Here is a 912,051-nt window from a genome sequence, read left to right as displayed (position 1 = left end):
TGGGTCGATATCGCCGGCAAGCAGGCGCTGCGGCTGATCGGCAACAATGTGCAGATCTGGCAGATGCCCGAGCACGTTTCCGCGTTCATCCCCTGTGCCAGCGGCGATGCGCTGGTGACCCTGAGCAGCGGGGTCTATCGCCTGGATCTTGATTCCCCCGGTCTCGAACCACGCCTGACGCTGTTCTGCATCGCCGACCCGCAACCGGGCAATCGGCCCAACGAGGCACGCTGCGATGGTCAGGGGCGACTGTGGCTCGGCACCATGCAGAACAACATCGGCGACAACGGCGAAGACCTGCCGATTGAGCGTCGTTCCGGTGGCTTGTTTCGCATTGATCCCGACCAGCGTGTCACGCCATTGCTGCTCGGTCTCGGCATTCCCAACACGCTGTTGTGGAGCGACGACGGCACCAGACTGCTGTTCGGCGACAGCCTCGACGGGGCGCTCAATCGCTATTTCATTCACACCGACGGCAATCTCGGCAGCCCCGAGGCCTGGTACGGCGCAGACGGGCAGGGCGGCCCGGACGGTTCGGCGATGGACGCCGAAGGTTATGTGTGGAACGCCCGCTGGGATGGCAGTTGCCTGCTGCGCCTGAGCCCGGAGGGCAAGGTCGAGCGCACAATCGATCTGCCCGTCAGCCGACCGACCAGTTGTGTATTCGGCGGTGAAGACCTGAAAACCCTGTACATCAGCAGCGCCCAGAGTCCGCACAACCATCCACTGGATGGCGCGGTGCTGTCGATGCGGGTCGACGTGCCGGGCAAACTCTGCACGCGGTTTGCGGGTTAAATCCCATAATATGGGATGCAAAATTATATATTGAGATTATTCGGCGGTCGGGTTTATAGTCGGTTCCAGCAGTAACACGCACTCACACTTAAAAAGAACAAAACAGGTGAAGTGATGAAGCGAATTTCTATCGCACTCCTCAGCGGAGTCAGCGTCTCGCAACGGCCCAGCGCTCGCCGCGCCTGCCTGTTTTGTTTTCACAGTCTTCCAGACCGGACATCGGCAGATGCCCGGTTTTTTTGTGCTGACGAACAGGAGTCATGATCCATGGCTGAACCTCTTTCCTTGCCGCCGGTGCCCGAGCCGCCGAAGGGTGAGCGTTTGAAAAACAAAGTGGTGCTGCTGACCGGTGCCGCTCAAGGCATCGGCGAAGCCATCGTCGCCACCTTCGCCTCGCAGCAGGCCAGACTGGTGATCAGCGATATTCAGGCAGAGAAAGTCGAGAAGGTTGCCGCCCACTGGCGCGACAAGGGCTACGACGTGCAGGCGATCAAGGCCGACGTTTCGCGTCAGCAAGACCTGCACGCCATGGCCAAACTGGCGGTTGAGCTGCACGGGCGCATCGACGTGCTGGTCAACTGCGCCGGGGTCAACGTGTTCCGCGATCCGCTGCAAATGTCCGAAGAAGACTGGCATCGCTGCTTCGCCATCGACCTGGACGGCGCCTGGTACGGTTGCAAAGCCGTGCTGCCGCAGATGATCGAGCAGGGCGTCGGCAGCATCATCAATATTGCCTCGACCCATTCCAGCCACATCATTCCCGGCTGCTTCCCGTACCCGGTTGCCAAGCACGGCCTGCTCGGACTGACCCGGGCGCTGGGCATCGAATACGCGCCGAAGGGCGTTCGGGTCAACGCTATCGCCCCCGGCTACATTGAAACCCAGCTCAACGTTGATTACTGGAACGGCTTTGCCGATCCGCACGCCGAGCGTCAGCGCGCGTTTGATCTGCACCCGCCGAAACGCATCGGCCAGCCGATGGAAGTGGCGATGACCGCCGTGTTCCTGGCCAGTGATGAAGCGCCGTTCATCAACGCCTCGTGCATCACCATCGATGGTGGGCGCTCGGTGATGTACCACGACTGAATGGATCAGGTTTCAGGCGATGAGCTCCGTCTTAAATCCAATCATCATACGATATGACTATTTTTGTTCTAGATTGCAAAACCAGGCTTTAACGCTTTTCAAATAACGCTCAAGAAAAATAACAAGGAGTCAGCTTATGAAACGTCGTTTCGGGATTCGTACCCTGTGCAGTGCCGCGCTGGCGGTCACCGCGTTCAGCCTGAGCAGCTCGCTGCTGGCTGCCGACACCGTGAAAATCGGTTTTCTGGTCAAGCAGGCAGAAGAGCCGTGGTTCCAGACCGAGTGGGCCTTCGCTGAAAAAGCCGCCAAGGACAAAGGCTTCGAGCTGATCAAGATCGCCGTGCCGGACGGCGAGAAAACCCTCTCGGCCATCGACAGCCTTGCGGCCAATGGCGCGAAAGGCTTCGTGATCTGCCCGCCGGACGTCTCGCTCGGCCCGGCGATCATGGCCAAAGCCAAACTCAATGACCTCAAAGTGATTGCCGTGGACGACCGCTTCGTCGACGCCAACGGCAAGTTCATGGAAGACGTGCCGTACCTCGGCATGGCGGCGTTCGAAGTCGGCCAGAAGCAGGGCAACGCGATGGTCGCCGAGGCGAAGAAGCGCAACTGGGACTGGAAAGACACCTACGCGGTGGTCAATACCTACAACGAACTCGACACCGGCAAGAAGCGCACCGACGGTTCGATGAAGGCGCTCGAAGACGCCGGCCTGCCGAAAGACCACATCCTGACCGCCGCGCTGAAAACTCTCGACGTGCCGGGCAGCATGGACGCCACCAACTCGGCGCTGGTCAAGCTGCCAAGCGCGGCGAAGAACCTGATCATCGGCGGCATGAACGACAACACCGTGCTCGGCGGCGTACGCGCCACTGAAGCCGCCGGGTTCGCTGCGGCCAACGTGATTGGCATCGGCATCAATGGCACCGACGCCATCGGCGAGCTGAAAAAGCCCAACAGCGGTTTCTTCGGTTCGATGCTGCCTAGCCCGCACATCGAAGGCTACAAGACCGCCGAGATGATGTACGAGTGGGTCACCACCGGCAAAGAGCCGCCGAAGTACACGGCGATGGACGACGTCACCCTGATCACCCGCGAGAACTTCAAGCAAGAGCTGGAAAAAATCGGCCTGTGGAATTGATGGCTGCTCGATCGGTGTGAAGAGGTGACTCAGATGCACGCGCAAGTACAGACACATGCAAGCAGCGCCGGCGGCAGCCTGCGCTTCAACGGAATCGGCAAGACCTTCCCCGGGGTCAAGGCGCTGGACGCCATCAGTTTCGTCGCGCACCCGGGGCAGGTGCACGCCTTGATGGGCGAGAACGGTGCCGGCAAATCGACTCTGCTGAAGATCCTCGGTGGCGCCTACATTCCGAGCAGCGGCGAGTTGCAGATCGGCGAGCAGAGCATGGCGTTCAAGTCGACGGCCGACAGCATTGGCAGCGGCGTCGCGGTGATTCACCAAGAGCTGCACCTGGTGCCGGAAATGACCGTGGCCGAGAACCTGTTTCTTGGCCATCTGCCGGCCAGTTTCGGCCTGATCAATCGCGGCCTGCTGCGCCAGAATGCCCTGGCCTGCCTCAAGGGCCTGGCCGATGAAATCGATCCGCAGACCAAGGTCGGGCGCCTGTCGCTCGGTCAGCGGCAATTGGTGGAAATCGCCAAGGCGCTGTCCCGTGGCGCGCATGTAATCGCCTTCGATGAGCCGACCAGCAGCCTCTCGGCGCGCGAGATCGACCGTTTGATGGCGATCATCAGTCGCCTGCGCGATGAGGGCAAAGTGGTGCTCTACGTCTCCCATCGCATGGAAGAAGTGTTCCGCATTTGCGACGCGGTGACGGTGTTCAAGGACGGCCGTTACGTGCGCACCTTCGATGACATGAGCCAGTTGACCCACGATCAACTGGTGACCTGCATGGTCGGCCGCGACATTCAGGACATCTACGATTACCGCAGCCGTCCACGCGGCGCGGTGGCCTTGAAGGTCGACGGTTTGCTCGGCCCGGGCCTGCGCGAACCGGTGAGTTTCGAGGCGCACAAGGGCGAGATTCTCGGCCTGTTCGGTCTGGTCGGAGCCGGGCGCACCGAGCTGTTTCGCTTGCTCAGCGGGCTTGAGCGCAACAGCGCCGGACGCCTCGAATTGCGCGGTCATGAGTTGAAATTACGCTCACCGCGCGACGCGATTGCCGCCGGGATCCTGCTGTGCCCCGAGGACCGGAAAAAAGAAGGGATCATCCCGCTGGCCAGCGTCGCCGAGAACATCAACATCAGCGCGCGCGGCGCCAATGCCAGCCTCGGCTGCCTGCTGCGCGGACTGTGGGAGAAGGGCAACGCCGACAAGCAGATCAAGGCGCTGAAAGTCAAAACCCCGCACGCCGGGCAGCAGATCAAATTCCTGTCCGGCGGCAATCAGCAGAAGGCGATTCTCGGTCGCTGGCTGTCGATGCCGATGAAGGTCCTGCTGCTCGACGAGCCGACTCGCGGCATCGACATCGGCGCCAAGGCGGAGATCTACCAGATCATCCATAACCTGGCCGCCGATGGCATTTCGGTGATCGTGGTGTCCAGCGACCTGATGGAAGTCATGGGCATTTCCGACCGCATTCTGGTGCTCTGCGAAGGCGCGCTGCGCGGCGAAGTCAGCCGCGACCAGGCCAATGAATCCAACCTGCTGCAACTGGCTTTGCCGCGCCATCGCGCTGACGGCGTGGCGAACTGAGAGGTGAACATGATGACCATCCAAAACAAGGCTTTGCCGACCCCCCGCAAACCGCTGGACCTGCGGCGCTTCCTCGATGACTGGGTCATGCTGCTGGCGGCCATCGGCATCTTCCTCGCTTGCACCTTGCTGATCGACAACTTCCTCTCGCCATTGAACATGCGCGGGCTGGGGCTGGCGATTTCCACCACCGGCATTGCCGCGTGCACCATGCTCTACTGCCTGGCGTCGGGGCATTTCGACCTGTCGGTGGGCTCGGTGATCGCCTGCGCCGGGGTGGTTGCGGCGGTGGTGATGCGCGACACCAACAGCGTGTTCCTCGGCGTCAGTGCGGCGCTGGTGATGGGCCTGATTGTCGGGCTGATCAACGGCATCGTGATTGCCAAGCTGCGGGTCAATGCGCTGATCACCACACTGGCGACCATGCAGATCGTCCGTGGCCTGGCCTACATTTTTGCCAACGGCAAAGCGGTGGGCGTGTCGCAGGAATCGTTCTTCGTGTTCGGCAACGGCCAGTTGTTCGGCGTGCCGGTGCCGATCCTGATCACCATTGTCTGCTTCCTGTTTTTCGGCTGGCTGCTGAACTACACCACCTATGGGCGCAACACCATGGCCATCGGTGGCAACCAGGAAGCGGCGTTGCTCGCCGGGGTGAATGTCGACCGGACCAAGATCATCATCTTCGCCGTACACGGCGTGATCGGTGCGCTGGCCGGGGTGATTCTGGCGTCGCGCATGACCTCCGGGCAGCCGATGATTGGCCAGGGTTTCGAGTTGACGGTGATCTCGGCGTGTGTGCTCGGCGGCGTGTCGTTGAGCGGCGGTATCGGCATGATCCGCCACGTGATTGCCGGGGTGCTGATTCTGGCGATCATCGAGAATGCGATGAACCTGAAGAACATCGATACGTTTTATCAGTATGTGATTCGCGGTTCGATTCTGCTGTTGGCGGTGGTCATCGACCGCCTCAAACAACGCTGACTCTATCTGTCGAAGCATAATTTTGTGGCGAGGGAGCTTGCTCCCGCTCGGCTGCGCAGCAGTCGCAAATCCGGACAGTGCGGTGTGTCAGACTCACCCTTGTCACCGGTTTTGGGGCCGCTCCGCAGCCCAGCGGGAGCAAGCTCCCTCGCCACAGTTATGCATTCCTTCTGTCCGAACCCCTAAAAACCCCTTGCCCGTCTGCGCCCGTTTCGGTTATCACTTTGTACATGATTAGACAGGTACGATTTGACAAGAAACAACGGGTGGTCGACGAACTCGTCCGGCGCATCGAAAGCGGCCTCATGGAGGACGGCTTTCTGTTGCCCGGCGAGCATCAGTTGGCTCAGGAATTCAACGTCAGCCGTGGCACGTTGCGCGAGGCGCTGGCCGAGCTGAAGCGGCGCAATTACATCGCCACGCAAAGTGGGGTCGGCTCGATCGTCACGTTTGACGGTGTGGTGCTCGATCAGCGCAGCGGCTGGGCGCGGGCGCTGGCCGACAGCGGGGCGCTGATCAACACCGAAGTGCTGCGTCTGGAAGCCGTGACCCGGCCCGATCTGCTCTCGCGTTTCGGCACCGAGCAATTCATCACCCTCGACCGGCGCCGCCGCTCCAACGACGGCACGCTGGTGTCCCTCGAACGCTCTTTGATGCCGGCGACCGGAGGCCTGGAAAGCCTGCCGCGCGTCGGTCTGATCGACAACTCGCTGACCATTACCCTGGCTGCGTACGGCTACATCGGCGAGCGCGGTGATCAGTGGATCGGCGCCGAACCGCTGAATGCCGAAGACGCCGAACTGCTCGGGCGCCCGGTCGGCACCGTTTTCCTCAAAGCCCTGCGTACCACCTACGACCGGCAGAACCGATTCATGGAGCAGGTCGAAAGCCTGCTCGACCCGGTGCATTTCCGCCTGCACCTGCAATTTGGAGAATCAAAATGACCGCGCTCAACCGTGCCCTCGGTGCGTTTTATGGCCTGGCCCTCGGTGATGCGCTGGGCATGCCGACGCAATCGCTGAACCGCGAAACGATCAAGACCCGCTTCGGCCGGATCACCGACCTGCAGGACGCCGGTCCTCTGCAACCGATCGCCGCCAACATGCCCAAGGGTTCGATCACCGATGATACCGAACAGGCGATTCTGGTCGGCGAGTTGCTGGTCGAAGGCAAGGGCCGCATCGAACCGGCAGTCCTCGCTCAACGGCTGATCGAGTGGGAAGCCGAGATGCAGGCCAAGGGTTCGCAGGACCTGCTCGGGCCATCGACCAAACGCGCCATTGAAATGATCCTCGCCGGTCACTCGCCGGAGGAGGCCGGGCGTTACGGCACCACCAACGGCGCGGCCATGCGCATTACTCCGGTGGGCATCGCGGCAGACGTCGCCGATCCCGAGCGTTTCATCGCAGCCGTGGTTCAGGCCTGTCAGGTCACGCACAACACCACACTGGGAATTTCCAGCGCGGCGGCGGTGGCGGCAGTGGTCTCGGCCGGGATCAACGGCATGGACCTGGGCGAGGCGTTGAACCTCGGCCAGCAGATTGCGCAACAGGCCGAAGCGCACGGGCACTGGGTCGCCGGTGGACGTATTGCTTCGCGCATCAGTTGGGCGCGAACCATCAGCGTCGACAGTGACAAGGCACTGCTGGCGGATCTGCTGTACGACGTGATCGGCACTTCGGTGGCATCGCAGGAATCGGTGGTGGTTTCGTTCGCTTTGGCGCAGCAAGTGGCGGTCGGCGAGATGAGCGCATTCGATGCGTTGTGCATGGCCGCCAGTCTTGGCGGCGACACCGACACCATCGCAGCGATTCTTGGCGCCATGCTCGGGGCCTGCCTGGGTCTTGAGAGCTGGCCGGTGCCGATGATTGCCACGGTCAAAGCGGTCAATCATCTGGAGCTTGAACCGTTGGTGCAGGGGCTGTTGGCCTTGCGTTGACCACATAACTGTGGCGAGGGAGCTTGCTCCCGCTGGGCTGCGAAGCGGCCCCAAACCCTGCCGACACACTGTGTCAGACATACCCCATTGTTTGGATTTACGACTGCTTCGCAGCCGAGCGGGAGCAAGCTCCCTCGCCACAAAAGCAAGTTTTATTGAGTCATTGCCACAACCACAATAAAGGCAAACAGGAGCACTGTTCATGAGTTCATCAAACGCCGGGCCAAGCGCCGGGCAGCTGGAAACCCGCGGTATCGAGCCGGTGCCGGAAGCCGAGTGCAACGGTCATCCGCTGCAACTGTTCTGGGTCTGGTTCGCCGCCAACATTTCCATTCTCGGCCTGCCGCTGGGTGCCACGCTGGTGGCGTTTCGCGGGCTGGCGATCTGGCAGGCGATCATCGTCGCGATTGTCGGCGCCGCCGGTTCGTTCGCAGTGGTCGGGATCATCTCGATTGCCGGCCGCCGTGGCCGTGCGCCGAGCCTGACCCTGTCGCGCGCGATCTTCGGTGTGCGCGGCAACATCGGCCCGACGCTGGTCTCGCTGATGTCGCGGCTGGGCTGGGAAACCGTCAACACCACCACCGCCGCGTTCGTGTTGCTGTCGTTGTGCTCGATCCTGTTCGGCTCCCCGGTGGAAGCGAAAAGCGCGCCGGTCCTCACGCTGATTTTCATCGCGATTTTCGTGTTGCTGACCCTGTCGGTTTCCGGCCTCGGCCACGCCACCTTGCTGGTGATCCAGAAGTGGGCGACCTACGTGTTCGGTGCGTTGAACATTCTGGTCGGTGGCTTCCTCTGTGCCACCATCGACTGGAGCGCCGTATTCAACGCCAGCCCTGCGCCGCTGAGCGCGATGATCATCGGCATCGGCACCATGGCCGCCGGCACCGGGATCGGCTGGGCCAACGCCGGTGCTGACATGTCGCGCTATCAGCACCGCAGCGTCAAGGCTGTGCGACTGGTCGCTTCGGCGGCGTTCGGCGCGGGGATTCCGCTGGTGTTGCTGATCACCCTCGGCGGCCTGCTGTCAGTGGGCAACAACGATCTCGCCTCGGCGACTGATCCGATCGTGGCCATCCGCGACATGCTGCCGACGTGGATGGCCGTGCCGTACCTGATCACCGCATTCGGTGGCCTGCTGCTGTCGAACAACCTCTCGGTGTACTCCGCCGGTTTGACCACGCTGACCCTCGGCCTGAAGGTCAAACGCGTCTACGCGGTGGTGGTCGACATCGTGGCGATCTTCGCCGGTTCGATCTACTTCATGCTGATTGCCGACAGCTTCTACGGCCCGTTCATCACCTTCATTTCGCTGCTGGCGGTGCCGATCACCGCGTGGGTCGGGATCTTCGTGGTTGACCTGCTTCACCGCCACTACTACAGCCCCAAAGACCTGCTCGACGTCAGCCCGAGCAGCGCCTACTGGTATCGCGGCGGCATCGAGTGGCGCGCGTTCGGCGCGTGGGCGATTGCCATCGTGCTCGGCTTCAGCTTTACCACCATCGGCACCACGGCCGAGAACGTCTGGTTCAAGGGCTTTTTGTCCGACTCGTGGCTGGGCCACAACGGCCTCGGCTGGATCGTGACCTTCGTAGTCGCCGGTGGCATTTACCTGGTTCTCGGCGGGGCGAAAGATCGTCGCGCCGCGCAAGTCGAGAATGCTCATGCCTAAGATGCTGCACACCGGCCAAGTCATTATCGACCTGGTCATGGCCGTGGATCAGCTGCCGCAAATCGGCGGTGATGTGCTGGCGCAATCTGCCGCGTTCGAGGCTGGCGGCGGTTTCAACGTGATGGCCGCAGCCGTGCGCAATGGTTTGCCGGTGGTCTATCTCGGTCGCCACGGTACCGGGCGTTTCGGTGATCTGGCGCGCCAGGCGATGACCGCTGAAGGCATCCACATCGGCATCGAACAAGCGGCGCAGCGCGACACCGGTTTGTGTGTGGCGCTGACCGACTCATCGGCCGAACGCAGTTTTATTTCCTACATCGGTGCCGAAGGCGAGGTGACGCCAGACGACCTGAACAGCGTGGCCGCCGAGGCGGGCGATTATGTCTACGTCAGCGGTTACAGCCTGCTGCATGCAGGCAAGGCGCAAGCCCTGCTGGACTGGACGCTGGCGCTGCCGCGGGCGATCAACGTGGTGTTTGATCCAGGGCCGTTGGTCGAGTCGCCGGACTCGCCGTTGATCCAGGCGCTGCTGCCGCGCATCGATGTGTGGACCAGCAACAGCGTCGAAGCGCTGCGCTTTACCGAGGCGACTGACATTGCTCAAGCGCTGGATCGGTTGGCGGATCATCTGCCGAAGGATGTGCTGATGGTGGTGCGCGACGGGCCGCAGGGCTGCTGGATTCAGCAGCGTGGCGAGCGTCGGCATGTGCCGGGATTTGCCGTGAAAGCGTTGGACAGCAACGGGGCGGGTGATGCCCATGCCGGAGTCTTTGTCGCCGGGCTTGCGCAGGGTTTGAACGCGCATGAGGCGGCGCGGCGGGCGAATGCGGCGGCGGCTTTGGCGGTGACGCGTTGGGGGCCGGCGACAGCGCCGGGGGCTGCCGAGGTGGATGTGTTTATCAGTGGGTCCTGCGGCGATTGATCGACCGCCTTCGCGAGCAAGCTCGCTCCCACATGGGATTCGCGTCGATCACAAAACCCACTGTAGAAGCTGCCGCCGGCTGCGATCTTTTGCTCTTGAAAGATCACATCCTGCAGCAGCTCCTAGAGGACTCAAATGCTTGCGGATCTACCGTCAGCTTTCGAGCTTTCTGGCTGCCTCGACGCCAGCCGCACTGAGCTTGATCGGCAGATTCAACGAGTGTTCGCCGGCCTCGTTGCAGGTCACATGACCATGGTGGATCAGTCCGCGATCCTGCAAGGAGGCGAGGGCGCTGGCCACGACTTTCTCACCGCGATAGTTGTCCAGCACCTCTTTGCCCAATCCGCTCGGATGGGCGTGCAGCAGGCGGGTGAGGACTTCTTTTTCCAGGTTTTTATCGACGTTCATGGTTACCTCTTCATGGATGTGAATAGGACGCTCGCGTCGGCGAACTACTGGCCGGACCCTTCGGAGCCCGACCCACCAGTGGTGGTTTTGGAGCCGATTCCAGCGCCCGAGTTGTCAGGCGTAGCAGGGGAATCTGGCGTATTCATGCCGCCCTGGCGACCGGGATCACTGCCTTGAGTGCGCGGATCGGTGCCGGTGGCGGGTGGCTGGTTGATCAACGGCACGCCGGAGCCATCGGTGTTCATGCCGGGGGCACTGTTGATGGCGGGCGCGCGTGGCGGTGGAACCGGGTCGGTGGGGCCTGTGCCCGCTGCGGTGGTGGAAGCGGCGAACACCGCTGGGCAGAGCAGGGCGCTGAATACGAGGGCAGTCAACCTTGACGAGATCATAGGGCTTCTCCAGTGATTGGAATCCTTACCTGTTGTTGGTCTGCCCTTGAATCGGATTGGTGCCTGATGAACGACGAACGGTCGAGACACAGGACTGTCAGTCGAGGCCGATTTCTTCCTTGAACTGCTCCATGAAACCCTTCAGGCGCTGATGCCGGACCTGTGCCAGACGCTGACCGGCGACGGTCTGGAAACCATCGGCCAGGTGCAGCAGTTTGGTCTGGAAGTGGTCGAGGCAAAAGCGCGTGTCGTCGTAGTCGCGTGCTTTGGCTTCGGGGTCGACAGGGTCATACAACGCACTGCCCATGCGCCCGGCGACGTAGAAGGTGCGGGCAACGCCGAGCATGCCCAGCGAGTCGAGACGGTCGGCGTCCTGGACCAGTTTCGCTTCGAGGGTCAGCGGGGTGATGTTGGCGGAAAAACTGTGGGCTTCAATGGCGTGGGTGACGGCGCTGATTTTGCCTTCGGGCCAATCCAGATCGGCCAGCACGTTGGCGGCTTTTTCTGCGGCGAGACGCGAAGCCTGCGAGCGCAGCGGCGAGTTTTTTTCCACGGACACGCAGTCGTGCAGCAGCACGGCGGCGAGCAACACTTCCAGGTCGCCACCTTCCTCAGCCTGCAAGGTGCGCGCGGTGTGCCAGACCCGTTGCAGGTGGGCGAGGTCGTGGGCGCCGTCGTCGCCGGGTTCGAGGGCGTGGGGCAGCAGTGCTGCTGCGAGCGCCTCCACGGGCATAAAAATCTCAGTGTTCATGAGCATCCTTTCAGATTGTCGAAGTTCCCTGTGGGGGCGGGCTTGCTCGCGAAGGCATCAATCCCGTCACCATCATTGTTGTCTGTCAAACCGCTTCGCGAGCAAGCCTGCTCCCACATTGCACTAGCGGAGCAGGATATTCTCTGTGTTGCCATGTGACGAGCGCCGTCCACGGCCTTAGTATGGCGTTTTCCTTTTCCGACAAGGCCCGTCCATGACGATCGAAATCCGCCCGGCGACCCCCAGCGATGCACCGCAAATCCTCGCCTTCATCACCGAACTGGCAGATTTCGAAAAGGCCCGCCACGAAGTCATTGCGAGTGTCACCGACATCGAGCGCAGCCTGTTCAGCGAGGGCGCCACCGCCCACGGCCTGATCTGCCTGCGTGACGGTGTGCCGATCGGTTTTGCGGTGTTCTTCTTCAGCTATTCGACGTGGCTCGGCAGCAATTGCCTGTACCTCGAAGACCTCTACATCACCCCCGAACAACGCGGCGGCGGCGCCGGCAAAACCCTGCTGCGGCATCTGGCGAAAATCGCCTGTGCCAATGACTGCGGACGCTTCGAATGGAGCGTGCTGGACTGGAACACCCCGGCCATCGAGTTCTACAAATCCCTCGGCGCGCAACCGCAGGAAGAGTGGGTGCGCTATCGCATGGATGGCAAGGTGTTGCGTGAGTTTGCCGAAGGCTGAGGAGATGATGGCAATCCGATGCTGAAGTGATTGCCGCCACCGCTCTAGTCCGGCATTCTACGCGCCATTTTTGCGCGCTCACGGACGACACCTGCAATGCTTCTGGCAAAACTTCTCCACGCCCGTGGAGCCTTCGCTGCGTCTCTGAGTGAGCGGCGATGAGCGGACTGCGGGCGTCAATGCGCCTGTATGGCCTGGTGAAAAACTCAGGCTGCTCTGACAACCCTCAGCGTCAACCGGTAGACATCCTGTGCATCGTCAATCGCACGGGCGGCAAAGCCATTCGTGCGTTTGTGTCGCGGCTCGACGCCGAACTCATGACACGCAGCGCCGGCCTGGGTGACTACCGTGTGATCGCGTTACGCCACTTCGAGCCGAATGCGTTTATCGACGCGCATCAGGGCTGGCTGACGCTGCACATCTGTTGCGGTTTCGTCGCCCCCGCCAGCCATTCGTTGCTCAAGGACGGCGCGTTGATGCCGATGGGCTGGTACGTCTATTCCGAGATCGGCCAGTGGACCGCCGAACATCATCTGGACCTCGGCGTGCAAATGGCCGATCTGCTGCAAACGGCTTACGAGCGTAATCAACTGCGCAATTACAACGCCTGGCTCAACGAGCTCGACGACGCCGCGCCGGCCGAACTGGCCTGGCAAACCGACCAAGCCTGGCGACATCTGCAAACTGCCACATCCCCCGACAGCCGTGAGCACTGCCACGCACTGTTCGACCCTGTCGACAACCGCTGGCGCTTCGCCGCGACCGACATCGACATCCATCAGCCGCACCCGGAACCTCTGAAGCAAGGAGCTTTGAATTGAGTGGTAAACCCGCCGCCCGCGTCACCGACCCGACCGCCTGCCCATTGCCAGGCCATGGCACCAACCCGATCGTTTCCGGCTCGCCCGACGTCTTCTTCGACGGCCTCGCCGCCGCGCGCATGACCGACAAATCAGCCTGTGGCAGCCCGATCACCGGCGCTGTTTCCGGCACCGTATTCATCAACGGCCTGAACGCCGCAACCCTCGACAGCACCGGTGGCCACGGCAATGTCGTGGTCGGTGGTTCGGGCACGGTGATTATTGGACAAAGTGGCGGAGGGGCAGCGTTTAGTGGGTTGTTGCCGATGCCGGTGCATTTCAATGATCGGATGCAGGTCGTTAATGAAGCCACGGGCGAACCTATTCCCGACCACCCTTATGCGATTCAGCGAGGCGATGGGCGTGTTGAGCATGGCATCACCGATGAACAGGGCTTTACCCATATGGTCAGTTCGCATTTGGCCGAAACTATTAAACTGTTCGTAGAGTGATCGAAATGGAAGTCGAAAAACCCGCGCTCAACGATTGTAAAACTGAAGTGGCTGGTCATGAGTTGACCTGCAAGACTGATCAGAGCGTAAAACAGGCTGCGGTTAAAGTAAAAAAGGTTGCAGTGTTTTTTATTGGCGGTGCTGGGGATAAGGAAGAGTACTATCAAAATGAGCCGCCGCATCATAATGTGATGAATGCATGGAAGCAGTTAGAGAAGCGTCTTACTAATGAGCAGAAAGTTGAGGTGAATCTGCCATACATAAGTTACAAAGACGTTCGCGGTGAAAAAGATATTAAAAAGTACGTCGAGCGTCCTTTGAAAGGTGATAAGTCGGTCTATATTGTCGTTGTAGGTCATAGTTTGGGTGGTTGGAATGGTGCACATCTGACTTCGATTTTGAAAGAGCGCGGTTACACCGTAAAGGTATTGGTAACGCTTGATCCTGTTGGCGGTGGCACAGGTGTCTGGATGGTGTCTGATATATATTTCACGACACCGAAGCCCTCGGCAGATTATTGGGTCAATGTATTGGCTTCGCCCAAGGTGACGGATTCATCTGATAACGTTGCAAGCATGGGCGAGCGTTGGGTTATGACATCTGGGCCAGCTATCAACGAAGCGGTAGACGCCAACCATCGTCAGGCAGGTGTCATGTTTGGCGCTACGCTACAGGGTGGTAAATCGGCATGCGATATTGTGTATGAACGTTTGAGTCAATATTTGGAATCTTCGAAATGAAGTCGTTGTTTGTTTTTCTGACACTGCTGCTGTGCAGTTCTTGCACTAAGCAACCGGTTCTTCCGGTCATTGATATTGACTTGATTTCTGTCAGTGGTGGAGATGATCACTCATCTTTAGGTATTAAGTTTGGTTCGAAAACCGATCTGTTGAATTTTTTTCAGGATGTGACCGGGGAAAGTCAGTTGGGCGAGTCTTTGTTCTGCTCGCTGGATAAGGATGTCGAGTTTAAGGATTTTGACAAGTTGACTCAGTATTTGGTGGGGGATTTTGTTGAGCTTGATAGTTCTGGATCTAAAGCGGAGCATATTTATATGGCCAAATTGTCCTCGTTTAAAAAAGAGGATGAGGGCGTATCAAATATTTTTATGCCTGCCAGTGAATTATTGCAGGTATTAGGTCAGCGTAATGTCATCTCTTGTAACGTGTTCACTTCTGCTTATTCATTCGGTGGGTATTATTCGAAGTCAATGCTCATCCCAGCAACTGACATCGTGCGTGCGATTCAAGAGAAGCGCGATTGATGGGGCTGAGAGGATTCCGGCTGCTACTGATTGCTGGTTTTTTAACGTGTCGTCCTGCCTGCACCTAAACGGACGTCGTTCAGCGTTGGACAAAATGGACTTATTTAGTCCCAAAATATGGGATGCAAAATTACATATTGAGATTTCGCGCTTGAAAGGTCTATAGTCCGTCGCACTCACTGCCAAAAACAAAACAGGTGAAGCGATGCAGGCGCAATTGATCGCGCTCGACTGGGGGACGACCTCATTACGTGCTTATAAACTCGCGGCGGGCGGGGTGGTGCTGGAGCAGCGTGCGCTGTCGTCCGGGATCATGCAGTTACCGAAGACGCCGCGAGTCATCCACGGTGGTGAATGCGCCGACGGCTTTGAACTGGCCTTCGAAGAGGCGTGCGGCGACTGGCTCGATGCGCAGCCGGATCTGCCAGTGATCGCCTGCGGGATGGTCGGCAGCGCCCAGGGCTGGCGCGAAGCGGCCTACTGCGAGACGCCGGCGAACGTCGCCAATCTCGGAAATTCCTTACAAACACTGGTCAGTCTGCGCGGCACGCGGGTACATATCGTGCCGGGGGTGATCCAGCGTTCGCGTCTGCCCAATGTGATGCGCGGCGAAGAAACTCAGGTCCTCGGCGTACTGCAGAACCTGCCGGCCGAGGCGGGCGGCGATCTGTTGATCGGTCTGCCGGGCAGCCATTCCAAGTGGGTGGAAGTGGTCGATGGCTGCATCACTCATTTCGATACCTTCATGACCGGCGAAGTGTTCGCCGTACTCAGTCATCACAGCATTCTGGGTCGTACCCAACAGCACGGCGCGGCTTTCGATGGCCCGGCGTTTGATCGTGGCGTGCAAGTGGCGCTGTCGGCGGACGGCGAGCTTGGCGTGCTATCGACGTTGTTCAGTGCCCGCACGCTGGGCCTGACCGGCGAACTCGACGCCAGTGCACAACCTGACTATTTGTCCGGCCTGTTGATCGGCCATGAACTCGCGGCACTCGCCACGGCTCAGCGCCGCCGACGCAACAGCGTGCATCTGCCTTCGATCGTCCTCATCGGCAACGCGCAACTCTGCGCCCGCTACGGCCGGGCCCTCGATGCCTGCGGTTTCGCCCGGGTCACGCTCGCCGAGCAGGCCACCGAGCGCGGTCTGTGGCAACTCGCGCTGGCCGCCGGGCTGCTCGATTCCTTATCCCGTTAACCCTGACTGGAGGCCTGACATGCTCAAGCAAGCATTGGCACAAAACGGTCTGATCGCAATCCTGCGTGGCCTGCATCCGCAGGAAGCCGCTGCTGTCGGAGAAGTCCTGTATGCCGCCGGATTTCGCGTCATCGAAGTACCGCTCAATTCCCCGTCGCCGTACGAAAGTATCCGCATCCTGCGTCAGACCTTGCCCACCGATTGCCTGATCGGTGCCGGCACGGTGTTGACCCCGGAGCAGGTCGAGTTAGTGAAAGAGGCCGGCGGCCAAGTGATCGTCATGCCGCACAGCGACGCCAAAGTGCTGCGCGCAGCGAAAGCGGCGGGGCTGTACCTGTCGCCGGGAGTAGCGACGCCGACCGAAGCGTTCGCGGCGCTGGAGGAGGGCGCGGACATTCTCAAGCTGTTCCCGGCCGAGCAGATGGGCCCGGCGGTGGTCAAGGCGTGGCTCGCGGTGTTGCCCTCCGGGACGGTGCTGGCGCCGGTCGGCGGGATCACCCCGGACAACATGCAAGCGTTCATCGACGCTGGTGTGAAAGGTTTCGGCCTCGGTTCCGGCCTGTTCAAACCGGGCATGACGGTTGAGCAAGTGGCGGCCAATGCCAAGGCCTACGTGGCTGCCTGGAAGGCCCTTCGCTGAGATTTATCCGGCGCTGCGTGCGCTGCATCTAACAAGAGAGACAAGAAGATGAAAATCACCAAACTCACCACCTTCATCGTCCCGCCGCGCTGGTGCTTCCTCAAGGTCGAAACCGATGAGGGTGTGACCGGTTGGGGCGAGCCTGTGGTCGAAGGCCGCGCACACACCGTCGCCGCTGCCGTTGAAGAATTGTCCGACTACCTGATCGGTAAAGACCCACGCAACATCGAGGACATCTGGACCGTGCTGTACCGTGGCGGCTTCTACCGCGGCGGCGCGATCCACATGAGTGCGCTGGCCGGTATCGATCAGGCGCTATGGGACATCAAGGGCAAGGCCCTTGGCGTGTCAGTCAGCGATCTGCTCGGCGGTCAGGTGCGTGACAAGATCCGCGTGTATTCGTGGATCGGTGGCGACCGTCCGGCCGACACCGCACGCGCCGCGAAAGAGGCGGTGAGCCGGGGTTTTACCGCGGTGAAAATGAACGGCACCGAAGAGCTGCAGTTCCTCGACTCCTTCGAGAAAGTCGATCTGGCCCTGGCCAACGTCGCCGCTGTGCGCGATGCCGTCGGGCCGAACGTCGGTATCGGCGTCGACTTCCATGGCCGGGTGCACAAACCCATGGCCAAGGTGCTGATGAAGGAACTCGACCCGTACAAACTGATGTTCATCGAAGAGCCGGTGCTCAGTGAAAACTACGAAGCGCTGAAAGAGCTGGCACCGTTGACCAGCACGCCGATCGCCCTTGGCGAGCGGCTGTTCTCGCGCTGGGATTTCAAGCGGGTGCTGAGCGAAGGCTACGTCGACATCATCCAGCCGGATGCCTCGCATGCCGGCGGTATCACCGAGACCCGCAAGATCGCCAACATGGCCGAAGCCTACGACGTGGCGCTGGCGCTGCATTGCCCGCTGGGGCCGATTGCGCTGGCGGCGTGCCTGCAACTGGATGCGGCTTGTTACAACGCGTTTATCCAGGAGCAGAGCCTGGGCATCCATTACAACGAGAGCAACGATCTGCTCGACTACGTGAAGGATCCGCGAGTATTCGACTACGACCAGGGCTTCGTGAAGATTCCGAACGGGCCGGGGCTGGGCATCGAGATCAATGAGGAATACGTGATCGAACGCGCGGCGGTCGGCCACCGCTGGCGCAACCCGATCTGGCGCCATGCCGATGGCAGTTTTGCCGAGTGGTGAGTCCCTTCTGACCCACCACAATTCCTTGTGGGAGGGGGCTTGCTCCCGAATGCGGCATGTCAGCTGGAGAGATGTCGACTGATACCCCGCATTCGGGAGCAAGCCCCCTCCCACAGTGTTTGATCTCCATGGATGGGAGATTGCGTCAATGACCTCAAATAATCATAAAAAGAGGCACCCCCCATGCCAACGCAAACCCTCACCGGGCAGGCGTCTTTAGTCACGCCTAGCCGCAAGCGGTTTTTCATCATGGTGTTGCTGTTCATCACCGTGGTCATCAACTACCTCGACCGCAGCAACCTGTCGATTGCCGCGCCCGCGCTGACCAGCGAGCTGGGCATTGATCCGGTGCACGTCGGGCTGATTTTCTCTGCATTTGGCTGGACCTACGCCGCGATGCAGATCCCCGGCGGCTGGCTGGTGGATCGGGTGCCGCCGCGCATCCTCTATAGCGTCGCGCTGCTGCTGTGGTCGCTGGCCACGGTGCTGCTCGGCTTCGCCGCGAGTTTCATTGCGCTGTTCGTGCTGCGCATGGCGGTCGGCGCGCTGGAAGCACCGGCCTATCCGATCAACAGCCGCGTGGTGACCACCTGGTTTCCCGAGCGTGAGCGGGCCACCGCGATTGGCTTCTACACCTCCGGGCAGTTTGTCGGCCTGGCGTTTCTGACCCCGGTGCTGGCCTGGCTGCAACATCAATTCGGCTGGCACATGGTGTTTGTCGCGACAGGTGTGGCGGGCATTATCTGGGCGGCCATCTGGTACGCGGTGTATCGCGAACCGCGTGATTTCAAAGGTGCCAACGACGCGGAAATCGATCTGATCCGCGAGGGCGGCGGGCTGGTGGATATTCAGGCGCAAACCGCCAAGGCTTCGTTCAGTTGGACCGATCTCGGCATCGTCCTGAGCAAGCGCAAGTTGTGGGGCATCTACCTCGGCCAGTTCTGCCTGAACTCGACGCTGTGGTTTTTTCTGACGTGGTTCCCGACTTACTTGGTGAAATATCGCGGCATGGACTTCATCAAGTCCGGCCTGTTGGCCTCGTTGCCGTTTCTCGCGGCGTTCGTGGGTGTGCTGTGCTCGGGGTTCTTTTCCGACCTGTTGATCCGCCGTGGCTGCAGCGTGGGCTTCGCGCGCAAGTTGCCGATCATTGGCGGACTGTTGATTTCCACCTCGATCATCGGTGCCAATTTCGTTGAATCGACACCGCTGGTGATTGCCTTCCTGGCGCTGGCGTTTTTCGGCAACGGTCTAGCCTCGATCACCTGGTCGCTGGTCTCGACCCTGGCTCCGGCGCGTTTGCTCGGCTTGACCGGTGGGGTGTTCAACTTCATCGGCAACCTGTCGGCGATTGCCACGCCGATTGTCATCGGGTTCCTCGCCAGTGGCGATTCGTTTGCCCCGGCGATTACCTACATCGCGGTGCTGGCGCTGATCGGTGCATTGTCCTACGTGCTGCTGGTGGGCAAGGTCGAACGTATCGAGTTGTAGTCGTCTGCGTCGGGCGACCATAATGCCGCCCGTTCCCTCGCTCAACGGTAAAGGCTGGATATGCAGGAAGACGCCCCGGAAAAAACCAAGGACGCCGCGCCCACCGGCACCCAGACCCTGCTTCGCGGACTGGGTGTGGTGCAGGCGGTGGCCAGTGGCGCCCGCGATCTGAAAGAGATCGCCCGGCTGATCGGCACCACGCGCAGCACCACCCATCGTCTGGCCAGTTGCCTGGTCGACGAGCGCTATCTGCGCGTGGTGCCGCAAATCGGCTATCTGCTGGGGCCGAAGCTGATCGAGCTGGGGTTTCAGGCGCGCGAAGAGTTGCCGCTGGTGAGTCTGGCCGGACCCTATCTGGACGAGTTGTCGGCGCTGACCGGCGACACCGTGCACTTGGGCATTCGTGAGGGCGACGAGGTCTTGTACCTGCTGAAGAATCCGGGGCGCAACGGTCCGGAAATGCGCTCGCGGGTCGGCCACCGCATGCCGTTGGCACGCACCGGGATCGGCAAGGCGTTGATGCTCGATGATGCGCCGCAGGATTGGCAGCGGCTGTACGACATCAGCCTGCCGGCGGGTGGGAAAAGTCAGTTCTGGCCGCAGCATCCCCAGCAGTCGTGGGAACAGCTTGAGCAGCGCATGACCGAGTACGTGGCCGGCGGCTACGCCTTCGATCTGGAGGATAACGAACCGTCGATCCGCTGCGTGGCGGCGCCGATTCGCGATGCGAGCAAGCGCATAGTGGCGGCGATCAGCATCGCCAGCACCGTGCCGTACATGCCGCTGGAAAAAATGGCCGAGCTGATTCCCCTGATCAAAGGGGTCACAGCCCGGCTCTCGGCAGAACTCGGTCTGAAGGTTTAAAGCTTCAGCGTCGCCATGTCGATCACGAAGCGATACTTCACGTCACCGGCAATCATCCGCGCGTAAGCCTCGTTGATCTGGCGGATGTCGAGCATTTCGATGTCGCAGGTGATGTTGTGTTCGGCGCAGAAATCCAGCACTTCCTGGGTTTCAGCGATGCCGCCGATCAACGAACCGGCCAGTACGCGGCGCCCCAGCACCAGGTTGGCAGCATGCACCGGCGGGTCGATCGGTTCGATCAGGCCGACCAAAATATGCACGCCATCAAAGCGCAGGGTTTGCAGGTACGGATTGAGGTCATGCTGCACCGGAATGGTGTCGAGCAGGAAGTCGAATTGGCCTGCAGCGGCAGCCATCTGCTCGGCATCGGTGGAGACGATCACATGATCGGCGCCCTGCCGACGACCTTCCTCGGCCTTGCTCGCCGAACGGGTGAACAGCGTGACTTCCGCGCCCATGGCCTTGGCGAACTTGATGCCCATGTGGCCGAGGCCGCCCATGCCGAGAATCCCGACTTTATCGCCGGCCTTGACCCCGTAGTGCTTGAGCGGCGAGTAGGTGGTGATGCCGGCACAGAGAATCGGCGCAGCGCTGGCCAGATCCAGCTTTTCAGGGATGCGCACGACGAAGTGCTCGCTGACGACGATGCTGTCCGAATAACCGCCCATGGTGTTGCTGCCATCGACCCGGTCCGGGGTGGCGTAGGTCATGGTCGGGCCTTCGAGGCAGTATTGCTCGAGGTTCTGCTGGCAGGCGGCGCAGGTGCGGCAAGAGTCGACCATGCAGCCGACACCGACCAGATCGCCGACTTTATGCTGGGTGACATTCGCACCGATGGCGGTGACTTTGCCGACGATCTCATGGCCGGGCATCAACGGATAAACGGCGATGCCCCATTCGTTGCGTGCCTGGTGGATATCGGAGTGGCAGACGCCGCAGTAGAGGATCTCGATCGCCACGTCGTCAGCGCGTGGGCTGCGGCGTTCGAATTTCATCGGGGCGAGGGGAGTGGTGGCCGATTGGGCGGCATAACCGATAGCGGTGTACATGAGGAACCTCGCAGAAGCAGTGACAGGTGAGGTGGCGCATTTTGGGCGCCGACTGCCGCTGCGGCCATGACGATTCCTCCGGGTCTCATGCCTAATCCTCCGGCATGCAGGTCTGGGCAAGCGCATTGGCAAAAGGATCTGCGATGATGCTTGCATGCCTTTTTCCGTGACTTTTTTGAAGACCCCTCCGATGCAGTTGACCCGTCACCTTGATGCCAATGCCACCCTGGTTTCGCTGATCGAGCCGCTGGCGCTCCGCGATGGTTACAGCCAGACCGGGCTGCCCGGCGTGCAGGTGTTGCGCGCCAGTTGCGACGTGGCGCGTGGGCCGCACATTTATGAGCCGAGCCTGATGATCATCGCTCAGGGCAGCAAACTGGCGTTCCTCGGCCCGCGCACCATGGAGTACGGCGCCGGGCACTACCTGATTCAGGCGCTGCCGGTGCCGTTCGAGTGCGAAACCTTTGCCTTGCCGGATGCGCCGTTGCTCGGAGTATCGGTGGCCATCGACCGGGTGTTGCTCGGCGAGTTGGTGCTGGCCATGGGGCTGGCGCCGGGGCGGCACATTCCGGCGCAGACCCCGGAGTCGATGACCTCGGTGGTGCTCGACGATGACATGCGCGGCTGTGTCGAACGCTTGCTGCGCTGTCTGCACGATCCGCTGGAATGCCAGATTCTCGGGCCGGCGCGGGTGCGTGAATTGTTGTTCACCGCGCTGCGCGGACCGCAGGCCGATGTGTTGCGCGCGCTGGTGGAACAGCAGGGGCAGTTCGCCCGGGTGGCGGCGTCGATCAGCCATCTGCATGCGCATTACACCGAGCCGCTGAATGTCGAGACATTGGCCGGGTGCGCCAACATGAGTGTTTCGTCGTTCCATGAGCACTTCAAGCGCAGCACGCTGTTGTCGCCAGTGCAGTATCTGAAGCGCTTGCGGTTGCTCAAGGCGCAGACGTTGCTGGTGGCCGAAGGGCTGGGCGTGGCGCAGGTGGCGCATCGGGTGGGGTATCAGAGTACGTCGCAGTTCAGTCGTGAGTACAAGCGCTACTTTGAGCGCAGCCCTGGTGATGAGCGCGTAGCCTGATTCGACGATGATTCCCTGTGGGAGCGGGCTTGCTCGCGAAGGCTGCGTGTCAGGCAACCTATCCGTCAACTGACACACCGCATTCGCGAGCAAGCCCGCTCCCACATGAGTCATGCGCTGTGGAAAAAATCCTGGGCAACAAAAAGGCCCCCATTTCGGGAGCCTTGATGTTCAGCGATACGGCTTACATGTTCGGGTAAGTCGGGCCGCCAGCGCCTTCCGGCGTGACCCAGGTGATGTTCTGCGAAGGGTCCTTGATGTCACAGGTCTTGCAGTGCACGCAGTTCTGGGCGTTGATCTGGAAGCGCTTTTCGCCGTCTTCCTTGGTGATCACTTCGTACACGCCGGCCGGGCAGTAGCGCTGCGCCGGTTCGTCGTACAGCGGCAGGTTCTTGCTGATCGGGATGCTCGGGTCGGTGAGCTTCAGGTGGCACGGCTGTTCTTCTTCGTGGTTGGTACCGGAGATGAACACCGAGCTCAGTTTGTCGAAGCTGAGTTTGCCGTCCGGCTTCGGATAGTCGATCTTCTTGCAGTCGGCCGCGAGCTTCAGGCAGGCGTAGTCCGGCTTGGTGTCGTGCAGGGTGAACGGCAGTTTGCCGCCGAAGATGTTCTGGTCCAGCCAGTTGAAACCGCCGCCGACGATCGCGCCGAACTTGTGGATCGCCGGGCCGAAGTTGCGGCTGGCGAACAATTCATCGTAGAGCCAGCTCTTCTTGAACGCCTCGACGTAGGAGGTCAGCTCTTCAGTGCCATCCTTCTCGGCGAACAGTGCGTCGGCCACCGATTCAGCGGCGAGCATACCGGACTTCATCGCAGTGTGGCTGCCCTTGATCTTGGCGAAGTTCAAGGTGCCGAGGTCGCAACCGATCAGCGCGCCGCCCTTGAAGACCATTTTCGGCAGCGAGTTCAGGCCACCCTTGCAGATCGCGCGGGCGCCGTAGCTGACGCGCTTGCCGCCTTCCAGGTACTGAGCCAGCACCGGGTGATGCTTGAGGCGCTGGAACTCGTCGAACGGCGACAGGTAGGTGTTGCTGTAGGACAGGTCAACGATCAGGCCGACGACCACTTGGTTGTTTTCCAGGTGATAGAGGAACGAGCCACCGGTGTTTTCGGTGCCCATGATGTCCAGCGGCCAACCGGCGGTGTGCACCACCAGGCCTGGCTGGTGTTTGGCCGGGTCGATTTCCCAGATTTCTTTGAGGCCGATGCCGTAGTGCTGGGCGTCGGCATCGCTGTCGAGGTTGTAGCGCTTGATCAGTTGCTTGCCGATGTGACCACGGCAGCCTTCGGCGAACAGCGTGTACTTGCCACGCAGTTCCATGCCCGGGGTGTACAGGCCTTCTTTCGGGTTGCCTTCGCGATCGACGCCCAGATCACCGGTGATGATCCCGCGCACGATGCCGTTTTCGTCGATCAGCGCTTCCTGAGCGGCGAAACCCGGGTAGATTTCCACACCCAGGTTCTCGGCCTGCTGGGCCAGCCAGCGGCACAGGTTGCCGAGGGAAATAATGTAGTTGCCTTCGTTGTGCATGGTCTTGGGCACAAAGAAGTCAGGAATTTTCTGCGCGCTTTCGGCGTTTTTCAGCACGAAAATGTCATCGCGGGTGACCGGGGTGTTCAGCGGGGCGCCGAGTTCTTTCCAGTCCGGGAACAGTTCGTTCAGAGCGCGTGGTTCGAACACGGCACCGGAAAGGATGTGTGCGCCGACTTCGGAGCCTTTTTCGACCACGCAGACGCTGATTTCCTTACCGGCTTCGGCGGCCTTCTGCTTCAGACGGCAGGCGGCGGACAGGCCAGCGGGGCCGGCACCGACGATGACCACGTCGAATTCCATGTATTCGCGTTCCACAGGCTATCTCCTACTCAAGGCTCAACAGTTTTTTTTCTAATTTGGAGGTTCGGTGTCGCATCCGTTATTGCCTTTACGTTAACGTCAAGGGTAATAATGGGAAACCACCTTTCTCTCTAGGCGGCGCATTATATCTACACCACTCTGAGCGTCCAATACAAACGTTTGTTTGAATCGGCTCCAGCCCAGAGAAATCAAAGAAGCGCGGCTTATGAACGACCATTTTGCCGTATTGACCGGAATAGGCGTTCCGGTCAAGATACGGGCGGTTTTGCGCTCGCCGTAGGCAGACTGGCGGTTTCAAGAGCACCTCTAAAGACAGGGCACAGGCAGTACAAGGTGATGCGCAGCGCAAGTCCGGCGCGCAGTTTACACACCGTGCAGATCAATGACTTGTTGGTCACCACTGACGAACGGTCATCGCCCCCAGCCGGCGTTTTTAGAGGTGCCCTTGTGCCCGATGAGCATCAACCGCCAGGTTCGCCTAGGCGACTTTCTTTTCACCGGAGAGTAACGAGGAATCCATGAAGGTTCTTGTAGCTGTCAAACGCGTTGTGGATTACAACGTCAAGGTCCGCGTCAAGGCGGACAATTCCGGCGTAGACCTCGCCAACGTCAAGATGTCGATGAACCCGTTCTGCGAAATCGCAGTGGAAGAAGCCGTACGCCTGAAAGAGAAAGGTGTTGCGACTGAAATCGTCGTCGTCTCCATCGGCCCGTCCACCGCTCAGGAACAGCTGCGTACCGCACTGGCTCTGGGTGCCGACCGCGCCATCCTCGTCGAATCCGCTGAAGACCTGACTTCGCTGGCCGTGGCCAAGCTGCTCAAGGCAGTGGTCGACAAGGAACAGCCTCAACTGGTGATCCTGGGCAAACAGGCCATCGACAGCGACAACAACCAGACCGGCCAGATGCTCGCTGCACTGAGCGGCTACGGTCAGGGCACTTTCGCCTCGAAAGTCGAAGTCTCCGGCGACAGCGTTGCCGTGACCCGCGAAATCGACGGCGGCGCGCAGACCGTTTCCCTGAAACTGCCAGCCATCGTCACCACCGACCTGCGTTTGAACGAGCCGCGTTATGCGTCCCTGCCAAACATCATGAAAGCCAAGAAGAAGCCTCTCGAAGTGCTGACTCCGGACGCTTTGGGCGTTTCCACCGCCTCCACCAACAAGACCCTGAAAGTCGAAGCGCCGGCTGCACGCAGCGCAGGCATCAAGGTCAAGTCGGTGGCTGAACTGGTCGAGAAACTGAAAAACGAAGCGAAGGTAATCTAAATGACTATCTTGGTTATTGCTGAACACGACAACAAAGTGCTGGCCCCGGCCACTCTGAACACCGTGGCTGCTGCTGCCAAAATCGGCGGCGACATCCATGTGCTGGTTGCAGGTCAGGGCGCTGGCGCCGTGGCTGAAGCCGCTGCGAAAATCGCTGGCGTGAGCAAAGTCCTGAACGCTGACAATGCAGCTTACGCGCATCAGCTGCCGGAAAACGTCGCTCCTCTGGTTGCAGAGCTGGGCAAGGGCTACAGCCACATCCTGGCTGCCGCCACGTCCAACGGCAAAAACATCCTGCCGCGCGTTGCCGCTGCACTGGACGTTGACCAGATCTCCGAGATCATCTCGGTAGAAAGCGCCGACACCTTCAAGCGTCCGATCTACGCCGGTAATGCCATCGCTACCGTGCAATCGACCGCAGCGATCAAAGTGATCACCGTGCGTGCCACCGGTTTCGACCCGGTTGCCGCTGAAGGTGGTTCGGCGACTGTTGAAGCGGTTGCTGCTGCGCACGACGCCGGCACTTCCAGCTTCGTCAGCGAAGAACTGGCCAAGTCCGATCGTCCTGAGCTGACCGCTGCCAAGATCGTCGTTTCCGGCGGCCGCGGCATGCAGAACGGTGACAACTTCAAACACCTGTACGCCCTGGCCGATAAACTGGGCGCTGCCGTCGGTGCTTCGCGCGCTGCGGTCGACGCAGGTTTCGTACCGAACGACATGCAGGTCGGTCAGACCGGCAAGATCGTTGCGCCACAGCTGTACATCGCCGTCGGTATCTCCGGCGCGATCCAGCACTTGGCCGGCATGAAAGACTCCAAAGTGATCGTTGCGATCAACAAGGACGAAGAAGCGCCAATCTTCCAGGTGGCCGATTACGGCCTGGTGGCGGATCTGTTCGAAGCGGTACCTGAGCTGGAGAAGCTGGTCTAATCCGGCGGCTTCACTTATAAAGAGCCCGGCCTTCTGGTCGGGCTTTTTTTTGTCTGGGATTTGAGTGGGAGCGTCTTGCCATGGATCTGCGCCGCAGGTTGTTATTGGGATTGATCCTGTTGCCGGGGATGGCTGCGGCTGCCGGCAAATGTGAACGCCTCGTCGTCACCGGCAGCCCGGATGCGCCGCCGTACCTGTGGCAGGACCCGCAGAATCCCAGGCACTTGATCGGCGCCAGTGCCGACCTGCTGCAGCAAGTGGCCAAGGATCTGGGGATCAAGGTCGAATTGCTCTACGCCGGCAAACGCTCGCAGGCCCTCGATGAGGTGCGCAGCGGGCGCATGGACATGCTGGCCGACACGCCGCTGATGTTCAACGAGCTGGAAAACCTCGACTACATCTATCCGCCGTTGCTGGAAAACGACTATCTGGTGTGGACACGCAAAGGCTCGACGCTGGCCTACAGCGAAGCCAAGGATCTGCACGGGCACACCGGCGGGCTGTCGGAAAAGTCTCGTATGACCCAGGCATTCGGCACTTTCGCCGAGCAGAATCTGACCCTGACCCGGACGGCAAACATCACCCAGGCCTTTCAGAAACTTCTGCTGGGTGAAGTCGAATATGTACTCGCCGGGCGCTACTCGGGCATGGCTGCCGCGCAGGCATTGGGCATGGCCAATGATCTGCTGGCGTTCGAGCAACCAATCGACCGACCGGGGCTGTTCCTCGCGGTTTCGCACAACTCGGCCTGCAACGATCCGTGGTTGCGCGGACAGCTCGCTAAAAAGATGACAGAATTGCCCGCGTCCGGACTGACCGAAGCCGCGCTGCAACGCAACATCGAGCGCTGGAAGGCTCAGCAGCAACAGCCGCAGCCATCTGTCAGTGCCCCAAAACAGTAGGGATTCTTAGTGAGTATTCGACCTCTTTTCGCGGCCATGGCCGTTCTGGCCCTGGCCGGCTGCGCCAACGATCCGGCACCCAACGAGCAAATGCGCCTGACCGAGCAGGCCATCACCCAGGCCAAGGCTGTCGGTGCGACCGCCGATGAAATGCCGGAAATGAAACTGGCTGAAGACAAGTTCAACCGGGCCAAGGGCAACATGGCCGACGAGTCTTACAAGAACGCCCGCATGCGTTCCGAACAGGCCGAGCTGGACGCACGTCTGGCAGAAGCCAAGGTGCTGACGCAAAAGAGCGAAGAGCAACTGAACGTGCTGAATACCCGCATCATCCGCCTGCGCAAGCAACTGGGAGATGCCCAATGAGCCTCAAGTCCAAAGCCCTTGGCGGGTTGGTTCTGGCTGGCTGCGTGAGCCTTTTCGGGTGTGCCGGTCAGCACAGTGAAAGCGCATTGCAACAAGCCAGCAGCGACTTCCAGAAGGTCAAGGAAGACTCCAATGTGCTGCGCATCGCTCCCAAGGACGTGATCCGTGCCGGTGAGTCCCTGGCCCGTGCCGATCGCCTGTCGACCTATTGGGGCAGTGGCTCCGACGTGGTGCATTACGCCTACCTGAGTCAGCGTTACAGCGAAATCGCTCGCGAACACACCAATCTGGTGCTCAACGAAGAGCGCGCGGCGAAGCTCGAGCTGGAACGCCAGCGTCTGCAACTGGCTCTGCGTGAGTCCAAACTGCTGAGCGTGCAGCAGCAGGGCAAGTGGCTCGAAGAGCAGATCGTCGCGCTGGCCACCACGCAAACCGATCGCGGTCTGGTGATGACCCTCGGTGACGTGCTGTTCGACACTGGCGAGGCGGAGCTGAAGAACTCGGCCAATCGCGTGGTGTTGAAGATCGTGCAGTTCCTGCAGCTCAACCCGAAACGCGTGGTGCGTATCGAGGGCTACACCGACAGCACCGGTGGCAAACAGGAAAACCTCAAGCTGTCGCGTGATCGCGCGCAAGCGGTAGCCGATGTACTGATGGACCTCGGAATTGAGGACAAGCGCATTCAGGTCGAAGGTTACGGCGATGAGTACCCGGTGGACGCCAACGCTTCCGAGCGCGGGCGGGCACAGAACCGTCGGGTGGAAATTGTGTTTTCCGACGAAAAAGGCCAGCTCGGCGCCGCCCGCTGAGGGTTGCGTCTCTGGAAAGCCCGGCCTGTCATGCAGCGCCGGGCTTTTTTACGTCTGTCGAATAGCGCGCAAATCCGTACAGTTGTAGCTGACACTGCACTGTACGGTCGACTATGGTGGCAACTGTCCCAGTACACTTCTAAACTGTTCCGGTATTGTTTCACACAAGAATAAAATGCCCGTGAAATCGAGTGCTGCGTCATGACCAACCTCTTGCTCTACCAACGTATTGCTCAACAACTGGCGGAAGATATCCGGCGCGGCGTCTATCAGCCCGGCGAACGCGTGCCGTCGGTGCGCAAGATGAGTTCGCAGCTCAATGTCAGCCATGCAACGGTGTTGCAGGCTTACGCCAATCTCGAAGATCAGGGGCTGATCCGCGCACGGCCGCAGTCCGGTTACTACGTGCACCAGACCCCGGCCCTGACGGCGCCGACACCGGATATCGCCCGGGTCGAACGCCCAGGCCTGGTCACTCGCGCCAGCATCATTCAGCAAGTGTTGGTCGAATCGCGGCGCGAGGGGGTTTTCCCGTTGGGCGCGGCGGTGCCGAGTGTCGATTACCTCCCGGTGCGCGCATTGCATCAGCAGTTGGCCAAGGTCACCCGATTCCATAGCCCTCGCGCTTTCAGCTACATGTTCAGCCCCGGTTTCGAACCGCTGCGCCGGCAAGTGGCGATCCGCATGCGCGATGCTGGTGTGGTGGTCGATCCGTCGGAAGTGGTGATCACCCACGGTTGCGTCGATGCGCTGCAGATGTCGCTGCGGGTGTTGACTCGTCCAGGTGATCTGATCGCCGCAGAGTCGCCAACCTATTACGGCCTGCTGCAACTGGCCGACCTGCTGGGCCTGAAAGTGATCGAGATTCCCAGCGACCCGGCCACGGGCATGAGCCTGGAAGCCTTGCAACTGGCGGCCAACCAATGGTCGATCAAGGCGCTGGTGCTGACCACCCGGCTGAGCAATCCGCTGGGTGGCACCATGCCCGAAGAGCGGCAGAAACAACTGCTGCGTCTGGCCTCGGACTTCGATATCCAGATCGTCGAAGACGACATCTATGGCGAATTGATGTTCGAACAGGGCCGCACCAAAGCCCTCAAGGCCTACGATCGGCTGGATCGGGTGATCTACTGCTCGAGTTTTTCCAAGACCTTGTCGCCGGGCGTGCGGGTCGGCTGGATGATCGCCGGCAAGTATCAGCAAGAAATCCAGCGTCTGCAGACGTTCACCACGCATTCGGCGTGCAGCGTCACGCAGATGGCGATTGCCGCTTATCTGGAAAATGGCGGTTATGACCGGCATTTACGGTACATCCGCCAGGAATACCGGAAAAACCTCAGCGCGTTCCAACTGGCGGTGCAGCAGTACTTCCCCGAAGGCACGCAAATGACCCGGCCCACGGGCGGTTTCATCCTCTGGGTGAGTCTGCCGGGCAGGGTCAATACCCAGGAATTGCACGTCCGCGCCTTGCAGCAGGGCATCAGTATTGCACCGGGGCTGATCTTCAGTAATACGGAGCAGTTCAACCACTGCATCCGCCTGAACTGCGGCACGCCGTGGAATCGCGAAGCGGAAAGGGCGCTGATGACCCTCGGCTTGCTGGCGACTCAACTGTGTCAGGAAACGGCTGGCGGATTCTGAACGAGCGGCGCGTCATGCTTGTCTTGTGACGCTCAACAGGCGAGCATATGGCCCTCTGCCGTTAGTGTTGTAGGGCTCATGAAAGCGATTTTGCCTGCTGCCTGGATTTTGTTTGGTGTGTTGACGATGGGCCATGCGCCCGGTGTCATGGCAGCCGCCGTTCAGGAAAAGCCTGCGGCGTCAGCAACGGCGAGCAAAACGGCCAGCAACAAAGCCGTTGCGGATAAGAAAGCTCAAGTAAAAAACGCCCCACAAAAGAAGGCCGCCCCGGTGAAGAAGCGGCCCCCGATCGCTTCCAAGTCGAAACCGGCCAGTGAGGTGGCGAAAACCCGATTGCCGCCGGCCAAGCTCGATCTGAGCCTGCCCAAGGACATGGTGCAGCAGCTCAAACCGGCCGGTACCGTCACGCTGCCTAAACACGACGCTATCCTGCCGCAGATGTTCGGCGAGAAGAACAGCGGCTTCCAGCTCAACGGCCGTCTGCTCAGTAACGAAATGCAGCTGCAACTGCGCAACGAAGAGCGTCGTGAAGTCGAAGGCGCGGCGCTGGATTTCGAATTCAAGCAGTAAATCAAATCGATCCGTGACCCGCAGACCAGACGCTTTGTCGGAGACTGGTCAGTCACTTTCGTTTCTGCGTAAAAACCCCGGTTCAGGGAATTTGAAACAACCGTTTTAGCGGTTACTCTGTGGCCGTCCCTTTAACACATTGCCCGTCGCGAGGACTCGTCGTCATGAAATGCCGTGAAGGCTGTGGCGCTTGCTGTATTGCCCCCTCCATCAGTTCTGCCATCCCAGGCATGCCCAATGGCAAACCTGCCGGCGAACGTTGCGTGCAACTCTCGGTCGAAAACCTGTGCAACATTTTCGGTCAGCCGGAACGCCCGGCGGTCTGCTCGGGATTTGCCGCCGATGTCGAAGTCTGTGGCAGCAGCCGGGAAGAGGCGATCAGGTTGATCGGCTGGTGGGAGCAGATGACGGCGGCGTGATGTGTCAAACGAACGGAACTTCAACAATAAGGAATAAGACTATGGGTTCGCTGCATCGTATCGCTGTGTTGTGTGGTTTGACGGCTGTGCTGGCTACTTCGGTTGCTCAGGCTGAGGACTGGAAAGTCGCCAAGGAGCAGGACGGGATCAAGGTCTCGCTGGCCGAAGTGCCGGGTTCGGATTACAAGTCCTATCAGGGTGTTGCCCTGATGAAGACCACCGTTGCCAAACTGCGTGCCTTGCAGGAAGACGTGTCCGGAGCCTGCGCCTGGATTCACGAGTGCAAAACCCAGAAGCTGCTCAAGCACGAGGGCGATCAGAGCTGGACCTACACCCAGTTCAATACGCCGTGGCCAGTGACGCCGCGTGATTCCGTGCTGCACATCACCACCGTCGAAGGCGCTGATGGCAGCCTGACCCGCAACCTCGAAGGCGTGCCGAAGTACATTCCCGAAGAGAAAGGCTTTGTCCGCGTTGCGCAGGTCAAAGGCTTCTGGAAGTTCGTACCGAAAGGTGATCAGGTCGAAGTGACCTATCAAGTGCACACCGAGCCAGGCGGCAGTGTGCCGAGCATGATTGCCAACAAGTTTGTGGTCGACGCGCCATTCAACACCCTGAAAGCCCTGAAAGAACGCGCCGAGAAGTAATTCGCGCGCTGACAGCAAAACGCCCCGACTGATTCGGGGCGTTTTGTTTTGTCGTTATATTGTGTTTCCAGATATGCGCTGCACGAAATTTTCACAAAGCGTTCCAGACAATTCGCCCGCGCTCTTTGCAGTTGTCCCCGTATCCCCGCGCCTTGAATGAAAGAGTCCGACGGTGGGACAGTAATCAATGGCAATGCTGCCGTTGATCGTGCAACATTTGCGCACCGCGCACGCCCCGGGGCCTGGAATGGCCAATAGAGGGCATGGCGCCGCCGTATTTTGCAACTTCAACTTCCAATGGGTCCTAAAACGACATGGCAAACCCGGACGCCCTGAATCAGCAGCGATCTTCCACTCGCCTGCTGCAACCGACCGTCAAATCGCATCTGGCCTACACGCTGCTGTGTGCCCTGGTCATGATGGTGATGTTTTCCGTGCTGCGCCTCGCGCTGCTGGTCTACAACCGCGAGATGATCCTCGATACCCCGGCTTCGACCTTCCTCGAAGCTTTCGCCAACGGCCTGCGTTTCGACCTGCGCCTGGTGGTCTACGTCTGCGTTCCGCTGGTGCTGGCACTGTTCAGTGCCCGGGCGATGGCCGCGCGCGGCTTTTTCCGTCTGTGGCTGACCGTCGCCTCAAGCATCGCGCTGTTCCTCGGCCTGATGGAGATGGACTTCTACCGTGAGTTCCACCAGCGCCTCAACGGCCTGGTGTTCCAGTACGTGAAAGAAGACCCGAAAACCGTGATGAGCATGCTCTGGTACGGTTTCCCGGTGGTGCGTTACCTGCTGGCGTGGGTCGTCGGCACCGTGATCCTGACTTTGGCCTTCAAGGGCGCCGACCGTGCAACCCGTCCACGCGGCCCGTTCAGCGGCGGCAACGTCGGTACGCGTCAGGTGGCGCCGTGGTACACGCGTCTCGCGGTATTCGTGGTCTGCCTGCTGATCTGCGTCGTCGCTGCCCGTGGCACCCTGCGTCAGGGCCCGCCGCTGCGTTGGGGTGACGTCTACACCACCGAATCGAACTTCGCCAACCAGTTGGGTCTCAACGGCACGCTGTCGCTGATCGCCGCCGCCAAGGACCGCATGGGCGAGGATCGCGACAACATCTGGAAAGCCACACTGCCGCAGGAACAGGCGCAGAAAGTGGTGCGCGAGATGCTGGTGATGCCGGACGACAAACTGGTCGATGCCGACATCGCTGCCGTGCGTCGTGACTACACGCCACCGGCCGACAAGACCCTGCCGATCAAGAACGTGGTCGTGATCCTGATGGAAAGCATGGCCGGTCACTCGGTGGGCGCCCTGGGCGCACCGGGCAACATCACGCCGTACCTCGACAAACTGTCGAAGGAAGGCCTGCTGTTCGACCGTTTCTTCTCCAACGGCACTCACACCCACCAGGGCATGTTCGCCACGATGGCGTGCTTCCCGAACCTGCCGGGCTTCGAATACCTGATGCAGACCCCGGAAGGCAGCCACAAGCTGTCCGGCCTGCCGCAGTTGCTCAGCGCGCGCAAGTATGACGACGTGTATGTCTATAACGGCGACTTCGCCTGGGACAACCAGTCGGGCTTCTTCAGCAACCAGGGCATGACCAACTTCGTTGGCCGTAACGACTTCGTCAATCCGGTGTTCTCCGATCCGACCTGGGGCGTGTCCGACCAGGACATGTTCGACCGTGGTCTGCAGGAGCTGAAGGCACGGGAAAACGGCAAGCCGTTCTACGCGCTGCTGCAAACCCTGTCCAACCACACGCCGTACGCCTTGCCGACGCCATTGCCGGTGGAGCGCGTGACCGATCGTGGCAGCCTCAACGAACACCTGACCGCCATGCGTTACGCCGACTGGGCACTGGGTCAGTTCTTCGAGAAGGCGCGTAAAGAGCCGTACTTCAAGGAAACCCTGTTCGTGATCGTCGGCGACCACGGTTTCGGCAACGAGCGCCAGATCACCGAAATGGACCTGGGCCGCTTCAACGTGCCGATGCTGATGATTGCTCCGGGCATCCAGGAGAAGTTCGGCACCCGCGACCACACCGTGGGCACCCAGATCGACATCGTGCCGACCATCATGGGCCGTCTGGGTGGCGAAGTACGTCATCAGTGCTGGGGCCGCGACCTGCTGAACCTGCCGGCCGGCGACACCGGTTTCGGTGTGATCAAACCGTCGGGCAGCGAGCAGACCACGGCCATCGTCACCGCCGACCAGATCCTGGTGCTGCCGAAAGAGAAGGAAATGGCGCCGAAGATCTACCAGTACCAACTGGGCGCGAACCCTTCTGCCGAGATCATTCCGGACGCACCGCGTACCGCCGAACTGAAGCTCAAGCTTGAAGCGTTCCTGCAAACAGCGACCAAGAGCCTGATGGACAACACAGCCGGTGTCGTCAACGGCAAGCCTGACTGATAAAACCGCTGCATAAAAAAGAGGCCCCTGAGGGCCTCTTTTTTTGTCTTGGGGTTTTATATCCTGCCAAGTAACAGCAAGACCAGCAGCACCACCAACACCACGCCGATAATGCCCGAAGGACCATAACCCCAACTTCTGGAGTGCGGGAAGACCGGCAGACCACCGATCAGCAACAGGATCAGGATAATGATAAGAATTGTGCCCATGTCGATTTTCCTTGTTAAAAGTGTTCGAGAAAACTGGGTGTTCAAGGGCGACTGGAGGCTAACTAATTCCAGACGGCTTACAAATTCCGACCGGTGTGAATCAAAGAAAATTCAATGTTTTTTTAATGTATTTGGGCCGCAGACTTATTTCCTTTAAGCGCAAGATCTTTTGATCCTGTATTCAGCATTCTGATGGAGCGTGGGATACCCAGGTTCCTTCGCTACACTCCGCGTATCTCCTACGAAACAACAAGGCTGTCGGCTATGCAAAATCGCATGATGATCACTGGCGCGGGTTCAGGTTTGGGTCGCGAAATCGCGCTGCGCTGGGCGCGTGAAGGCTGGCAGTTGGCTTTGTCGGATGTCAGCGAGCCCGGCCTGTTGGAAACCCTGAAATGGGTGCGTGAGGCCGGTGGCGACGGTTTCACCCAGCGTTGCGATGTGCGTGATTACAGCCAGCTGACCGCGTTTGCCCAAGCCTGTGAAGTGAAGCTGGGAGGCATCGATGTCATCGTCAACAATGCTGGTGTGGCGTCAGGCGGATTTTTCAGCGAGCTGTCGCTGGAGGATTGGGACTGGCAGATCGCGATCAACCTGATGGGCGTGGTCAAGGGCTGCAAGGCGTTCCTGCCGCTGCTGGAACAGAGCAAAGGCAAGATCATCAACATCGCCTCGATGGCGGCCTTGATGCAAGGCCCGGCGATGAGCAACTACAACGTGGCCAAGGCCGGTGTGGTGGCGTTGTCGGAAAGTTTGCTGATCGAACTGGCGCAGCAGGAAGTCAGCGTGCATGTGGTTTGCCCGTCGTTCTTCCAGACCAACTTGCTCGATTCGTTCCGTGGCCCGACGCCGGCGATGAAAGCCCAGGTCGGCAAGTTGCTGGAAAGTTCGCCGATCACTGCTGCTGACATCGCTGACTATATCTATCAGCAAGTATCCGCGGGCGAGTTCATGATTCTGCCGCACGAGCAAGGGCGCATGGCCTGGGCGATCAAGCAGAAGAACCCGCAACTGATCTACAACGAAATGACCACCATGGCCGATAAAATGCGCGCCAAGGCCAAACAAACCAACGGTTGAACTTGCCCGGCGGGTATCGCGTCGTTAGGGTGGCCGCATTGGTCACCCTGTCGAGACGCATCAATGCTCAATTACCTGTGGTTCTTCCTCGCGGCGCTGTTTGAAATCGCCGGTTGTTTCGCCTTTTTCATGTGGCTGCGTCAGGGCAAAAGTGCCTTGTGGGTGATCCCGGCACTGCTCAGCCTGACCCTGTTCGCGCTGTTGTTGACCCGGGTCGAAGCGGCTTACGCCGGGCGCTCCTATGCCGCGTATGGCGGAATCTACATCGTCGCGTCGATCGGCTGGCTGGCGGTGGTCGAGCGCGTGCGCCCGCTGGGTTCGGACTGGATCGGCGTGGCGTTATGCGTGATCGGTGCCAGTGTGATTCTGTTCGGGCCGCGATTTTCCGCCGCTTGAGGCGAGACTGTTTAGCCATTTGCAGGAAACGTCTGAAGGGCGCAGCGACTCACGGTGTAGGGCAAGACTGAATTGCTCGCGACCCATTGTAGAGCGCCCGTCCGCCGCGCATCTTCAGGGCTGGCTAACCCTGAAGGACGAACTCCATGCTTGTACTCAGCCGTGTTGTGGGCGAGTTGATTTCCATCGGTGACGATATTTCCGTGCGCGTATTGTCAGTCAACGGTTCCAGCGTGCGCTTCGGCGTCGAGGCGCCGCAGAAGGTCAATGTGCACCGCTCTGAAGTTTACGAGCGGATCCAGCGTAAACAGATCAGCGAAAAGGCTCGCTGAAGTTTTCAGTCGAACAGATGCTTGGGCACATCGTGCTTGAGCATCAACTGGCATTGCTCGCTTTCCGGGTCGAAAACAATCAGCGCCTGGCCTTTGGTCAGTGCTTGGCGGACGCGCAGTACACGGGTTTCCAATGGGGTGTCATCACCGTTGTCGGTACCGTCGCGAGTGACGAAATCCTCGATCAGGCGGGTGAGGGTGTCGACTTCAAGAGCGTCGTAGGGAATCAGCATGGGCACCTCGGCTAAATCAATGGCGGGATGCTACGGCGATTGAGGGTTGGCTGCCAGTTTTGTGTGGTTTGTACCGGCCTCATCGCGAGCAGGCTCACTCCTACAAGGAAATGCATTCCAACTGTAGGAGTGAGCCTGCTCGCGATAGCCATAGTTCAGATAACAAGGATTCAGCTGTCCGAGCGCTGCCCCACCAGACTGTCCACCGACGGCACCCGCGTATCGCTCTCCATCTGCGTCTCATGCTCGATCTGATGACTGAAGCGATCCAGCGAAGCATTGGCCGGCGCCGCATCGCTGGCGAATACCGGCGGACTCAGAATGTACGCCCCAAGCAAACGACTGAGCGCCGCCAGACTGTCGATGTGCGTACGTTCATAACCATGGGTCGCGTCGCAGCCAAAGGCGAGCAGGGCGGTGCGGATATCGTGCCCGGCAGTCACCGCCGAATGCGCATCGCTGAAGTAATAGCGGAACAGGTCGCGCCTTACCGGCAGTTCGTTTTCGCTGGCCAGACGCAGCAAATGCCGTGACAGGTGATAGTCATAAGGGCCACCGGAATCCTGCATCGCCACGCTCACCGCGTGTTCGCTGGAATGCTGCCCCGGCGCAACCGGGGCAATGTCGATGCCGACGAATTCGCTGACATCCCACGGCAATGCCGCCGCCGCGCCGCTGCCGGTTTCTTCGGTAATGGTGAACAGCGGGTGACAGTCGATCATCAACTCCTGACCGCTGTCGACGATGGCCTTGAGCGAGGCCAGCAGCGCGGCAACGCCAGCCTTGTCATCGAGGTGGCGGGCGCTGATATGGCCGCTCTCGGTGAACTCCGGCAGCGGGTCGAACGCCACCACGTCGCCGACGCTGATGCCCAGCGATTCGCAATCGGCCTTGGTCGCGCAGTAGGCATCCAGACGCAGTTCGACGTGATCCCAACTGATCGGCATCTCGTCCACCGCGGTGTTGAACGCGTGCCCGGACGCCATCAGCGGCAGCACGCTGCCACGAATCACGCCGTTGTCGGTGAACAGGCTGACCCGGCTGCCCTCGGCAAACCGGCTCGACCAGCAGCCGACCGGGGCCAGGGTCAGCCGCCCGTTGTCTTTCACTGCACGCACGGCGGCACCGATGGTGTCGAGGTGCGCGGACACGGCGCGGTCGGGACTGTTTTTCTTGCCCTTGAGCGTGGCGCGGATCGTGCCGCGACGGGTCATCTCGAAAGGGATGCCGAGTTCTTCCAGACGCTCGGCGACGTAACGCACGATGGTGTCGGTGAATCCGGTGGGGCTGGGAATGGCGAGCATTTCCAGCAGGACTTTTTGCAGGTAGTTGAGATCCGGTTCAGGGATTTGAGTGGTCATGGAAACTCCTGATGAGTTGAGGCGCATCGATGGTTTCGATGAGGGGTGATTTAGGGTGTCTGTTGCGGCCCCTTCGCGAGCAAGCCCGCTCCCACATTTGGAATGCGTTCAACCTGTGGGAGCGGGCTTGCTCGCGAAGGCGTCAGTCCAGACGCCTCGGAATCAAGAAACAGCCGGCTGACTGTGCGGAAACAACAAATCGACAAAGCGCTCCGCCGTCGGCTGCGGCTCATGATTGGCCAGCCCCGCGCGTTCGTTGGCTTCGATAAACACGTACTCCGGTTGGTCCGCTGCCGGCACCATCAGGTCGAGGCCGACCATCGGAATGTCCAGCGCTCGCGCCGCACGGACGGCGGCATCGACCAGGGTCGGGTGCAGAATCGCCGTAACGTCTTCCAGCGTGCCACCGGTGTGCAGATTGGCGGTGCGGCGCACGAACAGATGCTCGCCCGCCGGCAGGATGCTGCTGTAGTCATAACCGGCCGCATGCAGGGTGCGCTGGGTTTCATGATCCAGCGGAATCTTGCTCTCGCCACTGGTGGCGGCTTGCCGACGGCGGCTCTGGGCCTCGATCAATGCACCGATCGAATGATGGCCGTCACCGACCACTTCCGCGGGACGGCGAATCGCGGCGGCCACCACTTCAAAACCGATCACCAGAATCCGCAGGTCGAGACCTTCGTGGAAGCTTTCGAGCAGCACACGGCTGTCAAAATGTTTGGCGGCTTCGATGGCCTGCTGCACCTCTTCGATACTCTGCAGATCGACCGCCACACCCTGGCCCTGTTCACCGTCGAGCGGCTTGACCACCACTCGCTGATGCTCATCGAGAAACGCCAGGTTGTCGTCGGCGTTACCCGCCAGTTGCTGCGAAGGCAGTTTCAGCCCGGCGGCCTTCAACACCTTGTGGGTCAGGCTCTTGTCTTGGCACAGGCTCATGCTGATCGCGCTGGTCAGGTCGCTCAGCGATTCGCGGCAACGCACCCGGCGCCCACCGTGGCTGAGGGTGAACAGCCCGGCTTCGGCATCATCCACTTGCACATCGATGCCGCGCCGATGCGCTTCCTCGACGATGATTCGCGCATAAGGGTTGAAGTTGGCTTCCGGGCCGGGACCGAGGAACAGCGTCTGGTTGATGCCGTTCTTGCGCTTGATCGCGAAGGTCGAGAGGTTGCGAAAACCGAGTTTGGCGTAGAGGTTCTTCGCCTGGCGGTTGTCATGCAGCACCGACAGATCCAGATAGCTCAGGCCGCGACTCATGAAGTGCTCGATCAAATGCCGCACCAGCACTTCACCGACACCGGGCCGCGAGCACTGCGGATCCACCGCCAGACACCACAGGCTGCTGCCGTGTTCCGGATCGTTGAAGGCTTTCTGGTGATTGAGGCCCATGACGCTGCCGATCACCGCGCCGCTGTCTTCGTCTTCGGCGAGCCAATAAACCGGGCCGCCCTGATGATGCGGAGTCAGCCGCGTGGCATCGATCGGCAGCATGCCGCGTGCCTGATACAGCAGATTGATCGCCTGCCAGTCGGCTTCGCTCTGTGCCCGGCGAATGCGGAAGCCGCGAAACACACGGGTGGCCTGGCGGTAATCGCTGAACCACAGGCGCAGGGTGTCGGACGGGTCGAGAAACAGTTGGGCCGGCTCCAGACCGAGAATCTGCTGCGGCGCGGCGACGTACAGGGCGATATCGCGCTCGCCGGGCTGCTCGTTGAGCAGTTCCTGCGCCAGCGTCGCCGGGTCAGGAAAGGTGTGACCGATCAGCAGTCGCCCCCAGCCGCAATGCACGGCAATGGGGTCGGCGCCGAGTTCGCTGCCGTCTTCGGCCAGACGCGCCTGTAAGCGTTCATACGACGGTGTCTGACCGCGTAACAGACGTTGGTTGATCGCCGTGGCGTGAGGTTTCATCAATCAGATTCCTTGTTCACTGAGCCACAGGTTCAGGGCCGCCAGTTGCCACAGTTTCGAGCCGCGCAGCGGCGTCAGTTGGCCTTGCGGGTCAGTCAGCAATTTGTCGAGCATGGCCGGGTTGAACAGGCCGCGATCCTGGCTCGGATCCAGCAGCAGTTCGCGCACCCAGTTCAGCGTGTCGCCCTGCAAATGCTTGAGGCCCGGTACCGGGAAGTAACCTTTCTTGCGGTCGATCACTTCGCTCGGAATCACCAGGCGCGCGGCTTCTTTCAACACTTGTTTGCCGCCATCGGGCAGCTTGAACTGGCCGGGAATTCGCGCCGACAGTTCCACCAGTCGATAGTCGAGAAACGGCGTGCGCGCTTCCAGGCCCCAGGCCATGGTCATGTTGTCGACGCGTTTGACCGGGTCGTCCACCAGCATCACCGTGCTGTCCAGACGCAGGGCTTTATCCACCGCCGCATCAGCGCCGGGCTGGGCGAAATGCTCTTTCACGAAGTCGCCGGCCGCATCATTCGCGGTCAGCCATTTCGGCTGTACGGTGGCCGCGTAGTCGTCGTAGCTGCGGTCGAAAAACGCCGCGCGATAGGCTGCATACGGATCTGCTGCGCCGTCGACTTGCGGATACCAGTGATAACCGGCGAACAGCTCATCCGCGCCCTGGCCGCTCTGCACCACTTTGCAGTGCTTGGCCACTTCGCGCGACAACAGGTAGAAGGCGATGCAGTCGTGGCTGACCATCGGCTCGCTCATCGCGCGGAACGCGGCGGGCAATTGCTCGATGATCTCTTTTTCGTCGATGCGCAATTGATGGTGTTGGGTGCCGTAGTGCTTGGCGATCAGATCGGAATACTGGAATTCATCACCACGCTCGCCGCCGGCATCCTGGAAACCGATGGAAAAGGTCGACAGGTTCTCCACGCCGACTTCGCGCAGCAGGCCGACGAGCATGCTCGAATCGACACCGCCGGAGAGCAGCACACCGACATCCACCGCCGCCCGTTGCCGAATCGCTACCGCTTCACGGGTGCTGTCGAGCACACGGTCGCGCCAGTCTTCGAGCGTCAGGTTTTTCTCGTCGTCGTGTGGGCCGTAGGGCAGGGTCCACCAGGTTTTCTGTTCGGTGCGGCCATCGGCTTCGACGCGCATCCAGGTCGCTGGCGGCAGCTTTTCGATGCCCGCGAGCAAGGTGCGTGGAGCCGGCACTACTGCATGGAAATTCAGGTAGTGATTGAGCGCCACCGGATCGAGGATCGGGTTGATGTCGCCGCCCTTGAGCAGCGCCGGCAGGGCCGAGGCAAAGCGCAAACGCTGGCCGGTGCGCGACAGGTACAAAGGCTTTACGCCGAGACGGTCACGGGCGATGAACAGGCGCTGGGCGTCGCGCTCCCAGATGGCGAAGGCAAACATGCCGTTGAGTTTCGGCAGCAACGCTTCGCCCCAGGCGTGGTAGCCCTTGAGCAGCACTTCGGTGTCACCGCCGGAATAGAACGCATAGCCGAGCGCTTCGAGCTCGGCGCGCAATTCGGGGAAGTTGTAGATCGCGCCGTTGAAGGCCAGCGACAGGCCCAATTGGCTGTCGATCATCGGCTGCGCCGAGCCGTCCGACAGGTCCATGATTTTCAGGCGACGATGGCCCAGGGCAATCGGCCCTTGGGCATGGAAGCCCCACGCGTCGGGGCCGCGAGGGGCCAGGTGATGGGTGATTCGCTCAACCGCTGCAAGGTCTGCAGGTTGATGATCAAAACGTAACTCGCCAGCTAGTCCGCACATAAAGTCCTTACCGGTTTTTCCGTTGGGGAGGGGTGATTCAAGTCAGGCCAAAATGGCCGCTACTCAGAAACTGACCCGCTGCAGATGTGGGAGTTTTAGAACGATGAGTTATAAGAGGGGGCGACTGACCAGCGGCCAGTCGCGATTTTTCATTTGCCGCGAATCAACTTGCGCAAGGCGAAACGGTTGGGGTGGCAGGCTTCGGCGACGCTTCTGGGCAGTGGCAGCGGCTCGTTGTCCAGCCACGCCGCGAGCAGTTCGCCAGACAGCGGCGCGGTGATCAGCCCGCGTGAACCGTGGCCGCTGTTGACGTACAGGCCATCGAGCCACGGGCAGGCAATGTCCGGCACTTGTCGTGCATCCTTGCTCAACGCGGCATAGGCCTGAGCGAAAGCTGCGCGGTCGGCAAGCGGGCCGACGATCGGCAGGTAGTCGGGGCTGGTGCAGCGGAACGCGGCGCGTCCCTCCAGTGTTTCCGGGGGCAGTTCATCGATGTGCAGGCGCGCCACCAGATCGCTGGAAATCTCTTCGAGCATCGCCAGATTGCCGAGGTGTTCGGCGGTGGTCGGGGTCAAGTCGTCACTGTTGAAGTCGAAACTTGCGCCGAGTGTGTGTTCGCCCAAGCGTGCCGGCGCGACATAACCTTCGGCGCAGACCACGGTGCGCAGCGCCTGACTCTCGGCAGTTTGCGGCAGGCGCGTGATCTGCCCGCGGATGCGTTTGAGCGGCAGCTCGGCACTTTGCGCAAAGCGTTTTATTTCCGCAGCACCGGCCAATACCACGACCGGGGCGCTGGCGAGCAGGCGGTCGCCGTCGAAGGCTTGCCATTGATCATCGACCTTGCGCAGTTCCAGCACGTCGTGATGCTTGAGCAGTTCGATGTTCGCTTGCGCGGCTTGTGCCTGGCACAGCGCCGGCGGATGCACCCAGCCACCTTCGGGGTAGAACAGCCCACCATGGGCCACGGCGATACCAGCCTGAGTTTCAGCCTGGGGCTGATCGAGCCAGTGCACCAGATCTTCCGGGAACGCTGCTGCCAGTTGCGCCTGACGCTCGGCTTCCTTGGCATTGAAGGCCAATTGCAGCACGCCGCAATCGTCCCAGTCCGTGCCGCGTTGCAGGGTTTCCAGCAGGCGGCGGGTGTAGCCGAAGCCGCTGACAATCAGTTGCGACAGCGCGGTGCCGTGGGCCGACAATTTCAGATAGAGCACGCCCTGCGGATTGCCCGACGCCTCTTGCGCCACGGCCTCGTGACGCTCCAGCAGACTGACTTGCCAGCCGCGTGCAGCGAGGCTGGCAGCGCTCGCACATCCGGCCAGCCCGGCGCCGATCACCAGCGCGCGGCGTTCGCCTTTTAACGGCGCGGGGCGGGCGAACCACGGCTTGTCCGGCAGCGGTGGCGCGACGTCCTGTGGCCAGCCAAGAAACTCGCCGCGCAGGATCTCCCACTTGTGGCCGATGCCCGGGGTGCGTTTCATCTTGAACCCGGCGGCGTTGAGCAAGCGCCGCACCCAACCGGTGCTGGTGAAGGTGCTGATGGTCGAGCCGGGCGCAGCCAGTCGCGCGAGTTCGGCGAACAGTTCGGCGGTCCACATGTCGGGGTTTTTCGCCGGGGCGAAACCGTCGAGAAACCATGCGTCGATCTGCGCATCGAGTTGCGGCAGTTGCTCCAGCGCATCGCCGATCAGCAGCGTCAGCGTCACCCGGCCATTGCCGAGAATGATCCGCTGGAAGCCCTGATGGATCGCCACGTAATGGGTCAGCAACTGATCGGCCAGCGGCTTGAGATCCGGCCACAAGGCCAGTGCCCTTTGCAGGTCGGCCGGACTCAGCGGGTACTTTTCGACGCTGACAAAATGCAGCCGCGCACCGGCCACCGCATGCTGCTCGAACAACTGCCAGGCGCAGAGAAAATTCAGCCCGGTGCCGAAGCCGGTTTCACCGATCACCAGACGCCCATCGCTTGGCAGTGCGGCAAAACGCTCGGCCAGACGGTTCTGTTCGAGGAACACGTAGCGGGTTTCATCCAGCCCCGACTGGTCGGAAAAATACACATCATCGAACACCCGCGAGCGCGGACGTCCGTGGTCATCCCAGTCGAGTTGGGCGTGGGGCAATACAGGTTTCATGGCAGGCTCGGCAACGACAAGGCGGCCATTCTAGCTGATCGGGCGCAGGGTGCTTGATCCATGGCAAGGCCCGGCTGTGCAGCCTCGAAGACAATCGACGATTTGAGACGAAAGGCGGGTTTCTTTGTGGCGAGGGAGCTTGCTCCCGCTGGGTTGCGAAGCAGCCCCGAAACCTGCGACCGCAATTTGTCTGGAGGACCGTGGTTGCAGGTCTTGCGACTGCTGCGCAGCCGAGCGGGAGCAAGCTCCCTCGCCACAGTTTGTTCATTCATCCCACTTGCCATGGTGAGCGGAATTTCTCCGCCGCGCCCATGCCCAATCCGCTAGTCTTGCTGAATCCTGGAAGGAGCCGTCCCCATGTTTGAATCCGCCGAAATCGGCCATGCCATCGACAAAGAGACTTACGACGCGGCGGTGCCTGCGCTGCGTGAAGCACTGCTGGAAGCGCAATTCGAGTTGCAGCAGCAGAAACGTTTTCCGGTGATCGTTTTGATCAACGGCATCGAGGGCGCCGGCAAGGGCGAGACCGTCAAGTTGCTCAACGAGTGGATGGACCCGCGCCTGATTGAGGTGCGCACCTTCGATCAGCAGACCGATGAAGAACTGGCGCGGCCACCCGCGTGGCGTTACTGGCGGATGCTGCCGGCCAAGGGCCGGATGGGGATTTTCTTCGGCAACTGGTACAGCCAGATGCTCCAGGGCCGTGTGCATGGATTGTTCAAGGATCCACGTCTGGATCAGGCAATCAACGCCGCCGAGCGTCTGGAAAAAATGCTTTGCGATGAAGGCGCGCTGATCTTCAAGTTCTGGTTCCACCTGTCGAAGAAACAGATGAAGGCGCGGCTCAAGGCATTGGCCGACGATCCACTGCACAGTTGGCGCATCAGCCCGCTGGACTGGCAGCAATCGCAGACTTACGACAAGGTCGTCAAATACGGCGAGCGCGTGTTGCGCCGTACCAGTCGCGACTATGCACCGTGGCACATCATCGAAGGGATGGACGCCAATTACCGCAGCCTCGCGGTCGGCAAGATTCTGCTCGAAGGTCTGCAGAACGCCCTCAAGCGTCCGCAAGTAGAGGCCGATGAGGTCAATGCCGCGCCGCTGAGCACGGCTGTCGATCAGTTGAACCTGCTCGACAGTCTTGATCTGACCCAGCGTCTGGAAAAGAAAGACTATGAAGAACAATTGATCACTGAGCAGGCGCGGCTGTCCGGGCTGATGCGCGATAAACGCATGCGCCGGCACGCCTTGGTGGCGGTGTTCGAAGGTAACGACGCAGCGGGCAAGGGCGGGGCGATCCGCCGCGTCGCGGCGGCGCTCGATCCGCGTCAGTACAACATCGTGCCGATTGCTGCGCCGACCGAAGAGGAGCGCGCGCAACCGTATCTGTGGCGCTTCTGGCGACACCTGCCGGCACGGGGCAAATTCACCGTGTTCGACCGTTCCTGGTATGGCCGGGTGCTGGTCGAGCGGATCGAGGGCTTTTGCAGTCCGGCCGACTGGCTGCGGGCTTACAGCGAGATCAACGATTTCGAAGAGCAGATCGCCGATGCGGGGGTGATCGTGGTCAAGTTCTGGCTGGCGATCGACAAGGAGACGCAGATGGAGCGTTTTCAGGCCCGGGAGCAGATCCCCTTCAAGCGCTTCAAGATTACCGAGGACGACTGGCGCAATCGCGAAAAGTGGGATGCCTACCGCGCCGCCGTGGGCGACATGGTCGACCGCACCAGCACCGAGATCTCGCCGTGGACGCTGGTCGAGGCCAATGACAAGCGCTGGGCCCGGGTCAAGGTGCTGCGCACGATCAACCGTGCCCTCGAAGAAGCGTTCGCGAAGTCCGACAAGCACGCGAAAAAACACAAGGACTGAGCCAATGGACACGCATACGCGGGGTGAATGATTGTCGCGGTCGGCGGCGGGCTGGACTTATGCTCGGTTGACTCTCTCCGACAACAACAATTGAGGTATGCCATGCGTGAAGTGGTGATCGTCGACAGCGTGCGGACCGGCCTGGCCAAGTCCTTTCGCGGCAAGTTCAACCAGACCCGTCCCGACGACATGGCGGCCCATTGCGTCAACGCGCTGCTGTCGCGCAACGACGTCGATCCGGCCAGCGTCGAGGATTGCATCGTCGGTGCCGGCTCCAACGAGGGTGCGCAGGGTTACAACATCGGGCGCAACGTCGCGGTGTTGTCGCGTCTGGGCACTGGTGTTGCCGGCATGACCCTTAATCGCTTTTGCTCCTCGGGGTTGCAGGCGATCGCGATTGCCGCCAACCAGATCGCTTCCGGTTGCAGCGACATCATTGTTGCCGGTGGCGTCGAGTCGATCAGCCTGACCCTCAAGAGCGTCAACACCGATCACCTGATCAACCCGCTGCTCAAGCAGCAGGTGCCGGGGATTTACTACACGATGGGCCAGACCGCCGAAGTGGTCGCGCGCCGTTATGGCGTCAGCCGCGAGGCACAGGATCGCTACGCACTGCAAAGTCAGTTGCGCACTGCTCAGGCGCAGGCGGCCGGGCTGTTCGATGATGAAATCGTGCCGATGGCGGTCAAGTACCGGGTCGAGGACAAGAACAGTGGCGATGTACAGATCCTCGACGGCATTGTCGATCGCGACGACTGCAACCGTCCGGATACCACTTATGAAAGCCTCGCCGGGCTGAAACCGGTGTTTGCCGAGGACGGCTCGGTAACGGCCGGCAACTCGTCGCAGCTGTCGGACGGCGCGTCGATGACCCTGGTGATGAGCCTGGAAAAAGCCCTGCAACTGGGACTGAAACCGAAGGCGTTTTTCCGTGGCTTCACCGTGGCCGGTTGCGAGCCGGACGAAATGGGCATCGGCCCGGTGTTCTCGGTGCCGAAACTGCTCAAGGCCAAGGGCTTGCAAGTGGCGGATATTGATCTGTGGGAGCTGAACGAGGCGTTTGCTTCGCAATGCCTGTATGCCCGTGATCGTCTGGAAATCGATAACGGCAAGTACAACGTCAATGGCGGCTCGATTTCCATCGGCCACCCGTTCGGCATGACCGGGTCGCGGCAGGTCGGGCATCTGGTGCGCGAGTTGCAGCGGCGTGATTTGCGTTACGGCATTGTGACCATGTGCGTGGGGGGCGGGATGGGGGCGACGGGGTTGTTTGAGGCGGTGCGCTGACGGGCCAACACAATCCTTGTGGCGAGGGAGCTTGCTCCCGCTGGGCTGCGGAGCAGACCTGGAATTTCCCGGTAAAGCCTGGAGCGAGGGCCGCTTCGCGCCCCAGCGGGAGCAAGCTCCCTCGCCACAGGTTTACGCTGTCTGCGCCTGCATCCGCGCGATATACGCCTGAATTTCCTGCTCAGCCTTCTCGGCGCTGTCGAACGGCCCCTCAAGGGTGTTCTCCCGCGTGCAGAAAAACAGCTCTCCATTGACCCGACACATCCGCTCGCTGCGAAAGTGTGTGGCGGGGGCGCTGTCCTGGGCGCGCATTCCGTACATGATCCGGCTCCTTGAGTGATCCGTTGCAGGGATCCAATCAGCTTATGCCTGAAGCACTTGGCGCGCCTCACCAACCGATCAACGGCAAAGCGTCAATTTAATGCTGCGACCTGCACAGTTTCATTCGCGGCCTGGCCCTAACTGTCCCTGTGTTGCGCCTGCGGGCGCGCCTAGAATGACCGCTCTTGTCAGCAGGCATTGGGGTTCGCATGCACATTTCATCCGGTCGCTGGGTCTACGGTCTGTTCCTGGCACTGCTGACGGCGGTTTTGTGGGGCATCCTGCCGATCAAACTCAAGCAGGTGCTGCTGGTGATGGACCCGATCACGGTGACCTGGTTTCGCCTGTTGGTCTCCGGCGGCTGCCTGTTCATCTACCTGGCGGCCACGCGCCGCCTGCCGAGCCGCAAAGTGCTCGGCCCCCGGGGCGGCTGGCTGGTGTTGATGGCGGTGCTCGGGCTGGTGGGCAACTATGTGCTGTACCTGATGGGCCTCAATCTGCTCAGCCCCGGCACCGCACAACTGGTGGTGCAGATGGGGCCGATCATGTTGCTGATCGCCAGCTTGTTTGTGTTCAAGGAGCGCTTCAGCATCGGTCAGGGCATCGGGCTGGCGGTGTTGCTGATCGGCTTCGTGCTGTTCTTCAACCAACGGCTGGCCGAATTGCTCACCTCGTTGTCGGACTACACCGCCGGCGTATTGCTGGTGCTGTTGGCCTCCACGGTCTGGACCTTCTATGCGCTGGGCCAGAAGCAATTGCTCACGGTGTGGAATTCGTTGCAGGTGATGATGGTGATTTACCTGTTCTGCGCGCTGTTGCTGACACCGTGGGTGCATCCGCTCGAAGCACTGGAACTGAGCCCGGTGCAAGGCTGGCTGTTGCTGGCGTGCTGCATGAATACCCTGATTGCCTATGGCGCATTTGCCGAGGCGCTGGCGCACTGGGAGGCTTCAAGGGTCAGTGCGACGCTGGCGATCACGCCGCTGGTGACCTTTGGCGCGGTGGCGATTGCCGCCGGGGTGTGGCCGGAATATGTGCATGCCGAGCAGATCAATGGCCTGGGTTATGGCGGGGCGGTGCTGGTGGTGCTGGGGTCGGCGCTGGTGGCGTTGGGGCCGTCGTTGATTGCCGGGTTGAAGGCGCGGCGGATGCGGATTGCAGCCAGTTAGACCGCGTTATCGTTCTTCGCGAGCAAGCCCTCTCCCACATTTTGATCGGTGTATGCCGTACCAATGTGGGAGCGGGCTTGCTCGCGAAGGCGGCCTGTCAGGCGCTACAGGACTCAGCCCTTGGCGCCAGCCTCGATCATGTTCTCCGGCCGCACCCAGGCATCGAACTCTTCACTGGTCAGATACCCCAGCTGCAGCGCCGCCTCGCGCAAGGTCAGGCCTTCACCGTAAGCCTTCTTGGCGATTTCCGCCGACTTGTCGTAACCGATGTGCGGATTCAGTGCGGTCACCAGCATCAGACCGCGTTCCAGGTGCTGGGCCATGACCTGCGCATCCGGTTCAAGACCGGCGATGCAGTGCTGCTGGAAGTTGCTGCAGCCGTCGGCGAGCAGGCGGATCGATTGCAGCACATTGTGGATGATCACCGGTTTGTAGACGTTCAGTTGCAGGTGACCCTGACTCGCCGCGATGCCGATGGTGACATCGTTGCCCAACACCTGACAGGCCAGCATCGACAGCGCTTCGCACTGGGTCGGGTTGACCTTGCCGGGCATGATCGAACTGCCCGGCTCGTTGGCCGGCAGCCTCACTTCGGCCAAGCCTGCGCGAGGGCCGGAGCCGAGCAGACGCAGGTCGTTGGCGATTTTCATCAGCGCCACGGCGAGGGTCTTCAGGGCGCCGGACAGGCTGGTCAGCGGCTCATGCCCGGCCAGTGCGGCAAACTTGTTCGGCGCGGTGACGAACGGCAGACCGGACAGCGCGGCGAGTTCGGCGGCAATCGCTTCGCCAAAGCCGTGCGGCGAATTCAGACCGGTGCCGACGGCAGTGCCGCCCTGCGCCAGCTCACACACCGCCGGCAGTGCTGCGCGGATCGCCCGTTCGGCGTAATCCAGCTGCGCGATGAACCCTGACAGCTCCTGACCGAAGGTGATCGGCGTCGCATCCATCATGTGCGTGCGGCCGGTCTTCACCAGTTTCATATGACGTGCGGCCAGTTCGGCCAGACCGCCGGACAGCTCGGCGATCGCTGGCAGCAATTGCTCCTGCACGGCTTTGGCGGTGGCGATGCTCATGGCGGTGGGGAAGCAGTCGTTGGAGCTTTGCGAGCGGTTGACGTGATCGTTCGGGTGCACCGGCGACTTGCCGCCGCGCGGGTTGCCGGCCAGCTCGTTGGCTCGACCGGCGATCACTTCGTTGACGTTCATGTTGCTCTGGGTGCCGCTGCCGGTCTGCCAGACCACCAGCGGAAACTGGTCGTCATGCTGACCGTCGAGCACTTCGTCGGCGGCTTGTTCGATCAGGCGGGCAATGTCGGCTGGCAGGTCGCCGTTGCGGTCGTTGACCCGGGCGGCGGCTTTCTTGATCAGGGCCAGGGCGTGCAGGACCGGCAGCGGCATGCGTTCCTGACCGATGGCGAAGTTGATCAGCGAGCGTTGCGTCTGAGCACCCCAGTAGGCGTCGTCCGGGACTTCGATCTGGCCCAGGCTGTCGGTTTCGATACGGCTCATCGTGCACACTCCTGTTGGTCTGTTTGCGCAGTTTAGGCCCGGTCGGGGCCAGGTGGTTCCATCGAGCCGATTGTTGACCGGTAAAACCCGGCCAATCAAGCGCGGCAAGGCTCGGGGGTTGAGCCACGAGGTTTTTTAGGCGCAGAATGGTCGCCCTTGGGGTTTGACCTCGCCTAGCTGAAAAGGAAACTCGATGACTCGTCTTCGTGCCATCTGCACCGCGGTTGCACTGGTTTGCGCCAGCGGCCAGGTGCTTGCCGATACCGCCAGCCACAACGCCAGTGCTGAAGCTTTCCTGACCCTGGCGCACGCTGACAAGCTGGGCACTCCGGTGTACATGCAAGTGCAGCAAATGTTCGCTCAGCGTTTTGAACAGACCAAAGCCCCGGAATCCAAGAAAGCCGTACTGGAAACCTACCAGGCCAAGGCCAATGCCGCTCTGGACCAGGCCATCGGCTGGAACAAGCTCAAGCCTGACATGGTCAAGCTCTACACCAGCAACTTCAGCGAATCGGAGCTGAAAGATCTGGTCGCGTTCTACCAGTCGCCACTGGGCAAAAAAGTCCTGGAAAAAATGCCGCAGCTGACCCAGCAATCGGCCCAGATGACCCAGGCCAAGCTGGAAAGCGCCGTGCCGGTGGTCAACAAGCTGCTCGACGACATGACCAACGAGCTGGCACCGAAAGGCGCAGCCCCGGCCAAGAAGAAGTAAGCGGAGTTCGTGATGACCATGCAACAACGCATCGAATCGACGCTGGGCCTGCTGCAGCCTGAGCATCTGCAAGTGCTGGACGAAAGCCACATGCACAGTCGCGGGTTACAGACGCACTTCAAGGCAGTGGTGGTCAGCGCGCAGTTCGAAGGCCTGAACCGGGTCAAGCGCCACCAGAAAGTCTACGGCACGCTCGGCGAGCTGATGGGCGAGTTCCATGCGTTGGCGCTGCACACCTACACCCCGCAGGAATGGGCAGAAGTCGGCGCCGCCCCGGCGTCGCCGACCTGTGCCGGCGGTAGCAAACACTGATCCTGGATGAGGCGGGATTTTGTGGCGAGGGGATTTATCCCCGATGGGCTGCGAAGCAGCCCTAAAACCACAGAACTCGATATACCTGGAAAAACGCATTCTAAGGGTTTGGGGCCGCTTCGCAGCCCATCGGGGATAAATCCCCTCACCACAGGTTTTGTGTTGTCACAGAAACTCGGTAAATCCAAAATCCACCGTGTTTTTGCTAGAATCCGCAACGCGCCGCTTACCCGGCGCGTTTTTTTTGAATCCGGTTCACCCTTTGCGAGGGTAGCCACCTGGAGAATTACCCATGACACAACCGATTGTCGTGGCGGCACTGTATAAGTTCGTCACCCTCGAAGATTACGTTGACCTGCGCGAGCCCCTGCTGCAAGCGATGGTCGACAACGGTATCAAAGGCACCCTGCTGATCGCCGAAGAAGGCATCAATGGCACGGTGTCCGGCAGCCGCGAAGGCATCGATGGCCTGCTCGCCTGGCTGAAGAACGACCCGCGCATGATCGACATCGACCACAAAGAGTCGTATTGCGACGAGCAGCCGTTCTACCGCACCAAGGTCAAGCTGAAGAAAGAGATCGTCACCCTCGGCGTCGAAGGCGTGGACCCGAACAAAAAGGTCGGCACTTACGTCGAGCCGCAGGACTGGAACGCGCTGATCAGCGACCCGGAAGTGCTGCTGATCGACACCCGCAACGACTACGAAGTGTCGATCGGCACCTTCGAAGGCGCCATCGATCCGAAAACCACCAGTTTTCGCGAATTCCCTGATTACATCAAAGAACACTTCGACCCGGCCGTGCACAAGAAGGTCGCGATGTTTTGCACCGGCGGCATTCGCTGCGAGAAAGCCTCCAGCTACATGCTGGGCGAGGGTTTCGAAGAGGTTTACCACCTCAAGGGCGGCATCCTGAAGTACCTCGAAGAAGTGCCGCAGGAAGAAACCAAGTGGCAGGGCGACTGCTTCGTGTTCGACAACCGGGTGACCGTGCGTCACGACCTCAGCGAAGGCGACTACGATCAATGTCATGCCTGCCGCACACCGGTCAGCGTTGAAGATCGCGCCTCCGAGCACTACGTGGCCGGCATCAGCTGCCCGCATTGCTGGGACAAGCTGAGCGAGAAAACCCGCCGCAGCGCCATCGATCGGCAGAAGCAGATCGAACTGGCCAAGGCGCGCAACATGCCGCACCCGATCGGCTACAACTATAAACAAGCATCCACCGAGGCCTGATCATGTCTGCGCGCCTGCTCTATGTGATGGACCCGATGTGTTCCTGGTGCTGGGGTTTCGCCCCGGTCGCCAAGGCCTTGGTCGAGCAGGCGCAGGCAGCCGGAGTGGAGCTGCACCTGGTGGTCGGCGGGCTGCGCACCGGCAGCGGTGCGGCGCTGGAACCGACCACGCGGCGCTACATCCTCGAGCACTGGCAAGCGGTCACCGAGGCCACCGGCCAGCCGTTCAAATTCGACGGCGCGTTGCCCGACGGTTTCGTCTACGACACCGAGCCAGCCTGCCGGGCGATCGTCACCGCGCGCAGTCTGGCGCCGGATTGTGCGTGGACACTGGTCGGCCTGATCCAGCAGGCGTTTTACGCTGAAGGCCGCGATGTCACCCAGGCCAGCGTGTTGGTCGAGCTGGCGGAGCAGGCCGGCGTGCCACGTATCGAATTTGCCGCGCTGTTCGATCATGCCGATCAGCACAAAGCCACTCAGGCTGATTTCAGCTGGGTGCAGGATCTGGGCATCGCCGGGTTCCCGACCCTGCTCGCCGAGCGCAACGGCCAACTGGCGCTGCTGACCAACGGCTATCAACCGCTCAGCGAACTCTCGCCGCTGCTTGGTCGCTGGCTGGAGCGCGCCGCCTGTGCCTGACCTGGCCGATGACACGCCAGCCGTAAAGCGTGTCGACCGGCTGAGCTGGGCAGAAGTCCGGCGTCTGGCGCTACATCACAAGAAATCCCTGTGGATCGCCAACGGCGTGGCCGTGCTGGCGACGCTGTGCAGCGTGCCGATTCCGTTGCTGCTGCCCTTGCTGGTGGACGAAGTCCTGCTCGGCCATGGCGACGCTGCGTTGAAAGTCATGAACCATGTGTTGCCGTCGATGTGGCAACAGGCGGCGGGCTACATCGGCCTGATGCTGGTGGTCACTCTGACCCTGCGTTGCAGTGCCCTGTGCTTTGGCGTGTTGCAGGCGCGGCTGTTTGCGCGGCTGGCCAAGGACATCGTCTACCGCATTCGTGTGCGGTTGATCGAGCGCCTGAAAAGGATTTCCCTCGGCGAATACGAAAGCCTCGGCAGCGGCACCGTGACCACGCATCTGGTCACCGACCTCGACACCCTCGACAAGTTTGTCGGCGAAACCCTCAGCCGTTTTCTGGTGGCGATGCTGACCCTGGTCGGCACCGCGAGCATCCTGATGTGGATGCACTGGAAGCTGGCGCTGCTGATCCTGCTGTTCAACCCGCTGGTGATCTACGCCACGGTGCAATTGGGCAAACGGGTCAAGCACCTGAAGAAGCTCGAGAACGACAGCACCTCGCGCTTCACTCAGGCCCTGAGCGAAACCCTCGATGCCATCCAGGAAGTGCGGGCCGGCAACCGTCAGGGTTTCTTCCTCGGCCGCCTCGGTCTGCGCGCGCAGGAAGTGCGTAATTATGCGGTCAACTCGCAGTGGAAAACCGACGCTTCGAACCGTGCCAGCGGTCTGCTGTTCCAGTTCGGCATCGACATCTTCCGCGCGGCTGCGATGCTCACCGTGCTGTTTTCCGACCTGTCGATCGGCCAGATGCTCGCGGTGTTCAGCTACCTGTGGTTCATGATTGGCCCGGTCGAGCAACTGCTCAATCTGCAATACGCCTATTACGCGGCGGGCGGCGCGCTGGCGCGGATCAACGAACTGCTGGCGCGGGCTGACGAACCGCAATACCCGGGCGGCGTCGATCCGTTCAAGGGTCGGGAAACCGTGGGCATTGAGGTGCAGGGGTTGAGCTTCGGTTACGGCGATGAGCTGGTGGTGGATCAGATGAACCTGTCCATCGCCCCCGGTGAGAAAGTTGCGATTGTCGGCGCCAGCGGCGGCGGCAAAAGCACTTTGGTGCAACTGTTGTTGGGGCTGTACACGCCGTTGTCCGGGAGCATCCGTTTCGGTGGTTCGACCCAGCAGGAAATCGGCCTGGAGCTGATTCGCGAAAACGTCGCGGTGGTGTTGCAGCATCCGGCGCTGTTCAACGACAGCGTGCGCGCCAACCTGACCATGGGCCGCACCCGCAGCGACGAAGCCTGCTGGCAGGCGCTGGAAATCGCCCAGTTGGAAGCGACCATCCGCGCCTTGCCCGACGGTCTGGACAGCATTGTCGGTCGCGCCGGCGTACGCCTCTCCGGCGGTCAGCGCCAGCGCCTGGCGATTGCACGGATGATCCTCGCCGAGCCGAAAGTGGTGATTCTCGACGAAGCCACTTCGGCCCTCGATGCTGCCACCGAATACAACCTGCATCAGGCCATGGCGCGTTTTCTCAGCGGCCGCACCACGCTGATCATTGCCCATCGCCTGTCGGCGGTGAAGCAGGCGGATCGGGTGCTGGTGTTCGATGGCGGGCAAGTGGCCGAGGATGGCGGCCACCAGCAACTGATCGCCGATGGTGGCCTCTACGCCAAACTCTACGGCCATCTGCAGCGCCTGTAATCAGCCCCACAGCACCTGCAACGCCGCCTCGCCGCCGTCGTGTCCGAACTGCTTCATCACCACCGAACAGGATTCGCACGGGCGCATGGTCGTCGCGATGTCGACCGCGCGGATCTCTGTAGGAACCGGGTATTTCTCGCGTAGCACGCTGATCAGTTTGCTTTCGCTGTCCAGTGAGGTCGGCCGACTGGTCTGCGTCGGTTGATAGCTTTTCAAGTCCTTGATGGTCAGCGGCACGGCCAGCAATTGCCCTTGCTCGGTGACCTCCAGCGAGGTTCGTGGAAAGGTCGGGTTGTAGTCGATATTGATGTAAGTGGTTTCACCGATCCGCACATGATTGGCACCCATGTGGCGAAACAACGGCAGACGCTGGGTGCTGCCTTGAGCGCCGGACACGCTGACGTAGATCTCCCGTTTGCCGCTGGCCGTGGTGACTTCGGCATAGGCGATGTTACGTGCGTTGACCGGCCGCTCACGCACGGGCAACAAGTTGTGCAGTTTCTGCATGGCACTGTCGATGCGCAGGGCCGCGTTGCTGTTGGCCGGGTTGATTGTGGGTGACAAAAACAACGTGTCGAAAATCTCTGCGGTTTTCTGCCGAAAGGCTTCGGGCGCTTCCTTGCTGCGCGCCCACGTGACGGCACCTTCGGGTAGCCGGGTGACGATCATCCGTGTCGAGTGATCGAACATCAGCGCCTCGCCCGGGCTGGTGTCGACCTTCAGCCATTTCATGTTGTTTGCTGGAATGGCCGTGGTGCCGATGGGGATCGCGATCTGCTCCATGGTGCGCATCGCGCGCTCGACTGATTCAAGACCATGGATGCGCACCATGTTGTTGGCATGCAGCGAGCCGGTGTAGACGGTCAGCAGTTCCGCACCGAGGGTGCCGTCGGCCAGCTCTTGCGACGTCAGGCGCCTGAAGGTCAATTGATCGGGCGCTTTTTGACCCTTGGCGATGGTGGCCAGGTAGTACTCCTGGCTGTTGATTCGGAAAAAAACGTAGGAGGCCGAGTCATCGATGGCCGGCATCAGCACCGCACCAACCTGATGTGAGTCATTGATCCCGTCATAGGTGCCGCCGGTTTTTATCCGCGCATAAATGCCTTTGCGAAACTGCAACGTGGCTTGGATCTGTTGCCTCGGTACCAGCCTGACCTGCTTGAAGCCCAGCCGACGCAGATCGCCGGTGAACAGCCTCGGACGGTTATCGATGATCTGATAAAGCTTGTCATCGACCGCCAGGAACGTTCCGTCTTTCCGGGGCAGGGCGCCCGGCTCCGAAACCCGCTCGCCGAACCATGGCGCGTAACCCTTTTCCTTGTCGATCGTGCCGAGGGCGGGGGTCGGAGCGGGTTCGGCGGTGATGTAGCTGACGCGGCAGTCGCCCGCGCCCGGTGCGCGGCGTATCCGGCACGGCAGCAGCGTCCAGTGCCGACTGTCATCGAGCAGATCGACCCGGCGCAGTTCATCGCCGTCTAGTCGATAGGGCACATCATCGATCAAGACCGTGGTGCGTCCGCCAGCCTCGGGGACAAGCTCGATGCGGGTATTCGGCGCCAGTTCGATATCGAGCTGATCGTCGGTTTTTTTCACGGCGCTGTAGTGCGAGCGTCCCAGCGAAAAATCATGCTCGTGTGCGAGCAACCGCGGCCCATAAGGGCGCTCGGACAGCGGATCGAGCAAGTGATACCGCGAGCCGCCGACGTTGCGCACCGGCACATCGTCAACGCCCCTGACCATGGCCAGATGATCGGCAGGGTTCAGCGCTTTCCAGCGCCCGGCATCCAGTGCATGGGGCAGACGGTGCAGCAGGTCATAGTCAGCGCTTTTGCCGGCCAGCCTTTTCAGCCGCGCCATGGCACGGTGTTCCAGATGCGCCACCGCACGCACTGCACCGATCGCGCCTCGACCACCGAGCTTGAGCAAAGCAGGCGCAGCGTCCAGCGGATTGAAGTTTCTCAAGCTCGAAATCAGCAGGTTTTTTGACAATTGCGCCATGCGTGGCAGGGCGACGCGAATCGCCATTTTCCCGGCCACGGCAGCGAGGCGAATGCTGCCGGCGACGAACTTGCCCAAGGGAATCGCGAACGAGACGATATCGAGGAACAGGCCGAGCACGCCCAGTGCGACTTTTCCCGGACTGTCCGACTGCAGGTCTTCAAGACTGCCCCAGAACGGGATAAAGCCCTTGAGGGCATGAATCCAGTGCTTTTTGCGGCTGTCGCGCTCGAAACCGGTGTCACCCCAAGCCTCACTGCGCAGCGCCTGCTCATCGACATAGAACAACTCGGTCGCAATGGACGCGGCGATTTTCACCGCGCGCGGCGAGGTGAAGCTCAGGTTCGGCGAACTGTCGTGATGGGCCGCCGGGATCAGCGAAGCGGGGAGGGGGTTGCCCAGCGGTTCGAGGATGGCGATGCACTTGGCGTCGGGGGCGGGTGTCGAACCGTTCCAGTGGGCTTCTCGATCGAATGGCAGGCGGCGGGCGACGATGCGGGTGATGCTCTGGCCCTTGGTACGTCCACGTTTGGGCGGTAGGGGTGGCAATAACAGACCGCCAACATGTGTGCCATCCAGATCCGGGCGTTTACGAATGATGCCGGCGCGTGGCAGGCATTCGTAGAATTGTGGCGGGCCCTGATACGTCGCCTGCAGCACGAAGCCCATGCGGGCCCGGTAAGGCAGGATGTTTTCCAGTGTTTCCAGGTGAGATTCGATGTGCCATGTCGGGTCGCGGAGGCCGAGAATCCTCACTTCGCCGTGCTCCAGTGCCTGGCGGTCAGCCCACGGCAGTGTGACCAGCAGCGACTTGATCAGATATTCATAGGCCTTGCGGGTCTTGCTCCGATAGTCGTCGAACTGCTGCTCGAACAAGGCCTTGATCTCGGGCAGGGTGCAGTTGCTCGGGAATCGGGAAATGGGGCGGCCAGGTTGGTTGGTATTGATGAAGCCGCTTTGCAGTTTGCCTGCTGCGTTGAGGCTGATCCATTCGCTGGCACTGCGGCCATCGTGGCTGACATACCAGCGCGTGTCGCTGCTCAACCCACCGGCGGCATAGACCTCCAGCAGCGGCCAGGTGGGCAATGCCACATCCGGGGTATCGATAATGCTGCGCCGGCTACGGTTGGGCGCTGAAGGATGGTGGCGTTTGAGGCGAATCGCCGTGTGATCGTACAGCTCGTTGGCCAGCGCCTTGTCCAGTTGCTGTTTTGCCAGGGCGAGTCGCCGGGGCGGCTCGATGTCCAGTTGCAGGATCGCCGTGTTCATCTGCTTCTTGTGGTCTTCCAGCGCTTGCAGCGCCGCGTGATCGCCATCGCCGGATGTCTCGGTCACTGCCGTCTGGGCGCCGGTGGCCAGTGTCCAGGTCTGTGCGGCAGTCACTCGGGTCATGGCGATCAGGGTTTGCAGGCCGGTGCTGGCGTTTTCGCTTTTGTTGAGCGGCAGATCGACCAGTTGCTGAAAGCTCAGATGTTCCGGCAACTGTGGATCAAGGGCATGGGCGAGGTGCACGCCATGCACGAAATTGACCCAGACCACCGAGCTGGCGTACGGCAGGTCGTCAGGAATATCGCGCACTTGAAAATCCAGTCCGAACTTCGTCAGGCATACCCATCCCAGCAGATGTTTTTCGGTCGGGGTCGAGGTTCGGTGAGAATCCTCCAGGTGCTGTAAAAAGTCTCGGCGAATGGCGGCGTAGCTGGTGCCGTAGTGAGCGCGTTGTTCCAGCGCAAAACCGGCCACGTGGGTCGAGCTGCCTTCGCCGGGCAGTTCGTACCACAGGCACAACGCTTCGAGCAGTAAACGCAGGCCGATATCGGGGGCGGTCGGTTCATCGGGCCGCGCGCCATACCATTGCAGTTTCTGCAGCAGGCGCTGGCCCAGTTCGCGCGCCTTGGGCGTGTCGAGCAGGCGTTCCAGGCAGGCGGCGGGCTGTTGTTCCAGTTGCTGACGGGTGAAAGGGGGCGTTACTTCGCCGGCCAGGCTGTCGATGGCCGACAGGGCTTTGCCGGTAAGCCAGTCGCCAATCAGGTCGTGAATCGCGGCTTTGTCATCGTCGCTCATCAGTACCGTCAGCGCCGGCTGGTGTCGCAGATTCAGTCGGTGGCCGGCGCGTTGTTCTTCGACCTTGCGGATCAGCCGGGCCAGTGCCGTGGCGTCTGGTGCGTCCGCAAATGTGAACCCGGACTCACGCAGCAGTTGTGACAACGGCAGCAGCCTGTCGGAACGCAGGTGTGCGCCTATACTCAGCAACGCTCGCTGAAATTCTTGAATTGTGCTGGAGGCCCGGGTGACATCCTCGATGGCGTAGCGGGCGGAACTGCCATCGGGACGGTTGAAGGAAAAGCTGCAGTGACCGGCTGCGGCGTCGACTTGCAGCAGTGATCCTCTGGACGCTTGCAGGTGAGCCGCCAACAGCGGTTCGGCGCTGTCTTCGAACAGCGCTTGCAGAAGGTTTTGCGCCTGGTCGTGTGCAGTACCCAGGCGTGAATGTGTCTGGGGCGTGAGGTAGTAGGTCTCCACTGACGCTGAAGCGTCGATGACGGCGCGCAGGGCGGTGATCATTGCCCTGTATTCGCTCTGTTGGGCAGTATGGCGTTGCAACGTGGCGGAAGGTGGCTGCATGGAAAACGGCTCTGGAATGATTGAAAGCCGTCAGTGTCGAAGCATGGCGAACAGCGGGTGCGGTACATACGTATCGCCGGTTGAAAATGTCCTGGCTTGCTGGAAGGGGTCGCCCCCCGGTCTGGCTCTGGCGGTCTCCCCTTGAAGATGACAGTGCGTGCGCAAAGGACCTCATGAAGCAAAAAAGGACTCTCGGAACGCCACGGTTGTTGGGCATCGTCTGGCCATTTATTGCCGTCGTGTTATTTCAGGCTTTACTGGGGGGCGTGAGTCTGTACGTCCTGTCGGCCGTTCGCGGCTATGTCGCCGGCGAGAGTCTCTGGTCCAAGGGCCAGAAGGACGCCATCTATTACCTGAACCTGTATGCCGACAGCCGCGACGAGGCGATCTTCCTCAAATACAAGGAAGCGATTGCCGTGCCTCAGGGCGGTCACCAGTTGCGTCTGGCGCTGGATCGCCAGCCGCCGGATCTGCAGGCAGCACGGGAGGGGATCCTCAAGGGCGGCAACCATCCTGATGATGTGTCGAGCCTGATCTGGCTGTACCTCAATTTTCGTCATTTCAGTTATCTGGAAACCGCGATCGACCGCTGGACCATCGGCGACGCCTATCTGGTGCAACTGGACAATGTCGCGCGCGAGATGCATCAGGGCATCAGCGAAAACATCGCGACGCCGGCTGATATCCAGCACTGGAAAGCGCAGATCTTTGCCATTAACGACGGTGTGACGCCGGCGGCCAAGGCGTTCAGCGATGCCTTGGGCGAAGGCTCGCGGATGATCCTGCGCCTGCTGTTGTTCACCAACCTGGCCACAGCGCTGGGGTTGATCGTGCTGGCATTGTTGCGCACCCACAAACTGCTCAAGCAGCGCCATGCCTTTGCCCAGGCGCTGCAGCTGGAGAAGGATCGGGCGCACATCACTCTGCAATCGATTGGCGACGGGGTGATCACCACCGATGTCAACGGCGCGATCGATTACATGAACCCTGCGGCCGAAGCCATGACGCACTGGAAGTCCGAGCACGCAGCGGGGCTGCCTCTGGCCGCGTTGTTCAATCTCCTGGACGACAACGCGCAGGCCGAAGGGCTGACGCTGATCGAGCATATTCTCAGCGGCCAACTGGTCGGCGGCAGCGAGCACTCCAAGCTGATCCAGCGCCTGGACGGCAGTACGGTTTCTGTGACGCTGGTGGGCGCGCCGATCCGCAATGCCGAGAAGGTTATCGGTACGGTGCTGGTGCTGCATGACATGACTCAGGAACGGCAGTACATCGCCAACTTGTCGTGGCAGGCGACCCACGATGCCCTGACCGGTCTGGCCAACCGCCGCGAATTCGAGTATCGCCTGGAGCAGGCCCTGCACAACCTGACGCGCCAGCCCGGTCGGCATGCGCTGATGTTCCTTGATCTGGACCAGTTCAAACTGGTCAACGACACCTGTGGTCACGCCGCCGGCGATGAGTTGCTGCGGCATATCTGCACCCTGTTGCAATCGGGCTTGCGCGAGAGCGACACCCTGGCGCGGCTGGGTGGCGACGAGTTCGGCATTCTGCTGGAGAACTGCGCCCCGGATGCCGCCGAGAAAATCGCCGAGAGCCTGCGCCAGACCGTTCAGAACCTGCACTTCGTGTGGAAGGGACGGCCGTTTTTGACCACTGTGAGCATCGGCCTGGTGCACATCGCCCAGACCCCGACCACCCTCGAAGCGTCATTGCGCGCGGCCGACATGGCTTGCTACATGGCCAAGGAAAAGGGCCGCAACCGGGTGCAGGTCTATCACGCCGATGATTCCGAACTGTCGCTGCGCTTCGGCGAAATGGCCTGGGTGCAGCGCCTGCACATGGCACTGGAAGAAAACCGCTTCTGCCTTTATGCCCAGGAAATCGCTCCGCTGGGTTCCACGGCGGAGGGCGGCGGGCACATCGAAATACTCTTGCGTCTGCATGACGAGGCCGGGCGGATGATCCTGCCGGACAGTTTCATCCCGGCGGCCGAACGATATGGCCTGATGAGTCAACTGGACCGTTGGGTCGTCGAGAATGTTTTTAAAGTCATTGCCCAATGTATTGCCGAACAACATGAAGGTCCGTTGGCAATGTGTGCGATTAATCTTTCAGGCATTACTATCGGAGATGACGCGTTCTTGCACTTCCTGCGTGAACAGTTTGTTGTTTACGCCATACCACCTGAAATGATTTGTTTTGAAATTACTGAAACCAGTGCAATTGCAAATCTCGGGAGTGCAATTCGATTTATTAATGAACTCAAAGGCTTAGGTTGTTACTTCTCCCTTGATGACTTTTGTGCCGGAATGTCTTCATTCGCTTATTTGAAACATTTGCCTGTAGACTTCCTGAAGATCGACGGGAGTTTCGTAAAGGATATGCTGGACGACCCGATTAACCGCGCTATGGTCGAAGTGATCAATCACATCGGGCATGTCATGGGTAAGCAGACAATTGCCGAGTTTGTCGAGACAACCCAGATCGAGCAGGCATTGCTTGAAATCGGGGTGGATTACGCTCAGGGTTATGTCATCGAACGCCCGCAGTTGTTTACCTGCGACAGTTTGCAAAGTCGGCCCGCCAGACCGCAGCCGTTGTTGTTCAAGGCGCCTGGCACGTTCCGTTGAAAGCTCTTGCCGATCCTTACAATCACAAATCAAAAGGAGCCGAACAGTGATCGACACATTCAACCGAACCGGACCACTCATGGAAGCTGCAAGTTATCCCGCCTGGGCTCAACAGCTCATAACGGATTGCAGCGAGAGCAAGCGCCGGGTTGTCGAACATGAACTGTACATGCGCATGCGCGATAACAAGCTCAGTGCGAAAACCATGCGCCAGTACCTGATCGGGGGCTGGCCAGTCGTCGAACAGTTTGCGTTGTATATGGCACAGAACCTGACCAAGACCAGGTTTGCCCGTCATCCTGGGGAGGATATGGCGCGCCGCTGGCTGATGCGCAACATCCGCGTCGAACTCAATCATGCCGACTACTGGCTGAACTGGAGTCGCGCGCATGGCGTCAGCCTGGAGGATCTGCAGGCCCAGCAAGTCCCGCCGGAACTGCACGCCCTGAGTCACTGGTGCTGGCATACGAGCTCGGCCGATTCGCTGATCGTCGCCATCGCCGCCACCAACTACGCCATCGAGGGTGCGACCGGGGAGTGGTCGGCGCTGGTCTGCTCTACCGGGGTGTACGCCGCGGCGTTCCCGGAAGAAGACCGCAAGCGTGCGATGAAGTGGCTGAAGATGCATGCCCAGTACGACGACGCCCACCCATGGGAAGCGCTGGAAATCATCTGCACGCTGGCAGGCATGAACCCGAGCAAGGCGCTGCAGGCCGAACTGCGTCAGGCGGTGTGCAAGAGTTACGACTACATGTACCTGTTCCTTGAGCGCTGCATGCAACTGGAAACTGCCGAGCGGGCGTTGCACGGGCGTGAACGCCGGGCACTTGTAGAGAGCTGATTCTCGGCAAAACGCCAAACCAAATGTGGGAGCGGGCTTGCTCGCGAAAGCGGTGTATCAGTCAAACAATTGCTAACTGACACACCGCTTTCGCGAGCAAGCCCGCTCCCACAGTTGTTTTGTGGTGTCCGAAAGTGCTCAGCCAGCCATCGCCAGGCGGTTACGCCCCTCGCGCTTGGCCACATACAGCGCACTGTCGGCCCGGCGCAGCAGGCTGTCGGCTGATTCCCCGGGCAGCAGCGTCGAGCAGCCAAGGCTCACGGTCAGGTCGATCAACTGGCTGTCCGCGAAATATTCCGCAGTCTGTGCGGCATGGCGAAGACGTTCGCCCACCATGGCCGCCGCGTCCCGGCCGGTGTTGGACAGCAGGATCACAAACTCTTCCCCGCCATAGCGAAACACCATGTCGACGTTACGTAACTGACCCTTGATCGACGCCGCCACCGCTTTGAGCACGTCATCCCCGGCGCTGTGCCCGTGGCTGTCGTTGACCCGTTTGAAGTGGTCGATGTCGAGCATCAGCACCGACAACGGTTGCAGGTGTCGACGTGACATGTCGATCTCGCGTTGCAGGGTCTGCTCCATGGCGATGCGGTTGCCGGTTCCGGTCAACGGATCGCGCAGCGCACTTTGCGTCGCGGCGCGATAGAGCAGGGCGTTGCGCATCGGGAACAACAGCGACGACAGCAGGGACTCGAGGTTGCCCTGGTCCTGCTCGCTGAAACGCTGGTTGCGGCGGAACACCAGTTCGCCCAAGTGCTCGCCTTCGTGGCTGAGGCTGTAGCTGACCGAATGGTGACCGCGCGCGCCGAATTCCAGGCGCAGATCGCTGGCCGAATGCACATACATCAAGGCGTCCAGCGGCACCAGGCGCTGAACTTCGCGAAAAAACAGACCGAGTATTCGTTGCGGCTCAAGACTGGTTTGCAGTTGCAGGCTCATTTGCTGACGCAGTTGCGCCAGACTGGCCGGGCGATCCAGAAGCGGAGGCAGCTGACCAAAGCCCAGGCGTTGCAATTTGGCACTGTCAAAGTCAATTGCATTGGTCTGGGAAGGTGATTTCATATGGCGTGAGCCCCTAAGCAGTAAGTCTGTCTTACAGGCTGGGTGAGAGCGGCTATGGGCTGCGCGTCATACTGATCCATCAGTCCCGTAGGACATTTGGCGTAAGTTTAGTCTGCCTGATGACGATTAGTCAGCTATCGAAATCGGCCTTGCCCCAGTGCCTTCACACGGCATGCTTTGAGGAAAATTAGAGCGAAAGTCGTGCCATTCGGTTCATCTAAATTAAAACCGTTATGAATCAAAAGGATGGCGTTATTCTTTGGGGTTGGGTGGCGGATATTTGACTGGGATGTGACGCTGGCAGGCGGCAAATGTATGCCGCGACGGGAATCCGCCACGGCAACAAAAGCGACGTATGGCAGTTATTGCGCGTTGAACGCCTGGCCGTTGATGCCCGTGCTGTCCGGGCCCATCAGGTACAGATACACCGGCATGATCTCCTCCGGGGTCGGATTGTTCAGCGGGTTTTCCCCTGGGTAGGCTTGAGCACGCATGCTCGTACGGGTGCCGCCCGGGTTGATGCTGTTGGAGCGTACCGGTGCCACGCCGTCGACCTCGTCGGCCAGGGTTTGCATCAGGCCTTCGGTGGCGAACTTCGACACACCGTAGGCGCCCCAGTAAGCGCGCCCCTTGCGCCCGACGCTGCTGGAAGTGAACACCACCGAGGCATCCTGCGACAGCTTGAGCAGCGGCAGCAGGGTGCTGGTGAGCATGAACATGGCGTTGACGTTGACTTGCATGACACGCATGAAGTTTTCGCCCGACAGCTGTTCGATCGGCGTACGCGGGCCGATGATCGAGGCATTGTGCAGCAGGCCGTCGAGGTGGCCGAACTCGGTTTCGATCATCGCCGCCAGCTCATCGTATTGATGGGGCAGGGCCGTCTCGAGGTTGAACGGGATCACTGCCGGTTGCGGATGACCCGCTGCTTCGATCTCGTCGTAGACCTGAGTCAGATTGGCCTCGGTCTTGCCCAGCAGCAGCACGGTGGCGCCATGGGCGGCATAGGTTTTCGCGGCAGCCGCGCCGATGCCACGGCCGGCACCGGTGACCAGAATGACCCGATCCTTGAGCAATTCGGGACGGGCGGTGTAATCAAACATAAAAACCTCACAATCCATTCATGAAGACCTGCTTCCCTGTGGTGAGGGGATTTATCCCCGACCGGCTGCGAAGCAGTCGTAAACCTGCATGGCGAATCGACCTGAAAGAATGCGGGGGCTGCTTCGCAATTCATCGGGGATGAATCCCCTCGCCACAGGGGCCGTTTTCAGCAGCTGCAGAGCGCGCTGTCGAGCACCTTGCGCAATTCCAGCGGATGATCCACCACCACGTCCGCGCCCCAATGCCGCGGATTATCGTCCGGGTGGATATAGCCGTAGGTCACGGCGCAGGTCTTGGTGCCGGCATCGCGGCCCGATTCGATATCGCGCAGATCATCGCCCACAAACAAAACCGTCGATGGATCCAGATCAAGCATCTTGCACGCGAGGATCAGCGGCTCCGGGTCCGGCTTGCTGTTCTTCACGTGATCCGGGCAGATCAGCAGCGCCGAGCGCTCGGCCAGCCCCAGTTGCTGCATGATCGGCTCGGCAAACCGTACCGGTTTGTTGGTGACCACGCCCCAGATCAGGTTGGCCCGCTCGATGTCGGCCAGCAGCTCGCCCATGCCGTCGAACAGCTTGCTGTGTACGGCGCAACCGGCCAGGTAGCGTTCGAGGAATTCCTGGCGCAGTTCTTCGAAGCCCGGCGATTCCGGGTCCATCGAGAACGTCACCGCGACCATGGCTTTGGCGCCGCCGGATATCTCGTCGCGGATGTGCTTGTCGTTCATCGGCGGCAAGCCGCGATCCGCGCGCATCGCCTGACAGATGGCGATGAAGTCCGGCGCGGTGTCGAGCAGGGTGCCGTCCATGTCGAAAAGGACTGCTCTGATGGCCATCGGCTTACTCCTCGCGCAGGGTCTGGATCATGTAGTTGACGTCAACGTCGCTGGCCAGCTTGTAGTGTTTGGTCAGCGGGTTGTAGGTCAGGCCGATGATGTCTTTGACGGTCAGGCCGGCAACGCGGCTCCAGGCGCCCAGCTCGGACGGACGAATGAATTTCTTGAAGTCGTGGGTGCCGCGCGGCAGCAGCTTCATGATGTATTCGGCGCCGATGATGGCGAACAGGTACGCCTTCGGGTTGCGGTTGATGGTCGAGAAGAACACTTGGCCGCCGGGCTTGACCATGCGGTAGCAGGCACGGATCACCGACGACGGATCCGGTACGTGCTCGAGCATTTCCAGGCAAGTGACCACGTCGAACTGCTCAGGCATTTCCTCGGCCAGGGCTTCGGCGGTGATCTGCCGGTATTCGACGCTGACGCCGGATTCCAGCTGATGCAGTTGCGCGACCGCCAGTGGCGCTTCGCCCATGTCGATACCCATGACCGTGGCGCCGCGCTGGGCCATGGCTTCGCTGAGAATGCCGCCGCCGCAACCGACGTCGAGGACTTTCTTGCCGGCCAGGTTGACCCGCTCGTCAATCCAGTTGACCCGCAACGGGTTGATGTCGTGCAGCGGTTTGAATTCGCTTTCACGGTCCCACCAGCGATGGGCCAGGGCTTCGAATTTGGCGATTTCGGCGTGGTCGACGTTGCTCATGATCTATTCCTCGAAAAACTTGAAAAAGGCTGTAGCCGCGGAATCCGCTCCGCGGTGTTTACGATTCGGTGTGGCCGCTGATGCGCTGGCCCCAGGCCCGGGCAGTGACGCCCAGCTGTTGTTCGTCCAGGCGGGTCAGGCGCCGGTCGTCGAGTAACTGTTTGCCGGCGACCCACAGGTGTTTCACGCAGTCGCGGCCGGTGGCATAGATAAGCTGCGACACCGGGTCGTAGACCGGTTGCTGGGCCAGGCCGGACAGGTCGAACGCGACGATGTCCGCAGCCTTGCCGATCTCCAGCGAGCCGACCTGCGCCTCGATGCCCAGGGCACGGGCGCCGTTGAGCGTGGCCATGCGCAGCGCGCGATGGGCGTCCAGCGCGGTGGCCGAGCCAGCAACGGCTTTGGCCAGCAGCGCGGCGGTGCGGGTTTCGCCGAGCAGGTCGAGGTCGTTGTTGCTGGCGGCGCCATCGGTGCCGACGGCGACGTTCACGCCAGCCTGCCACAGACGCTCGACCGGGCAGAAACCGCTGGCCAGCTTCAGGTTCGATTCCGGGCAGTGGATCACGCTGGTGTTGCTTTCTACCAGCAATGCCAGATCGTCATCGCTGATCTGAGTTATGTGTACGGCCTGGAAGCGCGGGCCGAGCAGGCCGAGACGACCGAGACGGGCCAGTGGTCGCTCGCCGCGATGTTCCAGCGATTGCTGGACTTCGAAGGCGGTTTCGTGGACGTGCATGTGGATCGACGCGTCCAGCTCTTCGGCGATCACACGGATTTTTTCCAGGTTCTCGTCGCCCACGGTGTAGGGTGCATGTGGGCCGAAGGTGATCTTGATCCGTTCGTGATGCTTCAGGTCGCCGAACAGCTCGACGCCCTGACGAATTGCTTCATCGGCACTGGCGGCGCCGGGGATCGGGAAATCGAGGATCGGAATCGCGATCTGCGCGCGAATGCCGCTGTTGTGCACGCGCTCGCTGGCGACTTTCGGGAAGAAATACATGTCGGAAAAGCAGGTGATGCCACCCTTGATCTGCTCGGCAATCGCCAGATCGGTGCCATCACGGACGAAATCTTCATCGACCCATTTGGCTTCGGCCGGCCAGATGTGATTTTCCAGCCAGGTCATCAGCGGCAGATCGTCGGCCAGGCCACGGAACAATGTCATCGCCGCGTGGCCGTGGGCGTTGATCAGGCCCGGGCTGAGCAGCACGTCCGGCAACTCGCGGATTTCCGTGGCGTTACACTTCAATGCTTCGGCGCGCGGGCCGATAAACACGATGCGACCGTCGCGGATGCCCAGGCCATGCTCCTTGAGCACAACGCCTGCGGGTTCGACGGGTACCAGCCAGGTCGGCAGCAATAATAAGTCGAGCGCAATGGCAGGTTTCGGCATCGAGGGTCGGTTCCAGTGCTTTTGTAAAGGATGGCGAAGTATACCCGAGCGTCTTCGCGGGGGGATCGCTATAATCGGCGGCTTTTGTTCATGAGTGCGGGGTGAGGGATGCGCGATCGACTGTTGGCTGCGGAGAAAGTAAAGGCCATCGATTGGCGTGACGGCGCGCTTTACCTGCTGGATCAGCGTATTTTGCCGTTCGAGGAAACCTGGATTGCCTACACCAGCGCCGCCGGCGTAGCTGAGGCCATTCGCTCGATGGTGGTGCGTGGCGCGCCGGCCATCGGCATCAGTGCGGCTTATGGCATTGTGCTGGCGGCCCGTGCGCGGGTGGCCGAGGGCGGTGACTGGTACGCGGCGCTGGAGGAGGATTTCGCGCTGCTGGCCGATTCCCGCCCGACGGCGGTCAATCTGTTCTGGGCGCTCAATCGCATGCACGATCGACTGGATCGCCTGAAGGACAATGCCGATCCGCTGGCGGCGCTGGAAGCCGAGGCCATCGCCATTCATGAAAGTGATCGCGAAGCCAACCTGACCATGGCTCAGCTCGGCGTCGACCTGATCCGCAAACACCAGGGCAATGCCCAGGCGATTCTCACCCACTGCAATACCGGCGCCCTGGCCACTGGCGGTTTCGGTACCGCGCTGGGAGTGATTCGTGCGGCGTACCTGGAAGGCATGGTCGAGCGGGTTTATGCCGATGAAACCCGGCCATGGCTGCAGGGCTCGCGCCTGACCGCGTGGGAGTTGGCGAACGAAGGCATCCCGGTAACGCTCAATGCCGACTCGGCCGCCGCGCACATCATGAAAACCAAAGGCGTGACCTGGGTGATCGTCGGCGCTGATCGCATCACCGCCAATGGCGATGTGGCGAACAAGATCGGCACCTATCAACTGGCGGTCAACGCCATGCACCACGGCGTGCGTTTCATGGTGGTGGCGCCGAGTTCGACCATCGACATGCATCTGGCCAGTGGCGACGACATCCCGATCGAGGAGCGTGACGGCGCCGAGCTGCTGGAAGTCGGTGGCAAGCGCGTGGGGGCGGACGTCGAGGCGTTCAACCCGGTGTTCGACGTGACGCCGGCGGATCTGATCGATGCGATCGTTACCGAGAAGGGCATCGTCGAGCGACCGGATACGGCGAAGATGGCTCAGCTGATGTGCCGCAAGCGCCTGCATTGATGGGCTGTGGCGTCTGCAAGGACGCCATCGCCAGCAGGCTGGCTCCTACATTGATTGGTGTCGAACGCAAACCCTGTAGGAGTGAGCCTGCTCGCGATGGGGCCATCAAAGTCAATAAACATCTCCAAATCAAGCCCCAAATCTGCATTCAAAGAAGCTCTGAGCCTCTCTCGTCCCCTTTACGCCTGTCATCGGTCAACTAACTATGCTCCATGCGCATCTGGGGGATAGGTGCGTGGCGGCTCTTGTGATAACATCCGGCGTTTTCCGAGGCAGCTTCACGGAGCTGTCTTTACTGCGCAAATCCACGGTCCGAATTGTTGATTTGTCGTAAGTCGGCGCATGGCACTCAGCCTGCCCCGACGAGCTTCGTACATCCCATATGGATATGACGAAGTTTCACCAGAAAAAGGAATCAGGCTTCTCATGGGCGAACTGGCCAAAGAAATCCTCCCGGTCAATATCGAAGACGAGCTGAAACAGTCCTATCTCGACTACGCGATGAGCGTAATCGTCGGCCGTGCACTGCCGGATGCGCGCGATGGCCTCAAGCCCGTGCACCGTCGCGTACTGTTCGCGATGAGCGAGCTGGGCAACGACTTCAACAAGCCGTACAAGAAATCTGCCCGTGTTGTCGGTGACGTAATCGGTAAGTATCACCCGCACGGTGATACCGCGGTGTACGACACCATCGTCCGCATGGCTCAGCCTTTCTCCCTGCGCTACCTGCTGGTTGACGGTCAGGGCAACTTCGGTTCGGTCGACGGCGACAACGCTGCCGCCATGCGATACACCGAAGTGCGCATGACCAAGCTGGCGCACGAGCTGCTGGCCGACCTGCACAAGGAAACCGTGGACTGGGTGCCGAACTACGACGGCACCGAAATGATCCCGGCGGTGATGCCGACGCGCATCCCCAACCTGCTGGTCAACGGCTCCAGCGGTATCGCCGTGGGCATGGCGACCAACATTCCGCCGCACAACCTCGGTGAAGTCATCGACGGTTGCCTGGCCCTCATCGACAACCCTGAGCTGACCGTCGATGAGCTGATGCAGTACATCCCCGGTCCGGACTTCCCGACTGCCGCGATCATCAACGGTCGCGCCGGCATCATCGAAGCCTATCGCACTGGCCGCGGCCGCATTTACATGCGTGCCCGCTCGATCATCGAAGACATCGACAAGGTCGGTGGCCGTCAGCAGATCGTCATTACCGAACTCCCTTACCAGCTGAACAAGGCGCGTCTGATCGAGAAGATCGCCGAGCTGGTAAAAGAGAAGAAACTCGAAGGCATCACCGAGCTGCGCGACGAGTCCGACAAGGACGGTATGCGCGTCGTGATCGAACTGCGTCGCGGCGAAGTGCCTGAGGTGATCCTCAACAACCTCTACGCCCAGACCCAGCTGCAATCGGTATTCGGTATCAACATCGTCGCGCTGATCGACGGTCGTCCACGCATCCTGAACCTCAAGGATCTGCTGGAAGCCTTCGTCCGTCACCGTCGCGAAGTCGTCACCCGTCGTACCGTGTTCGAGCTGCGCAAGGCCCGCGAGCGTGGTCACATCCTCGAAGGCCAGGCCGTTGCCCTGTCGAACATCGACCCGGTGATCGCCCTGATCAAGGCGTCGCCGACCCCGTCGGAAGCCAAGGAAGCGCTGGTCAGCACGCCGTGGGAGTCCTCGGCGGTGGTAGCGATGGTGGAGCGTGCCGGTGCCGATTCGTGCCGTCCGGAAAACCTCGACCCGCAATACGGTCTGCGCGAAGGCAAGTACTTCCTGTCGCCAGAGCAGGCGCAAGCCATTCTGGAACTGCGTCTGCACCGTCTGACCGGTCTGGAACACGAGAAGCTGCTGGCCGAGTATCAAGAGATCCTCAACCAGATCGGCGAGCTGATCCGCATCCTCAACAGCGCCGTGCGCCTGATGGAAGTGATCCGCGAAGAGCTGGAAGTGATCCGCGCCGAATACGGCGACGTGCGCCGCACCGAGATTCTCGATGCGCGCCTCGATCTGACCCTGGGTGACATGATCCCGGAAGAAGAGCGCGTCGTGACCATCTCCCACGGTGGCTACGCCAAGACCCAGCCGCTGGCTGCGTACCAGGCTCAGCGTCGTGGCGGTAAAGGCAAGTCGGCGACCGGCGTCAAGGATGAGGACTACATCGCTCACCTGCTGGTCGCCAACAGCCACACCACGCTGCTGCTGTTCTCCAGCAAGGGCAAGGTGTACTGGCTGAAGACTTACGAAATTCCGGAAGCGTCCCGCGCCGCTCGTGGTCGTCCGCTGGTCAACCTGCTGCCGCTGGATGACGGTGAATACATCACCACCATGCTGCCGGTCGAGGAATACACCGAAGGTCACTTCATCTTCATGGCGACCGCCAACGGCACCGTCAAGAAGACCCCGCTGGAATCCTTCAGTCGTCAGCGCAGCGTCGGTCTGATCGCGCTGGAGCTGGACGAAGGCGACGTGCTGATCTCCGCGGCTATCACCGATGGCGAGCGCGAAGTGATGCTGTTCTCCGACGGCGGCAAGGTGACGCGCTTCAAAGAGTCCGATGTACGTGCCATGGGCCGTACCGCCCGCGGTGTGCGCGGCATGCGTCTGCCGGAAGGGCAGAAGCTGATTTCGATGCTGATCCCGGAAGAAGGCAGCCAGATCCTCACCGCTTCCGAGCGTGGTTATGGCAAGCGCACCGCGATCACCGAGTTCCCTGAGTACAAGCGTGGCGGCCAGGGCGTGATCGCCATGGTCAGCAACGAGCGTAACGGCCGTCTGGTCGGTGCGGTGCAGGTGCTCGACGGCGAAGAAATCATGCTGATCTCCGATCAGGGCACTCTGGTGCGTACCCGTGTCGACGAAGTGTCGAGCCTGGGTCGTAACACCCAGGGCGTGACCCTGATCAAACTGGCCAAGGATGAAACCCTGGTCGGTCTGGAGCGGGTTCAGGAGCCATCGGAAGTCGAAGGCGAAGAGCTGGAAGGTGAAGAGGGTGCCGTGTTCGAGGGGGATGTCGTGATCGACGACGTTGCCGAGGACCAGCAACTCGACGCCGCAGCTGACGAAGAGCCGCAGGAATAAGCGGACAAGCGAGGGGGCGGATGAAAATTCGCCCCCTTGTTATTTGTCCGGTATGAAACATCGGAGATCTCTTGTAGGAGTGAGCCTGCTCGCGATGCAGGCGCCGCGGTGCATCTGAACTACCGCAGTGATGTAATCGCGAGCAGGCTCACTCCTACAGGGTGATGCGCTTCCGGGCCGTTCCGGTGTCGACGATTAATGCGATTTAATGCGTGATATCAAATCAGAGCGAGATTGGATGTGAGCAAGCGAGCCTATAACTTCTGTGCCGGTCCTGCGGCGCTTCCTGAAGCTGTACTGCAACGTGCCCAGGGTGAACTCCTTGATTGGCACGGCAAGGGGCTGTCGGTCATGGAAATGAGCCATCGCAGTGATGAGTTCGTGTCCATTGCCACCCAGGCCGAGCAGGACCTGCGTGACCTGCTGAATATCCCGTCGAACTATAAAGTGCTGTTTCTGCAAGGTGGCGCCAGCCAGCAGTTTGCGCAGATCCCGCTGAATCTGTTGCCGGAAAACGGCAGCGCCGACTATATCGACACCGGTATCTGGTCGCAGAAAGCCATCGAAGAAGCCTCGCGCTACGGCCACGTCAACGTTGCCGCCACCGCCAAGCCTTATGATTATTTCGCCATTCCGGGCCAGAACGAGTGGAGCCTGTCGAAAGACGCCGCTTACGTTCACTACGCGCCGAACGAAACCATCGGCGGTCTGGAATTCCAGTGGATCCCGGAAACCGGCGACGTACCGCTGGTGGCCGACATGTCGTCGGACATTCTCTCGCGTCCGGTCGATATCTCGCGATTCGGCATGATCTACGCCGGCGCGCAGAAGAACATCGGCCCGAGCGGCATCGTCGTCAATATCATCCGCGAAGACCTGCTGGGCAAGGCGCGTTCGCTGTGCCCGACCATGCTCAACTACAAGGTCGCGGCCGATAACGGCTCGATGTACAACACGCCGCCGACCCTGGCCTGGTACCTCTCCGGCCTGGTGTTCCAGTGGCTGAAGGAGCAGGGCGGCGTCGAAGCGATTGCCAAGCTCAATGACGTCAAGCAGCGCACGCTGTACGACTTCATCGACGCCAGCGGTCTCTACAGCAACCCGATCAACAAGTCGGATCGCTCGTGGATGAACGTGCCGTTCCGTCTGGCTGACGATCGTCTGGACAAGCCGTTCCTCGCCGGTGCCGACGCGCGTGGCTTGCTCAACCTCAAGGGCCACCGCTCCGTGGGCGGTATGCGCGCCTCCATCTACAACGCCGTCGACATCACCGCCGTCAATGCGCTGGTGGCGTACATGGCTGAATTCGAGAAGGAACACGGCTGATGTCCGAGCAAGAACTCAAGGCACTGCGCGTTCGCATCGATGCTCTGGACAGCAAGGTCCTCGAGCTGATCAGCGAGCGTGCCCGCTGCGCCCAGGAAGTCGCGCGAGTAAAGATGGCCTCGCTGGCCGAAGGCGAAGTGCCGGTGTTCTATCGTCCCGAGCGTGAAGCTCAGGTGCTCAAGCGCGTGATGGAGCGCAATCAGGGGCCGCTGGGTAACGAAGAGATGGCGCGGTTGTTCCGCGAAATCATGTCTTCGTGCCTGGCGCTCGAGCAGCCGCTGAAAGTGGCTTACCTCGGCCCTGAAGGCACCTTTACCCAAGCGGCGGCCATGAAGCACTTCGGTCACGCGGTGATCAGCAAGCCGATGGCGGCGATCGACGAAGTGTTCCGTGAAGTGGCGGCGGGGGCGGTGAACTTTGGCGTGGTGCCGGTGGAAAACTCCACCGAAGGCGCGGTCAACCACACCCTCGACAGCTTCCTTGAACACGACATGGTGATCTGCGGCGAAGTCGAGCTGCGCATTCACCATCATTTGCTGGTCGGTGAAAACACCAAGACTGACAGCATCAGTCGCATCTACTCCCATGCGCAATCGCTGGCCCAGTGTCGCAAGTGGCTGGACGCGCATTACCCGAATGTCGAGCGCGTGGCAGTATCGAGCAACGCCGAAGCGGCCAAGCGGGTCAAGGGTGAGTGGAACTCGGCGGCGATTGCCGGCGACATGGCGGCAGGCCTGTATGGCCTGACCCGTCTGGCCGAGAAGATCGAAGACCGTCCGGACAACTCGACGCGCTTCCTGATGATCGGTAACCAGGAAGTGCCGCCGACCGGCGACGACAAGACCTCGATCATCGTTTCGATGAGCAACAAGCCCGGTGCGCTGCATGAGCTGCTGGTGCCGTTCCATGACAACGGGATCGACCTGACCCGGATCGAAACCCGTCCGTCGCGCAGCGGCAAATGGACTTACGTGTTCTTCATCGACTTCGTCGGCCACCACCGTGATCCGTTGATCAAGGGCGTGCTGGAAAAGATCAGTCAGGAAGCAGTAGCACTCAAAGTGCTGGGTTCCTACCCGAAAGCAGTTCTCTAAGGGCGGTAGCAAATGAGTGGCAACTTCCTCGCTCTGGCACAGCCGGGCGTGCAACAACTTTCGCCGTACGTTCCGGGCAAGCCTGTGGACGAACTGGCGCGCGAGCTGGATCTGGATCCGGCGAAAATCGTCAAACTGGCGAGCAATGAAAACCCGTTGGGCGCCAGTCCGAAAGCGCTGGCAGCGATTCGCGAAGAGCTGGCCGAGCTGACGCGTTATCCGGACGGCAACGGCTTTGCGCTGAAATCGCTGCTGGCCGAGCAGTGCCGCGTCGAGCTGAACCAGGTCACCCTGGGTAACGGTTCCAACGACATTCTGGAGCTGGTGGCGCGTGCCTATCTGGCGCCGGGCCTCAACGCCGTGTTCAGTGAGCACGCGTTCGCCGTTTACCCGATTGCGACCCAGGCCGTCGGCGCCGAGGCCAAAGTGGTTCCGGCCAAAGAATGGGGGCATGATCTGCCGGCGATGCTTGCGGCCATCGATGCCAATACCCGCGTGGTGTTCATCGCCAACCCGAACAACCCGACCGGCACCTGGTTCGGCGCCGAAGCGCTGGACGAGTTCCTGCAGGACGTGCCGGAGCACGTGCTGGTGGTGCTGGACGAGGCGTACATCGAATACGCCGAAGGCAGCGATCTGCCAGACGGTCTGGACTTCCTCGCGGCGTACCCGAATCTGCTGGTATCGCGCACGTTCTCCAAGGCCTACGGTCTGGCGGCGCTGCGCGTAGGTTATGGCCTGTCCACTGCGGTGGTGGCGGACGTGCTGAACCGCGTGCGCCAGCCGTTCAACGTCAACAGCCTGGCCCTGGCCGCGGCCTGTGCGGCGTTGAAGGACGAGGAGTATCTGGCGCAAAGCCGTCAGCTCAACGAATCCGGCATGCAGCAACTGCAGGATGGTTTCCGTGAGTTGGGTCTGAGCTGGATCGAGTCCAAAGGCAACTTTATTTGCGTCGACCTCGGTCAGGTGGCAGCGCCGATTTTCCAGGGCCTGCTGCGTGAAGGCGTGATCGTGCGTCCGGTGGCCAACTACGGCATGCCGAACCACCTGCGGGTGACCATCGGTCTGCCAGCGGAAAACAGCCGCTTCCTCGAAGCGCTGCGTAAGGTTCTGGCTCGTGGGTGATGTCACTGCTCTGCAATCTGCTGCACCTATGATCGGTCGCCTTGTGGTCGTCGGTCTGGGATTGATCGGTGGTTCGTTTGCCAAAGGCTTGCGTGAAAGCGGTATCTGCCGTGAGGTGGTCGGGGTCGATCTCGACCCGCAATCGCGCAAGCTGGCGGTCGAGTTGGGCGTGGTGGATCGTTGTGAGGATGACCTGATCGCTGCGTGTCAGGGCGCCGACGTGATTCAACTGGCGGTGCCGATTCTGGCCATGGAGAAGGTGCTGGCCCGTCTGGCGAGCGTCGATCTGGGTCAGGCGATTCTGACCGATGTCGGCAGCGCCAAGGGCAATGTGGTGCGCGCGGCGACCGAGGCGTTCGGCGGCATGCCGGCGCGTTTCGTCCCGGGGCATCCGATTGCCGGTTCCGAGCAGAGTGGGGTGGAAGCTTCCAATGCCGAGCTGTTCCGGCGGCACAAAGTGATTCTGACGCCGCTCGAGCAAACCGACCCGGCCGCACTGGCGGTGGTCGATCGCTTGTGGCGCGAACTGGGTGCCGACGTCGAGCACATGCAGGTCGAGCGCCACGATGAAGTGTTGGCGGCGACCAGTCATCTGCCGCACCTGCTGGCCTTCGGTCTGGTCGACTCGTTGGCCAAACGCAATGAAAACCTTGAGATCTTCCGTTACGCTGCGGGCGGTTTCCGCGATTTCACAAGAATCGCCGGAAGCGACCCGGTGATGTGGCACGACATCTTCCTCGCCAACCGCGAGGCTGTCCTGCGCACACTCGATACATTTCGCAGCGACCTCGACGCCTTGCGCGACGCGGTCGATGCAGGGGATGGGCACCAATTGTTGGGCGTCTTCACGCGCGCCCGGGTTGCCCGCGAGCATTTCAGTAAAATCCTGGCCCGCAGGGCCTATGTGGACGCTATGAATTCCAACGATCTGATTTTCCTGGCTCAACCTGGTGGCCGCCTGTCCGGTCGGATTCGCGTACCAGGTGACAAATCGATTTCCCACCGTTCGATCATGCTCGGCTCGCTGGCCGAAGGCGTGACCGAGGTTGAAGGGTTCCTCGAGGGCGAAGATGCCCTGGCGACCTTGCAGGCTTTTCGCGACATGGGCGTGGTCATCGAAGGCCCGCACCACGGTCGCGTGACCATTCACGGTGTCGGCCTGCACGGCCTGAAGCCGGCGCCGGGTCCGATCTATCTGGGCAACTCTGGCACTTCGATGCGTCTGTTGTCCGGCCTGCTGGCGGCACAGAACTTCGACAGCACCCTGACCGGCGATGCGTCGCTGTCCAAGCGTCCGATGAATCGCGTGGCCAACCCGCTGCGTGAAATGGGCGCGGTGATCGAAACCGCTGCCGAAGGTCGTCCGCCGATGACCATTCGTGGCGGTCACAAGCTCAAGGGTCTGACCTACACCATGCCGATGGCCAGTGCTCAGGTGAAATCCTGCCTGCTGCTGGCGGGCCTGTACGCCGAAGGCAAGACCACAGTCACTGAGCCGGCTCCGACCCGCGACCACACCGAGCGCATGCTGCGTGGTTTCGGCTATCCGGTGAGCGTCGATGGCGCCACGGCGTCGGTCGAATCCGGCGGCAAGCTGACCGCGACCCACATCGAAGTGCCGGGCGACATCTCGTCGTCGGCGTTCTTCCTGGTGGCGGCTTCGATCGCCGAAGGTTCCGAGCTGGTGCTGGAGCACGTCGGCATCAACCCGACCCGTACCGGTGTGATCGACATCCTGCGCCTGATGGGCGCTGATATCACCCTGGAAAACCAGCGTGAAGTCGGCGGCGAACCTGTAGCTGACCTGCGCGTGCGAGCGGCTAAACTGAAAGGTATCGAGATTCCGGAAGCGCTGGTGCCACTGGCCATCGACGAATTTCCGGTGCTGTTCGTGGCGGCGGCCTGCGCCGAAGGCCGTACCGTGCTGACCGGTGCCGAAGAGCTGCGCGTCAAGGAATCGGATCGTATTCAAGTCATGGCGGACGGCTTGCTGGCGCTGGGCGTCAAGTGCCAGCCGACCCCGGACGGCATCATCATTGATGGCGGCCAGATCGGTGGTGGCGAAGTGCATGGTCACGGTGATCACCGTATCGCCATGGCTTTCAGCGTCGCTTCGCTGCGCGCCACTGCCCCGATCCGCATTCATGATTGCGCCAACGTCGCGACGTCGTTCCCGAACTTCCTCGCGCTGTGCGCGCAGGTCGGCATTCGTGTGGCTCAAGAGGCTCAGTCGTGAAAAACATTGCACCGGTCATCACCATCGATGGGCCAAGCGGTTCGGGCAAGGGCACGGTCGCCGGGATCTTGGCCAAGCGTCTGGGCTGGAACCTGCTGGATTCCGGTGCGCTGTATCGCCTGCTGGCGTTCGCTGCGCACAATCATGGTGTCGACCTGACCAATGAAGAGCTGTTGAAGAAACTGGCCGCTCATCTGGATGTGCAGTTCATCGCGGCGACCGACGGTCAGCTGCAGCGCATCATTCTGGAGGGTGATGAAGTCAGCGATGTCATCCGCACTGAAAGCGTCGGTTCCGGTGCTTCTCAGGTGGCTGCATTGCCGGCAGTCCGCGAGGCGCTGCTGCAGCGCCAGCGTGCTTTTCAGGAGGTGCCGGGCCTGGTGGCCGATGGTCGTGACATGGGTACTGTGGTTTTTCCTGATGCACCGTTGAAGATTTTCCTCACCGCCAGTGCCGAGGAACGGGCGCGCCGCCGATATTTGCAGTTGAAGGGCAAAGTCGAGGGTGTTAGTCTGTCGAGTCTGCTAGATGAGATCCGTGCACGCGACGAGCGTGATACCCAGCGCGCAGTAGCCCCGCTCAAACCGGCGGCAGATGCGATACAGCTGGATTCCACGGAGTTGTCCATCGATCAGGTGCTTGAACGCATCATGAGCGAGATCGCCATTCGCGATATCGCCGGGTGACCAAGAAGGCCGCAGGGGACCAGTCATAGTCCTGCAGCGCTTCTTTTAAATGAAACTAACCCACGCCGTCTGGGGTGTGGAGATGGGCGTATTCTTCGCCCTCATCTACAGGAATTAAAATGAGCGAAAGCTTTGCGGAACTCTTTGAAGAAAGCCTAAAGACCCTGAACCTTCAGGCAGGCTCCATCATCACCGGTGTTATCGTTGATATCGATTACCAGGCTCGCTGGGTAACCGTTCACGCTGGTCTGAAGTCTGAAGCACTCATCCCGCTGGAACAGTTCTACAACGATGCTGGTGACCTGACTATCAATGTCGGTGACGAAGTTCACGTTGCTCTGGATTCGGTTGAAGACGGTTTCGGTGAAACCAAGCTGTCCCGTGAAAAAGCCAAGCGCGCTGAATGCTGGATCGTTCTGGAAGCAGCCTTCGCAGCTGAGGAAGTGGTCAAGGGCGTTATCAACGGTAAGGTTAAAGGCGGCTTCACTGTCGACGTTAACGGCATCCGTGCGTTCCTGCCAGGTTCCCTGGTTGACGTCCGTCCAGTGCGCGATACCACGCACCTGGAAGGCAAAGAGCTGGAATTCAAGGTCATCAAGCTGGACCAGAAGCGCAACAACGTTGTCGTTTCCCGTCGCAGCGTCCTGGAAGCCGAGAACTCCGCCGAGCGTGAAGCTCTGCTGGAATCCCTGCAGGAAGGCCAGCAAGTCAAAGGTATCGTCAAAAACCTCACCGATTACGGCGCATTCGTCGATCTGGGTGGCGTGGACGGCCTGCTGCACATCACCGACATGGCCTGGAAGCGCATCAAGCATCCTTCCGAGATCGTCAACGTTGGTGACGAAATCGACGTCAAGGTTCTGAAATACGATCGCGAACGCAACCGTGTTTCCCTGGGCCTGAAGCAACTGGGCGAAGATCCATGGGTTGCTATCAAAGCCCGTTACCCAGAAAGCACTCGCGTTACCGCTCGTGTAACCAACCTGACCGACTACGGCTGCTTCGCTGAGCTGGAAGAAGGCGTTGAAGGTCTGGTACACGTTTCTGAAATGGACTGGACCAACAAGAACATCCACCCTTCGAAAGTCGTACAAGTCGGCGACGAAGTGGAAGTCATGGTTCTGGACATCGACGAAGAGCGTCGTCGTATCTCCCTGGGCATCAAGCAGTGCAAGTCGAACCCATGGGAAGACTTCTCTGGCCAGTTCAACAAGGGCGACAAGATCTCCGGCACCATCAAGTCGATCACCGATTTCGGTATCTTCATTGGTCTGGACGGCGGCATCGACGGTCTGGTTCACCTGTCCGACATCTCCTGGAACGAAGTGGGCGAAGAAGCCGTACGTCGTTTCAAGAAGGGCGACGAGCTGGACACCGTCATCCTGTCGGTTGACCCAGAGCGCGAGCGCATCTCCCTGGGCATCAAGCAACTGGAAAGCGATCCGTTCTCCGAGTACGTCTCGGTTAACGACAAAGGCGCTATCGTTACTGGCACCGTGAAAGAAGTTGACGCCAAAGGCGCCATCATCGTTCTGGCTGACGACATCGAAGCGACCCTGAAAGCCTCCGAAATCAGCCGTGACCGCGTTGAAGACGCGCGCAACGTTCTGAAAGAAGGCCAGGAAGTTGAAGCCAAGATCATCAGCGTTGATCGCAAGAGCCGCGTGATCCAGCTCTCGATCAAGTCGAAAGACGATGCTGAAGAGAAAGAAGCTATCCAGAGCCTGAAATCGGCTCCGGCGGCTGAAGGCGAAGCAGACACCACTATGGCTGCACTGCTGCGTCAAGCAATGGCCAAACAGAACTAAGTTCTGCTTGATCATGAAAAAGGGCGACTTCGGTCGCCCTTTTTTTGTGCCTGTGATTTGGTGGAGAAGGGTGATTGGGCTGTATCGGGTTTGTCGTGAAACCAATCCTTCCGCCTGGTTGTCTGTTTCTTTAATCGGATCAATCGCCTATTCGCGACTAAGCTGAGTATTAGTCGTGCAGTAGTCGGGCATTGCCTGGCATAAGGAAGTGGATGAACAGATTTATTGTCTTGATGGCGTTGTTGGTTTTGGCTGGCTGTACCACGAGTGCCAAGACTCATGCTGTGCGAGGTGCCAGTGGTATAGAAATTGACTGCTCTGGTCTGGGGTCAGGGTGGGAAAAATGTCAAAGGCGCGCGGCGAAGGAGTGCAAGGGGGCGGGTTACAGGGTGATCACCCGATCTGATCAGGCGAAGGATGAAGATGAGTATCCGTTCGGCTTCAATCCCGCAGGCTACGTCACTCGAACCATGCTCGTGATGTGTCGCTGAATGCGCTCTGACCCGGTTTGGTGCTTTTTTGAGTAATGAAAACGGGTGTAACGATGCCGAGAAAGATATGTCAATCCCTGGGCTGTTCAAAATCTTCCGGGCGTGCTAAAACCTTTCAAGCGCTGATCTAGCTGCTTGAAAAAGAAGGGAAAAATATGACGAAGTCGGAGTTGATCGAACGAATTGTCACCCATCAAGGGCTACTCTCATCCAAGGATGTGGAGCTGGCCATCAAGACCATGCTTGAACAAATGTCCCAGTGCCTGGCTACCGGTGATCGCATCGAGATCCGTGGGTTTGGCAGCTTTTCTCTGCACTACCGCGCGCCGCGCGTCGGTCGTAACCCTAAGACCGGTCAATCCGTTAGTCTCGACGGAAAATTCGTTCCACACTTCAAGCCGGGTAAAGAGCTAAGGGATCGAGTCAATGAAGATGAAGTTGAAAATTCTTAAGCGCTCGGCCTGGTTCCAGGAGTGCATGAAATGAAAAAAAAACTAACCATTTTGTTGGTATTCTTGGTCGTTTTGATTGTACTCGGTTTTACACTTGAGAATCAGCAGTCTGTAGAATTGGTGTTTTTAGGAGTGCCGACTCCGCGATTACCTATTTCTCTTTTAATCATTTTGACGTTGCTGATTGGCATGCTGGTTGGACCAGCGCTACGGACACTGTTTTTATTGCGGCGTAGGCATGGAAGAAATTTGAATCAGGCTCACATGCGTGATCAATAACCTCCTGAGATTGGGGGAGGGTGGCGCCGTTTCTGATTGTTGATTGGCTGCAAATTCGGGTCGGGTTTGATCTCTTGAACAATTAAATCATGAAAAATAATGTTCAGCGCGAATTCCCTGAAGTGGGTAATCTCCTGATATAAATAGAGGGTATGGCGGTTGTATGCAAAATAATCATGGATCTCAATCCAGAAATGATGAAATCGATCTTTATGAAATTTTTTCAGAGATGTTCTCTCAGAAAAGACTGATTTTTTTGATAACGCTTATATGCCTTTTGATAGCAGTTATCTATGCATATTTAGCCAAACCTGTTTACGAGGCGCGTGCCTTTGTTTTGCCGCCGAAGCAAAGTGATATCGTTGCGCTGAATTTTGGGCGTGGCAAAAAATCTGATATGGATCCATTTACGGTTAAAGAAGTCTATTCGGTTTATCTTCGAAATCTGCAATCCGAATCATTGAAGCGCGAACTTTTTTTGAATATGTATCTGCCAACTTTGACGGAGGCAGAGCAAAAACAGTCTCAAGAAATGCTGTATGCACAATTCGCTTCGAAACTCTTGATTGCACCTAGTGCGAAGGATTTACCCGATCGTTACTCGGTTTCTTTCCAAGGCCGCAGTGCAAGCCAGGTCGCAGAATGGGTCGACATGTATGTCAAGAAAGCGGGTGAAGCTACCAAGCAGGAAATAATTCAAAATGCTCAGCGAGAAGTTCAGGTTCTTGCCGGCGACCTTGAGCGGCAAATTTCAATTCGCCGAGAGAAGGGTCTTGCGATTCGCAATGACTGGATCGTCAAATTGAAAGAGGCCTTGCGAGTTGCAGAAGAAATTAATCTTGAAAAGCCGCTGATTATATCAGGGAATCTTTCCGCTGAAATGTCCGGGAGTATGGAAGGTCAGCTAATCTATATGCGCGGTACAAAGGCATTAAAAGCTGAGATCGAAAATCTTGAATCCCGTGAAATAGAAGACCCTTTCATTGACGGGTTGCGCTCCCTGGAGTCTCGTTTGGATTATTTCAAAGGGATGAAGGTAACGCCTGAATCGATTTCTGTTTATCGAATGGATGGCGCAATATATTCGCCTGATTTTCCGATTAAGCCGAATAAAATACTGATCCTGCTCGAAGGGTTATTTGTCGGTGTCGTTTTAAGCTTGCTCATCGCATTTGTCAGGGTGTTTATCGCTAAAGGTCGCGCCAAGGCTTTGAGCTACCTTTAGATTTTTACTATCAGGCTGAGCTACAGTTCGATGCTGTAGTGCAGTCTGAAACAAATAAGTTATGCAATGATGCCTGCTCTTCAAATCAATCCTCCAACCAGTCTCTAATTCCCTTCGCACTGCTCGCTTTGAGTGGACTTCCATGGCGCAATGTCATCGTGAATCTGTAACCTTGGGATGATCAAGATCTATATTACTCCCTGTAATTCTCCAAATTTCGGGCTTGTTTTTTGAGGAATTCTATGGGTTAAAATCGTTAGCCTGCTATCTAAAAAAATCCGTCGCGCCCTAATTTCAATTAACAGAAGTACTCCAGTGGTCGTATAATTGGCGGCCAAAGGGCGTTAAATCGACTGATAGCAGGGATAGATTGCCCGCTAGGCTATACAGCCATGGAATTATCAAACGAGAGCGAGAGTGCTGGCCCATGAGCAGCCCCGCCACATGAGGAGGTGCTAGCAATGCAAGTCGAAATGATGCAAGAAATGCATTGGTGGAAACCTGATCGAGTGACCCGTCGACGCAATGCAGTTTTATATTTCTGCTTGCTTCGTTCATGCTCGCTCAGCCTCGATCTGGTCTGATACGTGAATATCGTTGCAATAACAGGGCGCGAGACCCAAGCGAGTGCTCGGCTCGAGGGCTGGCGATCACTCGATCAGCCTGCCTTTGCAGTGAAATCAAAATACAGCGGTTCCGCTGGAAAAAAAGTCCTCTATGCTGCGCTTTTCAGGCTACCTGCGCAATATGGTGCTCGGCGAAGTCAGCGTACTCAGGAGAATCCGGTATATAAGCGTAATTCACTTATACCTCCTCTGACCCGATATATGGAAATATGCTCGGTGAGTTCGGGGTTGTTCGGATTTATCAAGAACAAATTCATAGGATAATTTAGGCTTTAATTATGTATCAACTAAAAGATATTAAACTTGCCATTATTGGCTTGGGGTACGTGGGGCTGCCATTAGCAGTAGAATTTGGCAAGCGCCGGGCTGTTGTAGGATTCGATATTAACCAGTCGCGTATTGCCGCGCTCCAGGCAGGCCACGATTCAACGCTGGAAGTGGACAACGAAGAGCTGAAACAGGCCAAGCATCTTCGCTTCAGTCATGACCTTGATACACTTGTAGACTGCAATGTATTCATCGTAACTGTTCCAACGCCTATCGATCAGTACAAGCAACCCGATCTGACGCCGTTGATCAAAGCTTCCGAGACCATCGGTAAAGTTTTGAAAAAAGATGACATCGTCATTTATGAGTCTACTGTTTACCCGGGTGCAACGGAAGAAGATTGTGTACCTGTCCTCGAACGCGTCTCAGGATTGAAATTCAATGTGGATTTTTTTGCTGGTTACAGTCCTGAGCGAATCAATCCTGGTGATAAAGAGCACCGTGTTACCACAATCAAAAAGGTAACGGCGGGATCAACACCTGAAGTGGCTGATCTTGTTGATAATCTATATAACGAAATCATCACTGCGGGAACCCACAAAGCCAGCAGTATTAAAGTGGCTGAAGCTGCGAAGGTTATCGAAAATACCCAGCGGGACGTCAATATTGCGCTGATTAATGAATTGGCGATCATTTTTAATAAGATGGGGATCGATACTGAGGCGGTATTGCAGGCCGCCGGCACGAAGTGGAATTTCTTGCCATTCCGTCCAGGTTTGGTGGGTGGTCATTGTATCGGCGTAGATCCTTACTATTTGACACATAAGGCTCAAGCCATAGGCTATCACCCTGAAATCATCCTCGCTGGCCGTCGCCTGAATGATGGTATGGGGGCCTATGTAGTATCTCAGCTCGTGAAAGCTATGTTGAAGCGCCGGATTCACGTTGATGGTGCACGTATTCTGATAATGGGGCTAACATTTAAAGAGAACTGCCCTGATCTTCGCAATACGCGCGTCGTAGATATAATTGCCGAGTTGAAAGAGCATAATATCGAGGTTGACGTATTTGATCCTTGGGCAGACAGTGCAGAGGCTCAGCATGAGTATGGAATTACGCCAATCACTCAGCTAGCGAAAAATGCTTATGATGGCATTGTCGTGGCCGTTGCTCACAACGAATTCAAATCGTTGGGTGTAGAAAAAATACGCTCTTTCGGTAAGCCTGAACACGTGCTTTACGATCTTAAGTACCTACTTGATAGCTCGGAGTCCGATATTCGTTTGTAAATTCCGGTTCTTAATCGCCCAAGTATCGACTTGGGCTTTAACCAACATTATTTGAATCGAATTATATGACACGCTACGAAGTTTTATTAAAAGATCTACCGCTGGCTCAAAAAAAATGGCTCATTAGTGGTGTTGCCGGATTTATCGGGTCGAATCTGCTCGAGACTTTGCTCAAGCTCGATCAATTCGTCGTCGGTCTGGACAATTTTGCAACTGGTCACTTGCATAATCTTGAGGAAGTCAAGCAACAGGTAAGCTCGGAGCAATGGTCGCGCTTCAAGTTGATAGAAGGTGATATTCGGGATCTGGAGGCCTGTAATGCCGCTTGTTCAGGTGTGAACTATGTTTTACACCAAGCGGCGCTCGGATCGGTCCCTCGCTCTCTGAATGATCCTGTCACCACCAATTCGACTAATATAGATGGTTTCTTGAATATGTTGGTGGCAGCGCGAGACGCAAAGGTCGAAAGCTTTACATATGCGGCAAGTAGTTCAACTTATGGTGATCATCCAGGCTTGCCAAAAGTTGAGGACGTGATTGGCAAACCGTTGTCTCCCTACGCGGTCACAAAATACGTTAATGAACTTTACGCAGACGTTTTCGCTCGCTGCTATGGATTTAAGACAGTTGGCTTGCGCTATTTTAATGTTTTCGGTAAGCGCCAGGATCCAGCAGGGGCATATGCAGCAGTAATACCGAAATGGACTGCTTCGATGATCAGGGGTGAAGACGTTTTCATTAATGGTGATGGTCAGACTAGTCGGGACTTCTGTTTTATCGAAAATACAGTTCAAGCGAATCTCTTGGCTGCGACGACTAAAGATGAAAAAGCGCTGAATCAGGTATACAACGTCGCAGTCAGCGGTCGCACAGATCTTAATTTGCTTTTTGCAACGCTGAAATCGGAGTTGGCGCTAAATGGGGTGGATTACACAAAAGAAGCCGTTTACCGTGATTTCCGGGCTGGTGATGTTCGTCATTCGCAAGCCGATATTACCAAAATCAGTGAGCTTTTAGGCTATGTACCAGCATTCGGAATTGAGCAGGGTATCGCTAAGGCCATGCCTTGGTATGTGGCTTTTTTGAAATGAATTGATATTGGCTGGAGAGTTATTGTGGCATATCTAGGTGTCAGCCAATTACAAGCGAGTGATGAGGTATGTATTTCTAAACTTGAGCTGGGAAGACAGTTTATGTCAGAAAGAAGCTCATTGGTTAAATGTTAATGTAGTGGTATCTAGTACGCTCTCATGATGAGTCGTAAATAATGGGGAAAATATGATTCCGTTTAATAAGCCTCCTTATACTGGAAATGAAGATCGGTATGTAATGGAAGCCATGCGTAGCTCTAAGATTTCCGGCGACGGTCATTATAGTGGGCTGTGTCATCAATGGTTTGAACACAGTACCTCCTGCTTCAAGGCATTATTGACTCCATCGTGTACCCAAGCTTTAGAGATGGCAGCTATATTGATTGATATTCAGCCGGGTGATGAGATCATCATGCCCAGCTATACGTTTGTCAGTACAGCCAACGCATTTGTGCTGCGTGGTGCAAAAATCGTATTCATCGATATCCGAAAAGATACTATGAATATTGATGAGACGCTTATTGAGTCAGCTATTACCTCAAAAACCAGAGCCATAGTACCAGTCCATTATGCGGGCGTAGCTTGCGAAATGGACACCATCATGGAAATTGCTGAGCGACATAAGCTCTTCGTTATTGAAGATGCTGCCCAAGGGCAGAATGCTACTTATAAAGGTCGCGCCCTCGGAAGTATTGGGCATCTTGGTGCGTACAGCTTTCATGAGACCAAGAACTATACAAGTGGTGGCGAAGGTGGATTATTGCTGATCAATGATCAGAGGTTTGTTGGTAGAGCGGAAATTATTCGCGAAAAAGGCACTAATCGCAGCCAATTTTTCCGCGGTATGGTAGATAAATATAGTTGGGTAGATATCGGTAGCAGTTATCTTCCATCGGAATTGCAAGCTGCATTCCTGTGGGGGCAACTGGAAAAGGCCGAAGAGATCAAAAATAATCGCTTATTAACTTGGAACTCCTATTATTCCAAGCTTGCTCCGCTTGCGTCCACAGGCGCAATAAGCCTGCCTTTTGTACCCTCCGAATGTGAGCATAATGCTCATATGTTTTATCTCAAAGTTGAAGAGCTGGATGTTCGCACCCGGTTGCTGAAGCATCTCAGTGAACGGAAAATTCACGCTGTATTCCATTATGTTCCTTTACACTCTGCTGTATGTGGAGAGCGCTACAGCCGGTTTCATGGCTCCGATGTAAACACCACAAAAGAAAGCGAGCGCTTGATTCGTTTGCCTATTTGGTTTGGTATCAGTGAAAGCGAAGTAGACCAAGTAGTAAAGGCGGTGCAGGAGTTCTTTAGTTGAATTTTAGAACGGTTTCTGTCTATGCAGTGGGAACTGCTCTAGGAGCCGTACTTAGCCTGTTATCCTTACCATTACTGGCGTGGCTGTTCCCTCCGGATGATGTAGGGCGCATAGCACTTTTTCAGCTCTCGCTTTCGTTGATTGTGGTGTTTTTTTCTTTTGGGCTTGATCAGTCGTACGTGAGAAATTTCAACGAAGTGAATGATACTAGTAGATTGGCCAGGAGTTGTTTGATTCCTGGTTTTTCTGCATTGTTACTATCGATAAGCCTGGCCAGTTTTTATGCTGAAATATTTACCTGTTGGCTCTTCGAAATTAAAAGCCAATTATTATTCGCGATTTTTTTAGTGTCGGCTGTAATATTGTATTTTGAGCGATTTCTTTCTGTGTTTTTAAGAATGAAAGAGTTGTCATTTGCGTACAGTATGACCAGGGTGTTTCCCAAGCTGCTATTCTTGCTGCTTGTCTTATGCGTGTATTTTTTTCCGGAACTGAATAATTTCATCGCTTTGGCAAGTATGCAGGGTTTGAGTTGGTTGCTTGTTGTTTTGATAATGGCGTTTTATCTGTGCATTGAATATCGAGCTTCGGATAACGGGACGCAAAAAAATGTTGGTGTGAAGGCATTGTTTTATTTCGGCTTTCCATTAATGTTGAACGGCCTGGCCTTTTGGGGGTTGAGCTTTTTAGACAGAATAATGCTAAAGCAACTCTCTTCGCTGTCAGAGCTGGCTGTTTATTCAATCGCTTCGACATTGGCAGGAGTGGCGATTCTTTTTCAGCAGATATTTACAACTATTTGGCATCCGATGATCTACAAGTGGGTCGCGGATGGTGTTGCTGAGGAAAAGGTTGGTGACGTAATAGAATTGGTTCAGCTCATATCATTGGTGTTAATTGCTGTAGTTGCGTTATTTTCGTTTATAGTCAGCTGGTTGCTACCAGAGTCTTACGCTGCAACCCGCTTCATGCTTCCGGCATGCATGGTGCCTCCGCTATTTATAATGGTTGCCGAGGTTTCTGGAGTGGGCATTAGTATATCCAGGAGAACACGTTATCTACCCATGGTCACTGTGATCAGTATGCTTCTCAATCTTGTGTTGAATTACATACTTATTCCGCAGTTTGGTGCTGGAGGCGCTGCAGCGGCAAGTGCTATTGCGTTCCTGCTTTATATTTTCTTGAGGGCGGAGGTTTCAAACCTGTTATGGGTCCGGTTTCCACACGGGAAATTTTTCATTTGTTCATCTTCGGTAGTCTTCGTATCTGTAGTTGTTGCCTTATACGGTGATGGACTTGGTTTTATCCCGTACTTAATGTGGTTTGGCGTATTGATTTTGAGTGCTGTTTTTTACGCAAACAAATTTCTTTATTTGTTCTCGCTAGTGAGAGGTCGGCTGTAAATGTTATTTGTACATGGTTCTCTGGCGATGGGTGGTATAGAAACATTCTATGTGCGGATGGCGCAAGCTCGAAAAGAACAAGGGCTGGCTACAAAAATTGTGCTGTTGTCACAGGAATCAAAAAGCAACAAGGAGCTAGTAGGTAAAGCTCGAGAATGTGCTGATGTTTACTTTCTGGAAGATTTCATACAGCCGGTTTTTGCGCAATCCTGGAGTATTTTTTACCAGTTCTCTCTGCTGTATCCTCTCCGAAGCGAAATTGTAAAGGAAATTGTAGATTCCGTTGAGTCAGCTCATGTGTCTAATGGTTTTTGTGCACACATGGTTTTGCGACTTGCCTCTTCGGTGGGTCGAGAACTTCCAATTTCCATTGGTCTGTACCATTCAATGGAGTTTTGTTGGGGGCGTAAGTTAAATAGGTTACCTTTTTTTGAAAAATGTAATCGCGACTTTTTTAACATGCTGCATAAACACAATGCGTTGATGTTTTTCAACGAGAAAATGGTTGAGTTTTATTTCAGTATGACCGGTAAAGACTTCAGTAATGTACATGTCTTTCCATTAGGAGTCATTGATCAACGGAAGGAAGCGCAGCCAAAGATTTTCAGCAATTGTCTGAAAATAGGTACTGTTGGGCGGCTTGTTGACTTTAAGACTTATAATATTTGGATGCTTGATGTTGTCGATAAAATCATGGATGAAGGGATTGAAGTCAGCTATGACATCTATGGAGAAGGTCCGTTAAAGGAAAAAATCTCTGAAAGGATTAGTGAACTCAAGTTAGATGCCGTGATTAAGTTAAAGGGTGGCTTTAACTATTCCGAATTTTCAAACGTTGTAGCGGGTTTTGACATTTTTGTCGGTTCTGGTACAGCACTGATCGAAGCCTCTGGCTTGGGTGTTCCGGCAATCGTCGGTATAGAGAGCATTACTGAAGCTGAAACGTATGGTTTCTTCAGTGAGATTCCTGGTTTTTCTTATAACGAAGATAATCTCTATCCAAAAAAAGATGTCATGAATCTACTTCTGGATTTTTATAATAGTTCAGAAGGTGAGAAGGCTTTGCTTAGTCATGCGCACATAAAGAAATCAGAAATATTTTCGATGGGGGCGTGTGTAGAAAATTTCTCTAAGGTGAATGGCTTTGCTGTGCTGAAGTCCTCGCTAGGCAATAGACAGTCATGGTTGTTCCGGATTTTATACACGGCGAGTGTTGGTACTTACTCTGTGCGGCTGAAGTTGGCAGGTAAAACGTTAAGTCAGGTTGTCAGTTCAGCAGAGTGATCGCGCTGTTTATAGTAATTATAGTAATGCTTGATTCAGGTGCAATAAGTGGACAATTTAAAAGTTATAAAGTTCAAATCCACGCCCCTTTATACGGTTGCGTCTTTTTTGCTTGCGCTTATCTTCGCCTCGGTTCTCGCATCGCTACCCGTAGATGCATTTGTAGATCGGGACAATTATCTGCTTTATGTTGAAAACTCTTCAGAGCTAATAACTCGTGGATTAAATGAAGGGCTGGCTCATTTTTTTACAAATGAGCCATTTTGGCTTTTTGTGAATATGTTGCTTTCTCTGGTGTTAAATGACCAGGAAACTGTGCGTGTTATTATATTCTTCTCGGCCTTTGTCAGTTCTTATTTGATTCTGAAGATAGACAGTCGGTTTTTTTTCGTTCTGTTTCTCTTTCTTCTTTTGCCTCAGGTTCTAAAAAATTACGTGATTCATCTACGTCAGGGGTTCTGTGTTTCTGTATTTTTGTTGGGGTGGTTTGCTGGTGGCAAGTACTCCCGTAACTTACTGATACTGCTCACCCCATTTATTCATGCTTCGTTTTTCTTTGTGGTTGCCGTCTATTATTGCAATGTATGCTTGCGCCTTCTAAAATTCTCTTCCGGATTGCGGGTGATGTCATTTGCATTGGTGGGGTGCGCTGCATCGCTCTTGACGCTTGCTCTTGCTTCCAGCCTTGGGGCACGTCAGGCGGGGGTTTATGGAGAGAATAACTTAGAGATAAGTGGTTTGGGGTTTGTTTTCTGGAGTGCGGTTGCATTTGTTTATTTTTCACAGGGTAAAGAATTCATAAAAGAAAACGGATTTCAAATAGGGATGCTGATTTTCTATCTTTCGACCTATTTCTTTCTTCCGGTGTCTGCGAGGATTTTTGAAAGTGCGCTAATTTTGATTCTGGTATCTGGACTACAGTTGACGTTCTGGAGATTGCAAGCTTATTTGTTGCTTTTTTTGTTTTATTTTGTTATGCAGTGGTATCCAAGATTCTTCCAGCCTGGACTCGGTTGGGGAGTCGAAAATTATATGTAGTGAATGGATTTAGAGTTTCCAGTTTATATATTTTCTTCAAGTCGTCATCAGGCGGTTAAATCAGGGATACTTAGAACCAATGTGTGGCTTTTCCGGATTTTTTACACCCAAAGCGGATGCTTCCAGCTCCACGGATTTGCTCAAAAAAATGGGCGACACGCTTTTGCATAGAGGACCTGATGATCATGGTGAGTGGTTGGGGGCGGAGGGGCGCATCGGCCTTTCGCATCGCCGACTCGCGATTGTCGACATCTCGGCTGCAGGTCATCAGCCAATGTCTTCCCAATGCGGCCGCTATGTCATCGCTTTTAATGGTGAGATCTACAATCATCTGGATTTGCGCGAGAAACTGATTACTGAGGGGTGGACAGAAGCTTGGAAAGGCCATTCCGATACCGAAACCCTGCTTGCCTGTTTTACGTGCTGGGGAGTTGAAAAGACACTCGTCGCTACAGTGGGGATGTTCGCCATTGCTCTGTGGGATTTGCAAGATCGTAAGCTCACCTTGGCGCGCGATCGACTTGGAGAAAAACCACTCTATTGGGGATGGCAAGGTGATGTACTGCTATTCGGTTCCGAGCTTAAGTCGCTAAAAGTGCATCCGTCATTCAAGGCAGAAATTAATCGTGATGCGATTTCTTTGTTTATGCGCCATAACTATATTCCTGCCCCATTGAGTATTTACCAAGGAATACAAAAGCTGCTGCCGGGGCACTATGTCAGTATAAAAGTTGAAGATTTTTCCAAGAGTTGCCAGCCGCGTGCTTACTGGAAACTCAACGACGCTATCAATAACGGATTAAAAAAACAGTTCGCAGGGTCCGATGTCGAGGCGATAGATGCTTTGGAGCACCAGTTAAATAAAAGCATTCAAGGGCAGATGCTTTCTGATGTGCCGCTCGGTGCTTTTTTGAGTGGTGGAGTGGACAGTAGTACAATTGTTTCACTAATGCAGGCCCAAAGTAGTCGGCCTGTCAAGACGTTTACTATCGGTTTTAATGAGCCAGGTTATAATGAGGCAGAGCATGCGCTGGCTGTGTCAGAGCATTTGCGCACGGAACATTCGGAAATCTATGTCGGTTCCAATGATGCGTTATCGTTGATTCCAAAATTACCACATATTTATTGTGAGCCATTTGCTGATAGTTCGCAAATACCTACCTTTCTTATCAGTCAAATGGCTCGGGAGCATGTGACGGTATCTTTAAGTGGCGATGCTGGTGATGAGCTTTTTGGTGGTTATAACACTTATCAAATGTCGCCCAAAATATGGAACAATCTGAGCAAAGCACCGCTTCCGTTGCGCCAGGGGCTTCAAACATTGCTGGCAGCAGGACCTGTGCCGGAAAAGCTAAAGAAATTATCCAATGTTATGCCTTCAACAAGTGGCGAAGACTTTTATCGTCGTTTGATCAGCCATTGGCAAAATCCCGATGAGCTTGTTCTAGGGGGGCATGAACCGATGACTATTCTGAATAACTGCAACGACTGGCCTGCCACTGATAGTTATCAGAATTGGATGATGGCTATTGATTCAGCGACTTATATGGTCGACGATATCCTGGTCAAGGTTGATCGCGCTGCGATGGCTAACAGTCTCGAGACGCGCGTTCCCATGCTCGATCATCGGGTTGTGGAGTTCGCATGGACGCTACCTTTGCATATGAAAATTCGTAATGGGAAGGGAAAATGGATTCTCCGTGAGGTGCTGTATCGCCACGTTCCTCGGGAGTTGATCGAACGCCCGAAAAAGGGTTTTTCAATTCCTGTTGGCGCCTGGCTTCGAGGGCCGTTGAAGGATTGGGCCGAGACTTTACTTGGTGAGGTGCGATTGAGGAATGAGGGATTCTTCAGCGTTCCCCTAGTCAGGAAGATCTGGTCGGAGCACTTGAAAGGCAGGGTGGATCATTCCACCAAGCTTTGGAGCATTTTGATGTTCCAAGCCTGGTATGAGGTACAGGCTTAATGAGAGTAGTGCATGTAATCATCGGCTTGAACGTCGGTGGGGCAGAGCTGATGCTTCAGCGACTGGTTGGATCTTTCCGGGATGATACTGCGCAGGAGCATTTTGTCATATCCCTCACTGATCTCGGGAAAGTTGGTCCGCAGCTTCAAAAACAGGGCATTAACGTCATTATGATGGGAATGCGTGGGATATATGATATCCCTAAAGTGATGTATAAACTTTATCGCTTCTTTCGCCTCAATCGGCCGGACATCGTGCAAACCTGGATGTATCACGCCGATCTGATTGGCGGGGTAGCGGCGCGTTTAGCGGGTATTCGAAATGTAATTTGGGGAATTCGAACGACCGATGTTGGCGGAGGCGTCAGTCGCGTAACACGGCTGATAAGGAAAGTGTGCGCTGCTCTTTCGAGCAGTATCCCTAGAGTCATTGTGTGCGCTGCCGAAGCTTCTCGCAAGGCTCATGTAAATATCGGCTATGACAATAGCAAGATTATCGTTATCCCCAATGGATTTAATCCAGAGGTGCTAACGGCCACCACGGAAGAGCGAAACTCCATTCGCGCTGCTGCGCTCTTTGCTTCTGGCGATTTAGTCGTTGGAAGTTTGGGTAGATATAATCCCGACAAAGACCATGAAAATTTCGTGAGAGCGGCACTTCTGATATGCGCCGAAAGTCCGAATGTCAAGTTTTTGCTGGTCGGACGTGACCTGAATCGTGACAATAAGACGTTGATCTCGTGGATAGAGGCTTCCGGCTATTCTGATCGTTTTGTATTGCTTGGTGAAAGACGTGATGTTGCAGCTTGCCTGAAAGCAATGGATATCTTTTGTCTTCACTCTCGAACGGAGGGCTTCCCCAATGTTTTGGGGGAGGCCATGACTGTCGGACTGCCTTGCGTAGCTACCCATGTAGGTGATGCGGCGTTCTTGCTCGATGAAACAGGTATCGTAGTGGAGCCCGAAAACTGCGAGGCATTGGCGGAAGGATTACGTAAGCTTATCGCGTTTAATCATAACGAACGCTTGGCGTTGGGTGAGAAAGCTCGTCAAAGAGTTCTCGATAATTTCACGATGGACTGTGCGAAGGCGCGCTTCACCAAAGTGTATGAGCAAATTAGCGCAAGCAAGGAATTTCATTGATGTGTGGGTTCACCGGTTTTTTCAGTGCACATTCAAATTTTGAGCTGGAACCCATCATCACGAAGATGAACGATGCGATTACCCACCGTGGTCCGGACGACTCGGGCATATGGGTAGATCCCTCGGTTGGTTTGGCATTGGGGCACCGTCGACTTGCCATCGTCGATCTTTCCCCGGCCGGGCATCAGCCTATGCATTCGATCAACGGACGTTATGTCATCGTTTTCAATGGTGAGATCTACAACCACCACGAGCTCCGGGAGCGGTTGGTTGAGGACGGTTGCGAGTTGGAGTTGCGTGGGCATTCCGATACCGAGGTTTTACTGAATTGTCTGATTTTCTGGGGAGTGGAGGAAACACTCAAGGCTGCGGTCGGGATGTTTGCTTTTGCATTCTGGGACAAGCAGCAAAACCTCTTGACGCTGGCTCGAGATCGATTGGGGGAGAAGCCGCTTTATTACGGATGGCAGAATAATTCGCTGCTGTTTGCCTCCGAACTCAAAGCACTTAAATCCTTTCCGGATTTCAGCGGTGAGGTCTATCGCGATGCGTTGACACTTTACTTGCGTCACAACTGCGTACCTGCTCCCTACAGTATTTACAAAGGGATCTACAAATTGCCTGCCGGCGGTTATCTGAGCTTGTCTCTGGATGACATATCGACTGCAAAAAATACCCAGGTAAAAATCTACTGGAGTGTTAATGAGGTAGTAAAAAAAGGCATAGCGCAACCATTTACCGGCACCCCGCTAGAGGCTGTTGATCTTCTGGAGGCGCAACTGTCGAAGAGTATCGGTCAACAGATGCTCGCTGACGTTCCTTTAGGGGCGTTCCTTAGCGGTGGCGTAGACAGCAGCACTATTGTTGCCCTGATGCAGGCCCAGAGCAGCCGCCCAATCAAAACCTTCACCATTGGCTTTGACGAGGGGGGTATGATGAGGCAATTCATGCCAAAGCCGTCGCGAAGCATTTAGGCACCGAACACTCTGAGTTGTATGTGCGCCCAGAGGATGCACTCGCAGTGATTCCTCGCTTGTCGTCCATGTACTGCGAGCCGTTCGGAGACAGTTCTCAGATCCCGACCTTCCTTGTCAGCCAGATGGCAGAGCAACAAGTAAAGGTCGTTCTGAGCGGTGATGCGGGTGATGAGTTGTTCGGGGGTTACAACCGATATCTGGTTGCACGCAAAGTCTGGGGACGGATGAATCGTCTACCCCGAATTTTACGTGCTTGCGGAGCAACCCTGTTACGTTCACTCAAGCCGTCCACTTGGGACAGGCTATATGGCGTGGCAAAGCCCCTGCTTCCCAAGCGTTTCCACCTGACCACACCGGGTGATAAAGCGCACAAGTTGGCAGGGGTCTTGGCATTGTCGAGCGGTGAAGCGTTCTACCGCCAGTTGAACAGTCATTGGTCGGATCCCGTCAGTGTTGTTAAAGGCGGTCGCGAGCCGAAGAATCTTTTTACAGATTCCGAGAACTGGCCGCAGACCGATAATTTTGAACATTGGATGATGGCCATGGACGCCCGGGGTTACATGTCAGACGACATCCTGGTCAAGGTGGATAGAGCGTCGATGGCGGTCAGCCTGGAAACCCGAGTTCCAATGCTGGATCACAGGGTGTTCGAGCTCGCTTGGCGGATGCCGATCAATCTTAAAATTCGCGAGGGCCAAGGGAAGTGGCTGTTGCGGCAGGTGCTTTACCGTCATGTACCCAAAGAGCTTATCGAGCGTCCAAAGCAAGGTTTCGGTATTCCGCTGGACAGCTGGTTGCGCGGGCCTTTGCGGGAATGGGCTGAAATACTTCTTGCGGAACAAAGACTCGTGAAGGACGGCTATTTCAATCCCGAGCCTATTCGAAAAATGTGGGAAGAACATCTTGAAGGCAAGCGCAATTGGCAGCATCACCTATGGAGTGTTTTGATGTTTCAATCCTGGTTGGATGAGCAGTAATGGCCCGGACTTTCTTGATGATAGTCAATGACCCAGGTTTCTTCGTATCCCATCGTTTGGCCGTGGCCGAAGGCGCGCAAAGCGCCGGCTATGAAGTTCATGTTGCCAGTATGGACGGGGATGCGGTGAAGACGATCACTGAGCGTGGCTTCGTGCACCATGTTTTGCCTTTGTCCCGCAGCGGCAGTAATCCGCTGCGCGAGTTTCTGACGCTGTTCGCGATATGGCGCTTACTTTGGCGTATCAGGCCGCAGGTTCTGCATCTGGTTACCATCAAACCGGTCATTTACGGTGGTATTGCCGCTCGCCTGGCGCCTGTGAAAAGTGTTGTCGCCGCAGTGTCCGGTTTGGGTTTTGTCTTTTTGTCCAAAGGCCTCAAGGCCTCTGTTTTGCGCACCGTTGTCCGCACGTTCTATCGATTGGCGCTGGGCAAGAAGAACCTGCGCGTGATTTTCCAGAATCCGGATGATCGCGAGTTGTTGATTCGAATGGGGGCGCTGGATCGTGCAAAGGCTGAGATGATTCGCGGTTCCGGAGTGAATCTGGAACTTTATGCGTTTGAGTCTGAAATCGAAACCGACACGCCGGTTGTCAGCCTGGCCGCGCGCCTGTTACGTGACAAGGGTGTTATCGAGTTTGTCGAAGCGGCACGTCTTCTCAAGGCTCGGGGTGTCAATGCCCGTTTCCAGCTGATCGGGGATGTTGATCCCGGTAATCCTGCCACGATCACCGATACGCAAATGCTGGCCTGGCGAGAAGAGGGGCTGGTTGAGCTGCTGGGGTACCGCCAGGATATTTCGACGCTATTCGCCGCAGCGCATATTGTGGTCTTGCCTTCCTATCGCGAAGGGTTGCCGAAAGTGCTGGTCGAAGCAGCTGCCTGCGGGAGAGCGGTCGTTACCACTGATGTTCCTGGCTGCCGAGATGCAATCGAGCGTGACGTCACAGGTTTGCTGGTTCCAGTCAAGGACTCAGTTGCCCTGGCCGATGCGCTGCAGCGATTGATCGAGGACAGGCTGATGCGCCAACGCATGGGCGCTGCGGGACGGCGTCTGGCCCAGGACGCATTCGATCTGGATAAGGTGGTGCAGCAGCATCTGGATATTTATCGGAAGCTGGAGGTCGCCTCCCGATGAGCGATAAAATTCTGGTAACCGGTGCTACGGGATTCGTCGGCAGTACTTTGATCGAGCGCCTGCTGAGTCAAAAACATCAGGTTGTCGCACTTGTCCGACAACGTCACGCCAGTGTTGCGCCGCAAGTACGAATCTCGGTAATGCCCGAGCAAGGTGCCGACCTTTCGGGTGTGCCTTTTGATGACGTCGCTGCTGTGATTCATTGCGCAGCTCGAGTGCATGTCATGAATGACACCTCAATCGATCCTTTGGCGGAGTTTCGTGCCGTCAACGTTGATTTGACTCTGGACCTGGCGCGGCGAGCTGCGGCGGCAGGCGTGCGACGTTTCATTTTTGTCAGTTCTATCAAGGTCAATGGTGAAGCGACTGCTCCAGGCTCGCCCTTCAAGCCCGATGATCTGCCGGCGCCTGCGGACCCCTACGGTATTTCCAAGATGGAAGCCGAACAGGGGTTGATGCGCTTGTCGCAGGAGACCGGTGTTGAGGTGGTCATTATTCGCCCCGTTCTGATTTACGGACCGGGCGTGAAAGCCAACTTCAGGAGCATGATGAGTTGGCTCGACAAAGGCATTCCTTTGCCATTCGGTGCGATTCGAAACAAGCGCAGTCTGGTATCGCTGGATAATCTTGTCGATCTGATCATGACTTGCCTGGATCATCCCGGGGCCGCCAATCAGACGTTCATGGTTAGCGACGGTGAAGATGTTTCCACCACCGAACTGCTCAGCCGAATGGCAGGAGCACTCGGAAAACCGGCCCGGTTGATACCTGTTCCAGCTGCGCTCATGAATATTGCAGCGAGGCTTCTCGGCAGAGCGGATATCGCGCAGCGACTCAACGGCTCTCTTCAAGTGGATATCAGCAAGACCCGTGAAGTGCTGGGGTGGTCTCCGATCAAGAGTCTTGATGAAGGTCTGGCCAAGACCGCTAACGACTTTAAAACAAAGTCAAAATCAGTTTGATGCCAATGCTCTGTGGATCAGGGCGGGCGAAATGGAGTTGTTGATGACTGTCCTGCTTGGGTTGACGCTTACTGTCCTGTTGATGACGTTGGTTTTGACGTGGTTCTTGCGACGCTACGCGTTGAGTCGCAGCCTGATTGATATCCCGAACGCGCGAAGTTCACATTCGGTTCCTACGCCCAGAGGCGGAGGCGTTGCCATTGTGTTAGGTTTTCTGGCGGCCCTGCCTTTATCCGCATGGGCGGATGGTTTGTCGTGGACGGTGACCATTGCTCTCTTTGGTGCCGGCGCCGGTGTCGCTGTACTGGGATTTCTCGATGATCATGGGCATATCGCCGCGCGTTGGCGTTTACTCGGACACTTTACCGCAGCTGCCTGGGTTCTCTACTGGTTGGGGGGGCTGCCGGCCATTGATCTGTTCGGGTTTATGGTCGATCTTGGCTGGCTGGGATCCGCTCTGGCCGCCGTTTATCTGGTCTGGATGCTCAATCTATACAACTTCATGGATGGTATCGATGGTATCGCCAGTGTCGAAGCATTGTGTGCGTGCCTCGGTGCGAGCCTGATCTACTGGTACTCCGGATTTGCCGAACTGGCATGGGCCCCCTTTCTCCTGGCGGCGGCTGTGCTTGGCTTTCTCTACTGGAACTTCCCGCCTGCGCGCATTTTCATGGGGGATGCAGGGAGTGGTTTTCTCGGTATCATGCTCGGTGCTTTGTCGCTTCAGGCGGCTTGGGCGGCGCCCAGGTTTCTCTGGGTATGGCTGATCCTACTGGGCGTATTCGTGGTTGATGCTACGTTCACGCTTGTTCGACGTTTGGTGCGGGGCGACAAAGTCTATGAAGCCCATCGCAGTCACGCCTATCAATTTGCATCGCGCCGTTATGGCAAGCATCTCCCCGTCACCATGGCCGTGGGACTGATCAACATAGTTTGGCTGCTACCGATAGGGTTCAGCGTCGCAGTGCTAGGCTTGGACGGGCTGGTCGGACTTGTTTTGGCGTACGCGCCTCTGGTTTTTCTCGCCATCAAGTTCAAGGCGGGCGAGTTGGAGTAATCGCATTGGGTTGTACGCTTCTCTCGGCAGAGCGTGCAAGCCCAGAGATTCTAGAGCGCGAATATTTGTTTTTAGTTTCAGGAGCTGAAAGGTGTTCAACGAGGTTATGGATAAGATAAAAGCTTTTTTGTTGAACCTTCCGCGTCGACAGAAACGAATTTTGCAAGTGGTAACCGATATCCTTCTGGTTTGGTTCGCCTTGTGGATGTCATTTGTCGTGCGCCTGGGAATCGACGAAATGGTCAATCCCTTTACACACCACCTCTGGTTGTTCATCAGTGCGCCTGTCGTTGCAATTCCTTTGTTCATACGCTTTGGAATGTACCGCGCGGTAATGCGCTACTTCGGTAATGACGCACTCATAGCCATTATCAAGGCTGTCAGTCTGTCCTCTTTGATCCTGGGCGTTGTTGTTTATTGGTACAGTAATCACCAAAACGTTGTTCCGCGCTCGATCATTTTCAACTATTGGTGGCTCAGTCTCATCATGATTGGTGGATTGCGGTTGGCAATGCGTCAATACTTTCTGGGCGACTGGTTCTCCGCCGCTCAGCATGTACCTTTTACCAGTCGGGACAACGGCTTGCCGAAGGTTGCAATCTATGGCGCCGGTGCAGCCGGCAACCAGCTGGTTGCTGCGTTGCGCATGGGCAGGGCCATGCGTCCGGTAGCTTTCATTGACGACGACAGCAGCATTGCCGATCGCGTCATTTCCGGATTGCAGGTGTATAAGCCAAAACATATACAGCAGATGATCGACGAGACGGGCGCTCAGGAAATACTTCTGGCGGTGCCTTCTTCCTCGCGCGGTCGACGCCGGGAAATCCTCGGATTGCTGGAGAGCTATCCACTGCATGTAAGAAGTGTGCCCGGATTCATGGACCTGGCCAGCGGTCGTGTGAAAGTCGATGATATTCAGGAAGTCGATATCGCCGATCTGCTGGGGCGGGACGCAGTGCCTGCCCAAGAGGATTTGCTGGAGCATTGCATCCAGTCTCAGACGGTTCTTGTAACTGGCGCTGGAGGATCGATCGGTTCCGAACTGTGTCGACAGATTCTGGCCTTGCGGCCTACGACTCTCTTACTTTTCGAACATAGCGAGTTCAACCTCTACAGCATTTTGACCGAGTTGGAACAGCGAGTGACCCGCGAGTCCTCATCGGTTCGCCTGATACCTATTTTGGGTTCTGTTCGTAATCAGGAGAAGTTGCTGGAAATAATGCGTACCTGGCGGGTGGACACTGTTTATCACGCCGCAGCTTATAAACATGTGCCAATGGTGGAGCACAATATTGCAGAGGGCGTCCTGAATAACGTCATTGGCACGCTGCACACAGCGCAGGCTGCACTGCAATCCGGCGTTGCCAACTTCGTATTGATCTCAACAGACAAGGCAGTACGTCCAACAAATGTCATGGGCAGTACCAAGCGTTTGGCCGAATTGACATTACAGGCTCTAAGCAGGGAAGTCGCGCCGGTTCTTTTCGGTGATGACTCCAATGTTTCCCGAGTCAACAAAACCCGATTTACGATGGTGCGTTTTGGTAATGTTCTGGGCTCATCCGGTTCAGTTATTCCGCTTTTCCACAAGCAGATCAAATCCGGGGGGCCATTGACGGTCACCCACCCGAAAATCACTCGTTACTTCATGACCATCCCGGAGGCAGCGCAACTCGTGATCCAGGCGGGATCAATGGGCCAGGGCGGTGATGTATTTGTCCTGGATATGGGGGAGCCGGTAAAAATCGTTGAGCTGGCGGAAAAAATGATTCACCTGTCCGGTTTGAGTGTGCGCTCGGAAAAAACCCCGCATGGCGACATTGCCATTGAGTTTACCGGGCTGCGTCCCGGCGAAAAGCTCTATGAGGAGCTATTGATAGGCGACAACGTGTCAGCCACGCAACATCCGATGATCATGACCGCCAATGAGGACTATTTGTCCTGGGATACGCTTAAGAGTCGACTGATTGACCTGCTCGCTGCAGTTGAGCATGACGATTACACACGTGTCCGCCAACTTCTACGCGAAACGGTGAGCGGGTACACCCCGGACGGAGAAATTGTCGACTGGATCTATCAGCAGCGCCGTCTGGAGCCTTAACTGTCTCATATCCTGTAATAGTTGCAGTTTTGACTCCACCCGGGGATAGCCTAGATTTGGGTCAGCAGCGTTAGGAAATGCTGCTTTCCCAATGGATGTCATGGAGCTGCACTTATGCGTATCGGTTGTTTCTATTCTTTGGTTTTCGCCCTGCTCACCAGCGTTTCGATTGCCGCGATTGCTGGCCCTGTCGTCAACTCGGATCTAAGTCAGACCTCTTCGACGATGGATGCACCCGTCATAGCGGCGAGTCAGAAAATAGATCTCAATGGTGCTGACGCGCCGACCTTGCAAAAAGAGCTGGCAGGCGTGGGCGAGGCGAAGGCCAAAGCCATTGTTGCGTATCGTGATGCAAATGGGCCATTCGCCTCGGTGGATGAGCTGCTGGAAGTGAAGGGCATCGGCAAAGCGATCCTGGATCGCAACCGCGACAAGCTGGAAGTGAACTAAGCTGATAATTCAACGCCAAGGGGCCGGTCATTGACCGGCCTTTCTGTTTTCTGATGTCAGAGATTAGCCAAAGGGAGCTGCGTTGCGTTTGTCGGTGAGCTGAAAATTATGGGTATCATATAGCTGTGAGATTATGCCTATAATAATTTCCGCCGCCTTCATGCAAACAACTCTGAGGGCCAATCCCAACGTATTTCAGGAGCGCTCTCATGAGTTCAGCCCAGTCTCAAGGTACGGCCGTCGTCACCGGGGCATCGTCTGGTATCGGTGCCATCTACGCGCAGCGTCTGGCCGCGCGTGGTTTTGATTTGCTGTTGGTTGCCCGTGATCAGCAGCGTCTGGAAAGCGCAGCGAACCAGTTGCGCGAGACCTGTGGTGTTAAGGTCGAAGTGCTCAAAGCCGACCTGACGCAAAAGAACGATGTCCTCAAACTCCAGCAACGCCTGCGCAGTGATTCGAGCATCAGCCTGTTGGTGAATAACGCCGGGGTTGCAGCCGATGGCTTGCTGGCCAATTCCGACGCCGAGCAACTGGAGCGTCTGATCCAGTTGAACGTCACCGCCGTGACGTTGCTGGCCTCAGCCGCGGCTGCCAGTTTCGCCAAGGCCGGACGCGGCACGATCATCAACATCGCCTCGGTGGTGGCGCTGTTTCCAGAGCGCTTCAACGCTACCTATAGCGCCAGCAAAGCCTACGTGTTGAGCCTGACCCAATCCCTCAACGCCGAGCTCGAAGGTACTGGCGTGAAGGTGCAAGCGGTATTGCCCGGCGTTACCCGCACTGAAATCTGGGAGCGCTCGGGCATCGACGCCAGTGGTATTCCGGCAGAGATGGTGATGGAGGCCGGCGAGATGGTGGATGCGGCGCTGGCCGGTCTGGATCAGGGTGAGTTGATCACCATCCCGTCGCTACCGGACGAAGGTGAATGGCAGGCATTCGTGCGTGCACGGCATGTCATGGCACCAAATCTGTCGCGCAGTTCGGCGGCTGAACGCTACAAAAATTGATCAGAGGTAACTGCGGTATGAGTCAGCGTCGAATTGTTGTCACCGGTATGGGCCTGGTTTCTCCTTTGGGCAGTGATGTCGAGGTTGTCTGGCAGCGCTTGCTGGACGGGCGCTCCGGCTTGCGCAATTTGCCGGACGCGGTGAGTGCAGATCTGCCGACACGGGTCGCCGGGATGGTGCCAACGGCGGCAGAGGACGTCCAGGCCGGTTTCGATCCGGACCTTGCCACGCCACCCAAAGAGCAGAAGAAGATGGACCGCTTCATCCTGTTCGCCATGGAAGCGGCGCGCCAGGCGTTGGCGCAGGCCGAATGGCAGCCGTCTGAGGCCAGGGATCAGGAGCGCACCGCAACGATCATCGGCTCCGGTGTTGGCGGTTTCGGGGCAATAGCCGACGCCGTGCGCACCACCGACAGTCGTGGCCCGCGTCGTCTGTCGCCGTTCACCATCCCATCGTTTCTGGTCAATCTGGCGGCCGGGCATGTGTCGATCCAGCATGCTTTGAAAGGCCCGTTGGGTGCACCGGTGACTGCTTGTGCTGCCGGGGTCCAGGCGATCGGCGATGCTGCGCGGATGATTCGCGCCGGTGAAGTGGATATTGCGGTTTGCGGCGGGGCGGAAGCCTGCATCGATCGGGTCAGCCTGGCCGGTTTTGCCGCCGCGCGAGCGTTGTCCAGCGGCTATAACGACACTCCCGAGCGCGCTTCGCGGCCCTTTGACAGCGGTCGCGATGGCTTTGTGATGGGGGAGGGCGCGGGTTTGCTGGTGATCGAGTCGCTTGAGCATGCGCTGGCACGTGGTGCACAGCCATTGGCCGAGTTGGTGGGTTATGGCACCAGTGCCGACGCCTATCATCTGACCGCCGGTCCGGAGGACGGCAGTGGTGCACGACGGGCCATGCAGTTGGCGCTGGCTCAGGCTGGTATCGCACCGGATCAGGTGCAACATCTCAACGCACATGCCACCTCCACCCCGGTCGGCGATCTGGGAGAGTTGGCGGCGATCAAAAGTGTGTTTGGCGAGCAGAACAAAATCGCGGTCACTTCCACCAAGTCCGCTACTGGGCATTTGCTCGGCGCGGCCGGCGGGCTGGAGGCGATCTTCACGTTACTGGCCATCCGCGATCAGGTGGTGCCGCCGACGCTCAACTTCGACAATCCCGATCCGGCGAGCGAGGGCGTGGACATCGTTCACGGCCAGGCGCGGTCGATGCCGATTGAATATGGGTTGTCCAACGGCTTCGGTTTTGGCGGGGTGAATGCCAGCGTGCTGTTCAAGCGCTGGGAAGGCTAGTCCTGATCTTTCTTCAGGGTGTCACGTGTGACGTCGAGAATCCGTTGGGCCAACTGCGGATTTTCGACGCTGCGTGCGAGCACCAGTGCACCAACCAGTGTGGCCATGATGACAATGCTGCGATCAGCGGCGGATGGGCCTTCCAGCGTGTTTTGCACTTGTTCCAGTCGACTGTTGAGCACCGCGTCGGTGGTCGGGCTGGGCTGACCGCGCAGACCCATTTCCGAGGACATGGTCGGCAACGGGCAGCCTTCGTGCGCAGAGCTGTAGTGCCATTCGGAGAGGTAACTGTCGATGAACGCCTCCAGCGGGCGTTCCTCGGAGAACAGCATGGCGCAATGCGCGTCCAGCTGCGCGCCAGCCTCCTGCAAGGCTTTTTCCACCAATTCGTCCTTAGACTTGAAATGTGAATAGAACCCGCCATGGGTCAGCCCGAGCGCCTTCATCAATGGTTGCAAACCGGTGGCGCCAATACCGTCCTGGCGAAAGCGTGCCGAGGCTTCCTTGATGATGCGCTGATGGGTCTGGGCTTTGTGATCCTGCGAGTAACGCATTTCGACTCTCCGCGACAAGGCCACCATCTTAACCACGGAAAATTAAATGGTGACTGTACTTCTACTTCTAAAAAGCGTGCGGATAAGTCCAAAGCCATAAAAAACAAACCCCGCCGATTCAGGCGGGGTTTTTCATTCAGCGATCCTGCGCGTCCTTGATGTCCGCTTCGGCGTTGCGCTGCGCAACGCGTTTGCGTTCTTCATCGGTCAGTTCAACCTTGTTGGCGGTGTCGCGCAACATCATCAATCCGCCAACGATCGAGCCGATTGCAACGACCAGAATCAACCAGGCATACCAGGGCATAACGGCTCTCCTTAAGGGCAGTTCGACGGGCGAGGATTTCGCCGTGCGACGCTGCATACCACTTTTGAGCGAAGTGAGTTCGCAGTGGTTCCATTCTAGGCTGGTTATGCCCGGTGTATCTGAAATCCCTCAGCGGCCGGTCAGCATCGCATCGGCCGGAGCGTCAGCGCGCAACTGCCCGGTGAGCAAGAAGTAGCCGAAGCCGACCGCCATGAAACCGAGGAAAATCAGCCCGATCAGTGCGTTGAACCAGGCCATGGCGATCAGGCACACCACTGCCAGCACCAGTGCGATCAGCGGAATCAGCGGGTAGCACGGCGCACGGAAAGTACGCTCGAGATTCGGTTCGGATTTGCGCAGTTTGAACAGGCTGAGCATGCTCATGATGTACATCACGATCGCGCCGAACACCGCCATGGTGATCATCGCCGCAGTGAGGGTCATGCCGCCGAGATTGATCAAGCCGTCGCTGTAAATCGCGGCGATGCCGATGATGCCGCCGGCAATGATCGCGCGGTGCGGGGTCTGGAAGCGCGAGAGTTTCGCCAGCGACGCCGGCAGGTAACCGGCGCGGGCGAGGGCGAAGAACTGCCGCGAGTAGCCGAGGATGATCCCGTGGAAACTCGCCACCAGCCCGAACAGGCCGATCCACACCAGCATGTGCAACCAGCCGGAGTTGTCGCCGACCACAGTCTTCATCGCCTGCGGCAACGGATCGTTGATGTTCGCCAGGGTGCGCCAGTCACCGACGCCGCCCGCGAAGAACATCACGCCCATTGCCAGCAACACCAGGGTCAGGATCCCGCTGATGTAGGCCTTGGGAATCGTGCGCTTGGGATCCTTGGCCTCTTCGGCGGCCATTGCTGCGCCTTCGATGGCGAGGAAAAACCAGATCGCAAACGGAATCGCGGCGAACATCCCGGCAATCGCCGGCACACCGAACACATCGGAGCCTGCCCAGCCATTCAGGGCAAAGCTGCTGAAGCTGAAGGCCGGTGCGACCACACCCATGAACACCAGCAATTCGATCACCGCCAGCACGCAGACGATCAGCTCGAACGTCGCGGCCAGTTTCACACCAAGAATGTTCAAACCCATAAAGACGATATATGCGCCGACCGCTGCATGTTTCGGATCGAGCGCCGGAAACTGCACATTCAGGTAGGCGCCAATCGCCAGGGCGATGGCCGGCGGCGCGAAGACGAATTCGATCAGCGTGGCCAGCCCGGCAATCAGTCCGCCTTTTTCACCGAAGGCTCGGCGACTGTAGGCGAACGGCCCACCCGCATGGGGAATCGCAGTGGTCAGTTCGGTGAAGCTGAAGATGAAACAGGTGTACATCGTGGCGACCATGAACGAAGTCACCAGAAAGCCCAGTGTACCGGCCACGCCCCAGCCGTAACTCCAGCCGAAATACTCGCCGGAAATCACCAGCCCGACGGCGATGCCCCACAGGTGCAAGGTGCCCAGCGTGGGTTTGAGTTGTGTGTTCATGCGCATGCTCCCTGAACGGTTTGGAAAGCTCGGGGGAGGGCGTGTGCAGTGGGCGTGCCAGTCCTGTGAATCAGGTCGCAATAGGCTGAAAGCTGTCGTTATCCAAGATGTTCATTACCGGATGGGCACATTTTCGTGCGCCAGTTGGGTGCGACGTCGTTAGTGCTGCCGTCTTCGCGAGCAAGCCCGCTCCCACAGGTTTGGCGTTGGAATCAAACTCTGCGGACCACGCAAAAAACTGTGGGAGCCGGGCTTGCTCGCGAAGGGGCCCGCCAACACGACGCAAAACCCACCTGTAACGAACGCATAAACCCACTCTTTACGCTTTCTTTATGCCCAGCCAACCCCCTCGGTCTCGCGCCTTTACAGCCTCCTTTCCGACAATGCCCCGACAAGCGGCAATACGCCGTAACACGGAGATCTTCCATGAGCGTTCTGGACGGGGTGTCCCTGCTGTTGGCAGCCGGGCTGTTCATTTATCTGTTGGTTGCGCTATTGCGCGCGGATCGGGGCTAGGAGCGGCTATGCACAGTTATGACTATTGGCTGATCCTCGCGTTTTTTGCGGTGGTGTTGTTGCCGGCGCCGTTCCTCGGGCGCTTTTACTACAAGGTGATGGAAGGTCAGCGCACCTGGCTGACGCCGATTCTGGGCCCGGTCGAACGTGGCTGTTATCGCATTTCCGGGGTTGATCCGCAGGCTGAACAGAGCTGGCAGAAGTACACGCTGGCCTTGCTGGCGTTCAACCTCGCCGGTTTCCTGCTGCTGTTTGCGATCCTGTTGTTCCAGGATCACCTGCCGCTGAACCCGCAAAACCTGCCGGGCCAGGAATGGACTCAGGCGTTCAACACCGCGATCAGTTTCATGACCAACACCAACTGGCAGTCCTACAGCGGTGAAGCGACTCTCAGCTACCTGAGCCAGATGGTCGGCCTTACCGTGCAGAACTTCGTCAGCGCCGCTACCGGCCTCGCCGTGCTGGTTGCACTGTGCCGTGGCATCGGTCGCAAGTCGGCGAAGACCCTGGGCAACTTCTGGGTCGACATGACCCGCGCCACCCTCTACGGCCTGCTGCCGCTGTGCCTGCTGCTGGCGCTGTACCTGGTGTGGCAGGGCGTACCGCAGACTTTCGCGCAATATGTGAACGCGGTGACCATGCAGGGCGTTGATCAAGTGATCCCGCTCGGCCCGGCGGCCAGTCAGATTGCGATCAAGCAACTGGGCACCAACGGCGGCGGCTTCTTCGGTGTCAACTCGGCGCACCCGTTCGAGAACCCGACCGCGTGGAGCAACCTGTTCGAAGTCACTTCGATCATCCTGATCCCGGTGGCGCTGGTGTTCACCTTCGGCCACTACGTCAAGGACCTGCGTCAGAGCCGCGCGATCATCGCCTGCATGCTCGCACTGTTCCTGATCGGCGGCGCAACTTCGCTGTGGGCCGAATATCAGCCTAACCCTGCGCTGAACAACGTTGCCGTCGAGCAGACCGCGCCGCTGGAAGGCAAGGAAGCACGCTTCGGCACCACCGCCACCGTGCTGTGGTCGGTGACCACCACCGCGGCGTCGAACGGTTCGGTCAACGGCATGCACGACAGCCTCAATCCGCTCAGCGGCATGGTCGCGCTGGTCAACATGATGGTCGGCGAAGTGATCTTCGGCGGCGTCGGTGCCGGACTCTACGGCATGTTGCTCAACGTGCTCATCGCGGTGTTCCTCGCCGGCCTGATGATTGGTCGCACCCCGGAATACCTCGGCAAGAAACTGCAGGCGCGGGAAGTGCAATTGTTGGTCGTCACCCTGCTGGTGATGCCGGTCGGCGTGCTGGTGCTCGGTGCGATTGCCGCCACTCTGCCTGGCCCGGCGGCGACCATCAGTAACCCCGGCCCGCACGGTTTCAGTCAGTTGCTCTATGCCTACACCTCGGCCAGCGCGAACAACGGTTCGGCCTTCGGTGGTCTGAGCGCCAACACGCCGTTCCACAACCTGATGCTCGGTCTGGGCATGTTGATCGGTCGCTTCGGTTACATCCTTCCGGTACTGGCTTTGGCCGGCAGCCTGGCGATGAAGAAAACCGCACCGATCGGCCAGAACAGCTTCCCGACCCATGGCCCGCTGTTCGTGACTCTGTTGACCGTGACTATTTTGCTGGTGGGCGGCCTGACGTTCTTGCCGACGCTGGCGCTGGGTCCGATTGCTGAACACCTGAGCATGGGTTTCTAAGGAATAGATCATGAATATGCCTGCAATCAAACCCGCTGCCGTCAAGGCACCGGAACAAGCGAAAACCGCGATCTCGGCCCTGTGGCGTCCGGCGCTGCTGCAAGCCTTCGTCAAACTCAACCCGCGCCAGCTGGTGCGTTCGCCGGTGATGCTGGTGGTCGAACTGACGGCGATCTTCACCACCGTGCTGTGCTTCATCCCGGACAACGTCGTGCCGACGTTCGTCGCCGCGCAGATTGCCCTGTGGCTGTGGTTCACCGTGCTGTTCGCCAACTTCGCCGAAGCCTTGGCCGAAGGTCGCGGCAAGGCCCGCGCCGACAGCCTCAAGGCTGGCAGCGAAGGCCTCAGCGCACGACGCAAGATGGCCAATGGCAGCTTCCAGGTGGTGCCCGCCGCCAACCTGCGCAAAGGCGATGTGGTGCGCGTCGAAGCGGGGGAGATGATCCCCGGTGACGGCGAAGTCATCGAAGGCATCGCCGCGGTCAACGAAGCGGCGATCACCGGTGAATCGGCGCCGGTGATTCGCGAGTCCGGCGGCGACCGCTCGGCGGTCACCGGCAACACGCGCCTGGTGTCCGATTGGCTGCTGGTGAAGATCACCGCCAACCCCGGTGAATCGACCCTTGACCGCATGATCGCGCTGGTCGAAGGCGCCAAACGCCAGAAGACCCCCAACGAAATCGCGCTGGATATCCTGCTGATCGGCCTGACCCTGATCTTCCTGCTGGTGGTCGTGACCCTGCAACCGTTCGCCCACTTCGCCAACGGCAGCCTGCCGCTGGTGTTCCTGGTGGCGCTGTTGGTCACGCTGATTCCGACCACCATCGGTGGCCTGTTGTCGGCGATCGGTATCGCCGGGATGGATCGACTGGTACGGCTGAACGTGATTGCCAAATCCGGGCGTGCAGTGGAAGCGGCCGGTGACGTGCACGTGCTGCTGTTGGACAAGACTGGCACCATCACCTTCGGTAACCGCCGTTGCAGCGCGGTGTATGCCGCGCCGGGTGTGAGTGGTCGCGAGTTGGCCGAAGGCGCGTTGTTCGCCTCGCTGGCGGACGAAACCGCCGAAGGCAAATCCATCGTCGAATACCTGCGCGGTCTGCACCCGCAAACCGAGCCGGCGCTGGATAGCCTGACAGCGGTGCCGTTCAGCGCGGAAACCCGCTTGTCCGGTATTGACTATCAGGGCCGCGTGTACCGCAAGGGCGCAGTCGATTCGCTGCTGGCGTTCCTCGGTCAACAACGCTCCGATCTGGCTCCGGCGCTGTCGCGGGAAATCGACAAAATCGCGCAGAGTGGCGGTACGCCGTTGCTGGTTTGCGCCGACGGCAAACTGCTGGGTGCGATCCACCTCAAGGACGTGGTCAAGCCAGGCATTCGTGAGCGTTTCGCCGAGCTGCGCAAACTGGGGATTCGCACGGTGATGGTCACCGGTGACAACGCGTTGACCGCGGCGGCCATTGCGGCAGAAGCGGGCGTCGATGACGTACTCGCCGAAGCCACCCCGGAGAAGAAACTCGCACGCATTCGTCATGAGCAGAACGACGGTCGTCTGGTGGCGATGTGTGGCGACGGCGCCAACGATGCTCCGGCACTGGCCCAGGCTGACGTCGGCATGGCGATGAACGACGGCACGCAAGCCGCACGCGAAGCCGCAAACATGGTCGACCTCGACAGCGACCCGACCAAGCTGCTGGACGTGGTGCAGATCGGCAAGGAATTGCTGGTGACCCGTGGTGCGCTGACGACTTTCTCCATCGCCAACGACGTCGCCAAGTACTTCGCGATTCTGCCGGCGCTGTTCGCCGCGATCTATCCGCAACTGGGCGTGCTGAACATCATGCACCTGACCAGTCCGCAGAGCGCGATCCTTTCGGCCATCGTCTTCAACGCCCTGATCATCGTGGTGCTGATTCCACTGGCACTGCGTGGCGTACGCGTACAGGCAGCGAGTGCCGCGGCACTGCTGCGGCGCAATCTGCTGATCTACGGACTGGGCGGGATTCTGGTGCCGTTCGTGGGGATCAAGGCGATCGACATGCTGCTCACGGCTTTGCATTTGGTTTGAGGTTGGAAGAGCCCCTCACCCTAACCCTCTCCCGGAGGGAGAGGGGACTGATCGAGGTGTTTGTAAGAGGCGTACCGACCTGGGATAGCGAGCCGAACTCAGGTCTGGAAAAGCGCAGAGATCGGCTCCCTTTCCCCTCGCCCCCTTGGGGGAGAGGGCTGGGGTGAGGGGGAAAAGATCTCCCTGGCACCCCGCAAAAGTTTGCCCAACGAATTCGAGGATTTTGCAATGTCCACAATGATACGTCCGGCCCTGAGCCTGCTGGTGCTGATGACCCTGATCACCGGCGTGGCCTATCCACTGGTAGTGACCGGCGTTGCGCAGGTCGCTTTCCCTGAACAGGCCAATGGCAGCCTGGTGCACGATGCCGATGGCAAGGTGCGTGGCTCGTCCCTGATCGCTCAGGATTTCGTCGGTGATGCGTGGTTCCATCCACGTCCTTCGGCGGGCGCCTTCGCGACCGTTTCCAGCAGCGCCAGCAATCTGGCGCCGAGCAATCCGGCACTGGCCACACGAGTGATCGACGACGCCAACAAGTTGCAGGTGCCCGGCCAGGGGACGGTGCCATTGGCGCTGCTGACCACCTCCGGCAGCGGCCTCGATCCGCACTTGCCACCGGCGGCAATTGCCTATCAACTGGCGCGTGTCGCGCAAGCGCGCAAACTGCCGGTGTCGACCCTGCAGCAACTGCTCGATGCGCACATCGAACAGCCGCTGGTGGGGCCACCGGTGGTGAATGTGCTGGAGCTGAACATGGCGCTGGAAAAACTGTAATTCTGCGGCGCTGCCATTCGCGAGCAAGCTCGCTCCCACAAGAGCAACACTGAACCTGTGGGAGCGAGCTTGCTCGCGAAGAGGCCATAACTGGCAACACATCAACATCTGACTGAAGAGATCAAGCATGAGCGACGCCGGCCGCGCCGACGCACTGTTAGCAGAACTGCCCCGCGACGGCCGTGGCCGACTCAAGGTTTTCCTTGGCGCCGCCCCCGGTGTCGGCAAGACCTACGCCATGCTCCAGGCGGCGCACACGCAATTGCGTCAGGGCGTGAAAATCATTGCCGGCGTCGTCGAAACCCATGGCCGTGCGGAAACCGAAGCGCTGCTCGGCGGTTTGCCGCAGCAACCGCTGGTGCGCTCGGAATACCGTGGGGTGATGCTCGAAGAAATGGACCTCGACGGCTTGCTCGCGGCCAAACCGAAACTGGTGCTGGTGGACGAGCTGGCGCACACCAATGCCCCCGGCAGTCGCCACGCCAAGCGCTGGCAGGACATTCAGGAACTGCTCGCCGCCGGAATCGACGTGTACACCACGGTCAACGTCCAGCACCTGGAAAGTCTCAACGATCAGGTGCGCGGGATCACCGGTGTGCAGGTGCGCGAAACCCTGCCGGACTGGGTGTTGCAGGAAGCCTACGAACTGCTGCTGATCGACCTGCCACCGCGTGAATTGCTGGAGCGTCTGCGCGAAGGCAAGGTCTACGTGCCGGAACAGGCGCGGGCGGCGATCGATGCGTTTTTCACCCAGACCAACCTCACCGCGTTGCGTGAACTGGCGATGCAGACTGCCGCCGCGCAGGTCGATAACGATCTCGCTCAAGGCTATCGCCAACTCGGTCAGGCGGCGCCGGCGGTGCGCGGGCGTTTGCTGGTCGGCGTCGATGGCGATGCGCATGCCGAACGCCTGGTGCGCCACGCCAGCCGGGTGGCCCAGCGTCGGCATCTGCCGTGGAGTCTGGTGCATGTCGACAACGGCACGGTGGGCGACGAGCAATCGCGCCTGCGCCTGCAAAATGCCCAGCAACTGGCCGAACGCCTCGGCGGCGAAGTGGTGTTGTTGCGCGCCGGCGAAGTGGCGAAAACCCTGATCCAGCATGCCGCCGAACGCCGGGCAAGTCTGGTGCTGGTCGGCCAGTCGCGGCCGAGTCTGCGCCGTCGCCTGTTCGGTGGTGGTCTGGCGGCGCGTTTGCTGCGTCAGGCCCACGGTCTGGAAATCAACGTGCTCGACAATGATCGCGAGCAGCCTGCGCCGCGCCTTCGCGTCACGCCGACGCTGGTGTGGTTCGATTACGCGCTGGCACTGGTCGCCACGGTATTGGCCAGTGCGCTGGCGTGGGCGGTGTCGAGTATTTTGCCGCTGCCGAACATCTCGCTGGTGTTCCTCGCGGCGGTGCTGCTGGTGGCGGTGCGCAGCAGCCTGGGGCCGGCGCTGGCGTGCGCGGCGCTGTCGTTTCTGACTTACGATTTTTTGTTCATTCCGCCGAATTTTTCCTTTGCCATCCAGCGCGAAGAAGACGTTCTGACCTTGCTGTTCTTCCTGCTGATGGCCGCGCTCACCGGTAATCTCGCGGCGCGCCAGCGGCGCCAGTTGCAGGCGTTGCGCGACACGCAGGAGGAAACCAGCGAATTGCTCGACCTGTCACGCAAACTGACTGCCGCGACGGATCGTCAGGCGGTGATCAGTGCTGCGGCGCAGCACCTCAATGGCTGGAGCGATTTGCAGTTGTGCCTGCTCAATCGGGACGGCCAGGGCGGCTGGAAAGTCGAGACCGGCGGGCCGCTGGAGTTCACCGAGGCGGAACGGGCTGCGGCCGATTGGGCCTGGCAGCACGATCAACCGGCCGGCATGGGTACCGGCACGCTGCCGTTCGGTCGCTGGTGGTGGTGGCCGCTGTCGGTGGAGGACGGGCCGCTGGCGCTGCTCGGGGTCTGCGCCAAAGAGGGCCAGACCTTGAGCGGCCAGCGCCGACGCCTGCTCACCGCGTTGAGTCAGCCACTGGCTCAGGCATTGTCCCGGGCGCAACTGGCCGATGATCTGGAGGCCGCGCGCCTGCACGGCGAAACCGAACAACTGCGCAGTGCGTTGCTGGCCTCGGTGTCCCACGATCTGCGTACACCGCTGACGTCCATGCGCGGCAGTATCGACAGCCTGTTGGCCCTCGGCGAAGCCATTCCGCTGGAGGATCGCCGCGAGTTGCTCGAAGGCACCCGCGATGAAGCCGAACGCCTTGATCGCTATATCCAGAATCTGCTCGACATGACGCGCCTCGGCCACGGTGCGTTGAAGCTGGCGCGGGACTGGGTGTCGCCGGCAGACATCGTCGGCAGTTCGCTCAATCGCCTGCGTGCGGTGCTGGCGCCGCTGCAGGTCAGCACTGACGTGCCCGCCGAGCTGCCGCTGCTGTTCGTGCACGCGGCGCTGATCGAACAGGCGCTGGTCAATGTGCTGGAAAACGCTGCGCGGTTCTCGCCGGCCCATGGGCGTTTGCAACTGCATGCCGGCGCCAGTGACGAAGAGATTTTCTTCTCGGTCAGCGACGAAGGCCCGGGGATTCCCGAGGACGAGCGGGCGAAGATTTTCGACATGTTCTACACCGCCGCGCGGGGTGATCGCGGAGGGCAGGGCACGGGGCTGGGGCTGGCGATCTGTCAGGGCATGGTCGGCGCGCATGGCGGGCGGATCAGCGTGGCCGACGGCATCGACGGCCGCGGCACCTGCATCAGCCTGCACCTGCCTTTACAGACGCAACCGGGGATGGACAATGAAGCCTGATCGCGACTGCGCTACTCTCTTGCCAATCTTTTGTGTCGATGTGAATTCATGAGCCAGACCGCGACCATTTTGGTCATTGATGACGAACCACAGATCCGTAAATTCCTGCGCATCAGCCTCGCCTCACAAGGCTATAAAGTGCTGGAGGCCGGCACTGGCGCCGAGGGCCTGGCCCAGGCGGCGTTGAACAAACCCGACCTGCTGGTGCTCGACCTCGGCTTGCCGGACATGGACGGCCAGCAGGTGCTGCGCGAGTTTCGCGAGTGGGCCACCGCGCCCGTGCTGGTGCTCTCGGTGCGCGCCAGTGAGGGGCAGAAAGTCCAGGCGCTGGATGGCGGCGCGAACGATTACGTGACCAAGCCGTTCGGCATTCAGGAATTTCTCGCCCGGGTCCGCGCGTTGTTGCGTCAGGCGCCGGCCGGCGAGGCCCAGCAAGCGGCGCTGACGTTCGGCCCGCTGACCGTGGATCTGGCTTATCGGCGGGTGTTGCTCGACGGTGTCGAAGTGGCGCTGACCCGCAAGGAATACGCGGTGCTGGCGCAACTGGCGCGGCATCCGGGCCGGGTGATCACCCAGCAGCAATTGCTCAAGGATATCTGGGGCCCGACGCATACCGAGGACAGTCATTACCTGCGGATTGTGGTCGGGCATTTGCGTCAGAAGCTGGCGGATGATCCGACCCGGCCGCGGTTTATTGTGACGGAGGCGGGGGTTGGGTATCGGTTGTTGAGTGAGAATAGTCTGTAGGTTTTGTGTGGTCTGGTTTGGCCTCTTCGCGAGCAAGCCCGCTCCCACAGTGGTCGGTGTGATACACAAATTTCAATAACACCCCAGAACCCTGTGGGAGCGGGCTTGCCCGCGAAGAGGCCCTGACAGGCAACCGAGAACTTCAGGGCTCTCTGCTCTGCTCACTTTCATACCGATCCAGCGTATCCCGCGCAATCTCGCGTCCCAGTGCGATCAACTCCGGCGCCTTGTAGAACTCGAAAAACCGGCACACGCGCTTCGGCACGTTGATCAGGATGTCCGGCGGATAACCGGCGATCTTGTATTGCGCCAGCGAGGTCTGCATCACCTCGAAACTCTGGTTGATCAGGTCCAGCAGTGACGCCGGTCCGACGTTGTCGATGATGAACGAGCCGGTGGCGGATTTCGGCGCGCCTTCGCGTTCGGGAGCCGCTGCCGGTTGCTGGCTCTCCGGTTCGCTGCCTTCCAGCCACGGGTTGATCTCGCCCGCTTCGGCGCGCAGCGCTTCCTGCTCCAGCAACAGCAACTGCTCGGCCTGTTTGCGGCGGAACGGCATCTTCGAACCCAGCGAACTGAGCAAGCTGTCGAAACGCGATCGAAAGGCTGGCGGGCGCTGGATCACCGGCAATTTGTAGTGGCGCTGGTTGGTCGCGTTGAGGTTGACCGCGATGATCAGATCACAGTGGCTGGAGACCACTGGCACGATCGGCAACGGGTTGAGAATGCCCCCATCCACCAGCATCCGGTTACCCTGCATCACCGGGGTGAACAGGCTGGGAATCGCCGCCGAGGCGCGCATCGCCTGATGCAGGCAGCCTTCCTGGAACCAGATTTCCTGCTGGTTGGTGAGGTCGGCGGCGACGGCGGTGTAGGGAATGCGCAGGTCTTCGATATTGATCTCGCCGACGATCTTGCGGATCTGCCCGAAGACTTTCTCGCCGCGAATCGCCCCGAGGCGAAAGCTCACGTCCACCAGACGCAGCACATCCAGATAATCGAGCGTTTCGATCCAGGTGCGGTACTCGTCGAGTTTGCCCGCCGCATAGATCCCGCCGACCACTGCGCCCATCGAACAACCAGCAATGCAGGCAATGTCGTAACCGCGTCTTTCGATCTCCTCAATGACCCCGATATGGGCATAGCCCCGGGCGCCTCCGGAGCCCAGCACCAGTGCGACACGCTTTTTCATCAAACTTCCTCCCCCGACAAGGCACCACAATGCACCCATCCATGGGCGGGCGACAATCGCCAGAGTCGTTCGGGGCGGCAGCAGAGTCGTTTTCCGATACTGTGTGACCCGTCGGGGTTATCTTTTCGTCACCGCAGATTCACCGGGCGCCAAGGCACTTTTTTCGCGCCGTAACGTCTTACCTGCACGACTGTTGACCTATTTGAGGAGTTAGTGATGAAAGCCTGGATCTGTGTGCCGTTGATCGCGCTGGCATTGGCCGGTTGCGCTGGCAAGACTGCTTATCGCGACAGCTGCGGCAGTCAGCTCGATGCGGCGTGGCATGAACTGGATCTGGCCAAGGCCGAAGGTTTCGCCGGCACGGTCAGTTACTCCAAGGCGCTGTCGTTGCTGACGGCGGCCAAGACCCAACAGCAATTCGAAGGTTTCGAGGGCTGCAGCAACAAAGCCGAGAAGGCGCGTTTCTATATTCGCGAATCCCGCGCCGGGCGCTAAGCTGCTGACTTGACGCAAGGATGCGGCTGGCCGACCACGGCAGACTCATCTTTCAAGCCATGTGAATCAGGAGCAAGCGATGTCTGCGTTGGTTGACCGGTTGGTGGCTCATGTCCTGAGTCTGGAAGTGCGTTTGCTGGCCTGTCAGGCGCGTATGACCGCGCGTACCGACCCCGAGGCACTGCATGACTTGCGCACCACGGTGCGCCGCTTGCGCAGCCTGTTGCGGCCCTTGCGTGGCTTGCCGGGTGTAGAACAACTGGAGGGCGCCGCGTCGGCGGTCGGTCAGTTGACCACGCCGTGGCGCGATCGCGAGGTGTTGGCCGCCTACCTGCTCCAGCACGATCAACCGCAGGCCGCGCAACGGCGCATGGCGCAGATGGCGGAAGCGTATCCGACGCTGGCGGCGAGTGCCGAGGTGGCTTCGCTGCTGATCATCCTCGACGCGTTCCCGCGATTCCTGCGCGCCTCCGAGCGTCAGGGATTGCTCAAGGGCCTGGCCAAACGCATCGAAAAACGCCTGCACAAACAATGGAAAAAACTTGACCAGGCCCTGCACGATCCTGCCCACGATCGGCATCGCCTGCGCTTGCTGATCAAGCGCGTGCGCTATGGCATCGAAGCCTATCCGGAACTGGATCGCCTGCCTGAAGCGGCGCTGGCACGGCTGAAGTCGGCGCAGGGCGCGCTGGGCGACTGGCACGATTGCTGGCAGTGGCTGGCGCGGGCCGAGCTGGAAAGCGATCTGCAACCGTGCGTCGCGACCTGGCAGGCGGGCCTGATCAAGGCTGAAGCCAAGGCGGATCGGGTGCTCGATAAACTCAGTTCAGCCTGCTTCAAATCCTGAATTCTCCATAGACCCTTTGTGGGAGCGGGCTTGCTCGCGAAAGCGGTGTATCAGTAGACACATCGGTGACTGACACAGCGCTTTCGCGAGCAAGCCCGCTCCCACATTCGAATATCTTCCTGACCTTAAGGCCTTTCTGTCAGTCCATTTGACCGGAATAGACGCTGCGGCGCTCTCTCATGCTGGTTAAGATCGCAGCATTCAATTTTCGCTTGCTGAGGTTGTCATGCGCTTTTCCGATCTGCTCGATGCGGTCCGTCGCGATCCAGAACTGACCATTCCCGCCGAGTGGGGCCAGGGTCGGGCCAGTTTTGGTGGCCTGGTCGCGGCGCTGCAATACGAAGCCATGCGCGCGAAAGTGCCGGCCGAGCGCCCGGTGCGTTCGCTGGCGATCACCTTTGTTGGCCCGGTCGAGCCGGAAGTACCGGTGAGTTTCGAAGTCGATGTGTTGCGCGAAGGCAAAGCAGTCAGCCAGGTGTTGGGGCGGGCCATGCAGAACGGTCAGGTGGTAACGATCGTGCAAGGCAGTTTCGGCGCTTCGCGGCCCTCGGAAGTGGCGGTTGAGGCCTATCCCGCTGCTGAAATGAAACACTGGGATGAATGCCAGGAGTTGCCCTATATCAAAGGCGTGACCCCGGAGTTCATGCGGCATCTGTCGATGCGCTGGAGTGTCGGCGGCATGCCGTTCACCGGCAATAAATCGCGGCAGATGGGCGGTTGGGTGCGTTTGCGTGGCGATGTGAAGGAAGAGCCGGTCAATGAAGCGCATCTGTTGGCACTGGTGGATGCGTGGCCACCGGCATTGTTGCCGTATCTGAAGAAGCCGGCACCGGGCAGCACGCTGACCTGGACCATTGAATTCGTTCAGCCATTACGCGATTTGAGCACCCTGGACTGGTGCAAATACCTCGCAGACATCGAATATGCCGCCGACGGTTACGGCCATGTCGCCGCCAAGCTGTGGAGTGCGGACGGGGAGTTGATCGCCATGAGTCGTCAGACTGTAACGATTTTTGCCTGAATCAATGCCGACGGTGCCGCTCCCGCCAGGCGCGCCACCAGCCACCGCTGAGCAAGAACCGCGGAAAGGTCAGGAACTGCTCGACCAGCAAGCGTGACACTGCATCCTGGCGGTCGCTGAACGGCTCGGAGGCTTGCGCCTCCAGGCTGTGGCCGTGGCGCTGCAAGGCCAGCGCCGCGACAATACCAATCACGCCGATGGCGACACTGGCCAGACTCAGGCTGAACACGCCAGAGACGATCAACAGAAACGCGACGATGAACAACGGTACGGCAATCAGGTGCAACACCAGATTGGTCGGGTGCTGGTGATTGTTCGGGTACGCGCGCCATTGCCACGCGGGAAGGTTGGGATGACGTTTGCCCATGTTTGCTACTCCTCGATCCATGTTGAACACATGGTTGGAGAATAGGCCGGGGCGGGTGGGGCGGGCGAATCAAGGTTGGCTATTGAAGTGATAGGCGTCATCGCCGGATTCGATGTTGACCCGGTTGACGCCTTCGCGAGCAAGCTCGCTCCCACAGGGGATTGGTGTACGCCACAGATTCCCTGTGGGAGCGAGCTTGCTCGCGAAGGCGTCGTCAGAGTTTCAACTGACCAATAGCCTTGTTGAGCTCCCCGGCCAACGTCGCCAACTCATTACTGGTGGTCGCCGAATCCACGGTCTGCTGCACGGTATTCTCGGTCACATCACGAATGCTCACCACCGCCCGATTCATCTCTTCCGCGACCTGACTCTGCTGTTCCGCCGCCACCGCAATCTGCGTGTTGCTCTCGCGCATCTGCGCCACGGCGCCAGTGATTTCCGCCAGCGCTTCACCGGCTTCCTGCGCCTGCTGCACGCAGTCGTCGGCCTTGTACGAACTCTCCTGCATGAAGTCCACCGCATCGCGCGTGCCGGCCTGCAGTGCCGAGACCATGGTGGTGATTTCATCGGTGGAGGTCTGCACACGCTTGGCGAGGTTGCGCACCTCATCGGCGACCACCGCAAAGCCACGGCCCATCTCGCCGGCACGGGCCGCTTCGATGGCGGCGTTCAGCGCCAGCAGATTGGTTTGCTCGGCGATGCTGTGAATCACGCTGACCACACCGTTGATTTTCTGGCTGTCCTCGGCCAGACGCTGAATCATCTCGGCGGTTTGCTGCACGCCGCTGGAGAGTCCGGCAATCGACTGCTGCACACGGCTGACCACTTGCTGGCCGCTGCCGGCCAGACTGTCGGCGGTTTGCGACAGGTCGCGAGTGGCACCGGCGTGCTGCGCGATGTGATAAACCGTGGCGGTCATTTCGTTGATCGCGGTGGCGGCCTGATCGGTCTCGCTCTGTTGACCGAGCATGCCGTGGCGCACGTCGTTCATGCTCGCCGCCAGACGTGCGGCACCGACGTCCAGTTGCCGCGCGGTGTTGGCTACGGTGGTGACCACGCGCTGATAACCGGCCTGCATCGCGTTGAACGCATTGGCCATCTGCCCGACTTCGTCCTTGCAGGCCAGCGGTACGCGGGCCGAGAGGTCACCGCTTTTCTCGACGTGCAGCATCACGTCTTTCAGCGTGTTGAGCTGACTGAGCAGGAAACGGATCAGCAACTGTGAGGCGCAAAGCATGGCGAACATCAGGATGAACACCGCCACGGCGTAGTTGGCAAAGCGTTCGCTGAACACTTGCGCCAGGCTTGGGCTATAGGCAATGACCGCGACTTGCTGGCCGTCGGCGCGACTGAACACTTCGGCACCCATCAGCGGGTTGTTGCCGAACAGCGGCAGGTGATTGATCTCGTTCCAGCCGTTACTTTCGCTGATCTCCAGCACAGGCTGGTCGTTGAGGCGCGGCGCTTCACCACGTTTGAAGGTCAGCACCTGATCAGTCTTGGGCAGCGCCTGCCCGGCCGGCCAGGCCTTGAGCAATTGCGCCTGAGCCTGAGCAGACGCTTGTGAGGCTTGGCTGCGGGCCTGCTGCTCGAGTTGCACGGCGTACAGCACCAGCAGCAGGGTGGTGACGAAAGCGACCGCATTGACCGCCCAGAATTTGTATTTCAGCGAGATATTGCTAAGCCAGGCACCCATGGAGGTCTTCTCTGATAGCGGAAACAGTTTTGGCAAGGTGCCAGTATTGTGCCGCTATGCAGATATCGGGATGTTGATATGGGTCAACAGGTTCTACGCTGATCCCCTGTGGGAGCGGGCTTGCTCGCGAATGCGGTGTGTCATTCAGCTCATTTCTGCCTGACACACTGCCTTCGCGAGCAAGCCCGCTCCCACAATGGAATTTGTGGTGTGTCAGGGCAGGGCGGGGAGGTTGAAGAATGCGCGGGCACACGCTGTGGTATGTGCTGCCAGATCTTCCTCGGCTTCGCCCCGATGCAGCGCCACTTCGCGCAGCACTTCGGTCAGATACGCTGGTTCATTGCGGCCGTTCTTCGGCTTTGGGCGCAAGGTGCGGGGCAGCAGGTACGGCGCGTCGCTTTCGAGCATCAGCCGTCCGCGCTTGATCTCCTTGACCAGCGGATGCAGGTGCGTGCCCCGGCGCTCGTCGCAGATCCAGCCGGTGATGCCGATGTGCAGGTCCAGATCCAGGTAACTGAACAAGGCTTTTTGCTCGCCGGTAAAGCAGTGCACCACGGCGGCGGGCAATTGATCGCGGAAGTCCCTGAGGATTTCCAGCAGACGCTGACTGGCGTCACGCTCGTGCAGGAACACCGGTAACTGCAGTTCTGCGGCCAGCGCCAGATGTTCTTCGAGGACTTTTTCCTGCTGCGGGCGCGGCGAGAAATCCCGGTTGAAATCCAGCCCGCATTCGCCCACGGCGACCACGTTTGCTTCTTGCAGCAGACTGCGCAAACGGCGCGCGCTGTCAGCGTTCCAGTCACTGGCCGAATGCGGGTGAATGCCGGCGGTGGCGAACAGTCGCTGGCCGCTTTGATCCAGTTGCTGGCACAGCTCCAGCGCCTGTTCGCTGCCCTCGACGCTGGTGCCGGTCAGCACCAGTTGGCAGACCCCGGCAGCGTAGGCGCGGTCGAGCACGGCCTGATGTTTTTCGGCGAAACTTGGGTTGGTCAGGTTGACGCCGATATCGATGAGTTGCATGGTTGCTACCTCGGGCCGAAGGCCGGAAAGCATACCAGAGCTGTAGATTCATAAGAAAAGCCAAGAACTACAACGAGTTATAGCTGTCTTTTGATGCCGCGAGACTGCTCGGGTTGGCGCAAATGCCATCCTCGTGCCAGTCTCTTGCACTTTGTCAGCGCTCCAGGCGCTCTGTTTTCGTCGGCAATTTCGACCGTTCAGCGGTTAGAAAACGCCCCCGTATTCTTTCCGGAGAGTGGATGCATCGTCCCTCGGTTTTGCTCCTGTTGTGTGCGTCGCTGCTGCTGCCGATAACGGCGGTTGCGCGCTTGCCCGGGCCACTGCAAGCCGTGCCGGCCGCCAAGGTCCGCGACTTGTCGGAGATACGCAGCAGTCGCGTGTTGCGCGTGCTGGTCAATCAGAGCCGCAACAGCTCCGGTGAAGTCCAGGGCCAGGCCATCGGTGTCGAATACCATCGCCTGCGCGCCTTCGAGCAATACCTCAATGGCCACGCCCGCGACGGCCAGGAAATCATCCTAAAAATCATTCCCCAAGCCAAGGATCAACTGCTCGGCGCGTTGCAGCGCGGCGAAGGTGATCTGGTCGCGCCCGGCGAGCTGCTCGATCTGCAACCCGGCCACGCGGTAGCCAGCAGCGAGCCGATCGCCAGCAATGTGCCGCTGGTGCTGGTCGGCATCAAGGGCGAGCGTCGCTACACCAAGGTCGAACAGCTTTCCGGCAAGACCCTAGCCTTGCCGACCGGCAGTGCGGCGGGGGAGGCGGTCAGTCAGCTCAATCAGAAACTGGCGCTGCGCAAACTGGCACCGATCAAGATCGAATGGGTCGATCCGACCTTGGCGGTCGAGGACGTGCTGGAGATGGTGCAGGGCGGGATTTTTCATCTGACCATCGTCGAGCAACCGATCGCCGAGCGCTGGGGCAAGATCCTGCCCAAGCTGCGTTTCGATCGGCAATTGATGATCAGCGAGCCGGGTGAGGAATACTGGTTTGTGCGCCGTGATGCCTCGATGCTGCGGGCAAGCATTGATCGCTTCCTGGTCGGCTACAAGAAACCGGCGAACGAGGATGCCGAGTTTCTGCGGATCTATCGGCGCCTTTACCAAGTGCACTATCCATTGGCCAAGGCTGATCGTCAGCGTCTGGAAAAACTGCGCCCGACCCTGCAAAAACACGCCGACGCGCAAAGCATGGACTGGCTGAATCTGGCGGCGCTGGCCTTCAAGGAATCGGCGCTGCAACCCAGCGCCCGCAGCGGCAGTGGGCCGACCGGGCTGATGCAGATCACCCCGTCCGCCGCGCAGCGGGTCGGGGTGAACAACATCCAGAACCTTGATGCGAATGTGCAGGCCGGGGCCAAGTACCTGGCGATGATCCGGCGCAAGTTTTTCAACAGTCCGAAGCTCAATGAGCGTGAGCGCATGGCGTTCACCCTGGCGGCCTACAACATCGGCCCGGAGCGGGTGCAAGGCATGCGCGCCGAGGCACGGCGGCGCGGGCTGAATCCGAACCAGTGGTTCTTTCAGGTCGAGCGCATCGCCATGGAGCAGGTGGGCATGGGGCCGGTCAGCTATGTTAATAGCGTGAACAAGTATTACCTGGCGTTCGACCGGGAGCGGGAGTCGTTGGAGCCCCGGGGACAGAAAGTAGCCTCACGCAAATAATCAAATAAATCGATTGGTATGGTGGAATATTTCCGCTTTTAACATGAAATTAACTGATTAATATGGCGGCCAACCAACACACACTTCTCCAAAAGGAATGACCCACATGAGCTCTCTGATCAACAAGGTACTGTTCACCCGCGCCGGTTACGGCTTGACCATTCTGCGTATCGCTGTTGGCGTGATCTTCGCCGCCCACGGTTCGCAAAAACTGTTTGGTCTGTTTGGTGGTTACGGTCTGGCGGGGACTGCGCAGTACATGGACAGCCTCGGTCTGCACCCGGGTTACCTGATGGCCACGCTGGCCGGCGGTACCGAGTTTTTTGCCGGTCTGGCGCTGATCATCGGCCTGTTGGTGCGTCCGGCAGCCTTGGGTCTGACCTTCCTGTCGCTGGTGGCGATCTTCACCGTGCACATCAGCAACGGTCTGTTCATGGCCAACAACGGTTACGAATTTGCTCTGGCGCTGCTGGGTGGCAGTCTTGCGGTGATGATCGAAGGCGCCGGCAAGCTGTCGGTGGATCGCGCCATCGCCGGTTGAGCGCTCTGGCTCCAGCAAAAGGCCCGCATTGTGCGGGCCTTTTTTGTTGCGGCCGATTCTTGACACTCATCGGTCACGTTATCTAGGATGTTGCTCATGCGCCGATTTAAACAGCTACTTGCGGGGCGCCAGGTGACTTCTACAGTTGCCGTCAGAAGCCGGAACAGGGCTTCGAAATACCGCTAAAGCGCTGGTTCGGTGTTGCCTCTCACCTGCCATGCAGACTTTTGAGGCAGAGACACGACACGATGAATGCACTACGCCCTCCAGCACGTCCCGCGCCGATCACGGCTCATATCACCCAGCGCAACCCAAAAATCCTGCTTGGCGGCAAACACCAGCCGACGCTGTTGCGTTATCTCGATGGCTGGCCACGTCGCAGCGGCGGTCCTGCCGCGTTCCTGATCCAGTTTGTCGAAGATGGTGAATCGCTGGCGCGGTTTGCCAGTGACAGTTTCGATCTGGCAGTGATTCAGGCCCCCAGCCAGGAAGATGCCCCGGAAATGATCAAGCAACTGGTTCGCGTCGCGCGGCAGGGTTTGATCACCCGCCGCTGAAACGCTCAGGGATAGTCGATCGCCACGATATAGACAAATTGCTCACCGGTTGGCGTCTGCACCCGGACTTCGGCGTCCAGCGCCTTGCCGATCAAGGCGCGGGCCAGCGGTGAGTCGATGCTGATCAGACCGAGTTTCAGATCCAGCTCATCCGGGCCGACGATACGGTAGCGCGATTGCTTGCCGTCTTCGTCCTCGATGGTCACCCAGGCGCCGAAGTAGACCTTGTTCGGATCGCTGGGTTTTTCGCTGACGACCTTCAATGCTTCGAGACGCTTGGTAAGAAAACGCACGCGGCTGTCGATCTCGCGCAGCATTTTCTTGCCATAGGTGTACTCGGCGTTTTCCGAGCGATCACCCTGGGCCGCTGCCTCGCTGACTGCTTGCGTCACCTGCGGGCGGCGCACGTGCCACAGCTCATGGAATTCGGCGCGCATCCGCGCTTCACCTTCAGGGGTGATCAGCGCGGTGCCGGCGGTGCGGGGAGGGCGATAACGGCTCATGGCAGCTTCTTGTGGTGACGAAGACAGGAGTCTATCAACCCTCGCGCAGGACTGTCAGCGGACTCGCATTCAACGCCCGGCGTGTGCCGAATACACCCGCACCACCAATCAGCACGGCGCCGATCAATGGCAGCACCAGCAACCATGGATGTGGATGCCACGGCAGATCGAACGCATAGCGATACAGCACCAGGCTCACCACCTCCGAACCAATGGCTGCCAGCAAACCGCTGACCGCCCCGAGCAAGCCGAACTCGATGCGCCGGGCCTTGACCAGCAACTGCCGTTGCGCCCCCAGCGCACGTAACAGCGCGCCTTGGCGAATGCGTTCATCCAGGGTTGCCTGCAAGCCGGAGAACAACACGGCCATCCCCGCCGCCAACACAAACAACAACACGTATTCCACCGCCAGGGTGACCTGGGCGAGGATGCTGCGCAGTTGTTCCAGCAGGGCTTCGACCTGAAGGATGGTCACCGCCGGAAATGCCCGCGACAGCTCGACAATCTGCTGATCGTGACCGGGTGCCAGATAGAAACTGGTCAGGTAAGTCGCTGGCAGATCCTTCAAGGTGCCGGGCTGGAAGATCATGAAGAAGTTCGGCTGGAAGTTGTCCCAGTTGATCTCGCGCAGGCTGGTGACTTTCGCTTCACGATTGACCCCGCCCACGCTGAACACCATGTGATCGCCGAGTTTGAGCTTGAGGCTTTCGGCGACTTTGCCTTCAACTGAAACGCCCGGCACGTCATCCGAGGGTTGCCCGGTCCACCAGGTACCGGCGGTGAGCTTGTTGCCGGCCGGAAGGTCAGCCGCCCAGGTCAGGCTCAAGTCACGCTGCACCGCGCGATCACCGGCCGAATCCTTGCTGACGATCTGCTGCACCGGTTCGCCGTTGATGCTGATCAGCCGTCCCGGCACCACCGGGTATAGCGGCGCTGCTTGTGCGGACACTTTGATCAAATGATCGGTGAAGGCCTGTTTGTCCGCCGGCAGGATGTTCAGGGCGAAGTAGTTGGGGGCGTTTTTCGGCAACTGGTTTTGCCAGGTGTCGAGCAATTCACCGCGCAGCAGAGCGATCAGCGCCATCGACAGCAGGATCAACCCGAACGCCAGCGCTTGCCCGGCCGCCGCCAGCGGATGACGCAGCAACTGACCCAGACCGAGGCGCCACGGCAGAGGCGCACGGGCGAGCATCCGCCGCAGGCTGTTGAGCAACAACAGCAGCAAGCCTCCCAATAGCAGCGCAGCGACCACACCACCGCCCAGCAGGGCGAAAGTCAGCAACAGATCCAGACTCAGGCGCCACATGATCAGGCCCAGCGCACCCAGCGCTGCGCCATAAACCATCCAGGTACTCGACGGAATCGGCAGCATGTCGCGACGCAATACGCGCAGCGGTGGCACCCGGCCCAGCGCGGCAAGCGGCGGCAGGGCGAAACCGGCCAGTGCCACCAGCCCGGTGCCGATCCCGGCGAGCGCCGGAAACAGGCCGCCCGGTGGCACATCGGCGGGTAGCAGATCATGCAACAGAGCGAACAGTCCCAGTTGCGCCAGCCAGCCGAGCACGGCACCACTGAGGGCGGCGAACAGGCCCAGCACGGTCAGCTGAATACTGAACAGCAGCATGGTTTCCCGACGCGACAGGCCAAGGCAGCGCAACAGCGCACTGGCATCGAAGCGGCGGCTGGCGAAGCGGTTGGCCGATAACGCTACGGCCACGCCGGCGAGTAACACCGCGACCAGACTGGCCATGTTCAGATAACGCTCGGCCTTGCCCAGTGCACCGCCAATCTGCCGATTGCCGTCGCGCGCATCTTCGATTCGCTGGTTGGCCGCCAACCCCGGTTTGATCAATTGCCGGTAGGTCTCCAGCGCCTGCGGTTCACCGCGCCACAGTTCGCGGTAGCTCACGCGGCTGCCGGGCTGCACCACGCCGGTGGCCGCGAGGTCATCGAGGTTGATCATCACCCGAGGCGTGAGGCTGTAGAAGTTGCCGGCGCGATCCGGTTCGTAGGTCAGCACGCGGGTCAGCTTCAGGGTTTTCATGCCGACGTCGATGCTGTCGCCGATCTTCAGATCAAGGGCGGTCAGCAGACGTGCTTCGACCCAGGCTTCACCGGGTTGCGGTTCACCGCCAGCTGTTTCAACGGCAAACGGGGCCGGGGCGCTTTTCAGTTCGCCGCGCAGAGGGTAGGCGCGGTCGACGGCTTTTATGCTCGATAACTGAATACCGTTGTCAGTGGCGATTACGCTGGAAAATTCCACCACCTGCGCATGATTCAAGCGCAGCTCGGTGCCGCTGCGGATCTGTTCGTCGCGGGCCGGCGAGCTGCCCTCAAGCACCATGTCGGCGCCAAGGAACTCGGTGGCGCGCAGCATCATTGCGCCGTTGAGGCGGGCGCCGAAGTAGCCGATGGCGGTACTCGCCGCGACCGCCACCACCAGCGCGAAAAACAACACTCGCAATTCCCCGGCGCGGGCATCGCGCATGAGTTGACGTAGCGCGAGACTGAACAGACGCAACAGCGGCAGACGTGCCATCAAGGCTCCAGAGGGGCGACCAGCAGCCCGGCTTCAAGTCGGATCAGGCGCCGGCAGCGATGGGCCAGGCGTTCGTCGTGGGTCACCAGCACCAGGGTGGTGCCGCGCTCCTTGTTCAATTCAAAGAGCAAATCGCTGATGCGCTCGCCGGTGTGGCTGTCGAGGTTGCCGGTGGGTTCGTCGGCGAACAGCACGTCCGGCTCGGCAGCGAAGGCCCGGGCAATCGCCACGCGCTGTTGTTCGCCACCGGAGAGCTGGCGCGGCGAGTGCGCCAGGCGCTGGCCGAGGCCGACCCGTTGCAGCAGCTCAGTAGCGCGCTCACGGGCGTCTTTGCGGCCATCGAGTTCCAGCGGCAGCATGACGTTTTCCAGCGCGTTGAGACTGTCGAGCAACTGGAATGACTGAAAGACGAACCCCACGTGTTCGGCACGGATGCGCGCGCGTTGGTCTTCGTCGAGGTTGCCCAGGGATTGCCCGGCGAGGATGACTTCGCCGCTGCTTGGCAGGTCGAGGCCGGCGAGCAGGCCGAGCAGGGTGGATTTGCCGGAACCGGACGCGCCGACGATGGCCAGGCTGTCGCCCTTGTTCAGTTCCAGGCTGAGTTCGTGCAGGATAGTCAGTTCACCTTCCGCGCTGGGAACCACTTTGCTGAGGTTCTTCGCGGTGAGAATGCTTGCGCCCATGGAGAATCCGATGCGTGTTTGGTTTTTGAGTGCTGGCCTGGCCTTGATGTGCATGGCCCAGAACGCAGCGGCGGGTACTGTCCTGATCGTTGGCGATAGTATCAGCGCCGGTTTCGGACTGGATACCCGCCTGGGGTGGGTATCGCTGCTCGAGCAACGGCTCAAACAGGAGGGTTTTGACGACAAAGTGGTCAATGCCTCCATCAGTGGCGACACCAGTGCCGGAGGCCAGGCACGCCTGCCGGCGCTGCTTGCAGAGCACAAGCCGGCACTGGTGATCCTCGAGCTTGGGGGCAATGATGGCCTGCGCGGAATGCCGCCAACGCAATTGCAACAAAACCTTGCGGCGATGATCGACAGCTCGCGTCAGAGCGGCGCCAAGGTGCTGCTGCTGGGCATGCAATTACCGCCCAACTACGGCAAGCGTTACACCGATGCCTTCGCCGAGGTCTATGGCAACGTTGCGGACGAGAAAAAGATCCCGCTGGTGCCGTTTTTCCTCGACGGCGTGGGCGGGCATCCCGATCTGATGCAGGCCGATGGTCTGCACCCGGCAGCCGGGGCTCAGGGCAAGTTGCTGGAAAATGTCTGGCCGACGCTAAAACCGCTGTTATGAGGCTTTTCTAGTGGCAGGCTTTCGGCTAATGTGGCGCCCCCTTATTTGGAGCCCCCGATGCCGCGTCCTGCCTGGTCCCTGTTTGCCTACCAACTGATCGAGCCTGACGAACAGCTGGATCTGTTCGCCTGCCAGGAAGTGCGGGTGCATCTGGTGACCCGTCAACTGGAACTCGGTGGCTCGGCAGACCGCACGTTGTGTGGCAGTCTGCTGCCGGCACAACCGCGCTGGTCGAGTGTGGATCGCCGAGTGTTCCAGGATCAGCGCCTGTGTTCGTTGTGCCGGGCGATTCTTGAGTCGCAGAAACGCGGCACCTCGCCGATCTGGCCTGAGTTGCGTTTCGAGCTCTGATCTGCCCGGTCAGAAATCCCTTGTGGGAGCGGGCTTGCTCGCGAATGCGGTGTCTCATTCAACGAATGCCTTGCCTGACACGCCGCATTCGCGAGCAAGCCCGCTCTCACCCAAAGCACCTTGTCGCCTGCAGCAGGGTGGTCTCCCCGAATGCCTTGGGCGCGGTGTACAATCGCGCTCTTATACCCTTGTTGATCATGCGAAGGATTTTCCGGATGTTGCCGCGCTTTCCTGCCGTCACCCGCTGCCTGTCACTTGCCGCCCTGTGTGTGGCCGGTCCCGTTGCTGCATTGGAGTTTCCCCTGCCACCACCCGGTGAGGACATCATCGGCCAGGTGCAGGTGATCAAGGCCAAGTACGAAGATACCTTCGCTGACCTGGGCACCACCTACGATCTGGGTTATTCGGAAATGGTCGCGGCCAACCCGGGCGTTGATGCCTGGCTGCCGGGCGCCGGCACCGAAATCGTCCTGCCGACCCGCTTCATTCTGCCGCCGGGTCCGCGTGAAGGCATCGTGATCAACCTCGCCGAGTACCGCCTCTACTACTACCCGAAAGGCCGGAACGTGGTGTACACCTTTCCGCTGGGGATCGGGCGTGAAGGTTGGGGGTCGCCGATCGCGCATACCACCATCACCGCGAAGACACCGAACCCGACCTGGACGCCTCCGGCGTCGATCAAGGCCGAGCACGCTGCAGATGGTGATCCGCTGCCGAACGTAGTGCCGGCCGGTCCTGACAACCCGCTGGGTCCGTTCAAGTTCAGTCTCGGCACGCCGGGTTACCTGATCCACGGTTCGAACAAGAAGTTCGGTATCGGCATGCGCACCAGCCATGGTTGCTTCCGCATGTTCAACAACAACGTGCTGGAAATGGCTGCAATGGTGCCGGTCGGTACCTCGGTGCGCATTCTCAACGACGCGTACAAGTTCGGTCGCAGTGGCGGCAAGGTGTATCTGGAAGCGCACACGCCGATCGATGACAAGGGCAACCCGTCGGTGGTCGACAAGCACACGGCAGTCATCAATGCGATGCTCAAGCGTGAGGATATTGCCAATAACGTGCGGGTGAATTGGGATGTGGTGCGCGATGTAGTCGCGGCGGAAGACGGCTTGCCTACCGAAATCGGTACGCCGGGTGCGGCAGCGCCGATGGTTTCGAGCACACCGATCGACCTGCAGCAGTAAGTTCGATCCAGACCCGCCGATGCGTGAAGCGTCGGCGGGTTTTTTATTGCCCGGACAAAAGTACCGGTCATAAAAAAGCCGACCCAAAAAATGGGTCGGCTTGATAACAATCCCGAGGGATTATTACTTGCGGCTAGCTTTGTCCAGCATGCGCAGAGCACGCTCGTTAGCTTCGTCAGCAGTCTGTTGTGCTTTTTGAGCAGCAGCCAGAGCTTCATCAGCTTTACGGTAAGCTTCGTCTGCACGAGCCTGGGAGCGAGCAGCTGCGTCTTCAGTAGCGGTCAGACGTGCTTCGGTTTCTTTCGATGCGCTGCTGCAACCGGTAGCCAGAACTGCGGCCAGAGCCAGAGCAGAGAATTTCAGAACGTTGTTCATCGTGTTCCCCTTCAAGGACTTTCAATTAAGTGGCTTTCTCCTCCGATTGAGGAAATAGCCGGCGTACATACTACCCATTACTTGTAGTAAGTAAACTGACCTAACGCAAGAAGCAAAAAAAATTGTAGGCGCTGATTCTTTTTCGAGCAACTTTTAACTGGGCTGTATAAAAATATCCACCTGCAAGCCCCGGCTTGAGCGTGTTAATGAGAAAAAGTTCCCTTGGCCCGATGCTGTTTCCGGGTCTTGCACCAAGTCTGCCTAGATGAATTCGTCTACACTTTTGTTCCGATTTTGCATGATGCCTCACATATCTTTGTCGCTCTTGAGGTGACTTTAAAGAAGAGACTGCGTCTTAAGTCTCGACATTCGGCAATGTTCCGGCGAGCGCTTCGAGAAGATCTTCCCCGCGCCCGCCGCTGCGTCCATCGGAGTCACCCGGTCAACGAGCATGATGACGAGCGCACCTTGAGCATTTTCGCCAATGGTGCCTACTATTTATCACGTGCTCGGTTGCGCGAGATCGGTGTGGTTTTTCTCGGTGTCCATAGGCACGGGGTGGCGTAGATGTTCCTTCGCCGGAAAAACATCGGTAAGGTAGGGGTCAGAATTCAAGACCCGCGAGGAGTAGTGATGAGCGAGGCGTTGTCCATCCACCATGACCAGGCTGGTCATCAGTTCGAGACCAATGTGGACGGTCATCGTGCCTACCTGACCTATATGGATCTGGGGAAACAGACCCTGGATATCTATCGCACCTTCGTGCCTAATGCCCTGCGTGGTCGAGGCATCGCCGCCGCGCTGACTGAAAGTGCGCTGCAGTACGCCGAAGAAATGGGCTACACGGTGATCCCGTCGTGCTCCTACGTCGAGCGTTACATGGAGCGCCACCAGAAGCGCGCCGCGAAAATCTGACAAACCCCCTACACACAAAAACGCCGGGCAATGCCCGGCGTTTTTTTATGCCTGTGAAACGCTGATCAGCTGCGCTGACGTTTCGGCAGAACATCCTTGAGCTTGGCGTGCATGCTGCGCAGGGTGTTCTCGGTGGCGGACCAGTCGATGCAGGCATCGGTGATCGACACGCCGTATTGCAGGTCGGCGAGGTCTTTCGGGATGGCCTGGCAGCCCCAGTTCAGGTGACTCTCGACCATCAGGCCGATGATCGACTGGTTGCCTTCGAGGATCTGGTTGGCGACGTTCTCCATCACCAGCGGTTGCAGGGCCGGGTCCTTGTTGGAGTTGGCGTGGCTGCAATCAACCATGATGTTCGGCTTGATCTTCGCCTTGTTCAGCGCCTGCTCGCACAGGGCGACGCTGACCGAGTCGTAGTTCGGCTTGCCGTTGCCGCCACGCAGCACCACGTGACCGTAGGCGTTGCCCTTGGTGGTGACGATCGACACGCCACCTTCCTGGTTGATCCCCAGGAAGCGGTGCGGGCTGGAAACCGACTGCAGGGCGTTGATCGCCACGGTCAGGCCGCCATCGGTGCCGTTCTTGAAGCCGACAGCCGAAGACAGGCCGGAAGCCATTTCACGGTGGGTCTGGGATTCGGTGGTACGCGCGCCGATGGCCGACCAGCTGATCAGGTCCTGCAGGTACTGCGGGGAGATCGGGTCGAGGGCTTCGGTGGCGGTCGGCAGGCCTTTCTCGGCCAGGTCCAGCAGCAACTGGCGACCGATGTGCAGGCCGTCCTGAATCTTGAACGAGTCATCCAGGTACGGATCGTTGATCAGGCCTTTCCAGCCGACGGTGGTCCGTGGCTTCTCGAAATACACGCGCATGACCAGATAAAGGGTGTCGGAGACTTCCTCCGCCAGCACCTTGAGGCGATCGGCGTATTCGTGGGCAGCCTTGATATCGTGGATCGAGCACGGGCCGATCACTACGAACAGACGGTGGTCGGTGCCATCAAGAATGTTGCGAATGACTTCGCGGCCCTTGGTGACGGTGCGCAGCGCAGCATCGCTCAGAGGGATATCACGCTTGAGCTGATCGGGAGTGATCAGGGTCTCGTTAGAGGCGACGTTTAGGTCGTTGATCGGTAAATCAGCCATCGTTTACTCGTCAGGTCACGGGTGCCGGCCGCCAGCGATCCCCGCGCGGCGGAGCACAGCAGATTTAAGCGCGTCGGGGAGCCGAACCTTAGCGCGTCAGACGCGGCTCGACAATGGGCAAGCGCCGCTTTAATCCAGCACTGGCTGGGCAAAAGCCTTGCGCACGCTATCGTGGGAGAACTCGTCGGCGTGTTGTTCGACCCATTGCAGGGCCAGCGCCTGGATATCCTGCAGGTCGTCATGGGCGTCGTTCATGCGGCAATAACGCTCGATCTGGCACACCTGTTCACCCATCCGGGCACTGAACAGCGTCTGCTCATCGGTGAATGCGATCCCCACCAGATAGCCCTTTTTGCGCCGCAAACACCACGCGACATAGCCCGGATAACAGATCTCGGCATTGAGTGTCGGCATGCGCACTTGCAGCGCCGTGCCGTGGCGCCACGCGCGGTGATAATTGCAAGCGATCCCGCCGAGGCTGATAGTGTGCAGCTGTTGCCTGGAAATACACTCGGGCTTGAGCAAGGTTAATTCAACCGGCACTTCGTCCGGATGAGGAATGAAACGTCCCATGAGCACAGACTCCCTGTGTCGGCCATTTGACATTGTTTCCCCCAGTATAGTGGTCGAATCCGAGCTGACCGATTTCGACGCCGACCAGCGGTTGCTGGCGATGAGCGGCGTTTCGCTGGTGATTTTCACCAGTGTCGGCTGTTCCAGCTGCCGCTATGCCAGAGAGGTTTTGCCGGGGTTCGAGCTGGCGGTTGATCGCCTGTGCTGGATCGATGCCGGCAACAACGGCGGGTTGGTGGAGCGCTATCAGGTCTTTCATTTGCCGGCGCTGTTTGTAGTGCGCGACGGCGAGTTCTTTGGGGCATTGCACACGCGCCTGACCGCCGATGCGCTGAACGCAGCAGTGGCGCAGGCACTGGGTCGAATTGCAGAGGAGTTGCCATAGATGGTGGGAGCAGACAGCAAACCGGTGATCGGGATTATCGGCACCGGTGCCATTGGCGGGTTCTACGGTTTGATGCTGGCGCGGGCCGGTTTCGATGTACACTTTTTACTGCGCAGTGAATTCGCCGCAGTGGCCGAACGTGGTTTGCAGGTGGACAGTGCCGTGCATGGCACGCTGACGCTGAACCCGGTGCAAGCCTATGCCAAGGCCGAGGACATGCCTGCCTGCGACTGGTTGCTGGTCGGCGCCAAGACCACCAGCAGCACCGGCCTGGCCCCGGCGATCATTGCCGCGGCCAGGCCCGGCGCGAAAGTGCTGGTGCTGCAAAACGGTCTGGACGTCGAAGACAGCCTGCGCGAGTTGTTGCCCGACTCCCTGCATCTGCTCGGTGGCCTGTGTCTGATCTGCGTGCATCGCGAAGGTCCCGGGCACATCACCCATCAGGCGCTGGGGGCGGTGAACATCGGCTATCACAGTGGCCCGGCGGCAGGCGACGCGGCGCGCCTGGCGCTGGTCGAGGAGGGCGCCAGTCTGTTCCGCGCGGCCGGTATCGATTCGCAGGCGATGCCCAATCTGCAACAGGCACGCTGGCAGAAACTGGTGTGGAATATTCCCTATAACGGTCTCTCGGTGCTGCTAGGTGCCGGCACCACGCCGCTGATGGCTGACGCGGACAGTCGCGCGCTGATTCAGGCGTTGATGGCCGAAGTGGTGCAGGGCGCCAAGGCCTGTGGTCACGACATGCCGCCCGGTTATGCCGAGTACCTGTTCATGATGACCGAGAAAATGCCCGACTACTGGCCGAGCATGTACCACGATTTGCTGCACAAGCGGCCGCTGGAACTGGAAGCGATTTACGCCCGGCCACTGGCTGCGGCCAAAGCCGTGGGGTTCGAATTGCCGCGGATCGAAGCGCTGTATCGCACGTTGAGTTTCATCGACCGACGCAACACCTGAGTCGGTTTTCTGGGGGAGTGGGGGAAGGCATGGCCAAGAACATCGATGACAAACTGGTGCTGGCGATTTCGTCTCGTGCCCTGTTCGACCTGAGCGAGAGTCACAAGGTCTACCTGGCGAGCGGCGTCGAAGCCTATCGGCAATATCAGATCGAACACGAAGACGAGATCCTCGCGCCCGGCGATGCCTTTCCTTTGGTGGAAAAACTCCTCAGCCTCAACAGTCGCCTCGACCGCGCCCGGGTCGAGGTGATTCTGGTTTCGCGCAACAGCGCCGATACCGGCCTGCGCGCCTTCAATTCGATTCACCACTATGGACTGGATATCTCGCGGGCGGCATTCGTCGGTGGGCGCAGTCCTTATCCCTACCTCAAGGCTTTTGGCTGTGACTTGTTCCTGTCGACGCACGCAGAAGATGTGCGCGCTGCGCTGGACGCCGGGTTTGCCGCGGCGACGATTCTCTCCGGCGGGGCCAGTCGTGCCGCCAGTGATGAGTTGCGCATCGCCTTCGACGGCGACGCGGTGCTGTTTTCCGATGAGTCCGAACGTGTATATCAGTCCGGCGGGCTGCTGGCGTTTCAGGCCAAGGAACGTGAGTCTGCGCGCGAGCCGTTACGCGGTGGGCCGTTCAAAGGTTTTCTGGCGGCGCTCAATGCGCTGCAACGCGAGTTCCCCGAGGACGACTGCCCGATCCGCACGGCGCTGGTCACCGCGCGTTCGGCACCGGCACATGAGCGGGTGATTCGTACATTGCGCGAGTGGGACATCCGCCTCGACGAGTCGCTGTTCCTTGGCGGGCTGACCAAATCGGCGTTTCTCGAAGCCTTCGCTGCCGATGTGTTTTTCGACGATCAGGCCGGCCACTGCGAGGCCGCCCGCGAAGTGGTCGCCACCGGTCACGTACCGCACGGCATCAGCAACGAACCATCGATCTAAAGCCCCTGTGCTTCAAGACGTTGCGTCGCACGTCGTACTCGCCAAGGCACTGCTAAGCTGAATCAATCTCCGCCATGTTGGCACGCGAGGAGGTCATATGATTCGTTCGATGCTGTATGCCACTGACCTCGGTCTGTACGCACCTTTAGTGATGCAGCATGCCTTGGCACTGGCGCGGACATTCAATGCCGACTTGTATGTGGTGCATGCAGTGGAACCTATGGGACTGTTCGCCGAATCGGTGTTGCAGAGCTATCTCGACGAACAGGCATTGAACGAATTTCACAGTCAGGGTCTGAAAACAGTCATCGCCAATATCGAACAACGGGTGCTGGACAGTTTTCGCGAAGAATTGGGGGAGGACGGCGAACAGGATCTGCAGCGGATTCGTGCGGTACGGGTACTGCAGGGCGATCCGTCGCAGGTGATTCTTGACCAGGTGGAGAAACTCTCTGTGGATTTGCTGATCGTAGGCACTCACAGCCACGGTGTCGGGGCGGAAACGCCTTTGGGGCGTACGGCGACCCGGGTCCTGCAATTGGCCAAGGTGCCGGTTTATCTGGTGCCGTTGGTGGAGCGCCGGCGTCGGGAGGATCGCTGAAGCGGGAATAATGGCGTTTTGATAAAAAAGTTCTAGATTTATTCATCAAACCATTAATATAGTTATATACCGTCGCTGATGCCCGTGGCGTCTACCTGCTTTGAGGGATACATATGAAGCTTCAACAATTGCGCTACATCTGGGAAGTGGCGCACCACGACCTCAACGTTTCCGCTACAGCCCAAAGCCTTTACACCTCGCAACCGGGTATCAGTAAACAAATCCGCCTGCTGGAAGACGAACTCGGCGTTGAAGTGTTTGCCCGCAGCGGCAAGCACTTGACCCGCGTCACCCCGGCCGGCGAACGCATCATCACCACCGCAGGGGAAATCCTGCGCAAGGTCGAAAGCATCAAGCAGATTGCCCAGGAATTCTCCAACGAGAAGAAAGGCACCCTGTCTATCGCCACCACCCACACCCAGGCGCGTTATGCATTGCCGCCGGTGATCAGCAATTTCATCAAGCAATACCCGGACGTGGCGCTGCACATGCATCAGGGTTCGCCGATGCAGATCGCCGAGATGGCCGCTGACGGCACCGTCGATTTCGCCATCGCCACCGAAGCGCTGGAACTGTTCGGCGATCTGGTGATGATGCCGTGCTATCGCTGGAACCGTTGCGTGGTCGTGCCGCAGGGCCACCCGCTGACCAAGCTGCCGAAGCTGACCCTTGAAGCGCTGGCCGAATACCCGATCGTGACATACGTGTTCGGTTTCACTGGCCGTTCGAAACTCGACGAAGCCTTCAGCCATCGCGGCCTGACGCCGAAAGTGGTGTTCACCGCTGCCGACGCCGACGTGATCAAAACCTACGTGCGCCTGGGTCTGGGTGTGGGCATCGTCGCCAAGATGGCGGTCGACACCAAGCTCGATAACGACCTGGTGGTGCTGGATGCCAGCGAATTGTTCGAGTCGAGCATTACCAAGATCGGTTTCCGTCGCGGTACTTTCCTGCGTGGTTTCATGTGCGACTTCATCGAGAAGTTCGCCCCGCACCTGACCCGCGAAGTGATGGCCAAAGCCATCCAGTGCCACAACAAGCAGGAACTGGAAGAGCTGTTCGACGGCGTCGAACTGCCAGTCCACTGAGTCCCTGCCTCACAGCACCTCGGTGACAGCGAACTGTTGCCGGGTGCCCGCCACCAGAATCTCCACCTCATCGCCCTCGAACTTGCCCAGCAGGCTTTTGCCCAGCGGCGAGCGCGGGGTGATGACGGTAATCGGCTGACCCACCACATCGACTTTCAGGCCCGCCGCATCCGGCGCCAGAAACAGCCATTGCTCGCGACCCTTTTCGTCCTCCAGGCCGAGCAGGGCGCCGATCTCGATGCCGCGATTTTCGTCATAGGCGCGCAGTGTCAGGTTCTGGCACAGCGCCAGTGACTGGCGGATTTCCTCGACGCGTTTCGCCTGACCTGCTGCCAGATAAGAGGCTTCAAGCCCAAGGGTGTCGTACTTGTTCTCGGCGATGTTCTCTTCGTGGGTCGCGGTTTCGTAAGCGGTCTGCGCGGCGCGCTCGGCGATGTCGAGGTCGACGCGCAGTTTGTCGAGGATCAGTTGGTGGACGGTGTGCTTGTTCATGATCAATCGCAGAATTGCAAAACGTTGGCGCGGCTCTTCTCGCTCGGCGCGGTCTGGTCCTGTTGCAGCCAGAACTGGCACTTGGGGTTTGACTGGTTGCGACTGCTGCTGCGTGCCTGATCCAGGCGATTCTGCTGTTCGTTCTTGCGCAGGTTCTCTTCGTACTGCTCGAACAGCGGACTCTGTGGCGGAATGTCCGGTTGTACCTGAACGGCCGCCGGGGGCTTGGCCAGTTGCTGCACGGCCTGAGCGACAGGCGCCAGTTGCTCGGTGAACACAAAGCGTGAAAGCAACCAGCAGGTCAAGGCGATGGCCAGAAAGCCCAGCCACATGCCCAGGGCAATGCTGCCGGTCAGCCGCAGCGCGCTAAGCTGAACAGGCAAGGGACGACGCGGGGTGGGGCGATAGGGCATGGCTGCCTCCTGGCGGATGATTACGGGCAAGTCGCGATTGTCGCACGAAGATTAATCGCCGTCGGCTCTTCTGCGCGAGGTCATTTATGCGGACAATCAGCCCTTTTGCCAACGGGAGTCTTGCATGTCGGTACCGAAAACCCGCTGGGATATTTTTTGCACCGTGGTCGACAACTATGGCGACATCGGTGTGACCTGGCGTCTTGCCCGCCAACTGGTGGCCGAGCATGCGCTGGCGGTGCGTCTGTGGGTCGATGACCTGCGCGCCTTCGAACGTATCTGCCCCGAGATCGACATCAACCTTGCCCAGCAATCGCAGCAGGGCGTCGAGGTGCGGCACTGGCCGAGCGACTGGCCGCAAACGGAAGCCGCCGATGTGGTGATCGCCGCATTTGCCTGTCAGTTGCCACCGGCGTACATGGACGCCATGGCCGAGCGGCAACGGCCACCACTGTGGATGAACCTCGATTACCTCAGCGCCGAAGACTGGGTAACCGGTTGTCATGGCTTGCAGTCGGTGAAGTACAAGTCGGTACAGAAATTCTTTTTCTTTCCCGGATTTCAGCCGGGGACCGGCGGCTTGCTGCGTGAAGGCGGTCTGCTTGAGCGTCGTCGGCATTTTCAGCAGGATGCCGCTGCACAGCGACAATTCCTGCAAGGCCTGGGTGTCGATCGCGCAGCGGATTCGCAACTGATCTCCTTGTTTGCCTACGAAAATGCCGGGCTGGCCAGTTGGCTGGATGTGCTGGCGGCCGATAGCACACCGACCCATTTGCTGGTGCCGGAGGGGCGGATTCTCGGTGATGTCGCGCGCTGGCTCGGAGTCGATTCGCTGGCCATCGGTGATTTGAACGTGCGTCAGGCGCTGACGGTGCAGGTGCTGCCGTTCGTCCGTCAGGATCAATACGATCAGTTGCTGTGGTGCTGCGATTTCAACGCGGTGCGTGGGGAAGACTCGTTCGTCCGCGCACAGTGGGCCGGGCGACCGATGCTCTGGCACATCTATCAGCAGGACGAAGACATCCATCTCGACAAGCTCGACGCCTTTCTCGCGCTCTATACCAAAGGGCTTTCACCGGCCGCTGCCGAGGCGATCAACGGTCTGTGGCGGGCCTGGAGCGCCGGACAACCGATTGGCGAGCACTGGCTGGAGGCCCGTAAACACTGGTCGCAATTGCAGGACAACGCCGAAGCATGGTGTCTGGAACAAGGCTTGCAGGCGGATCTTGCCACGGCGCTGGTAAGGTTTTACCTAAATTGGATATGATACGCGGCCTAGATTTTTGTAAATCCCATCCAAATTCGGATATTCGCAATGAAAACTGGTAAAGAACTCAAACCCGGTACCGTGATCCGTATCGACAACGATCCTTGGCTGGTTCAGAAAGCTGAATTCACCAAGTCGGGCCGTAACAGCGCGATCATGAAGACCAAGCTGAAGAACCTGCTGACCGGTTACAAGACCGAAACCGTTTACGGTGCGGACGACAAGCTGGACGACGTGATCCTCGACCGCAAAGAAGCGACCCTGTCCTTCATCAGCGGCGACACCTACACGTTCATGGACACCACTGACTACACCATGTACGAGCTGAACGCCGAAGACATCGAAAGCGTTCTGCCTTTCGTTGAAGAAGGCATGACCGACGTTTGCGAAGCCGTGTTCTTCGAAGAGCGTCTGGTTTCCGTAGAACTGCCGACCACTATCGTGCGTCAGGTTGACTACACCGAAGGTTCCGCTCGCGGTGACACTTCCGGCAAGGTGATGAAGCCTGCCAAACTGAAGAACGGTACCGAGCTGTCGGTTGCTGACTTCATCGAAATCGGCGACATGATCGAGATCGATACCCGCGAAGGCGGTTCCTACAAAGGCCGTGCCAAATAAGCACTGCTTTTCGCGGAAAGAAAAAGCCCGACCATTGAGTCGGGCTTTTTTGTGCCTGCGATTTCACGTTTAGCGCTGAACCCTGTGGGAGCGGGCTTGCTCGCGAATGCGGTGTGTCATTCAACGAACAGGTTGTCTGACCAGGCCTGTTCGCGAGCAAGCCCGCTCCCACAGTGGTTTGGTGTTGTTCTCAAACGGTGGTGTGCAGACGTACTTCAACATTACCGCGAGTGGCGTTGGAGTACGGGCAGACCTGGTGCGCCGCTTCGACCAGGCTCTGTGCATCCGCTTGCTCCAGGCCTGGCAGGCTGATGTGCAGATCGATGTCCAGACCGAAACCGCCAGGGATCTGGCCGATACCGACGTGGGCGGTGATCGAGGCGTCGTCGGGGATTTTTCGTTTGGTCTGGCTGGCAACGAATTTCAGTGCGCCGATGAAGCAGGCCGAGTAACCGGCAGCGAACAGTTGCTCAGGGTTGGTCGCTGCACCGCCAGCACCGCCGAGTTCTTTCGGGGTAGCGAGTTTGACGTCGAGGATATTGTCGCTGGAGATCGCACGACCATCACGGCCGCCAGTGGAGGTTGCGATTGCGGTGTAGAGAGTTTGCATGGTGTGAGCCTCGTCGAGTGTGTTTGTTTGCGCTAATTGTTTGCGCGCTAAGTAAGTGCGAGATGAATGTAGCTCGCTAATGTTTAGTGCGCAAGATAATTTTTTTGAGAAAGCTGAATCTCGGTCCTTTAAGTGCACTGTCGATCAGCTTGAAAGTGAAGATTTCGAGCGGGTGGTGGGGGGGCGGCGAGGGGCTGAAGAATATTTTTCCTGGTGAACCGATCCTTTGTAGGAGTGAGCCTGCTCGCGATAGCGGTGGAACAGGCAATACGGAGGCTGACTGAACCACCGCTATCGCGAGCAGGCTCACTCCCACAAGGGGGGGCAGCGCTGTTATCCGGTCAGGCTGTCTTGCAGATGACTGCGCAGCACTTGCAGTTCCGCTTGCAGGTTTTGCAGTCGCTCGACGGTAAAGCCACTGGCGCCGAGGATGCACTGCGGAACGCTTTTGGCTTGCTCACGAAGGGCGCGGCCCTGCGGCGTCAGCTCGACGATCACCACCCGTTCGTCTTCACGGCTGCGGGTTCGACTGAGCAGACCTTCGCCTTCCAGACGCTTGAGCAACGGCGTCAGCGAGCCTGGATCGGTCAGCAATCGCGTGCTGATTTCGCCCACGGTCAAACCGTCCTTTTCCCACAGCACCATCATCGCCAGATACTGCGGGTAGGTCAGCCCCAGCGCTTGCAGTAGTGGCTTGTAGACCTTGGTCATCATCAGCGAAGTGGAGTGCAGGGCGAAGCAGGCCTGGTTATCCAGCAGCAGGTGATCGCAGTTGTCGGGGGTGTCGCGTTCGGTGGTCATGGCAACGCCTTGTTCGATGATGGGCTTGAATCTAGCGCCCGAATGTTTAATGCGCCAGATAATTATCCAGAATCTAGTGCCGGCCCAGCTCTCGCTGTAGCGCCAGATCCCACGGCGGCACCGGGCTGAAACGGGTCTTGAGGTATTCCAGAAGCAAACGGCTGCGCGAGTTGGTTTGCTGTTCCATGCGCAGCGCATAGATACCGGTGGTTTCCGGTTGTGGCAGGCCGGTCTCGCAGAACAGCGGCAGCAACTCTCCGCGCAGCAGGTACTCACTGGCCAGCCAGGTCGGCAAATGCGCGATGCCCAGCCCGGCGAGTGCGCCGCACACCAGGGCTTCGGCATTGTTGGCGCTCATGCGGATTCGTGAGGGGCGATGCAGTTGCATTTGCCCGTCCAGTTCGAAGCGCCAGGCGAAGGGCGGGGCGAGGCCTTCCCAATCCAGTCCGTCGTGTTCACCCAACTGCGCAGGATGGCTCGGCGCGCCATGGCGTTTGAGGTAGTCGGGGCTGGCGCAGGCGATGCGCACCATGCTCGCCAGCGGGGTGGCGACCAGCCGCGTATCGGCCATTTGCCCGGCGCGCAGCACCAGATCAACTTTGCCCAGATTCGAGCCGTGCATGTCGATGAAGCTGTCGATCAGGTGCAACTGCACATCCAGCCCCGGGTACAGCACCAAAAAGTCGGCGATGACCGGCGCGAGATGGCGGCGACCGAACGCAGCGGGGGCATCAATGCGGATCAAGCCTTCCGGCGCACTGCTCAACGACACCGCTTCGGCACGGGCCAGTTGCAGTTCGCTGACGATACGTCGCGCCCGCTCGGCAAACGCCAACCCGGCCGGGGTTGCCCGCACAGCGTGGGTGCTGCGGATGAACAACTGGCTACCGACGGCGCTTTCCAGGCTATCAATGCGCCGAGCAATGGCGGAAGGCGTCAGCGGATGACGACGGGAAACCGCGGAAAAACTGCCGCTTTCCAGAACATCGAGAAATAACCCGAGCTGATCGGTCAACTGATTGGGATTCATGAGAATTCAATGCTTGTGCGAATTTGGCATAGCCATTGTGCGTTGCTGTGCGTTTCCCCGCCAGCCTGTACTGCGTAGGATGAATCGCCTGACGGATGAGGAAATCGCTGTGATCGAGTTTTTGTTGTACCTGTTGTTTGGCGCGGCTCTGGGCACACTGGGCGGGATATTTGGCATCGGCGGTGGTTTGATCGCCATTCCGCTGCTGGGTGTGTGGTTCGGCCTGGATCAACAGATTGCCCAAGGCACGGCGCTGGTGATGGTGGTGCCTAACGTGATGCTGGCGCTGTGGCGCTATCACCAGCGCAATCGCATCGAACTGCGCCATGCGCTGCCGCTGGCGGTCATGGGCTTCTGCTTTGCGTGGATCGGCTCGATCTGGGCGGTGGGCATCGATGCGCAAACCATGCGCATCGGCTTCGTCGCGTTCCTTGTGGTGCTCTCGGCGTACAACCTGCTGAAGATGTTCGGCAAAAAAACTGCGGTGACCTCCGAGATGCGTTACTCATGGCCATGGCTGGGTGTGCTCGGCGCAGCGTCGGGGACCATGGGTGGCTTGTTCGGCGTCGGCGGGGCCGTGGTGGCGACGCCCGTGCTGACCAGTCTGTTCGGCACCACGCAAGTGGTTGCCCAAGGCTTGTCGCTGGCGCTCGCATTGCCGAGCACCGGCGTGACGCTGGTGACGTACGCGGTGCATCACGAAGTGGACTGGATGATCGGTCTGCCGCTGGCCATCGGCGGTCTGGCCAGCATCAGTTGGGGCGTGAAAATCGCCCACGCGATGCCGGAAAGGCTCTTGCGCGGGCTGTTCTGTGGTTTTCTGGTGCTGTGTGCGGTGATGCTCGCCTTTAAAGTTTGAAGCCTTCGACGATGTGCTCGGCCAGGCATTCGGTGATCGGCGACGGATTGTTCAGGTTGCGGATCAGCATGATGCTGGCCTCGGGCAGCAGCGGCAAATCTTCGGCGGCGCCGAGAATGCGCATGTCCGGGGTGATCAGGCTCTCCAGTTGCGCGGTGATCGCCAGACCCGCGCTCACCACCGCCATCAGCGCCGACAGGCTGGTGCTGTTGTAGGCGATGCGGTAGTCGCGGCCCATCGCGTCCAGCGCATTGCACGCCCACAAGCGGCAGAAACAATCACTGTTGAACATCGCCAGTGGCAGCGGCGTCTGCTCGTGGGCGCTGAAGTTTTGCGCTTCAGCCCAGACGAATCGCTCCTTGCGCAGCAACTGGCCGATCTCGTTGCCCGGCTCGCGGGTGACGATCGACAAATCCAGATCGGTGCGCTGCAACAGCTGTTTGCTGGACTCGCAGTGCACTTCGATCTGAATCAGCGGATAGAACTGGGCGAACCGCGACAGGATTCCCGGCAGAAACCGCATCACGTAATCGTCCGGCGTACCGATGCGCACGGTGCCGACCATGTGTGGCTCACGCAGGGTGTTGAACACTTCGCTGTGCAATTTCAGGATGCGCCGCGCATAGCCGAGCAGCACCTGACCTTCGGCGGTCAGGCGTACCTGGCGGCCATCGCGCTCGAACAGCTGGCGTTGCAGAACGTCTTCTTCCAGACGCTTCATCTGCATGCTCACGGCCGATTGCGTGCGGTTGACCATTTCGCCAGCGCGGGTGAAACCGCCCTGGTCGGCGATTGCGACGAAGGTGCGCAGGACATCGGTATCGATACTGGGATAGGCCGACAATTCATCAATCTCCGAGATGCATGGCATCAGAAACATTCGTTGGATTGATCTTAGCTCCGGGGCGAGACTTTAGTCATCCCACATGGAGGGCAACACGATGAAAGGTCAAAAAGTCTATGTCAGTGATGAAAGAGTGCCAGTGCACCTGATCTCGGATCTGCTGCACAAGTTTAGCCGCTGGTACGAATTGCACCGTGAACGTGAGTTGCTCGCCAGTCTGAGTGACGAAGCGTTGAAGGACATCGGGGTCAGCCGGGCTGACGTTGAGCACGAGGCCATCCGGCCGTTCTGGGACGATCCGATGCATAAATGATGAGGGTATCGCTACACAAACCCCTTTTGACTGAGGTAGGTTGCGAGCAGACAAGGAGATGTTCATGCCCGCGACTCTGGCCTTTTCCCTCAAACAGGCGCGACGTCTGGCGCTGGCTGCCCAAGGGTTCAACGGGCGCCAGCCGCTGACCGTCAAGGCGCCGCACGTCAACCGGCTGATTGAACGGCTGGGGCTGTTGCAGATCGACTCCGTCAACGCGGTGGTGCGCTCGCACTACTTGCCGCTGTTTTCTCGTTTGGGTTCATATCCATCCACTCTGCTCGACCAGGCCGCCTGGAGTTCGGGGCGCCGTCGCACGCTGTTCGAATACTGGGGCCACGAAGCATCGTTGCTGCCGCTGGCGATGTATCCCTTGCTGGGGTGGCGGATGCAGCGCGCGAAACGTGGCGAGGACATCTATCAACAATTGGCGAAGTTCGGACGCGAGCAACAAGACACGATTCGTCGGGTTATGGCTTCGGTTGAAGCGCAGGGCGCGTTGGGCGCTGGCAGCCTTTCGACCCGCGAGGACAAGGCCGGTCAGTGGTGGGACTGGAGCGCGGAAAAGCATGCACTGGAATGGTTGTTCGCCGCCGGCGAAGTGACCGTGGCCGGGCGCCGCGGTTTTGAGCGATTGTATGATTTGCCGGAGCGGGTCATCCCTGCGCCGATTCTGCAGCAGCCGTTGCCGGATGAAGCCGAGGGCCAGCGTGGTCTTCTGCTGCACGCGGCCCAGGCACTCGGCGTCGGCACGGAAAAGGATCTGCGCGATTACTTCCGTTTGAACCCGGCCGATGCGCGACCGCGTCTGGCGGAGCTGGTCGAGGACGGGCAGTTGCAAACCTGCGAAGTCGCCGGCTGGCGACAGATCGCCTACTGTCTGCCGCAGCCGAAAGTCCCGCGTAAAGTCGTCGCCAGTGCGCTGTTGTCGCCGTTCGATTCGCTGATCTGGGAGCGCAGTCGTACCGAGCGACTGTTTGATTTCCGCTATCGGCTGGAAATTTATACGCCGCAGGACAAGCGGGTCTTCGGCTATTACGTATTGCCGTTCCTGCACAACGAGCGGATTGCTGCGCGGGTCGATCTGCGCGCCGAGCGGGCGTCGGGGCGGTTGGCGGTGCATGCGGTGCACGAGGAAGAGCCGGGGCTGGATGATCAGGGGATGTTGGCGCTGGCGCTGAATTTGCGGCAGATGGCCGATTGGCTGGGGCTTGCGCGGGTGCAGCTTAATTGTCAGCGCGAGAGTGCAGGGCGATTGCGGGTGGCATTGGCTGAAATCTGTAGTGACTGAGCTGGCCCCTTCGCGAGCAAGCCCGCTCCCACATTGGTTCTGTGCCGTTCACAAATCCAGTGTGGGAGCGGGCTTGCTCGCGAAGGCTGCCTCTCAGACGCTAGAAACCTGACTGATTCAACGCCGAACCTGCTTCAGGGTTTCCGCAATCAAAAACGCCAGTTCCAGCGACTGATCGGCATTCATCCGCGGGTCGCAATGGGTGTGATAACGATCCGACAGCCCGTCTTCCGTGATCGGCCGCGCACCACCGATGCACTCGGTGACATTCTGCCCGGTCATCTCGATGTGAATCCCGCCCGCGTAGCTGCCTTCGGCTTCGTGCACCTGGAAGAACTGCTTCACCTCGCCAAGGATCTGTGCGAAGTCGCGGGTCTTGTAGCCGCTGCTGGCCTTGATGGTGTTGCCGTGCATCGGGTCGGAACTCCACAGCACCTGCTTGCCCTCACGCTGCACCGCGCGAATCAGCGCCGGGAGATGATCGCCGACCTTGTTCGCGCCCATCCGTGCGATCAGGTTCAGGCGGCCCGGATCGTTGTCCGGGTTGAGCACGTCGATCAGGCGGATCAGGTCGTCCGGATTCATGCTCGGGCCGACTTTGACGCCGATCGGGTTGTTCACTCCGCGCAGGAATTCGACGTGGGCGCCGTCAAGCTGACGGGTGCGGTCGCCGATCCACAGCATGTGCGCTGAGCAATCGTAGTAATCGTTGGTCAGGCTGTCGCGACGCACGAAGGCTTCTTCGTAATTCAGCAGCAGCGCTTCGTGGGCGGTGAAGAAACTGGTTTCGCGCAGTTGCGGCGAGCTGTCCATGCCGCAGGCGCGCATGAACGCCAGGGTTTCATCGATGCGGTCGGCGAGGTGGCTGTATTTTTCGGCCAGCGCCGAGTTGGCGATGAAGTCGAGGTTCCACTTGTGCACCTGGTGCAGGTCGGCAAACCCGCCCTGGGCGAAAGCGCGCAACAGGTTCAAGGTGGCGGTGGACTGGTGATAGGACTGCAGCAGGCGCTCCGGATCCGGCACGCGGCTCTTCTCGTCGAAACCGATGCCGTTGACGATGTCGCCACGGTAGGCGGGCAGGGTCACGCCGTCGATGGTTTCGTCGTTGGCCGAGCGCGGCTTGGCGAATTGACCGGCCATGCGCCCGACCTTGACCACCGGACAACCGGCGGCGAAGGTCATGACGATTGCCATCTGCAGCAACACTTTGAAGGTGTCGCGAATCTTCGCTGCCGAGAACTCGGCAAAGCTTTCCGCGCAATCGCCGCCCTGCAACAGGAACGCCCGGCCCTGAGTCACCTCGGCAAACTGTCGGCGCAGCTCGCGTGCTTCACCGGCAAACACCAGCGGCGGATAACTGGCCAGGGTCTGCTCGACCTGGCGCAGGTGTGCGGCGTCGGGGTATTGGGGTTGTTGCTGGATCGGCAGGGCGCGCCAGCTGTCAGGGCTCCAGGGTTGGCTCATCACAGTCTCTAATTCGGTTCTACGCTCGGGACGCCCATGGTAGCAGCAATTAGTGCGTGACCTGGTCCCGCGCCTCGTCGACAATCGCCGCTTTGCCACGGCGCCTGAGCGGCGTCATCGCGTCACCGCGCCCGGTGACCATCAGGAGACGAAATGACTGAGGAGCGCGTCGAGCTGTTGCTCGCCGAGGTACAGGATGAGTTCGGCGTGATTCGCGTGCTGGAAGTGGCCGATTACCGCTTTCTGGAATTCGGCGATGCCATCGAACAGAGCTGCGTGTTCACCGCCGATCCGAGCTGGCTCGAATACGACTACACCCGGGCGATGCTGATTGGCGCGCTGTGTCATGAGCAACCGGAGAGCGCACTGTTTCTCGGCCTCGGTGCCGGCACGCTGACCCAGGCCTGCCTCAAGTTCCTGCCGCTGGAAGACGTCGAAGCCATCGAACTGCGCCCGGACGTGCCGCGTCTGGCCATCGAGTATCTGGGGCTGGATGACGATCCGCGCTTGTACATCCGGGTTGGCGATGCGCTGGAATTGCTGCCGACGGCCGAGCCTGCTGACCTGATCTTTGTCGACCTCTACACCGACGTGGGGCCGGGTGTCGGGCATCTGGCCTGGAGTTTCCTCGGCGACTGTCAGAAGCGTCTGAATCCGGGCGGCTGGCTGGTCATCAACCAATGGGCAACCGATGATGGCAAACCGTTGGGCGCCGCGTTGCTGCGCGGGCTCTATCACCGGCATTACTGGGAATTGCCGGTGAAGGAGGGCAACGTAATTCTGATTGTGCCGGCGGATCTCGATCAGGAGCTCGACCTGCAGGCGCTGACCGCCCGGGCCGAAGCGCTGGCGACGCGGTTGGGGTATTCGTTGCAATCGTTGATCAAGGCGATTCGCCCGGCGACTTGAGTTGTCAGTGATGGCCCCTTCGCGAGCAAGCCCGCTCCCACACTTGAAATGCATTCCAAATGTGGGAGCGGGCTTGCTCGCGAAGAGGGCCTGAAGAGCACCAGATTTCTCAGACCCCTTTGAAGATGCCCGGCCGCCGCTCCACCAGCGACCTCACGCCCTCCTTGGCATCCTCACTCCCCAGCAACTTCTTCACCAGCGCCGGCAACCCCTGCGCTGCCGCTGTCTCACCTTCATACCGCGCCTGGCGCGCCGACATCAGCGTCGCCTGCACCCCCAACGGTGCCTGCCGGGCAATCCGCTCGGCCAGTTCGATCGCCCGTGGCAGCAAATCCTCGCTGGCCATCACTTCCTGCACCAGCCCCAGACGCAACGCATCGTGGGCATCGAACTCATCACCGGTCAGCAACCAACGCATCGCGTTGCCCCAGCCCGCCACCTGATGAAAACGTAACGTCGCGCCACCAAAGGGAAAAATCCCACGCTGCACTTCCATTTGCGCAAAGCGCGTATTGCTCGCACACAGGTTGATATCGGCAGCCAGCATCAACTCGATGCCGATGGTCAGGCAGTAACCCTGCGCGGCAACAATTACCGGTTTGCTCACTCGCGGTCCGACGAAAACACCCCAGGGGTCGCAACCGCCGGTCGGGACCTGCCAGCCTTCGGCGAGGGCGGCGCTGGCGTTGAGCAGGTCCAGGCCGGCGGTAAAGTGCTCGCCATGCCCGAACACCACGGCCACCCGCGCCTCGCTGTCTGCCTCGAACTCACCGTAGGCCAGGCTCAGGGCATTGAGCAGATCGAGGTCGAACGCGTTGCGCTTGGCGGCTCGGTCGAGGCCGATCAAGTGGAGATGACCACGACGTTCACGGCTGACGCGGCCGGGGCAGGGCTGATTCATGGGGAGATCCTCGGGCGGGAAGGGCGGGTGCAGCGACGGTATGCCGCACATCGGTGAATCGTTTAAGCGTCATCACCCGCAGGGCCGGGCCTTTGAAAAATAGACCTTCGCACGATTATCCGCAAAACCCCGTTACACAGCGGTGACACACCGATTCAGACGATAAAAAAAGCTCCCTTTTCGGGCAAAATCCGGTATAGTGCGCGCCGGCCTTTAACCGGGCCGCGTTTAGGTAGCGCAATTTCCCGAAGTCAGCTTCGGCTGCACGTCCGCATTGCGGGCTCTTCCCGGACGATTCTTTTTTTCATTCATTCGTTTTCGCAAATCCCCGCCGACAAAGCTGCCAGGGCGACTCTTGAGTCTCAACACGGCATGCGCAGCTTTGGAGCATGGGTCTTTGCGGATGCACTTAGAGGCAGACCCATGACCCAGGAAACCGGCGGATTCGCCGCTTTTAATCTTAACCCGAATATTCTTGCAGCCGTCGCAGCGACCGGCTACGAAGAGCCTTCGGCGATTCAGCAGCAATCGATCCCGATCATCATGGCCGGCCAGGACATGATTGGCCAGGCGCAAACCGGTACCGGTAAAACCGCCGCGTTCGCACTGCCTATTCTGCACCGCATCGATCCTGCCAAGCGCGAACCGCAAGCCCTGATCCTGGCGCCAACTCGAGAGTTGGCGCTGCAAGTAGCAACCGCTTTTGAAACCTACGCCAAGCAAATGCCTGGCGTCACCGTTGTCGCCGTTTACGGCGGCGCACCGATGGGCCCGCAACTCAAGGCTATCCGTAATGGCGCACAGATTGTTGTCGCTACTCCGGGTCGTCTGTGTGACCACCTGCGTCGCGACGAGAAAGTCCTGTCGACCGTGAACCACCTGGTTCTCGACGAAGCTGACGAAATGTTGAAACTGGGCTTCATGGATGACCTGGAAGTCATCTTCAAGGCGCTGCCATCGACCCGTCAGACCGTTTTGTTCTCGGCGACCCTGCCGCAGTCGATCCGCGCCATTGCCGAACGCCATCTGCGCGATCCGCAACACGTCAAGATCCAGACCAAGACCCAAACCGTTACCGCGATCGAACAGGCTCACCTGTTGGTTCACGCTGACCAGAAGACCTCTGCCGTTCTCAGCTTGCTGGAAGTGGAAGACTTCGACGCGCTGATCATGTTCGTGCGCACCAAGCAAGCGACCCTGGATCTGGCCAGTGCCCTCGACGCCAAAGGCTACAAAGCCGCTGCGCTGAACGGTGACATCGCCCAGAACCAGCGTGAGCGCGTGATCGACTCGCTGAAAGATGGCCGTCTGGACATCGTTGTCGCGACCGACGTGGCTGCTCGTGGTCTGGACGTTCCGCGCATCACCCACGTATTCAACGTGGACATGCCGTACGATCCGGAATCCTACGTGCACCGTATCGGCCGTACCGGCCGTGCCGGTCGCGAAGGTCGTGCGCTGCTGCTGGTGACTCCACGTGAGCGCCGCATGCTGCAAGTGATCGAGCGTGTAACCGGTCAGAAGGTTGCCGAAGTGCGTCTGCCGGACGCTCAGGCTGTTCTCGATGCACGCATCAAGAAACTGACCAACAGCCTGTCGCCGCTGGTCGCTGATGCCGAATCGACTCACGGCGAACTGCTGGATCGCCTGACCGCTGACATCGGTTGCACCCCGCGTGCCCTGGCTGCAGCCCTGCTGCGCAAGGCTACCAACGGTCAAGCGCTGAACCTGGCCGCGATCGAGAAGGAACGTCCACTGGTGCCGAACAACGCACCGCGTGGCGACCGTCCTGAGCGTTCCGGTGATCGTCCTGATCGTGGTGACCGCGAGCGTCGTGCGCCAATGCCTCTGGGCGAAGGTCGTGCCCGTTGCCGTACCGCGCTGGGTGCGCGTGACGGTATCGCCGCCAAGAACCTGCTGGGCGCCATCCTCAACGAAGGTGGTCTGGCCCGCGAAGCGATCGGTCGCATCCAGGTGCGTGACAGCTTCAGCCTCGTCGAACTGCCGGAAGATGGTCTGGACAAACTCCTGACCAAGCTGAAGGACACTCGCGTCGCTGGCAAGCAACTGAAACTGCGTCGCTACCGCGAAGATTGATCCGCCCTCGAGCTGATTGATCGAACATAAAAAATCCCCGACTGGTTCGGGGATTTTTTTTGCCTGCTGTTTGCCTTTGTGGGAGCGAGCCTGCTCGCGAAGGCGTCAACCGAAACGATAAATATCCATACCCAGCGCACCCATCGTGAACCCCTTGTGCGCCACACTGAACTCACCCCCGGCACCACGGGCAAAATACAACGGCAGCAAATGCTCATCACTCGGATGACTGCGCACCGCATTTGGCGCCTGCTGACGATAATCGTGCAGTGCCGCGTCATCGTCGGCCGCCAGCTTGTCGATCATCCAGTCACGGAAGTCCCGTGCCCATGGCTCGACGCTTTCCGGCCCGGCATGCCAGTCCAGTTCGCGCAGGTTGTGGGTGATGCTGCCGGAGCCGATCAGCAAAATGCCTTGATCGCGCAGGCTTGCCAGCGCACGTCCGACACGGGTTTGCAGCGCCGGGCCGCTGCGGCTCGGCAGCGACACCTGTACCACCGGGATATCCGCCTGCGGGTACATCAGCGACAGCGGCACCCAGACGCCGTGATCGAACGGTCGTTGCGGATCAAGGCGTGCCGGCAGATGGGCAGCGTTCAGCAGTTCGGCGATTTCGCCTGCCAGTTGCGGATTGCCCGGTGCCGGATATTGCACTTCAAACAGGGCACGAGGAAAGCCGCCGAAGTCGTGCCAGGTCTCTGGTTGCGGATTACTGCTGACCAGCAGTTCCTGACTTTCCCAGTGCGCAGAAACGATGACGATGGCTTTGGGTCGGGGCAGTTCTGCCGCCAGACGCGCCAGAGCCGGGCCACTGGCACCGGGTTCCAGGGCCAGCATGGGCGAGCCGTGGGAGATAAACAGGCTGGGAAACATGGAGAGGTTCCTGAGCGGTAAGATGGCCTCATCTTCAGTCAGATCATTGATCTAAATCTAATATAAGTTTTAACGCCTTTTGATCGATTTTTTTGGGGTGATGCATGCAGCCTGAGTTTTGGCACAAGAAGTGGGAATCCAATCAGATCGGTTTTCATCTGCCTGAGGTGAACCCGTATCTGCAGCGTCACTGGCCGCCGCTGGCCATCCCGGCCCGCGCGCGGGTGCTGGTGCCGCTGTGCGGCAAAAGCCTGGATCTGCTGTGGCTGGCAGGGCGCGGCCATCAGGTGCTCGGGGTCGAGTTGTCGCAGAAGGCCATCGAGGACTTTTTCAGCGAGCATCAGGTAACGCCGCAGGTCAGCGACAAAGGGCCGTTCAAGGTCTATCGCGCGGATTCCATCGAGTTGTGGTGCGGTGATTTCTTTGCGCTGACGGCAGACGATGTAGCGGACTGTGCTGCGTTGTACGACCGGGCAGCGCTGATCGCCTTGCCGCCCCCCATGCGCGAGCGCTATGCAGCGCATCTGCAGCAGATCCTGCCGCCGGGCGTGCAAGGGTTATTGATCACACTGGATTACGATCAGGCGCAAATGTCCGGGCCACCGTTTGCAGTGGCCGATGATGAGGTGCAGCGCTTGCTGGGTGGTGACTGGCAGGTGCGGATGCTGGAAGAGCAGGATGTGCTGGGGGAGAGCTGGAAGTTTCTGCAGGCGGGAGTGACGCGATTGGAGGAGCGTGTGTATCGGGTTTCTGGCCGATAGTTTTGTATCGGTATTAACAGCCTCTTCGCGAGCAAGCCCGCTCCCACAGGGATCATCGGTGTTCTAACAATCTCGAATACACCAAAAACCACTGTGGGAGGGGGCTTGCTCCCGAAGAGGCCAGAACAGGCAATCCACAATCCCGAGTACAAAAAAGGCCCGCATCACTGCGGGCCTTTTCGTTACTGCGTCAAACCGATCAACCGCGACGACGCAGCGCGTCGATACGCTCTTCCAGCGGCGGGTGGCTCATGAACATGCGGGCAAAGCCCTGTTTGATGCCACCGTTGATGCCGAAGGCGTTCAGGGTGTCCGGCATGTGCACCGGCAGACCCTGCTCGGCACGCAGACGTTGCAGCGCACCGATCATCGCGTTGGTACCCGCCAGACGTGCGCCGGCTTCGTCGGCACGGAATTCGCGCTTGCGCGAGAACCACATGACGATGGCGCTGGCGAGGATGCCCAGAACCAGTTCGGCGAAGATCGTTGCCACGTAGTAGGCAATGCCCTGGCCTTCTTCGTTCTTGAAGATCACCTTGTCGACGAAGTTGCCGATGATCCGCGCGAAGAACATCACGAAGGTGTTCACCACGCCCTGGATCAGCGCCAGGGTGACCATGTCACCGTTGGCCACGTGACCGATTTCGTGGGCCAGCACGGCTTTCACTTCATCCGGCGAAAAGCGCTCGAGCAGGCCCTGGCTGACCGCGACCAGCGCGTCGTTCTTGTTCCAGCCGGTGGCGAACGCGTTGGCCTCGTAGGCCGGGAAAATACCGACTTCGGGCATCTTGATCCCGGCTTCGCGGGACAGTTGCTCGACGGTTTGCAGCAGCCATTGCTCATGCCGGGTGCGTGGCTGGGTGATGATCTGGGTGCTGGTGCTCATCTTCGCCATCCACTTGGAGATGAACAGCGAGAACAGTGAACCGGCGAAACCAAAGACCGCACAGAAAACCAGCAGCTGACTGAGGTTGAGATCAACCCCGTTGGCCGCCATGAACCCGTTGAAGCCGAACAGGCTCAGGGTGATGCTGGCTATCAGCACGACCGCCAGGTTAGTGGCCAAAAACAGCAGGATGCGCATCATGGTTGTAGAAATCTCCTCAAGCTAAAGATGTAGCGTACTGCGGGGTATATAAGGTGCGGCACCGGGTGATTCAACCGAGTGACTATTTCAAACTGTGTCCTACAGCGGATTCCAAGGTCTGCAGGTCATTGCCCACGACCGGAACCGAAAGGGCTGACAGGCAGCCGCCACCCGCCGCCATTACGTCAGGCGCGAATAAGCCATATCAATCGCAAGTGTAGAAGGCGCAGTGAGGCGGGGAGGGCAGAAGTGTTGCTGAATCAGACAGCGCGCAACGCAGGACACGTTGCGCACTGTCGACCGGTTACTGGCGGTAGGACTTCAGGAAGTTGCCGATGCGTCCGATGGCCATCTCGAGATCGTCGACACGGGGCAGGGTCACCACGCGGAAGTGATCCGGCCACGGCCAGTTGAAGGCCGTGCCTTGCACCACCAGCAGCTTCTCGGAGAGCAGCAGGTCGAGGACGAATTTCTCGTCGTTGTGGATCGGGCAGACTTTCGGGTCGATCCGCGGGAACGCATACAGCGCGCCCATCGGCTTGACGCAGCTGACGCCCGGGATGTCGTTGAGCAACTCCCAGGTGCGGTTGCGCTGCTCCAGCAGGCGACCTTGCGGCAGGACCAGATCGTTGATGCTCTGATAGCCGCCCAAGGCGGTCTGGATCGCATGCTGGCTCGGCACGTTGGCACACAGGCGCATGTTGGCCAGCATGTCGATGCCTTCGATATAGCTCTGGGCATTGTGTTTTGGCCCGGAGATGGCGATCCAGCCGGAGCGGAAACCCGCCACGCGGTAGGATTTCGACAGACCGTTGAACGTCAGGCACAGCAGGTCCGGAGCCAGCGAAGCGGTGCAGATGTGCACGGCATCGTCATACAGAATCTTGTCGTAGATCTCGTCGGAGAACACCACCAGGTTGTGCGCGCGGGCGATTTCCAGCATGCCCAGCAGCACTTCCTTCGAATACACCGCGCCGGTCGGGTTGTTCGGGTTGATGATCACCATCGCTTTGGTGTTCGGGGTGATCTTGGCCTTGATGTCGGCCAGATCCGGGAACCAGTCGGCGCCCTCGTCGCACAGGTAGTGCACGGCATTACCGCCGGCCAGGCTCACGGCGGCGGTCCACAGCGGGTAGTCCGGGGCCGGCACCAGCACTTCGTCGCCGTTGTTGAGCAGTGCCTGCAGCGACATCACGATCAGCTCGGACACGCCGTTACCCAGGTAGATGTCTTCGATGCCGACACCTTCGACATTTTTTTGCTGGTAGTACTGCATCACCGCTTTACGCGCGCTGAACAGGCCTTTGGAGTCGCTGTAGCCCTGGGCCGTCGGCAGGTTGCGGATCACATCCTGAAGAATTTCGTCCGGCGCCTCGAAACCAAACGGTGCCGGGTTGCCGATGTTCAGCTTGAGGATGCGCTGGCCTTCCTCTTCCAGACGTTTGGCGTGCTTGAGCACCGGGCCGCGAATGTCGTAGCAGACGTTGGCGAGCTTGTTCGATTTGCTGAACTGCATGGCGATGTGATCCCGAAAATGAACGATCCAGACGGCGAATGGCCAACCGTACTGGGATTCCTGCGTCTTCGCACAGGCGGAGTCTTGCGCCGTGGCGCCGAGAATCCGTTTGAATGCGCCCGGTCTGACTGCCAGACTGGCGTGTGACGAGGCGCAATCATACGTGCCACCCGATCCGTGGAAAAGGTACAGATCGGGCTTTTTCAGCCGCTGAGGTGTGATGATGGAAAAGTTGGAAAAAACCCTGGAAGAATGGCGTGCGATGCTCGACCCCGAGCAGTACAACGTGTGCCGGCTCAGTGCGACCGAACGGCCGTTCTCCGGCAAATACAACGCCACCAAGACTGACGGTGTCTATCACTGCGTCTGCTGCAACGAGCCACTGTTCGACTCCACGACCAAATTCGATTCCGGCTGCGGCTGGCCGAGCTTCTACGCGCCGATCGGCGAAAGCGCCATGACCGAAATCCGCGATACCAGCCACGGCATGATCCGCACCGAGGTCAAATGCGCCCGCTGCGATGCGCATCTGGGCCACGTGTTCCCCGATGGTCCGCCACCGACCAATCTGCGTTATTGCATCAACTCGGTGTGCCTGAATCTCGAGCCGCGCGAGTAATCGAACGGGCGACCTGCGGGTCGCCTTTCGGATAATTAAATTGCACACAATTTAATTGCTCGCTATGTTTGGCCTTTGCCGATAACCCGTGGAGCCGTCTCATGAGCGACAACCTGCTGAATATCCCTGTCACCACCATCAAGGGTGAGCAAAAGACCCTGGCCGATTTCGCCGGCAAGGCCGTTCTGGTGGTCAATACCGCCAGCAAATGCGGCTTCACCCCGCAATACAAAGGCCTGGAAGAGCTGTGGCAGACCTACAAGGATCAGGGCCTGGTGGTGCTGGGGTTTCCGTGCAATCAGTTCGGCAAGCAGGAGCCGGGCAACGAGGGCGCGATCAGCGAGTTCTGTGAGCTGAACTACGGCGTGAGTTTCCCGCTGTTCAAGAAGATCGACGTCAACGGTTCTGACGCGCATCCACTGTTCGTGCAGTTGAAAAAGCGCGCTCCGGGTCTGCTCGGCTCCGAGGGCATCAAGTGGAACTTCACCAAGTTCCTGATCGGCAAGGATGGGCAACTGGTCAAGCGTTTCGCCCCGACCACCAAGCCGCAGGACATGAGCGGCGAGATCGAAGCCCTGCTCAAATGAATAGCCTGCCCGACGATTCGCTGAAGCTCGACAGTCAGTTGTGCTTCAAGTTGTATGCCGCGTCCCGGGCGGTGATTCGCGCTTACAAGCCGATGCTCGATCAGCTTGGCCTGACGTACCCGCAGTACCTGGCGATGCTGGTGCTGTGGGAGTGGCAGGACAAACCGCCGGAGCAACCGACGGTCAAGGCCTTGGGCGAGCGGCTGGCGCTGGACTCCGGCACCCTGACGCCGTTGCTCAAGCGTCTTGAGCAATTGCAGTGGGTGCAGCGCCAGCGTTCGGCGCGCGACGAGCGTGAAGTGCATCTGAGCCTGACCACCCAAGGCCAGGCGCTGCGCGAGCAGGTCGGGCCACTCAAGGCCCGGTTGTTGTGCGACAGCGGGGTGGATCTCGATCGACTCAACGATTTGCGCAACGGCCTCGATCACCTGTTGGGGCAGATCAAAGCACGGACGTAGTCGGAATCCACTGGTCGAGCAGGGCCGCCAGCTCTTCGCGGCGGAACGGCTTGGCCAGGTAATCGCTCATGCCGGCCGCACGGCAGCGCTCACGTTCCTCTGACATGGCATTGGCGGTCAGCGCGACGATCGGCAGGTGCGGCCAGCGCCCGCTCTGGCGAATCTGCCGGCTCGCTTCGTAGCCGTCCATCACCGGCATGTTGCAGTCCATCAGCACCAGATCGAACTCATCATGCTCCAGTTGATCGAGCGCCTCGGCGCCGTGGGCAGCGACCACCACATCGCAACCGAGCTTGCCGAGCATGCCCTTGGCCACCAACTGGTTGACCGGATTGTCCTCCACCAGCAGCACCTTTCCGCGCCGCCGAACCGGCAGGCTCTCGAGCTGCGCATCGTTGATCGTGGCGACGTCCGCCAGCAGGATGCGCCGCAGGATCTGATACAGCGCGTTGCGCGCCAGCGGTCGGGCCTGTTGTTGCAATGGCGCCAGCGCGGCGGCCTCTTCGCTGGGCATGAAGCTGCCATAAGCGGTCACCACCAGGATCGGCGTGCTGAGCGTCGGGCGCAGGCTGAACAGGCATTCCGGGCAGTCGGTGATCACCAGGTCGGGAGACAGGCCCAGCAGCGGATCGTCCATGGTGCGCTGTTCATAGGTCACGCCCCACACTGGCAACAGCGTCTTGAGCAGTTCCGCCAGGCCGCTGCTGGCAGCGGTGATCGCCAGAACCTTGCCCTGCAACGGCGGCGGCATCACCGCCCGGGTGTGGCACGGCAACGGCAGGTCGGCACAGAACTGACTGCCGAAACCGGCCTCGGAACTGATGGTCAATCGGCCTTGCATGGCTTCACACAGGTTGTAGGTCAGCGCCAGGCCGAGGCCGGTGCCGCCATACTGCCGGGTGATGCCGGCACCGGCCTGGGTGAACGGCTGGAAGATTTTCACCTGGGCTTCCTGGGCGATGCCGATGCCGGTGTCGCAGACCTCGATGCGCGCCCCGTCGTTATGCGCTGACAGACGCACATCGACCCGGCCGAACCGGGTGAATTTCAGGGCATTGGACAGCAGGTTGCTGACAATCTGCCGCACCCGGGTCGGATCCCCCAACACCAGCGCGGGGAAGTGCGGGTCGATCAGGCAGGTCAATTCAACGCTGGGAGCCGCGTTCTGCGACAGCAGGTTGGCGGTGTCCTCGATCAGCGAGCCGAGGTCGAACGGGATGTGTTCCAGCTCCAGTTGCCCCGCATCGAACTTGGACAGGTCGAGAATATCGTTGAGCAGTTCCACCAGCACCTTGCCCGAGTCGTGGGCAATCGACAGCTGTTGCTGCTGCTCGGCATTCAGTGGCCCGTCGAGGGACAGGGCGATCATCCCCAGCAGGCCGTTGAGCGGGGTGCGGATCTCGTGGCTCATGTTGGCAAGGAATGCCGAGCGCGCTTCAGCCATGTCCAGCGCGGTGCTGCGGGCCACCTCCAGTTCCTCGTTGGACTGGCTGAGCCGGGTGTTGATGGCCTTGAGCTCGGCGGTGCGGGCCGAGACGATGTGTTCCAGTTGTCCGAGGTAATCGGTCAGGCGGTTTTCGGCGTTGCGGCGTTGCTGGATTTCCGTGGCGATGTTGTCGAACTGCTGGTTGGCGACTTTGACCAGTACGCCGATCTCGTCGTTGGCGTGGCCGGCCGGACATTCCAGAGTCGTCGGTTCTGCGCTGCGTGCGTCGCGCGCGCTGAGTTCCCGGATCAGACGCACCAGTGGCTTGGTCAGCATCACGTAGAACAGCGCCAGCAGGATGCCGGTGAGGATCAGGCTGCGGGCAAAACCGTTGAGCAGGGTGACTTCGGCGCGGCGCAGGAACCGGCTGCCGAACGCGTAGGTGTCGACTTCCAGACTCAGCGTGCCCAGCGATTCGTTGGGCAGGTGGTCGAGGTACAGGCGGTCTTCGAACTGGCGTTTGGCGCCGAACAGGAAATCGCTGATCACCCGATAACCGCTTTGCAGTTCCGGGCGTTTGACATTGGCCAGGACGTTACCGTTGTTGTCGGTCATTTGCGCCGAGATGATCGCCGGCGAACGCAACAGGCCCAGGGTCAGTTCCTGCGCCAGTTCCGCGTCGATGTTGTAGGCGATGCGCGATGCCGGATTGTGGCTGATTTCCAGCAAAGACAGGATTTCACGGTTGATGGAGGCGTCTTCACTGGCATAATCGATGCCGATTTGCAGCAGGCTGAGCAGCGTGCCCAGAATGAACCCGACCAGCACAGTGAATCTGGCTTGCTTGTAAGACAGCCGGTGGGTGAATTTGATATCCATAGGGTGTTGAACCACTTCCGTTTCCCTTCGCTGCTCAAGCATAGTCGATCATGTATGGATACCGAGGTTCCCGAATCGCCTTGTAACAAGGCCTGAGCGGGGGTTGTTGATCTGATTGTCGTCGCTGAAGCACCATCATTGCTTTGAACGTGCCCGAGGAGAAGACGTGGATTCCCGATTGAATGCTTTTCTTGAACGCGCCGAGTCGGTTCTGGCGCGGATCGAACCCTTGTTGCCGGCGCCGCGCCCGGTGATCGACTGGGAAACATGCCTCGCGGCGCGCTGGCAGCGTGACGGGCGCAGCGGGTATTTGCTGCCGCTGGAAGTCAGCCTCGACATGCGCCTGTCCGACCTGATCGGCGTTGACCGTCAGTTGGAGCAACTGGGGCGCAACACGCAACAGTTTCTCGACGGCATGCCGGCCAACCACGCGCTGCTCTGGGGCTCGCGCGGCACCGGTAAATCGTCGCTGGTGCGTGCGCTGCTGGCCGAACACGCGAGTGCGGGTCTGCGTTTGATCGAGATCGAGCGTGACCATCTGGCCGACCTGCCGCGCGTGGTCGAGCAGATCGCCAAACTGCCGCAGCGCTTCGTGCTGTTTTGCGATGATCTGTCGTTCGAATCCGGTGAAGGCGACTACCGAGTGCTGAAAAGCGTGCTCGACGGCTCGCTCGAGCAGGCACCGGACAACGTCTTGCTGTACGCCACATCCAACCGTCGCCATCTGGTGCCGGAAAAGGAAAGCGACAACGAAAACTGGAAACGCGTCGACGGCGAACTGCATCCGAGTGAGGCGGTGGAAGACAAGATCGCGCTCTCAGACCGTTTCGGCCTGTGGCTGTCGTTTTATCCGTTTACTCAGGAACACTTCCTCAATGTCGTCGAGCACTGGATCGGCCAGTTGGCCGCCAAGGCTGGCTTGAGCTGGCAGCGCGATGAAGAGCTGGACATCCTCGCCGTGCGCTGGGCAACCGGGCGCGGCAATCGCAACGGACGTTGCGCGTACCAATTCGCCCGTTACTGGGTGGGACTGAAATTGCTGGAGCACAAGGCATGATTGATTTGCAACAAAGCGGCCAGGGGCTCGAAGGCTATGGCCTGTTGGCCGCACAACTGGAATCGCTGCTGGCGGACGAGCGCGATTTCATCGCCAACGCCGCGCAGTTTTCGGCGTTTCTGTTCAACCAGCTCGATGATTTGAACTGGGCCGGTTTCTACCTCAATCGCAACGAAGAACTGGTGCTGGGTCCGTTCCAGGGCCAGATCGCCTGCGTGCGCATTCCGTTCGGGCGCGGTGTGTGTGGTGCGGCAGCGGCCAGTCGGCAGACCCAGCGCGTCGAAGACGTGCATGCATTCCCCGGCCATATCGCTTGCGACAGCGCCTCCAACAGCGAACTGGTGGTGCCGCTGGTGAAGGACGGTCGGTTGATTGGCGTACTCGATCTCGACAGCCCGAAACTCGCGCGTTTCGGCGCGGACGATCAGGCCGGTATCGAGCAACTGGCGACGATCTTCCTGCGTCTGACCGACTGCTGATCAGGCGCTCAGGCCAGCCTTGCGCAGCAGGCTGGCCGAGTCCACCGCATCGATCTGTCGCGGATCGAGAAACCGCGCGGCGTACTGCATGTACACCCCGTCGTTGATGAACAGCGCAAACAGCTCGGGGTCGATGTGCGCCTCGCGGGACATGGTGGCCATGATCCCCAGGGCTTCGCTCAAGGATTTGGCTTTCTTGTACGGCCGATCCGCCGCTGTCAGCGCCTCGAAAATATCGGCAATCGCCATCATCCTCGCCGGCAGGCTCATCTCGTCGCGCTTCAGGCGTTTGGGGTAGCCGCTGCCGTCCATTTTTTCGTGATGACCACCGGCAATTTCCGCAACGCTGCCCAGATGTCCGGGGAAGGGCAGGTGGCTGAGCATCAGGATCGTCTGCACCATGTGGTGATTGATGATGTAGCGCTCCTCACGGGTCAGCGTGCCCCGGGCAATGCTCAGGTTGTAGAGTTCGCCGCGATTGTATTTGTAGCGCGGCACATCCAGTTTGAACCCCCACGGGTTGTCTTCCGGAATCAGTTCGCTGTCGGCGCGCTTGATCAGGTGTTCGGGTTTGTCCGCCAGCAGTGCCTCGCTGACCGGCAGATTCGCAACCGGTGTTTGCGCCTGACGGCGGTTTTCCTCCCATGACACCCCCAGTCGATCATCGAGGGTGCGCGTCCAGCGCCGCTCGGCGATGCGCTCAAGACGCTGCAGATCGGCTGGCGCCATGGCCTCGCCGCCCAGATTGCAACGGGCAACAAAGGCAAAGTCGTCGTCCAGTTCAGCCAACGTGGCGTCACGCAGGGCGCTCAGTTGCGCCTCGTTGCCGCCCAGCGCCAGTGCCTGCCAGTAACTGATCCAGGCATCGCGCTTGAGCACCTCGAAACGCGTGCGGATTTCGTGGATGCGATCGTTGAGGGTTTCCAGTTTGGTGGCCTTGTCGACGACATATTCCGGCGTCGTGACCTTGCCGCAATCGTGCAGCCAGGCCGCGATGTGCAGGGCTTCCCATTCGTCTTCGCTCGGCTGATAGCTCTGGAACGCCGGCGCCTGACTGGCGGCCGCGGCCTGCGCGAGCATCAGGGTCAGTTCCGGCACGCGCTGGCAGTGGCCACCGGTGTACGGGCTCTTGGCGTCGATGGCGCCGGCCAGCAACTGGATGAACGCATCGAGCAACTGCTTCTGCTTCGCTTGCAGGCGCTGGCTTTCGATACTCACCGCCGCCGCGCCGGAGACTGCTTGCAGGAAGGCGATGCGGTCCGGGCGCAGTTTTTCCAGGTCCTGAGCGCTGCCGCTGTCGTTGATCAGCAGAAGCAGCAGGCCGATGGTTTCGTTGTGGCGGTTGCGCAGGCGGATACCGATCAGGTGGATGCGCGGCGACTGCATGGCCAACAAGACTTTCTGCAAGTCCCCGGCCTGTTCAAAGCCAAGGCTGCTGACCACGTTGTCAGCGGTGATCAGTTGCTGGAACCACGTCGGCCCTTGATCGGCCAGAAGATCCCGGCCCAGCACAGCGAACTCGCCGGGTTCCTGCGAAACGCCATCAATTACCAGTCCGTAAGGCTCCATTCGGTTGCCATCGTTTTCGCGCAGATAGATCAACCCCGCTTGCGCTTGGGCGATCTGCACCGTTTCGAACAGCACCCGTTGCAGCAACGGGGCAAAGCGGGTTTCGGCGCACAGGCTGTCGGTGATGCGGAAGAAACTGGCGAGTGTTTCCTTCATGCGGGCCATCGACAGGCTCAACTGATCAACCTCCAGAACCGGCGAGCGACGGGTAACCGGAAAGTTGAAATCGAAGCTGCGAATCGCATCGGCTTCCTTGACCAGCGCATGCAACGGCTTGACCAGAATCCGCGAGGTCAGCCAACCCAGCGGCAGGCACAGCAGCAAGGTCGCGAGGGTGATCAGTGCCCCTTGCCAGCGCATGCGGTAGGCGTCGGCCAGCAACTCGTCCTCCGGCACCAACAGGGCCATCTGCAGACCTCTCGGGCCGCCCTCTTGCAGATTGCTGCGGGCGACGATCCAGCGGCGTCCATCGACGTCGAGCCGTTTGCCCGGATGCGTGGTGGACAGCAACGCGTGCAGATTCGGGCTCAGGTCGGCAGCCTTGGCCAGGCGTGCGCTGCTGTCGTCGACAATCAGCCGGCGGCTGTCCGGATAGGCCACGGCATTGCCATCGGCATCGAACAACACGATTTCGGTAGACGGGGTGACCACGTGTTTGAGCAAGGTGGCCGAGAGTGCTTCCAGGGTCAGGTCGGCACCGATCACACTGGTTGCGCCGCTGCGTCGGGCCAGGGTGGTGCCGACGTTGTGCGTGGAGAAAAACACATAGGGTTCGGTGGTGATCTGATCACCCTGTTGCAGGGCGTTGGTGTACCAGTTGCGGGTGCGCGGATCGTAGCGGTCGTCGGGATTGTCCTGGCGCCCGACAGGCATCAGCGCCTGGTCGAAGAACAGTGACTGCGACGACGCGATGCCGCTGGCGTCGTGCTCGATGCTCCAGACCTGATAGGCCGCGTCCGGCGGCGCCTTGAGCAGGGTTTTCAGAGTGCTGGTGCGCAACGGCCGGACCATGAAGAAGTCGCCGTTGCCGTAGCCCAGATACAGCGAAGCGAGATCGGTGTTGTCCTTGAGTGATTGACTGAACGGCTTGAGTAGCGCCAGACGCTGTTGCAGGTTCGAGGCCCCGGCCGCCTGGTTGTCGGCCAGCAGGCTCAGCAGATGACGGATCGGTTCGTAGGTTGAATGCAGGTCCAGGCGCACGTCCTGTTCGATGCGATTGAACAGGTTTTCGCTGCTCGACAGGATGATCCGGGTGGTCTGGCGATAATTGAACAGTCCCAGCACCACGCCGGTCAGCAACAGCAGAAACGTGAACATGACGCTGATGTGCACGTGCAACGGGAACCGGCGTTGATCCGGGCGCAGTGGGCTGGGCATTGCTGACTCTCCATTGAAGTAAACACACTGCTCAGCGTCCAAGCATAGTTAAGGCTCGGTCATTGTGCTTTCTGCGAACGGTTCCAATTGTTGCTGCAGCGCCTGCTCCAGTTCGACCATGGCCGCGTCGGTGGCCTCGATGCAGCGCACGATGGCCGCCACAGACGTGGTCTGCAGGCAGGCCTGTTCCAGGGCATCGCAGCGTACGATCAGACGCGAAGCCTGAGCAATTCGGGCGGCGCCCTTGATCTTGTGCGCCACCGCCGCCAATGCCTCGCGATCATTGTGCGGCGCCACGGCCAGCAGCTCCTCGCGGTCGAGGCGGCTGCTCTTGAGCAATTGCGTGAGCAGACGTTGGGCCTGAAGCGGATTGCCGCCCGTCAATTGATTCAAACCCTCGAGATTGAACGCAGGTTCAGGGGTTGCCGGTTGCAGGCCGTTGACCCATTGGCTCAGCGCATTGAGGCTCAGGGGTTTGAACAGGCAGTCATTCATGCCGGCCTGTTTGCAGCGCTGCACTTCCTCGGGTTGCGCATTGGCTGTGAAGCCCAGCACGGTACAAGGAGCACGCCCGGTGCTTTGTTCGTGCTGGCGGATGGCCTCGGTCAGTTCGTAGCCGTTCATCACTGGCATATTGCAGTCGGCGATGACCAGATCGAATGCACCGCGCTGCCACTTCTCGAATCCGCTTCGCCCCTCTTCGGCAAGGCTGAAACGGTGCCCTAGGAACTCCAGTTGCTGGCACATCAGCAGACGATTGGCGGGATGGTCGTCGACCACGAGGATGTTCAGCGGCGTACCCGCGGCGTGGATCGGTGGCGCGGTTTTCGTCGCGGCGACCTTGCACGGCAGCGTTTGCAGTGGCAGCGACAGGCAGACCTGAGTGCCGATCCCGGGCTGACTGCTCAATTGCAGCTGACCGCCCATCATTTCACAGAGGTTGCGACTGATCACCAACCCCAGACCCGCGCCGCTGCGCGCGGGCTGTTGGCCACTGTCAGCCTGGGCGAACGGTTTGAACAGGCGCTGTTGATCTTCGATGCTGATGCCGACCCCGGTGTCCTGGATCGTCAATTGAATCAGCGAACACTGTCCCGCGCCATCGGGCACCACGTCCAGATTGACCCGGACCTGCCCGGACTCGGTGAATTTGATGGCGTTGCTGATCAGGTTCGACAGGATCTGCTTGAAGCGCAACGGATCGAGCTGCACGTCGACATTGAGGCCCGGGGGAGTGAGGGTCAGGGGCAGGGTGAGGTTTTTCTGCCGGGCCAGACCGTCGAAGATTCTCACCACCGAAGTAACGGTTTCCACCAGATTGACCCGCTCGGGACTCAGGCTCAGGTGCCCGGACTCGATCCGTGCGATATCAAGGATGTCGCCGATCAGGCCCAACAGGTCCTTGGCCGAGCAATAGGCGGTTTCGATGGACGAGCGATCCGGAGCCTGATCGGTCATGCGTTCGAGCGTCAATTCGAGCATGCCGATGATGGCATTCATCGGCGTACGGATTTCGTGGCTCATGGTGGCCAGAAAGGTGCTTTTAGCTCGGTTGGCGTTGTCCGCCTGTTCCTTGGCCGTACGCAGTTCATCGAACAGTTGCCGGCGCTCACTGATGTCGATCCAGCCACCGATGATCCCTTGTACATCGCCGCTGGAATCGCGGTACGGCAGGATCCAGTGGTAGATCGTCAGACGCCGGCCACCGATGTGCAGCGGCCGGTCGAGCAGCAACGGCGTCCCTTCGGCCACAACCCGCTGGTAATCCGCCTCGAAGGCCTGGGCTTCGAAGGCATTGCTCAGGGTGCCTTGCATGACGCTTTTGCCGATCACGTCTTCGCGTTTGGCGTTGAAGGCTTCGAGGTAACTGTCGTTGCAGCTTTGCAGCAGCCCCCGGCGGTCGCGCACATAGATCGGGTGAGGCGTGCCGTTGACCAGTGAGCGCATGAATTCGAACTGATCGTTGAGTGCCCGCTCGGCGGCCTGGCGTTGTTTGATCTGGCGCCGCATGTAGGCATTCCACAGCAGTGTCAGCAACAGCAGCAGGCAGGCTGCGCCGATCAGTTGGTAAAACAGGCGCTGGTAGTGATGCCAGTTGCTTTGCGCCGCATTGGAAAAACCGCGCCAGCGGCTATTGATCACCCCCAGTTCTTCGGGGCTGATGCTCAGTAGCGCCTTGTCGAGGATCGACCCCAGTTCGCTGTTGTCGCGGGCCGTGGCCAGCGAAAAGGCTGCCTGACGGGTGCCGAGGGTGGTGGTGATCTGCAACTGATGCTCGAAGATCCGCGACGAAATCAGATAGTTGGCAATCACCAGCGAAGCGACGGCGCCATCGGCCTTGCCTTCGGCGAGCAAGGTCGCGGCGCCAAAGGTGTCGGAGGTTTCGGTCAGGTGGATATTGGGGAACTCGCGTCGCAGGTAATCGGCCATGGGACTGCCTTGGGCAATCGCCAGGTATTTGTCCTTGAGCTGCGTCGGATGGGTCGGGCTGTCGGTGGCTTTGCGGGTCAGCAGGACGAACGAGTTTTCCAGGTAGGGACGGCTGAATTGCAGGGTCTTTTCCCGTTGCGGGCTGGGTAGCAACGCCGCGATCAGATCGGCTCGGTGCTGATTGATCTGCTCGACCATGTCGCCGTCGCTGCGGCTGCGTACCAGTTCGAAGCGCATGCCGGTGCGCAGGCGCAGCAGTTCGAGCAGGTCTGCGGTGATGCCACGCAGATTGCCGTCGCTGTCGAAGAACGTCAGCGGCGCGAACGCCTCGTTGACAACGACGCGCAGCACCGGATGCTGTTTGAGCCACTGCTCTTCATGGTGGGTCAATTGCAGCTTCTGGTCGGTCAGCAGGATGTCGCTGCCAGCGCTCCAGCGCTTGGCGATGCGGTCGCGTTCACTGGCCGGTATGGCCTGGAGCGCGGTGTTGATGATCGCGAGCAGTTGCGGATTGTCGGTGTGCACGGCGAAGCTGAAACCGTGGGCTTCCTGTTTGCCGAAATTGGCCATGCGAATGTTGTTCAGATAGCCCTTGTTGATCATGTAGTGGGTGGAGATGGTATCGCCCAGAAACACGTCGGCCTGATCGAAAGCCACCGCATTGATTGCGTTTTGATAGGAAGGGTAGGACGTCAGGATGGCTTTGGGGTAAAGCGCCTTGACTTCCTCCTGCGGCAGATAGTGATAGACCATGCTCAGGCGCAGACCGGCCAGGCCCTCGGTGAGCGTAAGGGTCTCGTCTTCACGGGTGACCAGTACCGGCTGATCAATGGCATAGGGGATTGAAAGCAGAATGTCTGGATTACTGGCCTCGAAACCGTTGGCCGTACCGAGCATATCGACCTGTCCGGCTATCAGTGCACGCAAGGCGGCTTCCCGTGAGGCAAAGCGCTTGACCCGGATTGGTAAACCGACAGCCTGTGCGAGGAGGCCGGCGTAGTCGGCGGTAAAACCTTCGTAATCGCGGCCGCTGGCGGTCATGTCGAACGGCGGATAATCCGGTGCGGAGGTGCCCAGTCTCAGTTCGCTGCGAGTCTGTAACCATTGCCGTTGCGCGGGCTGCAGAGAAATGGACAGCGCTTCGTGGCTCGAACGGCTGCGCAGCACATAATCTTGCGCTGTGACGAGGTCGGCATAGGCCTGATGAGTCAGGCACAGGCTCGCACACAATATGACGAGATAGATCTTCAAACGACTGGGCATTCAGGCTCTCACACTAGCGCGTTGCGTTTGGCCATCTCGATAAGTTCCACCAGGGATCTGGCTTTCAGTTTCTGCATCAAGCGTTTTTTGTAAGTGCTGACGGTTTTGTTACTGAGAAACATGCCTTTGGCAATTTCCTTGTTGGTACGCCCCTGTGCAAATAACTGCAGGACCATGAGTTCGCGGTCATTCACGGCTTTGAATAATTCCAGTTCGGCGTAACGTACATCGTCACTGCGTACCGGATTCAATGCCTGACTTGGGAAATAGTTGTAACCGGAAAGTACCGCTTTTATGGCGCTGACCAGTTCACTCAAGTCTTCTTCCTTGCACACATAACCGGACGCGCCGGACTGCATGCAGCGAATACCGAACAGTGTCGGGCATTGCGCCGTCAGTACCAGGGTCTTGAGCGGAGTGCCCATGGCGTTGAAACGGGCGAGGACTTCCAGACCGTCGAGCTTGGGGATGCTGATATCGAGGATGATCAGGTCGGGCATGCATTCGCGAACCATCTGCATGGCATCGACCCCATTATCGGTTTCGCCGACGACCCTATAACCTTCATGCTCGAGCAGCATTCGAACGGCAAGTCGGATGACGGGGTGATCATCGACAATAAAAACGGAGTTCATAATCAAATCCCATACGTGCGCGAATAAAGCGCGCACCTTAGCTCAGATAAATGAGCGGCCGCATGAACTCACATGGCTCTAGCAGCAATATAGGATAAGTCCTACACACTAAAGGGAAATTGACTACGACCAAACTCAATGTCGCGTAAGGAGGTGTTTAGAGTATTTGTTTATCTGAATGTTTTAAGTTGCTTGTAGAGTGTTGAAGAAACAGCGTTTGTCTCTGTTGTTTTGAAGTTAAACGGATTACGTTTGGTCTGCGCGGTCATCGAATACCGCAGAGCCGCTTTAATGGATCAGGCACTCAACCGGGCAGTCGCGCTGACCCGGTTGAGGAAGATGCTCCGTCAGTGGCTGGAGCGCCCGGTCATTTCCAGCGCCATGTCGCTGGCGTAGCTGTCGGTCATCCCGGCGATAAAGTCGATCATGCGCAGGAACGAGGTGTGCAGCGGCCCGTGGGGGTCGGGTGCATTGTTGCCCAGCAGATCAAGGATGCGTCGGCTCTTGAACGACGGCGTGCGTCCACCATGTTGTTCGAGTGCCGCACCGCAGAACGCGTTGAGGAGGATTTCCAGCGTGGTGTAGGCGCCGATTTCATGCAGCGTCTTGCGCTTGTCCTGGAAGATTTTCTTGCGGGCGATGTCCTTGGCGTTGAGCACGCAGCGTTTGGCCGGGCCGTGCATGTGTTCCACCAGGTCGCCGTGCAGCGTGCCGGCCAGCAGCGCGTCCTGTTGCTCGACGAACGCTCGGGCGGCAGCATTGGTCAGGTGCTCGATGGCCTTGCCGCGCAGGATCGCCAGTTTGCGTCGGCGCGAATCCTGCGGGCCGAGCTGGCGATAGGTTTCCGGCAGGTCGTCACCCACAAGGCCGAGCAGCAGCGATTCGACTTCCGCGTATTCCAGCAGCTCCATTTCCAGGCCGTCTTCGAGGTCGATCAACGCATAGCAGATGTCGTCGGCCGCCTCCATCAGGTACACCAACGGGTGCCGCGCCCAGCGCTGGTCTTCCAGTTGCGGCAGGCCGAGTTTGTGGGCGATCTGCTCGAGCAGCGGCAATTCACTCTGGTAGCAGCCGAACTTGTGTTTCTTGTAGCCCAGCGAGTCGGCGTGACGGGCCGTCCACGGATACTTCAGATAGGTGCCGAGGGTGGCGTAGGTGAGTCGGGTGCCACCGTCGAACTGGTGATACTCAAGTTGAGTCAGCACGCGAAAGCCTTGCGCGTTGCCTTCGAAATTGAGGAAGTCACCGCGCTCGGCTTCGCTCATGCCGTCGAGCCAGCCGCGCCCGGCTGCCTGCTGGAACCAGTGGCGAATCGCGTCTTCCCCGGAATGACCGAACGGTGGATTGCCGATGTCATGCGCCAGGCAGGCCGATTGCACGACCATGCCCAGGTCGCTTGGGTCGCACCAGTCGGGCAGGGCGCTGCGCAAGGTTTCACCGACGCGCATGCCCAGCGAACGGCCGACGCAGCTGACTTCCAGCGAGTGGGTTAGACGGGTGTGGATGTGGTCGTTACTCGATACCGGGTGCACCTGGGTCTTGCGTCCCAGGCGGCGGAAAGCGCCGGAGAAAATGATGCGGTCGTGGTCTTTGTGGAACGGGCTGCGGCCCAGCTCTTGCGGGCTGTGCAGCGGTTTTCCAAGGCGTTCGCGGTTAAGCAGGGTCTGCCAATCCAAGGCTGGTTCTCTCCGTCGGTGACTGGAATGATCAATGCCCTAGCTTCCCGGTTCGGCCACGCCCCTGCAAGCGGAACTACAAGCCGGCTGCATCAATGTCGATCAGCAGCAGGCGTTCGCCGTTATCGAAGAACTGCCCGGCGGTCAGGCAATACTGGTTGCTGGTGGCATCGCGGTAGGTGCTGGACAGGGTCAGGCGCCGCTCCTCCCAGCCTTCGGCGAGCAGATGATAGAAGTACGGACGCCATGACCAGTTGTGCCCCAGGTAGCGGTTGTCGGCGACCCAACGGTTATGCCGCCATTCAAGGTTGGGCGTGAGTTGGGTGCCATGCCGGTCGCATTGATAGAACCGCAGCAACCACGGAAAGGCCTCCAATTGTGGCAGCGCACTGAGCGGTGCGTGGGCCTGAGCCCAGGCTTGCAGGATCGACATCAGTTCGCCGAGCTGCTGGCGCATCTGCATCAAGCGCCCGCGTTCGGCCAGCTTCTGCCGCACGTACCGCTGACGCAGTTCGGCGAAGCGCTGCACGAAGGCATCGGTCGGATAGAAGGCTTCCTGCGCCCGGGCGAACAGGAAACCCTGAACGTAACGTGATCCGCATTCCAGGGCGAAATTCAGCTGCGCTTCGGTCTCCACGCCTTCGGCAATGATCCAGCAGCCGGTTTTCTCAGCCATTTGCGCCAGGGCCTTGACCACCTCGCTGCTCGGCCCGCCCAGCGCCGCCGCCTGGAACAGGCGCATGTCGAGTTTGAGAATGTCCGGCTGCAACGCCAGCACCCGATCGAGCTGCGAGTAACCGGCACCGAAATCATCAATGGCAATCCGCGCGCCGGCCTCACGATAACGGCCGACCACGTCGGTCAGACGCTGACTGTTGCCGCCCAGTTCAGTGATCTCGAACACGATGCGTTGCGGATCGACGCCGTGTCGCAGCATTTGCTTGAGACTGGGCAGGGGCTGATCCGCGCGCAGGCGACTGATCCAGCGCGGCGACATGTTCAGGCTCAGAAACCATTCGGCAGGGGCTTCATGCAGTCGGCTCAGGGCGTGGTCACGGATCTGGCGGTCGAGGCGCCGCAGGGCCATGGCAGGTGTGCGCGGGTCGGCGAACAAGGGCCCGACCGAGGCCAATTGGCCGTCAGGCTGGCGCAGTCGACCGAGGGCTTCGACGCCTGCAATTCGTCCGGTAGCGGTATCGATGAAAGGTTGAAAGCAGGCGAGCGGTTGCCCGTCGATCACGGGGCCTCCTTAGTTGTTCTTGTTCGGGGTAAACCCTGCCGGCCGGATAGGCGTGCGGGATTGAACCTCGGGGTGAGGAGGTTCAATCCCGGATATTGCAAGAATGCAGCCAGATACGTCGGTTCAGCGTTTGCCCGAACTCTGCATCACCAGTCTGATCAGCGGCCCGAGGCTGGTGCCCAGACGGATCAGCCGGGTCAACCCGCCGACGCCGCCGCTTTTTGCGCCTTTGCCGGTAATGAAACCCAGCAGGGTGACGGCGGCCACGCCCCATAGCGGCGCATGCTTGATGCCGAAGCCGTCTTGCAGGTTTTGCTTCATCCCCCGCATGCGCTGCAAGGGTTGCAGCACTTGCCCGGCTTCGTGGCGGATTTCCTGACGATGCATTTCCATGCGCAGGCGAATCAGCGCCTTGCGCATTTCCCGGCGCGAGCTGTTGTGTGGCAGTTCAGGCAGGCTCATGGCAACAGGCGCTCCCGATCGTTGGCCAATTCTTCCAGGGTGCCGTGGAAGGGCGAGGATTCATCGAAGACCGCAGCCTTCAGACGCAATCCACAGAACCCCGCCGCCAGGACGTAGAACACGCACAGGCCGATGATCCCGGCCAGGCGATAAGTATCCCAGAGCAGGATCAACACCAAAGCAGACAGGCCGATCAGCAACAGCAATGCAAACACCAGCGCCAGCCCTGCGAACAGCAACAGGCTGACGGTGCGTGCTTTCTGTTCCTGCAGCTCGATGCCGAACAGTTCGACATGGCTGTGCAGCAGGCCGAGAACGGCGGCGCCCAGGCGCCGCGTGGAGGAGGTGGTGCCCGACCCCAGGCCGGATTCGCCGATCGACATGATCAGCGCCGAGTGGCCAGCAGGCCAATCAGGAAGCCCACCCCGGCGGCGATGCCCACCGACTGCCAAGGATTGGCGGAAACGTAGTCTTCGGTGGCGGTGACCGCCGCCTGACCGCGATCGCGCAGGGTGTCTTCGGTCAGCTTCAGGGTTTCCCGGGCGCGCAACAGGCTGTCGTGGATCTGATCACGCAGCTCATCGGCCTGATCACCCGCGAGGGACGCGGTGTGTTCGAGCAACCGTTCGGTATCGGCCACCAGAGTCTGGAAGTCGTTCATCAGGATTTCTTGAGCAGTCTTTGCCTTGATGCTGGCCATGGGTGGATCTCCGTAAGTGACGTCTGAAGCGTTCGAGTATGAGCCTTGCGCGAAGGTTCAGTACAAATGACTGGTACAGCTTTTGCTATGTCGTGGTGCGTCCTGCCGCCGTCGTGCGCTGTTGGCGGGCGTACATGCAGCAAAACCTTAACTCAAATAATCCGGGTTCGTGTCAGGACATCGACCTTGTGCGCCAAAGCGGTTCATCGCAGCGTCGCTGCGCAGACCGACCGGTCGCAACTTGGTGCATGAATTGTCCGCGCGAACCGCTTTGGTGCCTTTTTAGCCTTCAGGTCTGCCTCTTTATGGAAAATCTGCAAAGCGCTGTGGACACACTGGTTCACAGTTCCAACACGTTGTTCATTCTGATCGGTGCGGTGATGGTGCTGGCGATGCATGCCGGTTTCGCCTTTCTTGAAGTCGGCACGGTTCGCCAGAAAAACCAGGTCAACGCGCTGTCGAAAATTCTCAGTGACTTTGCGGTCTCGACCCTGGCCTATTTCTTTATAGGCTATTGGATCTCCTACGGGGTGACCTTCATGCAACCGGCGGCGGTGCTGAGTGCCGATCACGGTTACGGTCTGGTGAAGTTTTTCTTCCTGCTGACCTTCGCCGCGGCGATCCCGGCGATCATCTCCGGCGGGATTGCCGAGCGCGCGCGATTCGTTCCGCAACTGTGTGCAACGGCGCTGATCGTGGCGTTCATCTACCCGTTTTTCGAGGGCATGATCTGGAACGGCAACTACGGTCTGCAGGCCTGGCTGACGGCGCGCTTTGGCGCGGCGTTCCATGATTTCGCCGGATCGGTAGTGGTGCATGCGATGGGTGGCTGGCTGGCGCTGGCGGCGGTATTGCTGCTCGGGCCGCGCAACGGGCGTTATCGCGACGGGCGTCTGGTGGCGTTCGCGCCGTCGAGCATTCCGTTTCTGGCGCTGGGTTCGTGGATTCTGATTGTCGGCTGGTTCGGCTTCAACGTGATGAGCGCACAGACGTTGCAAGGCGTCAGCGGTCTGGTTGCAGTCAACTCGTTGATGGCCATGGTCGGCGGCACGGTGGCGGCGTTGATTGTCGGGCGCAATGACCCGGGCTTTCTGCACAACGGTCCGTTGGCCGGACTGGTAGCGATCTGCGCCGGTTCCGACCTGATGCATCCGGTGGGTGCCTTGGTCACCGGCGCGATTGCCGGTGCGCTGTTTGTCTGGTGCTTTACCGCCGCACAAGTCAAATGGCGCATCGACGATGTGCTCGGTGTCTGGCCGTTGCACGGTTTGTGCGGGGTGTGGGGCGGGATCGCCTGCGGCATCTTCGGCCAGACTGCGCTGGGTGGTCTCGGCGGCGTCAGCCTGATCAGTCAGGTGATCGGCACCGCGCTGGGTGTGTTGGTGGCGTTGCTCGGCGGCTTCGTCGTATACGGTGTGATCAAGGCCTTGCACGGCCTGCGCCTGAGTCAGGAACAAGAGTATTACGGCGCTGACCTGTCGCTGCACAAGATCGGCGCGGTGAGTCAGGACTAGGCTTCCTTGTCATCGGCGCCGGGATAGAACCCGTGCAACAGGCGATAGCGATCGATGCGCACTTGATCGATCTGCTCCTGCACCTGATGCGCCGGCAGGCCGAGCATGATCAAGGCGTGGGAGGCGAGCATCAGGCTCGATTCCAACAGTTCCGGCACCACTTCGGTGGCGCCGGCCGCTTTGAGTTCAGCCCATTGGCTGTCGTCGCGGGTGCGCACCAGAATCGGGATCTGTGCATTGAGCCGGCGCGCTTCCTTGAGAATTCGCAGGCTGACATCGCTCTGATCCACGGCGATCACCAGCAGCCGCGCGCGCAACAGTCCGACGGCGGTCAGCAGGTCGCCGCGTGACGAGTCGCCGTAATGCACCTCGCTTTCGCCGGACGCGGCTTCCTGCACGCGCACCGGATCGTTGTCCAACGCGATATAAGGCTGATTGGCATTGCGCATGAAGCGGCCGATGGACTGGCCGACTCGGCCGTAGCCACAGATCACTACGTGTTGATCCAGACCGGCATTGAGGGCGCTGATTTCCTCGATTTGTGCCTCCTGGTTGGGCTTGCGGTGCAGGCGTGCGGCGATTTTCGGCGCGGCGCGCAACAGCAACGGTGTCAGCAGCATCGAGCAGAAGGTGGCCGCGAGCAGCAGGGCGCCCAACTCGGCAGGGAGCAGTTGGTTCTGTTGCATCTGCGCCATCAGGGCGAAGCAGAATTCCCCGCCCTGCGCCAGGGCCAGGCCGCTGCGCCAGGCGGTTTCATGATCGCTGCCGCGCCACTTGATCAGGAGTGCGACGACCGTGCCTTTGATCAGCATCAGGCCGAGGGTCAGGCCGAGAATCAGCACGCTGTGACTGATGAACAGTTGCAGGTCGATCAGCATGCCGATGCTGACGAAAAACACTCCGAGCAGGATGTCGCGAAACGGCCGGATGTCGGCCTCGATCTGATGGCGATAGTGGCTCTCGCCGAGCAGCATCCCGGCCAGAAATGCGCCAAGGGCAGGGGACAGGCCCAGCAGGTGCGTCAGCCATGCGGTCAGCAGCACAATCACCAGCGCCAGCAGCACGAACAATTCCGCCGAGCGCGACGCGGCCACTTCATGGAACAGCCGTGGCAGCAGCCAGCGGCTGGCCAGCAACAGACCGAAAAACAGCACCACGGTCTTCACCAGCGTCAGCGGCAAGGCCCAATACCAGGCTTGCGCGCTGCTCCCGGCGAACACTGGCACCAGGGTCAGCAACAACACCGCGACCACGTCCTGAAACAGCAAGACCCCGACTGCGTTCTGCCCGTGGCTGCTGAACACTTCGCCCAGGCTGCTCAACTCCTTGGTGACAATCGCCGTCGACGACAACGACAGCCCGGCGCCGAGCAACATTGCCGGGGCCAGCGGCATGCCCAGCAGGATCAGCACCAGCCCGAGCACCCCGGTGCTGAGCAATACCTGCTGACTGCCCAGGCGAAACACTACCTGGCGCAGCGCGATCATTTTCGACAGGGAAAACTCCAGGCCCAGTGAGAACAGCAGGAACACCACGCCCAACTCGGCCACGTCCGGCAGGTGTTCGCTCTCGTTGACCCAGTTGAACGCGGTCGGTCCCACCATCAGGCCCACGCAGAGATAGCCCAGCACCGGCGGCAAACGCAGGCGGCGGAACAGGGCAATCATCACCAGGGATGAGGCGAGGATGATCAACAGGTTGGCAAACACAAGACACTCCGATGTCAGGCTCAGGCTTCTCAAGCGTAGAGGCAAAAAGCCCGAGAGCATCGGCTGATTGGCTTTTCCGTGGACTGATTTGCGTCAGGGTTTTGCGTGTTTCCCGCCGTGTTCGGGTCTTCGGGCAGCAGTCGCTCGACGGGTTTTCGAGGCAGGCCTAGAATGAACGCTCACTTTTCCGGTTGAGCGATCATGCCTCCTGAATGTCAGTTGTTCGGCACCTTGGGATGCCATTTGTGTGAGTTGGCAGAGGCCGAGTTGATGCCTTTTGTCGAGCACGGTCTGCTGGTCGAACTGGTGGATATTGCCGACGATGAATCCTGGTACGAGGCGTACAGCCTGCGGATTCCGGTGCTGCGCCGTGTTGATAATGGTGCGGAGCTGAGCTGGCCGTTCAATGCCGATCAGGTAGTGGACTTCCTGAGCTGAGCCGTCTGTTCGCTGACGCGCCACGGTTTCCGCTGGTCGTGACCGGGCATCCTTCCCTTGGCACTCTAGGGTTTATTCGGTTACTGTATGTTCATACAGTAATTGGAAAGGCCTGCTGCTTTTGATGACGTGAGCAGGTGAATCCGGCAGTCAGAGGGACGAACCGTGGTCAATGTCGAACAGTTGAAGAACAGCGTGAACCGGATGTCGGTTGACGTAGTGCGCGAGGCGGTCCTCGAACTGCGCCTGGACGGTCTGGTCACCGAGGGCAAGACGCCGTTCAACAAACTGCATTTCAACACCTGTTTTGCCGAGATCGAGGCGCTGTTCCAGCGTGCCGGTTATCACAAGCAACTGGATGTTGTCGGTTATCAGGGCTTGCTGTACGCCTTGTATGACCCGGGGCGCTGGGAGGCGGTCGATGTGCTGCGCTGGCTCAAGGAGTTCACCGAAGCGGCGGCGCTCAAGTCGATTCCGGCCTGAGCGGGCCGCAGATTCTGCGCTAGGTTCGTTGCGCTCAGTGTTGGATAATGCCGGCCTGCATTGAGGGTTCGAATTTCCGTATGTCCACACCAACATTTTCCGCTGCTCAGAATCAGGCCAGCACCCTTTACCTGCCTCCGGGTGCGTGGCTTACCGTGCTGGATTGCCTGTGTGAGCATTTCAGTGCAATCAGCCGCGAGCAATGGCTGGACAGAATCGCCCGGGGCCGGGTGCTGGATGGTCAGGGGCAGCCGATTGCGGTGGATCTGCCGTACAAGGAAGGCCTGCGCATTCACTACTTCCGCGAAGTGCCGGATGAAAAGCCGATTCCGGTGCTCGAGTCGATCCTGTACGCGGACGAGCATCTGGTGGTGGCGGACAAACCGCATTTTCTGCCGGTGACACCGGCCGGTGAATACGTCGAGCAGACGTTGCTGCGCCGTCTGATCCGTCGCCTCGATAATCCGCATCTGGTGCCACTGCACCGCATTGACCGGCACACGGCGGGGCTGGTGATCTTTTCCGCCAACCCGCAAACCCGCTCGGCTTATCAGTCGTTGTTCCCGACCCGGCAGATCGATAAACGTTATGAAGCGATCGCCCGTGCGCTGCCGGAACTGGAATTTCCCCTGGTGCACAAAAGTCGCCTGATCGACGGCGAACCGTTCTTCCGCATGCAGGAAGGCCCAGGTGTCGCCAATACTGAAACGGCGGTGGAAGTCCGGGAAAAGAATGGTGATCTGTGGCGCTACGGCCTGTACCCGGTGACGGGCAAGAAGCATCAGCTAAGGGTGCATATGACCGCGCTAGGGGCGAGTATCTGTAATGATCCGTTCTACCCGGATGTGTTGAAAGACGTTGAGGATGACTATGCCAATCCGTTGAAGCTGTTGGCACAGGGGCTGCGGTTTGTCGACCCGGTGACCGGCGAAAAACGCGAGTTCGAAAGTCAGATCACCCTGCAGTGGTGACGCCATTCACTTTCCCGCTCCCATGAAAAAGCCCGCATTAATGCGGGCTTTTCTGTATCCGGTGTCGACGTAAAGCTTACAGCTCTTTAACGGTACGAACCTGATCCTTGTTGATGCGGGTCTCTTTGCCGTCGAGTTGTTTGAACTCGTAGAAGCCCGAATCTTCATCGTATTTCGGGGTGTCGACGGCCTGGATTTCGCGACCGTCATTCAAGGTGATCACTGTTGGCGACGAGCAACCAGCGAGAGTTGCCAGGCCCAGTGCGAGCATGAAAGTGGCGAGGGTCCGTTGAGTCATGGGTGTGTCTCCGAATGGGAATACTTTGGTTACTGAGCTTGAGACGTGTACAAGGCGTGAGAGTTCCTTGAGTGCTGTCAGTCTGACACAGTGTTATGCGCATTTAACAGTTCGGGGGTGTTCAGGTTGGCCAGTCGCGGGTCATTGTCGGGGCATTGCAGGGCCGTCGCGCCGAGGTTGCGCATGACCCGGCCAGGGCTGCGTTCGCCGGTATTCCAGGCGGTTTCGAACACGGGCAGCAGCGCGACCGGAATCACACACAGCAGCGGTTCCCAATGGTCATCGTGACGCAGCATTAAAGGTTTCTCAGGAAACCGGCCCGCGGTTTCACGCATGTCCTGCAGCAGTGCAGCGTCGATTCGCGGCACATCGCAGGGCAGCACCAGCAAGTGCGGCAGGCGGGCGGCTTTGAGTCCGGCAAGGATACCGGCCAGAGGACCGGGAAAATCGCCCTCTTCATCGCTGACCAATTGATCGGCGTACGCGGCATAACGCTCACGATTGCGATTGCAGGAGATGATCAGATCGTCAGTCAGCGGCCGGACCTTGCGCTGCAAGTGCGCAATCAGCGGCTGACCCTGCCACTCGATCAGCCCTTTGTCCTGGCCACCCATGCGCTGGCCGCGTCCGCCTGCCAGGAGCAAAATGGAACAAGGTGGCAATGGCGTATTCGAGGTCATGGCAGCTCTCCAGCAGGGCGGCGAAAAATTCGGGCGCTGTGATATAACACCGGGCTGTTTCTCCTACAACTGGACGAGCCTAATGAAAGCCAAGGCCGATGTACCTTTTGCACCGCTGAACATTGCGGTGCTGACTGTCAGCGACACCCGAACCCTGGAAACCGACACATCAGGCCAGGTCTTCGTCGACCGTCTGACCGCTGCCGGCCACCGTCTGGCCGAGCGGGTCCTGCTCAAAGATGATCTGTACAAGATCCGCGCGCAAGTTGCCCACTGGATTGCCGAGGACGTGGTGCAGGTTGTGTTGATTACCGGCGGCACCGGTTTTACCGGGCGTGACAGCACGCCTGAAGCCATAGCTTGTCTGCTCGACAAGCAGGTTGACGGATTCGGCGAACTGTTCCGCCAGATCTCGGTGGCTGATATCGGTACGTCAACCGTGCAGTCGCGAGCACTGGCCGGTCTGGCCAATGGCACGCTGGTGTGCTGCCTGCCAGGTTCAACCAATGCGGTGCGTACCGGTTGGGACGGGATTCTCGCCGAACAGCTGGACTCTCGTCATCGCCCATGCAATTTCGTACCTCACCTGAAACAGGCGGCGCCTTGTGAATCCCGTGGGTAAGCCGGGCAAGACTGGCAGTCTGATGCCTGTCGAGGAAGCGCTGGCCCGCCTGCTGGAAATGGCTGACGCTTCGCCGATTGTCGAGCGCGAGTTTCTGCCGTTGGCTGAAGTAGAGGGGCGGGTGCTGGGCAACGACCTGATTTCGACTCTGGATCTGCCGCCCTGGCCAAACAGCGCCATGGACGGTTATGCCCTGAATCTGGCGGACTGGACCGGCGAACCGCTGCCGGTCAGCCAGAAAGTATTCGCCGGGCAGGCGCCTGAGCCATTGAAGCCCGGTACCTGCGCGCGGATCTTCACCGGTGCGCCAGTGCCAGCCGGGGCCGATTGCGTGGAAATGCAGGAGAACGCCGATGTTCTGACCGACGGCAGCGTGCGCTTCATCGAAACCATGAGTGTCGGTCAGAACATTCGCCCGCAGGGGCAGGAAACCACTGTCGGTGAGTTGATCCTGGCGGCAGGTACCCGACTGGGACCGATCGAGCAAGGTCTGGCGGCGTCGCTGGGGTGTGCCGGCCTGAATGTTGTACGCAAGGTGCGAGTCGCGGTGCTGTCCACCGGCGACGAACTGGTCGAGCCGGGTCAGCCGTTGGGGCCGGGACAGATTTACAACAGTAATCGGGTGGTGTTGTGCAGCTGGTTGCAGCGCCTGGGTTGTGAGGTGATTGATGCCGGCATTCTTCCGGACGATCTGGCCACTACGCGGGCGCGTTTGGGCGACTTGCGGGATGTCGACCTGATTCTGTCGACCGGCGGCGTTTCGGTGGGCGAAGCGGATTTTCTTGGCATCGCGTTGAGGGAAGAGGGCGAGCTCGCGCTGTGGAAACTGGCAATCAAACCGGGCAAACCGCTGACCTTCGGGCATTTTCGCAAAGTGCCGGTCATCGGCCTGCCGGGTAACCCTGCTTCGACGCTGGTGACCTTTGCTCTGCTCGCGCGGCCCTATTTGCTGAGGCGTCAGGGCGTGCAGGATTCAGAACCTCTGAAGTTTACGGTGCCGGCAGGCTTCGTCTGGCCAGTGGCCGGCAATCGGCGCGAATACTTGCGCGGTCGACTCGAACAGGGGCGGGCAGTCATTTACCGCAATCAAAGTTCCGGTGTGCTGCGCAGTGCGGCCTGGGCGGATGGCCTGGTAGAAGTGCTGGAAGGCCGTACGCTGGTAGAAGGCGATGAGGTTGGGTTCATTCCATTGAGCGACCTGCTCGGCTGATCCGCGCCTGGTGACTGCAGGCTCGACCGATACCGAGTCGATGCCTGCATTTCTTCCGTCAATGGCTCATCAGTGTGACCAACTGATCGAACCGGCTGTTGGCAACCCATCCCAGCAGTCCCAAGACCACCGCCGTAGCACCCGCCGAATAGGCGAGACGGTGCTTGATGGTCTTTACATCCCCGCGGACTTCGTCCATATCGCGACGAATGTATTTGAGGTGGGTTTCCAGTTCGGTCACGCGCGGTTCCATATCAACTTCTCCAGCGGTTCTGGCGTTTTTTTTGAAATCGGATTTGTGACTGGTGCGACTTTCACCGAGAGGGACAATCGGACTAGTTGGAATTTTGGCTTCATGGCTGGACATGGAAATGTCCATCGGCTGTTTCAAATGTAAGCGCGCTGGCCTTCCCGTCATTCCAATTGTCACCAGCACCGAGGGTGTATCCACTCATTACCTGCACGTCCTTGTGTTGTTAAATCGAAGATTGATACCACCTGCACACGGTGAATCAATGATCGAGTCTGGTCAATTGAGCCGATTCCTCACATATCGTAAGAAAAAATACCGCTGTGTAGGACTGCAACAGGCAATCGTTTGAATTAAATGGGATTGCCATGGCTTTTTTGCGGGTGCCAGAGGTCAAGATGTTTCATACCGATTCAACCGTGGGGAGTGACCGTTATGAGTGAGCGCAGGGCGCTGTTGATTTTGCATGGCAAGCAGGCACTCAATGAGGCGGTGCGCGCCGCCGTCGAAGCAAAGCGCGAGCAGGGCTGGGAGTTGGCAGTGCGTCTGACTTGGGAGGCCGGTGACGCTCAGCGCCTGGTGGAGGAGGCGCTGGCAGGCGGCTATCGGCAGATCATCGCCGGGGGTGGTGATGGTACGTTGCGGGATATCGCTGAAGCCCTGGCGGCGCATTCGCACAAGGCCAGTCTGGTGCTGTTGCCGCTCGGGACGGCCAACGATTTTTCCCGCGCGGCGGGGATCCCGCTGGAGCCGGCCGAGGCACTTGAACTTCTCGATGTACCGCCGCGTGATATTGATCTGGGCGAAGTGGGCGGGCAGATTTTCCTCAATATGGCCACCGGCGGTTTCGGTAGCCAGGTGACGGCCAATACGTCCGAGGATCTGAAAAAAGTGTTGGGCGGGGCCGCCTATCTGTTCACCGGCTTATCGCGCTTCAGTGAGTTGCACGCGGCCTATGGCGAACTGCAGGGGCCAGACTTTCACTGGCGTGGCGAGCTACTCGCGCTGGGCATCGGCAACGGCCGCCAGGCGGGCGGTGGACACGTATTGTGCCCGCAGGCGCTGGCGGATGATGGCCTGTTGGACATCAGCATTCTGCCCGCTCCACAGGAGTTGGTGGGCACGCTGAAGAATCTGCTCAGCGATGGTTTCGGCCTCGATAACATGTTTGTGCGCGCCCGCTTGCCCTGGGTTGAAATCAAGGTCGCCGAGGGCTTGAGCATCAATCTTGACGGCGAGCCGCTGACAGGCGAAAGCCTGCGCTTCGAGGCCCGTCCGGGAGCATTGCGGGTGCACTTGCCCGAGCATTCGCCGCTGTTGGGCAGTGCCCGCTCGATCAGTCGTCCAGGCTGATGATCTGCTCACGTACCGCGAACAGTACCAGGCCCGCCACGTCGTAGATCTGCAGGCGTTTCATGATCTGCGAACGATGGGTTTCGACTGTCTTGATGCTCAGCCCCAGACCGTTGGCGATTTCCCGGGTGGATTTACCGCGGACGATCAACCGCAGGATCTCCAGCTGGCGTGCCGTCAGGTTGTGCGAGTCGGCCACTTCCGGCTGGTTTTTCTGCGTGCGGGTCAGCGCCTGGTTGATCACGGTGTGGGCGATCGCCGGGCTCAGGTAGCGTTCGTTGTTGCGCAGGGCTTCGAGGGCATGTTCAAGCTCGGTGGCCGTCGTGTCCTTGAGCAGATAACCGTGCGCCCCGGATTCCAGTGCCTGCATGATCAGCGCCGGATCGGTATGCATCGACAGGATCAGTACCTTGCTTTGTGGCCGCACGCGCTTGAGCCGTTGCAGGGCTTCCAGGCCTCCGGTTTCCTTCATCGAGATATCCAGCAACACGATATCGGGCACCAGTTGCTCGACCATTTCGAGCAGCTGCGAGCCATCGCTGGCTTCGCCAACGACCGCGTAACCGGGAATGTCGAGCACCAGAGCACGCACGCCGGCCCTGATCAGCGAGTGGTCATCCACCAGAAGTAAGTTACAAGTCAACGCATAACCTTATTCGTACTGGCCCGCTCGAGTGCACGGGGCGCCCAGGGGAATAGTGCTTCGATTTGAGTACCTTTGCCCGGCTCGCTGATGACGTTCAGCGTGCCGCCCAACTGCTCGATCCTTTCGGCCATCCCGGCCATGCCGCGCTGTCCTTCCCGCCCCGGATCCGCAGCAGGCGCAAACCCTTGGCCATCGTCGCTGATCAACAGCGTCAGGCCTTGCGGCAGTCGTTGCACGCGGATCAACAGGTTGCTGGCCTGCGCGTGACGCAGAATGTTGGTGACCGCTTCCTGGGTGATGCGAAAGGCGGCGACTGCCATTTCTTCGGGAATCCCGTTGAGCCGCTGCTGGCAATCGAGGCTCCAGTGCACCGGCGTGTTGGCCAGAGTCTTGAGCAAGTGCGCACGCAGACTGGCCTCCAGCCCGAGGCTGGTCAGTTGGCGCGGATTGAGGATGGCCGACACGTCGCGCACCTTGTTCAGGGTTTCCTCAAGGGTGTCGCAGAGTGTCGAGCATTGCTCTTGCAGGTCTTGCGGCAGACGTCTTTTCAGCCATTCGCTTTGCAGCTTGGCCGCCGTCAGCAACTGACCGATATCGTCGTGCAGTTCGCGGCTGAGCCGGTGCCGTTCGTTTTCCTGGACTTCCAGCAAGCGGTCGGCGAGCTCCTGAGGCTGGAACTTGATCGATTTGCGTGACAGCCGATATTGCACCCAGACACAAGCGGTGGCGGCGATGTTCAACAGCAGCAGACCGAGTGAGAGTGGCGCCGCAAAACCATAGGTCAGCAAGCTGCCAACGGCTGCGCTGACACACAATATGAGAGTGAACCGGCGTGCATTTTCCCGGGAGGGTGGCCATGTGGTGATTGACTTGAGGCTGGCGTACATAACGGATGGAGCCAATAGATGTTCGCTGCGGGCAGACCGGCCGGTGGCGGGCGGATCTCTGTCTGAAAATGCTGTCAATTATGTTATTGATTTTAACCGGGGTCAGTGAACGACATTTGACCGCAAACTTCGATGGATGCCTGTCACTGAATCACTGTGCCATTAAATTGAAAGCAACTAATGGCCGGCATAATACCACTTAAGATACCGTTGGTCGCGTTTGCCATATATGTCCATTGAGTCATGAAAGAGGCCATGTTGGACGTGAGTTCCATAATGGAAAAGCCGATTTATTGTGTTCGATAGATTTCGATGTTGCTCGAAGTTGATCGTTACACGGACACAGGCAAACCCTGAGGCCGCAGGAAAATTTCCGCTGGTGTCAGGTGTGATTATTTAATTCGGTTTGTCGCTGGCAGGTATGAACTATTCAATTGCGACATTCAGCGGTGCGGATCAGCTATCTGGATTCGTGCAATTTCAGCACTGAATCAGGCCTGCCGTTCCGAATAAGACATGAGTGACAACGGTTGAGTCGCAAGTGACGGCTGAAATTCGCCTTGACCTACCTGGAACGCGAAGGCTTCGATCAGGGAGGTCTGTTCGCTGGCATCCAGGCTCAACTGGCCAGTGTTCTGATCGACCAGTTCGATTTGCCAGGCCATCAGGGTGAAACAGTCTTTGAGCGCATCAAGAGCCTGTGCATGCAGGTCGATATGTTCCGGCGCGTGGTCGAGCAGGCTGTGAATATGCAGGGAAAACTCGGAGATCGCCTCCAATGCCAACGCTTCTGCACGGCTCGCTAGCTTGAGCAGGGTGCTGCGCATGCAGTCGATGGCGTCCTTGTCGTTGCTGATCAGTTGCAGGTGGCTCAGGCATTCTTCGGACTTGGCCAGGAGTGTTTCAGCTTCGACGAGAAATTCGGGGAAGCGTTGTGCCCAGTCTTTGCGGTCGATTGGCATGCTTATCTCCACAGCGTCATGTCTGATGAGGGAATGCCGTGTGTGTCGACGATCATGAATCGTCGGGAGATCGCGCCCCACCGTGCAAGTGCACTGGCTGAGGTTTTCCAGAGGGTAAGGTTCCACTGACCTGCGATCGCACACAATAGCCTGACTCCGTTCATGCAATGAGAATGGCGTCACATTAATGGCTATTGGATATTGCGAACATCAGGTTGGGCCTGATTGTTACTAGGGGATTCCCTTACACGCGGGAACCTGTGACGCCAACCGTGGTCGCGCCAGAAGAAAATGTAGCAGATGAAAACACCGAGCCAGTAAACCATGATGTTAATGTGACATCAATGCCTGAGTATGGCATTTTGATACTGATTTCTGTGGGGATCAAGAATCGCCATAAACAGCCGATAACCCCTCAATAGTGAATTCATCAGAACAAGCCCAGGAGTCATTGATGGCCGGCATTCTCGACACGGTAGACCAACGCACGCAACTGGTGGGTGAGAATCGCCTGGAAATTCTCATGTTTCGACTGGCCGGACGCCAATTGTTCGCGATCAACGTGTTCAAGGTTCAGGAAGTTCTGCAATTGCCGAAGCTGACCCTGATGCCGCAGCGCCACCCGTTTGTCTGCGGCGTGGTCAACCTGCGCGGCCAGACGCTGCCGGTGATCGACCTGTCCCAGGCGATCGGCATGCGTCCGCTGGTGCCGGGCCCGAACAGCACCATCATCGTCACCGAGTACAACCGTTCGGTGCAGGCTTTCCTTGTCGGTGGCGTGGATCGCATCGTCAACATGAACTGGGAAGCCATTCTGCCGCCGCCGACCAGCGCCGGGCGCCAGCATTACCTGACCGCGATCAGCAAGGTTGACGATCAACTGGTGGAAATCATTGACGTCGAGAAAGTCCTCGCCGAGATCGTCCCGTACAACGCCAAGGTCTCGCGTGACAAGCTCGACGATCCGGTGCTGGAACGTGCCCGCGGCCGCGAAGTGCTGCTGGTGGACGACTCCAATGTGGCGCTGTCGCAACTGCGCGACACCCTTGGCCAGCTCGGGGTGAAGATGCACATCGCCAGCGATGGCCTGAAGGCGCTGAACATGCTCAAGGCCTGGGCCGATACCGGGGTGAACATGACCGACAAACTGCTGATGGTGTTCACCGACGCGGAAATGCCGGAAATGGACGGCTATCGCCTGACCACCGAGATCCGCAACGACCCGCGCCTGCGTGGCCTGTACGTGGTGCTGCACACCTCACTGTCCGGCAGTTTCAACGACTCGATGGTGAAGAAGGTCGGCTGCGACAACTTCCTCTCCAAGTTTCAGCCGGACAAACTGGTCGATGTGGTGCGTCAGCGCCTGATGCTCGATGAAGTGCCAGCCTGACGAAACCCTGTAGCGAGGGGATTTATCCCCGATGGACTGCGCAGCGGTCCCGCTTCTTGATTCAGGTGGGGCCGCTTCGCGCCCCATCGGGGATAAATCCCCTCGCCACAAAGTTATCTTTTCAGGGGGCGCGCATCTGCCTTTGATTCACGGATAAAGCTCGTATAGGGTGGCTTTTTTGCCCATCAGGAAGCTGGACATGCTGCGTCTGAGTGCGCTTTATCGTTACCCGTTGAAATCCGGCAAGCCCGAGATTCTGCAATCGATTGGCCTGGATAAACTTGGCCTGGAAGGTGACCGACGCTGGATGCTGGTAGACGAGGCCAGCGGCCGCTTCCTGACCCAACGGGCCGAAGCGAAAATGAGCCAGCTGTCGGCGCTGTGGAATGCGCAGGGCGGTCTGACCCTCAGTGCGCCTGACCACACCGCGCTGGATATCCCGTTGCCCGAGGACGATGCCGAGCTGCGCGGCGTGACCATCTGGCGTGACACCCTGCGCGTGCCGGATGCCGGTGATGCAGCGGCCCGCTGGGTCAGCGATTTCATCGGCAAGCCAACCCGTCTGGTGCAGGTGCCACTTGATCGCGCGCGCATGACGCAGGCCGGTTACGGCCGCGAGGATGATCAGGTGGCATTTGCCGACGGTTTCCCGCTGTTGCTGATTGGTGAGGCGTCGTTGCAGGATTTGGTGCAAAAGGTCGGACGACCTCTGGAGATGTTGCGTTTCCGGCCCAATCTTGTGATCGAAGGCAGTGCGGCGTTCGCCGAAGATGGCTGGAAGCGCATTCGCATCGGCGCTGTCGAATTCCGGGTGGTCAAGCCGTGCTCGCGCTGCATCCTGACCACCATCGATCCGCAGACCGGGGAGCGCAGTGCCGATCGCGAACCGCTGGCGACCTTGCAGAAGTATCGCGCTCAGGCCGATGGCGCGATGTTCGGGCAGAATCTGGTCAACGACAGCAATGGTCGACTGGAAGTCGGTATGCCGGTGGAAATCCTCGAATAATCAAGGCCAGAAATGAAAAATGCCCGTGTCCATGGACACGGGCATTTTTTTGCACCGGGAAAAGCCGTGGGCCTAGCCGCGGTATTCGCACAGGTAGGCGGTGTCAACGGCGACTTTCAGCTGGAACTTGCTGTTGGCCGGCACGTTGAATTGGCTGCCGGCAGCGAAGGTTTCCCAGTCGCTGCTGTCCGGCAGTTTGACGGTCAGTGCGCCGGAGACCACGTGCATGATTTCGCGCTGAGCGGTGCCGAATTCGTATTCGCCCGGGGCCATGACGCCGATGGTCGCCGGACCTTCAGCGGTGCCAAAAGCGATCGACTTGACGGTGCCGTCGAAGTACTCGTTGACTTTGAACATGGGCGATTCCTCTTGAATGGGACTTAAAAGGGTTAAAAAGGGCCGGCCAGTATGCACAAGGCTCCCGGCGCCGTCACCTGCCCGGGGCGTGTCCGGCGAGTTCTCGCCCTGACTTCAGAGTGGCAAGACCAGCGGCAGCAACCGCGCGGTGTTGCGCGCATCTTCCAGGGCCCGATGCTGTTGACCGCTGAACTGCATGCCGGCCAGTTGCAGCGCGCCATTCAGGCCCAACGGTCGTTCCAGTCGCCGCGCCTTGGCAAAGCGCTGTTTGAGGTTCATGTGCTGCACCCGGCTCAGTACGCTGTCGAGTTGCAGGCGTTGCCACTCCTGGAGCAATTGCTTGCGGTCGTAATCGCCCCAACTGGCCCAGCCCTCGAGGCGCGTCTGGTGTTGCCCGAGCCAGCGTTCGAACGCCGGCCAGACCTCGCTCAACGGCTGCGCGGCGTCGATGTTGGCCTGGGTGATGTGCGTAAGTTCCCGACAGAACGGCGTCAGCAACGGCCGCCGGGTCGGTTTGACGAACCGCTGAAAGTGATCCTGCTCGCGACCGGCACGATCGACCAGCGTCGCGCCGATTTCGATGATTTCCATTTCCGTAACCGGCCAGCCACCTTCATCTGTGGTGGCTTCCAGATCAATGACCAGCCAATGGGGCATCGCAGGTTTCCTGATTTACGCGTCCTGATAGATCAGAGCGTAGTCAAACCTCGCGTTTGCGCCTGGCGACTCACTCGACCTGCAACAGAACCTGACGATTTTTTACCTGATCGCCGACCTTGACCTGCACCCGCTTGAGCACGCCGTCGATGCCGGCCTTGAGCGGGTGCTCCATTTTCATTGCCTCCAGCACCACCAGCAACTGACCCTTGCTGACCGTGCTGCCTTCGCTGACCAGCACGTCGACGATGGCACCGTCCATCGGCGCCTTGAGTGTGCCGGAGCTGACGCTGCTCTGACTGCTGATGAGCGCATGAGTTCGATCCTCCAGGCGCAGGCTGCCGGGGTGGGTGAACAGCCAGAGTTCTTCACCATCGACCCGATAGGCGTGACGCTGGCGCAGGCCGTCGACTTCCAGCGTCACAGCGCGCTCGTCGCAATCGATGACGGTCAGCGCCAGCGCGCGCTGCATCACGTTCACGGTGAATCGGCCAGCGCCGTCCGCAAGCAGCTGCAAGGTCCAGTCCCGTTCTTCCACACCGAGACGGAAATTGAGCGGCACGCCGGCATTGTTGCGCCAGCCCTTGAGTGGCGCACGATGCGCCCGCGCGCCAGACTGATAAAACAGCACGGCGGCGATGGCCAGTTCCTCCGCACCGGGGGCGTAGGCGTGCAGGCAAGGGTGGTCAGTGAAGTGCTGAGCAATGAACGCGGTACTGAATTCGCCGCTGATGAACTGCGGATGTTGCAGCAGGCTGACCAGCAAACGCTGATTGGTCTGCACGCCGAGCAGCACGCTGTCCTGCACCGCGCGCAACAGTTTGCGCCGCGCTTCTTCGCGGGTGGCGCCGTGGGCAATCAGTTTGCCGAGCATCGGGTCGTAGAACGGGCTGACCCACTGACCTTCGCGCAAGCCGTGATCGATCCGCGCACCCGGAGTGACTGCCGGTTCCCAAGCCTGGACACGACCGGTCTGCGGCAGGAAACTCTGCGTCGGATCTTCGGCATACAGACGCACTTCCATGGCGTGGCCGTTCAGCGTGATCTGTGCCTGAGTCAACGGCAGCGGCTGCCCCTCGGCGACGGCCAATTGCCAGGCGACCAGATCCTGCCCGGTGATCAACTCGGTCACCGGATGCTCGACCTGCAGACGCGTGTTCATTTCCAGAAAGTAGAACTGCCCACGGGCATCGAGCAGAAACTCGACGGTGCCGGCACCGACGTAATTCACCGCTCGGCCAGCCTTGAGCGCCGCTTCGCCCATGGCCTGGCGCAACTCGCGGGTCATCACCGGGCAGGGTGCTTCCTCGATGACTTTCTGATGGCGGCGCTGCACCGAGCAATCGCGCTCGCCGAGGTAAATCAGGTTGCCGTGGTGGTCGCCGAACAGTTGCACCTCGACGTGCCGTGGTTCGATTAGCGCTTGTTCGAGGATCAGTTCATCACTGCCGAAACCGTTCAGCGCCTCGGAGCGGGCGGTGCGCAATTGCGCCGGCAACTCCTCGCTGCTGTGCACCAGGCGCATCCCGCGTCCACCGCCGCCAGCGCTGGCCTTGATCATCAGCGGGTAGCCAATGCGCTCGGCCTCGCGCAGCAAGGTGGCGTCGTCCTGCGCGGCGCCTTGATAGCCGGCAATACACGGTACGCCGGCTTCGAGCATGGCGATTTTCGACAGGCGCTTGCTGCCCATCAGTTCGATGGCGTCGGCGCTGGGGCCGATAAAGGTCAGGCCGGCTTCTGCGCAGGCGCGGGCGAACCCGGCGTTTTCCGAGAGGAAGCCATAGCCGGGATGAATCGCGTCGGCACCGCTGCGGCGGGCGGCGTCGAGGATCGCCGCGATGTTCAGATAGGACTGTTGCACCGGTGCGGCGCCGATGTTCACCGCTTGATCGGCCATCTGCACGTGCAGGGCATTGGCGTCGGCATCGCTGAATACGGCAACGGTTCGATAGCCGAGGGCCTGGGCGGTGCGCTGGATGCGGCAGGCGATTTCACCGCGGTTGGCGATCAGGATTTTGTGGATGGCGGGCATGGCTGTTCCCTCGGAATTTGCGGTGTTGGTGCTGGCCTCTTCGCGAGCAAGCCCGCTCCCACATTTGGAATGCGTTTCGTCTGTGGGAGTGAGCCTGCTCGCGATGCTTTTAAAGGGCCCACTTCGGTTTACGTTTTTGCACAAAAGCCAGGGTGCCCTCGATCCCTTCGGCCCCGGTCACCGCTTCGCTGAACCACCGCGCCGCTTCATCCAGCAATTCACTCGAAGGCTGCCCGGCACTGGCCAGCAGCAGCTTTTTGGTTGCCGCGTTCGCTTCGGGCGCGCAGCACAGAACATGGTCGATCACTTCATCGAGGCGTTCGGCCAGCGCTTGCGGATCCTGCTCGACAAAATGCACCAGCCCCAACCGCCGGGCCTGATGGCCATCGAAGCGCGCGGCGGTCAGTGCCAGACGGCGAGTCTCGGTCAGGCCGATGCGTTGCACCACGAACGGAGCGATCTGCGCCGGTAGCAAGCCAAGGCTGGTTTCCGGCAGACCGAACTGTGCTTGATGGTCGGCCATTGCGATATCGCTGACACATGCCAGCCCGAAACCACCACCGAGCACTGCGCCCTGTAAAACGGTGATCAGCACTTGTGGTGCGTCCTGAGCTTCTTGCAGCAGGGCTCCAAAGGCGCGGTTCAACGCGCGGTAGGCGTCGGCCCCTTGGGCACGGGCATTGGCCATGTCCTTGATGTCGCCACCCGCACAGAAATGCCCACCGGCACCGCTGAGGACCAGAGCGCGAACCCCGCGGTCATCACGCACTGCCGCCAGCACCGCACGCAGTTCGCTGACCATTTGCAGGCTCATCGCATTGCGGCTTTCCGGGCGATTGAGGGTGATGTGCAGCACGCCGCCGTGCTGTTCCAGCAGCAGCGTCTGGCAGTCGGGCAGGGCGCTCATTTCTTTTTCCCCGGCAGGATGCCCATCAGTTTGCAGATGATCCCCAGCATGATTTCGTCGGCGCCGCCACCAATCGACACCAGCCGCACGTCGCGATAGGCGCGGGCCACCGGGTTGTCCCACATGAAGCCCATGCCGCCCCAATATTGCAGGCAGCTGTCGCTGACTTCACGACCGAGGCGTCCGGCCTTGAGCTTGGCCATCGACGCCAGACGCGTGACGTCCTGACCTTTCACATATTGCTCGGTGGCCTGATAGACCAGCGCCCGCAGGCATTCGATTTCGGTCTGCAACTCGGCGAGGCGGAAGTGGATCACCTGATTGTCGATCAGCGCGTTGCCGAAGGTCTTGCGCTCCTTGCAGTACTCGATGGTGCTGTCGACGCAATATTCCAGACCCTTGATCATGTTCGCCGCGCCGAACAGGCGTTCTTCCTGGAACTGCAACATCTGCATCATGAACCCGGCGCCTTCGTGGCCGATGCGGTTGCGCTGCGGCACACGCACGTTATCGAAAAACACCTGCGCGGTTTCCGAGCTGCGCATGCCGAGCTTGTCCAGGTGCGAGCTGAGGCTGATGCCCGGGGTGTTCATCGGCACCATGATCAGCGACTTGTTGATGTGCGGCTTGTCGTCCGAGGTGTTGGCCAGCAGGCAGATGAAGTCGGCACTCGGTGAATTGGTGATCCACATCTTGCTGCCGTTGATCACGTAGTCGTCGCCGTCCTTGCGCGCGCTGGTCTTGAGCCCGGCGACGTCGGAGCCGGCACCGACTTCCGAGACTCCGATGCAGCCGACCTGCTCGCCGCTAATCGCGGGGCGGAGGAATTCGTCGCGCAATTCATCGGAGCCGAAGCGGGCCAGCGCCGGGGTGCACATGTCGGTCTGCACGCCGATCGACATCGGAATGCCGCCGCAGTGGATGGTGCCAAACTCTTCGGCGGCGACAATCGAATAGCTGTAGTCGAGGCCCATGCCACCAAATTTTTCCGGTTTGGAAATCCCCAGCAACCCGAGGTCGCCGGCCTTGCGGAAAATCTCGTGGATCGGAAAGCGCCCGGCCTGTTCCCATTCATCGACGTGCGGGTTGATTTCGTGCTCGACGAATTGGCGGACGGTGCGGCGCAGTGCTTCGTGTTCCGGGGTGAAGATCATTTTTATTGTTCTCCTTGGGATCCGTTGCAATCAGAAGCGGCTGACGCCGAAGCTGTTGGGTTGCAGCGTGCGGATGTCGGCTTCATGGCAGATATCCAGCAGGTATCCGAGCAGGGTGCGGGTATCGCGTGGGTCGATCAGACCGTCGTCCCACAGGTTGGCGCTGCCGTAGAGCGCGGTGGACTGGCTGTCGAGTTTCTGCGCGGTGACCTGTTCGAGCATGTCGAGCATTTTCGGGTCCGGTACCAGTCCCTCCTTGAGCTGTTTGGCCTCGGTGACGATGCGCAGAACCTTGCCGGCCTGCGCGCCGCCCATCACCGCGGTGCGGCTGTTGGGCCAGGCAAAAATGAAGCGTGGATCGAGACCGCGTCCGCACATCGCATAGTTGCCGGCACCGTAGGAGCCGCCGACGACAATCGTCAGTTTAGGCACTCGCGCATTGGCCACCGCTTGAATCAGTTTCGAGCCGTGTTTGATCACGCCTTGCTGCTCGGACTCGGTGCCGACCATGAACCCGGTGGTGTTATGGAAAAACAGCAGCGGCGTCTGGCTCTGGTCGCACAGCTGAATGAACTGCGCGGCCTTGCTCGCCCCGGCGGGGGTGATCGGGCCGTTGTTGCCGATCAAACCGCAGGCGCGACCATGGATTTTCAGTTGGCCGCAAACGGTGTGTTGATCGAACTCGCCCTTGAACTCAAGGAACTCAGATTCATCGGCAATCCGCGCAATGATTTCGCGCACGTCGTAGGGCTTTTTCGGGTCGTCGGGGATCAGTCCGAGCAGTTCGTCGATCGGGTACAGCGGCGCCTTGTATTGCGGCTCGGGCAGCCACGGCAGTTGCTCGTTCCACGGCAACATGCGCAGGATCTCGCGCACCAGCCGCACGCCATCGGCATCGTTCTCGGCCAAGTACTCGGCGGTGCCGGCGACCTGCGCGTGCATCTCGGCGCCGCCCAGCTCTTCATCGGTGGCGACCTCGCCCGTCGCGGCTTTGAGCAGCGGCGGCCCGGCAAGAAACAGCTTGGCCTTGCCGCGTACCACCACCACGTAATCCGACAGCCCCGGTTGATACGCGCCACCCGCCGTGGCCGAACCATGCACCACGGTAATTTGCGGCAGGCCCATGGCTGACATGCGCGCCTGATTGGCAAAGCTGCGCGCACCCTCGACGAAAATCTCCGCGGCATAGTTGAGGTTGGCCCCGCCGCTCTCGGCCAGGGTGATCACCGGCAGTTTGTTTTCCTGGGCGATCTGTTGCAGGCGCAGGGACTTTTTCAGGCCTGTCGGGGAAATGGTGCCGCCCTTGATCGCGCTGTTGTTGGCCACCACCATCGCGCGTATGCCGGACACGTAACCGATGCCGGCAATCAGGCCACCGCCGGCGGCGCTGCCGTCCTTGTCGTCGTGCAGTTTGTAGCCGGCCAGGCTCGCCAGTTCGAGGAACGGTGCGCCGGGGTCGAGCAGCAGATTCAGGCGTTCGCGGGGCAGCAGTTGCCCGCGCTTGTCGAATTTGGCCTTGGCTTCGGCAGCCTTGTTCAGCAGGTTCTGTTCCAGTTGCTGGACGTGCTCGATGGCCGTGAGCATCGCCGCCTGATTGCGAGCGAAGGCCTCACTGTGCGGATCGAGTTGGGACTGGATCTGCGGCATGGCTTACTCCTTGTCCTTGAGGACGTCGGGCAAGTACGCCCGATGGAAACCGTTGAACGACTCGCTGTGGCTCGCCTTGTGCAACGGCCATGCGCGGCTGCCGAGACTGGCCGCGCCATCGATTTTCAAGGTGCTGCCGCTGATGAACGCCGCCGCCGGACTGAGCAGGAAAACGATCGCCGCACTGACTTCCGATTCGGTACCGATGCGCTTGAGCGGCACATGTTCGCGCAGGGTCGGGATCACTGCTTTGAACGCGCCTTCATAAGTGTCCATGCCGCTGGATGCGATCCAGCCCGGCGCCACTGCATTGACCCGCACCCCGGCGTAACCCCATTCGAACGCGGCGGTCTTGGTGAAGTTGTCCATCCCCGAACGTGCCGCGCCGGAATGGCCCATGCCGGGCATGCCGCCCCACATGTCGGCGAGCATGTTGACGATGTTGCCACCGTGCTTGCTCATCGACTGGTTGAACACTTCCCGGGCCATCAGGAAGCCGCCGACCAGATTGGTCCGCAGCACGGTTTCGAAGCCTTTCTGATTGATCGAGGCCAGTGGCGACGGGTACTGGCCGCCGGCATTGTTGACCAGACCGTGGATCGGCCCGTGTTCGGCGATCAACTCAGTGACCAGTTGTTTCACCGCTTCCTCATCACGGATGTCGCAGGCTTGCCAGTGTGCGCGGCCACCGTCTTCGGTGATTTCAGCGGCGACCTTTTGCAGTTTTTCCGGCTTGCGCCCGACCAGCAGCACATTGGCCCCGAGCGCCGCCAGTTCATGCGCGGTGCAGCGCCCGATGCCGCTGCCGCCACCGGTGACGATGATGTTCTGGCCGCTGAACAGATCTGCACGGAAAATTGACTCATAAGCCATGACGCGAATCCTCTAGTCGAGCTGTTCGGCGATGCTCTGCGGCACCGGGATCTGGATTTCCAGCAACTGCTGGGCGAAGGCCTTGCCCTGTGGATCGATACGCAGACTCGCGACACCGCCACCACCGAGGGCGTTTTCCAGCAGGAAATTCAGGCTGTGGGTGCCGGGCAGGTACCAGCGCTCGACCCGGCCATGAATCGGGTCGAGCACGTGGCTCATCCAGTCGACAATCACTGCCGGGGTCAGCGCTTCGGCGATCCACGGCAGGTATTCGGGGCGGCGCGGCAGGACGCCGATGTTGCTGTGGTTGCCCTTGTCGCCGGAGCGCGCCACCGCCAGTTTCACCAAGGGTACACTGGCGTCGGCACGGCCCTGGGGTTTCGGTGGCTGGTCGGGGGTTGGCAGATCGTGGCTGTCGAGTGGTGTTTGCGCGGGCAGGGCGCAGGGGTGCTGTTCACCGGCCATATCGACTTGCAGGATGCAGACGTTTTTATCGATCAGGAACGAGAACATGCGAATCAACGGATATACCGTCGGCCGTCCGCCGACGATGCCGGTCAGCCCCGGAGCCATGCCGGTGGCAGCCTGGGCGATTTCCCGGGAGAACAGGATCAGCGCCGGTTTCAGTGGATGGCGCACCGCGAGTTTGATCACCACCTCGCGGCTGTCACGGCGCTGGCCGTGAGGGCCGTAAGTAGATTCGCTGCCGAGCAGTTCGATGTCGACTTCGCTGTACGCTGGCCAGCCGCGTTGGCTGAACATTTCCGAGGTCTTGTCGATGATCGCCTGGCTGACGCGCCGCGCCTTGTCCACCGCATCGATACCGGCGATCAGGCAACTGGCGGTGCAGCGGAAACCGTCCGGCCAGGTCGCGCTGACCTTGTATTTGTCGCTGGGCGGCAGACCTTTGGCGCCGTGGACGTGCACGGTGTTTTTGCCTTGTTGCTGCAGTTTGACCTGAGTGAAATCGCAGACCACATCCGGCAACAGATACGCCTGCGGATCACCGATTTCATAGAGCATCTGCTCGCCAACCGTCAGCGGCGTCACCAATCCGCCGGAGCCTTCGGGTTTACTGACGATGAACTGGCCGTCGGCGCTGACTTCGACGATGGGGAAACCGATGTGTTCGTAATCCGGCACGTCGCGCCAGTCGGTGAAGTTGCCACCGGTGCATTGCGCGCCGCATTCGATGATGTGCCCGGCCAGCGCGGCCTGGGCCAGTTTGTCGTAGTCGTGCCACGCCCAGCCGAATTCATGCACCAGCGCCGCACTGACCACCGCGCTATCGACCACGCGCCCGGTGATGACGATGTCGGCGCCCAGGCGCAGGGCTTCGACGATGCCCGGTGCGCCGAGGTAGGCGTTGGTCGATACGCACATCGGCGGCAGCGGCGTGCCGTTGAACATTTCGTGGATGCCTTGGGCGGCAAGTTGCTTGAATTGCGGTTGCAGGTCATCGCCGAGCAGCACGGCGATTTTCAGCTTGACCCCGGCCTTGTCGCAGGCGGCTTGCAGGGCGGCGGCACAGGCTTTTGGATTGATCCCGCCAGCATTGCTGATGACGCGGATTTTCTGTTCAGCCAGTTGCGGCAGCAGCGGCGCGAGTACTTCGACGAAGTCCCCGGCGAACCCGGCCTGCGGGTCCTTCATACGGGCGCCGGCCATGATCGACATGGTGATCTCGGCCAGGTAATCGAACACCAGATAATCCAGCTGTCCGCCGGCCACAAGTTGTGCGGCGGCAGTACTGGTGTCACCCCAGAATGCGCTGGCGCATCCGATCCGAACGGTGGTGGGCATTTTTATCTCCGACTCAGGAACCTGCGACAGAAGTGTCTGGAGGCTACCAAGCAAGCGCTTGGTTTGTAAACCACTGAAATATCTTCTGCCCAAGCGCTTGCTTGGTTGCGGCCCGCGGCTTAAATTGCGCGCAACCCTGCGTGTTCAGGGGGCAACAGACTGATCGACTGTAGGAGAGAACGGGTGGACGAGCAAAAAGCCCTGAGGGTCATGCGCGAACTGGTCGACCAGGGCCAGTTGACCGACCCTGACAGTGCCCGCGGCAAACTGCTGCAAGTAGCGGCTCACCTGTTCCGCAACAAGGGCTACGAGCGCACGACGGTGCGTGACCTGGCGGGGGCGGTGGGGATTCAGTCCGGGAGCATTTTTCATCACTTCAAAAGCAAGGATGAAATCCTCCGTGCGGTGATGGAGGAGACCATCCGCTACAACACCGCGTTGATGCGCGCCGCGCTGGCCGAAGCCACCCATGTGCGCGAGCGGGTTCTGGCGCTGATTCGCTGCGAATTGCAATCGATCATGGGCGGCAGCGGCGAAGCCATGGCGGTGCTGGTCTACGAATGGCGCTCGTTGTCCGAAGACGGTCAGGCCCGGGTGCTGGACCTGCGCGATGTCTACGAGGACATCTGGCTGCAGGTGCTGGGGGAAGCCAAGGAGGCCGGTTTTATTCGTGGCGATGTGTTCGTTACCCGACGTTTTCTCACCGGCGCGCTGTCCTGGACCACCACCTGGTTCCGTGCCGGCGGCAGCCTGAGCCTCGATCAGTTGGCCGATGAAGCGCTGATTCTGGTGCTCGAAGAGCGTTAACCCACTTTTCTATAAGGTCGGGAAACTGGCTAACTGGGCGAAACCGCCTAGCTTGAATGCATTGATCGGTATTTTTTCGGGGAGTGGGGTGTTTTGAAGTCTTCGCCAATTCGGACGGCCACGGGTCTGGTACTCGTCGCGCTGACGGCATTTTCAGGGTTGCCTGCGCAGGCGGCGCAACTGGTTCGAGTGGGCGCCGCGCACTTTCCCCCTTACACCATTCGCCCGGAAAGCGGCGCCGATACCGGGCTGCTGCCGGAATTGGTCGAAGCGCTCAACGCGTTGCAGTCGGACTATCAGTTTGTCTTGGTACCGACCTCGATTCCCCGGCGTTTCGGCGATCTGAAGGAAGGTCGCACCGACATGGCCATCTTCGAAAACCCCGAGTGGGGCTGGAAGGACATTCCACATACCACGGTCGATATGGGCCTGGAAGATGCCGAGATTTTTGTCGCGCAACGCAAAGATGCTCGCCAGGAAAACTATTTTTCCGATCTCAAGGGCAAGCGCCTGGCGCTGTACAGCGGTTATCACTATGAGTTCGCCAACTTCAATGCCGATCCCAAATACCTTGCTGATACGTTCAACGCCACGCTGACCTATTCCCACGACAGCAACCTGTTGATGGTTCTGCGCGGGCGCGCCGACATTGCTTTGGTGACGCGCTCATACCTGTTCGATTATCTGAAGCGCAATGAAAAGGTTAAAGATGAGCTGTTGGTGTCGCAGCGCATCGATCAGATTTATCACCACTACGCCATTTTGCGCCCGAGCGCACCGATCACCGGCGAGGCGTTCAGCAAGTTACTGCAGGGTTTACGCAACAACGGCCAGATGCTGAAAATCTTCGAGCCGTACAAGATTGCCGTGGTGCCGGTGCCGCAGCCCTGAGCGTTTTTCATCCCGGCGGCTAAATTTCCTCCCTTGGCTCACGTCCCATCGTTGAACTGTCGACGATTATCGTGAGCCCGACCCATGTCCAATCTGAATGACCTGACTGCCCTGGCCTTGCCTTCGGGCAGCCAATTGGTAGCCGATGCAACTGAAAGCCGTCTGAGCCTGAGCCTGGACGGGCAACCGCTGATTCGCCTGCGTATGGATCGTGACGGCAACGGCCCGATTCAGCTCGATGAGCGTTTTGCCCTGCCGCCCGGCCTGGCGTTGTGGGCGGCCTGTTACTGGTTGTTCGCCCGTGAGCCGGAGCGCCAGCAATTGCTCTGGCAGCTGGATCAGCCCCCCAGCGAAGCCTTGCTCAGCGGTTTGCTGGTGAGTACCGAGGTGGCGGGTGAGTATCGCTGCGAACGCACACTGTTCTGGCAACTGCCGCAGCCATGGCTCGGCACCTCGTTGAGCGGCAGCTACCCGCAGCAAATGGTGATCAGCCAGGGCAAGCGCCATCCGCTGCGCCCGGTGAAGCCGCGCGGTGAAGTCTATCGGCGCTTCGATGCGCGTCTCGGTGCGTGGATTTCCCTGCGCACGGTGGAAATCGAGCAGGATCTGGCGCGTTTCAACCGTTGGCAGAACAGTCCGCGGGTCGCCAGTTTCTGGCAGGAGGAGGGCAGTCTTGAGCAGCATCGCGAATACCTGAGCAAGCTCGACGCCGATCCGCACACCCTGACGCTGATCGGTTGTTTCGACGATCAGCCGTTTGCCTATTTCGAAGCCTACTGGGCCAAGGAAGACCGTATCGCGCCGTTCTACGACGCCGACAATTACGACCGTGGCATTCACATGCTGGTGGGGGAGGAGAATCACCGTGGCCCGCACAAAGTCGCGAGCTGGTTGTCGGCGCTGGTGCATTACCTGTTTCTGGATGATCCGCGCACTCAGCGTGTGGTCGCCGAACCGCGTGCCGACAATGCGAAGATGATCGGCCACATGCACAACCAGTGCTTCCACTGCGAGAAGGAATTCGATTTCCCGCACAAGCGTGCGGCGCTGATGATTCTGGGGCGTGAGCGGTTTTTTGATCGGTGCAAGCTGGCCTGAGGTTCAGGCCTCAAAGATCTACGTGATCTTGAGGCCGCATTCGCGAGCAAGCCCGCTCCCACATCGACCTGTGTACGCCGGTCAAATGTGGGAGCGGGCTTGCTCGCGAATGGCTTGACGCCGAATTCAGGGCTTAGCGACGACCCATCGAGGCCGCATCCCCACGACTGCCCGACACCTTGCGGCAGTGCACCAGCGCATCACGAATCATGAAGTTGACCAGGGTCGGCGAGACGCCGAGTTCCTTGGCGATGTCCTTTTGCGGCACCCCGTGCAGGCGGTACATCTCGAAGGCGTAGCGGGTGCGGCTGGGCAGTTCGGTCAGCGCGTCGGCGATGTGTTCCAGTGTCGAGAAATTGATGTGCGAGGTTTCTGGCGAAGCGCCTTGAATGACCACGTTCAACCCTTCCTCTTCCGGGCCTGCGTATTTCTGCTCCAGCGCCTGTTTGCGGTAGTGATCGATGGCCAGATTGCGCACGATCTGGAACAGGTAACTCAATTGAGCCTTGATTGACGACGTGATCGGTGGAGCCGACTGCAGCCGGAAGAACGCATCCTGAACCACGTCTTCGGCGCGCGAACGGCAGCCGGTAATGCGGGCTGCAATCTTCACCAGAATCAGTCGATTGTCGACGAAGGCCTGAAGTAGCGGTGAATCGCACCTGCTTGTGGATACTTGTTCCGTCATGGAAATCACCTTGCTGCCAATAGGTTAGTGGGACGCCTGGGGGACGGGGCCGTCCTACACATCGAGCGACAAATTATGTTGAATGATAATGATTGTCAATTGAGAAAGAGAACTAATGCTCCGTAAAGGTGCGAATCGAGAACTGCGACACACCGCCACACCTCGGCCCCGTTGGCGATCCTGCGCGCCGACTAATTATTTCCAGACGTCATCCGTTCTCATTGGTGAATGGCTTCGGGCGCACAGCCCCGGCCAGACAGCATTCCCAAGCCTCGCGCGGTCGGCACAGACCGCGCCCTGCACGCCCTCGACCGGCGTGACGCAGCAACCCGATTCCACTTAGCAAGCCGAATTCAGGCAGGAAACCTCATGACCGACGCGTTCGAACTCCCCAGCACTCTGGTCCAAGCCCTCCAGCGCCGTGCGGCACAGACGCCGGATCGACTGGCCCTGCGCTTTCTCGCCGAAACCGAGGAGCAGGGCGTGGTGCTCAGTTACCGCGAACTCGATCAGCGCGCGCGGACCATTGCTGCCGCGTTGCAGGCCCAGGCTGAATTCGGTGATCGCGCGGTGCTGCTGTTTCCCAGCGGCGCGGATTACGTCGCAGCGTTTTTCGGTTGCCTGTACGCCGGGGTGATTGCGGTGCCGGCCTATCCGCCGGAGTCCGCCCGTCGTCATCATCAGGAACGCCTGCTGTCGATCATCGCGGACGCCGAACCGCGTCTGCTGTTGACCAGCGCCGACCTGCGCGATGCCTTGCAGCAAATCGAAGGTGCGCCACCGCTGCTGTGCGTCGATACGCTCGACAGCGCGCAGGCTGAACGCTGGGTTGAGCCGGCTCTGCCGCAAGATCACATTGCCTTCCTGCAATACACCTCCGGCTCCACCGCGTTGCCCAAAGGTGTGCAGGTCAGCCACGGCAATCTGGTGGCCAACGAGCTGCTGATTCGTCACGGTTTCGGCATCGACGTGAACCCTGATGACGTGATCGTCAGCTGGCTGCCGCTGTACCACGACATGGGCCTGATCGGCGGCCTGCTGCAACCGATTTTCAGCGGCGTGCCGTGCATCCTGATGTCACCGGCGTACTTCCTTGGCCGCCCGTTGCGCTGGCTCGAAGCGATCAGCCAATACGGCGGCACCATCAGTGGCGGACCGGATTTCGCCTATCGTTTGTGCAGCGAGCGGGTCAGCGAATCGGCGCTGGAACGCCTCGACCTGAGCCGCTGGCGCGTGGCCTATTCCGGCTCCGAACCGATCCGCCTCGACACCCTTGAACGCTTTGCCGAGAAGTTCACCCCGTGCGGCTTCAGTGAAGACAGCTTCATGGCCTCTTATGGTCTGGCCGAGGCAACCCTGTTCGTCGCCGGCACCCCCCGTGGCGCTGGTATTCCTGCGCTGCGCGTCGATGATCAGGCGCTGGCGCAAAATCGCGCCGAGCCGGGCGACGGCAGCCCGATCATGAGTTGCGGCATCAGCCAGCCTGAGCATGCGGTGCTGATCGTCGATCCGGTAACGCTAAACGAACTGGCTGACAACCTCGTCGGTGAAGTCTGGGCCGCCGGCCCGAGCATCGCTCACGGCTACTGGCGCAATCCCGAGGCCAGTGCCAAGACTTTCGTCCAGCACGCCGGCCGCACCTGGCTGCGCACCGGTGACCTGGGCTTCATTCGCGACGGTGAACTGTTCATCACCGGGCGCCTGAAAGACATGCTGATCGTGCGTGGCCACAACCTGTATCCGCAGGACATCGAGAAGACTGTCGAGAACGAAGTGGAAGTGGTGCGCAAGGGCCGGGTCGCGGCATTCGCGGTCACTCAGGACGGCGAAGAAGGCATCGGCATCGCCGCGGAAATCAGCCGCAGCGTGCAAAAAATCCTGCCGCCCGAAGCACTGATCAAAGCCATTCGCCAAGCGGTGGCCGAGGCCTATCAACAAGCGCCGAGCGTGGTGGTGCTGCTCAATCCGGGCGCGCTGCCGAAGACGTCCAGCGGCAAGCTGCAACGCTCGGCGTGCCGCAATCGTCTGGCCGATGGCAGCCTCGACAGCTACGCGGTGTTCCCGTCCACCGAGGTGCAAAGTACCGCATCGACCCTGGCAGCCTCCGAGCTGGAAGCCTTGATCGGCAAGATCTGGGCCGAACAACTCAACATCAGACAGGTCGGTGCCGACGACCACTTCTTCCTGCTCGGCGGCAACTCGATTGCCGCCACGCAAGTGATCGCCCGAGTGCGTGAAGAACTGGCGCTGGAGCTGAATCTGCGCCTGTTGTTCGAAGCCCCGACCCTGTCCGCGTTCGCCGCTGCCGTGGCGCAGCAGCAACAGGACGGCGGCAGCGCCCAAGGCGCAATAACCACCTTGTCGCGCAGCGAAGCACTGCCGCAATCGCTGGCGCAATACCGGCTGTGGATCACCTGGCAACTCGACCCGCAAAGCAGCGCCTACAACATTCCCGGCGCCTTGCGTCTGCGCGGCGAGCTGGACGAAGACGCGTTGCGTGCGAGCTTCCAGCAACTCATCGAGCGCCACGAATCGCTGCGCACGCGCTTCCTCGAACGCGACGGCGTAGCGCTGCAACAGGTCGACGCGGCGGGCGAGTTCAACCTGCAACTGATCGACATCAGCGACCTGCCGACGCACGAGCGTGAAGCCCGCGCGCAACAGATCCGCGAGGACGAGGCGCACACCCAGTTCGATCTGGAAAAAGGCCCGCTGCTGTGGGTGACGGTGGTGCGCCTCGACGACGAGGATCACCAGTTGCTGGTGACGCTGCACCACATCATCGCTGACGGCTGGTCGCTGAACGTGCTGATCGACGAGTTCTCGCGCCTGTACGCTGCCGCCTCTCAAGGCCAGCGCGCCGAACTCGCGCCGCTGCCCACTCAATACGCCGACTACGGCAGTTGGCAGCGCCAATGGCTGGCGCAAGGTGAGGGCGAGCGACAACTGGCGTACTGGAAAGCGCAACTGGGCGACGAGCATCCGGTGCTGGAACTGGCCACCGATCATCCGCGCTCGGCCAAGCAATTGCACAGCGCCGCGCGCCACAGTGTGCGCCTCGGCGTCAGCCTCAGTGATGCGATCAAGCAGACCGCCCAGGCTCACCAGTCGACGCCGTTCATGCTGTTGCTCTCGGCCTTCCAGAGCCTGCTGCACCGCTACAGTGGTCAGCGCGATATCCGCATCGGCATCCCCAACGCCAACCGTCCGCGCCTGGAAACCCAGGGCCTGATCGGCTTCTTCATCAACACCCAAGTGCTGCGGGCCGAGGTTGATTCACGGCTGTCATTTGTCGAGTTGCTGGCGCAGACCCGCGAGGCTGCACTGGGGGCGCAGGCCCATCAGGATCTGCCTTTCGAACAACTGCTCGAGGCGTTCCCGCAGGCCCGCGAGCAGGGTCTGTTCCAAGTCATGTTCAACCATCAGCAGCGCGACTTGAGTGCGCTCAAGCGCCTGCCGGGTCTGCTCGCCGAAGAGTTGCCGTGGCACAGCCGCGAAGCCAAGTTCGACCTGCAACTGCACAGTGAAGAGGATCGCAACGGGCGCCTGACCCTGTCCTTCGACTACGCCGATGAGCTGTTCGAGGCGGCGACCATCGCGCGTCTGGCCGAGCACTTCAGCAACCTGCTGCGCGCCGTCTGCGAACAGCCGCAACAGTCGATCGGCGACCTGCCAATGTTGACTCTGTGCGAGCACGAACAGCAGCAGGCATGGAGCGTCGCCCCGTGTACCCCGGCGCAACAATGGCTGCCGGAACTGCTCAACGAACAGGCGCGGCAGACCCCGGAACGCACCGCGCTGGTGTGGGACGGCGGCAGTCTCGACTTCGCCGAATTGCACGCCCAGGCCAACCGCCTCGCGCATTATCTGCGCGACAAAGGTGTCGGCCCGGATGTGTGCGTGGCGATTGCTGCCGAGCGTTCGCCGCAACTGCTGATCGGTCTGCTGGCGATCATCAAGGCCGGTGGCGCGTATGTGCCGCTGGACCCGGATTACCCGGCCGAGCGCCTGGCTTACATGCTCAGCGACAGCGGTGTCGAGCTGCTGCTGACTCAGACCGCATTGCTCGACCGTCTGCCGGCCAGCGACGGCGTCAGCGTGATCGCCATGGACGCGCTGCATCTGGAGAGCTGGCCGAGCCAGGCGCCGGGTCTGCACCTGCATGGCGACAACCTCGCCTACGTGATTTACACCTCCGGCTCCACTGGGCAACCGAAAGGCGTCGGCAACACCCACGCCGCGTTGGCCGAACGTCTGCAATGGATGCAGCACAGTTACCGCCTGAACGACAGCGACGTGCTGATGCAAAAGGCGCCGATCAGTTTCGACGTGTCGGTGTGGGAGTGCTTCTGGCCGCTGATCACTGGCGCGCGTCTGCTGATCGCCGGCCCCGGTGAACACCGCGATCCGCATCGCATCGCCCAGTTGGTTCAGGAATACGGTGTGACCACGCTGCACTTTGTGCCGCCGTTGCTTGCGCTGTTCATCGACGAGCCGCTGAGCGCCGAATGCACCAGCCTGCGCCGAGTGTTCTCCGGTGGTGAAGCGCTGCCGGCGGAACTGCGCAACCGCGTGCTGGCGCAACTGCCGGCGGTGCAACTGCACAACCGTTACGGCCCGACCGAAACCGCAATCAACGTCACCCATTGGCACTGCACCACGGCCGATGGCGAGCGTTCGCCGATTGGCCGGCCGCTGGGCAACGTGATCTGCCGCGTGCTCGACGCCGATCTCAATCCCGTGCCGGCCGGTGTGCCGGGTGAACTGTGCATCAGCGGCATGGGTCTGGCCCGGGGTTACCTCGGTCGCCCGGCGCTGACTGCGGAGCGTTTCGTGGTCGATCCACTGGGCGAGCAGGGCGCACGTCTGTATCGCACCGGTGACCGGGCGCGCTGGACCGCTGATGGCGTGATCGAATACCTCGGGCGTCTCGATCAGCAGGTCAAACTGCGTGGTTTCCGCGTTGAGCCGGAAGAAATCGAAGCGCGCCTGCTGGCCCAGGACGGCGTCGCTCAAGCCGTGGTACTGGTGCGGGAAACCGCCGCTGGCGCGCAATTGATCGGCTACTTCATCGCCATCGATGCCCGCGAAGATCAGGACGCGCAAATCGCTCGTCTGAAAACCGCGCTGGCCGCCGAACTGCCGGAATACATGGTCCCGGCGCAACTGATGCGCCTGGACGCAATGCCCCTGAGCCCGAGCGGCAAGCTCGACCGCCGCGCCTTGCCCGACCCGCAGTGGCAGGTGCGTGAACACGTCGAACCGGTCACCGAACTGGAGCAACAGATCGCCGCGATCTGGCGCGAAGTGCTGGGTCTGCCTCAAGTCGGCCTGCGTGACGACTTCTTCGCCCTCGGCGGACACTCGTTGCTGGCCACGCAAATCATCTCGCGCAGCCGCCAGGCCTGTGACGTCGAGTTGCCGTTGCGCGCTTTGTTCGAGCACAGCGAACTCGGTGACTTCGCCGAGCAGATCCGCCTGATCCAGGCCAGCGGCCAGACCAACCAGCAGCCGCCGATTGCCAAAGTCGATCGCAGCCAAGCGGTGCCGCTGTCGTACTCGCAACAACGCATGTGGTTCCTCTGGCAGATGGAGCCGGACAGCCCGGCGTACAACGTCGGCGGCATGGCGCGCCTGCGCGGCGTGTTGCACGTCGAGCATTTCGAGGCGGCCTTGCAGGCGCTGATCCTGCGCCACGAAACCCTGCGCACCACGTTCCCGAGCGTCGATGGCGTGGCCCGTCAGCAGGTGCATGCCGAGACCGGCGTGCGCATGGGTTGGAAAGATTTCTCGAAACTGCCGGCGGACCAGCGCGAGCAACAGGTCCAGCAACTGGCCGACGAAGAAGCGCATCTGCCGTTCGATCTGGAAAGCGGCCCACTGCTGCGCGCCTGTCTGGTGAAGACCGCCGAGCAGGAGCATTACTTCGTCCTGACCCTGCACCACATCGTCACCGAAGGCTGGGCGATGGATATTTTTGCCCGCGAACTCAGCGCGCTGTACGAAGCGTTCGTCGATGAGCGCGATTCGCCGCTTGAAGCGTTGCCGGTGCAGTACCTCGACTACAGCGTCTGGCAACGTCAGTGGCTGGAGTCCGGTGAACGTCAGCGTCAACTCGACTACTGGACCGCGCAACTCGGTCGCGAACATCCGCTGCTGGAACTGCCCGGCGACCGTCCGCGTCCGCCGGTGCAAAGCCACCAGGGCGAGCTGTTCCGTTTCGACCTGAGCGACGATCTTGCCGCCCGCGTCCGTGCGTTCAATGCGCAAAACGGTCTGACCCTGTTCATGACCATGACCGCCGCGCTCGCCACCTTGCTCTACCGCTACAGCGGTCAGACCGACCTGCGTATCGGCGCGCCGGTGGCCAACCGTATCCGCCCGGAAAGCGAAGGGCTGATCGGTGCATTCCTCAACACTCAGGTGTTGCGTTGCCAGCTCGACGGGCAGATGTCGGTCGGCGAGTTGTTCGAGCAAGTGCGTCACACGGTGATTGAGGGCCAGTCGCATCAGGACCTGCCGTTCGATCATCTGGTCGAAGCGCTGCAACCACCACGCAGCGCGGCGTACAACCCGCTATTCCAGGTGATGTGCAACGTGCAGCGCTGGGAGTTCCAGCAGAGCCGCATGCTCGCCGGGATGACCGTCGAGTACCTGGCCAACGATGCGCGAGCGACCAAGTTCGATCTCAACCTGGAAGTCACCGACCTCGACCATCGCCTCGGTTGCTGCCTGACCTACAGCACCGATCTGTTCGACGAACCGACCATTGCACGCATGGCAAAGCATTGGCGCAACCTGCTGGAAGCGTTGATCGCCGATCCGCAACAGCGTCTGAGCCAATTGCCGCTGCTCGACCCGACTGAACAACAGCGGTTGCTCGACAGCCTCGGCGTTGAACCGGGCGAACGTCGTCTCGACCAGTGCATCCATCACCTGTTCGCCGAGCAGGCGCTGGCGCGCAAAGATGCCCCGGCCCTGACCTTCGCCGGCCAGACCTTGAGCTACGCCGAACTTGATGCCCGCGCCAATCGTCTGGCCTGGGCCCTGCGTGAGCGTGGGGTCGGCCCGCAAGTACGGGTCGGTCTTGCGCTGGAGCGTTCGCTGGAAATGGTCGTCGGCCTGCTGGCGATCCTCAAGGCGGGCGGCGCTTACGTGCCGCTGGACCCGGAATACCCGCTCGACCGTCTGCATTACATGATCGAAGACAGCCGCATCGGTCTGCTGCTCAGCGACCGCGCGATGTTCAATGCGCTTGGCGATCTGCCGTCGAACGTGGCGCGCTGGTGCCTGGAAGACGACAGCGCGGCGCTGGCGGATTACCCGGCCACTGAGCTGCCCTTTATCAGCCTGCCGCAGCATCAGGCGTACCTGATCTACACCTCGGGTTCGACCGGCAAACCGAAAGGCGTGGTGGTGTCCCACGGTGAAATCGCCATGCATTGCCAGGCCGTGATCGAACGTTTCGGCATGCGCCCGGACGACTGCGAGCTGCACTTCTATTCGATCAACTTCGACGCCGCCACCGAGCGTCTGCTGGTGCCGTTGCTCAGCGGCGCGCAAGTGGTGCTGCGAGCGCAAGGGCAGTGGGATGCGGAAGAAATCTGCGGGTTGATCCGCACCCATCGGATCAACGTGCTCGGCTTCACCCCGAGCTACGGCAGCCAGCTGGCACAGTTTCTCGCCACGCAGAATGAAACTCTGCCGGTGCGGATGATCATCACCGGCGGCGAAGCGCTGACTGGCGAGCACCTGCAACGGATTCGTGCTGCGTTCAAACCGAGTCTGTTCTTCAACGCCTATGGCCCGACTGAAACCGTGGTCATGCCATTGGCCAGTCTCGCCCCGGAAGTGCTGGAAGAGGGCGCCGGCAGCGTGCCGATCGGCAGCGTGATCGGTGACCGGGTGGCGTACATTCTCGACGCCGATCTGGCGTTGGTGCCGCAAGGCGCGACCGGTGAATTGTTCGTCGGCGGCGCCGGTCTGGCGCAGGGGTATCACGACCGTCCGGGCATCAGCGCCGAGCGTTTCGTGGCGGACCCGTTTGCCGCCGATGGCGGGCGCATGTACCGCACCGGCGATCTGGTGCGCCAGCGTGCCGATGGTCTGGTGGAATACCTGGGACGGATCGACCATCAGGTGAAAATCCGTGGTTTCCGCATCGAACTGGGCGAGATCGAAACCCGTCTGCTCGATCACCACTCGATCCGCGAAGCGGTGGTGCTGGCGCTGGATGCACCGAGCGGCAAACAACTGGTGGGTTATCTGGTCAGCGAAGTCGCCGAGCAGGGCGAAGCGCAACAGGCCGAACTGCGTGAAGCACTGAAGTCGCACCTCAAGGCACAACTGCCGGATTACATGGTGCCGACACACCTGATCCTGCTGGCGAGCATGCCGCTGACCGCCAACGGCAAACTCGACCGCCGCGCCTTGCCGGCACCGGATCCCGAGCTGAACCGTCAGCACTACGTCGCCCCGAGCAGCGAGTTGGAGCAGACCCTGGCGCAGATCTGGTGCGAGGTGCTCAACGTCGAGCAGGTCGGCCTCAACGACAACTTCTTCGAACTCGGCGGCGACTCGATCCTGTCGATTCAAGTGGTCAGCCGTGCGCGGCAGCAGGGCATTCATTTCAGCCCGCGGGATCTGTTCCAGCATCAGACGGTGCAGACCCTGGGCGCCGTGGCCAGCCGCAGCGAGCAAGTCACTGCCGAGCAGGGACTGGTGGTCGGTGAGTCGGCCATGACGCCGATCCAGCACTGGTTCTTCGACACTGAAATCCCTGAGCGTCAGCACTGGAATCAGGCGCTGCTGCTGGAGCCGAGCGTGGCGCTGGAACCGCATCGTCTGGAGCAAGCGCTATTGGCGGTGATCGAGCAGCACGACGCCCTGCGTCTGCGCTTCACTCAGGCCAACGATCAATGGCAGGCAACGCATCAACCGGTGTCCGACGCCGAGGTGTTGTGGCAGGTGCGGGTGGCGGCGATGGACCAGTGCGCAGCACTGTTCGCCGATGCCCAGCGCAGTCTCGATCTGGAAAATGGCCCGTTGCTGCGTGCCTTGCTGGTGGATGGTCCGCAGGGTGAGCAACGCCTGTTCATTGCGATTCATCACTTGGTGGTCGACGGTGTGTCATGGCGCGTATTGCTCGATGATCTGCAAACCGTGTACCGCCAGCTCGATGCCGAGCAGTCGGTAAAACTGCCGGCGAAAACCAGTGCCTTCAAGGACTGGGCGGCACGTTTGCAGGCCTATGCCGGCAGCGAATCGCTGCGCGAGGAACTGAACTGGTGGCAAACCCAACTGGCCGGATCGAGCGCCGAGCTGCCGTGCGAAAACCCGCAGGGCGGACAGCAGAATCGTCACGCGCAAACCGTCAGCGTGCGCCTCGATGCCGAGCGTACCCAACAACTGCTGCAACAGACGCCGCGCGCCTACCGCACCCAAGTCAATGACCTGTTGTTGACGGCGCTGGCCCGTGTGCTGTGCCGTTGGAGCGGTCAGCCGTCGGCATTGATTCAACTGGAAGGCCACGGCCGCGAAACCCTGTTCGACGAGATCGACCTGACTCGCACCGTCGGTTGGTTCACCAGCGCCTATCCATTACGCCTGACCCCGCACAACATCGAAGAGGCCGCCGGGCAGGGCGCTTCGATCAAGGCGATCAAGGAGCAACTGCGCGCGGTGCCGCACAAAGGCCTCGGTTATGGCGTGCTGCGCTATCTGGCCGATGACCTCAGCCAGCGCAGCATGGCGGCGTTGCCGAATGCTCCGGTGACCTTCAACTACCTCGGTCAGTTCGACCAGAGTTTCGCCAGCGATGCGCTGTTCCGTCCGTTGGACGAGCCGGTCGGTGCGGCCCACGATCCACAGGCGCCGTTGCCCAACGAGTTGAGCATCGACAGTCAGGTGTATGGCGGCGAACTGTTGCTGCGCTGGACTTTCAGTGCCGAGCGTTACGAGGCGCAGACCATCAACGATCTGGCCGACGCTTACCTTGGCGAGTTGCAAAGCCTGATCGAACATTGCCTGCAAGACACAGCCGGTGGCCTGACGCCGTCGGACTTCCCGCTGGCGAAACTGACCCAGGCGCAACTCGATGCGCTGCCGGTGCCGGCCGCGCAGATCGAAGACGTCTATCCGCTGACGCCGATGCAGGAAGGCATGTTGCTGCACACCTTGCTCGAACCGGGCACCGGTCTGTATTACATGCAGGATCGCTACCGCATCAACAGCGAGCTTGATCCCGAGCGTTTCGCCCAGGCCTGGCAAGCGGTGGTCGCCCGTCATGAAGCGCTGCGTGCGTCGTTCTGCTGGAACGTCGGCGAAGACATGCTGCAAGTGATCCACAGCCCGGGGCGCACGCCGGTCGAGTATCTGGACTGGAGTGCCATGAGCGATGCCGAGCAAGAACCGAAGCTGCAAGCGCTGCTGAAAAGCGAGCGTGAGGCCGGGTTCGATCTGCTCAATCAGGCACCGTTCCACCTGCGCCTGATCAAGGTCGGCGCGGCGCGTTACTGGTTCATGATGAGCAACCACCACATCCTGATCGATGCCTGGTGTCGTTCGCTGCTGATGAACGATTTCTTCGAGATCTACACCGCCCTCGGTGAAGGTCGCGAAGCACAGTTGCCGGTGCCGCCGCGCTACCGCGACTACATCGGCTGGCTGCAACGCCAGAGCCTGGCCGAGGCGCGTCAGTGGTGGCAGCAGAACCTGCAAGGTTTCGAACGCACCACGCCGATCCCGAGCGACCGACCGTTCCTTCGTGAACACGCTGGCGAAAGCGGCGGCATGATCGTTGGCGACCGCTACACGCGACTGAATGTCGAGGACGGCGCCCGTCTACGTGAGCTGGCCCAGGCCCATCAGCTGACCATCAACACCTTCGCTCAAGCGGCATGGGCTTTGGTATTGCGCCGTCTGAGCGGTGATCGCGACGTGCTGTTCGGCGTAACTGTGGCCGGACGCCCGGTGGAAATGCCGGAGATGCAACGCACCGTCGGCCTATTCATCAACAGCATCGCGCTGCGGGTGCAGATCCCGGCGGACGATCAGCGTGCCAGTGTGCGCCAGTGGTTGAGCGGCCTGCTCGACAGCAACATGCAACTGCGCGAGTACGAATACCTGCCGCTGGTGAACATCCAGGAGCAGAGCGAACTGCCGAAAGGCCAGCCACTGTTCGACAGCCTGTTCGTGTTCGAGAACGCGCCGGTGGAAGTCTCGGTGCTGGACCGTGCGCAGAGTCTCAATGCGACCTCGGACTCGGGCCGCACTCACACCAACTTCCCGCTGACAGCGGTGTGCTACCCGGGCGATGACCTCGGTCTGCATCTGTCGTATGACCAGCGCTACTTCGACGAATCGACCATCGAGCGCATGCTCGGCGAGTTCAAGCGTCTGTTGCTGGCGCTGGTCGATGGCTTCCATGGCGACATGGCCGATCTGCCGTTGCTGGGGACCGAAGAGCAGGACTTCCTGCTGCACGGTTGCAACCAGAGCGCCCACGACTATCCGCTGGAGCAGAGCTACGTGGCGCTGTTCGAAGCGCAGGTCGCGGCGCACCCGCAGCGCATCGCCGCCAGTTGCCTCGATCAGCAACTGAGCTATGCCGCGCTCAACCACAACGCCAACCGCCTCGGCCATGCACTGGTCGCCGTGGGTGTGCAGACGGATCAACCGGTAGCGTTGCTGGCCGAACGTAATCTCGATCTGCTGGGGATGATCATCGGCAGCTTCAAGGCCGGTGCCGGTTACCTGCCGCTGGACCCGGGCCTGCCGAGCCAGCGTCTGCAGCGGATCATCGAGCTGAGTCGCACGCCGGTGCTGGTGTGCAGCGAGGCCTGTCGCGAACAGGCGCAGTCTTTGCTCGATGAATTCAGCTGCGCCAACCGTCCACGGCTGTTGGTCTGGGAAGAGGTGCAGGCGCTGGCGACATCGCTGCAAAACCCGGGGATCTACAGCGCCCCGGACAACCTGGCATACGTGATCTACACCTCGGGTTCGACCGGGTTGCCGAAAGGTGTGATGGTCGAGCAGCGCGGCATGCTCAACAACCAGTTGAGCAAGGTGCCGTACCTGAAACTGACGGATGCCGACGTGATCGCGCAGACCGCTTCGCAAAGCTTCGATATTTCGGTCTGGCAGTTCCTCGCCGCGCCGTTGTTCGGTGCGCGGGTGGACATCGTGCCGAATACCATCGCCCATGATCCGCAAGGCTTGCTGGTGCATGTACAGGCGCAGGGCATCACCGTGCTCGAGAGCGTGCCGTCGCTGATTCAGGGCATGCTCGCTTCTGATCGCCTGAGCCTCGACGGTCTGCGCTGGATGCTGCCGACCGGTGAAGCGATGCCACCGGAACTGGCGCACCAGTGGCTGCTGCGTTACCCGGACATCGGTCTGGTCAACGCCTACGGCCCGGCGGAGTGCTCCGATGACGTGGCGTTTTACCGCGTCGACCTGGCTTCGACTCGCGGCAGCTATTTGCCGATCGGTACGCCGACCGACAACAACGTGCTGTACCTGGTCGATGGCGCGCTGGAACTGGTGCCGTTGGGCGCGGTGGGTGAGTTGTGCGTAGCGGGGACGGGTGTCGGTCGCGGTTACGTCAGCGATCCGCTGCGCACCGCGCCGGTATTTGTGCCCAACCCGTTCGGCGCGCCGGGCGAGCGTCTGTATCGCACCGGTGACCTCGCGCGGCGGCGCAGTGACGGGGTGCTGGAGTACGTTGGCCGGGTTGACCATCAGGTGAAGATTCGCGGTTACCGGATTGAACTGGGTGAGATCGAGGCGCGTCTGCACGAACAGCCGGAAGTCCGTGATGCGGCGGTCGGCGTGCAGGAAGGCGTGAATGGCAAGCACTTGGTCGGCTATCTGGTCGCGGCGGATTCGGCGCTCAACCCGAGCGAACGTCTGGAGCGGATCAAGCAACGCCTGCGCAGCGAACTGCCGGAATACATGGTGCCGCTGCACTGGTTGTGGCTGGATCAGTTGCCGCACAACGCCAACGGCAAACTCGACCGCAAGGCCCTGCCGGCGCTGGAGATCGGTCAGTTGCAGAGCCAGGACTACCTGGCCCCGCGCAACGAACTGGAGCAGACCCTGGCCGACATCTGGGCCGAAGTGCTCAAGGTCGACAAGGTCGGCGTGCGCGACAACTTCTTCGAACTGGGCGGGCATTCGTTGCTGGCCACGCAGATCGCCTCGCGGGTGCAGAAAGCCCTGCAACGCGATGTGCCGCTGCGGGCGATGTTCGAGTGCAGCACTGTGCAGGAACTGGCCGAGTACATCGAAGGCCTGGCGGCCAGTGACATGACCGAGGACAAGGTGGATCGCTTGAATGATCTGATGGCGGAGCTGGAAGGCTTGTAATTCCGGCGTCTTCACCGGCCCCTTCGCGAGCAAGCCCGCTCCCACCATTGGAATGCATTCCCCTGTGGGAGCGGGCTTGCTCGCGAAAGCGTCAGTGAATTCAACACAAATAAACCGGCATATTCACGTACATATCCAGGGTTGACGATCAACAACCGGCAGCTCAGTCTGCCGGTTCTCTTTTTTGTCGCGGGGGTGGTCGATGCCTTTCTTCACGGTTGACGGACAAGCGCTGCACTACATTGATCAAGGCACCGGGCCAGCCGTCTTGCTGGCCGGCAGTTATCTGTGGGACACGGCCATGTGGGCACCCCAGATCGCTGCGCTGTCGCCGCACTACCGGGTGATTGCCCTGGACCTGTGGGGCCACGGCGAATCCGGGCGCTTGCCGCCAGGCACCACCTCGCTGGATGACATCGCACGACAGGTCGAGGCCTTGCTCGATCACCTGCAGATCGAGCAGATAACGCTGGCGGGGCTGTCGGTCGGCGGCATGTGGGGCGTGCGGCTGGCCTTGTCGGCCCCGCAGCGGATCAACGGGCTGGTGCTGATGGACACCTACGTCGGCGTCGAGCCTGAGCCAACCCGTCAATACTATTTTTCGCTGTTCAAGCAGATCGAGGAAAGCGGCGAGATTGCGCCACAGTTGCTCGACATCGTGGTGCCGATCTTCTTCCGTCCGGGCATCGATCCGCAGTCGCCGCTGTATCAGGACTTCCGCGCCAAACTGGCGGCCTACACCACGGATCGCCTGCGCGAAAGCATCGTGCCGATGGGCCGAATCACGTTCAGCCGTGATGACCTGTTGCCGCGCCTGGGCGAGCTGAACGCCGCGACCACCCTGGTGCTGTGCGGCGACCAGGACAAACCACGACCGCCCTCAGAGGCTCAGGAAATGGCCGAACTGATCGGTTGCCCGTGGGTGCTGGTGCCGGAGGCGGGGCATATCTCCAGTCTGGAGAATCCGCAGTTTGTGAACGAGGTGTTGTTTACCTTTTTGGCTGAGCGCAACTCGCAGCGCTCATGATAAAAAGATTGCAGCCACGGTTCACTTGGCCGCTCAGGGTTTGAGATGTGCTTGGAGTTGGCCTGCACCCTGTACTCCTTGTAGGAGTGAGCCTGCTCGCGAAGTTGCCAATTCAGGCGCCAAAAGAACCTGAATCTGAAATACTTCTGCGCGCAAACACATTTAGAAGGGACTGATGTGAGCCAGTTTTATTGGCGGGATCTCGAGGATTTCAAGGGCAGTTGGATTGGACTGGGCCTTGAGGTCAATCGTCCGGGGTTCAGCAAACCGCCGCTTCATCTATCAAGCGGGAACAACAACCGATTAAAGTTGATGCTGAATGATATCCCGCTGCTCTGGGGCACTCTCGCCACTTCATATTACGGTGCGTGGCTGGTGCGCAACCCGCAGCCCTTGCTGGAGTCAGCCCCTGTCCCCGCCATCGGCTCGGCTGACGTTCAGGAGCACTTTGATCTCCCGTCCGATCAACGCCTACGAAACTGGTGTCGCTACTTCATCAACAAGTTGATGGAAACTCAGGCTGATTTTCTTTATCCCGGCCATTGGGTCGTACGCCCGATGGTGCCCACGGCTATGCGCGGTAAACAGCGTGAAGGTGTCAGCGGCTGGTTTTTCTGCACGCCGCCGCAGCAGCCAAGCCATTATCCCAGGTGGTACGTTTACGGCGATGGCATTCTCGACAACGTGCAGCCGCAAACCGTGCACTGGCTCGATTGGGATCTTGGCCATGTGATTGGTTTGCACACGGTTGATCCGCTGGCGGGCCGGCTGAAATGGTGGCGCAAAAAAGCCAGAGAAGGCAGCTTGCCTCCAATCTTGCTCTGGTATATCGGTGGATTGTGTTCTTACGTGATTATTGACGGGCATTACCGCTTGCATGCGGCGCTCGCCGAGGACGTTAAACCTACGTTTCTCGTCGTGAGTTCCATCGATGCCCGTCCGGTGAAACTGTGCGAAGAAACCCAACAACGAGTGTTGAACTCGCTGACGGTGCAAAGCGCGAAAAATCCGGATTTTGATGTGCGAACGTTGAATCAGGCACTGATCAACACGTTCGATGACCGCCCTTATCTTAGAGCCGGCACCCACACATGGGCCGGGATTGCCTCGGATCATGAGTGGAGTGCTGAGGTCACGCGATTCCTGACTGAACAGGGTGTGACCGATGATCTGGAAGACATCATCGGTCGTTGCCAACCTTGTGAGTGGTGATGGTTGAGTGCGTGCAGGAGCCAGCGCCGGTTATTTCGGCCCGAGAATCTTCGCCAGTTTCTCCGGCGAAGGTGCCCCTTGCTGCTGTTGCAGCTCACCCTTGTCATCCATGTAGAAAATCGCCGGAGTCGCCTGCAATTCCAGGTCTTCCATCAACTGCATGTTCGCCGCGAGTTTGGTCTGCACTGCCGCCGGGATGTCTTTTAATGGTTTGAGTGTGCTGGCCTTGCCAGCCTTCTCATGGTCTTCCAGGGCCTTGGCCGGATCTTTCGCGGCCAGCAGTGCAGCGGATTTGGCCGGGCTGTCTTCGCGGATGATCCCGACCATGATGTGCCGCAGTTGTACCTTGCCGGCCTTGACCCATGGCCGCGCCTGTTCCCAGAACATGTTGCAGTACGGGCAGTTCGGATCGCTGAACAGGTACACGGTGCGCGGTGCATCCTTGTTGCCGTCCTGAATCCAGTTGCTGGCTTCGAACTTGCCCCAGATTTCCTTGGCCATCGGCGCGTAGACCAGTTTCTGCAACGGCTCACTGCTCAAGTCCTTGCCGTCGGCGTCGTACAGATTGCCGAGCAAGACGTGCTGGCCGTCCGGTGTCAGGTACAGCGCCATGCCACGGTTCTGGTACTGCGCCGCATAACCGCGCAAGCCGTCCGGCGCGTCGAACTGGCCGACGATTTTCGCGCCCTTGGCTTCGATCTGCTTGATCGCGGCGGGCAATTCTTCGGCGGCCTGAACCGACGGCAGGTGCAGCAGGGCAGTGCCCAGAGTCAACGTCAGCAGGTGGCGGAGGCGGGGCATGGCAGTTTCCTTGCAGAGGTGGCCGGTGCGGCGGTTGGATTCGGGATGTCGAAGTTTTCCAGGGCGCGGGCCAGGCTGGCGTTCGACAGTTCGCCCAGGTGGCTGCTCAGCAAGCGACCGTCAGGGCTGTAGAACAGCGTAGTCGGCAGCGCCATGGAACCCACGGCTTGACCCAGTCGGCCGCTGCGGTCGAACAGTACGTTGTTCAGGCTCAGCCCCTGGGTTTCGAGGAAGGTGGCAACGCTTTGCATGCTTTCGGCCTGATTTACGAACAGAAAGGTCAGGTCCGGGCGTTGTTGTTGAGCGTTTTCCAGCACCGGCATCTCACGCCGGCAGGGCGGGCACCAGGTTGCCCAGAGGTTGATCACCAGCGGGCCGCCCTGATAGTCGCTGAGCTGGATGGTCTCACCGGCGGCGTTACGCAGGGTGATTTCCGGCAGGCGCGTGCCTTGCTCGTAGATGTTCAGCGACAGGGTCGCCAGCAGCCAGAACAGCACGCCGCTGGCCACACCAAAACCCAGTGGCCGACGCAGGCCCGGGCGGCGCCAGCCGCGATAAAGTGCAGCCAGCAGCAGTACGATCACCCCCGGCCAGGCGAGGAAACCGCCGTCGCGCAGGTCGATGATCTGCCACGGGTCGTTGCGATAGTGCCCCCAATACAGGGCGACAAACGCCACGCGCGCCGCAAGCATGCCCAACAGGAACAGGCTGAACAGCGCCGACTCGGGGTTATCGCCGCCACGCTTGGCCACCCGCCAGCCGACAAAGGTCGCCAGCGCCAAGGCACTGATCAGCAGCAGGTGGTTAAGCGCGATGGCGAAGGTGCCGAGGGTGAACGTCAGCATCAGTTGGCGTCTCGAGTGGTGGTCCAGCGTTGCAGGAATGTATCGGCATCGACTTCGCCGGTGATGCGCTGGCTACGCCGTTCTTCGCCGTCGGCGCCAATCCAGACAAAACTCGGTGGCCCCGGGACTTTGTAGCGGCCGAGCAGCTCGCGGCTGGCGGCATTGTCGGCAGTGACGTCGAGGCGCAGCAGGCGCACATCGCTCAGCGCCTGCATGACCTTGTCCTTGCCGAACACCTGTTTCTCCATGACTTTGCACGACACGCACCAATCGGCGTAGTAATCGAGCAGCACCCATTGGCCCTGAGCCTTGGCGCTATCCAGTTCGCGTTGCAGGGCTGCGGGATCCTTGATCGTGGTGAACGCCTCATGCCCGCTCGGCGTGGCGCTGGCGACCCGGCCAGCGCTGTACACCTGCAACGGCTGATACGGATCGTCACTGCCACCGGCAGCACCGATCAGCAGCAGGCTGCCCCACAGGCCGAGCAGCAACGAACTGGCGCCGAACACCTGGGCGACTCGGCCGAAGCCTTCCGATTGCTTCCAGGCACAGAACGCGGCGATCAGCAGCAGCGCGCCACACAGGCCCAGCCACAACGAGGCGTCCAGCACCGGGCGCAACATCAGCAGCGCCGTCGCGAGGAACAGGAAACCGAAGATGCCCTTGAGCAGGTTCATCCACGCGCCAGGTTTGGGCAGAAAGCGATTGCCCACGGTCACCAGCAGCAACAGCGGCACCCCGATACCGATGCCCAGTGCGAACAGAATCAAGCCACCGTGCAGCGCATTGCCACTCTGCGCGATGTACAGCAAGGCGCCGGCCAGTGGCGCGGTCATGCACGGGCCGACCAGCAGACCGGACAACGCACCGAGCACCCCGGCACCGATCAGGCTGCCACCGCTGCGACTGCGCGAGGCGTGCTCAAGGCGATCACGCAAGGCCACCGGCAACTGCAATTCAAAGAAGCCGAACATCGGCAACGCCAGCACTACGAACACCGCAGCAAACGCACCCAGCAGCCATGGATTTTGCAACCATGCCTGCAGGTTGGCGCCGAGCAGCGCGGCGATCACCCCCATCGCCGCATACACCAGTGCCATGCAGATCACATAACTGCTGGCCAGGGCGAAACCGCGGCGCGGGGTGGCACCGCTACCGACAATCATGCCCGCCAGAATCGGCAGCATCGGCAACGAACATGGGGTAAACGCGAGCAACAGGCCGAGGCCGAAGAACACCAGCAGGCTCCAGCCCAGCGCCCGTTGTTGCAGGCTGCTGGCCAAGGCCTGATCCGGCGCTTCGGCGCTGGCTGTCGGCGTCGCTTTGCCGCCCAGATCGATGACCCGGGTCTGCGGCGGATAACACAGGCCGGCATCGGCACAGCCCTGGTAACTGACCTTGATCTGACCGCTGGCCGAGGCCGGGACTTTGACTTCCAGCCCCTGGCGATACACCGGTTGTTCACCAAAGAATTCGTCGCTGTGGGACTCGCCCTCGGGCAATGCCGGCTGTTGCTCGGCCGTCAAACCGTCGAATTTCAGGCGTTTCTGGTACAGGTAATAGCCGTCGGTGATTTGCCAGAACAGCTGGGTTTCACCGGATTCAAGGCGTTCGGAAGTCAGCACGAAGGCTTTGTCGACCGGCAGAAACTCCGGTTTGGTCTCGAATGGATTGTTCCCGGCCTGGGCCAGGCCGGAAATCAGCAGTGCAAACAAAAGAAAAAAATGACGCATGGAGGAGCCTTGTCCCTGTGCAAGTGTGGGCACAATGGTGGATGGCGATTAACCGATGATTAACCGCCCCGCACGCTGCCGGATGGGCGACCCGAAGAGTTCTCGGTTTATCAGCAACCCGGGCCAGCGGATTTCGAAGATTGTATACGGGCCCCATGTTTTTTTCGCGTCTTGATCCTATCTGCGGGCCGGTTGTCATTCAGATAAACATAAAGGCAAGATTCGAATCTCGGAGTAATTCGTTGCCGCTGGCATCTTCCTGTTTGCCAATTATTCAAGGTCGCCGAACAAATCTTATTGAGGTGATGTGCGGGTTTGAATGTTCTGGCGGGTAGGGACAAGGTGCGCAGTGTCGGTGGCGATTAATCGATGATTAATCGCCAACAACAACTTACTTAAAACAAAGTGTTTTCAGCCGCGCAGCAGTCCTGGCCAGGTTTCGTCGTTAATCGGGATGGGGCCGGACTGAACCTGGTTTTCCTGAATGTTGTAGCGGAGGTATTCATCGTTGTCCAAAAACAGATACCAGTAACTGTCCGCCAGCGTACGATCGTTTTGCGCACCCGTCATGATTCGGTCTTGATACTTGGCCAGCCCAGGCCATGTTTCATCGTCAATGGTTTCTTGGACAAGTGTCTCATAACCAAAATCAAGCCTGAGTGCCTTGCCGTTGTCCATCAGGAAACGGAACAAATGTGCGCGTCCCGGTCTGGTTTGCCACCATGTTCCTGCAATGATCCGGTCGAAGTAAGGCACAAGTTTATGCCAGCGTGATGCCTGAACCGGAACCGTACTGATGCAGCATTCATCGTCCTGATCATATTTGGTGACATAGGGAGTGAGTCGATCTTCTCCATAATGAAAAAGCCACAGGAAGTCTCCGTCTACTCTGTCAGTGTCGAATCCAGTGGTCGTAAAGCCAAACCGCAACTGATAGGCGTCATGAAAGGCATCCCAATTTCCGGATACCTCCAAAGGATACTTTTCAGGTACTTTGTTATCTGCCAGGCTGAAACGTGAATATATGTTGTAGTGCGTGAAGAAGAAGTAAATCTGGTCTTTGCCCGAGCGCCAGTCAACAGCGACGGCCTTTCCTAATCGAGACATGTTTAGTCCATTGAGTGGTTGTTGAAAAAAGCGTTTTTGTTAATCGTGTACGGTCGATGTTAGTTGCATCGATTAATTTTTAATATGTCCGGTATGTTTCAATTTGAAAGTTGCTTCTGGCGGTTGTCGATCAGATTGGAAAGCAGGTAGATGACCGGACTGTTTACCTGACGTACTGCGGTGGTGGGGCGGCTACGCAGCATTTCTCTGGTTAAACGGTACACTTGGCATAACTGCGGCTTAATCTTCGGCTGCTTGAATGGCGTTTTTGCTCATGGAGCCCCCATGCACGTACTGGTTTGTGAAGACGATGAACTGATCGCCAGCGGTATCGTGGCCGGTCTCACGGCGCAGGGCCTGACGGTCGAGCACGTCAACACCGCCTCGAAAGCGCGGGCGATGCTCAAGGTTGCCGAATTTGACGTGATGGTGCTCGATCTCGGCCTGCCCGACGAAGATGGCCTCAAGTTGCTGCAACAACTGCGTCAACAGGGTCTGGAAATTCCGGTGCTGATCCTGACCGCGCGCGACTCGGTGACCGATCGGGTCGATGGCCTGCAGGCCGGGGCTGACGATTACCTGCTCAAACCGTTCGATTTGCGGGAGCTGTTCGCCCGTCTGCAAACCCTGTTGCGCCGGGTCGCCGGACGCAGCGTCAACCTGATCGAACACGGTGCGCTGACCTACGATCCGAGCAGCCGTGAAACCACGCTGGCCGGGAAACCGGTGGAATTGTCGCGTCGCGAGCAATCGCTGTTGCAGGCGCTGTTGCACAACCGTGGCCGAGTGCTGTCCACCGAGCAGTTGAAGGACAGCGTCTATGGCTTCAATGACGAGCTGGAAAGTAATGCGCTGAACGTGCACATCCATCACCTGCGCAGCAAGCTCGGCAAGGGTATTGTCGAAACCGTGCGCGGTCTGGGCTATCGCCTCGGGCCGGCCGATGATGGAGAACAACAGAAGTGATGAGTCTGCGTCTGCGCCTGAGTCTGACCCTCGGCGCCGCCTTCGCCCTGATCTGGGCGCTGGCCGCGGCCTGGATGCTCAGCGACTTGCGCAATCAGATGATGTTTTCCCTCGACCAGCGTCTGGTAGCCTCGGCGCGCATGGTCGCCGGGCTGCTCGAGCAATTGCCGCCGCTGCCGAGCAAGGGCGAGGGCACCCATTTCAGTGCCGAACAATTGAACATTCCCGGCGGCATGGCCTGTCAGGTCAGTTCGCTGCGCGGAGAGATTCTGGCCCGCAGCCACAGCAGCCCCGAGCAAACCCTGGAAGCGGAAAAAATGGGCTTCCACGACCAGATGATCGATGGCGCGCCGTGGCGCAGTTTCACCCTGGCCCGGGGCGATGTGCGGATCACCACCGCCGATCGGCAGATCGAGCGCGAAGCCCTGAACATGTCGATCCTGCTGGCGGCCTCGGTGCCGGTCGGCGTGGCATTGCTCGGGTGCCTGTGCCTGTTGTGGCTGGGCATCGGCCAGGGCCTGGCGCCGCTCAATCGACTGCGCGAAGCCTTGATGCGACGGAATGCCGACTCGCTTGAGCCGTTGCAGTTGCAGTCGTTTCCCAGCGAGCTGAAACCCTTGCTCGATACGCAGAACCAGCTGTTCCAGCGCATCGGCAAGACCATCGAGCGTGAACGCCGCCTGACCGGTGACGCCGCCCACGAACTGCGCAGCCCGCTGACGGCGATCAAGACCCACCTGCAGGTGGCGCGCATGACCGAAGGCAGCGCCCGCGATCAGTCGCTGGCGCGGGCCGAGGAGGGCGCCGACCGCATGCACCGCACGCTGGAGCAATTGCTCTTGCTGGCGCGGGTCGAGGGCAGCCTGTCGTTCGACGACGGCGTGCAGTGCAGCGCCGAGCAGGTGGCGAAACTGGCGATGCAGGATGCGGCCGGCGGTGAGCGTCAACGCATCAAGCTGCAATTGCCCAAGCAGCTCTCCAGTGCGCCAGTGCAAATGCCGGCGGTGCTGTCGATTGCCGCGCTGCGCAATCTGCTCGACAACGCCCTGCGCCATACCCCGGCGGACGCCAGCGTGGAATTGAGTCTGGAAACCGTCGGCCAGCGCGCACGCTTTGTGGTACGCGACCATGGGCCGGGTATCGCCGCCGATGATTTGCAGCACCTGACCCAACGCTTCTGGCGTAACGGCCAGAGCACCGGCTGCGGCCTCGGCCTGGCCATCGTGCAAGCCATCGTCCAGCGCTGCGCTTGCTCCCTGCATTTCGACAGCCGGCCGGATGGGCTGCGCGTCGAGCTGACCATGCCGCTGCAACCTGCCTGAACCACCAAAAATCCCCTGTGGGAGCGGGCTTGCTCGCGAAGGCGGCGTGCCAGTCAGCAACGTATCGACTGACCGGACGCCTTCGCGAGCAAGCCCGTTCCCACAATTGGGATTTGTGGTGTGGCACATCAAATGTAACGTCTCTGCATTGGTGATTCGCCGGCCTCGGCGTTAAGGTCGGGGCTGCTCTGACTCAATGGATTGAGGGAACGCGCCATGGAAGCACCCATCTGCATTTGCCCGGCCAGGCCGGCCGACGCCGGCCTTATCAGCCGCATCATCGAGCGTTCGATCCGCGTCGGTTGTGCGCTCGACCACCGCAACGACCCGCAACTGCTCAGCCGCTGGATTGACCTGCAGTCCGCCGACGTCATCAGTGCGCACCTTGCCGATCCGCATTTCTATTTGAACATCGCCTTGCTGCAGGATAAGCCGGTGGGCGTCGGCATGGCGGCGGGCAGCGGCGAAATCGGCTTTTGCCATGTGCAGCCGGAATGGTTTCGCCGTGGTGCAGGGCGCGCCCTGATGACTGATCTTGAAGGTTGGCTGCGGATTCGTGGCGTGCCACAGGTGAGCGTTTCCAGCACCCGGATCGGCGCGGCTTTTTATCGGCATCTGGGTTACCGCGAGACGGCGCCGGCCTTCACCGATCAGGGCCTGCACCGCGTTGCAATGCACAAGCCATTGGCGGTGCCCGACTGACAACTCGATCTGGGGTCTAAATCCTCGCCCCGCTTAAGCGTTTCCAGAACAGGAAAACCTGCATGTGCGCCCCGCGACCGGAACGCGCACCTGTGCGGTGTGCTGTTTTGGTCACTATCCATAGCGTATTGAGGGGTCGAGAGATGTCAGTCGCCACCAGCCTTATCGAAGAGTCGTCGGCCCGGATCACCTCCGCGCCGGCCGAAACCCTGTATCAGTTCAACGAATCGCCACTGCTGGCCCGGCAGAGTCAGCAGGAATCCAATGCCCGCAGCTATCCGCGGCGCATTCCGCTGGCGCTCAAGCGTGCCAAGGGCCTGTATGTCGAAGATGTTGAGGGCCGTACGTTCATCGATTGCCTGGCTGGTGCCGGCACCCTCGCGCTGGGGCACAACCACCCGGTGGTGATCGAGGCGATTCAGCAAGTGCTGGCCGATGAACTGCCGCTGCACACCCTCGACCTGACCACACCGGTCAAGGATCAGTTCGTCCAGGACCTGTTCGGGCTACTGCCGCCGGCATTGGCGGCCGAGGCGAAAATCCAGTTCTGCGGCCCGACCGGCACCGATGCGGTGGAAGCCGCGTTGAAACTGGTGCGCACCGCCACCGGACGCAGCACCGTGCTGTCGTTCTCCGGCGGTTATCACGGCATGAGCCAGGGTGCGCTGAGCCTGATGGGCAGCCTGGGGCCGAAGAAACCACTGGGTGCATTGCTCAGCAACGGCGTGCAGTTCATGCCCTTCCCGTATGACTACCGCTGTCCGTTCGGCCTCGGCGGCGCGGCCGGGGTGAAAGCCAACCTGAGTTATCTGGAAAACCTGCTCAACGATCCTGAAGCCGGCGTGCAGTTGCCGGCGGCGGTGATCGTCGAAGCGGTGCAGGGCGAGGGCGGGGTGATCCCGGCCGATATCGAGTGGCTGCGTGGCTTGCGCCGGATCACCGAGAAGGCTGGCGTGGCGCTGATCGTTGATGAGATCCAGAGCGGTTTCGCCCGTACCGGCAAGATGTTTGCCTTCGAACACGCTGGCATCGTCCCGGACGTGGTGGTGTTGTCCAAAGCCATCGGCGGCAGCCTGCCGCTCGCGGTGGTGGTCTACCGCGACTGGCTCGACACCTGGCAACCGGGCGCCCACGCCGGCACGTTCCGTGGCAACCAGATGGCGATGGCAGCTGGTTCGGCGGTGATGCGTTATCTGCTCGAACACAAGGTCTGCGAACACGCCGCCGCCATGGGCAAGCGTCTGAGCGAACATCTGCGGATCCTGCAACGCGACTTCCCGCAACTGGGCGACATTCGCGGTCGTGGCTTGATGCTGGGCGTTGAGCTGGTTGACCCGAACGGCGCGCCGGATGCCCTCGGTCATCCACCGGCGTTCGCGCGCCTGGCACCGCTGGTGCAGCGTGAATGCCTCAAGCGTGGGCTGATTCTGGAGCTGGGCGGCCGGCATGGTGCGGTGGTGCGCTTCCTGCCGCCGCTGGTGATCACCGCTGCCGAAATCGATCGTGTCGCCGAGATCTTCGGCCGCGCCTTGGCCGCCGCCGCCACCGCCGCCGCCGAGTAAATTTTTCGCAGCGCCGAACGTTCTATCTACATACCCGGCTGCACCCCAGGTGCAGCCTACCCTTACACCGATGGAGAACCAGCATGACGTCAGTATTCGACCGCGAGGACATCCTCTTTCAGGTCGTGGTCAACCACGAAGAGCAATACTCGATCTGGCCGGATTACAAAGCCGTGCCGGAAGGCTGGCGCACCGTGGGCAAGAGCGGCCTGAAGAAGGAATGCCTGGCCTACATTGAAGAAGTCTGGACCGACATGCGTCCGTTGAGCCTGCGTCAGAAGATGGAAGGGCAGGCGGCGGCTCAGTAAGCGCCCGGCCCAAAAGAAACCCGCTGGACTGGTGACAGGCAGCGGGTTTTTTCATTCCTGGCAATGGTGTTGTTCTGGCGGGCCTCTTCGCGAGCAAGCCCGCTCCCACAGGGGAGTTGTGTGCACCACAGGTCCAATGTGGGAGCGGGCTTGCTCGCGAAGAACGATAACGCGGTGTAGCTGAAACTACGCCCCGCTCAACCCCTTGAGCAACAAATCCACATTCCCCTCCAGCTCCGCCACCGGATCCGCCGCGTCGGTACTCAACACCAGCAGATGACTCCCCGAGGCGGCAATTGCTGCTTTCACTGCCTCCGATGGCTGGCGATGATGCAGCACCAGCGCCACGTCGTTGTCCTTCAGCGTCGCCGTGAGTTTCTTCAGATCTTCGGCTGTCCACTCGGCATCTGCTCGTGCGTCCTGACCGATCAGCTCCAGATTCAGGCTGCCGATCAGGTAACCGAAGTGATCGCTGAGGCTCATCACGCTCAGGTTGTCAGCCTCGGCCAGGCGCGCTTCGCTGTCGGCGCTGAGCTTGAGCAAGCGCTGTTTCAGTGCCGCCAGATTGGCCTCGATCTTCGGCTTGGCGGACGGCGCCAGACGCACCAGATCCGCCGCGATCACGTCGGCCATCCGCCCCATGTTGTTGCTCGCCAGCCATGGCTGACTGTTCAAACCATCGACCTTCAGCCCCGGCTGCACGGCAATCCCCGGCAGGGCGCCATCGACCGGACGTGCCGCATCGACTTCAACGATGCGAATGTTGCTGCGCCGCGCGATCGGGTACAGCGGATCATCGGCCCACAGCGAGCGCACGCCGATCACCGCGTCGGCATTGCTCGCCAGTTTGCCCAGCGCCGGAGCGCCGCGACCGGTGAAGTATGCGGTCTGACGGCTGCCCGGCAGATTCGCCGGCGCTGCGCGCTCGAGGCTGACGTCAGTGCCCTTGAGCAGCACTTCGCCCAGACCGTAAGTGATGGGCAACGAGGCCAGCACGCGCAGCGGTTCAGGGTTTTCAGCCGCCATCAGCGGGCTGCCGACCACGCCGCACAGGGCCATGGCCAAGGTCAGTTTTCGCAGTGAGAAAGTCATTTATCCAAGGTTCCCTTTCAGACTCGGGACGACCCCGCGCGCAATGGCGGCGAGGGCGAAGGCAATGCCGGCGACCAGGATGATCGCGGCGCCGGAGGGGATCGGCAGATCGAAGACGATCGGCGCGAGAATTCCGCATAGCGTGCTGACGGTGGCAATCAGCACCGAACACCAGAAGAAGCCCTTGAGCGACTGGCTCAGTAACCGCGCTGCCGCCGCCGGAATCACCAGCAACGCGCCGACCAGAATCGCGCCGATGACCTTCACCGCCGCGACGGTGATCAGCGTCACCAGAATCACGAACAGGTAATCCAGAGTCTTCACCGCCACGCCGCGCACCGCCGCCAGTTGCGGGTTGAAACTGGCGAGCATGATCCGGTTGTACAACGGCAGCGCCAGCGCCATGACCAGCGAACCGACGATGGCCAGCACCAGCAGATCGTTGCCGTTGACGGTGAGCACCGAACCGAACAGCACGTTCTCCAGAATGTGCACGTTGATCTTGCCGGCCAGAATCAACAGCAGGCTCGCGCCGAGGGCCAGCGACACCGAGAGGAACACGCCGATCAGGGTGTCCGGCGCCAGGCCGGTGCGGTTGCGCAGGTAGTTGAGCAGGATGCCGAACAGCAGGCAGTAACCGAACAGGCTGCCGTACGGCCCGGTGTAGGGTTCGCCGAGCAGAATGCCGATGGCCACACCGGTCAGCGCCGCGTGCCCGACCGCTTCGGAGAAAAACGCAAAGCGCTTGACCACCACCAGCGTACCGAGGCCACCGAGCACCGGGCCGATCAACAGGCCGGCAAGCAGCGCGTTGACTACAAATCCGTAGGCCAGCGCCTCCGGCAGGTAACCGGACGACGCCCAGCCCTGAACCATCAAACGAAAGGCTTCGTAACTCATCAGACCGCGCTCCGTGGATGGGTGGAAAACAGACTCAACAGGCGTTCCGGAGTCAGCGCCTGTTGCGGCGTAGCGTCGAACAGCACGCGGCGGTTGAGACCGGTGACCCGGTCGGCCAAACGCTTGACCGCTTCCAGATCGTGCTCGATCCACAGCACGGTGATGCCGGCCGCGCGCCAGTCGCCGAGCAGGCGTTCGAACACCTGGATCCCGGCTTCGTCGAGGGCAGACATCGGCTCATCCAGCACCAGCAATTGCGGGGCCGGGATCAAGCCTTGCGCGAGCAACACGCGCTGACGTTCACCACCGGACAACGCGCCCATGCGCCGCTTGCGTTTGTCCTGCATGCCGACCCGTTCCAGCGCCTCGCCGATGGCGTTGGCGTAGTGCTTGCTCAAGCCGAGAAACGCCGGCCGGCGCTGGCACATGGCGGCCATGAAATCGTCGACGGTCATCGGCAGGCCGCGATCGAATTCCAGCGCCTGCGGCACATAACCGATGGTGCCGGGTTGGCCGGGCCAGTGCAGGCTCAGTTGACCCTGATGCGGCATTTGCCCGAGCAGGGTCTTGATCAGCGAACTCTTGCCGCCGCCGTTGGGGCCGACCAGCGCGTGCACGTGGCCGGGTTGGACCTGGAAGGTGACGTTGTCGAGAATCGTGGTGCGCCCGAGGGTCAGAGAGACTTCCGCAAAATCCAGAGTCGGCCCATTTACCCCTTGTGGGAGCGGGCTTGCTCGCGAATGCGGTGTGTCATTCGACAAAGATGTTGGCTGACCCGGCGCCTTCGCGAGCAAGCCCGCTCCCACAGGGGATTGATGGGTGTCAGAGAGGGTTTCTTTTACCGTCATGCCCCGGACTCCTGAATCGCCCGCACCACGGTGTCGAGGTTGCCGGTCATTTCCTTTTCGTACTTGTCGGCGGTGTATTCGCCGTAGGAAATGTGCGACAGCGGATACAGCTTCACCCCCGACTCACGCTGGATGGTTTCGACGTAGGTGGAGGGGAAATCCATCTCGGAGAAGATCACCTTGACGTCGAGTTCGCGCAGTTGGTCGATGGTCTTTTTCAACTGGCTCGGGCTGGGTTCGATGCCGTGGGCCGGCTCGACCACGGCCGTCACTTCCAGGCCGAACTCGCGCAGCAGATAGTCGTAGGCCGCATGCACCGTGGCCACACGCAGTTCGGCGTTGGGCGCCTGGGTCAGTTTGGCCAGCGCATCGGCGCGCATCTGCCGCAGGCGTTTGCCGTAGGCGCGGGCGTTCTGGGTGTAGGTCTTGGCGTTGTCCGGATCGAGTTTGCCCAGCTCGCGGGCGATGTTGTTGACCTGGGCAATCGAGGCGCTGATCGACAGGAACGTGTGCGGGTTGACCACTTTGCCGGCGCCGCGCGCAGCGGTACCGGTGGCGGCCAGCAGCGGCACGTTTTCGTTGGCTTCGATGGTCTTGATGTTCGGCGTTTCGCTGGCGGCGATCATGCGGTCGGCGAAGTCGTCATGGCCGACACCGTTGAGCACGATCACATCCAGGCCGCTGATGCGCTTGATGTCTTCGGCGCGCGGCTCATAGGCGTGCGGGTTGAAACCGGCGGGAATTAGCGGCACCACATCGGCCTTGTCGCCGACGATGTTCGCCACATAGCTGTAATACGGATGCAGGGTGATGCCGATGCGCAGGCGTTTGCCTGGTTCGGCGCTGGCCAGCGGGCTCAGCAGGCACGCGCACAGGCCTATCAGCAGAGTGCGCAGGAGGGGACGGCGAGTCAGTGAAATAAGCATGGGCAAGCGGTCTTCTCTCGGGTGAAGGCGAAGGTTCAGTGGCGATGTTCGCGGGTCACGCCGGCATCGAACTGCGCGACGATCTGTTTCCAGCCGGCGGCGGACAGCGCTGCGTCGGTCAGCTCGGCAGGCGTTTGCAGATCGGCGTCGCGGTTAAGCCAGATGTCCGGCGCGGCACTGGCGTCGGCGCTCAGCAACATCACGAACGAACCGGCGACGGCGGGCGACTGGCTGTGGCCGAAATAGGCGCGGTCCGCCAGTAATTGCCAGGCATGGCCGCCACGGCTGACCGAGCTGGCGTCCTGAGCGAACGGGGCGAAACCTTCCTCGGCCAGATTTTGCGGGGTCGGCAGGCTTTGCTGCTCTTCACGCAGCAGGCGGATCTCGTCGAGGGTCACCCGCAGGTCGGCATAGATGCCTTGCTCGGCGGCACTCAGGTCGCGCCGTGCATCGAGTTGATGGCTGGAAACCGGCTCCGGCTCATGGGACACCCCGCGCCATGCCACCACTGATCCGGCGACGGCAAGGATCAGCAAACACAACAGCAGAACATTAAGGGTTTCATGCCCGGCGCCGGCCGGACGTACGACTTGGGTGGTGGGCGTGCTCATGGGGCCTCGATGTCGGCTTGGTCGATTTCCACGACGTGGCCGGGGCCGGCGTCGAACAGCACATAGAACTCGGCCGCGGGTTTCTTGAACGTCAGGCTCGAATCAGCGCCGAGCTTGCCCGGCACCAGAATGGTTTCGTCGTAACCGATCACATCCAGGGTCACCCCCGGCGCGCCACTGCCGTCGGAGAAGCCGCCGGTGCACTTGATCTGCTCGGCATCGACAGCCTTGCATTCGCACATCGGGTTGTGGGCCAGGGCGCCGGCGCTGAAGCCGCTGCACAGCAGCAGCAATGCGGCGCGCAACCGCAGGCGGGAAGGGTGTTGAGCGCGGTTCATGGTTTGGCTCCTTGTTGGTTCAGCCAGGCGAGGGTCGCGGGGGAGGCCTGGCTCAGGGGAATCGAGGCCTGATGCATGCTGCCGTCCCAGCCTTCCATGGTGATCCACAGTTCGGCGTCGGGACGGGTCTTTTCCGGAATCGGCATTTGTGTGCCCATGCGGTACGGCGTACCGAAGAAGATAGTGCCAGCGGCGCGCAGGCTGCGCGGCTTGCCGATGCGCAGGTAGGTAGCCTTGACCTGTTCGATACAGGCATCGCACAGGGCGGCGCTGAAATCCTTCATATAGCCGGCCGGTCCGGTGAGAGTCGGTGCTTCGTTGCGCAATTCGGCCAGTCGCAGGCTCCACGGGCCGACCTGGATGTTGCCAATCTCCCGTTGACCCAAACCGCTGTCGCCGCGAAACAGCGAAGCGTCGGCGAAGTACTTGGGCATGAAGCCCAGCGGGATCAGCAGGAGCAGGACATTGAGGTGAAAGCGCCATTTGTGCCAGAAACGGGCCAGTCGGGAGGGCGGTGTGATCGTGCCGGACTTGCTCACAGGCTCACCTCCGAAGGCACACGGGTACGGGCCGGTTGTGCCTGGATGCGGTTTTTCTTTTCCTCGCGCTTCAGCGCATTGGCGGTGGCCAGCGCCGTGCGCTTGGTCCAGATCAGCAAGCCGCTGAGTACCATCATGCTCAGCAGCAGGCCGAAGAAGAACCAGATCAACTTGATCCAGATACCGCCGAAATCACCCGTGTGCAGCGGGCGCATCGACTCGGTGACAAACTCCAGCGAGGAGCGATCGGACAGCAGGCGGGACGCGGCCATGTCGCCGTTGTACGGATTGAGCGTTGCGGTCTGGAACATCAGCGGATACCAGCCGCGACCGCCGACGCTCATGTGACTGTAGGCGTTACCTGGAAGGCTGACGAAACTGGCCTCCAGCCCTGGAATCTTCTGCTGGGCGATCTCGACGGCGCGGTCCAGGCTGATACGCGGCGGCGGTGTGCCGGCGGCCGATATCGGCACGCTCTCCCGGGACATGGCGGGAATGATCGGCTCGCTGGAAATGGAGATCTGGTTATCGAAGAGGATCGCGCGGATCAGAAACCAGATGCCGGTGATGGAGATCACCGCGATGAACCAGATCGACCAGATGCCGCACAGTCGGTGGAAGTCGCCCCAGAAGATCCGCGCGCCGTGGCGTATGCGCAGGGTCGGGCGCAGAAAACCTTTCCAGAATTTTTTGTAGACCACCAACCCGGTGATCAACGACACCAGCATCGGCACGCCAAGAAACGACACCAGATACCAGCCCCAACTGAAACCGTTGGTGAACGGCACCAGCCACCAGCCGTGCAGGGCGCGGGTGAACGCCTTGAAGTCGAAGCTGGGGGCGGTGCCCTGAATGACTCCGGTGTACGGATTGACATAGACCGTCAGTGAGCGACCGTCCGGGTAGCTGACTTCAACGTCCAGGGCAAAGTGCGACTCATCGGGACGGCTGATGCTTTGTACCAGGGTCTGCGGCTCGGCTTGTTTGATCGCCGCCAGTACCTGATCGTAACTGAGCAGCGGCGCGTCGTCCGACGGCGGGCTGGCGCGCATCTGCGGGTTGGCCAGCCAGACGATTTCCTGGCTGACCACCGCCAGCGTGCCAGTGACACAGACGATCAGGACAAAAAACCAGATCGGCAACGCGAGCCAGCTATGCACCAGGAACCACAGTTTCGAGCGGGATTTCTTTGACATGATTGCGCGTCTTGATTCGGTGAGAGGAGCCTCTGCTACGGGCTTCGCAGCATGGTTATCCGTAAAAGGCGCGGTCGTGGCTGTTGCCTACGCGAACGGCCTGCATCTCTATAGGACGGATGAGCCGGACAAATCCCGAAAGACGATATGAAAGTAAATGTTTCGCAATTCCTCCCAGACGCCACCACCCCCCTGTGGGAGCGGGCTTGCTCGCGAATGCGGTGGTTCATTCGATAAGGATGCGACTGAGAGGACGCCTTCGCGAGCAAGCCCGCTCCTACAGGGGGTGTTTGGTGATCAGCCGATCAAACACGATTCATGAATGCCGCACTCACTGTCAGGCAATTGATGGCCGGTCGGCGCTCCCTATGATGGAGAGCACCGGATTTCCCTGAGTGAGCGCCTTGATGAGCCCCAGAACCCTCTACGATAAACACATCGATTCGCACACCGTGTGCCGCCTCGACGACCAAGGCCATGTGCTGCTGTATATCGACCGTCAGGTGATCAACGAATACACCAGTCCACAGGCATTCAGCGGTCTGCGCGCTGCCGGGCGCAAGGTCTGGCGGCCGGCCACGGCGCTGGCGGTGGTCGATCATGTCAATCCGACCACCCCCAAACGGGTGGCGGCGATGCCAGATGCGGGCGGTGCGCGGCAGGTGTCGTATCTGGCGGAAAACTGCCGGGACTTCGACATCGAACTGCTGGATATTCTCGACAAGCGCCAAGGTATCGAGCATGTGATCGCCCCGGAGCAGGGTTTCATCCTGCCGGGCATGGTCATCGCCGCCGGCGACAGCCACACCACCACGTACGGTGCGCTGGGGGCGTTCGGATTTGGCATCGGCACCTCGGAGATCGAGCATCTGCTGGCCTCGCAGACGCTGGTCTACAAGCGCCTGAAAAGTATGCGCGTGACGGTGGATGGCGAACTGGCGCCGGGGCTGACCTCCAAGGACGTGATCATGGCGCTGATCGGCAGGATCGGTGCGTCGGGGGCCACGGGTTATGCGATCGAGTTCTCGGGCTCGACCATTGATGCGCTGAGCGTCGAAGCACGCATGACCATTTGCAACATGGCGGTCGAGGCGGGCGCGCGCGGCGCGTTCATGGCGCCTGACGAAAAAGTCTTTGCTTATCTCAACGGCAAACCGCGCGCGCCACGAGGCGAACTCTGGGCGCGCGGCGTGGAAAAATGGCGTGAATTGCGCAGCGATTCCGGCGCCGTGTTCGACCGCGAAGTGTACCTCGACGCCAGTCTGCTGGAGCCGATGGTCACCTGGGGCACCAGCCCCGATCAGGCGGCGGCGATTGGCGCACGGGTGCCGGATCCGCAGACCATCGACGATCCGATCCTGCGACAGGACATGCGCCGCGCCCTTCAATACATGGGCCTGGAGGCGGGGATGGCGCTGCGCGATATCGTCATCAGTCACGCCTTTATCGGCTCCTGCACCAACGCGCGCATCGAAGATTTACGTGACGCCGCCAGCGTCGTGCGCGGGCGGCGGGTGGCCGGGCATGTGCGGGCGATGATCGTGCCCGGCTCCAGTGAGGTCCGCGCCCAGGCCGAAGCCGAAGGGCTGGCGCAGATCTTCATCGACGCCGGGTTTGAATGGCGACAGTCCGGCTGTTCGATGTGCCTGGCGATGAACGATGACGTGCTGGCCCCCGGCGACCGTTGTGCCTCGAGCACCAACCGCAATTTCGAAGGCCGGCAGGGCGCGGGGGCGCGTACGCACCTGATGAGCCCGGCCATGGTCGCCGCCGCGGCGATCAACGGCCACCTGACCGACATCCGCCACTTCGGAGAACGCCCATGAGCCTGCAACCCTTTACTCAGGTCAGCGGCCAGGCTGCGCCAATGCTCGCGGCCAACGTCGACACCGACGTGATCATGCCCAAGCAGTTTCTCAAGGGTATCGACCGTCAGGGTCTGGATCGTGGGCTGTTTTTCGATCTGCGTTTTCTTGCCGACGGTACGCCCAACCCTGAATTCGTGTTGAACCAGCCAGCCTGGCAGGGCGCGAACTTTCTGGTGGTCGGGCCGAATTTCGGCTGCGGTTCCAGTCGCGAACATGCGGTGTGGGGATTGCAGCAAATGGGCATTCGCGCGCTGATCGGCAGCAGTTTTGCCGGGATCTTCTACGACAACTGCCAGCGCAACGGCGTGTTGCTGATCACTTTGGATGAGGCTCAAGTGCAGCGCATTGGCCGACTGGTGAGCCAGCCTGACACGGCGCAGATCAATGTCGATCTAGAGGCCCAGCAGATTCGACTGGCGGACGGTGAAGTCATTGATTTCCAGATTGATGGCTTACGCAAGACTGCGCTGTTGCTGGGGCTGGATGCGATTGGCAGTACCTTGCAGCGGCGTGAGCAGATCGAGGCGTTCGAGCGCGAACACCTGGCCGCCAACCCGTGGCTTACCTGACACACCTTTGACCCTGTGGGAGCTGGCTTGCCAGCGATGAGGCCAGCACATCCAACATTTATATTGGCTGAGCTGACGCCTTCGCTGGCAAGCCAGCTCCCACAGGGTTTTGTGGTGTTTGGCTAGAGAGAAAGATCCTTGAAATGCCCCTGCAAGAACTCCACACACGCCCGCAGCTTGCCGGAGTTGGCCAGCCGCGTCGGGTACACCGCCCAGACATTGGCGCTCTGGCTGTAATCGGTCAGCACCGGCACCAGTCGGCCCTGTTCCAGCAACGGTTTCACATCCCACAATGAACGCAGCAACACGCCGCGGCCGTCGAGCGCCCATTGCAGGACGATTTCGCCGTGGTTGGACGACAACGGCCCACTGACCCGCACGCTTTCCTGCGTGCCGTTGCGATCCAGATTCCAGACGCCGAAGGCGTTGTCGCGCTCCTTGATCACCAGGCAGTCGTGTTGTTGCAGATCGTCCAGGGTCTGCGGGGTGCCTCGGCGCTCAAGGTATTCGGGGGCGGCGCACAGCACACGGCGGTTGCGCACCAGTTGCCGGCCGATGTGCTGGCCGGGCAGGTCGTCGCCGACGCGGATTTCCAGATCGAAACCCTCGTTGACGATGTCCACTGCGCGGTCGAACAGGTCCAGACGAATCTGCAATTGCGGGTGCCGTTCGGCCAGCCGCGAAACCGCAGGCGCCACATGGTTGCGACCGAAGCCGAAACTGCTGCAGATGTGCAAACGCCCGCGCGGGCTGTCGTGGGCGTCGGCGAGGTCGTCGTGCAGTTGCTGGAAATCATCGAGGATGCGCAAGGCCCAGCGCTGCACCCGCTCGCCGTCCTCGGTCAGCGACACCCGGCGACTGGTGCGGTGCAGCAGGCGGGTGCCGAGGGTCGATTCGAGAATCTGGATGCGTTTGCTGACGTAGGCCGGGGACAGTCCCAGTTCATCAGCGGCGGCGGCGAAACCGTTCTTGCGGATCACGGTCAGCAGCACGCGCAAGTCTTCGGGCAGGGGCACGGGGTCTTTGTTCTGGGACATGTGGGAACGAGCACTGGCGGCACAAGCCGCCAGCATAGCATCGGCCAGGAACGGCTCGGTTCAGCGCAGGAAATCCAGCGCCTCGGCGAGCAGCAGTTCCGGCACTTCTTCGGCCAGATAATGCCCGGCGGGCAGCGCCTTGCCGCTGACGCTGGTTGCCACTTGCTGCCATTCCTTGAGCGGGTCGAAACAGCGCCCGACCGTGCCTTCCGCGCCCCAGAGTATTCGCAGCGGCAGGTCAAGATGATTGCCGACAGCGATGTCGGCACGATCATGTTCCAGATCGATGCTGGCGCTGGCGCGGTAGTCCTCGCAGATGCCCCGGGCGCTGCCGGGACGTTGCAGGCAGCGCAGGTATTCGCCGAACGCGTGCTCGGTGAACGGCGCCAGTCCGGCGCTGCGGCTGCCCATCACACTGCGCAGATAGGCTTCGGGATCGGCTTCGATCAGGGTTTCCGGCAGCGGCGCCGGGCGGATCAGGAAGAACCAGTGCCAATAGGCGCGGGCGAACGCTTCGTTGGTCTGCGTGTACATCGCCAGGGTCGGGGCGATGTCCAACAGCATCATCCGTTGCACCGCAGCGCGGTGGTCGAGGGCCAGGCGATGGGCGACCCGGGCGCCACGGTCGTGGGCCAGAATCAAAAACTGTTCGAACCCCAGCGCCTGCATCAATGCGACGTTATCTCTGGCCATTTCGCGTTTTGAATAGTTGCGGTGTTGTTCATCGGCAGCCGGTCGGGCGCTGTCGCCGTATCCACGCAGGTCGGCGGCGACCACGGTGAAATGCTCGGCCAGTTGTTCGGCGATCTTGTGCCAGATCACGTGGGTCTGCGGGTGCCCGTGCAACAGCAACAGCCCCGGGCCGCTGCCGCCGAGGCGGTAGGCGATGTCGACGCCGTTGACGTGGCGCTGGTCTTTGACGAATCCGGCAAACATCGGGCTGATCCTTGTTCAGGTGCGGGTGGGATGCATCCTGAAAGTGTTCGGCATTCGGGGCAAGGGTTGAAGCGTGGTGTGGTGGTTCATGAAGTGTGATGTGTGTCGGCAGTGCCGGCCCCTTCGCGGGCAAGCCCGCTCCCACAGTGTTTTTCTGTGTGACACCCATTGTATAAACACCAGAGATCCCTGTGGGAGCGGGCTTGCCCGCGAAGAGGCCGGCCCGGCCCCTGAAAATCTCAACCCTGACTGAACATCTCCATCGCCCGCTGCTTGATCTGCTCCTCGTTCAGATCCTCCTTGCGCGTGGCGAGAAACCACACGTGTCCATAGGGATCCTTCAGCGTCCCGCTGCGATCACCATAAAACTGATCCTTGACCTCGGACACCGCACTCGCCCCGGCATCCAGCGCTCGCTGAAAGGACTTGTCGACATCGGTGACATACAGATGCAGACCGACCGACACCGCGTTGTCCGGGCCGCTCAACGGTCCTTGATCGCACGGCGTACCAAGCATGATCGCGCTATCGCCAATCCGTAGTTCGGCGTGGCCGATGCGCCCGTCGGGCATGTCCAGGCGCATGACCTGGGTCGCACCAAAGGCTTTTTTGTAAAACTCGATGGCCTCGGCGGCCTTGAGGATGCCGAGGTACGGGGTAATGCTGTGATACCCCTCGGGAATGGGTTTGACGCTCATGACGTTTTCCCTGTTCTTTGTTTTCGGGGTGGAACTCCACCGGATTTGTGGAGGATTCACTATAGAACTGTCTGCGCGGCCAGCATTTTTCCCCGACGAGCCGTCAGTCCGGAAAATGCGCCCCCGGTCCCTGCTCACCGAGCACATCGCCCTGGTTGCGCAACGGGCAGGCCTCCATCGACAGGCAACCGCAACCGATGCAACCGGTCAGCCGGTCGCGCAACAACGTCAGTTGATTGATCCGCTCATCCAGTTCCCGACGCCATTGTTCGGACAGGACTTTCCAGTCCGCCGCGGTCGGGGCACGGTCGTCCGGGAGGATTTTCAGTGCCTCGCCGATTTCCGCCAGCGGAATGCCCAGGCGTTGCGCGACCTTGATCAACGCCACCCGACGCAAGACTTCCCGTGGATAGCGCCGCTGATTGCCGGCATTGCGCTGGCTCTTGATCAGGCCTTTCGATTCATAAAAGTGCAGGGCAGTCACCGCGACACCGCTGCGCGCTGCGACTTCGCCCACGGTGAGTTGCTTGTGCAGGTTTTCCTTGGTGGTCATTTTGCAAAATGACTCTTGACCTTGACTTAACTAGAGGTTTTACCCTGCAGGCCTTCGAGTCGCAAGACTCGTCTTACGATGAGTGGGGACTTCTCATGCAAACTTCAGCGAAAAATCGCAGTTTTACCCAGTTGATCGAATTCGAGATCGAGCCGCGCCAGCAACCGGCATTGGTCTCGGCGCTGTCGCAGCAGAGCGAACATCTGGCGCAGCGCTACGCAGGCTTCGTCAGCGCCAGCGTCCAGGTCAGCGACGACGGTCGGCGGGTGCTGAGCTTGCTGCAATGGCAGAGCCGTGAGGCAGGAGAGGCGGCGTTCTGTCGCTATGAAAGCGGCGAGCAGGATTTCTGGCAGTTGATCCGCGCCCATCAGGCGAAAACCGTGACCTTCAATTCGTTCCAGGTGTTGAGCAGCATCGCCCGCAGTCATGACGATGCGCTGCACTGCAATCTGGTGGGCTAGATCGACAACTGGATCAGGCGTTCACCGTGCAGGTTCTCCGTGAGTCGCCGCTTGTTCACCGCCAGTTCGCCGATCTTGATCAATCGCGTGCGGGTGACGTTGCGGCTCAGACCGAGCAGCGCGGCGGTATGTACCTGGTTGTAATGGCAGAAGCGATAGGCGGCGCGCAGCAGGGCGTCTTCGACTTTTTCGTGGAGGGCGCCGGCCTGTTGTTCGAAGAGTTTTTGAAAGGCCCGCTCGAGCAACGCTTCCGGTGAATCGTCGGCGTTCGACTGCTGATCGTCCGGGCGCTCGATGCGCAGGTTCGACAGGCGCAAATCGTCGCGCTCGATCACGCCGTTGCGGCAGATCAACAGGGTGTGATGGATGACGTTTTCCAGTTCGCGAATATTGCCCGGCCAACTGTAGCTGCGCAGTTTCTGTTCGGCGCCGGGGCTGATGCTGACCCGTCCGTAACCCAGGCGCTGGCTGTAGGCCTCGATGAAATGCCGGGTCAGCGGCAGGATGTCACCGGGCCGCTCGCGCAACGGACTGAGTTCCAGATTGACCACGTTCAATCGGTAGAACAGGTCTTCGCGGAAGTTGCCGGCATTGATCGCTTTCTCTAGTTGCACGTTGGTCGCCGCCAGCACGCGCACATCGATCGGAATGCTTTTGCGCGAGCCGAGGCGCACCACTTCGCGCTCCTGCAACACCCGCAATAACTTGACCTGAATCGCCATCGGCAAATCGCCGATTTCGTCGAGGAACAAGGTGCCGCCATCCGCCTCTTCGAACCACCCGGCCTTGGCGCTGAGGGCGCCAGTGAAGGCGCCTTTTTCATGGCCGAACAGCTCGGCTTCCACCAGCGATTCGGAGAACGCACCGCAGTTGACCGCGACAAACGGCCGATGCCGGCGGTGGCTCAGATTGTGGATATGCCGCGCCACCAGCTCTTTGCCGGTGCCGGTCTCGCCAATGATCAGCACGCTGGCTTCGCTCGGCGCGACCTGTTGCAGATGCGCGAGCAGGGCCTGGGACTTGGGGTCTTCGAAGACCTGCGCGGTGGCGCGGATCGACGTCGCCAGAGCGGGTGAGGGCGGAAGGGTCAGCAGTTGCATGGGACTCGCTCCATTAAAGGCAAGATCAGGAATAGAACGTCGGCACCGGCAGCGCCTGATTCAGCGCCCAGTCGCCCAGCTCATGAAGTTTGTAATCGAGCGGGTCGTGCAGGGTCTGCGTGCGCAGGTTGCGCCAGTGCCGGTCGAGGCGCAGCGAGGCGTGGGTCGAACGCGCGCCAGTGACTTCGAACAAGCGGCTGCAAATCTCCAGCCCCTGACGACTGGCGGCGACCTTGGCGGTGGCAATCGCCGTGGCCAGATGTCCACGTTCCTCTGCGGTCAGGTTCGGGCCTTTGGCCCAGGCCACGTCGAGCAGCGCGGCGGCCCGTTCGACCAGCAGGCGAATGCCTTCCAACGCGACCCAGAACTCGCCGTAATGCGCGAGCACGTACGGGTCTTCACGCACATTTCGGGCTACGGATTTGTGCCAGAGACGGGTTTCGCTCAGGGTGTATTGCCGGGCTTCTTCAAAAGCGCCTTCGGCGATGCCGAGAAACATATGGGTGAAGGTCAATTGTGCAATCAGCGGACGCAGGCAGGCGAACGGTGTGCTCAACGGGCCGGGATCAAGCAGCAGCTCGGATTCTTCGACCCGCACCCGTTCGAACGTGGCGCTGCCGCTGTCAGTCTGGCGCTGGCCGATGTTGTTCCAGTCGTCGTGCAGGGTGATGCCGCTGCGACCGCTGGGGATCGCCGCGATCAGCAATTTGCCGCCGGCACTTTCGTCGACGGCCGAGGCGATCAGCATCTGTGAATCGCTGGCGCCGGAACAGAAGCTTTTCTTCCCGGAAAACTCGCGCCAGCCGCCGAAATCCTTGACCACCGTACGGGTGTCGAGCGGGTTGAGGGCGTTGCCCCAGAACCAGTTCTGTCGCGCGGTCTGTTCGAACCACGGCTGCCATTGTTCGGGCCGCGAGAACAGGCGCACGGTGGCGAGCATCAGGTGATGAAAGCCGAAGACGTGGGCGATGGAACTGTCGACCTTGGCGAACTCGCGCACGATCTGCAGGGTTTCGCTCCATGTCGCGCCGAGCCCGCCGTAACGGGTGGGAATGCTCAGGGCCAGCAGGCCGCTGTCGCGCAGGGCATCGCGTTCGGCCTTCGGCGTGCCGCCGCGCTCGTCACGCTCGACGGCGGTGAGGGCGAATTCGGCAGCCAGTTGGCGGGCAGTCTGCAGCGGGGAGAGCAGGGTGCTTTGTGGTTTGGCGGTCACACGGTGTTCCTCATCAAATCGACGCGACTCTCTGTAGGAGTGAGCCTGCTCGCGATGTGGTCAGCACAGTCGACATCACCGTTGCAGATACACCGCTTTCGCGAGCAGGCTCACTCCTACAATGGGCGTTTTCAGGCTTTGGCTTGGCCGGGCAACACATCGTTGGCAATCATTTCGCCAAACGGCCCGGTGAGGTTGGTCACGCCGCGTCCGGCCAGACTTGCGTACGGCTCGGGCAACAGCGGGAACACCAGTTCGGCAAACCGGTACGCTTCTTCCAGATGCGGATAGCCGGAGAAGATAAAACTCTCGATACCGAGATCGGCGTACTCCTTGATCCGCGCCGCCACTTGCTGCGGATCGCCCACCAGCGCCGTACCGGCACCGCCGCGTACCAGACCAACGCCGGCCCACAAATTGGGGGCGATTTCCAGGTTGTCGCGACGCCCGTCGTGCAACGCCGCCATGCGCCGTTGACCTTCGGAATCGAAGCGCGAGAAGGACTTCTGCGCCGCTTCGATGGTCTCGTCGCTGATGTGTTCGATCAGTTTGTCCGCAGCTTTCCACGCCTCTTCGGCGGTCTCGCGAACGATCACGTGCAGGCGAATACCGAACTTCACCTTGCGCCCGTGGCGTGCTGCACGCTCGCGCACATCGGCGAGTTTTTCGGCGACAGCGGCGGGCGGTTCGCCCCAGGTCAGGTATACGTCCACCTGCTCGGCGGCCAGGTCGTGCGCCGCGTCGGACGAGCCGCCGAAATACAGCGGCGGATACGGTTTCTGCACTGGCGGATAGAGAGCCTTGGCGTTCTGTACTTTCAGGTGCTTGCCATCGAAATCCACCGATTCGCCTTGCAACACGCGGCGCCAGATCTTGAGGAATTCGTCGGTGACTTCGTAGCGTTCGCTGTGGCTGAGGAAGCTGCCGTCGCCACGGTTTTCGTCAGGATCGCCGCCGGTCACCACGTTGATCAGCAGACGACCGTTGGACAGTCGATCGAGCGTCGCCGCCATACGGGCCGACACGGTTGGCGAAATGATTCCCGGACGGATCGCCACCAGATAACGCAGACGTTCGGTCAACGGCACCAGCGCCGAAGCGATCACCCACGAGTCTTCGCAGGAGCGCCCGGTGGGAATCAGCACGCCGTGGTAACCGAGGCTGTCGGCGGCTTGCGCCACTTGTTTCAGATAATTCAGGGTGACCGGGCGCGCGCCTTGGGTGGTGCCCAGGTAATGGCCGTCGCCGTGGGTCGGCAGGAACCAGAAAACATCCATGAGCAGCTCCTTAAGCGATTTTCAGCAACGGTTTGATTTGCGTACCGAACAGTGGCGCGGCGCGTTCGGCAGCCAGGCGAATCCGCGCTTTCAGCGGTTCGCTGGTGATCTGGTAATCGGCGAAGTCGGCCTCGGTGGCGTACACGCCAATGGGCAGGGTCACGGCCTGGAAGAAACTGAACAGCGGCCGCAACTGGTGATCGAGCACCAGCGCATGGCGCTCGCTGCCACCGGTGGCGGCGAGCAGCACCGGGGTGTCGATCAGCGCGTTGAGGTCGATCAGATCGAACAAATGCTTGAGCAGGCCCGGATAGGAACCGCGATACACCGGCGCGGCAACGATCAGCAGATCGGCCTGTTCGATGGCTTGCAGTTCGGCCTCGACCTCGGCACTCAGCTCCTGACGCGACAGCGCGCTGCCCAGTGGGCGGGCGATATCGCCGAGCTCGATCAGATGACTCTCGACCGGCAAGTGTCCGGCCAGTTCGGCCAACAGCGCTTGGGTCAGCACCAGAGTGCGCGATGGACGCCAGGTGCCGCCGGAGAGGGCGACGACTTTCAGGGGACGCGACATGATGAGTTCCTTTTTATCAACAGTTGCTCAGCGAGCAGTGAGTAAGTGCCAAGGCTTGAGCAAGCGCTGTACCAATTCCTGAGGAGCCCGGATTACCTGGGCTTGAGCGTTCTGGCGTGAGTCGGTTGTGCAGATATCAGGCGGGTTTGTTGATCTGCTGTTGCCTGGGCAACAGTTGCTGGAGCAACAGTTGTTCGCCGCGTGCAGGGATTTATAGCGTCTGCTGGTTATTCCGTAAAAGAACGTTAATCGATATTTATAGATCGTTAGGAGATATGAGGGCGTTAAAGCTGAAATCCTGATAGCCACTATTGAGAGCGTTGATTTTTGCCCGCGCGGGCGCGGGCGTAGCCTTTGTCCATCGACTACCACCGCTCGCCAGGACGCTCCCCATGAATCGTTTACTGACTGTTTCGCTGCTGCTTGCTGTCTCCGTACTTGCCGGTTGCGCGACCCACGTTGCCCCCGAACAACGGCCATACACCGCCGAAGAAACCCGCGAACTGGCGATGGAAGCGCTGAACCGCAGCGGCTTGTCCTTCGACGAATATCACGCGAAGAAAGCGGCACTGCTGGGCGAATCGCAATTCGACAAGAAAGCTGAAATGAGCGCCGGACGTGCGATACAGCTGCACGGTCGTCCAAGTTAATCGAAAACTGTACTGCTCGTATTTTCGCGTAACTGTCCGTGGGTTTGCGGGCTGCCGTGCGATAGGGTCAACACCTGAATGACCCCCGACGGATTGCTCCCATGACACTCTCGCTTGATCTGCTGTTGGGCTTTGCCCTGTTTGCCCTTGTCACCTCGATTACACCGGGGCCGAACAACACCATGTTGCTGGCATCGGGCGTGAACTTCGGCTTCAACCGCACCATTCCTCACATGCTCGGCATCACCTGCGGTTTCTTCGTATTGGTGGTCGCAGTGGGCTTTGGCCTCGGCGCGGTGTTCCAGACTTATCCGATTCTCTACAAGTTGCTGCGCTATCTCGGTGCCGCGTATCTGTTGTACCTGGCGTGGAAAATCGCCCATTCGGGCCCGGTAGGCGAGGGCGTCGAAGGTGAGGCCAAGCCGATCAGCTATCTCGGTGCCGCCGCGTTTCAATGGGTCAATCCCAAGGCCTGGATCATGGCCATCGGTGCCATCAGCACGTACACGCCGATGCAGGGTTATTTCACCAACGTGGTGGTCATCGCCGCCGTGTTCGCCATCATCAACCTGCCCAGCGTCGGTGTCTGGGCGGCGTGCGGCACGCTGCTGCGCAATGTGCTCAAGGACCCGCGCTGGTTGCGCGTGTTCAACTGGGGCATGGCGGCGCTGTTGGTGATTTCGCTGTACCCGCTGCTTCTCGAAAGCTTTCACTGACGCATTGCTTCAACCGCCGGCCCGATGCCTGTTAAGCTCGACTTCAGGAGCGTTCCTACGCACTTTTAAATGAAGTTGTTCTTCTTTAACGGCATCCGATCAGGTATTGATGACGGTCTCGAACCCAGGCGCAGCTCACAAGGCTGCGCTGTGCCGTTTGCAGACACGAGCCTCCTGATCCCGGAACACGCTCTGCGAGTCTTTTATGAATAAACGTCCGTTGTATTTCGATTACGCCGCCACCACCCCGGTGGACGAGCGGGTCATCCAGGTGATGATCGATTGTCTGGGTTTTCACGGTAACTTCGGCAACCCGGCTTCCAGCTCCCACGCCTTCGGCCAGCAGGCCCGGCAAACGGTCGAGCAGGCCCGTCGGCAAGTCGCCGAACTGGTCGGTGCCGAGGCTGCGCAGATCGTCTGGACCTCCGGTGCCACCGAGTCCAACAACCTCGCCCTCAAGGGTGTGGCCCAGGCCCGCGGCGTTGCCGGTGGCCACATCATTACCAGCCAGATCGAACACAAAGCCATTCTCGATACCGCCCGGCAATTGCAGGATGCCGGCGTCGCGGTGACCTATCTGGTGCCGGACGCCGAAGGTCTGATCACCCCGCAAGCGGTCAGTGAAGCAATGCGCGACGACACCTTTCTGGTGTCGCTGATGCTGGTCAACAACGAACTCGGCACGCTCAACGATATCCCGGCCATCGGTGAAGTGGTGCGCGGCCGTGGCGCGTTGTTCCATGTCGATGCTGCGCAGGGCGCCGGCAAAGTGGCGATCGATCTGCAGCAGTGGCCGGTGGACCTGATGTCGTTTTCGGCGCACAAACTCTACGGCCCCAAAGGCATCGGCGCGCTGTATGTCGGCCCGCGCGCGCAACAGCGTTTGCAGGCGCAGATTCATGGCGGCGGCCACGAAGGCGGGCTGCGCTCCGGGACCTTGGCGACGCATCAGATTGCCGGCATGGGCGCGGCATTCGCCTTGGCCGCAGCCGAATTCGATGCCGAGAAAAAGTCCATCGTGGCGCTGCGTGAACGGCTGCTCGAACAGTTGCTGAGTCTGCCGGGCGTGCGCCTCAACGGCAGCGCCCTGCAGCGCATCGCGCACACGTTGAGCCTGACCTTCAGCGAGGGTGAATTCAACAGTGCGGCCTTGAGCCAGTCGATCGCCTTTTCCGCGACGTCGGCCTGCAACTCGGCGAGCAACACGCCTTCTCACGTGTTGCTGGCACTGGGGCACGACGCCCGGCTGGCCGGGCGCACCATTCGCCTGAGCCTCGGCCGCTTCACCACCGCCGACGATATCGATCAAGCGGCAGCACTGATCAAAAGCGCCTGCGCCAGTGCCCCGGCATTCTGGGCGACAGGGCTTTAACCAGCCGTTTATACGGCTACGAACAATAACGATGAAGTGATTGGCAGGAGACATGATGAGTACCCAGACTTTGACCGAAGGAACGGTTCCCCAGCGCCTGGCGCACACCCGTGAACTGATGCGCCGCGAAGGCATTCATGCGTTGCTGGTGCCATCCGCCGACCCGCATCTGTCGGAGTACCTGCCGGGCTACTGGCAGGGGCGGCAATGGCTGTCGGGCTTTCATGGTTCGGTCGGCACTTTGATCGTGACTGCTGATTTCGCCGGGGTCTGGGCCGACAGTCGCTATTGGGAACAGGCGACCAAGGAACTCAAGGGCAGCGGCATTGAACTGGTCAAGCTGCAACCGGGTCAGCCGAGCCCGCTGGACTGGCTGGCGGAGCAGACCCCGGAAGGTGGCGTAGTCGCGGTCGACGGTGCGGTGATGGCCGTCGCTTCGGCGCGCACCCTGAGCAGCAAGCTCGAAGCCCGCGGCGCGCGTCTGCGTACCGACATCGACCTGTTGAATGAAGTCTGGGCTGACCGCCCGAGCCTGCCGAACGCGCCGATCTATCAACATCTGCCACCGCAAGCGACGGTCAGCCGTGACGAGAAACTCGCCAAACTGCGCGAGACCCTGCAGGAACGTGGCGCCGATTGGCACTTTATCGCCACCCTCGATGACATCGCCTGGCTGTTCAACCTGCGCGGCGGCGACGTGTCGTTCAACCCGGTGTTTGTTTCTTTTGCGTTGATCAATCAGCAGCAAGCAACGCTGTTTGTGGCTTTGAGCAAAGTCGATGCCGAGCTGCGTGCGGTGCTGGAGCAGGATGGCGTGACTCTGCGCGATTACCGCGAAGTCGCTGACGCCTTGCGCGCTGTACCAGGCGGCGCGAGCCTGCTGGTGGATCCGGCGCGGGTGACCAGCGGTTTGCTGGATAACCTGGACAGTGCGGTGAAACTGGTCGAAGGCTTGAACCCGACCACCCTTGCCAAATCGCAAAAAAGCGAGGCCGATGCGAAGCACATCCGTAAGGCCATGGAGCAGGACGGCGCGGCGCTGTGCGAATTCTTCGCCTGGCTGGAATCGGCCTGGGGCCGCGAGCGCATCACCGAATTGACCATCGACGAAAAACTCACCGCTGCCCGAGAGCGCCGTCCGGATTACGTGTCGCTGAGCTTCAACACTATTGCCGCGTTCAATGCCAATGGTGCAATGCCGCACTATCACGCTACCGAAGAAGAACATGCGGTGATCGAGGGCGACGGCTTGTTGCTGATCGACTCGGGAGGCCAATACCTCGGTGGTACTACCGACATCACTCGAATGGTGCCGGTGGGTACGCCGACGGCTGAGCAGAAGCGTGACTGCACTCGCGTGCTCAAGGGCGTGATCGCTCTGTCTCGAGCGCAATTCCCGAAAGGCATTCTCTCGCCGTTGCTCGATGCCATCGCGCGTGCGCCGATCTGGGCGGAAAGCGTGGATTACGGTCACGGCACCGGTCATGGGGTCGGCTATTTCCTCAACGTGCACGAAGGCCCGCAGGTCATTGCCTATCAGGCTGCAGCTGCTCCGCACACGGCGATGCAACCGGGAATGATCACCTCGATCGAACCGGGCACTTACCGTCCAGGCCGCTGGGGCGTGCGCATCGAGAACCTCGCGATGAACCGCGAGGCGGGGAGCAGCGAGTTCGGTGAGTTCCTCAAGTTTGAAACCTTGACCCTGTGCCCGATCGACACGCGCTGCCTGGAGCCGTCCTTGCTGACGCAGGAAGAGAAGCAGTGGTTCAACGCCTACCACGCTGAAGTGCGTGAGCGTCTGAGTCCGTTGCTTGAGGGGGCCGCGCTGGAGTGGCTGAACACGCGCACAGCGGCGATTTGAATGGCTGAAACCCGGGCGCTGTTGGCAGCGTCCGGGTTCTGAGGTTTTTCTAAGCCTGACGCAGGGCCTCTTCGACGAAGTCGAGGCGGTCCTGTCCAAAGAACATCTGATTGCCGATAAACATGCTCGGCGCGCCAAACACCCCGCGTTTAACCGCCGTCTCGGTGTTGTCCTTGAGGGCTGCCTTGACTGTCTCGTCGTTGGTCAGGGTCAGGACTTCATGGGGATCGAAGCCGTGCTCGCTCAATACCGCAGCGACAGTTGCCGGCTTATCGAGAGGGCGTCCCTCCACCCACAATGCTTTGAACAGACAATCGATAAATGCGTGAAAGCGTTCCGGCTGGCGCAGTTGGATACCGGTGACCGCGCGCATCAGCATCAACGTATTGATCGGGAAGTGCGGATTGAATTTCAGCGGGACGCCATAACGTTTGGCGTAGCGATCCAGATCCTGAAACATGTAGCGGCCCTTCGCCGGAATCATCGCTGGCGATGCGTTGCCTGTCGCCTTGAACACGCCGCCCAGCAGCATCGGAATGTAGATCAGTTCGCTATGGGTTTCGCTGCAGATCTTCGGCAACTGGGTGTAGGCCAGGTAGGTGGCAGGGCTGCCAAGATCGAAATAGAACTCCACGGTTTTCGTCATCTTCACTGCTCTCTGATTATTGTTATGTAGGCGGCGGGGTTTACCAGCGTTCGTTCCACGGGCGCAAATCCAGCTCGAAGGTCCAGGCATCCCGTGGCTGACTGTGCAGATACCAATAGTTTTCGGCGATATGTTCGGGGTTGAGAATGCCGTCCTGATCCTTGGTCGCGTACTTCTCGGGGAAACTGTTGCGGATGAAGTCGGTATCGATGGCGCCATCGACCACCACATGGGCGACATGGATGTTCATCGGGCCCAACTCGCGCGCCATGCTTTGCGCCAGTGCACGGATACCGTGTTTGGCGCCGGCAAATGCGGCAAATCCGGAAGCACCACGCAGCCCGGCGGTGGCGCCTGTGAACAGGATGGTGCCGCGTTTGCGGGTGACCATGCGCTTGGCCACTTCGCGGGCATTGAGAAAACCCGAGAAACAGGCCATTTCCCAAATCTTGAAATACTTGCGTGCGGTTTCTTCAAGAATGCTGCAAGGCACGTTGGCGCCGATGTTGAAGACAAACGCTTCGATCGGGCCTAGGCGGGTTTCGATGTCTTCAATCAGGGCAATGACGTCTTCTTCCTTGCGCGCATCGCAGGCAAAGCCGCGTGCTTCGCCACCCTCGGCCTGAATCGCGTCGACCAGCGGCTGCAATTTGTCGGCGCTGCGGCGGGTGACGCAAGCGATAAAACCTTCTCTGGCAAAGCGCTTGGCAATCGCTCCGCCCGTGGCATCACCGGCACCAACCACTAATACGACCTTCTTGTTATTCATGGGTGAATCCCTTTAGTAAACGATCGTTAAGTGAACGAACGTTATGCTAGGATCCGGACAACGTCAAGGCGGTCGATCAAGAGGGCAAGTACATGCGGTATTCCGCCGGTCACAAGCTGGAAACCCGAAAAAAACTGCTGAACAGCAGCGCGCTGTCAGCCAAGCGTTCGGGCTTTTCGACTGTCGGGGTCGATGGTTTGATGAAGGCTATCGGCCTCAGTGGTGCAGCGTTTTATAGCCACTTCTCGTCGAAAAACGAGCTGTTCACGGCGATCGTCGAGCGCGAACTGTGTCAGAGCCTGGAGCGACTGGGGGGGCAGGGGGCGCAGGATCGTGAGCGGCTGGAACGCTGTCTCAAGCAGTACCTGAGCATGGCTCATGTAGAGCAGCCAGAATCGGGCTGCGCCTTGCCGACGCTGGGCGCGGAAATTGCCCGTTCAGATGATCAGGTTCGTGAGCAGGCAGAGTTGTGGATTTGTCGGCTGCAAGCCAGTTGGGCACAGATTCTGGAGAGCGACAGCCTGGCATGGGCGATTCTGTCGCAATGTGTCGGGGCACTGGTGGTGGCGAGGATGCTGGTGACACCGGACATTCAACGGACGGTATTGAAGTCCAGCCATGAGGAGATCGGGCGTCAGCTGGCTGCTCGACAAGGCGAGCAGCCAGAATGATTCATTTGCAGATGACGATCATGCTGCGGCTGGTATAGCCCGCCGGATTGAGACCGAATGGGTAGTCGCCTGGCTCTTCCACGGCGTCCCCTGATTTGGCGATGACTTTGTAGCCCTTTGGGGCGCAAGCATTGGCGGCGCTGGTGTAGCACTTGTCCCAAGAGGACGACAGCCCGGAACAGTTGATGTGCAGCCCTTTTTTACCGTGCTTCACTTGGGTCTTGGAGGTCGCTGCGCACCCCGCTACTGCCAATACAGCGATCAGTATCAAAATTCGTTTCATTACCGTCCTTATGGTAGCCGCGAGTCTGGCGCTCGGGTCTGCCTGTATTCGCCTGCGCTTTAAGCGGTTCGATATCCCTATCCGAAAAAATCCATGCATGGCACTGAGTTAAGGGGCCTAAACATGGCCTAAATGAACGCCAATTGCCAGACCTTCGTCAAATCCTGTTTCAATCTGCCGCAATGGCGGGCTTGGCGGAACTGCCCATGGTCATGGTTGCTCCGACCGAGGCGAGAATAATGCAGAGGATCGCCATCCATTGTGACAGCGTGAGGTATTCCTGCAGAAACAGCAGCCCCGACAGCGCACCAAAGGCCGGTTCAATGCTCATCAAGGTGCCGAAGGTGCGGGCTGGAATGCGGGTGAGGGCGACCATTTCCAGCGTATAGGGCAAGGCGGTTGAGAGGATGGCGACGCCGATGGCGACCGGGATCAGCGACGGGGTGAGTAGCGCTGCACCGGCATGAACGATGCCGATCGGGGCGACGAATAATGCGGCGATCATCACGCCGAGGGCCGCAGTCGTGACGCCGTTGTCGGCACCGGCCTTCTGGCCGAACAGAATGTACAGCGCCCAGCACACGCCGGCGCCCAAGGCGTAACCGGCACCAACCAGATCAATTCCCGCTGATGTCGCTCCGGTCGGAATCAACAGCAGCAGGCCGACCGCTGCCAGGGCAATCCAGAGAAAGTCGATTGCGCGGCGCGAGGCATAAATGGCGACGGCCAGCGGGCCAGTGAATTCGAGTGCGACTGCGATCCCCAGTGGCACGGTGCGCAGTGACATATAGAAGAGGAAGTTCATCCCGCCCAGCGCCATTCCGTAAACGATCACCGTGCGCAAGGATTGAGCGGTCAGCCTGGCGCGCCATGGGCGCAGCAGCAACAGCATGATAACGCTGGCGAAAACCAGGCGCAGGGTGGTCGTCCCTTGGGCGCCAACCACCGGGAACATGCTCTTGGCCAGAGAAGCGCCGGACTGGATGGAGGCCATGGCGATTAATAACAGGCCAACCGGGAACAGCATTGAGGCCAGAGAGCGAGGTTGGTCAGTCATTGCGAGGCATCATCCGAAGGTGGGAGCAGGGTGTTGCTTTGGGTTTGGGCAATATACTGCTCATTCGCTGACACTGCGTCTATATATAAGCAGCCTTTTTCAGGGACTCGACAGAAAACTGAAATTAACGGTTGACGGCAGATTCTGGAGGTCTATAATTCGCCCCACTTCCGGCGCAGTCGAAACGGAAAACTCCTTGAGATTCAATGAGTTACGCAGTTTTCGACAGCGACTTGCTTCAGTTCATCGAAGCCTGGAAGGAGTTGAAAGAGCGGTGATGTTTGGCTCTTTTGACGGTTCGATCTTCTCGGTCGAAAGCGGAGAAAAAGAGGTGTTGACAGCAGCGTGTAACGCTGTAGAATTCGCCTCCCGCTAACGAGAGATCGGAAGCGCAAGTGGTTGAAGTTGTTGAAGAAATCTTCGAAAACTTCTGAAAATAATCACTTGACAGCAAATGAGGCTGCTGTAGAATGCGCGCCTCGGTTGAGACGAAAGATCTTAACCAACCGCTCTTTAACAACTGAATCAAGCAATTCGTGTGGGTGCTTGTGGAGTCAGACTGATAGTCAACAAGATTATCAGCATCACAAGTTACTCCGCGAGAAATCAAAGATGTAACCAACGATTGCTGAGCCAAGTTTAGGGTTTCTTAAAAACCCAAAGATGTTTGAACTGAAGAGTTTGATCATGGCTCAGATTGAACGCTGGCGGCAGGCCTAACACATGCAAGTCGAGCGGATGAAAGGAGCTTGCTCCTGGATTCAGCGGCGGACGGGTGAGTAATGCCTAGGAATCTGCCTGGTAGTGGGGGACAACGTTTCGAAAGGAACGCTAATACCGCATACGTCCTACGGGAGAAAGCAGGGGACCTTCGGGCCTTGCGCTATCAGATGAGCCTAGGTCGGATTAGCTAGTTGGTGAGGTAATGGCTCACCAAGGCGACGATCCGTAACTGGTCTGAGAGGATGATCAGTCACACTGGAACTGAGACACGGTCCAGACTCCTACGGGAGGCAGCAGTGGGGAATATTGGACAATGGGCGAAAGCCTGATCCAGCCATGCCGCGTGTGTGAAGAAGGTCTTCGGATTGTAAAGCACTTTAAGTTGGGAGGAAGGGCAGTAAATTAATACTTTGCTGTTTTGACGTTACCGACAGAATAAGCACCGGCTAACTCTGTGCCAGCAGCCGCGGTAATACAGAGGGTGCAAGCGTTAATCGGAATTACTGGGCGTAAAGCGCGCGTAGGTGGTTTGTTAAGTTGGATGTGAAATCCCCGGGCTCAACCTGGGAACTGCATCCAAAACTGGCAAGCTAGAGTATGGTAGAGGGTGGTGGAATTTCCTGTGTAGCGGTGAAATGCGTAGATATAGGAAGGAACACCAGTGGCGAAGGCGACCACCTGGACTGATACTGACACTGAGGTGCGAAAGCGTGGGGAGCAAACAGGATTAGATACCCTGGTAGTCCACGCCGTAAACGATGTCAACTAGCCGTTGGGAGCCTTGAGCTCTTAGTGGCGCAGCTAACGCATTAAGTTGACCGCCTGGGGAGTACGGCCGCAAGGTTAAAACTCAAATGAATTGACGGGGGCCCGCACAAGCGGTGGAGCATGTGGTTTAATTCGAAGCAACGCGAAGAACCTTACCAGGCCTTGACATCCAATGAACTTTCCAGAGATGGATTGGTGCCTTCGGGAACATTGAGACAGGTGCTGCATGGCTGTCGTCAGCTCGTGTCGTGAGATGTTGGGTTAAGTCCCGTAACGAGCGCAACCCTTGTCCTTAGTTACCAGCACGTAATGGTGGGCACTCTAAGGAGACTGCCGGTGACAAACCGGAGGAAGGTGGGGATGACGTCAAGTCATCATGGCCCTTACGGCCTGGGCTACACACGTGCTACAATGGTCGGTACAGAGGGTTGCCAAGCCGCGAGGTGGAGCTAATCCCACAAAACCGATCGTAGTCCGGATCGCAGTCTGCAACTCGACTGCGTGAAGTCGGAATCGCTAGTAATCGCGAATCAGAATGTCGCGGTGAATACGTTCCCGGGCCTTGTACACACCGCCCGTCACACCATGGGAGTGGGTTGCACCAGAAGTAGCTAGTCTAACCTTCGGGAGGACGGTTACCACGGTGTGATTCATGACTGGGGTGAAGTCGTAACAAGGTAGCCGTAGGGGAACCTGCGGCTGGATCACCTCCTTAATCGACGACATCAGCTGCTCCATAAGTTCCCACACGAATTGCTTGATTCATTGAAGAAGACGATAGAAGCAGCTTTAAGCTCCAAGCTGATAGCTCTTAGCTAATCAGTTACGCGCTCGAAATTGGGTCTGTAGCTCAGTTGGTTAGAGCGCACCCCTGATAAGGGTGAGGTCGGCAGTTCGAATCTGCCCAGACCCACCAATTTTGTATGGGGCCATAGCTCAGCTGGGAGAGCGCCTGCCTTGCACGCAGGAGGTCAGCGGTTCGATCCCGCTTGGCTCCACCATTAACTGCTTCTGCTTGTTAGAGTTTAGAAATGAATATTCCGGTGTGAATATTGATTTCTAGTCTTTGATTAGATCGTTCTTTAAAAATTTGGGTATGTGATAGAAAGATAGACTGAACGTTACTTTCACTGGTAACGGATCAGGCTAAGGTAAAATTTGTGAGTGACTCTTAAGAGTTTTGCGAATTTTCGGCGAATGTCGTCTTCACAGTATAACCAGATTGCTTGGGGTTATATGGTCAAGTGAAGAAGCGCATACGGTGGATGCCTTGGCAGTCAGAGGCGATGAAAGACGTGGTAGCCTGCGAAAAGCTTCGGGGAGTCGGCAAACAGACTTTGATCCGGAGATGTCTGAATGGGGGAACCCAGCCATCATAAGATGGTTATCTTGTACTGAATACATAGGTGCAAGAGGCGAACCAGGGGAACTGAAACATCTAAGTACCCTGAGGAAAAGAAATCAACCGAGATTCCCTTAGTAGTGGCGAGCGAACGGGGACTAGCCCTTAAGTGGCTTTGAGATTAGCGGAACGCTCTGGAAAGTGCGGCCATAGTGGGTGATAGCCCTGTACGCGAAAATCTCTTGGTCATGAAATCGAGTAGGACGGAGCACGAGAAACTTTGTCTGAATATGGGGGGACCATCCTCCAAGGCTAAATACTACTGACTGACCGATAGTGAACTAGTACCGTGAGGGAAAGGCGAAAAGAACCCCGGAGAGGGGAGTGAAATAGATCCTGAAACCGTATGCGTACAAGCAGTGGGAGCCCACTTTGTTGGGTGACTGCGTACCTTTTGTATAATGGGTCAGCGACTTATTTTCAGTGGCGAGCTTAACCGAATAGGGGAGGCGTAGCGAAAGCGAGTCTTAATAGGGCGTCTAGTCGCTGGGAATAGACCCGAAACCGGGCGATCTATCCATGGGCAGGTTGAAGGTTAGGTAACACTGACTGGAGGACCGAACCGACTACCGTTGAAAAGTTAGCGGATGACCTGTGGATCGGAGTGAAAGGCTAATCAAGCTCGGAGATAGCTGGTTCTCCTCGAAAGCTATTTAGGTAGCGCCTCATGTATCACTGTAGGGGGTAGAGCACTGTTTCGGCTAGGGGGTCATCCCGACTTACCAAACCGATGCAAACTCCGAATACCTACAAGTGCCGAGCATGGGAGACACACGGCGGGTGCTAACGTCCGTCGTGAAAAGGGAAACAACCCAGACCGTCAGCTAAGGTCCCAAAGTTATGGTTAAGTGGGAAACGATGTGGGAAGGCTTAGACAGCTAGGAGGTTGGCTTAGAAGCAGCCACCCTTTAAAGAAAGCGTAATAGCTCACTAGTCGAGTCGGCCTGCGCGGAAGATGTAACGGGGCTCAAACCATACACCGAAGCTACGGGTATCACGCAAGTGATGCGGTAGAGGAGCGTTCTGTAAGCCTGTGAAGGTGAGTTGAGAAGCTTGCTGGAGGTATCAGAAGTGCGAATGCTGACATGAGTAACGACAATGGGTGTGAAAAACACCCACGCCGAAAGACCAAGGTTTCCTGCGCAACGTTAATCGACGCAGGGTTAGTCGGTCCCTAAGGCGAGGCTGAAAAGCGTAGTCGATGGAAAACAGGTTAATATTCCTGTACTTCTGGTTATTGCGATGGAGGGACGGAGAAGGCTAGGCCAGCTTGGCGTTGGTTGTCCAAGTTTAAGGTGGTAGGCTGAGATCTTAGGTAAATCCGGGATCTTAAGGCCGAGAGCTGATGACGAGTTACCCTTTGGGTGACGAAGTGGTTGATGCCATGCTTCCAAGAAAAGCTTCTAAGCTTCAGGTAACCAGGAACCGTACCCCAAACCGACACAGGTGGTTGGGTAGAGAATACCAAGGCGCTTGAGAGAACTCGGGTGAAGGAACTAGGCAAAATGGCACCGTAACTTCGGGAGAAGGTGCGCCGGTGAGGGTGAAGGACTTGCTCCGTAAGCTCATGCCGGTCGAAGATACCAGGCCGCTGCGACTGTTTATTAAAAACACAGCACTCTGCAAACACGAAAGTGGACGTATAGGGTGTGACGCCTGCCCGGTGCCGGAAGGTTAATTGATGGGGTTAGCTAACGCGAAGCTCTTGATCGAAGCCCCGGTAAACGGCGGCCGTAACTATAACGGTCCTAAGGTAGCGAAATTCCTTGTCGGGTAAGTTCCGACCTGCACGAATGGCGTAACGATGGCGGCGCTGTCTCCACCCGAGACTCAGTGAAATTGAAATCGCTGTGAAGATGCAGTGTATCCGCGGCTAGACGGAAAGACCCCGTGAACCTTTACTATAGCTTTGCACTGGACTTTGAATTTGCTTGTGTAGGATAGGTGGGAGGCTTTGAAGCGTGGACGCCAGTTCGCGTGGAGCCATCCTTGAAATACCACCCTGGCAACTTTGAGGTTCTAACTCAGGTCCGTTATCCGGATCGAGGACAGTGTATGGTGGGTAGTTTGACTGGGGCGGTCTCCTCCTAAAGAGTAACGGAGGAGTACGAAGGTGCGCTCAGACCGGTCGGAAATCGGTCGTAGAGTATAAAGGCAAAAGCGCGCTTGACTGCGAGACAGACACGTCGAGCAGGTACGAAAGTAGGTCTTAGTGATCCGGTGGTTCTGTATGGAAGGGCCATCGCTCAACGGATAAAAGGTACTCCGGGGATAACAGGCTGATACCGCCCAAGAGTTCATATCGACGGCGGTGTTTGGCACCTCGATGTCGGCTCATCACATCCTGGGGCTGAAGCCGGTCCCAAGGGTATGGCTGTTCGCCATTTAAAGTGGTACGCGAGCTGGGTTTAGAACGTCGTGAGACAGTTCGGTCCCTATCTGCCGTGGACGTTTGAGATTTGAGAGGGGCTGCTCCTAGTACGAGAGGACCGGAGTGGACGAACCTCTGGTGTTCCGGTTGTCACGCCAGTGGCATTGCCGGGTAGCTATGTTCGGGAAAGATAACCGCTGAAAGCATCTAAGCGGGAAACTTGCCTCAAGATGAGATCTCACTGGAACCTTGAGTTCCCTGAAGGGCCGTCGAAGACTACGACGTTGATAGGTTGGGTGTGTAAGCGCTGTGAGGCGTTGAGCTAACCAATACTAATTGCCCGTGAGGCTTGACCATATAACACCCAAGCAATCTGAATGCTCGAAAGAGACCAGATTGCGGTGTGTGAAGACGCAATGAACCGAAAGTTCGCGATGCTCACAAACACCTGTATCACATACCCGATTTGCTGAAGCGAGGCCAACCGGTCACGAGTCAGTACCCGAATTTCTTGACGACCATAGAGCGTTGGAACCACCTGATCCCATCCCGAACTCAGAAGTGAAACGATGCATCGCCGATGGTAGTGTGGGGTTTCCCCATGTGAGAGTAGGTCATCGTCAAGATTAAATTCCGAAACCCCAATTGCGAAAGCAGTTGGGGTTTTGTTTTGCCCGCAGGAAAGTGGTTTGATCGCCAGAATCACACGGCACGCGCGCTCCAACCGTCGCTAGGACTGCCGTTGGGCAAAATCCTTCTGAAGTGACCACTCGGTTTTTGGTATGGTGCAGCTCGTTTTTTAACGGACTGATGTCATGCCCATGGATCGGCACTCAAATTATGTCAAAGAGTTGCTGTAGAAATGCCTGAACCCATCCCGATCAAAGATCACGAAAAAGAGACGCGCTTGGTCAACAAGCGGTTGATTGCCTGCGCTCTGTTCGTCTTTGCCATCAGTTGCGCGCTGGTGGTACGCCTGTACATCCTGCAAGTGGTTGAATACGACTACCACTCGACCATCTCTGAAAACAACCGCGTGCATGTCTTGCCGATCCCGCCGACAAGAGGCTTGATCTACGACCGTAATGGCGTGCTGCTCGCTGATAACCGACCCAGTTACAACCTGGTGATCACCCGCGAACGCGCCACTGATGTCAATCAGGAGCTGGACGAGGTGATCAATCTCCTGCATCTGCCCGCTGAGGATCGCACGGTTTTCGATAAGGCAATGAAGCAGTCCCGTCATCCATTTACCCCGGTGACACTGTTCTACGAACTGACGGAAGAACAGATCGCCGTGTTGGCAGTCAACGAGTTCCGTTTGCCGGGCCTCGATGTCGAGCCGCAGTTCGTTCGGCATTACCCGCTGGGGCCGCACTTCGCGCATTCAATCGGCTACGTTGGCCGGATCAACGAGAAAGAGTCCAAAACCCTCGACTCGGTGGAGTATCGCGGCACCCAATCCATCGGCAAAACCGGCATCGAACGCTTCTACGAAGCGCAGCTGCACGGCCACGTAGGCTATGAAGAAGTTGAGACCAACGCCCAGGGCCGAGTGTTGCGGGTGCTCAAGCACACCGATCCGGTCCCTGGCAAAAACATCGTGCTCAGTCTCGACGTCAAGCTGCAGGAAGCTGCCGAAGCGGCACTGGGGGATCGTCGTGGTTCGGTGGTGGCGCTTGATCCGTCCACCGGTGAGGTGCTGGCCATGGTCAGCAACCCGAGTTTCGACCCGAATCTGTTCGTCACCGGCATCAGCTCCAAGGAGTATTCGGCGCTACGCGACTCCATCGACCGACCGCTGTTCAACCGCGTGCTGCGCGGCCTGTATGCGCCGGGCTCGACCATCAAGCCGGAAGTGGCGATTGCCGGTCTCGATGCCGGCGTCGTGACCCCGCAGACCCGTGTTTTCGACCCGGGTTATTACCAACTCCCCGACTTTGATCACAAGTACCGCAACTGGAACCACAGCGGCGATGGCTGGGTGGACATGGACGCGGCGATCATGCGTTCCAACGACACCTACTTCTACGATCTGGCGCACAAGCTCGGCATCGATCGCCTGCACGACTACATGGCAATGTTTGGCCTTGGCGAAAAAGTCTCGCTGGATATGTTCGAAGAGTCGCCCGGTTTGATGCCGTCTCAGGCCTGGAAACGCGCAACACGCCGTCAGGCCTGGTTCCCGGGGGAAACGGTGATCCTCGGGATTGGGCAGGGCTACATGCAGGTTACGCCGCTACAACTGGCTCAGGCCACCGCACTGATCGCCAACAAGGGCGTATGGAATCGTCCGCACCTGGCGAAGACAGTCGATGGCGTGGCGCCGGTCGACGAGCATCCGATGCCGAATATCCTGCTGAAGAACCCGCGCGACTGGGATCAGGTCAACCACGGCATGCAGATGGTGATGCACGATGCCCGGGGTATCGCGCGCGCCGCAGCGGCCGGTGCGCAGTATCGCATTGCCGGTAAGAGCGGTACTGCGCAAGTGGTGGCGATCAAGCAGGGTGAGCGTTACAACCGTGAGAAAACCCTTGAACGGCATCGCGACAATGCCTTGTTTGTCGGCTTTGCTCCGGCAGAGCACCCGAAGATCGCCATCTCGGTGATGATCGAAAACGGTGAGGCCGGTGGCCGAGTGGCCGGCCCTGTGGTGCGGCAGATCATGGACGCCTGGTTACTGGATCAGGATGGCCACCTCAAGCCGCAATACGCGGCGCCCGCCAAGCCGCCGGGTGATCCGCACGTGTAACCTGGATCAGCTTCACAGCGCCGGCTCACATCGGCTGCGCTGTGAAGCTGTCGAGACAGACGTTTGGGCAACTGACTATTTGCAGCTGTAACCCTCGGGCATCGTGACGCTGTAGTTGCGTTGCAGGCGGTCCTGAAAATTCAGGTTCTGCAGGCCTTGCTCGACCAGAAACGCTTCGACCTTGGCGGCCTGACAGTCCTCGTTATAAGACGACGCCCGCAGCAGATACACAGTGCGTTTGCTCACCTCATCCCGGGCGGTGGCAATGAAAGTGCTCAGGGTGGTGTAGCCGATCCGCTCTGAAGTACCCACCGGGCCATAGGTCGTGTTGGGCTTACTGGTGCAGGTCAGTCGGTCATCTTTCTTTTTGGTGTTCTTGCATACGGTCGTCGTGCTGGTTGGCACTTGCCCATAGTCGGTGGCCGTATAGCGGTAAGAAACTTGCCGGCTGCCGATATCGAGACTGATGGTCATTTTGATCGTTGCATGATTCCTGGGCAGGCTGGCGTCGGTATAGACCTCCTGGAAGCCCCTGTCTTTCAGTGCGTTGACCATGTCGCGAAGATAGTAGCGGGCATTCAGTGCGTTCTCATCGGCGCTGTTGGTCGAGGTCACCAGTACGGTTGCCTTTCGGTCGAACTGATAGTCCGGATCAGGTATTGCATTGAGTGCTACGTCAAGTTGTGTGGCGCAGCCGCTGAGTGACGCTGTCAGCAATAACAGCGCGCATAACAAATAACGGGACATGACAAAGCCGCCTTGAAACTAAGGATTGAGTAAGAGTTAAACGAATGGGACTTGCGATAAACAACTCGCCGTCAGAGGAAAGTCTCAGTCTTTCTGGTATTCCAGCAGATCGCCCGGTTGGCAATCGAGCGCAGCGCAGAGCTTGTCCAGAGTTGCCATCTTCACACCTTTGACTTTGCCGTTTTTCAGCAATGACAGGTTGGCCTCGGTGATCCCGAGCAGGGCCGCTAACTCTTTCGAGCGAATTTTTTGCGTGGCCATGACAACGTCAAGGCGGACGATAATGGTCATTATGTTGTTCTATATGTATTGACTTTGCTCATCGCTGAGTACTTTTGCATCGCGCATGATAATTGAAAACGAACAGAGCAATACGCCTTTGATTATCTCGTAGGCAGAAGAGGAAGACAGGCCGATCGAGAACTGAAAAATACGATCCCCCGGCGGCAGATCGATCGACAAAGCCAGACCTTGCAAAGTCTCTACCAGCGGGTAAGCCGCCGGAGAAACGATGCACAGCACCCCCACGCGCCACAGGACTCCGATATTGCGATCGGTCCAGGTTTCGCCGCGTGACAAGCGCAAGAAAAACAACCCGGTCAGCCATAACGCGTAAGCCGACAGGACAACGGGCAGGAAATCCAGAAAAACGATCAGCGCAGTGACCATTGACGACAGCCAAGTGTCGGGATCAAGCAGCGCGCCTTCGACAAACGGGTCAAGCAATTGCGGCGAGCCTTCTGCAAAGGCATAGAGCAGGCCCGCCAGCATTTCATCTTTTTTGAAGAACCAGATCGTCGCGTTGCCGCCGACCTCCGTCACACCCAGAACCCAGACGAGAAACGCTGCCAGCAGCCCGATCCAATGCATGCGCTGCAGCGCCAATCCGTTGATGTGAGTACTCATGAAAATTCCTGGTTGTTACAATTTGGTAGCGAATTTTCGATTAAAAATTATCTAATTACAATAATTAATTTTGATTGGTTTGCCGCGGCATCCTCTTCTGCCGCGGTTTCGACCAATTATTTGTAATGGTCCGGGGAGTCGACTCGCTGGCGAGCGCGCCGAAGGCGATCCAAGTGTGAAATCAACAAATCTATCGGCAAGACCGAACCCCCTACAAAATCAGGCCCCGGGCACCGGGCAACTCATGTCACCCTCCTGACACTTCAAATATTGCTTCAGCGCCTCGACCCGCACCTTGGTCACCGCGGTCAGGCAATTGCTGTAGATCAACGGATAAACACTCCCGCCTTCGACTCCGGATGCCGAAAACTTGCACTCGGCATCGCGAAACCCGATCCACGCTCGCTGCGCACCCACCAGCAGCTTCTTACTGTCAGGGTTGTCCTTCAAACGACCGGTAATCTGCTGATACACCGTATTCAGTTCCTTGTCCGCCGCCTTGAGTTCCTGACCGGCACACTGGTTCAGGGTCGCCTGATCGCTGGCATTGGCGCAGTCGACGCTCGCGTGGGCGAGGGGGGTGAACAGAAAGGGTGTCAGGGCCAGAAGCAAGTGTGGGGACATGGGGGAATCTCACTGTGTCGGATGAAAGTGCAGTTTAGCGACTCTGGGGCTTCTATTCAGGCACGCGTAGCCGGGAGGCTTCGAGCAGGCGATCTGCGGTGGCCGCAATCTCCTCGCCGTCATGGAGCATTTCCAGCCAGTGGGCAGGAATTGCCCGAACGCCGTAATAGGCGCCGGCCACTTGTCCCACGATGGCGGCCGTGGTGTCGGCGTCATCGCCCAGGTTGGCCGCTTGCAGAATCGCTGCGGCGAAACTGTCGGTGTGATGAAAACACCACAGTGCCGCTTCCAAAGACTCGACGCAGTAGCCGCTACCACGGATTTCGTCCGCCGACTTTGTGAGGTAATCACCCCGGGTGATGGCTGCGACTTTCGCTTGAGCGAAGCTTGAGTCTGGCAGTTTGCGCAATTCTGACTTGGAGGCGCCGAGCAGGGTTTTGCTGATCACCTCGGCAAGCAATTGACAGCATTCGATGGCTTCGGGCGCGCCGTGAGTCGTCCGCGAACTGTCGGTGGCGAACTGGCGGATCAGCCGGGCATCAGGAAAGTAAAACAGCACCACCGGCACCAGGCGCATCAGTGAACCGTTGCCGGCGGTAAACGGGTCGGCAGATCCCGCAAAGGGCTGACCGGTTTGTTGATACTGCGACAGCGCCTGGCTGACCGTCGTGCCGATATCGAAACAATCACCGGTGGAGCTGAGATAGCCCCATTTCCACCAGTTCAGATAGCGCCCCATCTGGTCAGCCGCATCGAAGGTGTTTTTGCTCAGCAGACTTTCCGCCAGGCACAGCGCCATCGAAGTGTCATCCGTCCATTGCCCTGGCTTCAAGTGAAAGGGGCCGCCACCGACCATGTCCGTCAGTGGCTGGAATGAGCCCCGCGGCTTGAATTCCACCGTGGTCCCGACAGCATCGCCACAGGCAAGGCCGAGGAGAGCGCCGCGATAACGTTCGGAGAGGGATGGCTGCATGGTTCGTCCTTGTTTGTTTCCATTTCGCAGGAAAAGGTAACAGGTTCATCGGCGGAGAGCGCTGGATTCAACCAGCGGAAATGCCGCCGAATGTTTCCCCATGCTGCACAGTTGCACTGCTTTGATACAACTTCAGGTTGGACATGTGGTCATACAAGCCTACTGTTCAGAACAGGAGGTGACTTATGAAACCGGTACCCAATAGTTTCGAACGCAAAATCAAGCTGAAGGCGCCGCGTTCCTATGTCTGGCGCGCACTGGTCGATGCCGAGGCGTTTGGCCAGTGGTTTGGCGTGGCGCTGGAGGGCAGGCGGTTCATTGCCGGGGAATGGACGCAAGGGCAGGTCACCTATCCGGGTTATGAACATGTGTTGTGGAACGTGTTGGTCGAGCGGGTCGAGCCGCAGCAGTTGTTTTCGTTTCGCTGGCACCCGTACGCGGTCAACCCGAGCATCGACTATTCCCAGGAACCGACGACGCTGGTCAAGTTCGACCTGCAGGATTACGAGGACGGTACCTTGCTCAAGGTGTCTGAGTCCGGTTTTGCGCATATTCCCGACGTGCGCCAAAAGGAGGCGTACTACATGGACAGCCGTGGCTGGGAGGAACAACTGAGCCGGCTTGAACAGTTTCTCGCCGAAAGCGCCAAGACTCGCGAGCGTGACGGTGACTGACTGCGCAATCTTCGCACCCTGGTTGCAATGCTGGGCGCTGGTACCGGACGGTGAACCGATCATTACCCCGGGCAGTCGCCTGTTTCCGGTACGTTTCGGCGACACGCCGGCGATGCTCAAGGTTGCGCTGGATACAGACGAGCAATTCGGCAATCAGTTGATGACCTGGTGGGACGGTGACGGCGCCGCGCGAGTGCTGGCCCATCACGAGGAAGGTTTGTTGCTGGAACGGGCCATGGGCCGGCGTTCGCTGATGCACATGGCGCTCAACGGTGAAGACGACGAGGCCACGCGGATCATGTGCGCGACACTGGCGCGCTTGCATGCGCCGCGTTCGACGCCGCCACCGCCGCTGGTAGAGCTGACGCCGTGGTTCGCCTCGCTGCGGGTGGCCGCCGCCGAACAGGGCGGGACCTATGTCCTGAGCCTGCAAACGGCTGAAGCCTTGCTCGCTGACCCGCAGGACGTAGTGGTGCTGCACGGTGACATGCACCACGACAACGTTCTCGATTTCGGTGCACACGGCTGGCTGGCGATTGATCCCAAACGGGTCCGTGGCGAGCGTGGTTATGACTACGCGAACCTGATCTGCAATCCGGATCTGCCGACGGCTGGCGAGCCGCAGCGTTTGCGCCGTCAGCTCGAAGTGATTGTCGAGGCTTCCGGGCTTGATCGCCGACGCTTGCTGCAGTGGGTGCTGGCGTTCGCCGGGTTGTCCGCGGCGTGGTTTCTCGAAGACGACGCGCAGCAGCAGGCCGCCGGGCAGCTACAGATCGCGCGAATCGCGGCTTGCCTGCTGGATGCCTGAAGGGGGTAAGGGTTTTCGGAAGTGCCTGTATAGCGAATGTCTTACACGCGTTGGTAGCTTTTGCGACTATTGCCGATTGGATCCACGGCGTAATCTACACCCATCAACTGAGACACAGGGAGTGTTTCAGGATCACGGATGATCGACCATTAGCAAGGATCGCTGCCGACAGGGAGTCGATAATGGTCTTGGGAAAAACCCGCTTCGGCGGGTTTTTTTTCGCCTGGAGAAAAGTGCTGAAGGCTTGTGTCGAGCACCTGTAGCGAGGGGATTTATCCCCGATGGGTAGCGAAGCGACCCCAAAAAAGGGCCTGCTGCGCAGTCCATCAGGGATGAATCCCCTCACCACAGGAATCAAGCAATCAAGAGGCAATCAGCTGCCGCAGCACGTAGTGCAGGATGCCACCCGACTTGAAGTACTCCACCTCATTCAATGTATCGATGCGGCACAGCACTTCGATTTTCTCCTGCCGCCCGTCTTCACGGGTGATCACCAACGTCAGGTTCATGCGGGGCGTCAGCTCGACGCCGGTCAGGCCCTGAATATCCAGGGTTTCCTTGCCGGTGAGGTTAAGGCTCTTGCGGTTCTGATCGAGCTTGAACTGCAGCGGCAACACGCCCATGCCCACCAGGTTGGAACGGTGGATGCGCTCGAAGCTTTCAGCGATAACCGCTTTGACTCCCAGCAGGTTGGTGCCTTTTGCTGCCCAGTCACGGCTGGAGCCGGTGCCGTACTCCTGACCGGCGATCACCACCAGCGGCGTGCCCGAGGCCTGATACAGCATGGCCGCATCGTAAATCGGCATTTTCTCGCCGCTCGGGATGTAGATCGTGTTGCCACCTTCTTCGCCGCCGAGCATCTCGTTACGAATGCGGATGTTGGCGAACGTGCCGCGCATCATCACTTCGTGGTTGCCGCGCCGTGAGCCGTAGGAGTTGAAGTCCCGCGGTTCCACGCCTTTCTCGCGCAGATAGCGCCCGGCCGGGCTGTCAGCCTTGATGTTGCCCGCAGGGGAGATGTGGTCGGTGGTCACCGAATCGCCCAGCAGCGCCAGAACCCGAGCGCCTTTGACGTCAGTGATCACCGGCAACGGGCCGGAAATGTCGTCGAAAAACGGTGGATGCTGGATGTAGGTCGAATCGTCCTGCCACACATAGGTGGCGGCTTGCGGCACCTCGATCGCTTGCCATTGCTCGTCGCCGGCAAACACTTCGGCGTATTCCTTGTGGAACATCGCGGTGTTGACCTGGCTGACCGCGTCGGCGATTTCCTTGCTGCTCGGCCAGATATCCCGCAGGTACACCGGATTGCCTTGCTGGTCCTTACCCAGCGGCTCGCTGCTGATGTCGGTGCGTACGCTGCCGGCCAGGGCGTAGGCGACCACCAGCGGTGGCGAGGCCAGCCAGTTGGTCTTGACCAGCGGATGCACCCTGCCTTCGAAGTTGCGGTTGCCGGACAGCACCGACGCCACGGTGAGGTCGGCTTTCTGAATGGCTTTTTCGATCGGCTCCGGCAACGGCCCGGAGTTGCCGATACAGGTGGTGCAGCCATAACCGACCAGCGAGAACCCGAGTTGATCAAGGTATTGCGTCAGCCCCGCAGCCTTGTAGTAGTCGGTGACCACTTTCGAGCCGGGTGCCAGCGAACTCTTCACCCACGGCTTGCGGGTCAGGCCTTTCTCCACGGCTTTTTTCGCCAGCAGACCGGCCGCCATCATCACGCTCGGGTTCGAGGTGTTGGTGCACGAGGTGATCGCGGCGATCACCACTGCGCCGTTTTTCAAGCGGTAGGTGTGGCCTTCGTATTCGTACTCGGTTTCGCCGATCAGATCGGCGTTGCCCACGGCCACGCCACCACCACCCTCGCTTTCCAGGCGACCTTCTTCCTTGCTGGTGGGCTTGAATTGCAGGTCCATGAAATCACTGAAGGCCTGCGCCACATTCGGCAGGGAGACCCGGTCCTGTGGGCGTTTCGGCCCGGCGAGGCTGGCTTCGACGCTGCCCATGTCCAGCGCCAGGCTGTCGGTGAACACCGGTTCCTGGCCGGGCAGGCGCCACAGGCCCTGAGCCTTGGTGTAGGCCTCGACCAGTTTCACCACTTCGGCCGGGCGACCGGACAGGCGCAGGTATTCCAGAGTGACGTCATCGACCGGGAAGAAGCCACAGGTCGCGCCGTATTCCGGGGCCATGTTGGCGATGGTCGCGCGGTCGGCCAGTGGCAGATCGGCGAGGCCGTCACCGTAGAATTCGACGAATTTGCCGACCACACCTTTCTTGCGCAGCATCTGCGTGACGGTCAGCACCAGGTCGGTGGCGGTGATGCCTTCCTTGAGCTTGCCGGTGAGTTTGAAACCGATCACTTCCGGAATCAGCATTGACACCGGTTGGCCGAGCATCGCGGCTTCCGCCTCGATCCCGCCAACGCCCCAGCCGAGTACGCCGAGGCCATTGATCATGGTGGTGTGGGAGTCGGTGCCGACCAGGGTGTCGGGGAACGCGTAGGTGCGGCCGTCCTCATCCTTGGTCCACACCGTGCGCCCGAGGTATTCGAGGTTGACCTGGTGGCAGATCCCGGTGCCCGGTGGCACCACGCTGAAGTTGTCGAAGGCACTCTGGCCCCAACGCAGAAAAGCGTAGCGTTCACCGTTACGCTGCATCTCGATGTCGACGTTCTGTTCGAAGGCGCTCGGGGTGGCGAATTTGTCGACCATCACCGAGTGGTCGATCACCAGGTCCACCGGCGACAACGGGTTGATCCGCTGCGGGTCGCCGCCGGCCTTGGCCATCGCCGCGCGCATGGCGGCGAGGTCGACCACGGCGGGTACGCCGGTAAAGTCTTGCATCAATACCCGGGCCGGGCGGTACTGGATTTCCCGGTCGGAGCGACGCTCCTTGAGCCACGCGGCAATGGCCTTGAGGTCGGCACCGGTGACAGTTTTTTCATCTTCCCAGCGCAGCAGGTTTTCCAGCAGGACTTTCAGCGACATCGGCAACTGGTCGATATTGCCCAGGCTTTTCGCGGCATCCGGCAGGCTGAAATAGTGGTAGGTTTTTTCGTCTACTTTCAGGGTTTTAAGGGTTTTCAGGCTATCGAGGGACGGCATTACGATCACTCCTTTGAGTCCGCACGGCTACGGACTGAGGGGACGGGCAGAGCTATCAACGTAGCCCTGTTTTCAGTAGCTGGCTAATAACTGGACTCTATCGATAAGTCCAAGGTTCCGAACTCGGCTATCATGCGCCGGTTTTCGTGACAGGCTTTGCTTCACCGCAAGGCTTGAGCAGCGCGCAGGGGCCGAATGTCCGCCCTCTGCTCAGGAGTAAGAATGAACACCCTATTCATGCATTGCCGGCCAGGCTTCGAAGGCGAAGTCTGTTCGGAGATTTCCGACCTCGCCGCCCAACTCAACGTGGCCGGTTACGCCAAGGCCAAACCGGCCACCGCTTACGCCGAGTTTGTCTGCACCGAAGAAGACGGTGCCGAGCGCCTGATGCGCGGCCAACGCTTTGCCGAGCTGATTTTCCCGCGGCAATGGGCGCGTGGCGTCTTCATCGACCTGCCGGAAACCGACCGCATCAGTGTGATCCTTGAGCACATGGCGGACTTCCCGGTCTGCGGCAGCCTGTGGCTGGAAGTGGTCGACACCAACGACGGTAAAGAGCTGTCGAACTTCTGCAAGAAATTCGAAGGCCCGCTGCGCAAGGCACTGACCGGCGCCGGCAAATTGGTGGACGACGCGAACAAACCGCGCCTGCTGCTGACCTTCAAGAGTGGTCGCGAAGTGTTTCTCGGCATGGCCGATGCCGGCAACTCGGCGATGTGGCCGATGGGCATTCCGCGCCTGAAGTTTCCGCGCGAGGCACCAAGCCGTTCGACGTTGAAGCTGGAAGAGGCCTGGCACCACTTCATCCCGCGTGATCAGTGGGACGAGCGCCTGCACAGCGACATGACCGGCGTCGACCTCGGCGCCGCTCCGGGTGGCTGGACCTGGCAACTGGTCAACCGCGGCATGCTGGTCACCGCGATCGACAACGGCCCGATGGCCGAGAGCCTGATGGACACCGGGCTGGTACAGCACTTGATGGCCGACGGCTTCACCTTCAAGCCCAAGCAACCGGTGGACTGGATGGTCTGCGACATCGTCGAGAAACCGGCGCGTAACGCGGCGATGCTTGAAGAGTGGATCGGCGAGGGGCATTGCCGCGAAGCGGTGGTCAACCTCAAGTTGCCGATGAAACAGCGCTATGCCGAAGTGAAGCGCCTGCTCGAGCGCATCGCCGATGGCTTCAAGGCGCGCGGGATCAAGGTCGATATTGGCTGCAAGCAGCTGTATCACGACCGTGAAGAGGTCACGTGCCACCTGCGCCGGCATGACGTGAAGAAAAACAAATCCCGCTGAGTCACCACTAAACCCTGTGGGAATGATCTCTGCGGTGAGGGGATTTATCCCCGATGGGATGTAGCGCATTCCCAGTCTTTGGGGCCGCTTCGCGACCCGTCGGGGATAAATCCCCTCGCTACAGATGACTGAGCACCCGGCATGCGCGACAATGCCGGCCAGTTTCAGGAGTGAATCATGAGTGAAATGATCGACACGCCGGTCGACGGCACCCTCGACGCCACCGGTCTCAATTGCCCGGAACCGGTGATGATGCTGCACCAGCACATCCGTGACCTGGTGCCTGGCGGCCTGCTCAAGGTGATCGCCACCGATCCCTCGACCCGTCGCGACATTCCCAAGTTCTGCGTGTTCCTCGACCACGAACTGGTGGGCCAGCACGAAGAGGCTGGTACTTATCTGTACTGGATCCGCAAGAAACAAGCCTGACCCTCAGGCAAACGCAAAACCCAATGTGGGAGCGGGCTTGCTCGCGAAAGCGGTGTGTCAGTCACTGTAAATGTCGACTGAAACACCGCTCTCGCGAGCAAGCCCGCTCCCACTTTTTTGTACTGTGTTATTGGTTTAACCCGCGCTGCGACTCATCCGAATACGCTTGCGCGCACTGCGCGTCAGGCGAATCGACAGCATGAACGCCGCGCAGCTCAGACCAACGATCAAACCCTGCCACAAGCCACTCGGGCCACGCGGCTCGCCGAGCCAGTCGGTCAGGCCGAGGGCGTAACCCACCGGCAGGCCGATGCCCCAGTACGCGAACAGCGTCAGGATCATCGTCACCCGGGTGTCCTGATAACCGCGCAGGGCGCCGGCAGCCGTGACCTGGATTGCGTCGGAAAACTGGAACAGCGCCGAATACACAATCAGCATCGCCGCGATATGAATCACCGTCGGGTCGGCGGTGTAGATCGCCGCAATCGGCTCGCGCAGCAACAGCATCATGCTCGCCGACAGACAGGCGTAGGCCAACGCAGTGCCCATGCCCACCCCGGCGGCGAAGCGTGCTTCACGCGGTTCTTCACGGCCCAGTGCCTGGCCGACACGCACGGTCACCGCCATGCCCAGCGAATACGGAATCATGAACACCAGCGAGCTGACGTTCAGCGCAATCTGGTGCCCGGCCACCACCGTCGCGCCGAGGCTGCCGATCAGCAGGGCGATCACGGCGAAAATGCTCGACTCGGCAAATACCGCGATGCCAATCGGCAGACCGATCGCCAGCAGGCGCTTGATCACCGCCCATTGTGGCCAGTCGAAACGGCTGAAGATCTCGCTCGAACGATAAGCTGGCGCCCAGCGCTCGTAACCGGCCAGACCCAGCGCCATGACCCACATCACGATCGCCGTGGCCCAGCCGCAGCCGACGCCGCCCATGGCCGGCACGCCGAAGTGGCCATAGATGAAGATGTAGTTCAGCGGAATGTTCAGCGCCAGACCGCACAGGCCCAGCACCATCGCCGGACGGGTGCGACCGATGCCGTCACTGGTGCAGCGCAGCACATGATAGAACGCCACCGCCGGCAGGCCGCTGGCAATGCCGTGCAGGTATTGCATGCACGGGCCGATCAGCTCGGGATCGACTTTCATCAGGTGCAGCACCGGTTCGGCGGCGACCAGCATGCAAGTCGCGATCAACCCCACCACCAGCGCCAGCCACAACGCCTGACGGACGATCGGGCCGATTTCACTGTGGGTGCCGGCGCCGAAACGCTGGGCGACTTTCGGTGTGGTGGCCAGCAGGGTGCCGGTCATCAACAGAAAAACCGGGACCCAGATCGAGTTGCCCAGCGCCACCGCCGCCAGATCACGTGGCCCGACGCGGCCGGCCATCACGGCATCGACGAAGCCCATGGCGGTGGTCGCCAGTTGCGCGATGATGATCGGCAACGCCAGGGCGAGCAGGTTCCTGAACTCCAGGCGAATTCGCGCGGGGCGGGTGAGTGAGGCAGCGAGAGGTTGATCAGTAACAGAATTCACAGGCAAAGCGTCCACAGGTGTTGATGCGCAAGGCGCCGCATTCTACGCCGCTGACGTGACAGTCAGGAAAAATCCTCTGTTGCGGATTTGTAATCATCAAGGCCATCCACTGTGGCGAGGCAGCTTGCTCCCGCCGGGAAGCGAAGCGCCCTCGCCACCGTGCAGTCTGCGCTGGCTCAACGGTGGATCAGCACCTAAACTGCCGATCCCCCCAAGGAGCCCGCCATGCTGATTGTTGCCGACGAAAATATCCCGCTGCTCGATGCCTTTTTTGCCGGTTTCGGCGAGATCCGCCGGGTCCCGGGCCGCTCCATCGACCGTGCGACGGTCGAGCAGGCCGACGTGCTGCTGGTGCGTTCGGTGACCAACGTCAATCGCGCGCTGCTCGAAGGCAGCAAGGTGCGTTTCGTCGGCACGTGCACTATCGGCACCGATCATCTGGATCTCGATTATTTCAACGAGGCCGGCATCACCTGGTCCAGCGCACCCGGTTGCAACGCGCGGGGCGTGGTCGATTACGTACTCGGCAGCCTGATGACTTTGGCAGAAATTGAAGGCGTCGATCTGCCACAACGTACTTACGGCGTCATCGGTGCCGGTGAAGTCGGCGGCCGGTTGATCAAGGTCCTGAAGGGCCTGGGCTGGAATGTCAAAGTCTGCGACCCGCCACGTCAGGCGGCCGAGGGCGGCGATTACGTCAGCCTCGAGCAGATCATCGAGCAGTGCGACGTGATCAGCCTGCACACGCCGCTGACCCGTACCGGCGAAGGCGCGACCTGGCACCTGTTTGATGAGCAGCGTTTGCAACAGCTCAAACCCGGTACCTGGCTGATCAACGCCGCTCGTGGTCCGGTGGTGGATAATGCCGCGCTGCGCAAAGTGCTGCTGGCGCGCGAAGACCTGCAAGCAGTGCTCGACGTTTGGGAAGCCGAGCCTGAAGTCGATGTGGCCCTCGCCGAACTCTGCGTGCTGGCCACGCCGCACATTGCCGGCTACAGCCTTGATGGCAAACAGCGCGGTACGGCGCAGATCTATCAGGCTTATTGCGAGTTTATCGGTCAGCCGCCGAGCATCCAGCTCAGTGACCTGTTGCCGGCACCGTGGCTGTCAGAAGTGACCCTGCACGCCGACAGCGATCCGGCCTGGGCGCTAGCGATGTTGTGCCGCGGGGTGTACGACCCACGTCGCGATGACGCGGATTTTCGCCGTAGTCTTGTAGGCAATGTCGGTGAGCAGCGTGCGGCGTTCGATGTGTTGCGCAAGCAGTATCCGGTGCGACGCGAGATTGAAGGGCTGAAGGTGCGGATCAACGGGAATTCGCCGCAGTTGCAAAAGATTGTAGCGGCGCTGGGGGCGGTGGCTGTCTGAAAACCCTGTAGGAGCTGCCGAAGGCTGCGATCTTTTGATCTTGCCTTTGAAAAACAAAGTCAAAAGATCGCAGCCTTCGGCAGCTCCTACACAAAACAGAACAGAACAGAACAAAACGGCAGGCAGAAAAAACCCGGCCAAACAGGGGCCGGGTCAGGAAGACGGTGGCTATATCACTTTTGTTCGGCAGGCTTGACCAATCGCTTCTCCAGTTCGCGGCATGCTTGCTGGATCATGTCTTCAGTGATCGGTACTTCACGCCCGTCCTTATCAATAATCGAGCAACCCAGAGGTTGGCCGGGCTTGGTGCGGATCACTTGAATCTTGTCATCGCTGCTGTGTTGCAAGGACATGGCCTGTCTCCTCATCAGGTTGTGCACGTAGGTTAAAACCGCCACGTGACCAGGCTGTGACAACACCTTTGGGTCTGTCAAAAGCGGCATCTCCACTCCAACAGAAATGACCGCTCGTCTCAACCGGGACATTAGACCAATAGCAACTATGGCCTAGTCTTTGGGGGCATATTTAACCTGACTCATTGTGATTTACAGAGTTCCGCCCCATAGAAGGTTTAGGCTAGCCCTTTCACCAACACGGATGTGTACCTGAATGATCTCGAAGCTTTCTTCCCGGCACCGTCGCGCGCTGAGTCTGACCAGCCGATTTCTGGCGCCTTATCGTTGGCAAGTCTGCGCTGCGCTGCTGGCGTTGATCGTCACCGCGGCCGTCACTTTGTCGATGGGGCAGGGGATCAAATTGCTGGTCGATCGGGGCTTCATGACCCAGTCGCCGCACCAGCTGAACCAGAGCATTGGGATCTTCATGCTGATGGTGCTGGGCCTGGCGATCGGCACGTTTGCGCGGTTTTACTGGGTGTCGTGGATCGGCGAGCGTTGTGTGGCGGATATCCGGCGCGAGGTGTTCAACCATCTGGTGTATCTGCATCCCGGTTTTTACGAGAACAACCGCAGTTCGGAGATTCAGTCACGGCTGACCGCCGACACCACATTGCTGCAATCGGTGATCGGCTCGTCACTGTCGATGTTTCTGCGCAATCTGTTGATGGTGATCGGCGGGGTGGTCCTGCTGTTCGTCACCAACCCGAAACTCACCAGCATCGTGGTGATTGCCTTGCCGTTCGTAGTCGCCCCGATTCTGATTTTCGGTCGGCGCGTGCGCAATCTGTCGCGGCTGAGCCAGGACCGGGTCGCCGATATCGGCAGCTATGTCTCCGAGACCCTCGGCCAGATCAAGACCGTGCAGGCCTACAACCATCAGGTGCAGGACGAGCAGCGTTTCGCCACGACGGTCGAGGATGCATTCGACACGGCGCGCAAACGGATTTTTCAGCGTTCCTGGATGATCACTGTGGTGATCGTGCTGGTGCTGGGCGCGGTGGCGGTGATGTTGTGGGTCGGTGGCATGGACGTGATTGCCGGGCGCATCACCGGTGGCGAACTGGCGGCTTTCGTCTTCTACAGCCTGATCGTCGGCAGTGCGATCGGCACGTTGAGCGAGGTGATCGGTGAGCTGCAACGTGCGGCGGGTGCCGCCGAGCGCATCGCTGAGTTGCTCAGTTCAAAAAACATCATCCAGCCACCGACCATCGGGCTGGTGACGTTGCCAGAACGGATCAAGGGCGAACTGCAATTGCAGAATGTGCACTTTTCCTACCCGTCGCGTCCGGACAGCTACGCCGTCAACGGCCTGAGTCTGACCATCAGGGCCGGCGAGACCCTGGCCCTTGTCGGCCCATCCGGTGCCGGCAAATCCACGGTGTATGACTTGCTGTTGCGCTTCTACGACCCGATTGAAGGCCGGATCCTGATCGACGGCGTGCCGCTGACCAGCCTCGACCCGCTGGACCTGCGCCGCAATTTCGCTCTGGTCTCGCAATCGCCCGCGCTGTTTTTCGGCAGCGTCGAAGAGAATATTCGTTACGGCAATGCTGGCGCGACACTGGAGCAGGTCAAGGAAGCGGCAAGAATTGCCCATGCTCATGACTTCATCGAGAAGATGCCCAACGGCTATCAGACCCATCTGGGGGACGCCGGCCTCGGCCTTTCCGGCGGTCAGCGCCAACGCCTGGCGATTGCCCGCGCGCTGCTGGTGGATGCGCCGATTCTCCTGCTGGACGAAGCCACCAGCGCCCTCGATGCGCAAAGCGAACATCTGATTCAGGAAGCCTTGCCCAGCCTGATGCAAAACCGCACCACGCTGGTGATCGCACATCGACTGGCCACGGTGAAAAACGCCGACCGGATCGCCGTGATGGATCAGGGCCAGTTGGTAGCGATCGGTACCCATCAGGAGCTGATCGTGAGCAATCCGCTGTATGCGCGGTTGGCGGCGCTGCAGTTCAATGATGGGCACGCCGTGGCGGTTTAGGACTGCCGCAGGCCTTTGCTGACGACAAAAAAATGCCCGCATCGATTGATGCGGGCATTTTTCATTTCAGGTAATCAGCACCTGTCATTGGTCGTCGAAATACCGCTCATGCCAATCCACCAGCGGCTGCGGCGAATTGAGTTTCTGGCCATAGATCACCGAGTACGACAGCACGTTCTGTACGTACTGGCGGGTTTCGTCGAACGGGATGCTTTCCACCCACACGTCGAAGCTCAGGTGATCGGCGCCGCGCAGCCACTGACGCACGCGGCCGGGGCCGGCGTTGTAGGCGGCGGAGGCGAGTACGCGGTTGCCGTTGAACTGGCTGTGCACCTGACTCAGGTAAGCGGCGCCGAGCTGGATGTTTTTATCAGGATCAAGCACTTGCTGTGGCGAGGCCAGCGGGATGCTGAACTTGCGTGCGGTTTCCTTGGCGGTGCCGGGCATCAACTGCATCAGACCGCTGGCGCCGACGCCGGAGCGGGCATCGTCCATAAAGGCGCTTTCCTGACGGGTGATGGCGAACACCCAGCTCGAATGCAACCCGCGAACCTTGGCTTCACGCACCAGCGTGTCGCGGTGGGCCATCGGGAAGCGGATGTCCAGGTCGTCCCAGTACTGCGCCTGGCTGATGGTGCGGATCGCCGGGAAGTACCATTTCAGGTCGTAGGCCAGTTTGGCCTGGGCGACCATTTCGTCCCGATTGAAATGGCGGCTGACGTGATACCACTCGCGACGCCCGTCGACGATCTGCCCACGGGCATGGAATTCCAGAGCACGGCGTATGCCCGGTGTATTGCGCACCTTGTTGATGGTGGCCTGGCTGAGCACAAGCGGCTTGTTCACTAGCGAATAAGGCGATTGCGAACGGTCGGCGGCGAGGAAACCGTAGAAATCGCGTTCCTTGGCCAGATTCTTGTACAGGGTCTGCGCTTCCGGGTTCTGCGGTTGCGCCAGTTCCAGGCTGCGGGCCTGCCAGTAGCGCCAGCGGTTGGTGGTCGCCAGATCCTGTGGCAGGCGACGTGTCAATTGATAGGCATCGTCCCAGCGTGCCAGGCGCAACAGCAGACGCAGGCGCCATTCGGAAACGGTGTTGTCACGCAGCTCGGGATCGTATTGGGTCATCACGTCCAGGGCGCGGCTGTCGAAACGCCGGGCCAGGGTCAGGCCGATTTCCCGGGCAATCGCGACCTTCTCGTCACGAGAGAAATGCATGCTGCTGGCGTAACCGTCGAGCAGGGCCATGGCCCTGTCCGGATCCTGACGGGCGAGGCGACGCAGGCCGAGGCTGACAATGTCGGACATCGGCTCGTCGTTCGGGGTGAAGCGCGAAGGCTGATTGAGCAGTTCAGGTTTTTGCGCTACATCGACCAGCAAACGACCGCGCGGCGCGAGGGTGGTCAGGCCGTTGACCAGGCTGTTCGCCAATGGATAGTTACGCGCCTGAGCGGCGAGTTTGGTACGTTCCCAGCGTTTCTGTTCGGTCAACTGGCCATCGGCAGCCCAGATCCCGAACAGCCCGTCACAGGCGGCCGGTTGCGATTTACCGGTCAGCCACAGTTTGTCGGCGTTGGCGTAACCCTCGGCCTTGTGGCCGCTGCTGATCTGGTACTGCGCGTTGAGGCAGTCCAGTTCGGTGAAATTGAGTTTCGGGTCGTAATACTTGACGAAAGTCGCCCAATCGCCACGGTCGGCGAGCCAGCGCAACCAGCGCAATTTCATCCAGTTGGCCTGTGGCAGGTCACCGTGTTCGGCGAGGAACTTCTCGATTTCCTCGTTACTGGCGGTCTTCAGACGTGCGGTCAGTTCGTCGTAGGCCAGGTACGGTTCCAGCGGATAATCGGCCAGGGCCTGGCTGTAGCGGAAGTATGGGCCGGTATCGCCCTTGGCCAGTGCGCGCTTGGCTTCATCGTAATACTGGCGTTGGGTGGACAGATCCACCGCCTGAGCGGATTGAGCGGCAGCGGCGGTGAGTAGCAAACAGGACAAGACACTGAAAAGGCGACTGCGCATGAGACATCCGGGCAGAGAAATCATGACAAGTGCCGACCTCGATCAGCACTGAATTGTCTGTAGCTTAGCCTTTTGCCAGCGCGCGGCGAAAGCTTTGCGGGTCTCGCAGCACAAGTTCGCAACAAATGTTGTGCAGAGTGCTTCAGCAGACAAATTGCCGGCCTGCTGAGGGCCTGAATCAGGTAGAATGCGCGCCCGGTTTTTGGAGAAGCTCATGACCCTGCTCAAATTCAGCGATGTGTCCCTTGCATTCGGCGCGATGCCGTTGTTGGACAAGGTGTCCTGGCAGATCGCCCGTGGTGAGCGGGTGTGCATCATCGGCCGCAACGGCACTGGCAAGTCCAGCATGATGAAACTGGTCAAGGGCGACCAGAAGCCCGATGACGGCTCGGTGTGGCGTGCCCCCGGTCTGAAAATCGGCGAATTGCCGCAAGAATTGCCGGTGGCCGACGAGCGGACCGTATTCGACGTGGTTGCCGAAGGCCTCGACGGCGTTGGCGCCTTGCTCGCCGAATACCATCACCTGAGCCAGAACATCGTCACCGACGCCGATCTGGACAAGCTGATGCACGTTCAGCACGACCTTGAAGCCCGTGACGGCTGGCGCTTGCAGACCCTGGTCGATAGCACCCTGAGCCGCCTGCAACTGCCGGCCGACAAGACCCTCGCCGAGTTGTCCGGCGGCTGGCGCCGTCGCGTGCTGCTGGCGCAGGCGCTGGTCTCGGAACCGGATCTGCTGCTGCTCGACGAACCGACCAACCACCTGGACATCGGTGCGATTGCCTGGCTCGAAGAAGCGCTGAAGGATTTCCAGGGCGCCGTGCTGTTCATCACGCACGACCGTTCCTTCCTGCAAAACCTGGCCACGCGCATCCTCGAACTGGATCGCGGCGGCCTGATCGACTGGAACGGCGACTACGCCAGCTTCCTCGTGCACAAAGAAGCCGCGCTGGCCGCGGAAGAAACCGCCAACGCGCTGTTCGACAAGCGTCTGGCTCAGGAAGAAGTGTGGATCCGTCAGGGCATCAAGGCCCGTCGTACCCGCAACGAAGGTCGCGTTCGCGCGCTGAAAGCCCTGCGTGTTGAGCGCAGCGAGCGTCGCGAGCGTACCGGCAAGGCGAATATCCAGCTGGAAACCGCCGACAAGTCCGGCAAGCAAGTGATGGTGCTGGAAAATGTCAGCTTCCATCACCCGGACGGCCCGTACCTGATCAAGGACTTCTCGATGGTCCTGCAGCGCGGCGACCGTATCGGCCTGCTCGGCGCCAACGGTACCGGCAAGACCACCTTGCTCAAACTGATGCTTAACGGTCTGCAACCGACCAGCGGCAAAGTGGAAGAGGGTACGCGCATCGACGTGGCCTACTTCGACCAGTTGCGCCATCAGCTGGATCTGGAAAAGACCGTGATCGACAACGTCGCCGAAGGTCGCGACTTCATCGATATCGACGGCCAGAGCCGCCACGTCCTGAGCTACCTCGGCGACTTCCTGTTCAGCCCGCAGCGTGCCCGCACGCCGGTCAAGGCGCTGTCCGGTGGCGAGCGTGCGCGCTTGCTGCTGGCCAAACTGTTCAGCAAACCGGCAAACCTGCTGGTACTCGATGAACCGACCAACGACCTCGACGTGGAAACCCTCGAACTGCTCGAAGAAGTGCTGCTGACCTTCAACGGCACTGTGCTGATGGTCAGTCACGACCGGGCATTCCTCGACAACGTGGTCACCAGCACCCTGGTCTTCGAAGGTGAAGGCAAGGTGCGTGAATACGTCGGTGGCTATCAGGACTGGATCCGTCAGGGCGGTTCGCCGCGCCTGCTGGGCGTGACCGAGAGCAAGTCGGGCAAGGCTGACCTCAACTCGGCGGTGGTCACCGCTGAGCCTGCACCGGTGGCCGTACCTGCTGCGGCACCGGCGGCCAAGAAAAAGCTGAGCTACAAGCTGCAGCGCGAGCTGGAAGCATTGCCGGGCGACATCGATGCCAAGGAGCAGCAGATCGCGGCCGTCGAAGCCGAAATGGCTGAAGCCGGCTTCTATCAGCGTCCGCCGGCAGAAACGGCCAAGGTGATTGCTTCGCTGGAGCAGTTGCAGGCTGAGCTGGATGCGCTGGTGGAGCGTTGGGCCGAGCTGGATGCCTGATTGATCCGGCCATGAAAAAGCCCGGCGTTCAGTGATGAGCGCCGGGCTTTTCATATACGGGTATCGGTGAAGATTCAATGTGGGAGCGGGCTTGCTCGCGAAAGCGATGTGTCAGGCAACATCAATGTTGAATTTAACGACGCCTTCGCGAGCAAGCCCGCTCCCACAGGTTTTTATGTTTCAGCGCTTGATCAGGTGCACCGCCAGCACGTCGCAAGGGGCGCCATGCAGCACGTCGTTGGCGGTGGAGCCGAGCAGCAGCGCCAGACCATGGCGGCCATGGCTGCCGACCACGATCAGGTCGCACAGTTGCTCCTTGGCGAAGTGATGGATTTCCTGGCGTGGCTGGCCGTAGGTCAGGTGGCAATTGGCGCCTTCCAGCTCGGGGTATTTGCGCTTGAGCGTATCAAGGCGTTGCTTGGCCTGATCGAACTGCTGCTGTTGCAGTTGTGACAGATCCATCGGCACGTCGCCGCCAAACGCCATTGCCATCGGTTCGACGATATGCACCAGCGACAGCTTGGCGCCATTGCTCGTCGACAGCTCTCGGGCGCGGTGAATCACAGGGTCGCACTCTTCGGTCAGGTCTACGGCGACCAGGATATGGGTGTAGGGCATGAGGTGCTCCTCGTGACGGTTCAATATTGTTAAGTATGGCTGGTTTCAAGCGCATTGGTTCCAAAGTGACACAATGCGCTCACCTATAAGTCGGGAGTAGAGATATGACGGTCTGGTTGGTGGTGTCAATCCTGCTGGTGGTGCTGAGTCCACTGGCATGGTTGCGCCCATCGCGCGTGCAGAGCGGCCGGATGGCCCTGCGCATGGAGGCTCGGCGCATCGGACTGGCCATGCAGTTAGCGCCTCAGGAGTGGCCGCACTGGCTGTCTCAGGAGCCGCCCAACCCGTGTGCGCAATATCATCGGCCACGGCGTGGCAGTCAGCCGGCGTGCTGGACCTACTGGCAGAAATCGCCGGGCGTGTGGGTCAATCAGTGGCAGGAAGTCTGCGAAGACCGATTGTTGCTCAATCATTTCGAAAAGTTGCCGGGCAACGTGTTCAAGGTCGAGGCCGACAAGCAGATGATCGCTTTGTACTGGGGGGAGAAGGGCGAAGCCACGGTTCTGCAGGATATCGATGCGACTCTGAAAGCACTGGCATGACTCGCGGACTTTTCCCACTGCAAGGGTGGGGAGCGTCCGGCAGACGAGCAATAAAAAGCCCGACATGATTCATCGGGCGGGGTGGCCAGGCAGGCCGGTAACTGTTTTTGTCGCTGACTCGGCTTTTTGCAGTCAGCGGATATCCCTGTAGTCCAGCCAGCGTAGCCTTTTAAACAGGGTTCGTTGCGAATTAGGGCGACTTTTCTAACTATTGATTCTATGAATGGCTTTGCATGCAGAGGCGTATTGCAGCTCTGCGTGCGACGGAAGTGACCGCAAAGTCGCATTTCCACCCGTATTTTGGGCGATTGACAATTGTTGGAAATTCCGTGAAGGTGACGTACCCAAATCAAACGGGCGTATGAATTGAGCGTTTGTCTTACAGACTGCTCCTACAGAATCCCGACTATCGCGTTGGCGGGTGTGCCGGGTGGATTGGCGTCAGCATCGACGAAAAAGCGTCCTGCCGAGCCATTTACCTGCGTCCGACGTGTACTGTTCAGCTTCCATATCGTGGAGATCAGTTGATGATTTACGAAGGTAAAGCCATCACGGTTAAAGCTCTTGAAAGTGGCATCGTCGAATTGAAATTCGACCTCAAGGGTGAGTCCGTCAACAAGTTCAACCGTCTTACCCTGAACGAACTGCGTCAGGCCGTGGACACCATCAAGGCAGATGCTTCGATCAAGGGCGTGATCGTCAGCAGTGGCAAGGACGTATTCATCGTCGGCGCCGACATCACCGAATTTGTCGACAACTTCAAGCTGCCGGATGCCGAGCTGGTTGCTGGCAATCTCGAAGCCAACAAGATCTTCAGCGATTTCGAAGACCTCAACGTTCCGACCGTGGCCGCGATCAACGGCATCGCTCTGGGTGGCGGTCTGGAAATGTGCCTGGCGGCGGACTACCGCGTCATGTCGACCAAGGCCAAGATCGGTCTGCCGGAAGTCAAACTGGGCATCTACCCAGGCTTCGGCGGTACCGTGCGTCTGCCACGTCTGATCGGCGTCGATAACGCCATCGAGTGGATTGCCGCCGGCAAGGAAAACCGTCCTGAAGACGCGCTGAAAGTCAGCGCCGTCGACGCCGTGGTTGCTCCAGAGAAGCTGCAGGAAGCTGCCCTTGAACTGATCAAGCGCGCCATCTCCGGCGAGTTCGATTACAAGGCCAAGCGTCAGCCGAAGCTGGAAAAGCTCAAGCTCAACGCCATTGAACAAATGATGGCTTTCGAAACCGCCAAAGGTTTCGTGGCCGGTCAGGCTGGCCCGAACTACCCGGCGCCGGTCGAAGCGATCAAGACTATCCAGAAAGCCGCGAACTTCGGTCGTGACAAGGCGCTGGAAGTCGAAGCAGCAGGTTTCGTCAAACTGGCCAAGACCTCTGCCGCGCAGAGCTTGATCGGTCTGTTCCTGAACGATCAGGAGCTGAAGAAAAAGGCCAAGGCCTACGACGAAATCGCCAAGGACGTGAAGCAGGCTGCCGTACTGGGCGCCGGCATCATGGGTGGCGGCATCGCCTATCAGTCGGCCTCCAAAGGTACGCCGATCCTGATGAAGGATATCAACGAGCACGGTATCGAGCAGGGTCTGGCCGAAGCCGCCAAACTGCTGGTTGGCCGCGTTGATAAAGGCCGCATGACTGCTGCGAAAATGGCTGAAGTGCTCAACGGCATTCGTCCGACCCTGTCTTACGGCGACTTCGGTCACGTCGACCTGGTTGTAGAAGCCGTGGTCGAGAACCCGAAGGTCAAGCAAGCGGTACTGGCTGAAGTCGAAGACAAGGTCAAAGAGGACACCATCCTCGCGTCCAACACCTCGACCATTTCCATCAGCCTGCTGGCCAAGGCCCTCAAGCGTCCGGAAAACTTCGTCGGCATGCACTTCTTCAACCCGGTGCACATGATGCCGCTGGTGGAAGTGATCCGTGGCGAGAAGTCCAGCGAGCTGGCGATTGCCACCACCGTTGCCTACGCCAAGAAAATGGGCAAGAACCCGATCGTCGTCAACGACTGCCCGGGCTTCCTGGTCAACCGCGTTCTGTTCCCGTACTTCGGCGGTTTCGCCAAGCTGGTCAGCGCTGGCGTGGATTTCGTCCGTATCGACAAGGTTATGGAAAAATTCGGCTGGCCAATGGGCCCGGCGTACCTGATGGACGTGGTCGGCATCGACACCGGTCACCACGGTCGTGACGTGATGGCTGAAGGTTTCCCGGATCGCATGAAGGATGACCGTCGTTCGGCCATCGACGTGCTGTACGAAGCTAAACGCCTGGGACAGAAGAACGGCAAGGGCTTCTACGCCTACGAGGCCGACAAGAAAGGCAAGCAGAAGAAAGTCGCCGATCCGTCGGTACTCGAAGTGCTCAAGCCGATCGTTTACGAGCAGCGCGAAGTCACTGACGAAGACATCATCAACTGGATGATGATCCCGCTGTGCCTGGAAACCGTGCGCTGCCTGGAAGACGGCATCGTTGAAACTGCTGCCGAAGCCGACATGGGTCTGGTCTACGGTATCGGTTTCCCTCCATTCCGTGGCGGTGCGCTGCGCTACATCGATTCGATCGGTGTTGCCGAGTTCGTTGCCCTGGCTGACCAGTACGCTGATTTGGGCGCGCTGTACCACCCGACCGCGAAGCTGCGCGAAATGGCCAAAAACGGCCAGAGCTTCTTCGGTTAAGCGCCCCCAACTAGAGTGAGAGTGAACTTATGAGCTTGAATCCTAGAGACGTCGTGATTGTCGACTTCGGTCGTACGCCGATGGGCCGCTCCAAGGGCGGCATGCACCGCAACACCCGTGCCGAAGACATGTCGGCACACCTGATCAGCAAACTGCTGGAACGCAACGCCAAGGTCGATCCTGCTGAAGTCGAGGACGTGATCTGGGGCTGTGTAAACCAGACCCTGGAGCAGGGCTGGAACATCGCACGCATGGCGTCGCTGATGACCCAGATCCCGCACACCTCGGCCGGCCAGACCGTCAGCCGCCTGTGCGGCTCGTCGATGAGTGCTCTGCACACGGCGGCGCAAGCGATCATGACCGGCAACGGTGACGTATTCGTGGTTGGTGGCGTCGAGCATATGGGCCACGTGAGCATGATGCACGGTGTTGATCCGAACCCGCATATGTCGCTGTACGCGGCGAAAGCCTCGGGCATGATGGGTCTGACTGCAGAAATGCTCGGCAAGATGCATGGCATCACTCGTGAGCAGCAGGACGCCTTTGGCGTGCGCTCCCACCAGCTCGCCCATAAAGCGACTGTGGAAGGCAAGTTCAAAGACGAAATCATCCCGATGCAGGGCTACGACGAAAACGGCTTCCTGAAGCTGTACGACTACGACGAAACCATTCGTCCGGAAACCACTCTGGAAAGTCTGGCGGCCCTCAAGCCTGCCTTCAATCCAAAGGGCGGCACCGTGACTGCCGGTACTTCGTCGCAGATCACCGATGGTGCTTCTTGCATGATCGTGATGTCGGCGCAGCGTGCGCAGGATCTGGGGATCCAGCCGATGGCCGTGATCCGTTCGATGGCAGTGGCGGGTGTGGATCCGGCGATCATGGGCTATGGTCCAGTTCCGGCTACACAAAAAGCCCTGAAGCGTGCGGGCCTTGGCATCAACGATATCGACTTCTTTGAGCTCAACGAAGCTTTCGCTGCACAGGCCCTGCCAGTGCTGAAAGATCTGAAAGTGCTCGACAAGATGAACGAGAAGGTTAACCTGCACGGCGGCGCGATCGCCCTGGGTCACCCGTTCGGTTGCTCCGGTGCCCGTATTTCCGGCACCTTGCTGAACGTGATGAAGCAGAATGGCGGCACCTTCGGGGTGGCTACCATGTGCATTGGTCTCGGCCAAGGCATCTCCACCGTCTTCGAACGCGTTTAAGCGTCTCGTCGATGGAAGCCGGGGCCAAGTGCCCCGGTTTTTGTTTTTGCGGATTTATTTTTGTATTTATTTTGAAAAAATTTGAGTGAGGGCCGAAGCATGCCGATACAACCTGGGCTCTACCAACATTACAAGGGGCCGCAGTACCGCGTATTCAGTGTTGCGCGGCATTCCGAGACCGAAGAAGAAGTGGTGTTTTACCAAGCCCTGTATGGCGATTACGGCTTTTGGGTGCGCCCTTTGAGCATGTTCGTCGAGTCGGTCGAGGTTGACGGCGAGCAAGTGCCACGCTTTGCTTTGGTGCAAGCCGAACCGAGCCTTTTTTCCAAGGCATAAGGCGAGTGCGCACAGAACCCTGTGCTTGACCTCACCTTGTTGCCACTATATATAGCGGTGCCGCGTCAGGCGCCAACCGCCTTTCACTTCTAGAATTCAGGAATTTTCTGATCCATGGGCAAATCGCTGGTCATTGTGGAATCCCCGGCTAAGGCCAAGACCATCAACAAGTATCTGGGCAACCAATACGTGGTGAAGTCGAGTATCGGCCATATCCGAGACCTGCCCACCAGCGGTTCGGCTAGCGCCAGCAAAGAGCCAGCCGCCAAGCGCGGCAAGGCTGCCGCGGGCGAAGGGCCGGTGCTCACACCGAAAGAGAAAGCGCGCAAGCAACTGGTCTCGCGCATGGGTGTCGATCCCGATCATGGCTGGAAAGCCCAGTACGAGATCCTCCCGGGTAAAGAGAAGGTCATCGAAGAGCTGCGCCGGCTCGCCAAGGATGCTGACACCATCTATCTCGCAACCGACTTGGATCGCGAGGGGGAAGCCATTGCCTGGCACCTGCGCGAAGCCATCGGTGGTGACGACAGCCGCTACAAGCGCGTGGTGTTCAACGAAATCACCAAGAAGGCGATTCAGGAAGCCTTCTCCGAGCCGGGCGAGCTGGACATCGATCGTGTAAATGCCCAACAGGCGCGTCGTTTCCTCGACCGCGTTGTGGGTTACATGGTCTCGCCGCTGCTGTGGGCCAAAATCGCCCGTGGCCTGTCGGCCGGTCGGGTGCAATCGGTTGCCGTGAAGCTGGTGGTCGAGCGTGAGCGCGAGATTCGCGCATTCAACCCGGAAGAATACTGGGAAGTGCACGCTGATCTCGGCACCGCCAAAGGCTCGACCGTACGTTTTGAAGTGGCGCGCGAGAAGGGTGAAGCCTTCAAACCGCTCAACGAAGCCCAGGCCACGGCCGCGCTGGAGAAGCTCAAGTCTTCCAGCTACAGCATCGTCAAGCGCGAAGACAAACCGACCAGCAGCAAGCCGTCGGCGCCGTTCATCACGTCAACCCTGCAGCAGGCCGCGAGCAACCGCCTGGGCTTCGGCGTGAAGAAAACCATGATGATGGCCCAGCGCTTATATGAAGCCGGCTACATCACTTATATGCGTACCGACTCGACCAATCTTTCGGCTGATGCCGTGGCAATGGCGCGCACTTACATCGAAGACGAGTTCGGCAAGAAGTACCTGCCGGAAACGCCGAACGTCTACAGCAGCAAGGAAGGCGCACAAGAGGCTCACGAAGCGATTCGTCCGTCTGACGCCAACACCACGCCGAGCAAACTTGCGGGCATGGAGCGTGACGCAGAGCGCCTCTACGAGCTGATCTGGCGCCAGTTCCTCGCCTGCCAGATGCTGCCTGCGCAGTACCTGTCGACCACCGTCAGTGTCGCCGCTGGGGATTTCGAGCTGCGCGCCAAGGGCCGTATCCTGAAGTTCGACGGCTACACCCGCGTCATGCCGCAGATCGCCAAGCCTGGCGATGACGATGTTCTGCCGGACATGGCGCAGGGCGACGTGATGAAGCTGATCAAGCTTGATCCATCGCAGCACTTCACCAAGCCGCCGGCCCGTTACTCGGAAGCCAGTCTGGTGAAAGAAATGGAAAAACGCGGCATCGGTCGTCCTTCGACCTACGCGGCGATCATTTCGACCATTCAGGATCGCGGCTACGTGACCCTGCACAACCGTCGTTTCTATTCGGAAAAGATGGGCGACATCGTCACCGAGCGTCTGTCGGAGAGCTTCTCGAATCTCATGGACTACGGCTTCACCGCCGGCATGGAAGAGAACCTCGATGACGTGGCTCAGGGCGAGCGCGACTGGAAAAACGTGCTGGACGAGTTCTACGGCGACTTCAAGAAGAAGCTCGAAGTGGCCGAGAACCCGGACAACGGCATGCGTGCCAACCAGCCGGTCATGACTGATATTCCGTGCACCACGTGCGGTCGTCCGATGCAGATTCGTACCGCATCGACTGGCGTGTTCCTCGGTTGCTCGGGTTACAGCCTGCCACCGAAAGAGCGCTGCAAGGCCACCGTCAACCTGGTTCCGGGCGACGAGATTGCGGCGGACGACGAGGGTGAATCGGAGTCGCTGGTGCTGCGCGGCAAGCATCGCTGCCCGATCTGCAGCACGGCGATGGACGCTTACCTGCTCGACGAGAAGCGCAAGCTGCACATCTGCGGTAACAACCCGGATTGCGCCGGCTACGAAATCGAAGAGGGCAACTACCGTATCAAGGGCTACGAAGGTCCGAGCCTGGAATGCGACAAGTGCGGCAGCGAGATGCAGCTCAAGACCGGCCGCTTCGGCAAGTTCTTCGGTTGCACCAATCCGACCTGCAAGAACACCCGCAAACTGCTCAAGAGCGGTGATGCGGCGCCGCCGAAGATGGATCCGGTGAAGATGCCTGAGTTGAAATGCGAAAAGGTCAACGACACCTACATCCTGCGCGACGGTGCTTCCGGTCTGTTCCTGGCGGCCAGCCAGTTCCCGAAAAACCGCGAGACTCGTGCTCCGCTGGTGATCGAGATTCTGCCGCACAAGGACGAGATCGATCCGAAGTACCATTTCCTCTGCGAAGCACCGCAGAAGGATCCTGATGGTCTGCCAGCGGTCATCCGTTACAGCCGCAAGACCAAGGAGCAATACGTGCAGACCGAGGTCGACGGCAAGCCTACCGGCTGGAAGGCTTATTACGACGGTGGCAAGTGGACTGTTGAAGACAAGCGCACGAAAGCCAAGGCCGAGTAAGCGTTAGCCTGATACACCAAAGGCCGCATGATGACCCTCGGGTTTTCATGCGGCCTTTTTGTTTTGTGCTTGCGGTCGGATCCGTTGATCCATGACACTGTCGGGTCTGTGTGACGCAATTATTTCGCTGTGGAGACTGCCGGCATGGCGCACGAACTCTATACCCGCACCAATCAGAAGATCTATTTCGCCGGCCTGTCGCTGGACGCTCTGGCTCGCGCCGAAGAGGGGCGGGCGATGAATTCGTTGGCGTTGATTCAAGCTGGGCGTGAATCGGCGTTGTTTCACCTCTATGGCGCGCTTCTGGGGCTGTGCCATGAGATTGCCGGTTTCTACCGTCTGCCTCAGGCCAATGCGTCGCGAGCGGAAGCGTTGCTGACTCGCGAAGTCCTGGAATCGATTGCGATCCCTGAGCTGGCCGAGATGATCGAGTTGGCGGGCAATCCTGAAACCTGGCTGGCGAAACTGCTGGCGGCGCACTCGGCGTTGTTTCAGCCGCCACGGGTGCCACACAAGCCCAAGGGTGATGTGACACAGCCATTGATTCAGGCCGTTAATCTGGATGAAGAAGAGACGCCGCAAGAGTTGAGTCGCGAAGAGCTGGAGAGTTGGCGGCAGAACCTCAAAGGTCTGGCCATTCGTTTTCGCGAAGGCTTGAACGAATGCTGAGGACAATTGACACGGTGGCAATCTGAAACATGCTGCTGGTCAAGATACCGAGCGAAGCCTGAATGATGTCTATATAATCCCTGCCTTTCGTGGAGAACAGACCTATATGCCAACGTCCTTTCTAGAAATTGTCGAGTTACCAGACGGCCGAATCGAACTGCGCAGGGCTGAGGACGAGGGGTCTCTGGTGACGCTGGATTTCTCCGAGGATGCCAAGGCGTTCCTGCAAGGCCAGCACGTGGAAATCGCCAAGGCGATGTTGAGCGTCGGCGTGCAGATGGCCGGTCGTATGGTTGAAGGCGAATTTGATAAGGAAGAAGGGCCGCGGGTTCTTCACTGAGCCCCGCCTGTCGGCGTTTGCTGTTACCGCATCAGATCGGCTTCTCTGTCCTTGGAGAAGCCATGCGCTTCACACAGCGCGTGTCACAAGTGAATCAACCCAATCGAATATTCAGACTCTGAGCGTCGCCCGTGCGCGCAGCGCTGATCAACTGCTGCCGTGAGCTTGTGTTCAACGGGTTGAGCCAGGTCACCACCGTGTGGCTACGACCCAGACGCAGTGCTTCGCAGGCCAGTTGCTGGGCGCTTTGCGCGCCACGTGGTTGCAGCAGCAGAATGCGTTCACGGTTCAGGCCGGCCTCGCGCAGCCAGGTCTGGGTCAGGCTGGCAGGAGGGGCAATCAGCGTCAGCCAGCGCGCGTCCTGATCTTCGCTCAGTTCGCGCAGGATCGGGGCTAGCAGGTTCAGGCAGTTCCCGGCTGCACCGCGCAGTGACAGCTCGCTGAATACTTCCGGTTCGGCAATCCATGGGCGCTCGACCACATCTTTCAGGATCGGCGCCATCGGTTGTGCCAGAAACACTTCGAATAACGGCAGTTGTGTTTGCTGAGGTGTGTGTGGGAACTGCATAAAGCCTCCTTTAGCGGCGGATTACGCCGACACTCAAGCCTTCGATCACCAGTTCCTGATCTTTCAGGTCGACTTCGATAGGGGCGAACTCGGGGTTTTCGGCAATCAGCCAGACTTTGCTGCCTTCGCGCTTGAAGCGCTTGACGGTGACTTCGTCGCCGATTCGCGCAACCACGACCTGACCATTGCGTGCTTCGCGGGTGGTGTGAACCGCCAGCAGGTCACCGTCGAAAATACCGATGTCCTTCATGCTCATGCCGTGTACGCGCAGCAGGTAATCAGCGCGAGGGTGGAAGAACGCAGGGTTGATATTGCAGGACTCTTCGATGTGCTGCTGGGCAAGGATCGGTGCACCAGCGGCGACCCGGCCAATGATCGGCAGGGTAGAGTCGTCAGCCTTGGCTTCAAACCCGGGAATGCGAATGCCGCGGGAGGCGCCCGGGGTCATCTCGATCGCACCCTTGCGGGCCAGGGCCTTGAGGTGTTCTTCCGCCGCGTTGGGCGACTTGAATCCCAGTTCCTGAGCGATTTCCGCGCGGGTTGGCGGGTAGCCGTTGTCTTCGAGGCAGCGTTTGATAAAGGCCAGAATCTCGGCTTGGCGTGGCGTCAGCTTTAGCATATTGATCGCTCTGTCTTTTTATACAGTGACTGGGATTATATACAGTGAAGCGGTCTTGGCAATGCCCGTTTTTTTGCAGGCCGCCGGACGGTCGGCAGCCGTGCTTATTAAAGGAGCGGTCCAGTGTGGTTAAATAGCTGACCGACCATTCCCAAAACGGACTGGCAGGCTTGACAAGGCACAGGCTGAAACGTATGTTTCAAACAAGTGTTTGTCAGGCGGAGTAGCCATGGCCCAGTCGGAAACCGTTGAACGCATTCTTGATGCTGCCGAGCAGTTGTTCGCGGAGAAAGGTTTCGCGGAAACCTCATTGCGTTTGATCACCAGCAAAGCCGGAGTAAACCTGGCGGCGGTGAACTATCATTTCGGCTCCAAGAAAGCGCTGATCCAGGCGGTTTTCTCGCGCTTCCTCGGGCCGTTCTGCATCAGCCTCGATAAGGAGCTGGAGCGTCGCCAGGCCAAGCCTGATAACAAGCCGACCCTTGAAGAACTGCTGGAAATTCTCGTCGAACAGGCGCTCGTGGTGCAGCCACGCAGCGGTAACGATCTGTCGATCTTCATGCGTTTGCTCGGCCTGGCGTTCAGCCAGAGCCAAGGCCACTTGCGTCGCTATCTGGAAGACATGTACGGCAAGGTGTTCCGCCGCTACATGCTGCTGGTCAATGAAGCAGCTCCACGCATTCCACCTATCGAACTGTTCTGGCGCGTGCACTTCATGCTCGGCGCTGCGGCGTTCAGCATGTCCGGGATCAAGGCCTTGCGTGCGATTGCCGAGACCGATTTCGGCGTCAACACCTCGATTGAACAGGTGATGCGTCTGATGGTGCCGTTCCTTGCCGCCGGCATGCGTGCCGAAACCGGTGTCACCGACCCGGCCATGGCGACTGCGCAACTTCGTCCGCGCAGCAAATCGACCCCGGTAGCCGCCAAGGTTTAACCGCACACGGGTGGGCGCGGCAGTTTACATCCGCTAAGCTAGCCGCCCATGCCGACTCTCGTTCTGAACCCGTTTCCTATCGACATCGCCAACCTGCCGGGCAACGCTCTCGGTGGCGATGTCGTGCGAATCGGGTTTTTCGTTTTCAAGGAATCTCTATGACTGCTGGCCTGCAAGGCTCGTTGATGGTGGACGTCGCCGGTACCTGGCTGACGGCCGAGGATCGCCAATTGTTGCGTCAGCCCGAAGTGGGCGGCCTGATCATTTTTGCCCGCAACATCGAGCATCCGCGCCAGGTGCGTGAGTTGAGCGCCGCCATCCGCGCCATTCGCCCGGATCTGCTGCTGGCGGTCGACCAGGAGGGCGGTCGCGTGCAGCGTCTGCGTCAGGGCTTCGTGCGCCTGCCGGCGATGCGCGCCATTGCCGACAACCCGAACGCCGAATACCTCGCCGAACAATGCGGCTGGATCATGGCTACCGAAGTGCTGGCGGTCGGCCTCGATCTGAGTTTCGCCCCGGTGCTGGATCTGGATTACCAGCGCAGCGCCGTGGTCGGCACGCGTTCGTTCGAAGGGGATCCCGAGCGCGCAGCGTTGCTCGCCGGCGCCTTCATCCGCGGCATGAACAGCGCGGGCATGGCGGCTACCGGCAAGCATTTCCCCGGTCACGGTTGGGCCGAAGCCGACTCCCACGTCGCGATCCCGAATGACGAGCGCAGTCTCGACGAGATCCGCGCCAACGACCTCGTACCGTTCGCCAGACTCAGCAAGCAACTCGCTGCGGTCATGCCGGCGCACGTCATTTATCCGCAAGTCGATTCGCAGCCGGCCGGGTTCTCCCGCCGTTGGTTGCAGGACATCCTGCGCGGCGAGTTGCAGTTCGACGGCGTGATTTTCAGCGACGACCTGTCGATGGCCGGCGCCCACGTGGTCGGCGACGCCGCCAGTCGCATTGAAGCCGCGCTCAGCGCCGGTTGCGACATGGGCCTGGTGTGCAACGACCGCGCTGCGGCCGAACTGGCCCTGAGTGCTGCGCAACGGATGAAGGTCAAGCCGTCCGCACGCATTGCGCGGATGCGCGGGCAGGCGGTCGCCAGCACCGACTACCGTCAGGATCCGCGCTGGCTCACCGCCATCGGCGCGCTAAAAGACGCTCAATTGATCGATTAAGGACTCTTCGTTATGACGGTTTACGCAATCATCGGTGGCACCGGCCTGACCCAGCTCGAAGGCTTGAGCATTCGTCAGTCGTTGGCGGTGGACACCCCTTACGGTGCGCCTTCGGCCGAGGTGCAAATCGGCGAGTACGCCGGCAAGGAAGTGCTGTTCCTCGCCCGTCACGGCCATCCGCACCGTTTCCCGCCGCACAAGGTCAACTACCGCGCCAACCTGTGGGCGCTGAAGCAGGCCGGCGCCGAGGCGATCATTGCGGTCAATGCGGTGGGCGGGATTCATCCGGCGATGGGTACCGGCCATTTCTGCGTGCCGCATCAGATCGTTGATTACACCAGTGGCCGCGAACACACGTTTTTCGCCGATGATCTGGAGCACGTCACCCATATCGATTTCAGCTTCCCTTACAGTGAGCCGCTGCGTCAGCAATTGACCGCCGCGCTGGCTGCCGAAGGCTGCGAATACAGCGATCAGGGGGTGTACGCCTGCACCCAGGGCCCGCGTCTGGAAACCGTGGCGGAGATCGTGCGTCTGGAGCGTGACGGTTGCGACATCGTCGGCATGACCGGCATGCCGGAAGCGGCATTGGCCCGTGAGCTGGATCTGGATTACGCCTGCCTGTCGCTGGTGGTGAACCCGGCAGCAGGCAAGACCACGGCGGTGATTACCATGGCCGAAATCGAGCAGGCGCTGCATGACGGGATGGGCAAGGTGAAATCGACGTTGGCGCGGGTGTTGGCCAGCTAAGGACTGTCCATGAGCATTTTCATCGAGCGGCTTAAAGGGCTGGCATGGACTGACGCATTCAGTAGCAAGGCGTTGGCCAAGGCCCGCGCTTATGCTGCCGATGATCGGGTAGAGATCATCGAGATCGATGACAGGAAGATCGAGGCGTTCTGCGTCGGTTCGGAAACTCAGGCGTATGAACAAAGCATCTACCTGTCCGAAGATCGCCTGGGATCGGTTAAGTTGCGTTGCTTGTGCACCTGCCCCGTCGTGATTGATTGCAAGCACTGCGCGGCGGTGCTCTATCACCTGCAGGGCATTGACGACGATACGTCCGAAAGTGACGCACAGATCCCCTTGGGTCGGGCGCTCGAGCATTGGCTTTCGACAGTCCCCGTCCCGGCCAGGCCCGTCGACGAAGGGGCGCAAACCGCGGGCACGCGCCTGTTTTACAAACTCAAACCCACGTCTGCGAACGGCAAGTGGCTGCTCGATATTTTCAAGGTCTATCAGCTCAAGAGCGGCGAGTTACGCGAAGTAAAACCGGTGTATTCGCTGTCGGACATGCTCATGCGTCAGCCCGGTTATCTGTCCGAACTGGATCTGCGCGTCGCCAGGCTGTTGGTCGCCATGCATTCCCATCACGCCTATTACAGCGGCTATCCGCTGGAAGGCAGCAGTGGCGCGGAACTGCTGGAAATGCTCCTGCGCACCTCGCGCCTGTTCCTCGACTTCGAAAACTTGCAGCCACTGACGCCGGGCGCGAAACGCATGGGTCTGTTCTCTTGGGCCGAGCAGGCCGACGGTGGGTTCCGCGCCCAGTGGAGCAGTGCCGAGGCTGCGCAGGAAACCGTGCTGGCGCTGGAGCCGCTTTATTACCTCGATCGTGAGCAGCGACAGGTGGGCCCTCTGTTCAGTGAGCTGGAAGAAAAACTGGCCTGCCATTTGACCCTCGCCCCAGACATCCCCGCGCGTCAGGCCATGCAGTTCAGCCATCGCATGAGCGCGATGACCAAAATCCCGCCGCCGCACAAACTCACCGAACGAATCATCGATGACGTGTTTCCGCAGCCGCAACTGACCTTGGTCAGCGGCCGGGAGCGTTCGCGCTGGGAATACGTTCTGGAGCACCGCGCCGCTCTGGTGTTTACCTACAACGGTCATCCGGCGGTGGATCGTCATCCGGAAGTGATGGTCCTCAATGGCACTGAAACCCAGCGCATTCGGCGCCAGCCTGCGATGGAAAAGAAGCTGCGCCAGAGCCTGCAAAAGCACGGCTTCAAAAAAGCCACGCGCAAGAGCGCTATGGATCGCCCCGGCGAGATGTTCACTTTGCCGGATGATTCCGCCTGGCTCGGATTCATGCACGAAGGGCTTGCCACACTGCGCGCCGCGGACTGGGAAATCGAAATCAGTCCCGGCTTCCATTTCGATGTGCAGCCGGTTGAACACTGGTACGCGGAGGTCGAAGAAGAGGCCGGGCATCAATGGTTTGATCTGCAACTGGGCATCGTCGTCAATGGCGAGCGCTACAGCTTGTTGCCGATCCTTCTGCATCTGTTGCGCACCCAGCCACGTTTGCTCGACCCGGTGAATCTGGCGCAACGCAGCGACGACGAAAAACTCCTGATCGAACTCAAACCCAGCGGTTTTGGCGACCCGGCAGGCGCCAAGGTGGCCTTGCCGCTGAGTCGGGTCAAACCGCTGATGGCGACGCTGGGCGAGCTGTACCTGGGCGGACATCAGGGCGATGCGCTGCGCTTGACTGCTCCAGACGCCGCGCGCCTGAGTATGCTCGATGGCGTGCCACTGGAATGGCAGGGCGGCGAACGCCTGCGCACTTTTGCCAAGCGGCTGCACAATTCCAGTCACACCCACATTGCTGCGCCGGCCGGCCTTAATGCGCAACTGCGCCCGTATCAGCTCGAAGGCCTTGGCTGGATGCAGACTCTGCGGGAGCTGGAGGTCGGCGGCATTCTTGGCGATGACATGGGCTTGGGCAAAACCCTGCAGACCCTGGCGCATCTGCTCACGGAAAAGCACGCCGGGCGCCTCGATTGCCCGGCACTGGCGGTGATGCCGACCAGCCTGATTCCCAACTGGCTCGACGAGGCCCAGCGCTTCACGCCTCAGTTGAAGGTCCTGGCGCTTCATGGGGCCGGGCGGCAAAAAGACTTCGCCAATCTCGCCGAATACGACTTGGTGCTGACCACTTACGCCTTGCTGCCCAGGGATCTTGAAACGTTGCGGCCGCAGTCGTGGAGCGTACTGATTCTCGACGAAGCGCAGAACATCAAGAACCCGCTGAGCAAAGCGGCGCAGGCCGCACGTGACTTGCAGGCCCGTCAGCGCTTGTGTCTGAGCGGCACGCCACTGGAAAACCATCTCGGCGAGCTGTGGTCGCAGTTTCATTTCCTCATGCCTGGCTGGCTGGGGGACAACAAATCCTTCAACCGCGATTACCGCACACCGATCGAGAAGCATGGCAATGTCCAGCGCATGCAGCACCTGACGGCGCGCATCAAGCCATTTCTGCTGCGTCGCAAGAAAGATCAGGTCGCCACTGAGCTGCCGCCGAAAACCGAAATCATCCATTGGGTTGAACTCAGCGACGGCCAGCGCGACGTCTATGAAACGGTGCGCGTGGCGATGGACAAAAAAGTGCGCGACGAAATTGCCCGCAGTGGTGTGGCGCGCAGTCAGATCATCATTCTTGATGCCTTGCTCAAGCTGCGTCAGGTCTGCTGCGATCTGCGCTTGATCAACATGCCGCTCACGGCGAAGGCATTGCGCTCGGGCAGCGGCAAGCTGATCAGCCTGATGGAGATGCTCGAAGAGTTGCTCGGCGAAGGTCGGCGCATCCTGCTGTTCTCCCAGTTCACCTCGATGCTGGCGCTGATCGAGCAGGAGTTGCAGCAGCGCGCTATCGATTATTCGTTGCTGACTGGCGACACCACCGACCGGCGCACGCCAGTCAAGAATTTCCAGGGCGGCAAGGTGCCGTTGTTCCTCATCAGCCTCAAGGCTGGCGGTACCGGTCTGAACCTGACGGCTGCGGATACGGTGATCCACTTCGACCCGTGGTGGAACCCGGCAGTGGAGAATCAGGCAACTGATCGCGCTTATCGTATCGGGCAGAACAATCCGGTGTTTGTTTACAAGTTGATTGCCAAAGGTACCGTGGAGGAAAAAATCCAGGCGCTGCAGCAGGAGAAGGCTGCGCTGGCCGGGGCGGTGCTGGAAGGCGGTACGACAGGTGGGTTCAAGCTGGAGCAGAGTGACATCGAGGCGCTGTTTGCGCCGCTGCCGGTTTCCAGGGGTTGACTGTCCAAGTCAGAGTTCGACATCTGATGGCCCCATCGCTGGCAAGCCAGCTCCCACAGGTTTTGTAATGTTCACAAATTAGTGCTCAACGCAAAGCACCGTGGGAGCTGGCTGGCCAGCGATGGCAATTTATCGGAAAAAACGCATCTCAACGCTTGTCGAACTTGTCCGGCAACGGCGCAAACAGCGCTTCAATATCATCGCTCTGCAGTTTCCAGTCCCCGGCCTTGCGCCCATCCAGTACGCCTGCTGCCAAGTCAGACTTTTCCTTCTGCAGGTGCTGAATCTTCTCTTCCACCGTGCCTCGGGCAATCATCTTGTAGACGAACACCGGTTTCTCCTGACCGATTCGATACGCGCGGTCAGTCGCCTGGTTCTCGGTCGCCGGGTTCCACCACGGATCGTAATGGATCACCGTATCCGCTTCGGTCAGGTTCAAGCCGACGCCGCCGGCCTTCAGGCTGATCAGAAAGATCTGACGCTTGCCGCTCTGGAATTCCTTCACCGGCGTGCGCCGATCGCGGGTCTGGCCCGTCAATAAGGCGTAGGCCACGTTGCGTTTTTTCAGTTCGTCTTCGATCAGTGACAGCATCGAGGTGAACTGCGAGAACAGCAGAATCCGCCGACCTTCTTCGAACAGCTCTTCGAGCATTTCCATCAGGCTGTCGAGTTTGCCCGAGGTGCTGCCACGGGCGGGCAGGGTGGCATCGTTGACCAGGCGCAGATCGCAGCAGACCTGACGCAGCTTGAGCAGGGCTTCAAGAATGATGATCTGGCTACGCGCCACGCCTTTGCGAGTGATCTCGTCGCGGACTTTCTTGTCCATCGCCAAGCGCATGGTTTCGTAAACGTCGCGCTGCGCCTCATTGAGATCGACCCAGTGGATGATCTCGGTTTTGGGCGGCAGTTCGGTGGCCACCTGTTCTTTGGTGCGGCGCAGCAGAAACGGTTTTATCCGCCCATTGAGGTGCTGCAGCCTGACTTCGCTGGCGCGTTTTTCGATCGGCACGCGGTAGTCGGCATTGAAGCTTTTGACATCGCCCAGCCAGCCTGGCAGCAGAAAGTGGAACAATGACCACAGCTCGCCGAGGTGGTTTTCCAGCGGTGTGCCACTCAGGCACAGGCGCTGGCGCGCGTTGAGTTCGCGAGCGGCCTGCGCGGCCTTGCTGTTGGGGTTTTTGATGTACTGGGCTTCGTCGAGCACCAGAACGTGCAAGGGCTGTTGTGCCAGTCGTTCGACGTCCTTGGGCAGCAGCGCGTATGTGGTGAGGATCAGGTCGAAGTCGGCCAGGTGATCGAAGTGCTTTTTGCGGCCGGCACCGTACAGCGCGACCACTTTCAGTTGCGGCGTGAAGTGCGCGGCTTCGTCGAGCCAGTTCGGGATCAGGCTGGTGGGCATCACCACCATGCACGGTCGATCCAGGCGTCCGGCGTTTTTCTCGCTGAGAATATGCGCCAGGGTCTGTAGGGTTTTGCCCAGGCCCATGTCGTCCGCCAGAATCCCGCCCACCTCAAGCTGACGCAGCGACTGCATCCAGCTCAAGCCTTCGAGCTGATAAGGACGCAACGTCGCGTTCAAGCCCTTCGGCGCTTTGGCCGTGTAATCGCGAATGTCGCGCAGGCGTTGGGCGAAACTGCGGATCTGCTCGCCGCCTTCCCACAGCAGTGGAATGCCTTCCAGCGAATTGAGGCGCGTGGCGTCGGCCTTGCTCAGGCGCAGGGTGGTTTCGCCCGGCTCCTGCAAGTAGAACTCGCCCAGCGTTGCCAGTACCGGTTTTAGTCGGCCAAGGGGCAGCGCCAATTGCAACGGCCCGTGCTCACTGTTGCGTTGCGGCACATTGACCAGAATCAGCTCGTCATCGCGGCGCCGCGCCAGGCGTTCCGGGTTGAGGATTTCCGTGTGCGAACGCATCAGGTTGAGCAGGATCGGCAGCAGGCTCAGGCGTTCACCATTGACGATGATCCCCAGTTCCAGATCGAACCAGTCGCGCTCCGGCGCCTGTTCGACGGTGGCGTACCAGTCGTCGACGGCGGTCAGGTCGAAACCGAACTCCTCGTCGATCTGCAATTCCCAGCCTTGGGTGCGCAGCTTCGGCAGTTCGTTGAGGGTAAACGTCAGCCAGGCGCTGTCGTTGACCATCTCGTACAGCTCGCCGGCGCTTTCCGGCAGCGCTTTGCTCTGGCGCGTGGCGATACGGAAGCCGAGGATTCTTAACTGTTCGCGGTAGGACTGTTCCACTTCCGGATGGCGTTTTATCCGCAGGGTCTGCGTTTCCTGACGAATCAGAATGTCGCTGTTTTTCTGTCCGCTGACGTATTCATCCAGATAGCTGAACGACAGCGCTGCTCGATGCTGAATGTAACGCTGCATCTTGCCGTTGCGCGGCTCGAACGCGCTGAACTCGACACTCGCCAGCCACAGGCGCGGCAGCGGTTGCACGTTGTCCACCAGCACTTGCGGCGGCGCCTTGGGGCTACGGTTCTCCAATACGGCCTGGAGTTTTTCCAGCAGTTCGGCGTCTTTCGCTGCGGCAGGGTATTCGAGGGTTTCCTGCACTTGCAGCAGCACCGCGGCGCAGTGTTTGCAGTTGTTGCGCACCGGACAGGTGCAGGTGGCGTCAACCAGCAACAGGGTATCTTTGGCTGACTCGCGCAGGTGAATGGTCTGACGGTAGACGTTACCGCCAGAGCCTTCGCAACTGGCGGTAATGGTCGCATCGCCAACCTGTGCGATGCGTACCCGGTTCTCCAGGGCGTAGCGGCGGCCACGCTCCAGGCTCTGTTCCTTGAATCGGCTGACCCAGGAGGGTGCCAACGGTTTACTCAGGGGCGGGGACATAAGGACTTCGATCAGTCCGGAATCGCTTCAGGGGCTTGCCGAGGGGCGGGCGCCGTCAGGGAGGTGATCTTGATCAGCAGCGCCAAGTGGCCGTTATCGAGATAGTTGAGTTGGCCGTTCTTGGTGTGGCTGTCCTGCTTCAGGCGTTCGCTGGCAGTGACCATGCCGTTGCTGTCGATCTGGTTGACCCAGAAGTCGGCGTTCACGTCGGTGAAGCGCCCGAGTTTCAATTCCAGGGTGCCCTCGATCGGGAACTGGCCGAACTGTTCCTTGCCGTCGCTGACGGCGACCTTGGTCGGCGCTTCGCCGAGGGTCTGCTGCCAGGCCTTGTGCAGCAGCACGCTGTAATCACCGCTGGCGGTGAGTTTGCTGGCAACGTCGCCGAGCGCGGGTGTGCGCAGTCTGTCATCACCCAGGCGTTGAGCGCCGGCGGCCCAGTCTTCCGGGGCGGCACGGCTGACAATCGCCGGTACAGCGTTCTGGCGTACCAGAATCATTTCGACCTGATAAAGGTCATCGGCAAAAACCGAAGGGGCTACCAAGGCAAGTAGCAAAGTCAGTGAGCGAAACAGGCGCATGCGGCGTCCTTCAAACAGTTTTCGGGAGGAGGCGCTCGAACAGCGCCTCTACAGTATTAAAGCGCTCTTCCGGGCGTTCCATTGGCACCTGGAACTTGAACATCGTGGCGCCTTCGAATTTGTAGCGTTTTGGCTGAGTCTGGATCAGTTTGATCAGGGTCATCGGGTCGACTGGCGTCTGTGCGGCGAACTCGATACGTCCACCCTGCGGCCCACCGTCGACCTTCTTGATGCCCAACTGCTCGGCCTGCAACTTCAGTGCGGTAATGCGCACCAGGTTCTTGGTCGGCTCCGGCAGCAGACCGAAACGGTCGATCATCTCCACTTGCAGATCCTTCAGGCCTTCCTCGTCGGTGGCCGAAGCGATGCGCTTGTACAGAATCAGACGGGCGTGAACATCCGGCAGATAGTCTTCCGGAATCAGCGCCGGCACCCGCAGGTTGACCTCCGGGCCTCCGCCGAGCGGTTGATCGAGGTTCGGCTGTTCGCCCTTGCGGATCGACTTCACTGCGCGCTCGAGCATTTCCATGTACAGGGTGAAACCGACTGCCTGAATCTGCCCGCTCTGACCATCGCCCAGCAGTTCGCCGGCGCCACGGATTTCCAGGTCGTTGGTCGCCAGCACGAAACCGGCGCCCAGATCCTGAGTGTTGGCAATCGCTTCCAGACGCTTTTCCGCGTCCGAAGTGATTTGCTGGCGCGGCGGCGTCAGCAGGTACGCATAAGCCTGGTGGTGACTGCGCCCGACGCGTCCACGCAACTGGTGCAATTGCGCCAGGCCGAACTTGTCGGCGCGCTCGATGATGATGGTGTTGGCGCTCGGCACGTCGATGCCGGTCTCGATGATGGTCGAGGCGATCAGCACGTTGAAGCGCTTGTGATAGAAGTCGCTCATCACCTGTTCGAGTTCGCGTTCGCGCATCTGCCCGTGGCCGATGCCGATCCGCGCTTCCGGCACCAGTTCGGCGAGATCCGCCGCGCATTTCTCGATGGTCTTCACGTCGTTGTGCAGGTAGTAAACCTGACCGCCACGCAGCAGTTCACGCAGCAGGGCCTCTTTGACCGTGCTCTTGTTCTGCTCCATGACGAAGGTGCGCACCGACAGGCGTCGCGCCGGCGGCGTGGCGATGATCGACAGGTCGCGCATGCCCGACACCGCCATATTCAGCGTGCGCGGAATCGGCGTGGCGGTCAGCGTAAGAATGTCGACTTCGCTGCGCAGGGCCTTGAGCTGTTCTTTCTGACGCACACCGAAACGGTGTTCTTCGTCGATGATCACCAGACCCAGGTTTTTGATCTTCACGTCGTCGGACAGCAGCTTGTGCGTGCCGATGACGATATCGATCTTGCCTTCCGCGAGATCGGCGATCGCCGCGTTGACTTCCTTGGCCGATTTGAAGCGGCTCATCACTTCCACGGTCACTGGCCAGTCGGCGAAGCGGTCGCGGAAGCTGTTGTAGTGCTGTTGGGCGAGCAGGGTGGTCGGCACCAGAATCGCTACCTGGCGTCCGCCGTGCACGGCGATGAACGCGGCGCGCATCGCCACTTCGGTCTTGCCGAAACCCACGTCGCCGCAGACCAAACGGTCCATCGGCTTTGGCGCGAGCATGTCTTCGCGCACGGCTTCGATGGTCGCTTGCTGGTCCGGCGTTTCTTCGAACGGGAAACCGGCGCTGAAGGTCGCGTAATCGGCTTTCGGGTCGGCAAACGCGTAGCCTTCGCGGGCGGCACGACGGGCATAGATGTCGAGCAGCTCAGCGGCGACATCGCGAACCTGTTCGGCGGCTTTGCGCTTGGCTTTCTGCCAGGTCTCGGAGCCGAGGCGGTGCAACGGCGCCAGCGCGTCATCGCTGCCGGTGTAGCGGGCGATCAGATGCAGGTTGGCCACCGGCACGTATAGCTTGGCGTTCTCCGCGTATTCCAGGGTGAGGAATTCCGCCGCCTGATTGTCGATCTCCAGAATCGTCAGGCCGAGATAGCGACCGACGCCGTGATCGATGTGCACCACCGGTGCGCCTTCGCGCAGTTCGGTGAGGTTCTTGATCACCGCATCGTTGTTGGCGTCGGCGCGCTTTTCGCGACGGCGGCGCTGCATGACTCGCTGACCGAACAGCGGGCTCTCGGCCACCAGTGCCAGCGCCGGGTCGTCGAGCATCAAGCCTTCGTCGAGCGGCGCAATGGTGATCGCCAGACGATCCTTGCTCGAAACGAAGTCCGGCCAACTGTCGACGGTTTTCGGCCGCAGCTTCAGACGTTCCAGCAGTTCCAGCAGGACTTCACGACGGCCCGCGGACTCGGCGGTGAACAGCACACGCCCGGGGAATTCATCGAGAAACGCCGAGAGCGCCGCCAGCGGTTGCGTGGCCTTGGCTTCGATCGCCAGGTTTGGCAGTGCTTGCGCCGGGAAGCGCTCGCGGCCGGCACCGGATTCGACGTCCTGCTGACTGGCGACGACCCGTGGCCAGCTCTTGAGGCGGGCGAAGCAGTCTTCCACCGGCAGGAACAATTCCGCAGGCGGCAATAGTGGGCGCGATGGATCGACGCGGCGCTCTTCGTAGCGATTGCGCACGTCGTTCCAGAAGTTTTCTGCCGCCTGTTCGATGCCCGGCAGCGAGAACACTTGAGTGTCCTGCGGCAGGTAATCGAACAACGTCGAGGTTTCGTCGAAGAACAGCGGCAGGTAGTACTCGATACCGGCTGGGGTGATGCCGCTGCTCAAGTCCTGGAAGATCGGGCAGCGCCGGAAGTCGACGTCGAAACGCTCGCGAAAGCGTGCCTTGAAGCGCGTGACTGCATCTTTCTGCAGCGGGAACTCTCGGGCCGGCAGCAGCTTGACCGAATCGACCTTGTCGATGGAACGCTGGTTTTCCGGATCGAAGGTGCGCAGGGTTTCGATTTCGTCGTCGAACAGGTCGATGCGATAGGGCAGTTTGCTGCCCATCGGGAACAGGTCGATCAGCGCACCGCGTACGGTGAACTCGCCGTGCTCGTAAACCGTATCGACGTAGCGATAGCCGCTGGCTTCCAGGCGCGCGCGCATCTGTTCGACATCGAGCTTCTGGCCGACATCCAGCACCAGACTGCTGCCGAGCAGGAATTTGGTTGGCGCCAGGCGGTGCAGGGCGGTGGTGATCGGAACCACCAGCACGCCGTGCGCCAGTTCCGGCAGTCTATAAAGGCTGGCGATACGCTGGGAAATGATGTCCTGGTGCGGCGAGAACAGATCGTACGGCAGGGTTTCCCAGTCGGGAAAATGCAGAACCGGCAAATCCGGGGCGAAGAAGCTCAGCTCCTGCTCCAGCCGTTCGGCACTCTGGCTGTCGGCGGTCAGTAGCAGCGTGAAGCGCTTGGCTGCGCTGGCAGCCTCGGCAATCGCCAGGCTGAGGGCGGCACCGGGCAAGTTGCCCCAATGCTGTTTACCTGCCGCGGCAGGGAGAAGCGGTAGACGCAGAACAGGCACGGAAGGTTGAGCTCCAGGCGTTGCGACAAAGTCGGTAATTGTAGCGGCGTCCGGTGCCGCCTGTCAGTTGCAGACTGCGTCTATCTTCGCGGTTTGCGCGAAATGTAGTGGTAACCATAAAAACGAGCACTTTTTTAGTGGTTATGTAGTGCCGAAATCGACTGGTGTTACGGAGGGTTACAGACATCGTCTAACAGTCGTCGAAAAATTGACTGCGCTGAAAGCCCCGGTTTTACTGGGCTGGCGCGGGGCGTAATTTTTTTGAACGGAATTTTGTTACCGATTGCGCGACAAGCGCGCATTGCTACAAGAGGTTCTCGGCGGCATAATGTAGCCCCTTTTTTCTGCCCCTACATGTGGAAGGTTCCCGTGACTCAGAAGCCCGACCAGTGTCTTGGTGAATGGATCGACCGTGAAGCACTCGCAGAAGCGATGATTCCGCTTATCGGTCAGCTCTACCGCAATAACAACGTGGTGAGCTCGATCTATGGCCGCAGCCTGATCAACCAGTCTGTCATCGCGATTCTCAAAGCTCACCGCTTTGCTCGCCACCGTTCCTCCGACGATAGCGAACTCTCCGTCCACGAAACATTCCCTCTGCTTAAAGCCATGAGCGAGCTCAAGCTCGGCGCGGCTTCGGTAGACCTGGGCAAGTTGGCGTTCAAATTCCGCAGCGAAGGCAATGGCCGCAGCGCCGAGCAGTTCGTTCGTGAAGAACTGGCTGATGTGGTTGGTCAGCAAAACGCTTCGGCCCGTAAAGGCACTGACGTTGTGCTGTACGGCTTCGGTCGTATCGGCCGTCTGCTGGCGCGCATCCTGATCGAGAAAACCGGTGGTGGCGACGGTCTGCGTCTGCGTGCCATCGTCGTGCGCAAAGGCGCCGAAAACGACCTGACCAAACGCGCCAGCCTGCTGCGTCGCGATTCGGTACACGGTCCGTTCAACGGCACCATCGTCATCGACGAAGAAAACAACACCATCACCGCCAACGGTAACCTGATCCAGGTGATCTACGCGAAGAACCCGACCGAGGTGGATTACACCCAGTACGGCATCAAAGACGCGCTGCTGGTGGACAACACCGGTGTATGGCGTGACGCCGATGGCCTGGGTCAGCACCTGCAATGCCCGGGTGTTGCTCGCGTTGTTCTGACCGCGCCTGGCAAAGGCAAGCTGAAGAACATCGTTCACGGTATCAACCACAACGAAATCACCGCTGACGACAAGATCGTGTCCGCCGCTTCCTGCACCACCAACGCCATCGTGCCGGTGCTGAAGGCTGTGAATGACAAGTTCGGCATCATCAACGGTCACGTCGAAACCGTTCACTCGTACACCAACGACCAGAACCTGATCGACAACTTCCACAAGGGCGATCGCCGTGGTCGTTCCGCCGCGCTGAACATGGTCATCACCGAGACCGGTGCTGCCACCGCTGCTGCCAAGGCCCTGCCTGAGCTGGCCGGCAAGCTGACCGGTAACGCGATCCGCGTTCCGACGCCAAACGTGTCGATGGCCATTCTCAACCTCAACCTTGAGAAAGCCGCCAGCCGTGAAGAGATGAACGAGTACCTGCGCTACATGGCGCTGCACTCCGATCTGCACAAGCAAATCGACTTCGTCAACTCGCAGGAAGTGGTGTCCACTGACTTCGTGGGTTCGCGTCACGCCGGTGTGGTCGATGCTGAAGCAACCATCGTTCAGGACAACCGCGTTGTTCTGTACGTCTGGTACGACAACGAGTTCGGCTACAGCTGCCAGGTGGTTCGCGTGATGGAAGACATGGCCGGTGTAAACCCGCCAGCGTTCCCGCGCTAAGCCTTAGCTGCAAATGAAAACGCCCCGACTTTGGTCGGGGCGTTTTTTTATGCCTGCTGAATTTTTATTGCCTGTGTTGGCCTCTTCGGGAGCAAGCCCCCTCCCACAGGTTTGGCGGTGTTCACATCACACCGGACACTGTGGGAGGGGGCTTGCTCCCGAAGGCGTCCTATCGGGCGCCGCCGACTATCGAGGCCTGCGCAGTCCGCAGCTCATGCTTGTTGCCACGGAACAGCACCAGCGTCGCAATCAGCCCCAGCACCGCCGCACCGCTGAGCCAGATCCCCGGCGCAGCCTTGTTGTCCAGCACATGGATCAGGTAAGTACAGGCCGCTGGCGTAAAGCCGCCAAAGGTCGCCGTCGCCAGGCTATAGGCCAGCGAGAACCCGGTCGTGCGCACTTCCACCGGCATGATTTCGGTCAGCGCCACCACCATCGCCCCGTTGTACGAACCGTACAGGAACGACAGCCACAGTTCGACGATCAGCAAATGACTGAAGCTCGGGTTCGCCACCAGCCACGACAATGCAGGATAAGCGGTCAGGATTGCCAGAATGGTCGCCGCCAGCAGTAGGGGTTTGCGACCGATCTTGTCGGAGACCGAGCCCATCACCGGCAGCCAGAAGAAGTTCGACAGGCCGATGCACACGGTCACCAGCAGCGCGTCGAAGTCCGACAGATGCAGTTCGGCCTTGCCGAAGGTCGGGGTGTAGGCGGTGATCAGGTAGAACGAAACCGTGGTCATCACCACCAGCGCCATGCCGGCGATGACGATGCCAAAGTTCTGGCCGATCGAACGGACGATTTCGCGCAGGGTAGGGCGATGTTTACGCGCCTGGAATTCCGGCGTTTCTTCCAGCGAGCGACGAATTACGAAGATCACCGGAACGATCATGCAGCCGATCAGGAACGGCACGCGCCAGCCCCAGTCACCCATCTGTTCCGGGCTCAGCCAGTGGTTGAGACCCACCCCGAGCAGGCCGGCAAAGACCACCGCTGCTTGCTGGCTTGCCGACTGCCAACTGACGAAAAAGCCCTTGCGGCCCGGTGTGGCGATTTCCGCCAGGTACACCGAAACACCGCCCAGCTCGACGCCGGCCGAGAAGCCTTGCAACAAACGACCGAATAGCACGATCAGCGGGGCGGCGACGCCGAGGGTGGCGTAACCGGGGACGCAGGCAATCAGCACCGTACCGGCGGCCATCAGCGCCAGCGTAATGATCAGGCCCTGGCGCCGGCCATGGCGGTCGATATAGGCACCGAGGAAAATCGCTCCCAGCGGACGCATCAGGAAGCCGGCACCGAACGTCGCCAGGGAGAGCATCAGGGAAGCGAAGGCGCTGTCGGCCGGGAAGAAGGTTTTGGCAATGGCCGTTGCGTAGAAGCCATAGACCATAAAGTCGAACATCTCGAGAAAATTGCCGCTGACAACGCGAAAAATCGCTTTGCCTTTGCCCGTGGTGGAGGACATTGGTTCGTACTCTCTGTTGGCTGTCTTATTGGAAATCCCTGAACTAGACACGTCCTCGCCGTCACGCGGCAAACTCAGGCAGTACCCGTGAACAGTTTTGTAACCATATGTGTATAAAGAACGTTAGGCAACAATTGGTTAGGGCACTGCTTAAACGATATAGCCATTACGAAGGCCAGCATGACGCTATCAAGCGAATGAAAACCTGTAGGAGCTGCGGAACGCTGCGATCTTTTGATGTTGCTTAAAAAGATCAAAAGCAAAAGATCGCAGCCTCGTTTCACTCGGCAGCTTCTACAGGTTCTGGCGCATAATCTTCAGCTTTGTGTGGGGAGTAGGGGATTTGTCTAAAAGGAGGCTGATCAGCCTTTTGCTGCTGTTGGGCAGCTTGTCCGGCTGCGGCAACGGCGATTCCATGGAAAGCTTCGGCGGCCCGACCATGGGCAGCACCTATTCAATCAAGTATGTGCGCCACGCCGGTCTTCCCGAGGTCGCGCAGGTCCAGCTTGAAGTGGAAAAAATCCTCACCGACGTCGATCAGCAGATGTCGACCTATCGCGGTGACTCAGACATCGAGCGCTTCAATGCTTTGCCGGCGAACAGCTGTCAGACCATGCCGGCTGCCGTGCTCGAATTGGTCCGTGTCGGCGAACAGCTGTCAGAGCAAAGCGAAGGTTCCTACGACCTGACCGTCGAGCCGCTGATGAACCTGTGGGGGTTCGGCCCGCAAGGGCGTGAAGAGAAAGTCCCCAGTCCCGCCGCACTGTCCGAAACCCTTGAGCGGGTCGGCTACCACCATTTGCATATCGACGGCGACCGCTTGTGCAAGGATGCGCCGGTCGAAGTCGACTTCAACAGCATCGCCGCCGGTTACGCCGTCGACACCATCGCAGCCAGGCTCGAGTCGATGGGGATCCATGACTATCTCGCCGAAGCCACCGGTGAGCTAAAGGCCAAGGGCAAGAAGCTTGATGGTTCGTCCTGGCGTATTGCGCTGGAAGAACCGCGAGACGATCAACAGGTGGCCGAACGGATCATTCAGGTCGACGGCTACGGCGTTTCCACCTCCGGTGATTACCGCAACTATTTCCTGCAGGATGGCCGGCGCTATTCCCACACCTTCGATGCGCGTAGCGGGGCGCCGGTCCTACACAACCTGGCGTCGGTCACGGTGATTCATCCTTCAGCGTTGATGGCCGATGGACTATCGACGCTGTTGCTGATTCTCGGGCCTGAAAGGGCTTGGGACTATGCCGAAAAACATGACATTGGTGCATTCTTCGTCATTCGTGCCGATACAGGTTTCGTTATCCGCACCAGTACGGCTTTCGAGCGCCTCAATCACGCAAAAGTTGACTGAAAACAGTACGAAAGCTGGCGTTGTAGTGCAGGCAAAAGTAGCCTACGACGCGACCAAGGGTTAATGTGCGCGGCGTTGACGCTTCTATAGACTGTGTCCGGGTTCTTTACTGACCCCCAATTGTTCCTTCGCGCCGCGATTCGGCGTGATTTAGCCGCCGGTGCTGCTGGCACCGCGGCCTGTTCTGAGGAGTACGCATGGCTGTCTACAACTACGACGTGGTGGTGTTGGGTTCCGGCCCGGCGGGAGAAGGCGCGGCAATGAACGCCGCCAAAGCAGGGCGCAAGGTGGCGATGGTCGATAGCCGTCGCCAGGTCGGCGGTAACTGCACCCACCTGGGAACCATCCCGTCCAAGGCCCTGCGTCACTCGGTCCGGCAGATCATGCAGTTCAACACCAACCCGATGTTCCGGGCGATCGGCGAGCCGCGCTGGTTCTCCTTCCCGGACGTGTTGAAAAGCGCCGAGAAAGTCATTTCCAAACAAGTCGCTTCGCGTACCGGCTACTACGCCCGTAACCGCGTCGACGTGTTCTTCGGCACCGGCAGCTTCGCCGACGAGCAAACCATCGAAGTGGTCTGCGCCAACGGTGTGGTCGAGAAGCTGGTGGCCAAGCACATCATCATCGCCACCGGTTCGCGCCCGTATCGTCCGGCGGACATCGATTTCCACCACCCGCGTATCTACGATAGCGACACCATCCTCAGCCTCGGCCACACTCCGCGCAAACTGATCGTTTACGGCGCCGGCGTGATCGGTTGCGAATACGCCTCGATCTTCAGCGGTCTGGGGGTACTGGTTGAACTGGTGGACAACCGTGGTCAGTTGCTGAGCTTCCTCGACTCGGAAATCTCCCAGGCGTTGAGCTACCACTTCAGCAACAACAACATCACTGTGCGCCACAACGAGGACTACGATCGCGTTGAAGGTGTGGACAACGGTGTGATCCTGCACCTGAAGTCCGGCAAGAAGATCAAGGCCGACGCCTTGCTCTGGTGCAACGGCCGTACTGGCAACACCGACCAGCTCGGTCTGGAAAACATCGGCGTCAAGGTCAACAGCCGTGGCCAGATCGAAGTCGACGAGGCCTACCGCACTTGCGTGCCGAACATCTACGGCGCTGGCGACGTGATCGGCTGGCCGAGCCTGGCCAGTGCGGCCCACGACCAGGGTCGTTCGGCTGCCGGCAGCATCGTTGATAACGGTAGCTGGCGCTTTGTGAATGACGTGCCGACCGGCATCTACACCATTCCGGAGATCAGCTCGATCGGCAAGAACGAGCAGGAGCTGACCCAGGCCAAAGTGCCGTACGAAGTCGGCAAAGCGTTCTTCAAGAGCATGGCGCGTGCACAGATCGCCGGCGAGCCGCAAGGCATGCTGAAGATCCTGTTCCACCGTGAAACCCTGGAAGTGCTGGGTGTTCACTGCTTCGGTTATCAGGCGTCGGAGATCGTGCACATCGGTCAGGCGATCATGAGCCAGCCTGGCGAGTTGAACACCCTGAAGTACTTCGTCAACACCACGTTCAACTACCCGACCATGGCCGAAGCCTATCGGGTAGCGGCGTACGACGGCCTCAACCGGCTTTTTTGACGGGCTCCGGCCGGTGGCCTGAGCCGGCCGGGGAGACCGATTTCAGCAATTCTCGAGGGTGGCAGTGGCCAAACCGGGAAAGTCTGTAATCAGGCTGTCAACGCCGAAGTCGGCGAGTCTGCGCATCAGCGCAGGCTCGTTGACGGTCCACACCGACACATGCAGCCCCTGACGCTGCGCCTTCTGCAGGCGTTCCGGCGTACACAGCGTCCAGTTCAACGCCAGAATCTCACAGCCATAGCTGGCCGCGACCTTTAGCGGGTCGAGCCAGGCGTATTCGGCCACCAGCCCCCGCGACACGTCCGGCACCAGATCCAGCGCCGCCTTCAGCACTTCCCGCGAACTCGAAGTAATGGTGACCTTGTCCAGCAATCCATGACGCTGGGCCATCTCGCGAATCGCCAGCACGGTGGTCGCCGCGCGGGTGCGCGATGCACTTTTGACTTCCAGCTGCCAGTGCTCGAAATCACATTTTTCGAACAGCTCTTCCAGTGTCGGAATCGGGCACGGCTTGATCCAGCCCGGGCCGCCCTTGCGCGCGTCGTAGGTCACCAGTTCGGCGGCGGTGTGCTCGACCACCTTTCCGCGCCGGTCGGTGGTGCGCTTGAGGGTCGGGTCGTGGATCACCATCAGCTCGCCGTCCTTCGACAGGTGCAGATCCAGTTCACAACGGCGTACGCCGTGCTTGAGACATTCCTGAAAACTGGTCAGGGTGTTTTCCGGTGCTTCGCCCTTGGCGCCGCGGTGGCCGTAGATGAGGGTCACGGTGCTTCCTTAATTTAAATGCCTGATTCGTTCTGTTCACGGGCCAGGCGTCGTTCCTGGGCCTGTTTCTGCAGGATATAGCGGGCGAGCAACTGGCGCTGGGCGTCGGTCAAGTGTTCGAACTCGGTGCCGACGTCGTAGCCATCGCCCTTGCGGTCGCAATGGGTGACGCGGGCGCGTAGCAACAGACCCAGCGCCTGCGGCATCAGCACCAGTTTCACCGACAGGTGCGCGCCAGTGGCCAGCGCGGTCGGGTGCTGAAAATCGATCCCGCCTTCGGAGATGATCACCGGTTGCGGCTCGCCGATATGGCCGAGCACGGTCAGGGCGACCACCTGGCTGAGCAGGTCGATACGTTTGTTCTGGGATTTGAGGAACGCGGCGATGGCCCGGTCGCGCTCGCTGATCTGGCGCAACAGGTGCTGCGACTCGAATTCGCTCAGGTGCAGTTCGCTGAGCAGGTTGAACAGCGGGGAAGCATCCTGCAACACTTCCTGGCCAGCGGCTTCGGGAGCGGACAGGGGCCGAATTTCCAGTGCGATCGTGTCCTCGATACGGTAGTATTCGCGGCGATCTTCTTCATCTAATGTCGACATGGCGAACCCATGGTAGCGGCGGTGGTCTGAGTGTAAAGCTGGTTATCGACCCCCGCCACAAGGACGTTCCTTTTCCCTCCGAACAAGCCCCGACATGTTCAGACCTCTCTTCGTATTTATCGGCACGCGTTATACCCGTGCAAAGCGTCGCAATCATTTTGTGTCATTCATTTCCCTGACTTCGATGATCGGGCTCGCCCTTGGCGTGGTCGTGATGATCGTGGTGCTATCGGTGATGAACGGCTTCGATCATGAGATGCGCACCCGCGTGCTGGGCATGGTGCCCCACGCGACTCTTGAAACCGGCGAACCGATCAACGATTGGCAAAGCCTCGCCGCCAAGGTCAAGCGCAACCCGGAGGTGACGGCCGTTGCGCCGTTCACTCAGATGCAGGGTTTGCTGACCAACAACGGCCAGGTGTCCAAGGTGTTGCTCAACGCCATCGACCCCGCGCTCGAGCGCAATGTGTCGATCATCGACAACTTCATGAAGCAGGGCAAACTCGACGACCTGACGCCGGGCAGCTTCGGCATCGTCATCGGCGACAAGGCCGCGACCAAGCTCGGCGTGGGCCTCGGTGACAAGGTCACCTTCGTCGCGCCGGAGGTCAGCGTGACCCCGGCCGGGATGTTCCCGCGCATGAAGCGTTTCACCGTGGTCGGCATCTTTCATGTCGGCGCCGGTGAGCTGGACGGCTATCTGGGCGTCACCAACTTGCAGGATCTGGCGAAGATGCACCGCTGGAAGCCTGATCAGGTGCAGGGCATCCGGTTGAAGTTCGATGATCTGTTCCAGGCGCCGCGCGTGGCCTGGACCATCGCCCAGCAACTGGGCGAAGACCATTACTACGCCCGCGACTGGACCCGCACCCACGGCAATCTGTATCAGGCGATCCGCATGGAAAAAGCCATGATCGGGCTGCTGTTGCTGCTGATCGTCGCGGTCGCCGCGTTCAACATCATTTCCACGCTGGTGATGGTGGTGAATGACAAGAAGAGCGACATCGCCATTCTGCGCACCCTCGGCGCTACGCCAGGGACGATCATGCGCACGTTCATGGTGCAGGGCACCGTGATCGGCGTGGTCGGCACCGCCATCGGCGCGGTGGTCGGGATTCTCGCGGCGTTGAACGTCAGCGCGGCGATTTCCGCCCTCGAAGGGCTGATCGGCCACAAGTTCCTCAACGCCGATGTGTATTTCATTGATTACCTGCCGTCGCAGGTGCAGAGCCAGGACGTGGTCATGGTCTGCGCGGCTGCGTTGGTCCTGAGTTTCCTCGCCACCCTGTATCCCGCCTGGCGTGCCGCGCGCACCCAGCCGGCGGAGGCGCTACGTTATGAGTGAGTCGGGCATGAGTGATAAAGCAATCTTGAGCTGCCGCAACCTCGGCAAATCCTACGAGGAAGGCCCGGAGTCGGTGCAAGTGTTGGCCGGTCTGCAACTGGAGTTGCACCCGGGCGAGCGTGTCGCGATCGTCGGCAAATCCGGTTCGGGCAAAAGTACCTTGCTCAACCTGCTGGGCGGTCTCGATACGCCGACCGAGGGCAGCGTCTGGCTCGACGGTGAAGAACTGTCGGCCCTGAGCGAGAAGAAGCGTGGCCTGCTGCGTAACCGTGCCTTGGGGTTCGTGTACCAGTTCCACCACTTGCTGCCGGAGTTCACCGCGCTGGAAAACGTCTGCATGCCGCTGCTGATCGGCAAGACTGCGATCCCGGAAGCACGTCAGCGCGCTACGGCGTTGCTCGAGCGCGTAGGTCTGGGTCATCGCCTGGAGCACAAACCGGCCGAGCTGTCCGGTGGTGAACGCCAGCGTGTGGCTATCGCCCGTGCACTGGTGAACAATCCAGGCCTGGTAATGCTCGATGAGCCAACCGGCAACCTCGATTCGCACACCGCCGAAGGCATTCAGGACTTGATGCTGGAACTCAGCACTTCGATGCGCACCGCGTTCCTGGTGGTGACTCACGACATGAACCTGGCCCGCCAGATGGACCGCGTCCTGCAATTGCAGGAAGGCTGCTTGACCACCATCTGACCGACCGAAACCCGGTGCCTGAAAAGGCATCGGGTCTTTTATTTTTATACGGTGCCCCAGCGAATGTTCAGACCGTTATCGATCTTTATCGGCACGCGCTATACCCGCGCCAAACGCCGCAATCGCTTTGTTTCGTTCATCTCGATGACTTCGATGATCGGGCTCGCCCTCGGCGTGCTGGCGATGATCGTGGTGCTGTCGGTGATGAACGGTTTCCAGCGCGAGATGAGCTCGCGCATCCTCGGCATGGTGCCGCACGCGACCATCGTTGGCGTCAAGCCGATCGATGACTGGCAGCCAGTGGCCGCTGCCGCGCTGAAAAATCCCGAAGTGACCGCCGCCGTGCCGTTCACCGAGATGGAAGGCATGCTGTCCTACAAGGGCTCGATGCAGCCAATCCAGATCAGCGGTGTCGATCCGGCCCAGGAAGGCAAGGTGTCGATCGTGGCCCAGCACATCGTGCAGGGCCGTCTTGATGATCTGAAACCCGGCGAGTTCGGTGTGGTGATCGGTGAAATCACCGCGCGGCGCTTCCGTCTCAATGTCGGTGACAAGATCACCCTGATCGTGCCGGAAGTCAGCACCGCACCGGGGGGCATCACCCCGCGCATGCAGCGCTTGAACGTGGTCGGTGTGTTCAAGGTCGGCGCCGAGCTGGACGGTTCGATGGGCCTGATTCACGTGGCCGATGCCGCGACCATGCAGCACTGGCAGCCGAATCAGGTGCAGAGCGTGCGCCTGGCGGTGAAGGACCTGTACGCCGCGCCGAAAGTCTCCTCGGACATCGCCGCGGGCCTCGGTGCCGACTTCAAGGCGGATGACTGGACCCACACCCAGGGCAGCCTGTTCAGCGCGATGAAAATGGAAAAAACCATGATCGGCCTGCTGTTGCTGATGATCGTCGCCGTGGCGGCGTTCAACATCATCGCCACGCTGATCATGGTGGTGAACGACAAGGGCGCGGACATCGCGATCCTGCGCACCATCGGCGCCACGCCACGGCAGATCATGGCGATCTTCATGGTGCAGGGCACGGTGATCGGCATTGTCGGCACACTGATTGGCGGCGTGCTCGGGGTGATCGCGGCGCTCAACGTCAGTGAAATGGTTGGCTGGGTCGAGCGTGTCACCGGCCAGCACATCTTCAGTTCCGATGTGTACTTCGTCAGCAACCTGCCTTCGGAATTGCAGGGCGGGGATGTGCTGTTGATCTGCTCGGCAGGCTTTATTCTGAGCTTCCTGGCGACGGTGTACCCGGCGTTGCGGGCGGCGAAGATCGAGCCGGCTCACGCGTTGAGATATTCGTAAGCGCCAATACCGCCTTCGCGAGCAAGCCCGCTCCCACAGGGGATTTGTGTACGACGCAGATCCAATGTGGGAGCGGGCTTGCTCGCGAAGGGGCCGGACCTGCTGGCCTCAGACTCCCTTGGGCAACTCAATCACAAACCGCGTCCACCCCGCAGCCGATTCGCAATGAATCTGCCCACCATGCGCGCGGACGATCGATTGGGTAATCGCCAACCCCAACCCAGCGTGCTCACTGCTGCCTTCCTGCCGCGCCGGATCGGCCCGATAAAACCGGTCAAACAGCCGTGGCAACAGTTCTGCTGAAATGCCTTCGCCACTGTTCTCCACCGACACCTGCACCCTGTGCGGCTGATCGACGATGGACAAGCGCACGCTGCCCGTCGCCGGAGTAAAGCGCAGCGCGTTGTCCAGCAGATTCGACAAGGCCCGGCGCAACATATTGCGATCACCTTCCATGCGCGCATGACCTTCGCGGCTCAGCGTCACCCCGGCGTCCTCGGCCAATGGCGCAAAAAACTCCAGCAGCACATCGCTCTCATCCGCCAGTTCCAGCGCCTCACGCTTGGGCATCAGCAAACCGTGGTCAGCCTTGGCCAGATAAAGCATGTCGTTGATCAGTTGCGCCATCCATTGCAGTTCTTCGAGATTGCTGTGCAGGGCTTCGCGGTAATCCTCGATCGGTCGCGGGCGGGTGAGGGTGACCTGGGTGTGAGTCAGCAGGTTCGACAGCGGTGTGCGCAGTTCATGGGCAATGTCGGCAGAGAACGCCGACAGCCGTTGAAACGAGTCGTCGAGGCGTCCGAGCATGGCGTTGAAGCTGTGGGCCATTTCCGCAAGTTCTGGCGGCATTTGCGCTTCCGGCAGTCGGGCGTTGAGCGAATGTGCGGAAATCCCACGCGCCACTGCACTCATGCGCCGCAGCGGACGCAAGCCGCTGCGTGCGGCCCAGGCGCCGAGCAGCGCGGTGGCCAGCGCCGACAGCCCGACGGTCAGCCAGATCAGGTGTTGCATGCGTTGCAGAAAGTGCTGGTGATGGGTGATGTCCAGCAGCAGTGTCAGTTGGGGCGTATCGGGTTTGTCCGGGTAGAGCGGGGCATTGAGCACGCGATAGTCTATGCCGTCATTGCTGATGGTCGACAGGCCGGGCTGTTGCGGCAAATCCGGTGGCACCTTGATCGAGCTGTCGTACCAGCGCTGGCCATCGGCCCCGGTGATGCGCAGCGAAAGATCGGCCTGCCGGCTGAGTTCATCGGCCAGCCGCGTTTCACTCTCGCTGGCCTGAACATCCTGCAAGGCACGGCGCAAACCGATCAGCTTGCCGTCGAGCAATTGCTGGTCGAGCTCAATGAAGTGCGCCTCGCTGGCGCGGTTGAACAACACCCCGGCGAACAGCGAGACCACGGCGGTGCAGGCGGCAAACAGCAAGGCCAGGCGCGAACTCAGGGACAGACGAGGCATCAGGCCGGACGCTCTTCAAGCACGTAACCCATGCCGCGCACGGTGTGGATCAGTTTGTTGGTGAAGTCATCGTCGATCTTCAGGCGCAGGCGCCGGATCGCCACTTCGATCACGTTGGTGTCGCTGTCGAAGTTCATGTCCCAGACTTGCGAGGCAATCAGCGATTTCGGCAGCACTTCACCCTGACGGCGCAGAAGCATTTCCAACAGGGCGAACTCCTTGGCGGTCAGGTCGATGCGCTGACCGCTGCGTTCGACCCGGCGGCGGATCAGGTCCAGACGCAGATCGGCCAGTTGCAGGCTGGTTTCCTGGGGCAGGGCGCTGCCCCGGCGCAGCAGGCTGCGCACCCGGGCCAGCAGTTCGGAGAAGGCGAAGGGTTTGACCAGATAATCGTCGGCGCCGAGTTCGAGGCCGTGAACCCGATCCTCGACGGCATCTTTGGCGGTCAGAAACAGTACCGGCGTGTCGAGGCCGGCAGTGCGCACCGCATGCAGGATCTGCCAACCGCTGCGCCCGGGCAGCATCACGTCGAGGATCAGCAGCGCATAATCACCGCTCAAGGCCAGTTGCTGACCGCTGTTGCCGTCTGCCACCAGCTCTGTGTTGAACCCGGCCTCGGTCAGGCCCTGGCGCAGATAGTGGCCGGTTTTCGGTTGGTCTTCGACGATCAGCAGTTTCATGGGCGGCTCGGGTTGTAGAAACGAAAGCGTTATACCGTGAGAGCAGGCGACAGGCGCCAACCTGACAAAGTTGTAATCTGTCTGTCAGGTAGCTGCCAGCGCGGGCGGGCTAGAGTTTCCCACAGGCTGAACCTTTTCTTGTTGGAGTATGACTATGTTTTTGCGCAACCCTCTGGCCGTCGCCGCCTGTTTGCTGGCGCTGAGTTCACCTGTCTGGGCCGCACCCGCGCACAGCTATGACTTCGGCCAGCCGGCCCCGGCGGCCCAGGCCAGCCGCAGCATCGAGGTGGTGCTGAACGACATGTCGTTCGAGCCGAAGGCGATTCAGGTCAAGGCCGGTGAGACGGTTCGCTTTGTGCTGGTGAATAAAGGCCAGTTGCTGCACGAATTCAACCTCGGCGACTCGGCGATGCATGCCAGGCATCAGCAGGAAATGTTGCAGATGCAGCAAAGCGGCATGCTCACGCCTACCGGCATGAAAGAAATGTCCCACGACATGGCCGGCATGGATCACGGCAGCATGGACCACGGCATGAAGCACGACGACCCCAACAGCGTGCTGATCGAGCCGGGCAAGACCGCCGAGCTGACCTGGACCTTCAGCAAAGCCACCAGCCTGGAATTTGCCTGCAATATTCCCGGTCACTACCAGGCAGGCATGGTCGGCAAACTGACTGTCAGTCAGTAAGCACTCAAAGGCGGGCGCAAAGGCTGATAGAATCCGCTGATTCTTCAGTCAGGTTTCCGCCATGCATCCCGCAGCCGAACATTCGCCGCTGGGCAAATCCAGCGAATACATCGCCACTTACACGCCGTCCCTGCTATTCCCGATTCCGCGCACCGCGAAATGGGCCGAGCTGGGCCTGACCGCCGAAACCTTGCCGTATAAAGGCGTGGATTTCTGGAACTGCTTTGAACTGTCGTGGTTGTTGCCATCGGGCAAACCGGTGGTGGCGATCGGTGAATTCAGCATTCCGGCGGATTCGCCGAACATCATCGAATCGAAGTCGTTCAAGCTGTACCTGAACTCGCTGAACCAGACGCCGTTTGCCGACATCGCCAGCCTGGAAGCGACGCTGGTCAAGGACTTGTCGGCCGCTGCCGGCAAACCGGTCGGCGTGCGCGTGCGCAGCCTGAAAGATGTCGAAGCCGAAGGCGTCGTGGCGTTGCCGGGCGTGTGCATCGACGATCTGGATATCAGCGTCAGCAACTATGAGCATCCGCGTCCGGAACTGCTGCGTTGCGATGATTCGCGGATTGTCGAAGAGAGCGTGCACAGCCATCTGCTCAAATCCAATTGCCCGGTGACCAGTCAGCCGGACTGGGGCAGCGTGGTAGTCGAATATCGCGGCGCGGCGCTGGATCACGCGAGCCTGCTGGAGTACATCGTCAGTTTCCGCCAGCATTCGGACTTCCACGAACAGTGCGTGGAGCGGATCTTCCTCGACCTGCAGCGTCTGCTGAAGCCAGAGAAACTGACGGTGTTTGCGCGCTATGTGCGTCGGGGTGGGCTGGATATCAACCCGTATCGCAGCACTGAAGCGGTACAACTGCCGAACCATCGCCTGGTGCGTCAATGAACATCTGAAGGGTGGGAGCGGGCTTGCTCGCGAAAGCGGTGTGTCAGTTGATGATGCATTGGCTGACACACCGCTTTCGCGAGCAAGCCCGCTCCCACAATGACCGTGTTCACATCACGAATATGAAAAAGCCCTGCCAGACATGGCAGGGCTTTTTTGTATGGCGCGGGAATCAGATCCCCATGCTGCCCAGCGCATTGACGATATTGCGCAGGGTGCCGGCAATGGCCGGGTGTTCGACTTCGAAGCGTTCCACCGCCAGGTTCACACCGTCGGCGATGCTCGCGTCCTGAGTGGCAGTTTCCAGTTTGATTTCCGATTCAATCTGCGCCATCAGCGCACGCAGATCTTCACGCTCGGCTTCGGACAACGGCGGATTCTGCTCCAGTTGCTCGCGCAGGGTATTGAGCTGTTCTTGAAGTTCACGGGCGGGCATGGTGTGGTTCCTTTTATCTATAGGCACTGGCATTGACCGCAGCCGCGCGCCAAAGGTCTATGGCTGACCTTTAGATTAATCCACTCTGCTGCAACCTGCATGATCCCGGTCAGGGCTTTTCGCCTTTGAGGCGGCGCAGGCTGATGTCGGCCAGGCAAGTGTCGAGTTCGCCCAGATGATCGATCACCGAGTGCACGCCGAGGCCAAACAACTGCATGGTCGCCTTGCCGCGCAGCTGCTCGCGCTCCTTCTGATTCAAGGCTTGCCACTCGCTCGGCGCCAGGCCGCACAACGAGCCGCAGGACGCCAGGCCAATGGTCCACAACCCGGCGTTGAGGCCCGATTGCAGCAAGCGTGGCTCGCCGCTGACCAGCACGCAGCCATCCAGACGGCTGACGTTCAACCCCATCAGCGCCTGCCAGCAGGCGTTCGGCGCTGGCCATGGATTGATTGTTGCTGAATATTGCGTCGGTTTGATCCAACCCGGCAGCGAGGCCGCCAGCGGTTGCGCGAGGGCCGGGGGCAGCTCATCGATCCACGCACAGGGAATCTGCTGGCGCTGCAGGCTGAGCAGGCTGTCGAGGGCGCCGGGCGTGGCGTCGGCCTGCTCGGGCAGCACGCTGGCGTGTTGATGGGCGCGGGCACCGAAATCCACCAGACAGCCACTGAGTCCGAACAGCACGGCGGTCAGACCGGGTGCGGCGACAGGCAAGGCTTCAGCGTGTGTCATGGCAACGTCCCTGAAATAGTCATGAGGCTAGGGGACGGCGGTGACAGTTGGATGACAGGCGTGTGAAGGGGGCTTGGAAAGGTCCTACACGACTCTTCATTGGTAGACTGCCCAAAACGGCTTTTGCGCTTATACTAGCGGTCTTAACGCCTGGGCCCGGGTGCCCGCGCCAGTAAAAATCCAAGGAGTTTTTCTATGCGCTGGAGCAATCCTCTCGCTCAGCTATGTGTATGTGCCAGCGTCTTGCTGGTTCCGTTCGCCGCCAACGCCGCAACGGAAGAAGACCCTTGGGAAAGCGTCAACCGCCCGATCTTCCAGTTCAACGACTTCGTCGACACCTACGCGCTCAAGCCGCTGGCGCAGGGTTACGAGTACGTGACGCCGCAGTTCCTCGAGGACGGCATCCACAACATGTTCCGCAACGTCGGTGATGTCACCAACCTGGCGAACAACATTCTGCAGGCCAAACCGGCAGCAGCCGGTGTCGATACCGCGCGTATCATTTTCAACACCACCTTCGGCCTGCTGGGCTTCTTCGACGTCGGCACCAAAATGGGCCTGCATCGCAGCGACGAAGACTTCGGTCAGACTCTCGGTTACTGGGGCGTTGGCAGCGGTCCGTATGTGATGCTGCCGTTGCTCGGCCCTAGCACCCTGCGTGACGCACCGTCGAAGTACGTCGACAGCTACACCGCTCCGTATCGCTACATCAACGACATCCCGGTGCGTAACTCGACGTTCGGCCTGAACATCGTCGACACCCGCGCCAGCCTGCTGTCGAGCGAGAAGCTGATCAGCGGCGACAAATACACCTTCATCCGCAACGCCTACCTGCAGAACCGCGAGTTCAAGGTCAAGGATGGTAAGGTCGTAGACGATTTTTAATGTCGATCCATGATCAGAAGGCGGCCTCTTGAGGCCGCCTTTTTTGTGTGCGCTTATTTCATCTTCAGAATGGTCAGACCGAGTTTCTGGCTGTCACCGTCCTGGGGCTTGACCCACACCACTTCAGTCTCGGCCTCCAGTCCGCTCAGCGCCGCGTGCTCGGAGTCGATGCGCACGCTCAAGCGGTCGCCTACCGCGAACTGGCGCGGTGCTTCAACCTGCATGCCACTGCTGGAGAGGTCGATGCACACGCCCGACACCTGATCCCCTTCATGAATCAACACCACATCGGCATCGACCCGCATGCGGATGAAATCGCGCTTTTCGCTGTAGTCCCGACCGGTTTGACTCATGGCTTTGACCTTCCATTGGGTTACGGTTTGAGCTGTTCTTATAACTCTCGGTGATTTGACAAGTAAAGTCGTCAAGCGACCATCGGCGCATGCTTGAAACGCCCCGCGGATGGGAGTACCGTCTGCGCCTTAGAAGGGCACCTCTGGTGCAATCGCGTTCCGGCTCAGTGCTCGAAAGCGGTGCAGCAGAGAGGCTAGAAAGCGAATCCAGTAGTCTGAGCCGGGCCGATGCCCCGCCTGCTACGCCAACCTAATTCTGGCGCCGTTTGCCCACATGCCAAAAACCAGTGCCACGCTGCTGATAATCGATGATGACGAAGTAGTGCGCGCGAGCCTCGCGGCCTATTTGGAAGACAGTGGTTTCAGCGTCCTGCAGGCCAGCAACGGCCAACAGGGTCTTCAGGTATTCGAGCAAGACAAGCCCGACCTGGTCATCTGCGATCTGCGCATGCCGCAGATGGGCGGTCTCGAATTCATCCGTCAGGTCACCGAGCGGTCACCGCAAACGCCGATGATCGTCGTTTCGGGTGCGGGCGTGATGAACGACGCGGTCGAGGCGTTGCGCCTGGGTGCCGCGGACTACCTGATCAAGCCTCTCGAAGACCTGGCCGTGCTCGAGCACTCGGTGCGTCGCGCGCTTGATCGTGCGCGCCTGTTGCTGGAGAACCAGCGCTACCGCGAGAAGCTGGAGAAGGCCAACCGCGAGCTCGAAGCCAGCCTGAACCTGCTCCAGGAAGACCAGAACGCCGGTCGCCAGGTGCAGATGAACATGCTGCCGGAAAGTCCGTGGCGCATTGACGAGTTCCAGTTTGCTCACCAGATCATCCCGTCGCTGTACCTGTCGGGTGATTTTGTCGATTACTTCCGCGTCGACGAGCGTCGGGTGGCGTTCTACCTGGCCGACGTCTCGGGCCATGGCGCCTCTTCAGCGTTCGTCACCGTGCTGCTGAAGTTCATGACCACGCGCTTGCTGTTCGAGTCCAAGCGCAACGGCACGTTGCCGGAATTCAAGCCTTCGGAAGTGCTTGGTCATATCAACCGGGGGCTGATCAGCTGTAAGCTGGGCAAGCACGTCACAATGGTCGGTGGAGTCATCGACGAGGAGACCGGTTTGTTGACCTATAGCATCGGCGGCCATCTGCCGTTGCCTGTGTTGTACACGCCTGACAGTGTTCGTTACCTCGAAGGCCGCGGTTTGCCGGTGGGCTTGTTCAATGAGGCCACCTACGAAGATCACGTGCTTGAGCTGCCTCCGACTTTCAGCCTGACGCTGATGTCCGACGGCATTCTGGATCTGTTGCCAGAACCTACGCTCAAGGAAAAAGAAGCTGCTTTGCCTCAACGGGTGAAGGCGGCGGGCGGCAGCCTGGATGGTCTGCGGCAAGTGTTTGAATTGGCCACGCTAGGGGAGATGCCGGATGATATCGCCCTGTTGGTGTTGAGCAGGAATCTTCAATGAGTACCGGTAGAATCCAGTTCGCCGAGCAGGACGGCACCTTCGTCCTGAAGTTCGTCGGTGAAGTTCGCCTGACCCTGTGTTCGGCGTTGGATGCGACTATTGAGAAAATCTTCACCGCGTTGAATTTCAACGCGATCGTGATCGATTTGACCGAAACCCGTAGCATCGACAGCACCACCCTCGGTCTGCTGGCCAAACTGTCGATCCTGTCGCGGCAAAAGGTCGGCCTGCTGCCGACCGTCGTCACCACCCACGAAGACATCACCCGTCTGCTGCAGTCGATGGGCTTCGAGCAGGTGTTCAACATCGTCAACCACCCGGTGCCTTGCCCCGAGTGCCTGGACGACCTGCCGGATCAGGATCAGTCCGAAGAAGTGGTGCGGATCAAGGTGCTCGAAGCGCACAAGATCCTCATGGGCCTGAACGACTCCAATCGTGAAGCCTTCCATGACCTGGTGAATGCCCTCGAAAGACATTGATTCCCTATGGGGGAGGGTGTCTGTTCCGGCCTCTTCGCGAGCAAGCCCGCTCCCACAGTGATTGAGTGACCCCGAGTTCTTCATTCCACACCTGACCCTGTGGGAGCGGGCTTGCTCGCGAAGGCGTCAGTTCAGACGATGCATCCTCCCGCGCTGCATAAATAAAAAGGGCGAACCCAACCGGGTTCGCCCTTTTTGCATTTCAGCGACTCAGATCACAGCTTGGCCTGCAGCAGTGCCTCAAGCTTCTCCTGGTCACGGGCAAACTGACGGATGCCCTCAGCCAGTTTCTCGGTGGCCATCGCGTCTTCGTTGGACAGCCAGCGGAACTGTGCTTCGTTCAGGATCAGGCGGGCTTCGCCGGCGTGGCCCGGGGCGAGTTTGCGCTCCAGTTTGCCGGTGTCTGCCGCGAGCTTGTCGATCAGGTCCGGGCTGATGGTCAGACGGTCGCAACCGGCCAGTTGCTCGATCTGGCTCAGATTACGGAAGCTGGCGCCCATGACCACGGTCTTGTAGTCATTGGCCTTGTAGTAGTTGTAGATGCGAGTGACCGACTGCACGCCCGGATCATCGGCGCCGGTGTAGTCGTTGCCGTTGGCCTTCTTGTACCAGTCATAGATGCGGCCCACGAACGGCGAGATCAGGAACACCCCGGCGTCAGCGCAAGCTGCAGCCTGAGCGAAGGAGAACAGCAGGGTCAGGTTGGTCTGGATGCCTTCCTTCTCGAGAATTTCGGCGGCGCGGATGCCTTCCCAGGTCGAAGCGATCTTGATCAGCACGCGGTCACGGCCGATGCCGGCCTTGTCGTACAGCTCGATCAGGCGATGCGCACGCTTGAGCACGGCGTCCTGGTCGAACGACAGGCGCGCATCCACTTCGGTGGAAATCCGGCCCGGGATCACTTTGAGGATTTCCTGGCCCACGGCGACGCCAAAACGGTCGCTGGCCAGGCCCACATCGCCCTTGCAGTCGCTGACGCAGGCGTTCAGCAGCTGGGCGTAAGCCGGGATGGCGGCGGCCTTGAGCAGCAGGGAAGGGTTGGTGGTGGCGTCGACCGGCTTGACCCGGGCGATCGCTTCGAAGTCGCCGGTGTCGGCAACCACGGTGGTCATCTGTTTGAGTTGTTCCAGCTTGGAAGTCATGGGTGTGCTCTGTCCTGTGGGTTTGACGACATTACCCGAGCGCTGACAGTCACTCAAGGGTATCCGGGCGTATCGGAGGCCCCGCTGGCAACAACCTGAGAACGGCTGCTTGATGGGCGGGGCGCGGTATCGATGAATACGATGCCAAAAGCGGTCACAGGTTCAAAGCAACTGACGGCCAGCGCCCCTTGAGCACATCAATGGAGGTTATTGCTGGCTCAGTTGGGTTTTGACCGCTGTTTCCGCCGGTTTCGGCTGGCCGTCGGCGGTCAACAGACCGAAGTTCTTCTCGCGGTCGTTGCTGCCGCTGTCGCTGTTTTTCCATTCGTAAATCGAGGTCAGGGCAATGTTGCGGGTTTTGATATCGGCCACGAATGCACTGATTTTACTGGCTTGGCCTTCGGTGCCGCCGTTGGAGGGGAGCGCCGAGATACCCCATTCGCTGATCACCCCCGGCAGATGGAAGTTCTGCTGGATAAACGTCTGGGCGTTGCTGATCTGTGTGCCGGTCATGCCATAGGGATGGTAGGAAACCGCGCTGAGGCATTTGGGGTATTCGCTGACAATTCGGTTGAGTGCCACGGTGGACGCCGAGCCGGCAGTCGGCGGGCGGGCAAAGCCAAAACCGATCACCGGGATGGCTTGCGGCTTGTCCTGCAGGGTTTTGCACGCCGCGCTCATGAACGGCACGAACGTCGTATCGAAATTGCCGGTCGGCCAGTAGGTGTCGAGGTCCGGTTCATTCCATAGTTCAATCGCCACCAGTTGCGAGCCGTAGGTCGTCGCCAGGCTGGTCAGCGCGTTGGCATAGGCGACCCCCGCGTTCGGCAGATCACTGGTATTCAACGGCGCGGTCGCGCGCACGGTCATCAACACCGGCAGGCCAGCGTCCCTGGCCACGGCGAAGGCGTCGCTGACCTGTTTCTGGTAAGCCGCGCTACCCAGGCTGTCAGTCCAGACGCCGAAACGCACGAAACTGAAGCCGGTCGCCTTGACCTGCTGCGCGTCAGCGGCGGAGAAGGTCTGGACCTTGACCTGAACCCCGATGGTTTTGTTGCCGGGCAATGCCGGGAACAGCTCGTTGGCGTGGACCTGGCTGGCGGTACTGAAGAGCAACAGAGTCAAGGCGCCCAAGCGGTTGAGATGTGCTGACTTCATGTCGGTTCTCCGGTTGAGAAGTGACAACGGCGAAAAGGTATCTCGTTATAACGGCTTCGAAACTAACAATGGCACTAAGTGCAGTGATGTTATTTTTTGTCAGCTATCCGTGATCTGAAAATCACAGTTATTTTTAGTCCGGTAATTCTATTTTGGCGACTTTTGGCGCTGTGGTACTTAATACACTGGTACTGACAGGGCGAATCTATTTCTGAGTGCAGAATGATCTAGTGGGTTCATTAAGATCCGCTCTAGATGTTGGCAGAATGATATTACACAGGAATGTAAACCTTGTTCAAAAAGATCCTTGTCGTGTGCGTTGGCAATATTTGCCGAAGTCCGACAGCAGAACTTCTGCTGCGTAACGCGCTGACCCCCTCAACCATCTCTGTGACTTCCGCAGGCCTCGCGGCGCGGGTTGGCGAAGGCATGGAAGCATCGGCGCGCCAGGTGCTGGAAGACCGCGGGCACAGCGCCGAGGGCTTCCAGGCCCGGCAATTGACCGCCGATATCGTCAATGAATCAGACCTGATTCTGGTCATGGAAAAACAACATGTGAATCAGGTACTGAAGATTGCCTCGCACGCCCGAGGCAAAGTGTTTCTTCTTGGCAAGTGGCAGAGCGAAAGAGAAATACAGGATCCGTATCGTCAAGGTAAGGCCGCTTTTATTCATGCCCATGCATTGATTGAAGATGCTGTTAGCTCGTGGGCGCAGCGCCTCGGACATTGATGAATATTCTTCAGATCAGTGAATGGTAAGAAAGACTTATGCAGTTACCGTCAGTAATCGCCAACCGTGATAACGATCAAGACAGTATTGATCTTCTGGGTATATTCGGCAGTTTGATCGACCAGAAATGGCTGATCGGTGCATTCACCGGTGCCTTCATGGCCGCTGGTGTTGCCTATGCGGTATTGGCGACGCCGGTGTACCTGGCGAACGCGCTGGTTCAGGTCGAACCGAAAAAGAACGACATGCTCGGCTTTTCCGACCTCAGCAGCATGCTCGGCGGGCAATCGCCGTCGGTGACCGAAATCGGCATCATCAAGTCCCGCGCGGTGATCGGCAAAACCGTCGATGACCTGCGCCTGGACATCGACGTCACCCCCAACACCTTCCCGGTCATCGGTGGTTTTCTCGCTCGGCGTTATCGCGGCGAAACCGAATTCAGCGTGGCGCCGCCGCGTTTTGGCCTCAACAGCTACGCCTGGGGCGGCGAGCGTCTGGCGTTTACCCGGCTCAATCTGCCCAAAGAACTGTTGGGCAAGAAGCTCACCCTGGTGGCTGGCGAACAACAGCACTTCCAGTTGCTCGATGACAACGACAACCTGCTGGTCGAGGGCGTTGCGGGCGAAGCCTTCGCCCAGGACGGCGTCGAGGGTTTGATCGAACGCCTGCAAGCCAACCCCGGCACACGCTTTGAAGTGGTGCGCTATCCACGGATCGTGACCATCCAGGGTTACCAGGATGCGCTGGATATTTCCGAGCAAGGCAAGGAGTCGGGGATTATTCGCCTGGCGCTGGCCAGTTCCGATGCCGCCGAGGCAGTGAAGATCCTCAACAAGATCGCCGCGCTCTACGTCGATCAGAACGTGCGCCGCACTTCGGCGGAGGCGGCGCAAAGCCTGGCGTTCCTGCAAAGCCAGTTGCCGCAGGTCAAGCGTGATCTGGCCAAGGCCAGCGATGCGCTCAACGCGTATCAGACCCGTGGCAAGACCGTGAACATTTCCCTGGAAACCCAATCGGTGCTCGGTCAATCCGTGGCGCTGGAAACGCGGATTTCCGAGCTGAAAATGCAACAGGCGGAAATGGATCGCAAGTTCACCAAGCAGCATCCGGCGTATCGCGCGCTGATGTCGCAGATCGGCGAATTGACCCAGCAGCAGAAATCGCTGGAAGGCAAGGTCGGTGATCTGCCGGCCACGCAACAGGAACTGCTCAACCTGACCCGCGATGTGGAAGTCGCTTCGCAGATCTACACGCAGTTGCTGAACAAGTCCCAGGAGCTGGACATCGTTCGCGCCGGTGCGGTGGGCAATGTGCGCCTGATCGATCCGGCGGATGTCGACCTGAGCAGTCCGGTCAAACCGAAAAAAGCCCTGATCGTGTTGATCGCGACGTTCCTCGGCGCCTTTCTCGGTGTGGCGCTGGTGCTGTTGCGCAAATCCCTGAGCAAAGGTCTGGAAGGCCCGGAAGCCATCGAACAGCTCGGGCTGCCGGTGTACGCCTCGATTCCCTACAGCGCCTTGCAGCGCGACGAGGACACGAAAAAGGACCGGGCCAAAATCACCGCCGAAACACCGGCCTATCTGCTGGCGCTGCGCAACCCGACCGACCTGTCCATCGAGTCGATCCGCAGCCTGCGCACCTGCCTGCATTTCGCCGCGCTGGATTCGACCAACAACCGGATCATGATCTCCGGTCCCAGCCCGCAGGTCGGCAAGACCTTCGTCTCGTCCAACCTCGCAGCGGTCATGGCGCAAAGCGGTCAGCGCGTGCTGTTGATCGACGCTGATATGCGCAAGGGCCACCTGCACAAGACGCTGAATGTACCGATCGCCAATGGTCTGTCGGACCTGCTGGTCAAGCGCTGCAGCATCGAGCAGGCGATCAACAAGGTGGAAATCGACAACCTGCACTTCATCAGCCGCGGCCAGGTTCCACCGAATCCTTCCGAGCTGCTGATGCACGCCAACTTCCGCGATCTGCTCGCCGAGCTGAGTCAGCGCTACGACGTGGTGATCATCGATACACCGCCACTGCTGGCGGTGACGGACGCGGCGATTGTCGGGCGTGAAGCCGGTATCAGCCTGATCGTCACGCGGTTTGCGGTGAACCCGGCCAAGGAGATCGAAATGACCATTCGCCGCTTCGCGCAGAACGGCATCGAGCTCAAGGGCGCGGTGTTCAACGGCGTCGAGAAGCGCGCCGCCAGTTACTACGGCAACGGCAACTACGGTTACTACAACTACGAGTACGCGTCCGACAAATCCTGAGTGTCAGCGATTGTCCTTACATGCAAGGAAGTGGGTGGGTTGTGAAGAAAATACTGCACGTGGCTGAAACGATAAAAGGTGGGGTCGCCACCGTTATCCGCACCATCTCGGCCTCTCCCGAAGGCCAGGACTCGAATTACGAGCTGGTCTATCTGGTGCCGCTCGACCAGAAAAAAGAGCTGCACGGTATCGATGAGCAGCAGATTCGCACGTTCGAACGCAGCGGGCGCGATGTGCGTTCGCTGCTGCGTTTTGCCTGGCAACTGACCCGGGTGATGCTCAAGGAAAAACCCGATGTGGTGCATTTGCACAGCACTTTTTCCGGGGTGATCGGCCGCGTGGTCTGCGTGCTTCTGCGGCCGTGGCGCAAGCCGAAAATCGTCTATTGCCCGCACGCGTTTTCGTTCCTGATGGAAAGCTCGCCGACCAAGCAGAAGCTCTACGCGTGGATCGAGCGCGTCCTGCAGCGGGTGACCGACGTGATCATCTGCGTCAGCCGCTACGAGATGGACAAGGCCGCACGGTTCGGCATTCAGCGCTCGCGCATGAAGCTGATCTACAACGGCATTCATCAGCGCGACGAGGCGCCAAAGTCCGAGAGCCCCGCGCCGATTCATCTGCTGTTCGTCGGTCGTCTCGATTACCAGAAAGGCTTCGACGTGTTGCTCAAGGCCTTCGCCAAGGTGCAGCGCAGCGATCTGAAGCTGACGGTGGTCGGCAGTGCGGTCAACGAAGACATGGTCGAGTGTCCGCAGATGGACGCCGTCGAGTACCTGCCGTGGGTCACCCCGGCCGAGGTGCAGGCGCTGTATCAACAGGCCGACGCGCTGATCGTCCCGAGTCGCTGGGAAGGCTTCGCCATGGTGCCGCTGGAAGGCATGGCCATGGGCTTGCCGGTGATTGCCAGCAACTGCACGTCGCTGCCCGAACTGGTCACCCATGAAGTATCCGGCTACGTCTTTCCTACCGGTGATCACCAGGCGCTGGCCGATGTGCTGGCGCGAATCCAGAAGCCGCGGTTGCTCGACCTCGGCAGCGAGGGTCGGAACATCGTGCGCGAGCGTTTCAGCGCCGCGCTGATGATCCGCCAGACCTACGACGTGTATTGCGCTCCCACTTATTAAGTAGAACTCAAGCTTATGAACGTAACGATTTTGCATGGCTACAGTGCGTCCAACTCCGGTGACGGCCTGCTCGTCGATCTGGCCATCGCGTTGGTGCAGCGCAACTTTGGTGAAGACACCGCGATCAATGTCGTGGCGTCCGATCCGCAGTCTTTCGCCTACTTGCCGCACCCGCGTTTCGACGCACCGGTGATGGCGGCCAAGGGGCTGGGGCGGGTCAAGCAGGCGGTGTTCCTCAATCAGTCGTATGCCGGGCTGGCGGATCTGTTGCGCAAGACTGATCTGATCGTTGGCGTCGGTGGCGGTTACATGCGCTCGAAAAGTGCCTTCGAACACATCAAGCTGAAACTGGGCCACGCCAAGCAACTGGAAACGGCAATTCTCAGCAGGGTGCCGTCGGTGTACCTGCCGCAAAGCATCGGGCCGTTCCATGGCGAGAGCCGCAAGATCGTCGAGCACTACGCCAGTGCCGATGCGGTGTTCGTGCGCGATAACCGTTCCTCGGCGATGTTCGATGCCTGCGAAAACGTCTACCGCGCGCCGGATCTGGCGGTGCAGTCGTTGGCCAGCAAGATTCTTCAGCAACCCAAGTTCACCCGCTGCGCCGCGTCGCCGGCCACCGTGTGCGTGGTGCTGCGCAAGCCGCCGGAGTGGAGCAAGGACAAGAAGATCGCCTACGTCGCCAACCTGAAGTTGCTGCTGCAGCGCCTAAAGAACAAAAGCAAAGTGGTCTGCGCCGTGCAGAGCGCCGTTCGCGGCAACGATGACGGTGCGTTCTATCGCGAACTGGGCATCACCGAAGACCTGCTGTCGTTGAAGGCGACGATTGCCAAATATCAGCCGGACCTGGTGATCTCGGTGCGTTTGCACGGCGCCATCGAATCGCTGCTGTCCGGTGTTCCGGCGTACCACATCAGCTATGAGCGCAAAGGCTTTGGCGCCTATCAGGACATGGGCGTGGAAGACTGGGTGATCAACGGTGGCGACATCGATGTCGAGCAGATCATCGACACCGTTTACGCGCCGAACGCGCTGTCGAACTTTGGTAAACGCCTGACCGACACCTGCCGCGAGATCGAGGCAAAAACCGTGGCCATGGACGAGATCATCAAAGGGATCGTTCGATGATATTTCGCCTGCTGCTGCGCGGCGGAGCGTTAGGCGCGAAGTTCTTTCTGGTGTTGGCCATCACCCATTACCTGGGCTACGAAGCGTTGGGGTTTTACGGGGTGGTGGTCGCGGCTTCGTTGATCGCTTCGAAGTTCTACAGTGTCGGGTTCAGTTCCGAGATCAATCGGCTGATCAGCGTCGGCGGCAGTTCGCGGCGGGTGGTCGACAAAGTCCTGCTGCTGTATCTGGCGGTGGGGCTGCTGCTGTCGCTGGTGACGGTGGGGATTTACTCGCTGTTCCAGCAGGTCGAGGCGGGCACCGCGTTGATTCTTTGCGTGACGCTGGTGCTGCTCACTGAACATCTGTCGTTCGAAATCAATTCGTTCGTGTTTTCCGCGCAGAAAGCCACGGCGGGCGCACTGCTGTTTTTCATCAAGACTGGCCTCTGGGCGCTGCTGGCGGTGGGCGGGATGATGCTCGACTGGGTGTCCGGCATCGCTAGTGTGCTGTGGCTGTGGGTGGCCGCCAACGTGCTGGTGATCATCGCCGGTTACCTGATTGTGGTGAGCGTGCACAAGGGCCGGGTCAGCGCGGCGCTGACCACGGCGACCGTGTGGAAGGCCGGGTTGCCGTTCTACTTCGGTACGGGGTTGATCGCGCTCAGTCAGTACGCCGAGCGGTTTCTGATTGCCGATCTCGAACCGTATGCCAATCTCGGTAAATACGTGTACGCGTGGTCGGCGGCGAACACTTTGCAAGCGCTGTCCTACGCGGTGGTGGCGGTGGTCGGTATTCCGGTGCTGGCCAAGCGGTTTCAGGCGGATCAGCAGGCGTTCACGGTCAGGCATTTGTTCGTCAACAAGTGGGTGATGCGCTCGCTGCTGGTGTCGGCGGCGGTGGCGGTGCTGATCTACTTGTTCTTCAACGTGGTGCTCGATTACGTCGCCACCAGCGTGCCGCGTCCGGATAACGCGATTCTCGGTGTGCTGATCTTTTCCTTTGCCCTGCGGGCCATTGGCGACATCGTCTGGGGCGGTCTGATTGCCTCGAAAAACAGTCGAGTGTCATTCGCCAGTGCGGCGATCTGCCTGCTGGTGTCGGTGCCGGTCAGCTACCTGCTGATCAAGCACTATTCGATTTATGGCGCGGCGTGGGGCAATGTCTTCGCGATCATCGTCCAGCTCGGGGTGATTGCCGTGTTGACCCGTGCGACCAGTGCAAAAGGGGCGTTGGCATGGGGTTGAAGTTGCCGTGCATCGAGTTTCGCGGACGCAAACTCGATTCCTCGCTGTCGTTCCTGATTCTGTTCACCGGGCTGTTTCTGTCGGTGGCGATGCCGCTGCTGATCCCCCGCGCTCCAGGCCCGGATGCGATGACTTTGTGGTCTTCCTATGCGCGCGCCGACAACTGCAATTTCTGGAACCCGTTCTCGCCGGATCGCTCCTCCTACGAGTGTTCGGCGTTCCTGCTGCGGCCCACCGGGATCAACCTGACCAACGCCTGGGCCTACGGGATGTTCTGCAATTTCTTCCTCACGGCGATTCCGGTGGTGGTGTTCCGCCGCATGCCGCTGGCGATCTTCGGCACCCTGTGTCTATGGGGGATTGTGCGCTCGTTCTTTCTGGAAAACCTGACCAAGGAAATCATCGTTTCGGTGGCGGTGCTGAGCATCTTGTTCAGCTCGCTGACGCGCAAATACCGCGGCGGATTTTTTCTGTCGGCGGTGATTTACGGCGTGCTGATCCGGCCTTACTGGATTCTGTTTTCGCTGTCATGGGTCGGCGTCTGCGTGATGAAGAAGTACGTGTCGCGCTTCACTTTCTTCCTGATGTTGTTCCTGTTTTATCTGGCAGTGGCCATGGCGATTCAGCTGGCGCTGGGGTTTCCGGTGTCGTCGATTCGCGCCAGCAACAACGAGTTGCGTACGGCGGGGGAGGAGGGTTCGAAATCGCTGATCGTCTCGTGGCTCAGCGGTAGTGATTTTGTCTCGCAGGCGTTGGACTCGATGATCATTTTTTTCCGCCTGTCGTTCCCGGTGGAGCTGATTCTGTTGTCCGGGCCGGGCCAGGTGATCTTCGTCGCGTTGATGATCATGACCGCGCTGCTGCTGTTCAAAGTCATCACTTCCACCGATTACAAAGGCGCGCCGATCGAGACCAAACCCAAGGAACTGATCGCGATTCCGCTGGCTTTCCTGCTGGTGCAGGGTTTGTTCGAGCCGGACTTCGGTTCCTTCGCCCGGCACTTTTCCATGGTGGTGCCGGTGTTGTTTGTCGGCCTGGGTTTGATGTTGCGCGCCAACAAACCGGTGCGGGTTGAATCAAGAGTTCTGAATTGAGGCGTGTGCTGTATGTCGAGCAAGAAAAAATCGCTGGAGATCGAAACCCTGCGTGGCCTGGCGTGCCTGCTGCTGGTGCTTTATCACGTCATCGGCCCGTTGGGCGGGGGCCTGAAGATCGATATCGGCTCGCCGTTCCGGGTGATCGCCGACTCGATGGTGTACGTGCGCATGCCGCTGTTCACCTTCATTTCCGGCTACATCTATTCGATCTACAAAATTCGCGGCAATGACTTTTCCGCATTCTTCAGCGGCAAAGTGCGGCGGCTGATCGTGCCGCTGTTTTGCGTCGGCGTGCCGTTCTCGGTGTTGCAGGCGGTGGGGCCGGGGGTGAACAAGGACGTGGGTGTGATCGATGCGTTGTTGTCGTTCTGGGTGCCGGTCAATCACTTCTGGTTCCTGCAGGCGGTGTTCATCATTTTCATGTTCGTCGGGCTGCTCGAGTGGCGCGGGCTGCTGCGCTCGATGACGCGCTTGTACCTGCTGTTCGGGTTCGCTGCGGCGGTGTTTCTGCTGCCGCCGTTCAAGCTTGATGCGTTCGGCATCAATGGTGCGATTTACCTGCTGCCGTTTTTTGTGGCGGGGATGATCGGCCAGGAAAATGTCGAGGCGCTGAAGCAGCGCTTCAAGGTGATCGGGCCGCTGGTGTTTGTGTTGATCTCGCTGACGCTGCTGTACGTGGCGGCGATTGATCGCGAGTTGATTGTCGACCGCCGCAGCCTGATCGGTCTGACCGTGGGCTGCGTGTCGTGCATCGCCTTGCTGTCGAGTGACATGCGCTCGAAGTGGCTGACCTGGCTGGGCGGCTACTCTTACGCGATCTTCCTGTTCCACGTGCTGTTCGCCGCGACTTCACGGTTTGTCATGGGGCGGCTGGGGATAAAGGACGAAAGCATTCTGGTGCTCAGCGGCGTGCTGTTCGGCTTGTTGGGGCCGGTGGTGTTGTCGATGATTTTCAGCCGCTTCAATGTCACTTCGGTGCTGTTTCTCGGGGAGCGTGCGGCGAAGAAGAAGCCGGTGGCGAACATTGTTCCGGTGGTACCGGCCAATAGCTGAAAAGCTTCGCGAGCAAGCCCGCTCCCACGGGTTTCGGTGCTGGGCACAGATTCAGCAGATGACCGCAATTCCTGTAGGAGTGAGCCTGCTCGCGATAGCGGTATGTCAATCAGAGTTGCACCGTCTGAATCAACGCCATCGCGAGCAGGCTCACTCCTACAATGGATCTGGGTCGTACTCCAGTCCCCTCATTCCAGACTGAAGGAAATAACGCATGTTGGCAGTAGATGACGCTCAGCCCGTCGCGGCGTCGGTGGTGGAAGTGGGCGATGCCCGCGAGCGCTTTGCGCAGTGGCGCGAAGGCAAGAACGGGAAGGTGTTGTCGGTCTCGGTGATCGGCGACAGCTACAGCGCCGGGCAGAATTTTTATCTGAACAAACTGGTGCAGCGCGTGGCCGGCGAGGTCGGTTTTGCCGGCCCCGGTTATGTCGGTTTCAACCATGGCGCGGCGCTCGGTGGCACGCATTTCAAATACACCCGCAGCAGCGAAAAATACTTCGGTGGTGGCTGGCAAGTGTCCGGCCTCGGCCAGGCCAGCCCCGACAGTCGCACGGTGACCGGCAAACCCGGTGCCTGGCTGAAAATCGATGCCAGTCCGACACCCGCCATCGACACCAAAGTCAACCAGGCGAAACTGCTCTACCTGGGCAACGGCGAGCCCAGTGAGCTGCGTTACCGTTGGACGCCCGCGCAAGACTGGCAGCCCTTGAAACTTGAAGGGGCAGGCGTACAGGAAGTACCGCTCGCAGGTCTCTCTTCGGCGGCAGACTGGTCATTCAAACTGGAAGTGGTGAAGGGCGCGCCGACCTTGTTTGGCCTGTGGCTGAGCAACGATCAGCACGGCGTGCGGGTTTCGAAACTGGCGGCCTCGGGCGCGGCATCGGCGGATTTCTATCACCAGGACCCGCAATGGCAGGTGCAGTGGAAAGCCGCCGTGTCGAAGATCCCCGCCGACGTTTACCTGATCATGCTCGGCGGCAACGATCAGGGCTTCGGGGTCAAACCCGAACAGTACCTGCACAACGTTCAGGGCTTGGTGGCGATGATCCGCGAGATTCAACCGGCGGCGAGCATCAACCTGATCATGCGTCAGGACACCACGCGTTCCAGTGCCTATCCGATGTCAGCGTATGCGCAAGTCTTGCAACCGTGGGCGCATGAGCAGCAGTTGGGATTTGCCAATCTGCAATGCGCGTTCGGCCCTGACATCAAACGCTATGCGGCGGCGATGATCGGGCCGGACAGGATTCATCCGCAGCCGGCCACGGGCGGGAAGGTGATTGCTGATTACTTCTATCGCTGGATTGTCAGTGGCATCAACGCGGACAGTTGTGACACAGCGAAACCCCTGTAGGAGCTGCGGCACGCTGCGATCTTTTGATCTTGCTCTTAAAATCAAAAGATCGCAGCCTTCGGCAGCTCCTACAGGGGGCAGTGTGCTATTCGAATTGTTCGATCTGGCTCAGTAGCTCTTTGAGCTTTTGTGGCATCAACTGCGTCGCACACCGCGTCTCGACATTGATGATGATCGCTGGCTCGTTGCAGCACAGGCGTACGCGGAAGCGCCAGTCGCTGAAGATCACTTTCAACCCATCCCGGTCGTCCATTTCCAGTGCCTTCTCGGCATAGCGTTGTTTCAGATGGGCGAGCAGGGGATAGGGATCCGCCAGCGCTCGGCGAATGTCGCCGGACGCCGGAAACATGCCGATGCGCTCCACCAGCAGAATGCTGCCCAGCCACGACTCGTTGGCGCTGGGCAACGGCTGATGGCGTGGCAGCCAACTCACCGCCCCGAGGTTGCCCACCTCCCGTTCAATCTCTGCTGCATGCTGTGCCATGTTCATGGGTTGCCTCCTGAAAAGAGAAGTGGGCGGGGGCCGTCTCAGCGGCCCTTGAGGTAAACGTTGTCGTAGCAGAAGTTGGTCGCCTGCAGGTAACCCTCGGCGTCGCCGCAGTCGAAGCGCAGGCCCTTGAACTTGTAGGCCAGCACGCAACCGTTCTGCGCCTGTTTCATCAGCGCGTCGGTGATCTGGATCTCGCCGCCCTTGCCCGGTTGGGTGTCGGCGATCAGGTCGAAAATGTCCGGGGTGAGGATGTAGCGGCCGATGATCGCCAGGTTCGACGGGGCATCCTGCGGCGCCGGTTTCTCCACCATGTTATTGACCCGATAGATGCCGTCGGACATCAGCTCGCCGGCGATCACCCCGTACTTGTGGGTCTGGTCGGCCGGGACTTCCTGGATGGCGACGATCGAGCAGCGGAATTTCTTGTACAGCTGGATCATCTGCGACAGCACGCCGTCACCTTCCAGGTTCAGGCACAGGTCATCTGCCAGCACCACGGCGAAGGGTTCATCGCCGATCAACGGGCGGCCGCTGAGAATCGCGTGACCGAGGCCCTTCATTTCCACCTGACGGGTGTAGGAGAAGGTGCAGGTGTCGATCAGTTCGCGGGTGCCGGCGAGGAATTTTTCTTTCTCGGTGCCGCGAATCTGGTGTTCGAGTTCGTAGCTGATATCGAAGTGGTCTTCCAGCGCACGCTTGCCCCGACCGGTGACGATGGCCATGTGTTGCAGGCCGGCGTCCCGTGCTTCTTCGACGGCGTATTCGATCAACGGTTTGTTGACGATCGGCAGCATCTCTTTCGGCATGGCTTTGGTCGCCGGCAAGAAACGCGTGCCGTAACCGGCAGCGGGGAACAAACATTTACGAATCATAAAAGTATCCTGGACAGTCATGGAACACAGGCAACGGATGCGCACACTTACGAAGGCGCACAAGTTTCAATGATTATTGAACGAGTACTTTAATACCTGAGTCAGGTTGTTAATGGCAATTAGCGCGAAGGCTAAAACATGACAATGTTATGAGATGTCGGTAACAACGTTATTAGTTATTTTTAGTCGGTATCTGTTGATAGTGATGAGTGTACTTGGAGTGCTAATAAGTACCGGGCAATACAGTTTGACCTGCAAAAATATTTATTGCCAGTGGTTGAACCAATTTTGTTTGAGGCTGTTGTCGTCCTTATTTGTGTGGTGCGCCACAGATTGAATAAAAGGGACTTGACACGCTACTTGTCACTTATCCAATGACGGACCGCGCTATGAAGATTCTGGTAACGGGTGGTGCCGGCTATATCGGCTCGCACACCACACTTGCGCTGCTTGAAGCAGGTTATGAAGTTGTTGTACTGGATAATCTTTGCAACAGCAGCGATGCGGCACTGCACGCGATAGAAGGCATTTGCGGCAAAAGCGCGCTGATGATTCGCGGCGATGTCTGCGACCGGGCGTTGCTCGACCGGATTTTCCGCGAGCATCAAATCGACGCGGTGCTGCATTTTGCCGGGCTCAAGGCCGTCGGCGAGAGCGTGCGCAAGCCGCTGGATTACTACGAAAACAACGTCGGCGGCAGCATCACGTTGTGTCAGGCGATGGCCGCAGCGGGCGTGTTCCGTCTGGTGTTCAGCTCGTCGGCCACGGTGTACGGCGAGCCTGAGCAGATGCCGATCCGCGAGGATTTCCCCACCGGCATTCCGACCAATCCTTACGGTCAATCCAAACTGATCGTCGAGAACGTGCTGCGCGACCTGAGTCAGGCCGAGCCGCGCTGGAGCATCGCCTTGCTGCGTTACTTCAACCCGATCGGCGCGCATCACAGCGGGCACCTGGGCGAAGACCCTAACGGCATTCCCAACAACCTGCTGCCTTACATCAGCCAGGTCGCGGTCGGCAGCCTGCAGGAGTTATCGATCTTCGGCGACGATTACCCGACCATCGACGGCACCGGGGTGCGCGATTACATCCACGTCGTCGACCTCGCCGATGGCCATCTGAAGGCCTTGCAGTCGATTGCCGGACGCCCGGGCATTCACACCTGGAACCTTGGCACCGGCGACGGCTACAGCGTGATGCAGGTACTGCATGCCTTCGAACAGGCCAGCGGGCGACCAGTGCCGTACCGGGTGATGCCGCGTCGCAGCGGTGACATTGCCGAGAGCTGGGCCGACGCGTCCAAGGCTGCCAAAGAGCTCGGCTGGAAAGCCACGCGCAGTTTGCAGGACATGGTCACCGACACTTGGCGCTGGCAATCCAATCATCCGCGCGGTTATCTCGAATGATGTCGTTCTAATACTGAATGTTAGTTTCGGTCAGGTGTTAGATATCGTCGGGAAAATACGCTGGAAATGCCTTTTGCAAGTCCGTAGATATAAACCTGCCGTTCGACTTTTATCAGTTGGGTAAGACTGTGAAAGAACGACGGATCTTGTTCGCGCATTTTGCGGACTTGAACGCTACCACCGCTAACACAGGCCGGTTTTTAACAGGCCGAATGTTAGAAAGGAGTTGATATGAAAAAAGTGATGGCGATTGCCCTGTTGACGATGTTGAGCAACTGGGCGTCCGCTGCTGAAGCGCCGCTTACTGCGGTAACCAATGTATCTGGCAGTGTCGCGGCTTCTACCGCGCCTGCTGCCAGTACGGCAATGGTTGCCAGTGCAGTAGCGGCGTCCAACAGTGGTGGAAGTGCCAACGGCGGTACCACCGGTACTACGGGTACCACCGGTACAACCGGCACGCACAACTAACAGGAAAATTTGTTAGTGCAGTACAGGGTCGCCCGACGCAAGTCGGGTGACTTTGTTTTTAGATTCGCCCTTGAATAGCGTAGTGCCATTATGACTCGTAGTTTTTCTCTTTTGCTGTTGGCAAGTATCGCTTTGCAAGGTTGCATGTTTTCTCCCGGCCAATACCTGAGCACCGGCGACATCACGCGCCAGGGCGCCAGCGAAAGCAGTCGGGTCGAGCTGATTCCGATCACGCCCAAGCTGATCTCGATGACCCGCGCCACGCAAAAGCGTGAGACGGTGCCGGCGGAATTGTTGGCGACGCCGGCGGAATACCGCATCGGCAGCAACGATGTGCTGTACATCACGGTCTGGGATCACCCGGAGCTGACCGCGCCATCGGGGGCACAACAGCAGATCGACGCCAACGGTCGACTGGTGCGCTCCGATGGCACGCTGTACTACCCGTTCATCAAGGAAGTGCAGGCGGCCGGCAAGACTATTCAACAGTTGCGTGCGGACATCGAATCCCGCCTGTCGGCGTTCATCGCCGAGCCGCAAGTGGATGTCGCGGTGCTGCGTTTCGCCAGTCAGAAAGTGGTGGTCTCGGGTGCCGTGGCCAAGGCCGGCCCGCAGCCGATTTCCACCAACCCGTTGAGCGTGGTCGAAGCCCTCGGTACTGCCGGTATCGACACCAATAACGCCGATCTGTCGGGCCTGTTGCTGACCCGCAATGGCCGGGTGTATCCGCTCAATCTCGACTCGCTGAACCATCAGGATTCCGAGTTGCAGCACGTCTTTCTCAAGGGCGGCGACCAGCTCTATCTGCCGTACAACGACAACAAGCGCATTTACGTCATGGGCGAAGTCAATCAGCCCCGTGCGCTGAGCTTCAAGACCGCGACGATGAACCTCTCCGACGTGCTCGGTTCGGTCGGCGGCTTGAGCCAGACCACTTCCAACGGCAACGCGGTGTACGTGATTCGCGGGGTGGAAAACCTCGATGTCGAGCCGGCGAAGATCTATCAACTGGAAGCCCAGTCGCCGACCGCCATGGCACTCGCTTCGCACTTTGAAGTGCGTCCCCAGGATGTGGTGTACGTCGGCCCGGCCAACGTCACGCGCTGGAACCGCTTCATCAGCCAACTGGTGCCGTCGGCATCGATTGTCGGGACCGGGGCTTCCGCTGCGAAGAACTGGAGCGAATTCAGTAACAACAGCAAATAAGGCCGACCGTGAAAACCTTGAAAGTTGGCGTCTGCCTGATGGCGGCCTTGATGTTGTGTGGCTGTAACCCGCTGATGACCGCTTCGGTGCGCAACCTCAAGTCGGCGGTGATCGGCCCGGATGAGCTGGACGTGAGCGCGGCCCAGGTGGCCGAGGTCAAGTATCCGCAAGTCAAACTGACCACGCCCTCCGGCTCCGGGGTGCTGGCGCTGGTGCGTGAGCGTGATGATCTGCAGTTCTGGGTCGCTTCCGGCAAACAGGTGTTGCTCCTGCGTGACGGCCTCGCCGTGCGCACCATCGGCCTCGGCGTCGAGGGCGATCTGGACGGCACGCGGCTGGCCGACAACGCGCCGTTCAAGCGCGGGCTGCATCAAGTTGCCGATGGTTTCACCAGTCAGCGCTGGATCGACCTGTACAAGGGCCAGGAGGTTGGCTTGATCGTCAACAGCCGGTTCTCCCGCCGATCCACGCAAACCCTGGACATTCTCGACAAGCAATACACCGTGCTGCGTGTCGATGAGCGCATCGACGTCCCGGCCATCGGCCTGCGCGCGACCAACCATTACTGGGTCGATCCGGTGGACGGTTTCATCCTGCAGAGCGAGCAGCAACTGACCGCGCAAATGCGCGTGCGCATCGTGCAATTGACCCCCGATCGCAGGCACCTGCCATGAAGCGCTTACGGAGGTTATCGGCGGGTTTGCTGTTGCTCAGCGGCGTCAGTCAGGCAGCGGTCACGGTCAGTGGCGATGTCGCCAACCCGGGGCCGGTGGAATTGCCGCCGGGCGGGCGCTTGCTCGACGTGATCAGCGTGGCCGTACCGAATGCCGAAGGTTACTGGCTGGCCGGCGTGTTGCTGCGCCAGTCGTTGCTGGAACAGCAGGCCCGGCTCAAGGCCGGGGTGCTGTTCGATCTCGATGTGCTGCAACGCATGGCTTCGTTGTTTGACCGCCCGAGTCGCGCGGCGCTGGCGTTGCGCCTGGCCGAGCAGGTGCGGCAGATGCCGGTCACCGGGCGCCAGGTCGCGGATCTTGATCCGGTCGCGGTGGAAGTCGGATTTGCGCGCAACATTCGTCTCGACGATGGTGATCGGCTGATCTACCCGAAACGGGTCGACGAGGTACAGGTATTGGGCGCCGTCGCCGAAACCTGTCACCTGCCTTATCAGCCTCTGCTGGAGGCGCGCGAGTACCTGGAAAGATGCACGCCGCTGGACGATGCCGAGGCCGATTACCTGTGGCTGATCCAGCCCAATGGTGCGGTCCGGCGCGTGGGTATCGCGCATTGGAATCGCGAGAGCGGGCAGTTTCCCGTGGCCGGCAGCAAGATTCTGGTGCCGGTAAAAAATGATGATCTGGATCCGCCTGTTCCTGAACTGAATCAGCAGTTGGCCGAATTGATTGCCACGCAGCTGGCTGAGGTGGTTCGTTGAAGTTACGTGTTGCAGCTGTGTTGTTATTGCCGTGCGGTCTGGTGCATGCCGAACCGCGTATTACCCAGAATGATTTCGGTGGTACCGGTCTGTTGCAGACGCCGACCGCGCGCATGGCCCCGGCCGGCGAGCTGAGCGTCAACGCCAACCGCACCGAGCCTTACAGCCGCTACAGCGTGTCGTTGCAGCCACTGGACTGGCTCGAAGGTTCGTTCCGCTACACCGCGATCACCAACCGCCCGTACGGGCCGGAGTCGATGAGCGGCAGCCAGAGCTATAAGGACAAGGCGGTCGACGCCAAAGTCCGGCTGTGGCAGGAAACCCACTGGGCCCCCGATGTCGCTTTGGGCTTCCGAGACATTGGCGGTACCGGCTTGTTCGCCAGCGAATATTTCGTCGCCAACAAGCGCTTTGATAATTTCGATTTCAGCGCCGGCATTGCCTGGGGTTATCTCGGTAATCGTGGCGATCTCGATAACCCGCTGGGCTACCTCGACGATCGCTTCAAGACCCGTCCGGCCCTGGAAGGCACCGGTGACGTCAACGCGGGTTCGTACTTTCGCGGCAAACCGTCGTTCTTCGGTGGCGTGAGCTACCAGACACCGTGGGATCGCCTGAGTCTGAAACTCGAATACGAAGGCAACGACTACAAGCATGAGCCGAAGGACAACGTGATCAAGCAGGACTCGCCGATCAACTTCGGCGCAGTGTTCAAGGTGGCCGATTCGGTGGACGTCAGCGCGGCGTGGGAGCGGGGCAACACGGCGATGTTCGGCATCACGTTCCATACCAATTTCGTCAGCCGCAAGGCGCCGGCCAAGACCTACGATCCGACGCCTGAACCGCTGCCGGCGAAAATGCCGACCACGCCGATGGAACAGGTCAACTGGGCCGACGTGTCGCAGCGTCTGCAGCAGAATGCCGGGTACAAGGTCGAGCGCATCAGCCAGCGTGATTCCGAGCTGATCGTCTACGGCGAGCAGCAGCGCTACTTCCATTCGTCGAAGGCCGTTGGCCGTGCGAGTCGGATTCTCGACAACAGCGTGAACGACGATATCAACTGGTTCACCGTGGTCAACAAGCGCTACGACCTGCCGCTGGAAGAGACCAGCGTGCCACGCCAGACCTTCCGCGAAGTGATCAACAACGAGGAGCCGCTGGAGTCGCTGCACCGCACCACCGAGATCAACCCGGCGATGCCGCACAACGAGAAAACCCTCTACAGCGAAGCGCCGCAGCATTTCAGCTATGGCGTCGGTCTGGGCTTCAAGCAAAACGTCGGCGGCCCGGATGGTTTGCTCTATCAATTGAGTGCCGATGCGGACGCCGAGTACCGCTTCAACCGCAACACCTGGTGGAGCGGGCTGGTCAGTGCCAACCTGGTGAACAACTTCGACAAGTTCACCTACGATGCGCCCAGCGGTCTGCCGCGGGTGCGTACCGATTTGCGTCAGTACCTGACCACCTCGGAAGTGACCATGCCGTTGTTTCAGGTCAGCCATGCCGAGCAGTTGGACAAGGACCTGTATGGCATGGTCTACGGTGGTTATCTGGAGTCGATGTTTGCCGGCGTTGGCGGTGAGGTGCTGTTCCGGCCGACCGGCGAGCGCTGGTCGGTGGGGGCGGATCTGAACTACGTGCGTCAGCGCGAGTTCGACCAGGGTTTCGGCCTGCGCGACTACTCGATCTGGACCGGGCACATCACCGGTTATACCGACCTGCCGTATGACACGTTGGCGGCGGTCAGTGTTGGTCGTTATCTGGCCGGCGACTGGGGCGGTACGCTCGACATCTCTCGCGAGTTCTTCAACGGCGTGCGCTTCGGCGCGTGGGCGACGATCACCACGGCGGGCAGTGCCGAGTACGGGGAGGGTAGTTTCGACAAAGGCCTCTACCTGTCGATCCCGTTCGACGAAATGATGAGCATGTCGACCATGCGCCGCGCCAACCTGGTCTGGGCCCCCCTGACCCGTGACGGCGGCGCCAGGCTCAATCGCAGCTTCCAGCTGCACTCGATGACCGATAGCCGCGAGGGCGACATGTTCTACCGCAACTTCTCGAAGATTACCGAGTAATCCTTGGGAATCGGTGGGAGCAGCTGGCCTGCTCGCGATGGTGCCGGCACATCCAACATTTGTGCAGCCTGACCCACCGCTTTCGCGGGCAAGCCACGCTCCCACAGTGGTCCGGGGTGAACCGAATACCCGATCCATACCCCCGATCCCTGTAGGAGTGAGCCTGCTCGCGAAGGCGTCATCCCAGTCGACATCCCTGTCGCCTGAAACACCGCCATCGCGAGCAGGCTCACTCCTACAATGGGGTTGCGGTGAAGCCACACATCCCGACGCGATCCCCAATCCCTGTGGGAGCGGGCTTGCTCGCGAAGGCGTCGGCACATTCAGCATATGTGCTGCCAGATCCACCGCTTTCGCGGGCAAGCCACGCTCCCACAGTGGTCCGGGGTGAACCGAATACCCGATCCATGCCGAGATCCCTGTAGGAGTGAGCCTGCTCGCGAAGGCGTCAGCCCAGTCGACATCCCTGTCGCCTGAAACACCGCCATCGCGAGCAGGCTCACTCCTGCAATGGGGGTTGCGGTGAGGCCACACATCGCGACGCGATCCCACAATCCCTGTGGGAGCGGGCTTGCTCGCGAAGGCATCGGCACATTCAACATCTGTGCTGCCTGACCCACCGCTTTCGCGGGCAAGCCACGCTCCCACAGGGGAACGGGGTGAAGTCAATATCTCGATCCACACCGAGATCCCTTGTGGGAGCGAGCCTGCTCGCGAAGGCGCCAGTCCATTCAAAATCCATGTTGCCTGATCCACCGCTATCGCTTGCAGGCAAGCTCCCACAGTGATTTTGTGGTGTGCCCGATTTGAGTGAACGCCGCCGGACCCTGTGGGAGCGGGCTTGCCCGCGAAGGCGCCGGCACTGTCACCATCGCAACAGCCTGATCCACTACCCAAATCCCGCCCACAAAAAAGGGGACTTTCGTCCCCTTGCGGTATTGCCTGATCTACCACTCGCCCATCAATAAATGTCTTTCGACAGCAACGTAAACGGCGTCTTCACCAGGATCTTCAGATCCAGCCACAACGACCAGTTGTTGATGTAATGCAGGTCCATCTCCACCCGCCGCTGCATTTTGTCGATGGTGTCGGTCTCGCCACGGCAGCCGCTGATCTGTGCCAGCCCGGTAATACCCGGTTTGATTCGATGACGAGCCATGTACGCGAGGATTTTCCCCGAGTAGTAGTTGTTGTGCGCCACCGCGTGCGGACGTGGACCGACCAACGCCATTTGCCCCTGCAGCACGTTGAACAACTGCGGCAGCTCGTCCAGCGAAGTGCGGCGGATGAAGCGCCCGACCGCAGTAATACGCGAGTCGTTGCGGCTGGCCTGAACCACTTCGCGGTCATCGTGCACGCGCATCGAGCGGAATTTCCACACCTGAATCACCTTGCCGTTCCAGCCGTGGCGATCCTGCTTGAAGAACACCGGGCCCGGCGAGTTGATCTTCACTGCCAACGCAATGAACAGCAGCACCGGACTCAACAGGATGATCGCCAGCAACGCCACGCCTTTTTCCAACAGGCTCTTGCTCAGCGCAGCAGTAGGGCGGCTGGTCAGCGGGCTTTCGTTGAGGCAGATCGCCGGCAGACCGTCCACGACCTTCACCGAGTGATTGAGCAGGGTCAGACTGTTCAAGTCCGGCACCCAGACCACATCGACATTGGCGCCGAGCAAATCGACGTACATCGCTTCGATTTTCGCAGCTTCGGCCAGCGGCAGGGTGATGTACAAACGGCGGATGTCATGGTCTTTGATCAGCTCGAGCAAATCTTCCTGATCACCGACCACACGCGGCGCATCCGCATCCAGATTCGGCGTCGGGCCATTGCTGACCAGGCCTACCAACGGCAGGTTTTCCACCTGACTGATCTTCTTCGCCAGACCCAGTGCCAGCTCGCCGGTACCAACGATCAGGGTCTTCTGCGCACTGGTGCGGGAGCGCTGGTAGTACTTGGAAAAGGCGTGCAACGGTGCGTACAGCAACGCCTGACCGAGGAAACCGTACACCGCCCAACTCAGCGTCACCTCGCGGGAGAACACCTCGTCGGCCTTGCACACGAACGCGATGCAAGCCAGCGCGACCATGGTCATCGACCAGCCCATGAACAAACGTCCGAGCCCGGTCAGGTAATTGTCCTGCTTGCGATACACGCCGCTGAACGTATACGCCGGCACCGAGGCCAGCACCGCCAGTGTCGCGCACATGCGGTAATAGAACTCGACGGTGCCTGTGTGCCGTTCAGCCAGTATGAATAACAACGCAACAATGAAAGCCTGCGCCAATGCCCATTGGCCCCAGAAGGTAAGTCCCTTGAGGCCGTTATTTCGATTGATCCGTAGAGAAAGTTCCATGAGATATCCCCAGAAATACGTCCATTCAGGTTTCGACAGTTGAAGTCCGAGTTGCTAGATAGGCTTGTTGTTGTTATTGGACGAGTGTCCTGAGGTAACAACGTCGATAGGCCGAACTGTCGTCAATCAATAGACTAAGTTATTGCCGGAGAGGGTGTCTGACGAGTTCTAACAAGATGGCACAGTGCCAACTTTTTAATAATCAAATACAAGGTTGTTAGAAAAGGTCGCAGAGCAGGGGGTGAATAAATTATGTTGTGTTTGTTACTGTAGGAGGGGTGGAGGCAGGGAGCTATTATTACCAGGGAGGTGAAGTCAAACAGAGTGCTCTTGTTGTTTTTGTAATCGCACTGTTTTCTGTTTGTTTTGTTCGTGGATATCGTACGTGTTTACGCAACGATTTCCTGGATGAGGCAATAACCGCGGTTTCTTACGGCACGAAACAGACGCTCACCATTACTCGCGCTTTTGAACTTGTCCTGCAGGCGACTCAGGCACATCTCCAGGCCACGATATTGCTCCGGCTCGCGGCCGATGCTGAGGATCAGGTCATCACGACTGACTACACGTTCCTCGTGATGGAGCATTTTGCGCACCAGTGCGGTTTCCAGTCCGGTAAGGCTGATCTCGACGCCTTCCTTGACCAGTGCGCCTTGATCGTTGTCCAGATGCCAGGTTTCGTTGCACGGTGTGCTGCCTTCATTGGCTGAAGTCGGGTGGGCGGTGTCCGCGTTCATTGTCGGGGATTGGTGAAACGGGTTTGCCGATTGTGCGGCGAGCCATTCCGATTCGAGGGTGGCCAGTATGCGCTGGGTATCGTGTTCAATCGTGCGGGCGACGTTTTTCCGAGTGCCGCTTGGGTAAGAAAACTCCATCAGCATCGGGGTGGAAGAGGGCGAAGTAGCACCTTCAATAAACATTTGTGCCTGAGACGTGCCAAACGAATTGAAGCGCTCGCTGGACAGAATGCTCTCAAGTTCACGCTGCGACGTTGTACTGTTGGTCACGACGACAAAATATTTTCTTGGGAGGGTTGTACTAGTTTCCATGTCTCTCTCCTAAAATGTGCACCAAAATGGGCGAAAAGATAAATCGGCAGGCGAGCAATAACTTCCTTGGAAGTAATCGACAGGCAGGGTCTGGGCCCAAAATGGCCCTCGATAAGTTCCACTCGTTCTGCTGCTATGTTGTTAAGTTTATTGTTATGGTTCGGTGTAGCCGTGCTCATTCAATTGCTTGATTATAATTAGGTATGAAGTACAACTAGAGCGGTATGGTTGCATATGACGATCCTTCGTAAGTATGCAAAGAGGATGGCTGCCCGAGAGTCAGGCAGTCGATATCAGACCCCGCATCAGGCGATAGCCGTAGCCGCGGATGCTCTGAATCGCGTTCGTACCATACATGTCCTTGATTTTTCCACGCAAGCGGCTGATGGATTTTTCCAGCGCCCTCGGGTCGTAGAAATTGGTATTGAGCCCCATGATGCTGGCGATTTCATCATGGCTGAGAATGTGATTGCTGGTCTGCGCAAAGGCTTCCAGGATCTTCATCTCGGCAAACGAGATGTCGAGTTTCTGGCTGGCGCCGCCCAGCAGGCAGATGCGCGTAGGGTCGAGCGTGAGGTTGATATCCCGCTGCCATTCTTCACTGTTGAAGAACTCACCGAGCAACTCGTCGCCCTCGTCGGAAAGGGTGTTGAGCTTGATACAGAAGTCGGCCCCGGCCAGGAAATACTTGATCTTGTTGAACGCGCCGCGACCGGAAATGACCGCGCAAATGATCGGCTTCAAGTTATTGGCGCGCAGGTTCTCGATCAGCGCAAGATTGTCTTCCAGCGCTTGCGGAGTGTCGATAACGATGAAGATGGCTCGATACGAACCAGAAAGTTCATTGTGCTTAAATGAACTAGTGTACGAACTGGCCTCAAGTGCCATATCAGTGCGTACGTGCTTTGCGACCAGCGCTCTAAAATGTTCGGCCACGCCACAGGTTCGGCCCAGAGTGAGAACACCGGGTACGTCGTTTGTCGGGCGCGGACTTCTAGTCGCCAAGTTCCCTGAGAGCATCATGCATTGACTCGAATTAGGTGCTGACATCGGGATGTTAAAGCACCGGTTCTCATCTGTGACTGACAATTGGTAACATTCACGCGATTTTTAGACGTGGCTCCCGAGTTTTCTAACAATAATTAAGCATTTCAAGCTTTTAGTTGATTTTCTCGGGACTGTGAACTAGTCGTTACATGGTGGCAATGTGGAATTGTGCCACTATTTTGAGTCTATGGCCACGGCTTTATTCATGTCCAATTGCCACTGTCCGTGATCGTGAGATAGTGTGAGCTTGATCACACTTTATTGGCTGATCCAACTTTTTTCTACTAAATGCCTAAATATTTTCTGAGTGGTTCGTAGGCGGACGATTATTAACATGGCTTGAGTGTGTCTTTTGATAAGACATATTCTCCGTCGCCTGATCAGGCAATGGGTGTCGCGTTATACCGATTGTTTAACTTCAGATACTCAATTCCTGAATACAGTTGACCGGTCGCTCATCGAGAGCGCTCTGACGGAGGATTAATGGATTTCTGGACCTTTATCCAGGTGTTGATTTTAGGCGCAGTGGAAGGCCTGACCGAGTTCTTGCCGATCTCCAGTACCGGCCACCAGATCATCGTCGCCGACTTGCTGGACTTCGGCGGCGAACGCGCGATGGCGTTCAACATCATTATTCAACTGGGGGCAATCCTGGCCGTGGTCTGGGAGTTTCGCCCGAAGATCTTCGACATCGTCAAAGGACTGCCCACCCAACGCAATGCGCAACGTTTCACCCTCAACCTGCTGATCGCCTTCCTGCCGGCGGTGGTCCTCGGCGTGCTGTTCGCTGACAAAATCCATCAATACCTGTTTAACCCGATCACCGTGGCCATGGCCTTGGTAGTGGGCGGCGTCGTCATGTTGTGGGCCGAACAGCGCAACCATGTGGTGAGCGTCGATCACGTCGACGACATGCGCTGGTCAGACGCGTTGAAGATCGGTTTCGTGCAATGCCTGGCGATGATTCCCGGCACGTCGCGCTCGGGCTCGACCATCATCGGCGGTTTATTGTTCGGCTTGTCCCGGAAAGCCGCCACAGAGTTCTCGTTCTTCCTCGCCATGCCGACCATGGTCGGCGCCGCGGTGTACTCCGGCTACAAATACCGCGACCTGTTCCAGGCCAGCGACCTGCCAGTGTTCGCCCTCGGATTCGTCATCGCCTTCATCTTCGCCATGATCGCCGTGCGCGGCCTGCTCAAATTCATCGCCAACCACAGCTACGCCGCGTTCGCCTGGTATCGGATCGCGTTTGGCTTGTTGATTCTGGCGACGTGGGTGTTTGGCTGGGTGAACTGGACGGAAGCGGCGGCGTGATCACTGACTGCTGATCAATGTCGCAACCGCGAGGTCGTTCAACTCCGAGTTGGGCGACTCTTGGCGGTAGCGCTGCAAGGCTGATGTGAAATACGCGGCTTGCAGCATGCCGTCGCTGGCGAGGTAATAGCGCGCCGCTTCGATTTCCTCTGGCGAGTAAACACGTTTATTGAGACCGGAAACTTTGGAGGTTGCGTAGAACGGCGACAACACCGTCGTCGCCACCATCAAACCGGTGAACTGCGTGATCTGCAAAGGGCTTTCCTCACCCGCGCCACAAATGAAATCGCAGTGGGCGTGAGTACTGGCAGAGGCGGTGGCGAGTAGAGCGAGGGGGATAAAGCGCTTGAACGAAACACAGCGAAACGCGGGCATAAACAAAAGACATCCTGTCAGCACATCAAAACTCCGGGCAACGCTCATTCGTTGCCCGCACATTCAAACCATCTATCAACGGCCTTGCAGCAACTCGCCAGCCTGATCCAGCAACGCCAGCGGATCCGTGGCCTTGTGAATATCCACCGACAATAACTGGCGGAATTTACGCGCCCCCGGGAACCCGGTGCCCAACCCCAGCACATGCCGGGTGATGTGATGCATCGCGCCGCCGGCCTGCAAATGCTCGGCAATATACGGCCGCAACTGCGCCAGCGCCTCGGCCCGGCTGATCACCGGCGCGCTGCTGCCGAACAACTGCTGATCGACCTCCGCCAGCAAATACGGATTGTGATAAGCCTCACGCCCGAGCATCACGCCGTCAAAGGTCTGCAAATGCTCATGGCAGGCCTCCATCGTTTTGATCCCGCCGTTCAGCACAATCTCCAGCTCCGGAAAATCCGCCTTCAACTGCGCCGCCACGTCATACCGCAACGGCGGAATGTCGCGATTCTCCTTCGGCGACAAGCCCTCCAGAATCGCAATCCGCGCATGCACGGTAAAACTGGTGCACCCGGCATCCCGCACCGTACCGACGAAATCACACAACTCGGCGTAACTGTCCCGCCCATTGATCCCGATCCGATGCTTCACCGTCACCGGAATCGACACCGCATCGCGCATCGCCTTCACACAATCCGCCACCAACTGCGGATGCCCCATCAGGCACGCACCAATCATATTGTTCTGCACCCGATCACTCGGGCAGCCAACATTCAGGTTCACCTCATCGTAACCATGCTCCTGCGCCATGCGCGCGCAGGCAGCTAGATCCAACGGAACGCTACCGCCGAGTTGCAGCGCCAGCGGATGCTCGGCTTCGTTGTGACGGAGGAAACGTTCGTGATCGCCGTTGAGGAGGGCGCCGGTAGTGACCATCTCGGTGTAGAGCAGGGCGTTCTTCGACAGGAGGCGTAGGAAGTATCTGCAATGCCTATCAGTCCAGTCCATCATCGGGGCGACGGAGAAGCGGCGGGAGAGTGGGGCGGGTGTGGCGGAGATAGGGGGCATTGGCGGTTCTGGATTGGGTGGGGCTGGGAGGTGGGGGAGTTTATCAGGAATGGGGGGGATGGGCTTGGGGAGTACCTGAATGCTGTGCTGACGGGGCTTGAAGTTTGTAGGGGGGGTACTGATAAATAAATCAGTACCCATTCCTTTGAGACCGACTGGTGGTAGTTTTTGCGTTGGCTCATAGCAGCCCCAGAGAAATACTGTTTCCAAGAAAAAATCCTTTGAAAAAGCACTTATCCCCTCCCGCGGACGGGCTGCGTATGTTTTTTTGTGCAGCAGTGAGGAGTGCGCAATTGAGCTTTGCAATCATGAAGACCCTGGGCTGGGGCCCGGTAGATGGCGATTAAACAGAGTGTCACGCTTTGCAAAAAATGAAGAATTGACCCTTGGTCGTTCAAATTAGTGCTCGTGAAGTAAAAGTGGGAGGAGACGGTTTTGAAGGGGGGAAAGTAAAACGAACATTTTTACGCGTTTTATAAACATTTCTGATTAGGCGGAGACATGCTCTTCCTATTCTTGACGGATCCCGATCACTTTGTAGCCCTTGCATGGCAAGGCTCTGAAGGAAAACAGCACATTTCAATTTTCTACTTCTAGAATCACTGTCAGTTCGTCATGCATCCGAGCGCGAAAGTCAGGGCGTGGCGTTAGGGGCACAGGCAGCGCCTGAATGTGTGGAGGGAATCGTTTTGGCCAATGAAATTGCATTGCCGTTCTATACCGATTGGAAATTTTGGTCGTTGGTTGTATCGGTCCTTGCCGTGATTTTGTCGCAGCTCCCTCCGATTCATTTGCTACTCCGTCCTCGCCGCTTAGAAGTTGAAGTTCACAGCCGCGTTCAATTGACCCATCGTGTAGGAAATCCGAACCTAGGACTGGTCGTAGGGATAACCAATTCAGGTGGACGGAGCTTGAGAATTCGGTCGATGCATCTTGACTTGGTACGGGATGGTCAGCCTCTGGTAACGCTTCATGCGCAGGCGTACTTTGAAACGCCCTCGTCAACCTCGACTGTTTTGCTCGTTCCCTTTTTCTTGAAGCCAGGGGACAGCTGGGCGCATGCCGTTACCTTTTTTAATAATTTTGAACGCCAGGTTGATAAGGCGTATCGGGCCGATCTAGCGCGGTTGAGAACCGATATTCGGAAGAAAATAGACGCCCAGCCGCCGGACAAGAGAGAACTGGTCGAAGCTGAACCGCAAATGATCGCTCCTTTCTCGGAGCTGTTTCGGAAGCTCTTTATTTGGGAAACGGGAGAGTACATGTTCACGCTCTCTGTTATCGCTGCCCCGGGTTCGGCGTCTTATACGAAAAAATACCGGTTTACGTTGTATGAGTCCGACACCGAGGAGCTTCGACAGCAGGCTGAGAGGTACAAGTACGGGGCCGGAATTGCTTACGATGAGCAGGACGGGGCGGTGATGGTTCCTATCACGGAGCATGTCGGCTAGTAGCGGAGGGATACGCCTGAGACCATAGGTATTGAGCGAAGGAGGACAGATTTATTTTTCTCGAGTGTTACTAATAAGGTAGCGAGCTGCGTCCTGTTTAAAGTGTGGTTATCTGCACTACCTTAGCCCTACACCACCTTGCACCATCCCCTACACCTAAGACAGAATCCGCCGGTTTGTGCGTCTAGCTCGCGGGTTCTATCGTCCCTACGTCACTGAAAACCAGTGATCGGGTTTGGTAGCCCGTCTCCGTCAGAAGCACAAGACTACTGTCTTGCGAGGGCGTTTCTCGTCTTCGTTTTATGGTGGTCATGCGCGGGGCGTCTTCGGATGCGCCGGGGTTCCTGACGACCGGTCTACCAACCTGCGTATGGCCTCCACCCTTCGTTTGGTAGCGAGAGTGATGGCTCCTTTTCGTTTATCCGTCAGGAGTTACACCATGTTCAAACCAACACCGAATCCACCCGAGTCCGACCCCGCATCCCCCTACGAATCCCTCGATTCCCGCAAACTCCACGAAGCCGCCGAGCGCGCCCTCGATCACTACCTCACCCCGGCCAGCCAGATCATGGCCAGCGGTGATCAATCCAAACCGATGTTCCTCGCCAACCCGGCCTACGACACTGAATCCCTGCTCGCCAATGCCAGCGAGTCCCTGGGTTCCGCCACCACCATGCTCAACGATTTCGCCGCGTTGCTGGATGTCTCGCACCGCAAGACGTTGCTGGGCATTGCGCAGGTGGTGATGTTGGGGGAGTTGGCGGTGAATCAGGCGTTGGATAACGTCGAGCTCAAGGCGTAGAGCGCTGCCCTCCGTGGCAAGCGGCTTGGTCGTGGTCGCGGAGGGCGTTCTGTCGATGCGCAAGACATCCGCCGAAAATGGCGGTTTTCAGCTTGTTTCCGCTGCAATAGCGATGTGCCATGAAAAATGATGGCAATGCGTCATCATGCGCACGAAAAAGTTCACTGCTTGTACAAAAATATAAAGTTGTACAACTTTTCCCAAAGTTTATAGCATCCGTTCCCAACACCTTTGCTGAAACGATAAATCCAGCTTGAGTCCTGGATTTGTCCGCCGGTGCGTGGGCCGTCAAAAGGGTTTTCGCATCGGCTATTTGCAGCCGGGTCAGTGGAAGCTGCCCGTATTTCGCCCAGGACGACGACCCCGAATATGAGTGGTAACTCCGGTTATCAGAGATCTACTTTTTTTTGTGCCTGACGCTGAATCGCGTCAGGGCGTTAGAGGCTGAACATGGCAGAAGCATCGAATTTCCTGGGCAACATCAAGGTTTCCCGAAAGTTGGGGGCCGGGTTTGGCGTTCTTTTGCTGGCGGTGGGGGCGGTGGCCTTCATTGGCTATAGCAGCAGTAATGTGCTGGTGGATCGCTTGGACACCACGCGCCTGATCGGTACGCTCAACGATGCGTCGCAGGACATGCGGCTGTCGGAGAAGCAGTACGAAGCGGCGGCGGATGCGGCGTTTGCCGAGTCTTATCAGTCGCAGCTGACGGTGTTGCAGGGGCTGATCGCCAAGGCGTTGCAGACCCTGACGCGGGCGGAAAACCAGCAGGCCTTGAAGCAGTTACAGGACACCACGTTGGCCTACGATCAGCGGGTCAAGCGCTTGATCGAGGCGGACAAGGCGACCAGCGATGCGCTGAAACCGTTGGGGGCGATGTCGGACAAGTACGCCGAGACCTTCAACAGGATGTTCGAGAGCACCACAGCGAGTGCGCTGGCGTCTGCTGATACCGCGCGGGTGGCGGACTTGCGCACGGTGGCGGATCTGCGCAATGGCATGACGATGTTTCGTCTGATGTTGCGGCGTTATATCGCGGTGCCGAGCGAGGCCAACAAGAAGGTGCTGCTGGACACCACCGATGCGTTTCTGGCCGACATGAGCAAGGCGCGCAGCGGTTTGCCGGCGGCCCTGTCGAGTCAGCTTGAAGAGGCGCAGGCCGGCATGCGCCGTTATCGTGAGGTGCTGGTGGAGGTCGCCGCGCTGTTCGAGCAGAAGCAGAGCCTGCGCCAGCAGGTGGATCAGCAGAGCCAGGCGATGGACAGCATCATGACCGGCCTGATGGACACCCAGCAGCGTCTGGCTCGGGACGATCAACAGCGTGCGTTTATCCAGATTGCAGTGCTGACGGTGCTGGCGCTGGTGGTCGGTCTGTTTGCTTCGGTGCTGATCTCGCGGCAGATCACCGGGCCGCTGGCGCTGACGGTGGAACTGGCGCGACGGATTGCCAAGGGCGATCTGACGGTGCAAGCCAAATCCAGCCGCAAGGATGAGTTGGGCGATCTGCAAAACGCGATGCAGGACATGGCGCAAAGCCTGAACACGCTGGTGCAGGGGATCGGTAACGGTGTCACGCATATTTCGACATCGGCCGAGAAGCTCTCGGCGATGAGCGAGCAGACCAGCGCCGGTGTGCGTCAGCAGAAAGTCGAGGTGGACCAAGTCGCCACGGCGATGCACGAAATGGCTTCGACGGTGCAGGAGGTGGCGCGCAATACCACGGACGCATCCGCCGCTGCGACCCTGGCCGATCAGCAGGCGCGTCACGGCAGTGCGGTGGTCAAGCAGGCGACCGTGCAGATCAGTGAATTGTCGGTGGCGATCGAAGAGTTGGGCGCAGCGATGAACGTGCTGTCCCAGGACAGTGAGCAGATCGGCAAGGTCATCGATGTGATCAAGGCAGTCGCTGAGCAGACCAACTTGCTGGCGCTGAACGCGGCGATTGAAGCGGCGCGGGCGGGGGAGCAGGGCCGTGGTTTCGCGGTGGTTGCCGATGAAGTGCGGTCGCTGGCGCAGCGCACGCAGGATTCGACCAAGGAAATCGAAGCGCTGATTGTCACCCTGCAACAGGGCACGCAAGCGGCATCTACACTGATGACATCCAGCCGCGAGCGTACCCTGGACACCGTGGTGCTGGCGCAGAAGGCCGAGCAGGCGATTACCGAGATCAACCATTCGATCGGCACGATCCAGCAAATGAGCCTGCAGATTTCCGCCGCCGCCGAGCAGCAAAGTGCGGTGGCCGATGAGATCAATCGCAGCATCGTCAGTGTGCGCGATGTGGCCGATCAGTCGGCCGTCGCCAGCGAAGAAAGCGCTGCCGCGACCCTTGAGCTGGCATCGCTGGGGCAGGACCTGCAACGCATGACGGCGCATTTCCGCACCTGATGGCATTTCGCAATGAACTTGGCCGGAATTGACCGGTCAGCCTGTATAAGCGGGGGCCGCCAAGCGGCGCCACCCGGTCCGTGCAGTGATTTTTTTCTGGGCCATGGATGGTTGCAACCCGCTCTCAGGGGGCGTCATGACCAATACACCAATTTTCCCCCAGCCCAGCGGGGGGTGCCAAGGATGCCGGCAAAAAGGCGAGGCCGATATGGCGTTCTCCTTTGCTTTCCAGCCGATTGTGGATGTGCGTGATCAATCGACCTTCGCCCATGAGGCGCTTGTTCGGGGCGTGCAGGGCGAGGGTGCGCTGTCGGTGCTGGAGCAGGTCGATGACCAGAACCGCTATCGCTTCGATCAACTGTGCCGCGTGCGTGCGATCTCCACGGCTGCGCAGTTGGGGCTCACCGGGTTTCTCTCGATCAATTTCCTGCCCAACGCGGTGTATCGACCGGACATGTGCATTCGCAGCACGCTGGAGGCGGCCCGCGCACATGCGTTCCCGCTTGATCGGCTGATCTTCGAAGCGGTCGAAGGCGAGCACGTCGAAAGCAACAAACACTTGATGAACATCTTGCGCGAATACCGCGAGTTCGGCTTCAAGACCGCCATTGATGACTTCGGTGCGGGGTATTCCGGGCTGAATCTGCTGGCGGACTTTCAGCCGGACCTGATCAAACTGGACATGGCGCTGATTCGCGATATCCATCGCGACCGCGTACGCCAGGCGATTGTGCGTGGCGTGGTGGGCATGTGTGCCGAGTTGGGCGTCGAGGTGATTGCCGAGGGCATCGAGCACCCCGAGGAGCGCGATTTTCTCGCCGATTGCGGGATTTATCTGATGCAGGGTTTCTGGTTCGCCAAACCGGCGTTTGAGGCGATGGCGCAGATTCCGGTGGAGGCATGGCAGCCGATTTGAGGCGAAGCTGAACCCGCGCTGTCGATCGGCAAAGTTTCATCTTGCCGGGTGCGGCGAAGGCCTACGATGCTTGCACAAGATCATCCCAAGGGGAGCCGTACCATGCGCACCAATGTCGTCAAAGTGCTGTTGATCGCTGCAGCTGTCTCGGTATTGAGTGCCTGTTCGGGCTCCGGTGGGCTGACCACCACCAGTTGTTTCTCCTCGGATTGCCAATCGCCGGAGGGTCGCACAAATGCAACGACCCTCAAATTCGGCGGTAACAGTATTGGTAGCAGCTTGAACCAGTACAGCTCCGGGATGTTGCACGACGATTGATCAAAATCGAGGCTGAACCTGTGGCGAGGGAGCTTGCTCCCGCTGGGGCGCGCAGCGCCCCCAAAAGAAGGTCTGCTGCGCAGCCCAGCGGGAGCAAGCTCCCTCGCCACAAATGTTTGTGCCTGGAAGATTACTGCGGCAGCGCCAGCCACTCACCAATGACCTTCTGATAACTGCCAGTGACTTTGCTCAGGTGCAGCCACTGGTCAACGTACAGTTTCCAGCTGATGTCATCGCGCGGCAGCAGATAGGCTTTTTCGCCGTACTGCATGTACTGGTGCGGATTCACCGCGCACAAACCCGGTTTGAGTTTCTGCTGATACAGCGCTTCCGAGGCGTCGGTGATCATCACGTCGGCCTTGTTATCGAGCAGTTGCTGGAAGATCGTCACGTTGTCGTGCAGGGCCAGTTGCGCCTTGGGCAGGAAGGCGTGGACGAAGGCTTCGTTGGTGCCGCCCGCCGGTTCAACCAGCCGTACGTTGGGCTGGTTGATCTGCTCGACGGTCTGGTATTTGGACTGATCGACACAACGCACCAGCGGGATCTTGCCGTCGCTGTCGAGGGTGTTGCTGAAGTAGGCTTTCTTCTGCCGCTCCAGCGTCACCGAAATCCCGCCCATGCCGATGTCGCACTTGCCGGCCTGCATGTCCGGCATCAGGGTTTTCCAGGTGGTTTGCACCCACTCGACTTTCACCCCGAGGCTGTCGGCCAGCGAGCGCGCCATGGCGATGTCGATACCCTCGAAGTCGCCGTCGCTGCGTTTGAAGGTGTAGGGCTTGTAGTCGCCAGTGGTGCAGACGCGCAGTTGGCCTTGTTGCTGGATGGTGTCGAGGTGCGAAGGTTGCTCGGCGGCCTGAGCGCTGAAATTCAGCGCGAGCAATGAACCGAGCAAGAGCAGTTTTTTATTGATGGGCATGTCTGTCGGGCTTCAAAGGGATCGGAGTGAGAAGTTAAACACGTTCCCGGCGCTGATCCCTATGGTTAGCTCGCGGTCAGAGGGCCAGACCTTCCTGCACCACCTGCAACAGGTTGTTCTCCGTCAGGGCAATCGCATCCAGTTCCTGACCGGTTTCCACCGTTTGCAACCACCAATGGCTTTCGTGATGTTCATCGACGGTGCGCAGCAGATAGGTGTTGCGCTCGGGCAGGGTGATCTGCACGCGGCCGGCGCCGTCCTCGGTAAACCGCGCGATGGGATCAAATGTCAGGGTTTGTTGATTGGCTTCGATCACCAGTTGGTCGATCGCGTAATCGTGGCTCTCGCCGTCGGGTGAGCTTTCGCAAACGTGGGTCGGATTGCGGCGAATTTTCAGGCCGACTTCGGTAACTGGCTGCAGCCAGCCCTCGATGCGGTGGTACAGATCGTAGACCTGCGCCGGCCAGCAATCGATCTCCAGCTCGGCATCCGCATGGGTGTGCCGTGTTTGCTTGAGTTTGGCGGCGAGTTCGTCTGCTTTACTCATTTCGGATCCCTTGGTTTGATGTCTGCCTGTTAATCGTAGACCTTTCAACGGCGTACGGCGTTGCCTTGCGTCATGCGCTTGCAACACAAGCATGTCGAAATCAGCGCTGGCCAAGTCTGGTCAGGATCGAAAACCACGGACGCAGGCGTCCCAAGGAGCGGGTAGATGAAAAAGCTGTTTACAATTTTGGCAGTGATTGCGCTGACGGCCGGTAGCATCGGCCTCAGTTCGGCGCGTCAGTCGAACGCCAGCAAGGTGCAAACGGAAGCGGTGGCGGGGCAGTTCGATTACTACCTGCTGACGCTGTCCTGGTCGCCGACCTTTTGCCTCACTCACAAGGACGACGTGCAGTGTTCCGGCAAGGGCTACGGTTTCGTGCTGCATGGTCTGTGGCCGCAATACGCCAATGGCGGCTGGCCGGAGTCCTGCCCACCGCTGACCACGTTGTCGGCGGCGGAAACGACCAAAGGCCTGACGCTGTTCCCGACCAAGAAACTGCTTGACCACGAATGGTCCAAGCACGGCACCTGCAGCGGTCTGGGCGCGATGGGTTATCTGGACGAAGCGGACAAAGCGGTCGGCGCGGTGAAAATCCCGCAAGAGCTGCAACCGTTCAGTTCCTCGTACTACTTCGAAGCCCAGGAAATCGCCGACCTGTTCCGCAAGGCCAACCCGGGGATCCCGGCGGATGGCATCGCGGTGATCTGCAGCGGTCCGGAACTCTCGGAAGTACGGGTGTGCATGGGCAAGGATCTGCAGTTCGGCGCGTGCGGCAAGGGCGTGAAGACCCAGTGCCGGGCGGGGGATATTCGGGTACCGCCATCGCGTTGATGTGAGCGGTTTCACGAACAGGAAAGGGCGCCCAAGCAGGCGCCTTTTTTTCGCCTGAAGGTTTGAAGCACCCGGAAAATTCACGCATGCTTGCGCCCCCCCAAAGGATGACCCGCAACACTGCAAGGAGCTGTTCATGAGCGGAAAACCCGCCGCCCGCGTCACCGACCCAACCGCCTGCCCACTCCCGGGACATGGCACCAATCCGATTGCCAGTGGCTCGCCGAATGTGAATTTCGACGGATTGGCCCAATCATCCCTACGTGATCCAGCGTGCAGACGGGCGTCTGGAACACGGGGTGTCTGACGCTAACGGGTTCACCCACGAAGTCAGCTCGCACCTGCCTGAAACCATCAAGCTGTTTTTGGAGGAGTGAGGCATGACCGCTGAAACAGTAACGTGCGCGAAAGGCAACAATTACAAGCTGCACAAGGAACATGCGCTGACGGATAAGAAGGATGTCAGTGACAAGCAGGTGCCGGTGGAGAGTACCAAAGCGATTGTTGTTTTCGTCGGCGGTGCCGGGGATAAGGAAAGTTATTATTTTTCGGGGCCTTATGAAAACATCCTCGCCGCACGGAGGAACTTTGATAAGCGCAATGAAACGCTAAACAACGAAGGTAAATATCGCTGAGAATGGCTGGGATATAACGATGTCAGGGGGAAGCAGGATATCCAACGGAATGTTCTGAGCCTTATTCCGTATAAAAGCTGCCCCGTTTATATCGTTGGTCATAGCCTCGGCGGTTGGAATGGCGCGCACCTGACAAAAATAATGTCGGATTGGGGCTACAGAATTCAGATGCTAATCACCCTTGATCCCGTGGGTGAAGGGACATTGGTTTGGTTAGGTTCAGATATTTATCGCGAGCGCCCTGATCCTGTTGCCGCCGAATGGATCAACATTAAGGCGACCCCGACAAACAGAGACCCATCGGATGGGGTAGCCGATTTTGGCGAAAAGTGGCTTATCTCCTGTGGCCCTTCTTTGAACGCCAACGTAGATACCAATCATGCAGACGCATTAGGGCTTTTTATTGCGCCTGTAGCTGGGAGCAAGTCGGCAAGCGATTTATTGCTGGACTCAATAATGAAGGAGTTTTCGTGATGCACAGGTTACTCTTTTGCTTTTTTCTAGCTATTTGCTCTGGTTGCGCAAAAGACCATGTAAAGCCTCCAGCGAACTTGAGTTTTGTATCTGTTGAAAGGCAAAAGTCACTTCTATACGACATTCGCTATCAGTCGGATGTGGATGTTCTGGACCTGTTTGATAGAGGAGAAAGGGTTGGGATGGCTTCAGGCATGCTGAAATGTGCCTTGGAGGATGATCAGGATTTCTCGGTTGGCAAAGCCATCCGGTTTTCTGCAGTTGGTTTGGTGACGTCGGAAATACGCGAGGATGGCAAGGCGGGATATCCCTATCTCACCAGTGCGTTCATAGTTGAAACTTCCAGCAACCGAAGTTCTGAGAGAAATCTTTCAGTGACAGAACTGAATCACCTCCTCGCCAACAAACAACAAATACCCTGCAAAGTCGTCGTCACCGCGTACGGCTACAAACCCTACTACTCAAACACCATGAACCTGCCAGTTGCGGACCTGCTGCGCGCAATCAACAAACCCCGATAGGCGTAATCGGTGCCCCACGCGATTGCCCGGCGCAGATGCGCCAGGGTGATCACGCGCAAATCCACAACTGAAAATAAATCGACGCACAGCGTTCATCCAAATCTCTTGCGCGCCGATACAACTGGGCGGGCATGTGTTGGCGCGGCGGGTTTGCTGTGCGCACCCCGGTGGGCTACGCTCACGAAAAGTAAGGGTTTCGGGCTGCGGCCCCTGTCGTACCTGCCCAGGACACGTTTTTGCCAATCCCCATTCACGATCCGCATCAGACTCCCGGCACGCTTAAACGCCTGCCGCTGCGCAAGGCGGCAGCGCTGTTCATCGTTGCAGTGTGCCTGTGCCTGTCCGGATTGCTGTATCTGCAACTTGAGCAGACACGACGCCAGGATCTCGCGAACGCGCAGACCGCTTCTTCCAACCTGACCCGGGCCATGGCGCAGCAGGCCGAAGACACGTTTCTGGCCGCCGATCTGGTGCTCACCAGCCTGGTCGATTGGGTCGAGGACGATGGTTACGGCGCCGCGCAACGACCACGTCTGCAAAAAACCTTCGCGCGTCGGGTGCAACAACTGGAACAGTTGCACGGCATGTTCCTGTTCGATCGCGACGGTCAGTGGGTGATCACGTCATTTACGGATCTGCCCCGTGGCAATGGTGTGGCCGACCGCGAGTACTTCAAGTTTCACCAGCAGAACGTTTCCTCCGTGGCGCACATCGGCCCGGCGATTCGCAGCCGTGAGAATGGCGAGTGGATCATCCCGATCTCGAAACGCATCAACGACCGCGCCGGCAATTTCCAGGGCGTGCTGATGGCCGGGATCAAGATGGCGTACTTCGACCGGTTCTTCAAAAGCTTCAGCCTCGATGACAACGGCATCATGTTTCTCGGCCTCAAGGACGGCACGTTGCTGGCGCGGCGGCCGTTCGACGAAGGCCTGATCGGTTCGTCGCTGGCCAAAGGCAGGATTTACCAGAAGCTGCTGCCCGAAGCCCCGGCCGGTACCGCGATGATCAAGTCGGTGGTCGATGGCGTGGTGCGTCTGTACGGCTACCGGCAATTGGCGTCGTATCCGCTGGTGGTCGCGGCGGCGTCATCGCGCGATACGATTCTCAAGGGTTGGTATGAGCGGGCCTTTCAGTCCAGCGTGATTGTGGCGCTGGTGATTCTTGGCGTCGGCCTGTTCGGCTGGGTGTTCATTCATCAGGTGCGCGACGGCGAGCGTATCGAGAAAAACCTGCGCAAGGCGCAGCGCGCACTGGAGCAGATCGCTACCCACGACAGCCTGACAGGGCTGGCAAACCGGCGGCTGTTCGAGCGTTCGCTGGAGATCGAATTTGCCCGCGGCGCACGCCAGTCGAGTCCGGTCGGTCTGATCATGCTCGATATCGATTTCTTCAAGCGCTACAACGATGCCTACGGTCATGTGGCGGGCGATCATTGCCTGACGCAGGTGGCGCAGGTGCTGAAAAATTGTACCCAGCGCAAGTCTGACCTGGCGGTGCGTTACGGTGGTGAGGAGTTTGCGGTGCTGTTGCCGGACACCGACATCAACGGCGCGCTGGCGATTGCCGGGCAGATCCGTCGCAGCGTGATGGACAAACGCATCACCCACAGCGGCTCGCCGACCGGGTATCTGACGGTAAGTCTGGGCTGCTACTCGTTTATTCCCAGCGGCAATGACAGCCTGGAGATGTTTATCCAGCGTGCTGACGCGGCGTTGTATCAGGCGAAAAATGCCGGACGCAACCGCGCTGCGGTGTTGTCGCTTGATACCGGTTTTGCCGAATTGATGCGCTCGGACCGCTGAGGTTTTGACGCTTCAACAGGGGTGAGGGAGCAAGCCCCCTCACACACAGGTCCTATTACCAGCCGTAACGGCGGTTCGTTCAGCTGCCCGAGCCACCGCCCGCGCCGCCGGTTCCGCCCCCGGCCGCGCCTGTGCCACCGCCAGCGCCGGAGCCCGAACCCATGGCGCCGCCGTTGGTGCCAGTGCCATTGCCAGAACCAGGGCTACCAGCGCCGTTACTGCCGGCAGGTGCACCCGGGGTATTGTCCGGCGGCTTAGGCGTGCTTTTGTTGACGTCGGGGTTGGTACTCGATGTGCCAGAACTGTCGTTCGCCGCGAAGCTGGCAGCCGAGGTGGCGGCGAGCAGGCCGGCGAGCAACAACGAGGTGAGTGTGCGTGTAGTCATGGTACGTCTCCAAAAGGGGTCGGTTACCTGACTTTGGTCTGACACTTTTGCCCGTTGGTGCCGATTGGCTGACGAGCGGTTGTTGAGCTTCAGTGTCGGTCGTCCGCCAGTTTCTGCTCCAGCGCCTGCCGCACCTGCGGCCACTCGTCATCGATGATGCTGAAGCGCACCGAGTTGCGCTTGCGCCCGTCCGGCATGATCCGCTCGTGGCGCACGATGCCTTCCTGTTGCGCTCCGAGGCGCAGAATCGCGTTGCGCGACTTCTGGTTGTTCTCGTCGGCGGTGAACTGCACCCGCACGCAGTCGAGCACCTCGAAGGCGTGGCGCAACATCAGGTATTTGGCTTCGGTGTTGACGAAGGATTTCTGCCAGCGCGCGGAAATCCAGCTGCTGCCGATTTCCAGCTTGCGATTGAGCGGGTCGATCTTCCAGAACCGGGTCGAGCCGATGACTTCGCCGCTATCCTTCAACACAATCACAAACGGCATGACCGTGCCGGCGTCGCGGCCGTCCAGGGCCTTCTTCAGGTAGCTGTCGATGGTGCTCGCCGAAGGCACCACGGTGACGGTGAGGTTCCACAGTTCGCCGTCAGCGGCGGCGTGGAGCAGGGCGTCGACGTCGATGTACTGAAGCGGGCGCAGGAGGATGCGCGGGCCTTGCAGCGTGGTGAGCATGGGAACAGGTCTCGGCAGTTTGGGGCAGTGGCGAGCGCCTATTACGCCGCAGCCGGTTGATCCGATGCAACCACCGTCGCCGCTACAGAGTCACAATTTTCACACCTTGTCGCCGGAGTCTGGACGATGAAAAACCTGCGGATCGCCACGTTCAACGTCAACGGCCTGCGCGCACGCTTGCCGAACCTGCTGGAGTGGCTCAGGCGCGAACAACCGGACATCGCGTGCCTGCAGGAACTCAAGTCAGTCGACAGTGCATTTCCTGTAGCTGAACTTGAAGCCGCCGGTTATGGCGCGATCTGGCACGGTCAGGCGTCATGGAACGGGGTGGCGATCCTCGCCCGTGATGCGCAACCGCTGGAGAGCCGCCGCGGCCTGCCGGGCGATCCCGAGGACAAGCACAGTCGTTATCTGGAAGCGGCGGTGCACGGGGTATTGGTCGGCTGCCTGTACCTGCCCAACGGCAACCCGCAGCCGGGGCCGAAGTTCGACTACAAACTGGCCTGGTTCGAGCGCTTGATCCGCTACGCCAAGGATCTGCAAAGCAGCGATCATCCGGTGGTGCTCGCTGGCGATTACAACGTGGTGCCCACCGACATGGACATCTACAACACCCGCTCGTGGCTCAAGGACGCGCTGCTGCAACCCGAAAGCCGCGAGTGTTATCAACGGCTGCTTGATCAGGGCTGGACCGACTCGTTGCGCCATCTGTATCCCGACGATCGCCTCTACACGTTCTGGGATTACTTTCGTCAGCATTGGCAAACCAACTCTGGCCTGCGCATCGATCATCTGCTGCTCAACCCGGCACTCAGCCCGTATCTGCACGAGGCCGGTGTAGACGCCTGGGTGCGCAACGAACCGCACGCCAGCGACCATGCGCCGACCTGGATTCGCATCGGTTCGCGCAAACGTCGGTAACGTTGATTGGCGAAATCAATTGTCGGAATCGGCGCCCAATCCCGTATACATGTCGGCCAGCGGCGCAGCGATCCGCGGCCACATGCAAAAGGACTGAGCAATGAGCGAGCCACGTCTGGCGAATCCGACGTTGTACCTGCAACACCTGGGCTTCGATGCCCCACCGGCACCGACGCTGGAAACCCTGCGGCAGTTGCAGTTGCGCCATACCGGCGTCTTTCCCTTCGAGAATCTGTCGACGATCACCGGCGCACCGGTACTGATCGATCTGGCGTCGGTCGAACAAAAGGTTCTCCACGGTGGCCGTGGCGGTTACTGCTACGAGCTGAACAATCTGTTTCTGGCGTTATTGCTGGAGCTGGGCTTCGACGCCCGTGGCATCTCCGGGCGTGTGGTGCTGGCGCAACCCGAAGGCACGTGGACGGCGCGTACCCATCGCTTGAGCCTGGTAATCATCGATGGCGAGCGCTACATCACCGACGTCGGCTTTGGCGGTATGGTGCCGACCGCGCCGCTGCTGCTCGATACCGAGGCTGAACAGGCGACGCCGCACGAGTCCTATCGCATCGAGAAACAGGCCGATGGCTACATGCTGCGGGCCAATGTCGCCGGCGAATGGCGCGCGATGTACCTGTTTGATCTGCAACGCCAGGAAGACATCGATTACACCCTCGGCAACTGGTACGTATCGACTCATCCCGAATCACCGTTTGCTCAGCGGTTGATGGTTGCGCGCACCGGCGATGGCTGGCGCCGGACCCTGAACAACGGCAGTTTCGCGATTCATCATATGGGCGCCGCCAGCGAGCGACGCGAGGTGGCGGATGTCGCTGAACTGCTTGAAGTGCTGGAGCAGGAATTCGGCCTGCGCGTGCCTGACCAGCCGCATGTGCGCCAGTCGCTGGCGCGGATGCTCGTACCGGCCTGATCTCAGGGCTTGGCCTCCGGTTCCAGTACCCGGCGGATTTCCCCGACCGCCGCCGACAGCTTTTTTTCCAGACTCTTGAGGTCGGCGGCGGTGATGCCTTTCTTGAATTGCCCGGAGTGGGGCGGCTCGGCTTCCTGCTTTTTGCTGCCAGCCTCCAGCAGGGCATGGCGCAGGGTGTTGTTGATCACGGTCTGATAACCGAACCCTTCGTTTTCCGCCACGCTGCGGGCGGCTTCGATGACCGCGTCATCGAGCATGATGGTGATGCGGGTTTTGCCCTTGGTGGGCGCCAAGGCTCCGCGTTTGCCCTGCGAGAAGTCGTATTCGTCTTTCATCGTTCAAGCCTCCTGAAAATAAGCGCAACGCTCGCTCGGTGTGGCGACACGTGCAGAAATGATTCGTACGACGTTGGCTTCGCGATAACTGTACGCAACCACCAGCAAACGTCCTTTGCCATCAAGACCGAGGGTGATCCAGCGCTGTTCGTCATGGTCGTTGTCCTCGACCGTCAGCGCGCGTTCGTCATGAAAGACCGGCTCGGTCTCGGCAAGGCTGACGCCCCTGTGCTTGAGTTTGTTGGCTGCGTTCTTGCTTTTGTCGTACTGAATTTCGAATGACTTCATTATGCATACTTTATATGTATAAAAAAGAGCGCCAGTGCACCGTCGGTCGCCATGAATACTTCAGCCTAGTGCGATAAAAACCGGGGGCAGGAGGGGATGTGTTGCCGGATTTGTGGGAGATGGGGGTGGCGAGATAGAAGCTTGGGTGGCTACCTATCCATTATGTGACCGATAAGTTGTATACAACTCTATGGACATTTGTCACGAGTATTGAATACAGTGTGCGCATAACAAAAACCAGGGAACCCCCCACATGAAAACGCCCCATGTTTCACACCAACGGCCCGAGGACGAAAATCTCGGGGGCGGCGCGAATATGGCTTACGGCCTGCAACATGTTCTGACCATGTACGGCGGTATCGTTGCGGTGCCGCTGATCATCGGCCAGGCGGCCGGGCTGTCGCCGGCGGACATTGGTTTGTTGATTGCTGCTTCATTGTTTGCGGGGGGGCTGGCGACACTGCTGCAAACCCTGGGTCTACCGTTTTTTGGCTGTCAGTTGCCGCTGGTGCAGGGCGTGTCGTTCTCCGGTGTGGCGACCATGGTCGCGATCGTCAGCAGTGGCGGGGAGGGCGGCTTCCAGTCGGTGCTGGGCGCGGTGATTGCCGCGTCGTTGATCGGCTTGCTGATTACTCCGGTGTTCTCGCGAATCACCAAGTTTTTCCCACCGCTGGTCACCGGTATCGTGATCACCACCATCGGCCTGACACTGATGCCGGTGGCCGCACGTTGGGCCATGGGTGGCAATAGCCATGCGCCGGACTTCGGCAGCATGCAGAACATCGGTCTGGCGGCGGTGACGCTGGTGCTGGTGTTGCTGTTGAGCAAGGTCGGCAGCTCGACCATCTCGCGGCTGTCGATCCTGTTGGCCATGGTGATCGGCACGATTCTCGCGGTGTTCCTCGGCATGGCGGATTTCTCCGGTGTCGCCCAGGGGCCGATGTTCGGCTTTCCGACGCCGTTTCACTTCGGCATGCCGACTTTCCACTTCGCCGCGATCCTGTCGATGTGCATCGTGGTCATGGTGACCCTGGTGGAAACCTCGGCGGACATTCTGGCGGTCGGTGAGATCATCGGCACCAAAGTCGACTCCAAGCGCTTGGGCAACGGTCTGCGCGCGGACATGCTGTCGAGCATGTTTGCGCCGATCTTCGGTTCGTTCACCCAGAGCGCCTTCGCGCAGAACGTCGGGCTGGTGGCGGTGACCGGAATCAAGAGCCGTTATGTCGTGGCCACCGGCGGTGTTTTCCTGGTGATTCTCGGCCTGCTGCCGTTCATGGGGCGGGTGATCGCTGCGGTGCCGACGTCAGTGCTGGGCGGCGCCGGTATCGTGCTGTTCGGGACGGTGGCGGCGAGCGGGATTCGCACGCTGTCGAAGGTCGATTACCGCAACAACGTCAACCTGATCATCGTCGCAACCTCGATCGGCTTCGGCATGATCCCGATTGCCGCACCGAACTTCTACGATCATTTCCCGAGCTGGTTCGCAACCATTTTCCACTCGGGCATCAGCTCGTCGGCGATCATGGCGATCGTGCTCAACCTGACCTTCAACCACTTCACTGCCGGCAACTCGGATCAGCAGTCGGTTTTCGCCGCAGCGGAAGAACGCACCCTGCGTTATCGCGACCTGGCGGCGCTGCGTGAAGGCGATTACTTCAGCGACGGCAAGCTGCACGATTGCGATGGCAAGGAAGTGCCGGTGATCGAGGTCGATGCCGATCATGACCACGGTCACGGTACGCCGAAGCCCCAAGTGAAGAGCAGCGAACACGTCTGATCGCTGAATGCATGAAAAGGGCCGATCTGTTGTGAGACAGATCGGCCCTTTTCGTTTCGCAGCAGATTTTCCATCGTCCACAAAAAAGCCCCTGAATCTTTCGATTCAGGGGCTTTGCTATTTGGCTCCACAACCTGGACTCGAACCAGGGACCCAATGATTAACAGTCATTTGCTCTACCAACTGAGCTATTGCGGAATTGGTGCGTATGTTACTGATTCAAAAAGAGAAGTCAAGCATCAGAGTTAAAATTTCCGGTTTGAGCAGGACGGACGGTGTTTTGTCAGCGATTGGCGGTTACCAGAACCGCCTCACAGGTCTACCATGGCTGCCCGGAAGTGGTCACACGCGCTGCCGGCCATTCGCCAAAAGGTACGCGCCATGACTCAAACCGTTCTGATTTCTCTTTCGCGCGAGGTGTTCGTATGAGCATCGCGCAAATCAGCCTGCCCAAAGGGGTTGGCCCGCACGCCGAGAAACTCTTCGACGCGATTACCCAGGCCAGCACCGCTGAAGAGTTGAACCGCGCCGGCGGCAAGGCCGAAGGTTTCGTGCTCGCCCTGGAAAGCACCAAGGCAATCAAAAGTCAGATCGCCGAATCGCTGTACGTCGCCTATGACGACGCAGCCAGTCAGCGTGCGACGGAACTGGCTTAACCGCCGAAAGTGATGGTGCCGAGCATCAGCTTGGCATAAGCCGCGGTGGCGGCCAGTTGCACCAGCCACAAGGCCAGGCCACCAAGGAACACGCCCGCTGCGACTTGCAGCACCAGGCTCTTGTCGCGCTTGGCCGTGGTGCGAGGGATGAAATCATCCAGATCGTCTCGGTCGGCGCGCAGGTTGTCATTTTTCATTTGGGTTCTCACAGAATTCCTGGATGTATACGAAATCTGTGGGAGCGGGCTTGCTCGCGAAAGCGTCGGATCAGTCGCCATGATCTTTGGCTGATACACCGCTTTCGCGAGCAAGCCCGCTCCCATTCAGATTTGTGTGCAGTTTAGAGGGAATGTTGCATTCCTTCGGACAAATAAAAAACGGGAAGCCCCAAGGCTTCCCGTTTTTCATTGCCAGGCGAAATCAGATGACCTGAACGATCGCATCCGTTACCGCTTTGATGTTGCTCTGGTTCAGCGCCGCGACGCAGATGCGGCCGGTGTCCAGGGCGTAGATGCCGAACTCGCTGCGCAGGCGGTGCACCTGTTCGGTGGTCAGGCCGGAGTAGGAGAACATGCCGCGCTGACGGCCGACGAAGCTGAAGTCACGCTGCGGGGCTTTCTCGGCCAGCAGGGCAACCATCTGCTCGCGCATGCCGCGAATGCGCAGGCGCATTTCTGCCAGTTCCGCTTCCCACTGGGCGCGCAGTTCCGGGCTGTTCAACACAGCGGCGACGATGCTTGCACCGTGGGTCGGCGGGTTCGAGTAGTTGGTGCGGATCACACGCTTGACCTGCGACAGCACGCGCGCGCTTTCTTCTTTCGATTCGCTGACGATCGACAGGGCGCCAACGCGCTCGCCGTACAGCGAGAACGACTTGGAGAACGAACTCGAGACGAAGAAAGTCAGGCCCGATTCGGCGAACAGGCGCACAGCCGCCGCGTCTTCGTCGATGCCATCGCCGAAACCCTGGTACGCCATGTCGAGGAACGGCACGTGACCTTTGGCCTTGACCGCTTCCAGAACGTTTTTCCAGTCAGCCGGGCTCAGGTCGACGCCGGTCGGGTTGTGGCAGCAGGCGTGCAGCACGATGATCGAGCCGTTCGGCAGGGCGTTGAGGTCTTCGAGCATGCCGGCACGGTTCACGTCGTGGGTGGCGGCGTCGTAGTAACGGTAGTTCTGCACCGGGAAGCCAGCGGTTTCGAACAGCGCGCGGTGGTTTTCCCAGCTCGGGTCGCTGATGGCCACGACGGCGTTCGGCAGCAGTTGCTTGAGGAAGTCGGCACCGATTTTCAGTGCGCCAGTACCGCCGACAGCCTGAGTGGTGACGATGCGACCGGCAGCGATCAGCGGCGAGTCGTTACCGAACAGCAGCTTTTGCACCGCCTGGTCGTAGGCGGCGATGCCGTCGATCGGCAGGTAGCCACGGGAGGCGTGCTGAGCAGCGCGAATGGTTTCGGCTTCGATCACCGCGCGCAGCAGGGGAATTCGCCCCTCTTCGTTGCAGTAAACACCTACACCCAGGTTGACCTTGGTGGTCCGGGTATCGGCGTTGAATGCTTCGTTGAGGCCCAGGATTGGATCGCGGGGTGCCATTTCGACAGCGGAGAACAGGCTCATTATTACGGCGGCTCTGAATGGAGAGTGGAGGGACGTGTCGCGCTCCAGCCGAATGCACTAGAGCGGTGCACAAACGGGGAGCTAGTATAGAGGCCATCACTGAGCAATGGCGACAGGCGATTCAGCTTTTCAGGCAAGTTTTTCCGATTATTTCTTGACCGTTAGTCGATTGACTCTGTCAGAGACTTTACCGGATGTAGGACGTTTGCCTTGAAAGGCGAGGCAATCGGCTCCACATTGAGCACAATCTTCGTTTTTCCTTGGGCGACAACGGTCGTTTGCGGTCATCCCCGTGGCTCGGCTGTTTTCTGCGCGAGCCGCGATCCCAGAGGTGTGTATGTCCGAATTCCAGCTAGTCACCCGCTTCGAGCCCGCCGGCGATCAGCCTGAAGCCATCCGCCAATTGGTGGAGGGCATCGAGGCCGGGCTGGCGCACCAGACGCTGCTCGGTGTGACCGGCTCGGGCAAGACCTTCAGCATCGCCAATGTCATCTCGCAGGTACAGCGCCCGACGCTGGTGCTGGCGCCGAACAAGACCCTCGCCGCGCAGCTGTATGGCGAGTTCAAGGCGTTCTTCCCGAACAACGCGGTCGAGTATTTCGTTTCCTACTACGACTACTACCAGCCAGAAGCCTATGTGCCGTCGTCCGACACCTTCATCGAGAAGGACGCGTCGATCAACGACCACATCGAGCAGATGCGTCTGTCCGCGACCAAAGCGTTGCTCGAGCGCAAGGACGCGATCATCGTCACCACGGTGTCGTGCATTTACGGTCTGGGTAGCCCGGAAACCTATTTGAAGATGGTGCTGCACGTCGATCGCGGCGACAAACTCGATCAGCGCGCCTTGCTGCGGCGTCTGGCCGACCTGCAATACACCCGCAACGACATGGATTTTGCCCGGGCGACGTTCCGGGTGCGCGGCGATGTGATCGACATCTATCCGGCGGAATCCGATCTGGAAGCGATCCGCATCGAGCTGTTCGATGACGAGGTCGAGAGCATTTCCGCGTTCGACCCGCTGACCGGCGAAGTCATCCGCAAGATGCCGCGCTTCACCTTCTACCCGAAGAGTCACTACGTGACGCCGCGCGAGACCCTGCTCGACGCCATCGAGCACATCAAAGTCGAGTTGCAGGAGCGCCTCGAATACCTGCGCAGCAACAACAAACTGGTCGAGGCCCAGCGCCTCGAACAGCGCACCCGTTTCGACCTGGAAATGATCCTCGAACTGGGTTACTGCAACGGCATCGAAAACTACTCGCGCTACCTGTCCGGGCGCCCGGCCGGTGCCGCGCCGCCGACGCTGTATGACTATCTGCCGGCCGACGCCTTGCTGGTGATCGACGAATCCCACGTCAGCGTGCCGCAAGTCGGCGCGATGTATAAGGGTGACCGTTCGCGTAAGGAAACCCTGGTCGAATACGGCTTCCGCTTGCCTTCGGCACTGGACAACCGGCCGATGCGTTTTGACGAGTGGGAAGGGGTGAGCCCGCAGACGATTTTCGTCTCGGCGACCCCGGGCAATTACGAGGCCGAGCATGCCGGGCGCGTGGTCGAGCAAGTGGTGCGTCCGACCGGTCTGGTCGACCCGCAGGTTGAAGTGCGTCCGGCGCTGACTCAGGTTGATGACCTGCTCTCGGAAATCACCAAACGCGTGGCGGTCGAAGAGCGGGTGCTGGTCACCACGCTGACCAAGCGCATGGCCGAAGACCTCACCGATTACCTCGCCGACCACGGTGTGCGCGTGCGTTATCTGCACTCGGACATCGACACGGTCGAGCGGGTCGAGATCATTCGCGACCTGCGTCTGGGCACCTTCGATGTGTTGGTGGGGATCAACCTGCTGCGTGAAGGTCTGGACATGCCGGAAGTGTCGCTGGTGGCGATTCTCGACGCGGATAAGGAAGGCTTCCTGCGTTCCGAGCGCTCGCTGATCCAGACCATCGGCCGGGCGGCGCGGAACCTCAATGGCCGGGCGATTCTCTACGCCGATCGCATCACTGGCTCGATGGAGCGAGCGATTGGCGAGACCGAGCGTCGTCGCGATAAGCAGATCGCCTTCAACCTGGAAAACGGAATCACCCCGAAGGGTGTGTTCAAGGACGTCGCCGACATCATGGAAGGCGCCACCGTGCCCGGCTCGCGCAGCAAGAAGCGCAAGGGCATGGCCAAGGCTGCCGAAGAAAGCGCCAAGTACGAAGCCGAACTGCGCTCGCCGAGCGAAATCACCAAGCGCATTCGGGCGCTGGAAGAGAAGATGTATCAGCTGGCGCGGGATCTGGAATTTGAAGCGGCGGCGCAGATGCGCGATGAGATTGCCAAACTTCGCGAGCGGCTGTTGGCGGTTTGATCTTCATCGTCTGACCAGGCCTCTTCGCGAGCAAGCCCGCTCCCACAGGGATTGAGGGTGTACACAAAATGTGTGATCACCAAAGAAGCCTGTGATAGCTGACTTGGCCCCATCGCTGGCAAGCCAGCTCCCACAGGGATTGATGGTGTACACAAAATGTGTGATCACCAAAGAAACTTGTGGGAGCGGGCTTGCTCGCGAAGAGGCCGGTCCAGACACCACGAAAATCAGTGAGCTTCCCCAGCCTTCAACCCCGCCGGCAATTTTTTGGTCAACAAAATCGCCAGCATGCTGATCCCCAGCGCAATCCCGACAAAGTGAAACGCATCGTTATAGGCCATGATCAGCGCCTGCTGATGCACGATCTCGCTCATCTTGCCCAGCGCCGCGGTGTCGCTGCCAAACCGGTCGGTCATTGAGGCCATGCGTTCGGCCACTTGCGGGTTGGTCGGCACAATCGACTCACGCAGATAATCGAAGTAGGTCTTGGTCCGCGCATCCAATAGCGTGGCGAGCAGGGCGATGCCGATCGCGCCGCCAAGGTTGCGCAGGATGTTGAACAGGCTCGACGCCGACCCCGCGTCCTGCGGCAGGATGTACGCCGTGGCGATCAGCGAAATGGTGACCATGATCAGCGGCTGACCCAGCGCCCGGATGATCTGGATCTGATTGAACTGCGGCCCGGCGAAATCCGGGTTGAGCACCCCCGAAGAAAAACTCGCCAGCCCGAACAAGCCAAAGCCAAGGGTGCACAGCCACTTCGGCGACACGAACTTCATCAGCTTCGGCACCAGCGGAATCAGGAACAGCTGCGGCACGCCCATCCACATGATCACTTCGCCGATCTGCAGGGCGTTGTAGTTCTGGATCTGCGCCAGGTACAGCGGCAGCAGATAAATCGAGCCATACAAGCCGACGCCCATGCCGAGGCTGGAAATGCTCGACAGGCCGAAGTTGCGATTGCGCAGAATGCCGAGGTTGATCAGCGGATTGGGTTTGGAAATCTGCACGATGACGAAGGTGATCAGGCTCAGCAGGGCAATGCTGCCCAAGGTCACGATCAGATTTGATTCGAGCCAGTCCTTGCGGTGGCCTTCTTCGAGAAATACCTGCAGACAACCGAGGCCGACACCCAGCGTGAGAATCCCGGTGTAGTCGGTGCTTTTCAGCAGTTCCCAGTGCGCTTCCTTCTTTTCCAGCCCGTACATCAGCCCGGCGATCATGATCAGCCCCGGCGGGATGTTGATGTAGAAAATGTACTCCCAGCCCCAGTTTTCCGTGAGCCAGCCGCCCAGTGTCGGGCCGATGGACGGGGCGAAGGTCGCGGTCATGGCGAACATCGCCATGCCTTTGGCGCGGTGGTGTTCGGGGAGTTTGATCAGGGTCAGGGTGAACGCCAGCGGAATCAGCGCGCCGCCGGTGAAACCCTGCATGGCGCGGAAGACGATCATGCTCTCCAGGCTCCAGGCCATCGAACATAGCAAGGATGAAATTAGAAAACCCAGCGACACCCACACCGCCAGCCGTCGCGCCGAGAGCAGCTGCACCAGCCACGCGGTCAGCGGGATCATGATGATTTCCGCGACCAGGTACGAGGTAGAAATCCACGAGCCTTCTTCCAGCGTCGCCGACAGCGCGCCCTGAATGTCCTTGAGCGAAGAGTTGGTGATCTGAATGTCGAGCACTGCCATGAAGGCGCCGAGCATCACGCTCATCACCGCGATCCAGTCCCGCCGGGTCGGTTCGCCGACCGGGCGGATCAGCGAATCACCGGCCATTGTCTGGGGCGTCTTTGATATTCACGGTGGCGGTGACCGACATGCCCGGGCGGATTTTGCCGTGCAGCGGGTTGTCGGCCTTGAACGTCAGTTTCACCGGAATCCGCTGCACGACTTTGGTGAAGTTGCCGGTGGCGTTGTCCGGCGGCAGCAGGCTGAACTGCGCACCGGAGGCGGCGAACAGGCTGTCGACCCGTGCTTCGATCGGCGTATCGCTGTAGGCGTCGAAGGTCAGCTCGGCTTTTTGTCCGGGGAGCATGCGGCCGATCTGAGTTTCCTTGAAGTTGGCCTGCACCCAGATGTCTTCATCGGGGACGATCGACAGCAGATACGCGCCAGCCTGCACCACTTGGCCATTGCGTGCGGCACGCTGGCCGACCAGGCCGCTGATCGGCGCGTGGATTTCGCTGCGGGTCAGGTTGAGTTCGGCTTGCGCCAGATCGGCGCGGGCGTTGGCGATCTGCGCGTCGAGGCGTTTGATCTCGGCGGTGAGTGCGTTGACCTGCTGGCGCTGGCTCTGTGCATCGGCCTGGGCCTTGGCCACTTGCGAGCGGGCGATATGGGCGTCAGCGGAAAGGGTGGTCACCCGCTCCTCGGAAACGTAACCGGGTTTGCGCAGGGTTTCGGCGCGCGACAAGTCGACCTGCGAGCGGCCCAGCGTGGCCTGCGATGCGGCGACTTGTGCGTCACTGGAGGCGATCAGACTGGCCTGCTGAGTCAATTTGCTCTGTGCCTGCAAACGCTCAGCTTCGCGAGTGGCGAGGGCGGCATTGGCGCGATCGACGGCCAGGCGGAAATCAGCGGGTTCAAGGCGCACCAGCAACTGGCCCTTTTCCACATGCTGGTTGTCCTGCACCAGCACTTCGTCGATGCGTGCGCTCAATTGGCTGGAAACGCGGGTGATCTCGCCCTGGACATAGGCGTTATCAGTGCTTTCGTAAAACCGGCCCTTGAAAAACCAATGGGCGAAGAAGCCCCCGGCAATCAACAGAACCAGCAGCAGGAAAATAAACAGGCGACGCTTGAGTTGGGCAGGCATGAGGCAAACTGTAGTCGAGGAATTGTAAGGAAAGTTCTCTGCGGCTGAATCTGGCATACAGCCGATAAACGGTAAATGCCAATGGCTGATATTCGGCCCGTCACCACGGTCTATGGGCGTTACAGACGCAAACTTGGCTTAAATGCCCTGTCCGCTGGAGCGGGGCGGGTGTCGCCTGTTACCATTCGCGGCTTGATTGTTCTTTGCTTTTCATTCTTTTCGAGACATGCCATGACCACCGTCCGCACTCGCATCGCGCCATCGCCTACCGGGGACCCCCACGTAGGTACCGCTTACATCGCATTGTTCAACTACTGCTTTGCCAAGCAGCATGGCGGTGAGTTCATCCTGCGCATCGAAGACACCGACCAGTTGCGTTCGACCCGCGAGTCCGAACAGCAGATCTTCGACGCCCTGCGCTGGCTGGGTATCGACTGGAGCGAAGGCCCGGACGTCGGCGGCCCGCACGGTCCGTACCGGCAGAGTGAGCGTGGCGATATTTATCAGAAGTATTGCCAGCAACTGGTCGACATGGGCCATGCGTTCCCGTGCTTCTGCACCGCTGAAGAACTGGACCAGATGCGTGCCGAGCAAATGGCGCGCGGCGAAACCCCGCGTTACGACGGCCGCGCGCTGCTGCTGTCGAAGGAAGAAGTCGCGGTCCGTCTGGCGGCTGGCGAACCGCACGTGATCCGCATGAAAGTGCCGACCGAAGGCGTCTGCGTGGTGCCGGACATGTTGCGCGGTGATGTCGAGATCCCGTGGGATCGCATGGACATGCAAGTGCTGATGAAGACCGACGGCCTGCCGACGTACTTCCTCGCCAACGTGGTCGACGACCACCTGATGGGTATCACCCACGTGCTGCGCGGTGAAGAATGGCTGCCGTCGGCGCCGAAATTGATTCTGCTGTACGAATACTTCGGCTGGGAACAACCGGAGCTGTGCTACATGCCGCTGCTGCGTAACCCGGACAAGAGCAAGCTGTCCAAGCGCAAGAACCCGACCTCGGTGACGTTCTACGAGCGCATGGGCTTCATGCCGGAAGCGATGCTCAACTACCTCGGTCGCATGGGCTGGTCGATGCCGGACGAGCGCGAGAAGTTCTCGCTGCAGGAAATGGTCGACAATTTCGACCTCAAGCGCGTGTCGCTCGGCGGGCCGATCTTCGACATCGAGAAACTGTCGTGGCTCAACGGTCAGTGGCTGCGTGACCTGCCGGTGGAAGAGTTCGCCGCACGCGTGCAGAAGTGGGCGTTCAACTCCGAATACATGATGAAGATCGCACCGCTGGTGCAGGGTCGCGTGGAAACCTTCAGCCAGGTTGCACCGCTGGGCGGCTTCTTCTTTGCCGGTGGCGTGAACCCGGATGCCAAGCTGTTCGAGTCGAAAAAGCTCTCGGGTGACCAGGTGCGTCAGCTGATGCAACTGATCCTGTGGAAGCTGGAAAGCCTGCGGCAGTGGGAGAAGGACAACATCACCGCAACGATTCAGGCAGTGGTCGAATCCCTCGAGCTGAAATTGCGTGACGCGATGCCGCTGATGTTTGCCGCGATCACCGGGCAGGCCAGTTCGGTGTCGGTGCTCGATGCAATGGAAATCCTCGGCCCGGACCTGACCCGTTTCCGTCTGCGCCAGGCGATCGACCTGCTGGGCGGTGTGTCGAAGAAAGAAAACAAAGAGTGGGAAAAGCTGCTGGGCGCGATTGCCTGAGCACGTCTGACTCTGCAGTAACCACCGAAGGCCGGGATCGTTTGATTCCGGCCTTCGGCGTTTTTCCCCCGGATTTTCGGGGGGAGGGCGGTAAGTGATTGTTATGCCGACAAAAAACTTTGAAATTTTTCAAAAATAAGTTTGACAGGCTTTCGATACGCCCTTAAGATTCGCCCCGTCCTCAGCGATGACATCAACGATGAGGGGCTATAGCTCAGCTGGGAGAGCGCTTGCATGGCATGCAAGAGGTCGACGGTTCGATCCCGTCTAGCTCCACCAATTTACACTTCGAAGCCTGGCCACACCGGCTCCGAAGCGATCAACACTCAGCGTTGATCAGTTGTATAGAAGGGTTTGCGTCCCCTTCGTCTAGTGGCCTAGGACACCGCCCTTTCACGGCGGTAACAGGGGTTCGAGTCCCCTAGGGGACGCCAGTTTTACAGAAGTGATGTTGCAAGATGTCACTCCGCCGCGAGGCGAAAAATCCGGGGCTATAGCTCAGCTGGGAGAGCGCCTGCATGGCATGCAGGAGGTCAGCGGTTCGATCCCGCTTAGCTCCACCAATTTACAGTTCAAGGTCTGGCCACACCGGCCTTGAATCAGATCAGATCTCAGCACTGATCAGCTGTATAGAAGGGTTTGTGTCCCCTTCGTCTAGTGGCCTAGGACACCGCCCTTTCACGGCGGTAACAGGGGTTCGAGTCCCCTAGGGGACGCCACGATTACCCGCTCTGCGGGATTTATAAGGGTCATTCAATTATTGAATGGCCCTTTTGTTTGTCTGGCATTTGGCCAAATCTCCTTTTTCCTTACACTGTGCTTCAGACCAGCGGTCATATCCTCGACTTGCAGAATATTATTATGCGAATAATATTCTAGTCGTAATATTCGGAGGCAACGATGAACGATAAAAAAGCTCAAACCCGCGAACGCATCCTCAAGGCTGCCAGCGCCGCACTGATCCAGCGCGGCCCGGCAGATCCCAGCGTGGGCGAAGTGATGGGCGCCGCCGGCCTGACCGTCGGAGGTTTCTACGCGCACTTCGAAAGCAAGGACGCCATGATGCTCGAGGCGTTCAAGCAATTGCTGGGACGTCGACGCGACCTGATTGCCGACATGGACTCCGAGCTGACCGGTGAAGAGCGTCGCGCCTTGGTCGCTGCGTTCTACCTGTCGCGCAAGCATCGGGATTCCAGCGACGCCGCGTGTCCGATTCCGGCTTCGATCGGCGAGCTGGGACGTTTGCCGGAGTCGTTTCGCATCGCGCTGAACGAACACCTGGAACTGATGATTGCGCAGTTGGCGTCCAGCCCCGAGGACACCGACAAAGCACTGGCCGATGTGGCGTTGATGGTGGGTGGTCTGGCGTTGGCACGCGCGCTGGGCCCGGGCGATTTATCCGATCGATTGCTGCGCGCTGCCAAGTCGGCGGTGCGTTGACCTGAAGGCAACACGCCTGAGGAGAGAGCGATGAACACGTTGAAGTGGGTTCGTGGCGTTAATGGCACCTTGGGCTGGATTGCACCGCAACGGGTAGCAAGCAAAATGCGTCAGGCGTTCATGACGCCACGTTCGCTGCCGCTGCGCGATTGGGAGCTGCCGCTGCTGGCGAGCGCCGAACGCATCACGCTGCGTTTCGGCCTGTCGGCGCTGCGCTGGGGCCAGGGACCGGCGGTGCTGTTGATGCACGGCTGGGAAGGGCGACCCACGCAGTTTGCGGCGTTGATCACGGCGCTGGTCGAGGCCGGTTACACCGTTGTCGCGCTGGACGGCCCGGCCCACGGCCGCTCACCGGGGCGCGAGGCCAATGTCGTGCTGTTCGCCCGCGCCATGCTTGAGGCTGCCGCTGAACTGCCACCTCTTCAAGCCGTCATCGGCCACTCGATGGGCGGCGCCAGCGCCATGCTTGCCGTGCAACTGGGCCTGCGCACCGAAACCCTCGTCAGCATCGCAGCTCCCGCCCGGATTCTCGGCGTGCTGCGCGGTTTTGCCCGCTATGTCGGCATGCCACCGCGGGCGCGCTCGGCGTTCATCCGCCAGGTCGAGCAGGACGTCGGCATGCGTGCCGCGACCCTCGATGTCGCGCACTATCAACTGGATATGCCGGGCCTGATCGTGCATGCCGAGGACGACACCTTCGTCTCGGTCAAGGAATCTCAATTGATCCACGAGTCCTGGTTCGACAGCCGCCTGCTGCGTCTGGAAAGCGGCGGCCACCAGCGGGTGCTGGCCGACCCTCGGGTGGTTGATGGGGTGTTATCACTGTTGGCGGGGCGCAGCCTTCAGGCGCGGCAATCGGCCTGACATCCGTTACACTGCCCCGGTTGAATAATCTGACCGGGAGTGGGGCATGGGCTGGGATCGGGCAACGCCGTTCACCATTGATCTGCAAGTAGGCGCCGAGGACATCGACGGGCTGGGCCACGCGAACAACGCGGTGTACGTGACCTGGCTCGAACGTTGCGCCTGGCGCCACTCGCAGCGTCTGGGGCTGGATCTGGTCGAGTACCGGCGCCTGGATCGGGCGATGGCCGTGGTGCGTCATGAAATCGATTATCTGGCAGCCGCTTACGAAGGCGACGAGCTGCAACTGGCGACCTGGATCGTCGATTGGGATCAGCGCCTGAAAATGACCCGCCACTTCCAGTTGATCCGCCCCAGCGACAACGCCACGTTACTGCGCGCCCAAACCACGTTCGTCTGCATCGAACTGTCTACCGGCAAGCCCAAGCGCATGCCGGCGGAGTTCATCGAGGGTTATGGCCCGGCGATCCAAAATCCAGAAACAGTGCAGCTCTAATGTGGGAGCGAGCTTGCTCGCGAAAGCGGTGGGCCAGTGACGGTTGCATCAACCGATACACCGCTTTCGCGAGCAAGCTCGCTCCCACAGGAAAGAGTGTTGTTCTGCGGATTTGCGCGATATCCAGTAAACTGCCGCACGTTTTTTCTTCCTGAGTAGTGTTTTCCCCATGCAAATTGCCCTGGCGCCCATGGAGGGGCTGGTCGACGACATCCTGCGCGACGTGCTGACCCGCGTTGGCGGCATCGACTGGTGCGTGACCGAATTCATTCGGATCAACGATCAGTTGCTTACCCCGGCCTACTTCCACAAGTTCGGCCCGGAGCTGCTCAACGGCGCCCGTACCCGTTCCGGCGTGCCGCTGCGCGTGCAATTGTTGGGTTCCGATCCGGTGTGCCTGGCGGAAAACGCGGCGCTGGCCTGCGAGCTCGGCTCGGAAGTCATCGACCTGAACTTCGGCTGCCCGGCCAAGACCGTCAACAAATCCCGGGGCGGGGCAGTGCTGCTCAAGGAGCCGGAACTGCTCAACAGCATCGTCGAACACGTGCGTCGCGCTGTGCCGGCACATATCCCGGTCACCGCGAAGATGCGCCTGGGCTTCGACAGCCCGGACGGTTCGCTGGTCTGCGCCACTGCGCTGGCCGAGGGCGGCGCTGAGCACATCGTGGTTCACGCCCGGACCAAGGTCGATGGCTACAAGCCGCCGGCGCATTGGGAGTGGATTCCGCGGGTGCAGGACGTGGTCAAGGTGCCGGTGTTCGCCAACGGTGATATCTGGAGCGTCGAGGACTGGCGCCGCTGCCGCGAGATCAGTGGTGTCGAAGACATCATGCTCGGTCGCGGTCTGGTGTCGCGCCCGGATCTGGCCCGGCAGATCGCTGCCGCGCGCGCCGGTGAAGAAGTGGTCGAGATGAGCTGGGCCGAGCTACTGCCGCTGATTCAGGACTTCTGGCTGCAAGCCAAGGCGCAGATGACTGCACGCCAATCGCCGGGTCGCTTGAAGCAATGGCTGGCGATGCTGACGCGCAATTATCCCGAAGCGACCGAACTGTTTACTGTGCTGCGTCGTGAGACAGAGCCGGATCAAGTCTCGCGTTTGCTCGGTTTGTCCGTCGCCGAAGCGGCCTGAAAAAAATCTTCAAATAATCTCTTGAAATCATTTTGGCGGTCCCTATCTAAGGGTTACGCGATGCCGAATTCGGGTCGCGGAGTCAAAAAACCTTGCTGATTGTTTTCAGGAGATTTGAACCATGAGTACTGCATTTTCCCTGGCACCACTGTTCCGTTCCTCGGTTGGTTTCGACCGTTTCAACGATCTGTTCGAAACCGCGCTGCGCAACGAGCCAGGCAGCACCTACCCACCCTACAACGTGGAAAAACACGGTGATGATCAATACCGCATCGTCGTAGCGGCAGCCGGTTTCCAGGAAGAAGACCTGGAGCTGCAAGTCGAGAAGGGTGTGCTGACCATCAGTGGCGGCAAGCGTGATGCCAACGAAGGCGTGACCTTCCTGCATCAAGGCATTGCCCAGCGTGCTTTCAAACTGTCCTTCCGCCTGGCCGATCACATCGAGATCAAGGCCGCCGATCTGAGCAACGGTCTGCTGAGCATCGACCTGTTGCGGGTGATCCCGGAAGAAGCGAAAGCCAAGCGCATCCCGATCAGCGGAGCGCAGAAGCCGGCTCTGCAATAAGGCCGAGCAAAAAAGAAGGGCGCCACCGGCGCCCTTTTTTTGTGCTCGTCATTCGAGCATCTTTTTCAACGCCTCCAACGCCACCGGCCGACTGTGCAGATAGCCTTGATACAAATGGCAACCCAGCCCCTGCAGGAACGCCAGTTGCTCCGGCGTCTCGACACCTTCGGCAATCACCTCCAGTTCCAGGCTGCGGGCCATGGCGACGATGGCGCGGATGATCTCGGCGTCGTTGGGGTCGGTGGTCGCGTCGCGGATGAATGACTGGTCGATTTTCAGGGTGTCCACCGGCAAGCGTTTGAGGTAGGTCAGCGATGAATAGCCGGTGCCGAAATCGTCCATGGCGAAGCTCACGCCGAGTTTTTTCAGGCGGCGCATTTTGCTGATGGTGTCTTCCAGGTTCTGGATGACGATGCCTTCGGTGATCTCCAGTTTCAGCAGCGAGCAGGGCAGGCCGTGGCTGCTCATGCTGTGTTCGATGCGTTCGACGAAGTCGTTCTGGCGGAATTGTCGTGGGCTGATGTTCACGCACAGGCTGAAGTTGAACGGGTCAACCAGTTTCAAGGCAATCAGCTGTTTGAACGCTTCGCAGGCCTCGTCGAGGATCCAGGTGCCGACTTCAAGAATCAGACCGCTGTCTTCCAGCACCTTGATGAACTCGGTGGGCGATTGCGCGCCGAGTTCCGGGTGATTCCAGCGCACCAGGGCTTCGGCGCCGATGATGCGGTTGTCCCGCGCATCGACCTGCGGCTGGTAGTGCACGTTGAATTCGCCACGGGACAACGCCAGACGCAGATCGGTCTCCATGCGCAGCCGTTCGCTGGCCGCCTTCTGCATGGTGTTGTGGTACATCTGCGTGGTGTTGCGCCCGGAGTCCTTGGCCCGGTACAGGGCGATGTCTGCGCGCTTGAGCAGATCGGTCGGGGTCGAGCCGTGATCGGGAATCAGTGCCACGCCGATACTCGGCGTCACTTGCAGGCGCTGGCCGTCGAGGAACATCGGCTCCGACAGCAGTTCGCGAATGGTGTCGGCCAGTTCCCGCACTTGTGCACTGACCTCGTTGCGCGTGCCTTCCAGACCGCTGAGCAGCACCACGAATTCATCGCCGCCGAGACGTGCAACCGTGTCTTCCATGCGCACGCTGGCTTCAAGCCGCGCAGTGACGATTTTCAGCACCGTGTCGCCGACCGGGTGGCCGAGCGAGTCGTTGATGTGCTTGAAGTGGTCAAGATCGAGGAACAGCAGCGCGCCGCGCAGATTGTGGCGCTTGAGCAGGGCGATCTGCTGGCTCAGGCGATCCATCAGCAGGGCGCGGTTGGGCAGGTTGGTCAGCGGGTCGTGATAGGCCAGGTGACGGATCTGCGCTTCGGCGTTTTTCAGCAGGCTGACGTCCCGGGCGGTCAGCAGCAGGCATGCGGTTTCGTTGAGGGTGATCGGTTCGATCGACACTTCCACGGTCAGCAGTTCACCGCGCTTGTTGCGCCCGAGCATTTCCTGATGATGCACGCGGCCCTTGATCTGCAATTCGGCAAACAGCGCCGAGCGTTGCTTCTCTTCGGCCCAGATGCCGATCTGGTACACGGTTTTGCCCACCACTTCTTCCGCGCGATAGCCGGTGAGGCGGCAGAAACCGTCGTTGACCTCAAGATAACGCCCGGTGTCGCGCTCGGTGATGGTGATCGCATCGGGGCTGGAGTGAAACGCTTTGGCGAATTTCTCTTCGCTGGCCTTGAGTGCGGCTTCGGAGCGCTGCTGCTGGGTGATGTCGCGCAAAGTGGTGACGATGCACGGCTGATTGCCAACGCTGATCTGTCGGCTGGAAATCACGCAGGTCAGTGACTGGCCGTCCTTGTGCTGGACGATGATCGCGACATTGCTCAGGCCCTGTTCGCGGATCACCCGCTCGATGCGTTGCAGGCTTTTCGCCGAGGCGTCCCACAGGCCGATGTCTTCGGCGGTGCGCCCGATCACGTCGGCGGCGCTCCAGCCGAAGGTCTGGGTGAAGCTGTTATTGATTTCGATGAACTCGCCGCTGTCCTGCCGCGTGACGCAGATCGGATCGGGGCTGACCTGGAACAGCGTGGCGAATTTCTCTTCCGAGGCCACCAGACGTTGCTCGCGCTCGACCTGATCGGTGATGTCCAGCAAGGTCCCGGCCATGCGCAGCGGCGCGCCGTTCTCGTCGCGATAGAGGCGGGCGCGGCTTTCCAGATAGCGTGAGCTGCCATCCGGCAATTGCACGCGGTAGGTCAGTTGATAATTGCCCGCCGGGCCTTCGCGCAGGCTGCGGTAGGCGTCGCGCATGCTGTCGCGTTCTTCGCCGGGCACGCCTTCAAAGAACTCTTCGAACGACTCGTGAAACGGGATCGGCTCCAGCCCGTGCAGTTGCGCGGCCCGTGCCGAGCCATAGAGCATGCCGCTGGGGATGTGCCAGTCCCAAGTGCCGAGCTGCGCCGAGTCCAGCGCCAGATCGAGGCGTTCCTGGCTGTCTTTCAAGGCGTGCTCGGCGGCTTTGCGTTCGGTGGTGTCGAGAAAGGTGCTGAGCAGATACGGCTGGCCTTCGAGTTCGACCTTCTGCGCGCTGAGGATGCCGTCATGAATCTGCCCGTTGCTGGCACGGAACTGCACTTCCATGCTGATCAGTTCGCCCTTGGCCTTGGTCCTTTTCACCAGTTCTGCGCGTTGCTCCGGGTGCACCCACAAGCCCAGCTCCAGGGTGGTGCGGCCAATGGCGCTCTGTACCGGCCAGCCGAACAGGCTTTCGAAATATTGGTTGGCCTCGGTGATCAGACCGTCTTCCTGGCGCGTCAGCAGCACCATGTTCGGGCACAGGTGAAAGAGTGTAGCGAAACGTTTCTCCGAGCTGCTCAGGGCCTGCTCGCGTTGGCGCTGGTGGGTGATTTCGCGAATCACCCCGATCATTCGAGGACGCCCCTGTTTGTCCGGTAGCAGACTGCCGCTGATTTCCAGCCAGTGCAGACTGCCGTCGGGCCAGCGGATACGGTGGTGCATCGCCTGTTCCAGCGGTGCTCCGGCGATCACCGCGTGGAATGCCCTGACGGTTTTCGCACGATCTTCGGGCGGCAACAGGTCGAGGTATTCCAGATCCTGCGGCAGCGGTTGCCGTGGATCGAAGCCGAACAGCGCCTGGGTGCCCCGTGACCAACTGATCTGCCCGCGCTCGATGTCCCAATACCAGGCACCGAGCCGGGCGCCGTTGAGCGCGGCGAGCAATTGCGGCGCACTCTCCCAGCTCTGCTCGGAACGTCGCGGATCAATGGCCTGAATACGCGGCATCGGCGGAATTCGGTCAACAGATTTGGGCATTGTTAACGGGCCTTGAGCTGATGGTGGCGTTAGGCACAGGGACAGCGGCTCTGTAGGAGTAGCACAAGTTAGCCCGGAGTCCCTGGCAGATCGATTTGCGCATCCAGCAAAGCCATGAAGGCCCTTGCTGCATTCGACAGCGTCCGTTCGGTGTGCACGATATAGCCTAGCTGGCGACTGAGCTGTATGCCCGGCAAAGGTATGCGCGCGACCTGTTCATCAAGCATGGTGCGTGGCAGAACACTCCAGGCCAGACCGATGGAGACCATCATCTTGATGGTTTCCAGGTAGTTGGTGCTCATGGCGATGTTCGGCGTCAGCCCTTGGGCTTCGAACAAACGTTGGACAATATGATGAGTAAAGGTGTTGCCTCCGGGAAAAACCGCCGGATGACCGGCAATATCCGCCAGACTCACCGCGCCGTTGCTGATCAGCGAATGCTCCGGCGCCACCACAAAATCCAGCGGGTCGTCCCACACCGGCGTGGCTTTGACCAGCGTGTGCGGCTCTGGCGCCAGGGTAATGACTGCCAGTTCAGCGCGGCCATGGAGAATTTCCTCGTAGGCCACTTCCGAATCGAGAAACTGAATATCCAGCGCAACTTGTGGGTAGCGGCGGGTGAATTCCCTTAATAGCGGCGGCAAACGGTGCAGGCCGATGTGGTGACTGGTGGCCAGGGTCAGCCGGCCGCTGACTTCGCCGGTCAGGTTGGTCAGGGCGCGGCGGGTGTCGTCCAGCACGTTGAGAATCTGGTACGCCCGGGGCAGCAGGGCGCGGCCGGCCTCGGTCAGACCGACTTCACGACCCAGTCGATCGAACAACCGCACCTTCAATTGTTGCTCCAGTCCGGCGATGCGTTTGCTGATCGCCGGTTGCGTCAGATGCAGGCGTTCCCCGGCGCCGGAGAAGCTGCCGGTCTCGGCGATGGCGATAAAAGCATTGAGGTTGGCCAGATCCATGGTTCGTATTCCAGTTGGTTATCCAAAGCATAAAAAATATGAATTTGAGTTATTTAATGTAACGCCATAGGATCGGCCTCACAAGCCAAAGGGTTATTGATAAGCCCAAGGCATAGAAACAAGCTGATGAGGAACCGTCTGATGGCCGGCAAAACGCTCTACGACAAGCTCTGGGATTCGCATTTGGTCAAACAGCGCGACGATGGCTCGGCGCTGATCTACATCGATCGTCACATCATCCACGAAGTGACCTCGCCGCAAGCCTTCGAAGGCCTGCGTCTGGCCGGGCGCAAGCCTTGGCGCATCGATGCCAACATCGCGACCCCGGACCACAACGTACCGACCACGCCAGAGCGCAAGGGCGGCATCGAAGCGATTGCCGACCAGGTCTCGCGTTTGCAGGTTCAGACCCTCGATGACAACTGTGATGAGTACGGCATTGTCGAGTTCAAGATGAACGACATCCGTCAGGGCATCGTCCACGTGATCAGCCCGGAGCAGGGCGCAACCTTGCCGGGCATGACCGTGGTCTGCGGCGACTCGCACACCTCGACCCACGGCGCTTTCGGTGCCTTGGCGCACGGGATCGGCACTTCCGAGGTCGAGCACGTGCTCGCCACCCAGTGCCTGGTCGCGAAGAAAATGAAGAACATGCTGGTGCGCGTCGAAGGTCAGTTGCCATTCGGCGTGACCGCCAAGGACATCGTTCTCGCGGTAATCGGCAAGATCGGCACCGCCGGCGGTAACGGCCATGCCATCGAGTTCGCCGGCAGCGCGATTCGCGATCTGTCCGTCGAAGGCCGCATGACCATTTGCAATATGTCCATCGAAGCCGGCGCCCGTGTGGGTCTGGTGGCTGCGGACGAAAAGACTGTCGAGTACGTCAAGGGCCGTCCGTTCGCACCGAAAGGCGCGCAGTGGGATCAGGCGGTTGAAGCCTGGAAAGACCTGGTCTCCGACGCCGACGCCAAGTTCGACACCGTGGTTGAGCTCGACGCTGCGCAGATCAAGCCGCAAGTCAGCTGGGGCACTTCCCCGGAAATGGTCCTGGCCGTTGATCAGAACGTGCCGGACCCGGCGAAAGAGATGGATCTGGTCAAGCGCGATTCGATCGTGCGCGCCTTGAAATACATGGGTTTGACTGCCAATCAGGCGATCACCGACATTCAGCTGGATCGCGTGTTCATCGGTTCCTGCACCAACTCGCGTATCGAAGACCTGCGCGCTGCGGCCGTGATCGCCAAGGGTCGCAAAGTCGCTTCGACGATCAAGCAGGCAATCGTCGTACCGGGCTCGGGTCTGGTGAAGGCGCAGGCGGAAGCCGAAGGTTTGGACAAGATTTTCCTCGAAGCCGGTTTCGAATGGCGTGAGCCGGGTTGCTCGATGTGCCTGGCGATGAACCCGGACCGTTTGGAGTCCGGCGAGCATTGCGCCTCGACCTCCAACCGTAACTTCGAAGGCCGTCAGGGTGCCGGTGGCCGTACCCACCTCGTGAGCCCGGCCATGGCCGCTGCGGCGGCGGTGAACGGTCGTTTCATCGACGTTCGTGAATTGATCTAAAAGGAGCGCAGCATGAAAGCTTTTACCCAGCACACTGGTCTTGTCGCGCCTCTGGATCGTGCCAACGTCGACACTGACCAGATCATTCCCAAGCAGTTCTTGAAGTCGATCAAGCGCACCGGTTTCGGCCCGAATCTGTTCGACGAGTGGCGTTACCTGGATGTCGGCCAGCCGTATCAGGACAACTCCAAGCGCCCGCTGAACAAGGACTTCGTGCTCAACGCCGAGCGCTATCAAGGCGCCAGCGTGTTGCTCGCCCGCGAAAACTTCGGGTGCGGCTCCAGCCGTGAACACGCCCCGTGGGCGCTGGAAGAATACGGTTTCCGCAGCATCATCGCGCCGAGCTATGCCGACATCTTCTTCAACAACAGCTTCAAGAACGGCTTGCTGCCGATCATCCTGAGCGACGCTGAAGTCGATGAATTGTTCAAGCAGGTCGAGGCTAATCCGGGCTACCAGTTGCAGATCGATCTGCAGGCGCAGACCGTGACCCGTCCGGATGGCAAGGTGTTGAGCTTCGAGATCGACGCGTTCCGCAAGCATTGCCTGCTCAATGGTCTGGACGATATCGGCCTGACCTTGCAGGACGGCGATGCGATTGCGGCGTTTGAAGCCAAGCATCGTGTGAGCCAGCCGTGGTTGTTTCGCGACGCATAAGCAAGTTTTGAATTGATGCGGTTCAGGCTGGCCTCTTCGCGAGCAAGCTCGCTCCCACAGGGGAATGCATTTCAAGTGTGGGAGCGAGCTTGCTCGCGAAGGCGGTAGTCCAGGCAATACAAGACTAAAACCCAGAAGGAAATGACTATGACCAGCACCGCCCAGCACAGTCAGGTTGTACAAAAGCAATTCGGTGAACAGGCCGCCGCCTACCTGAGCAGCGCCGTTCACGCTCAGGGCACTGAATTCAAGCTGCTACAGGCTGAACTGGCAGGGCAGGGCGAGGCTCGGGTGCTGGATCTGGGGTGCGGTGCCGGTCATGTGAGTTTTCATGTGGCGCCGCTGGTAAAAGAAGTGGTGGCCTACGACCTGTCGCAGCAAATGCTCGACGTGGTCGCCGCCGCAGCCGTTGATCGCGGTTTTGCCAATATCTCCACGGTCAACGGCGCCGCCGAGCGCCTGCCGTTTGCCGATGGCGAATTCGATTACGTGTTCAGCCGTTATTCGGCGCACCATTGGAGCGACCTCGGGGTGGCCCTGCGTGAAGTGCGGCGGGTGCTGAAGCCGGGTGGCGTGGCAGCGTTCATCGACGTGTTGTCACCGGGCAGCCCGTTGTTCGACACTTACCTGCAAAGCGTCGAAGTGCTGCGCGACACCAGCCACGTGCGCGATTATTCCGCCGGTGAGTGGTTGCGTCAGGTCAGCGAGGCCGGGCTGCACACTCGCAGCACCACGCGTCAGCGCCTGCGTCTGGAATACAGCAGTTGGGTCGAGCGCATGCGCACGCCCGAGGTGATGCGCGCGGCGATCCGCCAGTTGCAGCAGTCGATGGGCAACGAAGTGCGCGAATATTTTGAGATTGATGCCGACGGCTCGTTCAGTACAGATGTAATCGTATTGATGGCTGAGCGCTAAGAATTTTTCCGGGCGCGCCCTGAGGGGCGCACCGATTGAAGACACGAGGAAAGCATGAGCAAGCAGATTCTGATTCTCCCAGGTGACGGTATTGGTCCGGAAATCATGGCCGAAGCGGTCAAGGTGCTGGAGCTGGCCAACGACAAGTACAACCTGGGCTTCGAGCTGAGCCATGACGTGATCGGTGGCGCGGCCATCGACAAGCACGGCGTGCCGTTGGCCGACGAAACCCTCGAGCGTGCCCGTGCTGCCGACGCCGTGCTGCTGGGCGCAGTGGGCGGCCCGAAATGGGACACCATCGAGCGTGACATCCGCCCTGAGCGTGGTCTGCTGAAAATCCGTGCGCAACTGGGCCTGTTCGGCAACCTGCGTCCGGCGATCCTCTACCCGCAACTGGCTGATGCTTCGAGCCTGAAGCCGGAAATCGTTGCCGGTCTGGACATCCTGATCGTGCGTGAGCTGACCGGCGGCATCTACTTCGGCGCGCCACGCGGCACCCGTACCCTGGAAAACGGCGAGCGTCAGTCCTACGACACCTTGCCGTACAGCGAAAGCGAAATCCGCCGCATCGCCCGTGTCGGTTTCGACATGGCCATGGTTCGTGGCAAGAAACTGTGCTCGGTGGACAAGGCCAACGTACTGGCGTCCAGCCAACTGTGGCGTGAAGTGGTCGAGCAGGTCGCCAAGGATTACCCGGACGTCGAACTGAGCCACATGTACGTCGACAACGCCGCCATGCAACTGGTACGCGCACCGAAGCAGTTCGACGTGATCGTCACCGACAACATGTTTGGCGACATCCTCTCCGACGAAGCCTCGATGCTTACCGGTTCGATCGGCATGCTGCCCTCGGCCTCGCTGGATTCGAACAACAAGGGCATGTACGAGCCTTGCCACGGTTCGGCGCCGGACATCGCCGGCAAAGGCATTGCCAACCCGTTGGCAACGATTTTGTCGGTGTCGATGATGCTGCGTTACAGCTTCAATCTGCACGACGCGGCCGATGCCATCGAGAAAGCCGTCAGCGTGGTGCTGGATCAAGGCTTGCGCACCGGCGACATCTATTCGGCCGGTTGTACCAAAGTCGGAACGCAGGAAATGGGTGACGCAGTAGTCGCCGCGCTGCGGAATCTGTAATCTCTCGGGCCCGCTGCGAAATTCAATACAAAGCAGCGGCCCACTTTTCAAGAAGGTGTAGTTGCGATGAAACGTGTAGGTCTGATCGGTTGGCGCGGCATGGTCGGTTCCGTGCTCATGCAGCGGATGCTGGAAGAGCAGGATTTCGATCTTATCGAGCCGGTGTTTTTCACCACTTCCAATGTCGGTGGCCAAGGCCCGTCCGTGGGCAAGGACATTGCTCCGCTCAAGGACGCTTACAGCATTGAAGAGCTGAAAACCCTCGACGTGATCCTGACCTGCCAGGGCGGCGACTACACCAGCGAAGTATTCCCCAAGCTGCGCGAAGCCGGCTGGCAGGGTTACTGGATCGACGCGGCGTCCAGCCTGCGCATGAACGATGACGCGGTGATCATTCTCGACCCGGTCAACCGCAAGGTCATCGACCAGCAACTGGACGCGGGCACCAAGAACTACATCGGTGGCAACTGCACCGTCAGCCTGATGCTGATGGGCCTGGGCGGTCTGTTCGAGGCCGGTCTGGTCGAGTGGATGAGCGCCATGACTTATCAGGCAGCCTCCGGTGCCGGCGCGCAGAACATGCGTGAACTGATCAAGCAGATGGGTGCGACTCACGCCGCTGTCGCCGATCAACTGGCCGACCCGGCCAGCGCGATCCTCGACATCGACCGTCGCGTGGCCGAAGCCATGCGCAGCGACGCGTACCCGACCGAAAACTTCGGCGTACCGCTGGCCGGCAGCCTGATTCCGTGGATCGACAAGGAACTGCCGAACGGCCAGAGCCGCGAAGAGTGGAAGGCCCAGGCCGAGACCAATAAGATCCTCGGCCGCTTCAAGAGCCCGATCCCGGTCGACGGCATCTGCGTGCGCATCGGCGCCATGCGTTGCCACAGCCAGGCGCTGACCATCAAGCTGAACAAAGACGTGCCGATCGCCGACATCGAAGGGCTGATCAGCCAGCACAACCCTTGGGTCAAACTGGTGCCGAACAACCGCGACATCAGCATGCAGGAGCTGAGCCCGACCAAGGTCACCGGCACCCTGAATGTACCGGTGGGTCGTCTGCGCAAGCTGAACATGGGGTCGCAATTCGTCGGAGCCTTCACCGTCGGTGACCAACTGCTGTGGGGCGCGGCCGAACCGCTGCGCCGCATGCTGCGGATCCTGCTTGAGCGTTGATCGCTTGAAGTCGTGAAAGAACCCGCGCCTTGTGAGAGGTGCGGGTTTTTTTATGTCTGAGGGTTCCCGGTGTCAGGTCTGGCGCCTTCGCGAGCAAGCCCGCTCCCACATTAGAACTGCGTTCCCCTGTGGGAGCGAGCTTGCTCGCGAAGGGGCCGGTGCAGACACTGCAGATTCCGACAGAAATTGCCTGCATGCCAGTCACCCGGTAAAGTGCCGCTCCCCCCGTTTCGCCAGAGGTAGAACCATGACCCAGACCCTTGATATTGCCGTCGTCGGCGCAACCGGTACTGTCGGCGAAACCCTCGTTCAGATTCTCGAAGAACGCGACTTCCCGGTCGGCAACCTGCACTTGCTGGCGAGCAGCGAATCCGCCGGCAGTTCGGTGCTGTTTCGCAACAAGAACGTGCGCGTGCGCGAAGTCGACGAGTTCGATTTCAGCAAGGTCAAACTGGTGTTCTTCGCCGCTGGCGCTGCCGTTTCCCTGAGTTACGCGGCGCGTGCCCACGCGGCCGGTTGCTCGCTGATCGACCTGTCCGGTGCGTTGCCGGCCGAGCAGGCGCCGCAAGTGGTGCCGGAAGCCAACGCTGAGGTGGTCGCCGGTCTGAAAGCGCCGTTCCAGGTCAGCAGCCCAAGTCCTTCGGCCACTGCGCTGGCCGTGGTGCTGGCGCCGCTGCTCGATTTGATCGAGCTGCAATACGTTAATGTCACCGCCAATCTGGCCGTGTCCGCCCAGGGTCGCGAAGCCGTGACCGAGCTGGCGCGACAGACCGCCGAGTTGCTGAACATGCGTCCGCTGGAGCCGACTTTTTTCGATCGGCAGATGGCCTTCAACCTGCTGGCCCAGGTCGGCACCCCCGACGCTCAAGGCCACACGCTGCTGGAAAAACGTCTGGTGCGCGAGTTGCGTCAGGTGCTGAAGCAGCCTTTATTAAAGATTTCCGCAACTTGCGTTCAAGCCCCGGTGTTTTTTGGCGATAGCTATAGCGTGACCTTGCAGTCAGCGAGCGGGGTCGACCTGGCAAAGGTCAACGCTGCGCTTGAGGACGCGCCCGGCATCGAGCTGGTTGAAGCCGGCGATTATCCGACCGCGGTGGGTGACGCGGTGGGGCAGGATGTGGTCTATGTCGGTCGGGTGCGCAGCGGCGTCGATGACCCGGCGGAACTTAATCTGTGGCTGACGTCAGATAACGTACGCAAAGGGGCAGCCCTGAATGCTGTGCAGGTCGCTGAATTGTTGATAAAAGACCTGCTGTAAAAGATACTTGGCAACAATTTGTCGACTGATTCTAGGTGAGCGCTATGCTTGCCCGGAGCACTTGATAACGTGTCACCCTCCGGGACTTTCCGGGGCATCAAAGAAATGATCGCGCGCGGCAGTCTGTCGTCGTCGCGCGCAATGCCTTACGGCAGCGGCAATCAACATCTTCTCGCTGGCCGAGGAACGTTCAAACAAAGGATGAGGCTATGGTTCAAGTTCGCAAACTGGTGTTAGCAATAGCGGCCGCCTCGGCGCTGTCCTCCGGTATGGCGCATGCCCTCGGGCTCGGGGAGCTGACCCTGAAGTCGACCCTGAACCAGCCGCTGGTGGCCGAGATCGAGCTGCTCGACGTCAAGGATCTCACTGCTGCCGAAGTGGTGCCAAGCCTGGCCTCGCCAGAAGATTTCGCCAAGGCCGGCGTTGATCGCCAGGCCTTTCTCAACGACCTGACGTTCACCCCGGTGCTCAACGCCAGCGGCAAGAGCGTGCTGCGCGTGACTTCGAGCAAGCCGCTGTCGGAACCGATGGTGAAATTCCTCGTCCAGGTGATGTGGCCGAACGGCCGTCTGCTGCGCGATTACAGCGTGCTGTTGGATCCGTCGAAGTTCTCGCCGCAGACCGCTGACGCCGCCGCGCAACCGGCGCCGTCGCAGACCATCACTGCGCCGACCACTGGTGCCACGCACCCGACGCAATACACCACCACGCCGCGCGACACCCTGTGGGAAATCGCCGCGAAGGCGCGTACCGGCGGTTCGGTGCAGCAGACCATGCTGGCGATTCAGGCGCTGAACCCGGATGCGTTCATCGACGGCAACATCAACCGGCTGAAAACCGGTCAGGTGCTGCGTCTGCCGGACTCGGTGGAAAGCACCGCGCTGCCGCAGTCCAAGGCGATTGCCGAAGTTGCCGCGCAGAACGATGCCTGGCGTCAGGGCCGTCGTTATGTGGCCAAGCCTGGCACCGGTCAGCAGCAGCTCGATGCCACCAAGCGTGGCCGCAGCAATGCCGGTACCGGCCAGAATGCCAAGGACAACCTGAGTCTGGTCTCTGCTGAAAACGCCAAGGGTCGTGGCAAAGGCCCGGCCGGCGATGCCAAGGCCTTGAGCAACAAACTGGCGGTCACCCAGGAAAGCCTCGACACGACCCGTCGTGACAACGAGGAACTGAAAAGCCGCATGGCCGATCTGCAAAGCCAGCTGGACAAGCTGCAGCGCCTGATCGAGCTGAAGAACAATCAACTGGCGAAGATGCAGGCCGAAGGCCCGGGCGCCGCGCCAGCCGCCACCGCTGCCGTACCGGCGATCACCGCCGAACTGGCCACCACCCCGCCAGCCACCCCGGCAGAAGCGGCGCCAACGCCAGAGTCGGCGATCGCGCCACCGGTCGATACGCCTGCCGAAACGCCGGCGGTCGCGCCGAAGCCGGTTGTCGATGAGGATAAAACCTTCAACGAACTGCTGACCAATCCGATCCTGCTGGGTCTGATCGGTGGCGGTGCGGTGGTGCTGCTGCTTCTGCTGTTGCTGCTGGCTCGTCGCCGCAAAGCCCAGCAGGAAGCCGAGAAACACCTGCGCATGGCCCGCGCTCTGGCGGAAGAGCAAGAGTTCTCCGCCGAGCAGGATCTGCCGGAAAGCAGCTTCGAAGGTCTGGAAACCCCTGCCGCCAGCGTCAAGCTCAACACCCCGGCACCTGCGCCAGCGCCTGCTGCGGTCGTGGCGCCGGTGGTGATGGCCGAGCCGATTGCCGCGCCATTGGTCGCACCGTCCGCCGAGCGTTCCGATGACGTGCTGGACAAGGCTCAGTCGCACATCAATGCCGGTCGCCTGAATCAGGCCGCAGCGTTGCTGGAAGAGGGCGTCAGCCTCGAGCCGCAACGCAGTGATCTGCGTCTGAAGCTGATGGAAGTCTACGGTCAGCAGGGTGATCGCGATGCGTTCGTGGGTCAGGAGCGTCAGTTGGTGGCCAACGGTGATAACTTCGCCAAGGTCGAAGAGCTGAAAAAACGCTTCCCGGCCATGGCGGTCGTCGCTGTCGCGGGTCTGGCTGCGGCAGCGGCCGCCGCCGAGCTGGACGCGCAATACGTCAAGGAGCTGCTGCTCGACGAGCCAGAGGCGCCTGCACCTGAGCCTGCGGCGGACGACCTGGATAGCGCGTTCGACCTGAGCCTGGACGATCTCGACAACATCACTCCGGTTGAGCCTGCACCTGTTGTTGAGCCTGAAGCTCCGGTGGAGCTGGACGAGTTCCCGGCCGACGACGATCTGAGCTTTGAATCGGTGCTGCAACAGCAGACCGAGATCAAAGAGAACCTCGACGACCTGTCGGACTTCGACCTCGATCTGGATCTGGGTGCCGAGCCTGCGCCAGCTCCGGCGGCGGATCTGGCGGATGATGATTTCCTGCTGGATCTGGACGAAGGCGTGAAAGATCTGTCGCCGGCCGAGCCTGTGGTCGCCAACGAAGTGCCACAGGACGATCTGGAGCTGCCGGCGGATTTCGATCTGTCGCTGGCTGATGAAATGGATACGAACCCGGCCGAACCGGATGCCTTCGCGGCAGAGCTGGATGACGTCAATGCCGAGCTGGATCGCCTGTCGCAGAGCATCGCCGAGCCGACCTTCACCGAAGCCGATGCGGCCATGGGCGATGATCTGGGCGAGGACGATTTCGACTTCCTCGCCGGCACCGACGAAGCCGCGACCAAACTCGATCTGGCCCAGGCCTACATCGATATGGGCGACAGCGACGGCGCACGCGACATCCTCAACGAAGTGTTGACCGAGGGTGACGAAAAGCAGCGTGGCGAAGCCAAGGAAATGCTTTCGCACCTGGCGTGATTCGGCATCAGCAGTAAACGGAACGGCAGCCCATCGAGGCTGCCGTTTTTGTTTGGGTTGGATTTCTGTGGTGCCTGATCGACCGCCTTCGCGAGCAAGCCCGCTCCCACATTTGGAATACATTCCTCCTGTGGGAGCGGGCTTGCTCGCGAAGAGGCCGGATCCGTCAACACAGAACTGACTGGCATCCCCGGTCCACAGCCTTATAATGCCCGCCTTTGCACATCAGCAGGCTGTCCCACCTTGGCAAACATAGATAACCCGCTCGCCGAAATGGCACCCGAAGGCTTTTACCGTGTGGCACTGGGCGTCGAGTACAAAGGCTCGCGCTACAGCGGCTGGCAGCGCCAGTTGACCGGCGTGGCCACGGTGCAGGAAGAACTCGAAAAAGCCTTGTCGAAAGTCGCCAACTCGCCGGTTTCGCTGCAGTGCGCCGGGCGTACCGACGCGGGCGTGCATGCCTGCGGACAAGTGGTGCATTTCGATACGCAAGTCGATCGTTCGCTGAAAGCCTGGGTGATGGGCGCCAATATCAATCTGCCCCACGACATCAGCGTCAGCTGGGCGCGGGTGATGCCGGCGCATTTTCATGCGCGGTTCAAAGCCATCGCGCGGCGTTATCGCTATGTGATCTACAACGATCAGATTCGTCCGGCCCATCTCAACGAAGAGATCACCTGGAACCATCGCCCGCTCGACGTCGAGCGTATGGCCGAGGCCGCGCAGTATCTGATCGGTACTCATGATTTCAGTGCGTTCCGTGCCGGGCAGTGCCAAGCGAAATCGCCGATCAAGAAAATGCACCACCTGCGCGTGACTCGCCACGGCAAGATGATCGTTCTCGATATTCGCGCCAACGCCTTCTTGCACCACATGGTGCGCAACATTGCCGGTGTGCTGATGACCATCGGTGCCGGCGAGCGTCCGGTCGAATGGATGAAGGAAGTCCTGGAGAGTCGCGAGCGCCGTTCCGGTGGCGTGACGGCGCATCCGTTCGGTCTGTATCTGGTGCAAGTCGAGTACCACGACGAGTTCCCGTTGCCCGAGCGTTTCATCGGGCCACATTTCCTTACGGGTTTCTCGGGTCTTGACGGCTGACGCCCCCGAACGCTTTTGTTACCATCCGGGACTTTCCCGGTTTTTGCCTTGAGGTTTTTATCGACATGTCAGCCGTTCGCAGCAAGATTTGCGGGATTACCCGCATAGAAGATGCGTTGGCAGCGGTCGAGGCGGGAGCCGATGCGATCGGTTTCGTGTTTTACGCCAAGAGCCCGCGGGCGGTAAGCGTGCAGCAGGCAAGGGCGATCATTCAGGCGTTGCCGCCGTTCGTGACCACCGTTGGCCTGTTCGTCAATGCCAGCCGCTGCGAGTTGGGGGAAATCCTCGATGCCGTGCCGCTGGATCTGTTGCAGTTCCATGGCGACGAAGTCGCTGCCGACTGTGAAGGCTGGCATCGTCCCTACATCAAGGCGCTGCGGGTCAAGGCCGGCGACGACATCGCGGCTGCCGTCGATGCTTATCCGAGCGCCAGTGGCGTGCTGCTCGATACTTATGTCGAAGGCGTGCCCGGCGGAACCGGCGAGGCATTCGACTGGTCATTGATTCCGCAAGCGTTGAGCAAGCCGCTGATCCTGGCCGGTGGCCTCACGCCGGAAAACGTCGCCGACGCCGTGGCCCGGGTCAAACCTTACGCGGTTGACGTCAGCGGTGGGGTAGAAGCGAGCAAAGGCATCAAGGATCATGCGAAGATCCGCGCGTTCATCAATGCCGTACGTAGAAGCTCGCAGGGAGCGTCTACTTCGATGTGACGGCTGGCAGTCTGCCGCCGTCCATCAATGCACTTGCACAAAGCAGGCGAGGCTGAGGGTTTCTGGAGTTGCACGCAGGTCATGTTTCGCGCTGACCGCGGCGTTCCATCGATCATCGCCACACACATGAATTTAGCTGAAGGGCATACGCGGGGCTGCGAACCAGAGTGTTCGGGCCGCCGGTACTGGAGAAAAAAAGCATGAGCAACTGGTTGGTAGACAAACTGATCCCTTCGATCATGCGTTCGGAGGTCAAGAAGAGCTCGGTGCCTGAAGGTCTGTGGCACAAATGCCCGTCCTGCGAGGCTGTGCTGTATCGCCCTGAGCTGGAAAAGACCCTGGACGTTTGCCCCAAGTGCAACCACCACATGCGCATCGGCGCACGGGCGCGCATCGACATCTTCCTGGATGCCGAAGGCCGCAACGAGCTGGGTGCAGACCTGGAGCCGGTTGACCGTCTGAAATTCCGCGACGGCAAGAAGTACAAGGACCGTCTGGTCGCAGCCCAAAAGCAGACCGGCGAAAAAGACGCGCTGATCTCCGTCAGCGGCACCCTGTTGGGTATGCCGGTGGTGGTGTCGGCGTTCGAATTCAGCTTCATGGGCGGTTCCATGGGCGCCATCGTCGGTGAGCGCTTCGTGCGCGCCGCCAACTACGCCCTGGAAAACCGTTGCCCGATGATCTGCTTCGCCGCCTCCGGTGGTGCGCGCATGCAGGAAGCGCTGATCTCGCTGATGCAGATGGCCAAGACTTCGGCCGTCCTGGCACGTCTGCGTGAAGAAGGCATTCCATTCATCTCGGTGCTGACCGACCCGGTCTACGGCGGCGTTTCCGCCAGTCTGGCAATGCTCGGCGATGTGATCGTCGGTGAGCCGAAAGCCCTGATCGGCTTCGCCGGTCCGCGTGTGATCGAGCAGACCGTGCGTGAAAAGCTGCCAGAAGGCTTCCAGCGCAGCGAATTCCTGCTGGAGCATGGCGCGATCGATCTGATCATCGATCGTCGTGAACTGCGTCCACGTCTGGGCAATCTGCTGGCACAACTGACCGGCCAGCCGACTCCGACCTACGTCGCCGCTCCTGTCGAGCCAATCGTCGTTCCACCGGTGCCTGCCAACGTATGACCGAGCGTACCCTTGGCGAGTGGCTCGCCTACCTTGAGCAGTTGCATCCATCGGCCATCGACATGGGGCTGGAGCGTTCGCAACAGGTAGCGTCCCGCATGGGGCTGGGCCAGCCGGCGCCTCGGGTGATTACGGTCACCGGCACCAACGGCAAGGGTTCGACCTGCGCTTTCGTGGCTTCGTTGCTGCGGGCGCAGGGCCTGAGCGTGGGTGTCTACAATTCTCCGCACCTGCTGCGTTACAACGAGCGGGTGCAGCTCAATGGCGTTGAAGCCACTGACGCGCAGCTGTGCGAAGCTTTCGCCGCGGTCGAGGCCGGGCGTGGCGACACTTCCCTGACTTACTTCGAAATGGGCACCCTGGCGGCGTTCTGGCTGTTTCAGCAGGCAAAACTTGACGCTGTGGTGCTGGAAGTCGGTCTGGGCGGACGTCTGGACACGGTCAATGTAGTGGATGCCGATATCGCGCTGGTCACCAGCATTGGTGTCGATCATGCCGAGTACCTGGGTAATACCCGCGAGTCCGTGGCTTTCGAGAAGGCCGGGATATTCCGCCAAGGCAAACCTGCGCTGTGCGGCGACCTGAATCCTCCGCAACCTCTGCTCGACAAGGTTCGCGAGCTGGCGTGCCCGTTCTCTCTGCGCGGGCGCGACTTCGATCTGGGAATCACCGATCACAACTGGCAATGGCGCGGCACTGATGCACAGGGTCAGGTGGTCGAACTGCATGATTTGCCGCTGCTCGATCTGCCGATGGAAAACGCCGCGCTGGCATTGCAGGCGTATCTGCTGCTCGGTTTGCCTTGGAATGCGTCGCAAATTGTTGCGGCCTTGCAGGCCACTCGCGTGGTCGGCCGGCTGGATCGCCGCTCGTTCGAGTTCAACGGCAAGCGCCTGAACCTGCTGCTGGACGTGGGGCATAACCCGCACGCGGCGGAGTATCTGGCGCGACGTCTGGCCAGTCGGCCGCCGGTGGGCAAACGTCTGGCGGTGTTCGGCCTGTTGGCGGACAAGGATCTGGATGGTGTTGTCGGCGAATTGAATGCTAGTGTCGAGCACTGGGCGGTAGCGCCGCTGGATTCGCCGCGTGCGCGTCCGGTCAGTGAATTACACGCGGCGTTGCAGAACCTTGGCGCCTCTGTCACGTCCTATGACAGTGTCGCGGCTGCGCTGGAAGGGCAGTGCGAGATCGCAACCAGCGACGACGAGATTCTGTTGTTCGGATCATTTTATTGTGTCGCCGAGGCCCTTGAATGGCTGGCCCGGCGCTCCACGGAGGAAGCGGCAAATGGCTTTGCTGGATAAAGCGTACAAGCAGCGCATGGTTGGTGCCCTGGTGCTGGTGGCGCTGGCGGTGATTTTCCTGCCGATGCTGTTTTCCCGTCAGGACGAGCAGCGCCAGGTCACGGTCGATGCGCCGGCTGCGCCGCAAGCGCCTGCCGTGCCGCAAGTGCAGCTTGAGCCGGTAGCCGTGCCCGAGCCGCAAGCACTGCCGCAGGAACCGGTCCCGAGTGATGACGAAGTGGCGGAGCAATCGGCGCCGTCGATGCCGATTGCCGCGGCCCCAGCGCCGGCACCGGCTCCGGTAGCCAAACCGGTTGCGCCTGCGCCAGTCGCCAAGCCTGCTCCGGCGCCGGCCCAGCCGATTGCTGCCGCTCCGGCCAAGCCTGACACCACACAAAGCCGCGTCGACGCCAACGGTCTGTCGGTCAGCTGGTCGGTGCAACTGGCCAGTCTGTCGAGTCGCGCCAGCGCCGAAAGCCTGCAGAAAACCCTGCGCAGCCAAGGCTACAACGCCTACATCCGTTCCGCCGATGGCAAGAATCGGGTGTTCGTCGGCCCGCTGATCGAGCGCGCCGAAGCCGATCGTCTGCGTGATCTGTTGGGCCGTCAGCAGAACCTCAAGGGTTTTGTCGTGCGCTTCCAGCCTGAGCGTGGCTAAAAACTATCGTCCGGATTGAAATGCACTGACAATCGCAGCTTACCGACAGCGGTGCGCTCTGCTAAAATGCGCCGCCTTATCCGTCTGTAGGCTGCACTGTGCCATTTACCATGGTTGACTGGGCGATTGTTGCAATCATCGCCATCTCCGCTTTGATCAGTTTGAGCCGCGGCTTCGTCAAGGAAGCATTATCGCTGGTGACCTGGATCATCGCAGGAGCCGTTGCCTGGATGTTCGGTGGCTCACTGTCCGAGTGCCTCGCCGGATACATCGAAACCCCATCGGCTCGCGTGATCGCGGGCTGTGCCATCATGTTTGTCGCCACACTGATCGTGGGCGCAATGATCAATTATCTTATCGGCGAGTTGGTGCGCGTGACCGGGTTGTCCGGCACCGATCGATTCCTGGGCATGGCCTTCGGCGCGGCGCGTGGCGTGTTGCTGGTGGTCGTGGCAGTCGGGCTGTTGAGCCTGGGGCCGGTACAGCAGGACGGGTGGTGGAAAGAGTCACAGCTCGTGCCAAAGTTTCTATTGGTCGCCGATTGGTCCAAAAACCTGATTCTCGGGTGGAGCAGTCAGTGGCTTGCCAGCGGAATCAGCGTACCCGCTGATATTCCGTTCAAGGAGCAACTCTTGCCGTCGGCCAAAACGCCTCAGTGAGTGTTGTTCAGTTCAGATCCATTAAGTAGGGGTTGCGTCGCATGTGTGGCATCGTCGGTATCGTCGGTAAGTCGAACGTCAATCAGGCGCTGTATGACGCGCTAACCGTGCTCCAGCACCGCGGCCAGGACGCTGCCGGTATCGTGACCAGCCATGATGGCCGGTTATTCCTGCGCAAGGACAATGGCCTGGTGCGTGACGTGTTTCAGCAACGTCACATGCAGCGCCTGGTCGGCCACATGGGTATCGGCCACGTCCGTTACCCGACTGCCGGCAGCTCGACCTCGGCCGAAGCGCAGCCGTTTTACGTCAACTCGCCTTACGGCATCACTCTGGCGCACAACGGCAACCTGACCAATGTTGAACAGTTGGCCAAGGAAATCTACGAATCCGACCTGCGTCACGTCAATACCAGTTCCGACTCGGAAGTATTGTTGAACGTGTTCGCTCACGAGCTGGCCCAGCGCGGCAAGCTGCAGCCGACCGAAGAAGATGTATTTGCCGCTGTGACCGACGTGCACAACCGTTGCGTCGGCGGTTACGCGGTGGTGGCGATGATCACCGGTTACGGCATCGTCGGTTTCCGCGACCCGCACGGCATTCGTCCGATCGTGTTCGGCCAGCGTCACACCGACGAAGGCGTCGAGTACATGATCGCTTCCGAAAGCGTTTCGCTGGACGTGCTCGGTTTCACCCTGATCCGCGACCTGGCCCCGGGCGAAGCGGTCTACATCACTGAAGATGGCAAGCTGCACACTCGTCAGTGCGCGACCAACCCGTCCCTGACCCCGTGCATCTTCGAGCACGTCTACCTGGCGCGTCCGGATTCGATCATCGACGGTGTGTCGGTGTACAAGGCGCGTCTGCGCATGGGCGAGAAACTCGCCGAGAAGATCCTGCGCGAGCGTCCAGAGCACGACATCGACGTGGTCATCCCGATCCCGGACACCAGCCGCACCGCCGCGCTGGAGTTGGCGAACCACCTGGGCGTGAAATTCCGCGAAGGCTTCGTCAAGAACCGTTACATCGGTCGTACCTTCATCATGCCGGGCCAGGCGGCGCGCAAGAAGTCGGTTCGCCAGAAGCTCAACGCGATCGAGCTGGAATTCCGCGGTAAGAACGTGATGCTGGTCGATGACTCGATCGTACGCGGCACCACCTGCAAGCAGATCATCCAGATGGCTCGCGAAGCCGGCGCGAAAAACGTCTACTTCTGTTCGGCGGCTCCTGCGGTACGCTTCCCGAACGTTTACGGCATCGACATGCCGAGCGCTCACGAACTGATCGCGCACAATCGTTCGACTCAGGACGTGGCGGATCTGATCGGCGCTGACTGGCTGATCTATCAGGACCTGCCTGACTTGATCGAAGCGGTCGGTGGCGGCAAGATCAAGATCGAAAACTTCGATTGCGCAGTGTTCGACGGCAAGTACGTCACCGGCGACGTCGACGAGGCTTACCTGGACAAGATCGAGCAGGCACGCAACGATGCCTCCAAGGTCAAGACCCAGGCGGTCAGTGCGATCATCGATCTGTACAACAACTGAGTTTCTACCGGCCCTGAGGGGCCGGTTTTGTATCTGGCAAAAAGACTTTCATTTATTCAGAACAGGGCAAGGAGTGACAGCATGAGTCAGGAATGGGATGCCGGTCGGCTGGACAGCGACCTCGAAGGCGTAGCGTTCGATACCCTGGCCGTACGTGCCGGTCAGCACCGGACGCCGGAAGGCGAACACGGTGATCCGATGTTCTTCACTTCCAGCTACGTGTTCCGTACCGCTGCCGACGCGGCTGCGCGGTTTGCCGGGGAAGTGCCGGGCAACGTTTACTCGCGCTACACCAACCCGACCGTGCGCGCGTTCGAAGAGCGTATCGCCGCGCTGGAAGGCGCCGAACAAGCGGTCGCCACCGCCACGGGCATGGCCGCGATCATGGCTGTTGTGATGAGCCTGTGCAGCGCCGGTGATCACGTCCTGGTGTCGCGCAGCGTGTTCGGTTCGACCATCAGCCTGTTCGAGAAGTACTTCAAGCGTTTCGGTGTGCAAGTCGACTACGTGCCGCTGGCCGACCTGTCGGGTTGGGATGCGGCGATCAAGCCGAACACCAAGCTGCTGTTCGTCGAGTCGCCGTCCAACCCGCTGGCCGAGCTGGTCGACATCACCGCGCTGGCGGAAATCGCTCACGCCAAAGGCGCGATGCTGGTGGTCGACAACTGCTTCTGCACGCCTGCCTTGCAGCAGCCGCTGAAACTCGGCGCGGACATCGTCGTGCACTCGGCGACCAAGTTCATCGACGGTCAGGGCCGTTGCATGGGCGGTGTGGTGGCTGGTCGCAGCGAGCAGATGAAAGAAGTTGTCGGCTTCCTGCGGACCGCCGGGCCGACACTGAGCCCGTTCAACGCCTGGATCTTCCTCAAGGGCTTGGAAACCCTGAATCTGCGGATGAAGGCGCACTGCGCCAACGCCCAGCAACTGGCCGAATGGCTGGAGCAGCAGGACGGTATCGAGAAGGTTCATTACGCCGGTCTCAAGAGCCATCCGCAGCATGAACTGGCCCAGCGTCAACAGAAGGGCTTCGGTGCGGTGGTGAGTTTCGAGGTCAAGGGCGGCAAAGAGGGCGCGTGGCGCTTTATCGACGCCACCCGCTTGATCTCGATCACCGCCAACCTCGGTGACAGCAAAACCACCATCACCCATCCGAGCACCACCTCCCATGGCCGTCTGGCGCCACAGGAGCGGGAAGCTGCAGGGATTCGTGACAGCCTGATCCGCATCGCGGTCGGTCTGGAAGACGTGGCGGACCTGCAGGCCGACCTGTCCCGCGGTCTGGCGGCGTTGTGATCGAATTGTCTACTCCGAAGGCGGGCACCCATGGTCGCGTGGCGCTGGTCACCGGTGCCGCGCGTGGCATCGGTCTGGGCATTGCTGCCTGGCTGATCAGCGAAGGCTGGCAAGTGGTGCTGACCGATCTGGATCGTGTGCGCGGTTCGAAAGTGGCGAAGGTGCTGGGCGAGAACGCCTGGTTCATCGCCATGGACGTGGCGGATGAGAGCCAGGTCGCGCTGGGTGTCGCCGAAGTGCTTGGGCAGTTTGGTCGTCTCGATGCGTTGGTGTGCAACGCGGCGGTGGCTGATCCGCACAACATCACGCTGGAAAGTCTTGATCTGGCTTACTGGAACCGGGTGCTGGCGGTGAATCTCAGTGGGCCGATGTTGCTGGCCAAACATTGTGCGCCGTATCTGCGCGCGCATAACGGCTCGATCGTCAATCTGGCCTCGACCCGGGCGCGGCAGTCGGAGGCTGATTCCGAGGCGTATGCGGCGAGCAAGGGCGGCTTGTTGGCGCTGACGCATGCGTTGGCGATCAGCCTCGGGCCGGAGATTCGCGTCAATGCGGTCAGCCCGGGCTGGATCGATGCACGGGATCCATCCGCACGACGCGCCGAGCCGCTGGCCGATGCCGATCATGCGCAGCATCCGGCGGGCAGGGTAGGGACGGTCGAGGATGTGGCGGCGATGGTGGCGTGGCTGTTGTCGCGCAATGCCGGGTTTGTCACCGGGCAGGAATTCGTCGTTGATGGTGGCATGACCAAGAAGATGATTTACACCGAGTAGATCGCGTTCTTCTCCTGAATTTGCGTCAAATGGGCTGCCGTCTTCGCGAGCAAGCTCGCTCCCACATGAGGAATGCATTTCCCTGTGGGAGCGAGCTTGCTCGCGAAGGCGGTCTCGCAGGTAGGAAGCAATTTTGTCTTTTTCAGAAAAACTTCAATCCTGCTATTGACTTAGGTTCGCTACCTGCGTAAATTTCGCGGCCTCGGAGATGCAAACGGGTGATTAGCTCAGCTGGGAGAGCGTCTGCCTTACAAGCAGAATGTCGGCGGTTCGATCCCGTCATCACCCACCACTCCCCGAGAAACTTGCGCAAGCAAGAGGTAGGCTGAAAGTGCCTCCACCGACGCGCAGCGGTAGTTCAGTCGGTTAGAATACCGGCCTGTCACGCCGGGGGTCGCGGGTTCGAGTCCCGTCCGCTGCGCCATATTTTACGAGTCAGGCATTGTCTGGTTCGCGATTGAAAAGCACCGAAGCTTTCAGTCAAAACGAGTTACTTGAGCGCAAGCTCAAAGCGATACGCAGCGGTAGTTCAGTCGGTTAGAATACCGGCCTGTCACGCCGGGGGTCGCGGGTTCGAGTCCCGTCCGCTGCGCCATATCTGTTTCAAGGACCACTGAACGCCTTGAAGCACCGAAAGCAACCGTTGGTTGTTTCGGAATCGATAGCAAAGACCCTGGTCGAAAGACCGGGGTTTTTTGTGTCTGAAATTTGCTATTTCCCTCCTTTTCCTCCTGCCCACACCCTGACTCCAATACAAATTCCCTTGTGGGAGCGGGCTTGCTCGCGAAAGCGGTATGTCAGTTAAAAATGGGTTGCCTGACACCACACCTTCGCGAGCAAGCCCGCGCCCACAGTGGGTTGCCGGTTTGCCCGGCGATCTGCTGCGGTGCCACGTCGCATTGATTTTTTGATTCTTTAGTCAAATTTTTGTAACTGGTTGTTTGCCGGACGCTCAGAAACCTTTAAAGTTAACCTTTCGGTCAGCTTTGCACTGTCAACACGCCCTTTGTTTCGCCAAGAAGGGCTTCTGCAAGACTCGAGATTCCCAGTAGATAACCAGAAGGGCGGACACATAACCGCCCAGAGGATGATCCATGTCCAACCGTGATATATCCCGGCGCTCGTTCCTCCAGGGCGGGCTGGTGGCGGGTGTGAGCGTCACGCTCACGCCGCTCAGCAGTCAGGCGCTGGCTGCCTTGATGGAAAACAGCGTAACCGTGCCGTCCGAAAAGTGGCTCGGCCACAACGGCAAGGCACGCCAACGTAACGACGCCTTGTCCAAGGTCTGCGGCAGCAAAGTGTTTGCCCGCGACATTCGCTCCAAGGACATGCCGGGCTGGCCTGAACAGCAAGGCCACGCCATGCTGCTGAAAACCATCAAGGCTGACCGTATCTACGCCGGCTACGACCTGTCGTGGCTTGGTGCCGACTTGCAACCTGACCGCATCGTCACCGCCGCCGATCTGGACAAGGACGGCATCGTCTTCCCGGAAGAGCACGCGCCGGACCCATTGCTGCCGGAAGGCAAAGTGCCGATGTTCATCGGTCACCCGGTGGCGATCCTGATCTGGAACGATTTCGAGCGTTTCCGCCAAGCCAAGAACAAACTCAAATTCAATGACAAGGCGATTCGTTACGGTGCACAAGTGCCGTACTACGAAGGCGACCCCTATGGCAGCTTCCGCTACGTGCGTGTGGGCGGCCCAACCTCGGCCGACGAAGACGAGTTCGCCAGCCTCAAGGACTCGATCCTGTTCCCGATGCTGAAGAACCGTCGCCCGGTATGGAATTCCCAGCCGAACCTGCACGGCAACCTGACCGAGCGCGGCCTGTTCTACGCCGATCGCATGAAGCAGCAGATCGACACGCCGCCGGACAACTGGCTGGTGTTCGACGAGCGCTACAAAACCCCGTCGATCGAACCGGCCGCCATGGAGCCGGACAACGGCAACGGCTGGTACGAACCGAAAACCAAGACCCTGCACTTCGTGGTCGCCACTCAGTGCCCGCTGGAAGCCGCGACCGAAACCGCGAAAATGATCGCGCCATCGCGCTTCGGCCTGGCGAACCTGAACATGCACCCGGGCTACACCGTGGGCTACGGTTCCAAAGACCACAACATCTTCGTCTACTACGCGGCCCTCGCTGCGCTGTATGGCGCCGGTGTGCCGATCCGTCTGGCCAATGACCGCTACGAGCAGTTCCAGAGCGGCATCAAGCGCCACCCGTTCGACATCCGCTACCAACTGGCGGTGGACAAGAACGACTACAGCTTCAAGATTTTCCGTGCCGAGATGAGCGTCGACGGTGGCGGTCGTATCAACTACAGCCCTTCAGTAGCGGCAGTGGGTGCCACGGCAGCCCAGTCGATCTACTACATGCCGCAGAACGATCTGCAGGTCACCGCTTACCACTCGCGCGGTGTTGAAGCGGGTTCGATGCGCGGTTACGGCACCCTGCAAAGCATGGCCTCGACCGAAATGATGGTCGACGAAATCGCCAATCGCCTCGGTGTCGACGCGATTGATCTGCGTCGCAAGAACGCCCTGCGTTCGGGCATGAAAAACACCCAGGGCGCGATTCCGGCCGGTGCTCTGCGTCTGCACGAGATTCTCGACAAGGCCTCGGTGCACGAAGTCTGGAAAAACCGCGACGCGATCAAGAAACAGCGCGAAGCCGCCGACCCGGACAACTGGTACGGCGTGGGTTTCGCGATTTGCCAGAAAGACTTCGGCACCGGCTCCGAAGCGCCGATGGCCAGTATCGAGTTCACCGCCGAGGGGCGCATCACCCTGCGTCACATCGGTATCGAAATCGGCACCGGCATGTCCACTTCGCAAGCGCTGGTTGTTGCCGACTTCCTTGGTAGCCCGGCACACGACGTCAAGACCGGCGAAACCGAATGGAAGGAAATGCAGCTGATCACCAGCGGCAACCCTTACATCATGAGCCAGGCCGAGCAGGACAACCTGCTGCGCAACCCGCGCTGGGTCGGCAAGTTGGCCTCAGCGTCGTCCGCGACCAACTCGGCTTACTACTTCAGCCACGCCACCCGTGAAGCGGCGCGCGTGCTGTTCAACAACGGTTTGTGGCCGGCGGCCATGGAGATCTGGCGCCAAGGGCCTTACGGCGGTCAAGCCAACCCTTATGTCGTGCGTCGTGAAGATGCGCATTGGGTCGACGGCAAACTCACTGCCAACGGTATGCAGCCATTGAGCTTCGAAGAGCTGGCCAAGCATGCTCACGAGCGTGGTCTGGTGACCGGTGCCACCGTTCACGCATTCAACCGCTGGAGCTGGGCCGAGGCCGAATACAGCATCGACGGCGTGCGCGAGCGTCTGCCGCTCGACGGTCTGGCGGTGAAGTACGGTGATGGCGCGCCGAAGGCGAAGAAAGCGCTGATGAGCACAGCGGGTTTCCACCTGCTGGATCGTCAGAACATCAACTACCCGGTGGTCCAGTTGAACAACGCCGCGGTGACTTACTACAGCCCGGTGGCGACGCTGGTAGAGCTCAAGGTCAACAAAGGCTCGGCGGAAGTCGAAGTGCTCAACCACCACTCGTGGGTCGAGTGCGGTCGGGTGCTGGTCGAAGAGCTGGTCAAGGGCCAGCTCGAAGGCGGGATCGCCATGGGCATTGGTCACGCGCTGATGGAAGAGATGCCGCTGTACGAAGGCGGACCGGGGGAGGGTGACTGGAACTTCAACCGTTATCGCCTGCCGATGGCCCGTCACGTGGCGGTGTGGAAGCAGACTGCGGAGATTCTGCCGCCGCTGTCGCCAAGCGATCCGTCCAAAGGCATCGCCGAAGTGGTGATGATCCCGGTGGTCGGTGCCATCGGTAACGCCGTGGCGCACGCCATCGGTAAACGTGTTCGCGATCTGCCAATCACTGCTGCGCGCATCAAGGAGGCCCTCAATGGCTAACCGTCCGCTTCAACTGACCCTCAATGGTCAATCCGTCGGCCCGGTGGACATCCCTGATGACCTGCCGATGATCGACTATCTGCACGAATACAAGAACCTCACCGGTTCGCGCCTGGGCTGCGGCCAGGGCATCTGCCACGCCTGCGTGGTGATCGTCGACAACCCGGACGGCACCAGCGAAGAAGTGCGCACCTGCATCACTGGCGCGCATTACTTCGAAGGCAAGAAAGTCCGCACCATCGAAAGTCACGCCAAGCGTGATGAAAGCGGTCAGGTTACCGAGCTGAACCCGATCCAGCAGCGCTTCGTCGACGAATTCGCCTTCCAGTGCAGCTACTGCGCGCCGGGCTTCGTCAACGCCGCGACGGTGCTGGTAGAGAAGCTGCAGCGCCAGCCGATCGTCAAAAGCCAACTGGAAAAAGTCATCGAGGACAGCCTCGGCCACCACATCTGCCGTTGCACCGGGTACGTGCGTTACTACAACGCCACGCGCAACGTGCTGACCGATCTCGGCCTGGTCAAGGAGGGTTGAGCATGAAGCATCTATTGACCCGCCTGACCCTGGCGGTGGGGCTGGCTGCGCCGCTGTTGTTTGCTCACGCTGATGATCAGGTCAAGCGCGGCGAATACCTTGCTCGCGCTGCCGACTGCATGGCGTGCCACACCGCACCGGGCGGCGCGCCGTTTGCCGGCGGGCTGCCGATCGTCTCGCCGTTCGGCACGATCTACGGCACCAACATCACTCCGAGCAAAGAGCACGGTATCGGCCTGTACAGCGATGACGAATTCTTCGCTGCGCTGACCGAAGGCAAGCGTCGCGACGGCGCGAATCTGTATCCGGCGATGCCTTACACCTCGTACCACCTGGTGCCTCGAGAAGATTCGGATGCGATTCATGCCTACCTGAAAACCATCGAGCCGATCGAGCGCGCTGCGCCGGTCACCAGCCTGAGCTTTCCGTTCAACGTGCGTCCGGGCCTGATCGGCTGGAACATGCTGTACGGTAAAGCGTTGAAGCTGGAATCTGCCGAAGGCAAAAGCGAGGCCTGGAAGCGCGGTCAATACATGGTCGAGGTGCTTGGTCACTGCGGCGAATGCCACACGCCACGTGGCCTGCCGGGCGCGATGCAACTGGACAAACGCCTGACCGGCGGCATCCTCAACGGGTATCTGGCACCGAGCCTGCTCGCCACCGATCTGGCGGCGCGCGGCTGGAATCAGCAGGATCTGAGCGCGTTCCTCAAGCACGGCATGAGCGCCCAGGGCACGATGTTCAACGAAATGTTCCCGGTGTTCCACAACAGCACCCAGGGCCTGAACGATCAGGATCTGGCGGCGATGGCGACGTTCCTGCTCGGCGACAAACCACCAGTAGCCAAAGAGCTGGCTGAAGTGTCGCCGGACAAACTCGGCCCGAGTGCGCAACGCGGCCGTCAGGAATATTTGAACGTCTGCGCCGGTTGTCATGCTGCCGGTGGCGAAGGCAAACCGCACATCGCCGTGGCCATGCGTGGCAACACCACGCTGCGTCTGGAAGATCCGCGCAATCTGGTGCGGGTGATCGAGGACGGCATCGGTGAGCAGAAATTCGCCGGGTTCGAACACATGCAGCCAATGCCGGGTTTCGCCGACAAGCTCAGTGCTGAACAGCTGACTGATCTGCTGAACTATCTGCGTCAAGGCTGGGGCGGCCAGTCGGCAGAGCTGGCAGTGAGCGACGTGCAGAAACTGCAGGCTGACGCTCCGGCCGTCGAGCACAAGGCGCACTGACATGCAGCATCTCGATCTACAGGTTGTGCGGCGGGCACTGGAGTGGTCGGTGGCGGGGCAGCGCATCTGGCTCTGCACGGTGCTGACCACCTACGGCTCGGCGCCGCGTGCTCCGGGTTCGCTGCTGGCGGTGAACGAGACCGGCCAGTGGATCGGGTCGCTGTCCGGTGGCTGCGTCGAGGAAGATTTTCTCGAGCGCGTGGCTGAGGGCGCGTTTCTCGATGCGGTCAACGTGGTGCGTTACGGTGAAGGCGATGATCCGCGCTCGCGAGTCAGCCTGCCCTGTGGCGGCATTCTCGATGTACTGGTAGAGAAATTTGACGCCGACTGCGAGGTGCAGGCGCATCTGCGTGAGCTTGAATCAGCGTTGCTCGGTCAGCGCCGTTTGATTCGCGAAGTCGATCTGGCCAGCGGTGCGCGCAGTCTGTTCGCGGATCGCGAGCAGGGCGCACGCATCGAGCGCGAGATCGACCGGGTGCGGATTCGCATCGGTGCCGCTCAGCGCTTGTTGCTGGCGGGTTACTCCAGCGTGGCGCAGGCCTGTGCCGAGTTCGCGGTGGGTCTCGGCTTTGAGGTGATTCTCTGCGATCCGCGTGATGAAGTACTCGAAGGCGTGGTACTGAATGGCGTGGAGATTCGTCGGCAACTGCCGTCGGTGTTCATCGCTGACGGCGGTTGTCATCGCGATACCGCGGTGGTGGCGCTGACCCATGATCCGCGCATCGACGATCTGGCGATGATGGAAGCGGTGCGCACCGAGGCGTTTTACATCGGCGTGATGGGGTCGCAGCAGACTTCGCAGAAACGCTTCGAGCGCTTGCGCAGGATTGGGGGGCTAGGGGAGGTGGAACTGGCGCGGATTCATGCGCCGATCGGCCTTAACCTGGGCAGCAAGACACCCGCGGAGATCGCTTTGGCGGTGCTGGCGGATATCTTGCGGATTCGTAGTGGAATTACCCGAGACCAACTTTGATCTGAATTCTGCAAATATTTGTGGCGAGGGAGCTTGCTCCCGCTGGACTGCGCAGCAGGCCTTCTTTCTAGATAAAAGAGGGGCCGCTGCGCGACCCGGCGGGAGCAAGCTCCCTCGCCACAGTTGTTTGCCAGTCAAGAAACTGGTCAGAAACCCAGCTTGTCACGCAAGCCGTAATACCATGCACCCAGCGCCGCAAATGGCGTACGCAGCAACTGCCCGCCCGGGAACGGGTAATGCGGCAGATCGGCAAACGCATCAAAACGCTCGGCCTGTCCGCGCAACGCCTCGGCCAGCACCTTGCCGGCCAGATGCGTGTACGTCACACCATGGCCGCTGCAGCCTTGCGAGTAGTAGATGTTGTCGCCCAGTCGCCCAACCTGCGGCAGACGCGACAGGGTCAGCAGGAAATTGCCGGTCCAGGCGTAATCGATCTTCACGTCCTTGAGTTGCGGGAATGCCTTGAGCATTTTCGGGCGAATGATCGCTTCGATGTTCGCCGGATCCCGCGCGCCATAAACCACACCACCGCCGAAGATCAGGCGCTTGTCGCCCGTCAGGCGGTAGTAGTCGAGCAGGTAATTGCAATCTTCGACGCAGTAGTCCTGCGGCAGCAGGGTTTTCGCCAATTCATCGCCCAGCGGTTCGGTGGTGATCACCTGGGTGCCGCACGGCATGGATTTCGCCGCCAGTTCCGGCACCAGATTGCCGAGGTAGGCGTTGCCGGCGACGATGATGAATTTGGCCCTGACCTTGCCTTGCGGCGTGTGCACCACCGGGTTGGCACCGCGCTCGATACGCACGGCTGGCGATTGCTCATAGATCGTGCCGCCGAATGACTCGACCGCAGCGGCTTCGCCGAGGGCCAGGTTCAGCGGATGAATGTGGCCGCCGCTCATGTCGAGCATGCCGCCGACGTATTGATCGCACGCCACCACTTCGCGAATGCGACGTTGGTCGAGCAGTTCCAGTTGCGTGTGGCCGAAGCGCTCCCACAGGCGCTTCTGCGATTCCAGGTGGCCCATCTGCTTGGCCGTGAGCGCGGCGAACACGCCGCCGTCCTTCAGGTCGCACTGGATGTTGTACTTGGCGACGCGCTCACGAATGATCCGGCCGCCTTCGAAGGCCATCTGTCCGAGCAGTTGCGCCTGCTTGGGGCCGACAGTGCGCTCGATGACGTCGATGTCGCGGCTATAACTGTTGACGATCTGCCCGCCATTACGCCCCGACGCACCGAACCCGACCTTGGCCGCTTCCAGTACCGTCACGCGAAAACCGTTCTCCAGCAGAAACAACGCCGAGGACAGCCCGGTGTACCCGGCGCCGATCACACAGACATCCGTCTCCACATCATCCTGCAAGGCCGGACGTGGCGGTACGGCATTGGCCGACGCAGCGTAATAAGACTCTGGGTAAGGGGTGTTCGCCATCCTGCAGCCTCTGTTTAATATATTTTACGAGTGGGTCGATGCTACCCGAGTTGAAAAACCTCCGCCAGCCACCGGAAAAATCTTATCTACCGGCCCGAAATTAAATATTTTGCATATTCATAGGGTTAGGTGAAAAAAAGGTGTTGACACCCCTCCGGAATTCCGTAGAATGCCGCCTCACAGCAGGCACGTAGCTCAGTTGGTTAGAGCACCACCTTGACATGGTGGGGGTCGTTGGTTCGAGTCCAATCGCGCCTACCAAACAAAATCCGCTCTGCTGGGCGGTCTAGAAGGGCTCACCGAAAGGTGGGCCCTTTTTTGTTGTCTGCGATTTGCCCAAGCCTGCTCAAGCGGCCTCGATCACTTCTCATCTTCCGTTACCTTGAACGCTTAGCGTGTTTCGAAATAACACGACCTGTGCATATGATTTTCTGTCTCTTTTTGGATCCGTCGAAAAAGTGTGGATATTGAAGGGCTTACCGGTATTTTTAACCGACCGGTTATCAAAAAAATGTTGTTGCTGTTCGTGAACTTCAGTAACATCTGCCCCGCGTTCACCACCACGGTTTATGCATTTTTAAATCCCAAGCTTCCATCAGCTGCTTGGGGTTTTTTTTGCCTGCGATTTGGCATTCCCTGCCTCTGTTCCCCCCAGCTTTCGCGCGAAGTCTCCCGCGATCCACGATCGCGCATGGGCGAAACCTCGATTTTTCGACTACTACTGACTGGCCTTTCCAGGGCTTTCTCAAAGGAGTTCGTCGATGCTGGCTCACTGGTTTCTTGCCGCAATTCATCTATTGGCTTTTGCCTTGGGCTTCTGGGCGGTATTGACTCGTGGTACGGCGTTCAGTCGCATGGCGGCGGGTGTCGGCGAGGCCAGGCGTGTTTTGCTCGCCGATAATCTGTGGGGGATTGCCGCGCTGGTTCTGCTGGTGACCGGGGGGATGCGCGCCTTCGGCGGATTTGAAAAGGGCACTGACTACTATCTGCATCAGCCGTTGTTTCATTTGAAGATGGCGTTGTTCGTATTGATTCTGCTGATTGAGCTGGCGCCGATGATCACGCTGATCAAGTGGCGGGTCGCGTTGGCACGGGGCAAGGCGTTCGATACCGGGCGTGCAAAGCTGTATGCACGGTTCAGTCACATCGAGGCGCTGCTGTTGGTATTGATGGTGATTGCAGCCACCGGCATGGCACGCGGCGTGACGTTCGGCTAGCAGGGAGCAATTCTCTGTGTTCTCTCGGAAATGTCTGACAGCCAAGCTTGGCAGTCGCAGGTAGTATCGCGCTGCTGGGGAGAGGGAAGGGAGCGAATGAAGCGGAGAGGAAGGGCATGTATCAGGCGCCGTGCCCAGTGAGTGGACTGGGGAGCGGATGGCAATACGGCGCGTGAATTTTTAGCCAGTCATTACGCAGAGGCAAACGAACTGGCTACTGACTGCGGGGTGGCTCAAGGCGTTTGTGGCTTGTCCGGGGCGGTCAGGCCAGCCTGAATGCGCTGATAGATCTCTTCACGGTGCACGGCAACGTTTTTCGGGGCGTTGATGCCGATACGGACTTGCTGACCGCTTACGCCGAGGATGGTGATGGTGATGTCATCACCAATGTTTATGCTTTCACCGACTTTGCGGGTGAGTATCAGCATGGTCTTCTCCTTGATTGCTTTGTAGGGCACCTGATTCAGACAGTGCAGAGGTCGGTGGTACGTATAGATTAGTGCGAAGTCTCACGGTTTGGGTGCCTCTTTCTGACGCGCAGATGTGGCATTAATTCCCAGGGCGTAACTATACAGAGGCTGCAATCATCAATCTCGTTGTTTTGTGCCCATTTTGCGGGCCTCGCGAAGTATTTATGAATGTTAAGATCGGCGCTTTGTGATTTTCGAGGAAAGCGTTGTGCGCAAATTGGTCTGGATGGTCGCGGCACTGGCATTGGCAGGGTGTGGTGAAGGCAAGAGTGTAGATGTGCAGAAGCCGAAAACGACAGTCGCGGCCGCGCCTGCTACGGCATCTGCTCCGCAGTGGGACCTCGAAGTACGCGGCGAAACGCCCCAGGCTGTCAGCGATCTGAGTGGCTGGTTGATCGAGCATGCTTTCGTGCCGACCGTGATCAAGGACAGCAGCGGCAAGACGCGGATTCTGATTGGTCCGTTCAACTCCCAGGCCGAAGCGCAAGCTCGCAAGGTAGAAGTGGATGCAGCATTGGTGAAAGCCAAGAAGCAGAATGTCGAGTCGGTCATCGTGGAGCATCCGCTCGCGCCGTAAGCAGCAGATTCAGCGGAGCGGCCTAAAGGACATCGCAGGTGACTCGTCTTATACGAGTCAATCACGATTTCTCGAAGGAGCTCCGCATGGCCTCCGCCGCTCCCTACACACTCTTCAATGCAGTTCTGCATCGCAAGACCCTCTTGAGTCCGCACCTGATGCGGATCACGCTGACCGACCCCTCAATCAGTGGTATGGCCACCTGGGCGCCTGATCAGCGGATCAAACTGTTTTTCCCCGCTGAAGATGGAACACCCGCGAATCTTGCGCTGGAAGAGGGCTGGTACGCCCGATTTCGCTCGATGCTCGCGAGTCGTCGACCAGCAATGCGCACTTACACCATTCGTCATTTGCGCGCCGAACAGGGTGAGGTCGACATCGATTTTGTCCTGCATGGCGAGACCGGCCCCGCTTCGCGCTGGGCGCTGCATGCGCAGCCGGGAGCGTCTTTGCAGATTCTTGCTCCCGACAGCGAGTTTTCGGCACAGGACGCCGGAGGATTCGAATGGAAACCGCCGCAGGTGCTCAAGGAGGTTTTGCTGGTGGCTGATGCCACGGCATTGCCGGCTGCGATGGGGATTCTCGAAGAGCTGGCCGCCATGTACGAGCCGCCCCGGACTCAGGCGTTCTTCGAGGTGGACAGTGCGCAAGACATGCTCTCGGTGCCGGATTGGCCCGGGCTGACAGTGCAGTGGCTGGTTCGCGATCAGGCGCCAGCAACAGTGGCTGGAGCGCTGATGGTGGAAGCGGTGATGCACGGGGTCCGGCCAACAGAGGGCCAATCACTCGGGCAGGTCGCTGAACTGGCCGAGGTCGATATCGACGAAAACATTCTTTGGGAGATCGCCAACACCGCCCCTGCAGGATTCTATGGCTGGATTGCCGGAGAAAGCGCTGCCGTCATGCGCCTGCGTAAATACCTGATCAAGGAATGCGGTATCCCGCGCGAGTCACTCAATCTGATGGGCTACTGGCGCTACAACAAAGCTGGCAGCTAAAAGCAAAAAAGGCCTCGAACACCACGTTCGAGGCCTTTTCTTTTGGGCTGAAGGATCAGCCGCAGGCTTTCAGATTTACCGGGCCGACGAATTCATTGCCGCGCCCCATCACGCACGCCACGCTCTGGTTGCGCTGGCGCTCCCAATCCTGCACCGGGTAGGTCTTGTCCCACGCTTCATACAGCTGGCGATCCTGTTTCGACAGGCGCAAGCCGTATTGCTTGCTCATGTAGAAATAGGTGCGAGCGATCATGCCGCGAATCGACGGGCGAGGCATGACCTTCTTGGCCTTGAAGTCGACCTGGGTCAGGCACGATCCGTACTGTCCGGATTGCACCGGCAGCCAGCCATAACTGAAGTTGCTGCGATCACCGTTGACCTCACCAATACTCGGCACCAGGTTGTGCAGATCGGCTTCGGCTTTCTGATAGCTCGGGTCATAGCGGGTGCAGTTCTTGCGTCCGCCCGACTGCCAGCATTGGCGCTGGTGACCGAACTCCCACGCCGGGACAATGTGCTCCCATTCAATGCGCGAAGCGCGCTTGGCGTTTTTACGTGGTACGTAGCCGCAAGCCTTCAAGTCCACCTTGTTGCCGGTGTACTTGCACCCGCAGTAAAACTCGGTGGACTGCGGTGCATAGAGTTTCCAGGCGACCTTCTTGGCCTCGGTAAAGGTGCGGGGTGCGCCAGCCTGGGCGCCAAAAGCGATGAACAGCAACAGCAAAGCAAAACAGCGGACACTCATTGAATCAATCTTCCTTCGGCACAACCCAAAAAATCTGCACGCCGCCATCGTCGCGATAGGCGAGTGTGACGTTGTCGTTCTCGTCGATTTCCTCGAGCAGTTGCTCCCATGCATCCACAGGCTCGTCCGGCAGACGGAAGATCAGTGCGGCTTTGGCTTTTTGTGCGGTAGGGGAATTGATGATTTTCTGAACGCGCATGCCCATGCGTTCGTAAGCGTCAGGAGCATCAGGAGAGGTGGCCACGAGGTTATCCTTATTAAGCTGTACGTGCATACAGTATTTAACTGTAAGCATTTTCGCAACTGCTTAAAATTCAAGAAAATCCTCTGACAGCGCTTTTCCGATTTTGGTGTAGGTCGGGTCGATTATTTTGTACGAAAAATTCGCGCTCAGCGTAGGCGGCAGCACCACCCGCCGTGCGGGCGAGTGGTAAGCAGGTTGCCCGACCCGGACAGGGTCAGGCGAAGGCCAATCAGTATTCCCAGAACATCCGTTGCAGCTCTTTGCTGTCGTTGGTTTTGGTCAGGGCGACCATGGCCAGGATGCGGGCTTTTTGCGGGTTCAGGTCGTGAGCGACCACCCAGTCGTACTTGTCGTCAGGCTGTTCGGCGTTGCGCAGGACGAAACCGCCGGCGTTGACGTGGGAAGAACGGATGATCTGCACGCCATCTTTACGCAGGGCTTGCAGGGATGGCACAACGCGGGAGGACACCGAGCCATTGCCGGTACCGGCGTGGATGATGGCTTTGGCGCCGGCCTGGGCCAGAGCCTTGTAGGCGGTGTCGTCGACATTGCCGTAGGAGTAGGCGATTTCTACGTCAGGCAGGCTCTTGATGTTTTTGATGTCGAATTCCGAATCCATGGTGTGGCGCTTGGCTGGCAAGCGGAACCAGTAGGATTTGCCTTCGACCACCATGCCCAGCGGACCCCAAGGGCTTTTGAACGCCTCGGTCTTGATGTTGATCATCTTGCTCACGTCGCGACCGGACTGGATCTCATCGTTCATGGTCACCAGCACGCCTTTGCCGCGCGCATCTTTGCTGCTGGCGACGGCGACGGCGTTGTACAGGTTGAGCATGCCGTCCGCCGACATGGCGGTGCCGGGACGCATCGAGCCGACCACGATGATCGGCTTGTCGGTTTTTTCCACCAGGTTCAGGAAGTAGGCGGTTTCTTCCAGGGTATCGGTGCCGTGGGTGATGACGATGCCATCGACGTCTTTGCTGTCGGCCAGTTCGGACACGCGACGCCCGAGTTGCAGCAGGTTGTCGTTGGTGATGCTTTCCGAGGCGATCTGCATGACCTGTTCGCCACGCACGTTCGCCAGTTTGTTCAGTTCAGGGATACCGGCGATCAGTTGTTCAATGCCGACCTTGGCCGCCTGATAGGTGGCGCTGTTGGCTGCGCTGGCGCCGGCACCGGCAATGGTGCCGCCCGTGGCAAGCACCACGACGTTGGCGAGTTTGGTCTGGGTTTCGACTTCTTTTGCCTGAAGGGCAGTTGGCAGGAGCAGGAGGAGGGCCAAAGCGCCCGGAACCAAGGTGTTGAAAGCAGATTTCATTATTTTTCTCTCTAGTAGTGAGACGGTGCTGATGCAGGTTCATCTAGATGCGCCCCGAGCCGATCTGAATGCCCGGGGTGCAGGCTAGGGAGCAGGATCTGTACCAGCGCTACTTTGCTTTAGAAAAATGTTTAACTTCATGATTTACATCAAGATTTTATGGATTAGCCAATGATGCGGCGAATGACATGGCCGGGTTTCCGAACAAAGGAAGCTTTCGTGTTCGGTTCACCGAAAGGGACTACACCTCCTGGCGACCGCAACGGCTTGCCGGTTCAGGTTTTCTGCTAAAGAAACCCGTCAGCAGGCCGATGGCTGTGGAAGGAAACGTTTATTTAGGGAGTTCACATGTCACTGACGATCGGTTTTTCAAATCCCGGCTCAGTCACCATTGGCGGTAAAACCGCAGCGACAATCAATGCAATGAACCAGGCGGAAGCAGATGCGGCCGACGAGGCGCTTGGCGTTGAAAAAGAACCGAGCAATCAAGTCCGCACTGGTGGTCCGGCACAGGAAGCCGATAAGGCGAGTAGTGCCGACAGCGGCGACAGTCTGAGCGTCACCGTAAAAATGTTGCTCAAGCGCATGCAGGAACTGCAGAAGCAACTGCAGGAGCAGCAACAGCAGTTGGCTGCGGCTCAGGCGGCGAGCTATCCGACGCCCGAGGCCAAGTCACAGGCGGTGATGTCCGTTCAGGGGCAGATCGCGCAAACCAGCGGGGAGCTGATGCAAGTGGCGGCGGCGCTGGTCAAGGAAATGACCAAGGATTCCACCAGCGGCAATCTGGTCAGCACCACCGCCTGAGCGGTAAGGGGCGAAATCAGACGATTGCGCCCCGCAATACAACGACGATTTCTGATTGTTGACAAATGTCGGCGGGATTCGCATAGTTCGATCTACGCAAACGTTTGCGCGGCTTCCCCGGTGCACTATTATCCGGAAGAGAGCGCTGAAGCTTACGCCAGCGCGAGCGTTGCTCACAATAATCATAAGATCGGAGTGAACCCATGAAGCTGCCATTCGCTGGACGTCTTCTTGCTGTCGCTATGCTGGCTGCCGCAGCCGCCGCACTACCTGTCTCTTCGGCCTTCGCCGAGTCCCCGGAAAAACCCAAAGTCGCACTGGTCATGAAATCCCTTGCCAACGAATTCTTCCTGACCATGGAAGATGGCGCCAAGGCCTACCAGAAAGAACACTCCGCCGACTTCGACCTGATCTCCAACGGCATCAAGGACGAGACCGATACCGCCGGCCAGACCCGCATCGTCGAGCAGATGATTCTGGCCAAGGTCAACGCGCTGGTCATCGCACCGTCCGATTCCAAAGCCATGGTGCCGGTGATCAAGAAAGCCGTGGATGCCGGCATCACCGTGATCAACATCGACAACCAGCTCGATCCGCAGATCGTCAAAAGCAAAAACATCAGCGTGCCTTTCGTAGGCCCGGATAATCGTAAAGGTGCACGTCTGGTCGGCGAATACCTGGCCAAGCAACTGAAGGCCGGTGACGAAGTCGGCATCATCGAAGGCGTATCCACCACCACCAACGCCCAGCAACGCACCGCAGGCTTCAAGGATGCGATGGAGGCGGCGCAGATCAAAGTGGTGTCGCTGCAATCCGGCGACTGGGAGATCGACAAGGGCAACAAGGTTGCCGCGTCGATTCTCAGCGAATACCCGGATGTGAAGGCGCTGCTGGCGGGTAACGACAGCATGGCCGTTGGCGCTGTTTCCGCTGTGCGCGCTGCCGGCAAGGCGGGCAAGGTCCAAGTGGTCGGTTACGACAACATCAATGCGATCAAGCCGATGCTCAAGGATGGTCGTGTGCTGGCGACGGCCGATCAGTTCGCTGCCAAACAGGCCGTGTTCGGTATCGAGACCGCGCTGAAAATCCTCAAGGGCGAAAAAGTCGACAGCGGCGTCAATGGCGTGATCGAAACGCCAGTCGAGCTGGTCACCCAGTAAGTCTTCCGGCGACACAACGGCGCTCGTCCGTCCGGGCGAGCGCATGGAGAGTTTTTTATGTCAGTTTCCGCCCCGAACGCTGTCCTCTCGGTCAGCGGTATCGGTAAGACCTATGCGCAACCGGTGCTCACGGGCATCGACTTGACGCTGATGCGCGGTGAAGTGCTGGCGCTGACCGGTGAGAATGGTGCCGGTAAAAGCACGCTGTCGAAGATCATTGGTGGTCTGGTTACGCCCACCACCGGTCAGATGCAATTCCAGGGCAAGGACTACCGCCCGGGCAGCCGCACCCAGGCCGAAGAGCTTGGCGTGCGCATGGTCATGCAAGAACTCAATCTGTTGCCGACCCTGTCGGTGGCGGAAAACCTGTTTCTCGACAATCTGCCCAGCAACGGCGGCTGGATCAGTCGCAAGCAATTGCGCAAAGCCGCGATCGAAGCCATGGCGCAGGTCGGCCTCGATGCCATTGACCCGGACACTCTGGTCGGTGAGCTGGGAATCGGGCACCAGCAGATGGTCGAGATCGCACGCAACCTGATCGGCGATTGCCATGTGTTGATCCTCGATGAGCCGACCGCGATGCTCACTGCCCGCGAGGTGGAAATGCTCTTCGAGCAGATCACTCGTTTGCAGGCGCGTGGCGTCTCCATCATCTATATCTCCCACCGTCTCGAGGAGCTGGCGCGCGTCGCGCAGCGCATTGCCGTGCTGCGTGATGGCAATCTGGTCTGCGTCGAGCCGATGGCCAACTACAACAGTGAGCAACTGGTCACCTTGATGGTCGGCCGCGAACTGGGCGAACACATGGACATGGGCCCGCGCAAGATCGGCGCCCCGGCACTGACGGTCAAGGGCCTGACCCGCTCCGACAAGGTGCGTGATGTTTCCTTCGAAGTGCGTGCTGGCGAGATCTTCGGGATTTCCGGGCTGATCGGGGCAGGGCGCACCGAATTGCTGCGACTGATCTTTGGCGCCGATCTGGCCGACAGCGGCACGATTGCGCTGGGTTCGCCGGCGCAGGTAGTCAATGTGCGTTCGCCGGTTGATGCGGTGAAGCATGGCATTGCCTTGATCACCGAAGACCGAAAGGGCGAAGGCCTGCTGCTCAGTCAATCGATCAGCGCCAACATCGCTCTGGGCAACATGCCGGAGATTTCCAGGGCAGGGATCGTCAATGCCAGCGACGAAATTTCCCTGGCGCAGCGTCAGATCGACGCCATGCGCATCCGCAGTTCGAGCCCGACACAATTGGTGTCGGAACTGTCCGGCGGCAACCAGCAGAAAGTGGTGATCGGTCGTTGGCTGGAGCGCGATTGCTCGGTGCTGTTGTTCGATGAGCCGACTCGCGGTATCGACGTCGGTGCCAAGTTCGATATCTATGCCTTGCTGGGCGAGTTGACGCGTCAGGGCAAGGCGCTGGTGGTGGTTTCCAGTGACCTGCGCGAGCTGATGCTGATCTGCGACCGGATCGGTGTGCTGTCGGCAGGGCGTTTGATCGACACCTTCGAGCGCGACAGCTGGACCCAGGATGATTTGCTTGCCGCCGCGTTCGCCGGCTACCAAAAACGTGATGCGTTGCTCAATGAAGCGGCGCCTAGGGATCTCCCATGAAAACTGCATCTTCTGCCGGCAAACGTAGTGGCAATTTCTACGGTCTGGGCACCTATCTGGGCCTGGCCGGGGCCTTGTTGGCGATGGTGGCGCTGTTCTCGATGATGAGCAGCCACTTTCTGTCCTATGACACTTTCAGCACGCTGGCCAACCAGATCCCCGATCTGATGGTGCTGGCGGTGGGCATGACCTTTGTACTGATCATCGGTGGCATCGATCTGTCGGTCGGTTCAGTGCTGGCGCTTGCCGCCTCGACGGTCAGCGTGGCGATTCTCGGTTGGGGCTGGGGCGTGTTGCCAGCCGCATTGCTCGGGATGGCGGTGGCGGCACTGGCAGGTACGGTGACCGGTTCGATCACCGTGGCGTGGCGCATTCCGTCGTTCATCGTTTCGCTCGGTGTGCTGGAAATGGCCCGTGGCCTGGCGTATCAGATGACCGGTTCGCGCACCGCCTACATCGGTGATTCGTTTGCCTGGCTGTCGAACCCGATCGCGTTCGGCATTTCGCCGTCGTTCATCATTGCCTTGCTGGTGATCTTCATTGCGCAAGCTGTACTGACCCGTACCGTGTTCGGTCGTTACCTGATCGGTATCGGCACCAACGAAGAAGCGGTGCGCCTGGCCGGGATCAATCCCAAGCCGTACAAGATTCTGGTGTTCAGCCTGATGGGCCTGCTCGCCGGTATCGCCGCGCTGTTCCAGATTTCCCGTCTGGAAGCGGCCGACCCGAATGCTGGTTCTGGCCTTGAGCTGCAAGTGATCGCCGCCGTGGTGATCGGTGGCACCAGTCTGATGGGTGGCCGTGGGTCGGTGATCAGCACCTTCTTTGGCGTGTTGATCATTTCGGTACTGGCCGCCGGTCTGGCGCAGATCGGTGCCACCGAGCCAACCAAGCGCATCATCACCGGCGCGGTGATTGTCATTGCGGTGGTGCTCGATACCTATCGCAGCCAGCGCGCCAGTCGACGAGGCTAAGAAATGGCAACGATCAAGGATGTGGCGGCGCTCGCGGGGATTTCCTACACCACGGTTTCTCACGTGGTGAACAAGACCCGCCCGGTCAGTCAGGAAGTGCGGCTGAAGGTCGAGGCGGCCATCAAAACCCTCGATTACGTGCCGAGTGCGGTGGCGCGCTCGCTGAAGGCCAAGACTACTGCGACCATTGGCTTATTGGTGCCCAACAGCCTCAACCCGTATTTTGCCGAGTTGGCGCGGGGTATCGAGGATTACTGCGAGCGTAACGGCTACTGCGTGATCCTCTGCAACTCTGATGACAACCCGGAAAAACAGCGCAGCTATTTGCGTGTGCTGCTGGAAAAGCGCATCGACGGTCTGATCGTCGCCTCCGCGGGTGGCGATACCGGTCTGGCACAAGGGCTGGCGGGCGTGAAAACGCCGATGGTCATCGTCGACCGGGGGCTTGAAGGCGTGGATGCGGATCTGGTGCGCATTGATCATGAATATGGCGCCTATCTGGCGACCCGTCACCTGCTGGAGTTGGGGCATCGTGACATCGCCACCATCGGTGGTCCGTCGAGTACCAGCGTGGCGCAAATGCGTCAGGCCGGTTTTTGTCGGGCGCTGAAGGAGGCGGGGATCACAGTGCGCCCCGAGCGCATACTGGAAAGCGATTTCACCAGTACCGGCGGCTACAACGCAGCGGCGGTCCTGCTCCAAAGCAATCCGCCGAGCGCGATCTTCGCCGGTAACGACATGATCGGTATCGGTGTGCTGCGTGCGGCGGCGGAGCGCAATGTGCGCGTGCCAAGCGAACTGTCGGTGATCGGTTTCGACGATATCCAGATGAGCCGCTATGTGTACCCGGCGCTGACCACCGTCGGCCAGTCGATCCTGCAGTTGGGCGAAATGGCTGCCGAAGTGCTGCTGCGAAGGATTGCTACCCCGAGCCTGGTCACCGATCAACGGATCGTGACCCCGAGTATTGTCTTGCGCGAATCGACTGCGCCGTTGTCTGGCGTGTTCACCGAGTACCGCTGAAACCGAATTGACGAGTAGTGATGTATGCCAGCAAATGTAGTGGTAATAGGCAGCCTGAACATGGACCTGGTCACCCGGGCGCCACGGCTGCCCAAGGGTGGGGAGACGCTGATCGGTCATTCCTTTGCCACCGTGTCCGGCGGCAAGGGCGCCAATCAGGCAGTCGCTGCTGCGCGTCTGGGTGCAAAAGTGGCGATGGTCGGCTGTGTTGGCAACGATGACTACGGCGTGCAATTGCGCGACGCGTTGCTGGCCGAGCAGATCGATTGTCACGCGGTGAGCACGGTTGAGGATTCCAGTGGTGTGGCGCTGATCGTGGTGGATGACAACAGTCAGAATGCCATCGTGATCGTCGCCGGCGCCAACGGTGCAATGACCCCGGCCGTGATTGACCGCTTTGATGCGGTGCTGCAGGCGGCCGACGTGGTTATCTGTCAGCTGGAGATCCCGGATGCGACGGTGGGTCATGCGCTCAAGCGCGCACGTGCGCTGGGCAAGACCGTGATCCTCAATCCGGCGCCGGCCAGTCGTCCGCTGCCGGCAGACTGGTTTGCCGCCATTGACTACCTGATCCCCAACGAAAGTGAAGCTGCTGCGTTGAGCGGGTTGCCGGTCGATTCGCTGCAGAGCGCAGAGAGCGCTGCCAGTCAGTTGATCGCAATGGGCGCGGGCAAGGTCATCATTACCCTCGGTGCGCAAGGTTCACTGTTTGCCAATGGCAAAGGGTTCGAGCATTTCCCGGCGCCGAAAGTGAAGGCCGTCGATACCACCGCTGCGGGCGATACCTTCGTCGGCGGTTTTGCCGCGGCGCTCGCCAGTGGCAAATCCGAGGCCGAGGCAATCCGTTACGGACAGATCGCGGCAGCATTGTCTGTGACCCGGGCCGGCGCACAACCTTCCATTCCAACGATGTCCGACGTACAGGCGTTCAAACCCGCATGAAAAAGACTCCACTGCTCAACGTCGCGTTGTCGCGGCTGATCGCCTCCCTGGGCCATGGCGACATGGTAGTCATCGGTGATGCCGGACTGCCGGTACCGCCAGGTGTCGAGCTGATCGATCTGGCGCTGACCCACGGTGTTCCGGATTTCATCGGCACGCTGAAAGTCGTGCTCAGTGAGATGCAGGTGGAGCGCCATGTGCTGGCCAACGAAATCCTCGACAAGCAGCCGACTGCACTGGCCGTGCTGGACGAGTTGCAAGAAGAGGGCGCTCTCGGTCGGCGCGATCTGCTGACTCATGAGCAATTCAAGGTTCTCAGCCGACAGGCACGGGCGATTGTTCGTACAGGCGAATGTCAGCCGTACTGCAACATCGTGCTGGTGGCCGGGGTAACGTTCTAATCGGGTTTTCGACCCTTTCATTTTCATCAGCACAAGGAATGCGCCATGCACCGCTATGCTCAAAAACTCCACCAATTGCTTCGGAGTCTGCTGCTTTTGTCTTTTATTACCGCCACCGGCGCTCAGGCTGCTGAAAAGATCGACCTGATCATCGACACCGATCCGGGTGCCGACGACGTGGTCGCCTTGCTGTTCGCCCTGGCATCGCCGGATGAACTGAACATTCGCGCACTGACCACCGTGGCCGGCAACGTGCGCCTCGACAAGACTTCGCGTAACGCGCGCCTGGCTCGCGAGTGGGCAGGGCGCGAAGATGTTCCGGTCTATGCCGGTGCGCCGAAGCCACTGATGCGTACGCCGATCTACGCCGAGAACATCCATGGCAAGGAAGGCCTGTCGGGTGTCGCCGTGCATGAGCCGAAAAAGGGCCTGGCCGAAGGTAATGCGGTCAACTACCTGATCGACACTCTGAAAAAAGCCAAGCCGCACAGCATCACCATCGCCATGCTCGGCCCGCAGACCAACCTTGCGCTGGCGCTGATCCAGGAGCCTGAGATCGTTAATGGCATCAAGGAAGTGGTGATCATGGGGGGCGCGCAATTCAATGGCGGCAACATCACCCCGGTGGCCGAATTCAACCTGTTCGCCGACCCGCAAGCGGCGGAAGTGGTGCTCAAGAGTGGCGTGAAGCTGACCTACCTGCCGCTGGACGTGACCCACAAGATCCTCACCAGCGACGCACGTCTGAAGCAGATTGCTGCGTTGAACAACCACGCGAGCAAGATTGTTGGCGACATCCTCAACGAGTACATCAAGGGTGACATGGAGCACTACGGTATTCCGGGTGGCCCGGTGCATGACGCGACCGTCATCGCTTACCTGCTCAAGCCTGAGCTGTTCACCGGTCGCTCGGTGAACGTGGCCATCGACAGCCGTGAAGGGATCACCTTTGGCCAGACTGTCGTCGACTGGTACGATGGCCTGAAACAACCGAAGAATGCATTCTGGGTCGAGAACGGCGATGCCCAGGGCTTTTTTGATCTGCTGACCGAGCGTCTGAAACGCTTGAAGTAAGGCTGTGACCCGCAGGTGCCAGCCTGCGGGTCGTTACTCCCTCTCGGTGTCCTGCGCGCCCTTGTGCTCGTGCTGATAGCGTTCGAAAATCTGGGCGATAAACGTCTGCGCACCTTGTGTTCCCATGGTCTTGACCAGCAGATCGATGCTGATCAACGCCAGCTCCTCCGAACTGCCAGGGCTATATGAACTGTGCCCCTTTGGCCAAAGAACCTTGATGTCGGCGTTGATGCTTACAGTGCTCATGAATGTGCTCGAAAAGTCGGGAATGTCTGTGCCTGAGTTAACCACTTTGTCGGGCGTTTGGCACTGCGACTTAGGCATGAGCGTGACGCTATGCGACACTTGGTCTTTTCCGGCTGATCCAAGGAATGTGCTGTGCAGATCGATTTGAACACCCCCGACGGCCTCACACTCGACGCTGTGCGCCAGTTGCTGGCGTCGGCCAGCGATGATGTGCACACGCAGTTGCGCGTGACCAAGGGGGGGATTGCCTATATTTCTTCTGGTGTGACGGGCGGGCAGGACATCGATGGCCTGCTGTTTCGTCTGGAAACCTGGGCCAAGGGTTCGGGGTACGTCGGCAATGTTGCGGCCAGTGATGAGGTCTGGGTAATGCAGATTTTCAACGCCCTCAAGGAAAACTGGCCAAATCCGCCGCTCGATTACATCGACGTCTATTGAGCTTCGTTAATATTCGGTGACGATTGCGTGAGGATGCGGTGCCCGCACTTCAGGCAGACTCGGCGTTTTTCCGGATTGTGGGGCAGGGTGGCAGCACTTGTTGTGAAACCAAACGCCAGATTGGCGGTCGCACGATCTCAGCTTAACCATTTGAAAAAAGGAGGCTTCATGCCTTTGAAGTTCGCGTCTCTGGGTGCACTTATGGCCGTTGCCATGTTGGCCGGTTGCAGCACAACCTCCAGCGAGTCGGCAAAGGATCCTGTGGCGACCGATGCCGGTCATAGCCGCTGTGAAGCAAAGGCAGCGGAATTTGCCATCGGGAAAAAGGCTTCGCCGGAATTGCTCGATCAGGCTCGTGCCAAGGCTGGCGCGCAAAACGCTCGATTCCTCAAGCCAACGGACATGATTACTCTGGAGTATCGTTCCGATCGCTTGAATCTGAATACCGACAACAACCTGGTAGTCACCCGCGTCAACTGCGGCTGATCGCTGACCGCTTTTGTTGCAGGCATAAAAAACCCCGTCACATGGACGGGGTTTTTTTAGTGCGCCGGGAAATTACTCTGGGCGAACTTGTGCAGCTTGCATACCCTTTTGGCCTTTCTCAGCCACGAAAGAGACGGTCTGGCCTTCTTTCAGGCTTTTGAAACCGTCGGATTCGATAGCTTTGAAGTGTACGAACAGGTCGTCACCGCCACCTTGAGGAGTGATGAAGCCGAAGCCTTTTTCATCGTTGAACCATTTAACGGTGCCGGTTTGGCGATTAGACATGGTGTATCTCCAAGAAACATATATTTTCAGTAGTACTGTGCTGCTCAGGCCAACTGGGCACACCGGAGTATCATAGTCGAAATGTTCGCTTTGGTAGCCCCCCGGACGTGCTGTTTGCTTTCATATTGCATTGATTTCAACCTCTGAAATGTCTGCAAGCCCCGGTTTCAGTGGCTTTCAGCCGAGTGAAGAGGGTGTAAAAAAAGCTATAAAACCTGCGTAAATTATCGATTTCGGGGTCTTTTTGGCGGTTTTCAGCCTGCTGGACGCCCGAAAAAACATTCGTCAGCGCTTATTTCTGCACGCGGCAAACCGAGATTTCTTTCAATGCGCGCTGACCCAGTTCACCACTCGGCGGGGTGTTCTTGTCCATCAGCTGTGCGATCTCTTGCGTGGTGAATTTCTTTTCCAGAACGTCGGCACCGCAAGCACAGTGCTTATTGGCTTCGGCCGGATTGACGCTCTTGCTGGCTGCGGCGGTGCAGTCGTTCATGTACTGGGCTTTGACGCCGGCAGGCCAAGCCGCGTTGGCACTCAGCGGCAGCAGCAGGGCCAGCGGGGCCGCGAAAGCAAAAAGTCGGATAAGGCGCATGTCGGAAACTCCTTGGGTTGATATCGGCGACGATTCTCAGCTTATTTGAGGCAAAGCGTATATCCCAAGTTCACTTCGCGCCGCAAAAATGCGCAAATCAGCAACACCTCAATTCGATGACGTCGATGACCGCTCATCTGTGCTAGCATGCCGGGCTCAAGCGTTCTCAGGCTCCGGACGGCCTTCAGCCCCGGCAGCGGTCAGCGTGCGAATATTCTGATTTGAATCCCAGTCACTCTGGTTCGGTTTTCCGGTTGGCCGCAAGGCTCCTGCCGCTGTAAGGCAGGCGTTCGTCATTGAATGGCCTGGATCGGATCTTGTACTGGCTCATCCCAACCCACGTGACCTTTGGTGGGGGTCACCACTAGGAGAGGAGGCGCCATGCCAACTATTACTCTTCCCGACGGCAGTCAACGTTCATTCGATCACCCGGTTTCCGTAGCCGAGGTCGCCGCATCCATTGGTGCCGGTCTGGCCAAGGCCACCGTGGCCGGCAAGGTCAACGGCAAGCTGGTCGACGCCTGTGACATCATCGACAGCGACGCGACGCTGCAAATCATCACGCCAAAGGATGAAGAGGGGCTGGAGATCATTCGCCACTCTTGCGCGCACCTGGTTGGCCACGCGGTCAAGCAGCTGTACCCGACGGCCAAAATGGTCATCGGTCCGGTCATCGACGAAGGCTTCTATTACGACATAGCCTTCGAGCGTCCTTTCACTCCGGACGACATGGCCGCCATCGAACAGCGTATGCATCAGCTGATCGACAAAGATTACGACGTCATCAAGAAAGTCACTCCGCGTGCCGAAGTGATCGAAGTGTTCAAGGCCCGTGGTGAAGACTACAAGCTGCGGCTGGTCGAAGACATGCCGAACGAGCAGGCCATGGGCCTGTATTACCACGAAGAATACGTCGACATGTGCCGCGGTCCGCACGTGCCGAACACTCGTTTCCTGAAATCCTTCAAGCTGACCAAGTTGTCCGGTGCCTACTGGCGCGGTGATGCCAAGAACGAGCAATTGCAGCGCGTTTACGGTACTGCCTGGGCGGACAAGAAGCAGCTGGCGGCTTACATCCAGCGCATCGAAGAAGCGGAAAAGCGCGATCACCGCAAGATCGGCAAGCGCCTGGGCCTGTTCCACACCCAGGAAGAAGCGCCGGGCATGGTGTTCTGGCACCCGAACGGCTGGACCCTGTATCAAGTGCTCGAGCAGTACATGCGCAAGGTGCAGCGTGACAACGGCTACCTTGAGATCAAGACGCCGCAAGTGGTTGATCGCAGCCTGTGGGAGAAATCCGGGCACTGGGCCAACTACGCCGACAACATGTTCACCACCGAGTCGGAAAGCCGCGACTACGCCATCAAGCCGATGAACTGCCCATGCCACGTGCAGGTGTTCAACCAGGGCCTGAAGAGCTACCGCGAGTTGCCGATGCGTCTGGCCGAGTTCGGTGCCTGCCATCGTAACGAGCCGTCGGGTGCGCTGCACGGCATCATGCGTGTGCGTGCGTTCACTCAGGATGACGCCCATATTTTCTGCACCGAAGAGCAGATGCAGGCCGAATCCGCAGCGTTCATCAAGCTGACCATGGACGTTTACCGCGACTTCGGCTTCACCGACGTCGAGATGAAGCTGTCCACTCGTCCGGAAAAGCGCGTGGGTTCCGACGAGTTGTGGGATCGCGCCGAAGCGGCACTGGCTGCTGCCCTTGATAGTGCTGGCCTGCCGTACGATCTGCAGCCGGGTGAAGGCGCGTTCTACGGGCCGAAGATCGAATTCTCGCTGAAAGATTGCCTCGGTCGTGTGTGGCAATGTGGTACTTTGCAGCTCGATTTCAACCTGCCTGTCCGTCTTGGCGCCGAATACGTCTCCGAAGACAACAGTCGCAAGCACCCAGTGATGTTGCACCGGGCGATCCTCGGTTCGTTCGAGCGTTTCGTCGGGATTCTGATCGAGCACTATGAAGGTGCATTCCCTGCGTGGCTCGCGCCAACCCAGGCAGTGATCATGAATATCACTGATAAACAGGCAGATTTTGTTGCTGAAGTGGAAAAAACTCTCAACGAAAGCGGATTTCGTGCCAAGTCCGACTTGAGAAATGAAAAGATCGGCTTTAAAATCCGCGAGCATACTTTGCTCAAGGTTCCCTATCTTTTGGTTATCGGAGATAAGGAAGTCGAGATGCAGACTGTCGCTGTGCGTACTCGTGAAGGTGCTGACCTGGGCTCGATGCCCGTCGCCCAGTTCGCTGAGTTTCTCGCGCAAGCGGTTTCCCGGCGTGGTCGCCCAGATTCGGAGTAATTATTATTAAGCGTGAAATGAGACAAGATAAACGAGCTGCACCGAAAGCCCCGATCAACGAGAATATCTCGGCACGCGAGGTTCGGTTAATTGGCGCTGATGGCGAGCAGATTGGCATCGTCTCGATTGATGAAGCGCTTCGTATTGCTGAAGAAGCAAAGCTTGATCTGGTAGAAATCTCTGCTGACGCAGTCCCACCGGTTTGCCGGGTGATGGACTACGGCAAATCGATCTTCGAAAAGAAGAAGCAGATTGCAGCAGCGAAGAAAAACCAGAAGCAGATTCAGGTAAAAGAAATCAAGTTTCGTCCAGGGACGGAGGAAGGGGATTACCAGGTAAAACTGCGCAACCTGGTACGTTTCCTGAGTGACGGGGACAGGGCCAAGGTATCCTTGCGATTCCGCGGCCGTGAGATGGCCCACCAGGAGCTGGGGATGGAACTCCTCAAGCGGGTTGAAGCTGACCTGCTCGAGTACGGTTCGGTCGAACAGCATCCTAAGATGGAAGGACGCCAGCTGATCATGGTCATCGCCCCGAAAAAGAAGAAGTAATCAACAGGGCACGGCAGGCCTTCTGATTATGTTTATCAACTGAATGCGGAGTATCCGAACATGCCAAAAATGAAAACCAAAAGTGGTGCTGCTAAGCGGTTTCTGAAAACTGCTAACGGTATCAAGCACAAGCACGCTTTCAAGAGCCACATCCTGACCAAAATGTCGACCAAGCGTAAGCGTCAACTGCGCGGTAGCAGCTTGCTGCATCCGTCTGACGTGGCAAAAGTCGAGCGCATGCTGCGCCTTCGTTAATTTTAGTCAAGAATAGAGGAAGTAACTCATGGCTCGTGTAAAGCGTGGCGTCATTGCCCGTAAGCGTCACAAAAAAATTCTGAAACTTGCTAAAGGCTACTACGGCGCACGCTCCCGCGTATTCCGTGTTGCCAAGCAAGCGGTAATCAAGGCAGGCCAATACGCCTACCGTGACCGTCGTCAGAAAAAACGTCAGTTCCGCGCTCTGTGGATCGCTCGTATCAACGCTGGTGCTCGTGTTAACGGTCTGTCCTACAGCCGTTTCATTGCTGGCCTGAAAAAAGCGTCCATCGAGATCGACCGTAAGGTTCTGGCTGATCTGGCAGTGAACGAAAAAGCGGCGTTTGCTGCGATTGTCGAGAAAGCTAAAGCCACCTTGGCTTAAGTACCCCCGACAGTCACCCGGCCTCACCTCTGTGGGGCCAGGTGTTAAACGTCATAAATAGGGGAAGAGCCTTCAAGCTCTTCCCCTATTTTGTATCTGGAGTCTGTACATGGAAAACCTGGATGCGCTGGTCTCTCAAGCACTAGAGGCTGTGCAAAGCGCTGAAGATATCAATGCCCTGGAGCAAATCCGGGTTCAATACCTTGGCAAAAAAGGTGAATTGACTCAGGTGATGAAGACCCTGGGGAATTTGCCGGCAGAAGAGCGTCCGCAAGTCGGCGCCCTGATCAACGTTGCCAAGGAACGTGTCACAGGCGTTCTCAATGCGCGCATGGCTCTGTTTGAAGAAGCCGAACTGGCTGCCAAACTGTCTGCCGAATCCATTGACGTGACGTTACCGGGCCGTGGTCAGACCTCCGGTGGTCTGCATCCGGTGACCCGGACTCTGGAACGAGTCGAGCAGTTCTTCACCCGCATCGGCTACGGCATCGCCGAAGGCCCTGAGGTCGAAGACGACTATCACAACTTTGAAGCGCTCAACATCCCAGGCCACCACCCGGCCCGGTCGATGCATGACACCTTCTATTTCAATGCGAACATGTTGCTGCGCACCCATACCTCGCCGGTACAAGTCCGCACCATGGAGTCCAAGCAGCCACCGATCCGCATTGTCTGCCCAGGCCGTGTGTACCGCAGTGACTCCGATATCACCCACTCGCCGATGTTCCACCAGGTCGAAGGCCTGCTGGTCGATCGCGACATCAATTTCGCCGATCTCAAAGGCACCATCGAAGAGTTCCTGCGGGTGTTCTTCGAAAAAGAGCTGGCCGTACGTTTCCGTCCTTCGTACTTCCCGTTCACCGAGCCATCCGCTGAAGTCGACATGGAATGCGTGATGTGCAGCGGTAAAGGCTGCCGCGTCTGCAAACAGACCGGCTGGCTGGAAGTCATGGGCTGCGGCATGGTCCACCCGAACGTGCTGCGCATGTCCGGCATCGATCCGGAAGAGTTCTCCGGTTTTGCCTTCGGCATGGGCGTCGAGCGTCTGGCGATGCTCCGTTACGGCGTGAACGACTTGCGTCTGTTCTTCGACAACGACTTGCGGTTCCTCGCGCAATTTCGCTAGTCGTAACGAATTCTTAGGAGAGCAGGATGAAATTCAGTGAACAATGGCTGCGTGGCTGGGTTAGCCCGCAGGTAAGTCGCGACGAGCTGGTTGCTCGTCTGTCGATGGCGGGTCTGGAGGTCGATAGCGTGACCCCGGCCGCCGGTGTATTCAGCGGCGTGGTCGTGGGCGAGGTGCTGAGCACCGAGCAGCACCCTGACGCCGACAAGTTGCGTGTGTGCCAGGTCAGCAATGGCGCGGAAACCTTCCAGGTCGTGTGCGGTGCGCCAAACGTGCGTCCGGGCCTGAAGATTCCGTTCGCCATGATCGGTGCCGAACTGCCGGGCGACTTCAAGATCAAGAAGGCCAAGCTGCGCGGCGTCGAGTCCAACGGCATGTTGTGCTCGCAAGCCGAGCTGCAGGTCGGTGAAGGCAATGACGGTCTGATGGAGCTGCCGGCTGATGCGCCGGTGGGCGAAGATTTCCGTGTGTATCTGGATCTGGAAGACGCCAGCATCGAGGTTGACCTGACCCCGAACCGTGGCGACTGCCTGTCGCTGGCCGGTCTGGCCCGTGAAGTCGGCGCGCTGTACGACACGCCGGTCGCTCGCCCGGTGGTCATGACCATCCCGGCTGCGCACGACGAAGTGCGTTCGGTAGAAGTGCTGACGCCTGCCGCTTGCCCGCGTTACCTGGGCCGCGTCATCCGCAATGTCGACCTGTCCAAACCAACCCCGTTGTGGATGGTTGAGCGTCTGCGCCGCGCCGATGTGCGCAGCATCGACGCTGCCGTCGACATCACCAACTACGTGATGCTCGAGCTGGGTCAGCCGCTGCACGCTTTTGATCTCGCCGAAATCAATGGCGGCATCCGCGTACGCATGGCGGAAGAGGGTGAGAAGCTGGTGCTGCTCGACGGTCAGGAAGTCAGCCTGCGTAGTGATACGCTGGTAATCGCCGACCATACCCGTGCTCTGGCAATCGCTGGCGTAATGGGTGGCGAGCACAGCGGTGTGTCCGCAACCACTCGCGATGTTTTCCTGGAAAGTGCCTTCTTTGACCAGATCGCTGTGGCAGGCAAGGCTCGTTCCTACGGCCTGCACACCGACGCTTCGCATCGTTACGAGCGCGGCGTGGACTGGCAACTGGCCCGTGAAGCCATGGAGCGCGCCACCGGCCTGCTGCTGGAAATCACTGGCGGCGAAGCCGGCCCGATCATAGAGACCGTCAGCGAGCAGCACCTGCCGTCGATCGCGCCGATCACCCTGCGTGCGCAGCGCATCACCCAGATGCTGGGGATGGAAATGGATTCGGCTCAGGTCGAGCGTCTGCTCAGCGCCTTGGGTCTGAATATTTCCGCTGACGGAGCAGGGCAGTGGCGCGTAGAAGTGCCAAGCCATCGCTTCGACATCAGCCTGGAAGTCGATCTGATCGAAGAGCTGGCTCGCCTGTATGGCTACAACCGTCTGCCGGTTCGTTACCCGCAAGCGCGTCTGGCGCCACAGGCCAAGGCTGAAGCGCGCAGCGAATTGCCTGAGCTGCGTCGTCTGCTGGTAGCTCGTGGTTATCAGGAAGCGATCACTTACAGCTTCATCGATCCGAAACAGTTCGAACTGTTCAATCCGGGCGTCGAGCCGCTGTTGCTGGCAAACCCGATTTCCAATGACATGGCTGCCATGCGTTCTTCGCTGTGGCCGGGTCTGGTCAAGGCGTTGCAGCACAACCTGAACCGCCAGCAGGATCGCGTGCGTTTGTTCGAAAGCGGTCTGCGCTTCGTCGGTCAGTTGGAAGGTCTGAAGCAAGAGCCGATGCTGTCGGGCGTGGTTTGCGGCAGCCGTCTGCCGGAAGGCTGGGCGCAAGGTCGCGACACCGTCGATTTCTTCGACGTAAAAGCAGATGTTGAAGCGGTGCTGGGCTTTGCCGGTGCTCTGGATACCTTCACTTTCGCTCCGGGCAAACACCCGGCGCTGCACCCGGGGCAAACCGCGCGCATCGAACGTGACGGGCGTGAAGTCGGCTTTATCGGTGCAATTCACCCTGAGCTGTCCAAGGCCCTGGGTCTGGATCGTCCGGTCTTCGTCTTCGAGCTGGTTCTGGCTGAAGTCGCTTCCGGAAAAATGCCGCAATTCCACGAGTTGTCGCGTTTTCCTGAAGTGCGTCGTGACCTTGCGCTGATCGCGCACAAAGACGTCGCGGCCTCGGCTGTATTGGACGTAATTCGTGAAAATGCAGGCGAATGGCTCACGGATCTCAGGCTGTTTGACGTGTATCAGGGTAAAGGTATTGATCCTGATAGAAAAAGCCTTGCAGTTGGCTTGACCTGGCAGCATCCATCGCGCACTCTTAATGACGATGAGGTGAATTCGACGACGCAAAATATCCTCACCTCGCTCGAACAAAGGTTGAACGCCACGTTAAGGAAGTGACGTATGGGGGCTTTGACGAAAGCTGAGATGGCGGAACGTCTGTATGAAGAGCTGGGCCTGAACAAGCGGGAAGCCAAGGAATTGGTTGAACTGTTTTTCGAGGAAATCAGGCACGCTCTTGAAGACAACGAGCAGGTCAAATTGTCCGGTTTCGGCAATTTCGACCTTCGGGACAAGCGCCAGCGGCCTGGCCGCAACCCGAAAACGGGGGAAGAAATCCCGATCACGGCTCGCCGTGTGGTCACCTTTCGTCCAGGGCAGAAGTTGAAGGCCCGAGTTGAGGCTTATGCTGGAACCAAGTCATAACGACGAACTACCCGTCATCCCGGGCAAACGCTACTTCACCATTGGTGAAGTCAGCGAGCTGTGTGCAGTAAAGCCACACGTGCTGCGCTACTGGGAGCAGGAGTTTCCTCAACTCAACCCCGTCAAACGCCGCGGAAACCGCCGGTATTATCAGCGCCAGGATGTGCTGATGATCCGGCAGATCCGCGCGCTCCTTTACGATCAGGGTTTCACCATCGGCGGTGCGCGTCTGCGTTTGTCCGGCGATGAAGCCAAAGACGACACCACCCAATACAAGCAAATGATCCGCCAGATGATCGCTGAGCTTGAAGATGTACTGGTGGTTCTCAAGAAATAAAAAGCTGCGTTTGAATACTTCCAGTTTTCAAAAGCTTGCGCTATATTCTTGAGCGCTCTTCGAGATGAAGGGCAGGTTTCAAACCAGTCGGGGCGTAGCGCAGTCCGGTAGCGCACTAGCATGGGGTGCTAGGGGTCGAGTGTTCGAATCACTCCGTCCCGACCATATAATTCAATGACTTAGTCCAACTCTAGCCAGTTGGGCTTTTTCATGCGTAGGGAGTTTTTCGGGACTTCATCTAAGCCGATCATCCAGATCGGCTTTTTTGTGCCTGCGCAAAACCCGCGCAAAAAAGGTCGCCGGATGAAAAGTTTGGATCACTTGATAGACAAGCGGGATCCGACTGCGCAGCCAATCTGATGTCGGGTTGATACTCTGCCTGCCAGGGCTGAAGATGCTCGCTCAGATACACGAATGAAGTGCAGGCCACATCTTTTCCGTCATTGGTTTCTAAGAAAATGGATAAGTTATCTCGCTTGAACTCGCTTTTGATTCAGCACAATGCGGTCGTTTCGCTGAATATCGAAATTCAAGACTTCAAGTACAACCTGGCCTTGACGATGTCGTCGCTCGATGACGCAGCAGAAAGCGCTATCACTATAAATTTTCAGGATGTCAGTGCGCTTGATCTAAGTGGCTTTGGCGGCGGGCTGACTCAATTCATGGAGCTCGTCGTTACCCGAATCGATCGTGGGCTCGACAGGATCAGATATGAATTAAAAGACGTAGAGGACGAGAAAATATCGTTCTACTTCTTTACCTTCAGTGAGCCTATTCATTCGGAGCAATCTTGTGGGTTTGATTGACCGCACTCCCCTGAAGCGCCATTAAATATTGGCGATCGGATGCCGATACCCGGTTATCTAAATTCTGATCGAGCGAAGGCGCATGGAAATCAGCAATACCAGCAGTGAATATCAAAAGCCCAAAAATCTCGCAGGGCTGGGCCGTCGCTGGGGCGGGCAGATCATCGATACATTGATCACCTACTTTTTGATCCTCTTCGTAGGGCGGCTGGCGGAGTTTATTGGTTTGCCGCCAAATGTGGTGGCTGTATTGGCTCTTGGAACGGGTGTGTTGTATTACCTGTTTTCCGACGCAATGCCCAACGGGCAAAGCCTGGGTAAGAAGCTGCTGGGGATGTCGGTGATTGATGAGCGTAGCTACTTGAACTGCAATCTGTATCAATCGTTCATCCGCAACATCACAACGCCGTTTCTGAATATCCTCGACTGGATTTTCATCTTCTTTGGCTCGCGCAAACGCTTGGGCGACATGCTTGCGTCGACAATTGTGATCCGCGTTTAGATGAGTCAAATGAGGCGGCGGCAGTCGCCCAAGTTTTAAGGTTTCGAATCTTGCTGAATATCCTCCGAGTCACTCGAGGTGGCGGCATCTTTCTGGGTTTCTTTGGGTTCGGCACCAGAGTTTGAACCTGACGCTTCTTCGCCCTTTTTATTGGCTTTTTCGTCATTGGACTCGGAGCTGTTCGCCTGATTGGCTCCGGGTGAGACGGCGGGTGCTTCTACCGTTCCTGATTTCTCCGCGGCCTGTGAGAAGAGCGAGCCAGTCAACAGCAGGCTGGCAAGCGTCATGGTGACAATCGACTTGTTCATTGTTGAGTCTTCCGCGCGATGGGGGTAAACCATTGGAGGCATGAACAGGCCCAAGGTGCTTGCTGTTGGACGAGCGGTAGAGTCGGCGGGGACTATGATTTTGCGGCTTGCAAGTCGGCCCATTCAATCCCGAACCGGCTCAGGTATTTTCTCAAGCGATCTGCATCATTCGGCTGCGCCTTGGCCTGGCGCGATACCCCAAACAATCTGCGCCCGGCATCCGACAGGCTGTCTGCCTGCCGGCATACGTCAAGTACCGCCTTCAATTGCAGCCGATCGAACAGGTCCATGCTTTCGGCGTCTCCCGGTAGTTCATCCGACATCCCGTCCGCTTGCGTCAGCCCCCACGCATAACGCAGTCGATCGATTTCTTCCTGCACTTGCGCCTCATCAATTCGTCCGCTGTCAGCCAGTGTGGCCATCCGGGTAATCGACGCTGACAGTTCGCGAAAGTTGCCCAGCCATGCCGCTTCCCGAGAGCTGGCGAAGGCGAGGTAGCGACGCCGTGCTTCGAGGTTGAAGCGCACTAGCTGGCCGTGATCGCGGGCGTGGCGTTCCAGTTCGAAATCGATGTTGGGCTCGATGTCTTCGCGGCGCCCGGCCAGGCCGGGCAAATCAAATGTCCAGAGGTTGATCCGCGCGTACAGATCTTCGCGGAACAGGCCTTCGGCGACGCGGCTGCGCAGGTCGCGATGGGTGCCGGCGATGATCAGGAAGTCGCTGTCGACTTCCTTGTCGGAGCCAAGCGGAAAGAAGCGCTTTTCTTCGATAGCCTTGAGCAGCATCGCCTGTTCGTCCGCGCCCAGCTCACCGATTTCATCGAGAAACAACATGCCGCCGTCCGCTGCCCGTAGCAGGCCGTCGCGGGCGTTCTGTGCGCCGGTGAAAGCGCCTTTGACGTGACCAAACAATGCCGACATCGCGCCGTCGCCACGCAGGGTGGCGCAGTTCACCTCAACAAACCGGCCCTGCATTTGATGGCGACTGCGCTTGAGTTCGTAGATGCGTCGGGCGAGAAACGATTTGCCGGCGCCGGTCGGGCCGATCAGCAGCATGGGCGCCTTGGAGCGCACCGCGACGCGCTCTATCTGTTCGATGGAGCGGTTGAACGCCGTGTTACGGGTGGCGATGCCGGACTTCAAGAACTCCAGGCCTTCGAGGCGTTTGTTGGCGAAACGCGAGGCGATGCGGTCATAGCGCGACAGGTCGAGGTCGATCAGGGCGTGGGTGCCGGTGGCTTGTTCATCTTCGCTTTTGCGTCGGGCGGGGGAGGTCTGGATCAGGCGCGCCGGCAGATAGCGTGCTTCGGTCAGCAGGAACCAGCAAATCTGCGCGACGTGGGTGCCGGTGGTGATGTGAACCAGATAGTCCTCATGTTCGGTATCGAAGCTGTAGGCCGTTGTGAAGTCATGCAGGGCGCCGTAGACCTCTTCGAAATCCCACGGATTGCGCAGTGCCATGGGGCGCAGGTGGACTTCGGTTTCCGGCGAGACCTGCTGGATATCGGCGCGAACCCGTTCAGCGAGGCTGATGTCGCGCGCGTCGATGCCGTGAATCAATTCCAGGCGATGGATCAGCACATCCGGTTGTTGGCACAGGCCCACGCTCGGCCGCCAATGGCTCCAGCGATTGGCGCCCTTGCCAACGCGGTCCAGGGTGGCGCCGATAAAACCGATGGCGACGGTGCGTTTGTTTGGCATGACTATCTCAAAAGATAAATGACGATATCAAATGATAGATTTTTCATGCTGGGTTTGTCTTTGGTTCAGCTAAAAGAAAACCATAAAAATTAAAAAGTCTTTATAAATCAATTACATAAAAAATAAATTTTACGGCTTTCAAAAACTGGCACAGCCGCTGCAATACCTATCGCAACGAACAGGACAACAAAGCGAGACGCCACGATGGCCAACTTCAAACTCTTCAACACGCAATCGAAGCAACTGCCAGCCTGCGACACTTTGAATGCTTCGGGTGCCTCGGCATATGCCTACACCCCGAAGCATCAACTGGCTCAACTGGCAGTCACCGGTTGCCTGAACCAGACGTTTTACGCCAGCGCTGAAAGTCAGCTGGATCAAGTGTTGAAGCTGGTGGCTGAACTCGACAGCCGTTTCGTGGCGAAGGCTGCTGTCTACGCTCGCCAAAAGGGCCACATGAAAGACATGCCGGCGTTGCTGCTCGCGGCGTTAACGGCGAACCGTTCGACGTTGGTACCTGAGGTGTTTGAACAAGTGATCGACAGCGGCAAGATGTTGCGCAACTACGTGCAGATCCTGCGCAGTGGCGCCACCGGACGCAAATCCCTCGGTTCGCAACCCAAACGTCTGGTGCAGAACTGGCTGAACGGCGCGACCGAGCGTCAACTGCTACAAGCGTCGATTGGCAACCAGCCATCGCTGGCGGACGTGGTGAAGATGGTTCACCCAAAGCCGGCTGAGGCCTGGCGCGAAGCGTTCTTCGCCTGGCTGATCGGCAAACCGGTGGATGTGCAGGCATTGCCCGAGTTGACCCGTGATTTGCTGGCATTTCGCAGCGGTGCGAGTCGCGAAGTCCCCGCGGTACCGTTTCAACTGCTCGGCAACGAAATTCTGAGCAAAGAGCAATGGGCGGCGCAGGCCTGCAACATGGGCTGGCAGGGGTTGCGCATCAACCTCAACACCCTGGCGCGGCATGGCGCGTTCGAGGTTCCGGGTTGCGTCGATTACGTGGCAGCGCGACTTGCAGATCCGCAAGAAGTGGCAAAGGCGCGGGTTTATCCATACCAGTTGCTGGCGGCTTATCGGATGGTTGGCGATAACGTACCGCTGCAGATCCGCGAGGCATTGCAGGACGCACTTGAGTTGTCGCTGGCCAACGTGCCGAAGCTGGAAGGCGCGGTGGTGGTTTGCCCGGACGTCTCGGGTTCGATGGGCAGCCCGGCGACCGGTTATCGTCAGGGTGCAACCACCGCAGTGCGTTGCATCGATGTGGCGGCATTGGTCGCGGCAGCGGTGTTGCGCAAACAGCCGGCGGCGCGGGTGATGCCGTTCGAAGTGAAGGTGGTGGATATCCAGCTCAACCCACGGGACAGCGTGATCAGCAACGCGGAGAAACTGGCCGCGGCCTTTGGCGGCGGCACCAATTGCTCGGCGCCGCTGAAGAAACTGGCGGACAGCAAGGCCAGGGTCGATACGCTGATTCTGGTATCGGACAACGAGTCCTGGATCGACACGCGGCGCCAGGGTGCCAGTGAGACCATGCGCCAGTGGGAGCGCATCAAGCAGATCAACCCGCAGGCGCGGCTGGTGTGCATCGATATCCAGCCGGGTTATGCAACGCAGGCGGCGGACCGCGATGACATTCTGAATGTCGGCGGTTTCAGCGATGCAGTGTTCGATGTGGTCGAGCAGTTCACCAGCGGCCGTTACGGCGCGCAGCACTGGGTCGAAGCAATCGAGAATATGCAATGAATTGATTTGTCACAGGCGCTGAATGCCGGTGGGACTACATCCAAGACGTCTCATCAAACCCTTGTCAGCGTGTGTGACGGCACGAATGCCTGATGGCTGTACATCTGAGGCCGGTTAACCCCGGTGCGCGGCAACGCGCAACAGTCATCAACTTTTGTCGTGCCACCTTAATTGAAAAAGAAGGCAGCGAATGCAACAGGTACTCCATCGGAACGCGGGTTCGAATCCCGCCCCGGCAACGGGGGCCTCGACTGGCAGAGCCACAGTGTCTGTTTTTTTGTCGCTGCACATGACGGAACAACGCCGAATCATCGGCCAACGAATAAAGAATAGAGAAATGAAAGAACACACTTACCAACTGCTCGAAGTCGCCAACGGCAAGCCGATCAAACTCTGGACCGAAGGCGTCCCGGTAGAAACCGAGGCCCGCGAGCAACTGATGAACACCGCAAAGATGCCGTTCATCTTCAAGCATCTGGCGGTAATGCCGGATGTGCATCTGGGCAAGGGCTCGACCATTGGCAGCGTGATTCCGACGGTGGCTGCGATCATCCCGGCGGCCGTCGGCGTGGACATCGGTTGCGGCATGATCGCCGCACGCACGTCGCTGACCGCTGCCGACCTGCCGGACAACCTGCAAGGTCTGCGCAGCGCCATCGAGCAAGCGGTGCCCCATGGCCGCAGTTCGAACCGTTCGCGGCGCGACAAGGGCGCATGGGACGAGATTCCGCAGCAAGCCGATCAGGCCTGGGCGGGGCTTCAGCCACGTTTCAAACTGATCACCGACAAGTACCCGAAACTGGCCAACACCAACAACCGTGGCCATCTGGGCACGCTCGGCAGCGGTAACCACTTCATTGAAGTGTGCCTGGATGAAGCCAACCGGGTCTGGTTCATGTTGCACAGTGGCTCTCGCGGTGTCGGTAACGCCATTGGCAACCTGTTCATTCAGATGGCTCAGGCGGATATGCGGCAACACATCGCCAACCTGCCGGATCGCGACCTGGCGTACTTCGAAGAAGGCAGCCAGCATTTCGATGATTACGTGGAAGCGGTGAGTTGGGCGCAGGACTTCGCCAGACAGAACCGCGAACTGATGATGCGTGCGGTGATTCAGGCCACGCGCCAGATCATTCGCAAGCCGTTCGAGGTGGCGCTGGAAGCGGTCAACTGCCACCACAACTACGTGCAGAAAGAGCGGCATTTCGGCGAAGAAGTATTGGTCACTCGCAAAGGCGCGGTGTCGGCGAAGAAAGGTGAGCTAGGGATCATTCCGGGCTCGATGGGCGCCAAGAGTTTCATTGTGCGCGGCCTGGGCAACGAAGAGTCGTTCAACTCCTGCAGCCACGGCGCCGGCCGGACCATGAGCCGCACCAAGGCCAGGAACACCTTCACCGTCGAGGATCAGATCCGCGCCACGGCGCATGTGGAGTGCCGCAAGGACGAAGCGGTGATCGACGAAATTCCGATGGCCTACAAGGACATCGACAAAGTCATGCACGCCCAGCGCGAGCTGGTGGAAGTGCTGCACACCCTGCGGCAAGTGGTGTGCGTCAAAGGATAAAAGGAGCAGCAAGCATGGAATTCGAAGAACGCCACCCGCTTTGCGACACGATGCGTGCGCGGGTACTGGAAGAGTTGGCGCGTATAGAGCGTGAGCGCAACGTCACGGTGTTATACGCCTGTGAGTCCGGCAGTCGGGCCTGGGGCTTTGCCTCGACCGATAGTGACTACGACGTACGGTTTGTGTATGTGGAAAAACCGCAGTGGTTCGTTCAGGTCGACACGCCGCGCGATGTGATCGAGCGGCCATTGGACGATGAGCTGGATGTCAGCGGCTGGGAACTGCGCAAGACCCTCGGGTTGTTGCGCAAGTCCAACCCGACGCTGCTGGAGTGGCTCGACTCGCCATTGGTATACCGCAGCGAAAGCGCGCAGGTTGCGCAACTGCGGGAGCTGGCCGAAGCGTTCTACAGCCCGCCGGCAGCCCGCAACCACTATCTGTCGATGGCGAAAAACAACTTTCGCCAGTACCTGCAAGGCGACAGCGTGCGGTTCAAGAAGTACTTCTACGTGCTGCGGCCGTTGCTGGCGGTGCGCTGGATCGATCAGGGGCGTGGGCGTCCACCGATGACCTTCGCCGACCTGCTGACCACGGTCGACGACCGCGCACTGCTCGCTGAAGTCGACGAACTGCTGGCACTTAAACGCAATGCCGACGAGCGCGCCTACGGCCCGCGTCGTGCGGCGCTGCACAGGTTCATCACGGCCGAACTCGAACGCGACGTGCCCACACTACTCAGAACTCAGGAAGACTCGCGACAACTGGATGACTACCTCAGGGACATCGTCGGGTTGTATGCGTAAGGATTGAAATGGAACCGCAAGTGATTGAACTGGACGGCGCGATTGGCGGCGGTCAGGTGTTGCGCAGCGCGCTGAGCCTGTCGATGGTGACGGGCCAGGCGTTTCGCATTAAACAGATTCGTGCCCGCCGCAGTCGGCCGGGATTGTTACGCCAGCATTTGACGGCGGTGATGGCGGCCGCCGAAGTCTGCGGCGCACGGATCGCGGGAGCGGAGCTGGGCTCGCAGGCGCTGTATTTTGAGCCGGGAACGATTCGTTCGGGTGATTACCGGTTTTCGATCGGCACGGCCGGTAGTTGCATGTTGGTGTTGCAGACATTGCTGCCGGCGTTGTTGCAGGCGCCGGGCACAAGTCGCGTACGGATCAGCGGCGGTACGCATAATCCATTGGCGCCGCCTGCCGATTTCCTCACGCGCAGTTGGTTGCCGCTGATGCGACGCATGGGGGCCGGCATTGAGCTGGATCTGTTGCGTTACGGCTTCGTCCCGGCCGGTGGTGGTGAGATCGACGTCACGGTGCAGCCGTCGCAACTGACGCGACTTGATCTGTGTGAGCGCGGGGCGTTGCTGTCGCATCAAGCAATGGCGCTGACGGCCGGTCTCGCACCGACTGTCGCCGAGCGAGAACTGAATCGGGTGGCCAAACGCCTGAACTGGTCATCGGAAACCTTGCAGTCGATCACGCTCGATCCGGCGCGTGGCCCCGGTAATGTGTTGTTGCTGGAGTACGTGTTCGAGCAGGTCACCGAAGTCTTCAGTGCCTTTGGCCAGGTGTTGTTACGGGCGGAGAAGGTCGCTGATAGCGCAATCAATCAGGCGGCAGACTGGTTGCGCAGTGACGCTGCGGTGGCGGAACACCTCGCCGACCAGTTGCTGCTGCCGATGGCGCTGGCCGGTGGCGGATCATTCACCACCCCAAGGATGACCGAGCATCTGCACAGCAACATCGCGGTGATCGAGCGCTTCTTGCTGGTGAATATCGAATGTTCGGAGGAGGGCGCCGAGTGTCTGCGGGTTGAGGTCCGCAGTATCCGCTGATCACGGCGCAGGCACAGGTCAATCTCGGAAAAGCGGCAATTTGCTGGCCCACAGGCTTGGGCTTCCCCGGCAAACTCGCCTTTTTTCAAAAGGTTAGGTTGGCTATATGCGGACGATTGTCATAACCGTTGCAACGCTTTCCCTGGCTGCCTTCGCTTCAGCCATTGACGCGAGGGAGTTGAGCAAGAGTCATCGGTTTGCCTGTACCTGGGGCTCGGACATCGCTGCCGGAGCGCAGCAGTCGAAGCTGTCGGGGATCTCGTTGTATGGCGCGCGCAAGCAGTTGCAGGTGCGCAAGTTCCAGCAACCGTGGATGCGCATGACGGCGATGGGGATTACCGAGCAGACCTACAACAGCACGTCGAAACTCAAGCCGGCGGCGGTCAAGCAGACCTATTACGAACAATGCGTGCGGCATGAGCTGGCCCAGCGATAAACCAAAAAGCCCGACCTGAAGAGGTTGGGCTTTTTCATGTCTGCTGAAATGTCAGCGTCACTGGTCGCTCTCGCAATTAACCATCCATGACACGCCAAAGCGATCGACCAGCATGCCGAAACGGGCGGCCCAGAATGTGGTTTCCAGCGGCATGTCGACGCGAGCGTCCTTGGCCAGCGCATTAAACACCCGCTCGGCTTCAGCAATGCTGTCGACGTTGAGTGAAATCGAGCAACCGCTCATGCCCCCGGTTGGCCGGTCAGGCGTGGTGTCGGAGGCCATGATCATCTGGTCGCCCACCTTCAGGCAGGTATGGATGACCAGATGGTGGTGCTCTTTCGGTACGTGTTCGGCGGCGGGTGTTTCGCCGAAGGTCATCATTGCTTCGAGTTTGCCCTGCAAGGCTTGTTCGTAAAAGGTGAAGGCCTCGCGGCAGTTGCCGTTGAAGATCAGGTAGGGATTGATTCGCATGATGGCGTTCCTGGCAGTAGGTGCGGAGAGAGGCGATGTTCGCCAGGTTCCGCGAAAGGCGGTTAAACCATAGCAAAGCATTGGACGCCGCAACGGCCAGAGTTTTTCCAGATGTTTTTCTTCTGAAAACGCCGCGCTTCAGCACGGATAAAACCTGCGGAGTACCATGACACCCTGTACGACCTGTCGAGCTTGATCTGCCATGCCTTTGATTTCCCGCTTCAACGCCCTGTTCGATCAGGCCCGGCGCGCCCTGTTGCTGGTCTGGGCGACATCACGCGGGTTGTTTCTGGGGTTGGTGCTGGCGACCCTGATTGCCGGCGTTCTGCCGGCGCTGGCTGCGTGGCTGGGCCAGCGCATTGTCGATGCGGTCGTGACGGCGATGCAGTTGCACGCGCAGCAGGGCGATGCGCCACTGTGGCCGGTGTTGCGTTATGTGTTGATGGAGGCGGGGGTATTGGCGCTGTTGTCCGGCACGCAACGGGCGCTCTCGGTGCAACAGTCGTTGCTGCGGGTGCAGTTGGGGCAGAAGGTCAACACGCTGATTCTGGAGAAGGCGCAGACCCTGTCGCTGGTGCAGTTCGAGAATTCCGAGTTCTACGACAAACTGGTCCGCGTGCGCCGCGAAGCTTCGACCCGGCCGCTGGCGTTGGTGATGAAGTCGCTGGGGCTGATCCAGAACCTGATCATGTTGATCAGCTTCGGTGTGCTGCTGGTGCATTTTTCGCCGTGGGCGCTGGTCTTACTGGTGATCGGCGCGTTGCCGGTGTTCTTTGCCGAGGCGCATTTTTCCGGCGACGCTTTCCGCTTGTTCACCCGCCGGGCCCCGGAGAGTCGGCAGCAAAATTACATCGAAACCTTGCTGTCCCATGAGGCCTATATCAAAGAGGTCAAGCTGTTCGGCTTCGCGCCGTTGCTGTTGCAGCGTTATCGGGACACCTTCGCCAAGCTCTACGCTGAGGATCGGCGCCTGACGTTGCGTCGCGATGGTTGGGGCTTCGGTCTTGGATTGCTCGGCACCGGGGCGTTCTATCTGGCTTACGCCTGGGTGGTGATCGATGCCGTGCACGGCAATATCAGTCTCGGCCAGATGACCATGTACCTGGTGCTGTTCAAGCAGGGCCAGAGTGCGGTCAGCAGCAGCCTGAGTGCGATCAGCGGCTTGTACGAGGACGGTCTGTACTTGTCGAATCTGTACGAATACCTGGCCGAACCGGTGCTGGCCGATTCCGGTCACCTCACTGTCGGCGCGCAACCGGGCGATGGCCTGCGCTTTGAAAACGTCGGTTTCCGTTATCCCGGAGCAACCCGTGCAGCGCTGGAAGGTATCGACCTGCACTTGGTGCCGGGCAAGAGCGTGGCGCTGGTAGGGGAGAACGGCTCAGGCAAGACCACGCTGATCAAATTGCTGACCCGCCTGTATCGGCCGGATCAGGGGCGCATTCTGCTCGATGGCAGCGATTTGCAGGATTGGGAAGAGATCACCTTGCGTCGGCGTATCGGCGTGATTTTTCAGGATTACATTCGCTACCAGTTCACTGTGGGTGAAAACATCGGCGTGGGGGATACCTCGGCGTTCAATGAAGAACAACGCTGGAAGTCAGCGGCCGCCGAGGGAATGGCCGCGCCGTTCATCGAAGGGCTCGACCGCGGCTACGCCACGCAGTTGGGCCGCTGGTTTGCCGGCGGTCAGGAGTTGTCGGGTGGGCAATGGCAGAAGATTGCCTTGTCCCGGGCCTATATGCGCCGCGATGCCGACATCCTGATCCTCGACGAACCGACCTCGGCGCTGGATCCGGCGGCGGAAGCGGCAGTGTTCGAGCATTTCAGCCAGCACACCGAAGGGCGCATGACCCTGCTGATCTCCCATCGCTTTTCCAGCGTGCGCAACGCCGATCAGATCATGGTGCTGGAGGGCGGACGGATACTGGAGCAGGGCGATCACGACAGCCTGATCGCCGCCGATGGACACTATGCCAAGCTGTTTGATCTGCAGGCTCGCGGCTATCGCTAGGAGTCCTGTGCGCTGCGTGCCAGCGCGGGTCCTGCGACGTGGGGCGCGGGTTTGAACTGCATCAGCGCATCAATTGCCTTGCGATAATTCTGTCCGCCCAGCGCCATGCTGTTGTTGTGGGTGGCTCCCGGCACCAAGAGCAGTCGCTTTGGTTGTTGGGCGGCGTTGAACAGTTGCTCGCTGAAGCGCGGCGGCACAAACGCGTCGGCCATGCCGTGCACCACCAGCAGTGGCATGTGAATCTCGGCGATCTTGTCGATGGAGTCGAATTTCTGCGACAGCAGCCAGCGTACCGGCAGCGAAGTGTTGGCCACCGCCGCCGCCACATCGGCGAGAGAGGTGAAAGTCGACTCGATCACCAGGCCTTTGACCGGCAGCGGGGTATGGTCCCGAGCCGCGTCCTGGCCGAGTTCGGCGGCCAGATCAATCGCCACCGCACCGCCCAGGGAGTGACCGTAGATCAGGCGCTTGCTCGGGTCGGGCTGCAGCAGTTTGAAACGTTCCCACGCCACACGAGCATCTTCGTACACGCTGCTTTCTGAAGGCAGATCACCCTTGCTCTGGCCGAAACCACGGTAGTCGATGGCCAGTACCGAGTAGCCGGCCGCGCGCAGTTGTTCGATACGGAACAACTGCCCGGTGAGGTTCCAGCGCACGCCATGCAGATAGAGGATTGCCGGGGCATTGGTTTTTTCTGCCGGCCACCACCAGGCATGAATATTCTGCCCGGCCTTGAAGCTCTTGGGCTGCAAGTCGAGTTCCTGCACGCTGCCCGGCAAGCCGTGATACCAGCCGGCCGTGCCCGGTTCGATGCGAAACAGCAGTTTGCGCTCGGTGTGTTCGAGCACCGCACAACTCGTCGGCACGCCAATGATCAGCGCAGCCATGCAGGCGAACGCCAGACGGCGACGACGCAAACGAGTCATGAAGGACAGGAACATTAAACGGTTCACCACAACGCAGACAAAGAAGGCTTTTTACCAGAAGCCTCCGCCTGCGCGTGACTTTTTCGACCGCCGTGTGCTTGCAACGATTACAAAATGCTGCGGCTCAGTCCACCCGCAGCACAATTTTGCCAATGTGATCGCCACCTTCCATGCGTGCATGCGCCTGGGCCGCATCGTTCAGCGAGTAGACCTTGTCGATGATCGGCAGGCAGCGCCCGGCGGCCAGCACCGGCCACACGTGTTCGCGCAGTTGCTCGGCAATTGCGGCCTTTTCCTCCGAGGTACGCGCACGCAGCAACGAACCCGTGATCACCGCGCGTTTGGCCATGATCGCCAGCAGGTCGACGTCGTTGGCCCGTCCGCCGCCGAGAAAGCCGAGCATTACCAGCCGGCCATCCATTGCCAATGCGCTGACATTACCGTTGAGGTACGAAGCACCCATGATATCGAGAACCGCGTTTACCCCTTGACCTGCAGTCTTTTCGGCGATGACCGCGGCGAAGTCCTGCTCGCGATAATTGATCGGCTGGCCACCCAGTTCGCTGATGGCCGCGCATTTATCCGCGCTGCCGGCCGTGGCAAAGGCTTCGATGCCGAATTCGCGGCAGAGCATCAGCGCGGTAGTGCCGATGCCGCTGGTGCCGCCGTGGATCAGCACCCGCTGACCGCGCTGAGCGTTACCGAGGCCGAACAGGTTGGCCCACACGGTAAAGAAGGTTTCCGGGATGGCGGCTGCCTGCACCCAATCCAGACCATCGGGGATCGGCAGGGTTTGTCCGGCCGGGACAGTGCAGTACTCGGCGTAACCGCTACCGTTGGTCAGCGCGCAAACCTTGTCGCCCACGGCAAACTCGCTGACGCCGGCGCCCAGCGCCACGACTTCGCCGGCCACTTCCAGGCCGGGAATCGGATTCATTCCGGGCTTCATTGGGTATTTGCCGGCCCGTTGCAGGGCGTCGGGGCGGTTGATCCCGGCGGCATGCACGCGAATCAGCACTTCACCGGCTGCGGCGACGGGCAGGGGCACGTGTTTGGCCTGCAAGACTTCGGGGCCACCGGGTTGGGTGATTTCGATACGGGTCATTTCGCTGGGCAATGTCATATCCGGTCCTGTTGCGTAGGTGGTCTGTAGGTGGGAGTTCAAAGGGGCGCCAATGATTCCCTGCAAAAGCATTTCAAGCTTGAGAACAGGGGTGAGGATATCGGCTATTGTTGCTGCTTTAGCGCAGCGTTTTGGCGGCACAGTGATGCAAATCTGCATCAACGGGGGATCAGATGAATTGGGATGACGCACGGGTATTTCTCGCGGTCTGTCGCGAGTCGACACTGCGCGGCGCAGCGCGGGTGTTGGGTGTGGATCAAGCTACCGTAGGACGGCGGATTACCGCACTGGAAAAGTCCCTCAGCGCGACGTTGTTCCTGCGCACGTCTGACGGCTATGCGCTGACCGCTGTCGGTGAAGCGGCGCTCAGGTCCGTGGAGAAAATGGAGCATTCGGCGCTGGAGCTGGAGCGGCAGATCCAGGGGCTGGATGATCGTCTGACCGGCACGGTGCGGGTCAGCACCACCGATTCGCTGGCCATCGACTTCCTGATCCCGGCCATCGCCCGCCTGCATGAACTGCATCCGGACGTACGCGTGCAGTTGGACGCCTCCACGCAGATCCTCAGTCTGGCCAAGCGCGAGGCGGATATCGCCGTACGCAACACCCGGCCCGACAATCCGGACCTGATCGCCCGGCGCATCGCGCGCTGGCCAACGGGATTGTTCGCCTCAAAAGCTTACGTTGAGGCCCACGGAGAACCTGAACCCGGCAATGCTTTCGCCGGGCATGATCTGGTGGTTTATCAACCGTATCTGCAGAGCAACCGGGACCTGAACCTGGTGGGGGAGCCGATCAGCCGCGGACGAATCGTCGCCAGCCTCGGTTCCAGCCTGTTGATGCGTCGCTCGATTGCGGCGGGCATTGGTGTAGGAGAAATCCCGCTGTACATGGGCGAACGCGACAGTCTGGTCAGGCTCTGGCCGCAGCGTACCCGGCCGCAGCCGTACGAAGTGTGGCTGGTGACCCATGCGGACCTGCGTCATACCGCGCGGGTGAGGGCAGTGATCGAGCAGATCGTCGAGGTGTTTGCGTCGGAAAACGAGTAAGGCGCGTTTTCTCGGCGAACTCACAAGGTCTGACGAAATGGCCTACGCCGGACGCAGAATCCGCTGGCTTGTAGGCCGAAGGACCGGGGGCTATCGTACCCAAAGGCTGGTGCGAGGCCGCACGCTTGCACTGGAGTGACATACCACGGACGGTATCGGTAGCCCGATAAAGGTGTCGAATTGGAAGCCAGGGAACTCAGTCACTTTCAAAGCAGTGACATAACGGGTAACGGTCAGAGTACGCAAGTCATGGGCGCCATCAGTCGAGAAGAATTCAATGCCAGGATCGAGACCATCGAGACACGAATGGATGCTCGACTGGACGCGGTATCAATGAAAATTGACGGGTTTCTATCTGTTCAGGTTGAGCGCGACAAACGCTACGACTTGATTACGCAAGAGATGCGCAGAATTGCCGACGGCGCGCAGGACGCAGCAAGGCAGGGCGCCACCGTCAAGGCCAACGTCTGGGCAGCAACGGCTGTCCAGTTACTTGGAATAGTCGCCATCGTCGTTGGGGCCTATTACGCCAATCAAGCCAACATGTACGTAGCTATACAAACCACCTTCGCGGCGGTCCAGGCGGGCAAGGATGCCCACACACCCAAATCGCCGGAGTTGCCAACGCCACTGCCACCGCAATAAAAAACGGCCTTCAAATGAAGGCCGTTTTTGCAGGCGTTAAACCCGTGCCTCATGGCATTTGCGGCAACTCCTGCGGCCGCAGATCAAACACCAGCACTTCGGCATCCACGCCGTTGCTCAAGGTCAGGGCCTGTTCTTCACGAACCCGCACACCGTCGCCTTCCTGCAACTGCACGCCGTTGAGTTCCACGCTGCCACGCGCCACATGCACGTAGGCATAACGGTTGGCCGGCAGTTTCAGCGTTGCGCTTTCCTGGCCGTCGAGCAGGCCGGCGTAGACCCGTGCGTCCTGACGTACTTTCAGCGAGCCATCAGCGCCGTCCGGCGAGATGATCAGTTGCAGGCGGCCACGTTTTTTCTGCGCACTGAAGTGCTCTTGCTGGTAGCGCGGCTTGGCACCGGCCACTTCCGGCACGATCCAGATCTGCAGAAAGTGCACAGGCCGGGTGGCCGAATGGTTGAACTCGCTGTGGGCCACGCCACTGCCGGCGCTCATCAGTTGCACATCACCAGGGCGGATCACCGAACCGGTGCCCAGGGTGTCCTTGTGCTCCAGCGCACCTTCAAGCACGTAGGAAAAGATCTCCATGTCGCGGTGTGGGTGCTGGCCGAAACCCTTGCCGGCCGCCACGCGGTCGTCGTTGATCACCAGCAGGTCGGAAAAACCCTGTTCGCGTGGATCGCGGTAACTGGCAAAGGAAAAGGTGTGGAAGGACTTCAGCCAGCCATGATTGGCGAGGCCACGGTCGGAAGCTTTGCGAAGGGTCAGCATGATGGATTCTCCTTGCGGGACGTTGATTCGTCCGAGTGAGGAGAAGGTTACTGTTAAACGATGGATGCAATAAGTAGATGGAAATTGAAATACTGTCCCTCTCAGGTTGACAGTTTTGCGCAGTCGATCACGCATTCTTTTCGCCGCTCTCTACGCACTTGGCCATAATGCGAGGCTTGCTTCCTTTTCCTTGATTTCAGTGATGTTCACCCATGAAAACCGTGGCAATGGTGCTGTTTCCCGACTTTCTTCTGCTCGACATGGCCGGTCCCATGGAGGTGTTTTCGGTCGCCAATCGCTACTTGAAGCCCGAAGATCACTATCAACTGATTACCCTGGGCACCGAGCGCGGGATGCTGCGGGCGTCCAATGGCGTGCAGGTGCAGACCGACCGCCATATCGACGACCCGACCCCGGCCTTCGACCTGTTGCTGGTACCGGGTGGGCCGGGTGCCTATAACGAAAGACACCCGGCGCTGCTCGCCTGGCTGCGGCGCGCGGTGAGGCAGGCTGGTTGCTACGGTTCGATCTGCACCGGGGCCTTTGTGCTCGGGCATGCCGGTCTGCTCGACGGTTATCGCGTGACCACGCACTGGAACTACACCGAACGACTGATCAAGGCCTTCCCCGAGGCGCAGGTGGAGACCGACCGGATCTACACGGAAGACCGCAATCTGATTACCTCGGGAGGCGTGACCGCCGGTATCGATCTGGCGCTGGCCGTGGTTGCCCGGGATCATGGGAAAAAAGTCGCTCAGGACGTGGCCAAGGTTCTGCTGGTGGTGATGAAACGACAGGGCGGACAAGCACAGTTCAGTCCGTTGATGGCGGCAGTATCCCCCCAGGAAACCGCGATCACGCGGGTGCAGAACCATGTACTGGAACACCTCGAAGAAGCCTTCACGGTCGAGCGCATGGCGGGTCTGGCGAACATGAGTACCCGGCACTTTGCGCGGCTGTTCGCGCGGGATGTGAGCATGACGCCGATGGAATTTCTGCAAAACGCCCGGATCGATTGCGCGCGTAATCTTCTGGAGACCACCGAGCTGCCGTTGAAGACCGTCGCCTATAAAAGTGGTTTCGGCAGTGTGCGGCACATGCGTTTTCTGTTCACTGAAAAGCTTGGTCTGACCCCGGCGCAATACCGCGAACAGTTCAGCTAGAGCGGTTGTGTCCGTCCGGTGCATCCGGATGTCCGTGTTGCGCCCCGTACGGAGGTTGTGCCGTTACCGGCGCCTGCCAAGATAAACGGCAACGCTTGGGAGGGAGAGGCACTGGACGCCGAGGGCATGCTGCCCGCGAGCACTGGCGCCGGAAAACGGCATGAACAGCCACAACGACTTACCCGCTGCATCGGTCCTGCATTTCGGGCCATACGCCTTTCATCTGCGCCAACGGTTGATCCTCGAAGGGGATCGACAGTTGCGCATGGGCGGGCGCGCTCTCGATATTTTGCAGGTGCTGGTCGAGCACGCTGGTCGAGTGGTGCGCAAGGAGCAGTTGATCGCCTGGGTGTGGCCGGACAGTGTGGTCGAAGAGATCAACCTGCGGGTGCACATCGCTGCGTTGCGCCGGGCGCTGGGCGATGGTGAAAACGGCCAGCGCTACATCGTCAATGTGCCGCAGTGTGGTTACAGCTTTATCGCCCCGGTGCACGGCGACAGTGTCGCGCAAGTGGTATTCGAAACCCTACAGGCGCCGCAACATAACCTGCCCGCACGCTTGACCCCGGTCATCGGCCGCGATTCGCTGGTCGGCAGCCTGGTGCGACAAATGCCGCTGTGCCGGCTGATGACGTTGACGGGCCCGGCGGGCATCGGCAAATCCACGGTGGCGTTGCGGGTGGCCGAGTTGCTGTTGCAGCATTATCGCGACGGTGTCTGGTACATCGACCTGTCCATTGCCGGTGATGCGCCGTCGTTGCTCGACTGTCTGCTGCACACTCTGGATACCTCGTTCGATACGTTAGCGTCGCGGCATGCCTTGCTGATCCTGGATAACGGCGAGCGGCGTCGCGAATCATGCCGGGCGCTGGTGGAACGATTGCTGTTGGCGGCGCCGCGGCTGGCGCTACTGGTCACCAGTCGCGAACCGCTGCAAGCCCATCTCGAGACCCTGCAACCGATTGCGCCATTGACCTTCCCCAAGGCGTCGGCACCGGCCAGTGTCGACGAACTCATGGGCTATTCGGCGGTGCAATTGCTGGTCAGCCGTGCGCGTGCCCGTCAGCACGATTTCCGCCTGCGCGAGCAGGATCTGCACACCGTGGGCGCGATCTGTCGGCGCCTGGACGGTTTGCCGCTGGCCATCGAACTGGCGGCTGCGCAAATCGATGCGCTGGCGCTGGTGGGGCTGCTAGCGCAACTGGACAACGGTCTGCGCCTGCTCAGTCATGGCCGACGCACCGCGATGCCCCGGCATCAATCCATGAGCGCCGCGCTGGACTGGAGTTATCAGGATCTGCGTCCCTGTGAACGACGGGTATTGCAGCGCCTGTCGGTGTTCAACATGGCCTTCACCGCGGACGCTGCGCTGCGGGTCATTGACGGTGCGCATCTGCGGGCGGTGATTGAACGCCTGGCCGCCAAGTCATGGCTGACGATGGAGCGCGGTGGAGATTCGACGCGGTATCGGATGCTCAACACCCTTCGCTGTTATGTCCGCGAACAGCTGGAAACCAGCGCTGAACGGATGGATAACCTGCAGCGTCATGTCCTGTACAGCGGACGAAATCGATCAAGCGCGGGCGGACAACTGGCCACGCAACGCGTCGAGCAGTGAGCGCACTTTGCGCAGGTCCGGGGTGGCATAGCCTTCGGTGAAGCGCTGGTAGATCGGGGTCAGCAGATCCAGTGCCTCGCGATGGCGTGATTGACGCTGCCACAGTTGTGCCAATGAGGTGGCGCTGCGTAGCTCCCAGGCCAATGCGCCCTGGGAGCGGGCGATGGCGAGAGCGTTTTGCAGGAGTTGTTCTGCCTGCTCGCTGAGGCGTCCCTGCGCACAACCCGCCTCATCCGCCAATAACCGCTCAGCCTCGGCCCGCAACACTTCTGCGGTGCTCCAGCCTGCCGCACCGCTGTGCGCCCGCTCCAGCAACGCGTCATCGATATGGCGAACATCGAGCGTGACCATCAGCTCCTTGATCAACCCGTTATCCGCCGAAGCGTCGGGCTGGGCCAGATGCTTATCGATCACCTGCGCATAGTGCCGGCCCCAGCGATAGAACAGCAGCACCGAGTGCTTCTGCGCCTGCTCCAACAGCAGTTGCAACAGCGCGCGAGCGTTCTTGTCGTCGCCGTTGTAATGCGCGATCAGACAGCTGGCCAGCGCCAGGGTGTAGCAGATCGAAGTGCCGTGATTGATCTGCACCGCGATGTCCAGCGCCTGCCGAGCGGTGCGCCAAGCCTGTTCGGGAAACCCCTGCAGCCACAGCACCCGGGCAAGAATGGTCAGCGAAGCCACGCTCTGGTCGTACTGCACGCCGAAACCGTGAGTGAAGCGGTTGCGATAGCCACTGTGGGCCATGCGCTGGATCACTTGCTCGGCACTGACCCGCGCTTGCGGCTGGTCGCCGGCGAAGTGCAGGGCGAGGACGCGCAAGCGGTGAATGCTCAACGACAGCAGTGGCTCGTCGTGGCCGCCGAGACGATCAAACTGTTCGCTTTGCAGCAATGCCGCCTGGTAATGCCCGCAACTGAGATTGACCGCCAGGTGCCCGGAGATGGCACGCAACTGTCCGGCGACATCGTTTTGCTGTTGCGCCAATGCGTTGGCTTGAGTGAAGGCGTCGACAGTCTCCGGCGAACCGCCCCAGGTGTGGTAGCAGGCGCTGCCGAGTGCCAGTTGCAGGGCAATCTCCAGACGTGGGCAGGGTTGCTCGGCACCGCCGAGCAAGGTCAGTGCCTGGCGCACATGGTCGCCATATTCCTTGAGCAAGGACAGCTCCTGCCACAACGCGGCCGACGTCGCTGTCAAACGGATGCCGAGATGTCGCGAGCCGTTGCCGTGCAAACTCCAGTCCAGCGCGGCGCGCAGGTCTTCCAGGCTTCGGGCATAGCGCTCGATCCACTGCGTGCTCGGAGTGCTTTCCCATTCGGTCTGCGCCTGCTCCATCAATGCCAGACAGCGTTCGGCGTGGCGTTCGCGCAGGGTTTCGTGCTCGCCGCTGTATTCGAGTTTTTCCAGGGCGTAATGGCGGGTCGTGTCGAGCAGGCGATAAAACACTTCTTCATCGCCAACATCCACATTCAGCAGCGATTTACCCACCAGTTGCGTGACCGACGCGAGTACCTGCGTCGGATCGATGTGCTGACCGACGATCACCGCCGCGGCCGATGCCAGGCTGAAGCTGCCGCGAAAGACCCCGAGGCGGCGCAGGCAAGTCTGCTCGCAGGGGCTGAGCAGGTTGAAGCTCCAGTCCAGTGTGGCGTGCAATGTCTGGTGCCGCGCATGGCGCGGGTGGTTGCCCGCCGCCAGCGGGTGCAGATGGCCCTGCCATTGCTCCAGCAAGCCGCTCAGGCCCAGGCTCTCGACCTGCGCTGCCGCCAGCTCCAGGGCCAGCGGAATACCGTCCAGGCGCCGACAGATTTCCATGGCCAGCGGTACGTCGGCGTCGCTCAGTTCAAAGTGTTCATGGGCGCCCATGGCCCGTTCGACGAACAGTTGCAGGGCAGCAAAACCCATCGCCTGCTGGCGATCGAGAACGGCCATCGCTGGCGGGCAATCGAGGGATTCCAGACGCTGCACGAACTCGCCTTCAGCGCGCAGGCTTTCACGGCTGGTGGCCAGAATGTGCACCTGCGGCGCGCCGCTCAGCAGGCTCTCGACGAGCAGCGCCACGGCATCGATCAGGTGCTCGCAATTGTCGATCACCAGCAGCATCTGCCGCTCGCGCAAATGATTGATCACCCCTGCCAGCGGATCGCCGTCGTGCACTGCCAGATCAAGCAGGGTTGCCAGTTGCGAGGCGATCAGCGTCGGGTCGTTGAGCGGTGCCAGATCCAGCAGGCGGATGCCGTCACGATAGCGTCCGAGCAACTGCTCGGCGACGCGCAGGGCGACGGTGGTCTTGCCGATTCCGCCGGGGCCGACCAGGGTGATGCAACGCTGTCGCGGCAGTTGCTGCATCAGATTGTCCACCAGCGGCTGGCGGCCGATCATCCGGGTATGGCGCAACGGCAAATTATGGCGTCCGGGTGCTGCCTCCAGCAGCCGTTGTCCGCTGACTTGCACCGTCAGCGGGGCAACGAAACTGTAGCCGCGCTGGGCCACGGTGACGATGTAGCGCTGGCCGGCCTGACCATCGCCCAGCGCCTTGCGCAGGGCGGCCATGTGTACTCGCAGATTGATGTCTTCGACGACACTGTCCGGCCACACGCCAGCGAGCAGTTGCTGCTTGCTCACCACTTCACCGGCATGCGCCAGCAGCATCAGCAGAATGTCCATGGCGCGCCGACCCAGGCGCAGCGGCTGGTCACCTTCCATGACCAGCCGCTGCCCGGTGTAGATCCGATAGGGGCCGAAGCCGATGGCCTGATTCGGGGAAAGACTCAACAGCACACTCCTGCGGTGATGCGGCGATCCTGGCAAATGAACGCTGCGTGAGGACGCAGATCGTCGGGTGCAAGGTATCGCAGCATATTCCTCAGGTTTGGCCATCAGTGCAACGCCGGGCTCCTGCGCAACGCTCAAAAGGTCATGGGCCGGGTCCGGGTGTCCTGGTTTTCACGCATGACCTGACAGCGCCAGGCGAACGGATTGATCCCTTCGCTGCGAGTAAACATGTGACAGAAATGTGCCTGATCGCAGAAGCCGCATTCCAGGCTGATCTGCGTCAGGCTCAGGCCCGTGTGGCGGATCAACAGCTTGGCGCGGGCGATGCGCTGTTCGCGGATCCAGTCCTGGGGTGCCTGGCCGGTGCTGGCCTTGAACGCCCGGGAGAAATGGCTGCGCGACAGCGAGCAGGCGCGTGCCAGCTCGGCCACTTCCAGGCTTTCTCCGAGGCGTTCGAGGATCAGTTGTTTGACCTGCCGCTCCCGTTGCGGGCTGAGGCCGCCGATGAGCGGCTTGCGGGGTTCGCTGGCAGGGGCGAGGGCGACTGATTGCTGTAAAAGAGCCATGGCCAAAGTCCGTGTCGTGGGGGCAAAAACAACGCTGCGCAGAGGCCTGCATTGTTAAGACGGGAGAGGCAGGCTGACGAGTTAATCGTTGTTAATTCGCAGGCCTGACCCGGATGCAAACCGCCGTTGATCGGGTAAAGTGCTCAGCACTTGCGACTGGTCATAGAAGGAATTGCCGCCCATGAACCGTAACGATCTGCGTCGCGTCGACATGAACCTGCTGGTGATTTTCGAAGCGCTGATGTTCGAAAAGAACCTGACCCGCGTCGCCGAAAAACTGTTCATGGGTCAGCCGGCAGTGAGCGCGGCGCTGGGACGTTTGCGCGACCTGTTCGATGATCCGTTGCTGCTGCGCAACGGTCGCAGCATGGAGCCGACCGCCCGCGCGCTGGCGATTCTGCAGGAACTGCAACCGGCGATGGACGTGATCTCCGGCGCGGTCAGCCGGGCCAAGGAGTTCGACCCGGCGAGCAGTTGCGATGTGTTCCGCATCGGCCTGTCGGACGACGCCGAGTTCGGTCTGTTTCCGCCACTGCTGCGACAGCTCCAGCAAGAAGCACCAGGGATTGTCGTGGTGGTGCGCCGTGCCAACTATCTGTTGATGCCGGCGCTGCTGGCGTCCGGGGAAATCTCGGTCGGGGTCAGTTACACCACCGATCTGCCGGCCAACGCCAAGCGCAAGAAACTGCGCGACATTCCCTGCAAGGTTTTGCGCGGCGACGACCGTCCCGGGCCGCTGACACTGGACGAATACTGCGAGCGCCCGCACGCGATGGTGTCGTTCTCCGGCGACCTGAGCGGTAACATCGATCTGGATCTGGCCAAGCTCGGCCGGCGGCGGCGCGTGGTGCTCGGCGTGCCGCAGTTCAGCGGTTTGCGCGCGTTGCTCGCCGGCACTGAAATGATTGCCACCGTGCCGGACTACGCCGCTTGTGCGCTGGTCGAAGGCTGCAACCTGCGCGCTGAAGATCCACCGTTTCCGATCGATGCCGCGCAGCTGTCGATGGCCTGGAGCGGGGTGCACGACAACGACCCGGCCGAGCGCTGGCTGCGCTCGCGGATCAGCCAGTTCATGGCGGCGCCGCTGGATATCCCGCTTGCTTGAACACACCGCAAAACCCCTGTAGGAGTGAGCCTGCTCGCGAAGATACCTCCACAGTCACCATTGTTGGCGCCTGACACACCGCATCGCGAGCAGGCTCACTCCTACAGAAGTCCGGATGGCCTGAAAGAGAGCACATCCATTCAATTTCCCACCGCCCACACCGAGCATGATTCACCCCGATAAGAAATAAAGGGTGGGGTCATGAACGCTTTGCAAAGGGATGAACGGGCGCGAGACGCCGGTTTGCTGTTTCTGCGGGTCAGCGGCGGATTGTTTCTGCTGTGGGTCCACGGCTTGCCCAAGCTGTTGAACTTCAACGCGCAATTGCAGCAGATCGAAGACCCTTTCCACCTTGGCGCGCACCTCACGCTCAGCCTGGCGATTTTCGCCGAAGTGCTCTGCCCGCTACTGATCGTCGCCGGAGTGCTGGCGCGATTGGCCTGCTTGCCTATTCTTTTTGTTCTGCTGGTGGCGCTGCTGGTCGTGCATCCGCAATGGAGTGTGGCCGAGGGGCAATTCGGCTGGTTGCTGTTGATCCTGTTCGCCACTGTGTTTATCGCCGGGCCGGGACGCCTGGCGCTCAATGTCCGTCTGCCCGGAGTGCTGCGTTATGCCTGAAGCCCTGAGTCCAAAAGCACCGGGGGTCGGTGAAACCGTGACCCTGATCGTCAAGCATCGGGTCAAGGCCGGGTTTGAACAGCCTTACGAGGCGTGGTTGCGCAACATCGTCAGGGTCGCCGGGCAGCGCGACGGCCACCTCGGGGTCGATGTGGTGCGCGGCAAGCTCAAAGGCCTCGACACGTACACCTGCGTGCTGCGCTTTTGCTCCACCGAGGCCATGCAGCTGTGGCTGGAGTCGCCGCAGCGTCAGGCGCTGGTGGATGAAGCGGCGCCGATGCTCGCCGATGGCGACCAGACCGAAGTCGCGCCGGTCAACGAATTCTGGTTCGCACCACTGGCCGATGCCGCCAAGCCGCCGCCGCGCTGGAAACAAGCAGTGATCACCCTGCTGGTGATTCTGCCGCACACGCTGCTGGTGCCGCTGATCTGGGGGCCGCTGCTCAAGCTGCATCCGCTGCTTTCCAACTACGTGGTCGCGACGTTCCTGATCACCCTGACCATCGTCCTGTCGGTGGTGTACGTGTTCATGCCCCGCGTGACCCGGTTGTTCGCGCCGTGGCTGGAAGCCGGTCAGGCCCATGCTCACGTCGAGCCCGCGAAACAGCCGTCACGCTGAACCCCATTCATTTCTCTCGAAAGGAACTGCGATGAACGCCGATCTGATTCTGTTCAATGGCCAATTTCATACCGTAGACCGCAGCAAGCCGCTGGCCAGTGCGGTGGCGATCAAGGACGGCCGCTTTGTCGTCGTCGGTAACGACACCCAGGCCATGGCCCTGCGTGGTTCGGCCACGCAAGTGATTGACCTGCACGGTCGCTGCGTGATCCCCGGTCTCAACGACTCGCACCTGCACCTGATCCGTGGCGGCCTGAACTACAACCTCGAGCTGCGTTGGGAAGGCGTGCCGTCGCTGGCCGATGCGCTGCGCATGCTCAAGGAGCAGGCCGACCGCACGCCGACCCCGCAATGGGTGCGCGTGGTGGGTGGCTGGAACGAATTCCAGTTCGCCGAAAAACGCATGCCGACCCTCGAAGAACTCAACCAGGCGGCACCGGACACCCCGGTGTTCGTTCTGCACCTGTACGACCGCGCGCTGCTCAACCGTGCCGCACTGCGCGTCGCCGGTTACACCCGTGACACGCCGAACCCGCCGGGTGGCGAGATCGTCCGCGATGCCAACGGCAACCCGACCGGCATGCTGGTGGCAAAACCCAACGCGATGATTCTGTACTCGACGCTGGCCAAGGGGCCGAAGCTGCCGCTGGAATATCAGGTCAACTCGACCCGGCAGTTCATGCGCGAACTCAATCGCCTCGGCCTGACCAGCGCGATCGATGCCGGCGGTGGTTTCCAGAACTATCCGGATGACTATCAGGTGATCGAACAACTGGCCAAGGATGACCAGTTGACCGTGCGCATCGCCTACAACCTGTTCACCCAGAAACCGAAAGAAGAGCTCAGCGATTTCCAGAACTGGACCGGCAGCGTCAAGTTGCACCAGGGCGACGATTACCTGCGACACAACGGTGCCGGCGAGATGCTGGTGTTCTCCGCCGCCGACTTCGAAGACTTCCTCGAACCGCGCCCGGACCTGCCGCAGACCATGGAGCAGGAGCTGGAACCGGTGGTGCGCCATCTGGTCGAGCAGCGCTGGCCGTTCCGCTTGCACGCCACTTACAACGAATCGATCAGCCGCATGCTCGACGTGTTCGAGAAGGTCAATCGCGACATTCCATTCAATGGTCTGCCGTGGTTCTTCGACCACGCCGAAACCATCACCCCGCAGAACATCGAGCGGGTGAGGGCGCTGGGCGGCGGCATCGCGATTCAGGATCGCATGGCGTTCCAGGGCGAATACTTCGTCGACCGCTACGGCGCGAAAGCCGCCGAAGCCACGCCGCCGATCAAACGCATGCTCGCCGAAGGCGTACCGGTCGGCGCCGGCACCGATGCCACGCGGGTTTCCAGCTACAACCCGTGGACCTCGCTGTACTGGATGGTCAGCGGTCGCACCGTCGGTGGTCTGGCCTTGTACGAAGAAGGTCTGCCACGCAGCACCGCGCTGGAACTGTTCACCCACGGCAGCGCCTGGTTCTCGTCCGAGCAGGGCAACAAGGGCCAGATCAAGGTCGGGCAACTGGCGGATCTGGCGGCACTGAGCGCGGACTTTTTCCATGTCGAGGAAGAAGCAATCAAGTGGATCGAGTCGGTGCTGACCGTGGTCGGCGGCAAGATCGTCTACGCCGCCGGCGATTTCGAAGACCTCGGCCCACGCTCGATCCCCGTGCTGCCGGACTGGTCGCCGGTGGTCAAGGTGCCGGGCCACTGGCGCCCGAACTCGCCGTTGCAGGCGCAAGTGCACCAGTGCGTCGGTGCCTGCGCGGTGCACTCGCACAGCCATGAAAAGGCTCGACTGTCGAACGCACCGGTCAGCGACTTCGCCGGTTTCTGGGGCGCGTTCGGCTGTTCCTGTTTCGCTTTCTGATCCCTACAAAAAAGCGCCGGCCAACCGGCACGGCGCTTCTTGCAACATCCATCCAAGGAGTTTCCCATGAGCGTTCCCTACAAGCGTCTGAACAAAGATGATGCGGTCGTGCTGCTGGTCGATCACCAGACCGGTCTGATCTCGCTGGTGCAGGACTTCACCCCCAACGAGTTCAAGAACAACGTGCTGGCACTGGGCGACATCGCCAAGTTCTTCAAGCTGCCGACCATCCTCACCACCAGTTTTGACGCCGGTCCGAACGGCCCGATCGTGCCTGAGCTGCGCGAGCAGTTCCCGGACGCGCCGTTCATTCAGCGCCCGGGCCAGATCAATGCCTGGGACAACGAAGACTTCGTCAAAGCGATCAAGGCTACCGGCCGCAAGCAACTGATCATCGCCGGTGTGGTGACCGACGTGTGCGTGGCGTTCCCGACCTTGTCAGCCATTGCCGAAGGTTATGAAGTGTTCGTGGTCACCGATTCTTCCGGCACCTTCAACACCACCGTGCAACAAGCGGCGTGGGCGCGGATGTCGGCGGCCGGTGCCCACCTGCTGAACTGGTTCTCGGTGGCTTGCGAGCTGCAGGGTGACTGGCGCAACGACATGGAAGGCCTGGCGCATCTGCTGTCCGAGCGCCTGCCGAACTACCGCAACCTGATCAACAGCTACACCAAGTTCACTGCCAAGTGATGCCTGAAGCCCCTCACCCTAGCCCTCTCCCAGAGGGAGAGGGGACTGACCGAGGGGCTTGTTCGCGATACGCCGACCTGCAATACCGAGCCGATCTCCGAAATTGAAGTACACGGAGATCAGCTCCCTTTCCCCCTCGTTTGGGGGAGAGGGGACTGACCGAGGGGTTTGTTCGGGATACGCCGACCTGCAATACCGAGCCGATCTCCGGCAATGAAGTACACGGAGATCGGCTCCCTTTCCCCCTCGCCCCCTTGGGGGAGAGGGTTGGGGTGAGGGGGGCTCTTGATCTTGCTCTCGCATCAGCGCTTTTGCAGCCAACCCAAAAAACCACCCTTGCGCACCGCCACCGGCTTGGCCATCAACGCCAGCCGACTGCTCTGCTGTCGCACGGCCTGCAATTTGTTCAGCGCCTGGCCGACTTCGCTGCGCTGCTCCATGCATTGGCGCGCCAGGGTTTTGTCGAGGCGGTAGATGATGCTCGAGGTCAGCGCGGTGAACGTGGCTTGCGACGGCGTATCGGCGAGGATGCTCTGTTCGCCCATGACCTCGCTCGGCCCCATGCGCCCGGCCTCGGTCTGGCCGCTGCCATCGGGCACGGTCGCACTGACCACGCCGGTGGCGATGACAAACAGACTGTCGGGGACTTCATTCAGATCCAGCACCACCTGACCGGCCGCGTATTGCTGCGCGACCATCGATTCGGCGAGGCGATCACGTTCTTCATGGCTCAGCGAGCGAAAGACTTTCACTTCATCGAGCAACGCGCGGGCGCGGGTCGAGGGTTCGATCACGCCATCCGGATGCCGGGAAATACCTGCGGCTTCGAGATGCCGGTGGGCGAGGTCGAACAATTGATTGCGCACTTCGCCTTTGTTGCTCAGTTCACTGATGAAACCGCTGGCGACGTACTCCGACATTTCCTCGCCAGCCTCTTTCAACACGGCTTTGGGCGGCGGATTGAGCAGCAGGCTGCTGCTGCCCTGCAGGGTGCGGTCGAGGGCGTCGAGTACCCGTCGTGGGCGAATGTGATTCGGCACCTTGAGGCTGATCGAGACGCCGTGCAGGTTGCTCGGACGACTGAGATTGACGATCTTCGCCTTGGCCGCCACCGAGTTCGGCACTACCGCCAGCGTGCCGGTGCTGGTCAGCAGGTGTGTGGCGCGCCAGTCGATGTCGAGCACCTTGCCCTCGACACCGTCGATCACCACGAAGTCGTCGACCTGATACGGTTTGGTGGTGTTGAGCACGATCCCCGAAAACACGTCGCTCAAGGTGCTTTGCAGCGCCAGACCGACGACGATCGCCACCACCCCGGAGGTCGCCAGCAAACCTTTGACCGGCAATTCCAGCACGTAACCGGCGGCCGCGACGATCGCTGCCAGAAACACCAGCGCGCCGATCACGTCCTGCAACAGCCGACCGCTGTGGCCGATGCGCCGCATCAGCGCCAGACCGATCACTTCGGTCAATACACGCGCGGCGTACAGCCACCAGACAATTCCCAGCGCCGTCGCGCCCAATTGCATCACCCGGTCATCGGCGAACAGCGGCGCCTGCAACGGGCTGATCTCGGCGTTGATGATCAGTGCGCTGAAACCAAGGAACAGCGCCAGGCGAATGCCGACTCTCGGTGCGCGATGCTGGAACGGGGCGAGGTGCCAGAGCAACGCGTCGAGGAGCAGCAGGGCGGCGCTCCAGGACAGTGGGTGGGTGAGGAGGATGGACATGGCGATCTCCGGAACTGCATGAACGTTGGTGTTGAAGAGGCTTTTGTGGTGAGGGGATTCATCCCCGATGGACTGCGCAGCAGTCCCCTGCCTTTCTGGTTAGCGGCGGGGTCGCTTCGCAACCCATCGGGGATGAATCCCCTCACCACAAGGGTTCCTGCAGGCAAAAAACTCGCCACACCGTCAGGTGTGGCGAGGGAGGGGGCCTCAGTTCAGATGCGTCTTCAACTCCGCCGCCGCCTGCCGCACGGCCGCTTTCACTTCCGGAATCTGACTCAGCGGATTGAGCAAGCCAAAGTCATGAATCATCCCGTTGTAACGCACCGAGGTCACCGCCACGCCGGCCGCATCCAGATGCCGCGCGTAGCCTTCGCCTTCATCCCGCAACACGTCGAATTCGGCGGTCTGCACCAGCGCGGCGGGCAGGCCCTTGAGCTGTTCGCTGCTGGCGTTGAGCGGCGAGGCGTGGATCTGCGCACGCTCGGCCGGGTTGGTGGTGTAGTTGTCCCAAAACCACTGCATCATGCCTTTAGTGAGGAAATGGCCCTCGGCAAATTGCTGGTACGACGCGTCGTCGAATTGCGCATTGGTCACCGGCCACATCAGCAACTGGAAGCGCAGGGCCGGGCTCTGCTTTTCTTTGGCCATCAGCGCCACGACCGCCGCCATGTTGCCGCCGACGCTGTTGCCGGCCACCGCCAGACGCTTGCCGTCGACGCCAATGTCCTTGCCATGCTCAGCCACCCATTGGGTCGCCGCGTAGGCCTGGTTGATCGCTGTCGGGTACTGCGCTTCCGGCGACGGCGTGTAATCGACGTACACCGCGACCGCTCCAGAACCGACCACCAGATCGCGAATCAAGCGTTGGTGCGTCGGGTAATCGCCCAACACCCAACCGCCGCCGTGGAAGAACATGAACACCGGCAACTCGCCTTTGACCTTGGCTGGACGCACCACTTTGAGGTGGATCGTCTGGCCATCGACGGTGATCGCCTTGTCGCTGACTTCAACCCCGGACAGGTCGACTTTCACCGACGCCTGAGCGCCAGTCAGCACCGCACGGGCATTTTTCGGGCTCAGCTGTTCCAGCGGTTTGCCACCGCCGGCGGCGAGGGCTTCGAGGAAGGCCTGGGTGGTGTGTTCGACACCCGGGCTGCCAGCCGCGAGAGCATTGCCGACGGAGAGGGCGAGAAGGGATGCGGTCAGGGTCTTTTTGATGTTCATGCTCAATTCCTTTTTCGAAAGTTTTTGGTGTTGTGTCGGGCTGTTCTCAAACCGTGAACACAGATTAATGAGCTGTCGAAAAGTGAAAAAGCGGCTATAAAGCGTTTGACTGTCTACCAGAGAGTGACAATGAACCCGTTCGAAGACATGCGTATTTTTTGCCAGGTCATGGACTCCGGCAGCTTCACCGCCGCCGCCGATCAGTTGGGCCTGTCCAAGCAATTCGTCAGCCGCCGTTTGATGCAGCTCGAAGAGCGCCTCGGTGTGCGCTTGTTGAACCGTTCCACCCGACGCCTCGATGTCACGCCACTGGGCCAGAGCTACTATGAATCGGCGCTGCGCCTGCTGGGCGAAGTGGAACAGGTCGAGCAGGGCATCGCCGGGCAGACCGCCGAGCCGCGCGGTACGATTCGCGTCAGTGCACCGCTGTCGTTTGCCGTGGCGCATCTGGGATGCCTGCTGCCGCTGTTCCTGCAGCGCTATCGCGAGGTCACCGTGGAGGTGGATTTGAGCGATCGCCCGGTGGACCTGCTCGGCGAAGGCTACGACCTAGCGCTGCGCATCGGCGTGCTGGAAGACTCGACGTTGATTGCGCGGCGCATTGCGTCCATCGAACGGGTGTACTGCGCCAGCCCGGCGTATCTGGCCGAACGCGGTACGCCGCTCAATCCCGAAGACCTGCACAGCCACGACTGCCTGCCGTACGGCCACGGTCGTTCGGTGCAGTGGCGCTTCAATGCGGGGCAGGGCAAGCCGCTGCTGGTCAATGTCACCGGGCGCATGCGGGTGAACAATGGCGAGTTGCTGCGCGATGCAGCGGTGCAGGGGATGGGGATTACCTATCTGCCGACGTTCATCGTTGGCGCGGCGCTGAAGGATGGGCGACTGGTGCCGGTCCTCGACGATTACCGCACTGAACCGTTGACCTTGTCGGCGGTGTATCCGCAACATCGCCAGGCTTCGCGCCCGGTGCAGGCGCTGGTCGAATTCCTGCGTGAACGCCTCAACCAAATGTGACCACGCCAAAAGTGTGGGAGCGGGCTTGCTCGCGAAGAGGTCGTGTCAGTCGATATCCATGCTGACGGATACACCGCCTTCGCGAGCAAGCCCGCTCCCACAATGGCACTGTGGGTTGGCTTACAAGTTCGCAACAACCCGAATTGCCGAGCTGTTCTAGACTCGGCACCGCTCAATCACGAGCAGTACCGGAGTGCGCCATGGAAGTGCCCAACAATAAAACCGCCATCGACAGCAATCGACAGGCGTGGAACGATTCTGCTCGTCATCACCGTGAGTCGGCCGAATGGCAAGCGCTGTTGAACGACGTGTCCCAGGCTGATTTCTCTTGCCTCGACGATACCTTGCGCGGCTTGCTGGAGCAGGTCGGCGTCGACGGTAAAGAGGTGATTCAACTCGGTTGCAACAACGGCCGCGAAAGCCTGTCGCTGTTTGCCCTCGGTGCGCGCAGTGTGGTCGGCGTTGATCAATCGGAGGCGTTTCTCGAACAGGCCCGCGAGCTGAATCAGCGCTCGCCACACAACGGCGAATTCATCGAAAGCGATATCCATCACCTGCCGGCCGCGCTGCACAGCCGCTTCGACGTGGCGCTGATCACCATCGGCGTGCTGAACTGGATGCCTGACATCGGCGAGTTCTTCCGCCATGTCGCGCTGACTCTCAAACCGGGCGGCAAACTGGTGATCTACGAAACACATCCGTTTCTGGAAATGGTCGACCCCGACGCTGAAGACCCTTACCGCCTCGCCAGCTCCTACTTCCGCGCCGAGCCATTCGTGCAGGAAGAGCCGATTGTCTACGTGGGCAAGGTCGAGCAGCAGGCTGCCAAGTCCTATTGGTTCGTGCACACCCTCGGCGCCATCTTCAGCGGTGCCATCGCGGCCGGGCTGAACATCGCGCACTTCAAGGAGTATGCGCATTCGAACCGCGAAGAAGTGTATGACCAATACCTGAATCAGCCAGCGCAGATGCCGCTGTGCTTCACCTTGGTCGCCAGCAAGACCTGAGAGTTCGTTGCCCCGTCTGGCCCCATCGCGAGCAGGCTCACTCCTACAGTTGATCGGTGTCGTACACGAGATCCCTGTGGGAGCGAGCCTGCTCGCGAACGCGGCCTCACTGCCGCCGCAGATTCCAAGGTCGGCTCACGCCTGCGCCGGCGCACTCACCACCGGCCGTTCCGGTTTGCGCAGTGGTTCCAGGCGTGAGCCGTCATAGCGGGTTTCGCGGTAGAAGCGCCAGCGGCCGAACAGGCCGTAGACGTGGGTGATGCGCCCCTGTTCGTGGTAGCCCATGCGGAGGTGCAGTTTCATCGCCGGGATGTTGCGGGTTTCGCAGGTGTCCACGACGGTGTGGCAGCCCTGGGCGGCCATGGCTTCCCAGAGGGCGACTTGTACGTCCACCGACAGGCTGGTGCCGAAATACGGCCGGGCCATTTCGCCGCCGAATTCGAAGAACTCACCGGGTTTGACCGGGAACCAGCAGCCGTAATAGTGGCGATCGTGGTAGTCGCGAATACTGCCCCAGATGAACGCCACCGCGTGACCGTCGGCATCAAGGTACATGTGCCCGGTATGACCCTCGGCGGCGAGTTCGGCCATGGTCTCGACCCGGTCGCCGAAGTGCTTGGCGAAGGCCCCGGTGTTGTGCGGCGTGATATCGACTTTGCGCAAACCTTCGTACGGGCGCAGCTTGTGCGGCGGGACCGGGGAGACCAGGTCGCGCTCCATCCACAGCAGCTCCCAGTGGAAGAACACGTGGCGTTTCCACAGCGTGGCGAAGACGCGGCCGAGGCCTTTTTGACGAATGCGTTCGCGCAGTTTTTCGATAACACTCATGTTGCCCTCCGTGGCCGAGGCCCGGTGTAGTGGATGTTGCTTTTGTGGGTATAGATCACACCTGCAATGCCGTTTCGAAGCGCCATCTTCGAAAGTATTGCAAGTTATGTAGGTCGATCGAGTGCCGCGGCACCGCGTAGAAAATCCTTGTTCAGATCGGCATAGGAAACCCGTGGAACGCCCGGCAGCCGCTGCTCTAGCACGCGGGTCAGGGATTCTCCGGGGTTGAGATAGGCATCACCGAAATCGCTCCCGAGCTGATTCGGGTGGGCAACGATTTCCAGCACGCCGTCGGTCGGCGCGGGGTCGTTGCGCAGATCCACCGGGGTACACACGTAGTCCGCCGTGGCTCCGGCGAGACTTTGTAAACGCCAGTTGAGCAAACCTTTGAACACGCGTTTCGGCAGACTGAGGTTCTGCCCCAGGTTGCGTGCCAGGCGAACCGGCACGCCTTGCCGGGCGGCAAACCTGGCGACGATTTCGCCGATCGGCCAGATGTTGTGCACGTGCTGATGCGAGTCGATGTGGCTCGGCCGCACGCCATGTTCGACACAGCGCTGCCACTGCGCGTGCAACTCCTCACGCACCGCATCGCGATCTTCGCGACTCAGCCACAGACTGTGGCGCGGCAGGCTCAGATCGAACACGCCGTGGCCATCGCAGAAGGTACGACTGCGCAGGATCGAAGTGCTTAACGGCCGGCCGTAAGTCAGGTTGAAGTGCAACCCGACCCGACCTTGCAGCGTCGGATGCCGGGCCATCGCGCAGGCTGCTTCGAAGGCCGGCATGTTGGCCATGGCCGTGGCCGAGCTGATGACCCCGGCCTGAAACGCCGCGAAGATCGTCGCGTTTTCGTTCGGGCTCAAACCGAAATCGTCAGCGTTGACTATGACTTGGCGAGGCATGATCGCCCTCCGTGGTGATGACGACAGGTGGGGTGGGCGATGCCGGTTTGGCTGCACGCCGCGCTCGCCATTGCTGCACCGTCGGTTTCAATCGATGCCAGAGCCGCAACCCCAGCCCCAGCAACATCCCGCTGGGGCGCCAGGAGTAGAAACTCCAGCGCCAGTGTTCCAGTTGTCCGGTCATGCGTTCGTGCAGTTGGTGGCTGGAGTTTTCCAGACTGACCCGCGAGGCATCGATCCAGCGCCAATGCTCGTCCAGCCCCCAGCGAATCCACTCCTCCAGCAGCACCCGGCCGCTGCCCAGATCGGCGTATTGCGGCAGGAACGCGAGGTTGTAATCGTAGAGTCGGTCCTGTTCGAGCAGGCCCAGGCGATAGCTGATGCAACGTCCGTTGAGTTCCAGCGTCACCACTCGCACCAATCCCTGGCCGGCGAGGGCGGTGAAGGCGCGTTCGATCCATTGCCGACTGCGCTCACTGGCAAAAATCCCCACGCCTTCGTCGCCTTTCCAGCTCACCGCTTCGACTTCGCTGATCGCCTGCAACAGCGGACCCATGCTCAGCGCGTCGGGAGTGATGCGCCGCACTTGGGCGCCACACGCGGCAATCCGTTTGCGCGCCCGCCGCAGCTTGTAGCGCGGGTCACCGGAGACTTCCTGATGATCGGCGTCGCTGATCAGATGCACCGGCACCCGGCAACTGAGACGCCGTTCGCCTGTAGAACTGTGGGCCATCCATTCGGTGAGCACGCTTTCTTCATCCGCAGGCTCGGACAATTCGTTGAGTTGCAGCAGCGCGTGCGGCAGCTGTCGATGGATCAGGCGCAAGGCTTCGCGCATGTCCTCGCCGTTGAGTAATGACAACAGCGCCAGCCGGTCCGCCAGCGGATGCCCCAAGTGATGCAGCACGCGGAACGGCACCCCGGCGAAACGCTCGCGGCCCGCGACCAGCGGCAGGCACAGACGCAATTCTTCCGCTTCCCAACCGAGCAGGATGTGCAGGCGCTCACTCTCGTCGAGTGCCTGCTCGGCCGCGCACAACCAGCCCAGGTGGTTGAACGGCGTGTGGTCCGTCACTTGCAGGCGCAGCGCTTCATAGGCTGCTGCCGGGAAGTCGGCGGCGCACAGCGAAGTGCGCCATTCGAATCGCGCCGGCATAGGCTCAGACCGCCGTGGCTGTGACAGGTGGACGGGACGGTTTGCGCAGCGCATCCAGTCGCGAACCGCTGTAGCGGGTTTCGCGGTAGAAGCGCCAGCGACCGAACAGGGTATAGACATTCATGATCCGGCCTTGCTCGGTGTACCCCATGCGCAGGTGCAGTTTCAGCGCCGGGATGTTGTGGAACTCGCAGACGTCCACCACCTTGTCGCAGCCCTGGGCCGCCATGGCTTTCCACAGTTCCAGTTGCAGGTCTACCGACAGTTCGGTGCCCCAGTAGGCACGGGTCAGCTCGCCGCCGAATTCGAAGAACTCGCCGGGTTTCACCGGGAACAGGCAGCCGTAGTAATGCCGGTCGAAGTAGTCCCGCGCGCTGCCCCAGATGAACGCCACGGCATCGCCCTGATCGTCCAGGTGCATGTGCCCGGTGTGCCCTTCGTTGGCCAGCTCGGCCATGGTCCCGACGCGGTCGCCGAAGTAACGGGCGAAGGCGCTGGCGTTGTCGGCGGTGATTTTTACCACCCGCAGTGGCGGATACGGTTTGAGGCTGTGCGGTGGCACCGGACTGACCAGATCGCGCTCCATCCACAGCAGTTCCTGATGGAAAAACACGTAGTGCTTCCACGCCTTGCCGAGGGTGGCGCGCAGACCTTTTTGTTTGATGTGTTCGCTGAGTTTGCTGACGGTACCCATGTTCTGTACTCCTGAACTCTTTGGCGCGGCGAACCCTTGTGGTGAGGGAATCCTGTGGTGAGGGGATTCCTGTGGCGAGGGGATTTATCCCCGATCGGCTGCGCAGCAGTCGTCGCTTTTAAGCTTGAAAAACCCGGGCCGCTTCGCAGCCCATCGGGGCGGTGCGACGTTTCGCTAAATCCCCTCACCACAGAGTTTATGTTCGCCTGGCTTTTCTCGTGACTGATCGGGTTTGGGTTCATGACGCGCTCCAGCTCAGGGCGAACAGGGTTTCCCCTGGCAATTCGAAGCTGACGCGTCCGTCGCGGCAGGCGAATGGTGCGTCGCGGCTGCGGTTGTCCGCGCCGAAGTAACGCAACGCACCATTGTTCAGCGGGCACCTGGCGCCGCTCAGGTCGATACGCTGCAGCCGCGTGCCTTTGTTAACGCCGAGCAGGCCCCGCTGGTCGTCGCCGGCCATCGCCAGCACATCGACTTCAAAGCCATCGTTCTCCAGCCACAGCACCTTGTGCAGCCAGTGTTGCGCGATGAATTGCTGGGCCAGCCCCACCGGTTTCAGCTCGAAACGCTCAGCGCCCAAGACCCGGATCATGCCCTTGGGATATTGCGGCTCGTCGGCGGCCTGAAACCAGTTGAGCATCGTCAGCAAGCCGTCCTGCGAGGCGTTGATCACCACCGAGGCCCACCACAGCGAGGCGTAGTGGGTTTCCTGATCGTAGGGGCTGAGGCTGGAACCGCTGGACAGATTGGTCTGGTCCAGCAACAAGGCCTTGCGCGGCTGGCCATGGGCGTCGAGGCCGACCAGTTCGGCGGCGCGACGCACGCTGTCGCGGTAGACCCGGGTGGCGAGCAGGTCGCGGATCATCCATTCGTGCCACGCCAGCGCGTCGATCTGCTCGGCGGATTCACTGAGCAAGCGCCGCGCCCAGTCGATGCCGCGCTTGTCTGCCGCGTTGTCGGCGAACGGCCCGTTGACCAGCCGTGAACTGGCCGGCATGGCGATGCGCACGCCGGCCTTGGCATTCGCCGGATCGCTGCGCACCTGTCTGGCCATGCTGGTGAAAATCGCCCGGTATTGCTCGAAGCTCGAATAGTTGAGGTTCGGCTCGTCGGCAAAACCGATGTAGTGCGTGCCTTTGCCGCCGAGCGCTCGGGTGCCGGCGAGCCAGGCGTCGAGCCCGCCATTGCTTTGCACATCGGCGCGCAGATCGGCCTGACGCTGGCTGCCGGCGAGCAGGGTGATGTCCTGACGGATGCCGAAGCGCTCCTGATAAGCCAGACGAAACGCGTCTTCGAAGTGCGGATTCTTCGCCGTGACATCGACAAAACTGTAGTAACTGGCGGCGGTCGGTTTCAGCGCATCCAGCGCGGCATGGCTGGCGGCGGGCGGCATCACGTAGGGCAGGGCGATGCCCAGATCCGGGGTGCGCCCGAGGATTTTGTCGTGCAGGGCCAAGTGGATCTGGCCGGTCTCCTCGCGCACGGGTTTGAGTTGCTGCGGAGTCTGCGCAAACCGATTGGCCGTGCCGTCGAGCCAGAACGCCGCTTTGCCGCTGCCTTGCAGGCGCAGGCGCCAAACCTGTTCGCGCGCGCTGACCGGCAGCGCCAGTTGATCGAACTGCCAATAGGCGCGATAGGGTTTGAGCGCCAGCGTCAGTGGCCGGTCATCGCCAACCCGTTGTACCTGCAGCGCGTTGACCCCGCCATGAAATTTGCCGGCGAGCACCGCGTGTTCCCCCGGCGCGACCTTGAAATACAACTCGTCGCCATTCTGCGTCTGGGCGCTGAAATGCACCTTGGCCGGCTCGAACAGCGCGACGGTGCGGTCGTCGTGCTCGACCCGGTAATTGCGGAAGCTGTAGCCGGGAATTTCCAGGCGATAGCTGGCGGCACCCGGCAGCAACGCCCAGCTCTGGGTGCCGCGGGTTTCGCTGGCCTTGATCAAGCGCTCGCCCTGCAATTTGCCCTGGCCGTCGAGCAGGTACAGATGCTCTTCGTTGGCGTCGGCCTGCCACGCGGGTGTCCAGCGCACGGTCACGGTGTCCGGGCGATCGGTTTGCAGGTACAGGCTGCCGTCGCGGATCTCGCCCCAGCGCATCGACGCGGCAAAGGCGTCCAGCGACAGGCCGAGACCGAGCAGCAGGACCAGGCCTTTCATGCGGCCTTCCGTTGCAGCATTTGCCACATCGGCGTGATGTCGCTGGGCAGGATGATCAGGGTTTGCCAGAACGCCACGCCGCTCAAACGGCAGTACAACACCAGCATCGCCACGGTGACGGCGAGATAGGCAATTGACGAAGCCGCCGCCGCGCCGACGATCCCGTAGGCCGGAATCAACACCAGGTTCAGCGCCAGATTGAGCAGGGCCCCGAGGCCCATCAGCAGCGATACCGTGCCGGGGCGGTTTTTCCCCAGCAGGTCCAGACGCAGGATGCTCGCGTAGCACAGGCCGAGCAGCCCCGGCAGCAAGGCGAGCAGCGCCGGATACGCCGGTTGGTAGGCGATACCGAACAGGGTGACGATCAGCCAGTTGCCGATCACTGCCATGCTCAGGCACGCAGCGAGCATCACCGTGGCGGTCAGGCGCAGGGCCAGCGGGGTGACCTTGTCCATGCCTTCGTCCTGTTGCAGCAGGCGCTTCATCAGCGGCGTGGTCACCGCTTCCGGGACAATCAGCAGCAGTTCGGCGGCGGCGCTGGCCATCGCGTAATGACCCAGCGCGGTGCTGCCGAGCAGGGCGCCGATGAACAGGTAATCCGAGCGCAGAATCACTTGCTGGAACAGCAGATCCGGATGGCTGCGCGCGCTGTAGCGCAGCAGTTCGTTCTGGCTGGCGCGATCCCATTGCAACTGCAGCGGTTGCGCGCGTTTGAGCCAGACCCAACCGGCCAGCACCACCAGGCTGATCCCGGCCAGCCAACTGATCAGCGCGGCTTCCAGCGCCGCGCTTTTCCACATCCAGAACAGCGCGAGAAACAGCAGCAATGGCGCCAGCGATTCGGTCAGGCGCAAGGCGTTGAACGCGACCACGCCGCCGGAGGCGTTGTGCAGGGTCAGCAGGCCGCTTTTCAGCACGGTCAGCGGCACCGCCAGCAGCAACAGCCAGGCCAGCAGACCGAGCTGCACAGTCACATCCAGCTCACTGCCGAACTCACGCACCAGCGCCACCACCAGCAAGGTCAGCAGACCGGCGAGCAAGCAACCGAACACCAGCACCTGACTCAGCAGCAGGCCCATCGGCCGTTGCTTGGCGGCCTGATAGCCGACGGCTGAATTCAACCCGCCACTGGTGGCGGCGCTGATCAGGTCGGGCAAGGTGCTGAGCAGCGCAAACAGCCCCCGTTCACTCGGCCCGAGGATCCGCGCCAGCAACACGTTGCGCAGCAGACGCAGGGCGATCATCGCCAGTTTGGTGCCCATGCTCAGTGCCAGATGCCTGAGATAGTGGCTGCGGCTCATGGCCGGTTGCCACGAAAGATGCGCCACGACAGCAGCTCAGGATTACGCGCGGTGCGCTGGCTGACACCGAAACGCGGCAGGTTCAGCGGATCGCCTTCGCCGCGATAGATGCCGGTGCCGGTGCCGAGGGCGAACGGATAGTCGTGCGCGGCAATCTGCTTGCGCACCCGTTCGTCGTTGTTACCGTTGGGGTAGCAGTACACCGGCAGCGGCCGGTTGCAGCCGTTGTTCAAGGCTTCACGGCTGCGGCTGATTTCTTCGCTCAGGCGCACATCGTCCAGTTCGGTGAGGATTTTATGGCTGGCGCCGTGCGGGCCGAAGCGCACCAGTCCCGAGGCCTCCAGCGCGCGTACCTGATGCCAGTCCAGCGCTTGCGGCAACGATTCCGGCGGACATTCGTCAGTCAGGCGTTCGAGCATCTGCGGTTCGAGGCTCTTCAGGCTTTGCAGGTAATGCAGCAGCGACAGGCTGCGGCGATCGACGTCAATGTCGTCGACCAGCACCGGCACCGGGTGATGAATCGCGTGCAGGCATTCGATCAAGTGCAGGCGGGTCTTTTCGCCATGGCTGCCCCACAGGGTTTCGCCGAGGCTTTCCCACCAGAAGCGCTGACGGCTGCCGATGAAATCGGTGGAGAGGAAAATGCTCGCCGGCACCTGGTGCTTCTGCAGCAGCGGGAAGGCGTTGACTGCGTTGTCGCGCCAGCCGTCGTCGAAGGTCAACGCCACCCGTGGGCGCTCGTCGCGCGCTGAGCCGGGCGTCAGGATATCCATAAGCGGTACACAATCGAAATGCCGACGCAGCCACACCAGCAGGTGATCGAACGCCTTGGGGCCGACGCACAGTTCATTGCGGTGCGGCAGGTCGGCGGCGCGGTCGTTGTCCAGCACCCGGTGCAACATCAGGATCACCCCGGCACCGTGCAACTGGTTTCGTCCTACGGGCGAGTTGAGGTAAAGCCAGCCGCTGGTACGTTTTATCAATTGTTTGATCGCCATGGCTTCGGTCCTCTCAACGGTTTTGTTCAGGGTTCCACTGGGCGTAACGGTGGCCGCGCAGGAATTGCCACAGGCCGATGCTCATGCCTGCCAGTGTCACCAGCAGGAATGCCGCAAGGCGGAACGGTTTGGGTAACCGGTGTTGTGAATCCAGCAGTCCGGCAATCGCCACGGCGTAGCCGAACAGTTGGGCGATCAGGGCCAGTCGATAGAAACCGTGGTCGTCCCACAGCCAGAAGTTGCTCAGCAGCAACGGCAGCAGGAGGATCGGTGCCAGACGCCGGATCAGCTTGTGGCTGATCAGCGCAATCGAATACAGGCCATGTTTGAGTGGGTTGAGCAGCTCACTGCGCTGGGCGAGGCTTTGCAGGCCACCGACGGTGACGCGTTGACGGCGGCGGAATTGTTTGTCCGCTTCGTCGACACCGTGGTCGATCACTTGCGCCTCGGGCACGTACACAATGCGCTTGAATGCCACCGGTGCACAGGTGCTGAGAAAGAAGTCGTCATTGACCTCCGCCGGCACGCTCTGGAACAGCTCGCGGCGCAGGGCGAGCAGGGCGCCGTCGGCCGAGACCATGCAGCCGGTGCGGTTCTCCACCCGGCGCAGCCAGCCTTCGTAGTGGCGGTACAGACTGTCGCCGACGCTCAGGCCACCGCCCGTCACCGGAATCACCATGTGCCCGGCGCAGGCGCCGACATTCGGGTCACTGAGTGGCGCGAGCAGGTAGCCGAGGGTTTCCCGCGACCACTGGTTGTCGGCATCGGTGAACACCAGAATATCGCCAGTGGCCAGGGCCACGCCGGCATTCAGCGTCGCCGCTTTACCCAGGCGCGGCAGATCGAGCACGGTGATGCGCGAATCGATCACTTTGTGTGCGCAGGCCACGGTGTCGTCGGTCGAGCCATCGCTGGCGAGAATGATCTGCAACGAGGCCGGCTGATAGTCCTGCGCCAGCAGCGTGCGCAACTTGTGCTCGATGTGCCGCGCCTCATTGTGCGCGGCGATCACGATGCTGACGTTCAGCGGCGGCGCCGGGCTGTGGCGCCAGGCCGGGAACAGCGGCGCCAGCACGGTCAGCAGCAGCGGGTAGCCGAGGTAGGCGTACACCGGCAGCAGCAGGCACAGCCAGAAAATGAATTCAGCCACGGGCAGGCCTCCTGGCGTTCCAATGACACACACTGAGAATGAGCGCCGCCCCGGCCAGGTGCAGACGCACCCAGTGCAGGCCCCACAGTTGCAGGGTCAGGCCAATGTCGTGATGGCGTGAACTCTGGCGAATGCTCAGCACCAGCGCTGGAATCAGGGTCAGCATCACCATGACCGCTGCGTGATGCGGAAAGCCGTTGAGCAGCGCGGAAATCGCCAGCAAGTCCAGCAGCCATGCCATCAGCGACAGCAGCGGAAAGCGCAGCAGACGCAGGCTGAAGCCGTGGGTGCGCAGCAGTTGCAGATGACTGCCCTGACGCCACATTTCCTTGCCCATCCACTCACGCCAGTTCATCTCGTAGCCCCAGTGCAGGGCCACGTTGTTGTTCACCGACAACAGGCGCGCGCCTTGCTCGTTCAGGCGCAGGGTGAATTCCTTGTCCTCGCCGGTGCGCAGGTGTTCGTCGAAGCCGCCGACCTTCTCGAACCAGCGCCGACGCATCAGCAAGTTGGAGCTGGGCAGCCAGTCCACTGTGTGCGACGCCTGCCCGGAAGTGCGCAGCGTGCGCCGTTGCCAGGCCGTCGCGTACCACGGCGCAGCGGCGGGAGTATGCAGATCCAGACCAAACACATCGGCCTGACCACTTTCCTCCAGTTCGAACAGTGGCCTGAGCCAGTCTTCGGGCATTTCAACGTCGGCATCAATGAACGCCAGCCACTCGCCGCTTGCCAGCAGGACACCGCGATTACGCAGCGCACCGATCAGCAGCCCAGGCAGCACCAGCACCTGCGCACCGAACTGGCGGGCGATGTGCGGGCCGTCATCGCTCGAGCCGTTGTCGACCACGATCAGCTCGCACTCGACATTGGCTGCGTGCGCGGCTTTCTGCGCCGCCAGCAGTGTGCGGCCGATGTGCCGGGCCTCGTTGTACATCGGGATGATGATGCTGATGCGGCTCATGTTCTGGCCTCGGTCAGTGGCGCTTGCTCGGCCTTGAGGCGCAGCACGCTGGTCAGCGCGAGCATGATCCACACGTACTTCTGGTTCGGTGCGCTGAGGAACATCAGGAACAGGGTCAACGACAGGAAACTCACACCGAGGTGGGTCATCAGGTCCGCCTGCTGCCAATCGCGCCGCAGCATCCACGCGGCGCGGGCGCGGATCAGGTTGTACAGGCCCAGGCCGAGCATGCCGACGAACAACAGGCCGGCGGGAATCCCCAGTTCACTGAAGATTTCCAGGTAGGTGTTGTGGGCGCGGCGGTACAGGTCGCCGATCTTGCGGTTGGCGGAAAACGCCTTGGCATAGCCGGTGGTTGCGTAGTGCAGCGGGAAGGTGCCGGGGCCGGAGCCGAGCAGCGGATTCTCGCGGATCATCTGCCCGCCGACCACGATGTACGAGGCACGTCGGCCGAGGGATTCGTCGTCGTGGCCCTTGGCGCCGGCGCTCAACACGCTCAGGGACTGAATGCGCGCGATGTAACCGGCGGGCATCGCGTAGATCGCCAGCGGAATCACGATCGCTGCGCCGAGCATGGCGAAACCCAGGTGCCGTGGACGAATCCGCGTGAGTTGCGCGCGGTAGTGCCAGCAGCCGATCAACAGACTCAAGGCCACCACCACCAGCCCGGAGCGCGACTCGGTCTTGGTCATGCCACCGAGCAGCAGCACGCAGCAAGCGCCCCAGAACAAGCGGTGCAACAGGTTTTGGCCGCGAATCACCAGCAGCAGGGCCAGCGGAATGGCGAAGGCGATCAGCAGGGCGAAGGCGTTGGGGTCTTCGAGCAGCCCGGCGGCGCGGCCCTGATCCTGGAATTTGGTCGAAAACATCGCCATGGCGCAGGTGGCGCTGACGCTCAGGGTCACCAGTCTGGAAAACAGGTCGAGGTTCAGTTCGCGACCGATCAGCAGGGTGATGACAAACAGGATCAGGCCGACGCTCAGCTCACGCAGATGCCCCAGCGACATACCCATGTCATCGGTATTGAGCAGGCTGAGGAAATACAGGACCAGAAACCACAGCAGAAACCGCCAGATATTGCTGCGCAGACGCTCGGAGGGAATCTGATGCATGGCCAGTTGCAGCATCAGGATCACCGCCAGTGAGGCACCGATCAGTTTGCTCCCGGACAGCGAGCTGTCCTTGAAGAAACCTTCGAACGGCACCAGCGCGGCGATGCCCAGCAGGCCCCAGGTCGGCTTGCGGTACAACACCGAGAAACCCACCAGAGCAATGACGGCGCCCGGTGCCAGAAACGGATAAGGGCTGGCGAGCAGACCGATGCACACCAGACCGAGCAGCGTGACGATCGAGAGCGGGAAAATCATGCGCGTGCCTCCCGTGCCGTGCGGATGTACAGCTGCGACCAGCGTTCGGCCAAAGCCTTGAGGTCGTAGCGATCCTGTTGCGTACGCTTTGCGTTGTCGCACAAATGCCGGGCCAGCTTCGGCTCGCTCAGCAGGTTGTCGAGCTGGCGGGCGAGGGCAGAGCTGTCGGCGGGTGCCGCCAGCAGGCCGTTATTGCGGTGTTCGAGCACATCGGGAATGCCTCCGACTGCGAAAGCCACCACCGGCACGCCGGCCTGCATCGCTTCCAGCAGAATCATCGGTGTGCCTTCGGTGCGCGAGCTGATCACCAGCGCATCCAGTTGCTGCCACCACGGTTGCATGGCGGTCTGGTAACCGGGCAGGCGAATCCGTTGGGTCAATCCGGCGGCGTCGATCCGCGCCTGTAGCGCCTCACGTTCCGGGCCGTCGCCGAGCATCACCGCGTCCAGTTGCGGGTGCTGGTGACACAGCGGAATCATTGCATCGAGAAACAGATCCGGGCCTTTCTCGCTGCTCAAACGCCCGACGTAGCCGGCGAGCCAGCGCTGGCGGTCAACGGTGCTGACCAGCGCGGCGGCGGCCGGTAAACCGTTGGGGATCACTTGCAGTTTTTCCGCCTGCACGCTGGCCTGACGATGCAGCACGGCGATGCTCTCGGCCACGCACACCACCCGGTCCACCGAAGCGGTGCGGCACAACTGCAGACTCAGCCAGGTGTAGAACTTCTGCTTGCGGCTGCGCGGGGTGAAGCCGTGTTGGGTGATGACCAGTGGCAGACGCAACAGCGTCGCTGCGACCCAACCGAACAACAGCCCTTTGAAGTTGTGGGTGTTGATCAGCGGTTGCTCGCTGCGCCGGGCACTTAGATGGCGCATCAACTCGCCCAGCCCGGAGCAGCCACGACAGTCCACCCCGGCCTCGCGAAAGCGCGCGATCAGTGCGGGTGGTGCATCGAGACACAGCACCTGGTGCTGCCCCGGTGTCGCCAGGCAGTGATCGAGCAACATGCGCTCGGCCCCATAGAAGCCGCCGCTGCTGAGCAAATGAATGATCGGCAGCGCGGCATTCGGGGTGGACGGCGTGTTCAATTGCGCACCCAGTGCACGAAGCTTGGCACGGTCCAGTTCTTGTGCGGATTGCGTGGCAGAACGTTTTCGTCGTTGATCACCAGCAACACCGGCAGACCCAGTTCGTGGGTGATTTGCGCCGGATGTTTGAAACGGTGATCGAAGAACTCACGCACATACACCAGAGCAATCGCCAGCAGCAGACCGGTGAACAGCCCGAACGGGATGATCAGCAGCGGTTTGGGAAACGCCGGCTCGGTCGGTTCGAACGGCGGGCTCAGCACCTTGGCGTTCGACAGGTCGTCGTTGAGTGAACCGGCGGTGCTGCTTTCGGCAAAGCGTTGCGCGTAGGTCGAGAACGCCGTGTGCAGTGCGTCGATTTCAGTGTCCATCTGCCGCAGCTTGCTCTGGGTCTGCTGCAAGGTGTGGATGCGGTTCTTGAAGTCGGCGATGCGCGCGGTTTTCTGGTCGATCACCTGTTGCACCACGGCCAGGTCGTTGGTGCGTTCCTGGATGCGGTTGCTCACCACTTTGAGGAACTGCTGACGGGTGCGGGCGATCTGCTCGCGGGTCAGCAGCATCGGCTCGCTGCCGGGCTGAAACACCGCGAGGTCATTCATGTAGCGGCTGACCTGAGTGGTCAGTTGCTCGCCCAACTGTTTGACTTCCCGATCCTCGAACGCCACGTTGTCGACGGTGGTGGTGAAGGTGTAGGGGAAGGTGTAGTCGTTGAGTTTGTTGGTGCTGGCGGCGGCCAATGCGGTTTTCAGGTATTCAAGCCAGCGCTGGCTCTGCAACAGGCGATCCTGGTACAGGTTCAGCGCTTGTTCTTCGGTGTTGATCGCGTTCAGGCGAAAGGTGATTTCTTCCTTCGGATCGGACGAGCCGACGCTTTCCAGCAGCGCCTGGCGATTGCCCTCCAGTCCATCGAGACGCACCTGATACAGGTGCTTCTTGGTTTCGTAGAAGGATTGCGGCAGGTCGATCGATTGCAGCGCCTGACGGCTCACCAGATAGTTCTGCAGCAAGGTGGCGACAAACGTCGTGCCTTGATGCGGATCGGGGAAGCTGTAGACGATCGAGATCACGTTGGAGCCGGGCAGGGTCTCGATCTTCAGGCTGTCGAGGGCCTGTTGAGTGAGGCCGTCGAGCACGGTGTCGCGCACCGGATCGGTCTCCAGCCCGAGCATGTTGCGCAGCGGGTTGATCACGTATTGGCGCAGGGGTGAGGTGACATAACGGCGGAACGGATCGCCGACCAGTTTGGCGAACATGCCGACCGGTGGGCTGTATTCGCCCTTGTCACGCAACTCACTGATGGTCTGCCGGATCAACGCGGGCGAGCGCAGGATATTGCTCTCGGTTTCCATGTCCGCCAGCGACGGCGGAATGAAGGTGGCGTTATCGACCGTCAGTGAGGTGGTGGCGTCACCCTGGGAGAGTTTTTTCGACTGCACGATCACCTGGGCGGTGATATCGAAGCTCTGTTTGAGCACCAGCGGCAGTACCAACGCGATGACTGCAAAGATCAGGAAGACCCGTTTCACCAGTTGCTTGTTGGCGAAGAAGATCCTGAAGAACTCATGCAGGTAGTTTTCCTTTGGATTCATGATCGGTCACCTGAGAGTCGGTTAGTTGCTGCTGTTGTCGTTCTTGTTGTCGAGGCGATAGCTGAAACTCATGCCCACGCCCTGGAACAGCACCACGTCCGCCAATTGCCGCGCGAGCTCGCCGGCACTGGCCAGTTTGGTTTTGGGCACGTAGAGCATGTCGTCCGGTTGCAGATAGGCGATTTGCGAAGCGTCGCCGGACAGGGCTTTCTCGACGTCGTAATGCACGGCCTGCACCTGGTTGCCGTTGCGGCGCATGATCACCACCGAGTCGAGGCGCGCCTTGATGTTGGTGCCACGGGCCAGGGTCAATGCTTCAAGTACCGAGACCGGGCGACGAATCGGATAGGAACCCGGCTGGCCGACTTCACCCAGCACATAGATCTCGTTGCCGGCGGTGGATTTGAGCATCACATCGACGCTCATCCGACCTGGCAGTTGTGCGTACTTCTGGTTGAGGAAGGTTTCCAGCTGGTTGATGGTCATGCCTTGCAGTGGCACCGCGCCGATTTCCGGAAAACTCGCGTAACCGTCGTTGCCCACGGTGATCTCACGGCTCATACCGGTGGCGGGATGGTTGAGGGCACTTTTGAGGTTCTGCTCATTGGTCAGCGGACTGATGACCTGCACCGTCAGCTGATTGCGGTTGGGCTGGAACAGTTGTTTGCGCTGGTAGGCACGCTGGATTTCTTCGCGCGCTTCGTCGCCGGTCAGCCCGGCGATTTTCACCGAGGTGTTGGCGCCCGGCAGGTTGATGGTGCCGTCAGGCAGCACCAACTGGTTGCCGTTGAGCTGGCTGGCCGCGGTGAAGTTCAGGCCGATCTGGTCACCCGATTGCACGCGGTAGGCGTCCGAACCGCTGGTGCTGATGTGGAAGATCACGTCCAGCACATCTTGCGGGCGCAACGTCTGTTCGATCTTCGGCATATCGGTGGCCTGGGCGTTGGCCGGGGTGGCGGTGAGAATATTCACCGGCATGGTCTGGGTCTCGGAATTGCTGGAGCAGCCTGCAAGCGGCAGCATCAGCAGAACAAGTATCTTGGCGTTCATGGCGTCATCCTTCGCGTTTGCTTACAGGTTTTTGTAAAGCCACTTGGGCATGTAGTACTTGCGCCGGTTGAAGACGCTGCCAACCACTTTTGCCCCGGCCTGGGTCAGGCGTTGCACGGCGGCCTGAGCGACTTCCCAGCGCGTGTCCTCGGCGCGTACCACGAACACCACGCCATCGACCTGAGTGGCGAGTACCAACGTGTCGGCGGCGGAGTACACCGCGTCACCATCGATCACCACAAAGCGGTACTGGCTGCCCAGTTGATCGAGCAACGGGCTCAGGCGCTCGGCAGTCAGGTGCTCCAGCGTGCGGATCGGCCGACCGTTGGGCAGGACATGGAACGGCAGGCTCGACACCTGCACCACGCAGTCCTGCAACAGCGGCGGGTTGTCCGGGTTGAAGAGCAGATCGCGCAGGCCGCGCTCCTTGCTCAGGTTCAACTGTTGGGTAAGGTTGCTCGCCGACTGGCTGGCGTCGACCAGCAGCACCTGGCCGCTGCTCATCTGCGCCAGTTGGCTGGCCAGCGCCAGCGCACTGGTGGTGGTGCCGGCACCAGGGTTGGCGGCGGTCAGGAACAGGATCCGCAGATCCAGATCCAGCACGGTCGAAATCAGGTTCGATTCGCTGGGATTGGCAATGCTCAGGCTTTTGTTGGTTGAACCGTCCATTAGCTTGCTCCGTGGCCGCTGAATACTTTGAAGGGGGTTTTCAACAGGATCTTCAGATCAAGCAAAAGGCTTTGCTCGGCGATGTAGCTGAGGTCCAACTCAACGCGCTGGTCGAAGTCGATGTTGCTGCGCCCGGAGATCTGCCAGAGGCCGGTCATGCCGGGGTAGATGCTCAGGCGCGCGAGGTGGCGGTCCTTGTAGCGGTAGGCGTTGAACGAGGTCGGACGCGGGCCGACCAGGCGCATGTCACCGCTCACCACATTGAACAGATTGGGCAGTTCGTCGAGGCTGGTGCGCCGCAGGAAACCGCCGATCCCGGTGATGCGCGGGTCCTTGTCGATCTTGAAATCGATGGCGTCGACCCCGTGCTTGTTGAGGTGGCGCAGCGATTCCTTCAGTTCTTCGGCGTTGCAGACCATGGTGCGGAACTTGTACATGCCGAACGTGCGGCCGCGATAGCCGGTGCGTTTTTGCACGAACATCACCGGTCCCGGGCTGGTGAATTTGATAGTCAGTGCCAGGCCCAGCAGCAGCGGCGAAAACACCACCAGGATCATCAGCGCACCGAAGCAGGCCAGCACCCGGTTGGTGCGTGACAGCGTCCATGGCCGGCCACCGTCGCGACCGGTCAACCAGCCACGACCCTGCATGTGGATGGCGGTATCCAGGCGCATTCGGTGTTCGGGATCCATGCGCTTGTCACGACGCATCTGATTGATCGGTACACCTTGTTCATGTCCAGTCATGAGAACCTCCGCTGAAGTTCAGCCGCGAGCGGCGCGTGGGCGACAGGCAGTGGGGTAGTAGTCGCGAAACCAGGCGATGAAACGCCCCAGGCCTTCATCCAGCTCGATCCGGGGCTGGAACCCGGTGGCCTGGGCCAGATCATCGGTTTCGGCACAGGTGTTGAGCACATCGCCCGGTTGCAGGGGCAAGAGCTCGACAATGGCTTTCTGGCCGAGGTGTTTTTCCATCAACGCCAGGTAGGTTTTCAGTTCCACCGGGTGGTGGCCGCCGATGTTGAACAGGCACCACGGCGCCATGCTGCTGCCGGCATCGGGGTGTTCGCGATCCCACTCCGGGTGGTTGTGCGGCGGATGGTCGGTGAGCCGGGCGATGCTTTCGACGATGTCGTCGATGTAGGTGAAATCGCGCTGGTGCTCGCCGTAGTTGAACAGTTTCAGCGGGGTGCCATCGGTGATCGCCCGGGCGAACTGAATCGGCGACATGTCTGGCCGACCCCATGGCCCGTACACGGTGAAAAAGCGCAGCCCGGTGCTCGGGATGCCGAACAGGTGGCTGTAGCTGTGAGCCATCAGCTCGTTGGCTTTTTTGGTCGCGGCGTACAGCGACAGTGGGTGATTCACACCGTCATGCACCGAATAAGGTGTGTGCTGGTTGGCGCCGTAGACTGAGCTCGACGAGGCGTAGATCAGGTGCTCCACCGGATGGTGCCGGCAGCCTTCGAGAATATTCAGGAAACCGCTGAGGTTGCTGTCGAGGTAGGCCTTTGGGTTTTCCAGCGAGTAACGTACGCCGGCCTGCGCCGCGAGGTGGATCACCACTTGCGGTTGCTCGCGGACAAACAGCGCTTCAATCGCCGCGGCATCGGCCAGATCAATCCGCGCGATCGGGAAATGCCCGACCTGATTACGTATCCATTGCACCCGATCGTGTTTCAGCTGCGGGTCGTAGTAGCCGTTGAAGTTATCCAGGCCGACCACCGCATGCCCGTCGCGCATCAGCCGCAACACGCAATGGGCGCCAATGGAGCCGGCTGCGCCGGTGACCAGGATTTTCATGGGCGCAATCCTTCCGGCGTAATGTGGCGCAGGCCGATACCGCTGTAATGCAGGCCGGCCGCCGCTACGTGTTCCGGGTTGTAGAGATTGCGACCGTCAACGATCACCTTCGAACGCAGCTTGCTCGCCAGCAGCTCGAAATCCACCACGCGAAAATTTTTCCATTCGGTGCAGATCACCAGCGCATCGGCATCTTCCAGGGTGTCGTCGCGAGTGGCGCACAGATGCAGGTCGTTGCGATAGCCGTAGAGGCGCCGGCATTCAGACATGGCTTCCGGATCGTAGGCCTGCACGCTGGCGCCTTCGGCCCACAACGCGTCCATCAGGTAGCGGCTGGGGGCTTCGCGCATGTCATCGGTATTGGGTTTGAACGCCAGGCCCCAGATCGCGATCGACTTGCCGGCCAGACCCTGCGGAAACTGCGCCTTGAGTTTGCTGAACAGAATGTGCCGCTGACTGTCATTGACGTCGGTGACGCTGCGCAGCAGTTTCAGCGGCATGCCGTTGTGTTCGGCGGTGTGCAACAGGGCACGCAGATCCTTGGGGAAGCACGAACCGCCGAAGCCGCAACCGGGGTAGATGAAGTGGTAGCCGATGCGCGGGTCGGAGCCGATGCCTTTGCGCACGGCTTCGATGTCGGCGCCCAGCAGTTCGGTGAGGTTGGCCAGTTCGTTCATGAAGCTGATACGCGTGGCGAGCATTGCGTTGGCCGCGTACTTGGTGAGCTCGGCGCTGCGGTTGTCCATGAACATCAGTTTTTCGTGGTTGCGGCAGAACGGCGCGTACAGTTCGCTCATCTGCTCGCGGGCGGCGTCATCGCGGGTGCCGACGATGATCCGGTCCGGACGCATGCAATCGGCGAGGGCGCTGCCTTCCTTGAGGAATTCGGGGTTGGACACCACCCGTACCTTCAGGCTGCTGCGGCCACGACGTTGCAGCTCTTCGTTGGCCTTGGCGGCAACCTGGTCCGCCGTGCCGACCGGCACCGTGGACTTGATGATCAGGGTGCGATCAGCCTCCATGTGCGAGGCGATCTGCCGGGCCACGTTCAGCACATGGGTCAGGTCGGCGGAACCGTCTTCATCGGCCGGCGTGCCCACGGCGATGAAAATCAGTTCGGCATGTTCTACCGCGTCGCTGGCCTGGGTGCTGAACAGCAGACGCCCGGCCTTGATGTTTTCTTCAAGGGTGGTGGAGAGTCCAGGCTCACTAATAGGCGGCACGGCTTGTTGCAGTTGCTTAATTTTATTGGGGTCAATATCAACACACAAAACCCGATGCCCTACATCTGCAAGTGCGGCGGCTTGAATTAATCCGACGTAGCCTGTGCCAAATACGCTCACGTCCATCTGCGCACCCTCGATAGAGCGAAAAAAAGAAGTTCGGAAGAAGACTGTAAAAGGGGTATAGCGCAGGGTTTGGAAAGCGTGTCAGCAAAATGACATGTTGCACCTGTATAACACTTGAGCGCTTTTTGGCGATTGGCCATCAAGTCATTGCTGCGATTGGATTTGTTGTTTTTCTGCAGATTTGTTCAGATTTAAAATAAGCGATAAACGGTTGTAAGTCTTTAATTTAAAGGCTTCTAGCGTTTTGCGTGTGTCAGATTTGAGTCACCGGTTTTTTGACGCTTTCTAAAGAAAACAGTCAATTCTTGCGCTTTGATGGCTGGGTGCTAGTGTCAGGTTCTGACCGACAAACCTTTGACTCTCTGCCGTTTTGCACGAGCGGTATCGCCATGTTCAGATATGCCAAAGAATTACTTTTGATTGTTTATTTGCTGCTTTATTCCGAATATTACATTGAGCGGTTAAATGCTATCGGTGTCGGTTTTGCTGTACTTATTTTTGGCGCGATGTTTTTGGCGCTTACTTTAGCGTTATATCTAACGGCTTATATTCGTCAGGCTCTCATTCGCCACTTGTTCGCAATAACACTGTTTGTCTCAGCGGTATTTTTTGATGTCTATACCCGGGTCACCGCGGATTACCTGAGCTACAGCAGCTTTGTGTCGCTGGTGTACTCTGGCGGTTTCATCCAGGAAGCCGCCTACCAGTACCGCGATGCGATCATTCATGGCGCGCTCAGCGGGCTGCTCTTGCTGTTCGGTATCGGTCTCAAGCCGCGGCACTCGCTGGCGGTACCCAACGGATTACGCGTGGTGGCGCCGTTGTGTGGCGTGTTGCTGTTGAGCGTGGTGTTGTTCCTGCGGGCGGGCGAGGGCGCGCGCGGTTTGCCGATCATGTACACGCCGCTGGCCTATCTGAACCTGTTCGCCTATGAAGCGCTGCACAACACGGTCGGCCCGCGTGAGCCGGTGACGTTGGCGCGCAACACAGTGGCGGTCAATCACGACATCGTGTTGATCATCGACGAAAGCATCTCCGGCAATTATCTGGACATCAATGCCCCGTTCGGCGTGCACAGCAACCTCAAGCAGGCGCATCCGGGTGTCGACATCTTCAATTACGGCTACGCCGCGTCGATTGCCAATTGCAGCGCCGACACCAATGTCACCCTGCGCTACGGCGGCACTCGCGCCGATTACACGCGGATCAACAGCACCCTGCCGTCGATCTGGCAGTACGCGAAGAAGGCCGGGTTGCGCACGGTGTACATCGACGCCCAGCGCACCGGCGGCAATTTGCAGAATCTGATGACCGACACCGAAAAAAAGGACATCGACGAATTCGTCCAGTTTGACCAGACCAGCGTGCGTGACCGCGACATGGCCGCCGCCGCGAAACTGATCGAACTGCTCAACGATGATCAGCCGGAGTTGGTGGTGATCAACAAGGTCGGCGCGCATTTCCCGGTGCACGACAAATACCCCGACGCCTTCATGGCGTATCGTCCGACCTTGCCGCGTGGGCAGTTCACCGAAGTGGCCGACACCGGTAAACGCGACGGTTTCAACGGCCAGCCGGATGACTGGGTGCTGTACCGCAACGCCTACAAAAACACCGTGCTGTGGAACGTCGGCGAGTTTTTCGCCCGGGTCTTTGCCCAGGCCAATTTGCACAATGCACTGCTGATCTACACCTCCGATCACGGCCAGGACCTGCATGAGCGCGGCAATCCCGGGCTCAACACCCACTGCGGCGGCGATCCGGTCGAGGAAGAAGGGCTGGTGCCGCTGGTGGTGATTCAGGGCGATCAGGTGCACGGCCCGGACTGGACGCAGGCATTGGCGCAGAACAAGGATCGCTCCAGCCACTACAACATCTTCCCGACGCTGCTGCAGTTGATGGGTTACGACCTGGCGGGTATCGAAGCGGTGTATGGCAAACCGCTGACGCTGCCGACCGCGGACGATTTCACCTTCAACTATCGCTTCAATGCGCGGTTGGGGGCCAAGCCTGAGTGGAAACACATTGATCTGAAGACGATTGTCACGCCGGGGGAGGCGGCGACCAGTGTGGCAACCGGGGACTGAGATTTGTGCCGGTTTTACTGGCCTCATCGCTGGCAAGTCAGCTCCCACAGTGTTTCAGGGTGAAGCCGGTATTTGTCGACAACCTCAACCCCTGTAGGAGCTTGCCTGCAAGCGATGGGGCCAGTTCAAACACCACTGACCTGAAGATACTTCCCACAGTGTTTGATGGTGATTCCAGTATTTGTGAGCAACCTCAATCCCTGTGGGAGCTGGCTTGCCAGCGATGAGGCCAGTACGAACACCTCTGATCCAATCAGGCCGCTATCCGCTATCCTTGCCCCACACTGACCCAACGGATGGCGGCATGCTTCAGGTTCAAGGCGTCTTCAAAAGTTACCTCACCCCCCAAGGCCCGCTCCCGGTGCTGCAAGGCGTCGACCTGACGCTAGAACCCGGCAGCAGTCTGGCGCTGATGGGCGAATCCGGCAGCGGCAAAAGCACCTTGCTGCACCTGATCGCCGGCCTCGACAAGGTCGATCGCGGCAGCATCCACAGCGGCGAGCATCGGCTGGAGCAGATGAACGAGGCGCAACTGGCCGACTGGCGCCGCACTGAAATCGGTCTGGTGTTCCAGCAGTTCAACCTGATCGGCAGTCTGCGGGTCGAGGACAATCTGGCGTTTCAGGCGCGTCTGGCCGGGCGGCATGAGCCGCGCTGGCAGGCGCATCTGGTGCAGCGTCTGGGCCTGGGCGATTTGCTCACGCGTTATCCCGAGCAGTTGTCGGGCGGCCAGCAGCAGCGGGTTGCGCTGGCCCGGGCCTTGGCGTCACGGCCAAAATTGCTGCTCGCCGACGAACCCACCGGCAGCCTCGACGAAGCCACCAGTGATGAAGTGCTGCGTCTATTGCTGGAGCTGCTTGATGACACGCCGACCACGCTGCTGATGGTCACGCACAGCCCGCGTGTGGCGGCACGCCTGGCGCGGCGCGTGGTGTTGTCCAACGGCCATCTGACGTGAACGTTTTCTGGCAAACCCTGCGCGCGCTGCTCAGTCATTGGCGGCGGCACCCGGTGCAGTTTTTCAGTGTGCTGACCGGGTTGTGGCTGGCTACAAGTCTGTTGACCGGGGTCGAAGCGCTGAACAGTCAGGCCCGCGACAGTTACGCGCGGGCCAGTCAGATGATTGGTGGCGAACCGCAGGCCAGTCTTGTTGCGCCCAGTGGGGCGACGTTTACCCAGCAGTGGTTCATTGATCTACGCCGCGCGGGCTGGCCAGTCTCGCCGCAGTTGCAAGGCCGGCTGATGCTCAAGGATCACCAGGAGCAGCGGCTGCAACTGATGGGCATCGAACCGGTGTCGCTGCCGACGGACGCTGCGGTGGCAGGGCAGGCGATGCCGATCGAGCGCATCGTCGAGTTCTTCTCACCGCCGGGCAGCACCTGGATTTCCCCGGAAACCCTGCACGCCTTGGGCCTGACCGAAGGCGCCACGCCGCAAACCGCCAGCGGCCAGACCCTGCCGCCGCTGCACACACAAAAGGACATGGCGCCGGGCGTGTTGCTGGTGGACATCGGTGTCGCGCAAACCCTGCTCGAACAGCCCGGGCAACTGTCGCGGCTGTTACTGCCCAAGGATTTTCATGCCGAGCTACCGCCGGCGTTCAATGGTCGGTTGCAGCTTAAAAGCAGCGCCGAGGAAAACAATCTTTCGCGCCTGACCGAGAGTTTTCACCTCAACCTCGATGCCTTGGGCTTTCTCTCGTTTCTGGTCGGGCTGTTTATCGTGCACGCGGCCATCGGTCTGGCGCTGGAACAGCGTCGTGGTCTGCTGCGCACGTTGCGCGCCTGCGGGGTTAGTGCGCGGATGTTGATCGGCTGTCTGATCGTCGAACTCGGTGTGCTGGCGTTGGTTGGCGGGGTGTTCGGGGTCATCAGCGGTTACTGGCTGGCGAGCGTGCTGCTGCCGGATGTCGCCGCCAGTCTGCGCGGTCTGTACGGCGCAGAAGTGGCGGGGCAGTTGCGCCTGAGCCCGTGGTGGTGGTTCAGCGGTATTGGTTTGAGCCTGTTCGGCGCGTTGCTGGCCGGTGCCAACAGTCTGCTGCGTGCGGCACGCTTGCCGCTGTTGGCGGTGGCGGATCCGCAGGCCTGGCATCAGCAACATGCGCGCTGGTTGCGCCGTCAGGGTTGGCTGGCGGCGCTGCTGGGCCTGATCGCGCTGTTGGCATTGCTGTTCGGTGACAGTCTCGGTAGCGGGTTTGTGTTGATGGCCGGGTTGCTGCTCGGCGCCGCGCTGGCGTTGCCGGTGGTGCTCAGCGCGGTGCTCAATCCCTTGCTCGGGCGCAGTCGCTCGGTACTCGGCCAGTGGTTTCTCGCCGACTGCCGCCAGCAACTGCCGGCACTCAGTCTGGCGCTGATGGCGTTGCTGCTGGCGCTGTCGGCGAACATCGGTGCTGGCAGCATGACCGCCGGTTTTCGCCAGACCTTCGACGACTGGCTCGAACAACGTCTCAGTGCCGAGCTGTACCTCAACCCGGTCAATCCGGCGCAGTCCCGCGAAATGTACGCCTGGCTCAAACAACAGCCGAGCGTCAGCGCGGTGCTGCCCAACTGGCAAGTGGCGGTGACCCTGCAGGGGTGGCCGGCGGATGTCTTCGGGGTGATCGATCATCCCTATTATCGCCAACACTGGCCGTTGCTCGAGGCGATTGCCGGCGATCCGTGGGCGCACCTGGCGACGGACGATGCGGTGATGCTCAGCGAACAATTGGCACGACGCCTGAAGGTGCGCGCGGGTGATCACCTGAGCCTGCCGACGCCGGGCGGGGCGTGGTCCCCGCGGATCGTCGGGATCTACGCCGACTACGGCAATCCCAAGGGCCACCTGCTGGTCAACAGTAATCATCTGCTGCGGCTGTGGCCGTCACTGACGCCGAACCGTTTCAACTTGCGCATCGCGCCGCCCGACATCCCGCCGTTTTTGCGCGCACTGCAAACGCGCTTTCAACTCGATGACAGCCGCATCGTCGATCAGGCGCGGCTCAAGGGTTGGTCGGTGCAAGTATTCGAGCGCACTTTCGCCGCCACCGCCGCGCTGAACAGCCTGACCCTGGCGGTGGCCGGTGTGGCGCTGTTCATCAGCCTGCTGACCCAGAGCCAGAGCCGCCTCGGGCAACTGGCGCCGCTGTGGGCGCTGGGTGTGACGCGCCGTCAGTTGATGCTGCTTAACCTCGGCCAGACCTGGCTGCTGGCGGTGCTGACGCTGGTGCTGGCGTTGCCGTTGGGGATCGCGCTGGCGTGGTGTCTGGATGCGGTGATCAACGTGCAGGCGTTCGGCTGGCGCTTGCCGTTGCGGATCTTTCCGCTGCAACTGCTGCAGTTGCTCGGGCTGGCGTTGCTGGCGACGTTGTTGGCCTCGGCGTGGCCGCTGTATTCGTTGTATCGCACGCAACCGGCGGATCTGTTGAGGACGTTTGCCCATGAGGATTAACCTGGTTGCGCTGCTGTTCGCGCTGTTGCTATTGGGCGGTTGCGATCAGCCTGTGCCTGCGCAGAAGGGTTTTGCCGGGCTCGGCGATCAGGCCGCGCAGTTCACACCGGTGGTGCCGGGGCGGGTATTCAGCTTCCCGGCGGATCACGGCGCGCACGAAGGTTTTCGCATCGAATGGTGGTACGTTACCGCCAATCTCAAGGATCAGCAGGGCCACGATTTCGGCGTGCAATGGACGTTGTTTCGCAGCGCCTTGAAACCGGTGGCGCAACAATCGGGCTGGGCCAACCAGACGATCTGGCTCGGGCACGCCGCAGTGACTTCAGCCACCGCGCATCATGCCGCCGAGCGCTATGCCCGAGGCGGAGTGGGGCAGGCCGGGGTGAACGTCGCGCCGTTCGAGGCGTGGATCGATGATTGGCGCTTCGCCAGTCAGGCGCAGGATCCGTTGACGGATCTGCAGCTCAGTGCCAGCGACAAAGCCTTCAGCTATCAACTGCACCTCACCTCCAGTCGTCCGCTGGTGTTGCAAGGTGACAACGGTTTCAGCCGCAAATCCGAACAGGGCCAGGCCTCGTACTACTACAGTCAGCCGTTTTTTCAGGCCAGCGGCACCCTGCAAATCGACGGCCGGACCTACACCGTCAGCGGCCCGGCGTGGCTGGATCGGGAGTGGAGCAGTCAGCCGCTGGCAGCCAATCAGACCGGCTGGGACTGGTTTTCCCTGCACCTGGACAGCGGTGAATCGCTGATGCTGTTTCGCACCCGGCAAACCGACGGCGCGCCGTATCTGACCGGCACCTGGATCAGCGCCGACGGGCAGACCGAAACCCTGCACGGCGAGCAGATCAAACTGACCGCCCAGAACACCGCCAAAGTCGCCGGACGCCAGATGCCGGTGCGCTGGTCGATCAGCATTCCAGACAAACACCTCGACATCCGCCTCGACGCACTCAATCCCAATGCCTGGATGAACCTGCGCATCCCTTACTGGGAAGGGCCGGTGCGGATCAACGGCAGCCATGGCGGGCGCGGCTATCTGGAGATGACCGGGTACTGAATTTCGTACACAAACCCCTGTGGGAGCGGGCTTGCTCGCGAAGTCCCCGGTACAGTCACCCACAGAGCAATTGCCCGGAACTCCGCCCCGTCTACCATCCTCTACCGATCAATCCCGGCCCATTTCGAGGCCCCGGCGAGGACTCCCCCCATGAGCGACGACCTGCAACCCCCCGACCTCACCACGTGGCAACGCCTGTTCGACGATCAGACCTACTGGCAGCAATCCCCCGACGCTCACTACCTCGACCTGCAACACATCGCCGACGACCTGCTCGCCCAGGGCGCGATCGATCTGGAGCAGTGGCAGATCCTGCGCGCCAAGGCCGATGACCTGCATAAGGATTCGCCTGCCGTGAACGTCACTAATGAACTGGATGACCCTGAAGCCTGAGGAGACCCGCCATGAAACCCGTATCCCCCAGCGAACACCCCGACGAACCCCGGCCACTGGGAGAAACCGAGCGCGACAACGACGCCCTGCGCCCGACCGACCCCAAACAGCGCGAGGACAGCGGCAAGGGCACCGCCAGTGGCGAATCCACCGCGCAGGAGACCGCCGCGTCAGAAACCAAAGCCAAGCCCTGAACAGCGTCTATGCTCAGTGGCACATTCGGCGCCAAACACGCGTTGGCGCCGGTTGCTGCCATTCATTACAGGGAAAGTACCGCTTATGAAGCTCCATGCTCTGGCCAAGGCCATCACCCTCGCAACCGTTCTGTCCGCCACCAGCTTCGGCGCAATGGCGGCCGATATTCCGCTGTCTGCCACTGTCGAAGCCGATCAAGTCACGACCAAAGTGCTGGCCGTCGATGCGGCCAACCACCAGGTCGTGCTGGAAGGCGCCGAAGGTCGTCAGGTTCACGTTCAGCTAAGTGACAAGGCGAAAAACCTCGCCAACCTCAAGGTCGGTGACCTGGTCAAAGTCGAAGTGCAGCGTTCCGTGGCGGCCTACCTCGATACCGATGTGGATAAAGGTCTGCCTGGCACGGTCGAGCGTAGCGGCGAGCTGCGCAACGCTCCCGGCACTGAAAACCCGGGCGGCGAGGCCTACCGGCAGATTCAGGTGCAACTGAAAATCACCAAAATTGATTTGAAGCAAAATCAGGTGACCCTGGAAAATCCGGCGGGCCAGTCGAAAATCCTCGACGTTAAAAAGCCTGAAATTCAAGCCAAGCTGAAAGATCTGAAAGTCGGGCAGAGCGTAGTTGTCACTTATACCGATGTATTAAAAGTGACCAGTCAGCATGAAAGCTGAGTATTAACTCTACAAGATGGTTGTTCTTGTACAGATTATTGTATGAGAACAATCATCTGAAAGGAGTTGAGCCGTGCTTTGAAAGTTTCGTGAAAGGATTTCGTCGATAAATATCTATTAACTTTTTCGTACATAAAATTTACCTTTATGTATGACGACATATCCGCCAACTTCTATTAAAATCCTTCCCGTTCGCCCAGTGTCAGGGCTCTTTACCGGTGCATGGATTGCCAGGCCATTACACTGGGCGAACACCTCTTCGGAGCGGATGTATACAATTTCAGATAAAAAAAGGGCGACTTTCAAGTCGCCCTTTTTTCTGTTCGCGATTATGCCGATGCCTGCCCCTCAAAGCGTTTGAGCGTGGCTTCATACATCTTGGTGCGGCGGTGGTTTTTGCCGTAGGTTCCAGCAGCTGAGACGGTTCCTGCCTGGATGTGATCCAGATAGCGGAAAATCTTGCGCGGCGCCAACAGCTTGATGCCGTAGCCCAACGCTGTCATTCGATCCTGCAGGGTATAACCGGGCACCCGGTCATCCATGCAAAAGTGCAGTCCGCGAGACTTCATCAACTTGGCGTTCCACAAAGTGCAGAAACTCTTCAGGTGAGTTTCCCGATAAGGTTTCGGCTCTTTACTGCGCAAACCCAACGCAGTTTTCGCCCGGCGAATATAGTGTTTGCAAAATCGCGAAGTTAACCGCCAGGTGTCTCTCACAATCCCACGATTGATTTGTTCGACACACCCGACTGCGGCGACGTCCGCAGACTTTATGCACTCACGCAGCATCATTGCAAAGACTTCCTTGTCGTAGACAAAGGTGTCGGTGTGCAGCAGAAACAGATAGTCGGTTTCAACTTTTTCCAGCGCCAGATCCAGCGCCTTGCCATGCGCAATATGTCCCGCTTCTTTGCCGGGGGAGGGACGTTCGATCAGGTTGATCCAGTCCAGCGAACGCAAATAATCCAGACTGGCATCCGCCGAATCATTGTCCACCACCCAAACCGGAATGCGCTGCGCCTGAACATGCTGACGCAACAACTCCAGGCACATCCGGGTGATGTCCGGGGTTTTGTAATTTACCAATACAAGACTGAAATTCGGCTGCGTAACGGCTGGTAAATCAAACTGGCTCATTTCGGGAAGCTCATCCGCGGTTGATCGGCGACAGGTGTCTCTCGGGCCGGGATGCTAGCGACGCAAGCTTAGTTGAAGCTTAATTTGCCGTTCAGGAGGTGAGGCGAGGTGTTTCGAGGCATGACATCTCGCGCACGACGCAAGCCGTCCCACAGGCTAAACTGCGCGCCCCTCAGATGCTTCAAGGAAGAAGCGGCACCTGCCGTCGCCTCACGGATGAAACCACTTTCCCTCTACCACCCGGCCCTGTATTGGCTGCGCGTGTGGCAAAAAAGACTGTTCCGCCAGATCGCCTGGCACTGCTCCAGCAAACGCTACGCACGCCTGGTTGCCGGCGCTGATCGCCTGCCATTCCGCTACCTCAAACACACCTCGAGACTCATCCGCAAACTCGGCGACTCCGACCTCGCCCTGCAACACAACAAAGTCATCAACCTGAAACTCGCCGTCGCCGCCATCGACGGCCTCATCATCGCCCCCGGCGAACACTTCTCCTTCTGCCGCCTCGTCGGCCGCCCAACCCGCAAACGCGGCTACGTCGAAGGCATGGAACTCTCCTTCGGCGAAGCGCGACGCGGTATCGGCGGCGGAATCTGCCAACTGAGTAACCTGATCCACTGGATGGCGATCCACTCACCGCTGATAGTCGTTGAACGCTCCAACCACAGCTTCGACCCATTCCCGGACGAGGGGCGAGTACTGCCATTCGGTTCCGGCGCGGCGATTTTCTACAACTACGTTGACCTGGTATTGCACAACCCGACGGATCGGAGTTTTCAGTTCAAGTTGAACGTGGGGGACACGCAGCTGGAGGGGGAGTTGTTGTGCGATCGAGTGCGGGAGTATCGGTATCACGTGTTTCAGGAAGGGCACCGGTTTGTACGGGAGGGAGAGCGGGTGTATCGGGAGAATGAGATCTGGCGGGAAGTGCGGGAGAAGGGGCAGGTGGGGGAATTGGTGGAGAGGGTGAGATTGTGTCGGAATCGGGTGGTGGTTAAGTATGAGGTGATGGACGAGTTGATCGGGTAGGGCGCACAAATAGCTACGATGATATTGGCGCCCACTGATCAGTTTCTGAAATAGAGCTCATCCAGTTGGCGTTTGCGTATGGATAGATACTCTTCCCATACCTTGGGGAAGTCTTCATCTTTGGTCAGCGGGAAGGTCAGATAGATGTGCCTTCCAACCACACTGATGTATTGCCTCACACGCTTGAAGGCGGGTTGTTCGTAAGCTGCCACGCTTTCGTCATAGGCGTCATGGTAGTGATGGATGCTCACTCGGTGCGGGGCGATCATGCACCGCGAGAAATCGATCACCCAGCAGCTGTCAACGGCTGTGCTCAAATAACCGTAGACACCGTCGCTGGATAGACGAATGCACGAATTAGCCTGGGTGCCGTCGTCATCGTTGACCAAAATGATCTTGTCCGCGAAGTAATTGATATTTCTGCCGTCAGGTCCTTGCAGGAGCAAGCTCCAGCCTTCGGCTCCCATGCGGAATTCACCGTTGTTTTCGAAGGTGGCGATCCAGTTATTGGCGAGTGTGATTTGATGTTTATTCATGGGTGCTCATGTAAACCGAAGGGCCGCAAAGTAATGGGTATTTTGTTTTGAACTCCAATAGAGAGTTTTCATTTTCTGCACGGATTAAAAAGTACTCGTCAATCTTCTCTATTTTGATAGTGAGGCTCTCTCGAGTAGGTATGTTTTTTAAGAGTAATTCCTTGACTCCGTTGCAGCTCAAGCCAATGCGGCAAGTGTTGAATCCCATCTTTATCCATTTTTCAGGTGCGGAGTCGGGGATTTCTGGGATATCGAATTCGAAGGTTATGTTAGGTCTGTTGTTGTCGATTGTTATTTGGAATAACTTTATCGTGCTAATTTTAATAGGTTTGGTGAATACTCTATTGAATAAGGTGTTGCCATCAAGTTCATTCCAGGTTTTCATTTTTTTTCCTTGAAGGGGTAGTGTTCTTTGGTGCCGGGGACCTTTCAGGTCCTAGTGTCATCGAAGGTAAAAGAGGCACAAGGGGCCAGATTTTTTTTCAATGTCTTTTGGGTCGTCATAAATAATAAAACTGTCCCCTTTTGTCTCAATAGGAAGTAATAGTGAAGGTAATATGTCGAGGCAGGGTTCTAGTTTCATTGTTCATATTTCGGAAAGTATTTTGTTTCATTGTTTTGAAAGCTCTATCGAGCGGTAGAGGTTTTTGTTGTGTGCACTGCAACTCTTTTATGTTGGCCAATTTTCTAGAGTGCTTCTTTGATTGAAAATCTCTGCAAGGAATTCTGAACAATTTTTCTTTTTCCCGATTCGTCACTATTTCATATTGAGTGCAATCGATAGCCTGCATCAAAATCGCATATGGTATACAAATTGCTAAAGCTAATATCGAAAATACCCTGAATTTCAGGTTGAACGCGATTTGCCTGTGAGTTTAATATCCCTACTGATTTCTGAAGTTCGTCATATGTGGGTATATAAGTGTGGTTTGAAGCAGTGAAGTCGAGGGTTACTTTTTTTGGGGAGATGATGGCAAGGTTGATTAATAATTCAGGAGTTGAGAATGATCTTCCGCCGATATCGTATATTTTATCTTTGTTCTCTAATTTTGGGCCGTAAGATTCGTGCGTCAAGTAGCCACTGTCCTGGTTTAATAAGCGTATTAATTTTTCGTGACCTTTTATTTTTTCAAATGTAATGATGGCTTGCTTAATGACCAGGAAACCGTCCTCGTCCATCTTTTCTAGAAAGCTTGGGTTCTGGTTTTTTATTGAAGAAACTGCCGATTTTTCTATTAAGTTAAGGACAAAATTAAATAGTTCTAGTTGGAATTTTTCTTGAATATTTTCGTTTGGAGGTATGTTTATATACGAGATAAGTCCGCCTGCATTATCGAAGTCGATAGCGCCAAAGGATTCTGTAATGTCAATTGAAAAATTCATTTTGCTCTCTCGATAAAAAATTGATCAAGTTTTTTTTGAATCGATTTGGTTGCCATCATTTGTTTTATGGTGTTTTGGGTTGAGTTTTGTTTATAAAGCTATTCTTAGACCTAATTAATTTTTTGTTTTTAGTGATTTTTATGTATTTGTTTGCGTGAAAATGGGGCTGAAAAGGGGGCAGATTTATTTCCTTCAACGAAAACAATCCGCCCCTTCCCTCATTGCAGTTCAGCAACTAGAGAGGATATTCACACCGCCATGGAGTAATGAAAAGTTCTGGATCGACGTTAAGCTTTTCAAGAAAGGCGTTGATTTCCGCTTCAGAGTTCATGGTTTCTATTTTTAAGATATTGATGTCTCGGTCGTCCACGCCGTCACTTGTTTCAAGTGTTTCGGTTGAGATTGTAAATATCACTGTTGCATATCGGAAATTTTTTGATTGATGGATGAAGTCATAATGGTTATATGGATCATTGGTAAAGGGGTTTTTGTAAATGGCGTATACTGAAATCCATTTTCTTAGTGAAGGGTTTTCGGATTCTAGCTCTTGCGCAATGTTGTTGTAGCCTGTTCCGTCGAGCCCAAACCATACACTTCGTGGGATACATTTCTGGGTTGTCATTTTTCGACCCTAGAACCGATTTGGCCAATAAATTCGGATTATTTTTCAAAGTGGAAGGGAACAGATTTATTTTGATTGCTTTTTTGGGCTGCCTACACAAAAAATCTGTGCCCTTTATTCGTTTTTCTATCGTGTCGGGTGGTCGCTAATTTTAATGCGATATTTTTATGGGAGTAGCAGAGTTTTTAGACTTTGAATTCTTTAATGGCCATCATCAGCTGTGCCGAAGTCGTGATCTGCATGTTTTTTCAAAGCTGTTCAAGATTAAGAGTGCATCCCTTGAGCTTTAATCGTTTGATTTTCTCATCAAATGTGTACTTTGGCAGATCTTTGTTTTTTAAATCGTACTGTTGCCTAAGCAGACGAAATAGTTTTCCTATATTTTTCTTGCTTCTCTCGTCAAGACTTTCGATTAAGTCGTAACTATTTCTCGATAAAAAGGCTATTTTATTTTTAAGTGTGTAGTAGGCGCTTATATTGGAGAATAATCCTTCGGCATCTGAATAATCTTCCTTAAAATATTTTGCGTAATCTTCAAATATCGATGTGAGTAAATTTTGTGCGGCTCTTTCTGATTTTTTAAAACGCCGCACATTTCCTACCAGTTGCTAATAAAAAGATGTTTTCCCCAGTCGGAGCCTCGAGCAAAATATTGTCCATTTCCTTTAAAGAAATCAGATATTTCGTGAAGGTCTAAAGCAGTTTCAAAAGTGGTCTTCATTGAAGCTTTTCCCAGTCATCGAAATTTTTCAATGAAAAAGGGGGCGGATTTATTTTCTGAAAAGAAGGCCAAAGGGAGGGCGTTCAATCCCTTTTGATCAAAAAGTGGCAAGCTGAAGCAGTATAGGTATGCTCAGTTTCTTGGTGAGTGATTTCACCAGAAATAGAAATCCATTATTTTTTATAAATTGAAAGTGTTTATGTGTTTATGTCATTCAGTTATATTGAGTTGCCATTTTTATCGAATAAAGAGTGGTTTTTTTCGATATTCTTTGAGTTGAGTATTAAATATGGATTTGTAGTTTTTATCAGTTTATATATTTCTGGGAAAAACTCAGAAGTAAAAAAACAATCCAGTATTATGTTTTATTGCTGATTCATTAAGCTTTAAGATTTTGTTTATTATTTCAGTGTTGGTGGTTTTTAATGCTTCTTGAAATATGTTGAGAGATGTTTGTAATTCTGAGATTCCTTGTATTTTTTCGTCTTCGTACTCGTCTATAAGTATTCCTAGTGTTGAGTTGATTTTTTCAATTGCTCCGGTCTTTACAAGGGTTGAGAATTCATCTTCGGAAAGAAAAATTTCTTCCAGATCTCCCGGTAAACATTCATCAAAGTCTAATCGATTCATTGCTTCCACGGTTACTGGCACTGAAATTGTTTTCACTTCTATGGTTCCTTGTTAAAGTGCGTAACTTCGTTGTATTCGCTTTGCGATCTGCCTGTTTGCTTTCCGTTCGGAAGCGTTTTGTTGCTAGGTACAATTCCGTCAAGGTTCAGATATTTACGTTTTCCGGGAAGTGAGGGGTCGTAAACTCTAAAATAGTTTCCATTCATGTCTTCTACTACTTCTACTCCGTTTTGAGGGTTTTTGTATATTTTCTTACCCTTATCAGTGGTGCTGATTATAGGATTGTTGCCGGCGAATTTTTCCACAGCATTATTTAAATTTGCTTTAGGCCAATTTGCAGAGTATTGAGCAGCTCGAGCTGCGCCTCCTGTCTCAGGTGCTTTTTGATCGCCCTCATTTACTTGTGGTTTTGTTGCAGCATCGTCAGCCCCCACTCCAGGCGTACAATTCTCGCCGCCTGGACAAGTACTCAGACCAAGCGGATCCACCCAACCCGTAGGATTAGGCACGTACTGATAGTTGTTCAACCCACCCGCGAGCTTGATCGGATCCGGCGTCAAAAAACGCCCAGTACCCGGATTGTAGTAGCGGTGCCGGTTGTAATGTAACCCCGTCTCGGCATCGAAGTACTGACCTTGGAAGCGCAGCGGATTATCAATCTCGCTGACGTCCAGCGCGGCGAGATTACCGTAGGCGCGGTACTTCGCCGACCACATGATCTCGCCGCTGTAATCTGTGAGTTCTTGCGGCGTGCCGAGGTGATCAAGCTGATAGTAGAACGGCGTAGCTTTGCGTGGACCTTCGCCGTCGAGCATTGCCAGAGGGCGGAAGCTGCCAGGTTCGTAAATGTAGCTGCGGTAGCGGTTTTCCGCGCTTTCAGCGATCAATCGTTCGCCTTGCCACAGAAACTCGGTAGTGTGGCCGTCGACGGTTTTTTCGATACGGCGACCAAAGGCGTCGTATTTGTAGGATGCGGTACTGCCGCCCGGCAGGCTGACGCCGATGAGGCGGTGCTGGCAGTCGTAGCGGTATTCGGTGACGAGTTTCTGGCCGGCACCACGGCGTTCGCGGATCAGGTTGCCGTAGGCATCGTAGTCGTAATGGCGGTCGCCCTGCATCAGCAGGCGGTTGCCTTTGACGTTGGCCAGGTTCGCTGTGCCTTCGTTGTTTTGACCCAGCAGGTTACCGGCCGGATCATGGGCGAAGCTTTCCGGTGTGGCGCCGCGCACGCTGATGAGTCGGTCGAGCGGGTCGTAGTGGTAGCTGCGCTTGCCTTTGCGGCTGTCATCGATACCGGCGAGATTGCCGTTGGCGTCGTAGTTGTATCGACGCTGAAACAGGTTCTTGTCTCGCTGGCCGACTGTGTGGGCTTGCAAGCGACCCTGCTCATCGTACTGGTATTGGCTGAGCAGCAGACCTTGTTGGCGTTGCTGTTCGCGTCCGGCGCTGAACTGGTGAGCGGTCAGGCGAGAGCCATTGAGGTCGATGCTGCTCAGACGTCCGCCGGGCAGGTGACGGTAGTCAAGTTTGCTGCCATCGGGCAGGCGGCAGTGGTTCAGTTGGCCGACGCTGTCATATTCGTAACGTGTGGTGCCCCAGCCTTGGTGTTCAGTGATCAGGCGATCTTGCACATCGTATTCGTAGGCGAGTGGCCAATTGCCGTCGTCGACATTTACCAGACGACCCAGTCCGTCGTAGCTGTAGTGAATCTCTTCGCCATCGGCGAGGATTTTTACCAACAGGCGGCCAGAAGCATCGCGCTGGTATTCGGTAACGAGTTCGCTGCCGTCATCGCCGAATTCGGTTTTCTTGACCAACTGGCTGTTGAGGTCGTACTCGTAGGCAGTGCGACGACCGTCGAAGCCGGTTTCCTGTTGGATCAGGCCGTTGGCGTAGTAGTCGAGGTGATATTGCTCGCCGCGCTCGTTCTCTATTTCGGTAAGCAGCAGTCCCGCATTGTCGTAGCGGTAGCGCAGTTGGCTGCCGTCCGGATTGATGCGACGACTGACAAGATGCAGGTTGTCAGCATATTCGTACTGGGTAATGCGCCCAAGTTCGTCTCGCTCGGCGGTGACGCGACCATACGGGTTATAGGTGAAGGCACGGCTGGCGCCACCGGGTAGGATCACCTGAATCAGACGGTCAACGGCATCCCATTGGTATTGAGTAATGGCGCCCGTTTCATCTTGGCGAGTGATTTGCCGCCCAAGTGCATCGTAACGGTATTTACGTTTCCCACCATCCGGTAACTGCTCTTCAAGCAATTCGCCGAGGTTGTTCCAACCTAACCTATGGCGGCTGCCATCCTGGTTTAGAATCTCTAAAAGACGACCTTGATCATCGTAAGAGTAATACGTTGAATTACCGTCGGGATCAATTTGTTGAGTGATATCACCTTGTTTGTTTCGTATATATTTCCAGATCGCATCGCCACGACGAACTTCGGACACAAAGCCGAATTTGTAGTCGTAAAGTGTAGGTGTGTCCTCTGGCGGAATTACTGCTTCCAATCGACCCGCGTCGTTGTACTGGTATTCCGTGATTGCGCCTAATGGATTCTTTTCGGCAACAAGACGGCCCTTTTCGTCGTAGATGTTGCTGTGTTCCGCTCCACCCGGTTCGACTTTGCTGATGAGTCTGGCGTGATCGTCATGAGTGTAGATTTCCTCACTGCCATCAGCGTTAGTAACAGTGACGCTTCCATTATCGTCCCAAGTATAGCGGGCATCCATCTGTGTAAAGTTTGCCCAATGATGGATGCATCGAGAGGATTTTCCTTCGTTCTCCCATTCCCAGAAGAAGCTCGCACCACCAGCTAGTTGCCTTTCGAGAATTACGTTTTGGTGGTTATAGGAATAAAGCTCACTTTCACCCGCGGCGTTTTTCGCTTCCACGAGGCGACTGTGCTCGTCGTATCGATAAGTGACAAGTGTTTGAATGGTGGCCCAAGCATCTTCCAGGTTGTCTGCAGGGATGAACTGCTGATAATCGACAGATACAATATGCTTGCGATCATAGCGAATTAATAATGCTCGTCCCGCACCGTTATCTACACGTTTGATTCGTCCATGAATATCGCGAGTAATATGAAGCCGATTACGATACCGGTCAGTAATTGCAATAAGTGTTGCGCCTTCGCTGTTGTACCTGAAGTGATAGAACAGCGGGCGCTCGCCTGCCTGGGTCAGAATGAGTTCAGATGGATCATCACCAATAAAGATAGCCGCTTTTGCTAGGCTATTGGTTATTGCTGACCGTTGTTCGCTAGGAAGCGGAAAGTTGGTGATGCGATTTTCATGATCTGTCCAGACAATCCCGTCGTCATTCACTTGGACTCGCTGCGCAAGAGCGTGACTCCACCCGTAGCCTAGTCCACAGTCTACTTCTGCTGCGCTAGTACGATATAGGCGGGTCCATTCGAATGGAAACAGTCCATTTAACTGGCCGTCAGTAAGCGTTAGCAGTTCCTCCCCTGTAACCATCGATACTGGGCAGCCGTTAACACAAGTTTCCCTGGTGCAGGCGACGTTTTTATCGTCGTGGTTGGTTGACTGTTTTGATTTGTCATCAACATGCTCTGAACTGCCAACTTTTGCATGGTCTTGTCGGTCCCAGCCAAGTTTGACCTTGCCCTTTTCAAAAGTCCCAGCGATCGCCCTTGTAGCGAGTTTTTTGTAGTGCTCGATCGCTTCCATGAACTTTTTAACAATACTGAATATGGATTTTACAAACCCAGAGACAGCTTCGATAACTCTTGCACCGTAGTTAACCAAGCGCACGCCGAGGTAGGCAATACCTGAGCCCTCTGCAGCGAACGTGAGAACGATCGCCAGAAGAATATCTATTAAAATAGTTACGATGGCGCTAGATATTTGTTCTGCGGTTTTTCCGGATATTACGCTGGGAGGGAGTTGTAGTAGCCAGATTCCTGACGCCTTCAGAATAAGAAAAAGTGCCGCTTGGTCGCTGGCTAGCAACATCAGCTTTTCCATCATCGCTGGTGTTTCTTTCGCTAGTCTCAACAAATCGCTCGCGCTTTCTCCCAATTCCTTTTCGAATTGTTTCGGATCCTTCAGGATCTCAAAGATTCGCTTAATGCCGTCAAATGCTGCCTTGATCGCCTCCCAACTTCCAATGAGCGTTCCCTTCATCTGGGCGAGGTAGGGGGAGGCAAGTGTTTCCTTCGGCCAAAGTGGTCTGTATTTTCTCCATTCTAAGTCGAGCCAGTCTTTTAACTGTGCGGTGAACCCGTCGTAGGAGCTAAATAGCTGATTTAGCTGATTTTTTGTTACTGAGCTTTGTACCCGAACGAAGTATTTTTTTCCTGGTAAGCCCTTGTAAACACCTTTTCCATCAGCATCGAGAGTGATAGAAGTTGCTGTGCCGCCTTCTTTGGGAGTGACCTCGACCGTTATATTGCCAACGGGAATGTCGTTGACGGAGACAAACTTACTTTCGATCAGCAGTCTGCCATCCTTGGGGCACTGTGCAACCGTGGATTCGAACTCATCGTCTTTCACACTGACAGTAGCGTTCGCGCTCCCGAGCTTGATGGATCTGCTCAACCCAAAAAATGCTGGTCTATCGAGAAATTGAGGCCCCTTGTCCAGCCATTCCGCATATTTGCTTTCAGTCAGTTCTCGGTAGTCCTTCAAACTGTCCGGGAAGGTAGAGAGTTGTTTATCAACAAAGGCAACGCGATCCATCAGCCTTGCTCCAGAATCAGGTGGTTTAACAGTGCTTCTTTAAGGTTTTTCGGCGCATCCGGGCGGCGCACGAAACGGCTGACTTTCAGCTTCAGGTTGTTCTCAGGCCAAGCGTTGTAAATGTCCGGGCGGTCTTCTTCCAGCCACTGCATAAGGTTGCGGATCAGTGTCGTCGGGTTGTCCTTGGCTAAGCCATCCAGCAAATCCTTCGGCACCTCCCACCACGGCCAATCCTTCACCTTCGGCAACACCCGTGTCCCAACCTCCAGCGTCTGCCCATTAATCAGATACCGCTCAAACATCGGCATTACTTCCCCAGCCTTCTCCCCAAGCCCCTTCAGAATCGGGTAGATATGCCGCCCATCCCAGAACCGGAAAAACACCTCAGTTCCGTCCGGCATCTTCACCTGGGTCAGGCTGCGCAGGTGTTCGAACACCTCGTTCGGTTCGGCGCGTGAGACCGCCAGCCAGCCCCAGTCGAGGGCGTCGGTTTCGGCGATCCACGGCAGGAATGCCGAGTTCGGTTTGAGTTCGGTGACGTAGGGCATCACCGGTTGCCAGGTGGAGTAGGGCGTGCCGCCCCAGATCGGCAGGAGCTGGGCGGTGGGTTCGGTCAGGTACAGGGTTTTCAGCGCGTCGGCATCACTCGCCGCACTGATGACCAGATACAGGCGCTCGCCAGTCTGCAGCGGCTGTTGTGCCAGCCAGTCCTTGGGTGTCAGTCGATCAGATGGCACAGGCACCTGCCTTGCATTTTTCGCATTCTTCGCAGAACGGCGCGTTGCGTTTGAGGGTGTTGATCTGGGCCGGGGTCAGGACTTGGCCGGCCTTGTCGGCGTCGGCCTGTTTGAGGATGCCGGGCATCAGCGGGGCGGCGCCGGTGCCGCTGCCGGGGCTGCCGCCGGAGTTGATGTTGATCGTCGGGCCGCTCATGGTCACGCCGCCGGCGTCGATCTTGATGAAGCTGCCGCCGCCGACCAGGGTCAGCTCGGCCCCGGCTTCGAGCACGACTTTCATGCCGCTGCTCAGGTGGATTTCCTGGCCGGCGTCGATGAACTGGCCGGTGCCGATCTTGATGTGCTGGTTGACGCCCACGGTCAGGTGGTCGTTGGCGCGGGCTTCGACTTTGCGGTCTTCGTAGACGGTGTGGTGTTCTTCGGCCTTGAATTCTGTGTAGCTGTTTTGCTCGACGGTGTCGTGGCGTTCGTTGCCGACGCGGATCTTCTGGTCGTGCTCGATGTTCTCGTCCCAGTCGCGCTGGGCGTGGAGGAAGATCTGCTCCTGACCTTTCTTGTCTTCGATGCGCAGTTCGTTGTAGCCACCGCCACCCATCGAACTCAGGGTCTTGAAGGTGCTGCGGGTCTTGTTCGCCGGCAGCTCATACGGGACGGTGTTTTCCTTGTGGTACAGGCAGCCGCTGATCAGCGGTTGATCGGGGTCGCCTTCAAGGAAGGTGACCAGTACTTCCATGCCGATACGCGGGATGGCGATGCCGCCGTACTGGGCGCCGGCCCAGGCACTGGAGACGCGCAGCCAGCAGCTGGTTTTGTCGTCGGCCTGGCCTTCGCGGTCCCAGTGGAATTGCACTTTGACCCGACCGTACTGGTCGCAGTGGATCTCTTCACCTTTCGGGCCGGTGACCACGGCGCTCTGGCTGCCGAGGATGCGCGGTTTCGGGTGGCGCAGCGGTGGACGGTTCGGCACGTCCCACGGGGTCGCCTGAAAGCGGTTGCGATAGCCCTGATGGAAATCGTCTTTCAGCGCGGTGGTGTCGCTGGTCACCGACTCTTCCAGCACTTGCGGCTGCTTGCCTTCGTGCAGGACTTCGGTCAGCAGCCACAGGTCGTTCCACTTGGCCTTCGGGTGCTCGGTCAGGGCGAGGAAATGGCCGCTGACCAGCAGTGGCTGATCACTCTTGCCTTCGGCGAGCTGGAAGTCGCTGCGGTGACGTTCGAGGGCGCGTTTGGCCAGGTGCTTGCCGCGCTCGCGGTCGATGAAGCGGCCCGGGTAGTCGTAGTCTTCGAGATCGGGCAGGGCGTCGCCGCGGTTTTCGCTTTCCAGCGTCAGGCGCGGTTTTTCGAAGTCGTAATCGCGGCGCGTGGTGCGGGTGGTGCGGGTTTCCAGGCGCAGGTCGAAACGCTTGATCACCGGGTTGCTGGCGACCATGCCGGAGTCTTGCTGGTAGGCCACAGGCTTGAGTTTCGGGAACACCGTCTGGTCATCGCCGAAGACGAGCTTGTGCGCTGTAGCGCTGTGCTGGAAGTGGTAGTGAATACCTTCCTCCTCGCACAGACGCTGGATGAAATGCAGGTCCGATTCATCGTATTGCACGCAGTAGATGCGCTCGGGATAGATCGAACCGGTCTTGAATTCGTAGGCGTTGCTCTGGATGCCGTGCTCTTCGAGAACCATGCCGATGATTTTCGGCACCGTGAAGTTCTGGAAGATCCGCTGGTTGACGCGATGCGCCAGGTACGAAAGTTGCGGACGCAGGGTCACCGAATAACGGGTCAGGCGTTTGCCCGAGTCACCTTGCGCGGCGCGGTAGATCTGGCCGTGGATGCCGCTGCCATCGGGCGACAACTGCAGAAAGGCCGGCTTGTGCAGCAGGGTTTCGAGGTCCAGCGACGGCTGCTCACTGACCAGCTCCACCTCGAACACAAAAGGCTGGCTGATGGCTTCCCGGCCGGTCAGGGTGAATACCTGAAAATCGGCGGAGAGCCCTTCGATGGTCAGGGCAAAGTGGGTTTCATTGGCCGGCGCGAACATCCCTTGTTCCTCGTGCTGTACAGCGGCGTTCGTCGACAACCGCAAGGCGGTTCAACGCACGCGAAATTCTGGAGGGGCGTAAACAACATCGACCAGCAGGGCTGGTCGATGCTTGTAACGATCAGCCGTAATTAAACGACTGGAGCACGCCAGTCATCGGAACCCGAAGTACCGGATACTTCGTGGGTCCAGGTGATTTTGCGGTAGGTGAACTGCACTTCTTCCAGGTGGGTGAAGTGCGAGTTGCCTGGATCCTGGCAGTTGTGCATTTTGTTGTTGATGGCGACGATGATCGCGTCTTCCAGTTTGGTGGTGTAGTAGTGCTCTTGAGTACCTTGAGCAGAAGTACGGTACCACTGGATAACGATTTCGCTCATGCGCTCGCCGGAGGTCAGAGCAGCTTGCAGCAGAGGCGAAGCCTTGTCGTAGACCTTGGTGATGATCACTGGCTTGTGAACGCGCTGACCGGTTGGCTGACCGGACTGTGGGTCACGCGGGATGATCACGTCGTGGCTGAAAGCCTGAACCATAACCTGGTCTTCGTGGCCTTCCTGGTAGGTGTTGCCAACGGAGTCGGCGGTGAAGGCGCCGGCAGTGATCAGGCCTTGTTTTTCGCCGGTAACCGACATGTACGCTGGTGTTGCCATGGGGTGCTCTCCTTGCGGATAAATTTAGGGTGCCCGGGAGGCGAAATCGCCCGGTGGGTGCCTGACTGTTATCAAGGAGCGTGCCAGGTTTATCGAAGGTCCCGGCAGCCGGGGGTGAAGCAGCTCCAGCCTGCGTTATGACCGATGTTTTTTGCTGTATCGAGGAGGAAAGTGCGCAACTTCTTGCGCAGTACTGCGCAAGAAGTTGCGCACTCGGCTGTAAGCCAAGCCAGTCAAGGCCTACAGCGCGATGATCAGTCTTTTTCGCCGAGCGAGTGCGCAAGAAGTTGCGCAGTAAGGCCAAGTGCCAGCGTCGAGCGCTTGAAACGATTCGCCCTGCGCGACGGTCAATCACTCACGACCGCGCCAACGGCGTCCGCACCTTCCCCACAGCGAGTGAGAACGACATGAAAATCCTGATGGTTTTAACGTCCCACGATCAATTGGGTGATACCGGCAAGAAAACCGGTTTCTGGCTGGAAGAATTCGCCGCGCCGTATTACGTGTTCAAGGATGCCGGCGCGCAACTGACGCTGGCCTCGCCCAAGGGTGGCCAGCCACCGCTGGACCCGAAGAGTGACGAACCGGACGCGCAGACCGCCGCGACCGAGCGCTTTCGCAAGGATTCCGCCGCCCAGTCGGCACTGTCCTCCACGGTCAAGCTGGACACGGTGAAGGCTGCTGATTTCGATGCCGTGTTCTATCCCGGCGGCCACGGCCCGCTGTGGGATCTGGCTGAAGACCGCCATTCGATTGCATTGATCGAAGCGTTTTACAACAGTGGCAAACCAGTTGCGGCGGTGTGTCATGCGCCTGGTGTGCTGCGCCATGCCAAAGGTGCGGACGGTCAGCCGCTGGTCAACGGTAAGCAGGTGACCGGTTTCACCAACAGCGAAGAGGAGGCGGTAGGGCTGACCGACGTGGTGCCGTTTCTGGTGGAGGATGAGCTCAAGGCCAAGGGCGGGATTTTCTCCAAGGGCGCCGATTGGTCGAGCTATACCCGTGAAGACGGGTTGTTGCTGACGGGGCAGAATCCAGCATCTTCGGAGGAGACGGCGTTCGCGCTGTTGTCGCGGTTGCGCTAGAAGCAACTTTTGATTCTGTGGCGAGGGAGCTTGCTCCCGCTGGAGTGCGCGGCGCTGCCAAAACGAGGGCCGCTTCGCAGCCCAGCGGGAGCAAGCTCCCTCGCCACAGTCAGAACAGTTTCACGCCCAAAACCTGGACACACTCCTCAATCGAACGTCGCTGCGTCTCAGCGTACAACCCCAGCTCATCAATGGTTGCGCGGCCCAAGGCCTGTTCAAACGCCTGACGGTTAGAGTGTTCGCCATAGTGCGTCTGCGCGGCATCCCCAAGGTTCGACTGAAAAATCCCCGCGGCACTCACCGGCAGGAAATCTTCGTACACCAACGGTTCAGCTTTCACATGGCCATCGCGGAGCAAATCCTCCAGTGATGCCGACGTGAGGCTACCCGCTGCCAGGCCTTTTTCCGTAGGGAAGTAGCGAAAGTACGCCAGTCCCTGTTCACGCATGCCGTCGACGCTGTCAGGAAATTCGCCAAAGTGCTGGGTCATCAGCGCGTTGTAGCGTGCGGCGTTGCCTTCGTTGGGGAAGTCACCGAGTTCATCGCGGGCGGCATTCAGCAAACGGTCATACAGCGCTCGCCCCTTGGGAGTCAGCGCCGCACCGCGTTGTTCAATCTCGCCGAAACGCGCGCTGTGGCTGCCGTGGGTGTCACTCTGGTCGGTGAAGGCAATCGGCTCGTCGAGCGCCTTGAAACTGGTTTGGCGCAGAAGGATCGGGCAGTGCCGGCGCGGCGGGCCTTCGATCACTGCTTTCGGGGTGATGCCATGTAGCGGCATCTGCGCCTGGACGATGTCGATGTCCAGGGTGCGCGGGGTCAGGTGATTGATGTGCGGGCCTTTGAACGCCACCACATCGGCGATCAAACGGTGCTGGGCGCTGAGGGTCTGGTACTGCGCGGCGGTGACGGTTGCGCTGTGATGCCAGCGAAAGGTCTCCAGTGCCTGTAGGACGAATTGCGCCGCTTCATCCTCATTCAGCCCGCCAGCTGACTCAGCCTGCTCGATCAGACGCAATGCCGTAGGGGTAAAGATCGAACGCCGGTTCAGCACCGATTCGGCAAACGCGCGCAGCTCGGGATCCTCGATCAGTTCCAGGCGCAGCAACGAGGTGAACACCCTAAACGGACTGATCTGCAACGCAGCCTCATGCACCGCGCGAAACGCCGTGGAGTGCACCGGCACACCCGCTGGGGTCAAGTCGTAATAACCCACCGGTTGCATGCCCATCACCGCGAACAGGCGGGCGAGGGTCGCCAGCTCTGTAGCCGTGCCGACGCGGATGGCGCCGTGGCGTTCCATGTCCAGTCGTTCGATTTCACCGGTGCTGTCGAGCTGCCGTGCGATGTCCGGCTGAGCGGCGAGCACTTCGCGATTGGTCTGTTCCACCAGTGCCATCAGCGCGCCGTACAGCGGCACTTCTTCGCGGTACATGTCGGACATCGCTTTGGAGAAGCGTTGGCGGATCAGGTCGGGGCTGACGAAAGGCTGCACGGTCATGAAAAAAATTCCTGCCACGGTCACGTAATGGATGGAGGAAAAGATCGCAGCCTTCGCCGACGGCGGCAAACGAAGAATCCTACGAACTTCATTCTGCCAACGACTGATCCACCAGTTCGATCCAGTGCAAAACCTGGGTGCGCCCGGCGCCGGCCAGATGATTCTGGCAACCGATGTTGGAGGTGACGATCAGGTCCGGGCGATCGCTCTCCAGGGCGTTGAGGCGGTTGTCGCGCAGTTGCCGGGCAAGGGTCGGTTGCGTCAGCGAATAGGTGCCGGCCGAACCACAGCACAAATGCCCGTCCGGCACCGCCGTGAGGTTGAAGCCCAGCCGGGTCAACAGTGCCTCCACCGCGCCGCCGAGTTTCAGCGCATGTTGCAGAGTGCAGGGGCAATGCACGGCGATCCGGCGTTGGCTGGCGGCGCACACTGTCTCCAGAGGTTCCTGCGCGAGCATCTGCACCAGATCCAGTGTCCGTTCGCTGATCTGCCGCGCCTTGTCGGCGTAGCGCGGATCCTGCGCCAGCAAATGCCCGTAATCCTTGATGAAGGCGCCGCAACCGCTGGCTGTCTGCACGATGGCTTCGGCGCCGTTTTCCAGGTGCGGCCACCAGGCATCGATGTTCTGCCGGGCGCGGTCGAGGCCTTTGGCCTGGGCGTCGAGGTGATAGTCCAGTGCGCCACAGCAACCGGTCTCGGCCACCGGGGTGACGCTGATCCCCAGTCGATCGAGCACCCGCGTTGTCGCGTCGTTGGTGTTCGGCGACAGGCCCGGTTGCACGCAACCTTCAAGCAGCAACACCCGCCGCGCATGGCGCGGAGCAGGGCGTGAGCCGGATGCTGACGAGCGCTGCGGCAATTTGCTTTCGAACAGGCGCGGCAGCAAAGGCCGGAACGTCGTGCCGACCCGCAGCAAGCCCTTGAACACGCCGGGATTCGGCGCCAGTGCGCGCAAGCCCTCGCGCAACAGACGTTGGGCGGCAGGGCGCGGCACGGTCTTGTCGACCACTGCCCGGCCGATGTCGAGCAGGTTGTGATAATCGACGCCGGAAGGGCAGGTGGTTTCGCAATTGCGGCAGGACAGGCAGCGATCCAGATGCAGTTGAGTCTGCGCGGTGGCCGCGGCGCCTTCGAGCACTTGCTTGATCAGATAGATGCGTCCGCGCGGCCCGTCGAGTTCATCGCCGAGCAATTGATAGGTTGGGCAGGTCGCGTTGCAGAACCCGCAGTGCACGCAGGTGCGGAGGATCTTTTCCGCCTCGGCGGCGCGCGGCAGGCGTCGGGACTGTTCGCTGAGGGTGGTTTGCATGGCTAGAACTCCGCGTACATCCGGCCGGGGTTGAACAGCCCTTGCGGGTCGAGTTGCGCCTTGAGTTGCCGGTGATAACGCATCAGCGTGCGCGGCAGCGGCTGGAACGGTGTGTCGCTGGCGCCATGAGTGAAGCAGGTGGCGTGCCCGCCGAGTTCCTGGGCGAGGATCTGGATGTGTTCGTGATCGGATTTCAGCCAGCGTTGCGCACCGGCCCAGTCGATCAACTGCTGGCCGGGCAAGTCCTGCGGCCCGAGATTGTTCGGCAGCGACAGGCGCCACAGCGGCAGGCCTTCGTCGAAAAAGCCCAGGCGTTGTTCGTTCAAGTCGCGCCAGAAAGCCGAGTCCAGCGGTTCGCCGCCGAGGCGTTGATGCGCAGCGGTTACCGAGCCTTCGCCACCCTCAAGGCGCAGATACAGGCTTTGCCCGTCATGGCAGGCACCGCTGATCGGCAACGGTTGCTGGCCCCATTCGGCAAGCCGCGCCAGCGCCCGGGCGCAATCGAGGTCGAGGCGGATGCTCAGGCATTGACGCGGTTTCGGCAGGACTTTCAGCGACACTTCGGTGAGCACGCCAAGGCAGCCGAAACTGCCGGTCAACAGGCGCGAGATATCGTAGCCGGCGACGTTTTTCATCACCTCGCCACCGAAACGCAGGTGTTGGCCGAGCCCGGTGATGACCCGAGTGCCGAGAACAAAATCGCGCACCGAACCTGACCATGGCCGCCGTGGCCCGGATAAACCGCAGGCAATCATCCCGCCCACCGTGGCGCTGTCGCCGAAGGCCGGCGGCTCACAGGGCAACATCTGCCCGGCCGCGTCAAGCGCCGCCAGCAATTCGCGTAACGGCGTACCGGCGCGCACGCTGACCACCAGCTCCGTCGGTTCATAGCGCACGATGCCGCGATGCGTGCGAACGTCGAGCACTTCACCGGCCACTTCGCGGCCGAGAAACGCTTTGCTGTTGCCGCCCTGAATTTTCAGCGGCGTGGCGTTGGCCCGGGCCTCATTGACCTGATCGAGCAGCGCGCCGCTGGCGTCGAAATCAGCCATCAGAAGCGCTCCAGTTCGGGGAATGGCAGGTGCCCGGCATGAATGTGCATCGCGCCGAATTCCGCGCAGCGATGCAGGGTCGGGATGTTTTTGCCGGGGTTGAGCAGGCCTTGCGGGTCGAACGCGGCTTTTACCGCGTGGAACAGCGTCAGTTCAGCGCTGTTGAATTGCGCGCACATCTGATTGATTTTCTCGCGGCCGACCCCGTGTTCGCCGGTGATGCTGCCGCCGACCTGCACGCACAGTTCGAGAATCTTCCCGCCCAGCGCTTCAGCGCGTTGCAGTTCGCCCGGTTGGTTGGCGTCGAACAGAATCAGCGGGTGCATATTGCCGTCGCCGGCATGAAACACGTTAGCCACGCGCAAGCCGTATTCGGCGCCAAGGCGGGCGATGCCTTGCAGCACGCCGGGCAACTCGCGGCGCGGGATGGTGCCGTCCATACAGTAGTAGTCCGGCGACAAGCGACCGATCGCCGGAAAGGCGTTTTTGCGCCCGGCCCAGAAGCGCACGCGCTCGGCTTCATCGCGGGCCTGACGCACTTCGCTGGCACCGGCCCGGGTCATGACCTCGCGAACCCGCAGGCAATCGTCGTGGACATCGGCTTCGACGCCATCGAGTTCGCACAACAGGATGGCTTCGGCATCGACCGGGTAACCGGCGTGGATGAAGTCTTCGGCGGCGCGGATGGCGAGGTTGTCCATCATCTCCAGGCCACCGGGAATGATCCCCGCGGCGATGATGTCAGCCACGGCGCGGCCAGCCTTTTCCACCGAGTCGAAACTGGCCAGCAGCACTTTGGCGACCTGCGGTCTGGGCAGCAGTTTGACCGTCACTTCGGTGATGATCCCCAGCAATCCCTCGGAACCGGTGAACAGCGCCAGCAAATCGAAACCCGGCGTATCGAGGGCGTCGCTGCCCAGCGTCAGGCGTTCGCCTTCGATGGTCAGCACTTCGATTTTCAGCAGGTTGTGCACGGTCAGGCCGTATTTGAGGCAATGCACGCCACCGGCGTTTTCCGCGACGTTGCCGCCGATCGAGCAGGCAATCTGCGAAGACGGGTCCGGCGCGTAATACAGGCCGAACGGCGCGGCTGCCTGGGAGATCGCCAGATTGCGCACCCCGGGTTGAACCCGTGCGGTGCGGGCCGCCGGGTCGATGTGCAGGATGTTGTTGAACCGCGCCATCACCAGCAGCAGGCCTTTTTCCAGCGGCAGCGCGCCGCCCGACAACCCGGTGCCGGCGCCACGGGCAACCACCGGCACGTTGTGTTGATGACAGAGCTTGAGCAGGGCCTGCACCTGATCGAGTCGCCGGGGCAGGGCCACCAGCATTGGCGTGGTGCGGTAGGCCGAGAGGCCGTCGCACTCGTACGGCTTGAGTTCGTCTTCGCGCCAGAGAATGTCGAGGTCCGGAACGGCGTGCTGCAGGGTTTTCAGCAGTTCAGCCTTGTTCACCTCCGGTAGCGGGCCATCGAGGCGTTCGTCGTAGAGAATGTTCATTCCGACCTTCCGAATCTTTGTCGCCGGGACGGTTTTTTGTGGCGAGGGAGCTTGCTCCCGCTGGGCTGCGCAGCAGACCTGAGATTGGTGCCGTGTCGAGGCAGGCAAGTCGCTTTCGCTGGATCAGGGCCGCTTCGCGCCCCAGCGGGAGCAAGCGCCCTCGCCGCAAGGACTGCGGTGGCTGTCATCGCTGATTGCCCAGAAACTCCCGATACAACCGCGCAGTATTCCCCGGCTGTTCGACCATCGGCATGTGCCCGACGCCGTCCCACACTTCGACCCGCAAATTGGCGATGCCCTTGCTCCACACCGGCACGCTGCTGACGTCGATCAAGCGATCCTTGCGGCCCCACAACAGCAGCGCAGGGCATTTGATCTCGGCCAGTTTCGGCTCCATCGGCGGGCTGGCGCGAAAGTCGCGGAAGATCTCTTCCAGCTCGTCACGCTGGCGTTCGTAACGTTGGGCGATGGCGTCCAGTACCAGCCCGGGCACCCACGGTGGCGAGGCCATGGTCATGGCATAAAACTGCCGGAACTCTTCCCTCGAATTGATCAGGAACGGGTTATGCCCACGAGCCAGATGGCGCTCCATGTCGCTGGCTTCCGGCGCCGTGACGCCGGCCGGGTCGATCAGCGCCACCGAGGCGATCCGCTCCGGGTAGGTCGCCGCCAGCCACGCCGCGATGTAGCCGCCCATCGAGTTGCCGATCACGTGGACCTTCTCCACGCCGCAGACGTCGAGCAACTGGATCATGCGCTTGGCCTGCAGCGGAATGTCATAGCCGCCACCGGCCTTGAACCCGGTTTCACCGTGGCCGGCGAGGTCCGGGATGATCACCCGGTACTGGCGGACAAAGTGCCTGGCGAAGCGCAGCCACAGATTTTTCTCGGCGCTGTAGCCGTGCAGCATCAGGATCGCGCTGGCCGCTTCATAGGGGCCACCTTGCCAGGTCGATACCGTCATTTCGGCAATTGGCACCTCGATTTTGTGCAACTTGTACAACTTGGCCTCGAGCGCCGTGCTCAGGTCATACAACCAATGCCCGACCGCCGGGTAACTCAACCAGCTCCAGGCCACGAAAACCGCGAGAGCGACAAACAGCACAAGCATCGACGTCTTCCTTTTACGTGTTCAGGACAGAATGTGGTCAGCCGGTTTCAGCGCCCGGGTCAACCGGTAGTAGCTGAAACTGAAGCCCGGAAATATCGCGATCACATGACCGCTCTTGCTCTGATACCAACTGTGACAGCCACCGGACTTCCATACCGTGCGTTCCATCTCACGGTGGATCATTGCAGTGTAGGTACGTTCTGCCTCGGGGCGCACTTCGATGCTGTGCAGGCCTTTTGATTGCAGGGTGTGAATGCAGTCGAGGATGTAGTTCATCTGCGCTTCGATGATGAACAGCGCGGAGGTATGCCCGATGCCGGTGTTGGGCCCGGTGACGATAAACAGATTGGGAAAGTCCGGCAGGCTGGTGCCCAGGTAGGCGCGCGGGTACTGCGCCCAGACATCCTTGAGTTGCACGCCGTGCCTGCCGGTCACCGGATAGGAGACCACGCCGTCGGTGGCGTCGTAGCCGGTGGACCAGACAATCAGGTCGACGTCGATGTGTTGACCGTCCTGGGTGAGGATGCCGGTTTCGTCGAGCGCGGCGATGCCTTGCTCGCGGCTGTGCAGTGTGACGTTGGGCCGGGTCAGCGCCGGATAATAGGTGCTGGAAAGCAGGATGCGCTTGCAGCCGATGGTGAAGTCCGGGGTGAGTTTTGCGCGCAATACCGGGTTCGGCACCTGTTGCTTGAGAAAGCGCAGGGCCTGGCGCTGGACCAAATGAATCGCCGGTTTTGAGTATTTGAAGGCGATGACCCGGGTCTCGAATTGCCAGTAGAGCAGCCAGCGCAGCAGCTTGTAGGCCGGTTTCACTCCCAGCAGCCAGCGCTGGAAACGGCCGAAGCGGCGATCGGCGCGCGGCAGCACCCAATGTGGCGTGCGCTGGAACACATGCAGTTGCTCGACCTCAAGGGCTATCGCCGGAATGACCTGCGCGGCACTGGCGCCGCTGCCGACGATGGCCACGCGTTTACCCTTGTAGTCGTAGCTGTGATCCCAATTGTTTGTATGAAACGTCTTGCCCTGAAAGCGATCCAGGCCAGGGAAGGGTGGGATCACCGGTTGGCTCAACGGTCCGGAGGCGTTGATCACGAACTGCGCGTAGAAAATCCCTTGGCTGGTGTGCACCGCCCAGCGCTTTTCGGCGTCGTCCCATTCGATGCGTTCGACGTTGGTTTGCAGCTCCACGCGTTCGCGCAGACCGAAGCGCTCGATGACGTGTTCGGTGTAGCGATGCAATTCGGCTTGGGCTGCGAACATCTGCGTCCAGGGAAATGGTGCAAACGACAACGAGTAGAGCGGCGACGGCACATCCACCGCCGCGCCGGGGTAGGTATTCTGGCACCAGGTACCGCCGAAGAAATCCCGACGTTCCAGCAGGCGAAAATCGTCGATCCCGGCCTTGAGCAAGTTGACCGCCGCACATTGGCCGCCAAATCCGCTGCCGATGATCAACACTCGGTAGGTCTGCATGGGCCTCCTTCTTATAGTCGTTTTTCCGTTTTCGTCCTTTCAGGTATAGCTAAAAATTTGCATTGTGGGAGCGGGCTGGCCGGCGATGGCTATTTAACGGCTGCCTGTTAGACTTCCAGCACATCCGTCTGACGGTGTTCGCAGGTTCCGTTGAGTGCTCGAGGCCCTTATGCGAAACAAGGGGGGAAAGGGACTTTCATTGGCCAGGAGGCTTTATACATCGCGAACCCTCGGGCTGGTGCTGGGGCTGTTGTGCGTGAGCGCGGCGATGTACCCGCTCGACCCGCCGCTGTGGGTCTGGGCGTTGATGCTGTTCAATGGCCTGCTCTGGCCGCACCTGGCGTTTCAATGGGCCCGTCGTGCCAGCGTTCCTTACCATGCGGAACACCGCAATCTGTTGGTTGACGCCTTTATGGGCGGCTTCTGGGTCGCCGCCATGCAGTTCAATCCGCTGCCCAGCGCCACCACCGTTTCGATGATGGCGATGAATAATGTCGCCATCGGCGGTTTGCGTTTTCTCGCGGCGGGCCTGGCGGCGCAGATCCTCGGGATCGGCGTCGGCCTGGTGGTTTTCGCCCCGGCGTTTATCCCGCAAACCTCACCCTTGCAGCTGTATGCGTGCCTGCCGTTGCTGATGCTGTACCCGTTGGCGCTGGGCTGGATCTGCTTTCGCCAGGCCTCCACGTTGGGCCTGCACAAGCGTGAGCTGCTGGCTTTGAGTCGCACTGACAGCCTAACCGGACTGCTCAATCACGGCGCCTGGAAGGATCAACTGGAAGTCGAATTTCAGCGTTGCCGCCGACAGAAGCAAGGCGCGGCGATTGCGTTGATCGACATCGACCATTTCAAGGCGATCAACGACACCTATGGCCACGTCGCAGGTGACATCGTGTTGCGCCAGTTGAGCAAAATGCTCAAACAGAACCTGCGTGCGGCGGATGTCGCCGGGCGCTATGGCGGCGACGAGTTCTGCGTGATCCTGCCCGACCTGCCGTTGTTCAATGCCGCGCAGGCCATGGAAGCCTTGCGCGAGCGTTTCGCCACCCTGGGTTACGAGCAGAACCCGGCGCTCAAGGTCAGTCTGAGCATTGGTCTGGCGGCGTACGATCCGGCGCATGGCGACGCGACCCGTTGGCTCAATGAGGCCGATCAGGCGCTGTACGAGGCCAAGGCGACCGGGCGCAATCGGGTGATCTGCAACAGTGACGATCTGCCGAAGCAGGAAGTGCTCGATTCGGTCTGATCTATCACCGCCGTCCCCTGTGGGAGCGGGCTTGCTCGCGAAGGCGTTCTGTCAGCGGCATTGATGTCGGCTGACACTCCGCTGTCGCGAGCAGGCGAAGGCCTACAAGTGTTCGGTGTCGGCCGCAGAGATGTCGCATCCGGTATAGAGCCTTGCGTCGATGTCAGGTACGGTTTGAGTCCCCCCGACGCGAAACAAGGATCGATTCATGACGTTCGCATTCCCCCGCTCCCTGCTGGCCGCCAGCCTCGGCCTGTCCCTCGCCTTCAGTGCTGCCGGCGCCTTCGCCGAACCGCACAAACAAGTGCTGGCCGACGCCGAACAGTATCAACCCGAAGCCCTGAAACTGCTGGAACGGCTGGTCAACATCGACTCCGGTTCCGGTTATGAGCCTGGGCTCAAGCAAGTCAGCGAGATCGCCATCGAGGAGTTGCAAAAACTCGGCGCCACCATCGAGCTGGTGCCCAATGCCCCGGAAAAATCCAATCACGTGCTGGCCACCTTCAAAGGCACCGGCAAAGCGAAAATCCTCCTGATGGCGCACATGGACACGGTGTTCAAGGAAGGTTCCGCCGCCGAGCGGCCGTTCCGCATCAAGGACGGGCGTGCCTACGGGCCGGGGGTGATGGACGACAAGGGCGGCATCGTCGCCGGGATCTACGCGTTGAAGATTCTGAAGAATCTCGACTTCAAGGACTACGCGCAAATCACCTTCCTGCTCGATGCCAGCGAAGAAACCGGTTCGGACGTCGCCACCGACCTGATCAAGAAAACCGCCAAGGCGCATGACGTAACCCTCAACCTCGAACCGGGGCGGCCGGCCGATGGTCTGGTGGTGTGGCGCAAGGGCAGCGCGACGGCGCTGGTCGAGGTCAAGGGCAAAGCGGCGCATGCCGGGGTCGCACCGGAACTGGGGCGTAACGCGGCGATGGAAGCGGCGCACCAGATTCTGCAGTTGGGCAAACTCGGCGACGAGGCGAAGAAAACCACGATCAACTTCACTGTGCTCCAGGCCGGTGAACGCACCAACGTGATCCCGGATCATGCGACCGCCAAGGCTGACGTGCGCGCAGCCGTGCCGGAAGAATTCGACCGGATCGAGAAAGACCTGGCGCGGGTGTCGCAGGACAAGCTGATCCCGGAAACTGAAGTGACCACCAGCCTCAAACGCGGGTTGCCACCGATGCCGCAGACGGCGGAGTCGGATCGCTTGATGGCCATGGCCCAGGGGATTTACGGCGAGATCGGCCGCAAGTTGACCGAGGAAGGCAGTGGTGGGGCGGCGGATGCCAGCCTGTCAGCCGGCGTGGGCACGCCGACGCTGGATGGTTTCGGGATAGTCGGCGGCAATATTCATACGCCGGAGGAATACGCCGAAGTGGCGAGCGTGGCGCCACGGATTTATCTGTTGTCGCGGATGATCATGGAGCTGGCCAAGCGCTGACTGGTGCTGCAACTGACGCTTTCGCGAGCAAGCCCGCTCCCACAGAGGATCTGCAGTGAACACAGCATTGGTGTTCGACACAGATCCACTGTAGGAGTGAGCCTGCTCGCGATGGCGTCAGGCCGGCCGACGCACTACTTCTTGACCCTCATAGTGCGCCGGGCCAGCAAGAATCAAGCGGATTGCGGCATGTTCCAGAACTGCTTGATTTCGTGAATGTTGCCCACGTTGTACCGTGGAATGATGCCTGCACATGGCGATGCCGCAGCGGTTGCAACCGGTGTGTTGATGACGTTGGCGCCGGCGTGCAGCAGTGGGGTGTGGTTCCAGTTATCGAGTTGCTTGTTCATACAGATTTCCTTTCTGATTGAGTGAGCAGTGAAGTCTGCTCACGTTGTAGCCGGGACAGCAGGCTGTCATAGAGCGCTGTCTCCTGGCGGGCGATGCCGGGATAAGTCGGCACCAGATTGTCGTCGAAGCACCAGGCTTCTTCGGTTTTGGCTGCCTGCGGAGGATGAATAAGCAAACTCAGCGAGGCGGACATCGTTTCAGGGGGTAGCTGTTTGTGTACTTCCTTTAATGGAAGCATGTGCAGCACCTCACCCGGAATAAGTTTAAGGATTCGTTCTTCGCCGAACTCGGGCCTTCTGCCAGCCTGCAACGGCGCCTGATCCAGAATCTTTCGCGAAACGGTGGTGTAGCCGTCACCGCTGTAACCCACGCAATAGAGTTCGAAGTCATGGCTGTGGTTGAGGTCGTAGATAAAGGTTTCCCTTTCATCCCGTGACGTGACCGGCGACCAGAAACCCAGGCGAACGGTAAACAGATCGTTGGAGTGCAGGACAAATGCATAGGCCCCGTAAAGCCTGTTTTTGGTACTGAAACCGTCCTGTTGAATCGTGGTGTAGAGGTATTCGCTCAACAACGTGCGGTTAGTCGCCAGTTGACGCAGATCTTCCACGATCTTCGAACTGTCCGTCTGCAGGTCGTAAGTCGCCATACGCTCAATAAATGTCTGCAGTTTCATGCCGCCTCACACTGGTCGAGTAAATGGTTCAGGCGACTGTCTTGCAGGTTTCTCAACAGCGGGGCGCAATTCAGCGCGGTCTGTCGATCCGTTCTGCTGATCATCTGAAAGGCCTTCCAGACGACAGCGGGGTGATAGTGATAAATCAACTCCTGGGCCACTTTGCAGGCTCCGGGGTCCTGTGCCGCTTCAAGCAATTCAAGACTCACCAGAAAGCGCGCGGCGCTGTCGTCATGAGGGAACCAGCCGATTTTGCGCAATGAGCGAGGGTCGAACACACTGATGTCTGCGGTTCTATCGGGCAGATTGATGCTGCCGATAAACGCCGGGTGCCCGTTTCCTTCGGGATTGCTGTCGTACAGCGTTTTGCTGCCGTCGATGAACAACGGATTTTCGGCATCCACGATCACCTGTTCTGCGCGAGTCAGATATTCACCGTCCAGCCGATAAAGCTGAATGGAATACGATTGCCCGTTGATGGCGAACAGAACGCTGTTTCCGGGTACGGAATAGAACTGCTCAGGCGCGGGTGCGTTATCAGGTGCCTTGAGGCTGATGTTTCCATCTTTGTTGCAATATAACGTCAACGTTCCAGTGTGGATGTTCGTCGCTTTCATGATCGCGGCGTGACGGGATAAATTCTCGGTATCTGCTGCAGGTTCGGATAACTGGTCGGCCAGACGCTTTACTTCATTCCCCATGTTTATTGTCTTGATGCAGGTAATAAGCTGGTCAGGCGTCAAGTCTGGGGTGAGCAGGTTTTTTATCATGGGAAGTCGCTTTGTTTTTGTGCTGTCAAATGTACGTTTGCGAATATTTGATCAGGCGCAATAATCAGGGTTTGTTATTTTGTTTTGGTCAGCAGATGTCAGCGCTGAAGTTGCCTGAACGCTGACATCTGCGGTACAGCTCCGAGGGTTAAGCCAGAGCGGGCAGCGTACGGAGTTTCTTGATCTCGTGAAGGTTGCCGACGTTAAATCGCAGGCCGTCCCAGCCCGGGCAGTTGGCCGCGTGGGCGGACTTGGTTGGCATGTTGATGACTTTGGTTTCTGCGCGCAGCAGAGGCGTTGTTTGCCAATTGGCAGTAACGGTTTTCATGACGAATCCTTGTCGTGAGTTGAGCGGAATATTGCTCGGTATATAAATTTAAGTTTGATATTCGGGTGTTAAACTTTTTGCTGTTTAACGGGTTGCGATTATAGGGAGGCGATAGTTAATATCAACTCGGTAGTTGTTGTTAAATGTTGGTGTTTGTTTGTGGGTGTGTATCGCTGGGTAGAAGTTGACGGCGATTAATTCGCCTGTCCTCGCAACTGGCCGGTGACATTGCGTCTACCGGCCATCTTTAGAGTTGACCGAGGCTCTTCGGATCAGAGGGCAATCATTCCTTCACGCTCATGTATTCCTTCGCCCAGAGAATGTAATCCTCTGGCTGGGTGTAGGTGTGCGTGAGTTCCGTGGCGCTCAGGTCGGAGGCCTGAGTGAAGATCTGCCGCTGTTCGCGCAGGCTGTCGTACGTTGCCTTGATCGCCGCGAAATAGGCGCCATGGCCGTCGATGGTCACGCGTACGCCGAGTTCAGCCAGGCGCTTGTCGTCGCGCAGCGCCGGGTTGCCGTAGGTGACCAGCATCAGCGGGACGCTCAGGTGCTCGGCAATTTGCTCAAGCTGATCGAAGTCCTGCACGCCGACCATGCAGATGCCATCGGCACCGGCAGCCTGGTATTGCTTGGTACGGCTGATGATTTCCTGATTTGGCAGGATCCCGGCGTTGGTGCGGGCGATGATCGCCATTTCCGAATCGACCCGGGCTTCCAGCGCCGCGCGGATCTTGCCGACGCCTTCGGCGACCGAGATCAGGTCGGTGGATTTGCGGCCGAATTGCGCCGGCAGCAGGGTATCTTCGATGGTCAGGGCGGCGACGCCGGCGCGTTCCAGTTCGACGATGGTGCGCATCACGTTAAGGGCGTTGCCGTAGCCGTGGTCGGCGTCGGCGATCACCGGCAGTTGGGCGACGCGGCCGATGCGGGTGGCCTGTTCGGCGAACTCGCTGAGGGTGATCAGGGCAAAGTCGGGGGCGCCCAGCACTTGCAGCGAGGCCACGGAGCCGCCGAGGATCCCCACTTCAAAACCCAGGTCAGCGGCAATGCGCGCGGACATCGGATCGAACACCGAGGCGGTGTGGTAGCAGGTGTCCGAAGCCAGCAATTGACGGAAGTTACGGCGCAAATCTTGATGGGAAAGCCTGGTCATACGAGTTCCACCAATACAAAGGAATGGAACGGCTTGAGCAAAGGTGTCAACGCCGAAGAATGAAAAGGCTATCACGCGAATGGGTCAAGGTTCATGACGAATTTGCGAGGGAGGAGAGGAATTCAGGCCGCTACCGCCTGTTGCTGTTGCCTGGGCAGCAACGCGGCGCGCACCGAATTGCCCGGTTGCAGTTGCAGGCGCTTGGCGGTGATGCGGTCGACCACCAGGGTATTGCCGACCAGACGACCGGGGGCCACGGTGATGCGGCAGTTCTCCAGGCGACGGTTATGGATCAGCCACAAGGGGGCCTGTTCGTCCGGCGTGCCGAGGCTCAGGGTCAGCGCCAGGCTGTCGCGCACGGTGCGAATGTTGCCGATCGGCGCCTCGATCACCGGGCCGCCGTCGAAGATGTCGATGTAGCCCTTATGCGTGAAGCCTTCTGCGCGCAGGATCTTCAGCGCCGGTTCGGTGTTCGGGTGCGGTTGGCCGATGACCGCTTGCGCCTGCTCGGTGAGCATGCAGGTGTACAACGGCTGGCGCGGCATCAGTTCGGCGATGAACGACTTGTTGCCCAGGCCCGACAAGTGGTCGGCGTGGCTGAAATCCATCTTGAAAAAGTGCCGGCCGAGGCTGTCCCAGAACGGCGAGCAACCGAGCTCATCGGCACTGCCGCGCAGTTCGGCGATCATCTTCTCGCCAAACAGCTGCGGGAATTCGGCGACGAACAGCAGGCGCCCCAACGACAGCAATCGACCGTTGCTGCCTTGGCGGTGTTCAGGGTGCAGGAACAGCGAACACAGTTCCGACTGGCCCGTCAGCTCATTGTTGAGGAACAGTGTAGGGATCTGCCTCGAAATGCCCAGATCCGGTGCCGAACTCACGGTCAGGCCGACCCGGTAGTTGTACCACGGCTCGCGCAGGCCGACTGCGCCGGTCAGGGCGCTGACGCCGACCACACGCAGGTCGTCGTCTTCGAGCACGAATAGATAATCGGCATCGGCGCGTTCTACCTGTTCGGCGAACGCGCGCTGGGCCCAGCGCACCCGGTGGGCGAGGCGATCCTCATTGGCCGGCAGGGTGGTGAACCCCGGGCCGGCCTGTTGCACCAGGGTCATCAGCGCTGGCAGGTCGCTGACTTTGACCGGACGGACGATCATGCGGTAACTCCTTGTACGCGCCTGTTCGGGCACTGTCGTTGGGTGTGCAGCCGGGGGCGGTTCACAGGGCTATCAGCCTGATCGTGCTGCCATCGGTGACCTTCAGTGCCACACACAGATCCGGCGTCAGCGACAGCGGTTGCTCAGGCTGGTAATCCAGTTCGGCGACGATGGCCCGGAAGCCGTGCAGTGCGTCGTTGCTCAACAGATAACGGCCACGCGCGTCGATCGGCGCTTGCTGGCGCACGGTGGCGGTCTGGCTGTGGGCGATCGAACGGATGTTCGCGGTGCGCGCATACAGGGTTGGACCCGCATCAAACAGATCGATGTAGCTGTTGGTTTCAAAGCCTTCACGTTCGAGGATGTCGAACGCTTCCTGGCCATCCGGGTGAATCCGGCCGATGCATTCCTGCGCCGCCAGGGGCAGCATCGGCACATAAATCGGGTACTGCGGCATCAGTTCGGCGAGAAACGTGCGACTTTGCAGACCGCACAGGCGCTCGGCCTCGACGTAGGGCAGGTCGAAGAAGTGCTTGCCCAGTGCATCCCAGAACGGCGAATGACCGTTCTCGTCGCTGTAGCCGACGATTTCGGTGATCACCGCATCGGCGAAACGTTGCGCGTGAGCGGCGATGAACAGCAGCCGCGCCCGCGACAGCAATTCGGAAAAAGCGCTGCGCACCAGCGCGTTGTCGATGTGAAAACCGCGCAGCAGGGTGTGGTCGTTGAGGTCGTGACACAGCGACAGCGCCGGCACCCCGTGCTCGATGTTCAGCTCCCGCGAGGCACTGGTGAAGTGGCGGTTGCGCAGGCTGTAGAACGGTTCGTTGAAACCGGCAGTGGCAAGGATCTCCGAGCAACCGACCAGCCGCCGAGTGTCGAGGTCTTCCAGTACGAAGAAGTAGTTCTCCGGGCCTTGCGCCTGAATATCGCTGTCGAACGAGGCGCAGGAACCGGCGATTTTTTCGCGCAGGCGTTCGCTGTCGTCCGGCAGCGACGTAACGCCGACCAGACTGTCGCGGGCCAGTTGCTGCAATTGCGGCAGGTCGGTTGGCTCGACTGGGCGTAAGACCAGCATGGATGCACTCCTGTATCAAAGGGTCCGGTGATCCCCACCGAACCTGACTATCACTGTCGATTGCCACGCTTTAAAGCGGCGGTCGCCTGATTTGTTGTCAGACGCCGCTCTTTTTCTTGTCAGCCATTGCTCGGGTCAGGCAGCGCGGTGCTGGCGCCGAGTTTGTTCAGGAAGAACAGGTACACCAGACCCAGAGCGATCCAGATCAGGCCGAGTTTCTGCGCATCGACGCCCATGTTGTACATGATGGCGGCGACGATGATGAAACCGATCACCGGGCAGATCAGATGGCGCACCACCTGACCGGACTTCTGCCGACGCCAGTAGTAGTTGATCACTGTCAGGTGCAGCAGCATGAAACCGCTGAGGGCTCCAAAGTTGACCAGCGAGGTCAGGGTGTCCACCGAGTTGATGAACAGGTAGCAGATCACCAGCGACAGCACCGCCACCAGATAAATGCTCAGGTACGGGGTGTTGTGCTTCGGGTGCACCTTGGCCAGCACTTTCGGCAACTTGCCATCGCGGGCCATGCCGAACAGCAGGCGCGACACCGCGGCTTGCGAGGTGATCGCCACCGCAACGCCCCAGGCCAGCGCGGTTGCAACACCGGTCAGGGTTGCCAGCCAGCTGCCGGCCGCGATTTCGGCGATTTCATAGAACGCGGTGTCGGCGGATTTGAAGCCCATGCCGGCGGCCAGATCGGTGGCGATCCAGGTTTGCGCGACGAAAATCACGCCCATCACCACCAGGGTGATCAGCGCTGCGCGGCCGACGCTTTTGCCCGGGTCACCCTTGATTTCTTCGGCGAGGGTCGAGATTGCATCGAAGCCGAGGAACGACAGTACGGCAATCGACACGGCCTGCATCAGCAGAGCGAAGTTGAATGTTTCCGGGTGATACAGCGGCGCCAGGGTCAGCTCGCCGTTGCCGCCGCCGTTGTGCAGGGCATTCCAGGCGTAGAACAGGAAGATCCCCAGCACCACCAGCTGCGCCAGCAGGAAAATGATGTTCATCCGTGCGGTGAAGGTGATGCCGCGCAGGTTGACGAATGTCGCGCTGACCAGGAACGCCAGAATGAAACCGACCTTCGGAATGTCCGGGTACAGATGGTTGAGGGCCATTGCCGCGTAGACGTACAGCAGCGGCGGAATCAGCAGGTAGTCGAGCAGCATCAGCCAGCCGGCGATGAACCCGACGTGTTGATTGAGGCCGCGTTGCGCGTAGGAATATACCGAACCGGCGATCGGAAACGCCTTGGCCATGCTGCCGTAGCTCAGTGCAGTGAACAGCATCGCGACCATGCCGATGATATAAGCCAGCGGCACCATCCCGGGCGCCTCGGCATTGACGTAGCCATACACGCCAAACGGGGCGATGGGGATCATGAAGATCATCCCGTACACCACCAGGTCGGTCAGTGTCAGGCTACGTTTCAACTCCTGTTTGTAGCCGAACTGTTCTATTTCCATGAAGCGCAACTCCTTGTCAGCCTATCGAACGTTTTTAGTTGTTATATCGGTCCGTCGTTTACAGCGTCAGCAGTCTTTACAGCAGCGGTGCCAGGCGTTCGGCCCACAGCGATACCGCTTCCGGAGTGCGCAGCAGGTCGTTGCGCACCTCGATCAACACCGATTCCAGTCCTCGGGCATCGCCATGCACCGGCACGGTCATGTCACCCAGCGGATCAATCCGGTACGGCTGGTTGCCCGCGACTTTCAGCGGGTGCTGGCCGAGGCCATCGATCACCCGCTGGGCGTACGTTTTGGCCTGACCGAACAGCACGCCGACTTCCAGCGGCCGCGGCTGGCCGTAATACACCGGGGTAAAACTGTGAATCCCTACCACCCGTACCGCTTGGCCTTGTGCGACGCGTTGGTCGATCAGGGTCTGCAGCCGGGCGTGAAACGGTTTGAACAAGCTCTGGCGCCGGTACTCGCGAGTGGCTTCGTCCAGGTCGCGGTTGCCGGGCACCTGATAAATCTCGCTCTGCGCCGGAATGCTGTCGGGGGCATGCCGGGGCCGATTGAGGTCGATCAGCAGCCGTGAATAGTTGGCGCTCAACAGCGTCGCGCCGAGTCTCTCCGAGAGCTTTTCAGCCAGTTGCAGTGCGCCGATGTCCCAGGCGATGTGCTCGCGCGCGGCTGCATCGTCCAGGCCCAGATTGCTCAGGGCCTCGGGGATGTAGCGGCTGGCGTGCTCACACACCAGGATCAACGGATACGATGAATCTTCGCGGCTCAGGTTGTAGACCGGGCGGGTGTACAACCCCTGCTCGGCGGATTCAGTACAGGCGTGCATAGTGCTCACACAGGTCAGCGGGCGAGAGCTGTTCCGTCAGCGCCAGTTCCTCGGTTTTAAGGGCGTGGTAAGTGTCGAGCAACGGCTTGGGCAGCCATTGATTGAAGGCGGCACTGTCACGCAGGCAATCCAGCGCCTGCGCCAGCGAGGCGGGCAGGGCAACGATGCCCCGGGCCTTGCGTTGCTCGTCGTTGAGTGAATCGGGAATGTCGTCGGTGATCGCGTTCAGCGCCAGGCGCTGTTCGATGCCCAGGCGTCCGGCAATCAGCAGCGCGGCCATCGCCAGATGCGGCGAGGCGGTAGCGTCCATGGCGCGGAATTCCAGGTTGTACTGCGCCGCCACGGATTTGCAGCCCAGGCTCACGGTCGGACAAATGCGCAACGCCGCTTCACGGTTCTGCTGCCCCAGACACGCATAGGACGCGCTCCAGTGATGCGGCTGCAGGCGCTCATACGAAACCGGCGTCGGCGCGGTGAACGCACACAGCGCTGGCAGGTAATGCAGGATCCCCGCGGCCCAATGCTGGCCGAGGGTCGACAGACCGTTGCTGGTGCCGGCGTCGTAAAGCAGCGGCAGACCTTGCAGGTCGAGCAGGCTGACGTGCAGGTGCACACCGTTGCACACCGCATCGGCCTTGGTTTTCGGCGCGAAACTGACGTCGACGCCCATTTGCCGGGCGATTTCGCGAGTGATCTCGCGCACGTTGACCGCACGATCCGCCGCCGCCACACCGAGCGTCGGCCGGCAGGTGATTTCGTATTGGTGCTTGCCGTATTCGGGCAGGAACATCTCTGGCTCGACACCGCCGGCGCGCAGGGCGCTGAGCAGCCAGCCGCCGAATTCGGCGCCCTGACGCTGGGCTTCAAGGGAAAACGCCAGATGCTCGGCAAAACCGGCATGCAGGTTGAATTCGTGTTCGAACGCGGCGTTGACCTGCAAGCCGAGGTTGTCGCGATAGCGCTCGATTTCATCGCGCAACAACGTGCGCGGACAGGCGCTCCACGGGCGACCATCAGTCTCGCGAATGTCGCCGTGGATGAAGTCCAGCGCTGGTGCCGCGGCGTCCGGGCCGTTGCCGACGGTGACGCGGCTGTTCAGATCCGGGATCAACCGCAAATCACCATAGGCGCCCCATGGGTTGGTCGAGGCGATGATGTCCTGGGGCGTCAGTGCACTGTTGGCCGGCACCCAGCCGCAACCGGCGGCGTGATAATGCTCCAGTTGATCGGTGGGAAACGAGCGGCCACGGGTGATGCCGATCAGGTCGGTGGTGACGATGGTGGTCATCGGCAACGGTGTCAGGCGCTCGCTCATGGCTGCATCTCCTGCAAGCGGCCGAGCACGGTTTGTGTGTCGGTGATCCAGCAGTAACCCTTGATCGCGTTGAGGCAGGCGTCATGTCGCGCCGGGGTGTAGGTGGCGCAGGCGTCTTCGACCAGCGTCACCAGATAGCCACGGTCGGCGGCATCGCGCACGGCCATGTCGACGCACTGGTCAGTGACGATGCCGGCGATGATCAGGTGGCGGGTTTCGAGGTTGCGCAGGACGTAATCGATGTTGGTCGAGTTGAACACCCCGGAGGAGGTTTTCGGCAACACGATCTCGTTTTCCACTGGCGTCAGGTCGTCGATGATCCGCGCCTGGGTGCTGCCCTTGGGCAGGTGCATGTCTGACAGCTTGTGATCCAGCGAGCGGTCGCGACCGTCGGCGGTCAGGCTCTCGATAATCGTGTGCAGCACGTTCTGCCGCGCTTCGCGAAAGGCGCTGAGCAGCCGGCGCTGGTTGGGCACCACCTGCATGTGCGCGCGGGTCAGGAAATATTCGGCTTCCGGGCCGTTCAGGTGCGGGTCGTACTGCGGTTCGAGCCAGGCACGCTGCATGTCCACCAGCAACAACGCGGTGTGGTTGGTGATAAACGGCAAGTCCCGCGGCGAGCGGTGGGGAAGGCTGAACATCCTTATTTATCCTCCAGCAGGTGGGTGTTGAAGTCGTTGCGCAGGGCGTCGATGCCTTCCAGGCGATCGGCCAGATCGGGGGTGCGCAGGGTCAGGCAGGCAATCAGCGCCTCGACCTGGGCCAGCGCCGGCACCATGGTGTCGAACGGTGAGGCCGATTCCACCGGGGCGCTGATGATCAGGTCAGCCAGTTCACGCAGCGGCGAGGCATAGATGTCGGTGAACAGCACCACCCGCGCGTTGTTGTTCTTCGCCGCCGAGGCCACCCGCAGGGCCTGGGACTGATAGCGCCGGTAATCAAACAGCAGCACCACGTCCTGGCGTTGCAGATCGAACAGGCGGTCGGGCAGTTGTGCGTTGTCTTCCAGGGCAAAACAGCCGGGCCGAAGCAGCCGCAAGTGGTTGAGCAGATAGTTGGCCATCAGGCTGCTGAAGCGCCCGCCGAAGCAGTAGATCTGGTGCCGGGTGTCGAGCAGCCAGTCGAGCAGAATGCGCACGTCTTCGGGTTGCGTCAGGGCTTGGGTTTCCACCAGCAGACGCTGGCTGTCGGCCAGATAATGGCCCCAGGCATCGTCCTTGTTCAGGTGCGAACGCGGCTGCAAGAGGGTGCGCGGCGAACGCAGACGGTGATCCATGTCGCTGAGCAGGGCGTCCTGAAACTCGGCGTAACCGCCGAATCCGAGCTTCTTCACCAGCCGCACGATGGTCGGATCGCTGACGCCGGCGTGCTCGGCCAGACGCGCCATCGGACCCAGGCCGTTGCGTGGATACTGGTCGAGCAGGGCGCGAATCACTTTGCGCTCAGACGGCGTCAGCTCCAGGCCGGGATCGGTGATCAAGTCTCTGAGAGGGGGCATCCGGGCTCCTGCTGGATGAAGGGGGGTGTTGAATTCGTTTCATAATCCGTTAAAACAGTATTTATGTAACTCAGGTTACATGTCTAGTGAATTTTTAACGGTAGCGATTCAGCGTTTAAATAACGTCAGACCCCTGTGCCACAAGGCCTACACGGATGACGACGGCTCTTGTAGTCCATTGCCCATTGGTGTGTCAGACATTGCCGTTTTTTCTCTTTCAGCGTGTTGGACGGCAAGCTTGCAAGGCCCCCTGAACGGCCCGGTTTACGGCACAATTGCCGCAAGACCGGCTGCTTGCCGCCGATTTACCTGATGTTCATCGAGTGCAGTGCTGTGCTATCCACCCGTTTGACTTTGATTTGTCATGCTCGAACCGTCGCACAGAAATTGGCGCGTTTTCCTACGAACGAACCTGTTGAAAATCAGCCTTTGAAGCTCGGTGCGCTGGCGACACAATTCACTAATGTCAGCCTTTTGTTGTGCGGGCCGGAGTTGCGCACCCGGCAGACGGCCGAGTGGTTCGGTGCGGCGCCGCAAGTGGACGAAGCGCTGCGTGATTGCGATTGGGGGCGCTGGCACGGGCAAGCGATCAAGGATCTGCAAGTGCACGAGGCTGACGCCTTGCAGGCGTGGATCAGTGATCCACAGGTGGCACCTCATGGTGGTGAGTCGGTAATGCAATTGGGCGAACGTGTGGCGCGGTGGCTGACCAGCCTGCAAGGAATGCCGGGGCACATCGTCGCCATCACCCATCCGTTCGTGGTGCGCGCTGCTTTGATGCAGGTAATGCAGGGCGCCGCGTTCAACGCGGTTGATGTTGAACCGCTGTCAGTGGTTGAGCTGCGCTTCAACGGCATCTGGCGGCTACGCTTGCCGGGTATCGATCTTGCGGGAGCACTTTGATGAAACGACTGCTGGTCATCGGCATTGGCGCCGGCAATCCCGACTACATCACGATGCAGGCGGTGAAGGCGCTGAATCAGGTGGACGTGTTCTTTCTGATGGATAAAGGCCAGAGCAAGGACAAACTGATCGATCTGCGGCGCGACATCTGTGCGCGCTACATCACCGATCCTGCTTATCGCTTCGTCGAAGCCCACAGCCCCGAGCGCGAGCGCGGCGAAGTGGACTACACCCGTGCGGTCGATGACCTGAACCGCGCCAAGCAAGAAACTTTCGAACGGCTGATCAATGAAGAATTGGCTGACAACGAATGCGGCGGTTTCCTCGTGTGGGGCGACCCGGCGCTGTATGACAGCACGATTCGTATTCTGCAGGCGATTCTGGCGTCAGGCCGCTGTGCTTTCGAGTTTGAAGTGATCCCTGGAATTACCAGCGTTCAGGCGTTGGCGGCGCAGCATAAGGTGCCGCTGAACAGCATTGGCCGATCAATCGAAATTACCACGGGCCGGCGTCTGGCGGCGGGGCAGGTGAGTGACACGGACAGCCTGGTGGTGATGCTCGACGCTGAAGATTCCTACCACTATGTGGCGGATCAGCAGACCGAGATTTACTGGGGGGCGTACTTGGGCACGCCGGATGAGATTCTGATCAGTGGCAAGCTCAAGGATGTGGCGAAGCAGATCGAGCGCACGCGCAAAGCGGCGCGGGCCGAGCATGGGTGGATCATGGATACCTATTTGTTGCGTAAGCCTTGATTTTTAGGCTGTCGGTGCAGGCCTCATCGCGGGCAAGCCCGGCTCCCACAGGTTTCTGAGTTGAAATAAGGTGGTGTGTACGACGCAAAACCTGTGGGAGCTGGATTGCCAGCGATGGCGTCCGGAAATTCACCTCAGGAAATGGCTGTGACCCCACGCCCAAACCGCTCCCGATACACCGACGGCGGCACTCCGACCACGCTGCGAAACGCCACGCGAAAACTTTCCACCGAACGATAACCACAGCGCTGGGCGATCTGTTCGGTGTTGTGCACGGTGCTCTCCAGCAGCTCCCGCGCCCGGGCCAGTCGTTCGTGTTGCAGCCACGCTTTGGGCGATTGCCCGCTGGCCTCGGTGAAACGCCGCAGAAAAGTGCGCTCGCTCATGGCCGCTTCGCTGGCCAGATCGCGCACTTCCAGCGGTTGGTGCAGGCGCTCGCGGGCCCACTGCATCACCCGCGACAAGTCGTTTCGTGGCGTCGGGCTGACCGGCGTGGGGATGAACTGTGCCTGACCGCCAGTGCGTTGTGGCGACATCACCAGACGCCGGGCCACCGCGTTGGCGACCTGGGTACCGAAATCCCGTGTCACTAGATGCAGGCACGCATCGATCCCGGCGGCGCTGCCCGCCGAGGTAATCAACTGGCCGGAGTCGACGTAGAGCACATCCGGATCCACCGCAATCGCCGGGAAGCGCCGCGCCAGTTCATCGGTGTAGCGCCAGTGTGTGGTCGCGCCGCGGCCGTCGAGCAAGCCACTGGCGGCCAGCACAAAAACCCCGGAGCAGATCGACAGCAGCCGCGCACCTTGGGTGTGGGCCTGTCGCAAGGCGTCGATCAGGGCCGGCGGCACCTCGGCATCACGGTCACGCCAACCGGGAATAATAATGGTGCGCGCCTGTGCCAGTAGTTCCAGGCCGCCGTCGGCCAGTACCTGAATCCCGCCCATGGCGCGCATCGGCCCTTGGTCGACGGCGACGATGCGATGCTCGTACCACGCAAAATCGAACTCAGGCCGGGCCAGGCCGAAAATCTCCACGGCGATGCCAAACTCGAATGTACAGAGGCCGTCGTAGGCCAGAATCGCGACCAATCCAGGTGAATTTGGCATTTGGCGGAAAATTCCCGGTGAGTGTCTTGCCCGCCACTGTAGCGCCAGGCGCTGGCTCGATAAAGTCTGTTTACACCCCCAACAGATTTAGGAGCTAACAGCATGACCAGCCTGGTTCGCGAAATTCCTGCCGCACCGTCAGCGATTGCCCTGATGCATTTCAGCAACCGCCTGACCTTCGAGACCGATTGTTCCGACGTCTTCAGCAGCCAGGAGGCCGGCGAAGTCGATTTTGTGCTGGTCGATGTGCGCGGGCCGCTGGCGTTCGAGCGCGGTCATGTGCCGGGCGCCATCAATATCCCGACACGTTTGCTGACGAGCGAAGGTCTGGCGGAGTATTCGAGGAACACGCTGTTCGTGGTCTATTGCGCCGGCCCGCACTGCAACGGCGCCAATAAGGCAGCGGTGAAACTGGCGGCGTTGGGTTACCCGGTCAAGGAGATGATCGGCGGCGTGACCGGATGGCTGGATGAAGGCTTTTCGCTGAGCGTCGAACAACCCGCCAAAACCCCCATCGCCTGCGAATGCTGAATGCTTTTGTAGGAGCTGCCGCAGGCTGCGATCTTTTGACTTTTTTTAAGAACAAGAGCAAAAGATCGCAGCCTTCGGCAGCTCCTACATGAGTAATAGGTACCCTTTTCGAGGGTTTGTCCTACAGCCTTTGCACCATGTCGGCGCACCGTTGATCCCGGTCAACGGTGGCGCCGATTTTCTGTAAGTATTTGTCGCTTAAACACAATTTGCCCTGTGCGCGTCGCCATAGACTGCCGGCCACTTCGGTTTTTGCTTTCAAAAAGCCATGACTGAACGTTCAATCGAAAGCTGCCAATAAAAGCCTCCGCACACAGGAGTAATAAATGAAAAAGCTAGTGATGTTCGGTGCCCTGGCACTGTCGATGTTGTCCCTGACCGCTGTGGCCGAAGACGCCAAACCGATTCGTCTGGGGATCGAAGCCGCTTACCCGCCATTCTCGATGAAAACCGCTGATGGCAAACTCACCGGGTTCGACGTCGATATCGGCGATGCCCTGTGCAAACAGATGGACGTCAAATGCGTGTGGGTCGAGCAGGAGTTCGATGGCCTGATCCCGGCACTCAAAGTGAAGAAGATCGACGCGATCCTGTCCTCGATGACCATCACTGACGACCGCAAGAAAAACGTCGATTTCACCATCAAGTACTACCACACCCCGGCGCGCTTCGTGATGAAGGAAGGCTCCGGTGTCAAAGACCCGCTGACCGAGCTCAAGGGTAAGAAAGTCGGCGTGCTGCGCGCCAGTACCCACGACCGCTATGCCACCGACATGGCCAAGGAAGCCGGGTTTGAAGTGGTGCGCTATGGCTCGCAACAGGAAGCCAACCTGGACATGAAATCCGGCCGTCTCGACGCGATGCTGGCGGACTCGGTCAACCTCAGCGACGGTTTCCTGAAGACCGACGCCGGTAAAGGCTTCGAATTCGTCGGCCCGACCTACGAAGACGCCAAGTACTTCGGCGGCGGTGCCGGGATTGCCGTACGCAAGGGCGATACCGAACTGGCCGAGAAATTCAACAAGGCCATCACCGAAATCCGCGCCAATGGTGAGTACAAGAAAGTCCAGGACAAGTACTTCGACTTTGATGTGTACGGTCATTAATACGCTGTAGAAAAAAGTGGCCCCGTGAATGCGGTGGCCACTTTTTTTGTGCTCTTTCCCTGAAGACAAAGACCCCCTGTGGGAGCGGGCTTGCTCGCGAAGGCGGTATAACATTCAACATAATCATTGATTGATACACCGCCTTCGCGGGCAAGCCCGCTCCCACAGGGGATTTTCGCCGATTCAATTTTCAGGAGTTACCCATGCAACGCATCGACCATGTTCTGCCCTGGAGCCATTTGGGCAGCGAACGTTCCCTCAGCGTCTTCCGTTACGGCGCGGGCACTCGCAAGGTGTACATCCAGGCCAGTCTGCACGCCGACGAACTGCCGGGCATGCGCACCGCATGGGAACTCAAACAACGCCTCAACGAGCTGGAACAGCAGGGTCGTCTGCAAGGCGTGATCGAGCTGGTGCCGGTGGCCAATCCGATCGGCCTCGACCAGCACCTGCAGGGCAGCCACATGGGCCGCTTCGAGCTGGGCAGCGGGAAGAATTTCAACCGCTCGTTTGTTGAACTCAGTGCGCCGGTGGCGGCGCGAATCGGCGAGCAACTGGGCAGCGATGCCGAGGCCAACATCGCCTTGATCCGCCAGACCATGGGGCAGGTGCTCGATGAGCTGCCAGCCCCGGCCTCGCAACTGGAAGCACTGCACCGCTTGCTGCTGCGCCATGCCTGCGACGCCGACATCACTCTTGATCTGCATTGCGATTTTGAAGCGGCGATTCACATCTACGCGCTGCCCCAACACTGGCCGCGCTGGCAATCGCTGGCGGCGCGACTGAAGGCTGGCGTTGCGCTGTTGTGTGAAGACTCCGGTGGCAGTTCGTTCGACGAATCATGCTCGTCGCCGTGGCTGCGCCTGGCGCGGGCGTTCCCGAACGCGGCGATTCCTCCGGCTAACCTCGCCACCACCCTGGAACTGGGCAGCATGGGCGACACGCGGGTCGATCAGGCCCAGGCCAATTGCGAAGCGATTCTCGGCTTTCTCGCCGAGCAGGGCTTCATCAGCGGCGAATGGCCGGCGGCACCGAGCGAATGCTGCGAAGGCATGCCGTTCGAAGGCACCGAATACCTGTTTGCGCCGCACCATGGCGTGGTCAGCTTCCTGCGCAATGCCGGGGAATGGGTCGAGAAGGGCGATGCGCTGTTCGAGGTGGTGGATCCGTTGAATGACCGGCTCACCACCGTGCGCGCCGGCACCAGCGGCGTGCTGTTTGCGATTGATCGCGGGCGTTACACCCAGCCGGGGATCTGGCAGGCCAAGGTGGCGGGGCGCGAGCCGATTCGGGTGGGCAAGCTGATCAACGACTGACAGATTTCCTTGGATTTTCTTGCCTCATCGCGAGCAGGCTCACTCCTGCATTTGGAATGCGTTGTCCCTGTAGGAGTGAGCCTGCTCGCGATAGCGGTCTCGCCAGCACCACAATCTTCAGAGAGTGTTAGGCTCACCGACGAACCCGACACTCTGTGAAGGAAGGCTTTATGTTGAAGGCGTTTGCCCTGTTAACCCTCCTGGCGTCCAGCGCCGTCCATGCGCAAACCACGCTGCAAAGCGACTTGCCACTGAAGTACATCGAACAGGTTCACCCGGACGCTGACACTCGGCCACTGGTTATTTTTCTGCACGGCTACGGCAGTAACGAAGCCGATCTGATCGGTATGAAGTTTCAGCTGCCGGCGCAGTACAACTACTTGTCGGTGCAGGCGCCGTTGGCGTTGGGCGAAGGGCGTTTCCAGTGGTTTCGCAAGAAAGGCGAAGGTGCCTACAACGGCGAGACCGATGATCTGAAGGCCAGCGGCCAGAAGTTGCGGGATTTTGTCGCGCAGGCAGCGCAGAAATATCACGCCAGCCCGGACAAGGTGTACCTGATCGGTTTCAGCCAGGGCGCGATGATGACCTACGAAGTGGGCTTGCGTCCGCCCGTGGCGGTCGGTGGCATCGCGGCGTTGAGCGGACGGCTGTTGCCGGTATTGAAAACCGAGCTCAAGGCGCAGCAACAACCGTTGCCGCTGAAGATTTTCATCGGCCACGGCACCGCCGATGATCGGGTGCCGTACCGCGACGGCACCGCGGCCAATGCGCTGCTGCAAAAACTCGCCTACACACCCGAGTTTCACGCCTATCCCGGCGTCGGCCACAGCATTAGTGCGGCCGAGCTGCGCGACTTGAATGCCTGGCTGCAGCAGCTCAATCCGTGACGATCACTTGTCCTTGAGGATGGTTTTCACCAGTGCATCGTGACCGCTCTTGTCGTTGGCCCGGGAAATCACCTGGACCAGCGCCATGCGCTTGCCGGAGGCGGCGAGCAGGGTGGTGTTGAGTGTCTGGCCGCCGCCCTGAGTGGCGGTGCTGTCGACCTGACGCACACCGAGGCCGCTGCTTTTCTGGGTCAGGCTTTTTTCACTGAGCTTATTGAAATCCGGCAGAGCCTTGCGTTGATCATCAATGAAACTCGCCAGGCTGCCATCGAGAAATTCGTTGTCGTTGTCCTTGACGCTGGCGCCACCGGCGATCTGGTTTTCGGCGGCGATGACCACAGTCTTGGTCGCCTGATTGGTGTACATCGTGCCCTTGGCACCGGTTGGCCCGGCCGGCAGCGGGTCGGCGGTGAAGCCTTTGGGCAGGACGAAGGTGAACTTGCCGTCGAGCATCGACACGTTGTTGGTCGAGGCCTTTTCCTTGGGCTTGGCTGCCTGGGCGTTGAGGGCGCCGAGACCGGCGACCGCCGCCAGCAACAGGACGACGGCTTTCTTGCTGAGCAATGACATGTGAATCTCCGAGGGATGGTCGCGCCAGGGCCGCGATGATCCCACGGAGCATGCCTGGCATTCCAGCGCGGTTTGTCAGGCGTTTGCGTCAGCCTTGGGGTGGTTGGCCTTTGCCGGGACCTGTCGAGCCAGCAACTTGCGAGTGACGCCGAGCATGGCCACCGACACCGCGATACCGGCGATGAATCCGCTGAGACCCAGGCTTGGCAGGGTCAGCGCCGACACCAGGCAAAACGCCGAAAACGAGTACATGCCGATCGCCGTCGCCCGCAGCAATGCCGCGGTAAACGCCGGGCCGCGGGTCTGCTGCGAGAACACCGCCATCACACTGCCGAGCACCGGGAACACCGCGAGCAGGCCGCTCCAGCGCTCACCCACGGTACTCGCGAGCATCGTCACCAGCAGCGTCAGCGCCGCGCCGGCAATCATGCGCCAGATCAGTTTGTCCGACTTCGGCGCCGGGCCATTCAACACTGGTTGCACGTCGGGAAACAGGTGCGGCGCCGCCAACAGGGCAGTCGCCGCCGCAGCGATCGAGAACGGCAGCGACGGCGGAATCAGCGACAACACCAGCGCCAGTCCCGCCCACACCGACAGCGAAACCGTCAACGCCCACGGCCAGTTCGCCCGCTGCGCCACCTGCGCGTAGGTGATGCAGAACGCGATCATGGCAAACATCGCTGACAGCGCTGCGATCGCTGATTGCGCAGCAAACTGCGGCCCCTGTTCGATGGCGAGGAAAAACAGAATCGGCCCGACCACCACCGGCAACCCCGACAGCCAACCGGCCACGCTCGGCCCCCAGCGCTTGCCGGCGAGGGAAATCAGCAGCAGAAATCCGGGGATCAGCAGTAATTTGAGAATCAGCACGCGGGAGGCCTCGGGGAAGGAAGTGGCCAAGGTAACCGATTGGCGCATTGATCGACAGTTTTTGTATACAAAGCCTACGGGTGATATCCGCTATGCTCTGAAGATCAGGGTTTACCGGAGTCGATACCGCGATGAGCAAACCATCGAAGTTGCTGCGTGGGTGCTGTGGCATCGGCTTGTGGGCGTTGTTACTCACGCCGACCTGGGCCAATTGGCAGGACGCCGTGCCCGGCGCGCAAATCATCGGCACCGGGGATTTCAGTGTGTTCGGTTTCGACGTCTACAACGCTCGGTTGTGGAGCGCGGCACGCCCGTTGTCGACCGAACAACCCTTCGCCTTGGAGCTGATCTATCGGCGCAAGATCTCCCGTGACGATCTGGTGCAGGCCAGTGTCGATGAAATCAAACGGCTGGCCGGCTCGGGAGTCAGTCCGGCACAACTGGCCGCGTGGCAAGGGCAAATGGAGCAATCGTTCGTCGATGTGCAGGCTGGCACACGGATTACAGGCGTGTATCTGCCAGGGCAGGGCGCACGGTTTTTTGTCGGTCAGCAGTTGCAGCATGAAATCGATGATCCGCAGTTTGCCCGGGCGTTTTTCGATATCTGGCTGGATCCGCGTACCCGTAACCCCGAGTTGCGTCAGCAGTTACTGGGTGTGAGTCGTTAAGATCAAAAGATCGCAGCCTTCGGCAGCTCCTACATTGGAATGCGTTGCACTCCAGGAGCTGCCGAAGGCTGCGATCTTTTGCTCTTCAAGGGTTCAACTGAAACGTCTAAGCTGCGACTTTCCGACTTGTTTCTGGATGTGTGCGTGAAATTCAGCTTACCCAAAATTGCCACTGCGCCGTTCTGCCCGCCGGAAGTGGCCGGCAGTGTGGAAGTCGATCCCCGCGCCTCGTTTTTCAAACGTGCGCTGCGTTTTGCCGGTCCCGGATTGCTGGTGTCGATCGGCTACATGGACCCGGGCAACTGGGCGACGGCCATCGAGGCCGGTTCGCGTTTTGGTTACAGTTTGCTGTTTGTGGTGCTGCTGGCGAGTCTGGCGGGGATGGTCGTGCAGTGCTTGTGTTCGCGCCTGGGGATTGCCACCGGGCGCGATCTCGCGCAACTGTCCCGCGAGCGCTACAGCACGCCGGCCGCACGCCTGCAATGGGTGCTGGCGGAAATCTCGATCATCGCCACCGATCTGGCCGAAGTGCTCGGTTGCGCCCTGGCATTCCACTTGTTGCTCGGCTGTTCGCTGACCTTCGGCATCGCCCTGACAGCCTTCGACACGCTGCTGGTACTGGCCCTGCAGAACCGTGGCTTCCGTCGGCTGGAGGCGATCATGCTGGTGCTGGTGGCGACCATCGGCGTGTGTTTCTTCGTTGAACTGGTACTGATCAAACCCTACTGGCCAGACGTGTTCGCTGGCTTCAAACCGTCGCTTTCGGCGATCAGCGATGCCGCGCCGCTGTATCTGGCGATCGGCATCCTCGGCGCCACGGTGATGCCGCACAACCTCTACCTGCACACCTCGATCGTGCAGACGCGGATGATCGGCCAGGACCTGGCGAGCAAGCAGGACGCGGTGAACCTGGCACGCATCGACACCATCGGTTCACTGGCGCTGGCGTTGCTGGTCAACGCGGCGATTCTGATTCTGGCGGCGGCTGCGTTTCACCAGTCAGGGCATTCCGACGTGGTCGACATTCAGGACGCCTACCACCTGCTCGACCCGCTGGTCGGTGGCGCGCTGGCCAGTGTGCTGTTCGGCGTCGCATTGCTGGCGTCGGGACAGAGCTCGACGTTCACCGGGACCATCGCCGGACAGGTGATCATGGAGGGTTATCTGAACCTGCGGATTCCCTGCTGGCAGCGGCGTTTGATCACTCGCGGACTGGCACTGATCCCGGCGTTCATCGGCGTGTGGCTGATGGGGGATAACGCGGTGGGCAAGTTGCTGGTGTTGAGTCAGGTGGTGCTCAGCCTGCAACTGCCATTTGCGCTGTACCCGCTGATTCGCATGACCAGCGACAAACAGCTGATGGGGCCGTTTGTGAATAGACTGCCGACCAGGGTGCTGGCGTGGGGCTTGTTTGCGGTGATCAGTGGGGCGAATGCCTGGTTGATTTTGCAGATGGCGGTGTGAGCCCTGGTTTATCTGTAGCCTGAGCTGGCCCCTTCGCGAGCAAGCCCGCTCCCACCCTGGAATGCATTCCCCTGTGGGAGCGGGCTTGCTCGCGAAGAGGGAGGAACATTCACTGCAAATTTCAAAGGACAAAAAAACACCCGGTGCAACGCAAGTCGCACCGGGTTTTTGTTGCCAGCGAGCAGCGGATGTCGTGGATCCACCGCGAGCTGTGAACTCTTGGATTAAGCGCGTTCCAGCGCCAGCGCCACACCCTGACCGCCGCCGATGCACAGGGTCGCCAGACCTTTCTTCGCATCACGCTTGATCATTTCGTGCAGCAGCGTCACCAGCACCCGGCAACCCGACGCACCGATCGGGTGACCGAGGGCGATGGCGCCGCCGTTGACGTTGACCTTGTCCAGATCCCATTGCAGATCCTTGGCCACTGCCAGCGATTGCGCAGCGAAAGCTTCGTTGGCTTCGATCAGGTCGAGTTGGCCGATGTTCCAGCCCGCCTTGTCCAGGCAGCGGCGAGTGGCCGAGACCGGGCCGATGCCCATGATCGCCGGGTCAACGCCGGCGTTGGCGTACGCGGCGATTTTTGCCAGCACCGGCAGGCCCAGGGCCTTGGCTTTCTCGGCGCTCATCAGGATCACCGCAGCGGCGCCGTCGTTCAGCGACGAAGCGTTGCCGGCGGTGACACTGCCGTCCTTCTTGAACGCCGGACGCAGTTTCGCCAGCGATTCGGCGGTGGTGTCGCCGCGTGGTTGTTCGTCGACCTTGAACGCTACCGGGTCACCTTTGCGCTGTGGGATCAGGATCGGCGTGATCTCATCGACAAAGCGCCCGGCCTCGATGGCAGCCGCCGCTTTGCGCTGCGAAGCGGCGGCGAAGGCGTCCTGCTGCTCGCGGCTGATCTCATATTTATCGACCAGATTTTCGGCAGTGATGCCCATGTGGTAATCGTTGAACGCATCCCACAGACCATCGCTGATCATGGTGTCGACGATTTGCGCATGCCCCATGCGCAGACCGGTGCGTGCGCCCGGCATCACGTAGTTGGACAGGCTCATATTCTCCTGACCGCCAGCGATGATCACCTCGGCATCGCCGCAACGGATCGCCTGCGCGCCCAGGTGCAGGGCTTTCAGGCCCGAGCCGCAAACCTTGTTCAAGGTCATGGCCGGCACGGCGTGGGGCAGGCCGGCCTTGATCGCCGCCTGACGCGCCGGGTTCTGGCCGGCGCCGGCAGTCAGTACTTGGCCCATGATCACTTCATCGACCTGCGCACCGTCCAGACCAGTCTGTTCGAGCAACTGGCGAATCACCGCAGCGCCCAGATCCACCGCGGACACGCTGGCCAGAGAACCCTGGAAACTGCCGATCGCGGTGCGGGTGGCGGCAACAATTACGACGTCTTGCATTTTCGAATTCCTCACTGGGCAGCGAACTGCATTTCCGGTACGTGATCCGGGACGATCAGTTTACCAGCGGTTTTGGCGACGATTTCCTCGACGCTGACGCCAGGTGCGCGTTCCTTGAGGACAAAAGCGCCATTTTCAATTTCCAGATAGGCGAGGTCGGTCAGTACGCGCTTGATGCAGCCGGCGCCGGTCAGCGGCAGGCTGCACTTGGCCAACAGTTTGGACTCACCGTCCTTGGAAGCGTGGGTCATGATCACGATGATGTTGTCGGCGCCAGCCACCAGATCCATCGCGCCGCCCATGCCCTTGACCAGTTTGCCGGGAATCATCCACGAAGCGATGTTGCCTTCGACGTCGACTTCGAACGCACCGAGTACGGTCAGGTCGACATGCCCACCGCGGATCATCGCGAAGGATTCGGCGGAGTTGAAAATCGATGCACCGATGCGCGCGGTGACGGTCTGTTTGCCGGCGTTGATCATGTCGGCATCGATGGTGTCTTCAGTCGGAAAAGGCCCCATGCCGAGCAGGCCGTTTTCCGATTGCAGCATGACTTCCATGCCTTCGGGAATGTAATTGGCGACCAGGGTCGGAATGCCGATGCCGAGGTTGACGTAGTAGCCGTCCTGCATTTCGCGGGCGACGCGCTGAGCCATTTGTTCGCGGGTAAGTGCCATGTTTTTATTCTCCGTCAGCCTGAATTATTTGCGGATAGTGCGCTGTTCGATGCGCTTTTCGAACGTGCCGCAAATGACCCGGTCGACGTAGATGCCGGGGGTGTGGATCTGCGACGGATCCAGCTCGCCGGGCTCGACGATTTCTTCGACTTCGACCACAGTGATCTTGCCGGCGGTGGCGGCCAGCGGGTTGAAGTTCTGCGCAGTGTGGCGGTAGATGACGTTACCGAAATGGTCGGCTTTCCAGCCTTTGACGATGGCGAAGTCGCCGGTGATGGACTCTTCCATCAGGTATTTGCGCCCGTTGAACTCGCGCACTTCCTTGCCTTCGGCGACCGGGGTGCCGACGCCGGTGGCGGTGAAGAAGGCCGGGATGCCGGCGCCGCCTGCGCGCATTTTCTCGGCGAGGGTGCCTTGCGGGGTCAGGATGACTTCGATCTCGCCCTTGAGCAGTTGCTCTTCGAACAGTTTGTTTTCGCCGACGTAGGAGGCGATCACCTTGCTGATCTGGCGGTCGGTCAGCAGCACACCGAGGCCGAAACCATCGACGCCGCAGTTGTTGGAAACCACGGTGAGGTCGCGGGTGCCCTTGCGCTTGATCTCGGCGATCAGGTTTTCCGGGATGCCGCACAGGCCGAAGCCGCCGGCGATTACGGTCATGCCGTCTTCCAGGCCCGCCAGAGCTTCCTCGTAGGAACTCACGCGCTTGTCAAAACCTGCCATATGCACCTCTTTTATTGTTTGTCGGGCGGCTGGCTAGCCGAATGACTGGAGTGTCTCGCTGAGGGATATATTTGTTAAGTTGATTTTTAAGGTTGATTGATTGATAAAGCTCAATAGTTGACGCTATCCCTGTAGGAGCTGCCGCAGGCTGCGATCTTTTGATGTTGTTTTTAAGATCAAGATCAAAAGATCGCAGCCTGCGGCAGCTCCTACAGTGGTTATGGCGTTTATCCGGCAATATCGCGCAAGGGCGCTATCCAGTATGACCGTCAAACAGATCCGCGCCTTTCTCGCCGTGGCCCAGAGCCTGAGCTTCGCTGTGGCCTGTGAGCGCCTGCACCTGTCGCAATCGGCACTGAGCCTGACCATCAAGGCGCTGGAAGAGGGGCTGGGTGGGCGGCTGTTCAGCCGCAACACGCGCAACGTGGCGCTGACTGCCGAAGGCGAATCGCTGCTGCCGTTGGCCCGGCGCCTGATCGCCGACTGGGACAACGCCGAAGACGAAATGCGCCAGCGCTTCAGCCTGCAACGCGGACGGGTGACGCTGGCGGCGATGCCATCGTTTGCCGGCAACCTGCTGCCGCCGATCCTCAAGACGTTCCGCGCGCGCTATCCGAACGTCAATGTCACGGTCAACGACGTGATCAACGAGCAAGTGCTGGAGATGGTCCGCGACCGGCAGGTGGAGTTGGGCGTGGCATTCGAGCCGATGCAGAACACCTCGCTGACGTTTACCCCGCTGTACATGGACCGCTTTGTCGCCGTGGTGCCACAGGATTCAGCGCTGGCCGGGCTTGGCGAAATCGACTGGCAGACCTTGCTGCAGGAACCGTTCATCACCCTGCAACGGCCGTCGACGGTACGGGTGATGCTCGAAGAACACTTGCAGGCCCGGGGCCTGAAACTGCCGGTGGAATTCGAAAGCCATCAACTGGCAACGGTTGGGCGCATGGTTGCCAGCGGGCTGGGAGTCAGTGCGGTACCGGCGTTGTGTGCCGAGCAGATGCAGGAACTGGGTGCGTGTTGCCTGACCTTGAATGACTCGGTAGAACGGGCGATTGGCGTGCTGACTGAGCCGGGCAATGAACTGTCGGCGGCGGCGCAGGCACTGTTCGATATTCTCAAGGCCGAACATTGATCCTGTGGGAGCGGGCTTGCTCGCGAAGGCGGGGTATCAGTCGAGGACAGTCTTGGCTGAAAGGACGCTTTCGCGAGCAGGCTCGCTCCCACAGGGTAATCATCGGTTCAGGAAGTCAAGCGTTGCACCAGCAGCGGCAGCAGTTGCTCGCATGACGCCTCGATCTTCAGATCCAGCAGATCATCGGCGCGGGTCTTGCCCAGATTGATCGCCAGCAACGGCTTGCCCCGATCAGCAATCACCCGGCACAGACGAAACGCCGAATACGCCATCAGCGACGAACCCACCACCAGCAATCCCGCAGCATTCTCTGCCGCCGCCATGGCTCGCGCCGCTGTCGCTTGCGCCACGTTCTCGCCGAAAAACACCACGTCCGGCTTCATCCGTTCACCGGCGCAATACGGGCACTGCGGAGTCTGAAAGCGTGCTTCGAAGGCCGGGTCGAGCAGGGTATCGCCGTCCGGCGCCTGCACCGCGTCGACCCCGGCCAGATACGGATTCTGCTCGACCATCCGCTGCTGAATGTCGTCACGCGCGCTGCGCTGGCCGCAATCCAGGCACAGCACCCGGTGCAGGCTGCCGTGCAATTCGATCACGTCCTGACTGCCGGCCTGATCGTGCAGGGTATCGACGTTCTGCGTGATCAAGGCACTGATCAGTCCCCGGCGCTGCAAATCGGCCAGTGCTTGATGCGCGGCATTGGGCCGCGCCTGACGCACCCGCGGCCAGCCAAGCATGGCCCGCGCCCAGTAGCGACGACGTGATTCCGGGGCGGCGAGAAATTCCTGATACATCATCGGCTGCCGGCCACGACGCACTCCTTCGCTGTCGCGGTAATCCGGGATGCCCGACGGCGTGCTGATACCGGCGCCGGTCAGCACCAGGAAATCGCCATCGACCATGGCCTGGTGCAAGATGTCGAGTTGTTCGCGGGTCGGGCTGTCGAGCATGGTCAGCGCTCCGGGGAGGACGATGCCCGCAGGTTAGCATTAACCTTGTGGCGAGGGAGCTTGCTCCCGCTGGACTGCGCAGCAGGCCTGTTGTTGCGGTCGCTTCGCAACCCGACGGGAGCAAGCTCCCTCGCCACAGGTGATAGCGGTGATCTATTTGCGCGCCTCCAGAATCAGATTGAACGGCGTCTGCGTCGCCCGGCGGAAATGCTTGAAACCGGCCTCGGCAAACACCTTGCGCAAGCGCATTTCTCCGGCCTGCGCACCCAGCCCCAGCCCGACTTCCTGCGACAGCGAATTCGGCGTGCAGATAAAGGTCGAGGCCGCGTAAAACAGTCGCCCAACCGGGTTGATGTTGTCGTCCAGCGCATCGTTGGCAAACGGCTCGACCAGCAGCACCGTGCCGTCATCCTTCAACGATTTAAACGCATGCCGCGCAGCGCCGACCGGGTCGCCCATGTCGTGCAGGCAGTCGAAGTAGCAGATCAGGTCGTAGTCGCTGCCGGGGTAACTTTTGGCAGTGCTCTGGAGGAATTTCGCCCGGCTGCTGACGCCACCTTCTTCGGCGCGCTGGGTGGCGACGGTGATCGACGGCGCGTGGAAGTCAAAGCCGACGAATTGCGAGTTGGGAAACGCCTGCGCCATGAGCACCGTCGAGGCGCCGTGGCCGCAGCCGATGTCGGCGACTTTGGCGCCTTTTTCGAGTTTGGCGACCACGCCGTCCAGCGCCGGCAGCCATTCCGCGATCAGGTGACCTTTGTAGCCGGGGCGAAAGAAGCGTTCGGTGCCGCTGAACATGCAGGGGTGATGATCGCCCCAGGGCAGGGCGCCGTTGCCGCGCATGGCTTTGACCAGTTTGTCCTTGTCGTGGAAGAACGACGCCACCACACCGAGTCCGCCGGCGACATACACCGGCGAGTCTTCGACAGCCAGGGCCAGCGCCTGCTCTTCCGGCAGACGGAACTGGCCATCGTGGTGTTCCATATAGCCGGACGCGGCGTGGGCGCTGAGCCATTCGCGCACCAGGCGCGGGTTGCAGGTGGTTTTTTCGGCGAGGGCTTGCGGGGTAATCGGCTGACTGTCGGCCATTGCCCGGTACAGCCCGAGTTCTTCGCCAACGATCACGTTCGCCAGCATTGCGGCGCCGCCCATGTCGTTGACCAGTTTGCCCATGAATGCATTGAGCCTTGATTCGTCCATCACGAGTGCTCCTGATACAGGATCACCGTCCGGTGGCAAAACGATGTCGAGGCATGGGCCGCAGGGCAGTGGTCACAGAAGTGGGCAGGGCACAGCTGACTCCGTCCTGCATTCCCCCTCGACCGGGTAATGAATCAGTCTAGCCGGGCTGGAGCAAGATGCAGCGTTTGTGGCTCACACAATCCCCCTGTGGGAGCGGGCTTGCTCGCGAAGGCGTTGTATCAGTCAACTAATCGGCTAGCTGACACACCGCTTTCGCGAGCAAGCCCGCTCTCACGTGGATTTGTGATGCTCCATTCCGTCGTTTAGTGCCAGTCGCCGCCCGTTCACAGGTCGCGCACCATCAGCCATTGATCGTTGTCCCAGGCCCGAAAGCGCTCCAGCACGGTCCAGCCACGTTTGGCGTAGTAGTCCTGCTTGCTTTGCGTATGCAGATAGAAACGCGCGAAGCCACGCTGTTTCGCCGCCTGGCTGATGCCTTCGATCAGACGCTCTGCCAGACCCTGGCCCCGGGCTTCAGGGCTGACAAACACGCAGGCCAGCCACGGGCCGAGATCCGGGCGCAGGGCCAGATCCGCTCGGGCCAGCGCCGCACCGCCGAGCAGGCGCTCACCGTCCAGCGCAATCAGGCACGGCCAGTCGCCATTGCTCTGGCCGGCGGAGAACTCGCGTTGCCATTCGGCCAAGGGTTGCTCGGCGTATTCGTAGGCAAATTGGCGGTGAATCCACTCGGCGTAAGTGTCGCTGTGCTGCAGATGATCGACGAGCCATACGAGACGCAGGGACATTGTGGGAATCCATTCGCGGAAGACGGGAAGGCATGAGAGCCGATTGCCCCGCCCGTGGCAATCCCGCCAGTGTTTCGAGGGCTTTACAAAATCCCGCCACTCATCGGCCCGGCCACTGTTTTAGCGGCTCTTCGGACGATTGACTGGGACGCCGTTGACCCTCGGCGCGATAGTGGAGTGAGTGGGCCAGTCCCCCCAACCTGCAGCGGAGCACGATTGATGAGTACCCCCATTGATCTGACGGGCCTGAAAGAGCGCCAGAAAGTCGCCTGGGCCAGCGGCGATTATGCGGTGATCGGCACCACCTTGCAGATCGTCGGCGAAAACCTCGCCGAGGCCTGTGACTTGCGCTGCGATGAGGAGGTGCTGGATGTCGCCGCCGGCAATGGCAATGCGACTCTGGCGGCGGCGCGGCGCGGTTGTCAGGTGACTTCGACCGACTATGTCGCGGCGTTGCTGGAGCGTGGACAGGATCGGGCGCGGGCCGAGCATCTTGATGTGATTTTTCAGGTCGCCGATGCCGAAGCATTGCCGTTCGCCGACGAGAGTTACGACGCGGTGCTCTCGACGTTCGGCGTGATGTTCGCCCCGGATCAGGCCACCGCGGCTGCGGAATTGGCGCGGGTCTGCCGACGGGGCGGGCGGATCGGCCTGGCGAACTGGACGCCGGAAGGCTTCGTCGGCCAGATGTTCAAAGTCCTCGGCCGCCACGTGCCGCCGCCCGCCGTGGCCCAGCCGCCGTCGAACTGGGGCACCGAAGCGTGGTTGCACAGCCACTTCGATGAGCGCCAGTTCCTGCTGCAGGTCACGCGGCGCACGTTCAACTTCCGCTATCGCTCGGCGGCGCATTTCATCGACATTTTCCGCCACTGGTACGGGCCGGTGCACAAGGCCTTTGCGGCACTGCCGCCGGAAAGCGGGCAGGCGCTGGAGAGTGATCTGGCGGACCTGCTCAACCGCTCGAACCGGGTGGGAGAGCGATCGCTGGTGGTGCCGAGCGAGTACCTTGAGGTGGTCATCACCAAACGCTGAAAGATCAATGAAACCTTTGTAGGAGTGAGCCTGCTCGCGATGGCGCTGTGTCAGTAGAAAAATATCCGACTGACATACCGCCATCGCGAGCAGGCTCACTCCTACAGGGGAATGGTGTTTGACAGGTATGGCGCTATTTCAAATGCGCCCCATCAACCCACTCCAGCGCCGTACGCCAGATGCAGATCCCCAGAAAGTACGCCGACGCCAGCAGCCACAAACCCATCACCAGCGGATTGATCACCGGGTGATTGAGCACCAGCGACAGGCTGCACAGCAGCCAGATCGCCGTGACCGCGATGTTGATCGGCATGAACCGTCGCACGCGGAAGGGGTGGAGGAATTTCATGCGGGTGACGGTCAACAGCGCCAGACCGATGATGGTCAAAAAGGTGATCCACGGCCCCGGATTGATGATGTACAGGCACAGGGCAACCACGTTCCACGCGGCGGGGAAGCCGACGAAATAGTTGTCCTTGCTCTTCATGTTGACGTTGCAGAAACAGAACAGCGACGACACCAGAATCAGCGACACGCTCAGCAGCAAGGTGTAGTCGGGCAGGGGAATGTAGCGGTAGATAAACAGCGCCGGGATGAACACGTAGGTCAGGTAATCGATCACCAAATCGAGGATCGAACCATCGAAACTCGGCAGCACCGATTGCACATTGACCTTGCGTGCGAGCGCCCCGTCGAGGCCGTCGACGATCAACGCCACGCCCAGCCACATCAGGCAATGGGTCGGCTGGTTCTCCAGCAGGGCGAGGGTCGCCAGAAATGCAGTGACCACGCCGGTCGCGGTAAAACCATGGGCGCCCCATGCTTTGAGCCTGGCGATGTGTACGGTCGATATCACAGGGGCGTTCTCCAGATAAATGAAGCAAGCCGGTTATCACCCTTTGGCAAAGGGCGCCGGCAAACCGGGTCGGGTTGCAGCTATCGACCGGTCAGGCCGGGATAAGGTTCATCACCTTTGAATCTTAGCTGGCCGCACAAAAAATACCTCGGCGAAATCCGCCGACGGCAGCCGGTGTCAGCCAAACGGTGCTGGCGCGCCGGCGTCGGCGGTCTATCGTTGCCTGACGCAGTTATTGCCAATGCCTGAGGACGAGATCATGAACACCAGCGATTTGCTCGAACAACTGCTACGAGGCCAGGCCTCGGCGGGACAATCTAGTGGCGCCTCGGCCGGCGCAGGTCTGGGCGGACTGGGCGGCTTGCTCGGAGGCCTGTTGGGCGGCGGCGCGAGTACCGGCGCCAGTGGCGCGCAGTCCGGTGGGCTGGGCGGTTTGGGTGGATTGCTGGGGGGCTTGCTTGGCGGCGGTGGCGGTGGATTGGGCGGCGCGCTGGGCGGGGCACTCGGTGGCGGCGGTACACAAAGTCGTTCCGGCGGCACCAATTATGCGGCACTGGCCTCGCTGGGGATGATGGCGTTCCAGGCGTATCAGGCTTGGCAACGCAGCCAGGCGTCGGCGGCGCCACAGCAGATTCCGCCAACCGCAAATCTGCTGGCTGGGCCCGAAGTCGAGGAACACGGGCATGCTGTGCTGCGGGCGCTGATCGCGGCAGCCAAGGCTGACGGTGAGATCGACGCACGGGAACGGCAAATGATCGATGAAGAGATTGGCAAACACACCGATGATCCAGGATTGCAGCAATGGTTTAACGCTGAAGTTGCCAAACCGCTGGATGCGAACGAAGTCGCGCAGGCGGCCAAAGGCGACCCAGCGACGGCCGCCGAAATGTACCTGGTCAGCGTGATCCTGGTGGACGATCAGCAAGACGCCGAACGCACCTACCTGGATGAACTGGCTGCCGCGTTGCAGATCGACCCGCAATTGCAGGTGCACCTGGAACAGCAGGCCAAGGGGACGGTTTAAAGCAGAATCAAAAGATCGCAGCCTTCGGCAGCTCCTACAGAGACGAATTCCAATGTAGGAGCTGCCGAAGGCTGCGATCTTTTGACCTTCAGAGCCAGACAGCATCCCACAACGGGTAATCACCCAAACGCTGCACAAGACCTGCCCGCAATGGATTCATGACAATGTAGCGGGCGGCCGCTTTAAGGTCTTCATCGCGACGCAAGGCCCGGTCGTGATATCCGCGTTGCCACAGCGGCTCCGAATTGCCTTGCAGCAGATTGACCGAGCGACTACTGCGCGATTTGACGCGGCACATTAATTGCGCCAGAGAGCCTTGTTTTAATTCGACCAGCCAATGGAGGTGGTCCGGCATCACAACCCAGGCTAGCGAATGAACCATTCCCGCTTGATCGGCAGCCCGCATCTGTCCTACCAATAGTCGTCCCGCTCTCCAATCCGAAAAAACCGGTCGACGCTCCTCAACCACCGCCGTCAGCATATAAACCCGCCCAACCTCCGAATAACGTCCCTTACGTAAACCGCAGGCTTTTGCAGCTTCAGGCATTCCATTGCCCTCCGTAAACATCGTCCTTGAACACTAGCGCTCCAAAAACAACCCGCTCGGCCAAGCCATTACACGATGTAAATGTAGGAGCTGCCGAAGGCTTCGATCTTTTGATCTTGATCGTAAAAGACAAAATCAAAAGATCGCAGCCTTCGGCAGCTCCTACAGTGGTCAAGTGAAAGAGAAATGGCGCTGATCCGGCCGTCCGTCAGGGCGATTTTCATGTCGATTGAATTTTTCTCCGTAGCGGTTGCTCTGCTGCTGTAGAGGCGTGAAACAACGCCCTGACCGGCCAACCGAGCGAGAACACTGACATGACTGCCCTGACCCCTCTGCATGCGCCGAGTGCGCAGCACCAGCCCATCACTGCCAACGGTGAATTGCGGCGTATTTATGAGGCACTGCTGCTCGAGGATCAGCCTGAAAATCTTGCGCAGGATTTTCTCGCCGAGCAGTTGCAACGTGCCGCGCTGTTACCCGAAGCGCTACCGCAGGATCCGTCTGCCTGGCAGGACTGGGTCGCCGGACATTGCACCGACATTGCCCGGCAATACGCCGACTACCTGCAACAGCGCCAGGCTGGCGGGCCGCGTCAGTTCTTCAGCAACAAGGCCCATGCGCTGTATTTTCTGCAAGCCGTGGCGCCGACCAAACTGGTGGATGGCGCGTGGTTGTACGGTTTGTTGCCGCAGTGGCGCGACCCGCGTTTCGACAGGTTGCTGTGTACCTATCTGGAAGAACTCGGCGACGGCAATCCTGCGCAGAATCATGTGGTGATCTATCGCAAACTGCTCGCTGAACACGGCTTGCAGGACGCCGGCGCGATTGCCGATGAACGCTATCTGCAAGGCGCGCTGCAACTGGCACTCGGTGCCTGTGGCGACAGCTTTCTGCCGGAGGTGATCGGCTACAACCTCGGCTACGAACAATTGCCGCTGCACTTGCTGATCAGTGCCTATGAACTCAGCGAGCTGGGCATCGATCCGTACTACTTCACCCTCCACGTGACCATCGACAACGCCAGCACCGGCCATGCGCAAAAAGCCGTGCAGTCGGTGCTCGACCTGCTGCCACTGGAAGCTGATCGTGGCGAATTCTTGCGCCGGGTGTCTTTGGGCTATCGACTCAATGACCTGGGACAGGGCAGCCGCGCGATCATCGAAGGTTTCAACCTTGAACAGGAAGTGCTGGCGATGCTCGAGCGCAAACGTCCGTTCGGTCAGCACATGCATTCCGACTACTGCCGCTTCGAAGGCAAAACCGTCAATCAGTGGCTGGCCACCCCCGAGCAACTGCCCGGATTCCTTCAGGCGATGCAGGACAAAGGCTGGATCAAGCGCAATCAAGATCCGCAGGCCAGCCGCTTCTGGCAGTTGATCGATGGCGACGGCGCGGCGATGTTCGGCGTGTTCAGCCCCTATGAAAAGCAGCTGCTGCACGACTGGATTGCCGGCGACTGGACGCCGTCCGAGAAAGCCCAGGCGCCAAGACGCACTCGTCAGGTCGCCACCCCGGACGCCGCCGTGCCCGAACACGATCCCGATGTGCAGCGCCTGACGGCCGCGCTGCAAGGTCAGGGCGGACACGCGCAAATGGCGACGCTGATCCCATGGTTGTCACCGGCCCGGCACGCGCACCCGGCGGGGCTGCTGGCGACACGTCGCTTCATCGAACTCAAATCCAGTCTGCGCTAAGGAAATCTCCATGAATCAGGAAGAACAACTGTCCGCCAACGACCTGACACTGCTGCAACTCGGCCGGCGCTTGCAGGCTGACGGCTACCGTTTCGTCACGCCGACGCCCTTGACTCATCAGCGCGTCAACCAGCGTGACGAAGGGCAGGTCGCCGACACCCTGCGCGACGTCTTCGGCTGGTCGCGCCCGTTCGAGCCGGGGCTGTTGTCTGCCGACGAACAACGGCAATTGCAGGATGCACAAGTGATTGACGTCTACGACGGCCGCTTGAAGAGCCGGGTGCGCTGGTCGAGTCTGGATGACTTGCTGTTCGTGCATTCGGGATTTCCCACCGACGCCGCCGACTCGGTATTTTTCGGTCCCGACACCTACCGTTTTGCGCAACTGATTCACGCGCATCTGCAGCAGAGTTTCGCGCCGATCCAGCGTGCCGTGGACATCGGCTGCGGTGCCGGTGTCGGGGCGATTCTGATTGCCCGCGCCCGGCGTGAAGCGCAAGTGCTGGCGGTGGACATCAACCCCGCCGCGCTGCGCCTGACCGCGATCAACGCGGCACTGGCCGAGGTCGCCAATGTCGAGGTGCAGGCCAGCGATGTGTTGCAGGGCACCGAAGGCAGCTTCGACCTGATTGTCGCCAACCCGCCGTACATGGCCGACCCGGCCGGGCGCGCCTATCGGCATGGCGGTGGCTCGCTCGGCGCCGGACTGTCGCTGCGTATCGTCGAGCAGGCGCTCAATCGGCTGGCCCCCGGTGGTTCGTTGCTGCTCTACACCGGCGTGGCCATGGTCGATGGCCGCGATCCGTTTTTCGATACGGTGGTGCCGCGCCTGGATTCGACGCGATTCGCCTGGACCTATCGCGAACTGGACCCGGACGTGTTCGGTGAAGAGTTGTTGAACCCCGGTTACCAGCGAGTGGACCGGATCGCCGTGGTCGCGCTGACTGTGACCCGCATTGGCTGACACAAGGCAGGTGCGCCATGACCAGGAACCTCGACGACTACAACCGCATGCGCGATTTTTCGGCGACGTCTGAGCCCGCCGCCGTCAAACGCCGTGGCCGCAGCAAGGCCAGCGACCATGCGCTGCAGTTCTGCATTCAGAAGCACGACGCTTCGCACCTGCATTACGACTTTCGCCTGGAGCTCGATGGCGCGCTGAAGAGCTGGGCGGTGCCGAAGGGGCCGTCGCTCGATCCAAAGGTCAAGCGCCTGGCGGTGCACGTCGAAGACCATCCGCTGGATTACGCGACGTTCGAGGGCAGCATTCCCGAAGGGCATTATGGCGCGGGCGATGTGATCGTCTGGGATCGCGGCGTGTGGATTCCGCTGGAGGATCCGACCAAGGCTTACGCCAAGGGCAAACTCAAGTTCGAGCTGCAAGGCGAAAAGCTCTCCGGCATCTGGAATCTGGTGCGCACGCACATGCCGGGCAAGAAGGAAAACTGGTTTCTGATCAAACATCAGGACAGCGCCGCCCGCCCGCAAGACGACTATGACGTGCTCAGTGCAGAGCCGGACAGTGTGCTCAGCGAACGTACCCTGATCAGCAAACCGAGGCTCGCCGCCGAGCAAGCCAAACCTGTGAAAAAGTCTGCGGCCAAACCTCGCAAAGCGGCGTCCGGAACACTCACCGGAGCACGCAAGGCCAAACTGCCGGCGCAACTCAAGCCGGAACTGGCGACCCTGGTCGACAGCGCACCCGAAGGGCAGTGGAGCTACGAGATCAAGTTCGATGGCTATCGGATCATGGCGCGCATCGATCACGATCAGGTGCAACTGTTCACCCGCAACGGTCACGACTGGACGCACAAACTGCCACAACAGGCGCAAGCCCTCGCTGAGCTGGGCCTTGAATCCGCATGGCTGGACGGCGAAGTGGTGGTCACCAACGAACGCGGTGTACCGGACTTTCAGGCGCTGCAAAACGCCTTCGAAGCCGGGCGCAGCGCCAGCATCATGTACTACCTGTTCGACATGCCGTACCTCAACGGTGTCGACCTGCGCGAAGTGCCGGTCGAGGAGCGCCGCGCGGCGTTGTCCACGGTGCTCGGCGGGCATGAGCAGCCGTTGCTGCGCTTCTCCGAAGCCTTCGACGAAACGGCGGACGCACTGCTCAACAGCGCCTGCCAGATGCAGATGGAAGGGTTGATCGGCAAACGCCTCGGCTCGCCTTACGTGTCGCGGCGCAGCAGTGACTGGATCAAGCTCAAGTGCAAGCATCGGCAGGAATTCGTGGTCGTCGGCTATACCGATCCGAAAGGTTCGCGCAGTGCGTTCGGCGCGTTGCTGCTGGGCCTGCATGATCGCGACAGCGGCGAGTTGCGCTATGCCGGTAAGGTCGGCACCGGGTTCAACGAAACCACGCTGAAAAGCATCCTCGCCCAGCTCAAACCGTTGCAGGTGAAGAAGGCGGCGGTGGTCAATCCGCCGAGCGGCTTCGAAGCCAAAGGCGTGCATTGGCTCAAACCGAATCTGTTGGCAGAAGTGGCGTTCGCTGAAATGACCAAGGACGGCTCGGTACGCCACGCCGTGTTCCATGGTCTGCGCAATGACAAACCGGCCAAGGCAATTACCGAGGAGCGAGCGAAATCCGTGAAAACTTCAGCGAAAGCCACCCCTGCGAAAAAAGCTGCCGCGTCAAAGAAAGCTAGCGAATCAAACAAAACGGCTGAGTCAAGGAAAGCCGAACCGGCGCCATCACAGCTGGGGCTGGCCAGCGGCAAGGTGCGTATCACTCACCCGGATCGGGTGATCGATGCGGTCAGTGGCACCACCAAGATGCAACTGGCCGAGTATTACGCCAGCGTCGCCGAGTGGATTATGCCGCAGCTCAAGGATCGCCCGGTCGCGCTGGTACGGGCGCCGGACGGCATCGCCGGCGAGCTGTTCTTCCAGAAAAACGCCGAGCATCTGGCGATTCCCGGCATCACCACGCTGGACAAGGATGTCACTGGTCAGCCGGTGATGCTGATCAACAACGCCGAAGCGTTGATCGGCGCGGTGCAGATGAGCACGGTCGAGTTGCACACCTGGAACGCCACCACGGTCGATCTGGACAAGCCTGACCGGTTTGTCCTCGATCTCGACCCCGACCCGGCATTGCCATGGAAAAGCATGGTGGAAGCCACGGCACTGACCCTGACCGTACTCGATGAACTGGGACTCAAGGCGTTCCTCAAGACCAGCGGCGGCAAAGGCATTCACCTAGTGGTGCCGTTGACGCGCAAACTTGGGTGGGATGAGGTCAAGGACTTCAGCCACGCGATCGTCAGCCATATGGCCAAGCTGTTGCCGGAACGGTTTTCTGCGGTTTCGGGGCCGAAGAATCGGGTTGGACGGATCTTCATCGACTATCTGCGTAACGGTCTTGGCGCGACGACGATCTGCGCTTACGCCGCGCGCACCCGTGAAGGCTTGCCGGTATCGGTGCCGATTTATCGCGAAGAGGTGGCCGAGCTGAAGGGGGCCGATCAGTGGAACGTGAGCAACGTCCACCAGCGCCTGGCGGAGGTCGGTGACGAGCCGTGGGCAGACCTGAAGAAAACCCGCCAGAGCATCACCGCAGACATGCGCAAACGGCTGGGCCTGAAAAAGTAATCAGGCGTCGCGCAGCAGGTCGTGAGCGTTGAGTAGTTCGAAAGCAATTTCCGGTCGATTTTCCAGACCTCGGCGGATCGCCGCCGGGATTGCTTGCCGGGTTTTGCGGCACAGGCCGGGCAGTTCGTCGATGACGATTGCAATGCCGCGCATGGTGCGCACCTCATTGAAGCCCGGTGCGACGTCCACGCGAATGCCCAACTGCTCGAACATCTTGCGCTGCAGGCGTTCGAGATCGGCCAGACTCTGCAGGTTTTCCAGACGTTCGAGCAGGCGCTTTTCTTCCTGCCGGGTCAGCTGCAAGATGCGCATATCCGCGCCGGGCGTTTCCAGCAAGGGATCGCGCCCGCAAATGCAGGCGCCGGGTGGGCAGGGCGAGCGAATGGGCAAAGGAGTCGTCATGGCCTCCATCATAGAGGCCGTTCGGCCAGTTTGCCCATGGTCGCTCAGTTCCCATCCATCGGCGGTGCTATACGGGCCTGTTACTGATTCAGGCCTTCGTAATGCGCCAGTATCGCGTTGGCCAGCTCTTCATCACTGGCGTTGATGCCGGGATTGTCCTGTCGCACCTGTTGCAATACAGACTCCAGATAGACCCCTCGGATCGCTCCGTCGCTGGCGACAAATGCCGTCAGGTCGTCACGGGCGGGGATGACCATCTTGTGGTCCTTGAAGGTTGAATAAAGCGAAGCGGATACCCCGGCCGAGGTAGCGACGTCCTTGGCATCCACACGGGCCATGGCCGAGCCGAATGGCAGGCATAAGATTAACGACGAAACGAGCAATAACTTGCGCATGACGGTGTTCCTCCACAAGCGCGAAGCAAAAGGGAAGTACTACATAGCGTGAGAGGTGTGCGAAAGGAGGGAGTTCCATCGAAGCACAGGACTCAGTGAGCGCCTGGTGAGCAAGGCACCTGCTATTAACTGTAGACCCGATTTGCCTGCCAGCCCTGCGCGAATCGCTGAAAGACTTCAGCCAGAGCGGCCGCAGGGTCATGTTCCGCCCAGGCCGGCCGATAAAGCCCAGAGCGGAAAAAGACTCTCAAGTCGGGAACAGACGCGCGGGTTTGCCCTGACGTGATATTCTTCGCGCCAACTTGGTTTGACCTAATTCAGTCTGCCTGCCCTTGGGGTGGGCTGACGGAATCCCTGTCGCTCAAGTAGCTGAAGCCAATAATGATAAGAAGTCAGTTCAGAAGGGACATTAACTGAGGTCGATGCAGTCCGTCGGCCTTGTGTGCCCACCCGTCAAAATTGCAGTGTGAAGGTGCTCGCGACCCTGGCCTGAGTGTCGCGAAAAAGGCTCCCACACGTACAACAGCGGCGGGCGGAAGGCGTTTTATCATAGGTGCAACAGATGTTTAAGAAAGTGAACACGGCCTTGCTGGGGCTGGCTTTGGCGATGGGGATGTCTTCCGCCAATGCCGCAGAAGCGAAGAAAGTAGATGTACTGCTGATCGGCGGCGGCATCATGAGCACCACCCTGGGTGTGTGGATCAATGAGCTGGAGCCAAGCTGGTCGATGGAAATGGTCGAGCGCCTGGACGGCGTCGCCCTGGAAAGCTCCAACGGCTGGAACAACGCCGGTACTGGTCACTCCGCCCTGGCTGAGCTGAACTACACCCCGGAAGACGACAAGGGCAACGTTACGATCCCGAAAGCCGTCGAGATCAACGAAGCGTTCCAGGTGTCGCGTCAGTTCTGGGCCTGGCAGGTTCAGCAAGGCGTTCTGAAGAACCCTCGCTCGTTCATCAACACCACTCCGCACATGAGCTTCGTGTGGGGCGATGACAACATCAAGTTCCTGAAAAAGCGCTACGAAGCCCTGCAAGCGAGCCCGCTGTTCGCCGGTATGCAGTACTCCGAAGACCCGGCTGTGATCAAGAAGTGGGTCCCGCTGATGATGGAAGGGCGTGACCCGAACCAGAAAATCGCGGCCACCTGGAGCCCGCTGGGTACCGACATGAACTTCGGCGAAATCACCCGCCAGTTCGCCGGTTACCTGCAGACCAAGCCTAACTTCGACCTGAAGCTGTCCAGTGAAGTCGAAGACATCACCAAGAACGCCGACGGCACCTGGCGCGTCAGCTACAAAAACCTGAAAGACGGCACCAAGACCGAAACCGACGCCAAGTTCGTGTTCATCGGCGCTGGCGGCGGCGCTCTGCACCTGCTGCAGAAGTCGGGCATTCCTGAAGCCAAGGAATACGCTGGCTTCCCGGTGGGTGGTTCGTTCCTGGTAACCGACAACCCGGCCATCGCCGAGCAGCACCTGGCCAAGGCCTACGGTAAAGCTTCGGTTGGCGCACCGCCGATGTCGGTTCCGCACCTGGACACCCGTGTCCTGGACGGCAAGCGCGTCATCCTGTTTGGCCCATTCGCGACCTTCAGCACCAAGTTCCTCAAAGAAGGCTCGTACCTGGACCTGCTGACCAGCACCACCACCCACAACATCTGGCCTATGACCAAGGTCGGCATCAAGGAATACCCGCTGGTCGAGTACCTGGCCGGTCAACTGATGCTGTCGGATGAAGACCGCATGAACGCGCTGAAGGAATACTTCCCGAACGCCAAAGCCGAAGATTGGCGCCTGTGGCAAGCCGGCCAACGCGTGCAAATCATCAAGCGTGATGAAGCCGCTGGCGGCGTGCTGAAACTGGGCACCGAAATCGTTGCTGCACAAGACGGCTCCATCGCCGGCCTGCTGGGCGCATCGCCAGGCGCGTCGACCGCTGCACCGATCATGCTGAGCGTGCTGCAGAAAGTCTTCAAAGACAAAGTCGCCACCCCTGAGTGGCAAGCCAAGCTGCACCAGATCGTGCCAAGCTACGGCACCCAGCTGAACAGCGATCCGGCCAAAGTGGCACAAGAGTGGGCATACACCGCCAAGATCCTCGAACTGCCAACGCCTCCGGTAATCGGTCAGGCGGCTGCTCCAGCTGCACCTGCAGCTGAAAAAGCTGACGCACCGAAGGAAAATGCTGCACGTGACATGGCTCTGTAACTAGACGCCAGATACGCAAAAGCCCACTGAGCCGATAACGGTCAGTGGGCTTTTTTGTGCCACAAACCCCCTTCGGCAGCTCCTACACAGATTTCGCGTTTGCCAAATACGCGCCAAGCCGCCGCCCCATCTCTTCCCCCAACGCCTGCAACCCGCTCAACGGCCGCACCATCACCTCGAACTCGACAATCTTCCCGCTCTCATCAAAGCGAATCATGTCGATGCCCTTGAGCTCTTTCGACCCTACTTTGGCGCTGAACTCCAGCACCACATTCAAACCATCGGCAGTCGCCAGTTCGCGGTGGTATTTGAAGTCTTCAAAGACGTTGAACACAGTGTTGAGGATCATCGTCACCACTGGCGCGCCGGGGTAGGGCGAGTGGGCCATCGGCGAGCGGAATACCGCGTCCGGATCGAGCAGTTCGGGCAAGGCCTTGAGGTTGCCGGTGCGGATCATCTCGTGCCAGTGCTTCAGGGATTCGGCGGCGTTGGGGTGCAGGTTCAGTTCGGACATTGACCACTCCTGGGATTGTTGTTCTTCGCGCGACGGCACTCACTCTAGTTCAAAGCGGCGGATCACGAACCGTTGTGCGTCGATCTGAATACCAGACCATGGCCGGAGCGGATCAGATGGGTATCTGATCCGTATTTTTCTGTTGGATCTGCCTCTGTAACCGGTTCAGTCAGGCGCTCAGAATAGCCCGGCAGTTCGGTCACTCGCGGCAGTCCTTCATCCCGAAGCGCCCGGTGCACCGCCAGCTCAGTATTGAGGAGAGCAGCATGAACAAGATGGCGATTTTCCTGGGTGGGTTTCTGACTTTGACCATTCTGATCGGAATGCTTGCGACGATTTCTCCGGTCTGACCCCCAGCCGTTCCATACCAGCCTCCAGCGCCCTTTCTTGTCGAAGGGCGCGCTTGTTTCCTCTGCGCTGTAATCTCTCGCATCACACCGCACTGGTGCCTACCCGCGAACTGGACTAAACCGGGATATCCAACTCCGGGAATCTCACCGTGCCTGATCTGTCATGGATTCGTTGATCACTGCCGCTGGCCGGGCGCTCGTGGCGGGTGATCCGCTGGCCGCACTGAAGTTCGTCGCCCTGCGCGAAGACCCGCCCGCGCTGGCACTGCGCGGCATCGCCATGGCCCAACTCGGTGATTTGTCCCGGGCCAAGGTGTTGCTGCAGCGGGCGGTCAAGGCGTTCGGCGCCAACGAGCCGTTGTCCCGGGCGCGCTGCATAGTGGCCGAGGCCGAAGTGGCGTTGGCGGCGCGCGATCTGAGCTGGCCGGAGAACGCGCTTGAGGTGGCGCGGCAGGTTTTGCTCGATCATGGCGATCAGCTGAATGCGGCGCACGCGCGGTATTTGCAGATTCGCCGCCTGCTGCTGATCGGCCAGCTCGATGCGGCGCAGAGGTTGCTCGCCGAGCTTGATCCCGCGCCGTTGCCGCCAGCGCTGCGGGCTGTTCATGAATTGCTGACAGCGGGCATCGCGTTGCGTCAGGTGCAGGCCCACGCTGCAGGTGCGGCGTTGGCTCGAGCCGCTGTGGCGGCGCAGCAGGCCGCGATTCCGGCACTGACGGCGGAAGTCGAACACGCCGAGCAGATGCTTGAAGCACCCGCCGCGCGACTGAGCATGGGCGGTCAGTCGCAGGCCGTGACGCTTGCGCAGGTTGAGGCTTTGTTTGCCTCGCCGACGCTGGTGGTCGATGCCTGTCGCTACAGCGTGCGCGGCGCGGGGATGACGGTTGCGTTGGCGACGCGGCCGGTGCTGTTCAGTCTGCTGCGGATGCTGGCTCAGGCGTGGCCGGCGGACGTGTCGAGAGCGGCGCTGATCGCCCAGGCATTTCGCTTGAAGCTGAGCGACGAATCCCATCGCGCACGCCTGCGAGTGGAGATCGGTCGCTTGCGTTCGGCTTTGCAGCCACTGGCGCGGATCGTCGCGACAGCGCGCGGTTATGCTTTGGTCGCCGCCGATGTGGCGTTGCTCACCTTGCCCGTCGAGGACAAACACGCTGCGCTGCTGGCCTTGCTTGCCGATGGTGAAGCCTGGTCGAGTTCGGCGCTGGCGTTGGCTTTGTGTTGCAGCCAGCGGCAGGTGCAGAGAGCGTTGGAAAGTCTGGCTGAGACGGATCGGGTGCAGGCGTTCGGCGTTGGCCGTGCACGGCGCTGGACGATGCCGCCGGTGCCGGGTTTCGCGACGATCTTGTTACTCCCTGTGTCGCTGGGCAATGGCTAGGCTGGACTCATCCACCAGCGAGGAAGGCAGCATGAAACAGGCAAACGCAGAAATCCTTCGTGAATACGGCCCGTTCGACGGCGTCGAACGTGTCCACGGCGTGACCTTCGACGGCCAGCAAGTGTGGTTCGCCAGCGACGGCCAGCTCAATGCGCTGGATCCGGCCAGCGGCGAAACCGTGCGCACGATCAAGATCGGCGCCGACGCCGGTACCGCGTTCGACGGCAGGCATCTGTTCCAGATCGCCGACAGCCGCATCCAGAAAATCGACCCTGCGACCGGGCACATTCTCAACACGATTCCCGCACCGGGCGCGGGTAGCGATTCGGGGATGGCCTGGGCCGAGGGCTCGCTGTGGATCGGCCAATACCGTGAGCGCAAGATCTATCAGGTTGACCCGGACACTGGCGAGATCCTGCGCACCCTGACATCAGACCGTTTTGTCACCGGGGTGACCTGGGTTGACGGGGCTTTGTGGCATGGCACGTGGGAGGGTGATGAAAGTGAGTTGCGCCGGGTTGATCCAGAGAATGGCGAGGTGCTGGAAAGCCTGAAAATGCCCGCCGGGATTGGCGTGTCGGGGCTGGAGGCGGATGGCGGTGAGCGGTTTTATTGCGGTGGCGGCGGAAGTGGGCGGGTGCGGGCAGTGCGCCGACCCAAATAATCGATGTCGTCTCCACTGGCCTCTTCGCGAGCAAGCCCGCTGCCACATTTTGTCCGGTTGATGCTTAACCACTGTAGGAGCGGACTTGCTCGCGAAGGACCTGTCCAAACAACGCAATAACCGGCTATCAGCGATCAAGCACATCCTTCATCCACTGCAGATACTGCGTCCGCTCGGAAATCGAGTTGTGCCCCGCATCCGGTACCACCCGCAGCGTCGCCACGCCTTTGGGGAAACTCTGTAGCAGTCGCTGCGTGCTGTCCCGTGGTATCACCTCGTCATCACTGGCCGCCAACAGCAACGTCGGCACGCGAATGTGCGCGGCATAGCGGCCCGACTCGAAGCGATCCTTCAGCAGCCACTTCACCGGCATCCATGGATATTGGCGGACGGCGATGTCTTCAAGGCTGTTGTACGGCGTCACCAGAATCAGTTGTTTCGCCGGGCGCTGACTCGCTAGGCGCACCGCCACCCCCGAACCCAGGCTGCGGCCGATCACGGCAATCTGCGGATGGCTGGCGTACACCTGATCGAACAGTGCCAACGCATCTTCGGCGATCGCTTCCTCCGAGGGCGAGCCGCTGCTGCCACCGAAACCCCGATAGTTCAGCAAAAACAGCGCGTAGTCGGGAAAGGCCTCGCTGAACGACGGCAGATTGCGTGACACGTCCTCGGCATTGCCGCCAAAGTAGATCAGTGCCTTCGGCCCGACGTGCGCGCGCGTGGCTACCCACACATCGGCATCCGGCATCGTCAGTTTCAACCGCGAATCTGCCGTAGTCACGGCACTGTCCGGCTGGGGGAAATAGATCAGCGAGCGCTGAAATACGAACAGCGCCCCGCACAGCAGCAGGTAGAGGGCGATGAGCAAGGCGACGAGTGACATCAGTTTTCTGGACATTCGACTAACTTTAACCGGGCGCGGGTGTTCGCTGTCGCAGTGTAGTCCAGCGCAGTGGACGGGCAGGCGTCGCACACAACGTGCAACAGCTTCACGCAGCAGGGGAACCAGCATGAGCCACACTGAGGGTTGCTCCCGTCGCCGGTTGCTCACACTGGCTGCCGGGGTTTCGGCGGTCTTCACCTTTGACCGGGCGTTGGACACCGCCACGCCGCCGCCGGCCACTTCGCCCAGCACGGCAGGAGACCAGACCATGCAGACCCGCGCCATCCCTTCAAGCTCCGAGCTGTTGCCAATGGTGGGCCTGGGCACGTACCGCGGCTTCGATGTTGCGCCCGGCGACCCCGCCTATAAACAACTGCCGGCGGTGCTCGATGAACTGTTCAAAAAGGGCGGCACGCTGATCGACAGCTCGCCGATGTATGGCCGCGCCGAGCAAACCACTGGCGAGCTGTTGTCGATCCACGAACCACGCTCGCCGGCATTTCTGGCGACCAAGGTGTGGACGCGCGGGCGCAAGGAGGGCATCGCGCAGATGGAGCAATCCTTCAGCCTGTTGCGCACCGAACGCATCGACCTGATGCAGATTCACAACCTGCTGGACTGGCAAAGCCATCTGCCGACCCTGCGCGAATGGAAAGCGCAGGGACGCATTCGCTACATCGGCATCACCCATTACACGCCGTCGGCCTATGAAGAAGTCGAGGCAGTGCTCGGCGCCGAACAACTGGATTTCCTGCAAATCAACTACGCCCTCGATGACCGTGGTGTGGAGAAACGCATTCTGCCGTTGTGCCGCGAGCGCGGGGTGGCGGTGATCTGTAATCGGCCGTTCGGTGGCGGCGGCTTGCTGACACGGCTCAAGGGCAAGCCGCTGCCGGGCTGGGTATCGGATGTGCAGGTCAACAGTTGGCCGCAACTGGCGCTGAAATATCTGCTTTCGCATCCGGCGGTGACTTGCGTGATCCCCGGCACCGGCAATCCGCGCTATATGGCCGACAACGCCGGCGCCGGGTTCGGGCCGATGTTGACCGATGCGCAGCGGTATCAGTTGATAGCGTTGATTGGCTAAGCCGGCGTCTGCTGCGGAAACAGATGCTCCTTGAGGAAGTCGATGAACACCCGCAGTTTCAGCTGTGGATGCTTGCCCGAGGGCCACATGATCCGGTAGACGCCGGTCTCTGCGCAGTCGGGCAAAATCCGTTGCAAGCGCCCATCGGCCAAGGCCTCGCTGACGCAGAAGTCCGGTAGATAGGCGATGCCCAGGCCTTGCAGGGCAAAGCAGATCCGCGCTTCGAGGTTGTTGCAGACCATCGAGGTCGGCACCTGCAGATCGACTTCCTGGCCGGCTTCGCGCAACGGCCAGACCTGCAGCTTGCCGGTGTTGGGAAAGCGAAACTGAATACACGAATGACTGAGCAGATCGGTGGCTTGCTGCGGTACGCCATGGGCCTGAAAGTAGGGCGGCGCCCCCACCAGAATCATCCGGTAGCTGCCGATCAGGCGCGAGGTCAGGCTGGAATCCGGGACATCTCCGGCCCGCAACACCGCGTCGTAGCCTTCCTCGATCACATCGACCCGGCGGTCATCGAACGTCAGGTCGAGATCCACCGTCGGGTAGGTTTTCTTGAACCGTGCCAGCACCGGTAAAAACGGCTCGCCCACCAGCGGCAAACTGATCTTCAGACGCCCGCGCGGGTCGGCGTTGGTCTGGGAAAACTCCATTTCCGCTGCTTCGATCTCGGCAAGGATGCGCAAACTGCGTTCGAGAAACCGCGTGCCGTCCTCGGTCAGCGTGATGCTGCGCGTGCTGCGATTGAACAGGCGCACGCCAAAGCGTTCTTCCAGGCGCACGATGCTTTTGCCAATTGCCGAAGCCGACACGCCAAGCAGGCGCCCACTGGCGACAAAGCTGCGAGTTTCCGCCACCGACACAAACACATTCAACGCATTAAGGCTGTCCATCACGATTCTCGATTTCACCGGTGGGGTTCAATTTACCTTAGTCATTGCGGAACAAAACGTCCGTATATAACGGAGTGGCGACCCACTTAATCAGCCAGGGGCATGGCTTCTATCATCGGCGCCACAGTCCTCTACCGAGATTATCGCCATGTCCGACATTATGCAGCGCTGGGAAATTTCCGCGTTTGGCCTCGCCAACCTCAGCCAGGTCCAGGCCCCGCGACCAACCCCGAAAGCCGGAGAAATCCTGGTCAAGATCGATGCGGTTTCGCTTAATTACCGTGATACCCAAGTCGCGGAAAACGGCATGACCGCAGCGTTGAAATTCCCCTTCACGCCAGCCTCGGACATGGCCGGTACCGTGGTCGCGGTCGGCGAGGGCGTCACGCGCTTTCAGAGTGGCGACAAAGTCATCTCCACCTACATTAGCAACTGGATCGACGGCAATCCGAAAACATGGGCCGAGATGCCGACCCAGGGTGGGCCGATTCCCGGCATGTTGGCGCAGTACGTTGCCACGCCGGCCGACTGGTGCGTGCGCGCGCCGAAAAACCTCAGTGCAGTCGAGGCCAGCACACTGCCGATCGCCGCACTGACCGCGTGGATGGCGTTGATCGAACTGGGGCATCTGCACGCCGGGCAAACCGTGGTGGTGCAAGGCACTGGCGGGGTTTCGCTGTTTGCCGTGCAACTGGCGGCGGCCAGTGGCGCCAACGTCATCGTCACCAGCAGCAGCGACGACAAGATCGCCCAAGCCATCGCTCTGGGCGCCACTCATGGCATCAACCGCAGCACCACCCCGGACTGGCACACCGCTGTGCTGGAACTGACCGACGGGCGCGGCGCCGATCACATTCTGGAGATGGCCGGCGGCGACAACCTCGGGCGCTCTCTGCAGGCAGTGGTGCCTGGAGGTCGGGTGTCGATCATCGGCCTGCTCGATTCTGACGAGTTGCGCACGCCGATCATGCCGCTGCTCGGCAGCCGCGCCTCAATCGTTGCGGTGGCCGTCGGCCCGCGTCGGGCGCTGGAGGACATGGTGCGGATGATCGATCACCACGGGATCAAACCGGTGATCGATGCGACCTATGCCTTCGATCAGGTGACCGAAGCGTTCGCCCATCTCAATCGCGGGGCGTTCGGCAAGGTTGTGGTCGATTTCAATAAGGCCTGAGTGCGACACATCTCAACTGTGGGAGCGGGCTTGCCCGCGAAGAGGGAGGGTCAGTCGGCAACACTGTCGCTGACCCACCGCATTCGCGGGCAAGCCCGCTCCCACAGGGTTTTGTGTTGTTCGGTAGATTTTCTTTCCTGATGTGATGAGTGTTTATGAACCGTTCCCCCCATCCCATGTCCGTCATGCCCTTCATCATTCTGGGCCTGTTCGGGCTGTACACCCTGGAACTCGGCGTGGTCGGCATACTGCCGCTGATCGTCGAGCGCTTCGGCGTCAGTGTCGCCCAGGCCGGTTTGCTGATGAGCCTGTTCGCGTTCATCGTCGCGCTGTCCGGGCCGTTTCTGGTGCTGGTGTTCTCGCGGTTCGACCGCAAGAAAGTGCTGGTCGGTGCGTTGCTGTGTTTTTCCGTGAGCAGCGTGCTGTCGGCCTATGCGCCGAACTATTCGACGTTGATGGCGCTGCGCATTGTCCCGGCGATGTTGCACCCAGTGTTTTTCTCGGCGGCGTTTGCTGCGGCGATTTCGCTGTACCCCAGGGAGCGTGCGACCCACGCGACCACGGTCGCCTTCATCGGTACCACCCTCGGACTGGTGTTCGGTGTGCCGATTACCGCATGGGTCGCCGGGCGGTTTTCGTATGAGGCGTCGATTCTGTTCTGCGCCGTCGCGACGTTGCTCGCCGGGCTCGGATTGCTGCTCAAGTTGCCTCGGCAGACCGCTGCGCCGGAGAGCTTCGCAAGTCAGCTGTCGATCCTGAAAAAGCCGCCGGTGTGGCTGGCGATCATCGCCACGGTGCTGGTGTTCACCACCAAATTCGCGGTGTACAGCTACGCCGCCGAATACCTGAAAAACCAGACCGGCCTGGACGGTGAAACCATCAGTTTCCTGTTGGTGATCTTCGGTGTCGGCGGGGTGCTGGGCAACCTGTTGGCCGGGCGCGCACTGGCCACGCATCTGGTGGCGACTGCGTTGCTGTTTCCGATTCTGTTGAGCATCGCCTACCTGATTCTGGCGCTGTTTGGCAGCGCGTCGCTAAGCTCGATGCTGCTTATCGTGCTGCTGTGGGGCGCAATTCACACCAGCGGCATGATCATCACCCAGATGTGGCTGACCAGCGCCGCGCCCGAGGCGCATTCGTTCGCCACCAGCCTGTATGTATCGGCGGCCAATGCCGGGATCGCCCTCGGTTCGTGGATCGGTGGGGTGTTTATCGACACCTGGGGCCTGCCGGGCACGATCTGGTGCGGGTTGCTGTTTGCGCTGCTGTCGTTGCTGACGATTGGCGCCAAGGCCATGTTCTATGGCGGTCGTGAAGAACGCCCGAACCTGAGCGGGGCAAGCGTCGCCTAGTGCGCCTTGCGCAGGGCGCCGATAAAGGCTTGCAACGCTGACGACATCTGGCGATTGCTCGGGTAATACAGGTAGAACGCGGGGAAGGGTGTCGACCACTCTTCCAGCAGCGCCACCAGTGCACCGCTGTCGAGTTCGTCCTTGATCCACTCACGGATCCACACCGTGATACCCAGCCCATCCAGCGCCGATTGCATGGCAACGGCGCAGTCACTGACCACCAGAGAACCTTTCACGCTCAATTCGAACGGCATGCCATCGCGGAAAAACCGCCACTTGTACAGCCCGGATTCCCCGGAACGCCGCCAGTTTACGCAGCGGTGATCCAGCAAGTCGGCCGGCTCGTGCGGGCGACGTTTGCCTTGCAGGTAGTCGGGCGAGGCGATGGCGATCTGCGTCAGCGGTTCGCTGAGTTTGAGCGCGACCATGTCTTGTTCGATGAACTCACCCAGACGAATCGCCGCGTCGTAGCCTTGGGCAACGATGTCGGCGGTGCTGTCGTCGGTGGTCAGTTCGAGTTTGATGTCCGGGTAGGTCGCTTGAAATGCCGGCAGGATCGGTTGGATGAAGTGCAGCATCGCTACCTGCGGCGCGCAGATGCGCAGGGTGCCGACCGGTGTGTCGCGGTAGTCGTTGAGTTGTTCCAGCGCTGCGTCCAGATCGGCAAAGATCTCGCCCAGGCGTTCGAACAATTTACTCCCGGCCTCGGTGGTAGACACGCTGCGCGTGGTGCGATTGAGGAGGCGTACCCCCAGACGCTCTTCCAGACCCTTGATGGTCTGGCTCAGTGCCGACGCTGAAACCCCCAGCGCTTGGGCGGCGCGGGAGAAATTGCGCTCGCGGGCGACGGCAAAAAATGCCCTGAGATGGCCAAACTCTTGGTCGCGCATTATGTATGCCCAGCTTCACAATGTTTGTAGATGTTTTGGCATTCTAAATAAAGCTTCCGGGTCAGACAATGCGACTACAGGCCAATGCGCCGACCGTCACCCTGGAGCCCACCATGTCTTTCAATGCTCATTTCGATGTTTTGACTTCCGCGCTCAAACCGTTGCCCGATGCTCACCGCTTGCTGCTGATCAAGGGCGGAACCCTGGTCACCCAGGACGAACGCCTGGGCAATTTCATCGAAGGCGATGTGCTGATTCGTGGCACGGAAATCGTCGAGGTCGGCGTAGGCCTCAATGCTCCCGACGCTGAAGTCATCGATGCCAAAGGCATGATCGTGATTCCCGGCATGGTCGATACCCATCGCCACGCGTGGGAAGGTCAGTTGCGCCGGATCAACCCGAACTCGCCGACGCTTGAAGACTACTGCAACGCCACGCATTTTTCCTTTGCCAAATACTACCGTCCGCAAGACATGTACGTCGGCAACCTGCTGACCGCGCTGGGTGCGATCAACGCCGGCATCACCACCATCATCGATAACTCACACAACGCCCGCAGCGGCGCGCATTCGGATGCGGCTATCGATGCCTTGCACGACGCTGGCATCCGCGCGGTGCATGCCCCGGGCGCGCCGTTGTCCGGGGAGTGGGAGTCCACGCAGTGGCCGGGCGATCTGCGCCGTATCAAAGACAAGTACGCCGGTTCGCCCGACTCGCTGGTGACCCTGGCGATGATGGCGCAACTCGACCGCGAACAATGGGCAGTCGCCCGCGAACTGGGCCTGAATATCGTCACCGAATTCTTCGGCGCCGGTATGGCGGCGGAGCTGGATGCGCTGCACGAAGAGGGCCTGCTGGGCCCGGACAATATTTTCAACCACTGCACCTGCCTGCCGGATCACGGTTGGTCGATCCTGCGCCACGCCGGGGTCAAGGTGAACGTCTGCCCGCGCTCCGACGCGCACTACGGGCTCGAAGACGGCGTGTTCGCCTGGCAGAAAGCTGTCGATCACGGCCTGCGCCCGGGCCTGAGCGTCGACAACGAAAGCTCTTACGGCGGCGACATGTTCGGTGAAATGCGTGTGGCGTTTTACCTGCAACGGGCGGCTGCGCACAGTGCGCGTTTCCATGGTCAACCAGCGCCGGAACTGGTCAGCGCCGCGCAACTGCTCAAAGCCGCCACCCTTGATGGCGCGGCGTGTGCCGGACTCGAGACGCGCATTGGCAGCATCACTCCGGGCAAGCAGGCCGACATTGTGTTGATCCGCACTGACAACCTCAGCGTCTACCCGTCGAACAACGCGCTGGGTACGGTGGTGCATGCCGCCGAACGTGGCGATATCGACACCGTGATCATCGCCGGGCGCATTCGCAAACAGGCGGGTGTGGTGCTGGGCGTGGATCGCGAACAACTGAACCGGGCCACGGAAGAGTCGCGCAGCTACCTGTTCAATGCCGCCGGTTACAGCCCTGATGCTTTCGCGGAGCACTTCGCCCCGCTGCATGCCCACTGAGAGGTGCACGGTCATGATCCTGATTTCCTTTGCTCTGGCCTTGCTGGCCGGTGTGGCGATTGCCGTGCAAGCGGCGGTTAACAGTCAGTTGGCCGGGGCCATGACCGGCAACACGCTGGCGGCGGCGTTCTACTCGTTTCTCAGCGGCATGCTGGTGCTGGGTGCACTGGCATGGATGCGCGGTGGTCTTGGCGATGCCTTGAGTGTGATCCCGGCGCAACCCGGCTGGCGTCTGGTCGGTGGCGTGCTCGGTGCCGGGGCGATTTTCTGCACCGTGTGGCTGGCGCCGCGTATCGGTCTGGCGAATCTGCTGGTGCTGGTCATCGCCGGGCAGTTGCTGTCGTCGGTGGCGATCGATCACTTCGGCTGGCTGGGCGCAGTGGTGCGTCCGGCGGCATCGATCAAGATCGCCGGCGCAGTGGTGGTGCTGCTGGGCGTGGCACTGACGCTGTTTGGTGAGCGGCTGATCGCGATGCTCGCCCGGTCTTTCTGACCCACAAATCTGCCCTGTGGGAGCGGGTTTGCTCGCGAAGGCGTCAGCGCATCCAGCACCTTCATTGCCTGATACAGCGCTTTCGCGAGCAAGCCCGCTCCCACAGGGGGATACGGGTTTGCCTGAGTCTTCTACGAACAACTTCATAGGTGTCGCCGTGACTGCATTCATTCATTCGGGGATGCGCAATGGATTGTCGACCCTGGCCGGCGCATTGCTGCTGGCAAGTTTCAGCAACGGAGCTCACGCGGATTTTTTCGCCGACTCTCATGCGTCGTTCGAAACCCGCAATGTCTACTTCAATCGGGATTTCCGCGACGGGCCGTCAACCCTGCAATCAAAACGCGAGGAGTGGGCACAGGGCCTGATGCTCAAGTTCGAGTCCGGGTATACGCCGGGGTTGGTGGGGTTTGGGGTCGACCTGCTGGGCATGGTTGGTGTGCGTCTGGATTCCAGTCCCGATCGCGCCGGCAGCGGTTTGTTGCCGGTGCGCAGTGATGGGCGCGCAGCCAGTGAGTACGGCAAATTGGGAGTGACGGCCAAGGTCAAAATCGCCAAAACCGAGCTGAAGGCCGGGTCGTTGATCCCGGTCCTGCCGACACTGCGCCCGCAGGACGGGATGATCCTGCCGCAGTCGTTTCGGGGGGCGATGGTGATCTCGCAGGATCTGCCGGGTGTGGTGCTGACGGCGGGGCAACTGGATCGGGTCAAGGGGCGCAATGACACCAGCTACGAGCCGATTGCGCTGAACAACAAGAACAACCGCTTCGTCACCAATGCCCAGGGCGCGCACCTGAATCTGGTCGGCGTGGATCGGCAGGTGAACGACAACCTCAAGGTCAGTTATCACTACGCGTCGTTGAGCGATGTCTACGATCAACACTTCGTCGGCTTCACCGATACGCGGCCCATGGCCGGCGGCACGGTGAGCAGCGACCTGCGGTTTTTCTCCAGCGAGAGCCAGGGCGCGGCCAAGGCCGGGAAGATCCGCAATCAGTCGCTCAACGGCCTGATCGGTTACGCCGCGGGCGGGCACAAGGTCAGCGTCGGCTATCAGGCGATGCTCGGCGACAGCGCGTTTCCCTATGTCGAAGGCAGCGATGCTTACCTGGTCAACTATGCGCAGATCGGCGATTTCGCCGAAGCGAAGGAGCGCTCGTGGCAAGTGCGTTATGACTTCGATTTCGAGCGCTTGGGCATTCCCGGTCTGACTTTCATGAGCCGCTACATCGATGCCGATCATGCGCAAGTGGCCGGCAAGACCGGCCAGGAATGGGAACGCAATACCGAGGTCAAGTACGTGATCCAGAGCGGCACGTTCAAGGACGTTGCCTTGCGTTTGCGCAATGCGACTTATCGCTCGTCGTTCAGCCGCGATGCCGATGAAACACGGATCCTCATCACCTACACCAAAGCGCTGTGGTGAACTCAGCCGCGATACCGCAACGCTTCCACCAATAACGCAAACGCCGGCGCCGCCTGACGCCGGCTCGGGTAGTACAGGTGATGACCGGCGAAGGTCGGGCACCAGTCTTTCAGCACTTGCAACAGGCTGCCGTCGGCCAGATACGGCGCAACAATGTTTTCCGGGATGTAGCTCAGACCGAAGCCATCGAGTGCGGCGTCGAGCAGCGGGTAGACGCCGTTGAGGGTGACTTGCCCGGAGACACGCACCTTGAGGCTTTCGCCGTCCTTCTCGAACTCCCAGGGGTACAGCCCGCCGTTGGTGGGCAGGCGCAGATTGTTGCAGGCGTGGGCGGTGAGGTCACGCGGTGTTTGCGGCTTTTCACGCTGGGTGAAGTAGGTCGGCGAACCGACCACCGCCATGCGCATGTCGGGGCCGATGCGGGTGGCGATCATGCCTTGTGCCACGTCTTCGCCCAGGCGCACACCGGCGTCAAAGCCTTGCCCGGCGATGTCGACGAAGCCATAGTCGCAGCACACCTCGACGGAGATGTCCGGGTACTTGGGCAGAAATTCCTTGAGCACCGGACGCAGCAACCAGTTCAGCGAATGGTCGGTGGCGCTGATACGGATCCGGCCTGCCGGGGTTTCGCGCAGGTTACTCAGGGCGGCCAGTTCCAGTTCGATCTCTTCGAAGCGCGGACCGATGGTCTGCAGCAGATGTTCGCCGGCCTCGGTCGGGGAGACGCTGCGCGTGGTGCGGGTCAGCAGGCGCAGGCCCAGGCGCGCTTCGAGGGCGCGGATGGTATGGCTGAGCGCCGATTGCGAGACGCCGAGTCTGGCCGCGGCTTTGGTGAAACTGCGCTCGCGGGCCACGGCGAGGAAGGCGAGCAGGTCACTGGCGTTTTCTCGAAGCATTGATGAGTGTCCTGCATAAGTTTTTTCGAATTCTAGTCGATTATCTGAAGAGTCTGGCTCGGTAAAGTGACGCAAGTTCCCTGTAGGAGCTCTCGTACAACTTTGGAGTCTTGTGATGAATTCAATTGCAACTGCGCAGGTCCCACGTGTAATCGTCACCGCCAACGGTTCTCAGCCCTCGGCCAAGGGCCCGGCAGACTGGTTCACCGGTACGGTGCGTGTCGACGCGCCATTCAAGGGCAGCGATGCCGCCCGCGTCAGCGGCGCCACGGTGACCTTCGAGCCGGGCGCGCGCACGGCGTGGCACACCCATCCGTTGGGGCAGACGTTGATCGTCACCGCCGGCGCCGGTTTTGTGCAGGAGTGGGGTCAGCCGGTTCGGCAGATTCGCCCTGGCGATACCGTGTGGATCGCTCCCGGCGCCAAGCATTGGCACGGCGCTGCGGCGCATACCGCGATGACCCATATAGCGATCGCCGAAGTGCTCGATGGCAAGGTGGTGGACTGGATGGAACAGGTCACTGATGCGCAGTATCAGAAAGCGGAATGACGCCCTGACCCCTCGTACCCCATGCAAGTGCGCTAGCGTTTTTCGTGCGTAGTGACACTGGTTACCAAATGAAATATATTCGCATTCATGTAGGTTGCCCCCCTCCAGGATGCCGCTGTGCCCGCTGATTTTCCTTCCGCCCAATCCCCGCGCAATCAATTGCTGTCGTTGCTTTACAGCGACCATCACGGCTGGTTGCAGAACTGGTTGCGCAAAAAGCTTGGTTGTTCGCAACGGGCGGCGGATCTGGCGCAGGACACCTTTATCCGCGTGCTGACTCTCGCCGAGCCCGAGCGTTTGCAGGAGCCACGGGCCTTCCTGACGACCACGGCAATTCGTCTGCTGATCGATGGCGAGCGCCGGCGCAAGCTGGAGCGGGCGTATCTGGCGGTGCTCGCGCATGAAAGCGAAGACGCGGCGGCGATCAGCCCGGAAGATTTCCATCAGATCATCGAATTGCTCGAATCCATCGCGCGTCTGCTCGAAGGTCTGGCGGAGAAACCGCGCCGGGCGTTTCTGCTCAATCGTCTGGATGGCTGGAGCCACGCCGAAATTGCCGAACATCTCGGCGTATCAAAAAGCATGATCAAGCAGTACATCGCTCAGGTCATGGTGCATTGCTATGTCGCGTTGTATGGCGGTGCGCCGTGATCAGCGGGTCGGAGCCGAGTCATGAAACGGTGGTCGCAGCGGCGCAATGGCTGTCGCTGCTGCATTCCGGCGAGGCCAGTGAGCAGCAGCGTCAGGCGTTCGCCCAATGGCGCGAGGCCGACCCGAGTCATGCGCTGGCGGCATCACGTCTGGCGTTGCTATGGGGGCGTTTTGACGGCTTGCCCAAGGGCCGCGCGCGCAAGACCCTTGACCGGGTGCTGACATCGAAACGCGGCAGCACCCTGCGCCGCACCGGCACGTGCCTGGCTGTGCTGATCGCCGCAAGCGTGGCGTGGCAAGGCGTGCAGCAGGGGCCGGTGTGGCTGGCGGACCAACGTACTGCCGTGGGCGAGCGGCGCGATTTGATGCTGGCCGATCACAGTCATTTGAAGCTCAACAGCGACTCGGCGGTGGACCTGCATTTCGACGGCCAGCAACGGCTGATCGATCTCAAGCGCGGCGAACTGTGGGTCGAGGTGGCGAAGGACCCGCAGCGGCCATTCGTGGTGCGCACCGAGCACGGCACCGTGACAGCACTTGGCACGCAGTTTCTGGTGCGTCGCGAAGCCGGGCAGACCCGGGTTACCGTACTGGAATCGGCGATTGCCGCACGCCCGGTCGAGCATCCGGAGAACGCTGTGCGTGTCGCGGCCGGTCAGCAGGCCACGGTGTTTGCCGACCATGTCGACAGCCCGACGTCACTGGGCCATAGCGACCCGGCGAGCTGGACACGCGGCGTGCTCAAGGTTGACGACCGTCCGTTGGTGGAAGTGCTTGATGAGCTGGCGCGATATCGCTCGGGCGTCATGCATTTTGATCGGCAGGCGCTGGCCGGACTGCGAGTGTCGGGTTCGTTTCCGCTCGGCGACAGCAACGCGGCGCTGGCGGCCTTGCAGACCAACCTGCCGATCCGCGTGCAGCGTTTTACCGATTGGCTGGTGTTGATCAAACCCGAATCCTGAACCCGATACAAAACCTGCAGGCGTGCGCCTGCTCGCGATGGCGTCGTGTCAGTCGAGATCAATTTCACTGACACGCCGCCATCGCGAGCAGGCTCACGCCTACAGTGGATTTCGGTGGTCTAAAAAATAAATCAACGGTCCACTGTCCCTTTCCCGAACTCACCCGTCATGGCCTGAGAAACCAAAACAACTTTCAGGAATCCACCATGACCCGCCCCGTTGTCCGGCTGCATCCACTCGCTGCCGCGCTGTTTCCGATCTTTCTCGCCGGTGCCGCGCTGCCGGCGGTCGCTGACGACGCCAGTGTCGCCCAGAGCCGCGTGCAAACCTTCGCGGTGCCGGCCGGTGACCTGAGCGTGGCTCTGAGTACGTTGGCCGAGCAGGCTGGGGTGGCGCAGGCGTTCGATCCGGCGCTGACCCGTGGCAAGCAGACCCCGGGCCTGAACGGTCGCTACACCCTGGAAATGGCGCTGGCGCGGCTGCTCAGTGGCAGCGGTCTGGAAGCCGTGCAGGTCGGTTCGACTTACCGCTTGCAGGCATTGCCGTCGGGGGCCGGCCAGGTGCAACTCGACAGTCTGTCGATCAGTGCGCCGGAAGTGGTCGATGGACCGTTCGGGCCGGTTGACGGCTACGTCGCGCAGAACAGCATCAGCGCGACCAAGACCGGCACACCGATCCACGAAACCCCGCAATCGATTTCGGTCATCACCCGCGAGCGAATGGAAGCGCAAGGCGTGCAGTCGGTGAACGAAGCGTTGCGTTACACCCCGGGCGTGTCGAGCTATGGCGCCAACAATCGTTCGGACTGGTACACAGTGATTCGCGGTTTCTCGCCGACCACTTACCTCGACAGCCTGCAACTGCCGACCACCATCAACCTGGCGAGCTGGATGGTCGATCCGTACATGCTCGAACGCGTTGAAGTGCTGCGTGGCCCGGCCGGCGTGCTCTACGGGCAAGGTGATCCTGGTGGCGTGATCAACCAGGTGTCCAAGCGTCCGAGCGCGGTGGCAGCCAACGAAGTCGGCGTGCAGTACGGCACCGATGCGCGCAAGCAGATCAACTTCGACAGCACCGGCCCGCTCGACGATCAGGGCGTGTGGTCGTACCGCATGGTCGGCGTGCTGCGCGATCAGGACATCAAGGACACCCCGTGGCAGGACAAACGCCAGGCGCTGGCGCCGTCGATTACCTTCGCGCCGGACGACGACACCCGCTTCACCTTGCTGGCCAGTTATCTGTACGACGACAGCAACTCCGGAGACGGTTTCTATCCGTCGGCTGGCACCATCGACTACAACCCCAACGGCCACATCAAGCGCAACATCTTTGAGGCCGACAAAGACTTCCAGAAGTACGAAAAGCGCCAGTACTCATTCGGTTATGAATTCTCCAAACGCCTGAGCGACACCTGGCAAGTGCGGCAGAATCTGCGTTATTCACACCTCGATCTGAACGACAACATGATCTACGGCGGCGGCTTCCAGGAAGGCTCGCTGACGACCATCGACCGTTGGGCCGGCATCGCCGACTTCACCTACAAACGCTGGGCCGTGGACAATCAGGCGCAGGCCGATTTCAGCGTTGGCGGCATCGATCACACGGTGCTGCTGGGTCTGGATTACCAGCATCAGGATGCCACCGACAAAGAGGTCTATGCCCTCGCGGCACCGGTCAATGCGTATAACCCGGTATTCGTGCCGTTCGACCGTTCGGTGTTCAACGACCCGGACAAAAGTTACCCGAGCAACATCGATTCGACTTTGAATCAGACCGGTCTGTACCTGCAGGATCAGTTGAAATTCGACGACCACTGGCGCCTGACCCTCAGCGGTCGCTATGACTGGGCCACCAGCGAAACCCAGGATCATCTGGCACACACCACGACCAACCAGAAAGATGAAGCCTTCAGCGGCCGTGCCGGTCTGGTGTATCTGGCGGACAACGGCCTGGCGCCGTACGTCAGTTACTCCACCGCGTTCACCCCGAACGCCGGTCTGGATGCCAACGGCAAACCGTTCGACCCCACCGAGGCCAAGCAGTACGAAGCCGGGATCAAGTTCGCGCCCAAGGACACCAACGCTTCGGTGACCGCCGCAGTGTTCCAGATCACCCAGACCAACGTGCTGACGCCCGGCCCGGTCAACCCGAATTACTCGGTGCAGACCGGTGAAATCCGCTCCCGTGGTTTCGAGCTGGAAGGCACGGTTAGCCTGAGCCGTGAGCTGGACGTGATCGCCAGTTACACCTATCAGGACGTGAAGATCACCAAGGCCAATGACGTCAGCGAAGGCAAGACCCCGACGTTCATCCCGATCCCGCGCAACATGGCGTCGCTGTGGGGCGATTACACCTTCCATGACGGCTGGTTGAAGAACTTCGGTCTGGGCGCTGGGGTACGTTATGTCGGACGCAATCCGGGAGCGGCGGACAACTCGCTGAACATCCCGTCGTACACCGTGTTCGATGCCTCGGCGCACTATGTGACCGGGCCGTGGAAACTGGCGCTGAACGTCACCAACCTGACCAACGACGACTACATCTCCGGTTGCTACGACGCGACCCGTTGCCTGTATGGCAATCCGCGCACCGCCGTGGCATCGGCGACGTATCGCTGGTGATGGAGAACGCCCCTCTCTGCGCAGGGAGGGGCGATTCTGTGCAGCTGCTTCAGATCATCGGCGGCAACGAAGAGAGGATCTTGTCCAGCGTAATCGGATACTCGCGCACCCGCGCCCCGGTGGCGTTGTAGATCGCATTCGCCACCGCCGCGCTCACACCACAAATCCCCAGTTCCCCCACGCCCTTGGCTTTCATCGGTGAAGAAATCGGGTCGGTCTCGTCGAGGAAAATAACCTCCTGATGCGGGATGTCGGCATGCACCGGCACCTCGTATCCGGCCAGATCGTGATTGACGAAAAAGCCCAAGCGCTTGTCCACCGCCAGCTCCTCCATCAACGCTGCGCCAACGCCCATGGTCATCGCGCCGATCACCTGGCTGCGCGCGGCTTTCGGGTTGAGAATCCGTCCCGCCGCGCACACCGCAAGCATGCGTCGCACGCGGACTTCACCGGTAGCAGCATCCACCGCCACTTCGACGAAATGCGCACCGAAAGTCGACTGTTGATACTGCTTGGCAAGGTCGGCGAACTCGATGCTGTCCTCAGCCTCGACGGCACCATTTTTTGCGGCGTCACGCAGCGGCAGGGTCTTGCCGGCGGCGCGTACCTGACCGTCGGCGAACTCGACGTCACCCCCGGTCATGCCCAGCTTCGTCGCCACTGCTTCGCGCAGTTTCATGCACGCGGCGTAGACCCCGGCGGTCGAGCAATTGGCGCCGAACTGGCCGCCAGAGCCGGACGACACCGGGAAGGTTGAATCGCCCAGACGCACGGTCACATCCGCCAGAGGCACGCCCATCATCTCGGCGGCCGTCTGGGCGATGATGGTGTAGCTGCCGGTGCCGATATCGGTCATGTCGGTTTCCACCGAGACCTTGCCATCGTGCTCCAGCCGCACCCGCGCGCCGGACTTGAGCAACAGGTTATTGCGGATCGCTGCCGCGACGCCCATGCCGATCAGCCAGCGACCTTCGCGACGGCTGCCGGGTGTCGCGTTGCGCTGGTTCCAGGCGAATTTTTCCGCGCCGGTCTGCAGGCATTCGATCAGTCGCCGCTGGGAGAACGGGCGCTCGGTTTTCACTGGATCGACCTGCGTGTCGTTGAGGATGCGGAACTGGATCGGGTCGAGCTTGAGCTGCTCGGCCATCTCGTCCATGGCGATTTCCAGCGCCATCAGCCCCGGTGCTTCACCCGGCGCGCGCATGGAGTTGCCCTCGGGCAAATCCAGTGGCGCCCGGCGCATGGTCACTCGGCGGTTCTCGGCGGCGTACAGCAACTGGCTCGGCTGCGCGGCGACTTCGACCTTGCCGTCCTTGAGGTTGCCCGACCAGCCTTCGTGGGCAATCGCGCTGAGCTTGCCGTCTGCCGTCGCGCCCAGGCGAATGCGCTGGATCGTGGCCGGGCGGTGGGTGGTGTTGTTGGCCATTTGCGGGCGGGCGAGGGCAACTTTCACCGGGCGATTGGCCAGGCGTGCACCGAGGGCGGCGAGAATCGCGTCCGCACGAATGAACAGTTTGCCGCCGAAGCCACCGCCAATGTACGGCGAGATCAGGCGCACGTTTTCCTTGGGCAGGCCGAGGGTGGTGGCGACGTCGCCGACGCTCCAGGCGATCATCTGGTTCGACGTCCACAAGGTCAGTTGATCACCTTTCCACGAGGCCAGTGTCGCATGCGGCTCCATCATCGCGTGGGACTGGTCGGGTGTGGTGTAGGTCTGGTCGAACTGCACCGGCGCGGCGGCGAAAGCCGAGTCGAAATCGCCGTGGGTGACGTCGGGCAACTCGTCGTCTTCGACACCTTGGTCGCGCACGTTGGCCAGCTCGAATTCGCCTTTGGCCGTGACATAGTCGACCTTGACCAGTTGCGCCGCGGCGCGGGCCTGTTCGAAGGTCTCGGCGACCACCAGTGCCACAGCCTGGTGATAGTGCTGCACCTCGGAATCGGCGAGCAGCGGCGCCGAGTTGTATTTGCCTTTGCCGAGCTTGCCGGCATTCGCGGCGGTGACGATAGCCAGCACGCCGGGCGCGGCTTCGGCAGCGTCGAGGTCGATATGGCTGATGTGGCCCTTGGCGATGGCCGAGCCGACCATGAAACCGTAAGCCTGATTCGCCACGGCCTCGTGCTGCTCATAGGCATAAGGTGCCTGACCGCTGGTTTTCAGCGGGCCTTCAACGCGGTCGGTGGGTTTGCCGATCACCTTCAACTGGTCGATCGGATTGGTGGTGGCGGGCGTGTTGAATTTCATGCCTCGTCCCTCGCTTGCGCCAACACCGAGCCGAGCGTGCGCTCGACCAGGGTCAGTTTGAATTGGTTGTCGTGGGTCGGCGTGGCGCCGTCGAGAAGGCGTTCGCTGACGGCTTTTGCGCCTTTAGGCAGCAATGCTTCGGCGGCTTCAACCCGCCACGGTTTCGGCGCGATGCCACCCACCGCCACGCGGCCGCTGCCGTCCTTGTGCAGGATCAGACCGACCGACACCAGCGCGAAGGCATAGGACGAGCGATCACGCACCTTGTGATAAATGTGTGTGCCGCCAACCGGGGCGGGCAGGGTTACCGAAGTGATGAACTCGCCGGGCGTGAGGCTGGTTTCGATGTTCGGCGTGTTGCCCGGCAGTTGATGGAAATCGGCGATGGCGATGCTTCGCGTGCTGCCGTCCGGCTTCACCGTTTCAACCTGCGCATCGAGAGCGCGCATGGCAATCGCCATGTCGCTCGGGTGGGTGGCGATGCAGGCGTCGCTGACGCCGATCAGCCCCAGTTGCCGACTGACCCCGCCAATCGCTGCGCAGCCACTGCCGGGCTGGCGTTTGTTGCAGGCCTGATTGACGTCATAAAAGTACGGGCAACGGGTGCGTTGCAGCAGGTTGCCGGCGGTGCTCGCCATGTTGCGCAACTGGCCAGAGGCCCCGGCGAGCAAGGCGCGGGAGAGCAGGGCGTAGTCCTTGCGTACGCGGCCGTCGGCGGCCAGATCGGTGTTGCGCACCAGCGCGCCAATGCGCAAGCCGCCCTCGGCGGTGGCTTCGATCTGGTCGAGGCCCAAGTGGTTGATGTCGATCAGGTGCGGCGGAGTTTCGATGTCGAGTTTCATCAGGTCCAGCAGGTTGGTGCCGCCGGCAATGAACTTCGCACCTTCGACCTGTGCCGCCAGTGCAGCGGCTGCGGCTGCGGAGTCGGCGCGGCTGTAATTGAACGCTCTCATGCCGGCACCTCCGCGACTTCAGTGATCGCTTCGATGATGTTCGAGTAGGCGCCGCAACGGCAGATGTTGCCGCTCATGCGCTCCTGGAATTCGCTGGCGATCAGTTGTGGAGCTTCGGTCAGGCTCGGGCTGACGTGGCTGGGAATGCCATCGCGAATTTCCTTGAGCACTGCCACCGCCGAACAGATCTGCCCCGGCGTGCAATAGCCGCACTGGTAACCGTCGTGCTTGATGAACGCGGCCTGCATCGGATGCAGTGCGTCGGGCATGCCGAGGCCTTCGATGGTGGTGATCTCGCTGCCGTCTTGCATCACCGCCAGGGTCAGGCAGGCATTGATTCGGCGGCCGTCGGCGATCACCGTGCAGGCGCCACACTGGCCGTGATCGCAGCCTTTTTTGCTGCCGGTCAAATGCAGGTGCTCGCGCAGGGCGTCGAGCAGGGTGGTGCGGTTGTCGACTTCCAGGGATTGCGGTTTACCGTTGACTTGAATCGTCACTTTACTCATGGCCGATTGCTCCAGATTGGCCGCATAGGCCTTGAGGCTGATGAAGGGCGGCATGGCAAACGCCACGGCCGTTACGGCGCCCAGGATCAGAAATTTGCGTCTGGAAAGCGTCATGCTTCAATTCCTCTCTATCAGGCGGCAGGGTATTGAATGACCCAAACGGGCGCGCCGGCATGTTTGCCAGTCTCATTTCAAGACTGACCCATGATCAGAGGAAAAGGTTTTTGCGGATTTTCGCTATAGAGTTATGCGAAGGGCTCATGAATTAAAAGCCCCTGCAGAAGCAGCCTTCGGCATTTTCTGCAGGGGAAGGGCAATTAAAAATGAGCGCTCGCCCGGACGCTGGAATGCGCAGGCGCGGTGGCCTCGAGATCCAGCAAATGGGTGGCGAGTATGTCGCTCAGAAAGCGGAACTGATCGTTGATGCCGACCACTTCATTGCTGAAGTGATTGCTCGCGGCGGGCATCAGCACATCGTCGAAGTCTTCGTTGAACAGCAGCGCCTGGGTCTTGCGCGAGACGACCTGCTGGTCGTAGTAGTTGCTGCCGAACACCGGGAAGCTCACGGAGAGGGTGATGGTGCGAATCATGATGGGTACTCCTCGTTGCGTCTCGGATGGGTGAATCGTGCCTCTGCCGGCTGGCGGGCGGAAGGTAATCGTGGCGATGGTGAATATCGACGGCGTTGATGGTCAGGTTCTCAGCGGGACTGATGGCCTCATCGCGAGCAGGCTCGCTCCCACATGGGAGCGCATTTCAAAGTGGGAGCGAGCCTGCTCGCTGGGGCCAGCCTGGCCACAACCGACAAATGGCCCAATACCCGCACCTATACTCAAATCTGTTTTCTCCATTCAAGGACTCCACCACCGTGAACCTGCGTGCGCTGAGCGTCGCCGCACTGTTGCTGCTGGCAGGCTGCGCCTCCTCGGCGCGGGCCCCGGTGACGCCGCCGGCCGTGGTGGTTTCACCCGCGACCTGGCAGCAAATCGACCGCGACATCGTCAGCGCCTCGCAGCAGTCCACCGAGCAGGTCAGGGTGTTTGCCCAAGGTTCGATGGAACATTGGCGTATTCGCGTCTATGAGCAAACTGAAGAAAATTTCATTCCGTGGTTCAGCAGCTACTGGACCCAGGAATGGCTGTCGATGAAAGTCAGTTGGTACACCATCAGCGCCAGCGGCGAACAGGATGCGTCGACCAAGCGCCTGGCGACCTATCTGCTTGAGCAATATCAGAAAAGAGTGCTGGCGCCGGTGGCGGTAGAGATCGATCCGGACGCGATCCTCGGTCAGGCTACGGCGTTTTATGCGCAGTTGATGGCCAAGCAAATGCCACTCATCGCCCAGCGTTACGGTGTGCCGGTGGCCCAGCTCTACGGGCACCTGCAGAAAGTCCCGGCCATTGCCCTGGGGCCGCCGCCCGCACGGGATGCTTCGCTGTATCAGATCGTCAGCACCGAACCGCTGAACACGCTGCCGGCGTATGCCGCACTGATCGACAAGATTCACACCGAGGGCGGCAGCAAGGGCATCGCTGGAACCGACGCCGGCATGGCGCCGGTCGCCAAGCGTGCCAGCCAGCGGATGGAAGCGGAGATGGCCCCGCGCGGGGCGGCCAGTGCCGTGGCGGCTGCGGCGGGCAAGTTGGTCGGCGGGGTGATCTCGATCGGTGTGGCGGGCATCCGCGCGATCATCCAGGCCAGTGACCGGCCCGACAGCGAAGCGCTGATTCGCAGCAGCCTGGGCAGCACGTTCGACAAGGCCTGGCTGAAACTGCTGCAGAACCCGACCACCGGGGTCATGGCCGGTACGCTGCATATCGCCGGGCAGGTCGAAGGCAGCCTCGGCGGGGCAGAGCAACCGTCGGTCGGACTGGGCGTCAACCGTGTCGAATGGCGGCCGCCGGAATCGACTACCCGGCAGATCGAACCCAACGTGCAAGGAGAGTGATCATGGCTTACATCGATATTTTTGTAGCACCCGTGCCGACTGCTAATCGCGAACAGTACAAAAAACACTGTGAGATCGCCGCGAAACTGTTCAAGGAATACGGAGCGAAGGAGGTGGTTCAGTGCTGGGGCGATGACGTGCCGGAGGGCAAGGTCACGTCATTCCCGATGGCGGTAAAACTCAAGGAAGGTGAAACCGTGGCGTCAGGCTGGCTGATCTGGGCAGACAAGGCCACCCGCGATGCCGGCATGGCAAAGATGATGGAAGACCCGCGTATGCAACCGGACGTCAATCCGATGGGGTTTGATGGTCAGCGCATGATCTTTGGTGGCTTCAAGAACATTCTTGAAGCCTGAAACTCACCAGATTCCGTGCAGGAGTTAGCCTGCTCGCGATGGCGGTGTGTCAGTCAGCGGGTTTGCAAAATGTGCCGGCCTCTTCGCGGGCAAGCCACGCTCCCACAGGGTTTTGCGGATGGCGACGATCATGGGCACGCCACAAATCCAGTGTGGGAGCGGGCTTGCTCCCACATGGGAGGGTGATCACTCTGGGGAGGGGGTTATCCGGCAGCTTTTGCGGTTGCGGATTTGCTCTTCCGTTGGCCGCTCGTGGACGAATTCGAAGCGCGGCTCACCTTCGCTGTAATGCACCAGCCAGCCCCATTCCAGCTCGCTTTCATCCTGCCCGGGGGAGGGTGGCCTGGCCCACCACGGTTCTTTGCTGAGGATCTCGCGCATGGCGACCTCCGGTTCGATGGCAATCCTTGAACTATAGCCGGGTGTCGCCAGTCGTCAGAGAAGGCTGTGTAGAATCGGCCGATCAACGAGCGAAGGAGCAGGGCCATGACCGATGATGCGCGCAGGGATGAACCGTTCAAGCGACTGTTTTTCGCCCTCGACTGCCCGCTGCCACAACGTAAGGCCATCGCTCAGTGGCGCGCCGATCTGGGGTTGCGCACCGGCAAAGCGGTGCCTGCGGACAACTTCCACCTGACACTGCTGTTTCTCGGGGCGGTGCCGTTGGCGCAGATAGGTGAGGTGTGTGAGGCCGCAGACAAAGTGCGCACTCCCGGCGAAGCGCTGCGGATTGCGCTGGATCGGCTGCAGGTCTGGCACAAGGCGGGGGTCTTGTCGCTGGCGCCTGAGCAGGCTCCGCAAGCGTTGTTGCGGTTGGTCTATGCGCTGGAGCAGGCCATGTTGCCGTTCGGCTTTGAAGAGGCGAATCGCGAGTATAGGCCCCACCTGACATTGGCTCGGGATTTTCGCGCGCCGGCGCCGGAATCCCCAACGCCGCCGGAATTTTTCCTGCGTGCCGAGCGATTTGCCCTGTTCGAATCGCACAAGGGCCGCTACCGGATTCTGCAGGATTGGCCGCTGATCTGAGCCACAAAAAAAGGCGCCCGAGGGCGCCTGAAATTCACCTGAGCCGAGGGAGCCAGGTGAGGCCGTTCATGCGAGTGCAGCGGTGGTAAGGCGCTGCGGGAACGGGAAATCAATGATTCTGCGAGTGAACACCGACCCTGTGGGAGCGAGCTTGCTCGCGAAGGCGTCGGCTCATTCAACATCTGTATGGCTTGATCCACCGCTTTCGCGAGCAAGCTCGCTCCCACATTTGGATCTGCGCTTGGCCTATTTACCGAGCTTCACCCGGGTCCAGCCGCGAGTCATGATTCGCTGGGTGGCAATCGGCTGATCCGGCACCGCATACAACGTCGCCATCACCGCCTGCGACGGATACGAACCCGGGTCGTTGCGGATCGCTTCATCCACCAGCGGCGTGGCGGCCGAGTTGGCGTTGCTGTAGCCGTTGCTGTTGGTGATCTCGGCGATGATGTCCGGACGCATCAGGAAGTTCATGAACAGGTACGCATTGTCGACGTTCGCCGCATCGCGCGGGATGGCGACCATGTCGTAGAAACTGCCGGCGCCTTCCTTCGGAATGCTGTAGTCGATCTGCACCTTGTTACCGGCCTCCACCGCGCGGGCCTTGGCCTGCAGCACGTCACCGGAGTAACCGACCGCCACGCAGATATTGCCGTTGGCCAGGTCCGAGATGTACTTCGAAGAATGGAAATACGCCACGTACGGGCGGATCTTCATGAACAGTGCTTCGGCTTCGAGGATGTGCGCCTTGTCCTTGTCGTTCACCGGGTAGCCCAGGTAGTGCAGGGCGGCCGGGATCATCTCGGTCGGCGAGTCGAGGAAGCTGATGCCGCAGGCCTTCAGTTTCTCTGCATTTTCCGGTTTGAACAGCAAGTCCCAAGAGTTGGTCGGGGCATTGGCGCCGAGCACTTCCTTGACCTTGGCCGGGTTGAAACCGATGCCGATCGAGCCCCACATGTACGGGAACGCATGGGCGTTGTCCGGATCACTGGCGGCAGCGTTTTTCAGCAGCACCGGGTTGAGATTTTTCCAGTTCGACAACTTGGTTTTGTCGAGCGGCTGATAGACCCCGGCCTTGATCTGCTTGGCCAGGAAACTGTTGGACGGCACGACGATGTCGTAGCCGGATTTGCCCGCCAGCAAACGCGCCTCGAGGGTCTCGTTGCTGTCGAACACGTCGTAGGTCACCTGGATACCGGTCTCGTCTTCGAACTTCTTGACGGTGTCCGGCGCGATGTAATCGGACCAGTTATAAACACGCAGCACCTTGTCGTTGGCCTGGACGCCCGTGGCGATTGCGCCCATTAAGGACAGTGTCAGCAGAGTCCTGCCAAACATTTTCATCGGTACAACTCCATTCTTTTTATTCAAAAACACAAACCGGGTGTACGTAAAACCTGTGGCGAGGGAGCTTGCTCCCGCTGGGCTGCGAAGCAGCCCCAAAAATCTTGTGAGCGCTGCGCACTCAAGCGGGAGCAAGCTCCCTCGCCACAGTTGTTCATCACAGTTGTTCATCGGTGTTGCTTAAGCAGTGGCGGCGCGTTGCGGCTGCTGCCACGACTCATTCGCTGTCTGATCCATCGCTTCCTGAATCGCCTTCTTGCGGTTGGCTTCTGCCTTGCGGCCGAAGTACCAGACCAGGAAGGTCACCAGCGACACCGCCAGCAGAATCAGGCTAGCCACCGCGTTGATCTCAGGCTTCACGCCCAGACGCACCGCCGAGAACACTTCCATCGGCAGCGTGGTCGAGCCCGGGCCGGAGACGAAGCTCGCGAGTACCAGATCGTCCAGCGACAGGGCGAACGACATCATCCCGCCCGCTGCCAGCGACGGCGCGATCATCGGAATGGTGATCAGGAAAAACACCTTGAACGGCTTGGCCCCCAGATCCATCGCGGCTTCTTCGATCGACAGATCCAGTTCACGCAGGCGGGCGGAGACTACCACCGCCACATAGGCGGCACAAAACGTGGTGTGAGCGATCCAGATCGTGACGATGCCACGCTCCTGCGGCCAGCCGATCAACTGCGCCATGGCCACGAACAGCAGCAACAGCGACAGACCGGTGATCACCTCAGGCATCACCAGTGGCGCGGTGACCAGACCGCCAAACAGCGTGCGCCCCTTGAAGCGCGTCACCCGTGTAAGAACGAAGGCGGCGAGGGTGCCCAACGCCACTGCAGCAATGGCGGTGTAGCAGGCGATTTCCAGCGAGCGCACCACCGAGCCCATCAGTTGCGTGTTGTCGAGCAGGCCGACGTACCACTTCACCGACCAGCCGCCCCACACCGTCACCAGTTTCGAGGCGTTGAACGAGTAGATCACCAGAATCAGCATCGGCAGATAAATGAACATCAGGCCGAAGATCAACATGAACTTGGAAAAACCGAAGCGTTTCATCCCCGTGCCTCCATCTCTTTGGCCTGGCTGCGGTTGAACAGCAGAATCGGCACAATCAGGATCAACAGCATCACCACCGCCAGCGCAGACGCCACCGGCCAGTCGCGGTTATTGAAGAACTCTTGCCACAGCACGCGACCGATCATCAGCGTCTCCGGGCCACCCAGCAGTTCCGGGATCACGAACTCACCGACCACCGGAATGAACACCAGCATGCAGCCGGCAATAATCCCGTTCTTGGCCAGCGGCACGGTGATTTTCCAGAAGTTGTTGAAGTTGCTCGAACCCAGATCCGACGCTGCTTCCAGCAGGCTGCCGTCGTGCTTCACCAGGTTGGCGTACAGCGGCAGCACCATGAATGGCAGGTACGCATACACCACGCCGATATACACGGCGGTGTTGGTGTTGAGGATCTCGATCGGGTGATCGGTGAGCCCGGTCCACATCAGAAACGCGTTGAGCAGACCGTTGTTGCTGAGGATGCCCATCCACGCGTAAACGCGGATCAGGATCGCGGTCCAGGTCGGCATCATGATCAACAGCAGCAGGACGTTTTGCGCTTCCTTGCTCGCCTTGGTGATCGCATAGGCCATCGGGAAACCGATCACCAGGCACATCATCGTGCTCAGCGCCGCGACTTTCAGCGAACCGAGGTAGGCCGACAGGTACAGCTCGTCTTCGCCGAGCATGGTGTAGTTGCCGATGTTCAGCATCAGCTGGAATTTCTGTTCGGCGTAGGTGTAGATCTCCGAGTACGGCGGGATCGACAGCGCGGCTTCCGAGAAGCTGATCTTCATCACCAGGAAAAACGGCAACATGAAGAACAGGAACAGCCAGATGAACGGGATGCCGATGACGAACTTTCGCCCGCTGGGCACCAGGCGCAGGAATTGCTGATTGAAGGTTCTCATGAGCGCAGTACCACGCCGCTGTCGTCTTCCCACCACACGTAGACCTTGTCGTCCCAGGTCGGACGCGCGCCACGGCGTTCGGCGTTGGCCATGAACGACTGGACGATCTTGCCGCCCGGCAGCTCGACGTAGAACACCGAGTGGCCGCCGAGGTAGGCGATGTCATGCACTTTGCCTTCGGACCAGTTGTAGCGGACTTCGGGTTTGATGGTGCTGACGAGCATTTTTTCCGGACGGATCGCGTAGGTGATCGACTTGTCCTGCACCGACGTGCTGACGCCGTGGCCGACGTAGATCTTCTGTTGCAGGTCCGGGCTGTGGATGATCGCGTGACCTTCAAGGTCTTCCACCACGGTGCCGTCGAAGGCGTTCACGTTGCCGATGAATTCGCAGACCATTCTGCTGACCGGCGCTTCATAGATGTCCACCGGGCTGCCGATCTGGGCGATCCAGCCCAGGTGCATGATCGCGATGCGCTCGGCCATGGTCATGGCCTCTTCCTGGTCGTGGGTCACCATCACGCAGGTCACGCCGACGCGCTCGATGATTTGCACCAGCTCCAGTTGCATCTGTGAGCGCAGTTTTTTATCCAGTGCACCCATCGGCTCGTCGAGCAGCAACAGCTTCGGACGCTTGGCCAACGAGCGGGCGAGGGCGACGCGCTGGCGCTGGCCGCCGGACAACTGATGGGGTTTGCGTTTGGCGTATTGGGTCATGTGCACCAGGCGCAGCATCTCTTCGACGCGGGCGTCGATTTCGCTGGCGGGCAAACGGTCCTGCTTGAGGCCGAAGGCAATGTTCTGCGCCACGGTCATGTGCGGGAACAGCGCGTAGGACTGGAACATCATGTTGATCGGCCGCTCGTACGGCGGCATGTCGGTGATGTCCACACCGTCGAGCAGAATCCGCCCTTCGGTTGGGCGCTCGAAACCGGCGAGCATGCGCAGCAGGGTCGATTTGCCCGAACCGGAGCCACCGAGCAGGGCAAAGATTTCGCCCTGGTGGATCTCCAGGGACACATCGTCCACTGCCGTGGTTTCGTCGAACTTCTTGGTGACACGATCGACTTTCACCAGAACCTTTTTCGGTTGCTGGTGGCCTTCAAGTGCCTTCCGGTAAGTGCTGGAGGCGTTTGCCATGTGAAACTCCCAACAGGTTTCGTTCGCTCGGCCAACGTGGCCGGGCTTAAGTGGATTGCAAGCCTGTAAGCGCATTTCCTGTCGGATCACATTCCCCTGTGGGAGCGGGCTTGCTCGCGAAGGCGTCGTGTCAGTCGACATCGTTGTTGCTTGACACAGCGCTTTCGCGAGCAAGCCCGCTCCCACAGGGTTTTGCGTTGTCCTGACGGGCACTGCTCCTACGATCCGGCTTGGTCGGCGCCGCCGTCCTGGCTGCCTGGGTCGTACTTGTTGTTATTACGGTTTGTTGTTTTCACGGATGACGGATGCGCACACGCGCAACCGCCCACCCCGTGGGGGCAGTAAACAGTTTTGAAATCCTGGGTTGAGTCAGCGCTGGTTGCGTCGCGCCGCCCGTTGCCGGCAAGCCTCGCCGAACGCCTGGAAAATCCGCAGGTAGTTCGGGTTGTCCAGCACCTGCCATTCCGGGTGCCACTGCACGCCGAGGGCGAAGGTCGGGCTGTGCTCGACCGAGATCGCCTCGATCAGGCCATCCGGCGCCACCGCTTCGGCACGCAGGCCGGGCGCGAGGCGGTCGATGCCCTGACTGTGAATCGAGTTGACCTGGAACTCGCGCGGCAACTCCAGCGCTTCGAACACACCGCCAGCGAGCACGCTCACGGCATGCGCCGGTGCGTATTGCACGGCCACGTCCGGGCTGTCGGCTTCGCGGTGATCGAGCATGCCCGGCAGCTCATGCACTTTCTGGTGCAGGCTGCCGCCGAAGGCCACGTTCATTTCCTGGAAGCCACGGCAGATGCCGAGTACCGGAACGCCCGCCGCAATGGCTGCACGCAATAGAGGAAGGGTGGTGGCGTCCCGCGCCGGATCGTGATCCGTGCCGGGTTCGCTGGCCGGGCCTTGATAGTGGAAGGGTTCCACGTTCGAGGGCGAGCCGGTCAGCAACAGACCGTCGAGTTGACCGAGCAGGTCTTCGATTTCAGTCAGTTTGCCAAGGGAAGGAATGACCACCGGCAACCCCAGCGCCGCAACGCTGACAGCGCGAACGTATTTGTCGCCGCTGATGTGATAGGGGTGCAGGCCAATCTGTTTGACGCACGCAGTAACGCCGATCAATGGCTTGAATGCCATTTTTATTCACCTCGAAGTTTGACACTTGAACGAGCTTTTCCGGAGCTTAGCCTCGTTGATTTTAATTAACAACTGCCATGTAAAAAATTCTAAACGCCGTTCATCAAATCTTCATGATTCCCGGCCTTGTGGCGCCTGCATTGGCACATGAGTGTTAAAAAAAGCCCGAAAAATAAACGCTGAACGGCCAGGTGTTCGCTATTGACTTCACTTTGCCTTTCGGATTGACTGGCTCGGCGAAACAGCAGTGAACATAATAATTAACAGCTAAATAGGTGCATCATGTCGGTCCCTCTGCGTACCGTTCAACTCAACGAAGCAAACGCATTCCTTAAGAAATATCCTGAGGTTTTGTACGTCGACCTTCTGATTGCGGATATGAACGGTGTGGTGCGCGGCAAGCGCATCGAACGCACCAGCCTCCACAAGGTTTACGAGAAAGGCATCAACCTGCCGGCCTCTCTTTTTGCTCTGGATATCAATGGCTCCACGGTGGAAAGCACCGGCCTGGGTCTGGACATCGGCGACGCCGACCGCATCTGCTACCCGATCCCGGGCACCCTGAGCATCGAGCCGTGGCAGAAGCGTCCAACCGCACAACTGCTGATGACCATGCACGAGATCGAAGGCGAGCCGTTCTTCGCCGATCCGCGTGAAGTGCTGGCCAACGTCGTGCGCAAGTTCGATGAACTGGGCCTGACCATCTGCGCCGCGTTCGAACTGGAGTTCTACCTGATCGACCAGGACAACGTGAACGGCCGTCCGCAGTCGCCACGTTCGCCGGTCTCCGGCAAGCGCCCGGTGTCGACTCAGGTGTATCTGATCGACGATCTCGACGAATACGTCGACTGCCTGCAAGACATCCTCGAAGGCGCGAAAGAGCAGGGCATTCCGGCTGACGCCATCGTCAAGGAAAGCGCCCCGGCGCAATTCGAAGTCAACCTGCATCACGTCTCCGACCCGATCAAGGCCTGCGACTACGCTGTTCTGCTCAAGCGTCTGGTGAAGAACATCGCCTACGACCACGAGATGGACACCACCTTCATGGCCAAGCCGTATCCGGGCCAGGCGGGCAACGGTCTGCACGTGCACATTTCGATTCTGGACAAAGAAGGCAACAACATCTTCGCCAGCGAGGATCCCGAGCAGAACGCCGCACTGCGACACGCGATCGGCGGTGTGCTGGAGACCCTGCCTGCGCAAATGGCTTTCCTCTGCCCGAACGTCAACTCGTACCGCCGCTTTGGCGCGCAGTTCTACGTGCCGAACTCGCCGAGCTGGGGCATCGACAACCGCACCGTTGCAGTCCGTGTGCCAACCGGTTCGGCCGACGCCGTGCGCATCGAGCATCGTGTTGCCGGCGCCGACGCCAACCCGTACCTGCTGATGGCCTCGGTGCTGGCCGGTATTCACCACGGCCTGACCAACCAGATCGAGCCAGGCGCGCCCGTTGAAGGCAACAGCTACGAGCAGAACGAACAGAGCCTGCCGAACAACCTGCGCGACGCGTTGCGCGAGCTGGACGACAGCGAAGTCATGGCCCGCTACATCGACCCGATGTACATCGACGTGTTCGTCGCGTGCAAGGAAAGCGAGCTGGCCGAGTTCGAGAACTCGATCTCTGACCTTGAGTACAACTGGTATCTGCATACGGTCTGACGCTCAAGCGCGATCCCGTTAACACCGCAAAACCCTGTGGGAGCGGGCTTGCCCGCGAAGAGGCCATCACCTTCAACATTGAAGGTGACTGACCCACCGTATTCGCGAGCAAGCTCGCTCCCACAGGGATATCGGTCACCAATTCTCCTGTGTGAGTCACCCCCATGACCATGACCCGCAACGACTGGGAACAACGCTTCCAGTCCCTGACCATCGAATCCCGCGCGTTCATCAACGGTGAATATCGCCCGGCGATCAGCGGCGCCACCTTCGAATGCCTGAGCCCCGTCGACGGCCGTTTCCTCGCCTCCGTGGCCAGCACCGATGAAGCCGACGCCAACCTCGCCGTCGAAGTGGCGCGCCAATCGTTCAACTCCGGCGTGTGGGCCAACAAAGCCCCGGCCGAGCGCAAACGCATCCTGACCCGCTTCGCTGATCTGATCCTGCAACACCAGGAAGAACTGGCGTTGCTGGAAACCCTCGACATGGGCAAACCGATCAGCGACTCGATGAGCATCGACATCCCGGCGACCGCCAACGCGATCCGCTGGAGCGCCGAAGCGATCGACAAGATCTACGATGAAGTTGCCGCCACGCCGCACGATCAACTCGGTCTGGTGACCCGCGAGCCATCCGGCGTCGTCGCCGCCATCGTGCCGTGGAACTTCCCGCTGATCATGGCCAGCTGGAAATTCGCCCCGGCCCTGGCTGCCGGCAACTCGTTCATCCTCAAGCCTTCGGAAAAGTCGCCACTGACCGCGATTCGCATCGCGCAGTTGGCACTGGACGCGGGGATTCCGAAAGGCGTGTTCAACGTGCTGCCGGGCTTCGGCCATACCGTGGGCAAGGCGCTGGCGCTGCACATGGACGTCGACGTGCTGGCCTTCACCGGCTCCACGGCGATTGCCAAGCAGCTGATGATTTATGCCGGCCAAAGCAACATGAAACGCGTCTGGCTCGAAGCCGGTGGCAAGAGCCCGAACGTGGTGTTCGCCGACGCCCCGGACTTGCGCGCGGCAGCCCAGGCTGCGGCCGGCGCCATCGCTTTCAACCAGGGCGAAGTGTGCACCGCCGGTTCGCGTCTGCTGGTCGAACGTTCGATCCGCGAGCAATTCATTCCGCTGCTGGTGGAAGCGCTGCAAGCGTGGAAACCGGGGCACGCACTGGATCCTGCGACCACCGTCGGCGCGGTGGTTGATCAGCGTCAACTGGACAACGTGCTGCGCTACATCAGCATCGGTCGCGAGCAGGGCGCCGAGTTGATCGCCGGCGGCCAGCGCACCCTCGAAGAAACCGGCGGCCTCTACGTGCAACCGGCGATCTTCGATGGCGTAACCAATGCGATGACCATCGCCCGCGAAGAAATCTTCGGCCCGGTGCTGTCGCTGATCACCTTCGACACCGTTGAAGAAGCGCTGCAGATCGCCAACGACAGCATCTTCGGTCTCGCCGCCGGCGTCTGGACCAGCAACCTGAGCAAGGCGCACACCTTCGCTCGTGGCCTGCGCGCCGGCAGCGTCTGGGTCAATCAGTACGACGGCGGCGACATGACCGCGCCGTTCGGTGGCTTCAAACAGTCGGGCAACGGTCGCGACAAATCGCTGCACGCGTTCGACAAGTACACCGAGCTGAAAGCGACCTGGATCAAGCTCTAACTCTTTTACAACGGTGGTCGCTCCTACGGGCGACCCTCGGAGAACAATAAAATGAAGCAACAACACGTCAACAGCTACTACGCCGCCACCCGCAACGAAGTCATCGACTTCCCGACCCTTGAAGAGTCGGTCGAGTGCGATGTCTGCATCATCGGCGCCGGCTACACCGGCCTGTCCTCGGCACTGTTCCTCACCGAGGCCGGCTACAAAGTGACGGTGCTGGAAGCGGCGAAAGTCGGCTATGGCGCCAGCGGTCGCAACGGCGGGCAATTGGTCAACTCTTACAGCCGCGACGTCGATGTGATCGAAGAACGCTACGGCGACAAGACCGCGGAAATCCTCGGCAGCATGATCTTCGAAGGCGCCGACATCATCCGTTCGCGCATCAAGGAATACGACATCAAATGCGACTACCGCCCGGGCGGCATCTTCGCAGCGATGAACAAGAAACAACTCAACGGTCTGGCTGAGCAGAAGCGCAGCTGGGAACGTTACGGCAACAAGAACCTGAAGATGCTCGACGCCGCTGACATCCGTCGCGAAGTCGGCTCCGACGCCTACGTTGGCGGCCTGCTGGACATGCAGGGCGGTCACGTGCATCCGCTGAACCTGGCCCTCGGTGAAGCCGCAGCCATCGTGCGTCTGGGCGGCAAGATCTACGAGCAATCGGCTGCCGTGGAAATCAAATACGGCGAGCCGAACGTCGTGCGCACCGCCAAAGGCCAGGTGCGCGCCAAGTACCTGCTGATCGCCGGCAACGCCTACCTGCCGCAAGGTCTGGACAACCGCGTGACCGCGAAAAGCATGCCCTGCGGCTCGCAGATCGTCGTCACCGAGCCACTGACCGAGAAGCAGGCGCGCAGCCTGATCACCAACAACTACTGCGTCGAAGACTGCAACTACCTGCTGGATTACTACCGTCTCACGGCCGACAACCGTCTGCTGTACGGCGGCGGTGTGGTCTACGGCGCGCGCGAACCGGACGACATCGAACAACTGATCCGCCCGAAGATCCTCAAGACCTTCCCGCAGCTCAAGGACGTGAAAATCGATTACCGCTGGACCGGCAACTTCCTGCTGACCATGTCACGCATGCCGCAATTCGGCCGCATCGAGAAAAACGCCTACTACATGCAAGGCTACAGCGGCCACGGCGTCACTTGCTCGCACCTGGCCGGCAAACTGATCTCGGAAATGATCCGCGGCGACGCCGAACGCTTCGACGCGTTCGCCTCGCTGCCGCACATGCCAATGATCGGCGGCCGCACCTTCTCGGCTCCGCTGACCGCTCTCGGCGCCGTCTACTACTCGCTGCGCGACCGCTTCGGCATCTAGGTTACCTCCCCGGCGGCGGTCCCTAAGACCCCGCCGGTTTTTTAATGCTGTAGCAACACCGCCGATGGCGGCCTGACGACCGCTACCCAGCCAAATGACACAAAACAGATCCAACTGTGGGAGCGGGCTTGCTCGCGAAGGGGCCAGTTCAGCCAACGCACATGTCGTCTGACACAGCGCTTTCGCGAGCAAGCCCGCTCCCACAGTGGCGGTATTACCAAGGCCAGAAGGACTTTTATCCCACCGTCCATCGAACCTGCTGAGCAACACCGGCAAACGTGATTTAATAGCCGCCTTTCACGGTTCCGGGACACGGGAGCAACGTGATCCGCGCGCCTTGCGCGGCACCCGCCACCCACCCCCATTGCCCTTAAGTACTACTCACATAAGGCTGTCATGGATACGGGTTCTCGACTCAAACTAGTACGCGAAAGCTACAAACTCTCCCAGCGCGAGCTGGCCCGGCGTAGCGGCGTGACCAATGCCACCATCTCCCTGATCGAACAGAATCGCGTCAGCCCCTCCGTCAGCTCCCTGAAAAAGCTGCTCGAAGGCATCCCCATGTCCCTGGCCGACTTCTTCACCTTCGACCAGCCGCCGCGCGAACACCAATACGTCTTCCGCGCCAACGAACAACCCGACCTCGGCCGCCACGGCCTGCGCCTGCTGTTGATCGGCGCTTCGGTTCCCAGCCGCCAGATGCGCCTGCTGCGTGAGCAATACGCCCCGGGTGCGAGTTCCGGGGAAGAGCCGATCGTGCATGCGGAAGGCGAGGAGTGTGGGTTGGTGACGCGTGGCACGGTGGAGTTGACCGTGGATGGGCAGGTGAGTGTGTTGAATGCGGGGGATGGGTATTATTTTCCGACGACGCTGCCGCACAAGTTTCGGAATATCGGGGCGGATGAGGCGGAAATCATTAGTGCGAATACGCCGGCGAATTTTTGAGGGTGTTGAAAGCTTTTTGTGGCATTCAGTGTGGTACAGGATGATTGGGGGCACTGAGGTGTCTATGTTACGAGGCGCCAAGTCTATGTCTATACTAGACTTGGCGTGTAACTAATTTTTATAATTCAGGCAAAGCTTTGAGAGTCTGTGAAATCGTCGCCCCGCAACGTTGGGCTGCACTGACGGCATTTTGTTTGAATGTTGTTGCGTTAGTGGGCAAAGAAGTTGGTGTGGTCGTATGCGCAATAGCAATAGGTAGAGTAACAGTTAAGTAGTCTTTGTAGTTTTTCCAGTACTCTGCAGCGTCGATATCAATGGAGCTGAAAACGGATTTGGCTTTTGGAAAGTAGAGAGTTAATGCCATCATTACTTCGGCGATGTTCTCGTTGGCGCTATCGTAGTTGTCGTTGAAGTCTTTTATCGCGCTGGGCCCTGACGCCATGTCGAGCTTGGTGATAGAAAGTTTTTTAGTTAACAAATATAGATTTTTTACGGTGTTTTCGCGCTTCTCGCGCCGGTTTGCCTCAGCCTCTCGGTTCGTGTCGTCTTCAGCCTTTTTTGTGGCTAATCGGATATTTATCCAGTTAGTCACCGTCATGACAATAAGGGCAGCACAGAATGAAATGAGGCCAGCTTGAATTCTAACGTCCATTTTTCACTACTTTTAATCGATATGTTAGGGGGGCGATATTGTTACAGGTCGGAATAGTAATGTATTTAAAATAAGGCCAGATTCTTCGGATCTGGCCTCGATTTTCTCAGTTGGCGAACTCTCTTGCGATGTTCTCTAAATGCTGTTGTGCTTTCTGGATAATTGCGGGAGCGCAACTCATGCAAATATTCAGACGATGACCAGGAACCTTTTCGTAAGCAAAATGTTTTTCGCCTTTCGAGATTGCATGTTCGCTGCTGACATCGCACTTGCGATTGCCTTCGCTGATCTCAAAACGAAAGTCATTAATGATGTTGCGAGTCTGTGCCATGTTCATCTCCTTGAACGTGTGTTTTAGCGCCTCACTGCTGGCGCCAAGCCAGCATGCCACAAAGAACCGTGCGCGGGATAGGCGAAAGGGCGAAGACTGTGAGTTGCAAGCCGCTTGGTCATGAGGCACCTCGGGGGTGTCGCCGTTCTGCGGCAACGCTGCGCTAGATTATTTATTTATCAGTGTCGATACAGTCGGCAGAATTATTTCATTAGCCGACTGCATCAAACCCCCGTTGCTCAATAACCCGAAACACATCACTCACATCCTGTACTAGGATCCTGGCGATGTTGGTGACGGTGTTGATGTCGTGTTCAGCGTAGTCGGGGAGACTGGTGCAGGCGATGAGGTCAAGGTATTTGAGGACGGCGTTGAGGCGTTCGGCGAGGCAGGCGTGGAGTTCACGCAATGGGGCATCGGCATCGATCAGGAGGACAGGGCGGTCGGTGGCGGGGTGGGACATGTGCGCGTAACGGTGGAGCGTTTTTTTGATCGTCATGGGTTGCACTCTTCAATGGGTCGGGAAGTGCCACCTTTCTGCTGCGAAACAAATGGGTGGCAGCTGTATGCGGGTTCGCAGACCGGAGAAGAGTCAAACCGGCAGACCCGAAGGTCTCCCACACACAGCCGCCATAAAATGAAGCGGTGGCGGATTTTGCCACAGTTGTCATTTAGCGGTGTGTGTCACTTCTGAGGGCTGCGAAACCCATCGCTGACTGCGGTCAGCGACAGCCCCACTCTAGTCAGCCATTTCAGCCACCACAACCGACCTGTAGGACGCCATCCCAACCCTGTGGCGAGGGAGCTTGCTCCCGCTCGGCGACGCAGTCGGCGTATTCCGGCGCATGCGGTGGACCTGGAGAAAAGGACTGGCCGGTTTTGGGGCTGCTTCGCAGTCCAGCGGGAGCAAGCTCCCTCGCCACAGGTGGTGTTTTCCTACCCATTTTTCAGACTCAAAAATCTGCGCGGATCTCATTTGCCTGTTTGAACTTTCCTAAAAAGCGATGTCAATTTGATGGCGTGTCGCGACGCTCATTGAGAATGGATCAAGCAGTGCCAGGCTGATTCCTGGCAACCCAGGGAAGTGTGTGATGAGACTATTACTCGCCATGTTGTTGATGTTCAGCAGCTACACGTTCGCCAGTTGCGGCAACATCGATGACCACGATCAGCGGGCCTATTGCAATGCAAGGGAGAGCGGCAGCAGTTGCGGCAATATCGACAATCACGATATGCGGGCGGCGTGTAACGCGGAGATGGGCGGCAGTTCCTGCGGCAATATCGACGACCATGACCAGCGCGCCTACTGCAATGCCAAAAAGAGCGGCAGCAGTTGCGGCAATATCGATGATCACGACTTGCGTGCGCGGTGCAACGCGGAGCAGGGCGGCAGTTCTTGCGGGAACATCGATGACCATGATCAACGAGCTTATTGCAATGCCACGACCGGCGGCGGCAGTTGCGGAAATATTGGCGACCATGACCTGCGCACCCGGTGCGAAGCCATGAAACGTTGAAGCAATAAATCGCTCAGTGGTTGCATCAACCAGTGCCAGGCTGTTTCCTGGCAATCCAGGGAAGTGTGAGATGAAACTTATTCTTGCGATGTTGTTGCTGTTCAGCGGCTACGTTTCCGCCAGTTGTTCCAGCATCAGTGATCACGACAAGCGCAGTTATTGCCAGGCCAGGCAGGAAGGCAGCAGCTGTTCTTCCATCGGTGACCACGACCTGCGTTCGGCCTGCGAAGCGGAGAAAGGCAGTTCGTGTTCAAGCATCGGCGATCATGACCAGCGTGCTTATTGCGAGGCCAAAAAGGGTAGTAGTTGTTCGTCCATTGGCGACCATGACATGCGCTCGGCCTGCGAAGCGGAGAAAGGCAGTTCTTGTTCAAGCATTGGTGATCATGACCAACGTGCCTTTTGTGAAGCGAAGAAAGGCAGTAGTTGTTCGTCAATCGGCGATCATGATCTGCGCAATCAATGCGAAGCCATGAAGCGCTGACCCGTCGGCCTGAATCCAAACGCAAAAAAGGGACACCCAACGGTGTCCCTTTTTTGTGGGCGGCTGAAACGCAATTCCCGAACTGCCCAGTCAAACTTTTCACTTGCCACAACCCGGTTCATCGCCAAAGGTTCCCCCCATAGGCACCACGTCGTAGACTGCGAAACAAGTTGTAACGCCTCACCCACGGACGGAACCGCGCATGATCGAAATCGGCAGCCGCAACAACGCCCCCACGTCGCAGCACCCCACTCAAGACATCTACATCTTCAGCATTGACTTGTCCCGACCGGCGACGCCGTTCTGTTTCGAGCAATCGATTGGCGGCGGGCATGCCAATCAGGGCGGGACGCGGTGGCTGGCGCTGGATGAGCTGGACGCGTGGCCCGGCGAGTGGCGTGAGCATCTGCAGAAAGCCGATTGTGCGTGGGTGGCGCAGGTGATCGATGCGCATCCGGGGGCGGATCAGGCAATATTGGTTTCCGTGATTCTTGAACAACATTCCCAGCCAGTGGGGCGCTTGAAAACAATCGGCAACTGGCTCAAACGCAACATTCATGTCGGCGGCCGTTACGGCTTTTAAACCACGGAGACTCGCATGACTCAAACCCTCGAACGCGCTATCGCCATCGCCGCCACCGCCCACACCGGGCAGGTGGACAAGGGCGGTGCGCCGTACATTCTGCATCCGCTGAAAGTCATGTTGCGCATGAACTCGCTGGAAGAACGCATCGTCGCTGTGTTGCACGATGTGGTCGAGGATTGCGGCGTCAGCCTCGATGACTTGCGCAAGGAAGGTTTCAGCGAAGAGGTGCTGACGGCGATTGAATCAGTCACCAAAGTGCCCGGCGAATCCTACGAGGATTTCGTCGAGCGTGCTGCGCAGAACCCGATTGGCCGGGTGGTGAAACTGGCGGATCTGGAAGAGAACAGCGACCTGTCGCGGATCGCCTCGCCGAGTTGGGAGGATCTGGAACGGGTCGAGAAGTATCGGCGGGCGATTGGGCGGTTGCGCGCGTAAGAAGGAATACCCCCCTGTAGGAGCTGCCGAAGGCTGCGATCTTTTGATCTTGCTTCTAAAAATCAAAGTCAAAAGATCGCAGCCTGCGGCAGCTCCTACAGGGGAGTGGAATACCTCAGGGAAATAGCCAGGAAGGCGAAAATATGAAATCGATTCTGTGTTTGTTGATCGCGGCCGCCGTTGGCGCTGCGTTGCAGGTCAGCGGTGTCCCTCATGGCTTGTTGCTGGGGGCGATTCTTGTCACCGCATTGGTCGCCACCAGGTTCGGGTTTGCCCCCACGACGCCTTATGGCTTGGGCTACATCCAGGTCACGCTGGGTATCGCTACCGGGCTGATGTTCGAGGCGTGGGACAGTGCGACGGCTTCGGCGATGTTGCCAAGCCTCGGCGTTCTGCTGATATGCCTGACCGTGCAGATTGCCCTCGCCGGATGGTGGCTGACCCGCGGCGCAGGATGGAATCGCACCGATGCGCTGTTGGCGGTGTACCCCGGCGCATTGGCGGCGGTGTTTGATTTGCTCGAATCGGAAAAGGCTTCGAGCAAAGTCATCATCGTCCACCTGATGCGCTTGCTGTTGATCACGGTGTTGGTGAGCTTTTTGATTCCCGGGCAGGCCTCGGTGGCCGTGATGGAAAGCGATCCATTGAGCACGGGCATGGCGTTGACGGTGCTGGCGCTGATCGGCTTGAGCATCGTCATCGGGCGCTTGTTGTTGGTGATCGGCGTGCCGGCGCCGTTCATGTTGACGGCGATTCTGCTGACGGCGGTGTTTGTGAAATCGGGATGGCTGCATGGCTTTCACATGCCGGACTGGAGCCTGAATCTGGCGGCGCTGATTCTTGGCGTGCGGATCGGCTCGCGCTTTCAGGGACTCGGCCTTGCGGAACTGGGCCGGCATGGCCGCACGGCGCTGGTGTCGGTGGGGCTGATGATTGTGGTGGCGGCGGCGTTTGCGGAAGTGGCGGCGCGATGGCTGGGCAGTGATCCGCTGTCGCTATGGCTGGCGTACATGCCGGGGGCGATCGAGACGATTGCGATTGTCGCGTTCGCCGGCAGGCTGAATGTGGTGTTTATCCTGACTCACCATCTGGCGCGGATGGTGTTGCTGCACTTCGCGCCGGCGTTGTTGGTGCAGGTGCGGCGGGCGCGGGAGGAAGTCTGAAGCACACCCCCCTGTGGGGAGGGAGCAAGCTCCCTCGCCACAAAGGTTCAGTTATCTTTACCGAGTGTGGGCGGCAAAGCCCTCAAGCCCTGGTGCAATACCTTCCTTCAACGTCAACGCCGGAATCTCGTAATCGCCGCCGTTCTGCTGTCGATACGCAATCGGCCGCGTGCTCCACAACTCATCCAGCCGCGTGCCCAGTTCCTCGCAAGTCGCGGCAAATGTCGCCTCATCCATTCGACCGACGCGGTAGGCCACGAACGGCGGCACCACCTCAAACCCGGGGTAGTAGAGGATTCCGTGATTGATCGGGAACAGCACGTCATCAATCGGCCCGTTGATCCCGCGCGGGCTGTAGTGCGAGTCCCAGCCGCCGGTGGTGACCATCAACATTGCCCGCTTGCCTTTCATTTTCCCTTCGCCATAACGCTCGCCCCAGCGCGAATCGGAGTGTTCGCCAACGCCGTAGGCAAAACCGCAGGCGTACACGCGCTCGACCCAGCCCTTGAGAATCGCCGGCATGGAAAACCACCACAGTGGGAATTGCAGGATCAGTGCGTCGGCCCAGAGCAGTTTTGCTTGCTCGGCGGCGATATCGGCGGCCTGGGTGCCCTGGGCGTAGGCCAGTTTCGAATCGCCTGAGGCGTCAAACGGGCGGCTGCGGTCGCGTTCAGGGGCGTCGTCGGCGTCGAGGGTGGTCTTCCAGTTCATCGCGTAGAGGTCGGAGACCTGCACGGTGTGGCCGGCGGCTTGCAGGCGCTGGACGGTGAAGTCCTTGAGCGAGCCATTGAGCGAGGTGGGTTCAGGGTGGGCGTAGACCAGTAACACATTCATGTTGCAGCTCCTTGGTTGAATGCAGGCAGGATCAATCCTTGATCGGTATATTGGAAATGAATGTCTGATATGTCAGGTATAGCCATGAATAATTTACGACGTCTGGATATCAACTTGCTGTTGACCCTAGACGTGTTATTGGCAGAACACAACGTAACCCGCGCCGCAGAGCGGCTGAGCCTGTCGCAGCCGTCAGTGAGCGTACACCTGGCCAAGCTGCGCGAGATCTTCGGCGACCCGCTGTTGCTGCCCGGGCCACGCGGGATGCGGCCGACGGCGCGGGCCGATGAGTTACGTGAGCCGTTGCGTGAAGCGCTGGAGGCACTGGAGCGAGCGGTGGCGCCGGCCAGTGCCTTCGATCCGGCGCAGGCCCGCCACATCTGGAAAGTCGCGGCGACCGATTACGGCGAATCGACGGTGGTGCTGCCGGCCCTCAGCGGTTTGCGCACTCAGGCGCCGGGAACGCGGCTGGCGGTGCTCGATCTGATGCCGGCGCAGTTGGTCAAGCAGGCGGAGCAGGGCGTGTTTGACCTGGCGCTGCACATCACCGAAGAGGCGCCGCTGGATCTGCATCAGCGGGTGCTGTTCACCGAGCATTACGCGTTGGCCGGTCGCGTCGGGCATCCGGGGTTGACGCGTAAACCGAACCGCGAACAGTTCTGCGCGCTGGAGCACGTAATGGTGTCGCGTGAGGGCGGGGGCTTTTTCGGGGTGACCGACAAGGCGCTCGCCGAGGTCGGTCTGGCGCGCAAAGTGGTGCTGTCGGTGCCGCACTTTCTGATGGTGATGTCGGTGCTGGCGAGTACCGATCTGGTGGCGATGCTGCCGTCACGGCTGGTGCGCGGCAACCCGGCGTTGCAGGTGGTCGACGCACCGCTGCAGGTGCCGGGCTACGAAATGGCGATGTTCTGGGGCGAGCGCGCGCACCGCGATCCGGCACACAAATGGTTGCGAGAGCACCTGGCGTCGTCGGTGTAGTGGTTCAGGCGTGGCCCAGGGCAATCGCAAAAGACACCACGATCATGCACGCAAACGCAAAATTGAGATTCATCAGCTGTTCATCCTGAGCCTTTTTGGAGTGGGGCCATTCTGAACAGACGCACGGCAAAGAAAAAATTCGGCATGTTGATTCCAATGATCGAAACAATTGATAGCGGCCGGTTTGTGTTTGCCCGAGGCTTTCGCTAGTCTCGGCAAAACCTGCAACTACAAGCATAAACAGGCATAACCATGCACGATCATTCGGTCACCGAACTGCCCTCCCTGCGCCGGCAGAAAATCCTCCTGATCCTCGAACGCGACGGCAAGGTCATGGCGTCCGAGTTGAGCCAGCACTTCGCCGTGTCCGAAGACACCATCCGCCGCGACCTTGCCGAACTGGACAACGCCGGCCTGGTGCAGCGCGTGCACGGCGGGGCGCTGCCAAGGCCCAAGGACTCCGGTAAGGATTTCTTCACCCGACTGGATGAGACTGACGAGGTGAAAGTGCGGTTGGCGCAATGGGCGGCGCAGAAAGTCGAGGACGGGCAGATCGTGCTGTTCGATTCTGGCTCGACCACGTTGCAGGTGGCGCGCTCGCTGCGGGCGGACATCCAGATCACCGCGGTGACCGCCGCGCCGATGACGGCGATTGCCCTGTCCGAATACAAGGGCGTGAAAGTGATTCTGGCCGGTGGGCAATTGAACCCGCGCACGATGTCGGCCGGTGGGCATGAGGCGGTGCGGTTGTTGGCCGGGATCAAGGCCGATCTGGCGTTTACCGGCGTCTGCGCGATTCATCCGGAGGTGGGCGTCACCTCGCTGCATTTTGATGAAGTGCCGGTGAAGCAGGCGCTGCTCGACAGCGCGGCGCGGGTGATTGCGGTGACCACCGCGGATAAATTAGGCGCGGTGGAGCCGTTTGTGGTGGCTTCGTGTACGCGCCTGCATACGCTGATTACCGAGCGGCATGTGGCGTCGGGGAGTATCGAGGATTATCGGCGGTTGGGGATTGTGGTGGAGCAGTTGCCTGATTGAGATTTTGTGCTGAGGTTGATGGCCTCATCGCGAGCAAGCCCGCTCCCACATTTGGAATGCATTTCAATGTGGGAGCAGTTGCCGGACTGAGGTTTGTAGTGAGGCTGCTGGCCTCTTCGCGAGCAGGCTCGCTCCCACATTTGGAATGCAATCAACCTGTGGGAGCGGGCTTGCTCGCGAAAGGGCCAGTGCGATCAACGCAGTTTTTCAAGCATCTGGTAATACCACATCCCCGCCGCCAGCAACGGATTGCCCAGCAAATCCCCCATCGGCACCCGAATGTGCTGGCACTGCGCAAAGGTGTCGAACTGTTCCATCTGCCCGGTGATCGCGCGGCTCATGATTTCACCCATGATGTGCGTCGTCGCGATGCCGTGTCCGGAATAACCCTGGCAATACCAGACGTTGTCCGAGAGCTTGCCCAGTTGCGGGATGCGGTTGATCACGATGCCCATCGCGCAGCTCCACTGGTAGTCGATCTGCACCCCTTTGAGCGCCGGGAACGTCTGCTCGATGCACGGGCGCAGCTCGGCGGCGATGTCCCGTGAATCCTTGCCACTGTAATTGGCGCCGCCACCGAACAGCAGGCGCCCGTCAGCCGTGAGGCGGTAGTAGTCGAGAACGAAACGGCAGTCGTACACCGCCAGATCTTCGGGGTTGATCTGCCGCGCCAGATCACCCAGCGGCGCGGTGGTGACGATGCCGCCCATGGCCGGGAAAATCTTGCCCTTGAGCTGACCCGGTTCGAGCTTGTGATAGACGTCACCGGCGAGCATCACCTGATTGGCGTCGATCTGGCCATGGGCGGTGCGCACCCCTGTGGTTTTGCCGTGAATGATCTCCAACACTTCACTGTTCTCGAAGATCAATGCACCAAGACTCTCCGCCGCCCGCGCTTCGCCGATGCACAGGTTGAGCGGGTGCAGGTGCATGTTGCGGGTGTTCTTGATCGCGCCGTGGTAGAGGTCGCTTTGCAGCAGGTCGCGCACCTGGCTGCGGTCGAGCAGGCTGACTTGATCACCCAGGCCGCGACGCACGGCTTCTTCGTAGTCGTTGCGCAAATCAGTCATGTGACTGGGCTTGTAGGCAGCGTGCAAATGACCGTGTTTGAGGTCGCACTGAATGCCATATTTCGCCACGCGCTGCTGGATGATTTCATGCCCGCGCCAGCGCAGGTGCCAGATGAAATCGTCGACTTCATCACCGAGCTTCGGGCGCATCTGTTTACGCATCGCACCGTCGCCGGAGAGGCTGCCGGTGACTTGGCCACCATTGCGTCCGGTGGCGCCCCAGCCGATTTTATTGCTCTCGACGATGGCGACTTTCAGGCCTTTTTCCGCGAGTTCGACGGCGGTGGCAACGCCGGTGAAACCGCCGCCGATGATCACCACATCCACCTGGTGCCGGCCCTGCAGGGTCGGGTAGTCGGTGTCCTGGTTGAGGGTGGCGGTGTAGTAGGAATTGCAGCGTTGGGTCATGTCTGTGTCCACACAAAATTCGGAATTCGGAGTGCAATCCCCTGTGGGAGCGGGCTTGCTCGCGAATGCGGTGGGTCAGTCACTGAAATATTGAATGTGACGACGCCTTCGCGAGCAAGCCCGCTCCTACAGGGGGGATTGATGCTGTGGCTTCAGGCTTCGGTCAGGTACCAACGCCAATCCTGTTCACCCACCTCGGCCATGAACTGCCGGTACTCGGCGCGTTTCACCGCCAGGTACACCCCGAGAAATTCCTGGCCCAGGGCATCCCGTGCCCACGCGGAATTCTCCAGCGCCTGCAGCGAAGTCAGCCAGTCGGTCGGCAGCAATTCCTTGGCTTGCGCATAGCCGTTGCCCTCGACCGGCGCACCCGGATCAAGACTGTCGCGAATGCCACGATGGATCCCGGCGAGGATCGCTGCCGCCGCCAGATACGGGTTGGCGTCGGCGCCGCAGATGCGGTGTTCGATGTGCCGGGTGTTGGCCGGGCCGCCCGGTACGCGCAGGCTGACGGTGCGGTTGTCGACGCCCCAGGTCGGCGCCAATGGCGCATAGCTGTTGGCCTGGAAGCGCCGGTAGGAGTTGGCGTTGGGGCAGAACAGCAGCAGCGAATCGAGCAGTGAGGCGAGCATGCCGCCAATCGCGGTGCGCAGCAGCGGGGTACCGGCCGGGTCCTCGGAAGCAAACAGATTGCGCCCTTCGGCATCGGCGAGGCTGACGTGCATGTGCATGCCGGTGCCGGCCAGATCATCGAACGGCTTGGCCATGAACGTCGCCCGCATGCCGTGCTTGTGCGCCATCGCTTTGACCAGGCGTTTGTAGCGCACCGCCTGATCCATCGCGAGCAAGGCGTCGCCATGTTCGAGGGTGATTTCCACTTGGCCCGGGGCGTATTCGGAGATCGCCGTACGCGCCGGAATACCGTGCAGTTTGCAGGCGCTGTAGAGGTCGGCGAGGAACGGTTCGATCTGCTCCAGTTCACGTAAACCGTAGACCTGGGTGTGTCGCGGCCGGCCACCGTCGGCGTCCAGCGCCGGTTGCGGACGACCGTTGTGATCGCGTTTGGCGTCGAGCAGATAGAACTCCAGCTCGCACGCCATCACCGGGTGAAAACCCTCGGCCTTGAGGCCGTCGATCACTTTGATCAGTAGATGACGCGGGTCGGCGATGCTCGCAGGCAGGCCCTCGGTCGGGTGCATGCTGACTTGCACCGCCGCAGTTGGAATCTGCCGCCATGGCAGGCGCACCAGACTGCCTTCGAGCGGGTAGGCGCGGCAGTCGATGTCGCCGACGTCCCACACCAGACCTGAGTTTTCCACGTCTTCGCCCTGCACGGTCAAACCGAGGATGGTGCTGGGCAGCGGGCGACCGCTTTCGTAGACCGCCAGCAACTCCTCGCGGTGTAACAACTTGCCGCGCGGTACGCCGTTGGCGTCGAGGATGAACAGCTCGATCATGTCGATATCGGGGTTCTGTTCAAGGAACAGGCGTGCGTCTTCGATGGCTGCGAATTTCATGGTCAATCACTCACGATGGCGCCGCACAGGCGCGCAGGATCGGGCCGGACGCAGCTATGGCGTCCCGGCAGGAATAAAATGGAGATCAGTCAGACGTGACACAGAACCTGTGAGGACTGCTACGCAGTCCATCGGGGATAAATCCCCTCACTACAGTCATGCATCTATAGTTTTTGTTGACTGAGAAAATCAGCAGGCGATATCCGGCGGGCGTGCGGAGTGACGCAGCTTGGAACGGCGCAGGGCCATGGGGAGATTGACGATACGATTCATACGCCGCCCCTGTGGGAGAGGGCGCGCAAGCGAGAGACGTTCAACGTTTCTGGTTGTTGTGGTGACGTACTCATAACGCGTGTTTCCGTTGGCGGAAAACGTCGGTGACGGGATGGCCCCGCCGACCGGTGTGCCCGGATAGTAAGGGGCAATCTGCGGGCCTGTAAACCGATGATTGTGCCCCTGCCTCTTTGGCCGCTGCTCAGCGCAGCAGATGAAAGCCCAGCCCGGCGAGGGCGCAAACGATCAACACTGCAATCACACCGCGCTTGAAAATGAACAGCGCCAGTGCGGCCAGCAACGCCAGCCCGATGGAAAACAGATCCGTGTGCCCGGCAAAACCGTTGGGCCAGAACACGTGATAAGCGAAGAAACACGCCAGGTTCAGAATCACCCCGACCACCGCAGCGGTGATAGCGGTCAACGGTGCGGTGAATTTCAATTCATTGTGGGTCGATTCCACCAGCGGCCCGCCGGCGAGGATGAACAGGAACGAGGGCAGGAAGGTGAACCAGGTCACCAGTGTCGCCGCGAGTGCACCGGCGGCGAACGCATGTTCCGCGCCGAACGCCGGTTGCACGTAACCGCCGATGAAACCGACAAACGCCACCACCATGATCAGCGGCCCTGGCGTACTTTCGCCAAGGGCGAGGCCGTCGATCATCTGCGTTGGCGTCAGCCAGCCGTAGTGCCCGACTGCGCCCTGATAGACATAGGGCAACACCGCGTAAGCGCCGCCAAAGGTCAGCAGCGCGGCTTTGGTAAAGAACCAGCCCATTTGCGTGAAGGTGCCGTCCCAGCCGAACAGCGCGGTCAGCAGCGCCATCGGCAAACACCACAGCGCCGCGCCGACCAACAGCAGACGCCACAACTTCGGCAGGCTGAATCGGGCATGTTCGGGCGTTGGCGTGTCGTCATCGATCAACGCCGGGCCGAAGGATTGGGCACTGCCGCGCTGGCTGCCATTGTCGAACCGTTGTGGCGCCAGTCGCCCGCCGAAATAGCCGAGCAACGCCGCACTGAGGACGATCAGCGGGAACGGCAGGTTGAAGGCAAAGATCGCCACGAACGACGCCCCGGCGATTGCCCACAGCCAACTGTTTTTCAGCGCCCGCGAACCGATGCGATGCGCCGCGTGCAGCACAATCGCAGTCACCGCCGGTTTGATTCCGTAAAAGATCCCGGCCACCACCGGCACGTCACCGAACGCGATGTACAGCCACGACAGCGCAATCAGGATGAACAGCGACGGCAGCACGAACAGCGCCCCGGCAATCACTCCGCCCCAGGTGCGATGCAACAGCCAGCCAATATAGGTCGCCAGTTGCTGGGCCTCGGGGCCGGGCAGCAACATGCAGTAGTTGAGCGCATGCAGGAACCGTCGCTCGGAGATCCAGCGCCGGCGCTCGACCAGTTCCTGATGCATGATCGCGATCTGCCCGGCCGGGCCGCCGAAACCGATGCAGCCGAGCTTGAGCCAGAAGTGCCAAGCCTGGCGCAGGGTGACGGGAGCGGGGCGGGGCAGGTTGTTGGGCGCTGTGCTCAAACGAGACTCCGGAGTTTAATCCTGGCGGAGTGGCTATCTAATCAGACTTTCAACCCTCACCCCAGCCCTCTCCCAGAGGGAGAGGGGGCCGACCGAGGTGTCTGGCGTTATCCATCGACCTGAAAGATCGAGTCGATTATGGATTCAGGGCCAATCTTTCAATTCGGTGAATTTCTTCAATATCCCCCAATCAGTCCCCTCTCCCTCGGGGAGAGGGCTAGGGTGAGGGGCTCTTGATCTTCAGGCATGCGCCAGACTCCAGCGCAGCGCCGCATTCTGGTCACTCTCCCGCGCCTCGACCCAGTGCGAACCCTGCGCCGTGCTCTCACGCTTCCAGAACGGCGCACGGGTCTTGAGCACGTCCATGATGAACGCGCAGGCTTCAAAGGCCATGTGCCGGTGCTTGCTGCTGACGCCAACGAACACGATCGGTTCGCTGACCGCCAGCGCGCCGACCCGATGCACAATCTCCACTCCCAGCAGCGGCCAGCGCTCGCGAGCCTCGTCGGCGATCTGTTCGAGGGCTTTTTCGGTCATGCCCGGATAGTGCTCGAGGAACAGCTCGTTCACGCTCTGGCCAATGTTCAGATCGCGCACATAGCCAATGAAATTCACCACCGCGCCGACCCGTGGATTGCGCGCATGCAGGTCGGCGGTCAACTGGCCGACGTCGAAGCTTTTGTACTGAACTCGAACCGTCATGCTCAGCCCCCGGTGACCGGTGGGAAAAACGCGATCTCGTCGAAGTCCTCAATGGCCGCACTCGGCTGGCACAGTTCCTGATTCAACGCGCACATCAGGTTGCCGGCGCCGAGCACTTCGCGCCATTCCTCGCCGCGGGCCATGAGCAATTGCCGCACGTCTTCGATGCAGGTCAGGTTGTCGCTCAAAGGGATTTTTTCACCGCCCAGATTGAGGCGATCACGGTAGCTGGCGAAGTAGCTGATCAGGATCATTGCGCGTCCTCCCATTGAAAATGCCCGGAGCGTCCGCCCTGTTTGCTCAGCAGGCGGATGTCGCCGATGACCATCGCCCGGTCCACCGCTTTGCACATGTCATAGATCGTCAATGCGGCGACGCTGGCGGCGGTCAGCGCTTCGAGTTCGACGCCGGTCTGGCCGGTGAGGCGGCAGGTGCTGGTGATCTGTACGCGGTCCGGCTCGCAGGCCTTGAGTTCGACATGAATCGAGCTGAGCAGCAGCGCATGGCACAGCGGGATCAGCTCGTGGGTGCGCTTGGCTGCCTGAATTCCGGCGATGCGTGCCACGGCGAAAACGTCGCCCTTGGGGTGCCCGTTGGCCTGGATCATCTGCAGCGTTTCCGGGCGCATCTGCACCCAGGCTTGCGCCGTCGCTTCGCGGCGAGTTGGCGCTTTTTCGCTGACATCGACCATGTTGGCGCGGCCCTGATCGTCGAGGTGGGTGAGGGTGTTGCTCATGGCGAAAGCTCCTGGATCGGGCTGTAGATTCGGGGGGCGTTACGGTGCGGAACGTGGATCAGATTCAGCTGATGCTTGAGCGCCCAGCGCACGGTCAATGCGGTGGGCGCGGACAGACTGACGAGGGTGCCGAGGCGGGCGCGCACGGCTTTGTGGATCAGTTCGAGGCTGCAACGGCTGGTGACCACCACGAAGCCCTGACGCGCATCGACGTCTGCGCTGTGCATCGCGCCGATCAGCTTGTCGAGGGCGTTGTGCCGGCCGATGTCTTCGCGGCACAGCAGCGCCTCACCGCGGGCATCGAAGTACAGCGCCGCGTGCAGGGCGCCGCTGCTGCGCGCCAGTTGCTGAGCCTGTTCGATACGCTGGCGGATGCCATCGAAATGCGCGGCCGGCGGCAGTGCGCAGGGTTGCAGGATCTGCAGTTGCGGCAGCGCCTGCTCCAGCGCTTCGACGCCACAGATGCCGCAACCGCTGGTGCCGGTCATCTGCCGACGATGATCTTTCAGCGCCCAGAAGGCACGACTGGAAATCTGCACGTCGGCCTGGCAGGCCTGATCGAAATGCGTCAGATGGATATCGTAGATCTCGTCGACGCTGTCGATGATCGCGTTGCTCAGGCTGAAGCCACGGATGAAGTCTTCGAGGTTGCCGGGCGAGACCATCATCACCGCCTGACTCAGGCCATTGAAGGTGATCGCCAGAGCAATTTCCGCGGCCAGGGCGGCGTGGGAGAGCGGGGCGTCTTGCAGGTATTCGCGAAACGCGACCTGTGACGGTTGCGGTGCGGGGGCATTGCCATCCCCCGGTTCGGCGGTTGTTGCAACTTGGCACTGCATCTTGAAAAGTCCCGAAGCGCTGAAGTGAGTTCAGGCTACGGGGGAGTCAAAAGTGCGTCCAATCGCTTGTTCTGATCTGGTGATTGGGTGGGTCGATCACCGGTGTCATGTCCGAAAGGTGTGTTGGCTGGGCGGGCCTCTTCGCGAGCAAGCCCGCTCCCACATTTGAAATGCATTCAACCTGTGGGAGCGGGCTTGCTCGCGAAGGCGGCCAGGCGTCCAACAGCAATGTCTGGATAGTCACTCAAACAACCGGCACCTCACCCCCAAACATTTTCCGCGCCTCGGCAAAGCACTTCTCGGCAATCGCCGAACGCGGCTCGGTCTTGCGCATCACCAGACCCAGCGGCGCCAGCACGCTGGCATCCGGCAGTTGCATGAACGACAGGTGTTCGATCGGCTCTTCCAGCCCGCTGTCCAGCGGCATGATCGAGCAGCAGAATCCTTGGTGGATCGCCTGCAGCAGTTGATAGGTCGAATCACTTTCCATGATCGGCTGCGGATTCAGCCCGCGACTGCGGAAACTCAGATCGATGGATTTACGGTAATGCATGCCGGTGGTGATCATCCCCAAGGGCAGTTCGGCGGCGTCTTCCCAGCTCATTTCCGAGCCTTCGAAATGGAAGTGACGGTTGTCGTAAAGCAGCCCGACGCGGGTTTCACCAATCTCGAAAAAATCGAAATAGTTCGGGTTGACGTGGTCGAGGTAGCACACGCCCAGGTCCAGTTGATTGTTGCCAAGGCCGGCGATGATCTCGTCGGAACTGCCCGACGACAGACTGAATTTCAGCTCGGGATAGGTCCCGGACAAGCCCTGAATGTAATTGACCGGATTGAAGTTGCTCAGCGGCACCAGCCCCAGGCGCAGGCTGCCGACCAGTTGCCCGCGGCACGCCGCCGCTTCGGCGAACAGACCGTCATGCGCGGCCAGCAGCGTGCGCGCCCAGGCCAGCACTCGCTCGCCGGCCTGAGTGAAACCTTCAAAGCGCTGACCGCGATTGACCAGCACCAGATCCAGTTCGTCTTCCAGATTGCGCAGACGCATCGACAGGGTCGGCTGAGTGATGTGGCAGCGGGCGGCGGCCTGGCCGAAGTGTCGGGTTTCGTCCAGTGCGATCAGGAACTTGAGTTGTTTGATGTCCACGAAGGCACCTGCTCGTTGAAAAATTGAATGGAGTATTGACGCAGATGCGCGCAGCGCACGGAAAACGCGAGGTGCGACGATCTCATTTGCCTGTGTTTGCGTCCAATCGGAAGCATTGAAAAGGCTATCGATCAGCTCTATCGCCCATGGTTTCAAAGGCTTTGGCCGAGGTCAACGGCACCGATAGAGCAGGTCGATAATGTGGTTGGCCAGAGTGATTAGACAGTACTCATAAGTGGCACTTAGGCTGCTCGGCAATCTGATTGACTACTGCCGGAGAGTCCCATGAGCGCGAAAGCGGATGCCCTGTTTGTCCCCCTGAACATTGCCGTACTGACCGTCAGCGATACTCGCGATTATGCGAGCGACACGTCCGGCCAATTGCTGGTCAGCCGATTGCTGGAGGCCGGTCATACCTTGAGCGAACGCAACCTGCTCAAGGATGACCTGTACAAGATCCGCGCCCAGGTCGCGCACTGGATTGCCGACGACAGCATTCAGGTGGTGCTGATCACCGGCGGCACTGGCTTCACCGGGCGCGACAGCACGCCGGAAGCGGTGGCCTGTCTGCTCGACAAGCAGATCGATGGGTTTGGCGAGTTGTTCCGCGCGATCTCGATTCTCGACATCGGCACCTCCACCGTGCAAAGCCGTGCGCTGGCCGGCTTGTCCAACGGCACGCTGGTGTGCTGCCTGCCGGGTTCGACCGGTGCCTGTCGCACCGCGTGGGAAGGCATCCTCGCCGAACAACTGGATAACCGCCATCGCCCGTGCAACTTCGTGCCGCACCTCAAATCAGTAGCCGCCTGTGGGCCGCGCGGATGAGCAAGGCAGCGTTGATGTCGGTCGAGGACGCCCTCGATCAGTTGCTCGGCATGGCCAATGAGCAACGTCTGGCCGACAGCGAAATACTGCCGCTCGACGAGGCGCGTGGCCGAGTGTTGGCCAGTGACCTGGTGGCGACACTCGACCTGCCGCCGTGGCCGAACAGTGCCATGGACGGTTATGCGTTGAACCTGGCCGATCTGCATCGCCAGCCGTTGAAGGTCTCGCAAAAGGTCTACGCCGGCCAGGCGCCGGACGCGCTATTGCCCGGTACCTGCGCGCGGATCTTTACCGGCGCACCGCTGCCACCCGGCGCCACTTGCGTCGAAATGCAGGAAAACGTCGAAGTGCTCGAAGACGGTCGCGTGCGCTTCCTGCAGGCGCTGAAAGCGGGGCAGAACATTCGTGCGCAAGGTCAGGAAAATCGCGTCGGCGACATCCTGCTGCGTGCCGGCAAACGCCTCGGGCCGTTCGAACTGGCCGTCGCCGCCGGGCAGGGGCTGGCGCAACTGCACGTGGTGCGTCGCCCGCGCGTGGCGCTGCTGTCGACCGGTGACGAACTGGTCGAGCCGGGCCTGCCGCTGCGTCCCGGCAGCATCTACAACAGCAACCGCGTGTTGCTCGGCCACTGGCTGAAGGAACTGGGCTGCGAGGTGATCGACGCCGGGATTCTGCCGGATCGTCCGGCACAGACGCGGCTCACACTTGAGCAATTGCAAGTGGCGGCCGACCTGATCCTGACCACGGGTGGCGTGTCTGCCGGCGACGCCGATTGCCTTGGTCAGGTGCTGCGCGACAACGGCAAACCGCTGCTGTGGAAACTCGCGATCAAGCCTGGCAAACCGCTGACCGTGGGGCATTTCGGTACGGTCCCGGTGATTGGCCTGCCGGGCAATCCGACCTCGGCGCTGGTGACCTTCGGCCTGCTGGCGCGGCCGTATCTGCTGCGCATTCAGGGCGTTGAAGAGGTCATGCCGTTGAGCTTTACGGTGAATGCCGGATTTGAATGGAGCAAGGCAGGCAGCCGTCGAGAGTATCTGCGGGTGCGGCTGGAAGCGGGGCGTGCGGTGTTGTATCCGAACCAGAGTTCCGGCGTTTTGCTCGGTGCGACCTGGGCTGACGGGTTGGTGGAAGTGCCGGAAAACAGTACTCACAGCATTGGCGACCCGCTGCGCTTTATTCCCTTCAGCGAACTGTTTTAAAGCGAAGATCAAAAGATCGCAGCCTTCGGCAGCTCCTACAGGAAACGCATTCCAGTGTAGGAGCTGCCGAAGGCTGCGATCTTTTTTGTAATGCTTATAGAAGAACGTATAAACACTACCAATCCCTGTGGGAGCTGGCTTGCCAGCGATTAGGCCGGCAAATCCAGCATTGAAGTTGGCTGACCCGGCGCAATCGCTGGCAAGCCAGCTCCCACAGGTTTATTGGTGTTTGGAGAAATGTGATCAGCTCAGCACATAGTCCACCGGCAGCAGCATCGGTGGCAGGTCGGTCACGCCCAGTTCGCTGAGGATGTCGCGCTCGATGGTGCGTACCAGCGAGTCGGTCGCCAGGTCGTTTTCATCGCGGCCGAACGGGTCTTCCAGCTCATCGGCAATCGCATCCAGACCAAAGAACGTGTAGCTCACGATCGCCGTGAACAATGGGGTCAGCCAGCCCAGTGGTTCGGCCATGGCGAAGGGCAGCAGGATGCAGAACAGGTAGATCGTGCGATGCAGCAGCAAGGTGTAGGGGAAGGGTAGCGGAGTGTTTTTGATCCGCTCGCACACCGCTTGCGCCTGGGTCAGGCTGGTCAGGTGATTGGCCAGCAGCATGTAACGCCACTCGCTCAGTTCACCGCTTTGATGCAGGTCGGAACACTGCTGGCCGACCTGCTGCAGAATCCGCCCGCTGTAGTCCGGCACCTGCGGATCGTGTTGCGGGGAGATCCACGCACGGCTGGCTGCCGCTTCGCTTTCCCGGCGCAATCGCGCATTCAGCGAGTGGGCGAAACCGCAGAGGTTGAGCAGTAACGGCTTGCGTTGTACCGACTCACGGATGACATGGGTCTCGCGAATCACCGAACGAATGTGCACCAGCACATCGCCCCAGGCCTTGCGCGCTTCATACCAGCGGTCATAGCAGGCGTTGTTGCGAAAATTCATGAAGATCGACAGCGACAGCCCAAGCAAGGTGAACGGCGTGGCGTTGACCTTGGTGAAGTTGCTCGGGTGGAGGATTTCAATCAGGACGATGGCCGAGGCCAGCAGGGTGACCATCAAGGTGCGCAGGGCGATACGTTTGGCAATCGAACCCTTGAGGGTGAAGAGGATGGCGAATTGGTTGACCTTGGGTCTGATGATCATGCTGGGCGATCCCGATTACGCAGGGTGAGGGCGGTTTCAACCGCCGGTCATGTTCATGAAGCGCACGACCTGCACGTCGTCGTTCACTTCGAAATTGTGCCTGTACGGCTTGAGTTTCATTGCCTCGATAATGGCTTTCTCCAGCCGCTGCGGTTGCCCCGGATGAGCGCGCAGCACGGCTTTCAGATCCACCGCATGCTCGTTACCCAGACACAGTAGCAGGCGCCCTTCGACGGTCAGCCGCACCCGGTTGCAGGTGCCGCAAAAATTGTGGCTGTGCGGCGAGATGAAACCCAGACGAATGTCCGGTGCTTCGGCCAGCCGCCAGTAGCGCGACGGGCCCTGGGTCGACTCGGCGGAGTCGATCAGGGTGTAGCGCTCGGCGATCTTCGCGCGCACCTGGGCGCTGGAGAAAAACGACTCCGCGCGGCTGTGTTCGCTGATGATCCCCAGCGGCATTTCCTCGATGAAGGAGACGTCGAGCTGGCGGTCGATGGCGAAGCTCACCAGATCGTTGATCTCCTGATCGTTGCGCCCCTGCATCACCACCACGTTGAGTTTAGTGCGGGTGAAACCGGCCTTGCGCGCCGCATCGATGCCGCTGATCACCTGCGCCAGATCACCGGTGCGGGTCATCTGTCTGAAGCGCTCCGGGTCGAGGCTGTCGAGGCTGATGTTCAGCCGCTTGACCCCGGCGTCGAACAGCGGCGCGGCGAGTTTGCCCAGCTGCGAGCCATTGGTGGTCAGGCACAGCTCACGCAGGCCGGGCAGGGCGGCAATCTGCTCGCACAGCTTGACCACGCCCGGACGGATCAGCGGCTCGCCGCCGGTCAGGCGAATCTTGCGCGTGCCCAACGCCACGAAGCTCTGCGCCAGTTGATAGATCTCCTCCAGCGTCAGCACTTGCTGGCGTGGCAGAAACTGCATGTCCTCGGCCATGCAATACACGCAGCGGAAGTCGCAGCGGTCGGTGACCGACATGCGCAGATAGTCGACGCGGCGGTTGTAACCATCGATCAAGACACGCTCTGACATGACAGCCTCGCAGGAGTGAGAAGTCCGCATTAACGGACCAGGTTGACGCAGGTTATGGGCAACTTCACAGGACGTCCAATCACTGTTTGTGAACGCTTGATTGAGCGCGTCGATGATCAATTGTTTTTTCTTGAAAGTTGCCGCTTTAGTTTCGCAAGGCCCTGTAAATAAAGGGTTTTTCAGCTTGATAGAGGGTTTCGATAAAGTGGTCATAAATAGCGATTAGACAATATTTTGTATCGGTTCATATCCTTGCCCCGGCAAATGAAACGACCGCTTTTTACTGTTGAAAGACGGTCGGATATTTAACCGAGATCAGGTTCATGCCTGTGTGCATCGTCATGGAGATGTCCCATGTCACAAGTCGACCGTTACAAACCTTACAAGGGGGCCGCTGCCGGTTGGGGCGCTGTGATCAGCCTGACCAAGAGTTGGCTGAGCAGTGAAAACGCCCTGAAAAACATCCGCGCCATGCTCAAGACCAACCAGAACGGCGGCTTCGACTGCCCGGGCTGCGCCTGGGGTGAAGCGCCCGGTGCGAGCATGCTCAAGTTCTGCGAGAACGGCGCCAAAGCGGTGAACTGGGAGGCGACCGGGCGTTTGGTCGACCCGGCGTTCTTCAACAAGTACACGGTGTCGAGCCTGGCCGAACAGAGCGACTACTGGCTGGAATATCAGGGGCGTCTGACCCACCCGATGCGCTACGACGCGCGGGTCGACCGCTACGTGGAAATCAGTTGGGAAGACGCGTTCGCGCTGATCGCCGAACACCTCAAGGGCCTGAAATCGCCGCACGAGGCCGAGTTCTACACCTCGGGCCGGGCCAGCAACGAAGCGGCGTTTCTCTATCAGTTGTTCGTCCGTGCCTACGGCACCAACAATTTCCCGGACTGCTCGAACATGTGCCACGAAGCCAGTGCGGTGAGCATGGGCGAGACGCTGGGCGTGGGCAAGGGCACCGTGGTCTACGAGGATTTGCATCACGCCGACGCGATTTTCGTCATCGGTCAGAACCCGGGCACCAACCACCCGCGCATGCTCGAACCGCTGCGTGAAGCGGTGAAACGTGGCGCGCAAGTGGTCTGCATCAACCCGCTGAAAGAGCGTGGCCTGGAACGTTTCCAGAACCCGCAGAACCCGCTCGAGATGCTCAGCAACGGCTGGGAAGCGACGAACACCGCGTACTTCCGCCCGGCGCTGGGTGGCGACATGGCGATGATCCGCGGCATGGTCAAATTCCTCCTGCAGTGGGAGCGTGAAGCCCAGGTCTCGGGCGGCGAGCCGGTGTTCGATCACGCCTTTATTGCCGAACACACCTCGGGTCTGGACAGCTACCTGGCAGAAGTCGACGCCACGACCTGGGAGCACATCCTCGAGCAGTCCGGCGTGCCGTTGCACGACATCGAACTGGCCGCGCGCATGTATGGCCGCGCCAAAAGCGTGATCATGTGCTGGGCCATGGGCCTGACCCAACATGTGCACTCGGTGCCGACCCTGCAGGAAGTCATCAACCTGCAACTGCTGCGCGGCAACGTTGGCCGTCCGGGTGCAGGTCTGTCGCCGGTGCGTGGTCACAGCAACGTGCAGGGCGACCGCACCATGGGCATCAATGAACTGGCGCCGAAGGAGCTAATGGACGCCCTGGAAAAACGCTTCAACTTCAAAGTGCCGCGCATGCACGGGCACAACACGGTGATGGCGATTGGCGCGATGGAGCGTGGCGAAGCCAAGGTGTTTATCGGTCTGGGCGGCAACTTCGCCCAAGCCACGCCGGACACCCCGCGCACCCACGAAGCAATGCGCAAACTCGACCTGACCGTGCACATCTCGACCAAGCTCAACCGCAGCCATCTGGTCACCGGTCGCGACGCGTTGATCCTGCCGTGCCTCGGCCGTACCGACATCGACATCCAGGCCGAAGGCCCGCAAGGCGTGACGGTGGAGGACACCTTCAGCATGGTGCACTTGTCGTTCGGTCAGTTGAAACCGAAGTCGGCGCACTTGAAATCCGAGCCGGCGATCATTGCCGGAATCGCCGCCGCGACATTGGGCAAACACCCGATCGACTGGGAATGGGCGGTGGGCGACTACGGGCGCATCCGCAACCTGATCGCCGACGTGATTCCGGGCTTCGAGAACTTCAACGAGAAGCTGTTGATCCCGGGTGGTTTCCATCTCGGCAACGATGCCTCGGACCGGGTCTGGAACACCGAGTCCGGCAAAGCCCAGTTCACCCCGTGCGTGCTGCCGGAGCACTTGATCAACGAAGGCGTGCGCAACCTGCCGGTCAAACCGGATCTGATCCTGCAGACCATGCGTTCCCACGATCAGTACAACACCACGCTGTACGGCCTCGACGATCGTTATCGCGGGGTCTACGGCATGCGCGACGTGATCTTCGCCAACGAACAGGACATCCAGCGCCTCGGTTTCGAACCGGGGCAGAAGGTCGATCTGGTGGCGCTGTGGGATGACGAGCGCGAGCGTCGGGTCAGCGGGTTCACCCTGATCGCCTACGACATTCCGCCCGGTCAGGCCGCGGCGTACTACCCGGAAACCAATCCGCTGGTGCCGCTGGAAAGCTACGGCGACCGGACCTACACGCCGACCTCGAAATTCGTCGCGATTCGCCTTGAAGCGGCCAAGGTCAGCAACCTGATCCCGTCATCGGTGGCGTAACCCGCTATCGATAAAAACACTGGCAATTTGACTGGCTGCAGGCGTTCACGCCTGGCGGTGGCCCGGGTTCGTGCTGCCGCTTTTCAGCCTGGATGAGGACATCATCATGCTCAACATGGAGGCACTGGACCTGGCGCGAATTCAATTCGCGTTCACGGTTTCGTTCCACATTATCTTCCCTGCGATCACCATTGGCCTGGCGAGTTTTCTTGCGGTACTCGAAGGCCTTTGGCTGAAAACCCGTAACGACACCTACCGCGATCTCTACCACTTCTGGTCGAAGATCTTTGCCGTCAACTTCGGCATGGGCGTGGTCTCGGGGCTGGTCATGGCGTACCAGTTCGGCACCAACTGGAGCGGCTTTTCGGACTTTGCCGGGAGCATCACCGGGCCGTTACTGACCTATGAGGTGCTGACTGCGTTCTTCCTTGAGGCCGGCTTCCTCGGGGTCATGCTGTTCGGCTGGAACCGCGTCGGTCGCGGCTTGCACTTCTTCGCCACGGTGATGGTTGCCATCGGCACGTTGATTTCAACGTTCTGGATTCTCGCGTCCAACAGCTGGATGCAGACCCCGCAGGGTTTCGAAATCGTCGACGGGCGGGTGATGCCGCTGGACTGGCTGGCGATCGTGTTCAACCCGTCGTTTCCGTTCCGACTGGCGCACATGGCGATTGCCGCGTTTGTCGCGACGTCGTTCTTCGTCGGTGCGTCGGCGGCCTGGCATTTGCTGCGCGGCAACAACACCGCGCCGGTGCGCAAGATGTTTTCCATGGCGTTGTGGATGGCACTGATCGTGGCGCCAATTCAGGCCGTGGTCGGTGACGCCCATGGCTTGAACACCCTGGAACATCAACCGGCGAAAATCGCCGCCATCGAAGGCCACTGGGAAAACGCCGACAGCGGCCCGACGCCGCTGGTGCTGTTCGGCATCCCCGACATGCAGGCGGAGAAGACCCAATATGCGCTGGAGATTCCGTACCTCGGCAGCCTGATCCTGACCCACAGCCTCGACAAACAGATCCCGGCGCTCAGGAGCTTCCCGAAAGCGGATCGGCCGAACTCGACCATCATCTTCTGGAGCTTTCGCGTGATGGCTGGGCTGGGCATGTTGATGATCCTTGTCGGTGTGCTCGGTCTGGCGCTGCGCCGTGGCGGCAAGCTCTATCAGCATCGCGGCTTCCAGCGTCTGGTATTGCTGATGGGGCCGAGCGGGTTGATCGCGTTGCTGGCCGGCTGGATCACTACCGAAGTCGGGCGTCAGCCGTGGGTGGTTTACGGCCTGATGCGCACCCATGACGCCGCGTCGCACCACTCGGTGGCGCAGATGAGCACCTCGCTGCTGCTGTTCGTGGTGATCTACTGCTCGGTGTTCACCGTGGGCATCGGCTACATGATGAAACTGGTGCGCAAGGGCCCGCAGCCCCATCACGAACATCCGCCGGAGGGCGATCAGTTGCAGACCCCGCGCCGGCCTATTTCGGCGGCTACTGCCCCGATGAAGGAGCACTGAGTCATGGGTATTCAAGGTATCGATCTCTCGTTGATCTGGGGTGTGATCATCGCCTTCGGGGTGATGATGTACGTGATCATGGACGGCTTCGATCTGGGCCTGGGGATCCTGTTTCCGCTGATCCCCGATGAGCAGGAGCGCGACGTGATGATGAACACTGTCGCCCCGGTGTGGGACGGCAATGAAACCTGGCTGGTGCTCGGTGGTGCGGCGTTGTATGGCGCGTTTCCGCTGGCTTACGGGGTAATTCTGGAGGCGCTGTACCTGCCGCTGATCCTGATGCTCTGCGGGCTGATCTTCCGTGGCGTGGCGTTCGAGTTTCGCTTCAAGTCGTCGCCGCAAAAGCGTCACTGGTGGGACAAGGCGTTCATCGGCGGTTCGCTATTGGCGACATTCTCCCAGGGGGTGGTGATCGGCGCGTACGTGTCGGGCATTCCCGTGGTGGATCGGCAGTTTGCCGGCGGCGGCCTGGACTGGCTGGCGCCGTTCCCGCTGGTGTGCGGCGTCGGTCTAGTGGTGGCGTATGCGCTGCTGGGCAGCACTTGGTTGCTGGTCAAGACCGAAGGCATGCTCGAGTCGCGGATGCGTCTGTTCACCCGACCGCTGGCGTGGTTGCTGACGGCGATGGTGGTGGTGATTGGTGCGTGGACGCTGAAGCTGCACCCGGAGCTGGCCACTCGCTGGTCGACCAGCGGGCACTTGATGGTGTTCGCCGGGTTGGTGGTGCTGGCACTGCTGGCGTTGTTCGGGCTGCTGCGCACCTTGCGTCAGCGTCATACCCACTGGCCGTTCGTGTTCACTCTGGTGTTGATGCTGCTCGGTTACATCGGTCTGGCGCTGAGTATCTGGCCGAACATCATCCCGCCCTCGGTGAGCCTGTGGGCGGCGGCGTCTCCGCCTTCGAGCCAGTTGTTCGCCTTGATCGGCGCACTGTTCATCCTGCCGGTGATCCTGATGTACACCTTCTGGAGCTACTACGTATTCCGCGGCAAAGTGAGGATTGGCGATGGCTACCATTGATTCGCGTGAGGTCAGATCCAGCCGCTGGTACAAGCGCCTGGGCTGGTTGTTGCTGATTTGGCTGGGCAGTGTAGCGTCACTCGCCGTGGTGGCGAGTCTGCTGAAACTGGCAATGTATGCAGCGGGAATGAGAACCCACTGACCCAAAAAAACCGGAGCCATGGCTCCGGTTTTTTTGTGCCTCCCCATCCTTCGGATGACTGATTAGCCTGTGGGAGCTGGGGGCTGATTGGAAGAGGTGAGAACACTGCCGATTATTGTGGGAGCTGGGGATTGATTGGAAGAGGTGAGAACACTGCCAATTATTGTGGGAGCTGGCTTGCCAGCGATGGCGATAGGTCAGACGACACCGATGTTGACTGTGCTGGCCTCATCGCTGGCAAGCCAGCTCCCACAGAGGATAGGGATTGATTGGAAGAGGTGAGAACACTGCCGATTATTGTGGGAGCTGGCCTGCCAGCGATGGCGATAGGTCAGACGACATCGATGGTTGACTGTGCAGGCCTCATCGCTGGTAAGCCAGCTCCCACAGGGGATGGGGATTGATTGGAAGAGGTGAGAACACTGCCAATTATTGTGGGAGCTGGCTTGCCAGCGATGGCGATAGGTCCGACGACATCGATGTTGACTGTGCAGGCCTCATCGCAGGCAAGCCAGCTCCCACAGAGGATGGGGATTGATTGGAAGAGATGAGAACACTGCCGATTATTGTGGGAGCTGGCTTGCCAGCGATGGCGATAGGTCAGACGACATCGATGGTTGACTGTGCCGGCCTCATCGATGGCAGGCCAGCTCCCACAGAGGATGGGGATTGATTGGAAGAGGTGAGAACACTGCCGATTATTGTGGGAGCTGGCTTGCCAGCGATGGCGATGGGGCAGTCGATATCGATGTTGACTGTGCTGGCCTCATCGCTGGCAAGCCAGCTCCCACAGGGAACACTAGTGTTTTTGGGAGTTACTGCGCCCCAAACATCGCCGTCCAGTAGATCCCGGCGCTGCTCTTTGGGTCGGTCGCGTAGGCGGCGCCGAGTTCTTTGTATTGCGGGTTCATCAGGTTGGCGCAGTGGCCGGGGCTGGCGAGCCAGCCGTCGACGACCTTGCGCACGGTGTCTTGGCCGGCAGCGATGTTCTCGCCGACCAGTTGCCCGCTGTAGCCGGCCAGTTCGGCGCGGTCGCCCGGGGTGCGGCCGTCGCGGTCCTTGTGGTCGAAGTAGTTGTTGTTGGCCATGTCGCGGCTGTGATCCTGTGAGATCGTGCCCAGGCTCGCGTTCCAGGCCAATGGCCCGGCAGCAGCAAAGGCTTGCCCGCCGCATTGGCGTGGCTGGGCGCGGGCCACGTTGACCTGCTCGAGTAACTTCTGGCCTTCAGCCTGCGCATCACCGAGCTTCGCCGAGAGCAACGGTCGCGCCAGCACGATTCGCCAGTCGCGATCGGCGCGGCTGACCCCGACATCGACGAACTGCGGGTCCAGCACCACCTGACAGAAACTTTCCTCAATCGCCTTCATCGCCGATGCCGCATCCCGTGGGCCGTTGAGCGTAATCGCCTGCACATTGACCATCGGGTAACTGGCGCTGGCCATGGCCTGTTGCAGATCGACCGCACCGCTGGCCGGCAGTCTCAGCCGTGGATCGGCCGACAGCGGTGGCAGTTCGTTGGACGCCTGGCTGCCGCAGCGCTGCGGCTGACTGCGATAGTTGTTGATCGACTCGATCAGTTGCGACTCGTCGGCAGCCATGGCCGAGGCGGCCACGACCAGACCCACGGACAGCGTGGCAAAACGCAAGACGGATGGCATGAAGCGCATGGAAATCTCCCTTGAGCTGAGTGCGCTCATGATGCGCGAAATGGCCCGGGGGAATGCAATGTCTTTTTCTTTACCGAGCGGATTTTTCTGCGGAACGTTACTGCGGTATTTGCCGTCTACACTCTCCGAAGGCCCCGGGAACCGGGCGTCTCCCCCACGAAACACCTTGCCCGTAACGGGCGCTGCCGGAAGAACTGACATGGGATTGAAATGGTTGGCTGGCTGTTTCGCATTAACCCTTATGGCCGGCGTTGTGAACGCCACCGATCAGACCCCGATCAAGGCCAAGGCCGAAGAGAAAGCCCAGGTGCTGGAAGAAAAAGCCGCCGATAAAGTCAGCGCCGCACCGGCACCCAAATCCGAAGCGATCACCCCCACTGAAGTACAAGCCGTGGACCCCGCCGGCACCGCGCCGCTAGACGATCCGATCACCTGCCTGGCGCGCAGTATCTACTGGGAAGCCAAGGGTCGCGACACCCCGGAAATGGAGGCGGTGGCCAATGTGGTGATGAATCGCCTGGGGCACGACGGCTTTCCAGGCACCGTGTGCGAAGTGGTCAAACAAGGTTCGGAAACCAAGAGCTGCCAGTTTTCCTGGTGGTGTGATGGCAAGGCGGATCAGGTCAAGGAAGACGCTGAATACACCCTGGCCAAGGATATCGCCGGCAAGGCGCTCAACCGCCAACTGCCGGATCGCACCAATGGTGCGCTGTACTTTCATGATCGCAACGTGCATCCCGGCTGGGCCAAGGAATACAAAAAGACCGCCGAAGTCGGCAAATTCCTCTTCTATAAACCGGCCGGTGGTGATGCGCGCTAGACGCAGACTTCCCGTACACAATTGCGCAGCCAGCGGTGCGCGGGGTCGGCGTCCATGCGCGGGTGCCAGAGCATCGACACGCTGATCGGCGGCATCCTGAAGGGCAGGGCAAAACTGTGCAGGCCCATGCGCAGCTTGCTGGTGTGACGCTCCGGGACGGTGGCGATCAGGTCTGACTCGCGGACCAGTGTCAGCGCCGCCGAAAAGCCGCCGAATGAAGTGACGATATCTCGGGTCAGTCCTGCGGCGAGCAGCGCCTCGTCGACCGGGCCGCTGCTGCGCCCGCGTCGTGAGATGAGAATGTGCTGGCCGCCGGCAAAGCGTTTGCTGCTGATCTTGCCCGAACTCAATGGATGGCCTTCGCGCACCACACCGATCCACTGATCCTGAAACAGGATGCGACTGTGCAGCGCCGGGTCAGTGCTGTCGTCGACCACACCGGTCTCCAGATCGACCCGGCCTTCGCGCAGCGGTGTGCTGTCCTTGTCGGCTTTTTGCACAAAGCGCAGGCGCACGCCGGGGGCCTCTTCAGCAATGCGCGCGAGCAGCGCGGCGGCAAAGGTTTCGACAAAACCGTCGGTGTTGCGCAAGGTGAAGGTGCGCTGCAACTGGCCGGGATCGAGCACTTCGGCGGGGCGCAACACCGCCTCGGCTTCCTGCACCAGGCGGCTGACCCGCTCACGCAACTCCAGCGCACGCGGGGTCGGCACCAGACCTCGGCCGGCGCGCACCAGCAGCGGATCGCCGGTGGTCTCGCGCAATCGGGCCAGGGCGCGGCTCATCGCTGACGGGCTCAACCGCAGAATGTGTGCGGCACGCGCGACGCTGCCTTCGCGCAACAACACGTCGAGGGTGATCAACAGGTTCAGATCCGGGGCGCTCATGACATGGCGTTTCATGCAGGTATCAAGTGCAAAGCATGCGTCTTGCGCCTTGCCTTGTCGAGACTCAGGCTATGCCGTCTGACCATCAGATGGAGCGCCCGATGCCCCGAACTCCCTTGAACACTCAAACCCGCTGGGCGCTGACCAGTCTGGCGCTGTCGATGTTGATGCCGTCGCTGGACACCAGCATCGCCAACGCCGGATTACCGACTCTGGCGGCAGCGTTCGATGCGACGTTTCAACAGGTGCAGTGGATCGTGCTGGCGTACCTGCTGGCGGTCACCACGTTGATCGTCAGTGTCGGGCGCCTGGGCGATGTGTTCGGGCGGCGACGCCTGCTGCTGATCGGCATCGGCATTTTCACCAGTGCTTCGCTGTGCTGTGCGCTGGCGCCGGGGCTGGGCTGGTTGATCGGCGCACGGGCGGTGCAGGGCCTTGGCGCAGCGATCATGTTTGCCTTGACCGTGGCGCTGGTGGCGGATGCGGTACCCAAGACAAGGGCGGGCAGTGCGATGGGTTTGCTCGCCACCATGTCGGCCACCGGCACCAGCCTCGGGCCGTCGCTGGGTGGCCTGCTGATCGCGCATGTCGGCTGGCCGTCGATCTTTGTCCTCAACGTGCCATTGGGCTTGCTCAATGCGTGGCTGGTTTATCGCTATCTGCCGGCGGATCGGCCGACGCGGTCGAGGGTGGCGTTTGATTATCTCGGCACTGCGGTGTTGGTTTTGACCCTGGCGGTCTACGCGCTGGCGATGACACTGGAGGGATTCACCCTGATATTGCTGCTGCTCAGCCTGTGCGGCGCAGGCCTGTTTATCGCGGTCGAAATGAAAGCCAAGGCGCCGCTGATTCGTCTGTCGTTGTTCGCCGACTCGCGACTGGGCAGCAGCCTCGCGCTGACGTTGCTGGTGACGACGGTGATGATGACCACGCTGGTGGTCGGGCCGTTTTACCTGAGCCGTGGACTGGGACTGGGCAGCACCGTGGTCGGTCTGGCGTTGTCCGTCGGGCCGCTGCTGGCGGCGTGCGGGGGGGTGCCGGCCGGGCGTATGGTGGATCGCTTCGGCGCGCGGCGGGTGGTGCCGGGGGCGTTGCTCGGGATGGTTGGTGGTTGCAGTTTGTTGGCGCTGTTGCCGATGAGTTTCGGTCTGCCGGCGTATCTGCTGACGATGGCACTGATTGCCAGCAGTTACGCGTTGTTCCAGGCAGCGAACAATACCGGGTTGATGGCGACGGTCAGTCAGGATCAGCGCGGCGTGGTCTCGGCCTTGCTCGGGCTGTCGCGCAATCTGGGCTTGATCACCGGCGCGGCAGTCATGGGGGCGGTGTTTGCGCTGGCCACGGGAGACCCGACGCAAGCCGCGGCCGAGGTTATCGGCCGCGGCTTGCACAGCACGTTTGGTGTTGCAGCCGCGCTGATGATCATGGCCCTTATCGTCAACTGGCGTGGGTGCTCAAGATACTCGCCACCTGCTGTGGCTGGCAGTTGAGGTACGGCGAAGACTTCAGCCAGTGCTGGTCCGGGTACCAGGAGAACATGAACTGGCCGTCCTTGAGTTTGTCGATCACCTGCCTTGCCACTTGCGGGCGTACCGCCGGGCAACCCTGACTGCGACCGATACGGCCCTGACGTTTACTCCATAACGGGTTCACGTAGTCGGCGGCGTGGATCACGATGGCGCGGTCGCGGGCCATGTCATTGAAACCCGGCTCCAGACCGTCCATACGCAGCGAATAACCGTGGGTGCCCTTGTAGCTTTCCTGCGTGCGGAACAGGCCGAGGCTGGACTGGTAACTGCCTTCGCGGTTGGAGAACTGGGTAGCGAAGTTTTCCCCGGAATTGGACCCGTGGGCGACCAGGTCACGCAGCACCAGCTTCTGTCTGCTCAAATCGAAGATCCACAGCCGGCGGGCGGTGGAGGGCTGCGAGTAGTCGATGATGGCCAGGTGGCGGGAAGGTTTCGCGCCGTTGTTGATCGCACATTGCATAGCGTTCAAGGCACCTTTCAGCGCCTGGGGATTGAGTTCCGGCGCGGCGTGCGCGAGGCTGGTCAAGAGAACCGGCGATGGCTTGCCGGCGGCGAAAGCTGGGCTGCTCACGACGACGAGAGTCGCAGTGGTCAGCAAAAGTCGGCGCAAAAACGTCAACATTTATAAAGTGTCCTCACTTGCTACTTATTTGGCACTTTGGCTCCTGACTCCCAGTCATACCCACAGACCCCTGATTCGGGCCTGACTGTTCAGCGCACCTGATGTAAGGTTGACCGTCATTGAGGCGGCCACGGATTGGAGTAAAGCAGTTGTTCAAAAAGTACGCATGCTACTTGAGCATTTGTTTGCTCGCTGCGCCGTTTGTCGCTTGTGCCGAGGAGCCGCTGCCGCCGTTGCAGACCCTGCCGACGCCACCGGCGCCAATGCCGGTTGAGCCGCAGAGTCCGCTGCAAGCGGTGCTGATCGGTTTGCCGCAGGCGTGCCCGGCGATTGCCGCGCATCTGAACGGCCCGGCGCTGTCGCAACTGCAAGCGTTCTACCAGCAGCAGGACTGGCTGCCGGTGTGGGCCAGCGAGACAGGGCGTTTGCCGATCTTGCGCGCGCAGTTGCAGCTGTTGGCCGATGATGGGCTCGATCCAAAGCGCTATCCGGTAGCGGCCAACCCGCCGCAGGATGGCGAATTGTGTGCCGATATCGACATCAGTCGTTCTTACCTGCAAGCACTGCAGGACCTGCATTACGGTCGTCTGCTGCAGTCACATTTCGAGCCGCTGTGGCATGCCGATGAGGCCCCGCGTGATCGGCAGGCCGAATTACTCGCCATCGCCGTACCCGGGCTGCATGACATCAAGGCCGCTTTCGATCTGGCCCGTCCGCATCTGGCGCAATACCAAAGCCTGCGCCATCTCTACGCCAGTCAACGGCTGCAAGCCTTGCCGCACTGGCAGTCGGTGGGCAACGGCCCGTTGTTGCGTCCGGCGATGGAAGACAAGCGCGTTCCGGAACTGGCCCGACGGTTGTACAGCGAAGGCTATCTGACCCACGCCATCGGTACGCCCGGCAATGCCTATGACGGTGTGCTGGTAGAGGCGGTGAAGAGCTTCCAGGCCAACCATTCGCTGCAGGCTGACGGCGTGGTCGGGCCGGGGACGATTGCCGAACTCAACATCACTCCGCTGACGCGCCGTGAACAATTGCGGGTCAACCTCGAACGCTTTCGCTGGCTGGCCCAGGACATGGAGCCCAACGGCTTGCTGGTCAACGTCGCTGCCGCCGAGCTGACGCTGTATGAGGGGGGAGTGCCAGTCTGGCAGACCCGCACCCAGGTCGGGCGTGCCGAACGGCAGACCCCGCTGCTGAAATCCCGGGTCACCCGTCTGACCCTGAACCCGACGTGGACCGTGCCGCCGACCATCTGGAAGGAAGACAAACTGCCGGCGATCCGCAAGGATCAGACCTTTCTCAGCCGCCAGAACCTGCAAGTGCTCGACGCCCATGGTCAGCCGTTGGCCGCAGCGGATATCGACTGGGACAATCCCGGCAACATCATGCTGCGCCAGGACGCCGGGCCGCGAAATCCGCTGGGGCAACTGGTGATCCGCTTCCCCAACCCGTTCGCGGTGTACCTGCACGACACGCCGAGCAAGGCGCTGTTTGACAAGGGGCCGCGCGCATTCAGCTCCGGCTGTGTGCGGGTCGAGCACCCGATGCAACTGCGTGACCTGCTGCTGACCCCGGCGGAACGCGCGCGCACCGACACCTTGCTCGCCACCGGCAGCACCCACGAATTCCGCCTGTCGGCACCGGTACCGATCCTGATGACTTACTGGACGGCACAGGTCGGCAAGGATGGGCAGGTACGTTATGCGCCGGATATCTACAGCCGCGACAGTGCGCTGCTCGCCGGTCTCGACGGCGCCCACTGAGTTCCGGATTTGCAGCAGCCCCCCTGGGGGAGCGGGCTTGCTCGCGAAAGCGTCAGTTCAGTCAACATCAATGCTGACTGTACCGGCCCCTTCGTGAGCAAGCTCACTCCCACACTTGATCGTGGCCAGCCCTGAATCCTTCATCCACCACAGCCCCAGTGGGAGCGAGCTTGCTCGCGAAAGCGTCAGGTCAGCCAACATCAATGCTGACTGTGCCGACCCCTGCGTGAGCAAGCCCACTCCCACACTTGATCGTGGCCAGCCCTGAATCCTTCATCCACCACAGCCCCAGTGGGAGCGAGCTTGCTCGCGAAAGCGTCAGGTCAGCCAACATCAATGCTGACTGTGCCGACCCCTTCGTGAGCAAGCTCACTCCCACACTTGATCGTGGCCAGCCCTGAATCTTTCATCTACCACAGTCCCCTGTGATAGCCAGTGTGATTCGTGGCAGTTGCGCAGCGTCTAGCCCCAGTGTCCCCGCAATCCCATGGGGCGAGACTTCGGAACCCGGCATGCAAGCGCTGTTGAACGAGATTCTTGACGCTGTTCGGCCCTTGATCGGGCAGGGCAAGGTGGCTGACTACATTCCCGCCCTCGGCACCGTGCCGGCCAATCAGCTGGGCATTGCGGTGTATGGCAACGACGGCGAAATGTATTGCGCCGGCGACGCCGAGACGCCGTTCTCGGTGCAGAGTATTTCCAAGGTGTTCAGCCTGGTGCAGGCAATCGAGCACTCCGGCGAGGCGATCTGGGAGCGCCTGGGGCACGAGCCGTCTGGCCAGCCGTTCAACTCGCTGGTGCAACTGGAGTTCGAACGCGGGCGTCCGCGCAATCCGTTCATCAACGCCGGGGCGCTGGTGATCTGCGACATCAATCAGTCGCGATTCGCCGCGCCGGCCTTGTCGATGCGTGACTTCGTGCGGCGCCTGTCGGGCAATCCGCAGGTGATCGTCGACGGCAAGGTCGCCGAATCCGAATACCAGCATCGCGCCCGCAATGCGGCCATGGCTTACCTGATGCAATCGTTCGGCAACTTCCACAACGATGTCGAAGCGGTGCTGCGCAGCTACTTCAGCCACTGCGCGTTGCGCATGAACTGCATCGATCTGGCCCGCGCATTCTGCTTCCTCGCCAACGACGGTTTCTGCAAGCACAGCGGCGAACAGATCCTGACCCGGCGCCAGACCCAGCAGGTCAACTCGATCATGGCCACCAGCGGCCTGTATGACGAGGCCGGCAACTTCGCCTACCGCGTCGGTCTGCCGGGCAAGAGCGGGGTCGGCGGCGGGATCGTCGCGGTGGTGCCCGGGCAGTTCACGGTGTGCGTGTGGTCGCCGGAACTCAACGCCGCCGGCAACTCGCTGGCGGGGATGGCGGCGCTGGAGATGCTCAGTTCGCGGATTGGCTGGTCGGTGTTCTGACCTGATCTTCCAAACACCACGAAACCTGTGGGAGCGGGCTTGCTCGCGAAGAGGCCAGCACATTCAATATCCATGTTGATGGTGCCGACGCCTTCGCGAGCAAGCCCGCTCCCACAGGTTCGGTGGTGTTTGTAGAAGGTGTGTTTCAGCGCAGAATCCGCTACATTTTCCGGCCGCCCCTCATATGGTGAATCCGCTTCATGTCTCTTGCGCTCGAACGTCTAGTCGCTGGCACGCCGATCCCTTTCGCTGGTAACCGCGTGACCGTGGTCAGCCCCGAACTGGCGGCGCGGTTTCAGCCCGGTGACCACCTGCTGGTCGAGCAGGTGAGTGGCGAGCTGTTGCTGATTCCGGTGGTCGATCAACAAGCGGCTGCGGTGGCAATCGAGCGTGCTGAAGCGGCATTCACTGCATTGTCGGCAGTGTCCGACGAAGCCATCAGTCGCTTCTTCGACCTGTTCGCGCAACGCCTGGAAACCCCGGAATGCTGGACCTTGATCGAAGCCGCGAACCTGGCCGACATCGAGCGCGCCAAGGCCCGTGGTCGCTCGACCACCCGACTGCTCGCCGACGAGCGCATGCGCCGCGACATGATCGCCGGTCTGCGCGCCTGGCGTGATGCGCCGGCCACGCGCGGCAAGGTCATCAGTTGCGTCGAACACGACGGCTGGAAGGTCGAGCAAGTGGTGTCGCCGCTGGGCATCGTCGCCTTCGTGTTTGAAGGACGACCGAATGTGTTCGCCGATGCCGCCGGCGTACTGCGCACTGGCAACACCGCAGTGCTGCGCATTGGCAGCGACGCGTTGGGCACCGCGCAAGCGATTGTCACTCACGCGCTGAACCCGGCGCTGGCCGATGCTGGTTTGCCGGCGGGTGCGGTGTCGCTGGTGGAAAGTGTCAATCACGCGGCCGGGTGGGCGATGTTTGCCGACCGGCGTCTGTCGCTGGCGGTGGCCCGGGGTTCGGGGCGTGCGGTCAGCCAGTTGGGCAGCATCGCCCAGCAGGCGGGCACGGCGGTCAGCCTGCATGGCACCGGCGGCGCCTGGTTGGTTGCTGACCGTGATGCCGATGCCACACGTTTTGCCGCCGTGGTACGCAATTCGCTGGATCGCAAAGTCTGCAACACCCTGAACGTCTGCCTGATTCACCGCGAGCGTGCTGCCGAACTGGTGCCGCTGTTCCTCGATGCCCTGAAACAGGCCGGCAATGCACGCGGGCAGGGCTGCAAATTGCACATCGTCGCAGGCAGCGAGAATTGCCTGCCGGCCGAGTGGCAGAACGCGACGGTCGAGGTCTATCGCGCCGAGGGTTATCAGACCGAAGCCCTGGCCGAAGCGCTGGCTGAATCAGAGCTGGGCCGCGAGTGGGAGTGGGAAGAAACCCCGGAAGTCAGCCTGATGATCGTCGACGATCTGGATCAGGCGATCACGTTGTTCAACCGCTACAGCCCGCAGTTCGCGGTGTCGCTGATCAGCGAGGATGCTGTCTCCCAGGAACGCTTTTACAACGCGGTGAACGCGCCGTTTGTGGGCAATGGGATTACCCGTTGGGTCGATGGGCAGTACGCGTTGAACAAGCCGGAGCTGGGTCTTTCGAACTGGGAGAGCGGGCGCTTGTTTGCGCGCAGTGCGATTCTTTCGGGGGATGGGGTGTTTACGGTGCGGAGTCGTATGACTCAGATCGACCTCAGCGTAAAACGCTGAAAATGCCTCATCCTGGTTGATCCACACCGGTCCTGTGGCGAGGGGATTTATCCCCGATGGGGCGCGTAGCGGCCCCAAGAGATTGGGCCTGCTGCGCAGTCCATCGGGGATAAATCCCCTCGCCACAAGTTTCTCTTCACCTCAGCGGATTTGTATCAGGCAGCTGCGCTGGTGTTTGCCTGCACCGCACAAGTCGCTGGCTGCTCGGCCAGCGGTACAAACGTACGGCGGTCAGCCGCCAGCGCATCGATCGAGCCGGTCTCGATGTCATACACCCAGCCATGCAGATTCAGCAGGCCTTTCTCCTGGGCCAGGCGCACGCTCGGGTGGGTCTGAATATTCGCCAGTTGCGCGATCACATTTTCCCGCACCATCGAACTCAATTTCGCCGCGTCATTGGCGTGCGGCCGCGCCTCGTTCACCACTTTCGCCGACTCGGCATGTTGCAGCCAGCCGCTGACGGCGGGCAGATGATCCATGCATTTGCACTGGGCAATCGCGGTCATCGCGCCGCAATCGGAGTGGCCGCAGATCACGATGTCAGTCACCCCAAGCACCGCCACCGCGTATTCCACCGTTGCCGAAACCCCGCCCGGATGCGGGCTGTAGGACGGCACGATATTGCCTGCGTTACGGATCACGAACAGCTCGCCGGGTTCTTGCTGGGTCAGCAGTTCCGGCACCACGCGGCTGTCGGAACAGGTGATGAACAAGGTTCCGGGTTGCTGGGTGGTCGCCAGGTGTTTGAACAGTTCGGTGCGTTGCGGGAAGGCTTCGTTCTGGAACTTCAGGAAACCGTCGATCAGGCTTTTCATGGTGTAGTCCTCTTAATTCGAGCAACCGTTGCCGAATTCGCTGTATTGAAGAATGTGTTTGTCGCCATTGCTGTCCAGATACGTCATCTCCACCGGCACCACGCCACAGACGTCGGCAACCGGGGTAATGCTCACGACTTCGGCGATGTCCAGGTGCATGCCGTAGTGGTAGGCCACGGCATCTTCATCGGCATGAACCTGAGTGGACAGGCCGGCAAGCAGGGCAAGGGCCAGCAGAATTTTTTGCATGGGGCAGCCTCCAGACGTATTGGGGAACGGTTGCAATGAAAGTGTTGGGGTGGCCCGCCCCTCGGGGCGGGCCAGGCGGATCAGAACGGACGCAGGGGCAGGAACTTGCCGTCGAGGGTGACCACGGCGCGGGAGCCGCCTTCCGGGTCTTCGACTTTCTTGATGTCGAGCTTGAAGTTGATGGCGCTGATGATGCCGTCGCCGAACTGCTCGTGGACCAGGGCTTTGAGGGTGGTGCCGTAGATCTGGATCATCTCGTGGAAGCGGTAGATGGTCGGGTCGGTCGGCACGCCGCTGAGGCTGCCACGCAGCGGGATGATCTGCAGGGCGGCAACGGCGTCGGCGTCCAGTTCAAGTTTGTCGCCAACCACTTGCGCGGCGGTTTGTGGCAGCGGGTGCTGGCCGAGCAGGGCAGCGGTGACGTAGGCCAGGCTCAGGCCGGTGTCGTCGGCCAGATCCTGCCACGACAGGCCTTTGCGTGCCTTGATGTCGAGAATGCGGGTGGTCAGGGCCAGGCTGGCATCGTTGTAGGCGTGGGACTGTTGCATGGTGTCACTCCTTTCAGGGTTGGCTTGCTGTGTGGGAGCAATCTTCTGCCGATTGATCCATAGCGTCCAAGACCGATATACAATGCTTAGCATAAGCTCTGCCTATAGATGGTGATCCCATGTTGTTGCGACATTTGCGTTATCTGCTGGCCGTGGCCGACCACGGCGGCTTCACCCGGGCGGCGGAGGCGTTGCATGTGTCGCAGCCGACCTTGTCGCAACAGATCCGCCAACTGGAAGAAAGCCTCGGGGTGAACCTGTTTGATCGCACCTCGCGCACGGTCAAGCCCACCGATGCCGGTGAGGCCTACATCGAATGCGCGCGGCGGGTGCTGGTGGAACTGGAGGCGGGCAAGCGGGCGTTGCATGACGTGAAGGATCTGTCCCGTGGCAGCTTGCGCCTGGCCATGACCCCGACCTTCATGGCCTATCTGGTCGGGCCGTTGGTGCGCGATTTCGCGGCGCGCTATCCGGGTATTCATTTGCAGATTTTCGAACTGTCGATGGACGACATCGAGGTTGGGCTGGCGGATGACTCGCTGGACATCGCGATTGCCTTTACCCCGGTGCGCCACCCGGACATCGAGTGCATTCCGGCGTTTACCGAAACCCTGGGGATCATGATCGGCCGCGAGCATCTGTTGTACGAGAGCACTTCGGTGCTGACGGCGAGTGACCTTGCGCAACTGGATTTCGCCTTGCTGGCGTCAGACTTCATTACCCGGTTATCGATTGATGAGTATTTTCGTCAGCAGGGGATTACGCCTAAGGTGCGGATCGAGGTGAACTCGGTGAGCACATTGCTCGAGGTAGTGCGCCATTCGCCAATGGCGACGATGTTGCCGGAGGCGATTGCCACCGAAGACCGGGCGTTGCGTCGGCTGCGGGTCGAGAACGAAGCGCCGCAGCGCGGGGCGGCGTTGTTGCGGCGGCGCAATAATTACCACAGTGCGGCGGCGGTGGCGTTTATGAATCTGGTATTGGAAACGAAAATCTAACCAACGATACAGTCCCCCCCCTGTGGGAGCGGGCTTGCTCGCGAAAGCGGTGTCTCAGTTGAGATGATGGTGACTGACACGGCCCATTCGCGAGCAAGCCCGCTCCCACAGGGTTATATGGTGACTCGCAGATGTAAAAAGGGCCTGCTTCTCTTGGAAGCAGGCCCTTTTATTTATTGAAGTTGTAACTCAGTAGAACCGATCAATCACCCGAACTTCATTCTTGTTCTGCATCGAATCCCACGCCTGTTTCAGCGTCTGCAGCACATTGCCGATGAAGTCCTTGTCGGCCGCAGCTTTTTTGCCGACATAACCGTGGCCGCGGCGGTACATCTTCAGGCGGGCCAGCAGGTTCTGGTTGCTGCGGTCGAATTCTTCTTCACCAGCGTGGGGCGACAGGCAGTCGATATGCACCTGACCCGACTTGCTGATCCAGAGAATGTGGCTGTCGTGGCTGTCTTTTTGCGCAGCGAACATACGAGCCAGTTCTTCGATAGTAGGTTGATTGTTCAGATTCATGATGTTTGCCCCTTGACCAGTCTGGTGATCTTTCAAAGTTGATTCGCTAATACAGGTAGCCCATCGGTTAGTTGATCCCTGGCACCGAAACCAGGACGTCAGCGGTCGCCCGTGAGAAGTACGGGGTCATGCATCTGTTGCATGTAGTCGTGTTGAATAACTGCTACGCAATAGCGTCACAACGAGGAGAAGCAGCGAAAACCGGGAGGCTCCTTGACGACGTTTTCAGGGTCGGCCACAAGCGTCTTGAGAATTTTCGCCAGCGCTTCTCGTCCTTGTACTGGACGTTCAGGCCAGGTCAGCTTCTTCAATCTGCCTTGTGGGCAGCGTGTATCCGGAAAAAACAACTCGGCGGTCAGACGAGTTTGCTCAAGCGTGTTACTGATGTTCCCGATCGGGGAACGTCTTCATCATGCAAAAGCAAAACGGTGCCGTCAACGGTTTTGTAGTGATTATTTTTGCTCACTACATATTGTCGGACAAAGCTGTTTTGGAATGAGAAAAGTTTCGTTCAGGCAACGGAAGCGGGGACGTTCAGGACGTAGAAGGTGCAGGGGTAACCGTCTACCGAGTGCTGCTGACGGGTGAACTCGCCACCGCTCAATTGCGGGATCAGCCCGGCCCAGAAGCGCTGTGCAGGCAGGTTGGCGTCGATATGGAAAATCTGCCATCGACCCGGCAGACGGCTCAAGAGGGCAGAGACGACAAACTGCGCGACGCCTTGGCCACGAAAGCGTCGAGTGAGAAAGAAATAGCCGATGTTGTGTTCGGCGCCGTCGATGTGGCTTTCATCATCCACGGTCACGAAACCGGCCAGTTCACCGTCGACGCGGATCAGGAACGGTTGGGTGGCTGGATTGCGCCAGTAATCGTCCTTCTGCTGAATGCTGAAGAAGCCGTGTTCGCCGAGTTTCAGTGGTAGCCATTGGCTGAAGTCGTACATGTAGAACTGCATGAGGTTTTCGATGGTTTGCAGTTCGTCGCGGTGGGCGGCTAGCAGTTCGATGGTGGGCATTGGGGGGAACTCCTGAAGATTGCGACTTCAGTATTGTCGACTCAACACGCTGTGGCGAGGGAGCTTGCTCCCGCTGGGTTGCGAAGCAACCCCAAGGCCTGCTATCTCGGTTGCTCAAGGGAATCGGGGTTGCAGGATTGCGACTGCTGCGCAGCCGAGCGGGAGCAAGCTCCCTCGCCACAAAAGCCTATTTTGTTTTGCGTTGTGTGGTGCCAGAAGTTTTACTGCGCGTCGATTTGCGTTTCTTCTTCCACGGCGCCGCAGCCTTGCCGGCCGGTGGCGGGCCGCTGATGGTCAGGCTTAGCGCCGAACAGCGGCTGACCTGCTTGCTCATCCACGCCGCCTGTTTGGTGACGAACTCTTCCAGACTCATCTCGCCGCTCTGCACCATGTCCAGCGCCTGTTCCCAGATGGCGGTGGTGCCGGGGTCGGCAATCGCCCGGGGCACGGCGTCGATCAGGCTGAAGGCAGCAGGCGTTGCGGCCAGCGCCTTGCCGTTTTTCACCAGATAACCGCGATCCAGCAGGCCCTGAATGATCGAGGCGCGAGTGGCTTCGGTGCCGATGCCGGTGGTGTCCTTGAGTTTCTGTTTGAGCAGCGGATCTTCCACCAGTTTGGCGACGTTCTTCATCGCCTTGATCAGATCACCCTCGGTGTAGGGTTTGGGCGGCTGAGTCCAGAGATCCTTGAGGTTCACGCCGGCCACGGCGCAATCGATACCCTGACTCAGCGCCGGGAGGGTTTGCGGTGCTGGCGCTTCACGACCCTTGGCCGGGGCGAGGGCTTCGGGCAAGGCGCGTTTCCAGCCCGGTTCGATGATCTGCTTGCCGACGGCGCGCAATGCTTCACCGGCGCAATCGAAATCGGCCTGGGTGCGATCGTATTCGTGGGTGGGCAGAAATTGCGCCAGATAGCGCGCGCGAATCAGGGTATAGACCGCCCGGTGCTTACCGCTCAAACGCTCGAGATTTTTCGCCGCCGCGGTGGGGATGATGCCGTGGTGGGCGCTGACCTTGGCGTCGTTCCACGCCCGTGAGCGGCGTTGCGGGTCGAGGTGACCGTTCAGCGCCTCGAGGCTTGAGTCGGCCTGACGCAGTGCAGCGAGTATCCCCGGTGCCTCGCTGTGCTGGCTCAGCGGCAGGAAGCCGCAATCACTGCGCGGGTAGGTGATGACCTTGTAGGTTTCGTACAGCGCCTGGGCGATGTCGAGGGTTTCCTGGGCGCCGAGACCAAGTTTCTTTGAGCAGACTTCCTGCAGGGTGCCCAGATCGAATGGCAACGGTGCCACTTCACGCATGCGCTCGGTACGCAATTTCACCACCCGTGCGCTGGCCGCATTGCTGATCGCAGCCGCCGCTTGCTGCGCCAACGCCTGATTCAGGCAGCGATCCTGATCGTCGCAAACGTCGGAGGGCGCACGCCATTGCGCAGTGAACGGCGTGCCGTCGTGCAGCAGTTGCACATCGATCGCCCAGTACGGCACCGGCACGAAATCGGCGATGCTGCGGTCGCGATCCACCACCAGCCGTAGTGTCGGCGTCTGCACCCGGCCGACGGGCAGCACGCCCTGATAGCCGGACTGACGGCCCAATAACGTGAACAGGCGACTCATGTTCATACCAATCAGCCAGTCCGCGCGGGAGCGCCCCAGGGCCGAGTGATACAGGCTGAAGGTTTCCGCTCCCGGCTTCAGTGCGGCCAGGGCCTTGCGGATCGACGCTTCATCCAGCGCCGACAGCCACAGGCGACGGATCGGCCCGCGATAGCGGCAGTGCTCGACCAGTTCCCGGGCAATCATCTCGCCCTCACGGTCGGCGTCGGTGGCGATGATCAGTTCGCTGGCCTCGCCGAGCAGGCGCTTGACCGCCTTGTACTGGCTGGCGGTACGCGGCTTGACGGTCATTTTCCACTTGTCCGGAATGATCGGCAGATCCGCCAGCACCCAGCGCTTGTAGCGCGCGTCATAGGCATCCGGAGGCGCGGTTTCCAGCAGGTGGCCGATGCACCAGGTCACCGTGACGTCCGTTCCCAGCCAACAGCCGTCGCCCCGGCGCTTTGCACCGAGCACAGCCGCAATGTCTTTGGCCTGGGAAGGTTTTTCACAGAGGTACAGCCGCATAACCACCGTCGTCAATCAGTTCACTGGAGGTGCACAGAATGGCCGGAGTTCGCGCCCGGGGCAACTTTTATCTGTATGGATATACAGATAAAAACGTTGCCGGGAATGACCGGTATTACCGGGACGGCTCGGGCGACTATCGAGAAATCGAATGGCACCGTTCTTGCCGGGCATGGCAGGTTCGTCGGGCCTTCAAGAAACGCGAGTGACAGGACGATCTCGCCAGAAGATCGCCACGGTCCGAACGCACTGACCACTCTGAAACAAGGAAGTCCCACCATGGCTCAAGCCAAAGCGAAAACCAGCAGCGCCTATGACGAAGTGAATGCCTTCAGCCACCTGTACGACCGTGGCGTCGGCCTGGTGAACGGCAAACCGTCGTTTACCGCCGACCAGGCAGCCGACGAAATCCTGCGCAAAAACCTGTCGTGGCACGACAAGAACGGCGACGGCAAAATCTCTCTCACTTACACCTTCCTCACCGAGAAACCGGCGAACTACAACCCGAACCTCGGCAACTTCAGCCAGTTCAGCGCGCAGCAAAAGGCCCAGGCCATACTGGCGATGCAATCGTGGGCCGATGTGGCCAAGGTGACCTTCGCTGAAGGCACGGGCGGCGACGGTCACATGACCTTCGGCAACTACGATGTCAGCACCGGCGGCGCGGCGTTCGCCTACCTGCCGAGCGGCGGTAGCTACGATGGCCAGTCGTGGTACCTGATCAACAACCAGTATCAGGTCAACAAGACCCCGGACACCAACAACTACGGGCGTCAGACCCTGACTCACGAAATCGGCCACACCCTCGGCCTGTCGCACCCGGGCGCCTACAACGCCGGCAATGGCAACCCGACCTACAACGACGCCAAGTACGCCGAAGACACCCGTGGCTACAGCCTGATGAGCTACTGGAGCGAAGCCAACACCGACCAGAACTTCAGCAAGGATGGCAGCGGCGCCTACGCCTCCGCGCCGTTGCTGGACGATATCGTGGCGGTGCAGAAACTCTACGGCGCCAACTATGCAACCCGCGCCGATGACACCACCTACGGTTTCGGCTCCAACGCCGGGCGTGATTTCTACAGCGCCACGTCAGCAGCGTCGAAGCTGGTGTTCTCGGTGTGGGACGGTGGCGGCAATGACACGCTGAACTTCTCCGGCTTTACCCAGAACCAGAAGATCAACCTCAATGAAGGTTCGTTCTCCGACGTTGGCGGTCTGGTCGGCAACGTGTCGATTGCCTATGGCGTAACCGTGGAAAATGCGGTTGGCGGTTCGGGCAATGACCTGCTGATCGGTAACTCGGCCGTCAACCATCTGTTCGGCGGAGCCGGCAACGACATCCTTTACGGCGGTGGCGGCGCCGATGTGTTGTGGGGCGGCGAGGGTGCGGACACCTTCGTGTTCGGTGCGGCCAGCGACTCGACCAACAACCAGCCGGACTGGATCATGGATTTCAAAAGCGGCGTGGACAAGATCGACATCTCGGGCATCGCCGGTTTCGCCACGGGCGCGGCCTCGTTGAACTTCGTCAATGGTTTCACCGGCCATGCGGGCGATGCAATCCTGACTTACTACGCGCAGAGCGGTCAGACCACGCTGCTGGTTGATCTGACCGGGCAGGGGCAGATCGACTTTGCCGTTGGTGTGGTGGGGCAGGCGCTGGCGACTGATATCGTGGTTTGATGCCAGAAGAGCAGCCCTCACCCTAACCCTCTCCCGGTGGGAGAGGGGACCGATCGGGGGATGCTGAAAATATGCATCGACCTGATAGCACTTCGCTGAATCCAAAATCGATAAGCACTTTCAGGTCGGTGTAGAACGAAAGATACCTCGGCAGGCTCCTTCTCCCTCCGGGAGAGGGCTGGGGTGAGGGGCCTTGGCCGTTCGGCTGCAAAATCACCCCGGCCTGAACCAATGGGCTATACCTGAACCGGTCTCTGCGCCGTATTCAGGAGTAACCCCCATGAGCACCACCGGCCTCAACCCCGTCATCACCCTCGAAGAACTCTCCGGTTGCCTGCTGGTGAAATTCCACGGCATCCAGGTCGCGGCGTCCTCTCATGTGCTGGTTCTCCATGAGGCCAACTACCCGCCGGTGTACTACGTGCCCCGCGAGGACATCGACGAGAAATACTTCGCCCGCACCGACCACACCAGTTATTGCCCATACAAGGGCGATGCCAATTACTTCAGCCTGCAAGTGCCGGGGCATGAGGGGGCGAACGCGGTGTGGACGTACGAGAAACCGAAAGTCTCAGTGGAGCAGATCAAGAACTATGTGGCGTTTTATCCCGATCAGGTGAAGTTTGAAGTGATCAAGGCTGACGATTAGTTCCTGGATGAAAAGATTTAATTGTGGCGAGGGGATTTATCCCCGATGGACTAAGTAGTAGTCCCATTTTTCACGGGGGGCGCTACGCACCCCATCGGGGATAAATCCCCTCGCCACAGGTTTTTTTCACCAAAGGATCATGTGTGCAGGTTCAGATTCAGTTCTTGTCCAGATCGATATTCTTGGTCTCACGCAAACAGATCATCCCCACCACCAGGCTGACCCCGGTGATCAGCACCGGGTACCACAGCCCATAGAAAATATCCCCGGTGTACACCACCAGCGCGAATGACACGGTGGGCAGGAATCCACCAAACCAGCCGTTGCCGATGTGATACGGCAGGGACATCGAGGTGTAGCGGATGCGCGTCGGGAACAGTTCCACCATCAGCGCCGCCAGCGGGCCGTAGCACATGGCCGAGATGATGATCAGCGCGACGATCAGCGCCACGATCATCGGTTTGTTGATTTGCTGCAGGTCGGCCTGTTGCGGGTAGCCGGCGAGGGTGACGGCGCCGCGCAGGGCGGATTCGTCGTAGCCGTCGATCTTCACGTCACCGACGCTGACCTGCACGCCACTGCCGGCCGGGGCGGCGGCGCTGGAGTAGGGCAGGCCTTGCTTGACCAGGAAGGTCTTGACCTTGTCGCACGGGCTGTCGAATTTGGCCTTGCCCACCGGGTCGAACTGGAAGGTGCAGGTGGCCGGATCGGCCAGCACGGTGATCGGTGCCTGACGGCTGGCTTGATCGATTGCCGGGTTGGCATAGTGCGCCAGGGATTTGAAGATCGGAAAGTACAGCGCCGTCGCCAGCAGCAGGCCGAGCATCAGCACCGGTTTGCGCCCGACCTTGTCCGACAGCCAGCCGAAAATGATGAAGAACGGCGCACCGATCACCACGCTGATGATCAGCAGAGTGTTGGCCACCGCCGGGTCCATTTTCAGGAACTGGGTGAGGAAGAACAGCACGTAGAACTGCGCGGCGTAGAAGGTCACCGCTTGCCCGGCGTTGATGCTGAACAGCGCGATCAGCACCACTTTGAGGTTTTCCCATTTGCCGAAGGATTCGCGGATCGGTGCTTTCGATGCCTTGCCTTCCTCTTTCATTTTCAGATACGCCGGCGACTCGTGCAGGCTCAGGCGAATCCAGGTGGAAATGCCCAACAGCACGATCGACAGCAGGAACGGAATACGCCAGCCCCAGACTTCAAACTGATCGCCAGTGAAATAGCGACAACCGAGCACCACCAGCAGCGACAGCAGCAGGCCGAGGGTTGCAGTGGATTGAATCCAGCTGGTGTGGAAGCCGCGTTTGCCGATTGGCGCGTGTTCCGCCACATAGGTCGCCGCACCGCCGTATTCACCACCCAGGGCCAGACCCTGAAGCATGCGCAGCACCACCAGAATGATCGGTGCGGCAATGCCGATGCTGGCGTAGGTCGGCAACAGGCCGACGCAGAACGTGGCGATACCCATCAGGATGATGGTGGCGAGGAAGGTGTATTTGCGCCCGATCATGTCCCCCAACCGACCGAACACCAGCGCCCCAAACGGCCGCACAATAAACCCGGCGGCGAAGGCCATCAGCGCGAAGATGAACGCCGTGGTGTCGTTGACCCCGGCGAAAAACTGCTTGCTGATTACCGCCGCGAGGGCGCCGTAGAGGAAAAAGTCATACCACTCGAACACCGTCCCCAGAGACGAGGCGAAGATGACTTTCTGCGTGGCATTGCTGGTGCTGGCGCCGCTCGCGGCGTCCAGCGGCTGAGCGTGTTCTGACATATCGAAATCCCTCACAGTGATTGTTTTTGTTGTTCCACTGGTGTTGCGTGTCCGGATGCAGCGCGATGCCTTGAATCTGCTGTTGATTCCTGTGGGAGGGGGCTTGCTCCCGAAGGGGCCGTGTCAGTCAAGTCATGGGTGAATGACACTCCGCCTTCGCGAGCAAGCCCGCTCCCACACTGGGGCTGTGAACAGGTCCTGAAAGGATCAGCTGTGCCGCCTTCTCGGCAATCATCAGCGTAGGCGAACAGGTGTTGCCCGAGGTGATGCGCGGCATGATCGAGGCGTCGGCGACGCGCAGGCCGGGCACGCCATGCACGCGCAGTTGCGCATCGACCACCGCTTCAGCGTCATTGCCCATGCGGCAGGTGCCGACCGGATGGAAAATCGTCGTACCAATGCGCGCTGCGGCTTCGTGCAGTTGTTCCTCGCTTTGCAGGCTGTCGCCGGGCAGATATTCCACCGGTTTGAACGCTTGCAGGGCCGGGGTGCTGACGATGCGCCGGGTCAGGCGGATCGCATCGGCGGCCACGCGCAGGTCTTCAGGATGGCTGAGGTAATTCGGTTGAATCAGCGGCGCCTCTTGCGGATCCGCCGAACGGATGTCGATGCGGCCACGGCTCTGCGGACGCAAATCACACACCGACGCGGTGAACGCCGGAAAGCTGTGCAGCGGCTCGCCAAAACGCTCCAGCGACAGCGGCTGCACGTGGTATTCAAGGTTGGCAGAAGTCTGCTCTGGCCCTGAGCGGGCAAACGCGCCCAACTGACTCGGCGCCATCGACAGCGGCCCGCTGCGGTCATACAGATAACGCAGGCCCATGCCCATCTTGCCCCACACGCTGCCGGCGATCTGATTCAGGGTGCGGGCGTTTTGCAGTTTGTAGATCAGGCGCAGTTGCAGGTGATCCTGCAGATTGCCGCCGACTCCCGGCAGCTCATGAGTCACGCCAATGCCGAGGCGCTCGAGCAGCGGACGCGGGCCGATTCCGGAGCGCTGCAGAATGCTTGGTGACCCGACGGAGCCAGCGCAGAGGATGATCTCCTTGCGTGCCTTGAAGCTTTTCGTGTGCCCTTCGTGACGTGCGCTGACCTTCGATGCCCGCCCGTTTTCCAATAGCACGCGATCAACCTCAACCCCGGTCAGCACCGTCAGATTTACCCGCTCGCGAATCGGTTTGAGAAAAGCCTTGGCCGCGTTCCAGCGCACCCCGGCCTTCTGGTTGACCTGAAAGTAGCCGCAACCCTCGTTGTCGCCCTGATTGAAGTCGTCGATGCTGGCGATGCCGCTCTGCTCGGCGGCGCTGCGAAACGCGTCGAGAATCGGCCACGACAGGCGCTGTTGCTCGACCCGCCATTCACCCTTGGCGCCGTGAAATTCAGCGGCGCCGGCGAAGTGGTTTTCGCTGTGTTTGAACAGCGGTAGCACATCGTTCCAGGCCCAGCCGGGATTGCCCTCGGCCGCCCAGCCGTCATAGTCGCCGGCCTGGCCACGCATGTAGATCATGCCGTTGATCGAGGAGCAGCCACCGAGCACTTTGCCGCGTGGGTAGCTCAGGCTGCGACCTTGCAGGCCGGGTTGCGCTTCGGTCTTGAAGCACCAGTCGGTGCGCGGGTTGCCGATGCAGAACAGGTAACCCACGGGGATGTGAATCCACGCATAGTTGTCGCGTCCGCCGGCTTCGAGCAGCAACACCCGCTGCTGTTTATCCGCCGACAGTCGATTGGCCAGCAAGCACCCGGCAGGTCCGGCGCCGACCACGATGTAGTCGTATTCTTCAAGGGAAGTCTGCATTCCCTGACCTCGCTTTTTGTTTTTATTGTCGGACACTCTAGTTGTTAGCTTTCGTCAAAAGAATGTTAGTTTTTGCGCAGCCGCTGTGCGTTTTCAAACAGCCTGGATTGACCATAGCTGACAAGGACACCCCATGTTCGACTGGAACGACCTGCGGTTCTTTCTGGAGTTGCAACGCAGCGGCCGCCTGCTCACCGCTGCCCGGCGTCTGAACACCACTCACGCCACCGTGGCCCGTCATATCGAGGCCATCGAAAGGAGCCTCGGCACCGCGCTGTTCGTTCAGCACGCCCAAGGCTACGAAATGACCCCGGCAGGCGAGGCGCTGCTCAAGCACGCCGAAGCCATGGAAAACGTTGCGCTGCTGGCTCAGGAAGAAATCACCCAGTCCACCGCGCCGCTGGGCAAGATCCGCGTCGGCGTCACTGAGGGGCTGGGCATCAAGTTTCTCGCCAGCCGCATGATCGGCCTGTTCGAACGCTATCCGGGGCTGGAGGTGGAACTGGTCGCCGTGCCGCGCTTCGTCAGCATCCTCAACCGCGAGGCGGAAATCAGCATTCATCTGGAGCGCCCGGCGGCAGACATGCTGGTCACGCGCAAGCTCACCGACTATCGGTTGGCGCTCTATGCCAGCCAACGCTACCTCGACAACGCGTCGCCGTTGCGCAGCCGCGAAGACCTCGCGCGGCATGCGTGGATCGGTTATGTCGATGATCTGCTGTTCAGTCAGGAACTGATGTTCCTCAACAGCTTCTGCCGCAGCCCGCGCGTGGTGTTCCATAGCACCAGCGTCATCGCCCAGCAGGAAGCGGCGCGCTCGGGATTGGGCATTGCGGTGTTGCCTAGCTACATGGCGGCGTCGGATCCGGATCTGGTGGCGTTGCTGCCGGATGACAGCATCGAGCGCAGTTACTGGATCAGTACCCGGCGCGAGCTGCACAAATCGGTGAGGCTGCGGGTAGTCTGGGACTATGTGGTGGGGTTGTGCGAAGCGGAGCAGGGGCTGTTGCGCGGATAGTCCAGCCCACACAAATCCCCCCTGTGGGAGCGGGCTTGCTCGCGAAAGCGGTATGTCTGTGACATAGGAATCGACTGACACTACGCCTTCGCGAGCAAGCCCGCTCCCACAGGGGGTAAGTGGTCGCTCAACAACTTTGCACAAACCTTCTAGCCTCAACCCGCCAATTGTGGATTACTGGCCCCAGCCCACCACTGTACGCACGCCATGAGCAACTGGATCGACCTTGCCCGCGACCGGGAAACCGGCATCGAAACCCTGCACGCGCATTTCGCCGGGCACGCGCACGCCTACGATCCGCACTGGCATGAAACCTACCTGATCGGCTTCACCGAGCAGGGCGTGCAGCGCTTCAACAGCCGTCGGGCGCGGCATGACAGCACGCCGGGCAAGGTTTTCATGCTGGAACCCGGCGACATCCATGACGGTGATGCGCCCAGCCCGGACGGCTTCACCTATCGCATGCTGTACCTGCAACCGGCATGGCTGGAGCAGGCGCTGGACGGTTTGCATCTGGGCAGTTATGGCAGCGGCTTGCCGGGGATCGGCAGTGTGCTCAACGATGATCCTGAACTGGCTCGCGCCACCTTGTTTGCCTTCAATGCGCTGCATCAGCAGGACGTACGCATGGTGCGCGATGTGGCGCTGGATGCCTTGCTCGAACGACTGGCGATTCATCTGTACCGGCGACCGCAACCGACCGCTGCCAACCGCGCACCGTTGATCGCCCGGCAGGCCCGTGACTACCTGATGGCCTACCACGAACAGGACATCAGCCTGCAAACCCTGGCCGACGTCTGCGGCACCGACCGCTTTCGCCTGACCCGCGCGTTCAAGGCAGCCTATGGACTCGCGCCACACGCATGGCTGATCCAACTGCGCCTCAGCCGTGGCCGGCAGATGCTTGCCGCCGGCATGCAGCCAGTGGAAGTCGCCGGCCGCCTCGGATTCGCCGATCAAAGCCATCTCGGCCGCTGGTTCGTGCGTGCCTACGGCATCACGCCGGGCGCCTATCAGCAACGCGCCATCGGCACGTTTCGACGCTGAACAAACGTTCAAGACCGTCACCTTGCTCAACCATCACAGTGGGCCCTGACTTTCTACAGGGCCGTGCCATGCTTGCGTTCATCCTCTTTGCCTTCGTTGCCTCGATCACGCCGGGGCCGACCAACCTGATCGTCCTCAGCACCAGCGCCCGACGCGGCTGGCGGCCGTGTCTGCCGATCATTCTCGGCGCGGGGGCGGGCGCTGCGTCTTTGGTTTGGGTGGCCGGCGCTGGCGCCAGTACGCTGATGCTGCCCGGCGTGCGCCCGGTCATCAGTGCGCTGGGGATGGGCTGGATGCTGTGGCTGGCGTGGCAGATCTTCAACGCCCCCGTTACCGCCATCGACCCGGAAGCGGGGGAAACCAGGTCTGAACTGGGTTTGATCGGCGCAGCCTTCTTGCAGTGGGTGAACCCCAAATCGTGGTTTATGGCGATTGCCGTGATCAGCGTGTTTACCGCGCAAGGGCAGGGGTTGAATGCGCTGTGTCTGGCGTTCTTTCTGGTGTCTTTGCCGTGCCTTGGCGTCTGGGCGTTGTTGGGGCGTGGGGCGGCGCGCTGGCTGAGCAATCCGGCGCAGTTGCGCTGGCTGAACCGGATTCTGGCGGTGTTGCTGGTGGTGTCATCCGCCGCTGCGTTGCTGCACAACTGAGGCGATGGTTTGAGTGAGATAACAGAGGTTTTTTTCACAAAATTTGCAGGTGAAGTGAGGATAATCAGCGGGCAATCTGCTGAGGGTCTTGAGGCTGCGAGGGCAGGGTGGTGCAATCGGTTCGCCCTGCCATTGCGATGAGACCCTCGCTCACGACAATTACGAGGCACGTTATGACTCGCGACACCGCCGTCACCCGTTATGGAAAACTCTCAATCACCCTGCACTGGCTGATGCTGGCTTTGTTTGTCGGCGTCTACGCCTGCGTCGAAATCAAGGGCTTCATGCCCAAGGGCAGCGAAGCGCGCGGCCTGCTGATGGGCTTCCACGGTCTGTTCGGCACGAGCATCTTCGTGCTGGTCTGGGTGCGCCTGCTCGGCCGCCTGAGCCCACGCCCGCCGATCACTCCGAAGCCGCCAGCCTGGCAGACCGGCATCTCGCACCTGATGCACCTGGCGCTGTACGTGCTGATGATCGCCACGCCGATCCTCGCCTGGCTGATGCTCGCCGCCGCCGACAAACCGTTCCCGTACTTCGGCTTCCACGTCCCGGCACCGGTGGCGATCGACCCGGACTTCGCCAAACAGCTCAAGTACTGGCATGAAACGCTGGGCAGCGCGGGCTACTGGCTGATCGGCCTGCACGCGGCGGCGGGGCTGTTTCACCACTACTGGGTGCGGGATAACACGCTGGTGCGGATGTTGCCGGGCCGCACGGAGTAACCTTGATCTCCTTCAACCCCCAATCCCTGTGGGAGCGGGCTTGCTCGCGAAGGCGGTGTGTCAGTCAGCAATGATGCCGGCTGACACGACGCCTTCGCGAGCAGGCTCGCTCCCACAGGTTTTTGTTGTGTGTTTGAGTGCTCGGGCTTCAGGTTTTGCGCCGGCCTGCCGATGAAATCTGCACGATTTCAACGGATGCCGTTCATGAACAAGGTTGTTGCTCTACTGGCGCTCACCGCCCTCATCACAGGCTGCAAATCCCTTAACCATCTTCAAGTTGCGGATCAGGAATTTCCCTCTTTCCGTTGCGCCAACTACTTCAAACAAGCGTCGATGAGTGAACAGCAGGTCGCTGAAATTCGCTATCTCAGTACCCAGAACGCCAATTGCAAAGTGATTCTCGGCGAGATGTACGAACAGGGCCGTGGTGTGCCGCAGGACATCGACAAGGCCAAGGATATCTATGAGTCGGTGGCCCGAAGAGCGCCGAATGTCTATAGCCGACTTGGTGACATGGCTGCAGCGGGTGTCGGCGGGCCGGTGGATCTGGTGGCGGCACGGGATTTTTATCAGCGTTCCATCGCCGAACCCGGCAATACCGAAATGGAACTCAAAGTTGCCGATTTCCTGGAAAACGGCAGAGGTGGCCCGCAGGATCTTCAAGCTGCACTGAAGCTCTACTTCAAAGCCAACGCCTGGGACAACCTCCAACGCCTGCGCGCCAAAGGCGTGGCAATGACGACCGAGCAACAACAGCAGTACAACAAGATTTACGTCCGTCAGGTGCAGTCCGGCGTCAGAGAGAAGATGCAAGAGATCGAGGAACGTCTGGCGCAAGAAAAACTGGCGACCCCCGAGCGCAAACCAGTGCTCCTGGAGCTGATGTACACCCCCGGCTCGTTAGTGCCAGTGATCTCGCTGCAGCAAAGCTGTGGCAGCAGCGTGATCGACCAAAAGGTCTTGCAAGGCTTTAGCGATTACCGATTTCCCGGTGATCCGATTTTGCCGCCAGAGCAGAAGAATCACGCGACCATCGCCAGCGTCAGAACAGACGGGCTGACCGAGAGGGAACGACTCAGAGCGCTATCAAGAAAATAAGTGCTGCGGCGTATTCCGAACTGCCTATGTGGGCCACTTGCCGGAACAGCGTCTCGCGTCCACTCTATGACCTGCCGACAAGGAGCGTCGCCGACCCTCCGTCGAGCCCCATGGGAGCTTGCAGCATGAGCGAAGACAACAAGGTAAAAGGCCTGGCGTCGTACTTCCCCTCCATCGAAAAAAAGTACGGCCAGCCCATCGATCACTGGCTGAACCTGCTCGGCGGCATCAACGACAAGAAACACATGGAACTGGTGGCGTGGCTCAAGGATGAACACGGCATGGGCCACGGCCATGCCAACGCGCTGGTCGCGCACCATTTGGCCGCAGGCAAACAGTGAGGGCAGGGCAGCCATGAACTTCACCCACCGGCCCGTGACGGCCGACGACGTCAAAACCCTGTGCGGCTTTCCGCAGGGCGTTCAAGAGTTGTACTTCATGTTCCCGAAAGCGCAGTACCCGCTGACGGAAGAGCAAATGCACACCGCGATCAGCCAGCGCTTCGACTCCACGGCTTTTCTGGCCAACGGCGAGTTCGTCGGTTTCGCCAACTTCTACCGTGCCGAGTACGACGGCGTCTGCTGCATCGGCAACGTCATCGTCGCGCCATACGCCCGGGGCCAGGGTGTCGCTCGCTACATTGTCGAAACCATGACCGCGGTCGGCTTTGAAAAGTACGGGGCCAGGGAAGTGCAGCTGTCCTGCTTCAATGAAAACACCGCAGGGTTGCTGCTCTACCCGAAACTCGGCTTCGTGCCGTTCTCCATCGAAGAGCGTGCTGCGCCGGGTGGCAGGCGTGTGGCGTTGATCAACATGACCCGCCACCGACAATAGCCATCCCCCAATCCCTGTGGGAGCCGGGCTTGCCCGCGATGACGCCAGCCCGGCCAAACGCGCTCCCGAGCCTTGCGCGGAACCTGTGGGAGCTAGCCTGCTAGCGATGGCGCCCGCCCAACCGCCACATAACCTGCTGAATCACCAAGGTCTCGACCATGCCAAACTCCACAACACGCCTGACCTACAGACGCCCACAACAAGCAGACCTGCCCACCGTTTTCGCGATTTTCGGCGACCCACAAACCAACCTGTTCAACCCCGCCGGCCCCATGACCGACATCACACAAGCCGAAGCACTGCTGGATCGCTGGCTGCAACACTGGGAAACCCACGGCTACGGATGGTGGGCAATCAGCAGCGCACAAGCCCCTGAGCACATCCTCGGATTCGCCGGCATCGCCGCCCACGACTACCTGGGCAAAAAGGTCATCAACCTCGGCTATCGCTTCGCCGTCAAAGCGTGGGGCCACGGCTATGCGACAGAGGCCGCACAAGATGCGCTGAACCACGCCTTCAATCATCTCGGCTTGCCCGAGGTATTCGGCCTGGTCAGGCCCGACCACACCGCCTCAATCCGCGTCCTGGAAAAGATAGGCATGCGCCGCTTCGGCGAACTGGACGATGTCCCCGGCAAAGCCCCCAGCCTGGTATTCCGAATCCAGCGAGATGCCCGCTGATTCGAACCACCTCCCTCTGCAGGAGTGAGCCTGCTCGCGATGACGCCAGTCCAGCCCCCACTAATCTCAATCCAGTCAAAAATCCCTGTGGGAGCGGGCTTGCCCGCGAAGACGTCTGCCCAATCACCCCATCAATCACTGACCGAAATAAACAGAAAAATCACCCCCGTTTAAACGAAGCCTCCCGTAACCACCCAAGCCCTACAACGCCTTGCGTCATTACCTACGAGTACGCCAGAATCCGCCGGCTTGTGCGTCTAGGGCGCGGGTTCTATCGTCTGTCGGTCACTGAAAAACAGTGATCGGGTTTGGTAGCCCGCCATAACTAGTCGCATCGCGCACCGTTCGCAGACCTCATCAGGCCGCTGCTCAATGGTGGCCATGCGCAGGACACCTTCGGGTGTGCCGGGTCCTAGTTACCGGTCTACCAACCCGCGTGTGGCCGCCACCCTTCGTTTGGTAGCGAAGGTGAAGGCTCCTCTTCAATAACTAGGAGTTTCACCATGATCAAACCAACACCCAACCCGCCAGAAACCGACCTCGCATCGCCCTACGAATCCCTCGATTCCAAAAAACTCCACGAAGCCGCCGAACGCGCCCTCGACCACTACCTGTCCCCGGCCACCCAAATCATGGCCAGCCCGCACAAACCCGAACCCATGTACCTCGCCAACCCGAAGTGCGACACCGAATCCCTGCTCGCCAACGCCAGCGAAACCCTCGGCTCCGCCAGCGAAATGCTCAACAACTTCGCCGCCATGCTCGACACCTCCCACCGCAAAACCGCACTGGGCATCGCCCAAGTCGTCATGCTCGGCGAACTCGCCGTAAACCAGGCCCTCGACAACGTGGAAATCGCCCACTGACCACCCCGGTGCGACGAGCCAAAATCCTCGTCGCACCCGGCAATCCCAACCGAGCTGGCACACGGCCACGCCTTGCGCCCACAAGCCTCGGCTGTCACCCTTCGGCCCGTTCTTCAAGGATCAGAACAAGGAATCAAGGATTGAGTGGCTACGTTCCCAACCCCCCGAAAAACTACCGCTACGAAGAAGCCAAACCCGTCGACATTCATGCCCAGCGTTGGGCTGAGTATGAGAAGCACGGGAAAGAACCTACGCGCGAGCCTGAGAAAATCGGCATTGCGTTGAGGATTGGTGTGTTCTTTGATGGTACTGGCAACAACGCAAACAACTCTGCAGCGGGGTTGTTCTGCGGTGCTCATCATCCCATTGCGCCGCAAGATATCGATGCCAGTTGCAAGCCGTACATGAGTGATCCGGATAGCAGCTACGCCAACGACATCAGCAATGTGCAAAAACTGAGTGAGCTCTATTTCGCACCTCAAAAGGCGGAGGGCGATGGTTCGCACAAGCAAGCATTCCGCATGATTTACGTCGAGGGGATCGGTACCCGGTCAGGTGAAGAGGACAGTAAATTCGGCGCTGGCACAGGTCGAGGTGATACGGGTGTTGCGGGACGTGTCCAGCACTCTTTTGAAGAGATCAAATCGCGTATTGAAGATGTTCTGGATAACAATCCAAACAGTGAAATCACGTCTCTGACTTTCGATACGTTCGGCTTCAGCCGAGGCGCTGCGGCCGCACGGCACTTTGCAAATGAAGTCGTTCGCGGAAAACAGGGCCCCTTAGGGAATATATTCCGCAGCAATGCGAGTGACTTCAGTCGAACCTTTATTGACCAGTACAAAAGCAGTATCAATATGGGATTCATTGGTCTGTTCGACACCGTGCCTTCGATTGCTGGCTGGTCCAATCTGGGGAATGTAAAGAGTTCAGTCGCCACGGGCATCAAGCTCTACCTGGACCGTCGTTTTTTTACTGATGTCGTTCAGTTGTCCGCGCGTGATGAGTATCGGGCCAACTTTGCATTGAGTCGCGTCAAAGCCGATCACCTGGAAATCACTCTTCCAGGTGTGCATTCCGATATTGGTGGTGGCTACCGCGATGAGGTTGAGGAGTGTGTACTCGTCAGTCCGATGCAAACGCTTGAGGTCTCGCAGTTTACCGATGTATCTACCACGTCCATCTACCGGGATGCTGTGTCTTTGAAAAATCAGTGGGTCTCCAAAGGCTGGTCTGAAGACATGCTGGAGATTGTTACTCCTGAGGCGCTTCTCCTACCTGTAGATCAACAAGATCGGCTCAGCCCTCGCAGGAAGCGTGTTTATGCCGCCGTACAACTCAAACGTCCTGTGAGCGGCCTTTTGTCGAGGGTGTACCTGCGAGTGATGTATAGCCTCGCAAAGGAAAAGGGCGTTCGATTCAACGAGATTCCCGGAACGGCCGCTCTGGCGGTGCCCTCAGAACTGCAGGCACTGTGTGATCGATTTGTGGCGGGTGACTACAGCACGACTCAGGATGAGGAGAAATTGCTGAAGTTGAAATACATTCATATGTCCGCTAACTGGAATCATCCACTTGGAAGAAGGGATGGCAGTGGTATCCGAGCCGTCTACATCAACGCACCCACCGAAGACATGATTCGTGTGCAACATCCCCATGTACCTGACTGGACTCTCTGGTAATGAAACTAATCGTCACCTTACTTCTTACTTTGTTCATGACCGGTTGCCAGTCTGCTGATCCGCTCTCAGCCAAAAATGATCCTAAATCCGAATGGTGGGAACTGGCTTTCACTGAACCCGATTACATGAAGGTTTGGGTGGAAGACAGTTCGGTGCAAGATATTACCGGCAGAGTCTTCTTCAGAACCGGCGGGGGGACTGCTGCTGGCGGAGAACCTGAAGACGGTACTGAGTCTGCCCGCGGCTGGACAGGAGTGGGAGGCAGCGGAAAAAGAGTAGTGGGTGCCAATCTACCCATTCGCATTTATGTCCGATGGCAATCAATCGTCGAGCAGAAAACTTGGCAAGCGTGGGTGGATATTCCTGAGGAGGCCAGACAAATAATGGTGACCTCCACAAATCAACGATGCCCGGAAAGGCCTGAAAGAACAGCGCGTTACATGGCTTCAGTTTATTTGGGGCTCGCTCCGGGTGGTGTTGTTCAGGTGTGGGTGAGGGATTCATGCCACCGACCAATCAAGGTTGCTAGAGCGCAAGGCGAAATCGACCCGCTGGGTCCGGAGCGGGGGAAAAACGGTGGTCGTTATGCCTACCCTGTGAGTGAAAAGGCCAAGCGCTATATCGACAAATACGGTATTCCGTATGGGAGTTGGTAATCGTCGCCTGATGAAAAGATTTCCAACGATGCTTTGTGCCCTATTGATTAGCGGCTGCCAGCCAATTGATCCGCTATCAGCCAAAAACGACCCCAAATCTCCTTGGTGGGAATTAGGCTTTACCGAGCCCAACTACATGAAAGTCTGGGTTGAGGACACCTCGGTCGACGACATTAAAGGGAGAACGTTCCTGCGCACCGGAGGTGGATCGGCGTCAGGGGGTCAACCTGAAGACGGAACAGAATCGGCGCGAGGCTGGCACGGAGTGGGCAGCACCGGAAAAAGTGTTGTTGGTGCTGATCTTCCCAAAAGGATTTATGTCCGTTGGCAATCCATTGTTGAACCGCAAACGTACAAGGTCTGGATAGATATCCCAGAGGAAGCCAGACAACTCATGCTTGAATCCGTCAATCAGCGCTGCGCCAAAACACCCGAACAAGAGGGCCGCTATAACGCGTCTCTCTACTTGGGCCTGGCTCCTGGTGGTGTCGTGCAAGTTTGGGTTAGAGACTCATGCCACCATCCTGTCAAAGTCGCCAGAGCAAAGGCAGAGGTCGAACCGCTGGGGCCTAGTCAAGGTAAGAACCAAGGGCGCTATGCGTATCCCGTCAGCGAAAAGTCCAAGTGGTATATCGAGAAATTCGGCATCCCTTATGGGAGTTGGTAAACGGTAAACCAATGAAGTTATGCATTGTGGCGGTATGCGTGTTGTTCCTGAGCGGTTGCCAGTCTGCCTATCCGCTATCGGTAAAAAACGACCCGAAATCCGAATCGTGGGAGCTTGCGTTCACCGAACCCTATTACATGAAGGTCTGGGTTGAGGACAGTGCCGCCGAAGACATAAACGGCAAGCTATTCACGCGGACGGGAGGAGGCACAGCCGCTGGTGGTGAACCAGAGAATGGCAAAGAGTCCGCGCGCGGTTGGCATGCGGTAGGCACGGCTGCGAAACCAGTGATTGGCGCTGGCTTGCCCAAACGCATTTACGTGCGCTGGCAATCCATTGTCGAGCCGCAGACCTATAAGGTTTGGTTGGATGTACCTGAAGAGGCGAGGCAACTGATGGTGCAATCGGTCAGTCAGCGGTGCCCGGAAACACCGGAGGAACAGGCCAGCTATAGCGCATCTATTTATCTGGGGTTGGCGCCCGGGGGCGTTGTACAAGTCTTCGTTCGGGACTCGTGCCATCGTCCTGTCAAGGTCGCTAGAGCACAGGCAGAGATTGAACCGCTAGGGCCTGGTCAAGGTAAGAACCAAGGGCGCTATGCATATCCCGTCAGCGAAAAGTCCAAGCGGTATATCGATAAATTCGGCATCCCTTACGGGAGTTGGTAATCCTTAAACCAATGAAACAACTCATAACGATACTTTACGTTTTGCTGATCACAGGATGCCAAGCGACTGACCCACTCTCAGCCAAAAATGACCCGAAGTCCGAATGGTGGGAGCTGGCGTTCATTGAGCCGGACTACATGGAGGTTTGGGTTGAAAACAGTTCTGTTCAAGACGTTAACAACAGGATTTTCTACAAAACCGGCGGCGGCACCGCTGCTGGGGGAGAGCCTGAAGATGGCACCGAGTCAGCCCGTGGATGGTCCATCGTTGATGGCAGCGGAAAGCGAGTGGTCGGGGCCGGTCTTCCCGTCCGCATATACGTTCGATGGCAATCGATCGTCGAAAAGAAAACCTGGCAAGCCTGGGTAGATATTCCGGAAGAGGCCAGGCAGTTGATGGTGACGTCCGTCAATCAGCGCTGCCCGCGAACTCCCGATCGGCAAGCAAGATTCATGGCATCGGTTTATCTCGGCTTGGCTCCCGGCGGTGTGGTGCAGGTTTGGGTAAGAGACTCATGTCATCACCCAGTCAAGGTCGCGCGAGCACAGGCGGAAATTGAACCACTGGGGCCGAGCCAAGGTAAGAACGAAGGACGGTACGCCTATCCTGTGAGTGAAAAGGCTAAGAGGTATATCGATAAGTACGGCATTCCATATGGAAGTTGGTAGTCGTGACAACTACTTGAATGGATCATTTGTAATGAAAGCAACGATTGCACTGCTGGGCGCTTTATTGTTGTCCGGCTGCCAAAGCAGTGGCCCAGAAACAGGCGAAAATGACCCTAAATATCCATGGTGGGAATTAGTGTTCGTTCAGCCGAATTATATGAAGGTCTGGGTAGAGGACAACTCCGTCCAAGACATCAATAACAGAGTCTTCTTTAGAGCTGGCAAAAGCACTGCAGCCAGTGGAGAGCCCGATATCAGCACGGAATCTGCCCGTGGTTGGGGGACGGTGTCGGGGAGCGGGATGCCTGTGACAGGCGCCGATCTTCCAAAACTGATCTTTGTCCGCTGGCAATCCATAACAGAGCAAAAAACCTACAAAGGCTTCATCGAAATTCCGGAAGAGGGCAGGCAACTGATGGTGAAGTCAACACACCAGCGCTGCCCGGAAACGCCGGAGAAAACTGCTCGCTTTATGGCGTCACTTTACGTGGGGCTCGCTCCGGGCGGCGTGCTCAAAACATGGGTTAGAGATTCATGTCGAAATCCGATTGAGATTTCTCGCGGTCAAGGGGAGATAGAACCTCTGGGGCCGGAACAGGGGAAGCATGGTGGTCGTTACGCCTATCCGGTAAGTGAGAAGGCTAAACGATACGTAGAAAAGTACGGCATTCCGTATGGGAGTTGGTAGGCGACACTTCTCTTGCCTGCCTTTCAGGGGCGTTGTCTTGTGAGTTACCTTTTTGACAGCAACCGCGTCAATGCTGAGCTCAACGAAGGATCGCTTTCGGCCAAAAGCAGACGTTCAGGAACGACTGATTCCAGCCAATAGAAGCCCAATCGTGATGGCTGCGTTCGTTCAAAAGAGGTCAAGTCATATTGAAGAGCAGTTTTATGATGGATCTCGAGACTTTCCTAAACCGTCACATCGAGCTGAGGCGTTCATTTGTGCTTTGTGATGCTCGAAAAACGGTTCTAGGGGATTATTGGGGGGGGGGGGAACGCATTTTCACCTCAGAGCACTGCCTCCCTATCAGCTACTGAGTTGGCTGAGCTTATAGCTGAGTGGACGTCGAACGGCAGTGATCGCGAAACCAGGTGGCACAATCCCATAATGGCCATCAACGACTCAGCCGAACGGTCCTTGTGTTTCCGCTTTTTATACCTCAACATGAGGGAACATTTTCGGAAACAGGTACGGAGTGGCGATGAGCAAATTTGAATTGACGGCTTCAAACGTCTTCACTCGGCGAGCGACGATTATCGATGATCCCTCGGATGTCGAAGTACGATTGAAGGACTTGCATTCTGACTTGAGCCCAGTCCTCCTCCGTGACGCCATTAGTGGCGGTATCCGAGGACGCAATGAGACCAATCGTGCATCCGCCCCGACTGCAGCAGGTGTTCAGCAATGGCTGAAGACCGTTGAAGATCTGCGCACATTGTTGGCTACAGCCCACTGGCATATTCACGAACAGAAAAATTGCCCTTTCATCAGCTCGCCTGATCGGACTATCTCAATTGTTGTCATGACCGGCAACAGCGAGACAGGCAAGAATGGAATTGATGAACCAACAAATCAGGCTGAAAAAGGAGCGGTAGCTGAGGACTTTGTTTATAACAATAATCGTCAGTTAGAGCTCTTTAATAGTAACGCTTTCCAGTTCGTAAAAGAACACAGGAAAGAAACACAAGTCTGGGCGTTGCTTTATCATTATGATAAAGCACTTAAGGAGGTTCGATATGAATTGTCCTTGCCGACCGGATTTGGCAATAAAAAAATTACTGGCTGGGGCGTTCGCATACTCCTAGGTAGTGTTTCTAACAATCCAGATGACTTCACCATTCGTAAAGATGAATCAAATTCTCAAATTTCGGTGGAAGTAGAGCCTATAGCAGGCAAGTTGTGAGTAAGTAGGTATGTCCGATATTAATCCCAAGCAAATCACATTTGCCAGGGTGAGAAGACGTTTCACTAAAGCTCAGCTGGCAAAGGAATTAGGTATCACCAGTCGTAGCTTGCAGAACTACGAGACTGGCGCGTCCTATCCTGAGCCAGCGGCGCTGGAAAAGATTGCAAAAATACTTAATTTTCCCCAGCAATTCTTTTTCCTTGAGGAAGATATGCCCGAGCTGAGGGAGGATTCGGTTAGTTTCCGTAAGCTTTCAAAAATGACTGATGCATTGAAAGCTTGCACATTTGCAGCAGGCGCTATTGCGTTTAGGGTGAACTGTTGGATAGAAGAGAGGTTTAATTTGCCCTCAGCAGCACTACCTGACCTAAGCGATCTAGGGCCTGAAGAAGCCGCCGCTACACTCCGTCGTTTATGGGGATTAGGTAACGCACCCATCCCCAATATGATTCACTTGCTTGAGTCAAAAGGTATTCGTATTTTTTCGCTGGCAGAAGAAACACGAGAGGTTGACGCTTTCTGTACTTGGTATGAGGGCAAACCATTTGTTTTCCTTAACACCATCAAGTCCGCTGAGCGAAGCCGCTTTGACGCTGCACATGAGTTAGGTCATTTGGTTCGCGACGTTTACACAATGCAGCACGGCCAAGCGCACGGACCAGAAATGGAGCGACAAGCTGATGCATTTGCTGCCGCTTTTTTAATGCCTAAGGATAGTGTGGCGGCTAATCAGCCACCGACTTACTCGATTAAGTATTTGATAAAGCTGAAGCACTATTGGGGTGTGTCGCTTGCAGCCATGGCATATCGTTTTAATTCGTTGGGTTTAGTTAGCGAATGGAATTACCGCAATCTGTGCATAGATATCGCTAAAAGTGGATATCGCTCTAATGAGCCAGAGCCGATGGAGCGGGAGACATCGCAGCTACTCACAAAGGTGCTAGATGCTTTGCATGTTCGGAAGCAAGGCCGTCGTGAGATTGCGGATAGTTTGAGTGTCAGTATAGACGAAATTAATGCTTTGACTTTTAAATTGACAAGATTGTCAGTGGTGTCGGGCAGTGTAATTAGTGAGCCGTCAAGCAAGAAGCTTTCTCCAAAGTTGAGGCTGATATAGCGCAAAACTTAATTCTGATTTTATAGACGGTTGAGTTTCTTCTTTTTGATCGGGCGTTGTGCGAGAAAAACTAAATTAATAATAGAGAATTCCTCTTCTAGGCGCCGCGCATTCTTAGTATCGCTTCTATCTAGAGCCATCTTTGCTCAATCAGCTCCCCTCCATATCATAAATGATAGGGGAGCTCTTTCTTGAGTGTAATATTTTACTCCTTAATGGTTAAAGTAAGTGAGTAGATGGTCAATATATAGTGTTTTTTGCCATCTCTTGCCACAGAGCTTTCCTATCTAGCTCTTGTCCTTGGTATATGACCACACCAAAAGTTTCATCCACTACACGGCGTCCTTTGTCATAGATATGCACGTGAATTCCAAGTTCTTGGGGTCTATCTGCTGTCCATAAAACCGCTGGAGTAGAAGACCATACCTCAAACTTTAGGCCAGGGTATTCGTCCATGTTAAGCGTGCGATCGGGGACTATATATTGATTGCTGTTGTTAAATTGATCGTGTAAGGGCTTCAGCGGGGTAGACACTATTTTTCCATCACTCCAAACGCTGTCATTACCGCAATTTCCACAGAAATGCTTTGCGTGCGGCGTGTTAGCGAAGCTACCCAAATCCAGGTGAGGATATCCACATTTTTTGCACGTGACACACGACATTTCTCGGCCATTTTCCAGTGACTTCACGAACTCGAATGCAGCTGGCGGTGTAATTTGAATTTGGGTAATTTCGCCGCTGGAAAATAATCCTAAGTTTTGATTGTATGAGCACACGATAGCGTCAAAATCCCGATCCAGCTGCTTTTTATTATCGCCAGAGAAACGCTTGTGCACATGTATTTTGGGAGGTCTCGGGACTATCTCTTCACTCGAGATCGCTGGTGGTAGGGAGCACCAAACTCCAATTTCCTCAAAGTCGTTGAAATCCACAACTAAAGGATCAACCACATAGCTCATTCCCATAAGGTGATTACTGCAGGTTACCTCACCGGTAGGTGGAACTGCGGCGATATCTGCTTTTACACCCCAGTGAATTTGGTGAGTTTTGCAATACCATCTATCCGCGCCGTTTCTGAATTTTCCACACGGAACAATGTTGCAAGGTAATACTGCGTTGTCGCCGGTTTTTGCGGTGAAGCTGCCAAACACTCCCTCGGAGTTTACAGCGATATTCCCAATTGTTCTTCCTGGTGCCCAACAAATAGCTGATGCAGTGGAGTACTGTTCAGGATTATCCTCCTGCTCACCCTCGTTGCAGTATTTTTTAATAAAATTCTTTTTCGCCATACCCGTGCCTGGGTCAGACCATTCACACTCCCACACCTCAACTTACCCTGTTTCTGAGTTTAGTTTTCGTGAATAAAACATTAAATAATCCTTTGGTTAGGGTGTGAGATCTTGCCTGGGGCTTACTCTGTAATTCCGCGCCAGACTTTACGATATTCTGACTTAACCAACCAGTCTTTGTGCACGCGCTCGAGGTATAACGGATGCTCGTAGTGCATTGAAGCAGTTTAACTGTCAGAGTTCAAGGAGCACTCGTCTACTGAATATGAGTAATCAGTGATGGCTAGCCCCCTCACAAATGCTTTCTCCGGAATGCTTCGACTATCGTCTATAGAGGTTGGCTAATATCTACAGGCTTATATTTTTTCTTCTCATCATTATTTGCATATGGTTTATGAAAGATGGTGGTTGAATGTAAGTGTGGTCCGGATGTTAATAGGTGTTATTGTATGATAATATAGTGCGTTGTTTTTTTTGTGGTGTTTTGAGTTTTAGTTATGGTAGGGCGAGTAATGCTTTTTGTTGTAATGTTAGGCGGAAAACATCCTAGAGCCAAAATTGAAGTCCATGATATAGCCTTTGTGGTGGCTGAGAGATTAGAGGATTCTTACCCTCAGCTTAGGCAGAGTTGGTTTGGATCCCCTGTCGGCCTTCATATTGATGCATGGATGGCAGTTGATGGAGTTGATGGGTGGAAGTTAGAGCTAAGCGCATTAGCTCCCTGTCCTGGCTCTATGCGCTTGTACTTCATAAATTTGGGTGGGTATGAAAGTGGAACCTTTGGTGAAGCACATCACTATTCTCTGATAGTTGCGAAGGATAAGCGGGAGGCCATAAGCCTCGGTAAGCGGCAGATATTAAAGCACTGGGCCCAATCTCATACTGATGGCGTGCTGGATGTGGACGATTGTTTGCCGATTGATTCGATAGACGGTCGATATGTTCATTTAGTTGAGGGGGCGCACGATCGCATCATTCAGAGCAATGACTACATTGTATTATCTTAATATTAGTTGGCTCAATACGATATGAGTCGCCCTTGAATTTTCGTTTGTTGAGTGACCGTTTCAGGCCGAAAGAAGCCGCATAAGCTCGGCGACTTTCGGCTAATCATTTACCCTGAAAAAATGAGCAAACAGAACGCGAGGCCTCAAGCTTCTACTTCTTACCAATTTCACGGAAGTTGGCTATGTACTGCTCGAGTATCCCGGCGCGCTCAAGCATTCGAAATGAATTTCTATACGCTGCATTTTTCTTATGGCTTTCATCGATGCGACACCATGAGCAAATTTTCGAATCCATACTGGTCACAGGCTCCTTACATGAGCTGCACCGTTCACTCTTTGGGGCTATTTCCCTGCCGTCAAAGATGTGGGTTTGGAGATTTTCATCTAAGAAGAAAGGGGTCGTTGAACTTTTGCCAATATGTTTTTCATAATAGTTGCACCCTATAGATTCTGAAATTTCTTTTACTTTGTTTTTTAGTTCTTGAGATGCTTTTGCGCCTACAACAAAAGATGTTATGAGGTTTGCTGGGAAATATAATAGCATCAGGTTTTCATTTATCTTTTCGATGCATTTCTCATCAATAATTAGACGTCTTTCCTGTTCATAGCTCCAGCAGGTTTGTTTTGTGTAGTAAGCGGCGCTGCCTATTGCTTGCTGGAGCCATCCAATATGTCTAGGCTTGGAAATCACATATGCGCGTTCCAGCATATCCTGCATGCCTTCGTAAGGCGTTTCTCGATAGTCAATGTCACCGAAACTTGGATCTGAATCTTTTGATTTGAGCCACTCATCAAGTGCTGCTTCATTAATTTCTGCCAGAAATCCTTGAGAATTTGACGCGTAGTGCGCCCACATCGGAGTTACTAAGGGCGATTTTGAAAAGCAAGTAACTGGTTGCTGTGTCACCATGGAAATCATTTCGTTGTAGTATGCTAGAATCTCCGGCTCTTGATTGTAGTCGATGGTTAAGAAAAATTCGAATGGGTCGTTATAGTCTTTTAGGTAGGAAAATTTTAGACTGCAATTGCCATTTGATAGTAGAAGCTTGTCAGCTATTTCTGGACCCATGTACTTATATAAATTTTTGTTGTCTTCCATGATTTATTTGGCCTCGACTTTTATATGCTGTGAATTTGTTTGCAGTGTAAGGATGCCAGCTCTACACATCGAAAGTGAAGAAAGATTTCGTTACCGAATCCCTTGGAATATGGCTTTATCCAGATGATTGCTTCTGGCCGAAAGCAGCCCCATCCGTAATTCCCTATCAGCCCGAGCACTGCCAGATCAACGGAATCTATTACCGGTATCAATCAGCAACGATCTCAAACGCAGCACTCCCCAAAACCTCCCCATTAACCATAACCCTCACCCCATGCCGCCCCAAAAAATGCTTCCGCGTCGTAAAATCCCTAATCACCTGTCGCCTCCCCACAACCACTTCCCCAAATCCCGCCAACTCCACCGTCTTCAACTTGAAAACCTTCCCCGAAACCCCGCCATTCGCCTTCACATAGTCAATCGCATAATCAATCACCAACCGTTGCTCATGCGCCACTGTCGACTTCAACGTAAACGACAACCTAATCGCCTCACCCAACCTCACCACCGCCGGCTCAACCCGCACATCCAGCAACTCAACCTCTGCCTTGGCCCCCGCGCCAATCACCGTCAGCGCGCGCAGGTCGCCCTGTTTGATCAAGCTGCGCAGCGCATGCTTTGCAATCCACGCCGTGTGTTTGTTCTCCAGTGGCCAGCCTTCAATCGTGTCCAGCACCCATTCCGGATGCTCTTTGGTCACGTCGTTCAGATGATTCGCCACGGATTTGCGTACGTACAGACTCTCGTCGGCCTTCAACCGATCAAGGATTCCGGCGGCCAGTTGCGGGTTGGCTTGCACGGCTTCCAGGCGGAATGACCAGGGCAGGCGGGGGCGAGTGCCTTCGCTGGCGAGGCGGCGGACGTGGTGGTTTTGGTCTTGGGTCCAGTCGTGCATGAGTTCCAGCGAGCGTTCGAGGTCGCTGCGCAGGAAGTGGCGGATGGCGAATTCGGAGGAGCCGAAGGTGGTGAAGTATTTCAGTGCTTGCATGGAGGTATCGAACGCGTGGCTGCCGTAGCTGGCGACGTAGTGCGGCAGGCACATGCTGACGAATCCGCTGTTGAGGCGGGGGGCGAGTTCGCGCAGGACTTCGAGGGAATCTTCGTAGTCCAGTGGCAGCACGGCGTGCAGGCTTTCGCTGACGCGGGCCATGCGTTGCATCACCGACAATTCCGCCAGCCCTTGGTTGGCGTGTTTGAGAAACGCCTTGGCCTTGAACGCCGGGTACACGGCGCTCATTTCGTTGGCCATGTGTTGCAGGCGTTCGGCGTTGAAGATTTCCTTTAACGCCGGGGCGGCGGTGTCGGTGGAGCTCATGGTCATGTCATCGGGGTGCTGACGAACGCTTCGAGGGTTTCGGCGTACGCGGTGTATTGGGCGATGTGCGGGTAGCGGCGGGTGTCGATCTGGTCGGGGACGACGAGGTCGGTGAAACTCCACGCCACGGCGAGGCTGATGCCGGCCTGGGTGAGGGTGCCGTCGGTGGGCAGGCCGGTTTTTTCCAGTTCCTGTTCGAGGGCGGTGAAGGCAGCGGCGAGTTGGCCTTCGACGCGCTCGACCCACGGTTGGTATTGAATGTCGGCCGGTCGCAGGTTGCGTTCGTAGTAGAGCTGCACGGCTTTTTCGCAGGCGGCGAGGCTGAGGCCGATCAGGCGCAGGGCGTGGGCGCGTTGTTTGAGATCGGTCGGTAGCAGGCTTTTGCCGCTGGCGGCTTCGAGGTAGTCGAGGATGAGGGTGGAGTCCATCAGGACCACGCCGTCATCGAGGATCAGTGTGGGCGCCTTGACCACCGGGTTGATCTGCTGGAATTGCTCGAAGTGGCGGAATACCGAGACCGATTCATGTTCGAGGTCGATGCCGAGGCGTTTGGCGGAGATCGCCACGCGGCGCACGTAAGGGGAGTCCAGCATGCCGATCAGTTTCATGACGCGTTCCTTCAAGTCGAACCGGTGGGAAGGCATAACCTAGCCGAGCCTGAGGCAAATGTCAGTCGTCAAAACCGGCTTGTTCGTGAATCTCATCCACATTCAATTCCAGCCGATACGCCACCGCCACAAACAGCGCCTGACACAAACACAAGGTCGCACTCAGCGAACGGAACGCCAGTGCGCTGCCCTCATTCACCAGCAACAGGCTGTTGGCGTTTTTAGCCAAAGGCGAGAGCTGGCTGTCGGTGAGGATCAGCGTGTTGGCCTGTTGCTGGCGGGCGTAACGCAGGCAGTGTTGGGTTTCCTTGGCGTAGGGGGTGAAGCTGATGGCGATCACCAAATCACCACTACGCACGCTGCGCATCTGCTCGCGATAACTGCCGCCCAGCCCGGAAACCAGATGAATCCGCTTGTGAGTGTGTTGCAAGTTGTAAACGAGGTAGTCGGCGACGGCGAAGGAGCGGCGCACGCCGACCACATAGATGTTGTCGGCGTTGACGATCAGGTCGACGGCTTTCTCGAACGCGACGTCGTCGAGTTCGCGGCCCAGGCGTTCGATGCCGGAGCGGGTGGCGTCGATGCATTCGCGGGCGAGGTCGCCGTCGCTGGCCGGCTGCGACTGGTTGGCGATCATGCTGCGGATGCGTTGCTGGTAGTTCTGCACTGGCGAGGCTTTATGGGTGTAGGCGCTGCGGAACAGCGCCTGCATTTGGCTGAAGCCGCTGAAGCCGAAGCGCTGCGAGAAGCGCACGATGGCGGACGGATGCACCTCGCATTCGCGGGCGATGTCGCTGATGCGGTCGACCATGATCCGGTCGCTTTGCTGGCTCATGTAGCTGGCGATGCGCTTGAGTTGGCGCGGCAGGGTGTCGTATTCGTCGGTGATCAGTTGCAGCAGACGCTCGGCATTGATCGGGGGGCTGGCGAGGGGGCGCTCGTCGTTGGCCGGCAGATCGGGGCGGGGCATAAGTTATCCTTCGGGCTGATCAAATCACACTGTGGCGAGGGAGCTTGCTCCCGCTGGACTGCGAAGCAGGCCCACTGCTTTTTAAAGTTGAAGAGCAAGGGCCGCTTCGGGCCCCAGCGGGACGGTGCGACGATTCGACGAGCTCCCTCGCCACAGTTATTTGCGGTGTGCCTGATGATAGGCGGGGTGCGGGCAGTTGGCAGGGAAGATTTTCGGCGTCTGCGCAGCTGAAACGATGCACTGCACGGGCGGCATGGCTGAAAAAATGCGACCAACTGCCGCTCGGTTAGCCGTTTGTCTTCTATATACAGCCGCTCGACTGAATTTCTTGCTATAAACGCACTCCGATGACCGCCACGAAGCCTGTGTCAGAGCTGTTTACGGCTGTTGTCGGACAAATTCCCGGTATTTAGAGTTGCTGAGGCCTCAAACGGGCCTTAGACTGCCGCCCCTTCGTAAATTGAGTGCCGGGTGGCGTTTGCAATAAACGATGCCTTTTCGTCGACCGGACACGGTTCGCCGGAACGCTCCCTATTTCGCCTTAATGCACGTTTTTTTATAGAGATATCAATGACAAAGGACAAGTTGCTGGCGATGCCGGCAGATGACTACATGAATGCCGAGCAACACGCTTTCTTCACTGAGCTGTTGCAGAACATGAAAGTCGAAACCCACGAGCGCATTGAGCAAAACCGTATCGCCATCGAAAGCCTGGACACTCCGGCCGACCCGGCGGACGCGGCTTCGGTTGAAGAAGAGCGCACCTGGCTGGTCAACGCGATTGATCGCGACCAGCGCATGCTGCCGCAACTGGAACAAGCCCTTGAGCGCATCAAGGAAGACAGTTTTGGCTGGTGCGACGACAGCGGCGAGGCCATCGGCCTGAAGCGCCTGCTGATCAGCCCGACCACCAAGTACTGCATCGAAGCTCAAGAGCGTCACGAGCAGATCGACAAGCACCAGCGTCAGGCCTGATTCCATGGCTGCTCCCTGAATGGGGGGCGCCTGCAAAAGATCGCAGCCTTCGGCAGCTCCTACACGAGCTGACGGGGCTGCGATCTTTGCATTTGTTCGTCTGCGATATTTCGCGCGCCGTTCCTTTGACCTGCTGCAGACCCCACGACTAACGGACCATGGATAATGGCGTTCTAGTGGCGTTTAATGCAGTCACAACAATGAGAACAAGCGTGGGGTGTTGATATGACGAGAGATGGATCTCTGGTTGGGGCTATGCCCGCACCAGTGCTGTTGCCGAAAAACCGCTGGATCGCTCCGACCCTGCAAAGCATCGCCCTGATGCTGTTGCTCGCCGGCATGACGCTGGGTGGATGGTCGCTGTACATCGGCATGCCGCTGGCGATGCTGATTGTTTGGCTACCGCGCCTGCGCTCGCGTGCCATTCCCGATGTTGTGCCTGCCGAGACCGGTAGCGCGATTTCCGAACTCACCCGCGATCTTTCCCACACCACCAGTCATAACGCGCTGTCAGCCGCCGGCGTGGCGTTTTCCGTCAAGCAACTGGCGAGCAAACTGGAATCGCAACTCGACGCGGCGGCGCAGATTGTCAGCAACGCCGAAGTGATGATCGCCACCGAACACGCCACCTCACAGCTCAGCCGTGAAGCGCTGGAGGCTGCCAGCGAAGCGCATCACAGCAGCGCGGCCGGGCGCACTGAACTGGTGGAATCGATTGCGCGTATGCATCAACTCAGTCAACGCGCCAATGCCAGCCGTGAGTTGATCGAGGCCCTGAGTCTGCGCAGCGATGACATTCAGCGCGTAACCCTGGTGATTCAATCCATCGCCAGCCAGACCAATCTGCTGGCGTTGAACGCGGCGATTGAAGCGGCGCGGGCGGGCGAGCATGGTCGTGGTTTTGCGGTGGTGGCGGATGAGGTGCGTGGTCTGGCGGCCCGGACGGCCTCGGCGACCGACGAAGTCGGGGAGATGGTCGCCGATATTCAGCAACGCACGGCGCAAGTGGTGGAGCAGATCCGCGAGCTGTCCAGCGATTTGCAGACCGGTGTCGAACAAGTTGAAAACACCGGCCAGCATTTGGAAAATATCGCGCGGCTGGCGGCCGGGGTGGAAACCCAGGTCGGTGAAATCGCCCGTGGCGCAGAAACCAACCGTGAGCAGCTCGACAGTCTGTTCAAGGCCATTGAGCAGATGCGCAGTGATCTGGCGATCAGCGATCAACAGACCCGGCGCCTGGCCGAGGCCGCCGTACAGATGGAAGGCCAGGCGGAAACCATCAGCGAGCGTCTGGCCGAAGTTGGTCTGGATGACTATCACCAGCGCGTCTATGACCTGGCGCGTGAAGGCGCGAGTCAGATTGCGGCGCGGTTCGAGGCGGATGTCGAGCAGGGGCGAATCAGCCTCGATGATCTGTTCGACCGCCAGTATCAACCGATTCCCGGGACGCAACCGGCGAAGTTTCAGACCCGTTTCGATCACTATACCGATCAGGTGCTGCCGGCGATCCAGGAGCCGTTGCTGCCACGCCACGAGGGCTTGGTGTTCGCCATCGCCTGCACGCAGCAGGGTTATGTGCCGACGCACAACCTGGCGTTCAGTCAGCCGTTGACTGGCGACGTGCAGGTGGACGCGGTGGGCAACCGCACCAAACGCAAGTTCGCCGATCGCACCGGGATTCGCTGCGGCAGCCATCAACAAGCGGTGTTGCTGCAGACTTACACCCGCGATACCGGGGAGTTGATGCATGACCTGTCGGTGCCCATCATGGTCAAGGGGCGGCATTGGGGCGGTCTGCGTTTGGGATATAAGCCGGAAAGTCCGCGCTGATCGATTGTTACCGCTCGTGCAATGAATCTGTGCACGGGCGTTGCTGTTTCCTCTGCGACGAAGTCACTAACATTGCTATTAGTTAGGTAGCTAATGAAGTCGAGAGGTCAGTATGTGCAGAGTCGATGTCGCAGTGATGATTGGCAGTGGTGTGCCCGCCGGATTGCGCGCGATGGGCCGCAGCGTCTGCTGGGTGGTGTTGCTCAACGGTGAGCGGCGTGGCACCGCGTTCGCCAGTCGCGACGAGGCGGAGGAGTGCAAGGCTGCCTGGCTCGCGCAACTGATGGCCGAGCCTGGCGACAGCCTGCACTGACATGTATTAACGGCCGTCGTGCAGGCGTACGTTCAATTCATCGACCATCACCGCTTCTTCGCCGTCGGCGCGCAGCCATTCCTTCAGAAGCTGCGCCTGTTGCGGCGTCCAGAAGTCCGCATCGATCAACTTGGTGTTGGCGTCCAGCGGATGCGCTTCGATGAAATCGTCGATTGCTCCGTCTTCCGATGGCAGGCCCAGTTGGTCGAACAGGGTTTTCAAATCATATGCTGGCAGTTCCATCGTGTACTCCTTTTGCGTGTGCCGGAATGGCGCTGTCGCTTGCTCTTTATCTGAGGCAGCCGTTGGACAAGAGTTCGATTCGTGATTCAAGCGAGCGGGCGAGGGCGCACGCTTCGTTATGGTCTTCGCGGAAACCTCTTACACGTCCGGTAGACGATTCCTTGATATGAAAGAACGCGTTACCCGCCGGTATTACCTGAAATCGCGGCGCGTAAGCGCTTTGTGCGTAGGGTGCAAGGTCCGGTAAGTCAGCGCCTTGCAGCACGAAAGGTTGATCGATACCGGGGTTGGAAGGCTGGGCAAAGTGAGTCAGAGTGCACATATGAAGTCCTTTTCATGGGGTAGCCGACGGTTACAGGTCGGTTTGGGTAGTCGGAAGGAGCATCGCTGCTCTAGAATCGCCAGTGCCTGTTGGCGACAGGTGTCTATCTAAAGCAATTTTTTACCGGTGATATGTCGGAAAAAGGCTTTTTTTCGTCAGCTTTTTCCCTAAAGTTTGTAGTCCGTCTTCACTACGCTTAAGTGAGGACTTTTCCTTCAAGGCCTGGCGAACGTCGAGCCAAGTTTCTCGCGTGACTTTCCAGTAGTCTTGCGAGCTCGCGATGAATGGGCGTTCTGCTTGTTTCAGGTTTACTGAAGTCATTCGGTAACAGCATCGGCCTGGCCGTTTTTTTGCCGTGCGCGTTTTGGCGCAGGGTACTTTTCAGATGTGGGGATGTTTCTTTGGCAGTCAGTAATCTCGATATGCATGCTTTGTTCGTGTTGGGTGATTTGCGTGCAAAGCTGGTCAAGCAGTTTCAATCGCGTTTTGTTTACATCACCGAACAGAACGCCGAAGGCATTTATGTGGCCGAGATCGACACCGAAAGTGCGTTGGTAGTCGATGACAAACCGGGGCTCAAGCTCAAGGTCGGCGATCATTTCAGCGCTGCCGTTCTGCCCAGCCGTGAAGGCGGCAAGATGGATATTCGCTTTCGCGAAATCAAACTGACGGTGTATGGCCTGGGCGACTATGCCTTTGTCGATACCGCGGACGGACACGCGATCCTGTTCAAGGAAGGCCATAGCGTGGTGACGGTGTTTGCCGCGCATCAGCAATTGCAGGAAGGCCTGACCAAGACCCTGAAAGCCGTGACCGGTAAAGCGGCGAAGTGGCGCAAGGGCGAACTGATCACGTTCAAGGCCAGCGAGTGAGCGGTGGTTTGAGTCGCGCCGACTTCCATTCGCAGAACCTCGACCGCGCGCGTGAAGAGGCCTTGCGGCTGTTTCAGGCCAAAGCCGAGTTGCAGGGCGCGTGGCTGAACTGGGTGGCTGCGCAGATCTACGCCTTGCGGCCTGCGGAATACGCCAGCATGGTCAGACGCGAGCTGCAAAGCTTGCAGGAAAAGTCTGAAACATAACCTCGTCGGGAACCGGTCCCGGAAAAAGCAGGAACCTCGGCTACAGTCAGTTGACTGAGTATTCAGAGGCTTGCGGTCTTCTGCCAGGCCATCCTGCTATTGCTGTGAACAGCACGAGGTGCAAAAGCATGAAAGGATTTCGACGGTTACTGGCCGCCAGCGTGGTCACGTTCGGTGTGCTGACATCGGCGCAACCGGTGACGGCGGCGCAAACGCCCATCCATTTTGCCGACCTGAACTGGGAAAGCGGCAGCCTGATCACCGATGTTCTGCGGATCATCGTCGAGAAGGGCTATGGCCTGCCGACCGATACGCTGCCGGGCACCACCATCACCCTGGAAACCGCTCTGGCCAACAATGACATTCAGGTCATTGGCGAAGAGTGGGCCGGGCGCAGTCCGGTGTGGGTCAAGGCCGAAGCCGAGGGCAAGGTCGCCAGCCTGGGGGATACAGTCAAGGGTGCCACTGAAGGCTGGTGGGTGCCGGAATACGTGATCAAGGGCGATCCGGCCAAGGGCATCAAGCCCATGGCCCCGGACTTGCGCAGCGTCAATGACCTGAAGAAATACAAGGACGTGTTCGCTGATCCCGAGAACCCGAGCAAAGGGCGTTTCCTCAACAGCCCGATTGGCTGGACCTCGGAAGTGGTGAACAAACAGAAACTGACCGCTTACGGCCTGCAGGACGATTACACCAATTTCCGCAGTGGATCGGGTGCGGCGCTGGACGCCGAAATCACCTCATCGATTCGTCGGGGCAAACCGGTGCTGTTCTATTACTGGTCGCCGACGCCGCTGCTTGGCAAATTCAAACTGGTGCAGCTGGAGGAGCCACCGTTCGATGCCGAGGCGTGGAAGACGTTGACCGATGCCGACAACCCCAATCCGAAACCGACCCGTTCGCTGGCGTCGAAGCTGTCGATCGGGGTCTCTGCACCGTTCCAGAAAGAGTATCCGCAGATCGCGGCTTTCTTCAGCAAGGTGGATTTACCTATCGAGCCGCTGAACAAGGCGCTGGCCGAGATGAGCGAGAAGCACACCGCGCCACGCCAGGCGGCGGAAGCGTTCATGAAGGCGCATCCGGAGGTGTGGCAGGCGTGGGTGCCGAAGGATGTGGCGGAGAAGGTGGCGGCTGATCTGAAGTAGGTGGTGAGTCCGCTGGCCTCTTCGCGAGCAAGCCCGCTCCCACAGGAGGACGCGTTCCAATTGTGGGAGCGGGCTTGCTCGCGAAGCTTTTACGCTTTTAAAACTTCGTCTGCACCGCCAATTCAAAGGTGCGCGGCGTACCCAGATAGTACGCCGGCGAAACATGCGCAAACTCGGCATACACCTCATTGGTCAGATTACGCACCCGACCGGTGACGGTGGTTTGCGAGTCGACCTTATAGCTGAGGAAACTGCCGAACAGCGTGTACGACGGCACGGTCATGGTGTTCGCCGTATCCGCATACACCGACGCCACATACCGTGCATCGACCCCACCTTGCCATTGCGGCGAAAAATCATAAGTCAGCCACAGATTGCCGACCCGGTCCGGAACGTTGGTTGGCGTGTTGCCCTTGCGCGACACCACTACGCCGGCGGCATTCTTTTCGGTGAAGTCGTCGTACTGCGCATCGACCCAGGCGAAGTTGCCTTCGGCCATCAGCTTGTCGGTGATCCGCAGGGAACTGGCGATCTCGATGCCTTTCGAGGTTTGCTGACCCACCGGGATGCTGCTGGTCGGGTCCATCGGATCAGTCACAGCAAAGTCTTTGCGCTCGATGGTGTAGGCGGCAACCGTCGCCGAGCCACGGCCATCCAGGTAGTCGAACTTGCTACCGATTTCCCACTGCTTGCCGGTTGAAACATCGAAGTCCTGGGTGCCATTCGGCTGCTCGGCGGCGGTGCTGTATTGCACGTAGACGTTGGCGGATGGAATGAACTGGTAGGTCAAGCCGACGCGCCCGGTGACCGGCTCCCAGCTGCGCTTGAGGTGTTTGGGGTTGGCGGCTGTCACGGTGCGATGGTTGGTCACGTCGAGGTCGATATCGTCGTAACGCAGGCCGGTGAGCAACGCCAGTTTGTCGGTCAGTGCCAGGCGGTTTTCCACGAACAGCGCCTTGGTGGTGACCTCGTTGGTCTTGTCGCTGATCAGTGTCGGGTTGGTGCCGGGAATATCGTAGAAATGCCCCGGACGGTAGTTGTTCGGGTCGACCGAGCTTGCGCCTTTGATATTCAGCGGCGAGTTGGTGGTCTGGTTGACCTTGTACTCGAAACCGCCGGACCAGGTGGTGTCGAGGCCGAACAGGGTGTTGTCGTGGCGCAGTTCGAACTGGTTGCCGTTCTGCTCGCCCTGATGCCGTACTTGATAGGCGGTGGAGCGGTTCACCGCGCTGTTGTCAGCGTTGTACTGGTAGGTCTCGAGATTGCGGTAATCGCGCTGGCTGTCGAGGTGATACAGCGTGTTGCGCAGGGTGGTGCTGTCGTTGATCCGGTAGTCGATGATCGAGCGCACCCAGATCGTGCGCTGTTCGTAGCGCCCGTCCTCGACGTTGTAGTTGTTGAAGCGGTTGTGTTTGTCGATCTTCAACTCGCCGGCCTTGGGGTTGAGCACCGGCGTGCCCCAGTACGGGCTGTCTTCGTGTTCGTCCTGATATTCCAGGGCCAGGGTGTGCGACAGATCCGGCGTGAGGTCGCTGAGCAACGAAAACGCCACGCTCCAGGCATCGCGTTCCTGGCGGTCGATGTAGCCGTTGCTGGTGTTGTGGCTGACATCGAGCCGCGCGTAGTGCTGCACGTCGGCGCTCGGGTCGGTCAGCGCGTGATTGAGGCCGAGCGCGGTTTCGGTGGTGTCGTAACTGCCGTAGCTGACGCGACCTTCAGCGGCTTGTTCGTCGCGAGTTGCCAGTTTGGTCAAGTAGTTCAGTGAACCCCCCACCGAGCCTGCGCCGTTGATCAGTGACGAAGGCCCGCCCACCAGCTCGACCCGATCATAGATCCATGAATCCACCGGCCGGGCGAGGCCGCCAGAGACGGTGACGCCGTTGAACATCTGGGTGATCTGGCTGCTGGTGAAGCCGCGGTAGGAGACGAATCCGCCAAAGCCTGGCGGTGCGCTGGCATTGACCCCGGGCAGGGTATTGGCGGCGTCCTGGAAGTTTTGCGCGCCGTGGCGTTCGATGTCGTTGCGGTTGGCGACGGCCACCGAGGCCGGGGTGTCGCGCACGTTGAGGCCGAGGCGCGAGGCCATGCCGCTGGATTGATCGAGGCTCAGGCCCGGTTCGCTGGTGGATTCGCCGTCGATGGTGATCGGCGCCAGATCCACGGTGGATTGCGCCCAAGCGTTAAGGGACAGGCAGCCGCACAGGCTCGCCAGCAGAGGAATGTGTTTCATCGTTGAATCCTGAATGCTTGTCTAGGAATCAGCGCACAGGCAAACGCCGCGCGTTGGCGCAGTGGGCTGAAAAAATCAAAAAGGCAAAGACACTCAGGCGAGCGGCGGGGCGCGAGGGTTGGCCGAAGGCCAGGTGAAGCGGGCGGGGAGGTCGGCGCTGACGATGGGTGCCAGCGGCGGGCTGTGTTGCTCGGGCAGAACCGCGAGGGTCAGGCTGGAGTTGAATGCCGGGCCCATGCCGCCGCCGACCGAGCACAGCGGACAGCCGAACGCCTTGGACAGGGTCGGCAGTTGCTCTTCGGTGGGATTGCTGGCCAGCGGCGCTTGAGTGGCCGGGTCGACCGTACAGAACTGGCCGCCGATACCGTTGAGCTGCATTCCGACCATTTGCCCGTGACCGATGCTGCAGGCGAACACGTTGAACAGGACGCAGCAATAGAGCATCCAGGCCAGCAGTGAGCGATCGGAACGGGTGAATTTCATGGGGCGGCACTTTACCGTACCGCCGATCGGTCGTGCACTTCAAAAAATGCCAACTAGGATGTTTTGTTCAAATCCCTGGAAAGGATTCTCGACCATGACCTTTGTGTTGGCTCAATGGCTGGTGACGATATTTGCAGTGATCGCCCTGGTACATGTGTATTGGGCGCTGGGTGGGCAATGGGCGGCGGTAGCGGCGGTACCGCAAGTGCCGGTGCAAGGTCTGGTGGCAACGGTGCGACCGGCGTTCAAACCGTCAGGCTGGATTACCTTGGTGGTGGCGGCAGCATTATTGGCGATTGCCGCGCTGGTATGCATGCGGGTCGGCTGGGGCATGCCGGCGGTGCACCACAAGGCGTTGCAATGGGTGATCAGTGCGATTGCATTGTTGATGTTTGCCCGGGCGATTGGTGATTCGAATCTGGTGGGGTTTTTCAAAGAGGTGAAGGATTCGCGGTTTGCGCGGCTGGATACCTGGGTGTATTCGCCGTTGTGCCTAGTGTTGGGGGCGGGGTTGTTGGCGGTGGCTTGGATCTGACCCGGTTCATGGGTTGGCAGCACCGGCCTCTTCGCGAGCAAGCCCGCTCCCACAGGGGAAATGCATTCCAAATGTGGGAGCGGGCTTGCTCGCGAAGAGGCCCGCTCAGACACCATAGGTGTAGAAACTAACTACCGCTCTCGGTCCTGCGACTACTCACCTCAGCCGGCACATCATCCCCCGCCATTCGCTTGCGGAACAATGCCGCCCGCGCCAGCAGCAGCGTGGTCACCGGTACGGTAATCGCCAGCAGAATCGGAATCAGCCACGCGTGCAACACTGGCCCGGACTTGAGCACCGAGAAGCAGATGATCGATGCCAGCGCCACACACCAGGCGCCCAGCGTCGAGGCCAGCGCCGGCGGGTGCATGCGCTGGAAGTAATCCTTCATGCGCAGCAATCCGGTCGCGCCAATCAGCGCAAACACTCCGCTGAGCACCAGCAGGATCGCCACCGGAATCTCGACCCACAGCGACAATTCAGCATTCATTCGATCACCTCGCCACGCAGCAGGAATTTCGCCAGGGCAAACGAGCCGACGAAGCCGAACAGCGCGATCAGCAGCGCCGCCTCGAAGTAAGTGTCACTGGAATAACGAATGCCCAACGTCAGCATCATCAGCATGGCGACGATGTACAGGTAATCCAGAGCGAGTACCCGATCCTGTGCCGAAGGCCCCTTGAACAGGCGAATCAAGGTCAGGACCATCGCCAGCGAGAATAGAAACAGCGTCAGCAGAATCGCGTTCGACAGCAGCGGGCTCATTCGAAAATCTCCATCAACGGCTGCTCGTAGGCAGTCTTGAAGTGGTGGATGAAGTGCGCCTCGTCATCCAGATCCCAAACGTGCAGCAGCAGGATGCTGCGATCCAACGCCAGCTCCGACCACACGGTGCCGGGCACCACGGTGCAGATCATCGCCAGAGCGGCCAGACCGTGGGCGTCGCGCAGGTCCAGCGGCACTTTGACGAAGCGCGAACGCGGCGGCCGACGACCGGCGTTGAGCACGCCCCAGGCGACGATCAGGTTGGATAGGATCACGTCACGACCGACCAGCAGGAACAGGCGCAGGATCGTCAGCGGGCGGCGAATGCGTACCTGTTTCGGACGCAGCTTGCGCATCATCAGCGGTGCCGCGAACCCCAGTATTGCACCGAGCAGCAGATTGCCCGGGCTGACAGACAGGTTCAGCGTGAGCCACAAGACCCACAGTGCCAGTGACAGCCACGGCGCCGGAAATATACGCTTCATGGTTGCACCTCCAGCATCGCCGCCTTGGCTTCAGGGCTTGGCACGGCGCGAGTGCCGAGCACCGCCATCACGTATTGCTGCGGATTGTTCAAGGCGTCGGCGGTGGCCTGGGTGTAGCGCAGCAATGGCTCGGCCTTGAAGGTCAGTGCAATGCTCAGCCCCAGCAACAGGAAGATCGGCGCACATTCCAGCTTGCGCAGCAGCGGCGAAGGGCGCTCTTCGGGTGTCCAGAAACGCTGGATACCCATACGGGCGAATGCCATCAGTGAGGCCAGTCCGGAGAGGATCAGCAGGGCCAGCAACGCCCATGCGGCATTCGAGATTGGAGCATCAGTCCCCAGCCCCAACGGATTGAGCAGGGCACCGATCAGGTTGAGCTTGCCGATGAACCCGGACAGCGGCGGCATGCCGATGATCAACAGCGCGCAGGCAATGAAGCTCAAACCGAGAAACGCCATGGTCCACGGAATGACCTGACCGACCACCGCTTTCTGTTCGTCGTCGAGGTTGATGCCCTTGGGCGGTTGCAAGGATTCCTGCGGACGTGGCAACAACTCGTTTTCGTCCTCCAGCGGGATTTCGTTGGCCGAACGCGAACGCTCAATCAGTTCGGCCAACAGGAACAGTGCGCTCAGGGCCAGGGTCGAGCTGACCAGATAGAACAGCGCTGCGCCGATCAGGTTCGGCTGGGCGAAACCTACCGCCGACAGGAGAATCCCCGCCGACACCAGAATGCTCAGGCTGGCCATGCGCTCCAGACGTTGCGCGGCCAGAATCGCCAGCGCCGCGCAGGCCATGGTCGCCATGCCGCCGTAGATCAGCCAGTCACCACCGAAGAATGCCGAAGCCCCGGCTTGCCCGGAGAACAGCAGCGTCCACAGGCGCAGCAGGGTGTAGACGCCGACCTTGGTCATGATCGCGAACATCGCCGCCACCGGTGCGCTCGCCGAGGAGTAGGCCGGCACCAGCCAGAAGTTCAGCGGCCACATGCCGGCCTTGGCCAGGAACGCCACGGCGAGAATCCCCGCGCCGGCGTGCAGCAAGCCACGGTCGGCTTCCGGCACCAGTGGAATCTTCAGCGCCAGATCGGCCATGTTCAGGGTGCCGGTGACGCCATAGATCAGCGCCGCGCCAATCAGGAACAGCGACGAGGCCAGCAGGTTGATCGAGATGTAATGCAGCCCCGACGACACCCGCGCCCGACCCGAGCCGTGCAGCAACAGGCCATAGGAGGCGGCGAGCAGCACTTCGAAGAACACGAACAGGTTGAACAGGTCGGCGGTGAGGAACGCGCCGTACAGGCCCATCAGTTGAATCTGGAACAGCGCGTGGAAGCTCGACCCCGCGCCGTCCCAGCGCGCCATGGCAAACAGCAGGGCGCTGACGCCGATGATGCCGGTCAGCACCAGCATCAACGCCGACAGGCGATCGACCACCAGCACGATGCCGAACGGCGCCTGCCAGTTGCCCGGCAGGTACACGCCGATGGAACCGGGCACACCGGTGGTTTGCGTCCACTGCAGCAGCATCACCGAAATGAACAGGCCGACGAGGCTGGAGAACAGATTGATTTTCGCCTTCAGCGGGCGGTGCTTTTCGCCGAGCATCAACATGATGGCGGCGGTCAGCAGCGGCAGCAGGATCGGTGCGGCGATCAGGTGAGTCATCGCCATCATTCCTTGGGCTCCCGGCCGTCGACGTGGTCGGTGCCGGTCAGGCCCCGCGACGCCAGCAACACCACCAGGAACAGCGCGGTCATGGCGAAGCTGATGACGATTGCCGTCAGCACCAAGGCCTGTGGCAGCGGATCGGTGTAGTGCAGCAGGTCCTGGGTCACGCCGTCCTTGATCACCGGCTCTTTACCGATGAACAGGCTGCCCATGCTGAAGATGAACAGGTTGACCGCGTAGGACAACAGGCACAGGCCCATGACCACCTGGAATGTCCGTGGCCGCAACACCAGCCAGACACCGGACGCGGCGAGTACGCCGATGGCGATTGCGATGACTTCTTCCATCAGACGGCTCCTTTGCTGGCGACGGACTTGGGCAGCGACGCGGTCTTGTGACCACGCACCGATTGGTGGGCGAGCGCGGTCAGAATCAGCAGCGTCGAGCCGACCACTACGGCGTACACGCCGATATCGAAGAACAGCGCACTGGCGATATGGATCTCGCCCAGCAGCGGCAAGGCGAAATGCCAGGTGTGGGTGGTCAGGAACGGATAGCCGACCGCCATCGCCCCGAGACCGGTGGCGGTGGCAAACAGCAGGCCGGTGCCCATCCAGCGCAGCGGTCGCAGGCTCATTTGCGCCTCGACCCACTGGGTGCCAGCGACCATGTACTGCAGGATGAACGCCACTGACATCACCAATCCGGCGACGAAACCGCCGCCCGGCTGGTTGTGGCCGCGCATGAACAGGTAGAACGACACCACCAGCGCAATCGGCAGCAACAGGCGCACCAGCACTGCCGGCACCATCATGAAACCGAGCGCGGTGTCGCTGGCTGTACGCGGGTTGACCAGATCGGTGACCACGTCCGGCGCGAGCAAGCGTTGCTGGGCCGGCAATTGCAGGCTTTCTTTCGGCGGACGGAAGCGCCGCAGCAGGGCGAACACGGTCAGTGCCACGGCCACCAGCACGGTGATCTCACCGAGCGTGTCGAAGCCGCGGAAGTCCACCAGCATCACGTTGACCACGTTGCTGCCACCGCCCTCGGGCATGGCACGGCTGAGGTAGAACGAGGAAATGTCGTTGGGCGTCTGCCGCGTCAGCATGGCGTAGGACAGCAGTGCCATGCCGGCGCCGACGGCGATCGACAGCAGCAAGTCGCGCAAGCGGCGCACCCGGGCCTTGCGCAGGCTCGATGGCAGTGGCGAGACTTCTTCGATGCGTCGTGGCAGCCAGCGCAGGCCGAGCAGGATCAGCACCGTGGTCACCACTTCCACCGCCAGTTGCGTCAGGGCCAGATCCGGCGCCGAAAACCAGACGAAGGTCACGCAGGTCATCAGCCCGCAGACGCTGACCATGGTCAGGGCGGCGAGACGGTGATACTTGGCCTGCCATGCCGCGCCGAGGGCGCAGGCAATCGCCAGCAGCCACAGGGTGACGAACACGATGGAGCCCGGAATCTTCGGCCGGTCGCCCCAGCTCAGGCTGCTGTGCAACATCGGGATCAGGCCGGCGAGCACTGCCGCCAGGACCATCAGGAACAGTTGCATCTGCAGGCGTCGGGTGCCGAGTCGGCGTTCTACCCGACGGGCCATGCGCATCATGATCACCAGACTGCGCTCGAACAGGCGCTTGCCGTTGAAACGGCCCACCAGCGGCGGGTATTTGAAGCGTCCACGTTTGAGCTGGTTGCGCAACAGCAGATAGACCACGATGCCGCCGGACATGGCGATCAGGCTCATGATCATCGGTGCATTCAGACCGTGCCAGATCGCCAGGCTGTACTCCGGCAGCGTGCCACCCACCACCGGCAGCGCGGCGGCCGCGAGCAGCGGGCCGACCACTTGGGCCGGGAAGATCCCGACGACCAGACAGGTGAACACCAGCAGCTCCACCGGCGCACGCATCCAGCGCGGCGGTTCGTGCGGGGTGTGCGGCAGGTCGGTAGCCGTCGGGCCGAAGAACACATCGACGGTGAAGCGCAGCGAGTAGGCGACGCTGAATGTGCCAGCGATGGTTGCGACAATCGGCAGTGCTGCTTCGACCCACGCGGTTGCGTTGATGAACACGGTTTCGGCGAAGAACATTTCTTTCGAGAGGAAACCGTTGAGCAACGGCACGCCGGCCATCGATGCACTGGCAACCATCGCCAACGTGGCGGTGAACGGAATCAGTTTGATCAGGCCGCTGAGTTTGCGGATGTCACGGGTGCCGCTCTCGTGGTCGATGATCCCGGCGGCCATGAACAGCGAGGCCTTGAAGGTCGCGTGGTTGAGAATGTGGAACACCGCAGCGACCGCCGCCAGTGGGCTGTTCAGACCCAGCAGCAAGGTGATCAAGCCCAGATGGCTGATGGTCGAGTAGGCCAGCAGACCCTTGAGGTCGTTCTGGAACATTGCGCAGTAGGCGCCGAGCAACAACGTACACGCACCGGCGCCGCTGACAATGTAGAACCACTCTTCACTGCCGGACAGCGACGGCCACAGGCGCGCGAGCAGGAACACCCCGGCCTTGACCATGGTCGCCGAGTGCAGATAAGCCGAAACCGGGGTGGGCGCCGCCATGGCGTGCGGCAGCCAGAAGTGGAAAGGGAACTGGGCGCTTTTGCTGAGGGCGCCGATGAGGATGAGGGGAAGCAGAATAGGGTAGAGGGCATGTGCGCGAATCTGATCGCCGGCGGCCAGGACCTTGTCCAGGTCATAGCTGCCGACGACATGGCCGAGGATCATGACCCCCGCCAGCAGGCACAATCCTCCCGCACCGGTGACCATTAGCGCCATATAGGCGCCACGCCGGGCGTCAGAACGGTGGTGCCAGTAGCCAATCAACAGGAACGAGAAGAGGCTGGTCAGCTCCCAGAAGAACACGATCTGGATCAGGTTGCCGGAGATCACCAGCCCGAGCATCGCACCCATGAACGCCAGGAAGAAGGCGAAGAAGCGCGGCACCGGGTCGTCCGGTGACATGTAATAACGCGCATATAAAGAGACGAGTGCGCCGATGCCCAGCACCAGCAGCGAGAACAGCCAGGCGAAGCCGTCCATGCGCAGGACGAAGTTCAGACCCAGGCTGGGCAGCCACATGAACTCTTCACGAATCACCCCGCCGTGGGCGATTTGCGGGTACAACAGCGCAACCTGCACGGTGCCGATCAAAGCGACCAGACCTGCCAACAGGGATTCGGTATTACGCGCGTTGTGTGGCAGCACCGCTGCCAGACAGCTGCCAATGAATGGCAGAAGCAGTAGAACTATCAGGGACATAGGCTTCTAATCTGCGGAAGTTTGTGAAGCATCATACGTGCCAGCTCCCTGATTACCAAACCCGAGGATGTCTCAGAATCCTACAAAGTAGTCTGAAAAATTTGGTTTGGCATTGTTTCAGGGGGAGGGATGTTGTGACGGATGGACCTTTCGCGAGCAAGCCCGCTCCCACATTTGAAATACATTTCAAGGTGGGAGCGGGCTTGCTCGCGAAAGCGATGGGTCAGGCACTCAAGATATTGCGGATCAGCCTTGGGTCTCCCGCTCCAGCTCAACGTCCACTTCGACAACCTTACCCTTGGTCTTCAACTCACTGACAATCACCGCCGCGACAATCAACCCCGCGCCAACCAAGGCAATCGCCGGCAAGCGCTCCCCGGCGATTCGCCCGACGATCCCGGCCCATACCGGCTCACCGGCATAGATCAATGTTGCACGAGTCGGCGAAACACTCTTCTGTGCCCAGTTCATCGCCACCTGAATCGCCGCACTCGCTGCGCCGAGGCCCAGTGCGGTCACCAGCAAGGTCCAGGAAAAATCCGGAAGCGCTTCGCCGGTCGGCACCACCAGCAGGAACGACAGCACAGAGGTCACCGCCAGTTGCACCACGGTCACCCGGCGCACGTCGACCTGACCGGCGTAGGTACTGATCAGAATGATCTCGGCGGCAATCGCGATGGCGCTGATCAGCGTGGCGATTTCTCCGGGGCTGAAATTCAGCGAAGCCCCGGACGGACCGGACAACAGCATCAACCCGGTAAACGCCAGCATGATGCCGATGCTTGGCATCAACCCCGGACGACGGCCCAGCACCAGCCATTGCAGCAACGGCACGAAGGGCACGTACAGCGCGGTGATGAATGCCGACTGGCTGCTCGGGATCGTTTGCAGGCCAACCGTCTGCAAGCCGTAACCAAGCATGATCGCCACGCCGATGAAGGCGCCGGCCTTGAGCTCGAACAGGGTCAGTTCACGCAAGTGACGCCAGGAGAACAGCGCGACGATGCAAGCCGCCGCCGCAAAGCGCAGGCCGACGAAGAACATCGGGCCGCTGACGGTCATAGCGTGTTGCACCAGCAGGAACGTGCCGCCCCAGACCATGGTGATCAGCACCAGCACGCACTCGGCCTTGCTGAAGCGGGAGAAGCGGATAGGGGTGGAGGAACCGTTCACTGACGTCATGACCTTGCGCACTATAAAAGGCAGGACGCACAATGCGCCCAACGTTGCGCAGTATACTGCCCAACCCCACCGAGTGAGCAATATAGTGCACAAAGATTCCAGCCAACGGGCGTCCGTCCTGCAACACGTCAGTCATAACGTCCGGCGCCTGCGCCACGCTGCCGACATGAGCCAGACCGCGCTGGCGGAAAAGTCCGGCGTCAGTCGGCGCATGCTGGTGGCGATCGAGGCCGGGGAAAAGAATGTCAGCCTGACCACCCTCGACCGGGTCGCCGAAGCGCTCGACGTAGCGTTCAGCGACCTGATCCAGGCCCCCGACGCGCGCGATACCAGCCGCATCAACGAGGTGGCGTGGGCCGGAGTGATTCCCGGCAGCAAAGCGGTGTTGTTGTCCAAGGCCACCGCCACCCGTGAAGTCGAACAGTGGGAATGGTGCCTGCAACCGGGTGAGATTTATCCTTCGCAACCAGACGCCGATGGCTGGAGCGAACAGATTTACGTGTTCGAAGGTTGCTTGACGTTAACGGTTGGCGACGTGGCCAACACCATTTCCGCCGGTGAGTTTTTCATGTTTGCCAGCAACCAGCCGCACGGCTATCGCAATGACGGAGCGGTCGCGGTGCGGTTTGTGCGCAATGTGGTGATTTGAAATGAATCAGAACGCAGACATCCTGATCATCGGCGGTGGCCTCAGCGGCACGATGCTGGCCGTGCAATTGCTGCGACTGCCCGGCCAACGCAAGATTCTGGTCATTGAACCACGCGCCGAGCTCGGCCGTGGCGAAGCCTACAGCGCCGTCGAGCTTGGCCACACGCTCAACGGCAATGCGGCGCGCATGAGTGTCGACCCGGACAACCCGGATGATCTGACTCAATGGCTGACCGCGCACATTGCCGCTGGCGGCTGGCCGCAATCTGCCGAGCAGAACGTGCCGATCAGTGAGCTGTTCCCGCCACGCGGATTGTTTGGCGTGTATGTGCAGCAGCGTCTGGCCGAAGCGCGGGTCGTTGGTGCGCAGCACGGTTCGACGGTCGAGCACATCTGCGCCGAAGCCATCGATTTGCAAACCGATGCCGACTCGGTGCAACTGAGCTTGAGCATTGGGCAGACGCTGCGCGGTGCTCGCGCCGTGCTCGCCACGGGCATGTTCCCCGCCGCTCGCACGCCGCAGAAACAATCCAGCGGCCTGAATGCCGCAGCGCTTGATCCGTGGGATGTTGCGGCCATGCGCCAGCTCGATCCGCAATCGACCGTGCTGATCATCGGCTCCGGCCTGACCATGGTTGATGCGGTGGTTTCGCTTGAGCAGGCCGGGCATCGCGGGCCGATCGAAGTGTTTTCCCGTCATGGACTGTTGCCCCATGTGCGTCGACAACCGCCGGCGTGGGTGGATTTCCTCGCCGAGGATCAGAGCATTCGCACGCCGCGACAGTTGTTGCGCGAGCTACGTCGGCATTGTCGTGAGGCGATCGTCCAAGGCATCGACTGGCAGGCGCCGCTGGACACGGTGCGGGCGCACATCGGACGGCTGTGGAGTCAGGCGACTGACGTGCAGCGTCGACAATTCGTACGTCATGTACGGCCGTGGTGGGAGAGTCATCATCACCGTTCGCCACCGTTGAGTGCGGCATTGGTGGAGCGCTTGCACAACGAGGGGCGGTTGCGGATTCAGGCGGCGTCGTTCAAGGGGCTTGAGCCGGTGGCGGGCGAGGGTGTGAGTATTCGGATTCGGCGTCGGGGCGAGGTGGAAACCTGTGTGGTACAGGGTGCAGCGCTGATCAATTCCAGCGGCATCGAGTACGACTGGCGCCGCGTCGCGCGACCGCTGCCGCAGCAATTGTTGGCGCGCGGGCTGGTGCGTCCGGGGCCGTTGGCCTTGGGGATTGCGGCGGCGGTGGACGGTGCGGTGCTGGACGCTGAAGGGCAGGCCGGCAGCCGATTGTTCGCGATGGGGCCACCGTTGCGCGGGATGTGGTGGGAGAGCACGGCGGTGACAGATGTGGCATTGCAGGCGAAGGCGCTGGCGGCGCGGCTGGTGGAATGAAAGCAGACCGGCTGCACAGATCCCTGTAGGAGTGAGCCTGCTCGCGATAGCGTTGGGTCAGTCACCTCATTGCTGAAGGGGCTGACGCTATCGCGAGCAGGCTCACTCCTGCAGTTGAACGGGGCAGCTCAGTCATCTCGGCAGTGCATTCATCAACCAGCGCTGGCGAATCTGTTCCATTCGCCCATCGGCGCGCAAGGTTTCCAGTGCCTGCTGCCAGCGTTGCACCTGACCCGGATCGGTCTGCCGCGAAAAGGCAATGTAGGTGTCCTGTTTCATCAGCGGAATCTGATACTGCAAGCGTCCCGGTTCCATGCCTTGGGTGCGGGCCAGTGCGGCGGTGGACAGGGTGTCGGAGACTACGAAGTCGGTCCGGCCAAGGCTGAACAGTCGCATCATCTGTTCCGGGGTTTCGACGCCGTCGAGGTTCTTCAGGTTCTGCTGTTGCAGGTAGCTGTAGATCAGCCATTTGCGCGGCACGCTGATACGACCGGCCTGATCCGCCTGCTGCAGGGTTTTTACCGGCGGCTGATACAGCGCAGTTTCGACTTCAATCAGCGGCCCGACCCATTGATAGCGGTCATCGCGCTCGTCGGTACGCAGGACGGTGAAGACGCCGGTGTTGGGTGTTTCGCTGGCGGTGCGCAGGGCGCGCAGCAACGGCACTTGTTGCAGATCGATCCGGTCGCCGGTCTGTTCGGCCAGCGCGCGCACCACATCCACGCCGTAACCCACCAGTTGATCGCCTTGCTGGAAATGCAGGGGCGGGTGGTTGTCGGTGAGCAGTTGCAGATCGGCCGCATCGGCCGCCAGGGCCAGGAGTGACAGCAGACACGCGGCAATCCGTTTCATGAATCGTCCCTGAAAAATTGATCGCGAAGCTTAGTACGGGCCGGTGGTGGCTGTCGTGAGGAATGTACGGGGCTTTTGTGTCAGAAACAAAGGCTGATTGGCAGCATCGGATTGACCTCAAAACAATAGTGGGAGCGGGCTTGCTCGCGAAAGGGGTGTGTCAGGCAACATTGTGGTTGACTGACACGGCCTCTTCGCGAGCAAGCCCGCTCCCACATTGGCTGATGCGGCGGCTGAAAAGTTACGCCACCACGCGATAGCACGGCACATACGCCGCTCCGCCCGGCAGTTTCATCCGATGCTGGGCGACGAAGGCTTTGAGCAGCGCGTCGAGCGGTTGCATGATCGCCGCGTCACCACGGATCTGGTACGGCCCGTGTTCTTCGATCAAGCGGATGCCCTTGTCCTTGACGTTGCCGGCGACGATCCCCGAGAACGCGCGGCGCAGGTTGGCCGCCAGTTCGTGGGGCGGCTGGTCGCGGTGCAGTTTCAGATTGGCCATGTTCTCGTGGGTCGGATCGAACGGACGCTGGAAACTCTCGTCAATCTTCAGCAGCCAGTTGAAGTGGAACGCGTCGTTACGCTCGCGGCGGAACTGCTTCACCGCTTTGAGACCCGCCGTCATCTGCCGGGCGACCTCGGCCGGGTCGTCGATGATGATCTGATAGTGCTGCTTCGCTGCATCGCCGAGGGTGGCGGTGACGAACGCGTCGAGTTGTTCCAGATACGGCGCGGCATGTTTCGGCCCGGTCAGGATCACCGGGAACGGCAGGCCGGCGTTGTCCGGGTGCATCAGGATGCCCAGCAGGTACAGGAACTCTTCGGCGGTGCCGGCGCCGCCCGGGAAGATGATGATGCCGTGGCCGACACGCACGAATGCTTCCAGACGTTTTTCGATGTCCGGCAGGATCACCAGCTCATTGACGATCGGGTTCGGCGCTTCGGCGGCGATGATCCCCGGCTCGGTCAGGCCGAGGTAGCGACCGCCGTGGATGCGCTGTTTGGCGTGGGCGATGGTCGCGCCCTTCATCGGGCCTTTCATCACGCCGGGGCCGCAACCGGTGCAGATGTCGAGGCTGCGCAGGCCCAGTTCGTGGCCGACTTTCTTGGTGTATTTGTATTCTTCGGTGTTGATCGAGTGACCGCCCCAGCACACGACGATTTTCGGCTCGACGCCCGGACGCAGGGTGCGCGCGTTGCGCAGCAGGTGGAACACGTAGTCGCTGATGCCTTGTGAGGAGCTGAGGTCGATGCGTTGGCTGTCGAGTTCGTTTTCGGTGTAGACGATGTCACGCAGGGCGCTGAACAGCATCTCGCGGGTGCTGGCGATCATTTCGCCGTCGACGAACGCGTCGGCCGGGGCGTTCAGCAGTTCGAGGCGCACGCCGCGATCCTGCTGGTGAATGCGGATTTCGAAGTCCTTGTAGGCTTCGAGGATGGTCTTGGCGTTGTCGACATGCGCGCCGGTATTGAGGATGGCCAGGGCGCACTGGCGGAAGAGGGTGTAGGTGCTGCCGGATCCGGCTTCGCTCAGTTGCTGAACTTCACGTTGAGAAAGGGTTTCCAGGCTGCCTTTCGGGCTGACCGAGGCATTGATTACGTGTCGTTGGGTCATGCAATGATCCTTAAAACGATGTCATTCCAGTGGCAGGCAAATGGCATCCGAATAGTGTGTATCCATGAATGAAGATGGCACGATCTGCGCTGTACCGCCATGTCCCCCGTTGGACGCTGAAAAGATGAAAAGGGCCCCCAGCATAGCTAAATCCCCGAGAGAGGCGATAATGCGCCGGCGAGTTTTTTCCGTTGCCCTTTTTATCGCTCAAGGAAGTCATGCCCGATGTTCGAGATCCAGCCGATGGACCCAGCAACGTTTCGCCAGCAGACCCGCCGCAGCACGCTGATCATTGCCGTGCTGTTTCTGGTGTTGGCGATGGTGCTTTCGATGGCGGCGGTGACGCTGTTCGGCGAACCCGGCGGCGACAATCTGCGCTTCAATGTCGGCGGGGTGTTCGTCGCGTTCCTGCTGACAGCGGCGCTGATGCGCGGGCAGTTCTGGCATCAGACCTGGATGGCCCCGGCAGTCTATAGCTGGCGGCTCAAGCGCAGCCTGATGAGCGTGACCAACGTGATGCATCAGGTGACGGCGGCGGTGGAGCAGAACGATCCGACCGCGATGAAGGTGCTGCGCTTCTATCATCTGGGGCTGACCCAGATGCACGAACTGGACGGTAACTCCAGCGATCATGCGCAACTACATCGGGAAGTCGAGGCGCACAAGGAGCGGATGCAGGCGCTGGGCCTGGAGATCGACCAGAAGCGCCTGGATCCGGCCTGGCTGCAAGCCTTGAAACCCGCCACGCGTTAAAACGGGATGCGGCTGGCGCGGCGCAGTTGCCAGCGCCGCAGCAGGCGCCCGTAGACCAGCAGGTTGATCACCAGCACCACGCTGCCCAGCGCCAACTGAATCTGCGGCGTCAGGCCGGCGGGGTAGATGATCGGCCAGACGTAGTGCTCGATGAAGCCGCCGGCGTATTCGGTCTGCCCGGCGGCGTGGCGCATCAGGTTTTCCCAGTAGGTCAGCGGACAGGTCAGGTGTAACACCTCGACCGCCACGCCCCACGCGGCCGCCGGCAGGTGCAGCCACATCAAGCGTGGCCACTTGAGTACCAGCAGCCCGCCGAACAGCACGAAAAGAATAAATGACAGATGGAACAGCACCAGCCCGTCGGCTGCGATTCGGTACAGCATGTCGTCTCCCTGACGCGGTTGTGAAGGCTCCCATGGTACGCCGACAGTCGTACCGGGGCGCGGCGATTTAGCGCAAGTGCGCAAGATTGTTCAAGCCGCGACAGGGCATTTACTGGCAGAGTCTGCGACCGTTTCCTCGGTTGAAGAGCGTTATGTCTGACTCACTTATGCCGCGCCGTGCGTTTCTTCGCGGCGCTGCGGCGATCATGCCGTTATCCCTGGCGACGGCGCCTTGGGGGCTGCTGGCCGGCTCCATGGCGATTGAAGCCAATCTCACGCCGTTACAGGGGCAGGGCCTGTCGAGCATCGTGTTCGCGGGGGCCGCGCAACTGGTGGCGATCGGCATGCTCAAGGGCGGTGCCGGGATTTTCTCGATTCTGTTGACCACGCTGCTGCTGACCTCGCAACACTTGCTGTACGGGATGAGCATGCGCTCGGTGATTTCGCCGCTGCCCGGGCGCTGGCGCATCGGCCTGGGCTTTTTGCTCACCGATGAACTGTTCGCCCTGACCAGTCAGCATGATCGCCAGCAGTTCAATCGCTGGTACGCCTTGGGCGTCGGTCTGACGTTCTATATCGCCTGGAACCTGTTCACCCTGGCCGGCATCGTCCTGGGCAGCAGCATTCCAGGGCTTGAGCACCTGGGGCTGGACTTCTCGATTGCCGCCACCTTCATCGCGTTGATCACCCCGGTGGTGCGTAATGTGCCGACCGTGGTGTGCGTGGCCGTGTCTTTGTTCTGCTCGGTGCTGTTCAGTTATTGGCAGTGGGGCTCGGCGCTGGTGTTGTCAGGGCTGGCCGGGATGACCGCAGGATTTGTCTGCAACAAGCTGTATCGGGGGCGCACATGATGGTCTGGGCAGTGATTTTCGGCATGGGGATTCTGGTGTTCCTCAACCGATACGTTTTTCTCGAACCGCGCCTGCCGGTACGTTTGAGCAGTAATGCTCGGCAGTTTCTCGGGTTTGCCGTACCGGGCATGCTCACCGCGATCTGCGGGCCGATCGTGTTCATGCCGGACAAACAGCTGAATTTGCAGTGGGATAACCCGTATTTGCTTAGTTCGTTAGTGGCAGTAGGTTTGGTTATCTATACCCGTAATACCTTGCTGAGCATGCTATTGAGCATGGCGTTCTTCTTTTTGCTGCGCTGGTGGCTGTAAGTTGGACGGGTAAAATTGTTCTACGCTTTAAGGATGTACAGTCTTTTTATACAAGCGGGGGTGCGCATGACGACCGAGCAAGAACGTCCAGATGAAGACGAAGATGTCGATGAGCCGAGCGAAGAAGAGATCGAGCGTGAAAAACGCAAAGAACAAACGTGGAAACACGATGATGGCAAAGAGCTGTCATGGCCTGATCTGAAGCCTTGATCGATCAGATACGAAAAAGCCCCGCCAGTGCGGGGTTTTTTCTTGGGTTCAAAGATCTTCCAATTGCGTGAAATCGGGGTGTGCAGCCCGATATCCCAGGGTTTTGTCGATCCAGGCATTGAGCTCGTTGACCATCACCGGCGGATGGCCGGGATAATTCTTGAGGGTGGTGCGCAAGATACGTTCAATGTCGGGAACTGAGCGCAGGTTTCGGGTTTTGATGTAGTGGCCGATAAAACAGTCGAGTTGAAAGCGTTCTGTCATGGACAGATAGATACACTCCAGGCCGTTGGCCTGTTTGATTGCAAAATCGTCGCGCAACTTAGTTCTCTGCAAGGCTTGTAAAAGTTGTAGGGGATTCCTGGTTTTTTGTTGACTCTTTGGTCAACTGGTATGCCAAACGGAAATGCGGCGCGCATGCTATCCGTAGTGCTACAAAATGTATCTAAGCTGATTGAAGAGTCAGACAAGCGGTTGGTTTTAATCAAACGACTGCTTCAATTGATGTATCGATATTGAAACATTAAGTGTAAAGAAAAAGTTTCACTTGCATGGTGACGCAGGTCATGTGTAGGCACTGCCGAAGGTTTCGACCGTTGCCACATTGAATACACGTGCCATGGCGACCATTATTTAGGGCAGCGCTTCAATCAGTTCGGCCCCCTGATTGCGTGTGTTGCCCACCGCTTTGCTGACTTTGTGCCACTGAAACGTTTCGCTGTTTTCACCTTCGAACAGCAACATCTGTTCGGCGCGCTCGACGGGCGTGGCCGGGTCCAGCCATTCCTGGGCGAGCTCGGCGCAGAGCACGATCGGACGCCGATCGTGAATATCGAGCAGGCCACCGGCACTGTCGGCGGTGATGATCACAAAACCATCGTCCTCCCGCGCTGGTGCATCGGGTGTTGGCAGTTGACCGATGGCCGCGCAGAAAATCGGCCCATTATCCGCTCGTCGAATCAGCCAGGGCTGGCGGAGTTTTTCTTCGGTATCGACCCATTCGAACCAGTTGTCGATCGGCACAATCAGTCGATGGCGCCAGATCGCGCGGAAGAACGGGCCGTGGGCAACTTTCTCCACCCGCGCATTGATCGGCGCGGCGCGATCCTTCGCCCAGTGCGGGCGCCAACCCCAGCGCAAAGGGTCCGCATACATCTGGTGTTGATGCTGATGAAGCACAGCGAGGGCGGTGGTCGGCGCGGCGTTGTATCGCGCCAGCGGCGCATCGCCGACATGATTGATCAGCGCATCGGGAATGCTCAGCACCGCGACAAAGTCGTGAATGCCGCGGTACTGCGAGAGTCTTCCGCACATGCGCTGAATCTCCGGTTGGACGCTTTCAGCTTAGTTGGCTGCGGCCAATCAATCCTGCGCCTCCTGACCGGTGAACGTATCGCGCCAGGCCAGCCCGCGGCGTTCCAGCACTGCGAGCAGGCCGTCGCTGAGTTTGCCGAGCAAGGCGAGCACGATAATCGCCGCCAGCACGATGTCCGGTCGCGAGGTTTCGCGGCCGTCGCTGAGCAGATAACCCAGGCCCTTGGTCGCGGCGATCAGCTCGGCGGCCACCAGAAACATCCACGCCAGACTCATGCCGCTGCGCAGCCCGGTAAACAGGCCGGGCAGGGCGGCGGGCAGCAGAATCCGCCGCACCAGTTGCCAGCGGCTGAAGCCATAGATGTGCCCGACCTCGACCAGTTTGCGGTCGATGTTGCGAATCGCCGCGACCACGTTGACGTACACCGGAAAAAACGCGCCGATGGCGATCAGCACGACCTTCGAGGTTTCATCGATGCCGAGCCACAGCAGCAATAGCGGCACCCAGGCCAGACTCGGAATTGAACGCAGGGCGGCGAACGTCGGTTCCAGATACGCCTCGGCCTCACGGCTCAGGCCGACCCAGGCGGCAAACACCAGCGCGAGGCTGGCGCCAATCGCAAATCCCAGCAACACGCGGATCAGGCTCGCGCCGATGTGTTTCCACAGTGCGCCTTCGGCGAGGTCGGTGAGGGTCAGGGCAATCTCGCTCGGGGCGGGCATCTGATAGGACGGTAACCAGCCGATGCGCACGATGAGTTCCAGGGCGACCACGATCAGCAGCGGCAGGGCCAGGCCCTTCAGGCGCCGGCGCCATGTCGGGTAGAGAGGAGGGCGGGGCCTCGACAAGCTGCGAGGCGCCGGCAGTTCGTTACTGCGAGTGGTCATACGTTGGCTCCACTCACAGCCCATCCGCAACTGGCGCGGATGGGCCGTGAGTCTGGTCGATTACTGGCGGGCGACGGCTTGTTGTACACCGCTGTCGAGCAACTGATCGATGACTTGATCGACATTCACCCCACGCCGCACCAGTTCCTCAGAGACCAGAATCGGTGCCGCCGCCTTCGAGGCCTGCACGTCGTTGGCGGTCAGTTGCGGGCTGCTCAGGTCAGTGCGCGACAGCTGCAGTTTGGCCACGTCCAGCGGCAAACCGGACTCTTTGGCGAGCAGGGCGGCGAACTCTTCGGGATTTTTCAGCGCCCATTCGCGCGCCTGCTCGTAGGCTTTGATCACGGTATCAATGGTTTGCGGATGCTCCTTGGCGTACTGCTCGGTGACGCTGACCACGCCGTAGCTGTTGAACGCCGGATTGCGATACAGCAGACGCGAACCGGCCTGCACTTGACTGGCGGCCATGTGCGGGTCGAGCCCGGCCCAGGCGTCGACATCACCTTTTTCCAGCGCGGTGCGGCCGTCCGGATGTTGCAGGTGCACCAGCTCCACGTCGTCTTTCTTCAGCCCGGCCTGTTGCAGGCTGCGCAACGTGAACAGGTACGGATCGGTGCCTTTGGTGGCGGCGATTTTCTTGCCCTTGAGATCGGCGACGCTCTGGTACGGCGAATCTTTGCGCACCACCAATGCGGTCCATTCAGCGCGGCTGTAGACGTACACCGATTTGATCGGGCTACCGTTGGCCCGGCTCAGAACAGCGGCAAGGCTGGCGCTGGAGGCGAAATCGACGCCGCCGCTGTTCAGATATTCCAGCGAACGGTTACTGCCCTGGCTCAGCACCCAACTGACTTTGCTCTGTGGCAGGGCCTTTTCGAGAAAGCCGAAATGCTTGAGCACCAGACTCACGGGGGAGTAGTAGGCGTAATCCAGATGCACCTCGGCGGGAGGGGCTTCGGTGGCGTGGGCCAGAGATTGCAGGCTCAATGCCATGGCGCTGGCGACAAGTAGCGTTTTGAGGCGGGCGAACGGTAAGAACGATGTCATGGGGGGCGCTCCGGCGAAGGCACTGTTTTTATGTCCAAAAATATATTTTTATCGGCTGCGTCCTGCATGAATGGAATATTGCAGGCTCTGTGCCATGTGCGTTTCGGCCAATGGTTACGGGGTTTTCACCCGTTTTGGCGCCTTTCAACTGTTGCTTGGGCAACACTGTGGTATCGCACTGTTGCGCAGCGGACAGTGAGCATTCGGAGCACTGAGCTTATGCATTAATCGAATTTAAAATTGGTTTATCAAGAGCGTTATGGTCTATGAAAAATCCCGTCGCAGGACCTCCCATGAAGCTCTCCCGTTTGCTCCGCAGCACACTGATCATCGCCCTGTTCGCCGCACCGCTTGCCTACGCCGCCGAGCCGGTGGTACTGCATGTCGGTGATCAGAACTACTACAACATTCGCGCTTCGGTGGAAGCCTCGGGCGTGTTGAAGCACGCGCCTTATACCGTTGACTGGAAGCACTTCCAGGCCGCTGCGCCATTGGCCGAGGCGTTGCAGACCGGCTCGCTGGATCTGGGTTTTCTGGGCGATTCGGGTTTCCTGTTTCTCGCCGCCAAACAGGCGCCGGTAAAACTGATCGGAGTGTCGCGACAAAACCCGGACACCATCGCGTTACTGGTGCCGAAAGATTCACCGGTGAAAACCATCGCCGATCTGAAGGGCAAGAAAGTCGCCTACTGGCCCGGCGCCTGGAGTCAGCAGTTGACCTTGCGTGCCCTGGAGCAGGGCGGTCTGCCGGAAAATTACGTCGAATTCGTCAAGCTGATGCCGATCGATGCGGCGGCTGCGTTGCCGCAGGGCAGCATTGATGCCTTCCCGGTGTGGGAACCGTACATCTCCCAGCAAATCGTGTTCTCCGGTGCGCGGCCGATTCTCACCGCGAAAAACCTGATGCCGGGCCTCAGCGCGATTGCCGCGTCGGCGCCGTCGATCGACAGCAAGCGTGCAGCGATTGCCGATTTTCTCGGACGTTTGAAGCGCGCTCGAGCCTGGGTCGACAGCCATACCGACGAATACGCAGACTTGTGGGCGGAGAAGGCCAACCTCGATCAGGAAGTCTCGCGACACTGGTTGCGCCAGGCGCACATGACCGTCGGGCCGGTGGATCAACAGGCGGCGGCAGACCTGCAGGGCACCGCGGACTTCCTGTTCAAGGTCAAGGCCCTGCCGACGCCGCTGGCTACCGCCGGGGTCATCGACACCTCGTTTCAGCGGGCATTGGCCGACTGAGCGAGCGCCGTAACCAAAGCCTGTGTACCCTATCCAGACCTGGCTGCCGAGGCCGGGTGCAGGGATGGATAAGGGCGAGGGAGTTTTGCCAGTCGACAACAGGGCCGCAAGGGTCAGGCGCAAGGCAAAACATGAAATACGCGTTCAAACTTATCTGTGCAGCGGCCATCGCGTTTGGGTTGGCCGGCTGCATTGCCGCGCCCATCGAGATGACCGCACAAACCGAAACCCGGCTCAAGGCCCAGGCACCGGTGCGCTTTCTGCTGACCTTCGACGATGGCCCTAGCGCTTCGAGTTTCTGGAACCCGTCGGCGACAGTCCTCGATAGCCTGAAGGTCAACCCGGTGCAACCGGACATCAAAGCGGTGTTTTTCGTCCAGACCCGCGCCCCCCGCGCCGGCAACAGTGAGATTGGTCGCGGGATCATGCGGCGCGAGCACGCCGAAGGGCACATCCTCGGATTCCACACCGCCACCCATTGGCACACCAACCATCGCTCGCTCGATCCGCAAGAGCTGGAGCAGTCGTTGAGCAACGGCACGGCGGATATCGCTGCGATTACCGGGGATGCGCCGATCTTGCTGCGCCCGCCATTCTGGAATTACGACAAGCGCACCTTCGCCGCTTATCAACAGCACGGCCTGCATGTATTGCTGACCGATTTGAGCGCCAACGACGGCAAGATCTGGGGCTTCAATGCCAGCCCCCGACGTCGGGCGAACATGCTGCGTCAGCTATCGGAAGTCCGCGAGCGAATTGCCCTCGGCGAATTCCCTGCCGTGGACGGGGTGATTCCGGTGGTGGTTACCTTTCATGACCTCAACCGCTACACCGCGCGGCATACCCGCGAATACCTGCAGATTCTGCTCGACAGTGCCGCCGCCACGGGCGTGAGACTGGCGGACAAACCGTTCTACGATGATCGCGCGGCGCTGCAGAAAGCGGCGTTGGCGCGCACGGTTCAGCAAAGTTCGGATGCGGTGCAATTGCCGGGGATGTGGAACTGGATCTGGGACCATGACGCGCACTGAGACTGCGCCAGAAATGTGATCGGGTTGGCAGTTGCCGGGGCGGCAGGTTGCCGACGGCTCATCTATGCTCACCGGGTCGACCGACTCATCGCCTGCGAGGCGTGCGCTCATGCTAGCCATTGCCGACATTTGCCGGATTGTCGAATCCGGCTTTCCGTCGCTTGAATGCGAATGCACACAAGTGGAGCAGGGGCTGTTGCGGATCAAGGTATATGAGCCGGACTCCGGGCGAGTCGAGTTGTTGCTCAATGGCGTGTCGCCGGAACATCTGGTGACGATTCGCGATATTTCCAACTTCATTGGTGAATTGCGCACGGAAATGAGCGCCGGGCGCCGGGCATTCGCCGGTTGAAACCTTACAAGCGGCGCTGAAACGCCTGCACGATGCGCAACGTCGCGTCGCTGGTGGGCAGATTCTGCACCGCGTCCAGCGGATGCCAGATGCACTCGGTGATCTCGTTTTGCGGGCGCAACTGCTCAAGGTCGGGCACTGAGGCCTCGTAGACATGATGCTGGGTGCTGCCACTGCGCAGTTCCATCAGATACAACATTTGTTCGGCCTTTAGCGCCGTTTCTTCCTGCAACTCGCGCATCGCCGCTGCGGCCTTGGTTTCCCCAGGCTCGACCTTGCCGCCGGGCAATGTCCAGCGGCAGTGGGGTTTGCGCACCAGGAGAACGTGTCGTTCCTGCTCGCAAATGACGGTTGCGCGTACTTTCATCTGTTACCTGTTCACTGCCTGTCACATTAATGAAACAAAACTGCAATATTCGAGCCGGGCCCCGGTTTATAGGTTCCCTCGGGCTTTTTGAGCGTTTGGTGTGGCTGAAAGTGCCAGCGATTTGGCACATCGCTGGCTGCGAAGTAACGGTCCGTGGCGGTTTGCAGCCAGAGCGTGCGGCTTGCATCGATTGGTTGCAGAGAAGAGGCAATGGCCTATGCCGCTGCGTTGCCGGGTTACAGACAACGCTTGGCGCGGGCGCGAAGTCACACCGCGAGTTGATGCAAATGTAACGAAAGAGCCCCGGTACTTGCCGGGGCTCTTGTTGAGGGCAAGGTCGGTATCAGTGAACTTTGGTTCGGCTGATGGAGCGGGTCTTCACTTCCTTGGCATATGACTGCAATCGTTCTTCATCACTCTGCAGCACGTCGCAAGACCTCAGGACCGCCTGGGCATCCGCTTCATTGCCATTCTTGCGCAGCTGTTCGGCAATGCGTTTGAGGTCGACCGCCGACCATCTCAGATCCGATGCAACGGCTTGCAGGTCGCGCTGAAGTTCGTGTTCGTATTCATTGAGCCGCATGATCACCTCCGGAACATTCTCGGTAGAACAGAGTAGTCGCATTTGCGGGCGATGTTTTACAGCTCGTCTGTCACCCGGCGGAACGTATGTAAATATTTGTCCAATTTCCCGTATGGGCGTGGTCCGCTGTGGATGTACACCCGGTTACACGTTACATTCGCTTTTTTTCAGATCAGGGAAACACCATGCGGATATGGATCGGGATTTTGGCGTTGGCATTACTGGCAGGGTGCTCATTGCCAGCGTCGCTGGTACCGGGTGAGCCAAATCTCAGCAAGACCACCACCAAAGCGCCTAAAGACTATGCCGCGTGCTTGTTGCCGTTGTGGCAGCAGGACATTCCGAAGACTACGCAGACCTCCATTTCCAATGGCTACCGGATCAAGGCACCGAGCCTCGTCACCGCCGACGAGATTCTCGACATCATCAAATACAAGGACGGCAGTCGGGTCTCGTTGTATCAGGGACCGCCATGGGCCAAGTCCGGGTCATTGCGCAAATCGGTGCGTGACTGCCTCTGACGCAGCGCTTCAGTTTTAGCAGCCAGCCGCAAAAAAAAGCAGAAACCGTATCGCCGGTTTCTGCTTTTTTTTTGCTTTTTTCCGCAGGCCGCGATGCTGTGCCCCCAGGCTATGAGCAAAACTCATGGCCCCATGATTTTTAATGGTTACAGCCCGCATCAGCCCCGGTGTTAAAAAATCGCAAACACAGCTCATCAATAACAACCAGAGAGCGTTTGCAGCCATGTCCCATTTTCCCCGCCGCACCTCCCCACGCCCGTTATTGAGCGCACCGGCCATTCGGCCCGTGTGAGCTATCGAACATCCCTCGTATCGCACAAGAGTAATGACTGATGAAAGAACTCGACCTGTACATCGGTGAAGGTTTCGAAGGCCCGGGCGTGAACGCCGCACATATCAATATCCTGATCGGACCGCGCAACGGCCCGGCCGGGCAGGCGTTCGCCAACAGCCTGGCGTCGCCGAGCCAGGGCCATTGCCCGTTCATGGTGATCGCCCAGCCGAACATCCCGGTCAAGCCGATGACCCTGTATGTGAACAAGGCCGCAATCAGCAGTGACCTGCACGGTAATGCCACCTGGGGCGCCTCGCAGGCCGGGATCGCCAAAGCCGTACTCGAAGCACTGCTCGACGGCACCTTGCCGCCGGAAGCTGAAGACGAGTGGGCCATCGTTACCGCCAACTGGGTCAATCCGGCCTGCGACGACCTCGATGCGGTGTACCTGAACAACTACAACGCCTGCCGCACCGCGATCCGCGCCGCCCTGACCGGCAAGCCGGAAACCGCGCAACTGGCCGATGTGGTCAACCACATCAGCAACCCTTTCTACACGCCAAAAGTCTGAGGTCCGCGCCATGCAATACATCCGTTTGGGCAACTCCGGCCTGCAAGTTTCCCGCCTGTGCCTGGGCACCATGAACATGGGCACCCCGGACTGGAAGCCGTGGATCTTCAACGAAAGACAGAGCGAGCCGATCGTCGCTCACGCGCTGGACAACGGCGTGAATTTCATCGATCTGGCGGACTTCTATTCTGCCGGTGTCGGCGAGGAAGTGGTGGGGCGCATCGTCAAGCGTCTGGCCCGTCGCGAAGACCTGGTGATCACCACCAAGGTCGGCTATGGCACCCGCAGTGGGATCAATGCCAGCGGCCATTCGCGCAAACACATCATGGACAGCATCGACGCATCGCTGAAGCGTCTGGACATGGATTACGTCGACGTGTTCATGCTGCATTACTTCGACGTGAACACCCCGGTCGAGGAAACCATGTCGGCATTGAACGATATCGTGCGTTCCGGCAAGGCCCGCTACATCGGCGTGTCGACCATGCTCACCGGGCAACTGGCGAAGATCCTCATGGCCTGCGAGCGCAATGGCTGGGTCAAGCCGATCAACATGCAGCTGCAGTTGAACTGCGCCTATCGCGAAGAAGAGCGCGAGATGATTCCGTTCTGCCGCGATCAGGGCATCGGCGTCTCGGTGTTCAGTCCGCTGGCGCGCGGCCTGCTGACCGGCGACGTGCAGTCGACCCGCAACCAGACCGACTTCTTCACCCAGCAGATGTACAGCGACGAAGCCTCTTTCGAAATCGCGCATTCGGTACAACGCGTGGCCCGCGCCCGTGGCGTGTCGAACGCGCAGATCGCCCAGGCGTGGGTGGCCAACCATCCGGGCGTCGATTGCATGCTGGTCGGCGCGGACACCACGGCGCAGTTCGACAGTGCCCTGGCAGCGCTGGAAACCAGACTCGACGCTGATGAGTTGCATGAACTGGAGCGCAATTACACCCCGTGCGACGTGATCAACGATTACACCGCCGGCAAACGCATCCTGCGCACCGCGCGTCCGGGGCTGGAGCGCTTCACTTTGCAGGGAGCGGTGGCATGAGCGATCTGATCCGTCACGGCCACTTCATCGACGGCCAGTGGGGGCAGGGCGGCGCGACCTATGCGGTGCGCAACCCGGCCAATGGCGAACTGATTGCCGAGGTGCAAAAGGATGGCGCCGAAGCAACCCACCTGGCCATCGATGCGGCCAATCGTGCGCTGCCGGCGTGGCGCAAGCTCACCGCCAAGGAACGCAGCCAGTGCCTGAAACGCTGGAGCGATCTGATGCTCGCCAACCAGAAGGAACTTGCGACTCTGCTCAGTCGCGAACAGGGCAAACCGCTGGCCGAGGCCATGGGTGAAGTGGTCTATGCCGCGAGTTTCCTCGAGTGGTTCGGCGAGGAAGCCAAGCGTGCCTATGGCGACGTGATCCCCAGCCACAAGGCCGATGCGCGGATCATCGTGGTCAAGGAAGCGATTGGCGTGGTCGCGGCGATCACCCCGTGGAACTTCCCGTTGGCGATGGTCACCCGCAAGGTCGGCCCGGCGTTGGCGGCCGGTTGCACGATGATTCTCAAACCGTCCGAGGAGACGCCATTGTCGGCGTTCGCCCTGGCGGTGTTGGCGGAACAGGCGGGTATTCCGGCAGGTGTGTTCAACATCGTTTCCGGCGATGCGGTGGCGATTGGCGGTGCGCTGCAAGCGTCGAGCATCGTGCGCAAACTGTCGTTCACCGGCTCGACCCGCACCGGCAAACTGCTGATGCGCCAGGCTGCCGACACCCTGAAAAAAGTCTCGCTGGAACTGGGTGGCAACGCGCCGTTCATCGTCTTCGACGATGCCGATCTGGACGCGGCAGTCAAAGGCGCGATGGCCTCAAAATTCCGCAACACCGGGCAGACCTGCGTGTGCGTGAATCGCTTCTTCATTCAGGACAGCGTCTACGAAGCCTTCACCGGCAAGCTTGCCGAAGCGGTTGCGGCGATGCGCGTCGGCAGTGCGCTGGACGGTGAAACCGAGCAAGGCCCGCTGATCAACACCGCCGCATTGGCCAAGGTCGAAAGCCATGTCAGCGATGCCCTTGAGAAGGGCGCCACGCTGCTGTGTGGCGGTCGTCGTCACGCACTTGGCGGCACCTTTTATGAGCCGACCATCCTCACCGAAGTCAACGGCGACATGCTGATCGCCCAGGACGAAACCTTCGGCCCGGTGGCTGCGTGTTTCCGCTTCAAGGATGAAGCCGAAGTGCTGGCGCGGGCCAACGACACGCCGTTCGGTTTGTCGGCGTACTTCTACAGCCGGGATATCGGTCGGGTCTGGCGTATGGCCGAAGGGCTGGAAGCCGGCATGGTCGGGATCAACGAAGGGATCATTTCCACGGAAGTGGCGCCGTTCGGTGGCATCAAGGAATCGGGCCTTGGGCGCGAGGGTTCGAAGTACGGTCTGGATGACTATCTGGAGATCAAATACCTGTTGATGGGTGGTCTCTGACCCCCACCGAGATCTCCATGTGGGAGCGGGCTTGCTCGCGAAAGCGTTGTATCAGTTGGAGCAAATGGTGACTGACACACCGCATTCGCGAGCAGGCTCACTCCTACAGAAGAAGCAAGAGCAATCGGTTTCTCCGTCAATAACAACAATTGGAGACGAACATGTCCGCTCAACCGGTAAAAATCGACGACCTGCCCATCGGCCGGTTTCACCTCAAGATCGCCGGACTGACCTTCGGCGCGCACTTCACCGACGGCTACATCCTCGGCCTGATCGGTATCGCCTTCACCTTGCTCAGCCCGCAGATGCACCTGGATGCGTTCTGGCAGGGATTGATCGGCGCATCGGCGTTGATCGGGCTGTTTCTCGGCAGTCTGTTTTTCGGCTGGATCTCGGACAAGGTCGGCCGGCAGAAAATCTTCCTCGTCAGCTTCGTGCTGATCACCATCGCCTCGGTGATGCAGTTCTACGTCGAAAGCGCGATGAGCCTGTTCCTTTGCCGGGTGTTGATCGGCATTGGCCTGGGCGGCGATTTCAGCGTCGGTCACGCGATGCTGGCGGAGTTCTCGCCGAAGAAACATCGCGGTGTGCTGCTCGGTTCGTTCAGCGTGATCTGGACCTTCGGTTACGTCGCCGCTACGTTTGTGGGGACGGCCATGCTCAGCCTTGGCGACGATGCCTGGCGCTGGATGCTTGCTTCGTCGGCGATCCCGGCGGCGCTGATTCTGATCGCCCGCATCGGCACCCCGGAATCGCCGCGCTGGCTGGTCAATCAGGGGCGCATCGCCGAGGCGCGGGCGATCGTCAAAAAGCATCTGGGTGACAATGTCGAACTGGATGAAACCCGCACCACGGAAACCCGTTCCGGCTATGCGGTGCTGTTCAGTCGCGAGTACCGCAAGCGCACGGCGTTCAACTGCCTGTTCTTCGTGTGCATCGTGATGCCGTACTTTGCGATTTACACCTTTTTGCCGTCGATCCTGCAGAAGATGGGGCTGGCCGAAGGCTTTGGCACCGAACTGATGTTGAACATGCTGCTGATCCTCGGCGCGTTGATCGGCATCTGGTGCACGATCAAGTTCAGCCGTCGCGGCTTCCTGATCAACTCGTTCATCATCCTCGCGGTGGCGCTGTTTCTGCTGGCGGTGTTGCCGGGCAGTGCGGCGTGGCTGATGGTGCTGGTGTTCGGCGTGTTTACCCTGGTGCTGTCGGCAGTGAGCAATCTGGTCGGGGTGTTCCCGGCCGAGAGTTTCCCCACCGAAGTCCGCGCCAGCGGCATTGGTCTGGCGACGGCGGTCAGTCGTCTGGGCTCGGCGATCAGCACCTTTCTGTTGCCGGTGAGTGTGGCGGGGATCGGCCTCAGTCCGACCATGGGCATTCTTGCGGCGATCCTGGCGATTGGCGCATGGCTGTCGTGGGCGTGGGCGCCGGAGACCAAGTCGCTGACCTTGAGTCAGGCGTGCAAGGCGCAGAGTCCGGTGGAGGGGAGTTCGATTGCGGGGAGTAAAGTCGCCCCGATCTGACGGCGTGCCATCGAACCCTGTAGGAGCTGCCGGAGGCTGCGATCTTTTGATTTTGCTTTTGAAGATCAAAAGATCGCAGCCTGCGGCAGCTCCTACATGTCAGGGATTGCTCACCAGACTCAACCACTCGGTAAACAGCTTCACCTTCGACAAACCCTGCTTGTCATTCGCCACATCCAGCCAATAACCATAAGGGCCGATCACTTCAATCGGGGTGATCGGCAGCAGGCTGCCGTTGGCCAGTTCCTTTTCGATCATCTGCCGGTCGATCACGGCCAGACCACCGCCGGCCAGTGCGGTGTGGATCACCTGATCCAGGGTGCTGAATTCCAGGCCTTGTCCGGCATCGACATCATCGCGGCCCATGGCCGCCAGCCAGTTCTCCCAGACCTGCAAACGCTTGCCGTCGTGCAGGATGTGCAGCAGCGGAAATTGCCGCAGATCCGGTGGCTGAGCGCCGTTGAACAACTCCGGGCTGGCGACGGCGATGTGCCGTTCCATCACCAGTAACTGGCTGGCGCACTGGGGGGACGCCGCGAGGCCGAAACGGATGTGGCAATCGATCTCGGCGAGGCTGTCGTGGCTGGCCTGATTGGTCACGCTGAGGCTGATGTCCGGGTAGCGCTGGCAGAAGGCGCGCAGGTGCGGCGACAGCCAGCGCGTGGCCCAGGTTGGTGGCGCCAGCACACGCAGGCGCTGACGCAGGTTGGGCACGCGAATGGCTTGCAGGGCGCGCTCCATGTGGTCGAAGGCTTCGGCCAGATGCGGCTTTAGATTGCTGCCGGCCTCGGTCAGCGACAGGCCTTGCGGCGTGCGCACGAACAGCGCGACACCGAGGTAGTCTTCGAGTTGTTTGATCTGGCGACTGACTGCGCCCTGGGTGACGTTCAGGCCGAGTGCGGCCTGACTGAAACTGCGATGCCGCGCGACTTCTTCGAACACGCGCAGGGTGTTGAGCGAGGGCAGTTGACGCATGGAGGTAGGACCCCAGGTCGAGCGTGTGGCTCGGTTTTATTTTTGTAGGTTTTGTTGGTAGGGGTTATCTGACTATTGGTGAGGAACGGATGCAAGTGTTGTTTGGCAGGACGCCTTCGCGAGCAAGCCCGCTCCCACAGGTTTTGTGCCTGACATAAATCCATTGTGGGAGCGGGCTTGCTCGCGAAGGCTGACTTTCAGGCGCAGTAAAATCCGGATCAGAAGTAATACCCGACGTTCACATACACCTGATTCTCCCACTGATCCAGCCCACCCGCGCCCAGGCTCTGGGTGTAGCTGCTGCCACCGATGTACGGGTCGTTCTTGCCAAACAGCCACTCGGTCGCCACCCACAATTTGCTCACTGAAAACGAGCTGCCGAGGATCATTCGCTGGGAGGTCTTGAAGCCGCTGGCGGATTTGTCGAAGGCGCTGTAGTTGGCGTAAAGCTTGACCCCGCTGACCTGATCGAACAGGTATTTGCCGGCCACGTCGTAACTCAGATCCGCCACATACAGATTGCCACGGCTGGCGACGTTGTAAGTGCCGTCGTAACCGCCGAGGGTCACCAGCTCATCGGTGCCGGCATTGCGCGGCGACATCTGCTGACGTGCCGCCTGCAACTGCACGCCCCACGGGCCGTTCTTGCCCAGGTAGTGCACGGCCACGGCGTTGCGCCGACCGTCGTTATCGGTGTCCTTGTTTTCCAGGGTCGAGGTCAGGCCGGAGATCCCCACTTCTGACTTCCACGGGCCCAGATCCAGGGCTTTCGCCACGCGCAGCACCACGGTGTTGCGTTCCTGGTTGGCGCTGCCGTCAGCCACGTAGCTGTCGGCTTCGGACACGACGCTGGAGTAGGTGACGCCCTTGCTGGTGCCTTTGCCTTGCCACGCCGGGCGCAGGTAGTAACCGGCCTGAATGTTCCAGTCGCCGCTTTGCTGAACGTATTTGGCGCCGACCTGTTGCACGTCTTCGAGGCCGATGACGTTGCCCAGGGTCTCGTAGAAGGTGCTGCCAAAGTACGGCTGCAAGCCGAACGGCACGGTGTTCAGGCCGACCTGCACCTGCTGGTCCGGGTTGAATTTGTAGCCGACCCAGGCGAATTTGGCGAACTGAATGTCGCCGTAATTTTTCGTGTACTGGTAGGGGTAGGAGCGACCATAGAAGCGGTATTGCGCCTCGCCGATCCAGGAATCGGAGTTGTACTTGGCGCTGAGAAAAACCGTATCGAGACCGAACTTCTGAATGTCGCGATCCGGGTCCAGGTCCCAGCGCGCACGAATGGCGCCACCCAGGTCGAGGTTATCGGTAACTTGCACGGCCATCGCCGGAGCGGCAACGCTGCAGAACAGGACGATTGAGGTGGTGCGCAAACGCAAGGAAGCAGAGAAGGGCATGGAGCGGCTCTCGATTGTTTTTATTAGAGATGTCGCGCAGTCTTGCCATCCGCCGGACGTGGGACAAACGATAAAAACGATGCGCAAACCTGCATCGAATGCATGTTACTCAAAAAAATCCTGTAGGACAGTCCGGTACGCTCATGGGATGCTCTGCAACTTGTCAGTGGTTTTCGAGTGCCTTGATATGAAACGCAAAATGCCCGGCCTGAACGCGCTCAAGGCGTTCGAAGTGGCCGGCAGCACCGGCAGCTTCACCCGCGCCGCCGAGCTGCTCAATGTCACCCAGAGTGCGGTCAGCCGTCAGGTGCGGCAACTGGAAGAGCAGCTCGGCGAAAGTCTGCTGGAGCGCCGTCATCACCATCTGGAGTTGACCGCCGCCGGCAAGATCCTGCTGCGGGCACTTCATCAGTCGTTCGACAAGATCGAGCTGACGGTGCGCAGCATCCAGCAGAAAACCCACTCCAACCGTCTGCACATCAACGCACCGCCGACCTTCACCAGTCGCTGGCTGATGCCGCGCCTCGGGCGTTTGCGCGAGCAGCACCCGGAGCTGGAACTGAGCATCACCACGCGCTTGCAGGACAGCCTGGCGGAAACCAGTACCCTCGATTGCGCGATCCGCTTTGGCGACGGCGAGTGGGACGGTCTCGACAGTTCGCTGTTGATCCAGGAGCGGCATATCGCGGTGTGCGCGTCATCGCTGTATGCACGGGAGGGAAGCGAACAGGGCATCGACCTCAATCGCCTGACCCTGCTGCATGTGCTGGCCAAGGAGGATCAGCGTTACCTGACCTGGAAGCACTGGCTGGACGCGGCGCACATCAGTGGCGTCGATACCCAGGGCGGTTACGAATTCGATTTGCTGGACCTGGCGATTCAGGCAGCGACCGATGGTCTGGGGATCACCATTGCCGACTGGCACATGGTTGCGGCGGAACTCGCATCCGGGCAATTGACGCAAGTGCTGAATGTGCATGTGGAGGGGCACCAGTCGTACTGGCTGGTGACCCGCCCGGAGCAGACCGAGATGCCGCAGTTGCAGGTGTTTGCGCAATGGCTGCAGGAGGAAATCTGGCTGGCGCAGCGCCAACTGGAGCCTTCGACTGCAGCCACCTGACACACCCCCAATCCCCTGTGGGAGCGGGCTTGCTCGCGAAAGCGGTGTGTCAGTCACCTGTACGTCACAGTCAGACCGCCATCGCGAGCAGGCTCACGCCTGCAGGGATGTGTGCTTGTGCGAAGGTAACCTGCATTTTTCGAATGTTTCCCCGCCCTTTAAATCGTTTGTTCAACCCGCCACCGATGACAAGACTGGTGGCATTGATAAAAACAAACGATGGGCGATGCACATGCGAATCGAGCGAAACTTTGTAAACGGCCACTTCATCGAGCCGGCCAGCGCGGCAATGATCGCGGTGTACAACCCCGCCACTGAAGCGCTGCTCGGCCATGTCTCGGCTGCCACCGCCGAAGAAGCCACCGCCGCCGTGGATGCCGCAGCGGTCGCACAAAAGGTCTGGGGCAAACTGACCAGCATTGAGCGCGCCGAGCACTTGCGCGCATTCGCCGCCGCACTGGAAGAGCGTGCCGAGTCCATCGGCGCCGCGCTCGCCGCCGAGTCTGGCAAGAGTCTCAGCGACGCGAGCAACGAAGCACGCTATGCCGCGCAGATCACCCGTTACCACGCCGAGTGGGCGCGGCGCATCGAAGGCGAGATCATCCCCAGCGACAGCCCCGACGAAAACCTGTTTCTGCATCGCGAGCCGATCGGCGTCGTCGCGTGCCTGATTCCGTTCAACTACCCGGTCTATACCTTGCTGCGCAAAATTGCCCCGGCGCTGATTGCCGGCAACACCGTGGTGGTGCGCCCGAGCAACAACACCCCGACCTCGGCATTCGAAATCGCCAAAGCGGTGCAGCAGTCGGGCATGCCGGCCGGGGTGATCAATATTCTGACCATGGATCACGCCACCGCTGCCACGGTGTGCACGCATAAGGCTGTTGGCTTGATTACGCTGACAGGCAGCGTCAACGCCGGGCGCATCGTGCTCGATTACTGCAAGGCCAACATCGCCAAGCCGTCGCTGGAATTGGGTGGCAAGACGCCGGCCATCATCGAAGCCGATGCCGACCTCGAAGCCGCCGCCAGCGCGATCATCGCCTCCAAGACCACCCACTGCGGGCAGTTGTGCACGGCGGTGGAAAGGGTCTATGTGCAGGAAAGCGTCCACGACCGATTCCTCGCGCTGCTCAAGGCCAAAATCGCCGAGGTGAAATTCGGTGACCGCGCCACCGATGCGGGCCTGATGGGACCACTGGTCAACGCCAGTTCGCAGCGGAACATTCACGCCATGGTCGAGCGTGCCATGGCCGACGGCGCGGTGCTCGAAAGCGGTGGTGTGTTGCCGCAAGGCCCGGGGCATTTCTATCCGCCGACCCTGCTCAGCCACTGCCGCCAGGACATGGAAATCGTCCAGGAAGAAATCTTCGGCCCGGTGCTGCCGGTGCTCAAGTACCGCGACATCGACGAAGCATTGGCCATGGCCAACGACCATCAGTTCGGCCTGTCGTCGGTGCTCTACACCGAGAACTACCGCACCGCGCAGAAAGTCGCCAACGCCATCGAGGCCGGCGAGTTGTACGTCAATCGCACCCCGGCCGACCCGTATCAGGGCTACCACGCCGGCTGGAAACGCTCGGGCCTGGGCGGTGATGACGGCAAGCACGGCATGCTCGAATTCACCCAGACCCGACTCGTGGTCATGAAGTACTGAAACACCGCAACACGCCTCATGCTGCACCTATAAAAACAATTATCAGGGGCGCCCGGAGCACGGGTTGCCCGAGGTCACTTCAATGTCCAAGCATGCATCCTCTGCTGCCGCTGTTCAGGGTTCCAACTCGGCTGTGAAAAGCCGGAGCGACAAGGGAAGTCGCTATTTCCAATTGATGTTGCTGGTGCTGGCCGCCGGTGCGATCTACCCGATTCTGTACCTGCGTCAGGTCTACCAGACCACGATGCTCGAAGTGTTCCAGATCAACCACAGTGAACTGGGCTATCTGTACTCGATGCTCGGCACGATTTTCCTCCTCAGCTACTTGCCCAGCGGCTGGTTGGCGGATCGCATTGCGCCGCGCTTTCTGATTTTCTTCTCGCTGGTGGCGACCGGCGCTTTAGGCCTGTGGTATTCGACGGCGCCATCGATGACCGGGCTGATGATCATCTTCGGTTGCTGGGGCCTGACCACCGGTTTGACCTTCTGGGCCTCGGTGCTCAAGCGGGTGAAGATGATTGCTCACCATACCGAGCAAGGGCGCTTTTTCGGCATCCTCGACGGTGGTCGCGGGCTGGTCGAGGCGTTGCTGGCGACGGTTGCCCTGGCGCTGTTTGCCTTCGCCACCGAAACCCGTGGTGAGTCCACTGCCGAAGGCTTCAGGCACGTGGTCTATCTCTACGCCTTCACCTGTATCGCCATCGGCTGTGTGCTGGTGTTGATCAAGGATCCGAAGTCGATGGCGGACACGCCGCCGGTGGAGAAGGGCAAGTTCAACCTGCTCACCGATCTGGCGACCCTGGTGAAGATTCCTGAGCTGTGGCTGGTCACCGCCATCGTGTTCTGCGGCTATCACATCTTCTGGGCGACCTACAGTTTCTCGGACTACCTGCAAGGCAGCGGCCTGACCGCGGTCATGGCCGGCACCATCACCACCATCAAATTGTGGATGCGCCCCATCGGCGGCATCGGTGGCGGCTGGCTGGGGGACAAGTTCTCGAACATCTCGGTGCTGATCGTCGCGCTGTTGCTGGCGAGTCTGGCGATTGTCGGGCTGATCGTATTCCCGGCGCTCAACAGCATGGGTTTGTTGATCGCCACGGTGATTTTCATTGGCCTGATGACTTACGCGATTCGCGGTCTGTACTGGGCGATTCTCGACAGCTGCAACATTCCGCTGCGCATCACCGGCCTGGCCATCGGCATCGTCTCGGTGGTCGGCTACATGCCGGATGCCTTCATCCCGTTGATCAATGGCTACCTCACCGAGCACTTCCCCGGCGCCCTCGGCTACAAGCTGTACTTCGGTTACATCGCCTCCGTTGGTCTGATCGGCACCCTGGCTGCCGTGACCCTGCGTGCCCGAATTAATCGCAAAACTTCAGATAAAGCAGGTGCCTGACATGAAAATCATCGCCCTTGAAACCCATATCGTCGCCGTTCCGCCACCGCACATCGGCGGCATGTACTGGCTGTTCGTCAAGCTCAACACCGATTGCGGCATCGAAGGCGTGGGCGAGATCTACGCGGCGACGTTCGGCCCCAAAGCCATGCTGCCGATCATCGAAGACGTGTTCGAGCGCTACCTGCTCAATCATGACCCGCACCACATCGAACGCTTCTTCCGTCAGGCCTATTCCAGCGGTTTCACCCAGCGTCCCGACCTGACCATGATGGGCGTGGTCAGCGGTCTGGAAATGGCCTGTTGGGACATCATCGGCAAAGCGGCGAACAAACCGGTCTACGAGTTGCTCGGCGGCAAGGTCAACGAACGCCTGCGTTCCTACACCTACCTGTACCCGGTCAACAGCCGTGGCGAATACGACTACGACGACCCGGATCTGGCGGCTGAATGCGCCGTCGAGAACATGAACAAAGGCTTCACCGCGCTGAAGTTCGACCCGGCCGGCCCATATACCGCGTACTCCGGGCACCAGATCTCGCTGCAGGTGCTGGAACGCTGCGAAACCTTCTGTCGCAAGATCCGCGAAGCGGTGGGCAACCAGTGCGACCTGCTGTTCGGGACTCACGGGCAGATGGTGCCGTCGTCGGCAATCCGTCTGGCCAGGCGCCTGGAAAAGTACGACCCGCTGTGGTTCGAAGAGCCGGTGCCGCCGGGGCAGGAAGAGGCCATGGCGCAAGTCGCGGCCAAGACCAGCATTCCGATTGCCACTGGCGAACGCCTGACTACCAAGTACGAATTTTTCAAGCTGCTGCAGGCCGGCGGCGCGTCGATTCTGCAGATGAACGTCGCTCGCTGCGGCGGCCTGCTCGAGGCGAAGAAGATCGCCAGCATGGCCGAGGCCTACTACGCGCAAATTGCTCCGCATCTCTACAACGGCCCGATCGGCGCGGCGGCGAGTTTCCAGTTGGCGACCTGCACACCGAACTTCCTGATTCAGGAAAGCATCGAGACCTGGGGCGGCTTCCACGCCGAGATCCTGAAGAAGCCGCTGCAGTGGGAGGACGGCTACATCATCCCGTCCACCGAGCCGGGGCTGGGCGTGGAGCTGAACATGGACGTGGTGCGCAAGCATTCGCCGTACACCGGCGAGCGCCTGCACCTGCAAATGGCACCGACTCCGGTTGACGTCAAAGACACCTCGCCGGCCAAGGGCTGACAGAGGCCCATTGTGGGAGCGGGCTTGCTCGCGAAGGCGCTCGGTCAGCTGACATTTGTGAACCTGACACACCGCTTTCGCGAGCAAGCCCGCTCCCACAGGGGACATGCGTTGCTCATCCGATTTTTTGTACAACGACTTACGCGGTAACCGTGCATGACATACGACTACATCATCGCTGGCGCCGGCGCAGCAGGTTGCGTGCTGGCCAATCGGCTTTCGGCCTCCGGGCAATACACGGTGCTGCTGCTGGAAGCGGGTGGCAAGGACAGCTCGCTGTGGTTCAGGATCCCGGTCGGCTTCGCCAAAATGTATTACAACCCGACCTTCAACTGGATGTACTACAGCCAGCCGCAGAAGCAGTTGGGCAATCGCGAAATCTACGCCCCGCGCGGCAAAGTGCAGGGCGGTTCGGGTTCGATCAACGCGATGATTTACGTGCGCGGTCAGGCCCATGACTTCGATGACTGGGCGGCCGCCGGTAACGACGGCTGGGGCTTCAAGGACGTGCTGCCGTACTTCCGTAAACTGGAAAACCATCCGCTGGGTGACAGCGAATACCACGGCGGCAGCGGCCCGATCAGCATCACTCCGATGAAGGGCCAGACTCACCCGATTTGCGATGTGTTCCTCGAGGGCTGTTCAGAGTTGGGCTACCCGCGCAGCGACGATTTCAACGGGGCAAAATTCGAAGGCGCGGGCCTGTACGACGTCAACACAAAAAACGGCCAGCGTTGCTCCAGCAGCTTCGCGCATTTGCATCCGGCACTGAGCCGGCCGAACCTGACCGTCGAGCATTACGCATTGGTCGATCGCGTACTGTTTGACGAGACGCAGCAGCGCGCCACAGGCATCTCGATCACCCAGCATGGTGTGGTGCGGACGTTCACCGCGCGCAAGGAAGTGATCCTGTGTGCCGGCGCAGTCGACACGCCAAAAATCCTGCAATTGTCCGGCGTGGCTGATCGCGCGTTGCTGGAAAAGCACCAGATCCCGCTGGTCAGGCACCTGCCGGCAGTGGGGCAGAATCTGCAGGATCACCTGTGCGTGAGCTACTACTACAAAGCCAATATCCCAACGCTGAACGATGAACTGAGCTCGCTGTTCGGCCAGCTCAAACTCGGCATCAAATACCTGCTGACCCGCAAGGGCGCGCTGGCCATGAGCGTCAATCAGGCGGGCGGTTTCTTCCGTGGCAACGCGCAGCAGGCGCATCCCAATTTGCAGCTGTACTTCAACCCGCTGTCGTACCAGATTCCGAAAAACAACAAGGCCAGCCTCAAGCCGGAGCCGTATTCGGGCTTCCTGCTGTGCTTCAACCCGTGCCGGCCGACCAGTCGCGGCCACGTCGAAATTGCGTCGAAGAATCCGCGTGATCCGGCGCTGATCGATCCGAACTATCTGAGCACGCAAAAGGACATTGACGAGGTGATCCAGGGCAGTCGCCTGATGCGCAAGATCATGAACGCCCCGGCGCTCAAGAGCATCACCGTTGATGAAGTCCTGCCGGGACCGGCAGTGGAAACCGACGAGCAGATGTTGCAGTACTTCCGCGACAACTGTGGCTCCATCTATCACCTCTGTGGTTCCTGCGCGATGGGGGCGGATGAGCAGACTTCGGTGGTCGACAAGCGTCTGAAGGTGCATGGCCTTGCCGGGTTGCGAATTGTCGATGCGTCGATCTTCCCGAACGTGACCTCGGGCAATACGCATGCGGCGGTGCTGATGGTGGCGGAGAAGGGCGCTGATCTGATTTTGCAGGATGCGTAGGTTTTAGCGGCTGGCGTAATGCGCTGTGACAGTTGCGCGGCGGCATTTTTTCAGCGTGCGCTAGGCTTTGATTGCCGGTCACTTATCGGGCCGGCAAGTCTTTCAAGGAGCCACGGATCATGGATGATCTGGTCAAGGAAGTTATTCCGCTGTTGCAGTATCTGATTCCCGGATTTGTTTCTACCTGGATTTTTTACACGCTCACTTCGTTCAAGCGGCCTGACACCTTTGGGCAGATTGTGCAGGCGTTGATTTTTACGTTTGTGATTCATGGGGTGGTAACAGGTATTGGCGTGATCTTTTTGTATGTGGGGACGAAGGGATTTTCTGTAGGAATATGGGATGGCAAGGCGCAGACGTCATGGGCATTCTTTTGTTCGCTGGTACTTGGATTGCTGTCCTGTTTTTTAGCGACCAATGACAAGTTGCATGGATGGTTGCGTAGCAGAAACGTAACGAAACAATCTTCTTACCCAAGCGAATGGTTCTGCGCATTCGCGCAATTTGATCGGCTCATCACCCTGCATTTGCATGACGAAAGGCGCGTTCTTGGCTGGCCGGCCGAGTGGCCGCCGGAATCAGCCAACGGCCAGTTCGTGATCCATAAGCCGCGTTGGCTGCACGAAGATGGCAAAGTGGCGCCTTTTGGCGCCGAATATTTGTTGATAGATTCCGCGAAGGTTAAATGGGTTGAGTTCAGCCCGGCATCAGAGGATTGATTATGAGCGCCCGAGCACCACAACCAATGCCCAAGAAATATGAACACCTGTTCTTTGGGCCAGACGGAAAACCGTTGGATAGTCCACTGTTGAGAGGGCCGAGTGCGCCTCCACCTTTGAAAAAGCAGTGCTGCTGTTCAGAGCGTATGCACCAACCAGTCCCTGAACGCTTTCAGTGACGGTAACGCCTCATTGCGCGGCGGATACACCAGGTAATACCTGCGCTGGCTGGTGATCGGCTTCCCCAGTTGCAGCAGCTCGCCGTTAAGCAATTCATCCTCCACCAGAATCCGCGGCACCAGCCCGACGCCAATATTCGCCCGCACCGCTTGGATCAGGTGCGAAGTCATTTCAAAGCTCGGGCCGATGCGCATGCTGCGGTGTGGCAAGCCATGATGCGAGAACCATTCCGCCCAGGCCTGGGCATTGCTGCTGACGTTGAGCAGTAACTGCCCGGCGATGTGCTGTTCGGCTTCGTCGCGTTCGGTCAGTGACAACTGCGCACTGGCAATCACAACCAGTTCTTCAGTGTGCAAGGGCAGGGCGCTCAAGCCCGGCCAGTCTCCCGCACCGACACAGATCGCCGCATCGATCTCGCTGGTGTCGAAGTCAATCGCTTCGATCCGTGAGTGCAAGTGCACGGTCATGCCGGGGTGCGCGGTGTAGAAGTCCTTGAGTCGCGGCAACAGCCATTTGGAGCCGAAGGTCGGCAGCGTCGCCAGACGCAAACTGTGGATGCCTGAACCGAACGCCATGGCCTGCAGGGTCGCGCTGCGGATCTGCCCGAGGGCTTCGGCCAGTTCACGCTGATACATGCGCCCGACGTCGGTCAGCACCACTTGCCGACCTTCGCGGCTGAACAGGCGCATGCCGAGCATCTTTTCCAGAATCTGCACCTGACGGCTGACCGCGCTTTGCGTCAGCGACAGTTCGTGGGCGGCGCGGGTGTAGCTTTCATGGCGTGCGGCAGCCTCGAAGGCCAGCAATAACGACATCGAAGGGGTGAGGGTTCGCGGATTCATTCGTTTTAGTCATGGATTGCGGGTCGATTTTACGTTTGTCCCGACGGCGCCAAGCAATGAACATAAGCACCATGAGATGGCGGGAGCGTGACGCAATCATTCATTGCGCACAACTGTTCACCGCCACACGGCCCGATTTTGACCGAGATTTCCTCACCGATGATTGCCCAGCTGTCACCCGCCGCTGCATTGACCACTGATTACCAACTGTTCCTCAACGCCCTGAAAGCCAGTGGTTTTCGTGGCGAGATCAGTGCCGATTACGCCAGCCGCGTAGTGCTCGCCACCGACAACTCGATCTACCAGCGTCTGCCGCAAGCGGCGGTGTTTCCGAAGGATGCGGAGGATGTGGCGCGGGTGGCACGGCTGATCGCCGAGCCGGCGTATCAGCAAGTGGTGATTACCCCGCGTGGCGGTGGGACCGGCACCAACGGCCAGTCGCTGACCGACGGCATCGTCGTCGACCTGTCGCGGCACATGAACCGCATTCTGGAAATCAACGTCGAGCAGCGCTGGGTGCGAGTGCAGGCCGGGGTGGTCAAGGATCAGCTCAACGCCGCGCTGAAATCCGCCGGGCTGTTTTTCGCCCCGGAACTGTCGACCTCCAACCGCGCCACCGTCGGCGGCATGATCAACACCGACGCCAGCGGCCAGGGCAGTTGCACCTACGGCAAGACCCGCGACCATGTGCTGGAACTCGACATGGTCCTGCGCGGCGGTGAACGCCTGCACGGCGCCGCGCTGGCGGAAGACGACCTGACAGCGCTGTGCGCCCGTGAAGATCGGGTGGGTGAAGTCTATCGCTGTGCGCGGCAGATCATTGACGAGCAGGGCGAGCTGATCAAACAGCGCTTCCCCGATCTCAACCGCTGCCTGACCGGCTACGACCTGGCGCACCTGCGCGAGGCCGACAAGCGTTTCAACCTCAACAGCGTGTTGTGCGGCGCTGAAGGCTCGCTGGGGTTTGTGGTCGAGGCGAAGCTCAACGTACTGCCGATCCCCAAACACACGATGCTGGTGAATATCCGCTACGCCGGGTTCATGGATGCGCTGCGCGATGCCCGGGCGCTGATGGCGCTCAAGCCGCTGTCGATTGAAACCGTGGATTCCAAGGTGTTGCTGCTGGCGATGCAGGACATCGTCTGGCACGGCGTCGCCGAATACTTCCCGGAAAGTGCCGAGCGGCCGACGCTGGGGATCAACCTGGTGGAGTTCTGTGGCGACGATCCTGAAGATCTGCAGCACCGGGTTCAAGCCTTCCTTGAGCACTTGAGCAGTGACACCACGGTCGAACGCCTTGGCCATACGCTGGCGGTCGGCCAAGCGGCGGTGAACAAGGTCTATGGCATGCGCAAGCGCGCCGTCGGCCTGCTCGGCAACGTTGCCGGCGAAGCGCGGCCGCAGCCATTTGTTGAAGACACCGCGGTACCGCCGCAGCACTTGGCCGAGTACATCGCCGAGTTGCGCGAACTGCTCGACAGCCACGGCTTGCAGTACGGCATGTTCGGCCACGTCGATGCTGGCGTGCTGCACGTGCGGCCGATTCTCGACATGAAGGATCCGCAGCAAGCGGCGCTGGTGCGTCCGGTATCCGACGGTGTCGCCGCGCTGACCCAACGCTACGGTGGCCTGTTGTGGGGCGAACATGGCAAGGGGCTGCGCTCGGAATACGCGCCGGCATTCTTCGGCGAGCTGTACCCGGCGTTGCAGGCACTGAAGGCTGCGTTCGACCCGTTCAACCAGTTCAACCCGGGCAAGATCGCCACCCCGGTCAATACCGCTGCGGCGTTGCTGAAAATCGACGAAGTGACCCTGCGCGGCGAACTCGACCGGCAGATCGACGAAAAGGTCTGGCAGAGCTACGGCGCGGCCATGCATTGCAACGGCAACGGCGCCTGCTACAACTTTGATCCCGACGACGCCATGTGCCCGTCATGGAAGGCCACCCGCGAGCGTGCGCAATCACCCAAGGGCCGCGCCTCGCTGATCCGCGAATGGCTGCGGTTGCAGGGCGAGGCGGGCGTCGATGTGCTATCCGATGCGATCCGCCGTCCGGCATTTTTCCGCAACCTGTGGATGCGCTGGCGCAACAGTCGCGCGCAGGACGCAGATTTTTCCCATGAGGTGTATGACTCCATGGCCGGATGCCTGGCGTGTAAATCCTGCGCGGGGCAATGCCCGGTCAAGGTCAACGTGCCGGAGTTTCGTTCGCGGTTTCTGGAGTTGTATCACAGCCGTTATCTGCGCCCGGCGCGGGATTATCTGATTGCTTCGCTGGAGTACAGCATTCCGTACATGGCGCGAATTCCGGCGCTGTACAACGGTTTGATGGGCGCTTCATTCGTGCGCCAACAGTTGGAGCGTCTCGGTGGAATGGTCGATGTGCCATTGCTCAGCCGCTTTGATTTCCACGCGGCGATGCGCCGCTGGAAGGTGCAGCCGGCGACGGTTGCCACGCTGTCGACGCTGACCCAGGCCCAGCGCGAGCGCGGTGTGGTGCTGGTGCAGGATGCCTTCACCCGTTACTTCGAAGCGCCGCTGCTGGCGGATCTGCTGGAGCTGATTTCGCGGCTGGGCTATCAGGTTTATCTGGCGCCGTTCAGCGCCAACGGCAAGCCGCTGCATGTGCAGGGCTTCCTCTCGGCGTTCAACCGCGCGGCGTTGCGCAATGCGCAGCAGCTACGCGAGTTGGCCGATCTCGGCGTGCCGCTGCTGGGGCTGGATCCGGCGATGACGCTGGTCTATCGCCAGGAATACCTGAAAGTGCCCGGCATGGACCAATGCCCGGAAGTCGCGCTGGTACAGGAATGGTTACTCAAGGTGATGCCGGAGCAGGTGAATAACCAATCGGCAAATGCATACCGGCTCCTGGCGCATTGCACCGAGAAAACCAACGCGCCGGCCGCCACTCGTCAGTGGGAGCAAGTGTTCGAACGGGTCGGCTTGAAACTGGCGACGCAGGCCACCGGTTGCTGCGGCATGTCCGGCACCTACGGCCATGAAGCGCGCAACCGCGAAACTTCGGCGGTGATCTATGAGCAATCGTGGGCGCGGCAGGTCGAGGCACCGGCGGAGCAGGGCGAAGCACTGGCCACCGGTTATTCGTGCCGCAGTCAGGTCAAGCGCCAGTCGGATCGGGCGCTGCGCCATCCGTTGCAGGTGCTGCTTGAAGTGGTACGTCGCTGAACGCTTCGTCGTCCGCGGCGTTGTCCCAGATCAGCCGTGGGTCGAAACTCATCGCCGAGAGCATGGTGAACACCACCACCATGCCGAAAAACAGGATGCCCGGGCGTGGTTCGATATCGCCCAGCGCCTGGAACTTCACCAGCGCCGCGACCAGCGCGACCACCAGCACGTCGAGCATCGACCAGTAGCCGATCAGCTCGACGAAACGGTACAGCTTCGAGCGCTCACGGCGCGCCCAGCCGCTGTCGCGCTGCACGGTGATCAGCAGCAGCGACAGGGCCACGAACTTGATGCCCGGCACCGCGATGCTGGCGATGAAAATGATCAGCGCGATGTCCCACGCGCCGCCCTCCCAGAACTCCAGCACGCCGCTCATGATCGTGCTGTCGGCGCCGTTGCCGAGCATCATGGTGTTCATCACCGGCAGCAGATTGGCCGGCACATAAAACGCCAGCGCGGCAAACAGGAAGGCCCAGGTACGCGCCAGGGAATTGGTCTTGCGCCGATGCAACGGCGCGTCGCAGCGCGGGCACTGGTGCGGCTCGTCGGTCATGTCGCAGGCCAGCCCGCAGCTGTGGCACAGGCACAGATTCAGTTCGCTGGCGGTCGCTGGACGCTTCATAGAATGTCCCACAAGTCACGAATATCGCGGCCGGCGATGCGGATCATCATCAGGCTCAACACGGCCAGGGCAAACAGGCCGATACCCGGCAGCACATCGAGCAGCCCGGCCAGTTTGAACACCGCGACCATCGCCCCCAGCAGACACACTTCGAGCATGCTCCACGGACGCAGGGTTTCCAACCAGCGCATGCACAGCTTGAAGCCCGGCGCGCGGCGCGACGACAGGGCGAAACTCAGCACCCAGATCAACAGCACCAGTTGAAACGCCGGGGCGATGATGATCGAGATCGCCGCGACCATCGCCATGAAGGTGATCGGTCCCTGACTCAGCGCCAGCACCGAATCCCACAGCGTCGCGCTGTTTTTCAAACCCTTCATGCTGATGCTCATCACCGGGTAGAAATTGGCGAACAGCCACAGCATCGCCGCGGTGAAACTCAAGGCCAGCCGCTGCTCGACGGTCAAGCCGTTATAGCGCTGCAGCACGCCGCCGCAACGTACGCAGAGGGTTTTCTGGTGTTTGCCGAGCGCGACTTTTTCGTACACGCAATCGCAATGCTCGCAGATGATCAGGTGTTCGGTTGAGGTCATGGGCAACGCTCGACGGCAGGCGCAAAGGGCACAGGGCGCCTGATCACTATAGAAGCCTGACGTGATTGGGCAAATGTCGTTTGGGTTGGGAATCGACTTTTAATGTTATAGAGTAACGCGAATTTTTGGCGGGGCGTGCGGTTGCGATCCCCTGATTCATTTACTCGTTGGCGAAATCTCCATGACGATTGTGTGTGCCCGTTCCAACCCGCCGCCGACCGGCCGCTTGCTGTCCATTGATGCGTTACGCGGTCTGGTCATTCTGTTCATGCTGCTGGATCACGTGCGTGAAACGTTTCTGTTGCACCGCCAGGTGACCGACCCGATGGACATCGCCAGCACCGAGCCGGCGTTGTTTTTCAGTCGCACGCTGGCGCATCTGTGCGCACCGGTGTTCGTGCTGTTGACCGGACTGTCCGCGTGGCTGTTTGGCGAGAAGTACGCGGGCAAGGCCGATGTCAGTGCCTTTCTGTTCAAGCGTGGGCTGTTTCTGGTAGTGCTGGAATTCACCTTGGTGAACTTCGCCTGGACGTTTCAGTTGCCGCCGAGCGTGATCTATCTGCAGGTGATCTGGGCGATTGGCTTGAGCATGATCGCGTTGTCGCTGCTGGTCTGGCTGCCGCGCTGGCTGCTGCTGACGCTGAGTCTGGCGATCATTGCCGGGCATAACCTGCTCGATGGGCTGCATTTCGCGCCGGAGTCGGCACTGCATGTGCCATGGGCGATTCTGCATGACCGCGGCTGGATCGACGCCGGCGACAACCTGCGTTTGCGCACCTCGTATCCGCTGTTGCCGTGGATCGGCGTGATCGGTCTGGGTTATGCGCTGGGCCCGTGGTTCGCCCGTGCGGCCGACGCCGGAGTTCGTCAGCAGTGTCTGTTGTTGGCTGGTATTGCCGGACTGCTGGGTTTCGTCGGGCTGCGGCTGCTCAACGGATACGGCGAAAAGCCTTGGGCGGTTGAAGACTCGACCGTGCAAACGCTGATGGCGTTTTTCAACATCACCAAGTACCCGCCATCGCTGCTATTCATCTCCCTGACGGTGAGCGTCGGATTGCTGTTGTTGCTGACGTTCGAGCGGCTGCAGACGCGCCGCTGGATTCGCTGGCTGACGGTCTTCGGTTCGGCGCCGATGTTCTTCTATCTGCTGCACCTGTACGTGCTGAAGGTGCTGTACCTGATGGCGCTGGCGCTGTTCGGACTGAATCAGGGTAGCCATTTCGGATTCGACTCGGTGCCGGCAATCTGGCTGGTATCGGTGCTGCTGGCGGTTGCGCTGTACCCGGCGGTGCGCTGGTTTTCCGCGCTGAAATCGCGGCGCCGCGATATTGCCTGGCTGAAGTATCTTTAATAATTAAGCACGCACAAAAAAGCCCGCAAGCGCGACAAACACTTGCGGGCTTTTTCATGGCTTATTTGCGATCCAGCCACACGGTCTGCGCGTTGCAGAACTCGCGCACGCCGAAGTGCGACAGTTCGCGGCCGAAACCGCTTTTCTTCACGCCGCCGAAGGTCACGCGCGGGTCGCTGGCGGAGTAGCCGTTGATGAACACGCCGCCGGTTTCCAGTTCACTGGTCAGCTGCTGGGCCAGTTGCACGTTGGCGGTGTAGATCGTCGCGGTCAGGCCGAAGTCGCTGTCGTTGGCCAGGGCGATGGCGTGGGCGCAATCGCGGGCGGTGATGATCGAGGCGACCGGGCCGAACAGTTCCTGTTTGAACGAGGTCATGCGGTCGGTGACATCGGCCAGCACGGTCGGCTCGTAGTAGTTGCCCGGGCCTTGGGCCTTGCCGCCGCCGAGCAACAGGGTGGCGCCTTCTTCGAGGGTGTCGCGCACTTGCTGGTCGAGTTCGTCACGCAGATCGAAACGCGCCATTGGGCCGATGTAGGTGTCGGCGGACAGCGGATCACCGACTTTCAATTGACGGGTGGCCTCAACGAATTTGCGGGTGAACTCCTCGACCACACCTTCTTCGATGATCAGACGCTTGGCCGCGGCGCAGACCTGGCCGGAGTTCTGGTAGCGGCCGACGACGGCAGCCTGCACCGCTTCGTCGAGATCGGCGTCATTGAGCACGATGAACGGGTCGGAACCGCCCAACTCCAGCACGCATTTCTTCAGCGCGGCACCGGCCTGGGCACCAATGGCCATACCGGCGCGCACGCTGCCAGTCAGGGTTACGGCGGCGATGCGCGGGTCGGCGATGGCGCTGGAAACGCCTTCCGGGGTGACGTTGATCACTTCAAACACGCCATCGGCGAAACCGGCGCGCTTGAACGCGTCGCGCAACAGGTAGGCGCTGCCCATCACGTTCGGCGCGTGCTTGAGCACGTAAGTGTTGCCGGCGATCAGCGCCGGAACGGCACCGCGCAGCACTTGCCAGATCGGGAAGTTCCACGGCATCACCGCGAGGATCGGGCCGAGCGGTCGGTACTCGATACGCGCCTTGCCGCCTTCAACCTGGGTCGGTTCGGCGTCGAGCATGGCCGGGCCGTTTTCGGCGTACCACTCACAAAGCTTGGCGCATTTCTCGATTTCGCCACGGGCCTGGGCGATCGGCTTGCCCATTTCCAAAGTGATCATGGTCGCCATGGCTTCGGCAGTTTCGCGTAGAGCGCCGGCAAGGGCGGTCAAGGCGCGGGAGCGATCCTGCAGCGGCTTGCGTTTCCATTTCGAGAAACCGAATGCGGCGCGGGTCAGCGCAGCGTCGAGGGCTTGCGCCGATTCAAAGGCGTAGTGACCGACCTGCTCGCCGGTAGCAGGGTTGATCGAGATGGCGTGGGTCTGGCTGGAAATCTGGCTCATGGCGTCGTCCTGCGAGTTCAGTGGATGGGCCTAGAGTAGGGTGGCGTTTGTTTTCTGGAAACTGAATAATAAAGATCGTTTCTTTCACGATTGGAGAATGATTGTGGATCTGGTGCAGCTGGAAATCTTCAAGGCCGTTGCCGAGCACGGCAGCATCAGCGCTGCGGCGGCGCACATCCATCGCGTGCCGTCGAACCTGACCACGCGGATCAAACAGCTGGAGCAGGACTTGGGTGTCGACCTGTTCATCCGCGAGAAAAGCCGTCTGCGCCTGTCGCCGGCCGGCTGGAGTTTTCTCGAGTACGCCCGGCGCATTCTCGATCTGGTGCAGGAAGCGCGGGCCACGGTCGCCGGTGAAGAGCCGCAGGGCGCGTTTCCCCTCGGCTCGCTGGAAAGCACCGCAGCGGTGCGCATTCCTGAGCTGCTGGCGGCGTACAACCAGCTTCACCCGAAAGTCGATCTGGACCTGTCCACCGGGCCATCCGGGACGATGATCGACGGCGTACTTTCTGGGCGTCTGGCCGCTGCGTTTGTCGACGGCCCAGTGTTGCATCCAACGCTCGAAGGCGTGCCAGCGTTCGAGGAAGAGATGGTCATCATCGCGCCACTCAATCACGCGCCGGTGCAGCGCGCGGCGGATGTGAACGGCGAGAACATCTATGCGTTTCGCTCCAACTGCTCCTATCGTCATCACTTCGAAAAATGGTTCAGCACCGACGCCGCCGTGCCGGGCAAGATCTTCGAGATGGAGTCCTATCACGGCATGCTCGCCTGCGTCAGCGCCGGAGCCGGGCTGGCGTTGATGCCGCGCAAAATGCTGCAGAGCATGCCCGGCAGCGCGACGGTCAGCGTCTGGCCGCTGGCGGCGGACTTTCGCTATCTGACCACCTGGCTGGTGTGGCGCCGGGGCACGGTGTCGCGCAGCTTGAGCATGTTCGTGCGTTTGCTGGAGGAGCGCGGCGTGGTGCGCGCAGAAGAGTAATTGACACGTTGTGTCATGGCTGTATCTTGATCGGCGTTTCGCAATATAAAAAACTATACAGCGTAGCCATGAGGACAAGGACATGAGTGCAGCCCTGAGCGGTAAAGAAGCAGTCGGTGAGCGGTTTGTGCTGGAAACGATGCGCCATGCGCAGGACCTGACCTGGAACGCCGTTGATGCCATCGCCAAGGTGATCAAGCCCGGCATGCGTGAATCCGAAGCCCAGGAACAGGGCAAACAGATCCTCGCCGAACTGGGCATGGACCGCATCTGGCACCCGCTGCTGATCCGCTTTGGCGCCAACACGCTGAAGGCGTTCAGGGAACGTTCCGAAGGCGATCCGGTACTCGGTGAGAACGATATTTTCTTCATCGACATGGGCGTGGTCTGGCAGGGGCACGAAGGCGATGCCGGCGAAACCTTCACCACCGGATCCGATCCGGAAATGATCGCCTGTGCAGCGGCGTCCAAAGAGCTGTTCAAGCGCGTCGAGGCGTTATGGCGCCAAGGCGTGAGCGGTGTCGAGTTGTACCGTTACGCCAGCGATCAGGCCGAAGCCATGGGCTGGAAACTCAATCTCGACATCAAGGGCCACCGCGTCAGCGATTTCCCTCATGCGATCCATCGCGGCGGCAATCTCGGCGATTTCGAGCAGACGCCAAATGCCGGGGTGTGGATTCTGGAAATCCAGATCGCCCACCCGCAGCGACCGTTCGGCGCGTTTTATGAAGACCTGCTGATCTGATCTATTGTTGCTCGACAGGTGTTTGCACAGTGCAAGTGTGACAACAGAGCGCAGCGCTGTAGTTGTTTCTACATAACGCTAACTCTGATGATGCAGGCCGTTTTTCCTAACTCTAAAGTCAAAAAAGGAAGCCCGTCATGAAAGTCAGCGCACGCAACGTATTCAAAGGCAACGTCAGCCAGGTGCAGGCCGGTGCGGTCAACGCCGAAGTGGTTCTGACCCTGGCCGGGGGCGAGCAACTGGTTGCCGTCGTGACCATGGAAAGCATCAAGAACCTTGGCATCGCCGTTGGCAAGGAAGCTGTTGCGTTGGTCAAGGCGCCGTGGGTGATGCTGATGACCGAATCCAGCGACATTCGCTTGTCGGCGCGTAACTGCCTGGAAGGCAAAGTGCTGAGCGTCACCGACGGTGCGGTCAATGCGGAAGTGGTGATCGAGCTGGCGGGCGGTTCGAAGGTTTATTCGATCGTTACCCGTGATGCCGTTGCCGAGCTGGGTCTGGCCAAGGGTGTGAGCGCCACGGCGGTGATCAAGGCGTCGCACATCATTCTGGGTGTTCCGGCCTGATCTAGGGTTCAGGCCAATAAAAACCTCTGGTTCCGTGATCGGGAACCAGAGGTTTTTTCGTTATGGCGTACCGTTTCTGCCGTACAGGCGAAAGCCTTCGCGTTGACTCAGACGCTCGTAATACGCCCTGACGGCGGCATAGTCCGGATGCGCGAGCGGCGTTTCGAACCAGCGGTTGACCGACAGCCCGATGGGGATATCGGCGAGAGAAAACTGCTCGCCACTGACGTAAGCGCCCGTCTTTTCCAGCTGCTGATCAAGGATGCCCATGGTCTTCGACCATTGCTCGACGCCGTTGGCCAACGCGGCGCTGTCCTGATGATCCGGCGACTGGCGCACCAGCGACATGAACGCATACGACCACGAGCGGTTCAGCTCCGACGCCTGCCAGTCGATCCACTGATCGACCCGCGCACGAGCTCGCGGCTCTATGGGGTAGAGGCCTGCGCCGCCATAGGCTCCCGCCAGATAACGAATGATCGTGTTCGATTCCCACAGCGTGAAATCGTCGTCCTGAATCACTGGCACCATCGCGCAAGGGTTGAGCGCTAGAAACTCCGGCGTATCAGTAGGCTTGAAGCCCGATCCCCAATCCTCACGCGTGAACGGAATCTGCAGTTCGGCGCAGGTCCACAGCACTTTGCGCACGTTGATCGATGACGCCTTGCCCAGAATTCGCAGCATGAGTTTTCCCTTTCTCGTGGGTACCTGTAGAAACTCAACAAATACCACACCAAAACGCAGAAGGCCCGCACAGCGGCAGGCCTTCTTTTTACATCGAATCAAGCTCAGAGACTGCCCATCAGCTTCCCACCCATCGTCCGCCGCCGATAGGCGCTGTCACGACTCGCCAGCCAAAAGTACAGCGGCGAAGTCACCAGCAGCCCGACCAGCCACGACAGGTCCGCGCCGTTGATGTGCGCCGAGACTGGGCCGACGTACAGCGGGGTGTTCATGAACGGGATCTGCACCGCGATGCCGATCGCGTAGGCCAGCAGCGCTTGCGGGTTGTAGCGTCCGTAGATGCCGCCGTCGACCTGGAAGATCGACTGGATGTCGTACTTGCCTTTGTGAATGGCGTAGAAGTCGATCAGGTTGATCGCGGTCCACGGCACCAACACCACCAGCAACACTAGCACCATGTCGACGAAGTGGCCGATGAAGTCCTTCGAGGCGCCGACGGCGGCAAAGCAGCAGGCCAGCAGGACGATGATCGAGATCACCGCACGACTTTTCGCGGTGGGGATCCAGCGGTAGGCGAAGGTCTGCACCAGGGTAATCAGCGACAGCACTGCGCCGTACAGGTTGAGGGCGTTGTGGCTGATTACGCTGAGCAGGAACAGCACCAGCATCAGCGGCCCGATCGAGCCAGTGGCGAGCTTGACCGCATCCATGGTGTCCATGCCCACCGGGGTCGCGAGCACGGCAACGGCACCGAAGATGAACGCCAGGCTTGAACCCAGTGCTGACCCCAGATAGGTGGTCCAGAACGTCGACGAGACTTTTACGTCGGCCGGCAGGTAACGCGAATAGTCGGACACGTACGGCGCAAACGCGATCTGCCACAGCGCGGCCAGCGACACAGTGGCGAGCCAGCCGGAGAGGTTGAAGCTGCCGCGGGTGAGGAAGTCATCGGTTTGAATATGGGTGAAGATGTAGCCGAAACCGACGACGATGCCGATCCCCAGCACCCAGGTGCCGATGCGGTTGAGCACATGGATGAAGCGGTAGCCGATGATGCCGATGATCCCCGAACCGAACGCGCCGATGACGATGCCGACCGGCACCGGCACGCTGTCGACCACGCCGTGCAGCGACTTGCCGGCCAGCACAATGTTGGAGGCGAAAAAGCCGATGTACATGACCCCGGCAATCAGCACCACCAGCAGCGCGCCGAGCGAGCCGAACTGCGCGCGGCTCTGGATCATCTGCGGAATGCCCATCTGCGGGCCTTGCGCCGAGTGCAGCGCCATCAGCACGCCGCCGACCAGATGGCCGACCAGAATCGCGACGATGCCCCAGACTAGGTTCAGGTGGAACAACTGCACGCCCAGCGCGCCGGTGACGATGGGCAACGGCGCGATGTTGCCGCCGAACCACAGCGTGAACAGATCCCTGACCTTTCCGTGGCGATCTTCGGGGGGCACGTATCCTATCGTGTGTTTTTCAATGAGCGGGGCGGACGTTGTTGCAGAGGTGGACATGACGAACTCCAAGGCAAGGATGAGTACGTGGACGTACTTCGGTAAGCGCCGACACGGACGGCGCATTTCTTGTTGAAGCGATCATGTGCAAAGGCCCGGGATAGATAAATTAGTAAGTTTGTTGCTTCAGACCTTAAAAAATATATGCCGCGTGTAATCCGTAGCTCCGGTATGTTCAGGCTTCACTCTGTTCTGGATTTACACAGTTTTGTGGTGAGGGGATTTATCCCCGATGGGGTGCGCAGCGGCCCCTCTTTTGACTATAGAAACAGGGGCCGCTTCGCGCCCCATCGGGGATAAATCCCCTCACCACAGAACCCCCTGACTACAGATAAATGTCCTGACAACAGATAAATCCCCTCACCACAAAAGCGTTGTCTCACTTGCAGAGGTTTTATATGGCCGCCTACAACCTGCGCCAGCTCAAATACTTCGTCACCACCGCCGATTGCGGCAGCGTCGCCGAAGCCTCGCGCAAGCTCTATATCGCCCAGCCGTCGGTCTCCACCGCAATCAAGCATCTGGAAGAAAGCTTCGGCGTGCAGCTGTTCATCCGCCATCACGCCCAGGGCGTTTCGCTGACGCCCAGCGGTTCGCGGTTTTATCGCAAGGCCCTGGAGTTGCTGCGGGTGGCGCATGAGTTCGAGCAGAACGCGCTGGCCGACAACGACGTGGTCGCCGGGCAGATCGATATCGGCTGTTTCGAAACGGTGGCGCCGCTGTACCTGCCGCGCCTGATCGCCGGTTTCAAGCAGCGCTGGCCGGGCGTGGAAATCCGTATTCGCGATGGCGAACAACAGGAACTGGTGCAGGCGCTGACCGCCGGCAGCATCGATGTCGCGATGCTGTTCGAGCACGACCTCGATACCACCATCGAAACCACGCCGCTGATGCCGCCGCAGCAGCCCTATGCGTTGCTGCCGGCCGACCACCGCTTTGCGCAACAGGCGAAAGTCTCGCTGCACGATCTGGTGCTGGAGCCGATGATCCTGCTCGACGTGGTGCCCAGCCGCACCTATTTCGTGAGCATTTTCGAGGAGCGCGGACTGACCCCGCACATCGTCTTCAGCTCGCCGTCGATCGAGATGGTGCGCGGCATGGTCGGGCGCGGTTTCGGTTTTTCGATTCTGGTGACCCGACCGTTCGGCGAGTACACCTACGACGGGCAGAAAGTGGTGTGCGTGCCGCTGGCGGAAACCGTGACCGGCTCGGGCTTGTCGGCAGCCTGGCTGCGTCGGGTACAACTGACCAAACCGGTGCAGTTGTTCGTTGATCATTGCCGTGAGGAGTTGGCTCGACTGTACGCCTGAGCGTGCGTCGAGCCGTGTTTCAAGCGCGGATCGAGGTCAGCATCCGCTGCAGCATCGCATCGCAGGCATCGAGTTGCGCACGACTGACAAACTCGTCCGGTTTGTGCCCCTGATCCATGCTGCCGGGGCCGCAGACCACCGTGGGAATACCCGCCGCATCGAACAGCCCGCCCTCGGTGCCGAACGCTACGGTGCCGAATTCCCGAGAACCGCAGAACGCCGCAATCAGCTCGGCCGCCTGACTCTGCGCATCGGTGGCCAGACCGGGATAAGCCGACAACTCACTGAAACGAATCGCGCTGTGCTCGCTGACCGCACGCATGCGCGGCAGCACTTGCTGCTCGGCGTAAGCCTGCAACTGTTGTGCGACCTGGGTTGGATCCTGCGAGGGCAGGGCGCGGATTTCGAAGTCGAAGCGGCAATCGGCAGGCACGATGTTCAAGGCCTTGCCGCCGCTGATCACCCCGGTCTGCACCGTGCTGTAGGGCGGATCGAAGCGCGCGTCGTGATGCTCGGGCGCTTTCAGTTGCTGGCCGATACGCCCCAGCTCGCCGATCAGCTCGGCGGCGTATTCGATGGCGTTGACTCCCAGCGGTGCGTAGGCCGAATGGCAGGGATGACCATGCACGTCGCAGCGCATCGCCAGTTTGCCTTTATGGCCGAGCACCGGTTTCAGCTCGGTGGGTTCACCGATGATGCACAGCAAAGGTTTGACTGGACGCTGCTGCAGTTCGGCGAGCAACGAGCGCACCCCAAGGCAGCCGACTTCTTCGTCATAGGACAGGGCGATGTGCACAGGCATGCGCAGCTCTGCAGCGACCAGCGCCGGCACCAAGGCCAACACGCAGGCGATGTAGCCCTTCATGTCTGCGGTGCCACGGCCGAACAGCTTGCCGTCACGCTCGCTGAGTTCGAACGGCGCCACCGTCCACGGTTGGCCGTCGACTGGCACCACATCGGTGTGTCCCGAAAGCACGATGCCCGGTTGCTCGGCCGGGCCAATCGTCGCGAACAGATTGGCCTTGCTGCGCTCGGCGTTGTAGATCAGCTCGCACGGCACGCCGAAGCCAGCGAGGTAGTCACGCACGAACTCGATCAATTGCAGGTTGGATTCGCGGCTGGTGGTGTCGAACCCCACCAGCGTCTTGAGCAACGCGACGCTGCTGCTCATCGATCATCTCCGGCAACGCCATAGCCCGGCGCCTTGGCCGGGTCGAGGGCACGGTCGATGTAGTCCTGCAGCTGCGGCTGATAGGCATCCCAGAGTTTTTGCAACTGGCCGATCGGGTCTGCGTCTGCCCAGTCGACTCGCAAATTGACGATCGGCCAGGTCTGTTCGCCGACCACCACCATAGCCGCCGAATGCACCGGCCCGGCTTCGCCACCGAGGGCTTGTGCGGCGTGCAAGGCCTTGAGCAAGCGGTCGGCCAACTGGCCTTCGCCGTCCTCAAAGGCACTGACCATCGCTTCGATTACCGAGCGCCCGGCGAGCATGTTGCCGGCGGCCACGCATTGTTCGCCGGAGACCGCGTTGTGCACGCCGAGGGTCTGCGCGCCGCTGAAATGCGCGGTCTGGCCGAGGTGGTTGATCACGGTGATCTGCCGGTACTGGCTGTAGCCGTTGCGAGTCAGCACCTGGTCCAGCGCAGCGTCGGGCGCGTGGCCTTGCTCCATCAATGCAAGGACTTCCGGGCCGAGGGACGGCAGGGTGATGTTCTGGCTCGACACCGCGCCGACACCCGGCAGCAGCCACGGACAACGCGCGCCGACGGCGATGCTGGAGGAACTGATGGCGACACCGAACTGGCCGGTTTCGGGGCAACGGGCTGCGATTGAAAAGGTCATGGTCTAACTCCTTTCGAGGAATTTGTTGTCCTTGCGGGCCTCTTCGCGAGCAAGCTCGCTCCCACAGTTGGCATGTATTTCCCTGTGGGAGCGAGCTTGCTCGCGAATGTCGCGACTCGGTTTTCAGGGTTAATCGGGAATCACCGCCACCACATCAATCTCCATCAGCCACTGCGGCTGCCCCAGTGCCGACACCACCAGCCCGGTGGAGATCGGGAACACGCCTTTGAGCCACTTGCCGACTTCCTGATACACCGGCTCGCGGTAGCGCGGGTCGATCAGGTAAGTGGTGGTCTTGACGATATGGCTCATGTCGCTGCCGGCTTCTTCCAGCAGTTGCTTGACGTTGCGCATCGCCTGTTCGGCCTGTGCACGCGGATCCCCGAGGCCCACCAGATTACCGTCGAAATCGGTGCCGACCTGACCCCGGACATACACGGTGTTGCCGGCGCGCACGGCCTGGCACAGGTCGTTGTCCAGGGTCTGATTCGGGTAGGTGTCCTTGGTGTTGAACATACGGATGCGGGTGTGGGTTGGCTTGCTCATGTACAGCTCCAGAGTAGGTGTTCAGCGGCGCACCCGGCACCGCCGCGAAAAAGGGAAATCAAGCGTCGACGGTGTCGGCGGCTTTGCTGTGGGTGGTCGCATGCAGGGCGGCTTCACGCTGCTCGGCATCCTGGTAGTCGAGGTATTTGCGCTGGGTGGCGATGTGATCGGCCACGTGTTTGGCGTCGTGCCACACGCCCCAGATAAACGACGAGCCGCGGCGCGACTGCCATGGCAGCCCAAGGAAATACACCCCCGGCTCGCTGGACACGCCACGCTGATGCTGCGGTTTGCCCTTGTCGTCAAAGGCGGCGACCTGCAGCCAGGAATAATCCACGGCGAACCCGGTGGCCCAGATGATCGAAGTGATCCCGGCCTTGGCCAGATCCAGATCGACCAGCGGATTTTTCACGCACTCGGGATCCGGATAGGTTTCGCGTGCTTCGGGTTCTTCCGGCAGGTCGAGACCGTTGCGCTCGATGTAGGCATCGGCGGCATCCAGCAGCGCCAGATAGTTCTCGTCACCGCGCTTGAGGTTGTCGCGCAGGTCCTGCTTGAAGGTCACCACGCCGTTGTTGAACGACTCGGTCACACCGACCAGGGTCATGCCGCGATGGGCCAGACCGCGGAAATCGATGGTGCGCCCGCCATGCGCGCCGCTGACCGCGATGGTCACGTGCTCGCGACCGGGTTTCATCGCCGCCTGATCCCACTCGCCGAGCACCCCCAGCCACCAGCAGAAATCACGGTTGCGATAGGCACGCGGCGGACGGTCATGCGCACCTACCGACAGGTACACCTGCTTGCCGGAGCGCTGCAGTTCATCGGCGATCTGCACGCCTGACGAACCGGCGCCAACCACCAGCACTGCGCCTGCGGGCAGTTGCTGCGGATTGCGATAGTCGGCGGAGTGGATCTGCAACAGACGCGGGTCTTGCGGCGCAATCTGCGGGATCACCGGGCGCTGGAACGGGCCGGTCGCCGCGACCACGCGGCTGGCCTCGATCACTCCTTCGGAAGTCTCGATGGTGAAGCCCGGACGCCCAACATTGCGCACCACGCTTTTGACTTCAACGCCGGTGCGGATCGGCGCGTTGAATTTCTTCGCATAGGCTTCGAAGTAGTCCGCTACGCGCTCCTTATGGGCGAAACCGTCGGGATCGACATCATCGAATTCCAGCCCCGGAAAGCGGTCGTGCCACGCCGGACCGTTGGCTACCAACGAGTCCCAGCGCCCGGTGCGCCAGCGTTCGGCGATGCGGCTGCGCTCCAGCACCAGGTGCGGCACGCCGAGTTTGCTCAGGTGCTCGCTCATCGCCACACCGGCCTGTCCGGCCCCCACGACAAGCGTGTCTGTTTTTATTATTTCAGTGGTCATTTCTACATCCTTCCTGGCAAGGCAAGTGGATTCGGATCGCTTCAGGCTGGTCCGTTTTGCTTGCGGTCAGACTAGGCAGGAGGGGGGTATCGGTAAAATATTATTAAGCTGGGATGTGAATACAAATTGCTGAAGCAGAAGGGGTGAAGCCAGTAAAAACGCGGCTTGCAGGACAGGGGTAGGGTTGTCCCGGGCAGGAAAACCCGGGACAGGAAGGTGAAAATTCACTTTAAGGAGGGGGAGCGTCGCGTCAGTTACCGTCGGCGACCTTGCGTTCGATCGCATCGGTCTTACGCTTGAGTTCCTCGGTGTCCTGTTCCATGACGCGGGTGGAGGTGGGGGTAATCACCTCGTCCACGGCGCGGGTGTCGTCGTCGCTGTCCTGCAGATCGCGGTTCACCACATCCACCGGTTTGCCCGAGGAGTCGAGCGGTGGCGCGTTATGAGGTGTTGCAGGCTTGATATCGTCGGTGCTTTTCATTTCTCATACCTCCATTGACCTACAACGTTGGATACGAAGCCATGAAGGGAGTTCGAGAAATTTCACGGCTGACCGCAGCCGCCCTCGGCTGTGCGCTGCTGATCGCTGCAAATTCGACGCAAGCCGCCAGTTTCGACTGCGACAAGGCCAAATCCATGGACGAAAAAGCCGTCTGCGCCAACCGCGCCTTGAACGACCTGGACGTCACCATGGGCGAGCTGTTCAGCCTCGATAAACGCCTGCTGCCGATGGGCGGGCGCGATGCTCTGATCGGCGAACAACAGGCCTTCCTCAAAAGCCGCAAGGCCTGTGGCGCGAAGCTCGATTGTTTGACCGATCTGTATCAGAAGCGGGTCGTTGCGCTGCGCAGCATCATCGAGACGCGGGTGATGACGCAGGGGCCGTTTTGACGGACGGGTTGACCCTCTGATCGATGCATAGCAGCATCCCGGGCAAACCCATTCACCAACAGGAATTTGCCACGATGTCTGCGCCTGATGATCTTGATGAGTTGCTGGAACGCGTGAACGACGAGCAATCGTTCATTACGTTTATTCAGGCACTGGGTGCCGATTTCGCTCGTGAGCGGACAATGAACGAACCGCTGTCGCCCTATGGTCGGGGCGCCTTGGGTTGGGAAAATGGATCTGTGGATGCGTTTCTTGAGGCCGCAGGTGCCTGGGCGATCGACAGTTCCAGGCAGGTGGCAGCAGATGTCTCTTCGGCCAACGTATGGCAGCGCTGTGCGAGCATTTTGCTGGCCGGCAAGTTTTATGAGTGAACCGGGCGAGCATCAAGAACAGAGCAGGAAAATGAGTGATGAGTAGGCCGTTGAGTGAAGCCGATCTTTATCTGGTCATGCTGGAAGCGATTGAAGAAGGCTTGAACATCGATCTGCAACCCTTTTGTGAGCGGCTGCAGGTCGAGCGTCGCGATCTGCTTAATCAAGTCGCGATCGCCGTAGCCAGAGATTTCCTGTCAAACACGCGTGATTTTGAGTTTGGCGATGAAGTGATGAATGCACTTATCAACCCCATCGTTGATGTGTCGATGCACGCAGAAATGCCCCAGCCAGCCTTTGACATCTATCAGGCATTTGATGCCGGCGAGTATCTGCACACAGGCGATGCGCAGGATGTTTGCCCTTGGGAGAAACATACGCGGCCGGGGCTGGAGAATATTTTGCGTAATCATTTGCCTACGTTGGAGTAGTAACCCGGCGGGTTGCCGAGTATGCAAACCGTCAGAGCAAACTCCACGACACCCCGACATAAACCCCCAGCCCTTCACCCGGCGTAGACCGCGCCGCGTCCAGGCCCTTGTCGTCATACCCCGGTGTGACCGTTGCGGCGTAGTGCTTATTGGTCAGGTTGCGCAGGTCCAGCCAGGTCTGCCAGTCGTTTTTCGGCGCGTTGTAGCCGACGGTGGCGCCGAATAATGCGTAGGGATCGGCGTAGTAGCTGTTGGCGTAATCCACCGCGACCTTGGACACCAGTTGCGTATTGACCGCCGCGAAGAAACCCTGCGGCCAGTCGTGGCGCAGTTCGCCCTGGTAGTAGTGCATCGGCAGGCCGGGCAGGCGGTTGTCGCCGAAGCGCTGGTCGTCGCGGTAGTGGAAATCGCTGAAGGTGTAGGCCTGACGCAGGCTCAATGTACGTCCGTCGGGGGCCGACCACAGTGTGCTTTGCAGACTGGCTTCCACGCCCTGGTGCACGGTGGGGCTGGCGTTGAGTTCGTACGGGGTGACGGCGTTGGCGTCCGGCAGCACCGAAAGCAATTCGTGGCGCACCTGCGCGTAGTACCACGCCAGGCTCCACTGGCCGAGTGCGCTGTCGCCGCGACCGCCGAGTTCGAGGGTGGTTGCGGTCTGGTTTTGCAGTTTGATCGGGTCGCTCTGGGTGCCGGTCGCCGCACCGTTGCCGGCGGGGAAGCGGATGTTCGAGCTGTAGATCAGCGACCACGGGTGCGGTGCCTCGACTGAGCGGCTGAGGTTGCCGAACAGTTGCAGATCCGGCGTGACCTGATAGCGCAGGCCCAGACGCGGGGCGTAATCCCAGTCATTCAGGCTGGTTTTGCCGCCGCTTTGCGGGTAGGTGACGGCGCTTTCGCGGCGGGTGTAAATGGCGGCGAGGCCGGTGGTCAGCCACAGGTCGTCGGCGAGTTCCAGGTCGTTGCCCACATGCAGCACGGTGTCCGAACCCTGATAGGTGAAGTTGCGCATGCGTGTGCCCGGCGTATACGCGGCGGTGTTGCCGGACGGGATGCGCACGAATTCGCTGGCGCCATCGTTGGGCAAATGTTTGGTGGTGCGCAGGCCCACGGTGCTGCGGCTTTCCATGCCGAACACGGTGTCGCGGCGCTTGTAGTCGAAGGTGCCGCTGACGTCGGTGTAGGCCACTTTCAGACGGTTCGGGCCTTCGCGCAGGTCCATCGGGTAATCGTGATAGACCAGGCCGGTCTGGATGCTCGAATCGTCGTCGATGTAGTAGGTGGTCTTGTTGCCGATGAAGGTGCTGCCCGGTTGTTTGCGGCTGTCATCGCGCGACACGTAGGCCGGGTTGGCCGCCCGAGGATCGTGCTCGATCGAGTGTTTGGTTACGCGGCCGGCGAGGTCGTTGTCGGTCTCGCGATAGCGGAAGTAGAAGCGGGTTTCCAGGTTCGGATTGAAGCGGTAACCGAAGTTGGCGATCACGCCTTTGCTTTCGCTGGCGGTGTGATCCTGATAGCCGTCGGCGTTCGCATCGGTCAGCGACACGTAGTAATCGAAGTCGCCCAGCACCTGCCCGGAACTCACCTGACGCTGCTGATAGCCGTGGCTGCCGGTGGCATAGCGCACTTGCAGTTTCGGCGCGTCATAGCCGGTGTGGCTGACGTAATCGATGGCGCCACCCAGCGCCAGTGCGCCGCGATCGAAGCCGTTGGCGCCGCGCAGCACCTCCACATGGTCGAGCCACAGCGGTTCGAGCAATTCGTAGGGCGTGCCGCCGGGGCCGGTCAGCGGCAGGCCGTCGAGCATCGTGTACAACCCCGACGCGTGGGCGCCCGGTGCGCGATTGATCCCCGAACCCCGGATCGAAATCTTTACCCCTTCGTTGCCCGCCGACTGCGCGTAAACCCCCGGCTGATACGCCAGCACGTCCTGATTGCTCGCCACCCGGCCCTGCAACGGCTGACGCATGTCGACCACATTGCTGCCGCCGGGCACTTGCGCCAGACGCGCTTCGGCTTCGGCGACGGAGGCATCGGCGCCGCTTTGTTCCTCAGCCGAAATCAGTACCTGCCCCAACTCCATGCCTTTGGGTTCCTCGGCCATGACCGGGCAGGCGAGGGCCAGGCCCAGCAGGGCGGAGGGCAGGGATTTGGGCGATGGCATCGAGAAACTCCAGACAGACAGGAACGGGCAATGAACAGTGCGACGCAAGAAGGAACGATGAAAACACATGGCAATTTTGCTTTTTTTGCCGGGGAGCGAGGTGACAGTAGCGGCGTGGATTTTTCAGGAGGCGGCATTAAACGCCGTAAATGCAGTCGGCTGGCCGCTTTCGATCACGGCCAGTCGCACGGTTTACCTGCACGTCAGCCGACGCGCATGGAAGGATCAGGCAATTTTCAACGCCATGAGAATATCCAGCGGAGTCTGGGCAAATGCCCGCGCCTGTTCGGTCATCTCGGCCAGGTTTTCTTCGGCCGTGAGCAGCGGCTGGTCACCCTTGAGCAGCACTTCGCCCTGATCACCGATGACGGCCCATGCCAACTGCGCCCACTCGCTCGGTTGTGTCATGCCTTGCTTGATCGAAATCAGGAACAACTGCTGCACGCGGCTGATCGGTACGCCACCGCCGGTGACCGGGCTGGCCAGCACCTGAATGTTGTTGTTGAACAGCGCGCGTTTGCACAGTTGCAGGTTGAGAGTGTCGCAACGTTCCTGCACCTGCCTTTCGGCGGCTTCGCTCTGGCACGGGGCGGCGACGCCCATGCCGATCAGCACGGTGACAGCCTGCACCAGGTCGTCGTAAGACACGGAGCCGACGGCCATCGACAACTGCTGCAGGGTTTTCGGTGCGTAGGCACTGGCGGCGAGCGCTTCGAGCACCGGGCTGTAAATCTCTGTTTGCAGCGCAGCCTCGCCGGCAGGACCAGTGACCGTGCCGGGAATGCTCTCAATCGCTTGCAGCAGGACAAAACGCGTTCTCAGCAGGCCATCGCGCTGCTCGGCAGCAGACAGCCGATTGGCGCCACGTACGTACAGATCCCGGCGGAAATTCTGATTGATGAAGTAGTCGCGCGCCTGTTCCCGCATGATCGGGTGCTCGATACCTTCCAGAAAGTCCATGCCTTCTGCACTCAAATTCAGCGGGGCCACTGTGTCCAGCGGCACGGCCGTGGTGGCGTAGTCGAGTTTGGCTGCGGTCATGGCGTCGACCACGTCAGTGAAGTACATGCAGTCCCAATTGCGGTTGAAGTACTCATGGGCCACGTACTGACGATTCTGGCCCTTGATGCTCTGCAACTGGGCACTCAGGGCCGGCGCCGCTTTGGCGTACTTCGGATTGGCCGCCAGCAGCGCTTCGGAAAACTGCATCGCGGCATCGATGCGCTTGGCCGGGCTGGTCGAGGCCTGGCTGGCAAAGCGGTTGTGCAGGCTGAACAGATTGCGCAAGGGTGCCGAAGGTGACCAGCCCGGGAAGCAGTTGTAGCTGACGTACAACATGCCCCCTGGCTTGAGGTGGCGCCGGGCGAATTCGACGATCAGTTTCTGGTTGTCACGGCTGACCCAGGTCCAGATGCCATGCAGGCTGATGCTGTCGAAGGCCGGCAGGTCATCACGGGCCAGCAACTGTTCGAAGCTGTCGTCATACAGTCGTGCCTGGCTGTTCCAGTCATTCGCCAGCGCAATGGCATGCGCGGCCTGGGACGGTGTGAAGTCGGTGCCGACGTAGTTGCCCGGGTTGGCGGCGGCGTGGATGTTGATTGAAACACCCTGGCCGAAGCCCAGTTCGCAGTGGTAACCGCCGGTGTCTTCGAGGGTGGCAAAACCGCGCAACAACAAACAATAACGCTGGAACACCGGGTTGATTTCCCGGCTATACGAGTAGGTGTAGCCCTCGTCGGTGAAATACCCTTCGTTCCAGGCATTGCTCATGTTTACATCCTTCAATTCGCGAGTGAGCCGCTCTTATAAAGGGTTGTCATTACGCACCACAAGCGGAAAAACATGTAAGTGAATCTTACGATTGCAAAGGCACATAGATGTCCGTCTGCCATTGCTCCTGCGGGGTCTCGGGATACACGCTCAGGTAGTGGAAAAACAGCGGATGATCGCGCAATTCCTCACCGCTGGCCGGCAACCAGTCACGGTAGACCGGATAGATGGTTTCGCCGATATGATCCGGCGAACCGACGTGCCGCACCACCACGCAACGTCCACCGGGTATGACGAGTTCCCCCACGCCGAACGTATTGGGTGCTACCGGCTCATCAATCTCGCCACAGATGGCGAAGCGAAAATCCTGCGCCGCAGTGGTGTCGGGGTTGTTGTAGGGAATGCCGAAGGTACGACTCGACGCCACGGGCGACTGCCCGCTGTGCATGCGCCAGGCGATGAATTTCTGCACGCTTTGCTGAACTTCCCCCGGTGCGCCGCAGTGCTCAAGTGCAGCGACGCGCACGGTCGGGAAATCGACGATTCTGGTTTGCATGATGACGCTCCTGGAAAAATGAGGGATGGCAAACACCGCATTCCAGATCTGCCAGTTCGGTTGCTTCCTGAAGGCGCTCGGCGTCATGCCGAAGTCACGCCGAAATGCGCGGCTGAACGCTTCCGGACTTTCGAAACCGGCGCCAGACGCGACATCCAGTATCGAATGCTCCGGCTGCGCGGCCAGCCGATGCGCAGCCCGGCGCAAGCGCATCAGCTGCACATAGCGCGACACCGGCACGCCAACGAACGCGCTGAATTGCCGATGGAAGTGAAACACCGAAAAGTTCGCCAACTGACTCAACGTACTCACCGAGAGGTCGCCTTCGAGATGCGCGTCGATATAGACGAGTACGGCGTTGAAGCGCCGGGTGTAGGCGCGCTGGGTCGGCAGGTCGGACACTGGGTGGAAACTCCTGGAAGTGCGGTCGGCTATAGCCTCGTCGATTTTGGCGTAGGCGCGCCTAGCCGGGTTTGCTCAAGTGTCATTCCTGTAGGAGCTGCCGAAGGCTGCGATCTTTTGACGTTGATTTTTGGGATCAAAAGATCGCAGCCTCGTTGCACTCGACAGCTCCTACAGGGGAGCGTGTGGAGTCAGCGGCCGTGCGCTGCGTCCGCCAGTTGCCCGGTATCAACCCGCACGAACAACGAATCACCCACCGCCGTCAGCACATCCCCGGCGTACACCTCGCAGATCACCCGGGTCTTGCGCCCGACCTCGCCTTCGACCCTGGCGCGCAAGGTCAGGGTGACGCCCATGGGGGTGGGTTTGATGAATTTGATGCCGAGGTTGCCGGTGACGCAGTCGATGCGCGGCAGGCTGCCTGGTTCACGTTGTTCGTGGCGGTAGTGCCAGGCCATGGCGGTCCAGTTGGAATGGCAGTCGATCAGCATCGCCAACAAGCCGCCGTACACCAGATCCGGCCAGCCACAGTATTTGTCGTCCGGCAGGTGTTCGGCCATCACATGCACGCCGTCCTCGTGCCAGACACTTTTGACGTGCAGCCCATGCGGGTTGCGTCCGCCACAGCCGTAGCAGACGCCTTCGGGGGCGGCGAGGTCTTGCAGGGGAGTTTCGGAACGGGTCATGGGTCTGATCATCCTGAAGTGGTGAGCCCGGTCAGGCGCAGACGATTGCGGCCGCCGCGCTTGGATTCGTAGAGTGCGGCATCGCCTTGCTCGATCAGCGCCGCCAGACTGGCCGGCGGCTTGTTGAACAGGGTGGCGCCGATGCTCAGCGTCACCGGCTCGGCAGTGGGGAAATTCTGGATCGCAATGCGCTGAAACTGATCGCGCAGGGTGTCGCCCAGTCTGACGATCTGTTCACTGGGCGCGTTGCTCAGCAGAATGACAAATTCGTCACCGCCCAGACGCGCGGCCAGCCCACCCTCGGGAGACTCGGCGCGGATCATCTCGCTCAAGGCCACCAGCAAACGGTCGCCAGCAGTGTGGCCATAGTGGTCGTTGACCAGTTTGAAATTGTCGATATCGATCAGCAGCAGCGCGCCGGGTTGCTCTGCACAGACCTCCCGCAGCAGGCGCGGGGCGCGCACTTCGAGGGCGCGACGGTTGAAGAGGGCGGTCAGCGGATCACGGGCGGCCAGTCGGGCGATCTGCTCTTCGCGTCGATAGCGTTCGGTGCCGGTCATCGACAGCGCGATCAGCATGATCGCCATCGCACCCTCGACCAGCGAGATCTGGATGATTTCGCCACGGAACGCGGCCAGATCGATCAGTGTGCCCGGGATCATCACCGTCATGGCCTTGGCCACATAGAAAATGCCGTGGCCCAACAGCACGTAGCGCAGTTGCACGGCGCCGACGCTCAGCGACTTGCCATGCGGGCGCAACAGCAGACTGGCCTTGAGCGTCGAGGCGGCCACCAGCAGCGAGTTGGCGGCCAGCATGACTTTCGACCACAGCGGCCCGTCCGGTAGCAACAGCATGATCAGCCAACTGACAAAGATCAGATACCAGGCCGGGGACAGGCGGATCTGCGTGAAGCGCGCCACCCCCAACAAAAACAGGAAGTGCGCGGTCACCAGCAAGCCGTTGGCGAACCAGATGCCGATCAGCAGAAAACCGTTGCTGCGCAGCAAGGCCAGGGTGGAGCCGATGGTGATCGTGGCGAAACCGGCGCTCCAGAACAGCAGCGAAGGCTCACGAATGCTGCGCCACTCGACCGCCAGATACAGCGCGGCAGCGGCTGCGAGAGCGATCGAGATGGTCAGCATCGTTGGTGGGTCGAGCGGCATTTCTTGGGGAGCCTGTCTGAAGGTCGGTTAGACGGGCGATTGTAAGCGTTTGGGGGCGTTTTGGCAGGAGGTGCGGCATCTGCGCAGGCAGACGCCGCACGCAATCGTCACTGGCTGGCGTCCAGCACCACGCGGTAGCGCGCCTTGCCGCTGCGCAGATGGTCGACCGCCTCGTTGACCTTGCTCATGGGAAACATCTCGACCTGCGGCAGAATCTGATGCCGGGCGCAGAATTCGAGCATGGTCGCCATGGTGCCGGGCGAGCCGACCGGGGAGGCGGACAGGGATTTCTGCTGCGGGATCAGATCGAACACATGCACCGGAATCGCGTTGGGCACGATCCCGACGAAATGCAGCCGCCCATTGCCGCGCAGGGTGGCGAGCATCGCGGTCCAGTCGAGGTCGGCGTTGGCGCTGATCAGCAGGAAGTCCAGGCTGCCGGCAATCGCTTTCAGCGCGTGGCTGTCAGTCGAGGCGACCACGTTATGCGCGCCCAGACGCCTGGCTTCATCCTGTTTGTTCAAGGACGAGGTAAACGCAGTGACTTCGCAGCCCCACGCGTTGAGAAACCGCAGTGCCAGATGACCGAGGCCACCAATGCCGACCACGCCGACCCGGTCGGTGGGTTTGACGCCGAACTGCAGCAACGGGTTGAACACGGTGGAACCGGCGCAGAACAACGGGCCGACCATCGCCGGATCAAGATTGGCCGGCACCGGAATCGCCCACGCCCAGTGCGAACGCAAGCGATCGGCAAAGCCGCCGTTGCTGCCGATAATGGTCGGTTGGGCGGTGCCGCACAGTTGCTGCGAGCCGCTGATGCACGACGAACAATGCATGCAGCTGCCCTTGTACCAGCCGATGCCGACGCGCTGGCCGAGTTCGAGGCCGCGCACTTGCGGGCCCATGCGCACGATTTTGCCGACCACCTCGTGACCCGGCACGAACGGGTAGCGGCTGATGCCCCAGTCGTTGTCGATCAGCGACTGATCGGAGTGACAGACGCCGCAATATTCCACCGCGACTTCCACGTCCTCTTCGCCCAAGGGGCCGGGATCGTAGCTGTAGCGTTCCAGCGGGGCACGGGCGGCGGTGGCGGCCCAGCCGTTGAAAGTTGCGGGTTCGCTGTTGCTCATGGGGACACCTCCGGTTCGACTGACGGGACATTGGCAGCCCGGCAAGTCTAGTCGGTCATCGCTGTGGCGCGAGCCAGGTGTCGACGATCCGCCGATCCAGTTCTTCCCAGTAGGCCATACCCAGCACGCGCGTGGTGTTCAAGCCGCGAAGATAGCCGCGCAACTGGTTGGCAGTATCGCGCTTGAGCTGCGCATTGGTGATGTTCTTGTCCAGCAACACGCTTTCGTACTGCACCAGGTATTCGGCCACCCGCTCGCGAAAGTCGGGCAAAACCGCGTCGCGGATCAGGTCAAAGGTTCTCAAATCGACTTCCTCACTGTTGTTTTAGTCATTAGGGATGCGCGTGCATCAAACTTTATCGTCGGTAACTATCGCTAGAAGTAATAGTGACCATCACGAAACGCAAGTTCAGCTTTGCATTCAATAGGCGGAAAATCGCTTTCATTGAACACGCAGCTCAAGGAAATTGCGCGATGAAGACACTGACCCGACTGGCGCTGATCGCTCTGCTGATGAGCGGCGTGGTAGCCACGGCACCGTCTTACGCAGACGACGCCTGTGAGTGTCATCTTCAACCGATCGCCGGCAGCAGCGCGACCTTGCAGCATTCACAGACCGTGGGTGTGCTGTACAGCGAAAACACCCGGGAAAACCTGCAGTACCTGACGCGTTACCACGACATGGCGCTGCACGGTGCCAAGGATGCGCTGGACTCGCGGATTCGTGCAGCCTTTGTCCGCAGCTCCGATCCGGAGCTGGCCATCGACTGGTTGCTCAGCTCGCTGCAGCGTCAGTTCATGTCAGTGACCGTTTACGACAACCTTGATGCATTGATTCTGGCGCATCCGGACATCGTGGTGAAACTCGACACCTTCAACCGCTTGCTGACCCAGCAGAACAGCCTGTTCGAAGCGCACTTCATCGCGCGTTTCTACGATGCCGACCTGCAGTACATCGGCAAGGCCGAGGGCTCGGTGGAGAAACAGATCCCGTCGGTCTGGGTCCACGACAAAGCGGCGCAAGAGATTGCCGCGCAGATCGAGAAACAACGTGACCTGCAACTCAATGCCTTGAAGCAGTTCGACGCCTCGCTCAAGGCGCTGGTGGCTTCCAGCTGAACACTCAAAACCAAAAGGGCAGCGGCGGCGCCGTGACGCTGAACCGCTGCCAGTTGAACCGGACCTTTATTTTCAGGATTACCCCGATGCGTACTTTGTTTGCCCCGACCCTGGCCGTTGCCTCCTTGCTGCTCGGCGGTTGCGCCTCCGCACCGAACGACCCGACGCTGACCTTGCACACCAACAAGACCCCGGCGCAATACGCCGATTGCGTGGTGCCGAAGCTGCAGGGCAGTGCGCTGAACCCGACCGTCTCGCAAACCCAGCGCAGCTACCGGATTGTGGTGCCGAGCAAGGTGTCGGCAGACAACGTGCTGGAAGCCTACAAGGCCGGCGACGGCGGCAAGGTGTTCATCTACGAGCGCCATTTGCTGGCCTCGAATCTCCTGCCGTCCAGCTTTGAACGCGCCGCCCAGGATTGCATCTGACACGGCTGCGCAAACCGTTTTAACCGAGCTCCTTTGGTTGGCCGCAACCAACCAATACTTTGCCCCGCACCTCATTCGGTTGCGGGGCTTTTTTTTGGTTCTTCACGGAATCCCGGGAAACACAGAAACAAGAACGCCGATTTGATTGATGATGTTCGTGCGAGCAAACACATCTAACAAACCGGCGTTCTTATGCGCGATATTAATACTTTCCTTCCTTTTTGGGAGGGCTTTTCTGTCGTCAACATCAAGCCTGATGGTGACGCCCTACAGATCGAACTGATTCCCCACGCCACCCGATTTCCTTCCTGTGGCGGCTGCCAGAAACCCTGTTCAACCACACATGAGTATTGTGAGCGAACCGTCCGCGATTTACCGATTCTCGGCCGTGCGGTGCGCCTCAGCGTGTTGCTCAGGCGTGTTGTCTGTCGTGACTGTGGTAAACGTATGGAGGCCGTCAGTTGGCTGGACCGTTATGCCCGCATGACGCGGCGCTTGGCCGAGGCGGTCATTCAGGCCTGCGAACGCCTCCCCACACTGCACGTGGCTCAACTGTTTGGGCTGCATTGGGACACCGTTCGGTTGCTGGAGCGTCGAGCCTTGCAAGCGGCGTTGAGCATTTTGCCAACGGCACAACCGCGACGTCTGGTGATGGACGAATTCGCCCTGTTCAAAGGTCATCGTTACGCCAGCGTGGTGCTGGATGCGGATACACGCCGCGTGCTGTGGATCGGTGAAGGCCGCAGCCGAGCAGCGGTCAGGCCTTTCTTCGAGGAATTGGGGCCAGAGGGTTGCGCTCGCATCGAAGCGGTGGCGATGGACATGAACACCGCTTTTGACCTAGAGGTTCGTCAGCACTGTCCCAACGCGCGAGTGGTCTACGACCTCTTCCATGTGGTGGCCAAATATGGCCGAGAGGTGATTGATCGGGTTCGCGTCGACGAGGCTAACCGGTTGCGTCACGACAAGCCTGCCCGCAAGGTTATCAAGCAGGCGCGATGGCTGTTGCTGCGCAATCCGCAGAACTTGAAAACGCCGGAACAACAGGTCCGCCTGGAGGATCTGCTGGCGGCCAACCAAGCGTTGATGACGGTCTACTTGATGAAGGCTGAACTCAAAACACTCTGGACCCCGAGTACTGCCTGGGGTTGGCGATCGGCCTGGAAGCAATGGCTGCGCCATGCGCATGAAAGCGAAATTCCAGCTCTGATCCAGTTCGCCACACGGCTAAAGGGTTACTGGCGGGGCATCGTGAGCCGGGTTCGCTGGCCGATGCACACCGGTCAGTTGGAAGGAATAAACAATCGAATAAAGGTCATCAAGCGGATGGCGTACGGTTACCGGGATAGCGAATTCTTTTTCATGAAGATCAAGAGCGTCTTTCCCGGTAATCCGTGATGAACCTTTTTTTTGCCGGAGTTTTTGTGGTTCAAGCGATTTGATTCAGCGCCACTATGTAAGCGCTGAACATGTCCGCCAACCCATCGGCGAAAGCCGTGATTTCCTGATCGCTGCGTGCAGTACCGGAAAAGTCTTTGCCCACCGAACTGAGCGTGGTCAGGATCAGATCACAGGTTGCGGTGCGGCTTGCCTCATCGACATCCGGCAGCAACTGCAACATGAACTCGGCAAAGGTCTGCCGTCCGGCGGTGCGCACTTCGTGGGCCTCGGGCGCATCGCGATACAGCGGTGCCGCGTCATTCAGCGCACCGCGCATCTGCGCTTCCTCGCACTCCGAACGAATGAACGCCTGCACCAGTGTGCGCAGGCGCGTCAGTGGCGGCTGTTGCTGATCTTCGAGAATTCGCTGCAGCATCTGCGTGGTGTGCAACCACTCATCGCTCTGTAAACGAAACAGGATCGCCGCCTTGTTGGGGAAGTACTGATACAGCGAACCGATGCTCACGCCAGCCTTTTCCGCGACCCGTGCGGTGGTGAATCGGGTCGCGCCGTGCTCGGTCAAAACCTGAATAGCCGCCTGCAGAATCGCCGTGACCAAGTCAGCCGAGCGTGCCTGCTGCGGCTGTTTGCGCGAGGAAATACGGGCGGTCTGACGATTGCTCATGGGCGGCTCGGGCCTCGGGGGAAACGCGAATAGCGGATCGAGTGAATCACTCGCATCATTTAAATGCGACGAATCACTCGCATCTTAATCCCCTATTGACGGAAAGCAATCATGACCACCCTGACTTCTGAGCCATTGACCAGCCTGATCGAACGCCTCTACAGCCAAGCCAGCGCTGCCACCAGCCCGGTGCTGGAAACGGTGTCGGGCGCGGAGCGCGAGCGCCTGATGCACAGCAAGACCGAGTACCTGAAACTCTACGCCATGCTCAAGGATCTGTGGCTGCCGGTCTCGCGTGACACCGGCAAACTGCTGTACATGCTGGCGCGCAATACCAAGGCCAAAGCGATTGTCGAGTTCGGCACCTCGTTCGGCCTGTCCACTCTGCACCTGGCGGCGGCACTGCGCGACAACGGTGGCGGCGTATTGATCGGCAGTGAATTCGAACCGTCGAAAATCGCCTTGGCGCGCCATCACTTCATCGAGGGCGGCGTCAGCGATCTGGTGGACATCCGCGAAGGCGATGCGCTCGTCACTCTCGCCAGCGACCTGCCGCCGTCAGTCGACTTGCTCCTGCTTGACGGGGCCAAGGCGTTGTATGGCGACGTGTTGAAACTGGTGGAAAAACACCTGAAACCGGGCGCGCTAGTGGTGGCGGATAACACCAACTATTGCCCGGAATATCTGGCTTATGTGCGCGCGCCGCAGAACGGTTACCTGTCGGTGCCGTTTGCTGATGACATCGAGCTGTCGATGCGATTGGGTGATTACGCGTAAGCCTCGAAAGGCCCTGATGATCGCTATTGTTTAAGTCAGTCAGGCTTCCTGCGCCTTGGAGCTGGCGATTGAAAACTCTTTCGGCAGACTGGCGCCATTTTTCGTGGCAAGGATCTCGGCCATCACGCTGACCGCGATTTCCGCCGGTGTCTTGCTGCCAATGTAGATGCCGATTGGCCCGTGCAGGCGCTCGAGTGACGCTTGGGTTTCACCAAAATGCTCGATCAGACGTTCGCGGCGCAGCTGACTGTTGCGCCGCGAGCCGATGGCGCCGATGTAAAACGCCGGGCTGTGCAGGGCTTCGAGCAGTGCCAGGTCGTCGAGTCGCGGATCATGACTCAAGGCGACGATGCAGGTGCGCAGATCGACCGCGAAGTCGCGCACCACGTCATCGGGCATGCCGATGATCCGCTCCACGCCGTTCACCGCCCAAGTTTCGATGTATTCCGCACGTGGGTCGCAAACCGCGACCTTGAAGCCGTTGAATAGCGCCATGGTCGCCAGATACTCGGCCAGCGCGCCGGCACCGATCATCAGCAGCCGATACCCCGGCCCGAGGGTATTGAGCATCTGTTGGCCGTCGAAACTGAATTGCTCCGGGGTTGCCGTGGCTTGCAGTGTGACCTGACCGTTATCCAGTGCCAGGCAGCGGCGCACCAGTTGCCCGGCATCCAGTTGCACCAGCAGTTGGTCCAGCACCTGCCACGACGGGTTGAACTCGAGAATCAGCTCAAGCGTGCCGCCACAGGGCAAACCGAAACGATGCGCCTCGTCGGCGCTGACGCCGTAGCGCATCACCTCGGGCGCAGCGTCCTTGAAGCCACTGCTGCCATGCGCGGTGGTGTAGCGATGGATCAGGTCGTCTTCGATGCAGCCGCCGGACACGCTGCCGACCACGCGGCCGTCGTTACGCAAGGCCATCATCGACCCTGTCGGGCGCGGCGAAGAGCCCCAGGTCCGCGCCACCGTGGCGAGCAACACTCGCTCGCCGGCGGCGAGCCAGTCCCGCGCGGTGCGCAGGACCAGCAAGTCGATGCTTTCCATCAAAGTTCCTCTAACGCATTTGCAGGATGATCGGGCTGCTGCTGGCCGGATCGGTGTGTTCACGCAGCTTGTTGACTGCCTGCGCTTCAACGGCACCGCCCTGATTGCCCCAGGTGCTGCGCATGAAGGTCAGCACTTCGGCGATCTCTTGATCCGACAATTGCTCACGGAAGGCCGGCATGCGATAGGCGTCCGGCACTCCGGCGGCCACCACCCGCTGCGAACCGTTGAGGGTGATGTTGATCGCCGAAGCACTTTCCTTGGCCAGTGCCGAGGTGGCGCCGGCCAGCGGTGGCATCCATTCCGACTGCCCCTTGCCGTCGAGGCCGTGGCACGAGGCGCAGCGCGTGACGTAGGTATGAGCACCGGGCGCGTCCAGACGTTCCGTCGCCGAAACCGTTTGGTACTGCCATGGCTGGCCGTCGCGCTGACGGTCCCCCGGCAATGACTTGAGATAACGGGCAATCGCGGTCAGATCGTCATCGCTCATGAACTGCGTGGAGTTGTTGAACGCCTCGGTCATCGAGCCGTAAACCACCGCATGTCTGTTGCGCCCGGTCTTGAGGAACTGCACGATCTCCGGCTCGCTCCAGCGGCCCAGGCCGGTGTTGTGGTCATCCCGCAGGCTCGGCGCGTACCAGCCATCGAGCAAGGCGCCGGCGAGGAACGGCGTGGCGGATTCATCCAGGGCCTTCTCGTTGAATGCCAGACCGCGCGGCGTATGGCAACTGCCACAGTGTCCTGCGCCTTGAACGAGATAAGCGCCGCGATTCCACACTTCATCCTGCGACGCTTTGGCCACGTAAGGTTCGGTATCGGCAAACACACCGTTCCACAGCGCAATCGGCCAGCGCAGGTTCAACGGGAAAGGAATCGCGCTCGGGATATTCGCCTGCTTGACCGGTGCCACGCCTTTCATGAAAAACGCGTAAAGCGCCCGCACGTCGTCGTCACTGAGCTTGGCGTAGGACGGGTAGGGCATCGCCGGGTACAGACGGCGACTGTCGGGTGCCACGCCGTGGCGCACCGCACGGTCGAAGTCCGCCAGGCTGTAGCGACCGATGCCGGTTTCCGGCTCCGGGGTGATGTTGGTCGCGTGAATCGCGCCCAGAGGTGTGGCCATTTCCAGGCCGCCAGCGAACGGTGCGCCGCCCGGCACGCTGTGGCACGCGACGCAATCGCTGAGTCGGGCGACGTATTCGCCACGGGCCACCAGCGCCGGGTCGATATCGGCCACGGCGAGGGGTTGGTGTTCAAGCGGCGAGACAGGCTCGCGGGTGACATACCAGGCCAGCAGGCCTGCCGCGACCAGGCACGGCACTGCCAGCCAGCCAGCGGTTCTTGCGAATCGGCGGTTATTCATGGACGCTCCGGCGCTGATCAAGTGAAGGTGTGTCGGCTCATGGGCAGGCTGCGCACCCGTTGCCCGGTCAGCGTTGCCACCGCATTGGCGACAGCGGGCGCGACGGCGGGCAGCGGTGGTTCGCCGATGCCGCCCATTTTTTCCCCGCTCTCGACAACACGCACGTGGACCCGAGCCATCCGCGCAGGCGGCAGGATCGGATACAAGTCGTAATTGCGCGCGCGCGGTTTGCCATCAATCCACACGGCTTCCTCCACCAGGGTCTGCGACAGGCCCAGCGCCACGGCGCCATTGACCTGCGCTTCGACAATCGCCGGATTGACGATGCTGCCGGGGTCGATTGCCTGCCAGATATCGTGCACCTTGACCTGACCGTTCTCGATGGAGACCTCGGCGATCACCGCCGTCTGGGTACCGAACGGCGACGCCATCGCCACGCCTCGTGCGCGTTTGCTGCCGTCCGCCGCAGTAAACGGCCCACGCTTCCAGCCACCCGACAGCTCGCCCACTGCTTGCAGCAGCGTGGTCAGTCGACGGTTGTCGCGCAGCAGATGCAGGCGCAGTTCGAACGGGTCTTTGCCGCCCTTGTCAGCCAGTTCGTCAAGGAACGATTCATAGAAAAAGTCGTTGAGCGAGTTGCCCACCGAACGCCAGTAACCAAGCATCGCCGGGCCTTTGGCGTAGATCTGCGCGATGCGCTTGTTGGGGATCGCGTAGGACTTGCCCGATAAGCCTTCAAGCGCCGTCGGGTCGAGCTTTTCACCCTGCTTGCCGGCAAGCGCCTCGGTCGGACCTTCGGTGGCGCTGATCGCTTCGATCGCCAGCGGCCAGCCGTCGTTGTCCAGCGCGGCGCGGAAATTCACGGCGGCTACGGGGCGCAGCACGTCGCGCAGGAACTCTTCCTCGCGGCTCCAGATCAGTTTGACCGGGCGGCCAACTGCCTTGGACAGCTCGATCGCCTGCGGGTAGGGGCTGGCGGCGTCGTAGAGGAAATGCCGACCGAAGAAGCCCCCCAGCAATGGCGAATGCAAGGTGATCCGCGACGGATCCAGCCCGGTGCGTTTGGCGATGTCCGCACGGAACATGTCCGGCGCCTGATTCGGCAGCCAGACTTCCAGCGAACCATCGGGATTGAATCGGGCCAGCGCCGACGGCGGCTCTAACTGGCCGTGGTTCAGGTACTGGTTGTGGTAGGTGGCGTCGATCCGGGTCTTGGCACTTGCCAGAATTGCAGCCACGTCGCCTTCATGTTCATCATCCTTGGCCGGGCCTTTGTCGTCAGCCAGGCGCTTGAGCCAGGCATCGCTGGAAAAATCCGCAGGCATCGAGCGTACCTGGCTGTCGGCCGTGGGTTCCTGCCAGTCGACCTGAATCGCTTCAACTGCACGTTTGGCGTGCCACCAGCGCTCGGCGACCACCGCCACAGCACCCGGCAGACGATGCACGGAATGCACGCCTTTCATCGCCTTGACCTGCTCTTCGTTACGCAGATTGCCCACCGTCATCCCCAGACGCGGGGCATGTTGAACGGCGGCGTGGAGCATGTCGTCGACCTTCAGATCGATGCTGTACAGCGCCTTGCCCGTGGACTTGTCGTAGGCATCGACACGCTTCACCGGTTTGCCGATCCAGCGGAACTGGCTCGGATCACGCAGCTGCACCGAGGCCGGATCGGGAACCGGCAGATCCATGGCGTGCTCGGCCAGTGCGCCGTAGGCCAGCGAGCGGCCCGACTTCGCGTGCACGACTTTGCCGGGTTCGGTGCTCAGTTCGCTCACCGGCACCCCCAGTTGCTGCGCGCCGGCCTGCAGCAGCATGGCGCGGGCGAGGGCGCCGAGGCGGCGCATCACCGGGTAACTCATGCGCACCGACATGCTTCCGCCGGTGATGCGCATGCCGTTTTCCATCACCACATAGGCTTCGCCGGGCGGCGCGGCTTCGACCAGAAAGGTTGCCGGGTCGGCATCCAGCTCTTCACCGACGATCTGCGCCATCGCGGTGAAGGTACCTTGCCCGCCTTCCATGAACGGGCAGAGCAGGCGCACGCGGTTGTCCGGACGGATTTCCAGAAACGCCGGGACTTGCGTGCCGCGCTCGGCAGTTGCTGCCGCCACTGCGGCTTGCACGCGAGTCGTGCCCAGCGGCAGGCCGAAGCCGAGCACCAGTGCGCCGACAGCGGTGCCGGCCAGGAAACGTCTGCGCGAAACATTGATCGGTTCGTGCAAAGCCAGTGCCGAGGCTTCCTGAGCAGGATCGATACGCACGTTCATCAGGCGTCTCCCTTGCCGGCCAGCTCATGCACGGCGGCATGGATTGCGTTGTACGTGCCGCAGCGGCACAGATTGACCATCGCCGCTTCGATCTGCGCGTCACTCGGCTTGGGGTTTTGCTTGAGCAGCGCCGTGGCGGCCATCACCTGCCCGGACTGGCAGTAGCCGCACTGGGCGACCTGCAGATCAACCCAGGTCGAGACCACTCGTTTGCCCACTTCATCGGCCTCGATCGCCTCAATGGTGGTGACCTCACGGCCAACCACGCCGGCCACCGGCGTGACGCACGAGCGCACCACGTTGCCGTCCACCAGCACGGAGCAGGCGCCGCACTGCGCCAGTCCACAGCCGTATTTGGTGCCGGTCATGCCCAGGTCATCGCGGATCACCCACAGCAGGGGCGTATCGGCGTCGGCATCGACCTGATAGGTTTTCTGGTTGATTCGTAGTTCCATGGTTCACCCGCTCGATCATCGGTTGACGTGCATTTTTATAAGCGGTGAAACGCGGCGTGGCGCCTCACCGGTAACGTGTGTTCTTTGCTCAACTGGCCGTGTTGCCCAGCGTTTCTGCGGCGAAGGGTTCGCCCCGCAGCAGCGCCATGTCACGACTCGGTGCGGTGCCGTAGAGGCGTGCGTATTCGCGGCTGAACTGCGAGGGACTTTCATAGCCGACCGCAAACGCTGCTCGCGAAACGTCCAGACGTTCCATCAACATCAGTCGGCGCGCCTCGTTCAATCGCAGCCACTTCTGGTACTGCAGCGGGCTCATGCCGGTGAGCTGGCGGAAGTGGTGGTGAAAGGTCGGTGCGCTCATCTGCACCCGTGCCGCCAGCTCATCGATGCGCAGCGCCGCGGTGTAGTTGATCTTGAGCCAGTCGATGGCTTTGGCGATGCGATAACCCTGGCCATCGACGGCAGTGATCTGCCGCAGCCGCGCACCTTGATCGGTATGGAGCAGCCGATAGTGGATTTCCCGCAGGATCAGCGGCGCCAGCAGCGGGATCGCCTCGGGTTCATCGAGCAGTGCCAGCAGGCGTTCGAGCGCGCCTTCCAGCGCGCACGACATGTCGCCAATGCCAGCGCCTGAACCCGTGGATGAATGCCGCTTGGCCGGCAAGCCCACCTTGGTGATGACCTCGGCGAGCATGCTCACATCCAGTTTCAGCACCAGCCCGACACAGGGCTGTTCGGGGCTGGCAACCAGCACTTCAGAGTTGGCGGGCAGATCCAGTGAGGTGACCAGAAACCGCGAAGGGTCATAGCGGTAACCCTCACCCCCGACCCACAAGCGCTTTTCCCCACGGCCCACGAGAATCAGGCTCGGCTCGATCATGCACACGGCCGGCGCCACCGGCTGGTCGCGACGAAACAGCGACAGCCCGGATATGGCCGTGGCGAAGTCACCCGGTTCGCTCACGCGCGGGTCGATGTTCAACGCCAAAGGTGATTCGTGGCGCAGCGGGGTAGTGATCATGTCGGGCAACTCCTGTTGATCGAACTCTAGTCCGCTGCACAGCGGTTTCCTATACATCACCCTGCAACCTCAGAGGATCAGGCAAGCATTCAAGAGGAATGCACTAGGGCAGAGGTCAATCGACCGGGAGAATGTGTCAAACCATTACAGGATTGGCGCGATTCGAAAACGCGATCCAGGCACCGTGAACAACAGCGCGTCCGGGCAATCGCCCGGACGCCTCTCGCAATACAGGTAGTTCCAATGACTTCCCTTTCTACAGAAAAGCGCGGCTGGAGCGCAGTGTTGGCCATGTCGTTGGCCGCCTTCGCGCTGGTCGCTTCAGAATTCATGCCGGTCAGCCTGCTGACGCCCATTGCCGCCGAACTGCACATCAGCGAAGGCCAGGCCGGGCAGGGGATCTCCGTGTCCGGTGCATTCGCCCTGATGACCAGTCTGGTGATTGCCGCGGTCGCCGCGCGTGTCGAGCGCAAGAAGTTGCTGCTGGGGCTGACCTTGCTGATGATCGTGTCGGGTACGGTGGTCGCGTTCGCGCCGGGCTACCCCTCGTTCATGTTCGGGCGGGCCCTGATCGGCATCGCGATCGGCGGTTTCTGGTCGTTGTCGGCGGCGACCGCGATGCGTCTGGTGCAGCCTGACCAAGTGTCTCGGGCACTGGCGATCGTCAACGGCGGGAACGCGCTGGCGACAGTAATCGCCGCTCCGGCGGGCAGCTTCCTCGGCTCGCTGATAGGTTGGCGCGGCGCATTCTTCTGCGTGGTTCCGGTCGCCGCGCTGGCGGCCGTGTGGCTGCTGATCAGTCTGCCGTCCTTCAAGCTCGAGCGTCAGGCCGGTGGCGGCAACGCCCTGCGGCTGATGAAGCAATGGCCGGTCGCCTTGGGGATGGTCGCTGTCAGCGTATTTTTCATGGGGCAGTTCATGCTGTTCACTTACCTGCGGCCCTTTCTGGAGGTCGTCACCGGGGTCAGCGTTGCAACCCTGTCGTTGATGCTGCTGGGGCTGGGGCTTGCCGGTTTCATCGGGACCTTTGTGATCGAAAGATTCCTCGGCACCGGCCTGTACCGCACGCTGACGGTTATCCCGCTGATCATGGCGGTGATTGCGCTGGCCCTTGTGAACTTCGGCGCATCGCCGTTGCTCAGCGCAGTGCTGCTCGGACTGTGGGGGCTGGTCGCCACGGCGGCTCCCGTTGGCTGGTGGACATGGCTGGCGCAGACGCTCCCGGAGGATGCCGAAGCCGGGGGCGGCTTGCTCGTGGCCATTGTTCAACTGGCTATCGCAGCCGGGGCAATCGTCGGTGGCCTGGCATTTGATCTGAGCGGTTATCAAGCCACCTTCGAGCTGAGCGCTACGGTATTGGTGGTTGCGTCGGTGCTCGCGTGGTTAGCGGGGCGCAGTGCAGTGGAGGTTCATCTTGTCGAGTCGAATGTGACCGGTTGAGAGAAGTGATTGCGGAGTTGGCAGCTCAGCTCCAGCAACGGACTTGTCAATGACACGAAGTGTCATATAGTCTTTCGCGCATCACTCATCCTGCTCCTCACCAAGGATTTCCAATGAACGTTCATTTCGTGGTTCACGAAGCATTCGAATCGCCCGGCGCCTATGAAACCTGGGTTCGCGAACGTGGCCATGAAGCGAGCTATTCGCGGGTTCATGCGTTTGACGCGTTGCCTGCCAGCGTCGAGAACATCGACCTGCTGGTGGTGTTGGGCGGTCCGCAATCGCCGGCGACGAGCAAAGAGCAATGCCCGCATTTCGATGCGGCCGCCGAGTGCGATCTGATCGTCAGAGCGATCAACGCGAACAAGGCAGTGGTCGGTGTTTGCCTGGGTGCGCAATTGCTCGGCGAAGCGCTGGGTGCAGCACATGGCCATAGTCCGGAAAAGGAGATCGGCAATTTTCCGATCACCTTGACTGAGGCGGGCAAGAGCAACGCCAAGGTTGCGCACTTCGGCGATAAGCTCGAAGTGGGGCATTGGCACAACGATATGCCGGGGCTGACGGCGCAGGCGAAGATCCTTGCCGTCAGTGAGGGCTGCCCGCGTCAGATTGTCGAGTACAGCGATCTGGTCTACGGCTTCCAGTGCCATATGGAGTTCACGACGGAGGTCGTGGAGCGCTTGATTGCCGCGTCCGGCGACGAGTTGGCGGCGGCGGTGGATCGGCGTTTCGTTCAGCAGCCGGCGATGCTACGAACCAATGCTTATGAGCAGATGAACCTGAAACTGTTCGAGTTCCTCGACAAGCTGGTTGCGCAGTATCAGCAGCAGCGCAAGGGCTAGGAATACCTAGCCAGACGATTACGCCAGTTGCCACCGTAAGTGCGTTGGCATTCCTCTTCGGAGTCGAAACGCACGTTGCGGTCTGAAACAGACACATCGATGTTGGCCTCATGCAGAGCAGCAGCCGTCAGTTCATGGATGCGTGCCTTGGCGTCAGTCAGGGCGAGATTTTTGTCGGCCTCGGTTTCGAACACCCAGATGACTTTCAGGGTTTGAGCCAGCGCGTTCAAATCAGCGGTGTGGGTGAGCCAGGTGAAACCTTTGATTTCGCCTTTTGCGGTCTCACACGCGTCAGTGAGCGTGGCAATCAAGCGCCGCTCGATTTGCGCCAGTTCACGTTTTCCAGGGGGCATTGCAGATCCTTCGGTGACAGTGGTGGTGTGGAGATGGGTTTATCCGGTGGGTCTTGCGAAACAGGGCATTGCGCGTCGCGCACTCATGTTGCTGTGGGAGCGGGCTTGCTCGCGAAAGCGGTATGTCTGTGATGTGAGTGTTGACTGACCCGGCGCCTTCGCGAGCAAGCCCGCTCCCACAAGGATTGCGGGTGATTGCGGATGCCCAATTCCAGCACAAGTCCCACTGTAATTGCTGGGGCTCTCAAATCCTCATGTCCAACCCGAACCCCTGTGGGAGCGGGCTTGCTCGCGAAAGCGGTGGGTCTGTGATGTCAGTGTTGGCTGACCCGGCGCCTTCGCGAGCAAGCCCGCTCCCACAAAGATTGCTGTGATCCCGGATTCCCAAGTCCAGCACAAGTCCCACTGTAATTGCTGGGGCTCTCAAATCCTCATGTCCAACCCGAACCCCTGTGGGAGCGGGCTTGCTCGCGAAAGCGGTAGGTCTGATGTCAGTGTTGACTGAGCCGACGCCTTCGCGAGCAAGCCCGCTCCCACAAGGATTGCGGGTGATTGCGGATGCCCAATTCCAGTACAAGTCCCACTGTAATTGCTGGGGCTCTCAAATCCTCATGTCCAACCCGAACCCCTGTGGGAGCGGGCTTGCTCGCGAAAGCGGTAGGTCTGTGATGCCAGTGTTGACTGACCCGGCGCCTTCGCGAGCAAGCCCGCTCCCACAAGGATTGCGGCTGATTGCGGATGCCCAAGTCCAGCACAAGTCCCACTGTAATTGCTGGGGCTCTCAAATCCTCATGTCCAACCCGGATCCCTGTGGGAGCGGGCTTGCTCGCGAAAGCGGTGGGTCTGTGATGTCAGTGTTGGCTGACCCGGCGCCTTCGCGAGCAAGCCCGCTCCCACAATGATTGCTGTGATCCCGGATCCCTGTGGGAGCGCGGCGTCAATCCAGATCGCTGGCCTGATGCCGTTCAGGAACTTGGCTGGCCTCGTCACCCCAGGTGCGATTGACGCGCTGGCCACGGATCACCGCAGGGCGTTGAGCGATTTCTTCTGCCCAGCGTTGCACGTGGGTGTACTCCTGGGCTGCGAGGAATTCAGCCGCCGAATACACGTTATTGCGCACCAGCTGCCCGTACCATGGCCAGACCGCGATGTCGGCGATGGTGTAGCTGTCGCCGGCCAGGTAGCGGCTCTCGCCAAGGCGCCGGTCAAGCACATCAAGCTGACGCTTGGCTTCCATGGTGAAGCGGTTGATCGGGTATTCGAGCTTCTCCGGCGCATACGCATAGAAGTGCCCGAAGCCGCCGCCCAGATAAGGCGCTGCGCCCATTTGCCAGAACAGCCAGTTCAGGGTTTCCGTGTGGCCGGCGGGATCTTTCGGCAGGAAGGCGCCGAATTTTTCCGCCAGATACAGCAGGATCGAACCGGATTCGAATACCCGAATCGGCGGCTGTACGCTGTGGTCGAGCAGCGCCGGAATCTTCGAGTTCGGATTGATCTCGACAAAACCGCTGGAGAACTGATCCCCCTCGTTGATGCGGATCAGCCACGCATCGTACTCGGCACCAGCATGCCCCGATGCGAGCAATTCTTCCAGGAGGATGGTCACCTTCACGCCGTTGGGCGTCGCCAGCGAATACAGCTGCAACGGATGCTTGCCCACCGGCAGCGTCTTTTCATGGGTCGGCCCGGCAATCGGGCGGTTGATATTGGCGAACTGGCCGCCGGAAGGGGCTTCGTGTTTCCAGACCTTGGGCGGTACGTAGGGCGCTTTACTCATGAAATGGGCCTCATCGTGGGTTTGCCGAGAGATACCTCGGCAGGTATCAGACTCGACAGCATAAACGCTCTACCTCAGGACTGTGCAACCCCTGGAATCATCAAACACGCCGCCAGACCAATCAGTGCCGTACCAATCACCTTGTCGATGAGCCGCTGTTTTTCCAGCATCCGGCGGCGTAATCGATCCGTTGAAAAAAACAGGGCAACCAGGCTGAACCACGCCCAGTGCGTGAACGACATGAACAAGCCATAGGCGAAGTTTGCTGTCAGGGAACTGCCTGGCTCCACCACCTGGCTGTACGCCGCCACCACGAACAGCATGGTTTTCGGATTCAGTGCATTGGTCAGAAAGCCTGAGCAGAACACCTTCCAGGCACTGGGTGCCCAAGCGCCCGCCTCGGTAAATGTCAGTACAGATTTATTGGTGAAGGATTTGATGCCCAGATAGACCAGGTAACCGGCACCCAGCAGCTTCATCATCCAGAACAGCACCGGCGATTGAGTAATGATCAGCGCCACCCCGAACACGGTGTAGAACACATGAACCTGCACGCCGCAGGCAATGCCCAGCGCAGCCAGCAAACCGCTTCGCCGGCCATAGGCGTAACTGTTGCGGGTGACCATGGCAAAGTCCGGCCCGGGACTGATCACAGCCAGAATGGTGATGGCGATTACCAAAAACAACTCGTTCATTCCTGCTCTCCCTGACGATATTTGCGCTACTTGAATTCACAGATGTCGAGCCTCGATCTGCCCAATGACCAACAGTCATTGATGCGCATCTACTCCAGAGTCTGCGAGCGGCGCCATGATGGAGAAGTGTCTTCGGCAAAAAAAACGATTTATAGTCGCGAAAATCTGTGAGAAATCATCGCCTATATGAACCTTCCTCCATTGGCTGCCTTTCGCTTCTTCAATACCGCCGCCCAGACCCAGAGTTTTGTAAAAGCTGCCGAGCTTCTGCACGTTACCCACGGTGCGGTCAGCCGCCAGGTGCGCTTGCTGGAGGAGGCGATCGGCGTGGAATTGTTCGAGCGGCGCAATCGGGCGATCTTTCTCAACCACGCCGGGCGCTTGCTGTTCAATGTCACCGCGCCGATGTTCGAACAGTTGGAAAGCGCTGTTTATCGTCTGCAACGCGAAGTCCACGATGACGTGCTGGTGGTGTCCTGCGAGCCGACCATCGCCATGAAATGGCTGATCCCGCGCTTGCCTTACTTCCACAGCGCACACCCACAGTTGCAGGTGCAATTGCTGACGGCCGGCGGGCCCATCGACTTCGCTCGTTCAGGCGTTGATCTGGCGATCCGGCGCGACGATTTTCATTGGGACGAGACCGTGCATGGGGTGACCCTTTGTGAGGAGTGGATCGGCCCGGTCTGCGTGCCGTCCAGTCGTCCTGCAAGCGATCATTTGCGCGGTGCCTGCATGCTGCGCAGCAAGACGCGCCCACAGGCGTGGGATAACTGGCTTCGACTGGCCGACATGACCACGGTGCAGGTCAGTCGGGTCGACTACGAACACTTCTATCTGTGCATTCAAGCGGCGTTAGCTGGGCAAGGGATTGCCATGGCGTCGTTTCTGATGGTTCAGGACGAGCTCAAATCCGGCCAATTGATCGCGCCGTTCAGCTTCATTCGCGACGGCTCGAGTTATTGCCTGTTATCGCCGCAACCCTTTGAGCAGAGCACCAATGCCATGGTTTTCCGCGAGTGGATCACCCAGCAGATGAGCGCCTATAGCCGGCAGTTTGAGGGGGCTGATGATTCGCCCGGCGCTATTTAGTGATGCTGCCCTGACGCAGATCCGCGCAAAAAATATCCACGCTGCCATCGGTCGCCGCCGTGCGCACTACCACGGAGTAATCGCCGGACAGCAATAGCGACAGGGCCACCGGCGCGCTCCGGGAAAACGTCCAGCCACGAATCGCCTGTCGTTCGGTATTGACCCTGTCGTTCAACGCATAGGCCACCGGTCCCGGCTGCTGGCAACTGCCCTTGTTGATAAAGGCATAGAGGCGCAAGGGCAGCGAGGCACCGCTCGGCGCGCCGCTGATGAAGAAGCTGAAGTTGGTTTGCTGGCCCCAGTCGGACAGCGTGACATTGCCGATCTGCCCGGTGTTTTGACGGGTGGCGGTCAACGGCAGGTTCACGCTGGAGCCAGCTGACCCGGCGCAACCGGCGAGGCTGGTCGTCATCAATAACACCGCAAACGGGGTTGTGAGCTGCATTGCCGATCTCCTGTGGTGGGGAGTTGCAATGTTCCAGTTAAGCAGATCGACGCGGCGGCAGGAAACGAGACTCTGATCGACGGTTCAACGCTCGCGATGTGGCCAGTGATCTTGAATTTCATACCATGACGCTTTGGATGTCACCTCGACATGCTGCTGTTTATCGGGGGTGAAAGCGGTATCCAGTGTTCCCAGTGCTATTGAGATCCACTCCGAGAACTCGCCTTGAATGCGTGACCAGAACAACGAAGCGCCGCAGTGAGAGCAGAATTGGCGCAACACTGCTTCAGAGGATGGATAAGACTTGATGTCTTCGGTGCCCTCCAACAATTCAAGGTCTTTACGCAGCACGCTGCCATAGCTGGCAAATGCGGCTCCATGGCTTTTGCGACACTGCGTGCAGTGGCAGTGAGAAACCGCTTTTGGATTTGAGTTGATCTGGTATTTGACGGCACCGCAAAGGCAACTGCCTCGCAAGTTCCGAGAAGAGGTTTTTAGCGATTCCGGATCGAATGACGTGTTGGCAATCTTGCTGACCTCAGGTTCCAACTGCCATTGGTCAGAGCGGTTGGTCATCTGGCGTAGAACCCATTCCTGCGGGCCAGTCCAGGACAGCTCGATATAAGTTCCTGCAAGCTCTCCGTTGGTGATCAGCAAACCTGCTTCCTCCGCAGGACCCGGGCACATGCCTCCGACAGCAAAAGGTACACGCGCAAGCATTAGTGCGTTGAGCAGGCGTATCAGTTCGACGTGTGAAGTGAACGCCATGTGGATTTTTCCGGCCGCAGCGCCGGCGAAAACCAGATTGCCGGTCATCGAATCAGTCGAGTTGATCGATGCCAGATATAAGGGGGGCTGACCATAGCCTTTTGCGTAGCGGGGAGTGTTCACTGCAAATCCTTTTCAGTGGGCGCGTGAAACGACGGGGCCAAAGCATCTTCGATCGGCCAGCGCCTCTTCAAGTGTTCCGTCAAATAATCCATGAAGGCTCTGACCTTGGGCGTCATCGCCGCTCGCTCCTGCACGCAGGCGTAGATGTCCATCGGTTCGACATAAGCGTGAGCGTCCCCCTGGAGATTTTCAAACAGTCGCACCAGCTGACCGCTTTCAAGATAGGGCGCGGCGACGAATTCGGCCAGGCGCGTAACGCCCGCGCCGTTGACTGCCATTTGCGTCAGAACATCGATGTCGTCGCTGATGGCGGTGGCGTTGATCGGGGCATCGTAGCGCTCGCCGTTGCGGAGGAAACCCCAGCGCAGAAAACGCCCGTCCAATGGATAACGGAACGCCAGACAGGCGTGATGTTGCAGGTCCTGCGGTGATTGCGGCACGCCGGCGTGCGCAAGGTAGGCGGGAGCGGCGCAGAAGACAAAGGGCAGGGAAACAATCCGGCGCGCGACGATGCCATCTTCCAGTTGCGGCTTGATCCGCAGGCTCAGGTCGATGCCGTCCTGGATGTGATTGATCTTGCCGTTGGTGGTCGACAGCTCGACCAGCAGGCGCGGATGCAGCGCGGCGAAACTGGCGAGTAACGGCGCCAGGACGTGGCGGCCGAATGCGCTGGTGGAGGCGATGCTCAAACGCCCTTGCAGTTCGCTTTCATCGCTGACGATCGCACTTTGCGCCGACTCCAGATCAGCCGCGATGCGTCTGACCTTTTCGTAATACAGCGCACCATTTTCGGTGAGGGCCATGCTGCGGGTGGTGCGTTGCAGCAGGCGAACACCGAGGTGCGTTTCGAGGCGATTGAGGGTCTGGCTCACCGCGGCCGCACTGACACCCAGCGTCTTGGCGGCGCCGACGATGGAGCCGGCTTCGACCACTTTGATAAAACTGGCAATCGCCGCCAACAGATTCATCCGTGTCCCGCCGCATGGGTTTGATTCGTAAGTTGTGCTTTATAAAGTACCTGTGGCGGGCCGTCTAGTTGCGCGCAGGGGGGCTTTGCTAAGGTGCCGACTCCCTGTCAATGGATGGAAAAGCCCTATGAATCAAAGAACCACCACCGATGCCTTGTATCTCAGCCGGCGCAAGCTGTCGCCGCGGGCGACACCCTATGTGTTTGCGTTGTACATGGCGACGATCATGGCGTTCCTGATGTCGCTGGTGATCACCGCCGCCAATTCCGGGATTGATAACGACTACCTGAGTAATGCGTTGCACGCTTACAAGCTGGCAATGCCGGTGGCCTTTCTGTGCATCCTCGTGGTGCGGCCGATTGTGATCAAACTGGTAGCGCTGACGGTGCATCCGCATCGTTGATGCGTGCCTCAGAAAAACTCGTCGAGCAACTGATAGAAAGCGATTTTTCGCAGATCCGGTTGCACTCCATAAGCCTCGAAAAATGCCGGCACCCATTGCTCGCCGAGGTTGTAGGCGATGCTGTGGGCTGTCAGTGCAAGGTCCTGGAAACGGTCGGAAATGCCCAGCCGCCCGCAGTCGACGAAACCGCTGAAGCGACCGTGGTCGGCGAGCAGGTTGGGCAGGCACGCGTCGCCGTGAGTCACCACCAGGTCTTCGCTGTCCGGGCGTGCGGCCAGCATCTGCTCGAACAGCGCTTCGGCGCTTTGGCCGAGGCGCGAGTCGTCGAAATCCTCTTCGTCGATCAAACCGGCCAACAGGTGCTCGCGGGCCAGGTCGATTTTCGCGTCGAGGCGATGATCGAATGGGCAGTCTTCAATGTCGATTGCATGCAGCGTGCGCAAGGCATTCGCCGCCAGCGAGACGATTTGCTGCGGCGTGAGATGTTCGCTGCTGGCGAGGTCGCGTCCCGGTACAGCGGTCATCAGCAACCAGAAGCGCTCGCTTTCTTCGACGCTGTCGAGCACGCGCGCCGCCGGCAGATCCTGCTCCGCCAGCCATCGCAGGCGCTGCACTTCGCCAGGCAATTCGGAGAAGCTGATACGCGGCTCCGATTTGACGAACAGCGGCGCTGATCCGGCGGGCGTCAGGCGGAACACATCGGCGCGGGATTCGCCGATGGTTTGCTGTTCGTAGCGGGTGTCAGCGAAACGCTGGCGCCATGTCTGTGGCAGATCCATTTTCATTCGTCCCTTGTGGCAGTGGGCGCCAGTGCGCCTTCAAGAATTCGATAAACACTTTGACCTTGCGCGTGTTGCGCCGGTGGGCCAGGTACAACACGTAAATCCACGGGCCGAATGCGCTTGGCTCGCGCCAGTACTCGGGCATCACTTCCACCAGTTCGCCGCTAGCCAGATACGGCGCGGCGCTCCATTGCGGCAGAAACTGCAGGCCCTGGCCCTTCAGCAGGCAGGCCAGCAGGAAGTCGTAGTTGTCGCTGGCCACGCGTGGACTCGGCTGGGTCAGGCGAATCCTCCGGTCACCTTGCTTGACCCACCAGAAATGCCGGTTGAGCAGCGGGTGACGAAAGATCAGCCAGTCGTGCTGCTGATAGTTGTCCAGTGACACCTCCTGACCCTTGCGCGCCAGATACGTCGGGCTGGCGCACAGCACCACCTGATTCTCGACGATGGGTTGGGCGATCACGCCCGGCAGATCGATCGGGCCGTCACGCAGCGCCAGATCGTAACCGCCATCCACCGGATCGTCATAGCTGTCACTCAAGTCGACTTCCAGATGCACCTGTGGGTGGGCGTCGAGAAAGCGGCAGCAGACGTCGTTGAGAAACGCCGGGGCGAAGGAGGGCGGGGCGGTGATGCGCAGGCCGCCGCTCAATTCGTGCCTGAGCTGTTCGACACCCTCGCAGGCCAGTTGCAGTTGCATCAGCGCCTGCCGCGCGCCATCCAGATAAATCCGTCCGGCCTCGGTCAACGCCATGCGTCTGGTCGTCCGGTCGAACAGCCGCGTGCCGAGCTCGTCTTCCAGTTGCGCCACGGCTTTGGTCAGCGCTGACGGAGTCTTGCCGAGCACCTCGGCGGCGCGGCTGAAATTGCCGTGTTCGGCGGTGGCGACGAACATCGTCAGAGCACTCATCTTGTCCATTGATCTATTCCTGCTGGGCACAGAAGTTGTGCGCGAGGTGGCATTCAGTTATCGCCAAGGCTTGGATAGGCTTGTTCGCAGCCTAACAAAAATAACGAGAAGCCTCATGAAGCAGCTACTGACCCTGATGGTGTCATCGGCACTGGCCTGTGCCTCACTGGAAAGTCTGGCGTCCGCCGATCTGATCCTGCACGACGCCAAGGTCTACACCGCCGAACCCGGCCAGCCCTTGCAGCAAGCGGTCGCGGTGGAGAACGGCAAGATCCTCGCCGTGGGCACGGATGCGCAGGTGATGCGCCTGAAGACGCTGGCCACGCAAGTGATCGACCTGCACGGCAAAGTGCTGATGCCGGGCTTCATCGACTCGCATTCCCACACGATCAAGGGCGGTCTGCAGATGTTGCAGGCCAACCTCGACGGGCAACTGTTGCCGCTTGATCAACTGGAACAACGCCTGCGCCAATGGCGTCAGGACGGCAAGGCGCAGCGTGGAGATTTCCTCAGTGTCGGCGGGTTGCCGTCGACCTACTGGAGCGATATCGCCGCCCTCGAGCAGCGTTTCAATCAGGGCGAATGGGCGAACCAGCCGATCCTCCTGCTGGGCTGGGATCTGCACACCGGCTGGGCCAATCGGGCGATGCTTGAACGCGCTGGCGTCACGGCAGAGAAAGTTAAAACGCTCAAGGGCGAAGAGCAGGCAACCATCGGCCATCACCCCGACGGCAGCCCGGATGGCTTCCTCGTCGATGCCGGACTGTACCCGGTGCAGGCCTTGCTGCCGCCGCCGACCGCTGACACCTTGCTGGCCGCTGGGCGCGCGGCGTTGAACTATTACAAGAGCCTGGGGATCACCGGATGGATGGACCCGCTCGCCAACGAAGTCCCGGGCAGTGACGTTACCAACACCTCGCTCGGTGTGTTGCCGACCTACAAAAAACTCTCGGAAAACGGCGAACTCACCGCCCACGTCGCGGCGCTGTTGATGGCGGATTCCAAGGCCAGACCGGCCGACCTCGATGAGCTGGACAAGGTGCGCCAACAGTTCCTCGGAGTCAGCAATCTGACCTTGCCGGGGATCAAGATTTTCGCTGACGGCGTGGCCGAAGTGCCGGCGCAAAGCGCGGCGATGCTCGAGCCGTACCGCAACTCGAAAAAGACCGGTGAGCTGCTGATCGACCCGGCGCACTTCGGCGAGCTGGTCAGCGCTGCCGATGCGCGCGGCTGGCTGGTGCACATCCACGCCATCGGTGACCGCGCGGTGCGTGCGTCGCTTAACGGCATCGAGCAGGCGCGCAAGGATCGTCAGAGTGGCATCGCCCATTCGATCACTCACCTGCAAATGGTCAATCCCAAGGAGTTCGCTCGTTTCAAGGCGCTGAATGTCATCGCCTCGATGCAGATGTTCTGGGCTGCCGCCGATGAGTCGAGCATGGACCTGGTCAAGCCTTACGTCAGCGCGATGGCCTTCATGTACACCTATCCGGCGCGCTCGCTGTTGAAGAACGGCGCGACCATCGCCGGTGCCAGCGACTGGCCGATCACTACCCCGGAGCCGTGGAAGGCGATCTATCAGGCCGTCAGCCGCAAAGGCCCGAAAGGCGTGCTCAACGCCGCCGAAGACATCGACCGCCAAGTCATGTTCCAGGCCTACACCCTCAACGCGGCCAAGGTGCTGCGCCTTGAAGACCAGATCGGTTCGCTCAAGCCCGGCAAGCAGGCCGACATGATCGTCCTCGACCGCGATGTGTTCACGGTCGAGCCCGCCGCTCTGCGCGACACCCAGGTGCTCAACACCTGGTTCGCCGGTCGCGAAATCTACCGCCGTAAACCGTGACGGCAGCCCTTCAAAACGACAACAAGGAAATTTTTTCGTGAATGTTCATTGCTTCGTCACCGACACCCGTAACCCGCAGACTCGCGGGCAGCAGATTGGCACTACCTGGGCCGCGCAGATCCGCCAGACGGTGGCGCTTTATCTGGATTTCTTCAATCAGGTCGGTGTTCCCCTGGCACAGGTGCAGGCCATCGGTGAAGCCAGTCTGCAAACCCTCCAAGGCTGGTGCCCGAGCCTCGCCGAAGAGCTCGTCGCCACTGCTGAAGGTGCCGGGGTGCCGCTTTGGCAGCTCGCCAGCCTGAATGCCCGTACCGAGATCCTCGCAGTAATGCCGGCGTCCACCGAAGGCGAGTGCTCGACCGCCGTGTTCGCCCCCCACGGCGCACTGGCGCCGCGCAGCATCCAGACCTGGGACTGGCACGATTCGCTGGTGCCCAACGGGCTGATTCTGCAGCTGACTACGGCCGCGGGCATGACGGTCAAACTGTTCACCGAGTTCGGCATGCTCGGCAAGATCGGCGTCAACAGCGCCGGGCTGGGCCTTCACTTCAACATCCTGCATCACGTCAGTGACAATGGATCTGCCGGGGTGCCGGTACATGCGATTGCCCGGCGCATCCTTGAAGAAGCCAGCAGCGTTGACGAAGCGATTGCGCTGGCGCGTTCAGCGCGGGTCAGCGCCTCCACGGTGCTGACCGTGTTCTCCCGCGAGGACTCAAGCCCGCGTGCGGTGAGCATTGAAATGTCGCCAGCATTCACCGCAGTGGTGCGGCCCGATGCCGAGGGCTGGATCACCCACACCAACCACTTCCTCGATCCCGAACTGAGCCTCGGCGAGCGCACACCGGATGCCTCGACGACGTACGCGCGTTTCGATCACGTCAACGCGGCGCTGCAAAACATGGCCAGTGGCAACCTGAGCCATCGGGCAGACGCCATGTGTGGCGAGGCGGGTGAAGACGCGCCGATCTGCTTCCACCCGGATCTGAGCATGCCGGCGACCGAACGCTGGGAGACTCTGCTGACCATCGGCATCGACACCGAGAACAGCGTCCTCGAATACGCCGCCGGCAACCCCAAACAGCTCGCCCGAAACGGCTATCTGCGTTTCTGAATCGCGGCCTCCAATAAAAACAAAACGAGCAATGCACATGGCTACCGAGATTGATCGCAAGAGCGGTTCCCCGTCAGCGCTGAGGACGTTTTTCGTCTCCGGCATGGGCACCGCCCTGGAGTTCTATGACTTCGTGATATACGGCACCGCCGCCGCGCTGGTGTTTCCCCAAGTGTTTTTTCCGCAGATGGCTCCACTGACCGCGACCCTGGTGGCCTTCGGCGCCTTTGGCGCCGGGTTCTTCGCCCGGCCCCTTGGCGGCATGGTGTTCGGGCATTACGGTGACAAACTCGGCCGGCAGAAAATGCTGGTGATCACGCTGCTGTTGATGGGCCTGAGCACGCTGTTGATCGGGTGCCTGCCGGGCTATGCAACCCTTGGTGCGGGCGCGCCGGTGTTGCTGGTGCTGCTCAGACTGGTGCAGGGTTTCGCCGCCGGTGGCGAGTGGGGCGGTGCGGCGCTGTTCGGCATCGAGTCGGCGCCGCCCGGGCGACGTGGGCTGTGGGGCAGTTTCACCAGCATGGGCATCGGTATCGGCGGGATTCTCGGTGCCGGGGTGTTCGCGATTGTCAGTGTCGCATCACACGATGACCTGGCCGGATTTGCCTGGCGCATTCCATTCTGGCTCGGTGGGGTGCTGGTGCTGATCGGTCTGTATGCGCGCCTGCACAAACCGCTTGAACAACCCGCCGAACCGCAGGCCCACGTGCGCATGCCGCTGCTTGAAGCGCTGCGTGCGCGGCCCAGAGCCATGCTGTTGTGCACCGGCATCGCTTTCGGCTACGTGACCATCGCCTACATCGGCAGCACGTTCTTTCTGTCGTATGCCACTCAATTGGGCTATGGCAGTACCGATGCGCTGGTATTCGACTTGTCGCTGTCGATCGCCATCGTGATCACCGCGCCGTTGTTTGCCTTGCTGTCCGACCGGATCGGCCGCCGCCAGGTGATGATCCTCGGCGCGGTGATCATGGCTCTCGGCTTCTTTGCGTTTTTCCCGCTGGTCGGCCTCAAGAGTCTGCTGATTTCTACCGCTGCCTACATCGCCATCGGTGCGTTCATGGGCGCGACGCAGGGGCCTATTCCGGCGTTTCTGGCTGAACAGTTTCCGCGACACATGCGTTATTCGGGGATGTCGGCGGCTTATCAGATCGGTGCGGCGCTGGGCGGCGGGACCGCTTCAAGTGCGGCCACAGCGATTCTGATCGCCAACAATCACAACGCCTTCGGGGTGGCGGTTTACGGCGCGGTTGCGCTGGGTATCGTGGCGCTATGCTCGTTTCTTCTGAAGGAGACGGCGCACCTGAGTCTTGCTCAAATCGATGAGGCCGAGTGGTCGCAGGTTGTACCCGTCGCCACTGGCTAATGGCAAAAACAATCGAAACTTCGCGCTCTTCCCGGCTGTCCAGACCTTTGTACTTCCCGGCGGATGTTTCGCCGGGAAGGCTTCATGCATCGGTGACAGGCGAGGAACGAGATGACGACGACAGTGGGAGATTTTCTGGTTGAGCGGCTCAGCCAATGGGGCGTCACGCGGATTTTTGGTTATCCGGGAGACGGCATCAATGGCGTGTTCGGCGCGCTCGCCCGAGCCAATGGCAAGATCGAATTCGTTCAGGCCCGGCACGAAGAAATGGCCGCGTTCATGGCTTCGGCCCATGCCAAGTTCACGGGCGAACTAGGTGTGTGCATTGCCACTTCAGGCCCCGGCGCTACGCACTTGATTACCGGGCTGTACGACGCCCGCATGGATCACCAACCGGTGCTGGCGATTGTTGGTCAGCAGGCGCGCACCGCACTTGGCAGCCATTACCAGCAGGAGCTGGACCTGGTCTCGATGTTCAAGGATGTGGCCGGGGCTTTTGTGCAGCAGGCGTCGGCGCCGTCGCAAGTACGACATCTGCTCGACCGCGCCGTGCGCACAGCGGTTGGCGAGCGGCGGGTGACAGCGATAATCCTGCCCAATGATTTGCAGGATCTTGAGTACGAACCACCGGCGCGGGCGCATGGCACCGCGCACTCTGGCGTCGGTTACACCAAGCCGAAAGTGCTGCCCTACGAGGCGGATCTGCAGCGCGCCGCCGACGTTCTGAACAGCGGTGAAAAGGTTGCGATTCTGGTGGGCGCCGGCGCGTTGCAGGCGACGGATGAAGTGATCGCCATCGCGGAAAAACTCGGTGCCGGGGTCGCCAAGGCGTTGCTCGGCAAGGCTGCGCTGCCGGACGATTTGCCGTGGGTCACCGGCAGCATTGGTCTGCTGGGCACCGAACCGAGCTACAAGATGATGAACGAATGCGACACCTTGCTGATGATTGGCTCGGGTTTCCCCTATGCCGAATTTCTGCCCAAGGAAGGTCAGGCGCGCGGCGTGCAGATCGACCTGCAACCCGACATGCTCAGCCTGCGTTATCCGATGGAGGTCAATCTGGTTGGTGACTCCGCCGAAACCCTTGCTGCGTTGCTGCCGTTGCTCGAACAGAAGACCTCGCGCAAGTGGCGCAAAAAGATCGAAGGCTGGCGCGGCAGCTGGGAAAAGACCCTGGAAAAGCGTGCCATGGCCAAAGCCACACCGATCAATCCACAGCGGGTGGTGTATGAACTGTCACCGCGTCTGCCGGATCAGGCAATCATCACCAGCGATTCGGGCTCCTGCGCCAACTGGTACGCCCGTGACCTGAAAATCCGCCGGGGCATGCAGTGTTCGCTGTCCGGCGGACTGGCTTCGATGGGGGCTGCCGTGCCGTACGCGATTGCCGCCAAGTTCGCCCATCCCGAGCGCGCGGTGATTGCCCTGGTGGGGGATGGCGCGATGCAGATGAACAACATGGCCGAGCTGATCACCGTCGCCAAATACTGGCGCCAGTGGGACAGTCCGAAGTGGATCTGCGCGGTGTTCAACAACGAGGATCTGAATCAGGTCACTTGGGAACAGCGGGTGATGGAGGGCGATCCGAAGTTCGAAGCCTCGCAAAGCATCCCCGACGTGCCGTATCACCTGTTCGCCATTTCCATCGGCCTGAAAGGGATTTTCGTCGACCGCGAAGAGGACGTTGCCGCCGCTTGGGAGCAGGCATTGGCTTCGGAGGTGCCGGTGCTGATCGAGTTCAAGACCGATCCCAACGTACCGCCGTTGCCGCCGCACATCACGCTCCAACAGGCGAAGAAATTTGCCACGACCCTGCTCAAGGGCGACCCGGACGAGGCGGGCGTCATCGTGCAAGCCGCCAAGCAGGTGCTGGCGAGCGTCCTTCCAGGCAAAAAATAACCGCATAGGAGCTTCGCCGTGCCCCAAATCTGTGAACGCCGCTGAAACCTGTGGGAGTGGGCTTGCTCGCGAAAGCGCTGTGTCAGGTGCAGAAGTTGTGGATGTGTCGACGCCTTCGCTGGCAAGCCAGCTCCCACAGGTATTTCGTCGTCCCCCCAATCTGTGAACGCCGCCGAAATTGTGGGAGCGGGCTTGCTCGCGAAGGCGCTGTGTCAGGTGCAGAAGTTGTGGATGTGTCGACGCCTTCGCTGGCAAGCCAGCTCCCACAGGTGTTTCGTCGTACCCCCAATCTGTGAACGCCGCCGAAATTGTGGGAGCGGGCTTGCTCGCGAAGGCGGTGTGTCAGGCGCAGCGATTGTGGATGTGTCGACGCCTTCGCTGGCAAGCCAGCTCCCACAGGTGTTTCGTCGAATCCCAAGTTTGTGAACGAAGACCGTGGAGATTTTTATGCGCGAAGCGGCGAAGGTGCTTTTTTGATGTTCATCGGTTGCGCAGGCTGGAGTCTGGGGCGTGAGTATTGGCCGCAGTTTCCGGCCGAGGGCACGCATCTGCAGCGTTATGCGGCGCGGCTCGAATGTGTGGAAATCAACAGCTCGTTCTATCGCCCGCATCGGCGTCAGACCTATGCGCGCTGGGCGGATTCGGTGCCGCCAGGCTTTCGTTTTTCAGTGAAGGTGCCGAAGCAGATTACTCATGAATTGCGTCTGCAAAACTGTGAGCGAGCGCTGGATGAGTTTCTCGGGCAGTGCGAGGGCTTGGCCGATCGGCTGGGATGCTTGCTGGTGCAACTGCCGCCGTCGCTGGCCTTTGAGCCGGCACGTGCAGAAGCGTTTTTCGTGGCGTTGCGCCAACGATTCGCGGGTGATGTGGTGTTGGAGCCACGGCATGAATCGTGGGTGATGGCGGAGCCGATGCTGCAGGCGTATCGGATTGCCCAGGTCATGGTCGATCCATCGCGAATCAGTAGCGATGTCTCGGCGCAGGGCTGGGCGGGTGTGCGCTATTGGCGACTGCATGGCGCGCCACGGATTTATCACAGTGCTTATGAGCTGCCTTATCTGCAGCAGCTTGCGCAGAACATGCAGCTCTGCGCTGCTGAAGGCACCAGCGTCTGGTGCATCTTCGACAACACCGCCAGTGGCGCCGCGTTGGGCAACGCGATGACACTGGCGGCGCTGATCCGCGCCTGAATCAGGCTGACAAGTGCTCGTACAGAATGGTCGCGCCGACGATCATCAGCACCACGCCACCGACGATTTCCGCACGCTTGCCAACCACTGCGCCGAGTACCCGGCCGAGCATCACGCCGATGGTCACCATGGTCATGGTTGCCACGCCGATGGCCGCTGCCGCCACCCAGATATTCACGTCGACAAACGCCAGGCCGACGCCGACTGCGAGGGCGTCAATGCTGGTGGCGAACGCGGTGACTGCCAGAATCAGGAACGAATGCTGGCCGGGCTTTTCTTCTTCCTCGTCTTCGTGTTTCAGGCCGTTGTAGATCATGTGCAGACCGAGGATCACCAGCAGGGTGAAGGCGATCCAGTGGTCCCATTCGGCCACCCAGCGGGTGGCGGCCTGACCGATCAGCCAGCCGATGATCGGGGTGATGGCTTCGATCACGCCGAAGATCAGGCCGGTGCGCAGTGCTTCGGTCAGACGTGGTTTGTGCAGGCTGGAGCCTTTGCCGATGGCCGCGGCGAACGCGTCCGTGGACATGGCCAGAGCGAGGAATATGAGGGAAACAGGATTCACGGGGGCACACTTCCAGTCGGGCTATGAGTCAACGACACAACCACACGCCCGACTTTAGGCATGGATGTGTCGTCGGTCTCACCAACCAAAAGGTGTTCGTACCACGGCATGTTGCCGAGAATGTTGATACGAACGCTTCCGAGGGACTCGGAAACAGGCTACTCCCCAACGAGGGCTGGCAGCATACCAGCCAAACATGAAAAATCTGTCAAAAACATCGAGACGATCAATAAACGCAAGACTCTGTGGCGAGGGAGCTTGCTCCCGCCGGGTCGCGAAGCGGCCCTTTCGTTGCCGAACATCAGAAGGCCTGCTGCGCAGTCCAGCGGGAGCAAGCTCCCTCGCCACAGCGAATCTTCACGCAGCGTTTCAATCTGACGTGAGCAGCGCTAAGCCAAGGGGGCCTCATTGATCCGTAACTCCGCACACAACCCGCCCTGCGGCCGGTTGTACAGCTGCAGCGTGCTGCCGATCTTGCTGACGATCATCTGCACGATCGCCAGCCCCAGTCCCGCGCCGTTACCGTGGCCGTGGCTGTAGAAACGCTCGAACAGCCGCGCGTATTCCTGCTCGTTGATACCGGGGCCGGCGTCCTCGACGCTGATGTACACCGCGCCGCCCGCCTGCGGTTGCACCTGGACCCGCACCTCGCTGCCCGGCGGGGCGAAGTTCAGGGCGTTGGTCACCAGGTTCTGCAAGGCGATGGCGAGGGCCACCGGGTCAGTGTCGACCGGGCAGTGGTGGTCGCTGTCGAGGATCAGTTCGACGTCTTTTTCCAGGGCCAGCGGTGCCAGTTCGGCGAGTTCTTCGCGCACCAGTTCGGTCAGTTCCACGGTGCGGGTTTCGGGATTGGCCAGGTGTGGTTCGATGCGCGCCATGGTCAACAATTGACTGGCGATACGCGTCGCCCGATCCACCGCGCTGACCAGATACTCCAGCGCCTCTTCGCGTTGTTGCGGGGTCGCCGCCAGTTGCGCGTTTTGCGCGTGGATCCGCAGGATCGCCAGCGGTGTGCGCAGCTCATGGGCGGCGTCGGCAATGAAGCGCCGCTCCCGCGCCAGCAGATTGTCGATCTGTTGCAGCAGACGATTGAGCGCCGTCTGCATCGGCTCCAGATCGTGGGGCAGGGGGCTGAGGTGCAGCGGTTTCAGGGTTTCGGTGTCACGTCCGCGAATGCTCTGCGCCATCGCGCGCAGCGGTTGCAGGCCCCAACCGATGGTCAGCCAGATCAGCGCGGCCAGCAGCGGGACGCCGATAAGGCTCGGCCACAGCGTGTGGCCGACGATGCGCTCGATCAGGTCCTGACGGATGTCGTCACGCTCGCCGACCCAGATCAGCAGCCCCTGTTGCGGATCCTTGAGCAGGAACGCACACCAGTCGCGGCCGTTCTCTATCAGGTCATGGGAGCCGAGGGTGGTGGGCGGCGCCGCAAGCTCCGGGGCTTCAGCCGAGCGCACCAGCAATTGGCCGTCGCTGCGCCAGACCTGAAAGGTCAGACGGGTTTCGTATGGGTGCGCAGCCTCGCCGTCGCCGACCCGGCTCATCGCTTCATCGAAGGCCTGATAGAGCCGGCTCCAGTCGTTGTCGCCCGGCGCGCGCTGGGCCAGTACGCCTTGCAGCAGGCGCGCACTTTGCGCCAGTTGGGCATCGTAGACCTCTTCGATTTCATGGTGACTGTCGCGCAGCACCAGCCAACTGATCAGCAGATCGCCGATCAATACCAGAATCAGCACCGGCACCAGAATCCGCGCACGTATGGAAATCATGGCTTGAGCTCCACCACATAGCCGACACCGCGCACGGTGCGGATCAACTCGCTCGAAAGTTTTTTGCGCAGGTTGTGGATCAGCACTTCAAGGGTGTTGCTCTCGACCCGGTCCTGCCAGCCATACAGCGCCCGGGACAGACGTTCGCGGGTGACGACCTTGCCGGGGCGGGCCATCAGTTGATGCAGCAGTTGATATTCCATCGGCGTCACCACCACGTCGGTGCCGTGCCAGGTGACCTGCTGCGTGACCGGATCAAGGCACACGCCGGCATGTTCGAGCACCGGTTGCGCACGGCCCTGACTGCGGCGCAGCAACGCGCGAATCCGTGCTTTCAGTTCATCGACGTCGAACGGTTTGATCAGGTAGTCGTCGGCGCCGGCATCCAGCCCGGCGATGCGTTCGGCGGTGCCGTCGCGGGCGGTGAGGATCAGCACCGGCAAGTCCTGTTGCTCGCCGCGCAAGCGTTGCAGCAGCGTCAGGCCGTCGAGCCGTGGCAGACCGAGGTCGAGCAGCAGCAAGTCGAAGCTCTCACTGCGCAGGGCGTGCAGGGCGCTGGCCCCATCCTGCAACCAGTCGAGGGTGTAGCCTTCGCTGCCGAGGGCAACGCGAATGCCTTGACCGAGGGCGCGATCATCTTCGACCAGCAATAGGCGCATAACGGATTCTCTTGAGGAAACACGGCGGTTGACCGGCGGCATCATGCCGCTGTGCAGCCGGCTGTGGCAGCTGACCCGACGGGAAAGATGTAACGACTCGTTGCCAACTAAGCTTCGACTAAGGTTGCTTTTGCACAGTGAGGCCTTCCTCATCGAGCGAGAGTGTTTCCATGCGCAAACTTCTGCTGTTGTCCCTCATCGTTGCCAGCCCGCTGGCCGTCGCCGGCCCGCAATGCACCACCGCCGAACGCTCGCAATGGCAAGACCAGAAAGCCTTTCAGGAACAACTCAAGGCCCAGGGCTACGAGATCAGCAAGTTCAAGGTCACCGACGGCAACTGCTACGAGATCTATGGCTTTGACAAGGACAAGCGCAAGGTCGAGATCTACCACGACCCGGTCAGCGGCAAAGCGGTGAAAACCGAGATCAAGGGCTGATGCCGAGCACGTCCCTGCGCCTGTGGGACCCCGTGGTGCGGCTGTTTCATCTGTCCATCGCGGGCGTCTTCGTCGCCAATTACTTCTTCAATGAAGCCGGTGATGACTGGCATGTGTGGCTCGGCTATTACGCCATGGGCTGGCTGCTGGTACGGCTGGTGTGGGGATTCGTCGGGCCGCGCAGTGCGCGTTGGGCGGATTTCTGGCCGACGCCGACGCGGCTGTTCGCCCATGCGCGCTCGTTGATTGCCGGACGGCCCGAGCATCGTCTTGGGCATTCGCCGATGGGTGCGCTGGTGATGCTGTTGATGTTGCTGGCGATGTTTATCGCCGGTTTGAGCGGTTGGGCCATGGAAGAGGTCGATGCCTTGTGGGGCGCCGACTGGCCGTTGCAGGTGCACGAAACCGCTACCGACATCCTGCTGGTGCTGGTCTGCCTGCACATCGCCGCCGCGCTGTTCGAAAGTTTTCTGCTGCGCGACAACTTGCCGTTGTCGATGCTCACGGGACGCCGGCGCCGCTTGCCGGACGATCTGCCGCGCTGACAAGGATGTTTTGCCGAATGCCCTCCATCCTGTTTTTGCCGTGAGTCCACTATGCGTGTGCTTCCCGATCGCTTGAAACTTATCCTCGGCGGACTGGCCGTGAGCCTGATTTTCTGGGCAGCCTGGCGCAGTCATCCGGCCCATGTGCTGGCACCGTTTGCCGTGGCGACCCCGCCGGTCGATGCCTCGCTGCAGGCACCGGAGCCGCTGTACAGCAGTCGCTTCGTCTCCTCGCAATTGAATGATTTCGTGCACTCCTCGTCGGTGACCGCACTGCCGGGCGGTGACCTGATGGCGGTGTGGTTCGCCGGTTCGCGTGAGGGCGCCGCCGACGTGCAGATCCGCACCGCACGCTACGATGCCAACAGCGCGGAGTGGGGCGCCGAGCAGGTGCTGGCCACCCGCGAATCGACCCGCGACGGCACCCAGCGCTACATCCGCAAACTGGGCAACCCGGTGATTGCCCTCGCGCCGGATCAGCGATTGTGGATGTTCTATGTCTCGGTGTCCGTGGGCGGCTGGGCCACCAGTGCGATCAACGTGATGGTCTCGGATGATGTCGGGCGCAACTGGTCGGCGCCGCGACAGCTGATCACCTCACCGTTTTTCAACATCAGTACGCTGGTGCGCGCCGCGCCGGTGTTCCATGCCGACGGCTCGATCGGTTTGCCGGTGTATCACGAGTTCATGGGCAAATTCGCCGAGTACCTGTACCTGAGTGCAGACGGCGCGGTGATCGATAAATTCCGCATCAGCCGTGGCAAACATTCGTTGCAGCCGACCATTGTGCCGCTGGATGGCCGGCGTGCCGTGGCCATGCTGCGTTATGCCGGCGACACTCATCATCGGGTGCTGGCCAGCCGCACCGAGGACGCCGGACAGACGTGGAGCGAGCCGTATCCGCTGGAACCGGCCAACCCCAATTCATCGCTCGCGGCAGTCGGCACCGACGACAACGGGCTGCTGGTGGCGCTGAATGATCTGCAGGACGGGCGCTTCAAGCTCAGCCTCTATGGCACTGATGCCAGCCTGAACCACTGGCGCAACGTGATCGAACTCGATCAGTCGCCCGATCCGCTCGGCCAGCCGTTCGCCCCCGAAGCCTATAAGGCAATCATCGGCGAAGGCTTTCGCGCTTCAAGTGGTGCCCGGCGCTTGCCGCTGGAGCAACGCTTTCTGAGCAATCTGGACTACCGGGTGTGCAAGCCGCAGGGCTGTGATTTCGAGTACGAGTATCCGTACTTCAGTCGCGGCAGCGATGGCCTCTATCACCTGGTGTATTCGTGGAATAACACCTTCATCAAACATGTCAGCTTCAACGAAGCGTGGCTGGAGGAGCGCCTGTGATGCTGATTCTCTGGCAAGCCCATTTGACGTTCATCCTGCTCGGTTTTGTCCTGCTGGGTTCGTTGCAATGCACCCAATGCTGGCGCCCGTGGCTGTTGCCGCTGCTGGCGGTGGTCAGCTTCGTGCCGGTCAACGAGCTGCCCTTGGCGGCGTATGTGCGCAGTGTCACCGACGATCTGGCGATCACCACGCTGGTGCTGCTCGGCTGGGCCAGTCTGGTCCGACTGGGCGTGGTCGAGCGGCAGACATTGCCGGCACGGGTGCAGGTGCTGGTGCTGTTTACCGTGCTGGCCGCGCTGCTGTACCCGGCGACGATGGGTCTGACGTATTTCGATCCGTACCGCTGGGGCTTCAACCCACGGCCGATGATCGTCTGTATCGGTCTGCTGGCACTGGCGCTGTTGTGGCTGCGCAACACGCTGGCAGTGTCGATGCTCGCGCTGGGCACGCTGGCGTTCGCCTGGCGTCTCAAGGCTTCGGAAAACTATTGGGATTACCTGATCGATCCACTGCTGTTGGGTTACTGCCTGATCGCCGCTGCAGCGCTGTGCATCCGTGAGGTCTGGCGTCTGCTGCGAGCCGCACCGGCGGGCGCGACATCTTCTATTTGAACCAACGACACTGAGGTCAATGATGGGCTGGTTGCAATCGCGACGCCTGCGCTACGGCGTGGGTGCGGCAGGTTTGGCGTTTTTGTTGTTTGCCGTGCTCAGGCTGGTATTTGTGCTGGGGTTTTCCGGGATCGCGCCCAGCGAGTTCATCGATAACCCGGCACTGCGCGAAACCCTGGGCATCGGCTTGCGCTTCGACTTGCGCCTCGCCGTGTTGCTGATCCTGCCACTGGCGCTGCTGGCCTGGCTACCGCGCTGGAACCTCACGCGGTTGCCGTGGTTGCGCTGGGTCGCACGGGTTTACTGGCTGCTGGCGCTCGGTGCGATTGGCCTGCTGTACATCATCGATTTCGGTCATTACGCCTATCTCGGCGTGCGGATCAACGCCACGGTGCTGCGTTACCTGGAAGACGCGCAGATCTCGCAGCAGATGGTCTGGGAAACCTATCCGGTGCTGTGGATCGCCCTCGGCTGGCTGGCGACGCTGGGCGTTTGCTACTTCGGATTTATGCAACTCGAACGCGCGACGCTGGCCCGTGAACCCAAGACTATCCAGCGTCCGTCGCTGGCATTTGGCACCGGGCTGGGGGTGGTCGCGGTGCTGCTGGCGCTGCTGGGTCGTGTCGACAATCTCAACCTGGAAAACCCGGTGCCGCTGCGCTGGAGCGATGCGTTCTTTTCCGGTAACGCGCAGATCGCCGCAGTCGGTCTGAACCCGGTGCTGTTCCTGTACGACACGCTGAAAACCGGGCAGGCGCAATTCGATGAGGCGCAGGTGCGCGAGCACTATCCGCGGATTGCCCGCTATCTGGGCGTGGATCGACCGGATCCGCAATCGCTCAACTTCGAGCGTCAGCAAGGCGTGCAGCCGTATCGGCTGCAGGGCACGCCGAACGTGATGTTCGTCATGCTCGAATCGCTGGGCACCAGCGCCGTCGGCGCCTACGGCAATCCGTTGAACCCGACGCCGAACCTCGATCAACTGGCGAGCCGCAGCTGGTTCTTCAAGCACTTCTATGTGCCGGTCACCGGTACCGCGAAAACCGTGTGGGCGAGCATCACCGGCGTTCCCGACGTGACGCGCCGCGAAACCGCAACGCGCCATCCGCTGATTACCCGTCAGCACACGCTGATCAACGCGTTCACCGATTACCAGAAGCTCTACATGATCGGCGGCAACGCCGGCTGGGCCAATATCAATGCGCTGATCCAACAGAGCATCGACGGCGTGCGCCTGTATCAGGAAAGTGACTGGCGTTCGCCGCTGGTGGACGTGTGGGGCATTTCCGATCTGGATCTGTTCAAGGAGAGCGACCGCATCCTGCGCGACTTGCCGAAGGACCGACCGTTCTTCGCCTACGTGCAAACCTCGGGCAACCATCGGCCATTCACCATCCCCAAGGACAACGATGGTTTCGAGGTCAGCAACCTGTCCCTGGAGCAGGTGCAGGCCGCCGGTTCGCGCAGCGTCGAGCAATACAACGCGGTGCGCCTGCTGGATTTCAATATCGGCAAGTTGATCGAGCTGGCCAAGCCTGGCGGCTATTACGACAACACGATTTTTGTGTTCTTCGGCGACCACAACACGCGTATCAGCCAGATACCGCACATGCCGCCGGCGTTCGAGCAACTGGGCCTGGAAAGCAATCATGTGCCGATGTTGATTCACGCCCCGGGGCTGCTGGCGCCGAAGGTCATCGAAGAAGCCGTGGGGCTAGTGGATCTGCTGCCGACGGTGGCGGGGATGGCCGGCGTGCCGTTCAGCAACGGCGCGATGGGCCGCGATGTCCAGCAACCGGCGCCGGAAGGTGAGCGTGTGGTGCCGCTGGTACTGCGCGAGGGGACGTTCCCGCTGATTGGCGGGGTGACCAAGGATTTCCTCCTGCAGATGCAACATGACGGCAGCTCGCCGACCCTGCATGACTTGGCGTCGAGCACGCCGCTGGATAACGTCGCCGGGCAAAACCCCGAGGAATTCCAGCGCCTGGTGGAGCTGACTCGGGGACTGCACGAAAGCGCGCGGCTGATGTTGTATCGCAACGTGCGCTGACCGGGACTGTTCCCGGTCAGCGTGGGGCTTTATTGGTTCAGGAAGGCCAACAGGTCTTCATTCAGCGCCTGGGCGTGCGTCACGGCAAAACCGTGGGGGGCGCCGGCATAGACTTTCAGTTCGGCGCCTTTGATCAGGGCGGCGGCTTGCTTGCCGGTGGTTTCGAACGGCACGATCTGATCGCCGTCGCCGTGGATTACCAGGGTCGGCACGTCGATCTTCGCCATGTCCGGACGGAAGTCGGTTTGCGAGAATGCGGTAACGCAATCCACGGTGCCTTTCAGCGAGGCGAGCAGGGCAACGTTCAGGGTTTGCGTGAGCACGCCATCGGAGACTTTCTGGCCCTGATTGGTGCCGTAGAACGGCGCGGCGAAATCAGCGATGAACTGCGCGCGATCCTTGAGCAGGCCGGCCTTGATCCCGTCGAACACCGAGTGGTCGACGCCTTGCGGGTAGTCGGCCTTCTTGCCGAACAGCGGCGTCACCGCCCCGAGCAGCACCAGCCCGGCAACGCGCTCGCTGCCGTGGCGGGCGATGTAGCGGCTGACGTCGCCGCCACCCATGGAGAAGCCCACCAGCGTGACATCGCGCAGGTCGAGGTGCTTGATCAGTTGCGCGATGTCATCGGCAAAGGTGTCGTAGTCGTAGCCGGTCCACGGTTGATCGGAGCGCCCGAAACCACGGCGGTCGAAGGCAATTGTGCGGTAGCCGCGACTGCTCAGGTACTCCATCTGGTATTCCCACATGTCGGCATCCAGCGGCCAGCCATGGCTGAACAACACGGGTTTGCCGCTGCCCCAGTCCTTGAAATAGATCTGTGTGCCGTCATCGGTAGTGAATGTGCTCATGGAAACTCCTTGCTGTGGGCAATCGTTCAGGAAGGCCGGATGCCGCAATGGCCGTCGATCACTATCGGCGCAAATCGCTGCCGTCACTTGTACGCAAGTGCTGAATTGCCGGACAGGGCGGTTTGGTTCTTTTCCAGCGTCACAGTTGTAAGATGCAACCACACGCCGGTTTTGATGGAGAAACACCCTGTGAAGCGCAAAAGCCTGCACGGCAACGCCTGCCCGGTCGCCCGTACGCTGGACCTGATCGGCGACTGGTGGTCGCTGCTGATCATCCGCGATGCGCTGGAGGGCATCCGTCGCTTCAGTGATTTTCAGAAGAATCTGAACATCGCCAAGAACATGCTTAGCGCCCGGCTCAAGGCTCTGGTGGAGCAGGGGATTCTGCAAACGGTGCCGGCCGCCGATGGCAGTGCTTATAAGGAATACGTGCTGACCGAACGCGGCAAGGCCCTGCAGACGGTGATCGTCGCGCTGTCGCAGTGGGGCGGGGAGCACCTGTATGCGCCGGGTGAGTCGGGTTCGGTGATGGTTGATGCAAAAGATCGCCAGCCGATTCGCAAGCTGCAATTGATGTCGGCTGATGGCCGCTTGCTTGCACCGCACGAGGTGGCGACGAAGACAGGCGTTGAACGCTGACAGGCAGTTGCAACATAGGTTTGACGTCAAAATGATGGCCATCTAATATCGCGGCGTTGTTTTGATGTCATTCCCCGTCCTGCTTGTTCAATAGAGATTCCTGCGTGAATAAACGTGTGCTTGTGACGTTGACCCTGCTGCTCGCGCTGCCAGGCTGCCATTCCAATGTGCGTGACTCTTCCCCCAGCCTGCTGAAAGACGGCATCCAGTTGCATCAAGACCCGGTGGTGGTGGATGCCCAGCACGCCAAAGTCATCATGAAATCATCGGGTGGCACCTATCCGGTGGAGTTTTCCATTCGCCGCGCCGATGATCCCGACCGCCGCATGGAAGTGCTCGGCACCGTTGTGGATTCCGGTCGTGGCAAGGTGTTCGGCTGGATCGCCAAACTCAACGAAGTGGCCAACAGCGCCACGGTCAAACGCTTTCCGCAACTGGAAGCACAGGCCGATGCCGGCAAGCCGTTTGAGGTCTCGGGGTATTCGAACAGCCGGGTGAGCGCAGGCATTTATACCTGTGGGCCGCTGAAAAGTGCCTTCACTCCGCAACAGGGCAAGGTGTACCAGGTGGAATTCCAGTTCTCCGGTGATCTCTGCGAGCAGCACGTCTACGACGTTACCCAACCCCAGCAGCGCATTCCTGTAGCAGGTTGATCCTGCATACGCGATGCATGGAATTCAGTTGAAGAAAGGAAATACCAAGTGAAACGCAATCTCTGCCTGGCTCTCATCGTCCTGGCTGCAACACTGGGTGGCTGTGCCGCCAACAAACCGGTCAACGATCCATCCCTGATCGGTTCATGGAAAGGTGTGCGGTCGGAAACCGGCAAATGCCAGTTCCTGTCCTGGAAAAACAACTTCAAGCCTGACGGCACCTTCAACATTACTTTCTTCCGGGATGCCCAGCAGACCCAGCCGATCCAGACCGAACACGGCATCTGGAAGGCGGCCAATGGCAAGAACGAGTTGCGAACCGCCGGCGTGCCCCTGCCCGATATCTATACCTACAAACTGATCGATGCCGACACGGTGCATTACGTCAATGTGGCGAAGGACCCTTCGGGCGATTGCCAGGAAGACTACGAGTTCACCGAGCACCGTATTCGCGGTTGAGTCGGTCTGCGCAAGAAAGGGGTGCATCCAATCTGGCCAATGGATGCGCCCCTTTTTCATGGCTTAACGGCACACGCTTCCTTTGTTAATTCCTTGATACAAAACCGACAAAAGGTTGAAACGATTGTTTGACGCCAAAATGATGGCCATCTAATATCGCGCCACTATTTTGATGTCATTCCGTATCGAGGGATCGAACATGTACCCACCCGCCCTCGCGGCGAGGTTGTGCTCAGCTTTGCTGTGCCTGTCTCCACTTCAGATTGCCTTCGCTGCACCCACCCCCGGTGAAACCGACCTGATCCGCGATCGCCAGAATCGCTTGCTCGAAGAGCAGCAGCGGCGTCTTGAAGACCTGAAAAATCTGCCCGGCAAAGAGGCAGGTCCGGCGCAACCAGCGGCGCCCACCGACGCCCGTTGTTTCCCGATCAAGGACATCGAGCTCAAGGGCGCCGACAGTCTGTCCGACAGCGACAGAACCCGTCTGCTCAAGCCCTACATCGACCAGTGCCTCGGTGTACCGCAGCTCAACGAGCTGCTGAAAGTCATCACCGACCATTACATCGAGAAAGGCCTGGTCACCAGCCGTGCTTACCTGCCGCAGCAGGATTTGTCTGGCGGGCATCTGAAAGTGCTGGTGGTCGAAGGCAAGCTCGAAGGCATGAAGGGCGCCGAGAACAGCAAGCTTTCGGAGCGTGAACTGGCGATGGCGTTTCCCGGCAAGTCCGGCGATCTGGTCAACCTGCGCGAGATCGAGCAGATGGTCGATCAGCTCAATCGCCTGCCGTCCAATCAGGCCAAGATGGAACTGGCGCCGGGCAAGAACGTCGGCGGCAGTGAAGTGCTGGTCACCAATACGCCGCAGAAGCCATGGCGTGCCGGACTGTCGCGCAGCAACGACGGCCAGCGCAGCACCGGTGAACAGCAGTGGGGCACCACTTTCGATTGGGACAGCCCGCTGGGCCTGGCCGATCAGTTGAGCCTGCGCGGCGGTCACGATGCAATGACCGACCACCAGCACACCTCCAGCAACGCCATGCTCAATTACAACCTCCCATGGGGCTGGTGGAACTTCAGCTACACCTACAGCCAGAGCGACTACCGCTCGCAGATCGCCGCCAACGGCTACAACTTCAAGCAGACCGGCGACAGCGAAAACCATCAGCTGCGCGCCGAACGGGTGATCCATCGCGACTCGGTGAGCAAGACCTCGCTCAGCGCCGGCCTGTCCTACCTGCGCACCAACAACTACATCGAAGACAGCAAGCTCAAGCTGAGCAGCAACCGCATCAGCGAAGCGCAGTTCGGCTTCAACCACGGTCGCCGCATCGGCAGCGCCTTCGTCAACTTCGATGCCGGCATGCAGGAAGGCATCGGCGCGTTCGACGCGCAGGGCAGCCACGATCCGGGCCCGGGCGAACCGGACGCACGCTACCGCAAATACACCGCGACCCTGAGCTACCTGCAACCGTTCAAGGTGTGGGGCGAATCCTTCACCTTCAGTAGCCTGATGACCGGCCAGCGCAGCGAGGATGTGCTGTTCAGTTCACAACGCACCAGCCTCGGCGGGCTGTCGTCGATCCGTGGCTACAAGGATCAGTCGCTGTCCGGCGACAGCGGCGGCTACTGGCGCAACGATCTGCGCTGGAGCCGTCCGATCAACGTCGAATGGCTGCGCCCGGTGTTCGCTGAATACGGCACCAGCCTCGGTTACGACCAGGGCGTGATTCGTGGCGATCGTTACAACGGCGATCAGCACGGGCGCATGTCGAGCAACTCGCTGGAACTGTTCGCCCGTGGTGAGCATGTGGCTGCCAGCGTGACTTTTGCTCACTCCCTCGAACGCCCGGATGTGCTGACCGAGCGTGAAGCGCCGATCTATTTCCGCCTCGACTTTTTCATCTAATTCAAATTCTTCGAGACCATCGACATGGATGTTCGTCAGTTCGCCTTCCTTGCAGGCCAGCCTTCTGCGGCCGTAAAAAACCGTGAGTCGTTTCTGGGCATGCCCAAGCGCGGGCTGGCGTTCCTGCTGGCGAACGTCATGTTCTGGCAACCGATGTGGGCGCAGGCCGACGGCATTGTCGTGGCCAACCCGAACACCGCGCTGGATCGGGCCGGCAATGGCGTGCCGATCATCAATATCGCCACGCCCAACGGCAGCGGGCTGTCGCACAACCAGTTTCACGATTACAACGTCGGCGCGCAGGGCGTCATCCTCAACAACGGCTCGACGCAAACCTCGAACACCCAGTTGGCCGGGCACATCATCGGCAACCCGAACCTGAAAAACAGTGGTTCGGCGCAGGCGATTCTCAACGAGGTCATCAGCGGCAACCCGAGTCAGTTACGCGGTTACACCGAAGTGGCGGGGCAGTCAGCGCGAGTGATCGTCGCCAACCCGTATGGCATCACCTGTAATGGCTGCGGCTTCATCAACTCGCCACGGGTCACGCTGACCACCGGCAAACCGGTGCTGGATGGCGCGGGCCGGCTGGATCGTTTTCAGGTTGATCAGGGTTCTGTGGCCATCGAAGGCGCCGGCCTCAACGCCAACAACGTCGACCGCTTCGAAATCATCACCCGCAGCGCGAAGATCAACGCTGAGCTCCAGGCGCAGAACCTGACGATTGTTGCCGGGCGCAACGACGTCAACGCACAGACCTTGAACGCCACGGCCCGTGCCGATGACGGCAGCACCAAACCGCAACTGGCGATTGACTCCTCGGCGCTGGGCGGCATGTATGCCGGGGCGATCAAACTGGTCGGCACCGAGGCCGGGGTCGGGGTGAAGCTCGACGGCAAACTGATCGCCAGCGGTGGCGATATTCAACTTGATGCCAACGGTCAATTGAGCCTGGCCGATACTTCGGCGACCGGCGCGGTCAACGTCAAGGCGGCCAGTCTCGATGCGCGCGGGCCGGTGTATGCTGGCACGGCATTGAACGTGCAGACCCAGGGCAACCTGACCAACCGCCAGACACTCGCCGCCCGCGACAGCATCGCCCTTAGTGCCGGCGGTCAACTGACCAACGCCGGCGCCATTGAGGCCGGGGTCAACGCCGACGGCAGCCGCAACGCCAACGGTGATCTGAGCCTGAATGCGCAGAACCTCAACAACAGCGGCAAGAGTCTGTTGGCGAGCCGCAATCTCACCGTCAGCACCGCGCAAACCCTGAACAACCAGGGCGGTACGTTGAGCGCTCAAACCACGACGGTCAGCGCTAACACACTAGACAACCGCAATGCCGGCCGTGTGCTCGGTACCGCGACAGTGAACCTCAGCGCCAATCAGCTATTCAACACGCAAGGACTGATCCACAGCGCAGGCAACCTGAACGGCAATCTTGGCCAGTTGGACAACAGCAACGGTGAGGTTTCCAGCAGTGGCGTCACCCGTCTCAACGCGGCAGCAGTGAATAATCGCAGCGGTCAGATCCTTGGCGATCTGGGGTTGAATATCGACCTCAGTGGCGCGCTGGACAACCGTGACGGCGTGCTCGGCTCCGGCCAGTCGGTGAATCTGCAGGCTGCCAGCCTCGATAACCGCGATGGCGGTGTGCTGGTCAGCGACGGTGGCCTGACCTTGCGCGTGCGCGGCTTGCTCGATAACCGCAACAAAGGCGAAATCACTGCCAAGGGCGCCATCGATGCGCAAGCCGGCAGCCTCGACAACCGCGACGGCAAAGTCATCGGCAAAACCACACTGGCACTGCGCAGCGATACGGCAGACAACCGCACAGGCGTGATCCAGGCTGATCAGCAACTGACGCTCAACGTCGATCGTCTGGACAACCGCGACAAGGGCCAGATCACCGGCAAGTCCGGTATCGCTTACGCCGGTACACGTCTGGACAACAGCGGCGGACTCATCAGTGCGGTCGGTCCGGTCAGCCTCAACGCGGGCGAAGTGCAAAACGCCGCAGGTCGGATCTCCAGCCAAGGCGATCTGACTGCGGCCATCGGTTTGCTGCAACAGCAGGGTGGTGCGCTGGTCGCTCAGGGCAATCTGAGCCTGACCGGCAAGACGCTCGACAACCGCAATGGCGGTCTGGTCGGCACCACAAAAGCGCTGAGCCTGATTGTCGACGACATCGACAACCGCAACGGCGAACTCTCCAGCAGTCTGCTGTTGAACATCAAGGGCCAGCGCCTGGACAACAGCGACAGCGGCAAGCTGCTGGCCGGCACCGATCTGGGCCTCGCCGTGGCGAAACTGATCAACCTGAATAAAGGCCTGATCAGCGCCAAGGGCACAACCACGCTGACCGGCAGCAGCCTGGATAACAGCGGCGGTCGCTTCAACAGCCTCAACGGCCTGGTGATTACCCTCGACGATGCCCTGATCAACGCGCAGGGCACTATCAGCAGCGAGGGCTCGCTGACGGCCAATCTCGGCCGGTTCGACAACAGTGCCGGTAGCCTGAGCACAGCCGGCGTCTTGTCGGTAACCAGCCGTGGCCTGGTACTCAATCGGGCGGGTTCGATCGGCACCGACAACACGTTGACCCTGACCAGCGCCAGCCTCGATAACAGCCAGAACGGTTTGATCAGCGCCAAAGGCGCCAGCCATGTCGATACCGGCGACTTCGACAACAGCCTGGGCGGCAAACTCACCAGTGAAGCGTCTCTGACGTTCAAGGCCGCTCAGGTCAACAACGCCACTGGCCGGATTGCCAGCCAGCAAGCGTTGAACGTATCGGTCACCGGGCTGGATCAGCAGGGTGGCGAGCTGTTCAGCAAGGCAGACCTGACCCTTGATCTGAACAACGGTCAGTTGAACAACCAGAACGGTTTGATCAACGCGCCCGGCACGCTGCTGCTGAAAAACCTCAATGGCGTGAACAACCACAGCGGCGAAATCTCCAGCCAGCAAGCATTCACGCTCGCGGCCAATGACCTGGACAACAGCAACGGCAAGCTGATCAGCCAGCAAGGGCTGACGCTGCGTATTGCTCAAGCGCTGAATAACCTCAAAGGCGTAATTTCTGCGGCGGCACTCGACAGCCATTCCGTGAGCCTCGACAACCAGGATGGCTTGATCAGTAGTCGCGGCCCATTGCTGCTGACCACCGACAAGACCTTGAACAACCAGTCAGGCACTCTCATCGCCGACGGTGAACTGACGCTGACCGCCGATACGCTGGTCAACCAGCAGGGCAGTATTGCCGGCAAGTCCGATGCCAGTATTCAGGTCAAAAGCCTGAACAACCAGAACGGTAAACTGATCGCCACCGGTATGCTCAAACTGAGCGCCGAGACCCTCGACAACCGCCAGGGTGGCTTGCTCGGTTCGACCAAGGCGATGACCCTGACGGTCGATGAGTTGGACAACCGTGGCGGCGAAATCTCCACCAACAGCGATCTGCTGCTGACCGGTAAAAAACTCGATAACAGCGATGGCGGCAAGGTCTTCACCAGCCAGGTACTGACGCTCACGGTCGATCAGTTGCTCAACCGCAACAAGGGCCTGATCGACACGGGCACGCTGCTGAAGCTGCAAGGTCGTACGCTGGACAACAGCGGCGGTGAATTGCTCAGCCAGCAGGACACGTTGCTGAACCTCAGCGGCGACTTCACCAACCACCTCGGCAAAGTCAGCAGCGAAGGCGCGCTGACCGTCAATACTGCGCAACTGAGCAACACCGGTGGCAGCCTGTCCAGCGCGGCGGATCTGACCCTCGACAGCGGCGGCAACATCGATAACCAGGCTGGCAGGATCGTCACCGATGGCGCCCTCGTGCTGAAAAGTACTGGCCTCGATAACCGGCAGAAGGGAACCCTCAGCGGCAAAGGTGCGGTCACGGTCACGACCGGTGACTTCGATAACAGCAGCGGTTCGCTGAGCAGCGCCGACACGCTCGATCTCGTCGCCGGCCAGGTCACCAACAGCGATGCCGGCAGTATCGGCAGCCAGGGCGCACTCACCGCTTCGGTGACAGGCTTCGATCAACAGGGCGGCAAGCTGCTCAGCAACACGCGCCTGAGCCTGGACCTGAACCACGGCCAGTTGAACAACATCAACGGCGTGATCAGCGCGCCCGGCACTCTGCTGCTCAAACAACTCAACGGTGTCAACAACCAGGGCGGCACGATCTCCAGCACTGAAGCGTTCACCCTTACCGCGCAGAGCCTGGACAACAGCAACGGCAAACTCTTGAGCAATCAGGGCCTGACCCTGCGCATCGCCAACGCGCTGGACAACGTCAAGGGCCTGATCGGCGCGGCGTCGATCGATGTCCGGGCGGCCAGCCTGAACAACAGCGGTGGCAGCCTGGTCAGCCGTGGCGATCTTGAGCTTACGGTCGATGGCCTGTTGCGCAACGATGCCAGCGGTCTGATCAGCGCCGCGCAGGCGCTGAACATCAGCAGCGCCGATCTGAACAACCAGAGTGGCACGCTGCTGGGTGTCAGCGCGGTCACGCTCAATGCGATGGCGCTGAACAACCGTGACAAGGGTTTGATCAACAGCAAGGGCAACCTGACGCTGACCGCGACCGGTCTGGATTCCAGCAATGACGGTGAAGTCTCCGCGGCGGGTGACATCGATCTCACCCTGACTTCGTTGACCCAGAACGGCGGACGCCTGTTGGGTGACCAAGCCGTCACGCTGGACCTGGCCAACGGCGACCTCGACAACCAGAACGGTCTGCTCACCGCCAAAGGCCCGCTGACCCTCAAGCGTCTGCGCGACCTGAACAACCAGCGCGGTGAGATCTCCAGCAACCTGAGTTTCGACGTCATCGCTCGTGCCGTGAATAACAACGCCGGCAAGTTGATCAGCGGCGCAAAACTCTTGCTGCGCGGCACCTCGATCACCAACCAGAAAGGCTTGCTGTCCGGCTGGCAAGGGTTGAGCGTCAGCGGCGACAGCCTCGACAACCGCGACAGCGGCACACTCTCGAGCAAATTCGGTGATGTCGCGGTCGAGCTCCAAGACGCGTTGCTCAACAGTGGCGCCGGTGCGCTGGTCGCCGAGGGCAGCCTGACCGTCAAGGCCGGCAGTCTCGATAACAGCAACAAAGGTATTTTGAGCAGCGGAGCAGGGCAGACGCTCACGCTAAGCGGCGCGCTCAATAACAGTCAGGGCGGCTTGATCGCCAGCGACGGTGCGCTGGATCTGCTGAGCATGGCGCTGACCAACGTCGGCGGCGCGATCAATGCGCAGCAAGCGATCACCGCCACGGTTTCGCGACTGGACAACAGTGGCGGCCAGATCGCCAGCAACGACGCGATCACCCTCAACCTCAGCGGCGACCTCAACAACAACGCTGGCCGACTGGCTGGCGCGGGCCCCGTGCTGATCAAGGGCGTGACTGACCTGAGCAACCAGAACGGCCAACTCGCCAGCCAGAAGAATCTGGACTTGTCGACCGGCACGCTGGACAACAGCAACAAGGGCACCATCGCCGCCAATGATCTGCTACAGATCAACTCCAGCGGTGCAGTGCGCAACAACGCTGACGGTCTGATCTACAGCCAGAACTCCGCGCTGCAACTGAAGGCGGCGAGCCTGAACAACGGCAAGGGTGCGCTGCAAAGCGAAAGCGGCCTGACCCTGGAAGTCAGCGGCGACCTCGACAACCAAAGCGGCAAGGTCATCGCACAAAACGGTGATGTGAGCATCAACGCCGCCAACATCGATAACCGCGGCGGCATCCTGTCCAGCATCAAAGGCGCGCTCGAAGCGCGCACGGTAGGTGTGCTGCGCAATGGCTACGACCTCAACAACAACCGTCAGGGCGGCATCATTCAGGCGCAGGGTCTGAAGCTGTCGGCACTGGCCGGGCTGGACAACAACGGCGGACGCATCTCCGCGCAAGCGACAGACGCGAACATCACCACGGCCGGGTTCGATAACCGCAACGGTGTGCTTTATGCCAAAGGTCTGGTGAGCGTCAGCGGCACCAACCTGGACAACGGTGCCGGGCAGATCGCCGGCGAGCGCATCGACTTCGGCCTCAGCGGCGCACTGAGCAACGTTGCGGGTGTCATTGAAAGCAACACGCAACTCACCGTCAAAGCGGCCAGCGTCAACAACCAGAATGGCCGACTGCGTTCGCTGGGCAACTGGGGCAAGACCGACTTCCAGATCGGCGGCCAACTCGACAACCGCAACGGTGTACTGGAAACCGCCAACACCGACATGACCGTCAACGTCGGCAGCTTCCTCAATGACGGCGGGCAGCTCAACCACGTCGGCCGCGGCAAGTTCGAAATTTCCACGGCCAATGTGATCGGTGCGGGTGGCAGCATCACCACCGGTGGGCTGCTGGAACTCAATGCCGATACCTGGAACAACAGCAGTGTCATCCAGGCTGGACGTTTGAACGTCAATGTTCGGCAGTTCAGCCAGACTGCCAGTGGCAAGTTGCTGGCCTCGGATCTTTTGCAGGTGCGTGGCGGCAACTGGACCAACGATGGCTTGATCGCCAGTGATGGCTTGATCGACATGCAGTTGAGCGGTGGCTACAGCGGTAATGGCCGACTGTCGAGCCAGCGCGGGACTTACCTCTCCGCTGCACAGATGAACATCGGCGCGGGCGGCAGTTTTGCCGCGGGTGCGACCTCGACCATCAGTGTGGGTGGGGCACTCATCAACGCCGGGCGCATCACTTCCAGTGAAGACCTGACCGTCAATGCCGGTAGTGTGACCAACTACGGCACCCTCGGTGCGGCGCAGAACCTGAACATCAACACACCTTCGTTGCTCAATGATCGCGGGCTGATTTTCAGCGGCAACGACATGACGATCAGTGTCGGCAATCTGACCAACCAGAACGGTGATTTCTACGGGTTGGGGAATGTGGCCATCAAGGGCTACGGCGGCGCCGCGCGGGCTGCTGGGGTCTACAACATCTCCGGTTCGATGGAGAGCGGTGGTGGGTTCGAGATCAATGCCGATGTTTTCGAGAACCGTACTGAAGGCCCGGTGATGTCGGGCGATCGCAAATTGATCTCGGGTTTCATCGCCGGCAGCTGTGGCGACTGCGTCGGGGATAACTACAGCATATTGATCGCTGCTCGCGAGACCTATCAAAGCACTGACAGCGATAGCACCCAATCTGCGGTGATCAACGCCGGTAAGGACTTCGTGTTCCAGGGCGGTACGTTTCTCAACAGCAAAAGCACGGTGGCAGCGGGTGGCAATATCAATATCACCGCTGACAGTCTCAAGAACATTGGTGCAAAAACCGGAACCATCGAAGTTACCCGCTATTACTCCTTCGGCTTGACCGATGGTGGAACCGAGCGATTTTTCAACAACGTTGTGATGCCTTACAACCAACGGAATAATCCGGATTTTCCAACTGTTTATTACGTTGCTCCACAGGACGAGATCCGCAAAGCGAAACCCGAATCGACCGAGTTCTCCCAGGGTGGAGAACTTGGACAATACTTCGAATGGGTCGCGCTTTTAGACTCCGTAACGGGCGAAGACGTCAGTGCGCGCAAGTATGGGGCAGGCCTGTCGGGGCTCAAGTATGGCTTCGAAAAAACAACGCATTCGCTATACGACCCGAATAACCTGGTAGCACTGCCGAGCCAACTGAGTCAGCGAACACCGGACAGAACAACAGAGGTCGCCCTCGACAGCACGGGTGCCACAAGCACCGTTACCGGTCGCAACGCAGTTATCCAGGCAGGCGGCAATGTCTCGATCACGGCCGCCAAAACCCTGGAAAACAGCGTTATCCATCAGGACTACGGTTCCACTGGTGGCACCAATAAAGTTGCCGATACCAAAGTCAGCAACAGCACCGCCATCATCCGCGTCAACAGCCAACTGCCGCCGGACCTCGCCCAACAGCAGGTCAACCCGCTGTCCCTTCCTGGCTTCTCCCTGCCAACCGGGGAAAACGGCCTGTTCCGCCTGAGCGGGCAGGGCGCCGCTGATACCGCGCCAGTCGCCGCGACCGGCCCGGCGCCGACCTGGACCGTGGGCGGGCAAACCGTCGCTACCGAAGCACACGTTGTCGCCGGCAGCAGCGGCGGCCCGCGTAATCTTTTTATTGATGCACCGCCCGCAGTCTCCGACAGCACTCGCGCAGTGGATACGTTCCACCGCACCCCGAGCGTCGTGCAGGCCGTGGCCAGCACGGTCGACGTCAACGTGCCGGTGAAACCCGCCGGCCCGGGCATGAAAGACCGCGGCAACGACGCCATGGAGTCAATCGACACCCGTCCGGTGACCCGCGTCACCGGTCTGCCGGACACCAAGGCGCCGTCCAACGCGCACAAATACCTGATCGAAACCAACCCGGTGCTGACCGACCTCAAGTCGTTCATGAGCTCCGACTACCTGCTGGAAAAACTCGGCTACGACCCCGACCAGAGCGCCAAGCGCCTCGGCGACGGCCTCTACGAACAACGCCTGATCCAGCAAGCCGTCACCGCCCGCACCGGCCAGGCGTTCATCGACGGCCAGACCTCCAACGAGGGCATGTTCAAGTACCTGATGAACAACGCCATCGCCAGCAAGGACGCCCTCAACCTGTCGGTAGGCGTCGGCCTCACCTCGCAGCAAGTCGCGGCGCTGACCCACGACATCGTCTGGCTCGAAGAGCACGAAGTGAACGGTGAGAAAGTGCTGGTGCCGGTGGTTTATCTGGCGCAGGCCAATGGTCGCCTCGGCCCGACCGGTGCGTTGATTGCCGGTAACGATGTGACACTGATTGCCGGTGAGAATCTTGACAACGTCGGGACATTGAAGGCGACGAATAATCTGTCGGCGACCGCGGGCAAGGACCTGGTCAACAGTGGCGTGATCGAGGCGGGCAACCGACTGGATCTGTTGGCGACCAACAATATCGTCAACAAGTCCGGCGGGATCATTACCGGGCGCGATGTGAACCTGACCACTCGCACCGGGAATGTGATCAACGAACGGACCATCACCTCCTCCGACAACAGCACCCGCTTCGGCACCCAGCATCATGACTACGCCGATAACGCGGCGCGGATCGAGGCGGCCAATGACCTGACCGTCAAAGCGGCCAAGGACATCAACATCACCGGCGGCGTGATGAAAAGCGGCCAGGACATGGTCCTGAATGCGGGTCGTGACATTAACGTGTCGTCGGTGCAAGTCACCAACAGCGTGTTCCATGACGATCGGCACAACAGCAGCGACATCGCCCAACTGGGTGCTGACATTGATGCTGGGCGTGACTTCAAGGCTGATGCCAAACGCGATATCAGTGTTATCGCGAGTCAGATTGACGCCAAGCGCGACGTTGCCATCAAGGCAACCGGAGATCTGCTGATCACATCGGCGGCAGATGAAGAGCACTCGCTATCCAAGAGCAAGAAACTCACCGTCCAGGAAGACCATGTCAGCCAGGTCATGTCCGGTATTTCAGCCGGCGGTGACGTCAGGCTGGACGCCGGTAAAGATTTGAGTGTGGTTTCCAGTCGCGTGACTGCTGGAGATGAAGCCTATCTGGTGGCTGGCGATAATCTGGAAATTCTTGCCAAACAGGACAGTGACTATTCGCTCTATGACAAAAAGAAAAAAGGCAGCTTTGGCAGCCTCAAAACCAAGCGCGATGAAGTTACCAAGATCACCCATGTGGGCAGTGAAATTTCTGCTGGCGGTAACCTGACGCTAAAAAGTGACGGTGATCAGCGCTATCAGGTAGCGAAGCTTGAAAGTGGCAACGATCTCACTCTGGACAGTGGCGGCGTCATTACGTTTGAGGGGGTCAAGGACCTCCATGACGAGAGCCATACCAAGAGCAATAGCAACGCAGGCTGGAACTCCGCCAAAGGTAGAGGCAATACCGATGAGACCCTGCGCCAGAGCGAGTTGATTGCCAACGGAAAGCTTGTAATCAAAGCGGTTGATGGTCTCAAGATCGATATCAAACAGATCGACCAGAAAAGTGTCAGCCAGACCATCGACACGATGGTCGCGGCTGATCCGAAACTGGCGTGGCTTAAAGAGGCAGAACTGCGCGGCGATGTTGATTGGCGCCGTGTGGAGGAAATTCACAAGAGCTTCAAATACTCGACATCCGGACTTGGTGTCGCCGCACAATTGGCATTGGCAATCATGTTGGCAGCGGTCACGGGCGGCGCGGGCGCCGGTTTGATCGGGGCCACTGCAGGTACATTCTCGGCAGGTTTTGCCAACGCTGTATTGATTGCTGTGGAAACCACAGCAGCTAACAGCGCCATCAGTAACAAGGGCGATCTGGGCTCAGTTCTTAAGGATGTCTTCAGCAGCGAAAACCTGCAGGGATACGTACTCTCGGGGATGCTGGGCGGTATCGGCACGGGGCTTGGTTATAACCCGACGGAGCTTGGGTTCGACTGGAACAGTGCCGGGCAGGTTGTTCTCAAGACGAGTGCCGACACGCTCGCCCAGACGGCTCTACAGGGTGGCAGCCTGAGTGATAACTTCATCAATAATATCCTGGGCGCTGTTATCGACATTGGTGGCGCTATTGCTGCCAACAAGGTCGGTAACCTCAATCTGGTCGACGGCAGTCCGACCAAGATTGCCGCACATGCATTAGTGGGCGGCTTAAAGTCCATGGCAATGGGCGGTGACTTCAAGACGGGTGCACTCGCTGGAGGTGCCAACGAAGCCATGGTGCAATACCTGGCGGGCTTGATACTTCCTGATAATTACGTTCCGAATATGCCGGGTGCGGACCAGGCAAAAGCCAATTTGTTGGCGATGTCCCAGTTGATCGCCGTGCTTTCTGCAGTGGTTGCGGGTACCGACCCGAACATCGCAGCGAATATTGCTGCAACCGCAACCCAGTACAACTTCCTGTCTCACTCGGATCTTGAGCGAGCAGCGAAGGAGATGATCAACTGCGGAAGTGACTCTACCTGCGCAAACAAGGCTTATGGCGAGTACCATGAACTGAGCCAGAAGCAGGATATCGAGGCGGTTGCAAAGTGTGCGGCCGATCCTGGTCAGTGCGCCACGTTCTCCAGTCTGGTTGCGGAAGCAGAGGCTAAAACCCAGAAACTCAAGGACCTGGCGGCCTCTGCATCGCCTGAAGCGGCGCATTTTTTTGATCTGTTGATTACCGAGAACAATGGCTTCCAGAACATGTTGGCCGGTATTACCGCTGGCCATACCGTCGCGGCCATTGCCGATACGCTGGTCCAGACACTTGGTATCAGTCACGAAGTGGCGATGGCGGCCGTCGAAGGCTTCGCGATGGGCGTGTCCGCGATGGGGCCGACAATCAAGTTGCCTGGAGGGGGCAAAGGCGGGAAAGGAGGGACGAAGGACGGTGCTGCCGACACGAAGGAAGGGCCCGGTGCAAAAGCGATAGATGACTCTGCGTCTTACGCTAAATGGTGGGATGATCTAGCACAGCCAAAAAACTTAACTGATAGAGAGGCTAGAGCTTGGTATTTGTCTAAAGAAGCAGAAATCCCAGCCCGAATTAACAGTAGCGCCTCCTTGGAAGAGCAGGCGAAGCAGGCTTTTGATATGAGAAATGATTTGAGGTCAACGGCACGAGAGTTAATGTCTAACAGGACATTGGCTGACTCCTTGAATAAGACTGACCCAAATAGAACTTGGAGTGAAATTGTGGATAAATATTCTGGGCAAGGTCTATCAGGAGATGAATTGTGGTCGAAGATCATAGAAAAGTCACAGTCTTCTCGAACGTCTGTTAATGATGGGTTGGGGATGTAATTTTATGTTTCGATTCTCCGAGTCAAGTTCTGAAACTAATCATTTCATATTTTTCGATGATTATGAGGAGGAAAGGTTCGAAGAGTTTGTGAGTGTCGTCTTAAAAACTCTGAGGATCAAAGAAGAAGCCCGTAGATTTGGCCCATATTCAGTATTGGTTTCAGCTTGTTATGAAGGCAACACCTTGATTTTGACTAGTGGATCCTTTGAGGGATGTTTTATTTCCATGGAGAAAAGTGCAAGTGCTTTGTCTAAAAAAATAATCCGGAGATTTAATCTCGTAGATTGATTTGGTGCAAAAGCGATAGACGACTCTGCGTCTTACGCTAAATGGTGGGATGATCTAGCACAGCCAAAAAACTTAACTGATAGAGAGGCTAGAGCTTGGTATTTGTCTAAAGAAGCAGAAATCCCAGCCCGAATTAACAGTAGCGCCTCCTTGGAAGAGCAGGCGAGGGGTAAATGGGGACAGGTAAATGGGGACAGACCACGTTTAGAAAACACTCGGAAAATGTGGTCTGTCCCCGTTGACCTACCCGTTGACCTAGGAAAATAGTCATGAATATCGGCGACGTTGTTGAGTTGGAAGGGTGGCTGGTGGTTATTGGTTTTAGGCCCTTTCTCGTGCCTGAGGAGTATTCTGAAAAATTACGAGGAAGGTGATAGGATTGAAATATCCAGGCCGGAAATAATGTTTTCCATAATGGATAAAATTCTTCCTTTGGGTGGCGGAAAAAGTTCTATTTTTCATCGGGCGAGGATTGCCGGTGTTTTAGAGGATGTCTTGCCGGCAAAGGTTAAGGCAACCTCTATATTTGTTGAAGAGAGAGGGGGAAGCTTTATTTGTATAGAACTTGAGGATGACAGTTTTGAGAAGAACAAGCCTCGGTATGATGAGTTTCTTAGGAAGAATCAAGGCATAAAGTCCGATGATTGGCTTGATTGTTTATAGGGAGTAAATGGGGATAGGCCACGTTTAATGTAATCGGCTGAAACAATCCGTAAAATTTTGCCGTCATTTGAGTCTTGCAGCGCGCTAAGCTTTCAGTTTGACCAATTGAAAGGACTCATTGATGCCGCGTAGACCCCGAGTTTTGATACCAGGCGTACCACTGCACTTGATTCAACGAGGAAATAATAGATCTGTTTGTTTTTTTACCGAGGAAGACTACCTTTTTTACCTGGAGCTTTTGGTCGAGCAGGGTTTAAAAAGTAATTGTGATATTCATGCGTGGTGCCTAATGACTAATCACGTTCATTTGTTAGTAAGTCCTCATAATGCCAACAGCGCAAGCCTGCTAATGAAAGGTGTTGGCCAGAGATACGTCCAATATATAAATCGTACGTATGGTCGCAGCGGAAGTTTGTGGGAAGGCCGGTATCGCTCCTGCCTTGTTGAAAGTGAACGATATTTGTTGTGCTGTTATCGATACATCGAAATGAATCCCGTTAGAGCGAAAATGGTAATTCATCCAGCAGAATATCGCTGGTCAAGTTACCGTGTTAATGCACAATCAGAACGCTCACACATTGTTACCCCTCATGAACAGTATTTGGCGCTTGGACGGCGGGGCGGGCACCCGGCAGATGCTTACCGCGAACTGTTCAAAAATGACTTAGATTCTGAATTGGTTGACCAGGTTCGTGAGGCGACCAATGGAAATAATGTTTTTGGCGGTTCAAAATTTGCTGTTGAGGTCGAAACAATGCTCGGTCGCCGCGTGCAGAGGGGGAGCCCGGGACGGCCAAAAAATTCGACCATCTAGTGAAAACGTGGTCTGTCCCCGTTTTCTTCCAACGGTGTGAAGACTCCCAGTAAGACGATTTGGAAGGGTGTTGGAAAAGAAAGACTTGATGTAGAGAACCCTAGTCCAGGTCAGCGAGCGGGTCAGTTGCATTACCAGGATAGTAATAATGTGAAGTACCTCTATGATCCAACTACCAATACATTTGTCGGGGCGCCGAAGTCTGTGAATAAATTACTGGAGAGACCCGACTTCAAGAAAGCAGTTGATAAAGGCATGAAAAAGTACCTTGGAGAACGTTGATGTTGAGATACAACGCTGCAATGGCTGATGCTTTATTAGCTTTGGATTTGTCAGCCCCTCTTTCTGTTGAATTGTCCTCGATAGTTGAACAAGGATTTTTCCAAAAGGACGGGTGTGAGTTTCTAAGCTTCTTTAAGGAATCAACCATCCACGTCGGATTGAGTCATTTCGAGGACCGAACGGGTTACGAGTGCTTTATAAACTCGATTCATATCGATGACTACGTTGATAATAACTGGTTGGTTAGCGCGCTCCAGTTTGCCAGCCGCCTGCTTGAAGGCTGGTCTATTGCCTCGCATTCCGAAAAACTTCAAGTCATTGTGTCGAGTGATGAGTTTGGCGCTTCGGTGAAGGCTCATGTTGTACGGGCGGGAGAGTTTTTGCTTGACGAAGATCTGGACGGGTATGACGAGGCTTTGTTACTGGCTACTTCTGATGGAAGGGCACTTAGAGAGTTACTAAGTCAGGCGGAAGAAGTCCTTCCAAAAAATCCCGATAAATGATTGCCCGACTCTTGCTGTTAGCATTTCTTTATGTGTACTAGTCTGAGGAAAATGACCCAAGGCAAAAAAGGCGAAAGATCGGTAAGCGAAATCAATCTTTTCGCCCTTTGTGGCAAATACTGCATGATATTTATGTCACCCGTGACAGCAACCGGATCGAAACTCCCCCTCAGGTAAATGGGGACAGACCACGTTTAGAAAACACTCGGAAAATGTGGTCTGTCCCCGTTGACCCGCAACGCCGCAACAGCTGCCGCCTGCGCTGCAGCCCGGAAGGACTATTGAGTGATGTGGATATGATTGTTCGAGAAATTGGGCGAGAAGAGCCTGTGCAGGTGTTTGGTATTTACTGGATAGAGAGCGAGCGCTTTTACTGGGTTATTCCTTATGATGGCTACGGTGGCCTGATGTCGCTCAGTGATAGAGAGGTCAATGTCGTTGACTCTTCTCTGTCAAATGATCTCATCCTCTGCAAGGATGGGGAGGGAGGGGACATGATTCTGCATTGGGCAGCGGAAGATTTGATTGAAGAGCTTGTGGAGCGTGATCCAAAGGCAATGGCCGAGTTCTTGGAGCGCATGAAAGGCTGATGGTGTAAAGCGACTGGTGCAGCTGAAGTGCCGGCCACTTCTGCAATTGCGCGTGTCGGCCTGAGAGAAGATCTGCCGCGCAAGCAGGGATTTCTCGAAAAGGGTAAATGGGGACAGACCACGTTTAGAAAGCACTCGGAAAATGTGGTCTGTCCCCGTTTTCCTTCCCGTTTTCCTAAGAGTTTAATAAATGACCGTAAATGAAGTGATTTTTGATGACCTGTGGGACGGCGAAAAAAATATCTGTTTTTTTGTTCATTCTGAAAAATGCTTCTGGGTTGTGGATGAAAAAGAGAATTTTACTTTGGATATGGATATCAGTCTCAGTGCCTCTCTGGAAAGTGGAGAAATTCAAAAGGAACAATATGAACAGTTTCGCCAAAACTACAGGGGAGGGCTTGCGCAGTTGACTTCGGAGAATTTTCCGAAGTACCTTGATGGTTCGCGAGAGAAAATACTATCGTCGTTGGATTTGCAGGGCTTTGTTGGGGCGGATGAAACTGTCTTTGAGGCAGTTGAGAGTTACTACCTGACAGGTAAAGGTTTGAGCGCCGATTTGTATAAGTTGGCCAATATTGTTAGTTCGCGCCTTCCAACTTTTTATATAAATTTTGATCGAAAGATATTCATGCATATGGATGAAGGTCGGTTTCACGAGAAATATGTTTATGCGGATTGGATTTCTGAGTGCTATGATTTTAGTTTTCTGATTCCCGCGCGTGAAAGATACTGGATAGTGGATGGCAGGGACTATTGGAAGTTACGCTTTGTATGATCGTAGGCGATTAGGTGGTTGTTGAGTTGCATGTCTACATACCTTGGAAAGGGGTAAATGGGGACAGCCTACGTTTAGAAATCCCTCCGAAAATGTGGTCTGACCCCGTTAACCTGTCGCTAGAACCCGTTAACCACGTTAACCCAGACCCCCGTTAACCCAACTTTTCGGATGCGCAGGACGTTTGGGATCATATCGTTAAAAGAACTGTCGATGCCTATAACAAGTAAATCAATAATCAGCTTGCTATTTAAATGCCATGACTGGGTGGGGGTGGGTCTAATGCTCGCAGCACTACTCAATGGCTACTTTCAGTTCAATGGCAGTTGGGGGCGTTTTTTTACGATACTTGCTGTTCAGTTATGGTTTGCTCAAGGTGTTTATAACTATTTAAGAGGGGCAACGGTTGCCATTGCACCCGGTGGATTAGGCAGGGATGCTGACCCCGCCGGGCGGGCGGTATTGGCAAGTTTTGCGTTCTTTTTATATGCGATATTTTTCTTTGCGGATTATCAATGCTGAATTGTTGATTGCAAAGTTTCCTTTGATATTCGAACTGTTTCGGAGACACCTATAAAAAACCGGGCTAATGCCCGGTTTTTTACAAGTCAGCTCAGCGAAACGCCGGCACCACATCCCTGATAAACAACTCCAACGACTTCTTCTTCTCCGCATGCGGCAGACTGTTGTCACACCAGAAACTAAACTCATCCACCCCAAGTTCCTGGTAATACTTGATCCGCGGAATAATCTCCTCCGGCGTACCAATCATCGCCGTCTTGTGCAGGCTCTCCAGTTCAAACTCCGGACGCCCGGCAAACTTCTCTTCAGGGCTTGGGGCAAGGAAGCCGTTGACCGGCACCTCCTTGTTGCCAAACCACGCATCGAAGGTGCGATAGAACCGTGAGATCGCTTTCGCGCCAACTTTCCAGCCTTCTGGGTCGTCAGCCGAGTGCACATGGGTGTGGCGCAGCACCATCAGTTGTGGACGCGGTACGTCTGGGTTGTTGTCCAGCGCGGTCTGGAATTTGTTTTTCAGGTCGACGACTTCTTCGTCACCTTTCATCAACGGTGTGACCATCACGTTGCAGCCGTTGGCCACGGCGAAGTTGTGCGAATCCGGGTCGCGGGCGGCGATCCACATCGGTGGGTTGGGCTTCTGAATCGGCTTCGGCACGCTGGTCGAGGTCGGGAATTTCCAGATGTCGCCGTCGTGGGCGTAGTCGCCTTGCCACAGGGCGCGGACCACCGGGACCATTTCGCGCAGGGCCTGGCCGCCGCTGGAGGCGGGCATGCCGCCGGCCATGCGATCGAATTCGACCTGATAGGCGCCGCGCGCCAGGCCGACTTCCATGCGTCCGTTGCTGATGACGTCGAGCAGCGCGCATTCACCAGCGACCCGCAGTGGGTGCCAGAACGGCGCGATGATGGTGCCGGCGCCGAGGTGGATGGTGGTGGTTTTGGCGGCGAGGTAGGCCAGCAGCGGCATCGGGCTTGGCGAGATGGTGTATTCCATCGCGTGGTGTTCGCCGATCCACACGGTGCTGAAACCGCCGGCCTCGGCCATCAGGGTCAGTTCGGTCAGATCTTCGAACAGTTGGCGGTGGCTGACGCTTTCGTCCCAGCGTTCCATGTGGATGAACAGGGAAAATTTCATGACGCTTCCTCGGGTCTTTTATTGTTGTGGCTACAAGACTGTGTGGGAGGGGGCTTGCTCCCGAAAGCGGTGGATCAATCGACATCTCTGGTGGCTGACACATCGCTTTCGGGAGCAAGCCCCCTCCCACAGTTGATTTGTGTAGGGCTGACGATCAGGCCAGAACGGGCAGGGCGCCCATCTTGCCGTGGCAATACACCAGCGGCCCGGTGTGCTGCTCCGGGACGATCAGGTTCTTCACCGCACCGACCATGATCGCGTGATCACCACCTTCATATTCGCGCCACAACTCACACTCGATGATAGCCGTCGCATTGGCCAGGATCGGGTTGCCCAGCTCGCTCAACGTCCACTCGATGCCCTGCGCCTTGTCTTTGCCTTTACGGGCGAAGGCGTAGGCTTCGCTTTGCTGGCCGCCGGACAGGACGTGGATCGCGAAGCGCTTGTTCTTGATCAGCACAGGGTAGGAGTCGGAGCTGTAGTTGGGGCAGAACAGCACCAGGGCTGGGTCCATCGACAGTGAACTGAAGGCGCTGGCGGTGAGGCCGACGATCTGGCCGTCATCGTCCAGCGTGGTGATGACAGTGACGCCGGACGGAAACGAGCCCATGACTTGTTTGTAGATGGCAGCATCGATCATTGGACGGTCCTCGGGTGTTGTGACGCGATTTTTATGTACTTGTTGGTCTGATGGTATACCAGTATTTTTTCTTTGCAAGGGCTTTTAGGCTGAACCGATAAACGTGGTGCTTTCGTCGGAAACTCAGCATTTATTGGGCTTGTGGCTGGCCTGAAGGCTGCAGTATCAGTGAGGATGGCGGATCAGATAGCGCTGTAAACTACGGATCAGTCTTGTGAAATGTTTGGAATACCATAATATGGTCTTCATCTGAGGGGCGACCCAGAGACCCCCCGGTTTGGCTTCATACAAAGATAAGAACAGACAAACTCGAGTTCATGCATATGTCCCAGATGTCCCGGCAAGATCCGTTGATCGAGAATCACACGGTCGACTACGTCCCACTCGCGGAACGCCACGGGAAGGCCCGCGACCTTTTCACCTTATGGTTCAGCACCAACATCGCGCCACTGCCCATCGTCACCGGCGCCATGGTGGTTCAGGTGTTCCATCTCGACTTGCTTTGGGGGCTGCTGGCGATTGCGCTGGGGCACCTGATCGGCGGGGTGGTGATCGCTCTGGCGTCGGCGCAAGGCCCGCGCATGGGCATTCCGCAAATGGTCCAGAGTCGTGGCCAGTTCGGGCGTTACGGCGCACTGCTGATCGTGTTTTTTGCGGCGCTGATCTACATCGGTTTCTTCATTTCCAACATCGTGCTTGCCGGTAAATCGATTGTCGGTATCGCACCGTCGGTACCGGCGCCGCTGAGCATTCTGATTGGCGCACTGGCGGCCACGGCGATTGGTGTGATCGGCTACAACTTCATCCATACACTGAACCGCATCGGCACCTGGGTGATGGGCAGCGCGCTGCTCGCCGGTTTCATTTACATCTTCGCTCACGACTTGCCGGCAGACTTCCTGACGCGCGGCAGTTTCAACCTGTCGGGCTGGCTGGCGACGGTGTCGCTGGGGATCATCTGGCAGATCAGCTTCTCGCCGTATGTGTCCGACTATTCGCGTTACCTGCCGGCGGATATCGGTATCGCCAAACCGTTCTGGGCCACTTACCTGGGCGCGACGCTGGGCACGATTCTGTCGTTCAGCTTTGGCGCCGTTGCGGTGCTGGCAACGCCGGAAGGCACCGAGGCGATGGTGGCGGTCAAGCAGTCCACCGGGTGGCTGGGGCCGATTCTGATGGTGCTGTTTTTGCTCAATATCATCAGCCACAACGCGCTGAATCTGTACGGCGCGGTGCTGTCGATCATCACCTCGATCCAGACCTTCGCCAGCCAGTGGACGCCAAGCATCAAGGTGCGCGTGGTGTTGTCGAGCGTGGTGCTGGCGGCTTGTTGCGTGGTGGCGCTCGGTGCTTCGGCGGATTTCATTTCGCAGTTCATCGGGCTGATTCTGGCGTTGCTGCTGGTGCTGGTGCCGTGGGCGTCGATCAACCTGATCGACTTCTATCTGATCAAGCGCGGCAGCTATGACATCAGCTCGATTTTCCGCGCGGACGGCGGCATTTACGGGCGCTTCAATCTGCACGCGATCATTGCCTACTTCATCGGCATCATTGTGCAGCTGCCGTTCGCCAATACCTCGCTGTACGTCGGGCCGTACGCCAATCTGGTGGACGGTGCGGATCTGTCGTGGCTGTTTGGCCTGGTGGTGACAGTGCCGCTGTATTACTGCCTCGCCACACGCGGGCAGATGCAGAAGCAACGTGGCGAGGGGATTTATCCCCGATCGGCTGCGAAGCAGTCGTGAAAACAGCGAGTGCGGCCCTCTTTGAGATGTAAAGGGGGCCGCTTCGCGCCCCATCGGGGATGAATCCCCTCGCCACAAGTGATCCTCGCCCTGCCTCCGCATTCGTGTGGTCATTCATATTGGCCATTTCGATCCCCTTTTGGCCCATCCCCCACTGTGCCGCGACCCCGCGGTCGGCAAGAATCAAAGCCACAACGAAACGCTGGACCTTCCTTGCCCTTGGCTACCTTTACAGCCGCTGCCGTGTACAGAACATAAAAACCATCGATCTCACGTCGCAATCCGGGGAAACAACCATGGTCACGATGAAACGCATTCTGGGTGCCACCGTTTGTGGGCTGACGCTGCTGGCCAGCGCGGTACACGCCGAACAGCGCGAGCTGCGGGTCTACAACTGGGCGGATTACATCCTGCCGTCGGTACCCAAGGATTTCGCCGCGAAGACCGGCATCAAAGTGACCTGGGACACCTTCGACACCAACGAATCGCTGGAGGCCAAGTTGCTCACCGGCAACTCCGGCTACGACCTGGTGGTGCCGTCGAACCAGTTCATCGACACCCAGATCAAGGCCGGCGTGTTCCAGAAACTCGACAAGTCGAAACTGCCGAACTGGAGCCACCAGGATCCGGCGCTGCTCAAGTTGCTCGACGCCAACGACCCAGGCAACCAGTATGGCGTGCCCTACATGTACGGCACGGTGCTGATCGGTTTCAACCCGGCCAAGGTCAAGGCCGCGCTTGGCGACAACGCGCCGGTGGACAGCTGGGATCTGGTGTTCAAACCGGAGAACATGGAGAAGCTCAAATCCTGCGGCGTAGCGATGCTCGATTCGCCGTCGGAAATCCTCCCGCTGGCCCTGCATTACCTCGGCCTCGACCCGAACAGCCAGAACCCGGCCGACTATGAAAAGGCCAAGGATCTGATGCTGAAGATTCGCCCGTACGTGACCTACTTCAACTCGGCCAAGTACATGACCGACATCGCCAATGGCGACATCTGCGTGGCCATCGGCTATTCCGGCAGCTTCTACCAGTTCGGTAACCGCGCGAAAGAGGCGGGCAACGGTGTGGTGGTTGACTGGCGCCTGCCGAAGGAAGGCGCGCCGATCTGGTTCGATACTTTCGCGATTCCGAAGAGCGCGAAGAATGTCGAAGAGGCGCATGAATTCCTAAACACCTTGCTCGATCCAAAAGTCATTGCGCCGATCAGCGACTTCCTCGGCTACCCGAACGTGAACAAGGATTCGATGCCGCTGGTGAACAAAGACATCACCGGCAACCCGAACCTGACGCCGACCAGCGAAGCGCTGAAAACCCTGTACGTGGTCCAGCCACTGCCGCAAAAACTCGAACGTGTACGCACGCGGGTGTGGACCAGCATCAAATCCGACAAGTAGCCGCACACCCTCTGGAGGAGTGAGCCTGCTCGCAAAGGCGCAGGATCAGGCAACATGGATGCTGAATGTGCTGGCCCCTTCGTGAGCAAGCCCACTCCCACCCTTTGATCTCGGCCAGCCCCGGCTCCTCCATCCACTGACTATCACCTGTGGGAGCGGGCTTGCTCGCGAAGGCGTCGGGTCAGGCAACATGGATGCTGAATGTGCCGGCCCCTTCGTGAGTAAGCCCACTCCCACCCATTGATCTCGGCCAGCCCCGGCTTCTCCATCCACCAACTATCACCTGTGGGAGCGGGCTTGCTCGCGAAGGCGTCTGATCCGCCGACACCTTTATTGAATGTCGCACCGCATTGTGAGCAGGCTCACTCCTACAGGTTTTGTGGCGCGTTTTTACTCATCACCAGACTCAACACCACCGACCCCAGTATCACCCCACCGACCACCGCCAGCGACCACTCCACCGGCATGTGAAACCACGGCATCAGCGTCATCTTGCCGCCGATGAACACCAGCACAATCGCCAGTCCGTACTTGAGTAGATGAAAGCGGTCGGCCATGTCTGCCAGTAGGAAGTACAGCGCGCGCAGGCCCATGATCGCGAAGATGTTCGAGGTGAAGACAATGAACGGATCGGTAGTGACCGCGAAGATCGCCGGGATGCTGTCGACCGCGAACATCAGGTCGCTGGCCTCGATCAGCACCAGCACCAGGAACATCGGCGTCGCCCAGCGCACGCCGTTCTGCCGCACGAAAAAGCGTTCGCCATGAAAGCCCTGAGTGATCCGCATGTGCCCGCGCACCCAGCGCAGCAACGGGTTTTTATCGAGGTCCGGTTGTTGCTCGGCGAACATCAGCATCTTGATCCCGGTAAAGATCAGAAATGCGCCGAAGGCATACAGCAGCCACTCGAACTGCGACACCAGCCACACCCCGGCGAAGATCATCGCTGCGCGCATCACGATTGCCCCGAGTACGCCATACAACAGCACCCGCCGTTGCAATTCCGGTGGCACGGCGAAGTAGCTGAAGATCATCACGAAGACGAACATGTTGTCGATCGACAGCGACTGCTCGATCAAATAACCGGTGAGGAATTCCAGTGTCTTGCGCTGCGCAATCTCGGCGCCGAACTCGCCGTGCAAATACCACCTGAGCAAGCCGGCGAAAGCCATGGCCAGTGCGCACCAGGCGATCACCCAACAGGACGCTTCCCGCACTGAAACGCGGTGCGCCTTGCGTCCGCCGAAAACGAACAGGTCCAGCGCAAGCATGGCGAGGACGAAGACGATAAACGCGCCCCACATCCACGGTTCGCCGATATTGATGTTGGTGGTTGGCATGGCTGGCTCCCTGCTTTTATTGAATGAGGGTCAGGCAGGGCCATGCTAGCGGCGAGTTTGGTTGTAAGAAAAATCGCTTATTCCTGAGCAACAGTTCGGGAAAAGCGAAGTGTCGCGATCAGGGAGTGAGAATAGCCGAGACGGGATTGAGACCTTTTACAACCTCAATCCCGCCCGTATTCGCTTACTTGGCGGCAGCCAACGCCGGAGTGCGCGGCGGCACCTGACGTTTCGATCCCGTCGCCTCGAACGCGGAGGCCAGACGCAGCAGATTCGAGTCATCGTAGGCGCGACCGGCGAAGGTCAGGCCGACCGGCATGCCGATGTCGGCCATGATCCCCATTGGTACGGTGACAGTCGGCACGCCGAGATGCCGGATCGCCAGGTTGCCGTTGGCGACCCAGACGCCATTGCTCCAGGCGATGTCCGCCGATTCCGGATTGATATCGGCATCTGCCGGACCAACGTCGGCGTTGGTCGGGAACAGCACCGCGTCGAGTTTCAGTGCATCCATCCAGTCTTCCAGATCGAGCTTGCGGGTCTTTTCCAGGCCGCGCAGGCCGTCCGGCAGGGTCGGGATCTGGTCCCACGGGGCGATGCCGCGTTGGGCCATGCGCACGTATTCGTCCATGCCGGCGGCCAGGTCGCCCTCACGGTTGGGCAGGGTGCCCGGGTCGTGCGGGAAGATCTTCGGCCCGTCGACATCGGCCAGGCGATTGAGCTTCGGATCGCCGTTGGCGCGCAGGAAATCATCGAAGGCCCAGGCCGACAGGTCCCACAGTTCATGATGCAGGAACTCCTTGGAGACGATGCCGCGATTGAACACGGTCGGTGCGCCCGGACGATCGCCTTCGCAGTTGGAAACCAGCGGGAAGTCTACTTCGATGACTTCGGCGCCGGCCGCTTCCAGCGCGGCGCGGGCCTGTTTCCACAGGTCGATCACTGAAGCGCGGGTGTTGATCCGCTGTCCGGTCGGGCCGCCGATGCCCGGCGCTTCGCTGGTGCCGGCTTCAGGATCGGCGTTGATGTACATCTTCGGCACGCCGAGGCGTTTGCCGGCCAGTGCATCGGGTTTCACTGCCAGTTCGGCGTAAGAGGCCGGGCGCACCGAGTCGACGCTCGGGATCGGCACCCACGGCTGCAGGCGCCACAGATCGCCACGGGTGTCAGGGTCTTCCGCGACCACCACGTCGAGCACTTCGAGCAGGTCGGCCATGGTTCGGGCGTACGGCACCACCACGTCCATGGTCGGCGTCAGCGGCCAGTTGCCGCGCACCGAAATCACCCCGCGTGACGGCGTGTAGGCGCACAAACCGTTGTTCGACGCCGGGCCGCGACCACTCGACCAGGTTTCTTCCGCCAGACCGAACGCCGAAAAACTCGCGGCAGTGGCGGTGCCGGCACCGTTGGACGAGCCGGAGGCAAACGGCGCGGTCAGGTAGGCCGCGTTGTACGGACTTTCGGCACGGCCATAGACGCCGCGTTGCATGCCACCATTGGCCATCGGCGGCATATTGGTCTTGCCCAGGCAGATCGCTCCGGCGGCACGCAGGCGTTCGATGGTGAAGGCGTCGCGATGCGCCACCAGATCGGCGAAGGCCGGGCTGCCCGAGGCGGCGGTCAGGCCCTTGACCAGATAGCTATCCTTGGCGGTGTAGGGGATACCGTCGAGCGGGCCGAGGGTTTCGCCCTTGGCGCGGCGTGCATCGGACGCCTGGGCTTCGGCCAGTGCTTCGGGATTGCGTACGACCACGGCGTTCAGTGCAGTGGCGGTGTTCGGGCCGTCATAGGCGTCAATCCGGGCCAGATAGGCCTGCACCAGTTCAACCGCGGTGGTCTGGCCGGCTTCGAGCGCCGCGCGTAATTGAGCAATGGAGACTTCAGTGACTTCGATCATGCTGTTACCGCCGACAGGTTCGCTAAAGGGGTGGGTCATTATGGTTATGGTCGAAACGCATAGAGAATTTCGTATGGACGAAACTCTACCCTGAACTTTGCCGAATGGCATGTGCTAATTCGATAAATATCGACAAAACTCAGCGAAAAAATTCTCCCGGCGTCTCGCCAAACTGTTGCCGGAACGCAGCGATGAACGCCGAGGTCGAGTCATAACCGCAGGCCAGAGCCACGTCGGTGACGCGTTCGCCACGTTCCAGCGGGGTCAGTGCGCCGAGCAATCGCAAGCGCTGACGCCAGGCACGGAAGGTCAGGCCGGTGTCACGTAAAAACAGGCGGCTGAGGGTTTTTTCGGTGACGCCGAATTTGTCGCTCCAGTGCTGCAGCGTGGTCTGCTGTTCCGGATGTTGCTCCAGGCTTTGATAGATCTGTCGCAGACGGCTGTCCTGGGGCAGTGGCAGCATCAGGTCGATCTGCGGCGCCTCGGCCAGTTGATCGAGGATCACCTGGGCCAGGCGGCCATGCGCGCCGCGCTCGTCGTACTCCACCGGGACCAGACTGAACGCGCGAATCAGCTCGCGCAACAGGTCGCTGACGCCCAACACATGACAACGTTCAAGCGCCCAGCCGGCCACGCTGCAGTCGATGTACAGGCTGCGCATTTCCGTGTGCGGCGAGCTGAACACACGGTGCGGTACGCCCGCCGGAATCCACACCGCGCGCTCCGGTGGGGCAACGAAGCGTCCAGCGCCGGTCTGCACTTCGAGCACGCCCTGAATCGCGTACGACAATTGCACCCACGGGTGACTGTGGCGCCGGGTCAGTGCACGATTGGGCAGCGATTCGGTGCGCCCGTATAGAGGACGCGGCAGGCTGGGCAGTCCGGGAATGCTGCGCCGGAAGCTTTTCTCATGTCCTTTAGGCGGCATCTGTTGGCTCTTCGGCGTTAGTCGGTAATTCCCACTCACGTTAGAGTCGCATTCACGTACTGGCAACCCCCGGATGAGCAAACCATGACCCGCCCAAGATTCCTGCCCGACAACTTCACCCTGACCCTGATCAGCGTCGTGCTGCTGGCCAGTTTCCTGCCGGCCAGCGGGCAGGTCGCGGTGGGGTTTGGCTGGCTGACCAACATTGCCATCGCGCTGCTGTTCTTCCTCCACGGCGCCAAACTTTCGCGTGAATCAATCATTGCCGGCGCCGGCCACTGGCGCCTGCATCTGCTGGTGTTCGGTCTGACCTTTGTGCTGTTCCCGATCCTCGGCCTGGCATTGAAACCGCTGTTGTCTCCGCTGATCGGCGACAAGCTGTACATGGGCATGCTCTACCTCTGCGCGTTGCCCGCCACCGTGCAGTCGGCGATTGCCTTCACCTCGCTGGCCCGAGGCAATATCCCGGCGGCGATCTGCAGTGCGGCGGCCTCGAGCCTGTTCGGGATCTTCCTCACGCCGTTACTGGTGACCCTGTTGTTGAACGTACACGGCGATGGTGGCTCGACCCTGGATGCAATTCTGAAGATCAGCGTGCAACTGCTGCTGCCGTTCATTGCCGGGCAGATCGCTCGGCGCTGGATCGGTGCGTGGGTCGGACGCAACAAGAACTGGCTGAAGTTTGTCGATCAGGGTTCGATTCTGCTGGTGGTCTACAGCGCGTTCAGCGAGGCGGTCAACGAAGGCATCTGGCATCAGATTCCGGTGGTCGATCTGCTGGGGTTGGTGGTGGTCTGCTGCATCCTGCTGGCGCTGGTGCTGCTGGCGTCGACCCTGCTGGGCAAGGCGTTCGGCTTCAGTCAGGAGGACCGCATCACCATTCTGTTCTGCGGTTCGAAAAAGAGCCTGGCCACCGGCGTGCCGATGGCGCAGGTGTTGTTTGCCGGCAGCACCATCGGCGTGTTGATTCTGCCGCTGATGCTGTTCCATCAGATTCAGCTGATGGTTTGTGCGGTGCTGGCGCAGCGTTATGCCAAACGGCCGGAATCGGTGCCGGAGTTGATGGCGCAGGTTGATCCATAAACACTGCTTCCCTGTAGGAGCTGCCGAAGGCTGCGATCTTTTGACTTTCAAGATCAAAAGATCGCAGCCTTCGGCAGCTCCTACAGTGGATTTTGTTGTGTCAATCCTGAGTAACGTGTTTCGGCCCGGCCAGTGCCCAGGCAATCAGGCCAAACAACGGCACGAACACGATGGCGATAATCCACACGCCTTTGTTGCTGCCTTTACCGGCGCTTTTGCGCACCCGGTTGATCGCCCACAATTCAATGAGCACAAGAACGACGGCGAGTACGATCCAGACGGGTTCAATTTGCATGGGCTACCTCCTGATGGTCTTTCAGTTAGGTGAGCCTCGGCGCGCAGGGTTCATTTAAATTGCGCCACTGCCTCCCGAATACTTCACCGCCGCGGCTGCCCGCGACGGCACATTGAGTGTGCGCAACAACGACGACACATGGATGCGCACGGTGAACGGCGAAATATCCAGTTCCCGGGCGATTTCCTTGTTGGTCTTGCCTTGGGCGATCAACCGCAGCACATCCTGCTGACGCGGGGTAAGGGCGGTGCCGGTCTCCAGCGGCAACAGCCCGGAAGGCGCAAACCTGACCAACACTTCGCCTTCACGAATCGCCAGAATCGCCTGACCGATCTCATCCGGGGCGATGTTCTTGCCGATGAAACCGTCGATGCCTGCCGCCATCACTTCACCGATCAGCGCCTCGTCGTCGACCATCGACACCACGATCAGCGTGGTGCGCGGCAGTTTTTGGCGCAGCTCGGCGAGTTGGCTGATGCAGGTCAGGCCGGGGAAGCGCAGGTCGAGAATCAGTGTGTCCGGCTCGCTGCCGTCGGGCAGCAAGGCCAGCACGGCGTCGAGGTCGCCGGCTTCTTCGATAGTCGCCCCGGGCAACAGGCGCTGCACGGTGCGCCGCATGGCTTCGCGAAACAACGGGTGATCGTCGGCTATGATGATGCGGCAAGTCATGACGTGACCCTCCCTGGATCAGTGTTGTTTATGGCATGCACCATAGCACCGCGCGCCAGGGTCGCCTGTCGATTGGTGTTGAATCTGACGACTGTTGCACAAGGACGTTGCCCATGAAGTTCGAGAAAAACACCGAACTCGACCAGGCCAATCTGCGGATCATCATCGCCAGCATTGCCATGGTTTACATAGGCGTGCTCGGTGTTTTGCCGGGTCAGCGCTTCGATACTTATCTGCCGGTGGTGATCTACATCGCGCTGTTTCTGCTGGCGTCGATTGTCTTGCGTCAGGCCATTGCAAGCTGGCCGGGGCATTACCCGGCTCGGCGAATATTCGCGATGATCCACGATTACACCGGCACCTGTTTCGGCCTGGTGCTCGGCGGTGAGGCGGCGTTGCCTCTGTACGCAGTGATAATCTGGGTCAACCTCGGAAATGGCATGCGCTACGGCTCGCGTTATCTGGCGATTGCCACGGGGTTGGCGCTGCTGGCGTTGCTGGCGGTCTATCGGTTGACGCCGGTGTGGCAGGCGCAGCCGTACATGGTGCTGATGTTGATGCTCACCAGCACCGTGATCCCGTTCTACGCGCACTTGCTGCTGGAGCGCACGCGCAAGGCGTCGGAAGAAGCCGTCGCGGCCAATCTGGAAAAGTCGCGGTTTCTCGCTCAGGCCAGCCATGATCTGCGCCAGCCGATTCACTCCATCGGCCTGTTTACCGCGTGCCTGCGCGAGTCGCGGCTGGGCGAGCAGGAGCGGCAACTGGTCGACAACATCGACCGTTCGCTGCTCAACGTCTCGCAGTTGTTCCGTTCGATTCTCGACCTCTACACTCTCGACAACGGGCGCATTCTGCCCAGGCTGCAGGTGTTCACTCTCGGCGAGTGGCTGGCCGACCTGATCCGCCAGAACGCCGAGGCCGCGCGCTGGGCCGGCGTGGAGTTGCGCCTGCGCCCGTGCAAACACTGGGTGCAGAGCGATCCGGCGTTGCTCGCGACCATGGTGCAGAACGTGCTTTCCAACTGCTTCAAGTACGGCGCGCAACGCCCGGTGCTGATTGGCGTGCGCAGACGCGGCAGCGGGCTGGCCATCGTGGTTTATGACCGCGGCAACGGCATTGCCGAGGAGCACCTGCCGAAGGTCTTCGAGGAGTTTTATCGGGTGCGTCAGGTGCGCGACAAGGACGTGGAAGGCGTCGGCCTCGGGCTGTCGATCGTCAAGCGTCTGGGGCAGTTGATTGGCGTCGATGTCGCGTTGCGCTCGCAGCTTGGGCGCGGCACGGCGGTCACGCTGTATGGCTTGCCGCTGGCCATGGCACCCCGGTTGCCGGTCAATCGTGACGATGTGCGGCAGGCCGGCCTGTTGACCGGGCTGAAGGTGTGTCTGGTGGAAGATGACCGCAACGTGCTGCTGGCGACGTCCGCGCTGCTGGAGCGCTGGGGCTGCGTGGTGCAGGGCGAGTTGAGCGGACAGGGTCTGGTCACCGATTGCGACATCATCGTCGCCGATTACGATCTGGGAACGCATTCCACGGGTATCGAGTGCATTGACGCTGTGCGGCGCCAGCGTGGTTTTGCGGTGCCGGCGATGATCATCACCGGGCATGACATGGAAAAAATACAGGCGGCCTTGCACGACCGCCAAATTGCCATCCTGTCCAAACCGGTACGCCCGGCCGAGCTGCGCGCGACCTTGCGAACCCTGCGCGACCGGCAAACCGAGCCGGCCGAGCAGGTCTGATTTCAACGCTTGCAGAGGTAGTCCTGAGTGATGGTGGTTTGCAGGCAGTTGAACTGGCCCATGGTGCGGCAGATATTTTTCTCCGAACCGGTCACCTCGGCGTTCTTGTAGCCCCAGGTCTTGCAGCGCTCCATCGCGACAGTCAGGCCTTGAGCGGCGTTGGTCTGGCCGCTTTCGAACTGACCCAATTCGTAGGAGACCTGGACGACACCGTCGTTCTTGCTGCCGCCGGTGGCCTCCCACTGTTTGGGCGTGGCGCAGCCGCTCAGGGCGAGGGCGGTGAGGGTGAGAGTTGCGATCAGGGTTTTCATGATGGAACGTAGTCCTTTACCGGGGATGAGGGATTATTGGAACGGAATCGGTGAGGCGCCTTTCGGCAGGCACGACAGTGGCGGGCTCATGATGCCCATGCTCGCCACGGCGACAATCGCGCCGCTGGGCAACTCGCAGTTGTATTCGCCGGCCGGGGTGTAGGCGGTGTAGTAGGTGAGGGTGCTGTCGCTGCGGATGTTGTCGATTTTCGACACCGGTTTACCGATGACCGTCTGGGCGCGCTCTTTCATGCTGGCTTCGGTGGGCTTGGCGGTCTGGCAGCCGCTGGCGCCAAGCAGCAGAGCGCTGACAATGGCCACTCTGCAGAGGTTGGAATGCAGTTTCATGGTGTTTCTTCCTTGGTGTTGTTCTGATTTCCAGGCACAACGATCCCGCGCACTGCACAGCGGCAATGGTGGGGAGCATCGGGGGTTGCGAGGGAATATAACGCCGGTGGGCGGGGCGGTCGATTAGCACAAATGTGCTAGTGCGGCCCGAGGCGATAGTCGTTTAGCTTCCTTGCAGGCCGGTGCAAAAAAGGAAATCAGTCTAAAAACACCGAGGCGGATCTTGTGGCTTTTGCTAGGCTCAAGGGTGTAGGCGAAGACGCAGACTGATGCGCAAGCGGATAGCAAGGGGACGTGGGGCGCGTTCCGAAGGGTACACGGTTAGAAAGATCTCCGCGCTGAGATCCAGCCCTTATGCCGTGTGAGGCAGCAAAGCACCGCTCTTTTTCCATGGTTGCTTTTGTACTGTGAGAGGCCCGATAAACCTTGTAAGCCAGAGACCAGCACTGGCCGCCTACTCGAACACCAAAGCCCGCATTGCTGCGGGCTTTGTCGTTGTTGCAGGGTCAGATTTTGGTCAGCGCGTACGCCAGATCGGCGCGCAGGTCTTCGAGGTCTTCGACACCCACCGACAGACGCACCAGGCCATCGCCGATACCCAGTTTGGCGCGGGTTTCAGCGGGAATGGTCGCGTGGGTCATGATCGCCGGATGCTCGATCAGGCTTTCAACGCCACCCAGGCTTTCGGCCAGGGCAAAGATCTTCACGTTTTCCAGAAAACGCCGTGCGCCCTCCAGATCACTGTTCAGATCCACCGAGATCATCCCGCCAAAACCATGCATCTGCCGTTTGGCCAACTCATGCTGCGGGTGCGACGGCAGGCCCGGGTAGTAGACACGTTTGACCTGCGGTTGCTGCTCCAGCCACTTGGCCAGTTCCAGCGCGTTGCTGCAATGACGCTCCATGCGCAGCGCCAGGGTTTTTACCCCGCGCAGGGTCAGGAACGCATCGAACGGGCCGGAAATCGCGCCGACCGCGTTCTGCAGGAAGCCGAGTCTGTCCGCCAGTTCGGCATTCTGACCGACCACCGCGATACCACCGATCACATCGGAGTGACCGTTCAGGTACTTGGTGGTCGAGTGCAGCACGATGTCGAAACCCAGCTCCAGCGGACGCTGGATATACGGGCTGGCGAAGGTGTTGTCGGCGACGCTGATGATCCCGCGTGCGCGGCAGATGCGCGCAATCGCAGCCAGATCCGACAGGCTCAGCAGCGGGTTGGTCGGGGACTCGACAATGACCAGACGGGTGTCGTCCTGCAGCGCCGCTTCGAACGCCACCAGGTCAGTCAGATCGACGTAGCTGAAACGGTGCCCGGCACTGCGCTGACGGACCTTGTCGAACAGGCGGAACGTGCCGCCGTACAGGTCATTGCCGGAGATCACGTGCGATCCGGCATCGATCAGTTCGAGGACAGTGGAAATCGTCGCCAGCCCGGAAGCGAAAGCGAACGCCCGGGTGCCACCTTCCAGATCCGCCACACAGCGCTCCAGCGCAAAGCGCGTCGGGTTGTGCGAACGCCCGTAGTCGAAGCCCTTGTGCACGCCGGGGCTGTCTTGCAGGTACGTCGAGTTGGCGTAGATCGGCGGCATCAGCGCGCCGGTGGTCGGGTCCGGCTCTTGCCCGGCGTGGATCACCCGGGTCGCGAAGCCTTGGGATTTATCGTCGTGCTGACTCATGCGAGGGATCTCCGTAATTGGTTGAGCATGTCGGTGCGGGTGATCAGACCGTGGAAGCCCGAGGCGTCGGCGATGATCGCCACCAGGCCGCGACTGAGCACCGATTCCAGCTCAGAGAGGGGCGCACCGGGGGCGAGGGTTTGCAGTTTGTCGGTCATCACGCTGGAGACGGACTGACTGAAGCGCGCAGCGTCTTCGTGCACGGGCAGCAGGATGTCCGATTCGTCGATCACGCCGACCAGTTGTTTGCCTTCAACCAGCACCGGCAGCTGCGAAACGTCCGCCAGACGCATGCGCTGAAACGCGGTCAGCAGGGTGTCGTCGGGGCCGACGCTGATCACGCGGCCATCTTCGAAACGCCGGGCGATCAGATCGCGCAGGTCGCCATAGCGTTTGCGCTGCAACAGGCCCTGATCGGTCATCCACTGATCGTTGTAGACCTTCGACAGATAACGCGTGCCGGTGTCGCAGACGAAGCTGACCACGCGTTTCGGCTCGGTCTGTTCGCGGCAGTAACGCAGCGCGGCGGCGAGCAGGGTACCGGTCGACGAGCCACCGAGAATGCCTTCGGCGCGCAACAACTGACGCGCGTGGTCGAAGCTTTCTTCATCGCTGATCGAGTAGGCGTGGCGCACGCTGCTGAGGTCGGTGATCGACGGAATGAAATCTTCGCCGATGCCTTCTACCGCCCATGAACCGGGGGTGGGCATCGTGCCGTCGCGGCTGTATTGCGCCATCACCGAACCGACCGGGTCGGCGAGAACCATTTCCAGATCCGGTTGCACCCGTTTGAAGAAGCGGCTGAGGCCGGTCAGGGTGCCGGAGGAACCGACACCGACCACGATCGCGTCCAGATCATGCTCGGTCTGCGCCCAGATTTCTGGCGCGGTGCTGCACTCGTGTGCCAGCGGGTTGGCGGGGTTGTTGAACTGGTCGGCGAAAAACGCGCCGGGAATGTCTTTAGCCAGGCGTGCAGCCACGTCCTGGTAATACTCGGGGTGGCCCTTGCCTACATCGGAGCGGGTGATATGCACTTCGGCGCCCATGGCTTTCAAGTGCAGGACTTTCTCGGTGGACATTTTGTCCGGGACGACCAGCACCACGCGGTAGCCTTTGGCGCGGCCGACCAGTGCCAGGCCCAGACCGGTGTTGCCGGCGGTGGCCTCGACGATGGTGCCGCCCGGTTGCAGGCGGCCGTCGCGTTCAGCGGCATCGATCATCGCCAGACCGATGCGGTCCTTGATCGAGCCGCCGGGGTTTTGTGATTCCAGTTTGAGAAACAGTGTGCAGAGGCCGGTATCGAAGCGGGTAACTTGTACCAGCGGCGTATTGCCGATCAGCCCAAGTACGGCAGGGCGTGAATCCTTTGACATTTCTTCACCTCTTGTAGTGGTGTTGATCGCGTTCCATTCGCGGGGAAAAGCTCGCGTGCAACATAGGCTCAGACATGATCTGTCGCAACCTTTAACCGGTCGCGGATACATCCATTTCGATCTAACCATAGAACAGAATCGAAGCCTGCAACGGCGCGGTTTCAGAGGGTTTACATCTAGGCGCCATCGAGTATTCAAAGGGCGTCGTGACTGCGCTCGATCGCTTGATTCGCGCAGGAGTATCCTGCAGGGCAAACCGTGTTTTTAGCGGGAATGCAGTTGATCAATGATCATGAGGGAAACTTGTGATCATCAAGATTAAAATGAGTTTGTCTCACTAGTGCTCGTTCTCGACAATGGCCGCCATCAACAAAACATTGGAGTTGTTTGTCATGGCACTGGCCCATTCCCTCGGATTTCCGCGCATCGGTCGCGACCGCGAACTGAAAAAAGCGCAAGAGGCGTTCTGGAAAGGAGAACTGAACGAGGCCGGCCTGCGTGAAGTGGGTCGCGAGTTGCGCAAGGCCCACTGGGCGTTGCAGAAGAACGCCGGGATCGAGCTGCTGCCGGTGGGGGATTTTGCCTGGTACGACCAGGTGCTGACCCATTCGCTGATGTTCGGGGTGATCCCCGAGCGTTTCCGTCCGCACGATGGCAAGGCCAGCCTGCAGACCCTGTTCAGCATGGCCCGTGGCGTCAGCGACAGCTGCTGCGGCGGTGCACACGCGCAGGAAATGACCAAGTGGTTCGACACCAACTACCACTATCTGGTCCCGGAATTCAGCGTTGATCAACAATTCCAGCTCGGTTGGGAACAGTTGTTCGAAGAAGTCGAAGAAGCCCGCGCCTTGGGGCATAACGTCAAACCGGTGATCATCGGCCCGCTGACGTACCTGTGGCTGGGCAAGGCCAAAGGCGCCGAGTTCGACAAGCTGGAACTGCTCGATCGCCTGCTGCCGCTGTACGGGCAGATCTTCGCGCGGCTGGCCGCCCTCGGTGTGGAATGGGTGCAGATCGACGAGCCGATTCTGGTGCTCGATCTGCCGCAGGAGTGGAAGAACGCTTTCGAGCGTGCCTACAACCAGATCCAGCGTGATCCGCTGAAGAAACTGCTCGCCACCTACTTCGGTGGTCTGGAAGAAAACCTCGGTCTGGCCGCCAATCTGCCGGTCGATGGCCTGCACATCGATCTGGTGCGTGCAGCGGAACAGTATCCGACCATCCTTGATCGCCTGCCGACCTACAAAGTGTTGTCGCTGGGTGTGGTCAACGGCCGCAACGTCTGGCGCTGCGATCTGGAACATGCGCTGGCGACTTTGCAGCACGCACATGAGCGTCTGGGTGATCGCCTGTGGGTCGCGCCGTCCTGCTCGTTGCTGCACAGCCCGGTGGATCTGGGCCGCGAAGACAAACTCGATGCCGAGCTGAAAAGCTGGCTGGCGTTTGCCGTGCAGAAGTGCGAGGAAGTCGCCGTGCTGGCGCAGGCGGTCAACCAGCCGGAAGCGCCGAAAGTGCTGCGCGCCTTGGCCCAAAGTCGCTCGGTGCAGACCAGTCGCGCCGCCTCGCCACGCATTCATAAACCGGCGGTGCAGGCCCGTGTGGCGGCCATTACCGCGCAGGACAGTCAGCGCCAATCGCCATTTACCCAGCGCATTGCCCAGCAACGCGCCGGTCTTGATCTGCCGCTGTTTCCGACCACGACTATCGGTTCGTTCCCGCAAACCGCGTCGATCCGTCTGGCGCGGCAGTCGTTCAAGCTAGGCAAACTGAGCGAAGCCGAATACACCGAAGCCATGTACAGCGAAATTCGCCACGCCGTGCAAATCCAGGAACAGTTGGGCCTTGATGTGCTGGTGCACGGAGAAGCCGAGCGCAACGACATGGTCGAGTACTTCGCCGAGCAACTCGACGGCTATGCGTTCACCCGTTTTGGCTGGGTACAGAGCTACGGTTCGCGCTGCGTGAAACCGGCGGTGATCTTCGGTGATTTGAGCCGTCCGCAAGCCATGACCGTGGAGTGGATTCGCTACGCGCAGGGCCTGACCGGCAAGGTCATGAAAGGCATGCTGACGGGACCTGTGACCATGCTGATGTGGTCGTTCCCGCGCGAAGATGTGTCCCGTGAAGTGCAGGCGCGGCAACTGGCGCTGGCGCTCCGTGACGAAGTGGTGGATCTGGAAGCCGCCGGGATCAGGATCGTGCAGATCGACGAAGCCGCATTTCGCGAAGGTCTGCCGCTGCGCCGCGCGCAATGGCAGCACTATCTGGACTGGGCAACCGAAGCGTTCCGCCTATGTGCCTCCGGTGTACGCGATGAAACGCAGATCCATACGCACATGTGCTACAGCGAGTTCAATGATGTGATCGAGTCCATCGCGGCGATGGACGCCGACGTGATCACCATCGAAACCTCGCGCTCGGACATGGAACTGCTGGAGGCGTTCGAGGCCTTCGATTACCCGAACGAGATCGGCCCAGGCGTCTACGACATTCACTCGCCACGGGTGCCGGATGCTTCGGAGATGGCCAACCTGCTGCGCAAGGCGGCGCAGCGGATTCCGGCGGAGCGGTTGTGGGTCAATCCGGATTGCGGCTTGAAAACCCGTGGCTGGCCGGAGACAGAAGCGGCGCTGGTGCACATGGTTGCCGCTGCCCGGCAGTTGCGCAAAGAACTGGCGTAAAGCGCTAACTCCGTCTCTGTGGGAGCGGGCTTGCTCGCGAAAGCGGAGTGTCAGCTAAATAATTTTCGACTGACACTCCGCCTTCGCGAGCAAGCCCGCTCCCACACTGGAGTGTGTAGGGTGTCAGTGACGGCTCATCAAACCGTGCAACACACCGAGGCGCAGCCCCGGTTCCGACGGCACCATCTGCGAAATCCCAAACACCTTGAACGCCGCCAGCATCAGCACCAGCCCACCGGGCAAAATGCTCTGGCGATGCGGCTGCAAACCTGCCAGTTTCAATTGCTGAACGTTCTTCACTTTCAGCAGCAACAGCGACAAACGCAACAACCCGCCATAGGTAATGCCGTCCTGACCGAAATCGTTCAAGCGATTGGCCTTGAGCACCTTCGCCAGCATCCGCGCCGTGCCGGAGGAACCAATGGTCTGTTGCCAGCCCTGAGCGCGATAGCGGCGGGCGACTTTCTCGAATTGCAGGATCGCCACGCGCTCGGCTTCCTGCAGTGCACCGGGCGCAATGCGTCCGTCAGGGAAATAGCGTGCGCCCAGAGTGCCGCTGCCGATGGCGATGCTTTCGGTGAGTAGCGGCTGCGAACCCTGGCCGAGAATCAGCTCGGTGGAACCACCGCCGATGTCGACCACCAGGCGCATGTCTTCGGCGCCCGGCAGGGTATGGGCGACGCCGGCATAGACCAGTCGCGCCTCTTCATGGCCGGAGATGACGTCGATGCGAAAGCCCAGATGACGTTCGGCACTGTGCAGAAACAACTGTGCATTGTCGGCCTCGCGCACCGCGCTGGTCGCCACTGCCCGCACCTTGCCGGCCTCGAAGCCGCGCAGTTTCTTGCCGAACCGCGCCAGCGCCTGCCAGCCACGATCCAGCGCCATTTCGTCCAGCGCACCGCCATCGAAGCCCTCGGCCAACCGCACCGGTTCACGCAGGGTTTTGACCTCCTGAATCATGAAACCCTTACGACTGCGCACCGACTGACCGATCATCATCCGAAACGCATTCGAACCCAGGTCGATGGCGGCAAACAGCGAGGCGTCTTCTTTCATGGGAATCCCTGCAAAGCATCCGTCGAAGGCTCAAGACGGTTTGCGAGGATTCTGCGGTGCGGTTGATGACATCCTGATGACGGGGCAGGGGCGGTTCAGTGAATTATCGGCTGTCATGACACTGTCATTATCCGGCGACTATCCTGACCCCAATACATCGCGTGTTCTTAAAGTTTTTGCTGCCTCTTTGGGCAGCTTTTTTTTGCCCGCGATTTGGCAATCCCACGCAAGGTTTGCAATCGTGGCCGTCGTCTGGCTAATATACGATCCATATACACTTCGTATCGGAATCGGATATGGGCATCGTAAAGATTTCAGAAGACATGCACGAGAACCTGCGCATCTCCAGCAACGCACTCAGCCGCTCGATCAACGCGCAGGCCGAGCACTGGATGCGCATCGGCATGCTCGCCGAGCTGCACCCCAACCTCGACCACAGCGCCATTTGCCGCTTGCTGATCCGCGCCGAACAGAACGGCGGGCTGGATCTGCATCAACTGACTCAGGAAGCCGTCAGCGCATGAGAAACCAGATCAAGATCAATACCCCCGCCGAAATCGCCCAGTCCCGTGCTGCCGGCAAGCTGGCCGCCGACGTGCTGGCGATGCTGGTGCCGCACGTCAAGGCCGGGGTGACTACCGATGAGCTGGATCGGTTGTGCAACGACTACATCGTCAACGTGCAGAAAGCGATTCCGGCCAACGTCGGTTATCACGGCTTCCCGAAAACCGTCTGCGCCTCGGTCAACGATGTGGTGTGCCACGGCATCCCGTCGGGCACGCCGCTGAAGGATGGCGACATCGTCAACCTCGACATCGCGGTAATCAAGGATGGCTGGTTCGGCGACACCAGCCGCATGTACGTGGTCGGCGAGGCGACGCCTGAAGCACAACACCTGATCAAAACCACCTACGACGCGATGTGCGCGGGCATCCGCATGGTGCGTCCGGGCGCGACACTGGGCGACATCGGTCATGCGATCCAGAGCCTGGCGGAGAGCGAAGGTTTCAGCGTGGTGCGCGAGTATTGCGGGCATGGCATTGGCAAGGTGTATCACGATGAACCGCAGATCCTGCATTACGGCTTTCCCAATCAGGGCATGAAGCTCAAGGCGGGGATGATCTTCACCGTCGAACCCATGCTCAATGCCGGCAAGCGCCATGTGAAGAACATGCCGGACGGCTGGACGGTGCTGACCAAGGATGGCTCGCTGTCGGCGCAGTGGGAGCATATGGTCGCGGTGACGGAGACGGGTTTTGAAATCCTGACGGCGTGGCCGGATCAGATTGAAGGATTTGCACCGATTAACTAAGCGCCACAAAAAACTGTGGGAGCGGGCTTGCTCGCGAAGACGGTGTGTCATTCAACATAAACAGTGACTGACACACCGTCTTCGCGAGCAAGCCCGCTCCCACAAGGGGATTTGCGGGGTTACCGAGATCCTCAGTGGGCGCCGGCGGCTTTGTTGAGGTCGCTGTCGGTCCATTCGGTGTAGACGCAGGCGTCCGCCGTCGCCCAGCGCACTCGCACCGGTTCGCCAGCCTTGAGCGGCATGCCCGCCGCCGACAGCGCTTTAACCGTCATCGAAGTACCGCCCGACGTCACCACGCTGCAGGTCTGGCTTTCGCCGAGAAACAGCACCTCCACGACCTTGGCCGACACTTCATTCCAACCCGCTGCCAACGGCTCCTCGCTCGCCTGCTGTACGCTCAGCGCCACAGCCTTTTCCGGCCGCACCATCAGCAGCACATCCTGCTCGGTGTGCAAGCCGGCGGTCAGGCGAATCGACAACGACTGCCCCTCAAAGCTCGCCGCCGCATTGCCTTGCGCCTTGAGCTTGAGGAAGTTCGAGTTGCCGAGGAACGACGCGACAAACGCATTCGGCGGGTTCTGATACAGGTCATAACCGCTGCCCAAACCAACAATCTTGCCGTGACTGAAAATCGCGATGCGCTGCGACAGACGCATCGCTTCTTCCTGATCGTGGGTGACGTAGACGATGGTGATGCCCAGGCGCCGATGCAGCTGGCGCAGTTCATCCTGCAAGTCTTCACGCAGTTTTTTATCCAGCGCGCCGAGCGGTTCGTCCATCAGCAGGATGCGTGGCTCATAGACCAGCGCCCGGGCGATGGCGACGCGTTGCTGTTGTCCGCCAGACAACTGCGAAGGGCGGCGATGGGCGAATTGTTCGAGCTGCACCAGTTTCAACATCGCATCGACACGCTTGTCACGTTCGGCGGCAGCGAGTTTGCGAATCGCCAACGGGAAAGCGATGTTGTCGCGCACCGACAGATGCGGGAACAGCGAATAGCGCTGGAACACCATGCCGATGTCGCGTTTGTGCGGCGGCACGTTGACCAGCGACTGACCGTTGACCAGGATCTCGCCGCTGCTCGGGGTTTCGAACCCGGCGAGCATCGACAGCGTGGTGCTTTTGCCCGAGCCGCTGGAACCGAGGAAGGTCAGGAACTCGCCGTCCTTGATGTCCAGCGAGATGTTGTCGACGGCGGCAAAGTCGCCGTAGTGCTTGTTCAGATTGCGCAGGCTGACCAGGGGTTTGTCGTTCTGCTGGGATGCGTCTTTGATCACGGCACTCATGTCGTACTCCTGGGCGCTCAGGCGCTGATTTCGTTGCGCCGGCGCAGCGCGGCGGCGATCACCATGACCAACACCGACAGGCCGATCAGCAGCGTCGAAGCGACGGCGATCACCGGGGTCAGGTCCTGGCGCAGGGTGGTCCACATTTTCACGGGAAGGGTTTGCAGGGTCGGACTGGCCATCATCACGCTGAGCACCACTTCGTCCCACGAAACCAGAAAGGCGAAGAGGGCGCCGGCGACCATGCCCGGGCGGATCGCCGGAAAGGTCACCTTGAACACCGCTTGCAGGCGTGAGGCGCCGCAGATCACCGCCGCGTCTTCAATCGACTGATCGAACAGCTTCAGCGAGTTGATGATCGAGATGATGGTGAACGGCAGCGCGACGATCACATGGCTGACCACGAAGGCGAACAGGGTCCCGGTGTAACCGAGCTTGAGAAACAGCGCGTACACCGCCACCGCGATGATCACCAGCGGCACGATCATCGGCAGGGTGAACAGACCGTAAAGCATTTCCCGGCCGGGGAAGCGTCCGCGCACCAGAGCAAACGCGGTTGGCAAACCGAGGGCCACGGCGCAGATCGTGGTCAGCACGGCAACCTTGAGGCTGGCCGCAGCGGCGTTCATCCAGTCGGCGTTGGAGAAGAACTGGCCGTACCATTTCAGCGTCCAGCCCGGCGGCGGGAACACCAGCCACTGCGACGAACCGAACGACAGCAGGACGATGAACACGATCGGCAACAGCAGGAACAAGCCGATCAGGCCGGTGGTGGCGTAGAGCCCGAAACGCATCCGGCGGTTCATGGCATTGGGAGTCAGGAGCATCTCGGCTTACCTCGCGTTGCTGGCGCCAACCGGGGATTCCGGCTGAAGCTTCAGGTAGAAGTAGAACAGCACCAGGGTGATCGCGATCAGCAACGCGGCGCCGGCACTGGCCAGGCCCCAGTTGAGGAACGATTGCACCTGCTGAATGATGAACTCCGGCAGCATCATGTTCTGCGCCCCGCCGAGCAGCGCCGGGGTGACGTAGTACCCGAGCGACATCACGAACACCATCAACCCGCCGGATGCCAGACCCGGCCGGCACAGCGGCAGGAACACCCGGAAGAAATTGGTCCAGGGACTCGCGCCGCAGATCGAGCCGGCCTGCAGGATCATCGGGTCGATGGCCTGCATGGTCGCCTGCAACGGCAGGACGATGAACGGGATCATGATGTAACTCATGCCGATCACCACGCCGGTCAGGTTGTGCACCATTTCCAGCGGCTGATCGATGATCCCCAGCGCCATCAGCGCCTTGTTGATCACGCCCGAGGCTTGCAGCAGCACCAGCCACGAATAGGTGCGGGCGAGCAGGCTGGTCCACATCGACAGCAACACGATGTTGAGAATCCAGCGGCCCCAGCCGCGCGGTACCAGGGTGATCGCCCAGGCCAGCGGAAAGCCCAGCAACAGGCTGAAAATCGTTACCAGTCCGGCCACCGAAAAGGTGTTGAGCAGCACCCGTGCATACGCCGAGTTGGCGAACAGTTGTTCATAGTTGCCAAGGCCCGGGGTCGGTTCCAGCACGCCGCGCAACAGCAGGCCAATCAACGGCGCGAGAAAGAACAGGCCGAGGAACAGCAGTGCCGGGACGAGGTTGCCGGCGCCGCGCCAGCGTTGTCTGAGGGACGGGGCTTGCGCCATTGCACTCGCCTTGCCTGTGGCCGGACCGGCAGCGCTCGTGGCGCTCCCGGTGGCAGTGGAGGGACGGGACGCGGTGGCCGCCATTTTCATTTGACCAGCCATTCGTTCCACCGTGTCGCGATGGCTTGACCGTTCTTGGCCCAGTACGCGAAATCAAGAGTGATCTGATCCTTAGCGTAGGCAGTCGGCAGGTTCGGGGCCAGCACCGAGTCCAGGCGCGCCACGCTGTCGACGTTGACCGGGGCGTAGGCGGTCAGGTTGGAGAAGTCGGCCTGGCCTTTGGCACTGCTGGCATTGGCCAGGAACTTCATCGCCGCGTCCTTGTTTTTCGAGCCTTTTGGAATCACCAGAATGTCGGCCATGACCAGGTTCTGTTTCCAGCTCACGCCGACGGGGGCGCCGTCTTCCTGCAGGGCGTGAATGCGGCCGTTCCAGAACTGGCCCATGCTCGCTTCACCGGAGGCCAGCAGTTGCTGCGACTGCGCGCCGCCGCCCCACCAGACGATGTCTTTCTTGATGGTGTCGAGTTTCTTGAAGGCGCGATCAAGGTCCAGCGGGTAGAGCTTGTCGGCCGGCACGCCGTCGGCCAGCAGCGCCAGTTCGAGCACGCCGGGGCTTGGCCATTTGTACAGGGCGCGTTTGCCGGGGTAGGTCTTGGTGTCGAACAGCGCGGTCCAGTCTTGCGGCTTGGCCGCGCCGAGCTTGCCTTCGTTGTAGCCGAGGACGAAGGAGAAGAAGAACGAGCCGACGCCGTAATCGCTGACGAAACGCGGGTCGATCTTGTCGCGCTGAATGACTTTGAAGTCGAGGGGTTCGAGCAGGCCTTCGGCCGCGGCGCGCAGGGCGAAATCGGCTTCGACATCGACCACGTCCCATTGCACGTTGCCGCTTTCGACCATGGCCTTGAGTTTGCCGTAGTCGGTCGGGCCGTCCTGCACCACGGTGATGCCGCTGGCTTTGCTGAACGGATCGGCCCAGGCCTGTTTCTGCGCATCCTGGGTGCTACCGCCCCAGCTGACGAAGTTCACGCTTTCGGCGGCCATTGCAGCCTGGCCGGTCACGCTCAGCAGTCCCGCAAAAAGGATTGCGGTTGCAGCTTTGTTCAACACCATTTTCACGCCCTCATTGTTGTGTTTTTGAGCGGGCTTGCGTTGTTGCCCGCCTGTCGGGAGCAGTAGCCGGACGGTTTTTCAGGTCGCTCGGTCTATGGAATATCATATTATGGTATTCCAAACTTTGTGCAAGCACTTTGCCTTACCGGTTATCTGGCGGAGCCATTTTTTGTCGTTCGAGGAAATGGGGCTGAAACGCAAAACCCCTTGTGGGAGCGGGCTTGCTCGCGAATGCGTTGGGTCATTCAACATTGATGTCGACTGATACGGCGCCTTCGGGAGCAAGCCCCCTCCCACAGGGGAGCGTGGTGTTCTGTGGAGTTATTCGCTGAAGGGGATACTCTCTACCACCTCCAGGTCATACCCGGTCAGCCCCGCATATTTGAGTGGCGGCCCCAGATGCCGCAGCTTGCCCACCCCCAGGTTCTGCAGAATCTGCGCCCCGGTACCGACCTCCGAATAAATCCGCGATTGCGAACGACTGAACTGTCGCGGCGGCTGGGTCAATTGCGGCACGCGCTCCAGCAGCGCCTGGGACGATTCATGATTGGCCAACACCACCACAACCCCGTGCCCTTCAGCCGCGACCCGCTGCAGCGCCGCCCACAGCGTCCAGTTGCTCGGCCCGCTGTATTCGGCGCCGACCAGATCACGCAGCGGATCGATCACATGCACGCGCACCAGCGTCGGCTCTTCGCGACGCAGATCGCCCATGACCATCGCCATGTGCACGCCACCCTCGATGCGGTCTTCGAAAGTGATCAAACGGAAAGTGCCATGCACCGTCGGCAGTTCACGCTCGCCGATGCGTTCAATGGTGTGCTCGGTGCTCAGACGGTAGTGGATCAGGTCAGCGATGGTGCCGATCCTGATCCCGTGCTTGCGCGCAAACACTTCCAGATCGGGCCGGCGAGCCATGGTGCCGTCATCGTTCATCACCTCGACGATCACCGAGGCCGGGGTGAAACCGGCGAGGCGCGCCAGATCGCATCCGGCCTCGGTGTGGCCGGCGCGGGTCAGCACGCCGCCTTCCTTGGCGCGCAGCGGGAAGATGTGCCCGGGTTGCACCAGGTCTTCAGCACGGGCGTCTTTCGCCACCGCGGCAGCGACCGTTCGCGCGCGGTCAGCCGCAGAGATGCCGGTGGTGACGCCGACTGCCGCTTCAATCGACACGGTAAACGCGGTGCTGAACACGCTGCCGTTGCTCGGCACCATTTGCTCAAGGCCCAGGCGCTGGCAGTGTTCGTCGGTCAGTGTCAGGCAAATCAGCCCGCGCGCCTCACGCGCCATGAAGCTGATCGCCTCGGGTGTGCAGCAGTCGGCGGCCAGCAGCAGGTCGCCTTCGTTTTCCCGATCTTCGTCATCGACCAGCAGGACCATTTTGCCGAGGCGATAATCTTCGAGGATTTCTTCGATGCTGTTGAAGGCCATGCTGGACTCTCAGGGTTTGTTGGAAATATATTGGTATACCATAATACAAAATCAACAAAGAGGTCACTATGAAGGCGTACTGGATTGCCCACGTGGATGTCGACGATGCCGAGCACTACAGCCAATACACCCAGCGCGCACCGAAGGCGTTTGCCGAATTCGGCGCCAAGTTTCTGGCCAGGGGCGGGCGCAGCCAGGCGGTGGAGGGCAGGGCTACGCCTCAGCGTAGCGTGGTGATCGAGTTCGAGAGCTACGAGCAGGCGCTGGCGTGCTACCACTCGGCGGCGTATCAGGAGGCGAAACGTTATCGCGAGGAATGGGCGAGGGCGGAGATCGTCATTGTCGAGGGCATTGCTCCACTTTAAGCAACATCCCAAATCCCCTGTGGGAGCGGGCTTGCTCGCGAAGGCGTCGTGTCAGTCGATAGAAATGTTGAATGATTGACCGCATTCGCGAGCAAGCCCGCTCCCACAGGGGCGTCGGTGATCGTTAGCGGATAAAGTGGATTTTCCCGCTGTCATCATTGCCCATATAGATCCCATACACCCCGGCCTGACGCTCCTCGATATAGCGCTCGAGGATCTGCCGGATCGCCGGGTAATAGATCTTGTCCCACGGAATGTCTTCGGGGGCGAAGAACTTGTAGTCCATGGTCTCAGGGCCGAACTGGCCGGTGATCTCCAGCGCGAGGGCGCGGAAGATGATGTACACCTCGCTGATCTTCGGCACGCTGAAAATCGAGTAGGGCGAGACGATTTCCGCGCGCACGCCGCTTTCTTCCCAGACTTCACGCAGCGCCGCCTGCTCGGTGGTTTCGCCGCTTTCCATGAAGCCGGCCGGCAGTGTCCAGGTGCCCGGACGCGGGGGGATCGCCCGTTGGCACAAGAGGTATTTGCCGTCCTGCTCGATAATGCAGCCGGCGATGATCTTCGGATTGACGTAGTGGATGTAGCCGCAGCCGCGGCACATCAGGCGCTCGTGCGTATCGCCCGGCGGTACCTGCTGACCGAGGTCAGGGCCACCGCATTTCGGGCAAAAGCTCGGGCTGAACATGTCAGTGACCTATGCGCGGTTCTTTCAGCGCGATCGGCAGGGTGATGTTCGGCGTCGCGCCGGTCTCTTCCTGTTTGCGCTTGAGGTAATCGAGGGCCACGGCGGCCGCGGCGCGCACGTGATCGACGCAGGCCTGATGCGCCGCCAGCGCATCACCGCTCTTGATCGCCTCGACCATCTTTTCCATTTCCTGATTACTCGCGCCGCGACGGTTTTCCTGGGACACCGAAGTCGCCCGCAGGTAGCTGATGCGTGCCTGCAACTGGCGCAGTTGAGTGGCCGCGACATGGTTGCCCGAGCCTTCGAGCAGCACGTCGTAGAAACCCTGCACCGAGTCGATCACCTGTTGCAGTTCGCCGTCCTTGAGTGCCTTGCGGTTCTCGTCGAGGGCTTTTTCCAGGGCCTTGATGTCCTTGGCCTTGGCGCGCAGGGTGAACAACTGGACGATCAGGCCTTCGAGCACGCAGCGCAGCTCGTAGATGTCGACCGCATCGGCGAGGGTGATGATCGCCACCCGTGGGCCTTTGGCATCGGCGAACTCGACCAGACCTTCGGACTCCAGGTGACGCAAGGCTTCGCGCACCGATGTACGGCTGACACCGAGGCGATCGCACAGATCGCGCTCCACCAGACGATCACCGGGCATGAGCTGGAAATTCATGATCGCGCTACGCAGTTTATCCAGCACGATTTCGCGCAGGGTAACGGGGTTGCGATTGACCTTGAAGCTGTCGTCGAGTGGCTGGCGTTTCATGGGGTCCGCTCTTTACTGTGGCTGTCCATGCCAGACGGGCATCAAAACAGCCGAGGGGTTAACTGGAGGCCTCGGCGTCGGCTTCGGCGAAGGCTTCACGGGCGAGCCGGAAACTGTCCACGGCTGCCGGGACGCCGCAATAAATACCGACCTGAAGCAGAATTTCGCGTATTTGCTCACGACTCAGGCCGTTACGCAAGGCGCCGCGCACATGCAGCTTGAGTTCGTGCGGGCGGTTGAGCGCCGAGATCATCGCCAGGTTGATCATGCTGCGCTCCTTGAGCGACAAACCCTCACGCCCCCAGACATGGCCCCAGCAGTATTCGGTGACCATCTCCTGCAATGGACGGGTGAAGTCGTCGGCGTTCTCTATTGAACGCTGCACGTAGGCTTCGCCCAGCACCTGGGTGCGGATCTTCAGGCCTTTTTCGTACTTGTCATTACTCATCATTCCTCCTGTCACCCTGGTTCTCCTTGTGGGAGCGGGCTTGCTCGCGAAGGCGTCGTGTCAGTCGACATCAATGTTGAATGATCCACCGCATTCGCGAGCAAGCCCGCTCCCACATGGGGACGTGTGTATCCATCAGGACAATGTCGGCAAAGGTCCGAGCTTGCCCTTGTGATAAATCATCGGCGTCACCGGCTGTTCGGGCAGAATCAGGTTCTTCACCGCGCCTACGATGATCGCGTGATCACCACCGTCGTATTCACGCCACAACTCGCACTCGATGATCGCCGTGGCCTTGGCGAGGATCGGGTTACCGAGTTCGCTCAAATGCCACTCGATGTGCTTGGCCTTGTCCTTGCCTTTACCGGCGAAAGCGTAGGCCTCGGCGGTCTGGTCGGCGGACAGCAAATGGATTGCGAATTTCTTGCTGTCGCGCAGCACCGGGTAGGTGTCGGAAGCGTAGTTGGGGCAGAACAGCACCAGCGCCGGATCAATCGACAGCGCGCTGAAGGCGCTGGCGGTGATGCCGACGATGGCGCCCTCCGGGTCGAGGGTGGTGACCACCGTGACCCCGGACGGAAACGAGCTCATGACGTCTTTGTAAATGCCGGGTTCGATCATGTCGCAGGACTCCTAGCGCATCACAAACGGATCAGGCATCGGGGCCTGAGAGAGATTGATCCACACCGTTTTCAGTTCGGTGTAGGCCAGCACCGAATCGATGCCGCTTTCGCGTCCATAGCCACTGTTCTTGAAGCCGCCGATCGGCGCCATCGCCGACACTGCACGGTAGGTATTGACCCAGATGATCCCCGAACGCACGTCGCGCGCCAGGCGATGGGCACGGCCCAGATCGCGGGTCCAGATGCCGGCGGCGAGGCCGAACTGCGAATCGTTGGCGATTGCCAGCGCCTCGGCCTCGTCTTTAAAGCGAATCACTGAAGCCACCGGGCCGAAGACCTCTTCCTGCATGATCTTCATCGAGTTGCGGTCGCACTCGAACAGCGTCGGCTCGTAGAACCAGCCGTCACCCAGATCCGCCGGACGCTTGCCGCCGGTGCGCAACCGCGCACCTTCAGCGATGGCATCGGCCACCAGACCTTCGACCACCGCCAGTTGCTGCGCAGTAGCCATCGGACCCATTTCGCTGTGGTCCTCCTGCGGGTTGCCGATGCGGATGCGCTGGGCGCGTTCGACCAGGCGGTTGACGAACTCGTCGTAGATTTCGTCCTGCACCAGCAGGCGTGAGCCGGACACGCAACTCTGACCGGAGGCCGCATAAATCCCGGCGATTGCGCCGTTGATCGCGCTGTCCAGATCGGCGTCGGCGAAGATGATGTTCGGCGACTTGCCGCCCAGTTCCAGCGACAGTTTGGCGAAGTTTTCGGCGCTGCTGCGCACCACGTGCCGGGCCGTGGCCGCGCCGCCGGTGAAGGCGATCTTGCGGATCAGCGGATGGCGGGTGAGGGCGGCGCCGGTGCTCGGGCCGTAACCGGTGACGACGTTGACCACGCCCGGCGGAATCCCGGCTTCCAGCGCCAGTCGCGCCAGCTCAAGGATGGTCGCCGAAGCGTGTTCGGACGGCTTGATCACAATGGTGTTGCCGGCGGCGAGGGCCGGGGCCAGTTTGATCGCGGTCAGGTACAGCGGGCTGTTCCACGGAATGATCGCGGCGACCACACCCATCGCTTCGTGCACGGTGTAGGCAAACAGGTCGGGCTTGTCCAGCGGCAGGGTGCCGCCTTCAAGCTTGTCGGCCAAGCCTGCGGTGTAGTGGAAGAACTCCGGCAGATAACCGACCTGACCACGGGTTTCGCGGATCAGTTTGCCGTTGTCGCGGCTTTCCAGCTGCGCCAGTTGTTCCTTGTTGTCCGCGATCAGGTCACCGAGACGCCGCAGCAGCTTGCCGCGAGCGGTGGCGGTGAGGCCGCGCCAGGCCGGGCTGTCGAATGCCGTTTGTGCGGCTTGCACGGCGCGTTCGACATCGGCTTCATCGGCGTCGGGCAGTTCGGCCCAGGCTTGCGCGCTGGCCGGGTTGAGGCTTTCGAAGGTCTTGCCGGAGAGGGCGTCGACCCATTCTCCGCCGATGCACATCTGGAAGCGTGCGAGTGTCATGCAACGATCCCCTTTATTTGATTTTGTCGGGAGTGTGCGAATTCGAGAAATTCCAGCAACGTCTGGTTGACCAGCCGCGGCGACTCTACCGGCATCATATGCCGTTGCTCGGGCAGCACCGCAACCTTCGCGCCGGGGATGCGTCGGGCCAGTTGCTCGGCCATTTCCGGGGTGGACCCGGGGTCGAGTTCGCCGGTGGCGATCAGCGTCGGCGCCTGAATGCTGCCGAGGTCGTCGGCGCGGTACATGTCCTGGGTCGCGAACAATTCGTAGGTGGTCAGGTAACCCTGCGGATCGTTGCCGGCCAGGGTCTGGCGAATGGCCGCGATCTGCGCCGGGTTGGCCGCCTGATATTCACGGCTGAACCAGCGTGACAGCGCCGCTTCGGCGTTGGCGTCCGGCCCGTGTTCGGCAGCTTGAGCGGTGCGTGCAATGACCCCGGCACGTTGCTCCTCGCTGCGGTTGAACACGCTGTTCAGTACCACCAGGCTTTGCAGGCGCTCCGGATAGTGCAGGGCAAACGCCCGCGCCACCAGCCCGCCCATGGAGAAACCGATCACCGCTGCATGGGGCAGATTCAGGTGATCGAGCAGCTCCAGCAACTGATCGGCATAACCGAGCAGGCCGGTGCCGCTGGCCGGGCGCGGGCTCGCGCCGTGGCCGAGCATGTCGTAGGCGATCACCTGGTATTGGGCAGACAGGCCAACGATCTGGCCGCCCCACATTTCTTTGTTCAGGCCCACGCCGTGGATCAAGACCACGGGCTGGCCTTGGCCGGTCGCCAGGTAACTGGTGCCAGCCGGGGTGAGTTCAGCGGTGAGCCGAATCATGGAGCGCTCCTGCAATGCCTTTTTATTGTGATTACTGGGCTTTTTCGGCGGCCAGTTCTTCCAGATCGATGTAGCGGTTGCCGATGCGCGGGTGCAAGCGACCACCGTCGGCGCAACCGAGCACCACGACGATTTCGTCGGCACGCGGCGCGTCTTCGATCTGCATTTCCAGAGTGATGTAGTGCGAGCGCTGGCCTTCGTCGTCCTTGTGCATCATCGGGATCTGAATCGAAGTGCCCGGGCCGCCGCGCTTGTTGGTGAAGCTCAGGTAGCTCTTGGCCTTGACCGCCTCGCGGTAGTGATTGCCGAAGCGCAGGGTGTGGATCACCGCTGAGGCGTGTTCGATTTCGCCGTCGGCGCCGACCACTGCAGCCTTGCCGTACGCCTCGATCTTGTCCGCACCGCCGATGATGCCCACCAGGCGCTCGACCATCATTGCGCCGAGGTCGAAGCAGTTGGCGCGGATCTGCGGTTTCAGATCCTCAACGAAACCGTTGCCGACCCACGGGTTTTTCATCACCACGGCCAGGCCGACCATGGTCACTGGCTTGTCAGTGGCCTTGCCGCCTTCGATGAAGGTTTCTTCGACATAGCTGACGATCTTGCGAATTTCGAAACTCATGAGCTGCTCCGTAGGGGATTAAGAGTGTCTGTGCGTCTGATGGTATACCATAATACCGATCGTGCAAGTCCCCCCCCGATAACTTTTGCCGCATCACTCCGGCGAATGGTCATGTATTCACCGCCAGCCCCAATCTCACAAACACCATTGAACCCTGTGGGAGGGGGCTTGCTCCCGAAAGCGGTGGATCAGTCGACATCTCTGGTGCCTGACACAACGCATTCGCGAGCAAGCCCGCTCCCACAGGGAAATTCCTTCGTTACAGGGGGCCGCTTTTGGTTAACAAAAGATAACGTGGCGCCGATTGTCAGACGTTTCCAAAGCCCGATAGGATGAGCCAGCTTCCCAAGGCGCTCTGGACTGCGGGTTTCACGGCTATGCTTGTGACCTGTCAGTCACCACGAGCACCCTTGCGGCGCCCTAAGGCCGAATGGCCTAACAATAATAAATAGGGGAAGGTCTATGAGTCGTTGCCGCCCGCCGGCGTTTCGCAACACCGCGTTGCTGGCCACAGCACTCACCCTGCTGGGCTGTGCTGCCTTGTCGGCACCCGTGCTGGCCGCTGAAGCGCCAGCCGACGGGGTGTATTCCACCGAATCGGCCAAAGCCGCAAAAAGCCTGATGCTCGATGTCGTCCACGCCGGCACCCGGTTGGTGGCGGTGGGTGATCGCGGGCACATTCTCTATTCCGACGACCAGGGCAAGACCTGGACCCAGGCCAAGGTGCCGACCCGGCAACTGCTGACGGCGGTGTATTTCGTCGACGACAAGCACGGCTGGGCGGTCGGCCACGACGCGCAGATCCTCGCCAGCGAAGACGGCGGCCTGACCTGGAGCAAACAGTTCGAAGACCTCAAGCGCGAAGCGCCGCTGCTTGACGTCTGGTTCCAGAACGTCAATCACGGTGTGGCGGTCGGTGCCTACGGCGCCCTGCTGGAAACCACCGACGGCGGCAAGAACTGGCAAGACGTCAGTGACCGCCTCGACAACCAGGACCAGTTCCACCTCAACGCCATCGCCGCCGTCAAGGACGCCGGGCTGTTCATCGTCGGCGAGCAGGGCAGCATGTTCCGTTCCCCGGACTGGGGCCAGACCTGGGAAAAGCTCCAGGGCCCGTATCAAGGCTCGCTGTTCGGTGTAATCGGCACCGCACAACCCCAGACTCTTCTGGCGTATGGCCTGCGCGGCAACCTCTATCGCTCCACCGACTTCGGCAGCACCTGGCAGCAGGTTGAACTCAAGGCCGCGCGCGGTGCGCTGGAGTTCGGTCTGTCCGGCGCGACCCTGCTTGCCGACGGCTCGATCGTGATCGTCGGCAACGGCGGCTCGGTCATCAGCAGCAGCGATAACGGCGAAACCTTCAGCGTGTTCAACCGCCCGGACCGCATCTCGCTGTCCTCGGTGACGGCGGCCGGCGACGGTAATCTGATTCTTACAGGGCAGGGCGGCGTGCACACCACGCAGCCAAACGGCGCCGAGATCAATAATAAGAAGGCGGGGCTATGACTTCCTTGAGCAATCATCATCAGGACAAGGCGACGTTCCTCGAACGTCTGATTTTCAACAACCGCCCGGCAGTGATCCTGATCTGCCTGGTGGTCAGCATCTTCCTGTTCTGGCAGGCCACGCTGATCCGGCCTTCCACCAGTTTCGAAAAAATGATTCCGCTCAAGCATCCGTTCATCGAGAAGATGATGGAGCACCGCAACGACCTGGCGAACCTGGGCAACACCGTGCGGATCTCGGTGGAAGCCACCGACGGCGACATCTTCTCCAAGGAGTACATGGAGACCCTGCGCCAGATCAACGACGAGGTGTTCTACATCTCCGGCGTCGACCGTTCCGGCCTCAAGTCGCTGTGGAGCCCGAGCGTACGCTGGACCGAAGTGACCGAAGAAGGCTTTGCCGGTGGTGAAGTGATCCCGCAGAGCTACGACGGCTCGCCGGAAAGCCTCGACATGTTGCGCAACAACGTCCTCAAGTCCGGGCAGGTCGGGCGTCTGGTGGCCAACGACTTCAAGTCGAGTATTGTCGACATCCCGCTGCTGGAGTCCTACCCGGATCCGCAGGATCAGGGCAAGCTGCTCGCGCTGGACTATCGCCAGTTCTCCCATGAACTGGAAGATAAGATCCGCAACAAGTTCGAAGCGCAGAACCCCAACGTCAAGATCCATATTGTCGGGTTCGCCAAGAAGGTCGGTGACCTGATCGACGGTCTGGTGATGGTGGTGATGTTCTTCGGCATCGCTTTCGTCATCACCCTGATCCTGCTGCTGTGGTTCACCAACTGCCTGCGCAGTACCGTGGCGGTGTTGAGCACCACACTGGTGGCGGTGGTCTGGCAGCTCGGGCTGATGCACTTCTTCGGTTTCGGACTCGATCCGTATTCGATGCTGGTGCCGTTCCTGATCTTCGCCATCGGCATTTCCCACGGTGTGCAGAAGATCAACGGGATCGCCCTGCAATCCAGCGAAGCCGATAACGCCTTGACGGCGGCGCGGCGCACTTTCCGGCAATTGTTCCTGCCGGGGATGATCGCGATTCTTGCCGACGCCGTGGGCTTCATCACGCTGCTGATCATCGACATCGGGGTGATCCGCGAACTGGCGATCGGCGCCTCCATCGGCGTGGCGGTGATCGTGTTCACCAACCTGATCCTGCTGCCGGTGGCGATTTCCTATGTCGGCATCAGCAAACGCGCGATTGCCAAGAGCAAGAAGGACGCGAATCGCGAACATCCGTTCTGGCGTTTCCTGTCGAACTTCGCCAGCCCGAAAGTCGCACCGATCTCCATCGCTCTGGCGCTGATCGCTTTCGGCGGCGGCCTCTGGTACAGCCAGAACCTGAAAATCGGCGACCTCGATCAAGGTGCGCCGGAGCTGCGCCCGGACTCGCGCTACAACAAGGACAACAACTTCATCATCAACAACTATTCCACCAGTTCCGATGTGCTGGTGGTGATGGTCAAGACCGCCACCGAAGGCTGCTCGCGCTACGAAGCCATGGCGCCGATCGATGAGCTGATGTGGAAGATGCAGAACACCGAGGGCGTGCAGTCGGCGATCTCGCTGGTAACCGTGTCCAAGCAGATGATCAAGGGCATGAACGAGGGCAACCTGAAATGGGAAACCCTGTCGCGCAACCCGGATGTGCTGAACAACTCGATCGCCCGCGCCGACGGCCTGTACAACAACAGCTGTTCGCTGGCGCCGGTATTGATCTTCCTCAACGACCACAAGGCCGAAACCCTCGACCGTGCGGTACACGCGGTGCAGGAATTCGCCAAGGCCAACAACAAGGACGGCCTGGAATTCATCCTCGCCGCCGGTAACGCCGGGATCGAGGCGGCCACCAACGAAGTGATCAAACAGGCCGAACTGACCATCCTGATCCTGGTGTACATCTGCGTCGCGGTGATGTGCATGATCACCTTCCGTTCATGGGCGGCGACCCTGTGCATCGTCCTGCCGCTGGTGCTGACCTCGGTGCTGGGCAACGCGCTGATGGCGTTCATGGGCATCGGCGTCAAGGTCGCGACCCTGCCGGTGGTGGCGCTGGGTGTGGGGATTGGCGTGGACTACGGGATCTACATCTACAGCCGTCTGGAGAGTTTCCTGCGCGCCGGGCTGCCGTTGCAGGAAGCCTATTACCAGACCCTGAAATCCACCGGTAAAGCGGTGCTGTTCACCGGTTTGTGCCTGGCCATCGGCGTGTGTACCTGGATCTTCTCGGCGATCAAGTTCCAGGCCGACATGGGCCTGATGCTGACCTTCATGTTGCTGTGGAACATGTTCGGTGCGCTGTGGCTGCTGCCGGCCCTGGCGAAGTTCTTGATCAAACCGGAAAAGCTGGCGGGGCAGAAGGGCAACTCGCTGTTTGCTCACTGATCCGGATGCCTGAAACGACGAAGCCGCAACCTTAGGGTTGCGGCTTTTTTATGGTTCATCACGGATTACCGGGAAAGACGCTCTTGATCTTCATGAAAAAGAATTCGCTATCCCGGTAACCGTACGCCATCCGCTTGATGACCTTTATTCGATTGTTTATTCCTTCCAACTGACCGGTGTGCATCGGCCAGCGAACCCGGCTCACGATGCCCCGCCAGTAACCCTTTAGCCGTGTGGCGAACTGGATCAGAGCTGGAATTTCGCTTTCATGCGCATGGCGCAGCCATTGCTTCCAGGCCGATCGCCAACCCCAGGCAGTACTCGGGGTCCAGAGTGTTTTGAGTTCAGCCTTCATCAAGTAGACCGTCATCAACGCTTGGTTGGCCGCCAGCAGATCCTCCAGGCGGACCTGTTGTTCCGGCGTTTTCAAGTTCTGCGGATTGCGCAGCAACAGCCATCGCGCCTGCTTGATGACCTTGCGGGCCGGCTTGTCGTGACGCAACCGGTTAGCCTCGTCAACGCGGACCCGATCAATCACCTCTCGGCCATATTTGGCCACTACATGGAAGAGGTCGTAGATCACTCGCGCGTTGGGACAGTGCTGGCGAACCTCCAGGTCAAAAGCGGTATTCATGTCCATCGCCACCGCTTCGATGCGTGCGCATCCCTCGGGCCCCAGCTCTTCGAAGAAGGGCCTGACCGCTGCTCGGCTGCGGCCCTCACCGATCCACAGCACGCGGCGTGTATCCGCATCCAGCACCACGCTGGCGTAACGATGACCTTTGAACAGGGCGAATTCGTCCATCACCAGACGTCGCGGTTGTGCCGTTGGCAAAATGCTCAACGCCGCTTGCAAAGCTCGACGCTCCAGCAACCGAACGGTGTCCCAATGCAGCCCAAACAGTTGAGCCACGTGCAGTGTGGGGAGGCGTTCGCAGGCCTGAATGACCGCCTCGGCCAAGCGCCGCGTCATGCGGGCATAACGGTCCAGCCAACTGACCGCCTCCATGCGTTTACCGCAGTCACGACAGCCAACCCGCCTGAGCAACACGCTGAGGCGCACCGCACGGCCGAGAATCGGCAAATCGCGGACGGTTCGCTCACAATACTCATGTGTGGTTGAACAGGGTTTCTGGCAGCCGCCACAGGAAGGAAATCGGGTGGCGTGGGGAATCAGTTCGATCTGTAGGGCGTCACCATCAGGCTTGATGTTGACGACAGAAAAGCCCTCCCAAAACGGAAGGAAAGTATTAATATCGCGCATAAGAACGCCGGTTTGTTAGATGTGTTTGCTCGCACGAACATCATCAATCAAATCGGCGTTCTTGTTTCTGTGTTTCCCGGGATTCCGTGAAGAACCTTTTTTATGAGTCAAGATCAAAAGCCCCTCACCCTAGCCCTCTCCCGGGGGGAGAGGGGACTGACCGAGGTGTGCGGCTTGATACATCGACCTGGAAATACCGAATCGATTATGGATTCACAGCAAATCATGAGATTTGAGATACCAGCCGATTATGGATTCAAAGCAAATCGTTCACGTCGGTGTAGGTCGTCAATATTCCCGGATCGGTCCCCTCTCCCTCGGGGAGAGGGCTAGGGTGAGGGCAAGCGGTCTCAAGGCTTACGAAAGATCCGCCCCAAGCACAACACTCAAGGCACTGCGCGCATCATCCAGCTGAACCAGCGTCGCGTGGCGGGCGCCAAGGGCATCACGGTTCTCGATCGCCGTAAGAATCGCCTTGTGCCGTGGCAGCGCCAGCTCATGCAAATTCGGCCGCTGGTTGGAATGCTTCAACGCCTCGGCAATCGCTACCGACAACATGTTGCACAGGTTCGCCAACAGATCGTTATGGGTCGCGTCGGCGATGCGGCTGTGGAAGTCCAGGTCCGGTTGCAGCAGGGCCTCCGGGGTCGGCGCGGCTTCCATGCGTTGATAGGCTTCGCCGATGGCGGCGATGTCGGCCTCGGTCGCGTGCTGAGCGGCGAGGGCGGCGGCTGCCGGTTCGATGATGCTGCGCACGCTGGTCAGCACATTGAAGAATTCATTCTGCGGGCTGCTTTGCATCAGCCAGTGCAGCACGTCCGGATCGAGCATGTGCCATTCACGTCGGGCCTTGACCACCGTGCCGACACGCGGTTTGGAGTACACCAGTCCCTTGGCCACCAGCACTCGCGTGGCTTCACGCAACACCGGGCGGCTGACCGCGTATTCCTCGCACAACAGCGCTTCGGCGGGCAGTTTGTCGTCGGGCAAAAAACGTCCGGAGACGATCTGCATGCCCAGTTCCTGGACAATGCGCGAGTGCATGCTTTTGCGGTCGGAAGGTTTGCGGTAATCCATGGGGAACGGCGCGATCCTGAGCGATGGAGATGCCGCGCATCATAGCAGGCACGACACTGTATTGAGGCAGACACAGTAGCCAAATGTGGGAGCGGGCTTGCTCGCGAAAGCGGAGTATCAGCCAAAGATATGGCGCTGACACTCCCTCTTCGCGAGCAAGCCCGCTCCCACAATGGGCATGCATTCCAAGGTAGGAGCTGCCGCAGGCTGCGATCTTTTGGTGTCAGTGGGAATGGCGCGGGACTTCAGCCCCTCGGCAGCCGACCAGGAAATCAAAGTCACAGCCCTGATCCGCCTGCAGCACATGGTCGATGTACAACTGACGATAGCCGCCGACCAACAGCTGCTGCGGTGGCTGCAGATCCGCCATGCGCGCCGCCAGTTCGGCATCCGGAATGTCCAGATGCAAACGCCCGCTGGCACAATCCAGCTCGATCCAGTCGCCTTCCTGCACCACCGCCAACGGCCCGCCGGCCGCCGCTTCCGGGGCAACGTGCAAAACCACCGTGCCATACGCGGTGCCGCTCATTCGCGCATCAGAAATGCGCACCATATCGGTCACGCCCTGAGCCAGCAGCTTGGCCGGCAGGCCCATGTTGCCCACCTCGGCCATGCCCGGATAACCCTTCGGCCCGCAGTTCTTCATCACCAGAATCGAATCTTTATCGACATCCAGTTCCGGATCATTGATCCGCGCCTTGTACATATCGAAGTTTTCAAACACCACCGCGCGACCCCGATGCTGCATCAATTCAGGCGTGGCGGCGGACGGTTTGAGCACCGCACCCAGCGGCGCCAGATTACCGCGCAACACGCAGATACCACCGTCGGCGCGGATCGGATTGTCGAGGGTTCGGATCACTTGGTCTTCGCCGTAGATCGGCGCGTTCTGGGTGTTCTCGCCCAGTGTCTTGCCGTTGACGGTCAGCGCGTCGGGATTGGGGATCAGATTGGCCTCGCCGAGACGCCGCAGCACCGCCGGCAAGCCCCCGGCGTAGTAAAACTCTTCCATCAGGAAACGCCCGGACGGTTGCAGGTCGACGATGGTCGGCATGCCGCGCCCGATGCGCGTCCAGTCGTCCAGATCCAGTTCAACGCCGATGCGACCGGCGATGGCTTTCAGGTGAATCACTGCGTTGGTCGAACCGCCAATAGCCGCGTTGACCCGAATGGCGTTTTCAAAGGCTTCCTTGGTCAGGATCTTCGACAGGCGCAAGTCTTCGCGCACCATCTCCACCGCGCGCATGCCGGACATGTGCGCCAACACATAACGCCGCGCATCGACTGCCGGAATCGCCGCGTTGTGCGGCAGGGACGTGCCCAGTGCTTCGGCCATGCAGGCCATGGTCGACGCGGTGCCCATGGTGTTGCAGGTGCCCGCCGAGCGCGACATGCCGCCCTCGGCCGCGAGGAAATCGTCGATGGTGATAGTGCCGGCCTTGACCTGTTCGCTGAGCTGCCAGACCACCGTGCCGGAGCCGATGTCCTTGCCCTTGTGCTTGCCGTTGAGCATCGGCCCGCCGGTGACGACGATCGCCGGCACATCGCAACTGGCCGCGCCCATCAGCAGCGCCGGAGTGGTTTTGTCGCAGCCGGTCAACAGCACCACGCCGTCAATCGGGTTGCCGCGAATCGCTTCTTCGACGTCCATGCTCGCCAGGTTGCGAGTGAGCATGGCGGTCGGGCGCAGGTTCGACTCGCCATTGGAGAACACCGGAAATTCCACCGGAAAACCGCCAGCCTCGATCACCCCGCGTTTGACGTGCTCCGCAATCTGGCGGAAATGCGCGTTGCACGGGGTCAGTTCCGACCAGGTGTTGCAGATGCCGATGATCGGCTTGCCGTGGAACTGGTGGTCGGCGATGCCCTGATTCTTCATCCAGCTGCGGTACATGAAGCCGTTCTTGTCGGCCGTGCCAAACCATTGGGCCGAGCGCAGGGTGGGTTTCTTCTCAGACATGATCGGTTCTCTTATTGTAAGACTATTGTTTGCGAGTCATGGCTAAACATAAGCGCAAAATCACCGCTTTGGAAGTGTTGTTGGGTAATTAGTATTACTATATAGTCGTTTTCGGTGGAGGGATTGGCCCTGGCGGTTTTCCGCGAGAGGCGTCCCCCGAGGTTCTATAAAAACAACAATCGGAGACCGATCCCATGAGCCAGGAACTGCGGCTTGTCCGGCGCATCACGCTGAAACTGATTCCCTTCCTGATCCTGCTGTACCTGATCGCCTATGTGGATCGCTCCGCCGTCGGCTTCGCCAAGCTGCACATGGGCGCCGACATCGGCATCGGTGACGCGGCCTATGGCCTCGGTGCCGGGCTGTTTTTCATTGGCTACTTTCTTCTCGAAATCCCCAGCAACCTGATGCTCGAACGCTTCGGTGCGCGGCGCTGGTTTGCGCGGATCATGATCACCTGGGGCGCAATCACCATCGGCATGGCCTTCGTCCAGGGGCCGCACAGTTTCTACGTGATGCGCTTTCTGCTCGGCGCGGCGGAGGCGGGGTTCTTCCCCGGCGTTCTCTACTACATCACCCAATGGTTCCCGGTGCGCCATCGCGGCAAGATCCTCGGCCTGTTCATCCTCTCTCAACCGATCGCGATGATGATCACCGGCCCGGTATCCGGCGGCTTGCTGGGCATGGACGGCATCCTCGGTCTGCACGGCTGGCAATGGCTGTTCATCGTCATCGGCACCCCGGCGATCCTCCTGACCTGGCCGGTATTGCGCTGGCTGCCCGATGGCCCGCAGAACGTGAAGTGGATGGATCAGGCCGAGAAAGACTGGCTGACCGGCGAACTGAAAAAAGATCTTCAGGAATACGGCCAGACCCGTCACGGCAACCCGCTGCATGCGCTCAAAGACAAACGCGTGTTGCTGCTGGCGCTGTTTTACCTGCCGGTGACCCTGAGCATTTATGGCCTCGGCCTGTGGCTGCCGACGCTGATCAAACAGTTCGGCGGCAGCGATCTGGTGACCGGTTTTGTCTCGGCGGTGCCGTACATCTTCGGCATCGTCGGTCTGCTGATCGTGCCGCGCAGTTCCGACCGCATGAATGATCGCTACGGCCATCTGGCGGTGCTCTATGTGCTGGGCGCGCTGGGCCTGTTCTTCAGCGCGTGGCTGACCCTGCCGGTGGCGCAATTGGCGGCGCTGTGTCTGGTGGCGTTCGCGCTGTTTTCTTGCACGGCGGTGTTCTGGACCTTGCCGGGGCGGTTCTTTGCCGGCGCGAGTGCAGCGGCGGGGATCGCCCTGATCAACTCGGTGGGCAATCTCGGCGGCTACATTGGCCCGTTCGTGATCGGGGCGCTGAAGGAGTACACCGGGAGTCTGGCTTCGGGGTTGTATTTCCTGTCGGGCGTGATGGTGTGCGGATTGATCCTCACAGCCATCGTCTACCGCGTGCTCGAGCGCAAACACGTGCTGCCGGCCGAGCAATTTGCCGCCAGCGCACGCGGTGCCACGCGAACCTGAATCGGCAGAACAACATGGAACCCATGTGGGAGCGGGCTTGCTCGCGAATGCGGAGGGTCAGCCACCCTCATCGTTGAATGACACACCGCTTTCGCTAGCAAGCCCGCTCCCACAATGGATCGGCGTCGAACTGAAGACTGGTTTACAGGAGAGGACATATGCATCTGGTTCAATTCGAATTGATTAACGGCGAGCGCCGCGTCGGCGTGGTCGACATCGGGCTGATCCGCGAAGTGCAGGACGCCCGCAGCGTACGCGATCTGGCGTTGGCCGCGATCGAGGCCGGCAGCACCCTTGAACAGCAAGTGCAGACCCACGGCCTCGGCATCGATCATGACTACGCGGAGTTACTGAACACCCGGCGCATCCTGCCACCGCTGGACCATCCCGATCCTGCGCACCTGCTGGTCAGCGGCACCGGCCTGACGCATTTGGGCAGCGCTTCGGCCCGGGACAAGATGCATCAACAGGCCGGCGACGAAGCGCAAATGACCGACACCATGCGCATCTTCAAATGGGGCGTGGAGGGCGGCAAACCGGCGGCGGGGCAGGCGGGCGTGCAGCCGGAATGGTTTTACAAGGGCGACGGCAGCATCGTCGTGCGTCCGGGCGAGGCGTTCCCGTTGCCACCGTTTGCCGAGGATGCCGGCGAGGAACCGGAAATGGCCGGGCTCTACGTCATTGGCCACGACGGCAAACCTTGGCGCCTCGGTTTTGCGGTGGGCAACGAGTTCTCCGACCACGTCATGGAGCGCAAGAACTACCTGTACCTGGCGCATTCGAAACTGCGCAGTTGCAGCTACGGCCCGGAACTGCGCACCGGCGAACTGCCGCAGCATCTGGCCGGCACCAGCCGCATCCTGCGTAACGGTGAAGTGCTGTGGCAGAACGAATTCCTCAGCGGCGAAGCCAACATGTGCCATAGCCTCGCCAACCTCGAATACCACCATTTCAAATACCGCCAGTTCCTGCGTCCCGGCGACGTGCACATCCACTTTTTCGGCACCGCGACCCTGTCGTTCGCCGATGGCATCCGCACCCAACCCGGCGACCGGTTTGAAATCAGCCAGGCCGAATTCGGCGCACCACTGGTCAACGGCATCGCGCCGGCAGCAGCGGTTTTTCAACCGGACAGCATCGGCACCCTTTAAGGAGCTCCCATGACTCAGATTCTCGGTCACAACTACATCGGCGGGCAGCGCAGTGCCGCGGGCAACGTCAAACTGCATAGCGTCGACGCGACTACCGGCGAACACCTGCCGTACGATTTCATTCAGGCGACTGAAACCGAAGTCGATGCCGCCGCCAAAGCCGCCGCCGCAGCGTACCCGCCCTATCGCAGCCTCAGCGCTGAACGCCGCGCGCAATTTCTCGACGCGATTGCCGATGAGCTGGATGCGTTGGGTGATGATTTCGTGGCCGTGGTCTGTCGTGAAACCGCGTTGCCGGCGGGGCGGATTCAGGGCGAGCGCGGGCGTACCAGCGGCCAGATGCGCCTGTTCGCCAAAGTCCTGCGGCGCGGTGATTTCTACGGCGCGCGAATCGATCTGCCACTGCCGGATCGCCAGCCGTTGCCGCGCCCGGATCTGCGGCAGTACCGCATCGGCCTCGGCCCGGTGGCGGTGTTTGGCGCGAGCAACTTTCCGCTGGCGTTTTCCACTGCGGGTGGCGATACCGCTGCCGCGCTGGCCGCTGGTTGCCCGGTGGTGTTCAAGGCCCACAGCGGACACATGGCAACTGCTGAACTTGTCGCCGATGCACTGATTCGCGCCGCCGAAAAAACTGCGATGCCCGTCGGTGTGTTCAACATGATTTACGGCGGCGGTGTGGGCGAGTGGCTGGTCAAGCATCCGGCGATTCAGGCCGTCGGTTTCACCGGTTCGCTCAAGGGCGGTCGGGCACTGTGCGACATGGCGGCGGCGCGGCCGCAACCGATCCCGGTGTTCGCCGAGATGTCGAGCATCAACCCGGTGATCGTCTTGCCGCAGGCGCTGGCCACGCGTTCGGAATCGATCGCCCGCGACCTGACCGCCTCGGTGGTGCAGGGCTGTGGTCAGTTCTGCACCAATCCCGGTTTGGTCATTGGTATTCGCTCGCCGCAGTTCAGCGCGTTTGTCCAGCAAGTGGCCGGGCTGATCGGCGATCAACCGGCGCAGACCATGCTCAACGCCGGCACGCTTGGCAGCTACGGCAAAGGCTTGCAGAAACTCTTGGCGCATTCCGGCATTGAGCATTTGGCGGGTCAGCCGCAGCAGGGCAATCAGGCGCAGCCTCAGTTGTTCAAGGCCGATGTCAGCCTATTGATCAACAGCGATGAAGTGCTACAGGAGGAAGTGTTCGGCCCGACCACGGTGATCGTCGAAGTGGCGGACAAGGCCGAGCTCAGCGCGGCGCTGCAGGGCCTGCACGGCCAACTGACGGCGACGATGATCGGCGAGCAGGCCGACTTCGAACGCTTCCCGGAACTGACGCCGTTGCTTGAGCAGAAGGTCGGGCGGATCCTGCTCAATGGTTATCCGACCGGGGTCGAGGTGTGTGACTCGATGGTGCATGGCGGGCCGTATCCGGCGACGTCCGACTCGCGCGGCACGTCGGTGGGGACGCTGGCGATTGATCGTTTCCTGCGTCCGGTGTGTTTCCAGAATTACCCCGACAGTTTGCTGCCGGAACCGCTGAAGAATGGCAATCCGCTGCGCATTCAGCGTCTGGTGGATGGCAAGCCTTCGCGCGACGCCTTCTAACTCACACCGCAAATCCCCTGTAGGAGTGAGCCTGCTCGCGATAGCGGTTTCACATTCGACATCTTGGTTGGATGACACACCGCCATCGCGAGCAGGCTCACTCCTACAAGGGCCGGGCACGACAATGAGCTATCATTGGCCCTTTCCCCCCTAAGAAAGACTGTTTGCCATGACTGCCCAAACCCTTCTCAACGCCCTCGAACACTGCGGCATGGTCGAAATCGATGGCTTGCACGCCTTCGAATTCGCCCTCGACGAAGACGACAATCTGCACATCGAATGCATCGATGGCCGCACGGCCAAGCATTGGGAGTTCACCCCGGCGCAGGTTACAGCGGCGACGTTTGATGAAGACCTGCAGAGTTGGCTGATCATTGGCTACGCCAGCGACACCAAAACCACCGGCGAGCACCGTCTGGTCTGCCTCGGTGATGTAGTCAGCAGCAGCGATGACGAGGATGAAACTGATGAACATGCGTAAATTCTGGCCGCTGCTGATGGCCGGCAGCGTCGGTGCGATGGGCCTTTCCAGTGCCAGCGCCGAGAACTATCAATTGCTGGTCGGCTCCTACACGGCGGGTACCAGCCAGGGCATCTACCGGATGAATTTCGACAGTGCCACCGGCCAGATCGCTGCCAAGCCGCTGCAAGTGGTGAAGAGCGAAAACCCGTCATGGCTGACCCTGTCCAAAGACCAGCATCGGCTGTTCGTGGTCAATGAAAACGGCCCCGGCCAGAAAGACCCTGTCGGTCGCGTCAGCAGCTACTCGATTGATCCGAAGACCCACGCCCTGACCCTGATCAATCAGGTGCAGAGCCTGGGTAACGAACCGACCCACTCAAGCCTCAGCGGCGACGCCAGCCACCTGTTCGTCAGCAACTATTCGGTGATGGAAGATCCGGGTGGCACCTTGGCGGTGTTGCCGGTCGGTGCCGATGGCAAGCTCAAACCGGTGGTGCAGATGAGCGCGCACCCGGCGAGCCGGGTCAACCCCGAGCGTCAGGCGTCGAACCACGTGCACTCGACCGTTTCCTCACCGGATGGCCGCTACGTGTTCTCCAACGACCTCGGTGCGGACAAGGTCTTCATCTACAAATTTGACCCGAAGGCCAACCCGGACCTGCCGCTGACCCCGGCAAAAACCGCTTCGATTGCCTTGCCGGCCGGCAGCGGCCCGCGTCATTTGCTGTTCAGTGCTGACGGCAAACATGCCTGGCTGACCATGGAAATGAGCGCACAGGTCGCTGTGTTCGACTACAACGACGGCGTGCTGACCCAGACGCAACTGGTCGATCTGGCTGCCGGCCAACCGACTTCGGACAAGGCCGGTGCGGCGCTGCATGCCTCGGCGGATGGCAAATTCCTCTACGTCAGCAACCGTGGCACTGCCAATCAGTTGCTGGTGTTCAGCATCGACCCGGCGACCGGTCAGCTCAAGGAGCTGCAAAAACGCTCGGTGGAAGGTGATCACCCGCGTGAGTTCAGCCTCGATCCGAGTGGCAAATTCCTGCTGGTCGCCAACCAGAAGAGCAACGAAATTGTTGTCGTCGAGCGCGATGCCAAGACCGGTCTGCTTGGCAAAACCGTGCAAAAACTGCCGATGGACGCCCCGAGCGACCTGAAGTTTCTAGTGCGACAATAAGCCACAGGCCCCGGTTTGCGGGGCCTGTCTCTTTGTATTAATCGCGCTGATATCCGGTAATGCTACAAAGCATTTCAAGCGATCAACCCTCGAGCGTTAAGTTTGCTTCACGGCCCAACCGGGCAAAGCAAGCCAACCGAACACGAGGGTTACCGCCATGAACTTCAATCTCTTCTCCGTTATCGCCGCTTCCGCCATCTCTGCCACCGTTGCATTGCCAGCCAGTGCCAACGCTGAAGTCAGCAGCAAAAAATCCCACACCCAGAGCTACACCCAGAAATACCTGCAACAGAGCGCCAACTTCTACGCCGCGCTGGATCACAAAGCCCAACACTGAAATGCCCGCTTCGAACAACTCCCTGTAGGAGCTGCCGAAGGCTGCGATCTTTTGATCTTCAACGTCAAAAGATCGCAGCCTTCGGCAGCTCCTACACATTTGCGTGATCGAAAAAACCTGCTCGATAGGTTTTCTCCAACGCTGAGATAGAAGGCCTGAATAATCAACCAAGCTGATGTTTACTATGGCAAACCCTGAGTGGTTACCACGGCTTTTTTGATTGATCCTGACGGCACTGAAACATGCCCACGGAGAACATCATGGCCAGTTCAATCATCACTTCAGCCAAGCGCGGCGCCTACCTGGCCATCGGTCTTTACCTGGCCTTGGTGCTGTTTGTCAGCCTCGCCTCGCAGACTCAACACAGCTTCGATGCCCCGATCCAGGTCGCACACCCCGGCATCCAGTTCGAACACCGCGCAGACGTGTTGGTTGATCGTGCTGAACTCGCAGGAGTGGGCGGCGCATGAAAGGCTACAGACTCTGGGTCATCGCCGGGCTGGCACTGATGACCAATGGCGCGGCGTTGCTCGGCTTCGGCCAAGGCTCGGTCGGCGCGCTGGCACGGGCCATAGAGGCTAATCACAGCATTGCGCACAACATCGAACGGGCAAATACCCTGGGGCTGATGGCCGGCAACCCACCGGTAAAAGTCTCGGCCGATTTTCTCGGCCCCTTCGAAGTGGATTGCATGGCACTCGGCATGTGCGCCGTGCTGGCTTAGACTGAGCGAACCATTGTGGCGAGGGGATTCATCCCCGATGGGCCGCGAAGCGGCCCCAGTCCCGGCGAACCGGATTATTCTGATACACCGAGGTGTCTGATTTCAGGGCAGCTTCGCCGCCCATCGGGGATGAATCCCCTCGCCACAAGGAGTTCGGTACCAGGAGTTCGGGTTACTTCTTCATGATCGCCGTGAACAGCTCGGACTCAAGAAAGCCCTGCAACCACACCTGCAACCGCACATAAGGCGTCTGCGCAAACCACTCGCGATCCACATGCGCAAACTGCCGAACGAACGGCAGCAGCGCGATATCCGCAAGACACGGATGATCACTCAGCAAATAATCCCGACCTTCAAGCAACCCATCCAGCCTCTGCAAAAACAACACGCCCTCAGCCCGATAAACCTCCATCGGTTGTTCGGGATAGCGTTCGGCGTACTTGTAACGGTTCAAATGCACCTTGAACACCTGATCATTGGCTTCGATCAATTCGGCAATCCGTGAATCACCGCCGAGCAACCAGTTGTCAGGATCATTCTGTGCCAACGCCCAGCGCATGATCTCCAGGCTCTCATCGATCACCCGACCCTCCGCATCCAGCACCGGCACCGTGCCCTTGGGCGAGATCGCCAGCATCGCGGCCGGTTTGGCCTTGAGGCTGACTTCGACGATCTCCACCGGCACGCCCGAATAACGCAGGGCCATTCGCGCGCGCATCGCATAGGGGCAGCGGCGGAACGAATACAGTGTGTTCATTTCACCTCCAGCGTGCTCAAGCCGTTGCCTTGGCGTTGCACCTGAATCTGCACCGGAATCCGTTCGTGCATTTCCTGGACGTGGGAAATCACCGCGACCTTGCGCCCCTGCGCCTGCAAGCCGTCGAGTGCGTCCATGGCCAGTTGCAGCGACTCCGGGTCGAGGCTGCCGAAGCCTTCGTCGATGAACAGCGATTCGATTTTCAGCGTGCTCGAGGCCATCGATGCCAGCCCCAGCGCCAGAGCCAGCGACACCAAGAACGTCTCGCCACCGGACAGCGAATGCACCGAGCGCAATTCGTCGCCCATTTCGGTATCCATCACCAGCAGGCCGAGCATGCTGCCGCCGCGTTTGAGTCGGTAGCGCTTGACCAGTTGGCGCAACTGCACATTGGCGTGATGCACCAGCAAGTCGAGGTTGTAGGCCTGGGCGATCTTGCGGAAGGTGTCGCCGGTGGCCGAGCCGATCAAGGCATTGAGGCGCGCCCAGCGCTGATACTCGGCATAGGCGTCGGCGATCTGCTGCGCCAGCGCTTGGTTGGCGTTTTGCCGGCGCTGATCTTCAGCCTGTTCGGCGCGCAGTTCGGCGCACTGTTGCTCGCTGAGGTTGAACTGCTGTTGCAGGTCGGCGAGGGCGCCGGCGAGTTGTTCGGCATCGAGGTTGCCGTTGTGCTGCGCCTGATGATCGGCCAGGCGCTGGTCACGTTCTTGCAGCAGCACCTTGGCCTGTTCGATGGCTTTTTCATTGTGCTGCAAGCGCTGGCGCAGTTCGCTGAGCTGCGCCTCATCGACGCACAGCAAGTCTTCGAGGCCGCCGTCATCCAGCTCCGGATGGTGCGCGCGCCAGTCGGCAATCTTCTGCGTCAGTTCGCCGTCTTCGCTTTGCAGCGCCTGCAAGCGTTCCTGCTGCGCCTTGAGTTCGGCGCTGATCTGCACAAGTTGGGTGCGTACGTTCTGCAGTTCCGAAGCGGTGCTGGTTTCGGCGTTGCGCGCCTGCTCCACGGCCTGTTCCAGTTGCTGCTGCCAATGCTCGGCGCTGCTGTGTTCGCCCAACAGTTGCGCCAGTTGCGCCTGACAGGCCTGTTGTTGCGCCGCCAGCGTGCTGAATTGCTGCTCGGCGCTTTGCAGTTGCTGGACGCGGCTGTGCTGGCGATCCTGTTCTTTCTCCAGGGTTTGCTGGCGTTGTTGCTGTTCGGCCAACTCTTCCTTTTGCTGCTCGACTTGCGCCAGACGCTCGGCGATTTGCCGATCCAGCTGCATGAAGGTTGCCGCCGGCTCGATGCGCAAAGCTTCGAGGGTGTCGGCCGGCAGCAGGCTGGCGAACGCACTGAGCTCTTCGTCGAGACGCTGACGGTCGCTGCTCAGTTCGCGTTGTTGGTTGCTCAAGTGCTGCGCCGCTTGCTGATGCGCGGTTTCGGCGTTGCGCAGTTGCTGGGTCAGGCGCGCCGCATCCTGTTGCAGGGTGAGCAGGGCGCTCTGGCGTTGCTCGTCCTGAGTGATGCTCTGGTTCAACTGAGCGGTTTGCCGGGCCAGCCAGGCGTCGCGTTTATCGGCGTCCTGATTCAGCAACTGTGGCGCCAGCGGATGTGCCTCAAGGCTCGGTGCCAAGGCCTGAAGCTGGGCGCTCAATTGTTCCTGCTGTTGCAACAGCTCTTTCTGCCGGGCGATCACGCCGCCGACTTCAGCGCGCAAGTCGGTGAGTTTTTCCTTGAGCTGATCCACCGCTTGCTGCGCGCTGGCCTGCTCGGATTCATCATGTCGGCCGAGGCTTTGCAGCAGCGCTTCCGGCTGATGATACGGATGCTCGTTGCTGCCACAGACCGGGCACGGCTGATCATCCTGCAACTGCGCGCGCAACTCTTCGACACTGGCACTGCGCGCCAAACGCTGGCGTTCGAGCAGTTCACGGGTGACGTTGAGGGTTTGCTCGGCGACGCTCAGTTCGGCTTTGCTTTTCACCCCATCCTGGGTCAGGCGCTCGCGTTCCTGCTGTGCATCGAGCAGGCGCTGTTGCAGCTCGGCGTCGCGTTTTTCCAGCTCCTGCTGACTGGCCCAAAGCCGCGTCAGGTCTTCGATGGCGCGCAGTTGTTTGCGATTGTCCTGCAACAGAGTGCCGAGGATGCCGATCTGCTCGGCGACGGCATCCGGCTCGGCGCCGGCCTCTTTGAACAGCACTTCCAGTTGCTGCTTTTGCGTGGCCAGCGCTTCGGCGCTGTGCGCGGCATTCTGTTCGAGGGTCGCCAGTTCGGCTTGCCCTTTGTTCAGTCGATTGCCGATCAGCATCAACTGTTGCAGGCGATCGCGGTAGGCATTCCATGCATCGCTGAGTGGTGCCAGATGAGCGCTTTGTTCGAGCTCGGCGGCCATTTTTTGCAGGCGTTGAGCAACTTCAGCCTGTTTTTCCTGCAAGGCTTGAATGGTGCTCTGGCCTTGCGTGCAGGCCTGCTCGGCGGCTTGGCGCGCGTCGGCGCTGAGGGCGGTGTCTTTGGCGAGGCGGGCGAGGGTGCTCTGCTCTTCGAAAGCCTGACGCAGCAGCGGGGCGCTTTCGCTGTGCCGTTGCTGCGCTTCGGTCAGGGCGATTTTTGCCGCATCGAGCGCCTGCTCCAGTTGCGTCTGACGCTCATTGAGTTCGCCGTGTTGCTCGGTGTGCGCGGCAATTTGTGCGGCCAGCGGCGTCAGCTGCGCATCGAGTTCAGTCTTGCGCGCGAATTGGTGCCGTTGCGGGGCGAGTTGTTCCAGGCGCGTCAGCTTCAGGCGCTCGCCGGCCAGGCTTTCCCACTGTTGCTGCGCACTGTGCAGTTGTTCGGCAGCCGCTTGCTGCGCGTCCTGCAACTGGCGCAAATCCTTGAGCCAGCTGTGCTGTTGTTCCAGTTGCTTGAGTTGCGCCTGCTGCAACTTCAGCTGTTGCTGGGCAGCGTTGAAACGCTCATCCAGTTCGGCCCGGGCTTCGGGGGCGAGCGGGGTAACGCCGGTGGCTTGATCCTGCAGCAGCTTGTGCGCTTCGCGGGCCTCTTTGGTCTTGTCGAAGGCACGGCGGCCGAGACGGGTGTAGAGCGCGGTGTCGGTGAGTTTTTCCAGCAGTTCGCTGCGGTCGTTGTCGTCAGCCTTGAGAAACGCACTGAACTCGCTCTGGGCCAGCAGCACGGCGCGGGTGAACTGTTCGAAGTTCAGACCGAGTGCGGCTTCGAGTTGGGTCTTGTATTCGCCTTTCTGGCTGGCGAGCAGTTGATCCTGATCGATGTCACGCAGGCTCTGACGGCTGGCCTGCAACTTGCCTCCAGCCTTTTCCCGGGCGCGGTTGGCTTCCCAGCGCGCACGGTAACGGCGGCCATCGACGCCAACAAAATCCACCTCGGCATACCCTTCGCCGGTGCCGCGCCGCAGCAAGGTGCGCGGGTCGCCGGTGGCGATTTCACCGTCAGCGTCCGGCACCTTGGCGTCGCGACCGGTGTTGTTCAGGCGCGGGACCGCACCGAACAGCGCCAGGCACAGCGCGTCGAGCAGGGTACTTTTACCCGCGCCAGTCGGCCCGGTGATCGCGAACAACCCGGCACTGGCCAGCGGTTCGGCGGTGAAATCAATCTCGAACGGCCCGGCCAGCGAGGCGAGGTTCTTCAAGCGAATGGCGAGAATTTTCATGGCTGCTCGCCCTCCAGTTGCACGTCTTGCAGCAGTTCGGCGAAGTCCTTGAGCGTCTGTTCATCGACCTCGTTGCCGTAATTGTCGAGCCAGGCGCGACTGAACAGTTCCTGCGGGGTGAGTTGATCGAGTTCGATCAATGCGCTGCCTTCTTCGGCACCGTCAGCACCGCGATTGCCGGCGTATTCGGCGGCAATCCGCACCAGGCGCACGGCTTTGCCTTGCAGGGCGTTTTCCACCTGATGGCGCAGATCCGGCTGGGGCTCGTCGAGGGTCACGCGCACCTCCAGCCATGGCTGGCGCTGGGTTTCAGCGAGCAGATCAATATTCGGCAGGTCGGCCATTTGCAGCAGAATCTCCGCCAGCGGCGCCGGGCCGATGCGTTGCAGGTTGACCGACCTTGGGATCAGTTTCGGCTCAACGCTGACCAGGGTTTCGCCGTCGAGGATGATGTCGAGAATCTGGTGCTGATAACCGATCTCCGAGAACGACAACGGAATCGGCGAGCCGCTGTAGCGAATGCGCTCTTCACCGTTGACCTTCTGCGGCTTGTGCAAATGACCGAGGGCGACGTAACTGATGCTCGGCCCGAACAGGCTGGCGGGCAGCGCTTCGGCGTTACCGATGATCAGGCTGCGCTCGGAGTCTTCCGAAACCGAGCCGCCAGCCATGTGCGCATGGCTGATGGCGACCAAGGCCTGACCCGGTTGGCGCTTGGCATTCGCCGCTTCGATCAGCCATTCATGCACCTGACCGATGCCACGCAAATAATTGTCGCCCAGATGCGCGCCAGTCACTTCCGCCGGACGCAGGAACGGCAGCGCCAGGCACCACGCGGCGATCTCGCCTTGGGCATTCGGCAGCGGCAGCAGCAGACGTTCGGCGTCGAGCTGGCCGTCATCCAGCCACAACACCCGGCCCAGCGCATGGGTGCGCAAGCGGCGCATCAACGGCGCCGGCAGCTCGATGCGCGAGCCGGAATCGTGGTTGCCGGCAATCATCACGATGGTCAGCAACGGTTGCTGCTCGTGGGCGCTGACGATGAAGTCGTAAAGGCGTTCCTGGGCTTTGACCGGCGGATTGACCGTGTCAAAGATGTCCCCGGCAATCAGCAGCACATCCGGCTGCGCCAGTTGCAGTTGGCGCAGCAGCCATTCGAGAAAGCACGCATGCTCGAAATCGCGCTCCTGGCCGTGCAGGTTTTGCCCAAGGTGCCAGTCGGAGGTGTGGAACAGACGCAAGGTGGACTCCGCTACAGAAATAGTGATGGCCGCGGGGAAATGATGGGCGGCTAAAGAGAGGGGAGTTTACTGGCAAACGGGCGGACTTGCCCAAAGGCTTGAAAGATCAGGAGGTCATGGCCGATGCCGTCTGTCGCTACTGTCAGATCTGACAGTAGCGGTCCGACAGCATCGGGTGATGGGATAGCGCGGTCGCCAAGGCGTCAGGCCGGGGCTTTCTGTCACTTGAGGAGTTGCTTGTATGAAAACGCAATCACCATCAGCCTCTACGTCTTCCGATCCAGGCGTGAGCGCGCTCAGGCCCATAAGGATCACCAAAGCCACGACTCCCGTGCAGGGCTATGACGGTGGTTTGCCGGTGGACGCTGTGGCGCGAGGCGTCGAGTTTCTGGTCTCTCCCTGGCTGGTCATGAAGGCGGGTGATCTGCTTGAGGTGTTCTGGGGCGACCGGCAGACGCGGGTCTGGAGCAAAGACATCGAGACGGAAGATGAAAACGAAATCGTCAAAGGGGTCATCGATGAGGGGCATATCCGCAGGGGGGACGCCTATCCGGTTTTTTATCGAGTGACCCGGCCGTTTCAGGAACCTGAGTCAACACCGCTGCAAAGGTTTTTGGTCAAACTGGATCGCCCCGGCGGCTTCGATGACGACCTGTCAATGCCCGGCCACCAGAACCTGCGCTACCACATCCCCAAAAGCATCATCGACAACGGCGTCGGCCCCGAGGAGGCCGCGGCGGGTGTGCCGATCACGATCCTGCCGTATCCCTTCATGCGTATCAACGACCGTGTCAAAGTGGCGTGGGGCCGCGTAGAGAAAGAGGTCTATGTCGAGCAAAAGCATATTGACGACCCTGACGACAACCCGCTGATCGTGACCATCGATCAAGCACTGATCGTAGAGGCGGCCGACAGCGCCGGGGTGATGGTGATGTACCAGGTGATCGATGAGTGTGGCAACTATCCCGATCCACGTTCCCCGTGGTCGGCACCAAACCTAGTCGTGGTGGATCTGAAAGGAAATCGTCTCGATGCGCCTATCGTGCTGGAGGCCGATCCGCAGACTTACGAAATCGACCTCGACAAATTGAACGATGACGACGTGAACGTTCTGGTCAATACCCCCGCTGGCACCTTCCAGGAGCAGGACGTCGTCGCTTTGACCTGGCGAGGAATCAACGCCGAGGGCGCATCGATCGACCATGGCCCGGTAGAGCTGCCGGTGACACGAGTCGGTGTTGCGCTGATGTTCACTGTCCCGAACGACAAGGTACGAGCCATTGCCAAAGGCCGGGCCAGTGTCTCCTACATACTCAAGCGCACGGGCGTGGCCGATCGGCCGTTCAAGACCGTCGGCATTTCGGTGATGGGGGAGACCTTCCGACTGCCGTCTCCTACGGTGGACGAAGCCCCTGCCGGTACGCTGAACCCGGACGAACGCTGGGCGACCGTGCGCATTCCATGGTTTGCGGGACGCGCCGCCAGTGACCTGTTGACGCTGATCTGGGAGGCCACGCGTCCCGGCGGCGGCATCGTCTATTACGAAGACCCGCGCCCGGTTGGTGATGTGCCGGAGGACGAGCCGGTGTTGCGCAATGTCTCGAACGCGGAGATCCAGCGTTTCGACGGCTTGAAGGTCTCGGTGTTCTATACCGTCGCCAACGATGATAAGGCGACATTCAACGTGCGCGAGTCGTTGCCGTTCGAGATGCTGGTGGGCGAGGTGCAACCGCTGTTCGTGACGCCGCGCGTGGAAGAGGCGGTGCCTGGCACGTCGTTGATCGATCCGGAAGCCGTCCCGCCGCTGGGCTGTAAATTGATTGTGCCGTATCTGCAGACACTGCCCGAAGACCTGGTGAATTATCGCTGGCGCGGTACGGGCGGTAACGGCAGCACCACTGGCTCACTGCCTCTTACAACGCAAACTGCGGGTAAGGAAGTGCCGTTCACGGTGCCTAAACAGTTTGTGACCAACAACCTCAATCGGCGGATTGTCATCGACTATTTCATCGTGCGTAACGGCAAGACCCTGGGTTACTCCTTTCCACTGACCTTGCGGGTCGGCAATGCCCTGCTGGATTTCGATCCTCCCTCAATTGACGACGCGCGGGGTGACCAGATTGATGCGAGCGCGGTGCCATCCGTAGGTGCCACCGTGCGTCTGGCTGCGGCGTATGGCTTGAGGGTGGGCGACAGCGGCGAGATCCGCTGGATCGGCGGTGCCGGCGGCGGCACGGCGATCGTGCCGTTTCGCGTGGAGAGCGGAGAAGCGGGGCGCGACAAACTGGTCAGCGTGCCGCAGTCGGTGGTGTTGGCCAACGTCGGGCGGGAAATCTCGCTGGATTGCACCGTAGTGCGCCAGCCCGGTGGTCGCCAGTATTCGCGGGTGGCGGTTTATGACGTGCGTGCATCGCTGGGGACGGGACGCTTGCTGGTGATGGGCGCGCGCTCGCGCGGTAATTACCAGATGTATGGCGGCGGGACTGCGTGGCTGACCGCGCTGGATGCAACCACCCGCCAGCCGGTCAGGGCCTGGTGGCGTTATAACGGCGAGGAGGGCGAGGTCAGTGGCACGACGTTCCGTGACACTCGACCGGACCGGCTGCTGCATGTGCGGATAAGTGATGATCAGGTGACGATCAATCCGCAGAACCTGTGCGGGAACGGGAATTTTATATCCGGACAGGACGCAAACAACGCGGCCTTTGCGGCACGGACTGAGCGTGGAGCTCTGGTGGCATGGGGTAAGCCTGCCCGTGGTGGGGATCTGGGGGATTCGTTACCGGCCATTGCCGATGCCATATCGCTGAGTGCTTGCGGTTATGCCTTGGCGGCACGTCAGGCCAGTGGTGCGGTGGTGGCTTGGGGGCTGAGGGGGATGGGGGGAGACGTGCCGGAACCCATCAGTCCTTTGCGCGATATCGTAGCGGTAAGCGGCAACGGTTATGCGTTTGTCGCGCTACGTCGCGATGGGAGTCTAGTGGCGTGGGGAGATCCTGGTTCTGGGGCAACACTTCCAGAGCCGATAGCTGGCCTGAGGGATGTTGTCAAAGTTATTGGCAGCCTCTACGCCTTTGCTGCGCTTCTGTCCAATGGGTCGGTGGTGGCTTGGGGGCACCAAAGCTTCGGAGGTAATGTGCCTGAGTTCATCGGGAAAATGACTGACATCGTTGATATAGTCGCTAACGCCTACGCCTTTGCTGCTTTGCGTGCCAATGGTGCGGTAGTGATGTGGGGTAGCAGCTGGTATGTGAGCCCCCTGCCAACCGAGATTGAAATGCTTACAGACATTACTGAGTTGACCAGTACCTACCGAGCATTTGCTGCGCGACTCAGTGATAACAGTGTTGTTGCCTGGGGGCACGGGAGGTGGGGGGCAAGCGTTCCTAAACCAATCGCAGAGCGCACTGATATAAGGACGGTAACGAGTTGCAACGATTCCTTCGTTGCACTGCTCGAAAGTGGGCGCGTAGTGGGATGGGGCAACGTGGCAATTCCGCAGCGGGTTGCAGTACTGATTGACATCGTCCAGGTGGTATGCGGAGGAGTTGCTTTTGCCGCATTGCGGGCCAACGGCACCGTGGTAGCCTGGGGCGCTGCAGATCGAGGTGGTGAAATCCCGGACGCCATTGCGGCCAGACTGGTCAACGTCCGCGCCATTTATGGCAACACCCATGCCTTTGCCGCGCTAACCTCCAGCGGCGAAGTCGTGACCTGGGGGCGTGGCCCGGCCGGCGGTGACAGCGATGCCGTCGCCGACCAGCTCAACGGCAAAATCTTCTACGAAGCTACCGCGCTGTCCCGTGGTTTGGGAATGCGTGAGACGCGACTGCTTGAAGCGGCAGCAAGTGAACAAACCTCATAACACCGCCAACGCCTGAAAGATCGCAGCCTGCGGCAGCGCCTACGACTAAATGTAGGAACTACCGCAGGCTGCGATCTTTTTGCTGTTTACTTCGGATAAAGCGGCGGCAACCCACTGTCACCCACCGGATCCTGCACCCGCTCGGCCGCCGGAATGGTACGGATCGCCCGCCACAAATCCTCACCCTGCCAATGCTGCCCGGTCTCGCTGTACAGCGCGCCATTGAGCCCGTCCAGCGCATCCGACAACGGCACAAACCGCGCCGCCATATCGGCCAGCGTTTCCGGCTGCTGCCGCGCCCACGCATCCAGCGCCTGCCGGGTCGCTTGGGGATCATTCGCCTGGCACGCCCGTTTGATGTCGTCCAGCAAGGTGCGCGGGCTTGGCCCGGTTTGGGCGGCGCGATGCACCGCCGGTTGCCAGCGCGCGCGCCACCACAGGCCGAAGCCGAGCAGGGTGGTGCAGGCGAGGATCAGGGTGCTGAGTTTCCACCACCACAGCACATCGTTATCGACGACGCTCGGTTGCAGATTGCCGGCCGGGGTGTCGACCTGCAGGCTCGGGTTGTTCGCCACTTGCAGGGTGCGCGCCGGCAGGCTGGTGTGTTCCAGATGATCTTCGAAGGTGTTCCACCAGATCACGTCGACGCTCGGCAACTCGATCGCACCGCTGCGGCTGGGCACCAGCGCTTCGCGTTCTTCACGGCTGCCGATCAGGCCGCGCTCGCCGCTCTGGTTGCTCAGCACCGGTTGATCCGGGTAACGGCGCAGGCCATTGGCGTCGGTGGCGGGCAGGGCCGGCAGTTGCGAACTGGCCAGGCCTTCGGCTTTCAGGGTCAGGCTGCGGGTCAGGGAGTCGCCGACCTGAGTGTGATCCGGCTCCGGGTTCCAGCTTTCGCTCAGGCTCAGGCTGCGGGCGGGCAGCCAGGGTGCGTCGGCCGGGTAAGTCAGCGGTTTCGGTTTGACCGTCAGCGGAATCTCCGAGGAACTGACGCGCAACAGCTTGCCCGGTTTCGGGCCTTGTGCGGTCGCGTCCTGGGCGGGCTGGGTATCGACCAGCGTGGCACTGAACGTCTGCGGGGCGATGGTCAGCAAACCGCTGTGCTGCGGATAGATCGCGTAGCGCATCTCGATCACGCCATGACGCACGCCGTTGATGTCTTTCTCGTAGGTGCGCGTGTCGCCCAACTGCTCGATGCGCGCATCGGCGATCTGCAACGGGGTCAGGCTGCTGTCGTCGTACAGCGACACCGAGTGATAGATGCGCAGGGTCAGGATCGCTTGTGCCTGCACATACACGCTGGACTGGTCGAGACTGGCCTCGATGAACACCGGATCCGGATTGTTTTTCTCTTCGCGGGTATCGCTCTCGACCACTTGCACGGTGATCGGCTGGCTCTGCACCTCACCCAGTTGCAGCGGCGGAATGGTCACGCTGCCGTTCTCTTTCGGCAGCAGGGTGATGATCCAGCGCGTGGTCGCACGGTTGTCGCCATTGAGGGTGTTCAACTGGTTGACCTGGCGCGTGCCACGCACCTCGAACAACGGCTCCAGCGGCGTCAGGTCGGGCTTGCCGAACTGCGTGACATCGTTGGTTTCGAGGGTGAGTTCGACCGTCTCGCCGGTGTTCAGGCGACTGCGATCCACGCTGGCCGTCAGCTCGGCCGCCTGGGCGGTGGCCATGCAGATCAGCAGGGGCAGCAAGAGAGCGGTGAAGCGGGTCATCGAGTTTTTCCCTGATCCTGATGTTGTTGCTGTTCGTACCAGAATTTGCGTCGCAGCAATTCCCCCGGGTTGTCCGGAATCTTGCCCAGCCATTGTTCCAGTGCCTGACGCTGTTCGCCTTCGAGGGTGTCCTCGCCGGGTTGCAGGATCGGCGCAGTATTCGGTGATTCATCCGGCGGGTTGCCCGGCACTTCGTTGGGTCCCGGTTGCGGTGGTGTGGTCGGCGGCGGTTCGTTGGCCGACTCGCCGGGCTGGGCCTCGCTCGGGGTGTCACTGTTGACCGCCGGTGGCGGCGCGGTCGCTGGCGGTGGTTCATCGCCGGGTACGTTCGGCTGGGCCGTTTGCGGCTGCGGCTGCGGCTCGGCCGGCGGCGGGGTGTTCTTCTGCTTGAGCAGGTTTTCCACCAGAGCCTTGTTGGTCAGCGCTGGACGCAAGTCCGGTTGCAGTTCCAACGCTTGTTCGTAGGCATCGATGGCCGCTTCCAACTCGCCACTTTTCGCCAGGGCGTTGCCACGATTGTAGTGGGCGCGGGCATCGCTGCCTTCGGCGAAACGCTGAGCGGCGCCACTGTAATCGCCGGCTTCGTACAACGCCAGCCCTTGCCACTGGTGATCTTCGAAGTGCTCGGCGGCTTCGGCCGGGCGCTTCTGCTTGAGCAGGTGCAGGCCCTGTTGGTCAGGGCGCAGCCACAGGTCTTCGAAGTCGAAAGCGTAGCTCGGCTGGGGCAGACAAAACAGCAATGGCAGACAGAACAACCAGCCACGGCGTCCGGCGCAAGCGGCCAGCAGCAACAGTGGCAACAACAGCCAGTAACCCTGATCGGCCCAAGTGTCGAGGCGCACGGTCTGGCCATCGTTGCGCAGACTGCGCGGGCCATCGAGCAGGCCGAGGGCGCGCAAATCGCTCTCGTCCAGCCGCGCACTGTGGTAGTCGCCGCCGATGCTGGCGAGGAACGCGCCGAGGCTCGGGCTGTCGAGTTGCGGCACGCGGATCGCGCCTTGTTCATCCTTGAGGAAACTGCCGTCCTCCTGAGCAATCGGTGCGCCTTCAGCGGTGCCGATGCCGAGCATCAGCAGTTGCGCCGATTGTTTGCCGAGGGCGCGGCGGATGCCTTGGCGTTCTTCTTCACTCAGCGACGAGCCGATCAGCAGAATCCGCCCCTGACCGAGGGCGCCTTGCTTGAGCAATGTCAGCGCCTTGATGACCCCGAGGTCAGCGCGGTTGCCGCTTTCCGGCATCAACGACGGCTTGAGGGCGTCGAGCAGATTGCGACTGGTCGCCAGGTCATCCGACAGCGGCACCAGCGTGTGCGCACTGCCGGCGTAGACGACGATCGCGGTCTGCGCATCGCTGCGTGCCTGCAACAGGTCGAACAGTTTGCGCCGGGCCTGTTCCAGTCGCGTTGGCGGCGAGTCGGTGGCGAGCATTTCCGGGGTCAGTTCCAGCACGACGACCAGCGGATCGGCAGGCTTCTGGCTGGTCTGTTCGACCCGCTCCCAGCTCGGTCCGAGCAGGGCGACGATGGTCAGCAGCCACGCCACGCCAAGGGCGATCCACGGCAGCTTGCTGTCGCGCCCGCTGCCACCGCTGAGCAGGGTCGAGTGAAACGCCGGCGGCAGAATCATCTGCCAGCGTCCGGCACGTTTCTGTCGGTGCCAGAGTTGCCAGATCAGCCAGCCCAGCAGCGGCAGGAGCAACAGCCACCAGGGGCGGAACCAGTGCGGCCAGAGCGCGATCATCGGCGCCTCCGCAGACGCAAACGCTTGAGGCGTTCGCGCCAGTCAGGCAGCGGACTTTGCAGATACAGCTCCTTGGTGAACAGGCGTTGCAACGGGTTGTCCGGCCACAATTCACGGGCGACCAGCAGCAGACTGAACAGCAAGGCCAACGCCAGCGGCCACTGATACAAGGCTTGTGCGGGGCGCGCCTGGGTCGGTTGCTGAGTGACCGGTTCGAGCTGGTCGAGGGTGTTCTTGATCGCTTGCAGCTCTTTACCATCGCGGGCACGAAAATACTGACCGCCGGTGGCCTGGGCGATGGCTTTGAGCGCCGGCTCATCGAGATCCAGGCTCGGATTGACCCCAAGCAGGCCGGTGCTGCCGCTGGCTTCAGGGTCGGCACCGATGCCGATCGGGTAGATTTTTACGCCTTCGCTGGCAGCCAGTTTTGCCGCGGTCAGAGGATCGATTTCGCCGCCGTTGTTGGCGCCGTCGGTCACCAGGATCAACACTCGGCTCTGTGCCGGACGCATGCGCAGGCGTTTCAGCGCCAGACCGATAGCGTCGCCGATGGCGGTGTTTTTGCCGGCGATGCCGATACGCGCTTCATCGAGCCAGACGCGCACGGTGTGGCGGTCGAAGGTCAGCGGCGCTTGCAGGTATGCCTGACTGCCAAACAGGATCAGACCGACACGGTCACCGTCGCGGCTTTCAAGAAAGTCGCCGAGCAGATGCTGGACCAGCGTCAAGCGGCTGACATCTTCGTCCTGCCACTGCATATCGGGGAAATCCATCGAGCCGGAGACATCCACCGCCACCAGCAGATCACGCCCACTGGCGGCTATCGGCAACGGCTCGCCCAGCCACTGCGGGCGCGCGGCGGCAGTCAGCAGCAACAGCCACAGCAGCAGGAGCGGTGCTTGCTGGCGCCACGCCGGCAGATGGGCTCGGGCACGCCGACGGGCGAGGCCTTCCAGATCGCTGAGGAAACTCACTTTCAAGGCTGGCTCGCCGCTGTCGGCCACCGGCAGCACGAGGCGCATCAGCCACGGCAGCGGCAACAGCACGAAGATCCACGGCCAGGCAAACTCAAACATGCTTGCGGATCCAGGTGTCGACGGCTTGGGTCAGGCCGGCAATGGCTTTGTCGTCGAGTTTGCACTCGGGTTTGTAGGCGCCTTCGACCAGTACCATCCAGCGCGTCAGGCCGGCTGCCGGGCAGCGGTTGTCGAGAAACGCCAGCCATTTGCGGCCGTTGAGCGTGTGGCTCTGGCTGTAGGGGTAATGGTTGCGGCACAGGCGTTTGAGCAGGCCATTGAGTTGTTGCAGCCAGGCGCCGGCGGGTGCGCCGTCGTAGGGTTTGGGCATCTGCGCCAGTTCGGCGAGGGCGGCGATGCGCACCGGGTCGAGCGGTTGTTCGGCGCGCACGATCGGGCGTTTCTTGATCGGAATGAACCGGCGCAGGCGCCACGCGGCGAAGCCGAGCAACGGTAACAACAGAAGCAGCAACCACCAGCCCGGCGCCGGCGGCCAGAAGGCAATCGGTGGTGGGGAAATCAGCGGCTGCAGTTGTTCGAGGCCGTTCATCGTCCTGTCCCCGGACGCTGCGGATTGAGAAACTCGCGCATCTGCTCGACCATCTCGCTTTGCGTGCTCAGCGGCATCAGCAATACCCGCAGTTTCTGCGCGAGCAGCTCCCAGCGGGCGATGCGTGCTTCGGCCTGGGCGCGATACGTCTGGCGCAGCTCGAAATTCAGCGTGTCGAGTTCCAGTTGCGCGCCGCGCTCGGCGAATCGTAATAGCCCGGCGGCGGGCAGGGCGTGATCCAGCGGATCGGACAGCGGCAGCAGCAGCAAGTCGCAGTGCCGTGACAGCAGGCTCAGTTGTTGTTCGGCGCTGTCCGACAGTGCGCGCTCATCGCAAATCACGATGGCCAGGCTGCCCGGGCGCAGCACCTCACGCGCGCGGCGCAGGGCCACGCCAAAGGCATCGTGATCCGGTTCGCGTTCGGTATGCAGCGACTGGTTGACCTTGACCAGGCGGTTGAGCAATTGCAGCAGGCTTTGTTTGCTGCGCCGGGGTTTGATTTCGTAGTGCTCGTTGTCACCGAACACCAGCCCGCCAACCCGGTCGTTGTGGCCGAGGGCCGCCCATCCGATCAGCGCCGCCACTTGCGCCGCCAGCACCGACTTGAACATCAGCCCGGAGCCGAAAAACAGCCGGGTGCTTTGCTCGACCATGATGAAAATCGGGCGCTCGCGTTCTTCATGGAACAGCTTGGTGTGCGGCTCCTGGGTGCGCGCCGTCACGCGCCAGTCGATGGTGCGTACGTCGTCGCCGGCCTGATAGACCCGCACCTGATCGAAGTCGACGCCACGGCCACGGAATTTCGAGTGATGCAGACCGATCAGCGGACTGCGCTGACTGGGTGTGGAAAACAGCTGCACTTCGCGCACACGGTGGCGCATCTCGATCAGGTCGGTGAGGCTGATGCGGATGCCCGGTTCGGACGGCAGGGGGGCGTTCATGGGGGTCAAGCGACGGCTACGACGTCGAGAATCCGCTGCACCACCCGATCCTGATCGATGCCGGCGGCTTCGGCTTCAAACGACAGAATGATGCGGTGACGCAACACGTCGAACAGCACGGCCTGAATGTCCTCGGGGCTGACGAAATCGCGACCGGCCAACCACGCGTGAGCACGGGCGCAGCGGTCGAGGGCGATCGAGCCGCGCGGGCTGGCGCCGTAGGCGATCCACTCGGCCATTTCCGGGTCGAATTTGGCCGGCGTGCGCGTGGCCATGACCAGTTGCACCAGGTATTCCTCCACGGCGTCGGCCATGTACAGACCGAGGATTTCCTTGCGCGCGGCGAAAATCGCTTGCTGGCTGACCCGGCGCTCGGGTTTGGTTTCGCCATTGAGGGCTTCGCCACGGGCCTGTTGCAGGATGCGGCGTTCGACGGCGGCGTCGGGGAAGCCGATTTTCACGTGCATCAGGAAGCGGTCGAGCTGCGCTTCGGGCAGCGGGTAGGTGCCTTCCTGCTCGATCGGGTTCTGCGTGGCCATCACCAGAAACAGCGGTGACAGTTCATAGGTGCTGCGGCCGACGCTGACCTGCCGTTCGGCCATGGCTTCGAGCAGCGCCGATTGCACCTTGGCCGGCGCACGGTTGATTTCGTCCGCCAGTACCAGGTTGTGGAAGATCGGCCCTTGCTGGAACACGAAACTGCCGGTTTCCGGGCGATAGATCTCGGTGCCGGTGATGTCGGCCGGCAGCAGGTCCGGGGTGAACTGGATGCGATGGAACTGGGCTTCGATGCCCTCGGCGAGTTCTTTGATCGCTTTGGTCTTGGCCAGACCCGGAGCACCCTCGACCAGCATGTGGCCGTCGGCGAGCAGGGCGATGAGCAAACGCTCGATGAGTTTTTCCTGGCCGAGAATCTGCGTTGAAAGAAAGGTTCGCAGCGCCAGCAGCGCTTCACGATGTTCCATCGGTGACTGTTCCTGGAAAGGGTGGCCGCAGGCGTTCGGATAACGCCGTGGCTGGGGGCGTTACTTTAATCCATCGAGGGGGGTGGCGACTAACGGCATTTTGCGCAAAGTGCGGGAAATGACTGGGGGATTTGTTGGAATTTTGTAGCCGGAGAAAGGTGCAGTGTTCTTCCGGGCCTCTTCGCGAGCAGGCTCGCTCCCACATTTGAACGGCGTACACCCGTCAATGTGGGAGCGAGCCTGCTCGCGAAGGGGGCAGTCCAGACGACATCAAATTTCGCCCCATCGCTGGCAAGCCAGCTCCCACAGGTATCAGCGGTGCGAATGCGATTTATGCAACACATCGGTCCTTGTGGGAGCTGGCTTGCCAGCGAAGAGGCCGGCTCAGGCACCCTCAAATCTGGCTGATATAGGTCCCGGTGCCATCCAGAATATTTTTCAGGGTTTCTTCAACTTCAGCCAGATCAACCATGTCCGGATTGAAGGTAATCTCCAGCACATCATCGCCATTCAGCGCATCGGCATCCGCCGCCGCGATCTCGATCTTCAGCAGAGTCTTGGTCAGGGTGACTTTCACGCCGTCCAGCGTCGAAGGCTCGCCATCCAGGGTGATCTCCAGCTCATCCTCGTCCGGATAGCGGCTCATCAGAAACATGTCGCCCTTGTCGCTGTGGCAGCAGAGCATGGCCATGTTGTCTTCTTCGTCGTCGCACGGGTTGACGATCAAAAGGGCGGTGGTCATTTGCATGGGGAATTCCTGCCTCGGCGGGCGTGTTGGTCGCAATTGGGCGCGATTCTGCCAGTCCTCGGGAATTTCTGCATGTGAGAGTGTCAGAGGATGTGTCGTGAACGCGACACAGGTCAATGGTCACTTCTGGCACAGATGTACCGTAAATACGGGCATTCGAGCCGGCGTTTTGCGCCATGAATGCTAGTGTTTATCGGTGCCGAACCCCTTGTTTACGTGCCAATGACCGAATATGTCGCAGCACCGCAAGCAGACACATTGTCGCACCCATTAAGCTGCGCAACGGATGAGCACCCGTAAAGGCATTGTCGGCAGCCCTGACAGTCGTTTTTGCAGATGCTCATTCAATGGAAGGTGAATGTGACCTGAGTGTCGTGTCCAGCTTCACCCACCTGTCACCCTGTTTCCTCTGCCCGAGAATCAGGAACAGGGCGACGGAGGCCCCGAAAGGGGTTTTGCAAGCGACGCTTTCCATCAATAACAAGCCCCAAGCGGAGTACCACAGATGGCGTTCTTCACCGCAGCCAGCAAAGCCGACTTCCAGCACCAACTGCAAGCGGCACTGGCGCAGCACATCAGTGAACAGGCACTGCCACAAGTGGCGCTGTTTGCTGAACAATTCTTCGGCATCATTTCCCTGGACGAGCTGACTCAACGTCGCCTCTCCGACCTCGCTGGCTGTACTCTTTCTGCGTGGCGCCTGCTTGAGCGCTTCGATCACGCGCAACCGCAAGTGCGCGTCTACAACCCCGATTACGAACGTCATGGCTGGCAGTCGACCCACACCGCGGTTGAGGTTCTGCACCACGACCTGCCGTTCCTGGTCGACTCGGTCCGCACCGAGCTGAACCGCCGCGGCTACAGCATCCACACCCTGCAAACCACCGTGCTCAGCGTACGTCGTGGCAGCAAGGGCGAGTTGCTGGAAATCCTGCCGAAGGGCAGCACCGGCGAAGGCGTGCTGCACGAGTCGCTGATGTACCTGGAAATCGACCGCTGCGCCAACGCGGCCGAACTCAATGTGCTGAGCAAAGAGCTGGAGCAGGTGCTCGGTGAAGTGCGCGTCGCGGTCGCTGATTTCGAGCCGATGAAGGCCAAGGTGCAGGAGATCCTCACCAAGCTCGATCACAGCGCATTCGCCGTCGATGCCGACGAAAAGACTGAAATCAAGAGCTTCCTGGAATGGCTGGTGGGCAACCACTTCACCTTCCTCGGCTACGAAGAGTTCACCGTTGTCGATCAGGCCGATGGCGGCCATATCGAATACGACCAGGATTCCTTCCTCGGCCTGACCAAACTGCTGCGCACCGGTCTGACCGACGAAGACCGTCACATCGAAGACTACGCGGTGAACTACCTGCGCGAACCGACCCTGCTGTCGTTCGCCAAGGCTGCGCACCCGAGCCGCGTACACCGTCCTGCCTACCCGGACTACGTGTCGATCCGTGAAATCGACGCCGACGGCAACGTCATCAAGGAACACCGCTTCATGGGCCTGTACACCTCTTCGGTGTATGGCGAGAGCGTGCGGGTCATCCCGTTCATCCGTCGCAAGGTCGAAGAAATCGAACGCCGCTCCGGCTTCCAGTCCAAGGCTCACCTGGGCAAGGAACTGGCGCAGGTACTCGAAGTGCTGCCGCGTGATGACCTGTTCCAGACCCCGGTCGACGAGCTGTTCAGCACCGTGATGTCGATCGTGCAGATCCAGGAACGCAACAAGATCCGCGTGTTCCTGCGCAAAGACCCGTACGGTCGCTTCTGCTACTGCCTGGCCTACGTGCCGCGCGACATCTATTCCACTGAAGTGCGCCAGAAGATCCAGCAGGTGCTGATGGAGCGCCTGAAGGCCACTGACTGCGAGTTCTGGACCTTCTTCTCCGAGTCCGTGCTGGCTCGCGTGCAACTGATCCTGCGTGTCGATCCGAAGAACCGCATCGACATCGACCCGTTGCTGCTGGAAAAAGAAGTGGTACAGGCCTGCCGCAGCTGGCAGGACGACTACGCCGCACTGACCGTCGAAAGCTTCGGCGAAGCCCACGGCACCAATGTGCTGGCGGACTTCCCGAAAGGCTTCCCGGCCGGCTACCGCGAGCGTTTCGCGGCGCATTCGGCCGTAGTCGACATGCAGCACCTGTTGAGCCTGAACGAAAAAAATCCGCTGGTGATGAGCTTCTATCAGCCGCTGGGCCAGGTGTCCGGCCAACGCGAGCTGCATTGCAAGCTGTACCACGCCGATACCCCGCTGGCGCTGTCCGACGTGTTGCCGATTCTGGAAAACCTCGGCCTGCGCGTGCTGGGCGAGTTCCCGTACCGTCTGCGTCACACCAATGGCCGCGAGTTCTGGATCCACGACTTCGCGTTCACCGCGGCTGAAGGTCTGGAGCTGGACATCCAGCAACTCAACGACACCCTGCAGGACGCGTTCGTCCACATCGTGCGTGGCGATGCCGAGAACGATGCGTTCAACCGTCTGGTGCTGACCGCCGGTCTGCCATGGCGCGACGTCGCGCTGCTGCGTGCCTACGCCCGTTACCTGAAGCAGATTCGTCTGGGCTTCGACCTGGGTTACATCGCCAGCACCCTGAACAACCACACCGACATCGCTCGCGAGCTGACCCGGTTGTTCAAGACCCGTTTCTACCTGGCGCGCAAGCTGGGCAGCGATGATCTGGAAGACAAGCAGCAGCGTCTGGAACAAGCGATTCTGACCGCACTGGACGACGTTCAGGTGCTCAACGAAGACCGCATCCTGCGTCGCTACCTGGACCTGATCAAAGCCACCCTGCGCACCAACTTCTATCAGACTGATGCCAACGGCCAGAACAAGTCGTACTTCAGCTTCAAGTTCAACCCGCACGCGATTCCAGAGCTGCCGAAGCCAGTACCGAAGTTCGAAATCTTCGTTTACTCGCCACGCGTCGAAGGCGTGCACCTGCGCTTCGGCAACGTTGCCCGTGGTGGTCTGCGCTGGTCCGACCGTGAAGAAGACTTCCGTACTGAAGTCCTCGGCCTGGTGAAAGCCCAGCAAGTGAAGAACTCGGTCATCGTGCCGGTGGGTGCGAAGGGCGGCTTCCTGCCGCGTCGTCTGCCACTGGGCGGCAGCCGTGACGAGATCGCGGCCGAGGGCATCGCCTGCTACCGCATCTTCATCTCCGGTCTGCTGGACATCACCGACAACCTGAAAGACGGCGCGCTGGTGCCGCCGGCCAACGTCGTGCGTCATGACGACGATGACCCGTACCTGGTGGTGGCAGCGGACAAGGGCACTGCAACCTTCTCCGACATCGCCAACGGCATCGCCATCGACTACGGCTTCTGGCTGGGTGACGCGTTCGCTTCCGGTGGTTCTGCCGGTTACGACCACAAGAAAATGGGCATCACCGCCAAGGGCGCGTGGGTTGGCGTACAGCGCCACTTCCGCGAGCGCGGCATCAATGTTCAGGAAGACAGCATCACTGTGGTCGGCGTCGGTGACATGGCCGGTGACGTGTTCGGTAACGGCCTGTTGATGTCGGACAAGCTGCAACTGGTGGCCGCGTTCAACCACATGCACATCTTCATCGATCCGAACCCGAACCCGGCGACCAGCTTCGTCGAGCGTCAGCGCATGTTCGACCTGCCGCGTTCGGCCTGGACCGACTACGACACCAGCATCATGTCCGAAGGCGGCGGCATCTTCTCGCGCAGCGCGAAGAGCATCGCCATCTCGCCGCAGATGAAAGAACGCTTCGACATCAAGGCCGACAAGCTGACCCCGACCGAACTGCTGAACGCCTTGCTCAAGGCGCCGGTGGATCTGCTGTGGAACGGCGGTATCGGTACTTACGTCAAGGCCAGCAGCGAAAGCCATGCCGACGTGGGCGACAAGGCCAACGACGCACTGCGCGTGAACGGCAACGAGCTGCGCTGCAAAGTCGTGGGCGAGGGCGGTAACCTCGGCATGACCCAACTGGGTCGCGTGGAATTCGGTCTCAATGGCGGCGGTTCCAACACCGACTTCATCGACAACGCCGGTGGCGTGGACTGCTCCGACCACGAAGTGAACATCAAGATCCTGCTGAACGAAGTGGTTCAGGCCGGCGACATGACCGACAAGCAACGCAACCAGTTGCTGGCGAGCATGACCGACGAAGTCGGTGGTCTGGTGCTGGGCAACAACTACAAGCAGACCCAGGCTCTGTCCCTGGCGGCGCGTCGTGCCTACGAGCGCATTGCCGAGTACAAGCGTCTGATGAGCGATCTGGAAGGCCGTGGCAAGCTGGACCGTGCCATCGAGTTCCTGCCGACCGAAGAGCAGATCAACGAGCGCGTTGCGGCAGGCCATGGCCTGACCCGTCCCGAGCTGTCGGTGCTGATCTCGTACAGCAAGATCGACCTCAAGGAGCAGTTGCTGAACTCGCTGGTGCCGGACGACGACTACCTGACCCGCGACATGGAAACGGCGTTCCCGCCGACCCTGGTCAGCAAGTTCTCCGAAGCCATGCGTCGTCACCGTCTGAAGCGCGAGATCGTCAGCACCCAGATCGCCAACGATCTGGTCAACCACATGGGCATCACCTTCGTTCAGCGACTCAAAGAGTCGACCGGCATGAGCCCGGCGAACGTGGCCGGCGCCTACGTGATCGTGCGTGACATCTTCCACCTCCCGCACTGGTTCCGTCAGATCGAAGCGCTGGACTACCAAGTAAGCGCTGACGTGCAACTGGAGCTGATGGACGAGCTGATGCGTCTGGGCCGTCGCGCTACGCGCTGGTTCCTGCGTGCCCGTCGCAACGAGCAGAACGCTGCCCGTGACGTGGCGCACTTCGGTCCGCACCTCAAGGAGCTGGGTCTGAAGCTCGACGAACTGCTGAGCGGCGAAATCCGCGAAAACTGGCAGGCGCGTTATCAGGCTTACGTCGCGGCCGGTGTTCCGGAGTTGCTGGCGCGTATGGTGGCGGGTACCTCGCACCTGTACACCCTGCTGCCGATCATCGAAGCCTCCGACGTGACCGGGCAGAACCCTGCCGAAGTGGCCAAGGCCTACTTCGCCGTGGGCAGTGCGCTGGACATCACCTGGTACCTGCAACAGATCAGCGCGCTGCCGGTTGAAAACAACTGGCAGGCCCTGGCCCGTGAAGCGTTCCGTGATGACGTGGACTGGCAGCAACGTGCGATCACCATCTCCGTCCTGCAACAGGGCGACGGCACGCTGGACGTGGAAGCACGTCTGGCGCTGTGGATGGAACAGCACGAAGGCATGATCGAGCGCTGGCGCACCATGCTGGTGGAAATCCGTGCGGCGAGCGGCACTGACTACGCCATGTATGCAGTAGCCAACCGTGAGCTGCTTGACCTCGCGTTGAGCGGGCAGGCGGTGGTGCCTGCGGCTGCTGCGAATGCCGAGCTTGAACTGGCCTGAGTAGTGGTTGAATGAAGAAGCCCCGGTGTCGTGAGATGCCGGGGCTTTTTTGTGTCTGTGGGTTTTGTGTTGCCTGGTCTGGCCCCTTCGCGAGCAAGCTCGCTCCCACATTTGAAATGCATTCCCCCTGTGGGAGCGAGCTTGCTCGCGAAGAGGCCCTCTGGATCAATACAAGTCAGGTGCTTGTTTGTTATCCAGCATCGACACTTTATCTGTCGGTCTGGTCAATAAATTATTCAGCGACTGATCAAACTTCTGCAGCGCCCGAACTTGTACATCTTCCTGTTGATTGATATCGGCCACGATCTCTTCCGAACGTTTGAAGTCTGCCCAAACGGGTGTCAGTTCTTTGGCCTCCGAACCTTTCGCCGTACCGATGTAGTTCAACTTCGCATCATAAAAATCCGCACTGACATCGGCTTTGATGTCGGAACTGCGCGAAGTGATCAACTGGCTGTGGGCGTCGACGATCGCCACCACATCGGGATGCGCCGCACGCAGGCTTTGCATGTCCGGGTACACCGTCACCGAGCCGAACTGCCGTTGCAGCGAGGCCTTGACCCAGTCCACCGCCATGTCGGGTTTTGAGGTGGCGACGTAGGCGTCGTGGATCGGCTGCACCAGCAGGCTCTGGCCGAAACCGGTGCCGGCGTTGGCCTGGTAGTTACGCAGGTATTCGCGGTTGGTCTGGGTGCTTGGGCTGTAGACCACGCCTAACGACACGCCGGGGCCACTTTTTACCTGAGCGGCGCTGCTGCGGCCGACCGGTTGGGTGAACAGGGAATCGAGGGACGAGACCGCTTGTGGCGCGGTGGGTACTGAACAGGCGGACAAGGCTAAAACCGATATCGCCAAGGTGCTGGCAAACGCAAGTTTCATGGTGAGTCTCCCGTGAAGCAACTTCAGTCGGAAAGTCGTTGTTGTCGCGGCTGTTTGTGATGGGCGCACGACAGTTAACTCAGACTAAACCCGCCAAGCTGTAAATAACCTGACAATTTCCCCGCTTATGATCGTGCGATAGTTTTATTTGCTTTAAGTCGAATCGGTTAATTGCCTGGGGAAATAAAAAAGGCGCGAAACGATGTTTTGCGCCTTTTTATTTATGGCTGTGCAAACAACCATCAGTTTTTCAAGGGGATCAGCACTTGCTCGTCCGGGGCCAATACCATGAACACCAGCAACTTCGCCGGTTTGGTTTGACTGGCGTTTTTCGACACCAGATGTTCGGAACCGGCCGGTTCGTACCAGAACTGGCCCTTCTTGTAGGTGATCGCCTGTTCACCCTTGACCTGGGAAATCACTTCGCCCTCGAGCACGTAGGCCATCGCGGTGCCGTCATGTTTGTGGGCGATGGACGATTGTCCGGGCTGGTAATCGACTTCGATCATCATGGCTTTCTTGCCGGGGGCGTTTTTCAGCATCTGGTCTTGCAGCACCGTGACTTTCTCGGACGGATCGTGGGCCAGCGCAGCGGCAGACAGGGACAGGGCGAGAGCGGCGGTGAAGAGGTGCAGGGCTTTCATGGCGGATCACCTGTGGGAGGAGGGGGTGGTGATCACAGTAGTCTGCGGGGCGGGGTATTCAAACGGCCAATATTCGGGAAGATTGGGTGACCAATCAGTCGTTCGTCGGTGCGGCTGAATACGCCTTCGCGAGCAAGCCCGCTCCCACAGTTGATCGCATTCCAATGTGGGAGCGGGCTTGCTCGCGAAGGGGGCAGATCAGACGATGGGGAAACTGTTGAAATCCACACTGTTGGCCAGACGGCTATCAATCAGGTCTATAAAGCCCTGCGCCTCAGGCCGGTTGAAGTGCGCCTGCATCGCCGCTTCCGACTGCCAGCGCGCACTCACGGTCCAGCGCTGGCTGTCCTCGGGGCAGCGGTCGACCATATAGGCGTCGCAGCCCGGTGTCTGGCGCAGGGTGTCGACGATCTTCTGCAACTGCCGGCCAAGTTCTTCCGAACGGCCGGCGGCGGCGCGCACCTGCACGGTGTTGATCACTTCGTTGGACATTGCTCACACTCCTGAATCAGGCCGGACGAATCCTGCTCATTGAGGGATAACGCCAGTGCAGAATAGGCCTGCACCCCGTGATCACCAATAACCAATCGGCGGTTAATCGCCCAGACCAATGATTCACGCCACTTGTTGCAGAATGTCGCGCAGGCGATCCAGAGCGGTGTCGATGTCGAGGGTTTCAATCGCACCGAAGCCGAAGTACAGGCCGCTCTTCACCGGTTGCTGGTAATGGAATCCGTCGATGGAATACAGCCCGACCTCGACTTTTTTCGCCAGTTCGATCACCAGCGGCAGGTCGATCGGCACCTTGCACAGCACCGCCATGTGGAACCCGGCACTGGGCGGTATCGCCTCCAGCCACGGCGACAGATCCGTCGCCATGCGCGCCAGAATTCGCTCGCGGCGCTGGGCGTAAATCGCGTGGCAACGGCGGATGTGCTTGAGCAGGCAACCTTCAGCGATGAACTTGGCCAGCGCCCATTGCGGCAGGGTCGAGGCGTGCAAGTCGGTGAGTTGTTTGGCGCGGATCACCGCTTCGAGAATCGCCGGCGGCAGGATCGCGTAACCCAGGCGCAGCTCCGGCAGCAGGGTCTTGGAGAAGGTGCCGACGTAGGCCACGATACCGCGCTGGTCGAGGCTGAACAGAGAGTCCGTCGGCCGCCCTTCGTAGCGGAATTCGCTGTCATAGTCATCCTCGATGATGATCGCGCCCAGCTCATGCGCCCGGGCCAGCAAGGCCTCGCGGCGCGCCTGGCTCATCGGCATGCCCAGCGGAAACTGGTGCGACGGGGTGACGTAAATCAGCCGCGTACCCTCGGGAATCTGTTCGACCACAATGCCTTCGGCATCCACCGGGATTCCGACCACTTCGGCACCGTGGGTGCCGAACAGCAGGCGCGCCGGCGGATACCCCGGGTCCTCCATCGCCACCCGACTGCCGGGGCTGATCAGCACGCGGGTGATCAGGTCCAGCGCCTGTTGCGCGCCGTTGCACACCACAATGTCTTCGTCCTGACAGTTGATCCCGCGCGAAAACGCGATGTGCCTAGCAATCGCATTGCGCAGCGCCGGCAAACCCTCGGGCACGCTGTAGAAGCCTTTGGACCCGGCCATCTGGCGCATCGCGTGCGACACGCAGCGGCGCCAGTCGTCATGCGGGAACTGGCCCTTGCTGGTGGCGCCGCCGATGAAGTCATAGCGCAACGAACCTTCCAGCGACGGGTGGCGCAAAAACACCGGCAGATTGCGCCAGCGCTCGATCACCTCGGCGCTGGCCAGTTCGGTGTGGCTTTGCTTGCGCTGAATCTGCGCCGGGCGTGCATTGACGTAGGTGCCTTTGCCTATCACCCCGGTGAGGAAGTTTTCGTAAGTCAGCTGCGCGTAGGTGTCGGAAATGGTCTTGCGCGAGATCCCCAGTTGCTCGGCCAGCAGACGGCTGGGCGGCAACTGCGTACCGGCGGCCAGACGCCCGGACTCGATGGCGCCGCGCAGCTGGTTGTACAACTGGCCGGCGAGGTCCTTGCGGCCATTGATCACGACGTGAAGTTCCATACCGACGCGGCTCCGGGGGGCGAATTGAATGCCCGCCAGATTACTCCGCTTTGCCTGTTCGTCAGTAGATGCGCAGCGGAAAATCCCCAAATTGGCCCCAATCCCTGTAGGAGCTGCCGAAGGCTGCGATCTTTTGACTTTGATTTTTATAAACAAAAGCAAGATCAAAAGATCGCAGCCTTCGGCAGCTCCTACAGGGGATTTGTGTGGCCGGGCTTTCAGTGGTGTAGCGATATTCCGTGGAATTGGGGCTGTAACGCCGCCAGCTCTGCGCTTACCGTGAACTCATCATTCCGCTTCCCGAGACCTGCCATGTCCCCGCGTCTGGACTACTACAACGCATCGCCCAAGGCGATGAAAGCGATGATCGCCATGGAGGCGCTGACCAGCGACCTGAGCATCGAGGCGCCGCTGTTGCAACTGATCAGGATCCGCGCCTCGCAGCTCAATGGCTGCGCGTTCTGCACCGACATGCATTCGGTGGACGCGCGGCGGGCCGGGGAGAGTGATCGGCGTTTGTATGCGATTGCGGTGTGGCGCGACAGCGGCTTTTTCAATCCGCGTGAACGCGCCGCGCTGGGCTGGGCTGAGGCCGTGACGCTGTTGGCGGAAAGTCATGTGCCGGACGAGGTTTACCAGTTGGCCAAAGCGCAATTCAGTGAGGCGGAACTGGTGGATCTGACCATGGCCGTCACCACCATCAACAGCTGGAATCGCCTCGCAGTAAGCTTTCGCCAAACCCCCAGCGACTGAACAACACAACACCTGTGGCGAGGGAGCTTGCTCCCGCTCGGCTGCGCAGCAGTCGCAAAACCTTTGCATGCGGTCTGTCAGTTAAAACCGGTTCGGCAGATTTGGGGGCGCTGCGCACCCCAGCGGGAGCAAGCTCCCTCGCCACAAAGTTTGGTCTTCAGTTTGGTGGGCGCTGCGGTTTCACCGATGTGCCAAACGTATTCCCCATCCGCGTACTGGTCGCCGCCGGCGTCGCCAGCCCAACCTGATTCGGTGGCCGCTTGTTCACCGGCACATTCAGTGCTTCCTGATTTTTCTCAGCGGCGGCAGCGCCCTCGGGATTGTTGCCCATCTGCTGACTCAGGCAATCGTAATTCGGCGCCTTGTAGCCGCCCACCGTCACCTCCACACAGCCCAGCGGCTGTTCGGCGTGGGCACTGGCGAAGGCGCTCAGCAGCAGCCCGCCGAGGGCGATTTTCCACAGTGATTTCATGCAAGCCTCCTGGCCGGCCCGAAGCGGCCGTTCTCTGATTGCAGTCTAGTGCAAGCCTTGCGCGAATCCCGTGATGGTTTTTTTGCACCGCCCGTCACACCAGATTCATAAACAGCCATCAGGATGACGGTTTTCAGGGGTACGTCAGCCGTGCAGCGAGGCAGTTCCAGGGACGGTCTTCAGCGTTCAGCGACTCTTGTGCACCGGGTGAGTCTGGGGCTGCTGCTTGGCTGGTTGAGCAGTGCTGCGACAGCCGAACCCGCGCCCGCCGACTTGCGCATGACGCTGCACATTCCGGCGCAGGATCTGGCCCGGGCGCTGGATCAGTACAGCCATGCCACCGGGGTGGCGGTGCTGGTCGACAGTCAGTTGAGTCGTGGCCGGCGCTCATTGGCGGTCGACGGCGAATACACCGCTGCCGACGCCTTGCGCCGTTTGCTCGGCGGCAGTGGCCTGATGGCGCGTTACGCCCGCGACGATGCGTTCACGTTGCAGGTGGCGCAGGTCGAGGACGTGCCGTCGGTCCTGGACAAAACCACCCCGGCCAGCGCCGCCGTGAGTCGCAGCTACGCCACCGCGGTGCAAGCGGCGATCGAGCGCAACCTGTGCCGTTCGCCACTGACTCGCCCGGGCAGTTATCGCGCGGTGTTGCAGGTCTGGGTCGGGCGCGACGGCGTGGTGCAGCACAACCGGTTGGTCACTTCGACCGGTGATGAACGGCGCGATACCGCGCTGGTGGAGAGCTTTCGCAATCTCAGGATCGACCGGCCGACGCCCAGCGCGTTGCGTCAGCCGGTCACGTTGCTGTTGTTACCGGAGTCGTCAGGGAAACGCATGGAATGCACCAAATGGGAAGGAGTTTCCGGGGGATGAAAGACACCGGACAAGGTTCGATGGTCCAGCTGTTCCTGACGTCCTACGAGGACTTTCGGGTGCGCTTGCGCCGCCGTCTCGGCTCGGAAGACCTGGCCAACGACGTGCTGCACGAAACCTACCTGCGGGTCGACCGCATGGAGACGCCGCCGAACCTGCTGCGGCCCAATGCCTACCTCTATCGCATGGCCCTGAACATCGCCGCCGACCGCCGTCAGGCCGATGCGCGCCTGCTCACCGGCGAGGAAGTCGAAGAGCTGCTGCAAATCGGCGACGAGGCGCTGGACCCGGCGCGGGTGGTCGGTGGGCAAAAGGAAATCCAGTCGCTGCTCAGTGCCCTCTACGAGCTGCCCGCACGACGTCGCCGAATCTTCATCGCGGCGCGGCTGGAGGAGGCGCCGCACCTGGAAATCTCGCAGCGCTTCGGCATTTCCACGCGCATGGTCGAGAAGGAAATCAAAGCCGCGTTGGGGCACTGCGCAGCGAAACTGGAAAGAAAAGTGTTTCAGCGGTTCGGTCGCGGGGCCGGAAAACCGTCATCTGAATAGTGCCCGATCAATTCGTTGAGAATCTGCGCGTTTGAACATCTTTCGACTGACACCTGCCAAGCCATCGGCGGCCGACAATCTGCACAACGAAGCTCACGACTGGTTGGTCCTGCTGACCTCGGGCCGCGCCACAGTGGCCGACGCCCGGGCGTTGCGCGACTGGTGCGCGCAAAGCGCCGAACATGCCCGCGCTTTCGAAGAGGCCAAGGTGTTGTGGCACAACCTGCAGCCTGCCGCTGAAATGCTGCAATCGCCTCGGCGATTTGGCCGGCGCGCGTTTCTCGGTGGCGCCATCGCGGCGTCGGCGGCGTTTTTGCTGGTGCGCGGAACGATTCCCGGAGGCTTTGGTGGCCTCGGCGCCGATTACATCACTGAAGTCGGCGAGCAGCGCCGGGTCGAACCGGCCGATGGCGTGAGCCTGGAACTGAATACACAAACCCGCATCAACCAGCGCTCCGGCGATGACGGCGTGCAGGGTTTCGAACTGGTCAGCGGCGAAGTCGAAGTACAGACCGCGCGGTTGCCACTGGCGATGCAGGCCGGAGGCGGGTGGTTGCGGGCGAGTCAGGCGCGGTTCAACCTGCGTAACACCGATCAGCAAGTGTGCGTGACGTGCCTCGATGGTTCGGTGGACGTCAATGTCGATGGCCGCAGCCTGCGCCTGCAGCCCGGTGAACAACTGACCTACGACGCGCAGCAAGTGGGCGCAGTGCAAAGCGTCGACACCGCCGCAGTGATGAACTGGCGCCAACAGGTGCTGGTATTCAACGGCGCGACCCTCAGCCAGATGATCGACGAGATCAACCGCTATCGCCCAGGCATGCTGCTACTGCTCAACCGCGAACTCGGCCAACGCCGCGTCCAGGCCCGCTTCAGCCTCGACCAACTCGCCGGCGTCGCCCTGCTGATCCGCGACGCCTACGGCGTCAAATGCACCGAACTCCCCGGCGGCGTCGTCGTCCTCAGCTAACCCAATCCACCAACCCCACCACCCCCTGTGGGAGCGAGCTTGCTCGCGAAGGCGGCCTTCCAGCCAACTCATCTCTCTCAGACTGCATACCATCCACTTGTAGGAGTGAGCCCGCTCGCGATGACGGCCCGACAGCCGACCAATACCTACCGGCTTGTGGGAGCTGACCTACCAGCGATGACAGCCCCCAAGCCAACCACTCCCCAACTGACCAAACCCAATCCAATTGTGGGAGCGGGCTTGCTCGCGAAGGCGTCCATTCAGCCAAATCATCATCAACTGACCCACTGCATTCGCGAGCAAGCCCGCTCCCACAGGTTTTTGCAGTGATTCAGATTATTGCAGCGGCCCCATCACCTGCCGATACCGCTCCACCCCCTGCGCCGTCTCCCGCGTCAACCGCACCTCCAACCCCAACGGATCCTCCCGCCGATTCCCACTCAACTGCCGCCAACCCTTATCCACCTCCCAAACCCGCACCTGCACATCACTCACACCTTCCAACACCGCCACCCCGCCAGTCGGCGCCGGCAATGGATACCGACTGCGCGCCTCAGCCACCGCCCGATACAACGTATCCCCCTTGACCCACCAGCGCACCCGCTGCAAAGCCCCAGGCTGATCCGCCGCACTGCGAATGATATCCAGCCGAAACCCCTTGCTATTACTGCTCCGCACAGTAATCGCGGGCGGCGCCGTCGGCGGCTCATCATCCACACCAACCTTCTTCGGCTCAGTCAACTCCACACCCGCGCGCATCTCCACATCACGCTGCAACTGATTCAACGCCCGCAACAAACTGTCGCTCTGCTCACTGCTCGCCTGCAAATGACTGTCCGCCCGCGTCACACTGTCCAGCCCGCGCCAGGCAATCAAACTGACCACCGCCATCAACAGAATCGCAACCATCACCTCGATCAGGGTAAAGCCCCGTTGGTCGTTCATTGCACACTGATCCTTCCACTGGCATCACGCAGCACACTCAGCCGATTGAGCCCATCAGACAGGGTCAATTGCAGCGGCGGATTGATCCACTCGGCGTTAAGCACCACCTTCTGCTTCGGCTCCACCCGCACCTCCAGCTTCGGACTCTGCCAGGTGCGTGGCCGCAACTGCGGATCATCCTTGAAATGCTCAAACCCCCGACCACTGTCACTGCGCCGACTGAACCGAAAGCCCTTGCCATCACTCACCCAAACAATCGGCCGACCATCCGCCCGCGCCTCCGCCTGCGCCACTTGCAGCAACTGCGCCACACGCTCGGCATCCTTGCGCAGCAACTGCAGCGGATCCGGCTTGATACTCAGACTGATCGCCGCACTGGCAATCCCGATGATCACCAGCACCACCATCAGCTCGATCAGCGTAAAACCCTGTTGCTTGCCCACCTTCATCGGTTGCGCGCTCCGTTGCGTCCTGCCCCGTCCCAAAAAACCATCCTGCACGGCCAACATGTAAGACGTGTGAAATAAAACCGTGAGAATTGCCGCGTAGCCTGTCAGCAGGGACTAAAAGGAGATTCAGCCCATGATGCTCACCACCCGCATTTCCCCCCGCAAACCGTCCAGGCCCTCGCACTGCTCGCCGCCCTGGTCGGCGTCGCGACCTGGTCGTCGCTGCTCCTGACCTCCGCCGAATCCCACACCCCACCAGCCCCCCGCAAATGCTCGCGGCGCGCAGTGATAGCCCGGCGTTGCAATGGTTCTCCAACCAGACGGCGCCGGTGGACATCAAAGTGAGCGGGGTGATGGCGGGGAGTCGCGGGGCGGTGGCGATTTTGAGTTTGAACGATGGACCGCCGAGGAGTTTTTTGCAGGGGGAGAGGGTGGGGCTTGGGGTGAAGTTGGTGGAGGTGGAGGGGGATGGGGTGGTGATTGAGCAGGGGGGGGAGAGGGTGAGGTTGGGGGTGGAGAGGTTGGGGGAGGGGGGGGAGATGCCTCGGTTGATGGGGGGAGGAATGTAGCGGTCAACATTCCGGACAAAGATTTGTCCGCTTTCGGCCAATAAAGCGGACCTCAAATTAGAGGTGCCAAACGTATCGGGAAATGGCATCAGACTATTGCCTGAGCTGCCCACATAGGCCCATCACTGAGCCATTACAACGAGGAGATAGGGACAGTCTGGCGACGGCACAGTAACTACAGGGGCCTACTCATCAGAAAGCTTTTGAGCATTTGCGAACAGCGACCGCCGTAGAGACTCACATAATGTCTTCGACGAGATGATGATTTCGTTCTGTCATTGCTAGACGGTGTGGTGGCTTTTCGCTTACCTTCGATGGCATTCGTGCGGCGTGAACCTACTTTTACTGCATTTTGGCACATTGGTATCACCCCACCTGTAGGAACTAACGGCCATGAGAGACCATCAATCGTGCCAACATGGAGCCAGTAGCAGTGAAGCTGATTAAGGAAATTGAAGTCGCATATTTTCGCTCTATCTATAAAGAGCAGGTAACTAATTGCAGCAATAGCAATATACTCTTCGGAAGAAATGATTCTGGGAAAAGTAATATCCTCAGGGCTCTTAACCTTTTTTTCAATAACGAAACAAATCCAGATCAGAAATTCAACCTCGAGCGCGACCTTAATCATGCCCGTCGGGCAGAAGCTGAAACGGCTGCAGATATTCGTAAATTTGTCTACGTTAAAGTCACCTTCACGACGCCGAAAAACTGGCGGGCTTCTCTAGGCGAAACTTTCTGGGTGAAGCGCCAATGGAGTGTAACCACAGAAACAACGCCAAAATACATATCATCCATTCGTAATGCAAATAAGGAGCAATACTTAACTCGCTTTCTAAATAAAATAAAATTTCATTATATTCCAGCCATCAAAGATAGAAAAATATTTGAAAAGCTCCAAGCTGAAATTTATACCGTGATTTCGAATCATGCGGAGTTTTCAGATTCGCTCGGGGACTTTGCCCAAGCTTTGAGAAACAGAACAACAGACTTGTCCCAAGGTCTATTGAATCGACTAGCAATAAATAGCGTAGTGTCAACTCCTCAGGATTTGTCCGAACTATTCAGATCACTTGACTTCGAGACAACTTCAGAAAATGGAGATGCTTATAGCTTAACTCTACAGCGCGGAGACGGCATACAAGTTAGGCATATTCCCCAAATACTTTCTTTTTTGTCAGATAGAAGCTCAATTGACTATCACATTTGGGGATTCGAAGAGCCGGAAAATTCGCTTGAACTCGCCAGTGCTATAGATGAAGCTAATACATTCAAGAGCTTAGGTTTGGAAGGCAATAAGCAAATTTTCCTCACAAGTCATAGCCCCGCGTTCTTCTCGCTAGTTGATAAGGATGTTGAAAGGTATTTTGTTTCAAAGACTGACATCAGGTCAGATCGCCCCAATTCAAAAATAACTCCGATAGGGCACGACTTAGCGACTAATCCAGGAGAATTGATGGGGGAAACACCACATCTCCCTGTAATCAGCTCATATTTACTTGAAGCTCACAAAACCATTTTGAGGCATGAGCGAGAGGCTCTAGCTTTCAAAGAGGAAGTCGAGAGATCCAACCTCCCAGTCATATTTGTCGAGGGGGAAACTGACAAGCTAATTTTTGAAAGGGCTTGGGAGCTATTTATTGGTGCCGAAACACCTGCAACTTTTGAATCTGCAGGTGGCACCTCTAAAATGGAAAGCTTAGCGAAAGATGGCAAGATTTTATCTCAACTAGCACCTGAGAAAAGATTGTTCTGTCTCATCGATAATGATCTTGAGGGGCGCGAACTGCTTGCAAGTAAAGATTTGAGCAAGGGAGGAAAATGGGTTAGGCATAATAGTAACGGCGTTTATTGGTGTCGCCTGCCCTTGAATCCCGATCTAACTTCATTGATGCGAAGCTTAAAGGTTGATGAGAAGTTCTGGCCTGGTTGTCTTGAGAATATTTTTAGCCCTTCTCTCAGGCAACGTGCTGAGGCGGAGCAAGCTTACGCGACAGAGGAGATTCCTCACGCTGCGTTATTTCCGGATACGAAAAAAATCAGGGAGTACATCAGGCCTCGCGAAGATCAAAAACATTATTTTGTACTAGCCCCTACAGCCGACGCCAAGGTGAGTTTTGCCGAATGGGTTGTGAAGCTGGCAGATGATGAACCTGGCATTCTTGAACCTCTTCGTAGCACTATGGAGGGATTGCGCGACTTACTCGCCGGTATCTGAAAGAGCAACAACCAAAGGGTTGTTAAAAGTCTCTGTATCGCCACTGTTTCCTAGACTAACTTAAAGTCTTGTTTTGGCCAGTTTTCAACAAAAATGGGGACGAAAAATGGGGACGGATTTATTTTGTCTGTCTGTCAGATTAACCATTAGGCGCTGTTTAGGTGACAGAAATGCATCTTTCTTTTCAGATCAAATTTCGAGACTTGCCTCGCTTCTTGGATCACTGGTCGTCAAAGTACAAATTTAAGAACGAAGAAAAGTACACGGACAACATCGGAAATCCATTGACCGAGAAGTCACTGCGGCAACTTTTCGAATGGAAAAACGGGATCGAAAAAATCGCGGAAGCGAAGGCTCAAAGCATTGCAGCGAACTACACCACCTCGTTCAAAGACGATCCGGCGACACGCTACCTTGATCACAAGCAGAGTGGCAGCGCGATCTGGAATATTTTCTACCTCCATTGCTTATCGCCACGCGAGTGGCCAATTTTCGATCAGCATGTCTTCAGAGCCATGCGCTATATGAAGACCGGAAAAATTGAAGAAATTCCAGGAACAAACAAGAAAAAGTATGAGGTATACCAACAAGAGTACATCCCTTTCTTCAAATCCTTTGGTGGGGGTGAGCAGAGGAAAGTTGACATGGCTCTCTTTGCGTTTGGCAAGTTTCTGAAGACAGCGGCGAAGTACGCCTGACCCTTCCATCGAAAGGAGGTCGTCCCGCAAGCGAGTCGCTTCTCATGTCAAAAATTAGGGTCATGAAATCGAAGTTGAGGCAGAAAAAGAAGAGGAAGAGGAAGAGGAAGAGGAAGAGGAAGAGGAAAATAAAACAGTCCCTGTTTATCTTTCCTTTAACTTTGCTTTTTTTCTAAAGCAGGCAACACTAAAAATCACTAATTCGAAGGTTAAGGTATGGCTAAGAAAAATAAAAAAACTAAAGAAAATAATGATAAAGCAACTGGTGTGATGAAGGCAAAATTCTCAACCGTCCGCGTGCTTGTACACCAGCCGCTTTCCGTTAAAGTGGCACCTCAGACGCTGAACGAAATTAAAATTCAAGGCGTAACTTGTCAAGTTTCGATACGTAGTGCATATCAGGAGGAAGATGTGCAGTTGAAATCTGGTGGGTCACTTCTTGCTGTTGAATTCGACGATGATTATTCGGCTGATCTGATTGTCACCGCGCGTAAAGGTCTAGCATTACTAGAAGACTTCCTCTCTGCGTTATCGGTTGTTACTGGATCAACGTTTCAGTCCAGTGAGTTGCTTCAAATCGTGAGGTTGACGAAGTCAGAGGACAACGAATTCATAATATTTAAAAAACTGCCAATTAAGCACTGGGCAAAAGAAATATCAGTAGGCGACATAAGGAAGGCTCAGCATTTGATAGCTCATTGGGATGGGCTTGATTCCGGAAACCGGATTCGTCGAGCTGCGTTGCAATATCGAGGTGCAATAGGAACTCTTGATGATGCCATCGCTTTTCAAGAAGCCTATATCGGTTTGGAATGTATGGAGCCACCTCTGGCGAAAATGATAGGCTTGACGCCTGGAACAGAAGAGGTAAAAGGTCAGTGTGTTTCCTGCAGTTTTGAGTTTGTCAGAAAAAAACGACTCTTGTAGGTGTTCGCTCGTTCGTCCTTAATGATCTTGAGCCTAAAAATGCTGAAGAAGGACGTAAGTCAGATTGGAGACTGATTAACAATCTTCGCAATGATTTGATACACGGTTTGGTCGACCCTGAGAAACTTACGGATCGTCCCAATAAAGGGCTTATTGCATGCATGCATCACTTGCATTCTGCTATTTGTCATGCCTCTCATTCAGATGAGCTTATAGAGGAGAATTATCGCCTTGCGCGTGGTGGTCCTACATATATTTTCTGCGGCACATATAAAGAATCGCTTTTGTCAGCATTGGGTGAGTGGGGGTATGTGATTGAGATAGAGGACTTTACTTGGGTCCCCCACGCAGAGTATGGGTTCGTGCCACAGGTTGAATTCAGAAATAGTCAACTTCTTGAGTTTTATATGGGTATAGGTGTTCTGGTGGAACCGCTCTCTTTTGCAACGCTTAATTCGATATCGCCGGTTCGCTACGAACATGACTAGCAAGCTCGTTTTGAGAAAAAAGGGGGCTGATTTATTTCCAAATAATAAAACAGTCCCCTTTTGATTTTGTCGCTTACCTTCTGGCACGGTCTGTTGTAGAGCCACATTAGCATACAACCTGAATAATTCGATATAAAGGCTCCGGCAGGCTCCCCTGAGTTGGCGGCAATGCTCGCTTTTCCAACGGGACTATAGTAGTAACTCCAGGGAGACGCATGACCGAAACTAATACGCCCTTTTGCTCCCTTATCTCAATGGCGCTTTCGCCTTGAACCTTCGTGTCTAGTATCTCGCTAGGCTCAGTGAAAAGAACAAACCACCAGTTATCGCTTCTCGCCGGCCTCCGAGCGAAAACTCGAGCCTCTTCCACCCGATCCGAGACTGCGACGTCATAATAGTGTTTACCCAGTTGCTCAAGTCCAATCTTCAGTAGCATACGAACCACGGCGAGAGGCTCCGTGACTTCGGCTATCAGATGAAACTGGGAAACCCGCTCCGTTTCGACGAGATTCTTCAGTTGACCGTTTCGCGGTTCGAGTTGAATGATTCCGGGCGCTTCGGATGCCTGCACTTGGCCAAGCGTGGTATCCATTCGAACGAAGCGTCCCTTCTTCGAGGGCACTCCTTTCAGAAGGCGATAGCCGTTAAATGGGAAGCTCTGCAACGCCTTAGACTCAACTTTTTGCCCAAAGTATTGATTGCAGCGATCACAGGTAACTCCCGGTCTTCCAATGGGAGAGTTTTTCCCGCCTAACGACTCGGGAACAATGTGGGCTACTGACGAGCTCTCATTACTATGACAAAAAATGCATGAGAGGATGGTCGGCATATTTATGTGATCCTCATAAATTTATACGACAATCTGATCGGGTTGCCGCTTGAGTAAATATGACGGAAATAACTGACTTATCATTCAATGATAAATCAGGCTACTTTTTTAAATGCTCGAAAAAAAGTGCTGAGTTATTTCCAGAAATTAAATCAGCTCCCTTAGTTTCATGAAAAATTACGTAGTCTGCCGAGATGAGACAAACGGTTCGACACCTCTGTCGTCTACCGCTTGAAGCTCAAAGTAGTGCCCGTTGGCTTTTAGCGCATGGATGATGCGATATTGGCATAAGCGGTGCTGTATGAGGTACTCGGGCCTTGGATGTTGAGCACCATTTCCCCTCCGTAGCTCCGCTCGTACCTCAAGTTTTTCAAGGCTCCCGCTGCTTCACCATTGGCCTCTGCGATTTCGATCACCAAGTCCCGTAAGGCCGATTGATCGTTGTCTGCTACCTCGGCGGAAAACCTGACTTGGCGCTGGCTTTGAAAGCCTCCGCGACCACTGGCTGAGCCTATTCGGTTAAATGTGATGTGGGCAAGCAGGGCTACTTCCATGGTCTGAGCCTTCTATGTGGGTCTTACTTCTTTGTAGCAGGGGGCTGAGTAAAAGAGGCTAGTTGCCCTCTGTAATCCGGTTAATTCGCGTCCAGCGATGACTCACCCATCGCGTTGTAGCGGTGCGATGAGAAAACTCCAAAGCGTTTCGGCCCCGCCTTCTTGGGATAGCTTCTGGTCTTGCCGAGTGTGGAACGCCATGCCAAAAGTCTTCAAGTACAAGGCTTGGTCATCCGTATCTACTGTGAGTGCCTCGTTGTACGAGCCACCGCTAAACGAATCTCCATGGCTGTAATAGATCCCGGCGCCTAGCTGGCCGCCAGTGAACACAGTCGCCTTCGCAACGTCTTGGCCATCCTTGTAAATATTTGCAGAAAAGCGATTGGCATCTATACGGCGAAATACTCCTTCGTATCCCGGGTTGCGTGCCTGCAACTCCCCCAACGAGTTCTCGAAGTAACGGGCGATGTACTCGAAGCTGTCGAGCAGGAAGCGGTCTTTGTCCAGTTGGGTGAAGCTCTTAGCCATCCGGAGGTTACTCGACCTAGGGCTAGTCGGGGCCGTGGAGGTGGGCACTGAGCCGGCATTGAAATTTTTCAGCTCAGATCGCGGTGTTGTGCTCGGTTGGTTGCGGCTGCATCGCTCGGCGACCTTCCGGACCTCCTTCGCGACTTGCAAGAATGCTTCGTCCCGATCAGGCCAAAGTGTCACTGGCTTCCCATCTTGGGGCGTGCCGAGCAGCTTACCGAATGGTGCGTAGTGCCAATCGCATGGGCGAAGAATCACAGGAATTATGATCGCATCCCCCGCGTCGTGGCGCTCCATCGCTCGCGTCATCTCGATGTTGTAGCAGTAGTCGGAAGCGATGAAGTCAGGGCTGATCAGTAACAGGATAATTTCGTCGCTGTTAATGTGATCATCGATTGCTGCATCGATCTCTTGGCCTGCACCGATCCTGCGGTCATGCCATGTATCAATGACCCCCTGGCGCTTGAGCATAGCAAGCTGCTTTTCCAGCTGGTCGCGCAAGGCTTCGTCTGCATGGCAGTAAGAGAAAAACACGTTCGGCAAAATGGACACTCCCTCTCAGGTAGGTACTGTTCCGATCATATGATCTGCTCGCCGTAGAAGTACAGGTTAGGGGAAAAGGAGGCTGATTTTTTTTTCCAAAAATAAATCTGAGAATCATCTGGCCGGCCTCCATGCCTCATGGAGGTGTCGCTGTAAGACCTCGATAAACATCAACGTTTAGAAAAACATCTCCAGACACTCTCTCAGGCTACATATCCTTGCGCCTTTGCCTACAGCTACGCCAGAATCCGCCGGCTTGTGCGCTTTGTACCTGGTCTTTATCGTCTACGTGTCGCTGGCAACCCAGCGACCGGGTTTAGCGACCCGACCAGGTATAAGTGCAACGACGCTCCAGTTTGTCGCAGACTTTTGCGATGACGATATGGTGGCTGTGCGTGGGAGACCTTCGGGTCTGCCGGGTCTTATACCTCTCGGTTCGCTAACCCGCGTACAGCTGCCACCCTTACTTGTTTAGCGACGGGTTTTGGTGGTTCCACCAGGTATAAAAACGGAGCTCCACCATGATCAAACCAACACCTAACCCACCCGAAACCGCCTCGGTTTCCCCCTACGAATCCATCGATTCCAAAAAACTCCACGAAGCCGCCGACCGCGCGCTCGATCATTACCTCTGTCCCCCCGGATCCACGCCGCCGCCACGTAAACACCGTGGGATGTATGCCGTGACGGCGGACAACAAAACCGAAGAGCTGCTGGTGGATGCCAGTGAAACACTCGCTTCGGCCAAAACCCTCGCGCAGAACATTGCCAGTTTGTTGCCGGTGTCGCAGCGGCACGCGCTGGCGGGGATTGCGCAGTTGATCATGCTCGGGGAGTTGGCGGTGAATCGGGCGTTGGATAATTTGCAGTTGCCGGGGTGATGCGGATGTCGGGATCACCTGGTGATTGATCGGGTGTTCGTTCTGGCGCCTTCGCGAGCAGGCTCGTCCCACAGGGTTTTATGCTGATTGCAGATGTTGTGTAAAACGCTGAAACCTGTGGGAGCAGTTGATTATTACCGTGCCGTCTTCGTGTGGTTATTGAGTCGCTTCAGGACATTCACGGGTCCATCGCGTCACCGTCATGTCATTGAATTGCTCACCGAGGGTATCGACGCGCAGGCAAGCTGCTTTCTTCGAGTAGTACAAGATGCAACGCGAGCTATCAAAGGAGCAGGTGGCCAGTTCGAAGAACTTGCGTGCAGCCAGTTCTTTCTCCACGCCACTGTATTCATAGCCATCGGTGGTATGCATCGGCGTGGGCTTCCAGCCTTGTTTGACTAGCTTGGCCTTCGCCGCCACCAAACGCTCACCGATTGCGATGCCTGCTGGTCCGTGCTTGTCGTTTGACGCCTGTGAGCCGCCGGCGAACGCTGCGCTGATACCCATGCAATAAACTGCGACAAGTACGAGGGCTGAAGCCTTCATTCGACAGTTCCTCCCGCAGCTTTGTAGGTCGATAAAAAATCCGGATACTCGGCGTAAGGTTGTTCTTGCCTGGACCTTCGGGAAGCGCCGCCCACCTTGTTGTCGATTTCTGATTTCAATCCTTTTCAGGACATTTGAAGTTCCAGGAATAAATTTTCATGTCTTTGACTTCTTCGCCGACAGTTCCTACACCTAAACAATCTCCGTTCTTGATGTAGTTGAAGCTGCAGAAACGGACGCCCTCTGTGCAGGATTCGATTTCATTGAAACCTTTTCTTTGGATGATGCTTTCAACCCCGAATTCACCTGAGTAGGTCGGATTCGGCTTCCAGCCATTTTTTAACAAAGCTTTTCGGGCTTGCGTAAATGGCATTCCCTCTTTGATGGGAACGTCCGCTGCGCTAGAAAATGAACTGACGCAACACAAAAGGCTGATGGCTAATATTTTTAGTTTCATTTAACAGTACCGCCAAAGCCCTTATATATTTTTTCCACTTCGTCGTACTCAGTATAAGGTTGGCCGGAAGGCTTCCCATTGATGGGTCGATTTGCCATGCCCGGCCCCATAGGCAACGCTTCCCATTTTTTTGATGCTTTTCCAACTGCAGTTTTTAAGTCGCCACCGATCAGCGGTTCGATCGCGCTCACGTTGCGCAGTAGTTCAACGGCAATCAAGTCCTGCGTTCCGGGGCTGAAGTCAGATAGCCCCATTGCTTTGATGGAGAGTTCCGACCATGTGGCTTTCGTGATCTGGTACCTTCCAGAAGCTGTAGTTGAACCTCCGAAACCTGGACCTGGGTGAGTAGACTCATCACTGAATGTCCACTTCCCGGATTTCCAGCCGGCTGCCCAACCATAGCCGAATTTCGCGTGATAATCGCCACCCTCGACTTGTGCCAACGTATCCAGAAAGGCCTGCACATTTTTATTTTTTAAGAACTCCGCATTCTCGGCACGCCTCTTTTGTTGCTTTGCGTCTACGGATACAGCTTTAGTGCTGGAGTCTTTGACAGGTGTCACCGTTCGGGTGGCGACAGATGACATTTTTCGGCCGTTTTTGCTAATGACTTCAGCCATGAGGAAAACTTCCGTTATTTACTTTGACATCCATTTTCAATCCTCCAAAAACAGCTGGATCGTTTCGGCGAGGTGCGACCTGATTACGTGCGTATACCCCATTGAATCGCTGACACCATGCTCAATGCTGCCGTCAGCTCGCTGAATGGCGTAATCAAGATTAGCTAGCGGCTCCCCTGACTCGTCGTCAATAAGCCTGAACTTGTCGCTGAAGTGCACGGGCATCGACGTCAGACCGCTGAAAGGCGCTGATACGACGGTGTCGCCAATGATGACCGTGCCCGAGCCACCTACAACTACGTTGCCGTGGCCGCCGGTACTGCCTTGAGTAGCGGCATTCAGCCCATTGATAAAAACTGTCGAGCTGACCGCTCCAGTGATCGGGCTACCGCAGGCGGATTTATCGGTCATCCGAGCGGCGGGTAGACCGTCGAAATTGACATTGGGCGAGCCGCTGACAATTGGATTAGTGCCATGCCCCGGGAGCGGGCAATTGGTGGGATCTGTGACGCGGGCTGCTGGTTTGCCACTCACGGGAAGTTCCTTTTCAAAGATTCAGATGTCCTTGGCCTGATTGGAATAGAAATCGACATTCCGGCCACTGAGAGAGCACGCAGGGCAAGCGTTGGGGTAGCTAGAAAATGCGCCCTGGGGGAGGAACGCGGAAAATCTACCGCCCATGTACTTTTGCGTCGCACAGAATGCCTGAGGCAAAAGTTGCACTCAACATTTCTTACAATTTTTTGATTGACTGTTTGTGAGTGACTTCTGTCGGGTTGCTCGCAATGCCTTTGCGCCCCGACTGGGGTTACGCTTTGTCCGCAGGAATCCCGTTAATGGGGAGGATTTTTTAAGTTGGGAGGTGCCGCAGTAAGACCTCGATGAACGTCGGCGTTTAAAAAGACATCTCCAGACACTCTCCCAGGCTACACATCCTTGCGCCGTTGCCTACAGCTACGCCAGAATCCGCCGGCTTGTGCGCCTTGGGGGCGGGTTCTATTGTGGTTTGGTCGCTGACGAATCAGCGATCGGGTTTCGCAGCCCGGATCAATCAAGGCGCACAGCGCTCCCAATCGTTGCTTTTTTTGGCGATGGTGCTTCATGGCGGCTGTGCGCGGGATACCTTCGGGTATGCCGGGTTCCTTGATTCCCGGTCTGCGAACCTGCGTACAGCTGCCACCTCCCTTCGTTTCGCAGCGAACTGTGGCGGCTCCAACAATCAAGGAGCTTCACCATGATCAAACCTACACCCAACCCACCCGAAACCGCCTCGGTTTCACCCTACGAATCCATCGACTCAAAAAAACTCCACGAAGCCGCCGACCGCGCGCTCGACCATTACCTCTGTCCGCCCGGTTCCACACCGCCGCCACGTAAAACCCGCGGAATGTATGCCGTGACGGCGGACAATAAAACCGAAGAGCTGCTGGTCGATGCCAGTGAGACGCTTGCTTCGGCCAAAACCCTCGCGCAGAACATTGCCAGTTTGTTACCGGTGTCGCAGCGGCACGCGCTGGCGGGGATTGCGCAGTTGATTATGCTCGGGGACTTGGCGGTGAATCGGGCGTTGGATAATTTGCAATTGCCGGGGTGATGCGGGTGTCGGGATCACCTGGTGATTGATCGGGTGTTCATTCTGGCGCCTTCGCGAGCAAGCTCGCTCCCACAGGGATTTATGTTGATCACAGATTTTGTGTAAGTCGCTGAAACCGGTGGGAGCTTGGGACAGAGGGGACGGATTTATTCTCGGAAAATGAATCGGTCCCCTCTGTCGCGAAGTTCGCCGATCCGCCAACCACGGCCGCTATAAAACACTGAGGATTCGAGCCCGGAATCCGAAACCAGAAATACGGATTTCCCCTACAACGAACAGCGATCCATCCTGCATTCAAAGTTGAGTCTGTTCGCCAAAGTCCCCCGTTTTCAGAACTGGAGACGGGCGTGGCCAGACTCATTCCGCAAAGCGAGCTGCATGGTCAGCGAGACCAGATCCTTGATTCCTACCAAGCCATGGAAGAATTCCGACAGGCAATGAATCGCCCGGACGACTTGCCCGGATTCGACGACTTGTTAAAAGCCATGGGCCTGCATCGTTCCAACTACAGGCAAGGCGCGAATAAGCGAAAACTCATCGATGCTGTGCATAACGGTGAGTGGGCAGTAGTGAAACCGCGCAAGGTTGCAGATAGCGGCGGTGCCTCCTGGAGCGCCTTCAACCCCAAACCCGAGCCTCCTCCCGCACAACATCTGGTGGAGGAACACGCCTATACCTTGCCGCAACCCGCCGAATCGGGCTTCCACATCGTTCAGAAACCCATGACGCTCGAAGCGCTTGAACGGGAGTTGTACGAAATCAGGCCCGGCGATTCACTGCTTCGCGAATTCCGCTCACTCAATCGACACCTCGGTGAGCGGGTCAAACCTGGGCAAATGGTCTTGTTCAGTGACTCTCGCAACTACATGTGCCGGCGCGAAGAAGCACAGATGATGGCCGCTGCGGAGAAGGTGAACGAGGCGTTGAAAGACCTTTCGGATGAAGAAGCTTCGTTCATGGTTGAGCATCATGAGGTCATTGAGCCGTTTCTGGAGGTGTCGGCGGGGTCGCTGGGGATTGCCTCTTATATGATCGGCCAGCATCTGGATGGGTTGAAAAAAGCTTTGCAGGATATGGAGCAACTGCACCAGCAGCATTATCGGCAATACGGGCATCTTCGCTCGCCGGATTTTTTTGCACAGCGCAAACGGATCTTGACGAAGCTTGATGGTGGCCTTGGGGCGCTGGTACGCAAGGGAACCGGAATTGCCGATCACCCCAAGCTTAAAAGAGCATTGGGTTTGTCGACTCGAAGAACCATTCACCGTTGGGATAAAGCGGGAGGTCCCACTCAGTTGCCGGGATATGCGTCCAACATCGTTGGCGTTGCGCGGGCGGCAAAGTTCATGCAGATCGGAGGTTACGTCGGAATAGGTTTAGCAACAGGGGCGGCAACTCTACGAATCAACGAAGTGTGCCGTACCGGTACTGATCAAGAATGCCAGAAGGTTAAATTCATCGAAGGCAGCAAACTGGCAGGTAACGTTGGAACAACTCTCGCGGCAACCACATATACCGCACCGCTCACAATGGAGTATTGCGCAGGTGTTGCACTAAAAACACGAGGCATTGGCGGCGTTATTTGCGTCCTCGTCATCAGCGGCGCGACAGCTTCTGTAGCAGGCAATACAGGATCTAAGATCGGCGATGTCGTCGGTGAAATCGTTTACGAAGCAACCTCAAATGAGTGAAATCAAACTTCTGTTCGCCGCCACTGGCATTGCGTTACTGGTGCTGATCATCTCCAACGTTCTGGTGATGATCTATGTCGGGTATTTCAAGCTTTCCGAAATTGAATTGCACCTTGAAAATTGCTTTCTGCTCCACAACTGCCCTCAGAAGAGACGTTCCGGTTTTTGGGCGCGGAGGTACAGGCTCAACCTGATCACTGCTTTGCTTCGTAAACGTCCTTCGCGCCTGTTACTGGATAATCCGAGCGCCCTCGAAGATGTCCAGAGCCTTCCGCTGAATTTGCGGCGGTGGGTCGAAATTCCATATCGATTGAATGCATTTTCTCTGCTGGGAATTTTGGCTTTGTATGGTTGGGCGGAATATTTAGGACTGTTCGAGTAAGCACCATGAGAAACCGGTCGTCTATCAAGTGCTAGCGCGAGCCGTCTGGGTGCCGTGGAGACAGAAAAAGGATGTTTGATGATGGTGAGTTTTCAGGGCAAGAAACTCATGAGTATTCCGAATAATGGAAATCACCGAAATAATATTTGCCTGGGCATGTGGGGCGCTGCTCCTGCTGGGCGTGATCAACTGCGCAATGATTTTCTACGCGGTTTATACAAAACTCGATGCTCTGGAAAAACACTTTGATGAGTGGCTCTACTTATCCATGGACTGTGGTTCATCAGGGGGAAGTTTTTACTCGAGAACTCAGCGGATGACCGCTGTCAGCCAGTTGATTACATCCAAAAGTATCCAACGGCAGGAACCCTTGCTGATCGATGCCGTTCAACGCCTGCCCAGCGGACTCAGGTTCTGGGCGACGAGTCCATTTCATGTCAGCTATGTCGTGTGCGGTGCATCGTGGGTGATTTGGCTTTATGGGAAATACAAAGGTTTTTTGTAGGAGCAGGTGTCTTTGACGGTTCGGCGATTCGTAAGGGCTAGGGACTTTTGGCCCGGCTGAGCAACGTTTCCAGGCGGGCCAACGGCGGTGCATCCTGATTGCGGTCAAACACCTGAATCCCGACCTTGAGCAGCCGCCCATTCTCTGCCGCTGCGATTATCTGTTCACACCGCAACAACAACCGTCCTTGATCACAATCAACAGCTTTCACACCAGTCGGCAATCGGCCTTCCAATTGCAACTCCGCCATGCGTGTCTGCGCCGCAATCATCGCCACCGAACGATCCCGCAAAATCCCGCTGCTCTGCGTCATTAACCCCGCCACGCGCACAGCCGCCGACATCGCCACAGCAATAATCGCCAGCGCCACCAGCACTTCAATCAGGGTGAATCCGTTTTCTCGGGAGCGCGTCGGCATAACAGGCCCAAAACCCAAACTCAGCCCTCGACCCTAACCCGCGTCCTTGACGGCTTGACGACCAAAACTCCCGAGGATTTTCAACATCCCTGACATATCTTCTTGCAACACTGCGCGTCGAATCGAATCAAGCCAAGGGAATGTCGAGATGGATATCGCGCAGTTCAAACAGCCCGGACGACCGAGCCGGATGCCCCGTGGGCAGCAGGGTTTTACCCTGATCGAGATCATGGTGGTGGTGGTGATTCTCGGGATTCTGGCGGCGATGGTGGTGCCCAAGGTGCTGGATCGGCCGGATCAGGCGCGGGCCACGGCGGCGAAGCAGGATATTGGCGGTTTGATGCAGGCGCTGAAGTTGTATCGCCTCGATCACGGTACTTATCCGAGCCAGAGTCAGGGTTTGAAAGTGCTGGTGGAGCGGCCGGCGGATGCGAAGAACAGTAACTGGCGTTCGTACCTGGAGCGCCTGCCGAATGACCCGTGGGGTCGTCCTTATCAGTACCTCAACCCTGGCGCCAATGGCGAGATCGATATCTTTTCCCTCGGTGCCGACGGTCAGCCTGACGGCGACGGTGTGAATGCCGATATCGGTTCCTGGCAGCTGTAAGGCCGGTGATGAATAGCCAATCGAACCAGCAGGGGATGGCGATCATCAGTGCGCTGTTGATTGCGGCGGTGGTCGCGGTGATTGCGGCGGGGATGTTGACCCGGCAGAGCGTTTCGACCCGCGCGCTGGAGGCGGACCAACAGCGTGTGCAGGGGCGCTGGGTGTTGCACGGCGGTCTGGAGATCAGCCGGCAATTGCTCTGGGATGCGCGGCAGCGTGATCCGTTGACCCGGCTCGATCAGCCGTGGGCGCAGCGCTTGAGTGCGCAGGGTTTCGAGGGGCGGCTGGAGGATGAGCAGGGCAAGTTCAACCTGCGCAATCTGGTGGCCAACGAGCGTGTCGATGAGGCGCAGGTGCAGGCGTTTCAGCGGTTGTGCGAGTTGATCGGTATCAGCGCCGGGTTGAGTCAGCGCATCAGTCAGCGGGTGATCGGCTCTTATCCGTATCTTTTGAACCCGCAGATTGCCGAAAACACCGCGAGCAAAAACGGCTTTGACAGTGGCCGCGCCACGTCGCCGAATGCGTCGCGCAAACCGCAGAATCCGAAGTTGCCGATGCTGCGCAGTATTGATGACTTGCGTAGCGTCGAGGGTGTGAATGATGTGGTCATCGGCAAACTGGCGCCGTATCTGACGGTGATCCCGGCCACCACTTGGCTCAATGGCAATACCGCCACTGCGCCGGTGTTGGCCGCGTATGTGCCGGGGTTGTCGCTGGAGCGGGCGCAGGCGCTGATCAATGAGCGCGACGCCGGGCGCTGGTTCATCAACCGTGGCGATTTCGTCAACCGCTTGCGCATGCCCAATCTGGAGCTGACCAGCGTCAAGGTCGGCATCACCAGCGACTGGTTTCGCCTGCGCGGCGAGGCGCGGCGGGATCAGCGTCGGGTCAGCCTCGATGCGTTGTTGCACCGCAGCGAGGATCGTCTGCCGCAGGTGATCTGGTCGCGGGTGGGCGTATGAGTCAGTTGCGTGTGAGCTTGCCGCCACTGGCGGGGTTGAGTCTCGACAGTGAAATGGACTGCGCGTGGCTGGACCGTCAGGGGCAGGTCATTCGTGAGCAGCGTCTGACCTTTAGTCAACTGGCGCAGTTAGCGAAGCAACCACCGCTGAGCGCTTTCCTGCACCCGGCGGACAGCCTACTGGCGAGTATCGACTTGCCACCGCTGCCGGCGAACAAGACCGCAGCGGCGGTGCAATGCGCGGCGCAGGCCTTGATGCTCGGCGACAGCAATGACATGCACATCGCCCACAGTTCGCGGGACGAATCGGGGCAGGTGCAGATCGCCTGGGCGCCGCGTCAACGCTTGCAGCATCTGGGGCAATTGCTGAAGCAGGCCGGTCTGAATCTGCGCGGCTTGTACCCGGCGGCGTACAGCTTGCCGGTGCTGCCGGGCACGGTGGCCTGTCGGCAGGTCGGCCATTTGTTGCTGCGCGAAAGCGTGCAGGTGGCGCGGGTGCAGCCGTTGTTCGACGAGGAGATTGGCGATTGGCTGCTGACCTGCGGGACGCCGCTGCACTGGATCGGTTCGACGCCACCGCCGGAAGCGCAATTGCCGATGGCCGAGGCGCAACGCTGGACCGGGCCGTTGCCGGGTTGGGGCCTGCAGGGTGCGGTGCAACAGCAGCGCAGCGAGCATCGCGGTTGGGGCCGGGCGTTGGGGCTGTGCGCATTGGCGGTGGCGGTGTGGGTCATCGGCTTGAACCTGTATGCCGCTCGCGAGGCGAGTCAGGGTCAGCAGCTCAAGGCGCAGATGGCGCTGCGGGTGAAGCAGGCCTTTCCCGAGTTGCCGGTGATCCTCAATCCGCTGCAGCAGGCGCGCCAGCAATTGGCGGCGCGGCAGAAGGGCGCGGCGGAGGACCCGGCGCAGCCGTTCAATCGGCTGGTGTTGCAGGCCGGCAGTGGCATGCCGTTCATGGCCGGCACGGTCGAGCGCCTGACGTTTGTCGATGGCACGTTGCAGTTGAGTTTGCTGGCCGATGCCCGGCGCAGCGCCAATGACAAGGACAAGGATTGGCAAGCCGCATTGGCTCAGGTCGGGATCAGTGCGACGGCTGACGATGAAGGCTGGCTGCTGCGACCGAGCGACGAAGTCACCACCCCCGACGAAAGCGCTGACGACAGCGGAGCAGAAGATGAATAAGGCATCGCTCGCGGTGTATCGCGCCCGTTGGCAGCGTTTTAGCGCGCAGCTTCAAGTGCGCTGGCAAGCGCTGGCCCTGCGCGAAAAACGCATGGTCGGCGGCATGGCGGCGCTGCTGCTGGCGCTGTTGGTGTGGGTCGCATTGATCCAGCCGCCACTGAAAAAAATCAGCTATTGGCAAGCCGAAACCCCGAAGTTACGCGCCCAGACCGAAGCCCTCGAAGTGCTGTTGCGCGAGGTCAGCGTGCGTCCGCAGGGGCAAAGCATCGAGCAGTCTCTTGAGCAGACCCTGCAGGCCAGCGGCCTGGCCGGGCACTATCAATTGCAAGTCGGGGAGGCTGGCGCCTGGCAGCTGACGTTCGACGCGGCGCCGGCCGATGCGCTGCTCGACTGGCTGCTGAGCACCCCGGCACAACTTTCTCTGCTAGTGGTCGAGGCGCGTCTGCAACGCGCCGACAACGCTTCGACCGAAGTCACTGCCGGCACATTGTCAGGCACCGTTCGCATGGATCAGGCGCTGGGCGCTAAGGAAGCTTCATGAAGGGGTCAGGATCCAAACCGGCGCGCATGGCGTTGCCGATGCTGCTGATGGCGTTGAGCGCGTGCAGCAACACCACCACGCCGCCGAACCAGCCGCCGTTGCTGGTGGACAGCGAACTCGGCCGGCCACTGGCCAACACCCAGCGCAGCGGTGATGCGCTGCTCGATCGTCAACGCGCCCAGGCGCAAGCGGCGCCGCAACCACGGCAGATGCACAACATCACTGAGCGTGCGCGCAGTGGCGCGGCTCCGCGCAGCAACACGCTGGCGAGCAACCCGTTGGGTGATCAGCCGGTGACGCTGAATTTCGTCGACGCCGATATTCAAGCGGTGGTGCGCGCGCTGTCGCGCTCGACCGGCCAGCAGTTTCTGGTCGACCCTCGGGTCAAGGGCAGCCTGACGCTGGTTTCGGAAGGTCAGGTGCCGGCGCGCCAGGCTTACGACATGCTGCTCGCGGCGTTGCGCATGCAGGGCTTCAGCGTGGTCGATGTCGGTGGCGTCGCGCAGGTGGTACCGGAGGCCGATGCAAAACTGCTCGGCGGGCCGATCTACAGCGCCGACAAACCGGCCGGCAACGGCATGCTCACGCGCACCTTTCGCCTGCAATACGAGAACGCGGTGAACCTGATTCCGGTGCTGCGCCCGATCGTGTCGCCGAACAATCCGATCAATGCCTACCCGGGCAACAACACCATCGTCGTCACCGATTACGCCGAGAACCTGACCCGCGTCGCCCAGTTGATCCAGACCATCGACAGCCCGAGTGCGATCGACACCGATGTGGTGCAGATCCAGAACGGCATCGCCGCCGACATCGCGCCGATGGTCGCGGATCTGCTCGACGCGCCGGGCAACGATCCGACGCAGAAAATTGCGGTGATCGGCGACCCGCGCTCCAACACCATCATCATCCGCGCCGGCAGCCCCGAGCGCACCGAGCTGGCGCGCAACCTGATCTACAAACTCGACAACGCGCAGAGCAATCCGAGCAACCTGCACGTGGTTTATTTACGTAACGCGCAAGCGGCGAAACTGGCGCAGGCCTTGCGCGGACTGCTCACCGGCGAGAGCGACAGCGGCACCAGTGATAGTGCGCGCTCGGTGCTCAGTGCGATGGGCAGCAACGGCAACAACAATGGCGGTTCGAGTGCGCAGAGTGGCACGCAAACCAGTGGCAACACTTCGACTACGTCGAGCACGGGCAGTACTGGCGGCAGTTACGCGCAGGGCAGCAGTTCGACTGGCAGCGGGGGCAATCAGGCCAGTGAACAGAACGTCGCGTTCAGTGCCGGCGGGGTGACGATTCAGGCTGACGCGACCACCAACACCTTGCTGATATCCGCGCCGGAACCGTTGTATCGCAACCTGCGCGAAGTGATTGATCTGCTCGACCAGCGCCGCGCGCAAGTGGTCATCGAGAGCCTGATCGTTGAGGTCGGTGAGGACGATGCCAGCGAATTCGGCGTGCAGTGGCAGACCGGCAATCTCGGCGGCAAAGGCGTGATCGGCGGGGCGAACCTCGGTGGATCAGGGATCAATCTCAACGGCAAGACCAGTCTCGACGTGCTGCCGCAAGGCTTGAACGTCGGCTACGTCAACGGCACGGTCGACATCCCCGGCATCGGCAAGATCCTCGACCTGAAAGTGCTGGCCCGGGCGCTGAAGAGCAAGGGCGGCACCAACGTGCTGTCGACGCCAAACCTGCTGACTCTGGATAACGAAGCGGCGAGTATTTTTGTCGGCCAGACCATTCCGTTTGTCAGCGGCAGCTACGTGACTGGCGGTGGCGGGACGAGCAACAACCCTTTCCAGACCGTGACCCGTGAAGAGGTGGGTTTGAAGTTGAATGTGCGGCCACAGATTTCCGAGGGCGGCACGGTCAAGCTTGATATCTATCAGGAAGTCAGCAGCATCGACGAGCGCGCTTCGGCCAGTGCGGCGTCGGCGGGCATCGTCACCAACAAACGCGCGATCGACACCAGCATCCTGCTCGACGACGGCCAGATCATGGTCCTCGGCGGCTTGCTGCAGGACGGCTACAGCCAGAGCAACGAAGCGGTGCCATGGCTGGGGACGCTGCCGGGGATCGGTGCACTGTTTCGCAACGAACGCCGGGCAATCACCAAGACCAACCTGATGGTGTTCCTGCGCCCGTACATCATCCGCGACAGCGAAGCGGGGCGCAGCATCACCCTCAACCGCTACGACTTCATGCGCCGCGCCCAGGGCGGGCTGCAACCGGAACGCAGCTGGGCAATGCCGGACATGCAGGCGCCGCAGTTGCCGACGGCGGCGCAGGGGGTTCCGAGTTCGGTTCCGGCTTCGGGACCCCGTGCGACCATCAAAGCTGTGCCGATCGAAGGGAGCACACGCTTTTGAATCCCTCCATCAATCTGAAAATTTACTCTGTGGTGAGGGGATTTATCCCCGATGGGCTGCGCAGCAGACCCAAAACCTGCTACCCCATTCTTCCAGATACACCCTGCATGCCGGATTTACGGGGGCTTCGCCCCCGAGCGGGAGCAAGCTCCCTCGCCACAAAAACATGTCCAGACCCTGGAGTTGGGGAGGGCATGAGATGAGTGCGCTTCCCTGCACCTGGGCCAAGGCCAGGAACTCGGCCCGCAAGCTGAAAAACATTCCTGTGGCGAGGGAGCTTGCTCCCGCTGGGCTGCGCAGCAGCCCCAAAACCTGCTATCCCATTCTTCCAGATACACCCTGCATGCCGGATTTACGGGGGCTTCGCCCCCGAGCGGGAGCAAGCTCCCTCGCCACAAAAACATGTCCAGACCCTGGAGTTGGGGAGGGCATGAGATGAGTGCGCTTCCCTGCACCTGGGCCAAGGCCAGGAACTCGGCCCGCAAGCTGAAAAACATTCCTGTGGCGAGGGAGCTTGCTCCCGCTGGGCTGCGCAGCAGCCCCAAAACCTGCTATCCCATTCTTCCAGATACACCCTGCATGCCGGATTTACGGGGGCTTCGCCCCCGAGCGGGAGCAAGCTCCCTCGCCACAAAAACATGTCCAGACCCTGGAGTTGGGGAGGGCATGAGATGAGTGCGCTTCCCTGCGCTTGGTCCAAGGCCATGAACTCGGCCCGCAAGCTGAAAAACATTCCTGTGGCGAGGGAGCTTGCTCCCGCTGGGCTGCGCAGCAGCCCCAAAACCTGCTACCCCATTCTTTCAGATACACCCTGCATGCCGGATTTACGGGGGCTTCGCCCCCGAGCGGGAGCAAGCTCCCTCGCCACAAAAACATGTTCAGACCCGAGAGTAGGTGAGGTTTTGAGATGAGTTCGCTTCCCTACGCCTGGGCCAAGGCCCAGCGCATTCTGTTGTGCGACGGCGTGCTGACCGTATGCCCATCGACGCCAGGCTGGTCGATCAGCGAGGTGCGGCGCCAGTTCGGTGAAACCTCGCTCAGGCGCGTGCGCGACGACGAGCTCGACGGCTTGCTCGCCACCGCCTATGCCGACACCGGCAGCGCCGCCGCTGTGGTCGGTGCGGCAGAGAACGAAGTCGATCTCGACCGGCTGATGCAGGACATGCCAGAAATCACCGATCTGCTCGACACTCAGGACGGCGCGCCGGTGATCCGCATGATCAACGCCTTGCTCACACAGGCTGCGCGGGACGAGGCCAGCGACATTCACATCGAACCGTTCGAAACCCACTCGGTGGTGCGCTATCGGGTCGACGGCACCCTGCGCGATGTGGTCTCGCCGCGCAAGGCGCTGCACGGCGCGCTGGTGTCGCGGATCAAGATCATGGCGCAACTCGACATCGCCGAAAAACGCTTGCCGCAGGACGGCCGTATCGCGCTGCGTGTGGCTGGGCGGCCGATCGATATTCGCGTGTCGACCGTGCCCACCGGGCATGGCGAACGCGTTGTCATGCGCTTGCTCGACAAGCAGGCCGGGCGTCTGCATCTGGAAACCCTGGGCATGGACGCGCAGGTGCTGGCCAAACTCGATCACTTGATCCGCCAGCCCCACGGTATCGTGCTGGTCACCGGCCCCACCGGCAGCGGCAAGACCACCAGCCTCTATGCCGCGCTGGCGCGGCTGGATGCCAGCACCAGCAACATCCTCACCGTCGAAGACCCGGTGGAATACGACCTGCCGGGGATCAGCCAGATTCAGGTCAACGCCAAGATCGACATGACGTTTGCCTTGGCCTTGCGGGCGATTCTGCGCCAGGACCCGGACATCATCATGATCGGCGAAATCCGCGATCTGGAAACCGCACAAATCGCCGTGCAGGCGTCGCTCACCGGTCACCTGGTGCTGGCGACGCTGCACACCAACGACGCGGTGTCGGCGGTCAATCGCTTGATCGACATGGGTGTCGAACCGTTTCTGCTGGCCTCGTCGATGCTTGGTGTGCTGGCCCAGCGGCTGGTGCGGCGCCTTTGTAAAGAGTGCAAACAGGAGGATCCAGCAGCACCGGGCACCTGGCGCCCGGTGGGCTGCGCCGCCTGTAATCACACCGGTTACAGCGGCCGTACCGGCATCCACGAATTGTTCTGTATCGACGACGACATCCGCACCCTGATTCACCAAGGGGCAGGGGAGCAGGCATTGCGTGCGGCGGCGGCAAAGGCCGGGATGTTCAGCCTGCGCGAGGACGGCGAGCGCTGGATTCGCAGCGGTGCCACCGCCCCTGAAGAAATTCTCCGTGTGACCCGGGACGCCTGATGAATCGCTATCGTTTTGAAGCCGCCGACGCCACCGGCAAAATCGAGTCCGGGCATCTGGAAGCGGATAGTCAGGGCGCCGCGTTCGGCGTGTTGCGCAGCCGTGGCTTGACTGCGTTGTCGGTGCACAAGGAGAGCAACGTCGCCCAGCATGGCGGTGGTGGTCTGTTCAGTGCGCGTATGTCGGATAACGATCTGGCCTGGGCAACGCGGCAACTGGCGAGTCTGCTCGGTGCGAGCCTGCCGCTCGAAGCGGCACTCAGCGCAACGGTGGAGCAGGCCGAGAAAAAACACATCGCCCACACCCTCAGCGCGGTGCGTGCCGACGTGCGCAGCGGCATGCGTCTGGCCGAGTCGCTGGCCGCACGGCCACGGGATTTTCCGGAGATCTACCGCGCGCTGATTGCTGCGGGGGAGGAGTCCGGTGATCTGGCGCAGGTGATGGAGCGACTGGCCGACTACATCGAGGAGCGCAACAACCTGCGCGGCAAGATCCTCACCGCGTTTATCTATCCCGGCGTGGTCGGGCTGGTGTCGATCGGCATCGTGATTTTCTTGCTCAGTTACGTGGTACCGCAGGTGGTCAGCGCCTTTTCCCAAGCGCGTCAGGACTTGCCGGGGCTGACGTTGGCGATGCTTACCGCCAGTGATTTCATTCGGGCGTGGGGCTGGTTATGTGCGGCGTTGATCGCGGGCGCTTTCTGGAGCTGGCGCCTGTACCTGCGCAATCCGGCGGCACGTTTGAGCTGGCATCATCGGGTGCTGAAATTGCCGCTGATCGGGCGCTTCGTGTTGGGCCTTAACACCGCACGCTTTGCCTCGACGCTGGCGATTCTCGGCGGTGCCGGTGTGCCGTTGCTGCGGGCGCTGGAGGCGGCGCGGCAGACGCTGTCCAATGATCGCCTGAGTCTGAGTGTCAGCGACGCCACGGCCAAGGTTCGCGAAGGGGTGAATCTTGCGGCGGCGCTGCGAGTGGAGAACGTATTTCCGCCGGTATTGATTCACCTGATCGCCAGCGGCGAGAAAACCGGCGCACTGCCGCCGATGCTCGAACGGGCAGCACAGACCCTGTCCCGCGATATCGAACGGCGGGCAATGGGCATGACCGCGTTGCTCGAGCCGCTGATGATCGTGGTGATGGGCGGGGTGGTGCTGGTGATTGTGATGGCGGTTTTGTTGCCGATCATTGAGATCAATCAATTGGTGCAGTAGTGGTGTGCCTGAGGGTTTGAGGTTGTCTGGACTGGCCTCTTCGCGAGCAAGCCCGCTCCCACATTTGAAATGCGTTCCCCCTGTGGGAGCGGGCTTGCTCGCGAAGAGGCACATCAGGGCAATAAATTATTCAGACTTTTTACCAGGACTTCAGCCTCACCCGACCCTCATTCCCCCCATCCTCGGGTTCTCCTTTCTGTCATCTGCAACCACCCCGCAACGGCTGCAGCCAGTTTCAGCAAAACCCCCGATCCAGACCCCTCGCAATCCCGCGCAAACACCCGAGAAAACCACCGGAAAATCGGCGCGCAGCTCCCGAGGTTTTTTCCTTTATCTGTCACCGGAAACTGCGAATTTCTCAGTGCGACTTAACCACGGACCCCGCTTGCGAAGGTCGGCGGTGAGTCTTCCCAGTGTCATGCAAGACCCCTGAAAACCTGTGTTCACAACCATCGTTGAAAAGGAGATTCTTCATGTTCAAGCGCACTCTGATCGCAGCTTCCCTGACCGTCGCCGCGCTGGCTTCCGCTCAAGCCATGGCCGTTACCGGTGGTGGCGCTACTCTGCCAGCCGCTCTGTACAAAGGTTCGGCCGACAGCATCCTGCCTGCCAACTTCAGCTACGCCGCCGTGGGTAGCGGTGCCGGCAAGACTGCCTTCCTGACCAACGTTGCCACTGGCTTCGGCACCACCGGTACTGTGCACTTCGCCGGTAGCGACTCGGTACTCAGCGCTTCGGAAATCAGCACCTACAACACCAACTTCGGCGCTGCTTACGGCCCGCTGATCCAACTGCCATCGGTTGCCACTTCGGTTGCCATCCCGTACAAAAAATCCGGTCAGACCGCGCTGAACCTGACCAGCGCTCAACTGTGCGACGCTTTCTCGGGCTCCGTCACCACTTGGGGCGGCCTGCTGGGCACTGCTGACACCACCCCGATCCGCATCGTTTATCGCAACGTGTCCAGCGGTACTTCGGAAATCCTCACCCGTCACCTGAACGCTGTCTGCCCAACCAAGTTCACCACCAACTCGACGTTCGTCAACGCCCGTCCAGCCGGTTCCACCCTGCCATCGAACTGGGTTGGCGTCGCCAACACTGCTGACGTGGCACCTGCTGTGGCCGCGGTTGACGGCTCGCTCGGCTATGTCGGTCCGGACGGTGTAGACGCCACCAGCAACGCGCTGGTTGCCCGCGTCAACAACGTTCAGCCAACTTCCGCCAACGTTGCGCTGGCCCTGTCTTCGGTGACCCCACCTTCGACCGCTGCTCTGGCTGCCGACCCGACTCGCTGGTCGCCAGTGGTGGCTAACCCGGCCATCGGTTACAAACTGGCGGCCTACACCAACTTCATCGTCGGTCAGTGCTACAAGGATGCAGCCGTGGCCAACGACGTGAAGGCTTTCCTGACCACGCACTACAACACCACCACCAACGACCTGGCGGTCAAGAACCACGGTTTCGTGACCGTGCCTGCCGCCTGGAAAACCAAGGTGTACGAAACATTCGTCAGCAACGCTGCCGGCTACAACCTGGACATCAACAACACCAGCGTCTGCAACACCATCGGTCGTCCTTTGTAAGACGTTCGATTCAACCCGCAAGACGAATGGCGGCCCTTCGGGGCCGCCATTTTTTTGCCCGTCCAAATCGCCTGCGCCCCGCGAATACTCCGCCAACATGAAGTTTGTGTGACATCCGTTCGGTCGCGGGCCGCGCCAACTGCCTATGTCGTAACAGCAGGTTTTTGCAGGCCTGCGGCCTCGTGTGGCAACTCAAAAGGATCTCGTAGTGATGCTCGCTCGCCCATCCCGTCGTCGTAGCAACGCCCAGTCATTCAAGCGTGAACTCGCGGAGCCGGCGCTGTGGTTGCTCAAGCCGTTGGCACACGCCGTGGCGTTGTGTCTGGTGGCGGGCAGTGCGCAGGCGCAGACGGCGTTCAGCTCGGGCTGGTTTGCCGCCAAGGGCGCTGCACAGCAAGCAGCCGCTGCGCGTCCGAGCGTCGGTGGTTTGCCGGGAATGACCCCGCCATTGGCGCAGCAGCAGAAAGCCAGTCAGCAGTTGCAGCGTTCGATCCAGACCCTGAACAACACCGTGGCTGCGATTGCCGCGCAACAGGCGGCCCAGGCCGCCGGACGTGCCACCGCGCTTGGCACTGTGCAAGCGGTGCCGGATGGCTTGGGCGAGGGCGGCCTGAAGGTCGACAACAGCCTTACGCAAGGTTGGCAGAACGCCAAAGGCCCGCAACAGACTCAGGCCGACGGCAAGACCACGGTGAAGATCGAGCAGACTGCCGACAAGGCCATCCTCAACTGGGAGACCTTCAACGTCGGGCGTAACACCAGCGTCGAATTCGCCCAGCAGTCGGACTGGGCCGTGCTCAACCGGGTCAACGATCCGAATGCGCGCGCCAGTCAGATTCAAGGTCAGATCAAGGGTGACGGCACGGTGATGCTGATCAACCGTAACGGCATCGTGTTCAGCGGCAGCAGTCAGGTCAACGTGCGCAATCTGGTGGCGGCCGCCGCGAATATCACCGACAACCAGTTCCGTGAACGGGGCCTGTATTTCGACAGCAACGGCACGCAGCCGACGTTCACCGAGGCCGCCGGCAAGGTGTTGGTGGAACGCGGTGCGAGCATCGCCACGCACAAACCGGCGGCGTCCACCGATGCTGGCGGTTATGCCTTGCTGCTCGGCAGCGAAGTGCAGAACGACGGCAGCATCAGCACCGCCAAGGGCCAGACCGTGCTGGCCGCCGGTGATCGCTTCTACATTCGCAAGGGTTCGGGCACCGAAGGCAATGCGCTGTCCACGACCTTCGGCAGCGAAGTCATTCCGGGCTTCAAGGCCGGCGTTGCTGCGGGCAAGGTCAGCAACAACGGCCTGATCCAGTCTGCCACCGGCGACATCACCCTGACCGGCCACGAAGTGGTGCAGAACGGCGTATTGCTCGCCAGCACCTCGGTGGCGACACGCGGCACGATTCATCTGAGCAACCCGAGCACCGACAGCAGCGGCAGCGTCACGCTGGGTCAGGGCAGCGCGACGGCGATCATGCTCGACAGCAGCGACCTGACGGCGCTCGACAGCCAGCATGACGCCGCCCTGACCGGCGTCAGCGCGAACAACCGGATTCGTGGCGATCAGTCGCGCATCGAGATCCAGAGCGGCGGCAGCGTCGAGTTCGAGAACGGCTCGATCACTCTGGCCACCGGCGGCCAGGTCGCTGTCAGTGCACAGCGCCGCAGCCTGGTGCGTGACGGCGCGTTGATTGATGTGTCAGGTGCGGTTGGCGTCAACGTGGCGATGGAAAACAACAGCATCAAGATCAACGTGCAGGGCAACGAGCAGCGCGATGCGTCGGTCAACCGCGAGAAGGGCGCGCTCAACAGCAACGACATCTGGGTCGATGTGCGTGAGCTGGTGTACGTCCCGGCCGGCACCAACGGCTATGCCACGGATCGCTGGTACACGGCCGGTGGCTTGCTTGAAGTCGGCGGCTATCTCGGCACCCAGGGTCACAGCATCGGTGAGTGGATGGCCCAGGGCGGTACGGTGAGTTTTGCCGGCAATGACGTGGTCACCGAGAAGGGCTCGTTGATCAATCTGTCGGGCGGCACCCTGGATGTGCAGGGCGGCGAAATTCGCCAGAGCTGGCTGCGCGGCGCCGACGGCAAACTGTATGAAGTCTCCCGTGCCCCAGGGGATCTGCTCTACACCGGACTGTACAAAGGTTATGAAGACAGCAGCGAGCGCTGGGGCCAGACCCATTATTACTACAGTCCGCTGATCGCGCCGCGCTCGCGTTTCGAATCGGGTTACACCGTGGGACGCGACGCCGGGCAACTGGTGATCTCCACCGCCAACGCCGTGCTCGATGGGCAGATGCTCGGCGAGGTGTATCAGGGCGAGCGGCAGAACCAGGCGCCACAAGCGGTACTTGATGGTTATGAGCAGAGCCAGAACGCACTGGCGCGTCGTGCGCAACTGATCGTCGGCAGCTATGACCCGGCCTATGTGGCAGCGGCCGGTGGCCTGTTGTACTCGCTCAATCCGCTGCTTGATCAAGTGCAGATTGGCGGCCAGCGTCCGGTCACCGGCACTGACCCGGATCTGACCGGAGCCGTGGCTGACTCGCGCAAGGGCAAGCTGTTTCTTGATAACGATCAGCTCAACGGTTTCCGTCTCGGCGCGCTCAAGGTCGCGGCCCGGGACCAGATCGCTGTCGCTGGCGCGCTGGGTGTCGACACCGGTGGCGACATCACCCTGTATGCGCCGGATGTGCAGGTTGACGCCAACCTGAGTGCGCGCAGCGGCAGCTTGCATCTGGGCAACGTGCTCAACCAGTTCAACGGCACCGAGCGTACCGATACCCGGCTCACGGCGAAAGCCGACAAGGTCACGCAAGTGGCGGTGGCCGCAGGCGTACACCTCGATACCCGTGGGGTGTGGAGCAACCTGCGCACCAATCCCGACGCCAGCGCCGGCCTCGGCGCTCTCAACGGTGGTCTGCTGTCGATCCGCAGCAGTGGTGATATCGACATTGCCTCTGACAGCCTGCTCGACGTTTCTTCGGGCGGCGCGCTGCTCGCCAACGGCAAGACCCTGGGCGGCAAGGGCGGCGATCTGACGCTGGAGTCCAGTGCGATTTCCGCACCGGGCCAATCGCATTTACGCCTGGAGGGTGAACTGCGTGGCTATGGCGTCACGGGTGGCGGCACGCTGACCGTGCAGGCCAACAGGATTCAGATCGGCCAGGCCGACACGTTGCCCGCGACCAACACTCTGCAACTGTCTGCGGACCTGTTCGGCAAGGGTTTCTCGGCTTACAACCTCATTGGCTTGAACGGCCTGGACGTCGCCGAAGGTACGGCGATTGATGTGACGATGCCGGTCTATCGCTATGCGGATTCGGCACCCAATCAGGCCAGCGGCGTCGATCCGCAATCGGCGCTGGAGCTGTGGTCGCCGGCGCTGTATCAGGAGAATCCGACCAAGGGCGTCCTGACGCAGCGCGGCGGAGCCAGCCTGACGCTGCAAGGCGGGGCCAGTCTGATCAACCTGATCGATGCGGCGAACAGCCCGCTGACCATTGGCCGCGGCGCGCGCATCAGTGTCGATCCTGGCCAGAGCATCAAACTGCGCGGGGCCGGGCAGATCACCGTGGACGGCGCGCTCAATGCCTGGGGCGGCACGATCGACATTCGCCAGCAGCAATTGGGCTCGATCAAACCGGCCACCTCCGATCAAAAGGCTGACCTGAACGCACACAACCGTTCGATCTGGATCGGTGAACACGCGGTGCTCGACGTGGCCGGGCGGGCCAGCACTGCCGTCGATGCGTTGGGGCGCCGTTACGGTCAGGTCGGCAAGGGCGGCAGTATCATCCTTGGCGGCGAGATCGACGCGAAACTCGCCACGGCCACGGCGGCCGATGCTTACGTGATCGTGCGCCAAGGCGCGCGTCTGGACGCTTCCGGCAGCGAAGCGCTGCTCGACATCGCCGGTCAAGGCCCGACCCGCGTCGCCACGGACGGCGGGCGCATCAGCCTGAGTTCCTACAACGGGCTGTTCATCGACGGTGATCTGCGGGCAACGGCCGGTGGCGTCGGGGCGGCGGGCGGGCGTCTGGAGATCGCTCTGGAAACGCCGCTGTACGCCGACTCGGCGGATAACAGCGTACGAGCGCCGAGGGAGATGATCATCGGCCAAGGCATGTCTGAAGAGCGGCTCGCGGCGGATCTGCGACCGGGGCAGGGCGCCGCTGGCTTGCGCTATGGACAGGCGCGCTTGAGCGCCGATGGCCTGATGGCTGGCGGCTTCGATAATCTGAGCCTGTTGAGCAACGGCTTGCTGTCATTCGATGGCGACGTCAACTTGCACATGAACCAGAGTCTGAGCCTGTACGCCGGTGCGCTGTCGCTGGCTGAGTCGGCGCAGGACACTGCGCGTGTCGACGTGAGCGCACCGTATCTGCGCTTGTCCGGTGTTGGCAGCTACTACGGCATCGTCGGTGCGATTCGGCCACGCTTGACGAATAACCCGACCACGCAGTTGTCGCAGGCGCAGTTCAACGCCTCGGCTGACTTGCTGGATCTGAGCAATGGCCTGTCGTTCGGTACTCAGGGTTCGATTCTGCAACTCAAGGCGCCGGCCGCTGAATACAGCCGTCTGGCGTTCGGGCAGGTGAGTCTCGACAGCCGTGGCGATCTGCGTTTTCTGGCACCGACCGATGGCGCGCAGAAGTCGCGGTTGTGGACCCCGGGCGACCTGAACCTGAGCGCCGCGCAGATCTATCCCGCCAGTGGTGTTCAGGCCGAGGTGCGCGTCGGTTATCAGGGCGCCGTCCCGGTTTCCCAACACACCTTGCGCATCAGCGGCCACGGCGCGGCACCGGCAGCGATGCCGTATTCGGTGTTTGGCAGGCTGGAACTGTCAGCCGCTTACATCGAGCAGGGCGGCGTGCTTCGTGCGCCGCTGGGCATGATCACCCTGGGCGACGATTTGCTGACGACCACCCGCGAAGTTCGCTTGTTACCCGGCAGTGTGACCTCGGTCAGTGGCGCCGGACTGGTCATGCCTTATGGCGGCACCACCGACGGCATCGACTATCGCTATGACGGCAAGTCTGTGGAGTTGAACGGCATCACTGGCGAGACCGCTGGTGTGTCGATGCGCTCGCAATTGATCGATGTGCAGCCTGGCGCGTTGCTTGATCTGTCGGGGGGCGGTGACCTGCGTGGCGCCGGTTTCGTGTCCGGACGCGGCGGTTCCACCGATGCCCGGTTCAACCCGCTGGTGCGCAACGCCACCGACGGCACGTTCAGCCTGCCGGGGCTGGCAAGCAATCCGGTGTACGCCATCGTGCCGGGCAATCAAAGCATTTACGCACCGATGCTCGCCGAAGGCGGCGCGGTTGATCCGCGTATCGGCCAGCAAATCACTCTCGGTGCCGGTATCCCGGGGTTGGCCGCTGGCACCTATACGCTGCTGCCTTCGACCTTTGCCCTGTTGCCCGGCGCGTTCCGGGTCGAGGTCAATGGCCAGGCGACGGCGGCAGCACCAGGAGCGGCGTTGGCGCTGCGCAATGGTTCATGGACCAGCAGCGGGCAGCTGTCGATCGCCAACACCGGTTTGCGCGACAGCCTCGCCAGTCAGGTCATCCTGACCTCCGCCGACGTGTTGCGTCGTTACTCGCAATACAACGAAACCAGTTTCACCCAGTTCATCCAGAGCGATGCGGCACGCCGCGGCGTACCACGCGCGCTGGCCCCCATGGACGGCAAAACTCTGGACTTGCGTCTGGTGGCCGGTGGCGAGCAGGACATCGCCTTGCAGTTCAACGGGCGCGCGCAATTCAATGCTGCCGAGGGAGGGCTGGTCGGCACGGCGGCAGTGCGCAGTGGTAACGCCCGCACCCGCTTCGAAATCCTCGGGGCCGGTCAGGCACCGACCAAGGATTTCGACGGCATTTCGCTGTACGCCGACACCCTCAACCAGTTGGGCGCCGCACGCTTGACCCTCGGCGCGTTGCCGACGGTGAACTACAACACCGCCGGCAACATCATCAACTTTACTGGCGACACCAGCGACATCGTGTTGCGTCAGGGGGCCGTCCTTTCGGCACCGGAAGTCTTGTTGCGCACCAACTCCGCGCAGGGCGCGATCACCATCGAAGCCGGTGCCGGCATCAACACGCTGGGGCGCGGCAATGTCGCTTACGACTCGACGGCCGGCTACATCTATCAGCCCGGTGCCGCGAGCCTGTTGGTGATGTCCAACGGCTGGACCAACGTGCTCGCTCCCGAGGCGGGCAGCAATGCTTTCGGCGCTGGCGACATCCGCATCGGCGTCTGCTCGACGGGGCTGTGCAACAGCCCGACCCAGCTCTATTCCAACGGCAGCATTACCGCCGCCACCGACCGACAGTTCGAACTCGGCGAAGCGGTGCGCTTCGGCACGCGTCACCTGGCGCTGGCCGTCGGTGCGGTGAACGCCGGCAGTGCCGAAGCGCTGGCCGCTGCGGGTAACCGGGTGCCGGCCGGGCTGACCTTGAACCAGAACGTGCTGGATCGCCTGATGCGCGGTGATAGCCAGTTCGGTGCGCCCGCTCTGGAAACCCTGAGCCTGACCACCCGCGATGCCTTCAATCTGTACGGCAGCGTGACCCTCGACACCCTGGATCCGCAGACCGGACAGAGCAAACTGCAGAATCTGCTGCTCGCCACCCCGGCGATTTACGGGGCGGGCGATGCCAATGATGTGGCGACCATCCGCACCGCCAACCTGATCTGGAACGGCGCAACTCAGGATCCGGGCAGTGTGATCGCCGGTGGTGCCGGCACCGGCAGCGGCACGCTGGAGATTCAGGCTCAACGTATCGAACTGGGTTACGGCCCGATGCCGCAACCGAACGGGCTGGATCACAACAGCCGTCTGGCGCTGGGGTTTGCCAACGTCAACCTGACGGCCAGCGAACGCATTACCGCCAACCACAAGGGCAGTCTGGCGGTATATCAGGAACAGGGCGCTTACGATCCGCTCAAGGGTTACCTCTACAGCGGCGGCAACCTCAATCTGCATACACCGTTGCTTACCGGCGAAGCGGCGTCGGTCAACCTGCTCAAGGCTGGCAACAACCTGACGCTCAGTGGCACTGGCGCCGGCAATTCTGCTGCGGCGGATGCCCTGGGCGCCGAGTTGAATCTGCAAGCCGAGCGCATTGTGCTCGACAGTCGTATCGCGCTGGCCAGCGGCAAACTGGCGGTCACGACCGAGCACGATCTGACCCTCGCCAGCGGTGCGCAGCTGGACCTCGCCGGGCGCACCTTGCCGTTCAACGATGTCAGCAAGTACAGCTGGGGCGGCGATGTGTCGCTGTTGAGCCAAAGTGGCAATATCCGCCAGGCGTCCGGTTCGCGCATCGACCTGTCGGCGAAAAACAATCAGGCCGGCAACCTCAGTGCGGTCGCGTTGGCGAGCGCGGCGGGCATCGTCGACTTGCAGGGTGAAATTCGCGGTGGCAGCAGCGGCTATTACGACGCTGGCGGCACGCTGGTGCCGTACAAGTCCGGTGGCGTGGAGATTCGCGCCCAGCGTCTGGGCGCAGACGCGAGTGAACAGTTCGCCGCCCTCAATCAGCGTCTGAATGCCGGTCAGGTTTTCGGCAGTCGCAGCTTGCAGCTCAAGCAAGGTGATCTGTTTATTGGCGACGGCATGAAGGCGAGCGAGGTCAATGTATCGGTAGACGCCGGCAAGCTGACGGTCGGTGGTCTGATCGATGCCAGTGGCGAGCGTGTCGGCAGCATTCGGCTGTCGGCCAGGGACGGTCTGACCCTGGCCGGCAACAGTGTGCTCGATGCCCATGGCCGCGTGTTGCGCGTCGACAGTTACGGCAAGATCATTGATGCGCCGAACCGTGCGATGGTCGAACTCAACTCCGGTGACGGCGTGTTGACCCTGGCTTCCGGCGCACGCATCGACCTGCGTCATGGTACCGATGCGGTACCGGGGTATCTGGCGGGGCAGCATGACCAGATGCTGCGTGGCACGCTGGAACTGAACGCACCGCGCCTGGGTGTCGGCGACATTGCCATCGATGCCGGCGGCACCCTGACTATTCAGGGCGCGCGTTCGATCGGCCTCAATGGCATGCGACGTTACACCGATGCTCGCGATGGGCTCGATCCGGCGGTCAGCGGTCGGCCTTATCAAGTGATCGATCAGGCCCTGTTCGAGCGTATCGATGGCGACAGCACTACGTTCATCGATGTCGCGCTGGGCAACACCGATCTGCTGCAACGCAAACTGGCGGGGCTGAACAATGCCACTTACGCCGATGCGTTCCATCTGCGTCCTGGGGTCGAGATCGTCAGTAAAACCGCCGATGGCGATCTGGTGGTAGAGGGCGACATCGATCTGTCCCGTTACCGCTATGCCAGCCTCAACCCGCACACGCAGAAAGTCGCCGGCGTCTACGGCTCGGGCGAGTCCGGCAATCTGGTGATTCGCGCCGGCGGTAACCTGGATATCTACGGCAGCCTCAACGACGGCTTCGCGCCGCCACCGGAAACCGCTGACGATGCCGGCTGGAAACTGTTGCCGGGCGTGCAACCGTTCGGTGGCGACCTGATTGTGCCGGGCACCGGCGTGACGCTGGCTGAGGGTACGCAGTTCCCGTCGGGTGCCACGCTGAACTACGACTTGCCGATCCAGGCCACCACGCTGGTCAGCGGCACGCTGTTGCCGGTTGAGGTGCAACTGGCCGCGCCATATACCTTCAATGCCGGCACCGTGTTGGCGGGCGCCGTGCACGACGCATCGGGCAATCTGCTGTACGCCGCCGGAACGCTGCTCAGCGAAAACCTGACCTTGCCCGCCAACAGCCGTCTGGGCGCCGGCATTCGCTTGAACCGCAATACCGCTTTGCAGGCGATCGACTGGCCAAAAGGTGTACCGCTGCCGGGGGCGTTCGACGCCGATACCGGCAGCAGCAAAAACCTGCTGTTGCGCGGTTCGCTGGCGCTGTTGCGCGGCTCGTTGATTCCGTCCATGACCAACGTGGTTCTGGCTGACGGCGCTGCCTTTGTCGAGCTGCGTCCGTTGGCCGGGACACGCCAGGGTGCGAACTGGGCGCTGGCAAGCATGTTGCCGGCGGGCAGCTCGTCGTGGTCGATGCGCGTGGTGGCGGGCGCGGATCTGGGGGCGGCGGATAACCGTGCGGTGCAGCCGCTGACCCGCGAAGGCAACCTGCGTCTGGCGGACACTCATTACGGCGCCAAGGTGACGCAGGGCAATCCGAAACCGGTGTGGTCCGAGACCAATCAGTACGGCTTTCCGGCCTTTGAACCGGTGCCTGAAGAGTATCTGGTGCTGTGCGACATCGACCCGGGAGCCTGTGCACCGATGGCGCGCTGGACCTGGGCGCCGGGCAATATGTTCGGGTTCCAGGATTACGCGCCGATTCCCGAAGAGTATTTGGCCCTGTGCGACAGTTATCCGGAAGTCTGTGTCGAGAGCAATCCGGCGACCAGTGCGCGAATCCACAGCCAGATGTTCAGTGTGCTGCGCACCGGCACCGGGGATCTGGACCTGTTGGCGGCGGGTAACCTGAGCATGAACTCGCCGTTTGGCGTGTACACCGCCGGTACGCAGTCGAGCGATGTCGATCCACGTTTCAATCAAGTGCGCGGACGCCTGTCGGACGACGGATCAGTGCTGGGCAGCGCTGGTGCTGACTCCGAGAAGTGGGTCAACGGCGGCACCGAAAGCCTTTATCAGGCCTGGTACCCGCAAATGGGCGGCAACCTGACGGTCAGCGCTGGCGGTTCTGTTTCCGGTGACAGCCTGGGGCGTCGGGAAACCGCTACCGGTGGCACTTACCGGGAGCAGCAGTCGAGCGTGGCCGTGGGTAACTGGCTGTGGCGTCAGGGCACCGGCAGCAGCGATGTGCCGACCGCGTGGTGGATCAACTTCGGCAGCTACGCCAGTCAACCGCTGCCGGATGAAGGCGCCGACGCCGCGCCATACCTGGTGGGATTCACCGGTTTCGGCACGCTGGGTGGCGGCAACATCAGCCTGCGTGTCGGTGACGATGGCGGCATGCTCAGACCGCTGGGCGATTCCCGGGTCAATCTGCGCAGTCAGGGGCTGATTGTCGCCGTGGGCAGCACCGGCCGGGTCGGCAGCGATGGCCGTCTGGAGTTGACCGGTGGCGGCGACATGGATATTCGCATCGGCGGCACGCTCAATCCGTCACTGCAGGCCCGGGCGGGTGCGCTGGGTACCAGTCAGCCGAAGCACGACCTGCAAGGCGCCCTGATCAATCTGCGCGGCGCTGCGCAATTGACCGGCAGCGCGGTGGGCGGGATCAACCTGCAATACGGCGCGAACAAGTCAGTTCACGATGCCCGTGAAACCCGCGCGGCCGATCCGTTTACCTCGACCAGCAGCAATGCTTCCGGTGGCCTGGTGCTGATACCCGGTGACTCGGGCATGCGCATCAACACTCGGGGGGATCTGGTGCTGGGGGGCGCGGTGGACCCGGGCCGGGTGCAGTTGCAGAACGCCACGCCGCTGTTCGACAGCGACGGCACGGTCAGCAAGGGCGGGATCCTCAGCGGTTTCTCGCTGTGGACTGCGCACACGGCCATCGATCTGTTCTCGGCCGGGGGCAACCTCACGCCGAGCACGCAATTGGCCGAAACCGATACCAACGGGCCACTCACCGGTCACAACACGTCGCCCACCGACAGCCGTTTCGTCTACCCGTCGATACTGCGTGCGGTGGCCGCACAAGGTTCGATCTATGCCGGGTCGTCGGCCACCTACGGGGTGGGCAATGAAGCGCCGGCGATGGGTTATTCGCTGCTGTTGGCACCTTCGACTGCCGGTCAGCTCGAGTTGCTGGCCGGTGATTCGATTTATGCCGGCGGCTATGCGATCAACCAGTCCGGTGCCAGCCCGTTGGCGATTGCCACACCGTTCGCCCCGGCGTTCAACGGATTTGCCAGCAACAAGTCGCAAACTCCGTTCATCAGCAACAGCGGCAGCGATGGCGTCGCGGCCGATGCCAACAGACGTTACCCGCTGTTCGCGTTCGGCAGTAACACCTATTCCGGTCTGAATGACGTGCAGGGGCCTGCGCGCTTCTATGCGTTGACCGGCGATCTGGTCGGCGTGCGCAGCGGCGAGACCCTGCGGGCGAGTGATTCGCTGCGTACCTGGTACGAAGCTGCCGGCCCGGTGTGGATGCTGGCCGGTCGCGACATCGTGGCGTCCGGCACCAACCTGGGCAGTCCGACGACGTCTGCCAAGGACGGGGTCGGCACCACCAAGGACACGATCTACTCCACCGGCAACCTGTTCGTGCATAACGACCCACGGGATGTTTCGAAGGTTTCAGCCGGGCGCGACATTCTGTACAGCAGCTTCGACATCGCCGGCCCCGGCACGCTGGAAGTCAATGCCGGGCGCAATATCCTCATGGAGGATCGCGCCAGTATCACCAGCACCGGGCCGCTGGCGCCAGGTGACAAGCGTGCCGGGGCCAATGTGGTGTTGCAGGCCGGGGTTGGTGTGCAGGGGCCGGATTATTCGCGGTTCATTGCCCGTTATCTGAATCCGCAGAACGTTGCCAATGCGGACGTGGCGCTCAGTGCGCAACCGGGCAAAGTGGTCAAGACCTACCTCGACGAGTTGCAGAGCTGGCTGAGCCTCGGCTACGGCTTCAGCGGCAATCAGGAGCAGGCGCAAGCGTTCTTTGCCGCGCTGCCGAGTTCCGCGCAGGCGATCTTCGCGCGGCAGGTGTACTTCGCCGAATTGCGCGCTGGCGGCCTGGAATACAACGACGTCGACGGCCCGCGCAAAGGCAGTTACCTGCGCGGTCGCAACGCCATCGCCGCGCTGTTCCCGACCACCGACGTGGCGGGCAATCCGCTCCGCTACGACGGCGACATCACGCTTTACGGTGGTGCCGGGGTCAAGACCCTGTTCGGCGGCGACATTCAGATGCTCACGCCGGGCGGCGGTCAGGTGTTCGGCATCGAAGGCGCGGCGCCGCCGTCGACCGCGGGGATCATCACCCAGGGTTCGGGCAACATTCAGCTCTACTCGCAGGGCAGCATTCTGCTGGGGCAGAGCCGGATCATGACCACCTTCGGCGGCTCGATCCTCGGCTGGTCGGCCGAGGGCGACATCAACGCCGGTCGCGGCTCGAAAACCACGGTGGTCTACACCCCACCGAAACGCGTGTACGACACTTGGGGCAACGTGACCCTGTCGCCATCGGTGCCGAGCACCGGCGCGGGTATCGCCACACTCAACCCGATCGCCGAAGTGGCACCCGGCGACATCGACCTGATTGCTCCGTTGGGCACCATCGATGCGGGGGAGGCGGGGATTCGTGTTTCGGGCAACGTCAACATCGCCGCGCTGACCGTGGTCAACGCCGCCAACATCGCGGTGCAGGGCAAGACCAGCGGCGTACCGGTGGTGGCCGCGGTGAACACCGGGGCGATTACCTCGGCCAGCTCCGCCGCCTCTTCGGCCACGCAAGCGGCGGAAGATGTGGCGCGTCAGCAGCAGGCGGCCTCGCGGCAGAATCAGGCGTCGGTGTTTACCGTGCAGGTGTTGAGCTTCGGCAACGAACAGCTGGCGCCGACCCGGGATGACGCCAACCGTGCCCCGGCTACCGGATACAACCCGAACAGCCCGGTGCAGGTGTTGGGCGCAGGCGCCCTGGATGAACAGGCGAAACAGCAGTTGACCGAGGAGGAGCGGGGCCAGCTGACGTTGTAAAAGACTCTCGTGTAGTACTTTGGGCGGCCTGATGGCCGCCCTTTTTTATGTTGATGAGGTTCGTGGGTATTGTCGTCGGGTGTGGACTAACGTCAGTATTTTGATGCGCCCGTTCACTCGATAGACCAGCAGATAGTTCGGATTGACCACCATTTCCCGAGTGCCTGACACTCGACCGGCCCGGTAACCATAGGGGATTGATGAGAGCCTTTGCGTTGCTGCACCAACCTTGTGCTGTAGAGCCACTGAAGCGTTGGAGTTGTATTGTTCAACGTAATCGATAATGTCAGCCAGATCGTTCAGAGCTTGATCGCTCCATTCAAGCAGCAGCGCAGCGCTTCCTGCGCATCTCTTCCAGCATCTGGTCAAGCATTGCCATAGCTTCATCATGGGGAATGCCAGGGCTGGGGTCATCGAGTGCCTCCTGCACCTTGGCACGAAACCAGCGATCGTAGCTCTCTGCCTCTTCTTCGGATTCGAAGTCAGAGTAAAACGGGGAAAGTAATAAGCTCATAGTGATCTCCGTGATCAATCTCAGCAGTTTAAGGGGGAATGGCCCATTGTCGTCACTGGCAGACGATGTACCCCATGAGCTCTCGAAGAACCATGGGATAACGAAGCCCAGTATCTGCAAGCGCCCCTTTGGAATCTGCCGGACGTTTCCGTCCGTTGTCCGGCAATCTCGACCGCCGTTGTAGGCCTATTCCTCCACTGTGTTTTTCAGGTTTCCAGCCTACAAATCCGCGCGCACCTTCCTACAAATGCACTCAGAACGCATACGGAATACTCACCTTCGCCCACAACATTTCCCCCTCTGGCCGGTTCTCCACGTCAAACTCCTTGGCCCAGCGAATCTCCGCGCTGGCGTACTTGAGAAAGGTCAGGTGCAGCGCCGGGCCAATCGCGAAGACTTTGCCGCGCACACCGTCGTCCACATCCTGCCCGGCGAACTGCACAGTGTGGCCGTACTGTTTGTCGTCGGTGGTCTGCTTGAGGTAGTAGCCGTTGAGGCCGAACATCACATCGTCGGTGATCTTGTAGCTGGCCGAGTAATCGAAGTGGAAGATCTGCCCGGACTTGTAGTCGGTGTCCTTGTTCTTCTCGTTGAAGCTGTAGGTGGTCTTCATCGACACTTCGGTCTTGTCGGTCGGCAACCAGGTGAAGGAGAACAGCGGCTTGTAGGTGTAGAAATTGTTGCTGGTGTTGGCCAGCCGATCGACGCTGTATTCACCCGTGGGCACCGTGACTTCAAGGGCTGCGCCGAGGGTCAGGTTCTTGCCCATGTCCCACAGGATGATCGGCGCGATGGTGGTGTCGCCCATGCCTTCGCGGGTATCGCTGAGGCCGTATACCGAGACTTCCTGCTTCAGCCACGGTTGGGCGATGTAGCCGGCCAGACGTCCGCCGAACATGCGCACCGGGCTCAGGTAATCAATGCGCGGGATGACGGCGGTGGATTCGATCTCGACATTCGGCACGTTGCCGCCCAACGAGCTGATGTTGAGCTTGGTCGACTTGTAATGGTTGTAGTAGAGGTTGAACGCGACCATGTTCTGCGGAAGGCTGTCGACTTCCAGCGGCAGCATGAAGAACCCGTCGGTGCCGGGGCCGATGTTGTCGACGCCGGCCTCGGTGGCCAGGGCCGGCAGCGACGCGGTGCAACCGAGCAAAGTCAGTGCCAGACGCGAGGGGAATGTGGCGCGGTTCGGGCTCATGGCTGTCCTCATTATTATTGTGGTGGGACGGGGCGCCGCTACGCAGAACGTCCGGCACCATAGAAATAAGCGCTTGGCGTGCGACGGGGCAGGGTATTGGCGGACAGTTAGGGGGGCTTCTGCGGACAGTCGGCCAACCCTGTGCTAACTTCCTTCGACATAACCGGTTACAAAAATAACAATCAAGCGTGATCCGGAATGTCAGTCCCCATGAACGTAAAAGTCCAAGACCCCACTTTTGAACTGGCGCTGGTCTCGCCGTTTCTCCTGCAAACCCTCGCCGAAGTCGCGCAGAACAAAGGCATCGACCCCGAAAGCTTGTGCCGTGGCCTGGGTTTCACCTTTGAAGATCTGCAGGATCCGGCGCAACGCATTTCCTACCGTCAGGCCGTGGCGATGATTCAACGCGCGCTCAAAGTGCTGCCCAATCAGGGGCTGGGGCTGTGGGTCGGGGCGCAGAATGTGTTGGGTACGCTGGGGTTGCTCGGGCACGTGCTGTCGCTGTGCAAGACCTTGCGCGATGCCTTTGCCCTGGGCATCCGCCACCAGCACACCTCCGGCGGAATCGTGGTGTCCAGTGTCGATGTGGTCGGCGACCAGGTGCACCTCGATGCCGAATGTCGCTTGCCGTTCGCCGATGTGCAGGTGTTTGCGGTTGAAGAATTTTTCGCCAGCCTGCTGGTGTATGGCCGGGCCTTGGCGGGCAATGAATTCAAGGCGATTGCCGTGGAGTTCGTGCACGCCGCGCCGGATTACCTGAGCGAATATCACCGCCTGCTCGGGCCCGATGTGCGCTTCGGCTGCCTGCACAATCGCATGCTGATCGATGTCCAGTGGCTGGACGTCAACCTGCCCAATCATCATTCGCTGGCGCTGCGTCAGGCGGTTGCCTTGCTGGAGCTGGAAGCGGCGCAGGTACATCAGAAACTCGATCTGATTCAGGCAGTGGAACGGGCGATTGCCCGGGACTTGAGCCGGGGCAGCCATATCGAAAAAATCGCCGGCGACCTGAACATGAGCAGCCGCACCCTGCGCCGCCGTTTGACCGAGCATGCACTGACGTTCGAGGCGCTGCTGGAACAGGTGCGTCAGGCGCGGACCATGAGTCTGCTGGCCAATCCTGAGATGCCGATTGAACGCATCACCGAAGAGGTTGGCTACAGCGACGTGCGCAGTTTTCGCCGGGCGTTCAAGCGCTGGACGGGGATGAGCCCGAGTGCGTGGCGCCAGGATGCAAGCACCGCTTAGACATCGGTCCCCTGTGGCGAGGGAGCTTGCTACCGCCGGGCTGCGCAGCAGACCCAAAACCTGCCACGCCATTCTTCCAGACACACCTTGCCGGCGGGGTTTGCGGGTGCTTCGCCCCCGAGCGGGAGCAAGCTCCCTCGCCACAGGCTTCCGTGCGCCACTCACCAGTATTTCAACCCCACAAACCCTCCGGCTACAGGTAAACTCCCGCGCACTTTCCCAAGGAGTTCACATGAGTTACTACCAGCCGGGCATTCTCGCCACCCCCGTTCCTGCGCAAGCACGTCACCTGTTTTTCGCCCTCGAGTCGGTAGCCGCACTGCCGCAGGCGATCGACAACCTGATGAATCTGGTGGACGGCAAATCGGCTGTGATCGGTTTCGGTGAATCCCTGACCAAGGCCCTGAATGTGCAGATCGACGGTCTGCGCAGCTTCCCGGCGATGACCGGCGTCGGCGTGGAAAACCCATCGACCCAGCACGCACTGTGGGTCTGGCTGCACGGTGTCGACCGTGGTGAATTGCTCAATCGCTGCAACGCCTTCGAAGCCGCGCT

At 59.9% G+C, this 912,051-nt stretch carries 821 protein-coding genes, 12 tRNA genes, 3 rRNA genes, 6 pseudogenes and 1 riboswitch (2 of these 843 only partly in view); of the genes and pseudogenes, 467 read left to right on the top strand and 375 right to left on the bottom strand.

All coding sequences use genetic code 11. From position 1 onward, the window contains the following. The 9 genes from V9L13_RS12730 to V9L13_RS12690 all read left to right on the top strand — a co-directional run. Positions 1–795 carry the 3' portion of an SMP-30/gluconolactonase/LRE family protein gene (locus tag V9L13_RS12730; RefSeq protein WP_338802686.1) on the top strand. Its footprint begins 81 nt before the window's first position, so 795 of the gene's 876 nt are visible here — the last part of the coding sequence; its start codon lies beyond the left edge, outside the window; the stop codon is at positions 793–795. Positions 796–1,062: 267 nt separating this feature from the next. Further along, entirely contained in the window at positions 1,063–1,881 is an 819-nt protein-coding gene (locus tag V9L13_RS12725; protein ID WP_338802685.1) for an SDR family oxidoreductase, read from the top strand. Between the two features lie 136 nt (positions 1,882–2,017). Beyond that, positions 2,018–3,022 (top strand): substrate-binding domain-containing protein, encoded by a 1,005-nt coding sequence (locus tag V9L13_RS12720; protein WP_103520734.1) that lies wholly within the window; start codon positions 2,018–2,020, stop codon positions 3,020–3,022. 33 nt (positions 3,023–3,055) lie between these two features. Next, on the top strand, positions 3,056–4,600 hold the full coding sequence (gene araG, locus V9L13_RS12715; RefSeq protein ID WP_338802684.1) for an L-arabinose ABC transporter ATP-binding protein AraG: 1,545 nt from the start codon (positions 3,056–3,058) through the stop codon (positions 4,598–4,600). A gap of 12 nt (positions 4,601–4,612) precedes the next feature. Beyond that, a complete protein-coding gene (gene araH / locus V9L13_RS12710; protein WP_045122821.1) occupies positions 4,613–5,581 on the top strand; it encodes an L-arabinose ABC transporter permease AraH in 969 nt (322 codons plus the stop codon). A 230-nt stretch (positions 5,582–5,811) separates the two neighbouring features. After that, positions 5,812–6,525 carry a GntR family transcriptional regulator gene (locus tag V9L13_RS12705; protein ID WP_338802683.1) on the top strand — a complete coding sequence of 238 codons (714 nt, stop codon included), beginning with the start codon at positions 5,812–5,814 and terminating at the stop codon, positions 6,523–6,525. Next, a complete protein-coding gene (locus tag V9L13_RS12700; protein ID WP_338802682.1) occupies positions 6,522–7,520 on the top strand; it encodes an ADP-ribosylglycohydrolase family protein in 999 nt (332 codons plus the stop codon). The genes V9L13_RS12705 and V9L13_RS12700 overlap by 4 nt, the downstream gene beginning before the upstream one ends. A 202-nt stretch (positions 7,521–7,722) precedes the next feature. Beyond that, positions 7,723–9,189 (top strand): cytosine permease, encoded by a 1,467-nt coding sequence (locus tag V9L13_RS12695; RefSeq protein ID WP_338802681.1) that lies wholly within the window; start codon positions 7,723–7,725, stop codon positions 9,187–9,189. Further along, positions 9,182–10,111, top strand: a complete 930-nt coding sequence (locus V9L13_RS12690) for a PfkB family carbohydrate kinase (protein ID WP_338802680.1) — start codon at positions 9,182–9,184, stop codon at positions 10,109–10,111. Before V9L13_RS12695 ends, V9L13_RS12690 begins: the two co-directional genes overlap by 8 nt. A 153-nt stretch (positions 10,112–10,264) precedes the next feature. Here V9L13_RS12690 and V9L13_RS12685 read toward each other — a convergent pair whose 3' ends face one another. The 3 genes from V9L13_RS12685 to V9L13_RS12675 form a co-directional block, all read right to left on the bottom strand. Then, the gene (locus tag V9L13_RS12685; protein ID WP_103484720.1) at positions 10,265–10,519 is read right to left on the bottom strand and encodes a hypothetical protein; all 255 of its coding nucleotides are present in this window, start codon (positions 10,517–10,519) and stop codon (positions 10,265–10,267) included. A gap of 44 nt (positions 10,520–10,563) precedes the next feature. Then, positions 10,564–10,908 (bottom strand): hypothetical protein, encoded by a 345-nt coding sequence (locus V9L13_RS12680; protein ID WP_003227000.1) that lies wholly within the window; start codon positions 10,906–10,908, stop codon positions 10,564–10,566. 97 nt (positions 10,909–11,005) lie between these two features. Continuing rightward, complete coding sequence (locus V9L13_RS12675; protein WP_338802679.1) at positions 11,006–11,659, bottom strand: HD domain-containing protein; 654 nt, start codon at positions 11,657–11,659, stop codon at positions 11,006–11,008. Between the two features lie 214 nt (positions 11,660–11,873). On the opposite strand from V9L13_RS12675, the gene V9L13_RS12670 reads away from it, so the two are divergent. The 10 genes from V9L13_RS12670 (at position 11,874) to V9L13_RS12625 (ending at position 20,313) form a co-directional block, all read left to right on the top strand. Next, positions 11,874–12,353, top strand: coding sequence for a GNAT family N-acetyltransferase (locus tag V9L13_RS12670; RefSeq protein WP_003226995.1), 480 nt, complete (start codon positions 11,874–11,876; stop codon positions 12,351–12,353). A gap of 158 nt (positions 12,354–12,511) precedes the next feature. After that, positions 12,512–13,174, top strand: coding sequence for a hypothetical protein (locus tag V9L13_RS12665; RefSeq protein WP_098965004.1), 663 nt, complete (start codon positions 12,512–12,514; stop codon positions 13,172–13,174). Continuing rightward, the gene (locus V9L13_RS12660) at positions 13,171–13,665 is read left to right on the top strand and encodes a PAAR domain-containing protein (RefSeq protein ID WP_103484718.1); all 495 of its coding nucleotides are present in this window, start codon (positions 13,171–13,173) and stop codon (positions 13,663–13,665) included. Before V9L13_RS12665 ends, V9L13_RS12660 begins: the two co-directional genes overlap by 4 nt. Before the next feature lie 5 nt (positions 13,666–13,670). Continuing rightward, a complete protein-coding gene (locus V9L13_RS12655; RefSeq protein WP_338802678.1) occupies positions 13,671–14,405 on the top strand; it encodes an alpha/beta hydrolase in 735 nt (244 codons plus the stop codon). Beyond that, complete coding sequence (locus V9L13_RS12650; RefSeq protein WP_338802677.1) at positions 14,402–14,929, top strand: hypothetical protein; 528 nt, start codon at positions 14,402–14,404, stop codon at positions 14,927–14,929. The genes V9L13_RS12655 and V9L13_RS12650 overlap by 4 nt, the downstream gene beginning before the upstream one ends. A 205-nt stretch (positions 14,930–15,134) precedes the next feature. Next, positions 15,135–16,124, top strand: coding sequence for a 2-dehydro-3-deoxygalactonokinase (locus V9L13_RS12645; protein ID WP_338802676.1), 990 nt, complete (start codon positions 15,135–15,137; stop codon positions 16,122–16,124). Between the two features lie 19 nt (positions 16,125–16,143). After that, positions 16,144–16,764 (top strand): 2-dehydro-3-deoxy-6-phosphogalactonate aldolase, encoded by a 621-nt coding sequence (locus V9L13_RS12640; RefSeq protein WP_338802675.1) that lies wholly within the window; start codon positions 16,144–16,146, stop codon positions 16,762–16,764. Between the two features lie 48 nt (positions 16,765–16,812). Continuing rightward, positions 16,813–17,961 (top strand): galactonate dehydratase, encoded by a 1,149-nt coding sequence (dgoD, locus tag V9L13_RS12635; protein WP_007961968.1) that lies wholly within the window; start codon positions 16,813–16,815, stop codon positions 17,959–17,961. Between the two features lie 183 nt (positions 17,962–18,144). Beyond that, positions 18,145–19,449 (top strand): MFS transporter, encoded by a 1,305-nt coding sequence (locus V9L13_RS12630; protein ID WP_338802674.1) that lies wholly within the window; start codon positions 18,145–18,147, stop codon positions 19,447–19,449. Positions 19,450–19,509: 60 nt separating this feature from the next. Beyond that, on the top strand, positions 19,510–20,313 hold the full coding sequence (locus tag V9L13_RS12625) for an IclR family transcriptional regulator (RefSeq protein ID WP_096794901.1): 804 nt from the start codon (positions 19,510–19,512) through the stop codon (positions 20,311–20,313). Here V9L13_RS12625 and V9L13_RS12620 read toward each other — a convergent pair. Continuing rightward, positions 20,310–21,362 carry an NAD(P)-dependent alcohol dehydrogenase gene (locus tag V9L13_RS12620; RefSeq protein ID WP_108588827.1) on the bottom strand — a complete coding sequence of 351 codons (1,053 nt, stop codon included), beginning with the start codon at positions 21,360–21,362 and terminating at the stop codon, positions 20,310–20,312. The genes V9L13_RS12625 and V9L13_RS12620 overlap by 4 nt on opposite strands. Before the next feature lie 190 nt (positions 21,363–21,552). On the opposite strand from V9L13_RS12620, the gene V9L13_RS12615 reads away from it, so the two are divergent. Further along, a complete protein-coding gene (locus tag V9L13_RS12615; protein ID WP_338802672.1) occupies positions 21,553–22,443 on the top strand; it encodes an AraC family transcriptional regulator in 891 nt (296 codons plus the stop codon). A 184-nt stretch (positions 22,444–22,627) separates the two neighbouring features. Here V9L13_RS12615 and V9L13_RS12610 read toward each other — a convergent pair whose 3' ends face one another. Continuing rightward, positions 22,628–24,292, bottom strand: a complete 1,665-nt coding sequence (locus V9L13_RS12610; protein WP_338802671.1) for an electron transfer flavoprotein-ubiquinone oxidoreductase — start codon at positions 24,290–24,292, stop codon at positions 22,628–22,630. Positions 24,293–24,816: 524 nt separating this feature from the next. On the opposite strand from V9L13_RS12610, the gene V9L13_RS12605 reads away from it, so the two are divergent. From V9L13_RS12605 to V9L13_RS12560, 10 genes are all read left to right on the top strand, one after another. Beyond that, positions 24,817–25,566: an electron transfer flavoprotein subunit beta/FixA family protein gene (locus V9L13_RS12605; protein ID WP_003226982.1), complete on the top strand. Its 750-nt coding sequence runs from the start codon at positions 24,817–24,819 to the stop codon at positions 25,564–25,566. Further along, positions 25,567–26,496: an FAD-binding protein gene (locus V9L13_RS12600; protein ID WP_103484712.1), complete on the top strand. Its 930-nt coding sequence runs from the start codon at positions 25,567–25,569 to the stop codon at positions 26,494–26,496. An 80-nt stretch (positions 26,497–26,576) separates the two neighbouring features. Then, a complete protein-coding gene (locus V9L13_RS12595; protein WP_338802670.1) occupies positions 26,577–27,398 on the top strand; it encodes a transporter substrate-binding domain-containing protein in 822 nt (273 codons plus the stop codon). A 9-nt stretch (positions 27,399–27,407) separates the two neighbouring features. Next, positions 27,408–27,764, top strand: coding sequence for a DUF4398 domain-containing protein (locus tag V9L13_RS12590; RefSeq protein WP_177434686.1), 357 nt, complete (start codon positions 27,408–27,410; stop codon positions 27,762–27,764). Then, positions 27,761–28,573 (top strand): OmpA family protein, encoded by an 813-nt coding sequence (locus V9L13_RS12585; protein WP_103484710.1) that lies wholly within the window; start codon positions 27,761–27,763, stop codon positions 28,571–28,573. The genes V9L13_RS12590 and V9L13_RS12585 overlap by 4 nt, the downstream gene beginning before the upstream one ends. A gap of 201 nt (positions 28,574–28,774) precedes the next feature. Next, positions 28,775–30,214, top strand: a complete 1,440-nt coding sequence (locus V9L13_RS12580; protein ID WP_003226969.1) for a PLP-dependent aminotransferase family protein — start codon at positions 28,775–28,777, stop codon at positions 30,212–30,214. A gap of 78 nt (positions 30,215–30,292) precedes the next feature. Then, complete coding sequence (locus tag V9L13_RS12575) at positions 30,293–30,784, top strand: translation initiation factor 2 (protein WP_338802669.1); 492 nt, start codon at positions 30,293–30,295, stop codon at positions 30,782–30,784. A gap of 164 nt (positions 30,785–30,948) precedes the next feature. Further along, complete coding sequence (locus V9L13_RS12570) at positions 30,949–31,203, top strand: YkgJ family cysteine cluster protein (protein ID WP_045122579.1); 255 nt, start codon at positions 30,949–30,951, stop codon at positions 31,201–31,203. A 41-nt stretch (positions 31,204–31,244) separates the two neighbouring features. Continuing rightward, complete coding sequence (locus V9L13_RS12565) at positions 31,245–31,850, top strand: START domain-containing protein (protein ID WP_003226964.1); 606 nt, start codon at positions 31,245–31,247, stop codon at positions 31,848–31,850. Positions 31,851–32,164: 314 nt separating this feature from the next. Further along, positions 32,165–34,258, top strand: coding sequence for an LTA synthase family protein (locus V9L13_RS12560; protein ID WP_338802668.1), 2,094 nt, complete (start codon positions 32,165–32,167; stop codon positions 34,256–34,258). Positions 34,259–34,314: 56 nt separating this feature from the next. Here V9L13_RS12560 and V9L13_RS12555 read toward each other — a convergent pair whose 3' ends face one another. After that, the gene (locus V9L13_RS12555) at positions 34,315–34,473 is read right to left on the bottom strand and encodes a DUF3309 family protein (RefSeq protein WP_169432680.1); all 159 of its coding nucleotides are present in this window, start codon (positions 34,471–34,473) and stop codon (positions 34,315–34,317) included. Positions 34,474–34,731: 258 nt separating this feature from the next. On the opposite strand from V9L13_RS12555, the gene V9L13_RS12550 reads away from it, so the two are divergent. The 3 genes from V9L13_RS12550 (at position 34,732) to csrA (V9L13_RS12540) (ending at position 36,275) form a co-directional block, all read left to right on the top strand. Continuing rightward, complete coding sequence (locus V9L13_RS12550; RefSeq protein WP_338802667.1) at positions 34,732–35,547, top strand: SDR family oxidoreductase; 816 nt, start codon at positions 34,732–34,734, stop codon at positions 35,545–35,547. A gap of 63 nt (positions 35,548–35,610) precedes the next feature. Further along, the gene (locus V9L13_RS12545) at positions 35,611–35,943 is read left to right on the top strand and encodes a YnfA family protein (RefSeq protein WP_338802666.1); all 333 of its coding nucleotides are present in this window, start codon (positions 35,611–35,613) and stop codon (positions 35,941–35,943) included. 146 nt (positions 35,944–36,089) lie between these two features. Next, a complete protein-coding gene (gene csrA, locus V9L13_RS12540; RefSeq protein WP_003226955.1) occupies positions 36,090–36,275 on the top strand; it encodes a carbon storage regulator CsrA in 186 nt (61 codons plus the stop codon). A 5-nt stretch (positions 36,276–36,280) separates the two neighbouring features. Here csrA (V9L13_RS12540) and V9L13_RS12535 read toward each other — a convergent pair whose 3' ends face one another. From V9L13_RS12535 to mnmC, 5 genes are all read right to left on the bottom strand, one after another. Continuing rightward, entirely contained in the window at positions 36,281–36,508 is a 228-nt protein-coding gene (locus V9L13_RS12535) for a YheU family protein (protein ID WP_003192759.1), read from the bottom strand. 170 nt (positions 36,509–36,678) lie between these two features. Beyond that, positions 36,679–37,869 carry an osmoprotectant NAGGN system M42 family peptidase gene (locus V9L13_RS12530; RefSeq protein WP_003226953.1) on the bottom strand — a complete coding sequence of 397 codons (1,191 nt, stop codon included), beginning with the start codon at positions 37,867–37,869 and terminating at the stop codon, positions 36,679–36,681. A 162-nt stretch (positions 37,870–38,031) separates the two neighbouring features. Next, entirely contained in the window at positions 38,032–39,780 is a 1,749-nt protein-coding gene (gene ngg / locus V9L13_RS12525) for an N-acetylglutaminylglutamine synthetase (protein WP_338802665.1), read from the bottom strand. A gap of 3 nt (positions 39,781–39,783) precedes the next feature. Beyond that, positions 39,784–41,556: an N-acetylglutaminylglutamine amidotransferase gene (locus V9L13_RS12520; protein ID WP_047598738.1), complete on the bottom strand. Its 1,773-nt coding sequence runs from the start codon at positions 41,554–41,556 to the stop codon at positions 39,784–39,786. A gap of 149 nt (positions 41,557–41,705) precedes the next feature. Next, complete coding sequence (gene mnmC, locus V9L13_RS12515; protein ID WP_338802664.1) at positions 41,706–43,685, bottom strand: bifunctional tRNA (5-methylaminomethyl-2-thiouridine)(34)-methyltransferase MnmD/FAD-dependent 5-carboxymethylaminomethyl-2-thiouridine(34) oxidoreductase MnmC; 1,980 nt, start codon at positions 43,683–43,685, stop codon at positions 41,706–41,708. Between the two features lie 357 nt (positions 43,686–44,042). On the opposite strand from mnmC, the gene pap reads away from it, so the two are divergent. Together pap and V9L13_RS12505 are read left to right on the top strand one after the other, a co-directional pair. Further along, the gene (pap, locus tag V9L13_RS12510) at positions 44,043–45,557 is read left to right on the top strand and encodes a polyphosphate:AMP phosphotransferase (RefSeq protein ID WP_201136897.1); all 1,515 of its coding nucleotides are present in this window, start codon (positions 44,043–44,045) and stop codon (positions 45,555–45,557) included. Between the two features lie 102 nt (positions 45,558–45,659). Continuing rightward, positions 45,660–46,844 (top strand): thiolase family protein, encoded by a 1,185-nt coding sequence (locus V9L13_RS12505; protein WP_045122578.1) that lies wholly within the window; start codon positions 45,660–45,662, stop codon positions 46,842–46,844. 132 nt (positions 46,845–46,976) lie between these two features. Here the strand turns inward: V9L13_RS12505 and V9L13_RS12500 are convergent, their stop codons facing one another. After that, positions 46,977–47,165, bottom strand: coding sequence for a DUF6316 family protein (locus V9L13_RS12500; RefSeq protein ID WP_338802663.1), 189 nt, complete (start codon positions 47,163–47,165; stop codon positions 46,977–46,979). Between the two features lie 209 nt (positions 47,166–47,374). On the opposite strand from V9L13_RS12500, the gene V9L13_RS12495 reads away from it, so the two are divergent. Then, positions 47,375–48,334: a DMT family transporter gene (locus tag V9L13_RS12495; RefSeq protein ID WP_226499679.1), complete on the top strand. Its 960-nt coding sequence runs from the start codon at positions 47,375–47,377 to the stop codon at positions 48,332–48,334. A gap of 113 nt (positions 48,335–48,447) precedes the next feature. On the opposite strand, the gene V9L13_RS12490 is transcribed toward V9L13_RS12495, so the two are convergent. Continuing rightward, positions 48,448–49,842: a class II fumarate hydratase gene (locus V9L13_RS12490; RefSeq protein WP_003226940.1), complete on the bottom strand. Its 1,395-nt coding sequence runs from the start codon at positions 49,840–49,842 to the stop codon at positions 48,448–48,450. A 193-nt stretch (positions 49,843–50,035) separates the two neighbouring features. Here V9L13_RS12490 and V9L13_RS12485 point away from each other — a divergent pair, with 193 nt between their 5' ends. The 5 genes from V9L13_RS12485 to V9L13_RS12465 all read left to right on the top strand — a co-directional run bounded on the left by V9L13_RS12485 (position 50,036) and on the right by V9L13_RS12465 (position 54,548). Beyond that, positions 50,036–50,554 carry a DUF2059 domain-containing protein gene (locus V9L13_RS12485; protein ID WP_003226938.1) on the top strand — a complete coding sequence of 173 codons (519 nt, stop codon included), beginning with the start codon at positions 50,036–50,038 and terminating at the stop codon, positions 50,552–50,554. 12 nt (positions 50,555–50,566) lie between these two features. Continuing rightward, complete coding sequence (locus V9L13_RS12480) at positions 50,567–50,866, top strand: BolA family protein (protein WP_003226935.1); 300 nt, start codon at positions 50,567–50,569, stop codon at positions 50,864–50,866. A gap of 292 nt (positions 50,867–51,158) precedes the next feature. After that, complete coding sequence (locus V9L13_RS12475) at positions 51,159–52,100, top strand: rhodanese-related sulfurtransferase (RefSeq protein WP_338802662.1); 942 nt, start codon at positions 51,159–51,161, stop codon at positions 52,098–52,100. A gap of 35 nt (positions 52,101–52,135) precedes the next feature. After that, on the top strand, positions 52,136–52,738 hold the full coding sequence (locus V9L13_RS12470; protein ID WP_171061881.1) for a DsbA family protein: 603 nt from the start codon (positions 52,136–52,138) through the stop codon (positions 52,736–52,738). Continuing rightward, a complete protein-coding gene (locus V9L13_RS12465; RefSeq protein ID WP_338802661.1) occupies positions 52,731–54,548 on the top strand; it encodes an ABC transporter ATP-binding protein in 1,818 nt (605 codons plus the stop codon). The genes V9L13_RS12470 and V9L13_RS12465 overlap by 8 nt, the downstream gene beginning before the upstream one ends. Here the strand turns inward: V9L13_RS12465 and V9L13_RS12460 are convergent, their stop codons facing one another. Further along, the gene (locus V9L13_RS12460; RefSeq protein ID WP_338802659.1) at positions 54,549–59,171 is read right to left on the bottom strand and encodes a hypothetical protein; all 4,623 of its coding nucleotides are present in this window, start codon (positions 59,169–59,171) and stop codon (positions 54,549–54,551) included. 173 nt (positions 59,172–59,344) lie between these two features. Here V9L13_RS12460 and V9L13_RS12455 point away from each other — a divergent pair, with 173 nt between their 5' ends. Beyond that, positions 59,345–61,804 carry an EAL domain-containing protein gene (locus tag V9L13_RS12455; protein WP_338802658.1) on the top strand — a complete coding sequence of 820 codons (2,460 nt, stop codon included), beginning with the start codon at positions 59,345–59,347 and terminating at the stop codon, positions 61,802–61,804. A 46-nt stretch (positions 61,805–61,850) separates the two neighbouring features. Further along, a complete protein-coding gene (locus V9L13_RS12450) occupies positions 61,851–62,645 on the top strand; it encodes an iron-containing redox enzyme family protein (RefSeq protein ID WP_338802657.1) in 795 nt (264 codons plus the stop codon). Positions 62,646–62,783: 138 nt separating this feature from the next. Here the strand turns inward: V9L13_RS12450 and V9L13_RS12445 are convergent, their stop codons facing one another. From V9L13_RS12445 to V9L13_RS12425, 5 genes are all read right to left on the bottom strand, one after another. Continuing rightward, complete coding sequence (locus V9L13_RS12445; RefSeq protein ID WP_338802656.1) at positions 62,784–63,710, bottom strand: GGDEF domain-containing protein; 927 nt, start codon at positions 63,708–63,710, stop codon at positions 62,784–62,786. Between the two features lie 362 nt (positions 63,711–64,072). After that, a complete protein-coding gene (locus V9L13_RS12440) occupies positions 64,073–64,813 on the bottom strand; it encodes a YciK family oxidoreductase (protein WP_003226924.1) in 741 nt (246 codons plus the stop codon). A gap of 167 nt (positions 64,814–64,980) precedes the next feature. Next, on the bottom strand, positions 64,981–65,652 hold the full coding sequence (gene mupP / locus V9L13_RS12435) for an N-acetylmuramic acid 6-phosphate phosphatase MupP (protein ID WP_003226921.1): 672 nt from the start codon (positions 65,650–65,652) through the stop codon (positions 64,981–64,983). Between the two features lie 4 nt (positions 65,653–65,656). Then, positions 65,657–66,355 (bottom strand): bifunctional 2-polyprenyl-6-hydroxyphenol methylase/3-demethylubiquinol 3-O-methyltransferase UbiG, encoded by a 699-nt coding sequence (gene ubiG, locus V9L13_RS12430; protein ID WP_003226919.1) that lies wholly within the window; start codon positions 66,353–66,355, stop codon positions 65,657–65,659. Positions 66,356–66,413: 58 nt separating this feature from the next. Next, positions 66,414–67,748, bottom strand: coding sequence for a TRZ/ATZ family hydrolase (locus tag V9L13_RS12425; protein ID WP_338802655.1), 1,335 nt, complete (start codon positions 67,746–67,748; stop codon positions 66,414–66,416). A 108-nt stretch (positions 67,749–67,856) separates the two neighbouring features. Here V9L13_RS12425 and mtnA point away from each other — a divergent pair, with 108 nt between their 5' ends. The 28 genes and pseudogenes from mtnA to fabF all read left to right on the top strand — a co-directional run bounded on the left by mtnA (position 67,857) and on the right by fabF (position 104,119). Beyond that, complete coding sequence (gene mtnA / locus V9L13_RS12420) at positions 67,857–68,933, top strand: S-methyl-5-thioribose-1-phosphate isomerase (protein ID WP_003226912.1); 1,077 nt, start codon at positions 67,857–67,859, stop codon at positions 68,931–68,933. Between the two features lie 426 nt (positions 68,934–69,359). Next, the gene (gyrA, locus tag V9L13_RS12415; RefSeq protein ID WP_103484385.1) at positions 69,360–72,014 is read left to right on the top strand and encodes a DNA gyrase subunit A; all 2,655 of its coding nucleotides are present in this window, start codon (positions 69,360–69,362) and stop codon (positions 72,012–72,014) included. 240 nt (positions 72,015–72,254) lie between these two features. Then, a complete protein-coding gene (gene serC, locus V9L13_RS12410) occupies positions 72,255–73,340 on the top strand; it encodes a 3-phosphoserine/phosphohydroxythreonine transaminase (RefSeq protein WP_103484384.1) in 1,086 nt (361 codons plus the stop codon). Further along, entirely contained in the window at positions 73,340–74,434 is a 1,095-nt protein-coding gene (pheA, locus tag V9L13_RS12405; RefSeq protein WP_003226907.1) for a prephenate dehydratase, read from the top strand. Before serC ends, pheA begins: the two co-directional genes overlap by 1 nt. Positions 74,435–74,446: 12 nt before the next feature. After that, a complete protein-coding gene (gene hisC / locus V9L13_RS12400; RefSeq protein ID WP_338802654.1) occupies positions 74,447–75,559 on the top strand; it encodes a histidinol-phosphate transaminase in 1,113 nt (370 codons plus the stop codon). A 28-nt stretch (positions 75,560–75,587) separates the two neighbouring features. Then, entirely contained in the window at positions 75,588–77,795 is a 2,208-nt protein-coding gene (locus tag V9L13_RS12395; RefSeq protein ID WP_338802653.1) for a bifunctional prephenate dehydrogenase/3-phosphoshikimate 1-carboxyvinyltransferase, read from the top strand. Next, on the top strand, positions 77,792–78,481 hold the full coding sequence (gene cmk / locus V9L13_RS12390) for a (d)CMP kinase (protein WP_003226900.1): 690 nt from the start codon (positions 77,792–77,794) through the stop codon (positions 78,479–78,481). Before V9L13_RS12395 ends, cmk begins: the two co-directional genes overlap by 4 nt. A gap of 119 nt (positions 78,482–78,600) precedes the next feature. After that, a complete protein-coding gene (gene rpsA / locus V9L13_RS12385) occupies positions 78,601–80,289 on the top strand; it encodes a 30S ribosomal protein S1 (RefSeq protein WP_003226898.1) in 1,689 nt (562 codons plus the stop codon). A 212-nt stretch (positions 80,290–80,501) separates the two neighbouring features. Continuing rightward, complete coding sequence (locus tag V9L13_RS12380) at positions 80,502–80,780, top strand: hypothetical protein (RefSeq protein WP_003226896.1); 279 nt, start codon at positions 80,502–80,504, stop codon at positions 80,778–80,780. A 155-nt stretch (positions 80,781–80,935) separates the two neighbouring features. Then, the gene (gene ihfB / locus V9L13_RS12375; RefSeq protein ID WP_338802652.1) at positions 80,936–81,232 is read left to right on the top strand and encodes an integration host factor subunit beta; all 297 of its coding nucleotides are present in this window, start codon (positions 80,936–80,938) and stop codon (positions 81,230–81,232) included. Positions 81,233–81,262: 30 nt separating this feature from the next. Beyond that, positions 81,263–81,511, top strand: coding sequence for a DUF1049 domain-containing protein (locus V9L13_RS12370; RefSeq protein ID WP_338802651.1), 249 nt, complete (start codon positions 81,263–81,265; stop codon positions 81,509–81,511). A 163-nt stretch (positions 81,512–81,674) separates the two neighbouring features. After that, positions 81,675–82,736: a Wzz/FepE/Etk N-terminal domain-containing protein gene (locus V9L13_RS12365; protein WP_338802650.1), complete on the top strand. Its 1,062-nt coding sequence runs from the start codon at positions 81,675–81,677 to the stop codon at positions 82,734–82,736. Positions 82,737–83,640: 904 nt separating this feature from the next. Next, positions 83,641–84,918, top strand: a complete 1,278-nt coding sequence (tviB, locus tag V9L13_RS12360) for a Vi polysaccharide biosynthesis UDP-N-acetylglucosamine C-6 dehydrogenase TviB (RefSeq protein WP_338802649.1) — start codon at positions 83,641–83,643, stop codon at positions 84,916–84,918. Between the two features lie 65 nt (positions 84,919–84,983). Next, entirely contained in the window at positions 84,984–86,009 is a 1,026-nt protein-coding gene (locus tag V9L13_RS12355) for an NAD-dependent epimerase/dehydratase family protein (protein ID WP_338802648.1), read from the top strand. 187 nt (positions 86,010–86,196) lie between these two features. Further along, on the top strand, positions 86,197–87,327 hold the full coding sequence (gene rffA / locus V9L13_RS12350) for a dTDP-4-amino-4,6-dideoxygalactose transaminase (RefSeq protein WP_338802646.1): 1,131 nt from the start codon (positions 86,197–86,199) through the stop codon (positions 87,325–87,327). Continuing rightward, entirely contained in the window at positions 87,324–88,730 is a 1,407-nt protein-coding gene (locus tag V9L13_RS12345) for an oligosaccharide flippase family protein (RefSeq protein ID WP_338802644.1), read from the top strand. Before rffA ends, V9L13_RS12345 begins: the two co-directional genes overlap by 4 nt. Beyond that, positions 88,731–90,014: a hypothetical protein gene (locus V9L13_RS12340; RefSeq protein WP_338802643.1), complete on the top strand. Its 1,284-nt coding sequence runs from the start codon at positions 88,731–88,733 to the stop codon at positions 90,012–90,014. It abuts the gene before it with no gap. A gap of 48 nt (positions 90,015–90,062) precedes the next feature. Next, a complete protein-coding gene (locus tag V9L13_RS12335) occupies positions 90,063–91,052 on the top strand; it encodes a hypothetical protein (RefSeq protein WP_338802641.1) in 990 nt (329 codons plus the stop codon). A 79-nt stretch (positions 91,053–91,131) separates the two neighbouring features. Then, positions 91,132–93,018, top strand: coding sequence for an asparagine synthase (glutamine-hydrolyzing) (asnB, locus tag V9L13_RS12330; protein WP_338802640.1), 1,887 nt, complete (start codon positions 91,132–91,134; stop codon positions 93,016–93,018). After that, a complete protein-coding gene (locus tag V9L13_RS12325) occupies positions 93,018–94,160 on the top strand; it encodes a glycosyltransferase (RefSeq protein WP_338802639.1) in 1,143 nt (380 codons plus the stop codon). Before asnB (V9L13_RS12330) ends, V9L13_RS12325 begins: the two co-directional genes overlap by 1 nt. Next, a pseudogene (gene asnB, locus V9L13_RS12320) lies at positions 94,160–96,114 on the top strand (asparagine synthase (glutamine-hydrolyzing)). Before V9L13_RS12325 ends, asnB (V9L13_RS12320) begins: the two are co-directional and overlap by 1 nt. Further along, positions 96,114–97,250 carry a glycosyltransferase family 4 protein gene (locus V9L13_RS12315; protein ID WP_338802638.1) on the top strand — a complete coding sequence of 379 codons (1,137 nt, stop codon included), beginning with the start codon at positions 96,114–96,116 and terminating at the stop codon, positions 97,248–97,250. The pseudogene asnB (V9L13_RS12320) and the gene V9L13_RS12315 overlap by 1 nt, the downstream one beginning before the upstream one ends. After that, complete coding sequence (locus tag V9L13_RS12310; RefSeq protein WP_338802637.1) at positions 97,247–98,212, top strand: SDR family oxidoreductase; 966 nt, start codon at positions 97,247–97,249, stop codon at positions 98,210–98,212. The genes V9L13_RS12315 and V9L13_RS12310 overlap by 4 nt, the downstream gene beginning before the upstream one ends. Before the next feature lie 43 nt (positions 98,213–98,255). Continuing rightward, entirely contained in the window at positions 98,256–99,269 is a 1,014-nt protein-coding gene (locus tag V9L13_RS12305) for a glycosyltransferase family 4 protein (protein ID WP_338802864.1), read from the top strand. A gap of 106 nt (positions 99,270–99,375) precedes the next feature. Then, entirely contained in the window at positions 99,376–101,370 is a 1,995-nt protein-coding gene (locus tag V9L13_RS12300; RefSeq protein WP_338802863.1) for a nucleoside-diphosphate sugar epimerase/dehydratase, read from the top strand. Positions 101,371–101,484: 114 nt separating this feature from the next. Beyond that, a complete protein-coding gene (locus tag V9L13_RS12295) occupies positions 101,485–101,820 on the top strand; it encodes a helix-hairpin-helix domain-containing protein (protein WP_338802636.1) in 336 nt (111 codons plus the stop codon). Between the two features lie 209 nt (positions 101,821–102,029). Further along, positions 102,030–102,827, top strand: a complete 798-nt coding sequence (locus tag V9L13_RS12290; protein ID WP_338802635.1) for an SDR family oxidoreductase — start codon at positions 102,030–102,032, stop codon at positions 102,825–102,827. A 17-nt stretch (positions 102,828–102,844) separates the two neighbouring features. Next, positions 102,845–104,119 carry a beta-ketoacyl-ACP synthase II gene (gene fabF / locus V9L13_RS12285; protein ID WP_338802634.1) on the top strand — a complete coding sequence of 425 codons (1,275 nt, stop codon included), beginning with the start codon at positions 102,845–102,847 and terminating at the stop codon, positions 104,117–104,119. Here the strand turns inward: fabF and V9L13_RS12280 are convergent. The 3 genes from V9L13_RS12280 to eat all read right to left on the bottom strand — a co-directional run bounded on the left by V9L13_RS12280 (position 104,116) and on the right by eat (position 106,471). Further along, complete coding sequence (locus V9L13_RS12280) at positions 104,116–104,673, bottom strand: TetR/AcrR family transcriptional regulator (protein WP_045122570.1); 558 nt, start codon at positions 104,671–104,673, stop codon at positions 104,116–104,118. The two genes, fabF and V9L13_RS12280, sit on opposite strands and share 4 nt — an antisense overlap. 136 nt (positions 104,674–104,809) lie before the next feature. After that, positions 104,810–104,977 carry a DUF2897 family protein gene (locus V9L13_RS12275; RefSeq protein ID WP_003226857.1) on the bottom strand — a complete coding sequence of 56 codons (168 nt, stop codon included), beginning with the start codon at positions 104,975–104,977 and terminating at the stop codon, positions 104,810–104,812. Positions 104,978–105,106: 129 nt separating this feature from the next. Continuing rightward, positions 105,107–106,471 (bottom strand): ethanolamine permease, encoded by a 1,365-nt coding sequence (eat, locus tag V9L13_RS12270; protein WP_003226855.1) that lies wholly within the window; start codon positions 106,469–106,471, stop codon positions 105,107–105,109. A 426-nt stretch (positions 106,472–106,897) separates the two neighbouring features. Here eat and kdpF point away from each other — a divergent pair, with 426 nt between their 5' ends. The 6 genes from kdpF (at position 106,898) to V9L13_RS12240 (ending at position 115,058) form a co-directional block, all read left to right on the top strand. Then, entirely contained in the window at positions 106,898–106,987 is a 90-nt protein-coding gene (gene kdpF, locus V9L13_RS12265; RefSeq protein WP_003226853.1) for a K(+)-transporting ATPase subunit F, read from the top strand. Between the two features lie 8 nt (positions 106,988–106,995). After that, positions 106,996–108,690, top strand: coding sequence for a potassium-transporting ATPase subunit KdpA (gene kdpA, locus V9L13_RS12260; RefSeq protein WP_338802633.1), 1,695 nt, complete (start codon positions 106,996–106,998; stop codon positions 108,688–108,690). A gap of 10 nt (positions 108,691–108,700) precedes the next feature. Beyond that, positions 108,701–110,758, top strand: a complete 2,058-nt coding sequence (kdpB, locus tag V9L13_RS12255; protein ID WP_338802632.1) for a potassium-transporting ATPase subunit KdpB — start codon at positions 108,701–108,703, stop codon at positions 110,756–110,758. Positions 110,759–110,986: 228 nt separating this feature from the next. Continuing rightward, entirely contained in the window at positions 110,987–111,532 is a 546-nt protein-coding gene (gene kdpC, locus V9L13_RS12250; RefSeq protein WP_338802631.1) for a potassium-transporting ATPase subunit KdpC, read from the top strand. Between the two features lie 127 nt (positions 111,533–111,659). Further along, positions 111,660–114,311 carry a sensor histidine kinase KdpD gene (locus tag V9L13_RS12245; protein ID WP_338802630.1) on the top strand — a complete coding sequence of 884 codons (2,652 nt, stop codon included), beginning with the start codon at positions 111,660–111,662 and terminating at the stop codon, positions 114,309–114,311. Positions 114,312–114,359: 48 nt separating this feature from the next. After that, the gene (locus V9L13_RS12240; RefSeq protein WP_003226844.1) at positions 114,360–115,058 is read left to right on the top strand and encodes a response regulator; all 699 of its coding nucleotides are present in this window, start codon (positions 114,360–114,362) and stop codon (positions 115,056–115,058) included. 142 nt (positions 115,059–115,200) lie between these two features. On the opposite strand, the gene V9L13_RS12235 is transcribed toward V9L13_RS12240, so the two are convergent. Beyond that, positions 115,201–116,247 carry a patatin-like phospholipase family protein gene (locus V9L13_RS12235; RefSeq protein WP_003226842.1) on the bottom strand — a complete coding sequence of 349 codons (1,047 nt, stop codon included), beginning with the start codon at positions 116,245–116,247 and terminating at the stop codon, positions 115,201–115,203. Between the two features lie 216 nt (positions 116,248–116,463). Here V9L13_RS12235 and V9L13_RS12230 point away from each other — a divergent pair, with 216 nt between their 5' ends. The 3 genes from V9L13_RS12230 (at position 116,464) to V9L13_RS12220 (ending at position 118,610) form a co-directional block, all read left to right on the top strand. Beyond that, positions 116,464–116,742, top strand: coding sequence for a hypothetical protein (locus tag V9L13_RS12230; RefSeq protein WP_007963692.1), 279 nt, complete (start codon positions 116,464–116,466; stop codon positions 116,740–116,742). 79 nt (positions 116,743–116,821) lie between these two features. Continuing rightward, positions 116,822–117,589, top strand: coding sequence for a CHAD domain-containing protein (locus tag V9L13_RS12225; RefSeq protein ID WP_338802629.1), 768 nt, complete (start codon positions 116,822–116,824; stop codon positions 117,587–117,589). A 226-nt stretch (positions 117,590–117,815) separates the two neighbouring features. After that, positions 117,816–118,610, top strand: coding sequence for an acyl-CoA thioesterase domain-containing protein (locus V9L13_RS12220; protein ID WP_003226833.1), 795 nt, complete (start codon positions 117,816–117,818; stop codon positions 118,608–118,610). Between the two features lies 1 nt (position 118,611). Here V9L13_RS12220 and V9L13_RS12215 read toward each other — a convergent pair whose 3' ends face one another. The 3 genes from V9L13_RS12215 to V9L13_RS12205 all read right to left on the bottom strand — a co-directional run bounded on the left by V9L13_RS12215 (position 118,612) and on the right by V9L13_RS12205 (position 121,693). Next, positions 118,612–118,977, bottom strand: a complete 366-nt coding sequence (locus V9L13_RS12215) for an Mpo1-like protein (protein ID WP_003226831.1) — start codon at positions 118,975–118,977, stop codon at positions 118,612–118,614. A 214-nt stretch (positions 118,978–119,191) separates the two neighbouring features. Further along, positions 119,192–120,673, bottom strand: a complete 1,482-nt coding sequence (locus V9L13_RS12210) for a methyl-accepting chemotaxis protein (protein WP_338802628.1) — start codon at positions 120,671–120,673, stop codon at positions 119,192–119,194. A gap of 213 nt (positions 120,674–120,886) precedes the next feature. After that, entirely contained in the window at positions 120,887–121,693 is an 807-nt protein-coding gene (locus tag V9L13_RS12205) for a TatD family hydrolase (protein ID WP_338802627.1), read from the bottom strand. A gap of 239 nt (positions 121,694–121,932) precedes the next feature. Between V9L13_RS12205 and V9L13_RS12200 the strand changes: the two genes are divergently transcribed. From V9L13_RS12200 to V9L13_RS12190, 3 genes are all read left to right on the top strand, one after another. Beyond that, positions 121,933–123,354 (top strand): transglycosylase SLT domain-containing protein, encoded by a 1,422-nt coding sequence (locus tag V9L13_RS12200; RefSeq protein ID WP_338802626.1) that lies wholly within the window; start codon positions 121,933–121,935, stop codon positions 123,352–123,354. 106 nt (positions 123,355–123,460) lie between these two features. After that, entirely contained in the window at positions 123,461–123,895 is a 435-nt protein-coding gene (locus tag V9L13_RS12195; RefSeq protein ID WP_003226822.1) for a DoxX family protein, read from the top strand. A 248-nt stretch (positions 123,896–124,143) separates the two neighbouring features. After that, the gene (locus tag V9L13_RS12190) at positions 124,144–124,452 is read left to right on the top strand and encodes a class I SAM-dependent methyltransferase (RefSeq protein WP_338802625.1); all 309 of its coding nucleotides are present in this window, start codon (positions 124,144–124,146) and stop codon (positions 124,450–124,452) included. Positions 124,453–124,457: 5 nt separating this feature from the next. Here V9L13_RS12190 and greB read toward each other — a convergent pair whose 3' ends face one another. From greB to V9L13_RS12175, 3 genes are read right to left on the bottom strand one after another with little or no spacing between them, the layout of a single operon-like run. Further along, complete coding sequence (gene greB / locus V9L13_RS12185) at positions 124,458–124,955, bottom strand: transcription elongation factor GreB (RefSeq protein WP_007964774.1); 498 nt, start codon at positions 124,953–124,955, stop codon at positions 124,458–124,460. Between the two features lie 34 nt (positions 124,956–124,989). After that, positions 124,990–127,494: an ABC transporter permease gene (locus tag V9L13_RS12180; protein WP_338802624.1), complete on the bottom strand. Its 2,505-nt coding sequence runs from the start codon at positions 127,492–127,494 to the stop codon at positions 124,990–124,992. Further along, entirely contained in the window at positions 127,494–128,177 is a 684-nt protein-coding gene (locus V9L13_RS12175) for an ABC transporter ATP-binding protein (RefSeq protein WP_338802623.1), read from the bottom strand. The genes V9L13_RS12180 and V9L13_RS12175 overlap by 1 nt, the downstream gene beginning before the upstream one ends. Before the next feature lie 10 nt (positions 128,178–128,187). On the opposite strand from V9L13_RS12175, the gene V9L13_RS12170 reads away from it, so the two are divergent. The 3 genes from V9L13_RS12170 (at position 128,188) to V9L13_RS12160 (ending at position 130,331) form a co-directional block, all read left to right on the top strand. Beyond that, on the top strand, positions 128,188–128,793 hold the full coding sequence (locus V9L13_RS12170; RefSeq protein ID WP_226499716.1) for an arylesterase: 606 nt from the start codon (positions 128,188–128,190) through the stop codon (positions 128,791–128,793). 57 nt (positions 128,794–128,850) lie between these two features. Then, on the top strand, positions 128,851–129,144 hold the full coding sequence (locus V9L13_RS12165; RefSeq protein WP_003226812.1) for a hypothetical protein: 294 nt from the start codon (positions 128,851–128,853) through the stop codon (positions 129,142–129,144). Positions 129,145–129,359: 215 nt separating this feature from the next. Next, positions 129,360–130,331, top strand: a complete 972-nt coding sequence (locus V9L13_RS12160; protein ID WP_003226806.1) for a L,D-transpeptidase family protein — start codon at positions 129,360–129,362, stop codon at positions 130,329–130,331. A 123-nt stretch (positions 130,332–130,454) separates the two neighbouring features. Here V9L13_RS12160 and oprI read toward each other — a convergent pair whose 3' ends face one another. After that, positions 130,455–130,706, bottom strand: coding sequence for an outer membrane lipoprotei OprI (gene oprI / locus V9L13_RS12155; RefSeq protein WP_003199355.1), 252 nt, complete (start codon positions 130,704–130,706; stop codon positions 130,455–130,457). Positions 130,707–131,339: 633 nt separating this feature from the next. Here oprI and V9L13_RS12150 point away from each other — a divergent pair. After that, positions 131,340–131,621 (top strand): GNAT family N-acetyltransferase, encoded by a 282-nt coding sequence (locus V9L13_RS12150; RefSeq protein ID WP_025113131.1) that lies wholly within the window; start codon positions 131,340–131,342, stop codon positions 131,619–131,621. A gap of 65 nt (positions 131,622–131,686) precedes the next feature. Here the strand turns inward: V9L13_RS12150 and V9L13_RS12145 are convergent, their stop codons facing one another. Next, positions 131,687–132,763, bottom strand: coding sequence for a 3-deoxy-7-phosphoheptulonate synthase (locus tag V9L13_RS12145; protein ID WP_003226802.1), 1,077 nt, complete (start codon positions 132,761–132,763; stop codon positions 131,687–131,689). A gap of 129 nt (positions 132,764–132,892) precedes the next feature. After that, positions 132,893–133,336: a PilZ domain-containing protein gene (locus tag V9L13_RS12140; protein WP_338802622.1), complete on the bottom strand. Its 444-nt coding sequence runs from the start codon at positions 133,334–133,336 to the stop codon at positions 132,893–132,895. On the opposite strand from V9L13_RS12140, the gene V9L13_RS12135 reads away from it, so the two are divergent. The 5 genes from V9L13_RS12135 to cysB all read left to right on the top strand — a co-directional run bounded on the left by V9L13_RS12135 (position 133,335) and on the right by cysB (position 137,302). Continuing rightward, positions 133,335–133,721 carry a thioredoxin family protein gene (locus V9L13_RS12135; RefSeq protein WP_051018104.1) on the top strand — a complete coding sequence of 129 codons (387 nt, stop codon included), beginning with the start codon at positions 133,335–133,337 and terminating at the stop codon, positions 133,719–133,721. The genes V9L13_RS12140 and V9L13_RS12135 overlap by 2 nt on opposite strands. Further along, entirely contained in the window at positions 133,722–134,678 is a 957-nt protein-coding gene (locus V9L13_RS12130) for a putative 2-dehydropantoate 2-reductase (protein WP_338802621.1), read from the top strand. A gap of 29 nt (positions 134,679–134,707) precedes the next feature. Beyond that, positions 134,708–135,613 (top strand): 5'-nucleotidase, encoded by a 906-nt coding sequence (locus V9L13_RS12125; RefSeq protein WP_103483836.1) that lies wholly within the window; start codon positions 134,708–134,710, stop codon positions 135,611–135,613. Between the two features lie 97 nt (positions 135,614–135,710). Then, complete coding sequence (locus V9L13_RS12120) at positions 135,711–136,214, top strand: universal stress protein (RefSeq protein ID WP_003226793.1); 504 nt, start codon at positions 135,711–135,713, stop codon at positions 136,212–136,214. 113 nt (positions 136,215–136,327) lie between these two features. Continuing rightward, positions 136,328–137,302, top strand: a complete 975-nt coding sequence (gene cysB / locus V9L13_RS12115) for an HTH-type transcriptional regulator CysB (protein ID WP_007908591.1) — start codon at positions 136,328–136,330, stop codon at positions 137,300–137,302. A 9-nt stretch (positions 137,303–137,311) separates the two neighbouring features. Here cysB and V9L13_RS12110 read toward each other — a convergent pair whose 3' ends face one another. Together V9L13_RS12110 and V9L13_RS12105 are read right to left on the bottom strand one after the other, a co-directional pair. Continuing rightward, on the bottom strand, positions 137,312–137,794 hold the full coding sequence (locus V9L13_RS12110) for a GreA/GreB family elongation factor (protein WP_003226791.1): 483 nt from the start codon (positions 137,792–137,794) through the stop codon (positions 137,312–137,314). A gap of 2 nt (positions 137,795–137,796) precedes the next feature. Beyond that, complete coding sequence (locus V9L13_RS12105; RefSeq protein ID WP_103483834.1) at positions 137,797–138,207, bottom strand: hypothetical protein; 411 nt, start codon at positions 138,205–138,207, stop codon at positions 137,797–137,799. Between the two features lie 124 nt (positions 138,208–138,331). On the opposite strand from V9L13_RS12105, the gene earP reads away from it, so the two are divergent. Together earP and V9L13_RS12095 are read left to right on the top strand one after the other, a co-directional pair. Beyond that, on the top strand, positions 138,332–139,474 hold the full coding sequence (gene earP, locus V9L13_RS12100; RefSeq protein WP_338802619.1) for an elongation factor P maturation arginine rhamnosyltransferase EarP: 1,143 nt from the start codon (positions 138,332–138,334) through the stop codon (positions 139,472–139,474). Between the two features lie 48 nt (positions 139,475–139,522). Further along, positions 139,523–140,092 (top strand): elongation factor P, encoded by a 570-nt coding sequence (locus V9L13_RS12095; RefSeq protein WP_003226785.1) that lies wholly within the window; start codon positions 139,523–139,525, stop codon positions 140,090–140,092. 190 nt (positions 140,093–140,282) lie between these two features. Here V9L13_RS12095 and V9L13_RS12090 read toward each other — a convergent pair whose 3' ends face one another. The 3 genes from V9L13_RS12090 to V9L13_RS12080 form a co-directional block, all read right to left on the bottom strand. Beyond that, complete coding sequence (locus tag V9L13_RS12090) at positions 140,283–140,702, bottom strand: organic hydroperoxide resistance protein (protein ID WP_003226782.1); 420 nt, start codon at positions 140,700–140,702, stop codon at positions 140,283–140,285. Positions 140,703–141,035: 333 nt separating this feature from the next. Then, positions 141,036–141,503, bottom strand: a complete 468-nt coding sequence (locus V9L13_RS12085; protein ID WP_338802618.1) for a MarR family transcriptional regulator — start codon at positions 141,501–141,503, stop codon at positions 141,036–141,038. Positions 141,504–141,576: 73 nt separating this feature from the next. Continuing rightward, a complete protein-coding gene (locus V9L13_RS12080) occupies positions 141,577–142,533 on the bottom strand; it encodes a LysR family transcriptional regulator (protein ID WP_338802617.1) in 957 nt (318 codons plus the stop codon). Positions 142,534–142,642: 109 nt separating this feature from the next. Between V9L13_RS12080 and V9L13_RS12075 the strand changes: the two genes are divergently transcribed. Then, on the top strand, positions 142,643–143,392 hold the full coding sequence (locus V9L13_RS12075; RefSeq protein WP_338802616.1) for a sulfite exporter TauE/SafE family protein: 750 nt from the start codon (positions 142,643–142,645) through the stop codon (positions 143,390–143,392). On the opposite strand, the gene V9L13_RS12070 is transcribed toward V9L13_RS12075, so the two are convergent. Beyond that, a complete protein-coding gene (locus tag V9L13_RS12070) occupies positions 143,382–144,236 on the bottom strand; it encodes a LysR substrate-binding domain-containing protein (protein WP_025113145.1) in 855 nt (284 codons plus the stop codon). The genes V9L13_RS12075 and V9L13_RS12070 overlap by 11 nt on opposite strands. A 97-nt stretch (positions 144,237–144,333) precedes the next feature. Between V9L13_RS12070 and V9L13_RS12065 the strand changes: the two genes are divergently transcribed. Both V9L13_RS12065 and V9L13_RS12060 read left to right on the top strand, forming a co-directional pair. After that, positions 144,334–144,549, top strand: a complete 216-nt coding sequence (locus V9L13_RS12065; RefSeq protein WP_003226778.1) for a DUF1127 domain-containing protein — start codon at positions 144,334–144,336, stop codon at positions 144,547–144,549. 64 nt (positions 144,550–144,613) lie between these two features. After that, positions 144,614–145,840 carry a winged helix-turn-helix domain-containing protein gene (locus V9L13_RS12060; RefSeq protein ID WP_338802615.1) on the top strand — a complete coding sequence of 409 codons (1,227 nt, stop codon included), beginning with the start codon at positions 144,614–144,616 and terminating at the stop codon, positions 145,838–145,840. A 117-nt stretch (positions 145,841–145,957) separates the two neighbouring features. Here the strand turns inward: V9L13_RS12060 and V9L13_RS12055 are convergent, their stop codons facing one another. Then, positions 145,958–147,304: a 3-deoxy-7-phosphoheptulonate synthase class II gene (locus V9L13_RS12055; RefSeq protein WP_003226774.1), complete on the bottom strand. Its 1,347-nt coding sequence runs from the start codon at positions 147,302–147,304 to the stop codon at positions 145,958–145,960. Between the two features lie 153 nt (positions 147,305–147,457). Here V9L13_RS12055 and V9L13_RS12050 point away from each other — a divergent pair, with 153 nt between their 5' ends. After that, on the top strand, positions 147,458–148,213 hold the full coding sequence (locus tag V9L13_RS12050) for a spermidine synthase (RefSeq protein ID WP_338802614.1): 756 nt from the start codon (positions 147,458–147,460) through the stop codon (positions 148,211–148,213). 109 nt (positions 148,214–148,322) lie between these two features. Here the strand turns inward: V9L13_RS12050 and V9L13_RS12045 are convergent, their stop codons facing one another. After that, complete coding sequence (locus V9L13_RS12045) at positions 148,323–149,114, bottom strand: crotonase/enoyl-CoA hydratase family protein (protein WP_338802613.1); 792 nt, start codon at positions 149,112–149,114, stop codon at positions 148,323–148,325. A 423-nt stretch (positions 149,115–149,537) separates the two neighbouring features. Between V9L13_RS12045 and V9L13_RS12040 the strand changes: the two genes are divergently transcribed. Further along, on the top strand, positions 149,538–151,211 hold the full coding sequence (locus V9L13_RS12040) for a DEAD/DEAH box helicase (protein WP_003226768.1): 1,674 nt from the start codon (positions 149,538–149,540) through the stop codon (positions 151,209–151,211). 105 nt (positions 151,212–151,316) lie between these two features. Here V9L13_RS12040 and V9L13_RS12035 read toward each other — a convergent pair whose 3' ends face one another. Then, positions 151,317–152,084 (bottom strand): class III extradiol ring-cleavage dioxygenase, encoded by a 768-nt coding sequence (locus tag V9L13_RS12035; RefSeq protein WP_338802612.1) that lies wholly within the window; start codon positions 152,082–152,084, stop codon positions 151,317–151,319. 104 nt (positions 152,085–152,188) lie between these two features. On the opposite strand from V9L13_RS12035, the gene V9L13_RS12030 reads away from it, so the two are divergent. Further along, on the top strand, positions 152,189–152,845 hold the full coding sequence (locus tag V9L13_RS12030) for a thiopurine S-methyltransferase (RefSeq protein ID WP_103483825.1): 657 nt from the start codon (positions 152,189–152,191) through the stop codon (positions 152,843–152,845). A gap of 199 nt (positions 152,846–153,044) precedes the next feature. Here the strand turns inward: V9L13_RS12030 and htpX are convergent, their stop codons facing one another. Together htpX and V9L13_RS12020 are read right to left on the bottom strand one after the other, a co-directional pair. Beyond that, a complete protein-coding gene (htpX, locus tag V9L13_RS12025) occupies positions 153,045–153,932 on the bottom strand; it encodes a protease HtpX (RefSeq protein WP_045122567.1) in 888 nt (295 codons plus the stop codon). Positions 153,933–154,236: 304 nt separating this feature from the next. Further along, the gene (locus tag V9L13_RS12020) at positions 154,237–155,448 is read right to left on the bottom strand and encodes a pyridoxal phosphate-dependent aminotransferase (protein ID WP_003226761.1); all 1,212 of its coding nucleotides are present in this window, start codon (positions 155,446–155,448) and stop codon (positions 154,237–154,239) included. 223 nt (positions 155,449–155,671) lie between these two features. On the opposite strand from V9L13_RS12020, the gene msrB reads away from it, so the two are divergent. The 3 genes from msrB to V9L13_RS12005 all read left to right on the top strand — a co-directional run bounded on the left by msrB (position 155,672) and on the right by V9L13_RS12005 (position 157,112). Further along, the gene (msrB, locus tag V9L13_RS12015) at positions 155,672–156,067 is read left to right on the top strand and encodes a peptide-methionine (R)-S-oxide reductase MsrB (RefSeq protein ID WP_338802611.1); all 396 of its coding nucleotides are present in this window, start codon (positions 155,672–155,674) and stop codon (positions 156,065–156,067) included. A 101-nt stretch (positions 156,068–156,168) separates the two neighbouring features. Next, on the top strand, positions 156,169–156,654 hold the full coding sequence (locus tag V9L13_RS12010; RefSeq protein ID WP_003226757.1) for a glutathione peroxidase: 486 nt from the start codon (positions 156,169–156,171) through the stop codon (positions 156,652–156,654). Then, positions 156,651–157,112: a MarR family transcriptional regulator gene (locus V9L13_RS12005; protein ID WP_338802610.1), complete on the top strand. Its 462-nt coding sequence runs from the start codon at positions 156,651–156,653 to the stop codon at positions 157,110–157,112. Before V9L13_RS12010 ends, V9L13_RS12005 begins: the two co-directional genes overlap by 4 nt. Here V9L13_RS12005 and V9L13_RS12000 read toward each other — a convergent pair. After that, positions 157,096–159,417: a response regulator gene (locus tag V9L13_RS12000; protein WP_338802609.1), complete on the bottom strand. Its 2,322-nt coding sequence runs from the start codon at positions 159,415–159,417 to the stop codon at positions 157,096–157,098. The genes V9L13_RS12005 and V9L13_RS12000 overlap by 17 nt on opposite strands. Before the next feature lie 166 nt (positions 159,418–159,583). On the opposite strand from V9L13_RS12000, the gene V9L13_RS11995 reads away from it, so the two are divergent. Then, a complete protein-coding gene (locus tag V9L13_RS11995; protein ID WP_003226753.1) occupies positions 159,584–160,474 on the top strand; it encodes an ATP-binding protein in 891 nt (296 codons plus the stop codon). After that, the gene (locus V9L13_RS11990) at positions 160,471–160,953 is read left to right on the top strand and encodes a GAF domain-containing protein (protein WP_338802608.1); all 483 of its coding nucleotides are present in this window, start codon (positions 160,471–160,473) and stop codon (positions 160,951–160,953) included. Before V9L13_RS11995 ends, V9L13_RS11990 begins: the two co-directional genes overlap by 4 nt. Here V9L13_RS11990 and V9L13_RS11985 read toward each other — a convergent pair whose 3' ends face one another. From V9L13_RS11985 to V9L13_RS11950, 8 genes are all read right to left on the bottom strand, one after another. Continuing rightward, positions 160,954–163,899, bottom strand: coding sequence for an HD domain-containing phosphohydrolase (locus tag V9L13_RS11985; RefSeq protein WP_338802607.1), 2,946 nt, complete (start codon positions 163,897–163,899; stop codon positions 160,954–160,956). 48 nt (positions 163,900–163,947) lie between these two features. Continuing rightward, positions 163,948–167,592, bottom strand: coding sequence for a transporter substrate-binding domain-containing protein (locus V9L13_RS11980; RefSeq protein ID WP_338802606.1), 3,645 nt, complete (start codon positions 167,590–167,592; stop codon positions 163,948–163,950). 8 nt (positions 167,593–167,600) lie between these two features. Next, positions 167,601–168,227 (bottom strand): response regulator transcription factor, encoded by a 627-nt coding sequence (locus V9L13_RS11975; RefSeq protein ID WP_003226744.1) that lies wholly within the window; start codon positions 168,225–168,227, stop codon positions 167,601–167,603. A gap of 347 nt (positions 168,228–168,574) precedes the next feature. Further along, the gene (locus V9L13_RS11970) at positions 168,575–169,903 is read right to left on the bottom strand and encodes a deoxyguanosinetriphosphate triphosphohydrolase (protein ID WP_003226741.1); all 1,329 of its coding nucleotides are present in this window, start codon (positions 169,901–169,903) and stop codon (positions 168,575–168,577) included. 76 nt (positions 169,904–169,979) lie between these two features. Continuing rightward, positions 169,980–171,143, bottom strand: a complete 1,164-nt coding sequence (locus V9L13_RS11965; protein ID WP_338802605.1) for an EAL domain-containing protein — start codon at positions 171,141–171,143, stop codon at positions 169,980–169,982. A gap of 123 nt (positions 171,144–171,266) precedes the next feature. Beyond that, on the bottom strand, positions 171,267–171,605 hold the full coding sequence (locus V9L13_RS11960; protein ID WP_003226737.1) for a hypothetical protein: 339 nt from the start codon (positions 171,603–171,605) through the stop codon (positions 171,267–171,269). Next, the gene (locus tag V9L13_RS11955) at positions 171,602–171,988 is read right to left on the bottom strand and encodes a phage holin family protein (protein ID WP_003226735.1); all 387 of its coding nucleotides are present in this window, start codon (positions 171,986–171,988) and stop codon (positions 171,602–171,604) included. Before V9L13_RS11955 ends, V9L13_RS11960 begins: the two co-directional genes overlap by 4 nt. 2 nt (positions 171,989–171,990) lie before the next feature. Next, on the bottom strand, positions 171,991–172,305 hold the full coding sequence (locus V9L13_RS11950) for a DUF883 family protein (protein ID WP_003226733.1): 315 nt from the start codon (positions 172,303–172,305) through the stop codon (positions 171,991–171,993). 305 nt (positions 172,306–172,610) lie between these two features. Between V9L13_RS11950 and V9L13_RS11945 the strand changes: the two genes are divergently transcribed. Then, complete coding sequence (locus V9L13_RS11945; protein ID WP_338802604.1) at positions 172,611–173,819, top strand: ammonium transporter; 1,209 nt, start codon at positions 172,611–172,613, stop codon at positions 173,817–173,819. Here V9L13_RS11945 and V9L13_RS11940 read toward each other — a convergent pair. Next, on the bottom strand, positions 173,816–175,528 hold the full coding sequence (locus V9L13_RS11940; protein WP_338802603.1) for a monovalent cation:proton antiporter-2 (CPA2) family protein: 1,713 nt from the start codon (positions 175,526–175,528) through the stop codon (positions 173,816–173,818). The genes V9L13_RS11945 and V9L13_RS11940 overlap by 4 nt on opposite strands. 201 nt (positions 175,529–175,729) lie before the next feature. Between V9L13_RS11940 and V9L13_RS11935 the strand changes: the two genes are divergently transcribed. From V9L13_RS11935 to V9L13_RS11925, 3 genes are all read left to right on the top strand, one after another. Then, entirely contained in the window at positions 175,730–175,966 is a 237-nt protein-coding gene (locus tag V9L13_RS11935; RefSeq protein ID WP_103519688.1) for a glutaredoxin family protein, read from the top strand. Positions 175,967–176,131: 165 nt separating this feature from the next. After that, a complete protein-coding gene (locus V9L13_RS11930; protein ID WP_003226726.1) occupies positions 176,132–176,449 on the top strand; it encodes a transcriptional regulator in 318 nt (105 codons plus the stop codon). Between the two features lie 80 nt (positions 176,450–176,529). Beyond that, complete coding sequence (locus V9L13_RS11925) at positions 176,530–177,420, top strand: pseudouridine synthase (RefSeq protein ID WP_262141929.1); 891 nt, start codon at positions 176,530–176,532, stop codon at positions 177,418–177,420. Between the two features lie 76 nt (positions 177,421–177,496). Here V9L13_RS11925 and V9L13_RS11920 read toward each other — a convergent pair whose 3' ends face one another. Further along, on the bottom strand, positions 177,497–177,718 hold the full coding sequence (locus V9L13_RS11920) for a YgdI/YgdR family lipoprotein (protein ID WP_003226722.1): 222 nt from the start codon (positions 177,716–177,718) through the stop codon (positions 177,497–177,499). 77 nt (positions 177,719–177,795) lie between these two features. Continuing rightward, on the bottom strand, positions 177,796–178,398 hold the full coding sequence (gene mobA, locus V9L13_RS11915) for a molybdenum cofactor guanylyltransferase MobA (RefSeq protein WP_262141930.1): 603 nt from the start codon (positions 178,396–178,398) through the stop codon (positions 177,796–177,798). Between the two features lie 82 nt (positions 178,399–178,480). On the opposite strand from mobA, the gene moaB (V9L13_RS11910) reads away from it, so the two are divergent. Both moaB (V9L13_RS11910) and glp (V9L13_RS11905) read left to right on the top strand, forming a co-directional pair. Continuing rightward, complete coding sequence (gene moaB / locus V9L13_RS11910) at positions 178,481–179,020, top strand: molybdenum cofactor biosynthesis protein B (protein WP_103483814.1); 540 nt, start codon at positions 178,481–178,483, stop codon at positions 179,018–179,020. After that, positions 179,004–180,230, top strand: a complete 1,227-nt coding sequence (gene glp, locus V9L13_RS11905) for a gephyrin-like molybdotransferase Glp (RefSeq protein ID WP_338802602.1) — start codon at positions 179,004–179,006, stop codon at positions 180,228–180,230. Before moaB (V9L13_RS11910) ends, glp (V9L13_RS11905) begins: the two co-directional genes overlap by 17 nt. Before the next feature lie 58 nt (positions 180,231–180,288). On the opposite strand, the gene V9L13_RS11900 is transcribed toward glp (V9L13_RS11905), so the two are convergent. Beyond that, entirely contained in the window at positions 180,289–180,597 is a 309-nt protein-coding gene (locus tag V9L13_RS11900; RefSeq protein ID WP_177434688.1) for a hypothetical protein, read from the bottom strand. 318 nt (positions 180,598–180,915) lie between these two features. Here V9L13_RS11900 and yegS point away from each other — a divergent pair, with 318 nt between their 5' ends. After that, positions 180,916–181,833, top strand: coding sequence for a lipid kinase YegS (yegS, locus tag V9L13_RS11895; protein WP_338802601.1), 918 nt, complete (start codon positions 180,916–180,918; stop codon positions 181,831–181,833). Here the strand turns inward: yegS and V9L13_RS11890 are convergent. The 3 genes from V9L13_RS11890 to V9L13_RS11880 all read right to left on the bottom strand — a co-directional run bounded on the left by V9L13_RS11890 (position 181,817) and on the right by V9L13_RS11880 (position 184,328). Then, on the bottom strand, positions 181,817–182,476 hold the full coding sequence (locus tag V9L13_RS11890; protein ID WP_003226712.1) for a response regulator transcription factor: 660 nt from the start codon (positions 182,474–182,476) through the stop codon (positions 181,817–181,819). The genes yegS and V9L13_RS11890 overlap by 17 nt on opposite strands. Beyond that, positions 182,473–183,366: a sensor histidine kinase gene (locus tag V9L13_RS11885; protein WP_338802862.1), complete on the bottom strand. Its 894-nt coding sequence runs from the start codon at positions 183,364–183,366 to the stop codon at positions 182,473–182,475. The genes V9L13_RS11890 and V9L13_RS11885 overlap by 4 nt, the downstream gene beginning before the upstream one ends. A 491-nt stretch (positions 183,367–183,857) precedes the next feature. Further along, positions 183,858–184,328, bottom strand: coding sequence for a hypothetical protein (locus tag V9L13_RS11880; RefSeq protein ID WP_103483810.1), 471 nt, complete (start codon positions 184,326–184,328; stop codon positions 183,858–183,860). Between the two features lie 454 nt (positions 184,329–184,782). On the opposite strand from V9L13_RS11880, the gene V9L13_RS11875 reads away from it, so the two are divergent. Both V9L13_RS11875 and V9L13_RS11870 read left to right on the top strand, forming a co-directional pair. Continuing rightward, entirely contained in the window at positions 184,783–185,718 is a 936-nt protein-coding gene (locus V9L13_RS11875; protein WP_003226705.1) for a chemotaxis protein CheV, read from the top strand. Between the two features lie 199 nt (positions 185,719–185,917). Further along, positions 185,918–186,724: an MOSC domain-containing protein gene (locus V9L13_RS11870; protein WP_338802600.1), complete on the top strand. Its 807-nt coding sequence runs from the start codon at positions 185,918–185,920 to the stop codon at positions 186,722–186,724. A gap of 72 nt (positions 186,725–186,796) precedes the next feature. Here the strand turns inward: V9L13_RS11870 and V9L13_RS11865 are convergent, their stop codons facing one another. From V9L13_RS11865 to V9L13_RS11830, 8 genes are all read right to left on the bottom strand, one after another. Continuing rightward, on the bottom strand, positions 186,797–187,081 hold the full coding sequence (locus V9L13_RS11865; RefSeq protein ID WP_003226701.1) for a pyrimidine/purine nucleoside phosphorylase: 285 nt from the start codon (positions 187,079–187,081) through the stop codon (positions 186,797–186,799). Between the two features lie 114 nt (positions 187,082–187,195). After that, on the bottom strand, positions 187,196–187,738 hold the full coding sequence (locus tag V9L13_RS11860; protein ID WP_003226699.1) for an exonuclease domain-containing protein: 543 nt from the start codon (positions 187,736–187,738) through the stop codon (positions 187,196–187,198). 70 nt (positions 187,739–187,808) lie between these two features. After that, entirely contained in the window at positions 187,809–189,770 is a 1,962-nt protein-coding gene (locus V9L13_RS11855) for an acetyl/propionyl/methylcrotonyl-CoA carboxylase subunit alpha (RefSeq protein WP_338802599.1), read from the bottom strand. A 109-nt stretch (positions 189,771–189,879) separates the two neighbouring features. Then, positions 189,880–190,677 carry an enoyl-CoA hydratase-related protein gene (locus V9L13_RS11850; RefSeq protein ID WP_338802598.1) on the bottom strand — a complete coding sequence of 266 codons (798 nt, stop codon included), beginning with the start codon at positions 190,675–190,677 and terminating at the stop codon, positions 189,880–189,882. Then, complete coding sequence (atuD, locus tag V9L13_RS11845; protein ID WP_003226692.1) at positions 190,674–191,831, bottom strand: citronellyl-CoA dehydrogenase; 1,158 nt, start codon at positions 191,829–191,831, stop codon at positions 190,674–190,676. Before atuD ends, V9L13_RS11850 begins: the two co-directional genes overlap by 4 nt. A 30-nt stretch (positions 191,832–191,861) precedes the next feature. Beyond that, positions 191,862–193,478, bottom strand: coding sequence for a geranyl-CoA carboxylase subunit beta (atuC, locus tag V9L13_RS11840; protein WP_262141935.1), 1,617 nt, complete (start codon positions 193,476–193,478; stop codon positions 191,862–191,864). Between the two features lie 3 nt (positions 193,479–193,481). Beyond that, positions 193,482–194,351 carry an SDR family oxidoreductase gene (locus tag V9L13_RS11835; protein WP_338802597.1) on the bottom strand — a complete coding sequence of 290 codons (870 nt, stop codon included), beginning with the start codon at positions 194,349–194,351 and terminating at the stop codon, positions 193,482–193,484. A 12-nt stretch (positions 194,352–194,363) separates the two neighbouring features. After that, on the bottom strand, positions 194,364–196,154 hold the full coding sequence (locus V9L13_RS11830) for an acyclic terpene utilization AtuA family protein (RefSeq protein WP_338802596.1): 1,791 nt from the start codon (positions 196,152–196,154) through the stop codon (positions 194,364–194,366). A 183-nt stretch (positions 196,155–196,337) separates the two neighbouring features. On the opposite strand from V9L13_RS11830, the gene V9L13_RS11825 reads away from it, so the two are divergent. The 3 genes from V9L13_RS11825 (at position 196,338) to V9L13_RS11815 (ending at position 198,950) form a co-directional block, all read left to right on the top strand. Next, on the top strand, positions 196,338–196,961 hold the full coding sequence (locus tag V9L13_RS11825; protein WP_338802595.1) for a TetR/AcrR family transcriptional regulator: 624 nt from the start codon (positions 196,338–196,340) through the stop codon (positions 196,959–196,961). A 93-nt stretch (positions 196,962–197,054) separates the two neighbouring features. After that, positions 197,055–197,852, top strand: a complete 798-nt coding sequence (locus V9L13_RS11820) for a transporter substrate-binding domain-containing protein (RefSeq protein WP_338802594.1) — start codon at positions 197,055–197,057, stop codon at positions 197,850–197,852. Positions 197,853–197,936: 84 nt separating this feature from the next. Then, the gene (locus V9L13_RS11815) at positions 197,937–198,950 is read left to right on the top strand and encodes a GNAT family N-acetyltransferase (RefSeq protein WP_338802593.1); all 1,014 of its coding nucleotides are present in this window, start codon (positions 197,937–197,939) and stop codon (positions 198,948–198,950) included. A 133-nt stretch (positions 198,951–199,083) separates the two neighbouring features. Here V9L13_RS11815 and V9L13_RS11810 read toward each other — a convergent pair whose 3' ends face one another. Then, positions 199,084–199,638 (bottom strand): RNA polymerase factor sigma-70, encoded by a 555-nt coding sequence (locus tag V9L13_RS11810; protein WP_003226680.1) that lies wholly within the window; start codon positions 199,636–199,638, stop codon positions 199,084–199,086. Positions 199,639–200,007: 369 nt separating this feature from the next. On the opposite strand from V9L13_RS11810, the gene V9L13_RS11805 reads away from it, so the two are divergent. The 3 genes from V9L13_RS11805 (at position 200,008) to V9L13_RS11795 (ending at position 215,245) form a co-directional block, all read left to right on the top strand. Further along, a complete protein-coding gene (locus V9L13_RS11805) occupies positions 200,008–213,006 on the top strand; it encodes a non-ribosomal peptide synthetase (protein WP_338802592.1) in 12,999 nt (4,332 codons plus the stop codon). Between the two features lie 202 nt (positions 213,007–213,208). After that, entirely contained in the window at positions 213,209–214,033 is an 825-nt protein-coding gene (locus V9L13_RS11800; protein ID WP_338802591.1) for an alpha/beta fold hydrolase, read from the top strand. 177 nt (positions 214,034–214,210) lie between these two features. After that, entirely contained in the window at positions 214,211–215,245 is a 1,035-nt protein-coding gene (locus tag V9L13_RS11795; protein WP_338802590.1) for a ParB/Srx family N-terminal domain-containing protein, read from the top strand. 30 nt (positions 215,246–215,275) lie between these two features. Here the strand turns inward: V9L13_RS11795 and dsbG are convergent, their stop codons facing one another. The 4 genes from dsbG to V9L13_RS11775 form a co-directional block, all read right to left on the bottom strand. Continuing rightward, positions 215,276–216,046 carry a thiol:disulfide interchange protein DsbG gene (gene dsbG / locus V9L13_RS11790; RefSeq protein WP_201136961.1) on the bottom strand — a complete coding sequence of 257 codons (771 nt, stop codon included), beginning with the start codon at positions 216,044–216,046 and terminating at the stop codon, positions 215,276–215,278. Beyond that, complete coding sequence (locus V9L13_RS11785) at positions 216,022–216,891, bottom strand: TlpA disulfide reductase family protein (protein ID WP_003226672.1); 870 nt, start codon at positions 216,889–216,891, stop codon at positions 216,022–216,024. The genes dsbG and V9L13_RS11785 overlap by 25 nt, the downstream gene beginning before the upstream one ends. Further along, positions 216,891–218,624, bottom strand: a complete 1,734-nt coding sequence (dsbD, locus tag V9L13_RS11780; RefSeq protein WP_338802589.1) for a protein-disulfide reductase DsbD — start codon at positions 218,622–218,624, stop codon at positions 216,891–216,893. The genes V9L13_RS11785 and dsbD overlap by 1 nt, the downstream gene beginning before the upstream one ends. Positions 218,625–219,035: 411 nt before the next feature. Next, positions 219,036–219,731, bottom strand: a complete 696-nt coding sequence (locus tag V9L13_RS11775; protein WP_338802588.1) for a hypothetical protein — start codon at positions 219,729–219,731, stop codon at positions 219,036–219,038. Between the two features lie 285 nt (positions 219,732–220,016). Here V9L13_RS11775 and V9L13_RS11770 point away from each other — a divergent pair, with 285 nt between their 5' ends. From V9L13_RS11770 to V9L13_RS11750, 5 genes are all read left to right on the top strand, one after another. Next, positions 220,017–220,697 carry a response regulator gene (locus V9L13_RS11770; protein ID WP_226501875.1) on the top strand — a complete coding sequence of 227 codons (681 nt, stop codon included), beginning with the start codon at positions 220,017–220,019 and terminating at the stop codon, positions 220,695–220,697. After that, complete coding sequence (locus V9L13_RS11765) at positions 220,697–222,019, top strand: ATP-binding protein (protein WP_226501876.1); 1,323 nt, start codon at positions 220,697–220,699, stop codon at positions 222,017–222,019. Before V9L13_RS11770 ends, V9L13_RS11765 begins: the two co-directional genes overlap by 1 nt. A 216-nt stretch (positions 222,020–222,235) precedes the next feature. Continuing rightward, on the top strand, positions 222,236–222,721 hold the full coding sequence (locus tag V9L13_RS11760; RefSeq protein ID WP_338802587.1) for a GNAT family N-acetyltransferase: 486 nt from the start codon (positions 222,236–222,238) through the stop codon (positions 222,719–222,721). A 143-nt stretch (positions 222,722–222,864) separates the two neighbouring features. Then, positions 222,865–224,283 carry an aspartate aminotransferase family protein gene (locus tag V9L13_RS11755; RefSeq protein WP_338802586.1) on the top strand — a complete coding sequence of 473 codons (1,419 nt, stop codon included), beginning with the start codon at positions 222,865–222,867 and terminating at the stop codon, positions 224,281–224,283. A gap of 83 nt (positions 224,284–224,366) precedes the next feature. Continuing rightward, positions 224,367–224,591 (top strand): MbtH family protein, encoded by a 225-nt coding sequence (locus tag V9L13_RS11750; RefSeq protein WP_003226665.1) that lies wholly within the window; start codon positions 224,367–224,369, stop codon positions 224,589–224,591. A gap of 186 nt (positions 224,592–224,777) precedes the next feature. Here V9L13_RS11750 and V9L13_RS11745 read toward each other — a convergent pair whose 3' ends face one another. From V9L13_RS11745 to V9L13_RS11710, 8 genes are read right to left on the bottom strand one after another with little or no spacing between them, the layout of a single operon-like run. Next, on the bottom strand, positions 224,778–225,683 hold the full coding sequence (locus V9L13_RS11745; protein ID WP_226501879.1) for a zinc ABC transporter substrate-binding protein: 906 nt from the start codon (positions 225,681–225,683) through the stop codon (positions 224,778–224,780). After that, positions 225,684–226,583 (bottom strand): metal ABC transporter permease, encoded by a 900-nt coding sequence (locus V9L13_RS11740; RefSeq protein WP_003226663.1) that lies wholly within the window; start codon positions 226,581–226,583, stop codon positions 225,684–225,686. It lies immediately after the preceding gene. Next, complete coding sequence (locus tag V9L13_RS11735; protein WP_338802585.1) at positions 226,583–227,431, bottom strand: metal ABC transporter ATP-binding protein; 849 nt, start codon at positions 227,429–227,431, stop codon at positions 226,583–226,585. Before V9L13_RS11735 ends, V9L13_RS11740 begins: the two co-directional genes overlap by 1 nt. Continuing rightward, positions 227,428–228,357, bottom strand: a complete 930-nt coding sequence (locus V9L13_RS11730; protein WP_103483791.1) for a metal ABC transporter substrate-binding protein — start codon at positions 228,355–228,357, stop codon at positions 227,428–227,430. The genes V9L13_RS11735 and V9L13_RS11730 overlap by 4 nt, the downstream gene beginning before the upstream one ends. A 35-nt stretch (positions 228,358–228,392) precedes the next feature. Then, positions 228,393–228,968, bottom strand: coding sequence for a DUF6162 family protein (locus V9L13_RS11725; protein ID WP_262141953.1), 576 nt, complete (start codon positions 228,966–228,968; stop codon positions 228,393–228,395). Continuing rightward, complete coding sequence (locus V9L13_RS11720) at positions 228,965–229,306, bottom strand: hypothetical protein (protein WP_338802584.1); 342 nt, start codon at positions 229,304–229,306, stop codon at positions 228,965–228,967. The genes V9L13_RS11725 and V9L13_RS11720 overlap by 4 nt, the downstream gene beginning before the upstream one ends. Beyond that, on the bottom strand, positions 229,303–229,845 hold the full coding sequence (locus tag V9L13_RS11715; protein ID WP_103483788.1) for a thiamine pyrophosphate-binding protein: 543 nt from the start codon (positions 229,843–229,845) through the stop codon (positions 229,303–229,305). The genes V9L13_RS11720 and V9L13_RS11715 overlap by 4 nt, the downstream gene beginning before the upstream one ends. Then, complete coding sequence (locus V9L13_RS11710; protein ID WP_338802583.1) at positions 229,842–231,041, bottom strand: PepSY domain-containing protein; 1,200 nt, start codon at positions 231,039–231,041, stop codon at positions 229,842–229,844. Before V9L13_RS11710 ends, V9L13_RS11715 begins: the two co-directional genes overlap by 4 nt. Before the next feature lie 407 nt (positions 231,042–231,448). On the opposite strand from V9L13_RS11710, the gene leuC (V9L13_RS11705) reads away from it, so the two are divergent. Then, on the top strand, positions 231,449–232,867 hold the full coding sequence (leuC, locus tag V9L13_RS11705) for a 3-isopropylmalate dehydratase large subunit (RefSeq protein ID WP_338802582.1): 1,419 nt from the start codon (positions 231,449–231,451) through the stop codon (positions 232,865–232,867). Then, a complete protein-coding gene (gene leuD / locus V9L13_RS11700; RefSeq protein WP_338802581.1) occupies positions 232,864–233,478 on the top strand; it encodes a 3-isopropylmalate dehydratase small subunit in 615 nt (204 codons plus the stop codon). The genes leuC (V9L13_RS11705) and leuD (V9L13_RS11700) overlap by 4 nt, the downstream gene beginning before the upstream one ends. Before the next feature lie 122 nt (positions 233,479–233,600). On the opposite strand, the gene V9L13_RS11695 is transcribed toward leuD (V9L13_RS11700), so the two are convergent. The 4 genes from V9L13_RS11695 to soxR all read right to left on the bottom strand — a co-directional run bounded on the left by V9L13_RS11695 (position 233,601) and on the right by soxR (position 236,702). Beyond that, positions 233,601–234,551 (bottom strand): LysR substrate-binding domain-containing protein, encoded by a 951-nt coding sequence (locus V9L13_RS11695; protein ID WP_338802580.1) that lies wholly within the window; start codon positions 234,549–234,551, stop codon positions 233,601–233,603. Between the two features lie 24 nt (positions 234,552–234,575). Then, positions 234,576–235,451, bottom strand: a complete 876-nt coding sequence (locus V9L13_RS11690) for an alpha/beta fold hydrolase (protein WP_338802579.1) — start codon at positions 235,449–235,451, stop codon at positions 234,576–234,578. Between the two features lie 239 nt (positions 235,452–235,690). Beyond that, positions 235,691–236,149 carry a VOC family protein gene (locus V9L13_RS11685; RefSeq protein WP_338802578.1) on the bottom strand — a complete coding sequence of 153 codons (459 nt, stop codon included), beginning with the start codon at positions 236,147–236,149 and terminating at the stop codon, positions 235,691–235,693. Between the two features lie 103 nt (positions 236,150–236,252). Further along, a complete protein-coding gene (gene soxR / locus V9L13_RS11680) occupies positions 236,253–236,702 on the bottom strand; it encodes a redox-sensitive transcriptional activator SoxR (protein ID WP_338802577.1) in 450 nt (149 codons plus the stop codon). Positions 236,703–236,797: 95 nt separating this feature from the next. Between soxR and V9L13_RS11675 the strand changes: the two genes are divergently transcribed. Then, complete coding sequence (locus V9L13_RS11675; protein WP_003226650.1) at positions 236,798–237,163, top strand: antibiotic biosynthesis monooxygenase; 366 nt, start codon at positions 236,798–236,800, stop codon at positions 237,161–237,163. Here V9L13_RS11675 and V9L13_RS11670 read toward each other — a convergent pair. The 4 genes from V9L13_RS11670 to msuE form a co-directional block, all read right to left on the bottom strand. Next, positions 237,160–238,263 (bottom strand): sigma-54 dependent transcriptional regulator, encoded by a 1,104-nt coding sequence (locus tag V9L13_RS11670; RefSeq protein WP_003226649.1) that lies wholly within the window; start codon positions 238,261–238,263, stop codon positions 237,160–237,162. The two genes, V9L13_RS11675 and V9L13_RS11670, sit on opposite strands and share 4 nt — an antisense overlap. A gap of 25 nt (positions 238,264–238,288) precedes the next feature. Next, positions 238,289–239,476: an acyl-CoA dehydrogenase family protein gene (locus V9L13_RS11665; RefSeq protein WP_338802576.1), complete on the bottom strand. Its 1,188-nt coding sequence runs from the start codon at positions 239,474–239,476 to the stop codon at positions 238,289–238,291. A 131-nt stretch (positions 239,477–239,607) separates the two neighbouring features. Further along, positions 239,608–240,753 carry an FMNH2-dependent alkanesulfonate monooxygenase gene (gene ssuD, locus V9L13_RS11660; RefSeq protein WP_338802575.1) on the bottom strand — a complete coding sequence of 382 codons (1,146 nt, stop codon included), beginning with the start codon at positions 240,751–240,753 and terminating at the stop codon, positions 239,608–239,610. Between the two features lie 10 nt (positions 240,754–240,763). After that, complete coding sequence (gene msuE, locus V9L13_RS11655; RefSeq protein ID WP_201136976.1) at positions 240,764–241,327, bottom strand: FMN reductase; 564 nt, start codon at positions 241,325–241,327, stop codon at positions 240,764–240,766. A gap of 392 nt (positions 241,328–241,719) precedes the next feature. Here msuE and V9L13_RS11650 point away from each other — a divergent pair, with 392 nt between their 5' ends. The 4 genes from V9L13_RS11650 to V9L13_RS11635 all read left to right on the top strand — a co-directional run bounded on the left by V9L13_RS11650 (position 241,720) and on the right by V9L13_RS11635 (position 245,929). Next, positions 241,720–241,977 (top strand): hypothetical protein, encoded by a 258-nt coding sequence (locus V9L13_RS11650; RefSeq protein WP_103486595.1) that lies wholly within the window; start codon positions 241,720–241,722, stop codon positions 241,975–241,977. Between the two features lie 101 nt (positions 241,978–242,078). Then, entirely contained in the window at positions 242,079–242,693 is a 615-nt protein-coding gene (locus V9L13_RS11645; RefSeq protein WP_338802574.1) for a LysE family translocator, read from the top strand. A 205-nt stretch (positions 242,694–242,898) separates the two neighbouring features. Then, positions 242,899–244,065, top strand: a complete 1,167-nt coding sequence (locus V9L13_RS11640) for an aminotransferase class V-fold PLP-dependent enzyme (protein WP_338802571.1) — start codon at positions 242,899–242,901, stop codon at positions 244,063–244,065. A 55-nt stretch (positions 244,066–244,120) separates the two neighbouring features. Further along, on the top strand, positions 244,121–245,929 hold the full coding sequence (locus V9L13_RS11635; RefSeq protein ID WP_338802570.1) for an aminopeptidase P family protein: 1,809 nt from the start codon (positions 244,121–244,123) through the stop codon (positions 245,927–245,929). Between the two features lie 49 nt (positions 245,930–245,978). Here V9L13_RS11635 and V9L13_RS11630 read toward each other — a convergent pair whose 3' ends face one another. Both V9L13_RS11630 and V9L13_RS11625 read right to left on the bottom strand, forming a co-directional pair. Beyond that, a complete protein-coding gene (locus V9L13_RS11630; RefSeq protein WP_338802569.1) occupies positions 245,979–246,575 on the bottom strand; it encodes a 2-hydroxychromene-2-carboxylate isomerase in 597 nt (198 codons plus the stop codon). 40 nt (positions 246,576–246,615) lie between these two features. Beyond that, on the bottom strand, positions 246,616–247,344 hold the full coding sequence (locus V9L13_RS11625; protein WP_338802568.1) for an SDR family oxidoreductase: 729 nt from the start codon (positions 247,342–247,344) through the stop codon (positions 246,616–246,618). A gap of 92 nt (positions 247,345–247,436) precedes the next feature. Here V9L13_RS11625 and V9L13_RS11620 point away from each other — a divergent pair, with 92 nt between their 5' ends. Further along, entirely contained in the window at positions 247,437–248,015 is a 579-nt protein-coding gene (locus V9L13_RS11620) for a TetR/AcrR family transcriptional regulator (RefSeq protein WP_338802567.1), read from the top strand. A gap of 1 nt (position 248,016) precedes the next feature. Here V9L13_RS11620 and V9L13_RS11615 read toward each other — a convergent pair whose 3' ends face one another. Next, positions 248,017–248,298 carry a hypothetical protein gene (locus tag V9L13_RS11615; RefSeq protein ID WP_007965435.1) on the bottom strand — a complete coding sequence of 94 codons (282 nt, stop codon included), beginning with the start codon at positions 248,296–248,298 and terminating at the stop codon, positions 248,017–248,019. Between the two features lie 169 nt (positions 248,299–248,467). Beyond that, positions 248,468–249,355 (bottom strand): threonine/homoserine exporter RhtA, encoded by an 888-nt coding sequence (gene rhtA / locus V9L13_RS11610; protein WP_003226634.1) that lies wholly within the window; start codon positions 249,353–249,355, stop codon positions 248,468–248,470. A gap of 669 nt (positions 249,356–250,024) precedes the next feature. On the opposite strand from rhtA, the gene V9L13_RS11605 reads away from it, so the two are divergent. The 6 genes from V9L13_RS11605 to mrdA all read left to right on the top strand — a co-directional run bounded on the left by V9L13_RS11605 (position 250,025) and on the right by mrdA (position 257,374). Then, positions 250,025–251,561: ribosomal RNA gene (locus V9L13_RS11605) — 16S ribosomal RNA — on the top strand. A gap of 124 nt (positions 251,562–251,685) precedes the next feature. Beyond that, positions 251,686–251,762: transfer RNA gene (locus V9L13_RS11600), tRNA-Ile, on the top strand. 9 nt (positions 251,763–251,771) lie between these two features. After that, positions 251,772–251,847 (top strand) — tRNA-Ala (locus V9L13_RS11595). 237 nt (positions 251,848–252,084) lie between these two features. Continuing rightward, a 23S ribosomal RNA gene (locus V9L13_RS11590) occupies positions 252,085–254,976 on the top strand. A 153-nt stretch (positions 254,977–255,129) separates the two neighbouring features. Continuing rightward, positions 255,130–255,245 (top strand): 5S ribosomal RNA (rrf, locus tag V9L13_RS11585). The 16S, 23S and 5S rRNA genes sit together here with 2 tRNA genes alongside, the layout of an rRNA operon. 236 nt (positions 255,246–255,481) lie before the next feature. Further along, on the top strand, positions 255,482–257,374 hold the full coding sequence (gene mrdA / locus V9L13_RS11580; RefSeq protein ID WP_064588455.1) for a penicillin-binding protein 2: 1,893 nt from the start codon (positions 255,482–255,484) through the stop codon (positions 257,372–257,374). 75 nt (positions 257,375–257,449) lie between these two features. Here mrdA and V9L13_RS11575 read toward each other — a convergent pair whose 3' ends face one another. From V9L13_RS11575 to V9L13_RS11555, 5 genes are all read right to left on the bottom strand, one after another. Beyond that, positions 257,450–258,121, bottom strand: a complete 672-nt coding sequence (locus V9L13_RS11575; RefSeq protein ID WP_338802566.1) for a hypothetical protein — start codon at positions 258,119–258,121, stop codon at positions 257,450–257,452. A gap of 84 nt (positions 258,122–258,205) precedes the next feature. Continuing rightward, positions 258,206–258,412, bottom strand: a complete 207-nt coding sequence (locus V9L13_RS11570) for a helix-turn-helix transcriptional regulator (protein WP_003226632.1) — start codon at positions 258,410–258,412, stop codon at positions 258,206–258,208. Positions 258,413–258,421: 9 nt separating this feature from the next. Next, complete coding sequence (locus V9L13_RS11565; RefSeq protein WP_338802565.1) at positions 258,422–259,027, bottom strand: hypothetical protein; 606 nt, start codon at positions 259,025–259,027, stop codon at positions 258,422–258,424. Positions 259,028–259,246: 219 nt separating this feature from the next. Then, positions 259,247–259,651 carry a lysozyme inhibitor LprI family protein gene (locus tag V9L13_RS11560; protein WP_338802564.1) on the bottom strand — a complete coding sequence of 135 codons (405 nt, stop codon included), beginning with the start codon at positions 259,649–259,651 and terminating at the stop codon, positions 259,247–259,249. 52 nt (positions 259,652–259,703) lie between these two features. Further along, positions 259,704–260,624 carry an ADP-ribosylglycohydrolase family protein gene (locus tag V9L13_RS11555; protein ID WP_338802563.1) on the bottom strand — a complete coding sequence of 307 codons (921 nt, stop codon included), beginning with the start codon at positions 260,622–260,624 and terminating at the stop codon, positions 259,704–259,706. 185 nt (positions 260,625–260,809) lie between these two features. On the opposite strand from V9L13_RS11555, the gene V9L13_RS11550 reads away from it, so the two are divergent. Together V9L13_RS11550 and V9L13_RS11545 are read left to right on the top strand one after the other, a co-directional pair. After that, complete coding sequence (locus tag V9L13_RS11550) at positions 260,810–261,298, top strand: SRPBCC family protein (RefSeq protein WP_103486290.1); 489 nt, start codon at positions 260,810–260,812, stop codon at positions 261,296–261,298. Further along, positions 261,285–262,106 carry an aminoglycoside phosphotransferase family protein gene (locus V9L13_RS11545; protein WP_338802562.1) on the top strand — a complete coding sequence of 274 codons (822 nt, stop codon included), beginning with the start codon at positions 261,285–261,287 and terminating at the stop codon, positions 262,104–262,106. Before V9L13_RS11550 ends, V9L13_RS11545 begins: the two co-directional genes overlap by 14 nt. Before the next feature lie 362 nt (positions 262,107–262,468). Here the strand turns inward: V9L13_RS11545 and acnA are convergent, their stop codons facing one another. After that, positions 262,469–265,210, bottom strand: a complete 2,742-nt coding sequence (gene acnA / locus V9L13_RS11540; protein WP_338802561.1) for an aconitate hydratase AcnA — start codon at positions 265,208–265,210, stop codon at positions 262,469–262,471. A 222-nt stretch (positions 265,211–265,432) separates the two neighbouring features. Here acnA and rlmM point away from each other — a divergent pair, with 222 nt between their 5' ends. Both rlmM and tusA read left to right on the top strand, forming a co-directional pair. Further along, positions 265,433–266,506: a 23S rRNA (cytidine(2498)-2'-O)-methyltransferase RlmM gene (gene rlmM / locus V9L13_RS11535; protein ID WP_338802560.1), complete on the top strand. Its 1,074-nt coding sequence runs from the start codon at positions 265,433–265,435 to the stop codon at positions 266,504–266,506. 177 nt (positions 266,507–266,683) lie between these two features. Beyond that, positions 266,684–266,935, top strand: a complete 252-nt coding sequence (gene tusA, locus V9L13_RS11530; RefSeq protein WP_003226616.1) for a sulfurtransferase TusA — start codon at positions 266,684–266,686, stop codon at positions 266,933–266,935. Positions 266,936–267,070: 135 nt separating this feature from the next. Here the strand turns inward: tusA and V9L13_RS11525 are convergent, their stop codons facing one another. Next, the gene (locus tag V9L13_RS11525; protein ID WP_003226614.1) at positions 267,071–268,480 is read right to left on the bottom strand and encodes an MATE family efflux transporter; all 1,410 of its coding nucleotides are present in this window, start codon (positions 268,478–268,480) and stop codon (positions 267,071–267,073) included. Between the two features lie 225 nt (positions 268,481–268,705). On the opposite strand from V9L13_RS11525, the gene pdxB reads away from it, so the two are divergent. After that, complete coding sequence (pdxB, locus tag V9L13_RS11520) at positions 268,706–269,848, top strand: 4-phosphoerythronate dehydrogenase PdxB (RefSeq protein WP_338802559.1); 1,143 nt, start codon at positions 268,706–268,708, stop codon at positions 269,846–269,848. A 173-nt stretch (positions 269,849–270,021) separates the two neighbouring features. Here pdxB and V9L13_RS11515 read toward each other — a convergent pair whose 3' ends face one another. Beyond that, entirely contained in the window at positions 270,022–270,201 is a 180-nt protein-coding gene (locus V9L13_RS11515) for a PA1571 family protein (RefSeq protein WP_338802558.1), read from the bottom strand. A gap of 256 nt (positions 270,202–270,457) precedes the next feature. Here V9L13_RS11515 and V9L13_RS11510 point away from each other — a divergent pair, with 256 nt between their 5' ends. Further along, positions 270,458–272,236 (top strand): ABC transporter transmembrane domain-containing protein, encoded by a 1,779-nt coding sequence (locus V9L13_RS11510; protein WP_338802557.1) that lies wholly within the window; start codon positions 270,458–270,460, stop codon positions 272,234–272,236. A gap of 84 nt (positions 272,237–272,320) precedes the next feature. Here V9L13_RS11510 and V9L13_RS11505 read toward each other — a convergent pair whose 3' ends face one another. Next, positions 272,321–274,249 carry a transglycosylase SLT domain-containing protein gene (locus V9L13_RS11505; protein ID WP_003226606.1) on the bottom strand — a complete coding sequence of 643 codons (1,929 nt, stop codon included), beginning with the start codon at positions 274,247–274,249 and terminating at the stop codon, positions 272,321–272,323. 214 nt (positions 274,250–274,463) lie between these two features. Between V9L13_RS11505 and V9L13_RS11500 the strand changes: the two genes are divergently transcribed. Next, complete coding sequence (locus V9L13_RS11500) at positions 274,464–276,383, top strand: ATP-binding cassette domain-containing protein (protein WP_201136988.1); 1,920 nt, start codon at positions 274,464–274,466, stop codon at positions 276,381–276,383. Between the two features lie 180 nt (positions 276,384–276,563). Here the strand turns inward: V9L13_RS11500 and V9L13_RS11495 are convergent, their stop codons facing one another. Beyond that, the gene (locus tag V9L13_RS11495) at positions 276,564–277,001 is read right to left on the bottom strand and encodes a universal stress protein (protein ID WP_338802556.1); all 438 of its coding nucleotides are present in this window, start codon (positions 276,999–277,001) and stop codon (positions 276,564–276,566) included. A gap of 104 nt (positions 277,002–277,105) precedes the next feature. Here V9L13_RS11495 and V9L13_RS11490 point away from each other — a divergent pair, with 104 nt between their 5' ends. The 7 genes from V9L13_RS11490 to V9L13_RS11460 all read left to right on the top strand — a co-directional run bounded on the left by V9L13_RS11490 (position 277,106) and on the right by V9L13_RS11460 (position 285,513). Further along, entirely contained in the window at positions 277,106–277,543 is a 438-nt protein-coding gene (locus tag V9L13_RS11490; protein ID WP_003226602.1) for a hypothetical protein, read from the top strand. 527 nt (positions 277,544–278,070) lie between these two features. Next, positions 278,071–280,218 carry a fatty acid oxidation complex subunit alpha FadB gene (gene fadB, locus V9L13_RS11485; RefSeq protein ID WP_024013640.1) on the top strand — a complete coding sequence of 716 codons (2,148 nt, stop codon included), beginning with the start codon at positions 278,071–278,073 and terminating at the stop codon, positions 280,216–280,218. Positions 280,219–280,247: 29 nt separating this feature from the next. Then, on the top strand, positions 280,248–281,423 hold the full coding sequence (gene fadA / locus V9L13_RS11480; RefSeq protein ID WP_003226599.1) for an acetyl-CoA C-acyltransferase FadA: 1,176 nt from the start codon (positions 280,248–280,250) through the stop codon (positions 281,421–281,423). Between the two features lie 99 nt (positions 281,424–281,522). Further along, a complete protein-coding gene (locus tag V9L13_RS11475) occupies positions 281,523–281,759 on the top strand; it encodes a DUF1653 domain-containing protein (RefSeq protein ID WP_007961814.1) in 237 nt (78 codons plus the stop codon). 114 nt (positions 281,760–281,873) lie between these two features. Next, positions 281,874–284,504, top strand: coding sequence for a type I DNA topoisomerase (gene topA / locus V9L13_RS11470; RefSeq protein ID WP_338802555.1), 2,631 nt, complete (start codon positions 281,874–281,876; stop codon positions 284,502–284,504). Positions 284,505–284,648: 144 nt separating this feature from the next. Further along, complete coding sequence (locus V9L13_RS11465; RefSeq protein WP_003226593.1) at positions 284,649–285,173, top strand: DUF6586 family protein; 525 nt, start codon at positions 284,649–284,651, stop codon at positions 285,171–285,173. A gap of 106 nt (positions 285,174–285,279) precedes the next feature. Then, complete coding sequence (locus V9L13_RS11460; RefSeq protein ID WP_003226592.1) at positions 285,280–285,513, top strand: hypothetical protein; 234 nt, start codon at positions 285,280–285,282, stop codon at positions 285,511–285,513. 94 nt (positions 285,514–285,607) lie between these two features. Here V9L13_RS11460 and sulA read toward each other — a convergent pair whose 3' ends face one another. Beyond that, positions 285,608–286,081 (bottom strand): SOS-induced cell division inhibitor SulA, encoded by a 474-nt coding sequence (gene sulA, locus V9L13_RS11455; RefSeq protein WP_338802554.1) that lies wholly within the window; start codon positions 286,079–286,081, stop codon positions 285,608–285,610. Between the two features lie 10 nt (positions 286,082–286,091). Beyond that, positions 286,092–286,700, bottom strand: a complete 609-nt coding sequence (lexA, locus tag V9L13_RS11450; protein WP_003226590.1) for a transcriptional repressor LexA — start codon at positions 286,698–286,700, stop codon at positions 286,092–286,094. 229 nt (positions 286,701–286,929) lie between these two features. On the opposite strand from lexA, the gene V9L13_RS11445 reads away from it, so the two are divergent. The 4 genes from V9L13_RS11445 (at position 286,930) to V9L13_RS11430 (ending at position 292,859) form a co-directional block, all read left to right on the top strand. After that, complete coding sequence (locus tag V9L13_RS11445; protein ID WP_226499996.1) at positions 286,930–287,637, top strand: TetR/AcrR family transcriptional regulator; 708 nt, start codon at positions 286,930–286,932, stop codon at positions 287,635–287,637. Between the two features lie 158 nt (positions 287,638–287,795). Beyond that, positions 287,796–288,806 (top strand): beta-N-acetylhexosaminidase, encoded by a 1,011-nt coding sequence (gene nagZ / locus V9L13_RS11440; protein WP_338802553.1) that lies wholly within the window; start codon positions 287,796–287,798, stop codon positions 288,804–288,806. Between the two features lie 12 nt (positions 288,807–288,818). Then, positions 288,819–289,556, top strand: a complete 738-nt coding sequence (locus V9L13_RS11435) for an S-methyl-5'-thioinosine phosphorylase (protein WP_338802552.1) — start codon at positions 288,819–288,821, stop codon at positions 289,554–289,556. Between the two features lie 9 nt (positions 289,557–289,565). After that, a complete protein-coding gene (locus tag V9L13_RS11430; protein WP_338802551.1) occupies positions 289,566–292,859 on the top strand; it encodes a DEAD/DEAH box helicase in 3,294 nt (1,097 codons plus the stop codon). Between the two features lie 148 nt (positions 292,860–293,007). Here the strand turns inward: V9L13_RS11430 and V9L13_RS11425 are convergent, their stop codons facing one another. The 3 genes from V9L13_RS11425 to mfd are packed head-to-tail and all read right to left on the bottom strand — an operon-like array spanning position 293,008 to position 299,736. Then, positions 293,008–295,698, bottom strand: a complete 2,691-nt coding sequence (locus V9L13_RS11425; protein WP_338802550.1) for a DEAD/DEAH box helicase — start codon at positions 295,696–295,698, stop codon at positions 293,008–293,010. A gap of 11 nt (positions 295,699–295,709) precedes the next feature. Next, positions 295,710–296,276, bottom strand: coding sequence for a CsiV family protein (locus V9L13_RS11420; RefSeq protein ID WP_338802549.1), 567 nt, complete (start codon positions 296,274–296,276; stop codon positions 295,710–295,712). A gap of 10 nt (positions 296,277–296,286) precedes the next feature. Then, positions 296,287–299,736 (bottom strand): transcription-repair coupling factor, encoded by a 3,450-nt coding sequence (mfd, locus tag V9L13_RS11415; RefSeq protein ID WP_103521281.1) that lies wholly within the window; start codon positions 299,734–299,736, stop codon positions 296,287–296,289. Positions 299,737–300,090: 354 nt separating this feature from the next. Here mfd and V9L13_RS11410 point away from each other — a divergent pair, with 354 nt between their 5' ends. Then, on the top strand, positions 300,091–301,554 hold the full coding sequence (locus V9L13_RS11410; RefSeq protein ID WP_003226583.1) for a glyceraldehyde-3-phosphate dehydrogenase: 1,464 nt from the start codon (positions 300,091–300,093) through the stop codon (positions 301,552–301,554). Between the two features lie 169 nt (positions 301,555–301,723). Here the strand turns inward: V9L13_RS11410 and V9L13_RS11405 are convergent, their stop codons facing one another. Further along, positions 301,724–303,025, bottom strand: coding sequence for an MFS transporter (locus V9L13_RS11405; protein WP_003226582.1), 1,302 nt, complete (start codon positions 303,023–303,025; stop codon positions 301,724–301,726). 415 nt (positions 303,026–303,440) lie between these two features. Between V9L13_RS11405 and V9L13_RS11400 the strand changes: the two genes are divergently transcribed. Further along, complete coding sequence (locus tag V9L13_RS11400; RefSeq protein ID WP_338802861.1) at positions 303,441–304,385, top strand: FAD:protein FMN transferase; 945 nt, start codon at positions 303,441–303,443, stop codon at positions 304,383–304,385. A 197-nt stretch (positions 304,386–304,582) separates the two neighbouring features. Then, on the top strand, positions 304,583–305,977 hold the full coding sequence (gene sthA / locus V9L13_RS11395; protein WP_064117858.1) for a Si-specific NAD(P)(+) transhydrogenase: 1,395 nt from the start codon (positions 304,583–304,585) through the stop codon (positions 305,975–305,977). Positions 305,978–306,019: 42 nt separating this feature from the next. Here sthA and V9L13_RS11390 read toward each other — a convergent pair whose 3' ends face one another. Together V9L13_RS11390 and V9L13_RS11385 are read right to left on the bottom strand one after the other, a co-directional pair. After that, positions 306,020–306,742, bottom strand: coding sequence for a glycerophosphodiester phosphodiesterase family protein (locus V9L13_RS11390; RefSeq protein WP_003226579.1), 723 nt, complete (start codon positions 306,740–306,742; stop codon positions 306,020–306,022). Between the two features lie 14 nt (positions 306,743–306,756). Continuing rightward, entirely contained in the window at positions 306,757–307,338 is a 582-nt protein-coding gene (locus V9L13_RS11385) for a PilZ domain-containing protein (RefSeq protein WP_003226578.1), read from the bottom strand. Positions 307,339–307,432: 94 nt separating this feature from the next. On the opposite strand from V9L13_RS11385, the gene V9L13_RS11380 reads away from it, so the two are divergent. From V9L13_RS11380 to V9L13_RS11370, 3 genes are all read left to right on the top strand, one after another. After that, positions 307,433–308,683: a lipoprotein-releasing ABC transporter permease subunit gene (locus V9L13_RS11380; protein ID WP_003226577.1), complete on the top strand. Its 1,251-nt coding sequence runs from the start codon at positions 307,433–307,435 to the stop codon at positions 308,681–308,683. A gap of 7 nt (positions 308,684–308,690) precedes the next feature. Further along, on the top strand, positions 308,691–309,374 hold the full coding sequence (lolD, locus tag V9L13_RS11375; protein ID WP_177327499.1) for a lipoprotein-releasing ABC transporter ATP-binding protein LolD: 684 nt from the start codon (positions 308,691–308,693) through the stop codon (positions 309,372–309,374). A gap of 63 nt (positions 309,375–309,437) precedes the next feature. Next, the gene (locus V9L13_RS11370; RefSeq protein WP_103485785.1) at positions 309,438–310,682 is read left to right on the top strand and encodes a lipoprotein-releasing ABC transporter permease subunit; all 1,245 of its coding nucleotides are present in this window, start codon (positions 309,438–309,440) and stop codon (positions 310,680–310,682) included. Between the two features lie 108 nt (positions 310,683–310,790). Here V9L13_RS11370 and V9L13_RS11365 read toward each other — a convergent pair whose 3' ends face one another. Both V9L13_RS11365 and V9L13_RS11360 read right to left on the bottom strand, forming a co-directional pair. Next, positions 310,791–312,140, bottom strand: coding sequence for a heavy metal sensor histidine kinase (locus V9L13_RS11365; protein ID WP_338802548.1), 1,350 nt, complete (start codon positions 312,138–312,140; stop codon positions 310,791–310,793). Beyond that, positions 312,140–312,820 carry a heavy metal response regulator transcription factor gene (locus V9L13_RS11360; protein WP_201136996.1) on the bottom strand — a complete coding sequence of 227 codons (681 nt, stop codon included), beginning with the start codon at positions 312,818–312,820 and terminating at the stop codon, positions 312,140–312,142. The genes V9L13_RS11365 and V9L13_RS11360 overlap by 1 nt, the downstream gene beginning before the upstream one ends. Before the next feature lie 154 nt (positions 312,821–312,974). Between V9L13_RS11360 and V9L13_RS11355 the strand changes: the two genes are divergently transcribed. Next, complete coding sequence (locus V9L13_RS11355) at positions 312,975–313,508, top strand: cupredoxin family protein (protein WP_338802547.1); 534 nt, start codon at positions 312,975–312,977, stop codon at positions 313,506–313,508. A gap of 61 nt (positions 313,509–313,569) precedes the next feature. Beyond that, complete coding sequence (gene queF / locus V9L13_RS11350) at positions 313,570–314,400, top strand: NADPH-dependent 7-cyano-7-deazaguanine reductase QueF (protein WP_003226566.1); 831 nt, start codon at positions 313,570–313,572, stop codon at positions 314,398–314,400. Between the two features lie 172 nt (positions 314,401–314,572). On the opposite strand, the gene V9L13_RS11345 is transcribed toward queF, so the two are convergent. Continuing rightward, on the bottom strand, positions 314,573–314,836 hold the full coding sequence (locus V9L13_RS11345) for a DUF4404 family protein (RefSeq protein WP_103485781.1): 264 nt from the start codon (positions 314,834–314,836) through the stop codon (positions 314,573–314,575). A gap of 109 nt (positions 314,837–314,945) precedes the next feature. After that, a complete protein-coding gene (locus V9L13_RS11340; protein WP_226500005.1) occupies positions 314,946–315,566 on the bottom strand; it encodes an HAD family phosphatase in 621 nt (206 codons plus the stop codon). A 195-nt stretch (positions 315,567–315,761) separates the two neighbouring features. Between V9L13_RS11340 and V9L13_RS11335 the strand changes: the two genes are divergently transcribed. Next, positions 315,762–316,451 carry a VacJ family lipoprotein gene (locus V9L13_RS11335; RefSeq protein ID WP_103485780.1) on the top strand — a complete coding sequence of 230 codons (690 nt, stop codon included), beginning with the start codon at positions 315,762–315,764 and terminating at the stop codon, positions 316,449–316,451. Between the two features lie 53 nt (positions 316,452–316,504). Here the strand turns inward: V9L13_RS11335 and V9L13_RS11330 are convergent, their stop codons facing one another. Next, a complete protein-coding gene (locus V9L13_RS11330; RefSeq protein ID WP_003226557.1) occupies positions 316,505–316,804 on the bottom strand; it encodes a PilZ domain-containing protein in 300 nt (99 codons plus the stop codon). Positions 316,805–317,078: 274 nt separating this feature from the next. Between V9L13_RS11330 and rssB the strand changes: the two genes are divergently transcribed. Together rssB and rssC are read left to right on the top strand one after the other, a co-directional pair. Next, positions 317,079–318,263, top strand: coding sequence for a two-component system response regulator RssB (gene rssB / locus V9L13_RS11325; protein WP_003226555.1), 1,185 nt, complete (start codon positions 317,079–317,081; stop codon positions 318,261–318,263). Continuing rightward, entirely contained in the window at positions 318,260–318,742 is a 483-nt protein-coding gene (gene rssC / locus V9L13_RS11320; RefSeq protein ID WP_003226553.1) for an anti-sigma factor antagonist RssC, read from the top strand. The genes rssB and rssC overlap by 4 nt, the downstream gene beginning before the upstream one ends. A 215-nt stretch (positions 318,743–318,957) precedes the next feature. Here the strand turns inward: rssC and tal are convergent, their stop codons facing one another. Further along, entirely contained in the window at positions 318,958–319,884 is a 927-nt protein-coding gene (tal, locus tag V9L13_RS11315) for a transaldolase (RefSeq protein WP_338802546.1), read from the bottom strand. 207 nt (positions 319,885–320,091) lie between these two features. Beyond that, positions 320,092–321,042 (bottom strand): glycosyl hydrolase family 5, encoded by a 951-nt coding sequence (locus tag V9L13_RS11310; protein WP_338802545.1) that lies wholly within the window; start codon positions 321,040–321,042, stop codon positions 320,092–320,094. 291 nt (positions 321,043–321,333) lie between these two features. Here V9L13_RS11310 and V9L13_RS11305 point away from each other — a divergent pair, with 291 nt between their 5' ends. The 8 genes from V9L13_RS11305 (at position 321,334) to V9L13_RS11270 (ending at position 331,023) form a co-directional block, all read left to right on the top strand. After that, positions 321,334–321,774, top strand: a complete 441-nt coding sequence (locus tag V9L13_RS11305) for a low molecular weight protein-tyrosine-phosphatase (protein WP_338802544.1) — start codon at positions 321,334–321,336, stop codon at positions 321,772–321,774. A gap of 38 nt (positions 321,775–321,812) precedes the next feature. After that, positions 321,813–324,041 carry a polysaccharide biosynthesis tyrosine autokinase gene (locus tag V9L13_RS11300; RefSeq protein WP_338802543.1) on the top strand — a complete coding sequence of 743 codons (2,229 nt, stop codon included), beginning with the start codon at positions 321,813–321,815 and terminating at the stop codon, positions 324,039–324,041. A gap of 41 nt (positions 324,042–324,082) precedes the next feature. After that, positions 324,083–325,165, top strand: coding sequence for a glycosyltransferase (locus tag V9L13_RS11295; protein ID WP_338802542.1), 1,083 nt, complete (start codon positions 324,083–324,085; stop codon positions 325,163–325,165). A gap of 15 nt (positions 325,166–325,180) precedes the next feature. Beyond that, the gene (locus V9L13_RS11290) at positions 325,181–326,293 is read left to right on the top strand and encodes a polysaccharide pyruvyl transferase family protein (protein ID WP_338802541.1); all 1,113 of its coding nucleotides are present in this window, start codon (positions 325,181–325,183) and stop codon (positions 326,291–326,293) included. Next, complete coding sequence (locus V9L13_RS11285) at positions 326,290–327,519, top strand: polysaccharide biosynthesis C-terminal domain-containing protein (RefSeq protein WP_338802540.1); 1,230 nt, start codon at positions 326,290–326,292, stop codon at positions 327,517–327,519. The genes V9L13_RS11290 and V9L13_RS11285 overlap by 4 nt, the downstream gene beginning before the upstream one ends. Next, entirely contained in the window at positions 327,510–328,613 is a 1,104-nt protein-coding gene (locus V9L13_RS11280) for a hypothetical protein (RefSeq protein ID WP_003226536.1), read from the top strand. Before V9L13_RS11285 ends, V9L13_RS11280 begins: the two co-directional genes overlap by 10 nt. Positions 328,614–328,625: 12 nt before the next feature. Further along, positions 328,626–329,669, top strand: a complete 1,044-nt coding sequence (locus V9L13_RS11275; protein WP_338802539.1) for an acyltransferase — start codon at positions 328,626–328,628, stop codon at positions 329,667–329,669. A gap of 214 nt (positions 329,670–329,883) precedes the next feature. Beyond that, positions 329,884–331,023: a GDSL-type esterase/lipase family protein gene (locus tag V9L13_RS11270; RefSeq protein WP_338802538.1), complete on the top strand. Its 1,140-nt coding sequence runs from the start codon at positions 329,884–329,886 to the stop codon at positions 331,021–331,023. An 85-nt stretch (positions 331,024–331,108) separates the two neighbouring features. Here the strand turns inward: V9L13_RS11270 and V9L13_RS11265 are convergent, their stop codons facing one another. Next, positions 331,109–331,513 carry a mannose-1-phosphate guanylyltransferase gene (locus V9L13_RS11265; RefSeq protein WP_338802537.1) on the bottom strand — a complete coding sequence of 135 codons (405 nt, stop codon included), beginning with the start codon at positions 331,511–331,513 and terminating at the stop codon, positions 331,109–331,111. Between the two features lie 38 nt (positions 331,514–331,551). Further along, entirely contained in the window at positions 331,552–332,385 is an 834-nt protein-coding gene (galU, locus tag V9L13_RS11260) for a UTP--glucose-1-phosphate uridylyltransferase GalU (protein WP_103484261.1), read from the bottom strand. Positions 332,386–332,774: 389 nt separating this feature from the next. Between galU and galE the strand changes: the two genes are divergently transcribed. From galE to V9L13_RS11230, 6 genes are all read left to right on the top strand, one after another. Beyond that, complete coding sequence (gene galE, locus V9L13_RS11255; protein ID WP_201137007.1) at positions 332,775–333,791, top strand: UDP-glucose 4-epimerase GalE; 1,017 nt, start codon at positions 332,775–332,777, stop codon at positions 333,789–333,791. A 231-nt stretch (positions 333,792–334,022) separates the two neighbouring features. Next, the gene (locus V9L13_RS11250) at positions 334,023–334,259 is read left to right on the top strand and encodes a hypothetical protein (protein ID WP_003226528.1); all 237 of its coding nucleotides are present in this window, start codon (positions 334,023–334,025) and stop codon (positions 334,257–334,259) included. A gap of 144 nt (positions 334,260–334,403) precedes the next feature. Then, positions 334,404–335,465 carry a polysaccharide biosynthesis/export family protein gene (locus V9L13_RS11245; protein ID WP_003226526.1) on the top strand — a complete coding sequence of 354 codons (1,062 nt, stop codon included), beginning with the start codon at positions 334,404–334,406 and terminating at the stop codon, positions 335,463–335,465. 8 nt (positions 335,466–335,473) lie between these two features. Further along, positions 335,474–336,139, top strand: coding sequence for a YjbF family lipoprotein (locus V9L13_RS11240; RefSeq protein ID WP_103484263.1), 666 nt, complete (start codon positions 335,474–335,476; stop codon positions 336,137–336,139). Continuing rightward, positions 336,136–336,897, top strand: a complete 762-nt coding sequence (locus V9L13_RS11235; RefSeq protein ID WP_338802535.1) for a capsule biosynthesis GfcC family protein — start codon at positions 336,136–336,138, stop codon at positions 336,895–336,897. Before V9L13_RS11240 ends, V9L13_RS11235 begins: the two co-directional genes overlap by 4 nt. Beyond that, positions 336,894–338,972 carry a YjbH domain-containing protein gene (locus V9L13_RS11230; RefSeq protein ID WP_338802534.1) on the top strand — a complete coding sequence of 693 codons (2,079 nt, stop codon included), beginning with the start codon at positions 336,894–336,896 and terminating at the stop codon, positions 338,970–338,972. The genes V9L13_RS11235 and V9L13_RS11230 overlap by 4 nt, the downstream gene beginning before the upstream one ends. 961 nt (positions 338,973–339,933) lie before the next feature. Here the strand turns inward: V9L13_RS11230 and V9L13_RS11225 are convergent. The 3 genes from V9L13_RS11225 to V9L13_RS11215 form a co-directional block, all read right to left on the bottom strand. Beyond that, complete coding sequence (locus V9L13_RS11225; protein ID WP_338802533.1) at positions 339,934–341,328, bottom strand: undecaprenyl-phosphate glucose phosphotransferase; 1,395 nt, start codon at positions 341,326–341,328, stop codon at positions 339,934–339,936. A gap of 389 nt (positions 341,329–341,717) precedes the next feature. Next, on the bottom strand, positions 341,718–342,377 hold the full coding sequence (locus tag V9L13_RS11220) for a helix-turn-helix domain-containing protein (protein WP_338802532.1): 660 nt from the start codon (positions 342,375–342,377) through the stop codon (positions 341,718–341,720). A gap of 279 nt (positions 342,378–342,656) precedes the next feature. Continuing rightward, the gene (locus V9L13_RS11215) at positions 342,657–343,400 is read right to left on the bottom strand and encodes a winged helix-turn-helix domain-containing protein (protein WP_338802531.1); all 744 of its coding nucleotides are present in this window, start codon (positions 343,398–343,400) and stop codon (positions 342,657–342,659) included. 507 nt (positions 343,401–343,907) lie between these two features. Between V9L13_RS11215 and V9L13_RS11210 the strand changes: the two genes are divergently transcribed. Continuing rightward, a complete protein-coding gene (locus V9L13_RS11210; protein ID WP_103520638.1) occupies positions 343,908–344,738 on the top strand; it encodes an undecaprenyl-diphosphate phosphatase in 831 nt (276 codons plus the stop codon). On the opposite strand, the gene V9L13_RS11205 is transcribed toward V9L13_RS11210, so the two are convergent. Further along, a complete protein-coding gene (locus V9L13_RS11205; protein ID WP_226500015.1) occupies positions 344,739–345,161 on the bottom strand; it encodes a DUF2388 domain-containing protein in 423 nt (140 codons plus the stop codon). A gap of 27 nt (positions 345,162–345,188) precedes the next feature. Beyond that, complete coding sequence (dusA, locus tag V9L13_RS11200; protein ID WP_338802530.1) at positions 345,189–346,184, bottom strand: tRNA dihydrouridine(20/20a) synthase DusA; 996 nt, start codon at positions 346,182–346,184, stop codon at positions 345,189–345,191. A gap of 689 nt (positions 346,185–346,873) precedes the next feature. Between dusA and V9L13_RS11195 the strand changes: the two genes are divergently transcribed. The 5 genes from V9L13_RS11195 to V9L13_RS11175 all read left to right on the top strand — a co-directional run bounded on the left by V9L13_RS11195 (position 346,874) and on the right by V9L13_RS11175 (position 352,056). Beyond that, a complete protein-coding gene (locus V9L13_RS11195) occupies positions 346,874–347,635 on the top strand; it encodes a hypothetical protein (RefSeq protein ID WP_338802529.1) in 762 nt (253 codons plus the stop codon). Positions 347,636–348,074: 439 nt separating this feature from the next. Then, the gene (locus V9L13_RS11190) at positions 348,075–348,437 is read left to right on the top strand and encodes a DUF6124 family protein (protein WP_003226502.1); all 363 of its coding nucleotides are present in this window, start codon (positions 348,075–348,077) and stop codon (positions 348,435–348,437) included. Between the two features lie 450 nt (positions 348,438–348,887). Further along, positions 348,888–350,822 carry a methyl-accepting chemotaxis protein gene (locus tag V9L13_RS11185; RefSeq protein WP_338802528.1) on the top strand — a complete coding sequence of 645 codons (1,935 nt, stop codon included), beginning with the start codon at positions 348,888–348,890 and terminating at the stop codon, positions 350,820–350,822. Between the two features lie 208 nt (positions 350,823–351,030). Continuing rightward, positions 351,031–351,738: an EAL domain-containing protein gene (locus V9L13_RS11180; protein ID WP_227698839.1), complete on the top strand. Its 708-nt coding sequence runs from the start codon at positions 351,031–351,033 to the stop codon at positions 351,736–351,738. Between the two features lie 102 nt (positions 351,739–351,840). Then, positions 351,841–352,056 (top strand): hypothetical protein, encoded by a 216-nt coding sequence (locus V9L13_RS11175; protein WP_081794889.1) that lies wholly within the window; start codon positions 351,841–351,843, stop codon positions 352,054–352,056. Positions 352,057–352,186: 130 nt separating this feature from the next. Here V9L13_RS11175 and V9L13_RS11170 read toward each other — a convergent pair whose 3' ends face one another. Together V9L13_RS11170 and V9L13_RS11165 are read right to left on the bottom strand one after the other, a co-directional pair. Next, complete coding sequence (locus V9L13_RS11170) at positions 352,187–352,972, bottom strand: transporter substrate-binding domain-containing protein (protein ID WP_338802527.1); 786 nt, start codon at positions 352,970–352,972, stop codon at positions 352,187–352,189. Positions 352,973–353,048: 76 nt separating this feature from the next. Further along, positions 353,049–353,519, bottom strand: a complete 471-nt coding sequence (locus V9L13_RS11165) for a hypothetical protein (RefSeq protein ID WP_338802526.1) — start codon at positions 353,517–353,519, stop codon at positions 353,049–353,051. 165 nt (positions 353,520–353,684) lie between these two features. Here V9L13_RS11165 and V9L13_RS11160 point away from each other — a divergent pair, with 165 nt between their 5' ends. The 5 genes and pseudogenes from V9L13_RS11160 (at position 353,685) to V9L13_RS11140 (ending at position 357,785) form a co-directional block, all read left to right on the top strand. Further along, entirely contained in the window at positions 353,685–354,350 is a 666-nt protein-coding gene (locus tag V9L13_RS11160) for a ribonuclease T2 (RefSeq protein ID WP_003226484.1), read from the top strand. Positions 354,351–354,486: 136 nt separating this feature from the next. Next, a pseudogene (locus V9L13_RS11155) lies at positions 354,487–354,727 on the top strand (PAAR domain-containing protein). A 3-nt stretch (positions 354,728–354,730) separates the two neighbouring features. Beyond that, positions 354,731–355,459 (top strand): annotated as a pseudogene (locus V9L13_RS11150) (alpha/beta hydrolase). Next, positions 355,459–355,980 (top strand): hypothetical protein, encoded by a 522-nt coding sequence (locus V9L13_RS11145; RefSeq protein WP_338802525.1) that lies wholly within the window; start codon positions 355,459–355,461, stop codon positions 355,978–355,980. The pseudogene V9L13_RS11150 and the gene V9L13_RS11145 overlap by 1 nt, the downstream one beginning before the upstream one ends. Before the next feature lie 236 nt (positions 355,981–356,216). Beyond that, positions 356,217–357,785 (top strand): sensor domain-containing diguanylate cyclase, encoded by a 1,569-nt coding sequence (locus V9L13_RS11140; RefSeq protein WP_338802524.1) that lies wholly within the window; start codon positions 356,217–356,219, stop codon positions 357,783–357,785. Positions 357,786–357,864: 79 nt separating this feature from the next. Here the strand turns inward: V9L13_RS11140 and V9L13_RS11135 are convergent, their stop codons facing one another. Both V9L13_RS11135 and V9L13_RS11130 read right to left on the bottom strand, forming a co-directional pair. Then, a complete protein-coding gene (locus tag V9L13_RS11135) occupies positions 357,865–358,170 on the bottom strand; it encodes a hypothetical protein (RefSeq protein ID WP_003226473.1) in 306 nt (101 codons plus the stop codon). 89 nt (positions 358,171–358,259) lie between these two features. Further along, positions 358,260–358,844, bottom strand: a complete 585-nt coding sequence (locus tag V9L13_RS11130) for a GNAT family protein (RefSeq protein WP_338802523.1) — start codon at positions 358,842–358,844, stop codon at positions 358,260–358,262. 126 nt (positions 358,845–358,970) lie between these two features. Here V9L13_RS11130 and xth point away from each other — a divergent pair, with 126 nt between their 5' ends. Both xth and V9L13_RS11120 read left to right on the top strand, forming a co-directional pair. Further along, on the top strand, positions 358,971–359,765 hold the full coding sequence (gene xth, locus V9L13_RS11125; RefSeq protein ID WP_338802522.1) for an exodeoxyribonuclease III: 795 nt from the start codon (positions 358,971–358,973) through the stop codon (positions 359,763–359,765). A 100-nt stretch (positions 359,766–359,865) separates the two neighbouring features. Beyond that, positions 359,866–360,693, top strand: a complete 828-nt coding sequence (locus V9L13_RS11120) for an arylamine N-acetyltransferase (protein ID WP_338802521.1) — start codon at positions 359,866–359,868, stop codon at positions 360,691–360,693. Between the two features lie 2 nt (positions 360,694–360,695). Here the strand turns inward: V9L13_RS11120 and V9L13_RS11115 are convergent, their stop codons facing one another. Next, positions 360,696–361,028, bottom strand: a complete 333-nt coding sequence (locus V9L13_RS11115) for a BrnA antitoxin family protein (protein WP_262142982.1) — start codon at positions 361,026–361,028, stop codon at positions 360,696–360,698. Between the two features lie 3 nt (positions 361,029–361,031). After that, positions 361,032–361,316, bottom strand: coding sequence for a BrnT family toxin (locus V9L13_RS11110; protein WP_338802520.1), 285 nt, complete (start codon positions 361,314–361,316; stop codon positions 361,032–361,034). A gap of 253 nt (positions 361,317–361,569) precedes the next feature. On the opposite strand from V9L13_RS11110, the gene V9L13_RS11105 reads away from it, so the two are divergent. After that, positions 361,570–363,096 (top strand): nucleobase:cation symporter-2 family protein, encoded by a 1,527-nt coding sequence (locus V9L13_RS11105; RefSeq protein WP_338802519.1) that lies wholly within the window; start codon positions 361,570–361,572, stop codon positions 363,094–363,096. Between the two features lie 122 nt (positions 363,097–363,218). On the opposite strand, the gene V9L13_RS11100 is transcribed toward V9L13_RS11105, so the two are convergent. Further along, positions 363,219–363,294 (bottom strand) — tRNA-Asn (locus V9L13_RS11100). A 227-nt stretch (positions 363,295–363,521) separates the two neighbouring features. Here V9L13_RS11100 and V9L13_RS11095 point away from each other — a divergent pair. After that, positions 363,522–363,752, top strand: coding sequence for a hypothetical protein (locus V9L13_RS11095; RefSeq protein ID WP_338802518.1), 231 nt, complete (start codon positions 363,522–363,524; stop codon positions 363,750–363,752). Here the strand turns inward: V9L13_RS11095 and V9L13_RS11090 are convergent. Continuing rightward, the gene (locus V9L13_RS11090; RefSeq protein WP_003226457.1) at positions 363,749–363,949 is read right to left on the bottom strand and encodes a hypothetical protein; all 201 of its coding nucleotides are present in this window, start codon (positions 363,947–363,949) and stop codon (positions 363,749–363,751) included. The two genes, V9L13_RS11095 and V9L13_RS11090, sit on opposite strands and share 4 nt — an antisense overlap. 223 nt (positions 363,950–364,172) lie before the next feature. Beyond that, entirely contained in the window at positions 364,173–365,369 is a 1,197-nt protein-coding gene (locus V9L13_RS11085) for an amino acid aminotransferase (RefSeq protein WP_338802517.1), read from the bottom strand. A gap of 337 nt (positions 365,370–365,706) precedes the next feature. On the opposite strand from V9L13_RS11085, the gene uvrB reads away from it, so the two are divergent. Continuing rightward, complete coding sequence (gene uvrB, locus V9L13_RS11080) at positions 365,707–367,722, top strand: excinuclease ABC subunit UvrB (protein WP_003226454.1); 2,016 nt, start codon at positions 365,707–365,709, stop codon at positions 367,720–367,722. 227 nt (positions 367,723–367,949) lie between these two features. Here uvrB and V9L13_RS11075 read toward each other — a convergent pair whose 3' ends face one another. Further along, the gene (locus V9L13_RS11075) at positions 367,950–369,440 is read right to left on the bottom strand and encodes an MDR family MFS transporter (protein WP_198286820.1); all 1,491 of its coding nucleotides are present in this window, start codon (positions 369,438–369,440) and stop codon (positions 367,950–367,952) included. A gap of 49 nt (positions 369,441–369,489) precedes the next feature. Continuing rightward, a complete protein-coding gene (locus V9L13_RS11070) occupies positions 369,490–370,539 on the bottom strand; it encodes an HlyD family secretion protein (protein WP_003226450.1) in 1,050 nt (349 codons plus the stop codon). 231 nt (positions 370,540–370,770) lie between these two features. On the opposite strand from V9L13_RS11070, the gene gltX reads away from it, so the two are divergent. From gltX to V9L13_RS11020, 10 genes are all read left to right on the top strand, one after another. Beyond that, positions 370,771–372,252: a glutamate--tRNA ligase gene (gene gltX / locus V9L13_RS11065; RefSeq protein WP_338802516.1), complete on the top strand. Its 1,482-nt coding sequence runs from the start codon at positions 370,771–370,773 to the stop codon at positions 372,250–372,252. A 203-nt stretch (positions 372,253–372,455) separates the two neighbouring features. Then, positions 372,456–372,531: transfer RNA gene (locus tag V9L13_RS11060), tRNA-Ala, on the top strand. 79 nt (positions 372,532–372,610) lie between these two features. After that, positions 372,611–372,686: transfer RNA gene (locus tag V9L13_RS11055), tRNA-Glu, on the top strand. 53 nt (positions 372,687–372,739) lie between these two features. Continuing rightward, positions 372,740–372,815, top strand: a tRNA-Ala gene (locus V9L13_RS11050). Positions 372,816–372,895: 80 nt separating this feature from the next. Then, positions 372,896–372,971: transfer RNA gene (locus V9L13_RS11045), tRNA-Glu, on the top strand. Positions 372,972–373,152: 181 nt separating this feature from the next. After that, a complete protein-coding gene (locus V9L13_RS11040) occupies positions 373,153–373,692 on the top strand; it encodes a TetR/AcrR family transcriptional regulator (protein WP_045122549.1) in 540 nt (179 codons plus the stop codon). A 30-nt stretch (positions 373,693–373,722) separates the two neighbouring features. After that, positions 373,723–374,556, top strand: a complete 834-nt coding sequence (locus tag V9L13_RS11035; protein WP_003226446.1) for an alpha/beta fold hydrolase — start codon at positions 373,723–373,725, stop codon at positions 374,554–374,556. Positions 374,557–374,602: 46 nt separating this feature from the next. Beyond that, positions 374,603–375,052: a thioesterase family protein gene (locus V9L13_RS11030; protein WP_103520446.1), complete on the top strand. Its 450-nt coding sequence runs from the start codon at positions 374,603–374,605 to the stop codon at positions 375,050–375,052. Positions 375,053–375,221: 169 nt separating this feature from the next. Next, the gene (locus tag V9L13_RS11025; protein WP_338802515.1) at positions 375,222–376,181 is read left to right on the top strand and encodes a tRNA-dihydrouridine synthase; all 960 of its coding nucleotides are present in this window, start codon (positions 375,222–375,224) and stop codon (positions 376,179–376,181) included. Positions 376,182–376,302: 121 nt separating this feature from the next. After that, complete coding sequence (locus tag V9L13_RS11020) at positions 376,303–376,746, top strand: Hsp20 family protein (protein WP_003226440.1); 444 nt, start codon at positions 376,303–376,305, stop codon at positions 376,744–376,746. Between the two features lie 48 nt (positions 376,747–376,794). Here the strand turns inward: V9L13_RS11020 and V9L13_RS11015 are convergent, their stop codons facing one another. Both V9L13_RS11015 and V9L13_RS11010 read right to left on the bottom strand, forming a co-directional pair. Next, positions 376,795–380,073, bottom strand: coding sequence for a PAS domain S-box protein (locus tag V9L13_RS11015; protein ID WP_003226438.1), 3,279 nt, complete (start codon positions 380,071–380,073; stop codon positions 376,795–376,797). A gap of 68 nt (positions 380,074–380,141) precedes the next feature. Continuing rightward, positions 380,142–381,032, bottom strand: coding sequence for a LysR family transcriptional regulator (locus V9L13_RS11010; RefSeq protein ID WP_007969232.1), 891 nt, complete (start codon positions 381,030–381,032; stop codon positions 380,142–380,144). Between the two features lie 141 nt (positions 381,033–381,173). On the opposite strand from V9L13_RS11010, the gene leuC (V9L13_RS11005) reads away from it, so the two are divergent. The 23 genes from leuC (V9L13_RS11005) to V9L13_RS10895 all read left to right on the top strand — a co-directional run bounded on the left by leuC (V9L13_RS11005) (position 381,174) and on the right by V9L13_RS10895 (position 406,392). Next, positions 381,174–382,592 carry a 3-isopropylmalate dehydratase large subunit gene (gene leuC / locus V9L13_RS11005; protein WP_095136733.1) on the top strand — a complete coding sequence of 473 codons (1,419 nt, stop codon included), beginning with the start codon at positions 381,174–381,176 and terminating at the stop codon, positions 382,590–382,592. A gap of 12 nt (positions 382,593–382,604) precedes the next feature. Next, entirely contained in the window at positions 382,605–383,249 is a 645-nt protein-coding gene (gene leuD, locus V9L13_RS11000) for a 3-isopropylmalate dehydratase small subunit (protein WP_103484400.1), read from the top strand. A 147-nt stretch (positions 383,250–383,396) separates the two neighbouring features. Then, positions 383,397–384,164: a class I SAM-dependent methyltransferase gene (locus tag V9L13_RS10995; RefSeq protein ID WP_338802514.1), complete on the top strand. Its 768-nt coding sequence runs from the start codon at positions 383,397–383,399 to the stop codon at positions 384,162–384,164. A 54-nt stretch (positions 384,165–384,218) separates the two neighbouring features. Next, positions 384,219–385,301, top strand: coding sequence for a 3-isopropylmalate dehydrogenase (leuB, locus tag V9L13_RS10990; protein ID WP_338802513.1), 1,083 nt, complete (start codon positions 384,219–384,221; stop codon positions 385,299–385,301). 66 nt (positions 385,302–385,367) lie between these two features. Next, the gene (asd, locus tag V9L13_RS10985) at positions 385,368–386,480 is read left to right on the top strand and encodes an aspartate-semialdehyde dehydrogenase (protein ID WP_003226428.1); all 1,113 of its coding nucleotides are present in this window, start codon (positions 385,368–385,370) and stop codon (positions 386,478–386,480) included. Positions 386,481–386,727: 247 nt separating this feature from the next. Next, positions 386,728–387,738: an aspartate-semialdehyde dehydrogenase gene (locus tag V9L13_RS10980; protein ID WP_338802512.1), complete on the top strand. Its 1,011-nt coding sequence runs from the start codon at positions 386,728–386,730 to the stop codon at positions 387,736–387,738. A gap of 209 nt (positions 387,739–387,947) precedes the next feature. Next, positions 387,948–390,581: a FimV/HubP family polar landmark protein gene (locus V9L13_RS10975; RefSeq protein WP_338802511.1), complete on the top strand. Its 2,634-nt coding sequence runs from the start codon at positions 387,948–387,950 to the stop codon at positions 390,579–390,581. Positions 390,582–390,854: 273 nt separating this feature from the next. Further along, complete coding sequence (gene truA, locus V9L13_RS10970) at positions 390,855–391,679, top strand: tRNA pseudouridine(38-40) synthase TruA (RefSeq protein WP_338802860.1); 825 nt, start codon at positions 390,855–390,857, stop codon at positions 391,677–391,679. Between the two features lie 65 nt (positions 391,680–391,744). Then, complete coding sequence (locus tag V9L13_RS10965) at positions 391,745–392,389, top strand: phosphoribosylanthranilate isomerase (RefSeq protein WP_338802510.1); 645 nt, start codon at positions 391,745–391,747, stop codon at positions 392,387–392,389. Between the two features lie 200 nt (positions 392,390–392,589). Next, the gene (gene accD, locus V9L13_RS10960) at positions 392,590–393,510 is read left to right on the top strand and encodes an acetyl-CoA carboxylase, carboxyltransferase subunit beta (protein ID WP_027611535.1); all 921 of its coding nucleotides are present in this window, start codon (positions 392,590–392,592) and stop codon (positions 393,508–393,510) included. Beyond that, entirely contained in the window at positions 393,507–394,814 is a 1,308-nt protein-coding gene (gene folC, locus V9L13_RS10955) for a bifunctional tetrahydrofolate synthase/dihydrofolate synthase (protein ID WP_338802508.1), read from the top strand. Before accD ends, folC begins: the two co-directional genes overlap by 4 nt. Next, the gene (locus tag V9L13_RS10950; RefSeq protein ID WP_201137129.1) at positions 394,798–395,451 is read left to right on the top strand and encodes an SPOR domain-containing protein; all 654 of its coding nucleotides are present in this window, start codon (positions 394,798–394,800) and stop codon (positions 395,449–395,451) included. Before folC ends, V9L13_RS10950 begins: the two co-directional genes overlap by 17 nt. A 98-nt stretch (positions 395,452–395,549) precedes the next feature. Further along, the gene (locus V9L13_RS10945) at positions 395,550–396,110 is read left to right on the top strand and encodes a CvpA family protein (RefSeq protein WP_338802507.1); all 561 of its coding nucleotides are present in this window, start codon (positions 395,550–395,552) and stop codon (positions 396,108–396,110) included. Between the two features lie 41 nt (positions 396,111–396,151). Continuing rightward, positions 396,152–397,657, top strand: a complete 1,506-nt coding sequence (gene purF, locus V9L13_RS10940) for an amidophosphoribosyltransferase (protein WP_003226416.1) — start codon at positions 396,152–396,154, stop codon at positions 397,655–397,657. An 81-nt stretch (positions 397,658–397,738) separates the two neighbouring features. After that, positions 397,739–398,950, top strand: coding sequence for an O-succinylhomoserine sulfhydrylase (locus V9L13_RS10935; protein ID WP_103484392.1), 1,212 nt, complete (start codon positions 397,739–397,741; stop codon positions 398,948–398,950). Further along, positions 398,947–399,723: an SDR family oxidoreductase gene (locus tag V9L13_RS10930; protein WP_003226413.1), complete on the top strand. Its 777-nt coding sequence runs from the start codon at positions 398,947–398,949 to the stop codon at positions 399,721–399,723. The genes V9L13_RS10935 and V9L13_RS10930 overlap by 4 nt, the downstream gene beginning before the upstream one ends. Positions 399,724–399,939: 216 nt before the next feature. After that, positions 399,940–400,015: transfer RNA gene (locus V9L13_RS10925), tRNA-Val, on the top strand. 55 nt (positions 400,016–400,070) lie between these two features. Next, positions 400,071–400,147 (top strand) — tRNA-Asp (locus V9L13_RS10920). A 94-nt stretch (positions 400,148–400,241) separates the two neighbouring features. After that, positions 400,242–400,318: transfer RNA gene (locus tag V9L13_RS10915), tRNA-Asp, on the top strand. Between the two features lie 499 nt (positions 400,319–400,817). Next, positions 400,818–403,649 (top strand): xanthine dehydrogenase family protein molybdopterin-binding subunit, encoded by a 2,832-nt coding sequence (locus V9L13_RS10910; protein WP_338802506.1) that lies wholly within the window; start codon positions 400,818–400,820, stop codon positions 403,647–403,649. Next, positions 403,642–404,181, top strand: a complete 540-nt coding sequence (locus V9L13_RS10905) for a (2Fe-2S)-binding protein (protein WP_003226408.1) — start codon at positions 403,642–403,644, stop codon at positions 404,179–404,181. The genes V9L13_RS10910 and V9L13_RS10905 overlap by 8 nt, the downstream gene beginning before the upstream one ends. A gap of 2 nt (positions 404,182–404,183) precedes the next feature. Next, positions 404,184–405,419, top strand: a complete 1,236-nt coding sequence (locus tag V9L13_RS10900) for a cytochrome c (protein ID WP_338802505.1) — start codon at positions 404,184–404,186, stop codon at positions 405,417–405,419. Position 405,420: 1 nt separating this feature from the next. Continuing rightward, on the top strand, positions 405,421–406,392 hold the full coding sequence (locus V9L13_RS10895) for an XdhC family protein (RefSeq protein WP_338802504.1): 972 nt from the start codon (positions 405,421–405,423) through the stop codon (positions 406,390–406,392). Between the two features lie 146 nt (positions 406,393–406,538). On the opposite strand, the gene V9L13_RS10890 is transcribed toward V9L13_RS10895, so the two are convergent. Next, positions 406,539–407,822, bottom strand: coding sequence for an FAD-binding oxidoreductase (locus V9L13_RS10890; protein ID WP_338802503.1), 1,284 nt, complete (start codon positions 407,820–407,822; stop codon positions 406,539–406,541). A gap of 184 nt (positions 407,823–408,006) precedes the next feature. Between V9L13_RS10890 and V9L13_RS10885 the strand changes: the two genes are divergently transcribed. Together V9L13_RS10885 and V9L13_RS10880 are read left to right on the top strand one after the other, a co-directional pair. Next, positions 408,007–408,083 (top strand) — tRNA-Val (locus tag V9L13_RS10885). 500 nt (positions 408,084–408,583) lie between these two features. Beyond that, positions 408,584–409,039: a DUF2214 family protein gene (locus V9L13_RS10880; RefSeq protein ID WP_338802502.1), complete on the top strand. Its 456-nt coding sequence runs from the start codon at positions 408,584–408,586 to the stop codon at positions 409,037–409,039. A 233-nt stretch (positions 409,040–409,272) separates the two neighbouring features. Here V9L13_RS10880 and csrA (V9L13_RS10875) read toward each other — a convergent pair whose 3' ends face one another. Continuing rightward, positions 409,273–409,467, bottom strand: a complete 195-nt coding sequence (csrA, locus tag V9L13_RS10875; protein WP_003179932.1) for a carbon storage regulator CsrA — start codon at positions 409,465–409,467, stop codon at positions 409,273–409,275. A gap of 250 nt (positions 409,468–409,717) precedes the next feature. Here csrA (V9L13_RS10875) and V9L13_RS10870 point away from each other — a divergent pair, with 250 nt between their 5' ends. Continuing rightward, on the top strand, positions 409,718–410,086 hold the full coding sequence (locus tag V9L13_RS10870; RefSeq protein ID WP_003226400.1) for an SPOR domain-containing protein: 369 nt from the start codon (positions 409,718–409,720) through the stop codon (positions 410,084–410,086). A gap of 86 nt (positions 410,087–410,172) precedes the next feature. Continuing rightward, complete coding sequence (locus V9L13_RS10865) at positions 410,173–411,084, top strand: siderophore-interacting protein (RefSeq protein WP_338802501.1); 912 nt, start codon at positions 410,173–410,175, stop codon at positions 411,082–411,084. 55 nt (positions 411,085–411,139) lie between these two features. Here the strand turns inward: V9L13_RS10865 and V9L13_RS10860 are convergent, their stop codons facing one another. The 3 genes from V9L13_RS10860 to V9L13_RS10850 all read right to left on the bottom strand — a co-directional run bounded on the left by V9L13_RS10860 (position 411,140) and on the right by V9L13_RS10850 (position 413,391). Next, positions 411,140–411,829 carry an endonuclease I family protein gene (locus V9L13_RS10860; RefSeq protein ID WP_064588319.1) on the bottom strand — a complete coding sequence of 230 codons (690 nt, stop codon included), beginning with the start codon at positions 411,827–411,829 and terminating at the stop codon, positions 411,140–411,142. Positions 411,830–411,833: 4 nt separating this feature from the next. After that, positions 411,834–412,124, bottom strand: a complete 291-nt coding sequence (locus V9L13_RS10855; RefSeq protein ID WP_003226395.1) for a DUF1654 domain-containing protein — start codon at positions 412,122–412,124, stop codon at positions 411,834–411,836. 178 nt (positions 412,125–412,302) lie between these two features. Continuing rightward, entirely contained in the window at positions 412,303–413,391 is a 1,089-nt protein-coding gene (locus V9L13_RS10850; RefSeq protein ID WP_003226392.1) for an asparaginase, read from the bottom strand. 348 nt (positions 413,392–413,739) lie between these two features. Here V9L13_RS10850 and V9L13_RS10845 point away from each other — a divergent pair, with 348 nt between their 5' ends. The 8 genes from V9L13_RS10845 to V9L13_RS10810 all read left to right on the top strand — a co-directional run bounded on the left by V9L13_RS10845 (position 413,740) and on the right by V9L13_RS10810 (position 421,380). Then, entirely contained in the window at positions 413,740–414,195 is a 456-nt protein-coding gene (locus V9L13_RS10845; protein WP_338802499.1) for a hypothetical protein, read from the top strand. Positions 414,196–414,398: 203 nt separating this feature from the next. After that, positions 414,399–415,355 carry a sugar ABC transporter substrate-binding protein gene (locus V9L13_RS10840; protein ID WP_338802497.1) on the top strand — a complete coding sequence of 319 codons (957 nt, stop codon included), beginning with the start codon at positions 414,399–414,401 and terminating at the stop codon, positions 415,353–415,355. A 57-nt stretch (positions 415,356–415,412) separates the two neighbouring features. Continuing rightward, positions 415,413–416,966, top strand: coding sequence for a sugar ABC transporter ATP-binding protein (locus V9L13_RS10835; RefSeq protein WP_003226387.1), 1,554 nt, complete (start codon positions 415,413–415,415; stop codon positions 416,964–416,966). Beyond that, positions 416,963–417,940: an ABC transporter permease gene (locus V9L13_RS10830; protein ID WP_003226385.1), complete on the top strand. Its 978-nt coding sequence runs from the start codon at positions 416,963–416,965 to the stop codon at positions 417,938–417,940. The genes V9L13_RS10835 and V9L13_RS10830 overlap by 4 nt, the downstream gene beginning before the upstream one ends. A gap of 3 nt (positions 417,941–417,943) precedes the next feature. Continuing rightward, positions 417,944–418,963 carry a LacI family DNA-binding transcriptional regulator gene (locus tag V9L13_RS10825; RefSeq protein WP_338802496.1) on the top strand — a complete coding sequence of 340 codons (1,020 nt, stop codon included), beginning with the start codon at positions 417,944–417,946 and terminating at the stop codon, positions 418,961–418,963. Between the two features lie 24 nt (positions 418,964–418,987). After that, positions 418,988–419,905, top strand: coding sequence for a ribokinase (gene rbsK / locus V9L13_RS10820; protein WP_338802495.1), 918 nt, complete (start codon positions 418,988–418,990; stop codon positions 419,903–419,905). Beyond that, positions 419,902–420,306, top strand: coding sequence for a D-ribose pyranase (gene rbsD / locus V9L13_RS10815; RefSeq protein WP_338802494.1), 405 nt, complete (start codon positions 419,902–419,904; stop codon positions 420,304–420,306). The genes rbsK and rbsD overlap by 4 nt, the downstream gene beginning before the upstream one ends. 45 nt (positions 420,307–420,351) lie before the next feature. After that, entirely contained in the window at positions 420,352–421,380 is a 1,029-nt protein-coding gene (locus V9L13_RS10810; protein WP_338802493.1) for a nucleoside hydrolase, read from the top strand. 33 nt (positions 421,381–421,413) lie between these two features. Here the strand turns inward: V9L13_RS10810 and V9L13_RS10805 are convergent, their stop codons facing one another. Next, positions 421,414–421,626, bottom strand: a complete 213-nt coding sequence (locus V9L13_RS10805; RefSeq protein ID WP_003226376.1) for a hypothetical protein — start codon at positions 421,624–421,626, stop codon at positions 421,414–421,416. A 132-nt stretch (positions 421,627–421,758) separates the two neighbouring features. Between V9L13_RS10805 and V9L13_RS10800 the strand changes: the two genes are divergently transcribed. Together V9L13_RS10800 and V9L13_RS10795 are read left to right on the top strand one after the other, a co-directional pair. Beyond that, positions 421,759–422,064 carry a hypothetical protein gene (locus tag V9L13_RS10800; protein WP_338802492.1) on the top strand — a complete coding sequence of 102 codons (306 nt, stop codon included), beginning with the start codon at positions 421,759–421,761 and terminating at the stop codon, positions 422,062–422,064. Positions 422,065–422,232: 168 nt separating this feature from the next. Then, complete coding sequence (locus V9L13_RS10795) at positions 422,233–422,550, top strand: I78 family peptidase inhibitor (protein ID WP_007961248.1); 318 nt, start codon at positions 422,233–422,235, stop codon at positions 422,548–422,550. Positions 422,551–422,622: 72 nt separating this feature from the next. Here V9L13_RS10795 and V9L13_RS10790 read toward each other — a convergent pair whose 3' ends face one another. Beyond that, positions 422,623–422,835 carry a cold-shock protein gene (locus V9L13_RS10790; protein WP_003179963.1) on the bottom strand — a complete coding sequence of 71 codons (213 nt, stop codon included), beginning with the start codon at positions 422,833–422,835 and terminating at the stop codon, positions 422,623–422,625. Between the two features lie 292 nt (positions 422,836–423,127). Further along, the gene (locus V9L13_RS10785) at positions 423,128–423,427 is read right to left on the bottom strand and encodes a hypothetical protein (RefSeq protein WP_003226370.1); all 300 of its coding nucleotides are present in this window, start codon (positions 423,425–423,427) and stop codon (positions 423,128–423,130) included. Between the two features lie 381 nt (positions 423,428–423,808). On the opposite strand from V9L13_RS10785, the gene thrS reads away from it, so the two are divergent. From thrS to V9L13_RS10730, 11 genes are all read left to right on the top strand, one after another. After that, complete coding sequence (gene thrS, locus V9L13_RS10780) at positions 423,809–425,731, top strand: threonine--tRNA ligase (RefSeq protein ID WP_003226368.1); 1,923 nt, start codon at positions 423,809–423,811, stop codon at positions 425,729–425,731. Next, positions 425,731–426,282 (top strand): translation initiation factor IF-3, encoded by a 552-nt coding sequence (gene infC, locus V9L13_RS10775; protein WP_170929410.1) that lies wholly within the window; start codon positions 425,731–425,733, stop codon positions 426,280–426,282. Before thrS ends, infC begins: the two co-directional genes overlap by 1 nt. A gap of 60 nt (positions 426,283–426,342) precedes the next feature. Then, positions 426,343–426,537 carry a 50S ribosomal protein L35 gene (gene rpmI, locus V9L13_RS10770; RefSeq protein WP_002553160.1) on the top strand — a complete coding sequence of 65 codons (195 nt, stop codon included), beginning with the start codon at positions 426,343–426,345 and terminating at the stop codon, positions 426,535–426,537. Between the two features lie 28 nt (positions 426,538–426,565). Continuing rightward, entirely contained in the window at positions 426,566–426,922 is a 357-nt protein-coding gene (gene rplT / locus V9L13_RS10765) for a 50S ribosomal protein L20 (RefSeq protein WP_002553161.1), read from the top strand. A 109-nt stretch (positions 426,923–427,031) separates the two neighbouring features. Further along, a complete protein-coding gene (gene pheS, locus V9L13_RS10760) occupies positions 427,032–428,048 on the top strand; it encodes a phenylalanine--tRNA ligase subunit alpha (RefSeq protein ID WP_003226365.1) in 1,017 nt (338 codons plus the stop codon). Positions 428,049–428,074: 26 nt separating this feature from the next. Then, entirely contained in the window at positions 428,075–430,453 is a 2,379-nt protein-coding gene (gene pheT, locus V9L13_RS10755) for a phenylalanine--tRNA ligase subunit beta (RefSeq protein WP_338802490.1), read from the top strand. Between the two features lie 3 nt (positions 430,454–430,456). Beyond that, positions 430,457–430,759 (top strand): integration host factor subunit alpha, encoded by a 303-nt coding sequence (gene ihfA / locus V9L13_RS10750; RefSeq protein ID WP_002553164.1) that lies wholly within the window; start codon positions 430,457–430,459, stop codon positions 430,757–430,759. Then, positions 430,740–431,096, top strand: a complete 357-nt coding sequence (locus V9L13_RS10745) for a MerR family transcriptional regulator (protein WP_003179985.1) — start codon at positions 430,740–430,742, stop codon at positions 431,094–431,096. Before ihfA ends, V9L13_RS10745 begins: the two co-directional genes overlap by 20 nt. A gap of 88 nt (positions 431,097–431,184) precedes the next feature. Continuing rightward, positions 431,185–431,261 (top strand) — tRNA-Pro (locus V9L13_RS10740). Positions 431,262–431,554: 293 nt separating this feature from the next. After that, positions 431,555–431,902 carry a hypothetical protein gene (locus V9L13_RS10735; RefSeq protein ID WP_098964618.1) on the top strand — a complete coding sequence of 116 codons (348 nt, stop codon included), beginning with the start codon at positions 431,555–431,557 and terminating at the stop codon, positions 431,900–431,902. A gap of 82 nt (positions 431,903–431,984) precedes the next feature. Continuing rightward, positions 431,985–432,404, top strand: coding sequence for an RDD family protein (locus V9L13_RS10730; protein WP_338802489.1), 420 nt, complete (start codon positions 431,985–431,987; stop codon positions 432,402–432,404). A 35-nt stretch (positions 432,405–432,439) separates the two neighbouring features. Here V9L13_RS10730 and V9L13_RS10725 read toward each other — a convergent pair whose 3' ends face one another. Both V9L13_RS10725 and rtcR read right to left on the bottom strand, forming a co-directional pair. Continuing rightward, complete coding sequence (locus V9L13_RS10725) at positions 432,440–432,712, bottom strand: hypothetical protein (RefSeq protein ID WP_338802488.1); 273 nt, start codon at positions 432,710–432,712, stop codon at positions 432,440–432,442. A 92-nt stretch (positions 432,713–432,804) separates the two neighbouring features. Continuing rightward, entirely contained in the window at positions 432,805–434,412 is a 1,608-nt protein-coding gene (rtcR, locus tag V9L13_RS10720) for an RNA repair transcriptional activator RtcR (RefSeq protein WP_338802487.1), read from the bottom strand. Positions 434,413–434,616: 204 nt separating this feature from the next. Between rtcR and V9L13_RS10715 the strand changes: the two genes are divergently transcribed. The 5 genes from V9L13_RS10715 to V9L13_RS10695 all read left to right on the top strand — a co-directional run bounded on the left by V9L13_RS10715 (position 434,617) and on the right by V9L13_RS10695 (position 440,004). Beyond that, positions 434,617–436,164: an RNA-binding protein gene (locus tag V9L13_RS10715; protein WP_338802486.1), complete on the top strand. Its 1,548-nt coding sequence runs from the start codon at positions 434,617–434,619 to the stop codon at positions 436,162–436,164. A 337-nt stretch (positions 436,165–436,501) separates the two neighbouring features. Beyond that, positions 436,502–437,728, top strand: a complete 1,227-nt coding sequence (locus tag V9L13_RS10710; RefSeq protein ID WP_338802485.1) for an RtcB family protein — start codon at positions 436,502–436,504, stop codon at positions 437,726–437,728. Between the two features lie 14 nt (positions 437,729–437,742). Then, complete coding sequence (locus V9L13_RS10705) at positions 437,743–438,531, top strand: nucleotidyltransferase domain-containing protein (RefSeq protein WP_338802484.1); 789 nt, start codon at positions 437,743–437,745, stop codon at positions 438,529–438,531. 8 nt (positions 438,532–438,539) lie between these two features. Then, positions 438,540–439,568: an RNA 3'-terminal phosphate cyclase gene (rtcA, locus tag V9L13_RS10700; protein WP_338802483.1), complete on the top strand. Its 1,029-nt coding sequence runs from the start codon at positions 438,540–438,542 to the stop codon at positions 439,566–439,568. 106 nt (positions 439,569–439,674) lie between these two features. Continuing rightward, positions 439,675–440,004 (top strand): hypothetical protein, encoded by a 330-nt coding sequence (locus tag V9L13_RS10695; protein ID WP_338802482.1) that lies wholly within the window; start codon positions 439,675–439,677, stop codon positions 440,002–440,004. 57 nt (positions 440,005–440,061) lie between these two features. On the opposite strand, the gene V9L13_RS10690 is transcribed toward V9L13_RS10695, so the two are convergent. Beyond that, positions 440,062–440,475: a VOC family protein gene (locus V9L13_RS10690; protein ID WP_338802480.1), complete on the bottom strand. Its 414-nt coding sequence runs from the start codon at positions 440,473–440,475 to the stop codon at positions 440,062–440,064. 202 nt (positions 440,476–440,677) lie between these two features. Here V9L13_RS10690 and V9L13_RS10685 point away from each other — a divergent pair, with 202 nt between their 5' ends. Then, positions 440,678–442,489: an ABC transporter ATP-binding protein gene (locus V9L13_RS10685; RefSeq protein ID WP_338802479.1), complete on the top strand. Its 1,812-nt coding sequence runs from the start codon at positions 440,678–440,680 to the stop codon at positions 442,487–442,489. Here V9L13_RS10685 and V9L13_RS10680 read toward each other — a convergent pair. Both V9L13_RS10680 and V9L13_RS10675 read right to left on the bottom strand, forming a co-directional pair. After that, positions 442,486–443,430: an alpha/beta fold hydrolase gene (locus V9L13_RS10680; protein ID WP_338802478.1), complete on the bottom strand. Its 945-nt coding sequence runs from the start codon at positions 443,428–443,430 to the stop codon at positions 442,486–442,488. The two genes, V9L13_RS10685 and V9L13_RS10680, sit on opposite strands and share 4 nt — an antisense overlap. A gap of 109 nt (positions 443,431–443,539) precedes the next feature. Beyond that, entirely contained in the window at positions 443,540–444,538 is a 999-nt protein-coding gene (locus V9L13_RS10675; protein WP_338802476.1) for an NAD(P)H-quinone oxidoreductase, read from the bottom strand. 173 nt (positions 444,539–444,711) lie between these two features. Here V9L13_RS10675 and V9L13_RS10670 point away from each other — a divergent pair, with 173 nt between their 5' ends. Together V9L13_RS10670 and V9L13_RS10665 are read left to right on the top strand one after the other, a co-directional pair. Beyond that, positions 444,712–445,587 (top strand): LysR family transcriptional regulator, encoded by an 876-nt coding sequence (locus V9L13_RS10670; RefSeq protein WP_338802475.1) that lies wholly within the window; start codon positions 444,712–444,714, stop codon positions 445,585–445,587. A 249-nt stretch (positions 445,588–445,836) separates the two neighbouring features. Next, positions 445,837–446,232, top strand: a complete 396-nt coding sequence (locus V9L13_RS10665; RefSeq protein ID WP_003226336.1) for a hypothetical protein — start codon at positions 445,837–445,839, stop codon at positions 446,230–446,232. Between the two features lie 49 nt (positions 446,233–446,281). Here the strand turns inward: V9L13_RS10665 and V9L13_RS10660 are convergent, their stop codons facing one another. Continuing rightward, positions 446,282–447,004, bottom strand: coding sequence for a pirin family protein (locus V9L13_RS10660; protein ID WP_338802474.1), 723 nt, complete (start codon positions 447,002–447,004; stop codon positions 446,282–446,284). Between the two features lie 212 nt (positions 447,005–447,216). On the opposite strand from V9L13_RS10660, the gene V9L13_RS10655 reads away from it, so the two are divergent. Further along, a complete protein-coding gene (locus V9L13_RS10655) occupies positions 447,217–448,167 on the top strand; it encodes a GlxA family transcriptional regulator (RefSeq protein WP_338802473.1) in 951 nt (316 codons plus the stop codon). Between the two features lie 160 nt (positions 448,168–448,327). Further along, entirely contained in the window at positions 448,328–449,785 is a 1,458-nt protein-coding gene (locus tag V9L13_RS10650) for a winged helix-turn-helix domain-containing protein (RefSeq protein WP_338802472.1), read from the top strand. Here V9L13_RS10650 and V9L13_RS10645 read toward each other — a convergent pair. Continuing rightward, positions 449,741–452,557, bottom strand: a complete 2,817-nt coding sequence (locus V9L13_RS10645) for a winged helix-turn-helix domain-containing protein (protein WP_338802471.1) — start codon at positions 452,555–452,557, stop codon at positions 449,741–449,743. The genes V9L13_RS10650 and V9L13_RS10645 overlap by 45 nt on opposite strands. Positions 452,558–452,691: 134 nt before the next feature. Beyond that, positions 452,692–453,123 carry an AraC family transcriptional regulator gene (locus V9L13_RS10640; protein ID WP_338802470.1) on the bottom strand — a complete coding sequence of 144 codons (432 nt, stop codon included), beginning with the start codon at positions 453,121–453,123 and terminating at the stop codon, positions 452,692–452,694. A gap of 181 nt (positions 453,124–453,304) precedes the next feature. On the opposite strand from V9L13_RS10640, the gene V9L13_RS10635 reads away from it, so the two are divergent. The 5 genes from V9L13_RS10635 to ycaC all read left to right on the top strand — a co-directional run bounded on the left by V9L13_RS10635 (position 453,305) and on the right by ycaC (position 458,025). Next, positions 453,305–454,228, top strand: coding sequence for a LysR family transcriptional regulator (locus V9L13_RS10635; protein WP_103483598.1), 924 nt, complete (start codon positions 453,305–453,307; stop codon positions 454,226–454,228). A 201-nt stretch (positions 454,229–454,429) separates the two neighbouring features. Beyond that, complete coding sequence (locus tag V9L13_RS10630) at positions 454,430–454,846, top strand: DoxX family protein (protein WP_103520179.1); 417 nt, start codon at positions 454,430–454,432, stop codon at positions 454,844–454,846. Next, a complete protein-coding gene (locus tag V9L13_RS10625) occupies positions 454,839–455,465 on the top strand; it encodes an antibiotic biosynthesis monooxygenase (protein WP_003226324.1) in 627 nt (208 codons plus the stop codon). The genes V9L13_RS10630 and V9L13_RS10625 overlap by 8 nt, the downstream gene beginning before the upstream one ends. 31 nt (positions 455,466–455,496) lie before the next feature. Further along, complete coding sequence (locus V9L13_RS10620) at positions 455,497–457,335, top strand: amidohydrolase (RefSeq protein WP_338802469.1); 1,839 nt, start codon at positions 455,497–455,499, stop codon at positions 457,333–457,335. Between the two features lie 66 nt (positions 457,336–457,401). Beyond that, complete coding sequence (gene ycaC / locus V9L13_RS10615; protein WP_003226320.1) at positions 457,402–458,025, top strand: isochorismate family cysteine hydrolase YcaC; 624 nt, start codon at positions 457,402–457,404, stop codon at positions 458,023–458,025. Between the two features lie 302 nt (positions 458,026–458,327). On the opposite strand, the gene V9L13_RS10610 is transcribed toward ycaC, so the two are convergent. Then, a complete protein-coding gene (locus tag V9L13_RS10610) occupies positions 458,328–459,755 on the bottom strand; it encodes a mechanosensitive ion channel family protein (RefSeq protein WP_338802468.1) in 1,428 nt (475 codons plus the stop codon). A gap of 207 nt (positions 459,756–459,962) precedes the next feature. Beyond that, positions 459,963–460,979, bottom strand: coding sequence for an alpha/beta hydrolase (locus tag V9L13_RS10605; protein WP_338802467.1), 1,017 nt, complete (start codon positions 460,977–460,979; stop codon positions 459,963–459,965). Positions 460,980–461,108: 129 nt separating this feature from the next. Between V9L13_RS10605 and V9L13_RS10600 the strand changes: the two genes are divergently transcribed. Beyond that, positions 461,109–461,996, top strand: a complete 888-nt coding sequence (locus V9L13_RS10600) for a LysR family transcriptional regulator (protein ID WP_045122543.1) — start codon at positions 461,109–461,111, stop codon at positions 461,994–461,996. A gap of 200 nt (positions 461,997–462,196) precedes the next feature. Then, positions 462,197–463,003, top strand: a complete 807-nt coding sequence (locus V9L13_RS10595; protein WP_338802466.1) for a class I SAM-dependent methyltransferase — start codon at positions 462,197–462,199, stop codon at positions 463,001–463,003. 135 nt (positions 463,004–463,138) lie between these two features. Here V9L13_RS10595 and V9L13_RS10590 read toward each other — a convergent pair whose 3' ends face one another. From V9L13_RS10590 to V9L13_RS10510, 17 genes are all read right to left on the bottom strand, one after another. Next, on the bottom strand, positions 463,139–463,831 hold the full coding sequence (locus V9L13_RS10590) for an N-acetyltransferase (RefSeq protein WP_338802465.1): 693 nt from the start codon (positions 463,829–463,831) through the stop codon (positions 463,139–463,141). A gap of 104 nt (positions 463,832–463,935) precedes the next feature. Then, complete coding sequence (locus tag V9L13_RS10585; protein ID WP_338802464.1) at positions 463,936–464,736, bottom strand: ChbG/HpnK family deacetylase; 801 nt, start codon at positions 464,734–464,736, stop codon at positions 463,936–463,938. After that, positions 464,708–465,892, bottom strand: a complete 1,185-nt coding sequence (locus V9L13_RS10580; protein WP_338802463.1) for a GNAT family N-acetyltransferase — start codon at positions 465,890–465,892, stop codon at positions 464,708–464,710. The genes V9L13_RS10585 and V9L13_RS10580 overlap by 29 nt, the downstream gene beginning before the upstream one ends. 4 nt (positions 465,893–465,896) lie before the next feature. After that, positions 465,897–466,586, bottom strand: coding sequence for an N-acetyltransferase (locus V9L13_RS10575; protein ID WP_103520025.1), 690 nt, complete (start codon positions 466,584–466,586; stop codon positions 465,897–465,899). 238 nt (positions 466,587–466,824) lie between these two features. Further along, entirely contained in the window at positions 466,825–468,744 is a 1,920-nt protein-coding gene (locus V9L13_RS10570; protein WP_338802462.1) for a hypothetical protein, read from the bottom strand. After that, complete coding sequence (locus V9L13_RS10565) at positions 468,741–470,045, bottom strand: oligosaccharide flippase family protein (RefSeq protein ID WP_338802461.1); 1,305 nt, start codon at positions 470,043–470,045, stop codon at positions 468,741–468,743. The genes V9L13_RS10570 and V9L13_RS10565 overlap by 4 nt, the downstream gene beginning before the upstream one ends. Next, positions 470,042–471,043: a polysaccharide deacetylase family protein gene (locus tag V9L13_RS10560; protein ID WP_103520028.1), complete on the bottom strand. Its 1,002-nt coding sequence runs from the start codon at positions 471,041–471,043 to the stop codon at positions 470,042–470,044. Before V9L13_RS10560 ends, V9L13_RS10565 begins: the two co-directional genes overlap by 4 nt. Positions 471,044–471,056: 13 nt before the next feature. After that, positions 471,057–472,193 carry a glycosyltransferase family 2 protein gene (locus V9L13_RS10555; RefSeq protein ID WP_338802460.1) on the bottom strand — a complete coding sequence of 379 codons (1,137 nt, stop codon included), beginning with the start codon at positions 472,191–472,193 and terminating at the stop codon, positions 471,057–471,059. Continuing rightward, positions 472,186–473,154, bottom strand: coding sequence for a glycosyltransferase (locus V9L13_RS10550; RefSeq protein ID WP_003226298.1), 969 nt, complete (start codon positions 473,152–473,154; stop codon positions 472,186–472,188). Before V9L13_RS10550 ends, V9L13_RS10555 begins: the two co-directional genes overlap by 8 nt. Next, positions 473,151–474,521, bottom strand: a complete 1,371-nt coding sequence (locus V9L13_RS10545) for an O-antigen ligase family protein (protein ID WP_338802459.1) — start codon at positions 474,519–474,521, stop codon at positions 473,151–473,153. Before V9L13_RS10545 ends, V9L13_RS10550 begins: the two co-directional genes overlap by 4 nt. Beyond that, entirely contained in the window at positions 474,518–475,609 is a 1,092-nt protein-coding gene (locus tag V9L13_RS10540; protein ID WP_338802458.1) for a glycosyltransferase family 4 protein, read from the bottom strand. Before V9L13_RS10540 ends, V9L13_RS10545 begins: the two co-directional genes overlap by 4 nt. Further along, positions 475,606–477,198, bottom strand: a complete 1,593-nt coding sequence (locus V9L13_RS10535) for a Wzz/FepE/Etk N-terminal domain-containing protein (protein ID WP_262143031.1) — start codon at positions 477,196–477,198, stop codon at positions 475,606–475,608. Before V9L13_RS10535 ends, V9L13_RS10540 begins: the two co-directional genes overlap by 4 nt. A gap of 21 nt (positions 477,199–477,219) precedes the next feature. Next, a complete protein-coding gene (locus V9L13_RS10530; protein WP_003226289.1) occupies positions 477,220–478,248 on the bottom strand; it encodes a polysaccharide biosynthesis/export family protein in 1,029 nt (342 codons plus the stop codon). 21 nt (positions 478,249–478,269) lie between these two features. Next, a complete protein-coding gene (locus V9L13_RS10525; RefSeq protein WP_003226287.1) occupies positions 478,270–478,917 on the bottom strand; it encodes a CpsD/CapB family tyrosine-protein kinase in 648 nt (215 codons plus the stop codon). Next, complete coding sequence (locus V9L13_RS10520; protein ID WP_103483578.1) at positions 478,917–479,663, bottom strand: sugar transferase; 747 nt, start codon at positions 479,661–479,663, stop codon at positions 478,917–478,919. The genes V9L13_RS10525 and V9L13_RS10520 overlap by 1 nt, the downstream gene beginning before the upstream one ends. An 18-nt stretch (positions 479,664–479,681) precedes the next feature. Beyond that, complete coding sequence (locus V9L13_RS10515) at positions 479,682–480,719, bottom strand: NAD-dependent epimerase (RefSeq protein ID WP_338802457.1); 1,038 nt, start codon at positions 480,717–480,719, stop codon at positions 479,682–479,684. Continuing rightward, positions 480,716–482,068 (bottom strand): UDP-glucose/GDP-mannose dehydrogenase family protein, encoded by a 1,353-nt coding sequence (locus V9L13_RS10510; RefSeq protein WP_338802456.1) that lies wholly within the window; start codon positions 482,066–482,068, stop codon positions 480,716–480,718. Before V9L13_RS10510 ends, V9L13_RS10515 begins: the two co-directional genes overlap by 4 nt. 389 nt (positions 482,069–482,457) lie before the next feature. Here V9L13_RS10510 and V9L13_RS10505 point away from each other — a divergent pair, with 389 nt between their 5' ends. From V9L13_RS10505 to V9L13_RS10475, 7 genes are all read left to right on the top strand, one after another. Next, positions 482,458–484,155 carry a sulfatase-like hydrolase/transferase gene (locus V9L13_RS10505; protein WP_338802455.1) on the top strand — a complete coding sequence of 566 codons (1,698 nt, stop codon included), beginning with the start codon at positions 482,458–482,460 and terminating at the stop codon, positions 484,153–484,155. Positions 484,156–484,459: 304 nt separating this feature from the next. Beyond that, entirely contained in the window at positions 484,460–485,113 is a 654-nt protein-coding gene (locus V9L13_RS10500) for an ABC transporter ATP-binding protein (RefSeq protein ID WP_003226276.1), read from the top strand. Next, positions 485,110–487,581, top strand: a complete 2,472-nt coding sequence (locus tag V9L13_RS10495) for an ABC transporter permease (RefSeq protein WP_338802454.1) — start codon at positions 485,110–485,112, stop codon at positions 487,579–487,581. Before V9L13_RS10500 ends, V9L13_RS10495 begins: the two co-directional genes overlap by 4 nt. Continuing rightward, positions 487,571–488,641, top strand: a complete 1,071-nt coding sequence (locus V9L13_RS10490) for a lipocalin-like domain-containing protein (RefSeq protein ID WP_338802453.1) — start codon at positions 487,571–487,573, stop codon at positions 488,639–488,641. The genes V9L13_RS10495 and V9L13_RS10490 overlap by 11 nt, the downstream gene beginning before the upstream one ends. Positions 488,642–488,791: 150 nt before the next feature. Then, positions 488,792–489,034 (top strand): hypothetical protein, encoded by a 243-nt coding sequence (locus tag V9L13_RS10485; protein WP_338802452.1) that lies wholly within the window; start codon positions 488,792–488,794, stop codon positions 489,032–489,034. A gap of 11 nt (positions 489,035–489,045) precedes the next feature. Next, the gene (locus V9L13_RS10480) at positions 489,046–489,228 is read left to right on the top strand and encodes a hypothetical protein (RefSeq protein ID WP_338802451.1); all 183 of its coding nucleotides are present in this window, start codon (positions 489,046–489,048) and stop codon (positions 489,226–489,228) included. A gap of 85 nt (positions 489,229–489,313) precedes the next feature. Next, a complete protein-coding gene (locus V9L13_RS10475; RefSeq protein WP_003226266.1) occupies positions 489,314–489,898 on the top strand; it encodes a hypothetical protein in 585 nt (194 codons plus the stop codon). A gap of 329 nt (positions 489,899–490,227) precedes the next feature. On the opposite strand, the gene V9L13_RS10470 is transcribed toward V9L13_RS10475, so the two are convergent. Continuing rightward, complete coding sequence (locus V9L13_RS10470) at positions 490,228–491,034, bottom strand: glycosyltransferase (protein ID WP_338802450.1); 807 nt, start codon at positions 491,032–491,034, stop codon at positions 490,228–490,230. Positions 491,035–491,250: 216 nt separating this feature from the next. Between V9L13_RS10470 and V9L13_RS10465 the strand changes: the two genes are divergently transcribed. After that, complete coding sequence (locus tag V9L13_RS10465; RefSeq protein ID WP_338802449.1) at positions 491,251–492,063, top strand: VanW family protein; 813 nt, start codon at positions 491,251–491,253, stop codon at positions 492,061–492,063. A 38-nt stretch (positions 492,064–492,101) separates the two neighbouring features. On the opposite strand, the gene V9L13_RS10460 is transcribed toward V9L13_RS10465, so the two are convergent. The 10 genes from V9L13_RS10460 to V9L13_RS10415 form a co-directional block, all read right to left on the bottom strand. Further along, entirely contained in the window at positions 492,102–492,599 is a 498-nt protein-coding gene (locus V9L13_RS10460) for a hypothetical protein (RefSeq protein ID WP_003226260.1), read from the bottom strand. Beyond that, on the bottom strand, positions 492,592–492,984 hold the full coding sequence (locus V9L13_RS10455) for an Imm50 family immunity protein (protein WP_134786774.1): 393 nt from the start codon (positions 492,982–492,984) through the stop codon (positions 492,592–492,594). The genes V9L13_RS10460 and V9L13_RS10455 overlap by 8 nt, the downstream gene beginning before the upstream one ends. 377 nt (positions 492,985–493,361) lie before the next feature. Further along, on the bottom strand, positions 493,362–493,982 hold the full coding sequence (locus V9L13_RS10450; protein ID WP_338802448.1) for a hypothetical protein: 621 nt from the start codon (positions 493,980–493,982) through the stop codon (positions 493,362–493,364). Positions 493,983–494,217: 235 nt separating this feature from the next. Next, a complete protein-coding gene (locus tag V9L13_RS10445) occupies positions 494,218–494,604 on the bottom strand; it encodes a hypothetical protein (protein ID WP_338802447.1) in 387 nt (128 codons plus the stop codon). A gap of 248 nt (positions 494,605–494,852) precedes the next feature. Further along, positions 494,853–495,197, bottom strand: coding sequence for a hypothetical protein (locus V9L13_RS10440; RefSeq protein ID WP_338802446.1), 345 nt, complete (start codon positions 495,195–495,197; stop codon positions 494,853–494,855). A 461-nt stretch (positions 495,198–495,658) separates the two neighbouring features. Next, positions 495,659–495,991: a hypothetical protein gene (locus V9L13_RS10435; RefSeq protein ID WP_045122541.1), complete on the bottom strand. Its 333-nt coding sequence runs from the start codon at positions 495,989–495,991 to the stop codon at positions 495,659–495,661. A 2-nt stretch (positions 495,992–495,993) separates the two neighbouring features. Beyond that, complete coding sequence (locus V9L13_RS10430) at positions 495,994–500,661, bottom strand: RHS repeat-associated core domain-containing protein (RefSeq protein WP_338802445.1); 4,668 nt, start codon at positions 500,659–500,661, stop codon at positions 495,994–495,996. After that, positions 500,661–501,398 (bottom strand): DUF4123 domain-containing protein, encoded by a 738-nt coding sequence (locus V9L13_RS10425; RefSeq protein ID WP_338802444.1) that lies wholly within the window; start codon positions 501,396–501,398, stop codon positions 500,661–500,663. Before V9L13_RS10425 ends, V9L13_RS10430 begins: the two co-directional genes overlap by 1 nt. Further along, complete coding sequence (gene tssI, locus V9L13_RS10420) at positions 501,388–503,430, bottom strand: type VI secretion system tip protein TssI/VgrG (protein ID WP_338802443.1); 2,043 nt, start codon at positions 503,428–503,430, stop codon at positions 501,388–501,390. The genes V9L13_RS10425 and tssI overlap by 11 nt, the downstream gene beginning before the upstream one ends. 131 nt (positions 503,431–503,561) lie before the next feature. Further along, a complete protein-coding gene (locus V9L13_RS10415) occupies positions 503,562–504,077 on the bottom strand; it encodes an Hcp family type VI secretion system effector (RefSeq protein WP_003226246.1) in 516 nt (171 codons plus the stop codon). 407 nt (positions 504,078–504,484) lie between these two features. Here V9L13_RS10415 and V9L13_RS10410 point away from each other — a divergent pair, with 407 nt between their 5' ends. Further along, positions 504,485–505,162, top strand: a complete 678-nt coding sequence (locus V9L13_RS10410) for a type 1 glutamine amidotransferase domain-containing protein (RefSeq protein ID WP_338802442.1) — start codon at positions 504,485–504,487, stop codon at positions 505,160–505,162. A 109-nt stretch (positions 505,163–505,271) separates the two neighbouring features. Here the strand turns inward: V9L13_RS10410 and V9L13_RS10405 are convergent, their stop codons facing one another. From V9L13_RS10405 to V9L13_RS10380, 6 genes are all read right to left on the bottom strand, one after another. After that, positions 505,272–506,660 carry a VOC family protein gene (locus V9L13_RS10405; protein WP_338802441.1) on the bottom strand — a complete coding sequence of 463 codons (1,389 nt, stop codon included), beginning with the start codon at positions 506,658–506,660 and terminating at the stop codon, positions 505,272–505,274. 88 nt (positions 506,661–506,748) lie between these two features. Next, the gene (glcF, locus tag V9L13_RS10400; protein ID WP_338802440.1) at positions 506,749–507,969 is read right to left on the bottom strand and encodes a glycolate oxidase subunit GlcF; all 1,221 of its coding nucleotides are present in this window, start codon (positions 507,967–507,969) and stop codon (positions 506,749–506,751) included. Between the two features lie 2 nt (positions 507,970–507,971). Then, entirely contained in the window at positions 507,972–509,021 is a 1,050-nt protein-coding gene (gene glcE, locus V9L13_RS10395) for a glycolate oxidase subunit GlcE (protein WP_338802439.1), read from the bottom strand. After that, positions 509,021–510,520 carry a glycolate oxidase subunit GlcD gene (gene glcD / locus V9L13_RS10390; RefSeq protein WP_338802438.1) on the bottom strand — a complete coding sequence of 500 codons (1,500 nt, stop codon included), beginning with the start codon at positions 510,518–510,520 and terminating at the stop codon, positions 509,021–509,023. The genes glcE and glcD overlap by 1 nt, the downstream gene beginning before the upstream one ends. Before the next feature lie 184 nt (positions 510,521–510,704). Then, positions 510,705–511,631: an alpha/beta fold hydrolase gene (locus V9L13_RS10385; protein WP_201137203.1), complete on the bottom strand. Its 927-nt coding sequence runs from the start codon at positions 511,629–511,631 to the stop codon at positions 510,705–510,707. Between the two features lie 21 nt (positions 511,632–511,652). Next, a complete protein-coding gene (locus V9L13_RS10380) occupies positions 511,653–513,104 on the bottom strand; it encodes an NAD(P)/FAD-dependent oxidoreductase (RefSeq protein ID WP_338802437.1) in 1,452 nt (483 codons plus the stop codon). 169 nt (positions 513,105–513,273) lie between these two features. On the opposite strand from V9L13_RS10380, the gene V9L13_RS10375 reads away from it, so the two are divergent. Together V9L13_RS10375 and V9L13_RS10370 are read left to right on the top strand one after the other, a co-directional pair. Continuing rightward, a complete protein-coding gene (locus V9L13_RS10375) occupies positions 513,274–514,347 on the top strand; it encodes a diguanylate cyclase (RefSeq protein WP_338802436.1) in 1,074 nt (357 codons plus the stop codon). Positions 514,348–514,555: 208 nt separating this feature from the next. Continuing rightward, the gene (locus tag V9L13_RS10370) at positions 514,556–515,791 is read left to right on the top strand and encodes a M20/M25/M40 family metallo-hydrolase (protein ID WP_338802435.1); all 1,236 of its coding nucleotides are present in this window, start codon (positions 514,556–514,558) and stop codon (positions 515,789–515,791) included. 173 nt (positions 515,792–515,964) lie between these two features. Here V9L13_RS10370 and V9L13_RS10365 read toward each other — a convergent pair whose 3' ends face one another. The 12 genes from V9L13_RS10365 to V9L13_RS10310 all read right to left on the bottom strand — a co-directional run bounded on the left by V9L13_RS10365 (position 515,965) and on the right by V9L13_RS10310 (position 526,415). Next, on the bottom strand, positions 515,965–516,141 hold the full coding sequence (locus V9L13_RS10365; RefSeq protein WP_003226222.1) for a hypothetical protein: 177 nt from the start codon (positions 516,139–516,141) through the stop codon (positions 515,965–515,967). Beyond that, positions 516,138–516,818, bottom strand: coding sequence for a transposase (locus V9L13_RS10360; RefSeq protein ID WP_338802434.1), 681 nt, complete (start codon positions 516,816–516,818; stop codon positions 516,138–516,140). Before V9L13_RS10360 ends, V9L13_RS10365 begins: the two co-directional genes overlap by 4 nt. Continuing rightward, on the bottom strand, positions 516,815–517,588 hold the full coding sequence (locus V9L13_RS10355) for a hypothetical protein (RefSeq protein WP_338802433.1): 774 nt from the start codon (positions 517,586–517,588) through the stop codon (positions 516,815–516,817). Before V9L13_RS10355 ends, V9L13_RS10360 begins: the two co-directional genes overlap by 4 nt. Positions 517,589–517,736: 148 nt before the next feature. Next, a complete protein-coding gene (locus V9L13_RS10350; RefSeq protein WP_338802432.1) occupies positions 517,737–517,916 on the bottom strand; it encodes a hypothetical protein in 180 nt (59 codons plus the stop codon). Between the two features lie 283 nt (positions 517,917–518,199). Then, complete coding sequence (locus V9L13_RS10345) at positions 518,200–519,069, bottom strand: oxaloacetate decarboxylase (protein ID WP_003226214.1); 870 nt, start codon at positions 519,067–519,069, stop codon at positions 518,200–518,202. 122 nt (positions 519,070–519,191) lie between these two features. Then, positions 519,192–520,226 (bottom strand): arginine N-succinyltransferase, encoded by a 1,035-nt coding sequence (astA, locus tag V9L13_RS10340; protein ID WP_338802431.1) that lies wholly within the window; start codon positions 520,224–520,226, stop codon positions 519,192–519,194. A 61-nt stretch (positions 520,227–520,287) separates the two neighbouring features. Next, positions 520,288–521,304, bottom strand: coding sequence for an arginine N-succinyltransferase (locus V9L13_RS10335; RefSeq protein ID WP_338802430.1), 1,017 nt, complete (start codon positions 521,302–521,304; stop codon positions 520,288–520,290). A gap of 119 nt (positions 521,305–521,423) precedes the next feature. Next, positions 521,424–522,773, bottom strand: coding sequence for an APC family permease (locus V9L13_RS10330; RefSeq protein WP_103485096.1), 1,350 nt, complete (start codon positions 522,771–522,773; stop codon positions 521,424–521,426). Positions 522,774–522,849: 76 nt separating this feature from the next. Continuing rightward, positions 522,850–523,602, bottom strand: coding sequence for an N-formylglutamate amidohydrolase (locus V9L13_RS10325; protein ID WP_338802429.1), 753 nt, complete (start codon positions 523,600–523,602; stop codon positions 522,850–522,852). Next, entirely contained in the window at positions 523,586–524,917 is a 1,332-nt protein-coding gene (locus V9L13_RS10320; RefSeq protein WP_338802428.1) for a glutamine synthetase, read from the bottom strand. Before V9L13_RS10320 ends, V9L13_RS10325 begins: the two co-directional genes overlap by 17 nt. After that, positions 524,914–525,558 (bottom strand): isochorismatase family cysteine hydrolase, encoded by a 645-nt coding sequence (locus V9L13_RS10315; protein WP_338802427.1) that lies wholly within the window; start codon positions 525,556–525,558, stop codon positions 524,914–524,916. Before V9L13_RS10315 ends, V9L13_RS10320 begins: the two co-directional genes overlap by 4 nt. Before the next feature lie 2 nt (positions 525,559–525,560). Beyond that, a complete protein-coding gene (locus tag V9L13_RS10310) occupies positions 525,561–526,415 on the bottom strand; it encodes a MurR/RpiR family transcriptional regulator (RefSeq protein ID WP_045122540.1) in 855 nt (284 codons plus the stop codon). A gap of 312 nt (positions 526,416–526,727) precedes the next feature. On the opposite strand from V9L13_RS10310, the gene V9L13_RS10305 reads away from it, so the two are divergent. Next, complete coding sequence (locus V9L13_RS10305) at positions 526,728–527,318, top strand: histidine phosphatase family protein (protein ID WP_338802859.1); 591 nt, start codon at positions 526,728–526,730, stop codon at positions 527,316–527,318. Beyond that, positions 527,318–528,073, top strand: a complete 756-nt coding sequence (cobF, locus tag V9L13_RS10300; RefSeq protein WP_338802426.1) for a precorrin-6A synthase (deacetylating) — start codon at positions 527,318–527,320, stop codon at positions 528,071–528,073. The genes V9L13_RS10305 and cobF overlap by 1 nt, the downstream gene beginning before the upstream one ends. A gap of 134 nt (positions 528,074–528,207) precedes the next feature. Here cobF and ftrA read toward each other — a convergent pair whose 3' ends face one another. Continuing rightward, positions 528,208–529,182, bottom strand: coding sequence for a transcriptional regulator FtrA (gene ftrA, locus V9L13_RS10295; RefSeq protein ID WP_338802425.1), 975 nt, complete (start codon positions 529,180–529,182; stop codon positions 528,208–528,210). Positions 529,183–529,284: 102 nt separating this feature from the next. Here ftrA and V9L13_RS10290 point away from each other — a divergent pair, with 102 nt between their 5' ends. From V9L13_RS10290 to V9L13_RS10275, 4 genes are all read left to right on the top strand, one after another. Further along, entirely contained in the window at positions 529,285–529,713 is a 429-nt protein-coding gene (locus V9L13_RS10290) for a rhodanese-like domain-containing protein (protein WP_226500110.1), read from the top strand. 326 nt (positions 529,714–530,039) lie between these two features. Beyond that, positions 530,040–530,819: an ABC transporter substrate-binding protein gene (locus tag V9L13_RS10285; RefSeq protein ID WP_103485101.1), complete on the top strand. Its 780-nt coding sequence runs from the start codon at positions 530,040–530,042 to the stop codon at positions 530,817–530,819. 203 nt (positions 530,820–531,022) lie between these two features. Continuing rightward, positions 531,023–532,135, top strand: coding sequence for a succinylglutamate desuccinylase/aspartoacylase family protein (locus V9L13_RS10280; RefSeq protein WP_338802424.1), 1,113 nt, complete (start codon positions 531,023–531,025; stop codon positions 532,133–532,135). A 170-nt stretch (positions 532,136–532,305) separates the two neighbouring features. Continuing rightward, the gene (locus V9L13_RS10275) at positions 532,306–533,022 is read left to right on the top strand and encodes a prolyl oligopeptidase family serine peptidase (RefSeq protein WP_003226190.1); all 717 of its coding nucleotides are present in this window, start codon (positions 532,306–532,308) and stop codon (positions 533,020–533,022) included. A gap of 3 nt (positions 533,023–533,025) precedes the next feature. Here the strand turns inward: V9L13_RS10275 and V9L13_RS10270 are convergent, their stop codons facing one another. After that, a complete protein-coding gene (locus V9L13_RS10270) occupies positions 533,026–533,592 on the bottom strand; it encodes a hypothetical protein (protein ID WP_338802423.1) in 567 nt (188 codons plus the stop codon). 75 nt (positions 533,593–533,667) lie between these two features. Then, entirely contained in the window at positions 533,668–534,462 is a 795-nt protein-coding gene (locus V9L13_RS10265) for a hypothetical protein (protein WP_338802858.1), read from the bottom strand. 131 nt (positions 534,463–534,593) lie between these two features. On the opposite strand from V9L13_RS10265, the gene V9L13_RS10260 reads away from it, so the two are divergent. Beyond that, entirely contained in the window at positions 534,594–535,130 is a 537-nt protein-coding gene (locus V9L13_RS10260; protein ID WP_338802422.1) for a chalcone isomerase family protein, read from the top strand. A gap of 144 nt (positions 535,131–535,274) precedes the next feature. Then, positions 535,275–536,594 carry an Nramp family divalent metal transporter gene (locus V9L13_RS10255; protein WP_338802421.1) on the top strand — a complete coding sequence of 440 codons (1,320 nt, stop codon included), beginning with the start codon at positions 535,275–535,277 and terminating at the stop codon, positions 536,592–536,594. Between the two features lie 224 nt (positions 536,595–536,818). On the opposite strand, the gene V9L13_RS10250 is transcribed toward V9L13_RS10255, so the two are convergent. The 3 genes from V9L13_RS10250 to V9L13_RS10240 are packed head-to-tail and all read right to left on the bottom strand — an operon-like array spanning position 536,819 to position 539,400. Beyond that, positions 536,819–538,000, bottom strand: coding sequence for an acetyl-CoA C-acetyltransferase (locus V9L13_RS10250; RefSeq protein ID WP_027611652.1), 1,182 nt, complete (start codon positions 537,998–538,000; stop codon positions 536,819–536,821). An 11-nt stretch (positions 538,001–538,011) separates the two neighbouring features. Beyond that, the gene (locus tag V9L13_RS10245; protein ID WP_003226176.1) at positions 538,012–538,677 is read right to left on the bottom strand and encodes a CoA transferase subunit B; all 666 of its coding nucleotides are present in this window, start codon (positions 538,675–538,677) and stop codon (positions 538,012–538,014) included. Between the two features lie 24 nt (positions 538,678–538,701). After that, positions 538,702–539,400, bottom strand: coding sequence for a CoA transferase subunit A (locus V9L13_RS10240; protein WP_103485108.1), 699 nt, complete (start codon positions 539,398–539,400; stop codon positions 538,702–538,704). 262 nt (positions 539,401–539,662) lie between these two features. Here V9L13_RS10240 and V9L13_RS10235 point away from each other — a divergent pair, with 262 nt between their 5' ends. Then, complete coding sequence (locus tag V9L13_RS10235; RefSeq protein WP_338802420.1) at positions 539,663–540,538, top strand: LysR substrate-binding domain-containing protein; 876 nt, start codon at positions 539,663–539,665, stop codon at positions 540,536–540,538. 107 nt (positions 540,539–540,645) lie between these two features. On the opposite strand, the gene V9L13_RS10230 is transcribed toward V9L13_RS10235, so the two are convergent. From V9L13_RS10230 to V9L13_RS10220, 3 genes are all read right to left on the bottom strand, one after another. Continuing rightward, a complete protein-coding gene (locus tag V9L13_RS10230; protein WP_338802419.1) occupies positions 540,646–541,488 on the bottom strand; it encodes an NAD-dependent protein deacetylase in 843 nt (280 codons plus the stop codon). A gap of 153 nt (positions 541,489–541,641) precedes the next feature. After that, positions 541,642–542,688 (bottom strand): class I SAM-dependent methyltransferase, encoded by a 1,047-nt coding sequence (locus tag V9L13_RS10225; RefSeq protein WP_338802418.1) that lies wholly within the window; start codon positions 542,686–542,688, stop codon positions 541,642–541,644. Between the two features lie 326 nt (positions 542,689–543,014). Further along, a complete protein-coding gene (locus tag V9L13_RS10220) occupies positions 543,015–543,476 on the bottom strand; it encodes a GNAT family N-acetyltransferase (protein ID WP_338802417.1) in 462 nt (153 codons plus the stop codon). A 219-nt stretch (positions 543,477–543,695) separates the two neighbouring features. On the opposite strand from V9L13_RS10220, the gene V9L13_RS10215 reads away from it, so the two are divergent. Beyond that, on the top strand, positions 543,696–544,508 hold the full coding sequence (locus V9L13_RS10215; protein ID WP_201137221.1) for a class I SAM-dependent methyltransferase: 813 nt from the start codon (positions 543,696–543,698) through the stop codon (positions 544,506–544,508). A 133-nt stretch (positions 544,509–544,641) separates the two neighbouring features. Here the strand turns inward: V9L13_RS10215 and V9L13_RS10210 are convergent, their stop codons facing one another. Continuing rightward, positions 544,642–545,364, bottom strand: a complete 723-nt coding sequence (locus V9L13_RS10210; RefSeq protein WP_003226166.1) for a CDP-alcohol phosphatidyltransferase family protein — start codon at positions 545,362–545,364, stop codon at positions 544,642–544,644. Positions 545,365–545,623: 259 nt separating this feature from the next. Between V9L13_RS10210 and V9L13_RS10205 the strand changes: the two genes are divergently transcribed. Further along, positions 545,624–546,388, top strand: a complete 765-nt coding sequence (locus tag V9L13_RS10205) for a tellurite resistance TerB family protein (protein WP_338802416.1) — start codon at positions 545,624–545,626, stop codon at positions 546,386–546,388. Positions 546,389–546,476: 88 nt separating this feature from the next. Here the strand turns inward: V9L13_RS10205 and V9L13_RS10200 are convergent, their stop codons facing one another. After that, a complete protein-coding gene (locus V9L13_RS10200) occupies positions 546,477–546,935 on the bottom strand; it encodes a transposase (protein WP_262141554.1) in 459 nt (152 codons plus the stop codon). Between the two features lie 314 nt (positions 546,936–547,249). Here V9L13_RS10200 and V9L13_RS10195 point away from each other — a divergent pair, with 314 nt between their 5' ends. From V9L13_RS10195 to ligD, 3 genes are read left to right on the top strand one after another with little or no spacing between them, the layout of a single operon-like run. After that, on the top strand, positions 547,250–548,629 hold the full coding sequence (locus V9L13_RS10195) for an iron-containing redox enzyme family protein (protein ID WP_338802415.1): 1,380 nt from the start codon (positions 547,250–547,252) through the stop codon (positions 548,627–548,629). A gap of 10 nt (positions 548,630–548,639) precedes the next feature. Continuing rightward, the gene (locus tag V9L13_RS10190) at positions 548,640–549,593 is read left to right on the top strand and encodes a class I SAM-dependent methyltransferase (RefSeq protein ID WP_103484851.1); all 954 of its coding nucleotides are present in this window, start codon (positions 548,640–548,642) and stop codon (positions 549,591–549,593) included. 17 nt (positions 549,594–549,610) lie between these two features. Further along, positions 549,611–552,229, top strand: coding sequence for a DNA ligase D (ligD, locus tag V9L13_RS10185; protein ID WP_338802414.1), 2,619 nt, complete (start codon positions 549,611–549,613; stop codon positions 552,227–552,229). On the opposite strand, the gene V9L13_RS10180 is transcribed toward ligD, so the two are convergent. Both V9L13_RS10180 and V9L13_RS10175 read right to left on the bottom strand, forming a co-directional pair. Beyond that, complete coding sequence (locus tag V9L13_RS10180; RefSeq protein WP_338802413.1) at positions 552,230–552,631, bottom strand: hypothetical protein; 402 nt, start codon at positions 552,629–552,631, stop codon at positions 552,230–552,232. A gap of 80 nt (positions 552,632–552,711) precedes the next feature. Beyond that, on the bottom strand, positions 552,712–553,026 hold the full coding sequence (locus V9L13_RS10175; RefSeq protein WP_003226153.1) for a DUF2388 domain-containing protein: 315 nt from the start codon (positions 553,024–553,026) through the stop codon (positions 552,712–552,714). A 562-nt stretch (positions 553,027–553,588) separates the two neighbouring features. Between V9L13_RS10175 and mqo the strand changes: the two genes are divergently transcribed. Then, complete coding sequence (gene mqo / locus V9L13_RS10170; protein WP_338802412.1) at positions 553,589–555,235, top strand: malate dehydrogenase (quinone); 1,647 nt, start codon at positions 553,589–553,591, stop codon at positions 555,233–555,235. Positions 555,236–555,317: 82 nt separating this feature from the next. On the opposite strand, the gene V9L13_RS10165 is transcribed toward mqo, so the two are convergent. Both V9L13_RS10165 and V9L13_RS10160 read right to left on the bottom strand, forming a co-directional pair. Then, entirely contained in the window at positions 555,318–555,749 is a 432-nt protein-coding gene (locus V9L13_RS10165; protein ID WP_262141551.1) for a nuclear transport factor 2 family protein, read from the bottom strand. Between the two features lie 62 nt (positions 555,750–555,811). Beyond that, the gene (locus tag V9L13_RS10160) at positions 555,812–555,952 is read right to left on the bottom strand and encodes a hypothetical protein (RefSeq protein ID WP_338802411.1); all 141 of its coding nucleotides are present in this window, start codon (positions 555,950–555,952) and stop codon (positions 555,812–555,814) included. Between the two features lie 310 nt (positions 555,953–556,262). On the opposite strand from V9L13_RS10160, the gene V9L13_RS10155 reads away from it, so the two are divergent. Together V9L13_RS10155 and V9L13_RS10150 are read left to right on the top strand one after the other, a co-directional pair. Further along, positions 556,263–557,474, top strand: a complete 1,212-nt coding sequence (locus V9L13_RS10155; RefSeq protein WP_338802410.1) for a helix-turn-helix domain-containing protein — start codon at positions 556,263–556,265, stop codon at positions 557,472–557,474. A 31-nt stretch (positions 557,475–557,505) separates the two neighbouring features. Next, positions 557,506–558,138, top strand: coding sequence for a PQQ-binding-like beta-propeller repeat protein (locus tag V9L13_RS10150; RefSeq protein ID WP_338802409.1), 633 nt, complete (start codon positions 557,506–557,508; stop codon positions 558,136–558,138). A 127-nt stretch (positions 558,139–558,265) separates the two neighbouring features. Here V9L13_RS10150 and V9L13_RS10145 read toward each other — a convergent pair whose 3' ends face one another. Beyond that, positions 558,266–559,039 carry an alpha/beta fold hydrolase gene (locus V9L13_RS10145; RefSeq protein ID WP_338802408.1) on the bottom strand — a complete coding sequence of 258 codons (774 nt, stop codon included), beginning with the start codon at positions 559,037–559,039 and terminating at the stop codon, positions 558,266–558,268. Positions 559,040–559,151: 112 nt separating this feature from the next. On the opposite strand from V9L13_RS10145, the gene V9L13_RS10140 reads away from it, so the two are divergent. Further along, positions 559,152–560,111 (top strand): aldo/keto reductase, encoded by a 960-nt coding sequence (locus tag V9L13_RS10140; RefSeq protein ID WP_338802407.1) that lies wholly within the window; start codon positions 559,152–559,154, stop codon positions 560,109–560,111. Here V9L13_RS10140 and V9L13_RS10135 read toward each other — a convergent pair. Further along, a complete protein-coding gene (locus tag V9L13_RS10135; protein ID WP_338802406.1) occupies positions 560,108–561,004 on the bottom strand; it encodes a LysR family transcriptional regulator in 897 nt (298 codons plus the stop codon). The two genes, V9L13_RS10140 and V9L13_RS10135, sit on opposite strands and share 4 nt — an antisense overlap. 148 nt (positions 561,005–561,152) lie before the next feature. On the opposite strand from V9L13_RS10135, the gene V9L13_RS10130 reads away from it, so the two are divergent. Together V9L13_RS10130 and V9L13_RS10125 are read left to right on the top strand one after the other, a co-directional pair. Then, complete coding sequence (locus V9L13_RS10130; RefSeq protein WP_338802405.1) at positions 561,153–562,178, top strand: NAD(P)-dependent alcohol dehydrogenase; 1,026 nt, start codon at positions 561,153–561,155, stop codon at positions 562,176–562,178. Positions 562,179–562,333: 155 nt separating this feature from the next. Next, on the top strand, positions 562,334–563,530 hold the full coding sequence (locus V9L13_RS10125) for an MFS transporter (protein ID WP_338802404.1): 1,197 nt from the start codon (positions 562,334–562,336) through the stop codon (positions 563,528–563,530). Here V9L13_RS10125 and V9L13_RS10120 read toward each other — a convergent pair. Continuing rightward, positions 563,527–564,420, bottom strand: coding sequence for a LysR family transcriptional regulator (locus tag V9L13_RS10120; protein ID WP_262141544.1), 894 nt, complete (start codon positions 564,418–564,420; stop codon positions 563,527–563,529). The two genes, V9L13_RS10125 and V9L13_RS10120, sit on opposite strands and share 4 nt — an antisense overlap. 113 nt (positions 564,421–564,533) lie before the next feature. On the opposite strand from V9L13_RS10120, the gene V9L13_RS10115 reads away from it, so the two are divergent. From V9L13_RS10115 to V9L13_RS10105, 3 genes are all read left to right on the top strand, one after another. After that, a complete protein-coding gene (locus V9L13_RS10115) occupies positions 564,534–565,934 on the top strand; it encodes an amidohydrolase family protein (protein WP_338802403.1) in 1,401 nt (466 codons plus the stop codon). Between the two features lie 13 nt (positions 565,935–565,947). After that, a complete protein-coding gene (locus V9L13_RS10110; protein ID WP_338802402.1) occupies positions 565,948–566,427 on the top strand; it encodes a DMT family transporter in 480 nt (159 codons plus the stop codon). A gap of 181 nt (positions 566,428–566,608) precedes the next feature. Next, on the top strand, positions 566,609–567,853 hold the full coding sequence (locus tag V9L13_RS10105; RefSeq protein WP_338802857.1) for an OprD family porin: 1,245 nt from the start codon (positions 566,609–566,611) through the stop codon (positions 567,851–567,853). Between the two features lie 2 nt (positions 567,854–567,855). Here V9L13_RS10105 and V9L13_RS10100 read toward each other — a convergent pair whose 3' ends face one another. Further along, the gene (locus V9L13_RS10100; RefSeq protein WP_338802401.1) at positions 567,856–568,749 is read right to left on the bottom strand and encodes a LysR family transcriptional regulator; all 894 of its coding nucleotides are present in this window, start codon (positions 568,747–568,749) and stop codon (positions 567,856–567,858) included. A gap of 115 nt (positions 568,750–568,864) precedes the next feature. On the opposite strand from V9L13_RS10100, the gene V9L13_RS10095 reads away from it, so the two are divergent. The 4 genes from V9L13_RS10095 (at position 568,865) to V9L13_RS10080 (ending at position 573,533) form a co-directional block, all read left to right on the top strand. Next, a complete protein-coding gene (locus V9L13_RS10095; protein WP_338802400.1) occupies positions 568,865–569,299 on the top strand; it encodes a cupin domain-containing protein in 435 nt (144 codons plus the stop codon). A 117-nt stretch (positions 569,300–569,416) separates the two neighbouring features. Beyond that, a complete protein-coding gene (locus V9L13_RS10090; RefSeq protein WP_003226129.1) occupies positions 569,417–569,950 on the top strand; it encodes a sigma-70 family RNA polymerase sigma factor in 534 nt (177 codons plus the stop codon). Further along, complete coding sequence (locus V9L13_RS10085; RefSeq protein WP_338802856.1) at positions 569,950–570,912, top strand: FecR family protein; 963 nt, start codon at positions 569,950–569,952, stop codon at positions 570,910–570,912. The genes V9L13_RS10090 and V9L13_RS10085 overlap by 1 nt, the downstream gene beginning before the upstream one ends. A gap of 206 nt (positions 570,913–571,118) precedes the next feature. Further along, entirely contained in the window at positions 571,119–573,533 is a 2,415-nt protein-coding gene (locus V9L13_RS10080; RefSeq protein WP_338802399.1) for a TonB-dependent siderophore receptor, read from the top strand. Between the two features lie 49 nt (positions 573,534–573,582). Here the strand turns inward: V9L13_RS10080 and paoC are convergent, their stop codons facing one another. The 4 genes from paoC to V9L13_RS10060 form a co-directional block, all read right to left on the bottom strand. Continuing rightward, positions 573,583–575,778 (bottom strand): aldehyde oxidoreductase molybdenum-binding subunit PaoC, encoded by a 2,196-nt coding sequence (gene paoC, locus V9L13_RS10075; RefSeq protein ID WP_338802398.1) that lies wholly within the window; start codon positions 575,776–575,778, stop codon positions 573,583–573,585. After that, positions 575,775–576,731: a xanthine dehydrogenase family protein subunit M gene (locus V9L13_RS10070; protein ID WP_338802397.1), complete on the bottom strand. Its 957-nt coding sequence runs from the start codon at positions 576,729–576,731 to the stop codon at positions 575,775–575,777. The genes paoC and V9L13_RS10070 overlap by 4 nt, the downstream gene beginning before the upstream one ends. Next, positions 576,728–577,351: an aldehyde dehydrogenase iron-sulfur subunit PaoA gene (gene paoA / locus V9L13_RS10065; protein WP_103484837.1), complete on the bottom strand. Its 624-nt coding sequence runs from the start codon at positions 577,349–577,351 to the stop codon at positions 576,728–576,730. Before paoA ends, V9L13_RS10070 begins: the two co-directional genes overlap by 4 nt. 203 nt (positions 577,352–577,554) lie before the next feature. Then, positions 577,555–577,827: a hypothetical protein gene (locus V9L13_RS10060; RefSeq protein ID WP_003226119.1), complete on the bottom strand. Its 273-nt coding sequence runs from the start codon at positions 577,825–577,827 to the stop codon at positions 577,555–577,557. Between the two features lie 278 nt (positions 577,828–578,105). On the opposite strand from V9L13_RS10060, the gene V9L13_RS10055 reads away from it, so the two are divergent. Together V9L13_RS10055 and V9L13_RS10050 are read left to right on the top strand one after the other, a co-directional pair. Then, complete coding sequence (locus V9L13_RS10055) at positions 578,106–579,185, top strand: hypothetical protein (protein ID WP_338802396.1); 1,080 nt, start codon at positions 578,106–578,108, stop codon at positions 579,183–579,185. A 2-nt stretch (positions 579,186–579,187) separates the two neighbouring features. Next, positions 579,188–579,541, top strand: a complete 354-nt coding sequence (locus tag V9L13_RS10050; protein WP_338802395.1) for a DUF1428 domain-containing protein — start codon at positions 579,188–579,190, stop codon at positions 579,539–579,541. Between the two features lie 186 nt (positions 579,542–579,727). Here the strand turns inward: V9L13_RS10050 and V9L13_RS10045 are convergent, their stop codons facing one another. Continuing rightward, complete coding sequence (locus tag V9L13_RS10045; RefSeq protein WP_103521551.1) at positions 579,728–579,922, bottom strand: hypothetical protein; 195 nt, start codon at positions 579,920–579,922, stop codon at positions 579,728–579,730. A gap of 105 nt (positions 579,923–580,027) precedes the next feature. On the opposite strand from V9L13_RS10045, the gene thpR reads away from it, so the two are divergent. Next, the gene (thpR, locus tag V9L13_RS10040) at positions 580,028–580,567 is read left to right on the top strand and encodes an RNA 2',3'-cyclic phosphodiesterase (protein ID WP_338802394.1); all 540 of its coding nucleotides are present in this window, start codon (positions 580,028–580,030) and stop codon (positions 580,565–580,567) included. Between the two features lie 246 nt (positions 580,568–580,813). Here thpR and V9L13_RS10035 read toward each other — a convergent pair whose 3' ends face one another. The 5 genes from V9L13_RS10035 to V9L13_RS10015 form a co-directional block, all read right to left on the bottom strand. After that, complete coding sequence (locus tag V9L13_RS10035; protein ID WP_201137244.1) at positions 580,814–581,911, bottom strand: polyamine ABC transporter substrate-binding protein; 1,098 nt, start codon at positions 581,909–581,911, stop codon at positions 580,814–580,816. Positions 581,912–582,091: 180 nt separating this feature from the next. Beyond that, entirely contained in the window at positions 582,092–582,967 is an 876-nt protein-coding gene (locus V9L13_RS10030; RefSeq protein WP_003226106.1) for an ABC transporter permease subunit, read from the bottom strand. Continuing rightward, on the bottom strand, positions 582,964–583,878 hold the full coding sequence (locus tag V9L13_RS10025; protein ID WP_003226104.1) for an ABC transporter permease subunit: 915 nt from the start codon (positions 583,876–583,878) through the stop codon (positions 582,964–582,966). Before V9L13_RS10025 ends, V9L13_RS10030 begins: the two co-directional genes overlap by 4 nt. Next, positions 583,875–585,017: a polyamine ABC transporter ATP-binding protein gene (potA, locus tag V9L13_RS10020; RefSeq protein WP_003226103.1), complete on the bottom strand. Its 1,143-nt coding sequence runs from the start codon at positions 585,015–585,017 to the stop codon at positions 583,875–583,877. Before potA ends, V9L13_RS10025 begins: the two co-directional genes overlap by 4 nt. Before the next feature lie 369 nt (positions 585,018–585,386). Beyond that, positions 585,387–586,148 carry a gamma-glutamyl-gamma-aminobutyrate hydrolase family protein gene (locus tag V9L13_RS10015; RefSeq protein ID WP_103486745.1) on the bottom strand — a complete coding sequence of 254 codons (762 nt, stop codon included), beginning with the start codon at positions 586,146–586,148 and terminating at the stop codon, positions 585,387–585,389. Positions 586,149–586,430: 282 nt separating this feature from the next. Here V9L13_RS10015 and V9L13_RS10010 point away from each other — a divergent pair, with 282 nt between their 5' ends. The 4 genes from V9L13_RS10010 (at position 586,431) to V9L13_RS09995 (ending at position 591,742) form a co-directional block, all read left to right on the top strand. Beyond that, positions 586,431–587,807, top strand: coding sequence for a glutamine synthetase family protein (locus V9L13_RS10010; protein WP_003226100.1), 1,377 nt, complete (start codon positions 586,431–586,433; stop codon positions 587,805–587,807). A gap of 164 nt (positions 587,808–587,971) precedes the next feature. Beyond that, positions 587,972–589,462 carry an aldehyde dehydrogenase gene (locus tag V9L13_RS10005; protein WP_338802393.1) on the top strand — a complete coding sequence of 497 codons (1,491 nt, stop codon included), beginning with the start codon at positions 587,972–587,974 and terminating at the stop codon, positions 589,460–589,462. Positions 589,463–589,513: 51 nt separating this feature from the next. Beyond that, the gene (locus tag V9L13_RS10000; RefSeq protein WP_003226098.1) at positions 589,514–590,797 is read left to right on the top strand and encodes an FAD-binding oxidoreductase; all 1,284 of its coding nucleotides are present in this window, start codon (positions 589,514–589,516) and stop codon (positions 590,795–590,797) included. Between the two features lie 396 nt (positions 590,798–591,193). After that, entirely contained in the window at positions 591,194–591,742 is a 549-nt protein-coding gene (locus tag V9L13_RS09995; RefSeq protein WP_003226097.1) for a cupin domain-containing protein, read from the top strand. A gap of 118 nt (positions 591,743–591,860) precedes the next feature. Here the strand turns inward: V9L13_RS09995 and V9L13_RS09990 are convergent, their stop codons facing one another. From V9L13_RS09990 to V9L13_RS09980, 3 genes are all read right to left on the bottom strand, one after another. Continuing rightward, positions 591,861–592,394 carry a hypothetical protein gene (locus V9L13_RS09990; RefSeq protein ID WP_262141533.1) on the bottom strand — a complete coding sequence of 178 codons (534 nt, stop codon included), beginning with the start codon at positions 592,392–592,394 and terminating at the stop codon, positions 591,861–591,863. A 106-nt stretch (positions 592,395–592,500) separates the two neighbouring features. Continuing rightward, positions 592,501–592,725: a hypothetical protein gene (locus V9L13_RS09985; RefSeq protein WP_262141532.1), complete on the bottom strand. Its 225-nt coding sequence runs from the start codon at positions 592,723–592,725 to the stop codon at positions 592,501–592,503. 211 nt (positions 592,726–592,936) lie between these two features. Next, positions 592,937–593,224, bottom strand: coding sequence for a fructose-bisphosphate aldolase (locus tag V9L13_RS09980; protein ID WP_262141531.1), 288 nt, complete (start codon positions 593,222–593,224; stop codon positions 592,937–592,939). A 592-nt stretch (positions 593,225–593,816) separates the two neighbouring features. On the opposite strand from V9L13_RS09980, the gene V9L13_RS09975 reads away from it, so the two are divergent. From V9L13_RS09975 to V9L13_RS09955, 5 genes are all read left to right on the top strand, one after another. Next, positions 593,817–594,242 (top strand): hypothetical protein, encoded by a 426-nt coding sequence (locus tag V9L13_RS09975; RefSeq protein WP_003226094.1) that lies wholly within the window; start codon positions 593,817–593,819, stop codon positions 594,240–594,242. A gap of 70 nt (positions 594,243–594,312) precedes the next feature. Continuing rightward, entirely contained in the window at positions 594,313–594,726 is a 414-nt protein-coding gene (locus tag V9L13_RS09970) for a hypothetical protein (RefSeq protein WP_338802392.1), read from the top strand. A 202-nt stretch (positions 594,727–594,928) separates the two neighbouring features. Then, a complete protein-coding gene (locus V9L13_RS09965; RefSeq protein ID WP_338802391.1) occupies positions 594,929–595,309 on the top strand; it encodes a hypothetical protein in 381 nt (126 codons plus the stop codon). 15 nt (positions 595,310–595,324) lie between these two features. Continuing rightward, complete coding sequence (locus V9L13_RS09960; RefSeq protein WP_003226088.1) at positions 595,325–595,747, top strand: HD domain-containing protein; 423 nt, start codon at positions 595,325–595,327, stop codon at positions 595,745–595,747. 143 nt (positions 595,748–595,890) lie between these two features. Then, complete coding sequence (locus V9L13_RS09955; protein ID WP_338802390.1) at positions 595,891–596,910, top strand: AbrB family transcriptional regulator; 1,020 nt, start codon at positions 595,891–595,893, stop codon at positions 596,908–596,910. 57 nt (positions 596,911–596,967) lie between these two features. Here V9L13_RS09955 and V9L13_RS09950 read toward each other — a convergent pair whose 3' ends face one another. Continuing rightward, positions 596,968–597,744 carry an NAD(P)H-dependent oxidoreductase gene (locus V9L13_RS09950; protein ID WP_103486400.1) on the bottom strand — a complete coding sequence of 259 codons (777 nt, stop codon included), beginning with the start codon at positions 597,742–597,744 and terminating at the stop codon, positions 596,968–596,970. A gap of 84 nt (positions 597,745–597,828) precedes the next feature. Between V9L13_RS09950 and V9L13_RS09945 the strand changes: the two genes are divergently transcribed. Together V9L13_RS09945 and V9L13_RS09940 are read left to right on the top strand one after the other, a co-directional pair. Further along, on the top strand, positions 597,829–598,722 hold the full coding sequence (locus V9L13_RS09945; RefSeq protein WP_338802389.1) for a LysR family transcriptional regulator: 894 nt from the start codon (positions 597,829–597,831) through the stop codon (positions 598,720–598,722). A gap of 252 nt (positions 598,723–598,974) precedes the next feature. Beyond that, the gene (locus tag V9L13_RS09940) at positions 598,975–599,760 is read left to right on the top strand and encodes a DeoR/GlpR family DNA-binding transcription regulator (RefSeq protein WP_045122525.1); all 786 of its coding nucleotides are present in this window, start codon (positions 598,975–598,977) and stop codon (positions 599,758–599,760) included. A gap of 194 nt (positions 599,761–599,954) precedes the next feature. On the opposite strand, the gene V9L13_RS09935 is transcribed toward V9L13_RS09940, so the two are convergent. The 8 genes from V9L13_RS09935 to V9L13_RS09900 all read right to left on the bottom strand — a co-directional run bounded on the left by V9L13_RS09935 (position 599,955) and on the right by V9L13_RS09900 (position 607,995). Continuing rightward, positions 599,955–601,238: an FAD-binding oxidoreductase gene (locus V9L13_RS09935; protein ID WP_262141528.1), complete on the bottom strand. Its 1,284-nt coding sequence runs from the start codon at positions 601,236–601,238 to the stop codon at positions 599,955–599,957. A 152-nt stretch (positions 601,239–601,390) separates the two neighbouring features. Next, complete coding sequence (locus V9L13_RS09930) at positions 601,391–602,755, bottom strand: glutamine synthetase family protein (protein WP_262141527.1); 1,365 nt, start codon at positions 602,753–602,755, stop codon at positions 601,391–601,393. 475 nt (positions 602,756–603,230) lie between these two features. Beyond that, positions 603,231–604,574: a chromate efflux transporter gene (gene chrA / locus V9L13_RS09925; protein ID WP_338802388.1), complete on the bottom strand. Its 1,344-nt coding sequence runs from the start codon at positions 604,572–604,574 to the stop codon at positions 603,231–603,233. A 240-nt stretch (positions 604,575–604,814) separates the two neighbouring features. Beyond that, positions 604,815–605,276 carry a molybdopterin synthase catalytic subunit MoaE gene (gene moaE, locus V9L13_RS09920; RefSeq protein ID WP_047601716.1) on the bottom strand — a complete coding sequence of 154 codons (462 nt, stop codon included), beginning with the start codon at positions 605,274–605,276 and terminating at the stop codon, positions 604,815–604,817. Positions 605,277–605,278: 2 nt separating this feature from the next. Further along, positions 605,279–605,530 carry a MoaD/ThiS family protein gene (locus tag V9L13_RS09915; protein ID WP_338802387.1) on the bottom strand — a complete coding sequence of 84 codons (252 nt, stop codon included), beginning with the start codon at positions 605,528–605,530 and terminating at the stop codon, positions 605,279–605,281. After that, entirely contained in the window at positions 605,527–606,012 is a 486-nt protein-coding gene (moaC, locus tag V9L13_RS09910; protein ID WP_338802386.1) for a cyclic pyranopterin monophosphate synthase MoaC, read from the bottom strand. The genes V9L13_RS09915 and moaC overlap by 4 nt, the downstream gene beginning before the upstream one ends. Beyond that, positions 606,009–606,851, bottom strand: coding sequence for a formate dehydrogenase accessory sulfurtransferase FdhD (gene fdhD, locus V9L13_RS09905; RefSeq protein ID WP_338802385.1), 843 nt, complete (start codon positions 606,849–606,851; stop codon positions 606,009–606,011). Before fdhD ends, moaC begins: the two co-directional genes overlap by 4 nt. 244 nt (positions 606,852–607,095) lie before the next feature. Next, positions 607,096–607,995 (bottom strand): LysR family transcriptional regulator, encoded by a 900-nt coding sequence (locus tag V9L13_RS09900; protein WP_103486408.1) that lies wholly within the window; start codon positions 607,993–607,995, stop codon positions 607,096–607,098. 285 nt (positions 607,996–608,280) lie between these two features. Between V9L13_RS09900 and moaB (V9L13_RS09895) the strand changes: the two genes are divergently transcribed. Beyond that, entirely contained in the window at positions 608,281–608,820 is a 540-nt protein-coding gene (gene moaB, locus V9L13_RS09895; protein WP_027611709.1) for a molybdenum cofactor biosynthesis protein B, read from the top strand. Next, positions 608,817–610,022: a gephyrin-like molybdotransferase Glp gene (gene glp / locus V9L13_RS09890; protein WP_338802384.1), complete on the top strand. Its 1,206-nt coding sequence runs from the start codon at positions 608,817–608,819 to the stop codon at positions 610,020–610,022. Before moaB (V9L13_RS09895) ends, glp (V9L13_RS09890) begins: the two co-directional genes overlap by 4 nt. 243 nt (positions 610,023–610,265) lie before the next feature. On the opposite strand, the gene V9L13_RS09885 is transcribed toward glp (V9L13_RS09890), so the two are convergent. Next, positions 610,266–611,165, bottom strand: coding sequence for a bestrophin family protein (locus V9L13_RS09885; RefSeq protein WP_338802383.1), 900 nt, complete (start codon positions 611,163–611,165; stop codon positions 610,266–610,268). A 36-nt stretch (positions 611,166–611,201) separates the two neighbouring features. Further along, positions 611,202–612,200, bottom strand: a complete 999-nt coding sequence (gene moaA, locus V9L13_RS09880; protein WP_262141333.1) for a GTP 3',8-cyclase MoaA — start codon at positions 612,198–612,200, stop codon at positions 611,202–611,204. A 354-nt stretch (positions 612,201–612,554) separates the two neighbouring features. Between moaA and V9L13_RS09875 the strand changes: the two genes are divergently transcribed. From V9L13_RS09875 to V9L13_RS09860, 4 genes are all read left to right on the top strand, one after another. Continuing rightward, a complete protein-coding gene (locus V9L13_RS09875) occupies positions 612,555–614,879 on the top strand; it encodes an FdhF/YdeP family oxidoreductase (RefSeq protein ID WP_338802382.1) in 2,325 nt (774 codons plus the stop codon). A gap of 106 nt (positions 614,880–614,985) precedes the next feature. After that, the gene (locus V9L13_RS09870) at positions 614,986–616,389 is read left to right on the top strand and encodes a cytochrome ubiquinol oxidase subunit I (RefSeq protein WP_338802855.1); all 1,404 of its coding nucleotides are present in this window, start codon (positions 614,986–614,988) and stop codon (positions 616,387–616,389) included. Between the two features lie 3 nt (positions 616,390–616,392). After that, a complete protein-coding gene (gene cydB / locus V9L13_RS09865; RefSeq protein WP_338802381.1) occupies positions 616,393–617,409 on the top strand; it encodes a cytochrome d ubiquinol oxidase subunit II in 1,017 nt (338 codons plus the stop codon). Further along, a complete protein-coding gene (locus tag V9L13_RS09860) occupies positions 617,396–617,551 on the top strand; it encodes a DUF2474 domain-containing protein (RefSeq protein WP_103486414.1) in 156 nt (51 codons plus the stop codon). The genes cydB and V9L13_RS09860 overlap by 14 nt, the downstream gene beginning before the upstream one ends. An 815-nt stretch (positions 617,552–618,366) precedes the next feature. Here the strand turns inward: V9L13_RS09860 and V9L13_RS09855 are convergent. Then, on the bottom strand, positions 618,367–619,218 hold the full coding sequence (locus V9L13_RS09855; RefSeq protein WP_103486545.1) for a CAP domain-containing protein: 852 nt from the start codon (positions 619,216–619,218) through the stop codon (positions 618,367–618,369). A gap of 199 nt (positions 619,219–619,417) precedes the next feature. Here V9L13_RS09855 and V9L13_RS09850 point away from each other — a divergent pair, with 199 nt between their 5' ends. Continuing rightward, positions 619,418–620,038, top strand: coding sequence for a cell wall hydrolase (locus V9L13_RS09850; protein WP_338802380.1), 621 nt, complete (start codon positions 619,418–619,420; stop codon positions 620,036–620,038). Here V9L13_RS09850 and V9L13_RS09845 read toward each other — a convergent pair. Next, a complete protein-coding gene (locus V9L13_RS09845) occupies positions 620,035–620,922 on the bottom strand; it encodes a LysR family transcriptional regulator (RefSeq protein WP_226500160.1) in 888 nt (295 codons plus the stop codon). The genes V9L13_RS09850 and V9L13_RS09845 overlap by 4 nt on opposite strands. A gap of 101 nt (positions 620,923–621,023) precedes the next feature. On the opposite strand from V9L13_RS09845, the gene V9L13_RS09840 reads away from it, so the two are divergent. Further along, positions 621,024–622,412 (top strand): MFS transporter, encoded by a 1,389-nt coding sequence (locus V9L13_RS09840; RefSeq protein WP_338802379.1) that lies wholly within the window; start codon positions 621,024–621,026, stop codon positions 622,410–622,412. Here the strand turns inward: V9L13_RS09840 and V9L13_RS09835 are convergent. Continuing rightward, positions 622,360–623,073: a murein L,D-transpeptidase catalytic domain family protein gene (locus V9L13_RS09835; RefSeq protein ID WP_003226055.1), complete on the bottom strand. Its 714-nt coding sequence runs from the start codon at positions 623,071–623,073 to the stop codon at positions 622,360–622,362. The two genes, V9L13_RS09840 and V9L13_RS09835, sit on opposite strands and share 53 nt — an antisense overlap. A gap of 149 nt (positions 623,074–623,222) precedes the next feature. Here V9L13_RS09835 and V9L13_RS09830 point away from each other — a divergent pair, with 149 nt between their 5' ends. The 3 genes from V9L13_RS09830 (at position 623,223) to V9L13_RS09820 (ending at position 627,963) form a co-directional block, all read left to right on the top strand. Continuing rightward, positions 623,223–624,839, top strand: a complete 1,617-nt coding sequence (locus tag V9L13_RS09830; RefSeq protein WP_338802378.1) for a L,D-transpeptidase family protein — start codon at positions 623,223–623,225, stop codon at positions 624,837–624,839. Positions 624,840–625,351: 512 nt separating this feature from the next. Continuing rightward, positions 625,352–626,260 carry a glutaminase B gene (gene glsB, locus V9L13_RS09825; protein WP_003226050.1) on the top strand — a complete coding sequence of 303 codons (909 nt, stop codon included), beginning with the start codon at positions 625,352–625,354 and terminating at the stop codon, positions 626,258–626,260. A 200-nt stretch (positions 626,261–626,460) separates the two neighbouring features. Continuing rightward, on the top strand, positions 626,461–627,963 hold the full coding sequence (locus tag V9L13_RS09820; protein WP_338802377.1) for an aldehyde dehydrogenase family protein: 1,503 nt from the start codon (positions 626,461–626,463) through the stop codon (positions 627,961–627,963). A gap of 155 nt (positions 627,964–628,118) precedes the next feature. Here V9L13_RS09820 and V9L13_RS09815 read toward each other — a convergent pair whose 3' ends face one another. The 3 genes from V9L13_RS09815 to cynS all read right to left on the bottom strand — a co-directional run bounded on the left by V9L13_RS09815 (position 628,119) and on the right by cynS (position 629,575). After that, a complete protein-coding gene (locus V9L13_RS09815) occupies positions 628,119–628,778 on the bottom strand; it encodes a carbonic anhydrase (protein WP_103486168.1) in 660 nt (219 codons plus the stop codon). 12 nt (positions 628,779–628,790) lie between these two features. Continuing rightward, on the bottom strand, positions 628,791–629,027 hold the full coding sequence (locus tag V9L13_RS09810; RefSeq protein WP_103521585.1) for a DUF2790 domain-containing protein: 237 nt from the start codon (positions 629,025–629,027) through the stop codon (positions 628,791–628,793). A gap of 80 nt (positions 629,028–629,107) precedes the next feature. Beyond that, the gene (gene cynS / locus V9L13_RS09805) at positions 629,108–629,575 is read right to left on the bottom strand and encodes a cyanase (RefSeq protein ID WP_003226042.1); all 468 of its coding nucleotides are present in this window, start codon (positions 629,573–629,575) and stop codon (positions 629,108–629,110) included. A gap of 119 nt (positions 629,576–629,694) precedes the next feature. Between cynS and cynR the strand changes: the two genes are divergently transcribed. Next, complete coding sequence (gene cynR, locus V9L13_RS09800) at positions 629,695–630,573, top strand: transcriptional regulator CynR (RefSeq protein ID WP_338802376.1); 879 nt, start codon at positions 629,695–629,697, stop codon at positions 630,571–630,573. A gap of 189 nt (positions 630,574–630,762) precedes the next feature. Here the strand turns inward: cynR and V9L13_RS09795 are convergent, their stop codons facing one another. The 3 genes from V9L13_RS09795 to V9L13_RS09785 all read right to left on the bottom strand — a co-directional run bounded on the left by V9L13_RS09795 (position 630,763) and on the right by V9L13_RS09785 (position 634,226). Further along, the gene (locus tag V9L13_RS09795; RefSeq protein WP_007966852.1) at positions 630,763–631,092 is read right to left on the bottom strand and encodes a hypothetical protein; all 330 of its coding nucleotides are present in this window, start codon (positions 631,090–631,092) and stop codon (positions 630,763–630,765) included. Between the two features lie 511 nt (positions 631,093–631,603). Continuing rightward, on the bottom strand, positions 631,604–632,107 hold the full coding sequence (locus V9L13_RS09790) for a GNAT family N-acetyltransferase (protein ID WP_338802375.1): 504 nt from the start codon (positions 632,105–632,107) through the stop codon (positions 631,604–631,606). A gap of 187 nt (positions 632,108–632,294) precedes the next feature. Beyond that, the gene (locus V9L13_RS09785) at positions 632,295–634,226 is read right to left on the bottom strand and encodes a DNA topoisomerase III (RefSeq protein WP_338802374.1); all 1,932 of its coding nucleotides are present in this window, start codon (positions 634,224–634,226) and stop codon (positions 632,295–632,297) included. Between the two features lie 279 nt (positions 634,227–634,505). Here V9L13_RS09785 and V9L13_RS09780 point away from each other — a divergent pair, with 279 nt between their 5' ends. Beyond that, the gene (locus tag V9L13_RS09780) at positions 634,506–635,912 is read left to right on the top strand and encodes a serralysin family metalloprotease (protein ID WP_338802372.1); all 1,407 of its coding nucleotides are present in this window, start codon (positions 634,506–634,508) and stop codon (positions 635,910–635,912) included. 280 nt (positions 635,913–636,192) lie between these two features. Then, the gene (locus V9L13_RS09775; RefSeq protein ID WP_338802371.1) at positions 636,193–636,561 is read left to right on the top strand and encodes a DUF427 domain-containing protein; all 369 of its coding nucleotides are present in this window, start codon (positions 636,193–636,195) and stop codon (positions 636,559–636,561) included. A 157-nt stretch (positions 636,562–636,718) separates the two neighbouring features. Here the strand turns inward: V9L13_RS09775 and V9L13_RS09770 are convergent, their stop codons facing one another. Beyond that, entirely contained in the window at positions 636,719–638,341 is a 1,623-nt protein-coding gene (locus V9L13_RS09770; protein WP_003226027.1) for an MFS transporter, read from the bottom strand. Positions 638,342–638,468: 127 nt separating this feature from the next. Next, positions 638,469–640,136: a GMC family oxidoreductase N-terminal domain-containing protein gene (locus V9L13_RS09765; protein WP_338802370.1), complete on the bottom strand. Its 1,668-nt coding sequence runs from the start codon at positions 640,134–640,136 to the stop codon at positions 638,469–638,471. Positions 640,137–640,269: 133 nt separating this feature from the next. Here V9L13_RS09765 and V9L13_RS09760 point away from each other — a divergent pair, with 133 nt between their 5' ends. From V9L13_RS09760 to V9L13_RS09745, 4 genes are all read left to right on the top strand, one after another. Next, positions 640,270–641,154 (top strand): LysR family transcriptional regulator, encoded by an 885-nt coding sequence (locus tag V9L13_RS09760; RefSeq protein ID WP_338802369.1) that lies wholly within the window; start codon positions 640,270–640,272, stop codon positions 641,152–641,154. Between the two features lie 207 nt (positions 641,155–641,361). Further along, positions 641,362–642,201, top strand: coding sequence for an AraC family transcriptional regulator (locus V9L13_RS09755; protein ID WP_338802368.1), 840 nt, complete (start codon positions 641,362–641,364; stop codon positions 642,199–642,201). Positions 642,202–642,269: 68 nt separating this feature from the next. After that, positions 642,270–642,848 carry a LysE family translocator gene (locus V9L13_RS09750; protein ID WP_338802367.1) on the top strand — a complete coding sequence of 193 codons (579 nt, stop codon included), beginning with the start codon at positions 642,270–642,272 and terminating at the stop codon, positions 642,846–642,848. A 173-nt stretch (positions 642,849–643,021) separates the two neighbouring features. Beyond that, positions 643,022–643,570, top strand: a complete 549-nt coding sequence (locus tag V9L13_RS09745; RefSeq protein ID WP_123586755.1) for a cytochrome b — start codon at positions 643,022–643,024, stop codon at positions 643,568–643,570. A 26-nt stretch (positions 643,571–643,596) separates the two neighbouring features. On the opposite strand, the pseudogene V9L13_RS09740 reads toward V9L13_RS09745, so the two are convergent. Next, positions 643,597–643,722, bottom strand: a pseudogene (locus V9L13_RS09740) (metal ABC transporter ATP-binding protein); the annotation flags it as partial. Between the two features lie 52 nt (positions 643,723–643,774). Here V9L13_RS09740 and V9L13_RS09735 point away from each other — a divergent pair. From V9L13_RS09735 to V9L13_RS09675, 13 genes are all read left to right on the top strand, one after another. After that, complete coding sequence (locus tag V9L13_RS09735; protein WP_338802364.1) at positions 643,775–644,668, top strand: tetratricopeptide repeat protein; 894 nt, start codon at positions 643,775–643,777, stop codon at positions 644,666–644,668. A gap of 125 nt (positions 644,669–644,793) precedes the next feature. Beyond that, entirely contained in the window at positions 644,794–645,009 is a 216-nt protein-coding gene (locus V9L13_RS09730) for a DUF4287 domain-containing protein (RefSeq protein WP_338802363.1), read from the top strand. A gap of 13 nt (positions 645,010–645,022) precedes the next feature. Next, a complete protein-coding gene (locus V9L13_RS09725; protein WP_338802362.1) occupies positions 645,023–645,502 on the top strand; it encodes a GNAT family protein in 480 nt (159 codons plus the stop codon). Between the two features lie 158 nt (positions 645,503–645,660). Then, positions 645,661–646,182: a GNAT family N-acetyltransferase gene (locus tag V9L13_RS09720; protein ID WP_338802361.1), complete on the top strand. Its 522-nt coding sequence runs from the start codon at positions 645,661–645,663 to the stop codon at positions 646,180–646,182. Between the two features lie 503 nt (positions 646,183–646,685). Further along, positions 646,686–647,048, top strand: a complete 363-nt coding sequence (locus V9L13_RS09715) for a DUF6124 family protein (RefSeq protein WP_096796364.1) — start codon at positions 646,686–646,688, stop codon at positions 647,046–647,048. Between the two features lie 140 nt (positions 647,049–647,188). After that, a complete protein-coding gene (locus V9L13_RS09710) occupies positions 647,189–648,730 on the top strand; it encodes a DUF2235 domain-containing protein (protein WP_226500184.1) in 1,542 nt (513 codons plus the stop codon). Further along, positions 648,730–649,386, top strand: coding sequence for a DUF2931 family protein (locus V9L13_RS09705; protein ID WP_338802360.1), 657 nt, complete (start codon positions 648,730–648,732; stop codon positions 649,384–649,386). The genes V9L13_RS09710 and V9L13_RS09705 overlap by 1 nt, the downstream gene beginning before the upstream one ends. A gap of 10 nt (positions 649,387–649,396) precedes the next feature. Continuing rightward, positions 649,397–650,053, top strand: a complete 657-nt coding sequence (locus tag V9L13_RS09700; protein ID WP_338802854.1) for a DUF2931 family protein — start codon at positions 649,397–649,399, stop codon at positions 650,051–650,053. Between the two features lie 11 nt (positions 650,054–650,064). Then, positions 650,065–650,721 (top strand): DUF2931 family protein, encoded by a 657-nt coding sequence (locus V9L13_RS09695; protein WP_338802359.1) that lies wholly within the window; start codon positions 650,065–650,067, stop codon positions 650,719–650,721. An 11-nt stretch (positions 650,722–650,732) separates the two neighbouring features. Next, the gene (locus tag V9L13_RS09690) at positions 650,733–651,389 is read left to right on the top strand and encodes a DUF2931 family protein (protein WP_338802358.1); all 657 of its coding nucleotides are present in this window, start codon (positions 650,733–650,735) and stop codon (positions 651,387–651,389) included. A 31-nt stretch (positions 651,390–651,420) separates the two neighbouring features. Continuing rightward, the gene (locus V9L13_RS09685) at positions 651,421–652,077 is read left to right on the top strand and encodes a DUF2931 family protein (RefSeq protein WP_338802852.1); all 657 of its coding nucleotides are present in this window, start codon (positions 651,421–651,423) and stop codon (positions 652,075–652,077) included. A 517-nt stretch (positions 652,078–652,594) separates the two neighbouring features. Further along, on the top strand, positions 652,595–653,296 hold the full coding sequence (locus V9L13_RS09680) for a hypothetical protein (RefSeq protein ID WP_338802357.1): 702 nt from the start codon (positions 652,595–652,597) through the stop codon (positions 653,294–653,296). 10 nt (positions 653,297–653,306) lie between these two features. Further along, positions 653,307–654,416 (top strand): XRE family transcriptional regulator, encoded by a 1,110-nt coding sequence (locus tag V9L13_RS09675; RefSeq protein WP_338802356.1) that lies wholly within the window; start codon positions 653,307–653,309, stop codon positions 654,414–654,416. Between the two features lie 240 nt (positions 654,417–654,656). Here V9L13_RS09675 and V9L13_RS09670 read toward each other — a convergent pair whose 3' ends face one another. Beyond that, entirely contained in the window at positions 654,657–655,706 is a 1,050-nt protein-coding gene (locus V9L13_RS09670) for a hypothetical protein (protein WP_338802355.1), read from the bottom strand. Positions 655,707–656,218: 512 nt separating this feature from the next. Here V9L13_RS09670 and V9L13_RS09665 point away from each other — a divergent pair. Further along, complete coding sequence (locus V9L13_RS09665) at positions 656,219–656,713, top strand: DUF1543 domain-containing protein (RefSeq protein ID WP_338802354.1); 495 nt, start codon at positions 656,219–656,221, stop codon at positions 656,711–656,713. Between the two features lie 151 nt (positions 656,714–656,864). Here V9L13_RS09665 and V9L13_RS09660 read toward each other — a convergent pair whose 3' ends face one another. The 4 genes from V9L13_RS09660 to V9L13_RS09645 form a co-directional block, all read right to left on the bottom strand. Further along, the gene (locus V9L13_RS09660) at positions 656,865–657,812 is read right to left on the bottom strand and encodes a DUF2971 domain-containing protein (RefSeq protein WP_338802353.1); all 948 of its coding nucleotides are present in this window, start codon (positions 657,810–657,812) and stop codon (positions 656,865–656,867) included. A gap of 208 nt (positions 657,813–658,020) precedes the next feature. Then, positions 658,021–659,127, bottom strand: a complete 1,107-nt coding sequence (locus V9L13_RS09655) for a DNA alkylation repair protein (protein ID WP_338802352.1) — start codon at positions 659,125–659,127, stop codon at positions 658,021–658,023. A gap of 2 nt (positions 659,128–659,129) precedes the next feature. Beyond that, positions 659,130–659,735, bottom strand: a complete 606-nt coding sequence (locus tag V9L13_RS09650; RefSeq protein ID WP_134786682.1) for a glutathione S-transferase — start codon at positions 659,733–659,735, stop codon at positions 659,130–659,132. 61 nt (positions 659,736–659,796) lie between these two features. Next, complete coding sequence (locus tag V9L13_RS09645; RefSeq protein WP_226500193.1) at positions 659,797–660,705, bottom strand: MurR/RpiR family transcriptional regulator; 909 nt, start codon at positions 660,703–660,705, stop codon at positions 659,797–659,799. 570 nt (positions 660,706–661,275) lie between these two features. Here V9L13_RS09645 and V9L13_RS09640 point away from each other — a divergent pair. From V9L13_RS09640 to V9L13_RS09630, 3 genes are all read left to right on the top strand, one after another. Next, on the top strand, positions 661,276–661,680 hold the full coding sequence (locus V9L13_RS09640) for a TraR/DksA family transcriptional regulator (RefSeq protein WP_003225981.1): 405 nt from the start codon (positions 661,276–661,278) through the stop codon (positions 661,678–661,680). A gap of 225 nt (positions 661,681–661,905) precedes the next feature. Continuing rightward, complete coding sequence (locus tag V9L13_RS09635; protein ID WP_338802349.1) at positions 661,906–663,510, top strand: methyl-accepting chemotaxis protein; 1,605 nt, start codon at positions 661,906–661,908, stop codon at positions 663,508–663,510. Positions 663,511–663,622: 112 nt separating this feature from the next. Further along, positions 663,623–663,823: a hypothetical protein gene (locus V9L13_RS09630; RefSeq protein ID WP_003225978.1), complete on the top strand. Its 201-nt coding sequence runs from the start codon at positions 663,623–663,625 to the stop codon at positions 663,821–663,823. A gap of 6 nt (positions 663,824–663,829) precedes the next feature. Here V9L13_RS09630 and V9L13_RS09625 read toward each other — a convergent pair whose 3' ends face one another. Next, the gene (locus V9L13_RS09625; protein ID WP_003225976.1) at positions 663,830–664,066 is read right to left on the bottom strand and encodes a DUF2789 family protein; all 237 of its coding nucleotides are present in this window, start codon (positions 664,064–664,066) and stop codon (positions 663,830–663,832) included. 46 nt (positions 664,067–664,112) lie between these two features. Continuing rightward, the gene (locus tag V9L13_RS09620; RefSeq protein ID WP_338802348.1) at positions 664,113–664,388 is read right to left on the bottom strand and encodes a hypothetical protein; all 276 of its coding nucleotides are present in this window, start codon (positions 664,386–664,388) and stop codon (positions 664,113–664,115) included. Positions 664,389–664,789: 401 nt separating this feature from the next. On the opposite strand from V9L13_RS09620, the gene V9L13_RS09615 reads away from it, so the two are divergent. The 3 genes from V9L13_RS09615 to V9L13_RS09605 all read left to right on the top strand — a co-directional run bounded on the left by V9L13_RS09615 (position 664,790) and on the right by V9L13_RS09605 (position 666,611). Then, positions 664,790–665,260, top strand: a complete 471-nt coding sequence (locus tag V9L13_RS09615) for a hypothetical protein (protein WP_003225973.1) — start codon at positions 664,790–664,792, stop codon at positions 665,258–665,260. Positions 665,261–665,268: 8 nt separating this feature from the next. Next, positions 665,269–665,466, top strand: coding sequence for a hypothetical protein (locus V9L13_RS09610; RefSeq protein ID WP_338802347.1), 198 nt, complete (start codon positions 665,269–665,271; stop codon positions 665,464–665,466). Positions 665,467–665,594: 128 nt separating this feature from the next. Continuing rightward, positions 665,595–666,611 (top strand): ABC transporter substrate-binding protein, encoded by a 1,017-nt coding sequence (locus V9L13_RS09605; RefSeq protein WP_338802346.1) that lies wholly within the window; start codon positions 665,595–665,597, stop codon positions 666,609–666,611. Between the two features lie 97 nt (positions 666,612–666,708). Here V9L13_RS09605 and V9L13_RS09600 read toward each other — a convergent pair whose 3' ends face one another. After that, a complete protein-coding gene (locus V9L13_RS09600; protein ID WP_338802345.1) occupies positions 666,709–668,841 on the bottom strand; it encodes a TonB-dependent receptor in 2,133 nt (710 codons plus the stop codon). Between the two features lie 93 nt (positions 668,842–668,934). Continuing rightward, complete coding sequence (locus V9L13_RS09595) at positions 668,935–669,324, bottom strand: DUF2946 domain-containing protein (RefSeq protein WP_003225964.1); 390 nt, start codon at positions 669,322–669,324, stop codon at positions 668,935–668,937. Positions 669,325–669,418: 94 nt separating this feature from the next. On the opposite strand from V9L13_RS09595, the gene V9L13_RS09590 reads away from it, so the two are divergent. Beyond that, the gene (locus V9L13_RS09590) at positions 669,419–669,859 is read left to right on the top strand and encodes a DUF3995 domain-containing protein (RefSeq protein WP_338802343.1); all 441 of its coding nucleotides are present in this window, start codon (positions 669,419–669,421) and stop codon (positions 669,857–669,859) included. Positions 669,860–669,986: 127 nt separating this feature from the next. Here V9L13_RS09590 and V9L13_RS09585 read toward each other — a convergent pair whose 3' ends face one another. From V9L13_RS09585 to V9L13_RS09555, 7 genes are all read right to left on the bottom strand, one after another. Beyond that, entirely contained in the window at positions 669,987–670,349 is a 363-nt protein-coding gene (locus V9L13_RS09585; RefSeq protein ID WP_103521433.1) for a Na+/H+ antiporter subunit G, read from the bottom strand. Further along, positions 670,346–670,624: a K+/H+ antiporter subunit F gene (locus V9L13_RS09580; RefSeq protein WP_003225959.1), complete on the bottom strand. Its 279-nt coding sequence runs from the start codon at positions 670,622–670,624 to the stop codon at positions 670,346–670,348. Before V9L13_RS09580 ends, V9L13_RS09585 begins: the two co-directional genes overlap by 4 nt. Further along, positions 670,621–671,109 (bottom strand): Na+/H+ antiporter subunit E, encoded by a 489-nt coding sequence (locus tag V9L13_RS09575; RefSeq protein WP_338802342.1) that lies wholly within the window; start codon positions 671,107–671,109, stop codon positions 670,621–670,623. The genes V9L13_RS09580 and V9L13_RS09575 overlap by 4 nt, the downstream gene beginning before the upstream one ends. Beyond that, positions 671,106–672,785 carry a monovalent cation/H+ antiporter subunit D gene (locus V9L13_RS09570; RefSeq protein ID WP_003225955.1) on the bottom strand — a complete coding sequence of 560 codons (1,680 nt, stop codon included), beginning with the start codon at positions 672,783–672,785 and terminating at the stop codon, positions 671,106–671,108. The genes V9L13_RS09575 and V9L13_RS09570 overlap by 4 nt, the downstream gene beginning before the upstream one ends. Then, positions 672,782–673,126 (bottom strand): Na+/H+ antiporter subunit C, encoded by a 345-nt coding sequence (locus V9L13_RS09565; protein WP_003225953.1) that lies wholly within the window; start codon positions 673,124–673,126, stop codon positions 672,782–672,784. The genes V9L13_RS09570 and V9L13_RS09565 overlap by 4 nt, the downstream gene beginning before the upstream one ends. Then, positions 673,126–676,044 (bottom strand): monovalent cation/H+ antiporter subunit A, encoded by a 2,919-nt coding sequence (locus V9L13_RS09560; RefSeq protein WP_338802341.1) that lies wholly within the window; start codon positions 676,042–676,044, stop codon positions 673,126–673,128. The genes V9L13_RS09565 and V9L13_RS09560 overlap by 1 nt, the downstream gene beginning before the upstream one ends. Positions 676,045–676,290: 246 nt before the next feature. Further along, on the bottom strand, positions 676,291–677,226 hold the full coding sequence (locus tag V9L13_RS09555) for a DMT family transporter (protein WP_338802340.1): 936 nt from the start codon (positions 677,224–677,226) through the stop codon (positions 676,291–676,293). Positions 677,227–677,311: 85 nt separating this feature from the next. On the opposite strand from V9L13_RS09555, the gene V9L13_RS09550 reads away from it, so the two are divergent. Further along, positions 677,312–677,875 (top strand): XRE family transcriptional regulator, encoded by a 564-nt coding sequence (locus V9L13_RS09550; protein ID WP_338802339.1) that lies wholly within the window; start codon positions 677,312–677,314, stop codon positions 677,873–677,875. A gap of 1 nt (position 677,876) precedes the next feature. Continuing rightward, positions 677,877–679,271, top strand: a complete 1,395-nt coding sequence (locus V9L13_RS09545; RefSeq protein WP_338802338.1) for an FAD/NAD(P)-binding protein — start codon at positions 677,877–677,879, stop codon at positions 679,269–679,271. A gap of 132 nt (positions 679,272–679,403) precedes the next feature. On the opposite strand, the gene V9L13_RS09540 is transcribed toward V9L13_RS09545, so the two are convergent. Next, positions 679,404–680,123: a transporter substrate-binding domain-containing protein gene (locus tag V9L13_RS09540; protein ID WP_338802337.1), complete on the bottom strand. Its 720-nt coding sequence runs from the start codon at positions 680,121–680,123 to the stop codon at positions 679,404–679,406. A gap of 241 nt (positions 680,124–680,364) precedes the next feature. After that, positions 680,365–681,738: a nucleotide 5'-monophosphate nucleosidase PpnN gene (ppnN, locus tag V9L13_RS09535; RefSeq protein ID WP_003225941.1), complete on the bottom strand. Its 1,374-nt coding sequence runs from the start codon at positions 681,736–681,738 to the stop codon at positions 680,365–680,367. Positions 681,739–681,963: 225 nt separating this feature from the next. Between ppnN and V9L13_RS09530 the strand changes: the two genes are divergently transcribed. After that, positions 681,964–682,491: a DUF3087 domain-containing protein gene (locus tag V9L13_RS09530; RefSeq protein WP_338802334.1), complete on the top strand. Its 528-nt coding sequence runs from the start codon at positions 681,964–681,966 to the stop codon at positions 682,489–682,491. On the opposite strand, the gene V9L13_RS09525 is transcribed toward V9L13_RS09530, so the two are convergent. Further along, positions 682,488–682,874, bottom strand: a complete 387-nt coding sequence (locus tag V9L13_RS09525) for a DUF2784 domain-containing protein (RefSeq protein ID WP_338802332.1) — start codon at positions 682,872–682,874, stop codon at positions 682,488–682,490. The two genes, V9L13_RS09530 and V9L13_RS09525, sit on opposite strands and share 4 nt — an antisense overlap. Before the next feature lie 152 nt (positions 682,875–683,026). Between V9L13_RS09525 and V9L13_RS09520 the strand changes: the two genes are divergently transcribed. The 3 genes from V9L13_RS09520 (at position 683,027) to V9L13_RS09510 (ending at position 684,246) form a co-directional block, all read left to right on the top strand. Continuing rightward, complete coding sequence (locus V9L13_RS09520; protein ID WP_027612977.1) at positions 683,027–683,725, top strand: AzlC family ABC transporter permease; 699 nt, start codon at positions 683,027–683,029, stop codon at positions 683,723–683,725. Beyond that, positions 683,725–684,036, top strand: a complete 312-nt coding sequence (locus V9L13_RS09515) for an AzlD domain-containing protein (RefSeq protein ID WP_177434727.1) — start codon at positions 683,725–683,727, stop codon at positions 684,034–684,036. Before V9L13_RS09520 ends, V9L13_RS09515 begins: the two co-directional genes overlap by 1 nt. Positions 684,037–684,102: 66 nt before the next feature. After that, positions 684,103–684,246, top strand: a complete 144-nt coding sequence (locus V9L13_RS09510; protein WP_177434724.1) for a hypothetical protein — start codon at positions 684,103–684,105, stop codon at positions 684,244–684,246. A 48-nt stretch (positions 684,247–684,294) separates the two neighbouring features. Here the strand turns inward: V9L13_RS09510 and V9L13_RS09505 are convergent, their stop codons facing one another. From V9L13_RS09505 to V9L13_RS09490, 4 genes are all read right to left on the bottom strand, one after another. Beyond that, the gene (locus V9L13_RS09505; RefSeq protein WP_103484188.1) at positions 684,295–684,567 is read right to left on the bottom strand and encodes a hypothetical protein; all 273 of its coding nucleotides are present in this window, start codon (positions 684,565–684,567) and stop codon (positions 684,295–684,297) included. A 312-nt stretch (positions 684,568–684,879) separates the two neighbouring features. Then, on the bottom strand, positions 684,880–685,560 hold the full coding sequence (locus tag V9L13_RS09500) for an SOS response-associated peptidase family protein (RefSeq protein ID WP_338802328.1): 681 nt from the start codon (positions 685,558–685,560) through the stop codon (positions 684,880–684,882). A 48-nt stretch (positions 685,561–685,608) separates the two neighbouring features. Further along, positions 685,609–686,448: an ABC transporter permease gene (locus tag V9L13_RS09495; protein WP_338802327.1), complete on the bottom strand. Its 840-nt coding sequence runs from the start codon at positions 686,446–686,448 to the stop codon at positions 685,609–685,611. 60 nt (positions 686,449–686,508) lie between these two features. Beyond that, positions 686,509–687,495, bottom strand: a complete 987-nt coding sequence (locus V9L13_RS09490) for an aliphatic sulfonate ABC transporter substrate-binding protein (protein ID WP_338802326.1) — start codon at positions 687,493–687,495, stop codon at positions 686,509–686,511. Positions 687,496–687,788: 293 nt separating this feature from the next. On the opposite strand from V9L13_RS09490, the gene V9L13_RS09485 reads away from it, so the two are divergent. From V9L13_RS09485 to V9L13_RS09475, 3 genes are all read left to right on the top strand, one after another. Next, positions 687,789–688,736, top strand: coding sequence for an ABC transporter substrate-binding protein (locus tag V9L13_RS09485; protein WP_338802324.1), 948 nt, complete (start codon positions 687,789–687,791; stop codon positions 688,734–688,736). 131 nt (positions 688,737–688,867) lie between these two features. After that, positions 688,868–689,767, top strand: a complete 900-nt coding sequence (locus V9L13_RS09480; RefSeq protein WP_338802323.1) for a polysaccharide deacetylase family protein — start codon at positions 688,868–688,870, stop codon at positions 689,765–689,767. Between the two features lie 109 nt (positions 689,768–689,876). Continuing rightward, positions 689,877–690,119 (top strand): DUF1652 domain-containing protein, encoded by a 243-nt coding sequence (locus tag V9L13_RS09475; RefSeq protein WP_003225919.1) that lies wholly within the window; start codon positions 689,877–689,879, stop codon positions 690,117–690,119. A 4-nt stretch (positions 690,120–690,123) separates the two neighbouring features. On the opposite strand, the gene V9L13_RS09470 is transcribed toward V9L13_RS09475, so the two are convergent. Next, the gene (locus V9L13_RS09470; RefSeq protein WP_103484182.1) at positions 690,124–690,486 is read right to left on the bottom strand and encodes an NUDIX hydrolase; all 363 of its coding nucleotides are present in this window, start codon (positions 690,484–690,486) and stop codon (positions 690,124–690,126) included. Between the two features lie 100 nt (positions 690,487–690,586). Between V9L13_RS09470 and V9L13_RS09465 the strand changes: the two are divergent. Beyond that, positions 690,587–690,768: pseudogene (locus V9L13_RS09465) on the top strand (DUF2188 domain-containing protein). A gap of 61 nt (positions 690,769–690,829) precedes the next feature. Here V9L13_RS09465 and V9L13_RS09460 read toward each other — a convergent pair. Next, positions 690,830–691,069: a hypothetical protein gene (locus V9L13_RS09460; RefSeq protein ID WP_338802320.1), complete on the bottom strand. Its 240-nt coding sequence runs from the start codon at positions 691,067–691,069 to the stop codon at positions 690,830–690,832. Positions 691,070–691,254: 185 nt separating this feature from the next. Here V9L13_RS09460 and V9L13_RS09455 point away from each other — a divergent pair, with 185 nt between their 5' ends. Beyond that, positions 691,255–691,590, top strand: a complete 336-nt coding sequence (locus V9L13_RS09455) for a hypothetical protein (protein ID WP_103484181.1) — start codon at positions 691,255–691,257, stop codon at positions 691,588–691,590. Between the two features lie 15 nt (positions 691,591–691,605). On the opposite strand, the gene V9L13_RS09450 is transcribed toward V9L13_RS09455, so the two are convergent. Then, a complete protein-coding gene (locus V9L13_RS09450) occupies positions 691,606–691,815 on the bottom strand; it encodes a hypothetical protein (RefSeq protein ID WP_262142325.1) in 210 nt (69 codons plus the stop codon). A 107-nt stretch (positions 691,816–691,922) separates the two neighbouring features. Between V9L13_RS09450 and fae the strand changes: the two genes are divergently transcribed. From fae to V9L13_RS09430, 4 genes are all read left to right on the top strand, one after another. After that, positions 691,923–692,435 carry a formaldehyde-activating enzyme gene (gene fae / locus V9L13_RS09445; RefSeq protein WP_338802319.1) on the top strand — a complete coding sequence of 171 codons (513 nt, stop codon included), beginning with the start codon at positions 691,923–691,925 and terminating at the stop codon, positions 692,433–692,435. A gap of 10 nt (positions 692,436–692,445) precedes the next feature. After that, positions 692,446–693,480, top strand: coding sequence for an aldo/keto reductase (locus tag V9L13_RS09440; RefSeq protein WP_338802318.1), 1,035 nt, complete (start codon positions 692,446–692,448; stop codon positions 693,478–693,480). Next, complete coding sequence (locus V9L13_RS09435) at positions 693,477–694,910, top strand: NAD-dependent succinate-semialdehyde dehydrogenase (protein WP_338802317.1); 1,434 nt, start codon at positions 693,477–693,479, stop codon at positions 694,908–694,910. Before V9L13_RS09440 ends, V9L13_RS09435 begins: the two co-directional genes overlap by 4 nt. Before the next feature lie 161 nt (positions 694,911–695,071). After that, the gene (locus tag V9L13_RS09430; RefSeq protein ID WP_338802316.1) at positions 695,072–696,433 is read left to right on the top strand and encodes an MFS transporter; all 1,362 of its coding nucleotides are present in this window, start codon (positions 695,072–695,074) and stop codon (positions 696,431–696,433) included. Positions 696,434–696,532: 99 nt separating this feature from the next. Here the strand turns inward: V9L13_RS09430 and V9L13_RS09425 are convergent, their stop codons facing one another. After that, positions 696,533–697,408, bottom strand: a complete 876-nt coding sequence (locus tag V9L13_RS09425; protein ID WP_045122513.1) for a LysR substrate-binding domain-containing protein — start codon at positions 697,406–697,408, stop codon at positions 696,533–696,535. A 218-nt stretch (positions 697,409–697,626) separates the two neighbouring features. Further along, entirely contained in the window at positions 697,627–698,805 is a 1,179-nt protein-coding gene (locus V9L13_RS09420; protein ID WP_338802315.1) for a hypothetical protein, read from the bottom strand. Between the two features lie 187 nt (positions 698,806–698,992). On the opposite strand from V9L13_RS09420, the gene V9L13_RS09415 reads away from it, so the two are divergent. From V9L13_RS09415 to V9L13_RS09390, 6 genes are all read left to right on the top strand, one after another. Then, on the top strand, positions 698,993–699,925 hold the full coding sequence (locus V9L13_RS09415; protein WP_338802314.1) for a LysR substrate-binding domain-containing protein: 933 nt from the start codon (positions 698,993–698,995) through the stop codon (positions 699,923–699,925). Positions 699,926–700,157: 232 nt separating this feature from the next. Then, a complete protein-coding gene (gene aldA, locus V9L13_RS09410; protein ID WP_338802313.1) occupies positions 700,158–701,582 on the top strand; it encodes an aldehyde dehydrogenase in 1,425 nt (474 codons plus the stop codon). Between the two features lie 82 nt (positions 701,583–701,664). Beyond that, positions 701,665–702,984, top strand: coding sequence for an MFS transporter (locus V9L13_RS09405; protein WP_003225899.1), 1,320 nt, complete (start codon positions 701,665–701,667; stop codon positions 702,982–702,984). A gap of 1 nt (position 702,985) precedes the next feature. Continuing rightward, positions 702,986–704,203, top strand: a complete 1,218-nt coding sequence (locus V9L13_RS09400; RefSeq protein WP_338802311.1) for a mandelate racemase/muconate lactonizing enzyme family protein — start codon at positions 702,986–702,988, stop codon at positions 704,201–704,203. Between the two features lie 156 nt (positions 704,204–704,359). Beyond that, entirely contained in the window at positions 704,360–705,973 is a 1,614-nt protein-coding gene (locus tag V9L13_RS09395) for a GMC family oxidoreductase N-terminal domain-containing protein (protein ID WP_338802309.1), read from the top strand. Between the two features lie 119 nt (positions 705,974–706,092). After that, the gene (locus tag V9L13_RS09390; RefSeq protein ID WP_338802307.1) at positions 706,093–706,692 is read left to right on the top strand and encodes a DUF6338 family protein; all 600 of its coding nucleotides are present in this window, start codon (positions 706,093–706,095) and stop codon (positions 706,690–706,692) included. Positions 706,693–706,829: 137 nt separating this feature from the next. On the opposite strand, the gene V9L13_RS09385 is transcribed toward V9L13_RS09390, so the two are convergent. Further along, positions 706,830–707,714, bottom strand: a complete 885-nt coding sequence (locus tag V9L13_RS09385; RefSeq protein ID WP_338802305.1) for a LysR substrate-binding domain-containing protein — start codon at positions 707,712–707,714, stop codon at positions 706,830–706,832. 159 nt (positions 707,715–707,873) lie between these two features. Here V9L13_RS09385 and V9L13_RS09380 point away from each other — a divergent pair, with 159 nt between their 5' ends. Further along, the gene (locus V9L13_RS09380) at positions 707,874–710,900 is read left to right on the top strand and encodes an FAD-binding and (Fe-S)-binding domain-containing protein (RefSeq protein ID WP_338802851.1); all 3,027 of its coding nucleotides are present in this window, start codon (positions 707,874–707,876) and stop codon (positions 710,898–710,900) included. Here the strand turns inward: V9L13_RS09380 and V9L13_RS09375 are convergent. Beyond that, a complete protein-coding gene (locus tag V9L13_RS09375; RefSeq protein WP_338802304.1) occupies positions 710,833–711,522 on the bottom strand; it encodes a paraquat-inducible protein A in 690 nt (229 codons plus the stop codon). The genes V9L13_RS09380 and V9L13_RS09375 overlap by 68 nt on opposite strands. Then, positions 711,519–712,115, bottom strand: coding sequence for a paraquat-inducible protein A (locus tag V9L13_RS09370; protein WP_201137323.1), 597 nt, complete (start codon positions 712,113–712,115; stop codon positions 711,519–711,521). Before V9L13_RS09370 ends, V9L13_RS09375 begins: the two co-directional genes overlap by 4 nt. A 181-nt stretch (positions 712,116–712,296) precedes the next feature. Between V9L13_RS09370 and V9L13_RS09365 the strand changes: the two genes are divergently transcribed. Then, positions 712,297–713,466, top strand: a complete 1,170-nt coding sequence (locus V9L13_RS09365) for a DUF1624 domain-containing protein (protein ID WP_338802303.1) — start codon at positions 712,297–712,299, stop codon at positions 713,464–713,466. A gap of 61 nt (positions 713,467–713,527) precedes the next feature. Here V9L13_RS09365 and V9L13_RS09360 read toward each other — a convergent pair whose 3' ends face one another. Further along, positions 713,528–714,919: an aldehyde dehydrogenase family protein gene (locus V9L13_RS09360; protein WP_338802302.1), complete on the bottom strand. Its 1,392-nt coding sequence runs from the start codon at positions 714,917–714,919 to the stop codon at positions 713,528–713,530. Between the two features lie 103 nt (positions 714,920–715,022). On the opposite strand from V9L13_RS09360, the gene V9L13_RS09355 reads away from it, so the two are divergent. The 3 genes from V9L13_RS09355 (at position 715,023) to V9L13_RS09345 (ending at position 717,212) form a co-directional block, all read left to right on the top strand. Then, entirely contained in the window at positions 715,023–715,901 is an 879-nt protein-coding gene (locus V9L13_RS09355) for a LysR family transcriptional regulator (RefSeq protein ID WP_262143608.1), read from the top strand. Between the two features lie 82 nt (positions 715,902–715,983). Continuing rightward, entirely contained in the window at positions 715,984–716,646 is a 663-nt protein-coding gene (locus V9L13_RS09350; protein WP_338802301.1) for a M24 family metallopeptidase, read from the top strand. 137 nt (positions 716,647–716,783) lie between these two features. Further along, the gene (locus V9L13_RS09345) at positions 716,784–717,212 is read left to right on the top strand and encodes a TOBE domain-containing protein (RefSeq protein ID WP_262143537.1); all 429 of its coding nucleotides are present in this window, start codon (positions 716,784–716,786) and stop codon (positions 717,210–717,212) included. A gap of 60 nt (positions 717,213–717,272) precedes the next feature. On the opposite strand, the gene V9L13_RS09340 is transcribed toward V9L13_RS09345, so the two are convergent. Further along, a complete protein-coding gene (locus V9L13_RS09340) occupies positions 717,273–717,896 on the bottom strand; it encodes a glutathione S-transferase (protein WP_338802299.1) in 624 nt (207 codons plus the stop codon). A gap of 104 nt (positions 717,897–718,000) precedes the next feature. Continuing rightward, positions 718,001–719,416, bottom strand: coding sequence for a cytosine permease (locus tag V9L13_RS09335; RefSeq protein ID WP_103484163.1), 1,416 nt, complete (start codon positions 719,414–719,416; stop codon positions 718,001–718,003). 398 nt (positions 719,417–719,814) lie between these two features. On the opposite strand from V9L13_RS09335, the gene V9L13_RS09330 reads away from it, so the two are divergent. Further along, positions 719,815–720,726, top strand: coding sequence for a LysR family transcriptional regulator (locus tag V9L13_RS09330; protein ID WP_045122508.1), 912 nt, complete (start codon positions 719,815–719,817; stop codon positions 720,724–720,726). Positions 720,727–720,745: 19 nt separating this feature from the next. Here V9L13_RS09330 and argE read toward each other — a convergent pair whose 3' ends face one another. The 5 genes from argE to V9L13_RS09305 form a co-directional block, all read right to left on the bottom strand. Continuing rightward, positions 720,746–721,897, bottom strand: a complete 1,152-nt coding sequence (gene argE, locus V9L13_RS09325) for an acetylornithine deacetylase (protein ID WP_338802296.1) — start codon at positions 721,895–721,897, stop codon at positions 720,746–720,748. Beyond that, a complete protein-coding gene (locus V9L13_RS09320) occupies positions 721,894–722,571 on the bottom strand; it encodes a DUF1028 domain-containing protein (protein ID WP_338802295.1) in 678 nt (225 codons plus the stop codon). The genes argE and V9L13_RS09320 overlap by 4 nt, the downstream gene beginning before the upstream one ends. A gap of 129 nt (positions 722,572–722,700) precedes the next feature. Beyond that, positions 722,701–723,117 carry a RidA family protein gene (locus V9L13_RS09315; protein ID WP_095136459.1) on the bottom strand — a complete coding sequence of 139 codons (417 nt, stop codon included), beginning with the start codon at positions 723,115–723,117 and terminating at the stop codon, positions 722,701–722,703. A 58-nt stretch (positions 723,118–723,175) separates the two neighbouring features. Further along, the gene (locus V9L13_RS09310; protein WP_338802293.1) at positions 723,176–724,495 is read right to left on the bottom strand and encodes an NAD(P)/FAD-dependent oxidoreductase; all 1,320 of its coding nucleotides are present in this window, start codon (positions 724,493–724,495) and stop codon (positions 723,176–723,178) included. 250 nt (positions 724,496–724,745) lie between these two features. Next, on the bottom strand, positions 724,746–724,976 hold the full coding sequence (locus V9L13_RS09305) for a hypothetical protein (protein WP_096796409.1): 231 nt from the start codon (positions 724,974–724,976) through the stop codon (positions 724,746–724,748). A gap of 41 nt (positions 724,977–725,017) precedes the next feature. Between V9L13_RS09305 and V9L13_RS09300 the strand changes: the two genes are divergently transcribed. From V9L13_RS09300 to V9L13_RS09290, 3 genes are all read left to right on the top strand, one after another. After that, complete coding sequence (locus V9L13_RS09300) at positions 725,018–725,386, top strand: hypothetical protein (protein WP_338802292.1); 369 nt, start codon at positions 725,018–725,020, stop codon at positions 725,384–725,386. A gap of 74 nt (positions 725,387–725,460) precedes the next feature. Then, complete coding sequence (locus tag V9L13_RS09295) at positions 725,461–725,757, top strand: hypothetical protein (RefSeq protein ID WP_338802291.1); 297 nt, start codon at positions 725,461–725,463, stop codon at positions 725,755–725,757. A 38-nt stretch (positions 725,758–725,795) separates the two neighbouring features. Next, on the top strand, positions 725,796–726,188 hold the full coding sequence (locus tag V9L13_RS09290) for a hypothetical protein (protein WP_098964350.1): 393 nt from the start codon (positions 725,796–725,798) through the stop codon (positions 726,186–726,188). Positions 726,189–726,219: 31 nt separating this feature from the next. Here V9L13_RS09290 and V9L13_RS09285 read toward each other — a convergent pair whose 3' ends face one another. The 7 genes from V9L13_RS09285 to V9L13_RS09255 all read right to left on the bottom strand — a co-directional run bounded on the left by V9L13_RS09285 (position 726,220) and on the right by V9L13_RS09255 (position 734,369). Next, positions 726,220–728,349: a TonB-dependent receptor gene (locus V9L13_RS09285; RefSeq protein ID WP_338802290.1), complete on the bottom strand. Its 2,130-nt coding sequence runs from the start codon at positions 728,347–728,349 to the stop codon at positions 726,220–726,222. Positions 728,350–728,574: 225 nt separating this feature from the next. Next, positions 728,575–730,119, bottom strand: a complete 1,545-nt coding sequence (locus V9L13_RS09280) for a class I SAM-dependent methyltransferase (protein ID WP_338802289.1) — start codon at positions 730,117–730,119, stop codon at positions 728,575–728,577. 85 nt (positions 730,120–730,204) lie between these two features. Then, positions 730,205–731,077: an AraC family transcriptional regulator gene (locus V9L13_RS09275; protein WP_338802288.1), complete on the bottom strand. Its 873-nt coding sequence runs from the start codon at positions 731,075–731,077 to the stop codon at positions 730,205–730,207. 191 nt (positions 731,078–731,268) lie between these two features. Beyond that, on the bottom strand, positions 731,269–731,763 hold the full coding sequence (locus tag V9L13_RS09270; protein ID WP_338802287.1) for a hotdog domain-containing protein: 495 nt from the start codon (positions 731,761–731,763) through the stop codon (positions 731,269–731,271). A gap of 8 nt (positions 731,764–731,771) precedes the next feature. Next, positions 731,772–732,929 carry a GGDEF domain-containing protein gene (locus V9L13_RS09265; RefSeq protein ID WP_338802286.1) on the bottom strand — a complete coding sequence of 386 codons (1,158 nt, stop codon included), beginning with the start codon at positions 732,927–732,929 and terminating at the stop codon, positions 731,772–731,774. Between the two features lie 107 nt (positions 732,930–733,036). Further along, positions 733,037–734,065 carry an NAD(P)-dependent alcohol dehydrogenase gene (locus V9L13_RS09260; protein ID WP_103484149.1) on the bottom strand — a complete coding sequence of 343 codons (1,029 nt, stop codon included), beginning with the start codon at positions 734,063–734,065 and terminating at the stop codon, positions 733,037–733,039. Between the two features lie 55 nt (positions 734,066–734,120). Continuing rightward, entirely contained in the window at positions 734,121–734,369 is a 249-nt protein-coding gene (locus V9L13_RS09255) for a hypothetical protein (protein ID WP_103521989.1), read from the bottom strand. Positions 734,370–734,539: 170 nt separating this feature from the next. On the opposite strand from V9L13_RS09255, the gene V9L13_RS09250 reads away from it, so the two are divergent. The 3 genes from V9L13_RS09250 to V9L13_RS09240 all read left to right on the top strand — a co-directional run bounded on the left by V9L13_RS09250 (position 734,540) and on the right by V9L13_RS09240 (position 737,010). Continuing rightward, positions 734,540–735,184: a hypothetical protein gene (locus tag V9L13_RS09250; protein ID WP_003225851.1), complete on the top strand. Its 645-nt coding sequence runs from the start codon at positions 734,540–734,542 to the stop codon at positions 735,182–735,184. An 86-nt stretch (positions 735,185–735,270) separates the two neighbouring features. After that, entirely contained in the window at positions 735,271–735,612 is a 342-nt protein-coding gene (locus V9L13_RS09245) for a hypothetical protein (RefSeq protein ID WP_338802285.1), read from the top strand. Between the two features lie 192 nt (positions 735,613–735,804). Next, positions 735,805–737,010 carry an ISL3 family transposase gene (locus V9L13_RS09240; protein WP_338801184.1) on the top strand — a complete coding sequence of 402 codons (1,206 nt, stop codon included), beginning with the start codon at positions 735,805–735,807 and terminating at the stop codon, positions 737,008–737,010. Positions 737,011–737,041: 31 nt separating this feature from the next. Here the strand turns inward: V9L13_RS09240 and V9L13_RS09235 are convergent, their stop codons facing one another. After that, positions 737,042–737,677 carry a TetR family transcriptional regulator gene (locus V9L13_RS09235; RefSeq protein WP_338802284.1) on the bottom strand — a complete coding sequence of 212 codons (636 nt, stop codon included), beginning with the start codon at positions 737,675–737,677 and terminating at the stop codon, positions 737,042–737,044. 111 nt (positions 737,678–737,788) lie between these two features. Here V9L13_RS09235 and V9L13_RS09230 point away from each other — a divergent pair, with 111 nt between their 5' ends. Next, positions 737,789–738,454, top strand: coding sequence for a class I SAM-dependent methyltransferase (locus V9L13_RS09230; RefSeq protein WP_338802283.1), 666 nt, complete (start codon positions 737,789–737,791; stop codon positions 738,452–738,454). Positions 738,455–738,493: 39 nt separating this feature from the next. Here the strand turns inward: V9L13_RS09230 and V9L13_RS09225 are convergent, their stop codons facing one another. The 5 genes from V9L13_RS09225 to V9L13_RS09205 form a co-directional block, all read right to left on the bottom strand. Beyond that, entirely contained in the window at positions 738,494–739,498 is a 1,005-nt protein-coding gene (locus V9L13_RS09225; RefSeq protein ID WP_338802282.1) for an XdhC family protein, read from the bottom strand. Positions 739,499–739,508: 10 nt separating this feature from the next. Next, complete coding sequence (locus V9L13_RS09220; protein ID WP_338802281.1) at positions 739,509–740,861, bottom strand: cytochrome c; 1,353 nt, start codon at positions 740,859–740,861, stop codon at positions 739,509–739,511. 17 nt (positions 740,862–740,878) lie between these two features. Continuing rightward, positions 740,879–743,131, bottom strand: a complete 2,253-nt coding sequence (locus V9L13_RS09215) for a molybdopterin cofactor-binding domain-containing protein (RefSeq protein ID WP_338802280.1) — start codon at positions 743,129–743,131, stop codon at positions 740,879–740,881. Further along, a complete protein-coding gene (locus V9L13_RS09210; protein WP_011333895.1) occupies positions 743,131–743,586 on the bottom strand; it encodes a (2Fe-2S)-binding protein in 456 nt (151 codons plus the stop codon). Before V9L13_RS09210 ends, V9L13_RS09215 begins: the two co-directional genes overlap by 1 nt. 88 nt (positions 743,587–743,674) lie before the next feature. Then, positions 743,675–744,607, bottom strand: coding sequence for an AraC family transcriptional regulator (locus tag V9L13_RS09205; protein ID WP_338802279.1), 933 nt, complete (start codon positions 744,605–744,607; stop codon positions 743,675–743,677). A gap of 243 nt (positions 744,608–744,850) precedes the next feature. On the opposite strand from V9L13_RS09205, the gene V9L13_RS09200 reads away from it, so the two are divergent. Together V9L13_RS09200 and V9L13_RS09195 are read left to right on the top strand one after the other, a co-directional pair. Beyond that, complete coding sequence (locus V9L13_RS09200) at positions 744,851–746,047, top strand: MFS transporter (protein WP_338802278.1); 1,197 nt, start codon at positions 744,851–744,853, stop codon at positions 746,045–746,047. A 113-nt stretch (positions 746,048–746,160) separates the two neighbouring features. Beyond that, complete coding sequence (locus V9L13_RS09195) at positions 746,161–746,889, top strand: type 1 glutamine amidotransferase (RefSeq protein WP_338802277.1); 729 nt, start codon at positions 746,161–746,163, stop codon at positions 746,887–746,889. Here the strand turns inward: V9L13_RS09195 and V9L13_RS09190 are convergent. From V9L13_RS09190 to V9L13_RS09180, 3 genes are all read right to left on the bottom strand, one after another. Next, on the bottom strand, positions 746,886–747,242 hold the full coding sequence (locus V9L13_RS09190) for a hypothetical protein (RefSeq protein WP_338802276.1): 357 nt from the start codon (positions 747,240–747,242) through the stop codon (positions 746,886–746,888). The genes V9L13_RS09195 and V9L13_RS09190 overlap by 4 nt on opposite strands. A 937-nt stretch (positions 747,243–748,179) precedes the next feature. Next, on the bottom strand, positions 748,180–749,019 hold the full coding sequence (yghU, locus tag V9L13_RS09185; protein WP_338802275.1) for a glutathione-dependent disulfide-bond oxidoreductase: 840 nt from the start codon (positions 749,017–749,019) through the stop codon (positions 748,180–748,182). A 74-nt stretch (positions 749,020–749,093) separates the two neighbouring features. Continuing rightward, the gene (locus V9L13_RS09180; RefSeq protein WP_338802274.1) at positions 749,094–749,714 is read right to left on the bottom strand and encodes a LysE family transporter; all 621 of its coding nucleotides are present in this window, start codon (positions 749,712–749,714) and stop codon (positions 749,094–749,096) included. 186 nt (positions 749,715–749,900) lie between these two features. Here V9L13_RS09180 and V9L13_RS09175 point away from each other — a divergent pair, with 186 nt between their 5' ends. Then, the gene (locus tag V9L13_RS09175; protein WP_338802273.1) at positions 749,901–750,806 is read left to right on the top strand and encodes a LysR substrate-binding domain-containing protein; all 906 of its coding nucleotides are present in this window, start codon (positions 749,901–749,903) and stop codon (positions 750,804–750,806) included. Here V9L13_RS09175 and V9L13_RS09170 read toward each other — a convergent pair. The 3 genes from V9L13_RS09170 to V9L13_RS09160 all read right to left on the bottom strand — a co-directional run bounded on the left by V9L13_RS09170 (position 750,799) and on the right by V9L13_RS09160 (position 753,110). Then, positions 750,799–751,251, bottom strand: a complete 453-nt coding sequence (locus tag V9L13_RS09170; RefSeq protein ID WP_338802272.1) for a hypothetical protein — start codon at positions 751,249–751,251, stop codon at positions 750,799–750,801. The two genes, V9L13_RS09175 and V9L13_RS09170, sit on opposite strands and share 8 nt — an antisense overlap. Before the next feature lie 84 nt (positions 751,252–751,335). Then, entirely contained in the window at positions 751,336–751,728 is a 393-nt protein-coding gene (locus V9L13_RS09165; protein ID WP_338802850.1) for a GFA family protein, read from the bottom strand. 410 nt (positions 751,729–752,138) lie between these two features. Beyond that, positions 752,139–753,110 (bottom strand): LysR family transcriptional regulator, encoded by a 972-nt coding sequence (locus V9L13_RS09160; RefSeq protein WP_338802271.1) that lies wholly within the window; start codon positions 753,108–753,110, stop codon positions 752,139–752,141. Between the two features lie 127 nt (positions 753,111–753,237). Here V9L13_RS09160 and V9L13_RS09155 point away from each other — a divergent pair, with 127 nt between their 5' ends. Continuing rightward, positions 753,238–753,513 carry a DUF2798 domain-containing protein gene (locus V9L13_RS09155; protein ID WP_003225824.1) on the top strand — a complete coding sequence of 92 codons (276 nt, stop codon included), beginning with the start codon at positions 753,238–753,240 and terminating at the stop codon, positions 753,511–753,513. Positions 753,514–753,521: 8 nt separating this feature from the next. On the opposite strand, the gene V9L13_RS09150 is transcribed toward V9L13_RS09155, so the two are convergent. Together V9L13_RS09150 and V9L13_RS09145 are read right to left on the bottom strand one after the other, a co-directional pair. Further along, positions 753,522–754,292, bottom strand: coding sequence for an APH(3') family aminoglycoside O-phosphotransferase (locus V9L13_RS09150; protein WP_338802270.1), 771 nt, complete (start codon positions 754,290–754,292; stop codon positions 753,522–753,524). Next, positions 754,255–755,214 carry a LysR family transcriptional regulator gene (locus tag V9L13_RS09145; RefSeq protein WP_338802269.1) on the bottom strand — a complete coding sequence of 320 codons (960 nt, stop codon included), beginning with the start codon at positions 755,212–755,214 and terminating at the stop codon, positions 754,255–754,257. Before V9L13_RS09145 ends, V9L13_RS09150 begins: the two co-directional genes overlap by 38 nt. A 106-nt stretch (positions 755,215–755,320) precedes the next feature. Here V9L13_RS09145 and V9L13_RS09140 point away from each other — a divergent pair, with 106 nt between their 5' ends. From V9L13_RS09140 to V9L13_RS09120, 5 genes are all read left to right on the top strand, one after another. Continuing rightward, on the top strand, positions 755,321–757,048 hold the full coding sequence (locus V9L13_RS09140) for an amidohydrolase (protein ID WP_338802268.1): 1,728 nt from the start codon (positions 755,321–755,323) through the stop codon (positions 757,046–757,048). A gap of 37 nt (positions 757,049–757,085) precedes the next feature. Next, on the top strand, positions 757,086–758,162 hold the full coding sequence (locus V9L13_RS09135; protein ID WP_338802267.1) for a C45 family peptidase: 1,077 nt from the start codon (positions 757,086–757,088) through the stop codon (positions 758,160–758,162). 37 nt (positions 758,163–758,199) lie between these two features. Further along, positions 758,200–759,528 (top strand): MFS transporter, encoded by a 1,329-nt coding sequence (locus tag V9L13_RS09130; protein ID WP_338802266.1) that lies wholly within the window; start codon positions 758,200–758,202, stop codon positions 759,526–759,528. Positions 759,529–759,639: 111 nt separating this feature from the next. Next, positions 759,640–761,427, top strand: coding sequence for a thiamine pyrophosphate-requiring protein (locus V9L13_RS09125; protein ID WP_003225815.1), 1,788 nt, complete (start codon positions 759,640–759,642; stop codon positions 761,425–761,427). A gap of 476 nt (positions 761,428–761,903) precedes the next feature. After that, positions 761,904–762,617, top strand: coding sequence for a DUF72 domain-containing protein (locus V9L13_RS09120; protein ID WP_338802265.1), 714 nt, complete (start codon positions 761,904–761,906; stop codon positions 762,615–762,617). Between the two features lies 1 nt (position 762,618). Here V9L13_RS09120 and mntP read toward each other — a convergent pair whose 3' ends face one another. The 3 genes from mntP to V9L13_RS09105 form a co-directional block, all read right to left on the bottom strand. Further along, entirely contained in the window at positions 762,619–763,182 is a 564-nt protein-coding gene (mntP, locus tag V9L13_RS09115; protein WP_103522490.1) for a manganese efflux pump MntP, read from the bottom strand. Between the two features lie 6 nt (positions 763,183–763,188). Further along, positions 763,189–763,361: riboswitch (yybP-ykoY riboswitch) on the bottom strand. A gap of 210 nt (positions 763,362–763,571) precedes the next feature. After that, positions 763,572–764,948 (bottom strand): ATP-binding protein, encoded by a 1,377-nt coding sequence (locus V9L13_RS09110; protein ID WP_338802264.1) that lies wholly within the window; start codon positions 764,946–764,948, stop codon positions 763,572–763,574. Continuing rightward, a complete protein-coding gene (locus V9L13_RS09105; protein WP_338802263.1) occupies positions 764,945–765,607 on the bottom strand; it encodes a response regulator in 663 nt (220 codons plus the stop codon). The genes V9L13_RS09110 and V9L13_RS09105 overlap by 4 nt, the downstream gene beginning before the upstream one ends. 170 nt (positions 765,608–765,777) lie before the next feature. On the opposite strand from V9L13_RS09105, the gene V9L13_RS09100 reads away from it, so the two are divergent. From V9L13_RS09100 to V9L13_RS09080, 5 genes are read left to right on the top strand one after another with little or no spacing between them, the layout of a single operon-like run. Beyond that, a complete protein-coding gene (locus V9L13_RS09100; protein ID WP_007960465.1) occupies positions 765,778–766,044 on the top strand; it encodes a PepSY domain-containing protein in 267 nt (88 codons plus the stop codon). Next, complete coding sequence (locus V9L13_RS09095; RefSeq protein WP_338802262.1) at positions 766,044–766,589, top strand: cytochrome b/b6 domain-containing protein; 546 nt, start codon at positions 766,044–766,046, stop codon at positions 766,587–766,589. Before V9L13_RS09100 ends, V9L13_RS09095 begins: the two co-directional genes overlap by 1 nt. Positions 766,590–766,640: 51 nt before the next feature. Continuing rightward, positions 766,641–767,936 carry a sialidase family protein gene (locus V9L13_RS09090; RefSeq protein WP_338802261.1) on the top strand — a complete coding sequence of 432 codons (1,296 nt, stop codon included), beginning with the start codon at positions 766,641–766,643 and terminating at the stop codon, positions 767,934–767,936. Beyond that, entirely contained in the window at positions 767,936–768,547 is a 612-nt protein-coding gene (locus V9L13_RS09085) for a hypothetical protein (RefSeq protein WP_338802260.1), read from the top strand. Before V9L13_RS09090 ends, V9L13_RS09085 begins: the two co-directional genes overlap by 1 nt. A 22-nt stretch (positions 768,548–768,569) precedes the next feature. Continuing rightward, the gene (locus tag V9L13_RS09080; RefSeq protein WP_338802259.1) at positions 768,570–770,597 is read left to right on the top strand and encodes an LTA synthase family protein; all 2,028 of its coding nucleotides are present in this window, start codon (positions 768,570–768,572) and stop codon (positions 770,595–770,597) included. Positions 770,598–770,626: 29 nt separating this feature from the next. Here the strand turns inward: V9L13_RS09080 and V9L13_RS09075 are convergent, their stop codons facing one another. Beyond that, positions 770,627–771,445 carry an alpha/beta hydrolase gene (locus V9L13_RS09075; RefSeq protein WP_003225794.1) on the bottom strand — a complete coding sequence of 273 codons (819 nt, stop codon included), beginning with the start codon at positions 771,443–771,445 and terminating at the stop codon, positions 770,627–770,629. Positions 771,446–771,634: 189 nt separating this feature from the next. On the opposite strand from V9L13_RS09075, the gene V9L13_RS09070 reads away from it, so the two are divergent. The 11 genes from V9L13_RS09070 (at position 771,635) to V9L13_RS09020 (ending at position 791,303) form a co-directional block, all read left to right on the top strand. Next, a complete protein-coding gene (locus V9L13_RS09070) occupies positions 771,635–772,084 on the top strand; it encodes a helix-turn-helix domain-containing protein (protein WP_338802258.1) in 450 nt (149 codons plus the stop codon). Between the two features lie 104 nt (positions 772,085–772,188). Then, on the top strand, positions 772,189–772,737 hold the full coding sequence (locus V9L13_RS09065; RefSeq protein ID WP_338802257.1) for a hypothetical protein: 549 nt from the start codon (positions 772,189–772,191) through the stop codon (positions 772,735–772,737). Between the two features lie 48 nt (positions 772,738–772,785). Continuing rightward, positions 772,786–773,196 carry a hypothetical protein gene (locus tag V9L13_RS09060; RefSeq protein ID WP_262143584.1) on the top strand — a complete coding sequence of 137 codons (411 nt, stop codon included), beginning with the start codon at positions 772,786–772,788 and terminating at the stop codon, positions 773,194–773,196. A 199-nt stretch (positions 773,197–773,395) separates the two neighbouring features. Further along, positions 773,396–775,102, top strand: coding sequence for a ShlB/FhaC/HecB family hemolysin secretion/activation protein (locus V9L13_RS09055; protein ID WP_338802256.1), 1,707 nt, complete (start codon positions 773,396–773,398; stop codon positions 775,100–775,102). Positions 775,103–775,126: 24 nt separating this feature from the next. Beyond that, the gene (locus V9L13_RS09050; RefSeq protein ID WP_338802255.1) at positions 775,127–786,865 is read left to right on the top strand and encodes a filamentous hemagglutinin N-terminal domain-containing protein; all 11,739 of its coding nucleotides are present in this window, start codon (positions 775,127–775,129) and stop codon (positions 786,863–786,865) included. Positions 786,866–787,568: 703 nt separating this feature from the next. Then, positions 787,569–787,817: a hypothetical protein gene (locus V9L13_RS09045; protein ID WP_338802254.1), complete on the top strand. Its 249-nt coding sequence runs from the start codon at positions 787,569–787,571 to the stop codon at positions 787,815–787,817. A gap of 121 nt (positions 787,818–787,938) precedes the next feature. Further along, positions 787,939–788,631 (top strand): transposase, encoded by a 693-nt coding sequence (locus V9L13_RS09040; RefSeq protein WP_338802253.1) that lies wholly within the window; start codon positions 787,939–787,941, stop codon positions 788,629–788,631. Between the two features lie 281 nt (positions 788,632–788,912). Then, positions 788,913–789,416 carry a hypothetical protein gene (locus tag V9L13_RS09035; protein WP_338802252.1) on the top strand — a complete coding sequence of 168 codons (504 nt, stop codon included), beginning with the start codon at positions 788,913–788,915 and terminating at the stop codon, positions 789,414–789,416. A 290-nt stretch (positions 789,417–789,706) separates the two neighbouring features. After that, positions 789,707–790,006, top strand: a complete 300-nt coding sequence (locus V9L13_RS09030) for a hypothetical protein (protein WP_253150072.1) — start codon at positions 789,707–789,709, stop codon at positions 790,004–790,006. A gap of 190 nt (positions 790,007–790,196) precedes the next feature. Continuing rightward, positions 790,197–790,781: a hypothetical protein gene (locus V9L13_RS09025; RefSeq protein ID WP_338802251.1), complete on the top strand. Its 585-nt coding sequence runs from the start codon at positions 790,197–790,199 to the stop codon at positions 790,779–790,781. Positions 790,782–790,994: 213 nt separating this feature from the next. Further along, positions 790,995–791,303 carry a hypothetical protein gene (locus V9L13_RS09020; protein ID WP_338802250.1) on the top strand — a complete coding sequence of 103 codons (309 nt, stop codon included), beginning with the start codon at positions 790,995–790,997 and terminating at the stop codon, positions 791,301–791,303. 91 nt (positions 791,304–791,394) lie between these two features. Here V9L13_RS09020 and V9L13_RS09015 read toward each other — a convergent pair whose 3' ends face one another. Both V9L13_RS09015 and V9L13_RS09010 read right to left on the bottom strand, forming a co-directional pair. Beyond that, positions 791,395–792,438: an LLM class flavin-dependent oxidoreductase gene (locus V9L13_RS09015; protein WP_027613049.1), complete on the bottom strand. Its 1,044-nt coding sequence runs from the start codon at positions 792,436–792,438 to the stop codon at positions 791,395–791,397. Positions 792,439–792,592: 154 nt separating this feature from the next. Beyond that, positions 792,593–793,078: a flavin reductase family protein gene (locus tag V9L13_RS09010; RefSeq protein ID WP_003225754.1), complete on the bottom strand. Its 486-nt coding sequence runs from the start codon at positions 793,076–793,078 to the stop codon at positions 792,593–792,595. Between the two features lie 323 nt (positions 793,079–793,401). Between V9L13_RS09010 and V9L13_RS09005 the strand changes: the two genes are divergently transcribed. Further along, complete coding sequence (locus tag V9L13_RS09005) at positions 793,402–794,823, top strand: cytosine permease (RefSeq protein WP_338802249.1); 1,422 nt, start codon at positions 793,402–793,404, stop codon at positions 794,821–794,823. 296 nt (positions 794,824–795,119) lie between these two features. Beyond that, the gene (locus V9L13_RS09000; RefSeq protein WP_003225750.1) at positions 795,120–796,220 is read left to right on the top strand and encodes a polyamine ABC transporter substrate-binding protein; all 1,101 of its coding nucleotides are present in this window, start codon (positions 795,120–795,122) and stop codon (positions 796,218–796,220) included. A gap of 368 nt (positions 796,221–796,588) precedes the next feature. Here the strand turns inward: V9L13_RS09000 and V9L13_RS08995 are convergent, their stop codons facing one another. From V9L13_RS08995 to V9L13_RS08985, 3 genes are all read right to left on the bottom strand, one after another. Further along, positions 796,589–797,560 carry a TerC family protein gene (locus tag V9L13_RS08995; RefSeq protein WP_338802248.1) on the bottom strand — a complete coding sequence of 324 codons (972 nt, stop codon included), beginning with the start codon at positions 797,558–797,560 and terminating at the stop codon, positions 796,589–796,591. A gap of 184 nt (positions 797,561–797,744) precedes the next feature. Next, positions 797,745–799,457 (bottom strand): amidase, encoded by a 1,713-nt coding sequence (locus V9L13_RS08990; RefSeq protein ID WP_338802247.1) that lies wholly within the window; start codon positions 799,455–799,457, stop codon positions 797,745–797,747. 139 nt (positions 799,458–799,596) lie between these two features. After that, positions 799,597–800,385 carry a helix-turn-helix transcriptional regulator gene (locus tag V9L13_RS08985; protein ID WP_003225744.1) on the bottom strand — a complete coding sequence of 263 codons (789 nt, stop codon included), beginning with the start codon at positions 800,383–800,385 and terminating at the stop codon, positions 799,597–799,599. A gap of 84 nt (positions 800,386–800,469) precedes the next feature. Here V9L13_RS08985 and V9L13_RS08980 point away from each other — a divergent pair, with 84 nt between their 5' ends. Continuing rightward, on the top strand, positions 800,470–801,468 hold the full coding sequence (locus V9L13_RS08980; RefSeq protein ID WP_103483297.1) for a bile acid:sodium symporter family protein: 999 nt from the start codon (positions 800,470–800,472) through the stop codon (positions 801,466–801,468). Positions 801,469–801,568: 100 nt separating this feature from the next. Here the strand turns inward: V9L13_RS08980 and V9L13_RS08975 are convergent, their stop codons facing one another. Both V9L13_RS08975 and V9L13_RS08970 read right to left on the bottom strand, forming a co-directional pair. After that, complete coding sequence (locus tag V9L13_RS08975; protein WP_003225742.1) at positions 801,569–801,763, bottom strand: PLDc N-terminal domain-containing protein; 195 nt, start codon at positions 801,761–801,763, stop codon at positions 801,569–801,571. Positions 801,764–801,817: 54 nt separating this feature from the next. Continuing rightward, positions 801,818–802,432, bottom strand: a complete 615-nt coding sequence (locus tag V9L13_RS08970; RefSeq protein ID WP_338802246.1) for a response regulator transcription factor — start codon at positions 802,430–802,432, stop codon at positions 801,818–801,820. A gap of 113 nt (positions 802,433–802,545) precedes the next feature. Between V9L13_RS08970 and V9L13_RS08965 the strand changes: the two genes are divergently transcribed. After that, complete coding sequence (locus V9L13_RS08965; protein ID WP_338802245.1) at positions 802,546–804,171, top strand: hybrid sensor histidine kinase/response regulator; 1,626 nt, start codon at positions 802,546–802,548, stop codon at positions 804,169–804,171. 2 nt (positions 804,172–804,173) lie between these two features. Here V9L13_RS08965 and yecR read toward each other — a convergent pair whose 3' ends face one another. The 4 genes from yecR to V9L13_RS08945 all read right to left on the bottom strand — a co-directional run bounded on the left by yecR (position 804,174) and on the right by V9L13_RS08945 (position 807,882). Beyond that, the gene (yecR, locus tag V9L13_RS08960) at positions 804,174–804,482 is read right to left on the bottom strand and encodes a YecR family lipoprotein (protein WP_003225737.1); all 309 of its coding nucleotides are present in this window, start codon (positions 804,480–804,482) and stop codon (positions 804,174–804,176) included. 33 nt (positions 804,483–804,515) lie between these two features. Beyond that, positions 804,516–804,830, bottom strand: coding sequence for a hypothetical protein (locus V9L13_RS08955; protein WP_003225735.1), 315 nt, complete (start codon positions 804,828–804,830; stop codon positions 804,516–804,518). Positions 804,831–805,336: 506 nt separating this feature from the next. After that, on the bottom strand, positions 805,337–806,509 hold the full coding sequence (locus V9L13_RS08950) for a cystathionine gamma-synthase (RefSeq protein ID WP_338802244.1): 1,173 nt from the start codon (positions 806,507–806,509) through the stop codon (positions 805,337–805,339). Next, entirely contained in the window at positions 806,506–807,882 is a 1,377-nt protein-coding gene (locus V9L13_RS08945; protein WP_338802243.1) for a pyridoxal-phosphate dependent enzyme, read from the bottom strand. Before V9L13_RS08945 ends, V9L13_RS08950 begins: the two co-directional genes overlap by 4 nt. Before the next feature lie 392 nt (positions 807,883–808,274). Between V9L13_RS08945 and metE the strand changes: the two genes are divergently transcribed. After that, a complete protein-coding gene (gene metE / locus V9L13_RS08940) occupies positions 808,275–810,563 on the top strand; it encodes a 5-methyltetrahydropteroyltriglutamate--homocysteine S-methyltransferase (protein ID WP_338802242.1) in 2,289 nt (762 codons plus the stop codon). Positions 810,564–810,686: 123 nt separating this feature from the next. Here the strand turns inward: metE and V9L13_RS08935 are convergent, their stop codons facing one another. After that, positions 810,687–811,622, bottom strand: coding sequence for a Ppx/GppA family phosphatase (locus tag V9L13_RS08935; protein WP_003225729.1), 936 nt, complete (start codon positions 811,620–811,622; stop codon positions 810,687–810,689). 296 nt (positions 811,623–811,918) lie between these two features. On the opposite strand from V9L13_RS08935, the gene V9L13_RS08930 reads away from it, so the two are divergent. Both V9L13_RS08930 and map read left to right on the top strand, forming a co-directional pair. Beyond that, the gene (locus tag V9L13_RS08930; protein ID WP_003225727.1) at positions 811,919–812,146 is read left to right on the top strand and encodes a ParD-like family protein; all 228 of its coding nucleotides are present in this window, start codon (positions 811,919–811,921) and stop codon (positions 812,144–812,146) included. Beyond that, entirely contained in the window at positions 812,143–812,934 is a 792-nt protein-coding gene (map, locus tag V9L13_RS08925) for a type I methionyl aminopeptidase (RefSeq protein ID WP_103486468.1), read from the top strand. The genes V9L13_RS08930 and map overlap by 4 nt, the downstream gene beginning before the upstream one ends. 131 nt (positions 812,935–813,065) lie before the next feature. Here map and V9L13_RS08920 read toward each other — a convergent pair whose 3' ends face one another. The 5 genes from V9L13_RS08920 to ribBA form a co-directional block, all read right to left on the bottom strand. Further along, a complete protein-coding gene (locus V9L13_RS08920; RefSeq protein ID WP_338802240.1) occupies positions 813,066–814,220 on the bottom strand; it encodes an ABC transporter ATP-binding protein in 1,155 nt (384 codons plus the stop codon). Positions 814,221–814,237: 17 nt separating this feature from the next. Next, positions 814,238–815,047: an ABC transporter permease gene (locus tag V9L13_RS08915; protein ID WP_338802239.1), complete on the bottom strand. Its 810-nt coding sequence runs from the start codon at positions 815,045–815,047 to the stop codon at positions 814,238–814,240. 6 nt (positions 815,048–815,053) lie between these two features. Beyond that, positions 815,054–815,998 carry an ABC transporter permease gene (locus tag V9L13_RS08910; RefSeq protein WP_003225721.1) on the bottom strand — a complete coding sequence of 315 codons (945 nt, stop codon included), beginning with the start codon at positions 815,996–815,998 and terminating at the stop codon, positions 815,054–815,056. Beyond that, the gene (locus V9L13_RS08905) at positions 815,995–817,020 is read right to left on the bottom strand and encodes an ABC transporter substrate-binding protein (protein WP_003225720.1); all 1,026 of its coding nucleotides are present in this window, start codon (positions 817,018–817,020) and stop codon (positions 815,995–815,997) included. The genes V9L13_RS08910 and V9L13_RS08905 overlap by 4 nt, the downstream gene beginning before the upstream one ends. Positions 817,021–817,341: 321 nt before the next feature. Next, entirely contained in the window at positions 817,342–818,451 is a 1,110-nt protein-coding gene (gene ribBA, locus V9L13_RS08900; RefSeq protein WP_041062555.1) for a bifunctional 3,4-dihydroxy-2-butanone-4-phosphate synthase/GTP cyclohydrolase II, read from the bottom strand. A gap of 68 nt (positions 818,452–818,519) precedes the next feature. On the opposite strand from ribBA, the gene V9L13_RS08895 reads away from it, so the two are divergent. After that, positions 818,520–818,816, top strand: a complete 297-nt coding sequence (locus V9L13_RS08895; protein ID WP_338802238.1) for a DUF1330 domain-containing protein — start codon at positions 818,520–818,522, stop codon at positions 818,814–818,816. A 124-nt stretch (positions 818,817–818,940) separates the two neighbouring features. On the opposite strand, the gene V9L13_RS08890 is transcribed toward V9L13_RS08895, so the two are convergent. From V9L13_RS08890 to V9L13_RS08860, 7 genes are all read right to left on the bottom strand, one after another. After that, positions 818,941–819,504, bottom strand: coding sequence for an NUDIX hydrolase (locus V9L13_RS08890; protein ID WP_338802237.1), 564 nt, complete (start codon positions 819,502–819,504; stop codon positions 818,941–818,943). A 1-nt stretch (position 819,505) separates the two neighbouring features. After that, entirely contained in the window at positions 819,506–820,258 is a 753-nt protein-coding gene (locus tag V9L13_RS08885; protein ID WP_045122494.1) for a GntR family transcriptional regulator, read from the bottom strand. A gap of 58 nt (positions 820,259–820,316) precedes the next feature. After that, entirely contained in the window at positions 820,317–820,706 is a 390-nt protein-coding gene (locus V9L13_RS08880) for a carboxymuconolactone decarboxylase family protein (RefSeq protein ID WP_003225716.1), read from the bottom strand. A 135-nt stretch (positions 820,707–820,841) separates the two neighbouring features. Further along, positions 820,842–821,327 (bottom strand): flavin reductase family protein, encoded by a 486-nt coding sequence (locus tag V9L13_RS08875; protein WP_103521806.1) that lies wholly within the window; start codon positions 821,325–821,327, stop codon positions 820,842–820,844. A gap of 12 nt (positions 821,328–821,339) precedes the next feature. Beyond that, on the bottom strand, positions 821,340–822,821 hold the full coding sequence (locus V9L13_RS08870) for an aldehyde dehydrogenase (RefSeq protein WP_103484452.1): 1,482 nt from the start codon (positions 822,819–822,821) through the stop codon (positions 821,340–821,342). Further along, positions 822,818–823,651, bottom strand: coding sequence for an alpha/beta fold hydrolase (locus V9L13_RS08865; RefSeq protein WP_338802236.1), 834 nt, complete (start codon positions 823,649–823,651; stop codon positions 822,818–822,820). The genes V9L13_RS08870 and V9L13_RS08865 overlap by 4 nt, the downstream gene beginning before the upstream one ends. A 31-nt stretch (positions 823,652–823,682) precedes the next feature. Next, positions 823,683–824,273 (bottom strand): amino acid synthesis family protein, encoded by a 591-nt coding sequence (locus V9L13_RS08860; RefSeq protein ID WP_338802235.1) that lies wholly within the window; start codon positions 824,271–824,273, stop codon positions 823,683–823,685. Positions 824,274–824,735: 462 nt separating this feature from the next. On the opposite strand from V9L13_RS08860, the gene V9L13_RS08855 reads away from it, so the two are divergent. Next, complete coding sequence (locus tag V9L13_RS08855) at positions 824,736–825,779, top strand: YCF48-related protein (RefSeq protein ID WP_003225711.1); 1,044 nt, start codon at positions 824,736–824,738, stop codon at positions 825,777–825,779. Beyond that, complete coding sequence (locus tag V9L13_RS08850; RefSeq protein ID WP_338802234.1) at positions 825,776–828,160, top strand: RND family transporter; 2,385 nt, start codon at positions 825,776–825,778, stop codon at positions 828,158–828,160. Before V9L13_RS08855 ends, V9L13_RS08850 begins: the two co-directional genes overlap by 4 nt. A 58-nt stretch (positions 828,161–828,218) precedes the next feature. Here the strand turns inward: V9L13_RS08850 and V9L13_RS08845 are convergent, their stop codons facing one another. From V9L13_RS08845 to V9L13_RS08835, 3 genes are all read right to left on the bottom strand, one after another. Beyond that, positions 828,219–829,424 (bottom strand): ISL3 family transposase, encoded by a 1,206-nt coding sequence (locus tag V9L13_RS08845; protein ID WP_338802233.1) that lies wholly within the window; start codon positions 829,422–829,424, stop codon positions 828,219–828,221. A 357-nt stretch (positions 829,425–829,781) separates the two neighbouring features. After that, a complete protein-coding gene (locus V9L13_RS08840) occupies positions 829,782–830,501 on the bottom strand; it encodes a FadR/GntR family transcriptional regulator (RefSeq protein WP_041062520.1) in 720 nt (239 codons plus the stop codon). 223 nt (positions 830,502–830,724) lie between these two features. Then, positions 830,725–832,461 carry an IlvD/Edd family dehydratase gene (locus tag V9L13_RS08835; protein ID WP_338802231.1) on the bottom strand — a complete coding sequence of 579 codons (1,737 nt, stop codon included), beginning with the start codon at positions 832,459–832,461 and terminating at the stop codon, positions 830,725–830,727. 194 nt (positions 832,462–832,655) lie between these two features. Between V9L13_RS08835 and V9L13_RS08830 the strand changes: the two genes are divergently transcribed. From V9L13_RS08830 to V9L13_RS08795, 8 genes are all read left to right on the top strand, one after another. Then, positions 832,656–833,978 carry an MFS transporter gene (locus tag V9L13_RS08830; RefSeq protein WP_338802230.1) on the top strand — a complete coding sequence of 441 codons (1,323 nt, stop codon included), beginning with the start codon at positions 832,656–832,658 and terminating at the stop codon, positions 833,976–833,978. A gap of 158 nt (positions 833,979–834,136) precedes the next feature. Continuing rightward, entirely contained in the window at positions 834,137–835,129 is a 993-nt protein-coding gene (araD1, locus tag V9L13_RS08825; RefSeq protein WP_338802229.1) for an AraD1 family protein, read from the top strand. A gap of 9 nt (positions 835,130–835,138) precedes the next feature. After that, positions 835,139–836,719 carry an aldehyde dehydrogenase (NADP(+)) gene (locus tag V9L13_RS08820; protein ID WP_338802228.1) on the top strand — a complete coding sequence of 527 codons (1,581 nt, stop codon included), beginning with the start codon at positions 835,139–835,141 and terminating at the stop codon, positions 836,717–836,719. Between the two features lie 169 nt (positions 836,720–836,888). Next, a complete protein-coding gene (locus tag V9L13_RS08815) occupies positions 836,889–837,200 on the top strand; it encodes a DUF5629 family protein (protein WP_103522086.1) in 312 nt (103 codons plus the stop codon). After that, on the top strand, positions 837,187–838,362 hold the full coding sequence (locus V9L13_RS08810) for a lactonase family protein (RefSeq protein ID WP_338802226.1): 1,176 nt from the start codon (positions 837,187–837,189) through the stop codon (positions 838,360–838,362). Before V9L13_RS08815 ends, V9L13_RS08810 begins: the two co-directional genes overlap by 14 nt. Before the next feature lie 157 nt (positions 838,363–838,519). After that, positions 838,520–838,699, top strand: coding sequence for a hypothetical protein (locus V9L13_RS08805; RefSeq protein WP_003225702.1), 180 nt, complete (start codon positions 838,520–838,522; stop codon positions 838,697–838,699). A gap of 260 nt (positions 838,700–838,959) precedes the next feature. Further along, positions 838,960–839,169, top strand: a complete 210-nt coding sequence (locus V9L13_RS08800; protein ID WP_338802225.1) for a hypothetical protein — start codon at positions 838,960–838,962, stop codon at positions 839,167–839,169. Further along, on the top strand, positions 839,166–839,423 hold the full coding sequence (locus tag V9L13_RS08795) for a hypothetical protein (RefSeq protein WP_201137394.1): 258 nt from the start codon (positions 839,166–839,168) through the stop codon (positions 839,421–839,423). Before V9L13_RS08800 ends, V9L13_RS08795 begins: the two co-directional genes overlap by 4 nt. A 172-nt stretch (positions 839,424–839,595) precedes the next feature. On the opposite strand, the gene V9L13_RS08790 is transcribed toward V9L13_RS08795, so the two are convergent. From V9L13_RS08790 to V9L13_RS08780, 3 genes are read right to left on the bottom strand one after another with little or no spacing between them, the layout of a single operon-like run. Further along, positions 839,596–840,180, bottom strand: a complete 585-nt coding sequence (locus V9L13_RS08790) for a glutathione S-transferase (protein ID WP_338802224.1) — start codon at positions 840,178–840,180, stop codon at positions 839,596–839,598. After that, positions 840,177–843,818, bottom strand: coding sequence for an AAA family ATPase (locus tag V9L13_RS08785; RefSeq protein WP_338802223.1), 3,642 nt, complete (start codon positions 843,816–843,818; stop codon positions 840,177–840,179). Before V9L13_RS08785 ends, V9L13_RS08790 begins: the two co-directional genes overlap by 4 nt. Further along, a complete protein-coding gene (locus V9L13_RS08780; RefSeq protein WP_338802222.1) occupies positions 843,815–845,059 on the bottom strand; it encodes an exonuclease SbcCD subunit D C-terminal domain-containing protein in 1,245 nt (414 codons plus the stop codon). Before V9L13_RS08780 ends, V9L13_RS08785 begins: the two co-directional genes overlap by 4 nt. Positions 845,060–845,300: 241 nt before the next feature. Here V9L13_RS08780 and V9L13_RS08775 point away from each other — a divergent pair, with 241 nt between their 5' ends. Then, entirely contained in the window at positions 845,301–848,924 is a 3,624-nt protein-coding gene (locus tag V9L13_RS08775; protein WP_338802221.1) for a hypothetical protein, read from the top strand. Between the two features lie 86 nt (positions 848,925–849,010). Here the strand turns inward: V9L13_RS08775 and V9L13_RS08770 are convergent, their stop codons facing one another. From V9L13_RS08770 to V9L13_RS08740, 7 genes are all read right to left on the bottom strand, one after another. Then, positions 849,011–850,648 (bottom strand): BatD family protein, encoded by a 1,638-nt coding sequence (locus V9L13_RS08770; protein WP_338802220.1) that lies wholly within the window; start codon positions 850,646–850,648, stop codon positions 849,011–849,013. Then, positions 850,645–852,387: a tetratricopeptide repeat protein gene (locus tag V9L13_RS08765; protein ID WP_338802219.1), complete on the bottom strand. Its 1,743-nt coding sequence runs from the start codon at positions 852,385–852,387 to the stop codon at positions 850,645–850,647. The genes V9L13_RS08770 and V9L13_RS08765 overlap by 4 nt, the downstream gene beginning before the upstream one ends. Next, positions 852,384–853,463, bottom strand: coding sequence for a VWA domain-containing protein (locus V9L13_RS08760; RefSeq protein WP_338802218.1), 1,080 nt, complete (start codon positions 853,461–853,463; stop codon positions 852,384–852,386). The genes V9L13_RS08765 and V9L13_RS08760 overlap by 4 nt, the downstream gene beginning before the upstream one ends. Next, positions 853,456–853,953: a DUF4381 domain-containing protein gene (locus tag V9L13_RS08755; RefSeq protein WP_003225681.1), complete on the bottom strand. Its 498-nt coding sequence runs from the start codon at positions 853,951–853,953 to the stop codon at positions 853,456–853,458. Before V9L13_RS08755 ends, V9L13_RS08760 begins: the two co-directional genes overlap by 8 nt. Next, complete coding sequence (locus V9L13_RS08750) at positions 853,950–854,894, bottom strand: DUF58 domain-containing protein (RefSeq protein ID WP_103520886.1); 945 nt, start codon at positions 854,892–854,894, stop codon at positions 853,950–853,952. Before V9L13_RS08750 ends, V9L13_RS08755 begins: the two co-directional genes overlap by 4 nt. Before the next feature lie 5 nt (positions 854,895–854,899). Next, positions 854,900–855,859 (bottom strand): MoxR family ATPase, encoded by a 960-nt coding sequence (locus V9L13_RS08745; protein ID WP_003218556.1) that lies wholly within the window; start codon positions 855,857–855,859, stop codon positions 854,900–854,902. A gap of 394 nt (positions 855,860–856,253) precedes the next feature. Continuing rightward, positions 856,254–856,607, bottom strand: coding sequence for a hypothetical protein (locus tag V9L13_RS08740; RefSeq protein WP_003225678.1), 354 nt, complete (start codon positions 856,605–856,607; stop codon positions 856,254–856,256). Positions 856,608–857,112: 505 nt separating this feature from the next. Here V9L13_RS08740 and V9L13_RS08735 point away from each other — a divergent pair. Continuing rightward, on the top strand, positions 857,113–862,008 hold the full coding sequence (locus V9L13_RS08735; RefSeq protein ID WP_338802217.1) for an NAD-glutamate dehydrogenase: 4,896 nt from the start codon (positions 857,113–857,115) through the stop codon (positions 862,006–862,008). 165 nt (positions 862,009–862,173) lie between these two features. Here V9L13_RS08735 and V9L13_RS08730 read toward each other — a convergent pair whose 3' ends face one another. The 4 genes from V9L13_RS08730 to V9L13_RS08715 all read right to left on the bottom strand — a co-directional run bounded on the left by V9L13_RS08730 (position 862,174) and on the right by V9L13_RS08715 (position 865,580). Further along, positions 862,174–862,887 (bottom strand): ATPase, encoded by a 714-nt coding sequence (locus tag V9L13_RS08730; protein ID WP_338802216.1) that lies wholly within the window; start codon positions 862,885–862,887, stop codon positions 862,174–862,176. A 242-nt stretch (positions 862,888–863,129) separates the two neighbouring features. Beyond that, positions 863,130–863,531, bottom strand: a complete 402-nt coding sequence (locus tag V9L13_RS08725; RefSeq protein ID WP_103486381.1) for a cupin domain-containing protein — start codon at positions 863,529–863,531, stop codon at positions 863,130–863,132. Positions 863,532–863,729: 198 nt separating this feature from the next. After that, a complete protein-coding gene (locus V9L13_RS08720; protein ID WP_003225668.1) occupies positions 863,730–864,023 on the bottom strand; it encodes a putative quinol monooxygenase in 294 nt (97 codons plus the stop codon). Between the two features lie 123 nt (positions 864,024–864,146). Then, entirely contained in the window at positions 864,147–865,580 is a 1,434-nt protein-coding gene (locus V9L13_RS08715) for a PLP-dependent aminotransferase family protein (RefSeq protein WP_338802215.1), read from the bottom strand. 312 nt (positions 865,581–865,892) lie between these two features. On the opposite strand from V9L13_RS08715, the gene V9L13_RS08710 reads away from it, so the two are divergent. After that, entirely contained in the window at positions 865,893–866,333 is a 441-nt protein-coding gene (locus tag V9L13_RS08710) for a carboxymuconolactone decarboxylase family protein (protein ID WP_338802214.1), read from the top strand. A 157-nt stretch (positions 866,334–866,490) separates the two neighbouring features. Here the strand turns inward: V9L13_RS08710 and V9L13_RS08705 are convergent, their stop codons facing one another. Beyond that, the gene (locus tag V9L13_RS08705) at positions 866,491–866,805 is read right to left on the bottom strand and encodes a hypothetical protein (RefSeq protein ID WP_338802212.1); all 315 of its coding nucleotides are present in this window, start codon (positions 866,803–866,805) and stop codon (positions 866,491–866,493) included. Between the two features lie 207 nt (positions 866,806–867,012). Between V9L13_RS08705 and V9L13_RS08700 the strand changes: the two genes are divergently transcribed. From V9L13_RS08700 to V9L13_RS08690, 3 genes are read left to right on the top strand one after another with little or no spacing between them, the layout of a single operon-like run. Next, positions 867,013–867,678 carry a secretin and TonB N-terminal domain-containing protein gene (locus tag V9L13_RS08700; protein WP_338802211.1) on the top strand — a complete coding sequence of 222 codons (666 nt, stop codon included), beginning with the start codon at positions 867,013–867,015 and terminating at the stop codon, positions 867,676–867,678. Beyond that, a complete protein-coding gene (locus V9L13_RS08695) occupies positions 867,675–868,226 on the top strand; it encodes an RNA polymerase sigma factor (protein ID WP_003225656.1) in 552 nt (183 codons plus the stop codon). The genes V9L13_RS08700 and V9L13_RS08695 overlap by 4 nt, the downstream gene beginning before the upstream one ends. Positions 868,227–868,257: 31 nt before the next feature. Beyond that, on the top strand, positions 868,258–869,196 hold the full coding sequence (locus V9L13_RS08690; protein WP_338802210.1) for a FecR family protein: 939 nt from the start codon (positions 868,258–868,260) through the stop codon (positions 869,194–869,196). Positions 869,197–869,532: 336 nt separating this feature from the next. Here V9L13_RS08690 and V9L13_RS08685 read toward each other — a convergent pair whose 3' ends face one another. Together V9L13_RS08685 and gspH are read right to left on the bottom strand one after the other, a co-directional pair. Further along, positions 869,533–870,141, bottom strand: coding sequence for a prepilin-type N-terminal cleavage/methylation domain-containing protein (locus tag V9L13_RS08685; protein WP_338802209.1), 609 nt, complete (start codon positions 870,139–870,141; stop codon positions 869,533–869,535). Continuing rightward, positions 870,138–870,590, bottom strand: coding sequence for a type II secretion system minor pseudopilin GspH (gene gspH / locus V9L13_RS08680; protein WP_145597036.1), 453 nt, complete (start codon positions 870,588–870,590; stop codon positions 870,138–870,140). Before gspH ends, V9L13_RS08685 begins: the two co-directional genes overlap by 4 nt. Positions 870,591–870,773: 183 nt before the next feature. Here gspH and V9L13_RS08675 point away from each other — a divergent pair. From V9L13_RS08675 to V9L13_RS08660, 4 genes and pseudogenes are all read left to right on the top strand, one after another. Beyond that, a pseudogene (locus tag V9L13_RS08675) lies at positions 870,774–871,159 on the top strand (type II secretion system protein N). Positions 871,160–871,592: 433 nt separating this feature from the next. Further along, complete coding sequence (locus V9L13_RS08670; protein ID WP_338802208.1) at positions 871,593–873,377, top strand: AAA family ATPase; 1,785 nt, start codon at positions 871,593–871,595, stop codon at positions 873,375–873,377. Positions 873,378–873,547: 170 nt separating this feature from the next. After that, positions 873,548–874,075, top strand: a complete 528-nt coding sequence (locus V9L13_RS08665; RefSeq protein ID WP_338802207.1) for a hypothetical protein — start codon at positions 873,548–873,550, stop codon at positions 874,073–874,075. A gap of 216 nt (positions 874,076–874,291) precedes the next feature. After that, the gene (locus V9L13_RS08660) at positions 874,292–875,002 is read left to right on the top strand and encodes a hypothetical protein (RefSeq protein ID WP_338802206.1); all 711 of its coding nucleotides are present in this window, start codon (positions 874,292–874,294) and stop codon (positions 875,000–875,002) included. A 594-nt stretch (positions 875,003–875,596) separates the two neighbouring features. Here the strand turns inward: V9L13_RS08660 and V9L13_RS08655 are convergent. From V9L13_RS08655 to V9L13_RS08645, 3 genes are all read right to left on the bottom strand, one after another. After that, the gene (locus tag V9L13_RS08655) at positions 875,597–876,319 is read right to left on the bottom strand and encodes an HNH endonuclease (protein WP_338802205.1); all 723 of its coding nucleotides are present in this window, start codon (positions 876,317–876,319) and stop codon (positions 875,597–875,599) included. A gap of 260 nt (positions 876,320–876,579) precedes the next feature. Next, entirely contained in the window at positions 876,580–876,873 is a 294-nt protein-coding gene (locus V9L13_RS08650; RefSeq protein WP_338802204.1) for a hypothetical protein, read from the bottom strand. Positions 876,874–876,975: 102 nt separating this feature from the next. Further along, positions 876,976–877,953 carry a toll/interleukin-1 receptor domain-containing protein gene (locus V9L13_RS08645; RefSeq protein WP_338802203.1) on the bottom strand — a complete coding sequence of 326 codons (978 nt, stop codon included), beginning with the start codon at positions 877,951–877,953 and terminating at the stop codon, positions 876,976–876,978. 512 nt (positions 877,954–878,465) lie between these two features. Here V9L13_RS08645 and V9L13_RS08640 point away from each other — a divergent pair. Continuing rightward, the gene (locus V9L13_RS08640; RefSeq protein ID WP_007968533.1) at positions 878,466–878,825 is read left to right on the top strand and encodes a hypothetical protein; all 360 of its coding nucleotides are present in this window, start codon (positions 878,466–878,468) and stop codon (positions 878,823–878,825) included. Between the two features lie 156 nt (positions 878,826–878,981). On the opposite strand, the gene V9L13_RS08635 is transcribed toward V9L13_RS08640, so the two are convergent. The 4 genes from V9L13_RS08635 to V9L13_RS08620 all read right to left on the bottom strand — a co-directional run bounded on the left by V9L13_RS08635 (position 878,982) and on the right by V9L13_RS08620 (position 880,982). Continuing rightward, the gene (locus tag V9L13_RS08635; protein ID WP_338802202.1) at positions 878,982–879,371 is read right to left on the bottom strand and encodes a hypothetical protein; all 390 of its coding nucleotides are present in this window, start codon (positions 879,369–879,371) and stop codon (positions 878,982–878,984) included. 115 nt (positions 879,372–879,486) lie between these two features. Next, positions 879,487–879,828, bottom strand: coding sequence for a hypothetical protein (locus V9L13_RS08630; protein WP_338802201.1), 342 nt, complete (start codon positions 879,826–879,828; stop codon positions 879,487–879,489). Then, a complete protein-coding gene (locus tag V9L13_RS08625; protein ID WP_338802200.1) occupies positions 879,825–880,448 on the bottom strand; it encodes a hypothetical protein in 624 nt (207 codons plus the stop codon). The genes V9L13_RS08630 and V9L13_RS08625 overlap by 4 nt, the downstream gene beginning before the upstream one ends. A gap of 36 nt (positions 880,449–880,484) precedes the next feature. Next, entirely contained in the window at positions 880,485–880,982 is a 498-nt protein-coding gene (locus V9L13_RS08620; RefSeq protein WP_338802199.1) for a PAAR domain-containing protein, read from the bottom strand. A 700-nt stretch (positions 880,983–881,682) separates the two neighbouring features. Here V9L13_RS08620 and V9L13_RS08615 point away from each other — a divergent pair. The 4 genes from V9L13_RS08615 (at position 881,683) to V9L13_RS08600 (ending at position 884,620) form a co-directional block, all read left to right on the top strand. Next, a complete protein-coding gene (locus tag V9L13_RS08615) occupies positions 881,683–882,042 on the top strand; it encodes a hypothetical protein (protein WP_338802198.1) in 360 nt (119 codons plus the stop codon). Positions 882,043–882,389: 347 nt separating this feature from the next. Continuing rightward, positions 882,390–883,733: a hypothetical protein gene (locus V9L13_RS08610; RefSeq protein ID WP_338802197.1), complete on the top strand. Its 1,344-nt coding sequence runs from the start codon at positions 882,390–882,392 to the stop codon at positions 883,731–883,733. Further along, positions 883,726–884,115 (top strand): hypothetical protein, encoded by a 390-nt coding sequence (locus V9L13_RS08605; RefSeq protein ID WP_338802196.1) that lies wholly within the window; start codon positions 883,726–883,728, stop codon positions 884,113–884,115. Before V9L13_RS08610 ends, V9L13_RS08605 begins: the two co-directional genes overlap by 8 nt. A 124-nt stretch (positions 884,116–884,239) precedes the next feature. Then, entirely contained in the window at positions 884,240–884,620 is a 381-nt protein-coding gene (locus tag V9L13_RS08600) for a hypothetical protein (protein ID WP_338802195.1), read from the top strand. A gap of 37 nt (positions 884,621–884,657) precedes the next feature. Here the strand turns inward: V9L13_RS08600 and gspI are convergent, their stop codons facing one another. Next, positions 884,658–885,038: a type II secretion system minor pseudopilin GspI gene (gspI, locus tag V9L13_RS08595; protein ID WP_338802849.1), complete on the bottom strand. Its 381-nt coding sequence runs from the start codon at positions 885,036–885,038 to the stop codon at positions 884,658–884,660. 148 nt (positions 885,039–885,186) lie between these two features. Here gspI and gspG point away from each other — a divergent pair, with 148 nt between their 5' ends. The 9 genes from gspG to V9L13_RS08550 all read left to right on the top strand — a co-directional run bounded on the left by gspG (position 885,187) and on the right by V9L13_RS08550 (position 908,533). After that, on the top strand, positions 885,187–885,645 hold the full coding sequence (gspG, locus tag V9L13_RS08590) for a type II secretion system major pseudopilin GspG (protein ID WP_027613117.1): 459 nt from the start codon (positions 885,187–885,189) through the stop codon (positions 885,643–885,645). Between the two features lie 8 nt (positions 885,646–885,653). After that, positions 885,654–886,607 (top strand): type II secretion system minor pseudopilin GspK, encoded by a 954-nt coding sequence (gene gspK, locus V9L13_RS08585; RefSeq protein ID WP_338802194.1) that lies wholly within the window; start codon positions 885,654–885,656, stop codon positions 886,605–886,607. Next, positions 886,604–887,788, top strand: coding sequence for a type II secretion system protein GspL (gene gspL, locus V9L13_RS08580; protein ID WP_338802193.1), 1,185 nt, complete (start codon positions 886,604–886,606; stop codon positions 887,786–887,788). The genes gspK and gspL overlap by 4 nt, the downstream gene beginning before the upstream one ends. Next, a complete protein-coding gene (gspM, locus tag V9L13_RS08575; protein WP_338802192.1) occupies positions 887,781–888,329 on the top strand; it encodes a type II secretion system protein GspM in 549 nt (182 codons plus the stop codon). The genes gspL and gspM overlap by 8 nt, the downstream gene beginning before the upstream one ends. Then, positions 888,326–890,707 (top strand): type II secretion system secretin GspD, encoded by a 2,382-nt coding sequence (gene gspD / locus V9L13_RS08570; RefSeq protein WP_338802191.1) that lies wholly within the window; start codon positions 888,326–888,328, stop codon positions 890,705–890,707. The genes gspM and gspD overlap by 4 nt, the downstream gene beginning before the upstream one ends. 907 nt (positions 890,708–891,614) lie before the next feature. Then, positions 891,615–893,021, top strand: a complete 1,407-nt coding sequence (gspE, locus tag V9L13_RS08565) for a type II secretion system ATPase GspE (protein ID WP_338802190.1) — start codon at positions 891,615–891,617, stop codon at positions 893,019–893,021. Further along, positions 893,021–894,232, top strand: coding sequence for a type II secretion system inner membrane protein GspF (gene gspF, locus V9L13_RS08560; RefSeq protein ID WP_003225634.1), 1,212 nt, complete (start codon positions 893,021–893,023; stop codon positions 894,230–894,232). The genes gspE and gspF overlap by 1 nt, the downstream gene beginning before the upstream one ends. A gap of 473 nt (positions 894,233–894,705) precedes the next feature. Continuing rightward, the gene (locus V9L13_RS08555) at positions 894,706–895,815 is read left to right on the top strand and encodes a substrate-binding domain-containing protein (RefSeq protein WP_338802189.1); all 1,110 of its coding nucleotides are present in this window, start codon (positions 894,706–894,708) and stop codon (positions 895,813–895,815) included. A gap of 211 nt (positions 895,816–896,026) precedes the next feature. Next, the gene (locus tag V9L13_RS08550) at positions 896,027–908,533 is read left to right on the top strand and encodes a filamentous hemagglutinin family protein (protein WP_338802188.1); all 12,507 of its coding nucleotides are present in this window, start codon (positions 896,027–896,029) and stop codon (positions 908,531–908,533) included. A gap of 45 nt (positions 908,534–908,578) precedes the next feature. Here V9L13_RS08550 and V9L13_RS08545 read toward each other — a convergent pair whose 3' ends face one another. From V9L13_RS08545 to V9L13_RS08535, 3 genes are all read right to left on the bottom strand, one after another. Then, positions 908,579–908,920 carry a type II toxin-antitoxin system RelE/ParE family toxin gene (locus V9L13_RS08545; protein ID WP_338802848.1) on the bottom strand — a complete coding sequence of 114 codons (342 nt, stop codon included), beginning with the start codon at positions 908,918–908,920 and terminating at the stop codon, positions 908,579–908,581. Further along, complete coding sequence (locus tag V9L13_RS08540) at positions 908,853–909,047, bottom strand: stability determinant (RefSeq protein ID WP_338802187.1); 195 nt, start codon at positions 909,045–909,047, stop codon at positions 908,853–908,855. Before V9L13_RS08540 ends, V9L13_RS08545 begins: the two co-directional genes overlap by 68 nt. A 253-nt stretch (positions 909,048–909,300) precedes the next feature. Next, a complete protein-coding gene (locus V9L13_RS08535) occupies positions 909,301–910,248 on the bottom strand; it encodes a transporter (protein ID WP_338802186.1) in 948 nt (315 codons plus the stop codon). A 210-nt stretch (positions 910,249–910,458) separates the two neighbouring features. On the opposite strand from V9L13_RS08535, the gene V9L13_RS08530 reads away from it, so the two are divergent. Together V9L13_RS08530 and V9L13_RS08525 are read left to right on the top strand one after the other, a co-directional pair. Next, positions 910,459–911,496, top strand: a complete 1,038-nt coding sequence (locus V9L13_RS08530; protein ID WP_338802185.1) for an AraC family transcriptional regulator — start codon at positions 910,459–910,461, stop codon at positions 911,494–911,496. Between the two features lie 232 nt (positions 911,497–911,728). Further along, a protein-coding gene (locus V9L13_RS08525; RefSeq protein WP_338802184.1) for a Dyp-type peroxidase crosses the window boundary here: on the top strand, positions 911,729–912,051 show its beginning. The gene runs 565 nt beyond the window's last position; 323 of the gene's 888 nt are visible here — the first part of the coding sequence; it begins with the start codon at positions 911,729–911,731; its stop codon lies beyond the right edge, outside the window.

The organism is Pseudomonas sp. RSB 5.4 (assembly GCF_037126175.1).
Taxonomy (GTDB): Bacteria; Pseudomonadota; Gammaproteobacteria; order Pseudomonadales; family Pseudomonadaceae; genus Aquipseudomonas; species Aquipseudomonas fluorescens_H.
This window is presented reverse-complemented; position numbering and strand designations above follow the sequence as displayed.

Excerpts from the sequence above, each read along its gene's own strand:
- V9L13_RS12725 (WP_338802685.1), top strand. The coding sequence starts at position 1,063 with ATGGCTGAACCTCTTTCCTTGCCGCCGGTGCCCGAGCCGCCGAAGGGT.
- V9L13_RS12720 (WP_103520734.1), top strand. The coding sequence starts at position 2,018 with ATGAAACGTCGTTTCGGGATTCGTACCCTGTGCAGTGCCGCGCTGGCG.
- araG (WP_338802684.1), top strand. The coding sequence starts at position 3,056 with ATGCACGCGCAAGTACAGACACATGCAAGCAGCGCCGGCGGCAGCCTG.
- araH (WP_045122821.1), top strand. The coding sequence starts at position 4,613 with ATGACCATCCAAAACAAGGCTTTGCCGACCCCCCGCAAACCGCTGGAC.
- V9L13_RS12705 (WP_338802683.1), top strand. The coding sequence starts at position 5,812 with ATGATTAGACAGGTACGATTTGACAAGAAACAACGGGTGGTCGACGAA.
- V9L13_RS12700 (WP_338802682.1), top strand. The coding sequence starts at position 6,522 with ATGACCGCGCTCAACCGTGCCCTCGGTGCGTTTTATGGCCTGGCCCTC.
- V9L13_RS12695 (WP_338802681.1), top strand. The coding sequence starts at position 7,723 with ATGAGTTCATCAAACGCCGGGCCAAGCGCCGGGCAGCTGGAAACCCGC.
- V9L13_RS12690 (WP_338802680.1), top strand. The coding sequence starts at position 9,182 with ATGCCTAAGATGCTGCACACCGGCCAAGTCATTATCGACCTGGTCATG.
- V9L13_RS12685 (WP_103484720.1), bottom strand. The coding sequence starts at position 10,519 with ATGAACGTCGATAAAAACCTGGAAAAAGAAGTCCTCACCCGCCTGCTG.
- V9L13_RS12680 (WP_003227000.1), bottom strand. The coding sequence starts at position 10,908 with ATGATCTCGTCAAGGTTGACTGCCCTCGTATTCAGCGCCCTGCTCTGC.
- V9L13_RS12675 (WP_338802679.1), bottom strand. The coding sequence starts at position 11,659 with ATGAACACTGAGATTTTTATGCCCGTGGAGGCGCTCGCAGCAGCACTG.
- V9L13_RS12670 (WP_003226995.1), top strand. The coding sequence starts at position 11,874 with ATGACGATCGAAATCCGCCCGGCGACCCCCAGCGATGCACCGCAAATC.
- V9L13_RS12665 (WP_098965004.1), top strand. The coding sequence starts at position 12,512 with ATGAGCGGACTGCGGGCGTCAATGCGCCTGTATGGCCTGGTGAAAAAC.
- V9L13_RS12655 (WP_338802678.1), top strand. The coding sequence starts at position 13,671 with ATGGAAGTCGAAAAACCCGCGCTCAACGATTGTAAAACTGAAGTGGCT.
- V9L13_RS12650 (WP_338802677.1), top strand. The coding sequence starts at position 14,402 with ATGAAGTCGTTGTTTGTTTTTCTGACACTGCTGCTGTGCAGTTCTTGC.
- V9L13_RS12645 (WP_338802676.1), top strand. The coding sequence starts at position 15,135 with ATGCAGGCGCAATTGATCGCGCTCGACTGGGGGACGACCTCATTACGT.
- V9L13_RS12640 (WP_338802675.1), top strand. The coding sequence starts at position 16,144 with ATGCTCAAGCAAGCATTGGCACAAAACGGTCTGATCGCAATCCTGCGT.
- dgoD (WP_007961968.1), top strand. The coding sequence starts at position 16,813 with ATGAAAATCACCAAACTCACCACCTTCATCGTCCCGCCGCGCTGGTGC.
- V9L13_RS12630 (WP_338802674.1), top strand. The coding sequence starts at position 18,145 with ATGCCAACGCAAACCCTCACCGGGCAGGCGTCTTTAGTCACGCCTAGC.
- V9L13_RS12625 (WP_096794901.1), top strand. The coding sequence starts at position 19,510 with ATGCAGGAAGACGCCCCGGAAAAAACCAAGGACGCCGCGCCCACCGGC.
- V9L13_RS12620 (WP_108588827.1), bottom strand. The coding sequence starts at position 21,362 with ATGTACACCGCTATCGGTTATGCCGCCCAATCGGCCACCACTCCCCTC.
- V9L13_RS12615 (WP_338802672.1), top strand. The coding sequence starts at position 21,553 with ATGCAGTTGACCCGTCACCTTGATGCCAATGCCACCCTGGTTTCGCTG.
- V9L13_RS12605 (WP_003226982.1), top strand. The coding sequence starts at position 24,817 with ATGAAGGTTCTTGTAGCTGTCAAACGCGTTGTGGATTACAACGTCAAG.
- V9L13_RS12600 (WP_103484712.1), top strand. The coding sequence starts at position 25,567 with ATGACTATCTTGGTTATTGCTGAACACGACAACAAAGTGCTGGCCCCG.
- V9L13_RS12595 (WP_338802670.1), top strand. The coding sequence starts at position 26,577 with ATGGATCTGCGCCGCAGGTTGTTATTGGGATTGATCCTGTTGCCGGGG.
- V9L13_RS12585 (WP_103484710.1), top strand. The coding sequence starts at position 27,761 with ATGAGCCTCAAGTCCAAAGCCCTTGGCGGGTTGGTTCTGGCTGGCTGC.
- V9L13_RS12580 (WP_003226969.1), top strand. The coding sequence starts at position 28,775 with ATGACCAACCTCTTGCTCTACCAACGTATTGCTCAACAACTGGCGGAA.
- V9L13_RS12575 (WP_338802669.1), top strand. The coding sequence starts at position 30,293 with ATGAAAGCGATTTTGCCTGCTGCCTGGATTTTGTTTGGTGTGTTGACG.
- V9L13_RS12570 (WP_045122579.1), top strand. The coding sequence starts at position 30,949 with ATGAAATGCCGTGAAGGCTGTGGCGCTTGCTGTATTGCCCCCTCCATC.
- V9L13_RS12565 (WP_003226964.1), top strand. The coding sequence starts at position 31,245 with ATGGGTTCGCTGCATCGTATCGCTGTGTTGTGTGGTTTGACGGCTGTG.
- V9L13_RS12560 (WP_338802668.1), top strand. The coding sequence starts at position 32,165 with ATGGCAAACCCGGACGCCCTGAATCAGCAGCGATCTTCCACTCGCCTG.
- V9L13_RS12550 (WP_338802667.1), top strand. The coding sequence starts at position 34,732 with ATGCAAAATCGCATGATGATCACTGGCGCGGGTTCAGGTTTGGGTCGC.
- V9L13_RS12545 (WP_338802666.1), top strand. The coding sequence starts at position 35,611 with ATGCTCAATTACCTGTGGTTCTTCCTCGCGGCGCTGTTTGAAATCGCC.
- csrA (WP_003226955.1), top strand. The coding sequence starts at position 36,090 with ATGCTTGTACTCAGCCGTGTTGTGGGCGAGTTGATTTCCATCGGTGAC.
- V9L13_RS12535 (WP_003192759.1), bottom strand. The coding sequence starts at position 36,508 with ATGCTGATTCCCTACGACGCTCTTGAAGTCGACACCCTCACCCGCCTG.
- V9L13_RS12530 (WP_003226953.1), bottom strand. The coding sequence starts at position 37,869 with ATGACCACTCAAATCCCTGAACCGGATCTCAACTACCTGCAAAAAGTC.
- ngg (WP_338802665.1), bottom strand. The coding sequence starts at position 39,780 with ATGAAACCTCACGCCACGGCGATCAACCAACGTCTGTTACGCGGTCAG.
- V9L13_RS12520 (WP_047598738.1), bottom strand. The coding sequence starts at position 41,556 with ATGTGCGGACTAGCTGGCGAGTTACGTTTTGATCATCAACCTGCAGAC.
- mnmC (WP_338802664.1), bottom strand. The coding sequence starts at position 43,685 with ATGAAACCTGTATTGCCCCACGCCCAACTCGACTGGGATGACCACGGA.
- pap (WP_201136897.1), top strand. The coding sequence starts at position 44,043 with ATGTTTGAATCCGCCGAAATCGGCCATGCCATCGACAAAGAGACTTAC.
- V9L13_RS12505 (WP_045122578.1), top strand. The coding sequence starts at position 45,660 with ATGCGTGAAGTGGTGATCGTCGACAGCGTGCGGACCGGCCTGGCCAAG.
- V9L13_RS12500 (WP_338802663.1), bottom strand. The coding sequence starts at position 47,165 with ATGTACGGAATGCGCGCCCAGGACAGCGCCCCCGCCACACACTTTCGC.
- V9L13_RS12495 (WP_226499679.1), top strand. The coding sequence starts at position 47,375 with ATGCACATTTCATCCGGTCGCTGGGTCTACGGTCTGTTCCTGGCACTG.
- V9L13_RS12490 (WP_003226940.1), bottom strand. The coding sequence starts at position 49,842 with ATGAGCCGTATCGAAACCGACAGCCTGGGCCAGATCGAAGTCCCGGAC.
- V9L13_RS12485 (WP_003226938.1), top strand. The coding sequence starts at position 50,036 with ATGACTCGTCTTCGTGCCATCTGCACCGCGGTTGCACTGGTTTGCGCC.
- V9L13_RS12480 (WP_003226935.1), top strand. The coding sequence starts at position 50,567 with ATGACCATGCAACAACGCATCGAATCGACGCTGGGCCTGCTGCAGCCT.
- V9L13_RS12475 (WP_338802662.1), top strand. The coding sequence starts at position 51,159 with ATGACACAACCGATTGTCGTGGCGGCACTGTATAAGTTCGTCACCCTC.
- V9L13_RS12470 (WP_171061881.1), top strand. The coding sequence starts at position 52,136 with ATGTGTTCCTGGTGCTGGGGTTTCGCCCCGGTCGCCAAGGCCTTGGTC.
- V9L13_RS12460 (WP_338802659.1), bottom strand. The coding sequence starts at position 59,171 with ATGCAGCCACCTTCCGCCACGTTGCAACGCCATACTGCCCAACAGAGC.
- V9L13_RS12455 (WP_338802658.1), top strand. The coding sequence starts at position 59,345 with ATGAAGCAAAAAAGGACTCTCGGAACGCCACGGTTGTTGGGCATCGTC.
- V9L13_RS12445 (WP_338802656.1), bottom strand. The coding sequence starts at position 63,710 with ATGAAATCACCTTCCCAGACCAATGCAATTGACTTTGACAGTGCCAAA.
- V9L13_RS12440 (WP_003226924.1), bottom strand. The coding sequence starts at position 64,813 with ATGTTTGATTACACCGCCCGTCCCGAATTGCTCAAGGATCGGGTCATT.
- mupP (WP_003226921.1), bottom strand. The coding sequence starts at position 65,652 with ATGGCCATCAGAGCAGTCCTTTTCGACATGGACGGCACCCTGCTCGAC.
- ubiG (WP_003226919.1), bottom strand. The coding sequence starts at position 66,355 with ATGAGCAACGTCGACCACGCCGAAATCGCCAAATTCGAAGCCCTGGCC.
- V9L13_RS12425 (WP_338802655.1), bottom strand. The coding sequence starts at position 67,748 with ATGCCGAAACCTGCCATTGCGCTCGACTTATTATTGCTGCCGACCTGG.
- mtnA (WP_003226912.1), top strand. The coding sequence starts at position 67,857 with ATGCGCGATCGACTGTTGGCTGCGGAGAAAGTAAAGGCCATCGATTGG.
- gyrA (WP_103484385.1), top strand. The coding sequence starts at position 69,360 with ATGGGCGAACTGGCCAAAGAAATCCTCCCGGTCAATATCGAAGACGAG.
- pheA (WP_003226907.1), top strand. The coding sequence starts at position 73,340 with ATGTCCGAGCAAGAACTCAAGGCACTGCGCGTTCGCATCGATGCTCTG.
- hisC (WP_338802654.1), top strand. The coding sequence starts at position 74,447 with ATGAGTGGCAACTTCCTCGCTCTGGCACAGCCGGGCGTGCAACAACTT.
- V9L13_RS12395 (WP_338802653.1), top strand. The coding sequence starts at position 75,588 with ATGATCGGTCGCCTTGTGGTCGTCGGTCTGGGATTGATCGGTGGTTCG.
- rpsA (WP_003226898.1), top strand. The coding sequence starts at position 78,601 with ATGAGCGAAAGCTTTGCGGAACTCTTTGAAGAAAGCCTAAAGACCCTG.
- V9L13_RS12380 (WP_003226896.1), top strand. The coding sequence starts at position 80,502 with ATGAACAGATTTATTGTCTTGATGGCGTTGTTGGTTTTGGCTGGCTGT.
- ihfB (WP_338802652.1), top strand. The coding sequence starts at position 80,936 with ATGACGAAGTCGGAGTTGATCGAACGAATTGTCACCCATCAAGGGCTA.
- V9L13_RS12370 (WP_338802651.1), top strand. The coding sequence starts at position 81,263 with ATGAAAAAAAAACTAACCATTTTGTTGGTATTCTTGGTCGTTTTGATT.
- V9L13_RS12365 (WP_338802650.1), top strand. The coding sequence starts at position 81,675 with ATGCAAAATAATCATGGATCTCAATCCAGAAATGATGAAATCGATCTT.
- tviB (WP_338802649.1), top strand. The coding sequence starts at position 83,641 with ATGTATCAACTAAAAGATATTAAACTTGCCATTATTGGCTTGGGGTAC.
- V9L13_RS12355 (WP_338802648.1), top strand. The coding sequence starts at position 84,984 with ATGACACGCTACGAAGTTTTATTAAAAGATCTACCGCTGGCTCAAAAA.
- rffA (WP_338802646.1), top strand. The coding sequence starts at position 86,197 with ATGATTCCGTTTAATAAGCCTCCTTATACTGGAAATGAAGATCGGTAT.
- V9L13_RS12340 (WP_338802643.1), top strand. The coding sequence starts at position 88,731 with ATGTTATTTGTACATGGTTCTCTGGCGATGGGTGGTATAGAAACATTC.
- asnB (WP_338802640.1), top strand. The coding sequence starts at position 91,132 with ATGTGTGGCTTTTCCGGATTTTTTACACCCAAAGCGGATGCTTCCAGC.
- V9L13_RS12325 (WP_338802639.1), top strand. The coding sequence starts at position 93,018 with ATGAGAGTAGTGCATGTAATCATCGGCTTGAACGTCGGTGGGGCAGAG.
- V9L13_RS12315 (WP_338802638.1), top strand. The coding sequence starts at position 96,114 with ATGGCCCGGACTTTCTTGATGATAGTCAATGACCCAGGTTTCTTCGTA.
- V9L13_RS12310 (WP_338802637.1), top strand. The coding sequence starts at position 97,247 with ATGAGCGATAAAATTCTGGTAACCGGTGCTACGGGATTCGTCGGCAGT.
- V9L13_RS12305 (WP_338802864.1), top strand. The coding sequence starts at position 98,256 with ATGACTGTCCTGCTTGGGTTGACGCTTACTGTCCTGTTGATGACGTTG.
- V9L13_RS12300 (WP_338802863.1), top strand. The coding sequence starts at position 99,376 with ATGGATAAGATAAAAGCTTTTTTGTTGAACCTTCCGCGTCGACAGAAA.
- V9L13_RS12295 (WP_338802636.1), top strand. The coding sequence starts at position 101,485 with ATGCGTATCGGTTGTTTCTATTCTTTGGTTTTCGCCCTGCTCACCAGC.
- V9L13_RS12290 (WP_338802635.1), top strand. The coding sequence starts at position 102,030 with ATGAGTTCAGCCCAGTCTCAAGGTACGGCCGTCGTCACCGGGGCATCG.
- fabF (WP_338802634.1), top strand. The coding sequence starts at position 102,845 with ATGAGTCAGCGTCGAATTGTTGTCACCGGTATGGGCCTGGTTTCTCCT.
- V9L13_RS12280 (WP_045122570.1), bottom strand. The coding sequence starts at position 104,673 with ATGCGTTACTCGCAGGATCACAAAGCCCAGACCCATCAGCGCATCATC.
- V9L13_RS12275 (WP_003226857.1), bottom strand. The coding sequence starts at position 104,977 with ATGCCCTGGTATGCCTGGTTGATTCTGGTCGTTGCAATCGGCTCGATC.
- eat (WP_003226855.1), bottom strand. The coding sequence starts at position 106,471 with ATGAACACACAACTCAAACCCACGCTGGGCACCTTGCACCTGTGGGGC.
- kdpF (WP_003226853.1), top strand. The coding sequence starts at position 106,898 with ATGAGCGTTCTGGACGGGGTGTCCCTGCTGTTGGCAGCCGGGCTGTTC.
- kdpA (WP_338802633.1), top strand. The coding sequence starts at position 106,996 with ATGCACAGTTATGACTATTGGCTGATCCTCGCGTTTTTTGCGGTGGTG.
- kdpB (WP_338802632.1), top strand. The coding sequence starts at position 108,701 with ATGAATATGCCTGCAATCAAACCCGCTGCCGTCAAGGCACCGGAACAA.
- kdpC (WP_338802631.1), top strand. The coding sequence starts at position 110,987 with ATGTCCACAATGATACGTCCGGCCCTGAGCCTGCTGGTGCTGATGACC.
- V9L13_RS12245 (WP_338802630.1), top strand. The coding sequence starts at position 111,660 with ATGAGCGACGCCGGCCGCGCCGACGCACTGTTAGCAGAACTGCCCCGC.
- V9L13_RS12240 (WP_003226844.1), top strand. The coding sequence starts at position 114,360 with ATGAGCCAGACCGCGACCATTTTGGTCATTGATGACGAACCACAGATC.
- V9L13_RS12235 (WP_003226842.1), bottom strand. The coding sequence starts at position 116,247 with ATGAAAAAGCGTGTCGCACTGGTGCTGGGCTCCGGAGGCGCCCGGGGC.
- V9L13_RS12230 (WP_007963692.1), top strand. The coding sequence starts at position 116,464 with ATGAAAGCCTGGATCTGTGTGCCGTTGATCGCGCTGGCATTGGCCGGT.
- V9L13_RS12225 (WP_338802629.1), top strand. The coding sequence starts at position 116,822 with ATGTCTGCGTTGGTTGACCGGTTGGTGGCTCATGTCCTGAGTCTGGAA.
- V9L13_RS12220 (WP_003226833.1), top strand. The coding sequence starts at position 117,816 with ATGCGCTTTTCCGATCTGCTCGATGCGGTCCGTCGCGATCCAGAACTG.
- V9L13_RS12215 (WP_003226831.1), bottom strand. The coding sequence starts at position 118,977 with ATGGGCAAACGTCATCCCAACCTTCCCGCGTGGCAATGGCGCGCGTAC.
- V9L13_RS12210 (WP_338802628.1), bottom strand. The coding sequence starts at position 120,673 with ATGGGTGCCTGGCTTAGCAATATCTCGCTGAAATACAAATTCTGGGCG.
- V9L13_RS12205 (WP_338802627.1), bottom strand. The coding sequence starts at position 121,693 with ATGCAACTCATCGATATCGGCGTCAACCTGACCAACCCAAGTTTCGCC.
- V9L13_RS12200 (WP_338802626.1), top strand. The coding sequence starts at position 121,933 with ATGCATCGTCCCTCGGTTTTGCTCCTGTTGTGTGCGTCGCTGCTGCTG.
- V9L13_RS12195 (WP_003226822.1), top strand. The coding sequence starts at position 123,461 with ATGAGCTCTCTGATCAACAAGGTACTGTTCACCCGCGCCGGTTACGGC.
- V9L13_RS12190 (WP_338802625.1), top strand. The coding sequence starts at position 124,144 with ATGAATGCACTACGCCCTCCAGCACGTCCCGCGCCGATCACGGCTCAT.
- greB (WP_007964774.1), bottom strand. The coding sequence starts at position 124,955 with ATGAGCCGTTATCGCCCTCCCCGCACCGCCGGCACCGCGCTGATCACC.
- V9L13_RS12180 (WP_338802624.1), bottom strand. The coding sequence starts at position 127,494 with ATGGCACGTCTGCCGCTGTTGCGTCTGTTCAGTCTCGCGCTACGTCAA.
- V9L13_RS12175 (WP_338802623.1), bottom strand. The coding sequence starts at position 128,177 with ATGGGCGCAAGCATTCTCACCGCGAAGAACCTCAGCAAAGTGGTTCCC.
- V9L13_RS12170 (WP_226499716.1), top strand. The coding sequence starts at position 128,188 with ATGCGTGTTTGGTTTTTGAGTGCTGGCCTGGCCTTGATGTGCATGGCC.
- V9L13_RS12165 (WP_003226812.1), top strand. The coding sequence starts at position 128,851 with ATGCCGCGTCCTGCCTGGTCCCTGTTTGCCTACCAACTGATCGAGCCT.
- V9L13_RS12160 (WP_003226806.1), top strand. The coding sequence starts at position 129,360 with ATGTTGCCGCGCTTTCCTGCCGTCACCCGCTGCCTGTCACTTGCCGCC.
- oprI (WP_003199355.1), bottom strand. The coding sequence starts at position 130,706 with ATGAACAACGTTCTGAAATTCTCTGCTCTGGCTCTGGCCGCAGTTCTG.
- V9L13_RS12150 (WP_025113131.1), top strand. The coding sequence starts at position 131,340 with ATGAGCGAGGCGTTGTCCATCCACCATGACCAGGCTGGTCATCAGTTC.
- V9L13_RS12145 (WP_003226802.1), bottom strand. The coding sequence starts at position 132,763 with ATGGCTGATTTACCGATCAACGACCTAAACGTCGCCTCTAACGAGACC.
- V9L13_RS12135 (WP_051018104.1), top strand. The coding sequence starts at position 133,335 with ATGAGCACAGACTCCCTGTGTCGGCCATTTGACATTGTTTCCCCCAGT.
- V9L13_RS12140 (WP_338802622.1), bottom strand. The coding sequence starts at position 133,336 with ATGGGACGTTTCATTCCTCATCCGGACGAAGTGCCGGTTGAATTAACC.
- V9L13_RS12130 (WP_338802621.1), top strand. The coding sequence starts at position 133,722 with ATGGTGGGAGCAGACAGCAAACCGGTGATCGGGATTATCGGCACCGGT.
- V9L13_RS12125 (WP_103483836.1), top strand. The coding sequence starts at position 134,708 with ATGGCCAAGAACATCGATGACAAACTGGTGCTGGCGATTTCGTCTCGT.
- V9L13_RS12120 (WP_003226793.1), top strand. The coding sequence starts at position 135,711 with ATGATTCGTTCGATGCTGTATGCCACTGACCTCGGTCTGTACGCACCT.
- cysB (WP_007908591.1), top strand. The coding sequence starts at position 136,328 with ATGAAGCTTCAACAATTGCGCTACATCTGGGAAGTGGCGCACCACGAC.
- V9L13_RS12110 (WP_003226791.1), bottom strand. The coding sequence starts at position 137,794 with ATGAACAAGCACACCGTCCACCAACTGATCCTCGACAAACTGCGCGTC.
- V9L13_RS12105 (WP_103483834.1), bottom strand. The coding sequence starts at position 138,207 with ATGCCCTATCGCCCCACCCCGCGTCGTCCCTTGCCTGTTCAGCTTAGC.
- earP (WP_338802619.1), top strand. The coding sequence starts at position 138,332 with ATGTCGGTACCGAAAACCCGCTGGGATATTTTTTGCACCGTGGTCGAC.
- V9L13_RS12095 (WP_003226785.1), top strand. The coding sequence starts at position 139,523 with ATGAAAACTGGTAAAGAACTCAAACCCGGTACCGTGATCCGTATCGAC.
- V9L13_RS12090 (WP_003226782.1), bottom strand. The coding sequence starts at position 140,702 with ATGCAAACTCTCTACACCGCAATCGCAACCTCCACTGGCGGCCGTGAT.
- V9L13_RS12085 (WP_338802618.1), bottom strand. The coding sequence starts at position 141,503 with ATGACCACCGAACGCGACACCCCCGACAACTGCGATCACCTGCTGCTG.
- V9L13_RS12080 (WP_338802617.1), bottom strand. The coding sequence starts at position 142,533 with ATGAATCCCAATCAGTTGACCGATCAGCTCGGGTTATTTCTCGATGTT.
- V9L13_RS12065 (WP_003226778.1), top strand. The coding sequence starts at position 144,334 with ATGAAAGGTCAAAAAGTCTATGTCAGTGATGAAAGAGTGCCAGTGCAC.
- V9L13_RS12060 (WP_338802615.1), top strand. The coding sequence starts at position 144,614 with ATGCCCGCGACTCTGGCCTTTTCCCTCAAACAGGCGCGACGTCTGGCG.
- V9L13_RS12055 (WP_003226774.1), bottom strand. The coding sequence starts at position 147,304 with ATGAGCCAACCCTGGAGCCCTGACAGCTGGCGCGCCCTGCCGATCCAG.
- V9L13_RS12050 (WP_338802614.1), top strand. The coding sequence starts at position 147,458 with ATGACTGAGGAGCGCGTCGAGCTGTTGCTCGCCGAGGTACAGGATGAG.
- V9L13_RS12045 (WP_338802613.1), bottom strand. The coding sequence starts at position 149,114 with ATGAATCAGCCCTGCCCCGGCCGCGTCAGCCGTGAACGTCGTGGTCAT.
- V9L13_RS12040 (WP_003226768.1), top strand. The coding sequence starts at position 149,538 with ATGACCCAGGAAACCGGCGGATTCGCCGCTTTTAATCTTAACCCGAAT.
- V9L13_RS12035 (WP_338802612.1), bottom strand. The coding sequence starts at position 152,084 with ATGTTTCCCAGCCTGTTTATCTCCCACGGCTCGCCCATGCTGGCCCTG.
- V9L13_RS12030 (WP_103483825.1), top strand. The coding sequence starts at position 152,189 with ATGCAGCCTGAGTTTTGGCACAAGAAGTGGGAATCCAATCAGATCGGT.
- htpX (WP_045122567.1), bottom strand. The coding sequence starts at position 153,932 with ATGATGCGCATCCTGCTGTTTTTGGCCACTAACCTGGCGGTCGTGCTG.
- V9L13_RS12020 (WP_003226761.1), bottom strand. The coding sequence starts at position 155,448 with ATGCAGTTCAGCAAATCGAACAAGCTCGCCAACGTCTGCTACGACATT.
- msrB (WP_338802611.1), top strand. The coding sequence starts at position 155,672 with ATGGAAAAGTTGGAAAAAACCCTGGAAGAATGGCGTGCGATGCTCGAC.
- V9L13_RS12010 (WP_003226757.1), top strand. The coding sequence starts at position 156,169 with ATGAGCGACAACCTGCTGAATATCCCTGTCACCACCATCAAGGGTGAG.
- V9L13_RS12005 (WP_338802610.1), top strand. The coding sequence starts at position 156,651 with ATGAATAGCCTGCCCGACGATTCGCTGAAGCTCGACAGTCAGTTGTGC.
- V9L13_RS12000 (WP_338802609.1), bottom strand. The coding sequence starts at position 159,417 with ATGGATATCAAATTCACCCACCGGCTGTCTTACAAGCAAGCCAGATTC.
- V9L13_RS11990 (WP_338802608.1), top strand. The coding sequence starts at position 160,471 with ATGATTGATTTGCAACAAAGCGGCCAGGGGCTCGAAGGCTATGGCCTG.
- V9L13_RS11985 (WP_338802607.1), bottom strand. The coding sequence starts at position 163,899 with ATGCCCAGCCCACTGCGCCCGGATCAACGCCGGTTCCCGTTGCACGTG.
- V9L13_RS11980 (WP_338802606.1), bottom strand. The coding sequence starts at position 167,592 with ATGCCCAGTCGTTTGAAGATCTATCTCGTCATATTGTGTGCGAGCCTG.
- V9L13_RS11975 (WP_003226744.1), bottom strand. The coding sequence starts at position 168,227 with ATGAACTCCGTTTTTATTGTCGATGATCACCCCGTCATCCGACTTGCC.
- V9L13_RS11960 (WP_003226737.1), bottom strand. The coding sequence starts at position 171,605 with ATGAGCCTGCCTGAACTGCCACACAACAGCTCGCGCCGGGAAATGCGC.
- V9L13_RS11955 (WP_003226735.1), bottom strand. The coding sequence starts at position 171,988 with ATGTCGATCGGCGAATCCGGCCTGGGGTCGGGCACCACCTCCTCCACG.
- V9L13_RS11950 (WP_003226733.1), bottom strand. The coding sequence starts at position 172,305 with ATGGCCAGCATCAAGGCAAAGACTGCTCAAGAAATCCTGATGAACGAC.
- V9L13_RS11945 (WP_338802604.1), top strand. The coding sequence starts at position 172,611 with ATGGAAAATCTGCAAAGCGCTGTGGACACACTGGTTCACAGTTCCAAC.
- V9L13_RS11935 (WP_103519688.1), top strand. The coding sequence starts at position 175,730 with ATGCCTCCTGAATGTCAGTTGTTCGGCACCTTGGGATGCCATTTGTGT.
- V9L13_RS11925 (WP_262141929.1), top strand. The coding sequence starts at position 176,530 with ATGTCCACACCAACATTTTCCGCTGCTCAGAATCAGGCCAGCACCCTT.
- V9L13_RS11920 (WP_003226722.1), bottom strand. The coding sequence starts at position 177,718 with ATGACTCAACGGACCCTCGCCACTTTCATGCTCGCACTGGGCCTGGCA.
- mobA (WP_262141930.1), bottom strand. The coding sequence starts at position 178,398 with ATGACCTCGAATACGCCATTGCCACCTTGTTCCATTTTGCTCCTGGCA.
- moaB (WP_103483814.1), top strand. The coding sequence starts at position 178,481 with ATGAAAGCCAAGGCCGATGTACCTTTTGCACCGCTGAACATTGCGGTG.
- V9L13_RS11900 (WP_177434688.1), bottom strand. The coding sequence starts at position 180,597 with ATGTCCAGCCATGAAGCCAAAATTCCAACTAGTCCGATTGTCCCTCTC.
- yegS (WP_338802601.1), top strand. The coding sequence starts at position 180,916 with ATGAGTGAGCGCAGGGCGCTGTTGATTTTGCATGGCAAGCAGGCACTC.
- V9L13_RS11885 (WP_338802862.1), bottom strand. The coding sequence starts at position 183,366 with ATGTACGCCAGCCTCAAGTCAATCACCACATGGCCACCCTCCCGGGAA.
- V9L13_RS11880 (WP_103483810.1), bottom strand. The coding sequence starts at position 184,328 with ATGCCAATCGACCGCAAAGACTGGGCACAACGCTTCCCCGAATTTCTC.
- V9L13_RS11875 (WP_003226705.1), top strand. The coding sequence starts at position 184,783 with ATGGCCGGCATTCTCGACACGGTAGACCAACGCACGCAACTGGTGGGT.
- V9L13_RS11870 (WP_338802600.1), top strand. The coding sequence starts at position 185,918 with ATGCTGCGTCTGAGTGCGCTTTATCGTTACCCGTTGAAATCCGGCAAG.
- V9L13_RS11865 (WP_003226701.1), bottom strand. The coding sequence starts at position 187,081 with ATGTTCAAAGTCAACGAGTACTTCGACGGCACCGTCAAGTCGATCGCT.
- V9L13_RS11860 (WP_003226699.1), bottom strand. The coding sequence starts at position 187,738 with ATGCCCCATTGGCTGGTCATTGATCTGGAAGCCACCACAGATGAAGGT.
- V9L13_RS11855 (WP_338802599.1), bottom strand. The coding sequence starts at position 189,770 with ATGCCCGCCATCCACAAAATCCTGATCGCCAACCGCGGTGAAATCGCC.
- V9L13_RS11850 (WP_338802598.1), bottom strand. The coding sequence starts at position 190,677 with ATGAGCGCCCTGCCCGACTGCCAGACGCTGCTGCTGGAACAGCACGGC.
- atuD (WP_003226692.1), bottom strand. The coding sequence starts at position 191,831 with ATGATCTTCACCCCGGAACACGAAGCACTGCGCCGCACCGTCCGCCAA.
- atuC (WP_262141935.1), bottom strand. The coding sequence starts at position 193,478 with ATGCCGCAGATCCAGTCCCAACTCGATCCGCACAGTGAGGCCTTCGCT.
- V9L13_RS11835 (WP_338802597.1), bottom strand. The coding sequence starts at position 194,351 with ATGGCTTATGAGTCAATTTTCCGTGCAGATCTGTTCAGCGGCCAGAAC.
- V9L13_RS11830 (WP_338802596.1), bottom strand. The coding sequence starts at position 196,154 with ATGCCCACCACCGTTCGGATCGGATGCGCCAGCGCATTCTGGGGTGAC.
- V9L13_RS11815 (WP_338802593.1), top strand. The coding sequence starts at position 197,937 with ATGTCCAATCTGAATGACCTGACTGCCCTGGCCTTGCCTTCGGGCAGC.
- V9L13_RS11810 (WP_003226680.1), bottom strand. The coding sequence starts at position 199,638 with ATGACGGAACAAGTATCCACAAGCAGGTGCGATTCACCGCTACTTCAG.
- V9L13_RS11805 (WP_338802592.1), top strand. The coding sequence starts at position 200,008 with ATGACCGACGCGTTCGAACTCCCCAGCACTCTGGTCCAAGCCCTCCAG.
- V9L13_RS11800 (WP_338802591.1), top strand. The coding sequence starts at position 213,209 with ATGCCTTTCTTCACGGTTGACGGACAAGCGCTGCACTACATTGATCAA.
- dsbG (WP_201136961.1), bottom strand. The coding sequence starts at position 216,046 with ATGCCCCGCCTCCGCCACCTGCTGACGTTGACTCTGGGCACTGCCCTG.
- V9L13_RS11785 (WP_003226672.1), bottom strand. The coding sequence starts at position 216,891 with ATGCTGACGTTCACCCTCGGCACCTTCGCCATCGCGCTTAACCACCTG.
- dsbD (WP_338802589.1), bottom strand. The coding sequence starts at position 218,624 with ATGCGTCATTTTTTTCTTTTGTTTGCACTGCTGATTTCCGGCCTGGCC.
- V9L13_RS11775 (WP_338802588.1), bottom strand. The coding sequence starts at position 219,731 with ATGTCTCGATTAGGAAAGGCCGTCGCTGTTGACTGGCGCTCGGGCAAA.
- V9L13_RS11770 (WP_226501875.1), top strand. The coding sequence starts at position 220,017 with ATGCACGTACTGGTTTGTGAAGACGATGAACTGATCGCCAGCGGTATC.
- V9L13_RS11765 (WP_226501876.1), top strand. The coding sequence starts at position 220,697 with ATGAGTCTGCGTCTGCGCCTGAGTCTGACCCTCGGCGCCGCCTTCGCC.
- V9L13_RS11760 (WP_338802587.1), top strand. The coding sequence starts at position 222,236 with ATGGAAGCACCCATCTGCATTTGCCCGGCCAGGCCGGCCGACGCCGGC.
- V9L13_RS11755 (WP_338802586.1), top strand. The coding sequence starts at position 222,865 with ATGTCAGTCGCCACCAGCCTTATCGAAGAGTCGTCGGCCCGGATCACC.
- V9L13_RS11750 (WP_003226665.1), top strand. The coding sequence starts at position 224,367 with ATGACGTCAGTATTCGACCGCGAGGACATCCTCTTTCAGGTCGTGGTC.
- V9L13_RS11745 (WP_226501879.1), bottom strand. The coding sequence starts at position 225,683 with ATGACTTTCTCACTGCGAAAACTGACCTTGGCCATGGCCCTGTGCGGC.
- V9L13_RS11740 (WP_003226663.1), bottom strand. The coding sequence starts at position 226,583 with ATGAGTTACGAAGCCTTTCGTTTGATGGTTCAGGGCTGGGCGTCGTCC.
- V9L13_RS11735 (WP_338802585.1), bottom strand. The coding sequence starts at position 227,431 with ATGACGGTAAAAGAAACCCTCTCTGACACCCATCAATCCCCTGTGGGA.
- V9L13_RS11730 (WP_103483791.1), bottom strand. The coding sequence starts at position 228,357 with ATGCTTATTTCACTGACTCGCCGTCCCCTCCTGCGCACTCTGCTGATA.
- V9L13_RS11725 (WP_262141953.1), bottom strand. The coding sequence starts at position 228,968 with ATGAGCACGCCCACCACCCAAGTCGTACGTCCGGCCGGCGCCGGGCAT.
- V9L13_RS11720 (WP_338802584.1), bottom strand. The coding sequence starts at position 229,306 with ATGAACCGCGCTCAACACCCTTCCCGCCTGCGGTTGCGCGCCGCATTG.
- V9L13_RS11710 (WP_338802583.1), bottom strand. The coding sequence starts at position 231,041 with ATGTCAAAGAAATCCCGCTCGAAACTGTGGTTCCTGGTGCATAGCTGG.
- leuC (WP_338802582.1), top strand. The coding sequence starts at position 231,449 with ATGAGCCCCAGAACCCTCTACGATAAACACATCGATTCGCACACCGTG.
- leuD (WP_338802581.1), top strand. The coding sequence starts at position 232,864 with ATGAGCCTGCAACCCTTTACTCAGGTCAGCGGCCAGGCTGCGCCAATG.
- V9L13_RS11695 (WP_338802580.1), bottom strand. The coding sequence starts at position 234,551 with ATGCTGGCGGCTTGTGCCGCCAGTGCTCGTTCCCACATGTCCCAGAAC.
- V9L13_RS11690 (WP_338802579.1), bottom strand. The coding sequence starts at position 235,451 with ATGTTTGCCGGATTCGTCAAAGACCAGCGCCACGTCAACGGCGTCGAC.
- V9L13_RS11685 (WP_338802578.1), bottom strand. The coding sequence starts at position 236,149 with ATGAGCGTCAAACCCATTCCCGAGGGGTATCACAGCATTACCCCGTAC.
- soxR (WP_338802577.1), bottom strand. The coding sequence starts at position 236,702 with ATGACCACCAAGGAAAACCTGCACAAGCAACTCACCGTGGGCGAAGTC.
- V9L13_RS11675 (WP_003226650.1), top strand. The coding sequence starts at position 236,798 with ATGCAAACTTCAGCGAAAAATCGCAGTTTTACCCAGTTGATCGAATTC.
- V9L13_RS11670 (WP_003226649.1), bottom strand. The coding sequence starts at position 238,263 with ATGCAACTGCTGACCCTTCCGCCCTCACCCGCTCTGGCGACGTCGATC.
- ssuD (WP_338802575.1), bottom strand. The coding sequence starts at position 240,753 with ATGGATGTTTTCTGGTTCCTGCCGACCCACGGCGACGGCCATTACCTG.
- msuE (WP_201136976.1), bottom strand. The coding sequence starts at position 241,327 with ATGTCGCGTCCCCTGAAAGTCGTCGCCCTCTCCGGCGGCACCTGGCGT.
- V9L13_RS11650 (WP_103486595.1), top strand. The coding sequence starts at position 241,720 with ATGAATCGTTTACTGACTGTTTCGCTGCTGCTTGCTGTCTCCGTACTT.
- V9L13_RS11645 (WP_338802574.1), top strand. The coding sequence starts at position 242,079 with ATGACACTCTCGCTTGATCTGCTGTTGGGCTTTGCCCTGTTTGCCCTT.
- V9L13_RS11640 (WP_338802571.1), top strand. The coding sequence starts at position 242,899 with ATGAATAAACGTCCGTTGTATTTCGATTACGCCGCCACCACCCCGGTG.
- V9L13_RS11635 (WP_338802570.1), top strand. The coding sequence starts at position 244,121 with ATGAGTACCCAGACTTTGACCGAAGGAACGGTTCCCCAGCGCCTGGCG.
- V9L13_RS11630 (WP_338802569.1), bottom strand. The coding sequence starts at position 246,575 with ATGACGAAAACCGTGGAGTTCTATTTCGATCTTGGCAGCCCTGCCACC.
- V9L13_RS11625 (WP_338802568.1), bottom strand. The coding sequence starts at position 247,344 with ATGAATAACAAGAAGGTCGTATTAGTGGTTGGTGCCGGTGATGCCACG.
- V9L13_RS11620 (WP_338802567.1), top strand. The coding sequence starts at position 247,437 with ATGCGGTATTCCGCCGGTCACAAGCTGGAAACCCGAAAAAAACTGCTG.
- V9L13_RS11615 (WP_007965435.1), bottom strand. The coding sequence starts at position 248,298 with ATGAAACGAATTTTGATACTGATCGCTGTATTGGCAGTAGCGGGGTGC.
- rhtA (WP_003226634.1), bottom strand. The coding sequence starts at position 249,355 with ATGACTGACCAACCTCGCTCTCTGGCCTCAATGCTGTTCCCGGTTGGC.
- mrdA (WP_064588455.1), top strand. The coding sequence starts at position 255,482 with ATGCCTGAACCCATCCCGATCAAAGATCACGAAAAAGAGACGCGCTTG.
- V9L13_RS11575 (WP_338802566.1), bottom strand. The coding sequence starts at position 258,121 with ATGTCCCGTTATTTGTTATGCGCGCTGTTATTGCTGACAGCGTCACTC.
- V9L13_RS11570 (WP_003226632.1), bottom strand. The coding sequence starts at position 258,412 with ATGACCATTATCGTCCGCCTTGACGTTGTCATGGCCACGCAAAAAATT.
- V9L13_RS11565 (WP_338802565.1), bottom strand. The coding sequence starts at position 259,027 with ATGAGTACTCACATCAACGGATTGGCGCTGCAGCGCATGCATTGGATC.
- V9L13_RS11560 (WP_338802564.1), bottom strand. The coding sequence starts at position 259,651 with ATGTCCCCACACTTGCTTCTGGCCCTGACACCCTTTCTGTTCACCCCC.
- V9L13_RS11555 (WP_338802563.1), bottom strand. The coding sequence starts at position 260,624 with ATGCAGCCATCCCTCTCCGAACGTTATCGCGGCGCTCTCCTCGGCCTT.
- V9L13_RS11550 (WP_103486290.1), top strand. The coding sequence starts at position 260,810 with ATGAAACCGGTACCCAATAGTTTCGAACGCAAAATCAAGCTGAAGGCG.
- acnA (WP_338802561.1), bottom strand. The coding sequence starts at position 265,210 with ATGCCGTCCCTCGATAGCCTGAAAACCCTTAAAACCCTGAAAGTAGAC.
- rlmM (WP_338802560.1), top strand. The coding sequence starts at position 265,433 with ATGAACACCCTATTCATGCATTGCCGGCCAGGCTTCGAAGGCGAAGTC.
- tusA (WP_003226616.1), top strand. The coding sequence starts at position 266,684 with ATGAGTGAAATGATCGACACGCCGGTCGACGGCACCCTCGACGCCACC.
- pdxB (WP_338802559.1), top strand. The coding sequence starts at position 268,706 with ATGCTGATTGTTGCCGACGAAAATATCCCGCTGCTCGATGCCTTTTTT.
- V9L13_RS11515 (WP_338802558.1), bottom strand. The coding sequence starts at position 270,201 with ATGTCCTTGCAACACAGCAGCGATGACAAGATTCAAGTGATCCGCACC.
- V9L13_RS11510 (WP_338802557.1), top strand. The coding sequence starts at position 270,458 with ATGATCTCGAAGCTTTCTTCCCGGCACCGTCGCGCGCTGAGTCTGACC.
- V9L13_RS11505 (WP_003226606.1), bottom strand. The coding sequence starts at position 274,249 with ATGCGCAGTCGCCTTTTCAGTGTCTTGTCCTGTTTGCTACTCACCGCC.
- V9L13_RS11500 (WP_201136988.1), top strand. The coding sequence starts at position 274,464 with ATGACCCTGCTCAAATTCAGCGATGTGTCCCTTGCATTCGGCGCGATG.
- V9L13_RS11495 (WP_338802556.1), bottom strand. The coding sequence starts at position 277,001 with ATGCCCTACACCCATATCCTGGTCGCCGTAGACCTGACCGAAGAGTGC.
- V9L13_RS11490 (WP_003226602.1), top strand. The coding sequence starts at position 277,106 with ATGACGGTCTGGTTGGTGGTGTCAATCCTGCTGGTGGTGCTGAGTCCA.
- fadB (WP_024013640.1), top strand. The coding sequence starts at position 278,071 with ATGATTTACGAAGGTAAAGCCATCACGGTTAAAGCTCTTGAAAGTGGC.
- fadA (WP_003226599.1), top strand. The coding sequence starts at position 280,248 with ATGAGCTTGAATCCTAGAGACGTCGTGATTGTCGACTTCGGTCGTACG.
- V9L13_RS11475 (WP_007961814.1), top strand. The coding sequence starts at position 281,523 with ATGCCGATACAACCTGGGCTCTACCAACATTACAAGGGGCCGCAGTAC.
- topA (WP_338802555.1), top strand. The coding sequence starts at position 281,874 with ATGGGCAAATCGCTGGTCATTGTGGAATCCCCGGCTAAGGCCAAGACC.
- V9L13_RS11465 (WP_003226593.1), top strand. The coding sequence starts at position 284,649 with ATGGCGCACGAACTCTATACCCGCACCAATCAGAAGATCTATTTCGCC.
- V9L13_RS11460 (WP_003226592.1), top strand. The coding sequence starts at position 285,280 with ATGCCAACGTCCTTTCTAGAAATTGTCGAGTTACCAGACGGCCGAATC.
- sulA (WP_338802554.1), bottom strand. The coding sequence starts at position 286,081 with ATGCAGTTCCCACACACACCTCAGCAAACACAACTGCCGTTATTCGAA.
- lexA (WP_003226590.1), bottom strand. The coding sequence starts at position 286,700 with ATGCTAAAGCTGACGCCACGCCAAGCCGAGATTCTGGCCTTTATCAAA.
- V9L13_RS11445 (WP_226499996.1), top strand. The coding sequence starts at position 286,930 with ATGGCCCAGTCGGAAACCGTTGAACGCATTCTTGATGCTGCCGAGCAG.
- nagZ (WP_338802553.1), top strand. The coding sequence starts at position 287,796 with ATGACTGCTGGCCTGCAAGGCTCGTTGATGGTGGACGTCGCCGGTACC.
- V9L13_RS11435 (WP_338802552.1), top strand. The coding sequence starts at position 288,819 with ATGACGGTTTACGCAATCATCGGTGGCACCGGCCTGACCCAGCTCGAA.
- V9L13_RS11430 (WP_338802551.1), top strand. The coding sequence starts at position 289,566 with ATGAGCATTTTCATCGAGCGGCTTAAAGGGCTGGCATGGACTGACGCA.
- V9L13_RS11425 (WP_338802550.1), bottom strand. The coding sequence starts at position 295,698 with ATGTCCCCGCCCCTGAGTAAACCGTTGGCACCCTCCTGGGTCAGCCGA.
- V9L13_RS11420 (WP_338802549.1), bottom strand. The coding sequence starts at position 296,276 with ATGCGCCTGTTTCGCTCACTGACTTTGCTACTTGCCTTGGTAGCCCCT.
- V9L13_RS11410 (WP_003226583.1), top strand. The coding sequence starts at position 300,091 with ATGTGGAAGGTTCCCGTGACTCAGAAGCCCGACCAGTGTCTTGGTGAA.
- V9L13_RS11405 (WP_003226582.1), bottom strand. The coding sequence starts at position 303,025 with ATGTCCTCCACCACGGGCAAAGGCAAAGCGATTTTTCGCGTTGTCAGC.
- V9L13_RS11400 (WP_338802861.1), top strand. The coding sequence starts at position 303,441 with ATGGAAAGCTTCGGCGGCCCGACCATGGGCAGCACCTATTCAATCAAG.
- sthA (WP_064117858.1), top strand. The coding sequence starts at position 304,583 with ATGGCTGTCTACAACTACGACGTGGTGGTGTTGGGTTCCGGCCCGGCG.
- V9L13_RS11385 (WP_003226578.1), bottom strand. The coding sequence starts at position 307,338 with ATGTCGACATTAGATGAAGAAGATCGCCGCGAATACTACCGTATCGAG.
- V9L13_RS11380 (WP_003226577.1), top strand. The coding sequence starts at position 307,433 with ATGTTCAGACCTCTCTTCGTATTTATCGGCACGCGTTATACCCGTGCA.
- lolD (WP_177327499.1), top strand. The coding sequence starts at position 308,691 with ATGAGTGATAAAGCAATCTTGAGCTGCCGCAACCTCGGCAAATCCTAC.
- V9L13_RS11370 (WP_103485785.1), top strand. The coding sequence starts at position 309,438 with ATGTTCAGACCGTTATCGATCTTTATCGGCACGCGCTATACCCGCGCC.
- V9L13_RS11365 (WP_338802548.1), bottom strand. The coding sequence starts at position 312,140 with ATGCCTCGTCTGTCCCTGAGTTCGCGCCTGGCCTTGCTGTTTGCCGCC.
- V9L13_RS11360 (WP_201136996.1), bottom strand. The coding sequence starts at position 312,820 with ATGAAACTGCTGATCGTCGAAGACCAACCGAAAACCGGCCACTATCTG.
- V9L13_RS11355 (WP_338802547.1), top strand. The coding sequence starts at position 312,975 with ATGTTTTTGCGCAACCCTCTGGCCGTCGCCGCCTGTTTGCTGGCGCTG.
- queF (WP_003226566.1), top strand. The coding sequence starts at position 313,570 with ATGCATCCCGCAGCCGAACATTCGCCGCTGGGCAAATCCAGCGAATAC.
- V9L13_RS11345 (WP_103485781.1), bottom strand. The coding sequence starts at position 314,836 with ATGCCCGCCCGTGAACTTCAAGAACAGCTCAATACCCTGCGCGAGCAA.
- V9L13_RS11340 (WP_226500005.1), bottom strand. The coding sequence starts at position 315,566 with ATGACACACGCTGAAGCCTTGCCTGTCGCCGCACCCGGTCTGACCGCC.
- V9L13_RS11335 (WP_103485780.1), top strand. The coding sequence starts at position 315,762 with ATGCGCTGGAGCAATCCTCTCGCTCAGCTATGTGTATGTGCCAGCGTC.
- V9L13_RS11330 (WP_003226557.1), bottom strand. The coding sequence starts at position 316,804 with ATGAGTCAAACCGGTCGGGACTACAGCGAAAAGCGCGATTTCATCCGC.
- rssB (WP_003226555.1), top strand. The coding sequence starts at position 317,079 with ATGCCAAAAACCAGTGCCACGCTGCTGATAATCGATGATGACGAAGTA.
- rssC (WP_003226553.1), top strand. The coding sequence starts at position 318,260 with ATGAGTACCGGTAGAATCCAGTTCGCCGAGCAGGACGGCACCTTCGTC.
- tal (WP_338802546.1), bottom strand. The coding sequence starts at position 319,884 with ATGACTTCCAAGCTGGAACAACTCAAACAGATGACCACCGTGGTTGCC.
- V9L13_RS11310 (WP_338802545.1), bottom strand. The coding sequence starts at position 321,042 with ATGAAGTCAGCACATCTCAACCGCTTGGGCGCCTTGACTCTGTTGCTC.
- V9L13_RS11300 (WP_338802543.1), top strand. The coding sequence starts at position 321,813 with ATGCAGTTACCGTCAGTAATCGCCAACCGTGATAACGATCAAGACAGT.
- V9L13_RS11290 (WP_338802541.1), top strand. The coding sequence starts at position 325,181 with ATGAACGTAACGATTTTGCATGGCTACAGTGCGTCCAACTCCGGTGAC.
- V9L13_RS11285 (WP_338802540.1), top strand. The coding sequence starts at position 326,290 with ATGATATTTCGCCTGCTGCTGCGCGGCGGAGCGTTAGGCGCGAAGTTC.
- V9L13_RS11280 (WP_003226536.1), top strand. The coding sequence starts at position 327,510 with ATGGGGTTGAAGTTGCCGTGCATCGAGTTTCGCGGACGCAAACTCGAT.
- V9L13_RS11275 (WP_338802539.1), top strand. The coding sequence starts at position 328,626 with ATGTCGAGCAAGAAAAAATCGCTGGAGATCGAAACCCTGCGTGGCCTG.
- V9L13_RS11270 (WP_338802538.1), top strand. The coding sequence starts at position 329,884 with ATGTTGGCAGTAGATGACGCTCAGCCCGTCGCGGCGTCGGTGGTGGAA.
- V9L13_RS11265 (WP_338802537.1), bottom strand. The coding sequence starts at position 331,513 with ATGAACATGGCACAGCATGCAGCAGAGATTGAACGGGAGGTGGGCAAC.
- galU (WP_103484261.1), bottom strand. The coding sequence starts at position 332,385 with ATGATTCGTAAATGTTTGTTCCCCGCTGCCGGTTACGGCACGCGTTTC.
- galE (WP_201137007.1), top strand. The coding sequence starts at position 332,775 with ATGAAGATTCTGGTAACGGGTGGTGCCGGCTATATCGGCTCGCACACC.
- V9L13_RS11250 (WP_003226528.1), top strand. The coding sequence starts at position 334,023 with ATGAAAAAAGTGATGGCGATTGCCCTGTTGACGATGTTGAGCAACTGG.
- V9L13_RS11245 (WP_003226526.1), top strand. The coding sequence starts at position 334,404 with ATGTTTTCTCCCGGCCAATACCTGAGCACCGGCGACATCACGCGCCAG.
- V9L13_RS11235 (WP_338802535.1), top strand. The coding sequence starts at position 336,136 with ATGAAGCGCTTACGGAGGTTATCGGCGGGTTTGCTGTTGCTCAGCGGC.
- V9L13_RS11225 (WP_338802533.1), bottom strand. The coding sequence starts at position 341,328 with ATGGAACTTTCTCTACGGATCAATCGAAATAACGGCCTCAAGGGACTT.
- V9L13_RS11220 (WP_338802532.1), bottom strand. The coding sequence starts at position 342,377 with ATGGAAACTAGTACAACCCTCCCAAGAAAATATTTTGTCGTCGTGACC.
- V9L13_RS11215 (WP_338802531.1), bottom strand. The coding sequence starts at position 343,400 with ATGATGCTCTCAGGGAACTTGGCGACTAGAAGTCCGCGCCCGACAAAC.
- V9L13_RS11210 (WP_103520638.1), top strand. The coding sequence starts at position 343,908 with ATGGATTTCTGGACCTTTATCCAGGTGTTGATTTTAGGCGCAGTGGAA.
- V9L13_RS11205 (WP_226500015.1), bottom strand. The coding sequence starts at position 345,161 with ATGAGCGTTGCCCGGAGTTTTGATGTGCTGACAGGATGTCTTTTGTTT.
- dusA (WP_338802530.1), bottom strand. The coding sequence starts at position 346,184 with ATGCCCCCTATCTCCGCCACACCCGCCCCACTCTCCCGCCGCTTCTCC.
- V9L13_RS11190 (WP_003226502.1), top strand. The coding sequence starts at position 348,075 with ATGTTCAAACCAACACCGAATCCACCCGAGTCCGACCCCGCATCCCCC.
- V9L13_RS11185 (WP_338802528.1), top strand. The coding sequence starts at position 348,888 with ATGGCAGAAGCATCGAATTTCCTGGGCAACATCAAGGTTTCCCGAAAG.
- V9L13_RS11180 (WP_227698839.1), top strand. The coding sequence starts at position 351,031 with ATGGCGTTCTCCTTTGCTTTCCAGCCGATTGTGGATGTGCGTGATCAA.
- V9L13_RS11175 (WP_081794889.1), top strand. The coding sequence starts at position 351,841 with ATGCGCACCAATGTCGTCAAAGTGCTGTTGATCGCTGCAGCTGTCTCG.
- V9L13_RS11170 (WP_338802527.1), bottom strand. The coding sequence starts at position 352,972 with ATGCCCATCAATAAAAAACTGCTCTTGCTCGGTTCATTGCTCGCGCTG.
- V9L13_RS11165 (WP_338802526.1), bottom strand. The coding sequence starts at position 353,519 with ATGAGTAAAGCAGACGAACTCGCCGCCAAACTCAAGCAAACACGGCAC.
- V9L13_RS11160 (WP_003226484.1), top strand. The coding sequence starts at position 353,685 with ATGAAAAAGCTGTTTACAATTTTGGCAGTGATTGCGCTGACGGCCGGT.
- V9L13_RS11145 (WP_338802525.1), top strand. The coding sequence starts at position 355,459 with ATGCACAGGTTACTCTTTTGCTTTTTTCTAGCTATTTGCTCTGGTTGC.
- V9L13_RS11135 (WP_003226473.1), bottom strand. The coding sequence starts at position 358,170 with ATGACTACACGCACACTCACCTCGTTGTTGCTCGCCGGCCTGCTCGCC.
- V9L13_RS11130 (WP_338802523.1), bottom strand. The coding sequence starts at position 358,844 with ATGCTCACCACGCTGCAAGGCCCGCGCATCCTCCTGCGCCCGCTTCAG.
- xth (WP_338802522.1), top strand. The coding sequence starts at position 358,971 with ATGAAAAACCTGCGGATCGCCACGTTCAACGTCAACGGCCTGCGCGCA.
- V9L13_RS11120 (WP_338802521.1), top strand. The coding sequence starts at position 359,866 with ATGAGCGAGCCACGTCTGGCGAATCCGACGTTGTACCTGCAACACCTG.
- V9L13_RS11115 (WP_262142982.1), bottom strand. The coding sequence starts at position 361,028 with ATGAAAGACGAATACGACTTCTCGCAGGGCAAACGCGGAGCCTTGGCG.
- V9L13_RS11110 (WP_338802520.1), bottom strand. The coding sequence starts at position 361,316 with ATGAAGTCATTCGAAATTCAGTACGACAAAAGCAAGAACGCAGCCAAC.
- V9L13_RS11105 (WP_338802519.1), top strand. The coding sequence starts at position 361,570 with ATGAAAACGCCCCATGTTTCACACCAACGGCCCGAGGACGAAAATCTC.
- V9L13_RS11095 (WP_338802518.1), top strand. The coding sequence starts at position 363,522 with ATGAGCATCGCGCAAATCAGCCTGCCCAAAGGGGTTGGCCCGCACGCC.
- V9L13_RS11090 (WP_003226457.1), bottom strand. The coding sequence starts at position 363,949 with ATGAAAAATGACAACCTGCGCGCCGACCGAGACGATCTGGATGATTTC.
- V9L13_RS11085 (WP_338802517.1), bottom strand. The coding sequence starts at position 365,369 with ATGAGCCTGTTCTCCGCTGTCGAAATGGCACCCCGCGATCCAATCCTG.
- uvrB (WP_003226454.1), top strand. The coding sequence starts at position 365,707 with ATGTCCGAATTCCAGCTAGTCACCCGCTTCGAGCCCGCCGGCGATCAG.
- V9L13_RS11070 (WP_003226450.1), bottom strand. The coding sequence starts at position 370,539 with ATGCCTGCCCAACTCAAGCGTCGCCTGTTTATTTTCCTGCTGCTGGTT.
- gltX (WP_338802516.1), top strand. The coding sequence starts at position 370,771 with ATGACCACCGTCCGCACTCGCATCGCGCCATCGCCTACCGGGGACCCC.
- V9L13_RS11040 (WP_045122549.1), top strand. The coding sequence starts at position 373,153 with ATGAACGATAAAAAAGCTCAAACCCGCGAACGCATCCTCAAGGCTGCC.
- V9L13_RS11035 (WP_003226446.1), top strand. The coding sequence starts at position 373,723 with ATGAACACGTTGAAGTGGGTTCGTGGCGTTAATGGCACCTTGGGCTGG.
- V9L13_RS11030 (WP_103520446.1), top strand. The coding sequence starts at position 374,603 with ATGGGCTGGGATCGGGCAACGCCGTTCACCATTGATCTGCAAGTAGGC.
- V9L13_RS11025 (WP_338802515.1), top strand. The coding sequence starts at position 375,222 with ATGCAAATTGCCCTGGCGCCCATGGAGGGGCTGGTCGACGACATCCTG.
- V9L13_RS11020 (WP_003226440.1), top strand. The coding sequence starts at position 376,303 with ATGAGTACTGCATTTTCCCTGGCACCACTGTTCCGTTCCTCGGTTGGT.
- V9L13_RS11015 (WP_003226438.1), bottom strand. The coding sequence starts at position 380,073 with ATGCCCAAATCTGTTGACCGAATTCCGCCGATGCCGCGTATTCAGGCC.
- V9L13_RS11010 (WP_007969232.1), bottom strand. The coding sequence starts at position 381,032 with ATGGATCTGGCCAACCTCAATGCTTTTATCGCCATCGCCGAGACCGGC.
- leuC (WP_095136733.1), top strand. The coding sequence starts at position 381,174 with ATGGCCGGCAAAACGCTCTACGACAAGCTCTGGGATTCGCATTTGGTC.
- leuD (WP_103484400.1), top strand. The coding sequence starts at position 382,605 with ATGAAAGCTTTTACCCAGCACACTGGTCTTGTCGCGCCTCTGGATCGT.
- V9L13_RS10995 (WP_338802514.1), top strand. The coding sequence starts at position 383,397 with ATGACCAGCACCGCCCAGCACAGTCAGGTTGTACAAAAGCAATTCGGT.
- leuB (WP_338802513.1), top strand. The coding sequence starts at position 384,219 with ATGAGCAAGCAGATTCTGATTCTCCCAGGTGACGGTATTGGTCCGGAA.
- asd (WP_003226428.1), top strand. The coding sequence starts at position 385,368 with ATGAAACGTGTAGGTCTGATCGGTTGGCGCGGCATGGTCGGTTCCGTG.
- V9L13_RS10980 (WP_338802512.1), top strand. The coding sequence starts at position 386,728 with ATGACCCAGACCCTTGATATTGCCGTCGTCGGCGCAACCGGTACTGTC.
- V9L13_RS10975 (WP_338802511.1), top strand. The coding sequence starts at position 387,948 with ATGGTTCAAGTTCGCAAACTGGTGTTAGCAATAGCGGCCGCCTCGGCG.
- truA (WP_338802860.1), top strand. The coding sequence starts at position 390,855 with ATGGCACCCGAAGGCTTTTACCGTGTGGCACTGGGCGTCGAGTACAAA.
- V9L13_RS10965 (WP_338802510.1), top strand. The coding sequence starts at position 391,745 with ATGTCAGCCGTTCGCAGCAAGATTTGCGGGATTACCCGCATAGAAGAT.
- accD (WP_027611535.1), top strand. The coding sequence starts at position 392,590 with ATGAGCAACTGGTTGGTAGACAAACTGATCCCTTCGATCATGCGTTCG.
- folC (WP_338802508.1), top strand. The coding sequence starts at position 393,507 with ATGACCGAGCGTACCCTTGGCGAGTGGCTCGCCTACCTTGAGCAGTTG.
- V9L13_RS10950 (WP_201137129.1), top strand. The coding sequence starts at position 394,798 with ATGGCTTTGCTGGATAAAGCGTACAAGCAGCGCATGGTTGGTGCCCTG.
- purF (WP_003226416.1), top strand. The coding sequence starts at position 396,152 with ATGTGTGGCATCGTCGGTATCGTCGGTAAGTCGAACGTCAATCAGGCG.
- V9L13_RS10935 (WP_103484392.1), top strand. The coding sequence starts at position 397,739 with ATGAGTCAGGAATGGGATGCCGGTCGGCTGGACAGCGACCTCGAAGGC.
- V9L13_RS10910 (WP_338802506.1), top strand. The coding sequence starts at position 400,818 with ATGTCCAACCGTGATATATCCCGGCGCTCGTTCCTCCAGGGCGGGCTG.
- V9L13_RS10905 (WP_003226408.1), top strand. The coding sequence starts at position 403,642 with ATGGCTAACCGTCCGCTTCAACTGACCCTCAATGGTCAATCCGTCGGC.
- V9L13_RS10900 (WP_338802505.1), top strand. The coding sequence starts at position 404,184 with ATGAAGCATCTATTGACCCGCCTGACCCTGGCGGTGGGGCTGGCTGCG.
- V9L13_RS10895 (WP_338802504.1), top strand. The coding sequence starts at position 405,421 with ATGCAGCATCTCGATCTACAGGTTGTGCGGCGGGCACTGGAGTGGTCG.
- V9L13_RS10890 (WP_338802503.1), bottom strand. The coding sequence starts at position 407,822 with ATGGCGAACACCCCTTACCCAGAGTCTTATTACGCTGCGTCGGCCAAT.
- V9L13_RS10880 (WP_338802502.1), top strand. The coding sequence starts at position 408,584 with ATGCTGGCTCACTGGTTTCTTGCCGCAATTCATCTATTGGCTTTTGCC.
- csrA (WP_003179932.1), bottom strand. The coding sequence starts at position 409,467 with ATGCTGATACTCACCCGCAAAGTCGGTGAAAGCATAAACATTGGTGAT.
- V9L13_RS10865 (WP_338802501.1), top strand. The coding sequence starts at position 410,173 with ATGGCCTCCGCCGCTCCCTACACACTCTTCAATGCAGTTCTGCATCGC.
- V9L13_RS10860 (WP_064588319.1), bottom strand. The coding sequence starts at position 411,829 with ATGAGTGTCCGCTGTTTTGCTTTGCTGTTGCTGTTCATCGCTTTTGGC.
- V9L13_RS10855 (WP_003226395.1), bottom strand. The coding sequence starts at position 412,124 with ATGCTTACAGTTAAATACTGTATGCACGTACAGCTTAATAAGGATAAC.
- V9L13_RS10850 (WP_003226392.1), bottom strand. The coding sequence starts at position 413,391 with ATGAAATCTGCTTTCAACACCTTGGTTCCGGGCGCTTTGGCCCTCCTC.
- V9L13_RS10845 (WP_338802499.1), top strand. The coding sequence starts at position 413,740 with ATGTCACTGACGATCGGTTTTTCAAATCCCGGCTCAGTCACCATTGGC.
- V9L13_RS10840 (WP_338802497.1), top strand. The coding sequence starts at position 414,399 with ATGAAGCTGCCATTCGCTGGACGTCTTCTTGCTGTCGCTATGCTGGCT.
- V9L13_RS10835 (WP_003226387.1), top strand. The coding sequence starts at position 415,413 with ATGTCAGTTTCCGCCCCGAACGCTGTCCTCTCGGTCAGCGGTATCGGT.
- V9L13_RS10830 (WP_003226385.1), top strand. The coding sequence starts at position 416,963 with ATGAAAACTGCATCTTCTGCCGGCAAACGTAGTGGCAATTTCTACGGT.
- V9L13_RS10825 (WP_338802496.1), top strand. The coding sequence starts at position 417,944 with ATGGCAACGATCAAGGATGTGGCGGCGCTCGCGGGGATTTCCTACACC.
- rbsK (WP_338802495.1), top strand. The coding sequence starts at position 418,988 with ATGCCAGCAAATGTAGTGGTAATAGGCAGCCTGAACATGGACCTGGTC.
- rbsD (WP_338802494.1), top strand. The coding sequence starts at position 419,902 with ATGAAAAAGACTCCACTGCTCAACGTCGCGTTGTCGCGGCTGATCGCC.
- V9L13_RS10810 (WP_338802493.1), top strand. The coding sequence starts at position 420,352 with ATGCACCGCTATGCTCAAAAACTCCACCAATTGCTTCGGAGTCTGCTG.
- V9L13_RS10805 (WP_003226376.1), bottom strand. The coding sequence starts at position 421,626 with ATGAGCACTGTAAGCATCAACGCCGACATCAAGGTTCTTTGGCCAAAG.
- V9L13_RS10795 (WP_007961248.1), top strand. The coding sequence starts at position 422,233 with ATGCCTTTGAAGTTCGCGTCTCTGGGTGCACTTATGGCCGTTGCCATG.
- V9L13_RS10790 (WP_003179963.1), bottom strand. The coding sequence starts at position 422,835 with ATGTCTAATCGCCAAACCGGCACCGTTAAATGGTTCAACGATGAAAAA.
- V9L13_RS10785 (WP_003226370.1), bottom strand. The coding sequence starts at position 423,427 with ATGCGCCTTATCCGACTTTTTGCTTTCGCGGCCCCGCTGGCCCTGCTG.
- thrS (WP_003226368.1), top strand. The coding sequence starts at position 423,809 with ATGCCAACTATTACTCTTCCCGACGGCAGTCAACGTTCATTCGATCAC.
- rpmI (WP_002553160.1), top strand. The coding sequence starts at position 426,343 with ATGCCAAAAATGAAAACCAAAAGTGGTGCTGCTAAGCGGTTTCTGAAA.
- rplT (WP_002553161.1), top strand. The coding sequence starts at position 426,566 with ATGGCTCGTGTAAAGCGTGGCGTCATTGCCCGTAAGCGTCACAAAAAA.
- pheS (WP_003226365.1), top strand. The coding sequence starts at position 427,032 with ATGGAAAACCTGGATGCGCTGGTCTCTCAAGCACTAGAGGCTGTGCAA.
- pheT (WP_338802490.1), top strand. The coding sequence starts at position 428,075 with ATGAAATTCAGTGAACAATGGCTGCGTGGCTGGGTTAGCCCGCAGGTA.
- ihfA (WP_002553164.1), top strand. The coding sequence starts at position 430,457 with ATGGGGGCTTTGACGAAAGCTGAGATGGCGGAACGTCTGTATGAAGAG.
- V9L13_RS10745 (WP_003179985.1), top strand. The coding sequence starts at position 430,740 with ATGCTGGAACCAAGTCATAACGACGAACTACCCGTCATCCCGGGCAAA.
- V9L13_RS10735 (WP_098964618.1), top strand. The coding sequence starts at position 431,555 with ATGGATAAGTTATCTCGCTTGAACTCGCTTTTGATTCAGCACAATGCG.
- V9L13_RS10730 (WP_338802489.1), top strand. The coding sequence starts at position 431,985 with ATGGAAATCAGCAATACCAGCAGTGAATATCAAAAGCCCAAAAATCTC.
- V9L13_RS10725 (WP_338802488.1), bottom strand. The coding sequence starts at position 432,712 with ATGAACAAGTCGATTGTCACCATGACGCTTGCCAGCCTGCTGTTGACT.
- rtcR (WP_338802487.1), bottom strand. The coding sequence starts at position 434,412 with ATGCCAAACAAACGCACCGTCGCCATCGGTTTTATCGGCGCCACCCTG.
- V9L13_RS10715 (WP_338802486.1), top strand. The coding sequence starts at position 434,617 with ATGGCCAACTTCAAACTCTTCAACACGCAATCGAAGCAACTGCCAGCC.
- V9L13_RS10710 (WP_338802485.1), top strand. The coding sequence starts at position 436,502 with ATGAAAGAACACACTTACCAACTGCTCGAAGTCGCCAACGGCAAGCCG.
- V9L13_RS10705 (WP_338802484.1), top strand. The coding sequence starts at position 437,743 with ATGGAATTCGAAGAACGCCACCCGCTTTGCGACACGATGCGTGCGCGG.
- rtcA (WP_338802483.1), top strand. The coding sequence starts at position 438,540 with ATGGAACCGCAAGTGATTGAACTGGACGGCGCGATTGGCGGCGGTCAG.
- V9L13_RS10695 (WP_338802482.1), top strand. The coding sequence starts at position 439,675 with ATGCGGACGATTGTCATAACCGTTGCAACGCTTTCCCTGGCTGCCTTC.
- V9L13_RS10690 (WP_338802480.1), bottom strand. The coding sequence starts at position 440,475 with ATGCGAATCAATCCCTACCTGATCTTCAACGGCAACTGCCGCGAGGCC.
- V9L13_RS10685 (WP_338802479.1), top strand. The coding sequence starts at position 440,678 with ATGCCTTTGATTTCCCGCTTCAACGCCCTGTTCGATCAGGCCCGGCGC.
- V9L13_RS10680 (WP_338802478.1), bottom strand. The coding sequence starts at position 443,430 with ATGTTCCTGTCCTTCATGACTCGTTTGCGTCGTCGCCGTCTGGCGTTC.
- V9L13_RS10675 (WP_338802476.1), bottom strand. The coding sequence starts at position 444,538 with ATGACATTGCCCAGCGAAATGACCCGTATCGAAATCACCCAACCCGGT.
- V9L13_RS10670 (WP_338802475.1), top strand. The coding sequence starts at position 444,712 with ATGAATTGGGATGACGCACGGGTATTTCTCGCGGTCTGTCGCGAGTCG.
- V9L13_RS10665 (WP_003226336.1), top strand. The coding sequence starts at position 445,837 with ATGGGCGCCATCAGTCGAGAAGAATTCAATGCCAGGATCGAGACCATC.
- V9L13_RS10660 (WP_338802474.1), bottom strand. The coding sequence starts at position 447,004 with ATGCTGACCCTTCGCAAAGCTTCCGACCGTGGCCTCGCCAATCATGGC.
- V9L13_RS10655 (WP_338802473.1), top strand. The coding sequence starts at position 447,217 with ATGAAAACCGTGGCAATGGTGCTGTTTCCCGACTTTCTTCTGCTCGAC.
- V9L13_RS10650 (WP_338802472.1), top strand. The coding sequence starts at position 448,328 with ATGAACAGCCACAACGACTTACCCGCTGCATCGGTCCTGCATTTCGGG.
- V9L13_RS10640 (WP_338802470.1), bottom strand. The coding sequence starts at position 453,123 with ATGGCTCTTTTACAGCAATCAGTCGCCCTCGCCCCTGCCAGCGAACCC.
- V9L13_RS10635 (WP_103483598.1), top strand. The coding sequence starts at position 453,305 with ATGAACCGTAACGATCTGCGTCGCGTCGACATGAACCTGCTGGTGATT.
- V9L13_RS10630 (WP_103520179.1), top strand. The coding sequence starts at position 454,430 with ATGAACGCTTTGCAAAGGGATGAACGGGCGCGAGACGCCGGTTTGCTG.
- V9L13_RS10625 (WP_003226324.1), top strand. The coding sequence starts at position 454,839 with ATGCCTGAAGCCCTGAGTCCAAAAGCACCGGGGGTCGGTGAAACCGTG.
- V9L13_RS10620 (WP_338802469.1), top strand. The coding sequence starts at position 455,497 with ATGAACGCCGATCTGATTCTGTTCAATGGCCAATTTCATACCGTAGAC.
- ycaC (WP_003226320.1), top strand. The coding sequence starts at position 457,402 with ATGAGCGTTCCCTACAAGCGTCTGAACAAAGATGATGCGGTCGTGCTG.
- V9L13_RS10610 (WP_338802468.1), bottom strand. The coding sequence starts at position 459,755 with ATGTCCATCCTCCTCACCCACCCACTGTCCTGGAGCGCCGCCCTGCTG.
- V9L13_RS10605 (WP_338802467.1), bottom strand. The coding sequence starts at position 460,979 with ATGAACATCAAAAAGACCCTGACCGCATCCCTTCTCGCCCTCTCCGTC.
- V9L13_RS10600 (WP_045122543.1), top strand. The coding sequence starts at position 461,109 with ATGAACCCGTTCGAAGACATGCGTATTTTTTGCCAGGTCATGGACTCC.
- V9L13_RS10595 (WP_338802466.1), top strand. The coding sequence starts at position 462,197 with ATGGAAGTGCCCAACAATAAAACCGCCATCGACAGCAATCGACAGGCG.
- V9L13_RS10590 (WP_338802465.1), bottom strand. The coding sequence starts at position 463,831 with ATGAGTGTTATCGAAAAACTGCGCGAACGCATTCGTCAAAAAGGCCTC.
- V9L13_RS10585 (WP_338802464.1), bottom strand. The coding sequence starts at position 464,736 with ATGCCTCGCCAAGTCATAGTCAACGCTGACGATTTCGGTTTGAGCCCG.
- V9L13_RS10580 (WP_338802463.1), bottom strand. The coding sequence starts at position 465,892 with ATGCCGGCGCGATTCGAATGGCGCACTTCGCTGTGCGCCGCCGACTTC.
- V9L13_RS10575 (WP_103520025.1), bottom strand. The coding sequence starts at position 466,586 with ATGGGTACCGTCAGCAAACTCAGCGAACACATCAAACAAAAAGGTCTG.
- V9L13_RS10570 (WP_338802462.1), bottom strand. The coding sequence starts at position 468,744 with ATGAAAGGCCTGGTCCTGCTGCTCGGTCTCGGCCTGTCGCTGGACGCC.
- V9L13_RS10565 (WP_338802461.1), bottom strand. The coding sequence starts at position 470,045 with ATGAGCCGCAGCCACTATCTCAGGCATCTGGCACTGAGCATGGGCACC.
- V9L13_RS10560 (WP_103520028.1), bottom strand. The coding sequence starts at position 471,043 with ATGGCGATCAAACAATTGATAAAACGTACCAGCGGCTGGCTTTACCTC.
- V9L13_RS10550 (WP_003226298.1), bottom strand. The coding sequence starts at position 473,154 with ATGAGCCGCATCAGCATCATCATCCCGATGTACAACGAGGCCCGGCAC.
- V9L13_RS10545 (WP_338802459.1), bottom strand. The coding sequence starts at position 474,521 with ATGATTTTCCCGCTCTCGATCGTCACGCTGCTCGGTCTGGTGTGCATC.
- V9L13_RS10535 (WP_262143031.1), bottom strand. The coding sequence starts at position 477,198 with ATGAATCCAAAGGAAAACTACCTGCATGAGTTCTTCAGGATCTTCTTC.
- V9L13_RS10530 (WP_003226289.1), bottom strand. The coding sequence starts at position 478,248 with ATGAACGCCAAGATACTTGTTCTGCTGATGCTGCCGCTTGCAGGCTGC.
- V9L13_RS10525 (WP_003226287.1), bottom strand. The coding sequence starts at position 478,917 with ATGGACGGTTCAACCAACAAAAGCCTGAGCATTGCCAATCCCAGCGAA.
- V9L13_RS10520 (WP_103483578.1), bottom strand. The coding sequence starts at position 479,663 with ATGACTGGACATGAACAAGGTGTACCGATCAATCAGATGCGTCGTGAC.
- V9L13_RS10515 (WP_338802457.1), bottom strand. The coding sequence starts at position 480,719 with ATGAAAATCCTGGTCACCGGCGCAGCCGGCTCCATTGGCGCCCATTGC.
- V9L13_RS10510 (WP_338802456.1), bottom strand. The coding sequence starts at position 482,068 with ATGGACGTGAGCGTATTTGGCACAGGCTACGTCGGATTAATTCAAGCC.
- V9L13_RS10505 (WP_338802455.1), top strand. The coding sequence starts at position 482,458 with ATGTTCAGATATGCCAAAGAATTACTTTTGATTGTTTATTTGCTGCTT.
- V9L13_RS10500 (WP_003226276.1), top strand. The coding sequence starts at position 484,460 with ATGCTTCAGGTTCAAGGCGTCTTCAAAAGTTACCTCACCCCCCAAGGC.
- V9L13_RS10490 (WP_338802453.1), top strand. The coding sequence starts at position 487,571 with ATGAGGATTAACCTGGTTGCGCTGCTGTTCGCGCTGTTGCTATTGGGC.
- V9L13_RS10485 (WP_338802452.1), top strand. The coding sequence starts at position 488,792 with ATGAGCGACGACCTGCAACCCCCCGACCTCACCACGTGGCAACGCCTG.
- V9L13_RS10480 (WP_338802451.1), top strand. The coding sequence starts at position 489,046 with ATGAAACCCGTATCCCCCAGCGAACACCCCGACGAACCCCGGCCACTG.
- V9L13_RS10475 (WP_003226266.1), top strand. The coding sequence starts at position 489,314 with ATGAAGCTCCATGCTCTGGCCAAGGCCATCACCCTCGCAACCGTTCTG.
- V9L13_RS10470 (WP_338802450.1), bottom strand. The coding sequence starts at position 491,034 with ATGAGCCAGTTTGATTTACCAGCCGTTACGCAGCCGAATTTCAGTCTT.
- V9L13_RS10465 (WP_338802449.1), top strand. The coding sequence starts at position 491,251 with ATGAAACCACTTTCCCTCTACCACCCGGCCCTGTATTGGCTGCGCGTG.
- V9L13_RS10460 (WP_003226260.1), bottom strand. The coding sequence starts at position 492,599 with ATGAATAAACATCAAATCACACTCGCCAATAACTGGATCGCCACCTTC.
- V9L13_RS10455 (WP_134786774.1), bottom strand. The coding sequence starts at position 492,984 with ATGAAAACCTGGAATGAACTTGATGGCAACACCTTATTCAATAGAGTA.
- V9L13_RS10450 (WP_338802448.1), bottom strand. The coding sequence starts at position 493,982 with ATGAATTTTTCAATTGACATTACAGAATCCTTTGGCGCTATCGACTTC.
- V9L13_RS10445 (WP_338802447.1), bottom strand. The coding sequence starts at position 494,604 with ATGACAACCCAGAAATGTATCCCACGAAGTGTATGGTTTGGGCTCGAC.
- V9L13_RS10430 (WP_338802445.1), bottom strand. The coding sequence starts at position 500,661 with ATGGATCGCGTTGCCTTTGTTGATAAACAACTCTCTACCTTCCCGGAC.
- tssI (WP_338802443.1), bottom strand. The coding sequence starts at position 503,430 with ATGTTCGCGCCGGCCAATGAAACCCACTTTGCCCTGACCATCGAAGGG.
- V9L13_RS10415 (WP_003226246.1), bottom strand. The coding sequence starts at position 504,077 with ATGGCAACACCAGCGTACATGTCGGTTACCGGCGAAAAACAAGGCCTG.
- V9L13_RS10410 (WP_338802442.1), top strand. The coding sequence starts at position 504,485 with ATGAAAATCCTGATGGTTTTAACGTCCCACGATCAATTGGGTGATACC.
- V9L13_RS10405 (WP_338802441.1), bottom strand. The coding sequence starts at position 506,660 with ATGACCGTGCAGCCTTTCGTCAGCCCCGACCTGATCCGCCAACGCTTC.
- glcF (WP_338802440.1), bottom strand. The coding sequence starts at position 507,969 with ATGCAAACCACCCTCAGCGAACAGTCCCGACGCCTGCCGCGCGCCGCC.
- glcE (WP_338802439.1), bottom strand. The coding sequence starts at position 509,021 with ATGGCTGATTTCGACGCCAGCGGCGCGCTGCTCGATCAGGTCAATGAG.
- glcD (WP_338802438.1), bottom strand. The coding sequence starts at position 510,520 with ATGAACATTCTCTACGACGAACGCCTCGATGGCCCGCTACCGGAGGTG.
- V9L13_RS10385 (WP_201137203.1), bottom strand. The coding sequence starts at position 511,631 with ATGCTTGTGCTGTTTGTCGCTCTCGCGGTTTTCGTGGCCTGGAGCTGG.
- V9L13_RS10380 (WP_338802437.1), bottom strand. The coding sequence starts at position 513,104 with ATGCAGACCTACCGAGTGTTGATCATCGGCAGCGGATTTGGCGGCCAA.
- V9L13_RS10375 (WP_338802436.1), top strand. The coding sequence starts at position 513,274 with ATGCGAAACAAGGGGGGAAAGGGACTTTCATTGGCCAGGAGGCTTTAT.
- V9L13_RS10370 (WP_338802435.1), top strand. The coding sequence starts at position 514,556 with ATGACGTTCGCATTCCCCCGCTCCCTGCTGGCCGCCAGCCTCGGCCTG.
- V9L13_RS10365 (WP_003226222.1), bottom strand. The coding sequence starts at position 516,141 with ATGAACAAGCAACTCGATAACTGGAACCACACCCCACTGCTGCACGCC.
- V9L13_RS10360 (WP_338802434.1), bottom strand. The coding sequence starts at position 516,818 with ATGAAACTGCAGACATTTATTGAGCGTATGGCGACTTACGACCTGCAG.
- V9L13_RS10355 (WP_338802433.1), bottom strand. The coding sequence starts at position 517,588 with ATGATAAAAAACCTGCTCACCCCAGACTTGACGCCTGACCAGCTTATT.
- V9L13_RS10350 (WP_338802432.1), bottom strand. The coding sequence starts at position 517,916 with ATGAAAACCGTTACTGCCAATTGGCAAACAACGCCTCTGCTGCGCGCA.
- V9L13_RS10345 (WP_003226214.1), bottom strand. The coding sequence starts at position 519,069 with ATGACCAGGCTTTCCCATCAAGATTTGCGCCGTAACTTCCGTCAATTG.
- astA (WP_338802431.1), bottom strand. The coding sequence starts at position 520,226 with ATGATCGTCCGTCCGGTCAAAGTCAGCGACCTGCCAGCGCTGATGACC.
- V9L13_RS10335 (WP_338802430.1), bottom strand. The coding sequence starts at position 521,304 with ATGCTGGTCTTACGCCCAGTCGAGCCAACCGACCTGCCGCAATTGCAG.
- V9L13_RS10330 (WP_103485096.1), bottom strand. The coding sequence starts at position 522,773 with ATGGAAATAGAACAGTTCGGCTACAAACAGGAGTTGAAACGTAGCCTG.
- V9L13_RS10325 (WP_338802429.1), bottom strand. The coding sequence starts at position 523,602 with ATGCACGCCTGTACTGAATCCGCCGAGCAGGGGTTGTACACCCGCCCG.
- V9L13_RS10320 (WP_338802428.1), bottom strand. The coding sequence starts at position 524,917 with ATGAGCGAGCGCCTGACACCGTTGCCGATGACCACCATCGTCACCACC.
- V9L13_RS10315 (WP_338802427.1), bottom strand. The coding sequence starts at position 525,558 with ATGTTCAGCCTTCCCCACCGCTCGCCGCGGGACTTGCCGTTTATCACC.
- V9L13_RS10310 (WP_045122540.1), bottom strand. The coding sequence starts at position 526,415 with ATGCCCCCTCTCAGAGACTTGATCACCGATCCCGGCCTGGAGCTGACG.
- V9L13_RS10305 (WP_338802859.1), top strand. The coding sequence starts at position 526,728 with ATGTTCATCGAGTGCAGTGCTGTGCTATCCACCCGTTTGACTTTGATT.
- cobF (WP_338802426.1), top strand. The coding sequence starts at position 527,318 with ATGAAACGACTGCTGGTCATCGGCATTGGCGCCGGCAATCCCGACTAC.
- ftrA (WP_338802425.1), bottom strand. The coding sequence starts at position 529,182 with ATGCCAAATTCACCTGGATTGGTCGCGATTCTGGCCTACGACGGCCTC.
- V9L13_RS10290 (WP_226500110.1), top strand. The coding sequence starts at position 529,285 with ATGACCAGCCTGGTTCGCGAAATTCCTGCCGCACCGTCAGCGATTGCC.
- V9L13_RS10285 (WP_103485101.1), top strand. The coding sequence starts at position 530,040 with ATGAAAAAGCTAGTGATGTTCGGTGCCCTGGCACTGTCGATGTTGTCC.
- V9L13_RS10280 (WP_338802424.1), top strand. The coding sequence starts at position 531,023 with ATGCAACGCATCGACCATGTTCTGCCCTGGAGCCATTTGGGCAGCGAA.
- V9L13_RS10275 (WP_003226190.1), top strand. The coding sequence starts at position 532,306 with ATGTTGAAGGCGTTTGCCCTGTTAACCCTCCTGGCGTCCAGCGCCGTC.
- V9L13_RS10270 (WP_338802423.1), bottom strand. The coding sequence starts at position 533,592 with ATGTCATTGCTCAGCAAGAAAGCCGTCGTCCTGTTGCTGGCGGCGGTC.
- V9L13_RS10260 (WP_338802422.1), top strand. The coding sequence starts at position 534,594 with ATGAGCAAACCATCGAAGTTGCTGCGTGGGTGCTGTGGCATCGGCTTG.
- V9L13_RS10250 (WP_027611652.1), bottom strand. The coding sequence starts at position 538,000 with ATGCAAGACGTCGTAATTGTTGCCGCCACCCGCACCGCGATCGGCAGT.
- V9L13_RS10245 (WP_003226176.1), bottom strand. The coding sequence starts at position 538,677 with ATGGCACTTACCCGCGAACAAATGGCTCAGCGCGTCGCCCGCGAAATG.
- V9L13_RS10240 (WP_103485108.1), bottom strand. The coding sequence starts at position 539,400 with ATGGCAGGTTTTGACAAGCGCGTGAGTTCCTACGAGGAAGCTCTGGCG.
- V9L13_RS10235 (WP_338802420.1), top strand. The coding sequence starts at position 539,663 with ATGACCGTCAAACAGATCCGCGCCTTTCTCGCCGTGGCCCAGAGCCTG.
- V9L13_RS10230 (WP_338802419.1), bottom strand. The coding sequence starts at position 541,488 with ATGCTCGACAGCCCGACCCGCGAACAACTCGACATCTTGCACCAGGCC.
- V9L13_RS10225 (WP_338802418.1), bottom strand. The coding sequence starts at position 542,688 with ATGGACGAATCAAGGCTCAATGCATTCATGGGCAAACTGGTCAACGAC.
- V9L13_RS10220 (WP_338802417.1), bottom strand. The coding sequence starts at position 543,476 with ATGTCCCTGCGTCTCGTATGGCTCGTCGATCATCTGCAGCACAGCGAC.
- V9L13_RS10215 (WP_201137221.1), top strand. The coding sequence starts at position 543,696 with ATGAGTACCCCCATTGATCTGACGGGCCTGAAAGAGCGCCAGAAAGTC.
- V9L13_RS10205 (WP_338802416.1), top strand. The coding sequence starts at position 545,624 with ATGAACACCAGCGATTTGCTCGAACAACTGCTACGAGGCCAGGCCTCG.
- V9L13_RS10200 (WP_262141554.1), bottom strand. The coding sequence starts at position 546,935 with ATGCCTGAAGCTGCAAAAGCCTGCGGTTTACGTAAGGGACGTTATTCG.
- V9L13_RS10195 (WP_338802415.1), top strand. The coding sequence starts at position 547,250 with ATGACTGCCCTGACCCCTCTGCATGCGCCGAGTGCGCAGCACCAGCCC.
- V9L13_RS10190 (WP_103484851.1), top strand. The coding sequence starts at position 548,640 with ATGAATCAGGAAGAACAACTGTCCGCCAACGACCTGACACTGCTGCAA.
- ligD (WP_338802414.1), top strand. The coding sequence starts at position 549,611 with ATGACCAGGAACCTCGACGACTACAACCGCATGCGCGATTTTTCGGCG.
- V9L13_RS10180 (WP_338802413.1), bottom strand. The coding sequence starts at position 552,631 with ATGACGACTCCTTTGCCCATTCGCTCGCCCTGCCCACCCGGCGCCTGC.
- V9L13_RS10175 (WP_003226153.1), bottom strand. The coding sequence starts at position 553,026 with ATGCGCAAGTTATTGCTCGTTTCGTCGTTAATCTTATGCCTGCCATTC.
- mqo (WP_338802412.1), top strand. The coding sequence starts at position 553,589 with ATGTTTAAGAAAGTGAACACGGCCTTGCTGGGGCTGGCTTTGGCGATG.
- V9L13_RS10165 (WP_262141551.1), bottom strand. The coding sequence starts at position 555,749 with ATGTCCGAACTGAACCTGCACCCCAACGCCGCCGAATCCCTGAAGCAC.
- V9L13_RS10155 (WP_338802410.1), top strand. The coding sequence starts at position 556,263 with ATGGATTCGTTGATCACTGCCGCTGGCCGGGCGCTCGTGGCGGGTGAT.
- V9L13_RS10150 (WP_338802409.1), top strand. The coding sequence starts at position 557,506 with ATGAAACAGGCAAACGCAGAAATCCTTCGTGAATACGGCCCGTTCGAC.
- V9L13_RS10145 (WP_338802408.1), bottom strand. The coding sequence starts at position 559,039 with ATGTCCAGAAAACTGATGTCACTCGTCGCCTTGCTCATCGCCCTCTAC.
- V9L13_RS10140 (WP_338802407.1), top strand. The coding sequence starts at position 559,152 with ATGAGCCACACTGAGGGTTGCTCCCGTCGCCGGTTGCTCACACTGGCT.
- V9L13_RS10135 (WP_338802406.1), bottom strand. The coding sequence starts at position 561,004 with ATGGACAGCCTTAATGCGTTGAATGTGTTTGTGTCGGTGGCGGAAACT.
- V9L13_RS10130 (WP_338802405.1), top strand. The coding sequence starts at position 561,153 with ATGTCCGACATTATGCAGCGCTGGGAAATTTCCGCGTTTGGCCTCGCC.
- V9L13_RS10125 (WP_338802404.1), top strand. The coding sequence starts at position 562,334 with ATGAACCGTTCCCCCCATCCCATGTCCGTCATGCCCTTCATCATTCTG.
- V9L13_RS10120 (WP_262141544.1), bottom strand. The coding sequence starts at position 564,420 with ATGCGCGACCAAGAGTTTGGCCATCTCAGGGCATTTTTTGCCGTCGCC.
- V9L13_RS10115 (WP_338802403.1), top strand. The coding sequence starts at position 564,534 with ATGTCTTTCAATGCTCATTTCGATGTTTTGACTTCCGCGCTCAAACCG.
- V9L13_RS10110 (WP_338802402.1), top strand. The coding sequence starts at position 565,948 with ATGATCCTGATTTCCTTTGCTCTGGCCTTGCTGGCCGGTGTGGCGATT.
- V9L13_RS10105 (WP_338802857.1), top strand. The coding sequence starts at position 566,609 with ATGCGCAATGGATTGTCGACCCTGGCCGGCGCATTGCTGCTGGCAAGT.
- V9L13_RS10100 (WP_338802401.1), bottom strand. The coding sequence starts at position 568,749 with ATGCTTCGAGAAAACGCCAGTGACCTGCTCGCCTTCCTCGCCGTGGCC.
- V9L13_RS10095 (WP_338802400.1), top strand. The coding sequence starts at position 568,865 with ATGAATTCAATTGCAACTGCGCAGGTCCCACGTGTAATCGTCACCGCC.
- V9L13_RS10080 (WP_338802399.1), top strand. The coding sequence starts at position 571,119 with ATGACCCGCCCCGTTGTCCGGCTGCATCCACTCGCTGCCGCGCTGTTT.
- paoC (WP_338802398.1), bottom strand. The coding sequence starts at position 575,778 with ATGAAATTCAACACGCCCGCCACCACCAATCCGATCGACCAGTTGAAG.
- V9L13_RS10070 (WP_338802397.1), bottom strand. The coding sequence starts at position 576,731 with ATGAGAGCGTTCAATTACAGCCGCGCCGACTCCGCAGCCGCAGCCGCT.
- paoA (WP_103484837.1), bottom strand. The coding sequence starts at position 577,351 with ATGACGCTTTCCAGACGCAAATTTCTGATCCTGGGCGCCGTAACGGCC.
- V9L13_RS10060 (WP_003226119.1), bottom strand. The coding sequence starts at position 577,827 with ATGATTCGCACCATCACCCTCTCCGTGAGCTTCCCGGTGTTCGGCAGC.
- V9L13_RS10050 (WP_338802395.1), top strand. The coding sequence starts at position 579,188 with ATGGCTTACATCGATATTTTTGTAGCACCCGTGCCGACTGCTAATCGC.
- V9L13_RS10045 (WP_103521551.1), bottom strand. The coding sequence starts at position 579,922 with ATGCGCGAGATCCTCAGCAAAGAACCGTGGTGGGCCAGGCCACCCTCC.
- thpR (WP_338802394.1), top strand. The coding sequence starts at position 580,028 with ATGACCGATGATGCGCGCAGGGATGAACCGTTCAAGCGACTGTTTTTC.
- V9L13_RS10035 (WP_201137244.1), bottom strand. The coding sequence starts at position 581,911 with ATGAAAATGTTTGGCAGGACTCTGCTGACACTGTCCTTAATGGGCGCA.
- V9L13_RS10030 (WP_003226106.1), bottom strand. The coding sequence starts at position 582,967 with ATGAAACGCTTCGGTTTTTCCAAGTTCATGTTGATCTTCGGCCTGATG.
- V9L13_RS10025 (WP_003226104.1), bottom strand. The coding sequence starts at position 583,878 with ATGAGAACCTTCAATCAGCAATTCCTGCGCCTGGTGCCCAGCGGGCGA.
- potA (WP_003226103.1), bottom strand. The coding sequence starts at position 585,017 with ATGGCAAACGCCTCCAGCACTTACCGGAAGGCACTTGAAGGCCACCAG.
- V9L13_RS10015 (WP_103486745.1), bottom strand. The coding sequence starts at position 586,148 with ATGGCATTCAAGCCATTGATCGGCGTTACTGCGTGCGTCAAACAGATT.
- V9L13_RS10010 (WP_003226100.1), top strand. The coding sequence starts at position 586,431 with ATGTCGGTCCCTCTGCGTACCGTTCAACTCAACGAAGCAAACGCATTC.
- V9L13_RS10005 (WP_338802393.1), top strand. The coding sequence starts at position 587,972 with ATGACCATGACCCGCAACGACTGGGAACAACGCTTCCAGTCCCTGACC.
- V9L13_RS10000 (WP_003226098.1), top strand. The coding sequence starts at position 589,514 with ATGAAGCAACAACACGTCAACAGCTACTACGCCGCCACCCGCAACGAA.
- V9L13_RS09995 (WP_003226097.1), top strand. The coding sequence starts at position 591,194 with ATGGATACGGGTTCTCGACTCAAACTAGTACGCGAAAGCTACAAACTC.
- V9L13_RS09990 (WP_262141533.1), bottom strand. The coding sequence starts at position 592,394 with ATGGACGTTAGAATTCAAGCTGGCCTCATTTCATTCTGTGCTGCCCTT.
- V9L13_RS09985 (WP_262141532.1), bottom strand. The coding sequence starts at position 592,725 with ATGGCACAGACTCGCAACATCATTAATGACTTTCGTTTTGAGATCAGC.
- V9L13_RS09980 (WP_262141531.1), bottom strand. The coding sequence starts at position 593,224 with ATGACGATCAAAAAAACGCTCCACCGTTACGCGCACATGTCCCACCCC.
- V9L13_RS09975 (WP_003226094.1), top strand. The coding sequence starts at position 593,817 with ATGAGACTATTACTCGCCATGTTGTTGATGTTCAGCAGCTACACGTTC.
- V9L13_RS09970 (WP_338802392.1), top strand. The coding sequence starts at position 594,313 with ATGAAACTTATTCTTGCGATGTTGTTGCTGTTCAGCGGCTACGTTTCC.
- V9L13_RS09965 (WP_338802391.1), top strand. The coding sequence starts at position 594,929 with ATGATCGAAATCGGCAGCCGCAACAACGCCCCCACGTCGCAGCACCCC.
- V9L13_RS09960 (WP_003226088.1), top strand. The coding sequence starts at position 595,325 with ATGACTCAAACCCTCGAACGCGCTATCGCCATCGCCGCCACCGCCCAC.
- V9L13_RS09955 (WP_338802390.1), top strand. The coding sequence starts at position 595,891 with ATGAAATCGATTCTGTGTTTGTTGATCGCGGCCGCCGTTGGCGCTGCG.
- V9L13_RS09950 (WP_103486400.1), bottom strand. The coding sequence starts at position 597,744 with ATGAATGTGTTACTGGTCTACGCCCACCCTGAACCCACCTCGCTCAAT.
- V9L13_RS09945 (WP_338802389.1), top strand. The coding sequence starts at position 597,829 with ATGAATAATTTACGACGTCTGGATATCAACTTGCTGTTGACCCTAGAC.
- V9L13_RS09940 (WP_045122525.1), top strand. The coding sequence starts at position 598,975 with ATGCACGATCATTCGGTCACCGAACTGCCCTCCCTGCGCCGGCAGAAA.
- V9L13_RS09935 (WP_262141528.1), bottom strand. The coding sequence starts at position 601,238 with ATGACCCAACGCTGCAATTCCTACTACACCGCCACCCTCAACCAGGAC.
- V9L13_RS09930 (WP_262141527.1), bottom strand. The coding sequence starts at position 602,755 with ATGAAATTCGCAGCCATCGAAGACGCACGCCTGTTCCTTGAACAGAAC.
- moaE (WP_047601716.1), bottom strand. The coding sequence starts at position 605,276 with ATGACGGTTCGAGTTCAGTACAAAAGCTTCGACGTCGGCCAGTTGACC.
- V9L13_RS09915 (WP_338802387.1), bottom strand. The coding sequence starts at position 605,530 with ATGATCCTGATCAGCTACTTCGCCAGCTACCGTGATCGCCTCAATCTG.
- moaC (WP_338802386.1), bottom strand. The coding sequence starts at position 606,012 with ATGAGCAACACCCTCACCCACCTCGACGATCAGGGCCGCGCCAACATG.
- fdhD (WP_338802385.1), bottom strand. The coding sequence starts at position 606,851 with ATGCAGTGCCAAGTTGCAACAACCGCCGAACCGGGGGATGGCAATGCC.
- moaB (WP_027611709.1), top strand. The coding sequence starts at position 608,281 with ATGAGCGCGAAAGCGGATGCCCTGTTTGTCCCCCTGAACATTGCCGTA.
- glp (WP_338802384.1), top strand. The coding sequence starts at position 608,817 with ATGAGCAAGGCAGCGTTGATGTCGGTCGAGGACGCCCTCGATCAGTTG.
- V9L13_RS09885 (WP_338802383.1), bottom strand. The coding sequence starts at position 611,165 with ATGATCATCAGACCCAAGGTCAACCAATTCGCCATCCTCTTCACCCTC.
- moaA (WP_262141333.1), bottom strand. The coding sequence starts at position 612,200 with ATGTCAGAGCGTGTCTTGATCGATGGTTACAACCGCCGCGTCGACTAT.
- V9L13_RS09875 (WP_338802382.1), top strand. The coding sequence starts at position 612,555 with ATGTCACAAGTCGACCGTTACAAACCTTACAAGGGGGCCGCTGCCGGT.
- V9L13_RS09870 (WP_338802855.1), top strand. The coding sequence starts at position 614,986 with ATGCTCAACATGGAGGCACTGGACCTGGCGCGAATTCAATTCGCGTTC.
- cydB (WP_338802381.1), top strand. The coding sequence starts at position 616,393 with ATGGGTATTCAAGGTATCGATCTCTCGTTGATCTGGGGTGTGATCATC.
- V9L13_RS09860 (WP_103486414.1), top strand. The coding sequence starts at position 617,396 with ATGGCTACCATTGATTCGCGTGAGGTCAGATCCAGCCGCTGGTACAAG.
- V9L13_RS09855 (WP_103486545.1), bottom strand. The coding sequence starts at position 619,218 with ATGCGCTTCATGCCATCCGTCTTGCGTTTTGCCACGCTGTCCGTGGGT.
- V9L13_RS09850 (WP_338802380.1), top strand. The coding sequence starts at position 619,418 with ATGGGATTGAAATGGTTGGCTGGCTGTTTCGCATTAACCCTTATGGCC.
- V9L13_RS09845 (WP_226500160.1), bottom strand. The coding sequence starts at position 620,922 with ATGAGCGCCCCGGATCTGAACCTGTTGATCACCCTCGACGTGTTGTTG.
- V9L13_RS09840 (WP_338802379.1), top strand. The coding sequence starts at position 621,024 with ATGCCCCGAACTCCCTTGAACACTCAAACCCGCTGGGCGCTGACCAGT.
- V9L13_RS09835 (WP_003226055.1), bottom strand. The coding sequence starts at position 623,073 with ATGTTGACGTTTTTGCGCCGACTTTTGCTGACCACTGCGACTCTCGTC.
- glsB (WP_003226050.1), top strand. The coding sequence starts at position 625,352 with ATGCAAGCGCTGTTGAACGAGATTCTTGACGCTGTTCGGCCCTTGATC.
- V9L13_RS09820 (WP_338802377.1), top strand. The coding sequence starts at position 626,461 with ATGTCTCTTGCGCTCGAACGTCTAGTCGCTGGCACGCCGATCCCTTTC.
- V9L13_RS09815 (WP_103486168.1), bottom strand. The coding sequence starts at position 628,778 with ATGAAAAGCCTGATCGACGGTTTCCTGAAGTTCCAGAACGAAGCCTTC.
- V9L13_RS09810 (WP_103521585.1), bottom strand. The coding sequence starts at position 629,027 with ATGCAAAAAATTCTGCTGGCCCTTGCCCTGCTTGCCGGCCTGTCCACT.
- cynS (WP_003226042.1), bottom strand. The coding sequence starts at position 629,575 with ATGCAACAGTCCCACGCCTACAACGATGCCAGCCTGGCCCTGACCACC.
- cynR (WP_338802376.1), top strand. The coding sequence starts at position 629,695 with ATGTTGTTGCGACATTTGCGTTATCTGCTGGCCGTGGCCGACCACGGC.
- V9L13_RS09795 (WP_007966852.1), bottom strand. The coding sequence starts at position 631,092 with ATGAATCTGAACAATCAACCTACTATCGAAGAACTGGCTCGTATGTTC.
- V9L13_RS09790 (WP_338802375.1), bottom strand. The coding sequence starts at position 632,107 with ATGCCCACCATCGAACTGCTAGCCGCCCACCGCGACGAACTGCAAACC.
- V9L13_RS09785 (WP_338802374.1), bottom strand. The coding sequence starts at position 634,226 with ATGCGGCTGTACCTCTGTGAAAAACCTTCCCAGGCCAAAGACATTGCG.
- V9L13_RS09780 (WP_338802372.1), top strand. The coding sequence starts at position 634,506 with ATGGCTCAAGCCAAAGCGAAAACCAGCAGCGCCTATGACGAAGTGAAT.
- V9L13_RS09775 (WP_338802371.1), top strand. The coding sequence starts at position 636,193 with ATGAGCACCACCGGCCTCAACCCCGTCATCACCCTCGAAGAACTCTCC.
- V9L13_RS09770 (WP_003226027.1), bottom strand. The coding sequence starts at position 638,341 with ATGTCAGAACACGCTCAGCCGCTGGACGCCGCGAGCGGCGCCAGCACC.
- V9L13_RS09765 (WP_338802370.1), bottom strand. The coding sequence starts at position 640,136 with ATGCAGACTTCCCTTGAAGAATACGACTACATCGTGGTCGGCGCCGGA.
- V9L13_RS09760 (WP_338802369.1), top strand. The coding sequence starts at position 640,270 with ATGTTCGACTGGAACGACCTGCGGTTCTTTCTGGAGTTGCAACGCAGC.
- V9L13_RS09755 (WP_338802368.1), top strand. The coding sequence starts at position 641,362 with ATGAGCAACTGGATCGACCTTGCCCGCGACCGGGAAACCGGCATCGAA.
- V9L13_RS09750 (WP_338802367.1), top strand. The coding sequence starts at position 642,270 with ATGCTTGCGTTCATCCTCTTTGCCTTCGTTGCCTCGATCACGCCGGGG.
- V9L13_RS09745 (WP_123586755.1), top strand. The coding sequence starts at position 643,022 with ATGACTCGCGACACCGCCGTCACCCGTTATGGAAAACTCTCAATCACC.
- V9L13_RS09735 (WP_338802364.1), top strand. The coding sequence starts at position 643,775 with ATGAACAAGGTTGTTGCTCTACTGGCGCTCACCGCCCTCATCACAGGC.
- V9L13_RS09730 (WP_338802363.1), top strand. The coding sequence starts at position 644,794 with ATGAGCGAAGACAACAAGGTAAAAGGCCTGGCGTCGTACTTCCCCTCC.
- V9L13_RS09725 (WP_338802362.1), top strand. The coding sequence starts at position 645,023 with ATGAACTTCACCCACCGGCCCGTGACGGCCGACGACGTCAAAACCCTG.
- V9L13_RS09720 (WP_338802361.1), top strand. The coding sequence starts at position 645,661 with ATGCCAAACTCCACAACACGCCTGACCTACAGACGCCCACAACAAGCA.
- V9L13_RS09715 (WP_096796364.1), top strand. The coding sequence starts at position 646,686 with ATGATCAAACCAACACCCAACCCGCCAGAAACCGACCTCGCATCGCCC.
- V9L13_RS09705 (WP_338802360.1), top strand. The coding sequence starts at position 648,730 with ATGAAACTAATCGTCACCTTACTTCTTACTTTGTTCATGACCGGTTGC.
- V9L13_RS09700 (WP_338802854.1), top strand. The coding sequence starts at position 649,397 with ATGAAAAGATTTCCAACGATGCTTTGTGCCCTATTGATTAGCGGCTGC.
- V9L13_RS09695 (WP_338802359.1), top strand. The coding sequence starts at position 650,065 with ATGAAGTTATGCATTGTGGCGGTATGCGTGTTGTTCCTGAGCGGTTGC.
- V9L13_RS09690 (WP_338802358.1), top strand. The coding sequence starts at position 650,733 with ATGAAACAACTCATAACGATACTTTACGTTTTGCTGATCACAGGATGC.
- V9L13_RS09685 (WP_338802852.1), top strand. The coding sequence starts at position 651,421 with ATGAAAGCAACGATTGCACTGCTGGGCGCTTTATTGTTGTCCGGCTGC.
- V9L13_RS09680 (WP_338802357.1), top strand. The coding sequence starts at position 652,595 with ATGAGCAAATTTGAATTGACGGCTTCAAACGTCTTCACTCGGCGAGCG.
- V9L13_RS09675 (WP_338802356.1), top strand. The coding sequence starts at position 653,307 with ATGTCCGATATTAATCCCAAGCAAATCACATTTGCCAGGGTGAGAAGA.
- V9L13_RS09670 (WP_338802355.1), bottom strand. The coding sequence starts at position 655,706 with ATGGCGAAAAAGAATTTTATTAAAAAATACTGCAACGAGGGTGAGCAG.
- V9L13_RS09665 (WP_338802354.1), top strand. The coding sequence starts at position 656,219 with ATGCTTTTTGTTGTAATGTTAGGCGGAAAACATCCTAGAGCCAAAATT.
- V9L13_RS09660 (WP_338802353.1), bottom strand. The coding sequence starts at position 657,812 with ATGGAAGACAACAAAAATTTATATAAGTACATGGGTCCAGAAATAGCT.
- V9L13_RS09655 (WP_338802352.1), bottom strand. The coding sequence starts at position 659,127 with ATGAGCTCCACCGACACCGCCGCCCCGGCGTTAAAGGAAATCTTCAAC.
- V9L13_RS09650 (WP_134786682.1), bottom strand. The coding sequence starts at position 659,735 with ATGAAACTGATCGGCATGCTGGACTCCCCTTACGTGCGCCGCGTGGCG.
- V9L13_RS09645 (WP_226500193.1), bottom strand. The coding sequence starts at position 660,705 with ATGCCCCGCCCCGATCTGCCGGCCAACGACGAGCGCCCCCTCGCCAGC.
- V9L13_RS09640 (WP_003225981.1), top strand. The coding sequence starts at position 661,276 with ATGACAAAGGACAAGTTGCTGGCGATGCCGGCAGATGACTACATGAAT.
- V9L13_RS09635 (WP_338802349.1), top strand. The coding sequence starts at position 661,906 with ATGACGAGAGATGGATCTCTGGTTGGGGCTATGCCCGCACCAGTGCTG.
- V9L13_RS09630 (WP_003225978.1), top strand. The coding sequence starts at position 663,623 with ATGTGCAGAGTCGATGTCGCAGTGATGATTGGCAGTGGTGTGCCCGCC.
- V9L13_RS09625 (WP_003225976.1), bottom strand. The coding sequence starts at position 664,066 with ATGGAACTGCCAGCATATGATTTGAAAACCCTGTTCGACCAACTGGGC.
- V9L13_RS09620 (WP_338802348.1), bottom strand. The coding sequence starts at position 664,388 with ATGTGCACTCTGACTCACTTTGCCCAGCCTTCCAACCCCGGTATCGAT.
- V9L13_RS09605 (WP_338802346.1), top strand. The coding sequence starts at position 665,595 with ATGAAAGGATTTCGACGGTTACTGGCCGCCAGCGTGGTCACGTTCGGT.
- V9L13_RS09600 (WP_338802345.1), bottom strand. The coding sequence starts at position 668,841 with ATGAAACACATTCCTCTGCTGGCGAGCCTGTGCGGCTGCCTGTCCCTT.
- V9L13_RS09595 (WP_003225964.1), bottom strand. The coding sequence starts at position 669,324 with ATGAAATTCACCCGTTCCGATCGCTCACTGCTGGCCTGGATGCTCTAT.
- V9L13_RS09590 (WP_338802343.1), top strand. The coding sequence starts at position 669,419 with ATGACCTTTGTGTTGGCTCAATGGCTGGTGACGATATTTGCAGTGATC.
- V9L13_RS09585 (WP_103521433.1), bottom strand. The coding sequence starts at position 670,349 with ATGAATGCTGAATTGTCGCTGTGGGTCGAGATTCCGGTGGCGATCCTG.
- V9L13_RS09580 (WP_003225959.1), bottom strand. The coding sequence starts at position 670,624 with ATGAGCCCGCTGCTGTCGAACGCGATTCTGCTGACGCTGTTTCTATTC.
- V9L13_RS09575 (WP_338802342.1), bottom strand. The coding sequence starts at position 671,109 with ATGAAGCGTATATTTCCGGCGCCGTGGCTGTCACTGGCACTGTGGGTC.
- V9L13_RS09570 (WP_003225955.1), bottom strand. The coding sequence starts at position 672,785 with ATGATGGCGATGACTCACCTGATCGCCGCACCGATCCTGCTGCCGCTG.
- V9L13_RS09565 (WP_003225953.1), bottom strand. The coding sequence starts at position 673,126 with ATGGAAGAAGTCATCGCAATCGCCATCGGCGTACTCGCCGCGTCCGGT.
- V9L13_RS09560 (WP_338802341.1), bottom strand. The coding sequence starts at position 676,044 with ATGTCCCTGATAGTTCTACTGCTTCTGCCATTCATTGGCAGCTGTCTG.
- V9L13_RS09555 (WP_338802340.1), bottom strand. The coding sequence starts at position 677,226 with ATGACGTCAGTGAACGGTTCCTCCACCCCTATCCGCTTCTCCCGCTTC.
- V9L13_RS09545 (WP_338802338.1), top strand. The coding sequence starts at position 677,877 with ATGAATCAGAACGCAGACATCCTGATCATCGGCGGTGGCCTCAGCGGC.
- V9L13_RS09540 (WP_338802337.1), bottom strand. The coding sequence starts at position 680,123 with ATGAAACGGATTGCCGCGTGTCTGCTGTCACTCCTGGCCCTGGCGGCC.
- ppnN (WP_003225941.1), bottom strand. The coding sequence starts at position 681,738 with ATGACCCAACGACACGTAATCAATGCCTCGGTCAGCCCGAAAGGCAGC.
- V9L13_RS09530 (WP_338802334.1), top strand. The coding sequence starts at position 681,964 with ATGTTCGAGATCCAGCCGATGGACCCAGCAACGTTTCGCCAGCAGACC.
- V9L13_RS09525 (WP_338802332.1), bottom strand. The coding sequence starts at position 682,874 with ATGCTGTACCGAATCGCAGCCGACGGGCTGGTGCTGTTCCATCTGTCA.
- V9L13_RS09520 (WP_027612977.1), top strand. The coding sequence starts at position 683,027 with ATGTCTGACTCACTTATGCCGCGCCGTGCGTTTCTTCGCGGCGCTGCG.
- V9L13_RS09515 (WP_177434727.1), top strand. The coding sequence starts at position 683,725 with ATGGTCTGGGCAGTGATTTTCGGCATGGGGATTCTGGTGTTCCTCAAC.
- V9L13_RS09510 (WP_177434724.1), top strand. The coding sequence starts at position 684,103 with ATGACGACCGAGCAAGAACGTCCAGATGAAGACGAAGATGTCGATGAG.
- V9L13_RS09500 (WP_338802328.1), bottom strand. The coding sequence starts at position 685,560 with ATGTGCGGAAGACTCTCGCAGTACCGCGGCATTCACGACTTTGTCGCG.
- V9L13_RS09495 (WP_338802327.1), bottom strand. The coding sequence starts at position 686,448 with ATGACCACTCGCAGTAACGAACTGCCGGCGCCTCGCAGCTTGTCGAGG.
- V9L13_RS09490 (WP_338802326.1), bottom strand. The coding sequence starts at position 687,495 with ATGACATCGTTCTTACCGTTCGCCCGCCTCAAAACGCTACTTGTCGCC.
- V9L13_RS09485 (WP_338802324.1), top strand. The coding sequence starts at position 687,789 with ATGAAGCTCTCCCGTTTGCTCCGCAGCACACTGATCATCGCCCTGTTC.
- V9L13_RS09480 (WP_338802323.1), top strand. The coding sequence starts at position 688,868 with ATGAAATACGCGTTCAAACTTATCTGTGCAGCGGCCATCGCGTTTGGG.
- V9L13_RS09475 (WP_003225919.1), top strand. The coding sequence starts at position 689,877 with ATGCTAGCCATTGCCGACATTTGCCGGATTGTCGAATCCGGCTTTCCG.
- V9L13_RS09470 (WP_103484182.1), bottom strand. The coding sequence starts at position 690,486 with ATGAAAGTACGCGCAACCGTCATTTGCGAGCAGGAACGACACGTTCTC.
- V9L13_RS09460 (WP_338802320.1), bottom strand. The coding sequence starts at position 691,069 with ATGCGGCTCAATGAATACGAACACGAACTTCAGCGCGACCTGCAAGCC.
- V9L13_RS09455 (WP_103484181.1), top strand. The coding sequence starts at position 691,255 with ATGCGGATATGGATCGGGATTTTGGCGTTGGCATTACTGGCAGGGTGC.
- V9L13_RS09450 (WP_262142325.1), bottom strand. The coding sequence starts at position 691,815 with ATGGCTGCAAACGCTCTCTGGTTGTTATTGATGAGCTGTGTTTGCGAT.
- fae (WP_338802319.1), top strand. The coding sequence starts at position 691,923 with ATGAAAGAACTCGACCTGTACATCGGTGAAGGTTTCGAAGGCCCGGGC.
- V9L13_RS09440 (WP_338802318.1), top strand. The coding sequence starts at position 692,446 with ATGCAATACATCCGTTTGGGCAACTCCGGCCTGCAAGTTTCCCGCCTG.
- V9L13_RS09435 (WP_338802317.1), top strand. The coding sequence starts at position 693,477 with ATGAGCGATCTGATCCGTCACGGCCACTTCATCGACGGCCAGTGGGGG.
- V9L13_RS09430 (WP_338802316.1), top strand. The coding sequence starts at position 695,072 with ATGTCCGCTCAACCGGTAAAAATCGACGACCTGCCCATCGGCCGGTTT.
- V9L13_RS09425 (WP_045122513.1), bottom strand. The coding sequence starts at position 697,408 with ATGCGTCAACTGCCCTCGCTCAACACCCTGCGCGTGTTCGAAGAAGTC.
- V9L13_RS09420 (WP_338802315.1), bottom strand. The coding sequence starts at position 698,805 with ATGCCCTTCTCTGCTTCCTTGCGTTTGCGCACCACCTCAATCGTCCTG.
- V9L13_RS09415 (WP_338802314.1), top strand. The coding sequence starts at position 698,993 with ATGAAACGCAAAATGCCCGGCCTGAACGCGCTCAAGGCGTTCGAAGTG.
- aldA (WP_338802313.1), top strand. The coding sequence starts at position 700,158 with ATGCGAATCGAGCGAAACTTTGTAAACGGCCACTTCATCGAGCCGGCC.
- V9L13_RS09405 (WP_003225899.1), top strand. The coding sequence starts at position 701,665 with ATGTCCAAGCATGCATCCTCTGCTGCCGCTGTTCAGGGTTCCAACTCG.
- V9L13_RS09400 (WP_338802311.1), top strand. The coding sequence starts at position 702,986 with ATGAAAATCATCGCCCTTGAAACCCATATCGTCGCCGTTCCGCCACCG.
- V9L13_RS09395 (WP_338802309.1), top strand. The coding sequence starts at position 704,360 with ATGACATACGACTACATCATCGCTGGCGCCGGCGCAGCAGGTTGCGTG.
- V9L13_RS09390 (WP_338802307.1), top strand. The coding sequence starts at position 706,093 with ATGGATGATCTGGTCAAGGAAGTTATTCCGCTGTTGCAGTATCTGATT.
- V9L13_RS09385 (WP_338802305.1), bottom strand. The coding sequence starts at position 707,714 with ATGAATCCGCGAACCCTCACCCCTTCGATGTCGTTATTGCTGGCCTTC.
- V9L13_RS09380 (WP_338802851.1), top strand. The coding sequence starts at position 707,874 with ATGATTGCCCAGCTGTCACCCGCCGCTGCATTGACCACTGATTACCAA.
- V9L13_RS09375 (WP_338802304.1), bottom strand. The coding sequence starts at position 711,522 with ATGAAGCGTCCAGCGACCGCCAGCGAACTGAATCTGTGCCTGTGCCAC.
- V9L13_RS09370 (WP_201137323.1), bottom strand. The coding sequence starts at position 712,115 with ATGACCTCAACCGAACACCTGATCATCTGCGAGCATTGCGATTGCGTG.
- V9L13_RS09365 (WP_338802303.1), top strand. The coding sequence starts at position 712,297 with ATGACGATTGTGTGTGCCCGTTCCAACCCGCCGCCGACCGGCCGCTTG.
- V9L13_RS09360 (WP_338802302.1), bottom strand. The coding sequence starts at position 714,919 with ATGAGCCAGATTTCCAGCCAGACCCACGCCATCTCGATCAACCCTGCT.
- V9L13_RS09350 (WP_338802301.1), top strand. The coding sequence starts at position 715,984 with ATGAGTGCAGCCCTGAGCGGTAAAGAAGCAGTCGGTGAGCGGTTTGTG.
- V9L13_RS09345 (WP_262143537.1), top strand. The coding sequence starts at position 716,784 with ATGAAAGTCAGCGCACGCAACGTATTCAAAGGCAACGTCAGCCAGGTG.
- V9L13_RS09340 (WP_338802299.1), bottom strand. The coding sequence starts at position 717,896 with ATGCTGCGAATTCTGGGCAAGGCGTCATCGATCAACGTGCGCAAAGTG.
- V9L13_RS09335 (WP_103484163.1), bottom strand. The coding sequence starts at position 719,416 with ATGTCCACCTCTGCAACAACGTCCGCCCCGCTCATTGAAAAACACACG.
- V9L13_RS09330 (WP_045122508.1), top strand. The coding sequence starts at position 719,815 with ATGGCCGCCTACAACCTGCGCCAGCTCAAATACTTCGTCACCACCGCC.
- argE (WP_338802296.1), bottom strand. The coding sequence starts at position 721,897 with ATGAGCAGCAGCGTCGCGTTGCTCAAGACGCTGGTGGGGTTCGACACC.
- V9L13_RS09320 (WP_338802295.1), bottom strand. The coding sequence starts at position 722,571 with ATGACCTTTTCAATCGCAGCCCGTTGCCCCGAAACCGGCCAGTTCGGT.
- V9L13_RS09315 (WP_095136459.1), bottom strand. The coding sequence starts at position 723,117 with ATGAGCAAGCCAACCCACACCCGCATCCGTATGTTCAACACCAAGGAC.
- V9L13_RS09310 (WP_338802293.1), bottom strand. The coding sequence starts at position 724,495 with ATGACCACTGAAATAATAAAAACAGACACGCTTGTCGTGGGGGCCGGA.
- V9L13_RS09305 (WP_096796409.1), bottom strand. The coding sequence starts at position 724,976 with ATGAAAAGCACCGACGATATCAAGCCTGCAACACCTCATAACGCGCCA.
- V9L13_RS09300 (WP_338802292.1), top strand. The coding sequence starts at position 725,018 with ATGAAGGGAGTTCGAGAAATTTCACGGCTGACCGCAGCCGCCCTCGGC.
- V9L13_RS09295 (WP_338802291.1), top strand. The coding sequence starts at position 725,461 with ATGTCTGCGCCTGATGATCTTGATGAGTTGCTGGAACGCGTGAACGAC.
- V9L13_RS09290 (WP_098964350.1), top strand. The coding sequence starts at position 725,796 with ATGAGTAGGCCGTTGAGTGAAGCCGATCTTTATCTGGTCATGCTGGAA.
- V9L13_RS09285 (WP_338802290.1), bottom strand. The coding sequence starts at position 728,349 with ATGCCATCGCCCAAATCCCTGCCCTCCGCCCTGCTGGGCCTGGCCCTC.
- V9L13_RS09280 (WP_338802289.1), bottom strand. The coding sequence starts at position 730,119 with ATGAGCAATGCCTGGAACGAAGGGTATTTCACCGACGAGGGCTACACC.
- V9L13_RS09270 (WP_338802287.1), bottom strand. The coding sequence starts at position 731,763 with ATGACCCGTTCCGAAACTCCCCTGCAAGACCTCGCCGCCCCCGAAGGC.
- V9L13_RS09265 (WP_338802286.1), bottom strand. The coding sequence starts at position 732,929 with ATGCCGCTCGACCCACCAACGATGCTGACCATCTCGATCGCTCTCGCA.
- V9L13_RS09260 (WP_103484149.1), bottom strand. The coding sequence starts at position 734,065 with ATGAGCAACAGCGAACCCGCAACTTTCAACGGCTGGGCCGCCACCGCC.
- V9L13_RS09250 (WP_003225851.1), top strand. The coding sequence starts at position 734,540 with ATGAAGACACTGACCCGACTGGCGCTGATCGCTCTGCTGATGAGCGGC.
- V9L13_RS09245 (WP_338802285.1), top strand. The coding sequence starts at position 735,271 with ATGCGTACTTTGTTTGCCCCGACCCTGGCCGTTGCCTCCTTGCTGCTC.
- V9L13_RS09240 (WP_338801184.1), top strand. The coding sequence starts at position 735,805 with ATGCGCGATATTAATACTTTCCTTCCTTTTTGGGAGGGCTTTTCTGTC.
- V9L13_RS09235 (WP_338802284.1), bottom strand. The coding sequence starts at position 737,677 with ATGAGCAATCGTCAGACCGCCCGTATTTCCTCGCGCAAACAGCCGCAG.
- V9L13_RS09230 (WP_338802283.1), top strand. The coding sequence starts at position 737,789 with ATGACCACCCTGACTTCTGAGCCATTGACCAGCCTGATCGAACGCCTC.
- V9L13_RS09225 (WP_338802282.1), bottom strand. The coding sequence starts at position 739,498 with ATGGAAAGCATCGACTTGCTGGTCCTGCGCACCGCGCGGGACTGGCTC.
- V9L13_RS09220 (WP_338802281.1), bottom strand. The coding sequence starts at position 740,861 with ATGAATAACCGCCGATTCGCAAGAACCGCTGGCTGGCTGGCAGTGCCG.
- V9L13_RS09215 (WP_338802280.1), bottom strand. The coding sequence starts at position 743,131 with ATGAACGTGCGTATCGATCCTGCTCAGGAAGCCTCGGCACTGGCTTTG.
- V9L13_RS09210 (WP_011333895.1), bottom strand. The coding sequence starts at position 743,586 with ATGGAACTACGAATCAACCAGAAAACCTATCAGGTCGATGCCGACGCC.
- V9L13_RS09205 (WP_338802279.1), bottom strand. The coding sequence starts at position 744,607 with ATGATCACTACCCCGCTGCGCCACGAATCACCTTTGGCGTTGAACATC.
- V9L13_RS09200 (WP_338802278.1), top strand. The coding sequence starts at position 744,851 with ATGACTTCCCTTTCTACAGAAAAGCGCGGCTGGAGCGCAGTGTTGGCC.
- V9L13_RS09195 (WP_338802277.1), top strand. The coding sequence starts at position 746,161 with ATGAACGTTCATTTCGTGGTTCACGAAGCATTCGAATCGCCCGGCGCC.
- V9L13_RS09190 (WP_338802276.1), bottom strand. The coding sequence starts at position 747,242 with ATGCCCCCTGGAAAACGTGAACTGGCGCAAATCGAGCGGCGCTTGATT.
- yghU (WP_338802275.1), bottom strand. The coding sequence starts at position 749,019 with ATGAGTAAAGCGCCCTACGTACCGCCCAAGGTCTGGAAACACGAAGCC.
- V9L13_RS09180 (WP_338802274.1), bottom strand. The coding sequence starts at position 749,714 with ATGAACGAGTTGTTTTTGGTAATCGCCATCACCATTCTGGCTGTGATC.
- V9L13_RS09175 (WP_338802273.1), top strand. The coding sequence starts at position 749,901 with ATGAACCTTCCTCCATTGGCTGCCTTTCGCTTCTTCAATACCGCCGCC.
- V9L13_RS09170 (WP_338802272.1), bottom strand. The coding sequence starts at position 751,251 with ATGCAGCTCACAACCCCGTTTGCGGTGTTATTGATGACGACCAGCCTC.
- V9L13_RS09160 (WP_338802271.1), bottom strand. The coding sequence starts at position 753,110 with ATGAATCTGTTGGCGGCGATTGCCAGTTTTATCAAAGTGGTCGAAGCC.
- V9L13_RS09155 (WP_003225824.1), top strand. The coding sequence starts at position 753,238 with ATGAATCAAAGAACCACCACCGATGCCTTGTATCTCAGCCGGCGCAAG.
- V9L13_RS09150 (WP_338802270.1), bottom strand. The coding sequence starts at position 754,292 with ATGGATCTGCCACAGACATGGCGCCAGCGTTTCGCTGACACCCGCTAC.
- V9L13_RS09145 (WP_338802269.1), bottom strand. The coding sequence starts at position 755,214 with ATGGACAAGATGAGTGCTCTGACGATGTTCGTCGCCACCGCCGAACAC.
- V9L13_RS09140 (WP_338802268.1), top strand. The coding sequence starts at position 755,321 with ATGAAGCAGCTACTGACCCTGATGGTGTCATCGGCACTGGCCTGTGCC.
- V9L13_RS09130 (WP_338802266.1), top strand. The coding sequence starts at position 758,200 with ATGGCTACCGAGATTGATCGCAAGAGCGGTTCCCCGTCAGCGCTGAGG.
- V9L13_RS09125 (WP_003225815.1), top strand. The coding sequence starts at position 759,640 with ATGACGACGACAGTGGGAGATTTTCTGGTTGAGCGGCTCAGCCAATGG.
- V9L13_RS09120 (WP_338802265.1), top strand. The coding sequence starts at position 761,904 with ATGTTCATCGGTTGCGCAGGCTGGAGTCTGGGGCGTGAGTATTGGCCG.
- V9L13_RS09110 (WP_338802264.1), bottom strand. The coding sequence starts at position 764,948 with ATGATTTCCATACGTGCGCGGATTCTGGTGCCGGTGCTGATTCTGGTA.
- V9L13_RS09105 (WP_338802263.1), bottom strand. The coding sequence starts at position 765,607 with ATGCGCCTATTGCTGGTCGAAGATGATCGCGCCCTCGGTCAAGGCATT.
- V9L13_RS09100 (WP_007960465.1), top strand. The coding sequence starts at position 765,778 with ATGCGCAAACTTCTGCTGTTGTCCCTCATCGTTGCCAGCCCGCTGGCC.
- V9L13_RS09095 (WP_338802262.1), top strand. The coding sequence starts at position 766,044 with ATGCCGAGCACGTCCCTGCGCCTGTGGGACCCCGTGGTGCGGCTGTTT.
- V9L13_RS09090 (WP_338802261.1), top strand. The coding sequence starts at position 766,641 with ATGCGTGTGCTTCCCGATCGCTTGAAACTTATCCTCGGCGGACTGGCC.
- V9L13_RS09085 (WP_338802260.1), top strand. The coding sequence starts at position 767,936 with ATGCTGATTCTCTGGCAAGCCCATTTGACGTTCATCCTGCTCGGTTTT.
- V9L13_RS09080 (WP_338802259.1), top strand. The coding sequence starts at position 768,570 with ATGGGCTGGTTGCAATCGCGACGCCTGCGCTACGGCGTGGGTGCGGCA.
- V9L13_RS09075 (WP_003225794.1), bottom strand. The coding sequence starts at position 771,445 with ATGAGCACATTCACTACCGATGACGGCACACAGATCTATTTCAAGGAC.
- V9L13_RS09055 (WP_338802256.1), top strand. The coding sequence starts at position 773,396 with ATGTACCCACCCGCCCTCGCGGCGAGGTTGTGCTCAGCTTTGCTGTGC.
- V9L13_RS09050 (WP_338802255.1), top strand. The coding sequence starts at position 775,127 with ATGGATGTTCGTCAGTTCGCCTTCCTTGCAGGCCAGCCTTCTGCGGCC.
- V9L13_RS09045 (WP_338802254.1), top strand. The coding sequence starts at position 787,569 with ATGGATAAAATTCTTCCTTTGGGTGGCGGAAAAAGTTCTATTTTTCAT.
- V9L13_RS09040 (WP_338802253.1), top strand. The coding sequence starts at position 787,939 with ATGCCGCGTAGACCCCGAGTTTTGATACCAGGCGTACCACTGCACTTG.
- V9L13_RS09035 (WP_338802252.1), top strand. The coding sequence starts at position 788,913 with ATGTTGAGATACAACGCTGCAATGGCTGATGCTTTATTAGCTTTGGAT.
- V9L13_RS09025 (WP_338802251.1), top strand. The coding sequence starts at position 790,197 with ATGACCGTAAATGAAGTGATTTTTGATGACCTGTGGGACGGCGAAAAA.
- V9L13_RS09020 (WP_338802250.1), top strand. The coding sequence starts at position 790,995 with ATGCCTATAACAAGTAAATCAATAATCAGCTTGCTATTTAAATGCCAT.
- V9L13_RS09015 (WP_027613049.1), bottom strand. The coding sequence starts at position 792,438 with ATGAAATTTTCCCTGTTCATCCACATGGAACGCTGGGACGAAAGCGTC.
- V9L13_RS09010 (WP_003225754.1), bottom strand. The coding sequence starts at position 793,078 with ATGATCGATGCTGCCATCTACAAACAAGTCATGGGCTCGTTTCCGTCC.
- V9L13_RS09005 (WP_338802249.1), top strand. The coding sequence starts at position 793,402 with ATGTCCCAGATGTCCCGGCAAGATCCGTTGATCGAGAATCACACGGTC.
- V9L13_RS09000 (WP_003225750.1), top strand. The coding sequence starts at position 795,120 with ATGGTCACGATGAAACGCATTCTGGGTGCCACCGTTTGTGGGCTGACG.
- V9L13_RS08995 (WP_338802248.1), bottom strand. The coding sequence starts at position 797,560 with ATGCCAACCACCAACATCAATATCGGCGAACCGTGGATGTGGGGCGCG.
- V9L13_RS08990 (WP_338802247.1), bottom strand. The coding sequence starts at position 799,457 with ATGATCGAAGTCACTGAAGTCTCCATTGCTCAATTACGCGCGGCGCTC.
- V9L13_RS08985 (WP_003225744.1), bottom strand. The coding sequence starts at position 800,385 with ATGCCGCCTAAAGGACATGAGAAAAGCTTCCGGCGCAGCATTCCCGGA.
- V9L13_RS08980 (WP_103483297.1), top strand. The coding sequence starts at position 800,470 with ATGACCCGCCCAAGATTCCTGCCCGACAACTTCACCCTGACCCTGATC.
- V9L13_RS08975 (WP_003225742.1), bottom strand. The coding sequence starts at position 801,763 with ATGCAAATTGAACCCGTCTGGATCGTACTCGCCGTCGTTCTTGTGCTC.
- V9L13_RS08970 (WP_338802246.1), bottom strand. The coding sequence starts at position 802,432 with ATGACTTGCCGCATCATCATAGCCGACGATCACCCGTTGTTTCGCGAA.
- V9L13_RS08965 (WP_338802245.1), top strand. The coding sequence starts at position 802,546 with ATGAAGTTCGAGAAAAACACCGAACTCGACCAGGCCAATCTGCGGATC.
- yecR (WP_003225737.1), bottom strand. The coding sequence starts at position 804,482 with ATGAAAACCCTGATCGCAACTCTCACCCTCACCGCCCTCGCCCTGAGC.
- V9L13_RS08955 (WP_003225735.1), bottom strand. The coding sequence starts at position 804,830 with ATGAAACTGCATTCCAACCTCTGCAGAGTGGCCATTGTCAGCGCTCTG.
- V9L13_RS08950 (WP_338802244.1), bottom strand. The coding sequence starts at position 806,509 with ATGAGTCAGCACGACGATAAATCCCAAGGCTTCGCGACCCGGGTGATC.
- V9L13_RS08945 (WP_338802243.1), bottom strand. The coding sequence starts at position 807,882 with ATGTCAAAGGATTCACGCCCTGCCGTACTTGGGCTGATCGGCAATACG.
- metE (WP_338802242.1), top strand. The coding sequence starts at position 808,275 with ATGGCACTGGCCCATTCCCTCGGATTTCCGCGCATCGGTCGCGACCGC.
- V9L13_RS08935 (WP_003225729.1), bottom strand. The coding sequence starts at position 811,622 with ATGAAAGAAGACGCCTCGCTGTTTGCCGCCATCGACCTGGGTTCGAAT.
- V9L13_RS08930 (WP_003225727.1), top strand. The coding sequence starts at position 811,919 with ATGGGCATCGTAAAGATTTCAGAAGACATGCACGAGAACCTGCGCATC.
- map (WP_103486468.1), top strand. The coding sequence starts at position 812,143 with ATGAGAAACCAGATCAAGATCAATACCCCCGCCGAAATCGCCCAGTCC.
- V9L13_RS08920 (WP_338802240.1), bottom strand. The coding sequence starts at position 814,220 with ATGAGTGCCGTGATCAAAGACGCATCCCAGCAGAACGACAAACCCCTG.
- V9L13_RS08915 (WP_338802239.1), bottom strand. The coding sequence starts at position 815,047 with ATGCTCCTGACTCCCAATGCCATGAACCGCCGGATGCGTTTCGGGCTC.
- V9L13_RS08910 (WP_003225721.1), bottom strand. The coding sequence starts at position 815,998 with ATGAAAATGGCGGCCACCGCGTCCCGTCCCTCCACTGCCACCGGGAGC.
- V9L13_RS08905 (WP_003225720.1), bottom strand. The coding sequence starts at position 817,020 with ATGGTGTTGAACAAAGCTGCAACCGCAATCCTTTTTGCGGGACTGCTG.
- ribBA (WP_041062555.1), bottom strand. The coding sequence starts at position 818,451 with ATGGCCTTCAACAGCATCGAAGAAATCCTCGAAGATTATCGCCTCGGC.
- V9L13_RS08895 (WP_338802238.1), top strand. The coding sequence starts at position 818,520 with ATGAAGGCGTACTGGATTGCCCACGTGGATGTCGACGATGCCGAGCAC.
- V9L13_RS08890 (WP_338802237.1), bottom strand. The coding sequence starts at position 819,504 with ATGTTCAGCCCGAGCTTTTGCCCGAAATGCGGTGGCCCTGACCTCGGT.
- V9L13_RS08885 (WP_045122494.1), bottom strand. The coding sequence starts at position 820,258 with ATGAAACGCCAGCCACTCGACGACAGCTTCAAGGTCAATCGCAACCCC.
- V9L13_RS08880 (WP_003225716.1), bottom strand. The coding sequence starts at position 820,706 with ATGAGTAATGACAAGTACGAAAAAGGCCTGAAGATCCGCACCCAGGTG.
- V9L13_RS08875 (WP_103521806.1), bottom strand. The coding sequence starts at position 821,327 with ATGATCGAACCCGGCATTTACAAAGACGTCATGAGCTCGTTTCCGTCC.
- V9L13_RS08870 (WP_103484452.1), bottom strand. The coding sequence starts at position 822,821 with ATGACACTCGCACGCTTCCAGATGTGCATCGGCGGAGAATGGGTCGAC.
- V9L13_RS08865 (WP_338802236.1), bottom strand. The coding sequence starts at position 823,651 with ATGATTCGGCTCACCGCTGAACTCACCCCGGCTGGCACCAGTTACCTG.
- V9L13_RS08860 (WP_338802235.1), bottom strand. The coding sequence starts at position 824,273 with ATGAGTTTCGAAATTCGCAAGATCGTCAGCTATGTCGAAGAAACCTTC.
- V9L13_RS08855 (WP_003225711.1), top strand. The coding sequence starts at position 824,736 with ATGAGTCGTTGCCGCCCGCCGGCGTTTCGCAACACCGCGTTGCTGGCC.
- V9L13_RS08850 (WP_338802234.1), top strand. The coding sequence starts at position 825,776 with ATGACTTCCTTGAGCAATCATCATCAGGACAAGGCGACGTTCCTCGAA.
- V9L13_RS08845 (WP_338802233.1), bottom strand. The coding sequence starts at position 829,424 with ATGCGCGATATTAATACTTTCCTTCCGTTTTGGGAGGGCTTTTCTGTC.
- V9L13_RS08840 (WP_041062520.1), bottom strand. The coding sequence starts at position 830,501 with ATGGATTACCGCAAACCTTCCGACCGCAAAAGCATGCACTCGCGCATT.
- V9L13_RS08835 (WP_338802231.1), bottom strand. The coding sequence starts at position 832,461 with ATGTCTGAGAAGAAACCCACCCTGCGCTCGGCCCAATGGTTTGGCACG.
- V9L13_RS08830 (WP_338802230.1), top strand. The coding sequence starts at position 832,656 with ATGAGCCAGGAACTGCGGCTTGTCCGGCGCATCACGCTGAAACTGATT.
- araD1 (WP_338802229.1), top strand. The coding sequence starts at position 834,137 with ATGCATCTGGTTCAATTCGAATTGATTAACGGCGAGCGCCGCGTCGGC.
- V9L13_RS08820 (WP_338802228.1), top strand. The coding sequence starts at position 835,139 with ATGACTCAGATTCTCGGTCACAACTACATCGGCGGGCAGCGCAGTGCC.
- V9L13_RS08815 (WP_103522086.1), top strand. The coding sequence starts at position 836,889 with ATGACTGCCCAAACCCTTCTCAACGCCCTCGAACACTGCGGCATGGTC.
- V9L13_RS08810 (WP_338802226.1), top strand. The coding sequence starts at position 837,187 with ATGAACATGCGTAAATTCTGGCCGCTGCTGATGGCCGGCAGCGTCGGT.
- V9L13_RS08805 (WP_003225702.1), top strand. The coding sequence starts at position 838,520 with ATGAACTTCAATCTCTTCTCCGTTATCGCCGCTTCCGCCATCTCTGCC.
- V9L13_RS08800 (WP_338802225.1), top strand. The coding sequence starts at position 838,960 with ATGGCCAGTTCAATCATCACTTCAGCCAAGCGCGGCGCCTACCTGGCC.
- V9L13_RS08795 (WP_201137394.1), top strand. The coding sequence starts at position 839,166 with ATGAAAGGCTACAGACTCTGGGTCATCGCCGGGCTGGCACTGATGACC.
- V9L13_RS08790 (WP_338802224.1), bottom strand. The coding sequence starts at position 840,180 with ATGAACACACTGTATTCGTTCCGCCGCTGCCCCTATGCGATGCGCGCG.
- V9L13_RS08785 (WP_338802223.1), bottom strand. The coding sequence starts at position 843,818 with ATGAAAATTCTCGCCATTCGCTTGAAGAACCTCGCCTCGCTGGCCGGG.
- V9L13_RS08775 (WP_338802221.1), top strand. The coding sequence starts at position 845,301 with ATGAAAACGCAATCACCATCAGCCTCTACGTCTTCCGATCCAGGCGTG.
- V9L13_RS08770 (WP_338802220.1), bottom strand. The coding sequence starts at position 850,648 with ATGACCCGCTTCACCGCTCTCTTGCTGCCCCTGCTGATCTGCATGGCC.
- V9L13_RS08765 (WP_338802219.1), bottom strand. The coding sequence starts at position 852,387 with ATGATCGCGCTCTGGCCGCACTGGTTCCGCCCCTGGTGGCTGTTGCTC.
- V9L13_RS08760 (WP_338802218.1), bottom strand. The coding sequence starts at position 853,463 with ATGTTTGAGTTTGCCTGGCCGTGGATCTTCGTGCTGTTGCCGCTGCCG.
- V9L13_RS08755 (WP_003225681.1), bottom strand. The coding sequence starts at position 853,953 with ATGAACGGCCTCGAACAACTGCAGCCGCTGATTTCCCCACCACCGATT.
- V9L13_RS08750 (WP_103520886.1), bottom strand. The coding sequence starts at position 854,894 with ATGAACGCCCCCCTGCCGTCCGAACCGGGCATCCGCATCAGCCTCACC.
- V9L13_RS08745 (WP_003218556.1), bottom strand. The coding sequence starts at position 855,859 with ATGGAACATCGTGAAGCGCTGCTGGCGCTGCGAACCTTTCTTTCAACG.
- V9L13_RS08740 (WP_003225678.1), bottom strand. The coding sequence starts at position 856,607 with ATGCAAATGACCACCGCCCTTTTGATCGTCAACCCGTGCGACGACGAA.
- V9L13_RS08735 (WP_338802217.1), top strand. The coding sequence starts at position 857,113 with ATGGCGTTCTTCACCGCAGCCAGCAAAGCCGACTTCCAGCACCAACTG.
- V9L13_RS08730 (WP_338802216.1), bottom strand. The coding sequence starts at position 862,887 with ATGAAACTTGCGTTTGCCAGCACCTTGGCGATATCGGTTTTAGCCTTG.
- V9L13_RS08725 (WP_103486381.1), bottom strand. The coding sequence starts at position 863,531 with ATGAAAGCCCTGCACCTCTTCACCGCCGCTCTCGCCCTGTCCCTGTCT.
- V9L13_RS08720 (WP_003225668.1), bottom strand. The coding sequence starts at position 864,023 with ATGTCCAACGAAGTGATCAACACCGTGCAGGTGCGCGCCGCCGCCGGC.
- V9L13_RS08715 (WP_338802215.1), bottom strand. The coding sequence starts at position 865,580 with ATGGAACTTCACGTCGTGATCAATGGCCGCAAGGACCTCGCCGGCCAG.
- V9L13_RS08710 (WP_338802214.1), top strand. The coding sequence starts at position 865,893 with ATGTCCCCGCGTCTGGACTACTACAACGCATCGCCCAAGGCGATGAAA.
- V9L13_RS08705 (WP_338802212.1), bottom strand. The coding sequence starts at position 866,805 with ATGAAATCACTGTGGAAAATCGCCCTCGGCGGGCTGCTGCTGAGCGCC.
- V9L13_RS08695 (WP_003225656.1), top strand. The coding sequence starts at position 867,675 with ATGAAAGACACCGGACAAGGTTCGATGGTCCAGCTGTTCCTGACGTCC.
- V9L13_RS08685 (WP_338802209.1), bottom strand. The coding sequence starts at position 870,141 with ATGAACGACCAACGGGGCTTTACCCTGATCGAGGTGATGGTTGCGATT.
- gspH (WP_145597036.1), bottom strand. The coding sequence starts at position 870,590 with ATGAAGGTGGGCAAGCAACAGGGTTTTACGCTGATCGAGCTGATGGTG.
- V9L13_RS08665 (WP_338802207.1), top strand. The coding sequence starts at position 873,548 with ATGCATCTTTCTTTTCAGATCAAATTTCGAGACTTGCCTCGCTTCTTG.
- V9L13_RS08660 (WP_338802206.1), top strand. The coding sequence starts at position 874,292 with ATGGCTAAGAAAAATAAAAAAACTAAAGAAAATAATGATAAAGCAACT.
- V9L13_RS08655 (WP_338802205.1), bottom strand. The coding sequence starts at position 876,319 with ATGCCGACCATCCTCTCATGCATTTTTTGTCATAGTAATGAGAGCTCG.
- V9L13_RS08650 (WP_338802204.1), bottom strand. The coding sequence starts at position 876,873 with ATGGAAGTAGCCCTGCTTGCCCACATCACATTTAACCGAATAGGCTCA.
- V9L13_RS08640 (WP_007968533.1), top strand. The coding sequence starts at position 878,466 with ATGATCAAACCAACACCTAACCCACCCGAAACCGCCTCGGTTTCCCCC.
- V9L13_RS08635 (WP_338802202.1), bottom strand. The coding sequence starts at position 879,371 with ATGAAGGCTTCAGCCCTCGTACTTGTCGCAGTTTATTGCATGGGTATC.
- V9L13_RS08630 (WP_338802201.1), bottom strand. The coding sequence starts at position 879,828 with ATGAAACTAAAAATATTAGCCATCAGCCTTTTGTGTTGCGTCAGTTCA.
- V9L13_RS08625 (WP_338802200.1), bottom strand. The coding sequence starts at position 880,448 with ATGGCTGAAGTCATTAGCAAAAACGGCCGAAAAATGTCATCTGTCGCC.
- V9L13_RS08615 (WP_338802198.1), top strand. The coding sequence starts at position 881,683 with ATGATCAAACCTACACCCAACCCACCCGAAACCGCCTCGGTTTCACCC.
- V9L13_RS08605 (WP_338802196.1), top strand. The coding sequence starts at position 883,726 with ATGAGTGAAATCAAACTTCTGTTCGCCGCCACTGGCATTGCGTTACTG.
- V9L13_RS08600 (WP_338802195.1), top strand. The coding sequence starts at position 884,240 with ATGGAAATCACCGAAATAATATTTGCCTGGGCATGTGGGGCGCTGCTC.
- gspI (WP_338802849.1), bottom strand. The coding sequence starts at position 885,038 with ATGCCGACGCGCTCCCGAGAAAACGGATTCACCCTGATTGAAGTGCTG.
- gspG (WP_027613117.1), top strand. The coding sequence starts at position 885,187 with ATGGATATCGCGCAGTTCAAACAGCCCGGACGACCGAGCCGGATGCCC.
- gspK (WP_338802194.1), top strand. The coding sequence starts at position 885,654 with ATGAATAGCCAATCGAACCAGCAGGGGATGGCGATCATCAGTGCGCTG.
- gspL (WP_338802193.1), top strand. The coding sequence starts at position 886,604 with ATGAGTCAGTTGCGTGTGAGCTTGCCGCCACTGGCGGGGTTGAGTCTC.
- gspM (WP_338802192.1), top strand. The coding sequence starts at position 887,781 with ATGAATAAGGCATCGCTCGCGGTGTATCGCGCCCGTTGGCAGCGTTTT.
- gspD (WP_338802191.1), top strand. The coding sequence starts at position 888,326 with ATGAAGGGGTCAGGATCCAAACCGGCGCGCATGGCGTTGCCGATGCTG.
- gspE (WP_338802190.1), top strand. The coding sequence starts at position 891,615 with ATGAGTTCGCTTCCCTACGCCTGGGCCAAGGCCCAGCGCATTCTGTTG.
- gspF (WP_003225634.1), top strand. The coding sequence starts at position 893,021 with ATGAATCGCTATCGTTTTGAAGCCGCCGACGCCACCGGCAAAATCGAG.
- V9L13_RS08555 (WP_338802189.1), top strand. The coding sequence starts at position 894,706 with ATGTTCAAGCGCACTCTGATCGCAGCTTCCCTGACCGTCGCCGCGCTG.
- V9L13_RS08550 (WP_338802188.1), top strand. The coding sequence starts at position 896,027 with ATGCTCGCTCGCCCATCCCGTCGTCGTAGCAACGCCCAGTCATTCAAG.
- V9L13_RS08545 (WP_338802848.1), bottom strand. The coding sequence starts at position 908,920 with ATGAAGCTATGGCAATGCTTGACCAGATGCTGGAAGAGATGCGCAGGA.
- V9L13_RS08540 (WP_338802187.1), bottom strand. The coding sequence starts at position 909,047 with ATGAGCTTATTACTTTCCCCGTTTTACTCTGACTTCGAATCCGAAGAA.
- V9L13_RS08535 (WP_338802186.1), bottom strand. The coding sequence starts at position 910,248 with ATGAGCCCGAACCGCGCCACATTCCCCTCGCGTCTGGCACTGACTTTG.
- V9L13_RS08530 (WP_338802185.1), top strand. The coding sequence starts at position 910,459 with ATGAACGTAAAAGTCCAAGACCCCACTTTTGAACTGGCGCTGGTCTCG.